Source organism: Streptomyces sp. NBC_00370 (assembly GCF_036084755.1).
Taxonomy (GTDB): Bacteria; Actinomycetota; Actinomycetes; order Streptomycetales; family Streptomycetaceae; genus Streptomyces.
This window is the reverse complement of record NZ_CP107968.1, coordinates 7,871,447-8,601,509: the sequence shown is the minus strand read 5'-3', so window position 1 is coordinate 8,601,509 and position 730,063 is coordinate 7,871,447. Positions and strand designations below refer to the sequence as shown.

The following is a 730,063-nucleotide window of genomic DNA, read 5'->3' as shown; positions in this document are numbered from 1 at the left end:
CCGCATCCCGGCGGACTTCCGGCTCTACCTCACCGCCACCCCACGCATCCTCGCCGCACCCCGGCCGCAGAGAGGCAAGGACGGCCAGCCGCTGGAGATCGCGACCATGGCCGACGACACGGAGGGCACGTACGGCGCATGGCTGGCCGAACTCGGCCTGAGCGAGGCGATCGAGCGCGAGATCCTCGCCGGGTTCGAGATCGACGTCCTGGAGATCCGCGACCCCTCCCCCGTTCTCGGGGAGTCGGAAGAGGCCCGGCGCGGCCGGCGCCTGGCGCTGTTGCAGACCGCACTCCTGGAGCACGCGGCCGCGCGGAACCTGAAAACAATCATGACGTTCCACCAGAGAGTTGAAGAGGCGGCCGCGTTCTCGGAGAAGCTGCCTCAGACGGCCGCGGAGCTGTACGTCACCGAGGCGTCCGACGACGACCTGACGAAAGCGGAGGCGCTCCCTGCGTCGTCGATCGACGCGGAACTGTACGAACTAGAAGCCGGCCGGCACGTGCCCCCGGAGCGGGTGTGGTCCGCGTGGCTGTGCGGCGACCACCTCGTGTCCGAACGCCGGGAGACGATCCGCCAGTTCGCCAACGGCATCGACGCCAACGGCAAGCGGGTGCACCGGGCGTTCCTCGCGTCGGTTCGAGTCCTGGGCGAGGGCGTCGACATCGTCGGCGAGCGAGGTGTGGAGGCCATCTGTTTCGCCGACACCCGTGGGTCCCAGGTGGAGATCGTGCAGAACATCGGCCGGGCGCTCCGGCCCAACCCGGACGGCACGCAGAAGACCGCCAGGATCATCGTGCCCGTCTTCCTCGAGCCCGACGAAGACCCCACCGACATGGTCGCCAGTGCCGCGTATGCACCCCTTGTAGCTGTATTGAACGGGCTGCGCAGTCATGATGAACGCCTTGTCGAGCAGCTCGCCTCCCGTGCCCTGTCCCGTAGCAGCCGGCAGCGCACGGCGCACCTGAAGCGGGACTCGGACGGACAGGTCGTCGGCGTCGCCGGGGAGGGCGACGGCGAGGACCAGGAGCAGGACGACACTCAGGCTGCTGCCGAGTCGGCGCTGCTGCACTTCTCCAGCCCCCGCGACGCGGCGACCATCGCGGCTTTTCTGCGCACCCGGGTCTACCGGCCGGAGTCTCTGGTGTGGCTGGAGGGCTACCAGGCACTCCTGCGCTGGCGTGCACAGAACGAGATCACCGGGCTTCACGCCGTCCCCTACGACACCGAGACCCAGGTCGGCGTGACGAAGAATTTCCCGCTCGGCAGATGGGTGCACACACAGCGCAAGGCGCTGCGGGCCGGGGAGCTCGAGGCGCGGCGCAAGGAACTGCTGGACGCCCCGGAAGCCGGCATGGTTTGGGAGCCGGGCGACGAAGCTTGGGAGAACAAACTGGCCGCGCTGCGGTCCTACCGGCGGGCCATGGGACACCTTGCCCCCCGTCAGGACGCCGTCTGGGGCGAGCGCGGGAGTGACGGTGGGAGTGAGAGCGCGGGTGAGGTGGGGGTACCGGTAGGGCAGCACCTGGCGAACCTCCGCCGCAAAGGCGGCCTCGGAAAGGACCCGGAGCGGGCAGCGGCGCGCGCGGAGCAGCTGGCGGCGATCGACCCGGACTGGTGCTGCCCCTGGCCGCTGGACTGGCAACGCCACTATCGGGTCCTCGCGGATCTGGTCGACGCCGACGGTGTCCTGCCGGCTATCGAGCCGGGCGTGCGCTTCGAGGGCGACGACCTCGGACGCTGGCTCGCCCGACAGGAAAAGCCGGGCACCTGGGCCCAGTTGTCGACCGAGCAGCAGGAACGACTGACCGGCCTGGGCGTGAGGCCCGCCCAGGCGCCGCCTCCCGCACCGACAGGCACCTCTGCTGCCAAAGGGTCGGGCAAGGGCCAGAGCAAGGCGCAGGCTGCGTTCCAGCGGGGTCTGGCAGCCCTTGCCCAGTGGGTCGAACGGGAGGGCAGGCGGCCCGTACCCCGCGGAACCGTCCTGGAGATCACGGTCGACGGCGAGACGGAACCGGTGCCCGTACGACTGGGCGTATTTCTGAGCAACGCCAAACAGAGACGGGACAAACTCACCGCCGAACAGCTCGCCGCCCTCGCCGAACTCGGCATGGACTGGGCGTGACGCTGCTCGCCGTTGGTCGTTGGACCTGGCGTCAGGCGAAGTGCATGACGCCCCGGACGACGGCGTCCGGGGCTCCGTGCTGCCGGCGCAAACGTGTGGCCCACTGGGCCACACTTTTCCCACCGCCCCGCTGCTGCCGGGGATCGGCGCCCGGCGACGGCGCGGCGGCCCCGCCGCCGCGCAACAACGCTGTGCGGCCCGGTTCCCGGCAGCGGTTCGCCCCGCCCACCCCGCCCTTCTCTTCCTCTACTCACACAGGTACATGGGCACAAGCGGCCGCAACGGGAATGTCAGCACCCCGACCACACCCAGAACACGTGCTGACCTCCGCGGACATCCAGAGAGCACGCAGCGGCGCGCAACTCCCAGCGCAACCCCTCGTGCAACTTCAAGCCGCAACACCTTGGCGCAACTTCCAGCGCAACCTCGTGCACAACAGGAAAGCCGCAGACGGTCTGCCTCTCGGCGACGCGAGAATCATGGCGGGCCGACGTCCTGGACAGCGGATGGCGGGGGGTGCGCGGCTTCGACCACGCCCCCGCCCCCCTGACCATGCCCCACCGTTTCGTCGCCGGCTCAGCGCGGCGGCTCGCCCCAGGGGAGCCCCAGCGGCGAGCGGCTTCGTTCCCCGGCCGCGCCCGCCAACCACATCCCTCCCTCTCCTCAACTCACAGAGGAAAAAAGCGGTCGCTACGGGGGAAGTCTGCGACCTCACCACAGAAAACCGTGTGGTGACCTGCGGGAATGCAGGACCGGCCGGTCGCGGGGTGCAACGCATGATGAAACCGGTGGTGCACCGCATGGTGCAACCCGCTGCCGCAGGTCGGCCAGGGGCCCGGGGCAGCCTCAGCTAGGGCATGTCTCCCCGATCAAGGCGGTCGAAGAGTGCACATGACTGTAGATCTAGTCAGCTAAAACTTGCAAGTTTTAGCTGACTAGATCTACAGTCATGACATGACTTCAGGGACTTCGCTGGACGCGGTCCGGGCCTCCAGTGAGTTGCGTAGCCTGGTCGGTCGTCTGCGGCGCCGGTTGCGTGAGTTGCGCTCGGCCGAGGACATCGCGCCCGGCCTGCTGTCGGTGATGCTGCGCCTGGAAAGGGAAGGCCCGACTACGGCGTCGGCCCTGGCGGCTGCGGAGAAGATCCGCACTCAGTCAATGGCGACGAAGCTGTCGGCGCTGGAGGAGCAGGGTCTGATCGAGCGTCGGCCGCATCCTACGGACGGGCGCCGTCGGGTCATCGATCTGACCGAGACGGGCCGCCAACAGGTTGAGGGGGACCGATCTGCGCGCCGCGAGTGGCTGGCCGAGGCCCTCCAGGACCGCTACAGCGACGAGGAGCGCACCCGCCTGCGCGAGGCATTCGCCCTCCTTGACCGCCTCTTCGAGGACTGAATACGCCCCTTCTTCAGGAAAGGAGGCGGCCCCTATACATGTCTGCCCCCGCCACCACTCCCCCCAGGGCTGATCAGGCTCGTTTCAACCGTCGTCTGTACGCGCCCCTGGTGCTCGGCTCAGTCCTGAATCCGATCACGTCGACGATGATCGCCGTGACGCTGGCGCCGATCGGCCGCTACTTCGGTGTCGGCCCATCAGCCACGGCCTGGCTGGTATCCGGCCTGTACCTGGCCACCTCGATCGGCCAGCCTGTCGTGGGCCGCCTGGTCGACACTTTCGGGGCTCGCCGCGTCTTCTTGATCGCGACCTCGCTCGCTGGCCTGGCCGGACTGCTGGGCGCATTCGCTCCGAACCTCGGCATGCTGATCGCCGTCCGCATCGTCCTGGGCCTGGCCACGTGCGCGGGCTATCCGGCCTCCATGCACCTGATCCGCTACGAGGCCGACCGCAAGGGCCTGGAAACCCCCGCCGCAGCACTTTCCGTGTTGTCCCTCGCGGGGCAGACCACCGTCGTGCTGGGCCCCACCATCGGTGGACTCCTGGTCGGCCTGGGCGGCTGGCGTGCGGTCTTCGCCATCAACGTCCCCCTGGCACTGGCCTGCCTCATCCTGGGCGCGCTCATCTTGCCCAAGGAGAACACCACCCGCAGCAGGGCGCTGGACCTCGATCTCGTCGGCATCGCCAGCTTCGCCGTCACCGTCGTGACCCTCCTGTGGTTCTTCGTCGAGCCCAGCACCAGTCGCGCCTACCTGCCGGCAGTTGCCGCCGTCGCCGCGACCGCGTTTACCCTCCGGGAGCTGCGCGCGCACGATCCGTTCATCGACGTGCGGCTGCTCCACGCCACCCCGGGCTTGTCACTCGTCTACGCCCGCGCGCTGATCTCCGGCATCTTCCAGTACTCGTTCCTGTACGGGTTCACCCAGTGGCTCCAGGAAGGCGCGCAGCTGTCCGCCTCCCACGCCGGGCTGCTGCTGATGCCCATGTCCGTCCTCGCCCTGGCACTGACGCTGCTCACCGGCAGGTCCCCACAGATCCGCGGCAAGCTCGCTGTCGGCGGCGTCACCCAACTGGTGGCCGCGGGGCTGATGCTGCTGTGCGGACCTGACAGCTCGATCTGGCTTCTCATCGTGGTCTCCCTCGCCGTCGGCATACCCAACGGCCTGATCAACCTCGCCAACCAGAACGCCCTTTACCAGACCGCACCCGCCGACCGCACCGCCAGCTCCGCCGGACTGCTGCGCACCTTCCTCTACTTCGGCGCCATCATCTCCTCCGCCGCCAACGGAGCCCTGCTCGGCGACAGGGCCTCCACCACCGGCATGCACGACATCGCCCTGGTCCTGTTGACATTGGCCGTCGTCTTCGCCGCGCTTACCTTGCTCGACCCCAACCTGCGAAAGCCCCACGCCCGAAAGGCCCCCACCGCATGAGCCTCACCACCCTCGATGCCCGCGCCGCCCTGGTCGTCATCGACCTCCAGCAGCTCGTCATGAGCATCGGCACCCAGCCCCATACGACCGGCGAAGTCCTGGCCCGCACCACACACGTAGCCGATGCCTTCCGCGCCCGCGAACTGCCCGTCATCCTCGTACGCACCACCGGCCAGCCCCACGGACGCACCGAGCACAACCGCAACCAAAACAGCCACGGCACCCCACCCGAAGGATGGGACACTCTGGACGCGGCCCTCACTGCGGATGCCCACCACCTCATCACCAAGCAGTCCTGGGACGCCTTCGCCGAGACCGGCCTACACACGCTCCTGCGCGATCTCGGCATCACCCAGCTCGTATTCACTGGCATAGCCACCACGATGGGCGTGGAATCAACCGCACGCACCGCCCACGCCCACGGCTACCACGTCAGCCTGATCACCGACGCCATGGCCGACCGCGACGCCGCCCACCATGACCACAGCCTCACCCACGTCTTCCCCCACCTGGGCGAAACCGGCACCACGGCCGAGCTCCTAGCCCAACTGCCCTGACCCGCCCCATCACCTGATCGTTTCCCTCCGCCGAGCTGTCCGCGCCGTGAGAGCGGGCACGCCGATACCCGCTCATGAAACGCATACATCACTCACCACCAGCGCCGCCGCCCCACTCACCCTGGCGGACACCACAGGCCCTCCCACGAGCAGCTGCGCCAGGAAATCGGCGGTGAAATGGCGGGCCGCCGCGATCATCCCGGGTTCCCCATCGAGAGCTAGGCCCGCCTGATGCACAGGGACAGGATGAAGGTCGGGCACTGTCCCTCGGGCTCCTCCACCGGCATCTGCTCCACGAATCCTGTCCGCCCCCTGGACCCCCGGTCAGTACGGGACAGCGTGCGAACAGCTACTCGCATACCCATCCCCACCGCCCCCAGGCCCCGCCACCCCTTGGCGGAACATCCGCCTCCGTCCCACCCCACCATGCCAGCTCCGGGCTCTGCGCCACAGGTCACCCGATTGACGCGGGTGGCGCCTCGGCTCCTCGCGCTGCGCGTCCAGGAGGTCTTGAGGGATGTCGTTCGTCGCCACACCCGGATAGTATGTCTGTTCGAATATGGGCTTGGCCTACTCGCCGGGCAGGTGCCCGTGCTTGGTCGCGTAGGCGTCGGTTATGCCCTCCACCCGCCGCGACGATCCGCTCGCGGCGAGTGGGCGACCAGCTGATCAGCTCGGAGTTGACGCCGGCTATCTCCCTCCTCTTGTCCCCCAGCACCCTGGTAGTCGACCAGTTCCCGCCCACGCGGGGAAGGTCTCGACATGGCCGTGCGGTGCTCGACGGCGCAGGATTCGCTCTCACCCGTCCCTGGTGTGCCACGACTGCGCAGGCTCGTCCGCGGTCTCGGGTTGCTATGTAGGATTCTCCCGACTATAAATCGTAAGTAAGTTGCTTTTTGCCTCGCTTGCAATAAGGTATTGGTATGCAGCACGCAACCACTCCCCCGCAGGTCGGTCTGCGTGAGCGGAAGAAGCGGCTCACGCGACAGGCGATCCTCGACGCGTCTGAACGACTGTTCGAGGAGCGCGGATTCGACGGTGTGACCGTGGCCCAGATCGCAGATGCGGCCAACGTGTCGGTCAAGACCCTCTTCACGTATTTCGACTCCAAAGAAGATCTTGTCTTCGCGGACGAGCATCTGCTGCGCGACGCGCTCATCGACGCGATCCGCGTGCGGCTGCCCGGCCAGTCGGCCCTGGCGGCCGTACGTGACTTCCTCCAGGATCTCGCCCGACAGGACGGCGGCTCGGGGCTGGAGGGCTACCACCAGGCCGTCGGGCGGGTCGCGTCGCTCCACGCCCGCCTGCTCCTACTCTTCGAGCGGTACGAGATCGCGCTGGCCCCGGTCCTCGCGGAGGAGACCGGCGTGGCACCGGGCGACCCGCGGGCACGGCTCGCAGCCACGCAGCTCATCGGCCTGCTGCGTCTGATCACCTCACCCGAGATCCTCGAACGCGTGAAGGCGAGTCCTGAAGCCGAACGCACCGACACACTAATCCGCTGGATCGGCGAAGCCGCCGAGCATCTCGGCCAGGGTCTTGCCGACTACGCGATACGCCCAGAGCCCACGGGAGACTGAGTACCCCGCCGCCGCCCGCTGCCGCGACCCGGACCGCTCATCCCCGGGTCAACCACAAAGGTCCTTGATGAGTGGCATTGACATCGTTCTGCTGGCCATGGGCGCCCTCCTGGTGATGTCGAGCGTCACCCGGGGACGCGACTTCCAAGCCAACCTCGTGGTCGTGGCGGTGGCCGGCGGCGCCTCGTTCCTGCCCGGCATTCCCGAGGTCGACCTGGCGCCTGAACTGATCCTGGGCCTGGTCGTGCCGCCGCTGCTGTACTCGGCGTCCGTCAGGTTTTCCTTCTTCACCTTTGTCCGCAACCTGCGTCCGATCCTGGGACTGGGAGTCGGTCTCGTGGCCGTCACTACGCTCGTCGCGGGCGTCACCGCCTCGTGGCTGCTCCCCTCCCTGGGCCTTGCGTCCGCCTTGGTCCTCGCAGCCGTCGTTTCCCCGCCCGACACGGTCACGGCCGTCGCCCACGGGCGCGCGATGGGGCTGCCCCGACGGGTGATCGACATCCTCACCGGTGAGAGCCTGATCAATGACGCTGCTTCCCTGGCGGTCCTGGCGAGCGCCGTCGCTGCGGTGGGGCACGACGAGACTTTCATCAGTAATCCCGTCCTGCTCTTCGGCTACGCGGTCGTGGCGGGAGTCTCCACCGGCATCCTGCTCGGCCTGGCTATGAGCTGGATCAGAGCCCGACTGTTGGACTCGACCCTGTCTGCGGCCTTTGGGGTCACCCTGCCGTTCGCCGCTTACGCAGCGGCCGAGCAGTTCCACGCTTCCGGCGTTCTGGCCGTCGTCTTCGCCGGCTTCACAGTCAGCGCCCGCACCGACTACGCGCTCCGCAACTCCGGAACCAACATCGCCCATCATGTGCGCTTGCTGGAGCACGACGTCTGGCCGGTGTTGGACACGCTGCTGGAAGCCCTCGTCTTCGGATACATCGGGTTCCGGCTGCGTTTCACCTTGGAGGACCTGGATCATTCGGGTCAGTCCATGTCCAGCGTTGCCGTGCTCGGCCTGGCGCTGCTGTTCGTCGTCATCGCCGTACGTCTGGTCTGGGTGTCGCTGCTCTTCGCACGCTGGGCGCTGGAAGTACGCGTACAGCGAATCGGCCGGGACATCACCGGCCATCTCTTTCCGCGCATGCGCGGTCGGCGGCACCGGCAGAAACGGGAGCCCCTCCAAAGCACTGAGGCCCTCGGTGCCCGGGAGACCCTGCTCGTAGGCTGGACGGGCATGAGAGGGATCGTCACTCTCGCGGCAGCGTCCGGCATTCCGCTCACCACGCACGACGGAAGCCCGTTCCCCCACCGGGCCGTGATCCAGTTCGTCGCGTTCATCGTCGTCACGGGGACGCTTCTGCTCCAGGGCTCCACCTTGCGCGTGATGACGCGGCTCCTCCGCATCGACACCACGGCGGACGAGCGGCAGGAGGCCGAGGCCGTCGACCGGGCGCTGGCCATCGCGCACGCCGCGGACACGGCGGCCGGCCCACGCCGCGATCTCGACGCCCAGCGCTCGAGCCTCGTGGATGCGATAGCAAAAGGGCACGCGGACGGTCAGGCGGTGCGCACGGTCATGAGGCGGATCGATCTCGAAGAAGCCCTCAGGGAGACGTCGGAAGGCCCCGCCCATTGAGGAGGGGGCGCCCCGTCCGGTTGCGTCGCACCTCTTTGCCCCGTACGAACGGCGGCGCAGGTGAGACTCACGCGTCGCACCCCTCCCCCAGGTGCCGCACTGTCCGCGCTGGGCAAGCCTTCGCCTGCGGCCTCCCCCGTGCCGCAACCCCCCGGCCGTACAGGGCGTTGTGCCGCCCACCGATCCGGCTGATCCGGAGACCGCGACTGCGAGCGCGGACGCCAGCCTCCTCGCCCCGCCCACACCGGTGGACCGGGCATCCGCTCTTGCGCCGCATCGGCGGAAGGCACCTCCGTACGAGCACCGCGGAACGGCATCGCCGTCGAAGGGGCCTCGCGCACGCTAAGCCGCCGCGCCTGCGGCTCAGCAGTCAGCTCAACCGGCACCCTCTCCTCACTTCCCAGTCGGTGGACCGCTCCCGGGTACGCAGCAGTCGGCCGGCCGGTGGCGCCGACAGGAACAGATCCGAACGCGACCCTAAAAAGCGCATCACGCACCTCTGCACTTGACTCGATAAAGTGACTGACTTACCTTTGCGAGTAACTTACTACTCATTCCAGGAGGTGGGTCATGTCCCTCAGGACTGCTCCCAAGGACGCCGATGGCACCCGGACCAGGACCGGCAAGGCCGGCCGCGGTGTGCTGCTGCTGATGGTTCCGCTGATGCTGGTCCTCTTCATCTCGAACCTGGACCAGACGATCGTGGCGACCGCGCTGCCCAGCATCGGCCGGGACCTGCACAACCTGTCGGGCTCCTCGTGGATCGTCACCGCCTATCTGCTGACCAGCGCGATCACCACGCTGATCTTCGGCAAGCTCGGCGACATGTACGGCCGCAAGAAAATCTTCCAGTTCTCCATCGCGGTGTTCCTCATCGGCTCACTGCTGTGCGGCGCCGCCGGGAACCTGACCTTGCTGATCTTCTTCCGCGCGCTGCAGGGCATCGGTGGCGGCGGCCTCAACTCGCTGGTCATGGCGATCACCGGCGACCTGGTGCCGGCACGGCAGCGCGCCAAGTACCAGGCCGTGACGGGCATGGTCGCCACCCTGGCCCTGATCGCCGGCCCCCTGCTCGGCGGCCTCTTCTCCGACGCCCTGTCGTGGCGATGGATCTTCTACATCAACCTGCCGATCGGGGTGGCCGCGTTCGCCGCGGTCGCCGCCAAGCTCCACCTGCCCCGGCCCCGGTCCACCGGCCGCGTCGACATCGTGGGCGGCCTTCTCGCCGCTGTCTTCACCACCGCTGTGCTGCTCTTCACCAACTGGGGTGGCAGCCAGTACGCATGGGGCTCGCCGACGATCATCGGCCTGATCGCGCTGAGCGTGGTGTCCCTGGCCGTGTACGTGCTCGTCGAGCGCCGGGCCGCCGAGCCCATCACGCCGCTGCACCTCTTCCGCTCCAGCGTCTTCAACCTCGCCTCGGCGCAGTTCCTCATCGCCACGCTGGTGCTCTTCGTCGGCATGCTCTACGTGCCCATGTTCCTGCAGTCCGTCCAGCACCGGTCCGCCTTCACCGCCGGCCTGTTCGTGATCCCGCTGCTCGTGGGCCTCGTCATCGCAGCCATGGTCTCCGGCCCCGCCATCTCCAAGACCGGGCGCTACAAGATCTACCCCGTCATCGGAGCCGTACTGACCGGCGTCGCGATGTGGTTCATCAGCGGAGCCGACCAGAACACCGGCGCACTGGCTCTGATCGTCCCGCTGTTCTTCGCCGGCGCCGGCATCGGCCTCTTCGTCCAGGTGTCCCTGCTCGCCGGCCAGAACGCCGTCGACTACAAGTACCTCGGCGTCGCCACCGGCGCGCTGAACTTCTTCAAAAGCATCGGCGGAGCCTTCGGCGGAGCGCTCTTCGGCGCGATCCTCACCGCCCAGCTCAGCCACGGCACCGGCCTCGCCCATACGGTCCACGCCTTCCACACCGTCTTCCTGTGGACCGTCCCCTTCATGGCACTGGCCTTCGTCCTCTCCATCGCGATGCACGAGAAGCCGCTGTCCGAAGAGATGGTCCAAGTCGCCGAAGGCACGATCGAGGCCCCCGAGTACTAGAGGCCGTATCCGCGAGGCCGCGCCCGGCCCTCCGGGCGGGAGAAACGACCTTGCGGACGCCCCCCGGCACCGACGCCCCGCCCTCAGCCCTCCGGGACCACCCGTCGGCGCCATCCGCTCACGAAGGAGAACCGCCCATGCCCACCGTCCCGGTCACACCCGGCGCCCGAGCCGGAGCCCGCCTGCTCCGGACAGCCTTCCCGCTGTTCGGAGCCGCACCGAGGGAAATCCAGGCCCTCGCGCCCGCGGGCGGCGCACCCACTCAGATCCAGGTCCCCAGCCGGCACGGCTCCGTAACGTGCCTGGTCTACCGGCCCCCCACCGCGGACCAGCTCGTCCCGCCACCGGTGTACGTGCACTTCCACGGCGGCGCGTTCATCGTGCGCGCACCGGAGCAGGACGACCACGTGTGCCGCTTCGTCGCCGACGCCGCGCATGCCGTCGTGGTCAGCGTCAACTACGACACGGCGCCCGCCGTCCGGTATCCGGTCGCCGAACACCAGGCCTACGACATCGCGGAGTGGATTCGCCTGCACGGCAAGGACTTCGGCTGGGACAGCGCACGCCTGGCCGTCGGGGGCCTGAGCGCCGGCTCGAAACTCGCCGTCAACATCTGCCAGCAGGCCCGGGATGCGGGCACTCCCCTGCCGGTGGCCCTGGTCAGCGGTTACGGCGCCACCGACATGACCCTGCCTCCCGGCCACCGCACCTCGCCGGCCAAGCACCCGGCCGTGGCCCCCTGGCTCATCCGGCTCATGTACAACACCTACTTCGCCGATCCGGCCGCCCGACGCGAACCACTGGCCTCTCCCGCCCTTGACGACGACCTGGCCGGCTTTCCCCCGACCCTCGTCATGACGGGCACGCTCGACGCGATGGCCCCGGAGAGCGACTGCTTCGCCCGGCGATTGGCCGCCAGTGGAGTCGCCGTCACCCACGAGAGCTTCCCCGAGAGCGACCACGGATTCACCCACGGCAAACCGGCCGACGTGGCACGGCGCTCCCTGGAGCTGATCGCTGCCCACCTCCGTACCGCCTACGCCGCCGCACCCCCGAGGCCGGACTCCGACTGACGCCCTGCGGCGCGCACAGCAACTGCCCGACACGAGCGGCGGATCCACCCGTGCCAAGAGAAACAAGGCCTGATCGATGCGACCCGCATCATCGGCGGCGGCGGTAGCGCCGAATCCGTTTTCGCCGGCCGGCCTTCGTGCGGGGCCGCCGAGCGCCCTCCACCACAGCCAATCATCCATCCGCGACACCAGTAGGAGGCTCCTCATGAACGAGCAGCGCAAACTCGACGGCAAGGTCGCTCTCATCACCGGCGGCAGCAGCGGCATCGGCCTCGCGACCGCCCACCTCTTCCACCGGCACGGTGCCCAGCTCGTCCTGGCTGCCCGCGACAGCGCAAAACTCCAGCGGGCGGCGGCCGCTCTGCCCGGCGCCCTGACGGTGACCGCTGACCTGTCCACACTCAACGGCATCGACCGCCTCGTGCAGGCGGTCGAGGACCGGCACGGCTACCTCGACGTGGTCTTCGCCAACGCCGGCGCCGCGCACACTCCCGAGCTACGCGAGACCGACGAGAAAGCCTTCGACCAGTACATCAACACGAACGTCAAGAGCACCTTCTTCACCGTCGCCAGGTTCCTGGATCTGCTCCACGACAACGCCTCGGTCGTTCTCACCTCATCCGCCGCCCACAGCCGCGGCACCCTCGGCGACCCCCTCTACACCCTGACCAAGGCGGCCGTGACCAGCATGGCCCGCACCTTCGCGGCGGACCCCGACCTCCTCGCCCGCGGTATCCGCGTCAACTCCCTCAGCCCCGGGCCCATCCGCACCCCGCTGACGACGATGGCTGATCCCGCCATGGCCCAAGCCATGGAGGACTACGTCACCGCCACCGTGCCGATGCGCCGTATGGGCACCGCCGACGAAGCCGCCCGCGCCGCCCTCTACCTCGCCGGTCCCGACTCCGCCTACACAACCGGCTCCGACCTGCCCGTCGACGGCGGCCTCGCCCAGATCTGATGCCGCTGCGCTAAGTGCCTGGGTGTTGCAGCCGTTGTTGTCCGCATCGACCGTCAGCGAGTTCGGACGTTGCTCGTCCGCCGGCCCGGCTCAGAATCCAGTCGTACTTCTCGGCCCTGCCACCGCCGGCGCAGCCAGCGGTCGTGGCTGGCGACCACAATGGCGCCTGGTCCGGTGCCGAGCGCTTCTTCCAGTTCGTCGCACAGGCGGGGGGAGAGGTGGTTCGTGGGCTCGTCGAGCAACAGCACGTGGGGCGGGTGGGCCACCAGGAGCGACAGCGCCAAGCGGCGCCGCTGCCCCACGGACAACTGGCCGACCGGCTTGTCCAGGTCCGTCTCCTGCATCAGGCCGAGCGAAGCCAGCGGCACGCTCTGCGCCCGCGCCTGCCCGAGCGACAGTTCGTAGGTGTCGCGAACCGTACGCCCCGGCCGTTCGAACACCGTGTCCTGGGTGAGGAGCCCCACCGTCAGGAACCGCCGCATGTACACCTCGCCCTCGGCGGGGAGCCGTCCGGCGAGGACGGCGAGCAGCGTCGATTTGCCAGCCCCGTTGCCGCCGGTGACCAAGAGCCGATCGGCCGCCATCACATTGAGGCTGTCCAGCGCCAACCGGCCCGGCACCCGTACGTTTCGCAGTCCCACCAGCGGTTCTGTGCTTTCCTCGGCTCCCCTCGCGAGGTCCCCGGCGACGAATCGCAGGGGGCGAGGCGGCTCGGCGACCCGGGTGCGCTCCAGCTCCTCCAACCGCCGGACAGCGTTGCGCACCCGGCGGGAGACCGTCTGCTGCACTCGGCCGGCACGGTGGCCGTACCCCATCTTCTCGTTGTCGACGCGGCCCCGGTCCGGGGCCACCCGGTGGGCGGACACTCCTGCCGACTCGCGCAGTTTTTCAAGTTCCTCCTGCTCCTCGGCGTACCGCCGCTCCCAGCGCTGCCGCTCGGCGTGCTTCGCGGACAGGTACGCGCTGTAGTTGCCGCCGTAGCGGACAGGTCCGTCCAATGCCGGGTCGAGGTCGATCAGGTCGGTGCTGACGGCGTCGAGAAACGCCCGGTCGTGGCTCGCGAGCACCACGGTGCCGGGCAGTGACCGGACCTGCCCCTCAAGAAAGGCGGCGGCCTCGTCGTCGAGGTGGTTGGTCGGCTCGTCCAGGAGCAGCGCGAAGGGCCGCCGGACCAGCAGCGCGGCCAGGGCCAGCCGGCCGCGCTGCCCCCCGGACAGCGAGCCGAGGCGCCGGTCGTGGCCGAAGGCGCCGAGGCCGAGGCCGTCCAGGACAAGCGCGGCACGGCGGTCGGCGTCCCATGACTCCCGGTCCTGGGCTCGTTCGAGACATCTGCCGTAGGAATCGAGGAGTTCCTGGTGGCCGGGGTCGTCCTCGGGGACGCCGGCCAACTCCTCGCCGAGCCGGTCCAGCTCGGCGAGATCCTCACGTGTCTCGCGCAGCGCCTCGTCCAGTACGGCGGCGAGGGTCAAGTTCGCGTCGAACGCCATTTCCTGGTGGAGGAAGCCGAGCTCGCGGGGGCGGGTGACGCTTCCCGCGTCGGGTTCGTCCAAGCCTGCGAGCAACCGCAGGAGGGTGGACTTGCCGACGCCGTTCTCCCCGATCAGGCCGATGCGGTGACCCGGGGATGCGGTGAGCGAGACGCCGTCGATGACGCGACGTCCGCCGAGGACGCGGACAAGGTCGTGGGCGAGCAGAGCGGGCTGGGGCACGGGATACCGTCCTGGCCTAATCGGTGGTGGGCCCGCCGGGCGCATGGCCTCGTGCGCGGGCCAGGTCACACGTCGGCGGTTCACTCCGCCGGCGCGGCCGTCTCCTTCAGTACTCCTTCAGCCAGCCGCAGCCACCGGCCGATCCCGATCTCGGCGAGGAACCGCTCGTCGTGGCTGACCACCATGAAAGCGCCTTGGTAGGAGTTGAGCGCGCTCTCCAACTGGCCGGCGCTGACCAGGTCGAGGTTGTTGGTGGGCTCATCGAGCAGCAGCAGATGCGGAGCCGGCTCCCCGCACAGCACGCAGGCGAGAGTGGCGCGCAGCCGCTCGCCGCCGGAAAGCACACCCACCGGCAGATGGGCCCGCGCGCCCCGGAAGAGGAACCGGGCAAGCAGGTTCATCCGCTCCGCCTCGGGCCGCTCGGGCGCGAACGCGGCGAAGTTCTCCGCCACCGTGCAGTCCAGATGCAGCAGGTCCAGACGCTGCGAGAGGTACGCGATCCTCCCCTCATTGCGCGTGATCTCCCCGCTGCTGGGAGCGAGTTCGCCGCTGACCAGCCGCATCAGGGTGGACTTGCCGGCGCCGTTGGGCCCGGTCAGCGCGATGCGCTCGGGGCCCCGGATGCTCAGGTCGACGCCGCCGGGCGCGAACACGTCCTTGCCCCCGAGGCGGACCTGCATGCCCTCACCGAAAACCAGGTTGCGGCCGCCGGGCACCTGAGTGTCGGGCAGCTCCAGCGTGAGCCGAAGCTCCTCGCGCATGGCCCGGCCCGCTTCGTCGAGACGGGCCTTGGCATCAGTGACCCGGGAGGCGTGCACCGTGCCCGACCTGCCTGCGGCCTCCTGCGCGCCGCGCTTCATGGTGCCGGCGAAAATCTTGGGTAGCCCTGCGTTCTTCAAGTTCTTGGCCGCATTGCTCGCGCGCCGCTCGGCGCGCTCGCGGGCCTGCTGCAACTCGCGCTTTTCCCGCTTCAGTTCCTGCTCGGCGTTGCGGACGTTCTTCTCGGCGACCTCCTGCTCGGCGCGGACGGCCTCCTCGTACTCGGTGAAGTTACCGCCGTGCAGGCGCAGTTCGTCGCTGCCGAGTTCGGCGATGCGCCCCATGCGGTCAAGCAGCGCACGGTCGTGGCTGACCAGGAGCAGACAGCCATTGAAGTCCGACAGTACGTCGTAGAGCCTGTGGCGGGCCTGGACGTCGAGGTTGTTGGTCGGCTCGTCGAGCAGGAGGACGTCGGGGAGCTTGAGCAACTGGGCAGCCAGGCCCAGGGAGACCACCTGGCCGCCGCTGAGCGTGCCCAGGTTGCGGTCCAGGGCGAGGTCCGCCAGGCCCAGGCGCTCGAGCTGAGCGCGGGTGCGCTCCTCGATGTCCCAGTCCTCACCGATGGTCACGAAATGCTTCTCGTCGACATCGCCGGACTCCACCGCGTCGATGGCCCGGATGATCGCGGCGACGCCGAGCACCTCGGCGACGGTGAGGTCGCTGGTCAAGGGCAGGGTCTGCGGGAGGTAACCGAGTGTGCCGTTCACCGACACCGAGCCAGTGGCGGGCTTCAGCTCACCGGCGATCAGCTTGAGCAGGGTGCTCTTGCCCGAGCCGTTGGGCGCGACCAGACCCGTACGGCCGGGCAGCATGGAGAAGGACAGCTCGTGGAAAACGGAGGTGTCGTCGGGCCAGGCGAAAGAGACATTCGAGCAGACGAGAGCGGCGTCAGACATAGGAGTGACCTCAAAGGTACTGAGAACAGAGCGAGAGACCTCTGCCTCGGGCAGACGTGGAAAAGGGGGTACGACGAAGCCGACCACCTCAGCAACGCTTCCAAGCGCCAGCCGGTGGCCGTCAGATCCGGGTCTCACCCGGAGATGTCGTCGTCACCCACCACGTCTATGACTCCTCACGATACGTTCTCCGTCGCCCCCCAGCTTAGCAAGGCTTTCTCACCTCAATACGGCCTAACCTGTCGGTGCACGCCTCCACCTGTGGGCACAGCCAGGACCTTAACGTCCCGCGCTGGAAATACCCGGGCGCCGGGGCAGCACGATGAACCCCGGGGTGTTCTTCGGACGAACCCCGCCCCCGGCTGGAGCGGCGACAAGAAGCTCTACAGCGACCACTACCGGCCCGAATTCCCCGACAGCCCCCGCTACACCGAGGAACCGAAGGCGGAGATCGCGCGATTTTGGGAGCGGCTGATCGAGCTGTCCGTGACGGTGAGGGGCATAGCTGACCTCCACGTCAGGCCCCGAGACTCATCAGGCTATGGCGCCACCGCCGGCACGGCGAGAGCGGCAGGCGGTGGCCGGAAATATCCAGTGCGCGCGGTGCTGCAGCGAACCCGGGCCCCTCAGTTCCCTCAGGTGACTATTCGGTGCGGAGCGTCCTACTGGGCGCAGCCGCCCACGCAGAGGGTGGTGAACTGGGTGGTACCGGTGGACTCTGCAGCGGAAGCGCCGGGCATGAACCCAACCGTGAGCGCGGCGGCAGCCAGCAGGCCAGCGGACACACGAACGATAGTACGCATGAGCATTTCCCCCGGGTGATGAGATCGGACAACTCGGTCAGCACAGCTCTCAACGACTCTAGGTACAAACCAGCCCGCGAGAAACGGAGTTGAGGAACACGGCGTGTACTCCCCCCGGCACCTCGTTCCATGGCGCCGCCCTTCCAGAAGCTCCGCGCCGTGCACCGCCGGTGCGCACGGCGATGCGGTGGTGCGCGCATCAGGAGGGGCGGCGCGCGCACCCCGGTGCGGTGACTGCGCACCTGGGTGCGCATCCCGGGTCAGACACCGAAGTCTCGAATGCGCACGTTCTGCCCGGGTCATCCCTGCCGGTGCGCACGGTCGTCGGTGCGCACCGGCACCCCCTACCTGCGCACTCCTGGTGCGGACCCTTGGCCGGGGCTGGGCTGGCGTTGCTGGGGATCCGTCGGTGCGCCGGGTGGGCTCTGCTGCCCGCGCGCCGCGACGCGCGTCGGCTTCCTTCGCGAAAGCGGCCAACCGGGCAAGGCTCTCCGGGAGCGCATCCACGTCGCGGGATCCGTCGCCCTGTCCTCCCCCGCGCCACGTACCACGGCATCGTCCGAGGCTTCTGCGGCGCTCTACGCGGCGGGCGCATCCCTTTGCCCCGGCACCACATCTTGGCCCTGGCCGTGGTCGGACTCTTGGTCGGGGTGGTGACGGCTGTGGTCGGGCCCGTGGTCGGACTCATGGTCGGGGTGGTGACGGCTGTGGTCGGCCCCGTGGTCGGACTCATGGTCGGGATCGTCGACGGTGTCGGGCACGGTCACCGCTGCGCGGACCGTGCGGATCGCGTCCCGGACGGCGCGGCACGCGACCCGGGCCCGCTCGTACGCGGTCGACGCCCGCGGCGGCTTCCCGTCACTGCCGGCCACCCAACACCGGGCGGGCCGGGCGAAGTCGGCGGTGTGACGGATCTGATCCGGACCCGACGGCCGCCGTCGTCTCGGTCAGCGACCAGTCCCACGAAGTGCGGGCGTCGCTGGTCCCGACTCGCTACGCGCTCAGCCGGTCGAGTATCCGGCACAGTACTGGCGCCGCTGCACGAGCGCCCCACCCTGGTCAGGCAGAGGAAGTGCGGCCGGGCCCGCAGATGACCAACCGCCTCCGATTCGGAGGCTTCACGCTGGTCGCCGGGTACCCATGCGGCACGATGAGCGGCTTCGGCTACACGTCCTCTGCACACCCGAGTACTGGTAGGGCCCCGACCTACTGTTGGACACCCCCGGTCCCGCTCGTGCCGACGGTGTCCGCCTCATGGGACTGTGCGAACTCGCCGTCAGGCCGTCCAGGCAGTCGCAGGACATCGGCTCACGCCTGGCCGCCGAACTGCTCGGGGCCATCCCGGACACGTGGCACTCGCTGCGCAGTCTCCGTAGCAGAGGCCCCACGAATGGCTCCCCGTCCGCTCCCGGGGCCCCGTGCCCTGCGCAGCCGGCACACCGGCCATACGGTGGTGCGCAGATTACAAGGTGCGGTGCACGCACCCTGATGCAACCGGATGCACACACCCGGTATGGGAGCTGCGCATCGATTGCGCATCCCAGGTCAGACGCCCGCATCCCGACTGCGCACAGGCCGCCGGAGTCACGCCAGCACGATGCGCACTGCCCGTCGGTGCGCACTGCCCGTCGGTGCGCACTGACAATCCCTCCCTGCGCATCGATTGCGCATCCCAGGTCAGCCGCCCATATCCCGACTGCGCACAGGCCGGAGTCACGCCAGCACGATGCGCAACGGTCATCGATCGACGCGCAGTCTCTTCCCGCGAGACCCCCTGGCCGCCCATTGGCCGGGGCGGGCTGCCGGTACTGAGCGGTCGGTACGCAGAATGCGGCCTTGCCCACGTACGCAAAGACACGACACCCCCGCGCGCCTGCCTTCTCAGCCAGAACAGCCAGCCGGACCGAGCTCCGCCGTGAACCACACACATCCGCGATTCCGTCCTCCCGGCACCCTCGCTCCACGACACCGCCCAAGACATCATCCGCAGCACCTTGACCGGTCACCACTCCACGGTCGGGGCGGTGACGGCCATGGTCGGACTCGCGGTCGGGCCGCAATGGTCGGCCCCGGGCACCGCCGTCGCGACGCGGACAGTACACACCACGCCCCTGAGAACGAAACCCCCGACCGACGAACGCAGCTACGCGAGGATCCCATCCCCATCCCACGCCCAGATGACCCGCCAGCCATCGCACCGGGGCCGGTTCAACCTCACCCGCGCGGAGAGAACGCTCCGGCGTCCAGCAGCGAGTTCTCACTCACCGGTTCACCTCCGCCGGTCGAACGCTCCTGACCGAACCCGCAGGAGGCGCCGTCGAGCGAGCCGCGAAGAAGCAGATGAAGGCCAGGAATCGGCGTGCCGATCCGAAGAACCCGGCGTCGCGCCCGGCGGCCGACACGAAGAGTGGGTCAGCGACTGCGTTCCGAGGGGTTGTGCGGCCCGACAGGTTCCGGTCATCCGCGGAGATGAATGAACCGTGCGGCAGACGACTGCGCTTGTGTGCCGCCCTCGTGGCGTGGGCATGGGGAGGCAAAACCCAACCCGGCTCGGCAACGGCCCGCCAGCAGCGGGGTGACTGGTGGGCATGATGCCGCGCGTGGAATGCCCGTTCTGTCACCGGCTCATCGCCGCGGGTCCGGTTGCCGGACGGCTGGGCATGGGGCGGGTTTTTCGACATGACGAGCCAGGGATGCGCCGGGAGCACCCCGGCTCTTTGGTGTCCTGCCCCTGATCGTTGGACCTCGTGCCGCTGCACGCGCCCGGCAGATCGGCCTGTTCGGCGAGGACCAGGAGCACGGGGACCAAGACGACCCGTTCCTCTTCTAGTCCAGCCCGTCAGCAGGATTGACCGGGGCGGCGTGCCTCGGCTTCCTTCGAGAGCGGCCAACCGGGCAAGGCCGACCAACAACACGCTCTCCCTGCAACCGGCCTGGCCAGTAGGTGAGCCCGGCTGGGAGATCAGGTGGGCCTAGGCCAGTCGCGCAGCAGGGCGGCGATCCTCGCTGCGGTGCAGGCGGGGTCTCGCAGCAGGTCGCGCAGGGCGATGGCGTCCTCCTTAGCGGGCTTGACGGGGATCCCGGCAGCCTCCAGATACATCACGCCCGTTGCAGCGGCCACGGCCAAGTTGGAGCGCTCCAGCCACCGGCAGCGGCCGAGGATGTGAATCAGGGCGGCAGCGCAGGCGTAGGGGCCGCCGTAAATGGGCTGATCCAGCAACTCGGCCCGGTGAGCGGCGACGGCAGCCACCGGAACCCCATAGTCGTCGGGGGCGGGATCAGCCGCCCCCGCGATCTCCGCGACCTGCAAGATCCAGGGAACATCAATGTGCAGGTCCATCAGGCGGCGTGCGCTCCGGGGGGGCGGCAGTCAACGTCTTCGGCTTCGTCGAAGACGTTCTGGTGCTCGGCGAGGAACCGCTCTGCGGCGGCCAAGCCCCGCTGCCGTAGCCCTTCGCTGTCTTCGTGCACGAGGACAGCGATGTATTCGCCGAGGCTCAGGCCGCGGTCCCTGGCCCGGGCCTCCGCCAGTTGCTTGATCTCGCTGTCGACGCGCGCGCCTAGCTGTGTCTTCGCCATACCCTCATGATAACAGGCGTTACCAGGCGTGGGGCCGGGAAGCGACGCGGGCGGCGCGCGGACTGAATGAGCAGCCCCCGTTCGGCGGTGCCGGCCGTCCGCCCCGCCGCTGAGCAAGGACGGCAACCACGACTCTGCGACCCGCGTCATGCGGGAGCAGCCGTTCACCCTGACGCAGGTTGGCGCCATCGAGGGTCCGTCCCTGCGAGCGCGGGGAGCAGCGCGATGCGCGGAGGGCGTTCGGCCCCACCAACGCCTTCCTGCACGCCGTCTCGGCGGAAATGCTCGACGGCAACGCCGTGGAGGCGCTGCGCGTAGCGGACAAGGTCGAGACCGCTCGGCTTCCGTCGAGGGAGCGGCAGTTCACGTTCGCGTTGTCGGTTGCCCAGTGTTACAGCCTGCGCCGTGAGGACGCGGCGGTGCTGATCCACCTCCTGGAACTCGAGGAGTTCGCGCCGGAGGACCTTCAGCGCAGTCCGCTCGCCCGCACGCTGGTCGTGTCCTTGGTGGAACGAGGACGCCCCACCTACCGGCGTCAGGCAACCGAGCTGGCCGAACGGCTCCATCTTCTGTGACCCCGGCTGGTTCAACCAGCCTGGCGGCCCTCACACCGATACCCGTACTGGGGGACCACCCGGTCTCTCAGTCCGGGTCCTGACCTCTGTGCAGCCGTACTGTCCTCGCATCTACCCGGCACACGGAAGAGGCGGACCATGGACAGGCCCCACCACGCGCCGGCCGGCCACACCCGAATCGCAGCCGCCGGCCTCGAATGGGACGCGGTCAAAATCCCACGATTCGTCGGCCTGCAGGTCCTGCACGCCCTGCCGAAACCCGGCGCCGTCATGGTCGAGCCCACCGACCGGGCCCTGTACTTCCTTGTCCCCCCAGGCAGCACCGCACACTGGACCTGCCCGCAGTCCTCACCACTCAGCGAGAGCACCTTCGTCATCCTCCCCCCGCACAGCAAACAGTCCCCGCCCGGACCGTACTGGCTCATCACCCCCAACTCCGGCCACCTGCACACCGACACCCGCGTACTGGCCGCCGCGCTCATGAACGTGATCAGCGGTCAGCGGTCGGACCGACCGCCCCCCCCCCACCTGAACAGACCGAACTCGTACCAGCGCTGACGACCACCGGCCCGGCACACGCCCGGCAGGCGAACGGCACACCGACGGCTCCCGAAGTCGCGCCGGCGACAGGCCGCATGCGGTGTTCACCACCGGAAGACCGGCCGCCGGGGCGTCCGCCCACTCCCTGACCACAAGGCTCCCCCAGCCTCTGATGCGACGGGAAACGACGCCCCGGCAGCCCCTCCCCCCTCATTCCCCCTGTCTCCTCCTCCGCCTATCTCCTCTCTCCTCTGATCCTGATCCCCGGCTACCAAGCCAGCGCCAAGGAAACTCTGATGATCACACCCTTGCCTCACCACACACCGCCATGCCCTCCTACGCGCGGGCGCGCCGGTGCGCCCGCCGTGCAGAACCGCGCCACGTACGTCGCGGACCACGCCGGTGACACCACCGCGGCACACAGCCGGGCTGGAGACGTCACATGAACTACCGGACTCCGAAACCGCAGGTCGATACAGGTGTCGCGCACCCGGCACGGGTGTACGACTGGCTGCTGGGCGGCAAGGACCACTACCTGGTGGACCGTCAGGTCGGCGAGAAGTTACCGCCGATGGCGAAGGCCACCGCACGGCAGAACCGGGCATTCATGCATCGCGTGACCGCGTGGCTGGCCGGCCAGGGGATAACCCAGTTCCTCGACATCGGCACCGGCATCCCCACCGAACCGAACCTCCACCAGATCGCACAGCACATCAACCCCCACGCCCGGGTCGTCTACGCGGACAACGACCCCATCGTCCTCGCACACGCCGCGGCACTGCTCATCAGCACCCCCCAGGGCAGGACCGACTACATCGACGCCGACGCCCGCCACCCGGCCGCCATCCTCGAACACGCCGCAGCACACCTGGACTTCAGCCGGCCCGTCGCCGTGTCCATGATCGCCCTGCTCCACTTCATCCCCGACACCGACGACCCGTACGCGATCACCCGCACCCTCATCGACGCCCTCGCACCCGGCAGCTATCTGGTCCTCTCCCACGGAACCTTCGACCACCACCCACAGCTCGGGGACCAGATCACCGGTGCTTACAACGGGGGCGGTATCGGCGTGACGTCACGTACGCGCGAGGAGGTGGTCCGGCTGTTTCACGGCCTTGACCTGGTCAGCCCGGGCCTGGTCCCCGCACCCCACTGGCACAAGAACGACGCCGCCCCGGTGGACGAGCGCAGCGCCATCTACACAGGCGTAGGCACCCTATGAATACACCCCGTCAACTCCTTGCGGACCGGCTCTCGGTGCCCGCTTCCTTGCGGGCGGTGCCCGGGTGTCTGTTGAGCAAGCGGAACTGCCCGTTGAGCGCGGGCGACTGCTGCTCGCCGGGGTGGTCGCCCGGCACCACGGGTCATCGTGACCGGCACAGCATCGGCGTCCGCGCCTTCTACGGAGAGCACCGGAGTGTGACCTCGGAGAACGACCGGTCCCCCAGTCGACCCGCACTGCGTCGCGCCGGCGCAGACCCTGCACCTACCTGGTGCACCCTCCCCCTGGCCGAAGGAGCGACCGTGATGAAACCAGCCGCGAAGACCGCGCCGGTCATCCGGACGATCCCCCTCGGCCTACCCGCAAGCTCCAGCGCCGGCGCACGCGCCCGTCTCAAAGCCCGGGCAGTCCTTGTCGAGTTGGGCTGGCCGGGCGACCGGCAGACCGCAATCCACGTCCTGCACAGCCTCGTCGACAACGCCGTACACCACGGCCTTACCGCCGAGCGGCCCGGGCAACGCCTCCATGCCAGCCTCAGCATCACCGAAGCCTGTGAACTCCTCATCGACGTCTCCGACCCCAACCCCACCTTCCCCGTCTTCGACAAAGCTGTCACCGGCGACATGGGAGGTGGCGGGCTCCAGGACGCGACCCAGCACGGCGCCGTCCTCTCCTGGTTCGTCTGTGCGGAAATTGGTGGCAAGACCGTCCGCGCCACGATGCAGCCGAGGCAGGTGGACCTGTGACCGTGTCGGCCCTGACGGCCGAGGCGTCCGTCATCGGTGTTCAGATGATGGACCGGCTGATCGAAGCCGCCGGACTGGGGCGAGAGCCTGCCGAGGACATGGCAGACCTCGCGGAGCTGATCCGGACGCTTCTCGCGGTCGACCAGCGGCGGGACACCTGTGTACGCCTCGGGGGCAACCTGTTCGACGTGGTCATCACCGCCTCCGGCATCCAGGCCCACGCCGCGGTCGCCCGGATGGACGAGCTGCAGAGGGGATGCGGCCCCGTCATCGAGGACCCCGACAGCGGATGGCTCTACTGGCTCGTCCCACCCGGAACATCCACTCTCTGGGCCCCACACACTCATGGCGTGTGCGTGGGAGGACCACACACGATCACCCTGCCGCCACTGAATCGTTCCGCTCCCCCGGGACCCTACTGGCTGCGGCCCTCCGCAAGCGACCGACTCGTCCCACCGTCAAGACTCCGCGAGGCCCTGGCCCAACTCCGGCCCGAACCACCTCCGCACACCGCACTCACACAACAACTCACCAGCGCCACCTGATCCCCCGTGCCCGTCAACGCTGCCCCCAGGACGTGGGCAGGCACGGGCCAGACCCCCTGCAGCGGGGGCGAATCCGCTCCCAGCCGCAGGCCCAGTTCAACCAAGCCGAGACCGTCCCCAGGCACAAACACGCTGGTGGGCCAAGCTTCAACTCACCGCAACCTACAGAGGAACACCATGCGCAGGCCGATCGTGCCCTACGTCATCCCCTGGGCAGGAGAGACCATCTCCCATCCCGAACCTGTCATCACCCCGGCCGGCATCCACTACGCCGACCCCCACCAGGACCAGTTACACCGCGACCTCGACACGCTGTGGGAACAGTGCACCGGCGACCCCACCGGACAACCCCAGTACACCGCCGAACTCCACCCCGCACGCCAGAAGAAAGCCATGGAAGGACTGCTCTGCGCCGGGTGCAAAGCCCCGGCCGCACGCTACATGAACGGCATGACCTGGGTGCTGCCCCTGTACGACGACACCCCGCCGGACCACTGGGACGGTGTACACACCACCATCCCACCCATGTGTAAGATCTGCGCGAAGATGGCCCCGCAGTGGTGCCCGCGCCTGCGCGAAGGGCACGTCGAGCTCCGCGTCCGCGAAGCCGAACACATCGGCGTCCGCGGCACCCTCTACCCCCGCCCCGGCGAACCCGGAGTGCCCGACCCGGACGCGCTGGTCCTCTTCGACTCGCCTGACCTGCCGTTCGTCGTCGCCCGCCACGTCGTCCGGGAGCTGCACCGCACCACCCTGATCCGCTTTGCTGCGGCAGCCACCTGACTCGCGCGAATCTCTACTCAATGCCGCACGGTGGGCGTCGGCGACGAGCCGTGCTCCGACGTCAGGTAGTCGACGTCGCACGGGCCGCCGGAGTCACCCGGCAGAACCTCTCCTACGAGTTCGCCGGCAAGGACAGCCTGGCCCGCGTACTCGGGCGCCGCAAGGCCGACCGCTAACCGCCCGGAGCCCGGCGAACCTGCGGACCAGTTGGTGCCCGTCACGCGAATGGTCCCTCGCCGAGGCCACTGCCAAATCCGTGCCGCGCGCACTGCTCACCGGCTGCTGGGAAGGAAACCCGGCTATCTGCCCTGCGCCCGTCTGCCCTCGCGCCGGCACTCCGGCCGAGTGGCTCACGCCGCCGGTCTCCTGGCTGCTCGGACAGTTCGGCACACGCACCTGATCCGAGAACCGTATCCCGACGGCCCTATAGCGCGGCCGTAGCGACGGTAGACAACTGGCCGCAACCACACCCACGAACAGCATGAGGACCATCTGTGCCTGAGATTGTGCTTACCCGCATCCGCCGCGGCTGGTTGACCCGTCCGGCCTGCAGGCGGGACGGAAGAGCTGTGGTCCACGTACGCACCGCAGCGGGCCCCCTGACGATCCCCGTCCGAATCACCGCGCTGTCTCACCACCGGATCCACACTGCCGCCCGGTTCCAGGTCGACAGCGCGACTTCCCTCACCGCAGGAGCACAACGATGACCCAGATCACAGTGGACGACAGGACCGGGAGTAACCCGAAGATGGCCGCCCTGGCCAACGAGATACTCACGGCGGCAGCACCACTCGTGGAGGAGACCGGCGGTCTCCCCCTGCCTCCCACCATCACCTGCACGCTCCATGATCCCCACGGGAGGGCCGCCGATTACGCCGACTTCATCAAGGGCCTCCTCCAACGGGAGACCGCCGGGAAAAATCTCACCACCTCCCAACACCGTCGCATCGCAAAAGCGCCTCTAGTGACACGGATGATCGTTGTCCGCGCCGGCCACCCCGTCGACGTGGTGACCAACAGCATCCTCCAGCCGAGGCTCCTCTTCGCACCCGACGCCATGCGGTTGAAGGGCCAGAAGGCACCTGAGCACGCTTATGAGCAACACCTCGTCGAAGCGCTGGTGACAGCCGGTCAGATTTCCACCAGCCAAGGCGCCGTCGTCCCCCAGAAGATATGGCCGTACGCGCACAAGGCCCTCTTTCATCCGTCGTGGTACGTCACGTTCGGCCACGCCCGGTGGGCCGCCCGCGAAGTGTGCACCCAACTCGGCTACCAGCCACCACACAGCAGCACCGCCCAGTCCTGGTCGCGGCGCGCTGCGACCTTGCTCGCCGCGCCACGCCGTCGCATGAGCGACGACGGCCGGGCAGAGAGAGCTGCGGCATTCGTCCAGCAAGCCATCGAGATGGGAACAATCGATACCTTCAACCGCGTCTGGACCGAGCCGGAACTCCTGCCGACCCGACGCGAGCGCTCCTCGCCCGACCAGTGGGTTCAGCGGATCTCCGACCATCCCGCCGCACGATGAGGGTCCTGCTGCTCGGCGCCAACGGATTCCTCGGCCGGTTCGTGGCCGACCGGCTGCTCGCCGACCCCGCCGTGCATCTCACCGCCCTGGGCCGCGGCGACGACGCCGACGTACGGTTCGACCTCGCGGGCGGCAGCCCCGGAGCGCTCACCCGCTTCCTGGACGCCGTCCACCCCGGGGTCGTCATCAACTGCGCCGGTGCCACCCGGGGCGGGGCGCGCGAGCTGATCCGGCACAACACCGTCGCCGTCGCCACCGTCTGCGAGGCGCTGCGCCGCAGCGGCTGCGGCGCCCGGCTCGTCCAGCTCGGCTGCGCCTCCGAGTACGGCCCGTCGCCGCACGGCTCGTCCACGGCCGAGGACGCCGTACCGCGCCCCGGCGGCCCGTACGGGGTGAGCAAGCTCGCCGCCTCCGAACTCGTCCTGGGCGCGGGGCTCGACGCCGTCGTGCTGCGGATCTTCTCGCCCGTGGGACCCGGCACCCCGGCGGGCTCACCGCTCGGCCGGCTAGCCGAGGCCATGCGCCGCGCCATGCAGGGCGGCGACGGCGAGCTGAAGCTCGCCGGGCTCGGCGTCCAGCGGGACTTCGTGGACGTACGCGACGTGGCCCGCGCGGTGCACGCCGCCTCCCTCTCCGCGGCACAGGGCATCGTCAACATCGGCACCGGACGGTCCGTGAAGCTCAGGGACGCCGCCGCCGTGCTGGCCAGGGTCGCCGGATACGCGGGCGCGCTGCACGAGTTGGACGCCCCGGGCCCCGCCCGGCACGGCCACGCGCCGATCGGCGCCCAGCGCGGCGAGTCCGCGCCGGAACAGCTCGGCGCCGGCCCGTTCCCCTACCCCGACGGCTGCGGCAGCTGGCAGCAGGCGGACGTACGCACCGCACGCGACCGGCTCGGCTGGCGCCCACGGATCAACCTGGAGGAGTCACTGACCGACATCTGGGCGCAGACGGCGCGCCGCACCACCACTCCTCCCGTCCACGATTCAACTCTCTTCCGCGGTGAGGAAAGCGGCTTCGTCCAGGAAGCCGAAGACCCAAAGCAGCTCGGGACCACGAGGGCGGCCGGCTCGACGATTCCTGGACGCCGCGACGCGGGAACTCGCGGAACTGACGACAGGATCACCGCAGTACGCATCGAGGAGATTATGCGCAACCGTCTGGCTGACCGGGTCTACCCAGCGAACGCGCGGATACCCACCCTGCCCGGTCTTGCCGCCGAGTTCGGCGTTTCCGTCACCACTGTCCGCGCCGGCCTCGCACCCCTCATCACGCAAGGACTCCTGTTCGTATCCGACCGACGGAGGGACGGCACACTGGTCTCCCACCTGGCAAGCGAACTGTCGCGCGACGACGTGCTGCGCATGACCGGACGGACTGGCCCGGGCGAGACCCCATACCCCGCGTGGGGCGAAACAATGAGGCTCGTAGATTGGAGCCGGGACCCGCGGTGCCTGGTCTCCTACTCGACCCTCGTGGCCAGGGTTCGTGAGTACGGGTGGGAACTGCAGCGCGCGTTGACGACACCGCCGGGCGGATCCACCAAGCTGCAGCAGCACAGGCCGAATTCGGGATGAGTGAGGCAGAGATCGATCCAGAGACCAGCGACATCGGCGCCCGGCTGGAGCGCACCAACGCACTGCTGAAGAGGATGCTCGCCGAGGTCGCGAAGACTCCGTCCACGCATGCCATCTTCGTCGACGCCGGTTACGTCTATGCTGCGGCCGGGTTGCTTGTAACGGGTACCGAGGACCGGCGGTCGTTCGATCTCGACGCCGAAGGGCTCATCGAGGCCTTCATCGACAAAGCCAGGATCATCTTCGCGGACAGCAGGCTGCTGCGCGTCTACTGGTACGACGGCGCCAGGCGCCGTATCCACACCCCGGAGCAGCAGTCCATCGCCGAGCTGCCCGACGTCAAGGTGCGGCTCGGCAATCTCAACGCCAACAACCAGCAGAAGGGCGTCGACTCGCTGATCCGTACGGATCTCGAATCGCTCGCCCGGCACCGCGCCATCAGCGACGCCGCACTCGTCGGCGGCGACGAGGACCTGGTGTCGGCCGTCGAGGCCGCGCAGGGCTACGGGGCGCGGGTGCATCTGTGGGGCATCGAGGCCGCCGACGGGCGCAACCAGGCCGAGCCGCTGCTCTGGGAGGTCGACAGCCAGCGCACCTTCGACCTCGAATTCTGCAAGCCGTACGTCACCCGGCGGCCGGTCACCACCTACGAGCACGAAGGCGACCCGCCGCCCTCACGCGACCAGGCCCGGTTCGTCGGCGCGCAGATCGCCGCCACCTGGCTGGTCGAACGGGGACGGGAAGCGATGGGCGAACTCCTGCCGGGCCTGCCCTACCTGCCAGGCCCCGTGGACCAGGACCTGCTGATCGACGCGGAGAGACTCCTCCAGCGGTCTTTGCGAGGCCACTCCATGCTCCGCAGAACCCTGCGCGACGGATTCTGGCATCACCTTCAATCGCAGTACTGACCCCAACGGGTCCATGTCGTGCCTCGCGGGGGCCCCAGATATCCGTCAGCTCCGTTTCGGCGGTGTGTCCGTGCTGGAGCGGTGCTCAACGTTCTCGACGAGGTCACGGTCTGCACCAGTCCCGCATGCCGACAGCCGTGCGATTGCACGCGGCGGCCATGGCTCCGTCCCGGCCCGGTGACGTCCTGGAGGGCAACGCGGACCTCTGCAGCCGCCGAGACGGCACCGGTGTGAGGATTGGGCCCGGAGCTGCAAGCGCTGGCGCGCATCGGCCGGTTCCGCACCGACGAGGTTCACACCAGCCGACTGTCAGCCGGCACCCCCGAAGATCGAACCGCCGTCCTCTCCCCGCGTCAGGTACGGGCGACTTCGGCGGCACGCTGGGACAGGCCTGCGGCGCCGGGGATCCCACGTCGCATCCAGCGGGTCGTGGTGGCGTGGATCGTTTTGGCTTCGCGCCGGTTGCGCTCGGAGGCGACCCCGTCCATCACGGTCAGGGCCTCACCCCACAGCGCGATGCTCTCGTCGTAGCGGCGTTGGGCGGCGACCGAGCGGGCGAGGTTCACCGCGGCCTTCGGCCAGGAGCCGCAGCGGCTCCGCCAGTTGTCCGGCCTCCTTCGGGTAGCGCTCAAGGTAGGCGGTGAGCACTCCCGCCATGTCGGAATCAGTGATCGCCACAGGTCATCGCCCTCCGCTCGGCCCGAGGAGGGGTTCCGCCGAGACCCGCCGTTCGAAGGCGGCCGCCAAGCACGTGCACAGTCAGCTCCACAGGGTCGTGGCGTTCCGGAAGCCACGCACTCTACAAGTCCGCCCGGCCCCACACGGGCCAAGGAGCCGGTGGGCGTGCGGCGCTTGGGAACCTCGGCGATTCGGCCAACCGCCCTTGGTGGCAGTGCCGTTGCAGGAGCTGGGTCGGTGCAGTTTCCACGGGTCCTCGAACGCTCTCTCCCGGGACTTCAGGACCGACCGAAAAACGTGTGTTCGATATCAGGGGTTGCGTCGTTGAGCATTGCGTACCAGCCGTGACCGACCGACAGGGGGATCGACTTGACCTCGGGCAGCACAGCCGCACAGCCGAGCACGGACGAAGCGGAGGGGACTCCACCGGACAGCGGGGGCGCGGCGCAGGAGGAGGAGTTCCAGTACCGGGACGAGTCCCGGCTCCAAGCCGGCGCGCAGATGACGACGACCACGATGGCGCGGCGCCTGCCCGTGCTGGTGCGCCGGTCGTTGCGGATGGCGTGGCAGGTGGACCGGGGCGCGACGGCCGGGCTGCTCGCGTGCCAGATCGGCACCGGTGTGCTGGCCGCGCTGGGCCTGTTTGCCGTGACCGGGACCCTCACCGCGCTGATCGCCTCCGGCGACATCACCGAGCGGCTGCGGGAGGCGGCGCCGCAGCTGGCCGTCGTCGCCGTGGCTGCCGGGCTGCGCGCCCTGTTGGGGGTCACGGTGACCTGGCTGACCGGGCGGCTGCGGCCGGTGCTCGCCCGTGCCGCGGAAGTCAGCATGGTCGAGGCGGCGCTCGGCGCCGAGGCCGCGGCGAACAACAAGCCGGGGTACAACGACCAGTACGACATCGCCGACCGCGGCGCGCAGGTCACCCCTGACCTCGTCGAGGAAGCCCAGGACGTGTTGGCCGCCACGGCGACCCTCGCCGCCGGCGCCACGGTCCTCACCGTGATCCACCCGGTTCTCCTGCCTCTGCTGCTCCTGGCGTGCCTGCCGCAGGCCGCGGCGTACGTGCGCGCGGCCCGCGTGGTGTACCTCGCGGGCCTGGAGACGTCGGGGCGCCGGCGGATGCTGCACAAGCTGCGCTGGCACATGTCCTACATGGAGTCGAGCGAGGAGATGCGGGCCTGCCTGGCCGGCCCGTTCCTCCTGGGCCGCTACCGGCGCCTCGCCGCGTCGGTCAACGTCTCGGAGCGCGAGGCCGCGAACACCGGGGCCTGGATGGGCCTGGCCGGCGCGGCGGCCGGCGGCGTCGCATCGGCGGCGGTCTGGGCGACCCTGCTGTGGCTCCTGGTCTCCGGCCGGATGGACCTGGCGGCGGGCGGCGGCGCGGTCTTCGCCCTGCAGACGGCGACCGGCTCGGTGCGGGGCATCATCAACGGCGGGGCCCGGCTGGTGCGCACCGGCTGGTACGTGCAGGACTGGCAGAACTTCATCGACAACGCCCATGGGCAGGCGATGGTGGCCTCCCGTGGCTCCGAGGTGCTGTCGGCGCCGCCGGAGCGGTTCGAGGTCCGCAACGTCACCTACCGGTACGACGGCGCAGAGAAGGACAGCCTGGTCGGGGTGTCGCTGACGGTACGGCGCGGGGAGATCGTGGCGCTGATCGGGGAGAACGGGTCGGGGAAGACGACGCTGTCCCGGCTGATCTGCGGGCTGCTGCTGCCGACCTCCGGGGAAGTGGCCTGGGACCACAGAACCACCGCGCGGCTGGAACCGTGGGAGGCGTGGAAGCACGTGGCGGTGGCACCGCAGCGGTTCACCTACCTGCCGCTGACGCTGCGCGACAACGTCACCTTGGGGCAGGGCGACACCAGCGACGCCGCACTCCTGGCGGCCTGCGAGGCGTCCGGAGCCGCGGACATGCTGCCCGCCCTCCGTTCCGGCCTCGACACCCTCCTGACCAGCGAATGGTTCGGCGGCCACCAACTGTCCGGCGGGCAGTGGCAACGCGTCATCCTGACCAGGGCATTTCACCGGAAAGCCAGCCTTCTGGTGATGGATGAGCCGACGGCCGCCCTCGACGCCCGAGCCGAGCACCATGTTTTCACCGGCCTGCGGGACCTGGCCAAGGACAGGGCCATCCTTCTGATCACGCACCGGCTCGCCAATGTAGCCGCGGCCGACCGGATCGTCGTCCTCGACCAGGGCCGGCTGATCCAGGAGGGAACGTACGCCCAGCTCACCCGCGAGCCCGGGCTCTTTCGGACCCTGTGGGAACTCGAGCAGCGCACCGGCGGTGCGCCCGATCCGACCTGAACTCCGCCGCAGTCCGGAGCCGGCCCCGGCCGTCCGACAACGGCCGGAGTCCGCCAGGTTCGCCGACCTCGCCGTCAGACAACCGGACACGGCAAGCCAGAACCCAGCCCCGAGCGCAACATCCCGCCGAAGGTGAGCAGATGCCCGTGTCGCTAAGCCACACCCACATCCGCAAGACCGCCGAGGTATACTTGGCGCGGCATCCGCAGGAGCGAGAATCCCTGGCCGGGCTGCTGTCCCTTCTGGACGGCGCCGACAACCCGGCCGACCGAACCGCACTCCCCGGCCACGTCACCTGCAGTGCAGTAGTCATCGACCGTGAACAGCGCGTTCTGCACATCAGCCACAAGATCACGGGGCTGCTCCTCAACCCAGGCGGCCATGTCGAGGGCGACCGGATGCTCCTGGCCGCGGCGCTGCGGGAAGTATGTGAGGAGACCGGCCTCCGGCCCGGCGACCTGTGCCTGACACCGCAGTTCCTCGGCGCTCCGATCGATATCGACGTCCATGCCATCGACGCCAACCCCGCCAGCGGCGAAGCCGCACACCGGCATTTCGAATTCCGCTTCGTCTTCTACCTGGTTCCCGAGCAGCACCCCCGGCTCGTCCTGCAGGACGAAGAGGTCGCCGGCGTCAGGTGGTTGGAGTTCGCCGACGTCCGCTCCCCGACCCTGCGCGCCAAGCTTCTGGACGCCCGGAACCAGGGTCTGGACGGGCGGCCGGAGCCCGTCAACGCCTCCGCCCTGATCCACGACGGTCACGGCAGATACCTGCTCCACCTGCGGGACCAGCGTGAAGGCATCTGGGCCCCCGGCACGTTCGCACTGCTCGGCGGCGGCCGCACGCGCGGCGACGTCAGTGTGGAAGCGACCCTACGGCGGGAACTCGCCGAGGAGGTTCCCGGCCTTCAAGTCGAGGGCTTGGCGCCGTACGCGCTGGAAGAGGAAACGAGCGTCGACGGCTTCGCGGTTCCGGTCCAGGTCTTCGAAGCCCGCTGGAACGGTGACCCGGAAACCGTGGACCTGCAGGAGGGTGTGCTGCTGCGGTGGTTCACCCCGGACATGCTGGAGCGACTGAACCTGAGCCCCGGTCTCGGTGACTTCATCCGCCGGCACGCCGCCGAACATCCCCCCGCCGGCAGCCCGCCGATTCCGGCCCGGCTGCTGCGCGCAGAGGCGCCGGAGGGGACCGAGCTGCACATCGTGGGTGTCCACCTCTACCTGGAGGACACCCACGGCCGCATCCTCCTCGGCCTGCGCCACCCCGACTCGCCGTTCGCCGGCAACGCGTGGCACTTCCTCGCCGGTCACTGCGAACGCGAGGAAGCGGTCAACTGCCTGATCAGAGAAGCCCAGGAGGAGGCCGGACTGATCATCGAGGCGAGCGACGTCGAGCTCGTACACGTCGTCCACCTCGTCGACTCGCCGTCCGCGCGGCCGCGCATGCAACTCGTCTTCCGTGCCCGCACGTGGTCCGGCAGACCCGCCGTCCTGGAACCCGACCGGTGCGTGGAGTGGCGGTGGTGGAACCCGAAGGATCTCCCGGCCACCGTCGTGCCCTACACCCGGCAGGCGATCGACGGAATGCTCGCCGGGCGACTGTACTCACAGACGGGCTGGGACAGGCGATGACGGTCACCAGCCGTCCCGACGCAGCGATCGTGGAGTTCGCGGAACAGGCGGTCGGCCGGGTCACCGAGTGGACGGATACGTCGTGGGCGCGCGAGGAGAGCCGGGTGTGGCGGGCCCGAGGTGCACGTGGCGGCACCTGGTACGTGAAGGTGCATCAGAACCAGCGGTTCCACGGTCGGGAGGTTCGGGGCCTGCGAACGTGGGCGGTGGCGGTGGGCGCGGCCGCGCCGCGGCTGGTGGCTGCCGACGAGTCGCTGCGGGCCGTGGTGATCACTACGGTGCCGGGCCGTCCGCTGCATGGCGTGGTCCTGGCCCCGGAGCAGGAGAGAGCGGTCTTCCGCCGGATCGGCGCCCTGGCGCGTCGTATCCACCAGTCCTGCCCGGCCCTTTCCGCTCCGGCCGGCAGCGGACCTGCCCTCCACAAGGCGGACCGGCATCTGGCTGCGGCGCGGGCCCATCTCCAGCCGGGCGACGAGGAATTCGTCCGGGATCTCGTTGTGCAGGCCGGGCGCCTGGAGCCGCTGGAGTGGGTGGAGACCCACGGCGACCTCCAACTCCGCAACATCCTCTACGCCCCCGACATCACGGCGGCAGCGGACGAAGAGGACCCCGGGCCGTTCGTAGCGGTGATCGACCTCGAGCGCAGCGAGCCGGGGCCGGCCGTTCGGGACCTGGTCCGCCTGTCCGACGCCTGGGCCGGCCGCCCCGACCTGTTCGCGGCGTTCCTGACCGGGTACGGCAGGCCCCTGGCCCCGGCCGAGACGGCGCGGCTGGTCATCGACACAGCTCTCGACTCGGTGAGCGGCATCGCCTACGGCTCTGCCCATGGTGATCCCGAGCTTGTCGAGCGCGGCCGACGCACACTGGCCCGGCTGCGCGCCGAACACCACGCACCCCTCTCACCGACAGGACAAACCTGGTGAACGCAGACCGTGCCCCCACCACCGCAGCCGAGCCGCAGACTGCCCCCGGAGACGTTCTGGTGCGCGCGGCGACGTCTACTGATGCGGAAAACATCATCCGGATGCGCTCCGAACATGTCCTGTCCCGCCCCTTCAGCGAGGAATGGATCGGGCGGTGCACGGACGAGCTGGCGCCCCGCCGGAGTCCGGCAGTAGACGCGCGGGCCTTCGTCATCGACTCACCGGACGGCACGATGGCCGCCTGCGCCCTCGGCCTGATCCACCCTGTCCTCCCAGCCCCGGCCTACCCCCGAGGTCTGGCCGCCCGCGTGCACATCGTGGCCACCCGCCCCGGCTTCAGGCGCCGCGGCTACGCCCGCGCGGTGGTCACAGCGCTGCTCGACCATCTCGCCGACGCCGAGGACGTCACTCTGTTCGAGCTCCACGCCAGCGTGGATGCCCAGCCGCTCTACCGCGACCTGGGTTTCACAGGGAGTCCGGCGCTGATGCGAATGACGCGTCTCCCAGCGGCAACTGCATCAGCGCCGGGGAGCGGTCCGGCGTGGGTGCCGCCCGAGCAGTACGCCGAGACGGTGCTGAAGGCCACCGCGTTCGCGTGCGTGCACTTCACCGATCAGGACGGCCGCCCGCTCCAGCTGCACTCCGTCTACTCGTCCGGCCACCCGTGGCAGCTGGTCGGCGGGACGATGGACCACGGGGAGCGGCCCTGGGAGACGGCCGTGCGCGAGTGCCGGGAGGAGACCGGCCTGGCCATGTCCGGCCCGCCTCGGCTGCTGGCCACCGTGTACGGGCTGCCCGGCGCCCAGTGGCCCTACAGCACGATCGGGATGGTCTTCGACGGCGGCGAACTCACCACGGCCCAGATAGCGGCATCACCCTCAACCCACAGGAGCACGACGAGGTCCGCGTCCTACCCCTGGCCAAGTGGAAGGCGCTGATGCCAGCCCGGGACTTCGCGCGCCTGAGCGCGGTAGAAGAGGCCCGCCGCACCGGCGCGGCCGCGTACTTCGGCACTTGGGGCTGGGGCAACGAATGAAGAGCAGCATCGTGTTGGTGCCCGACCGGCGGACCGAGGAGTGATCTGTGGGCTACACCCTGAACAACTGGTCCCAGCACTACGCCGACGGAGGCGGCTTCCAGCCGCTCGGGGACGAGGAGAAGGGCCTCCTCGTTGAGCACGCCCTGCCGCCTGAGGGCGGCAGGGCGCTCGATATCGGCTGCGGCACCGGGGAGTTGGTCGGCTACCTCGGCTCGCTGGGGTACACCGTCGACGGTGTCGATTTCGCCGAGGGTGCGCTGGACCGGGCTCGCGCGGAACACTCCGAGGTGGAGGGGGCGCGCTGGCTGTGCCTGGACGTGGAGCATGACGACCTGGACCGGCTTGCGGAGGACGGGTACGACCTGATCGTCATGCGGCTGTCCATTGCGTTCATCCGCAATCGTGCCCGCACGGTGCGCCGGCTGACCGCCCGGCTGCGCGAGCCAGGAGTCCTCATCGTGATCACACCGGTCGCAACACATGACACGGACGAGGAGCAGCGCCGCATCGGACTGGACGAAGATGAACTGGGCGCGCTCACCGACGGGTTGGAACAGGTCGGTCGGTTCGAGGCGTCGGATCTGGCGCTGCTGGTCCTACGCGGCCCGGTTGGCCCGTTGCGTACGAAGGAGAAGCAGCGGCCCGAGCCGCAGGCGGTTTTCGGTGCCGCGGCGGTGGTCACGGATCCGTCCGGACGGGTCCTGCTGGGCCGTTCGATCCTGGGCATGTGGGAGCTGCCGGCCGGCCGGATCGAGACAGGAGAGGCCGCACCGGCGGCCGCTGTCAGGGAGTTGGCGGAGGAAACCGGGCTGACGGCGGGCGTGGAGGGCGCTCACGTCATCACCGTGCTCCACGACGACCGGCTCGACGTACGGCGCATCACCGCCGTCGTCCGCGTCACCGCCTGGGAAGGCGAACTAGGCCTACCCGAACCGCACCACTTCGTGCGCTGGGAATGGCACGACGTCTCTGCCCTGGCCACCCTCGGAACGATCTTCGTCCCCACCGCGCACGCGCTCAACGCAGTGTGGCCCGACGTGCTGCCGGGACTGCCGCCCATCCACTCCTACACCTGCTCCCCCACTGTCTCCCCCCTACCGGCAGAACGGTCCGAAGATCAGCAAAACCTCGTCACGGAAGGTGGACAAGGTGCCTGACCCCGACGAGGTGACCCGCGCGAAACCGGAACCACCAGAGAGTGGCGAACCACCGGCCCCCTTCTCGTTGCGCGCGCACCCTTCCTTCAGGGCGTACCTGACCGGGGAGGCGGCGAGCTTGCTGGGGACGTCGTCACACACCGTGGCATTGCCCGCCCTCGCCGTTCTCACTCTGCACGCGAGCCCCAGCCAGGTCGCCACCCTCGCGGTCCTCTCCCAGGTGCCCGCGTTCGTGCTGGCCCTGCCGGCCGGGGCGTACGTCGACCAACACCCGAAACGACCGGTACTGATCGGCACCGACCTGATTGCCGCGGCAACCGTCGCCGTGATTCCCCTGACCGCGCTCGGCGGATGGCTGTCCTTCCCCGTGCTCTACGGTGTGGCGCTCATCGTGGGAGCGGCGACTGTGCTGCACCTGGCGGCCGCGATCGCCGTCGTGCCCGACCTGGTTCCCCGGCCCCAGCTCCACGAGGCCAACTCACGGGTCGGCGGCGCGTTCAGCCTCGCGGACGCCCTGGGCTCCTACACGGGCGCGGGGGTCGTGGCCGCACTGGGGGCGGTCCGTGCGTTCTGGCTGGACGCGCTGTCGTACCTGTTCTCCGCCTGGTGCGCCACGCGCATCCGACTCGTCGAGAACCCCGCCCTCCCCGCCCGGGAGCGGGAGCGACTGGGCCCCGCCATCTGCAAGGGCCTCGCCTTCGTCGCGCGTACCCCCGTGGTCCGCCCGTTGGTGCTCAGCCTGCTCCTGACCGGCATCGGCGGGGCCCTGATCGAGGTGTACCGGGCGTACTACCTCCTCACCGTCCTGAACGCGGGCGCTGTCGGGCTCGGCATCGTGATGGGCGTGTCCGGCGTTGGTGGCGTTGTCGGAGCGCTGCAAGCACCGCGGCTGGTCAGACGGTTCGGGCCCGGCCCGGTGATGCTGGGAGCCTTCGGGCTGTACCCGGCCCTGGGCGTCCCGTTGCTCCTGGCCCGGCCGGGTCCCGGCTGGCTGACCGTGCTCGCGCTCACCGGCGCCGCGCAGATGGCGGCCGCGACCTGCGCGGGCACGACACAGCGATCGGTGCGCCAGCAGCTGACCCCGCCTCACTTGCAAGGGCGGGCCCAGCAATCCTCGACGTGGCTGGTCTCCGGCTCCCGGCCGTTCGCGTCAGCCGCAGCCGGGATTCTGGGCGACGCTTTCTCGGTCTCCGCGGCGATGTGGGTCGGCACCGCGATCCTGTGCCTACCGCCCCTCCTGCTGCTGGTGACCCAGCTCGGCCGCCTGACGGCCATGCCCCTGCCCGCCGCCACAACCGTCCAGAAGGCAGCATGACACTGCGGTGGGGAGGTGGACGCGTGCGCCTCGGCTGCCTGATGGAGGGCCGATGTCACCGCGCCGAGCCGTGGTGTCAGTGCCAACTCACGAGCTGACGCACCGTGCGCCCGCTGACAGACGTCGGCCGACCGTCACTGTTCGAGCCCTGGCACACATCCGATTCACCGTGAGAAAGGTTTCCTGGTGGCAGCACCTGAGTCAGCCCATGTTTCCGAAGTTCCTTCCGTGATGGGCGTATTCGCACACCCGGACGATGAGAGTCTGCTCGCCGGCGGAGTCCTCGCCCGGCATCGCGGTGACGGTGCCCGAACAGCGGTCGTCACCGCGACCTGGGCCCCGGACAGCCCGCGCGCCGCCGAACTCGCCGCGGCCCTGGCTGTCCTCGGTGCCGGCGCGCCCCGGATGCTCGGATACCGCGACGCCCGCGACGAGGCGTCCGCACCGGGACAGCCCCGGCTGTGCGACGTTGACCTGGACGAGGCCGTCGCCCAACTGGTCCGACACATCAGACAGTTCCGCCCTACTTCCGTGATCGGCCATGACGCGTTGGGCCAGTTGACCGGCCACCCGGCCACCGCCGTGCCCACCAGATCACTCTCCTCGCTGTCGAAGCCGCGGGCCTTCCGCACCTCTACCCGGAAGCCGGTGAACCCTGGCAGCCCCGGGCCCTGTACGCGGCCACTCACCCCGCCAGCGGCATCCGTGAACTGGGACCTCTTCTGGAGGGGGTCGGAAAGCGCCTGCTCTGTGTCCCGGAGACGTACGTGACCACGGTCGTCGACGTCGCCCCGTGGGCCGCAACGAAGTGGCAGGCGATCATGGCGCATCACAGCGAAGTTTCCCGCGAACGCTCGCTGCCCGCCCTCCTCGCCCGCGCCCCCGAAGAGACCCGCAACAAGATCATCCAGACCGAGTACTTCGCCCGGCTCACCCCAGCGGCCATCCCGGACGACCCCCATCGCCTTACCGCCTGACAGCCCGCCATCCGCACCACCCACCGCCCTGTCCCCATCGGAGAAATCATGACAACGATCCCAACGTCCGCCCCTGACGATCTGCCGGGCCCCCTGATGACCGACGAGGCGTACGGGGCGCTGCGTGCCTCCGCCGCGCTGTGGGCAGGTGTCTCCGTGCTGATCACCGACAGCTGCGGCCGCGTGCTGGTGCAGCACGTCGACTACCGCACCACCTGCCTCCTGCCGGGCGGCGGCATCGACGCGGGTGAGTCTCCCTCGCACGCCGCCGCACGTGAACTGCACGAGGAACTCGGCGTCACCATGACCATCGCCCACGGCCTCGCCGTCGACTGGGTCTCCCCCACGAATTCCAGCGCGCCGGCCGTCATGCGGTTCCCCGGCGAGGCCATCTTCGTCTACGACGGCGGCACCTGGACCGACGACCGGATCGATGCTGTCTGCCTGCCCGAACAGGAGATCACTTCCATCGAGCTCGTGGAACCCGCCCGCCTGCCCGACCTGCTGTCACCCAGCGACGCCCGCCGAGCAATGTCCGCGCTCCGCGCCCGCCTCAACGGCGGCGGCCCGGTGCTCCTGGAAGACGGCCACCCGATCGCCCCCACCGTCCTCGACCGTGTCGGTGTGCTGCGCACCGCCCGTGACCAGTCCCACTACGAGTTTCGGACCGGCCCGGTCCCCACCGCGCTTCTCACGGTGCGCCAGTCGTGGGGCTGGCTTTTCGCGCCGGACGGCCGGGTCCTGGTCCTCCTCGAACCCGATACCGGGGCTGCCTGCCTTCCCGGCGGCACACCCGAACCCGAGGACCAGGACAGTCCCGTCGCCACCCTGATCCGCGAAGCCGACGAAGAAGCCGCCGCCCAACTCGGCGATCCTCACTACCTCGGCTACCTCACCGCCGACGGTGACCCGTACGCGCGCCTCCGCTACGCCGCCGCCCTTCGCAGCATCGGTCCCATGCGCGCCGACCCCGCCACCGGCCGCATGTACACCCGGGTCCTGGCCACCCCGGAACAGGCCCTTGAGCTTTTCAACTGGGGGCCGCCGGCAGCGGATCAGCTCGCGGCCGTTCACCACGCTCGCGAACGCCTCGGTATCCCCAGAGCGCCCCGCCAGTCCTTCACCGAACTCACCGGCCCCACCAGCTGGTAGACGCCCCCGCACGTCCCGCCGCTGACGCTTGCTGGGTGGCCTGCACGGAAGACATCGGGCCGACCACGGTGTCGTCAGGCAGTCAGGAAACGTACTTCCTCGTTTAGCGCCATGACGTCAGGGTGCGCGAGATGGTCGATGCGCAGTTGTCGGTTCACCTGTTTCGCGCGACCTCGAACCGACTGTACGAGGCGTCCGGCCCCCAGAGCTTCCCGTGTGACGAGCACGGCAGCTTCGGGTTCGCCGAGGGCCGAGTGAGCGAGCACCAGGTCCAGTCACGAGACCCGCGCGCATGTGGTCGGCGATTGCCCAGCCGGCCAGACGTCGTGACGCGAGGTCGATGACGGTCGCCAGATAGCAGAACTTCCCACCCTCGATAGGCAGGTAGGTGATGTCGCCGACGTACTTTGTGTTTGTCTTCTCGGCGCTGAAGTCGCGGCCGATCAGGTCCGGAGCCTTGACCGCTGCTGGGTCGGGGACGGTGGTGCGGTGCCGGCGGCGCAACCGGACTCCCTCGATCCCGGACGCCCGCATGATCCTTGCGACGCGTTTGTGGTTGACCGCCTCTCCCCTCGTCTCGCGGAGCTCGGCGGTGATCCGTGGGGCTCCGTAGGTACCGTCCGATTCCTGGTGCACGGCCCGTATCCGGTCGGCCAGCTTCGCGTCGGCCGCCTGCCGGACGGCCCGGTCCGCGGCTGTCCGGCGCCAGTAGTAGAAGCTCGAGCGCCTGACGCCGAGGATGCTGCACAGCCGCTTCACGCCGCAGCGGCGCTGGAGGTCGGCGACGCGCTGGAAGCGGTTCACCAGCGCGTCTCCCCGGCGAAATACTTCGCCGCTTTGCGCAGGATCTCGCGCTCCTCCTCCAGCTCACGGACCTTCTTCCGCAGAGCGGCGTTCTCCGCTTCCAGCGGTGCCGGCGGCTGGGTCGGTTCCTGCGTCCGGCGTCCCTGTGGACGACTCACTCCGGCCGCCCGAACCCAGTTCCGCAAGGTCTCCGGATTGATCCCCAGATCGGCGGCGACCGACCTGATCGTCGCATCGGGCCGCGACTCGTACAGCGCGACCGCGTCCGCCTTGAACTTCGGCGGGTAGTTCTTCATGACCACGAGATGTCCGTTCTCAGATCCGCAGGATCCAGTGTCTCGTGTGTCCAACATCAGGGGTCAAGGCCCCACAGCTGATCAGCTGGACGCGCTGCGCGAGCTGGGCATGGACTGGGCAACTGACGAGGTGGCACACCGTTTCCTCGGTGTGCCACCTCCAGCCGGGCATGGTCAAGATTAAGTGACCTTGGACGGCTTCCGTTCGTGCCGACGTCGAAGGCTGGCCAGTGCAGTAGAAGCCGTAAAAGACGCCCTGGCTACGGTGCACAGAGCCGCAAAGACAGAACTATGTGCTGCCATCAGTTCTTCCAAGGCCAGAAGAAGCGCTACGCAACCTCCAAGAGAGGCGATAGTCGCGGTGAGTGCCAGCAGAACCGTACTCGTGTGGTTTATGCGTGCCATGTCAGCTCCCAAGTCTGTGTGACGCCGGTGAGATGAGCTTCCGACGCAACACCGACGGGAGTCAGGGGATCTTGGCGATGCTCCCCCGGAAGGCTCCTTGGTCCAGCACACTGAGAGCAGCGACGGCTGGGGGACACTCACAAGTGCCCTTGACTTGACCCACTGCTCACTGATATGCGGCACTCCGGAGGGAACCCTTGACGCATTGGGACTGGCCTAGTTGGGTGGCGCTTTGGAATGGGGAGGACGATGAGGACCTCTCGCTTGTCTTCCAGGAAGTCAGACTCAGCCGCACGGCGAAGACGCGGCAGCATTGGGCCAGAGATCCGATAACCCGCGCATTCTGCGATCTCGGTGCCTACTCACTCTTTGAGCATCACCTCTCGGGTGGTCTTCCCTCTGCTGATGTTCCGGAGATGAAGCTCTTTCCCAACATGGGCGGCGAGCACTTGATGAAGCTGGCTCCTGTGGTGGTGCCGGATGCGTGGCTCTCGGAGTCGCTGAGCCGGCAGCGGTACGTGGACACATGGGCTCATCATCACGCGTACATCACGGACCTGATCGCTTACATATTCCGATCAGCGCCCACCTTGCGGCGGGTCAAGAGGATGACCGCCGAGTTCACGCAAGCTGCAGCCGAATTGCCACTCGCGGAACTGATCCGTGAAGCCGCGCAAGCAGAGATAGCGTCGGCACTCGACGATCCGGTCGTCACCCTCCAGACATTTCTCCAAGCAGCGCTGCCTCGACAGCCAAAGATCCAAGAGGCCGTACGCCGCATTGAACACGAAATGATCAATGAGTGGACCCAGTTGTACGAGGTGTTACTCGCTGGGTATGGGCTGACCCTGCGTCCGGGATTAACCGCCCGCGACCTAGCCGAACTATTTGACACCGTGATCGAGGGCGTCCTGCTACGAGCCCGCTCCGGAGGAGCTGTACCTGGAACGAGTTCAGGACAGGACGTCCTTACCACTTCGATCCTGGTGATGCTGCCGGCTATGTGTGACGTCCCTCTTTCAGAGCTCGAGCATCGGGAACTCCAGCACCCTTTGCTGTAACTCCCCTACACCGGAGCCCCCAGGGACTCTGCGGGCTCCATGGCTTGCAGACGGGTTTACTGCGTCAGCGCTCCAAGGACTTGCGCACCGTTCCGGGAGCGGCTGATCGAGCTGGCCGTGACGGTGACGACGCACCCGAACTGGGCAACGCTCAAGCAGGTCACGAAGCGGCCGGCCGCCGCGGAAGCGGCGTAGTCCAACGGCGCCTTCTGTCGTTCACCCCGGCCCGCCCACGAAGAGCAGCCTCGGCAGGACAAGCCTCCGTCGTGTACAGGCTGAGGGCGTGACACCGTGCCTGCTCAACGGCTGAACGTGTCAGTCTCAGTACGGCAAGGGGAAGGCAGGTGCGGAGAAGCGGACAGCGTACGGCTGTCCACAGACCGGCGCCGGCTCCGCAGCTCCGCCGTGTCGAAGAAGCCGCTGGCGTCGTATCCGGAGGCGACGAACACGATGACATGACCGCCGGGCCGGAGGCGAGACGGCCCTGCCAGACCTGGACGACCCCGTACAGCCCGGCGAGGGAGAAAGACGGCGGGATTCCTCGAGTGCGCTAGCCCACGCCTGGTCGAAGGCCGGAACCCACGTGTCGGCGCGCCCGTTGGCGCGCAGCCGCGTGAGCAGTTCGATGGAGGGCCCCATGTGGGGTGAGGGATGCCTGGCCGGGGGTGATGTCGGCCGACTGGTGGTTCGCTCGCTCCGCAAAGCGCCCAAAGGGAGGATGACGGTGATCTTCGGCAAAGCAGAGCGAAAGCTTCGCCGTGATCGTATCCTTGGCCGGTGAGTTACCCGTGGGACCGGCTTACGGCCAACTACCAGCAGTTTCATGCCGTGGTCACCATGCTGCTGCTGCGAGTGGATCCTCTCGCTCGCGTACCCTCACACGATGTGGGCGACGTCGACGTGGTGGCGGAGACGACAGCCGGTGAGCGTGTGGCCTATGAGATCAGGGCCTTCGCTGGGGCCATGACCACCAGTCGCCGTCGCCAGGTCCGCCAAAATCTGGAAAGGGTAGCGGCCAGGAATCCTCCGGACAAGTGGCACTTGGTGTGCGCCGTGGACCCCACACCGGGTGATCTGCGGTGGTTTCACGAACTGCGGGGCAGCTTCCCTTTCATCGGTGACTGGTTGGGCGCGCGCTGGCTCGATCAGCAGCTTGATGCACACCCCGATGTACCGCGCTCTGCCCTACTCGACCCCTCTGCCGATCTTCTGGCCCGCTTCGAGCGCGAGCGGCTTGAGCGAGAAGCCGCTCTAGGAGGCTCGTCTGATAGATCGGCCCTCGATAAGGGCGCCGTCCACTTCAGAGGCTTCGCTGACCGGCCGGCACGCAGTGACCTACTCGATCGCATGGCCCTGGTGTCCGCGGTGGCCGACCTGCTCACGCCGACCGAGGCAAGCTCCTCGCCAGCGAATGGACTGATCGCAGAGGACGGTACTGGCCCCTCCGTAGTAGCAATCGAGGGGCCATGGGGGTCAGGCAAATCCACGATCATGCAACTCATCGAGAAGGAGGTCATCGCCCGCCAGCAGGACCTGATTCCGGCACCCTTTGGCCGCTGGCAGCATCGGAAGAATCAGGCACACAAATGGCTGCTAAAGCTGCGCCGCCGCAACCTGCCCGTACGCTCCGCTATCAGAATTCTACTCAACCAACACCGGTCGGATGCCAAGAGCAAGGACAGCAATTGGCCCCTGCTGCGCGGCAAACCTTCCCCTCCGGCAACCCCTCGCACGGTGGTAACGGTTCGCTTCAATCCATGGGCGTATCAAACGAGCGATCAGATCTGGGCCGGACTCTCTCGCGAGATCGTGGAAGCTTCACGCAGCGCGCAGGGCACCGCCGGCCGCGTCCGTGAAGCGTACTGGCTGCGCCGTAACACCGAACGGCTCGATCGCCATCATCTGCGCCGTACCGTTAGTCGGCGGCTCCTGTCGCCCTTCCTGCGAGTGGGCGTCTTTGCCTTGGTCGTCCCAGTCGTAGCGCAGCTGGCCAAAGCAGATACGCACTACACGTGGTGGGGCCACACCACGAACGCCGCACTCCTGGCCATCGGACTCCCACTCGCTATTCTGTCCATAGGGCTCGTGCACACCCTCTTTCGTTTCCTGCTCGGGCGGGCACAGTCCTTCCTGCCAGGAGAGATTCTCGACGGTCCCGTACTCAGCGCTGCATTCGCCGCCCCGGCGCCCGGATCAGACAACGCACTGCGCGACCCCTACTACAACGCCCGGTCCGGCTACCTCTATCTCGTCCAGCACGACATCAGCGACCTCCTGGAAACAATCTGGCTCAGCGGCCGCGAGCTCATCGTGTTCATCGACGATCTAGACCGCTGCTCAGCCCGCGCAACCGCCGAAGTATTCGAGGCCATCAACCTCTTCCTCTCCGGAGCGCTCCACAGCTTGCATCACCCCGTCGAGCCGAATGCGGTCCCATGCCGCTTCGTTCTCGGACTGGACTCCGCCGTCGTCGCAGCCCATCTCGATCGCGCCTACTCCGATCTCGCCTCAACGCAAGGACAGGCAGGCCACCAGGACCCTTCCTGGGGATGGACGTTCCTGCGGAAGCTCATCCAACTCCCCGTCACCCTTCCCCCCATCGCCCACCACAGCGTCGTAGCCGCCATGAGCAGCCTGCTGGGACCCGTTCAATCAACCGAAATCAACACTGCACCAACCGCACCAGTCGGCCCTCCAGCAGTGCACCTGGCCTCAACAGGCACGGCAGCTCCGCAGCCCGAACTTGAAACCCAAGTACTCGCGCTGGAAACACACCCAGTCATACGTAATCACCTGCAGGACAGACTGAGCGCCCAGCGCCACCTGTCCATCCGGGAAGCCAAACGGCTCTTGACGGTGTGGCAGTTCTACCTGCGCGTCCTCGCCTATAAAGAGGGCACCACACAAGCCCTCTCTGTCGAAGACGCCATGCACCTCATCACCCTCGCTGAGATCACAGCCCGCTGGCCCGCTCTGCAAAGTGGCCTCACCACCCGAGTTGATAGCGAAACCGGCCTGGCACTGCTCACCCCCCAAACCGGCGACGATGTCAGCTGGGCCAAAGCACTGCGCAGAACGGGCATGGACTCCCTCGCTCATCACGACGCCTGTGCAGACCTCCGCACGCTGCTCGCCACCGCTGACGGACCCGCGGTTGCAGACCTTGCACAACGGCTCTTTTGAGGCCCTTTGCTGTCCAGTCCAAGTACTGAACTTGATCGGACCGGTCCCCCACTCTGCGTGCCGTAGCGTTGCTGCAGACGTACAGACCATCTCGCCGAGGAAGCCACCATTCGCGAATGCGCCAACGCGACCTGCCGGCAGACCTAGTACTGCAACGGTCTTTGGCGTGACTGGTGGCCAGGACAGTCGCTGATCTGACTATGGGTGGGGAACTGGGTGAGGTCAGGGCGTGGGCAGCAGGTCTGGGTGAGTTGCACGAGCGGTTCGTGCACCGATTCGCTCGGTCGGAGCCGCGGGAGTCAGCACTGGCCTATATGCGGGGGCTGATCGCTCCGTTGGAGCGGAAGAACGGCTGGACGCTCGCGGAGGAGGCCGGCCACGCGGCTCCCGACCGCATGCACCGGCTGCTGAACCGGTGTGACTGGGACGCCGATGAGGTCCTCGACGACGTCCGCGACTACGTCGTGGAGCATCTCGGCGACCCGGACGCAGTGCTGATCGTGGACGACACCGAATTCTTGAAGAAGGGCGTCCGCTCGGCCGGCGTCCAACGCCAATATTCGGGCACCGCGGGGCGGACAGAGAATTGTCAGGTCGGGGTTTTCCTTGCCTATGCCGCAGAACGCGGCCGCACCTTGATCGACCGCCGCCTGTATCTGCCCACGTCATGGACCGATGACCGCGAACGCTGCCAGGCTGCCGGCGTCGGCGACGACGTCGCCTTCGAGACGAAAGTCGTCATCGCCAAAGCGATGGTCCGACGCGCGATCACCGAGAAGATCCCGTTCCGGTGGGTGACCGCGGACGCCGCCTACGGCTTTTCCAAAGGCTGGCGGACCGAACTCGAGCAGGCCGATGTCTTCCATGTCATGGCCACCACCCGCCACGACACCGTCGTCACCCGCTGGGCCATGGACCACCCGGTCCACGACCTGTTTCCCCACCTGCCCCGGCAGAAGTGGAAACGCCGCTCCTGCGGCAACGGCGCCCACAGCCCACGCGTCTACGACTGGGCCAGGGTCGAGGTCCGTCCCTGGCACCGCGAGGACCGCCGGCACTGGGTCATCGCCCGTCGCAGCGTCAGCCGACCGACGGAGATCTCCTACTACATCGCCTACTGCCCCGCCGAGACCACACTCGACGAGCTGATCCGCGTCGCCGGCAGCCGGTGGGCCGTTGAGGAATGCTTCCAAACCGCGAAGCAGGAGTGCGGCCCGGACGATTACCAGGTCCGCCGCTACCCCGGCTGGCACCGCCACATCACCCTCGCCATGGCCGCCCACGCCTGCCTGACCGTTCTGCGGGCCCGCGCGCTCGACACGGAGAAAGCAGAAACGGATCCTCCCAGCTCATCGCCCTGACCCTCCCCGAAATCCGGCGACTGACAACCCGCCTGACCCGGCCCCGCGCCAACCTCATCGACCATGTCCTGCACTGGTCACACTGGCGCCGACGACGACAATTCCAAGCCCGCATCAGCCACTACAAACGACGAGGCCACACCCCACCAGAAACCAACCACCCATCAGAACAAAGACCGTTGCAGTACTAGAGCAACTCTGGCACTGGACAAGGGAATGACGTCAAACCAGTCGCCACCCACTCCAGCCAAGATGCCGGTGGGCAGGTACCGGGAGGCAACCTCAACTGCAGCTTGACGGGGCGTGCTCCTTGGCAGCAGCGCCTGCTGCAGCGCTGCTGCGGTGCCGCGTTCGCGGGTGTAGCGACGGGCGTTGTCCACACAGACAGCAGCGCGGGAGGCGAGCTCATCAGCGAGAAGCAGATCGTCCTCGTCGAAGTCTTCCGGCGTCGCATGACGGACGAACGTCGCCACCCCCACAGTCGCCCCCCGGGCGATCAGCGGTGCCGCCAGCACTGCGTGGATCCCGAGCTCCTGAGCTAGGGAAGCATCATCAGCCAACCACCTTGCGAAATCGGCCTCAGCGCTGGAACGTCGTATGGCCTGACCGGCAGCCAAAGCCCGGGCCGGGGCCGTGCAGTCGGGATGGGAGTCTGCGTCTCCTGGCTTGAGAGCCGACTCGGGGCAGCCATCCAGTATGGATTTGATAGCGGTCCGCCGGAAGGCGACCCAACCGGATATCAACCCCAGCGTGGGCTCCTCTCCCCGGTCCACGGACTCGAGCAGGTCGACGCAGACGAAGTCGGCGAACTGCGGGACAGCCACATCTGCCAGTTCCTGAGCGGTCCGCGCCACGTCCAAGGTGCTGCCGATGTGAGCGCTGGCGTGATTGATCAATTGCAGTCGCTTACGGGCCCAGTACTGCTCGGTTATATCGTGCGCAGAAACAGCCGCCCCGCGCACAGCGCCCTCTTCGTTCTTCAGCGGATATACGAAGTTGGACCAAGCATGCTCGCGGCTTTCGCCAGGGACCCGCACGTCTCCATCACCCGGGAAAGGGCTCGTTCAACCTTTCTGACCTCAGAGTTTAGGGGCAGGAAGTCCCTGTGGCGTAGACCACGGAAGTCGTCCTCAGTGACGTTCAGAGTGCGCTCCGCGTAGCCGTTAGCGCGTCGCAATCGCAGGGCCACGTCAAAGACAGCCATCGCGCAACATGGCAGTTGCTCGAAGTCCACGCCGTGAGTGCTGTGTCCCCCGGTTCGACGGCGGTATGAGTGAGCGCACTGACCAGCAGCCAGCCGTGGCTGTGCTTGCCCTCCATGCTTTGCTGGGCGAGCACGCTCATCTCAACTCGGTGGCCGTCCTGGTGCCGCAGTGGCACGGTCCCTTGCCATGTCATCAGAGATTTCACATTGCGCAGCGTGTCTGCCGAGGGCTCTTCGTCGAGCAGGCTGGCTGCTGGTTTGCCAACTATGTCGGCGGGCGAATAGCCCAGCAGCCTGCGAGCGCCTTCTCCCCATTGCGTCACGGTTCCGCGCTCGTCCACGATTGCCCGTGCGGTCCCTGCGTCGTCATCGTCGGGCAGGCCCAGCCGCGTAGTGTCGGGCACGCGCCGCTCGTCCATCGCCGTCTCGCTTTCGTCGGGCATTTCAGAGAATACTGCTATTGAGGAGTCGGAGCTTGCTCGGTTGCGAATAGCCACAGCGGGCCCGATGGGACGCTCAAGCCTTCAATTGGATCAAGGGTTATCGGCGACCCCCTCCCCTTAGGGCGTGAAACGGTGCAGGTTCGGGATGCGCAATTCCCGCATCGCCCGCCCTGCCAGCGGGCCATCACTTCACGCTGCCGCGCACGCACATTAAGACACCGTTTCTTATGGCTTGATCGCTCGTTGAGCTGTGCATGGCGATTCCGGTTGAGCGGCTGGTGCCGGAGGAGTTGTGGGTGCTGTTCCGGCGGGTGGTGCCGCTCACGGAGGTGAAGCGTCCGCAGGGCGGAGGTCGCCGTCGGGCTGACGACCGTGAGGTTCTGGCCGCGGTCATCTTCGTGGCCACCTCGGGCTGTACTTGGAGGCAGCTCCCGCCAGTGTTCGGCCCGGCCTGGCAGACGGTCTACCGGCGGTTCGCCCAGTGGAGCGCGGATCGGGTCTGGGGCCGTCTCCACCGCGTGGTCCTGGACAAACTCGGGGCGCGGGGTGAGCTGGACTGGTCCCGGTGCGCGATCGACTCCGTCAGCGTCCGGGCGGCAAAAGGGGGCTTCTGACGGGACCGAATCCGACCGACCGAGGCAAGTTGGGATCGAAAATCCATCTGGGCACCGACCGAAACGGACTGCCGCTCTCACTGGGCATCTCCGGCGCCAACATGCACGACAGCCAGGGACTGGAACCGCTCATCCGCGGAATCCCTCCCATCCGTTCCCGTCGCGGCCCACGACGCAGGCGGCCGGCGAAGCTGCATGCGGACAAGGGCTACGACTACGACCACCTGCGGCGATGGCTCCGTTCACGCGGCATAGGCCACCGCATCGCCCGCAAGGGAGTCGGCCCTCCACCCGGCTCGGCCGCCACCGCTGGGTCGTCGAACGAACCGTGTCCTGGCTGGCCGGCTGCCGACGCCTGCACCGCCGCTACGAACGCAAGCCCGAGCACTTCCTCGCCTTCGTTGGTATAGCCGCCCTGCGCATCTGCTTCCGTCGGCTGACTTTCTGAGCCTGGGAATTTGGGCAGGGTGGTGATCCTGACCCGTCAAAGACCCGACGGGCTGCCGGAAAGCCAGTGGGCATGCCGGTCGCGGGTGCGATCCCGTTCCTCAGGCGTGGCAAGGAAGACGTCGGCGCCCCCGTCGTAGGGGTAGTGAATGCGCCGCATCTGAGTGTCGGTGACGAAGACTCCCGCCATCCTGTCGTCGGCGATGTCACGGAGCAACTCGTCGAGGCAGCCATGTCGCCAAGGTCGGCGTACGGCGAAAAGATGGCAGTAGGTGCGGAACTCCGGGTCAGGGTCGTCCTCCACCAGCAGGCTCTGCCAGTAGCCAGCGTCTGGCTGGAACGGTGGCACCTCGGCTTCGGTCGTCCAGACCGGTGTGATCACGTAGACATCCCCACCGGCAAACAACTCATCTAGGACCGTGTTGTACCGCCCCAGGACGACGACGTACTCGCTCTCGTCCTCTGCATATCGCTTCGACTCCGGCAGGCTATGGAAGCGCACCCAGACATCCCGGTACGGGCCGCGGAGCTTGTACCCAACCGGTGGGCAGTCGGGCCAACGCCGCTGCCACAGGTCCGTCAAGACCGTCCCTACGCCTCCAATCACCTGCATCACTCGTCCTCTCGGGCATGAGCTCCTGTCGACGACCATGATGCCCGGCACCCACTCACCAAGAGAAACGACCTCTTAGCTGAAGCCACCCATGAAGTCGGCGTTCAACTGGGCGGAGCAGATGTTGTAGCCGCCCCTCGCATGCCCGGTCTTGGTTTTGCCGTCGATCGTGACCGAACACTGGATGTCGCCGCCGCCCTGCAACTGGGCGTTGATGGCGTAGTAGAGGGCGTCGTCCTTGACGGTGAGGGTCTTCGTCATGGGAAGCCCGCTCCCGTCCAGGTTCTCGCCGTCGCTGCCGTAGGTGATGTCCGCGCCGGCGGAAGCGGTGCCCCACACCTTGAACACAGCCTTGCCCTCGGGTGCCGGATCCGGCTTCGCCTTGGGCTTGGCCTTCGGCTTGACCGTGGCCGTCTCGGTGACGGTCACAGTCGGCGCCGGCTTGACCTTGCCGGCGGCTTTCGCCGCCGGCTTGGCCGTGACGGTCTGGGTGACTGCCGGGGCAGGCTTGGCGTCACTGACGGTCTTGGTGTCGCCGCTACCGGAGGTGCCGATGATGACCCCGACGAAGAACAGGGCCAGGGCGGCCGGGATGATGATGCGTTTCCGCGTCCAACCAGGCCGGTTCGACGGTGGGGTAGGTGGCGGGCCGGCGGGCGGCTGCTGTCCCCATTGCGGTGGTTGTGGATCACCGAAGCTCATGTGTCCCCCTAGGACTGGTTCGTGAGGGGATGAACGTAGCGGCCCGATTCGCCCGGCGTGAGAGGTGCGTTCCGTTAGTGACGAAGCTGTGACGAAACTGAGGAGGCGTCAGCAGGGGGCGGTGACTCCCAAGTGCCGCACGACTACGCCCCGCCCTCCGTGAGGGCGGGGCGTTCTTCCGTGTGTGGCATCCTAAGCGCGCTCAGCCTCCGAGGGTCTGGGCGCTGGTCCTATAGAGGCGGGTTGGGGATTCGGCGGGTGACTACCCACTCCTCGTCGTCGCGCCGGCAGGTGAGGATCAGACGCACCGGCTCGTTGCGGTAGTTCTCCTGCCACCGCTCGAACGTCTTGCCTGTCATCCAGTGGCCGGGCCGGGTGCGCTCCATGGCGAACGAACGGCCACGCCCCACGAGCAGAGAGACGGGTGCGACCGCGCGACCGTTCCGGTCGGCGCCGTCCGCGTCGGGCTGGAACCGGAACGGACCCCACACGAAGGCGTCGACTCCTTCCTGCGTGACGTCGAGACCAGGGCTGGCAAGCACGTGCTCAGCGTCATCGTTTCCGACCGACGCAGTGATGGAGGTGAGATGCCCAAGCTGGTCCGGCCCGCTCAGGTGGATGGCGAGCTTCGCGCGAGTCTCGCTGGTCTCTACGAAGCCGATGTCGAACTGCGGGGCCAGCTCGGCGTGATGGCGGTCCCGTTCGATACGTGCCACGGTGTCGGCGGTGGCGTTCGCCTTGGTGGCCGCCCGCCAGGCGGCGACTGCGGCTGCCGCGCCGGCCAGCCCGCCGATGGTGCTGAGGGTGTCGTTCCAGTGGGCGCTCATGCGCCGGAAGAGTAGCCGCGGTTGGGGGAGGGGCTGAACCAACCGCCCTCGATAACATCCAGTATCCGGGGTGCCCGCCACGACACTGAGGCAATATGCCAGCCATGAACTCAGAGGTGCTTGTCGGCATCATCGGCCTCGGAGGCGCCGCGATCGGCGCCGCCGCAGCCTTCCTCGGTATCGTCTACCAGCAGCGCGCCCAAACTAAGCAGGCGATACAGGAGCGTCTCACCGCCTTGTCCGAGGGCGCGGTTGATGTCCTCATCACAGAACTCCAAGTACTTCAAGGGCATGCCTGGAAGCGTCCGGAAGCTGAGTCAGCGGAGCGCCCCGAGTGGCTACAGGAGATGAGTGAGATCCTCGGGAGGATCAACCTCGCGTCACTGCACCTGACCGATGGAGATCTTCGTGACGCCCTCGAAGCTGCCTGCCTCTTTGGTTTCGGGCACGAGTCGTACTTGCAGGAGCACGTCGGGCTCAGAGCTGGGCGGCTCTTGATGATGGCGATGTGTGTCGAGATGCAGAAATCCTTGGGCTGTTACCTCCGCCGAGAGCCAGCACCTAAGGCCAGGCTTCTTGACCAGGCGCGCGAAGCGAAGCGGGAGGTTCTGGCAACCCCGCTCCGCGACGCCTAGAGAGCGTTCTACGTCTCATCCAGCTGCGGCCGCGCGATCTTGAGCCACGGATTGTCTGTGCGTTTGGCGGCCCGGTCGAGGTACTCGCGCTTGACCACGGCGGAGCCCGCCTTCCAGCGTCCTTGTGCGGTGGGGTCTCCGCCGGCGTCGGCGATGGCTTGGGCGCCGCCTCGCCGTAGCCCGTGAGCGGTGACTTTCTCCCAGCCTCTGATGCCGGCGAGTTCGGCACGTCGGCGTACCCAGTCGTTGATGGCGTCGCCTGTGACGTGGTCGCCGCGTTTGGTGGCGGCGATTCGTGACTGGAGGCGTCCTTCGCGGGTGAGGGCGCGAATGAAGGCGCCTTCGTGGATGCCGAGTTGGTGGAGGGTGTCGAGCCAGGCTCGTGTGGCGCGGACGGGGTCGATGTCTGGGTCGTCCCAGCCGGGGATGAAGGTCTCTTCGCCTTTGGCTTCTTGGTCTGTTTTGGAGGAGGCGAAGTAGAGGGCGACGCCATCTGATTCGACGGTGACGTTGCCGATGGTGAGGTCGGCGAGTTCGATGCGCCGGTTGAGGGCGCCGCGTCCGAGGAGGAGGACGCAGCGGTCGCGGATCCCGGCGGGGTGGGTGAGGTCGCAGGTGGCGATCATGGATCGGATCATGTCGTCGGTGATAACTGGTGCTTTCTTGACGCCGACCCGCTTGTTCCATTCCTTCCGGTACTCGTTGAGCATGCCGCGCGCCTCTTGGGTGCCGGGCTTTTTGTCGTCGGGCATCCATGTGCGAATGGCGGACATGGCGACGCTGATGGCGTTGGGTGCACGGTCTCGGTCGATGAGGGTGGCGACGTACTCGACGTAGGTGGCTGTGGTGCAGGGCCGGTGGACGCGGCCGTGCTGGATGCACCACGCCTTGAAGAGGTCGCGCTGGTTGTCGTAGGTCTTGCTGGTGTTCTTGGGCTTCGACTTGTTCTGAAGCCGGTCGGCGGTCCGCTCGCTGACGTACAGGTCGCGTTCGGTGTAAGTGGGTTCGTCGACTGCGGTGGGCAGCGCTTCGCCGGGGACAAGGATCGTGTGCCGGTCGACGACCGGACGGGCGGGTGCTGTCTCGGTCCGGGTGGCGGGGAGGTGGCCGTCGTCCACCAGCTCGGCGTCGACCGCCTCGTCGGGCTCGGTCACTGCGACTCCTCGGGGCGCCGGGCGAGGTACTCATACGCCATGCGATCCCTTGCCGCCTGCTCGGTGACAGGTGTGCCGTCGATCGACCATGCGACGGTGCGGCCTCGCTCGATCCGACGGATCGAAGGGCCTTCCTTGTACGTGACGCTCGCGTCGTCCTTAAGTCGGCCTCCGCTACGAAGCACATCGGGCGTCTCGACCACCCAGTTGATCGTTCGCCAGAAGCGATTTGCGGCGTTCTCGATCACCACGTTCCCCTCTTTTGGTTGGCTCGGATAAGGGAAATTTTCATGGTCGTGGTTCCTGTCTTCGTGGGGCCGCTGACTGCGCTGACCAGCCTGCTACCCGGGGCAGATCCCCGTCCAAGACCTCTTTCGACGTCTCTGATACCCGTCGGGCATCAGAGACGGTTTCTTCAGCGGCCCCCGATACCGAGGCGTCGTGCCCGACACCGCGCCCACGGGCAGAGGCGGGCGGGCACGGCCCGGGCCAGGGGGCACAGACGGAGGCGCCATCAGCCACGGGCCTGTCCACCTCCAGCCCGTACAACACCTTCGGCACCAAGCACCAGATCTACAAAGGGGCGATGGTTCACTACCTGCGCCGCGTGGAAACCCTCTGCGAGCCACTCGAAAGAGGCAGCCGGGGCGGCGGCGACGTGCTGGAGACTCTCGTGCGCACGTAAGCCGTACTCGACAGCGCGCAGGGGCGGTACGGAATGTATGGCCGCGCCCGTCGACGACGAGGTCGTTCGTGCCACCGAGGTTTCCGCGACAAGCTACGGGCAGGGTTCCTCGCGGCCGCCCGACGTGCTCGTGAGCTGGGCGAAGCAGTACCGGAGCCAGCTACCGCAGCGAATCTGCTTACTGCGGCCGCGCTGGGGACGCTGATCATCGCTCGGCCGCCCCGGACAGCCTGGAACTCGCGGCTCAGCTGGGCGCTTTGCGCGACTACGTGCAGAGCTGGCGCCGTACCTAAGGACAGGGGTTGCCAGCGATGTCCTGGATGACAGTCCAGAAGTCGTCATGTTGCGGTGTCGTGGCGCAGTCGAGCAGTGCGTGCCGGACGGCCCGTGCGTGGGCCGGCCGGGCGGCGGCCAGGGCAGCGCGGCCGGCGTCGGTGGCAACGACAATACGTCGCCCGGCCTGCCCCGCTTCGCGCTCAAGGAGCTGCCGGTCAGCCATGCGGGACAGCTGGCGTGAGAGCCGGGCGCGCTGCCAGCCGAGCATGGTGACCAGCTCATGCTGGGCCATGCGGCCGCCGCCGTTCTCCACCACCCTGGACAGCACTGAGAAGTCCGCCACGGACAGTCCCGCCGCATTCTGGATCTCTTGCGCGACCGCCACCGTGACGGCGTCGTTGGCCTGCTTCCAGGCGATCCACCGCACTGTCTCACTGTCATCGAGTGGTCCCGTCATCCGTCCACCCTACCCTCGTGTTGCCATGTAAACATCTGGAGAGCATGCTGTTTACATGGCAACAGAAACGGTGCACTCAGTCCTCATCACTGGCGGAAGCACGGGCATCGGTCTCGGTCTGGCCACGCGGTACCGCCGAGCAGGCCACCGCGTCATGATCACTGGCCGCAGCGCCAGCCGGCTCGCCTCAGCCGCCGAGCAGACCGGAGCAGGGACCTTCGTCAATGACATCAGCAGCCCCGATGACCGGAAACGACTCGCCGACCACGTCACGCACGCCATGCCGGAACTCGACGTGGTCATCAACAATGCTGGGATCCAACGCCGGGTAGGCATCGCGGATGACGTCACCCCATGGGCGGAAGCACAAAACGAGATCGACATCCTGCTCGCCGGCCCGGTCCACCTGGGGCAGTTGCTCGTCCCGCACCTGCTGCAGCACGGCCGTCCCAGCGTGCTGGTGAACGTCACCTCGGGCGGGGCCTACATCCCGCAGCCGTTCGCCCCCCTGTACAGCGCGGCCAAGGCCGCACTACACAGCTACACCATGAACCTGCGCCACGCGCTGCAGACCACACCGTGCCGGGTGGTGGAACTGATTCCGCCAGCCGTGGCCACAGCGCTCGCCGGCCCCGGCCACAACCACGGCGCCGACCCGGAGGAGTTCTGCGACACCGTCTACCCCCTCCTTGACGGATCGCTGCCCGAAGTTGGGTTCGGCCCCACCACACAGGCCGCCTTTACCGACCGGCTCGCCGCCGAGCACCGCACATTCGAAGCCGCAGTGACCCGCTTCAGCGTGCCCATCTACCGGGCCGACGGCACGGTAGAACCGGTGAATACGTCAGTCCCGGTATAGCCGAGGCGGAACACCTCATCGGCCGGCTCAGTCGCGACAACCTGGAGGGCGAGGAGCACCCCGACCGGAACACGTAGGCGGTGGAAGCACTCATCGAGCAGGAGCGGGAGCGCCGCGAGCCGCCCACGGTCGGCGTATATCCGATCAACTGACCAACCCATCAAAGAGACACGCCCTAGTTGGCCAAACTGCGGTTTTCGTCGCCGCCCGGGTCCCTCGGATCAAGCTCGACTGCGGACGCTCAGTCCAGCAACTGCTCGATCGTGAGGGGCAGGGACCGCAGCCGGCGCCCTGTCGCGTGGTGGACCGCGTTGGCAATGGCCCCGGCGGTGCCGACGAGTCCGACCTCTCCGATTCCCTTGGTACCTACCAGGGTTGCCGGATCGGGTGCCCCGACGAAGGCCACTTCGATGTCGGGGATGTCGGCGTTGACAGCGACCAAGTAGTCGCCGAAGGTGGCGTTGGCGATGCGGCCGGTCCCCGGGTCGGTCTCCGTCTTCTCGAAAAGGGCCTGCCCGATGCCGCCCACCGTGCCGCCGATGATCTGGCTGGTCGCAGCCTTCTCGTTGAGGATGCGGCCGCCGTCGATCACCTGCACCACCCGGGCCACCCGCAGCAGCCGCAGGTCGGAGTCGATCCGAACCTCGACGAACTTCGCTCCGAAGGCGCCTGCCGTGGCCATCTCCCGCCCGTCGGCCGCAGGCGGGGTGCTTCGCCCGTCTGCGCTCAGTACTTCCCCAAAGGCACAGACATCTCCCAGTGGTCCGCCCAAGACCTCAAAGCCGTCGCGTACGCACTCAACAATCGGCTCCGCAAGATCCTCGGCTGGAAGACCCCCGCCGAAGTCTTCGAAGAGCAACTACGCTCACTGCAACAACCCGGTGTGGCAGCGATCGGTTGAACTCGCCCAGTACACGAGCAGAATCTTCGCCGAAGCCTGCAGGTCAGCAGGGGTCCGGCAAAGCATGAGCGCCGTCGGCTCCAGCGCGGACAACGCCCTCGCCGAGTCCTCCAACGCGACCTTCAAACGCGAGACCCTGCAAGGACGAAAGAGCTGGCCCACCGAGCGCGAGGCCTGACTCGACACCTTCCGATGGCTCCACCGCTACAACACCCACCGACGCCACTCCCGCCTCGGACAACGATCACTCATCGTCTTCGAGAACGCCCTCCACACCACACCAACTACGCTCCGTCCACTCACTGGGATGTTGCCACCAGGCCCGCCTCATAGGCCAGGATCACTAGCTGCACCCGGTCGCGGGCATTGAGCTTGGCGAGCAGGCGGGTCAGGTAGGTCTTGGCGGTGGCGATGCTGATGGAGAGCTCGCCTGCGATCTCCGTATTGGACAGGCCTCTGCCGACGAGGGTCAGCACCTCCCGTTCCCGGGCGGTGATGCCGTCGAGCTCCGACCACCGCGGCGGTGACACTACGGGTCGGGTGAACTCTTTGATCAGCCGGCGTGTCACGGCTGGTGCGATCAGGGCGTCCCCGGCGGCAACGATCCGGATTGCGGCAAGGATGTCGTCCAGAGCCATGTCCTTGACGAGGAATCCGGACGCGCCGGCGTGCAGCGCCCCATAGACGTAGTCGTCGTCGTCGAAGGTCGTCAGGACGACGACACGTGTGGCGCCGGTGCCCGCCGTGATCAGCCCGGTGGCCTCGATGCCGTCCATACCGGGCATCCGCAGGTCCATCACGACGACGTCGGGGGCAAGTTCCGCCGTCAGGCGTACCGCTTCCGCACCGTCTTCTGCCTCGCCCACCACCTCGATGTCCGCGGTGTCGGTTATGACCATCTGCAGGGCGGCCCGGACCAGGGGCTGGTCGTCGGTGAGCACGACACGGATGGTCATCACGCTCCCGCCTTCGCTTCTGCCGCAGTCTCTGCCGGTACCGGGAGTCTGGCCGCTACCAGGAAGCCGCCCCCGGGACGGGACCCGGCCGTGAAATCGCCGTGCAGCAGGGCGGCCCGCTCACGCATGCCGATCAGGCCGTATCCAGTGTCCGTGCTGGTGCCGCCGCCTTTGCCTCGGTCCGAGACCTCGACGGAGAGTTCGTCCGCGCGGTAGTCAAGGCGCACCTGGCAGGAATCGGCACCCGAGTGCCGTACGGCGTTGGTCACCGACTCCTGGACGATCCGGAACGCCGCGACGTCGATGTCGGCCGGCAGCGGGCGACGCCTGCCCTGCCACCGCACCTCCACGCGGACCCCGGCGGCTGTGGTCGTCGCGGCGAGCTGTTCCACGTTCGCCAGTCCGGCGGCCGGTCGCAGGGATCCCGGCGCGTGCGCGCTTTGGCGTTCCTCGTCGTGGTCGGCCTGGCGCAGCGCGCCGAGCATTCTTCGCAGCCCGGACAGTGTCTCGCGGCCGGCCATCTCCACGGTGAGCATCGCCTCGCGGGCTCTGGCCGGCTGAGTTTCGATGACCCGGGCCGCAGCGCCGGCCTGCAAGGCGATGATGCCGATACTGTGGGCGACGGTGTCGTGCATCTCGCGAGCGATGCGCAGCCGCTCGGCGGTGACGGCCTCGGCAGCGGCCCGGGCGTGCAACTCTGCGGTGTGGACCCGGGCCTGATGCGACGAATTACCGATGAGCCAGGCGATGACCACGCTCAGGGCCACGAGCGGCTCCTGCGCGATGCTGGAATCGTCGCCCGTGATCAACCGCAGGACCAGGTAGCCGGCCAGTATGCCGAGCGCCGCGGCGGCCGCGGTGAGCGAGCTGCGCCGAGGCCGGGTGGCTGCGAGGTAGCAGAGGGCGATATCCACGGCCAGGAACTGCGTGGGCGGAATCTCATCCTGCCGCCAGGCCACCGTCGAGATGACCGTAGCGACGATCACCAGACCGTACGCGGCGGAGGTCCTGCGGCGCAGCACCGCACTGCCGGCCAGGATCAGCACGAAGGCGACGGCGAGCAGCGCCTGGGCTCCGAGCGAGTCGAGCCCGTCCTGGGGGTAGTTGAGCGAGTACGTCGGCGCTTGCGGCATCACGACGTACTCGACAATGGGTTCGACTGCTGCCGCGTACCACGCCAGTGCCGTCCACAGGCCCGGCGGTATGCGTTTGAGCAGCGGCAACGGCAGCGGCGGTGAGGCAGACATGCATTGATCGTAAGCACCTGCACCTGACGGCACATCCGACCGTGACCGTACAACCACGGTTGACACCCGTCCTCTCCGATCGTCATCGGCGGTCCGATGACAGGCAGGGTCGCCCACCGGCACCGTTGTCCCCGTGATCGAAGTCAACGAGCTCACGAAGCGATACGCCGGCACGACGGCCGTCAAAGATCTGACCTTCACCGTGCGGCCCGGCCAGGTGACCGGGTTTCTCGGTCCGAACGGCGCCGGCAAGAGCACCACACTGCGGATGATCCTCGGCTTGCATGAGCCCACCAGCGGCACCGTCACCGTCGACGGCCGCCCTTTCCGCGACCGCCCCCGCGGCCTGCGTCATGTCGGCTCCCTTCTCGACGCGCACGATGTGCACGGCGGGCGCAGCGCGGTGGCGCAGCTGTCCGCCCTGGCCCGCAGCAACCGCATCCCGCAGCACCGGGTGGAGGAGGTGCTGCGGGAAGTCGGCCTCGCCGAGGTCGCCCGGCGCCGCGTCGGCGGATTCTCGCTCGGCATGAAGCAGCGGCTCGGCATCGCTTCCGCCCTGCTCGGCGACCCCCCGGTACTGCTCTTCGACGAGCCGCTCAACGGCCTCGACCCGGAAGGCGTGAAGTGGCTGCGTGACCTGTTCAGGCGTCTGGCCGCCGAGGGCCGCACGGTGTTCGTCTCCAGCCATCTCATGTCCGAGATGGAGCACACCGCCGACCAGCTGATCGTCATCGGCCGCGGCGAGCTGATCGCGGCGGAAAGCCTCACGGAGTTCTCCGCTCGCGGCACCCGGCAGAGCGTCACGGTGGGCACGCCCGCCGCTGCCGCCCTGAGAGATCTGCTGATGGCCGAGGGCGCGGCCGTGGACACGGCGGGCGACCTGCTTGCCGTGACCGGTATGACCGCGGCCCGGATCGGTGAGATCGCCATGGAACACCGCATTTTGCTGCATCACCTCAGCACCCGGCCCGCCTCATTGGAACAGGCATTCATGGAGCTCACCGCCGACAGCGTGCAATACCCCGCAGGAGACCCCCAGTGACCACGACATACGCTCCCGTTGGCGGACTTGGCACCGACGAACCCCGCGCCCGCTTCTACGACCTGGTGGCCGCCGAGTGGATCAAGCTTCGGTCGCTGCGTTCGACCTGGATCGCGTACGGGGCCGCCGCCCTGGCCGTCATCGCGTTCAACGCGGGAACCGCCTACGACACCTACAACTACTGGCCGGAGCGGAGCGCGGCGGACCGGGCCGACTACGTCCAAGCCGGAATTCCGCTGCAGGAGGCATTCACGGCGAACGCCGCCATGGTCATGATGCTCGCCCTCGGTGCCCTCGGCGCCCTCGCGATCATCGGCGAATACAGCACGGGCACCATTCGTACGACGTTCGCGGCCGTTCCGGCCCGCCGTTCGGTGATGGCCGCCAAAACAGTGGTCGTCACCGCGGTCACCACCGTCTTCGGCTCGATCGTCGCGGGGGCCTCATTCGGCCTGACACAGGCGATCCTCGACCGCCGGGACGCCGGCATATCGATCAGCTACCCGGGCGCCCTGCGTGTCGTAGCGGCGTCCGCCCTCCTCGCACCCGTGTGCGCGGTCGTCGGCATGGCCATCGGCTCCGTCATCAGGCACACCTCGGCCACCATGACCGCCGCCGTGGCGGTCATCCTCGTGCTGCCCATCGTCTTCACCGAAGGCCGCCACTGGTCTGCGGTCGCCGCGCACGCCACGCTCTACCAGGCGTGGTTGCGGCTCGTGGAGATCGGCCCCCACCAGACCGACTACCCGTGGACGACCAGTGGAGCCTGGACCGTCTACGCGGTATGGGCGTTCACCGCCGCCATACTCGCCGTCACCAGCGCACAACGGCGCGACCAGTGAGAGGGCCAACTGGCCAACATTGTCATCCCGTAGCGAAGATCCGGCGCATGCCGGACAGCCTCCTGCGCAACAAGGGCTTCGCCGGGACTGCCTTCTTACTCGACGGCACCGACGGTCTCGCCATGACCGCCGCACACGTTGCCGAGCAGCTCACTCTGAGGGAAGCGGCTGTCCTCTTACGTGGCACGGACGGACATCGGCAGCCGGCCGTCGTACGAGGCATCGAGATTCATCCCACCCAGAACGTTGCCCTGCTACGGCTGGAGCCTGGCACATATCTCTCCCCCCTCCTGCTGAGTTACCATCAGGAATACACCTAGCGCGTCGCTGACCAGTCAGGGTCCATCCCCGCACCCGCCGGGAAAGAAGCGACTTCCCCAGCCACAAGGTCTACGCCCAAGCCAAGCGTTCCGACCTACGGCTCATCACCTGTGCCGGGACCTTCACCAAGAACACCAGCTACAGCGCGAACATCGTCGTCTACGCCCACCTCACCAGCACCCCGCCAGAACCGAAGCCCTGACCCCGCTGGTGGCTCTGTTCACTGCTGTCGGTCCTTGCCAACGGTTGCGAGCCGTACCGAACTCCTCGCCGGAAAGTCCCGCTGGAGTCCGACGCGCGCGCTGCCTTAGCAATCGGTTGCACCTATATTTGCCCGGTATGAGGTTGCTTCAGAGGGGGGCCGAACCGGACTGAGGCGGCGATGCAGCCGGCCGAATCCGCGGCATACAGATCAGGAGCCGACGACCATGTGCCAGGAGAAGCTCGAAAGGGGGGCCGCGTCCGATGCCGTCCATCGAGCCATTCACCATCGCGGTGACTGAGGAGACCCTCAGTGACCTGCGGGCCCGTATTCACCGCACCCGATGGCCCCAGCGCTCACCAGCACCCGCCTGGCAACAGGGCACGGACCTCGACTACCTGCGGCAGGTGCTGGCCTACTGGGCGGACGACTTCGACTGGCGCGCCCAGGAGCGTCGGCTCAACGGCTTCAAACAGTTCCGCACCGAGGTCGATGGAGTGAAGCTCCACTTCGTGCACGAAAAGGCCGTCAACGGGCAGGGCATCCCGTTGGTCCTCACTCATGGCTGGCCGAGTTCATTCGTCGAATATCTGCCGTTGGTGCCGTTGCTGACCGATCCGGCCGCGCACGGCATCGACGGCCCGGCCTTCAACGTCGTCATTCCCTCACTGCCCGGATACGGCTTTTCAGAACGCCCCGACCGGACAGGAATGAACACCCGCCGCGTCGCCGGACTGTGGCATAACCTCATGGGCGCCCTCGGGTACCGGCGCTACGGCGCTCAAGGAGCCGACTTCGGGTCGGCGGTCACCACCTACCTGGCCCTCGATCACCCGCAAAGCCTGATCGGGATCCACCTGAGCAACCTCGACCTGCATCCCCACACCGGACCCGGCACCCGCCCCCTGTCCGCAGCGGAGCGTGCCTACCTCACCCAATATCGTCACTGGCGCTCCGACGACCGCGGCTACGGCGCGATCCAGTCCACCCGGCCCCAGACCCTCGGCTACGCGCTCAACGACTCACCGGCCGGACTGGCCGCGTGGGTACTGGAGAAATGGCGGGCATGGTCCGACTGCAAGGGCGACATCGAACACTCCTTCTCCCGGGACTTCCTGCTCACCGTCATCACGCTCTACTGGTGCACCGAAACCATTACCCCGTCCATGCGCGACTACGTGGACAACCTCGCACACGAATCCCTGGGCCCTGAAGACCGGGTCGATGTACCGACCGCCGTGTCCGTCTTCGCCAACCAATTCCTCGACGACGGCGCACCGCCCCGCGAATGGGCCGAACGCACCTACAACGTCCAGCGTTGGTGGCCCATGCCCGCCGGCGGCCACTTCGCCGCGACCGAGCAACCCCTACCGCTGGCACGAAACACCGCCTCATTCTTCGCCGACCTGTAGCGAAGCCGCCGCCCGCCGGTCTCCCGGCGTATTGCGCTCCAACGCCGCGTCCGTCAACTGACCGACCCATCGCAAGATCGGTTAGCGGAGGCACCGTGGTCCTGGTCCGGTTTGGGATCAGAGTTCGGTAGGCGGCAGGCCAAGGTGGTCGTGCAGTGCCCGGCGGCCGGCGGGTGTCACGACAAGGGCGCGGCTGGTGCCGATGCGAGTCATCCACCCGGTGGGCAGTGCGTGGGCGGACAGGGCGGCGCCCACAGCGCCGGCCAGGTGGGGAAGGCGCTCGGTCCAGTCGAGGCAGGCGCGCACCGGTGGCCGGCGCGAGCCGATGGGCATCGTGATGCCGACCTCGGCAAGCCAGCGACGTCAACCTCCTTGAGGAATACCGCAACTTCGCCGCCCTGGAGTCGGCCTGCCGCACCTTCTGCGAGGAGGTCAACAACCGGGTCCACCGCGAGACCAAACGACGCCCGGCCGAGATGCTCGCCGAGGAACGCACTCGGCTCCACCCGCTGCCCAAGCAGCCCTTCACAGGAACGATGGTCACGACTCGGTTCGTCAGGCCACCTTGACGCCGGATCCGAGGGTCCACTTCTGGTTGGCGCCTCCGGTGCAGTTCCACAACTCCAGGCCGGCGCCGTTGGGGTTGGTGGCCCCGGTGACGTCAAGGCAGAGCCCGGACTGAACGCCGGTGATCGTGCCGTTGGAGTTGACGTTCCACTGCTGGTTGGCGCCGCCGTTGCAGTCGTAGATCTCCACGTGCGTACCGGCGGTGGTAGCGCCGCCATGGGCGTCGAAGCACTTGCCCAGCACCTTCAGCGTCTTGGCCGAGGAGCTGTAGGTGATCTTCTGGTTGGCGCCGCCGTTGCAGTCCCACACGTCCAGCTGAGTGCCGTTCACAGGGGTGCTGTTCGGGTCGTCGGCGCAGCGGCCGGAGAGGCCACTGGTCAGGTTGCCGCCGACCGGAGTCGAGGAGCCGGACGGGGTCACCTTGAACAACGCGGACTCGTGCGGGGCCAGACTCCGGCTGACGGAGTTGGTGAGAGTCTCGTTCGACTTGCCCCAAAGGTTGCGCACCGTGGCGGAACCGCTGAACCCGAGGTCGGAGAAGTTGGCCGTCACCGTCTCGTTGCCGGCCCGGTCGGAACGGTTGAACAACGCCACCGTGTAGCTGCCGTCCGGATTCTTCTGCTTCGTGGCCCACACCTGCAGATCGTTGTTGTTCGAAATCTGGCTGGCCACCACGGAGTCGGTCTGGTTGACGTTGGTTACCTCGGCGTTCTTCAGCATGTTGAGGTCACCGGCGTCCAGGTTGGTCAGGTCGCTCCCCAGCATCATCACCGACCGCGTGATCGCCCACAGAGTGATCACGCTCTGCCGCTCGTTCACGGTCAGACCATTGTGGTCACCGTTGCCGACCTCAATCGAGTCCGGGTCGTTCCAGCCACCCGGACCGGCGTACTGCCCCCACTGAGCCAGGTTCGCCCAACGCGGCCCGACGTTGCTCCAGGTGGTGAGGGTCGAGCAGTAGCACTCGATGTCACCGCCCGTCCGCCAGCTGTTGGAGTACTGCTGCCAGGTCTTGATGTTGTTGATGTCCAGGGTGTTCGACAGGCCGTAGTGGATGGTGCGGCCCGTCTGGTTCAGCGCCTTCGACCAGGCGATGACGTCGTTCTGGTCGCTGGTGTGCACGCCGTCGATCTTGATGTAGTCGACCCCGTAGGAGGCGAACAGGTTCGCCCACGAGTTCACGAACGCCTGCGCCGCGGTGGGGTTCTTGTTGTAGTCGATGAAGTACATGACATTGCCGAACCCGCCGTAGTTCGACTCGAAGGTCGACGTGCTCGAGACGATGTCCCGTGCGTGGTACGACGTGCCCTCGATCGGGGTGTTCTGGTTGTACGCCGCCACTGGGATACCCGGCGTCACGTACATGCCGAACTTCTCACCCAGGCCGTGGATGAAGTCGCCCAGGTTCTTCATACCGTCCGGGAACTTGCCGGTGTCGACGACCCAGCGACCGTACTGATCGACGGTGGTGCCGGGGTTCTTGATGTAGTAGTCGTCCAGGTTGATGTACTTGTAACCCGCAGACATCAGGCCCGAGTCGTGCATCGCCTGAGCCTGGGCCTTGATCTTGGCCTCGGTCGGGTTGTTTCTGACGAAGCTCCAGCTGCTCCACCCCATCGGCGGCGTCCGCGACGCACCGTTGTCCTGGGCTTGTGCGGGCGTCGAGCCCGCCAGGGTGGATATGAACAGCGACGATGCCAGGGCAACCGTCGCGACGAGCGCGCGCTTGTACATGACTCTCCTTCGAGTCGATTCAGCACGTCAGGAGTCTCATACTGTTCTGTATTGAGCCCTAGTGTTCGATCAGGTGTCAATACATCCACCAAAGTGGACTCGATCGGACAGATTAATTCAGTTCCGGACTGACGTGGCGTCTGTAGTTCGTTGATTGGTGGGTCGTCGTTCTGGTCAAGTCGTTGCTGTGGCGGTGATGTTGTTCCAGCGGCGGTGGGCTTGGGCGGCCTGGTGTTGGTGGTGGCGCCAGGCGGACCAGAGCAGGACGTGGTCGCGTCGCGGACGGGGCAGGGCGGTGATCCGGAGCAACCGCAGGACCTGGCGGACGCTGGGCGGGATGAGCCGGTGGCCCGAGGGTGCCGCGGTGGTGGTGCGGGCGCGCGTGACGGCGAGGACGCTGGTGGCGAGCATGCTGATCAGGGTCCAGCGCATCCAGGTCGGGCGGCGGCCGGACAAGATGGTGTTGCGAACGCGGGTGCGGGCAGCGACTGCGGTCTGTCGGCGCGGCCAGAGTTCGGCACGGGTGCAGAGCCAATATGTACGCGAGCTGCGTGACGTCGCCGTGGGCGGCCTCGGTGTCGTGATCACATTCGGCGGCACCAAGGTGACGGCATCGAGTGACGGCCCGTGGGGCCGGAGTTGTGGCGTTGCCCGGGCCGGCCGTAATGGGGCGCGACCGACCCGGTGCTCTACGCAGCGCCGCTCAGTCTGAGCAGGTGATGGTGGGCATTGCCAAGTCTCCGTGGTCGTAGGCGTTGCCGTCGCCGACGACCAGGTCGCGAGTCTGCACGCCGCTGAGGTCGGCGGTGAGCTGCTTGGCGGGGTCGCCGCCCTTGATCGTCTTCGTGGCCGCGAGCGTCTTGCCGTCGCCGAGCACGCTGAAGTCATGGTGCCGGAGTTGCCCGCGTCGTCGTCATTGCCGACCTTCGAGGTGAACTTGGAGCAGTTGCCGCCGAGGTAGATGGTGACGTCGCTGATCGAGTTCGTGCCCAGGCCCTTGGATTGCACGGTCCCGTCGATGGTGAGCGGCGTGCCGTCGTCGGCGTTGGTACCGCCCACGGCCTGGTCGCGCTCGACCGAACCCCAGCCATTGGTGGATGACAGGAAGTCGAGGTCGCTGACGTCGCTGGTCCCGGTCGCCGGAGGCGGATTGGTGACCGTCACCTGGGCGTCTTGCCGCAGCCACTGAGCCACGCCGCCCTGGGCGAAGGTGCCGTCGTCATGGCGCTGTTCGCGCTCACCGCCCACAACAAGGCCCCCTCCGCCGTCAGCCAACCGCTGGAGCGCATCTCGGTCGAGATGGTACGTCTGCTGGTCGAGGTCGTCGAAGGCGGCGAACTCGCCGCGATCACGCTGCCGACGTCACTGGTGCTTCGCGCAAGCGCCTGACGGACGCGTCGAGGATGCGGTCGTTCTCGGTCGCAGCGTCCGCGAGACGCCCCTGCGTGGCTGGGAGTTGGGAGCTTCCACAGGGCCCGGTCTCTCAGCACGCAAGGGAGTTCTCGGCACACTGTGTGCCCATCCCCCACCTGACGTACCGGTTGAACCTCGCGCAGACGGCTCCGCCTTGTCAGACCTGGACGAACTTCCACTGCTGCGGGGTACCACCGTTGGCGGTCCATTGGGTGACGGCGGTGCCCTGCGCGGTGGTGTTGCCGTTGTCCAGCACTTTGCCACTCTGGCGGCAGGTGAGTTTGTAGTTGCCGCCGCCGGTACTGGTGATGGCCCACTGCTGTTGAGGGCCGCCGTTGTCGGTCCACTGGATGACGGCGGCGCCGTCATTATTGCTGTTGCCGTTGTCGAGCGCTTTGCCGCTGTACTGGCTGACGAGCTTGTAGTAGCCCCCGCCGACGCTGGTGACCTTCCAGCGTTGTTGTGTTCCGCCGCTGCTGGTCCACTGCAACGCGGGCGCGCCGTCTGCGCCGGCGCTGCCGTTGTCCAGGGCTTCGCCGCTGCGGGCGCAGATCAGCTGGTAGGTCGCTCCGGACACGATGGAGGACGATGAGGAGCCGGGTTGGGCGGCCGGGGTGACCGCCTGCATGATCACCGCGCCGATGGATTCGACCGCCCGGGTGTCGTCGCGCGGCGTCTGCGCGTCCCAGCGGTTCCAGGTCAGGTTCAGATCAGTGCGCCGTACGTTCCATGCCGCGTCCGCGTTGCGCTTCATGAAGTCGTAGTACTGACCCCACAGGTTGTTCTGGCTGACGAACTCGCCCATGCCCCGGGCGAATTCGGACTGCCAGGTTCCTTCCCGCTGCCCGTTGGTCATGATCCCGTTGGAGGTCCTGCTCCGGATGACCCAGTCGACGGTCCGCTTGGCGTCGTCGAACAGGCTTCCTCCGCCCTGGTTGCGGTAGATCGCCTGGGCCGCGCTGACGAAGGCGCCGGCCGAGTAGACGGTCTCCCCGCTGTCAAGGTTTCCGTTGGCCTGTATCTTCTCGTGCACGGCGCCGGTCGAGCGGTCCAGCAGCGTGTTCCACGTCCAGTCGTAGATCGCCCGGGCCTTGGTCAGATACGAGCTGTCACCGTTCGACTCGTAGATCAGACAGCCGAGGATGACCGCCGGGCCGTTGCTCAGAGCGCTCTTCTCGTTCTTGCCGACGCTCCACCAGATGCCTCCGCCCAGGGCGCTGTCCCAGCCACGGTTGTATGCCCGGTCGAAGGCATACTTCGCCTGGTTCAGGTAGGTCTGGTTGCCGGTGACCCGGTAGCCGCGCGCGAAGGCCAGTCCGGCCCAGAGCATGTCGTCGTTGTAGTCGTTCCAGTTCCAGTCGTACAGCCCGCCCCCGCCTTGGTTCTGCTGCAGGAACGTGTCGAGCAGTCCCCCGACCAGCGTTCGGGTGTCGGTGGTCGGGTTGCTGTCGTACACGTCCTCCACTGCTTGGATGTCCAGTGCCTGACGCCAGAAATAGTCCTTCTCGGCGTTGTTGAGAGACGTCTTGTAGTACCGCTGGTTGCCGTTGGAGATAAGAAAGGCGTTGTTCAGCGCGGTGAAGGCTGCGTTGGCGTTGTCGGTTCCCAGCGTGGCGCTGGGTGCCACTGCCGAGGTGCGCTCCCTTGCCTTGGCGAAACCTGGTGCGGCTGTCGCACCGACCACGGCGATTCCGGTCGCCGTCGCGGCCGTGAGGAATGTTCTGCGTCCGATCATGTGCGTTCTCCTTGGTGAGTACGCGGGTGGGTTCGGAGCTGTGCTGTCCGGGGCCAGGTCTGGTTGACGCCACCGTTGCAGTGCCACAGCTCGGTCCACGTGCCTTGGCTCTGCGCGGCGTTGGGACCGGAAGCGGCCGGGGCCGGTCGGCTGCGCCGCCGCGGTTTCAACCTCCGGGCCCGGGCCGTCGAGTCGGCGACTGGGGGCAGCACGGGCACAGGCGTCGTTGCAGCACATACCTTCTCCAGCGGGGGAGGACAGCTTCGCGAGAGCTCCAAGCCAGGGAGCCGACGGTCACCGTTCCGGAGACTGGGCGACAGTGTGTGGTCCTGTTTGTTTCTGCGTCAAGACTCGCGCCGAAAGAAACAAGTATCAACGATATAAAATGCGTCATACATGAGATCAGGCTCGAAGAGCCTTGTCCGGCGCACCGATCCACGCCGCGTCAGCTCTGCGATCCCTCGTTCCAGCGCGCCAAGGCCACTCAGTCGGCCGGGCGAGCCAGCGGCGCGGCGGGTCAGGACTTTCGGTATCGGCGGCCTACAGGTCGATGACCTGTGATGTCACTGTGATCGGAAACTGTGTGAACTTGTTTCTTTGTCACGGAGGTTGACCTCAAAAGAAACACGACAGCACACTGTGCCCCATCCTCCTGACAGTACGTAGCGTCCCCCCTCAGCTGAACGCGCGCTTCCTTCCATCCCCTACGCTCCGAAGGCTGCCGACATGCAAAGACTTGTGAGATTAGCCCCGTTGTGGGTCTTGGCGCTGCTGGCCGCGGTGCTGGCGGTGAGCAGTACGCCGGCACAGGCCGCGACCACGTCCATCACGGTGGACGGCTCGCAGGGTGGCCGGACCTTCGACGGGATCGGAGCGATCAGCGGCGGCGGCGGCAACTCCCGTCTGCTGACGGACTATCCGGCCGCCCAGCAGTCGCAGATCCTGGACTACATGTTCAAGCCCGGCTACGGGGCGAGCCTGCAGTCGCTGAAGATCGAGATCGGCGGCGACGCCAACTCCACCGACGGCTCCGAGCCCTCCATCGAGCACTCCCGTGGCACGGTCAACTGCAACGCCGGCTACGAGTTCTGGCTCGCCGAGCAGGCCAAGGCCCGCAACCCCGACATCGCGCTCTACGGCCTGGCATGGACCGCGCCCGGCTGGATCAACGGCGGCTTCTGGTCCACCGACACCATCAACTACATCGTGTCGTGGCTGGGCTGCGCCAAACAGCACGGCCTGAGCATCAAGTACCTCGGTGGCTGGAACGAACGCGGCCAGGACGCCAACTGGTACATCCAACTGCGCTCCGCCCTGAACAGCGCCGGCTACAACAGCGTACAGATCGTCGCCAACGACAACGGCTGGGACGTCGCCGACGAGATGGCCGGCAATGCCGCCTTCAACAACGCCGTCTCCATCATCGGGACCCACTACACCTGCGGTTACGGCAACGACAACATCGCCCAGACCTGCTCCTCGACCGCCACCGCCCGCAACAACGGCAAGCCGCTGTGGGACTCCGAGGGCGGATCCAACGACATGAACAGCGGCGCCCCCGCACTGATCCGCTCGATCACCCGCGGCTACACCGACGCCCGCCTGACCAGCTACTACAACTGGCCGCTCATCGCCGCGATCACGCCCAACATGCCTTACTCCACCGTCGGCCTGGCCACCGCCGGCTCCCCCTGGTCCGGCAACTACACCATCGGCGCCAGCACCTGGGCGACCGCGCAGGTCACCCAGTTCACCAAACCCGGATGGAAGTTCATCGACTCCGCCTCCGGCTACCTCGGAGGCTCGGAGAACAACGGCAGCTTCGTGACGATCAAGTCAAACACCAGCTCGGACTACTCCACGATCCTGGAGACCACGACCTCCGGCTCGTCGCAGACCGTCAACGTCCACGTCCAGGGCGGGCTGTCCACCGGCACGGTGCACGTGTGGGCCACCAAGCTCAACTCGCCCAGCAACGCGACGTCGTTCCTCCACACCCAGGACATCACGCCGAACAACGGCTCGTACTCCCTGACGATGCAGCCGGGCTACGCCTACACCGTCAGCACTCTGAACGGTGCGGGCAAGGGCACCGCGACCGCGCCGGCCGCGCACTCCCTCGCGCTGCCCTACTCCGACAACTTCGACGGCTACGGCAACGGCACCGAGGCGAAGTACCTGTCCGACATGCAGGGCTCCTACGAAGTCCAGCCCTGCACCGGCCGCAGCGGCAAGTGCGTGCAGCAGATGGCCCCGGTCAAGCCGATCGAGTGGCAGGACGACTCCGACGCCTACTCGCTGATCGGCGACCCGACCTGGTCGAACTACACCGTCAGCGCCGACGTCCTTCTGCGCAGCGCAGGCACCACCGAACTGCTGGGGAGGGCCAACACCCAACTGCGCCCTCAGTCCCACATGAACGCGTACTACCTGCGCATCCGCAACACCGGGCAGTGGTGGATCGAGAAGATGCAGACCGACGGGTCCAACCACACCCTGGCCACCGGCACCACCACGGCACTGGGCACCGGCACTTGGCACAACCTGTCCTTCGCCTTCCAGGGCTCCCAGATCACCGCCAAGGTCGACGGCAGGCAGATCGGCTCGGTCACCGACGCCTCCTTCCAGAGCGGCCAGGCCGGTCTCGGCATCCAGGGCTACCGCACCGACCAGTTCGACAACCTCTCCATCACCCCGGGCTCAGGCACTGGAGGCGGTACCGCAACCGGACCGGTCACCTCCGCCCTGAACACCGGCAAGTGCCTGGACGACTACACCGGTTCGACCACCGCCGGCGCCGTCGTGGACGTGTGGGACTGCAACGGATCAGGCGCCCAGCAGTGGACCATCGGCAACGGCTCCGTGAAGAACGGCGGGCTGTGCCTGGACGTGGTCGGGGGTGCCACGGCCAACGGCTCCCTGGTTGACCTGTGGACCTGCAACGGCGCCGGCAACCAGCAGTGGAACGTCTCCAACGGCACGCTCGTCAATCCCGCGAGCGGACGCTGCCTGGACATCCCCGCTGCCAACACCACCAACGGCACCCGACTCGCCATCTGGGACTGCAACGGCGGCACCAACCAGAAATGGAACGTGCCCGCAACCTCGTAACACCGGTGGCCGCGTGGCGGGACGCCCCTGTCCCCACACGCGTCCAGATGGACCGGATGAGCCGGTCCGCCGAAATCATCCCCCCACATCGGAGAAGGCAAATATATGAGGTATTACACAGCAGGACTGGTTGCAGCGACGACGGCCGCGCTCGGCCTGGGCGTGGCGCTGCCGGCGGCCGCCGCCGGATCGGCGGCAGCCGCTCCCGCACCGGCGGCCGCCGCGCCTGCGTCTTTGCGGGTGATGCCGCTGGGTGACTCGATCACCTGGGGTCTCGGGAGCCCATCGGGAAACGGTTACCGGGGCTTCCTGTGGAACCAGCTGGCGGCTGAGGGACACACCCTGGACTTCGTCGGCTCCGGCCGTAACGGCCCGATGTCCGACCCGGACAACGAGGGCCACTCCGGTTGGCGAATCGACCAGATCGCCGGCATCGCCGACTCCGTGCTCAGCCAGTACCGGCCGAACGTGGTCACCCTGGAGATCGGTACCAACGACTTGGGGCAGAACTACCAGGTGCCCACCGCCACCAACCGGCTGCACGCGCTGATCGACCAGATCACCGCGGACGCCCCGGACGCGACCGTGCTGGTCGGCACCCTGATCGTGTCGACGAACAGCACCGAGGAGCCCAACCGGCCCGCGTTCAACCAGGCGATCCCCGGCATCGTCCAGGCCGAGCAGTCCGCTGGCAAGCACGTCCGGCTGGTCGACATGAGCGCGCTGACCACAGCAGACCTGTCCGACGGGCTGCACCCCAACGATGGCGGCTACCAGAAGATGGCCACCGCCTTCAACGCCGGGATCCAGGCGGCCGACGCCGCCGGGTGGATACACGCACCAGGGACCTCCCCCGCGGGCCCGGTGCGCTCGGGCGTCGCAGGCAAGTGCCTGGACGTCAACACCGGCAGCAGCGCCAACGGCACCGCTGCACAGATCTGGTCCTGCAACGGCACCAACGCCCAGTCGTGGAGCGCCGGTTCGGACGGCACACTGCGCGCGCTCGGCAAGTGCCTGGACATCGTCGGTGGCGGTACCGCGAACGGCACCAAGGCCGAGATCTGGGACTGCAACGGCGGCGCCAACCAGAAATGGGAGGCGTACAACGGCGGCTACCGCAACCCCGCCTCCGGCCGCTGCCTCGACGACCCCGCCGCCGCCACCACCGACGGCACCCAGGTCCAGATCTGGGACTGCAACGGCGGCACGAACCAGAAGTGGACGGCGCCACAGTCCGCGTAGTCCGCTGCGGTTTCCGCTCCGAGCACAGCACGCGACTGGTGAATCCAGTCGCACGACCCTCATCGATCCGCAAGGAGACTTCCGTGTTCCGCAGACCCCTTCACAGACCGCGCCATCGGCGATGGTCAGCGGCCGCTGTCGCCGCGCTAGCCGCGATCGCGGCCTTGGCGGCCATGCTGACGACCAGCGCGACGCCCGCCTCCGCGGCCACCGGGTCGCACATAACGGGTACGGCGTCGGGCCGGTGCCTGGACGTGATCGGCCAGAGCACGGCGGACGGCGCCGGAATCAACATCTACGACTGCAACTCCCAGACCAACCAGGCCTGGACGCTCACCTCGGCCGGTGAGCTGCGGGTCTACGACAGCCCGAAGTGTCTGGACGTGGCCAAGGGAGCCACCACCCCGGGCGCCACGCTGCAGATCTGGACGTGCAACGGCGGGACCAACCAGCAGTGGAAGGTCAACAGCAACGGGACGATCACCGGGGTGCAGTCCGGGCTGTGCCTGGACGTGGTGGGCGGGGCGACCGCGAACAGCACCCTGGTGGGCCTGTGGACCTGTAACGGCGGCAGCAACCAGCAGTGGAAGACCACGGCGGGCGACACCCAGCCGCCGACCGTGCCGGGCAACCCGCGGGTCAGCAACCTGGTCTGCGACTCGGTGACCTTCGCCTGGAACGCCTCCAGCGACAACACCGGGGTGGCGTTCTACGACGTCTACCACGACGGCCAGCTGATGAAGTCGGTCAGCGGCACGACGCTGTCCACCAGCCTGACGGTTGTCCCCGGGGTCAACTGGGGACTGTACGTCAACGCCCGTGACGCCGCCGGGAACGTCTCCCAGGCCAGTTCCACGGTCGCCATCACCCCGCCGCAGTGCCAGGTCGACACCCAGCCCCCCACCACGCCGGGCAACCTGGCCGGCACGGTGTCGGGCACCACGGTGTCGCTGAGCTGGTCGGCCTCCAGTGACAACGTCGCGGTGAAGTACTACGACGTCTACCGAGGCAGCACCAAGGCCGGCACCGTCACCGCCAACGGCACGACCCCGCCGGCGACGACGTTCATCGACAGCGGCCTGAGCGCGAACACCACCTACCCCTACTACGTGGTGGCCCGTGACGCACAAGCGAATGTCTCCGGCCACAGCAACACGGTCAGCGTGAAGACCGGTGCCGCGTGCGGCAGTGCGGTGTGTGCGGTCACGCAGATCGCCACCGACACCGACATCCCGTGGGGCCTGGCCACGCTGCCCGACGGCACGATCCTGTACACCCGCCGCGACGCCCACGACATCGTCCACCTCAACCCCGCCACCGGGGCGAAGACCACCGTGGGCACCGTCCCCAACGTCGACGAGACCGACGGCGAGGGCGGCCTGCTCGGCCTGGCCGTCTCCCCCACCTACGCCAGCGACCACTGGCTGTACATCATGCACACATCCCCGACCGACAACCGGATCGTGCGGATCAAGCTGGACAACGACAAGCTCACCCTCAGCAGCGAGCAGATCCTGCTCACCGGGATCCTGCGCAACAAGTTCCACAACGGCGGCCGGCTGCGCTTCGGCCCCGACGGGAAGCTCTACGCCTCCACCGGCGACGCGCAGAACGGCGACAACGCGCAGAACAAGAACAGCCTCAACGGCAAGATCCTGCGCCTGAACCCCGACGGCTCCGTGCCCTCGGACAACCCGTTCGGCAACTACGCCTGGAGCTACGGCCACCGCAACCCGCAGGGCCTGGCCTTCGACTCCCAAGGACGACTGTGGGAGCAGGAGTTCGGCAACGCGATCATGGATGAGACCAATCTCATCACCAAGGGCGGCAACTACGGCTGGCCGGCCTGCGAGGGCACCAGCGGCACCTGCGGCACCTCCGGATACATCGCGCCCAAGCGCACCTACGTCACCGCTGACGGCTCCTGCTCCGGCATCTCCGTTGTCCGCGACGTCCTGTACGTGGCCTGCGAACGCGGCACCCGGATGTACCGCGAGGTCATCAGCGGCAGCTCGCTGACCGACGTGCAGACGTACTTCAACGGCACCTACGGCCGGCTGCGCACCGTCGAACCCGCCCCCGACGGGGGCCTGTGGCTCACCACCAGCAACAACGGTGACAAGGACAGCATCCCCAACAACAGCAACGAAAAGCTCTTCCACGTCGCACTCGGCTGATCCAGGGCCCGGCCCAAGGAGGTTCTCGACGACACCCTTGGGCCGGGCGCCCTCCGCACCGCCGAATACCGGGCCGTGCACGCCGCAGGAGTTGAAGTGGCGGCGGATGGCCAACTCTGGAGCTGTGACCTGGCAACGGCCGAGAAGCCGTTGCCCAGTGCCCCTTTCCCCCAGGAGGATTCCGATGGATGTGCAACGACGCAGGTTCCTGGCCCTCGGGGCGACGATGGGACTGTCCGCCGTCGCAGCGACACGAGTCGCCCTACCGGCGTCGGCGAGCGTCGCCGACGGCGCCGCGACGCAGACGATGTACCTGACCGGTACCGACGTCGACAGCACCGTGCCGTGGGACTTCCAGTGCACGGCCGGCCGCAGGAGCGGGGTCTGGGGTACCGTCCCGACGCCGTCGAACTGGGAGTTCTCCGGCTACGGCACGTACAACTACGGCGGGGCGCTGACGCCGGGTGAGAGCGGGAAGTACCGTCACAGCTTCACACCGCCCGCCTCGTGGGCGGGCCGACAGGTGTTCCTGGTCTTCGAGGGTGCGATGACCGACACCTCTGTTCTGCTGAACGGCAAGTCAGCGGGCTCCAGGCACCAGGGAGCCTTCTACCGGTTCCGCTACGACGTCACGTCCCTGATTCTCCTGGGCAAGAGCAACCTGCTTGAGGTCACCGTCGACAAGGATTCCTCGAACAACTCGGTCAACCAGGCCGAACGCGAGGGTGACTACTGGAACTTCGGCGGCATCTTCCGGCCGGTGTACCTGCAGGCGTTCCCCACGGCGCGGGTCGACCGGATCGCGGTGCGGGCCGAGTCCAGCGGGACCTTCGCCGCCGACGTCTACCTGGCGGGGAACGTGGGCAGCGGCAGGGTGACCGCCCAGATCAAGACGCTCGACGGCACGAACGTCGGTGGCAGTGTCTCGACCCCGGTCTCGGCGGGCGCCACCCATGTCACCGTCTCCACGAGCGTGTCGAACCCGAAGCTGTGGACCGCCGAGACCCCGAACCTCTACCAGGCGGAAGTGGTGCTGACCAACTCCTCGGGCGCGCAGGTGCACGGGCTCACCGAGCGGTTCGGCTTCCGGACGGTGCAGGTGCGCAGCGGTGACGGCGTCTACGTCAACGGTGTCCGGGTGCTGTTGAAGGGCGTGACCAGGCACACCTTCTATCCGACCCTGGGGCGTGCCTCCAGCCCGCGTCTGGCGCGGGAGGACATCGCGCTGATGAAGTCGATGAACGTCAACGCGGTCCGGATGTCGCACTATCCGCCGGACGCGTACTTCCTCGATCTCTGTGACGAGCTGGGCCTGTACGTGCTGGACGAGCTGGGCGGGTGGCAGCACAGCTATGACACGGCGGCCGGCACCCCGTTGGTCCAGGCGATGGTCACCCGGGACGTCAACCACCCCTCGATCCTGTTCTGGGACAACGGCAACGAAGGTGGCTGGAACACCGCCCTGGACGGCCTCTTCGGCTCCTGGGACCCGCAGAAACGGGCGGTGCTGCACCCCTGGGCGAACTTCAGCGGCATCGACACCAACCACTACCCGACCTACTCCGCGGTCCAGTCCAAACTGGCCGGCTCGACGGTCTACATGCCCACCGAGTTCCTGCACGGCCTCTACGACGGCGGCGCCGGCGCCGGACTCGACGACTACTGGAACCTGATGTCCACCGCGCGGCACGCGGCCGGCGGGTTCATCTGGTCGCTCATCGACGAGTCGATCCGCCGCGACGACGGCGGCGGCGCGATCGACACCAACGGCAACCGCGGGCCTGACGGCATCGTCGGCCCGTTCCGCGAGAAGGAGGGCAGCTACTTCACCATCAAGGACATCTGGTCACCGGTCCAGCTGACCAGCCGCTCGTACTACGAGACCACCTTCCCCGCCAGTTTCGACGGCACCGTCGGGCTGACGAACCGCTACGCCTTCACCAACACCTCCACGTGCAGGTTCAGCTGGCAGCTGGTCACCTACGCCTCCCCGGGAGGCACCGGGCACACGGTGACGGCGCAGGGCACGTGCGCCAGTCCGAGCATCGCTCCCGGCGGCACCGGGAAGCTCACTCTCGGACTGCCGGCGAACTGGGCGACCGCGGACGCGCTGCGCGTGACGGCAGCCGACGCCTCGGGCGCCGAACTCGCCACCTGGGTCTGGACGATCAAGAAGGCGGCCAACCACGCGGCCCGGATTGTCGTCCCGGTCCCGGGCGCGCCGTCGGTGACCGGGACCCAAAGCGGCGACACGGTCACGATGACCGCGGGCGCCACCTCGGTGCGCATCGCCCGCGCCACCGGAAGACTGACCGGGATCACCAGGGACGGAACCGCGGTGTCGCTGGCCAACGGGCCGGCCCTGTCGGCCGGGTCCTCGACGCTGACCGGCCTGACCCACGCCCAGGACGGCAGCGCCCACACCGTCACCGCCACGTACTCGGGCAATCTGACAACGGTGCGGTGGCGGCTGGACAGCAACGGCTGGCTCCGGCTGGACTACACCTACAACCTCACCGGGACGCACGACTACCTCGGTGTGAACTTCGACTATCCCGAGTCCAAGGTCACCGGCGTGACATGGCTGGGCCGCGGGCCCTACCGAGTCTGGAAGAACCGGCTGCGCGGGGTGACCACCGACGTGTGGACCAAGAACTACAACAACACCGCCACCGGGAAAACCGGCTTTGCCTACCCCGAGTTCAAGGGCTACCACGCCGACCTGTACTGGGGTTCCCTCCACACCACAGAAGGAACGATCACCGTGGTGTCCGCCCAGGAGAACGTCTTCCTGCGGCTGTTCACGCCCTCGCAGCCGTCGGACTCGGGAACCGCCGCCGCGCCCTTCCCTGCGGGGAACATCTCCTTCCTCGACGGAATACCGGCGATCGGCAATAAGTTCCACTCCGCGACCGACGTAGGGCCGGCCGGCCAGCCCAACACCGCGGCGGGGACGTACACCCGCACCCTGTACTTCCGGTTCGAGAGCTGACGGAAACCTTGACCGCCACCCGGCGAAGCTTTAGCGTCGTCGGCACTTCATATATGAGATCTCCTGGGGGCCTGTCCTGTGTCCGATGTGCTTGCTCATTCCAGCCGTTTCCATCCCGGCTTGCTGCCCTCGCGTACCGAGGCGGTGCTGGACGCGGTCAAGCACGGAATCCTGACAGGTGAGTTGAAGCCGGGACAGCCGCTGGTGGAGACCGAACTCGCCGCTCAGCTGGGGGTGTCGAAGACGCCGGTACGCGAGGCGTTGAAGACGCTGGCAGGCACGGGCCTGGTCATCATGAGTCCCTACAAGGGAGCTTCGGTGCGCGAGGTCGACCAGGCCTTGGCGCGCAGCGTGTACGACATGAGGCTGTTGCTGGAGCCGATTGCCGCGGTACGGACCGCGGCAACCGACCACCGGTCCTGGGATGCGGCGGCAGCCGCCCTCGACACCGCGGACCGGGCCGCCGACGCGGCCGAGCGCTCGCTGGCGAACCGGGACTTTCACCGGGCCCTTTACGCGGGCTGCGGAAACCCGCTGCTGGTCAACTCACTGGACGACCTGCGCGACCAAACGGCCCTGGTGTCCAGTGCCGCCTGGGCCGTCCGACCATCCTGGGAGATGGAGGCCCAGGAGCACCGGGCCATCCTGCGCGCCGCGCAGAGCGGGCAGCCGGAACTGGTAGGCGACCTGCTCCGCGACCACATCGGCGCGTTCGTGGCGCGCAACTTCCCCGACCTCAGCGGAGGAGAACCGGCATGACACCGGACACCTCGCGTATGGATGATCTCCGTGCCCGGCTCGCCACCGTGATCGCCATCCCGGTGACACCGTTCAACACGGACGGCAGCGTGGACTGGGACAACCACGCGGCACTGGTCCGTCGGCTGGTCGACCACGGTGTGCAGGTGGTGACCCCCAACGGCAACACCAGCGAGTTCTACGCCCTCAGCCCAGCGGAGGCCCGGCGGGCCGTGGAGTCGGCCGTCGCGGCGGCCGGAGGCCGGGCGGAGGTGATGGCAGGCGTCGGCCTGGACACGGCAGGAGCGGTCGCGGCCGCCCTCCACGCCCGTGACGCCGGAGCAGGCTCCGTCATGGTGCACCAGCCCGTCCACCCCTACCGCTCCGCAGAGGGCTGGATCGACTACCACCGGGCGATCGCCGAGTCGGTGCCGGAACTCGGCGTCGTCCTCTACATCCGCGACGAGCGCGTGAGCGGCGAGCAGATCCGGAGGCTCGCCGACACCTGCGCGAACGTCGTCGGTGTGAAGTACGCCCTCCCTGACTCGGTACGCTTCGCATCCGTGGCGCGGGACGCGGGCCTGGACCGGTTCGCGTGGATAGCCGGGCTGGCCGAGCTGTACGCCCCCGCATACTGGGCGACCGGCGCAGTCGGCTTCACCTCGGGTCTGGTCAACGTCATCCCGCAGCTGTCACTCGCGCTGCTGGAGACACTGCGGGGCGGGGACTACCCGAAAGCCATGAAGGTATGGGAATCGGCGCGGACCTTTGAGGAACTGCGCGCGGCCGACGCGTCCGCCGACAACGTCAGCGTGGTCAAGGAGGCACTGGCGCAACTCGGCCTGAGTACACGGACGGTCCGTCCGCCGTCCCGGCTCCTGCCTGCTGCGGTCCGCGACACCATCGGTGAACTGATCGCGCAGTGGCGGACGGAGGGCCGGCTGTGAACGCGGGAACCGCCGGGAACAGCGAAGCCGATGAGACCGGTGCCTTAGGTGCCGCCGCTGATGTGGCCGGGACCGTGTCGCCAGGGTTGAAGCCGCTGCGCAGCGCGGCCTGGTTCGGCAACGCCGACGACGTCACCGGCGGCGGCCTGCGGGCCTTCAGCCACCGCTCGCGGATGCGGCAGCTCGGCTACCTCCCGGAAGAGCACCTGGGCAAGCCGGTCATCGCGATCCTCAACACCTGGTCCGACATCAATCCCTGTCACATGCACCTGCGGGAACGGGCCGAGCAGGTCAAGCGCGGTGTGTGGCAGGCCGGCGGATTCCCGCTGGAGTTCCCCGTCTCCACTCTCTCGGAGACCTTCCAGAAGCCCACTCCCATGCTGTACCGCAACCTGCTGTCCATGGAGACCGAAGAGCTGCTGCGGTCGTACCCGGTAGACGGCGCGGTGCTGATGGGCGGCTGCGACAAGACCGTGCCCGCGCTGCTCATGGGTGCCGCGAGTGCCGGGCTGCCGGCCCTGGTCGTCCCATCAGGGCCCATGCTGCGCGGCCACCACCGCGGAAAGACCCTGGGCAGCGGCACCGATCTGTGGGCCTACTGGGACGAATACCGGGCCGGTCGCATCGACGAGTGCGAGATGTCGCAGGTGGAGTGCGGTCTGGCGCGTTCACCGGGCCACTGCATGACCATGGGCACCGCGTCCACGATGACCGCTGTCGCCGAGGCCATGGGCATGGCGCTGCCCGGCTCCTCCGCCATTCCCGCAGTGGACTCTGCCCATCACCGAATGGCGGCGGCAGCAGGCCGGCGGATCGTCGGCCTGGTCGAGGAGGACATCACCCCGGCAGCCGTGATGACCCGGGCGGCATTCGAGGACGCCGCCGCGACTGTGCTCGCCCTCGGCGGCTCCACCAATGCGCTGATCCATCTGACAGCCATGGCCGGACGGCTCGGGGTCCCCTTCTCGCTGGCGGACTTCGACGTCATCGGCCGCCGCGTCCCGGTCCTCGCGGACGTCCGCCCGGTGGGCGCACATCTGATGGAGGACTTCTACTACGCCGGCGGACTCCCGTCCCTGCTCCGGCAGTTGAACGAGGTTCCGGGAACGCTGCACCCGGACCGCATCACGGTGGCCGGTCATTCCTTCGGTGAGTACTTCGCGGACGCCGAGATCCACGGGCCCGCCATCCGCAGGCATGACGAGCCCCTCCACGAGGAAGGCGGCCTCGCCGTCCTGCACGGCAATCTCGCCCCGGACGGCGCGGTGATCAAGCACCTTGCGGCCGCCCCCGAGTTGCTGAGCCACACCGGACCCGCGGTTGTCTTCGACTCCTACTCCCAGCTGAGGGAGGGCATTGACGATCCCGCCTTCGCCATCACCCAGGACACCGTCCTGGTGCTGCGCGGCGCAGGCCCCCTCGGCGGGCCGGGCATGCCGGAGTACGGAATGCTCCCCATCCCCGCCTACCTGCTGGAAGAGGGCGTCACCGACCTGGTGCGAATCTCCGACGCCAGGATGAGCGGCACCAGTTACGGCACCTGCGTACTGCACATCGCCCCCGAGTCGCATGCAGGCGGTCCGCTGGCGCTGGTACGCACCGGCGACCTGATCACCCTCGACGTCGAGCGACGCCTGCTTCAACTGAACGTCGAACCGGCCGAGTTGAAACAACGTCGCCTCGCCTGGCTCCCGCCGGAGCCGGTGTCCACCCGCGGCTACGGCGCCCTCTACAACGAGCACGTCACGCAGGCCGACGTGGGCTGCGACTTCGACTTCCTCGCATCACAGGGCCGCAATCCGGTGCCCGACCCACGCTGAACCGGCATACCCGCAACTGCGCACAGCACACCACTCCTTGGCCACCGCACCAGCGAAGGGCTTGATCCGCCATGTCTGAGATCCCCGGAAGGTCCGTCCCCCGCCCCCCTGGTCTCCCGCGTCGCCGGGTGCTGTCCACCCTGGCCGCCGCCGGGGTCGCCGCACCGATCCTGGCGGCCTGCTCCGCCCCGAGCAGCCCCGACGACAGCGGCAACAAGGCTCCCGCGCCCACGTCACTGGCCAGCACCCCCAGCAAGCCGGTCACCCTCAACATCCTGGACGTGGCCGGAAATCTGGCCCTGACCAAGCCGATGATCGAGGCATTCACGTCCGCGCACCCCGAAGTCGTCGGCAAGGTCACCTACAGCACGGGTACGGCGCCGCAGTTGGCGTCCAAGGTGCAGGCGCAACAGCAGGCCGACAACGTGCAGATCCACCTGGTGCTGACCGGCACCGACGGGCTGGCCGCCGGTATACAGAAGGGCCTGTGGTACAACCTCAAGCCGTACTACGACGCCTTCCTCCCTGGCCTGATGGCCAACTACCAGCCAGCTGCTGCCTCGATGACGTCGCTGGCGCAGGACCAGGGCATCGAGCTGGTCTGGTACCCGTCCGGTCCGCTGCTGGAGTACGACCCGAAGAAGGTCACCAGCCCGCCAGCGACGACGGACGCACTGCTGGACTGGGCGAAGGCCAATAAGGGGAAGTTCCAGTACGCCCGCCCTGCCAACTCCGGCCCCGGGCGCACCTTTTTGATGGGTCTGCCCTACCTGCTCGGTGACTCCGACCCGACGGACCCGACCAACGGATGGGCGAAGACGTGGGCGTATCTGACGGAGCTGAACAAGTACGTCGATTCCTACCCGGCCGGGACGACCGACACGATGAAGAACCTCGCAGCGGGAACGGTGCACATGGTCGCTTCCACGACGGGTTGGTATATCAATCCGCGGGCCTTGGGCACAGTGCCGCCAGGGATGAAGGTGTCGAAATTCCAGACCTTCACATGGGTGTGTGACGCCCAGTACGGGGTGATTCCCAAAGGTGTCTCGTCGAACACGCTGACGGCGGTCCTGCGTCTGCTGGCGTGGATGCTCACCCCGGAGCAGCAGGCGTTCGCCTATGACGAGGGCTACTTCTATCCGGGGCCGGCGGTGAAGGACGTGCCGCTGGACAAAGCGCCCGCCGCGTCGCAGAAGGTCGTCGCGCAGTTCGGTGAGCCGCTGTTCGACACGTGGATCAAGCAGTATCCGATCAAGAATTCCTTGCCGGCCACCACCCAGGTCACCGCGTTCGACCTGTGGGACCGCAAGATCGGCTCGTCGAAGTGACCGCGGTGACCCCGACGAATTCCACCGCATCCGGCATCCGGCCCAAGGGCCCGCTCACTGACGATGACCGGATCGGCTCTCAGCTGCGCGAGCTGCACCTGCGGGGCGTGACCCGTGACTACGGGACGCACACCGCGCTGCACCCGCTGGACCTGACCGTGCACGGCGGGGAGTTCGTCGCCCTGCTCGGGCCCTCGGGTTGCGGCAAGACCACCGCGCTGAACTGCCTGGCCGGGCTGCTGCCACTGACCGGGGGTGAGATCACCTTGGACGGGCGGCGCGTGGACACGCTGCCGCCGGAAAAACGCGGATTCGGCATGGTGTTCCAGAACTACGCCCTCTTCCCGCACCTGACCGTGCGGGCGAACATCGCATTCGGCCTGAAGATGCAGAAGATCCCCAAAGCAGACCTAGACCGCCGTGTCGATGCGGTGCTGTCCCTGGTCAGACTGACCGAGCAGGCCCGCAAGCACCCCGGGCAGCTCTCCGGCGGTCAGCAGCAACGGGTCGCGATCGCCCGCGCCATAGTACTGGAACCGCCGCTGGTTCTCATGGACGAGCCGCTGTCCAACCTGGATGCCGCACTGCGCCTGGAGATGCGCAGCGAGATTCGGCGCATCCACCAGGAATTCGGCCTCACCACCCTGTACGTCACCCACGACCAGGAAGAGGCCCTGTCGCTCGCCGACCGCCTGGTCGTCCTCCACGAGGGCCGCGTCAGCCAGATCGGCACGCCCGCCGACCTCTACGAGCACCCCGCCAACCCGCACGTCGCCGCGTTCATGGGCTACCGCAACCTCCTTTACCTGGAGGCGGCGTCCGCAGACTCCCGCGGTGTACTCGCCCGCGGCCGTGGTTTGGAACTACGCGGCACCCCGGTCGGCGACCGCACGCCCGCTGTCGGGGAGCAAGTCGCGGTCGCCGTCCGCCCCGAAGACATCCGCCTCGCCGAAGACGGCGACGAGACCGGAGGCGCCGGCATCGAGGCCGTGGCCGAGATCGTCGAGTACCACGGCCGGCTCTTCCATGTCGAAGCCCTCACCGGCGCGGGCGACCGCATCCACTTCAAGACAGCAGTCCACGCTCACCCGGGCGACACCGTCTCCCTGGCCATCCCCTCCGAGCGGGCCCTGGTCTTCGTTCGCGACCCCGAGGAGTTGCAGGAGGCGACCGGATGAGCGCCGCCGTCCCTCCACCCGTTCCCGCGCCGGACCCACCCGCCCGAACCGCGCTACGACACCGCCTGGCCGAACGCGGCGTCGACCGCACCCTGCTGCTGCTCCTGCCGGGCCTGCTCGCGGTGATCGCCCTGTTCGTCTACCCGTTCCTCTACGGGCTCCAGATATCCTTCCAGCCCGAAAAGGGCGGCTTCTTCGGCTCCTACCACGACTTCTTCACCAACTCCTTCGCTGTCGGCTCCATCAGCATCACCTTCAAACTCGCCATACCCGCCGCGATCATCAACGTCGGCGCCGCCGTGCCGATCTCCTACCGGATGCGGCAGGACTTCCGCGGCAAGCGCCTGCTGCTCGCCCTGCTCGTCGTCCCCATCACGCTCGGCACGGTACTGACCGCCGAAGGCATCCTGGAGTTCTTCGGCCCCGTCGGCTGGTTCAACCAGACCCTGCACGCCCTCCACCTGACCGACTCACCGGTCAAACTCACCTACAACTACTGGGGCGTATTGCTCTCCCTGATCATCAGCGGCTTCCCGTTCGCCTTCTTGCTCACCCACTCCTACCTCTCCGGAATCAACCCGGCTCTGGAGGGCGCCGCCGCCACCCTCGGCGCGGACTGGCGGCAGCGCTTTCGCCACATCACCTTCCCGCTGCTGCTGCCCGGGCTCATGACTACTTTCGTCCTGACCTTCGTCCTGGCCTTCGCGGTGTTCCCCTCCGCGATGATGGTCGGCGATCCCGACGGCAAGACCCACGTCATCTCCGTCGAGGCCTACGAGACCGCCCTGGAGCGGTTCAATTACTCCGAGGGCTCTGCGATCGCCATGGTCATGACTGCCCTGATGCTGGCAGTCATCGGCCTCACGATGGCGCTGCGCTCCCGCCTTTACCGCAGCTCCACAGGAGGCAAGGGATGACCGTCCCCACGATGTCCACATCGCCGGTTGAGGCTCCGCCCCGCCCAGCCCCGGTGCGACGCCGGAGCGTGACCCTGCGCCCGGGCGCCTGGCTGGTCTGGGCCGCCCTCGCAGTCTTCTTCCTGACTGTGCTCGGCGTCATCGGCTCCGTGGTCGTCAACTCCTTCGGCAGGACCTGGTTCAAGGGCTGGGCACCCCACGGCTACACCACCTCCTGGTACAGCAAGGCATGGAACGAGTTCAACCTCGGCCAGGTCATGTGGGTCACCGTCGAGGTCTCCTTTTTGGTCGTCGCCCTGTCTCTGTTGCTCGGCGTGCCGGCCTCCTACGCCCTGGCCCGCCGTGACTTTCCGGGCAAGAAGATCGTCAATACGCTGTTCGTGCTGCCGATCCTGGTGCCGCCGATCGCCTACGGCATCCCGCTGGCCACCGTGCTGTACAAGTTCCACCTGGCCGGGACGCTCACTGGCGTCGTCCTGGCCAACCTCGTCCCGTCCATCCCGTTCGTGATCTTCACGATGACGCCCTTCATCGAACAGATCGACCCCCGCCTCGAAGCCGCGGCCCGGATGTGCGGCGCTTCCACCCGCTCCGTCCTCCTCCGCATCCTCGGCCCGCTCCTCCTGCCCGGCATGCTCGCCGCCGGTACCCTCGTCCTGGTCCGCACGTTCGGCATGTTCGAACTGACCTTCCTCACCTCAGGACCCGACAGCCAGACCCTCATCGTGTCCCTCTTCTCCGCCGTCTTCTCGGCCGGTATCCGTAGCCCCCAGTCCATCGACGCCATGGCCGTCATCTACACCGCGTCCATGGCGGTGCTGCTCCTGATCGCACTGCGGTTCGTCAATCCCACCCAGCTGGTCGCGCGCAGCTCGCAGTGACGCCCCCAATCTGGAGGACCGCGCCACGGACTTTTCGAACACAGGTACGGTCGGCCGACGATCTTACGAATGACCGCCTCAGACCCACGCTTGGAAGGTAGGACAAGCTCAGCGCGGATGCGTAACGCGAGCGCGGGCACGCGGAGGAAGTACGCCTTTGCGGTAGCGGTCTGGCTGGGGTTCCTTGATGCGGCGGGCCGGGCTTGGCACGACGCCGGCGAAGAGGACGTCGCCGGGGTGAAGTTCTGGCGGATGACTGACGAAGCGAGAGTTTCTGCCTGACGCCCGTAGGGCAACGTCGACTCCGCCACCAAGTCGGACCGTACATCCCACGATCGTGTCCCACCGGGAACCCATCCATGCCACGCGCCGGCTCCGGCTACCTCCAGCCGGCGCAGCTCGACAGTCAGCGGGCGACTGAGATCGCGAAGGGTGTGAATCCGGTGGAACGGATGACGTGAGGGACGAACAGGATCGCGGCCTCCGTGGCGCGGGCGCTCTGAATCCCGCCGAGGTCGGTGATCCATTCCTTTTGCCAGCCGAGGTCGGTGAGCAGTTCGCGGACGCTCTGCTTGGCCTGCGCGTCCTCGCCGGAGAGGAACACGGTCGGTGTCTGGGCGAGCGTGTCCGGCGAGGTCATCACCGGGAAGAGCATGGTGTTGAGTGTCTTGACGACGCGCGTTTCGGGGAGCGCCTTCTGGAGCTGTTCGGCCAAGCTCGAGCCGGGGTAGATCAGATCGGCGGGCAGCCCGTCCGGTCCGTCGGTGGTGGCGTTGGAGACATCGACGAGGATCTTGTCCCGGAGTTCTTCGCGCAGAGCGGCGAGCCGGTCCAGCGAGCCGGCGCCCGGGGTGGCGTTGATGACGATCCGGGCAGTCCGGGCGGCATCGGCGGCGGCGCCCGGCGTGCGGTCCGCCACTGTCACTTCGTGTCCTGCCCGGGCGAGGGCTGCGGCCAGGTTGCCGCCGACGCGGCCGTTTCCGAGAACTGCGATCTTGGTCATGATGATCTGGTCCTTCCGTGGGCGTGCGGGTTGTAGTGCGCGGTCAGCGCGAGAGCGTGGACACGGCCTCGGCGTGCACGCCCGCCGCGGCGGCCACAAAGCTCTGGCTCTGGGGGGTCCAGGGGCGGCCCTCGGCGTCGGAGATCCGCCCGCCGGCCTCGGTGACGAGCAGCGCTCCGGGAAGCAGGTCCGCGCGGGCGCCGGCGAACTGCCAGAAGGCGTCGATCCGGCCGGCGGCTACGTTCAGCAGGTGCAGGGTCGCGGGCACGGCGACGCGGACGACGAGCGCGTCGAAGAGCATCGCGGTGATCGAGGAACCGACCCGCCGCACGACCTTTTCGTCCTCGTCCGGCCGGGCCTGGCTGGTGGCCACGATGCTCAGGCCGAGGTCGGCGGTCTGGGAGACGTGCAGCGGCCGGCCGTCGAGGTGGGCCCCCGCGCCGGTGAGCGCGGTGTAGGTCTCGCCGGTCAACGGCAGGTGCACTGCGGTGAGCACCGGCTGGTTCTCCCGCACGAGGGTGGCGGTCACCGCCCACTCCGGCAGGGCGTGCAGGTGGTTGACGTTGCCCTCGGCCGGATCCACGACCCACCACTCGCCGGCCGGCAGCGCCCCGCCGTCCAGTTCGTCCTCCACCCAGCCGGCCTGCGGACGCAGGCTCGTGAGACGGGGACGCAGGATGTCGAGAGCCGCGTCGTCGTTGACGGCCAGCGCGCGCATCAGCTCTTGGCGGCTCTGGTAGCGGACCACCTCGCCGAAGCGCTCGCGCAGCGCCGAACCCGCCTCACGCACGGCGATCGCGGTCTGGGCGAGCAGGTCGGCGTCGGAGGCGGCGACGTCGGTGGTCTGGAGCGTTTCGGACATGGCGGTATTCCCGTCTGAGGAGGGGTACTGAGGCCGGTCGAGGGCCGAACTGCGCGTTACTTCTTGCGCTTTCGCCTCAACGGTAGGCAGCCCGTCGATTAACTTCAAATGCATGTCAGGCACGGTTAGAATTACTCACATGCAATTGGATTTGAACCTGCTCGCCGCGCTCGACGCGCTGCTGGAGGAGGGCAGTGTGGCCGGGGCGGCGGCGCGCCTGCACGTCACCGCCCCCGCGATGAGCCGCAGTCTGGGCCGGATCCGGCGCACGACCGGGGATCAGATCCTCGTGCGCACCGGCCGCACGATGACCCCGACGCCGTATGCGATCGCCGTCCGGGAACAGGTGCACGAGCTGCTGCACCAGGTCCAGGGGGTGCTGGCACCGAGCCGTGAACTCGATCTGGCAACGCTCGAGCGCACGTTCACACTCCGCTGGCACGATTCCCTCGTCGCCTTGAGCGGCCCCGCACTGCTCGCGGCCGTGCGCGGACAGGCGCCGGGCGTGCGACTGCGCTTCGTCGCGGAATCGAGCATCGACACCCCCGAATTGCGGCGCGGCGAGGTCGACCTGGAGGCGAACTCCAACCGCCCGAGCGCACCGGACATCCGTGCCGAGAACGTGGGCGAGACCCGCCTCGTCGTCGTCGCGAGGCAGGGGCACCCCCTCACCCGCGCCAGGACCCTCACCGCACAGCAGTACGCCGACGCTGAACACGTCACCGTCTCGCGACGTGGAAACCTCACCAACGCCATCGACGACGCCCTCGCCCGGCTCGGCCTCACCCGCCGTGTGGTGGCGACCGCGCCCACGGAAGGGGCCGCTCTGGAGTTCGCGCGCGGCTCCGACATCCTGATCAGCGTCCCCGAAGCCACCACGCGGTCAGCGGTCGCCGACCTCGGCCTGGTCGTGCTCCCCCTCCCGCTCGAACTGCCGTCGGCACCGATATACCTGTCATGGCATCAGCGCTACGACACCGATCACGCCCACGCCTGGCTGCGCGGACTGGCGCGAACCGCGCTGGCCGGGTGAGGAGCGTCGTAGTCGGCGCCGTGGCTGCGTCACTCATGCGTCCACGGTCCACGCGACCACCATGGCGATCTGCTTGAACGTCTTGAACGTCAGCAGCGGCTTGTCCGTGCGGGTGCTGGCCGTGGAGGCGGCCAGACAGACGCCTGCGGCTCACCATCGCGGCTCGCCGCTGTGCAGATCAATCTCACCGGGATTTCCTGTACCTCAACTACTGTCCAGGAGTCGGCCGTTCACTGGCACAGGACCTACCGTACCGGGCCGACGGCCTGCCGTTGGAGATCGACGACGCGCTGGACGGCCCGAGGTCGTTCACGCTGGACGCGGCGGGACGCGTCACCGCCGTGGAGGCGGACGGCTGGTCCGAGTCGTACCGCTACGACACGTCGGGCAACCAGATCGAGGCGCGGTGGCCCGACCGACATCCCGGCGGCGACGCACGCGGCGAGCGCGTCTACACCGGCACCCGGATCATCCGCGCGGGTTCGGTCCGCTACCGCCACGACGCGGCGGGGCGGGTCGTGCTGCGGCAGCGTAAGCGGCTCTCCCGCAAGCCCGAGACCTGGCGTTACGAGTGGGACGCCGAGGGCAGGATGACGGCAGTCGTCACCCCGGACGGCACCCGCTGGCGCTACCGCCACGACGGGCTGGGGCGGCGTATCGCCAAGCAGCGCCTGACGCCGGGCGGTGAGGTCGCCGACGAGACCGTCTTCACCTGGGACGGCACCACGCTGTGCGAACAGACCACGACCGGCGGTCCCGCGCCGGTGACAGTCACCTGGGACCACGACGGACACCAACCGCTGACCCAGCGGGAGCGCGTCGGCGACACCGCGGGACGCACGGTGGACGAGCGCTTCTTCGCCGTCGTCACGGATCTGATCGGCACTCCGAAGGAGCTGATCGGGGAGGAAGGCACGGTCGCGTGGCGCACCCGGGCCACCCTGTGGGGGACGACGACCTGGAACCGGAACGCGGCCGCGTACACACCGCTGCGCTTCCCCGGCCAGTACTTCGACACCGAGTCGGGGCTGCACCACAACTACTTCCGTGCGTACGACCCGGAGACCGCGCGCTACCTCGGTCCGGATCCGCTCGGCCTCACGCCTGCCCCGAACCCGGTGGCGTACGTCGGCAACCCGCTCACCTGGTTCGACCTGCTGGGCCTGACGCCGGGGTACGGGGACACCCCCGAGGACATCCAGAAGGCCAAGCAGAACTGGACCAGCCCGGCGGGGCTGACCAGGCATTTCGACGATCATGGCCGTGACCTGCACCTCTACGACGAGGACGATTACGCCAAGGCCGCCGACGACTTCGCTTCGGGGTCGAAACAGCCCGGTGTGCGGGAGAAGGAGCCCATCATGGAGAACAAGGTCTACCGCTGGGACCCCTCGACCAACGAGTTCGCCGTGAAGGACCTCAGGACCGGTAAGATCATTTCGTACTTCGACAGTTCCATCGACCGCAACGGAAACTCGACGGGGGCGAACGCCCGCAGGTACTGGGACGAACAGCCGGGCGTCGAGGGTTTCTGACGGACGACGGGACGCCCGGCGCCGAGGAGAGGCCACCGTCCATGACCGAGAGCGATCCGGCCGCCGCCGCCCGCGTGCCCTGCCTCGTCTGCGGCAATCTGACGCTGGCCGAGCGGGGCTTCTACGAGATCTGCCCGGTGTGCGGCTGGGAGGACGACGGGTCGGACTACAGCGACCCGGACCGCTACGTCGGCGGCCCCAACCACGTGACGCTGCGCGAAGCGCGGCAGAACTACGCCGAGTTCGGGGCGTCGGAGCAGCGCAGGGCCGGCCGGGTGCGGGACCCGCTCCCGGAGGAACTGCCGGGCGGCTGACGGCGACGGGTCCCCTCCCCTGCCTGCCCGGCCCGCCCGTCACACCCGCGACTTCTCGTCGTAGAAGGCCCGCGACAGCCGTACCCGCACCCGCTGGGCGAGGCCGGTCCCGCAGGTCACGCCGTTGCTGTGTCCGCCGCGGGTAGCGCACGGTCAGACCCGGTACTTGCTCGGCGAAGGTCGTCTTCGGGCAGGTCGTGTTCTCGCAGTACAGGCGGCGTACGGACAGGTCGATGAGCAGAGGGCGGCCTGCGAGCGTGACGTCGGTGAGGCGCCGTGCGTAGCGGCTGTGGCACCACTCACTGAGCCGGCCGCATCCCGTGCATCCCGCCGGTTCACCGGATCTCGTGCGGGCACGGACCACCACCGCGGCATCGGATACCTCAACCGAAACCACCTGCACATCGGACAACTGCGTTAACAAGCTTGCCAGTTCAACAGAGCACAGTCACAGGCTGCCCACCTGCGGACCGGCCGACCGTGCCACCGCGATGATCTCCGCCTACGAAAAACTTGCCAGAGCCACATACGCGAGTACGCCGACACGCTGCGCGGTGGCAACGCTCCTTTATTGCTCATTGCCGACGTGACGTGCTTGGAGCCATGCTGCCTCGAACTCGGCCGGGTGGATTTCCATGTCCGCCCACTCAGGGTCAAACAGGTCCACCACCGGCGGATTGAACGGCCAGTCCTCTGGGCCGCTCTTCAGCGCGGTTCCGTTGTCACTGAGCTCCACCTGGCGCAACCTGCGGCCGTCGGAGCCGACCTCCATGAGGTAGGTCGCTGGTTCATCGCCGTCGCCGTCCCAGCGACGCCGCAGGTGCACGATGCTCCGGTCTGCGAGCGCGCCGAAACCGGGGCGGCCGCGCTGGGCGTCGCGCTTGGCCCGCAGCCCGTCCAGGCCCGGAGGCATAGCCGGCTCGTCAATGTCGACTTCGTCAAGGTCCCGGTCAGCCCATTCGATGGCCTCAGGACTGTCGACCACCTCGACCTCCGCGAAGGTCTCAAGGATCTCTCGGGGAGAGCGCGCGTGGACCCACCACCACGCACCCCCCATGCCGTAGTCGTGCACGATGAGAAAGCGCGACTTCGGCGCCGGGGAAGGGCTCGTCATACCGGCCGAGGGTAGTGAACCTGTTGCGGCGCCAGAAGGCCGGCCAGGCTCTGGCCTCCGAGCGGTGTCAGTGGAGGGCGGCAGACTGCGTGCATGGACGCTTCTCATGACACTGATCGCTGTGACCGCGCTGGGCTGATGTGGGTCCGGTCGATGGGCGGCCCCTTGATCGTCATTCCGACGTCCTCGGTGAGCACCTGGGGTGGATGCACAGAAGACGGCTCTATCAACGGTGACGCCGATGGCCGTGATGACTACGACCGTGCCTGCGAGGTGGAGGACTGGGCCGGTGTGATCGCCGTCGGTGCGGGCGCCGCTACTGCTCTTGTCCTGGCCGATGAACCTGCAAAGACGTGCTTCCTGCCGGAGAAGCTGCTGTTCGTGCGGTGGCTTGCCGCGGACTCCGAGGCCGAGTTGTTCACGGCAGCCGAGGCGCTTCTGGCCGATCCGGACACCGCCTGGGAGGACAGCGGACTGTGGGCCACCGACGGCCCGGCAGTGTTGATGGATTCGGCCGAAGCGGGTGCCGATCTGGGAGTGGACTATCCCGACGGAGGCCAGCCGGATCAGGCCCCCGTGCAGCTCCCGGCAGGCCAGTGGAGGGTGCGTGCGGTCCACAAGAGCGGCGACTTCCCATGGGTCGGCTTGGTGCAACTCGTCGCCGAAAACGGTCGCTCCTGACGCTGACTTCGGTGGCAATCGGTCAGAGTTCGAGGACACAGGACAGCTCGGGCCGAACTGCTCGGAGGAGTACCGCGTGGCGTCCCACGAGATCACAATCGAACGGACGCACTATCTGGGCGTGGCGACGAACGACTTCCCCCAAGACCTCCTGGACGCGCAGCGCGAGCTGCACCAGACCGTGGCGGCGTACAGCACGTTCTGTGCCGGGCTGCCCTGGAGCGTGGACCCCGCCCCCGGATGGTCGGGCGACAAGATGCTCTACAGCGACCACAACCGCCCCGAGTTCCCCGACAGCCCCGGCTACACCGACGCCCGAAGGCGGAGGACGCCCGGTTCCGGGAGCGGCTGATCGAGCTGTCCGCAACGGTGACGACGCACCCGTACTGGGCCACGCTCGACGGCGGCGTCGTCGCCGCGCGGCTGGAGCTCAAGCTGGTCACGAAGGAACAGGCTGCCGTAGAGGCGTTGGCGTAGCCCCCACCTCTCCAGGGGGCCCGATCAGGCGGAGCGTGGTTTGCGGCCCGTGGTCCTTTTCGCGGCCGCTTTCTTCGGCGCCGTCTTCTTGGCCGCGGTCTTCTTCTTCGTCGGCGAGTCGAGGTCGTGGACGGTAACGTGCTCGCCGTCCGGGTCGTCGCCGCGGGAGTCACGGGCGGCCTTCACGGACTGCTCCAGCGCCGCCATCAGGTCCACGATCCGACCCGTCGGCTGTGCCTCCTCCTTAGGCTGCGGGGGCATCTTTCCCTCACCCTTCGCCTCGATCAGCTCCTCCAGGGCGTCCGACCAAATGGGGCGGGGCATAGCTGACCTCCACGTCGGGCCCCGAGAGGTTCAGGCTCTGGCGGCCTGCCTGACCTGGCACGGCGAGAGAGCCACCGCAGTGACCTCTACGGCAGACCGTCGTTGAGCAGGCCCCGTAGCGGAGCCCCGGGAACGCCTCCCCGTTCGTTCCCGGGGCTCCGAACTGTGCGCGGCCGGTGCGCATCCCGGGCTGGGGCCCTTGAACGGGCGGACCTCCGGGCGGGGGTGGGGCCGGCCCGTTCGAGGGCACCGATGTGACGGGACTATCAGCGGCGTCTTCTGAAATGGCCGTCCTGATACAGCTTGTAGATGACCACTGAGGCCATGACGAACCACACGGCCAGGAACGCCCACTTGAACCATGGGGGTCCGTCCGGCCTGTTGTCCTGGGCCAGCTCCGAGGCGGCCACGATGAGGGGCTTCATACCTGTCCGATGCCCGGTCCGCCGACCAGCACGCAGCCTCACCCTGTCCCGCCCTCTTACCGGAATCGTTCTGCGATATTGCTGACCTGCAAGGGCCTGTCTAGGCTCCCCGCCGCATGGCGGCCGCGGTAGCAGTTCGCGCCTGTTTCACGTTGCCTGTTGCGTCGATGCTGACGGCCAGTGAGCGGACCATCCTTTCAGGGTGTTTATCGAGCGGTGTATCTCCTTCGCGCCCTGCTGCGGGCGAAGGTGAAGAGGCGGGTGAGTGGGCATCTGCTCTGCTTGCGCGAGCTCACGGCAAGGTCTGCTGCGTTGGGAGAAGAGTGCATGAATCCCCATCTGGTCCACCCCGTCGTGACCTGGCTGCGGCCGAGTATCCGCCTTGCTCAGGAGCGGGGTTCGGTGCCGCTCGTTGGCCATCCTCACCCGCTGCACGAGGTGTGGCCGGTGCGCGAGGATCTGGTCAGGCACTGCCAGAGCAGAAGTCAGTACCTCCCCTCAATGGCTGTCGAAGGCATGGCGGCGATGATCGACGCCTGCGTGACCCTTCTGTGGTGTGAGTGCCGCGGTGCACGTGTTCCGCTGAGCGTCACGGACCGCCATGCAAGGGAGAAGGCCAGCCAGCGGCTGCCGGTAGGTCTGATGTCGCCCATGCTGGCCGCAGTGCGGCAATGGGCCGAACATACCCGCCTCCTCGACCAACCTCAGGTGCTCGACGTATGGCTGATGAACATCCTGACCGCCGCGATCAGCGCCCTCGCTGCCCAAGCCGCCCCGGTGATCGCACCTGAGCACGCCGCACTGATCACCGTTGAAGTCAGCGACGCCGGCCCGGATCCGGTTCGGCTGGCCTCCGTGTGTTCGCTGCCGCCCAAGGACCTGGGACGCCGCAATTTCGCGCCTCCCGACGACTGGGAGGAACTGTGCGAGGTCCTGGGCTTCGGCTGGCGGACCGGCAACACCCCGACCTGCGTGTACGGCTGGACCGGCTCATGGGCAATGACTTACGGCACTGCCGACCGCGAGTCCATGGGGTGGTTCATGTGCGGAATCGACGACCATGCTCTCGTCGTCAGGGACGGCTTCACCTCCCACGCTATCCACCTTCCCCAGCCCCGCTCAGGGACCGATGATGCTCCGGTCAGCGCGGTCGAGGTCACTGCCGGCGCCATGGACATCGACCTTCAGGAATGTGTGCACGCCCTCACCACGACCGTGCCCGACACCGGCCTGGCTATGCCCGACGGGGTGAGCGACGACCTGTGGTGGCTGGTCAACGGCTATGACTGTGCCGGCCCGGGCTACATCTGGCACGGCCGCGCCCCATTTCCCGACGAGCTCACCGAGATGAGCCTGAGCATCTGGGCAGCCGGCTGTTACGACATCCCCTACGACTGCGCCTACGGAAATGTCCTGACCCACGCCCGCTACCTGATCGGCAAGCTCGACGCTCAAGGCGTCGACCGCTCCCTGTCCCACCACGCAATCGCCGGATGCCTTCTGCGCAACGTCACGGGCATCCTGACCGGCACCGACCAGTCATCCGGCTGCCTGGGCACTCTGAACTGGTACCTGTGGGCCTTGGTGATCTCCCGCTACAGCCCCGGGCACCTCCTTGCCGGCGCCGCGCACCAAGTCGCCCCCGAGATCATCACCGCCCTTCGGACAACAACCCCGCACGGTGACCATCTGCCCAGCCGCGAAGCATGGCACCTCGCCTGTCAGGGCTCCAGCAACCCCTGCGCCACCTGCATCACTCTCCCCCTGGCAGCCGTTCTCGACACCCCCCGCACCGACCACCGTTCGCCGGTGCTCGCCCACCGGGTGCCGCTGGCCCCTGACGTCCTGGGCACCGTCGACGCCAGTCAGGTCGATTGGGAAACCGTGGAAGTCTTCGACCGGTGGATCAGCCAAGCCCTCGGCCTCGCCGCCCACGGAGACCACCAGTCGATCCCCCAACTGGACCACGACAGCAATGACTTCCTGATCCGGCTCATGCGCCTCGCCGTCCAGGACAGGAACAAGGTCCCAGCGACCGTCGCCCTGTGTGCCCTGATCTCCATGGCCGAACGCCGCAACATCTCCCGCCTGCTGGGTGTCCTCAACCTCCGCAGCCGGACCGCTCTTGTACACCGCCACGCCACAGCGATGGGATCCAGTTCACCCACCGGTGAAGTTCCCTGAGACGGATCCGGTGGGCTCGTGGTTCTCGGCATTCATGCCGAGAAGACTGCCGCTGCTGTGTCGCCAATACGTCGCAGCATCTGCGCTCTGGTAGATGTCCGGCCTGACGCGGGTGTCACTGTGCCCGAGGGAGTCACGACATGATCTTCCCGTCGATGACGGCGGTGAGCATGAGGGGGCCGCGCATCGGCGGAAGTCGTGCAGCCGGGATCGACGGAAGGTCGGACGCAGTCCACCGTCATGGCACTGCTGCCTGGTTCCTGCCCCCCCGGCCGCGGCTACCAAGCGAGCCGACACCCAGGCGGAGTGTCTTGTAACGGATACCAGCGATTCATCCTGACTGTGTCACAGGGTGGGTGGGGGTGAACCGGGCTGCTGCGTCTGGCGTTTGATCAGTTGAGATCAACAAGGAACAACGCCGAAAGGGCACTCCACATGCGACTCAGCCGTACGCGCACCCGCACGCTCGCCGCTCTGGCCATCCTGAGCGCCGCCGGCCTGCTCCTCACGGCGTGCGACTCCGACTCCGTCGCCGACGCTTCCGGGAGCAACTCCAACTCCAGCGCCAGCGCGAGTCCCGGCGCGAGTGCCGATCCCACCACGAGCGACAGTGACGACAGTGCCAACTCGGGTTCGGACGACGATGCCAATGACGCCGCGGGCAGTGGCACTGACAACGGTCCTGTCGACAACCCCGATGCCCCTGGTGCCGACGGGACGTTCAGTGGCGTACTGACCTACTTGGCGCCGGGCAAACTGCTGGTCGGGGAGCGTGCCTTCTGGGTCGCCGTGGACACCGAAATTGTCGGTGGCGACATCTGCGGAGATCCCGAGACGTCGGAAGCCGAGAAGTGCAGTCCGGACGAGCTTGATGCCGCTGCTAAGAGCGGCAACCTGAATGTCGAAGTGACCATCAAGAAGGGCAACGCCGAGCGCGTCCAGCAGGCCTCGTAGTCGTGGCCGGGCGGCCCGCACCTCGTTGTCCGGCTTGGCCGAGACTGTCCACGGGTGCGGGCCGTCAGGCGGGGATGACGCTTGGCCACCAGGGTGGGACGTTGCCCTCTCCGCACAGTGGGACCGGGTAAGAGTCCGGCATACCGATCCATGTGATGACGAACCACGTGAGCCAGAGGGCCACAACGAGGCTTGTGGCCAGGGCAGTTCCTGCAGCCGTCAGTTGGGACGTCCGGCGAGCAGGAGCTGAGCTTCTGTGCTGTCGACGAAGGCGCCGGAGGGCTCGGCGGCTGTGAGGGCGGCGCGTAGATCGTGGTCGAAGGCGGCCAACCGGTCACCAAGGACAGCGGGTGAGCAGACGGCCCTGGTGTACTGCCGGCCGACCACCTCGTCGAGCGTCGCGCTGATCGTGTACGGGAAGCGAAGATCCCGGATCCGACTGAACGGTGATCCGGCCCCGCCCCGCAAGCAAGGCAACACGCCGCACGGCGCGTTGGCCGGCTGCGGGCGTTGGAGGTGGGGCTGGGCGTGTCAGGCGCGCTGCACGTGGCGAACCAGCCACATCAGCAAGGCGTCCAGGTCGGCGGCGGCCGAGAGGACCCGCTCCAGCGCCTCGGGTGTGTGCAGCCACTCCTCGCAGCCGAGGGGACGGGCGGCGATCAGCGAACGGTGGCGCAGCAGGTTCGTACGGGAGTGGTCCGCCGGATAGCCACGCGGGGGGCGTTTCATCACGTCCCCGGAGATGTCGTAGCCCTTCTTCCGCACGTCCTCGACGATGGCGGACAGTTCGCGGCCGCTCCCCTCGGAGGCCACGGCTTTGCGGAACATGTCCACCTGGCCGGGATCGGGGTACCACCAGGCGCCCTGGATCCGCAGACCGTCCAGGTCGAACCGGAGACCGATCTCGATCTTGCGGCCGAGCCGGATCACCGCGCCCTGGTGCTGCCACCACCAGGAGTCGGTGCGGTAGTGCCAGACGGAGAAGTCCTCGTACCGGCGGTCGGTGTCCGCGACCTCGTTGAGCAGGGCGATCATCGGCTGCCGGACCAGGCGTTCGCGGTCCGCGCGATAGCGCTCGCGGGTCGCATGGGGCGGTTCGCCCTGGAGCTGCAACAACACGTCCATGGCCCGCTCCGGCCAGCCGGTGAACTGTCCGCGCATGCCCGCAGGATAGCTCCCCATGATCCGCGCGCGGGGAGAGTAAGGCGGGCAGCGAGGCGTAACCCCAGACACGGTGGGAGGTGCTGCGGCGGACTGAGGGCTCCGCTGCCGGGAACGTCGATCGGTGTCAACGAGGTTACGACCCCTCCGAACCCTCCGTGAAGACGGTGGCATGGTCGGCGGCCCACTGGCGAAACGTTCGCGGCGCCGTCCCAAGGATGTCGGCCACCGCAGTGGTGATGTACGCGGGCTGTCCGACCGCCGCACTCCACGCGGCGAGCAGCATGTCGACGACCGAGCTGGGCGCCGTCCCCTCCGACAGGCTCCGGAACTCGTCCGGCGTCATCTCCTCGAATGCGATCCGGCGCCCCAAGGCGTCAGCGATAACGTCCACCTGCGCGGCGTGGGTCAGCGATTCGGGGCCCGTAAGGACGTAGTCGCCTCCGACGTATCCGTCCTGATACAGCGTCCGCGCCGCGACGGCTGCGACGTCGCGGTCGTCGACGGGTGCCGTCTCGGCAGCGCCGTAAGGCCACCGGACTACCTCACCGGCCCGGATGGCGGGCACCCACCAGGCCAGCGAGTTCGACGCAAGCATCCCAGGCCGGATGATCGTCGACTCGAGTCCGGTGGCCGCGATGAGCCGCTCGATGTCGGCGTGCAGCACCGCCATGGGATTGGGCTGCTGGAAGAAGGGGTGCGGCGTCTGGTGCGGGGAGGAGAGAAAGACGACCCGCTGCACGTGGCCTGCCAGCCGCTCGACGACTGCCGCGGCGGTCTGAGGCGGAGCGGTCCACACGAGGAAGACCGCACCGACTCCATCCAATGCCGGGTCGAGCGACTCGGGCACAGTGAGGTCGCCGGTGAAGACCTCGGCCTTCGCAGGCAGCTTCGCCCCCGCCTCGGAGCGATGGATGAGGGCGCGGACCGGCACACCCGCGTCGAGGAGACGGTCGATGACGACGCGGCCGACCCGGCCCGTCGCCCCGGTTACGAGCACGGGAGGAATGTCTATCTGATTCATGCCACCCATGGAAACGTTACTCGGTTAAAAAAGCAACTCGGTCATAAATGTTACTCTGGTCATATGAGCGAGCCGACCGGACTCAGGGCACGCAAGAAGGAACGGACGCGCGACGCCATCGGCGACACGGCCGTCTCGCTGTTCTTGGAGCGCGGCTTCGACCGCGTCTCGGTCAACGACATCGCCGCTGCGGCCGAGATCTCCAAGCCGACCCTCTTCCGGTACTTCCCCACCAAGGAAGACCTGGTGCTGCACCGGTTCGCGGACCACCAGGGCGAGGCGGCACGCGTCCTACGTGACCGCAGGTCCGGCATCAAGCCGATGACGGCGCTGCACCGCCACTTCCGGGACGGCCTCGATCGGTACGATCCTGTCACCGGCCTCAACGATCATCCCGAGGTGGTGGCGTTCCATCGGCTGGTCTTCACCACACCGAGCCTGGCAGGACGGCTCACGCGGTACCAACTCGAGGATGAGGAGGCACTGGCAGACGCCCTCGGCGAAGGCATCCAGGCACGCCTGCGAGCCGCCCAGATACTCGCGGTCCAACGGGTGCTCGCCCGGACCAACTGGCAGAAGATCGCCGACGGTCGAATCGCCCACGACGTCCACCCCGAGGCCGTAGCCGATGCCGACCAGGCATTCAACCAACTGCAGTGACAGGCGACGCTCCCGGTCGAAAGAGACTCCGCAGCCCAGTGCACGCGTCGCCACGGGCCACCGGTCAGGGCCGCTTCCGCGGGGGCGCTGCGCAGGAGTTGACCCGCGATCACGGCCTGCGCTGGAGGGCTCCAGGCACAGTCCGATCCGGGTACGAGTGGGTGGATCTGTCACCGCATCATGCGCGGCATTCACGGGGTCGGCTCCATCGTGATCTGCTTGAGCTCCATCCGCCCGGCGACGATACCGCTTTCGAAGGTTGCCCAATACGGGTGCGTCGTCACCGTCACGGCCAGCTCAATCAGCCGCTCCCGGAACCGTGCCACCTCCGCCTTCTGGGCGTCGGTGTAGCCGGGTCCGTCGGCGAATTCGGCCCGATAGTGGTCGCTGTAGAGGACCTTGTCGCCCGACCAGCCGGGGGCGGCAGCTGAGCCGGGCCGGATCGGTCAGCACGGCTATGGAGATCGTCCTTGCCCTCTGCGATGGCTACGACGTAGAGCACTAGACCGTAGGTACACGCATCAGCACGAAGGCGTGAACGTCAGTCAACTGGCGGCGGTGCGGTGGTGTTCGGCGTTGATGCGTTTCGCTTCTTCGAGTTGGTCTTCGAGGATGACGATGCGGCACGCGGCCTCGATCGGGGTGCCCTGGTCGACGAGTTCCCGTGCGCGGGCGGCGATGCGCAGCTGGTAGCGGGAGTAGCGGCGGTGTCCGCCCTCGGAGCGCAGGGGTGTGATGAGGCGGGCTTCGCCGATGGCGCGGAGGAAGCCCTGGGTGGTGTTGAGCATCTCGGCGGCCCGGCCCATGGTGTAGGCGGGGTAGTCGTCGTCGTCGAGACGGCCGAACGAGTCGTCTGCTGTCATCTCGCCTCTCTGTGGAACACGCTGGAGGGGCCTTGGTGCCATATGGCACCAAGGCCCCGAAGGAACTGCTACACCATCTGCCGGCCCCAGTACCGCGCCGGCCTTCTGTGTCCGCACGCCCACCCGGGAGAGGACGGGACTTGCGGGGATCGCGGTTGCTTGACCGGAGACCACCTCACTATCGATGTCCTGCGGTACCCGGACTCAACACTCCGTCCGGGCGATCCTGATGGCGCCTGGCTCCTCCGTTCTTCCCTCTGGACCAACTCACTTCGTACTGCTGGTACTGCGCACTACTCGTACTGCTGGTGACCTTGGACAAGCGTCACTCTTCGGCAGCCAGCCCCGTCGCCACTCCTGCGTCTGCTCCGGCTTGGAACCCCACTGCCGAACCTCCCGATGCGCGCGCCCGCAGCCGACGCCTTCACCAGGGTGCTGCTCACTCACCTTCACTGCTGGGTACTGCGCACTTCACCTACCGGTACCGCCATCGCGATACCACCACGGCGGCCCCTGATCACCGCGGGCCACCCGGTCCGGCCGTCAGTCCCGTCGCCGTCCTGCACCAGCCCTGGCTTCGAAACTCCACCACCGCACCGTCCTGCACACTGCAACTACCTTTCCTACTCCCGCCAGTTCGTATCTGCCGGGCCCTGCTGATCTCGGCTACGAGAGAAACCATAACCACACCACCCCCCAATGTCTACTCCAGCCGACATAGATTTTCGCGTCTTCATCAGCGAGGTAATTGAGCCTCGTCGGGTTGAAGGGTCGCTGGGCGGGCAGAACGGGCGGGTAGGCAAGACCGGCCGTGGACGAGCCAGAGAACAGGGTGAGTTTGATGGAGACGATGTGCGTCGACACCGCAGCCGTTCGCTCCGCGACCGCCGTCTCCGACGCACGCGAGCGCACGCGGGCCTTCCTCGAAACCCTCCGGCAGCGGGCCCTCGACGCCGAGGCGGCCGACACCATCGTCCTGGTCGTCTCCGAACTCGTCACCAACGCCCTGCGGCACGGCGGCGGTACCTACACCCTGCGCCTGACCGCCCACCCCGACTATGTCGAGGTGGCCGTCGATGACCCCGGCCCACAGGAACCGCGCATGCGCACACCCGACCTGAACGGTGGGACCGGAGGCTTCGGCTGGGCGATGGTCAACCACCTCGCCCACGCCACCACGGTGACCCGCCGGCCGTCCGGTGGCAAGACGGTAAGCGCCCTCCTCCCCCGCTAGCACCAACATTTCGCATGCCACCCGCGGGCCGAGATGAGCCGGAGTACTCCGGATGTCCCGCCGGTGCCGGGTCCTCGCTTCCCCTCGATTCAGCTTCGCGGGACCTCCCGGGAGACCAGCGCAGTCGATGAAGCGATCTGGGCGTCTCCTCCGCATCCGGCCGATGTCGGCGGCCTGGCTGACGGAGTCCCAGCCCGGCCGTGCGACAAGCCAGGGCGGATGAGCGCTCATCCACTGACGGGACTGCTTCTATGGGCGGGGGATCTGGTCGGTGTCGAGGCTCTTGTCCATGATCTGGCGGGCGCAGTCCGAGATACGGAGCTGGTGGCCGCGGGCGTAGCTGCGCATGAGGTGGAACGCGGCGTCGGGGTCGGTGTTCCAGCGCTCGGGGGGGGGACGCCTTTGGCCTGCTCGATAAGGACGCGGCTGGTGAGCGCCTGCTCCCGCTGCACCTTTTCGCGATGTCCCCGGTCAAGACCGCGCTGCTGCAAGAGGACGACGGCGGCGACATCGGCCAGTGCCTGGGCGAGGGACGCATCCCGCTCGCCCAGGCAATACCGGCTGGTGTGGAGGAGATTCATCGCTCCCACGGCACGGTTACGCAGCCGAAGAGGGAAGACGTGGGAGGTCTGAAAGCCGCTCGACAGGCCCGGGCGGCGTAGGCGGGCTACGCCGCCGTAGCCGTGGGGTTACTCAAGTCGATGTTGAGGCAAGCGGTTTCGCTGCGGTAAGCCTCGACGCAGGGGCCCTGGTCGTACTGAAGGGCGAAAGGTTCCAACAGGTGCGCGTTGTCGTCGGACGCTGCGATGGCGTCGAGGATGCCTTTCTCACCGGCCAGGAGGATGCCGGCGGCTGAGACTCCAAGCAGGTTGACGCAGAGCGCACATAACTCCTGGAGAAACTCGACGGGATCGAAGTCACCGATCAGGGAGTCAGCGATCGTCACGACGTCCGACGATATCTACCATTAGGGACACATGGAAACATCCCCTACTCTCTCCGGATGAACCGGGTTTGGGGCCGCGTCCAGCGGAGGACGCAGGAACCGACGTCTCCAAGTGACGTCCTGTTGGGGCCGCCACGGCTGCAGGTGTGAGTACGCAGTGATCATTCTTCGACGAGCAGTCCGGCGCGGAGTTGGGTCAGTGTGCGCGACAGAATCCGTGAGACGTGCATCTGGGAGATGCCCAGCCGCTCGCCGATCTCGGCCTGGGTCAGTTCCTGGCCGAAGCGCAGCTCAAGGATGAGGCGTTCGCGCTCGTCGAGGGTGGTCAGAAGCGGTGCGAGGCTGTGGAAGTCCTCGATGAGTTCCATGGCGGGATCGCAGGCTCCCACGAAGTCGGCGAGCGATGTGGTTCGCGGCTCGGAACTGGAGTCGGTGGGCAGGTCGAGGGAGTCGCTGTTGTAGCCGTTGGACGCGATCAGGCCCTCGATGACCTCGTTCTCGGTCAGCCTCATGTGCGCGGCGAGCTCGCGCACCGTGGGGTCGCGGTCCAGGATGACTGCCAGTTGGTCTTTGGCACGCGCGAGTTCGACGCGCAGCACCTGCAGTCGGCGTGGTACGTGGACGGCCCAGGTGGTGTCGCGGAAGAACCGCTTGATCTCGCCGGTGATGTAGGGGATCGCGAACGTGGTGAATTCCACCTCGCGCGAGAGTTCGAACCGGTCGATCGCCTTGATCAGCCCGATCGTTCCGACCTGCACGATGTCTTCCATCTGATCCGCCCGGTTGCGGAAGCGCTTCGCCGCGAACTTGACCAGGGACAGGTTCATCTCGATCAGGGTGTTGCGGACGTCCTGGTATTCGCGGGTGCCTTCCTCCAGCGCCTGGAGCCGGTCGAAGAACAGCTTCGACAGGTCCCGGGCATCCTTCGGTGCGATCTTCTGCGCGTCCTCGATCTGCGACAGGCCGCCGGTCCGGGCATCACCCTCGGATATTCCGGCCGCTTCCCCGACCAGAACCGCGGACGGACCCGACATACGCGTGGACATGGTTCCTCTTCGAGTTCAGGGTGGTGACGTTTCGAGGCGGCTGGTTCCCGGCCGACCCGTCCGTACACGTGAAGGACAAGGGAAAATCAGCGCTGTCATGCACCGGCGACGCCGACTGGGCCACCGCTCGGCCCCGGGTGTCAGGCAGGAGTCTCAGGCGGCCTGGACCAGCTCTGCCCGTCCGAACAGCAGCGCGTAGCCGGCGGGGAGCCTTCCGAGGACACGGCTAAGGAGGCCGGGGCCGGCGAGGGCCCCGAGCGCGCTGAAGACCGAGCCGGCGTCCCACCGCGCGACGGCGGGAGTGGTGCCGGTGCGGGTGGCAAGGTCTTTGACGAAGCCCCAGCCGGTGAGCGGCTCCGCAGCAGGCACCTGCGCGGTAAAAACCAGGGCCGCCTCGATGGGGAGGCAGGCTGTGAGAGCGGAGCGTTCCTGGCCGGTCAGTTGCCGGCCAAGGCCCGCAAGCACAGCCCGCGCAGCGTGCTCGGCGCGTTCCCGGGTGGGATAGGCGCCCTCGTACCGGATCTTCTCCAGCATCTCTTCGTACGACATCGCCGCAGGGTCCTGGGTCGGCTCGGGGCGGTACATCTCTCAGCTCACCTTTCTCACAGCAGAAGTTCGACGCCGATGTCGGACAGGCTGCGGACACCGGCGCGTGGAGGACCGGAGAGGCCAGTCGGTGAATCGACGAGGCTCGCCAGTGTCAGTGGGGGGACGGGATGCGGAGATCGTGTCCCGCCCCCCACTGTCGGAGGACCCGGCTCAGCCGGAGATCTCCCGCCGACCGTTGGCCCCGCTGATGGTGATCTTGCGGGGCTTGGCGCGCTCGGCAATCGGGATCCGCAGCGTCAGAACACCCGCCTCACAGTTGGCCTCGATGCGTTCCGTGTCCAGGGTGTCGGCAAGAACGATCTGCCGGGAGAACACACCCAGGGGCCGCTCGGCCAGTTCCATCTGCACGGTGTCGGCCCCGCCCGCCGGGCGGCGCTCAGCCCTGACGGTGAGCATGTTCCGCTCCACGTCGATGTCGATCGCGTCCGGCGTGACACCGGGAAGATCGAAGACCACGACGTAGTCGTCACCGTCACGGTACGCGTCCATCGGCATCGCGGCCGGCCGCGAAGACGTACCGGGGCCCATCAACTGCTGCGTGAGCCGGTCGAGTTCGCGGAAGGGGTCAGTGCGCATCAGCATCGCGAAACACCTCCAAAGTCCGGGCAGTACCGCCCATGCGCTTCACCTGGAATCCGTTGTAGCATGTCATCCAATGGATGACAAGAACGGTGTCGTCGATAGGGTGACAACACCGGAGGAGGTTCGAATGCCAGCACCGAATCCGCCCACCCCACCCCGGACGGACAAGCAGAGCCCGGTCTCCTTCCTCGCCGCCGCGGCCGCCCTGGAAGCGATCGGCAAAGCCGTTGAGGCCGCCCAGAACCACACCTCCGAGCGGCCTGACACCCCTGTCGCAGACCCCCAGGACGCTCTGAATTCCCTGCTGCTGCTGCGCGAGGTACGTGAACAGCTCGCCGGATGGGAGACAGGCCTGGTCGAGACGGCACGTCACGCTGGTGCGAGCTGGGCGGACCTCGCCCACCCCCTCGGCGTCGCCAGCCGACAAGCCGCCGAACGCCGCTACCTGCGACAGCGCCCCGGAGCCGCCGGAAGCACCGGCGAGCAGCGCGTACAGGCAACCCGCGACCGCCGGGCCGCAGACCGCAACGTCACCACCTGGGCCCGCGACAACGCAGCCGACCTGCGCCGCCTCGCCGGCCAAATCACCGCCCTCACCGACCTACCGACCACCGCGAGGGACCCGATCCGCCACCTGCACCAGGCCCTCGCCGACAACAACCCCGCCGAACTCCTGGCCCCCCTGGCCGCCACCGCCCCGCACCTACGGCCCGACCACCCCGAACTCGCCGACCACGTCGACACCCTCACCGACCACACCCACCACCTGCGCCACCCCAACGACCACTGACCCACAACCCGGCCAGCCACCACCACCGGCCGGAATTCCCCGACAGCCCTGACCACTCCGAGGCAGAAGGCGGAGGTAGCGCGGTTCCGGGAGCGACTGATCGAGCTGACCGCGACGGAAACGACGCACTAGGTGCAGACCCGAGCGGGAGAGCCGGAGTTGAGGAACACGGCGTGTGCTCCCCCCGCATCCCGTGGGGTGCTCGACCACCTCACCGCACGAGGCACGGGCACATGCCAAATCCGGGCCCAATCTGCAACGTCAGCGCGAAGCGTTCTACTGCGCCGAGCCGCTGCGCATGCGGGCCTCGCAGAGGTCGAAGCCGGCGAGAACGGCCTGGCCTACCGTGCGAGTGGGGAGAGTCCGGGCTTCGTGAACATCCTGGCGGCGCCCTCAGACGTCGTTTCTTGCGGTGCGAGTGAGGGCTGACTGTCGATGAGTGGTGGGCGTGGCCTTGGCTGGGTCACTGAGGGTATGGGAAGGCTGTTCCAGCTAGAGCCTTTGCGGAGAGGCGTACCGCGATCTCCCAGGCCCGAACCTCTTCGGGGGACATGAAGTCGAGGTGGTACTCCAGGCCCACGACTGCCACGAACTCTCGCTCAGGATCTGTCAACGCATCGATCCCCTGCCAGACTCGAGTTGCGGCCTCCTTCGGTGATATGGCACTGGCGGACAGTTGTGTCGCCATGTGATGCAGGAGGCAGCGTTCAGCGGTCTCGTAGTCCGGGATGCGAATTCCGAGCTCCTCCATGGTGTGCCCGAAGAGCCGGCGGATCTCTGCTGGGTGCTCACGCCGGGAACGGCCGGCCAGGTCACGCAATGAAGGGGAGTCGTGGCCGGCAGCCAGTAGGTGGGCCGCCAACATGGGCAGGTCTTCCTGGCAGATGAGGTTCGCCTCGTACTTCCAGGCGATGGTGGCGGGCTGGTCCATGAGCGAAGCCTGTCCGAGGGGAACGCTTCTGACCAGTGAGTTATCGGGTCCGTGTGAGGCGCCGATGACCGATGAGGAGGGCAGCGATGCCTACGAAGTCCAGGAAGTGCTCGGGTTTGCGCTCGTAGGGGCGGTGGAGACGGCGGCAGCCCGCAAGCCAGGACACCGTTCGCTCGACCACCCATCGGTGGCGGCCGAGCCGTTGTGAGGATTCGATGCCTCTGCGGGCGATGCGGTGGCGTATGCCGCGGCTGCGGAGCCATCGGCGCAGATGGTCGTAGTCGTAGCCTTTGTCGCCATGGAGTTTCCCAGGTCGCCTGCGACGCGGCCCCCGGTGGGACTGGATCGGCGGTATGCCTTGTACGGGCGGCACCAGGCCCTGACTGTCGTGCAGGTTGGCCGCCGAGACGCCCAGCGACAGAGGCAGTCCGTTCCGGTCGGTGATCAGGTGGATTTTCGATCCTGGCTTGCCGCGATCGGTCGGATTCGGTCCCGTCAGTAGCCCCCTTTGCGGCCCTGGCGCTTACCGAGTCGATTGCATATCTGGACCAGTCCAGTTCACCGAGCGCGCCGAGTTCGTCGAGGATTACGCGGTGCAGCCTGGCCCAGACGCGGGCACGGCTCCGCTGTGCGAAGCGCCGGTGGACCGTGGGCCACGCCGGGCCGAAGACCGGCGGGAGTTGTCGCCAGGTTCAGCCCGATGTGGCCACGAAGATGATCGCCGCCAACGTCTCGCGATCGCCCGCCCGTCGTCGGCCCTCACCCTGGGGACGTATGACCTCCGTAGGAGTTACAACCCGGCGAAACAGCTCCCACAACTCGTCCGGCACCAGCCGCTGGACCAGGTCTGCCATGCACTGACCAACGACCGCCCCAGGCCAAGAGAAACGGTGTCTTACGCGTCGGGGGTACGAGGAGACCACCGTCGGGCAGATCGCCCGCGAAGCCGGCGTCTCCCAGCGCGCCCTCTTCCGGTACTTCGGCACCACGGAAGACCTCGTCGGCAGCGGCCAGGAGGAGTTCGTCACCTTCCTGACGGAAACCGTCCGCAAGCACCCCCACACCGACGGCAGTCGGCAACTACGCCGTCGTCACTAGCTGCGTACGCCACTCAGGCCCTGGTCGTACAGGGCGAGAATGGTGCCCTGTCCATTGCCCTCAAGCCACGTCACGGTAGCGGCATCGAAGCACGCGAACGCTGTCGCGACGATGGCGCGGGCTTGCCCCCTGTCCGTCCCGACGGGCGCCAGTCTGGCTTCGAGCAGGGGCATGAGCGCCTCCTGGCTGCGCGCCCGCTTCCCCAGATACGCGGCGCGCAGCGAGTCGGTGTGGTGCAACAGACGGAAGCGCTCCAGTGCCTCCTCGGGAGTTGTGTGCAGGGAGAGCACGGCCTCGAACGCAGCCCGCAACACCGTCCAGGCACTGGCATCGGCGGGCTGCTTATGGACAGCTTCCGTCATGAGGGCGACGAAGCGCTCTTGGCTGCCGCCGACGAGGTCTTCCTTGGTGCCGAAGTACCGGAAGAGGGTGCGCTGGGAGACGCCCGCCTCGCGGGCGATCTGCGCGATGGTGGTCTCGTCGTATCCCTGCTGCGTGAACAGGCGCAAGGCGGTTCGGAGAATCTCCTGGACCGCCAGCTGCCGCGTCCGATCCCACAGCGTGGGCGTCGTCTCCCCATTGCCCTGCGTTCCCTGCGTCATGCCATCAGTTTAACGCGACCTGCCATCTTGGCGCACGCTAGCAAGCTGACAGTGACTGCCCAGCAGGCGTACGCTGCCACAGGAGTGGAGCGGGCGCTGGACGGCGCTCCCTTTCTCAGTTCCTCTGCCGGCTGGAGACCCCTCCCCACCGGAATCAGCAAGGAGAACAACCGTGGCAGCAAAGACAGCACTCATCACTGGTGGAACCAGCGGGATCGGCAGGGCCACCGCAGAACTGCTCCACTCGCGGGGGTACCGGGTCATGGTCACCGGCCTGGGGGACACCGCCAGTGCCGGCCTTCCCGCGGATGTCATCGTCGTCGAGGCCGACATCAGCTCCCTGACCGACATCAACCACGCGATGGACACGGCGCGCGAGCGTCTGGGCTCCCTCGGCCTGCTCTACCTCAACGCGGGCATGCCTCGTCCCGGCCTCTCGATCGAGTCCACCGACGAGGCCGCCTTCGACGCCCTGTTCAACATCAACGTCAAGGGCAACTTCTTCACACTGCAAAAAGCGCTCCCCCTGCTGAACGAAGGCGCGTCCGTGGTCTTCACCGTCGGCGCCGGCGAGGGACTCGGCGCCGCCATGACCGCTTCCAAGGGAGCTCTGCTGCCGCTCGTACGCTCCCTGGCCATCGAACTCGCCCCCCGCCGCATCCGAGTCAACGCAGTGAGCCCCGGCCTGATCGACACTCCCGCGTACAGCAGGATGGGCATCTCCCGGGACGCGATCGCCTCTTGGAGTGAGGGTGTTCCTCTCGGCCGTGTCGGAGCCCCTGCCGACATTGCCGCAGCCGTCGCCTTCCTTGCGTCCGACGACGCCGGATACATAACGGGCGACAATCTGATCGTCTCCGGAGGCATCGGTGTTCATACCCGCCCCATGTAAATGATGACGGCGTCCGTCGTCCCCTTCCCGCCCCAATATGTCCGGTTGGGGTTGCGCAGCGGAACGCGAAGAACCGGACCCCGACAAGAACGGGCGGAATCGCAAACAAGACCCTGGGAGACTGAAATGGCCGTAGAGAACGTGGCCGAGCTGGGATTTGACGCCGAGCGTCTGCTTCGGGTGAGCGAGGTGCTCACATCTCAGATCGACTCCGGCTACATCCACGGCGCGGCGATGCGAGTAAGCCGGCGCGGACAGATAGTTGTCGACTTCATGGACGGGTACGCGGAGAAGGTGTCCGGGCGGCGTCTGACGTCGGATTCGGTTTTCGTCACCATGTCCGCGTGCAAGCCGTTCACCACGGTTCTCGTCCTGGGCCTCGTCGAGCGGGGGCTGCTGAGACTGCACAGTCCGGTCGCCGAAATCATCCCCGAGTTCGGCAAGTTCGGGAAAGAGACCATCACACTCTTCCACCTGATGACCCATACGGGCGGCATCATGTCAGGTGTTCCGAACGCGGGCCCGGACGTGCTCGGCAACATCGAAAAGCTGGTAGAGCTACTCGGCAATCTGCCGGCCGAGTGTCTGCCCGGCGAGCGGGTCAGCTACTCGATGCTCGTCGCGCACTCGATCATCGCCGCCATGTGCCTGAAGGTCGACGGACGAGGCCGCAGCTATGCCCAAATGCTCCGCGACGAGGTCTTCCAGCCGCTCGGCATGAGCGACACGAGCCTCGGCATACGCGAGGATCTCGCTCCGCGACTCTGTCCGGTGCGCGGCGCGCAACACGTCCCCTTCGACGCCTTTCCCGCAGCCCTCGTAGAGCCCCTCGTAGAAAACGTCATCCTCGCGCCCGGCGCCGAGTTCCCCTCCGCGGGCGGCCTTACGACGATCAGCGATCTGCATCGCTTCGCCGAGATGCTGCGCCGGGGCGGCGAGCTCGACGGCGTGCGACTCCTGTCGCCGGCCACGATCCGGCTGGCCGCGCGCAACTGGATCGGCGACAAACCCAACACGGTCTGGGACCCCATCCTCAAGGCCCGCGGCTGGGACCGCTTCGCGGACAACATCGGCATCGGCTTCCGCGTACGGGGCGAAGGAATCAGCCCGGGGCCGTTCGGTGTACTCAACTCCCCGGAAACCTTCGGGCACATGGGCGCCGGCTCGACCGGCTTCTGGATCGATCCGGAGAATGAACTCTCGTACACACTGCTGACGACCGGACTACTCGAGGAAAGCCACCATCTGGAGCGCACAGCCATGCTCTCGGACCTGGTGGTGAGCGCCCTCACCGAAAGCCCGCGCCCCTGAGCACACGGCCGCGGTCGAGACGCAGTCCACTGCGTGGTGCGGTGTGAAGACACTCAGCCCGAGGTGGCGTCGAGGTCCTCGGCAGGCTCGGGTCGGGCGATGCGTGCGGTCGCGTAGTCGATCGGGAGCGGCAGCCGGTCGGACCGACGGCACGGCCCGGTCCCGACCGGAGCCTCACCGCCGCCACGGGGCCAGCCCGGCCACGGCGGGTGCCGGACGGGTTCAAGGCAGGCGAGCATCCACTACGGAAGCGGGACCTAGCCGTTTCGTTTGGGTCATCGGGCTGATCACATGACGATGCCTGCGCTGTGGAGTTCGGGGGACATCGCGTGGGAGGGGGTATCGGCGGTGCGTCTAGGGTTCTCTGATGGGTCGTAATGACATATCCGGCCGTAGGACTGTCTCCGTCGGCACGCTCAACGCCAGAGCGGCGCGGCGTCGCAGATGGCTGGTGGGCTGTTCCATCGCCGTGATCGTGGCGGTGGGGGTGTGTGTGGCCTGGTACGTGTGGCCGACGGGTAAGGGGCCCAGCACGGATCCGCACGTGCGCAACCCGGGCCGGTTACGGCCGATCTGCGCCTTGTCGGACGGGCGGACGCTGTATGCGGACGTGGATGGCGACGGCGTGGTGGACGAGGTGAGCGACAGTCAGGACCGGGACGGGCGCACGGTCGTGACGTTCGAGGGGCCTGGCGACAAGCGGGTCCAGCACCCCGTCTGGGCTGTCGCCACCACGGCGAGGGGGCGCGAGAGAACCCACACGCCGCCCGAGGTGGGATTCCGGGCGGCGTTCGGGGATTTCGACGGCGACGGCCGCGTGGACATGGCCGTCACGTACAGCGCACCCGACACGAGCGACTCTCCGGTCGACTCGGCGAGCATGCTCGAAGTGCGCTGGGGGCCGCTGGGCCGTGATCTCAGGGGCAGGAGCCGTGGTTCGATCCGGATGAGTCACGGTTTCTACATCGACGGTCTGCGTGCGGTGGGCGGCGCCCCGCAAAGCGCCGGCGCCGACCGGGCCTCCGCACGGTTGTTGGTTCACCAGTCGACGGGCGACGGCGTATTCGAGACGTACCGGGGACAGCGACGCGGTCATGATCTGGTGGTGCCGGACGAGCCGTTGCCCCGATGGTCAGAGGAGTTCGCTGAGCAGAAGGACGGGTGGGCCGACATGGGCCAGTGCCAGGCGCCACCCATCAGTACGGCCACCGGCCCCTGAACCAAGGCGCCGGACGCATGCCGGGTACGGCCAGGCGGAGCAGCGGATGGGTGGCCGGTCTCGCGATGCCGGACCCAGCAAATGGACCAAGGCCAGAACTAGTTGGCCACACTCCGGTTCTCGTCGCCGCCCGGGTCCCTCGGATCAAGCTCAACTGCGGACGCTCAGTCCAGCAACTGCTCGATCGTGAGGGGCAGGGACCGCAGCCGGCGCCCTGTCGCGTGGTGGACCGCGTTGGCAATGGCCCCGGCGGTGCCGACGAGTCCGACCTCTCCGATTCCCTTGGTCCCTACCGGGGTTGCCGGATCGGGTGCCCCGACGAAGGCCACTTCGATGTCGGGGATGTCGGCGTTGACAGCGACCAGGTAGTCGCCGAAGGTGGCGTTGGCGATGCGGCCGGTCCCCGGGTCGGTCTCCGTCTTCTCGAGCAGGGCCTGGCCGATGCCGCCCACCGTGCCGCCGATGATCTGGCTGGTCGCAGTCTTCTCGTTGAGGATGCGGCCGCCGTCGATCACCTGCACCACCCGGGCCACCCGCAGCAGCCGCAGGTCGGGGTCGATCCGAACCTCGACGAACTTCGCTCCGAAGGCGCCTGCCGTGGCCATCTCCCGCCCGTCGGCCGCAGGCGGGGTGCTTCGCCCGTCTGCGCTCAGTTCCTCCAGGCCGTGCCGCGCGAGGATGTCGATGTAGGACTCGCCCCGCCCGGGGGCCTCGGCCCGGTGGATACCTCCGCCCCTGACGACGACGTCGGCGAGGGTGCTGCCGCGCAGCGGTGACTCCGGATCGTCATGCACGATCTGGAGGAAATCCCGCACCAGCCGTTCGCAAGCGACGTGCACGGCGTTGCCGAGCGCGCCGGTCAGCCCCGAGCCGCCGGCCTGCGGCGCGTAAGGCATGTCCGAGTCGCCGAGGTCGAATCGCACCATGGCCGTGTCCAACCCGAGCAGATTGGCCGCGAGTTGGGTCATGACCGTGTAGGTGCCCGTCCCGATGTCGGTGGCCGCGCTGCGCACGTAAGCGGATCCGTCCCGGCGGACCGACGCGCGCGCCTGGCAGGGGACCTGGTAGTGAGGGTAGGAGGAACCGGCCACGCCGTAACCGATCAGCCACTGTCCATCGCGCATCGACCCCGGCTCCGGGGTGCGGCGCGACCAGCCGAAGCGCCGGGCACCCTCGGTGAAGCACTCACGGAGAGCCTTGCTCGACCAGGGCAGGCCGCTGCGCGGATCGGTCTCCGCGTAGTTGCGCAACCTCACTTCGAGCGGATCCATGCCGAGGGCGTAGGCGAGTTCGTCGATGGCCGACTCCAGGGCGAAGTTGCCCTGCCCCTCCGCCGGGGCACGCATCGATCCCGGGCAGGGAATGTTCAGGCGGATCTGACGGTCGGCGGTGAGTACGTTGGGACAGGCGTAGGAGACGGCGGAGCCGAGCGAGACGGGCTCGAAGTCGTCGTCCTCCATTGCCACCGACGAGGTACTCGTATGGCGGATCGCCAACAGCTCGCCGGAGCTGGTGGCGGCGATCTTGACGTGTTGCAGGCTCTCCGGGCGGTGACCCACCGAGGTGAACATTTCGGGCCTGGTGAGCACCAGTTTGACCGGCCGCCGCACCTCGCGTGCGGCGAGCGCGGTGAGGATCACGTGCGGCCACACGCGCAGGCCCGCTCCGAAGGCGCCGCCGACGTAGGGCGCGAGGCACCGGACGTTGCTCTCCGGGACGCCGAAGGCGGTCGCGAGCGTCGTCCGGACGTTGTGGGGCCACTGCGTGGAGTCGTGGACGGTGAGCGAGTCGCCGTTCCACACTGCGAGGGTGGCCATCAGGCCGAGGGGGTTGTTGGTGTTGTCGGGAGTGGTGTATGTCCCCTCGACCACGACGTCGGCCGCGGCGAGACCTGCCTCCACGTCGCCGCGCCGCTGGTCGAGCTCCCATGGATCGGTCACGATCTCCGCGTCCGGGTCCGTGATGCTCAGGCGGGCTTCGGCCGCCTCGTACGCCACGTCGACGAGCGTGGCCGCGTACCTGGCCTGTTCGGGGGTCTCGGCCACGACGACGGCGACGTGCTGGCCGTGGTGCAGGATGCGGTCGTCCTGCAGCGGGGCCGGCGGCGAGGGGCCGAGCAGCGTCATGGGGCCGCGCTGGAGCCGCGGTGCTTCGAGATGGGTGATGACTGCCAGGATTCCCGGCGCCTGCCGCGCGTGTGCGGTGTCGACGCTGCGGATCCTGCCGGCTGCGATCGTGCTGCGCACCACCGCGGCATGTGCCATGCCGGGATACGCGTAGTCGTTGGGGTAGTGGGCGCTCCCCGTCACCTTCGGCCGGGCGTCCACACGGTCGATGCCGGCGCCGACGGGCCCGCCTGCGTCAAGGGTGGTCATGAGCGTGCTCCTGCGGCGGTTTCGAGGGCCCGCACCAGGGTGCGTCGGGCGAGATCCACTTTGAATGCGGTGCCGGGCAGCGGCCTGGCACCGGTGACGGCGGCGTCCGCCGCCGCGCGGAAGGCGGCGGTGTCCGCCGGGGCCCCGCGCAGGATCTCCTCGGCATCCCGAGCCCGCCACGGGATGGTGCCCACGCCGCCCAGAGCGACGCGAGCCTGCTCGATCCTGCCGTTGTCGATCACCAGGGCCACGCCGGCCGACGTCAGGGCGAACTCGTACGAGGCCCGGTCGCGGACCTTGAGGTAGTGGGACCGTGCGGTCGCCGGGAGCAGGGGGATGTCGACTGCGGTGATCAGTTCCCCGTGTTCGAGCACGTTCTCCAGTTGCGGAGTGTCTCCCGGTGGCAGGTAGAACCGTGTCAGCTGGACGGATCGCGGTCCGTTCGCCCCCTGCACGTGGACGGTCGCGTCCAGCGCGGTCAACGGTACGGCCAGGTCCGAGGCGTGCAGTGCGATGCAGTGGTCGCTGGTGCCGAGCACGGCGTGCATACGTTGAATGCCGGTGATGGCGGCGCAACCGGTCCCGGGGGCGCGTTTGTTGCACGCACCGACCGCCGGGTCCCTGAAGTAGCGGCACCGGGCGCGCTGAAGAAGGTTGCCCCCGACGGTCGCCAGGTTGCGCAGTTGCACCGAGGCGCCCTGGAGGAGTGCCTCGCGGACGAAGGGCAGCCGACGGCTGAGGACGGGATCGGCCGCCAGCTCCTCCATTGACGTGAGTGCCCCCACCCGCAGGGTGGTCTCACCGGGGGTGATGCCACGCAGCGGCAGCCTGCTGATGTCGACGAGCCGGTCGGGCCTGAGCACGCCGTCTTTCATCAGGTCGAGCTGGGTGGTGCCGCCGGCGAGGAACGAGGCGGCCGGGTCGGCCGCCACTTCGGCGACGGCCTGATCCGTGTCCGTAGCCCGTACATACGCGAAGGGGTGCATGTCAGCCACCCGCCGCGTCGCGGACCGCCGCGCGGATGTTCGGGTAGGCGCCGCAGCGGCAGATGTTGCCGCTCATGAACTCCGCGATGTCCTCGTCGGAGCCGGCCCGCCCTTCGGCCATGAGTGCCACCGCCGACATGATCTGTCCCGGAGTGCAGTAGCCGCACTGGAAGGCGTCGTGCCGGGCGAAGGCCTCCTGCACCGGGTGCGGCTGCTCGCCCTGGGAGAGCGCTTCGACGGTCGTGACCTCTCGATCCTCGCACTGAGCTGCGAGCACGAGGCAGGACACCACCCGCTTGCCGTCCAGCAGCACCGTGCACGCTCCGCACGCCCCCTGGTCGCAGCCCTTCTTCGCGCCGGTGAGACCGAGACGATCCCGCAGGGCGTCCAGAAGGGTGACGCGCGCGTCCAGCCGCAGGCGGTACCTGTCTCCGTTGACGCGGAGGTCGGCGTCGATCTGCGGTACGCCCGAGGGCACAGCTTCTGCAATGTGTGACATAACCCCTCATTTCTGGGGTCACCTTAAGTCGAAGGTGTTCACATGACACGCCGAACACGCCTTTCATTACTTTTCGGGCGTTTCCTCATTCTAGGGTGGGCGGTGTGGCTACCCAGATGACCGAGGACGAGTGGCAAGCCTTCATCAGCGAGGGCACCCGCACCGGCAAGCTATCCACCATCCGGGAGGACGGCGGACCGCACGTCGTGCCCGTGTGGTTCCTGCTGGACGGGAGCGATCTCGTCTTCACCGCCGAGGACAGGACGGTGAAAAGCCAGAACCTCCTGCGGGACAACCGTGCCGCGCTGTGCGTCGACGACGAACGTCCGCCCTTCTCCTACGCCGTCCTGCGGGGCCGCGCGGAGATCTCGGAGGACCCGGGCCAGTTGCTCACCTGGGCGACCAATATCGCCGCGCGATACATGGGCCAGGACCTGGCCGAGGAGTTCGGCAGACGCAACAGCGTGCCCGGCATGTTCCTGGTCCGGCTCCGAATCGAACACGTCACCGCCTACTCGGACATCGCCTGACCTCGATCGACCGACGCGGCGGTGACGGGCTGCCCGGCCGCGAGCCGCAGGGAGCCTTTCCCCCAAGACGGTCGACTGCTTCACCAGCCTCGTCTCCGTCCCGGCGCACACCGACTGGGCCGTCACACCCAGCGGACACCCCGATACAGCAGCACAGTGCTCACGGGCAGCACACGGCACCGGGTGGTTACCGTCCAGCGCGTCCTCGCTGCGGAGTGAGACGTGGCCCGCATCCTTCGTCAAGCCGCTCATCCCAGCCCGCCGGTTCACCCCCACTCGCGCGGGGAGCAGGCCGGCGGCGGCCCCGCTGTCCGGACGATGGAGGGTTCATCCCCGCACGCACGGGGAGCAGTCGCTGTCCGCCGTCCTCGGTCTCGCCGTCACGGGTTCATCCCAGCATCGGCGGGGGTGAGCTGCCTTCGCCGTGCTGTTCAGCACACGGTCAGCAGGCCGTTCTCCTGCACGACGTCCAGGGACAGCGTGCGGTAGCCGACGGTTTCGAACAGCACGGTCAGACGCTGGTCCTCCTCGCTCATCACCGAGCCCTCCCCCCACTGCTCGTGCCGGACCAGGGTGCCCGGCTGGAAGGAGTGCTGCCCGTCGGACGGGGAAGAGTCACCGGTCGCGGGGATCGAGCCGCCGGTCCCGGACAGGACCGCCGGACCGCCGCCTCCACCCTGCTGGGCCAGCTCGGCCGCTACGCACTGGTCACAGGATCCGCATCCTTCGGACCCGTCCAGTGCCTGGCCGAAGTAGCCGAGCAGGAACCGGCGGCGGCAGCCGGTGGTCTCCGCGTAGCCCCGCATCATGTCCACCCGCGATCGTTCCAGCTGCTGGTGGGCATCGCCGAGTTCGACAGCTTGTTCCGCGGCGCGGGCCGCGGTCTTGCCGCCGGTCGGCTCCAACTCGCCGTCGTCGGTGGTGCGGACGGCATCGACCTGCTCCAGGAGGTTGACGACCGCGGTCAGCCGGCTGGCCGTCAGGTGGGTCTCCTCCCGCAGCTCGCTGGGCGGTACGGGCCCGTCGTGGCTCTGAAGGGTGCTCGCCACCTGGGTGACGGTGTCCGGGTCCGGGCGGCCTGCCGCGAAGAAACGCTGCATGCCGAGATCCTTCGGCCGGTAGGCGAGTATCGCGCGCGAGGGCTCGCCGTCACGCCCGGCCCGGCCTATCTCCTGGTAGTAGGCGTCAAGTGACCCCGGGGCGGAGGCGTGGAGGACAAACCGCACGTCCGGCTTGTCGATCCCCATCCCGAAGGCCGAGGTCGCCACGACCACGTCCAGCGAGCCCGCCATGAACCGGTCGTGCACCGCGCCGCGTTCGGCCCCCGGAAGCCCGGCGTGGTAGGCCGCCACATCCAGCCCCAGCGCACCGAGTTCGTCCGCGTACTCCTCCGCCTCGCGGCGCGTCGCCGCGTAGACCAGGCCCGGTTTGGGCTCCGCCGCCGCCCGCTCGATCACCGCCCGCTTCTTGACCGCGGCGTCCTGGAAGGCGATGACCTCCAGATGGATGTTGGGACGGTCGAAACCGGTGACGACCTCGTGCACGTCGCGCATGCCGAGCTGCGCGACAATGTCAGCCCGCACGGGGGCGGCGGCACTCGCGGTCAAGGCGAGCACAGGAGGCCGCCCGAGCCGGTCGATGACCTGCCCCAGCCGCAGATACTCGGGACGGAAGTCATGACCCCAGGACGACACGCACTGCGCCTCGTCCACCACGAACAGAGCCGGCTCCGCCGCCGCGAGCTGCTCTATCACGTCGTCCTTCGCCAGCTGTTCCGGCGCCAGGAAGAGGAAGTCGACACCGCCCGCGCTGATCCGGTCCCACACCGCCGCGTTCGCACTGCCGCTCTGCGTCGAGTTCACCGCCACCGCCTCCGGGCCCTCCCGACGCAACAGCCCCTGCACCTGGTCCCGCTGAAGAGCGATCAGCGGTGACACCACAACAGTCGGACCCGGCATCAGCAGACCGGGCACCTGATAGACGGCCGACTTGCCAGCGCCGGTAGGCATCACCACCAGCGTGTCCCGCCGCTCCATCACCGCCTCCATCGCCAGCAACTGCTCCGGCCGCAACCGCTCCCAGCCGAAAACCTTCCGCGCGCTACGCTGCAACCGCCGCGACGACGAAGTGACCATGACGCTCCTCGAACTCGGACCCGAACCGCGGCAGCAACCACCGGTGACATCCCTCTGCCCCCGCGATCACGCGTTAGCACCCCGGAAGCCAACCGGTCGCAATCCGCCCGCGATGCCCGCTTTCCCGACCCGCCGCACCCCGGCTTCCCGGCGGCACGGCCCCGTCCTGTCGGACCCGCCTCGGGAAGCCTCGTCGTGGCCCCGCAACCCAAACGCCGACACCATCAGCGATGGAGGGGACGGAGTGGGCCAGACGGTGACGCCCCCATCGTCCTGGCGCCGGCGTTAGGAAAGCATCAACGTCGCCCGGATAAAGATCAGGAGATGGGACACTGCGGACTGTGAGGGAGCGGCCAGTGAACAAAAAGCACATGCGCGCGATGCTGCGAACCATGGCGAGCGGGGAGACCGTCAAGGTCACCAGGAGCATGGGATCGATCCGGGGGCTTGCCCGACTCGCCTTCATGGCCGAACAGTTCGGCTACACCTACGCTGACGCGGGGCTGGGAGGGTTCAAGTCCCAGGAGCTCGTCCTCAAGCTCGTGCCCGACCACACTCCCGAGGCACAGGCACGTGCCGCGCGGAACCGGGAGCTGTACCCGAATGCGGCCGACGGGGTCTCGCTGCCTCCTCTCGTACGTGAGGAGGTCGAGTTCCTCGAGACCCGCATCTCCTTCGACTTCACGACGCAGTACACCGACACGCAGCGGATAGCGATCGCGGTTCCTGTCCTCACCGCGCTGGCGGCTGCCCCTTGCCTCCGCTTCGGCGTGCACAGCACCGTCACTGTCGTCGCCGTCATCATCTGGGCCGTGCTGATGACCTTGATGCCCCTCGGTCTCGCGAGCATCCGGCGCAAGCGCGCCGCATACGCCGCTCGTCTGCAGGCGGCCGGCTTCGTACAGGTCAAAGACGCAGTCGGCCGGCAGCGCTACGCGCCACCCCCCGGACAGCGGCCCGAACACGGCAACCTCGTCCACCGCAAGGACGTAGAGGCTCCAAGGACGGAAAAACCCTGAAATCGATGGCGAGCGCAGCCGACCGCTGAGGACATTGCACTTCCCCGCGGACGGGATCCGCTTAGCAGGCTCCAAACGTCAGCACATACCCACCACCCGGCCATGGAGCTCGGAGCGCTCGTGATCGACCGTCGTTCCCGGCGCAACCTCGTGGTGACTTTGGGGGGCTCGGAGGAGTAGCCGGTGTATCCCTGCTTTGGACGGCTCTCACCGCAGACTTGTCGCATTATGCGCGGATTGAGTTGAGGTGGGGAGGCCGGTCCACGGCCGCTGCCTGTGCCCGGCTGGGGACAGGCGGCGGCCGGCTGGCGGCTTCCGCTGTGGGTTCAGGTCGTGCGGGGGCTCTGCAGTATCCGCAGGCTGTGAGCCGGAAGAGTCAGCGTGGTGTCCGAGGCCGTGGCTCCGGCTTCCGTGGCGAGGGGTTCTGCGGTGTCCACCAGGGTGGTCCACTTCTGCCCGAAGTCCTCTGCGGGGAGACGGAATTCCACAGGTTGGTGGTAGGCGTTGAAGAGCAGCAGGAAGGAATCATCGGGGGTGGCGTTGGGTTCCGAGCGTTCGATGTCGCTGTCGCCGCCGAGGTAGACGGTCAGCGCGTGGGCGTCGCCGCGCTGCCAGTCCTCCTGGTTCATGAGCTGGGCGTCCGGGCGCAGCCAGGCGATGTCGGCGCGTTCGGCAGGGGTCGTGTCGCTGGGGCCGTGCAGGAACCGTCGGCGCCGCAGAGCCGGGTGTTCGTGGCGCAGTCGCAGGAGGTGGGCCGTGAAGTCGCGCAGCTGCCGCTGGTCGTCGTCCAGGTCCCAGTGCATCCAGGCGGTTTCGTTGTCCTGGCAGTAGACGTTGTTGTTGCCGCCCTGGGTGCGGCCGGTCTCGTCGCCGTGGGCGATCATCGGGACGCCTTGGGAGATGAGCAGGGTGGTGAGGATGTTGCGGTGCTGGCGCAGCCGTAGTTCTCGGATCCCGGGGTCGTCGGTCGGTCCCTCGGCGCCGCAGTTGAAGGACCGGTTGTTGCTCTCCCCGTCGGCCCCGTCCTCACCGTTGGCGTCGTTGTACCGCTGCTCGTAGGAGACGAGGTCGCGGAGCGTGAACCCGTCATGGGCGGTGACGAAGTTGATACTGGCGCGCGGTCTGCGGCTGTCGTGCTGGTAGAGGTCCGGGGATCCGGTGATGCGGGCCGCGAACTCGCCGAGCGTGCCCTGGTCCCCGCGCCAGAAGCCGCGCACGTTGTCGCGGTACTTGCCGTTCCACTCGCTCCACAGGGCGGGGAAGTTGCCGACCTGGTAACCGTCGTCGCCGATGTCCCAGGGCTCGGCGATCAGCTTGACCGCGCCGATGACCGGGTCCTGCTGCACGATGTCGAGGAACGCCGACAGCCGGTCCACCTCGTGGAACTGCCGCAGCAGGGTGGCCGCGAGGTCGAAGCGAAAGCCGTCCACGTGCATCTCGGTGACCCAGTACCGCAGCGAGTCCATGATCATCTGAAGGACGTGCGGGTGCCGCATCAGCAGGCTGTTGCCCGTGCCGGTGGTGTCGAAGTAGTGGCTCGGGTCGTCGTCGACCAGACGGTAGTACGACCGGTTGTCGATGCCCCGGTAGGACAGGGTCGGGCCCTGCTCGTTGCCCTCCGCTGTGTGGTTGTAGACCACGTCGAGGATCACTTCCAGGCCCGCCGCGTGCAGCGCCTTGACCATGGACTTGAACTCGTCGACCTGCTGGCCGCGCGTGCCGGTGGCGGCATACGCGTTGTGCGGGGCGAAGTAACCGATGGTGTTGTAGCCCCAGTAGTTCGACAGGCCCCGGTCGACCAGGAAGCCGTCCTGGGTGAACTGGTGCACCGGCATCAGTTCGACGGCGGTCACCCCGAGGTCGACCAAGTGCGCGACGACGGCCGGGTGGGCCATACCGGCGTACGTACCGCGCAGTTCCTCGGGGACGTCGGGGTGCAGCCGGGTCATGCCCTTGACGTGTGCCTCGTAGATCACCGACTCGTGATACGAGCGCTGCGGCGGCCGGTCCCCGGCCCAGTCGAACGAACCGGGATCGGTAACCACGCCCAACATGCCGTGCCCGAGCGAATCGCGGTCATCGGCAACGCCGGGATCGTCCATGCGGTGGCCACACAGCGAAGGATCCCCGTCTATCTGCCCGTCGACAGCCTTGGCATAGGGGTCCAGCAAAAGCTTTGCCGGGTTGCAGCGCAGCCCGTTCGCCGGGTCGAAGGGCCCGTGCACCCGGTACCCGTAGCGCTGGCCGGGGCCCACACCGGGCAGATAGCCGTGCCAGACCGACCCGTCCACCTCGGGTAGCGCCATACGGCGCTCCGCCCCGTCGTCGTCGACCAGACACAGCTCCACCTTCTCCGCGACTTCCGAGAACAGAGCGAAGTTGGTGCCGGCGCCGTCAAACTCGGCGCCCAGAGGGTAGGCGCGACCGCCCTGAAGATCCATGACCATGGTGTGCCCCGGCCTCCCGACCTCACACAGCACGATTTGTCATCCGCAGGCGGGCAGTACCGGCCGCCCTCAAGGACTGTTCAGCCACCCGGTGAGCAGGCCGTTCTCCTGGACAACGTCCAGGGACAGCGGGCGTGGGATCCGGGCGGTGATTCCCGTTCCGGCGGATCAGCGCGCTGCAGCAGAGGTGGCCGAGCCTCGACCTTCGACCGGGAGGCGTACAAACAACACAACACAGTCACGCGGTGAGCAAACCGCCTGATCAGTGGCGCAGCGCCACCAACCATGATCTACCCGGTTAGAATCCACATCGCAGCATCTTCACGTGGTCAGTCTGATGATCAAGACGAAACGGCCTCGGCGTGACGAGCTGACCGAGCCCCGTCCGGGAATGACGGCATGTCAGATCGCGCTGAGCGGGCCCGGAGGCCTATGGAAGCTGGACTCCGGACCAGTCATCGACTTCACACTGTCCGTCGGCATTGTTGCCTGCGGTCACGACTGTGCCGTTGGCACGCAGGCCAAGGGTGTGCGTTGAACCGGCCGCCACAGCAACAATGTCCTGCCACTCCCCGACTTCGCATTGCCCGTAGCTGTTGTCTCCCGTCGCGAGGGCCCGCCCGAACGCGGTGACCCCGACGGTGTGGTAGCTGCCCGCGCTGAGCGCCACCATGTCTTCCCACTCATCGACCTCGCACGACCCGGTTGCCCGGTCTCCGGTCGCTACTGCCCGCCCGTCGGCTTTGAGGCCGACGGTATGGAGATACCCGGCCGAGATCGCAGCTAGGTCACTCCACCCCTCAACGGCGCACTGCCGTCGTCGGTTGTTCCCCGCGGCCAGTGCAGAACCGTCCGACCGAACGCCGACCGAGTGCCAGTCGCCACACGAGAGGACGGCTATCTCTCGCCAGGGCTGCACGTCGCACTGCCCTTCTGAACTGCGGCCAACCGCCAGCACGCGGCCATTCGCGAGTAGTCCGAGCGTGTGGCGCCAGCCTGCGGCCACGACCGTGACGCCTCGCCATCCGATGACATCACATTGCCCATCGCCGTTCCACCCCGTTGCCAGCACCGTGCCGTCCGACCGGAGTCCCACCGTATGAGACCTGCCCGTGTTCGTCGCGGTATGGACGTTGCCGGCTGCCAACCCGACGACGTCTTCCCATAGCTCAACACGACACTCTGCGGCTGCGGTATTGCCCGCGGCGAGAACGGTTCCGTCCCAGCGCCGTCCGACAGAATGACGCCTTCCGGCCGCAAGCACCGACGAGGTAGCGAGCATTCCGCCTCCTTGTGCTCGACTCGAGTTCGCGCATGGAACGCCACCTTACGTTCGCCTGGAATCAGAGCGAGGTCCTCAGCCGTCGCCAGCAGTTGACGGCTAACCGAGTGTGATGAAGGTGCCGGTGGATGTCGTCGCGGATCTCCCAGCGCGCCGTCGCCACCCGCTACGAGAAACGGCATACATCCACCTCGGCGCCGTCTCACTCGCCCTCGACACCGCCTCACTCACCGCCCTCGCCATCTGGCTCAGAACATGATCCGAGAAGCAGTGCCTAGTGCTGTGACCGGGAAGCTTCGCCGGGGTCAGTACGCTGACCCCGGCTGCAGTGGACAAGGAGGGCGGGCGTGACGCGGAGACCGACGCCGGACGAGGCTGTGGAACTGCTTGAGGACGAACACGGGCCAGATTGGCAGGCGTTCGATCTGGTTACGCAAGACATCCGGCATGCCTTCCTCCGCTTCGGCCGGCGACTGTTCGACGTGACGGGCACTCCCGACGCTGACGGTCTGCTGTTCTCCTGCGGAAACGGGCCTCCCTGCGTACCGCGGCCGAAACTGAGCCGCAGCCCCTCCACCATCAGCGATGATATCCACCGCGACCAGCACCCATCCCATCACCCGTCTCGGCCCTTCCCAGCCTTTGCGACGATCCAGGAGCAGCCATGACCACCGCGGACCGCTTCCGTGCCGCCGTCGACAGTCGCGACCTCGACGCCCTCGGCGACCTCCTCACCGACGACATCCGGCTCCACAGCCCGGTCTCCTTCAAGCCGTTCGATGGCAAGGCCGCAGTGATGGGCCTGTTCGGGGTGCTGCTGCGCACCTTCGAGGACTTCCGCTACGTGGGCCGTCTCGACGGCGCAGCCGAGACCGGCGCCGACGGGACCGAGGCCCCCTCGGCGGTCCTGATCTTCCGGGCCACCGTGAACGGTCGGCAGATCCACGGCATCGACCTGCTCCACTTCGACGACACCGGGCAGATCAAGGAGTTCACGGTGATGGTCCGCCCGCAGTCGGCGGTGCACGCGCTGGGCGAGGCCGTCCTCGCCGGCCTGGTCGCCGACGGGCTCGCGCCGGACCCGGCGACCCAGTAGCCGAACCTCCGCTCGCGCCGGGTGCGGCACGTCCTTGGTCGGCGATGGAGGACGCGCGGGGACGGGCAGTGGCCATGATCGAGGAGAGGCCCGGGCCGTTCGCCGCCACCGCCCGATGGCAGGCCCGGCATTTCAACGCGGACGGTGAGGTCCCTTACGCGTCCACTAGAAAAGCAGACCGTTGCGACCGAAGCCGTGCCGCTCGATGCCAGGGCTCCTAGGGCCCAGAGTCGGCCCAGAGCGTCGCTGCCAGATGCTGGCGAAAATCTGGTCAGCCGGTTGAGACCTCGGAACGGTCACCGCCCCACAGCGTGTGGAACGAGCCCTCCCGGTCGGTGCGCGTGTACGTGTGCGGCGCCGAAAAAGTCGCGCTGACCCGCGGCGAAGCCCGGCGTCGGGCGCCCTGCCGCACGTGGCCATGACGACCGCGTGCCAGCCGTCCCGCGCCGCGCCGCGCCGATCTCCTCGGCGAACCGCTTGTCGGACAACAGGCTCGGCAGGTCGCGCTGCGTGCCCAAAGGGCGTCACAACTCGCCGGGAAGACAGAGCAAGGAACCACAACTCCTGGGCTCACGACACCACTCCCCCGGCTGCCCCGAAGCATGGCCTTCGTCGTCGGTGACGAGGACGTGAGCGCCAGGGGCCAACCGCTGCGAACCTGCCGCGTCAGCGATGCGGGCCTCGCGGCTCGGCAAGGTGCGACCCCGTCGGCGCCACCAACCCGCTCCGCGCCCTGCCCGTCCTGACGAGCCTCGAACTCGACCGCTGACAGACGATCAAGACAGCCGCCCATGGCCGGCACGACCACCCACGAACCCCGCCACACCAGCTGCCGTCCCAGCGAAAACCAAGATGGTGGATGGTCAGTGAGGATCCGAGCGGACCTCGGTCAGTCGATGCCTTCAACGATGCGGAAGTCGCGCTCGACGCCGTCGGAGAGAACGACCAGCGCCTCCTGGTAGGCCGCACTCTCGTGCGCCGCTACGGCCTGCTCGAAGCTGTCGAACTCGATCAGGACGGTGCGCTCGGCGATTCCGGCGTCATGCGCCACGACCCGACTGCCACGGGCGAGGATCCGACCGCCCCCGGCCTCGACGGCCGGACCGGCCAACTTGTTGTAAGCAGCCAGCTTTTCAGCGTCTGAAATGGTGCGGTAGGCGCTGACCCAGTAGCCCTTGGGCATGGAACCTCCAGTGTTGGGATGAGTGCATCTGAACTTACGGGTTGGTCTCGGACGGGCGTCGGCGCCAGAGAGCAAGGCTTGCCAGCGTCGTGATCGCCATGGCGCCGATGCCGACCAACGCCGCGGTGGTGTAGGCCCTGTCGTCGGGGAAGAGGTGACCGGGGCCGGTGCCCGCGGCGAGGATCAGGCCGCCGATGGCACTGCCCAGGGAGTACCCGACGCTGCGGACGACGTAATTGAAGCTCATGGCGCTCGACGTCTCGCTCTTGGGAGTGACCGCCAGGATGACGCCGGGCATCGCGGCCGAGAAGCCGCCGACGCCGAAGCCGAGCACGCCCATCGCCGCGAACAGTTCGGCCAGGTCCGACCGGGCCGCCGCGAACAGAGCGAACCCGCAGCCGACCACGACGGCGCTGCCGGCCAGGAGCAGGGGGTCGGCGATCCGCGTCCGGACCCGCGGCGTGAACTTACCGGCGACGAACCCCAGCACCGAGAAAGGGATGAGGACCAGCCCGGCGACGAAGGTCGTCAGCCCGAAGCCGTAGCCGGCGCCGTGCGGCGTCTGCGCGTACCGGGTGATGAGCGTGAGCAGGAGGTACATACCGATCCCGCCGACGAACATGGCGAGGTTCGCCCCGGCGACCGCCGGATGCCGCAACGCCCGCACATCGACCAGAGGCGTCGTGCTGCGCAGCTCGATGACGGCCCAGACGCAGAGCAGCATCACCGCGACGACGGCGAGGCCCGCCGCCACGGCGAGGTGCCGGCTCCATAGATTCGGTTCACCGGCCAGGAACAGCACCAGGAGCAGCGCAGCGGCCAGGACGACCGCGCCCGCCACATCCACGTGGGCGGAGCGGCCTTCGGGAGCTTCGGGCATGGAGCGCCACGCGGTCACGAGGGCGGCGACGGTGACGACCAGGCCAAGACCGTAGGCGGCCCGTACCCCGCCGAACTCGGCGAGCAGTGCGGCCAGCGGGTAGCCGACGCCGGCCCCGATGATCGAAACCACCGAGATCAGCGCGATCACGGCCGTGCTGCGCTCCTCGGGGAGGTGGTCCCGGGCCACGCCCATCATCAACGCCGTCAGCCCGAGCCCGACGCCCTGGGCCGCCCTGCCGGCCAGCAGCCACGCGAACGGCAGCGGCAGCACGGTCAGCGCGCTGCCGGAGACGACGACCGTCAGCGTGGCGAGGATCGTGGCCCGCCGGTGCGGGCCGGCTCCGAGCCGGCCCAGGACCGGCGTAGCGACTGCGCCGCTGAGCAGCGCGACCGTCAGCGTCCACTGCGCGCTGCCGAGCGAGACGTGGAACGAGGTCGCCACGCTGGTGATGAGCGGCGTCCCGAGGCTGGCGACCGCCGCCACGACCAGAGCGATGAACGTCAGGGCGGGGACCAGCAGCCGCGCCTCGGAACGCGCCACCGGCAACGCCCTCACCACGACCCCGCCGACCGGCTGCCGGTCACTGCTTCAACCCATCGCGGTCCTGGCTTTCGAGCTCCGTCAGATGCCTCAGCGCCGGAAGGGCCGCCACCAGCGCCTCGACCTCGTCGCCGGTGAGCTCGCCGATCAGCCGCTCGAACGCGTGGACGCCCGCCTGACGCCGCGTACGGACGTAGGAGGCGCCGGCCTCGGTCAGGAACACCAGCGTGACCCGCTTGTCGGACGCGTCGCCCCGCCGCTCGACCAGGCCGGACTCCTCCATCACCCGGACCAGAGTCGTCATCGCGGGCTGGGTGACGCCCTCGACCGCGGCCAGATCGGTGATGCGTCGCGGGCCGGTCCGGTCCAGGGTGGCCAGGGTGGCGGCCGACGTCAGGCTCATGTCCCGGGGCAGGCGCCTCGCGGCCCTGGTGGCCAGGCCGTAGAGGGCTGCCCCGATGGCGGCGGACGCGCCGGGAGCGTTGTCTTGACGACTCATGCCCGAAGCATAGCATTTTTATATTCATAGTTTATGGATTCGGTGCGAACACCTCGCCAACGGCCGGACCGTGACTGCCCCGGGCTGCCTCCCGCACTGGCGGTTGCCGCCCGCGCGAATCACCGCGAGCGGCGTGCCGCGTCCGTCGGCGATCAGGCGCTGATTCGATCCGGCTCGACCTCGGTCGGACCTGGTCTCGTCTGGCTCCCCTATTTACGGCTCGCACGTGGCTGGAGTCGACCAACACCCGTGACATGAAGACGAGACCATGGCCCCCCAACAGACCACTGTCGGGCCGGGAGTCACTTCCCGGCCCGGACGGCGGTCAGGGAAAACCGCACCAACGGGACGACCACGGGGAGCTTGTCAGCGGGCCAGCCGATTGCGTGGTCGCCCTTCTGACCATCTTTCCTTTCAGGAATTCTGTAAATTTTTCTCGTATATAATGAAATCGCACGGGGTGGCAAGCAAAGGCGCGAGGTCGGGATACTGCTCCTCGAAGGCCCCCTTGCGGACCACTTGGTAGCCCGACCTCTCGTTCCACTCCGCCATAAACCGTTTAGATGCCTGGTCCCAGCCGCGAGGGACCAGGAGCTCGATTTGCAGGGTCTTGACACCCCGCTTTCGCAGCATATCTACTACGAAGCGTCGCAGCTCACGTCCGATCCCCACGTTCCGGCAGTCGGGGTCGGAGACCAGCATTCCCGATTCCCCTTTCTCCGGGCTAAGCAGCTGTACACGAATGGACCCGGCGAGGAGTCCGCCGATCCTTGCCACGATGATCTCCCCGGCCCGTGTGAATTCGACAATCTCTCCCACAGTTGTTCGCGTTGCGCCTGGAAGCCACTGCCCGCTTTCGGAAGCCGCGTAGACTCGGTTTACCAGGTCGGCTATTTGAGTCATCAGAACCGCGTCATAACTGGTCTCCGGCGGCAGGATCTCGATATCTATGGAGGGGGATGTAGTCATAAATTTTCACTCTTTCGTTCATCGAACTGTTCAGAACCAAGGCATTCCCGCTGCGACATCCTGTCGTTTCGCTACGAGCCCCATCCCTAGCTCTGCGGCCACACCATCGTGAAGCCAGTGGTTGACGTGTCGACGATATCGCTCCAGCGCCCCGATTGGTTAATCAACCAATCTGACGCCGAAAGCCCGCCGATCGCAATTGAGCCAGCGAGAGGGGCAGGCACCGCGGCATACAGGACAGATGCCGGGTCACCCCCAGTGCCCGAGAACGGTCCCAAGGAGGACGAGGACACCCGTCACACGGTTCGACACAAACAGGAGCCGACACCGTTCCGGGTCGTCGATGTCCAACGTGGCCAACTGCCAGATCATGTGTACGGCAGCTGCTCCCAGGAGGACGTAGAAGGGCCAATGGGAGTCGGCGTCCATGCCTGCGGCACACAGGCCCGCAAGAGCCGCGACGTAAAAGACGCTCACCCACGTACGTGTCGACGTGCCGAATAACAACGAACTCGACTTCATTCCGATTCGGCGGTCGTCTTCCTTGTCCTGGTGGCCGTAGATGGTGTCGTAGCCCAGAGTCCAGAAGCCCACCCCAACCCACATGAGTACAGCAGGTGCTCCGATTCCCCCTGTGACAGTCGCCCATCCTGCAAATACGAGAGTGTTGCAGCAGAAGCCCAACCAGCCCTGGGGAAGATGCGTGACCCGCTTCATGAACGGGTACACGATGAAGGCCGGACAGCAGAGCGCTACGATAACGGCGGCGGCTTCACTCGCCCACCACAGGACAGCAAGTGACACGACAGCTTGAACAGCCGTGAACACAACGGCGGCGGGGACGCCGACTTCCCCGGAAGGAATCGGCCGTGAAGCAGTACGACTGACCCCGGCGTCGATCTTCCGGTCCACTATGTCATTCAGTGTGCAACCTGAGCCGCGCATGAGGATCGCAGCAACTCCGAATAACACGAGCGATTTCAAGTCCGGCAGGCCCTTGGACGCCAGGCACAGGCCCCACCAGCCAGGCAGCAGGTAGAGTCAGGTCCCGATCGGCGCCGGCAGGCGCATGAGTCTCATATAGGGCTGCACGTCGGAGGGCAGACGCGACACTATGGCGGAAGCAACGGTGCCGGAGGGCGGCGGCAGAAAAAGCGGCCGTACATAAGGTTTTTCTACCGTCGTGGGTTGCAATGCGATCCAGTTTCATTTCACAGGAATGGCTGGGAATAGCGGAAATTGGTCGTCGCAACTCCGGCAGCCAGCCCGGCATGGGTGTCGACCCGGCTCAACGGGCGCACGCCGTACGGACCCAGCTCCCGTGCGGCCAGGTCTGTACGGCGGCGACGTCACTGACGTGTGTCCGCTATGTGACCGGCTCAGTAGCGCAGGTCTTGTCGTGAGCGGGGCGCCCTCCGGTGGTCAGGAAGATGGTGACGGCATTGTTCGCGCACGTGTTGCGGCCGAACGGGTAGACACCGTGGCCGCCCTCGTCCGCGGTCACCATCGTGGCCCGCTGGCCCAGCGCCCAACGCAGCTTCTTGGCGCCGACCAGCGGGGTTCCAGGATCACGCTCGTTCTGCACGAGGAGGATGTTCGAGGGCCCGCGGCTGCCGACCTTCACCGGCTGTTCGAAGTCCTTGTGCGGCCAGAAGGCGCAGGGCCCGACGTTCGCCGTGGAGCCACCCAGCTTCGGATACAGCAGCCGGTCCACTGCCACGTCACGCTGGTACTCTCCGATTTTCGTGGGCCAACGTGTGTCCGCGCAGATGACATAGAGGCGGGCTGCCATGGAGGTTGCCGCGTTCGCCGGCGCGGCCGGTGGTATCGGTTCGCCCTTGTCGAGTGACTGCCAGGTCTTCGCGACGTCCGGCATGAGCGAGTCGGCGTAGAGGCCGTCGAGTGTCCTGCCGCGGAACATCGAACCGTCGACACCACCGACCGGCTTCTCGTCCAGTCGCTTGGCGAGTTCGAAGAACTTGGCGGTCACCTGCCGAGGCGTGGTACCCAGCCCGTATTCGGGATGCCCGGCCACGAAGGCCGCGAATTCCGGGAAACGCTCTTCCATTCCCCCGGCGACGAGCCGAAAGGCGCCGACGTCGTAGCCTCGGGGCCCCAAGCTGCTGTCAAGTACGATCCGGTCACCGTGGGGCGGGAAGAGTGTCGCGTACACCGCGCCGAGCGAGGTGCCGTACGAAGCCCCGAGGTAGGAGATCTTGCTCTCGCCCAGTGCCGCCCTGATCCGGTCCATGTCCCGCGCCGTGTTCGCCGTGGTGGTGTGCGGCAACATCCACGCGCTGTCCGAGCCGGCGCACTGCTGAGCGATCGTACGCGCGTACTTCGCCTCCCGGGTGACGTCCGCGGACGCGTGGGCGTACGCCGGAAACGCGCCCCGCTCCTGCTGCTGCGGAGTCAGATCGCAGCTCACCGGCGAGCTGTGACCCGCGCCCCGGGGATCGAAGCCGATCAAGTCGTAGGAGTCGACCACGTCCTTGGGCATTCCCAAGGCTGCGAGAGCGGCGGGATAGATGAGCCCTTCCGCGCCGGGGCCTCCCGGATTGGTGAACAACACCCCACGGCGCTTTTCGGGTTTGTCACTGGCCAGTCGGGAGACCGCGATCTCGATCTGGCGGCCGTCGGGCTTGCCGTAGTCCAGAGGGACTTGCAGGGTTGCACACTCCAGACGCGGCGCGGCGGCTCCCTTCGGGCACGAGCCCCACTTCAGGGATGCCGTTGTGTCCTCAGGCGTGTCGCCCGTCGCCGCGAAAGCGCCTGCCATCGCGGTCACCGCGACCGCGGCGATGGCGAGAGTGAAGGCCAGGGCCTTCCTGTGCGGCCGTTTCCGTCCCCGATGGACACGAGGATGCGAAGGTGCGCTCGACGGGTGGCCCGTGTCAGCAGTCGGCGACCCGCTCCTGCCCTCTGGGTCTTCTGGTCGTTCCGACACTGAATCATCGCCTCCGGGTGGGTTGCTTGAGGGTCACTGCCGGTCGCGGGTCTCCAAGGAGCCACGACGATGTTCGACGGAGCACGGCAGACGACCCGCCCGATAAGCAGTTGACGTATCACCTACATTAACATTCGCGGTTGATGCGTCAACTGGACGACCACTCACCGCGCCGGGGCCTGCCGGGGGACGCGCCGCCCCGACCCATCTACCGGAACAGCCTGAAGGACGTGCCCCGTGAATCAGACAAATGACTCCCTGCATCGCGTCGTATCCGCGTACGCAGCCGCGAGCGAGGCGATGAGCGCCGCCACCACAGGACGCACCCGACGAGGACCGGAGGGGGCCTTGCTCGCAATATCAGGAGCGCCTATTGCCTCGATGAACGGCATCATCAGCCCCGCCCTCGCTCCCAACCCGCAGGAGATAGCTTCGCTGGCGGCCTCTGAGAGCCCGTGGGAGCTTCCCTGGGGAATTCAGGTCCGTGGGGTGCCTGGACAACTCGTCACCAAGGTGGCGGCAAGCTACGGCCTGACCCAATTCAACCCGAGTCCCCTCATGCTGAGACGGCCCGAGCAGGGACTTCCGGCGGAGCCCTCGATTGACTCCTTCCGCGTTCGGGCCGTGGCGGCCGACGAGCTCGATCTGTACGCCAGGACCGTCGCAGAGGGCTTTGAGACGCCACATGAGATGTTCCACGTCTTGGCCGAACCGGCTCTGGCAAGGATAGAAGGGGTGGAGTTCTATCTGGCAGAGCTGGACGGTGTACCAGTAGGAACAGGCATGACTGCCATCTCCAACGATCTGACGGGCATCTTCAACATCACCACGCTCCCGCCCTACCGGCGGCGCGGCTACGGACTGGCCATCACGACGGAGATGGTGCGTGCGGGCTTTCGCGCCGACGCCACCACTGCCTACCTCTACGCAAGTGAAACAGGCGAGCCCGTGTACGAATCGGCCGGCTTCCGCACCGAAGAATATCTGACGGTGATCACGGCTCCCTCATAGGCGCGGCAGCACGCCACGCCCCTCCCAGGGGCACGATCACGAGGCCGTCGGCCGGGAACCTCCGCGTGAAGTTCGCCCTGAACGCCCAAGAGAACAACGTTGGTTGACGCGCCAATCGGCGGCATCTAATGTAGGTGACGCGTCAACCACATGGTTGAGGGTCCCGGCCCGGCCAGCCCGTATCTGCCTGTATGGGGCATGAGATGTCGGCGCACTGCCGGAGACCTGCGGACGCAAAATTCCAGAAGGGCAATCTCTTGAGTACTGGGAACAAGGCCGGACTCGGCGCGCTGCTGACGCCCGAGGAGAGCGTGCTCGTCCTCATCGACCACCAGCCGTTCCAGTTCGCCAACCTGCACAGCCACGAGCCGACGATGGTCATCAACAACGTCGTCGGGCTCGCCAAAGCCGCCAAGGTGTTCGACGTCCCGACCATACTGACGACCGTTCTGGAGGACCGCGGCGGCCTTCTCCTCCAGGGCCTCCAGGACGTGTTCCCGGAGCAGAAGCCGATCAACAGAACCTTCATCAACACCTGGCAGGACGAGCGCGTCGTGAACGCCGTCAAGGCGACCGGCCGCAAGAAGCTGATCATCGCCGGCCTCTGGACGGAGATCTGTGTGGCCATGCCCGCGATACAGGCGGCCGACGAAGGCTTCGAGGTCTTCGCCGTCACCGACGCGTCGGGCGGCGCCACGAAGGAAGCCCACGACATGGCGGTGCAGCGCATGGTCCAGGCCGGTGTGGCCCCGATCACCTGGATGGCAGTGCTGGGCGAGTGGCAGCGCGACTGGGCCCGCCAGAAGACCGTGCCGGGTGTCGCCGACGTCCAGGCGCAGCATGGCGGTGGCAGCGGTGTGGCCTTCACCTGGGAGATGCAACTCCTGGCAACGCACACCGTGAGCGAGGCCTGACATCGCCGCCGCCCGGAAGCCGATCCGTATCGGGTACTGCCTGTCCTTGACCGGTTCCCTCGCGGACAACAGCCGGTCGGCCCGTACGGCCCATGAAATCTGGCGCCAGGACGTCAACAGCCGAGGTGGACTTCTCGGCCGTCCTGTCGAGTTCGTCCGGTACGACGACCAAGGTGACGCCGACAACGTTCCAGGGATCTACGAGCGGTTGATGGACGAGCACGACGTGGATCTCGTCATCGGTGGATACGGCACCAACACCCTACTGCCGGCCATGCCGTTGATGGTCGAACGCGAGCGATTCTTCGTCGGACTGATGGGCCTCGGTGTCAACAACGAGCTCCGCTATCCGAACTACTTCGCCATGATCCCCACCGGCCCGGATCCGAACACCGCGCTCACGGAGGGGTTCTTCGCGCTCGCCGCGGAGCAGACTCCCCGGCCACAGACCGTGGCGCTCGTGTCTGCCGACGCCGAGTTCTCGCGCAATCCCGTTCTCGGCGCCAAGGTGAACGCTGAGAAATACGGCATACAGGTGGTCCACGAAGCCACGTATCCGCTGTCGACCGAGGATTTTACTCCCGTGATCGATGCGGTCGCCCAGAGAGGCAGCGACCTGTTGTTCCTGTGTTCCTACTTGGACGACTCGGTTGGCCTGGCGCGCACCATCCGTTCCCATCACTTCCGGCCGAAGATGGTCGGCGGTGCCATGATCGGACCGCAGAACACCGCGGTGAGAACGAAGCTGGGCCCACTGCTCAACGGTTTCGTGAACTACGAGTACTGGGCACCGGTGCCGAAGATGATGTTCCCGGGCGTTCAGGACCTGCTGATCACCTATCAGGAACAGGCCGCCGAAGCCAGTGTCGACCTCCTGGGGCACTACATGGCACCACTCGCCTATGCGCAGATGCAGGTGGTCGCCCAAGCCGTTGAAGCGACAGGCGGTCTTGACGACGCGAGCCTCTCGGCCTACGCGCGCGGGGCGACGTTCCCGACCGTCATGGGCGATGTCAGGTTCGGGACCAAGGGAGAGTGGTCGCAACCGCGGGTGCTGCAGGTCCAGTTCCAGGGAATTTCCGACCATGAGGTCGGTCAATTCCGGAACGGGTCGAGGCAGATCGTCGTATCCCCACCGGAATCTTCTTCCGGCGAGCTCATCTTCCCGTACGCGGAAGCTCTCACCCCCGAGTGAGGGAGGCGAATCGCAGCCTTGAGAGAACGGGCCGCCGTAGGTTCCGGTGGCCCGTTCGTCGGCCCGAGGGCAGGCCATCTTCTGAGGGCAGTCGACGTGGTCCTCGACGTCTCCGGACGCCGGGGGTGGTCTCGCCGTTGGCCGTCGCACGTCGGAGCGTAGCGTGCAGGTGGGCAACAGAAGTTGCTACAAATGACCGCACACAACAATCGCACGTATGTGATTGCTGATGCAGCGACGATCACGGGATGGGTTGTGACACCGCGGACATCGCACCCGGGCAAGGGACCATTGGCCGAGTATCTGAGCGTCCGACGCTCCCGAGTCCTACCTGAGCAGCACGAGCTGGCCGGTGGCGGGCACCGGCAGGTGCCCGGTCTGCGCAGGGACGAAGTCGCGGTGCTTGCCGGTATCAGCACCGACTACTACACGAGACTTGAGCAAGGACGGGAGCGCCACCCCTCGCACAAGGTCACTGTCGGGATCGGGCAGGCTCTTGCGCTGAAGGACGAAGAGGTTCAGCATCTGCTGCGACTCGCGTCGCTCGCCGAGCCGGAGCAGTGCCCGGCAACGCCCCCTCACCTCGCGCAGACCCAGCACATGCTGGACTCTCTCCACGTACCGGCCCTGCTGTCCAGCGCGACGGACATCGTGTCGTCGAACAAGCAGGCCGACGCCCTCTTCGAGCCCTTGCACCCACGCGACAACCTCGTGCACATGGTCTTCGGCTCGCCGGCGGCGAAGGACTTCTTTCTGGACTGGGACGGGATGGCAGTCAAGGCCGTCAACTGCCTGCGCATGTTCGTCGATCACTACGTCAAGATGGCTGACCTTGCCGAGCGGTTGACGCGTGAGAGTGAGGACTTCTCTCGGCTGTGGGCCGACCACACGGTGGGACGGAATTTCGCGATGTCGATGCCCGTCCGGCACCCGAGAGTGGGCGAAATCCGTCTGACGCAGCAGATCTTGAATATTCCCGGAGCTGAGGACAACGTCGTGCTGATCTTTCCTCCGGTCGACGCGCCGGCGGCGGAAGCCGTGGCGAAGCTCGCGTGACTTCGCGAGGGGGCGCTCGGCTGACATCGGGCGAGAGAGCGCAGCGGCGGAGCGTTCCGCCCCAACCGCTGAGCACCCCACGCCGACAAACCTGACCTGCGGCCTGAAGGTATGCGTACCGTCAAGCGAGTGCGGGACCGATGAGGCGAATCGACCCGATGAGTTCGTCCTCGGTACGCACCGGAAGGTGCGCGACAGCCGGCGCGTGGGTGACCGCCGACCAGTCGTAGGTCTGCGTGACCTGCGTACGGTTGTCGCCCAGAGGCTCCAGACGCCACACGAAACGCTGCCCGAGCGGCCTGTCACCAGACTGACCGGGCGCCCAGCCGACGGCCCGCCCGGGTTCGTAGACCACGACGTGGTTCTCCGTGGTGTAGTCGCCGAACATGTCGTTGTGCATCCCCATGACGAACACGTCGCCGACGCCGGTGATAACTGATTCGGACTCAGGACCACGGATGGTGCCACTGGCATCGATCTCGCGATGCCGCGACGGATCGGTGAGCAACTCGAACACAACGTCCGCACCGGCGTCCACCACCTCGGACACGGTGATGCTGGTCCTGCCGGCATGGGTGACCGGATCGAGGTAGAACCGGGCCCAGTTGATGAGTCCGTCCCGTTCCATGACGATGGCAGGACCGCGCAACAGGGTGGGCTCGTTCGCCGGGTTGGTGCCGCGCATCTCCCACTCCGACCAGATCTCCTCGCCGTCGCGAGCACTGCGCAGGATCTCGGCACGCACGTCGGGCAGTCGGGCGAACATGCCTGTCCACATCTGCAGGACCTTGTCGTTGCCCACCCAAGCCTCATGCGGCCGCAGTGGGCGCTCCATCGCGTAGTCGTCGGTGAAGCATGCCGCCACCTGCTTCGGATCATGCGAGTTGATGGCGTCGCGCAACGCCTCAAGGACACGCTCGGGCATAGCAAGGACTCTCTTTCTTACTGACGTCAAGGCAACAGCGAAACGACCGCCGTTGAACCCCGTTCTCTCTTCTCCGCCTCACCGCAGGCAAGGATGTCGTCCTGGCCAACGGGACGGCGGTCCCCCAGCTTGGCCCGGAAGGGGTGCGCGTCGGGTAGGAGTGGCGCTCCTACCCGCACGGCCGCGAGTCGGGCTCTGACAGTGGGAGACGTGCGGCGAGATGCCGGAGGACGAATCGTTGTCGCAACTCCTTGCTCGCTGTCGGCTGCCGACACCCGCATCGAGGGTTAAGTTGATACATCAACCTAGTGGGGTTACGCTGATGTCCTGACTGACGGGATTCTGCCGAGTTGAGCGGGATCAGACCCCACAAGGAGCACACATGACGGTCGAAGTGAGCGACGTCCCCGAAGCCAAGCGCTACGAGGCCCGTGTCGATGGAGAGTCCAAGGTGGCGGGCGTCGCGCAATACATCCGCACGACGGAACTCATCGCGTTCGTACACACCGAGGTCGAGCCGGAGTACGAGGGCAAGGGCGTCGGGTCCGCACTGGCCCGCACGGCCCTTGACGAGGCACGCGAAGCGAACCTCCGGGTGCTGGCCACCTGTCCCTTCTTCGCGGGCTGGATCAGCCGGCACCCCGAGTACCAGGACCTGCTGTACCAGTCCCGAAGCAAGGTCAGTGACTGAGAAGCCGAGCACGGCAAGAACGGAGACAGGCATGAGCGGGGAATCCGAGCGGAAGGCATACCGGACGGAGGCGATCACGGTGACCTTCGAGGCCGGGCGCTGCCGCCACGCCGCCGAATGCGTCCATGGCCTGCCCGAGGTGTTCGACACGGCAAAGCGCCCATGGATCCAACCGGACAAGGCACCGGCCGAGCGCGTGGCGGAGGTGGTTCGGCGCTGCCCCTCGGGCGCCCTCCAGTACGAACTCGTAGAGGGCGGGACGCAAACCCCGTCAGACGCAGCGCCACCGCGCAGCTGACCGTGCACAGTGCGCGCTTGCGGAAACACCGCAAGGCGCACGCGCCGAAACCCGGGGCACGCTGCGCGGCTGCCGGCACACCCGTCGCCAGCCGTACTGCGACCACGCGGGGTCCTGCGATCAGTGACACGGCCGCGCCCTCTTCCCGCATGTGACACCCAAGATCTTGGAGCCGAGCAAATGTCCCTTGCAGTGCAGTTCTCCGAATACGGCACCCCTGATGTGCTGCGCGTCGTCGATGTTCCGCCGCTCACCGCCGGCCCTGGGCAGGTACGGCTCGCCGTGCGCGCCGCAGGTGTCAATCCGATCGACTGGAAGATCCTGCACGGCTTCATGCGTCAGGTGATGCCCGTGGACCTCCCGGGCGGCCTCGGCTCCGACGTAGCCGGTGTGGTCGACCAAGTCGGCGAGGGCGTGACCGCCTTCAGTGTCGGTGACGAGGTACTGGGGGCGTCGATCACACCCTCCTACGCCCAGTCGGCGCTTGCCGACCCCGCCGCCCTGGTCGCCAAGCCGGCCTCCGTCCCGTGGGAGGTTGCCGCGACTCTGGCCGGTACGGGCATCACCGCCTGGGAGGTGCTCAACAAACTGAAGATCGCAAGGGGTGAGACTCTGCTGGTCCATGGCGCAGCGGGTGGCGTGGGCACGTTCGCGGTACAGCTGGCCGTCGCCCGCGGTGCACGTGTCATCGGCACCGCGAGCGAAGGCAACCATGAGCAGCTCCGCTCCTTCGGGGCGGAACCGGTCACCTACGGCAAGGGCCTGGTCGACCGCGTACGAGCCATCTCCCCCCACGGAGTCGACGCGGTCCTCGACACCTCCGGGCGCGGTGAGATCCCGGACTCGATCGAACTGGCCGGCGGTCCGGCGCGCGTCCTCTCACTCGTAGCCTTCGACGCCGCGAGCACCGGAATCCAGATTCACCTGACCGAGCCGGGAGCGGGGGGTCCCGAAGCGCTCGGTGAGATCCTCGCTCTGATCGAGGCGGGACGGCTGCGGATGCCTATCGCGGGTACCTACCGCCTCGACGAGGTTGCGGCGGCACTGGCAGTCAGCCAGTCCGGGCACCTGAGCGGCAAGCTCGTCGTACTCCCGGCGTAGGGTCACGGCCTTTCGCGCGATCAGCGGGCGTCACAGCCCTACGACGGGTGCGGAGCGGGCGAGAGCATTTACTGAAGGATGCGTTGCAGCTCGGTGCGGTCCTGCGGGGTGATCCTCGCCAGCCTGCGGTCGTACTCCGCCGCCAGGGCCGCCAGCGCACGGTCTCGTGCCTGCTCGCCGGCGGGAGTTAGGGCGAGGCGGTGACGCCGGAGGTCCGCGTCGTCGATCTCGCGCCGGATGAGTCCCTTGGCTACGAGGTTGCGGACGTAGAGCGTCACGCTCGCTTTGGGCAGCAGCAGTGCCGCCGCGATCTCGGCCGGGTACGGCGACGCGGTCACCTCCGCCAGGACGAAGAACTCCTTCATCTCCACAGCTATGGAACAACGATCTCACGAAGGGCGCTGTTCATGCTTCAGCACATCACGATCCCGCGCGGACCGATCGAGCTCGCGGCCGACCTCTACCTCCCCGACAGTGCCGACAGCATCGCGCCGCTGCGCGCCGTGGTGCTCTCCACGCCCGGCAGCAGCGTGAAGGAGCAGATCGGCGCCAACTACGCGTCGCGCCTCGCTGCCCACGGCATCGCGGCGCTCGTCTTCGATCCCGCCCACCAAGGGCGGAGCGGAGGAGAGCCCCGCGACCTCGAAGACCCCTACCGCCGCGGTGAGGACATCTCCTACGCCCTCGATGCGCTGACCACGATCCCCCGCATCGACCCGCAGCGCATCGGAGTCCTCGGCATCTGCGCCGGCGGCGGCTACGCCGTGCACACCGCCCGCACGGACCACCGCATCAAGGCGGTCGGAACCGTCGTTGCCGGCGACATGGGCACCTCGTTCCGCAGCTTCCAGTCCGACGGCCCGGCCGCCGCACTCGACGCCCTTGCCGACGCACGTATCGAAGAGGCCCGTTCCGGCGAGATGGCCCGTGTGAACTGGCTGCCCGACACCCTGGAGGACGCCGCGGCAGCCGGAATGACCGACATCGACACCACCCAGGCCATCACCTACTACCGCACCGAGCGGGGCGGCCACGAGAGCTCCACCAACCGCCGCCTGTCGCGCAGCGACTCTCTCCTGCTGGGCTACGACGCGTTCCACCTGGTCGACCAGCTCATGACGCAGCCACTGCAGGTCATCCTCGCCGGCCGCATCGGCAACACCGGCCAGTACGAGGCGGGCATGAAGCTGTGGAAACTGGCCCCCAACCCGGTCGACCTCATGGTGATAGAAGGCGCCGGCCACTACGAGATGTACGACGAGCCCGAATACGTCGACGCCGCCGTCGAACGGCTCGCCGACTTCTACGTCAACAACCTGTAGGCATCCAGACCGGCGAACCTCACTCGCCCAGTCAGGCCGACGCCCCCCTGCTTCAGGATGAGCTGCGTGTTCCGTCATGGCTGTGCGCCTCGGTGAGGCACTCGTGGAGCCGGTTGCGTACGTCTTGCAGGTCTGTCATCTGCCGGTCGAGGCGGTCGCGTTCGGCCGCGAGCAACTTCAGCAGTTCCGGTGACGCCTCACGCGAGTCGGCGAACGGCAGCACCTCGCGGACGGTTCTGCTGGGCAAACCCACGGCGTAGAGCTGTTGGATCAGCCTGACCCGTTCGACGGCACCGGCCAGATACTGGCGCTGGCCACCGGAATTCCGAGTGGAGTGCAGCAAGTCCTGCTGCTCGTAGTAGCGCAGCGCCCGGACACTGACACCCGCCTGAGCGGCGACTTCCCCGATCCGCATCCCGGCCTCCTGACTCCATTCGACGTCCGACTTGCACCTGACGTCCGCGTCAGGTTTTAGCGTAGCGGACACCGGCGCGAGCCATCCCTTCCGCACTCTGGAGCACTCCTATGACCACCATCGACAAGACAGTCGTCGTCCTTGGCGCCACAGGGCAGCAGGGAGGATCGGTCGCCGCGGCGCTGCGGGCCGACGGCTGGAACGTGCGCGCGGTCGTGCGGGACGTGTCCAACCACGGGGCCCGGTCCCTCTCCGCCGCCGGCGTCGAAACCGTCCGCGGTGACCTCGGCGATCCGGAGTCACTCAGGGCGGCCTTCTCCGGTGCCCATGGCGTCTTCAGCGTCCAGCCGAACTCGGGGCAGGCCGGTGCGGACGTGACCAACGAGGACGAGGTCCGTTTCGGCACGGCGGTGGCCGACATCGCCGAGCGCTCCGGCATCGCTCACCTGGTCTACAGCTCCGCGGTCACTGCGGGCTCGACAACAGGCGTCGACCATCTCGACACCAAGAACCGGATCGAGACCCATGTCCGGAAGCTGGACATCGCCAGCACCGTCATTCGGCCGGCCACGTTCATGGAGCTCCTGGTGACCCCCGAAATGGGCCTCGACGGGGGTCACCTGTCCTTCCTGATGCGTCCCGACCAGGCCATGCAGTTCATCGCGGTACGCGACATCGGCCGCATCGTCGCCGCTGTCTTCGGCTCGCCCGATCGCTACGCCGGCCGCACCGTGGAGATCGCCGGTGACGCTCTCACCGGCAATGCCCTCGCCGAGCATCTGACCCAGGCTGCCGGCCGGACGATCACCTACAGCCGCCTGCCGGCGACGCTGCTGGCACAGGACGAGGTCCTGGCCAAGTTGGCAGCCCTCGTGGACGACGGCAGGCTGGCGGGAAACGCGAACCTCGACGCACTGCGCGCGGAGTTTCCCTTCCTACTGTCCTTCGACCGCTGGCTGGCGGGCCCTGGCGCGGCGCTCCTCGATGAGGCGTTGCGTTCCACGGACTGAGGCATCGCCCCATGCTGATGAAGCAACTGAGCGGCCACGACTCACTCTTGGCCGCCGGACTGCTCCGCCGCGAGGACACTCCTGGTAAGCGCCGTCCCTACCAGGCCGGCCGAGACCACAGGATGTCTCCTTCATTCTCTGTTCGTGGCCGGGCTCGGTGGCTGTCGTGCCTCGTTCCGGAACTGTGCGGGCGATGAGCCGACCACGCGGCTGAACGCCGTACTGAACGCGCTCTCGGACCGGTAGCCCGTGGAGCGTGCCAGCTCGGAGATCGACATCGTGTCGCGGGCGAGGGCGTCGCGCGCGAGGCTCATGCGCCATTGGATCAGGTATTCCAGCGGCGGGACCCCGACGTGGGTCTTGAAGGTCTGGGCGAAAGCGGAACGCGACATGTGGCTGAGCTCGGCGAGTTCCTTGAGGCTCCAGGAGTGGGCCACGTCGGCGTGCACGGCACGCAGGGCGGTACCGATACCGTCCTCGTTCAGTGCGCCCAGCCAGCCCGTGGGCCGGTCTGTCTGAGCGGCGTGGGCACGCAGCATGTGCACGAGCAGGATCTGCGCGAGGTGATTCTGCACCAGTGGGCCGCCGGCCGCGGCGATCCCGACCTCGATGGCCAGGAGATCGATCAGCTGCGCGAGCTGCGTGCCGTGAGGATCGGCCGCGCGGACGATCACGAGCGGCGGCAGAAGATCGGTCAGGAGGGTCGCGTTCGCGTCGTCGAACGCGATGTGCCCGACGCACAGGTAGAGGTCTTCCTCGGACTCCGAACCGATCCGCACGGACCCGCCCTCGGCACCCCTCCACACGGGCTCCGCAGGGCGTGGGCTCGCGTCGAGCGTGCTGGCCAGCACGTAAGGGGGCGGGTTGCCCAGCATGAAGGTGTCACCCTCCCGCAGGAGTACCGGATCGTGCCCTTCGAGGATCAGCCAGCATGTGCCGCGTACGAGCCCGCCGATCCGCACGTGCAGGAACGTGTCGAAGCGCAGCGCCCACTCTCCCCCGGCCCGGAGCGTGGGCCCGATCACGGTGCGGGGCCGGAGCAGGCCGATCGCGTCAGCCACCGGATCGCGAAAGCCGAGCACCGACGTCACCTCCTGGACGATCTATAAAGAATGCCGGACTCTACATCATGGATAGTATCCCCGGTCTCCCGCAGTATCGATGTCGAAGGCACCGCATCGAGAGAGTGATGGAGATACCCCCATGGGACAGCTGGAAGGCAAGACGTCGGTGGTCACCGGAGGCAGCACCGGTATCGGTCTGGCCGCTGCCGTACGGCTGGCGGACGAGGGCGCGTACGTGTTCGTCACCGGCCGACGGGAGTCCAAGCTGGAGGCCGCCGTCAAGACCATCGGGACGGACCGGGCCACCGCGGTCGTCGGCGACATCGCGAAGCCGGAGGACCTGGACCGGCTCTACGAGGCGGTCCGGGCGCGGGGCAGGGGTCTGGACGTGCTCGTGGCGAACGCGGCGATCGGTTCGTTCGTGACGCTGGAACAGACCACCGAGGAGCATTTCGACCAGACCTTCGGGGTCAACGTCCGAGGCACGCTGTTCACCGTGCAGAAGGCGTTGCCACTGCTCAACGACGGAGCCTCGATCGTCCTGGTCGGTTCGACGGCGGGCGACCGAGGAGTAGAGGCGTTCGGCGCGTACGCGGCGTCGAAGGCGGCCGTTCGCTCCTTCGCCCGGACGTGGTCCAACGAGCTCAAGGGCCGCGGCATCCGGGTCAACGCGATCTCGCCGGCCTGGATCGAAACTCCCGGCGGCATCGCCGCGTTCGGCGACGAGGAGACCGCACGGGCCGTCAAGGAGAATGTCGCAGCGACCGTGGCCAAGGGCCGCATGGGCCGGCCTGAGGAAGCCGCCGCGGTCGTGGCCTTCCTGGCCTCGGAACAGAGCAGCTACGTCGTCGGCGCGAACATCTACGTCGACGGTGGCACCAACCAGATCTAGTGGCGCTTGTTCATGCTGGTGCGGGGGCCGGCCTGTCGCGATGGCGTTGTGTTCGTGGCGCCCCGGCCACGGGGCACCGATCGCGGTCGGGCAAGAGACAGGTCGTTCGGGAGCGCCGTTCCACCGCACTCCCGAACGGCACGACCATGCGTGCCACTTCTGAGCGACGCCTCGACGACGGCGTCCTCGAACGCGTATGCGCCCTCGGCGGGATCCCCGGCATCCGTTGAACTCACGCGCAGATGCGCTCTAGTCGCCGCGAAGCGGCAGTACCGGGTGCTTGCTCATGATCGACACGCGATTGAACGCGTTGATGGTGACCGCCACCCAGATCGCGGCTGAGATCTGGTCTTCGGTGAGAACCTGCCGGGCGGTCTCGTAAGCGGCTGTCTGGGACGCGGCGTTCGCCGGATCGGTGGTGGCCTCGGCCAGCGCGAGGGCGGCACGCTCGGAGGCAGTGAACAGGCCGGTGTCCCGCCAGGCGCTGAGGATTCCGAGTCGCCGCGATGATTCACCGGCGCGCAGGGCCGCCGCGGTGTGCACATCGAGGCAGTAGGCGCAGCCGTTGATTTGCGATATGCGGAGGTTGATCAGTTCCACGGTGGTGCGGTCGAGGCCGGCCTCGGAGGCTGTTGCCCGGACCGCCTCCGAGACCTGCACCAACGCGTGGAAAGCCTTGGGGCTCTGTTTGTCGATGAAGACCCTACGGGGTGGGGCATCGTGGAGGTAGTTGTTCACGTCGGGGCTCCTTCGGACCACGCTCGGGGGTGGCCCGGTCTCGTACGGGTGCTGTGGCCATCGGCCTGCCTCCATGGCATCATAGTTGACGTCTCAACCAGATCCTGACGGAGGTGTGCCCGGTGAGCAACGCGGAAACAGATGCCGCCGCTGTCCGCTGCGGTGCCCTCGTCGAAGGTGACCGACCGACCGGAAGCCCCCGGGTCGATGTCCTGTCGGCGCGCGAGGTTCCCCTCGGCGGTCCGCGTGCGATGCGTGTGCGGCGGACGCTGCCTCAGCGGGAGCGCACACTCATCGGCGCCTGGTGCTTCGCCGACCACTACGGCCCCCACCAGGTCGCCGCGTCAGCCGGCATGAACCTGCCGCCACATCCACACACCGGACTACAGACGGTGAGTTGGCTGTTCAGTGGGGAGATCGAGCATCGCGACACCCTCGGCAGCCACGCCCTGATCCGGCCCGGCGAGATGAATCTCATGACCGGCGGACATGGCATCGCCCACTCGGAGGTCTCCACCCCGAACAGCACTGTCATCCACGGCGTCCAGTTGTGGGTCGCGCTGCCTGAGGAACACCGCAGCACCGCCCGGGATTTCCAGCACTACGTGCCCGAACCCGTGGAGGTGGACGGTGCCGGCATCAAGGTCTTTCTGGGCTCACTCGTCGGCCGGACCTCTCCGGTCCGGTCCTTCACACCGCTACTCGGCGCCGAGATCGTCCTCGAACCGCACGCGACGCTGACTCTCACGGTGGACGAGGCTTTCGAGCACGGCCTCCTTGTGGACAGCGGGCCCATTCGCCTGATCGACACTGTGCTGCGGCCTACTGAACTCGGCTACGTTCCTCGCGGCACGGAAACCCTGACGATGGCCAACGAGACGGACGCCCCTGCGCGGACCCTCCTCCTTGGAGGTCCCCCCTTCGACGAAGAGATCGTCATGTGGTGGAACTTCATCGGCCGAAGTCACGAAGACATCGCGAAAGCCCGCGAGGACTGGGAAGCCTCGTCCGAGCGTTTCGGCGTCATCGAGGACTTCCCCGGCGGCCGCCTTTCCGCACCGGCCCTGCCGAACTCCGTCATCACACCGCGCCGGAACCCGCCACCCCGCTGACCTCCCCAACGACCTTCCTGGTCCGCCGTCCTGGAGTTCGGACGGACGAGCGACGGGGCCTCTTGGTGCCCACCCATCCGAAGTGGATGCATCAACTATATTGGAACCGTCGAAGTCACATGGGCCAGGTGTGCGGCCCGAGGGGAGACGTCCGGAAATGCAGAATCTGACTGTGGCCCAGCAGATGGTGGACATCCTGCGCCAAGCAGGCGTGGAGCGGATCTACGGCGTGGTGGGTGACAGCCTGAACTCAGTCGTCGACGCGGTGCGCCGTACCGACGGCATCGAGTGGGTGCACGTACGGAACGAAGAGGCCGCCGCCTTCGCCGCAGCAGCCGAGGCGCAGCTGACCGGCAAGCTCGCGGTGTGCGCCGGGAGCTGTGGCCCCGGGAACACGCATCTGATCCAGGGACTGTACGACGCGCACCGCTCCGGTGCCCCCGTACTCGCACTCGCCTCGCACATACCGTCGCACCAGATCGGCACCGGCTTCTTCCAGGAGACCCACCCAGAACGGCTGTTCACCGAATGCAGCGACTACTGCGAGATGATCAGCTCCCCCGCGCAGATGCCCCGGATCCTGCGGATCGCCATGCAGCGGGCCCTCGGCAACAGCGCGGTGTCAGTCCTGGTGGTTCCTGGCGATGTCGCGCACGGTGAAGCGACTCACCCGACGGGAAGCAGCGACCTGGTCACTGAACGCGGCCGGGTCGTCGCGCCGGACACACAGATTCGGGGACTGGCCGACAAGCTGAACGCGGCACGGAAGGTGATGCTGTTCTGCGGCGCGGGGGTACGGGACGCGCACGCCGAGGTGATGGCGCTCGCCGAGAAGGCTGCCGCTCCCGTCGGGCACACTCTGCGGGGCAAGGAGTGGATCCAGTTCGACAACCCCTACGACGTGGGCATGAGCGGGCTGCTGGGGTACGGCGCCTGCTTCGACGCGATGCACGACGCCGACCTGGTCGTCCTGCTCGGCACCGACTTCCCGTACAACGACTTCCTGCCACAGGCGCGAACCGTACAGATCGACCACGACGCCGGCCGCCTCGGCCGTCGCACTCTTCTGGAACTCGGGGTCCACGGTGACGTCCGGGAGACGCTGCGGGCAGTGCTGCCCCTGGTCGAGGCGAAACGGGACCGCACCTACCTTGACCGGATGCTGCACAAGCACGCCAAGTCCCTGGAGACGGTGGTGTCCGCCTATACACACGACGTGGGGCGCCACACCCCGATTCACCCGGAGTACGCGGCCTCGGTACTGGACGAACTCGCTTCTGAGGACGCGGTGTTCACAGTGGACACAGGCATGTCCAACGTCTGGGCGGCGCGCTACCTGACTCCCAACGGGCAGCGCCGAGTGATCGGTTCGTTCCTGCACGGCACGATGGCCAACGCGCTGCCGCACGCCATCGGCGCGCAGTTCGCGTACCCGGGCCGCCAGGTGATCTCGATGTCGGGTGACGGCGGACTGGGCATGCTCATGGGCGAGCTGCTCACGGTGAAGCTGCACGAACTGCCGGTGAAGACGATCGTCTTCAACAACTCCTCCCTGGGCATGGTGAAGTTGGAGATGCTGGTCGAGGGGCTGCCCGAGCACGAGACTGACCACGGGCCGGTGGACTATGCGGCGATAGCCCGTGGCGCGGGCATCGAGGCGATCCGCATAGAGGACCCCGGTGACGTCGCTGACGGACTCAAGCGGGCGCTCGCCCATGACGGACCGTTCCTGGTCGACCTGGTGACCGACCCCAACGCCCTGTCGATCCCTCCGCACATCTCGGTCGCCCAGGTCAAGGGATTCGCCTTCGCCGCAGGCCGGACAGTGCTCGACGGGGGCGTCGGCAAGATGCTCGACTTGGCCCGTTCCAACCTGCGTAATGTTCCGCGCCTCTGAGGTTGTCGCTCTCCTCGGTGAAGGCCAGTTCCGTATCCCGGCATGTCGCTACCCGCCCTCCCCCGGCACTCGGCCTGGCGGCGAAGAACGCCGCGGAGCAGCGGCTCGCGGCCGCTGCTCCGCGACCGGCGATGCTGGGCTGGGCGCTGACCGCGCCCCGGCAGCAACCACGTCACCCGCGCCTTCAAGCAGCGCCATGGGCTCATACCCACCGAGCATGCCCGGCAGAACGCCTCATCAGGGGCTGACCGCTGTCAAACACCGCTCACGGCCAACGCACCCGCAAGTAAGAGGATGCAGATTCCCGAAAGCTGGTCGACCCGACGAGCGATCGATCCCTTGTACGACCTGAGCCGCCGGCGGAGGATTCTCCCGGCTCCGACGTACAGGCTGCCCACGACAGCTTCTACACCCATGTAGGCCAGTCCCAGAAGAGCGATGCGCAGTTCTGCACCCCTTCCGCTGCTCGTGAATTGCGGGAGGAGGGCCGCGAAAAGCAACAGCGCTTTTGGATTGGTTATGGCGACCATGAACTCCCGGCGAGGGACCCGCCATCGATTGGTGCGGTCCGCTTCATCCTCGACCACAGAAGCGTTCTCCGGCCTGCTCCTCAGCGCCGCTACACCAATCCAGACCAAATATGCTATTCCGCTCCATTTTATTATGGTCAGCACATTAGGAGACCGTGCGAGGACCGCGCCGAGACCCAGCACAACGACGCCGATCAGCAGTGCGAAAGCTGCGAGACGCGCGAGGATGCCGACAAGGGCCCAGGAAGTGCCAAATCGGATGGCGTTACCCAGGCCTAACAGCTGGCTCACTCCAGGGATTATGGATATCAATACGACAGAAGGGAAGAAATCCGTCCAGTAGATCACGCCCCCAGCATCAGGCGTGTGACCTATTCCTGGGACGAGAACATCGCGAGTTATAAATCACACGGTGCAACACCCCCTAGCCGAACAGGCAGCAGCTGGCAACGAATTGGGTTGATCGTCGCCGAGGCCGTCGAATATCGGACGCAGCACCACCCGCCACGACCACGTCTAGTTGACACGTAAACCATAAGGGTGTACTAGTTTACGTGTCAACTAGATCGGCTGAGGTGATGTAGAGGACCGCTAAGCCGACCGTTCGGCGAACCGGCTCCCCTCCCCCGCCCGCGCGCGAGCTGCCGGCTGGGCGTCATGTACCACGCACCGCCACACCCGACACAACGAAAGCGTTGAGCGAAGTGAGCACGATGGATGTTTCGCAGATCGAGTTCGGTATCGACAGCTTCGGAGACCGGCCCCGCAACGACGAGGGCGTGATCGTCTCGCACGCGCAGGCGATCCGTGCCGCGGTGACCGAAGCCGTCCTTGCCGACCAGGTCGGTATCGACGTTGTCGCGTTGGGCGAGCACCACCGACCCGAGTACGCGATCTCCAGCCCTGAGACCGTGCTGGCAGGCATCGCGACAGCCACGAAGCGCATCCGGCTCGCGTCGGGCGTGACAGTGCTGTCCTCGGACGACCCGGTGCGGGTGTTCCAGCGGTTCGCCACGGTCGACGCGCTCTCCAACGGCCGCGCCGAGGTGATCCTCGGACGCGGTTCCTTCACGGAGTCGTTCCCCTTGTTCGGGTACGACCTGAAGGACTACGACGTGTTGTTCGAGGAGAAGATCGATCTTTTCCATCGGCTCCTGGACGAGGGGCCGGTCACCTGGGAAGGCACCACGCGGGCCGCCCTGCACAACGCGGACGTCTACCCGAAGACGGAATCGGGACGTCTCAACACCTGGGTGGGCGTCGGCGGGACACCGCAGTCCGTGCTCCGCACCGCTCAGTACGGCTTCCGGCTCATGCTCGCGATTATCGGCGGCGCCCCCGACCGGTTCGCTCCCTACGTGGATCTGTACCAGCGCGCCAGCCAGGAGATCGGCACCACCCCGCAGCCGGTCGGGACGCATTCACCCGGCTTCGTCGCTTCCACTGACGCCGAGGCCAAGGAGCTCTTCTACCCCGGGTACAAGGAGATCCGCGACCGGATCGGGGGGCAGCGCGGGTGGCCGCCGCTCCGCAAGCAGGAATTCGAGGCCGAGGTGAACCGCGGGTCGCTGTACGTCGGCTCGGTCGAGACGGTCGCTACCAAGATCGCCCATGCCGTCCGGGTACTGAACGCGGGCCGGTTCGACATGATCTACTCCGCCGCCGGCACCGTCTCAGCCTCCGCACGTCTCCGTTCGGTCGAGCTGTACGGCACCCAGGTCATCCCTCGGGTGCGCGAGCTCCTGGCCGAGCAGCCCGCAGCCACGGCGGGAGCCACGCGATGACCAACCCTGTTGCCACTATCGGGATCCTTGGAGCCGGGAAGGTCGGCACCGTCATGGCGCGCCTGGCCGTCGCCGCCAGTTATCGAGTCCTGATCTCAGGGTCCGGTGACCCCTCCAAGATCGCGCTTACCGCCAAGGTCCTCACCCCCGGAGCGACAGCCGTGTGGCCGGCCCAGGCCGCGGACGCCGCCGACGTGGTGATCCTCGCTCTCCCGCTCGGCAAACACCGCGACCTCCCCGTCCCGAGCCTTGAGGGAAAGCTGGTCATCGATGCGATGAACCACTGGTGGGAGATCGACGGCCCCCGCGACACAATCCTTCCGTCCGACACCTCTTCGAGCGAATTCGTGCAGACGTTTCTGACAGGCGCACGTGTCGTGAAGGCCCTCAACCACATGGGCTACCACGACCTCGAAGACGAGGCCCGTCCGCCAGGCAGCCCCGGGCGTAAGGCCATCGCGATCGCCGGTGACTCGCCCGAGGATCTCGCCGTCGTGTCAGCGCTGATCGACTCGCTCGGATTCGACCCACTCACCGTCGGCGACCTCGCAGCAGGCGTCCGGCTCGAGCCCGGCAGCCCCGCCTTCGGAGCCAACGTCGATGCCGAGCAGCTTGGCGTGCTGACCGCCGCCTCCGCTCCGGAAAGGTCTTTTGAGCACTCGTAACAGAAAGACAGAGGCCCCTCGGCAGGACCGGCGAGTGGCCGCGCGGTGAGGCCCCGTCAAGTGCAGCCTGGTACCAGGACGGTGGCAACGTGGTTCTCACCGCGTGAAAATCGCAATGACGCATGGAGGGCGAATGCGACCGATCATTCCCGACTATCTGGCTGAAGTGCTGGGAGACGTCGAGTCGGACACTTCCGGAGAGCCGGCGGGATACATTCCCGAGCTCGCATCGGCGGATCCCGAGCGCCTCGGTGCGGCCTTCGCCATGGTTGACGGAGAGGTCTACGGTGCCGGTGACATCGACGTCGAGTTCACCATCCAGTCGATCTCCAAGCCGTTCGTCTACGCGCTGGCCCTGTCTGATCGCGGATTCGACCCTGTGCTCGCCAAAGTCGGAGTCGAGCCGTCCGGAGAGGCGTTCAACGAGATCTCTCTCGAGAGCGATACGGGACGCCCCCTCAACCCCATGATCAACGCCGGCGCGATCACCGTACACTCGCTGGCCGGCGCGGAGGATCTGAATCCGACAGAGCGAGTGGACCGCGTGCTCCACGGGCTCTCGGCGTTCGCCGGCCGTCGGTTGAAGACGGATCAGGCGGTATACGCCTCGGAGATGGAGCACGCGCACCGCAATCTCGCCATTGCGCATATGCTCCGCAGTCACAACGTCCTCACCGAGGACCCGGGGGCCGTCGTGGACGGCTACACCCGCCAGTGTTCCGCGCTCGTCACCACTCGAGATCTGGCCATGATGGCCGCGACGTTGGCCAACCGCGGGGTGAATCCCCTGTCGGGTGAGCAGGTGGTGCCGGAAGCGGTGGTGCGTCAGGTGCTGAGCGTCATGTTCAGCTGTGGAATGTATGACGCCGCCGGTGACTGGGCGACCCAGGTCGGTATTCCGGCGAAAAGCGGGGTGGCCGGGGGTCTGATCGGCGCGCTGCCCGGACAGATCGGCATTGCCACGTTCTCACCACGACTGGATGGTCATGGGAACAGCGTTCGCGGCGTTTCACTGTTCGAGCGATTCTCTTCAGACATGGGTCTGCATGTGATGGAGGTTCCCGCCGCGGCGCGTGCCGTCGTGCGGTCCAACCATGTCGTCGCCGGCGGCCCGAGCGCGCTCCGCGTCCTGCAACTGCAAGGTGGCATCGGCTTTGCCGGAGCCGAGAGAGTGGTTCAGGAAGCCATGGCCATTTCACCGTCGGAAGTCAGGGTGGCTCTAGACCTGACACGGGTCCACTCGATCGATGATGTGGCACGGCGCGTGCTGCTGGAGATCGCACGCCGGCTGACGTTGAACGGCCACGATGTCTACCTCGTCGACCCCGAATCCATGATGCCCGATCCCGATCCCGGCGATGGTGGCCGAGTCACCGTCGTGGACAACCTGGACCTCGCCGACCAGCGCGCCGCGACGGCGGCCGGAGGTCAAGGCGGTTGACGGCGCAGGGGCGGAATTCGCGCCCCACCGCTGGTCGTTGTGGATGGCCGAGACCTCTGAACCGCCTCCAACAGCACGCAGTTTCCACCTACTAATATGGGCCGGCGCTCGTTTCGTCGGCCTGAGGGGAAGGACACCATGGGCTACATCACCGTCGGCACGGAGAACAGCACGCCGGTCGAGCTCTACTACGAGGATCAGGGTTCCGGGCAGCCGGTCGTCCTGATCCACGGCTACCCGCTGGACGGGCACAGTTGGGAACGTCAGACGCGCGAGCTGCTGGCCCAGGGCTATCGGGTCATCACCTATGACCGTCGGGGCTTCGGCCAGTCGTCGAAGGTGAACTCCGGTTACGACTACGACACCTTCGCCGCTGACCTGAACACGGTCCTGGAGACCCTCGACCTGCGGGACGTCGTCCTCGTCGGCTTCTCGATGGGCACCGGCGAACTCGCCCGCTACGTAAGTCGCCACGGTCATGAGCGGGTCGCGAAGCTGGCCTTCCTCGCCTCGCTCGAACCGTTCCTCGTCGCCCGCGACGACAACCCCGACGGGGTGCCGCAGGAGGTCTTCGACGGTATCGCGGCGACCGCAAAGGCGGATCGGTACGCCTGGTTCAAGCAGTTCTACGCGGACTTCTACAACCTCGACGAGAACCTCGGCACCCGTATCAGCGAGGAGGCCGTGAACGGTAGCTGGAACGTCGCCATCGGCAGCGCTCCGGTGGCTGCGTACGCTGTCGTGCCGGCCTGGATCGAGGACTTCCGCGCCGACGTCGAAGCGGTCCGCGCGAGCGGCAAGCCCACACTGATCCTGCACGGGACAAAGGACAACATCCTCCCGATCGACGCCACCGGGCGCCGATTCCACAAGGCGCTCCCCGAGGCCGACTACGTCGAGGTCGAAGGCGCCCCGCACGGTCTGCTCTGGACCCACGCCGACGAGGTCAACACCGCGCTGCGCGACTTCCTCTCGAAGTGACCGTGGATGACCGGCTGTTCCCCTGACGGCTTCTCTTGACGCGGAGCCGCGTCACCGCCGATGAGGTGAAGCGTGCGTGGTGGCCGGCCGGCCCCACCGCCAGCCCTTGGCGCGCGCCTGTCGTGCCAAGGGCTGAGCGCGTCCGTCAACTTCGCCGTCCTTCGACGGCTACGTGTGGCCCTGGCTTCGTGGGGTTACGCACCCACGGTCGGCGCCGCTTCGATGATGCTCACCGGCGAGTTGGTCGACAGCACGCGCACGAGGTCGAGCCCGGCAGAGGCGAGGAGTTCGCGGTACTGTTCCTCGGTCCGTTCGCGACCGCCGGTGAGCGACAGCATGACGAGGTCGAGGAACTTACCGGGGTGATCTTGGTCCCCGGTCGGCAGCACCATCTCGACCAGAATCACCCGGCCGCCCTCCGCTATCGCCTCCCGAGCGTTGGTAAGAATCCTTCGAGCCGCATCGTCGTCCCAGTCGTGCACGATGTGCGAGAGCAGGTACACGTCCCCGCCCCGCGGTACCGAGGTGAAGAAGTCGCCGGCCTCCGTCCGGCACCTCTCCCCCAGGTCTCCCAGGTTCACCTGGGCGATCACATCCGGCCTGTCGAACAACGTGCCCCGGGCGGCGGGAGCCTGTTCCAGTACCGCGCGCAGCAGTGTGCCCACGCCGCCACCCACGTCCACTATGTGCTCGACCTGCGGAAGATCCCAGGCGCCGGCGACCGCGGCGGGTTCCGTGCCATGGAAAGCGATCATCGTCTGGTTGAACGAGGCACCCTCGTCCGCGTGCTTTCCGAAGTAGTCGAAAACAGGTACGCCGAAGGCCAGATCGGCCCCGGTACGGCCGGTCCTCAGCGTGTCCGACAGCCGCTGCAGCGAGTTGGTGAACAACGGACCCAGCATGCTCAGCACCAACTCGCGGGCCGCGGTGGGGTGTCCGCTGGTCAGGGTCCGGCCGAGATCGGTGAGGGTGTAACGGTCTCCCTCGGTGTGGAAGTACCCAACAGCGGCCAGGGCGCGCAGGACCCGGGGCAGACTGTCGGGTGTGGTACCGGTCTTCTCCGTAAGCGCACCGACAGCCAGTGGACCATCGGCCAGCAAATCCGGAATCCCGAGCTCGGTGACGGCGAACAGAGCGCGGGCCAGTACGGAGCCCATGGCCAGGTCCAGTATCGCGGCGTGCGGTGGTGCGGGGGTTTCCTCGGTCATTCTGGTGTCGCTCCTCTACTTGAGGGTTGTCTGAGCAGGGAACATTGCAGCCTCGGCGCAGGGACGTGTTCGTACAGCGGCCGGCCACCCAGCTGCGACCCGTTCCAAAATGGACCGACGTCGTGGTCGGCAATTCCGACCGTCTGTCGTTTCAGCTGCCTTGGTAGCCCCCATGCAGCTGCGCACGAGCGGGTGGAACGTCGCAGTGACCCAGGAGGTCGACACCGGCTCTGTCGGCGAAGCCCGCGCCGCCGCCGCGACTCACACTATCCGCACCCGGTTGACGCATCAACCTTCTCGGCGGACCGCCCCGGCCAAAATCAACCGTGCGGCCCTCAGTGCCAACACCGGCCTGCGACCGTCGCGTCAGATGTCTGTCTTGTCGAGCACCTCAACGACACGCGCGCTGATCCTGCCGAGGGCCGCGGTGTCGGATGTGCCCAAGCTGTCGAAAAGGACGTCCCGGATTTCGGCGCGCTGCGCGCGGAGCACCCCTACCACGAGCAGCCGGCCCTGTGAGGTCAGTGTGGCCTCGTAAGCACGTCTCCCCTCCGGTACCCGTCCGCGGGTGACCAGGCCCTGACGTTCGAGGACGGTGAGCGTGTGACTGACGCGACTGGGCGAGAAACGCAGCAGGCCGGCAAGCGCCTTGAGGCCCATCGTCTGATTCTCCGCACCCATGAGGAGAACCAGCAGCTTGAAGTGCCCGTGCGAGATATTCCCGTCACGCTGTGATTGCCGTTCCAGCGCATCCTCGAGGAGATGGGCCGCCAGCACCAGGTCATGCCACACCGCGGCTTGGTCGAGGTCGTCGTCACGTCGCATCGTCACGGTGCTCATCCTTGCGGCAGCTCGCCGACATGTCGACCTGCGGGGCCTCCGGCGTCGCGTTGCCGCTGGCGGATTGTCAGGCGGCGGTCTGCGACCCCCGAGGGGCCGCACAGCACTCACCTTCTCAGCCCTGAACGCGTTGGTCGTAGTCCTCTTGGTGCACCCGGATCTCGTCCGCGTTGTCGACCGTCCAGTCGTACAACCGGCTGAACGGTTCCTGGAGGGACTTGCCGAGCGGAGTCAAGGAGTACTGGACCCCGACCGGCGAGGTCGGCAGCACCCGGCGCACGATCATCCCGTTGCGCTCCAGCCGGCGCAGGGTCTGGGTCAGGACCCGCTGGGTCACGCCCTCAAGGCGGCGTTTGATCTCGTTGAAACGAGTGGGCTTGTCGAGAACGGCCATCACCATCATCGACCACTTGTCAGCGATCTGGTCGAGGATCGGGCGGCTGGGGCAGTCGGACCGGTAGACGACGTCGACGCCGGCGTCGACGCTGGTTTCGGAGCTGGCCATGTCGGTATCCCTCGTGATCCTTGCGATGCCCAAAGTGCGTTATTGACGCTGTTCGCCCACCATCGCACAGTGAGTATGCATCAGGAACCTAGATGCACATCAGGTACCGAATCGGAGATCCCCATGCCCCACGACGCCTACGCGACCCTACGGGTGAGCCTTGAGGGCGGCATTGCCCGCGTCACCCTCGACAACCCACCGGTCAACGTTCTGAACGTCGCCCTGATGGCCGACCTCCGACACCTGCTGACCGCACTGAGGGACGACGACTCGGTTCGGGTCATCGTGTTCGACAGCGCCAGCCCGGAGTTCTTCATCGCCCACGTCGACATGTCACTCGTCGACACGCCAGACGCCTTCGACGAGCTCGCGGCCGACCTCCCCGACGGCGTCAACGTCTTCCAGGGCTTGGGGGAACTGCTTCGACACCAGCCCCAGGCGACCATCGTCAAGCTTGCCGGGGTGGCGCGCGGAGGAGGGGCGGAGTTCGTCACGGCAGCAGACATGGCGTTCGCGGCAATCGGCACCGCCGGGATCGGCCAGATCGAAGCCCTCATGGGCATCATCCCTGGCGGGGGCGGCACTCAGTACCTCGCCAGCCGCATCGGCCGCAATCGCGCCCTGGAGGCGGTGCTCGGTGGCGACCTGTACGACGCCGAAACCGCGGAGCGCTACGGCTGGGTCAACCGGGCCGTCCCCGCTGACGAACTCGACGACATCGTCGACCGCCTCGCGCGCAACATCGCAGCCCTGCCCGAGGGTGTGATCGCTGCGGCCAAGCGGGCGATCGTGGCCGAGGACCTCGCCGAGGGGCTCCTGCGGGAGCACGATGCCTGGGCGGGCCAGTTCGTTCGCCCCGCGGCCGAGCGTTTGATCCGCGGCGGGCTGGCCCACGGTGCCCAGACCCCCGACGGCGAGCGCGATCTGGAGGGCCTGCTCCGGGGACTGGCCTGACAGGCGGACGAGGACCCATGTGCTCACCGGTGCCCTGTTGACCGGGTCAGTGCGCAGCTCACACCCATCTCGTCGGATGCCAACACGGTTGACCGGCACGTCGCGTCGTAGAACGCCGATGTGGTGGGTGAACAGCTCATAGGTCCACCGCCTTCGGGGGCGCTCCGACAACTGGGCAGACGCCTCCTGCGGCCGGGATCGCAACCACCAAGGCCCCCTCCTCGACCGGCCACGAACCGTGGCAGGTCGAGGATGCCGACGCTCACTGCACGCCTTGGATATTTCGGGCATCGATCAGAGTCGACCACGTCAACGGGATAGATGAGCTGTCAACATTTTCGTTACACTCACTAAATGAACACGACGCCTCACTGGCTGACCCCGGAGCAGAAGACCGCTTGGGACAGCTTCATCCGCATGCAGGAGACGCTCCTCGGGCGACTCTCTCGCCTGATCCAGACCGACTCCGGTATGTCCGCCTCCGATTACATCGTGTTGGCGAGCCTCACCGAGAGGGGAGGCGGACGGATGCGCTTCCTGGACCTGGCCAAGCTGGTGGAGTGGGAGAAGAGCCGCATGTCCCACCAGGTCCGGCGGATGACGACGCGCGGGCTGGTAGCCAGGGAGGAATGTCCCGACGACGGACGCGGAGCGTTCATCGTCGCCACCCCGGCCGGCTACGAGGCGATCGAAGCCGCCGCACCCCAACACGTCGACCACGTCCGCCGACTGTTCATCGACGCCCTCACCCAGGAAGAACTCGACACACTCGGCCGGATCTCGAACCGCGTCCTCGCGCACATGGAGAAGCAGCCTGACTGACCGATCAAGGTCTCGACGCGTTCATGGCCGGCCGAAGTCCGTCCCACACCGACGCGGCGAGGCCGTACTGATGCGCGGGCTGCCCGCCACGTATCGTCACGTCACCCCTCCTACGCCCGCACGGGGAGGGCGTAGATCGATCTAGTTGATGTATCAACCGGTACCGTAGGGCAATATCACCGACCCGTCAATCGCCGGCCAGGTGGCACGCGACTGGCGTTGCGTTAGAGCGCTCCCTGCTGCGGCGTTCCGGCCGGGTGGGGGCGCAGGACGTGCCCGTCCAGCTCACCGACTATTTTTCCCTCAATGTCCTTCAGGAGTTGGCGTACCGCGGGCCCTCTGAGGTGCGCGTCCAGCGCCTCAGGGCTGGACCACTTCTCGATCTCCACGAGGCGGTCGTCGCCCTCGTGCAGCGCGTAGAGCAGACAGCCCTCATCTTCGGCGTGAGCGAGCGTGATGGCCCGTTCGAGGGCAGCGATCACTTCTGATCTGTGTTCCGGGACAGGGATGATCGTCACAACGACCACAACCGGGTTCATCGTCTCTCCGTTGCGTGCTTGATGTTCGACTGGCTCGCTGCATGGGATCCGTCGTCCGCGGCCTGGCGGCGATATCAGCTCAGCATGGGATTCCCGATCGCGGTCTGGTCGTCCGGCACGTACGCCTGAAGGATGTCCCAGTGCTCGGCTATGCGGCCGTTCTCGAAACGGAAGACGTCTGCCACAGCGGCGTCGCCTTCGGGAAGAAATCCGCTGACTACGGCGAGTGCGATGACGTGGTCACCGTCCTCGAACGATCGCAGCATGGTGTAGCTGAAGTTGTCGGGGAGGGTCGGCACCATCGCCCGAAGCCCGTCACGGCCTTCGGCAATCGCCGGGTTGTGCTGGATGTAGTCCTCCGCGAAGTGCCGGTCCAATGCCGTCAGGTCCCGCTGGTTGAGCAGTTCCTCCATGGCCTTGCGCGCGGTCTCCTTGTTGACCGACATGACAGAACTCCATTCTTTGGTGCGGCCCGCACCGTCTGAGGCAGGGCCGACACAGGCAGCGGCGGCGCTGCGAAGCGAGGGAATGAGGGGCCGGCGGTATGAGGCGATGAGCGCTCGCCTGTCCTGGCGCCGGCGCGACGGCATGCCGACCTGCCGGGTCTACACCATTGCGTTGCCGTTGGCGGAGTTTTCCGGGGTGACGATGTCCTGGACGACGTCCCAGTGCTCCACGATGCGTCCGTTGTCCAGCCGGTAGATGTCGACAATGGCCACGGGGTTCGGAGCCCAGCCATGGACGATGCTGTGGGTGAAGACCAGATCGCCCTGGGCGGCGATGCGCTGCGGCTCCCAGGAGAAGCCGTCCAGGTGCGGAACGGCGTTGCGCAGGGTGTCGAGCCCGTTGGGCATCTGCGGGCTGTGCTGGATGTACGGCTCGGCCCAGTATCGGTCTATCGCGGTAAGGTCCTTTTCGGCGAACAACTCCCGCATCGCGGTGAGCACGATGTCGATGTTGCGCTCTGCCTGATCGTCCTGCACAGCGGCGTGGTGAGTCATGGTCAGGCCTCCTTGATCGTTCCGGTGAAGTGGTGGAGCTGGCCGTCGACGGTCACGTTGGAGTACAACGTCCCGTTCTCGAAGTCCTCCAAGTGCGTCACGGTGGCCCCGCTCGCCTCGGTCCAGGAGTTCAGATAGACGCCTTCGCGGATCTGATGCAGGTCCAGAGCCACCGTTTCAGCGTGTCCGTCGGGGGCGAGCCCCGCACCGTGCTCCACGACGAAGCTGCCCTGGGTCGGCGAGTCGAAGGTGAACCGCACCTTCAGATCGCCGAGGTCAAAGTGGTAGCTGCGGCCGGTCAGTTGCCTGGACATGGCACGTCCTCCAGATCGTCGATCACAACCTCGATGCTGAGTTGAAGTCTCAACTCAAAGCACATGTTTGCGCAAGCCTTCTGAGACGGGGAACACACTCAGCTGACGGAGCGCGGCGACAGCGGCAGGCGATCACCGTGGACGGTGGGACGCCACGAGGCTTCACCTCAGCGACACCGCCGCCCGGCATGTTCTCGCCGCCCGCGACCAGGCCGCCGGCATCACCCTCGCAAGCACCGCCGTCCACGGCGCGACCAACAAAATCAGTCGGTTCACACCGCCGCCAGGCCGGCACGGCGACCAGCGCGGCACCACGCACGGGGGCCGGACGGCATCAGTCGTCCTGGTCCACTCCGCCGGGGACACCATCCACCCTCACAGCCCGAACCGAGCCCGCTGACCCTGCGGCACCAGGTCGGCGTACTCAGAGTGCTTCCCGATCCAGCCACGGATGAAGGGGCAGAAAGGAAGCACCGCGAGGCCCTGCTCCCTGGCCGCGTCGAGGGCCGCGCGGGCGAGTACGCCACCGAGTCGTCGACCGGCGAACCGTGGATCGATTTCCGTATGGATGAACGCGATCTCGTCACGGTACCGGTGGTACTCGGCAAAGCCGGCGAGTTCGTCGCCGTCGAAGACTTCAAAGCGCGATTGGCCGGCGTTGTCAGCCACGCGAGGTTCCATCGCCCCTCCTCATGATGGTCGCTGCGCCGTCGCCCCTTCGCACAAGGACGAGGCTTCGCAGCAACGGAGTCACCAGAGTAGTTGATTAGTCAACCGAGTGCGGCGAATCCCGTTGTGGCATAATGTTGATACATCAACCATACGAAGGTGAGCGACCATGCAGTTCGGGATCACCACCGTCGGCGACGTCACGCCGGACCCCGTGACGGGCCGTACGCCGACCGAGCGTGAGCGAATCAAGGCCATGGTCGCCATCGCGCTGAAGGCCGAGGAGGTCGGGCTCGACGTATTCGCGACCGGCGAGCACCACAACCCGCCGTTCGTGCCCTCCTCCCCCACCACGATGCTCGGCTACATCGCAGCGCGCACAAGGAAGCTGATCCTCTCCACCTCCACCACCCTCATCACCACCAACGATCCGGTGAAGATCGCGGAGGACTACGCGATGCTCCAGCATCTGGCCGACGGGCGAGTGGACCTGATGATGGGGCGCGGTAACACCGGGCCCGTGTATCCCTGGTTCGGCAGGGACATCCGTGAGGGCATCAACCTCACCACCGAGAACTACGCATTGCTCCACAAACTCTGGCGCGAGGACGTCGTGGACTGGGAAGGCCGTCTCCGTACGCCTCTGCAGTCCTTCACCTCCACGCCCCGCCCGCTGGACGACGTACCGCCCTTCGTCTGGCACGGCTCCATCCGCTCCCCCGAGATCGCCGAGCAGGCCGCCTACTACGGCGACGGCTTCTTCCACAGCAACGTCTTCTGGCCGGCCGACCACGTCAAGCGGCTGGTCGAGCTGTACCGGACGCGGTACGCGCACTACGGGCACGGCACGCCCGAGCAAGCGATCGTCGGGCTCGCCGGGCATGTCTTCATGCGGAACAACTCCCAGGACGCCAGACGCGAGTTCCGCCCCTACTTCGATGTCGCGCCGGTGTACGGGCACGGGCCGTCCCTGGAGGACTACATGGACCAGACACCGCTGACGGTCGGCTCGCCACAGCAAGTGATAGAGAAGACACTGAGCTTCCGCGAGTACGCGGGTGACTATCAGCGCCAACTGTTCCTGGTGGATCACGCCGGGCTGCCTCTGAAAACCGTCCTTGAGCAGATCGACATGCTCGGCGAGCAGGTCATACCCGTGCTGCGTGAGGAGTTCGCCAAGGGCCGCCCGTCGGACGTGCCGGAGGCTCCGACCCACCGTTCCCTGCTCGCCGCCAAGGACGCCCAGATCAATTCCCAGGAGATGAGCGCCTGATGAAGCTCGTCGTCATATCGGCGGACTTGAGCCCACCCTCGCCCACTCGAGTGCTGGCCGACCGCCTCGCGGACACCACACGATGGCAACTGACGGCCCACGGGCACGAGGTCGACACCCGCGTGGTCGAACTGCGCGACCTGGCCGCCGATATCGCTCACGTCATGGAGACCGGGTCCCCAGGCTCGGACCTGAGGCATGCGGTGAAGACAGTCGCACAGGCGGATGGTGTCATCGCCGTCTCACCGATCTTCTCCGCCTCCTCCAGCGGGCTGTTCAAGTCCTTCTTCGACGTGCTCGACAACACCACACTGACAGGGAAGCCCGTGCTGCTCGCCGCCACCGGCGCCACGGCCCGACACTCGGTCACCCCGGAGCGCGCACTCCGGCCACTCTTCTCACGTCTGCGCGCGACCCTCGTACCCACCACCGTGTACGCGGCCACCGAGGACTGGGGCGCAGCCTGCCTCGCCGACCGCATCGTCCGCGCAGGCCGCGAGCTCGGCTCACTCATGGGCGGTCGCGCGGCCATCACCGAGAACACTGAGAGCGTCGTCCCCCTCAAGCAGTAGCTAGCCGCGCTCCGGCCGGAGCGACCTCTCGGACGTCTCTCACCCAAGTCTCTGTTGGTAACGTCCACTCCGCGCCAGCTTGCCAGTTCGTTACTCCTCAACGACGCGTCGTCGCCCCAAATGAAACGGCAAGGTGGATTGCACGGCGTTGGCATTAGTCCGACAGCAGCGGCTCTGTGCATGACCGCCGGGCGTCAGTCGACGACACGACAGATCAATCTCAAAGAAGTGGCCGAGGAGGCAGTATGTCGAAGATTCAGAGCGCGGTCCGAAGGCTGGGCGCGACCCGGGCATGGTCCGCCGTGGGACGTTTCCTGGCGCCTGCGGACCGCGTCCTGCTGAAAGTGACCCGTGGGCGCCTGGGAGTCGGGACGGCGGCCGGGCTGCGCACAGTGCTGCTGACGACGACCGGCCGAAGCAGCGGGCAGCCGCGGCAGGTGCCTCTGCTGTACGTCCGGCACGGCGGCGGCCTGGTGGTGGTCGCCTCGAACTGGGGCGGGCAGCGGCATCCGGGATGGTCGGCCAATTTGCTGGCGGAGCCGCTGGCAGAGGTTACCCACGCCGGCAACACGTGGCCAGTCCGCGCACGGCTGCTGACGGACCCGGAACGCGCGGAGGCATGGGCAGCGATCGTCGCCCACTGGCCCGCGTACGAGGGGTACGCCGAGCGCGCCACTGAGCGGACCATCCGGGTCTTTCACCTCACCAGGACCTGACTCCCCACCGCGCACGCGGATTCGTCGCCCGGGTCAACTCGCCACCACGAAAGGCCAGTTCCTTGTCATACTCCGGGCTGACGGCGATGGGCCGGACCTGCAGCAAGATCGGGGAGCTTTTCCCTCCACCGACGAATGCCCGGTCAAAGTGGTCATGAGCCGCGCCGACCAGGCACGGCGAGAGGCCCTGGCCAGCCAGAACCTCTCGGACATCCGGCTGGAGCTCGACCGAAGCCCCGGCACCAAGGACGTCATCCGGTCCGCCTTCAACTGAGCGAGGCGGCAGGGCGGCCAGGACTCGCGCGCGCATCGATCCGCCCGACGCGGGAGTTCGGGCTCAGCTCCCGGGCGAGTTCTTGGTCAGCGCGTCCATGAAGAGGTCGACGAGCGAACGGGCTTGCTCTTGCGTGCCGTGCCGCACGGAATAGGCGATTCCGCCCATGAGGAGCAGGACGTCAGCGGGGGCGACGTCGGTGCGCAGGCTTCCGTCCCGGGCGCCGGCCGCGAGGAGGGCGGCGACCGCGTCGGTGAGGAGGGCCAGGCTGTCGGAGTACGGATCGGTGCCGGAGGCGATGACCGCGTTCAGGGCTTCGGACATGCCGCTCTTGGCCGTGGCGTAGTGGATGAAGTGGTCCATCCACATGCGAGTGGCCTCGGCCGCCGGGTGCTGTGCCAGAAGGTCGCTCACCTTCTCGCAGACCTTGGTGAGTTGGCGCCGGTAGGCGGCGTCGATGAGTACTTCCCGCGTGGGGAAGTGCCGGTAGAGCGTTCCGACGCCGACACCCGCCTGCTTGGCGATAGCGGCAGGCGCGGTGTCCAGCCCCTGCTCGGCGAAGACCCGCGCGGCAACCTCCAGCAGGCGCTCCCGGTTCTGCAGCGCGTCACTCCTGGTGCGACGCGCCTTGGCGGGCATGCGGGTCCTCCGGCGTCGGCTCGGGATGATTTCCGGAACTCATTCCGTTTACAGTATTAAGCGGAATCCGTTCCGGTAGCACCTTACTCCAGGAGAGTTCCATGCCCGCTCCCTCCGACAAGGCCGTACGCCACTGGTTCATCACCGGGGCCTCCGGCGGCCTGGGACGTCACCTCACCGAGCACGCCCTCCGGAACGGCGACCGCGTCACAGCGACCGTCCGCCGCCCCGCCGCTCTGGACGACCTGCGCGAGACGTACGGCGACCGGCTGGCCATCGTGATCCTCGATCTCACCCTTCCCTCCGACGTCGACCGGGTGATCGCCGCGACAATCGCGTCCGGGCCGGTGGACATCGTGGTCAACAACGCCGGATACGCGGTCGTGGGCGCCGCCGAAGAAATGACCGTCGAGCAGATCCGCGACCAGATTGAGGTCCTCCTGCTCGCGCCGATGATGATCACCCGGGCTTTCCTGCAGCCGATGCGTGAGCAGGGCGGAGGCCGGATCATCCAGATCTCCAGCATGGGCGGCCAGGTCGCCGTCCCCACGCACAGCTCCTATCACGCGGGAAAGTGGGGACTGGAAGGCTTCACCGAGAGCGTCAGCCGCGAGGTCTCCGACTTCAACATCCATCTCACCGTCGTCGAGCCCGGCGGCACCCGCACCGGCTTCGCCTCGGCCCTGCAATTCACCCCGGAGACGGCCGTCTACCGGGACACCGCCGTCGGCCGGACGCGGCGCCACCTGGAGAGCATCGACGACAGCGACCTCACCGGCGACCCGGCCAAGCTCGCAGCCGCCGTCTACGACACCACCCGCGACCCGAACCCGCCGCTGCGTCTGCCTCTCGGCTCCGACACCTACAGTGCGGTCCACGCCGCTCTCACCGACCGTCTTGCCGCGCTCGAATCTCAGAAGGACGCGGCCGCGTCCGTCGCCTTCACCGACTGATCCGTCCCTGCGGCACCGCACGTCCGAGCGTCCTGAAGGGCCGGCCCACGCAGGGCCGGCCCACGGTCCGGGGCCGATATCGTCACGGCGCCGGGACGGGCGTCCTGTGGTCCTTCGCGAGGCCGTGGAGCGGACAGGGCCGCCCGGGGTCGCGCGGGCACAGGACCCACAGCTCCGACGCAATCGCCCGGTAGAGCCGGTACGGGGCCGGGCCGGTCACCTCCCCGAGTGCGAACGGTGTGACGCCGGTGCTGCCCGGCCGGGGGTACGCCTCCAGCGCGCGGTCGACGTCACTGCCCGACAGTTCGTACGCCTCGCCTACGGCGTACACGGCGCGGCCGTGGTACGGCGTGACGGTGGAGTCGAAGATGACGATGCTCACCTGCGGACGCTCGGCGAGGTTGCGGGAGTGCTGGGCGTCCGTGGCCGAGAGCCAGTAGAACTCGCGGTCGCCCGCCGGAGCGAAGTAGACCGGAGAGGTCCACGGGCGGCCGTCCGGGTCGACCGTGCCCAAGGTCAGGTAGAGGTTGGCGTCAACGACTGCGCGCGCGTGGGCCGCCAGGCCGTGGTCTGTCATGACACGAACTCCTTGCGCTGCTTGACGATTTGTACCGACGTCGTGGCTAGCGAGCGCGCCGACCGGACTCGCCCCGCGGCCCGATCTGGGGCCCTGTTCGGGACCGCACGCCCGGTCCGGGACCGCACGCCCGCTGCGCGCCGGCCTCAGCGGCGTACCGTGAACTTCAGGTGCAGGACCCGGTCGCCCTGGATGACCAGGTGCGGATCCTCCAGCAGATGCTGTCCGTCGATGCCGCCGAAGTAGCGCTTGCCGGACCCGAACACCACCGGCACCACGTCCATCGCCACCTCGTCCACCAGGCCGGCCGCGAAGATCTGGCCGCCCACCTCACCGGCGTTCACAGCGACGGTGCGCTCCCCCGCCAGCGCCTGCGCCTTCTCGATCGCCGCCTCGACACCGTCGACGAAGTGGTACGAGGCCTCCGGATGCCACCCCTCGGGCTTGGGCCGGTGGGACACCACAACGACGTGCTCGCCCGCCGGCGGCTGCCCCTCCCAGCCGTTCATCAGGTCGAACAGCGTGCGGCCCATCACGATCGTGCCGATCGACTCCCACATCGACCGTACGTACTCCGCCGACGCGCGTGAGACCTTGAAGCTGTTCCCGGCGCCGGAATGGTCGAATTTCCGCTCCCCGTCTCCGGGCCCTCGCCCGCCGGTGATCGGGGTGTCCCCGCTGAAGAGCCATTCGTGGAGCGGCCCGACCGCGTCGTTCTCGTCAGCGATGAAGCCGTCCACCGACACCACACTGTTCATGATCACCGTGCCCACAGGTCCTCCTCGGTATCTCGCCGCGCAGTCGTCCCGATCTTGTCGTGGTCGAGGGTGTCGGCGCTTGTAAGAAATCAATCTGCGGGCATCGGGCCGTTGTCCGGCGGGAAGCCCCGCTCGGCGGGGAACCGGCGCCGCAGCGCCAGGTAGGCCGTGGGTGTGTGGCCGGTGAAGTCCTTGAACTCCTTGCTGAAGTGGGCCTGGTCGAAGTAGCCGGCCGCCTGGGCGAGTTCGGCCCAGTCGACGGGGTTCCGGGCGTCCACGGACAGGATCAGCCGCGCGAAGCGGTAGATCCGCGCCACCCGCTTCGGCGTGACGCCGACATGCGCCTTGAACAGTGTGGCCAGGTGATTGCCGCTCACCCCCGCCGTGTCGGCCAGCGCGCCGACCGGAATCGCGCCGTGCGCGGTCTCCAGCCGCCCGGCGGTGTGCCGGACGAGCTCCAGACCGGACGGCGGCGTCTCGGCGAGCCGCGACAGCAACTCCTTCTCCACGACCCGCAACATCTCGGCAGCCGACGCGCTTTCGCCGACCTCGTTGCGTATCCGGTCCGCCGACCGCCGCCAGACAGCGTCGACGGGCACCCATCGGTTCCGCAGCTCGCTCACCGGCACACCGATGAACGGTGACAACCCCCACGGCTTGAAGTGCACTCCGACCAGCCGCACCGTCGCGGGGTACTCGACGAGGAAGCGCCTGGTCCACACACCCATGAACCAGCCGTCGGTGAACACGACGGGCGGCACCGCACAGTCGGAGTCCCGCAGCCGTACGGGACCGCCGAAGTGCAGGTACAGATGCGCCGACGGCATCGGCGGTACGTTCACCGAGTGATGGCGCGGCACTCCGGTCAGACAGTAGACGTCGTCGATGAAGCGGTCGAGCGGCGGCGCGGGTACTCGGCCGACGTATTCCATCGGCCCATTTTCCCCTGCCCCCGCCCGCTGATTCAGCCTGTTGCCGCCGGAGCCGGTCGCGACCGCTCGACCGGGATCCACAGCTGGGAGTCGGTCTCCGTGCCGAGCTCTACCGGCTGCGTCCGCAGGAGCTCCGGACCTGACCGGCTCGTATAGGGGTTCGAGGGGAACCATTGCGTGAACACGTCCCGCCACAGCTCCTGGAGGGCGCTTGGATAAGGCCCGTGGTTGTCGAAGACCGCCCAGGTCCCGGCCGGCACGTCGAGTCGGTCGAGACCGTCGAGACCCTCGACGGCCGCCCCGGGGCTGCTGACCACGCCGATCCAGTAGTCCGCCTCGGCGCCGTCTTCCCGACCGTCGGTCAGGTACACCGCCGCCGAGAGGATCCCCTCAGGCTCGCCACCGGTCAGCTCCTTCAGCCGTACGATTGTCTGCTCGTCCAGGCTCTCCACATGCGCCGTGGCGGCCTCGTTGAGCCCCTCTTGCACGAGAGGGACCCGGGCCTTCCTGCCGACGATCCGAAACGCCTTCTTCTCCACGATCCGGTACCGCATGGCCGTACTTCCTTCGACGACGACACGGAAGGACACGCGCGGCTGTGCCGTGAGCACCGCGCCCGTGCGTCGCGCCTCCGCCGGCCCGATGCCGTGAACCGACCGGAACGCCCGGGCGAACGCCTCGCCCGAGCCGTACCCGTACCGCACCGCGACGTCGAGCAGCGTCAGTTCCCCGGCGAGTACCTCGGCCGCGGCGAGCGTCATCCGCCGGCGGCGCACGTAGACCGGGAGCGGCATCCCGGCGAGGACGGAGAACAGCCGCCGGAAGTGGTACTCCGACACTGCGGCGATCCGGGCCGCCTCGGCCACGTCGACCTCCCGGTCGAGGCAGGCCTCCAGGTGATCCAGCGCCCGGTTCAACCGCTCCAGCACGCGTATCCGCCCTTCCCGCAAGCAGAGACAGTTCGTCCGCGCCCCGCCCGACAGAACCCGTGCGGGAATTGTCGGGCAGGAAGCCCCGACATTCCCCGAGGCTTGCGCCCATGACTGATGTTAAAGGGCAGTGCGAGCCGCAGTTCGCCGCCGTCCGTGCCGCCTTCGCGGCTTCGCTCGGCAAGGATGACGTGGGTGCCTCGGTCGCTGTCTGTCTCGACGGTGAGCCGGTGGTCGACATCTGGGGCGGGTACGCCGACGCGGACCGCTCCGCGAGTTGGGAGCGCGACACCCTCGCGGGCGTGAACTCCACGACCAAGAACATGACCGCCTTGTGCGCGCTCGTCCTGGCAGACCGGGGGCAACTCGACCTGTCCGCGCCGGTCGCCGCCTACTGGCCCGAATTCGCCGCGGCCGGCAAGGAGACCGTGCTGGTACGGCACGTGCTGTCGCATACCGCGGGGCTGCCGGACCTGGCGGGGCTGACAGCGATCGAGGACCTCTACGACTGGCAGAGCGTGACGGCGGGGCTGGCCGCGCAGGCTCCTGAATGGGAACCCGGCACGGCCGCCGGCTATCACGCGCTCACCTTCGGGTTCCTGATCGGTGAGATCGTCCGTCGCGTCACCGGCCGCAGCCTCGGCGAGTTCTTCGCCGAGGAGGTGGCCGAGCCGCTGGACGCGGACTTCCACATCGGGCTCACAGCCGAAAACGACCACCGCGTCGCGCCGCTCATCCCGCCGCCGTCACTGAACGACACGTACGCCTCCAGCACACCTCACGGACCGGACGGCACTCGCCGGGAGGTCACGGGTCCCGCGATCCGGGTCAAGGACGTCAACTCCGTGGCCTGGCGCCGTGCGCAGATCCCCGCGGTGAGCGGTTTCGGCAACGCCCGGTCCGTCGCCCTGGTCCAGTCCGTGCTGGCGAACCGGGGAACGGCCGGCGGCGTACGACTGCTGTCCCCGCGGGGCTGCGAGCCCGCGCGGCAGGAGGTGTTCCGCGGTGTGGACCGTGTGCTGCGCACGCCGGTGTGCTGGACCATGGGCTTCGGCAAGTTCGGCAACACCTTCGGCTGGGGCGGCTGGGGCGGCTCGTTGGTCGCGAGCGACCCCGACTCACGTATGACGGTGGCCTACGTCATGAACCAGATGATCGACCGGGAGCAGCAGGGGGACGACCGCGGCATGGAGATCGTCATGGCTGCCTACAGCGGACTGCGGTGACAACCCGCGGGCCGCGCCGCCCGCCGACACGGTGCCGAAGGCGCCGTGGGATTCATCCGGCGCTTTTCAGTTAAATGTAAAGCGCGGAGTAATCGTCAATGTCAATGTCTCTGTAATTCGTTCGGGCGGTCGGCGGGCGGGTGAGGCATCGATTGAATTGCGCATGGATATGCACGGGGTGAGAAATGACGTCCAGTGCAAGGAAGTTCCTCCATGCGTATGCGCATGACCCTGGCCGCTGTTGCGGCCGCCGCCTGCGTCGCCCTGACCGGCGCGGCAAATCCCTCTCAAGCCCATACCCCCACGTCGGAACAGAGCGCGAGCGCCGCTCTGCGACACGCGGCCGACCAGTGCGGGGCGGGAGAGATCTGTTTCTGGCAGAACAGAAACTATTCGGGTACGCCGTGGCGGTGGACGCCCGGCTCGGGATACCGCGACATGCCGGCCTATCTTCACGACCACGTCTATTCGTTCTACTCCAACGCCAACGGCTGCTTCATCGACTGGGCCCCTCAGGAGAAGCGGAGGGTCGGCGTCGGCGACTACGCCAAGGTCTACGACACCAACTTCGGCAAGCGGATCGACGCGGTGGGCCCCACCTGCTGAGTGCCGCCTCGCGCCCGCCGCTGCCCGTTCGATCCGAACAGGCAGCGGCGGGCGCCGTGTTCCAGCGGGCGACCGTCGACCGCTCCTGACTTTCGCGTTGCGCAGTCAGCCTGCTACGGTCCTGGCTATGCCTATACGTAGTCAGAGATCGGTCATACCGGGACCCCGGACCGCCCCACGCACGCCCGTCACTGCCGAAGGAGGGCGCGTCCCCCGCCGGTGGCTGGGCCTGATCGTGGTGTGCCTCGGCGTCATGATGGCGTTCGTCAACATCACCGGCACCATCTCGGCGCTCGGCCGCATCCAGGACGACCTGCATATCTCGCCCGGCACGCTCGTCTGGCTGACCAGCGCGTACAGCCTGGCAGTGGTCAGCCTGGTCATGTCGGCGGGCACCCTCGGCGACCTGTTCGGCCGGCGGCGGACCTTCATCTCAGGCGCGGCCGTCTTCACCGTCGGCAGCCTGCTGGCCTTCGTCGCCGACAGCTCCGGCGCACTCATCGCCGCACAGATCGTCATGGGCGTGGGCGGGGCCGCCGTCCTGCCGTCCAGCCTCACGATCGTGACCACCACCTTCACCGATCCGAACGAGCGGACCACCGCGATCAGCGCCTGGGCCGCCTGCTCGGGTCTTGGTCTCGCCGTCGGGCCCCTGATCGCCGGTGTGCTGCTGGAGCACTTCTCGTGGCACGCCGTCTACCTCACCAATCTGCTGATCGGAGTCGCGGCCGCCGTACTCGCCCCGTTCTTCGTGCACGAGAGCAAGCACCCCTCGCGCCGGCTCGATCCGGCCGGCGTGCTGCTCGGCACTCTGACGCTGGCTTCCGCCACCTATGCGATCATCCAGGGCGGTTCGACGGGCTACGCCGAGCCGCCGATCATCGCCATGTACGCGGTCTTCGTCGTCTCTGCGAGCCTCTTCGTGCGCGTGGAACTGCGCCACCACGACCCGATGCTCGACCTGCGCCTCTTCCGCAGCGCCTCGTTCAGCGCCGTGATGGGGATCGCGGCGACGGCCATGTTCGGATTCGTCGGTGTCGCCCTGCTCAGCGTGCTCTACATGCAACGTGCCAGGCAGGACACCACACTTGAGGTCGGCGTGCGGATGCTGATCCTGTTCGGCACCTTCGTCGCCGTCAGCGCCATCGCGCCACGCCTGGTGCGCAGGCTCGGCTTCACCGTGCTTCTCACCGCCGGCCTGGTGTTCATGGGTGCGGGCGCCCTCATTCTGCTGGAGACCGGCCCGTTCGACGGATACGGGGCGATGTGGCCGGGGCTGCTCGTGACCGGTATCGGCGGGGGTCTGCTGATCGCCCCGTCATCGGCCGCCGCGGTCAGCAGCGTCCCCGCGCTGCAGGCCGGCATGGCGGCCTCGGCCATCAACATGGCCCGCCAGCTCGGCAGTGTCCTCGGCCCCAGCGTGCTGGGCACCATCGTCACGACGCACTTCCCCGACAACCTCCACCACCGGCTCGTCGACGCCGGGATACCCGGCTCCGCCGCCGACACGATCGTGGCCGGCGCCTCACACGGAGGCGGCGGAGCGGAACTGCCCGCGTCCGTGGCCAGGACCGTCGCGCAGGCGGTGCCGGAGGCGTTCACCGACGCCGTGCACCGAGGATTGCTCGTCGGCGGTGTGGTGTTGCTGATCGCCGCCGTTCCCGCCGCGTTCTTCGTCCGCCACCGGGTGGCGGGTGCGCCCACCCTGTCCCCGGCGAGCAGCGACGGCCCGGTGAGCACCGCCCCAGACCGGACCGACGGATAGTGGCCACCAGTGGCTTTGGGCGGGCATAGTCAGGGAGGTACGCTCGCGATATGGACGATCTGTCGAAGGGCCGAGACGTACAGGCCCAGGCCCTGGCCAACTGCCCGGTGTCCCGGACGTTCGATGCGGTCGGCACCCGCTCGTCCCTGCTCATCATCCGGGAGGCCTTCTTCGGCACCCGCCGGTTCCAGGACTTCACCGAGCGCGTGGGCATCGGCGAAGCCGCCACGGCGGCGCGCCTGAAGGATCTGACCACGTCAGGATTCCTGGAGAAGGTGCCGTACCAGGAGCCCGGCCAGCGCAAGCGCTACGAGTACCAACTCACCGAGAAGGGCCAGGACTTCTTCACCGCCATCATGTCGCTGCGCGACTGGGGCGAGACCTGGGTCTCCGACGGCCACAAGGCCCCTTGGCGCTTCATGCACAAGGACTGCGGGGCCGAGGTCCACTCGGTGACGCGCTGCTCCGCCGGTCACGATGTCGCCGCCGCCGACTGCGTCGCGGTACGGGACCCGAACCGCGCCGCCGCCGAGCGGATGTCCTGACTCCTGACGGCCGGGCGCCCGGGATCTACGTCCCGTAGCACGCCCGCTCGTTGCCGCCAGGCAGGCGAGCGATTTCCAGGCAAATCAACGTGCCCTCGACGAGGGAGTTCGCCGTTATGGCCGATCCAGGTCGAGCGCGACTCAGCCTCGGGTGAATGTGGTCCCAGCCCGTCGCGCGCGGTGCGGTACAGCTGCTGTCGGCATCTGGGATCCGGCTCAACTCCTCTGGTGCCCCCCACGCCGAGTTACCCGTCGTTGCCGCAGGTATGTCAAGCGGCGAGGTACAGGGCGTGTGACGCCAGGCGATAAAAGGCCGTGCTGGCGGCCTGACGGCTCCGCAAGCTCCGTCCGGCTTGCCGCGCCGCTCGCCGCGAGGCCGCACGACGAGTATGTTGTAATGGAAGTAGTTACGACAGCGAGGAGGTGCGATGAGCGCGAACAGCAGGCTGACAGTGGCGGTGCACGCCGTGACGTGGATCGGCCTCTATCGGAGCCGCGGTTTCGAGGTCGCCACCTCGGAGCAGATCGCGGACAGCGCCGGCACCAACCCCGTGGTGATCCGCAGACTGCTCGGGCAACTCCGGGCAGCCGGGCTGGTGGAATCCAGGCGCGGCGCCGGGGCGGGCTGGACGCTCACCCGCGACCTCGCGGACATCACCATGCTCGACGTGTACGACGCGATCGAATCAGGCCCTCTGTTCGGTATGCACCACGCGGAGCCCAACCCGGACTGCGTCGTGGGGGCCGGAATCCAGCCCGCCCTCGGGAACGTCTACGGCCGGCTGGAGGAAACACTCCGCGCCGAGCTGGCGGCCACCACTCTCGCCGTAGTACTGAGCGACACTCTCGCGACCCCCTGAAACCGCGCGCGACCTGCGTGCGGTTTCGGCGGGCCTAAATGTAACCAATACAGTTACCTCAAAGTCAGGTGAACGTCATGACCGAGAACAACGGCAGGACCGTACTGGTGACCGGCGCGTCGAGCGGCATCGGACGGGGCATCGCCCAGCGCTTCGCCGACGACGGCGCCCGCGTCTACCTGACCGGCCGGCGTGCGACAGAACTGCAGACCGTGGCGAAGGAGATCGGACCGCAAGCGGTGGCCGTACCCTGCGACAGCTCGGACGCGGCCGATCTCGACCGCCTCTTCGACGTCATCCGGCAGAGCGGCCACCAACTGGACGTCGTGGTGGCCAACGCCGGAGTCGGGAACTTCTCCCGCCTCGAAGAGGCCACCGAGGACCAGTTCACCCGGACCTTCGACATCAACGTGAAGGGCACACTGCTCACCGTCCAGAAGGCACTCCCCCTGCTCGCCCCGAAGGCCTCCGTCATCCTGCTGGGCTCCACCAGCGCGAGCGAGGGCGGCGAAGGGCTGGGCCTGTACGCCGCGTCCAAGGCGGCCATCCGCAGCCTGGGCCGCACCTGGGCAGCCGAACTGGCACCGCGCGGGGTACGGGTCAACGTGATGATCCCCGGCCCCATCCGCACGCCCGGAATCGACGGACTCGCGGCCGAGATGGGGATCGGCGACGAGCAGGTCGAAGAGGCATTCAGCGCGAAGGTCCCCCTGGGCCGCGTCGGACGCCCGGAGGAAGTCGCCGCACTCGCCGCTTTCCTCGCCGGCGACGAAAGCTCCTTCATCACCGGAGCCGAATTCTTCGTCGACGGCGGACTGGTCCAGGTCTGAGACACCGAAGCCGCACCACCGTGTTCGCCGAGCGGATCGACGTGTGGGGGGGCGGATCCGCCTGGGGAACCGAGCTGCGAGGTCCCCCCGGCGCGCGGTACGGTGCGCCGATGTCAGCGATCAAGAAGTTCCAAGTCACCTTTGACTGCGCAGAACCTGAGCGTCTCGCTCGTTTCTGGTGCGAGGTGTTGGGGTACGTCCTACCGCCTCCGCCGGAGGGCTTCACCACCTGGGACGATTTCAACCGCACCCTGCCTCCTGAGAAGCAGGGCTCATGGTCCGCCTGCAGTGATCCCACAGGCGCGGGCCCGCGCCTGTACTTCCAGCGCATCCCCGAAGGAAAGATCGTTAAGAACCGGGTGCATCTCGACGTCCGGGTCGGCACCGGGCTCGTGGGGGACGAACGCCTCGCCACGCTCGAAGCCGAGTGCGCGCGACTGGTCGCGCTCGGCGCCACCCACGTGCAAACGCTGTACGCCGATGAGGAAAACGAATCGTGTATCCCCATGCTGGACATCGAGGGGAACGAATTCTGTATCGACTGAGATACTCAGTCCAGCAAGGTGGCCGTGAAGATCTCGCGGTGGTCCACAAGCCAGTCCTGGATGCGGTCCCACCGTTGCCAACCACCACGCTCGGACAGCACCTGTGTGTAGACACAGTCGCCAACGCTCACTCGGTCGGCGACGAAGGTCCGGCAAGTTGCGGTGGCCTGTTCGATGATGCCGGGCAGTTCAGCGCGGTCTTGCGAGGCAAGTCCGTAGCTGTCGGCGAGGATTCGCAGTCGCATCGGAGCATCCAACCCGGCGGGGTGGAGGACTGCCGCAGACGCGGGGTCGAGCATGGGGACCCAATAGCGGGCGGTCATGGCGAGGTCCCACAGCGGTCGCCCGGGCGCTGCCAGATCGAAATCGATCAGGGCCGTCGCGCAGCCGTCGCGGAAGACAACGTTCTCCGGGCACACGTCGTTGTGGCACAGCATCGTTCCTCCCTCCGGGTCGGCCAGAGCCTGGGGCCAGGGGGCAAGGGTGTCCACGGTGATGGCCACGCTGGCGTCGTGCAAGCGTCGCAGCAGGCCTCCCACCGAACTCAGAGCGGACTCCGTCATCGCCCAGCGGGGAAACGGCGGCAGGGCAACGTCGCCGGGGATGTAGGTCAGCTGCTCGCGGCCGTCCGCTGTGAGCTGGAGCGGGGACGGAGCCCCGTCGAAGCCGTGCTCCTCAAGCGCGCGGAGGTGGGCGTGAAGGGCGCGCGCAGCAGGCGGCGCCGGGCGTTCCACCAGGGAACCCCGATGAAAGACCGCGCCTGCGTTCATCATGCCGCCGTCGAGTGCTTCGCCCTGTGCCGCCCCGTCCTCAGCTGTCATGTCGATCACGCTATCGGGAGGTCGACGCTGGTTGGGATCGTTCCGGCAGGCGCTTCGAGCTTGGCGGGCCACCGCACCGGCACACGGGAAAGGTGGCAGCGCCGTGATCTATGACCCCCATAGCGCTCACGGCGCTGCCACGCTTCCTGGTGCCCCGCCAACGGCTCCCCAAGGCTGCGGCACGACACTCGCTCGATGTTCGGTGAACATGCCGGCTCACAGGCGTGGCCAGGGTGCGTGAACGGGCGCGCGCGTCTGAGCGGGGACGCCGACGAGGGCGGCGGCCTGCGGGTAGGTGTGACTGCCGAGCATGACGAGCCGTAGAAGCACGTGCTCCCAGCACAGTCCGCAGCTGTTCGACGTCGATGCGCCCCTTGTTCAGGCCGCCGTACATCCCGCCGTGACCACGCCGATGTTCAGGGGTGAGCGTCAGATCCACCGGGCACTTCACCGGGCCGCCCGTGCACAGCACCGCGTCCGCGAGCTCGAACAGTTCATCTCGCCGGGCGGTCAGACACGGCATAGAAGTCGCTCCCCGGAACCGGGACACGCGGGCCACCGCATCCCGTGCAAGCCCGGACTGGGGCAGGTGCCGTTGAGCGCGGCACGTATGAGTTCAACGGACCGCTTGTTGTGGTCGCGGCGGGTGAGTACTGCCCTGTTGTCGCAGACGGCGAATCCGCGATACGCGCCGACCTTCACCTGGGAGTGCTCCAACTCGCCTGCAGCATCATCGGCTTGAGGTGACTCCGAACTCTCTACGAAACGATCAGTAGGTCTGCGAGTGGCCCTTCCGGTCAGCTCGCGTCCGGGGCGGTGATGATCTTGCCGTCCTTGTCGAGGGTGTGGGTGTTCCAGTACACGTCCCACTTGTCGTCGACCTGCTTGGGCACCTTGCCCGTGGGGTACCGCACGTATCCCGCCGAGGGCTCTTCCTTGTCCGAGAAGCAGGCCGATCCCGTACCGCCCACCGCCAGGGCGGGGTACTCGCCGTGGCTGCAAATGGCCTCCTTGTATTCGAGGCCGGCGCAACCGGTGAGGACACCGACTGCGGCGGCGCTCACGAGGGCGGCCGCGACGACGCGGACCCGTCCGGATCTGAGGGCGGAGGCGGGTCGGTTGATGCGGGGCGTGGCCATTGGTTCTCTCCAGTCGCTCGGTGTGCCCCTACCCTCGCCGTTGAGGGGCTGCCGCGCCGTGAGTACCCGTACTCAGAAAGGCCGGACGGGATGCTCAACATGCTGGGGTGACCGCACCCCCATCCCGGCAGCCGGGTCTACTACCTCGTTCGTTGCGAAGGGCAGAGATGCCGTGGTGGTTTCGTTCCCCACCGCGCCCCGTCGTCCACAGCGAACTGGAGATCGCCGGGTGGCACTTGGCCCGGGCGCTCGTCACCGTTGAAGGAGTTGTCGAGCAGCATCAGCACGTCGTGATCCTCGAAGAGGACGCGGGAACAGGCGTCCCAGTCGGAGTTCCCCTCGCTCCTCGGGTAGGCCGACCTCGCCACTTCGTTCCGGGCTCCCACCCTCCCCGCGGGACGGATGCCTACCCGTACCAAGTGTCGCCGCAAGTCCAGAACTCCGGCCCCTGGCGCCACATCTGCGGTGGATCGAACACCCTCGACCCCACCGGTACGGCCTACCCAGTGCGGAGTTGATCCGGCGCGCGGCCCAGGACGCCTGCGGCTCCGTAACCGGGTCAGCCAACGCGCTCCGCAGCACCATGCTTGTCGACCAGGTCCACCTGCGGTCGGCCGGGAACCTCGCGGTTCTCGGGGCCGGTGGCACGGTCAGCTGGGGAAGCGGCGGAGCTCGCAGGACTATCCGCCCGCGGCTGGACCGACCATGGCGTCACACGGCTGTTGTGCGCTGCGGTCTACATTGGGAAATCACGCGCCCCGAACCAGCCGGAAGTGACGATCATGCCCTTCGCTGACCAACTGATCAGCGCCCAGACCGCACGGACCCTGACCGAGACCCTTCGCGCGGTTCTTTCAGGTGCCGAACTCCCCTCGTTGCGGGCGGCCGCAGGGCGGCTCGGCCCTCTGTCGCTGCGCGAGCGGGCCGACCTGCTGCGGGACGCGCTGCTCACGGACGTGACCGGGGACTACGCCGAGTTGGCGCGCGTCGTGCGAGCCGCCCGGGACAGCGGGCCGGCGTTCAGCGGATGGCTGATCTGGCCGGTCACCAGCGCGTTGGCCACGAAGGCCGTCGCCGAGGAGACCGGTGCCGCCTTCGACGACGCGATGGCACTCCTGGCGGAACTCACCGGTCTCCTGACCTCTGAATTCGCGCTACGGGTCCTGCTGCGGCACGACCTGGACCGCGCGCTCGGGATCATCGCCGGGTGGACGGCGTCCCCCGACGGCGACGTGCGCCGCCTCGCCTCGGAGGGCACCCGGCCCTACCTTCCCTGGGCCATCCGGATCCCGGCCCTGACCGCCCGCCCCGGCGCCACGGTGCCCGTCCTCGACGCCCTCTACAGGGACGAGAGCGATTACGTCCGGCGGTCGGTCGCCAACCACCTCAACGACCTGAGCCGCGACGAGGCCGACCTCACCGTGGCCACCGCCGGCCGCTGGCTCGGCGCCCCCGCCCCCACCACGGCCCAGCTGGTGCGCCACGGACTGCGCACCCTCGTCAAACGCGGCCACCCCGGCGCCCTCGAACTGCTCGGCTTCGCCCCCGCGACGGTAGAGATCGACGGGCCCCTGCTCGACCGCACCAGCGTGCCGTTCGGCGGCAGCATCCGCTTCACCGCCACCATCCGCAACACCGGCACCGAGCCGGCCCGGCTGGCGATCGACTACGTGGTCCACCACCACAAGGCCAACGGCTCACAGAGCGCCAAGACATTCAAACTCACCACCCGCACCCTGTCCCCGGGCGAAACGATGAAGGTCAGCCGCGAGCACTCCTTCCGCCCCATCACCACCCGCCGCTACCACCCGGGCCCGCACGCCATCGCCCTCCAGGTCAACGGAGTCGCCTCGGACACGGCGAAGCTGGAACTCGAGGCGCCCTGAACAAAAGACCTCCCCAGCACGTCCCGCAGCACCAGTACGACGCGGCGTGTGGGCTGCGGCCGGCGGGATGTGCTGTGGCCCAGCCGGCGGCTTCGCCTGGCGAGGGCCGTCGCTCGCGTGGCTCATCCAGATCGAAGCCCGCGGGGGTACGCGGTCGACGCGGAGGCCGGCCGGAAAGGAGTCCTGGCTCACCGTCGTACCCACCCGTGGCCAGGAACGCGGGTGGGCAGGACCGTCGTGCATCACCCCCGTAACAAAACGATCAACTTCCTTGTGCGGGCCATGTCCACTCCCGTGCAGTGGGCTGATGCACTTTCCAACGGCAGCCGGTCGGCACTTCCGCCACCTGCGCATGTGGCACGCTGTGCCGGTCTCCCTCATAGTGGTGGCCGTGGTGGCGTTTCTCGTCCTCCGGCCGTCCGACGGCGGGCGCTCGGTGCCCAACAGCCCCTGTCTGGCAGCCGATTCAGCGCGCGATGACACACCCGCGACCCCCGACCTCGACGGGGACGGCTTCGCCGATCTGGTGTACGAGAACGTCGACACGGAGAACTTCGACCTGATAGTCGTTCCCGGCTCCGAACACGGCCCGGACCACGACCGTACGACCGCACTCACACGCCACGACCTCGGTGTGCCGGATCACATCCAGACGGGCGACGACCCGTGGCAGCCCACGGTCGCCGACCTGGACGAGGACGGCCACGCCGATTTCGTCATCAGCAGCGCGGCCAGTGTCCTGTGGGGAGGTCCCAAGGGCCCGCAGGCCGGCGGACCACACGTGCGCCTCCCACTGCCGGGCAGCGGCTACCACACCGCGCCGGTCGCAGGCGACTTCGACGGGGACGGCCACACCGATCTCGCGGTCTTCAAGGACTCGAACGAGAACCGGGAACTGGTCGTCATCAAGGGACCGTTCAAGCGCTCCGGCGCCGCCGCCCGGATCGTGCAGATCCCCAGCCCGGTCCACGAGGGGGCGACACCCGTACTGGTCGCTGGGGACGCGAACGACGACCGGGCCACCGATCTCGTGCTCTACGGCTCTCCGTGGGATCCGCCCCTGCTGTTCACCGGCGGTGCCCGTACCGCCGGCGGCTTGAGCAAGGACCCAGTGCGGCTGCCGGAGGGCGAGAACGTCGTCTTCGGGGACTTCGACGGCGACGGGCGCCAGGATGTCGCCATCGGGCGGAGCTTCGTCGACAGCTACGACGAGGACGTCACACCCCACCGGCGAGGCCAGGTCAGCGTCCGTTACGGGAAGGAGCCGGGGACGTGGGTCACCATGGACGGCGGCGGCTTCAAGGAGGGCTTCGGCACCAGACTCGCCGCCGAAGACTTCAACGGCGACGGCTGCGACGACCTGGCCGTACAGCTCACCAAGAAGAAGGAGGCGGGGGACGCACGGATCGAGGTGCTGCGGGGCGGCTCGGAGCACGGGCTCGGGTCGAAGCCCTGGCGCGCCACCAAGCGCTCCACGCCGGGTGAAGACGGCCCCCTCGACGGCACGCTCTTCGCCGTCAACGACTGGGACGGCGACGGCCGCGCGGAAATGGCCCTTCTCGGCGGCGACAGATGGTGGATCACCGACGGTACGGACCGCGACAAGGCATCCTTCCCGCTCGCCTCCGGCAAGAACCGAGGTGCGTAGCACATGAGTGTGGTCCCGGGGCCAGGCCGTGACACGCCCGCCGGGGCCTGCGCTCCGGCTTGAGTGCTTTGCACAGGCCGCACAGGCCGGCCTTCTCTGTGGTCATGGCACACCGATGGTGCCGGCGATTTCGCCGGCACCATCGACGTAGCCTGGTGGGGCGCACCGCGCTCGGCGAGTTGCTTGCGAAGGTTCGGCGGTGTGGCGCCGGGTTGCGGCGCGGCTCAGCCGCGAATCGCGGTGGTTTCGCGGGTGAACTGGCGGTGGCCGATCAGCTTGTAGGCCACACGAGCGGGGGCCGGCACGACCTTCATGAACCTTCGCCGTTCCGCGTCATCGGTTTCCTCGGTGATGTGGCCGAGGATGACGAGCCTCCGTGTGAGGGGGATCGCGCGCATGCCGTGCTTGCCGAGGGCGTCCCATTCGCGCTGCGTCAGTGTGATGGCGACGATCGGCAGTATGTCCTGCTCCTCCTCGGCCAGGTGCTCGATCAGTGTCGGCATCATGGTGTCGATGCGCGCGGCCATTCGCTCGCCCGCGGCAGCGTCCGCGCTCGCCGTCCACGCAGGCAACTCCGCGTCGACCGCTGTGACGGCGTCGTCGACCTGCGCGTGCTGCGCGTCCATCCGGTCCATCAGCTCGGGGTCGAGGGCAGCCCGCTCACGCAGCAGCGGAAAGAGCAGCTCGTCCTCACCGGTGTGGTGCGTGTGGAGGAAAGTCAGCATCTCCCGGGCGTGCGCACCGATGACCCTGGATCGCGCGCGGTCACCGGCTGCGGCGCGGAACAACCGGGGAAGCTGACCGAACTCTCGCCGCAGGACGCGATGGATCAGCACCATCTCATGGGTGTCGACGCCGGGCCCCGAAGCATTCACCGTGCCTCCTCGACGCTCACGGCGTTCTGGACGGCTTCACGCGCCGTGGTGGCCGGCCGGCCGAGGAGCTTGACCAAGTCGTCGCTGTCGGTGAACAGCTCTCCGCGTGCCAGCCCGGCATCGGCGTCAGCCACTGAGGCGGCCATCTCCGGAGGCAGCCCCGCACCCGCCAACATCGCGGTGTAATCGGCGACCGGCATGTCCTGATAGGCGATGGGGGTGCCCAGGACATCGCTGAACGTGGTGGCGAGTTCGGTCAGTGTGAAGGGCGCTCCGCCGAGTTCGTAGGTCGCTCCAAGGTGCCCGTCCTGCGTCAGCACCGCGGCCGCGACCGCCGCGAGGTCACGTCGGCCGGCGGCACTGACACGCCCGTTCTGCGCACTGCCCAGCAGTGCGTGGTACTGGGTGATCATCGGGAGCTGGTCGGTGTAGTTCTCCAGGTACCATCCGTTACGCAGGATGACGAACGGCAACCCGCTGCCACGGAGGTATTCCTCGGTGCGGCGATGCGCGTCGGCGAGCGTCATCTGCGCGGTCGAGGCGTTGAGGATGCTGGTGTAGACCATGCGGGAGACACCCGCCCGGCCTGCCGCGTCGATGGCGTTGCGGGCGTTGTCGAACCGCTCACCCACCGTCGTCGTGGATACCAGCACCATCGCGTCGGCACCCGCGAAGGCGTCGTCGAGGGTGCCCCGGTCGGCGAAGTCCGCGCGCCGCACGGTGATCCCCTTCCGTGCGAGGTCGGTGAGTTTGCCGGTGTCCCGGCCGGTGGCCACGATCTGCTCCGGCGGGGTTCCGGCGGCGAGGAGCTGATCGACGATGAGTCGGCCCAGGTGACCTGATGCTCCGGTGATGACAATGGACATGGTGTTTCCTTTCGACGCGTGTTCGGTGTGGGTGCGTTACGGCGCCAGAGGGCGCTGCACCCGCCGCACCGGCGGCCGGCGTGACGCTCAGAACGCTGGCGTCACGGCCACGTGCGATGAGCGGCGTGTTAGTTCCAGCCGCCGTCGGCCTCGATGGTGGTGCCGGTGATGAAGGACGCCTCCGGGGAGAGCAGGAAGGCGACCACGGCGGCGATTTCGTCAGGTTGGGCCAGCCGGCCGAGTGCGCTCATCGAGCGGATGAGCGCGGGAAGCGGCACATCGGCGAGGGCGGGGTGGACATAGTTGGGGGCATAGTTGGCCATGCGCGTGGCGATGGCACCTGGGGCGATCGCGTTGATGGTGATGTTCCGCTCGGCCAACTCGGGGGCGAGATTACGCACCATGGCCGGGATGGCGGCCTTGCTTGCCGCGTACAGGGCGTGCTGGTGAACGGCCAGGCGCGCACTGACCGAGGAGCTGAGCACGATCCGGCCCCCGTCGGTCATCGCGGCTACCGCAGCCTGGGTGACGAACAGCTGCCCGGCCACGTTGGTCTGAAAAAGGCGGTCGAAGTCGGCCTGGGTGATGGTTTCCAGCGCTCCGAAGTGCTCGACCCCGGCGTTGCTGACCAGCAGGTCCAGGCCCCCGAACTCGGACACCACCGCACCGACCAGCTCGTGAGTCTGTGCCCTGTCACCGATGTCGGCCGGGAAGGCCGACGCGGCATGCCCGCTGTCGCGGAGTTCGCCGACGAGCGCTTCGGCGGCGTCCTTGTCGGATCGATAGTTGACCGCGACCGTGGCCCCCTGGGCGGCGAGCCGCCGCACGATCGCGGCTCCGATTCCGCTGCTGCCTCCGGTGACCAGGACCCGCTTGCCTGCCAGGTTCGGTGTCGATGTCATGACGCTACCCGCGTTCTCTGTCTTCTTCGTATGTGAACGGTCCCTGGGTCGCACCGCCCGTTCCTTCAGCGAAGCGACCTCTGCACTAGTCAGGAACATTGACTACTCTAGTCACGTGACCGCACCGATGGCAACAGCAGCCGGAACGCCGCCGGCGGCCGTCGGCCTTGACGTAAGGTGTGAACCTGGCGGATGCAGGTGGGCGACGGAGCCGAAAGTGGTTATGGACGACGAGCAGCGGGTCAATCTGGGGACGTCGCTGTTCATCCCGTACCGGTACACCGAGGATCGGATGTTCCGGGCCCTGCAGGACGCCGGGTTCGACGACTGGACCCTCGCCCAGTGCCGAGTGTTCCAACGCGTCGCCCCGGACGGCTCGCGCCTCACGGACCTCGCCGACCAGGCACAGATGAGCAAACAGAGCGCCGGCGTACTGGTGGATCAACTGGAACGCCTCGGCTACGTCCGCCGGGTCCCCGACCCCACGGACGGGCGCGCCCGGTTGATCGTGATCGAGGAGCGCGGCCGGCGGGCGGTCGAGGTAGCCTCGGCGACCCTCGACGAGATCCTCGCGGAGTGGAAGGCCTACCTGGGCACCCGCAACTTCACGTTGCTGCACCAGATCCTGGACCAGCTCCGCGAAATCACCGACCCCTACGCCCGCTAGCTCCCAGCCGCGCCGAGCCGTCCGCCCCCGAATCCCGCATCGCCGAGACGCCAGTACTCACAGGCTTGGGCTGCACCGCTACCTAGTCAGTTTGATTGACCATCTCGTCAATGATCCTGACTCGTTCAGTGCGAGAGGGGCGCGAGCGGCGGGCGCTGGCTGCCTGGCGGCTGCTCGGCGTCGAGGTGGGCCCGGTGCGTCGCTTCCCCGGGTGAGCGCGTCCCTTTCCCCGGATGAGTGCGCCCGTTTGCCGAGGGAGCGCGGGCTGTCACCCGCCGTTGGACTGCCGTACGCCTTCCGCCAGTGGCTTGCCACCATCGCGGAAGGCGCCCCCGACCACGAGTGGTTCCACGCCGACCGCACTCCCCGCTCAGATCGGTCCCCACACAGACCGTGGCGGCGCCCGGCCAACGCCGCCACGAGCCACCGAGGCTGATTAGGCGCCGGATCGCAGACCCACCGCAGCACCGGCTGCTGCTTTCCAGTAGTCCCAAAGGCCTTCGCGAACCTCTCACGAACTGGCGGTCGGACCCGCGACTCCCCGGCGAGCGGCAGGGCCCGGACACCGTCGGCAAGCGGCATCTCGGCGGCCTGCGCGGGAATCACAGTCAGCAGAGGCTGGACGGTGAGGGAAGCCAGCACACAGGCACGCAGAGTCTTGATGACGCATCAGATTGCAGCCCGGGCCCCGCCCCACTGGGTAGGAACCACGGGATGCTCACCCGACCGGAGGACCGCCTTCACCGCAAAAACGATCAACCGAGGGAGACGGTGGCCAGCGGCTCCCCGAGGATCGCCCGGTGGGTGGGCAGCTGGGAAACCGTGGTCAAGGCCAGGAAGTCACGGTGACTTCGCCGGCGCCGATGTCGCGCCGGGGGTGGCGCTGCTGCGCGCGGCCGAACGTCGTGTGGTCCTTGAGGGGGTGGACGTCTCCCCTTATGCCCTCACCCGGTGACCAGCCGCAGGAGCGCCGTCACGACGACGGCGCCCAGGATCGCCACCGGCAGCGGTGCCCTGCACAGCCGCAGTGCGGGTACGGCGGCGAGTCCGGCAACCATGGTCGGGTCCAGGTCGCGCCATCCCGCGCCTACGACGTTCACCACGACGAACGCGGCGAGCAGCGCGGGCGCCAGGAGCGCGATCACCGAGCGGGCGCGCGGGGGCAGTTCGCGGTCGCCGAGGACCGCGGGGCCGACTGCCTTGAAGGCGAAGCTGATGAGCGCGACAGCGCCGATGGCGAGCCACGGTGTCATGACGCGGCCTCCCTGCTGCGGTCGGATTCGGATGCGGAGTGGGAGCCGGAGTGCGACTCCGAGCCGGGGCCGGAACGGCGGGGCGGGCGTTTGACGAGGGCGATCAGAGCCGCGAACGCCGCGCCGATCAGCGCGGGTCCCGCCGGCAGGACGAGAAGCAGTCCTGCGGCGATGGCGGCGCCGAGCGCGGCCGGCAGCCGGTTGGCCCGTTCCCTCGCCAGCTCGTCCATCAAGAGCAACACGAACAGCGCCGGTGTCAGGACGTCGAGCCCCAGGGTGTGCAGCAGCTCCGGATCCGGCGCGAGGGCGACCCCCAGCGCGGTGCCGGCGACCCACGCCGGCCACTGAACGGCGCTCGCGCCGAAGAGCAAGTGGCGGTCGAACCGGCCACCTCCTCGATAGGCGGCCGCCCAGGAACCGTCCACGACCGCCTGACCCTCCAGGGCCTTGCGCAGACGGCCGCCGCGCAGATCGCCGGCGACCGCGATGCCCATGGGCAGGAACCGGCTGTTGATCAGGGCGGCGGCCGTGACCGCCGTAAGGGCGCTGCCGCCCGAGCCGAGCGCCGCCACCAGCGCGAACTGGGCCGATCCGGAAAAGACCGTGAGCGAGCAGACCACGGCGGCAACCGGGCCCCAGCCCAAGGTCTGGGTGATCGCGCCGAAGCTGATGGCGAGCAGGAAAGAGGCCGCCGCCATCCCTGACCCGAGGGTGAGTCCGGAACGGAAGCTCTGACGCGGAGTTGAGCCGGTACGGGCCGGCTGAGCGGTACCCATGACGGCTACTCTAACAGTCATAAGCGGTTATGGGTGTTAGAGAGATAGAATGGTGCAGTGACGACAGAGCAGAGCGGAACCGGCGTGTCCAGGGCAGGCCGCAGCGCGCACACCGCCGATGCGGGGACGTCCCTCGTCGGCGGCCACCCGGCGCTGGACTTCGCCAACACCGTCGCGTGGCGCACGGACGACAGCCGGCGCGTCGAACGCGTGACAGGCGACGAAGGGTGGCTCCGCTGGGCCGTGCGGGCAGGGGTGCTCGACGACGATCAGTGCGGGCCGCTGGTCACGGCCACCGCCGAACAGCCGCGGGACTCAGTGCGGGCCGGAGCCGAGCGGGCTGCGCTGGCGGACTTCCGCGCAGTGCTGTCCACCGTTTTGGACGCCCTCGTGGACGGAGAGTCGCCGCCGTCGGCGGAATGGCGCTCCCTGCGCCGGACGATCCTGCGGGCCCGGGAGGAAGCGGAGCTGGCGCCGGACTTTCCGTTGCGCTGGCAGCTCGGTATGACCAGGTTCGGAGATCTGCTGAACATACTCGCCCTCAGCGCGGAGGACTTGCTCGCGGGCACGTCTCTCGCCCGGATCCGGCGCTGCGAAGGCCCCGGCTGCGGCTGGTTCTTCCTGGACGGCAGTCGCAGCGGGACCCGGCGCTGGTGCAGCTCCGGCGACTGCGGCAACCGGGACCGGGCCCGGCGGCACTACTCCCGTACCCAACGAGCCCGTTGACGGCGGTACAGCTGCGATGGCCCTGCCTCAGCACGCACGCCGGCGGGCCGAACCCCGCCGGCGGGTACGGGACTTCGCGCTCGGCCGCAGTTCGGCACCGTGAAGCGCCTGTGCGTAGGACACCCGAACGAGAGTGGCGGCGTCCCCCGTCACATCGGATGTGTCGGCGACAACCTGGCCGCGAAGAGCGATCTCTTCCTCCTGCAGGGCCGCCAGTTCCCTGTCCTCAGAGCAGAAACAGGATTCACCAACCCTTACCGTCACGGCCTGGCTCCGTGCTCAGGGTGGCCGTGTGTTCGGCGACGCTCTTTCATCTCCGCTTCGTACAGATGCTCGCGGCCTTCGACAAGTTCTTCCCGGAGCCGCTTCTCTGTCTCCACGAACGGCCGGTAGTAGGTCGGGTTGTACTCCTCGACGATCTGAAAGGTCCAATGCCCGGGGATGACGTTGCGGCCCACAATCTCACGCTCCACCGCATCCGCCTGCTCTCGGTGGCCGGCCGCACGCAGCTGTGTCACGGCCTCTCCCAAGGCAAGATCGGCACCGCCGGTGAGCTGATGGAACGAGTAGAGATGCCCGCGGGCCCGCTCGACCGTCTCAAGAGCCTCGGACAGCGTTCCCAAGGCCTTCACGGTGGCGTCGTCCACATGCGCCGGCCGGCGGTGGGCAAGGTCCGGACTGTTGTGCTCCGATGGTGGTTGCTCAGTCATGTCCATCGTGTGCCCCGCTCGACGGCCCTCGTGTCACTTCAGCACCAAGATCCCTGGAATGATCGCCTGAAGGGCCCCACCTCCCATCCCGCCAAGGTCTGAGTGGGTAACGCGCACGCAGCGCTTCCGCCGCCGTGCGGAGGATCCTCGCGAGCCGGACCCTGCCGGCATCCGACTCGTCCTTGGTGCACCCGGCCATGGCCGGGCCGGATAGGACGGTCGCGCCGCCCTTTCTCGTATCGCTGTATCGGCGCGACAACCTGCCGCGCGAACAGGCTCGCTGCCGTACGCTGAGCTACGCGATACGAACAGCCGGTGCAGGGACGGGAGCGGCGTGGACGCGTATCTCTTCGTCGGTGATCTGCTGGTGATTGTCGCCGCGGGCGCCGCACTGCGACGTGGCCGGCAACGCCGTACTCGCTTGTGTGTCGCCGCCCTTGTCATGACCGGTGGGCTGATGCTCGGCCTGGGAAGCGACCCGGCGGTGCTGGGCTGCGCGGTCTCAGCTCTGGGGGCCGGAGCCTTGCTCCTCGCGAAGCTGACGACGGCCCGCCGGACCGTGCTCGCCGGCGCTTGGGCCGGTGGGGCGGCACTGCTGGTCGAGCTGAACGTACGGCAGCAGGCCATCGGTGCGTGGGTGGCGGACCGGAAGCCGTGGGTCACGGTGTCTGCCATCGCGGTCCTTGGAGCACTGACTGCGGCCGCCGTCGGCACCGAGCGGATGGCACGGGACCCCGATATCGGACCGGGCGGTGTGTGATGGGACAAGCACCTTCCACGGTCGTACAGTTGGCCCTGCTCGTGATGGTCGTACTGCCCGGGATCACCTACCAGTTCCTCCGAGAGCACTGGCGCGGTCCGGTACCCGGGGAGCGCAATCTCGGCGAGCGTGTGATGCGGGCGCTCGCAGCGTCGGTGATGCTCGACGCGTTCTACCTCATCGCCGCCGGACCTTACTTGACCCGCGTGATCAGGGGCGTCGGCACGGACGGCCAGTCCTATCTCAGCAAGGAGCCGAGGCTCGCTGGACTACTCGTCCTGGGCCTCTTCGTGGCCGCACCGGCAGCCGCTGCGGCCGGTGTCACCTTCTTGCAGCGGCGCAGGGTGCGCACGGTGCGCTTTCGCGCCACGCCCACCGCATGGGACCGGCTGTTCCAGGAGCGCGGCTCGTGCTTCGTGCGGTTGCGGCTGCGGGACGGGGTGTGGATCGGCGGATGGTACGGCACGCGCTCGTACGCCACGTCGTATCCGCACCCGACGGAGCTCTACCTGGAATCGGCGTGGCTGATGCGGCCGGACGGCACCTTCCACCGCAGGATCGAACAGACCGGTGGGCTCTACATACGCGCCGCCGACACCGACGTACTCGAGATCCTGCTGCCGCCCCCGGCAGCACCCGACGACGGCACCACCCGGGACGGCTCGCCCGCCCCGGACGGCAACTGAGCGGAACAGGTGAGCCAATGGGCATCAGCGACCACGACCTCACCCCGTTCGAGCGGGAGTTGCAGCTCCCCGGCGGTGTCGCGGGCCGGGGTCACACCCCGGTGGACGACGTCACCGAGCCCGCGGTGGCTCCGTCGGACCCCGCGAGCGCATCGAACGCTCCCGCGCATGAGGCCCTCTCGGCTCCGGAGCCGGTAGCCCAGTCGTCCGACGACGAGTGACCCTCGTGGGCGGCGGTTCAGGGGCCCACGTGCATCAGCGCCGCCCACACTCCTGGCAGCTTCGGGGACAACGTGTCGCGGCCCCGCCGGTTCACCTCGTGGACGACTCGTGCCACCTCGCCGCCGCTTCGCGCCGCTTCTCCGAACGTCGCGTACATCGCCTTCGCCAGGTGGAACGCACCCAAGTCGGGCACCTGCCACAGCGTCGCGATGACATGCGCGAACCCGGCGAGCTGGAAGGCGGAAGCGAGGTGGATCGCCTCGTCCAGATGGCGCGGCCCGACCACCGCCGTCTCGCAGGCGGAGAGATACGCCAGCCGCGAGCCGCGCAAATCCAACGCGGAGACGTCGGCGACCGTGAGCGGTGTGTCGAGGTGATCGTGGAGCAGCAGACCGCTGCGCGAGGGTGCGCTCGGATCGGTGACGGCGTGGCAGGCGAAGTGTGCCCACATGTGCTGCGGCAGCTCCGCCAGAACTCGCTCGCGGGTGGCGGCCGCGTCGGTCAGTACTGTTACAGCGGCGGGAGCGGCCGCCCGCGCGAGGTCCGCCTCTTCGACAGCGGACGGCAGCGTGATGGTCCCCGGCGCCGAGGGCACCGACACGACAAGGCGGCTCCCGTCCGGCACTGTGGCACCGGAGCGGGTACGGGCGGCGGCCAGGGCCCGCACGGTCGGTGTGTACGAGGAGACCGCCCGGTCCAGGAGAGCAGGTCCACCGTCGCGGTGATGGCCGGCCGCGTGCAACGGCAGTGCCGTAAGCATGCCGGTGGGGACCCACCACACACGCGGCAGATCCCGGCCGGGTGCGGCGGCGAGGTCAGCCACGGACAGTGCGGGGGCGACGAGCTCGTCCCACATCCAGCCCAGGACGTCGAATGCCGGACCCTGGGCGTCGACGCGGTGGATGGTTCCGGGCGCGAAGCAGCTCCGCAATACCCCCACCTGCCGTTCTACGTCGTCCGGTGTGATGTTCAGGGGGACCGCGCGGATGTCCCGCGCGGTGACGACGACGGCGCTGGAGCCCCGTGCCGTGGCCGTGAGGTAAATCAGTGGGCCGTCAGCGCCCTGCGTACGCAACTGCTCGGCCGTCGGGGGTCTGGCGAAGTCCTCGAACCCGGGCTGGTCGTTGATCCTCGTCAGCAACTGTTCCCAGCGCGCCTCCTGTGCCCGCCGGGTCGTGCGCCGAACCTCCGGATCACTGTCGCATACGGGTGCCGTCAACTCCCGGCGTGCTTCTTCCAGTTCGGCCGCGAGTGCCGGGTGCGCCACACGCATCGCGGTTGCGTCGGTACGCAGGGCGAGTGTGCGGGAAAGCAGCATGCCGCGGCCGTGCTCCAGGAGGGCAGCTGCTCTGGCGGGCTCGCCCGCCATCAGGGCGCTGGTGGCCGCCGCCGCGGCGACACCCGGCCTGCGGGCGATCTGTTCCTCCTGGTCGGCGCGCGCCAACTCGTGCGAGGCAAGGCGCGGCAGCAGCCCAATGACGGTCTCGTACGCTTCGACGGCCTCCGGGGGGCGGCTCTCGGCGGTCGCGATGTCGCCCCAGACGAGCCCCGCCCGGATCCGCGTCGGCAGGTCGGCCGTCGGATGCCGTGCCGCTGAACGTGCTGCCGCCAAGGCCTGGTCGAGCAGGCCCGGCACCGGATGCGCACGGTGCTGTGCGTACAGGACCAGGGCGTGGTTGAGGCGGTGACGCGCCTGTTCGGGATCCTCGTCCGCCAGGACGAGCAGTCCCTCCCGGGCGAGATGCTCGGCCCATTCCAGACGGGGCCGATGGCTGGTGATCCGGTAGGTGCGGTGCGGCCTGCCCGCCGGCGGCCGGGGCGCAGGCCTCTGTTCGGCGGCTTCATGGCCGGCTCGGACGGCGACCGAGACATGGTGCAGGCACGACGGATACAGGGCGTCCCCCGGCGCGATCCGGTCCAGCGTGCGGCTACCGACGGCAACGGCCTCGGCCAGGTCGCCGCCCCTCCCGGTCCGCCTGCCTCTTTCCGTGAGCAGGAAACACAGCCGGATCTCGTCGGCCGTGCGTGTGTAACCACGCTCGCCCGCCGAGACGAGCCCCCGCCGCAGGCAGCCGAGGGCCTCGTCGAGATGGTGCGGGTCGCGGGTGTACTCGTAGGAGCTGAGCATCACGGAACTGAGCCGAGAGCTGCACAAAGGAAAGAGGAGGTGCCGGGGGTGGAGCAGTGCGACGGCCGCCGCGCCGCACTCGCGTGCCTCGGCCAGGTCGTCGGAGGCGCCCGTGTCGTCGTGGCGCAGTCGCAGCGCCGTACTCAACTCGGTCAGCAGCAAGGCTCGGTGGGGTGTTGGTCCGGTGGCAGTACGCACCCGGCGGCCGAGGTGGACGGCCTCGTCGAGATCGGCCCGATCGCGCAGCCGCTCGTAGCGGATACGCAATGACCTCAGCAGGTGTGCATGGTGACGTATGAGCGCCGGGGTGCCGACGCTCGCACGCACCGCAGCGCGGTAGTTGTCGATGGCCGAGTCGAGGGACGACGTGCGATCGGCCTTGAAGTAGTGCCGCAGGGCCGCGTCGCCTTCGGCCGCACGGAGCGGCCCGTCGTCCTCGATCTCGTCCTTCGTGCGGAGCCGACGGAATGACCGGACCACGCCGGAAGCACCGGCGAGGAGCATGGCGCAACTGCCCGCCGCCTCGTACCACCATGGCGGGCCACCCGCGGGGGCGTCGAAGCGGGCCAGTACCCAGGTCAGCATGCCGATGCCGAAACCGCCCAGCCGGTACCTTTCCAGAAAGGGCAAGCGCCAGTTCGCGCAGCCGAAAGCCACCATGACCACCGCGCCCAGAGCACCGAATGCCTGAGCCCACTGTGACAACGGTGCCTCACTCCACGGCCGGCGTCGGCACGCCGAGCCTGCCAGAGAGCACCACCAGCTCCTGCCGGGCGCTCTCGTATTCCGCGGAGCGACCGGTCGTACGGCGGGCCAGTGCGGCACGTAGCGCAACACTTTCAGAACCGAGTCGTATCGCCTCCCCCACCGCGTCCAGGCCTGCACAACTAGGCAGTACGGCTCTGCGGAAGGCGCGCCGGTCTCGGTAGGCGGCGGCGATTCCGGTGCCGGCGTCTTCCGTGACCAGCCACCGTCTACCCCTGACACCTGCGGCGGGCGGGTGTTCGGCGATCATGCGGGCCATGACCATGCGGACGTCGGCGGCGCTCGCGATTCGCTCCGCCGGGGTGACGTCACCGATCCCGTGCGGGTCGAAACGCTCGAGCGCGGGCCCTTCCAGCTCCCGGACGACGTGCGCGGGATCGCCGTGCGTGGGATCAGCGAGGTGCCCGGCGGCGAGGGCGATGCGTGAGTGGATCACAGCGTACCGATGGGCTCCCAGAACCGTGGCCGCCGCGATGGACTCCTGGCTCAGGACTGTCAACGCGTGGCACGCTGCGCTCACTTCGTCCCGGACCTCAGCCTGGGGGCGGGGGCCGGTCCTGAGCAAATCGACATGCCAGTGCAGGCGGTTGACCGCAAGGTGATAGGCGAGGCCGGTACGCCGCGCGTCGAAACCGTCGGCGGCGACTCGCGCCTGCCGCCAGGCGGCGAGCGCGGGCTGCAGGGAAGCTCGCACGTCCCGGCGGCTCATTCCGCACCTCGCTTCGGGTCCTTCCCCGCCTTGAATCCCACGGCGAGCCTGTGCAGTTCGGCGTGGATGGCCGCCGCCTCTGCCGTCAACCGGTCACGCTCCCCGGAGCTGTCGAACCCCGCACAGCTGGGCATCGTCGCCTGCATGAAGCGCTGCTTCTCCTTCCAATAGCCGACCGGACCCGGTCCCAGCCGCGGGCCGCTGCCGATTGGCCAAAGGTTCCGGGCACCGTGCCATGTGGCATCCGATCCGAGCAGGGAGGCCAGCAGATCCCGCGCGTCGGCCGCGCCCGCGATCCGTGTCTCCGGGGTGAGTTCCGGTCCCCGCGAGCCCAGCGTGAGCTGGTAGAGCGGCGGATGACGGTCGTCCCGCACCGCCCCTTCGATCCGCGGAAGCTGCCCTCCGGAGGGGTCCGCGAGGTGCGAGGCGGCCAATGCCATCCGGGCGTTGCGCACCGCATCGCGCGGGCTCGCTTCGATCAACAGCCGGGCGGTCTCCCTGCCGAGGGAACCGAACGCGTAGTAGGCGGGCGCCAGTTCCGGCGTGCGGGCGAGTTTCACGTACGAGAGGAAGCTGCCCAGACCGCGGGTGTACGAGCGGCTGGCAAGCACCAACCGGCCTGCGTCCTCGTACTCGCGCCCCTGTTCCCAGAACCGCAACGCCTTGCCCAGGTTTCCGTCGACCGACATCCGCGCGCCACCCTCCAGGGGTCCGTTCAATCCGCGCACGTGGTGCAACAGATCGATGCCCCAGAGTAACGGCGCCGGTGACGCGGCATCAACGGATTTCCCCAATCAGCATCTCGGTCACACCGCTTTCCGTCGCGTGTAACGGCCCGAAACCGGGTCACCCCCAGGGCCGAGGCCGCGCCCCGCTCACGGCCCCCGCAGCCGGAATACCAGGAGCTCACCCTCAAGGCGGTCCGCGCCTCGGGCAGACCGTCTCCGGCCGTGGGGACTACCGCTTCGACCCGGATCGACGCCTACAACACAGCCAGCGCCCTTCGTGTCGGCATGAGTCACCTAGACCGACAGGTCCGCTGACGGCTCTGCCGACAATCCGTGAAGGGAAAGAGCCTTGATTCGATACCGGACCAGAGAGGCAACCGCCCTGGCCGCCGCGAGCGGCGGCGGGCGTACGGAACGTCAGGATTCCGTACGCCCGGCCGACGCCGTGAGCAGAGCGAGGGGGGTCGCCGCTGCCCACGCCTGGGGGGAGTTGGCGTGCGGGTAGGGGACGGCGCGCTGCGCCTCCTCACGTCCGTAGCCGGAGATGACCTCGGGCAGCCGATGACCGTGCTGGGCCGCGACGTCGAGCAGGCCCCCGGTCACTGCCGCGGCCTCGTCGTGCAGGCCGCTGCGCGCCATCCCCAGGACGATGACCGCGTTGTCGTGCGGCCAGATGCTGCCGCGGTGGTACGACAGGGGGTGGTACGACGTCTGGCCGGCCGCCAGGGTGCGGATGCCCCAGCCGGAGAAGAAGTCGGGTTCGAGCAGGCGTCGGCCGACCGCTCGGGCGTCGTCGGTGTCCAGGATGCCCGACCACAGCAGATGCCCGGCGTCCGAGGCAAGCGCGTCGGCCTGCCGCCCGTCGCCGTCCAGGGCGAGCGCGGGGAAGTTCCGGGCCGGCATCCAGAAGTCGTCGCGGAACCGCTCGCGCAGTCGGGTCGCCGCGGACTCCAGTCGGTCGGCATACGTCGTGTCCTGCCATACCGTTCGTGCCAGAGCCGCGGTGCGGCGGAGCGCGTCGTAGGCGTAACCCTGTACTTCCGCCGCGGCGATGGCGCCGGATGCCTGGGTTCCGTCGGCGAAGCAGATGGCGCCGGCGGAGTCCTTCCAGTTCTGGTTGAGGAGGCCCTTCTCGTCGGCCTCGTAGACGAGATAGCCGGCGCCGTCGAGCCCGCCGTCGCGGAACATCCACTCCACGGCCGCGCGGGCGTGCCGCTCCAGCTGGAGGGCGAGTGCGGTGTCAGCCGTCCGGTCGACATAGGCGTGGAGCAGCACGAGAAAGAGCGGGGTGCTGTCGACGGAGCCGTAGTAACGGCCGTACGGGACCTGGCCGAAGTGGGCGAGTTCACCGTGCCGGATCTCGTGGACGATCTTCCCGGGCTCGGCGATCCGGCCGGCGTCGTACGCCGTCGCCTGTGTCGCCGCGAGCGCGAGGAGTGTGGCGTTGGCGAGTCCCGGCCGGTAGGGCAGGGCGAAGTACGAGGTCAGCAGCGAGTCGCGGCCGAACAACGTCAGGAACCACGGCACACCCGCTCCCGGCACGTACAGGGTCTCACCGTCCGGGCCGGTGGCCGGGACGCGTAGCCGGTCGAGGTCGGTGAGACCTTGGGAGCAGGCACGGGCCAGGTCCGGGTGGGCGCCAGGCGTGGTGAGCGCTTGCTCGTGGGCCAACTCCCCTGCGGCTGGGCGGTTTCGGCCGTGGCCGGCCGTGCTTCGGGTGGGTGCTCGGTCGTCCGTACGGTCGGTGCCGCCCGCCCGGGGCGCGACTGTCACGGTGAGGTCCGCGCTGCCGTGTCCGGGGAGGGTGAGTTGCCAGCTGAGCAGCCTGGACGTGCCCTCGGGCGTTGGCGCCGTGATGACGGGTGCAGGCTGTGCCGTGATCACCGTTGTCGCGTGCCATGCCTCGCGCAAGTAGGCAAAGGTGACGCCGTCGCGGCTGTCGGTGACCGTTCGGGTGGCTCCCGGTTTCGGGTAGGTGCGGCGGTCGGTGCGCAGCTCGAACTGGTCGGCGAAGTCCACGTCGACGTGGAGGGTGATCAGTATGTCCGTGGTGTGGGCGACGTTGCTCAGGACATGGATCTGTTCCGTCAGAACCCCTTCGCGCAGGGTCTGTTGCCGGAAGAGAGTGCAACGGGGCGGCTCGTCCCGGGTGCCGGCAGGAGTCAGTACGGCAGTGGTGTCCTCGTCCTGTCCTGCCGCCACCAGTGTTTGAGGTGCGGCGCCGTCGATGCTCAGCTCCCAGCGGCTCAGATGCCTGCCGTCGTAGACGAACAGGCCGTCCGGGGTGGTCCCGTGACCGCCGTGCGCGTCCCCCTGGGCATCGAGGACGGCGAACGTGCCCGCGTGCACCAGCAGCCGACCCTGTTGTGTCATCGGTCTTCCTCCATGGTGCGGCCCAGCAGATCGAGGACGACGGCCGCTGTCCAGCTGAAACTGGTCGTGCCGCGCGCCTGGCCGGTGCGCGGGTCCACGTACTCGGCGAATCCCGATGCGGCGGACGAGGCGAGGACGGCCCGGGTCAGCGTGTCGGCGCTGTGGAGGGCACCGTACTGGCGCAGTCCGCGCTCGACGACCCAGTTGATGTTGAACCAGGCGGGGCCGCGCCAGTAGCGTGCCGGGTCGTAGGCCTGCCCCCGCAGGTCGTAGCTGGGGACGAGCGCGGTCGTGGAGCCGAGCCCGAAGTGCTCCCCGGCCGCGGTGCGTTGCAGCGCCTTCGCGATGTCGTCGGGCAGTCCGGGGACCAGCAGGGGCAGCAGGCCCGTCACGCTCTTCGCGTCGATCAGGCCGCCTGCCCGGACGTCGTAGCAGAGGAACAGCTCGTCCTGCGGGCTCCACAACCGGTTCACCAGGGCCGTCGTCAGCTTTTCGGCGCGTGCCCGGTGGGGGCGGGGGTCTTCGCCGAGCGTTTCGGCGATGGCGGCGAGTGCGTGTTCGGAGGCGATGAGCAGCGCGTTGAAGCCCGGGTCTTCGACCACGAACGGGTGAGGTGTTCCGGCGTCCCGGTAGCCGTTGTTCCGGTAGGTCGCCGCGAGGCGGACGTAGCGCCCGTAGTCCAGGTCCGTCGGCCGGTCCGCCGCATCCGAGTGGACGAGGTCGGCGCGACGGAACGAGGAGGCGGGAGCCGGCTCGACGCGGGACAACGGACCGTCCCAGCAAGGGCTGTTGTCCATACCGGGCTCCCACGGGTGGATCACCGACACCAGACCGTGCCGCCCGATGTCCCGGTTCTCCATGAGGTAGGCGTGCCACGCTGTCAGCTTGGGGTAGATCCGGCGCAGGAAGTTCCGGCGACGCGAGGCGTCCGGGTCGGCCTCGTGGACGAGCCGGGCGGCCAGGGCGTGGACCGGCGGTTGCACGATGCCCGAGGTCTCGACCCCGCGCGGCGCCCCCGCTTCGGCACCTGCCGTGGACGAGCGCCAGAAGTCCGGGCTCGGGAAGTACGAGTCGAGCGGGACCGAGGGGTTGAAGACGATGTGCGGGACGCGACCGTCGTGCCACTGCGCGCCCAGCAGTGTCTCCAGCTCCAACTGGGCTCTGCGCGGGGAGAGATGGCGTAGCCCGATCGCGATGAAGGCGGAGTCCCAGCTCCACTGGTGCGGGTAGAGCGTGGCCGAGGGGACGGTGGAGGTGCCTGTCCAGTTGGTGAACAGGACACGGGCCGCCTCGTTGCGCAGGGTGCGCAGTTCCGTACCGGTGAGTGGGTGTGCGGGGGTTGTCATGAGTGTGCCGGAGAGGGGCGTCGTCACGCGCCGGACCTGTGGAGGAAGGCGGGGATGGAGCGGACGGCCTCGACGGGGTCGCCGGTGAGCCTGCATTCGGCGGCGAGGTAGCCGTCGTAGCCGACGGCGTGCAGAGCGCCGAGCCAGGCCGGCCAGTCGAGGTGCCCGGCGCCGGGCTGGAACCGGTTGGAGTCGCTGACCTGCGCGTGTCCGATGTAGGGCGCGGCGGCGATGATCGCGGCAGCGGGATCGCTCTCCTCGATGTTCATGTGATAGCTGTCGATGCCGATCTTCACCGAGTCGAGGCCGACGGCACGGATCAACTCGGCCGCCTGCTCCAGCCGGTTGACCATGTGGTCCTCGTACCGGTTGAGCGGTTCGAGGAACAGGGACACTCCCTCGCGCCGTGCGTGCTCGCCGAGTTCGGTGAGTCCCTCCAGCAGCACCGTGCGCTCCTCCTCGGCGCCGCGCGGCGGCTGGAACGGCGGCAGACGCGTGGAGAACATCCCGTAGGACGCGGGTGTCTGGGCACCGAGCCCGCCCAGCTCGGCGATCACGGTGAGCTGGGACTTCATCTGGACGATCGCGTCGCGGCGCAGGTCCGCGTCGAAGGCACCGAAGAAGTGGAGCATGTCCACGCAAACGGTCGGCATGACCACACCGTCGGCGAGGGCCTGGCGCAGCTCGGGCAGCCGGCTCTCGAAGTGGAGGTCGCCTCGGGCGCGCAGTTCGATGGCGTCGAACCCGGCGGCCGTCGCGAACTCCCACTTCTCCTGGAGGGTGTCCCCGGGCAGCAACTGCTCCTGGCAAGCGGTCTTGAGCATCAGAGATCAGGGCCTTTCAGAATCTCAGAATTCCAGGATGACCTGGAGGGCGTCGGCGGGACGCTCGTCCAGCAGGACATAGGCTTCGGCCGCTTCGTCGGCCGGTACGACATGGCTGACGAGTGAGGTCACGTCGACACGGCCTTCGGCGACGAGTGCCAGGAAGGTGCGCTGGAGACGCTCCACGGTCCAGCGGCCGGAGAGCTGCGGTGGCACACCACCGATCTGGGAACAGATCAGCTGTACGCGGTTGTGATGGAACTCGTCGCCGAGGCGCAGACCGATGGCGTCCCCCTGGTAGAACCCGGAGGCGACGACGCGGCCACCGACGGTGACGGAGCGCACCGCCTCGTGGAGGGCCGGGTACACACCACTGATCTCGATGGCGACGTCCGCGCCCCGCTCTTCTGTGGCGGCGCGGATCGCCTCGGCGACGCCCCCGGCGACGGCGTTCAGGGTGGTGGTCGCGCCGTACCGGCGTGCGGTGTCGAGCCGCCCGTCCAGGGCGTCGACCGCTGTCACCCGGCCGCCGTTGAGCTGGGCGAGCCGGGTGGTGAGCAGTCCGATGACACCCTGGCCGAAGATGGCGACGTCCTCGCCGACGTGGATGTCGGAGGCCAGGACCGCGTTGTACGCGATGGCGCCGACCCGGGCGAAGGTGCCGGCGAGCGGGTCGAGGCCCGCCGGGAGGGTGTGCCCGATCATCCGTTCCACCGGGACGATGCCTTCGCTGCGGTGGCCCCAGATGCCCCAGACCAGGTCGCCGACGGCCGGCAGTCCCGGTGTGCCGGTGAGTTCGTCCGAGATCTCGGTCACCTCGCCGACCTCCGAGTAGCCCCAGCCGGCGACGGGGTACTCGATGCCGGCGGCGCCGTCCCGGAAGATCCGCGCCTCCGGGTCCCAGGTGCGGGTCAGGTAGGGGTTGGTGCCGCGATACGCGGTGAGTTCGGTGCCCGCCGACACACCCGAGTAGCGCGTACGCACCCGGAGATGGCCCGGGGGCAGCGGGGCGCTGTCGTGCTCGGCGACTTCGACCTGTCGCGGGCCGGTGAACTGGACGACGCGTTCCACGTGGGGCTCCGAGAAGTTGACGCTGAGGGCTCGGCTGGGCTGCCGTACCACTTGACTTAGGTCGAAGATATCTCAGAGTTATGTCTTGTCAACACGCAAAAGTGATGCTGTGATGCGTGCATACGAAGCATAAGTAGCGTGAGGATGAGCCATGCGTACGTGGATCCGTCGGTCGACGAAGACCGCAGCGGGCGCGCTGGCGGCGGTGTTGGGCGTCGGCGTACTCGCCGGATGCTCGACAGACACCGGCGCGGCCAAACCGGACAACAAGATCACCGTGTGGTCACAGGAGAACCTGCCGCCGCAGATGGCGGTGACGAAGAAGATCGTCGCCCGCTTCGAGAAGCGGACCGGCATCAAGGTCAAAGTGGTCGGGGTGGACGAGAACCAGCTCCCGCAGCTGATCATGTCCGCCGCCGCGGCCGGCACCCTGCCCGATGTCATCGGTGCCGTCCCGATCGGCCAGGTCTGGCAGATGTACACCAACGGTCTGCTGAACACGAAGATCAGCGGCCAGATCGTCAACAGCCTCGACCGCACGACATTCGACGCCAACGCGCTACGGCTGACCAGCGACAAGACGACCCAGCTCGCCGTGCCCTCCGACGCCTGGCTGCAGATTCTCGTCTACCGCAAGGACATGCTGGCCAAGGCGGGGCTGCCGGTGCCCGACACCTATCCCAAGCTGCTCAAGGCGGCACAGACCCTCAAGACACCGAGCCGGTCGGGGATCTCGGTCGCCACCGATCCCAGCGACGTGTTCACCCAGCAGAGCTTCGAGGACCTCGCGCTCGCCAACAACTGCCAGCTGGTGAACGGCGCCGGCGACGTCACACTGGACTCCCCCGCCTGCCGGGACACCTTCGGTGTGTACAACAAGCTCGGCAGTACCTACGGCGCACCCGGCACCCAGACCGTCGACTCGACCCGCGCCACCTACTTCGCCGGCAAGTCCGGCATGGTGCTGTGGTCCACGTTCCTCCTCGACGAACTGGCGGGACTGCGTAACGACGCACTGCCCAGCTGCCCGCAGTGCAAGAACGACAAGCAGTTCCTGTCCGACAACAGCGGTGTCGTCACGGCCCTCTCCGGCTCCGCGGGCAAGAAGCCGGCCCAGTTCGGCGAAGTCGCCTCCTGGGTCGCGACGAAGACGGCCGAGACCTCCGCGTCGACCACCTTCATCCGGTACATGATGGACCAAGGGCTCCAGGACTGGATCGGCATGGCTCCCGAGGGCCAGATCCCCGTGCGGCACGGCACAGCCGCCGACCCCGACAAGTTCCTGACCGCCTGGCGGCACAGCGCGATCGGCGTCGACGACCGCAAACCGCTCGACCAGGTCTTCCCCACCCAGCTCCTGGACCAACTCGTCGCCGGCGTCAGCAACATGCAGCGCTGGGGCTTCAAACAAGGCCAGGGCGCCCTCGTCGGCGCCACCAACGGCCAGCTACCGGTGCCCAAGGCGATCAGCGCCATGACCGGCGGCCAGATCTCACCCGGCCAGGCGGCCGAGGAAGCCGACGATGACGTCTCCGCACTGCAGAAATCCCTCCAGTAACAGGCCGTCGGCCGCCCCCGTCGAGGAACCCACATGAGCTCATATCCGCGGGCCGCGAAGAAGCGCCCCCCACTCACCGCCAGCCGGCGGGAGAACCGCGCAGGCCTGGCCTTCGTCACACCCACCTTCGTCGTCGTGCTGATCGTCGTCGTCATCCCGATCCTCTGGACCGTCCTGCTGGCCTTCCAGAACGCCAAGCTGGTCGACATCCAGGGCATGGGGGTGTTCGGCAACTGGTCCTTCCACAACTTCGTGGAGGTGTTCACCTCCCCCGGCTTCTGGTCGAGCCTGGTCACCACGCTCGTCTACACCGTCGGCGGCACCCTGGGCTCCGTCGTGCTCGGACTGATCGCCGCCCTCGCGCTGCGCAAGCCGTTCCGCGGGCGTGGCCTGGTGCGCAGCACCATGCTCCTGCCGTACGTCGCCCCCGTCGTCGCCGTCGCCTTCGTCTGGCAGGTCGCGCTCAGCCCCCAGTACGGCATCGTCAACCACTGGGGCGGCAAGCTGCTCGGCTGGGACAACCCCATCGCGTTCCTCTCCACACGCAGCTACGAAGTGAACCTGTTCGGCGCGCACTTCGGGATACCGCTGGCGCTGCTGACCGTCATCGCCTTCGAGACCTGGCGGTACTTCCCGTTCGCCTTCCTCTTCCTCCTCGCCCGGCTCCAGGCCGTACCGGACGGACTCGAAGAGGCGGCCCGCGTGGACGGCGCGACCCCCACCCAGCGGTTCCGGTACATCCTGCTCCCCCAACTGATGCCGGTCATCGCACTGCTGAGCGTGCTGCGCTTCATCATGACCTTCAACAAGTTCGACGACGTCTACCTGCTCACCGGCGGGGGCTCCGGCACCGACGTCGTGGCCGTGCGCGTGTACGACTTCCTGACCGCGAACTTCGACGTGGGCGCGGCGGCCGCACAGGCCCTGGTCCTCGCGGTCGTGCTGATGGTCCTGCTCGGCATCTATTTCAAGTTCTTCGCCAAGAAGGTTCAGGAGGAGGCGTGATGACCCGCACTCAGTTCGAGGAACGCCTCTTCGGCGTCCTGCGATGGGTCACCATCGTCTGCCTGGCACTGATCACGCTCGTGCCCTTCTACTACATGCTGCTGCTTTCGGTGAAGCCGATCGACGCACTGCTGCTGGACCCAGGGTCCCTGTGGGTCTCCGGCAAGGACTTCACCCTCGACACCTACAAGAACGTCCTGCAGTCCACCGACGACGGCGGCCAGGGCTTCCTGCGGATGATGCTCAACTCGGCGCTGGTGTCGCTCGGTACGGTAGCTCTCACGCTGGCCGCCGCCGTCCCGGGCGCGTACGCCATCAGCCGGCTGAAGTTCTTCGGCAGCCGCCACGTCAGCGCACTGTTCCTGGCGGTCTATCTCTTCCCCGCCACCCTCCTCGCCGTTCCGCTGTTCGTGATGTTCGCGAAGATCGGCCTCTCCGGGAGCCTGGTCGGACTGGCGATCGTCTACATCGCCCAGACCGTGCCCGTCTCGATCTACATGCTGAAGAACTACTTCATCACCATCCCGGTGAGCGTCGAGGAGGCCGCCGCTCTCGACGGTGCGTCACGCTGGCAGACCGTGCGCAGGGTGGTGCTGCCGCTCGCGATGCCGTCATTGATGGCCACCGGCCTCTATGTCTTCATGATTGCCTGGAACGAATTCCTCTTCGCCCTCCTCTTCCTGGCCGCCGACCCCGACAAGTGGACGGTCTCCCTGGGACTGCAGCAACTGGCGAACGGCATCGAGGTTCCCAAGACAGTTCTGATGGCTGGGTCGGTGGTCCTGACCCTCCCCGTGGTACTGCTGTTCTACGCGGCGGAGCGGCTGCTGACCGAGGGCCTCACCAGCGGTGCGGACAAGGGTTAGTGAAGAGATCGGGAGTAGGGACGACGATGCCGGTGAACCAGGCGAGTGCGGGGCATCTGCTGCGGCTGATCCGCACGGGTGAAGCAGTGACGCGCGGCGAACTCCAGCATGTGACAGGGCTGTCCCGGTCCACCGTCGGCAACCGCCTGGACCAGCTCTTCGCCGCCGGGTGGCTGCGGGACACGGCAGCCGGCGCCTCTACCGGCGGACGGCCCTCCGCACGCCTGGAGTTCAACTCCTCGCACGCGGTGGTCCTCGCCGTCGACCTGGAGACCCGGCACAGCCGGGCCGCGGTGCTCGGCCTGGACGGCACCCTCCTCGCCGACCGCTCGGAGCCGTTGCTCATCTCGGACGGACCCGACCGGGTGCTGGACACCGTCGCGAGCTGGTTCCCCTCGCTGCTGGAGAAGGCGGGCACCGACGCCTCACGGGTCTGCGGAATCGGTCTGTCCGTACCCGGCCCCGTCGACTGGACGACGGGACAGCTCGTCCAGCCCCCGATCATGCCGGGCTGGGACCAGTACCCGGTCCCCGTCCGGATGCAGGAGGCGTACGCCCGGCACGTCCCGTCCGCCGGGGCGCCGGTACCCGTGCTCGTCGACAACGACGCCAATCTCATGGCCTACGCCGAACAGCGCCTCTTCTACCCCGACTGCTCAGCGTTCGTGCTGGTGAAGGTGTCCACAGGCATCGGCGCCGGTGTCGTCGTCGACGGGGAGCCCTACCGGGGCATCGACGGCGGAGCCGGCGACATCGGACACATCCGGCTGCACGACAGGACCGAGGCGTTGTGCATGTGCGGGTCCTACGGCTGCCTCGCGGCCGTGGCCAGCGGCCGTGCGATCGCTGAGCAGTTGGCGTCCGCCGGCATTCCGACGACGTCGGGCTCCGACGTACGGGAGCACCTGGCCGCGGGCCAGCCGGACGCCGTCAGACTGGCCCGCGAGGCCGGTCAGCGGGTCGGAGAAGTGCTGGTCACCGTGGTGACCCTGCTCAACCCCGGGGTGCTGGTCCTCGCGGGCGATCTGGCCGGCACCCCGTTCCTGACGGGTGTGCGCGAACTCCTCTACCAGCGCGCGATGCCGCGCACGACGGCACACCTCAACGTGGTGACGTCCCGTCTCGGCGACCAGGCAGCGCTCAGTGGCGCGGCCGCCATGGTCGTCGAGCACCTCTACGCCCCGGACAGGGCCGACACCCGACTGGCCGCGCTCAACGGCGGCTGACACCTCCCGCTGACCCGCAGCCTCTCCCAACTGCCTGTACACATCAGTACTTCCATGGAGCCCCCATGTCGCTCGACTCGCCTTCCGAACCCCCGCCCGGTCCGAACGCCGCCGATCAGCCGCCCTTGCGGGTAGGTCTGGTCGGCGCCGGCCCCTGGGCCCGGACGATGCACGCCCGGATGCTCGCGGCAGGACCCGAGACCCAACTCGCCGGCGTGTGGGCCAGACGCCCCGAGGCCGCCGCCGAGACCGCCGCACCGTACGGCGCCCGGGTGGCCGCCTCGTTCGAAGAACTCCTGGACCTCAGCGAGGCCATCGCCTTCGCCGTACCACCCGCCGTCCAGGCGGAGTTGGCGGTACGCGCGGCACGGGCCGGCAAACCGGTGCTGCTGGAGAAACCGCTGGGCCCTGATCTGGCGTCGGCCCGCAAGGTCGCCGAAGCGGTGGCGGAGCACGGTGTCGTCTCCCAGCTCGTTCTGACGAAGCGTTACCACCCGGTGACGCGCGAGTTCCTCCGTCTCGCGGCACAGACGGAGGTGACGGGGGCGCGCTCCTGCTATCTCCACGGTGCCTTCCTCGGCGGGGAGTTCGCCACCCCGTGGCGGCTGGAGCAAGGTGCCCTGCTCGATCTCGGACCCCATCTGCTGGACCTGCTCGACGCGGCCGTCGGTCCGATCGCGTCCGTGCACGCGACGGGAGACTCGCGCCGCTGGATCGAGCTGACCTGTGAACACACCAACGGTGCGATCAGCCAGGCATCCCTCTCCGGCACGGTCCGCCTCCCCGCCGCCCGCACGCGCATCGAGCTGTACGGACCCGGCGAGGAGATCGTCTACGACACGGCGGAACTCGACCACGAGGAATGCTGGCCCGTACTGCGCCGGGAGTTCGCCGCCGCCGTCCGCTCCGGCGTTTCCTCCCCGATCGACGCCGCGCGCGGTCTGCACGTCCAGGAACTCCTGGAAATGGCCACGGCCACGCTTTCTCGTTGAGCCACGGGTCGACCTGACCCGATCACTCGCGCCTCGCTGGGATCAACCGGCCTGGTCCGGCGGCAAAGACGCGAGCAAGTTCGAGCCGGGCGGCTAGCGTCTCCGCGTGGGCGTCACCGAGCTGGTTCCGGCGCAGGAGATGTTCACCGCAGCCCGCATCCTGATCGAGGTCGGCGACGGCACCTTCTACCAACCCCAACCGGTCCCCACGGGCGGTGAATCCTAGGAGGAAGTCGCGTCTCCGGCAGGCAAGTGAGCAGCTACGTCATAGTTGGCGACGCGTCCCGCCAACACCCGCGGGCTCATGCCATGGCCGCTGTCCCGGTCAGCGTCGGCACCGGCCTCCAGCAGCAGCCGGATCGTCGCACCCTCGCCCCGTGAACAGAACACCGCCCTCCACAACGGCGTGTTCCCATGGGGGCGACAGCCGGGACGATCACGCCCGTGAGCTGGAGATTCTCCAGGTCCGACAGCGTCCGACACTCGGTATGGGGCACCGGGCACAGCACACAGAGGACGCTATTCATCGGATGCTTAGAGCCTTGACGCCGATATACCCCAAGGTTACCGTGACGTTTCTCAGCATAGGTCGGATGAATGTCTGAGCAACGCCTCGGCTCTGAAGGAGACTCACCGTGTGGCTGCCTAAACGAAGACATTCCGTCCTGCTGCTGGCGGGTACAGCGGTGACAGCTCTTCTCGCGACAGGTCTCGTGTCCGCCGATGTCGCGGTGGCCGACTCCGTGGCGTCCGTCTACGCGGCACCCGACGGCACGGGCACCCGGTGCTCGTCCGGGGCGCCTTGCTCGATCACCACGGCCCAGCAGACTGCCCGTCACGCCCGTGCGGGGCGTACCGACACGGTGCAGGTGATCCTGGGCGGCGGTACTTACCACCTGGCGGCGCCCCTCGAATTCGGCGCGGCAGACTCAGGCAGCCCCGGGCATCCGGTCGTGTGGACGGCGGCGCGCGGCGCCCACCCGATACTCTCCGGTGCGAGCCGTGTGCGTAACTGGACCACTTCCTCCCCGTCAGGCGTCTGGTCGGCATCCGTACCGGCCGCAAGCGCCAGCCGTCAGCTCTACGTCGACGGCGCGGAGGTCCCCGTCGCGCAGGCCACACCCTCCCAACTGCACTTCGCCGGCGGCTGGAAAGGCTCGACCACGGGGTACGACCTCAAGGGCGACCCAGCCGGGCTCGCCTTCTTCTCGGCGATGACGCCGGCCCAGTTGCGGCAGGTCGAATTCGACTACCCGGGCGGGAACGGGCAGTGGACCGACTCCAAGTGCCGCGTGCAGTCGCTGTCCGGCACGTCGCTGACCATGAACGAGCCGTGCTGGAAGAACGTCACCGGCCGCGCCGAGTACTCCCAGGCCAGCGGCACACTGCCCGCCATGAGCCCCTCGCAGATGCCGACCTCGATCCAGAACGCCAGAAGCCTCCTGCACCCGGGCCAGTGGTTCCTCGACCAGTCAGGCCACACCCTCTACCTCGCCCCGCTGAACGCGGCCAAGCCGGACAGCCTCGATGTCGAACTGCCCCACCTGGAGACCCTCGTGCAGGGCACGGGCAGCCTGGCTCGTCCCGTCCACGATCTGACGTTCACCGGGCTCACATTCTCCTACGCCACGTGGAACGCCCCCTCCGAGCCCGCAGGCTTCGCCGACGTGCAGAGCAACCTGCACATGACGGGGGCGAACAACCAGGGCATGTGCTCGTTCTCGAACCCGGCCGGCAGCTGCCCCTGGGGCCTGCTGACCGAGCCGCACGCCAACGTCTCCTTCACCGCCGCCGACCACATCACACTGACCGGCAACCGGTTCGCGGAACTCGGTGGGGCGGGCCTCCGCATCGCTTACGGCTCGTCACACAACCTCGTCCAGGGCAACGAGTTCACCGATATCGCGTCAACCTCGATCCTGCTCGGCTGCACCGCCGACCCCACGCCGGTCAACCCCGATCCGGCCCACTTCCCGGACTACCTGACCAAGAACCCCGACACACCGAAGACGATCAAGGACAACTGCACCCCGGATCCATCAGCTGTGGCCGGCGACACGATCGGGACGAACGAAATCGCCACCGGCAACACGATTTCGGACAACGTCATTCACCACATCGGCACCGACTACCCCTCGGCAAGCGGCATCACGCTGCTGTACACCCGACACACGCTGGTCACCCAGAACGAGCTCTACGACCTGCCCTACACAGGCATCACCGCCGGTGTCATCCAGGGACACGTCAACTCCGCGGACCACCCCTCGAACTCGCTCAACATCAACGCCGACAACACGATCAGCGACAACCTCATCCACGACTACCTCAAGGTGCTCGGCGACGGGGGCGGCGTGTACATGGAAGGACACCAGGGCGCCTACCACTACAAAGCCGATGGCAAGACGATCGACTTCGACGCCACGATGGCGCACGGCCTGCAGGTGATCGGCAACGTCACCTACAACCAGGGGCCCGGCTTCGCCTCCTTCTACGACGACGCCGGCTCCGAGTGGATCCACTACGTCGGCAACGTGCAGTTCCACAACAACGGCGCCAACGCCCAGGGCGGCTGCGCGGCCACCGGGCACTTCCTCGTCGAGGGCAACTACTTCTCCGCGCCCGCCGGTCAGTACATCTGCGCCGACGCGGTCGACAGCCACGTCGGCAGCAACACCGCCATCCCGAACTCCCCCGGGCCGAACGACATCCAGCTGACGGCACTGCGCAACGCCGGCGCGAACACGTCAGGACGAGGCTTCGCCGACACGACGGACATCGAGGCCGACTACGTCTCGCCGCCACAAGCGACGTTCTCCAACGGCACCACGACCATGCGGGTGCTGATCGGTGGCGCCGGGTTCGTGCCGGGAACCCCGGTCTACTTCTCCGGCCACGCCGCCCCGAAGGTGCAGGTGCTCTCACCCGGCTTCCTGATCGCCTCGCTCCCGCCCGGTGCGGACACCTCGCAGGTGTCGGTCGGCGGTCTCGTCGCCGCGCCCAAGATCTCCGCACCGGCGACCGGCGAGACCGGCGTGACGAACACGTTCACCGTTCGCGGGTCCGGAGTCACGGGTGACACGGTCACCGTGACAGACGGCGGCGCTCCCCTGTGCCGTGTGACGGTCACGGGCTCCGCATGGTCGTGCACCGCGACGGAGCCCGACGGTCAGCACACACTCGTGGCCGTACAGTCGAACTCGCGCGGCGTCGCCTCGCCACCGGTCACAACCGTCTTCGTGGTCGGCAAGGCTCCCGCCACCGTCCGACTCAACGACAGCGACCCGACGGTCCAGTACTCCGGATTCAGCTATCAGACCGGCCGGGGGCTCGACGACTACCAGGACGACATCCACTACGCGTCGGACAACAGCTCGACGATCACCTATACGTTCGTCGGTACCGGTATCAAGGTGTACGGCGAACAGAGCAGCGACGAAGGCCATTTCTCAGCAGTGCTGGACGCGGGCACGCCGACCAGCGTCGACACCGTACCCAGTGACGGCCAGCGTCGCTCGAACGTCGTCGTATGGTCGAAGACCGGCCTGCCCGCCGGTCTGCACACACTCGTACTGACCAAAGTCGACGGCACCTACATGACCTTCGACGGACTTGAGGTCGACAACAACTGAACCCGGACCCTGCCCGTTCCCACACCCAGGGCTCCTCCGGCAGGGTCCGGCCCCGCGGCGCGCGGAGTGGTCGAGCCGGGAAGTCCGCGGCGCTGTGCAGTCTGCCGCCGCACGCATCCGCACACCGCCATCACCGACCGGTCCACTGCGCCGCGAGAGAGCGCTGTGGACCGGTCGGTGATGGCGCCTACTGGTAACAGGGGTTCCCGCACTGCACCGTGAACGTGCCGCCGTCGTTGAACACGGGGACGGCGGGGTGGTGAGTGATGGTCGTGGGGGCATTACTGGTCTCCCAGGGCATGGGAACTGCCACGGCCTGAGGCGCCAGGGCGGTGAGGGCCCCGGTGGCGACGAAAACGGCGGCAACCACGCGCTTGGACAGACGCATCTGAACTCCTCAATCGACGATGAGTTGGCAGGACTGCGGCCAGGACGATCCCTTGGACGGACCGTCCTGGGTGACTACCAGTCTCCAATACAGACCGCGTTCCGCACTCCATCGGGGATCTGCGAACGCCCCCGTGCCGGTGGCTCGCTCGCAGGGCGGTCAGGACACGGACCGGGACGCCGCCGAAGATCAGCGACCGGTAGCCGCCAGGCCGAGGAACGCCCCCGGCCTGGCAGAGTCCACTCGACACACTCCCGGTGCCGAAGTCACTCGAAGACCGTCACGGACGGTCCCCCGTGCCTCCGCTCGTGGGGGCGGCAGTCTGCTGACGGCCGCCCGGGCGCGGGGGCTCAGTGGCGTCTTGGATGCTGTCGCGGGCGGCGGCCGCCACCGCCTCGGCGGTGATGCCGAATTCGGTGTAGAGCCGCTGGTAGTCCGCTGAAGCGCCGTAGTGTTCAAGGCTGATGATCCGCCCCGCGTCTCCGACCACGTCGCGCCAGCCCTGGCCGACGGCGGCCTCGACACTGACCCGAGCCCGGACCTCGGGCGGCAGGACTTCATCCTGGTAAGCCAGTGGTTGGGCGGCGAACCACTCCCGGCACGGCATGGACACCACTCGCACCGCCAGACCGTCCGATGCCAGCAGGGCACGGGCGTCCAGGGCGATCTGCACCTCCGAGCCCGTCGCGACGAGGATGACGTCCGGTGTCGAACTCCCCTCGCTTTCGGCAAGGGTGTACCCGCCGCGGGCCGCGTTCGACGCGGCGGCGAACTCCCCGCTGCTCCGGTCCAGCACGGGCAGGTTCTGCCGGGTGAGGATCAGCCCGGCGGGCCGGTCGGTGTGCTCCAGAACGGTGCGCCAGCAGGCGGCGGTCTCATTCGCGTCAGCGGGCCGTACGACATCCAGGCCCGGGATGGCGCGCAGTGCGGCGAGGTGCTCGACGGGCTGATGCGTCGGGCCGTCCTCGCCCAGGCCGATCGAGTCGTGGGTCCACACGTACGTCGCGGGCAGCTGCATCAGGGCTGCCAGCCGGACCGCGGGGCGCATGTAGTCCGAGAAGGTGAGGAACGTGCCGCCGTACGGCCGTGTCAGGCTTTGCAGCGCGATGCCGTTGAGGACCGCGCCCATCGCGTGCTCGCGGATGCCGAAGTGCAGGGTGCGCCCGTACGGGTCGCCCTTCCACTCCTTGGTCTGCCGGTCGGCCGGCAGGAAGGACGGCTCGCCCTCCATCGTGGTGTTGTTGCTCTCGGCGAGGTCGGCCGATCCTCCCCATAGCTCAGGCAGGACATCCGCGACGGCGTTGAGCACCGCTGCGGATGCCTTGCGGGTGGCCATCCCCTTGGAGTCGGCCGGGAATTGGGGCAGCGTATCGGCCCACCCTTCCGGCAACTCCTGTGCCTGCAGCCGGTCGAGCAGCGCAGCGCGCGCTGGGTTGGCCTCGCGCCAGGCGGTGAACTGGTCCTGCCATCGGGCGTGCACATCGTGCCCGCGATCCGACGCCTCGCGAGTCCGCGCCAGGACCTCGTCCTCGACGACGAACGTGCGCGCCGGGTCGAAGCCCAACAGCTCCTTCGTCGCGGCGACTTCGTCGTCGCCCAGCGCCGAGCCATGCGCCTTTCCGGTGTTCTGCTTGGTGGGGGCGGGCCAGCCGATCAGGGTACGCAGCATGATCAGCGAGGGGCGGCCGGTCTCCGCCTTGGCCGCCTCGATCGCGGCCAACAGCGCGTCCACGTCTTCGACGTAGTCGCCGGTGCGGGTCCAGTCCACGGTCTGCACGTGCCAGCCGTAGGCGGCGTAGCGGGCCGGTACGTCTTCGCTGAACGAGACGTTGGTGTCGTCCTCGATGGAGATGTTGTTGGAGTCGTAGAACATCACCAGGTTGCCGAGTTCCTGGTGTCCGGCGAGGGAACTCGCCTCGGAGGTGACGCCCTCCATCAGGTCTCCGTCGGAGGCGATGACGTAGACGTGGTGGTCGAAGGGGGACGCGCCGGGCGCGGCGTCCGGATCGAGGAGGCCGCGCTCGCGGCGCGCGGCCATCGCCATACCCACGGCGCTGGCGAGGCCCTGCCCCAGCGGTCCGGTGGTGATCTCGACCCCAGGGGTGTGGCGGTGCTCGGGATGGCCGGGCGTTGCCGACCCCCACGTGCGGTATGCCTGCAGGTCCGGCAGTTCAAGACCGTACCCGGACAGATAGAGCTGGATGTACAGCGTCAGGCTGGAATGACCGCACGACAGCACGAAGCGGTCGCGCCCCAGCCACCGGTCGTCATTCGGGTCATGGCGCATCACCTTCTGAAACAACAGGTAGCCCAGGGGCGCCAGACTCATCGCCGTACCGGGGTGACCGTTGCCGACCTTCTGGACGGCGTCGGCGGCAAGCAGCCGAACCGTGTCCACCGCCCGTACATCCACCGCGTCCCAGCCCACCCGGTCACTCACGGGCGAACTCACTCCACGCTCGTGTGCTACGGCAGACCCGTTCCCCGATGTCCCGTTCGCCATAAAGACTCCTTATATAGATATAAAAGACACGTTACATTCTTCCGAGCACGGCCGGAGGACGGACCGGATGGCCCGTCATCCGGACGGCCGAGTGGACGAAAAGACGCGGCCGACGGCGGCGAGGCGCAGGCTTTCCAAGGTGGCCAGTTGGTGCTCGGCCCGGTCCAGCAGTGTGTCCAGGTATTCGGGATAGAGCCGGTCGTCGGTCTCGGCCAGCGTCCGCAGGGTGCGCCAGCACGCCGCTTTGCCCTGGACGCCGAGGAACATGGATTCCAGTTCCAGGACATCGCTGAGTGGGGAGCGGGAGAACAGATGCCCGTTGGGCTTGAGGCGGCCGGCCTTCTCGGCCAGCCAGCCAAGAGCGACCTTGGAATGGTCGACGGACACGCCCACGTCGGTCATGATCTTCGTCAGCGACTCACGGTCCTGCGCCACCTGCCGGGTCAGCTCGGCCAGCGCGGTGTCCCGCTCCTCCCCCTGCTGGGCCTGGGCGGCCCGCCGGAAGAGTTCCAGGCCGGCAGTCGCTCCCGAGAGGTGGTCGTTGAGGTAGATCGCCATGAGGTCAGCGCCGCCCACGGCGTCCTCCGGCGAGCCGTGCGAGTTCCCGGACTCGTTGTCGGCGGTGTGCATTTCGCGGTCCACCGAGGCGGCGAGTTCAGTCCAGCTGTCCTCGAACTTGGCCAGCCCTTCACGTTCGAGACTCTCGGTGACGTCAGCGAAGTCGACGCCGATCCGTTCCAGCGCGGCGAAGTGAGCCGCGGCCGCGGCGTACCCGTCGGTGGCCGACGCGTCGTCGGGGAGGGTCCCGTGGTCGGCGAACGCGGCCAGGGTGGTGCCGGGCATGGTGTTCACGGTGCCGGCGATGACGAGTTCGCTGACGTACATCGTGTCGGGGTAGGCGGGATTTTTGACACCCGTCGACGCCCACAGCGGGCGCTGTGCATGCGCTCCGGCCGCGGCGAGGGCCTGCCAGCGCGGCTCTGCGGTCATCTGCTGGTATGCCTGGTGAGCCAGTCGGGCATTGGCGATCGCCGCCTTGCCCTTGAGGGCCCGGGCCTCGGGAGTATCGACAGCATCGAGGCGGGCGTCGACCTCGGTGTCGACCCGGGAGACGAAGAATGAGGCGACCGAGTGGATGTCCGCCAGGTCGTGGCCCGCGGACCGGGCCTGCTCCAGTCCGGTCAGGTAGGCGTCCATCACCGCGCGATAGCGGTCCAGGGAGAAGATCAGCGTGACATTGACGCTGATGCCCTGAGCGACGACGGCGGTGATCGCTGCCAGTCCCTCACGGGTGGCGGGGATCTTCACGAACAGGTTCGGTTCCGCGACCGCGTCCCACAGTTTCCGGGCCTGCGCCACGGTGGCGTCGGCGTCCCGGGCCAAGCCCGGGTCGACCTCGATGGAGACCCGTCCGTCGCTCCCGCCGGTCTGCTGGTAGACCGGGCGGAAAGCCTGGCAGCCGTCACGTACGTCATCGGTGGTGAGGGCGAAGACAGCGTCGTCGACGCTCGCTCCTTGATCCGCCAGCCTCCGCAGTTGTTCGGTGTAGCGGTCCCCTTTGGACAGTGCCGAGGCGAAGATCGTAGGGTTCGTCGTCACCCCCACGACGTGCTGGTCCGCGATCAGCTTGGTCAGCTCGCCGCCGGCGAGCAGCTCACGGGACAGATCGTCGAGCCAGATCGAGACTCCGGCAGCGGACAGCCCGGCGAGTGGATCGGACCCAGTGGTGTCAGACATGCGAGACCTCCAAAAAGGGACGTGATGCCTGGTCGGCGAAGCGCCCGCGTGTGTCCCCCGGGCGTCCGTCTGCGGGACTCCCAAGGCCTGGACGAGCGGCGTGGCGTCCGCTCACGAGGGGCAATGGCGCAAGCCGGTCGTTCGGGTCGACGTGGACATGACTCCACCTGTCGGGCGCCACGCCTTCCTCGGAGGAGTCGCAGCCCCGGCGTGCTTCCGTACACGCCCCGACCCTGTGCGCCTGTCCAGTAATGACCAGCTCATCCATCAGATGGAGATTTTCCAGACAGCACGGGGGCCTCAGCGAGGACTGAGGGCGCCGCCATGTCGCCGGACGGATCCGGTTCATCCTCCGCCGCCCGTAGCTCTGGAGTGACTTTCGGCTGAATCGGCTTACTCACGCTCGCCACACGGCACAGGTCCCCTGTGGGTGACTTTTCGCGGTGAGTTGTCGAACGGGTCTGGACGGCCGAACGAAAGAATTCCTCCTCAAGCGCATCCGGACAGCCGACTCCAGCGGAATGACCTGTGGTGTCAACCGACGGAGCGATGAGAGGAACCGCATGTGCCTGAATCGGGCGGAACCGTCCGCCGGAGAGCGCCGAGGTGCCTCACAGCCCGCGCCGGCCACCCCGCGGCTTGATCTGCGTCCTCCCGCCGCCGTCTCACCCGGCGCCGGACCTCGGTACCCGCCCGGTTCTGGGCGAGCGGCGGCCGATGAGGTGGACCGCGACGTTCCGGGCGCGGTGAGCCGTGTGCTCGAACAGGTCCTGGGAGAACGGGTCGCCCAGGCTACGGCGGTGGACGCGACCTTCGGCCGGGATGTGGCTGAACGTGTCGAGCGGTTCACGCTCCTGGGTGGGAAGCGACTGCGCTCCCAGTTCCTGTGGTGGGGGATGCGGTTCTGCGCAGGAGAATCCGACGTCAGCGATGTGGACGCGGCGCTGCGTGTCGCCTGCGCCCTGGAACTCGTCCAGACGTGCGCGCTCGTGCACGACGACGTGATGGACGGATCGGCGCTACGCCGCGGCAGACCCGCTGTGCACACCGACTTCGCGACCCAGTACGCCACCGCCCCCGCTTCGGCACTCGGCGTGCCGTTCGGTAAAGCCGCCGCCGTCCTCACCGGAGACCTCGCCCTGGCATGGGCGGACGACGCCATCGCCGACACCGTACTCGCGGCGGATGTCCAGGTACGGGTCCGTCAGGTGTGGCGCGACCTGCGGACGGAGATGGTCGGCGGTCAGTACCTCGACCTGCACGGACAGATCACCGACTCACGATCCATGGCGAGGGCACTGCGGGTGGCTTGCCTGAAGAGCGCCCTTTACACCGTGGAGCGTCCGCTCGCACTCGGAGCCGCGCTGGCCGGAGCGGACCAAGCCACCGTCAGAACTCTTCGCGCCGCAGGTCGCTGCGCCGGCATCGCCTTCCAACTGCGCGACGACCTCCTGAGTGTCTTCGGCGACCCGGAGTACACGGGGAAGCCGGCAGGCGAGGACGTCCGCCAAGGCAAACTCACCTATCTGGTCGCCGTCGCGCGGGCACGTGCCGACGCCGAGGGCGACAGTGCGGCGCTCTCACTTCTCGACGAAGCCCTCGGGGACGCGTCCCTGTCGGAGAGCGGCCTGGCGTCTGTCCGCTCGGTCCTGGTGGCCACCGGCGCCGTGGAGACGGTCGAGAAGAAGATCGATTCGCTGGTCAGCCACAGCGGACGCTGTTTGGCAGCCGCAGGGGGCGAGTACACCGTTCGCCGCAGGCTCGGCGCGCTGTTCCGCACCGTGTCCGGCCCGCCCACCAAGGTGGTGGGCGCCGGCACGTCCGCCATGCCCCTCTCTTCCGCCGCCGTCCAAGGAAGCAGCCGATGAAAACCCTTGAAGGACGCACGGATCACGTCGTCGTGGTGGGAGCCGGGCTCGCCGGCCTGTCCGCCACGTTGCATCTGCTCGGTGCCGGCCGCCACGTCACCTTGGTCGAAAGGGACATGCTTCCCGGTGGCCGGGCCAATCGACTGGATCTCGGCGGCTACCGGATCGACACCGGCCCGACGGTCCTGACGATGCCGGACCTCCTGGACGAGGCGTTCGGCGCCGTGGGGATGTCCCTGCGGGACCGGGTGGAGCTGATCCCTCTGCACCCCGCCTACCGGGCCCGATTCGCCGACGGCAGCGAACTGGACGTGCACACCGGCCCCGAGGCGATGGAGTCGGAGATCGAGCGCTTCGCCGGAGCGGCCGAGGCGGCCGGCTACCGCCGTCTGCGCGACTGGCTCTCGCGCCTGTACACCGTGCAGATGCGCCGTTTCATCGACGCCAACTTCGACTCGCCCCTGCGGCTTCTCCACCCCGACCTGGCACGCCTCGCGGCGCTCGGCGGCTTCGGGCGACTCGACGCCCGTATCGGCCGGTTCCTGTCCGACGAACGCCTGCGCCGGGTCTTCTCCTTCCAGGCCCTCTACGCGGGGGTGGCGCCGGCCCGTGCGCTCGCCGCGTACGCGGTCATCGCCTACATGGACACCGTCGCCGGGGTGTACTTCCCCCGGGGCGGCATGCACACCGTGCCGCAGGCCATGGCGGACGCGGCCACCGAAGCGGGTGCCGATCTGCGGTACGGCCGCGAGGTCGTCCGGCTGGAGCGCTCGGGCGATCGGGTCACGGCTGTCGTCACCGACCAGGAACGCATCGCCTGTGACGCGGTCGTGCTGACCCCTGACCTGCCTGACGCCTACCGGCTGCTCGGCCGCCGGCCGCTTCGCCCCCAGGCGCTGCGCTACTCTCCGTCGGCCGTCGTCCTGCACGCGGGAACAAACCGTACGTGGCATGGACTGGGCCACCACACCATTTCCTTCGGCGCTGCCTGGAAGGAAACGTTCCGCGAACTCACCAGCGCGGGAGCCTTGATGAGCGACCCGTCCTTGCTCATCACCCGGCCGACGGCAACCGATCCGTCCCTCGCACCGCCGGGCCGCCACCTGCACTACATTCTCGCGCCCTGCCCCAACACCGACATCGGACCCGGCACACGGGAGTGGCACGACTTGGCGCCGCGCTACCGGGACGAGCTCCTCAATGTGCTGGACAAGCGTGGCCTCACCGGCATCGGCTCGGCCATCGAGGAAGAGTGCCTGGTCACCCCGGTCGACTGGACGGACCAGGGACATGCTGCGGGAACGCCCTTCTCCGTCGCCCACACCTTCGCGCAGACCGGGCCGTTCCGGCCCCGCAACCTCGTGCGCGGCACGGAGAACGCCGTATTGGCAGGCTGTGGAACCACTCCCGGCGTCGGCGTACCGACCGTGATCATCTCCGGAAAGCTCGCGGCACAGCGTGTCACCGGTCCGCCTCCGCCCTCTTCGGCCCTGGGCCGGCCTCGGCGTGCCTCACGGGAGGACGAGCCGGTATGACCGCCCGTGAACTCGACGCGGCGGGCATCAGGGAGCCCGCCCTGCGTGACGCGTACGCCCGGTGCCGACGTCTCAATGCCCAGCACGGGAAGACGTACTTCCTGGCGACCAGGCTGCTGCCGATCGAGCGTCGCTCCGCCGTCCACGCCCTCTACGGCTTCGCCCGCTGGGCCGACGACATCGTCGACAGCCTCGACAGCGGGCTGACTCCCGCCGAACGGGCCGAGACCCTCGACCGACTCCAGGAGCGGCTCGCCGCAGGGCTGCGCGCCGGGAGCAGCCCCGAACCCGTCGTCCGGGCCCTGGCCCATACCGCGGCCGTGTACGACATCGACCACCAGTACTTCACCGACTTCATGGCCTCCATGCGCAGCGACCTCGATGTGACCGACTACCCGACCTACGCGGACCTGTACCGATATATGCACGGCTCGGCCGCGGTCATCGGACTCCAGATGCTCCCCGTGCTGGGTACGGTCGTCCCGCGGTCCGAGGCGGCTCCGCACGCGGCCGCACTCGGCGTCGCCTTCCAGCTCACCAACTTCCTGCGCGATGTCGGGGAGGATCTCGACCGGGGCCGCGTGTATCTGCCCGCCGACCTGCTCGCCGCACACGGTGTCGACCGTCAGCTTCTGGAACGGGGCAGGGCCGGCGGCAGCCGCGACGCCCGTATCACCGCCGCGCTCAAGGACGCTGTCGGCCTGACGCGGGAGGTCTACCGTCAGGCCGCTCCCGGCCTTGCGATGCTCGACCCGGTCGCCCGCCCATGCATGCGTACCGCGTTCGTCCTCTACGGCGGGATCCTCGACGCAGTCGCCGACGACGGATACGCCGTGCTGCACCGCCGCTCGACCGTCTCCCGCAGACGCCGCGCCGCGGTCGCCTTCGACGGGCTGGCCCGACTCGGCCTGGCACGACTCGGCGCGGCACGCCACGGCGCGGGCGAGACCGGCCCCGCCCTCCCGCACACGGCTCAGGCGGGCCAGGCACGCCCCGTGGCGAACAGCGTGCGAGAGCGCAACCGAGAGGCAGTGACATGACCGACAGCACGCGCCGGCCCCGTTATCCGCTGAGACTGCGACGCGATCCCGTTCGCTGGGAGCAGCAGGCCCCCACCTGGCGCGACGCGAAACCCGGGGTCATCGCCGACGCGCTCCGGCGTGCCAAGGGCCGTCCTTCCGGTAACTGGTATGTCGTGGGAGCGGCGAGCGCCATCACGGCCGGCCGTCCCTTCGGCCGCACCGTTGGCGGGCTCGAAGTGGTCATCTGGCGAGACGCCGCCGGCGGACTGGTGGCGGGTACGGGTGTCTGTCCGCACCTCGGTGCCCCGCTGAAGGACAGCACCGTCCGCTGCGGAGAGCTCATCTGCCACTGGCACGGACTGGCTCTGGACGGAAAGCCGTTCGCCGGCTGGAAGCCCTTCCCCGTGCACGACGACGGACTGCTCGTATGGGTACGCCTCGACCAGGTGGGCGGCGAAGAGCCCTTGGAGCTCCCGGTCGTTCCGGTGCGGCCCCGTCCCGAGGCCGCCGTGGGCGCCGTGTACACCACGTTCGGAGTGTGCGATCCGGACGATGTGGTCGCGAACCGGCTCGACCCGTGGCACGGGGCGTGGCTGCACCCGTACTCCTTCGTCGATCTCACCGTTGTCGGCGCCCCGGCCGACAGCGGCGCCGAGGCCGTCGACGGGTTCTGCGTCGATGTCTCCTTCAAGGTCGCCGGGCGTGCCGTGGTTCCCGTCCGCGCGGTCTTCACCGCCCCCGAGCCGCGCACGGTCGTCATGCACATCACCCAGGGGGAAGGCATGGGATCCGTCGTCGAGACGCATGCCACGCCGCTCGGCCCGGACCGCTCGGGCCGGCCGCGCACGGCCGTCGTCGAAGCGCTTGTGGCGACGTCGGACCGGCCCGGGTTCGGCGTCGCCCGCGCCATGGCTCCCCTGTTGCGCCCGCTCATGCGCACGCTTGCCGGACGGCTGTGGCGCGACGACCTGGCTTACGCGGAGCGGCGCAGTCACTTGCGCAGCACGGGCCGCTTCCCCGGCTGACGGGCCGTCCCCCGGGACGTGGCCCGCTCCCACAAGGGCGACCAGGGGGCGCGACCCGACCGTCAGTGCTTCCCGGTTGCCGCGAGGGCCCGCAGCGCGGCGGAGCGCCCTCGGTCCGGCACCGTCCAGAGTGTCTGCCCGCGTACCCCCCACCGGCGCAGCAGGGCGTTGGCCGCGAGGAAGCCGGTGGTCGCCGCCCGTTCCATCAACGCCACCGGCAGGTCCGTACGCACCAGGTCACCCGCGACAACGACGGCGGGGTCCGGTGTGCGAACCGTAGGCCGGTCCTGGAAACCGCCGACCGGGAACAGCGGGCAGTCCTCACGCCATTCATGGCGTGCGTCGACGATCCGTGCCTCACGCGTCTCGGGGTACACCCGGTACAACTGCTCGATCAACCGGTCCTGTTCGCCTTCTCGGTCGGCGTCCGGACTGACGGCGTAGGCGTGCAGTTCGACCACGGAACCCCCGGTGCGAGTGGTCCAGCGGGCTGCTTCGCCCTCCCAGCGTTCCAGCACGCTGACGTTGTCCAGCGGACCGTAGCCGCTCGTGCCCAGGAAGCCCGCCCGGTGCGCCGCCACCCGGCGGTCGAGCCACAGGCGGGACACCAGGAACGGCGGCGCGGTACGCAACTGGGCGATCCGCGAGCGCCAGGACGGGTCGCACAGCTCAGGTGAGGCGGCGACGACCTGGCGCAGTCCCCCGGTGTCCAGCGCCAGGACGAGTGCGTCGTGACGGTGCGTAGCGCCGCCCGCCGTCACCTCCGTTCCGCCGCCCGCCGACGGTCGTACCCGCTCCACCGCGACGCCGGTGCGCAACCGCGTGCCGTGGCCCGTCAGGTAGCGGCCCAAGGGCTCCCACAGGGCCCGCGGATACGGCTCGTCGGGCACGTCGAAGAGCAGGCCCTCGCTCGACCCGAGGAAGTAGATGTGGAACATGAGGGCCAGTTCGGCGGCCGACAGTTCGTCGGGGTCGGCGAAGAAGCTCCGCGAGAACACTTCGAACGCCAGATGGTGAGCGGCCTCCGGGAACCTGATCCTGGACAAGAAGGTGCGGGCGCTGACCGTGTCCAGCCGTTCGTACACCTCCGGTACGCGCACGTCGAGAAGCGGCAGGGCGGCAGCGGGATTCATCCGCAGCAGATCCCGCCAGCCGAAGGCGGGGCTGAGTGCGACGAACCCGAGCGCGCTCCACGGTGGTGTGCGCGGCACCCTGGCGAAGCTGTCGTACAGCCCGTTGCTGTGGCGCAGCGGATAGTCCGGCAGAGCTGTGAGCATCCCGAGCGTCGGATCCGCCCGGCGCAGCAGTCCCCGCAGGTTGTAGTACTGCCTGAAGAAGGCGTGAAAGCCACGGCTCATCGTCGCCTGCGAGCCGTCGGACAGTTGTGTGGGCCAGCCGGCCAGCCGGCCTCCGAGACTCTGCTCGCGTTCGTACAGCGTGACGTGTGCGCCCCGCTCGGCGAGTGCCGTAGCAGCCGCCAGCCCGGCGATGCCCCCGCCCACCACCGCCACGTCGGGCGCCTCCGCGCCGAACCTGTCCCGGCCCGGCGGCGCTGGGATCCGGTTGGCTCGTCGGTCACGTCCCCGGCGCGGGGTCGAGCTCTCCGGGAGCCGGCGCGGGCTCACCGGTGAGCGGTCGTGCGTGCGGAGGACGGAAGGGACGGCACGCACAGCGGTGCGTCGGGCAGCGGGGGCATATGACGTTCTCCTCCGTCGACAGGGGTGGGAGTTGAGTCCGGTTCGGGCCGCTACGGCGCGGCAGGAGGGCCTTCGGCGGGCCCCCGCGGAGCCGGGCGCCGGCGCAGGAAGGGCAGTTCGGCGAGGGCACGCAGCATCGGAATCACCGGGGTGCTCAGTCCGATGAGAAAGTCCTCCCGTATCCGCGAGCGGCCGTCCAGGAAGCGCAGCAGCCCTTCCGTCGGCACCTCACGGAACAGTTGGGTGAAGAAGTCAGCGCCGTCCATCCGGCCGCTGTCCAGGGCGCGCAGCATCACGGCGTCCATCGTCCGCGAGCGTGCCGAGTGCGGCGGCGGTGGCAGGGGGTCACGGTGCTGGAGCAGCGCCTGGGACACCGCCGCGGCCTGGCGCTGGATCGCGGCGAACGTGTATCCGGTCGAAGGGCGCGTCGCACCGCCTGCCGTTCCGATGCGGAAGACCGAGTCTCCCGCCCTGCGGGGGAACCGTCCGTCCGTCATCGGGATCACGCCCTGTTCGACAGCCGCGATCTCGAACGCGCCGAGGCCGAGGATGTCCTCCGTGTACCCCCGCAGCGCGTGGTCATAGTCGTCGGTGCGCAGGACTGCCGGGGAGAACTCCGTGTACTCGACGAGGGCTTCGCACGGTCCGAGCGGCAGCAGGTAGCCGAAAGACAGTCCGCGGGCCGGCTGGGGCGTTCGGAAGTCCATCAGGTCGGCGACGCGTGGATCGAAGGCCGGCTGGTCCGTACGGACGAACCAGCCTCTGAAGTGCTGCAACAGCGTCGTACGAGCCGGAGGCAGCCGCTTCGGCGGCCGCGAGTCGAAGACCCACCTGGCGCGCAGGCCGACCCGGCGGCCGGATGACGTGTACCCACTGACCTCCGCCCCCTCGGGTGTGTCGGTGACGCTGTCCACGGTGGCTGCCACGCGCCGGCAGCCGTCCGGCCCCGAGAGGCGCTCGTCCACGAGCGCCTCGAAAGCCCGTGAGCGGAGCATCTTGTACCGCAACGGTGCCGGTAGGCCGCTGATGACCGCCCCGTCCCGACCGCGGACGCGCAGTTGCTGCCACGATGCCGCGAGCACCGAGTCGTACGGACCGCCCGGCGCCTCCCAGTAGCACCAGGTGCGCTCCGGCGGACTGTTCGGTCCGCTGGGCGCGTCCACGACGATCACCGAGGGCCGGCGGGGCCCCTGCGCGGGGGCGCAGAGCCGGTAGGCGAGCGACAGTCCGGCCGCTCCCCCGCCCACAATGACGACATCCGCGTCCGTGACGGGCACCCTGATCTCCTTTCCGGCGCACGGGTGTACCGAGCGTCCTCCCTGGCACGGGTGTGCTGCCGATACTTCCCCAGAGCGGGCCTTCACGGATGCAGGCGGGGCTCGTCAGTCTGTGCTTTCGTGCGGCCGGCTCAGGACACCGGGCCACCAGGCGCGTCCGCCGATGTCGCGGACCAGGGCGGGGACCAGCAGAGAGCGGACCACCAGGGTGTCCAGCAGCACGCCGAAGGCCACGATGAAGGCGATCTGGGTCAGGAACGCCAGGGGGATGACAACCAGTGCGGCGAAGGTCGCCGCGAGCACGACACCGGCCGAGGTGATGACCCCGCCGGTGGCGATCAGACCGCGCAGCACGCCTTCCCGCGGGCCGTGTCGGAGCGACTCCTCGCGCACCCGGGTCATCAGGAAGATGTTGTAGTCCACGCCGAGGGCGACGAGGAAGACGAATCCGTACAGCGGCACCGAGGAGTCCGTGCCGCTGAACCCGAAGCCGTGACGGAACACCAGCGCCGAGACCCCGAGCGTCGCGGCGAAGTTGAGCGCGACGGTGGCGACCAGGAGCAGCGGCATCAGCAAGGACCGCAGCAGCCCCACGAGGATGACAAGGATGATCAGCAGCACGACGGGGACGATGACGAGCCGGTCGTGTGCCGCGGTCTTCTGCGTGTCGTACTGCTGAGCTGTGTAACCGCCCACCAGCGTCTGCGGGCCGCCGATGGCCCGCACCGCGTCCCGCAGGCGCTGGACCGTCGCCTTGGCCGCGTCGCTGTCCGGGGCGTCCCGCAGTGTCGCCTCGATCTGTACGCGTCCCGCGACTTCTTGTGGCGGCCCGCCGGGCTTGCCGCCGGCGCCGAGCGGTGTCGCCTCGCTCACGCCGTGGGTGCGGGCCGCCGCGGCTGTCACCGCGCGCTCCTTGGCGGCCGGCGCGATCAGAACGACAGGCTGGCCGGATCCGCCGGGGAAGTGCGCGTCGAGGGACTTCTGCGCCTCGACGGAGGACGCCTTGTTCACGAACGTCTCGTCCAGGGGCACGCCTTCCGAGCGGAGGGTCGGTGCGAAGGCGGCGAAGACCGCGAGCAGGATCAGCGTGCCGGCCCAGACGAGTCGGGGACCGCGGTCGATCCGTGCTGCCACGCGCCGCCACAGCCCGTGCCCGCCGCTGTCGGCGTCGGACGGGCGGGGTTTGGTGGGCCAGTACGCGGCGCGGCCGAGCAGCAGGAGGACGGCGGGGAGGAAGGTCAGCGTGACGAGGACCGCGCACGCGATGCCGATCGCGCCGACGGGCCCCAGCGCGCGGTTGTTGGTGAGGTCGCTCAACAGGAGGGCGAGCAGGCCCAGTGCCACGGTGGCGGCACTGGCGGTGATCGCTGCGACGGAGCGTCGCAGGGCGGCTCGTGCGGCGGCGAACCGGTTGCCCGTCGCGGCGAGTTCCTCCCGGAACCTGGCGGTGAGCAGCAGCGCGTAGTCGGTCGCGGCGCCGATCACCAGGATGGAGAGGATGCCCTGCACCTGTCCGTCGACGCGCACAGCGTTGTGATCGGCCAGCGCGTACACGACCGCGGAGGCAAGCCCCAGGGCGAACACGGCACTGAGAATGATCAGGAAGGGCATCAGGATGCTGCGGTAGACCAGCAGGAGAATCACCAGAACCGCGAGCAGTGCGACGCCGAGCAGCAGACCGTCGATGCCCGCGAACGCGTCGGACAGATCGGCCTGGGTAGCCGCGGGACCTGCCACCTGCGCCCGGGTGCCGGTCACGGAACCGGCGGCGCTCTTCAGCTTCTTGACCACGTCGGGGAGTTCGGTCCCCAGATCGGGCCGGAGCTGGACCACTCCCTGAAGGGCGCGGCCGTCCTGCGAAAGGACGGCGGGAGAGGGCTTGCCCACCACGCCGTTCAACGAGGCCGCGGTCGCCAAGGCCCGGGTCGCCTGGCTGCGCTGGGCGGGATCGACCGAGCCGGTGCCGCTCGTCCACACCACGATGGCCGGCAGCGTCTCGGCCTGGTGGAATTTCTTCTGTTCGTCCAGGACGCGAGTGGATTCCGCGCTCTGTGGCAGGAAGGCGGCCTGGTCGTTGGTCGACACCTCGCTGAGCCTGCCCGCGTACGGCCCGAAGGTCGCGCCGATGCCCATCCAGGCCACGACGAGAACCACCGGGATCAGCCAGCGGACGAATCGCGGGGCGCTTGCCATGAACTCTCCCAGACGGATGCGGTACAGCAATGACTCAACCATGAAGTATCTCAACGATTGAGATTCTATAGACTGTACGCATGCCACACCACGACGAAGGCAAACATGCCGTCAGTGACGAAGCCGACCTCCATGCCTTCGCCGTACAACTGCGCCTCATGAACAGCGAGTTCAACCGGGTGAGCCACGACTTCGCCCAATCCCGCGCCCTGCACCCCACCGACGTGGAGGCACTGGTCGCCATCATGGACGCCCCGTCCTCACAAGGGGCCGCCATGACGCCAAGTGGCCTGCGGGACCATCTGCGGCTCACCTCGGGCGCCGTCAGCGCTTGCCTGGACCGCCTGGAACGCGCCGGGCACATCCGCCGCTCACGTGACGACCAGGACCGCCGCGTCGTCCATCTCGATCACCAGCCGGCCGCCGCGGAAGTGGCGCGCGCCTTCTTCCGGCCCCTGGCGGACAGCACCCAGGCGGCTCTGGCCGGTGTCTCCGCCGATGAGCGGCGCACCATCCTCACGTTCCTCAGCACCCTGAACGCCGAACTCCGCGACCGCCGGGCGGTCCGGGAGACCTGATCGCCGGTGTCATATCCTCACCCGCGCGGGCCTGACGGGCGCTTGCCGTCCCCCGTCACGCGGTCGGCGGATGCGAGTGGTGCGAGGGAACGGCGCGCTTCTTCACGGGCCGCCTTCTCCGGGTGACGCCGACGCCAGTACGGATTGTCGTGGGGAAGTCCGCCGGTGACCCTTCCGTACATACCGAAGGTCAGGATCACCAGGCCCATCACGAAACTGAAGATGACGTTGGACATTCCGAAGTCGAGGAAATTGGCCGGCCGGTCCAGGATGAAGATGTGGACGAATCCGCTGAGCAGGAACAGTGCGCCCACGGTCATGTTGAGGGTCGAGGCGACATTGCCGCCCACCACTGCCCCCGCGACGAGCAAGGCGCCGACGAGCACGGAGATCAGACTCAGGAGCCCGTTCGTGGACAGTCCGGCCACTTTCGCTCCGGTGGTGTTGAAGAAGCTCAGCTGATCGGCGAAGCCAAGGCTGCCGAACAGCAGCAGGATGCCCCCGCACACTGCGGCACCGAGCCGGTAGACCGTCGCGAGTTTGTGGTCCGTCGGCAACTCGTCCTGGAGTTTCATGGGCACTCCTCCACGTCGTCGGTCAAGGCGAACACCGGAAGACTCTCCCGTGACGGCAGACTCCCCCGGCCCCACCGGAACGGCCACTTGCACCGTTCGCGCACCGCCTGTTCTGCGGGACTGCCGCGCCGCCGCGCGAGGACGGGAGCCGCTCACCTGAGGGCGGGAGTCACAGGGCCCCCGCGGGCGCCGAATTCCGCCAGCATGTCCAGTGCCTCCCGCAGACTGTGCGGACGGAGCAAGCCGGGGACCGACGTCCCGCCCCAGCCCGGCCCGGCAAGGAGCACGGCGGTACGGGTACGGGCGCCCTTCACACCCCATCCGGTGGCGGCGATACGCAGGGCCAGCGGACGGTCGGCCGTCGAGTGCGACTGCGACCACAACACGACGGCCGCGGGGCCGATGCGCCGAACCGCTTCGCTGAGGGCCTCGGCCGGCACCGATCCGCCCAGCACTCTCGCCGGCAGGCACAGCTGAGCCATCCCGGCGGCCACTGCCTCAAGGGGCAGGGTGTGCTGGTCACCGTGAACGCAGGCCAGAAGCGCGGGGACGGCGTCGGCAGCCGGGGGCGCTGGGGCCTGGAGCCGGCGCAGGACCGAAGAGATGTGCCAGGACAGCAAGTGCTCCACCTCGACGTAACGGCCGCCGTGGCTCTCCCACTTACGACCGACGGCGCGCAGCGTCGGAGCCATCATCTCGTCCCAGGTGGCGATCAGACCGTGCTGGTCCAGGAAGGAGGTCAGCAGATCTTCGACGAGCGGGGCGTCCAGGCGCCGTGCCGCTCGGGCGAGACCCCGGCACTCGTGGCGCACATCACCGAGCGGCAGACCACTTCCCGATCGACCGCTCCGCACCACGGAGCGAACTGCCGTTGCCACTTCGGTTTCCTGGTGGGCTGAGGGCTCGGCCGAAACCGCGCGAGCGGCCTCGGCCGGCGGCACGCCCGAAGAGGTCAGCCGGCACATCTCTTCCAGTACCGCGATGTCGCGCGGCATCCAGCGCCGGTGACTGCCGCTCTCACGGACCGCCGGTCCAATGCCGTAGCGCCTGTCCCACGAACGCAACGTGGTCGGGGACACTCCCAGTCGGCGTGCCACAGAACCGGTGGTGACACCCGCCTGTCCTGGCCGGCGGTCCTGGTCTTCCCGAGTCACGCTCACCTTCGCACCTTATAGTCGTGTTCGGCACGTTCGGCATTCCGAGGCCCCGAGGAACCCGACAGCCTTGTGCGCTGAGCTACAGCGAGGCAGCGCGTCACGATCACGTTCATGACCTGTGGTCGGTGGCGCCGCGATCCGGCCCTGCGAGTTCGGGCTGGAGGCAGCGGCGCAGGTGATGAAGTCCTCGGCGCACGTGGCTCTTCACAGTCCCCAGCGGCATGCCTGTCCGCTCGGCGATCTGGGTCTGGGTCAGATCCTCGAAGAACGCGAGCCGGAGCACGCTGCGCTGCGCATACGGCAGTTTGTCGAGTTCGTGTGCCACGAAGAGCCGGTCCAAGGACGCTTCGGCCGAAACGGCCGCCGCGTTGGCCGGGGTCACACCGGCCGCCGCCGTTACGAGGTTGCCGTGCCGCGTGCGAGCGGTGAGCGCGTCCGCGATTTTCTTACGGGTGATGCCGACCAACCAGGCGGCCAGTGTGCCGCGTTCAGGACGGAACCCGGCCCTGCCACGCCAGGCGGCGAGGAAGACCTGCTGAGTGACGTCTTCGGCCTCCCGGCCGTCGTTCATCGCACGCGCCGCAAGGGTGTGCACCAGCGATCCCCAACGCCGGAACGCGGCGTCGAACGCCTCCTCGTCGCCGCACCCCGGCGCGGCGACGCAGCGTTCGCTGACTCGGGTGTCTTCGGCGGGCGGGCATGGCGGATTGCTCACAGCCTGCTTCGAGCCGCTGAACGTCATCATCGTCATCCTCCTGCCGGCGCAAGTCCCGACAGGAACCCGAACCGGCCCACATCGCATCGGCCCGCAGGCGCGCGAGCTGGGGTGGGTACGCGTCGTCCCTGCGGTCCCATGTGGGCACCTTCGCCCTTCGCCGTGTGCGCGGCAACTCGCATCGTTTCTGCGTCGAATGGAGTTGGGGTCGCACGCCGCCCAACTGAACCGCGTTCCACGCATGACCGTGTCGAGGCACGGCGCCGCGATGCCGATCGAGGGCGTCCGTTGCCTGAAGGCTTCGGCGGGCACTGGTAGCCCTCCGGCAGATCAGCTCCGTTGTGGTCGACGATCCGGTGCCCACGGCGTACACACTGCCCGCCGCGCCGAGCGACGTCGTCCCATGACGCAGGCGGTCGCCTCCCGTTCCACCATCGTTCAACTCACGGTCCCCGACTTGGATGTACGTCACATCTAAGGTTTTTGATGGTCGGTCAAGGAAGGGACTCATGGACACTCTCCCCGCAGTCCGGGCGCGCGGGATCATCAAGTCGTTCGGTGCGGTCGTCGCACTCGACGGCGTCGATCTCGATGTCACGCAGGGCCAGATCCACGGTCTGGTCGGACCGAACGGCGCGGGCAAGACGACGTTGCTCGGTCTCCTGCTCGGCCTGGCCGTCGCCGACGGCGGCGAACTGGAAATCCTGGGCAGCCGCGTCGGACGCGCGCTCGCCGCCCCCGAGGGTGTCACGGGTTTCGTGGACGGCCCGGGTCTCTACCCGTCGTTGACAGCCCGTCAGAACCTCTCCGCACTGGCCGCTTTGCGCGGCCCGGACACCCCCGCAGCGGAGATCGACGACGTACTCGACCAGGTCGGACTGACCGATGTCGCCGACGACCGGGCCCGTGGTTTCTCCCTCGGGATGCGTCAGAGGCTCGGGCTCGCCGCCGCTCTGCTCAACAAGCCGCAGCTGCTCGTGCTCGACGAGCCGTCCAACGGCCTCGACCCGGCCGGCAAGAGGCACGTCCACGGTGTCCTCGCCCGGCTGGCCGCCGAAGGTACCAGTGTCGTCCTGTCGAGCCACCGTATGGATGACCTTGAGGCCCTGTGCTCCGAGGTCACGATCCTGGCCACCGGGCGGGTCGTCTTCTCCGGGCCGCTGAAAAAGCTGGCCGCCGAGAGCCGTGAACTCGACTACCGGGTGATCACCTCCGACCCGTCGGCGGCCCGCCTGCTGGCGGCGGAAACGGCCGGGGTCAAGGTCGTGGACAACGCCGTCGCCCGGCGCGACACCGAAGTGCTCGTCGTACGGGCCCTGGTTCCCGCCCTCGACGAGTTGGTGGCCCGGATCGTGCGTGCGGGCATCGCGCTGCGCGAGTTCGCCCCGGTGGTGTCGCCGCTGGAGGCGGCGTTCCTCGCCCTCACCGAGCAGCAGGAGGCCGTCCGATGACCGCGACCATCGCCCCCAGCCACGACAGCCACGACGCCGGAGTCCCCGACGAGGTCCGTGCCCCGCGCGCTGTCTCGGTCCTGCGCGGCTATCGGTTCGAGCTGGTCAAGCTCGTCTCGCAGTGGCGGATCCGGCTGGTGATCGTCGTCTGCTGGATCGCGCCGGCGCTCTTCGTCGCCGCGGTCAGCCAGCAGGGCTCGCTGCCCGTCGACACCCTCTTCGGCCGCTGGATGCACGCCACAGGCTGGGCGGGACCGCTGGTGGTGCTCGGCTTCGCGGGCACCTGGGCGCTCCCCCTGCTGACCTCGCTGGTGGCAGGCGACGTGTTTGCCTCCGAGGACCGGCTCGGCACCTGGCGCCATCTGCTCGTGGCCGTCCGGTCACCTCGACGGATCTTCGCCGCGAAGGCTCTCGCCAGTCTCACCGTCATCCTGTTGCTCGTCGTCGGCCTGGTCTGTTCCGGCGCGGTAGGCGGGGTGCTGGCGGTGGGCAACCACCCGCTGGTGGGCCTCGACGGCCATCTGCTGAGCGCGGGTGACGCCGCCTCCCGGGTCTTCCTCGCCTGGGCCTGCGCACTCGCCCCGACCCTGGCCCTCGCGGCGATCGGGCTGCTCGGCTCCGTCACGCTGGGACGCTCGCCCATGGGGCTGTTGCTGCCGGCGCTCGTCGCCCTCGCGATGCAACTCGCCCAGATGCTGCCCCTGCCCGTCGCCGTGCGGCTGGCCCTTCCCGGCTACGCCTTCATCTCCTGGAACGGCCTGTTCACCAGTACCGCGCAGCTCGGCCCTCTCTTGATCGGCATCGTGGTCAGCGTCGTATGGGCCGTGGTCGCGACCGCCCTGGCGTATGTGCTGTTCCTGCGAAGGGACTTCACCAACCTGACCGACGACAGCTCGCCCCGCCGTGCGCTCGTCGCCGGGGTGCTGCCCCTCGCGGGACTGCTCGCCGTGACGATCGGCGTCGTCGCCGTGGCGACCACGGCCAAGGGCTCGGGCATCGAGCAGATCAAGGTTGAGCGCTCGGTCGCGACGGCGTTCGCCCATCTCTACCCGCAGCAGGCCGACGAGCTCAACCGCCCCGCCGTCACCGAGGCGCAGTTGAAGGCGAGTGCGGCGTGCACGAAGGGCGACGTCGCGGACGGTGCGCAGGGCGCCGGCAACGACTGGCGGTGCGTCGTCTCCTGGCACCTTCCCGATGTGGCAGCCACCGGCACGGCCATCTACCAGCTGGACGTCACACCGGACGGGCGGTACGTCGCCGACGGCGACGGGCCGAAGGAAGTGAACGGCTACTTCCTGGTACGCACCCCGATCGGGGACGCGCCGAATCCGCTGTGGCAGTTCGACGGCAATGTCGAACTGCTCGGCACCACGAAGGGATGACTCCATGCAGGTAACGCGCCGCAGGCGTGTCGACAAGCAGCGGCCCGGGGTGCTCGGCAGACGCATCGGCCGCGTCCCCCTGGTGACGGCCGGCATCGTCGCCGTCGCTGTCGCGGCCGGGGGCACTGCCTTCGCCCGGACGGATCAGTTCGGCACCCAGCAGGTCGGCCAGACCACCGCCAAGGGCCAGGTCATCTCCAGCGACCAGTACATCGCCCCGTACGGCGACCGTCTCGTCGTCAACGACGGCAAGATCATGTCGTCGACGGTCAGCCCGGACGGCACTCATCTCGCGGCCTCGGTCACCGACGGCGGCGGTGTGCTGTCGATCGTGGACCTGAAGGGCTGGAAGACGCAGCAGCTCGTCGGCAGCGGCGCCACGTCGGTTCCGCGCGTCACGGGCAACGACGTGGGCCAGGAAGGCCCGACGTACTCGCCCGACGGCAAGCAGCTGTGGCTGGGCCGCACGGACGGCTACACCAAGTTCACCGTGAACGCGGACGGCAGTGTCACCAACCCGGTCACCGTCCCGATCCCGGCGGACGGGCCCAAGCACGCGCTCGTCGGCGCGGCCGTGTTCTCGGCGGACGGGGCGACCGTGTACGCGGCGGTCAACGGACAGAACCGGGTCGTGGCCATCAACGCGGCGACCGGCGCCGTCCAGCAGAGCTGGCCGGTGGGCAACGCGCCGCGCGGCATGGTCCAGGTCGGCAACAGCCTGTACGTCAGCAACGAGGGCGGCCGCCCGGCGCGACCCGGCGAGACCACGATCAACTCGTACAACACGCAGGTGCCGGCCGACCCGGTGACCGGGGCCACGACCACCGGCACGGTCAGCGTCATCAACGTGAAGAAGCCGGCCGCCGCCGTCAAGACCGTCGCCGTCGGTCTGCACCCGACGGCGCTGTACGCGAAGAAGGGCGCGGTGTTCGTCACCAACACCGCCAGCAACGACGTGTCGGTCATCAAGACCGCCAACAACAAGGTCGTGCAGACCATTGCCACCCGCCCCTGGCCGGAGGCGTCCGTGGGCTACGAGCCCGACGCGGTGACACTCACCGACGACGGCCACCTGCTGGTGACGCTCGGCCGCGCCAACGCGGTCGCCGTCTACCGGTACACCAGCCCCCAGGAGCCGGTCAGTTACGTCGGTTTGCTGCCCACCGACTACTTCCCGGCGGAGATCGCGACCGTCGGCAAGCAGGTGGTGGTCTCCAACACCCGTGGTGTCGACGCCCGTCGCCCCACCACCGCCGCCGGGCACGGCACCCACGACACGACGTCCAGCCTGACCCGCTTCACGCTGCCCAGCGACAAGACCGTCAAGTCCCAGACGGACAAGGTCTTCAAGCAGAACGGCTGGACCAGCGGCTCGGTCAAGCTGGCCAAGGGGAAGAGCAAGGCGAAGCCCGTACCCGTCCCGGTGAAGCTAGGCGACCCTTCGACGATCAAGCACGTGTTCCTGCTGGTCAAGGAGAACCGGACCTACGACCAGGTCCTCGGTGACATGCCGCAGGGCAACGGAGATCCTTCGCTGACGCAGTTCGGCGAGAACGTGACGCCCAACCAGCACGCGCTCTCCGAGCAGTTCGGCCTGTACGACAACACGTACGACATCGGCACGAACTCCGCCGAGGGGCACAACTGGCTGATGCAGTCGGACAATCCCGAGTACACCGAGTCCTCCGCCGGCGAGTACCTGCGCAGTTACGACACCGAGGACGACGCCCTCGGCCACCAGAAGTCCGGCTTCCTCTGGAGCGGCGCGCAGGCGGCCGGCAAGTCGGTGCGGGACTTCGGCGAGTTCCACCAGTTCCTGACCAAGCCGACCGGTTCGAGCTGGCAGAACCTGTACTGCGACACCAAGAACATGGCAGCGACGGGGCAGCCGAGCGCGTACTCATTGGTCTCCTCGTCACCGATCCCCTCGCTCAACAGCGTCTCGGTACCGGCCTTCCCGAAGTTCGACACCAGCGTCCCGGACGTGTACCGGGAGGAGATCTGGAAGCAGGACTTCGAGAAGAACGGCCCGGCGAACCTGAACATGTTCTGGCTCTCCAGCGACCACACCGGTGGCCCCGCGGGCCCGGCGGCCCAGGTCGCCGACAACGACCTCGCGGTCGGCAAGATGGTCGACGAGATCTCGCACAGCAAGTACTGGAAGGACTCGGCGATCTTCGTCGTCGAGGACGACTCGCAGGCCGGCCTCGACCATGTCGACGGCCACCGCGCACCGATCCAGATCATCAGCCCGTACGCCCAGCGCGGCGCCGTCGACAGCCACTACTACTCGCAGATCACGATGATCCGCACCATCGAGCAGATCCTCGGGATCCACCCGATGAACCAGAAGGACAGCGCGGCCACCCCGATGACCGGGGCGTTCACCAAGAAGGCGAACACCAAGCCCTTCAACGCCCTGGCCAACCGGACCTCGCTGACCGACGGCCTGGCGACCCCGCCCACCTGTGGCCTGGACACCCCGGCGCCGCAGGACCCGACTGCTGCGGCCGTGCCGACGACCAAGGTCCCGGCCGGCATGAAGCCGCTCGCCTCGCAGTGGAACAGTTGGAAGTCGCACCAGCGGCTGACCGGCCCCAACGCGGTGCCCGACTACGCCAACCCGGCGCAGCTGAATCACCTCACCTGGTACCAGACGCACAACTGGAGCCGGCCCTATCCCGGCGAGAAGAAGATCTTCGCGCCCAAGGACGTGCCCGGCGCCTACATCCCGTCCGCCGAATCCGACGGCTGACCCGGGGCCTGCGACGGACCGCTCGACGGGAAGGGCCCTGACCGGCGTCGCCGGTCAGGGCCCTTCGTGGTGTGACATCGCCCAGGGTCGGTCCGCCGCCGAAGACCCAGGCGGAGAACCGGGTTACGTCAGGCCCGATCCGTTCGCTGTGTTCCGCGGAGTGCGGTGCAGGTGCCGGAGGTGAGGATTTCCGCCCGTTGTCCTTCGCGGGACACTGGTGTCCCGCTGGGACTCTTCCTCGCAGAAAAAGCCTTGGTCAGCGCCGCAGAGCCCGTGATAGACCGAAGGGCCTGCCACATCCGATTCCGGAGTTCTCATGCGTCGTCTCGCCGTCTTTCTCGCCTCGTCCAACGGACACGACCCGGCGCACGCCGCGCTGGCCGCCGGCGTTGGCACAGAGCTGGCCCGTCAAGGCATCGGCATCGTCTACGGCGGTGGCCGCCGGGGCCTGATGGGCGTGGTGGCGGACAGCGCGCTCAAGGCGGGTGGCGAAGTCATCGGTGTCATGCCGCGCAGCATGATCGAACGGGAGTGGGCGCACGAAGGCGTGACGGAGCTGCTCATGTGCGACTCGATGCATGAGCGCAAGGCGCTCATGGCCGAGCATGCCGACGCCTTCGTCGCCCTGCCCGGCGGTCTCGGCACCCTGGAGGAGATCTTCGAGGTGTGGTCCTGGCGGCAGCTCGGATTCCACACCAAGCCCATCGGCTTCCTTGACGCCGGAGGCTTCTGGACGCCGCTGCTCAGCGCCCTGCGCGACATCGCCGACTCTGGCTTCCTCCCTCCATCCACGCTGGACGACCTCGCCGTTGCCCCCGATCTGCCCGGTTTGCTGGAAGCGCTGCAGGAGCGGCTCCGCAGCACCCCGCAGCCCGCGCACGGGGAGAATCTTCGGTAGCCGATCAGGCTGGCAGCGCAGCCGCAGCCCGCGGCGTCGACTACACCCCGTTCATCGGGCAGGGTCGTCGGGAAGCAACGGACGCATGAAGGTGCGGTCATAGCGCACTACACATCCGCTGTCGTCGCGAATGCGGTCCGCCTCGATGAACTCAGGGTCCTGGCCAAACAGTTGTCGGTACTCCTCGTAGACAGCGAGACTGGGAAAGCTGAACAGGGCCAGAGCCTCGTCGCTCGCCCCCTCCGCGGGTAGGAAGTAGCCGTGGTGCGTACCACCGTGCGCCTGCACCAGTTCCATCCAGCGGCGACCGAACTGCTCGAAAGACGCGATCTTCTTCGGGTCGATGACGTATCGCACGACGCATGTGATCATGAATCAAGACTAAAGTCCCTTCGCACAGATCACCGGCCTGACTCGGCAGACTAGAAGGCGTAGCGGATGCGGAGCCAGGGCGCGTGTGCGGCGATGAGTTCGCCGAGTCGGGTCACTGCGGCGTGCTTGACCGGGCCGCGATAGCGCAGGTTGGTGTCGCCGTTCTGCGAGCGCTTGGGTTCCTGGACGGGCGGCTGCCACAGGACGTCCTCGGCGCGTGGGTGCCATCCCAGGTTGACCTCGTGCAGGTCCTCGTTGTGGGTCAGCATGATCACCTCGGCCGCCGCCTGGGCCTTGACGGCCTGCGGCAGTACGTCGTCCATCTGCCGGAGCAGCTCGGCCCAGGCGCTCTCCCATCCGGGGCGCAGGACGACGGGTGAGAGGTTGAAGTGCACTTCGTAGCCCGCTTCGAGGAGGTCGCCCGCTGTGGCGATGCGCTCGGGCACCGGGGTGGTGCGGATGTCCAGCAGGCGGGAATCGACCGGGGGCATCACCGACAGCCGCACCCGGGTACGCCCCTGCGGGTCGTACGCGAGCAGTGCCGGGTTGACGTACTTGGTCGCGAAGGACGCCTTGGCTGTGGGCCAGTGGCGGAAGGCGGCGACGAGGTCGAGAGTGTTGTCGCTGATGAGCGCATCGGCGGAGCAGTCGCCGTTCTCGCCGATGTCGTAGACCCAGGCGTGCGGATCGCACTGGTTCGGTTCCCGTTTGTGGCCCTGGCGGGCGATGTGACGACCGAGGTGGGCGACGACGTCGCGGGGGTTGGTGAAGACGGTGATCGGGTTCGCGTAGCCCTTGCGCCGGGGTACGTAGCAGTAGGCGCAGGCCATCGTGCAGCCGTTGGACAGACCGGGGGCGATCCAGTCGGCGGAGCGGCCGTTGGGACGGATGGTGAACGTTTTGCGCACTCCGAGCACCAGCACCTCGGTCTTGACCCGGACCCAGCGGCTGATGTTGCCTTCGTTGCCGTGCAGGTGAGGGATGCGCCAGTGCGAGGCGACCTCGACGACACGGGCCTGCGGGAAGCGGGCCAGGATCTCGCTGCCCCGGTCGGAGGCCATGGCCTGCGGCTCCGCGTGGATCTCGCGGATGTCCAGCAGCGCGCGGGCGGCCGGGACGGCAGGGGGTTCCGGGCGGCGATGGGTGGTCGGCAGTACGAGATCGTCCGGGCCGAAGAGCGCGTCCGGCTGCGGCGGCTCGTCGGGGCGGGGCGTCATGCGGACTCCCAAGATCGGTCGAGTGGTCCCTGTCCCGTGCCAGGAGGTCCCTGTCCCGTGCCAGGACGTGCCGTACGAGGGATGGCGCGCCCACGCGGACAGTCCCGTCCCCGGCCGACAGGTGCCTTCGCGTGGTTCACGGCGCCTGTCCGCCGCGTGCGTCTGCCTGCTTCAGGAGTTCGGGCAGGTCCTTCAGCCGGTCCAGGCCCTGGACGGCTCGGGCCATCCGGTGGTTGCCGGCCAGTTCCGCCCGATGGCGGTGCAGGAAGGCCCAGTAGCCGGTGCTGTACGGGCAGGCGCGCTCGCCGACGCGATCGGTGGGCCTGTACGCGCAGGGGCCGCACAGATCGCTCATCCGGTGAATGTACGCGCCGCCGGACGTGTACGGCTTGGTGGTCATCATGCCGCCGTCGGCGTACTGCGACATGCCCACGACATTGGGCAGCATCACCCAGTCGTAGCCGTCCACGAAGCAGCGGTGGAACCAGTCGGTGACTGCCGCCGGGTCCCAGCCGTCCTGGAGCGCGCGGCTGCCGAGCACCATCAGGCGCGGGATGTGGTGGGTCCAACCGGTGTCGCGCACCTGGGCCAGCACCGTGGACAGGCAGTTCGCCGTGACCGCGTCGGCGTCCAGATCGAGGAACCAGCCGGGCAGCGGCTCGCGGTGTCCCAGCGCGTTGCGACCCCGGTACTCCTCACCGAAGTGCCAGTACAACTGCCAGACATACTCGCGCCAGCCGGCGATCTGCCGGACGAAGCCCTCGACGCTGTTGAGCGGCGCGTCACCGGCGCGCCAGGCGCTCTCGGCACGCTCCACACACTCGGCAGGATCGAGCAGCCCCAGATTGAGCGAACTCGACAGCAGGCTGTGGCTCATCACGGGGTCGGCGGCGAGCATGGCGTCCTCGTAACGGCCGAAGTCGCGCAGCCGGTGGCCGGTGAAGTGCCGCAGCGCGGCCAGCGCCTCGCGCCGGGTGACCGGGAAACGCCGTGGTCCGTCACGGCCGACGAAGGAGACGTCGCCGTCGCTCTCCCAGCGGTCGAGGTCGCGGCGGACCTCCGCGTCGATCTCGTCCTCCTCCGGGCTCCACGGCCGCGCCACGTCCAGGGCTGCGGCTCCGCGCGGTGGGGGCTCGCGGTTGTCGTGGTCGAGGTTCCACCGGCCGCCCGCGGGCTCGCCGGCGTCCATCAGCAGGTCGTGTTGCGTGCGGACCCACCGGTAGAAACCCTCCATCCGCAGTCCGCCGGCGTGCCCTTCCGCCCATCGCGCGAAGTCGGCGTGCGGCACCAGAAAGCCCTTCGCGGGCAGCACCTGCACCCGCTCCAGGGAGGTGACCAGGGCCAGCGCGGCACGTGAGGTCGGATGACAGACCGTCAGCCGGTCCCTGCCACGGCCCGGCACCTCGGCCAGTCCCTGCGTATACGTCTCCGCGCGAACGTACCGGACCCTGTCCCCCAGTTCGGCCGCACGGTGCCGCATCGCGGACAGCACCAGATGCGCCTTCGCCCGGTGGAAGCGCCGCCGGCGCAGCACGGAACGCGCCTCGATCATCACCACCGGGGCGTCACGGTCGGGCCCGTCGTGCCGCGGGTCCAGGAAGTGCGGACCGAGCTGGTCGCCGAAGAGCCAGTGCGTACGGGGTGCCATGGAAGTCCTGCCGGTAGCCGGCCCGGTGGACGCGTCCGCGTATCCGTCCACCGGCGCCTGGACCAGGCTACGGTCGGCGGCGAACGGACGGCGGTCGCCGCGCCCGGGCCGGTGACGGTCCGCCGCAGTTCAGCGGATCGGGAGCGTTTCCTGGCGGGCCGTTGCCGACGAACTCCGCACCTCCGTCGGGACGGCGCTGGCGCACCCCGCGGTGTGCGCCACTAGCGCAGAGAGGTTCACGGACGCCACGCCGCGCAACGCCCTGGCATCCAACCCGCCACGCGTCGGGCGGCGATGTCTATGAGGTGGCCAGGTAGGACCAACCCTCATCGGCGTAGGTATCGGCAGTGTCACCGCAGCGGCGGGCATCAGGGGCGGCCGGGACTGCACGCTGCCCGCAAGCCAGGCCACCGGATGTCAGGGGTCATCTCCCGGCCCTGACGGGATCCGCCGACGGCGAAGATGATCGAAAAGCCGTTCGAGTTGGCCAGCCGGCGAGGGCCGCGGTTCCTCTAGTCATAAGTGACCACCAGTGAGGTGCCCGCGCAGATACCGCCGCTTCCGGCCGGTACGTCTGCATCAGGGCTCCATCATGCGCGGCATATGGATCGACAGAAGCGAGGGTCGGCTCCGAACCACGACAGAGGCGGGCGTTTCGTCCCCTCTGGACTGATGAACAGATCGCGACCATAATGAAGCGACTCTTTCGAAAGGATCCTTTCACATGCCTGGAAGTCCGCCTCCCCGCAGGCGTCTCAGCGATTCGCGGCAGCTGCGCGCGTTGGCGCACCCCTTGCGGCTGGCCGTGCTGCAGTACCTCATGGCGGTCGGACCACGGACGGCCAGTGAGTGTGCGGCAGAGGTCGGGTCCACGGCCTCCAACGTCAGCTGGCACCTGCGCCATCTCGCCGAGTACGGCTTGGTCGAGCCGGCCGAGGCGACCGACCAGCGCGAGCGCCCCTGGCGGGCGGCGCAGGTCGGCCTGGACTTCGGCGCGATCAGCGTCGACCCGGTCGTCATGGCCGAGCAGGACGCGCTGATCGCCGGCGGCCTCGCGGAGGAGGCCCGGCTGACCCAGCGTTTCCTCGATCACCGGGAAACCCTCGACCCCCGATGGCTCACCGCCGCACGACTGGACAGCCTGGTCCTGCGGGCCACTCCGGAGGAGATGGGGGAGCTGGCCGAGCAGATCGTCTCGATCTTGCGGCCCTTCCTGGCGCCGGTACGGCAGGATCCGCCGCCGGACGCGGAGCTGGGTTACGTGGGACTGCGATTCCTGCCGCGCCTCGACTCGACGGGGCAAACCGGGTGACCGTGAAGGGAGCGCGCGCATCCCACCCTCTGCGCGAAGCCCCTTTCGCCCGCCTGTGGGTGTCCGGCCTGCTGACCGAGATCGGCAAGTGGGTCCTGCAATTGGCGCTCCCCCTCTACGTACTGGCCCTGACCCACTCCCCCCTGGTCACCTCGGTCGTGGCGATGCTCGGCCTGCTGCCGAGCTTCGTCGTCGCTCCTCTGGCGGGCACCCTCGTCGACCGCTTCGAACAGCGCCGCTTCCTGGTCGCTGTCGGTATGGGCCAGGCGGCGATGCTGACCCCCCTTCTGTGGGTCCGGGACGCGGGCGACCTGTGGATGATCTACCTCGTCGCCGGGTCGGAGGCGATACTCACCGTGGCCTTCGAATCGGTGAAGAACGTGGCACTGTCCACCTTCGTCGACCCGGAGCAACTGGTCGGCGCCAACGCCGCGATCAGTCTCAACGCCTCGCTCGGCAGGCTCGTCGGCAGCCCGCTGGGCGGACTGCTCCTGAGCTGGGCGGGACTTCACACGGTTCTGGCCTTCGCCGCGGCGTCGTTCCTCATCGCCTCCGCACTCGCATGGACGATCCCACGCAGGGCGACAGCGCGACCGACGGCCGCGGAGAACACCGGGTTCTGGGCAGGACTGGGAGAGACACTCCGCACGATCAGGTACGTCCCGACCCTGCGCGGCACGTTCATCTGCGTGGCGCTGCTGTCGGTCGCCCAGGGGATGTTCGTCGTCCTCTTCCTGCTCTTCGTCACCGACCTGCTCGGCGGCGGAGACGCCCAGGCGGGCCTGCTGCGAGGCGTGCAGGCCGTGGGCGGCTTCCTGGGGACCGTGACAGTGGGCCTGCTGACCAGGAAACTGGCGGCTCCGCGACTGCTGACCGTCGGCGTGCTGACCTTCGCCGCCGTCAGCGCGGTGACCTGGAACCTGTCCCTGACCTCCCTGGGATTCGCGGTGTACGCCGTACTGTTCGCCGCCGCCGGCGTCCCCGCCGTGTGGCTGGCAGCCGCATGGCTCTCGCTCGTCCAGCAGTCGTCGCCGCTCCCCCTGCGAGGACGCGTGATGGCCTGCGTCCTCGGCCTCTCCGACGGCCTCCAGGCCCTCGGCATGCTCGCCGCCGGTCTGCTGACCGGAGTCATGGGCACCCTGAGCGCGCTCAACGTGCAGGCCGCGTTGCTCCTTGCCGCCGGACTGCTCACCTTCCGCACGCTGCCCCGCCGCCTCGCTCCCGCCAAGGCACCGGAGCCGGCGTCGGCGTCGATCGGCGTTCCAGGCATCGGACCGGCTGGACGCCAGGCATCCTGATTTCCCGGCCCCACGATGAATGATCCTGTCCCAGCACACACGCCGGGGGCCGAACTCCGCTGAAGAGTGCGGAACTTCGTCCTCAACCTGCTGTCGGACCTGGGGCGTGTATCGGAAGTGGGTCTTGGGGTGGCTCGATATCTAGGCAGACATGCCTGTCTCGCAAGATCGGCAGCGGTCGATGGGCAGGTACTGGTAGTAGTCGGCCATGCCAGGAGACGTGTGGGCCCCCGTGATTTCGATGGTCGGAGTGGCTGTAGGTGGTGCGTTGACGTATCTGACCCAGCGCACGACGCAGCGGACAGCTGACCGAGCTGAAGAACGAAGGCGGGCTGCGGTAAGTGCGGAAGAGCGGCGTGCCGAACAGATCAGGACCGTGCTGGAGTTCATTCGGTGCGCGCTGGAAGCCGAGGGCGTGGCGCACGCGCGGCCGCATCGGTGGGGGGTCGGTGATGACTGGTATGTGACGGCGAGGCCGGCGATGGACGGTCTTCGAATAGCCGAGAAGAGCATCGAGTTGCTGTGTGCCCCTGGCCTTCACTCACCGACGACCGCCTACGCCCGCGCCCTTAATCAAGCGGTCTGGCAGGAGCGCGACGAGGGGGGCCTGGCCGAGCGCCTGGAGCCGTTCAAGGCGGAGTTTCTCGCCGTGGCACGCCGCAGCCTGACCTGACGCCGAAGCGCCGAGCCTTGTAGCCCTCCGGGTCGAACTGCGGCGGGCCCGGCCCCACGGCCCGTACTCCTTGGGCATGTCACGCCACGGAATGCCGCACGGACCCGGAAGCGTATGCCGTCGATCAACTGCCGTCGGGTCCGCGTAGGTGGGCACCCTGCCAAATGAACAAGATTCGCTGCCATAAGGACGCGTGGTGCGTCCTTATGACTGCGCGCAGTGATGGCGCGGCGGCGGCGCTCATCCGCTTCCTTCGCGGGTGCGGCCGGGAGCCTGTCCGGTGTTGCAAGCTCGGGGGCGTACGGGTATGTCGACTGGACCCACGTCTACTACGTGGAAGCCTGTAAATGAGCCTTTGATCTTGCATGAGGGGCCCGGCACTTTACTGTCGTCTAGAGGCCGAAGGCGCCACCCTCGATGAGGATGAGCAGGCCGATACCGATCAGGACCAGGGGCAGCAGGATGTGGCCCCGCCGGCTGAGTACCTGGGCGATGACGGGGCGGGTGGCGAAGAACCGGCCTGCGAAGCACCACACGGCCACCAGGATCAGGAAGACGATCACATACACGCTCATGCCGCCGACGCCGGCCGTGGCGAAGACAGGGACGTAGACGCCGATGTTGTCGCCGCCGTTGGCGAAGGTCACCGCGGCGACTTCCACCGCCTTCGGTCCGCCCCCGGTGGGCCCCTGTTCGTCGTCCTCGTCGTGACGGTGCTTCCACGCTTGCCAGGCCGCCTTCAAGCCGAGAGCGAGGGGCAGCAGACCGAGGTAGGGGATGGCCGGCCCGGGAAGGAAGGTGGCACCGAAAGCCGCGGCGACAGCGACGGCGAGGATGGCGGCGAAGCCGAGGTACTGGCCGATGACGATCCGGCGGTCGGAGCCGTGGTCTCCGGCGCCCTGGGCAAAGAACACGGACAGGACCAGGATGTCGTCGATGTTGGTGACGGCGAACAGGCCGACGGCCTGCCCGACAATACCCAGGTTCACGGGACAGTTGACCTCTCGTTCGACTGCCCGGCGACACTACCGGCCAGGGGCGGACTCCATGATGCCGAGCCCGGTCTCCGCCCCGGGGACTGGGGGCCGACGCCGAGAAGGCCGGGAGCAGCAGGCAGCCCGGGGGCAGCCGCAGTCGCTGCCGAGTGGTCGGCGCGGGAGACGGGAGGTCTTGACGGGGTGTGCCGAGGCGACGCCGTACAGGGCGGTCTCTCACCGACGCCGGAGAGGCGTGGCAGCGTGTGCGAATCGCCGGACACGAGACCTGGTCGAGGACACGGTGCTGGTTGCGGCAAACCCGGTCCAGCCTCGCTCTACCGCACAAGCCGCAGGCCGCAGGCCGGAATGTGACGGAGCCCGGGAGCATGTCCAGCTCCCGGGCTCCAGCTTGCCACCCATTTGCGCACACCGGCGGCGTTTAAGAACCGCGGGTCATATTGAGATCGACGTGTTCTGCCTTTGAACTACAGCGCCACGAGAGAGGCGCCGGGGGGACTTGAACCCCCATCCGTCGATGTTCGCCCACGCTCGGTCGATCCGGTGTTCGGCGGCGAATACTGAGACTGGAGCGAGAATCTGAGTTTGACGGGGCCGCCTCTGCCAGGCTTGGGCCACCCCCGCACGTGGTGCGGGGAGAGGGATTCGAACCCCCAACTGACACCCCTTCATCAGCTTCAACATCAGTTTCAGCTTGCGCTCATCGCGCACCCTCCGCTCGCGACGGAGGGCGTATGTGGGGGCTACCGGAAGAGGTAGCCGAACACCGCGTCGCCGACCCGCTGGTCGGTGACCTCGGTGCTGTTCGCCTCCTCGCGGGCGAACTTGACGGACTGCTGGAGCTTCTCGACCCGGTCGAGGAGCTCGTTGACCCGCCGGGCAGGCAGCGCGCCGGAGAACTTCACCGTGGTCCAGTAACCGACCGGGACGTCCTCGTAGTACACCTCGACCTGCGCCGGGTGCTTCTCCGTGGCCTCGGCCTTCACGTGGTTGCGCGGAACCTTCTTCGTGCGGATGGTCCGCACCGGGTCCGTCTTCCACGAGTCCGTCGAGGGGTCCAGGTTCCACGACTCGGAGGCGTCGAGCACCGGCAGCTTGCGCACGAAGGTGTGCAGGTCGGTGAGCTGCTTCTCCAGGAACAACAGGTACGGGACGGGCACTTGGGGCAACAGCACCGTACCGTCGACCACCACGTCCGCGACCGCGGACCGGTTCGCCCAGTCCTTCGTCGCGGTCACGTCGAAGAGCCGCGTCAGTGTCCCGGCGGTCGCCCGCAGAGCGTCCTCGGCCTTGATCTGCACCCGCGTGGACTCGGGCGGCAGCTGCTCGCCCTCCTCGTCCTTGGGCTGGTAGGTCCGGGAGATGCCGGCCAGCAGGGCGGGCTTCTGCACGTCCTGGTGAGCCTGGGTGAGCTCTTGGAGGGCCTTGGACTTGACGCCCTTTTCGACTGCGATGATCTGATTCAGCTTCGGCACGCGGTGAACTTAACAACCCCGCCCCGCAAGCACATCCGATTAAACGCCAGCCCCATCCCCTCCGGCGCATCGCGAGGCGGAGAGCCACCCTTCCTGCCGACCGCGCCTCGGTGGTGCGACAACACGTCGAGGCGCCGTGCCGACCGTCTCGACACGGTGAACCTTCCCGGTCACAGCGCTAGCGGCCAGAGCGGCCAGTCGTACGCTCTCACCCGCCCCACCGCCGGGCGGCGGGCGGCGGGCTGTGCAAGCGCTGCGCCGCCCGCCTCTTGTCATTCCCACGCACCCGGCGGCGAGTTCGTCTTCGGCGACCGCATGCCCCAGAGAACCGAGCAGGTCGTGACGATCACGGACACCCGGCTGTACGAGAAGGCGACCGTACGGGCGTGGGCCCGTCTGCCCCCGCGGCTGACCCGCAGGGCCGCAGGGCCGCAGGGCCGCAGGGCTCGACTGCCACGGGCCGCTGACCGTCATCGAGGGCGGCGCCATTCGCCTGGTCCTGGAGCGGCTGCCCAGCGGAGAGGCGCACAAGCCGGTCCGGCTGTGGTGGTCAGGCACCGGCGCCACCGGAACGGACATTGACCGCTGCCGACAGCCGTACCAGCGCCGGCCCCGCCATGAGGCCGGGACCACACCCGGCGAACCAGCTGACGGTTGGCTTACGTGAAATATGCGCTGTGACGTGCCGGATCACTCCGGATGGTCCAGCGCTTCCTTCTGCAGTTGCACCGCCGCCAGCAGGCTCAGTTTCGGCTCCGCCTGGCGCAGCGCCTTCACCGCCGCGACCGAGGCGATGTCGCCGGTGAAGCCGACGGCTCCCAGCTGAGAGCGGACCCAGCGGGCGCGCAGCTGGCTTTCGGTGGCTGCGGCGGTGGACTCCACGAGTGCGGCGGCGCGTTCCAGCCCTGGACGCTCCTCGGGCGATGCCTCGGCCAACGCCTGACGCAGGGCTGTCGCGACCACGTCCGCGTTCCGGATGACCGGCACGACGTTGTGCTTTCTGCTGAGTCCCGAGATGGCTGCCATGTGGATCAGCGTGACGGCCATGCTTTTCGTATGGCAAGGGACTTGAGGTTTTCCAGAGGCTCAGCCCGAGCCATACCTCGCGCTCGACAACTGGGATCAGAGCGTTGAACGGCACTGGACCAGAGTCCGCACCGCCAGCAGCAACCGCCCGTCTCGCGGGCTGCGCCGAGAGGTCCCCCAACTTCCCTTGCGAAAAAGGCCGCCTCTCAGCGCGAGCACCGCGATCCGGGCGCTGTGCACTGCTCTTCAACGGGCTGGTGAGCAGCGGGAAGGCCGACACACCACACTCGCTCGCCTTTTGCATCGGCGCCGGCCCGATGGTCGCCGCCGACCTGGTCGAGGCCGCGATCGGTGGTCAAGGCCGAACGGCGCTTTGGCCAGGATGCCGCCCGTGTTTCCGGCGGCGTGGTCACCGTTGGCGAATCACTGATAGACGTGGCTGATCGGGGTGTGCCGCCTACACCTTGGTCGCCCGGTCGTAGACGGCTACCGCCCGCTCCAGGAACGCCACCACCGTGGCCTGCTCCTGGGCTGTCATGGAATCGGTGATCTCTCCGATGCCCACGACGAGGGGTTCGACGTGCTCGAAAGCGGCTTCCTCCCAGTGTTCCGCCGGTGTGACGAGCACCTTGCGCCGGTCTTTGGGATGCGGCTGACGGCTCACGTGCCCACCGTCCACCAGGCGGTCGATCACCAGCGTCATCGCCGCCGTCGACGTGCTGAGTGCGCGTGCCAGTTCGCTCGGCGTCGCTGGTCCTTCGCTGACGAGTTGGTCCATTACCGCCAGCCCGGCCGGATCGACGCGCAGCTGCCGGCCCAAGTAGCGCTCGAACCGCTGCTGGCGACGGGTCAGATTGCGCAGCCGGTCGCGGATGGAACTTTCCGCCGGGGCCACGGGACGGGGATCGGTGGGCTGGTTGGCAGGCATGACGTGGAAGCTGCTTCCTGGTCGCTAAGGCGTTGGACACCAATAATGCGTGAGATCTGCAGGCTGCAGGAGGGCTGGGCCAAGGTGTCGGCGGGCGGCACGAGGAAGCGCTTCAGTGCCTCGGCCACGCGGGGTCGGGCGACGGCCCGCAGGACCAGGTGGAGGGCGCGAATACCCGCCCGGGTTCGCGGCGCGGCGCGGCGACGCTGAGGGCAAGGCTGGCGCCCATCCCGCTCAGGGGTGCCGAGCAGCACCACGCGTCGCCGAGCACGGCGACACGGCCCTGGGACCGACGAGGCATGCGGACCTGGCTGACGCGGTCTAGGTAGAAGTCCGACGTGGCGTCCATGGCCGCCAGGACGCGGGCCGTATCCCAGTCGGCATCGCCGCCGGAGCGCCCGAAGGCGAGGTCACGGGTGCGGGAGCGGGCACCGTCGGCGGCGACGGGATCGAAGACCCGTTCGGGACCACCGCGGCAGGTGACACCGCCGTACTCGCGGCTCTGCGACAACGCGGTGAACTCGTAGCCGAACAGGTGCTCGGTGCAGGGCCGGGGCTTCTCGTACAGGAGGCAGGAAAAGGCGGCACGGCCGGCAAAGAACACAGCCTCCGCGTGGTCGGCCCGGTCGACGAACCGGGCGGACCTCGCGGGTGGCGTGAGCCCGCGGCGTCCGCCCCCGTTTCATCTTTCGGACCACGGCATGACTCGGCCACCGCGGCCGCGATGCCTTGGCGGTGCAGCCAGTACGCCAGGGTGGGGCCCGCGATGTGCGCTCCCGCGATGCACAAGCGGCCCCTGTCCGGGGATCACTTGGTGACGTCCTGCTTCGCACCGGAGCCGACAGAACTGCTCTCGGAGTCCTCGGAGGCAGTGGGGGTGATGCCGTGCTGCTCCTCCTCGGGCCGGCCCTTCTTGGGCAGCAGGAAGGTGATGGCCAGGAACGCCGCAAGCAGACACGCCTGGACGATCAACGCGTGGTGGAAGCCGGTCGCGAAGTCACCGGTCTTGGCCTGCGCGAAGAACACCGAGCCGAAGATCGCCACGCCGATGGAGCCGCCGATGGCCTGCACCGCGGACAGCACGCCGGAGGCCGAGCCAATCTCCTCGTCGTCGACCGCGGCGAGGATGAAGCTGAACAGGGCAGCGATCACCATGCCCGCTCCGATACCGGCCACCACCACACCCGGAGCGATGTCCCAGATAGAGAAGGAATCAGTGCTCAGACCGTTGAGCTCGAACCAAAGCAGCGCCGCACCGGCGAGCTGGATCAGCGGCCCGATCTGGAGGACCATACGGCCGATCTTGTCAGCGAGGACCGCGCCGCTGACCGCACCGCCGATCGCCGTGCCCACCGCGAGCGGCAGGTTGCCAAGACCCGCGTCCCCGGCGCTGAAGTGCTGGCCGATCTGCAGGAACAGGGTCAGTACGAGCTGCGTGCCGATCAGCCCGCCGAAGAACAGGGCGATCCCGCCGAGCCCCACGGTGAAGGCGGGCTTGCGGAGCAGGCCCGTGGTCACCAACGGCTCCCGCCCTGCTGCGGCACTACGGCGCTGGTGCAGCGCGAACAGGCCGAAACCGATGACCGAGGCAGCCATGCACAGCCAGGTCCACAGCGGCCAGCCGTCCTCCTGCCCCTGGTTCAGCGGCAGCACCAGGAGCGCACACGAGGCCACCACCAGGCTCGCGCCGATCATGTCGACCCGCACGGTGCGGTCGCCCTGCTTCCTCGGCACGAACTTCGTCGCGATGACCAGGGCCGCAAGCCCGATAGGCAGGTTGACCAGGAACACCGACCGCCAGCCGAGGCCGAAGAAGTCGCCCTCGCTGAGGAAGCCGCCCAGGACCGGGCCGATGATGCCGCCGAGGCCGAGCACAGGGCCGAAGATCGCGAAGACCTTGGTGAGCTCGGGACCGGAGAAGTTCTCGCGCAACAGGCCCAGACCCTGCGGGAGCAGCATCGCGCCTGCGGTGCCCTGAAGCAGCCGGAAGGCAATCAGCAACTCGATGTTCGGCGACAGCGCGCACAGCAACGAGCTGAGTGTGAAGCCCGCAAGACCGATCAGGAACATACGGCGCCGCCCGTAGCGGTCACCGAGCCGGCCGCCCAGCACCAGCCCGGCCCCCAGCGTGAGGGCATAACCGCCGATCACCCACTGCAGACCGACGGAACTGGCTCCGAGGGACTCCTCCAGCGAAGGGCCTGCGACGTTGACGATCGACGCGTCCAGAAGATCCATGACCTCCGCGACGAGCATCACCACCAGGATCAGCCATCGCCACCGGTACGGCTCTGTGGTCGGGTCGGCACCCATCTTACCTCAGATCACTGATTACCAATATTCTTAGCAATATCGAGAGTAGCCAGCGCCTCACAGATGTCAACCGCGAGTTGTCGATCTTCTCGGCGCCCGTTCGCCAGCCTCTGTCCGCTCCGCCGGCGGCGCCCAGCCGCACCCGGAACCACGTGGCTGCACCCTGAGCACGGAAAGAACGAAGACCTCGTCGCCCGCCGGTGACCGTTGAACAGGCCCCCGTAACGGAGCCCCAGAACACTCCGCGTTCATGGCGGAGCCGCCGAACGGGGCGTCCCCCATCACCGTGACTGCCTTCGTGCTCTGGAGTCGGCTACGCAGCCTCCGTGATCTACTGCCGGCATGCCGTTGCTGCTCCTGGATCTCGACAACACCCTGGTCGACCGTGATGCTGCTTTCCGTACCGCCGTCGCCGACTTCCTTGCCCAACACGGCCTGCCGGAGACGGACGTTGCGTGGGTGATGACATGTGAAGCCAGCGGTTACACCCCACGGCACGAAGTCGCCGCAGCCCTGACCCACCGATACGGCGACACGGTGTCAACAGCCGCTATCCATGCCCTTCTCGCCAACGGTGGTGCCGACCATGTCGTTCTGTCGCACTCCTCCCTTGAGGCATTGAGCAAAGCACGGGCACAGAGTTGGACCTGTGTGATCGTCACCAACGGCCCCTCTCTTCAGCAGGAAGCGAAGATCCGTAACGCCGGGCTCGACCAACTCGTACAGAGCTGGGTGATCTCCGAGACCATCGGCTGCAAGAAGCCAGAACCGGGAATCTTCGAGGCGGCAGCAGCGGCCGTCAGCATGCCCCTGCCCAGCGCCTGGGTCATCGGCGACTCACCGCATGGCGACATCGCCGGCGCCGACAGGCTCGGACTTCGAAACGTGTGGGTCGCGCACGGCCTGCCCTGGTCACAAAACTCCTACCAGCCCACCCACATCGCGGACGATGTCGCCTCGGCGATCGGTTACGCCACGCGGAATCCGTAGTAGGCGCCCCTACTTTCCCAAACCCCGCAGGCGGAGCTCCCCGAGGCCCCGACCCGCGTGCACACGGACGGCTGATAGAAGAACTGCCGCGACCATGGGCGCTGACCTAGTCGCCGTCCGCCTGATCCGGGCGCACCCGTCCCCGCCTGCTCGACCACAGAGATCGCCCACACGTCGTGGGAGTCGATGCCTGTTTGCTGCAGTGGCGCACTCAAGCGCTCCACCACGCGGTCGGCCAAGGCCACTTCGGAGAGCTGATGATCAACCTCGCTCCAGCGGGCCACGGTGGCGCAAAGCAGGTCCGCGACCAGGACAACCGCGCAGCGTAACCCGACCTGGATCCCTACCTGGATCATGGATCATGGCGAGGGCCCACGATCCGGCAGATCGGCGACCAGGGTCGCACTCTTCAGCACCAACTCCGTCGCCTGCCATCTCGGACGGCCTGAGAACCGCGGCCTCATCAGCCGCGACTGGCTTTCGAATGGGTCTCCAAGAACCCCTAACGGAATGACGGTTCGGGTCCGGTCAGGCGTCGATCTCCCAGTGGAGGGCGCCGGCTTGGGCGGGTGCTTCCAACACCTCCAGGAGGGCCGCTGGGTCAGTGCCGGGTGGCAGGTCTGCTGAGAGGTAGGTGCCCTGAAGCCACTCGTGTGGCAGAAGGGCTTCGACGAGTTTGCCGTGCAGGAGTTCGTGAAGGTGATCCCGGTCCCGGTGTTCCGCTGCGAGGGCGACGCGCAAGATGCGGTGGCCGGACTTCTGCACCACCGCAGCCACCTGATGGTTGCTGTCGATGGTCACCACGTCGAGGTAGCAGATTCCATAGGTGAAGAAGGGCAAACAGGTCACCTCGAACCTGTTTTCGGTAAGCTGGCGGGTCCACAACTGCTCGCGCCAGCCGTCCTGCCGGTCCGAAAGATCAGCATGAATCGTGTAGTTGGCGGAGCCCCGGCCGATGGGGTCCTCGTGCGTGATGATGGTGATGGAGTGCCTCCCGGAGCCGGATCGCGACCTTAAAATCCTGCGACAACGCCCTCTGCTGGAACACGGCGGGGCACGTTCAGTCGCCGCCAGCGGATGAGCGCGCATCCCGGAGCCGTGTTCGGTGCGGCGTCGGGCGGTCAAGGTTTCACTCCGAAGTTCCAGACGAGGCGTCGATACTTATCGTGGTCGTACGGCGGTTAACGAGCACGACCTCCGGGCGGCGCCGGGGCCGACCGAGCTTGCCCCGTACCGGTAGCACCGCCTCAAGCAATGGAATGAGCTGGGTGACGTCGCTGCGATTGCCACCGGTCATGGTGAACGCGAGCCGGATGCCGGTGGCATCAGTGATCAAGTGGTGCTTGCATCCCGTCCTGCCCCGGTCAACAAGGCTACGTCTCGTCTTGGCCTCCCTTTAGCGCTCGAATGTGAGAGCCGTCGACGGCTGCCCGGGAGAAGTCCACGATGTTCGCGCTGCGAAGCCTGGCGAGGAGATTCTCGTGAAGCTCGGGCCACACACCGGCCTCGGCCCACTCCGCCAGCCGGCGTCAGCACGTCATACAGAACCGAAGCCGAGCTTCTGCGGCGGGTGTTCCCGAACTATGCCGGTATACAGCACGGACAGGACGCTCTGGAACACCAGCCGGTCCGGATGCCGCTTCCGCCCGGCATGCCGCGCCCAACGATCCACCTCCGGCAGCAACGGCTGGATCATCGCCCACAGGTCGTCATCGACACCCCCGGCTTCGTCTGAGCCACCCCCAGCCCCGGATCAACAGTCCCTGAGCGATCCAACCGCCTCAAGGATAATTTCGTCAGGAGTTCTTACACTTCAGGCGCCTGGCACGGCATCACCCTCTACTGCGCGCCCTGCTGGCCATCGCACTCATCAGCGCCGTGACTCTGCGCCGGCTACGCCGACCAAGATCGCCCGGACCGTGACCCGCCACCGTCGCATCCGCCGACAGGAGCAGGGCAGCATGATCCGGCGCTACATCAGCTGGCGGAACAAGCACGCTGCCAACGAACGTCTACGCAAGGTAGTCGCAGAGCGAACGCTGCCTGACGCGGCACTAGCTAGCGCATCTGACGGGGCGTCAGGTCGCCGTCGAGCGCCGTCAGGATGATCTCCCGGAGCCGCAGCCACGACGCCTGGTCGGCATCCGGGTCCTGTCGCAAGTGGACCGCTTCCCAATAGTCGACGATGTGCACGGCCAAACACCACAGCGAACGGGACATCGTCACGGTTATGAGCGTGTCGTCGGGTGGCCAGTTGCCCCACCCCGGCGCGCCCTGTGCTCCGCCGGCAACCTGGTGCCAGCCGGTCTCCCGTATGGCCGTTGCACTCTCAATGAGGTCGTCGCGATAATCGTCGACCGCCGCGCTCACCTCGTTGTCGGCGCAGCCATCGATGCAGTGCCACTGCATCATCGTCATCTGTACGCGGATACCCGGGTCGGGAGCGTCAGCGGTCATGACCGGCATCGTAGCCAGCCGGCTGCGAGCTGTCCTTTGACGGCGAAGTTAGTCGGGTGCGGCTCGCTGACCTGCGGCGACTGGATTCGATGTCAACGAGTTGTCGGACACAGGGCTGATGACGAAACCCGCCGGACGGGGAACGGCCACAGAGGCCGGGCTGGGGCTGCCTTCAATTCGAAGGGCGAGTGCCGGTATACGTGATACCTTTTACGCGTTCGTGTTGATCCAGGTTGAGGACGAAGGGGAGGTGGGGCTGATGACCGCGCTCAAGGCCACTGCGATGCGCAGCGCCCGGACCGCCCTCACGTCCCGGGCGACGGTCTGACCCCGTCACCTCTGCCCCGCTGAGAGCGTGAGCTCGCGAGGCATTCCCGGCACGAATCTCACCATGAAACGGATTCATCCCGTCATGCGTACCCACAACAAGTGGATCACCCGCGCCGAGACCGGCGCTGACATCCCCACCATCCACGCAATCAACCTCGCTGCGTTCGAGACCTCCATGGAGGCCGACCTCGTCGACGCTCTGCGCGTCGACACCTCCTGGATCGACGGCCTCTCCCATGTCTCCACCGATGAGGGCGGCACCCTCATCGGCCACGCTCTGCTGACTCGCTGCCACATCGGCGACACCCCGGCCCTGTGCCTGGCCCCCGTCGCCGTACGGCCCGAGTACCAGAAGAGTGGCGCCGGCTCGGCAGTCATCCGTGCCGCCCTCAGGGCTGCCAAGGAGATGGGCGAGTACCACGTCACCGTCCTCGGACACCCGACGTACTACCCGCGCTTCGGCTTCACCCGCGCCTCGACTCATGGCATTGGCCTGACTATCGACGTCCCGGACGAGGCCATGATGGCCCTCACCCTGGACGAGGGCCACCCGCTACCCAGCGGCACCGTCCGCTACGCAGCACCCTTCGGCATCTAACAGCACGACCCGTCGTGCGAGGGGGACTTCGGTCTCCCTCGCACGGCCCACACATTGAAGGACGCACGTCAGGGGGAGTCGAAACGGCTGGGTTCGCTGCCAAAGGACACGAGCATCCGAGGGGCGGTGACATGAGCACCGTGCACGCGCCGCCCCGCCGGGCTCCGCTCACCACACACCTGTCGGGGACTCACACGGCCGGCGGCAAGCAGCGGACCATGCGACCCGTGTCCGTGGTCAGCGTTCCCTCATGCACACGAGACTGTGGAACTGGCTGCTCGTGAGCGGGCGTGCCACTGTCCGCCCCCGATCGGTGTTTGCCGGTCGGGTGGGAAGTTGCCGGGGTGCTGCCTGGTCGCGTCCTTCACCCGCTGCGACCATCGAGATGATCAAACCGGGCCGTCGGCACGGGAGACGCGACAGGAAGGGCAAGGAGTTGAGTATTCGAGTGCTCTTGGCAGTTCCCTCGTCGATGATGCGCTACGGGCTACAGATCGCTCTGCGGACCGAGCCCGACATCAGGGTCGTCGGCGAGTCGTCCACCGGGGACGAGTCCATCCGTGCGGCCAAGGAGCTGTCCCCCGACATCGTCGTATGTGAACTTGAGTTCTCCGACATGGAAGGCCTCGACGTGGTGAGGGCGATCCATGCCGACGGTACGGAGCTCGGCACGCCTGGCGTCGTCATGGTCGTGCCGGAGGGCTGGCAGCATCCGCTCCAGGCGGTGAGCGCCGGGGTGAGCGGGCTGCTGGCGCGTGACAGTCATCCGGACGACTTCGCCCGGGCCATCCGTGTGCTGGCCAGTGGTAACGCCTTCCTCGCGCCGGAGGTGGCGCGCGAGGTCTTCGGCTGGATGCGCAGCCAGCGGTGCGCGGCCGGGCCTGGGCTGGTTCCCGGCCTCCTGACCCACCGTGAGCAGGAGATCCTCGCGCATCTGGCGGTGGGGATGTCGAACATCGAGATATCGAGAAAGCTCCACATCGTCGAGCCGACCGTGAAATACCACGTCTCTCAAATGCTGCGGAAACTCGGGCTTCGGGATCGTCTGCAGGCGGTGGTCTTCGCCTATCAGAACGACTTGCTCGCGCGCGGCCCGGCACTGAAATGCGAGGCATGATGCGTGTACGTGCAAGCGCCGATCCGTGGCGCCCGTGGACGGATGGCCCGCCCGGGGCGGGACTTCGGCGTGTCTACTGCCTGCCCTACGCGGGCGGCGCGGCCAGCGTGTACCGGCCGTGGATGGAGCAGTCGGCGGCATACGGCGTCGAGATCGTGCCGGTCGAGTTGCCGGGTCGTGGAACCCGCTGGACCGAGGAGCCCTTCGGGGTCATGGACCGGCTGGTCACCGCGCTGGCCGAGGAGTTGTTCGTCCGGGAGACAGAGCCGTTCGCGCTCTTCGGACACAGCATGGGTGCGCACATCGCCTTCGCCGTCGCCACGGCGCTCGAAGAGCTCCGTGCCAAGGGCGTTGGCGTCGGTGCGGGAGGGGTGTCGCATCTGTTCGTGTCCGCTTCCCGTGCCCCGGGGGTGCGCCCTCCGCGTCTTCTCCATCCCCTCCCGGACGGCGAACTCCTCGACGCGATGGCCGGCTTGGGCGGCACGCCGCCGGAAGTGCTGGGCAACTCCGAGCTCATGGCCTTCGCGCTGCCCATGATCCGTACCGACCTGACGCTCCTGGAGCGGTGGTTGCCTGAGCCGGGGCTGACGGTCTCATGCCCGGTCTCCGCGTTCGGCGGCGAGGACGACCTGTTGGCGGACCCTGAACTGATCGCCGGGTGGGAGTCGTTCACCAGCGGCTCCTTCGCTCGTCGAGTCTTCCCCGGCGACCACTTCTACCTCCGGGAACACACCGAGCCGGTCCTCGCGGAGATGGGTCGGCTGCTGTCCTCCTGAGGCCACGCTCGCCGTTCGTCCTCCGGCCCGACTCGTCGAGCCGGAGGACGAACTGGGCATGGTCTAGCGGAGGTCGAAGCTCAGCGTGCGATGCAGGGTCACCTCGCGTTCCAGTTCGGAGCAGGCGTCCAGGGCAGCGGCGAACCGGCCGAGGTAGCCGGGGTCGGCAGGGTCGAGCACGATGCCCAGCATCGTGCCGCTGTGGGCCGCGGTGACACCGAGGGCGCCGACCTCCAGCGCTATCCGCAGCACCGGCTCCAGCAGCCGCTTGGGGCAGCGGTCCTGGTTCAGCAGCGCACTGCGGGTGGCGAGCGCGCCGACGGCGGACAGGTCGCGGCGTGCCACGGCCTCGGCCATCCGTTCCAGCAGCCCCGCGTAGACCAGCTTCTGACGGCGGGTGAACGCCGGCAGGTGGCGGTTGAAGGCGACGGTGTCGATCTCGCCGCCCTCGTCGACCCCGATGATCACGGCCTCGGGGAGGCTGCCGAGCCGGGAGCGCAGCCGGACGGCGCGGTGGTCGAAGGCGACGATGCCCGGGTAGAGCACGCCGTCGGTCGGTTCGATCTCGGACAGCAGCCGCTCCAGCACGGGTTCGGGCAGCGTAACGGACAGGGCGTTGGCGACGGCGCGCGCAGTGGCCACCAGATCGGCCGAGGAGCTGGCGAACCCCTTTCCCTCAGGCAGGTCACCTTCGATGACGAGCTCACCGCCGGGGGCGGCGCCGAAGGTCTCCAGTACGGCGGCCGCCATCCGCTGTGCCTTGTGCTTGTGCGCCGGCCGCACTCGTACACCCGCTGCCGGGGCGTCCCAGGTGAACCGCGCGGCGGACCAGCGGGCGATCGGGAGCGTGACGAGGAAGTCGCCGTCGCCGCTGTTGCTGGGCAGCGCGCCTTGCAAGAGTTCGCCGAACGTCCCGTAACAGGTGCTCACGCCGACGGCCCGGCGGCGGCCCGGCAGGACCGCGGCTTCGGGGAAAAGGGTGCTGGGCATCGTCAGGCCGACCGCCGTCCGGTTCCGGGGGCGGCGGGGGCCGGTTGCGGCATCGTGGTGAGGATGCCCAGGACGGGTTCGGCGGTCTGCTCGGGGGCCGTACGCAGGAAGTAGTGGCCACCGCGCTCGAGCGGGTGCAAGCCGACGGTGGTGGCGAGCTTCCCCCAGTCGTGGTGGCGCGCCCGGTCGGCGGGGGTGGCTGGGTCGTCGTCGGCGGTAATGACGACGACGGGGGTACTCAGCCTCGGCGCGGCGTCGTGCTGGACCTCGGCCAGGTAGCGGTTGGCGGTGGCGACGTCGTGCCGGTAGGCCCGGCCGAGGAGGCGGGCGCGCTCGTCCTTGAGCAGGTCCAGCTCGACGTAGGCGGTGTCGCCGTGCAGGAGCGAGACGATCTGCTGGTCGGTCAGGGCCCCGATCTCCGCGGCCTCGCTCCGGAGGGTTTCGGGGTCCTCCAGGAGGGTGGCGGCGAGGAAGAGGCCCGCGGCGGGGCGGCCGTCCCGCTCCAGGGCCCGGGCGAGCGCGAGGGCGGGAGCGGCGCCCGCGCACTGGCCCCAGATCAGGACGGCGCCCTCGACGGCGGCCAGTTCGCGCTGCGCCCTGCGGGCCGCCTCCTCGGGGTCCGCGAGGGTCTCGCCGGGATGGGCGACGTCGTGGCCGGGGAGTTCCGCGGCCATGACGGCGATCCCCGCCGGGGCGAGGACGGCGGCGAGGCGCTGGAAGTTGACGGCGTTCCCGCCCGCGTAGGGGAAGCACACCAGGGTGGCCCGGGTGTGATCGGGCGCCGACATCGGCTGCAGGAGCGGCAGTTCGGATCCGTCGGCCCCCGTGGCGCCCGCCGCGGTGTGCGTGTCGGACGTGTGCTCGTCGACGGCGGCGGCGACGTCACGCAGGACCGGACTGGCCATCAGGCGGCGCAACGAGACCGCCCGGTCCAGACCGACGAGCATGCGGACCGCGGACAGGGAGGTCCCGCCGTGCCGGAAGAAGTCGTCGTTGCGGCCGATGCGGCTGACGGGGATGCCCAGGGCTTCGGCCCAGACGGCGGCCAGGCGCCGTTCGGTCGGCGTGGCGAGCGGCTCGTAGGCGTCGGCGTCACGGCGCAGCTCGGCGGCGCGGCCCGCCAACCGGAGTTTGTCGATCTTGCCGTTCTCGTTGAGCGGGAGGGCGTCGAGCCGGTGGAAGTACGACGGGATCATGTAGTCGGGCAGGCCGGCGGCGAGGAAGTCGCGCAGGTCGGCGGCCTCGACGGCGTCTGCCGCCGGGACGCCGTCCGGGTCCGCGTAGAAGGCGGTGAGGCTCCGACCGCCGTCGGGGTGTGTCTCGACGATGACGGCGGCCTGGCCGACGGACGGCATGCGGGTCAGCCGGTTCTCGATCTCGCCGATCTCGATGCGGTAGCCGCGGATCTTCACCTGCTCGTCGCGCCGGCCCAGGTACTCGATCTCCCCTTCCGGCAGCCACCGGCCGAAGTCGCCGGTGCGGTAGAGCCGGGAGCCAGGACGGTAGGGGTCCGCGGTGAAGGCGTGCGCGCTGCGCTCGGGATCGTTGATGTAGCCGCGTCCGACGCCGACGCCGGAGAACACGATCTCGCCGGGGGCGCCGAGAGGCACCATGCGCAGCCGCTCGTCGACGACGTAGGTCGCGACGTTGCGGCGGCTGTTGCCGACGGTGACGAAGTCCCGGGCGGGCGGGGCGTGCAGAATGCCGTGCATGGTGTCGTCGGAGACCTCGGTGGCTCCGTAGCAGTTCACCAGGGTGATGCCGGGGTGGAGGGCGAACCAGCGGCGGACGAGCTCGTGGCGCAGCGCTTCACCGGTGACGGCGACGGTCTTCAGGTCCCCGAGCGGGCGCGGATGGCGTTCGAGGTGGGTGAGCAGCACGTCGAGGTAGGAGGGCACGATCTGGATGACCTGGACGCCTCCCTGGGCTATCCGGTCGGTGAAGCGTGCGACGTCGAGCTGCACTCCGGTGTCGATGATCTCGGTGGTGCCGCCCGCGAGGAGCGGCGCAGCCAGCTGCCACAGGGAGATGTCGAAGCACTGGGAGGCCGTCTGGGTGACGGTGTCGCCGGCCTGGATGTCCATGTCCTCGATCTTCATGGCGAGGTGGTTGAGCATCCCCGCGTGTTCGCACATGGCGCCCTTGGGGGCGCCGGTGGAGCCGGAGGTGAAGTACACGTAGGCGAGCTGGTCGGGGGCGACGGGGACGTTCGGGTCGGCGTCGGCCCCGCCTGGCGCGTCCTCCAGGTCTGGGCCCGTCAGCAGGACGGTGCACTCACGGTTCGCCTCCTTCGCGGCGGTGCGCAGCATCTCTTCAGCGGCGGCTTCCACGACGGCGAACCGGCAGTCGCTGCGCTCCAGTTGGGTCGCGACCCGTGCGGGTGGGAAGTCGGGGCGGACCGGCAGGTAGGCGCCTCCCGCCTTCAGGACTCCGAACATGGCGGCGAGCCACTCCAGGGTGCGGTCCGTCACCACGGCGACGACGTCCTGCGGGGCGAGGCCGGAGTCGAGCAGGCGGTGGGCCACCCGGTTGGCCCGGCGGTTGAGTTCGCCGTAGGTCCAGCGGCGGTCACCGTGGACGGCGGCGACGGCCGCTGGGGTGCGGGCCACCTGCTCCTCGAACAGCTCGGCGAACGTGCGGTCCGTCAGGGGGTGGCTGGGGCCGGCCAGCCCGTCGCGCTGGTGGGCCACTTCCTCGGCCGTCGGCAGGGTCCGCTCGTGGTGCGCGGCTGCTGGGTCGTCGGTCAGCAGGCGCAGGGCCGTCAGCTGATAGCCGGCGACGCGCTCCGCGAAGTCGCGCCGGAAAGCGTCCTGGCGGAAGGTCACGCGCAGGGCGAGCCCGTCGCCGTCGCCGTCGGCCTCGTAGGCGATCCGCAGGACGACGTGGGGCTCCGGCGCCTCGTCGGCGGCGGGCGGGGCGCCGTGCAGAGCACTCAGGTCGAACTGGGTCTCGATGAGGTCGTCCCCGGGTTCCGCCCCGTCGGCCGACGCCACGGCGCCGGGACTGGCCGCGGCGTCGACTGCGGTGCGGGCAGCGGCCAGCAGCGCGCGCCAAGGCCCGTCGACGAGCGCCGCCTGGCAGCGCAGAGCCGGGCCGCCGGGCCGAAGGCGCAGTGCGGTGACGACCTCGCGCTCGGAGGCGAGGGAACCGATCACCTTGAGGTGGGCGGCGAGGAGCACGGCGTCGGGCTCGGTGCCCTCCGTGGCGGCCAACTGCCGGACGGCGGAGGCCAGCTCGTCGGGGACGGGCACGCGCACCTGGCCGAGGCCGGTGGCCGTGGTGTCGCCGGGGACGGTCCAGCGGCCGATTCGGGTCGCGGGGAGCCGCTTGCTCGGCGCGGTGGTGGCGGTGCTGGTCTCGCTCATGGCGTCCTCTCCGGTGCGGTGGTGACGGTCAGCAGGCCGGCGGCGCGTTCGGCACGCGCCGCGGCGGTGTGGATGCCGGCGGCCGACGGGGTGGTGGCTGTGAGGTCCGCGGCGGCGAGGGCGTAGCCGACGCGGTCGCGGAAGGAGTGGGTGATCGTGATCTGGTCGCCCGGAGCGGTGGTGAACTCGGCGCGCTCCACGCCCGGGACGGTCCGGGCGGCGTCGAGCCCGTCGAGCGAGGTGACCGTTCCCGGCACGCGGGCGACGGCGAAACGGATGGCCGCGTGGCGGCGTGGACGCGTGCGGAGCACGGCCGCGTCGCCAGCGGCACGGGCGACGGCGCAGGCCACCAGGTCGGTGCCGCTGCCGAGGCGGACCAGGGCGGGGATCATGCCGCCCGCGAGCCTCGGGTTGACCTCGATGACGACGGGCCCGTCAGGGCCGAGGCGCAGTTCGGTGTGGGCGGCGCCCCAGCCGAGGCCGAGGGCTTCGAGCGCGGCGAGCGTCGCTTCGCACAGAGCGCCCGCGGTCTCGTCGGGTACGTCGGCGGGGAAGTCGTGGCCGCTCTCCACGAAGTGCGGCTCGGGGCCGAGGTGTTTGCCGATGACAGCGACCGGGGTGCCGTCGAAGGTCTCGACGGAGTACTCAGGCCCGTCGACGTACTGCTCGACCAGGAGCCGGCGGGGCACCGGCCGCCCGCGTTCGTCGGTCTCGGCCGCGAGGAGGGTACGGGCGTGCCGCAGCAGGCTGCCGGGATCGTGGCACAGTCGCACCCCGACCGAACCGGACCCGGTCGTGGGCTTCGCGACGACGGGGTAGCCGATGTCGCGGGCGGCTTCGAGGGCGCCATCCGTATCGGCGACCGCACGGAAGCGGGGGGCGAGCCCCGCGGCCGCGAGCGCGGCACGCTGGATGTCCTTCTGCCGGCAGCGGGCCACCGCTTCGGCGTCGGGGGCGGGCAGGTCGAGCGCCGCGGCGGTGGCGGCGGCCGTAGCGACGAAGTACTCGGAGCTGGAGGTGACGCCGCGCAGGCCCCCGGGGTCGGTGGCGAGTTTCGCTGAGACCTCCAGCACGGCGGCCGGGTCACCGGTGTCGACGAGGAGGTGGTCCACGGCGTCGAGGGCCAGATAGGGGTAGCGCTCAGGGCGCGCGGTGAGGACGACGGGACGGAGCCCCAGTCGCCGGGCGGCGGCGCAGAACTCCCGTCCGGAGCCGGTGGTGTTGCTCTCCACCAGGGCCAGGGCGGGCAGCGGGGCGCCGGGCTCGTACGGGGACGCTCCAGGGGCGGGTGCGGTGAATGGGTCGCCGGTCATCGGACGTCACCACTGGCGGTCCGGGCCGGACGGCCGGCGAGGCAGGCGGTCACGGTCTCGTCCAAGGCCTGGCCGACGGCGGCCAGGTCCACCGGAGCCAGGACGGGCGGCGGAGCGCCGGGCTCGTACGAAGGCGGGCCGGGTGCGGTGAACGCGTCGCGGATCATCGGACATCACCTCCGGCGATCTGGGCCGGACGGCCCGCGAGAAGGGCGGTCACGGCCTCGTCCAAGGCCTGGTCGGCGGCGGCGAGCTCCGCCCGGCGACGGGCGGCGCGCGCCGTGTGGGCCCGGCAGTCGGCGAGGGCGTCGTCGAACAGCTGCGGGAAGTCGCCAGGGCCACCCGACCTCTGGCGCATCGCCAGAGCAGGGAGGGACAGCTCCGTGTCGGCGAGTTCGGCGGGCAGCTCCTCCCGTGCGAGCCGCGTCTCGCCCCGCTCGACCGCGCGGCGCACCGCTGAGCCGATCTCCCCGTGCGCGGTCCGGAACGGCACGCCGGCCCCGACCAGGAGATTCGCCAGTGCCGTCGCCCCGACGAAGCCCTCCTCCGCTCGCCGGAGCATCCGCTCCGGCACCGGACGGGCCCCCACGACCAGGCTCTGCGCGAGTTGTACGGCGTCGGCGACGGCGCGAAGTCCTGGCGCGGCGGCGCCGATCGCCTCGGTGCCGACCTCGATGGAGTTGGTGAACGGGGTGGACCTGGTCATCGCCGCGGCCGCCGTCCACGCCCCGATCGCCGTACCGGCCTTGGCCTTGACGTGTTCCAGCAGGAAGGCGTTGCGCTTCTGCGGCATCGCCGAGCTGCCGCCGACCAGCCGGTCGGGGAAGGTGATGAAGCCGAACTCGGCCGTGCTCCACAGCTGGAGGTCGGTGCCGAGCCGGGAGACGGTCAGCGCGGCCCCTGCCGCCGCCGCCAGGGCGCGCAGCGCGGTGTCCCGGCTGGCGACCGCGTCGAGCGCGTGCCGCGCAGGGCCGGCGAACCCGAGCAGTCGGGCCACCCGCCCGGGGTCGATGGGCAGTTCGGAACCGGCGGCGGCGGCCGCGCCCATCGGGCAGCGGTCAAGACCGGCCGCCGCGTCGCGCAGCGCCGCGATGTCGCGGCCGAGGGCCAGTGCCACGCCCGTCAGGTAGTAGCCGTAGGTGATGGGAAGGGCGGCCTGGTAGTGCGTGTGTACGGGCATCACCACGTCCCGGTGGGTGCGGGCGCGGGCCAGCAGCACCGCCTGCAGGCGGACCAGTTCGGACTCCAGCTCGGCGAGGGTGGTGCGCAGGGCCATGGCCTGCACCGTGGCCTTCAGGTCGTTGCGGGAGCGGCCGGTGTGCAGCCGCCCGCCGGTTTCGGCGCCGAGTGCGTCGATCAGCTGGTTCTCGTAGGCGAGGTAGAGCCCGCGCGGGGTCGGCGCCCCGTGCAGGGCGGTGAAGCCGTCGGCGCGCATCCGCTCGATCTGTCCCAGCAGCGCCTCGGCGTCCTCGGGGTCGATGAGTTTGCAGTCCGTGAGCATCACCAGATGGGCGCGGTCGACGGTGCTCGTCAGCCGCAGCTCACGGCTGATCTCCTGGTTGGTGGGCTGCGCGTAGACGAGGCGCTGGGTGCGCCTGCCGACGGTCGCAGTGAGCCGCCCCTGTGAGGCGCTCATCGCGCGGCCCCCGCGGCGACGGCGCGCTGCGGCCGTGCCTGGCCCGTGGCGTCCTCGTAGCTGCGGCGCCCCCACGGGTAGCGGGACCAGGCGGCGGTCGGCAGGGTCGGGTCGGTGGCCTCGACGGGCGCCTGGGGCAGGCCGTGGACGTCGTGGCCCTGCGCGGCCAGCCAGCTGTCGTCGTAGACCGTCTCCTGGTAGCGGTATCCCTCGTCCGGCAGCATCACCACGCAGCGGGCATCGGGGTGGCGGGCGGCCCACCAGCGTCCGACCAGGTAGCCGGCGCCGCTGGTCGGGCCCTGGAAGAGGGCGTGTTCCCGGTGCAGCCTGCGGGTGGCCGCGAACGCCTCGGCGGGTGTGCACCAGTGCACCTCGTCGAAGACGGTGTGGTCCAGGTTGGCGGGCATCAGGCTGTTGCCGAGACCGCGCAGGGTGCGGCTGCCGTCCTGGTGCCCGAACAGCACGCTGCGGTGGGTGTCGACGCCGACGGCTGTCACGTCGGGGCGCGCCGAGCGCAGAGCGCCGACGGTGCCGCACATCGATCCGCCGGAGCCGACGGGGCCGATCACGCAGTCGACCGGGCCGACGGTCGCCGCCAGGTGGTCGGCGACGATCGCGTAGGAGGCGGGGTTGTCCGGGTTGGTGTACTGCTCGGGGCAGAAGGTGTCGGGGTTCTCGGCCTGGATCTCGGCGAGCCTGCGCAGCCGGGACTCCTGGTAGCCGCCGACGGGCATGGGCTGCTCGCACACTTCGACGCGGGTGCCGAGGTCGAGGAGGCGGCGGCGCAGGTTGACGTCCAGCACGGGGTCGCTGACGAGCGTCAGGCGCCGGCCGAGGAGCGCCGCCTGCATGGCGAGGGCCAGGCCGAAGGTGCCGGACGTGGTCTCCACGATCTCGGTGTCGGGACCGAGGAGGCCGCGCTCGACGGCCTTGAGGAGGATGTGGCGGGCCGGCACGAGCTTCATGAGGGAGAAGGACGCGCCGTAGAGGTTGTCACCCAGGCGGATGATCCGCGGCAGCAGTTGGGCCTGCGTGATCTCTTGGAAAGCGGCATCGACGGTGGTCATGCGGGCCCCCTGTCTCGTGGTGCGTGGGCGTCTTGCCGGGATTCGGCGGCTGTGCTGGACGTACGGGACGCGCCGGCGGTGAGTGCCTCGACGGCGCGGTCCCACCGGGCGGACAGTGCGTGGATGTCGGACTCGTCGAACAGTCCGGACGGCCAGGCCCAGGTGGTCTCCAGCCTGACGGTGCCCGCGTTCTCGACGGCGAGAGCGGACAGTTCGAGGCCGTGCAGGACGGGCATGGCCGGGTCGACGCCGCTGTCGATCACGGAGTCGGGGGCCGGGGTCCAGTCCCGGGCCTCAGCGGTGGTGAAGCGTCCGAGGTAGTTCAGGCCGATCTGCGCGGCGGGCAGGCGGCGCAGGCGCGGCGCCGTCTCGGGGTTGAGGTGGCGCAGCAGGCCGAAGCCGAGTCCGTCCGCCGGGGTGCCCTCGTGCTCGGCGTGTGCCTGGCGGAGTGCGGCGTCCGGGTCCCGGTCGGGCACCAGGCGCAGCGGGTGGAAGCTCGTGAACCAGCCGACGGTGCGTGAGAGGTCGAGGCCGCCGTGGAACTCCTGGCGGCCGTGGCCCTCGATCTCGACCACCAACGGGCCGGTTGGCCGCCCCGTGGCGTGCTGCCAGCCGGCGACCGCGGTACCGACGGCGGCCAGCAGGATCGTGTCGACCGCGGTGCCGAGGGCGGCGGGAGCGGGCCCGAGAAGGGCGCGGGTGGTGTCCTCGGACAGTACGGAGACGTGGTGGCGGACGGTGCCGAAGGTGTCGCGCGCGGGGTCGACCGGCCGGTGGCCGAGCGGGGGCCCTGGATCGGTCAGGACCCGCTCCCACCACGGCAGTTCGGCGATCCGTGCGGCGGTCCGGGACTCGGCCTGCAGAGCCTTCGCCCACGCGCGGTAGGAGGTGCCGACAGCGGCCGTGGCAGGGGGGCGGCCGGCTGCGGCGTCCTGCCAGGCCCGCTCCAAATCGGCGCCGAGGATGCGCCAGGAGACGCCGTCCACGGCCAGGTGGTGTACGACCAGGAGGAGTTGGCCGGGGCTGCCGGGTCCCGCGTCGAACCAGGTGGCTGTCGCCATCCGGCCGGCGGTGGAGTCCAGGCGCCCGGCCGCGCGGTCGTGCTCGCGGGCGTGGGCCTCGCGCAGCGCTTCTCCCCTCAGCCCTCGGGAGTCGATGCGGACGAGATCGGTGAGGGCGTCGGTGGAGTCCTTGGGGAGGATGTCGACGGCCGGGTCCTGACCGGCGTCCGTGTCCCGGACGAGCCGCAGGCGCAGGGCGTCGTGGTGGTGGACCAGGGTGCGGACCGCCGTGCGCAGTGTCTCCTCCGTGGCGGCGGGCGGGGTGCGGAGCAGGACCGACTGGCAGAACGGCTCGGCGCCGCGGAGGTTCTCCAGGTAGGAGGCGATGATCGGGGTGTGCGGGGCGCGCCCGGACGGTGCGTCGGACGGGCGGGCAGCGCCGGTGGCGTGTCTGGTGTCCGGCAGGCCGGCCAAACGGGCGAGGGCGGCAGGCGACTTGTGGCGGTACACGTCCTTGGGGCGCAGGGCGAGCCCGAGCTTGCGGGCGCGGCTGATGAGTTGGATGGACAGGATGCTGTCGCCGCCGAGGCGGAAGAAGTCGTCGTCGGCGCCGACGCGCGGCAGGCTCAGGATGTCCGCGAACAGGTCGCACACCTGCCGTTCCCGCTCGTCGGCCGGTTCCCGTCCGCCGGTGGCGGCGGCGAAGTCCGGTTCCGGCAGTGCGGCACGGTCCACTTTGCCGTTGCCGGTCAGCGGCAGGGCGTCGAGGACCATGACCGCGCTCGGCAGCAGGTGCGCGGGGAGCGATTGCGCGAGCTGGTCGAGGACGGCGGCGCCGTCGAGAGCGGTGCCCGCCTCGGCGGGGACGACGTAGCCGAGCAGCCGTTTGTCGCCGGCAGGACCGGTGCGTGCCACGGCCGCCGCCTGGGCGACGTCCGCATGGCGGGCCAGGGCCGTCTCGACCTCGCCGAGTTCGACGCGGTGGCCGCGTATCTTGACCTGCGCGTCGCTGCGCCCCAGGTAGCGGACCTGCCCGTCGGCCCGGCGGCGGCCCCTGTCGCCCGTGCGGTACATCCGGGAGCCCGGCGCGCCGAACGGGTCGGGGACGAAGCGCTCCGCGGTCTGTGCGGGCCTGCCGAGATAGCCCCTCGCCAGTCCCTCCCCCGACAGCCAGAGGTCTCCCGCGGTGCCGGGCGGTACGGGGTTGAGCGCGGCGTCGAGGAGGTGGGCGCGGATGTTGCCGATCGGTGTTCCGATGACCGGTTCGGCCGCAGCGCCGATGGGGGCGGTGAGTGCGTAGACGGTGCACTCCGTGGGGCCGTACAGGTTGATGGACGTGACCTGCGGGTGTGCGCTCAGCCGCTTCCACAGGGCGGGCGGCAGCTCCTCGCCTGCGATCAGCAGATGGTCGACCTCGCCGTCGGCGGCGAGCAGGCCGGCGCGCAGGAGCTGGGTGAGGTAGGTGGGGGTGAGGCTGAGGACCGAGATGCGTTGTTCGTGCAGGTAGGCCACCAGCAGGTCGGCGCTGAAGCGGGTGTCGGCGTCGATCAGGTGCAGTTCGTGGCCGGCGAGCATCCAGAACAGCCCGTCCAGGGAGACGTCGAACGACCACGAGGTGGTGTGGGCGACGCGCCTGCGCCGTTCGCGGGCCTGTCCCATGGCCGGGCAGATCCGCTCGCGCATCGCCCAGTGCAGGTTGGTGAGCGCGCCGTGCTCGACGACGACGCCCTTGGGCCTGCCGGTCGACCCGGAGGTGTAGATGACGTACGCGGGGTGCGCGGGGAGCAAGGGGGCACGGCGGTCGCCGTCCGTCAGGTCCTCGGGCGTCCGCGTGGTCAGTTCCGCGACGGTGTCCGCGGAGTCCAGCACGAGCTGCGGGGCGTCCGTTCCCGGGACACGGTCGGCCACCGCGCTCTCGGTCAGCACCAGCGTCGCCTGCGAGTTCTCGCACAGGTAGGCGATGCGCTCCGCGGGGTACTCCGGGTCGACGGGGACGTACGCCCCGCCGGCCTTCAGCACCGCCAGCAGGGCCACCACCATCAACTCGGAGCGCGGGAGCACCAGCGCCACGCGGTGCTCGGGTCCGATCCCGCGGGCTGCGAGGAGCCGCGCCATGCGGTTCGCCCGTGCGTTCAGCTCGCCGAAGGTCAGCCGGTGGCCGTGACACACCAGCGCCGTCGCCGCGGGCTCCTTGGCTGCCTGGTCCTCGAAGACACCCGTCACGGACCCGGGCGGCACCGCGAGGGCGGTGTCGTTCCACTCCGACACCAGCATCGTCCGCTCCGCCGGTGACATCACGTCGAGCCGGGAGAGCGGAGCGTCCTGATCCTCCGCCACGTGTGCGAGCAGCCGGGCGAACCGCTCCGCGAGCGTCACGGCCGATTCCCGGTCGAACAGGTCTTCGGCGTACTCGATCACTCCGCGCAGGCCGGAGGGGACGCCCCGGTCCTGGCTCTCGGCGATGCCGACGTTCAGGTCGTACTTGGCGGTGTCGCCGCCGGCCTCGACGGGACGGACCGTCAGTCCGGGCAGGTCCAGGGCGGCGTCGGCTGTCTGCTCCAGCTGGATGCCGACCTGGAAGAGCGGGTTGCGGCCCGCTTCCCGCACCGGGTTGACCGCCTCCACCACCCGCTCGAACGGCACGTCCTGGTGGGCGTAGGCGGAGAGGTCGGCCTCCCGTCCCCGTCCGAGCAGCGTTCGGAACGTGGGGTCGCCGCTCAGGTCCGCGCGGAACACGAGCGTGTTGATGAAGCATCCGACCAGGTCGTCGAGGGCCTCGTCGTGCCGGCCAGCCACCGGCGTGCCGATGGGAATGTCCTCCCCGGCCCCCAGCCGCTGCAGCAGCGCGGCAAGCGCGGTGCGCAGGACGACGAACAGCGTGACGCCGCCGCGCCGCGCCAGGTCGGCGAGGCGTTCGTGCAGCGCGGCGTCCAGTTCGAAGACGACACGCCCGGCACGGTAGGTGGGGACGGACGGCCGTGGCCGGTCGGCCGGCAGGACCGTCTCCTCCGGCAGGCCCCGCAGTGCCTCCCGCCAGTGGTCCACCTGCCGTACGAACGGGCTGTCCGGGTCGCCGGGGTCGCCCAGCACTTCCCGCTGCCACAGCGTGTAGTCGGCGTACTGCACGGGCAGCGGCTGCCCGTCCGGTGCCCGACCGCGGACCCGGGCCGCGTAGGCGGTGGAGAGGTCCCGCCCCAGCGGCGCCATGGACCAGCCGTCGGCCGCGATGTGATGGAGCAGCAGGACCAGGACGTGGCTCTGCGGGCCGGTCCTGATCAGGCGGGCGCGGAACGGCAGTTCGGTGGCCAGGTCGAAGGTGTGGGTGGCGGCCCGGTCGAGGTGGGCGGGAAGGTCCTCGGCTGCGCAGTGCTCGTACGCGACGGGCAGCAGGTCGCCGATCTCCTCGGCTCCCAGTACCTGTTGCCTGGGCACGCCGTCCGCGGTCGGGTGCAGGGTGCGCAGTGCCTCGTGCCGCCGGACGAGATCGGCCAGCGCTGCGGTGAGCGCGTCCGCGTCCAGGTCGCCGGTCAGGCCGAGGACGACCGGCACGGTATAGGCGCCGGGACGGTCCTCCAACTGCGACAGGAACCAAAGGCCCTGCTGGGCATGGGACAGCGGGATCCGCCCAGGCCGGTCCGCGGGGCGCAGCCGGGCCCGGCGCGTGGTCACGCCCGCGGCGATCAGCGCGGCGAGACCTGCCGCCGTGGGGGTGCGGAGTACGTCGCTCACCGCGACGTCGGCACCGAGTGCCTCGCGGATCCGGTTGGCCAGGCGCACGGCGGCGAGGGAGTGGCCGCCGATGCGGAAGAAGTCGTCGTCGGGGCCGACGCTCTCCAGGCCCAGGATGTCGGCGAAGAGGCGGCACAGGCTGTGTTCCCGCTCGTCGGCCGGTTCGCGTCCGCCGGCCGTCGGGGCCTCGGGGGCCGGCAGTGCGCGGCGGTCGACCTTGCCGTTCGCGGTGATCGGCAAGGCGTCGAGGACGACCAGGGCCGAGGGGACGGCGTAGGCGGGCAGCCGCTCTGCGGCGAACTCGCGCACCGCGTCGGTCAGTTCGGTGACCTCGTGGCCGCTGGGGGTCCGTTTCAGCACGAGGTGTGCGACGAGGCTGCGCCCGCCGCCCGTGGCGTCGCGCGGCGCGGTCACGACGGCCTGCGCGACCGAGGGGTGAGCGGTGAGCGCCGCCTCGACCTCGCCGGGCTCGATCCGGAAACCTCGGATCTTCACCTGCCCGTCCGCCCGGCCGACGAAGGCCAGGAGCCCGTCCCGGGACCGGCGCACCAGGTCCCCTGTGCGGTACATGCGCTCACCGGGCGGACCGAACGGGCACGGCACGAAGCGTCCGGCGGTCAGCGCGGGCTGGGCCACGTAACCCAGCGCCAGTCCGGATCCGGCGATGTACAGCTCGCCGACCACGCCGGGCGGGGCCGGTTCGAGCCGGCTGTCGAGGACGTACAGGCGGTTGCCCGCCATCGGGCGGCCGAGGGGAACGGGGCCGGCCGCCTCGTCCGGCTCGCGGATCTCGTGCCGGGCGGCGAAGGTCGTGGTCTCGGTGGGGCCGTACCCGTTGTGGACGACCAGGCCGGGGCACGCGGCCAGGGCCCGGCGCACGGCGTTCGGGGGCACCACGTCGCCTCCGGTCCACACGTCCCGCACCCCGCGCAGGCAGTCCGGGCCGTCCTCGGTCACCAGGTCGAAGAGCGCCGACGTCAGCCACAGGCCGGTCACTCCCCGCTCGGTGACGGACCGCCGCAGACTCCTCGCGTCGACGGTGCCCGCCGGATGGACCACCACGGTGCCCCCGTTGAGCAGGGGCACCCAGAGTTCGTAGGTCGAGGCGTCGAAGGAGTGCGGGGAGTGCAGCAGCACTCGCCGGTGGGCCCCGCCCTGCCAGCACGGGTCCGCCGCGAGCGCGGCCACGTCGCGGTGACGGACCGCCACACCCTTGGGGCGCCCGGTGGTGCCCGAGGTGTACATCACGTACGCGGCCAGGTCGGGATGGCTCACGGCCTTGCCATGCTCCGGAGCCGTGGCCGGGGTGGAGCCGCCGGTGTCGGTGTGACTGGGCGTCACGGTTTCTGCTCCCGCGCCGTCCGGCGCGACGGCCAGCACCTGCAGCCGGGCCGGCAGGCGCGAGCCGTCCCCGCACCGGGCGGCGTCCGCGACCGCGATGCGCGCCCCGGTCTCGCGGGCCATCAGCTCCACGCGCTCGCCCGGGTGGTCGGGGTGGAGCGGCACGTAGTGCGCACCGGCCTTGAGGATGCCGAGCAGCGCGACCACGAGGGCCACGGAGCGCTCCATGTCGACGACCACGGCGTCCCCGGGACCCACCCCGAGGGCGGCCAGGCCGCCGGCCAGCCGGCCGGCCCGGTCGTCGAGGTCGGTGTACGTGAGAGCGCCGGTGTCGCCGACGACCGCCACGGCCGAGGGAGTGGCCGCGACCCGTGCCTCGAACAGCGCGGGCACGCTCGTGGCGGAGGCGGCGGCGATCGAGGCGCTGTCGGGGTCCTCGCCGCGCGCCAGCTCGGCACGCCGCTCGGCGGGCGAGAGCAGGGACACGCGGCCGATCGGCAGGTCGGGGTCGGCCGCGAGTCGCTCCACGACGCGGACCAGCCACCGGGAGATCAGCGCGGCCGTCTCGTGGTCGAACAGGTCGGCGGCGTACTCCACCACGCCGTGTATCCCGGCGGGCTCGCCGTCGGCCGAGCGGTTCTCGGCGAAGCCGAAGCTGAGGTCGAACTTGGCCTGCTGGAGCCCCACCGGATGCGGCTCGGCGTGCAGACCGGCCCAGGAGACGTGGTCCGGTCCTTCGGCGGCAGCCGCGTCCTGGGCGGAGAGGCTGACCTGGAAGAGCGGGGTGCGCCCGGCCACGCGCGGCGGGTTGACGGCCTCCACCACGCTCTCGAAGGGCACGTCCTGGTGTGCCCAGGCGGCCAGGTCCGCGCGCCCTGTCCGCTTCACCAGGTCCCGGAAGGACGGGTCGCCCGAGCAGTCTGTGCGCAGCACCACGGTGTTGACGAAACAGCCGATCAGGTCGTCCACGTCGGCGTCGGTGCGGCCGGCGACCACGGAGCCGATCGGGATGTCCGTGCCCGCGCCCAACTGCGAGAGCAGTGTGGCGAGTCCCGCTTGGAGTGCGGAGAACACACTGGTACGGCAGGTGCGGGCGAGCGTGGCGAGCCGCCGGTGCGCGAGCGCGCCGATGCGGAAGGGGACCACGCCGGAGCCGCGGCCCGGCACGGCCGGCCTGGGCCGGTCGGTGGGCAGCGCGATCTCCTCGGGCAGACCGCTCAGGGACGCCTTCCAGTGGGCGAGTTGGACGCTGAAGGCGCTGTCCGGGTCGTCCTCGGCGCCGAGGACGGAGCGCTGGCGGAGCGAGTAGTCGCCGTACTGGAGGGGCAGCGGGTGCCAGCCGGGGGACCCGCCGGCCAGGCGGGCGGCGTAGGCGGTCGCCAGGTCGTGGGCCAGCCGTCCCAGCGACCAGCCGTCCGCGGCGATGTGGTGCAGGACCAGGAGCAGCACGTGGTCGTGCGGGCCTCGGCGGAACAGGCTGGCGCGCAGCGGCAGTTCGGTGGCCAGGTCGAACACGTGCCCTGCGGCCAGGTCGACGGCCGCTTCCGTGTCCCGGCCCGTGTCGACCACCGCGAAGTCGAGGAGCTTTACGGCCTCGTCCTCGTCCAGCACGCGCTGGTACGGCAGGCCCGCACGTTCCTCGAACACGGTGCGCAGCGCCTCGTGGCGGGCGAGGACGTCGCGGAGCGCCGCCTCCAGCGCGTACGGGTCGGCCCGGCCGGTGAGCCGGGTCGCCCAGGGCAGGTTGTAGGTCGCGCCGACGCCCTCCACCTGGGACAGGAACCAGAGGCGGCGCTGGGCGTACGACACCGGCAGCGGAGCCGGCCGCGCGGCGGACGGAGGGGTGGTGTCGTTCGGTTGGTACACGAGTGAAGCGGTGTCGCGTGGCACGGGTCGTCCTCCACACATCCGGACGGCGGCTTCGGCCGTCACCTCTCTGGCTGGTGGTTCCTGATCAGGTCAGGGGCCGGACCAGTTCATGGACTTTGCGGACACGAGCTGGGGCAAGATCCGAACGACAGGTCCTAGTGATCCATCGCCTCGCGCAGGCTGCGGGGGCGCATGTCCGTCCAGGTGCGCTCGATCCATTCCAGGCAGTCCGGCTTGGGGCCCTGCTTGCCGGCCTCCCGCCATCCGGCGGGGCTCTCGCGGTCGGCGGGCCAGATCGAGTACTGCTCCTCGTCGTTGAGCACGACCTTGTAGTCCAGGTCGAGTGCGTCGTCGAACATGTCGGTCTCCTCGTTGGTCAGGGCCGGTCGGTTCAGATCAGGTCGTTCCAGGACCGGTCGTTCGGGACGGGTCGTTTCAGGACCGCTGCGGCGTTCCGGCGATGCCGGCCAGTTCGGCAACGGTGGGGTGGATCTGCACATCGACCGGTTTCAGCGCGAGACCGAGCTCCCGCTGGGCGCGGAAGGCGATCTGAACGGCTCGGATGGAGTCGCCGCCGAGGTCGAAGAAGTCGTCCTCGATGCCCACCCGGTCCACTTTCAGGACCTCGGCCCAGATCCGGGCGAGCGTGCGTTCCGTGTCGGTCCGGGGCGGCCGGTGGCCGGCGTCCGCGACAGCCGGTGCGGCGGCCGGGCCCGCGTCGGCGAGGCGCGGAAGTGCCGCACGGTCGATCTTCCCGCTGGGGGTCATCGGCAGGGCGTCCAGCGGTACGAACGCCGTCGGCACCATGTACGCCGGGAGCTGTGAGCCCAGCCGGGCGCGCAACTCCGCCGGGTCAGGAACGGGGGCGTCCCGCTCCGGCACCACGAACCCGACCAGGCGCCGCTCGGCGCCTTCCCCGACGGCCGCGACCGCGCAGGCGCCGACCCCGGGATGCTCGGTCAGCCGGGCCTCCACCTCGCCCGGCTCGATGCGCTGGCCGTGTACCTTGACCTGCTGGTCGGCGCGACCGAGGTATTCGAGCACGCCGTCGGGACGGCGCCTGGCCAGGTCGCCGGTGCGGTACAGCCGCGCCCCGGGCCGCTCGCCGAACGGGTCGGGTACGAACCGGTCCGCGGTCAGCCCGGGACGCCGCAGGTATCCGCGCGCCACCCCGGCTCCGCCGACGCAGAGTTCACCGCGTTCGCCGTCGGGGACGGGCAGGCCCCGCGCGTCGAGTACGTACGCGGTGGTGCCCGGGACTGCGCAGCCGATGGGCGCCTCCTCCGCGCGGTCGCAGAGGTGGCTCGTGGCGTAGACGGTGTCCTCGGTGGGGCCGTACGCGTTGACCACCTCGGCCGTCGGGCTCCAGCGGGCGGCGAGGGCCGGCGGCAGCGCCTCCCCCGCCACGACGACCCGGCGCACCTGGGGCAGTTCGGCGGGGTCGAGTCCCGCGAGGACGCTGGGCGGCAGGGACAGCACAGTGGGGCTCAGGGCCTGCATCGACTCGCGCAGGCCGTCGCCGACCCGGTGCGCCCCGCCGGGTGAGACCAGCAGGGTCGCGCCGGTGGTGAGGGCAGCCACCATGTCACCGACGGAGACGTCGAAGCCGAAGGAGGCGAACTGCCACAGCCGGTCCTCGGGACGCAGGTCCATCACCTGGTGCACGACGTCCACCAGGTTGTCCAGCGAGCGGTGTTCGACCTGCACGCCCTTGGGTGTGCCGGTGGAGCCCGAGGTGTAGATCACGTAGGCCAGGTCATCCGGCCCGGGAGCCTCCGCCACCGACCGCTGCACAGAACCGTCACTCTCCTGCACCTCACCGGGCACCGGCGGCTCCCGCAGCTCCACCACCTCCCACTCCCCCATCGGCAGCTCCGGAAAGACACTGGTCTCCCTCACCACCACACGCACCCCGGCGTCCTTCAACACGAACGCCACACGGTCCTGCGGATAGGCCGGATCGACCGGCACGTAGGCAGCCCCGCAGCGCCATACCCCCAACACCGCAGCGACCATCCCCACACCACGCCCCAGGCACAACGCCACCCGGTCACCACGCCCGACACCAAGACGCCGCAATCGCCCAGCGACCACCTCCGCCCACGCATCCAAACCGGCGTACGACAACGACGTACCCTCACCGTCAACCACCGCGACCGACCCGCCCCGCGCCGACACCTGGCCCGCGAACAGCTCGGCGACCAGGTCCGGGCGGACGGTGTGCTGCTCGGCGCCGACGAGGGTCGCGAGCTCGCGCAGGTGCCGGTCGGCGACGCTGTCGGCCTGTTCGGCGGCGAGGTACTCGGTGTCGTAGTCCATGCAGAGCTGGACGCCTCCCACCAGGGGGTTCTTGAAGATCGTGAGGGTCAGCGGCACGTCGGCCGGCTCGTCGCGCCTGGCGGCCGTCAGGTCGCCGAGGTCGGCGAGCAGCCCGGCATCCTCGGCGCCGAGGGTCTCGCGTGCCACGTGGAAGTTGTTGTAGACGAAGTTCGTCGCGAACAGCTCGTGCTGCCCGGTGATCTGGTGGATGCGCGCCAGCGGCGTCCTGCGGTGCGGCAGGATGCGGCGCTCGGCCTCGAAGACCTGCTCGACCAGCTCCGCGGCGGATTCGGCGCCCACCCGGGTGCGCAGCGGGACGGTGTTGAGGAACAGGCCGCGCACGTCCGTGCCGCCGGTCTCCTCCAGCCGTCCGTTGAGCGTGATGCCGCAGCACACGTCCTGGCGGCCGGTCAGTTCGGCCAGCACCCGCAGGTGTGCGGCGAGGTAGACGCTCTTCTCCGGGACGCCCAGACCTCGGGCGAACTCCTCGACCTGATGTGACAGACGCACCGGGACATGGGTGTCCCTGCGTCCTGTTCCGGCGGCGGGCCGTGGCGGGGCGGGGAGTGTGAGCGGGTCGTAATCGGCGAGTGTCTCCGCCCAGAACTGTGCGGCGTCGGCGGAATCGACGGCCCTGCGCTCGGCCGCCACGAAGTCACGGAAGACCGAGGCGGGCGGCGGCTCCTCGGCGGGTGCGTGCCCCCCGAGCAGGCCGAGGTAGTGCGCGAGGATTTCGGACAGCGTCGACCACAGGCTCCAGCCGTCGAGAATGGCGTGGTGCTCCACGACGGTCCAGTGGAACGCGCTGTCGTCGCAGACGTGCACGGCGAAGCGCAGCAGCGGCGGCTCCAGGTGGTCGAAGGGCTGCCGGCGCTCGGCCGCGACCGCCCGGTCGATCTGCTCCTCCTGCTCGGTCTTCGGCAGCCCGCGCAGGTCGGTGACGGCGAGGACCGGCTCCGCCTCGCGGTGGACGATCTGCAGCGGTTCGGGCGCGGCGGTCGGGTCGAGGGCGGTGCGCAGCACCGGGTGCCGTGCCACGACGGCCCGCAGGGCGCGCCGGAAGCTCTCTTCGTCGAAACGCAGCGGCACGCGGTAGCCGGCCGCGTTGTGGTACGGCAGGCGCTCGGGGTCCGAGGCCATGTGGTAGACCATGCCGAGCTGAAGGGTCGTCATGGGGTAGGCGTCCACGACGTCGTCGCCGAAGTCGGCCCCGACGTCGGCGCGCTGCTCGGGGGTGAGGAGTGAGAACGGTGCGGAGCACTCTCGTACGGCGCCCTCGCTGTCGCCGTCGCCGTCCTGCGCAGCGAGCGTCTCGTCGGCACGGCGGGCGAGCGCGCCGACGGTGCGGCATTCGTAGAGGTCCGGGATGGACACGGGCACGCCGCTCTCACGTGCCGTGCCGCTGATGCGTACGGCTCGGATGGAGTCGCCGCCGAGGTCGAAGAAGTCGTCGTCGATGCCCACCCGGTCCGCGTGCAGGACCTCGGCCCAGATCCGGGCGAGCGTGCGCTCCGTGTCGGTGCGCGGCGGCCGGTAGCCGCTGACGGCCGCCGCCCGCACCTTGCCCGCGAGGGCGGGCAGGGCGCCTCGGTCGGTCTTGCCGCTGGGTGTGGTCGGCAGTGACTCCAGCGGTACGAACAGCGAAGGCACCATGTACGCCGGGAGCCGTGCGGCGAGCCAGGCACGCAGGTCGTCCGCGCTGGGGTCGGGGGCGTCGCGGTACGGCACGACGAACCCGGCCAGGCGGCGTTCCGCGCCCTTCCCCACTGCTGCCACCACGCATGCGGCGACCTGTGCGTGCTCGGCGAGCCGGGCCTCCACCTCGCCCGGTTCGATGCGGAAGCCGCGCACCTTCACCTGCTGGTCGGCGCGGCCCAGGTATTCGAGGATGCCGTTCGGCAGCCATCGGCCGAGGTCGCCCGTCCGGTACAGGCGCGCCCCGGATCCGCCGTACGGGTCGGGCACGAACCGGTCCGCCGTGAGGCCGGGGCGGCCGAGGTAGCCGCGTGCCACGCCGGCCCCGCCGACGCAGAGCTCACCGGTGACGCCCGGCGGCACCGGGTTGCCGAACCGGTCGAGGACGAGGACGCTCCAGCCGGGTATGGCGTGGCCGATCGGGCTGCTGGTCGGCGCCAGCGACTCCTCGGTCAGGGACACGGCCGTCACGTGCACGGTGGTCTCGGTGGTGCCGAACATGTTGACCAGCAGCGGGCTGCCCGCCGGGTGCCTGCGGTGCCAGGCGCGCACGGCGGCGGCGTCGAGTGCCTCCCCGCCGAAGACCACCAGCCGTAGCCGGAGGCCGTCGCGGGGCCGTGCGGCGTCTTCCGCGTCCAGTTGACGGAACGCCGACGGGGTCTGGGAGAGGACGGTGACCTGTTCCCTGACCAGCAGGTCGGCGAAGGCGCCGGGGTCGCGGGCGGTGTCGTCGGATACGACGACCAGGCGTCCGCCGAAGGCGAGAGCCCCCCAGATCTCCCACACGGAGAAGTCGAAGGCGAAGGAGTGGAAGAGGGTCCACACGTCGCCGCCGCCCGGGTCGGCCGTGCGGCGGCCGGCCTCGATGAGTGCGGCGAGGTTGCCGTGGCTCACCTCGACGCCCTTGGGTGTGCCGGTGGAGCCCGAGGTGTAGATCACGTAGGCCAGGTCATCCGGCCCGGGACCCTCCACCACCGGCCCTGCCGTAGAACCGTCACGCTCCACCTCACCCAGCTGCGGCGGCTCCCGCAGCTCCACCACCTCCCACTCCCCCACCGGCAGCTCTGAGAAGACACCCGGCTCCCCCAACACCACACGCACACCGGCGTCCTTCAACACGAACGCCACCCGATCCCGGGGATACACCGGATCAACCGGCACATACGCGGCCCCACAACGCCACACCCCCAACACCGCCGCGACCATCCCCACACCACGACCCAGACACAACCCCACACGATCACCACGCCCCACACCAAGACCCCGCAACCGCCCCGCAACCACCTCCGCCCACGCATCCAGACCCGCATACGACAACGACCCACCCCCACCGTCAACCACCGCAACCGACCCACCCCGAGCACCCACCTGACCCGCGAACATCTGCGGGGCGGTGGCCGGTTCGGTGATCGCCGGAGTCCGGTCGGCAAGGCGGGCCCGCTCGGCGGGCGTGAGCAGTTCGGCGCGGCCGACCGGGGTCTCGGGGGCAGCGGTGCACGCGTCGAGCAATCGCACCCAGTGCTCGAACAGCTGCCGGACGGCAGCGGCGTCGAACAGATCGGTGCTGTGCTCGGCCTCGACGCGCAGCTGCGCCCCGTCGTCGACGACGTTCCAGGTGAGGTCGAACTTGGCGGTGGGCGTGCTGAGCGGGAGGCGGCGCAGGTCCGCGCCGGGAACGGTGGGCGCGGGGGTGTCCCGTTCGTAGCCGAAGACGAGTTGGAAGAACGGGGAGCGGCTGGGGTCGTGTTCGATCCGCAGTCGCTCGGCGAGGCGCTCGATTGCGACGTCCTGGTGCTCCATCGCGTCGGCGAAGGCGTCGCGGACGCCGTGGAGTACGGCGGCGAAGCCGTCGGTGGGAGCAACGGCGAGGCGCAGGGGCACGGTACGGACCAGGCAGGAGACCAGGCGTTCGGTCGCCGGGTCGTCCCGTCCGGCCAGCGAGGTGCCCAGCACGAGGTCGTCGCGGTCCGTGTAGCGGTGCAGGAGTACGGCGAACCCGGCCAGCAGGGTCGTCGCGGGACTGACCCGGTGCCGGCGGCTGAAGTCGCGTATCCGGTCGGCCAGTTCGCGGGGGACGCGGTGCTCGGCTGTGGCGCCGCGGAACGAACGCACGGCCGGGCGGGGCCCGCCGAGAGACAGCTCGACGCCTTCCGGTGCGTGGTGCAGGGCCTGCTCCCAGAAGTCGAGATCCTCCTGTTCGTCCTCGGCGGAGGGCACGCGCACGCCGGCGGCGTCCATCGGGGCCTCGGGTGTCCTGGGCGCGTCCACCGGTGTCCCGTCCGGCAGTTGGTCGGCCCCGGCCCGCAGGTAGCGCGCGTACCGTTCGGCGAAGTCTTCGACCAGTACGCCGACCGACCAGCCGTCCATCGCCAGGTGGTGGCCGGTGAACTGCACGATGTGGTTGTCCTCCGCCAGGCGCAGCAGCAGGACCCGCAGCGGCGGCCCGTCCGCCTGCTCGAAGGGGAGGGCCGACTCCTCGGCCATCACGGCGCGGGCCTCGTCCTCGTCGCGCACCTCGCGCAGCGTCAGCGGGATCCGCGCCTGGGGAACGGGGGCACGGTACGGTTCGCCGTCGACGGTGTGGACGGTGGAGCGCAGTTCGCCGTGGAGCCGGGTCAGCTCGCCAAGTGCGTGACGCAGCCCGGGCAGCGAGAGCCGGCCCGTGATCCGAAGGGCGAAAGGCACGTTGTAGAGGGCCGGTTCGCGGTTGACCTGCTGGGCGAGCCATACGGTGCGCTGCGCGCCTGCCAGCGGGCGCAGTACCGGCTGCGGCTTCGAGGGTTCGAGTCCGGTGAGGGTCATGAGGGGAGTCCTTGGTCTCGTACGGCTCGCCCGGCACCGGTGCAGCCTTCGCCGGCCTGCATGATGCGGGCGACCCGGACCGCGCGGTCGAGGCTGCTCGCGTTCTCGACGTGGGATTCGATGTGGGCGGCCAGCGCGGCGACGGTGCCTTCACCGATCATCACGCGCAGGGGGACCCTGACCGCGAGCATGTCGCGCAGCCGGGCGAGGACCCGGGTGGCGGAGAGGGAGTAGCCGCCCAGGTCGAAGAAGTTGTCGTGCACGCCGACGGAGTCGCGGCCCAGTTCCTCTGCCCAGACACGTTCCAGTACGGCCAGGAGCGGGGTGAGGTGCGCGTGGTCATCGGCCTCCTCGCCTTCGGCCGTGGTCGGCGCGGCCGAGACCGGCTCCGTGGGGACGGTCGGCGGGGCGGCCGCCGGGGCGGGAAGGGTGTCGATCCGCCGGTCCGGGTCGTCCGCCACCGCCCGCAGCAGCGCGGCGTAGTCGGCGGCGAGGCGCTCGGCGGCCGGGTGGTCCAGAACGCCGGTGTCGTACTCGACGATCCCGTACAGGTCGGGGCCGTCGTACTGGAGCGTGACCAGCAGGTCGTACTTGGCCGCGCCGGCCCTCACCGGGATTTCGCGCGCCCGGACCTGGGGCAGGTCGAGATCCACCGGATCGACGCTGAGCAGTTCGAAGACGACCGAGCTCAGCGGGGAGGGCCCGGGGGTGCCGCGCTCGCGGCGTCCGCGCAGGGCTTCCTGGAGCGGGTAGTCCTGGTGTGTGTAGGCGTCCAGGACGGTCGTACGGGCTTGCCGCGCCAAGTCGCGGAACCCGAGTCCGGGGTCGACCTCGGTGCGCAGCAGCACCATGTTGACGAAGGAGCCGACGAGGTCTTCGAGTGCGGGGTGGTCGCGTCCTGCGACCGAGGTGCCGACCGCTATGTCGCGCTCGCCGCTTGAGCGGTGCAACAGGGCGAGGAAGCCGGTGTAGAGGGTCGTGAACAGGGTGGTGCCGCACTCCTGGGCGAGTGTGTGCAGCGAGGCGACGAGGCCGGCGGGCAGGTCGAAGCGGAGCGTGCCCGCGGTCCGGTCCGTGGCCGCGGTGCGAGGCCGGGCCCCGGGGATCGGGGGGCTGGGTGCGGTGGCGGTCCGCTCGGCCCAGTACGCGGTCAGTTCGGGCATGCGGCCGGCCAGGCGGGTGCCCTGCCAGTGCACCCAGTCGGCGAAGCGGAGGGAGGGCGTGGGTCCGGGTCCGCCGGGGGCGCGGTAGGCGGCGCAGAGGTCGCGGACCACGCGGGCCAGCGACCACTGGTCGCAGACGAGGTGATGGACCACCAGGACGAGGACGTGCCTGTCGGGGGCGATAGTGGCGAGCGCGGCGCGCAGCGGTGCGGCGGCGAGGTCGAACGGCGTGGCCGCCGTGCGGGTCACGACGGCGTCCACGGCCGCTTCGAGGGTGTCCGGTGGTGTGCCGGTCAGGTCGTGCACGGTCAGGGGGGCAGGCCCTGGCGGCAGGACACTTTGGCGGGGGCCGTCGCTGCCGCCGGCGTCGAGGACGGCCGTGCGCAGCGGTTCGTGACGCTCGATCACCTCTTCCAGGGCCCGGCGCAGCGCGTCGGGATCGACCTGGCCGGTCAGCTCCCACGCGATCGGCACGTGGTAGCGGGAGGTGCCGGGGGCGGCCTGTTCCGCGTACCAGATGCCGCTCTGGCTGGGGGCCAGCGGCAGCGGCCCGTCCTGCGGGGCGGGCGGGATGGGCGGTGCCAGGGGCGCGCGGGCGCCCTGGTCGACGAAGACGGCCAGTTCGCCGAGAGTGGGGGCGCGGAAGACGTCCTCGACGGCGATCTCGACGCCGAGCAGGCGACCGGCGCGCATGGCTGCGCGCGCGGCGAGGAGGGAGTGGCCGCCGAGGGCGAAGAAGTCGGAGGCGGCGCCGATGTGGTGCGCGTCGGTGCCGAGGACCTCGGCCCAGACCTCGGCGAGTGCGCGTTCGGCCGGGGTGAGTGCGCGGGCGGGTGCCTGGGCCGCTTCGGGACCGGGGTGGGGCTGCTCCTCCTGCGGGGCCCCGGCGCCGAGGGCGGCGGGGTCGTCGACCAGGGGGAGGTCCGGGCTGTCCAGCAGCCGCTGGAGCGCCCGCCCCACGTCGGCGCAGAACGCGTCCACGCCGGCCGCTTCGTAGAGATCGCGGTCGAACGAGCAGTGCGCCGGGCCTTCGGGGGTGAAGGTGAGCACCAGGTCGCGGTCGGCGAGATCGTGGTCGAGGTCGGACGGTCCGGCACCGCCCGACTCGGCAAGGACGAGGACGGCGACGCCCGCGTCCTGTCCGGGCGGCGCGGCGGCTGCCAGGCCGGCTTCGACGGTGGCGAGCGCGACGACGGCGGCGAGCGGGTCGGCGGCGTCGACGGTCACGGCGCGCAGGCCGGGCCCGGTCTCGGGAGCGGCGACGGCGAGCGGAATCCGGGACGTGCGGGTCCGCTCGCCGAGGACGGCGGCGACCGCGGCGACGGCGACTGCGGCCGGGGACGCGCCGTTCTGCGCGGCGGCCTTCGCGAGCAGGCTCCCGGTGGTGGGGTCGGTGCTCGTCGTCTCCCGCAGGTACTGGGGCACCGGGGGCCGGGGGCGGTCGTACGGGAGGCTCACCCGGGTGCGGCGGGCAAGGTCACCGGGCATCGCGGCGCGCCTCCTTCCGGATGACCGTGCGGCCCAGGACCAGGGCGTCCAGCTTGGAGCGCAGGAAGGTCCTCAGTGCCTCCTCGGGGGTGGCGATGACCGGCTGGCCCTTGAGGTTGAAGGACGTGTTGAGGACGACGGACGTTCCGGTGCGCCGGCCGAACGCGCCGATCAGCTCCCAGAAGCGGCGGTTGTCCTCGGCCCGTACGGTCTGCACACGGGCGGTGCCGTCCACGTGCGTGACGGCGCCGAGCCCGGCGCGGTGCTCGGCGCGGGTGCTGGTGACGAACAGCATGTGGGCGTAGCGGTGCTCGGAGCCGGGGGCGATGTCGAAGTAGTCGGCGGCGTCCTCCACCCGTACGGCGGGGGCGAAGGGCCGGAAGCTCTCCCGCTCCTTGACCACCGCGTTGATCCGGTCCCGCATGCCTTCCTGACGGGGGTCGGCGAGGATGCTGCGGTTGCCCAGGGCACGCGGCCCGAATTCCATCCGGCCCTGGAACCAGGCGACGATCAGGCCCTCCTCCAGCAACTCGGCTACGTGTTCAGCGAGTTCACGGTCGCCGTCGAGTGTGATGTCGGCGGTGCCGGCGCTTTCGGCGTTGCCCGTGGTGCCGATGTGCCGGACGGTGCACCCCTCGGGCGCGCCGGCGGCTGCGGCCAGTTCCTCGTCGGAGAACCCGGGGCCCCAGAAGGGCATGGCCATCCGGCCGGCGCGCGCCGAGGCTGTCGCGTCCGCCTGGAGGGCGGCGCCCAGGGCGCTGCCGTCGTCACTGGCGGCGGGCTGCACGAAGATGTCGTCGAAGAGGCGGCTGCGCGAGACGAGTCCGTTGGCCGAGCAGTTGAGCGCGACACCTCCGGCCAGGCACAGCCGGCGCTCCCCCGTCTGCTCGCGGGCAGCGCGCAGCACGTGCAGCAGGGAGCTCTCGATGGTCGCCTGCAGGGCGGCGGCGATGTCGATGTGCTCGCGGCTGACCTCGGCGCCGGGCTTCCTGGCGGGGCCGAGCCGTTTCGCCAGCTCCCGGAGCACACCGTCGTGGGTCTCCTGCTCCTCGGCGGTCCGGTCCCGGGCCAGCAGCGGGACGGTGTAGCTCCCGTCGTCGCGCAGCTGAACCAGCTCGGCGAAGGTGTCGAAGTACCGCTTGGCGTCGCCGAAGGGGGCGAGACCCATCACCTTGTACTCGTCCATGAAGGGGACGAACCCGAGGTGGTGCGTCAGCAGCGCGTACAGGATGCCGATGGAGTGCATCGCGGGGATGGTGGAGACGGGTTCGAGCCGGTCGCCTGCGCCCAGGAAGACGCTGAGGCTCTCGGTCTCCCCCATGCCGTCGCTGACGACGACGAGCGAGCGGTCGAAGCCGCTCGGGTAGAAGGTGCTCGCGGCGTGTGCCAGGTGGTGCGGGACCGGGGTGAAGCGCTCGTCCCAGGAGCGGCCGGGGAGGAACTCCTCGGCCCAGCGCAGCTGCGCCTCCTTGGAGTAGACCTCGCGGTAGCGCGCCGCGGAGAGTGCGGGCTCGCCGGGCAGGCCCGACGGGCGGTAGGCGAAGCCGTGCGCCAGCCGGTCGATGTCGTCCAGTTTGAGGCCGGCTTCCGCCAGGCAGTACCGGATCGCGTTGACGGGAAACGCCCCCGTGGTCTTTTCGCCGGTGAATCGCTCCTCTGCCGCGGCCGCGACGGTCTCGCCGTCCACCACCAGGGCGGCAGCCGACTCGTAGCCCTGCGCGAACCGCTGAATTCGCGGGTCCGCGTCGGGAAATGCCCGCCTCTTGAAGTCTGTTCCGTTGTGCATTCCGCTGTAGCCAAGAATTCGCATCTCGTGTCCACTTTCGCGGTCGTCGGCACGTGGTCTACGCTCTACGAGCCTAGGCCGTGGGCAGGGGTTTTCCCCCCGCCGCAGGAACAACATCGCCCCACGACTTCCGTACAGGGCAAAGACTGCACTTTCGAACAGCCCTTTCTTCATTGACCTTTCAAGCCGGTCACTCCTAGGCTTGCCGCAGATGATTACCGACACGTGAAGAATGCGGAATGAATCAGCCGGCCGGAACACGGCAATTAAGGCGAGGACCTTTCACATGTGCGGAATAGCAGGTGTATTCGGGCTCGACGGAGCCTCCCCGCGCCCCGAGAACGTCGCCGCGATGGCGGCCGAGTTGGCCCACCGCGGCCCCGACTCCGACGGATCGTTCGCGGACGGGCCCGTGGCCCTGGGTTTCCGGCGGCTCGCGCTGATCGACCTGGAGGGCGGCCGTCAGCCGCACACCAACACGGACGGCTCCGTGGTCTCGGTGTGCAACGGTGAGATCTTCAACCACCGCGAGCTGCGCGACCGGTTGCAACGCAAGGGCCACCGCTTCCGGTCCCACTCCGACACGGAGGTGCTGGTGCATCTCTACGAGGAGTACGGACCTGGCCTGACCGAGCACGTGGACGGGCAGTTCGCGTTCGCACTCTACGACCGGCGCAAGCGGCGGTTGCTGCTGTGCCGCGACCGCTGCGGGGTCATCCCGCTGTTCTACGCCCACGTCGGCGAGGAGTTGGTGTTCGCCTCGGAGGTCAAGAGCCTGCTGCGGCACCCGCGGGTACCGCGCGCGGTGGACCTGCGCGGCCTCGACCAGGTGCTGTCGCTGCCCGGTCTGGTCAGCCCGCGGACCATGTTCGAGGGCGTCTCTTCCGTCCGCCCCGGCGAGCTGATCACCGCCGAACGCGGCGGACTCCGCAAGGAGTTGTACTGGGAACTCGACTACCCGCTGGAGACCGATCTCGACCGCCCGTGGTCCGATGCCGACGCCGAACTCGACCACCACGCCGGACGCGTACGCCAACTGCTAGAGGAGTCGGTGGAATCGCGTCTGGACTCCGACGTGCCGGTCGGCTTCTACCTCAGCGGGGGCCTTGACTCCAGTCTGATCGGCGGGCTGATGGCAGCGGCCCGCCCCGAGCACGCATGGCCCAGCTATTCCGTCTCGTTCCCCGGCGGCTCGTTCGACGAGGCGGAGCACCAGCGCCTGGTCGCGGGGAAGCTGGGCACCCGCCACCACGAGGTGCACCTCGACGACCAGGCCGCTGTGGACGTCCTGCGCTCGATGGTCAGGCACGCCGAGTGCCCCGTCCGCGAGTCCTACAACGTGTGTTCCTACCTGCTGTCGCGGCGGGCCCGCGCGAGCGGGACCCGCGCCGTCCTCAGCGGCGAGGGCGCCGACGAGCTGTTCGGCGGCTACCCCGGCTACCGCTTCGACGCGGGCGGCCCCGGCGGCACGCCCGCCGGCCCCGCCGCGCCGCGCGACCTGCTGGAAGAGCAGTTGGAGGGGGAGGCCAACCGGCGCATGTTCGGCCTGGATCTGCGCTACGAGCAGGATCAGGCCGCCGCACTGGAGCGCCGCCGGCCGGTCTACAGCCCCGACCTGGCGGCCGGCCTCGACACCTTCGCCGTGACCACCGAGCGCCTCGTCGACCCCGCCCGGCTGACCGGCCGCCACCCGCTGCACCAGCGCTCGTACCTGGACTTCCGGCTCCGCCTCTCGGACCATCTGCTGGGCGACCACGGCGACCGCATGGCCCTGGCCAACGCCGTCGAGATGCGCTTCCCCTTCCTCGCCCGGGACGTCGTGGAGTACGCCACCCGGATCCCGCCGTCGCTGATGGTGCGCGACGGGCAGGAGAAGGCGGTGCTGCACCGCGCCTCCGCCGGTCTTGTGCCCCCCGAGGTGCTGCGCCGGCAGAAGTTCGGTTTCCGCGGGCACACCAGTACCGACCTGCTCGGCTCCGAATGGTTCGCCGAGCTGCTGTCCCCTGCGACGGTCCGCCGCCAGGGCTACTTCGACCCGGGCACGATCGCCTCCCTCGTCGAGCGCCAACGGGCGGGCGCCCACCAGGTCCACCCGCACCTGGACACCGACTACCTGATGGTCGCCGCCACATTCGCCCTCTTCGTGGAGGAGTTCGAACTGCCGTGCCTGGGATGACGCATCACGCGGACGCAGGACCGCGCCTGCTGCCACGGAACGAGCCGCACGACCCCGAGGCAGGGGCCGGACTCCCGCTGATCGGTGTGGTCGGCGGGATGGGCCCGCTGGCCTCGGCCGAACTGCTCAGCACCATCTACCGGTTGGACCCGCCCGCGGTCGAACAGCGCGCCCCGCGCATCCTGCTGTGGTCCGATCCGGCCGTGGACGACCGCACCGCGGCCATCAGCGCCGGTCGGCTGCGCGCGGTCGCGGACTCGCTGGAGCGCTCCGTCGGCCAGCTGCTCGCGGCCGGCGCCTACCGGGTGGTCGTCGCCTGCGTCACCGCGCATCACGCCGTGCGGCTGCTGCCGCCGCCGATGAAGTCCCGCTGTGTGTCCCTGGTTGATCTCGTCTTCGACGAGCTGGCGCTGCGCCCGGAGCGGCACCTCCTGCTGTGTACCGACGGCAGCCGCAGCAGCGGGGTGTTCACCGGGCACGAGCGCTGGGCCGAGCTGAGCGGGCGGGTGGTGCTGCCCGACGAGGCCGACCAGGCCCGGCTGCACCGGCGCCTCTACCAGCTCAAACGCGACGCCGACGCGGGCAGCGCCGTCCGCTTCGTCGAGCGGGTGCTGCCCCGGTACGGGGTCTCCTCGTTCATCGCGGGCTGTACGGAACTGCACCTGGTGACAAGGGCGATCGAGGCGGCCGGACGGTCGGCGGTCCTGCCCAGCATCGACCCCATGGCCCTTGTGGCCCGACAGATCAGGGACGGAGTGCTATGACGACCGAGTCGACCATCCTGAGCACGTGGGCACGCCAGCTCGCCCGGCTCGGCCCCGCGTGCGCGATCGCCACCGCTGACCGCGAGATCAGCTATGCCGAGCTGGCCGGACGGGTCGCCGGCTACCAGGCACGGCTGGGCGGGCAGGGCCCCGAAGCGCCGCCGGTGCTCCTGATGTCCGCCGACCCAGCCGAGGTGATCGCCACCATGCTCGGATGCATGGCGACCGGGCGGACGTTCGCCCCGATTTCGGCCGACACCCCCACGGGCGTCCTCGACGCGATACTCGACACCCTCCGCCCCGGCGCCGCCGTGGCCGACGAGGAGTCCGCGGCCCGGCTCCGTGCGGCGGCGGCCGCGGACGCGCTCCAGATCCTCCGTCCGGACGAGGTGGCGTCAGGTCGGTGGGCGGCCGACGACTGGATCGACTCCGGCGTCGCCGACCGCGGTTACGTGTACTTCACCTCCGGTACGACCGGCCGCCCCAAGGGCATCCGCGGCAGCCTGCGCGCCGTACACCACTTCGTCGCCTGGGAGATCGCCGAGTTCGGTGCCACCACCGGCACCCGGGTGTCCCAGCTCACCTCGCCCGGCTTCGACGCCTTCCTGCGGGACGCCTTCGTGCCGCTGTGCGCGGGCGGCGTCGTGTGCGCCGCTCCCACCTCGCCGCTCCCGGTCGGCGACGGCCTGGCCCGCTGGCTGGAGAGCGCCCGCGTCGAGATCCTGCACTGCGTCCCTACGGTGTTCCGCACGCTCGGCTCCGCACGGGTCGACCCGGACCGCCTGTCCGGGTCCGGGCTGCGGGCGGCCCTGCTGGCGGGCGAGCCGCTGCACGCCTCCGATGTGGCGTGGTGGCGCGGGCTGTTCGGCGACCGGGCCGCACTGGTGAACCTCTACGGTCCGTCCGAGACCACCATGACCAAGTTCTTCCGCCGCACCACCGAGGACGACGCGAGCGCCAGGCCTGTCCCGGTAGGGCGGCCACTCCCCGGCGTGTCCTTCCGCGTCCTCGGCCGGCCTGAACCCGGCTCGCAGGGGCCGAAGGGCGACATCGGGGAGATCGAGATCGAGGTTCCCTTCCCGCTGCCCGGCTATCTCGGAGGGGCACAGGGCGGCTTCGACCCCGGTGGCCGCCGCTTCAGGACAGGCGATCTCGGCCGGATACGGCCGGACGGCGAACTGGAGGTCCTGGGGCGGCGCGACAGCCTGGTGAAGGTCAACGGCGTCCGCGTCGAACTCAACGAGGTCGAGGGCGTGCTGCGGCTCCACGAGGGGGTACGGGACGTCGCCGTCGCCGCCGTGTCGAACGGGCCGGGAACCGTGCTGGCCGCCTATCACGTCGGCAGCGCGCAGGAGGCGGGGCTGCGGGCCCATGCCCAGCAGTACCTGGCGCCCGCCGCCGTGCCCACGGTGTTCGTACGGATGGCGGAGATCCCCAGGACCCTCAACGGCAAGGCGGACCGGCGCCGGCTGCCGCGGCCGACGAGTGCCGCCGAGACCTCGCGCGGGAGCGAACCGCAGAACGACGTCGAGCGGGACATCGCCGCGATCTGGGCCGAATTGCTGGGCCTCGCCACGATCGGCCGCGACGACGACTTCGTCGTCCTCGGCGGCGACTCCCTGGCCACCGCCCGCCTCCTGGACCGCCTCCGTACCCGCCACGGGGTGGAGATCCCGCTGCGGGTGTTCCTGTCGGCGCCGACGGTCGCGGGGCTCGCCGCCGCGGTCACAGGTGCGGGGTCCGCGGACCCGAGCCGCACGGCCGGGCACGTGCTCGCGGCCCGCGGCGCGGAGCACGGCCGGTGAGCGCCACACCCGCAGGGAAAGCGCCGGGGGAAAGGCCGGGCGACATGCCGGTCGTCACGGCCCGTCTGGACGGCGCGCTGGATGTCGGCGCGCTGGAGGCGGCCCTCACCGAAGGACCCCCGTCCTGCCGCCTCAGCCCGTCACTGCGGACCCTGGACCTCTCGCGGCTCGACGCGGGCCGGCAGCAGCGCGTCGCCGCCGATCTCGTGGCCGCGCAGGGCCCCGGCGGATCCGCCCATCTGCTCCGACTCGGCGACTCGTCATGGCAGTTGGCACTTCCCGCCCACGCCGGTGGGTTCGCCGCCTGGAGCCTTCCGAACGCCCTGGCCGCACTCGGCGCACGCTACGCGCGCCTGGTGGCAGGGGCCCCGAGGGCAACCCCGCGCTCCGACGGCGGAAGGGCCGGGCCCACGCACCTCACCGAGGCGCCGCCCGCCGACCTGGCCCACTGGACCCGGGTCGGAGCGGGCCTGCCCGACAACGCGGGCCTGCCGGTGGCACCGCCGCGGTCGGACGCAGAAGGCGCCGGCCCGCCGGGCACCGCGTACCTCGCCGCAGGCGACGCGCCGGCCCGGGCGGCAGACGCGCTGGGCACGACGCCCGAGGCCGTCCTGATCGCCGCCTTCGCCGCCGTCCTCGGCCGGTACCTGCCGAGCGACGACCTGCTGGTCGGGGCGCCGGCCGACCCCAACTGCCCGCCGGGCAGGCCCGATCATCCTGTCCACCTCCCCCACACCCTGCCGCTGGCCATCCACCTCGGCACGGCCGAGGACTCGTCCTTCGACCGGCTGGTGAGGCGCGTCGAGGACGCGCTGGCCGCGGCTCGGGCCCATCGGGCCGTCCCCGTGGCCGCGTTGACCGGCGTCCTGGGAGCGCCGCCCGAGGCCCTGTGCCACGCCCTGTTCGGCCACCGCGAGGATCCCGCGCCGCCCCGGCTCGACCTGCCCGGCGTCACCGCCACCCTCGTAACGGCTCCACCGGACGCCCGACTCCGCCTGCCCGATCTCAGTGCCGACGGGCCGCGCACCGTCCTGTCCTGGCCGTCCGCCTGGCTGTCCTTCGCACCCGCCGACCGGTTCGCCGCACACCTCACGACCGTTCTGCGCACGGTCGCCGCCGACCCGCACGCCCTCCTCGACGGCATCGACCCGCCAGGGGTGCCGAGCACGCGCCCGGTCGCGTCCCGGCGCCCGGCCGACGGCCCACGGACGGTCGGTATCCATCAACTCGTGCGCCGTCACGCCGAGCGCAGTCCCGACGCGGTCGCCGTCCGGCACGAGGAACGCGACACCACCTACCGGCAACTCGCGGAGTGGAGCGACCGGATCGCCCACCGGTTGCGCGGAGCCGGTGCGGGCCCCGGCCGGTTCGTCGCCCTCCGGCTGCCCGCCGGGCCCGTCCAGGCCGCGGCGCTGATCGCGGTCGCCCGCACGGGCGCGGCCTTCGTGTGCCTCAACCCGGCCGACCCGGCCGACCGCGTCGCGGCGATCACGGCCGACGCGCGCCCGGTGTGTCTGCTGACCGCCCCGGAGCCGGGCGGCGACGACCGCGAACCGGGCGGCCCGGCAGGCCCGTTGGCCGAGCTGCCGGTCGTGTCCGCCGCCCCGGACCCACCGGTCACGCCCGGCACCGGTGTCCCCCTGGGCGACACCACTGTTGTCCCTCCCGACGACATCGCCGTCCGTCCCGACACTCCCCTGTGCCTGGTGCACACGTCCGGCTCGACCGGCGTCCCGAAGGGCATCGCCCTTCCGCACGCCTCGTTCAGCCAGTTCGCCGCCTGGCAGCAGGACACCTTCGCGATCGGGCCGGGCAGCCGCATCGCCCAGTGGGCACCCTTCACCTACGACGCGGCGTACACCGAGGTGTTCGCCGCGCTGTCCACCGGAGCCACCCTGTGCGTGCCTCCCGAGGGCGCACGGCGCGATCCACCCGCCGTGCTGCGGTGGCTGCGCCGTGAGCGCGTCACCCAGCTCCAGACGGTGCCGGCCTTCCTCCGGCTGATGCTGGAGGCCCTCGCCGACGAGAAGGACGAAGGGCCCGCCGGGCCACCACACCCTGCCCCCACCACGGCCGCTGCCACGGCCCTTCAGCATGTCCTGCTCGCCGGCGAGGCGCTCCCGCCCGACCTGGTCGAACAGTGGCACCGCTGCTGGCCGGACCCGCCCCGGCTGCACAACCTCTACGGGCCCACCGAGTGCATCCTCGCCACCCACCGGCCCCTCGCGCCCGGCGAGGAGTTCCCGGCCACGGTCCCGATCGGGCGCCCCATCGCCGGGCGGGAAGTCCTCGTACTCGACCGGCACCTGCGCCCCTGCCCGGTCGGCGTGACGGGCGAGATCCATCTGCGCAGCGACTTCCTCGCCGGGGGCTACCACCGCAGGCCCCGGGAGACGACCCTCGCCTACCTTCCCGACCCGTGGCTGCCCGGCGGCACGCTCTACCGGACGGGGGATCTCGGCCAGCTGCTGCCCGCGGGTGAACTGGCCTTCGCCGGCCGCAGGGACAACCAGGTCAAGGTGCGCGGCAACCGGGTCGAGCTGGAGGAGGTCGAGGCCGTGCTGGAGAAGTGTCCCGACGTCCGCGAGGCCGCGGTGGCCGCGCACGCGTTCGGCCCTGGCGAGCGGCGCCTTGTCGGCTACGCGGCGGTCGCGGGCTCAGCGACCCCGTCGGACCTCCGCCGCCACCTGGCGTCCCGGCTGCCCGCCGCGGCAGTCCCCGATCTCGTCGTCCTGATCGACGCGCTGCCGCGTACGCGTACCGGCAAGCGCGACCGAGCGCGACTCCCCCGCCCGGCGGCCTGGCCGGCCCTCTGAGGCCGGGCCGCACCGCCGCGGCCACCACCACCCCGGAGGTATCCCATGCCGTTGCCCGCCCACCCGAGCGCCGCCCCCGTCAAGGGCGCCGCCCCGGAACTCGACCTCACCGTCGAACCGGGGCGCCCGCCGATCGTCACCGCCCGGCCCGGTTCCCGCTCCCCCGCCGCCTGGGCCGCGCTTCACCGCGGCGCCCTGGACGCGGCCGTCCTGCGGCACGGCTGCGTGCTCGTGCGCGGCCTGGCCGTGCGCGACGCCGACGAGGCCGCCGCCGTCAGCGGCGCCCTGATCGACGAGCTGACGGGCGATCACGAGCCCTTCGCGCCACGCCGGACGCTGGGTGCCGGCCTGCTGTCACCGAACGAGTGGCCCTCCGAGCAGCCGATGTGCATGCACCACGAGCTGAGCTACGCGCCGTCCTTCCCGAGCCGGCTCGTCCACTGCTGTCTTGAGGCGCCCCACGAGGGAGGCGCCACCGCCCTCGCCGACGGCGCCGCCGTGCTCCGTGCGCTGCCCGCGCGGCTGCGCTCACGAGCCGAGGCCGTCGGCTGGGAGCTGACCCGCAACCACAACGGCCTGGTCGGCATGGACTGGCGGGACACCTTCGGGACGGACGACCGCGCGGCCGTGGAGCGGCACTGCGCGGCTCATGGCATCGACTGGCGATGGCAGGGTGCGGACGGCCTGACGACGACACGGCGCTCGGCCGCGGTGCTGCGCCATCCCGTCAGCGGTGTACCCGTGTGGTTCAACCAGCTGGCGTTCCTCAACGAGTGGACGATGGACCCCGGTGTGCGCTCCTTCCTGGTGGAGGAGTTCGGGGAGGACGGCCTGCCGTACAACACCCGCTTCGGGGACGGCGGGCCACTGGACCGGGCGACGGTCGACCTGATCAACGAGGTCTACGCGGCACACACCGTGCGGGAGCCCTGGCGTGAGGGCGACGTGCTGGTGGTGGACAACCTGCGTACCGCGCACAGCCGTGAGCCGTTCCGTGGCCCGCGTACCCTCACCGTCGCACTCGGCAACCCCGTCGAGCGCCTGACGAACGGAAGTGAACTGTGCCGGCCGCGGGCAGTGTGAGCGCGCGGCCGGCGCAGGCGCCGGCCGTCCACAGCTGGCGGCCGATCGTCGGCGTGTGGGCGGCGATGGCCGTGGCCAACACCGGGACCCGGATCTCGGCCGTCGCCCTCCCGTGGTTCGTGCTGGTGACCACCGGGAGCGCCGCGCTGACCGGTCTGGTCTCGTTCTGCGAGCTGGCGCCGTACGTGGCAGTCAAGGCGCTGTCCGGACCGGTCGTCGACAGGATCGGCCCCCGTGGGCTCTCGCTGAGCACGGACGTGGTCAGCGCGCTGTCGGCGGGGAGCCTTGCCGCCCTGCACGCGGCCGGGATGCTGCACTTCGGCCTGCTGCTGGCCCTGGTCGCGGTGATCGGCGCGGCGCGCGGCCCCGGGGACCTCGCCAAGGATGTGATGATCCCCGAGGCGGCCGAGCGGTCCGGGCTGGCGATGGAGCGGGCGACCGGGGTGGGCGGCGTCATCGAGAACGGCGCGATGACGGTCGGGCCGGGGCTGGGCGGGGCGCTGATCGCGGTGACCGGCCCGATGACCGGCATCGTCGTCACCGCCTGCGCGTTCGCCCTGGGTTCGTTGCTCATCGCGGTGCTGGCGCCGCGCCGGCGCGTCCGGGACGCCGCCGGGCAGGAGGCACGAGGGCCTGAGCGGGCGGGCTACTGGCGGAGCATGGCCGAGGGGTTCCGGTGGCTGCGCGGCGAGCCGCTCGTACTCTCCATGCTCGTCGTCATCGGGGTCACCAACCTGCTCAGCGCGGGCTGGACCAGTGTGCTCGTCCCGGTCTGGGCCCGCTCGGGCCACGGCGGTCCCGCGGCGATCGGCGTGCTGAGCACGGTCATGGGCGCGTCCGCCGTCTGCGGCAGCCTCGTCGCGACCGCGGTCGCCCAACGCCTGCCGCGCCGACTGGTGTTCGTCGTGTGCTTCGTGATCGCGGGCGCGCCGCGGTTCATCGTGCTGGCCACAGGGGCGCCCCTGTGGGTGGCGGCCCCTGTGGTGGCGATCGGCGGATTCGGCGCCGGGTTCCTCAACCCGATCACGAGCGCGGTCATCTTCGAACGGATCCCCCGCCAGCTGCTCGGCCGGGTGGTGGCCACGGGCGACTCACTCGCGTGGGCGGGCATCCCGGCCGGCGCGGCCCTCGCGGGCGTGCTGGTCGGCGTGGTCGGGCTGGTGCCGGTGCTGCTCGGCGGGGGCATCCTGGCGTTCGCCGCGACCATGCTGCCGGTCCTGCGGCCCGAGTGGAAGGAGATGGACCGGGAGCGTCCTGATGCGGACAGAGATGGCCTCGATCCCGATAGAGAAGGCCGCGGCCCGAACGGGGAGACGGAGGGTCAGGGGGTGGCGACGGCTACCGAGTCGTCGAGCAGCGCCCGTACATGACGGAGCATCCGGTACCGGTAGCGGCTGCCCCGGTCCACCTGCAGCAGCGAGGTCTCGGCGAGGTCCGCCAGCAACCCGAAGTCCTCCAGTTCGGTGATTCCCCCCGGGGCCGCCTCGACTCCGCCCGCCCCGGGGCGTGCGTCAGCGTCGCGCGCCAGCTGGACGAGCAGCCGCTCGTGCCGCTCCCCCAGCAGGTCGAGACTCCACCGGAGGCTGGCCTCGGGGCTGCGCTGGTGCGGCAGGACGCGCGGGTCGTCCGAGCCGAGCAGCCGAAGCGTCCGGCCGCCCGCCAGCAACAGGTCCAGCGGAACGATCCGTAGCCTGCGCGCGGCGAACTCGATGAGACGCGGCAGGCCGTCCAGCAGGGAGACCAGGGCCCCGAGCCGCTCCCCCTGCCCGGACAGGTCCAGGTCCGGGCATTCGCCGCCGGCCCGGCTCACCAGCAGCTCCACCGCCGCGGCCGGGGCGAGCGGCGCCACTTCGTGCAGGGTCGTGCCGGCCAGCTCGGGCGGCCGACGGGCCGTCACCAGCACATGTGCCTCCGGAAAGCGCGCCAGCAGCCGGTCGACCAGCCGCGCGGTCGTCCTTCGCAGGTGCTCGGCATTGTCGAGGACCAGCACCAGTCGCTGCCGGCTCCCGGTGACGAGGCGCACCCCGAGCACCTCGGCGACGGCCTCCTCGGCCCGCTCCAGCGCCGCGTCGACGCCCGTGCACCGCTCCTGGGGAATCCGTCCCAGGTCGACGACGGCCACTCCCTCGCCGAGCCGTCCGCCGACCTCCTCGGCGGCGGCGAGCGCCACCCGGGACTTGCCCGCACCGCCCGCACCGGTGACCACGACGACCTGCCGCTCAAGGAGCAGCCGGCCCAGGAGTGCCACCTGGGTGTCCCGCCCGACGAGGGACGAGCGCGGCGGCCGGCCGCCCCGCCAGGTCGCCGGCTCGTCGCCGAGCACTTTCAGCCACTCTGCGGCCATGCCGACCGGCGTGCCCAGTTCCTCCACGGCGGCCGACCGCAGCTTCTCCTTCAGCCTCGGGTCCAGCACGTCCAACAGCATGTCCACCGAGCTCCGGCGCGGACGCCGGATCACCCCGCGTTCGAAGTTGCGGATGGTTCTGACGCTGATACCGGAGGAATCGGAGAGCTCCTCCTGTGTCATGCCGCTCCGGAGCCGCAGGCCCAACAGCAGATTTTCCTTCATGTCGTTCACCCTCGGGGCACGGAGCACACCGCGGCGAAGCGGCGCTCTCTCGGATGGGGAGTCGCCGCATTCTTGAACGGCTCATTCCTGTTCCGCTCCCGTCGGTGTACCGATGAGCGGTGTACCGCTGACCAGTAACCACGTCTATGCTTCGGGCGGAGCAAGCGGGCCTCGTACTCGTGCGCTGGAGGGAGAGTGCTCGTGAGCACACGTGGCGGCACGCCCGAAGGCGCACTCACAGGCTCGGAGTCCGCGCCGGCACTGTGCTTCCGTATCCTCGGCCCGCTGGAGGGCTGGGTCGGCGAGCGTCGGCTGGATCTCGGCGGCCCCATCCCCCGGCGCATCCTCGCCGTGCTCCTGCTGGAGCCGGGTCGGCTGCTGACGGTGGACCGGCTGGTGGACGCCGCCTGGCCGGAAGAGCCCCCGGCAACCGCTTCGCACCAGGTCCGCAAGGCCATCAGCGAACTGCGCCGCCGCATCCCCGACGGCACCCGTGTGCTGATCACCGACGGCCCCGGGTACGCGATCGCCAGGGACACGCCGCTGGACGCGGCCGAGTTCACCGCGAAGGTCCGCGAAGGCGAAGCGCTCGCCCGGCGCGGCAGCAACGAGGAAGCCGCGGACCTGCTCGGCGCCGCCATCGCGCTGCGCCGGGGCCCGGTGCTCTCCGGGATCGGCGACGGCGTCATCGAGTCCGTCGCACGGGCCATGGAGGAGCATCATCTCTCGGTCGTGGAACGGTACTTCGACTTGCGGCTGACCTCCGGGCGGCCCGCCGAACTCATCGGCGAGCTCCGGGAGTACACCGGCCGGCATCCGCTCCGGGAGAGGCTGTGCGGCCTGCTGATGCAGGCGCTGTTCCGCTCCGGCAGACGGGCCGAGGCGCTCACCGAGTACGAGCGGCTGCGCAGGGCGCTGGCCGCGGAGCTCGGCGTGGATCCGGACCCGCATGTGGCCAAGCTGTACGAGGAGATCCTGGTCGAGCGTACGGACTCCGACCCGGTGGAAGCCCCCGCCCGCAGCAACGCGCAGGCGGCGCCAAGCGCGTTGGCGGAATCCGGGCCCGCGGTGACCGCCGTGCCCCGTACGCTCCCGTTCGACCTCGTCGACTTCGTCGGCAGGGGCAAGGAACTGCGCCAGTTGCTTGAGACGGCACGTCAGGACGCCCTGCGCTCCCGTGTCATCGCCATCGACGGGATGGGCGGCACCGGCAAGACCTCGCTCGCGGTGCACGCGGCCCACCAACTCGCCGACGAGTACCCCGGCGGCCAGTTGTATCTGAACCTCCGGGGCTTCTCGCGGGACGAGCGGCCGGTCACGCTCAGCGCCGCGCTGGAGGTCCTGTTGCGCTCCTTCGGCGTCGCGCAGGATCGTATCCCCGACCATGTGGTCGACAAGGAACTCCTATGGCGCGCGGTCCTGGCCCGGCGCCGCGTCCTTCTACTCCTCGACAACGTTGGCAACGACACCGCGCTGGTGAGCCGGCTGCTGCCCACCACTCCGGGCTGCCTGGTGCTGGTCACCAGCCGCGCCCGCCTGGTCGAACTCGACGGCGCGGAGTGGATCTCCATCGACGTGCTCGAACCCGAGGAGAGCATGCAGTTCGTCGCCCGGCTGCTCGGCCCGGAGCGGGTCGGGGCCGAGCCGGCGGCCAGCCGGGAACTGACCCAGCTGTGCGATCACATGCCGCTGGCGCTGCGCATCGCGACGGCGCGGCTCAGCAACCGGCGCACCTGGGCGCTGAGTTATCTGGTCGAACGGCTCCGCGACGAGAACCGCAAGCTCAGCGAGCTCAACTCCGGACGCCGCGGGGTGGCTCCCACCCTGCGGCTGTCCTACCAGGTGCTGCCCGAGGAGTGCCGCCGGACCTTCCGCACGCTGTCACTGCACCCCGGTCCGGATTTCGACGCCCACTCGGCGGGGGCCGTGCTGGCTCAGGGCGAGCAGGAGACCGAGGACCAGCTGGAGCACCTGCTCGACGCGCACCTTCTGCAACAGCCGGAGGCCGGCCGGTACACCTACCACGACCTGGTGCGCAGCTACGCCCGCAGTCTGTGCGAGGACGTGGCCGCCGAGGAGCGGGACGCCACGTCGAAGCGCCTGCTGGACTACTACCTGGCCGCCACCGAGGCTGCCTGCGACATCCTGTACCCGGGCCGCAGCCATCGGCCCACCGGACTCGATCTTCCGCCGGTACAGCTGGGAGCGCTGGTGCGGGCGGACGGTGCGAAGACGTGGTTCGCCAGGGAACACACCGCCCTGGCCAACGTGGTCCACTACGCCGCCTCCGTCGGGCAGTACCGGCATGCCGTGGGCCTGAGCCGGAACCTCGCCTTCTACCTCAACTCACTCGGAGCGCTCGACGAGTTCGAGGAATTCACCCGGATCGCCGTGCAGTGCGCGCGGAAGCTGGAGGACACCCAGCTGCTCAGTGTGAGCCTGGCCAACCTCGGCGTCGCGTGCTGGAAACTGGGCCGGTTCGCCGAAGGCATCGAGGCGGCCACATCGGGTCTTGATCTCGCCATGGAGGTCGGCGACCGGCACACCGAGGCGCACGCCCAGGGCACGCTGGGCCTGTGCAAGAGCCTCCTGGGGCGGTTCCCCGAGGCGCTCGGCCATCTGCGGCAAGCGGCAGCCCTGGAACAGCACCTCGACAGCCCCCGTGCCCAGGCGGACACACTGACCGCGCTCAGCACGCTCTACGAGCAGTGGGGCCGCTACCGGGAAGCGGCCGAGGCGGGGCAGCGTGCCGTCTCGCTGCTCGACGGGCTGGGCCGGCACGAGAGCGCCCTGTCGATCCAGACGGACCTGGCTCTCGCCCGGATCGGCCTGCGCGACCTCGTCGGGGCGGAGGAGTGCCTGGCACAGGCGCGCGGCCTGTGCGAGGACAGCAACGAACCCGGCCTGATGGCCCTGGCCATGGCCCTGTCGGCCGAGATCGGCTACTGCTCGGGGGACCCCGTGTGGGCGGACCGCTTGACCCGGCAGGCCCAGGAACAGGTGGAACAGAGCAGGTCGCCGCTGCGCCAGGCCAAGGCGCGGAACATCCTGGGACGCCTGTTCCACAGCCGTGGCCGGCACGAGGAGGCGATGCGCCAGCACAGCGAGGCCTACCGGGCGGCCACCTCCGTCAGCTTCCGCACGGAGGAGGCGTACGCCCTGGCGGGCATGGCCACGGCGGCCGGTGCGCTCGGCGACGACGACACCGCCGGTGCGCACCGCGCCGCCGCCGAGACGGTGTTCGCACGATTAGGGGTGCCGGTGGAGCGCCGTCGTCGCCCACCTGAACCGGTCAGTCCGACACCACGCCCGTGATGGGGTGGTCGGTGGGCACCTTGTCGTCCGCCCGCAGCTGGGCATGTCCGCCGGCGCTGCCGTCGGGCCCGTACGAGGCCATTCCACCGAGCGCCACGACGGCCATGAGGACGAGGAGCACGGCGAGGCGCTCGATGAGGGTGACCGGGGTGCGCTGCATGGTGGACTCCTGGAAAGTGGGGGGGTTGTTCTTTCGACGCCTGCTACGTTCCCTGAGCCCATTCCTGAACCGGTACCGTGGCATTCCTGATGGTCAGGGGGGCATCGGGAAGCCGACGAATGCGCAGGTCAGCGCCGTCCGATATGACAGACGATGACTCTTGCCCCCGTCTCGGAGAGCGTCACCTCGGTCAGCGCGGGGCCGGATTCGTGCCCGCGCAGATCCAGGTTCGCGCGTACGGCGGTGTGTATCTCCGCCCGCTCCGCTTCACTGAGCTGGACGCCCTCGGCCCTGCCGGATCCCTCGTCGCCGTCCGTCTCCCGGATCCGGACGACCTCATGCATACCGTCGGTCGTCGCCGTCTCCACTGCGAACATCCCATTCCTCCTCTTGTCGAGCGACGGCGCCTCGTCGTGCCCAGAGCCGGGGGCCGTGCGGAAACGCCGGCGGGCGCCGCGCCGCCGGGACGGCCCGCTGAGGACCGTACGGAGCGCGCGCTGCCCCGACGAGTTCCGCCCCGCGGCACGACGGCCGTCCGCAGCGGGCGCGTACCGACTCCCGTTCGCCGTCCTTCACCGCCGACGATCCTCGGCCCCCGCGGGCGCGAGCACCAGGAAATCCGTCGGCAAATTGCCGGACGCCACCCGGCAATTCCGCCGCGCGGCAGCTCCGGTGAAGCCCGCCGATCCTGTTCGGGCACGGGAATGGCGAGCGGTGGGCGCGGCTCTCCGGACTGAACAGTCCGGAGAGCCGCTCTCACCTGTCGCGACGGCGCGTTGCCACCGAATGCGTCAGTGGTTGACGCAGGTGTTGCCGGCGGCCGGGTTGAGCAGACCGATGAGGTCGATGCTGTCTCCGCAGGCGTTGACCGGAATGCCGACCGGAATCTGGATGACGTCGCCCGAGAGGACGCCCGGGGAGTTTTCCGCGGCGCCGACGACGGGCGGGTTGGGATCGGCGGCAGCCGTGCCGACACCGCCGAGGACGATGAGGCAGGTGCCCGCGATGGTGGCCGCAGCCTTTGTCAGTCGAGACATGAACGCGCTCCTTGCGTGTGGGGGGTCACTGGTGCGGTACGAACTGTCATCGGTTCGGAATGGGGCGATGCCTGTCCGCACCAGCGGATAGATGCCCGCCACGGCCCGAGGAAACGGCGGAAGCGGGGACGAACACCCGATCGGCCGACGGAACACCGGTCCACGGGGGGCCGGGGCCGGCCGGGGTGAGACGGCCGGCGCGCCGGCGGGCCGTCGGCCGAACGGGCTCACCACACAGTTCGATGCTTTGCTGGAAATCCAGGCGAAAGATATGTCGACTGGACCCATGTCCGGCAGGTGAAAGCCGGCTCACTCAGCGAACCTCTGAACGACGTCCGCCCCCGCCCGGGATCACCCGAGCGGGGGCGGTTCGCTGAAAGCACGCCCGCGCACGAACCGCTCGACATCGCGGTCCCGGCGGGGCACCGGCGTTTCCTGTTGTGGTGCAGAGTTCAGGAGTGATGATGCAGCTGCGGCACGACGCCGATCTTCTCGCCTTCGCCGAGGACGACGAACTGGCCCATCATTCCGTTGTCCTCGTGCTGCAACAGGTGGCAGTGGTACATGTACGGCACGTTCGGGTCGGTCGAGCCACTGAAGCGCATCGCCAGCCGGTAGTGCTTTCCCTGTGCCAGCAGGACGGTGTCCTTCCAGCCGCGCACGTGTGGTTCCGGCTTCCCGCCGTCGACCGTCAGCACCTGGAACTGCACATCGTGGATGTGGAAGTTGTGCAGGAAACCGTTGTCGTTGACCACGTCCCACACCTCGACGGTGCCCTCGCGGACACCGAAGTCGATGCGGTCCATCGCCATCGACCGGCCGTTGATCTGGTCCGAGGCGAGTACGAAGGAGCGTTCCCGCGCGACCTTTTCGCCGCCCAGGTCCGGCGCGACGCCGAGCGCGGCAGGGATTTCGGCGCCGTCGGACAGCGTGGCCGCGGCCCGGAATTGGCAGATGTCGAGACGGTCGTCGAAGCCATCGATCCGCCCCAGAGTGCCGCCGTACTCGGACGGGTAGGAGCGCAGCTCGACTCGCTCCCCCGGTTTGAAGGCGACCACGATCTCGGCGCGTTCGCCCGGCGAGAGGTACAGGCGCTCCGTGTTCCACGCTCTGGCGAGCAGGCCGCCGTCGGTGGCGACGAGCGAGAACGTCCGGTCGTCGGAGAACCCGAAGTTGTACAGCCGGGCGTTGGAGCCGTTGAGCAACCGCAGCCGTACGAGGTTGGTTGTGACGTCGACGTACGGACCGATCGTGCCGTTGACGAGTACCTCGTCACCCACCACGCCCAGCGAGCCGCCCAGCGGCACCCGCTTCTCGAACTCGTTGTCCCCGTCGAACGCACGGTCCTGAACGATCATCGGGATGTCGTCCACGCCGTACTCGGACGGCAGCTTGGACGCCTTGGTGCCTTCGTCGTCGACGATGAACAGCCCGGCGAGGCCCCGGTACATGTGGTCGGCGGTCGAGCCGTGTACGTGCGGGTGGTACCAGAGCGTCGCGGCGGGCTGGTCGATGGTCCACTGCGGTTGCCAGGTCCCGCCGGCCGGGACGACCTGGTGCGGTCCGCCGTCCATGGCCGCGGGCAGGTGCATCCCGTGCCAGTGCAGCGAAGTGTCCTGATCCAGATCGTTGCTCACGGCGAACTCGACCCGCTCGCCGCGCCGCGCGCGGATCGTCGGACCGAGGTACGTACCGTTCACGCCCCATGTGCTCGTCTCCGAACCGGCCTTGAACCGGGTCCGGCCCGACTGGATGCCGAGCGCGAAGACCCGGGCACCCGAAGCGTTAACCTTCGACTCCGCCAACTGCGGTATCAACAGGGCCTTGTCGAAGGCGACCTTGCCGACCGTGTCCTGCTTCGCGGCAGCGTAGTAGACACCGAAACCACCACCGGCGAGGACGACCGAGCCGCCGATGCCGAATCCGAGGGCCTTCAGCGCTGTGCGTCGTTTCATATAGACACCGTCCCGCGCCGGAGGGCACCTTTGCGTCGGCGTAAATTACGTAGACGCGCTCTCAGGGGTCAGCCCCGCCACACGGGGGATCTGGATGCCGGTGACATCGGGACCGCTTTCGCCGGACGCCGGAGTGTCGCGGCTGCTCAAGAGTGGACAGATCTTGAACACAGTCTGGTCAACAGCGTTGGTTGCAGCAGGCCGTGGGTATGGCGTTCCGCTTGTACGGTGAAGCCCGCCCGATGGAGATCATGCCGGTCGGAGCCGAAGTGCCTCGCCCGGCAACGCACAGTGTGAAGGACGTCATGAAGATTGGTTTCGCCCTACCCCAGTTCAACAACCAGGCGTACGGCGTCGCCCACACCGCCACATTCGCCTCGGCGATCGAGGAGGCCGGGGGCGCCAGCCTGTGGGTGGGCGACCGGAACCTGGCGGCGGTCCACCCCGTCGTGGGTTACGGCGGGCAGGGCACCACCATCCCGCAGGAACTCAACGCCTCCGCCGACCCCTTCGTCCTGCTCGGCGTCGCCGCCTCCGCGACCAGCCGAGTACTGCTCGGCTCCCACGTCTTGGTCGCCCCGCTCTACCCGCCCGTCCAGCTCGCCCGCTCCCTCACGACGATCGACCTGATCAGCGGCGGACGCCTGCTGCCCGGCTTCGGGATCGGCTGGTCCCCCGAGGAATACCAGGCAGCCGGACCGGACTTCACCCGCCGAGGCGCCCGCATGGAAGAACTGCTCGATGCCCTCGACGCCATCTGGACCACCGACCCGGCCCAGTACGAGGGCGCGCAACTGTCCGTACCCGAACACCACTCACCGCTGAAGCCGGCGCAACAGCCCCGGCCGCCCTTCTACCTCGGCGCCATGTCCGAGCGCGCGCTGCGCCGCGTCGCCCGACGCGGCGACGGCTGGCTGCCGTTGGTCGTCGTCCCCAGTTACGTCGACATCGACGGCCTGGTCACACAGCGCGCTCAGCTGGACGAACTGGCCCAGCAGAACGGCCGGGACCCCCGAGCGATCGACACGGTTCTGCGGGTGAACATCGACGCCGGCACGAGCACCGCCCAGGTCGCCGACACCGTCAAGGAAATCCACGAACGCACAGGCATCGACCACTTCATGGTCGACTCCATGTACGACGTGGACACCGTAGACGGCTCCATCGAGCACGCCCGCGAAATCCTTGAGCTGGTGACGAGGGGCTGAAAGCGCCTCCGCAGCCGGCCGTTGGTGCCAGGGGCAGATGAGGCCGGAAGCGGGAGCGGAACCCTTTCCGTCCGCGTCACCGATAGAAGTCCGTCGATCGAAAGAATGGGTAACAGATGTCCAATGAGGCCATGTTTGATCACACGAGCTTGGGCGGGTCGGGGCTGTCCGTTGCGCCGTTGTGTTTGGGCGGGAACGTGTTCGGCTGGACCGCCGACCGGGAGCAGTCGTTCGCCGTACTCGATGCCTACACGGCTGCGGGCGGGAACTTCATCGACACCGCCGACGCGTACATGTACCAGTTTCCCGGAAGCCAGGCCGGTCAGTCCGAAAGCCTGATCGGCGAATGGCTCACCGCGCGCGGCAACCGCGCCGACATCGTAATCGCCACGAAGGTCGGCGACCATCCCGAGCGCAAAGGCCTCAAGCCCGCCAACATCAAAGCCGCCCTCGACGACTCGCTGCGCCGTCTGGGCACCGACCACATCGACCTCTACTACGTCCACTTCGACGACGAATCCGTACCCGTCGAAGACATCGTCACCACGCTCGACGACCTGGTACGCGCAGGAACGGTACGGGCACTCGGGGCCTCCAACGTCACCCCGGCACGTCTCGACGCCATGCTGCAGTTCGCCCAGCGTGAGGGCCTGGCGAGCTTCCAGGTACTCCAGCCCCAGTACAACCTCGTCTCCCGCGACACCTACGAAGGCGAACGCCGCGACATCGCCGAGCGCGAGGGGCTGGCGTGCGTTCCCTACTTCGCCCTCGCCTCCGGCTTCCTGACCGGGAAATACCGACCCGGCCGTACGGTGGACAGCGTCCGCGACCTACCCGGCCTGGCCGGCGGCTACGCCGACAGCGACCGCGGCACCACCGTCCTCGCCGCGCTGGAAAAGGTCGCCGCGGCGCACGACGCCCACATGGCCACCGTCGCCCTCGCCTGGCTGGCACAACAGCCGACCGTCATTGCACCGATCGCCTCCGCACGAGTCGTGGAGCAGGTGCCGGCCCTCGTCGCTCTGGCGGACCTGCGGCTGTCCGACGCCGAACTGCAGACCCTGAACACCGCCTCCGCCTGACAGCAGTCGTGCCAGTTCTCAGTGGTCCCAGCGCCACTGAGATTGAACCAGTCACCGCTAGTTGAAGCCGGCGGCGCCATGAGCCGAGGCGATCGTGCCGAGATCGCGGTCGTACTGGTCGTCGTGGCCGGAGCGGTGGTGTGGTTCGCACGCCGCAGCCGTAGGAGGGCGTAGTAGCGCACCGTGCTGGTGCGCGGTTCGGTCGCCGCGCACCAGCACGTTCACGTCACACTCCGGCAGGTGCGGGCGCGGCGGTGGTGAGGTTTCCGCTGCGGGCCAGGGCTGCCACTGCGGCTGCGCAGCCGGCACCGACCAGGGCCAGAACGGCCCAGGGAAGGGCGGCGAGTCCTGCGTTGCGGGCGGCGTCGAGAACGGCTCCGGTGGCGAGGTTTCCCATGGTGATGCCGATGCCGCAGACGGTGTTGTAGAGGCCGTAGTGGGTGGCTACCCAGCGTCCGCCGGACAGGGCGACGATGGTGTCCATCTCGAAGGGGTACAGCACGGCGGTCGCGGCGGCGAGCAGGGCGGCGCAGGCCAGCAGCGGCAGCATGACGACCGCGGTGTGCCATCCGGCAGCGGTGAGGTTCCGGCCGGAGGTGAGCATCGGGGGAAGGAAGGCCACGGCCATCAGTCCGAGCCCGGTCACCAGACAGTTCTGGGGTGTGAGGTTGCGTTTGCACCAGGCGGTGATGCGCATCTGCCCGGCGAGCGCGACCAGTCCCGAGACGACGAACAGGGCGCTTGTGGCCGCCGTACCTGGTGTGCCGTCGCCGACCAGGCGTTTGGTCTCCAGCGGCAGTGCCAGGTAGATCTGGAAGGAGAGGACGTACGAGCCGGTCATGGCGGCGGCGAACAGCCAGAACGGCCGGTTGCGCATGACGACGGCTGCCTGCTCGCGCAGCGTTGTTCCCTGCGCCTCGGCGCTGCCGGTCCGCGCCGGCAGCCTGCGCGTCTGCAGCAGGGTCAGGGCGGCGAACAGGACCGCTGCCACCAGGCAGGTGATCGGGAAGGCGACCGCCGTCAGTGCGAGCCCGATCAGTGGTCCCAACAGGATGCCGGCCTGGTAGAAGACGTTGAACAGGGCGAACGCCTCGACACGGCGCTCGCCCGACTCCGCGGCGAGGTAGGCGCGTACGGCCGGATTGAACAGCGCTCCGGCCAGCCCGGTGGCGGCCGAGGCGGCCAGGAGCGTCGGCAGCGTATCGGCGAACGCGAGTGCGGCGAAGCCGATCGTGCGCAGGGCGCATCCGGCGATGATCAGGGGCCGATAGCCGAGCCGGTCGGCAAGCGCTCCGCCGACGAGGAACATGCCCTGCTGGGAGAGGTTGCGCATGCCCAGGATGAGGCCGACCGCCCAGGCGGCCAGGGCCAGGGTGCCCGAGAGGTGGGCGGCCAGGTAGGGCATGAGCATGTAGAAGCCGAGGTTGATGGTGAGCTGGTTGATCAGCAGTAGCTGCACGGTGGGGTCGAAGGAGCGCATGTGGCGCCACGTCGTCTTCACTGCTGGGCTCCGGGGGTGATCGTGGTCGTGGGGTCGGTGACGGTGGCGCAGCGTGTCCACCGCGTCACCTCGCGCGTGCTGGAGGCGTTGATGGTGTCCGGTGCGGTGGGCGCCGGTGCGTCGAGGAGGTTGTGGGTGCGGCAGTAGTCGTCGTTGAAGACGGTGTCGAAGTAGCGGTGCGGCCCGTCGGGGAAGACTGCGGCGATGCGGGTGCCCTCGGGTTGGGTGCGGGCCAGCCAGCCAGCGACCAGGGCGACGGCGCCGACGCTCCAACCGCCGGTGGCGAACTGGCGGGCGGCCAGTCGGCGTGCTGACCAGACAGCTTCGGCCGGCGCGACCCAGTGGACTTCGCTGAATGCCGTGTAGTCGACGTTACGGGGGTAGATCGAGGAGCCGAGTCCGCGCATGAGCCGGGTGCGGGCGGGCTGGCCGAAGATGGTCGAGCCGATGGTGTCGACGCCCACCAGCCGTACGCCGGGGATACGTTGGCGCACTCCGCGGGTGATGCCTGCGGAGTGTCCGCCGGTGCCGACCGCGCACACCAGGATGTCGATGTGCTCCAGCTGGTCGGTGAGCTCGCCGGCAAGGCCCTCGTACGCGGCTACGTTGTCGGGGTTGTGGTACTGGTCCGGCGACCACGCGCCTGGCAGGGCGGCAAGGATTTCGGTGACCTTCTGGCGGCGTGCTTCTTGCCATCCGCCTTCGGGGTGAGGGTGGTCGACGATGTAGAGCGTGGCACCGTGGGCGGTAAGCATCCGCTCCATGATCGGTTCCATGCCGGGGTCGGTGACCAGGTGTACGGGGTGGCCGTGCAGGACCCCGGCGAGTGCCAGGCCGAGTCCAAGGGTGCCGGAGGTGGATTCCACGATCGGGGCGCCAGGGCGCAGATCACCGCGTTCGCGGGCCTTGGCGACCATGTGGAGCGCGGCGCGATCCTTGATGCCTCCCGGGTTGAACCCTTCCAGTTTGGCCCAGAAGCCGCCGGGCGCGGTCGCGAGGGGCTCGTCCACCCACAGCACGGGGGTGTTGCCGACAGCTTCCAGCACACTGCCCGGAGGTGTCTTCGGCTTTTTGGGCAGGGACAGTTCAGTCATGAGCGGGTTTCTTTCGTGCGTGGGGGCACGATGGCGGCGCTGCGGTCGTCCGTGACGAGGCGTACGGCATCGTCCCCGAGGCGAAGAGGGGTGCTGTCAGGCACTGGCGACGGCGGCGCTGCGCTGCCGTTCGCCTGTACCTGGCCTCTTCATCTGCGGGACACGCACAGCCGGTTCAGGACGTCTCGTGCCGGCACACCCGGGGGCCCGCGACGGCGTACCGCGGAGCACGTCGCGCTCGGGGCCGTCGCGGCGGAGGCATCGATCAACGCCGCGGGTAGTTCATGCGGGTGACGCTTTCCCTGCCCCTGCCCCTGCGTCGCGACGTGCTGCTCGCTGACGGGCACGCAGTGATCGCGATCCCCGCCCTGACAGCCGACAGTCGTTTCTGAGGTGAACTGCGCGCCGGGCTCGCGCTGTTGCGGTGTAGCAGGCGCCGCCACAAGGGCGGTCACTGCCTGTTGGTCGATTGTCATGCCGACCAGGCGGTGATGACCGCCGCTGTCGCATGCGCCGAGCAGCAGCGCGGCCAGCGCCGCCACCATCAAGGCGACGACGAAGCTGTCCCGCTCCTTGCTCACCCACCACGATCGACTCCGCACAGTGACAGTTACGCTACCTTGCGCACACGGCTGCGGTGTCCGTGAGCCCTCCGAACGAGTGAGGGAGAACCGGCCACACTATGTGTCCGGCGGATCAGTGCTCATGCAAGGCGGGCCGGTGGACAGGCCCATGGGCATCGTCGCAGTGCGTGTCCGTCTCGGTCTCTTCCCGGCCGCTGATGCGCAGAAGCCCCTGGAACTCGCTGCCGACGTGATCGACCTGCAACGTGGTGTGGGTGATGCCTGGGCCGGTCGCCAGCAGCTGTTCGAGGTCCCGGCGTACTGCGTGGCAATCCTCGGACGCTTCCACCAGCACATGGGCGGACAAAGCACTCTGTCCGGATGTGATCGTCCAGATGTGCAGATCGTGAACCTCGGCCACACCCTTCTGCGCAACGAGCAGATCACCGAGGACGTCCGGGTCGATGCCTGCCGGGGCGGCTTCCAGGAAGATCCGCCCCGAATCGCGCACCAGGCCGTAGCCGGCCTTGAGCATCAGCGCGACCACCAGCAACGAGGCGATGGCATCCGCACGGCCGAAACCGGTGAACAGCACCACGGCGCCGGCAATGGCAGTGGCGATGAATCCGAACAGGTCGGTCAGGATGTGCTGGTAGGCGCCTTCGACATTCAGAGAGGTCCGATTGGCTCGTGAAATCGCCCAGGTCGCGACCAGATTGACCGCCACTCCTACCAGCGCCGTGGCCAGGACGAGACCACCGGTCACGCTGGGTGGGGCGATCAGCCGGTGGATCGCCTCGTAGGCCAGCCATACCGACAACAGCAACAACGTCAATCCGTTGGCCTGGGCGGACAGAATTTCCACGCGCTTCAGGCCGAAGGTGTAGGAGCCCTTGGCGGGGCGGGCGGCGAGCCGCATCGCGACCAGCGCAAGCACGATCGAGGCGACATCGGTGAGCATGTGAGCCGCGTCGGAGATCAACGCCAGCGAATTGGCCAGTACCCCGATGACCACCTCGGCCGACATGAACACCGCGATCAGCACCAGCGCGAGCGTCAGCCATCGGCGGTCCGCGTCGGCGGACACCCCGTGAGCGTGGCCTCCGTGCCCGTCGTCGTGCTCCTGGTCGTGATCGTGCTTCTTGGCCATGACCGTGGTCCTCCCCGGGGTCCGAGACGGGCCCACGTCCGAAAGTGAAGCGCAGATCGGGCGAAGATCCAAAGGCTGCATTGAAGACCGTTGTCGTTCCCGCCAACGCACACCGGGCGCGGGATACCGACCCCCGTCTCGGGCAAAGGTCAGGGCCGTGACGCCGCATAGAACGGCATCGAGTCCAGACTCGTGATCTCGATGTTCTTGCCGGTCCGTGGAGCGTGGATCGCTTTGCCGTTTCCGACGTACAGGCCGTTGTGCTGGCTGCTGTTGTACCAGTAGATGATGTCGCCGGGCTGGAGATCAGCCCGCGACACCTTCCTGCCGACCGAGTACTGCTGCTGCACGGTACGCGGCAGTGAGACGCCCACGGACCGCCAGGAGGCACCCGTCAGGCCGGAGCAGTCAAAGGAGTTGGGACCGGTCGATCCCCACTCGTAGGGCTTGCCCAGCTGCGCGTACGCGAACTCCAATGCCGCCTTCGCCCTGCCGCTGGCCGGGCCGTTGTAGGTCGCCGCGCTGTCGCTGGTGCCGGAGGCAGCGTCCTCACGGGCCTCGGCCGCCCGTATCCGGGACCGTTCCTGGGTTGTCAGGCTGTTGAGAAGCTGACGGGCCCGACTGAGCTTGTCCCGCACTTCCTTCTTCTTGGCAGCAGCCTGGCTGCGCAGGATCTGCAACTCCTCCAGGCGATCGGTGACCGTCGCGCGTTCTTGGGCCAGTTCCCTCTGCATCTTCTGCATCGCACGCATGGATCCCGCCTGCCGGTCGCCGGTCCGGCCGAGTACCTCGGCCCGCTCCAGGTACGTCTCCGGATCGCCGGACAGGAAAAGCTGTACGGAAGGGTCGAGGCCGCCGCTTCGGTACTGGGCTGCCGCCAAGGGACCGATCTCCGCCCGGAGCTCGTTGATCTCCTCCTGCTTACGGGCCAGCTTGTCCCGCGCGCTGTCTGCCTTGCCCTGGAGCGTCTTCTGCTGCGCGCGCACGCTGTTGTACTCCTCCGTCGGGGCCTCGGCCTCTTCGTAGAGTTTCTCCACCTGCTTGCGTACTTCGTCAGCCGATGGTTTCGGTGCGGCCTGCCCCTGGGTCGACAGGAGACTCACCGCACCGGCGGCAAGGCCGACGGAGGCAATCCGCGTCCGGCTGATCGGCTTCGGCCGACGATGCGTTCCCATTTCGCGGTGACTCCTCAAGACAACTGGCCGACGCGGACCAGGACATGGCCGACAAGGGCGTCAACACGAGATCGCCCGTAACAACTTAGTAGCTTAGTAGTTGGTCTCGCAACAGCCGCACACCGGCGAGGGATCAGCTCCCATCAGAACGGGTTGGGCAGCCAGTCAGCCGATTCCTGTACAGGACAGCACCAGCGGTACCAGCGGGGCGGCTGCCGCCGCGGAGACAAGACCTGCCCGCAGGAGCGGATGTGGTGCCGCTTGCGGGCTCAGGATCCGACGCATACGGATCACAGCGGTCGGGCCGGAGGCGGCCAGCGACCCGACGGGCGTCCTTGCCGCCGCCAGTTCCACGACGGCGCTCGCCAGCACATGGCGCGGATACGTATGCAGGGCACGATCGTCCGCAGCCATCTCCAGGAGCAGCGCCGTCTGCTGGGATGCGTTGCGGGCCAGTGAGAGCCCCCGGAAGACGAGGCGGAAGGCGTCTGCGACCGCCAGCACCAGATGGTGACGTCCTGCGATGTGCGCCCTCTCGTGCTCCAGAACGGCGCCGAGCTGCGCCGGCCGCAGGCAGGCGAGTGCCGCGTCGGAGATGACGATCCGCGGCCGCCGGCCCGGCAGGCAGTACGCGGCGGGAACGGCATAGGGCAGGACAGTGACTCCGAGTTCCGGCACGCACCGTCCGACCAGGTCGAGCGCCCTGCGATGCCGCGCCCGCGCCCTGCTGGAGGCCGTCAACCGACCTCCAGCGCCGGCAAGGAGCGCGATCAGCACCACGGCCGGCCACGCAACGGCGAACCGGTCCGATCCGGCAGATATCGAATCACCGTGCACACCGCAGGTGCGCAGGAGGTCGACCATGACGATGTGCAGGTGCTGCGACGGCATCGCCAGGCCGTAGCCCGCCAGCATGACCGCGAGGGAGAAGGACAAGGTCATCGCCTGCCACACCACGGCTCCCAGCAGGGGGGCCCGCTGGGGCCACCGGCTTCTCTTCACGATCCCAGGACCGATGAACCCGATAGCCGTCGCGTAGGCGAACAGCACGAGTGTCGCGCTCACGCGTCAGCCTGCGTGCCCATACTGCTCAGCGCCTCACGCAGAGCGGCCACCTCGTCGGGAGACATAGCCTCAACGAATTGCAGCAGCGCAGCCGGACGGTCCTTGCTCACGCCCAGGCCGTCCTCCATCAGCGCCGCCGCATAGGCCTCACGACTGCGGACCGGCATGTACAGCCAGGCGCGTCCTTCTTTGGACCGCCGCAACCATCCCTTGCTGTGCAGGATGTTGGTAACGGTCATGACGGTCGTATACGCGATGGGGCGCAGCTTGTTGATGTCGTCACAAATCTCACGCACCGTCGCAAGCCGGTTCCACGCCCACAAGCGGTCCATGATCTCCGCTTCGAGATCCCCCAACCGCCGCATGATGGCCTGCTCCTTCCGCTGCCCATAACCCTGGCCATGATAGACGCGCTCTCCCACCACCCTTCCCGTCCCGAAGGCTCAAGCAGGGCTCAGGCGACGAAGACGCAGAAGGGGTGCCCTGCGGGGTCCGCGTAGACGCGGAAGGGCTCGTCGGGTCCCTGCTTGTTGTCGGAGAGCAGGCGTCCACCCAGGTCCAGCACACGCTGGTGCTGTGCCTTGAGGTCCTCGATCGACAACACGCTCAAATCGAGGTGCAGTTGCTGCGGCACCGGGCCTTCGGGCCACGTCGGTCGCGTCAGTTGGTCGACGTATTGGAAGGCCAGTTGCGGTGTGCCGTCCTCGGTGCGCAAGACCAGCCAGTCCTGTCCCCGTTCGTCGGGCGCTCCCGCCTCGGGTGGCTCGTCCCCGGGCCCGTAGGTCAGGCCGAGCAGCGAGCGGTAGAACTCCGCGAGTCCTCGGGGGTCGGTGCTGTCGAGCACCACCTGGCACAGTTTCAGCGAGCCTTTTTCGGCTACCAATGTGATCACCTCTGTCGCTAGTGTGCCCGGTGGGCCGAGGGGAAACAGAAACGCCACTATCGGGTGTACGGCAATTGCATGGACATGAAGCACCTGCTCGTGATCACACCTGGCATACGCGCATATCGCGAATACCTGTTGGCTCCTGATATGCCGAGTCATACGCACAGCGTCCTGGTGGAGGAGTACGCCCGGGCCCGAGATTGCAGGCACGTCGACGGTCGGGAGACCGGCCAGAAAGCGCTCGGGGTGTCGAGCATCCGAAGCGAGCTGAACCCGCGCCGTATGCCCGAACCCGGAGCACGGAGCCACAGAATTATGGGCTCAGGCCGATGTCCCCTTCTGCTGTGCGGCCTTGGCCGTGATGTCCACGGTGTCCTTGGCCGCCGGGGCGGTCACCTTCACGTCGGTGCCGAAGTCGCTGAATTTCACCGTGGTGACGACCTTCGTCGATGCGTTCGTCGCCGGGCTCGAACTCTGACTGCCCGAGGGCGTGGCGGTCACCGAGACCTTCTCCTGACGCATCCGGCCCTCGTCGTCCAGCCAGATGTCGAGCGGCAGCGAGTCGCCGAGCTGCTGCTTCAGTTTCTGCACGTCAGCGGCGCTCTGTCCCTTTGCCAACTGAGCGACGTCGACCGAGACCTTGTAGTGGGTGGTCTTCGCCCCGTCGATCGTCTCGTTCCCCGCTTTGGTGACGTCCTTGTCGTTGATGCCCTTGACATAGGAGAACGACTGGGCGGGGTCGCTGTACTGCGAACTCCCGCCGGACTGCCGCGCCAGCTTCTCCAGGTCGATCTTTATCCATGACTTGCCCTGCGGCAGTTGGCTGCGCTGCTGGGTCGGTGGCTGCTGGTAGATGACCCCGTTCAGGGTGCGCTGCTGGAGCTTCTGGTTCTCGGCGGTCAGGGTCAGATCGCTGCTGCCGTTCGACAGGTCGATGACGCCGGAGCCGTGTGCGGTCGCCTGCTGGTCCGCTCCCTGGACCTGGGTGTCGATGGTCATTTTGGCGGTCTTCGCATCGGCGGTCTTCTGATAGGCGGCACGCACCGCCTGAGTGCCTTGCTCGGAGGCTGCGGGCGAGGGCTTGGAGGCCGCTGTCGCACCGTCAGCCTTCTTCGCCGGCTTCCCGCCGTCATCCCCGCATCCGGCCAGAGCGCCCGTCAGCAGTAAGCCGCCCGCCAGCATCGTCGCCGTGTGTCGTCGTACCGCAACTCGCCTCATCGCGTCCCCTTTGAGCAATCATGCAATAGGCCGACATTGTCTGAGAAGCCGAGTGCCCTCGAAGATCCGCCTCACACCGTCGCCTCACGATCAGAGCGCATATGTCGCGTTCAACGAGATGGGGCAAGGCGCTGGTTCTGGCGGCCTCGGGGCCGACGACAGGCTCACCCCGCGAAGCATCCGAAATCTTCGTTGTCACGACTCCGGTAATGCTTCAGCGAATCTTCCTCTCCGCTTTCGAAGACCACACGCCCCGCGGCAAGTTGCTCAGGCCGAAAGGTAACGAAGCCAGATACCAGTTCGTCAGACGTCATATTGGTTTCGAGGGCATACGTGACCCCGGGGCGGAGCCGGGTAGTCATAGGGAGAAGCGTGGTGAAACCTTCTGGCGTTTCACCGATGGAGATGCGCTTCAAGAGGTTGTCCTGAGTGGCTTTAATGTGCCAAAGCAGCTCACCAGGGTCATCCGCGGTGCTCTCGTTCGCCCACTCGTAGAGACCTACCTCGGCGACTCCGTCGTGCTTGGCACGAGGGCAGTCCCGCCATCCGATCACCGGTTTGGAGACATCACCACCGACGAAGAGCGGGGTGTACTTGGCCCCGCAGCCACTCAGCAGCAGCACAAGTCCCAGAACCATCGCCGCTCTCCCCCAACTCATGCGGGGAGTTTACGCATTCGAGCGCCGACCGGGTCCTGGCCGACGTCTCAAGCGGACCGGGGTGGTGCGATCGGCAGAATCACCCACAAGCCCTCTGGTGCGTGTCAGCTGCTCGGTGCGTGACTGAGGTCGACGACGCGGAAGACATTGCCGTCCGGATCCGCGAGGACGACGAAGTCCGCCTGAGGCGGGTATTGGTACCAGTCGACCCTCTTCGCACCGAGCGCCACAAGCCGTTGGACTTCGGCTTCCTGCTCCGAAGTTGCGCACGTCGAGGTACAGGCGCGTCAGCAGCTTGCCGAGCAGCCTGTCCAGGGCCGCCGACCACAAGTGCTACGGGGTGAAAAGCACCTTCACCGCCCCGTCCTGCTTCTGCTGGAACATCTTGTACGCCTCCGGGGCCTGGCTCAGTGGCAACCTGTGCGTCGCGAAGTCATCCACGCCCAGGGGATCCGCGTCCGTGAGCAGGGGAAGGATGTCGTCCACCCACCGCCATACGTTGGCCTGGCCCATACGGAGCTGGATCTGCTTGTCGAACATGGTCAGCAGGGGCAGCGGGTCGGCCGCTCCCCCGTAGACGCCGGAGAGGGAGATGGTGCCCCCGCGGCGGACCAGGTCGATGGCCAGGTACAGGGCGGAGAGGCGGTCCACGCCGGCGCGCTGCATCAGCTTGGCGGCGAACGCATCGGGCAGCAGCGAGGTCAACTGCTGCATGCCCTTGGCGATCGGAGCGCCGTGCGCCTCCATCCCGACGGCGTCGATGACGGAGTCGGGTCCGCGCCCGCCGGTGAGGTCCCGTACAACATCGGTGATCTTGTCGCCGTGCTCGTTGAGGTCGAGCGTGTGGACACCGCGGGCCTGCGCCCGCCGAAGCCGCTCCGGTACCAGGTCGATGCCAATGACCTTCTCCGCGCCGCGGTGCAGGGCGATGCGGGTACTCATGTCTCCGATCGGCCCCAGACCCAGGACGGCGACCGTGCCGCCCGGCGGCACCGCCGCGTACTCCACCGCCTGCCAGGCGGTCGGCAGGACGTCGGACAGGTAGACGAAACGGTCGTCCGACGGGCCCGGAGGTACGGCGATGGGCAGCGTGTTCCCGAAGGGGACGCGCAGGTACTCGGCCTGACCGCCGGGGACCTGCCCGTAGAGCTTGGTGTATCCGAAGAGGGAGGCACCGGTCCCGTGCTCGTGGACCTGTGTCGTCTCGCACTGGGACTGCAGCCCCTGCTTACACATGAAACACGTGCCGCACGAGACGTTGAAGGGCACCACCACACGGTCGCCCACCCGCACCGCCGTGACCTCCGCGCCGACTTCCTGGACGATCCCCATGGGTTCGTGTCCCAGGATGTCGCCGGCGTCGAGGAACGGGCCGAAGACTTCGTACAGATGCAGATCGGAGCCGCACAGACCGGTGGTCGTCACCTTGATGATCACGTCTGTCGGGTCCTGGATGACGGGGTCCGGAACCTTCTCCACCCGTACATCGCCCTTGCCCTGCCAGGTCAGTGCCCTCATCGTGCCTCCGTCGTCAGGTGGTCTCGTGGTCGTTCGAACTCGGCTCGGTGCTTGCGGAGGTATTCCGCCCCGGCTTGAGGACTTTCGCGAGCGTCGGAATCAGATCGCCGCGGATCGACGCCGTGGACTGTGCTCGACCACATCGGCCAGTCGGCCGAGCATGCTGCGGTGACGCGCCTGGATCAGCGCGTCGACCGCGGCGTTGTGCAGGAACCCGCCCGGTCCGCGCAGCGGGTGTTCGTCGAGGATGACCAAGGTGTGCTCGCCCCAGGGCCGTATGTCGAGGGCGATCCGCGCGGTGCCGAGCCATCCGCTGTCGGCTTCCAGCTCCAGCACGCCGGGCGCTTCGCACCGCCGGACGGTCGTGTTGCCTGACAACGACCACCGGCCCAGCCGCACGGTGTACGCGATGGTGGAACCGACCTGGGGCCACACGCCCGTGTCCGGTCGAGTGTCGGACGTACCGACCACCCACTCGCCGTAGCGCGTGCCGTCGGCAAGCACCGCCCAGACATCCCCGGGCGGTCGTTCGATCAATCGGTGCCGCACAGCCATGGATCCTCCAGCCGACTGGGATTCACTCGTGGTCGTTCCTGGTGCCCAGCCCGTCGCGGCGCATCCCCTGCCACCCACACTCGCAGCAGTCGGGACGCTCGCCCCGCAACACACCCAGCCGGGTGCGCGGCCCGGCGAAAAGCCACCCGTACGCCCTCCCGCCCCGGATGCGCGGCCGCGAGGCGCCCACGACGAGGCCGGAGGGGGCCTGTGGCCGACACGGGAGCAGCACTTCGCGCTGGACGCGCGGTGCGTCACACGGCGGTTGTCGAGCGGGTGATCAGCGCCAGGACGCCAGGGAGACCGTCCTGGACGTAGGCACGTCGTTGCTGGTCCGCCGGGGTTCCCTGGTCGAGGAGCCGGTGGACGAGCGATTCGACCTCCCGCTGATCGCCGGCCGTGTCCAGCGCGGGGCCGGCGTGGTCCAGGAGATGGTGCACGACGTCGGCGGCATCCCGGCGTTTGCCTTCGGGATCGATGAGGGAGGCGCTCATCCCGTGGCGTGCCGCGTGCCAGGTCGCCGCGTGCTGCAATTCCGTCGGGTACTCGGGGATCGGCTGGTCCGCCTTCGTCTCCTCGATCGCGGTGGCGACCAAGGCGCGCACGATCCCGGCGAACATGACCGCGTCGTCCGCCCGCAGTTGGACGTCGGGACACCGCACCTCGACCGTGGGGTAGCGGTCCGAGAGCCGCGCGTGCCAGTAGACCTGTCCCCTGTCGCTGATGGCACCGGAGCTGACCAGCTTGGTGATGCGCCGCTCGTGCTCGTCCTCGTCGGTGAAATGAGGAGGCGGGCCGCTGACCGGCCAGCGGCCGAAGAGGACCGTGCGCCAGCTGGCGAAGCCGGTGTCCTCGCCGTCCCAGAACGGCGAGTTGGCCGACATCGCCACCAGCGTGGGAAGCCAGGGCCGCAACCGGTTGAGTACCTGTACCCCGGTTGCCCGGTCGGGCACCGCCGCGTGCACGTGCATGCCGTTGATCAGTTGCTCGGCCACCAGCCGGGGTGCCTGGGAGGCGATTCCGCGATACCGCGGTTCCGGTGTCACAGGCACCGGGTCGGCTTCCCTCAGCGGGGACGCTCCGCACGCCGCGAGCCGACAGCCCAGCTCCTCGGCCGCCGTGCCCACCGCGTGCCGCAGTCGCAGGAGGTGCCCGCCGACCTCTTCGAGCTCCATGCACACGGGTGTGGCGATCTCGACCTGGGCCTGCAGCAACTCCGCCTGCACCTCGTCGGCGTCGGCGGCCGTGCTCAGGCCCGCTGCTTTCCGTACCTGCTGCCCCAGCGGCACGGGCAGACAGGTCTCCGGATCGATCAGCAGATATTCTTCCTCGACACCTACGGTGATCATGCATGCCTCCGATGCCGTCGATGCCGTACAGGGATCCGGCGCTTGTCCTGTGACGGGTCCACGGTGGCCGCGGTCTCACCGCACTGGCGCCGTGCCCGTTCGTGTGCCGCCCTGTGTACCCGGCGAGATGGCACTCATGCGCGCGCCGGTCGTGCGTCTCGTAGCGAACTTCTGATCCCCACCCGCACACCCGGGCCACGTGCCGGGGCGGAATACCGCGGGATCGCAATTCCTGGTTTATCCGCCCGTTTCCGGGAACCCATGACTGTCCAGGACCGACGTCCAAGACCGAGGAGAGGCGCCATGGCGGAGAACGGGCAGGGCCGAGACGATCCGGTGGACAAGCATCCGCAGCCGGAGTTTCCCCAGCAGGATCAGCGGCACCCGGGGTGGAGCGGCCCCATGGATCCGCCGCCGGACCATGGCGAAGAGTCCTACAAGGGGCACGGGACGCTGAAGGATCTCAAGGCGGTGGTCACGGGCGGTGACTCGGGCATCGGCCGCGCCGTGGCTCTGGCGTACGCCCGGGAGGGCGCCGACGTCCTGATCACCCACCTGCCGGAGGAGGTCGACGAGGCCCGCGAGACCACCCGCCTGGTCGAGGAAGCCGGGCGCAAGGCGGTGGCGGTGGAGTGTGACATCCGTGAGGAGAGTGCCTGCCGGGCACTCATCGAACGGGCGGTCGGCGAGTTCGGCCGGATCGACATCCTCGTGAACAATGCCGCGTACCAGATGTCCCAGCCCGACGGCATCGGCGCCATCTCCACCGAACAGTTCGACCGCGTCATGCGCACCAACCTGTACGGGATGTTCTGGCTCTCGAAGATGGCGCTGCCTCACATCCCGCGAGGTGGCTGCATCATCAACTCGTCGTCGGTTCAGGCGTACAAGCCCAGCCCGCATCTGTTGGACTACGCGATGACCAAGGGCGCCATCGTCACCTTCACCCAGGGGCTGGCACAGATGGTCGCCGAGGACGGAATCCGGGTCAACGCGGTGGCCCCCGGCCCGGTCTGGACCCCTCTCATCCCCGCGACCATGCCGGACACCACCTCCTTCGGCAAGCAGGCGCCGCTGGGCCGCCCGGCCCAGCCGGCGGAAATGGCACCGGCCTATGTCTTCCTCGCGTCGCCCCAGGCCGGCTACATCACAGCGGAGATCCTGAACGCGACTGGCGGAACGCCCCTTCCCTAGCGCGTGCCTGAAGATTCCCGCGAAATTCCTACCAAGCACCAACGAGAATGGATGACGAACCACCATGGCCGCTTCAGCACCGAAGTACACCGTTCCAGGAATGTCGATCAAGGAGGGCGGCGACGTCATCCAACTGCTTCACCTGCGTTTGCACGCCCTGAACGACCTGGCCCTCACGCTCAAGCACATCCACTGGAACGTGGTCGGTCCGCACTTCATCGCGGTACACGAAATGCTCGACCCGCAGGTCGAAGCAGTCCGCGCCATGGTCGACGAGACGGCGGAGCGCATCTCCACCCTGGGCGGATCACCCCACGGGACCCCGGGTGCCCTCGTGAAGGAGCGGACCTGGGACGACTACGCGGTGGGCCGGGCCGGCGCCATCGAGCACCTCGGAGCGCTCGACCTCGTGTACACCGGCGTCATCGCAGAGCACCGCAGTACGGCGGAGGCCACCGACGAACCTGACCCGGTGACGCAAGACATGCTCATCGGTCAGCTGCGACAGCTCGAACTGTTCCAGTGGTTCGTGCGCGCCCACCTGGAGACCGCCGGCGGCGCACTCAGCACCGCCGGTGCATCCACTGAGCGCAAGGCAGCGACTCAGGCGGGAAAGAAGGCCAGCCGAAAGCGCTGACCAACCGTGGTCCTCGCGATCACGCAGGACGGCCGGTGCCGCTGCCGGTGCCGGCCATCCTGAACGGCGGGGAGAGACCTCTGGTGACGGGACGTCGTTCGCCGGGTAAGTGATGCCGAACACACCCGGGTGTAGCCCGGGTTGCATCGGGTAAGCGCCGGAACACCACATCACGCAATGACGCGCGAAGCGACCACGACCGAGCAGCAGCGAGCGACGGGCTGGTTCACCGCCCCGCCGCCGCACGCCGGTCTTAGTGAACGTGAGGAACGTGCCGTGCTGACTCCCCACCCTCAGGACCTCCGAGTGGCCCTGGCCCGCTACGCCGATGCCCGCATCGAAGACGACCGTCACCCCACCGAGGCCACCGCCCGGGCGGTGGACGACGCCACGTACACCCTGTGCGTCATGACGGGCACCAGGAACATCCCGCAAGCTCTGAGCACCGCCGACGCCCTGCTCAGTCGGCACACCACCGTCTTCCCTTCCCGCACCGATACGGCGCCCTCCCAGAGCAGTGATCTGCAGGCCGCCTGAGGGGAGCGCCTGACGGGAGCAGGGCCTCGGGCCTTGTCCCGAGAGTTCTGTTCGCGCTGGTCATGGCTGAGGGACCGTCGTACTGCGACGGTCCCTCAGCCATGACCGCCGCAGCTCGTCGGTCCGGGGCAGGCGCGACGGGGGGCGGGTGGTGGACGCAGCGGAGGACAACATCGCCGACGGTCACCGCGCGGTACGCATGACGGGACGGCAGGGTGGAACTCGGGAAGGTATTACCCCGAGGAGAGAGGTGCCACATGGCCCCCACCACCCGTGACCCGCGTGCTTCCCACCGTCTGACCGGGCTGTCGGCCGTCGTCACCGGCGGCTCGCGCGGCCTGGGCCTGCTGCTCGCCCGGCAGCTCGCCGGGCGAGGGTGCACCGTGACCCTCACCGCCCGCGACGCCGACGAACTCGAACGCGCCGCCGTCCGGCTCCGGGAGGAGACCGGCGCCACCATCCATGTGGCCGTCTGCGACGTCCGGGAACGCTCCACCGTCCGCGAACTCATGCGTGCCACCCACGCCCGCGACGGCCTCGACATCGTGATCGCCAACGCGGGGGTCATTCAGGTCGCCCCGGTCGAGGCGATCGCGGCCGAGGAGTTCGAGGCCGCCATGGGCACGATGTTCGAGGGCACGCTGCACACGGCCCTGGAAGCGCTGCCCTACCTGCGCGAAAGCCATGGCAGGCTCGCCCTCATCGGCTCGGTGGGTGGTCTCCTCGGGGTACCTCACCTGCTGCCGTACTCCTGCGCGAAAGCCGCTGTCGGCGCCCTGGCGGAGGGCCTGCATGCCGAGACGGCGGCCGCAGGGGTGAGCGTGACGGTGGTTCACCCGGGGCTCATGCGGACCGGTTCGCACCGGCAGGCCGAGTTCGGCGGCGACACCGCGGCGGAGTTCGGCTGGTTCAGTGCCTTGTCCGGAACACCGCTGCTGTCCATGGACGCCGATCGCGCGGCCCGCAAGATCGTGGACTCGGTCGCCCGGCGCCGCGCCCGTCTCGTCCTCACCCCCGCCGCCAAGGCCGCCCAACTCGCCCACGGTGTCGCACCCGGCCTCACCACCCGCCTCACCGGGCTCACCGCGCGGCTGCTGCCTTCCGCCGACGGGCAAGGACCGCTACGTCAGGGCCACGAAGCCGGCCTTCCGCGAGGCCCGATGGCCCGGCGACTGCGTGCCTGGGGCAGCGCCCTCAACGACCGGGCCGTCCACCACGCCAACCAGCGACGGCCTGGGCCCCGTACCAGCTCCTGAGGAACTCAGCCGCACCGGCGGTCGGCTGTACCGCGTCCCGCTCGGATCCCTGAACATGCGCGCCAGAACGCAAGGCTAAATAGTTTCCATGCAGCATGTGTTGGTGGTTCAATGCCGGGAACCCGCGGTTCGACTCTGTCTGCCGCCGAAGGGAGCCATCCATGCCGACCCCGGTCGCCGCCACCGCGACGAACACTCCGTCCACCGGCGAAAGGCCCACGGAGCGAATGGCAGGGCTGCCGAGGATCACGGACACCGGCGCGGTCTCCCCCGCCGACGCACGGACCTTGTCGAAGCTGTTCTTCGAGCGGCTGCGGGTTCTGGAAGAGGGCACCCCTGAATACGCCTACGCCCGCAACACGCTCATCGAGATGAACATGTCCCTGGTCCACTTCGCGGCACGGCGGTTCAACCGCCCCTGGGAGCAGGAAGACGTCATCCAGTCCGGGATGATCGGGCTGATCAAGGCGATCGACCGGTTCGACCTGAGCCGCGAGACCGAATTCACGAGCTTCGCGATCCCCTACATCGTGGGCGAGATCAAGCGCTTCTTCCGCGACACCACCTGGAGCGTGCACGTCCCGCGCCGGCTCCAGGAACTACGCATCGAACTGGCGCAAGCGCGCGACGTCCTGGAGAGCCGGCTGGGGCGCGAACCCACGGTGACGGAACTCGCAGCTCGCCTGGGCAGGCCCGAGGACGAGATCATCGAGGGCCTCGTCGCCGCCAACGGCTACAGCTCCGACTCCCTGGACCTGCCGTCCGACAAGAACGACACGCACCGTGCGGGCACCCTCGCCGACCTCGTCGGCGAGAGGGACCAGGACATGGAACTCGTGGAGAACCTCATCTCACTCGCCCCCATGATGACCGGTCTGGACGAGCGCCAGAAGCAGATCCTGAGCATGCGCTTCGGCCAGGACATGACCCAGGCCCAGATCGGCCAACAGCTCGGCTACTCCCAGATGCACATCTCACGCATCCTCAACGACACCCTCGCCAAGCTCCGCAAAGGGCTGCTCGTCGAGCAGTGACAACCGTCCGTCGCCCAGCTTCGGCGCCTGGAAGCCGCCGATCCTCTGCTCAAGCAATTCGGCCAGCCGCAGCGGGGTGCGGTCCTCGAACATCGGGCCGATGAGCTGTACTCCCACCGGCAGACCCTCGGGCGACCGTCCCGTTGGTACGGCGGTGGCCGGCAGTCCGGGCATCGTGGCCAGACCGGCCCAGACGAGCTGGTCGAAGTACGGATACTCGACGCCGTCGACGTCGATCCGACGTCTCATCAGATCGGGGTCGTGGTCGTGCGGGAACGCGGGAGTGGGCGTGATGGGACACACCACGGCGTCGAACTCGGCGAAGAACTGCCGCCAGCCGTGGCGGTGGAGCTCGCGAAGGCTGTTCGTCTCGATCCAGTCGCGATGGCTGAACACCATGCCGCGCAGCCGCGTCGCGTCGAGGCTCTGGTCCTCTGGGTTCAGTTCGGCGGCGCGGGCCTGCAACTGCTCGTACGCTTCGACGGGGAAACGTGCGACGGAGCCCGAGAACAGGAACTTCGTGTAGAGCAGCGCGGCTTCGGTCAGATCGGGCAGCAGCGGACTGTGTCGCTCGACGCGGGCACCGCCGTCGGCAAGCGCGTCTGCCACCCGGCCCACGCCCGCCCGCACGGCGGATCCGGTCGGCATGAGCGGATGCTCGTCGAGGACCAGGACCCGGAAGTCGCGGAGCCGTTCGTGGCGCGCGGGCGGCAGCGTCAGGTGGTACGACACACCGAGTGTCAGAGGGTCCGGTCCGGCCATGACGTCGAGCAGGAGCGTGAGGTCGCGAGCGGTGCGCGCCATCGGGCCGACGACGGCGAGGTCGTGCTCGACGGGCAGGGCAGGCCCCGGCGGCGGGATCATGCCGCGGCTCGCCGCCAGCCCGAGTGTCGGCTTGTGCGCGTAAATGCCGCAGAAGTGCGCCGGGGTACGCAACGAACCAGCGAGGTCGGAGCCGATGGACAGCGCGCCGAATCCGGACGCCAGGGCCGCCGCGGAGCCGCCCGATGAGCCGCCGGACGTACGACGGTGGTCCCACGGGTTGTTGGTGGTGCCGTAGATCTCGTTGAAGGTCTGCACGTCCTGGAGCCCCACGGGCACATTGGTCTTGCCGAGCACCACAGCGCCCGCGGTCTTGAGCCGCGACACCTGCACCGCGTCCTCGGCCGGCACGAAGTTCCGGTGTTGTGGCATACCCCAGGTCGTGGGCAGCCCCGCGATGTCGTACGACTCCTTGACCGTCACCGGGATGCCCAGCAGGGGCCGGTCCTCACCGCGGGCACGCGCCCGGTCGGCATCGCGCGCGGCGGCCCGTGCGCGGTCGAAGTCCGGCACACAGATCGAGTTGAGCGCATCGTCGTCCCGTTCGATACGGGCGATCGTTTCGTCGGTCAGTTCCGCCGAGGTCACATCACCGGCACGCAAGGCGGCCGCGAGTTGGTCGGCTGTCGCAAAGTTCCACTCCATGAATCCGACCGTAGGGGCCTGTGGGAGAGGGCACGAAATGCCGCTTCGCACAACGGGGTCGATGCTCCGTGCACGGCGTGCCGGAGTCCGGCACCGCTCGGCGGTGCCGGACTCCGGGGTGCAGCAGGTGACGACGCGTCAGCGGATCATTTGGTGCCCACCACCATGGACGCCGACCCGGCCAGGGGCTCGACACGCGTGTCCCGGAAGCCCGCCTCGGCCAGCCAGGCGCACCCCTCGGCGCCGGTGTAGTCCGAGCCGTTCGGGGTCTCCACCAGCATGTGCAGACTGACCAGCAACGGCAAGGCGTTGCTGCGGCGGTCGTCGTCGATCAGGGCCTCGCGTACGATCACCACGCCTCCCGGCGGGAGTGCCTCGTACGCCTTGCGCAGCAGCATCCGCCGGGTTTCGAGGTCCCAGTCGTGGAGTATGTGACCGAACGAGATGACGTCGGCCTGCGGCAGCGAGTCGGTGAAGAAGTCGCCCTCGACGAAGGCGATCCGGTCGCCCAGGCCGGTGCCCGCGACGGCCGCGGCGAAGTGCGGGCCCACCTTCGGCAGGTCGAAGCCGACCCCGGACAGGTGTGGGTGACGGGCCAACACCCGTGTGAGGAAGGCGCCTTCGGAACAGCCGATGTCCGCGACCGTCCCGTACGCCGACCAGTCGAACCGCTCGGCAAGCGCCAGGCTGGCGCCGAGCGACACACTGGACTGCATCTGCTGGAACTTGCGCAGCCGCTCGGGGTCGGCGTAGATCGTGTCGAACGGATCGGTCTCCGTGCCTGTCCCGTTCCGCTGCGGTTCGCCGGTCCGCAGCGCTTCGCTCAGGGTCGCCCAGGCCGGGTACCACTGGTCGTTGGCGAATTCGAAGAGGGCGCCCAGGTAGCCCTGGGGCCGGGCGGGGTCGAGGTGGCGGGCACTGACCTCGGCGTTGCTGTAGACACCGTTCTCCCGTTCCAGAAGCCCCAGTGCCACCAGGACGTCGAAGAAGTCCCGTGAGCCGCGTCCGTGCATCTTGAGGCGGCCGACCAATTCGTCAGCGGTCGCGGGGCCGGCCGCCAGCTCGGCGAACAGACCGAGTTCCAGGGCGGAGAAGAGCGCCTTCGAGACCCAGAAGCCCATTCCGAGCCGGATCAGCCGTTCCATGTCGTCAGCCGGAGCCGCTGGGCCTGGTCCGGGCTTTCCGCTGTACTCGATGAATTCCGTGACTGACGTCATGTCGCGTCTCCAGTGATGAGGCTCCCCCGTCGCGGTGGTGAGCCTGTGGTGTTCCGTTGCCCTGTCGTCGCACAGCACCGTGCTGCGCCTCTACGACGTACGGGCGGTGGCGCCGGGCAGTTTCGGGAAATGGTCGACGTCGATGCCGAACCAGGTCCGCAGGACTTCTCGTAGTTCTTCTTCGCCGGTGATCTTCTGTCTGATGGTCTCTCCGCCGTTCTGCTCGCGGATGAGAACGCGGCCTGTGGCGGTGAGTGCGACCCTGCCGTCCTCCCGTGGCTGGACGCACAGTATTCGGTTCACAAAGGGAGAATCAGGGGCTGTTCGGTACCACCACAGCACCGGAAAGAAGAATTCGAGCTCCCTGGGCCTGGTCTCCAGCCGGTACAGCGGCACGCCGTTGAGCGAGACGTCGACGTCGCCTTCAGGGGCGTCGGACAGAAGGTACGTGCCATGCGGATCGTCCTGCGGTGAGCGCGCGTCGAAGCGCAACGGCCATCTGCTGTTGCCGCCTTGCGCGACGTCGACCAACCACACTCCGGTGTCCGCTCCCCCGGGGTCCCTGAGACCTTCCTCGATCTCCACCAGGAGCGCGAAGTGTCCCGTGTGACCACTCGGCTTCTTTCCCCGGTAGACACGTCCCGCCAGGAACGTGACCTGGAAACCCAAGGCTCTGAGGAGGAGCGCGAAGGCGGAGTGCAACTCGCAGCAGCCTCCACGCCGTTCACGAATGATCTTCTCCACCGCCTCCAGCGAATGCGGCACCGGTTCATTCAGGTGAAAGGAGATGTTCTCGAAAGGGATGGACAGCACATGGCGTTCTTGGAGGTACTTCAGCGCTGCGGCGTCGGCCCGTTCCGGCCTTTTGGCGCCTATTCGTTGCAGATAACCGTCGACGAGTTCGGGGTTCATGGAGGTACGGAGAGTCCTGTCAGGCATGGGGAGAGGGCCGGAGGTCCGAGTGATGGTTCGCGTGGGCGCACCGTCCGAACGAAACGTCGTCCGGGGTGGGTTCACCTCTCCAGGCAGAATTCGTTGATGGGGTAGCCGACATGCCGGTCCTCGGTGGGCAGATACCCCAACAGCCGGTCCCCGGGTTTGAGTTCGGTGCTGTTCAACACCGCACCGCCCGGGCCGAGCACCCGCACGTGCCAGTCGTCCTGAAGGATCAGGTTGACGGCGCGGCCGTCCTCCGCCACGGCGTCGATCGATATGAGGGGACGGCTCTCGATCTTGACCCGTCCTACGGTGACGACCCTGGTCTGACCCTTGACGTCCACGGCCATCACCTTGCTGCCGGACTTCAGCTCGCTCAGGTAGTGGGTGCGTCCCTCGCGGGAGAGCGTGTAGGAGTGAATGGCCCCCGCGTTCACCCGGAACGGGCGGGTGGGCATATAGGGAAGAGGGTGGGTCTCACTCACGCAGAGAATCATTCCCTTGGAGTGTGAACCGACCAGGATCCCCTCGTCCTCACGGAAGTGACTGCAGGTGTCGACACAGGCCCGCTCCCCCATGCCCACATGCTCAGTCGCCGTGACCGTCAGCTCGGTCAGATCGAGGGCCGGGGTGTCCACGACAGCCGCCTGCTTCAGTGCGGTGGCGTCGCCCACGGTGACCGGCGCCATCATCACGCCGTCGGACCCGTGTTCCAGAACTCCGAAGACGATCCGTGCCTCTTCCGCGTCCTGAGCAACGGTGATCATGCTGCCCTTGGCGCCGGCAGCGGCCGCGATGACGATCTCCAGGGGAATCTTGGTGGGATCGCGGAAGTAGAGCAGGCTCCATCGCTCGCTGCGCGCCGACCGGCAGGCATCCTCCAGGGTCTCGGCATCGGTGATCTCCACGAACCGGCCGAGCTCCACCCCCGGCCAGACGTCAGCGAGTTCCGCCGGATCACCGTGCTCTCGCGGGTCGACGATCACCACGTCTGCGCCCTCAAGGTCGCCGGGCAGTTCCTTGCCCTGCGGGAAAAGGATCTTCTTCACCGTGGGGGGCAACTGCCGCAGATCCTCCAGCGTGTCCGTCACGACCCCGTCCAGCCGCTGGTGCACCGCTTCCTCAAGCACGGCCTCCTTGGCGGTCGTGCCGCGAATGTCCAGCCACGTGAGCCTCATACCTGTCCTTACTCCTGTCCTGATCTTCGACAAAGGGCGCTCGGTGCGCGATCGTCGTTCGGTTCGCTACCTGGTCGCCAACAGCTCGGCCGGAGCGGGCGGAAGCACATCTCCATGCACCAGACGCGCGATCCTCCGCGTCGTTTCGCCCGGCCTCGCGGATTCGAAGATGTTGCGCCCCATCGCGATGCCCGCCGCGCCGCGACGCAACGCCGCGTCCACGAAATCCAGCAGTGCGGCGTCGTCCGTGACTCGCGGGCCGCCTGCCACCAGGAGCGGCACTGGGCAACTGTCGGCCAGCCGCAGCATCTCCGCCTCCGAATCGACGGAGTACGTCTTGACCAGGTCGGCGCCCAACTCGACGGCGACGGACACCGCGTGGGAGACGAGCGCCGGTGACCTGACATCGGCGATGTGCGGCCCGCGCGGATACATCATCGCGAGCAGCGGTACGTTCCAGCGGTCGCAGTCCTCCGCGACGCGGGCCATGTCGGCGATCTGACGGACCTCTTCGCGCGAGCCGATGTTGACGTGCACGCTCACCGCGTCGGCGCCCAGCCGCAGGGCCTCTTCGACGTTTCCCACCAGGGACTTCGCGTCGGGGTCCGGAGCGTGCGCGGTGCTGGCACTCAAGTGGACGATCAGGGACGTCTGGGTGAACCAGGCGGGGTCCACGAAGCGGACGCTTCCCTTGTGGAGTACCACGGCATCGGCACCGTTGGTCGCCAACTGGCCGACCAGACGGTTGAGTCCGGTACCACCGGCGGCAAAGGGACCGTCCGAGAGGGAGTGGTCCAGCGGAACCACGAGCATGCGTTGCGGATTGCGCCGATGGAGGCGGAGGAAACGCATCCTGCGCGCAGCTGACATGCCGACGAACGGTCTCATTTTTTACGCATTCTGTTCCGTGGACGAGCAACGAGCCTCGCGGTACGGGCATGCGGACGTCCCGAGACCGCGTCGTCCGCTCATCGAGCCGCGCCGCCTCTGCTCCGCCCCGCACCGCTGACGTCCATCGTGCCGACAGGCATGGCGCCGTCGCGTCGGCGAGAACTACGTACGCCCTGTTGTCGCGGTGATCCCGGTCGCGGGTGGTACCGGGGGCGTGCTGTCCGTCAGGCGCCGAGGTCGGGCTGATCCCTCAGCTGCCTGCGGGAGTTGATGCCGAGCTTGCGGAAGATGTTGCGCAGGTGGGCGTCTATGGTGCGCGGGCTGAGGAACAGCCGCGCCGCGACCTCGTTGGACGTCGCGCCGGTGGCGACCAGCCTCGCGATGTACGCCTCCTGGGAGGTGAGTTGATCGTAGGCGCCGCCCGACCGGTTGCGGACCTTCTCGCCGGTGGCACGCAGTTCGTCGGCGGCACGCCGGGCGAACGCTTCGAGACCCGCTTCGGAGAGCAGTTCGTGCGCGGTGCGCAGATGCTGTCGGCAGTCGCGTCTGCGGCCCTCGCGTCGTAGCCACTCCCCGTACAGGAGGTGCGCTCTCGCCCGGTACGGCAGCAACGGGCTCTTCTCCAGGTGCTCTACGGCTTCCCGGAAGTGGTCCTCGACGCCGGTCACCAATCCCCGTGCGTACGCCGCGATGCCCAGACCCGAGGCGGTTCCGCCGGCTTCGGTGCGTTCGGTCAGCGATTCCAGTGCTGTGGCGGCGGCCTCGTGCTCGCCGCACCGTACGGCCGCCTCCACCAGCTCGGGCAGGCAGACGCCGGCGATGAAGAGGTCGTCGTGGCCCACGGCTTGTCGCGCCGCGGTCAGTGCGGCCGGGTAGTCGGCCAAGCCGTTGTGCAGGAGGGCCGCCGCCCAGTGCACGTTGGCGATCAGTTGCCCCGAACCCTGCGCTGTCGCCGCCGCCGTAGCCGTGCCGAACAGCTCCAACGCCTCTTGCCGGCGGCCGCGCATCGCCGCGAGTTGCAGGCGGTGATACACGATCGGAGGTCCGCCGACCGCGTCGGCTATCGCCTCCTCCTCGGCGACCGCCGCCGCCGCTTGCCCCAGATCTCCGGTCAGAGCGGCGTAGGACGTCGCCTGGGCGAGTCCGAGTCGCAGCACGAAGGGCGAACCCGACTCCCTGCCGGTCTTCATCAGCCAGTCGACGATCGCTCCGTGGGCGTGGTCGTCCCAGAGTTCGCCCGCGAGCAGGACGGCGAGGGCGGGCCGGCGCGTCCACAGCGGGCCGTCACTGCCGTCGTCGCCGTGGAGGACCTTCCGTATCAGGGGAACGGCGGCCCGGTGTCCGTCCTCCTCCAGCCGGACCAACGCGTCGAGTACGTCCGGCGGGCGCTGTGCGGGCGCGGCCCACCGCGCCGCCGCCAGGACCTTGTCCGTCACACCGCCGGGCCGGCCCACCACCAGGGCCATTTCGAGGGCTTCCAGGACACACTCGCGTGCCCGTACCGGATCCAGGTCCGCGAGCCGCCGCGCCGCGCGCAGCATGAACATGGGCCCGTCGCCGTCGTTGTGCCGCGCGAACGCGATCTGGCCCCGCAGCAGGTCCACTTCGGCCTGCTGGAGCTCGTCCGGCGCCGCGCTCTCCACTGTCGTGACAAGGTCAGCCGCGGTGTCGGTGTCACCGGAATCGAGGGTGGCCCGCACTGCCGCCAGCGTCCGGTCGATCCGTACGGCGGCGTCCAACGACACCGCGGCGGCCCGTTCGAGGAAGGCAGCCGCAGCCACCACACCGCCGCGCGAACGGGCGCGTGACGCGGAGCGCTCCAGCTCGGCGGCGAGGTTGTCATCGGGGCCGGCGACAGCCAGTGCGCGATGCCAGGCCCGCCGGTCGGGATCGGTGACCGGGTCGGTGACATCGGCCAGCACACGGTGCGCCGCGCGGCGCTGGGCGACTTCCGCCGCGCGGTAGACGGCCGACCGGGCCAGCGGATGGCAGAACCGGACGCGGGTGGAGAACTCGATCAGTCCGGTGGCGGTCGCGGCCGAACTGGTCGTGGCCACATCCAGGTCGAGCCGACGCGCGGCGGGCCAGAGCAGGCCGGGATCGCCGGTCGGATCGGCGCTCGCGACGGTCAGCAACAGCCTTGCCGCGTCGGGGAGATCGGTGAGCCTGGCCTGGAAGCCGCGCTCCAGGCGGGTCGGCAGCGACGTGGTGTCCGGTGGGGCGAACCCGCCGGCCCTGGGCAGTTCGAGCAGCGCCAACGGGTTTCCGCGCGCCTCGGCGATGATCCGCTGGCGTACCTGCTCGTCCAGCGTCATATGGCTGCGCGCGGCAAGCAGCTTCCGTGCGTCGGCGTCGCTCAGACCATCGACGAACAGGCCGGGCAGCTCGTCGAGTTGTCCCACGTCGCAGGGCAGCCGGACGGCGAACATCATGGCCACCGGTTCGGAGGTGATGCGCCGGGCGAGGAAGGTCAGTGCCTTCAAGGAGGCCGTGTCCAGCCATTGCGCGTCGTCGACCACGCACAGCAACGGGCGCTCACGGGCCTCGGAGGCCAACAGCTCCAGGGCCGCCAGACCGACACGGAACACGTCGGGGGTGCCCGTACCCGATCCGAAAGCGGCCTGGAGGCTGTCGCGGTGCGCGGCGGCCAGTGCGTCGAGATGCCCCAGCATCGGCACGCACAGCTGGTGCAGGGCGGCGAACGGCAGTTCCGTCTCGTACTGCGACCCGGACGCCCGCACAGTCCGGAACCCTGAGGCGGTCCGCCGGGCGTGGTCCAGCAGGGCGCTCTTGCCGATGCCCGCCTCACCACGCAGCACCAGCACACCACCCTGGCCCGAGCGCGCGGCACGGGTCAGCTCGTTGACCTGCCGGACCTCGTCCTGCCTGCCGATAAGGGGAGCGGAAAAGCGGACCGACGTCATTCCACATAGGTTAGACGCCGCGAGTGGCCCGCCCGACACCTTGGGGCCGGTGGCAGAGCAAAGGGCGATGACGGCCAGTCCCGTCAGATGTCATGGCGTCTCCCTGGACAGTCTCGTGCAGGCGGTCAAGGGTTCATCGCGACGCCTCGGCAATCGCTTCGGTCGCGTAGTCCCAGAGGCGGGCCGCCGCCTGGGGGTCGAGGGCGTGCGGGGCGACACCGCCAAGTGCTTCGTCCGCGCCCTCGACCGGGCGTGCCTCCTGGTTGTCCTCGAAGTAGCGGCCGGTCACACCGGCGAGGAGCGGAGACCCGGCCAGCAGTACGGACGTCGCGGCGCCCTGGGCAGGCTCCTTGTAGTACGGCTGCGGAATGATGTTGCCTTCGTCGTCGATGGCACCCATCGCCCGCATGGTGTCGTCGTCGATGTGCCGCTGGAGATTCGTGCTGATCCAGCCGGGGTTGAGCGCATTGGCGGTAATGCCGTCGGCAGCCCACCGCTCGGCACCCACCGCGAAGAGTACGTCCGCGGTCTTGGACTGGCCGTAGGCAGTCCAGCGGTCGTACGGGCGTCGCTCGAACTGCGGGTCGTCGAAGTCGAATACGGCGGACGGGTGTGCACCGGAGCTGACGATCACGATGCGGGCCGATCCCGCCGCGCGCATCGCGCCGTGCAAGGCGTCGGCCAGCGCGAAATGGCCCAGGTAATTGGTCGCGAGCTGCAACTCCCAGCCCTGCGCGGTGAGTAGGCGCTCCGGGACGGCCATGATGCCGGCGTTGGCGACGAGGATGTCGAGGGGCCCCTGCCAGCTGCGCGTGAACTCGCCGACCGACGAGAGGTCGGCCAGGTCCAGTGCGGTGAGGTGAACCCGTCCGGAGCCAGGGCCTGTTGCAAGGTCCCGGACGACCTGCTCGGCCGACTTCGGGTTGCGAGTGGCGATGGTCACCTCGGCGCCCGCGGTGGCCAGGGCCCGGACGGTCTCAAGTCCGATGCCGGAAGCTCCGCCCGTGACGACGGCACGTCGTCCGGTGAGATCGACACCGTCAATGACTTCTGCGGCCGTGGCATGGGAGTGGAAGGGGGTGGTCAGGCGGTCGTGCATGGTGAGCCTCTTCGTATGGTGCGGGGCGGGGGACACTCACGAAAGCTACTGGTCCGCTATGGGATGATCCATACCGAATCATCCAGAAAACTTGCCAGATCGTCCACACGGGCCGGGTGCTCCTGGGGCACTGCGGCTTCGCGGTGCACACCTTCAAGCGCCCACCGTTTCCAGCGTCCAGTCCGGTTAATCGGTTGCGGGCCTTCAGGAGGGGGTGTCTGATCCCGGCTATGACGATTGTGCTGGGCACGCCGACTGTCGACGGGGTACGCGAGGCCATGGCCGCGCTGCGGGAGTGGCAGTACGACGAAGCGCCGATGCAGTTGCATTCCGGCGACATCGGCTGGAACTACCGGTTCGGAACGGCCGAGACGGCCTCGGCGGTCCGGACCTGGAGTCGGGACGGGCGGATTCTCGCGGTCGGGATGCTCGACTCACCGACGCTGGTGCGGATGACGGTCGCTCCGGACGCTTTCCAGGACGAGGGCTTGGCGCGGCGGCTCGTGCAGGACTTCTCGCTGCCTGGGCGCGGCGTGCTCCCGGAGGGAACGGTGTCCGTCGAGGCCCCGCTGGGCCTGCTGCTCCACGACCTGCTGAGTGAGGAGGGCTGGGGCGTCGACGAGCCGTGGACACCGCTCTTCCGTGATCTCACCGAGCCGGTGGAGGACCCCGGCGTGCGGATCAAGTCGATCGGCCCGGAGCAGGCACAGGACTTCGCCGACGTCCTGCGGTCGGCGTTCAACACCTCGCGGCCCACGCGCGAGTACTGGCACGCGATGTCGGCGGGACCGTTCTGGGCCGACGCCCGCTGCCTGGGCACCTATGACGACCAGGGCAGCGTGGCGGCGGTGGTGACGGTGTGGTCGGCCGGCCCGGGGAAGCCGGGGCTGGTCGAGCCGATGGGCGTCCACGAAGACCACCGTGGTCGCGGTTACGGCCGGGCGATCACCGTGGCCGGGGCGGCCGCGCTGCGGGAGATGGGCTCGTCGAGCGTGCGTGTGTGCACGTCGAGTTCCAATGTCGGCGGCGTCGCCACGTACAAGGCGGCCGGGTTCGAGGTGCGGCCGGAGGTGCGGGACCGGATCCGGACGGCCTGACGTCGGGGCTGCTCGGCGAGACGGCCGTCCGGGCCGTAGATCGTCCGGCAGGTGCGGGTTTCGCGCTTTCCCGCCCACGGTCTCGGGTTACGTTCGTACGCTCCGGCGCATGGTGGACCCCGAGGTGCGTGGGCGGATCACCACGCGGCCTCCTCGCCCCCTGGGCAACGCTGCCGCAGCGCCGGCCCGTTCGAAGAACACCTACCGAAGAACACCAACCTCGTGGCCCGGTTCCGGCGCCTGACGTCGGTCACCGGGGCGAGTTTCGCGCGCTCGTCACCGTCTGGCACCCGGTCCTCGGCGTCGACCTTTTCAGCAACCGCATCTCACCCGGCGCTGAACTCGCCCTACACCACGGGCAGGTCGGCGCGGCGGAGGGCGTCCTCGTCCGTCCGGGCGTCGTAACTCAGGAGCTTGGGCAGGACGGTGGCGAGTGCTCCTACCGTGGCGACGCAGGCGAGGCCGCCGGTCCAGATCGCCGGGCGGGCGCCGATCCAGCCCGCCATCGCTCCGGCGCGGACCTGTCCGAGCTGGGGGCCGACGCTGTAGGAGAGGACCTCGATGCCGGCGAGCCGGCCGCGGAGCCTGTCGGGGATGGTCTGGTTCCAGATGGTCGAGCGGCCCAGCCCGCTCAGCATGTCCCCCGCTCCGGCCAGGCCGAGGCACACGAGCACCAGCCAGATGTTCGATGTCCAGCCGGCCGCCGCCATGGCCAGTCCCCAGCCCGCCGCGCCGAAGACCACCAGCAGGCCGTGGCGGCGTGTCCGGGACACCCAGCCGCTGGTCAGGCTGACGAGGAGGGAGCCGACGGAGCCCGCCGCGTACATCAGGCCGAGTGACCAGTCGGCGTCGAGCTCGTCCGCGAGGAAGGGGAAAATCGTGTTCGGGAAGGCGAGGAACATCGCCGCCAGGTCGATGGCGTACGTGCCGAGCAGCACAGGCCTGGACCAGGCGTACCGGGCCCCTTCGGCGATGCCACGCAATGACGGCCTGGCCGCGTGCTCGACGGGTGGCACGGCCGAGAGGCGACGGCACATCAGGACCGACACGGCGAAGCCGACCACGGTGGTGGCGTAGGCGGGAACGTTGCCCGCGTACGCCACGACCAGCCCCGCCGCCGCCGGTCCGCCGATGGCCCCGATCTGCCAGCGCAGGGCGTTCAGCGCGGCCGCCGCCGCGAGTTGGTCGTGCGGGACGATCCGGGCCAGCAGCGAGTCCATGGCGGGCCGTTGAAGTCCGGCGAGTGCGGCCACGCCTGCCGCCACCACGTACAGCGGCCACAACATGGGGTGCGGCAGCATCGCGTTGACCAGTAGGACGACCGCGAGCAGTCCAAGGCCCGTCTCGGTCAGGATGATGACCTTGCGCCGGTCCACCGCGTCGGCGAGGGCGCCGCCGTACAGTCCGAACACCACCAGCGGTACGAGTTCCACGGCGCCCATCGCACCGACGGCCAGGGGTGATCCGGTCAGGTCCTTGATCTGGAGCGGCAGCGCGATCAGCGCCATCACGCTGCCCAGGTAGGTGATCAGGCCCTGCACCCACAGGAGCCGGAAGTCCCGGGAGGTGCGCCAGGGCGAGAGGTCGGGCAGCAGGGCGGCGAGTCTCGACGTCATGGGTCAGCGCGCCTTGCCGGCAGTCTCGGGCGCGGGACCGGCTGACGGTGACGCGTGCCCGCTCTCGCCACGCTCGGCCGTCGAGTGGTGGCGTCCGATCGGCAGGACGAGGGGCTTGCCGGAAAGCGGGTCCTCGATGACGCGGCTGCCCATGCCGTACAGGGCCTGGACGGTGTCCTCGGTCATCACCTCCTCGGGGGTCCCGGCGGCGTGCAGCCCTCCGGACGCCAGGGCGATGAGGCGGTCGGCGTAGCGCGCGGCGAGGTTGAGGTCGTGCAGGACCATGACGATGGTCGTGCCGCGGGTCCGGTTCAGATCGGTCAGCAGGTCGAGGACCTCGATCTGGTGGCTGATGTCGAGGAAGGTGGTGGGCTCGTCGAGCAGCAGCAGATCGGTCTGCTGGGCGAGGGCCATGGCGATCCACACACGCTGGCGCTGGCCGCCGGAGAGTTCGTCGACCGCCCGGTCCACGAGCTCGGTCGTGTGGGTGGCCTCCAGCGCGACCGCCACCGCCTCGTCGTCCTGCGCGGTCCAGCGGGAGAACGCGCGCTGGTGGGGGTGGCGGCCCCGGCCGACCAGATCCAGGACCGTGATGCCCTCGGGGGTGACCGGCGACTGCGGCAACAGGCCCAGGGTCCGGGCGAGTTCCTTGGCGGGGGTGCGGTGGACCTCCCTGCCGTCGAGGACGACCCGCCCGGTACGTGGGGTCAGCAGCCGGGACATCGAGCGCAGCAGGGTCGACTTGCCGCAGGCGTTGGCGCCGACGATCACCGTGATCCGCCCGGCCGCGAGGGTGAGGTCCAGCCCCTCGATGACGGCGCGGTCGCCGTAGCCGAGTGTGAGGTTCTCGGTGGAGAGGGTGTGGGACGCGGTCACAGTGAGCCTCCGGCCCGGTTGGTGCGGACGATCAGGTAGACGAGGTAGGGGGCGCCGAGGACGCCGGTGACGACGCCGACGGGATAGCGGACGTCGAAGGCGTACTGGCCGGTGAAGTCGGCGACCAGGACGAGCAGCGAGCCGACCAGGCCCGCCGGGATCAGCAGGGATCCGCCGCCACCGACCAGCCGGGCGGCGATCGGGCCGGAGAGGAAGGCCACGAAGGCGATGGGTCCGGCGGCGGCCGTGGCGAACGCGATGAGTCCGACGGCCACGACGATCACGGTGACGCGTGTGCGTTCGACGCGGACGCCGAGAGCGGACGCGGTGTCGTCGCCCAGGCTCAGCGCGCTCAGGTTGCGGGCCTGCGAGAGCAGGACCGGAGTGAGTACGAGCACGGCGAGGACGGAGGGCACGGTCTCCCGCCAGGTGGTCCCGTTGAGGCTGCCCGTGAGCCAGCGCATCGCCTCCTGGAGGTCCCATTCGGCGGCCTGTGACAGGACGTAGGAGGTGACGCTGTCGAGGAGGGCGGAGATGCCGATGCCGATCAGGATGAGCCGGGTGCCGACGACCCCGTCGCGGAAGGCGAGCGTGTAGACGAGCAGGGCCACCCCGAGCGCCGCTGCTATCGCGAGGACCGAGACCTCGGACTCGCTCAGCGAGAGGACCACGATGGCGATGGCCGCCGCCGCACTCGCACCGGCGCTGATACCGATGATGTCGGGGCTGGCGAGCGGGTTGCGCAGCATCGTCTGGAAGGTGACTCCGGCGATCCCGAAGCTGAACCCGGCCGTCAGGGCCAGCACCGCGCGCGGCAGGCGCAGCGTGCCGACCGTGAAGGAGGCACCCGGCACCTGCTCCCCCATGATCACGCGCAGCACGTCGCGCGCCGGGTAGAAGGTGTGCCCGGCCATCAGCGTCATGGCGAACGCGGCGACGACGAGGATCAGCAGGACGAGGACGGTCAGCCGCCGGCGGTGGGCGCGGCGGACCCGGGTGCGGGTGACGGTCCGCGCCACGGGCAGGCCGGGGTGGGCGGGGGCAGTCACAGGGACCTGACCTTCTGTCGGCGGACGATGTGGATGAAGAAGGGGGCGCCGACCAGCGCGGTCACGATCCCCACGTCGATCTCGGACGGCCGTGCCACGACCCGGCCCACCACATCCGCGACCGTCAGGAGGACGGCGCCGGTCAGCGCGGCGAACGGCAGCAGCCAGCGGTGGTCCACACCGACCAGCAGACGGCAGGCGTGCGGTACGACGAGTCCGACGAACCCGATCGGTCCTGCGACGGCGGTGGAGGCCCCGCACAGGACGACCGCGCCGAGTGCGGCGGTGGCCCGGACCAGGGCGACACGCTCACCGAGCCCGGCGGCCAGATCGTCGCCCAGGGCCAGCGAGTTGAGGGCCCGGGCGGAGGCCAGGCAGAGCACGAACCCGACGGCCAGGAACGGTACGACGCTGCCGAGCTGCGGGTACGAGGCACCGCCGACGCCGCCGATCTGCCACAGCCGGAAGGTGTCGGCGATGTCGTTGCGCGGCAGTACGACCGCGCTGACCAGGGAGGCGAGCGCGGCCGAGATGGCGGCGCCGGCCAGGGCCAGCTTCAGCGGGGTGGCGCCGCCGCGTCCCAGCGAGCCGACGCCGTAGACGAACGCGGCGGTCAGGCCCGCGCCGAGCATCGCCACCCAGATGTAGCCGGCCTCCGAGGCGAGGCCGAAGGAGGCGATGGCGGTGACCACGGCGAGGGAGGCACCCATGTTGACGCCGAGGATCCCGGGGTCGGCCAGCGGGTTGCGGGTCACCCCCTGCATGACCGCACCGGCGAGTCCGAGGGCGGCGCCCACGACGACGGCGAGGAGGGTGCGCGGAACGCGTTTGGCGACCGCGGCCTGTCCCAGGGTGTGGTCCGCGCCGCCGAGCGCCGACCACACGTCGGACCAGGCGACGTCGCGCGAGCCGAAGGCGAGGGAGGCGGTCATGGCGGCGAGCAGGACCCCGGTGACCACGAGGAGCCAGCCGACACGCACGCGCGCCGGACGTCGTACCGCGACGGCGTCCGGCGCGTGCGGGGCATCGGTGGCTGTCACGCGACCTTGTCCGCGGCCTTGGCGAGCGCTGCCACGTAGTCGTCCAGGACGTACGGGATGGAGAGCGGCGTCGGGTTCGCCGCGGTGGCCAGCGGGGTGCTGCCGGGCAGCAGGTAGAGGGAGTCCCGCTGGACGGCGGCCAGCTTCGAGGTGAGCGGGTCCTTCTTGAGCGCCTTCAGCAGTTCGCCCTTCTCGTCGCCGTAGCCGGTGATGATGTCGACGTCGTTGAAGTCGTCGATGCGCTCGGCGCTCTTGGTGAGCACGAACTTCTTCGTCGACCCGGACGGCCCGGAGACACTGGCCGGGATCTTCATGCCGAGGTCGGTGAAGAACTGCGTGCGGGTGTCGTGGGTCGTGTAGTAGCCGACCTCGCTGACATCCTTGGACGACACGTGGGTCATGAACATCGCCGTCTTCCCCTTCAGCTGGGGGTACTTGGCGACGGTCTTGGCGATCCGGCCCTCCAGGTCGCCGATCAGCTGGTCGCCTTCGTCGGCCAGTCCGATGGCCTCGCTGTTCAGCCGGATGATGTCGCGCCACGGGGTGGCCCAGGCGGCCTCGGGATAGGCGACCACGGGTGCGATCTGGCTGAGGGTCTCGTAGTCCTGCTTCGTCAGCCCGGAGTACGAGGCGAGGATGACGTCCGGCTCGGTGTCGGCGACGGCCTCGAAGTCGATGCCGTCGGTCTCGTCGAACAGGACCGGTGTCTTGGCGTCGAGTTCCTTGAGCCGGGCCTCGGTCCAGGGCAGCACCCCGTTCCCGTCGTCGTCGCCGAAGTTGGCCTTGGCCATGCCGACGGGGACGACGCCGAGGGCCAGCGGGACCTCGTCGTTCGCCCAGTTGACGGTGGCGACGCGCTTGGGCTTCGCGGGTATGACGGTGGTCCCGAGCGCGTGCTTGATCGTCACGGGGAACTGGTCCGAGCTCTTGGCACCGGCAGCCGCGGCGCCGTTGTCGTCCGAGTCGTCGGACTGGCCGCCGCAGGCGGTGAGTCCGAACAGGAGCGTCGCCGCGAGGGCGAGCGCACGAAGGCGAGGGGTTCTCATCGACCCTTGATCCACTTTCATTCAGGGTGCCGGGCGGGCTCACACGCGAGGGACCCGCGGAACGCGGATCGTGGAGCAGGGCACCACACCCACACCAGAAACTTAGGTAAGGCTTACCTGCACAGCGTATGGATTCGGGCGCCGCCGATCAATCGAGCTTTTTCGACAGCCCTTGTAGCGATCGGGACATACGTGAAGGCAGCCGGCGCCGGGGCCGTCCGCGGGGCCCGCACAGGTCAGTGGGCCCGGAACCGGCCCGGAGTCATTCCCGTCGTGCGCCGGAAGGCCACCCCGAAGGCGCTCGCCGAGCGGTAGCCCACCGCGTCGGCCACCACGTCGACCTCCAATCCGAGGGACAGCAGTTGCACGGCGTGCTGGGCCCGGACCGACGCCACCCAGCGGGCGAAACTCGTACCCGTCTCCGCCCTGAACGCGCGCGTCAGTGTGCGTGCGCTGCACCCGAGCACCGCGGCCCAGCCGCTCAGCGTCCGCTGGTTGGAGGGGTCGGCCCGGACCACGTCGACGACAGGACGCAACAACGCGGAGGTGGGCAGCTGGACCAGCAGCGCGCGGGGCGAGGGCCGCAGGACGTCGAGGACCATCGTCTCGGTCACGCTCCTGGAGCGTGACGGCAGCTCCTGCTCCTCCAGCCGCTCCAGCAGGAGACGGAGCAGTGGCGTGATCTCCACCGCCACCGGCTCGTCGGACAGTGCCGACAGGGTGCCGTGGCGGAAGAAGTGGGCGCGGTAGGAGGTGCCCGCGACCGCGGACGCGGAGTGCAGCTGCCCGGCCGGCATCCACAGCCCCAGGGTCGGTGTGATGCACCACACCTGGGAACCCACCACGGCCGTAGACGCCCCGCGCTCGTTCCAGAGCAGTTCGTGCCACGGGTGGGAGTGTTCGTTCCACGCCGTGTCGGCGGTGACGACCTCCTCGTACCCCTGGATCACGAACGGCACGTCCACCTCGCCTGCGGCGAGCGTGGGCAGCTCTCTGGTGACACGCATGTACCGAGGCTAACCGGCGCCGGTCGGACCGAGCTGCGCCGGTGTGGCCCGACCGGGTCCCCTGGAGTGCGTACGGCCTGCAAGCGGAGCCGAACGCCTGCTGAGTTGACGCCCGCCGGCTAGTTCGTACCGGCGGTGAGTTCGCTGAACAGCCTGTTCGCCGACTCCGAGGCGAACTGGCGCTGGAGCTCGGCACGGGCGATCTGCTTCTTGAACTCACCCTCGAAGCCGGTGAATCCGGCGTTGTGCATGGTGTCGGTGATCCACGTCGCGAACGCCTGGTAGTTCCAGATGTGCGGCAGGCAGGTCTCCGAGTAGCCGCCGAGGAGGCTGGAGTCGCCGTCCTTCGCGTGGCGGATCACGGCGCGAGCGAAGACCTCGGTGTCGTGCAGGGCGAGGTGGATGCCCTTGGCGCTCATCGGCGGGACGATGTGGGCGGCGTCGCCGAGAAGGTACAGCTTGCCGTAGCTCATCGGGTCGAAGACCACACTGCGCAGGGGCACGATCTGCTTGGACAGGATCTCGCCGCGCGAGGGAGGGGTGCCGAAGCGGGCCTCCAACTCGCTCCAGACGCGCTCGTCCGACCACTTCTCGGGGGTGTCGTCGACAGCGCACTGGAGGTAGATGCGGCTGGCCTCGGGGCCGCGGGGGATCATGCCGGCCAGGCCCAGTTCGTGGATGGCCATGCCGGAGGGGCTGGTCGCGGTGGCGGCCAGGACGCTGAGCCAGGAGTAGCCGTACTCGTGGGAGTACTCGGTCAGTGCCGTCGCGGGGATGGTCCGGCGGGACACACCGTGGAAGCCGTCGCAGCCGGCGATGAAGTCGCAGTCGACGGCCCGGGCCGATCCGCCGGCGTCCTGGAAGCGCACGACGGGACGGCCGCCGGTGAGGTTCTCCAGGGTGACATCGGCCGCTTGGTAGCGCAGGTCGCCGCCTCCGCTCAGGAAGACCTCGGTGAGATTGCGTACGAGCACCTGCTGCGGGCAGTACAGGCTCTCGTTGTTGTCGTCGTCCACGTCGATCGGCATCGCGTGGCCGTCGATGTAGAAGCCGCCCTCGCTGTGCGGGATCGGGTCGCCCGCCAGGACCTCCTCCAGGCCCCACGCGCGGAACATGCGCACCCCGAAGGTGTCGATGGTCCCGGCGCGTTGGCGCTTCTCGACATAGGCGCGGGGGTGCTTCTCCAGCACGACGCAGTCGATGCCGTCGCGCAGGAGGAAGTTGCCGAGGGTCAGACCGGCGACGCCGGCTCCGATGATGACGACTGTCGTCTCGTCGTGTGTCGTGGTCATGGTGTGGGAGCCTCCGTGCTCAGGGCGGGACCGGTACGCGGCATGGCCGCGGTCACCACCCTGCGTCGGCGCCTGGCCTGCACGCCACCGGTAACTGGACAGCGAATACCGGAAAGCCGCCAGGTCTGGAACGTAAGCGAGTGCCGGGCGCCTGAGCTGCGCCGATGCCGGCAATCAGGCGTGGCGGTGGCGTAGTTCGGCCTGGTAGCGGCCGGGCGTCTGCCCGACGACATCCGTGAAGGCGTCGATGAAGCTGGAGGGGTTGGACCAACCGCAGGCCACCGCGGTGTCCGTCACCGACATGCCGTCGGTGAGGCGGGCCAGCGCGTGGTGGATGCGCAGGGTGGTGCGCCAGCGGTGGAAGCTCATGCCCAACTCGGTGTGGAACAGGCGGCTGAGTGTGCGTTCGCCGGCCCCCACGCTGCGGCCCAGGTCGGCAAGGGTCGCGGGCCGGGCAGGGTCCTCGTGCAGCAGCGCGGTGGCGGCGCGGAGCCGGTCGTCGTCGGTCTCCGGCAGGTGCAGGGACTGCTCGGCGGCGTCGACCAGTTCGTCCACGATGACGGTGAGCAGCCTCCGGTGCGCACCGGGGCGCCGCTCCGGGCTGTCGGTGAGCGCGAGGAGCGCTTCGCGCAGCAGCGGGCTGACCGCGAAGACGCTGGGGTGGTCGACGATCTGCGCGCACAGGTCGAGCGGGACCTGGAGCAGGCGCACGTCGGTCCGGCCGTAGAAGCGGTGGGAGTGTGCGAAGTGCGGGGGCGTCCAGGTGACGCGGTTGGCCGGCGCGACCCACGTTCCACGTTCCGTGACGGTGGCCAGCGCACCGGCTGCGGCGTAGACGAGCTGCCCCTCGGCATGCGAGTGGGGGGCGAGCTGATAACCGTGCGGCAGCCACGCGGCGCCTTGGAGCGGCGTCGCGTCCGGTTCGGAAGGGTCGGAAGGGGGCGTCGAAGAGTGGCGGTCTTTCGGCATCGGAGGTTAATTTACCGCTCCGAGGCGAGCGACCGGTCCGGCGCGGTGGAAGTCGGTCCGCCGCCACAGTCATCCAACTGGATGGTCAGCCCGTCCAGTACCGGACTCAACCTGTCCTCTACCGCTGCCATCGTGGCGTACGAGCCGTTCGGGAGGCATGACTCCTGGTCACGGCGGCCGCCGCTCGGCATCGACGGCCGGCGGCGCACAGTTCTCACACTGAGGCAAGGAGCAGGTCATGTCCGTCACGACCACCACTCATCTGAACTTCCGAGGCGACGCACGTGAGGCGCTGGACTTCTACCGGTCCGTCTTCGGCGGACGTACCGTCGCGGTCACCTACAAGGATGCCGGCGCCGTGCAGAACGAGAGCGAGGCGGAGTGGGTGATGTGGGGCGAGGTGGCCGGTGACAACGGCTTCCACGTCATGGCCTACGACGTGCCCTCTCAACTGCCCTGGCACCAGGGCGAGAACCCGTTCTTCGTCTCTGTGCGTGGAGACGACGCCGAGGAGACAACCACCCTGTGGGACAAGCTCGCCGAAGGCTCGACCGTCGTGCGCCCGCTGGAGCCCGCGCAGTGGGCGCCGCTGTACGGCATGCTCACCGACCGCTTCGGCGTCACCTGGGTTCTGGACGTCACCGCTCCGTACAACGACTGATCCGACGGATCGGCCTACCGTCCGACACCGGCGACCATCGGTGAGATCTTCGGCGGCGCCCGTATCGGCCTCGCTGCCGAGGAAAGCGTCGGGCGGGCCACCGGATGGGGCTCCGGACCTGATCGTCGCCGAACCGTTCGACGCGGTCGGCAGGACGCGTACCGCCACCGCGCCCAGGACATCGCAGCCGATATCGCCAAGCTGCCTCTGGCAGCCACGGTGATCGCGCAAGTAATGCATGGCATACGCCCACACCCATGCCGTTTGTTTTCGATTCCGCGGCGCCGCCAAGTGCAGTCAGGTGTCCGATACCGCCCAGCCGCACTCACCCGCAAGGTGGACAGAGTCCGACACTTTCGAAGGAGAACCTTGTCCGCCATTACTTCCCCGGTATCCGGGAGGCCGACGGTCAGCACCATCGAACTCGGTGATGTGCAGATCCACCGCGTCATGGAGTACTCCGACACGACCCCGATGACCACGGATGTCTTCTTTCCCAACAGCAGGCCCGAGGAGTGGGAGCGTCACACCGAGCTGCTGGCACCCGACCACTGGGACCCGGGAACCGACCTCACCCGCGCTGCGACCCAGTCCTGGGTGCTGCGCAGCGAGGGAAAGGTCATTCTCGTCGACACGGGCGCCGGCAACGGCAAGTACCGTCCCCTGCAACCGATCTGGTCCTACCTGGACACCTCGTACGTGGCGAACCTCGCCGCCGTCGGCGTACGGCCCGAGGATGTCGACCTCGTCGTCAACACTCATCTGCACGACGACCACGTCGGCTGGAACACCAGGCTCGAAGGACGCGACTGGATCCCCACCTTCCCCAACGCGACCTACCTCATGCCGCAGCGCGACGTCGAGTACTGGAGGCCGGACAACCTCCACAACACCGTGTTCGGCCGGGGCAACCAGAACGTCTACGAGGACAGCGTCGACCCGGTCATCGAGGCCGGTCTGGTGAAGACCTGGGACGAGTCGTACACCATCGACTCCAACCTCCGTCTGGAACTGGCTCCCGGTCACACCCCAGGCGCATCGATCATCCACCTGGAGTCCGCAGGCGACCGTGCGGTCTTCGCCGGGGACCTGTTGCACGGCGCCATCCAGGTCCACGAGCCGCACATCAACAGCTGCTTCGAAGAGGACGAGGACGGCGCCCGGGCCAGCCGTGCGCGTATGTTCGCGTACGCCGCCGACAACAACGCCCTCGTGCTCCCGGCCCACCTGCCCGGCCATGGCGCCTTCGAACTCCGCCGTAAGGGTGCCGGGTTCGAACTCGCCACCTGGGCGCCGTTCTCCCGCACCTGACTGTTCTGCCCGATCGGATCGTGGGAGCCGTACGCCGGGACCCCGCGAACCTCGCCGAGTTCCGGGAGAGTTTCGCCGGCTACACCTTCGGGGACGCGGGCGCCGCGGTCGTCCTGGAGGCGGTCGACCGGGGCGGCATCCTCGACGTCGACGGTGAGACTCGCTCCGAACACTGGGCTGTTGGCGGAATCTTCGGAGGCGGCTCGCGGCATCCCCGCGGCGACGAGCACACCTATTTCCGCGGTGACGGCAACGAACTGCGGGCGGTCTTCGAGAAGGTCGGCACCTCGGTACTCGACCGGATGCGGCATCGGACCGGCCTGGAGTGGACCGACTTCCGCCATGTCCTGGTCCACCAGGTGACCTTGCCCAACCTGGAGCGGTTCGTGGAGATGAGCGGAGTCCCCGAGGACCGTCTCGTGGTCACAGTGCCGGAGCTCGGCAACATCGCCTCCGCCAGCCTCGGCGTGCAACTCGACCGCGTCCACGCCAACTTGTCGCCGGGCGACCGCGTGCTGTTCGTCGGACTCGGCGGTGGCATGAGCATCATGACGATGGTCTGGGAGAAGTCATGAACGTCCCAGGGGTAGTTACGGCGGCATACCTGAGGGGACAGCGCTTCGCTCGGCGTACCGCGTCAATTTGACGCTTCGGCCCGCTGCCGGTCGTCGCCGGCCGTGGCGGGGATGGCGTTGTCGATGAGGACTGTGGCGATGGCGGCGGCGGTGGGGAAAGCGTCGGCGTCGAGGACCCGGGTGCGGGCCGCCGCGCCGTCGATGAGCAGCGCGAGCTGCTCGCCGAGCTGTTCAGGGTCGGCCGCGCCGGCTTCACGGGCGGCGTCGGCGAGCCGCGCGGCGACGGCTTTCTTGTAGTCCCGCGCGTACTGGGATGCGGGGTGCTCGGGGTCGTGCAGCTCGACGGCGGCAGCGATGTAGGGGCACAGAGGGGTGGTGGGGGCGACGTCGAAGGCGGCGAGGAGCCGTTCGCGGGGGGTGAGGTCGGTGCGGTCGAACACGCCCGACAGAACCGAGGGGTCGAACCGGCGCAGGTACTCGGCGACGAGCTCGTCCTTGCCGGTGAAGTGCTGGTAGGCCGTGCGCTTGGACACCTGGGCCGCCGCGCAGAGTTGGTCCATGCCGGTGCGGCTGATGCCCTGCTCGCGGAACAGTTGCTGGGACGCGCCGAGGATGCGCTCGCGGGCGCCCCGGCCGCGTCGGCGGCCCGTGGGGCCCTTCTCCAACTCCGTCATGGCTCCATGTTACCCCAGCCGGGTAACGACCGGTGTACTTAGCTTGCCTCTCGGCCGCCCACCCCGTAGCGTAAGCACACAGGGCGGTGTACTTAATGCCGTCGCCCCAGTTACACACGGCACCACCGACCCAAGGGAGCGACCATGGGAAAGCTCGACGGCAAGGTAGCGGTCATCACCGGCGGCACCACAGGTATGGCGCTGGCCGGCGCGAAGCTGTTCGTCGACGAGGGTGCGCACGTCTTCCTCACCGGCCGCCGCCAGGACGCCCTGGACGAGGCCGTGAAGCAGATCGGCCGCAACGTCACCGGCGTCCAGGGCGACGCCGCCGACCTGGGCGACCTGGACCGCCTGTACGACACCGTCAAGCGGGAGAAGGGAAGCATCGACGTGCTGTGGGCCAGCGCCGGCATGGGCGAGCCCGCGCCGCTCGGCGAGATCACCGAGGCCCAGTTCGACGCCGCGTTCTCACTCAACGCCCGCGGCACCCTGTTCACCGTCCAGAAGGCCCTGCCCCTCTTCAACGACGGCGGCTCCATCCTCATGACCGGCTCCAACGCTTCCCTCGGCGCCTTCCCCGGCTGGAGCGTCTACGCCGGCAGCAAGGCAGTCCAGCAGGCCTGGGCCCGCGTCTGGCTGAACGAGCTCAAGGACCGCCGCATCCGCGTCAACGTCCTGACCCCCGGCCAGGTCGCCACCGCCAAACAGGCGGAACTCTTCGACGAGGCCACCAAGAGCCAGTTCGAGTCCCTCATCCCCCGCCGCGAGATGGGCCGCCCCGACGAAATCGCCACCGCCGCCCTCTTCCTCGCCTCCGACGACTCCAGCTACGTCAACGGCATGGAACTCGTCGCCGACGGCGGCACCACCGCCCTCTGAACCGACCAACTCACCACCAGGACAGGACATCTCATGAGCAGCATCAGCATCAGCATCATCGGCACCGGGAACATGGCCCGCACCCTCGGCGCGCGGGCGGTGGCGGGCGGCAACACCGTCGAGATCATGGGCCGCGATCAGACCAAGGCCGCCGAGCTGGCCAAGGCTCTCGGCGGCGGCGCCACGACGGGAGAGTGGGGTACCGCCCCGGCCGGGGACATCGTCATCGTGGCCTTGTTGTACGACGGTGTCGTGCCGGTCGTCGCCCAGTACGGAGACGCTCTCGCGGGCAAGGTCATCGTCGACATCAGCAACCCCTTCAATGCCACGTTCGACGGGCTGGCGCACCGCGAGGAGACCTCGATCGCACAGGAAGTCGCCAAGGTGGCCCCGGCCGGTGCCGGTGTGGTGAAGGCGTTCAACACCATCTTCCGTCATGTCCTGGAGAAGGGGCGGCCCGACGTCTTCATCGCCGGTGACGATGCGCAGGCCAAGGCACGTGTGGCGGAGTTCGTCGAGAGCCTCGGGCTGCGCCCGCTGGACGTCGGCGGTCTGAAAATGGCGCACTGGCTGGAAGGAGCGGGCCTGTTCACTGTGGGCCTCGCCAACAACGGGGTGGGCAACTTGGACTTCGCCCTCAGCATCACCGAACTCCCCGTCTGAGCGGACGGTTGACGGCTCTGTTCCGGGGTGAGTTACGTCGCTTGCAGCGTCGTCCACTTCTGCGCGTCGGTGCCGTTGCAGGTCCACAGCTGCAACTGGGTGTTGTCCACGGTCGACGAGTTGGGGTCGTCCAGGCAGCGGCCTGACTGCGGGTTGCGGTAGCCGCCGTCGTACAGCTGCCAGACCTGGGCTCCGGTGCCGTTGCAGTCGTGGAGCTGCACCAGGGTGCCGTCGGCCGTGCCGCCGTCCGCGGCGTCCACGCACTTGCCGTAGATGCGCAGGGTGCCGTCGGTGCGCCAGGTCCACCACTGTGCGTTGGTGTCGTTGCAGCCCCGCAGCTCGATGGGCGTGCCGTTGTCGGTCTTGGCATGCCCGTCGTTCAGGCACTTGCCGGCGATGCCGGAACGCACCACGCCGCTGGGGCCCGGGGTCCCGATCCAGCCGGCCGCGTCGGCGGACTCGATCGCCGCGTGGAAGGCGTCGGCCATCTTCTGGTAGCCGCCGTCGTCGGGGTGCAGCGGGTCCGCGAGGTCGGCGGACGTCAGCGCGCTCATGTCGACGTAACGGACGTGCTTGCCCGCCGCCTGCTCGGCCTGCGCGATTGCGGGCACCTGCTGGTTGAAGGCGGGCCGGTAGGGCTCCTCGACCGAGTTGGTCGACACGATCAGCGACGCGAGCAGTACGGTAACGCCCGGTACGTCGGCGGTGATCCGGTCGACCAAGGCGTGCAGCCGGTCCGGCGCGGTGGCCGGCTGGTAGTCCTGGTTGAGGTCGTTGGTGCCGATCATCAGGGTGACCACGTTGGGCCGGTAGATGCTCAGGGTCGAGTCGGCGATGCCGGCGATCTGGTCGATACGCCAGCCGCGGTGGCCCTCGTTGTCCGGGTCCTTCATGGTGCCGCTCTGGACACCACCGACGAAGTCCACGGTGTGGCCCTCGCCGGTGAGTTGGTCCCGCAGCGGGACGCGGTAGCCGTTGCCGTTGCTGCTGCCGACGCCCCAGGTGATCGAGTCTCCCAGCGGCATCAGCCGGAGGGCGGCAGGGGCGGCGGCCGCGGCGGGCATGTCTTTCGAGGCGGGCGCCGGGGGTGCCAGGGACGCGGCCCCGGCCGCGGGGACGAACCCGCCGAACGCCCCGAGGATCAAGGCAGCAGCTGCCGCGGCCACCGTGACACGTCTTCTCATGTCCGAACTCGCCTTCTCTGCTTGCCGGTTCGGTTGGTCAGGGAGCGATGGTGACGACCGCCGCATTGCCGGCCGCCGGCGCGGTGACGGTGACCGTGAAGAGCTTGGTCGACGTGTTGTAGGCGACGGCGCCCACGCTGCCGCTGGTCGCGGTGGCGGTCGGCTTTCGAGGCGCGTAGCCGTGCAGGGTCACCGGTCCCTCGCCCGGAGCGAAGGCGACCGTGGTGTGTACGCTCCCGTCGTCGCTCAGATGCTCGACACGCTTGTCGCCGTGCGAGACGAACTTCCCCGCGTCACCGAGGAAGGCGATGCCGGAGGTGCCCACCGGTGCGACGACCCAGTACGTGCCTGTGGTGACGGTCGCGCTCACGCTGCCGCCCTGGGCGACCAGTTTGCCGGTGCCGGCGAAGTAGTCGTAGGCGTAGGCCGGTCCGGTCAGGCCCAGTGAGGCGAGGCTGACGGAGACGGCCTGTGACGGCTCCGTGGGTACGGTGCCCCGGCTGACGCCGAGCCAGTCGATGTTGCCTGCGCTCGACCCGGTGGCGGTCGCCCGTACGGTGTTGGCGCCCTTGACCAGTGTGACGGTCAGCCCCTGGACGTCCCACTTCGTCCACGAACCGGTCGGGGCGAACGCCGCTGTGCGGGAAGCGCCGTTGACGGCTATCGCGAGCGGACGGTCGGTGGCGCCGCCGTTGGCGTAGCGGAACATCAGCGTGTACGTGCCGGCGGCGGCAGCCTGCACCGTCCACTGCACGTAGTCCTGATCGGTGTTCTGGTAGTCGGCGTAGCCGCTGCCGGTGTACCCGGAGTTCTCCGTGGCGACGATCGGCCCGGAGAGGGTCGCGCTCTCCGCCTGGTAGGTCTGCTCGGGCGGGGTGGACTGCCGCGCGTAGGCGAAGACGTAGCGGTAGTTCAGCCCTACGTGCGCGACGCGCGTGGTGGCCACCATGGCCGGCAGCTTCCCGTCCGCTTCGCCGACGTATGTCGCGTCGGTGGGCACGATCGGCACGTCGGGCTTGACAATGACCCCGTCCGGGCGCGCCACCTGGCGCAGGTTGGCGGCGTTCAGCTTGCCCAGCGCGTCACCGACGCCGACCGGTCCCGCCGACAGGTTCGCCAGCAGCAGGTTGTTGGTCTCCGCGCTCATGAACACGTCGACCCACGGCCACACTCCGAGCGAGCCGGCGAACTGCGAGTCGTAGAGGAACGCGTCCCACTTCGACCGCTCGAAGCGGTCGTCGCTGACTCTGATGGTCGTCAGATTGGGGTAGAGCGTGCTCTGCAGGTAGTCGCGCGGCAGCGCCATGCAGTACTGCAGGTCCATGCCGCCGTTCGCGGCCTGGTGGGCCATGTTGTCGAAGAACGCGTCGGCGTCGGTGAGGTTGTCGCCGGGTTTGGCGTTGTTGCAGAGCCAGTCCTGCTCGTAGACGGCGACTCCTCCGTCACGCAGGTACTCCATGACGCTCTGCCAGAACTTCGGGTCGATGACGACGTCGTTCGAGAACTGGTACTGACCGTGGTACGGGCTCGACTTGTCCATCCACCGGCCGTGGACGACGAGCGGCTTCCCCAACTCCCGCTGAAACGCGGAGAGTCCGTCCGGGAACAGCTCCTTGTCCGCCTCGTACCTGTAGGTGCCGTCCGGCAGGTCGTCCCAGATGTTGTCGGGGCCTTTGGGGTACCACCAGCTGTCGAGCTGCAGGTAGCCCATCGGGATCTTCTGGGACTCCCACTCGTCACGAACGGCCAGCAGCGTGCCGGTGTATCCCTTGGACTGGTCGTACTTGTAGTAGTAGTCGGCGCCGTTGTCGGTCCAGTAGCCCAGGGTGTTGAGGATCGGACCCGTGTCGTTCGCCGGCAGTGTCTTGCCCGCGAGCGTGGTCAGCGCGGCACCCCAGGCGTGATACGCGGCGCCGATGCCGGCCTTGGTCGACAGGATCGTCTGCCGGGTGTAGCCGGCCGGCAGACTGCCGATCGAGCTGAGTACGCCGGCGGCGATCGAGCCGTCCGAGGCCTGGGTGGTCCGGGCCTCCTGGAAGTGGTTGGCCGCGGAGAGTACGAAGGTGTTGCCCTTGGCGTCGAAGAACACCCATGGGCTGTCCGCCGCGGCCGAGAAGGTGTTGAACTGGAACTTCCCGAAGCACTCGTGGTGGCTCAGCCGGTGCGGGAGCGCGGGGTAGCCGGTGATCGTGGGGAACGGCTTGGCATTGGCCGCGGCCTTGACGTACGTGTCGGTGAAGACGACGGCCGAAGCGCTGTTGTAGACGCGGATGCCGCCCTTGCGCGCGCCCGACTGGAAGGTGAACGTGGTCTCGGAGTAGGTGCCCAGCGCGTCCGTCCCCGAGCGGGTGGCGACACCGGTCGCCGGTCCGACCGAACCGCTGAAGGTCCAGCCCAGCTCACTCGCGGTCACCTGCCAGGCGCCCGACGCACTTACCGTTCCCTTCAGAACGGTCGGCGAGACCGTGCCTGCGCTCGCCCGGGCCACCGCACCTGCGAGGGGCAGGGTCAGGGCGGCGGACCCGACACCGGCGACCTTGATGAAATCGCGACGATTCAATCCAGTCATAAACGTGCTCCTCGTCTCGTGGCGGTCATTGCGGGGCAGCGCAATTCAGCTGAGCGTGGATACCGCGCGCTGCGAACTCGACGTATCGGGGCGGTAGTTGAGTGCGTCCGGTGCGGGGAATGACGCTTAGTGTGCGGGCGTGTCAGTTTTGAGGTCAAGACTCAAGACGAAGAAACAGTTACCAACATGAGTTCACTCATGTGGACACTCGGCAGCGGGTTGGACATCCTCCCCGGTGAGAGAGGTCGTCACACGCCAAGTGCGTTCGTTCTCCAGATCGCTGTTTATATATGCGATCGGCGATCGACACGCTCCAGGAGACGTCAGGTGGCGCGGCCGCCCAGTCCGGCGAGTGCGGCGTCGATGATCGGCTGCCGGTACTCCGGGGTGCCGGGGATCTTCGCGATGGCCACCACGAGGTCGAGGATCCGACCGAGGTCGAGGTCGTCGGCGATCTGGTGCGCGTCCTGGGCGGCGGAGAACAGCGGCTGGCCGGCCGCGAGCAGCCGGCCCCGACTGTCGAAGACGGGATCGGTCCTGTCGGTGTGCTCAAGCAGCCCGAGAACGACCGGTCGCTTGGTGGTGACGTACTGGAAGAACCGGCGCAGCCAGGTCGTGAGCCGCTCCCCCGGACTGTCACCCTCGACCGTCGCCGCGGCGGCGCAGACCTCGTCGACCTCGTCGACGAGCAGCGCCTCCAGGAGTTCGTGGCGGGTCGCGAAGTTGCGGTACAGGGTTGCCGGGCCCACCCCGGACCTCCGGGCGATCTCGGCCATGGACGTCTCGGCCCCGGTGGCGGCGAACGCGGTACGTGCCGCTTCGAGGATCCGCCGCCGGTTGCGCGCCGCGTCAGCCCTTTTGGAGGGCGGATGGTCAGTCATTCAAGCGTCCTTGCATAAGTGGACAGGGTCTCCGTATGGTGATACGGACACCCTCTCCGTTTCCACCGGAGACTCTATCGAATCTGTTCAAGGATCCGCCATGACCACAGCGAACACCCCCGGGCCGACGGCGACGACCGGCCCGTCACGTCCCGTTCACCGCCGGCTGGTGCTGGCGATCTGCTGTCTCAGCGTGTGCGTGACCGGCATCGACCTCACCATCGTCAACGTGGCACTCCCGTCCATAGGCAAGGACCTGCACGCCTCGGACAGCAGCCTGCAGTGGACGGTCGACGCCTACTCCCTGGTCATGGCCTGTCTGCTCCTGCTGTCCGGCTCGATGGCCGACCGCTTCGGCCGCAAGCGGATCTTCCAGCTCGGGCTGTCGCTGTTCTCCCTCGGCTCCCTCCTGTGCGGTCTGGCGCCCACCGTCGGGTGGCTGATCGTCTTCCGCGGCATGCAAGCGGTCGGCGGCTCGATGCTCAACCCGGTCGCGATGTCGATCATCGTCAGCGTCTTCACCGACCGCCGGGAACGGGCACGAGCGGTCGGCGTGTGGGGATCGGCGATCGGGACCACCATCGCGGCCGGTCCCGTGCTCGGCGGCCTGCTGGTCAGCGGCATCGACTGGCGATCGGTGTTCTGGGTCAACGCCCCGATCGGGATCGCCGCCATCCTGCTCACCCAGAAATTCGTCCCCGAGTCCAAGGCCGCGCGGGCCCGCGCGTTCGACCCGCCCGGCCAGGCACTGATCATCGTCCTGTTCGCGTCGATCATCGCCGCGACGATCGAGGGCCCCCGCTACGGATGGACGGATCCCCGGATCGTCGGGCTGTTCGTACTCGCCGTCCTGGCCCTCGCCGGGATACTCGTCGTCGAGCCCCGACGCGCCGAGCCACTGATCGACCTGCGGTTCTTCCGCAGCCCTCCGTTCTCCGCCGCGAACACGATCTCCGTCGTGATGTCGGCCGCCCTCGGCGGATTCCTGTTCCTCAACACCCTCTATCTCCAGGACCAGCGCCACTTCAGCCCCCTGCACGCCGGGCTGATGATCATCCCGCTGGCCGTGGGCCAGGCCGTCGCCGCCCATCTCTCCGGGCGGCTTCTCGCCTCCCAGGGCGCCCGCCTCCCCCTCACGCTGGGCGGCGCGCTGCTCGCCGTCGGCGGCTTCCTTCTCGTCCCCCTGACCGCGCACACCGAGAGCGTCTACCTGCTGGCCGCCTACGCCGTATTCGGCCTCGGCGCGGGCCTGATCACCCCGCCGATCACCAACACCGCCATCTCCGGACTGCCGGCCGACCAGGTCGGTGTCGCCGGCGCGCTCGCCGCCAGCGCCCGCCAGTTCGGCATCTCCATCGGCGTCGCCGTCACCGGCTCGATCGTGGCCGGCACCGGCGCCGACTTCATCCACTCGAGCCGCACAGCCTGGGCCGTCCTCGGAGGCTGCGGACTCGTCGCGCTCGCGCTCGGCGCCCTCTCCACCAGCAGCTGGGCCAAGGCTGCCGCAGCCCGCAACGGCCAACGCCTCGCCACCGCGCCGATGCCCGAATCTCAGAGCCGCCGTGTGGCGAGCTGATTCGCAGGCCCCGTCGGAAGCGAGTTCTGCTTGGGGCGGACGTCGGGGAACGTCACTCCGGTGAGGTCTTCGGAGACGGCCCACAGCCGCTGCTGGACGGCCACCTCGTACGAATCCGGGCTGGAGGTGACCAGCCGGGGGTGACCCTTGATCTCGTTGCGGCCGCCGGGACCGTAGTACTGACCGCCGAGCGTGGCGGGGTCGGTGGCCGCGCGCAGGGTCGGCAGCGCGCCCATCGCTGGTGTCTGGGTGATCAGCGGTGCGAGCCAGGTGAGCGGAATCCGGAGGGCCGCAGGGGAGTTGCGGGCGAGCTCGGTGCTGGACAGGCCGGGGTGCGCGGCCACCGCGACGGTGGTGCCGTGCGCGGCGAGCCGGCGCTGCAGCTCGTACGTGAACATCAGGTTGGCCAGCTTGGACTGACCGTAGGCGGCGGCCCGGCCGTACGTGCGCTCCCACTGCAGGTCGTCGAAGTGGATCGCGGCCCGGATGCGGTGACCGGTGCTGCTGACCGTCACCACACGCGAGCCGGGCACCGGCAGCATCAGGTCCAGCAGCAGCCCGGTGAGCGCGAAGTGGCCGAGGTGGTTGGTGCCGAACTGCATCTCGAAGCCGTCCCGGGTGGTCTGCTTCGGGGTGTACATCACGCCCGCGTTGTTGATCAGCAGGTCGATCCGGCCGAGCCGGGACCGCAGCGCCGCCGCCGCGGTCCGGACGGAGTCGAGCGAGGTCAGGTCCAGCGCCTGCACGCTCACGTCGCCGGTCATACGGGCCGCTGCCTGCTCGCCCTTCTCGACGTTGCGCACCGCGAGCACCACGGACGCCCCGCGCCCGGCGAGCGCCTTGGCGGTCTCGTACCCCAGTCCGGTGTTGGCGCCCGTCACCACGGCCACCCGCCCGCGCTGGTCCGGAATGTTCGCCGTCGTCCACTTCTCGCCCATGTCGGACTCCCGTCCAAATAACGTACCGAAGGTATCTTGTGCCGACAACGTTAAAGTACTCCCGGTACGTTGTCAACGTACCGCAGGTACTTAAGTTAGGCTGGTGAGCGTGACTTTCCAGCGGGCGCGGACCGAAGAGCAGCGGGAGATCCGCCGACGGGCGATCCTCGACATGGCGTCGGCGATGCTCGATGAGATGCCCGTGGCCGCGGTCACCCTGAACGAGCTCAGCCGCCGGGTAGGGCTGGCGAAGCCGAACGTGCTGCGCTACTTCGAGTCGCGCGAGGCCGTGCTGCTGGAACTGCTGGACCGCTTCCTGCAGGAGTGGCTGACGGAGCTGGCAGCCGAGTTGACCGACGGCGTCGACGAGAATCACCCCATGGCCGAGCGAGCGACAGCGGTGGCCGAGATCCTCAGCCGCTCACTCTCCGGCCGATTGGCGCTGTGCGAACTCTTCGGCGCGCAGGGCAGCGTCCTGGAACACAACGTCTCCGTCGAGGTCGTGGCGCGCTACAAGCGCGCCTCTCTGGACCGCCTGACCGCGATGACCGCGCTGATCCAGAAGTACCTGCCGGAACTGGGCGAGAACGCGACACTGTTCAGCCTGCAAACCATGGTCATGGCCGGCGCGCTGTCGGCGTACAGCACACCGCCACCCAGCTTGCAGGCGGCCTACCAGGCCGAACCCGACCTGGCCCGGTTCCACTTGGAGCTGAAGGACTACTTGAGGCAGGCCCTGACCGCGACTCTCCTGGGCGTGCTCCCCCGGCGCTGACGCACGTCGCACCGGGCAGGCCGGGCACCGGACGTCCGCTACGTTCCGCCGCTACGCGGAGGCCGCCCGCGGTGGCGTCGTTCCGTCGTCGCCGGGGTCGGTCGTACCGGTCTTCGTCTGCTCGCGCACCTGCGGCTGGCCCTGTCCCTGTTGGCCGTGCGCGGTGGCGAGTGGGCCCAGGTGCCGCGCCGCACTGTCCAGCAGTCCGAGGTCGGCCTTGGTGTGTGCGATGGCGGCGTCGATCAGAACGGCGACCAGGGGCTCGGCTGAATGGGCCCGCCGTTGCCGTGCCAGGCCCGCGAGTTCGGACAGGTACGTCTGCCGCTGCGCCTCGATCAGCCCGTCGAGCACCTGAGGGCCCAGGGCGACAGCGCCGAGGAGCTTCAGGAACAGCTCGTCGCGGAAGCCGCCGACGCGTACCCAGGGCGTGGTGGCCCAGGCGCGCAACTCCGTCTCGCCGGCCTCGGTGAGCGTGTAGAGGTTCTTGTCGGGCCGGTCCGCCTGCGTGATCTGCGAGCGCGAGACATAGCCGTCACGGACCAGCCGTTCGAGGATCTGGTAGAGGTGACCGATGTTGAGCCCACCCCACTGAGGGCCGATGGTTTCCTCGAACCGGGCCTTGAGTTCGTATCCGTGGTTAGGCCGCTGGGTCAACAGGGCGAGCACGGCGTGGTGGAGCGGCATATACCTCCCTTCTGCATTGTGACAACATACCCCTGCATTGTCGCAATGTATTGAACTGAAGCGAGGCTCTGTCCATGGCTGTGAGCGTGACGTTGCGTGGAGTGACACGCAAGTATCCGGGGTTGACCGCTCTGGATGCGGTCGATCTTGAGATCAGGGCCGGAGAGGTGGTGATGCTGACCGGACCCTCCGGCGCGGGCAAGTCCACCGTGCTGCATGTGACCGGCGGCATGGACAAGCCCGACCAAGGGCATGTCGAGGTCGACGGGACGACGTTGGTGCCGAAGAACCTGGACGCGCACCGGCGCCGGGTCGGCTTCGTGTTCCAGCGCTTCCACCTGCTGCCGGCACTGACCGCGCTGGACAACGTGCTGGCTCCGGTCCTGCCGCGCAAGGTCGACTTCGACCGGCGGGAACGCGCCACGGAACTGCTCGAAGCGGTCGGTCTGAGCGAGCGTTCCGACGCGCTGCCCGCGCAGTTGTCGGGTGGTCAGCAGCAACGTGTAGCACTCGCACGCGCGTTGATCAACCGGCCGGGGCTCCTGCTCGCCGACGAACCGACCGGCAACCTCGACAGTGTCATCGGTCGGGAGATCATCGACCTTTTGATGTCGCTCCGGGAGAGGTACGGGATGACGATGCTGATCGCCACCCACGACGCGGAGGTCGCCGCGGGCGGCGACCGGGTGATACGTCTGCACGATGGCAAAATCGTCTCGGACCAGCAGATCACGCCCTCCGCCGACGTACTGACCCGGCTCGGGGGTCTGCGGCCGTGATAGCGATGATCGTTGAACAGCTCCGGCGGCGGCGCGGCCGCGCGCTGGCCCTGGCCACCGGAATCCTGGTGGCGGCGACGAGCTTCACGCTGCTGACCGCGACGGTCAGCACGAGCAAAGCGACCACCGTGGGCACCGTGCGGAAGAACGCCCGGTCGGCGTACGACGTCCTGGTGCGTCCACCGGCCTCGCAGACCGATGTGGAGCGGCAGAACGGGTCGGTCGCGCCGAACTTCCTGTCGGGGACGTTCGGCGGCATCACCATGGACCAGTACCGGCGCATCCGCGGCATGTCCGGGGTGCAGGTGGCCGCGCCGGTCGCCAACATCGGCTACCTGATGGTGTCCAGCTCCGTCACCGTGGACGTGTCCCGCTTCCTGGACAGCGACGCGACCCGGCAGATCCTCCGTATCAGCCCGACCATCACCGCGGGGCTGGGCAGCTACCGCGCCGCCGACCAGTACGTCTATCTCACCCGCGAGCCTCTGAGGTCGGCATCGACCCCCGACCACCTCTTCGGGTCCAAGACCCTGGAGAAGGGCACGGTCACCAAGGACACCGGACGGTACCGGCTCGACGACAAATACGACGTCTGCTACTACTTCAACCGGGACAAGACCGAGAAGACCGAGTTCAATTCCGAACTGCCGATGAAGCCGAACCTGATCGGCGAAGACCTCACCGGGAAGTCCCCCTTCGACCCGAAGTTGAAGTCGCGGCTGAACTGCCAGTCCGGGCAGGGCAAGGCAACCGCCGACATCTGGACCGGTTACCCCGTGCTGCTGTCCGCCATCGACCCGGCGGCCGAGGAGCAACTCGTCGGCCTGGGCGACACGGTCACCTCGGGCCGGATGCTCACCGGCAAGGACAAGCCCTGGGTGGCGGCCCCCTCAAAAAGCGTCTACGGACAGCACGACCGCTACATCCCGGCGATGCTCAGCAGCAAACCGCTGACCTCGGGAACGCTCAGTGCCACCGTCGAGCGCCTCGACGTGGGCGACCCGGCCGAGCTCCCCTCCGCACTGGGCAACCCCACCGCGGCGAGATTCGTCCAAGGTCTGCACGGTACGCAGGTCGGCCGGGTCGGCGCCGACCTGGACCCCGGATACGAAAGAGCGTTGACCGACGCCTCGTTCGACACCGGTGCGTACTGGACGGTGGGTCCCGTCACCTACCGCCCCGCGCCGCGCGGCGCACTCGCCGCACAGCCGCAGCCCGCGCAGAAGCCCGGCCTCTGGCTGTCCACGGACCAACAGCCGCTCCTCTACGTCCCCGAGGAGAACCAGGGCACGCAATACCGGAAAGTGACCGCCCACCCCGCCACGGACTGCATCGGCACCGGCTACTGCCAAGGGCCCGACTCCGGGCGGCTGCCCAATCCCTTCGTCCAGCTGGTCGGCCGCTACGACACCGACAAGCTGCCCGGCTTCTCCCCCCTCTCCGACGCCCCCTTGGAGACCTACCAGCCGCCGCAGGTCACCGGCGCTGACAGTGCCACCCGCGCGGCGCTCGGCGACAAGCCGCTGCGGCCCGACCGCAACCTGGGCGGCTACGTCAGTCCCCCGCCCACCATGCTGACGACGATGGACTCCATCTCCGCACTCACCCACAGCCGCCGGGCCCCGGGCATCCAGGACAAGGCACCGGTCAGCGCCGTCCGGATCCGGGTGGCCGGTGTGACCGGCGTCGACGCCGCGTCCCGCGCACGGGTGAACGCCGTGGCCGGCCGGATCCGGGCCGCCTACCCGCGACTTCAGGTCGACGTCACCGTGGGCAGTTCGCAAGTGCCGCAGACGGTGGCGCTGACGGCCTCGGCGCGAGTGAAGGAGCCGTGGGTCGCCAAGGGCGTGGCCCTGCGCATCCTCAAGGCCGTGGACACGAAGAGCGCGCTGCTCTTCGTGCTGGTCCTCGTCGTGTGCGCCCTCTTCCTCGGCCAGGCGGCACTGGCCTCGGTACGCTCACGCCGCACCGAGATCGGCACATTGCGCTGTCTGGGGTGGAGCGGCGGGGAGGTACTGCGCCTGGTGCTCGGCGAGTTGGCGGTCATCGGGCTGGCCGCCGGGGCCGCGGGCGCCGTACTCGCCTACGTGCTGGGCAGCATGCTGGGACAGCCCGAGGCAGGGGTGAAGTCACTCCTCGTACTGCCGGTGGCGCTGCTCCTGGCCCTGGCGGCGGGCCTCGTCCCCGCCTGGCTCGCCACCCGGCTGGGGCCGATGGAAGCCGTACGGCCCCCGGTGACGGCGGTTCGAAGCGCCCGTCCCGTACGTTCGGTGGCCGGACTGGCCATGCTCAACCTGCTGCGGGTACGGGGCCGGACCCTGCTCGGGGCCGCCGGGCTCGCGCTGGGGGTGGCTGCCTTCACCGTACTGCTCGCCCTGACCCTGGCCTTCCAGGGCGAAGTTGCGGGATCGCTGCTCGGCAACGCCGTGGTGGCACAGGCGCGTGAGGCCGACTACCTCAGCGTCGCCCTGTCGCTGCTGCTGGGAGCCGCAGGAGCCATCGACGTCCTGGTCATCTCGCAACGCGAGCGCGCCGCCGACCTCGCCGTGCTGCGGGCAACCGGCTGGACCAACCGCGAACTGGCGAGGCTGACCCTCTACGAGGGCATCGGACTGGCCTTGCTGGGTGGCCTGTCCGGTGCGGTGGCCGGCCTCGTCGCGGTGGTGTCACTCGGGCAGGGCGTCCTGCACGGACACCTCCTCGCGATAACCGGTGCCGCGCTGCTGGCCACCCTGGCCGCGACCGCCCTGGTGAGCGCGGCCCTGACGGTACCGATCCGCGGACTGTCCCGTATCGCTCCGGCCCACCTGCTCGCCGCCGAATGACGACGGGCGGCGGCCCGGGACACCCTCGCGGGTCCCGGGCCGCCGCGTCCGCGACACGTCAGTGCGCCTGCCGATCGCATGATCACGCGCACGCCGTCGATCGACGACCGGCTCCTTCTTTGGGCGGCCGCCACCTTCGGCGTACCCGGCCCGTGGCACCGGTGTGCCGTAGAGCATGGCGAACCTGGACCGTTCGCGAACGGCCCAGGCGCGCGCCGCGAGTACCGCCACCTCAAGCCGCTTGCGGTACGACAGGCCCGAGGCCGCCGCGAGGGCCGCGTCGACCTCGTCGGCGAGTTCGTTGTACGCATCGACGATCAGCAGCGTGATGAGCGCTTCGCGGTCCTTGACGTAGCGGTAGAGCGCCGACGGGACGACGCCGACGTCGCGGGCCACGGCCCGTAGGGACAGGTCGGCCGGACGTACCGTCGCCAGGTGCTCGCGTCCCACCCGCACGATGTCACGCATCATCTGCTCGCGTGCTGCCTGCCGTGGAGTGAAGGGTTGGCCGGGACGTCCCGGCCAACCCTTCGGACCCAGTAACCCGACAGCTCACAACGCGTTCGCCGGGGCGTCGGCGCGCTTGATGACCCGCCACGACTCCCAGCAGCGGCAGACGACGTACGCGAAGATCGTGAGCGCCGCGACCGAGGTGTCGGTGATCGAGGGCTGCATGCCCTCGGTGGTGTCCAGGATGGTGAAGGCGAGCACCGTTGCCGCGACCTTGTGGAAGATCACCATTTCCCAGATCGCCGGAACCTGACGCGGCCGGTAGGCGAGCGCCCTGCCCGCACGGATGCCCCCTTGAGTCGAATCCTCAGGATGTGCCGTCGAAGACGACGTCCTTCGTCTCCACCGCTCCGGCCGTGCGCCCCGGCGCCGTCTGGTACGTCCAGTACAGGTTCGTGTGCGCGATGACCTGGTCAGGCGGCGGCGCTCCCCACGCCGTCTTGTCGCCCGCCGTGTGGGCGTCGCTGACCAGCGTCGCGTCGTACCCCCTGGCGAACGCGCCGTGGAGCGTCGAGCGGATGCACGCGTCGGTCTCCGCACCGACGACGACGAGCCGGCCGGCGCCGAGCCCCGACAGTACGGTCTCCAGGGTGGTGTCCTCGAAGGAGTCGCCGTAACTCTTCTCGACGAGCGGCTCGGCGTCCTCCGGGGTGAGCTCCGGGACGATCCGCCACCCGTCACTCCCCCGCGCGAGCCCCTCGTCGGAGTGCTGGACCCAGATCACGGGCACCGCTTCCCGCCGCGCACGCTCGACCAGGCCGGCTACGTTCGCGACGACCTCGTCGCGCCGGTACGCCCCTGCGACGACGTCCTTCTGCACGTCGACGACCAGGAGCACGGTGTTCGGCCGTTTCTTCAAAGTGGTCATGATCTACCTCTTTTCGGGCGGGGCTCGTACGTCTACGCACGGTAGCCCCACCCACTGACAGTGGGCCGGACCGACCGCCGGCCCCCCGGCTCGCGCGGGCTCGCACGGGCTCGCGGGGGCTCGCGGGGGCTCGCGGGGAGGTGATCCCTCGATGAGCGGCTACCCGAAGAACGCGGTGAGTTCCCGCACGATGTCGTCGGGGCGTTCCTCGGCGAGGTAGTGCCCCGCCCCCTTCAGCTCGACGTACCGCACGTCCGTCGCCAGCCCGTCCAGCTGCGCGCGCAGGAGCTCGTAGTACTTGCCCCCGATTCCGAGCACAGGCATGGTCAGTGCCGGGTAGCCCTCAAGATCGGCGATGTCCTGCTGGAAGGTCTGGTACCAGCCTTTCCCAGCGCGGATCGCGTCCGGCGTGTTGTAGGCGGCGGCGTAGACGGCTCTCGCCCTCTCACTGAAGGCCGTGGGGTCGCCGCCCTGGAAGTCGATCAACCAGTCGACCAGCAACCGGAATCGCCCCTGGAGGAGCTGCTCGGGCAACTGGTCGAGCACGTTGAACGCGAACCACCATGGAGCCGGCTGACCCGGCTGGGGCAGCATGCGTATGTCGTTGAACACCTGCGTGGGATGCCCGGCCTCCCAGAGCGCGACCTTGCGGGTCGCTTCGGGGTGGTTCGCTGCGAAGCTGTGCGCCACCATCGACCCGATGTCCTCGCCTGCGATGTACGCCTGGCGGTGGCCGAGGGAGCGAAGCAGTTCGTAGATGTCCCTGGCCATGCTCTTCTTGTCGTACCCGCCGACGGGTTTGTCGGAGTCGCCCATGCCGCGCAGGTCCGGGGCGATGACTCGGTAGTGCCGCGCGAGTCGCGGCATGACCTTGTGGAACTGGTACCAGGTACGCGGCCACCCGGGGAGCAGGACGAGGGGGGCGCCCTGACCTCCAGTCACGTAGTGCAGCCGCGTGCCGTTGACGCTGGCGAAGCGGCTCGTAAAACCGTCCAGTGTCGGCGCCTTCGGCTTCCCGCTCGTCGAGGCGGCGGCAGCGGTGTCAACCGGCAGCCCGAGCAGGCTCGCTGCGGCGGCACCGGCGGTGACGCCCAGCACGCTGCGCCTGCTGGGGCGGCGTGAGGGCGCGGGGTCGCCGGGCTTCTCGTGTGCCATGTGCGTAAGTCCTTTTCCTTGACGGTGTTTTGCCGTGTCCGATTGCCGTGGAGTGGCGACGCGAAGGTGGCTGTTTCGCCGTCACCCCCGCACACCCCTCCATCGCTTCTGCACCGATCGGTACGGATCGAGACGAGAGGACTGTAGCATTTCCGAACCGATCGATACCGAACGTGTCGAGGTCGCGCCGCAGGCGACCGTGGCACGATTCGAGAGGTGGACCAACTCACCTACTCAGCCGCATGGCTGACGCGTTGCGGTACAACCACCGGAGGGGCGCATTGAGCCAGTACTACGAACTAGGGGACGACACCCTATGGAACCCGTCCAACGGTGCCTCCCGGCTGTTCATGAGCCAGGTGAGCGTCTATCAAGCAGAACTGGGTCTGCCCTCCGGCATTGGCCCGATGCAGGCTGACGAGTGCCAGATCGATCCCCTCGTGTTCGAACCATTCGTCGACGCCCTGCTCGCGTGGCGCCGGACAACGAGCCACGCCGTGACGGCTGCGCTGTCCGAGGGATTCATTGCCACGGTGCTGGTCTTGGCGGAAAGGGCAGGCATCGAGGTGAACTGGCAGCCGCCCGGCTCCGCCGAGGTAGGCGGCCTCAAGGAGGTTCAGGTCCCGGCGGCCTCGGCCTCCCCTGAGGAGGCTTGGATAGCGGCCCTCAAACAGAAGTCGCGCGAGCTGGGCCATTCCATGACGGCGTAAGCCTGCGCTGCCTGGCCCGGGTCTCCGCGTGCTGACGACAGCCACCAGCCGGTTCGGCTCGCCTGGGATACTTCCGTCCTGTGACGTCTTCAGGAATTGCTCGGCAGATCCATACGGCTTCTCACCTCACGGGTGACTTCGTCCTCCGCTCCGGCCGTAGAACCTCGGAGTACTTCGACAAGTACCGCTTCGAGAGCGACCCCGTGCTCCTTGACTCCATCGCCGGGGCGATGGCCCCGCTCGTACCGAAGGCCACGGAAGTACTGGCCGGCCTTGAGATGGGCGGCATCCCGGTGGTCACCGCGCTCGGCCGGCACACCGGACTTCCTGTCGCCTTCGTCCGCAAGCAGGCCAAGACGTACGGAACGTGCCGCCTGGCTGAAGGCGCGGACATCACCGGGCGGCGAGTGCTGGTCGTGGAAGACGTGGTCACCAGCGGCGGTCAAATTGTGCTGTCCACCGCCGACTTGCGCGCTCTGGGCGCCGACGTTCGCGAGGCCCTCTGCGTCATCGACCGCCAGCAGGGCGGAGCCGAGGCGCTTGCGGGGGAACGTATCCAACTGTTGTCGCTGCTCACCGCCGAAGACCTCAGAACTGCCGCCTGAGGCGCAGCGAAAAGGCGTGAGCGACACACCGTTCTGGCGCTGCCGGAGTCGGCAGCCATGTGTCGGCGCGGATGTGGCTCAAGTATGTGGAAATATGGGGTTCATGGATGCGATCTCCTCCGTCGAACTGGCTGCGCAGCGTCAGCGCAGCGCTGAGGCTGCCGTGGACGCGGCCCGTGCCGATGTAGAACTTGAGGCTGTGGCCGCGGTCCGCGAAGGGGAACCGGTCGAGGAGGTTGCCGAGGTTTCGGGCATCGATTCCACCGAGCTGGAGCATCTGGACAAGGTCGCGGGGAACATTCCGCCAGGCTGACCGACCCGGTGGGCGCGTGCTCGTCGCCTCAGCGTGCCGGTAGCCGGTCCATCGCCGCCTGGCTGGCGTCGTCGGCCGCGCGGCAGATCATCAGCCGTTGGTCGGGGTTCTGAAGTGGCATGAGCACTTCGAAGTGGACCGCGATCTCGCCTGCCTCGGGATGCCGTACCACCTTGTGTCCACGGCCGTTGGTCGTGATGTCCCGCTCGGCCCACAAGGTGGCGAACAGCTCGTTGTGCGTGATGCATTCGGTGATGAGTTCGTTCAGCACCTGGTCTTCCGGATGCGCGGCCCACGCGGCGCGCAAGTGTGCGATTCCCTCGCGTGCGACCCGTTCCCGGTCGACGTAGTACTCGCGTATCTCCGGATGGATCAGACAGAGCCACATCGCGTTGCGCTGCTGGGGCGGCAAGGCGTCGAAATCGATCAGCAGCCCCGCCATTGCGGGATTCCAGGCCAGGATGTCGAACCGGTGGTTCATCAGCATGGCCGGCAGCGGCGACAGGTCGGCGACCAGCCGGGCCAGCGGCGGCGCCGCCGTGGTGGGCGGCTTGGCGGGGACGCGGGGCCGCTGCTGCGTGAGGTCGTACAGGTAGGTGCGTTCGTCGGGGGCCAGGCGCAGGGCGCGGGACAGGGCTTCGACCACGTCGGCGGAGGGCCGCAACGGGCGGGCCTGCTCCAGCCGTACGAGGTAGTCGATGCTGATCCCGGCCAGTTCGGCGACCTCTTCGCGGCGTAGGCCCGGGGTACGGCGGCCCTGGCGCCGCTCGGGCAGACCGACCTCATGGGGGTCGAGGCGCTCGCGCCGGGTGCGCAGGAACGCGGCCAGCTCCCGGGTCGGGTCCACCGTGTGGGTCGTCATGTGCTGTCCAACAGGCCGGGTAGGAGTGGTGTTCCCAGGAACCTTCTTCCCTTCCCCCGCGCCGGCGGCGGTCGCAGGCTGGTGGTCCACGCAAGATCACGGACACTGGAGAACACGATGTCGCTGACTCTCGACACCTACCGGCTGCTGGGCCGCTCAGGACTGCGGGTCTCACCGCTGGCGCTGGGCGCGGCGACGTTCGGCACCGAGTGGGGCTGGGGCGCCGAGCGCGACGAGGCGCGCAAGCTGTTCGACCGCTACACCGAGCTCGGCGGCAACTTCTTCGACACCGCCAGCACGTACACCAACGGCAGCTCCGAGCGGCTGCTGGGCGAGTTCGCCCGTACCAACCGCGACGCGCTGGTGCTGGCGACGAAGTACTCGACGCTGCGCAGCCCCGGTGACCCCAACTCCGGGGGCACGCACCGCAAGAGCATGCTGGCGTCGGTGGAAGCCAGTCTGCGGCAGCTGAACACGGACTACATCGACCTGCTCTACCTGAACGTATGGGACTTCAGGACGCCGGTGGAGGAGATCCTGCGCGGTCTGGACGACCTGGTGCGGCAGGGCAAGGTGCTGTACGTGGCGATCTCCAGCGCCCCGGCCTGGCAGGTCGCGCGCATGCAGACGATCGCCGAGCTGCGTGGATGGTCGCCGCTGGTCGCACTGGAGATCGAGTACAGCCTGATCGAGCGTACGGGGGAACGTGACCTGATCCCCATGGCGCGCGAGATGGGACTGGGCGTGGTCCCCTTCTCGCCGCTGGGCGGCGGGGTGCTCTCCGGCAAGTACAGCCGGGACGATCTGAAACCGGCGGGCCCCGTTGCCGGCGAGACCGCCGGCAGCCGCAAGGCCCTCAACGCCGCGCTCGGAATGGTCACCGAACGCACCCTGGCCATCGCCGACGTGGTGCAGGAGGTGGCCCTGGAACTGGGCCGCACGCCCGCCCAGGTCGCACTGGCCTGGTCCCTGAACGCCCCTGGCGTGACGGCACCGATCATCGGCGCCCGCACCGTCACACAACTGGAGGACAACCTGGGTGCTCTGCAGGTCGACCTCACTTCGTCCCAGCTGACCCGCCTCGACGAGGCCAGCGCCGTCGACCTCGGCATTCCGCACGGCCTGCTCGCGAGCGACCATATCCGCACGGTCACGACGGGCGACATGAAGATCGAAAGCCGCCGCTGATCAGCTGGGCTCTTCGGTGGCGTGGGAGTTGGTGAGTGTGAGCGCACCGCCTGCCGCGATGAGGCCGACGACGACCGCCAGCACGGCGTAGGTGATCCGCTCGCCGTGGAAGAACGACGCCACCAGGGTGTGGCTCCAGGTGCCTGCCGGCAGCTGGGTGGTGACCAGCGCGGCGATCAGGGTGCCGACCACCGCGGTGCCGATGCTGCTTCCGACCTCCTGGGCGGTGTCGTTGAGCGCGGTGCCGATGGACGTACGGTTGCCCGGCATCGCGTCGACGAGTGCGATGGCGCAGATGGTCATGACGGTGCGCAGCCCGACGGTCATCACGACCATGCAGGCCGCGATGACGGCGTACCCGTGGTCGACGCCCCAGGACAGGCCGGCCAGTGAGCCGGCCAGGCAGGCCGCGCCGACCAGGCAGGCGACGCGGTGGCCGAACCTTGCCGCGAGCCATTCGGAGACCGGGGTCGCGGCGATCATGGTCACGATGAGCGGCAGGTTCGCCAGCCCGGCCCGTACGGGGCTCCAGCCGTAGGCGTACTGGAAGTGCAGGATCAATCCGAACATCACGGCCGCCATCGCGATGGCGGTGCCGATCTGCGCGATGGCGGCGCCGCGCACGATGCCGCTGGAGAAGAGGCGCAGGTCAAGCATGGGAGATGCGCTGCGGCGCTCGTGCCACACGAAGGCGATCCCCGCGACGACCGCACCGAGGACCGATGCGACGGTGGCCGCGGAGAGCCAGCCGTGCTCGACGCCGCTGGTCAGCGAGTAGCAGGCGAGGCCGATGGTGGTGACGCTCAGCCCCGCACCCGGCAGGTCGAGCTTGTCGCTGGTGAGGTCCTGCGGCCGGTCGGCCGGGACGCCGAGGCGGACGCCGATGGCCGCGATCAGCGCGATCGGGGCGTTGACGAGCAGGAGCCACTGCCACCGGACGTGGGCCAGGGCGGTGCCGCCCAGCAGCGGGCCGAGGACGAAGCCGGACATGCCGACGATGATCATCAAGGTCATCGCGCGCATCCGCAGCGCCTTGTCGTCGAACAGCCGGAAGACCAGCGAATTGGTGATCGGGGCCATCGCCGCAGCGGCGATGCCGAGGCCGGCCCGCAGGGTGATCAGCTCCCCTGCCGTGGTGACGGCGACGACGGCCAGGCTCAGCAGGCCGAACACCGCGAGGCCGACCAGCAGCACGCGCCTGCGGCCCAGCCGGTCGGCCATCGATCCGGCGGTCAGCAGCAGGCCGCCGAACGTCAGGGAGTACGCGCCGGTCACCCACTGCAGCGCGGTCGTGCTGCTGTCGAGGTCCCGGCCGATCGTGGGCAGCGCGATCGAGAGCAGTGTGTTGTCGACCATCTCGACGAAGAAGGCCAGGCAGAGCGCGGCCAGTGGAATCCATGCCGCGCGCAGGGACGGATAGGTACGCGATGCGGCGGGCGCGCTAGCGGTCGTGGTCATGGCGGGCCTCCTTTCGGGACGTCGTCGAGTATCGAACGACGTTCGACCATAGAACGAGGTTCGATAATTGCGCAAGCTGTGATTGGATGGGCACCATGACAGGCCCGCGACCACGCCCCGCCGACCGTCCCTCCCGAGGGCGGCAACGTGCCTCGCACTCGATCGAGGCCGTTCTCACCGCGGCCGTGGCCCTCCTCGACGAGGCGGGCGAGTCTGCGTTGACTCTCCGCGCCCTCGCGACCCGGCTCGGCACCGGCGTCGGCAGCATCTACTGGTACGTCTCAAGCAAGGACGACCTGCTCGACCGCGCCATCGACCACGTGCTCGGCGGGGTGCTGACCGCCGTCGAAGGGCAGACCGGCAGCAGCGACCCGATCGACGACCTGCGCGTGATGGCCGTCACGCTGTTCGACGCGATCGTGGACCGACCGTGGCTGGGTGCGCACTTCATGCGCGACATCGACGTCCCGGGCAACTCGTTGCGCCTGTACGAGAAGCTGGGGCAGCAGACGCTCCGACTCGACCTCACGCCACGGCAGCGGTTCCACGCCGTGTCGGCGATCGTGGGTGTTGTGGTCGCCAACGCCGCCGACATGGGACAGGAGCCGCCCGAGGAGGTGCTCGACGGTCTCGTCAACCGCGACGAATTCCTCGGGCGCTACGCCGAGACGTGGCGCACACTCGACGCCGAGAAGTTCCCGTTCCTGCACGACATCGTCGACCAGTTCGACGGGCACGACGACAAGGAACAGTTCCTGGCCGGGCTGGAGCTGACCCTGGCGGGCCTCCGCCTGCAGACCGGAACCTGATCGCGTCGCGCCGGCTACGGGAAGTCCCGCGCCGACGAGCCGTGGGCGGAGCTTGCGGCTTGGCGGACCCGGTCTCACCTGGGCCCGCCACGCCGGTGACCCAGCGCCCACGCGCCCTGCGAACGCTTCACGGCCCTGAGGATCGGCCCGTCGTCTAGCCCGGCACAACCCAGAATTGGTCGCGGAACTGCCCGCAGGAGGTCTGCACCACGGGCGCGTTGTCGGCCGTCCCTCGGACGACCAGGCACTTGTAGCTGTTGGCGTTCGCTATCTGTGCGGTGCCCGGGGGGTCCACAGTGAGGATCCAGTACTGATCGATGTAGTTCGCACACGTGATCTGAACCGCTTGGGCGCCTTCGGCGGTCCCTCTGACGAGGAGACACTTGTTGCTGTTCAAATTGCGAATGCGAACCCGACCTTCGCCATCGACAGGTTCGGTCCGCCACAACTGGTCGGCGTACTGCGAATCGCAGGTGATCTGCACCACGGGCGCGTTGTCGGCCGTCCCTCGGACGAGCAGGCACTTGCTGCTGTTGGCGTTCCTGATTCCGGGCAGGGCCAGCGGCCGAGGGGCGTTGCCCGTGACGCGTTCGGCCTGTGAACTGCCCCGAGTCACCAGGCGGGTCGGATAGGCGGACGCGGAGCCGGAGGCCGCGGCTGCCAAACCGACTGTGAGCGCAAGCGCCAACGCCGCTGATGCCGTTTTGCGGTGCGAGAACTGCATAGTTCCTCCAGTGCCTGGCCCGCGTCACCCGCTTCCCGGGCGGCTCTCCCCACTGATGATGCCTGAGTTGGAACAATGCGGTGAGAGATTCAGTCTCAGCCGAAAAACGCAGGTCACACGCGCGAAGAGGCGACAGCTACTGGCACTGGCACCGGCCCCTGCTGCACGGGCGGCCACCTCTCCCGGGACACAGGCGCGTCATGTTCGAGGGAGTGCCCGGCACCGCCGCCCCCGGACTACCTGGTCTTCCTCCGTCTCGATCTGCCGTGGCCCTGACAGGACGCCGACACATGGACATCCTTCTGTGAACGTGCTGTCATGCCAACTGCATGATTTCTAACGATAGAAGAGATCGTGCCGCCACGGATCTCCTCGGTCCCGGCGGTCGCTGTCCGGTGCGGCGTGGACGCGTCGTACCGGCCGGTCCGAGAGCGGAGTTGCCCATGAGACGCCCTTCCATACGGCGCCGGCCCCGAACCCTGCGGCGGCAGATCGGGCTTGCCGCCGTGCTGAGCACCGCCGCAGCCGTGACGCTCGCCGGTGGCGGCACCGCCACGGCAGGCGGAACCCACAGCGCCAACCACCGCATCCCTACCGTCACATCGGGCGATGCCCGCTTCCAGATCCTCTCGCCGACACTCGTCCGTACCGAGTACGCGGGCGACCGGAAGTTCACCGACGACGCGACGTTCAACGCGATCGGCCGTGCCGGTTTCGCTCCGGCCGCCTACACCGCCAAGACCTCCGGTGGCTGGCTGACCATCAGGACCAGCGCGCTGACCCTGCGTTACCGTGTCGGTTCCGGACAGTTCGACGCGCGGAATCTCACCGTGCGGCAGGACGCCGGCAAGTCCCCGGTGACCGCCACCCCCTGGCAGCACCTCACGTGCACGCCCGGGACGTTGTGCGAAGCCGAGAGTCTCCTGCTCAACGGCGCGTCCGTGGGCGCGGATCACCAGGGTCACACGGGTGCGGGCTTCGCTGCGGGATTCGAGAGCACCGGCAGCTCGGCAGCGGCTGACATCGATGTCAAAACCGCCGGCACCTACGAGTTCGACCTTCGGTACGCCAACTCCGTCGGCGGCGACGGCCAGAACACGACCCGTACCCTGACGCTCGCTGTGGACGGCGGCCACCCCCAGACCATCAGCCTTCCGGCCACCGCGAATTGGGACACCTGGAAGCTCGCCACCGCGAGCGTCACGCTCGGCGCCGGCCACCACACGCTCAGCCTGACCCGGACCGCGGCGGACTCCGGCAACGTCAACGTCGACAGCCTCGCGCTCGTCCGTCCCGGCGCCGCGTATCCGTCGGCCTCCACGACCGCGATCGTCGACTGCCGCTACGGCGTGAGCTGCGAGGCCGAGGCCGGGCGGATCGGTGGCACGGCCGTCAGCGCGACCGACCACAAGGGGTACGCCGGCAACGGCTTCGTCGCCGAACTCACCCAGGGGTCGAGCCTCGGCACGCACCTGGTCGACGTGCCCGCCGACGGCGCCTACACGCTGCGCGTGCGCTACGCCAACGGCGCGGGCAGCGACGGGCTCCACCAGAGCCGCGATGCCTCCGTCACCGTCAACGGCACCACCAGCACCCTGTCGTTGCCCGCGACGAAGGACTGGGACGACTGGCAGACGGCGTCGGTCCCCGTCACCCTCAAGGCGGGATCCGACGACATCACCCTCGACTGCCCCGGCACGGCCAGTTGCCACGTCAACGCCGACACCCTCTCCGTGGCGGCCCCGAAGGAGCCCGCGCCCCTCCCCCACATCGCGCTCGGTGGGTACCGCCGGGGCCTGGACGGCGTGACCGGCAACGGCGACGCCCCCGTGACGACCCCCGGGCTGCTGAACGAGGACGGCTGGTACCTGCTCGACGACACCCCGTCGGCCCTGTACGACACCACGGCGCAGAAGGTCACGCCCCGCCCCGGTCACGGTGGCGACCCGTACCAGGACGGCTACGTCTTCGGCTACGGACACAACTACAAGCAAGCGCTCACCGACCTGGCCACCTTGACCGGGCCGCCGGCCCTGCTGCCTTCCTGGGCCTACGGCGTCTGGTACTCGGAGTACATCGACCGCACCGCCGCCGACTACGAGAAGACGATCGTGCCCGGCTTCCGGTCCGAAGGTGTGCCCCTGGACGTACTGGTCACGGACACGGACTACAAGGCCGTCAACGACTGGAGCGGCTGGGAGATCGACAAGACCAAGTTCCCCGACCCCAAGGGCTTCTTCGACTGGTCGGCGTCGCAGGGGCTGCACAACACACTCAATGTGCACCCCAGCATCCTGGCGTCCGATCCCCAGTTCGCCCAGGCGCAGGCCACGGCGAAGGGCAAGCTGCAGAAGGGCGGTTGCGCCGGGGGCGCCTCCGTCGAGGACAACTGCTACACGTTCGACTTCGGCGACGCCGACCAGCTCAAGGCGTACCTGGACCTGCACAGGACCATGGATCAGCAGGGCAACGACTTCTGGTGGCTGGACTGGTGCTGCGACGCTTCGCAGTCGTCGCAGCCGGGCGTGAGCCCCGACGCGTGGATCAACCAGCAGTACGCGACGGCCACCGCCAAGACGCTCGGCCGGGGCTTCGTCCTGTCCCGGGCGTACGGCTCGCTGCAGGCCGGCGGGTACAGCGGCCAGCAGGCGCTCCCGACCGGCCCGTGGGCGGACAAGCGCACCACCGTCCACTTCACCGGCGACACGTCCTCGACGTGGGGCACCCTGCAACTGGAGGTCGGCTACACGCCGGGTGAGTCGGCGGCGACCGGGATGGCGGCCATCACGCACGACATCGGCGGTCACAACGACACGACGGGGCTGACCGGTTCGGAGACGTACACCGACGGCGGGCAGAGCCGCACCACGCACAAGCTGCCCGACGACCTGTACGCCCGCTGGGTGCAGTTCGGCGCCTTCCAGCCGATCGACCGGCTGCACAGCAACCACAGCGACCGGCTGCCCTGGCAGTACGGCGACGCGGCGCGGAAGTCGGCCGACACGTTCCTCAATCTCCGCGAGAACCTGCTGCCGTACACCTACACGCTCGCCGCCGAGGCGAACCGGACCGGCGTGCCGATCGTCCGGCCCACCTACCTGGAGTATCCCGACGAGGCGCAGGCGTACGCCACGGCCGGCAGCGAGTACTTCTACGGCTCGAACGTCCTCGTGGCCCCCGTGACCACGCCCGGCGCATCCGCGACCACCTCGGTCTGGTTCCCGCCGGGCCGTTGGACGGACTACTTCACCGGCAAGACGTACACCGGCGGGACCACTCAGGACATCACCACCGGCCTCGACACGATGCCGGTCTTCGTCAAGGCGGGCGGCATCCTGCCGACGCGCACCCACAACGTCACCGACAACGACCGGAATCCGCTCACCGACGTCACACTGAGCGTCGCCACCGGCGCCGACGGCTCGTACAGCCTGTACGAGGACAACGGGGCGGGCCCGGGGAAGATCCGGAGCGCGACGACAACCGTCCGCTACCGGCAGAGCGGTGCGCGCGACACGGTGTCGATCGAACCGGTCAAGGGGTCCTTCACCGGTATGGTGAAGGAGCGGAGTTGGACGCTCGCGCTGATGGGGGCGCACGCTCCTACGAAGGTCACGGCGACCGGGGTACGGCTGTCAGCGCACGCGTACCACTGGGACAAGACCACCGGGATCCTGACCGTCACACTCCCCCGCCACAGCGTCCACGCCCCGATCACCGTCACCTACCAGTAGGAAGGCACCGCAGCCTCTGACACGAGGACCGGGCCGGCTGAGCGGGGTGCGTCGCCCCGCTCAGCGGAGCCCGTCGTCATGGGGCGAGGTCTCTTCCTCGACGGCCACCTTGAAGGTGTTGAGGAAGCCGCAGACCAGTTGGTAGAAGCCCACGGTGATGACGAAGTCGACGAGTTGATTGACCGTCAGGATCTCGGACAGGTCGTCGTACGGCGCCCCGTCAAGCGTGTGCCGGTCGAGCAGCCGGTCAGTGGCGACGAGAACGGCGGCTTCGGCGCGGGTGAGTTCCCCCGCCGAGGCCGCGTCGGCTGCGGCGGCGAGTGCCCTCTCGCTCACTCCGACGAGACGCGCGGCCCGCTCGTGGTGGTGCACCTCGTACGCCGCTCCGTACGCGTGACCGACCCGTACGATCGCGAGTTCACGCAGGTCGTCCGGCAGGGAATTGCTTCCCAGGATCGCATCGCTCAGTGCCAGCATGCCCGGTGCGAGGCCCGGCGAGTGCATGATCATCCGAAAGACGTTGAGCGAACCGTGATCCTGCACCGCCTCCCGCAGCTCCACCGGCAGTGCGGCGAGATCCGGATACTCCATCAGTCCCCGTCCGGGTAGCGCCAGTTGACGGTGGCGACGGCCGCAGGCGCGATGGCGTGCACCCGATCGCGTACGGACGTCTCGAAGTGCGGTCGCCACACAGCCATACGGGCGATGGCGATCGGGTGGTCGGTCTCACCGCTGATCCGGTGCCGGCCGTTCTCCACACTGCGCCCCACGCCGACCTCATGCTGCTCCAGGCGCTCCTCCTCGCGGAGGAAGGTGGTGAGCGCGTGCAGGACGGCAACGGTCTGCGCCTCGTCGGCGAGACCGTTCACCTCGAAGTCGAGCATGACGTTGACACTCATGCACCCATGCTATGCAATGCCGTGCCAGGTCACGGCGGGTTCGACTCGATCACTCAGCCGAGGACGAGGGGGAGTTCTGCCGCCATGTCGCCCAGCTCGGCCGTCTCCGCCGTGGTCGGCGCGCGTCGTCCCGTACCGATCAGGAGCGCGTCCACGTCCGAGAGCGAGGCGGGGAACCGATCCCCGGCGATCTCTTCCAGCAACGTACGGGCCACGGCGACCGTCTCGGCGGGCGGTTGCGCGGCCGACGGCAGGTGGGCGATCAGGTCGAGGTGGTGCAGGGTCCATTCGAGTACGTAGGCGGACAGGTAGTCGCCGACCGTCAGCACATGGTCCTTGGTGGCCACGCGAGTGGCGGGGTCCGCGAGTTCGGCGGCGCGGCCTGCGGCGGAGCCGACGTCGTCGAGGTGGAACGTGAGCCAGCGCGGTTCGCCGTACGCCGCGGCGAGCCGCGGGATCAGCGCGTCGAGAGGGTCGTCGCCGGTGGGGAGTTCGGGCAGGAGGTCCCAGTAGGTGGCCGCGTTGACGGTCGGTTCGGCGCCGGCGGGCGTGACCAGGGTGATCAGGACGTCCTGGGCATCGATGACCAGGTGACAGACCAGGTCACGCACCAGCCAGCCCGTGCATCCCGAAGGCTGCTCGAAGTCCGCGTCCGCGAGATCGTCGACCGCCGCGCGCAGGGCGGCCCAGGAGTGTGCGAAAGGATCCACACCGGCACGGTAGGGCTGTGGCAGTCGGCGGACAAGCACATTCTTCCCCGCGCCTACGCCGAACCCTCCGTCCGCTCCTCTGCGCGGCGCACGAGGGCCAGCACCCCGTCGCGCAACTCGCGCATGGTGCGCGGGTCGCGGGCCTCGGCGTTGAGTCGCAGAAGCGGTTCGGTGTTGGAGGGGCGGAGGTTGAACCACCAGTCGGGGCCGTTCACGGTGAGGCCGTCGAGGGTGTCGAGGGTGACGTCGGGCCGGCCGCTCCAGGCGGCGCGGACGGCGGAGAGGCGGTCGGCCGGGTCCTCGACCGTGGAGTTGATCTCCCCGGAGGCGGTGTAGCGGTCGAAGCCGCGCGTGAGCTCCGACAGAGGGCCCTGCTGTCCGCCGAGAGCCGCGAGGACGTGCAGGGCGGCGAGCATGCCGGTGTCGGCGTTCCAGAAGTCGGCGAAGTAGTAGTGCGCGGAGTGCTCGCCGCCGAACACCGCGCCCGTGCGGGCCATTTCGGCCTTGATGAACGAGTGACCGACGCGGGTGCGCACGGGTGTGCCGCCCAACTCACTGATCACCTCGGGCACGGTGCGTGAGGTGATCAGGTTGTGCAGCACGGTGGCGCCCGGCCTGCGGGCGAGTTCGCGGGAGGCGACGAGGGCGGTGATCGCCGAGGGGGAGACCGGTTCGCCGCGCTCGTCCACGACGAAGCAGCGGTCGGCGTCACCGTCGAACGCGAGGCCGAGATCGGCCTGTTCGGCGCGGACGCGGGCCTGGAGGTCCACGATGTTCGCCGGGTCCAGCGGGTTGGCCTCATGGTTCGGGAAGCTGCCGTCCAGCTCGAAGTACATCGGGACGACGTCGAGGGGCAGGCCCGCGAGGACGGTCGGCACGGTGTGGCCGCCCATGCCGTTGCCCGCGTCCACGACGACCTTCAGCGGGCGGATGCCGGTGAGGTCGACGAGGGTGCGCAGGTGGCGCGCGTACTCCTCCAGGGTGTCGTGGTGGGTGACGGTGCCGGTGCGTCCGGCGGGCCGGGGCGGTCCGCCCGCGTCCGTCCAGCGCTCGACGAGGGCGCGGATCTCGGCGAGTCCGCTGTCCTGGCCGACGGGGGCGGCGCCCGCGCGGCACAGCTTGATCCCGTTGTAGCGCGCCGGGTTGTGCGAGGCGGTGAACATCGCGCCGGGCAGGTCGAGGGCGCCGGAGGCGTAGTACAGCTGGTCGGTGGAGCACAGCCCGGTCTCGGTGACGTCCGCGCCCTGCGCGACGGCGCCTCGCGCGAAGGCCCTGGCGAGGCCCGGCGAGGAGGCGCGCATGTCGTGTCCGGTCAAAAGAGCGCGCGCCCCGGTGACCTGGACGAAGGCGGCGCCGAAGAGTTCGGCCGTCGACTCGTCCCACTGTTCGGGTACGAGGCCGCGTACGTCGTACGCCTTGACGAGGCCGGACAGGTCGGTGCGCTGCGCCGGGTCAGTGGATGCGGCCATCGTGCTCTCCTTCGGGGCCCTGCGGATCGGGGGTGTCGAGGAGCCACAGGGCGGTGTCGGGCGGGAGGGTGTCGCCGTCGAGCGGGCCGCTGGCCAGCACCGGGCGGCCCGGTACGCCGGTCGTGGACCATGTCAGCGGCCGGGTACCGAGGTTGACGACGCAGACCAGCGCGCCCCGCCCGAAGGCGAGGTGGGGGTCGCCGGGCGCCGAGTACCAGCGCGGGGCGGCCGTCGGGTCGGGCGCGGGGTGGGCGCGGCGCAGCCGGAGGGCGGCGCGGTACAGGGCGAGCGTGGAGTCCGGGTCCTGCGCCTGGGCGAGCACGGTGTACGGGCCCCAGCCGTCCGGCTGCGGCAGCCAGGTGCGCTCGGGGGCGGCGGCGGTGAAGCCGTACGGGGGGTGGTCGCCGCTCCAGGGCAGCGGTACCCGCGAGCCGTCCCTGCCCCGGTCGGTGTGGCCGGAGCGTTCCCACAGCGGGTCGCGGATACGGTCGTCGGGGACGAAGGCCTGCGGCAGGCCCAGCTCCTCGCCCTGGTAGAGGTAGGCCGAGCCGGGCAGGGCGAGCATGAGCAGCGCGGCGGCGCGGGCACGTCCGGCGGAGCCGAGACGGGTCACCGGCCGGACCGCGTCATGGCTGGAGAGCAGCCAGGTGACGGATCCGCCGCCGGGGGCGGACAGCGAGGTGTCGATGACGCGGCGCAGTTCCTGCGGGTCCCACGCCGCCTCCAGGAAGGCGAAGTTGAAGGCCTGGTTCATCTCGCCGGGCCGGATGTAGCGGGCCAGCCTGGCGGGGTCGAACACGGCGGACTCGGCGACCATGAGCCGGTCCTGCGGCGGTACCGAGCCGGGCGGCGCCGGATGGGTGTCCAGGACGGCGCGCCACTCGCGGTAGAGCGGGTGCAGTTCCTCCTGGTCGTAGTACGGCATGAGGTGGTTGCGCAGGGGGTCCTGGTGCTGCCCGGGTCCGGCGTCCGGCAGTCCCTCGGCCTTGAACAGGGCGTGTGCGACATCGACGCGGAAGCCGTCCACGCCCCGGTCGAGCCAGTACCGCAGGACATCGGTGAAGGCAGAACGTACGTGGCCGTCGCGCCAGTTGAGGTCGGGCTGTTCGGGGGCGTGCAGATGGCAGTACCACTCGCCGTCGGCCACCCGGGTCCAGGCGGGGCCGCCGAACGCCGACTGCCAGTCGTTGGGCGGGAGTTCGCCCGACGCACCGCGTCCGGGACGGAAGAGGTAGCGGCCGCGCGCGGCGGAGCCAGGTGCTGCCGCGAGGGCGTCCTGGAACCAGGGGTGCCGGTCGGAGGTGTGGTTGGGCACGAGGTCGACGATGAGCTTGAGGCCCAGGTCGTGGGCGCGGGCGATGAGCCGGTCGAAGTCCTCGGTGGTGCCGAGGTCGGGGGCGACACCGGTGTGGTCGGCGATGTCGTAACCGCCGTCGGCGAGCGGCGAGGGGTAGAACGGTGTGATCCACACGGCGTCGGCGCCCAGTTCCGCGATGTGGTCCAGGCGCGCGGTCGCCCCGGCGAGGTCCCCGGTGCCGTCACCGTCCGAGTCGGCGAAGGCGCGCGGGTACAACTCGTAGCAGACGGTCTCCTGCCACCAGCTCATGCTGACTCCTGGGGCAGGCCCGCCGCGCCGGCCGGGACGTATGCCCCGGCACCGGCGCGGCAGATCGTACCGAGGCCGCCGAGGTGGAGCGGCGCCGTCGTGCGTTTCATGCCGTGCGCTCCAGGAGTGCCACGCCGATGTGCGCGTCGGCCATGCCGTAGAACACGTAGAGCTGCCCGTCGACCTCCTCGACCGCGGTCGGGAAAACCACGTTCGGGACGGTGCCCGCGCGCTCCTCCTCGGTCTCGGGCGCCATGAGCGGCTCGTCGGAGCGGGCGAGGATCTTCGCCGGGTCGGCGGGGTCGAGGATCATCGCGCCGGCCGCGTACGACACGTTCTGGTTCTGCGCGAAGGGGTCCTCGATGGCCCCGGAGACGCCGTGGTGGATGAGCAGCCAGCCCTCGGGCACGCGGACCGGCGCGGGGCCGCTGCCGATCTTCAGCTCCTCCCACGGGTGCGCCGACAGGGCGACGAGCCGGTGGTCGCGCGGGCGGGCGAGAGCGCGGATGTCGGCCTCGACCTCGGCGACGGGCACGTACGAGATCCAGATGCCGGGCCGTTCGTCGGTGATTCCGGCGGGCAGGTGGACCCCCTCGCCGGGCCGGAACCAGCCGAGGTCCCACATCGGGCGGTGCAGCATCGCGTACGCGGGTTCGCCGTCCGGGCCCGGCACGGGCTCGGGGAAGTGGACGACGTCCTTGTTCGGGAAGAGGTTGAGGTCGGTGTCGAGGTCCGGCTGGTAGCCGAACTGGACCGGCCCGAGCCGGGTCCACGTGGTCAGGTCGTCCGACACGGCCAGGGCCGGCTTCGGGCCGAGCGGTCCGTAGGCCACGTACGACATGACGTGCTTGCCGAGCGAGGGGATCCAGGTGACCCGGGGATCCTCGACGCCCGCGTTGTTCTTGCCGCGCTCCCATCCCGCGTCGGGCGAGAGGACGACCCCGCGCCGCTCGACGCCGCTGGGGACGCCGTCGGTGAAGGTGACCTCGGCCAGACCGACGCGCGAGACGTTGCCCTCGGAGACCAGGCGCGGCAGCAGGTGCAGGCGGCCGTCGGGGGTGCGGCCGGAGGCGGGGTTGAGGACTCCCTCGGCCTCGTTGGCGTCGCCGGGCAGCGGGGACATGATCAGGCCCTTGCGTATCAGGCGGTAGGGGATGCGCGAGGCGGCGCCGGTGGTGCTGCTGGTGGTGGTGCCGGTGGTGCTCATGGGGGGAATCAGCCCTTTACTCCGGAGTCGATGTCGGTCGAGGTGAAGTGGCGCTGGAACAGCAGGAACAGCGCCACGGCGGGGGCGGCCAGCACACAGGCGCCGGCCAGCAGGGCACCGGTCGGGTTGCTGACCGTGCCCTGGAGGTTGGAGAGGAAGCTCGCGAGGGACACGGCCAGCGGCTGCATGTCGGCGTTCTTCGTGACCAGGAAGGGCCACAGGAACTCGTTCCACGGGCCGATGAAGGTCAGCAGCATCGCGGTGAGTACGGCGGGCCGGGCCATGGGCAGGGCGACCTTCCACAGGATGCGCAGTTCGCCGGCGCCGTCGAGCCGGGCCGCCTCGAACAGGGACTGCGGCATCTGGAGGAAGAACTGCCGGAAGAGGAACACGGCGGTCGAGTTGATCGCGAACGGCAGGATCATCCCGATGTAGTTGTCGCCGAGCCCGTAGTCGCGGACCACGAGGACGTAGAGCGGCAGCGTCAGGAGCTGGAAGGGCACCATCTGCACGAGCAGCATCGAGGCGAACACGGTTCCCCTGCCGCGGAAGTGCAGTTGGGCCAGCGCGTACCCGGCGAGCACCCCGAAGACGAGGGTGCACACCAGGACGCCGACCGTCATGATCCCCGAGTTGACCAGCGAACGGCCCAGCGAGATGGCGCCGTTGACCGCCGTGTAGCTGCTGCCGGTCAGCCCGCCGGGCACGGCCGACGACAGGTCGCCCGTCGTCGTCTTCCGCAGGGAGCCGACAACCATGTAGTAGAAGGGGAAGAGGAAGGCGACCGCACCGAGCGAGAGCACGGTGTACTTGACGGCCGTCCCCCAGGGGCGGCGCGCGGCGCTGGGCCGGGCGGGGTCCGGGAGGTCGGCGGCAGGGGCGTCGGCTTCGGGGGTCGTGGTGGCGGCGCTCATGTCAGTTGCCCCTCTCGGTGAGTTTGCGGGCGGCCAGCGAGATGACGAGGACGAAGACCACGAGGACGACGCCCAGCGCTGCGGCGAAGTCGGGATGGCCCTGCTCGATGCCCTTCTGGTACATGAGCAGCACGGGCGAGGTGGAGGCGTGGTCGGGTCCGCCGCCGCCGGTCAGCAGGTAGGGCTCACTGAACAGGTTGGCGCCGGTGATGATCGCGTAGATCACCACGAGGGTGGTCGCCGGCCGCACTCCGGGCACGGTCACCGAGAAGAACTGCCGTATGCGGCCAGCGCCGTCGACGGCGGCGGCCTCGTACAGTTCCTTGCCGACGTTCTGGAGCGAAGCGAGGTAGAGCATCACGAAGAAGCCGAGCTGCTTCCACGTGACGAAGAAGGCGATCATCGGCATCGCCAGATGCGAGTTGACCAGCCAGGAGGGGTCCGGGGCGTGCGAGCCGAGGAGGTTGTTGACGAAGCCGTCCGAGCCGAACAGGAACTGCCACACGGCGACGAGCGCGACGCTCGCCGTGATGTACGGCAGGTAGTAGGCGGCGCGGAAGAACGCGCGGAAGCGGATCTTCGCGTTGAGGGCCGCGGCGAGGACGAGCGACAGGATCACCGTGAGGGGCACGTTGATCACGAGGAAGACCGCGATGTTGAGGAAGGCGCGGCCCACCACCGGGTCGGTGAAGACGTCCCGGTAGTTGGAGAGTCCGACCCACGGCGAGTCGATGTGCGTGCCGGGGGCGGTGAAGTAGAAGCGGTGGACGGATATCCAGAGCGTGTAGACCATCGGGACGGCGAACACGAGGAGCAGGAACAGCACGTACGGCGTCACGAACAGCGCGCCGGTGCGGGAGCGGGTCCGGCCGTGGCGGGTCGCGGCGCCCTCGCGGGGCTTGTCGCCGGTAGGAGCGGTGGCGGCGCCGGTGGTGGCAGTGGCGTCACCGGCGGTGGCGGCGATGGGACGAAGGTTCGTCATGACGGGTCCCCGTACTCGTCGAGCAGCTTGGTGATCTTGTCGGAGGCCCGGCGCAGCGCCGCGTCCGTCGATTCGTCGCCGAACACGACGGACTTGGTCCACTCGTCGCGGAACGCCTGCCAGATGTCCACGGACCCCGGCACGTTGGGCACCTCGACGACGTGGTCGGCCTGTCGCGCGAACGCCTTGTAGACGGGCTTCTTCGCGAAGAATTCCGGGTAGCGCCCGGCCAGGTTCTCGCGCATCGGCATCTGACCGGTCGCGTCGAGGAACTTCCCGTCCTGCTGGGCGGAGGTGGCGAACTTCAGCAGGTCCCACGCGGTGGCGCGGTTCTCGCAGGCGCTGAACATCGCGACGGACTTCTCGTCGCTGAAGGAGTACGTGTCCTGCGCCGACTTCCCTTCGGCCGTCGGCACCGGAGCCACACCGATGTCGACGCTGTCCTTGTAGGCGGAGACCGCCCACGGGCCGACGGTGGCCATGGCGGCCTTGCCGTCGTTCACCGCGTCCCCCGCGTACGCCTCCTGCGGCGCGAGCTTCTCCGCGTACAGCGTGCGCCAGAACGCGGCGGCCTGCCGTCCGGCGGGTGAGTCGAACTGCGGCCTGCCGTCCTCGATGAGCTGCTTGCCGCCGCTCTGCGCGGCGAAGGCGGGGTAGAAGTCGTTCCAGGACTGGAAGAACTCGCTGCTGGGCGCCGGCCAGATGGCGGCCTTGGCGGCGCCGCTGTGCACGAGGGTGCGGGAGGTCTTCAGGAACTGGCTGTAGGTCGCGAGCCGCGGGTGCTCGGGGTCGAGTCCGGCCTTTTTGAAGATCTTCTTGTTGTAGAGGATCATCACCGGGTTGCTCTTCCACGGCAGCTGGTAGAACTTGCCGTCCTGCGACGCGTACTGACCGGTGAGGGCCCCGCCGCGCTGCTTGATGTAGCTGTCGCCGTCCGGGAAGTCGCTGAGCGGCACCAGGCCGTTCTGCTTCTGGAAGGTCGGCACCGAGGCGGGCGCGGTGTTGAAGACCAGGCAGGCGCTGGTGCCCGCGATGATCGAGGCGCTGATGGCCTCCTCGGAGGTCTTGCCCGCCGGGATCTGCTGGGCCGTGACGTGCTGGCCCGGGTGGGTCTTGTTCCACGCGGCGATCATGTCCTCGCCCCAGGCCACCTCCTGGGCGTTGTTCGACAGCCAGACCCTGATCGGGCCGCGCGCGTTCGCGGCGGTCGCCTGGTCGGGGGCCGGCCGGCCGCAGGCGGTCGCGGCCCCGGCGAGAGCCAGCACGAGCAGCGAGTACGCGGTTCTCCTCAGCATGAAAACTCTCCGAACTGTGCACGCCCGGCCTCGTCGCCGGACGGGAATTGCTGACCGCGCCTCGAAGGCCGGCCGGCCCCGTTGTCAGGCACGGGGTGCCGGACCTATCGAGGCGCGGGGCACGAACTCGGCCGGAGGCAGCACGACGTGCGCGACCTCCGCACCGGCCAGCACCCGGTCAAGGGCGCGGGCGGCCGCTTCCCCCCAGCCGCGCGCGTCGGCGCGGGCGGAGGACAGCGGTGGGTGGGTGTAGCGGGTGAGGGGGGTGTCGTCGTAGCCGACGACCGAGAGGCGTTCCGGCACCGGTACGCCGAGTTCCTGGGCCACGGAGAGCCCGGCCGTCGCCGCCAGGTCGTTCCCGTAGACGATCGCGGTGGGCGGTTCGGCCAGCGACAGCAGCTCACGGGTGGCCAGCGCGCCGCCCTCCGCCGTGAAGCCGCCGGGCAGCACGGGCCCATCGGGCAGGCCGAGCTCAAGCAGCGTCTCCTCCCAGGCGGTCCTGCGCCGGTGAGCGTGGCGGAACTCCTGGGGGCCTTCGACGTGCGCGATGCGGCGGTGTCCGAGCCCGGCGAGGCAGCGGACGGCGTCCACGTAGGCGGGCCGGTCGTCGAGGCTCACCGACGTGAGCCCGTCGCTCCACTCGCTCTGCCCGACCACGACGGCCGGCAGGCCGAGCCGGTGCATGAGGGCGGGGCGCGGGTCCTCGTAGCGCAGGTCGGTGAGGAGCACGCCGTCCACCCGCCGGTCGGCGGCGAGCCGTTCGTACACGGACTGCTCGCGCTCGGGGGTGGTGAGGTGGACCATGAGTCCGTCGCCGCGCTCCCCGAGGGCCACCTCGACACCGGCCATGAAGGCGGGGAAGAACAGGTCGGCGCCTATGAGGTCGGGTTCCCGCGCGAGGACCAGGCCGAAGGCGCCGGCCTTGCCGAGGGACAGCGCGCGGGCGGAGTGGCTCGGGGTCCAGCCCATCTCGGCGGCGACCGCGAGGATCCGTTCCTTGGTCTCCTCGGCGATCCCCGGCCGGTCGTTCAGGGCGAACGAGACGGAGCTGCGCGAGACACCCGCGCGCTGTGCGACGTCGGCGATGGTGGGCCTGCGAGCCACGACGCCCTCCGCTCTCTGTGGTTCCTGTGTTCGTCCTCGGACCGGTCCGTTCAACCGCCGGTCCGTTCAAACGCCGGACCGTTCAAGCGGCTTCTAAACCGCTTTAAACGACCGACCGGCGCTTACTAAACCGGTTTGAACTACAGGCGTCAATAGGCGGAGCGATGTGATCTGGGCCGCTTCGGGGCCGGGACAGGGACCGGGACCGGGATGGGCACCGGCGCGGGGATGTGCGTACGCTCGCCGAAACACCGGTGGCCTTCGCGGCCGACGACGACAGGTGCGATAGAACGAACATCCGCATCGTGTCGGACAGCCCTGCAGAGGAAGGCCCCCAGTGACCCGTATGTCGCTCGACACCGTCCCCGTACCCGACGGTGTGACGTCGGCCGCCGCCCTGGAGGTGGCGACCGCCTACCTCTCCACCGCGCTGCTCAACCATTCGCTGCGCGCCTACGTGTGGGCTGCCGCTCGCGGCGTGGCGGACGGCATTCCCTTCGACCCCGAACTCCTCTACGTCGCGGCGCTGTTCCACGACGTCGGGCTGGTGCCGGTGTTCGACAGCCACACCGTCGCGTTCGAGGAGGCGGGCGGCCATGTCGCGCAGGTCTTCGCGGCGGGCGCCGGATGGCCGGCCGAGCGCCGCGAGCGCCTGTCGAACGTGATCGTCCGGCATATGTGGCCGCAGGTGGACGTGTCGGCGGACCCCGAAGGACACCTGCTCGCCCGCGCCACAGCGACCGAGGTCATCGGGAAGGAGGCGGACGACTACCCGGCCGGTTTCCGGGCCGAGGTGCTGGAACGCTACCCCCGGCTCGACCTCGCCGAGCAGTTCCTGTCGTGCTTCCAGGCCCAGGCCGTACGCAAACCCGGCAGTTCCGCGGGCAGCGCCGTGCGATCGGGGCTCGCCGACCGAATGGCCGCCAATGCGCTAGACGCCCCCGCCTAGTACGCCGGCGGTAGATCGTGCTCGTGCCCGGTCGGCAAGATCAAGAACCTAGATCTTGATCCAGTAGCGCCGCACGGGACTGTGTTCGGTGTCCCTGATCTCTTCGAAGACACCGCCGTGACGCTCGATCGTCTTCACCGAGGCGAGGTTGTCGACCTCGCAGACGATCAGCACCTGGTCCAGGCCGAGCGCTCGTGCCTCGTCGAGGATCTGGCCCAGCGCCCACGTGGCCAGGCCGCGCTGTCGTGAGGACGGCCGGATGCCGTAACCGATGTGGCCGAACTGCCGGACCTCGTCGTTCGGCCCGTGCCGCAACGCGATCCCGCCGTGCACCCGGTCGCCCTCGACGATCCAGCGGTACGTACACCCCTGACCGGCCGCTACCGCTTTCGGCGTCGATGCGTCAGCCAGCAACGCTACCCAGGCCGCGAACCCGGCCGGCGACTCGACCTCGTCGGACGGCCGCAGTCCGAATCCGTCCTCGTGGAGACCGGGACCCCACTCCGCATGCGCCTGGAGCCAGGCGGAGTGCAGGCGGGTGGTCGGGGCTGTCAACTCAGTCATGTGGTCACGATATCGATCCGGACCGTCGTGCTTCGTACACCGCCCGGCTACGCCGAGCGGTGTACCCGGGAAGCCGCCCGTCATACGACGACGGCAGCCGCGCCGCCACAGAGGATGGTGCGACGGCACCGGCCACCGCCGGCAGTCCGATTCAGCGCGGGAGGTGGGGACTTGATGGCATCAACACTGCCAACACACCACCGCACCACCCGGCAAAGGAAGGGGCCTCGTGACAGCTCATACGCCGCCCGGTGAACTCCGGTCGGCCTGGACCGCCATCGGTCACGCGCAGGGCCGGCACCGGATGTTTCTCACCGCCACCTGCGTAGCTCTGGTCCTGGCCGCCATCGGCGACGAAGCGCCCGGTTACGACGGTCCGGGCCCGTTCATCGACCTCGCGTTGGCCGTCATGGTGGCGCTCGTCCGGTGGCGGTTCACTCCGCTGCTCATCGTCACCATGAGCGTCTTCTTCATCGCCGGTGGGCTCGCCGCGCCCGCGTTCGCCGCCCGGCTGATCCGGCCGGACCGCGCAGTGGACTTCACCGCCGGCTGGTTACAGCTGCTCAGCTTCGTAGCAGCTGCCTCCTTCGCGACAGCCTCGGCCATCTCCGGACGCCGCACGCCCCGTTGACCCCACCGTGAGGAAACTGATCATGCTCCGTCCGCGTCAACTCAGCCGTAACACTCTCCTCTCCCTCGCCGGTCTGCTCGTCGGTGTCGTGGGCCTGGTCGTCCAGTGGTTCGCCGACCCGTCCACATTCGCCGATGCTCTGCCGCCCTTCGGCGTCGTCTTCCCGCCCGGCATCGCCTTCATCGTCGTGTTCGGTGTGCTCGTGCTGCTCACCGCCCGCTGGTGGTGGCACCCCGCCTTCGGAGTGTTCATCGCGTTCTGGATCGTCGGCGTCGGCACCCTGGCCGGTCAGTTGACGCCCAACCTGACCTCACACAACCTCGGCACCGTGACCGGCAATGTCGTGATGACCGCCGGACTCGTACTTGCCTTCGTCGCCGGTCTCCTCAGCATGATCGGAGCGCGGCGCACCCAACGGACCCGCCGGAGCGCGCCTGATCAAGTGCGTCAGCGGTGATGCTTCAGCGCGTTGCCAGGCACCACCGCCGGGCCGCCGGTCCGATCAGGCTTTCAGGGGGCCTCCGTCGATCGCCACCCGTCGGCCGTAGCGCGTCAGCGGGTAGTAGTCGTAGACCGCGTGGTGCTGGACACAGCGGTTGTCCCAGAAGACCAGGGTGTTCGGGGCCCAGCGGACCCGGCAGCTCAGCATCGGGCGGCGGGCGGGGATCTCGCACAGCATCGCCAGCAGCGCCTCGCTCTCGTCCGGCGACAGCTGCGGGATCCGGGCGGTGTAGGCGCCGTTGACGTAGAGGACCCTGCGGTCGGTCTCCGGGTGACGCACCACCAACGGGTGCTCCGCCTTGGGAATGACATAGTCCGCCGGAGGGGTGTACCCCTTGAAGGCGATCAGCCCGTCATGGACGGCCGTCATGCCCTCCAGCATTCCCCGCAGCGCCGGTGACAGCATCTCGTACGCGAGGTGCATGTTGGCGAACAGCGTGTCGCCGCCGCTGCCTCCCTCGGGGACACGCGTGATGTACAGCATCGACCCGAGAGAAGGCTCCGCGTCGGCGGTACCGTCCGCATGCCAGCCGTTACCCGCGACATTGTCCGCCGCCTTGTCGGTACTGATCTCCAGGATGTACGGATCGCCGTCCGGCGGGGGCGGGTTGACGGGCCGCAGCGGACCGAAGTGCCCGGCAAAGCGCTTGTGGTCGTCCTGGGAGATGGTCTGGTCGCGGAAGACCAGCACATGGTGGCGCAGGAACGCCTCCTTGATCTCGGCCAGTTGGTCCGGCGGCAGCTCGGCGGACAGGTCGGCCCCGCTGACCTCGGCACCGATCAGCGGCGTGACCGGTGCCACCTCGATCGTCCGGTACTGCACGGCGGGCCGGGTCGTGACGGCGCCGACCGCCTCCAGCTCGTAACTCTCCATGTGCTCAATCTCCTTGTGAGGTGTGACGTGAGACGTGGGTGGAATCGCCCGTGGAGGTGGCGGACGGCCGGGCGGCCGACGCCGAGTTGATCGCCTCGGCCACCGCCTGTGCGTGGGGTGCGGTCACGATGCCGTAGTGCGTGGTCTCCAGCAGATGCCAGGAGCTCCCGTCCGGCAGATACGGCCGCCACAGCGCGGGATGGTCCCGCACCGGGCCGGCCGCGGGCGGCAGGCCGGCCACCGGGCGGGTGGCCAGCCAGGTGCGCACCGGGGTGGTGGTCAGTCGCGGCAGGGTGTGCGCGGCCATGCTGCGCAGGTTGGCACGGCAGCACCGGGCGAGACGCTCGGCGTACGCTCCCGCCTCCCCGCTCGGGGTGTCCCCCGGTGTGTGACCCAGCTCGTGCGTGAACAGCGCCTCCAACTGGGACTCGTCGTAGTCCTGGAAACGCGCGCCCGAACCGGGCGGCGGCGGGTCCAGGAGAAACACACCGTCCACCGGCCGTCCCTCCCGCTCTGCCAGCGCCGCCATCTCGAACGCCACCCAGCCGCCGAACGACCAGCCGGCCAGACTCACCCGGTGTACGCCGTCCCCCAAGTGGGCCCGCAGCGCCGCGTCGTAGTGCCGGGCCCGCTCCGGCAGACTCCACTCGGGACCGTGTGCGTCACGCAGCGCGGGATCCGCCACCAAGCAGACCGTCAGCCGTGGGTCGAGCGCCGACACCAGCGTCCGGTACGCCTGGATGTCCCCGCCGACCGGGTGCACCAGACACAGCACGTCCGACCCGGTACCTTCCTGCCACACCTCCAGCGGAACACCGTCCGCGGCTGCCGGCTGCGGCGCCGCCTCCCGCAAACGCTCCAGCACCTCGTCAAGCCCCACGCGGTGACTGAGCCGGGACAGCTCCAGCTCCACCCCGAAGTGCTGCTTGACCGCCCCGATCAAGTCCAGCATCGTCAGCGAGTCCGCACCCAGGTCGTACAACGACTCCGCGGGGTCCAGGTCTTCGACCCCCAGCCACTCGCAGAGCAGGCCAGCCAGCAGACCGGCCGGATCCTCCTCCGTCGCCGGATCGGCAGGTGCGGGTGTGGCGGCCACCTCCGCCACCGGGAGCCGCGGCGGGGCGTAGAACGTCTCGGACTCCCGCAGATCCGTCGTGGAGACCAGGAGATGCGGCAGGCCAGAGCCAAGAACGCGGTCGAACACCCGCTCAGCCTCGGCCGTCGTCAGGCCCACCGCCAAGTGCGCCTGATGCCGTACGTCCGACGCCGGGGCCCGCAGCGCCATCCCCGACTCCCGCCACACGTCCCAGTCGACCGTCATCCGCACCGTGCTCTCCAGGTCGGCGGACCGGTGGTGGGCGAAGGCGTCCAGCGCCGCTCCCGCTGCGGCGTAGTCGAGTTGGCCGACCCCGCCGAGCTGCGCCGACATCGAGGAACAGTAAAGGACCACGGCCGGTGCGTAGCGGCGGACCAACTCCTCGATCAGCAGTGCCCCGTTCAGCTTCGCCGCCGTGGCATCCCGCACCGCCGCAGCGTCGCGCCGGGCTATCAGACCGCCCGCCGCCACCCCCGCCGCATGCACCACACCGTCCAGCCGGTCCGTAGACGCACCGATCCGGGCCAACACCTCATCGGGCTTCAGCTCGGACAGATCAGCTCCCACCAACTCGACTCGGCCGGACCATGGTTCGAGTTCCTCGGGCAACTCCGGCTGCCTCGCGAGCAGCAACACCCTTCCCGCACCACGTTCCAGCAACCACCGCGCGGCGGCGCGCCCTATCCCACCCGTCCCGCCGAGCACGAGATACACAGCCCCCTCGGGGACCATGACCGGACCCGCATCCCCCGCTGCCGCATGGAGCGGTACGGACGACTGCTCCCACCAGTAGCCCTGTCGCAACACCAACTGGCGTGGCAACGCGGGCGCGGCAGCGATGAGACGGGCCACCGTGGCGGCCCACCGGGTCAGGTCGGCGGTAGGGAGATCAAGCCAGGTGCCCTCGGACAGCGCCTCCTGCGAGGCCACCTCCGTGATGCCCGCCAGCAGGGCGAGTTCGGGACGCGATACCGGACCCTCGACCGGCCGGGCACCGTAGGACAGCCACCAGCAGTGCACATCCGTGCGCCCCGCGAGGGCCTGGGCCAGTGCGGCGGGTGCGTCGAGGCAGGCCCGCCGAGCGCGTTCCAGAGTCGGCGCACCGACCGGGCCGGCTACCGACAGCGGGAGCGCGTGCACCCAGTCGATGCCGTCGTGCGGTCCGTCCTGCGGTAGTACGTCGAGGAGTTGACGCAGGGCTGTCGGGTCGGCCGGATCCAGCGCGAAGTCGTTCTCGTCGAGGCGGGCGAAGCCCTTCGCCGCGCGGACTCGTACGACCCGGGCGTACCCGGCGGCGAAGGCACCGACGGTGTCGGCGGAGGCCGTCTCCTCGGTTACGAGGACAAGCAACCGTTGGACGGGGGACGCCTCCCCGGCGTCGGCGCGCCGTCGCCGGGTCCAGGTCGGCTGCCGTAGCCACTCCCCCTCGGGCAACCGCGCCGGTACGGAGGCGGGGGCGGCGGGGAGCGCAGGAACCGCCGGGGCAGGCGCGGCTGTCGGGAGGCGCGCGAAGTCGTAGTCGGCCAGGTCGAAGGAGGGCGGCGGAAAGTCCCACGGCGCTTGTGCCGGTCCTGCGGGCCAGACGACGGACTCCCCCGCCAGCCACGCGGCAACCAGGACCGGAGCGGGCTGATCGTCCGGGTCGACCGGGGTCGGAGATGAGACGTCCTCGACCATGGTCGGCTCGGCCGTACGCAGCCACGTCACCGCGGCGGCGGAATCCTCGCAGACCGTGGCCATCCGCCAGGGGCCTTGCGGGCGGCCTGCCCGCAGATGCCGTACCACCTGCGGGTACGCCTGCGGCTGCGCGGTGAGGTAGTCCGCGATCCGCTCGGCGTCGGCGCGCACAGCGGTGTGGGAGTGGCCCGACAGCACCAGGCACGCGGGCACCGCAGCTGAACCCGCCAGGCCGGTTCCGGTGTCCGGAGAGTCCCGGTCCGCCTCCAGCACCACATGCGCGTTCGTCCCGCCGATCCCGAAGCTGCTCACCGCCGCCACCCGGGGACGGCCCGCCGGCCACGGGCGCGGCTGCGCCGGGATGTAGAACGGACCGGCGTCCGGCCCTATCGCGGGATTCAGGGCACGGAAGTCGGCATTGGGCGGGATGAGCCCGTGGTGCACCGCCAGCACGGCACGGACCAGCCCGATCACCCCTGCCGCAGCGCCCAGATGGCCGATTTGGCTCTTCACGGACGCCAGCGCGCAGCTGGCCGGCTCGCTCACCCCGAACGCCTGGCGCAGCGCCTCCACCTCGATGGGGTCACCAAGACGGGTGCCGGTGCCGTGGGCTTCCACGTAACCGAGGTCGGAGCCGGTACGGCCGCTGCGGCGCAGCGCCGAGCGGATCACCTCGCGCTGCCCGGCCACCGACGGCGCGCTGTAACTCAGCTTCTCCGCACCGTCGTTGTTCAGCGCAGAACCGGTGATCCGGGCGTAGACGGTGTCCCCGTCACGCAGCGCCGCCCGCAGCGGTTTGAGCACCACCACACCGACACCGCTGCCACCGATCGTGCCACCGGCGTCGTCACTGAACGGCCGGCAGTGTCCGTCCGGGGAGAAGATGTGCTGCGGCTGGTAGCGGTAACCGTCCCGCATCGTGGTGTCCACCAGAACACCGCCGGCCAGCATCACATCCGCGTCGCCCTGCCGCAGCAGCCCCGCCGCGACATGCACAGCGACCAGCGAACTCGCGCACGCCGCCTGGGTGGTAAAGGCCGGTCCCGTCAGATCGAGCCGGTAGGCCACCTTCGTGGCGAGGAAGTCCTTCTCGTGATGCAGAGCCCACTGGAAGGCGTCCGGCAGCCGCTCGGGGTCCGCCTCGCGCAGCATCTCCTGGAAGTACGTGTTCTCACCGGCGCCCGCGACCAGACCGACCCGGCCGACCTGGCCGGCCGTAGCTCCAGTGATACCCGCATGGGCCAGCGCCTCGACGCAGCTCATCAGCAGATGCCGCTGCTGGGGATCCATCAGCCGCGCGTCCTGCCGGCTGATGCCGAAGCGTTCCGGGTCGAAGGCGAGCATCCCCTCCATCTGGCTGCGGGCACCCACCAGCCCGTCCGCCGCCTCGAAGTGCTCCACGCCCCGGCCCGCCGTCTCCACCAGCTGCCAGAACTCCGCCAGATCGCGGGCGCCGGGCAGCCGTACCGCCATCCCGATCACCGCGATCGGCTCGTCCGAGGGAACACCCCCGGCGTACGAAGCACCCGCGCCGTGCGGCCCGGCGGCCGGGAGGGCTTCGTCCCGTACGGCAGCAGGCTCCTGCGCCGGGCGGGCGGCCGGTTCACGGCCCTGCTCGACGAAGCGTGCCAGGCGACGGATCGTGACGTACTCGAACAGGTCGGCGACCGTGAACCGCAGTCCCAGCTCCGTGGTGCATCGCAGATGAAACCGCATCAGCGACAGGCTGGACGCACCCGCGTCGAAGAACGTCTCGTCCGCCCCGACGGTCCGGCCGGTCACCGCTTCGAACGCCGCTGCCAGCCGGGTCTCGACCCCGGTCAGGGCGGCGGCTCCGGAGGCGGTGCCCACGCCCAGTTCCCTGCCCGGTGCCCGCAGTGCGTTCGCGCGGTCCAGCTTGCCGCTGGGGGTGTGTGGCAGGGTATCCAGCTCGCGGAAGCGGCGGATCTGGATGAAGGCGGGCAGCAGTGCCGACAGGTGAGCGGCCAACTCCGTTACCGAGGGGGCCTTTTCGCGGCACTGCAGACAGGCAACCAGCTCCTTGCCGTCGTGCGTCACGACCGCGCCCACGATCTGCGGATGCCGCATCAATGCTGCCTCGACCTGCGCCAACTCCACCCGGTGACCGCTGAGTTTGATCTGCTGATCGGTCCGGCCGAGATAGTGCAGCACACCTTCGTCGTCGAAGCGGGCGCGGTCACCGGTGCGGTAGAACAGCCCCAATTCCGACAGCTCCACGAACCGACTGGTGTCCGAGGCCGCGGCTCCCAGGTAGCAGCGCGTCGCCATCAGACCGCCGATCAGCAACTCCCCGGCCCGGCCGGGCGGCAGCGGCAAGCCGCCCTCGTCGACCACCCGGAGCAACGCGTTCGCCACTGGTGCGCCGATGGCCGGACGCTCCGGCCAGCGCAGCGGATCTCCGTCCAGGCACAAGCTGCTCACGACATGGGTCTCGGTCGGGCCGTAGTGGTTGAACAGCCGCACCCCGGGCAGTCCGGCGAACCACTGCCGCACCGCTTCGGTGCACACCAACTGCTCGCCCGCGACGATCACCTCCCGCAGCCGGGACGGGAAACGGCCGAGATGCACACCGTGTTCGGCCAGCAACTGCAAGGCCACGTACGGCATGAAGATCCGCTCCACGCCGGCCGACTCCAACTGCTCCAGCAGCGCCGGAACATCCTGTCGCCACCCCGGCCGTACGAGATGCAGCCGGCCGCCGCCGCACAGCGTGCCGAACACCTCCTGGAAGGAGACGTCGAAGGAGAGCATCGAGAACTGCTGGGTGACGGCCGCCGCCCCGAGGCCTCCTGCCTCGGCCTGCCATTGCAGGAGATTGCTCAGCGTACGGTCCGGCACCTGCACCCCCTTGGGTGTACCGGTGGAGCCGGACGTGAACAAGGTGTACAGAGGCCGGGCCCCGTCGTGCCCCGGCAACGGTCCCCGTCCTGACGGGGCGGGCGCGGAGAGGTCGACCTCGTAGCGGGGCAGCTCTGCCAGGTCGGCGCCTTCGAGAGGAGCCGCGCCACTGGGCGGCACCAGCACACAGAGCGGTTGTGACTGGGTCAGCACATGCCGCAACAGCCCCGCAGGATAGGCCGGATCGAGCGGCACGATCGTCCAGTTGAGCCGGGCCAGCGCCAGCAGCGCCACCACATGCTCCACCGACGGCTCAAGATGCAGGGCGACACAGCGCGGGCCGCCGTCGTCCGTCTCGTCTGGATGAGCCGCCGACAGCCGCAGCGCCAGCGTCTGTGCGAGCGCGTCGAGTTCGGCGTAGTCGACCGCCCGGTCGCCCGCGACCACGGCCGGCGCATCAGGCGTACGTGCCACCTGACGGGCGAAGCCCTCGGCCACGGTGGACCAGGCCGGCGTGACTGCCGCGCCGCGCCCATGGTCCGGCAGCGAGCGCCGGTAGGGCGCCGCAACGTCCGTCGTGTCGGCTGTGGTGTCGTCCGTCAGCAGGTCGAGGGCCCGGCGGAACATGTCGGCCATGGCCGACACCTCGTCGGCGGTGAAGTAACCGTCGGCGTATTCCCACAGGCACTCCAGAGCGCCCGCGTCCTCGACCACGCTCAGCGTCATCGGGCACTTGGCCTCGGCGGGTACCGGCCACCACGGCCGGACGGCGCAGCCGGGCAGGTCCAGAGCGCGGAAGTCGGTGTTCTCCAGGACGAAGAGAAAGTCGAACGGCGCGCCGTCCCCGTACGGCGACACATCGGCCAGCACATCGGCGAGCGTCACGTCCTGCCGGTCCAGCACCTCACGTGCACCGGCGCCCAACCGAGCTGCCTGATCGCGGAGTTGTTCACCGGGCGCGACCGCGAGCGGCAGCAGCACCGTGTTCGCGAACATGCCCACACTGTCCGCGAACTCGCCGACCGGCCGGTTGGCGACCGGCGCCGCAACCCGTGGCCGGGTCAGCCCGGTCGCCCCGTACACGCCCCAGGCGAAAATACCCAGCAGCAACTCGAACCGGGTCAGGCCGAGTTCGGCGCACAGCCGGTCGGCCTGTGCCCGCTGAGCCGCGTCCAGCGAGGTGTGCAGCAGCCGGACCGCGCCGAGACCGCCTTCGCCACGGGAGGGGAGCCGCTCGGGCTCGTCCGCCACCCTTTCGTGGTGGGTGCACAGTTCGTCCCGTAGCGCCTCGTACGCGGGGCGGGTGAACCACTGTGCCTGCCAGCCGGCGAAGTCCAAGGGGGTGGGGGCCCGCCGGGCGACGGGCGGATTCGTGTCCGCGTCGCCCGTTGCCCTCGCGTACTCTGCCGAGAGCTCCTGGAACAGGACGTTGAGGGACCAGCCGTCCACGGCGATGTGGTGCAGGTGCAGCAGCAGTTCGCCGCCGCCGGGGCGTGGCAGCCAGCAGGCCCGGAGCATGCGGGGCCGCGCGAGATCGAACGGCTCGGCGAAGAAGCGCTCCGCGACGGCGGGGCCGGGCTCTCCGTCAACCGCACTGGACTCGGTCCACGGGTCGTACGGGTCCCCCACCACCTGGAACAGGCCGTCCGGCTGCGCTTCGAAGCCCGTACGCAACGCCACGTGGCGCTCCACCAGCGCGGCCAGCGCCTGCCGCAGCAAGCCGACGTCGACCACGCCGTCCACCCGGAAGGCCGCCCCCACGAGATGGGCGCGGGAGGACGGCGAGCGCTGCTGGAGCAGCCACAGACGCTGCTGCTCGGCCGTGGCCGGCGCGGAGCGGGCCGCACTCGGCGCCGGGACCGGCGGATACGGCGAACCGTCATCGTTCCCGCCCCGCTGCCTCGCGGCGGCGATCTCGGCGGCCATCTCGGCGAAGTCCCCACGCATGACGGCCGAGGAGGACAGCTCGCAGGACCATCGGCGGCGCACTTCGAAGCGCAGCCGCAGCGCCTTGAGGGAGTCGCCTCCCGCCGCGATCCACCGGTCACCGAGGCGCGGACGCGAGGTCCCCAGCATCTCGGCGGCCAGGTCGAGTACGTCACGCTGCCAGGGCGACACCGGCCCGTCGTCGCCTGCGGGCCGCCACGGCGGATCGGTACGCCGCAGGAGCACCGCCTGGTCGACCTTGCCGTTGGCGTTCAAGGGCAGTTCGGCGACGCAGTAGGTGTGATGGGGGCGCATGTAGGCGGGCAGACCGGCCGCCAGGTGCTGGTCGAACTCCTCGTACGACACCTCACCGCCGAGGACGACATAGGCCAGCAGCTCGTTGGTCCCGGTCTTCTCCCGGCGGACGCACACGTATGCCTGCCGTACCGCGGGGTGGGTGGTGATGTGCCTTTCGAGCTCGCCCGGTTCGATCCGGAAGCCGCGGACCTTGACCTGCCGGTCGGCGCGGCCGACGAACACCAACTCCCCCTCGGCGTCGGCGCTCACCAGATCACCGGTACGGTAGAAACGCGCCTGGCCGCCGTCGTACCAGGGCAGCGTCACAAAGCGCCGCTCCGTCTCCTGCGGCAGGGCGCGGTAACCGACAGCCACTGCCTCTCCGGCCAGGTACAGCTCCGCGACCTCGCCCGGGGCGGCTTCGCGGCCACCGTCGGCGGGGACCAGGAGCGCCGTGGTCCGTGGCAACGGCCGCCCGATCGGCACCTCGTCCCCGGTGAAGTCCCGGGGTATCGGGTAGCACAGGGCGAAGGTGGACGTCTCCGTCGGCCCGTAGACGTTGTGCAGCCGGGTCGTACTGGCCGCGTTGTGGCGGTACCAGTCGCGGATGATGCGCCCGTTGAGCCGCTCCCCGCCCACAAGTACCTGCCGGGCGGCGGCGAAGCAGTCGGGCACCGCCTCCACCACCGCGTTGAACAGCGCCACCGTCACGAACACCGTGTCGATACGCTCACGCAGCAGCGCCGCCGCGAGTTCGTACGGAGTCTGCACGGCGTCGTCGCCGAGGATCACACAGCAGCCGCCGGTCAGCAGCGGTGCCCATACCTCGAAACTCAGCGCGTCGAAGGCGGGGTTGGACAGGCAGGCGTACCGCGCACCCGAGGACAGGTCGATGTATCCGGGGAGGGCCAGCCTGAGGATGCCCGCATCGGGCACCTCAACTCCTTTGGGCCGGCCGGTGGTTCCTGAGGTGTAGAAGAGGAACGAGACAGGGCCGGGAGCGGCCGGTGCCCCCGCCGTCCCCGAAACGGAGTCCCCGGACGGCAGGAGGGCGTCGGCTGTCAGCGGGCGGACCGTCTCCGGCAGCCCTTGCGGGGCCTCGCCGGTATGGATGACCACCACACTGCCGCTGTCCCGCAGGATGTGGTCGCGGCGTGCGGGCGGGCTCTGGGCGTCGAGCGGTACGACGCGCGCGCCGAGCCGCAGGACCCCCAGCATCACGCAGACCAGCTGCCAGGACCGGGGCAGACACACCGCCACCGCCTGTCCGGGTGACACACCGGCGTGGCTGAGTGCGTCCGCCACAGCAGCGCCTGTGGCGTCGACGGCCGCGTAGTCCAGCGTCCGGCCGCCGTCCGCGACGGCGGGGGCGTGCGGGCTACGCAGCGCCTGCTCGTGGACGCGCTCGGCGAGGCCGGCAGGAGTGACCCCGGCGGAATCCTGTGAGGGTCGCATCAGCGCTCCAGCATCGCGGACGGTTCGGCCGGGGCTCCGGCGCCGGGCGGCGTCCCGGGGACCGCCGTCCGGTCCAGTTCGGCGGTGATGATCTCGGCGATCCGTGGCACCTCGTCGCTCTCCAGCAGATCCCAGTGGCCACCGCCGACCGTCTCGACGGCGAAGCCGCCACGGACCTTGCGCCGCCAGAAGTCGCGGGCCCCGGACACCGCCCGGGCCTCGGCACCGGGCGCCTCCTCCGCATCAGCAACGGCATCCGGAGTGGCTTCGGCCCCCGGCTCGGGAGCCGCCTCGACGAACACGACTCGCGCCGGGGAGGTGGGCACCGTATACGCGCGGGCCGTCATCCGGTTGTGGTTGTAGATACGGAAGTAGCGGTCGATCTGGTCGTCGTCGATGCCCGGGTACATCCCGTTGAAGCGGACCAGCTTCTCCCTGAACTCCGCCGCGTCCACCGGGCCGAGGGCAGCGCGTACCTCCGTGTCGTCGGTGGCGATGGTGTCGAGCAGCACCACACTGAAGTCGCTGTGCCCCGCCGCCGCGAGTCGTCGGCCCATCTCGTAGGCGATCAGGCCGCCGTAGGACAGCCCGCACAACACCAGCGACTCGCCGGGCAGTGGATCGACCAGCTCCAGATACCGCTGGGCCATCGCGCCGACGTCCGGCAGCGGTGACTCGCCGGGGCTGAGCCCCGGTGATTGCAGCCCGACCACACCGACCTCCTCGGGCAGCGCGGTCGCCAACGACAGGTAACAGAACGCCGTACCGCCCGCCGGATGCACACACACCACCCGCCGGTGCCCGTTCCCGCGCCGGAACTCGATCACGTCACTGTCCGCGCCGCGCGGCACGGTCCCGGCCCGCAGCAGTTCCGCGAGCGTCTCGATGGTCGGATGCAGCAGGATCTCCCGGATCGGCAGCTCCCGGCCGAACTCCTCGCGGACGGCGCTGGCCACCTTGATGGCGGACAGCGAAGTGCCCCCGAGGTCGAAGAAGTTGTCGGTGACGCCGATGGAGGGGTGCAGCAATATCCGTCGCCACATGCGGTACAGCGCCATCTCGACATGGTCGCGGGGGCTGGCGGTGTTCACCTGGTTCCCGCCGTCCCCGCGAGCGGTGCGGGCCTCTGCGAGCAGCAGCGCGCGGTCGAGTTTGCCGCTGGGTGTGAGCGGCAGTGCGGACCGTCGCACGAACAGCGCGGGGATCATGTAGTCCGGCAACCGCCGGGACAGCGCACTCCGCCATTCCGACGGCGTACGCGACTCCACCTCGCCGCCCGCGACGACCGCGACCAGCCGCGACTCGCCCGCGTCGTCCCGGTCGGCCAGCACCACGGCCTCTCCGACGTCGGGCAGCGCGAGCAACGCGGCCTCGATCTCACGGGGTTCGATCCGGAAGCCCCGCAGCTTGATCTGGTCGTCGCGGCGGCCGAGGTAGCTGGCGTTGCCTTCGGGGAGCCAGCGCGCGAGGTCGCCCGTACGGTACATCCGCCCACCCGGCACGAACGGATCGGGCAGGAACCGCTCAGCTGTCAGGTCAGGGCGGTTGAGGTATCCCTGGGCCAGGCTCGCCCCGGCGAGAAACACCTCCCCCGGCACACCGACCGGGACGGGGCGTCGCCGCTCGTCCAGGAGGTAGAGCCGGGTCCCCGGCAAGGGCCGGCCGATGGGGGCCGGCCGGTCCAGCGACTGTGGGTCGTAGTAGGCGGTGCTGTAGAGGGTGGCTTCCGTCGGACCGTAGCCGAAGCAGATCCGCAGCCCGGGCAGCGCGCGCGTCATGCGCAGCAACGCCCGCTCGGGAAGCGACTCCACGCCGGTCAGCAACTGACGCAGGGCCAGCCCCGCCAGTCGGGTTTCGGGGTCCTCGTCGATCCACTTCACGTACGACGGCGGCAGGAAGGCCTGCACGACGCGGTGTTCCCGCATCCAGTCGAAGAGTGCGGCGGGGTCGCCGCGTACCTCGTCCGGCACCAGATGTACGACGGCACCGGTGGTCAGCGGCAGAAGCAGTTCGTGGATGGAGGCGTCGAAGCCGATGCCCGACCAGGCCGAGGTGGGCTCGCCCGGGGTGTCAGGGAAGTGTTTTCGCCACGCGGCGAAGAGGTTGCGGATGCTGCCGTACGTCACGGCGACGCCCTTGGGGCGGCCGGTGGAGCCCGAGGTGTGGATGACGTAGGCCAGGTCCGCGTCCCCGGTCCGGATGCCGGGCGGGTCGTCGCGCTTCCCCTCCGCCTCGACTGCGGCGATCTCCTCCCAGCCCTCGCCGGATCCGGGCGCGTCGGTGAGAACCAGCGCAGGTTTGGCGTCCGTCACCATCGCGGCGATACGGTCCGGTGGCTGCGCGGGATCGAGGGGCAGGTACGCGGCGCCCGCGCTGAGGATGCCCAGCACTCCCACGGTGAGATCGACGGTACGCCCGCAGTGCAGCGCCACACACGCACCGGGCCTGAGGCCACGGGCGATCAGGGCGTGTGCCAGGCGGGCGGCCCGCCGCTGGAGGGTGGCGTAGTCGAGCTGGTCCTTGCCCGCGACGACGGCGGGGGCGTGGGGGTGGGCACGCACCTGGGCCTCGAACCGCTCGACGATGCCGGCGGGGTCGGCTTCTTCGGCGGTCACCGGATGGGCGTTGTCCGCGCCAAGGCCGCTGAACTGCGTGAGGATCCGCTGCTCGGCGGCCTCGTCGGTCAGCGCATCGTCGGCCACCTCTGCGCCGGGATCGCGGGCGATCTGCGCCAACAGCCTTTTCAGGTAGGCCGCGTAGCGCTCGACGGTGTCACGGTCGAAGAGTGCGGTGGCGTAGTCGAGATAGCCGTGGACGCCGCTGTCGTCCTGTTCCAGGGACAGCGCGAGGTCGAACTTCGCTGCGGCGTGCGGGATGTCGAGCGCCTCGGCTTCCGTGCCGGGGATGCTGACCAGCTCGGCGCGGGCCGGTGCCCAGGCGAGCATGGTCTGGAACAGCGGCGTATGGGCGGCGCTGCGCGGCGGGTTGACCAGGTCCACGACCCGCTCGAAGGGCACGTCCTGATGGTCGAGCGCGGCGCGCAGCACAGCGCGGGTGCGACGCAGCAGGTCCGAGCCGGTGGGGTCACCGCTGAGGTCCACGCGTAGGGCGAGCGTCTGGACGAAGAATCCGATGAGCCCGGTGTATTCCGTGCGCCGGCGGTTGGCGACGGGGCTTCCGACAACGATGTCGGTCTGTCCGGTCAGTCGCGACAACAGGGCGGCCCAGCCGGTCAGTACGGCGCCGAACAGGGTGCTGCGATGCTGCCGGGCGACCGCGCCGAGCGCTGCGACGAGTTCGGGCTCCAGGTGCACCGGGACCCGGCCGCCGTCGTGGTCCTGCCGGGCCGGTCGCGGCCGATCGGTGGGCAGTTCGAGCAGCGGCGGGGCATCGGCGAGTGTTTTCGCCCAGAAGGCCTCCTGCTCGGCCGCTTCGCCACCGAGGCTCCAGTCGCGCTGTCTGCGGGCGAAGTCGGCGTACCGCGCGGGGAGCGGCGGCAGAGCGGTCCCGTCGTCACGCAGCGCGTTCGCGTAGAGGGAGCTGAGTTCGTTCAGCAAGACCTCCATGGAGCGTCCGTCGAAGACGGTGTGATGCACCGTCACGAGCAGGATGTGGTCTGTCGGCCGCAGGACGATCAGCCGCGCCCGCGCGAGCGGCCCCCGGCCGAGGTCGAACGGCTGCGTCGCCTCCTGTTGCCGTAGCGCCGCCACCTGGGCTGTCGGGTCGGGGAGTTCACCGAGGTCGTCGATCTCGACGGCGTATCCGCGCTCCGGCGGGTCGATGACCGCCCGCAGCCCGTCCTCGGCGGCCACCAGCCGGGTCCGTAGCGTGTCGTGGCGTTGTGCGAGCGCGTCGAAAGCCCGGCGCAGAGCGTCCCGGTCGAGGCTCCCCCGCAGCCGGTATGCCAACGGCTCGTTGTACGCCGCGCCGGCCCCTTCCAACTGGCTGATCAGCCAGATCCGTTGCTGCCCGAAGGAAGCCGTCTCACCGCCGACCACTGACTCGTCCGTTGTGTTCGCCTCGGTCGTTGTGTTCGGTTCGGTCGTCGCGTCCTGGAAGCGGGGTGTCGTCGACAAGACCTCGCCCTTTCTTCGAAATGCGCTGCAATTGCACGCAGGCAGCGCTCAATACCCCGGCCCCCGCCGGCTACCTGACTTTCTTTTGACGGAGTTTTGGGTTTGAGAAACGCGGAAACAACATGGAACATTGCTCGCTGCCACCCGAAGAAAACGGTGACTCCGGCCTTCACCTGCGGCCCCTCATATGGGGCTGCTCCCCGTTCGGTGATACTGGCCGGTCGTGTACATAAACTTTTCACGGAACGTCACGTAACGTCTTCGCATATGATTGATCAAGTACGCGGGACATGTCAATAGGCCATCTTCCCCGTGAGGGCGATTACCCTCCTTTACGCTGATCCCGGAACAAGGGGCCGCCAACAAGGAGATATTCCGGCATTGCGGGGCACACCGCGGTCAACCGGCTGTGGTGTTGTAGTTCACGATGCGCTCCGCCATGAAGGCGACAGCCCCGGCCAGTGGGCTGTCCACGCCCTCGCTCACCACGTCGGGCAACCGGTGCGCCTCCTGCTCGGCGGCCATGACCATGCCCCAGAACGCGTTGTAGCCCGACGGATCCGTCGGCTTGTCGACCGCCGCTTTGACCGTCAGGACGCCGCCCTCCTCGATCACGGCCAGTGCGCCCATCTGCTGGAGCGTGCCGGGGTCCCGCTCTTCGGCGGCCACGACGCTCCAGCCTGTTCTGCCTATGTGTCTCATTGCGGCGAGAAGACTGCCGGCACTACCCTCGCCGCTGACGACGATGTCGGGCAGGACAAGGGCAACTGGCCCTTGCGCCATCGGCAGGCCTGACCGGATCGCCCCGTCGAGCCCGGGTTCAAACGAATCGTCTTGGTAGACGAAAACTATTTGAAACATTTCGGCGTAGCGCGCGAGATAACTTACCGTGTCCAGCTTGTGTGCCCTGAATACCACGACCAAACGCACGTTGAGTCCGCTTTTTGCCAGTTCGACAGCGGCCTCCAGACTGCGGTCGAGCACGGTGACCCCAGGAGACAGGCAGTGCAGTTCCTTCGAGTACGGTGCCCCGAAACGTGTGGCAAATCCAGCGCAGGGCAAAATAATCGAAACATCGGGGACAGGCGCGGACGAACTGTGCATCGACGGGCTCCAGGGTGTGTTGACGATCGGGAACCTTGCGCGCCTCGCCGGCTCTGGGCAGCCCGGGACCGACGTCACGATGTCGGTCGGGAAGTCATGGCGCCGAGAGGGCCTGGCGGATACGCGCAACGCTACCCAGGAGACGGAAGTCAACACCTGCACAGCCAGGTTGACTCGTCGGAGGGACGAGACCGGTCACCGCCCCGGGGGTCAACCGCGGCCGGGAACAAAGGCCACTGACGAAGGAGAACACACCATGCGGGTGCTCTTGTCCACATACGGGACGCGCGGCGACGTCGAACCACTGGTGGCACTCTCGGTGCGCCTACGGGCGCTCGGCGCGGAGGTGCGGATGTGCGCCCCGCCTGACGAGGAGTTCGCGCGGCGGCTGGCAGGTCTCGGCGTACAACTGGTGCCGGTCGGGCCACCGGTGAAGGAGTTGATGCGCGGGGCGACTCTGCCGTCCGCTGCGGACCTGGCCCGGTACCGGGACGAGATGGTTGCCAGACAGTTCGAGATCTTCCCGGCGGCGGCCGACGGATGTGACGTGCTGGTGGCGGCCGGCCTGGCACAGATCGCCGCGCGGTCCGTCGCCGAGGCGGCGGGGATCCGTTACGTGTACGCGAGCTATTCGGCGGTCAACCTGCCGTCGCCGCACCATCGTCCGCCACCGCGCCCCGGCTGGCCGGAGTCGCAGGCTCATGACAACCGGACGCTGTGGGAGCTGGACGCCCAGAACGTGAACGCGCAGTTCCGCGAGCCGCTCAACGGCCACCGGGCGTCGCTCGGTCTGTCACCCGTCGACAACGTCCGCGACCACGTCGTCACCGACCGGCCGTGGCTGGCGGCGGACCCCGTGCTGGGACCGTGGCTGGAGACACCGGGCATCGACGTCGTACAGACGGGTGCCTGGACCTTGCCGGACGAACGTCCTCTCCCGGCCGACCTGGTGGCGTTCCTGGAGGCGGGCACGCCGCCGGTCTACGTGGGCTTCGGCAGCATGCACCCGTCGCAGGACACCGCTCGCAGCGCGCTGGAGGTGATACGGGCACAAGGTCACCGCGCACTCGTCTCACGTGGCTGGGCCGACCTGGATCTGGTCGACGGCCGGGACGACTGCTTCGCCATCGGCGAGCACAACCAACAGCTTCTCTTCTGCGAGTTGGCCGCCGTGGTGCACCACGGCGGTGCGGGTACGACGACGACGGCCGCGCGGGCGGGTGTGCCACAGGTGGTGGTGCCTCCGCAGCTGTCGGACATGCCGTACTGGGCCGGCCAGGTGGCGGACCTGGGCATCGGCGCAGCGCACGACGGTCCGAGTCCGACGACCGAGTCGCTGTCGGTCGCGGTGAAGACGGCCCTGGCCCCCGAGACCCGGGCACGGGCGAGGGCTCTGGGCGCCCGGATCCGTACCGACGGAGCGGCGGTGGCCGCCGGCCTGCTGCTCGACGGCCTCGGCTGAGCGGAGCCGACGCGACCGCCCGTCTGTGGTTACGCCGACGTCCGTGCCGTGGCTCCATGACGTCAACAGCGGTAAATCAGACGACCGTTGTCGCCCTCCGGTGTAAGGTGCTCGTCGCCGCTGAGTGATCGCCGCACCGGAGCGAAGGGGGTGTTGTCGATGGCCACCGTTCTCGTGTCCCGCACGTACGCGTGCGTGGAGCCGGCCGTCCATGTCACCCCGCTCACCGGCTGATCCGTCTGTTCATGAGCCGGTGGGCTCTCTCCTCAGGAGACCACCGTGCACGAGCATGTGCGCTTCGACGTCTTTCGTTTCATCCCCCTTCGCCCCTTGAAGAAGCTACGGCCGTACGTACGCCCGCGTCGCTGGAAGTTGTGGACCGGATCCGCGCTGGCTGGGGTGGCTTCCCTGCTGGCGCTCGCGATGCCCCAGGTCCTCAAGTGGATCGTCGACGGGCCCGTGGCCGCACACGATCCGCGAGAAGCGGTACTTGGCGGTCTGGCGCTGTTGCTGCTGGGCGTCGCCGAGGCGTCGATCTTCGGCATCCGGCGATGGCTGGTGGCCACTCCGCTCGCCGATATCGAAGCGCAGATGCGTGCCGACTTCCATCGGCACGCACAGCGGCTGCCGATCGCCGCCCACGATGGCTGGACCAGCGGGCAGTTGCTGTCGCGGGGGACCTCGGATCCGCAAATCATGCGCATGTTCGTCGCCGGACCGCTGACGTTCCTGCCGGTGCACGCCGCCACGCTCGCCATCGGCGCTGTGATCTTGATCGGCCAGCAGTGGCTGCTCGCGCTTGTGGTGCTGGCGCCCGTTCCGTTGCTGATCCTCCAGTCCTACCGGTTCGAGTCCCGTTACGCGGACGCCACCCGGCGGGCGCAGGATCTGTCGGGCGATCTGACGACAGCGGTCCTGGAGTCGCTGACCGGCATCCGTGTGATCAAGGGCTTCCGCCGGAGCGAACACCGGATCGCCCGGTTTCGTGAACAGGTCGGGCGGGTGCGAGCCGCCGAACTCTACAAGGCCCGGTTGCTCGGCGGCATCTCGGCAATCACGACCGCCGTCCTGGGACTTGCGACGGCCGCCGCCCTGGCCATGGGAGCCGTCCAGGTGGCACACGGGCATCTGTCGACCGGATCGCTCCTCGCGTTTTTGGGAACGGTGGCCGCGTTGCGCCCGGCTGTCGAAGGCATGGGGAGGCTGTTGGCCGCGTGTCACGACGCGGCGGCGGCCGCGGACCGGTACTTCGACGTGCTCGGCCAACCGGCCATGGATGAAGGGAGTGTTGAGGTCGTCCCACCGGCCACGACGGCGCACCCGGCCGAACTCGCCTTCGTCGGGGTCGACTTTCGCTACCCGGGTGCTTCCGCCGACGACCCGCCCGCGCTGCGGGACGTGACCGTGCGCATCGCACCCGGTGAGACGCTGGCAGTGGTCGGCGCGACCGGAAGCGGCAAGACGACTCTTGCGTCCCTGGTTTCGCGCCTTTACGACCCCGTCGAGGGCCGGATCACGCTGGACGGCGCCGACATCGCCCGTATCCCGCACGCCGAGCTGCGGTCCGTGGTGGCCGTCGCCTTCGACGAGCCGGTCCTGTTCTCCGGGACCCTCATGGACAACATCCTCATGGGTGAAGAAGCCGACGCCGCTGAAGTCGAACGGGCGCTGCGGTTCGCCCAGCTCGACGCGTTCATGCGCCTGCTGGTCGACGGCGTCCGAACGCGGGTCGGGGAGGGCGGTATGTCGCTGTCCGGTGGTCAGCGGCAGCGAATTGCCCTCGCGCGGGTCATGGTCCGCCGGCCCAGGGTCGTGGTGCTCGATGATCCGCTCTCCGCTCTGGACACGCCGACCGAAGCCCGGATCCAGGACGCCCTCCGTGAGGTGTTGGCCGCGACAACGGCGCTGGTGATCGCGCACCGTCCGTCCACCGCGCTGTTGGCCGACCGGGTCGCCATGCTGGCCGAAGGACGGGTCGCCGCCGTCGGCACGCACGAAGAGCTGCTGGCCACCTGCCCGGCGTACGCGGCGCTGATGACACCGGTCGAGTCGGCGTCCCAGGGCCGGGAGGGGGTCTGATGCGCTGGTCGCCACGTCGTACATCGGCTTCCGCCGGGCAACCGGCACGGGCTGACAGCGGAACGGTGGACCTGCTGGAGGCAACACCGCCGACGGGTGCGGCGAGCCGCCTGCTGCGCTCAGTGCTCGGACCGAGCACCCGGCGCCTGTGGCCGGCGGTACTGGTCGTCCTGCTCCAACAAGCGGCCGCGCTGGCAGGGCCGTTGATCGTCGCCGCCACGATCAACCGGGCGATCCCCGCGCTGCGCGCCGACGACGTACGGCCCCTCGTCGTCGTGGCCGCCACCTACGCGTGCTGCGCCATAACGGCCGGTCTGTTGCAGAGCTTGTTCATCCGGCTGTCCGTCCGGATCGGACAGGACGTCGTCGCCGAACTCCGGGTGCGCCTGTTCTCCCATCTCCAGGCACACAGCGTGGAGTTCCATGAGGAACACGCCTCCGGCACCCTGGCCTCCCGGGCATCGAGTGACGTCGAGGCCGTCCGCTCGCTCTTCGACAGCGGGATCGACCAGATCGTCACCGCCGCGGTGTCCCTCGTGTACATCTCCTCGATCCTGTTGGTACTCGACTGGCGGCTCGGCTGCGCCGCCCTGGCCGCCATGGCCCCGGTCTACTGGACGATGCGGTCGTTCCGCGGGCGCTCGCTCCAGGTGTACCAACGGCGGTCGACCGCGGCCGCCGTGGCGTCAGCCGACCTGAGCGAGACCTTCGCCGGGATCCGCACCGTGCAGGCGTTCCGTCTCGAACGCGGCAACGAGCGCCGGTACACGCGCCTCAACCAGCGGCACCGGAAGGAGAACCGGCAGGCCGAACTGGAAATGGCGCGCTATGTGACCTCCTCGCGTCTCGTCGCCAACGTCGCCGTGGCGGGGCTGGTGTTGTGGGGTGGCTACCGAGTGGCCTCGGACACGCTGGAGTTGGGCACGTACGCCGGCATCGTGCTGTATCTGCGGGATCTCTACGACAAGCCCCTGAGGCTTGGAGGTGTCCTCGACGCCTATCAGTCGGCCACGGCGTCGCTCGGCAAGACAGCCGTCCTGCTGGCCGTGGAACCGACCGTCGTCGAACCCGCCCACCCCGTTTCCCTGCCTCCGCGCCCACGGAATCGTGCCGGACGTCAGGTGAGTTACGCGGACGTCTCCTTCGCCTATCGCGACGGACGTGACGTACTGCGCGGCTTCACTCTCGACATCCCCGCCGGACAGACGGTCGCCCTGACCGGCCCTTCCGGTGGCGGCAAGTCCACGCTGGCGAAGCTACTGGCGCGGCTGCACGATCCGACCGGCGGACAGGTGCTCCTGGACGGCGTCGACCTGCGGTCCCTCTCGACGGACGAGCTGCGCGACGGGGTCGTCATGGTCCCTCAGGAGAGCTTTCTCTTCTCCGGTACCGTCGCTGAGAACATCGCACTCGCACGTCCCGACGCCACACTTGACGAGATTCAACGCGCCGCCGAGGCGATCGGGGCCCATCGCTTCATCACGGCGCTGCGGGACGGCTACCTGACCGATGTCGGCGGCGGCGGAAGCCGGTTGTCGTCGGGTGAGCGTCAACTCGTCACCCTCGCACGCGTCTTCCTCGTGAACCCGTCCGTCATCGGGCTGGACGAGGCCACTTCGGTCATCGACGTCCCGAGCGAACGCGCCGTGCGCACCGCCATGCGCGCCGTTTTCAAGGGGCGGACGGTGCTCGTCATCGCTCACCGGCCCTCGACGATCGAGATCGCTGACCGCGTGCTCGTCCTGACCGACGGCCGCGTCGTCGAGGACCGCACCCCGTAGGACCGGGTCGCCGTGCGAGGGACGACGAAGGGTGCGGGGATGTCGCCGTATTGACGGTCGCTCGCCGCGTGAGGATGATCCAAGAAGCGCTCTTTGTCACGGACATGACTAGGAGAACCTGATGGCCCCCACCCGATGGATCGCCGGCATCGCTCCGTTGTTCCTCGTCGGCGCACTCGCCCTCGGGCAGACGGCGACTTCCTCCGGAACCGCCGAAGCCGTCACCGCGGCGGCCGACGGCGAGTCGTCCACGCTCGGCCGTACGTCACTCGGCGGCGCCGACCCGAGCGTCATCAAGGTCGGCGATCTCTACGTGGCCGCCAAGTCCGTGGACGGCGGCATCGCGGTGCGCACCGCGTCCACCCTGGAGGGCATCGCGACCGCACCCAAGCACCAGGTGTGGAACGACACCGGCAAGCTCGGCGAGGTCTGGGCCCCGGAGATCGTGCAGTACGACGGCCAGTACCGCATCTACTTCGGGGCCGGTACCGGGGCCGCCCACCGGATGTACCACATCAGTTCGACCAGCCCGGACACCGGCTACTCGGCCGCCACCAAGGTCGCGCTGCCGGACAACAAGTGGGCCATCGACGGGGCGCCGTTCACCTTCGGCGGCCAGCGCTGGTTCGTGTGGTCCGGCTGGTCGGGTGACACCAACGTCGAGCAGAACCTCTATGTCGCCCGGATGAGCAGTCCCACCGCCACCACCGGGGCGCGGTACGTCATCTCGCAGCCGCGCGAGTCGTGGGAACGGGTCGTGGGCAATCCGTACATCAACGAGGCACCCGAGCCCATCGTCGATCCCAACGGGCAGTTGCACATCACCTACTCCGCGAACGGCAGTTGGAGCGACAAGTACTGCATCGCGGACCTGCGGCTGCGGGCCGGTGGCGATCCGACGTACGTGTGGGACTGGTACAAGAGCAACGGCTGCCTGTTCGGCTCGTACGCCCCGTCCATGATGTCGGGCTGGGACACCACGCTGAATGTCGACGGTCCGGGGCACCACACGTTCGTCCTGCCGCGCGGCGACGCCGCCGCAGGCCCGCCGTCGGGCAACAGGTTCCCGACCATGTTCCACGCGGTCGCCAAGGGCACGCCGTACTCGTGGTCCAACCGCTACTGGTACACCGGCACGGCCGTCTGGTGGGGCAACACCACCTACCGCCGTGCCAACGTCCCCGGCGCCACCAGCACCGTCGGGTACAGCCTCAAGTTCTTCGAGTGACACCCGCTGCCGCGGTGGTCGCTACGGACGGCGGTTTCACCGCGGCCTGACCGGACGCGTCACGTCGCTGCCCGCACCGGCCTGTCAGGCGTAGAGATCTCTTTGCCGTTCAGGCCCGGCATTCAGGTGATTTCGGTGCGGGCGTGCACTTTGGCCTGCTTAGTATCTGCTTTCGTGACAGACAGGAAGAGTCGGCGGCAACCCGCCGACCAGGCGACCGATGTGGTCGTCCTCGGGGCCGGGCCGGCCGGGCTCGTGCTCGGCAACATCCTTGTGGACCGGGGGATCGACTGCGTCGTCCTTGAGCGGGCCGAGCGCGCTCATGTGCAGACGCGGGCGCGTGCCGGGTTCCTGGCCGCCAACACCGTACGGATCCTGAAGCTGCACGGCCTCGCCGACGGTTTGCACCGGCACGGGCAGACCCACAGCACCTGCGAGTTCCGTACCGAGGACGGCCGGTTCCGGCTCGACTACAGCGGGCTCGGGCACGGTGAGCAGCACACGGTCTACCCGCAACAGAACCTGGTGACCGACCTGTTGACGCGGTTCCTGGAGCGCGGCGGACAGATCCGCTTCGGCACCGAGGCCGTGGCCGTGCGCGGCGCCGACAGCGCACGCCCCGAGGTCGCCGTGCGCGAGGCCGACGGGCGGCCCGGCGTGTGGCGGGGGCGGTACGTGGCCGGCTGCGACGGGCGTCACGGCGCGGCCCGTCGTTCGCTCCCTGCCGGAACGGTTCGCCACCACCGCGATCACGGGGTGACCTGGCTCGGTCTGCTCGCCGAGGCGCCGCCCAGCCTGGACGCCGTCGGGTACGCCGTGCACGAGCGCGGGTTCGCCGGACACATGGCCCGCACCAGCGACGTCACCCGCTACTACCTGCAGTACGAGCGCGGCGCCCCGGCCGACGCCTGGTCCGAGGAGCGGATCTGGGACGAACTGGAGCTGCGGATGCGGGCGTTGGAGTACGGGCCGCTGCGCCGCGGACGCGTCGCGCAGCGTTCCGTCGTCGACCTGGAGTCGGACGTAATCGAACCGCTGCGCCACGGCGCGCTGTTCCTCGTGGGCGACGCCGCCGGTCTGATCAGTCCCTCGGCCGCGAAGGGCGCCAATCTCGCGGTGCTTGAGGCGGCGATCCTGGCCGACGCGCTGACCGACGACCTCACGGCCGGGGATCCCCAGGGCCTGGACGCTTACTCGGCCCGGTGCCTGACGCACATCTGGCGTGCGCAGGAGTTCTCACACTGGATGATCGGGCTGCTGCACGGCCCGTCCGGCGCGGACGGCGAGTCGCTGTTCCACAACTCCCTGCGCCGCTCCCGCCTCACCTCGCTGCGTACGTCGCGCAGCCAGCAGGACTGGTTCGCCGAGCACTACGTCGGCGTCTGACCGGTCGTTCCCACACGCACGCACCATCCGTACATCCGAACCCCGGAATGAGGATCCCCCCGCAATGATCACGGCATTGTCGGGCGATACGTCCCGCCTGCGCGCGACGGTCGACTTCGTCAAGGAACAGGACACCGCCACACTGCTCCCGCTCCTGCTTCCCGGGCTCGACGGCCCGGAGCTGCGGGCTCTGGCGGAGCGCTGCGACTTCTCGCACGCGGCGCTGATCGTCTTCCCGCCCGACGAGGCGGCGTTGGACGCGGCGCTCGCCGACTGCGGGCTCGTCGCGGACGCGCCGCCGCGGCCGAGCGTTGTCGTACGCGAGCGTCTCGCCGCACGGCACAACCGGTCCGCGGCGGAACTCGATGTCCGTATCCTGCGCCCCTCCGTGGAGTGCCCGGACGGGGCGCGGCGCATGGTCGAGGTGTTCGCGCTGGCCGTGCCGCCGGAGTCGGCTCTCGACACCGTCGCGGCGCAGGAGCGGGAGCGGCAGCACGAGGCGCATGTCGCCTTCGAGGTCGAGGCACCGGACCCGTTGGTGCTGCGCGGCCTGTGCGCGACCTTCGGACGGTACGGCGCCACCCCCGACGGTGGCGGCTACAACCCGCACGAGAACGGCACGGTCTTCTACTTCACCGCGCCCGCCGAGGCCAAGGCCGGTTACCGGCGCGTGGAGTTGTACGTTCCCGGTGACCACAGCGACGTCCTGGCCGCCCATCTCGACGAGCACCGTACGCGGCAGCCTGCCGAAACCTTGCTGCGCCTGCTGACCGGGGCATGGACGACGCAGGCCCTGGCCGCGTTCGCGCGGCTCGGAGTGGCCGACGCGATGGACGAGGGGCGGGGCGTGAGCGTGGCGGAACTGGCCGAGGAGGCCGGTGTCCTGGCACCGAACCTCGCCACTCTGCTGCGCTACCTCACCATGCTCGGTGTGGTGAGCGAGGACCGCGACGGCTTCCGGCTCACGGACACCGGCGGCCTGCTGCGCGCGGACGCCGAAGGGTCGATGCGGCCGCTGGCGCTGATGTACGGCGGGCCGTTCTACGAGTCCTTCGCCGGCCTCGAACACACCGTACGCACCGGACAGGTCGCCTTCGAGCAGTGCTTCGGCGAGAACCACTTCGACCACTTCGCCCGCGACCCGGAACTCGCCGAACTCTTCGACCGGTCGATGACCGCCGGTTCACGGATGTTCGACCCGCTGCCCGCCCATCCGGTCCTCGGCGCGGCGGCCGAAGGGGCCACCGTGGTCGACATCGCGGGTGGCGCCGGGGAACTGCTGGCGCGGATCCTTTCCGCCCACCCCCGCCTGCACGGCCTGCTGTTGGAGCGCCCGCACACCGTCGAGACCGCCCGCCGCCTCCTCGACACGGCCGGTCTTACAGCGCGGTGCACCTTCCGGGCGGGCGACTTCGCGGACGTACCCGCCGGCGGCGACGTCTACGTCCTGTCCCGCGTCCTGCACGACTGGGACGACGAGCGCTGCCGCGAGATCCTGCGCCACTGCGCACGCGCGATGTCCGACACCGCCGATCTGCTCGTCATCGAACGGGTGCTGCCCACCGACGGCTCGCCTTCGCTCGCCACGGCCTGGGACCTGCACATGATGTGCAACGTCGGCGGGCGCGAACGGCGCGCCGACCACTACGCCCGGCTGTTCGCCGACGCGGGCCTCACCCTGGTGGGCGTGGCGCCGCTGCCCCTGGACGGGAGCGTGCTGCACGTACGGCGGACCGGGGCTGCGAATGCCGGGTCCACGGCCTAGGAACCCGGTAGGAGATGGACCGGCCCATGCCCTGGGAGACCAGCAACGCGCCCACGGCCACGGTCCGTCAGCACAGCTCCGCGGCGGCCGACAGCAGGATCGTGTTCACTCCCCAGTGCACGGGCGGCTGTTACCAGTAGCCACTTCGGCGCGGGACGCGGTATCTGACGTCACGTCATCCGCTACTACCGCTGGGTCCGTTGCCGCTCCCGACCGTGGTCGGGAGCGCGAAACCGCCACACCCGCCAGGCACAGCGCCCCGCCCGCAAGCGTCAGAAGGCCCGGGACCTCGTCCAGGAAGAGCCAGGACATCAGAACCACCAGGGCGGGCACCGCGTACGTCGTCGCGCCCATGCGGCTCGCGCTGGTACGGGCAAGGGCGTACGCCCAGGTCGTGAACGCCAGCGCGGTCGGAAAGACGCCCAGATAGACCATGTTGAGCGTCGCGGACACGGGTGCGTCGGCCGCGTCGTGGACCAGCTGACCGGCGAACGGCAAGCAGAGCACAGCCCCGACCAGACAGCCGAACGTCGTCACCTGAAGCGCGCTCGCGTGTCCCAGGGCGGGCTTCTGCGCCACGACACCTCCGGCGTACGTAACGGCGGCGACCAGGCACAACAACACGCCCAGAACCGAGGAACCACCGTCGCCGGACATCGACACACCCACGGCGACCGCCCCTGCGAACGACACCGCCATGCCTGCCACGAGCCGCGACGGCATCGCCTCCCCCAGCAGCCGAGCGGCGAGCAGCGCCATCAGGATCGGGCCGATGTTCACCACCAGCGCCGCCGTACCGGCGTCCACCTGCTGCTCGCCCCAGTTCAGCACCACCATGTAGAGCCCGAACCACAGGACGCCGGACAACACGATCCCGCGCCACGCCCCGCGCGGCGGTAGCCCCTCACCCCGTACGACACAGACGACGCCGAGCACGAGGGCTCCCGCAAGCAGCCGCCCCAGCGCCAACGCTCCCGGCGAATACGCGGCGCCCGCACTGCGGATCGAAACGAAGGCCGAGGCCCACAGACACACGGTCACGCTCGCCGCACCAGCCGCGAGCAACTGAGCGCGGCGGTGGGGCGATTCGACGCGAGGCGAGTTCATCATGCTGCACAGACTAGGGAGACGCGGGCAATCGGTCTCGCGGTTTTCGGACCGGAAGGTCGCGCGGGCCGACGACCCCGCAGGAAGGCCGCAGCCCGCTTGCAGCGGGCCGCCTTCTTGTCAGTGCACGACGTCGAAGACGTTCTTCTGCAGGCCGTTGGCGTAGGCCTCGTGCTCGACGAGCTTCAGCTTCTGCGTGTCCTTGTCCGTCGCGCTGAAGAGGCGCTTGCCCGCGCCGAGCAGTAGCGGGAAGACGATCAGGTGGTAGCGGTCGATCAGGCCGGCGTCCGAGAGGGACCGGTTCAGGGAGGCGCTGCCGTGGACGATGATCGGGCCGCCCGGGGTCTCCTTCAGCGCGGCGACCTCGTCGAGTGAGCGCAGGATCGTCGTCTCGCCCCAGTTCGACACCAGGTCGCCCTCGCCGAGGGTGGTGGAGACGACGTACTTCGGCATCACCTTGTAGTCGGCGAAGTCCGCCATGTCGGGCCACACCGGACTGAAGCTCTCGTAGCTGGTCCGGCCCATCAGCATGGCGGCGGCTTCCTGCTGCTCACGGCCCTTGATCTCGAACGCCTCGGGGAGGAACTCGACCTCCTTGAAGGTCCATCCGGCGTTCCGGTAGCCGGGCTCGCCGCCGGGGGCCTCCACGACGCCGTCCAGCGAGATGAAGGCGGTGCTGATCAAGGTGCGCATCTCTGGTTCCTCCGTGTCACGTGCCTGGCTGTCAGAACAATGTCTCTGACTGCCGATCATGGCGGAACTCATCGGCCGTCGCCTGCGACGGACATGCGAACGGCTCCGCCCTCAGGGGGCGGAGCCGTTCGCGGAAGCTGTACCGACGCGGGGTCAGGCGTGGCGGCGGTTCCCGGTGATCACCCGGTAGAGGATGAGCAGGATGATCGAACCGATGATGGCGGCGATCCAGGTGGAGAGGTCGAAGAAGCCGTCTATGGAGTCGACGCCGAAGATGACCTTGCCGAGCCAGCCGCCGAGAAGACCTCCCGCGATGCCGATGAGCATCGTGATGATGATGCCTCCCGGGTCCTTGCCCGGCATCAGCGCCTTCGCGATGAGGCCTGCGAGCAACCCGATGATGATCCAGGCAATGATGCCCATGAACGTCTCCTACCTGGTCGTATAAAGTTTGTGTCAGAACACCGTCTGTACCGCTCCGGCGCTTTCAAACGCGGGACACAAGTCTTTTGTTCGACAGTTCGGCGGACGGACCGCACGGGTCGCGGTTCGCTACCGGGCAGAGCCGCCCTCGCCCGCGCGGTTCACGGTCGCGATGCCGACCAGGATGAGATCGATGCCGGCCAGGAACTGCTCACGGTCGTCGTGTTCGCGCAGTTGCGTCCTGGCGTTGTACACGGACGGGTATGTGGCGGGGTGGAGTTGGGCCCACCGCTCGGCGACACCGAGGATGTAGTTCACGAGCACGCCCGCGGAGTCGGAGACCCCGCGTTGCGGCACGCGCGACGGCACGCAGCGCCTGTCGTGCGCCCGCGCTCGGCGACGACGCGCCCCACAGCTGGATCGCCATGATGAACGACGCCGAGGGGGCGTCGTGAGCGTCGCCGTCGCCGTCGTCCTCAACGACGCGGCCGGATGTCCGGGCGTCCGGGCTCAGGGAACGAGGTGGCCCGAGGCGCGGAACAGCTCGTACCACTCGGCCCGGGTGAGAGGCAGCTCCGAGCCCTGGGCCGCGCCCGCGACGCGCTCGGGGCTGGTGGTGCCGAGCACGACCTGCATCTGAGCGGGGTGGCGGGTGATCCACGCGGTCGCGATCGCGATCGGCGGGACGTCGTACTGCCCCGCGAGCCGGTCGATGACGGCGTTGAGCTCGGGGTAGTCGGGCGAGCCGAGGAAGACGCCCGTGAAGAAGCCGGCCTGGAAGGGCGACCACGCCTGGACGGTGATGTCGTTCAGCCGGCAGTAGTCGACGATCCCGCCGCCGTCGAGAGTGACCGACTGCTGCTCGGCGAGCATGTTCGCGGAGACACCCTGAGCGATGATCGGCTGGTGGGTGATCGAGAGCTGGAGCTGGTTGGCCACGATCGGCTGACGCACGTACTTGCGCAGCAGGTCGATCTGGCGCGGGGTGTGGTTCGAGACACCGAAGGCGCGGACCTTGCCGGACGATTCGAGCTCGTCGAAAGCGCGGGCCACCTCCTCGGGCTCCACGAGCGCGTCGGGGCGGTGCAGCAGCAGGATGTCGATGTGGTCGGTCCGCAGCGCGTCGAGTGAGGCCTCGGCGGACTTGACGATGTGCTCGTACGAGAAGTCGAAGTACGGCCCGTCCGTGACGATCCCGGCCTTCGTCTGGATCGTGAACTCGTCGCGCTGCGACGGGCTGAGCGCCATCGCCTCGGCGAAGCGGCGTTCGCACTCGTGCAGCTCACGGCCGTAGACGTCGGCGTGGTCGAGGAAGTCGATGCCCGCGTCGCGCGCGGTGCGCACGAGTTCACGGATCTCGTCGTCGGTCTTCTCGGCGATGCGCATCAAGCCGAGCACCACGTTCGGGGCGACGATCTTGGTGCCGGGCAGGGTGAAGGTCTTCACGGCCTTTTCCTTTCGGATGGTCGGATCCGCTGGTCAGATTCGCACACAGGACGGGCGGGGTCAGCCGGCGTGTGACAGTGCGGCGAGTTCGTCGGCGCCGAGGGTCAGCTCGGCGGCGCGCACCGAGTCCTGGACGCTCGCGGGACGGGACGCGCCCGGGATCGGGATCACGACGGGCGCGAGGGCCAGCTCCCAGGCGAGCGCGATCTGCTGCGGGCTCACGCCGTGGGCGTCGGCGACGGTCTGGAACGCCGTGTGCCGCTCGCCGACAGCGGCGGCGCGGCGGATGCCGCCCAGCGGGGACCACGGCAGGAAGGCGATGCCGAGATCGGCGCAGTGCCGGAGTTCGTCGAGGCTGGATCGGAACGCCGGCGAGAACTGGTTCTGCACCGAGACGAGCCGTCCGCCGAGTATCTCGTTGGCCTCGTCGATCTGCGCCACCGTCGCGTTCGAGATGCCGGCCATGGCGATGACGCCTTCGTCCAGGAGGTCCCGGACGGCGCCGATCGAGTCGGCGTAGGGGACCTCCGGGTCGGGCCGGTGGAACTGGTAGAGGCCGATCGCCTCGACGCCGAGCCGCTGGGCGGAGGCCTTCGCGGCCTGCTTGAGGTACTCGGGCCGGCCGTTCAGCGTCCATGAACCGTCGCCGGGACGCAGATGGCCGCCCTTGGTGGCGATCAGTACGTCGCCGGTGTCGCCGCCGTAGGAGCGCAGGGCACGGGCGATGAGATCCTCGTTGTGGCCGACCTCGCCGGCGTCGCGGTGGTAGGCGTCGGCGGTGTCGATGAGGGTGACACCGGCGTCGAGAGCCGCGTGGATGGTTGCGATGGACCTCGCCTCGTCGGGACGTCCCTCGATCGAGATCGGCATACCGCCGAATCCGATCGGGCTGACGGTGCGGGTTCCGACAGTGCGTCGCTGCACGGGGGGCCTTTCCAGCCGGTGGTGGTAGATCCCCACCGTAAGCAGGCCCTGATCAGAAGTAAAATGACTGCCACCGATGCGATTAAGAAACAGGGTCGATCAATGGACTTGCGTCAGATGGAGTACCTCGTAGCCCTCGCCGACGAGCAGCACTTCACCCGGGCGGCGGCCGTCTGCCAGGTGTCCCAGTCCGGGCTTTCGGCCGCGATCCGCAGCCTTGAGGACGAGCTGGGCACGCCGCTGTTCACCCGGACCACCCGCCGTGTCGACCCCACGGACGCCGGTCTCGCCCTCCTCCCGTTCGCACGCGGCGCGCTCGCCCAGGCCGCCGCCGGACGGGACGCGGTGATCCGCGCGACCCACGCGCTGTCCGGGCGGCTGCGGGTGGGGGCCGAGCAGTGCCTCGGCGTGGTCGATGTGCCGCCGCTGCTCGAACGGTTCCACCGGCGGTATCCGCTGGTCGACATCCACTTCACGCAGGCCGGATCGCACGACCTCGTCGCGCAGACCCGCAGGGGCGACCTCGACGTCGCGTTCGTCGCGACGACCGACCATCTCGCGATTGCCAACAGCGTGGAACTGGGACGTCGTTCGGTCGTCCTGCTGACCCCGTCCGACCATGCGCTCGCGGCCCGTACGAGCATCGAGTGGGCGGAGCTGCGTGATCGTGAGTTCATCGACTTCCGCCCGTCGTGGGCCATGCGGTCCCTCAACGACGCGGCGTGCACGGCGGCGAGCGTGACGCGGCGGGTGCGCTGCACGGTGGACGACATCCACACCTTGCTGGACCTGATTCACCGCGGCCTCGGCATTGCCCTCGTGCCCCAGCACATCGCGGCCAAGCCCCAGGCCGCGGGCCTCACGAGCATCCAACTGCCGCCGGAATCCACCCCGCAGTGGGTGGTGTCCGCCATCACGGCCACACACGCGGAGGCTTCGGCCACGCGCCTGCTGGAAATCCTCGACGCGGACCACTCGCCGGCACAGGACGACGGGCCGGTGACGACGGCGCCATGAGGCGGTCGCCCAGCATGAGGTCCGCCACGCACGCGCCTGTCGGACAGACCTAGTGCGGGAAACCGCGGGGTGGGCGGGTCACTATGGATTCGCGGAACTCAGCTATCCGTGAGTGCACTTGGCGTATCAGCTGGGTGTCCTCGATCTGATCCAGGTAGAGACAGCGGGCCGCCAGACCCGGGAGGTCGAAGGCGAAGTACAGGGACATCAGTGGGTTGATGAACAACTCGCTGCCCCGGGTGCGATCGGTGAACCGGACGTCCCCGAACGAGCCTTGCACGGCTGCCGCGATGGATCCGTTGACGATACTGGGGTGCTCCGGGGTGTGGTGCTGAGCGTGCGCGACGGCGTCGAGATAGAGAGCGCCCTCACGGGTGGCGCGCGGTATCGAGAACGCGCCGAGGTACGCACCGTCCCGCTCCAGCGCGGCGATATTCTCCAGTACCTGCACGTGATTGACGCCGTGGTACGCGTCCACACCGAAGCCGACCGACACGACGAGCCGGGTCGGGACGCTATCGAGCGCGGCCAGCGCCGCCACACTGGTCAGATCCTCCTCCGGAGTGCCGAGGCCGGCTTCGTCACCGCGGAGCAGAATGTCCGTACCGCCGTCGACCAGCACCACGGCGTCGATGTCGTGCAACTCGATCAGGGCTTGGTAGGCGGCGCGCAGCGGGCGCACCCCGGTCTGGGGAAAGGCGTACACGGTGGACGGGTAGCCGTGCGGGTGCAGCCACTGAGCGAGGGTCCGCTCAGGGAAATAGCTCTGGTGGGGAGCGGAGTCGGGGGTGATGGCGGCCAGATCGGGGGCGACCCAGTCATCGGTCGGGAGACCGGCGAGTGCGCTGAAGGAGAGGTTCGCGAGATACACCTGCTTGCCCTGGTGCAGGAGCGAAAGCGCCACTGGCAGCCCCGAGTAGATGTCGAAGCCGCCGCCCGCGCCGGCGACGAGGATCCGTTCGGAGTCGGCAAGCCGGGTGAAGAGCGGGTTGGAGTGGAGGGATGCCATGCCGATCATTCTCCGGCGACGCGGCCCTCCACCGCTCGCGCTGCGGCCGCAGCCACCGCTGCCGCCGCTTCCTCCAGCAGGAGCCAGCCGTCGATCTCCACCGGCCGCCGCTCCCCCGGCTGCCACCCGTGGGCCATCGCCGCGTCGAGCAAGGCCCGGACCGCGCCGGGTTCGTGCAGATTCAGGGAGCCGCCGTGGACGTACCCCACGTCCCCGGAACCGAAGGTGAACCCGCCCGGCACGAACCGGCCGGGCCCGTCGGCGAAGACGATGCGCAACGGGCCGCCGGTGCCGCTCGGTTGGGGGATCAGGGTGAGGGTCTGACGGCAGTGCGCGACACCTTCGTCGTCCACCAGCACACGGTGACCGTGCCGGTTGGTCCACATGTACGCGCGGCCGTCGGCGACCAGTCGACGGGCCTTCTTCGGATGGCGGGGCACGGAGTTGAGGGTACGTGGTTTCCGGGGGACCCCGCCGTGCATTTACCGGGGCGAGTGCGCCGTGGATCCTCAACCGGCGATCCGTAAAATGCCGGCCATGGAATCGTTGATCGCCGCCGTCCGCGAACAGGACGAAGCCGCCCGCTTTCTCGCCGACGCCGGTGACTTCGACCTGGACCGAGGCGACCATGTCGAGGACGTCCACCTTGCCTCTGGCGACGCACTCGAAGGTTTCGCCGGCGACGGCGCGGGAGGCACGTATTTTTTCTGTGGCGAAGGCGGCGAGGAACGTCCAGTCCTCTACGCCGACTCCGAGGGAGGAGCGGCTCTGGTCGCGATCGGCCTGCACGAGCTGCTGCAACTGCTTCTGGTCGTCCCGTGGTGGCGCGACTGCCAGGCGTTCACGGAGGAGGAAAGCCGCAACCTCTCTGCCGAATACCTTGAGGACGTACCTGACCTCGCGGTACGAAGAGATCGTGCCGCAGTAGTCCTCGGGCTCGAACTTCCGGACCAGGCAGTGGTGTTGGCACGGTTGCGAGAGGTAGCAGTCGGGGTAGGGGCGAACTTCGTTCTCATCTTCACTCCCGAGGGACACCCCTACGACCAGCTCATCAGCGGCTGAGACGCATCGCGACAGTTGGCGGTGAAGCAGCCAGTTCCTACGCGACCGTGAGCACGATCTTGCCCTGGATGTGTCCTCGGGCGGCGCGTTCGTGCGCTGCTCGGGCCTCCGCGAGCGGAAATGTGCTGTCGATCGCTACGCGGACCGTACCGGTGTCGAGCAGGCGTCCCAGTTCGGCGAGTTGTGTGCCGTTCGAGCGGACCTGTGTACCCGAGACCGTGACGCCCAGCTTCGCGGTCTCCTCGGCGTCGTACTCGCCGGGGAACACCGGGAAGATGGCGCCGCCGTGCTTGAGTGTGCGCAGGAAGCGGCTGCTGTCGCGACCGCCGACGGTGTCGAGGACGACGTCGACGTCGTGCGCCAGGTCCTCGGGACGGTTCTTGGTGTAGTCGATGAACTGGTCGGCGCCGAGATCGCGGAGGAACGATTCGTGCGCGCCCGACGCCACCGCGATGACGTGTGCGCCCTGCCATTTCGCCAGCTGCACCGCGAAGTGGCCGACGCCGCCCGCGGCGCCGTTGACGAGCGCCGTCGTGTCGGCGCCGAGCGCCGTCGGGCGATGGCGGTGTTCCTGGAAGGGCGACGGGTGATCGTGGCCGACGTCGATCAGGAACTGCCACGCCGTCAATCCGGCCATGGGCGCACCGGCGGCGTGGACGTGGTCGATGCCGGGCGGCTTGCGTGCGAGATCCGATGCGGGCGCGGCGACGTATTCGGCGTACGCGCTGCCGTGGAAGCTCGGGAAGCGGAGCAGACCGAAGACTTCGTCGCCGACGGAGAAGCCGTCCACGTCTGGGGCGACCGCTTCGACGACGCCCGACACGTCCGTCCCCGGAATCACCGGCAGCCTGACCGTGGACTCCGTCTCCCCCGGCATGGTGGTCAGCCCGCCGCGCAGATACCAGTCGGGCGGATTGACGCCGACCGCGTGCACGCGAACCAGCACCTCGCCCGGCCCCGGCTCGGGCGTCGGCGCCTCCTCGTAACGCAGCACTTCGGGGCCTCCGTGCGCGTGCAGCCGGACCGTCCTCATCGTGTGTGTCGGCATCATTTTCTCCTGCCCGCAGTGCGGGATACGCTTATCGGATCAGTGGTCCATATATCCGGACCACTGATCCGAATATATGGACCACTGATCCGGATAGTCAAGGGAGACAGATGCGGGCCGACGCCAGGAAGAACCGTGACCACCTGCTCGCCGTCGCGGGCGGCGTCATCACCGAGCAGGGCGCGGAGGCGTCGCTGCGCGACATCGCGCGCAGGGCCGACGTGGGGCTCGCCACGCTGCTCCGGCACTTCCCGACGCGCGAGGCGCTGCTTGACGCACTGCTCCGGACGAGCTTCGACGAGCTGACTGCACAGGCGGACGTCCTCGAAACGTCGAGTGCGCCCGACGACGCGCTGGTGTTGTGGCTGCGCGACTTCGTCGCCTGCGCGCACAACTACCGAGGCGCGGTGGCCTCGATGATGACCGCCATCGAGGACCCGGAGTCCGCGCTTCACGCGTCGTGCGTCACCATGCGCGGAGCCGGCACGCGACTCCTCACCCGCGCCCAGACCGAAGGCCTGGCGCGGACCGACATCGACGGCGCCGACCTGTTCGCACTGGCCGCGTCGCTCGCGTGGCTCAGCGACCAGCCTTCGTCCGCGCCACGCGCCGACCATCTCTTCGACGTCGTCGCAGACGCGATCCTGACGCCGGAACGCCGCCCTCGGGTCAGCAGCTGAAGTCGTTTCCCCCGCAGCCCTGGCAGGCGATCATCGACCGCCGCTCAGCCATTCGGCGAGTACGGCGGCCTCGCTGTGGTCGATGTCCTTCGTGGCGGTGAGCAAGGTGACCCCGTCGTGGGCGGCGAGGTCGCGCAGGTGTGTCACGGCCGGTCGGTGAGCGGCGTCGTCCAGTTCCGCGATGTAGCGGTCGCGGAAGCCGGCGAAGCGCTCCGGGTCGTGTTGGTACCAGCGGCGCAGGTCGGTCGACGGCGCCACGTCGCGTAGCCACTCGTCCAGCTGAGCTCGCTCTTTGCTCATTCCTCGGGGCCACAGCCGGTCCACGAGCACGCGCTTGCCGTCCTGCGGCGAGGCGTCCTCGTAGATCCGGCGGGAGCTGAATCGTTCGGACATGGCCGCCGTCCTCTCTTGCTCGGTCGGTCAGCCGGGGCGGGGCGGGGCGGGCGGCGCGAGAGAATCATTTTATCGGCGGCCCGGCGCTGCGGCGCGCCGAGCCGCGTGTCAGCGCTTGACGCCGATTCCACTCCAGGCCGGGACGACGCCGCTGTCCGCCAGCGCCGGGTTGCCGACCTGCACCGGTACGGTCTGGGGGCGCCAGCGGTTGGTCGGGACGAGGCCGGGCTCGACCATCTCCAGGCCCTCGAACAGCGTCTCGACCTCAGCGCGGGTAGCCCCGCGAAGCTGGTTCGTGCTGCCCTCGACGAAGGTCCCCTCCAGCTTCTTCGCCTCACCCACGTCCTCGAACAGGTCCCGCGCGAGGTAGCTCATGACGACATGGCTGCCGGGGGCGAGTTCGTCCACCAGGGTGCGTACGAGCCGGACTCCGGCGTCTGTCGGAAGCCAGTGCAGGAGGAGGAGCAGCGTCAGCCCGACCGGTCGGCTGAAGTCGAGCGTGTCGCGCAGGCCCTCGGCGCGCAGGATCGTGTCGGGGTCCGTCGCGTCGGCGTGCAGGTAGAGGGTGCGGCCTTCGGGGGTGCTGGTGTGCAGGGCCCGGGAGTGCGCGAGCACGATGGGGTCGTTGTCCGTGTACACCACCCGCGACTCCGGCGCCCGCTCCTGTACGACCTCGTGCAGATTCGGGGACGTGGGGATACCGGTACCGATGTCGAGGAACTGCCGGACGCCCTGGTCGACCATGTAGCCCGCCGCCCGCACCATGAAGTCCCGGGACGCGCGCGCGTCACGACGAGCGGTCGGCAGACCCCTCTCGATCATCGCCTCCGCGGCTTCCCTGTCGGCCGGGTAGTTCGTCTTGCCGTCCAGGAAGTAGTCGTACACCCGGGCCGGGTGCGCCTTGTCCGTGTCCAGCTGGACCGGGGGCTTCGGCGGCTCGTTCATCCAGTCGGTGTCCATCAGTTCCCTTTCCCACAACTCCCCTGCGAAGCAGGGGCATTACCTGGCGTACTCGCCAACCTATCTGGCAGCAGGCCCAGGTGAACACCTGTCACGGCGCCATGTCCGACCGGCGTTCATGGCGTCGGCGAGCGGGGTTGCTCTCACTCCCGCCTCAACGCCGCCTGTTAGGAGGCCACTTGGTTACTCGACACGTTCGGGATGTCTTGATACGTGAGCAACGCACCGGTAAACTTGTGACCGGCCCGTCGTTGCGGCCCACTTGGTGCGAAGGCGGCCGCAGTTCCGTGCGGATAGCGGTAACACGCCGCACCAGACCCTGTATGAGCCGCACGTCCGCTGCGGCTCACACGCTCGAAGTTCGCCGTGGCCCGCCACTGAGCCAGGGCGCCGCGAGGCCGTCGAACCGTTTCCCGAGGGCGCTGACGAAGCGCATGACCACCTCGGCACGTTACGGAGAGCTCGGCTCGGTCCGAGGAGGGGCCCGCAACAAAAGGGGGAAACGCGTCATGAGTACGACCATGGGCGAGACGGTTCTGCCGTGCCCGGAGTGCGGAGCCGAGATCCGCACCGACAACAGGTTCACCACGTGGTGCGCCGCCTGCGACTGGAATGTGGACCCGGTCGGACCCAAGGAGCCACCCGGCCGGCTGGACCGGGCTCGGCGCGTATGGGCCCAGCGGCACGGTGAGAAGCTGCTGGCCGACATGGCCGCCGATGGGACGCCGCATGCCGGGCGGGGCGTCTCCGCGGTCCTCGCGAATGTCGTCGCAGGAGCTGTGCACGGGATGACGGTGGTCCTGGTGGCGGCCGGCATCTGGTGCATGGTGGGCGCGTCGGGCGCCCCGGCGATGATGCTCGGTCTCCTCCTCCTGGCGCTGGCCTGGACTCTGCGACCCCGTCTGGTCCCGCTGCCCAGGAACGAGTTCTTGCTGCGGCGCGCCGAGGCACCGGCGCTGTACGAACTGCTCGACGAGATCGCGGGCGTGGCCCACACCCGCAGTGTGGACGTGGTGGCCGTCGACGCCAAAGTGGGCGCGAGAGTGACGACTTGCGGTGTGCGCGGTCAACGGCTGCTGAGGCTCGGGCTGCCGATGTGGGAGATACTCACGCCCCAGCAACGGGTCGCGCTGCTCGGCCATGAACTCGGCCATTACAGCAACGGTGACACCCGGCGCGGGCTGATCGTCGCGACGGCGTTCCGGTCCCTGACGACATGGCGCTACTACCTCCAGCCGATGTCGAAACCGTCCGGGCTGGAGGCGCTCCTCAACCTGCTCTGCGTGGTTCCCCGTCTGCTGATCCAGGGCGCACAGACGCTGCTCGACCAGCTGACCGCGCGGGCCGGCCAGCGCACGGAGTACCTCGCCGACTCCGTTGCCGCCCGCGCCGGTTCCACCGAGGCCGCGGTGGGGCTGGTGGACCATATCCTCGTCGCCGACTCGGCCGCGAACACCCTGCGACGCGAGGTCAACAACCCCCGGGTCGGCCGGCGCGACTCCCAACAGGCCGAGGAGAAAGCGGACGGGCTGTGGGAACGTCTCACCGCCCATATGGAGTCGATCCCCGAGCACGAGTACGAACGACAGCGACGCGTGGGCGCCCGACGGGGGCACAGCATCGACTCGTCACACCCGCCCACGCACCTGCGGCGCGAGTGCTTGCTGGCAGGCCCGCCCATACCGGCGCTCGTGGTGACGGACATCGACCGGGAGCAGCGGATCGCGGCGGAGCTGGCCGAGGCGCGCCGGCAGGTCGCCCGACAGGTCATGCGGGACGGGTTCGACGACTAGGGCCTGTCACGTCCCGTAAGGGTGAGGACGACGGTGCGCCCGTCCGGGTCGGTGACGACCTGCCGGCCCGGCGGGCGGCCGGTAGCGCCAGCAGCGGCCGAGGCCGGGGCCCGGAAGGTGAAACCGAGCCGCAGCGAGCCGGTGGCCGGGCGGCGGGGGCTGCTCGGGTACAGCTCGAACACGGCGCCGTCGACCAGCACGGTGGCGTAGTGCTCAGGACCGGTGCCGTGCTGCTCCTTGGCGAAGGACAGCCCGAGTCCGGTGTAGAAGGCGTGGCACGCCTCCAACTGGTCGGTGTAGATGACGAGCAGGTCGATCTGCATACGGCTCCCGGTGTTCGGCGCCGACGGGGCGGTCCGTCGACGACGCCCGTCGATGTACGGTCCGCACCCGCTCGCCCGGTGCGGGTCAGAGGTCGATCTCGATCTCCTCCACGTCGGTGAACTCCACCGTCAAGTCCTGGGCGCGGCGCCCGTTGTCACGGAAGTAGTGCTCCCCCAGGCCCTGTGCGGCGATGTCGAGGAGCTGCTGCTCGGTGGCGCCGGTGTCGCGGGCGTCGAAGAGCCGCTGTGCCCAGTGCGGGGACAGCGCCTGGGTGATGTGCCGGACGCGGGCGTCGTCGCTGCTGCCGGGGGCGGCCGTGAAGCCGAAGCGGGCCCGGGTGTAGACGACGATGCCATCCGTGGACGCGGCCTTCTTCTTCGCCCTCGCCCGGATCTGTGGCTGCCAGCGCTTGCGCACCTCGCGCTCCAGGCGTCCGGCGAGGTCCCTGCGCGGGCGTTTGAGCTTGCCGGCCACGTACCGCTCCACGGTCCGCTGCGACACCCCCAGCGCCGCCGCGGTGGCCCTGGTGCCCTTCATCTGTCTGACCAGGTATTTCATCTGCGCCTGCGCGGACTTCGGGATCGGACGGGTGAACGCCCCCTCCACCGCGCGGTCGAGGCTGTCCCCGAGCTGGTCGGCCATCGTCTACTCCCCGTCGTCGGCGGCCTTGCCGCCGTCCTTGATGATGCGGGCGATGTTGACGGCGTCCCCGTACCTCTCGTACTGCTCCTCGGCCCACAGTGTCGTCTGGGTGCCCTCGTGCTTGACCATCCCGGGCGACACGCCGAGCCGGAACGTGCCGGGCGCCGGTTTGCCGTCCGGGGTGCGCGGCAGGAAGTCCAGCGGACTCGGGCCTTCGGAAGGGTAGATGACGCAGTCAGTCCCGATCGCGACCGGGTAAATGCCGGCGGCTGCCGCGACCTTGACCATCTTGCGGTGCATGTTGACCCGGGTCGCCGACAGGACCGCTGCCCGGATGTCCGGGCGCCAGGTCGCCCGTTCCAGCGCGGGCCACGGCTCGAACAGCGGTGTCGTACGCGGCCGTTCCCGGAGTTTGCCGATGCCGCCCTTCGCCGTCGCCTTGATCGCCTTCAGTACGAGCGCCATCTCCGGGTCGGCCTGCTTGTGCAGCGCCATCGCCTCCAGAAACGCCCGCTCCTCCATTCCTGACACCACACCGAGGTCGGCCATCGTCGCCATGTAGGCGTCGCGCAGCCGGGTGTACCAGGCGTCCAGGTAGGCGCCGCGCTCATACCGTACGTACGCCTCGACCGGCCGTACCTGGTGACCGAGTTCCACCGCGTACGCGACCGTCGGCGTCGCGTACCAGGCCGGGCCCTCGGGCCGCACGCCCTTCGCCGTGAACGGGCTGGGCAGCCGCTCGTCCAGGGCGATGTGGGAGAGGTCGACCAGCCAGGACCCCGGCAGCTTCGCGTCGAAGTCGGGTCCGGTGAGGTGGGTCGGGCCGCCGAGGCCGACGGTGAGCCGGTTCGCCGCGGCGGCGAAGGCCATGTTGACGTCGATGCCGACGACGAACTGCTTCTCGCACTCCGCGTCCGTCAGCGGCCGGGACCAGTCGTAGGACTCCTCCATCAGCATCTCGGCAGGCGTCCGCTGATGGTGTCGCGCGAACCTGCCCTTCAACACCGGGTGGCCGTCAGGGACTTCGCACTCCACCGGCTCGTACACGGCTGTCAGCGCGCCGGGGGCGGGAGCGCCGTGCCACTCCCCCGTGGTGTCGTCCTTCACCGCCATCGTCGGCGGGTGCAGCGCGACCATCAGCTCCAGCCCTGTGACGGCGGTGGTGCCGCGCGGTGTCATCACCCGGGTCGCGTACGTGCCCAGGAACCGGGCCAGGTCCGCCGCGTCCATCGTGGGCAGCAGCGGCTCGTCCTTGTTGTCCCACTCGCGGACGTCGAGTGCGTTCCAGGCAGGAATGCAAAGCTGTACGCAGTTACGCCGCGACCCGTCCGCCGGGCGGAAGATCCGCGCCCACGGCCCGAACCCGCGCTGGGTGAGCTGCCATTCGGCGCGCTCCAGCTGCTTCAGCACCTTGTGTCCGGCCGGGAGCCGGCCCGCGCGCCGCTCCTCGTCCGACAGCGCGTCCGGCAGCCCGAAGCGCTCCAGCGCGGACCGGGTGAGCACGAGGATCGGGTCGGCGTCCTTGCCGTTGCGGTGCAGCCGTGGCTGGCCGAGGCGCGCCTCCTTGAGCGTCCATTCCACCAGTGCCGGGACGGACTTGGCGGGGACGTCGAGGACCAGGCCGCCGACGCAGTACGCCGACACCTGGCCGTCGTCCGCGCAGTCGACCACCGCGAGCGGGCCGTTCTCGAAGCGTGGGTCGACCGCGACGGGGGCGGCTGCGGCCTTCTTCGCCGCGGGCTTCTTCGTACCTGTACGTCGCGACGACGGCGCCCCGGACGCCGGGCGCGCCTGCGCAACTGGTTCCACGGGGGGCTGCATCGGTTCCGGCGCCGGGGCCGGCTCGGGCACCACCGGAGCCGGGGCCGGCGGCGCCTGCGGGGCCGGCACGCGGGTGGCCGGCGCCTCGGCTGTCGGCGCATCGCCGTCAGGCGCGGGGAACCGTACCGCCAGGCCCTCCAGGAGCCTGGCGTACGCGGCTCGCTTCGGCGGTCGCGGCTCGGTCCGCCCGGCCTCCCAGTTCCCCACCGCCTCCCGGCGCGCGTCCAGCGCGGCGGCGATCTGAGCCTGGCTCAGCCCCGCCGCCTCGCGCAGCCTCTTACGCTCCGCGGGGTCCGGCAGATCATCCTGCGCGACCCGCTCCAACAGGGCGTCGACAGCACTGAACAGCTCGTCCTCAGTGGACAATGGGGGCCACCTCCGAGTGGCACCCTACTCTCGATCGCTCAGGAAACCGCGCACCGGGACGCGCATCAACCGCTCAGATCGTCGGGGTGACCCACGGGACGGGGGTTCGCGCCCCCTAGTGGTGCCAGGCCTCGCCTCCGACATTGTGGATCATCCGCTGCAGCACCTTGAGCGTGACCAGGTACTCCTCGTCCGTGATGCCGTCGTGGGTCTGTTCCCGCATGGCCACCTGGCGCTCCGCGCACTTGCGGTAGACCGCCTCGCCCTCGGTGGTCAGCTGAAGGCGGTCCTGCGTGTCGGTCACGAGCAGGTTCCGGTCGAGGAGTGCGTCCGTCTCGGGCCCGAGCCTCGCGCCCACGTCCAGGTAGCCCTTCAGGACCGCGGCCACTTCCGCGCGGGTCCTGCCGTTCTCGCCGGTGGCCACCTGGTTCAGGATCCACCACTGGGGCTGGGTGACGTCGAAGTCCGCCAGCCCGGCGCGGATGTTCGTGACAACCGCGTTGTGCGCCGCCCAACCCCAGTAACCGATGGGCTGCTTGACCAGTTCCGTGTCGTTGTGCGAGTACTCCATCGTGCTGCTCCCGCCGTCGAGGGATCTCACTGACGGGTACGAACGTAAAACGTGAACAAGGGTTGAGGTCAAGCGTCCTGTGGCTGCTCAGCCGCGCGTCAAGTCCTGCAACCCGACCACGCGGAGCAGTTCGAGCCGGTCGTGGGACTCGCTGCCCGGGCGGGCCGAGTGGACGATCAGGCGCTGGTCGTGTTCCGGACTGAGCAGTGTTTCGCAGTCCAGCTCCAGCGGGCCGACGACCGGGTGCAGGAAGCGCTTCGTCGCGGAGCGGCGTACGGCAACGTGGTGCGCGTCCCAGAGCGCGGAGAACTCCTCGCTCCTGGCACGCAGGTCGTGGACGAGTTTCGCCAGCCGTACGTCGTCCGGGCGCCGGGCGAGCGTGGCCCGCAGGTCCGCCACGGCCGTGCGGGAGGCGTTCTCGTGCTCCTCGACGGGGAACAGCTCACGCGCCGACGGGTCCGTGAAGTAGCGCCACGCGATGTTGCGCTCCGCCTGCGGACGGGCGGAGGCGTCGCCGATGAGCGCTTTGGCCATGGCGTTCTGCGCGAGGATGTCGCTACGGTCGTTGATCACCTGGGCGGGCGTGTCGACCAGCCGGTCCAGGACGAGGAGCAGCCCGGGTCGGACGTGTTCCGCCACCGACCGGTCGCGTGAAGGCTCCTCACCGGCCAGATGGAACAGATGGTCGCGCTCGTCCGCCGTCAGTCGTAGTGCGCGGGCGACGGCGGCGAGCATCTGGCGGGACGGGTGCGATCCTCTGGCCTGTTCCATGCGGGTGTAGTGGTCGGTGGACATGCCCGCCAGCTGTGCCACCTCTTCGCGCCGCAATCCCGGGGTACGCCGCCGTGCGCCCGCCGGCAGTCCCACGGCGGCGGGGGTGAGGCGAGCGCGGCAGTGGCGGAGGAAGTCGGCCAGCTCGTTTCTGTCCACACCACCATCATGAACCCGGGCACCGGGCCCAGCCAGGGACAGCCGGTCCCCGGACAGGGACGTCTCTCCCGCCGCCGTCCCCCTGGCCGCAGTCTGGAAGCCGAGCCCCAAGACCGGCGAGCGCCGGCGCGGACCCGGCGGGACGATCACCCCGGGGCGCCGTCCAGGAGCCGGATCACCCCATCGGGAAAGGTGTGAATCACATGCAGTACCGCACGCTCGGCCGGACCGGGATCAAGGTCAGTCCCTACGCGCTCGGCACCCTGATGTTCGCCACCACCATCGGCAACCCCGACGCCGACGACTCGGCCCGCATCATCCATAAGGCGCTGGACGCGGGGATCAACTTCATCGACACCGCCGATGCCTACGGCGACTCGGAAGAGGTCGTGGGCAAGGCGCTCAAGGGTCGTCGTGACAACGTCGTCCTGACCACCAAGGTGAGCCGCCCGATGGGCGACGACCCCAACCAGCAGGGCACCTCGCGGCGTTGGATCGTGACGGCGGTCGAGAACTCGCTGCGCCGTCTGCGGACGGACCACCTCGACCTCTACCAGATCCACCGCCCGGACCCCGCCACCGATGTCGAGGAGACCCTGTCCGCGCTGACCGACCTGATCCGCAGTGGCAAGGTACGTGCGATCGGGGCGTCCGGGATGCCCGCGTCCGGCATCGTCGAGGCGCAGTGGGTCGCCGAGCGGCGCGGTCTGGAGCGGTTCCGCACCGAGCAGCCGCCGTACTCGCTGCTCAACCGCGCCGCCGAACGCGAGGTGCTGCCGGTCGCGCAGCGCTACGGGATGGGCACGCTCGTGTGGGGGCCCTTCGCGCAGGGGCTGCTCACCGGCCGCGTCCGCAAGGGGCAGCAGAACGATCTGCGCCGCGCCGCCTTCTTCAAGCACCTCACGGACACCGGTCGCGTCGACGTGGTCGAACAGCTCATCCCGCTCGCGCGGGAGGCCGGGATGCCGATGACGCATCTCGCGATGGCGTTCACGATCGCCCATCCGGGCGTCACCAGCGCGATCATCGGGCCGCGCACCATGAGCCACCTCGACGACCTTCTCGACGGCGTCGATGTGGCGCTCACCGACGACATCCTCGACCGGATCGACGAGATCGTCCCGCCGGGCAGCGATGTCGGGGTGCTCGACCAGGCGTATGTGCCGCCCGCCCTCCAGGATCCGGCCCTGCGCCGCCGTCCCCTGGCCGAACGCAGCTCCGCCTGACCACGCGGCGCCCCACTCCGCAGGCGCTACGCCGCTGCCCGCTCCCCCGACGGCCGTCGCCGCAGCGACGCCTCGGTCAGCGGGCGCGGCTGCCACGCACCGTCGGCGCGGTACAGGTCCGTACCCGGCGGGACGATCGCGTCGATCCGGTCCAGTGCCGCGTCGTCGAGCGTCAGGTCGGCGCCCGCGAGCAGCGAGGTCAGCTGGTCCATCGTGCGCGGGCCGGTGATCACCGAGGTGACGGCGGGGTGCGCGGTGACGAAGGCCAGCGCGAGTTGGGGCAGGGAGCGGCCCAAGTCGTCGGCGAGCGCGATCAGTTCCTCGACCGCTTCGTACTTGGCCGCGTTGCCCGGGAGCTTCGGGTCGAAGCGGGCGGGGGCGATGGCGGGCCGGCCTGCGGTGAGATCGACCTGGCCGCCCTTGCGGTACCGGCCGGACAGGAAGCCGAAAGCGAGCGGGGAGAAGGTCAGCACACCCATGCCGGTGCGCTGTGCGACGGGCAGTACGGAGGCCTCGACGCCCCGGGCGAGCATGGAGTACGGCGGCTGCTCGGTGCGGAAGCGGTGCAGACCGCGGCGCTCGGCGACGTGGTGGGACTCGACGATCTCCTCGGCAGGGAAGGCCGAGCAGCCGAAGGCCCGGATCTTGCCCTGCTGTACGAGGTCCGTCAGGACGGACAGCGTCTCCTCGACGTCCGTACGGTGGTCGGGGCGGTGGACCTGGTACAGGTCGATGTGGTCGGTCTGCAGGCGGCGCAGCGAGTTCTCCACCTCCTGGACGATCCAACGGCGCGAGTTGCCGCCCCTGTTGGGGCCCTCACCCATCGGGAAGTGCACCTTGGTGGCGAGGACCACGTCGTCGCGGCGGCCACGGAGTGCCTTGCCGACGATCTCCTCGGACTCGCCTTGGGAGTACATGTCGGCGGTGTCGACGAAGTTGACTCCGCTGTCGAGTGCGGCGTGCACGATCCGTACGCAGTCGTCGTGGTCGGGGTTGCCGACGGCGCCGAACATCATGGCGCCGAGGCAGTACGTGCTGACTTCGATACCGGTGCCGCCGAGGACGCGATAGCGCATGGTGGAGCTCCTTTGTCGCTGGGTTCACGGCGGACTCTAGGAGCTGGAGTCGGCTCTAGATCAAGCCTCTTATGCTGGTTCGTATGACCGAACTGAGCATCGGCGACGTGGCCCGGCGTACGGGTCTGAGCGTGCACGCCCTGCGCTTCTACGAGCGCGAGGGCATCCTCACGACGCCCGTGCGGCGCAATTCCGGTGGTCGGCGGCTGTACGGGGAGGAGCACGTCGACTGGCTCACGCTGTGCACGTTCCTGCGGGCGTCCGGCATGCCGCTTCCCGAGATCCGGCGCTACACGGAGCTGGTCAGGGAGGGCAGGGGCAACGAGGCGGAGCGGCTGGAGCTGATGCGCCGTCACCAGGAGCTGCTGGCGCGGCAGATCGCGCGGCTCGGCGAGTGCATGGACCTGATCAGCCACAAGGTGCGGGTGTACGAGGACATCGTGTCCGCCGCGGATCCCGGGTACGAGTGCGTGGGTCCTGGGCAGGTGCAGGATTGACGCCTGCCGGGGGTGATCGGGCGGATCTTCCGCCGCTGCGGGACGTACTTCGCGCCTGGGGCGGACCGCGCGTCGTCGGACGGCTGGGCGGCGGGCATCGCAACGAGGTGGTCGAGGTCGCCGGGGACGACGGCCGGCGGCTGGTCGCCCGGCGCAGCGGACGCTCCGACGCCGCGCTGGACTGGGAGTTGGACCTGATCGAGCGGCTGGACGGCCTCGGTTTCACCGTCCCCGCTGGGGTTCCCGCGCCGGACGGCCGCCGCCGGGTGGCGGGCGTTGTCGTACAGGAGTGGCTGGACGGCGACCCGCCCGGCGCCGGGGACTGGGCGGCAGTCGCCGGTGAGCTGCGGCGGCTGCACGCGGTCACGGCGGGGTGGCCGCAACGTCCCGGCTTCCGGTCCAGTCAGGAGCTGCTGCGGTACGAGCGCGGCGGCGACGTGGATCTCACGGCGATGCCCGAGGCCGCGGTCCGCGCCTGCCGGGACGCCTGGCAGCAGTTGGCCGACGTCCCGTTGGCGGTCGTCCACGGCGATCCGGGCCCCGGCAACATCCGGGTGACCCGGGACGGCGCCATCGGCTTCCTGGACTGGGACGAGGCCCGGATCGACCACGTCGACCTGGACCTGGCGGACCTGCCCACCGCGGTCCTCTCCGACGACCGGCAGCGGCGCGCCGAGGCGGCCGTCCACGCCTGGGAGGCGGCGTGCGGATGGAGAGCGGAACCGGACTACGCACGCCGCCGACTCGCCCGCCTTCGCTCGGACAGGCCTTAGGTCAGCACGAGCCGGTCGCCGTCCGTACCTCGGTGAACGCCTCGCGCACGAGTTCCCCGAAGTCGTCGCCGTCCGTCGTCTCGCTCCAGCGCTCGTAGGCGATCTTCATGGCGAGCCCGCCCAACTCCGCGGCTACGCAGGCGATCAGCTCGGGGACGCCGCGTTGCTCCAGCGCGTCCGTCATCGATCCGGTGAGGCCGAGGCCTTTCAGCGCTTCGCGTTCCCGTAGTTCCGAGTTGGCTTCGATCACGGCCCGTCTGCGGGCGGTGAATTCGCGGCGGGCCGGGGGGAACGCTGCCTTCCCCGTCGCGTACAGACCGTGGGCCACCGCTTCGAGCGGCGTGGCGGCCACTGGCGCGTCGGCGATCCCCTTGGCGAGCAGTGCGGTCAGCGTGGCTCCGCCGAAGAGGACCTCCCGCTTGTCCTGGAAGTGCCGGAAGAAGGTGCTCTTCGTCAGCCCGGCGCGCTCCGCGATCTCGATCACCGTCGTGCGCTCGTAGCCGCGCTCCTCGAACAGTTCGACGGCGGCGAGGACGAGTCGCTCTGATGCGTTGGGCTGCCAGCGGGCCATGCGGAAAGTCTACGGCACTTGGTCCCGTCACTGATGTATGGTGATGGGACCAAGTCCCATCACCATGTTCGTCCGCCCCACTGGAGGTAGTGCCATGAGCCGAGCCGTCGTCTATCAGACATTCGGAGGACCCGAGGTGCTGGAGCTGCGTGACGTTCCGGAGCCGCACGCGGGTCCGGGGGAGGTGCGCGTCCGGGTGACGGTCGCCGGCCTCAACCCGATGGACGGGGCCATCGCCTCGAACCCCGAGCTGGCGGCGCTGTTCGGCGTCAGCGTGCCGAGCGGCTTCGGGTACGACTTCGCCGGCGTCGTGGACGAGGCCGGAGTCGGCGTCGAAGGATTCGCCGTGGGTGACCGGGTCTTCGGCGGCGCGATGGCGAAGGCCGCCGCCGACTTCCTCGTACTGAACATCCCGGCTGCGCAGCCCGACGAGCTGTTCCACACACCGGACGGCATCAGCGACGAGGTGGCGGCCACGGTTCCGGTGGCAGGACTGACCGCCGCAGCCGCTCTGGAGGCGATCGGTCCGCGTCCCGGAGAGACCGTCCTGGTCGGTGGCGCCGCCGGTGGCGTGGGGGTGTTCGCCGTGCAGCTCGCGAAGCTCGCCGGCGCCCGGGTGATCGGCACCGCGTCGGAGAGCACATTCGACTTCCTGCGGGAGTTGGGCGCCGAGCCGGTGGCGTACGGTCCGGGCCTCGCGGACCGGGTGCGGGCGGCGGCTCCCGACGGCGTGAGCGCCGCGACGGATCTCTTCGGCACCGAGACGGCCGAGACCGCGCTGGCGCTCGGCGTACCGGCCGAGCGGATCTCCACGATCGCCGCAGGCGCGAACCCGCCCGGCGGTGTGCGCGCGACCGGAGGCAGCGAGGCGGGACCGGCCGCCCTGGGCCGGATCACCGACGCGATCCTCGCCGGGAAGCTCACCGTGCCCCTAGCCGCAGTCTACCCGATCGAGGAGATCCGCGAGGCCGTGACCCTCCAGTCCGGACGGCACGTCCACGGCAAGATCCTGGTCACGATGTGACGACGTCTCCGGGCAGCGGCTTGCGGAGGATGTAGTTGAGGCCGAACTCCGTCTCGCTCTCGCCGACATCGGTGTAGCCCAGCTTCAGATAGAACCGGTGGGCGGTGATGCTGGCACCAGTCTCCATGTGGTCGTATCCGTCCCGCACGGCCAAGACCTCTATGTGCCGCATGAGGTGGCGGCCCACGCCCAGCCCGGCCGCGTCCGGGTCGACGAACATCGTGTAGACCTTGTTGCCGTCCCGGGAAACGGTGCCGAGGATGTCGTCGCCCTTGGCTTCGTCGCCCTTGGTTTCGTCGTCCTCAGCCACGTAGATGAGGCGGCTTCCGGACAGCTCGATCAACTTCTCGGCCGTGTAGTGCGCGCACAGCCTGTCGATGATGTCGGCCGAGTAGTCACGGCTGTTCACCTCACGCAGACAGCGCTGGACGATCTCGGCGAGCCGTGGGGCATCGCCGGGGCGAAACGGTCGGACGCTGACCGACATGGCACTTCCTTCTGTTGCTTCTGTTGACTGTTCACTGTTGCCGGCTCGGCGGGCGCGGGTGAGGCAGCGGGCGCCGGGTGAATCAGCGGCCTCGGGCGGCGCGGACCAGTTCGCGGGCTGCGGGGGCCACTTCCTGGCCGAAGACGTCGATCGCCGCCGGGTCGTCGTCCATGAGGAGGAAGCCCGACACACCCGTGGTGAGGGCGACTTCGGCGATCTGCTCGGCCCAGTGTGCGGGCGGACCGTCGAAGGTCCCGCCGGCGTTCGGTGCGAAACGGCCGCCGATGTTGAGCAGTCGGGTGATCGCCGCGGGGTCACGCTCCGCCTCGGCGGCGCCCGTGTCGACCTGCTCGCTCATCTTGGTGAGCGAACTCAATCCTTCGGGAAGGTAGTTCAGTGACGGCAGCCAGCCGTCGGCGACCCGTCCGGTCAGCCGCAGCATGCGCGGTCCGTAGGCGCCGACGTGGATCGGCACCTGCCGGGTCGGGGTGGGGCCGCGGTGCACACCCGTGACGCGGTAGAACGTGCCGTCGAACGTGAACGCGCCGCGCTCGTCCGTCGCCCACAGGCCGCGCAGTACGGTGATCGCCTCCTCCAGCGCGTCGACCGATTCGCGCTTGGTAAGACGCGGACCGCCCATCGCCACGACGCCGTCCAGGAACGCACCGGCACCGAGACCGATCTCGACGCGCCCGCCGGACAGGCGGTCGAGGCTCGCCGCGGCGCGGGCGAGCGTCGCGGGTGGCCGCAGGGGCAGGCTCAGGACGTCCCCGACGACGCGCAGGCGTCGGGTGCGCGCCGCGACGTAAGACATGAGCGTCCAGGTGTCCTGGAGCTTCGGCTGGTACGGGTGGTCCTGGAAGCCCACCAGGTCGAGTCCTGCGTGCTCGGCGACGACGGCCAGCTCGACGGGCCGCTGGGCCGGGGTCGCCACGGGGGAGATGAAGGCGCCGAAGGTCAGGTCGTGTCCGTAGTCGGTCATCGTGTTCCTCCTGAGGGTGCGGCCGGGGTGGTGGCCGGGGAAGGTGCCGGGGTGATGGCGAAGTTGTCGTCGAAGACCGAGTCCGGGTCGTACACCGCCTTCAGGGCGCGCAGCCGGGCGAGGGTCTTCGGCGGCCAGGCCTGCTCGATCCGCTCAGGTCGCAGGCTGCTGTCGAAGCTGAGGTAGCTGCCTTCGAAGAAGGGCTCAAGCTCCGCCCAGAGGGCGTCCACGACCGCGTCGTGCCCGCCCATCAGCACGACGGAGAAGTTTGCGTCCCGATGGGCGAAGGCGGTGGCGTCCGGGGCGACGTCGCCGACGGCGCCGCCGAGCGCCCGGATCTGGAACCAGTGCGCCGAGCCGCTCGCTATGACCCGGGCGGCGGCCGCCGCGAACTCGGGCGTGATGTGCCGCAGCAGTCCGCTCCGCGAGACCGGTTCGCCCTGGGACTGTGGTTCGTCGTCGCTCGCGTTCGCCATGATCGCCGCGTACGGGAGGATCTGCGCCTGCTGGGCGTAGAGCTGCCCGAGCCCGGCGAGCGGCTGCAGCCGCGCGAGGACCGTCTCCGGATCGTCGGAGTCGACCACGGTGCGGCTGAGTGCGATCGGCGGCTGTCCGCCGCGCGTGGGCGGCATGATCAGGAAGCTCGTCACGTCGCGTGGGGAGCTTTCGACGAACTGACCCCAGTCCACCAGATAGCGTGCGCGGTCACCGGCGTCCTGGGTCAGCTCGGCGTAGCCGACCGGGCCCACCTCGTCGGCCTCGAACTCGAACGAGGTGACGATCCCGAAGTTGGCGCCGGCGCCGCGCACGGCCCAGAACAGGTCGGTGTTCTCCGTGGCGCTCGCCCGCACGACCGAGCCGTCGGCCAGCACCATCTCCACCTCACGCAGGTGGTCGATGGTGAGTCCGTGGGCGCGTACGAGATATCCGATGCCCGCCGCCGTGGCCAGGCCGCCCACGCCGACACCGCCGTAGTCGCCGGAACTGAGCGCCCATCCGTACGGGTTCAGCGCGGCGGCGACGTCCATCCAGCGAGCGCCGGGGCCGATGCGCACCCGGCGGGCCGTCTCGTCGACGACCTCGATGGTGTTCATCGCCGAGACGTCGATGACGATGCCTCCGTCATTGGTGGAGCGCCCGGAAATGCCGTGTCCCGCGCTGCGTCGCGACAGCGGCAGCTCGGGGTGCAGCCGGGCGAAGGCGAGTGCGGCGACCACTTGCTCGACGCCGGCCGCGCGCAGCACCACACCCGGCGCTCCGCCGCGGAGGTAACCGGAGCGGAAGCGGCCGTAGGTCAGATCGCCGGGCTCGACCACCTCCGCCAGACCTGCGGGCACGTTGTCGTAGTCGACGCCGGTCCGCCGTCTCGCGCGCACGGCGGCGCTGCGGATCCTGACTCCCGCCGAGCCGTGCGGCAGCGCCGCGTCAACGGCGGCCCGGAGTGCCGGGACGACCTCCCGCGCGAAGCGGGTGAGCGTGTCGGGGTCGTCCGTGTCGATCATGATCGTCCCCACCCCGTGGTCGACGACCAGCGGCAGCAGATCGGCGACCCACTCCCCCGGCGTGCCGGTGAACGGGGCGCCGCGGTGGCCGAACCGGCCGCTGATCGTGATCTCCCGCCGGATCTCACGGGGGTCGCGCCCTGCCGCGCGGGCCGCGTCGTCGATCGTACGGTTGGCCTCTTCCAGCGCGGCCGCTCCGTCGTAGGTGGTGACCCACCCGTCGAACCGCCGGCCCGCCAGCTCCAGCATCTCCTTGCGGTCCCCGCGCAGCGCGATCGGGACCTCATGTGCCGGTGCGGCCTTCTGGGCTCCCGACACGCGGAAGACGCTGCCTGCCGTACCGGCGAGCCCTCGGTCACGGACGTCCCAGAGCGCCCGGATCACGTCGAGTGCTTCCCCCACAACGCCAGCGAGGTCGGAGCGCCGACCGTACGGACCCTCGTCGGGCCGCATCGCGTCCGGCTCATCGGCGGCTCCGAGGACCAGCTCCACCCTGCCGCCGGTCAGCCGGTCGAGGCTCGCGACCGCCCGCGCCAGCATCGCCGGCTCCTGTGCGGACAGTGCGGGCACGTGGGGCGCCTCCGCCCGCAGCCCGATCTTGTCGGTGTGCGCCGCGGTCCAGGACAACGCCGTCAGGACATCCTGCTGAGGCCCGTCACCTGGGGTGCGGATGCCGATCTGGTCGTAGCCCAGCTCCTCGGCGAGGCGGGCGGTGGCCGCGATGTTCGCCTCGCCGGTGGCTCCGCCGGCGGCTGTGTCGCCGGTGGCGTCCGGGGCGCTCAGGCGGGCGCCGAACCGCAAGGCGTGCTGGTAGTTCATCGCTGTGTCCTTGGCATCGAGGTGTGCGAGGTGTGCCGTACGACTCCGACGATCCCCGGAGATCGCGGTATCGGCAAAGACGAGGTGAGTAACTCACCAACGGTAAGTCGCTAGGTGTACCGTCAGATGGTATGAACACCGAGGAGCACGTGGGCGAGGGGCTTGCCACTCCCCTCTCCGGCCGCACAGCACCGGGCTTCGAGCACATCGACGAAGAGCTGTGCCGGAGCTTTCGCCGGTCGGCCGAGCTCGTCGGCCGCAAGTGGACCGCCGGGATCCTGCTCGCGGGGATGCTGGGGGCCCGCCGGTTCATCGAGTACCGGGCCCATGTCGACGGAATCTCCGACAAGCTGCTGACCCAGCGCCTGCGCGAGCTGGAGGCCGAGGGGCTGCTGGAGCGGCACGTGGCACCGACCACGCCGGTGCTCGTCACCTACCGGCCGAGCGAGCGGGCCGCGGGCCTGATGCGCGCGCTGCATCCGCTGGTGAAGTGGAGCATCGTCGATCAGAAGCTGGCCCGGGCGGCGAGGACCTGACCGCTGCGGTACGCCGGCACGTCAGCGCCTGTCGTCCGGCTTCCGCCAGGTCTTGATCTCTGTTGCCGGGGGACACTCGGCGAAGCGGTCACCGGGGGACGCCGTACGAAGGAGCGCCCGGAGGTCCTGCTCGAAGTCGGGCAGTGCGTCCCCGAAGAGATGCGGCGCCGAGGAGGAGAGGGAGAAGACCCACGCCACGAGGTCGTCCGCGCTGCGCTCCACCACCGGCCCGGCCGGGACGACGTGGGTCGCGAAGGCGGTGAACCCTGCGTTCGACACGACCAGGCTCTCGCCGCCCGGTGTGCCGTTGGGCAGCGTTCCCCGGCCGGCCCGGCGCACCGGGCCGAGATACCGGCGTACCAGTGCGCGGATCCCGGCGTACGGCGGAGGAGGGTACGGAGCTGAGTCCGGCGCCGACAGCGGGACGGACGCGCCGGACGGGTCCTTCAGGTCGCCGATGTGCACGAACGAGCCGCCTGGTTCCAGCATCTCCAGCACGGTTGCCGCGACCCGGTCCCGGTCCGTCCAGTGGAAGGAGTTCGCGAACACGACGACGCGGAACTCCCCCAGGCCGGCCGGCAGATCCTCCGCGCGGGCGCGCTTCCAGCGCGCGTTGGACACGCCACGGCGCACGGCCTGTCGTTCGCCCTCGGCCAGCATGTCCTCGTCCGGGTCGATACCGACGGCCTCGGTGAAGAACCCCGCCATGGCGAGGAGCACCGTGCCGGGACCGCAGCCGACGTCGAGGAGCCGGCCCCTGCCGTCCAGGCCGAGGGCGCCGGCCAGTGTCTCGGCGAAGCCGGGGGCGTACGGCAGCCGGCCGCGCTCGTAGAAGGCGGCGCTCCCCCGGAACAGGGTGCTGTCCCACTGCCGGCCGTCAGGCATCGCGCGTTTCCCCTCAGTGCGTCGTTGTGGTCGTGCCCCGTCGTGCCCGGTGCGGGCCTGGCTCAGGCGCAGGGCTCAGGCGCAGGGCGGCCGGTAGGCGATGCCCGGCAGGTAGCGGTGCCACTGGCCCGGGGTGATGGTCGGGCGGGCCGTCGCGCAGGCCCGTCCGATGACGCCGGTGAAGTCGACCGGAAGCGTCCGGACCAGGCCGTCGTAGACGCCGGTGAACAGGGTACGGTCGTCCGCCGCGAACGCCACAGCGCTCACGGCGGTGGTGTATCCGGTGAGTTTGGCCCGGACGACGGGCCTGTCCGGGCGGGTGACGTCCCACACGAGCACCGTCCGGTCGTCGCTGCCCGTGGCGAGGGCCCGGCCGCCGGGGCTGAAGGCGATCCCGCCCACCACGTCGCTGTGGCCGGGGAGTTCGGCCAGCTTCCGGGGGTGGGACGGATCGTCGGTGCTCCACAGCCGTACGGGGCTGTCGCCGCCCCCGGAGGTGGCGAGGACGTTCGCGTGCGGACTGAAGGCCACGCCGAGCGCGATGATGTCGTGCGCCTGCCACTGCGAGAGTTTCTTGGGCCGGTGCGGGTCCGTCACGTCCCACAGCTGGACCGCCTGGTCGTCGCCGGCCGTGGCGAGCATGCCCGCGTCGCGGTCGAAAGCGACCGAGCGGACCGTCCCGGTGTGTCCGCCAAGGCGCGCGAGCTGGGACGGGTGTCCGGGGTCCCTGACATCCCACAGCCGGGTCGTACGGTCGGCGCCGGCACTGGCGAGGGTATGTCCGTCCGGGCTGTAGGCCAGCGAGCGGATCGCTCCGGTGCGGCCACCGAAGACGGCGAGGGCCACCGGTCCCGCCGGGTCGGCGAGGTCGAAGGTACGGATCTCGCCGCTCGCGTCCGCCGCCGCGAGTACCCGTCCGTCGGGGCGGGCGGCGACGGACCAGACCGTGCCGTGGAACACCTCCAGCGAACTGAGAAGCCGGTGTGCGGAGCCGCTGACGTCCCACAGCCGGACGGTTTGGTCACCGCCGCCGGTGGCCAGGAGGTGCTGCCCCGGCACCGCGGCCAGGGAGACGGCATCGGCCCGGTGGGCCGCCCACGCGGCCATGAGCGTACTGAGCAGGTTGTCCCGGGTCCGGCCCTGCCGCGCCAGCCGGTGCGCCGCAAGGGCGACTTGAACGGCGAGCGCCGGGTCCTTGTGCTCCAGGTCGCTGGCCCGGTCCGCCGCGTTCAGCGCGACCGCCACGTTGCGCTGGCGCGACACCTTTCCGTTGGCCCGCAGGGCGTAGTAGCTGGTGCCCGTTGCGAGCAGCAGGAGCACGGACAGCAGGGCGGTCAGCAGCCGCAGTTGGCGGGCTCTGCGGCGGGCCATGGCGGCGTCGGCGCGCTCCGCCGCCAGGCTTTCGTCGAGGAACGCCCGCTCGTTCGCGGTCAGTCCCGGTGCGCCCTGGTCCGTGAGCTGACGTGCCAGCGCGAGCCGCGTGCCCCGGTACAGCGCACCGGGGTCCCGGCCGAGGGACTCCCATGTCCCGGCCGCCTCGGTCAGCTGCCGGGAGGTGCGCAGCAGTTCGCGGTTCTCGCCGAGCCAGCGCCGCAGCCGTGGCCAGCTGCGGATCAGTGTCTCGTGGGTGATCTCGACGCTTTCGCCGTCGAGGGCGATCAGCCGTGCCTGTACGGCGCGTTCGAGTACGGCCGTGGTGTCCTCGTCGGAGTTCAGCTCCGTACGGGGGATGCGGCGGCGGGTGTCCTCCGCGCCTTCGCCGAGTGCGGTCAGCCGCTGGAACAGGTGCCGGGCGATGTCCTGGCGGGCGGGTGTGAGGTCGGCGTAGAACGCCTCGCCCGTCTGGGCCAGCGATCCCTCGATGCCGCCGACCGCGCGGAACCCGTCGAGGGTCAGGACGTTGCCGCGCCGGCGGCGCCAGGTCTCCAGCAGGGCGTGGGAGAGCAACGGCAGGGCCGCGGCGCGTCCCTGGACCTGTCCGATCAGATGCGCGAGCAGTTGGCCCTCCACCCGGCATCCCGCCTGGACGGCCGGCCGGACGATCACACTGTGCAGTTCGTCCACGCTCATCGGGCCGACCGTGACCTGCGCGTCACGGAACGCCTCGACCAGTTGGCCGTGTTCGGCGCAATGCGGGTAGAAGTCGGCGCGTACGCCAAGGACGATCCGGCCCGCGCTGTTGGACGCGCGGGCGACGGCGACAAGCGCCGAGATGAAGCGCGTCCGCTCCTCCTGGCTGCGGCAGATGGTGAACAGCTCTTCGAACTGGTCGACGACGATGACCGTTTCGGCGCCCTCGGGTTCGTGCGTGGCCAGCTGGCGGAGCGTCAGGTGCAGATTCTCCGGAGCCGTCGAGAAGTCCTGGTGGAGTCTGCCGGGCGTGGTACGGGCGGGGCCCGCGAGCCGCACGGCGAGTTCTTCCAGGGGGTGCAGGCCAGGGGTGAAGGTGATGACGCGACAGCCCGCGGACCGCAGCCGGGGCAGCAGACCGGCGCGCAGCACGGACGACTTGCCCGCGCCTGAGGCGCCGAAGACGGCGACGAACCGGCGCTCGGCCAAGGTCTTCGCCAGGTCCTCGACCAGCCGCTCGCGTCCGAAGAACCGGTCGGAGTCGTCGGCGCCGAAGGCGGCCAGACCGGCGTACGGCGGACGGTGCTCCTCGCGGCCCGCGTCCTCGTGACGCTCCGTGGCCGTGTCGGCGGCGAGTTCCGCCGCGACGTGGTGCCAGCGCTCCTCCCACTCGTCGACGTCTCCGCCGCAAGCGCGTACGTAGGCAAGGGTCACGTCGAGCGTCGGGAGTCGGTGTCCGGCCGCCGCGCCGGAGAGGGTGGCGATGGAGTAGTGCGCCCGCGCCGAAAGGGCCCGGTAGGACGGGGACCCGGCGCTGCCGCGCAACTGCCGCAGCTCCCTGGCCAGTCGCAACAGCGGCCCGTCGCCTCCGGTCAGTGGCGTCTCTCTGCGTGGCACGTACTCACCCCCACTCGCCCATTGTTCAGTATCTGTTTGTTCAGTGCCAGCTACGGAAAGCGAACAACGCCCGGCTGCTGGCCCTGCTCCGGAGGCGGCCGACCGCCGCTGATCACACCGCACATGGAGGAGCTCTGTTGCACCCTTCACCCTCTCGTTGGGTTTTGGCGTTCGACGGCACGTGCGCCAACTGCCGCAAGATCTCCGGCGCGGTCGCGCAGGCCTGTGACGGCAGGCTGACGGTGATGCCGCTGAGTGACGAACGCGTAAGCGGCTGGCGGGAACTGGCATTCGGCGCCGGTGCTCCGAGGGCGCCGACCCTGCTGCGGGTCGACGGCGCGTCGGTGCGCGGCTGGACCGGCCCCGCCATGGCCGCCCCACTGCTGCGCAGGCTCGGACCACGATCCACCGCCCGAACGCTGCGTGCCCTGGGGGAACTTCGGCGCCAGGACGCCCGGCACACCGGTCGGGGGGTCGGTGTGCCGCGACGACGATGTGGGAGGAGTGGGGGGACACCTCGCGCTCGCACGACCATGCCTTCCTGGGCACGGTCGACGACTGGCTCTACCAGCGCGTGGCGGGCATCGAGCCGGCGGCGCCCGGTTACACGAAGATCAAGGTCCAGCCGTATCCGGTCGGCGATCTCACGAACGCCTCGGCGCATGTGGAATCCCCACTCGGCCGGGTGAGTTCGGCCTGGACCCGCGCACCCGGCCGCTTCACGCTCGATGTACGGGTGCCGGTCGGCGCGACGGCGGAGATCCTCGTCCCGGCGCGCGACCGCCAGGCGGTGCAGGCACCGCCCGGCGCGACGTTCGACAGCGTGCGCGACGGTTACGCCGTGTACCGGGTCGGCTCCGGTGACTACGTCTTCCGATCGGCCGCGTGACGAGGGTCGGCTGACGTCCCGTCAGCCGACCGACTTCTCCCAGACCGAGATGTGCTTGGTGCTGTGCTCGGTGAAGGGCTCACGCGTCCAGCTCTCCCAGCGCTCGCGCAGCCGCAGGCCTGCGAGCTGGGCCATAAGGTCCAGCTCGGCGTGCCAGACGTACCGGAAGGGCGTCGAGTGGGCCTCGCCCCGGCCGTCCTCCGCGATGTCGATGTAGTGACAGGTCGCGTCCTGGGTGACGGTGTCGTAGACGGTGTAGGCCCACCCGGTCGGACCCGTGTGGAAGGGGACGATGTTCTGCCCGGCCGGGATCTTGCGCAGCTCCGGAACCATGACCTCGACGACGAAGCAGCCACCGGGTGCGAGGTGCGCGGCGACGTTGCGGAAGCAGGCGACCTGAGCGTCCTGGTCGGCCACGTTCATGATGGTGTTGAAGACGAGATAGGCGAGCGAGAACGGCCCGTCGGCCGCCGTGTCGACGGTCGTGGTGGCGAAGTCCCCGATGGAGACACCGATCGCCTCACCCCCGGGCTTGGCGCGCAGCTTCGCCACCATGGCCCGCGACAGATCGATGCCATGCACCGGAACCCCCCGCCGCGCCAACGGCAGAGCGATCCGCCCCGTACCGATCGCCAGCTCCAACGCCCGTCCCCCGTTGGCGAGTTCCGCCAGCAGATCGACGGTCTGCTCCACGATCTCGGCCTGGAACTCGGCGTCTGAGGACTGGTCGTACGTCTTCGCCACCCGTTCTCCGAAGTACCCGTCGTCGTCGGTCACCGAGCGACCGTACCCGTGCGGCATGACGATCCGCAGGCATTTTTCCGGCGGTACCCCGCCCGCCACCCGTCCGCCCGCGCCTTGACATCGCACGTGGTGCGACCTAGTTTCTTAGTGACCACTAAAAATCACCTCGGACCGGCCACGCCCTTGATGTAATACACATTGTTACATCAAGGGCGCCGATCCGACTCCTGGACGCGGAGTACCAGATCATGGGACAGCTTGAGGGCAAGACCGCCGTCGTCACCGGCGGCACCAGTGGAATCGGCCTGGCCGCCGCACAGCGGTTCGCGGGTGAGGGAGCGCACGTGTTCGTGACCGGGCGTCGCAAGGAGACGCTCGACGCGGCAGTCGCCAAGATCGGTGCGAACGCGACCGGCGTACGCAGCGATGTCTCGGACCTCGGCGACCTCGACCGGCTCTACGACGCCGTCGGTCGGCGGGGCGGTGGGATCGACGTGCTGTTCGCCAATGCAGGCGGGGGTGAGTTCGCCACCCTGGAACAGGTCACCGAGCAGCATTTCGACGAGACGTTCGGCATCAACGTCCGGGGCATGCTCTTCACGGTCCAGAAGGCGCTGCCGCAGCTCAACGACGGCGCTTCCGTCATCCTCACCGGCTCGAACGCGAGCAGCCTGGGCAACGAGGCCTTCGGTGTCTACGCGGCGTCCAAGGCCGCGGTGAGGTCCTTCGCGCGCACCTGGGCCAACGAGCTCAAGGGCCGGGCGATCAGAGTCAACAGCATCAGCCCCGGCGCCGTGGACACCCCGGGTATCGACGGTCTCGCCGCCGACCAGGAGCAGGCGGACCAGCTGAAGACCTTCATGGCCGGCACCATCCCGCTGGCGCGCGTCGGCCGCCCCGAAGAAATCGCCGACGCCGCTCTCTTCCTCGCCTCGGACCAGAGCACCTTCATCACCGGCACCGAGTTGTTCGTGGACGGCGGACGCAACCAGATCTGACCGTTGCTACGACATCCGCGTCACAGCGGTCACTCACTTCGGCCATCACATCAGCGTCAGGACGGACAGGACAGCGCAATGCAGTTGGGACACACCGGGCTCTGGAGCATCGAGTTGCGGACGGCGGATCCGGGGCAGATCACCGACGCCGCCGCCGAGTTGGACGAGCTGGGCTGGGGAGCCCTGTGGATCCCGGGACTGGGCGGCGGTGACATCCTCGGCGACTCGGAGCGGCTGCTGCGCGCCACCCGCACGACGAAGGTGGCCATCGGCGTGCTGAGCATCTGGCGGCATCAGGCCGAGGAGATGGCGGGATGGCACGCGCGTCTGCAGAGTGAGTACGGACGGCGGTTGCTGCTCGGGCTCGGCGTGAGCGACCCTGCGGCTGCCGAGGGCGCGGGACGCCCGTACCGCCCCCTGGCCGACATCGGCGCCTACCTGGACACACTGGACGATGCCCCGGTCCCGGTGCCCCGGAGCGAACGTGTCATGGCCGCGCTCGCCCCCAGGATGACCGAACTGGCAGGTCAGCGCACCGCCGGTGTGCACCCCTTCATGGTCACACCGGAGTACTCAGCCGCGGCCAGGGAACGGCTCGGGGCCGGTCCGCTGCTCGCGCCGTACCAGGCGGTGGTGCTGGAGAGCGACCCGGGCAAGGCACGCGCCGCCGCCCGTGGTTTCCTCGGGGGGTTTCTGACGATGGACCATTACGCGAAAAACCTGCTCCGGCAAGGCTTCACGGAGGACGACCTGACCGGCGGCGGAAGCGACAGGCTCATCGACGCCGTTGTCGCCCGGGGCGACGTGGAGGCCATCGGCAAGCGCGTCCAGGCGCACCACGACGCCGGCGCGGACCACGTGTGCCTGCATATCGTGGGCGCGGACTCCGGCGTCCCGATGGCCCAATGGCGTGAACTGGCCGCGCTCGTCAACTGACGCGAGCCGCCGCCGATCAGTCCGTGGCCGGCTGTGGCCAGACGGCCATGGCCACGTCGGCGATCTGGTGCAGTTGCTCGCGGGTCGCGCCGCCGGCGGCCTGGACCGCGATCCCCTGGTACACCGTGGCGAAGTAGCGGGCGAGCGCCTGGGCGTCGGTCCCCGCCGGGAGTTCGCCCGCTTCGCCCGCCCGCTGCAGGCGCTCCCGCAGGGCCGCCTCGCCACCCGCCCTGCGCGCCGCCAGTTCGTCACGGGCGGGCTCCGCACCCGGCGAGCACGCCAGAGCGCCCTGGACCGTGATGCAGCCGCGCGGATGGTCGGGGTGTGTCGTCGCGTCGGCGGCGCCGTGCAGCAGTGCCTCGACGGCGCCGCGCGCCGTGGGCTCGGCGAGAGCGTCGCGAATGTAGCGGGCGGGGCCGTCGGCGTAGTGGTCCAGCACCTTGCGGAAGAGCTGTTCCTTGTTTCCGAAGGCGTTGTACAGGCTCGGTGCGTTGTTGATGCCCATCGCCTTGGTGAGATCGGAGATCCCGGTTCCTTCGTAACCCTGGCGCCAGAACACCTCCAGCGCCCGGCCGAGCGCCACGTCGCTGTCGAAGCTGCGTGGTCGTCCCCCTGCCATCAGCGCCTCCCTGGCTTCAGCGGCATTTGTAGCACTGACTACAATACTCCGGCGCGGAGCAATCCGGTGAGCCCGCCTTCCCCGCGCGCCACGGTCCGTCGCCCTTTTTCGAATGGCCCAGGCTTACGCGGCGAGAGTGGACCACACGCCGAGGCCATTGGTCGCCTAGCGTAGTGAGTACGACCATGAGCGGCGCACACCCCGCTCGACCGGACCGGGCAGAGGAGGAAACCATGCGTGTATTCGTCGCGGGCGCGACCGGTGCGGTGGGCCGTCTGCTCGTCCCTCTGCTGCTGGACGCAGGGCACCAGGTCACGGGCACCTCTCGTACGCCCGCAGGCGCCGACCGCGTACGGCGGCTCGGTGCGTCAGCCGCCCAGGTGGACGTGTTCGACCGGGACAGCCTGCACGAGGCGGTGAAGGAGGCCGCGCCGGACGCGGTGATCCACCAGCTCACCGATCTGGCGGAGGCGAACGGGGAGGCGACGAACCGGCTGCGCGGCGAAGGGACCCGCAACTTGGTCGACGCGGCCACGTCCGCCGGGGTGCCGAGGATCGTCGTCCAGTCGATCTCCTGGGCGTACGCCCCGGGCGACGAGCCGGCCGACGAGACAGACCCGCTCGACCTCGCCGCGGCGGAGCCGCGCGGCAGGATCGCCGTCGGCATCCAGGCGCTGGAGGAGACGGCCGCCGAAGTGGGCACAGCGGTGTCGCTGCGGTACGGCGTCCTGTACGGCCCGGGCACCTGGTACGAGCCGGGCGGTCCGGCGGCAGCGGCGCTGGCCGGCGACCCGGACGCGCCGTTCCTCGGGAGCGTCGCTGCGGATGACTCCGTCAACTCGTTCCTGCACGTCGCGGACGCCGCTCGCGCCGCCGTCGCCGCGCTCGACTGGCCCTCCGGACCGGTCAACATCGTGGACGACGAGCCCGCGCCGGGACGTGCGTGGGTGCCGGTCTTCGCCGCCGCCCGTGGACTGCCGGCGCCCGAAGCCACTTCGGGACGGCAGAGCTGGGCGCGCGGAGCAAGCAACCGGCTGGCCCGGTCGCGGGGTTGGCGTCCGGAGCACTCGACGTGGCGCTCCGGCTTCGTGGCCCAGGACGCTCCGGTGATCTGACGGTCCGCCTCTCGTAACCACTGTCGTTGCGACTATGAAGCGCTCCGTGCACAATTGCGCGATGAGCGCCAACAGCAGACTGACGATCGCGGCACACGCCGTGGCCTGGATCGGGCTGTACCAGCAGCAAGGTCACGACGTCGCCACGTCGGAGCAGATCGCCGACAGCGCGAACACCAACCCCGTGGTGATTCGGCGCCTGCTCGGCCGGCTACGGGAAGCGGGGCTCGTCGAGTCGCGGCGCGGGGTGGGCGCGGGGTGGCGCCTGGCCCGGAGCCTTGAGGACATGACGCTGCTGGACGTGTACGAGGCGGTGGAGCCCAGCCCGCTGTTCTCCATGCACCACGCGCCGCCGAACCAGGCCTGTGTGGTGGGCGCGGGAATCCAGCCGGCGCTGCAGGAGATCTACGACGGCGTGGAGGACGGGCTGCGCGCCCAACTGTCACGGACGACGCTGGCCGACGTGCTCCGGGCGACCCTGGCGGCCCGATAGGCCGTCGCCTTGCCGGATAGGCCGTCGCCCTCCCGATAGGCCGTCGCCCTGCCGCGCTCCTCGCTAGTGGCTGCCCGCCGCCCCCTTCTCCCCGTCGTCACCCGCCAGCTTGTAGGTGAGGGGCCGACAGGCGTTGAAGCGCCAGATGAAGAGGTGGAAGGTCGCGGAGCCGAGGACAGCGCCCAGGACGGGCGCGATCAGGTAGATCCACAGATCGGTGGTCTGTCCGGAGAACACTGCCGGGCCCAGTTGGCGGGCGGGGTTGATCGAGCCGCCGCTTCTGGGACCCAGCAGTGCGATCACCAGGGCTACGGACCCGCCGATGACGTACGGCAGCACGGGGACGGCGCGTGGGTACCCCAGGATGAAGCCGACCAGGACGATCAGCGCCATCATCGCTCCCGCCTCGGCGAGGAAGACGTCCGCAGGACGCCAGGTGGCGGCGGGCCTGATCACGGCGTGCGCGACCGAGGGGTGCGACACCGCGCCACCCCACACCAGCCGGGCCAGTCCTGTCCCGACCACCGAACCCGCGAGCTGGGCGAGGACGTAGGGCACGACACTGCGGCCCGGAAAGGCGTCCATCAGCCACAGGGCCACCGTCACACACGGGTTCATGTGTCCCCCGCTACGCCTGCCGGGCGGACTGAGGATCAGCGACGTCAGCACAGACCCGCTCACCACACCGATCACACCGAGCGCCACGTACAGGTCGGCGAGATAGAGGGCGGAGCCCGGATCGCGCAGCCAGCGCACGACCGTCACCGTGATGAACAACAGGACGGTCGTCAGGGCGAACTCGTCCAGCGCACGCGTCCACGGCAGCCGACGGGGAGGGGAAGGATCGGCACTCACCAAGAACTCCTCGCGTCCCGGCCGAAGTCAGCCCCGGCAGGACTATACGCAGACGCCGGCAGCGGCTGGAAGCATCGTGGGCCGTCCGGGTGTTTCGCGACGCGGGGCACGGGGGGCGTCGTAGTCCCGCACGACTTACTCCGTCGCCGTTGGTCCGTAGTACTCGACCAGACAGAACTCATGGCCCTCGGGATCGGCCATCACGACGACGGCGCCTTCGTCGTAGTCGTGCCGTTCGCCGGTGAACCGGCCTCCGAGCGAGACGACTTGGGCCATGCCCTGGTCGATGTCGTCGACCGCGACGTCGAGGTGCAGGCGTACCTTGCCGTGCTTCGGCTCGGTCACGGGCTGGAAGACGAGGCGGGGGTGTGCGTCCCCGGGGCGGCCGAGGTAGATCCAGCCGGGTTGGGAGGGCCCCTGAGGGCGGTCCAGCAAGGCGCTCCAGAAGCCCGCCACTCGCTCCACGTCCAGACAGTCGACGGTCACTCCGACCCAGTGGTTACGCGTCATCGCGTCAGTGTCCATGACGCGTTTGTCACCGTCGAACGGATTCCGGCCACCGCCTCGGGGCCGGGCCGGCTGCGCTGCCGCCGGACGTTACGATTGCGGCCGGGAGAAACGAATGTTCGAGACGATGTACCGCAGCCAGGACCTGCCGCCGGGGAAACGTCTGGCCACGCTGAACGAGTTCTTCCTCTCCGGCGAGCACCCCATGGAGCTGGTCAGCGAGGCGCCGAAGGACTTCCACGCGACGGTGCGGGCGGTGGACCTCGCGGCTGTGAACGTGGTGGATCTGGCGCTCTCGGCGGCGGACGTGCTGCGGACGCCGAAGCTGATCCGGCGCGCCGATCCCGAACTCTACTGCGCCGTCATGCCGTTGGACGGACACCTGGTGGTGAGCCAGGCCGGCAGGGAAGCGGTGCTGAGCGCCCCGGACTTGGCGCTGTACGACAGTTCGCGCCCGTTCCGGCTGCGGATCGTCGCCGGGGCGGAGCAGCAGCCCCGGCTGCTGCGCGCACACATCCCCCGGGCCCTGCTCGCGCTGCCCCCGGCGGGCGTCGAGCGGCTTGTGGCGCGGCCGCTGTCGGGCCGGACGGGGTTCGGCGGCGTACTGGCCCAGTTCCTCACCGGAGCGACCACCGACGCCAGTGGTTACCGTCCGACCGATCTGCCTCGGTTGGGTACGCTCGTCCAGGATCTGCTGACCGCCGTCATGGCCCACCATCTCGACGCGGAGGCCGAGGTGATGGACGAATCGCCGCAGCGCATGCTGATGATGCGCATCGACAGGTTCGTCCGCCAGCGGCTGGGGGATCCGGAGCTGTCGCCGGGCACCATCGCCGCCGCTCACCACATCTCGGTCGGCTACTTGCACCGCCTGTTCCTGGCACGCGACTCGACTGTCGCCGCCTGGGTCCGCGACCAACGCCTCGAAAGCGCCCGCCGCGACCTCACCGACCCGGCGCTGCGCGGCGTACCGGTCCACCGGATAGCGACCCGCTGGGGCTTTAAGAACCACCCGACCTTCACCCGGGCGTTCCGCTCGGCCTTCGGCGCCACGCCGACGGACTACCGGCACCACTTCTCGGGGTCCCCCTTAGCGCCGTAGGCGGCGGGGCGACGTGCCCGGCAGTCACAGCCGGCGCGTGCGCAGTACGGCGGTCAGCATCGGGAGGGTGAAATCGCCGTGGGCGGTCTCCGGTGTGCTCGCGAGGAAAGCGGCGATCCGGTCCAGCGTGGTGCACCGTTCCTCTTCCGGCATGACCAGCATCCCCGCGCGGGTCGCGAGCGTGGCGACGAGTGAGCCGGCGGTGCGGCGCTGGCCGTGGGGGAACTCGGACTGTTCCGGAGAGCCGAAGCGGGCGGCGGCGCCGGTCTTCGGGAGGTGTGCGCCGGCGGTCTCGGCGCGCCAGCTCGTGGGCGTGTCACGCGGGCCGACCGCCGCGCTGCCGCCGACCCGGGCGAGCCCGGCCACCCACTCGACCTGGTCGTCCATGACGTTCCAGAGGCCGGCCAGGACGCCCATGGGACTGAGGACCCTGGCGATCTCGGGGCCCGCGACGGCCATGTCGAACCAGTGCATGGCGTTGCCGGCCAGTACGGCATCGACGGACGCGTCCGGCAGCGGTATCGCCTCGGCGCTCCCCCGCAGGGCGCGGACACCCGGCAGCGAGCGGTGCAGCTCGGCCAGCATCGCCGCGTCCGGCTCGACCGCGACGACTTCGGCACCCAGGCCGACCAGCGTCGCGGTCAGCTTGCCTGTCCCCGCGCCGAGGTCGAGGACGCGCGGGCCGGGTGCGGGCTCCAGCGCCCAGCCCACCGCGGCCTGCGCGTAATCCGGTCGGTGTTGGGCGTACGCGACTGCCGCCGCACCGAACGAGGAGGCGTGACGTGCTCGTTCATCCTGATTCACACCGTCAGCCTGGCCGGTCCGGCGCGAGTTCAACCCCTTGAGTCTCCCCCAGGGGGAGACAGCAGAGTGGAGGACATGAACGGCGACGCGCTCTACGCGATTGGTGACCTTGCCCGGCGAACCGGGCTGACGGTGAAGACCATTCGGTTCTACTCCGACGCGGGGATCGTGCCGCCGACCGACCGAAGCCCGGCCGGCTACCGGCTCTACGACATCGACGCCGTCACGCGTCTCGATCTCGTGCGTACCCTGCGCGAACTCGGACTTGACCTCGCCGCCATCAGGAAGGTCCTCGACCGGGAAGCCTCCCTGCCCGAGGTCGCCTCGGCGCACGCCGACGCCCTGGACGTGCAGATCCGCACTCTGCGGCTGCGCCGGGCCGTACTGCGGGTGGTAGCCGAACGCGGGCCCACACAAGAGGAGTTGGATCTCGTGCACAGACTCGCCAAACTCTCCGACAGCGAACGGCAACGACTGGTGAACGACTTCATCGACGACACCTTCGGCGGCCTCGACGCCCATCCGGAGTTCGTCGCCATGATGCGTTCGGCCATGCCCCAACTCCCCGACGACCCGGCGCCCGAGCAGGTCGAGGCGTGGGTCGAACTCGGCGAACTCTGCCAGGACACGGACTTCCGGGCCGCCATCCGGAAGATGGTCGAGCAGCAGGCGGCCGACCGGGCGCAGGGCGACACGGCGGGGCTGCATCATGAGCTGACGGCGGCAGTACGTGAGCAGGTCGAAGCAGCGCGCGCGGCGGATATCGAGCCGACGTCCGACCGGGCTGCGCCTGTTGTCGATTCGCTGGCCGCCCGCTACGCCGACGTGTTCGGCCGCGCCGACGACGCCGATCTGCGGCAATGGCTCCTCACCCGGTTGGAGACCGGCGCCGATCCCCGGGCCGAGCGCTACTGGCAGCTTCTGTCGACCATCAACGGCTGGCCGCCGTCCCCCAGTCTCACACCGGTCTTCACCTGGTTCATCGCCGCTCTGCGCGCTCGGAGCGGGGGTGCGCACCCGATCCCCGGGTGAATCGTCACGGGCGCCGGAACGGACGCAGTTCCTCCTCCGGGCTGCTCGCGGGCTCCGGCGGGGCGTTCTCGGTGGCGGCCCAACTGGCAAGCAGTCGCAGCGCGTCGCTGTCGGGAGTGCCGGGCGCGGCGGTGTACGCGGTGAGGGTCAGCCCGGGCTGCGCGGGCAGGTCCATGGCGTCGAAGTCCAGCTGGAAGACGCCGATGGCGGGATGCCGGAAGGATTTTCGCCCTGTCAGATGCAGCCGGACGTTGTGCTTGGCCCAGGCCGTCCGGAACTCCTCGCTGCGGGTGACGAGTTCGCCGACGAGACCGGTCAGCTCGGTGTCGTGGGGAGCGCGTCCCGCCTCGGTCCGCAGCAGCGCGACGGTGGTGTTCCGGGCCACCTCCCAGTCGGGGAAGAAGTCATGGCCGCGCGGGTCCAGGAACTGGAAGCGGGCGAGGTTGACGGGACGGGCCGCGTCCTGCGTGAACAGGGGCGAGTACAGGGCGCGCCACCGTGTCGTGGCCACCGGCCGCCGGCCCGGGAGCGTCCTCGAAACGCTCGGTGGCGAGCAGGACGACCTGCTGGCCACGCCCCTGGACATCACCGACCCTGCCGCCGCGCACAGCGCCGTCCAAGCCGCCGTCGACCGCTTCGGCCGCATCGACGTGCTGGTCAACAACGCCGCCAACTTCTACGCCGGTTACTTCGAGGAGATCTCCGACGCGCAGATGCGCCGGCAGATCGAGACGAACCTGTTCGGGCAGATGAACGTGACCCGCGCCGTGCTGCCTGTCATGCGCGCCCGGCGCGACGGGCACATCATCACGATCTCGTCCCTGGCCGGCGCCATCGGCATCGAATTCCGCGTGGCCTACGCCGCGGCGAAATTCGGGGTCGAGGGCTCCATGGAGTCCCTGCGCCACGACGTGGAGCCGTTCAACATCCGCACGACGATCGTCGAGCCGGGCTTCTTCCGTACCGAGCTGCTGGTGGACGCCTCCACGACGTGGGCGGAGCTGTCCGTCGACGACTACGCCGAGCGCACGGCGGCCACCAGGAAGACGTGGGAGTCCATGAACGGGCAGCAGCCCGGCGACCCCGCCAAGCTCGCCGCCGCCCTGCTGACGATCGCCGGGCAGGAGCAGCCCCCGGCGCGCTTCGTCGCGGGCGCCGACGCGATCGAAGCCGTCTCCGCGAAGGCCGCGGAACTGCTCGCCCAGGCGGACGCGTCGCGCGAGCTGGGTGGGGACCTGGCACGCGACGATGCTGCCTGAGTGCCGCACCGGTCCCCCCGCTCCCCGTCCTCAAGATCGATCAAGGAAGAGAACCATGGAACACGTCACCGACACCCCCACCGCCAAGGCCCCGGCCGAGCGCTTCACCGGCGATGTCTACCTCAACATGATCGAGGCTCCCACCGAGCCGGCCAGGCTGGCCGTCGCGCTCGTGCGGTTCACCCCGGGCGCACGCACCAACTGGCACTCCCACGCCTTGGGCCAGGTCCTGCACATCACCGACGGCGTCGGCCTGGTGGGCACGCGCGACGGCCAGGTCGTACGCGTCCATGCCGGCGAGACCGTCAAGTGCCCGGCGGGTGAGGAGCATTGGCACGGCGCCACCGACACCAACCTGATGGCGCACCTCGCCCTCGTGGTCGGCGACGGCCACGGTGACGGCGCCACATGGCTGGAGCCCGTCACCGACGAGCAGTACGCCGCCGCCCTCGCCGGCACGACGTGAAGGCTGCCTGCGCTCAGCGGACCTTCGTGAGGTGTGCGTACACCACGGTGTTTCCCGAGTAGCCGTTCTTCTTGCTGTAGGCGCCACCGCAGGTGATCAGTCGCAGTTCGGCGCGGGTGGCCTGCCGGTACACCTGCTCGCTGGGGAACTCGTCCTTCTCGTACTCCTCGACCGCGTCCACGGTGAAATCGGCGATCCGGCCGTCGTCACGCGTGACACTCACCTTGGCGTTCTTGTGCAGCGCGCCGAGGCCGTAGAACACGGCGGGGCCGGTACGCGTGTCGACGTGCCCGGCGACGACGGCCGTTCCGGTGCTGCCCGGCGTGACGCCCGCCTGGTCCCACCCGGCGAGGTTCGCCTCCTCGGCGGGCGGGGTCTGCAGCGAGTCGTCGGACTCCCGGCCGAGACCCGTCAGCGGAGCGTCCACACTTATCTCCGGGATCTCGATCCGGGTGGGTGGGGACGGCGGCAGCGACCGCACAGCGGGTTTCGGCGTCGCGGCCGCCCCCAGTGCGGCCGTGTCGGCGGCTGCGGGACGGGGCGGACCGTCCGTACGACCGTCGTCGCCGGTGATCATGCGTACGCCCGCGAGCATGACCACCGCGGCGAGCACGGCGCCTGGCCATCGCGGGCCGCCCCAGGCGGGAGAAGGGTTCGTCATGGCGATGCGAGATCCTCAATGACGGCGAGAACCTGGAACCTCCCTGTGCACGGATCGCACGCGGCGTCGGTGCGCAGAGAGGCGGGGCGGCAGGGCGGAGCGTCAGTTGTGTCCCGCGGAGGTACGGCGGCGCAGCATCACGACGGCCCCGGCTGCGCCTGCGGCGAGTACCGCGGAACCGGCGGCCAGTTCGGCGGGGCCCGTGCTGCCCTGTCCACCGCCGAGACCGGCCTCGACGGAACCCCGCACCGCCGGGTCCGTGGAGTCGCAGAACCGCTGCGCCGTGGACGCGGTCATGTTCGCCTCGTCCTCGGCCGCCCGCTTGTCCTCCTCCGAGGCGTGCGGGTCCTCCCTGACCGTGTCGGCGTTGCGCTGCGCGATCTCGGCCTCGTCCAGCGCCTTCTGGCAGCTCGGCGAGACAGCCTGGGCACCGGGGGCGGAGATCACCAGCGCGGCACCGGCAAGAGCGAGACCCGAAAGCATCCGTATGGAACGCATGACCATCCTCCGTGGCAGGAACGGCCTCGACGCCCTGGTGCCCCGAGTGACTGCTGTGCGGTAACCGCGCCTGTAGCAGAACGCATGCACCGCACCGCCCGCCTTCTACCGCCGACCCGCCGGGTTCCCCCCGTCTGGCGCATGCCACGACACCCGTTCGGACCCGTCGGGCTCGGGTTCGGCGCCGGTGACGGGCCGAGCCGTGGCGTCCGGCGGTGTCGGTTCCGTGCGGCCGGTGGTCGCGGAGCCCTTCGCGGACGGGGCGAAGACCTCGGGAAGGGTCCGGGCGATCGCTTCGGCGGCCGAGGCCGCCGTCACGGTCTTCCGTTCGGTCGGCGTACCGCCCGGAACGCCTTCGGGGTTCTGGCGCTCGAAGAAGCGGAGCATCTCGACCGGGAACGGCATCACCAAGGTGCTGTTCTTCTCCGCCGACACGTCCACCACGGTCTGCAGCAGCCTCAGTTGGAGCGCGCCCGGGGTGTCCGCCATGGTCTTCGCCGCGTCGGTCAGCCGCTGCGACGCCTGGAACTCGCCGTCGGCCGCGATGACTCGGGCGCGGCGCTCACGTTCGGCTTCGGCCTGCTTGGACATGGAGCGCATCATCGACTCGGGCAGGGCGATGTCCTTGATCTCGACCCGCTCGATCCGCAGCCCCCAGGGCTCCTCGGTCGGCGCGTCCATCACCGTCTTCAGCTCCGCGTTGACGTGGTCGCGGTCCGACAGCAGTGTGTCCAGATCGGCGCGTCCGATGACCGAACGCAGTGAGGTCTGGGCGATCTGCGAGACGGCGGCAGGGTAACTGTTCACGTTCACCAGCGCCTTGACCGGATCGAGCACCCGGAAGTACACCACCGCGTCAACGGTGAGGGTGACGTTGTCCGCGGTGATCGCTCCCTGTGCCGGAACGCCCAGCACCTCGGTCTGTATCGACACCTTCGACATCCGGTCGCCGATCGGCCTGATCCAGCGCAGACCCGGCCCGCGGATCGCCGGCAGCAGGCGGCCGAACCGGAACACCACTCCTCGCTGGTACTGCTGGACGTTGCGGAGGCTCAGCCCCATCCCCAGCAGGATGACCACCACCACGATGACCACCACGATGATCAAAATACCCATGGTTTCTCACATCCCTTGCGCGACAGTCGGCCCCGGGCGGAATTCGCGGGGAGATGTCAGGCAGCGGCTTCGCCGGCCGCGTCTGCGCAGAGGTCGGACGAGGTCCTGGTACGACCTTCGATACGTCGAGCCTACGCCCGGATCGCCGCCCGCGTAGGCCGTGGCGCCACCGGGCGACAGCCCGCTACACGTGGTAAGCGACCGTCGTGACGACGATCTTCGGCAGCGGGCGCAGGGCCCGCTGGAGCCGGTTCGCGGTACGGCTGTGCAGGACGCGGTGGCGCCGGTACCGCGTCACGATCTCCGGGACGATGATCGTCAGGGTGAGCATGGGCTGCTGCTCGTGCAGCGCCTCGATGTAGTGGACCAGCGGGGCCACCGTCGCCCGGTAGGGAGTGACCAGCACCTCCAGGGGCAGATGGTCGCCCCACACGTTCCAGTACGACCGGAAGTGCTCCGCCTCCGCCTCGCTGGGGCTGAGGTGCAGGGCCAGTACGGGCTGCTGGAGCGAAGCGGCGTAGGCGAGGGCACGCATGCCGGCGAGGTCCAGCGTGGCGATCGGCACGATCGAGAGGTTGCGGATCTCCTCGGGACTCTCCTCGTCCTCCCGAGCACTCCCGGTGCCCCCAGCACTCCCGTCGCCCCCAGCACTCCCGTCGCTCCCGGCGCTCCCGGTGAGCGGCTGTTCCTGCCCCGGCGGGCGGTCGCCGTGAGCCCGGCCGTCCTCGGGCGTGCCCTCCTGGGACATCGGGACCTCGATCGCCCGCGGGTGCAGCCGCAGCGCCGCACGGACCGTTTCGTAGTGGTGGTGGATGCGCGTCGTCACCAGCAGGAAGAGGCCCACGGCGAGGATGGCGACCCAGGCGCCCTCGGTGAACTTGGTGATCCCCGCGATGATGAAGACGACGGCGGAGAGCAGACAGCCGACCCCGTTGAAGAACATGCTCTTGCGCCAGTGCCGGTTACGCAGCCGCCACCAGTGCCGCACCATGCCCGCCTGGGACAGTGTGAACGCGAGGAACACCCCGACCGCGTACAGCGGGATGAGCGCGCTGGTGTCACCGCTGAACGCGACGAAGACGATGACGGCCGCCCCCGACAGCAGGGCGATTCCGTTGCTGAAGGCGAGCCGGTCGCCCAGCCGCAGGAACAGCCGGGGCGCGTGTCCGTCGCGGGCCAGCAGGAACAGGACCCGGGGGAAGTCGTTGTACGCCGTGTTCGCCGCCAGCAGCAGCACAGCGGCCGTCGCCGCCTGCACGTAGACGTACATCACCCCCGAGCCGAAGCCGCGGTGCGCCAGCTGCGACAGCACGGTCTCGCCGGAATTGGGCACCACACCGTCAAGGATGATCACGGCGGTCGTCCCCCCGAAGAGGGTGATCAGCAGGCCGACCATCCAGGTCAGCGTGACGCGCGCGTTGCGCCACTCCGTCGGCCGGAAGGCCGGTACGGCGTTGGAGATCGCCTCGATACCGGTCATGGCCGTGGCCCCGGAGGCGAACGCGCGCATGACCAGCAGCACACTGACGCCTTCGGTGACGTTGAGGTGCGGAGTGGCCGTGGCGTGGAAGTCCCGCCCGGCGGCGTCGTACAGACCCACCGCCACCAGCGCGAAGATCGCGACGATGAAGGCGTAGGTCGGCGCGGCGAACAGCGCGCCGGCCTGGCGCAGCCCACGGAGGTTCCCGACGAGCAGCAGGGCGATCACACCGGCGCCGATCGGGACGGTGTAGCCGGACAGGGACGGCAGCGCGGAGGTGATGGCGTCCACGCCCGATGCGATCGACACCGCGACCGTGAGGATGTAGTCCGTCATCAGCCCCGCGGCGGCCACCAGCCCCGGCACCCGGCCGAGGTTGTCGCTCGCCACGATGTACGAGCCACCGCCGTGCGGGTACGCGCGGATCGTCTGCCGGTACGACAGGCCGACGGCGAGCATCAGGAACGCGATGGCCCCCGCGATGGGCGCGGTGTACGAGAGCCCCGCCGTCCCCGCGAGGACCAGGACGGCCAGCAGGGCCTCCGGGCCGTACGCCACCGAGGACAGCGCGTCGGCGGACAGCACCGGCAGGGCCACCAGTTTGCGCATGCGCTCGCGCGTCACGGCGGTGCTCTTGAGCGGCGCCCCGATCAGCGCGTGACGCAGGCGCAGGGCGAAGCGGCCCGTGCCTTCCGACGGACTCGCGTCGGCCGTGGCCGTCCCGCTGCCCAGCGACGCCAGCCTGACCATGCGGCCGAACCGGTCGGGGCCGATCTCCTCCTTCGGCGGGAAACGACCCAGGTCCGGGTCGACCGGCAGGGCGCGCCGCTGCTCGGCCGGACTGCCGGGCATCCGCTCCCAGGCCCGGCCGACCTCGCCCAGCACCCGCAGTTGGTCCTCGTCGAGACCGGGCAGCATCTCCGACGGGCTGGGCACACCGGAGCCGGCCGCGCCCCCGCCGTCACCGGTCTCACCCTGAGCATCCTTCATGTCACCCAGTGTCACGTATCGGGCGCCGTCAGCCCGCGTCACGCGCTGGGAGCAATCGTCCCGAAACGGCCGGCGAGCGGGCGGTCCGAGGCCGTGGACGGCGGCGTACGTGGCGGGCGGGACCCTCGCCGTGCACGACCGGGCACATCGGGTGGACCCTCCCGACCAGGAGAGATCCGGGCAAATCCCGCCCTTGACAGGGTAGTTGGCGCTCGATTTACTTCCGGCAGTGCCGCAGCCGACGACATCCGATGATGCCCGAGGTGCCGGCACAGAGGTACGCCCAGCCGGTGGTCGGCCCTAGGGAGTGTCCGCGAAGTATCGTCGTCCGCCAGCGAGCCGGACGAGAACGAGCGGACACGACCGGGTCGCGAGCCCGGACCAAGTCGCCAGGATGGCTCTTCAGCCTCCGAGGCGGGGACGTATCCCCCCATCATCCGGAGCCCGATGATGCGCAACCACCACCGCGTGATCAACCGACGCCGCGGCCTCGCCGCGCTCGCCGCAGGCGTCACCGCCACGGCCGCCGCCGTGGCCCTGCCCCTGCTCACCTCCGGCTCGGCCAGCGCGGCCGCCGCCGCCGTCAGCCTGCCGCCGGCTCACGCCGGGTTCGACTACCAGCTCGGCGGGGCGTACACCCCGCCCGCCGGGGTGTCCGTGGTCAGCCGTGACCAGGGCGACTCACCCGCCGCCGGGCTGTACAACATCTGCTACATCAACGCCTTCCAGACCCAGGAGGGCGCCGAGGACGAGTGGGACTCCGACCTGCTGCTGCACGACTCCAAGGGACAGGTCGTCGAGGACGAGGACTGGGGTGAGGCCATCCTCGACATCCGTACGGCGAGCAACCGCGAGCGCATCGCCGCCAAGGTCAACGGCTGGATCGACCAGTGCGCGGCCAAGGGTTTCCAGGCCGTCGAGCCCGACAACTTCGACACGTTCGACCGCTTCCCGTCGTATCTGACCAAGGCCAACGCGGAGGCGTACATCAAGCTGCTGTCGGCCCACGCGCACGCCAAGAACCTCGCCATCGCGCAGAAGAACACCGCCGAGCTGTCCGGCGACCACGCCGCCAACGGCCTCGACTTCGCCGTCGCCGAGGAGTGCGCCGACTGGGACGAGTGCGGCGACTACACCGACGCCTACGGCAACAACGTCATCGTCATCGAGTACACGGACAAGGGCATGAAGAAGGCGTGCACCGGCTGGGGCAGCCGGCTGAGCGTCGTGCAGCGGGACGAGTACGTCGTCCCCAAGGGCACCTCCGGGTACGTCCGTAAGACCTGCTGACCAGGTCCTTCACCGGCGACCGGGTGCGCGCTCCCGCGCGCACCCGGTCGCACCGGTCATCACCTTCGGATCAGTCCGCGTTTCCCAGGTGTGGGGGCGGAAAACGTGGGCACAAGCCGTGCGCTTTGGCATTTTCCGAAGGAGAAGGTGATCTCATGTCGGTTTCTCAGTGCCCGGACCGGGCGGCAGATCCGGTGGCGGCCGGCGCATCGCTGACGGCGGGGCTGGAGAACGCGGTCATCCGACGTCCGTCGCAGCCGACAGCGGCCCCGTCGGCCCCGGCGGCCGCTGTGGTCCCGTCAGCCCCGGCTGCCCCCGAGGCGGCAACGGCCCTGAGATACGACCAGATGCTGGAGAGAGTCAGATACGAGGGCATGTACCCGACCCGTGAGCGGGCCGAGGCGACGGTACGCACCGTACTGACCGTGCTCGGGCAACAGCTCACCGGTCAGGAGCGTCTCGACCTCGTGACCCGGCTGCCCGTCGAAGCGGCCCGCGCACTCGCGGCCGAAGCCCCCTGCGGCGAAGCTGTCGCGGCGCGGGACCTCGTCAGCCGTATCGCCGCCCGTACCGGCGGAACCAACGCCACCGCGCGCTGGGACGCCGGTACCGTCCTCGTGCAGATCGCGCGGCTCGTCGGGGACGACGTCCTCGACCGCCTCCTCGCGCGGCTGCCCTCCGGCTACGCGCTCCTCTTCGGCCGCGCCGAACTCATACAGCCGGCCTGACAGTTGCCGTCCGGCCCACCGGATGCCGCCACCTCGGCGGAGTTTTGAACCGGGCGCGCGGGGCAACCGGCCGCCATGGACAGAAACGAAGCGGTTGAAGAGGTAGTGGAGACCCAGGGCGAAGAGCATCACGTCGTTCTGGCCGCCGACGCCAACGGTGACGGCAAGACGGACGTCTGGATGACCGACACCACGGGTGACGGGAAGGCCGACCTCTACCAGTTCGACACCACCGGTGACGGAGAAGTCGATGTCACCATGGTCGAGAGGGCCGAGGAGAACGGTGAGGACCGTGTCGTCGTCGAAGGCGACGGCGGCCACCCGGTGGACGTCTGAGCTGTCGCTCGACGAGGCGGGTGACGCGCCTTCGCCGCTGTCCGGTGCTCAGGCCCCGGCGCCGCCGTCGACCTTGAGGATCGCGCCCGTCACGAACGAGGCGCGATCACTGAGGAGCCAGGCGGCGGCCTCGGCGATCTCCGCGGGGTCGGCGGCGCGGCGCAGCGGGGTCTGAGCCGTGATTCCCTCGACCAGACCGGGCGTGTGCGTCTCCCAGGTGCGGATCATGTCGGTCAGGGTGCCCCCGGGCGTGATCGCGTTCACGCGGATGCCTTCGGGGCCGTACGTGACGGCGGCCGACTCGGTGAGGCTGTTGACCGCGCGCTTCATCGCACCGTACGCGGGCAGTGCGGGGTTGCTCCGCAGACTGCCGATGCTGGAATTGTTGACGATCGCTCCGGTGCCCGCCGTGGCGCGGATGGCGGCGATCTCCGCCGACATGGCCAGCCACGTGCCCTTGAGGTTCACTGCGTAGAGCTGGTCGAAGTCGGACTCCGTCACCTCGTCCACCGGGGCGGGCGGGGTCATCGTCGCGCCGTTGTTGAAGGCGACGTCGAGCCGCCCGTACAGCTCCACCGCGCGGTCGACCGCGGCCCGCACACTGGCGGGGTCGGCCAGATCGCACACCACGTACTCCGCGACGCCGCCCGCCGCCCTGATCTCGTCGGTCACCGTCTTCAGCTGCGCCTCGGTCCGGGCCGCGAGCAGCAGCCTGGCGCCTTCCCGGGCGAACAGCCGAGCGGCGGCGGCTCCGATGCCGCGGCCGGCGCCCGAGACGAAGGCGACCTTGTCGGCCAGCAGGCCCCGGGCCGAGGAGGTGGGAGCGGAAGTGGTGCGGGTGTGGGTTGTCGTCGGTGTGTTGTCCATGCCGTCGAGCCTGCGCCGATCCGCCGATGCCATCCAGGCACCGGCAGTACCTGGATAGATCCACGGTTCCTGAGCACACTGGACACGTGGACAGACAAGAGCTGGCAGCCTTCCTGCGCAGCAGGCGCGAGCGGATCAGCCCCGCCGAAGTGGGGCTGCCGGCCGGGCCGCGCCGGCGCACCCCGGGGTTGCGCCGCGAGGAGGCGGCGCAGCTGGCGTACATCTCGAACGAGTACTACACACGGCTGGAGCAGGCCCGCGGTCCGCGCCCTTCGCGTGAGGTGCTGGCCGGGCTGGCCAGAGCGCTGCGTCTCTCGGACGCAGAGCGCGTCCATCTCCACCATCTCGCGGGCGCGCCGGTGGCCCCGCCGCCCGGGCCGCCCCGCGAAGTGCGGCAGAGCATTCTCGATCTGCTGGACAGGCTGCCGCAGTCCGCCGCTTTCGTGACGTCGGCGATGCACGAGGTGATCGCGTGGAACGATCTGGCGGCCGCGCTCATGGAGGACTTCTCGGCCCGTTCGCGGCGCGAGCGCAATCTGGTGCGCCGTACCTTCCTCGGGCCGGACCCGGGGGGACAGCGGCTGTTCGGGGTGTCGGACGCGGACCGGTTCGGCCGCAACGCGGCCCAGGACCTGCGCGCCACCGTCGCCCGCTATCCCGACGATCCCGAGATCGCCGAGCTGGTGGCCGACCTGCTGGCCGGGAGCGAGGAGTTCCGCAGGCTGTGGGAATCCCACGACGTGAGCGCCGAGCCGACGCTGTCCAAGACGTTCCAGCACACGGTGGTCGGTCCGGTCACGGTCAACTGCGACGTCCTGGACATCACCGACCGGGACCAGCGGGTCGTGATCTACACCGCCGTCCCCGGTTCGCCGTCGGAGGAGGCGCTGCGGCTCCTGTCGGTCATCGGTACGCAGAACATGGACGTGCGGCAGGGTTGAGCTGCCCGGGTACCGGTGTCCTGCCGCCGGGGACCAGGCCCGTAAGGTGCTTGCGTGCTCTCCGTCCCGTCCCGTGCCGCCGTCGTCCTCACCGTCCTGACCTTGGCTGTTGCCACGGCATGCGGGTCGGCGAAATCGCGTGAGGAACCCGGTGCGGGTGTCCCGACGGGCGTACGGCCACCGCCGGCGAACGCCGTCTTCGACTACCAGCTCGGCGGCGCGTATCCGCCTCCCGCACCGGTCCGGGTCGTCTCCCGCGACCGTGCGGCGCGGCCCGCGAAGGGTCTGTACAGCATCTGTTACGTCAACGCCTTCCAGACGCAGCCCGGTGCGGCCGTCACGTGGTGGCGCGAGCACCACCCCGATCTGCTGCTGAAGGACGCCGAGGGCGAGCTGGTGGTCGACGAGGACTGGGACGAGCCGCTGCTCGACATCTCCACGCCGGACAAACGCGCGGCCCTGATGGACATCGTCGGCCCGTGGATCGACGGCTGCGCCGCGGCGCACTTCGACGCGGTGGAGCCGGACAACCTCGATTCCTACGAGCGGTCGGACGGTGAACTGACCCGGCAGGACGCGGCTGCGTTCGCCCGGCTGCTGACCACTCGCGCACACGGGCGGGGGCTGGCCGTCGCCCAGAAGAACACCGCCGACCTACTCCCGCAACGTGCCGGTATCGGCTTCGACTTCGGCGTCGTCGAGGAGTGCGCGCAGTACGACGAGTGCGCCGAGTTCGGTGCTGCCTACGGCGGCCGGATCTTCGCCATCGAGTACGTGAAGAAGGACTTCGCCGCCGCCTGCCGGACCTGGGGGAAGAAGCTCTCACTCACATTGCGGGACCGAGACGTACGGCCCGCCGGCAGTGCCGGGTACGTCTACCGGTCCTGCTGACCGCTCACCAGCACAGAAGGATGCTCATGTCTCCCGGCAAGATGCACGCCGATGAACCGACCGTCGACACGGCTCTGGTGCGCCGGCTGATCGCCGCCCAGTTCCCGCAGTGGGCGGGCCTTCCGCTCGCGTCGGTCGACTCCGCCGGTACGGCCAATGCCATGTACCGGCTCGGCGAGGACATGGTCGTACGGCTCCCGCTCGTCGCGGGGGCGGCCGCCGACGTCGAGAAGGAACACCACTGGCTGCCGCTGCTGGCCTCGCGGCTTCCCTTCGCCATTCCCGCGCCGCTGGGCAAGGGCATGCCCGCCGAGGGCTGTCCCTGGCACTGGTCGGTCTACCGCTGGCTGGCAGGCGCCAACCCGGTCGTCGCGCGGATCGCCGAACCCCGCCTGCTGGCCGCGGATCTGGCGGCGTTCGTGGCCGCGCTGCGGCGGACCGAACTGCCGGGCGGGCCACCCTCGTACCGCAGCGAGCCGCTGCCGGCGCGTGACGCCGGGACGCGCGCCGCGATCGAGGCGCTGCGGGGCATCGTGGACGGTGCCGCGGCGACGGCGGCCTGGAACGCCGCCCTGCGCGGCGCGGCGCGCCCCGCCCCGGCGGTCTGGATCCACGGCGACCTCCAGCCGGGCAATCTGCTGCTCGCCCAGGACCGGCTCAGCGCCGTGATCGACTTCGGCTGTCTGGGCCTGGGCGATCCCGCCGTCGACCTGATTCCGGCGTGGTACGTGCTGCCGGCCGAAGCGCGTGGGGTCTTTCGCGGCGCGCTGGACGTGGACGACGACACGTGGGCGCGTGGGCGCGGCTGGGCTCTGTCGATCGCGCTGGACGAACTGCGCCACTACCGGGAGACCAACCCGGTCATGGCGGGCATCGCGCGGCATGTCGTCCGGGAAGTCCTCGGCGATTGACCGATGAGTCCCGGTACACCGGGGGGTCTGAAGAGCGGGGACGGACATGTGCCCGCGTGGGACAACGCATGAGACACCCCATGACATGAGGAGTGGTGCGCGATGAGGCTGGTACTGCAGGAGTTCCTGTCGCTGGACGGCGTCTCCCAGGGGCCCGGGTCCCCCGACGAGGACACCAGCGACGGGTTCACCCGGGGCGGCTGGTTCGTGCCGCATCTGGACGAGGCCTTCGACCGGCTCACCACGGTATGGCTCGGCGGGGCGGACGCGTTCCTGTTCGGCCGCCGTACGTACGAGAGCTTCGCCCGGGACTGGCCGCAGATGACCGACCATCCGAACGCCCGCGTGCTGAACGGCTCGCCCAAATACGTCGCCTCCCGGACGCTGACCGAGGCCGAGGCCGGCTGGGACCCGACCACAGTCCTGTCAGGTGACATCACGGCCCAGGTCGCCGAGCTGAAGCGGCAGCCCGGCCGCGAGCTGCAGATCCACGGCAGCGCCCGGCTCGGCCAGTCGCTGCTGGCCGCAGGGCTGGTCGACGAGGTGCGGCTCGCCGTCGCCCCGGTGGTCGTCGGCAGCGGGCGCCGGCTGTTCCCTGACGGCGGCACCCCGGTCGGGCTGCGGCTGCTGAGCAGCGAGACGACACCGAGCGGCATCGCGGTGTACGCCTTCGAGTCGACGGGTCTTCCGGCGTACGGGACGTACGGGGGCGCCGCGTAGGCAAATCTGGGGCGGGCTTGACCCTCACACCGTGTCAGGCGGTCAACTCGGAGACATCATGTTCACCATCGGAGACTTCGCCCGGCACGGCCGCGTTTCGGTTCGGATGCTGCGTCATTACGACGCGACCGGACTGCTCCGGCCGGCCCATGTCGACCCCGCCACCGGATACCGGTACTACACCGCCGCGCAGCTGGCACGGCTCAACCGCGTCATCGCGCTCAAGGATCTCGGCTTCACCCTGCACCAGGTCCGGGAGATCCTGGACGAGAAGGTGAGCACCGAGGAACTGCGTGCCATGCTCCGGCTGCGGCGGATGGAGCTGGCCGCGTCCATGACGGCGGCGGCGGCCAGGCTGGGGCAGGTCGAGGCGAGGCTCCGGTCGATCGAGAGTGAGGGGCACATGCCCGGCAACGACGCCGTACTGAAAAGCCTTCCGCCCGTACGGGTGGCCGAACTGACCGGTGTGGCACCGGACTTCGACACCATCGGCCCGGTCATTCAACCGCTCTACGAGGAGTTGCTGAGGCGCCTGCCCGCCGCCGGGATCACCCCGGCCGGGCCGGGTGTCGCGTACTACGAGGACGCTCCCGACGGCGGGATCCTGGTCCATGCCGGCGTCGAGGTCGCGGCGCCCCTCGGGGACGACGACGGGCTGCGGGTGGTGGATCTGCCGCCGGTCGAGCACGCGGCGACCATCGTCCACCACGGCTCGATGGAGACCGTCCTGCCGACGGTCCAGACCCTGGCCCGCTGGATCGACGCCAACGGGTACCGCTCGGCGGGCTATCCCCGGGAGATCAACCTGGAGTGCCCGGAGAACCGGGACGACTGGGTGACCGAGCTCCAGGAGCCGGTGGTCACCGAGCCGTAGTCGTGTTCCGGGAGCACGGCCACGGCACGACGTCCGCGGCCGTGCTCCCCGCGACGCTCGCCGTCAGGGGAGCGCTCAGGCCATGACGACGGGGTTGCTGAGCGCCGCCATGCCGCCGTCGGCGGTCCGGACCTCGACACGGACGAACCCCGCCTCTTCGCCGCTCGTCCGCCACTCGACGGTGCCTGATCCGCCGGCCGGCAGCGCGGCGCGGTGCGCGGTCCCTGTCTCGGTGTGGAAGCTGACCGTGCCGGACGGCACGCCCCGCACGTCCACGCCGCACACGGCCTTCTCGCCCCCGGTCCGCAGCCGGTCGCCGATACCGGCGCTGTGACCACCCGCGAAGGCCCTGAACGACAGCTCGACGGCGGCGGAGGCGGCGATCCAGCTGCGGCCGGCGCGGATGCCGGCGAGGACCGCGCCGGCGGTCAGCTCGTCGGCCCGTACGACGGTGTGCGGGATACCGATCTGGCCCGCCAGATGTGTGTCGCTGTTGCCCATGGCCGGGCGCCACCGGCCCCGGCGGACGTCCGCCGCCAGGCCACAGCCCCACTCGGCGAGCGCCGCGTCGTTGTCCGCCTGCCACGGCATGTCGGAGTCCCACGGCCCGTTCCACACCTCGACGGCGTCGAATCCCTCGTACGGGTACATGAACGTGCCCGAGGGGTACGGGGCGTGCGGATGAGCCGCCACGCACAGCCCACCGGCCCGCCGGACCTCCGCCAGCTGCCCCTCGACCGCGCCGTCCCCGACGCCGTACCGCCAGTCGACCACCTGCCCCGGGGGAAGTCCGAGCGCGAGCCAGTGCCCGGTCCTGGTGGTGACCTCCTCGCCCAGGATCACCAGCAGATCGCTGTGTTCCCAAGAGCCGTGCGCCTCGGCGGTGTTGTGTTCGGTGGTCGCGAGGAAGTCGAGCCCGGCCGAACGGGCGCCGGCCGTCAGCTGATCCGGCGTCAGTTCGCCGTCGGAGTGGACCGAATGGACGTGGCAGTCACCTCGGTACCAACCGCGCTCCCGGCTCGAAGGACCCGACGCCGTATCCGCCATCCCGTGAGCGTATCCGCCCGTCAGCCGTCGGCGAGCCTGCGGGCCAGGTACGGGGCCGTGAGGCTGTCCTTCGCCCGGGCGACCTCGGCGGGGGTACCGGTGGCGACGACTCGGCCGCCCGCGTCGCCGCCGCCCGGGCCCAGGTCGATGACGTGGTCGGCCGTGGCGATCGCGTCCAGGTCGTGTTCGACCAGGACGACGGTGTTGCCCGCGTCGACCAGCCGGTGCAACTGGCGCAGCAGGAGGGTGATGTCGGCCGGGTGCAGGCCCGCTGTCGGCTCGTCCAGCAGGTAGAGCGCGTGGCCGCGGCGGGCGCGCTGCAGTTCGGTGGCGAGTTTGATGCGCTGGGCCTCGCCGCCGCTGAGTTCCGTGGCCGGCTGACCCAACCGCAGGTATCCCAGGCCCACTTCGCGCAGCGTCTCCAGGCTCCGTGCGGCTGCCGGGAGTTCGGCGAGGAACGTGGCCGCCTCGTCGACGGGCATCGCCAGTACGTCCGCGATGTTCCGTCCGCGGTAGGTGATGTCGAGTGTCTCGGCGTTGTACCGCGCGCCGTGGCAGGTGGGGCAGGGCGCGTAGGTCCCCGGCAGGAAGAGCAGTTCGACGGTGACGAACCCTTCGCCCTGGCAGGTCTCGCAGCGGCCTTCGGGGACGTTGAAGGAGAACCGTCCGGCCGTGTAACCGCGCGCCTTCGACTCGTCCGTCGCCGCGTACAGCTTGCGTACCGCGTCGAACATCCCTGTGTACGTGGCCAGGTTGGAGCGCGGGGTGCGGCCGATGGGGCGCTGGTCGACCCGGACGAGCCGGTCGAACGAGTCGAGCCCCGTGGCGTCCCGGACGCCTGCCTCACGGTCCGTGTCGTCGGTGTGGCCGGGGTCGGCGCCATCGTCCGTATCTTCCGACGCCTGTCCGAGGTGCCGGCGGACGACTTCGCCGAGCACCTGCGTGACCAGCGTCGACTTCCCGGAGCCGGACACACCGGTCACCGCTGTCAGTACGCACAGCGGGATGTCGACGGACACGTCACGCAGGTTGTGCCGGGAGACGCCGTGCAGGCTCAGCCACCCCTGCGCCGTCCGGGGACGGTGGTCGAGCCGCCGGGCCCGTCCGAACAGGTAGTCGCCCGTGGCCGACTCCGCGACCTCCTCAAGACCGGGTACCGGCCCTGAGTACAGCACGCGCCCGCCACTCTCCCCCGCTCCCGGCCCGATGTCGACCACCCAGTCCGCCCGCCGTACGACATCCATGTCGTGCTCCACGACGAACAGCGAGTTCCCCGACGCCTTGAGCCGGTCCAGCACGTCCATCAGCGGCTCCGCGTCGGCCGGGTGCAGCCCGGCGGAGGGCTCGTCGAGGACGTAGACGACCCCGAAGAGCCCCGAGCGCAGCTGGGTCGCGATCCGCAGCCGCTGTGCCTCGCCGGGCGACAGTGTCGTCGAGCTGCGCGCCAGGCTGAGATAGCCCAGGCCGAGGCCGAGCAGCACGTCGACCCGCGCGACCAGGTCGGCGCAGATCCGTACGGCGACCTCGGTCGCCTCCCCCGACCTGGCGGTCGACGTGGTGGGCGCGGCCTCCGACAGCTCGGCCACCGGCCTCAGCAGCGCCACGGCCTCCGTGAGCGGTTTCGCGTTGATCTCGGCGATGGAGAGACCCGCGAAGGTCACGGCGAGCGCCTCCGGCCGCAGACCGCTGCCGTGGCACACGGGGCAGGGCACGCTCCGGACGAACCGCAGCGCCCGCTCGCGCATCCGTTCGCTCTTGGAGTCGGCGAGCACGTGCATGACGTGTTTGCGGGCGCTCCAGAACGTTCCGTGGTAGCCGTAGTCGATGCGCTCCGGCTCCGGCTCGATGTACACCGACGGCTGTTCGTCGGTGTACAGCAGCCAGTCCCGGTCCTTCTTCCTGAGCCTGCGCCACGGCCTGTCGATGTCGATGCCGAGACCGCTCACCACGCTGCGCAGATTGGCCCCCTGCCAGGCGCCGGGCCAGGCGGCGATCGCACCGTCCCGGATGGACAGCGACGGGTCAGGGACGAGCAGGTCCTCGGCGACGTCGTGGACGACACCGAGTCCGTGGCAGCGCGGGCAGGCGCCGGCCACGGTGTTGGGCGAGAACGACTCCGCCTCCAGCCGCTCGGCCCCGGGCGGGTACGTTCCGGCGCGCGAGTACAGCATGCGCAGCAGGTTGGAGAGCGTGGTGAGGGTGCCGACCGTCGAGCGTGAGCTGGGCGCCCCGCGCCGCTGCTGCAACGCCACGGCCGGTGGCAGCCCGGTGATCTCCTGTACGTGCGGTGCGCCGACCTGCTGGAGCAGCCGACGGGCGTAGGGGGCGACGGATTCGAAGTACCGGCGCTGGGCCTCGGCGTAGAGCGTGCCGAAGGCGAGGGACGACTTGCCGGAACCGGAGACGCCGGTGAAGGCGACCATCGCGTCCCTGGGGACGTCCACGTCGACGTTCTTCAGGTTGTGCTCCGCGGCCCCTCGGACGTGTACGAAGCGGTCGGGCGCCTCGGCCATCGCGACTCCTCCCTGCCCGCGGTCTCCAGCGTGACCCCTCCGGCGCGTTTCGGCATCCGGGCGGAGACTCGGCATCCGGGCGGAGACATCGCGGGCGCACCGGTCGGGCGCTTGACTTCGTGCGCACTTCAACACCGAGGCTTCTGTTCGTCGCCCGGCGCGAACGACGCCGGGTACGGGAGGGGTCACACGCATGAGGTACCGCACGATCGGCAGCAATCCGGCGACCCGCCGCGAGGTCAGTGTGCTGAGCCTGGGCGCGATGCTGTTCGGCACCGCCACCGACGAGAAGACGGCGTTCGCCGTCCTCGACCGGTACGTCGAGGCAGGCGGCACGTTCGTCGACACGTCCAACTGCTACGCGTACTGGTTCAAGGGCAGCCGGGGCGGCGAGAGCGAGACCGTGCTCGGCAACTGGCGGCGCAGCCGTGGGGTGTCAGGGGAGGTCGTGATCGCGACGAAGCTGGGAGCGGGTCCGCTCGCCGATGGCACCGGTCACGTCGACAACGCCGAGGGCCTGTCCGCCGGGGCGATCCGGGCGGCGGTGGCGGCGAGCACGAAGCGGCTCGGGGTCGACAGGCTTGATGTGCTGTACGCGCACATCGAGGACCCGAAGACCGAACTGGCCGAGACGGTGGGTGAGTTCGGCGCCCTGGTCAACGAGGGGACGGTCGGTCTTCTCGGCGTCTCCAACCACTGGGCGTGGAAGGTGGACCGGGCCAGGAACATCGCGAAGGCGGCGGGGCTGCCGGGCTACGAACTTCTGCAGTACCAGCACAGCTATCTGCGGCACCGCACGGATCTGCCGAGCGCGCTGTCGCAGGACGGCGAACCGGGCGCGGTGGAGGGGAACTTGCTCAGTCTGCTGCGCGCCGAACGCGACGAGCTGACGCTGGTGGCGTACTCCCCGCTGCTGGGCGGCGCGTATGTGCGCGAGGACAAGCCGCTGCACGCGGGGCACGACCACGGCAGCGTCCCCGCACGGCTCGCGGCACTGCGCGAGGTGGCGAAGGAGGCGGACGCGACCGTCAACCAGGTGGTGCTGGCGTGGCTGATGGGCGGGGAGATTCCGGTCATCCCGCTGGTCGGGGCTTCCTCGGTCGCGCAGCTGGACGAGAGCCTGGCCGCGGTCGACCTCGAACTCTCCCCGGAACAGCGGGAGATGCTCGACTCGACGCGCTAGGCCGTGTCGGCGGCCGTCAGACGACCAGCAGGATGGCGTACATCAGGAAGAACGCGGCGAACACCGCTCCGATGACGCCGATGACGACGAGCGGCCACGTGCCCCACCCCCGGGTCAGGTCGATGGGGGGTCCCGTCTCCGAGCCGGTGCTGCTCTCGCCCGGTGGTGTCTCACCGGGCGGGACCTTCCGCTCGTCCCGCACACCTGGAGCAGTGGGGTCAACGGCACGTGCAGCGGGGGTGACGGCACCGCGCGTGAGATCGCTCATCGCCGCCTCCTTCCGTACGGAACAGGGCCGGATGCTCGTACCCACCACGCTACAGGCGTTGTGAGGGTGCGGCGATTCGCGGACGGCGCCCCGCCGCACCCGGCGGCGGGCTCAGCGCATGACGGCCTTGACCTCCAGGAACTCCTCCATGCCGTACCGCCCCATCTCCCGGCCGTTGCCGGACTGCTTGTAGCCGCCGAACGGGGCGAGGAAGTTCATCTCCGCGCCGTTGATGTCCACTTGGCCCGCGCGCAGCCGCCGGGCGACGGCCAGCGCGTGCTCCTCCGGGCCTGAGACCGCCCCGTTGAGTCCGTAGACGGTCCTGTTCGCGATCTCGACCGCGTGGTCGTCGTCCGTGTAGGGGATCACCACGAGGACCGGGCCGAAGATCTCCTCCTGGGCGACGACGGCGTCCGGCGCGACGTTCGCGAACACGGTGGGCCGGACGTACGCCCCGGTCGGGAAGCCCTCGGGGCGCCCGGCGCCGCCGGCCACGACCGTCGCACCGTCGGCGATGCCCCGCTCGATATAGCCGGCCACACGTCGGCGCTGCGCCTCGGAGGCCAGCGGGCCGATCTGGATCGTCTCGTCACCCGGATCCCCGACGGGATAGCCGCGTGCGGCTTCGCGCAACAGGTCGACGACCTGGTCGTGCAGGTCCGCCGGTACGAGCATGCGGCTCCAAGCACCGCATGTCTGGCCTGCGTTGCCCCAGGCGAGGGCGAGGCCCCGGGCGACGGCGGCGTCAAGGTCGGCGCCGGGCAGGATGATGTGGGCGGCCTTGCCTCCCAGTTCCAGGGCCACGCGTTTGACGGTGGCCGAGGCGACGGCGGAGACCCGCTTGCCGGCCGCTGTCGAGCCGGTGAAGGAGACCATGTCGATGCCGCTGTGGGCGGCGATGGCCTCCCCCACCACCGGTCCTGTGCCGTGCACCACGTTGAACACACCGGCCGGCAGACCCGCCGCCGCGGCGATCTCGGCGAAGATGCGCGCGGTCAACGGGGCGGCCTCGGACGGTTTGAGTACCACCGTGTTCCCGGCCAGCAGGGCGGGCACCACCTTGGTGACCAGCTGCTGGAGGGGGAAGTTCCACGGGGTGATCGCCCCGACCACGCCGATCGGCTCCCGTACGACCAGCGCGTTCGCGATCTCCTCCGACCACGGGAACGCGGCGGCGGCCGTCACACTGGCCTGCGCCGCCAGCACGGGCAGTCCGGCCTGCGCCATCCGCGCGAAGGAGATCGGGGCTCCCATCTCCTCGCTGATCGTCGCCGCGATCTCGTTGCCCCTGGCCTGAAGGCCCTCCGCGATACGCCGCACGATGTCGATCCGCTCGGCGGGGGCGGTCGCCGCCCAGGCGGGGAAGGCCGCGGCGGCGGCCTCCACGGCCCGGTCGACGGTCTCGGCCGTACCGTCGGGGACGGTGGCGACGACGGCGCCGGTCGCCGGGTTGACGACGTCCAGGACGGGGCCGGTGGCGGGGACCGGCAGACCGTCGATCCAGTGGGCAGGGGCGGGGTGGGTGAGCTTGCTGTCAACGTTCACACGGCCCAGCAGAACACCGCCGAAAGGCCGTAGCCAGGGACACCCCGTCCTGTGATCCGGGCCACAACCGCACCGGTGCCGACCCCGCGGAATGGCGTTGACCTGCGCGTTGTTGTCGCCGACGAGTAGCGTACGGTCGGCACCCGCGGAAAGGACCCCGGCACATGGACCGAGCCGAGCTGGCCGACTTCCTCCGCCATCGCCGCCAGGCATTGCGCCCGGACGACGTGGGCCTGATCCATACGCGCCGGCGACGCACCAGCGGGCTGCGGCGCGAAGAGGTGGCCGCGCTCGCCGACATGTCGACGGACTACTACAGCCGTATCGAGCAGCAGCGGGGCCCACTGCCCTCCGTGCAGATCCTCGCCTCGCTGGCGCGTGCCCTGCGACTGGGCCCGGACGAACGCGACCACCTCTTCCGGATCGCGGGCCGTTCCGCTCCCGGCCCGCTCACGCGGTCCGACCGGGTCAACCCCGGCATGCTGCGGGTCCTCGACCGGATGTCGGACAGTCCCGCCCACGTCACCAACCATCTCGGCGAGATCCTCGCGCAGAACCGCCTCTCGGCTCTGCTCATCGGCGACCAGACCCGCCACACCGGCATGCGGCGCTCCCTCGCGTACCGCTGGTTCACCGACCCTGCCGAGCGGCGGATCGTCCCCGAACGCGACCGTTCCCGGCACAGCAGGACCATCGCGGGGCAACTGCGCACGGCCGGCACCCGCCATGACGGCGACCCCGCCACCGTCGCGCTGGTCGACACCTTGCGGACCGTGAGCGGGGAGTTCGCCGCGCTCTGGGACGAGCATCCGGTGGCGGGCACGTACTGCGACGCCGCCAAGCACATCGAACATCCGCGGGCCGGACTCATCGAACTGCACGGCGAGAACCTGCTGGACCCCGACCGGTCGCAGTTCCTGACCGTCTTCACCGCCGAGCCGGGCAGCGAGAGCCAGAAGCGACTCGAACAGCTCGCGCTGCTCAGCTGAACCGACATCCCTCGCGGCGGGTCAGGTGCTGATGTGCATCTCCTCGTCGGGCGCGGCCTCCGGCGCCGACTGCGCCGTACGGCGGGCGACGACGACCGTGGCGGCTGCCGCGCTGGCCGTGAACGCCAGGGCCAGGACGAGCGGGCGGTTCAGCGTGTGGCTGGTGTAGTGGTCGAGCGAGTACCTGCCCGGCCCCGCGAGCCCCAGACCGGCCGCGACGAAGCCGAGGAAGGCCGGGTACTCGTAGCCGCCGGCGTGGGCGAAGAAGCCCGCAGGAGCGTGCACGGACACCGCACCCGCCATGGCCCCCGCTGCCGCGGCGCCGGCCGCGGGGGTGCCGAATCCCAGCGCGAGCAGCGTGCCGCCACCCAGCTCCCCGAGTCCGGCGGCGAGCGCGCTCTGCCGCCCCGGTGTGAAGCCCAGGCTCTCGAAGCTCTTGGCGGTGCCTTCGATGCCACCCCCGCCGAACCAGCCGAACAGCTTCTGGGCGCCGTGCGCGGCCAGCACGCCACCGGTCCCGAGCCGCAGGGCGAGCGGTCCGAGATCCTTACGATCAGTCCACAGCATGGTGCGGCCCTTTCCAGAGACACGGGTTCCACCGACACGGGCGGGAACCCCCACGTCCCAGCCTGCCGCCACCCCGCCGTCCGCGCACCTGAGAGGCGGTTCGCGGTGAGCCCAGGCGGTCAGCCCTGATGGCTGAGGATCGCTTTCGGCATGCTGTGCGTGATCTCGTCACCGAGACGCTCGAACTCACGCCGCAGGAAGGGGTCAGCCAGCCGGGCGAGACCCTTGAAGCGGATGGTGGCGAGATAGGTGATGCGCGTGCCGTCGCCGTCCGCCTCGAAGGACAGGTCGTCGGTCGACTCGGCGGTCTTGTTCGACCCGGAGAACACCAGCCGGTCCGCTTCCTTGCGGGCCAGCCGGTAGGTCAGCTCGGTGCGCCTGCCGCGGAACTCGGAGACGTTGTGCCAGGTCGACCCCGTGGTCACGGGCCCGCCGGACGCGTCGGTCCGTACGCACTCCTGGGTGCCCGGGTCCCACTCCACGGCCCGGGAGAAGTCCGTCAGGTACTCCACCACCGCGTCCACCGGGAGTTGCACCGTGAATGAACGCCTGACCTCGACCATGATCTGCTCCCGGAGAGTCCGTGCCGTCGGCACGACGACACGGCGTCGTATGCCCCTTCCAGCCTTCCGGACACCGGACCGCCCCGCATCCGCGCATCCGTTCGGAACCCACCGTCCTGGTCTTCTTCGGTCCGACGGGTTGACCCGGGCGGCGGCGCGGCCCTTGGATGGCGGTCCCAACTGGTAGGAGCCACTGGTGACTCGAGTCGAGCTTTCCGACAGTCTGCCCCCGTGTTCTCGCTGCGGCGGCGGACTGATCAGCAGCATCGTCATGCCGCAGGAAGACGCGGCGGGACGGCCGATTCACCTGGAACTCTGCTCGCTGTGCGACACCGACAAACCGGCCGCCGCCGCACTGCTCCACTGGTTCGCCACGGGCGGCGGCAAGGACATGTCCCGGGTGGCGGAAGGCGCGGAGCTGCTGGTCGAGTGGCAGAAGGAAGGCATGGCGGCGCACGGCTGGGAGTTCCAGACCGGATGACGGCCGGCCGGGCGGCCCGACGCCTGCCGCATCGCCCGTCCGGGTGACGTCACAGGATGTCGAGCGGTTGCTTCCGGCGCGGCGGCGGGAACGCGGCGTCGAGCGCGCCGAGGTCGTCGTCGGTGAGGCGGAGGTCCAGCGCCGCGCGGTTCTCCTCCACGTGCGCCGTGGTGGAGGCCTTGGGGATGGCGATGACGTCGTCCACGCGCAGCACCCAGGCGAGCGCCACCTGGGCGGGAGTCACGGCGTGCGCGTCGGCGACAGCCGCCAGCGCCTGGTGCCCCAGCAGTCGGCCCTGCTCGACGGGTGAGTAGGCCATGACCGGGACGGCCAGCTCCCGGCAGCGGGGAAGCAGGTCGTACTCGGGGCCGCGCCGGGTGAGGTTGTAGAGCACCTGATCGGTCTGCGGGCGGGCGCCTTCGGGCAGGTCGGCAAGGTCGGACACGTCGAAATTGCTCACGCCCCACGAGCCGATGCTGCCGTCCGCCACGAGCGCTTCCAGGGCGTCGACCGTCTCGTGGAGCGGCACACCGCCCCGCCAGTGCAGCAGATAGAGATCGATCCGGTCGGTGCCGAGCCGGCGCAGGCTGGCGCGGCAGGCTTCGGCCGTGCCCGCGCTGTCGGCGTGGGACGGCAGGACCTTGCTGACGAGGAACACGTCGTCCCGCCGGCCGTGGATCGCCTCGCCGACCAGTTCCTCGGACGCACCCGATCCGTACATCTCCGCCGTGTCGATCAGGGTCATCCCGAGATCGATGCCGCGCCGCAACGCCGCGATCTCCTCGGCGCGCCGTGCGGGGTCGTCCCCCATGCGCCAGGTGCCCTGTCCGAGGGCGGGCACCTCCACACCGGAGGGGAGGGTCACGGTCCGCGCCTCGGTCATGGGGTGTCCCTTCTCAGGCCCGGCCGGGAACCCCGGCCGGCCCTTCGCGATCGGCTGGGCACCATGATCGCAGCACGGCGCCCAGGCCGCAGGGGGTGGGGCGGCGGGTCTCCAGCCGCAGGACTGCGCCTCGGGGCCGTGTGCGAGTTCGGTCTCTCCCCTGGTTCACACCGACGGCCGGCCCCGGGTCAGCTCGGGCGACGGTGACGCGACCGGCTCGGCGGGCGCTGCCATCGCGTCCAACCGGCCCAGGGAGGAACGGCGTTGGACGGCCGACAGGACCGTCAGCGCCACCCCGAGGCCGAGCCAGCCCAGCGGTCCTGCCACCATCACGGCGTCGGTCAGCAGTACGGGCCCGGCCGACCTCGCCACGGACGTGGACATCCCCGCGACGCCCAGATAGGCGGGCTGCGCGGTGGCCGGCGCGAGGCAGACCGCCAGTTCCCAGGAGCTCACCGACCGCATCAGCTCGGCGCCGGTCACCAGAACGGCCGCACCGAGCAGCAGAATTGAGGAGGTGACCGGGCCACCGGCCGGCGACAGGGCGATGAGGACACAGCACGCGAGCGTCGTCGGCCCGTACACCGCCACCGCCCAGGCGGCGCGGCGCGGGCTGTCGATCCTCGACGACACCGGCATCTGGAAGACGACGACCAGCACGGTGTTGATGATGAGGAACGCCGGGACGACCGCGTGCGGCGCCGTGGTGTGATTCACCAGCCAGAGCGGCAGACCGACGTTGAGAATCGTGTCGTCCAGGTTGAGCGGTGTGTCGAGCAGGACGAAACGCAGATATCCCCGGTCCCGCCAGGGAGTTGGGCCGGATTCCCGGCCGGCCTTCGCGGGGCCGGGGCGCGCCCCCTCCGCCGGGCCGCCGCGCACCTCCCGGGTGCGCCCGACGAGCAGCGCGGCGAGGAGGAACGAGACCGCGTTGCCCACCACCAGCGCGCTGTAGGCGCCGTGGGTGCCGATCGCGACACCGAGGGCGGCGATACCCGCACCGATCCCGTACCCGAGGTTCATCGTGACGCGCGAGAGCGCCCGGTACGTCGCGCGCCGCTCCCCCGCCGCCCTGGTGGCGAAGAGCATTTCCCATGTCTTGGCGGCCCGGTCGGCGATACAGAGGACGGCGACGACGGGCAGCAGCGTGGCGAAGCTGTCGCAGACCAGCAGCAGCCCGACCGCGACCATCCGCAGCAGATGGGATCCGATCAGCAGGGTACGCAGCCGGCGGCGCCCCGCCAGCCGGCCGCCGATCGGTGACCCGGCGATCCCGGCGGCTCCGGCGACACCGAGCAGCAGGCCGATGTGGGTGGCGTCCAGGCCCACCACGAAGGTGAAGTAGAGCACCGAAGCCGCGGACCACACACCGGTGCCCGCCCGGTCCAGCAGCAGGGCCAGCAGCATGATCCGCGCGTCACGGCCGCCGGGCGGACGGCGCAACTGCGCCGGCAGACCGCCCTCGCCGCGCCCCCGAACCGATCGGCTCCCCGCCGTGCCACGCATCACAGGCCCCCTCAGTGACGTCTCTTGATGTCAAGAGACTTCGGGGAGTCTGCCCGGCGGAATAAGTTGATGTCAAGATACTTGATGTCGACAGATCAGTCGGAGCCGTCGCCCCGACCGGGCGCTAAAGAGCCCCGACTGGACGGGGGAGACCAGCCGGGGCGGTACGGGGGGTGTGGTCACGGAGGGGTGTCGCCTCGCGGCGGGAAGGCTCCCTGGGGCTTCAGCCGAACGATCTTCCCCAGGGGCTATAGGTGAGGCCCGTGGACACTGCCCCCTCCGCAGCCACGTTCTGTGTAACGCGGCGCCCCCCGCGCGTGTTCCTCGGCGCGCCGCGGACTTCTTCCGAATCCCGGATCGGCGCGCGTGGCGGCTCGCCAACCAAATTCGAACAGACGTACTATAAGCAGGTGACGACGAACGACTTCCCTCAAGACCTTGTGGACGCCCAGCTGGAACTGCACCGGACCGTGGCGGCCTACGGCGCGCTCTGCGACGAGTTGCCCTGGAGCGTGGACCCCGCGCCGGGCTGGACCGGCGACAAGATGCTCTACAGCGACCACTACCGGGCCGTCTTCCCCGACAGCCCCGGCTACAGCGAACAGCAGAAGGCCGAGGTCCGGCGGGTACGGGAGCGGCTGGTCGAGCTGTGTCTGACCGTGACGACACACCCGTACTGGGCCACGCTCGACGGCGGTGTCAGCGAGGCGCGGATGGAGCTCAAGCACGTCACCAAAGCGCCGCCCGTGCGGGCGGCGGACATCCTGCCCGCGGCGTGAGAACGCGGAAGCGTCCCGCCTGCGGGTGACGAAGCGGCGCGCGCCTCAGTACTTCGTGTCCAGCGCCGGCCTCGGCCGGGGCCGGCGCAGCAGCCACTGCCAGAAACCACGGCGCGGCGGCCTGGGCGGTCGTACCGTCAGCGTGCCGCTGCCCACCTTTCCGGTCACCCGCACATGCAGCCGTACCGGCAGAGAGGTGTCGAGCGATGCCTTGTTGCTCACATGCCCGCTCTTCACCGCCACCTCGTCGACGTCCACGAACACGTCCGGCGGCACCACCAGCGTCATCGAGCCGCTCTGGACCGTGGCGTCGATCTCCAGTGTGGGCAGCGTGATGACGGCTGTGGTGAGGTCCAGCACGACGGAGCCGCTCTTGACCTGGATCTCCATACGCCGCGGGACGGTCCAGACGCCGACCCGCTTCGTGCTGCTGCTGTTGACCTCGATCCGCGAGAGGTCCTTCGGCGCCGCGGCCGCGCCGGCCCACGATCCGGGTCCGGTCACCGGCAGGTCCACGACCAGCGTGTCGAGCTCGCCGAGCGTACGGGCGGTCAGGGCGACGTCGAGCCGCTGGTCCAGCTCTTCCGCGGTCAGCCGGCCGTCCCCCGCCGCTACCCGCAGCCGCTCCACGATCCGGTCCCGATCCTCATGGGAAGCGCGCAGTTCGCCACGACCGGGCACCAGTTCACCAGACATGGCTCCACTCTAAGCGTTCGAACACCACGCGTGGACAGGGCGCCAAAACCTGTGGAGACCGACGGTTCGCGCGTGGTCCACTCCGGCGATGGAAACGGAGTGGGACTGGCTGGGACCGCCGCTGGACGTACGGCCGCTCTTCCCCGTCGAGCGCGGGGCGCTGGTCGAGCTGCTGTCCGGGCTGGATTCCGCCGACTGGTCCCGGGGGACCGGCTGTCCGGGCTGGTCGGTGCGGGATGTGGCGGCGCACGTGCTGCACGACCAGATCAGACGGCTGTCGGCCGGGCGTGACGGACACCCCGGGGGTGTCTTCGGCACCGGCGAGACAGTGGCGGAGTTCGTGAACCGTACGAACGAGGAATTCGTACGCACCGCGCGGCAGTTCAGCCCACGGCTGGTGGCCGGTCTGCTGGCGGACCTGGGCGCTCAGCTGGATGACTTCTGGGCGGTTCGCGACCTGTCCGCGCCGGCCGGGACGGGTGTCTCGTGGGCGGTACCGGAGGGGCGGTCGCCCGCGTGGCTGGACATCGCGCGGGAGTACACCGAGTTCTGGGTGCACCAGCAGCAGATCCGTGACGCGGTCGGGCGTCCGGGCGCCGCTGAGCCTGCCCTGCTCCGCCCCGTCCTGGACACCTTCCTGCGGGCGCTGCCGCTGACCCTCCGCCATGCCCCGGCCGCCGCGGGAGCCGTCGTCCGTGTCGGTGTGCCGGGCCCGGCGGGCGGTCGGTGGACGGCCGTTCGCGGGCCGCGGCGATGGGCACTGGCGGAGAGCGGCGCCCCGGCGGCGGCCGAGGTGGAGATCGAGGCGGACTGTCTGTGGCGGCTCGCCACCCGTGGCATCACACCGGACGAGGCACGTGGCCGCACGACGGCGCGCGGGGACATGGCCCTCGTCGCCGCCGTGCTGGAGATCGTCTCGATCGTTCGGTAAGGAGGCGTCGCGGGCGCACGCCCCCCGGATGCCGGGCCGAGCGGGGTCAGTGGCCGGGGTCGTCGGAGTCCTTGCGATCGCCGGGACGCACGGGGCTGGTGCCGCCCAGCTGGGTCGGGGTCAGCCTGTCGTGCTCCTGGCGGGGCACCTCGTTCGGCTCGCGCTCCTCCATGACCTCGCCGACCGGGCCGCTCTCCGGCAGTCGCGGCTGTTCCTCGGGGCGCGGCGGCCGGGCTTCGGCCGCCTTCGAACGCCGTCCCCAGACGACGGCCGCGATGAGGACGACCACCACGACAAGACCCACCACGGGCAGGATGACGCCGGTCAGGCCGGGAGATGAAGCAAGGTCCCAATGCGTCGAGTTCATGCCGGTCGAGTGCCCCGAACCCCTGCGGTCATTCAGTTCTCGGCAGGACACGGAACGCGGGCTTGTCGTCCTCCACCTCCACCCGCACCCGGTCGCCCGACGCCAGTGCGCCGTCGAGGAGGAGCCGGGACAGCTCGTTGTCGATCTCGCGCTGGATCGTACGGCGCAGCGGCCTGGCCCCGTACTCGGGCTGACGGCCACGGCGGCTCAGCCAGTCGAGGGCCGGCTCGGAGAACTCGATGTCGATGTGCTGGGCGCGCAGCCTGTCGCGGGTCGCGTCGAGGAGCAGTCCGGTGACCTCCCGGAGCTGTTCGTCGGTGAGCCGGTGGAAGACGATCACATCGTCGAGCCGGTTCAGGAACTCGGGGCGGAAGTGCTCGCGCAGGGTGCTCATCGCGCGCTCGCGCGCCGCGGTGTCCGTGGCGCCTTCGTCGGGCGGCCCGAAGCCGAGCGCGCCACGGCCGCCGCTGAGCGCTTCGGATCCCAGGTTGCTGGTCATGACGACGACGGTGTTCTTGAAGTCGACGCGGCGCCCCTGGGCGTCCGTCAGATGCCCTTCGTCCAGCACCTGGAGCAGCAGGTTGAAGACGTCCGGGTGGGCCTTCTCGACCTCGTCGAGCAGCAGCAGCGAGTACGGATGGCGCCGGACCGCCTCGGTCAGCTGGCCCGCGTCCTCGTGTCCGACGTATCCGGGCGGCGAGCCGACCAGCCTGCTGACGGTGTGCCGTTCCTGGTACTCGCTCATGTCGAGCCGCACCATGCGGTCCTCGCTGCCGAACAGCGCCTCGGCGAGCGCCCGCGCCAGTTCGGTCTTGCCGACCCCGGTCGGGCCGAGGAACAGGAAGCTGCCGATCGGGCGGTTGGGGTCGGCGAGCCCGGTACGGGAGCGCAGGACCGCCTCGGACACGGCGGTCACCGCGTCGTCCTGTCCGACGACGCGCGCGTGCAACCGGTCGGCCAGGCCGAGGAGGCGGGTCTTCTCCTCCTCGGTCAGGCTGCTCACCGGGATCCCGGTCTGCCGCGAGACGACCTCGGCGATGTCCTCGGCCGTGACCTCGACGATCCGGCCGTCGCCGGACTGCTCCGTGCTCTCGCCGTCGCGCGTCGCGATCTGCTCGACGATGTCGTTGACGCGGTCGCGGAGTTCGGTGGCGCGCTCGTACTGCTCGGAGGCGACGGCCTGGTCCTTGTCCCTGACGAGCTGTTCGGCCTCGCGTTCCAGATCGCGTACGTCGGGGCCCTTGGTGCGCGAACGCAGCCGTACCCGGGCGCCGGCCTGGTCGATCAGGTCGATCGCCTTGTCGGGCAGGAACCGGTCGGTGATGTAGCGGTCGGACAGCTCGACGGCGGCGACCAGCGCGTCGCCGGTGTAGCGCACCTGGTGGTGCGCCTCGTAGCGGTCCTGCAGCCCCCGCAGGATCTCCACCGTGTCGGCGACGGTCGGTTCGGGGACGAGGATGGGCTGGAAACGGCGGGCGAGCGCGGCGTCCTTCTCGATGTACCTGCGGTACTCCCCCAGTGTCGTGGCGCCGATGACATGCAGCTCACCGCGGGCCAGGGCGGGCTTGAGCATGTTGCTCGCCTCCATCGACCCGCCCTCGGAGCCGCCGCCGCCCGCGCCGACGACGGTGTGCAACTCGTCGATGAAGACGATCAGGGCGTCGGAGTGCCCGCGTATCTCCTCGATGATGGCGTTCAGCCGCTCCTCGAAGTCACCCCGGTAGCGGGTGCCGGCGACGACGCCGGACAGGTCGAGCGAGATGACCCGCCTGCCGAGGAGCGTGTCGGGGACGTCCCCGTCGGTGATGCGCTGGGCCAGGCCCTCCACGATCGCCGTCTTGCCGACCCCGGCGTCCCCGATGAGCACCGGGTTGTTCTTGCCCCTGCGGGACAGCACCTCGATCGTCTGCTCGATCTGCTCCTCACGCCCGATGACCGGGTCGATGCGGCCGTTGCGCGCGAGGTCGGTGAGGTCGCGGCTGTACTTGTCGAGGGTCGGGGTGTCCTGGCCGTGCCCGGACGGCTGTTCCTGGCCGGCGGGCGCACCGGGCCACGGCTGGGCTCCGATGCCGTGCGCGCCCCCGCTCTCCGTCGTGGCCTGTCCGCCGAGGCGCAGCACGTTGAGGATGCGGCCGGCTGCCGAGTCGGGGTTGGCGGCCAGCGCTCCCAGGACGTGTTCAGGACCGATGTAGGAGGCGCCGGTGGCGCGCGCCAGCTCGTGGGCGCCGAGAAGCGCGCGCTTGACGGCGGGGGTGGCGGCGACGGTCGACTGCTGCGGCCCCGAACCCGCCGTGCGGTCGATGTCTGCTGCCAGCGCGTCGGGATCCGCCCCCGCCTGCTGGAGCAGCGCCCGCGTCGGCTCGGTCGCCAGTGCGGCGCGCAGCAGGTGCTCCGTACCCAGCTCCGTACTGCCGTGCCGCGCCGCGTACGTCGCGGCCGTGGCCACCAGCTCGCGGGCCGGCTCGCTCATCAGCCGGGCGATGTCGGCGCGCTCCGGTATCGAGTGCGGCCCACCGCCCTGGCCTGACGAACCGCCGAGGAAGCGGGCCAGGAAATCGCCGAACGAGTCCGGGCCGCCGGGGCCCTCCGGACCCATGAATCCGCTGCTCATGTGCGTCCGTTCCGCGGTCGCGACGGGTCGGTGCCGCGACCAGCTGAGCTGTCGGGGTCTTGGCCGGCTCTGGCGCGTCTTCGGCGGCTCCACGCCCCACCGGCGCCGGGCTCCCCCGGCGAACGGGGTTGCGGTACCGGCATGGCCGCTTACCGTCGGACACACGGACCGAATCGTGTCGGCCGCACCAGGCTGACCGTGCCCTTCCACCTTCGCACCAGACGACGGCCTGCGCCGTCCGAGAGGATCCGCTGTGGCCGACGAGCCCGACAAGCTGGGGCGGTACCGCGACAAGCGGCACTTCGGCGCGACCGACGAGCCGCGCGGTGCGGACGCGCCGTCCGGGGACGATCCGTCGTTCGTGATCCAGATCCATGACGCAAGCACCATGCACTTCGACTTCCGGCTGGAGGTGGACGGTGTGCTGAAATCCTGGTCGGTGCCGAAGGGACCGCCCGCTGAGCCGAGCGAAAAGCGGCTGGCCGTGCCCACGGAGGACCATCCGCTGGAGTACCGGGAGTACGAGGGTGTCATCGCCGGTGGCCAGTACGGCGCGGGCGCGGTCATCGTCTGGGACCAGGGCACCTACCGGCCGCTCGGGGACGGCGGGGACCCGGACTCCTTCCGGCGCGCGCTGGAGCACGGGCACGCGTCGTTCCGGCTGTACGGGACGAAGCTGCGCGGCGCTTTCGCCCTCACCCGGTTCCGGGACGGGACGGGTCCGGAGAAGGAGGCCTGGCTGCTGGTGAGGAAGAAGACCGGCACCGACGGCGCCCCGCACGGCTCGGCCGCGCCCGACCCGCGGCGGGCCCGCTCGGCGCGTACCGGCAGGACGCTGCACCAGGTGGCCGAGGAGACGGCGCGGGAGCGGGACGAGGAGTGACGCCCGCACCACCGGACGGCAACGGCGCCGCCCGCCACGGCGCGCCCCGTCTCAGGGCGTGTCCCCCTCCCAGTCCCAGCGGCGCGGATCGCTGGGCCGGGGTCCGTACAGGGCCCGTCCGCCGGCCCCGTACGCGCCTATCTCCGTCGGCAGTGCGCTGCCTTCCCACAGCTGCTGGTCCGTCCACCCCGTGACGTCGAGCAGCAGCCCGTCCAGCGGACCCGCGACCAGTTCCCGGTAGACATGGCCCGGTTTCGGCCCCGGATCGGGGTCCTCGTGGTCGGCGCCGTAGACGCGCCGCCGCATCAGTTCGTCCATGGCGTTCAGGATTCCACCCGCCACTGACAACGCCTCCGAGCACGGACAACTCGCCTGGTCAGGGCGGCAACCGGTCAGGACGGGCGGCGGTAGACCGTGATCGAGTGGCCGACCTCGTCGATCGGCTCGCTGCTCCTGATCAGTGCCGCCAGCCGGCCTTCGGCCTTGGCGACCGACGAGTCCGAGACGACGAGCAGTCCGCGCACCTCGTCGGGGGGTGTGCGGCGCGGGTCGGAGGCTTCGATGCCGTAGAAGGACGGCACGCCGCTGCCCTTGTAGACGAGCCAGATCCGCTCGCCCGGATACCGCTCGCGCAGCCGGTCGGCGAGCCGGCCCAGGTCCTGGCCCCAGTCGACGTTCGAGTCGTGCAGCCGCAGATGGGTCTCGGCAGGACCGCCGAACGCCTCGTTGGAGTACGGCAGGTAGTACGGGAACGTACGCAGCGAACTGACCACGGCGAACAGGACAGCCGCCCAGACGGCGACCTGCGCCCACCGCAGCCGTACGACCGTCACACCGGCGGCGGCCACGGCCAGGAACATCGGCAGGAAGATGACGTAGCGCGTGCCGAAGTCCCGCGCCCCGGTCATGGCCACCGCCAGCAGCAGGGCGGCGGGGACGAGGACGTACGGCACGGCGGGCCGCAGCCGGCCCGACCGCAGCAGCGCCGCCGCACCGGCCGCCCACAGGGCGAGCAGTCCGAGCGGCGTCTTCACCAGCAGCGCTGCCGGGACGTAGTACCAGAGATTGCCCTGGTAGTGCCTGCCGAAGAGGAACCCGCCGAACGTGGTGTCCTCGAAGCCGAACTGGACGCGCAGACCGTCCCGGTACGGTTCCGGCAGCGGCAGCAGGTCCACGGCGAGTCCGCGCAGCCCGTGGACGGCCGGCACGTCCCCGGGTGTCGTCCAGCGCAGCCGGGGGTCGACGGCGAGATAGCTCACCCACACCACGGCGAGAGCGAGGACCGCGACACCGGCCGCCGCAGCCACGCCGTACGCCAGGATCCGCGCCGCTCCGGGCCGGTCCGGGTCCTGCGACCGGCGGCCCCGCCACACCGACAGGACGACGAGGAGCAGCAGCACCGGCACGGCGGGCAGTGCGCTCATCTTCGTGGCCGCCGCCGCGCCGATCGCGAGCCCGGCGAGCGGCAGGTAGCGGTACGGCCGCAGCCGCGCCCGCCACAGCAGCCATACCGACGTCAGCAGGAAGGCGGCCGCCGGTACGTCGAGGGTGGCCAGCGATCCGTGCGCGATCAGGTCGGGCGAGAACACGTACAGCGCGAGCGCCAGCAGCCCGCCGACGGGACCGGTGAGATCACGCGCGAAGGCGAGAACGACCAGTCCGAAGAGCAGGGTCAGCGCGATCACCGGCAGCCGCGCCAGCAGCATCAGCCGCCAGGGGTCGTTGCCCGATTCGTACAGCAACCGTCTTCCGAGCGCCGTCTGGTCGCCCGTGAAAGCCGGATCGAGGTGGGGACGGGCGAAGGCGGTCCCGGCCGCGATGATCAGCTTGCCCAGCGGCGGGTGTTCGGGGTTGTACCGGAGGCTGTGCTGCTGTGCGTAGACCACCGCTGTGCCGACGTAGACCGGTTCGTCGATGGTCGGGGTCTGCTCGACGGCGGTGGTGACCATCGCCACGGCCATCCCGGCGAGCAGCACGCACACGGCGAGCGGCAGCCGCCACCGGCCGAGCCACCGCGGCCGGCCGAACCGGTGCCACGGGTACGCCTGTTGCGTCATGTCCACGCGCTCCGGCCGACATCCGCACAGCACCGGCACTGTGCCTGACCGCAGATCATGCCACGACCGCCCGTCCGACGGATCGGGGACCGCCCGCCCGGCGGATCAGGCGCGCGTTGCCTTCACCGCGCCTGATCGGTAAGGTCGGTGTGTCTCTGTTGTCTCCGATCGAGGTGGACGTTGCGCATCTGAGGTTCGCGATCATCACGCCGTGCGGCTCCCGCCGTACGCCTGTCACGCCGCTGCGGCTCTGCCCGCCGCGTGACCCCGCGTGGATGCGACCTCGGTGCCATGACCGGTCCGCCCTTCTTCAGGGGACCGTCACACCTGCCTCTCCCGGTTCGGTCGCCGCGTGGTGCTCGCATACGAAGCCCCCCGTCCACCGCGCTTGCGACTGCGAGAACCATCATGGCGACACCCATCACATCCGGCGCTTCCGTGACCTGCTCCGCCCTGTCCTACCGATGGGCGGACGGCACGGGCGTCTTCGACGGACTCAACCTCTCCATCGGCCGTGGCCGTAACGGTCTGGTCGGTGACAACGGCTCCGGCAAATCCACCCTGCTGCGGCTGCTGGCCGGTCAACTGCGCCCCTCTCAGGGGTCGGTGACCGTGGCGGGGAGCCTGGCGTACCTTCCGCAGAACCTCACCCTCGACACGGCCATGCGCGTCGACCAGGCCCTGGGCATCGCCGAACGTCGGTCGGCGGTACGCGCCGTCGAGGCCGGGGACGTACGCGACGAGCACTTCGAGACGATCGGCGACGACTGGGACGTCGAGGAGCGGGCCCTGGCGACCCTGGGCTCGCTCGGCCTCGACGAGGTCGAACTGGACCGTACCGTCGGCGAGATGTCCGGCGGCGAGACCGTGCTGCTGCGGCTGGCCGCGCTGCTGCTGGAGCGCCCTGACGTGCTGCTGCTGGACGAACCGACCAACAACCTCGACCTGTTCGCGCGCCGCCGACTCTACGAGGCCGTGGACTCGTGGCGTTCGGGCGTCCTGGTCGTCGTCAGTCACGACCGGGACCTGCTCGAACGTGTCGACCGGATCGCCGAGCTGCGCTCCGGGTCGGTCAGCTGGTACGGGGGCGGCTGGTCGGCGTACCAGGAGGCGCGGGCCACCGAACAGGAGGCGGCGGGGCGGACGTTGCGGTCGGCCGAGGCGGACGTACGGCGGCAGAAGCGCGAGTTGGAGGAGACCCAGGTGAAACTGGCCCGCCGGCAGCGGAACAACAAGAAGATGGACGGCCAGCGGCGGGCATCCAGGATCGTCGCCGGCGAGCTGAAGCGGTCCTCGCAGGAGTCGGGCGACAAGCTGCGCGGGGTGCACGAGGACAGGCTCAACGAGGCGCGTGAGCGCCGCGAGGAAGCGGCGGACGCGGTCCGCGCCGAGGCGGAGATCCGGGTGAGTCTGCCGCACACCGCGGTCCCGGCAGGCCGTACCGTCCTGAGCCTGCGTGACCTGCGGCCCCGGTTCGGCAAACTCGTCTCGGGCGATCTGGAGGTGCACGGGCCCGAGCGCATCGCCCTTGTCGGGCGCAACGGCGCGGGCAAGACCACGTTGCTGCGCACGCTCACCGGCGAGCTGGCCCCGGTGTCCGGTGAGGCCAGGACGTTCGTGCCGCTGCGCTTCCTGCCGCAGCGGCTCGACGTGCTGGACGACGAGCTGAGCGTCGCGGCCAACGTGGCCCGGCTGGCGCCCGGTGTCACCGACAACCACATCCGCTCACAGCTCGCCCGCTTCCTCTTCAAGGGGGCGCGCGCGGAACAGCCGGCCGGCACCCTGTCCGGCGGCGAGCGCTTCCGCGCCGCGCTCGCCGCGATGATGCTGGCGGCCCCGGCGCCCCAGCTGCTGATGCTGGACGAGCCGACCAACAACCTCGACATGGCAAGCGTGCGTCAGCTGACGAGCGCGCTCGGCTCGTACGAGGGCGCTCTGCTGATCGCGGGGCACGACCTGGCGTTCCTGGAGTCGATCGGCGTCACCCGCTGGCTGCTGCTCGCGGAGGATCTCCAGGATGTCGCCGCCGACGAGGTGCGGGACCTGCTCTGACTCCCGTACCGGCGCGTGGTGGTGGGCCCGCTGCCCCGGTCGACCGCCCCGGTCAGCCCAGGCCCGCCATCAGCTCGGCGAACGCGGCGGAGGCGCGTCCTGATGTGAACAGCCGCTCCAGTCTGGCGCGCGCCATGCGTCCGCGGAACGGGCCGACGCGTGAGGTGTCGCCGGAGTCGTGCAGCATCTCCGTCATCCAGTGCGAGAACTCCTGGTAGTTCCAGGACCGTTCGACACACACCTGGGAGTAGGCGGCCAGCGCCGCGCCGTCGCCCCGGACGAAGTCCCCGACGGCGCGGGCGAAGACGTCGGCCTCGTACAGCGCGAGGTTCATGCCCTTGGCGCCCATGGGTGAGATGACATGGGCGGCGTCGCCCAGCAGGAAGAGCCGGCCGTGGCTGATCGGTTCACGCATGACGCTTCTGAGCCGGAAGACCTCCAGGTCGTTGATGGGTCCTCCGGCCAGATCCGCCCGGCCGAGCCGGGCGCGCAGCTGGTCCCAGATCCTGTCGTGCGGCCAGTCCGCCACCTGGTCGTCCGGGGAGCACTGGACGTAGAAACGGCTGGCGTGCGGGCCGCGCGGGAAGTGGGCGGCGTAGCCGTGCGTACTCACCGCGAGCAACGGACGGGCCGGGGGCGGGGCTTCGGCCAGGACGGTGAGATGGGCGACGCCGTGGTCGTACGGATACGTCAGCTGGCTGCCCTCGGGCATGGCCTGCCGGGACACGCCCCGGTCGCCGTCACAGCCCGCGACGAAATCGGCGGCGAGCGAGTGCGACACGCCGTCCGCGTCACGGTAGGTGACGGTGGGCCGCTCGCCGTCGATCCCGGACAGCGCCACCGCAGCCGCCTCGAACCGCAGGTCCCCGCCGCCCTGGAGATACCTGGTGGCGAGCCGCTTGACCAGGACCTGTTGGGGGCAGAGCCGCGCCTTCACGCCGTCGCCGATGTCGCCCTCGTCGATGAAGCGGCTGCGGCCGTCGACCCGTACCTCCAGGACCCCGTCGAACGGGATCCCGCCCAGTACCTCGTCCGCCAGTCCCCATTCCTGGAACATCCGCACCGCGCTCGTGTCGACGATGCCGGCGCGCTGTCTGCCCTCGACGTAGGAGCGGGACTGCCGCTCCAGCACGACGGTCCGGATGCCTGACGTCTGCAACAGCACCGCGGCGGTGAGGCCCGCAGGGCCCGCCCCGACGACCACGACCGTGAACCCGTCGCCCAACTCCTCGGTCACGCGCTCTCCTCAATCCGCCGGATGACCCAACGTAGAGCACCGGAAGGGGAGATGGCGGGCGTCCGATTTTCCGGGTTGCCGTATCCCGGCGAACACGCGGTCAGTAGCCTCGTGCGCAGCGCCCTGTCCACGATCCCGCCGGACGCCTTGCCGGCCCGACCACCTGGAGACACCGACCGTGACCGAGACCGCCCGGCCCTCCTGGGCACCGGAGGACGTCGACATCACCAAGCCCAACGCCTCACGGATATACGACTACTTCCTCGGCGGCTCGCACAACTTCGAGGTCGACAGGGCGGCGGCCAGAGCGGCTGTCGAGGCCATGCCTGGGATCCCGGCGATCGGCCGCGCCAACCGGGCGGTCATGCACCGCGCGCTGCGGTTCGCCACGGACCGGGGCATCAGCCAGTTCCTCGACATCGGTTCGGGCATCCCGACGTTCGGCAGTGTCCACGAGGCGGTCCAGCGGGCCCGGCCCGACGCCCGTGTCGTCTACGTCGACAACGACCCCGTCGCCGTCACGCACAGCCGCGCGGTACTGGCGGGGAACGACAACGCCACCATCGCCAACGCCGACCTGCGTGACCCCAGCTCCGTCCTCGACCACCCGGAGACCCGCCGGCTGCTGGACTTCGACCGGCCCGTCGCGCTCATGCTGGTCGCGATCACGCACTTCCTGCACGATGGCGACCGGCCCACCGAGATCATCGCGGCCCTGCGCGACGCGCTGGCGCCCGGGAGCGTCGTCGTCATCACGCACGCCACGCTGGAGAACGGGCCGACTCCCTCCGGCCAGGAGGCTGTTCAGCAGATCTACCGCCGCACGACGACCCCCCTGATCATGCGCTCGGCCACCGAACTGGAGCCGTTCTTCGCGGGCTTCGACCTCGTGGACCCCGGCATCGTGCCACTCCCCCACTGGCGCCCCGACACCCCGGACGACGACCTCGACCCGGCCACCCTGCACGGCCTGGCGGGTGTCGGCGTCAAACCCTTACGGCTCCGGCGAGGCGTCAGCCGCGGACGAACCTGAGATGCACGTTGTCCCAGGAGCTCAGCGCCGAGACGTCCCCGCCCAACGCGCCCTGGAGGCGCGGGAAGTAGGCGGCGAGGCACTCCTCGTACGTCAGCCTCCCCGCGACGAGGGACGCCGCCGCTTCGAGCAGTTCCGGCAGGGCCCCGGTCACCCGCTCGCGCGTCATCGACGCCTCGCGCGGCCCGCTGCCGTCGCTGTCGGCCGCCACCACGTGCGTGGCGCCGCCGAACGCGGGGAACCGCGAGGTGTCGGGGACGAGTGAGTGGAACGGGACGCCGTTGTGGAAGTACTCGAAGTGCGGCCCTCCCGACAGCGTGAGCCACGGCGTGCCCACGGCGAGCGCGGCGAAGCCGAATCCCGAGTGTGGGGAGAGCAGCAGCGCCGCCCGCTGTACGAGGGCGAGTTGCACGAGCAGGGGTAGGTCGTAACCGTCCACGGCGCCGACCGCCGCCATCAGCGCCGCGACCTCGGCGCGCGGCATGGCGCTGGAGCGGCGCCCGTGCGCGCCTGCGGTCTTCCCGACCAGGACGATGACCGCCTGCGGCCAGGCGGCGCGCAGTTCGCGCAGCATCAGCAGCCATGAGCCGGTGGAGGGGTACGCCTCGCGGTTGCCGCCGCCACTGGTCAGGACGGCCAGGACCGGAGTCCCCGCGGATACCGCGCCGAGGACGTCATGTGCCGCTCGCCGCGCGTCCTCCGGCAGCTTCAGTCGCAGTGGGTGCTCAGGGAGGTGGCTGAGACCCGGGGCGTCCCTGGGCGTGCCGAAGTACGCGGCGGCGGCGGCCGACAGACGTGCCAGTTGGGGGAACGCGGCCTGGTTGGCCGGGTCGTCCCGCATGTAGCAGCGGTAGGTCCACCGCCAGTCCGGTGGGACGGCGGCGAAGACGTCGTCCGGGAGGGACGTGCCCGCCACGTCGTAGTCGACGGTGTAGTGGGCGGCCAGGAAGTCGCAGCAGTCGGCGAGTTCCACCGGCGCGCGGCGATGCAGTGCCAGGGAGACCGGCAGGTGCGGGTACGCGGCGGCGTAGGCGCCGGCGATCTGCAGGCCCTCGATCACATGGCCGACGGGCGGGAACGTGGCCCAGTCCACCAGCAGGTGGCCGGTCCCTGACGCGTGCGGGGTCATCGTGAAGTCTCCGGACGGAACTGCCCGCGCGGGCGCGGGACATGACGGTGTGCCTCATGCGCCGTCCGTGGCGGCGCACGCCGCCACCGGGAGATCACTTCACGGCAGAGACCGTACCAATCCCCTCGCCGTTTACGCCGCCGATTCCAGGTTCAGCAGGATGGACTTGGCGTCGGGGCCGCCCGCGTAGCCGCCCAGTGTGCCGTCGCTGCGCAGTACGCGGTGGCAGGGGACGACCACGGGGAGCGGGTTGGTCGCGCAGGCCGTGCCGACCGCCCGTACCGCCTTGGGATTGCCGACGAGGCGGGCCACTTCCGCGTAGCTCTGGGTGTGGCCGTAGGCGATGTCAGGGAGGTGGCGCTGGACGAGCTGCCGGAAGCCCTTGGAGAGCGCCAGGTCGAGGGGGAGGTCGAAGGCCTGCCTCGCGCCGTTGAAGTACTCGTCGAGTTCGCGGGCCGCCGCGTCCAGGCGGCGTGGCGCGCGCAGCACACGGGGGCTCAGCCGGGTGGTCAGGGTGTCGAGGACCTTGTCGTGGTCCTCGACGGCGTAGGCGACCCTGACCAGGCCCTTCTCGGTGGCCGCGAGCAGCAGCGGGCCGACCGGGGTGTCGACGGTGGTGTAGGCGACGTCGAGGATCCCGTCGCGTGCCGCCGCCTCTTCGAGTTTGCCGTGCAGTCTGCTCAGCCTCTCCGGGCCCGCGGAGACGCCGGCGCGGGCGAGCAGGGCCGCGGTGTCGTCGTCCGGTGTGCCGTTGGCGTCGTTGGTGTCGTTGGTGACGTCGGTGTCGTTGGTGTCGTTCATGGGGTGACTCCTTTCGCGTGGGTGCCGGCGAGGGTGGTTCTCAGTGCCTTGATGCCGTCCGAAGCGGCGCGGCGTACCGCGTCCGGCGTGCCTCCGACGAGGGAGGCGACGTCGCGGTACGGCAGGCCGGCGAAGTGGTGGTAGGCGACCGCCTGCCGCTGTTTGGACGGAAGTGCCTTGACCGCGTCCCACAGGTCGGGGTCCGCGGCGTCAGGCAGTCCGCTGGTCGAGGGACGGTCGGGCAGTTCGTCCACGGGGATCGCGTGCCGGGCGCGGGCGCGGGTGATGTCGACGGCCTTCCGGTGGGCGATGGTGACCAGCCACGCCTCGACGTTCGCGTCCTCCGACAGCTCCGGGTAGGCGCGCATCGCGGCGAGGAAGGTCTCCGACCAGGCGTCGTCGACGTCGTGGACGCCGACGACCGCCCGGCACACGCGGAGCACCGTGTCCGCGTGTTCGGTGACGACCTGTTCAAAGGGTTTCATGATGTCCGTTCAGAACAGCCGCGCGGCCTTCGCCGTCTCGGGTTCTTCGAGTTCGAGCAGGAACTGCTTGCGCTTGAGTCCGCCGGCGAACCCGGTGAGCTTCCCGTTGCTGCCGACGACCCGGTGGCAGGCCACGATGATGGAGAGCGGGTTGTGGCCGACGGCCTGTCCCACCGACTGGGCGAGTGCCTTGTCGCCGAGTCGCTCGGCGAGCTGGCCGTAGGTGACGGTCTCGCCGTACGGGATCTCGCGGAGCAGCGCCCAGACGCGCTCCTGGAACGGCTCCCCGTCGGTCGCCGTCGGCAGGTCGAACGAGGACCGCTCACCGGCGAGGTACTCGCGCAGCTGGGTCGCGGCGGCCGTGAGCAGCGCGTCGTCCTCGACGGCGGTCAGCGGGCCCAGGCTGCCCTCCGGCGGCAGGTACCAGTGGTGCGGGAAGTAGAGACCCACGATGGCGTCCCCCGACGCCGCCACCGTCAGCTCGCCGAGCGGGGTGTCCACGATCGCGTGGCGCGTGTCCATGGTTCCGGTCTCCTCTGCTGCGTTTTCGCCGTCACAGGGAAGACGCGCGAGGTACGCGAAATGTGAGGTCCCGTCTGACGCTTCGGTTCAGACCCCGGACGCCGTGCCGGCGCGCAGGCTGTCCATCACCAGTCCGAGCATGTGCCGCGAGCGTGCCTCCCAGTCGGCGTCGAGGTCGATCCGCCACAGGAAGCCGACCAGCAGCAGTACTTCCTCGGCGTCGACGTCCTGCCGGATCTCCCCCGCTTCCTTGCCGGCGTCCAGCAGGAGCGCGATGGCTCCGACGACCGGTCCGTACCCTTCGCCCGCCAGCTGGGCCCGCGTGACCGTGTGCAGCGCGCCGGCGAGGCCGTGCTTGATCCGCCCGTACGCGGCGAGCCGGTCGAACCACCGGCGCAGCGCCTCGGCCGGCGGGTGCGCGGCGAGCAGCGCGGGGGCGGCTTCGACGAGTTCGGTTACGTCATGGCGGTGCACGGCGAGCACCAGGGCCTCCCGGTTCGGGAAGTGCCGGTAGAGGGTCCCCTGGCCGATCCCGGCCAGTTTGGCGATGGACTGGAGCGACGCATCGCCGCTCGTGGCCAGGGCGGTGCGCGCGGCCTCCAGGATCCGGGCGCGGTTCTGCTCGGCGTCGGCGCGCAGGCCGGACCGGGGCGTGCGCGCCTCCTGCTGCCTCTCGGCCATGGGCTCTCCTCCGTACGACATCACCGACTGGCTAATCGGACACATGTCCGCTACGGTTCACGGAGTAGCCGGACACATGTCCGCTTCGAGGCTACCGCGTATCGCGGGCCTGTTCATGGACCTGTTCACCAATCTGTTCACAGAGGACCACATCATGTCGGAGATCAAGGACAAGGTCATCGCCGTCACCGGCGCCACCAGCGGCATCGGCGAGGCCACCGCGCTGCTGCTCGCCCGGCGCGGCGCGAAGGTCGTGCTCGGCGCGCGCCGCCCGGAGCGGCTGGCGGCGCTGGCCGCCCGTATCGCCGCCGAGGGCGGTGAGGCCGCCCACACCGTCACGGACGTGACGCGCCGCGCCGATCTGGCGGGCCTCGTCGCGCTGGCCCGCGAACGGTACGGGAAACTCGACGTACTCGTCAGCAACGCCGGCATCGGGCCGGTCTCCGCCCTGGACGACCTGCGTGTCGACGACTGGGACGCGATGATCGACGTCAATGTCAGGGGCGTCCTGCACGGCATCGCCGCCGCGCTGCCGGTCTTCCGCGGCCAGGGCTTCGGGCAGTTCGTGCACACCGCGTCCACGGCCGCGTACCGCACGGTGCCGAAGCAGGCCGTCTATTCGGCCACGAAGGTCGCGGTCCGGGCGATCTCCGACGGGCTGCGCCAGGAGGCGGGGCCCGATGTGCGGGTGTCGGTCGTCTCCCCCGGCTTCGTCAGGACGGACTTCACGGATTCCGTGCCCGACCCCGAGGTACGCGCCCAGCTGGCGGCCTCGAAGGAGGCGTTCGCCATCCCGCCGGACGCGATCGCGCGCGCCGTCGCCTTCGCCGTCGAGCAGCCCGCCGACGTCGATGTGAACGAGATCGTCGTCCGTCCCACGGCGCAGGGGTGACCGCCTCCGGCTATCGGCCGGATCGGCGATACTGGAGGGTGCGCCGGACGCTGTCCGACGCTTGAGGTAAGGAGAGACGACATGACGGATTCGACCGAGCGCGCGGTTCTCGCCGGCGGGTGCTTCTGGGGCATGGAAGACCTGATCCGCAAGTACCCCGGCGTTGTCTCCACCCGGGTCGGTTACACCGGTGGCGATGTGCCGAACGCGACCTACCGCAACCACGGGACGCACGCCGAGGCGATCGAGATCATCTTCGATCCGGCCCTGACGTCCTACCGCACCCTGCTGGAGTTCTTCTTCCAGATCCACGACCCGACGACGCTCAACCGCCAGGGCGGCGACATCGGGACGAGTTACCGGTCCGGCATCTACTACACGAACGACGAGCAGAAGCGGGTGGCCGAGGACACCATCGCCGATGTGAACGCGTCCGGGCTCTGGCCGGGGCAGGTAGTGACCGAGGTCGCCCCGGTCGGTGACTTCTGGGAAGCCGAGCCGGAGCACCAGGACTATCTGGAGAAGTACCCGGAGGGCTACACCTGCCACTTCGTCCGGCCCAACTGGAAGCTGCCGAGCCGCAAGGACGCGAGCGCCGCTTCCCACTGAGCCAGGGGCTTCCCGTTGAGCCAGGGGCCGGCGCCCGGGGGCCGGGGGCCGTGCCCGACGGCCCCACGGCGCGGCCCGGCGCTCAGCCGAGGCTGAGGGGCGTTTCCTTGTCCCGCAGCGCCGCGACGACGGTCGCGTACATACGGTTCTTGATCGTCCCGAGCGTGCGGCCGTCCTTGGCGGTCTGGCTCCGGGCGATCTCGACGGCCGCCGCGCGTACGGCGTCCTCGTCCGCCGTACGGTCGACGATCCCCGCGGCGAGCGCGTCGCCGCCGCCGTAGCGGCGGCCGGTGACCATGGACTCGTGTGCCGTCTGCGGGGTCAGCCGGGCCTGGATGAGTGCGGACATGCCGACGCTGAACGGGATGTTGATGTCCGCCTCGGGCAGGCACCAGTAGCCCCGGTCGGCGCGCATCACCCGGAAGTCGTGGGCGAGCGAGAGCATCGCGCCGGCGGCGAAGGTATGTCCCTGCAGGGCCGCCACGGTCACCATCGGCAGGGTCAGCAGCCGGACGAACAGCTCCTGTACGTCGGTGACGTACTCGCCGGCCTGTTCGCCGTGCGCGAGCAGCCAGTCGAGGTCCAGGCCGTTGGAGAAGAACTTGCCGGTGGCCGCCGTCACCAGGGCGCGCGGCCCCTCCGCCTTCTCCACCTGGTCCAGCAGGGCGTTGACCTCGGTGAGCCAGTCCGGGTGGAAGCGGTTCTCGGTGTCTCCGAGATCCAGTACGAAGACATCGTCCACACGGTCGAGAGTGGGCATGACTACTCCTTCGAAGTGTGCCGGGCGAGTTGGGCCGGCGGGCCGACACGATCGACCCTACCCGACGGTAACTATGCGGTGGGGCTGACCGTCGGACTCCGTTTTGAGTAGCGGTACTCATGCCCCGTCCGCGCCGTACCGCCAGGGTGAGGGCCGGGGTATCGACCGGTGAACTGGGGGACGGCATGGGGAAGTTCTTGGGCGCGCTGCTGGTGGTCGCACTGACCGCCGGGGCGCTGGCCGCGGCGTACGCGGCCGGCGCCCCGCTGCCGGCACTGCTCACCGCCGGGGCGGGCGCGCTGTGTCTGCTGTGGCTGCTCGTACTGCTGACCGTCCCGTGGAACCTGTACTTCCGGGCACATGCGGTGCTTGCCGAGATCGGGGTGAGCCGCGAGAAGGGCCTGGAGATCTCGCCCGAGCGCGACGCCGAGGCCGCCCGGATCGCGCGGCTGATGCTGCGGGCCGCCGTGGCGGGACATGTGCTGACGGCCGGTGTCGTCGTCGCGGTCACGGCGGCGACCGGCGGGGCGACGGGCTACTGGTTCGCCGGCTTCTGCCTGTTGAGCACGGTCTTCCGGCCCGCCGGCGCCTACTTCGGCCAACTGCGCGGGCGGCTGCGCACGCTGCTGACGGACGTCACGTATCCCCGCGACGACGTGCTGGAACTGCGCAAGCAGGTCGGGCGGACGGAGAGCGGGATGAAGGTCCTGGAGGACAAGGCCGAGGAGCAGTACCTCGCGCTCGCCGAACTGCGGCGCTCCGTCGATGCGTTGGGTGCCTCCGTATACGCGCGCGCCGACGAGGCCGACCGGAAGATCGTGCTGCTGGGGCGGGAGTTCGAGGCCACGGTGAACCGGCTGACGGACAACGAGGAGATCATCACCGGCATCAAGGCCTTTCTGCGCCTGCTGCGGGCGGGCGACGCCGTTCACACGGCCACCGACACCGGCGGCTGAACGGCGAGCGCCGCGATCAGGGCGCTGCGGGTTTCCGCTCGGTGATACCCGCGCCCGGCCGGCCGACTCGCCCCGTTATCCGGGGGTAGACGACGAACCGGTGCAGCGGATCGAGGAGGAGCACGGTGGGCGACATGTCGATGAAGGCAGTGGGGTGGGCGCAGTCCTTCCCCATCTCGGGAGGGGTGCAGGCGGGCCGTAACTGGGCGCGCGCGCACCTCGACTCGCTGCCGTGGACCGCGGAAGCGCCCGACACGGTGGACGACGTGCTGCTCACCGTCTCGGAGCTGATCACGAACGCGCATGTGCACGCACGGAGCACCGCGCAGCTGATCCTGGCCTGGGACAACACCTGTCTGCATGTGAGCGTGCACGACTCGGGTGACGCGGTGCCCGCGCCCCGGTCGTCCGAGGAGCTGGCCACGTCGGGGCGGGGGCTCACCATCATCGACGCGCTCGCCGACAGCTGGGAGACGCACGCGCAGAGCGACGGCAAAACCGTCACGGCCTGCTTCTCCCCGCCGGGATATCCGGCACCGCACGCCCAGGACGGCTTCGGCCGGTCCGCCGACACTGCCTAGACAGGGTCCGCGGCCGGGCGGTCCGCCCCGGGCGGGGTGCGGTACGTACCGGTCAGACCGTGCCGGACGCGGTGATCGTGACCTTGGCCTTGGGGGCGCCCGAGCGGGTGCCGAGCGCCTCGATCTTGCGGATCAGGTCCTGGCCCTCGACGGCCTCGCCGAAGACGACGTGCTTGCCGTCCAGCCAGCTCGTCACCACGGTTGTGACGAAGAACTGCGAGCCGTTGGAGTCCGGGCCGCTGTTGGCCATCGACAGCAGGAACGGCCTGTCGTGCTTGAGCTGGAAGTTCTCGTCCGGGAACTTCTGCCCGTAGATGCTCTTGCCGCCGGTGCCGTTCCCTGCGGTGAAGTCGCCGCCCTGCAGCATGAACTCGGGGATGATCCGGTGGAAGGACGAGCCCGCGTAGCCGAATCCCTGCTCGCCCGTGGCCAACGCGCGGAAGTTCGCCGTCGTCTTCGGCACCACGTCGTCGAACAGCTGGAAGACGATCCGCCCGGAGGGCTCGTCGTTGATGCTGATGTCGAAATAAACATTGCTGGTCATGCTCGCAATCCTGCCATCCTGGGACAGCCGTTGACCGCGCAGGGTCGTTCACCGCGTGTCCGCGGCCCCCGCCGCCGGGCCGACAGGCCGGGAACCGGGTCCTGACCTACGCTGACTCGGGGGAGCCCTTTTCCGTTCCGGTCGACACACCCCGGAGGACCCATGGCTGTCCGGCACCAGTTGATCAAACGGCCTCCGGCCGATGTGTGGGCCGTGCTCGCGGACGGCTCGCGCTACGCGGACTGGGTGGTGGGCACCTACAAGTCCCACCCGGTGGACGACGCTTGGCCCGCCCTCGGCTCGAAGATCGAGTATCTGGTACGGCTCGGCCCGTGGCAGGCGAGCGGCCACACCGTGGTACGCCGCCACGAACCGCCCCAGCGGCTCGAACTGGAAGCCTTCTCAGGACCGCTCGGCACCGCCCGTATCGCCGTCGAGATCAACCCCTGGGGCGAGGACACCCTGGTCGTCGTGGACGAGCACCCGCTGACCGGCCCCGGCGGGTCCCTGCACAACGGCGCCGTCGACGCCCTGATCCAGCTCCGGCACCGCAGCATGCTGCGCCGCCTCGCCGATGTGGTCGAGGGGCTGCCCCGCGGCGCCAGGACAGCCCATGCCTGACGCGGTGGTGATCGGCGCGGGACCCAACGGGCTGGTGGCCGCCAATCTGCTGGCCGACGCGGGCTGGAGCGTGGAGGTCCTGGAGGCGCAGGAGGAGCCCGGCGGGGCGCTGCGCAGCGACCGGGGCGTGCATCCCGACTACATCAGCGACGTCTTCAGCGCCTTCTATCCGCTCGCCGCCGCCTCTCCGGTGATCGCTGCGCTCGCCCTGGAGGCGGAGGGACTGCGCTGGACCCACGCGCCCCGGGTGCTCGCGCATCCGCTGGCGGACGGCCGCTGCGCCGTACTGGACCGCGACCGCGAGTCGACGGCGGAAGGGCTTGAGGCGTTCGGCGCGGGCGACGGGCAGGCCTGGGAGCATCTGTGCCGTATCTGGGACCTGCTGGACGAACCCCTGCTGGAAGCCCTCTTCACACCGTTCCCGCCGGTGCGCGCCGCGGCGCGGCTGGCCGCCCGGCTGCGGGCGGGCGGCGGACTGCGGCTGGCCCGCACCATGGCGCTGCCGGTCCGGCGGCTCGGCGAGGAGGAGTTCACCGGCGAGGGCGGCAGACTGCTGCTGGCTGGCAACGCGCTGCACGCCGATCTCGCCCCGGAGGCGGCGGGCAGCGGCGGCTTCGGCTGGCTGATGTCGATGCTCGGCCAGACACATGGCTTTCCGGTGCCGGTCGGCGGTTCCGGCCGGCTGACCGACGCTCTGGTGCGCCGGCTGGAGCGGCTCGGCGGCGGTGTGCGCTGCGGTGAGCGGGTCACGGAGGTCGTCGTACGCGGTGGCCGCGCCGTGGGCGTACGGACCGCCGGCGGCGAGGGGATCGTGGCCCGCAAGGCCGTCCTCGCGGATGTCGCGGCGCCGGACCTGTACACCCGACTGGTCGACGCGGCGGAGCTGCCGGACCGGGTCTTCGACGACCTGCGCCGCTTCCAGTGGGACTTCGCGACCTTCAAGGTCGACTGGGCGCTGAGCGGCCCGATCCCCTGGACCGCCCCGCAGGCGGCGACGGCGGGGACGGTCCATCTGGCCGACGGGGTCGACGCGCTCACCCGGTTCGCCGCGCAGATCGCCATGGGGCAGGTGCCCGACGCGCCGTTCGCGCTGCTGGGGCAGATGACGACCGCCGACGCCTCCCGGTCACCGGCAGGTACGGAGTCGGCGTGGGCCTACACCCACGTGCCGCACCGGATCAAGGGCGACGCCGGGGAGGACGGGCTCACCGGCAGCTGGGACGAGCGGGAGCGTACGGCCATGGCCGACCGGATCGAGGCGCAGGTGGAGCGGTACGCGCCCGGTTTCCGCGACCGCGTCCTGGCCCGCAGGATCCTCGCGCCGCCCACCCTGGAGTCGCTGGACGCCAATCTGCACGGTGGCGCGCTGAACGGCGGCACCACCAGCCTGCACCAGCAGCTGGTCTTCCGCCCCACGCCCGGCACCGGGCGGCCCGAGACCCCCGTTCGTGGTCTGTATCTGGCGTCCGCGAGCGCGCATCCCGGCGGCGGGGTGCACGGCGCGCCCGGCGCGAACGCGGCACGCGCCGCGCTGCGCACGCACCGGGCGGCAGGCGCTTTCTCGGCGGCGCAGCGTGCCCTCGCCCGGCGTGGCAGGAGCGGTGCGGCCGGTCCCGTACGACCAGGTGCGAAAAGGTAGATATGGATGCCCGTCGGTTGGATCATCTGCTGACGCGGAGTCCCGGCGGGGCACTCATGGTGATTCCGCTGGCACTGATCGTGGTGATCTCCGCCGTGGATGTGCGGTCGCCCGAATACGTCCACCTCGGTCCGCTGCTGGTCATCGCCCCCGCCCTGACCGCTTCCTTCGGCGGGCCGCTGCGTACCGCCATGGTGGGTGGCGCGGCCGTGGCGGCGCAGATCTTCATCGCCGTGTTCCACGGCGGTCTGACCACCGCCAACCATGTCGCGCAGATCATCGCCCTGGCGGTGCTGTCCGCGCTGGTCGTCTTCTTCTGTCATGTCCGGGAGCGGCGCGGCCAGGAGCTGACCAGGGTCAGATCGGTGGCCGAGACGGCTCAGCGGGTGCTGCTGCGCCCGCCGCCGGGTCGGGTCGGACCGCTGCGGGTGGCGTGGCGCTATCTGGCGGCCGAGGACGACACCCAGATCGGTGGTGACCTGTTCGCCGTCACCCGGGCGGGCGGGCGGAACAGCCGGGTGATCATCGGGGATGTGCGGGGCAAGGGCCTCGCGGCGATCGGCGAGGCGTCCGTCGTCCTGGGCGCCTTCCGGGAGGGCGCCCGGCGCTGCCCGGGCCTGCCGGAGCTGGTGGAGGTCATCGAGGAGAGCGTCTGCCAGGACCTGGAGGACGTCAGCGACACGACGGCCGACCCCGGGGAGCACTTCGTGACCGGCCTGCTGCTGCAGATCCCGGACGACGAAGGGCCCGCGGAGATGATCAACTGCGGCCATCCCCCGCCGCTGCTGCTGCGCGACCGGCGCACGACGGTGCTGTACGCGGCCCGGCCCTCGCCACCGCTCGGGCTGTGCGGCCTGCCGGCGCCGGAGCATCACGGAGATGTGTTCGCCTTCGAGCGTGGCGACACGCTGCTGCTGTACACCGACGGCGTCATCGAGGCCCGCTCGCCGGAGGGCGAGTTCTATCCCCTGGCCGAGCGGGTGGCCTCGTTCCCCCCGTCAGGTCCTGAGGCGCTGCTGGAGCGGCTGCACCGCGACCTCGTCGCTCATACGGGCGGCCCGTTGGGCGACGACGCCGCGATGCTCGCCGTCGAACGCGCTTCCTCGGACGTCATACGCCCCTGACGACCGGTGCCTCCAGATGGGGCAGGTGATGGCCGAGGCGTTCGCGCTTGGTCCGCAGATATCTGATGTTCTCGTCGCTCGGGGGCATCAGCAGCGGGACCCGCTCGGCGACCTTGATGCCGTGCCGCAGCAGGGCCTGGCTCTTGCGGGGGTTGTTCGACATCAGCCGTACGGAACTCACGCCGAGGTCGTGCAGGATCCCGGCCGCCACTCCGTAGTCACGGGCGTCCGCGGGCAGTCCCAGGGCCAGATTCGCCTCGACCGTGTCCAGTCCGTCCGCCTGGAGCCGCATCGCCTGGAGTTTGGCCAACAGCCCTATGCCCCGGCCCTCGTGGCCCCGGAGATAGATGAGGACCCCCCGTCCCTCGCGTGCGATGGCGCCCAGCGCGGCGGCCAGTTGGTCCCCGCAGTCGCAATGTCTGGACCCGAAGGCGTCTCCGGTCAGACACTCCGAATGCAGACGGGTGAGCACCCCTTCCGCCGCTCCTTCGGGGTCCTCTCCCCCGACATCGCCGTACACCAGGGCCATTTGCTCATCCGCGCGACAGCTGTCCCGATAGCCGATTGCGAGAAAATCGCCGTGCACAGTGGCCAGTCGTACGTCCACCACCCGCTCGACAAGCGATGAACCAGCCCCGCCGTCGGACTTGCCAGCACTTTCCGTCATGACCAGATCGTATCCGCCAACTGCCCTGCGGTGAACGTGAAAGCAGAAACGGAACGGATCATTTCCGCGTAGCCTGATCTTGCGCGTGCCGGTCGAGTACCGCAGCGCGAAGTCACGTACCGCAGGGCGAAAGGGTGGCATGAGATGAGTGGGCCGGAAATACCGCGGACGGCCGCCGGGCCGCTGCCACGGGAGACCACCGTGGACGTAAGGGAACGCCGGCCCGATGTCGCCGTCCTGCCCATCGGCAGTTTCGAGCAACACGGCGCGTTCCTGCCGCTGGTGACCGATACGGTCGTCGCCTGCGCGATCGGCGGCGCGGTCGCAGCCGCTCATCCGGTGCTGCTGCTGCCGCCGCTGACGATCTCCTGCTCGCACGAGCACGAACACGCCGACTGGCCGGGCACCGTGAGCATTTCGGCCGCGACCCTGGGCGCCGTGGTACGTGATGTCGCCGACTCGCTCGGCAGAACCGGAATCGGAACTCTTATTCTCGTCAACGGACATGGCGGAAACTACGTCCTGCGCAACGTGGTCCAGGAATCCGTGACACACGGCACACGCATGGCCCTTTTCCCCAGCTCGGCCGACTGGGCCGCCGCACGGGAGAGAGCCGATGTGCGGACATCGTCCAACAGCGATATGCACGCCGGTGAAGTGGAGACCTCCATCCTGCTGCACGAGCGTCCCGAACTGGTACGCCCCGGCTACGAGTCCGCCGATTTCCTCGCCGACGACCGGCGGCATTTGCTCACCCTCGGCATGCGGGGCTACACCGAGTCCGGTGTCATAGGCCGTCCTTCATTGGCTTCCGCGGCGAAGGGAAAGGAACTCCTCGCCGCACTCGTCGATTCCTTCGCCAGTTATTTTCCCCTGCCGGCGCCGGACGCGGCCCCCGGAAGGGAAACGCGGTGAGCGGAGTGCTCGACGAGGCCGCCGCCTGGGAGTTGCTGCGCGGCATCAGGTCCGAGGCCGGCGCCGAGGCCGCCGGGCTGCGGCGCGGCACGGCCGGCGGGCCGCTGCGCTGGCGGGCCGCCTCGCCCGGCGCCGAGGCGCTCGCCGACCGCTATCTGCCGCTCTGTCTCGCCGGTGCGCAGGTCACGTTCGCACAGCTCGGCCAGACCCTGGACGGTTTCATCGCGACCCGTACCGGCCACGCCGACCTCGTCACGGGCGAGGAGGACCGCGCCCATCTGCACCGGCTGCGGGCGCTGTCCGACGCGGTGGTCGTCGGCGCGGGCACGGCCGTCGCCGACGACCCCCGGCTCACCGTCCGCGCCTGCGCGGGCACCAACCCGGTGCGGGTCGTCCTCGATCCGCGCGGCCGGGTGCCCGCCGGGCGCCAGGTGTTCACCGACGGGGCCGCGCCGACGCTCTGGGTGGTCGGCGAGGACGCCGCGCCGCACACTCCCCGCGGCGACGGGGTCGAGGTGCTGACCCTGCGCGACAGCGCCGGCTTCGCGCCCCACCGGCTGGTGCGTACGCTCGCCGAGCGCGGTCTCGGCCGGGTGCTGGTCGAGGGCGGCGGCGTGACGGTCTCGCGCTTCCTGCACGAGCGTGCGCTGCGGCTGCTCTATGTGACCGTGGCTCCCCTGCTGCTCGGCGACGGTGTCCCCGGGCTGCGCTTCGCCGGTCCCGAGCTGATGCGGGACGCCGTACGGCCGAGGGTGCGCAGGGCCGCCCTCGGCGCCGACACTCTCTTCGAACTCGATCTGGGGACGCCGTCGCCCGGCGAACCAGCGGGCGACGAGCACGACGATGCCGGGCAGGCTGGTGACGAAGGCCAGAACGCCGTAGACGACGGCCACGGCCAGTCCTTGTGAGGCGCCGAGCCCCGCGGCGCCGAACGCCCAGGCGGTGACGCCTTCCCTGGGTCCCCAGCCGCCGATGTTGAGCGGCAGAGACATGGCGAGCAGGGCCAGGATCGCCAGCGGCGCCAGCTCCGTCGCCGGTGCGCGCACACCGGCGACGCGGGCGGCGAGCAGGAACAGCGCGAGATGCCCCGCCACGACCACGGCGGACGAGACCAGCACCCCGGGCCAGGCGTGCCGGGCGAGCAACCCCAGCCGGGCCTCGCGCAGTTCGGACGTCAGCAGCCGGCGGCCGCGCCGGGTCGCCGCGCCGGTCCTGAGCAGGACGGCGGCGACGACCGCCGCCGCGCACAGCGCGCCGAGGACCGGCAGAACGTCGTGGGCGTAGCCGCCGACGGCCGCCCTGGCCGGGGACGGTATGAAGACCAGGACCGGCACGGCGACCGCGATCAGCACGACCTGACCGGCGGTCCTTTCGAGGACGACGGCCCGTACGCCGCGCCCGACGTCCCCGGTGCGCTGCCCGTGCCGTACCGCGCGGTGCACGTCACCGACGACCCCGCCGGGCAGCGCCGCGTTCAGGAACAGGGCCCGGTAGTAGTCGGCGACGGCGCTGCCCAGCGGCAGTTCGACGCCGAGGCCACGCGCCACCAGACACCAGCGCCAGGCGCTGAGTACGGTGGTGAGCAGCCCGAGCGCGGACGCGACGAGAAGCGTGCGGGCGTCGATCCGGCTCAGCCCTTCCAGGAAGGCGCCGGTGCCCAGCCGCCAGACGAGCAGCGCGAGCAGCGCCGCGCCGGCGAGCGTGCCGAGTCTGCTCCGGACGGCGCGGGAGAGCGCGCCGGGCGTCACAGGCCGCCGCCCGTCCGCCGGGGCAGTGCCAGCAGGTCGCTGTGGTGCACCACAGCAGCCAACGCGCCTGCGGAGCAGGTCGCCTGACGGCGCCGCAGATAGTCGTCGAGCTGCGGTGCGAGATCCGGGCGCTGGTCCAGGGCGGCGCCGGTCCAGCCCTCCAGCCAGCGTGCCGTCAGCGCGAACTCGGCCGCGCCGAGCCGCCAGGGGCTGGGGCGGACGCGTACGGTCGCGTCGCGCAGCGTGAACGCCTCACCGGCGGCCGTGACCGCGTCAGGACCGAGCAGCGCGCGGCCGTGCTCGCTGCGCCGCTGATGGGCGTTGAACGCGTCGCCGATCCCGGCGTCCAGCGGGTCGGCCGGGGTGAGTTCGACACGTCCTGTCACGGAGAGCGCCAGCAGCGCCGGGCACCGGGCGACGGCGCAGGCCCCGGCCAGTTCGCCGACCTCGTCCTTGGTGAGCAGGTCGAGCAGCGCCGAGGCGGTCACCAGTGAAGTGCCGGCGAGGTCGGCTGCGGTCAGGCCGGCGATGTCGCCCTGCTGGGTCTCGGCCGTGATCCTGCTGCCGTCGGCGGCCGTCGCCGGCATCCGGGTGGCGGCCAGGGCCAGCAGATCCGGGTCGTGGTCGTGCAGGATCCAGTGCTGGGGTCCGGTCAGCCGGGGTGCGAGCCAGCGTGCCAGGGATCCGGTGCCGCAGCCCAGATCGCGGATCACCCATCCCCCGGCCGGGCGCGGCGCGCCCGCGAGGTAGTGGCGCAGCGGGTCGAGGAGCTCGACGGCGCGGGCCGCGGCGTCGGCCCGCTCCCGCAGGTCGAGCCACTGCGCGGGGTAGCGGGGCAGATCGGCCGTGCTCACACGGTCCTCCAGGGTTCGGTGCTGTGCTGCTCCAACGGGACCGGCCGCGAACGGAGTTCGTCCAGTACGCGGGCCAGGTCCTGGGTGGTGGTCCGCCAGTCGTCCAGGGCTTCGCGGCGCCGGTGCGCCGCGGCCTTCCACCGGTCGCGTACGGCGGGGTCGGTGAGCCAGTCACGCAGGGCCGCCGTGAGGGCTGCCGGGTCCTGGGCGGGTACGAGGGCGCCGGGGACCGCGCCGCCCGGCGCCCGTCCGACGGCTTCGGGGAGTCCGCCGACGGCGGTCGCCAGGACGGGCACACCGCGCGCGAGTGCTTCGGTCACGGCCATGCCGTACGTCTCGGCGTACGAGGCGAGCACCAGCAGATCGGCTGCGGCGTAACTGGCGTCCAGTTCTGTCCCGGACTGCGGTCCCGCGAGCCGTACCCGGCCGGTGAGGCCCGTTGTGCCGATCGTCTCGCGCAGCCGGGTCACGTATGCGGGGTCCTGGGTCAGCGGGCCGACACAGGCGCAGTTCCACGGGAGTTCGGCGAGGCCGGCCAGTGCCTCGACCAGCCGCAGCTGTCCTTTGCGCGGGGTGACGGACGCGACGCAGAGCAGCAGTGGCGTTTCTCCGCTGCCTGCGGCCCGCGGGTGGAGGTCGGCTCCGGGTACGGCGACATGGACCCGTCCGGGGTCGAGTCCGTGGTGGTCCACGAGCCGGCCCGCCGCCCAGTGGCTGGTCGCGACGACCGCGGGCACCGCCAGCAGCACCGCGCGCTCCGCCGCGTCCAGTTCGGCGGCCAGTGCGGGGCTGAGCCCGGTCTCGTCGGCGAGCGGGAGGTGGACGAGGACGGCGAGCCGCAGCCGGGCCGCTTCGGGGACGACGATCTCGGGGGCGGCGCAGGCGACGATTCCGTCCAGGAGGACGACCGCGCCGTCCGGCAGCCGGCGCAGGGTGCGGGCCAGTTCGGCGCGGCCCGCGGCGGCGGGCCGGGGCCAGCCGCCCGCGACGGCGTGCTCGTCGACCTGCCATCCGGCGCCGGGCAGCTCGCCGCACACCCGGCGGTCGTAGGTGTTGCCGCCGCTCGGCCTCGTCGGATCGTCGATGCCGGCGGGCAGCACCACACTCACCCGGCGGGCGGGTGCGTCAGCCTGGTTCACAGGTCGCGCTCGTAACTGGCCCAGGCGATATGCGATTCGTGCAGGGTGACGGCGATACCGGTCAGACCCCTGGCGCCTTCGCCGAGCGCGCCCGCGTGCACCCGGTCGGCGAGCCGGTCGGCGATGACCTTGGCGAGGAATTCCGTGCTGGTGTTGATCCCCGCGAACTCGGCCTCGTCGTCGAGGTTGCGGTAGGTGAACTCACCCACGACCTTGCCGAGTTCGCTGGTCGCGAGGCCGATGTCGACGACGATGTTGTCGGCGTCCAGCTCGGCGCGCCGGAAGGTGGCGTCGACCAGGAAGGTCGCTCCGTGCAGCCGCTGGGCGGGGCCGAAGACCTCGCCGTGGAAGCTGTGCGCGATCATGAGGTGCTCGCGGACGGTGATGCTGAACAACGGATGATCCTCCAGGTCCGGCGAGACTGGCCCAGGTGCGGGCATGTCGTGTAGTACGGCCGGTACGCACCACGTGTTCACGGTTCACGTATTCAAATTGGCGAGGGGCGGATCCCGGGTCACTCCGGGGCGTAGCGGACGCGGTGCGAAAGCCCCGGCAGCTCGCCCGCCGCCATCCTGGGCAGTACCTGCGGCAGTTCGTCGAAGGCGCATTCGCCGCTGATCAGAGCGTCGAGCGCCGGGTCGGCGAGCAGGTCGAGCGCGAGCGCCAGCCGGTCGGCGAAGGTCCTGTTGGCGCGTCTGGCCGGGGAGACCATCCCGACCTGGCTGCTGCGCAGCACGAGCCGGCCGGAGTGGAACGCCTCGCCCAGCGGCACGCTGATCCGCCGGTCGCCGTACCAGCTCAGTTCGAGCACGGTGCCTTCGGGGGCGAGGAGTTCGAGTGCGCGCGCCAGTCCCTCCTCGGTGGCGCTGGCGTGCACCACCAGGTCGCAGTCGCCCAAAGCATCGCCGGGAAGGGCGAATTCGACTCCGAGCGCGTGGGCGACGGCGGCCCGTGCCGGGTCGCTGTCGATCAACTGGACGCGGACGGCGGGGAACCGGGCCAGCAGGGCCGCCACGGAACAGCCGATCATGCCGGCGCCGACGACGGCGATCCGGTCACCGATCAGCGGCGCGGCGTCCCACAGCGCGTTCACCGCGGTCTCCAGGGTGCCGGCGAGAAACGCGCGTGCGGCGGGCACGGTGTCCGGCACGGGTGTCACGGCGCTCGCGGGCACGACGTAGCGGGTCTGGTGCGGGTAGAGACAGAAGACCGTACGGCCGGCGAGCTCCGACGGGCCCTCCTCGACCAGCCCGACGTTGAGATAGCCGTACTTGACGGGCCCGGGGAACTCACCGTCCTGGAACGGGGCCCGCATCACGGTGTGCTGGCCGGCGGGCACGCCACCACGGAAGACCAGGGTCTCCGTGCCCCGGCTGACACCGGAGTACAGCGTGCGGACGACGACATCTCCTGGGGCGGGCTCCGGCAGCGACACCTCTCTGATCTCCCCCTGACCGGGGGAGCGGAGCCAGAACGCCCGGGCTGCACGGTTCATCAAAGTCCTCCTGAACGCTCGGGCAACAGCGCACGTAGTTGAGCTGGGACAGGCCGCGATCACGGTACGCGGCGCCCATCAACTCAGCCAGACGGCCGGGGGGTGAACGGTGGACTCACACATATCGGCTCAACCGCACGTGGCGTACGGGCCTAGGGCCTTTCGTTTGGATCAGGCCGGATCAGGAGGCGGCACCAGCGCCCGCGAGCCCGGCACGATCCGAACGACAGGCCCTTGGCCGTTGGGTCTTGTGACGGCGGCCGGGGTGGGCGCGCAGATTCTTGTGCTCCTGCTGTTGGGCACGGCGGTCGGGCTCGGCCTCGCCGGGTGGCTGGCGGGCGCGGCCGTCGGGGCGGGCACCTGCGCCGTACTGAGCCGGGCGCTGTACCGGTCGTGGCCCGGACGGACCACCGCGTTCGGTCCGGCCAACGGCGTCACACTGGCCCGCGCGACGCTCGTCGGCGGCGTGACGGCGCTGATCGCCGACTCCTTCCCCGGCCCCCCGCCGGTTCCCGCCATGGCGGGGATCACCGCGCTCGCACTGCTCCTCGACGCGGTGGACGGCCAGGTGGCCCGGCGTACGGGGACCGCGTCCGCGCTCGGGGCGCGGTTCGACATGGAGGTCGACGCCTTCCTCATTCTGGTGCTCAGCGTCTTCGTCGCCGCCCAACTCGGCGCGTGGGTGCTGCTGATCGGCGCCATGCGGTACGCGTTCGTCGCGGCGGCCCGGGTGCTGCCCTGGCTGCACGGACCGCTGCCGCCCAGTGTGGCCCGCAAGACGGTGGCCGCGCTCCAGGGGATCATGCTGCTCGTGGCGGGCACGGGACTGCTCCCCCGGCTGCCCGCCGTGCTCCTGGTCGGCCTGGCGCTGACGCTGCTGACCTGGTCCTTCGCGCGTGACATCAGGTGGCTGTGGCGGGTCAGGATCGGGCGCCGTGTGTCCGAGGAGTCCACAGGGGCGGCCGTATACGCTCGCCGGTGACGTGATCCGCACCCGCGGGGACGACGAAGGAGCGCGCATGCTGCCTTGGGGCACCGAACTGGCCGGACGGATCGATGAGCGTGTGATCAGCAGTGAGCTGTTGCGCGGCAATCCGCTCGGGGACCCGTCGGAGCGCCCACTGCACGTGTATCTGCCGCCCGGCTACGACGACGAGCCGCAGCGCCGCTATCCGAGTGTCTACGTCATCCAGGGCTACACCGGCCATCTCGGCATGTGGTACAACCGCACGCCGTTCCGGCAGCCGTTCCCCGAGACCGCCGACGCGCTGTTCGCCGCCGGCACCCCACCGGTGATCGTGGTCTTCGTGGACGCCTGGACGACGTACGGCGGCAGCCAGTTCCTCGACTCGCCGGGCACCGGCCGCTACCACTCGTACCTGTGCGACGAGGTCGTACCGTACGTGGACACCCACTACCGCACGCTGGACAGCAGCGACCACCGCGCCATCTCAGGGAAGTCCAGCGGTGGTTACGGCGCGATGATCACGCCGATGCTCCGTCCCGACCTGTTCGGCGCGCTGGCCACGCACGCCGGCGACGCGCTGTACGAGTACTGCTACGCGGCCGAGTTCCCCGCGGCCGTGCGCGCGCTGCGCGCCTGGGACGGGGACATCTTCCGCTGGTGGGAGGAGTTCCGGGCGCGTCCCGTCCCCGGCAGGCCGGGCGACGAGGCGCTGCTGACCGTCCTCGGCGTCGCCGCCTGCTACTCCGCCGCCGACGACGGGACGCCGCTGCTGCCGTTCGATCCGCATACCGGCCGGCTGATCCCCGCCGTCTGGCAGCGGTGGCTCGACCTTGACCCGGTGCGGATGGTCCCGGAGCGCCCGGAGGCGGTCGCCTCACTGCGCGCGGTCTGGATCGACGCGGGTACCCGTGACGAGTACTTCCTCGACGTCGGCGCCCAGGCGTTCCACGGTGCGGTGCGGGCGGCGGGACTGCCGGAGGAGGCCGTGCACTTCGAGCTGTTCGACGCGGGCCACGGCGGGATCGACTACCGGTATCCAAAGGCCCTGGACTGGCTCGCCCGCCGTATCCAGCCCTGAGACAGCGGCGGTTCACCTATCCTCCGCACCTTGGGCGACTTCTTTCGGACCGTGGTCGACGTGGAAGCGACGGCGGAGGAGGTCTGCGGCGTCGCGCGCGGCATCGAGGCCTGGCGGACGACGGGGCGGGGCAGCGTCGGCTGCCCCGCCTGTGGCGTGGCGGTCCCGGTGACCGCGTGGTCGTGGGGAGCGGGCTTCGCCCTCGGGTGCCTCGCCCTCGACTTCTGCGAACGTGCGGGTCCCCGCTACACCGTTCCGGCCCTCTTGGTGCGGAAGCGGCGGTGCAGTTCGCGGACCTCTTCGGCGAGGCCGGGGATCGGGCCCACGGTCGGCACACCGGGCGCCACCTCGCTGATCGGCAGCACGGCGACGGGCGCGGGTCCCGCCCCCAGCTCCGCGAGCCAGGCCGCCGTCTGCGCCGCCGAGCTGGCGTAGACGATGCGGCCGAGCCCGACCCAGCCGTGGGCCGCCGCGCACATCGGGCAGTGCTCGCCCGAGGTGTAGACGGTGGCAGCGGCCCTGGCCTCGGCGGTCAGCTGGGCCGCGGCCCAGCGCGCCAGCTCGAACTCCGGGTGGCGGGTCTGGTCGGCCAGGGTCGTCTCCCGGTTGTGGTCCTCGGCGAGTACCGTGCCGTCGGCCCCGACGAGGACGGACCCGAAGGGCTCGTCGCCGCCTTCCAGGGCTTCGGCCGCCAGTTCCACGCTGCGGCGGGCGTGGGCCAGTTCCTCGTCGGTGAGGGGAACGGGGTCGGTCATCTCCGGTGCTCTCCTTCTCGGTTCACTGAATGTGCTGGTCGGGGTCGGTGTCCCAGAGGCGGGTGGTGTGCGCGTCCACGAGTGCCCCGACGCGCATGACCGCCTCGGCCGCCGGCATCGCGTCCAGCCGCCGGCCGTCCCGCAGCCGCAGGGCGACCAGGTCGTCGGCGGCTTCCTCGGCGCCGATCGCCGCCTGGTACGGCACCAGTCTGGCAGCCCGGATCCGGGCCCCCAAGGTGCCCTGCTCGGGTCCCGCGAGCCGCGCCCGCAGCCCCCGGTCCGCGCAGCGGCGGACGAACTCGGCGGCCCGGCCGCGCTGGTCGTCGGTGACGGGCAGGACCACGAGCTGGGTGGGGGCGAGCCAGCCGGGGAAGGCACCGCCGTGCTGTTCGACGAGGTGCGCGACGGCCCGCTCCACGCTGCCGACGACACTGCGGTGGATCATGACGGGCCGGTGTCTGCCGCCGTCCGCGCCGATGTAGCGCAGCCCGAACCGCTCGGGCTGGTGGAAGTCGACCTGGACGGTGGAGAGGGTGGATTCGCGGCCCGCGCCGTCGGCGATCTGCACGTCGATCTTCGGCCCGTAGAACGCCGCTTCCCCCTCCGCAGCCTCGTACGCCACACCTGAGCGGTCGAGTACGTCGGTCAGCAGCGCGGTGGCCCTTTCCCACAGGGCCGGGTCGGCGACGTACTTCCCCGAAGGGCCCGGCAGGGACAGCTGGAAGCGCGCCGGGCGGATGCCGAGCGCCGCGTACGCCTGGCGGATCAGTCCGAGGGCCGCGGCCGCTTCGCCGGCTGCCTGGTCCAGGGTGCAGAAGACATGCGCGTCGTTGAGCTGGATCGCCCGTACGCGGGTGAGGCCGCCGAGCACGCCCGACAGCTCGGCGCGGTACATGCCGCCCAGTTCGGCCATCCGCAGGGGCAGTTCGCGGTAGCTGTGGGCACGGGACCGGTAGATCAGCGCGTGGTGCGGGCACAGGCTCGGCCGCAGGACGACCTGCTCCCCGCCGACGTCCATCGGCGGGAACATGTCCTCGCTGTAGTGGGACCAGTGGCCGGAGATCTCGTAGAGTTCCCGCTTTCCGAGCACGGGTGAGTACACGTGCTGGTAGCCGGCCTGGCGTTCGGCGCCCCGGATGTACTCCTCCAGGGTGTGCCGTACGGTCGCGCCGTCGGGCAGCCAGTACGGCAGCCCCGCGCCCATCAGGGGGTCGGTGTCGAACAGAGCCAGCTCGCGGCCGAGCTTGCGGTGGTCGTGCATGGTGGTCTCCTCGCGGACTGAGGGCGAGTGGACCGCACGGCGAAGCCCCGGGGCACTCGCCCCGGGGCTTCGAACTGGGTCAGCAGTCAGCGCGCCGGGACACTCTCCGGCGTCGTCGTCATGGCGGCACGCTTCATGACCAGCACGCTAGCAGACCAGTCATCACTCGAACGGGTGATTAACCGCTCCGCAATGCGCCCACGTGTTCGCCTCGCGAAGATGGGTAGTGGCGGAAACGATTGGCCGAAGGGGCATGTGAGGCAGGCCCGGCAGTGCGGCGGGCATGAGAAGGGACGGACACTGTGGCACGACCCAGGATCCTCGTGGTGGGCGCCGGCTTCGCGGGGGTGGAGTGTGTACGCCGTCTGGAGCGCACCCTCGCCCCCGGTGAGGCGGAGGTGTGTCTGGTGACGCCCTTCTCGTACCAGCTCTACCTGCCGCTGCTGCCACAGGTCGCCGCAGGTGTGCTCACGCCGCAGTCTGTCGCCGTCTCGCTGCGCCGCAGCAGCAAGCACCGTACGAGGATCCTGCCGGGCGGCGCCGTGGGTGTCGACCCGAAGGCGAAGGTGTGCGTGGTCCGCGACATCACGGGTGAGCTGGTCAACGAGGCGTACGACTATCTCGTGCTCACCCCGGGCAGCATCACCCGGACCTTCGACATCCCCGGTCTGGTGGACAACGCGCGCGGGATGAAGACGCTGGCGGAGGCCGCCTACATCCGGGACCATGTGATCGCACAGCTCGACCTGGCGGACGCCAGCCAGGACGAGGCCGAGCGCGCCTCGCGGCTGCAGTTCGTGGTGGTCGGCGGCGGATACGCGGGCACCGAGACCGCCGCCTGTCTCCAGCGGCTCACGATGAACGCCGCCAAGAGGTATCCGAGGCTCGATCCGAAGCTGATCAAGTGGCATCTCATCGACATCGCGCCGAAGCTGATGCCGGAACTCGGCGACAAGCTCGGCCGAAGCGCGCTGGAGATCCTGCGCAAGCGCGGTATCGAGGTGTCGCTCGGCGTGTCGGTCGCCAAGGCGGCGCCGGAGGAAGTGACGTTCACGGACGGGCGGGTACTGCCCTGCCGCACCCTGATCTGGACGGCGGGCGTCGCCGCCAGCCCGCTGATCGCGACGCTGGACGCGGAGACCGCGCGCGGACGCCTTGTCGTGACCCCCGAGCTGAACGTGCCGGGCGCGGACGGTGTGTTCGCGCTCGGTGACGCCGCAGCCGTACCGGATCTGACCAAGGGCGACGACGCCGTGTGCCCGCCGACCGCACAGCACGCCCAGCGGCAGGGGCGCACGATCGCGGAGAACATCCTCGCTTCCCTGCGGCACGGTCAGTTGACGCCGTACAAGCACAAGGACCTGGGCCTCGTGGTGGACCTCGGCGGGGCGGACGCGGTGTCCAAGCCGCTCGGTATCGAGCTGCGCGGTCTGCCCGCGCAGGCCGTGGCCCGTGGCTACCACTGGTCGGCGCTGCGCACCAATGTCGCCAAGACCCGGGTGCTCACCAACTGGATGCTCAACGCCGTGGCCGGTGACGACTTCGTACGGACCGGTTTCCAGGCGCAGAAGGCCGCCACGCTGCACGACTTCGAGTACACGAACTCCTATCTGACGCCGGAGCAGGTCAGGGAGCACACCGCTTCGCTCGCGGTCCGGAGCTGACGGCCGACACCGGCGGTCAGGACACGAATCGGCACCTGCCTGGCCCACCGCCTCTTACTTAGTCTAGCCTTACCTAAGTTTCGCTCCCGGTCGTGGGAGCGGTGAGGCGGCCCGGAGGAGTGCGGTGGGGGTTGGGGGTCCGTCAGGACGGGACGTCCTGCGCGGTGCGGTCAGGGGTCAGCGGCGCGATGTGGTGCTCGGCACGGTCCTCGGCGCCGGGCACCAGGCCGGCGAGGCGCTGGTCCCGGTGCTGATCGGGCTCGTCATCGACCAGGCCGTGGCGCGCGGCGACACCGGCGCGCTGGTGGGCTGGCTCGCCGTGCTGGCCGTCGTCTACGTGGGGCTCTCCTACAGCTTCCGGTACGGCGCGCGGGCCGGTGAGCGCGCCGCCGAAGTGGCGGCGCACCAGCTGCGGACGGAGTTGGTACGCCGGGTCCTGCACCCGGGCGGCGGGGCGGACAGCGGTCGGCTCCCCGGCGCGCTCACCAATATCGCGACCGAGGACGCCAAGCGGGTCGGCGCCGTCAACATGGCCGTGATGACCGGCCTTTCGGCCCTGACAGGGCTTCTGGTCAGCGCGGTCGTGCTGCTGCGGATCTCCGCGCCGCTCGGCGCCGTCGTACTGCTGGGCACTCCCCTGCTGCTGTGGCTGGGCCATCTGCTGAGCAAGCCGCTGGAGCGCCGCAGCGAGGCCGAACAGGAGCGCGCGGCGCACGCGTCGGGGGTCGCCGCCGATCTGGTGGCAGGCCTGCGGATCCTCAAGGGCATCGGCGCCGAGTCGGCTGCCGTCACCCGGTACCGGCACACCAGCAGGCTCTCGCTGTCCGCAACCCTGCGCGCGGCCCGGGCGGAATCCTGGCAGAACGGCATGGTGCTCACCCTGACCGGGGTCTTCATCGGGGTCGTGGCGCTTGTCGGCGGACGTCTCACCGCCGAGGGCGGGATGAGCCTCGGCCAGCTCGTGTCGGCCGTGGGACTCGCCCTGTTCCTGATCGGTCCGCTGTCCGAATTCTCCTGGGTGAACGCGGAGTTCGCGCAGGGCAGGGCGTCGGCCGCCCGCCTTGCCGAGGTACTGGCCGCAGCGCCCGACGTCCTCCCGGGATCCGGCACGCCTGCCACGCCGGTCCGCGGAGCCGTACGGCTGCGGCACGTCTCGTACGGCACGCTGCGCGCCCTCGACCTGACCGTCACGGCAGGCGAACTGGTCGGCGTGGTTACCACCGACCCGGCCGACGCGGCGGCGCTGCTGCGCGTGCTGGCCCGGCGCAGTGATCCGGCCGACGGCTCGGCCGAGCTGGACGGCGTCGCGCTGACCACACTGGACCCGGCCGACGTCCGTATGTCGATCCTGGTCGCCGAGCATGACGCGGACCTGTTCGAAGGCAGCCTCACCGCCAATGTGTCGGCGGCGGCGCCCGCCGGCGCGGACATCCGGCAGGCGATGGCGGCGTCCGGCGCCGACGAAGTCGCACGAACGCTGCCGCAGGGGGGCGACACGGTGGTGACCGCGCGGGGCCGTTCACTGTCGGGCGGGCAGCGTCAGCGTGTCGCGCTGGCGCGCGCCCTGGCCGCCGATCCGCCGGTGCTGGTGGTGCACGACCCGGCGACCGCGGTCGACCCGGTCACCGAGGCGGCGATGGCCGCCGGGATCCGGGAGATACGCCGGGGCAGGACCACACTCCTGGTGACCACGAGCCCCGCGCTGCTGGCGGTGACGGACCGGGTGGTGCTCGTGGCGGACGGCCGGGTCGTGGACACCGCGCCCCACGCGCGGCTCGTGGAGCGCCATCCCAGCTACCGTACGGCGGTGCTCTCATGACGGACGGTCAGCAGAACGACACGGCACGGGAATTGCTGCCCACCGCGAGCGGCGCCGAGACCCGGGCAGCGGTGGCCGCGCTGCTGCGGCCGCGCCGAGCACTCGCGCTGGCCGGGTTCACGGCGATGGTCGCAGCGACCGCGGTCGGTCTGCTCACCCAGCCGCTGCTCGGCCGCATCGTCGATCTGGCCGCCGACCGCCGGCCCCCCGGCATGATCACGCTGCCGGTCGTCCTGCTGGTGGCTGTCGCCGTCGTCCAAGGCCTCACCACCGGGCTCGGGCTGTCCCTGATATCCCGGCTCGGCGAGAGCGTACTGGCCCAGTTGCGCGAGCGGTTCGTCGAGCGGGCGCTGGGACTGCCGCTCGAACGCGTGGAGCGGGCAGGCTCCGGAGACCTGACGGCGCGGGTCACCGGCGATGTGTCACTGATCGCCGACGCGGTGCGCAACGCGCTGCCCGAGCTGGCCCGTTCGCTGCTGGCCATCGTTCTCACGCTGGGCGCGCTCGCGTTGCTCGACTGGCGGTTCCTGCTCGCCGCGCTCATCGCCGTACCCGTCCAGCTGTACACGGCGCGCTGGTACGTACGTAACGCCGTACCGATCTACACGGAGCAGCGCGTCGCCGTCGGCGCACAGCAGCAGCAACTGCTCGACACCATCGGCGGCAGCGCGACCGTCCGGGCGTTCCGGCTGGAGCGGGAGCACACGGAGCGGGTGACGGCGCGCTCCTGGTCGGCCGTGGAGCTGACCATGCGCGGTGTACGGCTCGTACTGCGCTTCTACAGCAGGCTGCATGTCGCCGAGTTCATCGGTCTGACGGCCGTCCTGGTCACCGGGTTTCTGCTGGTGCGCGACGGAAGTGCCTCGATCGGCACGGCGACGGCCGCCGCGCTCTACTTCCACAGTCTGTTCACCCCGGTCAACTCGGCGCTGGCGCTGCTCGACGACGCCCAGTCGGCGGGGGCGGGCCTGGCCCGGCTGGTCGGGGTCGCCGGACTGCCGCTGCCCCCGCAGCCGGAGCGCCCTCCGGTGCCGCGCGACGCGTCGGTGACGGTGTCCGGCGTCGGCCACGCCTACCGGCCGGGACACCAGGTGCTCTCGGACGTCCACCTCGACCTGCGTCCCGGCGAGCGGGTCGCCCTGGTCGGGGCGAGCGGCGCGGGCAAGACCACGCTGGCCAAGCTCGTCGCCGGTATCCACGCGCCGGCCTCCGGGACCGTACGGCTCGGCGGCGTCGACCTGACCGAACTCGGCCCCGCCGCCACCGGCCGGTCGGTCGCGCTGATCACGCAGGAGGTCCATGTCTTCGCCGGGACGCTCGCCGACGATCTGCTGCTGGCCAGGCCGGGCGCGAGCGAGCCGGAGCTGCGTGACGCGCTGGCCCAGGTCGACGCGCTCGGCTGGGCGGACGCCCTGCCCGATGCCCTGGCCACGGTGGTCGGTGACGGCGGGCACCGGCTCAGCAGCGCCCAGACCCAACAACTCGCGCTCGCCCGGCTGATCCTCGCCGACCCGCCGGTCGCTGTGCTGGACGAGGCGACGGCGGAGGCGGGCAGCGCCGGCGCCCGGGTGCTGGAGAAAGCCGCCGACCGCGCGGTGGACGGCCGTACCGCGCTCGTCGTCGCCCACCGGCTCACCCAAGCGGCGAGCGCCGACCGCATCGTCGTCATGGACGCGGGACGCGTCGTCGAGTCGGGCACGCACGACGAACTCCGGTCAGCCGGGGGACGCTACGCCGCCCTGTGGGAGGCGTGGTCGGACACCCGTGGGGGCAAGGGCCACGGCCTCTGACACCCACCGGACACACCGCACACGGACACACAGACCGAAGCAACACACCGAACCGACACCCGTCGCACTCACCCACCGAACCGAAGGAACCCCCGATGGCCCGCTCCCTCAGAGGCCCCAGGCTCGCCGCAGCGCTCGCCTCCGTACTCCTGCTCTTCGGCACCGTCGCCGGCTGCGGGGGTGACTCCGGGGACGACGAACCGGCCGGCTCCGCCGCGAGCGCCCCCGCCGACTCCGCCTATCCCGTCACGATCGCGCACAAGTACGGCAGCACGACGATCAAGTCGGAGCCCCAGCGCATCGTGACGGTCGGGCTCACCGACCAGGACGCCGTGCTCGCGCTCGGCAAGGTGCCGGTCGGCACCACCGAGTGGCTCGGTGCCTACAAGGGCGCGATAGGCCCCTGGGCCGGCGACAAGCTGGGCGGCGCACCCGTGCCCACCGTGCTGAAGGACACCGGCACCGGGCCGCAGATCGAGAAGGTGGCGGCGCTCAAGCCGGACCTGATCATCGCGCTGTACTCGGGGCTCACCAAGGAGCAGTACACGACGCTGTCCAAGTTCGCCCCGGTCGTCGCCCAGCCCAAGGCGTACAACGACTACGGCGTTCCGTGGCAGGAGGTGACCAAGACCGTCGGCAAGGCGCTCGGCAAGAGCGCGGAGGCGGCCAAGCTCGTGGACGGGGTCAACGCCGACTTCGCGGCGGCCGAGAAGGCCAACCCCGCGTTCAAGGGCGCGACCGCCCTGATGGCGACGCCGTACGAGGGCATGTTCGTCTACGGCAGCCAGGACGCGCGTTCGCGGATCCTGAGCGGCCTCGGCTTCGCGCTTCCGACCGGTCTGGACAAGGCGATCGGCGACCAGTTCGGCGCCAACATCAGCAAGGAACGCACCGACCTGCTCGACCAGGACGCCATCGTCTGGATCGTGGGCGACACCACGAAGGACCCGGCGAAGCTGCACGACGACCCGTCGTACGGCGATCTGAACGTGGTCAAGCAGGGCCGTGAGGTCTTCGTCAAGGAGACAGGCGACTACGGCAACGCGCTGTCGATGTCGACCGTGCTGAGCCTGCCGTACGTGCTCGACCGGCTGGTCCCGCAGCTCTCCGCCGCTGTCGACGGCAAGCCCGCGACCAAGGTGGCGCAGCCCGCCTCCTGAACGGGCGGTGCGTGCAGCACCGTTGACACGAAGGAGCCGGGCGGCGAGTTGACTCGCTGCCCGGCTCCTTCGCTGTGTCCTACCGGCCGCGCGGGCCTCAGCCCTCCATCGACCGGACGAGGCTGTTGGGGCGCATGTCCGTCCAGTTGGCCTCGATGTGGTCCAGGCACGACTGCCGGGTGCCGGGGCCGTGGGCGACGCGCCAGCCGGCCGGTACTTCGGCGAAGTCGGGCCAGAGGCTGTGCTGGCCCTCGTCGTTGACCAGCACCGAGTAGACGCCGTCGGGGTTCTCGAACGGGTTGCTCATCGCGGTTTCTCCTCTGTACGTGCGTGTGTGTGCGGGTGTCTGTGGCGGGTGTCTGTGGTGGATACGGGTGGTCGCTACGCCTGGGCGTGGTCGACGAGCGCGCGCAGCGCCGTGAACCACGTCTCGGCCAGGTCCCGTACGGCTTCCTCGGACAGCACGCCGTCCGGCCACGACCAGTGGGCGGCGAGCACGGGGCCGTCGGCCCTGTCCTCGGTGACGACGTTGATGCTCAGGGCGTGTCCTTCGCGCATCGCCGGCTCGGGGCCGATGTCGGCGTCGTCCTCCTCGGGTGCGTAGGACCAGTCGGTGGCCTCCGGGATCCCGAAGCGGCCCAGGTAGTTGAACTCGATCTGCGGGCTGTCGGCGACGGCGAGCACCGGCGCCGTCCGGGGGTTGAGATACCGCAGCAGACCGTAGCCGAGGCCGCCGGACGGCAGCGAGGCGAGATGCGACTTGACGTTCTCCAGGGCGTGTCCGGCCGAAGGGCCGCCGGACAGCGCGTCGGTGAGATCGACGGCGCCGGGGTCGAGGCGTACCGGGAAGACGCTGGTGAACCAGCCGACGGTACGTGACAGATCGGCGTCGTCGGCCACGTCCTGGGCGCGGCCGTGGCTCTCGACGTCGACGAGAACCGCGCTGGGCGCGGTGTCGCCGTGCCGGGTGCGCCAGTCGGCGACCGCCAGGCCGAGTCCGGTCAGCAGCACGTCGTTGACGTCGGCGCCGAGCGCGGCGGGGACGGCCGACAGCAGCGGTCCTGTCCGGTCCGCGTCCAGCCGCAGCGCCAACTCCCTCACGGTGGCAGCGGTGTCCATCTCCGGGTCGAGCGGCCGGACCAGCGGAAGCGGTTCGACACCGTCCAGCACGCCGGTCCACAGGGGCAGTTCGGCTTCCCGCACCGGTTCCAGGGCCTGTGCGGCGAGCAGCCGTGACCATCGGGCGAACGAGGTCTCGACCGGGGCCAGTTCAGGTGTGCGGCCGGCTGCGACGTCCTGCCAGGCGGCGGCCAGGTCGGGCAGCAGGACGCGCCAGGAGACACCGTCCACGACCAGGTGGTGCGCCATCAGCAGCAGCCGTCCCGGCCGGTCGCCCGCGTCGAACCAGACGGCCTTGACGACGTCGCCCGCCTCGGGGTCCAGCTCCGAGCGGGTGGCCTTCGCCCGTTCGGCGACGGCCTCACGCAGCGCGGCGGCGTCGAGTCCTCTCACATCGGCGCGTGCGATCCAGGTGTCGGTGTCGACCGTCCCCACCGCGGGGACGTCGAGGGTCCACTCGCTCCCGGTACGGACGAGCCGGGCCCGGAGCAGGTCGTGCCGGTCGGCCAGTGCCCGCAGCACGGCGGCGAGCTTCGGCCGGTCGAGTGCGGCCGGGGTCTGCACCAGCGCGGCCTGGTGGTAGCCCTGGAAGGGGCCGCCGAGTTCGCGCAGCCAGTGCATGACCGGGGTCAGCGGGATGCGGCCGGTGCCGTCGTCCGGTGTGCGGGGCGCGCCGGTCACGTCGGCGGGTGTGCCGGCGACGGCGGCGAGCGCGGCCACCGTACGGTGCCGGAAGACCAGCCTCGGCGTGATCCGGATGCCCGCCGCCCGCGCCCTGCTGACGAGTTGCATGGCGACGATGCTGTCGCCGCCGAGGGTGAAGAAGTCGTCGTCGACCCCGATCTGCGGCAGGCCGAGCACGTCGGCGAAGACCTCGCTCAGTCCCTTCTCCAGGGCGGTGCGTGGTGCCCGGCCCGTGGAGACAGCGGTGAAGTCGGGGGCGGGCAGGGCCTTCCGGTCGAGTTTGCCGTTGGCGAGCGACGGGAGCCGGTCCAGCAGGACGACGGCCGCCGGGACCATGTAGTCGGGGAGGAGCCCCGCGACGTGGCCGCGCAGCTCGGCCGGGTCCGGCGCGTGTCCGGCCGCGGGGACGACGTACGCCACCAGCTGGGTCCGCGGGCCGTCCTGACGGGCCGTCACCACGACCTGCCCGGTGTCGGGCCTGTCGGCGAGTACGGCCTCGATCTCGGCCGGCTCGATGCGGAAGCCGCGGATCTTCACCTGGTCGTCGGCCCTGCCGAGGTAGTCGATGCGCCCGTCGGCCGTCCAGCGTGCCAGGTCGCCGGTCCGGTAGAGCCGGGATCCCGGCGGGCCGAACGGGTCGGCGACGAATCGCTCGGCCGTCAGCGCGGGCCTGCCGAGATAGCCGCGCGCCAGGCCGCCGCCCGCCAGATACAGCTCGCCGGTCACGCCGGGCGGTACGGGGAGCAGGGCGTCGTCGAGTACGTAGGCGCGGGTGCCGGCCACCGGCCGTCCGACGAGGGGCCGTTCGCTGTCGCGTACCCGTGCGACGAGCGCGTCGACGGTCGACTCCGTCGGCCCGTACAGGTTGTACGCCTCCGTGCCGCGCAGCCCGCCGAGCCGGTCCCACAGTGCCTGCGGTACGGCTTCCCCGCCGACGCCGACCACGGCGAGCGGGCAGCTGTCGCCCTGGACGAGCCCGGTCTCCGCCATCTGGGCGAAGAACGACGGTGTCACTTCGAGGAAGTCGAAGCCGTGCTCGACCACGGCGGCGGCCAGCAGTTCGGGGTCGCGGCGGGTCTCCTCGGACACCACATGGACGCAGTGTCCGTCCAGCAGCCACAACTGGGGCTGCCAGGAGGCGTCGAAGGAGAAGGACCAGGCGTGCCCGGCCCGCAGATGGCGCCGTCCGGTGGCGGCCACCGCCGGTTCGTACAGGGTCGCGCGGTGGCTGTGGAAGAGGTTGCCGACGGTCTCGTGCGTGACGACGACGCCCTTGGGCCGTCCCGTGGAGCCGGACGTGTAGATCACATAGGCCGGGTGGCGCGGTTCGAGCGCGGCCGTGCGGTCGGCGTCGGTGAGGTCGGTGCCGTCCTGCGCGGCGAGCCGGGCGACGGTGTCCGGGTCGTCCGTCAGCAGCAGGGGCACATCGGCGGCGCCGGGCGGTGTGTCGGGAAGGGCGCCGGCGAGTTCCCGGGTGGTGAGCACGGCGACCGGCCGGGCCTCCGCCAGGATCTCGGCGGTGCGGGCGGGCGGGGTGTCCGGGTCGAGCGGCAGATAGGCGGCGCCCGTCTTCTGCGCGGCCAGGACGGCCAGCAGTGTCCTGGCGGTACGGGGCAGCGCCAGGGCGACGATCCGCTCGGGTCCCGCGCCGTGTCCGACGAGCAGCCGGGCGAGCCGGTTGGCCTCGGCGTTGAGGTCGGCGTAGCTGAGTTCCAGCCCGTCGGACGCGACCGCCGGGGCCTCGGGTGACGTGCGGACCTGCTGCTCGAACAGGGCGGGCACGGTGGTCGCCGGGGCCGGCGCCGGACGGTCCTGCGGACCCGCCACCAGCAGCGCGCGCTCGGCGTCGCCGAGGATGTCGACGCGGGTGAAGCGGGTCTCGGGGTCGGCCGCGACCGCGCGCAGGATCCGCAGCAGCCGCTCGGCGAACGTCCGGGCGGTTGCCGGGTCGAAGAGGTCGGTGCTGTACTCCAGCACCCCGTCCACGCCGCCTCCTTCGGCCTGTTCCACGAAGTCGAAGGACAGGTCGAACTTGGCCGTGGTCTGGCCGACCTCCATCCGGCGCGAGTCCGGTCCCGGCAGACCCGCGTCGTCGCCGCCCGCGGCCAGATAGACGACCATCACCTGGAACAGCGGGTGGCGTGCGAGCGACCTGGCCGGGTTCAGCACCTCGACGAGACGCTCGAAGGGCACGTCCTGGTTGTCGAAAGCGGCCAGATCGAACTCCCGCACCCGGCCGAGCAGTTCACGGAAGGTCGGGTCGCCGGAGGTGTCGGTGCGCAGCACCAGTGTGTTGAGGAAGAAGCCCACCAGGTCTTCGAGCCGCTGGTCGGTGCGCCCGGAGATGGGGCTGCCGAGCGGGATGTCGGTGCCCGCGCCGAGCCGGGTCAGCAGCGCGGCGACGGCGGCCTGGACGACCATGAACATACTGACGTCGCAGGAGCGGGCGAGGCGGCGCAGACCGTCGGCCAGTTCGGCGTCGAGTGACAGGTCTGCGGCGCCGCCCCGGTAGCTCGCCTCGGCCGGACGCGCCCGGTCGGCGGGGAGCGCCAGCTCCTCCGGGACACCGGCCAGCGCCTGCTCCCAGAAGCTGATCTGACGGGACGTCAGACTTGCCGGGTCCTTCTCGTCGCCGAGCACTTCGCGCTGCCACAGGGTGTAGTCGGCGTACTGGACGGGCAGCGGCGACCAGTCGGGGGCCAGACCCGCCGACCGTGCGGCGTAGGCGGTGCCCAGGTCGCGGGTGAGGGCCAGGTCCGACCACTCGTCGCCGGCGATGTGGTGCAGCAGGACGAGCAGGACGTGCTCGTCGTCGGCCAGTTGGAACAGGGTGACCCGCAGCGGTGGCTCACGGTCGAGTTCGAACCCGTGGTCGGCGGCCTCCGCCAGCAGTCCGGCGACGGTGTCCTCGGTGGCCGGGACCCGCACCACCGGGATCGTGGTGTCCGCGGGATCCAGGATCTGCTGGTAGGCCTGCCCGTCCTCCTGGGGGAAGACGGTGCGCAGGGTCTCGTGGCGCGTGGCGAGGTCCTGTACGGCGGTGGTCAGCGCGTCGGCGTCGAGGGCGCCGGTCAGCCGCCAGGCTGCCGGGATGTTGTAGGTGGGTCCCGCACCTTCCACCTGGTAGAGGACCCAGAGCCTGCGCTGGGCCGAGGAGAGCGGCAGCCGCTCGGGGCGCGGCCGTGCGGCCAGTGCGGGCCTGGCCTCGCGTGCGGCGCCGAGACGTTCGGCGAGCCGCGCCACGGTGGGCGCGTCGAAGACGGTACGCAGCGACACCTCGGCGGCGAGCGCCGTCCTGATCCGGCTGACCAGCCGCATGGCGAGCAGGGAGTGGCCGCCGAGGGCGAAGAAGTCGTCGTCGACCCCGACCTGCGGCACACCGAGTACGTCGGCGAACTCGGCGCACAGGATCTCCTCGCGCGGGGTACGCGGCCCGCGCCCCGCCACCGGCGCGGGCGCGTCGGGCACGGGCAGCGCCGCGCGGTCGAGCTTGCCGTTGACGGTGCGCGGCAGGGACTCCAGGGTCACCAGGGCCGCGGGGACCATATGGGCGGGCAGCGAGGCGGCGGCGTGCGCGCGCAGCTCCGCGTGGTCGGGGGTGCGCCCCTGCGCCGGTACGACGTATCCGACGAGCCGCTGGTCTCCCGGGGTGTCCTCCCGTACGACCACGGCCACGGTCGCGACGTCGGGGTGCGCGGTGAGCAGGGACTCGATCTCGCCGAGTTCGATGCGGAAGCCGCGCAGCTTGACCTGGTCGTCGGTGCGGCCGAGGAATTCGACGGTGCCGTCGCGGCGGCGCCTGGCCCGGTCCCCGGTGCGGTACATGCGCGTGCCGGGTGCGCCGAACGGATCGGCGGTGAACCGCTCCGCGGTCAGTCCTGGCCGGCCGAGGTAGCCGCGGGCGAGACCTTCACCGGCGAGATAGAGCTCTCCCGCCATCCCTGCGGGGACCGGCCGCAGGGCGGCGTCCAGCACATGGGCGCGGATGTTGCCCACGGGCGCGGCCCAGGGCTGCCGCCCGTCCCGTACGTCGCCGCCGTGCAGGCCGTAGGCGTCGACGGCGCACTCCGTCGGACCGTACAGATCGTGCACCACGGTGTCGGGCAGCGCGCACAGCCACTGCCACAGGGACGCGGGGGTGGCTTCGCCGCCGACGGTGAGGACGGCGGGTGCGTGGTGGCCCGCTGCCAGGAAGCCGTGGTGGATCAGCTCCCTGAGGTAGGTGGGGGTGAGGTCGACGAAGTCGATGCGCCAGGTGTCGAGATAGCCGACGAGGGCGGCGGGGTCGGTCATGGTGGTCTCGTCGGTCACATGCAGTTCATGGCCGGCGAGCAGCCACAGCAGGGGTTCCCAGGACCCGTCGAAGCTGAAGGACGCGGCGTGCACGGCGCGCAACGCCCGTCCTTCGGCGGCGCGTTCGGCGGGGGCGATCAGGTCCTGGTACTGGGCGGCGAAGAAATTGCTCAGCCCGCGGTGGGTTCCGATCACTCCCTTGGGGGTGCCGGTGGATCCTGAGGTGAAGATGACGTACGCGGCGGATTCGGGGTGCGCGCGGTGCGGTGTGAGGGCCGGCGCCGTGTCCGCCGCGGGTACGGGCAGTGGCTCGTCGTCCAGCAGCAGCCGGGCGTGTGCGGTGTCCGGCAGCTTCGCCGCGAGGGCGCGGGTGCTGAGCACGCACAGCGGGGCCGCTTCGTCCAGCATGAACGCGAGCCGGTCGGCGGGGTATTCGGGGTCGAGGGGCAGATAGGCGGCGCCGGTCGCGAGCACCGCGAGGATGGCGGGGACCAGTTCGGCCCGGGGCAGCGCCAGGGCGACGACCTCGCCGGGACCCGCGCCGTGTCCGCGCAGGATCTCGCCGAGGGTGTCGGCGCGTGCGGACAGCTCGCCGAAGGTCGTCCGGCCGGCGCCGGTGACCAGGGCTGTGGCGTCCGGTGTGCGGCGTGCCGTATCGGCGAACAGCTCGGGCACGGTGCGGGGTTCGACGGGCCGGTCGGTGTCGTTCCAGCTCGTCAGGGCCGCGACACTCTCGGCCTCCGTGAGGACCCGCAGCTCGGCGACGGGCCGGTCGGGGTCCGCCGCGATCTGTGTCAGCAGGGCCAGCAGGCGTTCGACAAGGGCGTCCGCCGTCTCGCGGTCGGCCAGGTCGGTGGCGTATTCGAGCAGCAGCCCGACGGGGTGTTCGGGCCCGTGGTCCACGAAGGTGAAGTCCAGGTCGAACTTGGCCATGCCGGTGTCCATGTCGGCCCATTCGGTCGCCAGGCCCAGCATGGTCTGGTCGCCTTCGGGACGGTGGTGGTAGCCGAGCATGACCTGGAAGAGCGGGTTGCGGTCCGCCGCGCGCGCCGGGTTGACGGCCTCCACCACCCGGTCGAAGGGCAGATCCTGGTGCTCGAAGGCGGCCAGCGCCGACTCCCGCACCCGGGCGAGGAGTTCACCGAACGTCGGGTCGCCCGACAGGTCGGTGCGCAGGACGAGTGTGTTGACGAAGAAGCCGACCAGGTCGTCGGTGGCCGCGTCGGTGCGGCCGGCGATGGGCGCGCCGAGGGGGATGTCGTCCCCGGCACCGAGCCGGTGCAGCAGGGCCGCGGTCGCCGCCTGGAACAGCATGAACATACTGACGCCGCGCTCCCCCGACAGGTCGCGCAGCGCGCTGCCGACCTCGGTGGGCAGGGTCCCGCGCACGGTGTCGGCGCGGCCGGTCGCCGTGGCGGCGGGCGGGCGCGGCCGGTCGAGGGGCAGGGTGAGATCGTCGGGCAGCGCGCGCAGGGTCTCGGTCCAGTAGGCGAGTTGCCGTTCCCCCACGTCGGCGAGGAGCTGGTCCTGCCACAGGGTGTAGTCGGCGTACTGCACGGGAAGCGGTGTGAAGTTCGGCGGCCGGCCGGTGGTGCGCGCCGCGTAGGCGGCGTTGAGGTCGCCCAGGAACGGCCGGTCGGACCACTCGTCGGTGGTGATGTGGTGCAGCACGACAGCCACCACATGGTCGGCGGCGCCGCACCTCAGCACCTCGGCCCGCAGCGGGAGTTCGCTGCTGAGGTCGAACGGGCGGCGCTGGGCGGCGGTGACGAAGGCGGCCAGTTCGGCGTCGTCGTCACCCGCGCGGTCCGTGACGGTGAAGGGGACCTGCGCCTCGTCGGCGGGGACGATCCGCTGGTACGGCTCGCCGTCGTGCTGCTCGAACCGGGTACGCAGCGACTCGTGCCGCCCCGCCACATCGGTGAGGGCCGACCGCAGCGCGGCCAGGTCCAGTTCGCCGCGCAGCCGGAAGACCAGCGGGAAGTTGTAGGCGACCCCGCCGCCGGTGCCGGTGCCGCCAGTGATCTGCTCGACCAGCCACAGCCTGCGCTGGGCCGCCGAGAGCGGGATCCGCCCCGGCCGGGGTACGGCAGGGCGCAGCGTGGGCCTGGCCGGCCTGCGGTCGCCGGTCCTGGCGGCGAGCAGGGCGGGGGTGGGTGCCTCGAAGAGGTCACGGATGGCGAGTTCGGCGCCGAGTTCGGTACGGGCCCTGCTGATCAGCCGGGTGGCGAGCAGCGAATGGCCGCCGAGGTCGAAGAAGTTGTCGTCGGCGCCGAGGGCGACCAGACCGAGGACGTCGGCGAAGAGCCGGCAGAGCGTCTCCTCCTCGGGGGTCTCAGGGCCGCGCCCCGAGGTGCCGGCCGATACGGGTTCGGGTTGCGGGAGCGCCCGGACGTCGAGTTTGCCGTTGGCGTTCATCGGCAGCGCGGGCACCACGACGAAGGCCGCGGGGACCATGTAGGCGGGCAGCCGGTCCTTCAGGTCGTCGCGCAGCCTCCGTACGAGCGTCCCGGAACCGCGCGCCGCCGTCGGGGTGTTGGCGTGCGGGCGCGTGCGGCCCCCCGCCTGGTAGAGGCCGGCGGTGAGCCGGGGCGCCGAGGTGAGCGCGTCGCGCAGGAACACCACGTCGTAGCGGCCGAGTTCGTCGGACCAGGTGGTGAGGGTGCGGTAGCCGCGTACCGTGCCGAGCGCCCGGAGCGCTTCGGGCTCCACTCCCCCGGCCGGTGCGCCGAGGCGCTGCGGCCGTCCCTCGTCGAGGGCGCGCATGGCGGCCAGTTCGCCGGTCGTGCGCGCGTCGGGGACCTGGCTCACCCGCAGCCGCTCCGGGCGCTCCTCGTCCAGCTGGGCGGCGAGCGCGTCCGCGCCGGGCCACCGGACGACGGGGGTCCCGGCGAGGGAGAGGGCTTCGGTGTCGTGCCGGTACAGGACGGCGTCGTAGCGGTGCCGGGTCAGCTCGTTCTGGTAGGTCCCGGTCTTGGTGCGCAGGTCGACGCCGTAGCCGAGGGTGGTGAAGTAGTCCGGGTCGACGAGGAGTTCCTTCTCCAGGGCGATGCCCCGGTCGACGGCCCTGCGCAGCGCGGCGGGATCGGTGTCGTCGTCGGCGCGCGCGAACTGGATCGCGGACTGGAAGACCCGGGCCGAGCGCAGATTGCGGACGTCCCCGACGAACAGCGCGCCACCGGGGGCGAGGAGTTCCATGGCGCCGGTGATGACCTGGGTGAGGTGGTCGGCGCTCGGGAAGTACTGGATGACCGAGTTGATGACGATCGTGTCGAAGAAGCCCTGCGGCAGGCCGTCCGTCACATCCGCCGCCTGGCAGCGCAGTTCGACCGTGGCCGCGAGTTCGGGAACGCTCCGCAGATCCTGCGCGATCTTGCGGATGACGGGTTCGGCGAAGTCGGTCGCCCAGTAGGCCTCGGCTTCTGGGGCGAGTTGGGAGAGGAGCAGCCCTGAGCCGACTCCGATCTCCAGGATCCGGCGCGGCCGCAGTTCGCGGATGCGCTCGACCGTGGCCGCCCGCCATTCGCGCATGTGCGGGACCGGGATGGGAGCGCCGTCGTACGAGCTGTCCCAGCCGGCGAAGTCCTCGGTGAGTACGGCGGTGCTGATCTCGGTGTATTCGGCGGAGTAGATCTCCTCCCACTCACCGATCTGTTCGCGCTCCGCCTGCTGCCGTGCGTCACCGGTGAGTTCGGCCGGTACGACATAGCCGGTCAGCCGCTTCGTACCGGGCGCCGCCGGGTCGTCGGACGCGACGACGGCGGCCTGGCCGACCTGCGGGTGCTGGGCCAGTACGGTCTCGATCTCGCCGAGTTCGACGCGGTAGCCGCGCACCTTGACCTGGTCGTCGGTGCGGCCGAGGAAGTCGATGATGCCGTCCTGGCGGCGCCGTACGAGGTCGCCGGTGCGGTACATCCGCTCGCCCGGCAGGCCGTACGGGTCGGCGAGGAACCGCTCGGCGGTGAGTCCCGGCCGGCCGAGGTAGCCGCGTGCCAGGCCCACGCCCGCGATGTACAACTCGCCGGGCACACCGTCCGGTACGGGGCGCAGCCAGCCGTCGAGGATGTGCGCGCGGGTCGCGCGGATGGGCCTGCCGACGGTCGGGGTCGCGCTGTCGTGCGTACCGCCGCCGAGGGTGTTGATGGTGTATTCGGTCGGCCCGTAGAGGTTGTAGCCGTAGGTGCCTTCGGTGTCGCGCAGCCGGTTCCACACCGCTTCGGTGACCGCTTCGCCGCCGAGCAGGACCAGTGGCGGCAGATGGCCTTCGAGCAGCCCCTCCTCGATCAGCAGATGCGCGTAGGTCGGGGTGACGTTGACGACGTCCACCTGGTGGGTCTCGCAGTACGCGACCAACGCTTGTGCGTCGCGGCGCAGTTCCTCGTCGCAGATGTGCACCTCGTGTCCCTCGACGAGCCACAGCAGCTCTTCCCAGGACATGTCGAAGGCGAACGAGACGGTGTGGGCGATGCGCAGCCGGCGCCCGCCGGCCGAGGCGATGGCGGGGCCGAAGATCTCCTTGCGGTGGTTGAGATGCATGTTGGTCAGCCCGCGGTAGGGCGTGACGACGCCCTTGGGCCGGCCGGTGGAGCCTGAGGTGTAGATGACGTAGGCCGGGTGGTCGAGGCTGAACTCGACGTGCACCGGGGCGCCGGGCAGCGCCGCCAGCTCGGCCTGGAGCGACGGGTCGTCCAGCAGGAGGTGCGCGGGCCCGCTCTCGCCGTCGCTCTGCCCGTCGCCCTCGCCCGGCTGTGCGAGCTTCCGTGCGGCGGCGCTCGTGGTGAGGAGCAGCAGCGGCGCGGCGTCCCGCAGGGTCAGGGCGAGCCGGTCGGCCGGGTGGTCGAGTTCCAGCGGCAGATAGGCGGCGCCGGTGCGCAGTACGGCGAACAGCGCGACGACCATGTCGAGGGAGCGGGGCAGGGCGAGCGCGACGACCTGCTCGGGGGCAGCGCCGCGTGCGATCAGCAGTCGTGCCAACCGGTCGCAGCGCGCGTCGAGTTCGGCGTAGGTCAGGGTCTGCTCGCCGAAGACGAGCGCTGTCGCGCCGGGGGTGCGGGCCGCCTGCGCGGCGAGCATGTCGGCGATGGTCTCCTGCGGTACGGGCTCCCGGCTCGCCTCGTTGCGCGCCGCCAAGGTGTCGCGCTCGGCGCTGAGCAGCGGGTCGAGGCTGCCGATCCGGGCGTCCGGGTCCTCGACCAGCCGGTCAAGCAGCAGGGTGAAGCGGGCCAGCAGGCTCTCGGCGTACGGGCCGGTGATCAGATCGGGGCGGTGGGCGAGGGTGACCCGGATCCGGTGGCCGGGCGTGACCACGAGATTGACCGGGTAGTGCGTGGCGTCGACGTTGGCGACCGCCGTGGCGCCGTGCCGGTCGCGCAGTTCGGCCAGCCGCTCCTCGGTGTCGGCGTTGCGCAGCACGAAGAGGGTGTCGAAGAGGCGGCGGTGTCCGGTCTCGGCCTGGAGGACGCCGAGCCCCAGGTATTCGTGCGGCATCAGGTCGAGCCGCTCCGCCTGGATCCTGCGCAGCAGGGCGACGACCGGCTCGGCCGGGTCGTAGGCGATGCGCGCGGGGACGGTGTTGAGGAACATCCCGATGACGTTCCCGACGTCCGGCACCTCGCTGGGCCGTCCTGCGACGGTGGTGCCGAACACCACGTCGGTGCGGCCGGTCGCACTGGCGAGCGCCAGTCCCCAGGCGGCGTTGAGCACGGTGTTGAGGGTGAGGCCGTGCCGGCGGGCGGTGTCGCGCAGCCGGTCGCTCGCCTCGGCGGACAGGACGGCGTCGAGGCTTGCGGGGATGACGGGTTCGAGGCCCCGGTCGGCGGCCGCCGGTGCGAGCAGGGTCGGTTCGTCGAGGCCGTCGAGGGCCGCGCGCCATGCGCGGGTGGCGTCGCCGGTGTCCTGGCGGTCGAGCCAGTGCAGGTAGTCGCGGTACGACCCGGGGCGCGCGAGGGCGTCGGCGGCGCCGCCGCTCTCGTACAGGGCGAAGAGCTGATCGAGGAAGAGCCAGGCCGACCAGCCGTCCCAGAGGATGAGGTGGCGGCCGATGACGAGCCGGTCGCCGCGCTCGTCGCCGAGCCGCACCAGCAGCATGCGCAGCAGCAGCGGGCGGCTGAGGTCGAACTTGCGGCCGCCTTCCTCGTCCAGCAACTCGCGCAGCCGGGCGTCCTGTTCGGCTGCGGGGAGCTGCGACAGGTCGGCCTCGGTGAGCGGGATCTCGGGGTCGGCGACGATGAACTGGACGGGGCGCTGCTGTCCTTCGCTGGTGAACCCCGCGCGCAGACTGGGGTGCCGCGCCAGCAGCACCCGCGCCGCCTCGCGCAGCCGGCCGGCGTCGAGCGGGGTGGCGAAGTCGAACGACTCGTGGACGGTGTAGACGTCGAGGGCGCTGTCGTCGTAGGTCGAGTGGAAGAAGAGACCTTCCTGGAGGGGTGCGAGCGGCCAGATGTCCTCGACGGCGCCGGGGGCGGCGACGGCCTCGACGCGCGCCCGCTCCTCGGCGCTGAGGGTGAACTCCGGTGCGGGGCCGGGGGTTCGCCCTGCGTCGGAGAGGGTGGTCGCCGCGGCTGCCAGGGCGGCCGGGGTGCGGTGTTCGAAGATGTCGCGCGGGCTGAGTACGAGTCCGGCGCGGCGGGCGCGGCCCGCCACCCCGATGGAGCTGATGCTGTCGCCGCCGAGGAGGAAGAAGTCGTCGTCCACGGAGACGCCGTCCGCCTTCAGCACGTCGGCGAAGATGTCGGTCATGGTCTGTTCGCGGGCGTCGCGCGGGGCGCGCGCCGGGGCCCGCTCGGCCTGCGGGGCGGGCAGCGCGGCCCGGTCCAGTTTGCCGCTCGGGGTCAGCGGGAGCGCGTCGAGCACCACATAAGCGGCGGGCACCATCGGCGCGGGCAGCGTGCCGGCCAGGGCTGTCCGCAGCGCGGCCGGGTCGGGGGCGGCGTCGTTCGCGGGGACGACATAGGCGACGAGCGCGTTGTCGCGTACGACGACCGCCGTCTGCGCCACGTCGGCCAGGCCGACGAGAGCGGCTTCGATCTCGCCGAGTTCGATGCGGTTGCCGCGCAGCTTGACCTGCCGGTCGGTGCGCCCGAGGTAGTCGAGCGTCCCGTCGGCGCGCCGCCGGACCAGGTCGCCGGTGCGGTACATGCGGCTGCCCGCCGCGCCGTACGGGTCGACGGTGAACCGCTCGGCGGTGAGTGACGGGCGGCGGTGGTAGCCGCGTGCCAGCTGCGGTCCGGTGAGGTACAGCTCCCCCGGCACCCCGTCCGGCACCGGCCGCAGGCAACTGTCGAGCACGCGAAGGCCGGTGTTCCACACGGGCCGCCCGATCGGCACGGTCGTGTCCTGCGCTCCGTCGTACCTGTGGTGGGTCACATCGACGGCGGCCTCGGTCGGCCCGTACAGGTTGTGCAGCGGAACGCCGGTGAGCGCGTGCCAGCGCGCGGCGGCGGATCCGGGCAGCGCCTCGCCGCTGCTGAAGACACGGCGCAGCGACCCGGCCCACGCGGGGTCGTCGGTGACGTCGTCGGCCTGGAGGAACGCTTCGAGCATGGACGGCACGAAGTGCATGGTGGTGACGCCCTGTTCGGCGACGAGCGCGGCGAGGTACGACGGGTCGCGGTGCCCTTCGGGCTTGGCGAGGACGACGGTCGCACCCTGGAGGAGCGGCCAGAAGAACTCCCAGACGGACACGTCGAAGCCGGCCGGTGTCTTCTGCAGCACCCGGTCGTCGGGGGCCAGACCGTACTCGTCCTGCATCCAGGCGAGCCGGTTGACGACGGCGCGGTGGGTGACGAGGACACCCTTGGGGCGGCCCGTGGACCCGGATGTGTAGATGAGGTACGCCGGGTCGTCGCCGGTCGCTGCCCGGGGTGCGGTCGCCGCGGCGCTTCCCACCTGGCCGTCCGGCACGTCGACGAGGAGCGCGGTCAGGCCCTCGACGGCGGGCAGACGCCCGGCGGCGGCCGTGGTCGTGACCACGGTGGTCGCGCCTGAATCGGTGAGCATATGGGTGATCCGGTCGGCCGGGTAGTCCAGGTCGACGGGCAGATAGGCGGCGCCGGACTTCAGTACGCCGAGGAGGGCGGCCATCAGCTCGGCGGAGCGCGGTACGGCGACGGCGACGACGGTGTCGGGTCCCGCTCCTGCCGCGCGCAGCCGGTCGGCCAACGCTTCGGCACGCCGGTCGAGTTGTGCGTAGCTGACGTGTTCGTCGCCGAAGATGACGGCGGTCGCGTCCGGGGTGCGGGCGGCCTGCTCGGCGAAGGCGGCGCCGAGGGTGGTCTCCGGGACGTCGTGTTCGGCGCCTGCGGAGTACGCCGCCACCTGCTCCGCGGGAGAGAGCAGTTCGATGCGGGCGAGCGGCTGCGCCGGGTCGTCCGCGAACGCCTCAAGAAGGCGGGACAGCCGGTCACCGATGCTGCGGACAGCTGCGCCGTCCAGCCGGTCGGCGTGGTGCTTCAGCCGCAGGTCGAGGCGGCGGCCGGGCTTCACGATGAGCGCGAGCGGATAGTGCACGGCGTCGTGGAACTCATGGCCGGTGATCCGGACAGTGCCCGAAGGATCGCGCAGGTCGGTGTCGGCCGGGTAGTTCTCGAACACGACCAGGGTGTCGAAGAGTTCGCCGCCGCCGGCGGGACCCGTGGTCCGCTGGATCTCGGCGAGGCCCAGGTGCTGGTGGGCGAGGAGCCGCGCCTGCTCGTCCTGGAGCCGGGTCAGCAGCTCCGCCGCCGTCTCGGCGGGCTGCCACGCCAGCCTGGTCGGCAGGGTGTTGATGAACAGGCCGACCATGGACTCGATGCCGTCGACCTCGCTGTCGCGTCCTGAGACGGTGGTCCCGAACAGCACGTCCTGACTGCCCGTCAGCCGGCCGATGAGCAGGCCCCAGGCGCCCTGGACGACGGTGCCGAGGGTGATGCCGTGCTCACGTGCGCGGGCGACGAGCCGGGCGGTGGTGCGCTCGGACAGTTCGACGCGCACCTGCTCGGGCCGTACGGGCGCGTCGCCCGCAGGGGCCTCGACCAGCCGCGTCGGTCCTTCCAGTCCGGCGAGTGCGCCGCGCCAGGTTTCCCGCGCCGCCGCGCGGTCGAGGCCCGCCAGCCGGCGCAGATGGTCACGGTACGGTGCGACGTCGGGCAGCGGCGGGGTGTCCGTACCGTACGACGCCATGAGTTCGCGGTGCAGCACCGGCAACGACCATCCGTCGGCGACGATGTGGTGGAACGTCAGCACGAGCGCGCTGCGGTCGGCGCCGAGGCGGACGAGTGCGCAGCGCAGCAGCGGCGGCCGGGCCAGGTCGAAGGGGACGGCGCGCTCGTCGGCCGCCACCGCTTCGGCCAACTGACCGCGTACCGGCTCGTCCTGCGCCGACAGGTCGACCTCGCGCCAGGGCAGCGCCGCCCGCTCCGTGATGATCTGCACCGGGTTGCCGTCGGGGCGCTGCCGGAAAGCGGCGCGCAGCGGGGCGTGCCGGTCGAGGAGTGTCTGCGCCGCGCGGCGCAGCGTGTCCCCGTCGACCGGTCCTGCCAGTTCCAGGATCTGCTGGACGACGTAGGAGTCCCGGTGCGATCCGTCCACGAGGGCGTGGAAGTAGAAGCCCTCCTGGAGCGGGGTGAGCGGCAGCAGTTCCTCGATCGCCAGGGGCTCGGCGCCCTGGATCGCGGCGAGTTCGTCGTCGGTGACCGTGACGAGCGGACCGCTGCGGTGTGCTGCCGCTTCCGGCGTCTCCGCTTCGGTGACCTCGGCGGCCTGGGCGAGCGCGGCGACGGTGCGGTGCCGGAACACGTCACGCGGGGTCAGCCGGAGACCGGCCTTGCGGGCGCCGATCAGCAGCCGGATCGCGGTGATGCTGTCGCCGCCGACGGCGAGGAAGTCGTCGTCGACGGTGACGGCGGACAGGCCGAGTACGTCGGCGAACAGCGCGCACAGCAGCTCTTCGCGGGCGTCCCGTGGGGCGCGGCCGGAGCTGAGGGCGCCGTAGTCGGGTGCGGGCAGCGCCTTCTCGTCGAGCTTGCCGCTGGGGGTGACGGGCAGTCGGTCGAGCGGCACGAAGGCTGCGGGCACCATGTGCTCGGGCAGCGAGGCGGCCGCGTGCGCGCGCAGGGTCTTCATCAGCGCGGTGATGTCGCGGAACGGGGCCGGCCGGTTGGCGTGCGGGAAGTCCAGGCCCGGGCGGTACGGCGCGCGGACGGCGGGTCCTTCGCCGGCCTGGAGGACGATGTCGAGGGCGCCGTCGTCGGCGTGCCCGCTCCAGGTGACGGCGGTCCGGTACCCGTGCCGGGCGGCGAGCGCCCGCAGGTCCTCGGGGTCGGCCGCGTGGACCGCGGGGCCGCTGCTGTCGTCCAGGGTGCGCAGTGCGGCCAGGTCCTCGGTGAGCCGGGCGTTGGGCACACCGGTGAGCCGCAGCCGGTCGGGTCCCGCGGCGAGCAGTTCGGCGAGGGCGTCGGGACGGCCGACCGCCGACCAGGCCATCTCCCGCTCCTCGGTGCCGGGTTCGGCCGCTTCCTGGCCGTCGTCGGTGGTTCGGGTGCGCAGGACGACGTCGTAGCGGTAGCGGCTCAGTTCGTTGTGGTGGGTGGCGCGCTTGACCAGTACGTCGGCCTCGAAGCCGTCGAGCGCGGCGAAGTAGTCGGGGTCGAGGAGCAGTTCCCCCTCCCAGGCGACGGACCGCTCGACCGCCGCGCGCAGGGCGCTCTTGTCGTCGTGGTCCCGCCGGCTCTCCACCGCCGCGCGCAGGGTGCGCAGCAGCCGCCGGTTGCGTACGTCGCCGACGAAGACACGGCCGCCGGGTGCCAGCAGCGCGGACACGTCGCGCAGGACGCCGGTGAGGTAGTCGGCGCTCGGGAAGTACTGGGCGACGGAGTTGATGACGACGGTGTCGAAGAAGCCGGTGGGCAGTCCCTCGACGTCGTGGGCGGGCTGGGCGCGCAGGTGCACCCGGTCCGCCAGTTCCGGCACGGCGGCGACCTGGGCGCGCAGCGCCCGCGTCGCCTCCTGGGAGAGGTCGGTGCCCCAGTACGTCTCGCACTCCGGCGCGAGCCGGGACAGGATCAGTCCGCTGCCGACGCCGATCTCCAGGACCTTTCCCGGGCTGCCCAGTTCGCGGATGCGGTCGACGGTGGCGTCGCGCCACTCGCGCATCTCCCCGACAGGGATGGGCAGTCCGTCGTACATGCTGTTCCAGCCGGCGAAGTTCTCCCGGAAGCCGTCGGAACCGGCCGCGCTGTAGAGCAGTTCGTGGAGGTCCTTCCACTCCTCGACCTGCCGGCTCTCGTCGGTCTCCCGGCGGGCGTCGAGGGCGGGGACCACATAGGCGGCGAGACGCCGCAGGCCCGGCTGGTCCTCGCGTGCCACGACGGCCGCCTGGCCGACGGCGGGATGGGCGCGCAGTACGGATTCGATCTCGCCGGGTTCGATGCGGAAACCCCGGATCTTGATCTGGGTGTCGGCGCGGCCGAGGAACTCCAGCCTGCCGTCGGGCTTCCAGCGCACCAGGTCGCCCGTGCGGTAGAGCCGTTCACCCGGCGCGCCGAAGGGATCGGCCACGAACCGCTCGGCGGTCAGCCCCGGCCTGCCGAGGTAACCGCGGGCGAGACCCGCTCCGCCGAGGTACAGCTCGCCGGGCACCCCGGCGGGGACCGGGCGCAGCCGCGCGTCCAGCACGTAGGCGCGGGTGCCGGGGTCGGGGACCCCGATGGGCACGACGGCGCCCGCGGGGATGTCCGGATCGCACAGGCCGAGCGTGGAGTTGGTGGTGGCCTCGGTCGGGCCGTACGCGTTGAACATCATCCGGCCGCGCGCGTACCGGCCGACCAGTTCGGGTGAGACGCGCTCGGTGCCCGCCAGCAGGGTGGCGCCCGGGGGCAGCAGGGCGTCGTCGGGCATGGCGGCGAGCAGCGCGGGCGGCAGGATCATGAACGTGATGCCGTGGGCGTTGGCGTAGTCGGCGAGCGCGGGGCCGGGTACCCGGAGTTCGGACGGTACGACGACGAGCCGGCCGCCGGACAGCAGCCCGAGGCAGAGGTCCCAGAAGGCGACGTCGAAGCTCGGTGAGGCGAACTGCAGGACGCGGCTGGCCGGTCCGATACCGAACCGCTCGGTCTGGGTGGCGACGAGCCCGGCGACGCCCGCGTGGGAGAGCACCACGCCCTTGGGGCGGCCGGTCGAACCCGAGGTGTAGATGACGTACGCGGCGTTGAGGGTGGTGAGCGCGGCGCCCCGGTCGGTGTCGGTGGGGTCGTGGGCGGGGCGGTCGGCCAACTCGGCCGCGGTCTCCGGCAGATCGAGCAGCAGGCGCGCCATGCCGCCCCTGCCGTCGGCACTGTGCCGGTCCTCGTCCGCCGGGATGTCGTCGGTGACGGCCGTGGTGGTGACGAGGCAGACCGGCTCGGCGTCGGCCAGCATGTAGCCGATCCGGTCGGCGGGATAGTCGCTGTCGACCGGCAAGTAGGCGGCGCCGGACTTGAGTACGGCGACCTCGGCGACGATCAGTTCCACCGACCTGGGCAGCGCCAGCGCAACCACGCGTTCGGGTCCGGCGCCCCGGGCGATCAGGGCGTGCGCGAGCCGGTTGGCCCGCTCGTCCAGCTCGGCGTAGCTGAGCCGCTGGTCCTCGAAGACGAGCGCGACCGCTTCGGGGCGCGCCTTCACCTGCTCGGCGAACAGGGCGGGCCAGGTGCCGGGGGTGACGGAGTGCTCCGTCGCGTTCCACTCGACGAGCACCCGGCGGCGTTCGGCCGGGGTGGTCAACTCCAGTTCGGTGACCGGCAGATCGGGGCGGGCCAGGGCGTCCGCGAGCAGCGTCCGGTAGTGGCCTTCGGTGTCGGTGCCGCTCTCCGTGTCGGCGCCGAAGGAGGCCCTGACTTCCACGGCCTCCGCGCGTGCGGCGGCCAGTGCCACCCCTGCCCGCCGGGTCAGTTCGCGGAACGTGGGCTCGTCGCCGAGTTCGATCCGTACCGGTTCCGCGGCGTCCCCGAGGGATATGTCCGGTGCCTGGCTGTACCGGTGTCGCAGCGCCACCCGGGCGGCGAGCAGTTCCTCGTCCGTGGCGGTACGTGCCGTCTCCGGCGCGAAGGCTTCGAGCAAGTGCCGCCAGTGGACCAGGACTTCTTCGATACCGGACACGATGGCCGCGCCTCCCCAGCAAGCAGTTCGGTGCCGGCTCGGTGGAGCCGGATTCGAGCCATACTAAGGTAAGGTTTACCTAATTCAACAGGCCGCACCCACCAGCACCCGTACGGGTGGCCTGCTCTACAGTTAAGGGCTGCCTAACCTAAAGGATGATGACGTGGAGAGCTCGGTGACCCGGGCGAGAGCCCCTCGCGCTGTGCTCCTGGTGGTGCTGCCGTGCGCCGCCCTTGTGGCGCTGTGCCTGCTGTCGCTGGCGCTCGGCGCACTGCGGGTGCCTCTCGGCCAAGTGGTCGACACCCTGCTGGGCCACCCGCCGAGCAGCCGGATCGACCATGTCATCTGGTCAGTACGGCTGCCGCGTACGGCACTTGGCCTCGCCGCGGGCGCCGCCCTCGGTCTGTCCGGCGCCCTCATGCAGGCGCTGACGCGCAATCCGCTCGCCGACCCCGGGGTGCTCGGGGTCAGCGCGGGCGCCGCGTTCGCCATTGTGCTCTCCGTCGGGGTGTTCGGACTCGGCGCGCTGTACGGCTACATCTGGTTCGCCTTCGCGGGCGCGCTCGTCGCGAGCGTGCTGGTCTATCTGCTGGGCGGACTCGGCGGATCGGGGACGACGCCGGTCAAACTGGCGCTCGCCGGCGTCGCCGTCACCTCGCTGTTGTCGTCGCTGACCAGCGCCGTCGTCCTGACCGACCCCGACGCCCTGAACCGCTACCGGTTCTGGGAGGCCGGATCGCTGGCCAACCAGAGTAACGACGCGCTGACACAGGTGCTGCCGTTCCTCGCCGTCGGCGCGGTGCTGGCACTGGCCAGCGCCCCCGCGCTGAACAGCCTGGCGCTCGGCGACGACGTGGCCGCGTCGCTGGGGCTGCGCCTCGGCCTCGTCCGTATCCAGGGCGTACTGGCCGTCACCTTCCTCACCGGCGGGGCGGTCGCCGTCATCGGGCCCGTGGTCTTCGTCGGACTCGTCGTCCCGCACATCGCGCGGGTGCTGACCCAGGCCGCAGGAATCGGCCCCGACCACCGGTGGCTGCTGCCGCTCTCGGCCGTGCTGGCACCGTGCCTGCTGCTCCTCGCCGACATCGTCGGACGGATCGTCGCCCGCCCTGTGGAGATCCAGGCGGGCATCCTGGTCGCCTTCATCGGCGGCCCGTTCTTCATTGTGATGGTCCGCCGCCGACGACTCGCGGAGCTGTGAGATGACCGGACTCCTGCCCGCCCGCACCCCGGGACGTATCACCTTCCGGCTGACGGCCCTGCCAGTCTCCGGTGTGCTGCGGCCCCGCCTGCTCGCCGTCAGCGCCGCCCTGGCCGTCGCCACCTTCCTGGTCTTCTGCGTCGGCATCTCCGTCGGTGACATCCACATCGGACTCGGCGACGTCATGCGGTCGCTGGTGGGTTCCGGCGATCCGGGGACCCGGCTCATCGTCCAGGAGCTGCGCCTGCCACGGGCGTTGACCGGGCTGCTCGTCGGTGTCGCCTTCGGGGTCTCCGGAGCCCTGTTCCAGACGATGACGCTCAATCCGCTGGCCAGCCCCGACATGATCGGCATCACGCAGGGCGCGGGCGCCGCCGTGGTCGCCGGCATCGTCCTCGGCTGGGACGCCGGGCTGAGCACCCAGTCGCTGGGGCTGGTCGGCGCGCTGGCCGCCGCCCTGCTCGTCTACGTACTGGCCTGGAAACGCGGGACGACCGGTTACCGCATCGTGCTCGTCGGCATCGGCGTCTCCTGGATCTGCACCAGCGCCACGGACTATCTCATGGCCCGCGGCGGCCAGTTCCAGGCACAGGCGGCGCTCGGCTGGCTCGTCGGCAATCTGAACGGCCGCGACTGGGCGCAGGTACGTCCGCTGGCCGCCGCCCTCGTCGTACTGCTCCCGGCGGCCCTGCTGCTCGGCCGCTGGATGCGCACCCTGCAACTGGGCGACGACGTCGCGAAGGGGCTCGGTACGCCGGTGCAGCCGGTACGGCTCGCCGTGCTGCTCACCGGGGTCGGCCTGATCGCCTTCGGTACGGCCGCTGCGGGCCCTGTCGCCTTCGTGGCCCTCGCGGCGCCGCAGATCACCCAGCGGCTGGCGCGGACCGCGTGGCCGCCGCCGCTGGCCTCCGGGCTCACCGGCGCGCTGGCCGTGCTCGGCGCGGATCTGATCGCGCGCAAGCTCATTCCCGACACCGAGCTGCCGGTCGGTGTGGTCACCGGTGTGCTGGGCGCCCCGGTCCTGCTCTGGCTGCTCGTCCGTGCCAACCGCGTCGGCTCAGGAGGCTGAACTCGTGTCATCGAACCCGGTGGACCCCGCCCGACCCGATCTGCGGGCCGAAGGGCTGCGGCTGGCGTACGACAACCGCGTCGTCGTGGAGAAACTCGACGTGGCGATCCCGCCGGGCCGGATCACCGCGATCGTCGGGGCCAACGCGTGCGGCAAGTCCACCCTGCTGCGGGCGCTGGCACGGCTGCTGTCGCCGCGCGCCGGATCCGTCCAACTCGACGGCCGCGCCCTGCAGTCCATACCGACCAGGGAGCTGGCGCAGCGGCTCGGGATCCTGCCGCAGGGCCCGGTGGCGCCCGAAGGGCTGACCGTCATCGACCTGGTCGGCCGCGGCAGGTCCCCGCACCAGACGTGGTGGCGGCAGTGGTCGAAGGGCGACGAGCAGGCCGTGCACGACGCGCTGCGCGCCACCGCCATGACCGACCTGGCCGACCGTCCGGTGGACGAGCTGTCGGGCGGCCAGCGGCAACGCGCCTGGATCGCCATGGCGGTTGCGCAGGGCACGCCGGTGCTGCTGCTCGACGAGCCGACCACCTATCTGGACCTGGCGCACCAGATCGACGTCCTGGACCTCATCACCGATCTGAACCGGCACGAGAAGCGCACGGTCGTGATGGTGCTCCACGACCTCAACCAGGCCTGCCGGTACGCCGACCACGTGATCGCCATGAAGTCGGGGGACATCGTCGCGCAGGGCTCCCCTGCCGACGTCATCACCGCGCCCACCGTGGAGGAGGTCTTCGGGCTCCGCTGCCAGGTCACCAGTGACCCGGTCAGCGGAACGCCGATGATCATCCCGATGAGCCGGCATCACGACACGCCGGGGCCCGTCGCCGTCAAGTAGCCGCCCATGGTGCGGAAGTAGTCGGTGGCGGCGTGCTCGGTGCCGTCCTCGGTCCGTACCCGCTTGACGAGCAGACCGCGGCTGCGGCCCGCCCGCGCCCGCTCACCGGCGACGATCACGATGCCGTCGCCCTCGCGGATGAAGATCCGCCCGGGGGTGCCGCCGTAGTTCGCCTCCGAGAGCCCGGCCGAGACGATCCGCAGCCGCTCGCCTCGGTGGTAGGTGAAGGCGTTGGGATACGGGTCGCACTGGGCCCGTACGAGCCGTTCCAGGTCCTCGGCGGGCCAGTTCCAGTCGATGCGGCTGTCCACGAGCGAGCGCTTGTGGAAGAAGCTGGCCTTCGACCGGTCCTGCTGGGTCCACTCGGCGGTGCCGGACTCGATACGGTCCAGCGCCTCGGTCACGATCGGCTCGATCAGGTCGACCGTGCGGTGGAAGAGGTCCGTCGCCGTGTCGGCGGGCCCGACCGGCACGGCCCGCTGCAACACGATGTCGCCCGCGTCGAGTTCGGCGTCCATCCGGTGCGCCGTGACACCCACTTCCCGCTCGCCGTTGATGAGCGCCCAGATCAGCGGCGAGAAGCCGGCGTAGGAGGGCAGCAGCGAGTCGTGCACGTTGAGCGTGCCGTGCGGCGGCAGGTCGAAGATCTCCGGCGGCAGCCAGGTACGCCAGTTGTTCGCGACGATGATGTCGGGCGCCGCCTCCGCGAGCCGGTCGAGCAGTTCCCGGTCGTCGGGCCTGTTGCGCAGCAGCACCGGTACGCCGTGCTTCTCGGCGAGTTCGGCGACGGAGTCGTCCCAGATCTTCTCGTAGACGTGGTCACTGCTGGGGTGTGTCACGACAAGGACCACTTCGTGCCGGGATTCCAGGAGCGCACGGAGCGTTCGATGACCCCAGGTCTGGTAGCCGAACATGACAACCCGCATGGTGAATCCTCCTCAGACGTTGCAAGGTAAGGCTAACCTTATCTAACATGTGGCTGCTTAGGGAGGCGATGACGCGGTGACAACACTGCACAGTGAGCCGGACACCATCTACGACGTCCTGGGGATCGGCTTCGGGCCGTCAAACCTGGCTCTCGCGATAGCAGTTCAGGAACACAACGGACAAGTCCGCCCCGATGACCGGATTCAGGCCGTATTCCTGGAGAAACAACCGCGCTTCGGCTGGCACCGCGGCATGCTGATCGACGACGCCACGATGCAGGTGTCGTTCCTCAAGGACCTCGTCACGATGCGGGATCCCACGAGCGACTTCAGCTTCCTGTGCTACCTGCGGGAACAGGGCAGGCTGGTCGACTTCCTCAACCAGAAGACCCTCTTCCCGCTGCGGATCGAGTTCCACGACTATCTCGAATGGTCGGCCGACCGGGTGTCGGACCTGGTGGAGTACGCGGCGGAGGTCCTCTCGGTGCTCCCGGTCACCGAGGACGGCGAGGTGCGGTGGTTCGACGTCGTCAGCCGTGACCCGGCCGACCCCGGGCGTACGATCACCCGCCGCGCCCGCAACATCTGTGTCGCGACCGGCATGGAGCCCCATCTGCCGCCGGGCACGGTCCTGTCCGACCGGGTGTGGCACAACAGCGAGTTGATGCCGAGGGTCGCCGAGCTGACCGAACGCCGTACGCCGGTCAAGCGGGCCGTGGTGCTCGGCGCCGGGCAGAGCGCGGCCGAGGCGGTGGACTATCTGCACCGCAGCTTCCCCGAGGCCGAGATCTGCTCGGTCTTCTCCAAGTACGGCTACACCCCGGCGGACGACAGTCCCTTCGCCAACCGGATCTTCGACCCGGAGGCGGTCGACATCTACTACAACGCCCCGCGCGGCGTGAAGCGGGCGCTCTTCGACTACCACCGCGCCACCAACTACTCCGTGGTGGACCTGGACTTGATCGAGTCGCTGTCCCGGACGATGTACCAGGAGAAGGTCCAGGGCCGGGAGCGGCTGCGCATGCTCAACGTCTCACGCATCCATGAGGTCGAGGAGAGCGGCGAACGCATCGACGTCACGGTCGAGTTCCTGCCGACCGGTGAACGCAGCGTGCTCACCGCCGATCTGCTCGTCCACGCGACCGGCTACCGGCCGCCGGACATCGGCGAGCGGCTGGGCGAGATCGGCAAGCTGCTGCTGCGCGACGAGGAGGACGCGCCGCTGGTCGGGCGCGACCATCGCGCGGTGACCGCCCCGAACGTCGTCTCCGGCATCTATCTGCAGGGCGGCACGGAGCACACGCACGGTCTCACCTCGACCCTGCTGTCCAACACGGCGGTACGGGCGGGCGAGATCCACGCGTCGCTCCTCGCCGAGCACACGACGAGAACCCGGGGTGCGGCGAGGAGCGCGGCCTGACGCCGTCCCCAGCCGCGTCCCCGGGCTACCCGCCCAGCGTCTTCGCCCGCTCCGCCCGGCGGGCGAAGACGTCGCCCCGGGAGGCCGCCATCTCGCGCAGGGCGCCCTTCCGCTCCCGCCGGTCGAGCCGGCTCTTCCCGCTGCTCCCGGAGGATTCCTGACAGGCCGTCAACCGGGCGCTCAGGCGACCTGGCTGACACCGAGCGCGGCGACACCGACGCCCACGACCATGCACAGGACCCAGATCACCATCTTGGCCACCGCCGAGTCCTGGCCGTAGCGGGACGCGGTCAGCCGCCCCAGCGCGCCGATCGCCACTCCGATCACGATGAGCAGTACGCCCGTCACCTTGCCCATTACCTGCCACCCCGTTCCTTGCGTCGCTTGTTCCAGATCCCGTAGCCGAACATGCCGACCACGAAGGCGAAGATGCACAGCACGACGATTACTCCCGCCGTGCCGTCAGGTATCCAACTACCGCGCCCGCTAACGGCGTTCGGGTTCATTCTCTGCTCCTTCTCCGGGTCGGGGGGACGGGAGGCGCGAGGACCGTGGGTCCTCTCGCCTGCCCGCTCCCCCGGTGATCAGTCGTGCGGCGGCGGGGCCACCGTCACGACCAGGACTCCTCGGCCGCGCTCTCGACCTGGCTGCCGACGAAGTCGCCGGCGAATCCGCAGCCGAGACCCACGACGGCGCCGCCCACCCCGGCCGTCGGCAGGCTCACCGCCGCGGCCGCGCTGATGCACGTCGCGTCCGTGATCGCACCGGCCACGGTGCCCGCGGCCGCCGCCGCGGCCTTGACGTAGTGCCCTTGGCCCAGTTCGGTCGCGATCCCGAGCACGGCCTCGGCGTCGAAGGCTCCCCCGACCTCCTTGGCCAGCCCCTTGCCCAGCTTGCTCCAGGAGAAGAGACCACTGGGGTCGGCGCGGTTGACGGGGTCGCCGTTGGCGTAGGCATAGAGGTTGGCCTCCTTGCCCGAAGGGTCGGGCTGGGTGAAGCGGCCCAGTGCGGGGTCGTAGTAGCGAGCACCCATCTTGTAGAGGCCGCTGGGATCGAGATAGCTGCCGGTGTAGCGGTACGGCTGGCCTGCGGGGCCCGAGTTGGTGCGTGCCTCACCGTAGGGCCCGTACGAGTAGGTCGCCGTACGCCTGCCCGATGCGTCGACCAGACCGATCACACTGCCCTGGGCGTCGGTGAGGTAGTACTGACTGGCGCCGCCGGTCTTGATGGCGGTCAGGGTGCCCGAGGGCTCCCGCACGAAGCCGGTCGCCGCACCGGCCGCGCTCTGGCCGCTGAGCCCGACGGCGGTGTTGACGAACGTGGTGCCGTCGCTGCTGAGCCGGTGGTTGTTGTCCACCCCGGCGTACGTGTTGACGGTGGCGGCGCCGTCGTCGGTGAAACCGCCGAGCTGGCTGAACGGCGACCAACTGCCGCCCGTACGGACCCCGGTGGGGCTCGCCGCCGACGTCTCGTTGCCCGCGCTGTCGTAGCCGAAGCCCGAGTCGCCGTCGCGGCTGGTGAGTTCGCCCGCGTCGTCGTACGCGTAGTCGACCTGGGCGCCGTCACATCCCGCGGGCAGCGTGGTGCCCGTCGACGATCCTGTGCGGTTGCCCGCCTTGTCGTAGCAGTACGACCAACCGGCCGTCGTGGCGCCGGCCTTGGTCTCCACGGCCTTGGTCAGCCGGCCCTGCGTGTCGTAGCTGTACGCGGTCGCCGCGCCGTCCGCCGTACGGGTACGGACCTTGTCGGTGTCCTTGCCGGACTGGGCGTAGTCGTAGCTGATCGTCGAGAAGGTCGTACTGCCGTTCGCCGCGACGATCTTGGTGGGCCGGCTGGACTTGTCCAGCGTCACGCTCTGTGTCGTCCCTCCCGGGTACGTCGTCTTCGTGCGCTTGCCGTTCTTGTCGTACTCGTACGCGGTCTTGGCCCCGCCCGGCTCCGTCAGCGAGGTGAGCGCGTTGGCGTCGTCGTAGCCGTACACCGTGGTGCCCGACGGGTCGGCGGCGGAGGCCACGTTGCCCGTGGGGTCGTAGGTGACGGAGGTGGTGGCGGTGCCGGGCAGGGTGCGGGTGCGTTCGCGGTTCTGCTCGTCGTACGTCACCGTCGTCGTACCGGCGGGGGTGCGGCGCGAGACGATGTTGCCGTCGTCGTCGTAACCGAACTCCGCCGTGGCCGAACCCGCCTGCTGCGAGACAACACGGTCGCGGTCGTCGTAGCCGTAGGTGGTGACGATCCCCCGGCCGTCCTTGACGGTGCGGGCGCGGCCCAGGTCGTCGTAGGTGTAGGTGAGGGGCTTCTGCGGGCCCGGCGGGGTGATGGTGGTGAGATCGCCCTTCGCGTCGTAGCCGAAGCTGGTCCTCTTCCCCCGCGAGTCGGTTGCCGTGCAGCGCTGCCCCGGCTTGCCGCCGCAGGTCATCGTGCCGGACTTGGGGTTGTACGTGTAGTCCCAGGACGCGGCGGTGCCGCCGGACGTCGAGTCCTTCTGGCTGAGTACGTTGCCGGACGTGTCGTAGGCGTTGGCGGCCTGCTGGCTCGACGCGGACGTCATCGTGTCGGGGTAGTAACCGCCCGACTTCTGCACCCAGTTCATGGTGGACCGGGCGCCGGTCGGCTGGGTGGCCGTGGTCGGGTTGAAGGCGTCGTCGTACTCGAACTTGACGGTGTTGCCGTCCGCCGTGCCGCTGCCCATCCCGTCGACCGCGCTGGTGACGTTGTTGTCGGGCCCCCAGGTCTTGGACCGGGTGTGCCCCAGCGGGTCCTCGGTCTTCGTCACGCGCCAGCGGGCGTCCACGGTCTTGAGTGTGTTCTTGCCGCGCGGGTCGGTGATCCGGACGACGCCCTCACCCTCGGAGCCCGGCTGGGGCAGCACCCAGCGGAACGCGGTGGTGTTGCCGGTGCCGGCCGCCTTGTTGATGACCCGGGTGACCGAGGCGACGCGCACGGTGTCCCAGGTGAAGGTGGTGACGTTGCCCCGGGGTGTGGTGATCTTCGTCAGCCGGTGCGAGGTGTCGTAGCCGAAGAGGGTCTTCTTGCCCGCCGAGTCGGTGAACGAGGTCAGGTCCGCGCCGGTGTAGCCGTACCCCACGGACCTGCCGGTGTTGTCGGCGACCTTGGTGACGTGGGCGCCGTCGTTGGTGAAGGTCAGCGTGCGGCCGGAGGTCGAGGTGATCTTCGAGGTGAAGGCCCCGGAGTAACTGACCGTCGTGGCGTTGCCGTTCTTGTCCTCGACCTTGCTGACCCGCGCGTCGCCGGTGGTGCCCGCGCGGGTGAACGTGGTCTTCTGGCCGTTGCCCCGCGAGGTGAGCGTGAAGGACTTCTTGTCCGACGCCTCGGTCAGGTCCTGCTTGTAGCCGGGCGCGGGGGTGAATCCGGAGCCGCTGCGGCCGAACACCGCGATGGTGCTCGAAGGGCCCTGGACATAGACGTCGTCCGGGGTGGCCTCGTGGATCAGGTAGTCACTGCCGGTGGTCGCCTTCCAGCTGGTGTTGAGGCCGTTGTAGGCGTTGCCGAGCGACAGTCCCGGCCCCGCGTCCGCGATGTCGAAGGCGGCGACGCTGACGAGCAGATTGCCGTTGCCGAGGTTGACCTGGGCGCTGACGGAGTCGGACGGCTGCGCCTGCCAGAACTGCGACCAGGGCACCTGGCCGATGCCCAGCCCCTGGAAGCCGGCGGCGAAGGCGTCCGGTTCGACGAGCGGACGGTCGGCGCCCGGCACGCCGATCGCGTTGCTGGCGGGGGCCCTGGTGACGCCGGAGGGCGAGGGGGACGGTGGTGCGGTGTGCGTCGATGCGGTCGGGCGTGCGGCCGGCGGCGCGGCCGCCGCGGCCGACGGGATCAAGGCGGCGAAGGTGATGGTCGCCGTGCCGACGGCGAGGGCCGACAGGGGAACCAGCCGTCTGCGACGGCGGTTCAATGGCATGCCGAACATGCGGGTCTCTCCCCGAGTTTGGTGGTGACGATGGGCTGGTCAGGCCGCGCGCCGGGGTCAGCGGCGCGGTGGTGGCGCGCCGGGGTCAGCAGCGCTTGGAGGAGCGGGCGTGGTACTGGCCCTGCTCACCGACGACGCTGATCGCGCCGTCGCCGGACGTGCACTCGTCGGTCGTGTCGGCGGCGTTTCCCCAGAACTCCTGGCCGTGTGTGTCGAACACGGTCCTGTTGCCGACCAGCGACTCGCGCTCGAACGACCAGACTCCGACGGTCAGATCGAAGTTGATCTTCTTGTCCAGGAACGACTTCCACACCCACACGTAGCCGTAGTTCTTGTCGCACGTGGGCGAGTAGAACTGCTTGACCGAGGCGATCGTCTCCGTGCCCCGGTAGGCGTACGACGTGGTGCCGATCTGGTAGGCGTCCGTGCAGACGCCGGCAGCGGCCGCCTGGGCGCTGTGCGGATTGCCCGTCTCACTGGCGGTCGTGCCCGATGCGGGTACGGAGGACCCCGTGCCCGGCACGGGTCCGGTGCCCGCGCTCGCCACTCCGGTACCCAGCAGCGACAGGGCGGCCCCCACGGTCACCGCCGCCGCCATGGAACGTATGCGGTTCATCAGTGTTTCTCCCCCACGGTCATGCGCACCCGCAGAACGCCCCACGCGTCATGCGGCCATGCACATCAAGGCACACCATCCGGTGCGCCTTCACATCGTTGCCCGAGGGGGAGATGGAACCGATAATTCCAGCGAACGGTTTACAGATAGCAACAGTCGACACGGTCCGTGAGGGCACGGAATTTCCACCGTTCCCTCACAGGAAACCCAGGCGCCGGCTCCGCTCGGCTTACGTTCTTGAGGCCGCGCCGACGCTCCGCTTCACGAAGCCGCGTTGCCACGGGAAGCGTGACTTGTCTCACAGGTTTACACCCGGCGCTCCCGGCAAGGCGCAACCGTTTGTGTCACACCGTCAGCCGGGTGAACTCCCGCACCACGCGCGCCAGTTCACCGGGCTGGTCCAGCGGGACGAGGGTGCGGCTGTCCGCGATCTCCACCAGGCTTCCGTGCGGCAGGAGTTCGGCGAGTCGCCTGCCGTGCGCCGGTGGCATCACCCGGTCGTCGCGGGCCCAGACGACCAGGGCGGGGCGGTCGAAGTCCGGCAGCCGAAGGGCGGCCTCGCTCAGCACATCGGTGTCGGCGCCCACGGCGCGCAGCATGCGGACCGCGTCGCGGCGGATCTCCTGACGCTTCATCACCGGCTCCACCCAGCGGCGAGTTGCCGCGTCCCCCCGCCTGGTCAACTGACCGAAGGCGAACGGCGAGCGGCGCACGGCCCGTAGCCGCATCTGCTGCATGAACATCCCGAACAGCCGGGGTGGCAGCTTGCCGGTGAGCATCAGCGTCCGGCCCGTGAGTCCGGGCGGGAAGTTGTCGAACGCCTCGCACGAGACGAGGACGGCCCGGCCCACCCTTGCCGCGTCCCCCGCGATGACGAGCTGGACCAGGGCGCCGCCGGTGTCGTTGCCGACCAGCGTGACGTCCCGCAGGTCGAGCCGGTCGAGGAACTCGACGACCAGCCTCGCCACCCCGGGCAGCGACAGGTCGGCGTCGGGGCGCGTCGCGTGGCGGTGCGCCCCGAGCGGGAGTGTCGGTGTCACACAGCGGTGGCCGGCGGCGAGTTCGGCCACCGGCCCCGACCACAGCGAGGAGTCCATCATCAGCCCGTGCAGCAGCACCACGGTGGGGCCTTCACCGCCGGTGTCCTCGTACTCGACCGGTCCGGCCGACAGCTCGATCAGTGTCATCCCGGGTCTCCCCCTCAGATCCCGCGCCCCGGCGCCGGCCGCGCCGCCCCGCGCGAGGCGTGACCCCCTGCGCCCTCGCCGAGCAACCGGCGGCGCAGAAAGTCCAGTTCGGCTTCGACGGCGCTTTCGTGGGCGTCCTGGAAGGGTGCGTAGTGTCCCCCGGGTACGTGGACCAGCTCGGCGTCCCGCGCCTGCCCCGCGGCGCGCACCGCCGGTGCGGCGAGGACCGACTGGTCCTGGTCGGCCACGACGACCAGGAGCGGGCAGCGCACCCGGGACGCGTGCCGACCGGGCTTGTACAGGCTGAAGTTGAGCACCGAGCGCGCCGCGACCTCCTGCTGCCACCGCGGATACGCGTTGTCCGGGTTGAGCACCTGGTCGCCGAGCCTGCCGTCCGGCGTGGCGAGCATGACGGTCTCACCCGGCTCCCCCGAGAGTCCGATCAGCAGGGGCTTGCGGCCGACGAGACCGCCCAGCATGTCGAGCAGGGTCAGCGCGGTGACCTTCAGCATCGCGAGCGGCTTCTGGTGGCGCGACGCGTTACGGGAAGCCACGGGGCCGTCGGCGTTCGGTGTCTGCGCGATTGCCGCCGCGAGCTGCGGATTGCGCGCCGCGACCGGGAAGACATGACCGCCGGACAGGGAGAAGCCCCACACGCCGAGCCGGGCCGGATCGACCCCCGGAAGCGTGGCGGCGAAGCCGATCGCCGCCTGCCAGTCGTCGACCTGGTCCCTCATGCGCACGACCTGGCGCGGCTGCCCGCCGCTCTCCCCCAGCCGGCGGTAGTCGAAGGCGAGGACGGCGAACCCCGCTGCGTTGAACCGCTTCGCGAACCGGTCGGTGCCCGGCTCCTTGGTGACTCCCCCGCCGCCCGCCATGACCACGCATCCGCCGTTGGTCCCTGGATAGTGCCAGGCCACACACTCCGTGCCGCCGCTGGCGAAGCGGACCTTCTCCCGATTCAAGGACATGCTCATGCCGGTCTCCCCGTGGCCGAGATTCACCCTGTCCTTAAAGTGAACCACGTGGTTCGCATGCTGTCCACGCGCGCCGGGCCCCTACTCCTCGGCGGCCTCCTCCCGCTCCAGCGCGCGGCCCAACGCCTCGAATCCCGCGGCGATCCCCGCGCTGTCGCCGCTCGTCCTGGCGTCCACGAGGAAGCCCCTGAGCACGGCGAGGATCATCTCGGCGACCTCCAGCTTCCGCCGCTGCGGCCAGTGCTCCGGGCAGATGGACAGCAGCAGCGGCAGATACTGCTGCGACGCCTCGCGGCCGAGCGCGCCGTGCCGCCCGGGGTCGTACATCGCCAGCCCGATGGCCTGGTCCAGCACCCGCGCCTCCTCGCCCACCAGGACGGGCCACACCACGCGCACCCAGTCCGCCAGCGGCCGGCGCGGCTGACCCGCGGTGGCCGCGGTGAAGGCCTTGTCGACGCGGCGCTCCCGCAGTTGGACGATCGCCTGCCTGAGCAGGTCGTCGATCCCGTCGAAGTGGTAGAGCAGCACCTTGTGGGTGGCGCCCGCCGCCCGCGCGGCCCGCCGGAGCGAGAAGTCCACGAGCCCGTTGGCCGCGAGGTCGTCGGTGACCCGGCCCAGCAGTTCCAGCCGCCGGGCCTCGCCACGCGGCGACCCGGCCGAACGCCGGTAGCCGGCCCGCTCAGGACGGTCCTCGAACGCTGACGACACGACGGCTCCCTGGAAGTCGGTTCCGATACAGGCGCACACCGTAGCTCCGCCCCCGGATGTGGGTGGCACCACACACCGCCGCCGTTTCCGTCGGTAACGCTCGGGCACGCGCAGTGCACAAGATCCGCGAGACACCCGAGAGCCAAGGAGAGACATGTTCGTTCTCGTCGGAGCGTTGCTGCTGTTCGGAGTCGTCCTCGGAGCCGTCGTGCACGTACCGCTGCCCGTAGCGCTCGGCGCCGCCGCCGTCATCGCCTGCTGGCTCGGGGTGTACGCGCTGCGCAAGCGGCACGCCCACAGCCGGGGCCACTCGTAAGGAGTCAGGACCATGACCGTCAAGACCCCCGTGCGCACCCCCGAGTCGACCCGCCGTACCGCCGACGGGATGGCCGTCGCCTCCTTCGTCCTCGGCCTGGTCGGGCTGCTGGTGTTCAACCTCTTCCTCGGGCCCGCCGCACTCGTGCTGGGCACGCTCGCGCTGGTCCGGCGCACCGGGCACCGCGGCCGGGCGTATCTCGGACTGGCCCTGGGCGCCGCCGACCTGATCGTGCTGGCCGTGCTGACGGCAGCCGACCACACCGTCAGCTGGTAGCCGCGGCAGCGCCGGAATCCTGGTACGGACCATGGACACCGTGAAGGCGAAGCGTCGATGATGACTGCACCCCCACAGATGTAGGAGCAGTTCACATGGATAGACGACAGTTGATCGCCGGCGGTGTCGCGGCAGCGACGGCAGCCACCTTGCTTCCCGCGCTGTCCGGTACGGCGACCGCCGCGTCCGGCCGAGCGACCACCGCCGCACCGTCCGCCCAACTCCCGTCCAGGGACGACATCATCAGCGTTCTGCGGCGGGTGGCCGACCACTGGATCGGCGCACACGTCAACCCGGGCGACAACGGCTGGGCCAACGCGACCTTCTTCAGCGGGCTGTTGGCCCTGTTCAGACTGACGAACGACACGGCCTATCTGAACTACGCGAGGAACTGGGCGGAGAGCCACGACTACGGGCTGATCGGCGGCACCACCACCCGGCACGCGGACAACCAGTGCGCGGGCCAGGCCTATCTCGACCTGTACGAGATCGAACCGGACGACCAGAAGCTCGACGCGATCGAGACGTCGCTGCACCGCATGGTCTACACCGACCAGCCGGGCAAGAACGACGACTGGTGGTGGGACGACGCGCTGCACATGGCGATGCCCTCGTTCGCGCGGATCGGCGCGCTGCGCGACGATCCGCAGTACTGGGAGAAGCTGTACAGCCTCTACAGCCACACCAAGCACGCCGAGGGCGGCCCGGGTCTGTACGACTCGGCCTCCGGCCTCTGGTACCGCGACGCGAACTTCGTACGCGGCGGGATCGTCTCCCCCAACGGCAAGCCGGTGTTCTGGTCACGCGGCAACGGCTGGGTGGCCGGCGCCCACACCAAGGCACTCAAGGCGCTGCCCGCAGCCGAGCGCCATGTCGCCGAATACCGCGACACGCTGCGCCAGTTGGTGACGGCCACGGCCAAGGTCCAGCGCACCGACGGCTTCTGGAACGTCAACCTCGGCGACGCCGCGCATCTGCCGGGCCCTGAGACCAGCGGCACCGCGTTCTTCGTGTACGGGACGGCGTACGCGATCGGTGCGGGCCTGGTCGACAGCGCGGCTCTGCTGCCGGTCGCCGCGCGGGGCTGGAACGGTCTGGTCGCCACCGCCGTCCATCCGGACGGTGTCCTCGGCTACGTACAGAAGGTCGGCGACCGCCCCGAGTCGAGCCAGCCCATCACCTACGACAGCACCGCCGACTTCGGTGTGGGCGGTTTCCTGCTGGCCGGGTCCCAACTGGCCGCGCTGGCCTGAGCTGGCCGCAAGACCCGACGGCACGGCCGGCGGATCCGTGGATCCGCCGGCCGTGCCCTCTCACACGGAGCCGGGATCCCGGCGCGCGGTGGCCACGAAGTTCTCCGTGAGCCGGTCCGGTGCGGCCTGCTTCCAGGAGTCGGCCAGGATGTCGTACAGCTCGTCGAGATCCTCCAGGGCGGCGAGCCGTACCCGCACCCAGGACGAACTCGCCTCGTGCGGCGGCACCCAGAACTTCTGGGGTTCCGCCGCGATCAGTTCGGTCCGCTCGTGCCTGGGGCAGCGCACGGCGAACGACGTCTGGTCGTCGGGGACCGTGATGAACATCTTGCCGGCGACCCGGAACGTGGGCATGCGCCACGCTTCCTTCTCCAGCGTCTCGGGGAGCGACAGTGCGATACGGCGCACGTCATCAGCATCAATCACACCCCCACGTTAGACGGCTCTCAGGTCAGCGAGAAGTCGTCTCCGTACACCGCCGACTGGCCGTACCAGCCGTGCAGGTAGACGGTGACCGTGCCGGAGGCGCCGGTAGTGAAGGGCACCGTCAGCTTGGACCAGCCGGTCGAACTGGTCCAGGCGCTGGCGGTGGCACCGCCGCTCACCCCCAGGTAGGCGTAGCTGCCCTGCACCCAACCGCTCAGCGTGTAGTGCGTGTTGGGGCTGAGGGTGAGCGTCTGGCCGCACTGCCCCGTCTGCGCGGAGGTGGGCGCCGACTTCAGCGCGTGCGTACCGCCGTGCACCGGCGTGGTGACCAGCGCGCCGCCGCTCTCGCAGGTCCAGGGTGCCAGGGACGCGCTCTCGAAGCCGCCGTTGACCAGGGCGCCGCTGTCCCCACCGGGTCCCGGGACCGTCAGGGTGAAGGTGGCGGTGTGACTGACCGACCCGGCCGTCGCCGTCACCGTGAGCGGGTACGTCCCCGGCGCGGCCGAAGCGGAGGCGCTGACCGAGAGCGTGGCCGAGGCGCCGGCGGTGACCGACGCCGGGCTGAGCGCCGCCGTCACGCCCGCGGGCGCGCCGGTGGCCTTGAGCGCGAGGGTCTGCGCCGTGCCGGAGGTGACGGCCGTCTTCACGCTCGCCGTGGTCGAGCCGCCGGGCTGCACCGAAGCGGAGCCCGGGGCGACGGAGACCGAGAAGTCGTTGGTCACCGGGCCGCTGCCGCCGCCGGTGAACGGCGCGAAGGTGTGGGTGAAGTACCACGGGTCCTGCGGGATCCCCGAGCAGCTGTCGGAGCCGCCGGTGCCGGGGCACGAGCCCGAGTCGCGCTGGAGGGCCCAGAAGGAGAGGGTGTTGATGCCCTTGGAGACCGCCCAGTCCAGCACCGGGGGCGCGTCGGCCGTGGTGAAGGTCTCGGCGGGGCCGAAGTCGTCGATGCCCGGCATCTCGGTGACGCCCACCATGCCCCAGAGCTGCGCCTGCGTCTTGCCGGGGTTGAACTGGGCGAGCTGGCCCACGAGTCCGGTCGTCGCCGTCTTCGTGTCGTTGGCCATGTTGTGCGTGGCGTTGTCGTAGTAGTCGAACGTCATCAGGTTGACCACGTCCACCCGGGTGCCGTTCGACGCGGCGTTGCGCAGCACGTCGAGTCCGGTGTCGCCCAGGCCGCTCGTGGTGGTGGGCAGGGTGTAGGAGAACTGCACCGAACGGCCGTTGGCCGCCGCCCAGTCCTGCACTTTCTTGATCGCCTTGTTACGGCGGTCGATACCCGCCGTGTTGGTCAGCGAGTTGTCCTCGACGTCCATGTCGAGGCGTGAGACGTCGTAGGTGGTGATGATCTTCTCGTACGCGGCGGCGATGGAGTCCACGCTGGTGCAGCTGTCCGCGATCTCGGTGCCGCCGTTGTCGGCCGCGTAGCCGCCGAGTGACGGGATCACGTCGCCGCCGCGTGAGCGGATGGTGGTGAAGTCCTGGCCGAACACCGAGGAGGCGATGGGCATGCCCGTGTCGCCGTTCCAGTACGTCGTGCAGGAACCGGGCCGTTCGGTCTGGACGAAGGCCATCGTCAGGTACTTGGCGCCGGACTGCTGCGCCAGGGCCGCGGGGCTGTCGCCGTTGTACGCCTCGAAGTACGGCGCGAAGACATGCGCGGGGAGCGGGGTCGCGGCGTGCGCCGCGGCTCCGGTGGTGAGGACCAGGCCGGCCGAAGCGGCCAGGGTCGCCAGGGTGGCGAGCAGCGCTCTGACGGATCTCGTACGTCTCATGGGGGCTCCCGATGGGTGAGACAGCAGGCGGATCGCGCCCATAATTGGTCTGGACCAACGGGCCGTCAAGGGTCTGGACCACTTCATTCCGTACTGTTTGCCTTATCCATCCACCCGGTGGCGGCAAGGGACCCGGGGCTCACCCGGCACATAACGCCCCTCTATCGTGGCCTTCCATGTGGCCAGGAGAGCAGCAACCGGGGGACGGGCCCAACGCGCAGGACCCGTACGCGAATCCGTACCAGCAGCCCAATCCGTACCAACAGCCGAACCCGTACCCGCAACCGGGTCAGGCACCGGGGCAGACCCCGCCGTGGGCCGCCCCCACCGTCACGTCGGGACCGCCCCAACCGCCGCGCGGGGGCGGCGGGAAGACCAAACTCGTCGCCGTCGTCGCGACCGCCGTCGTGGTGGTCGCCGCGGCCGTCACGGGGTTCCTGGTGCTGGGCGGCGGCTCCGACGACGAGGGCAAGAACGTCGACCCGACCAAGACGCCGTCGACGAACGGCCCCGTCTCGCCCACCGCTTCGGGCGGCGCGGACGAACGTGACAGCGCGCCGAAGCCCGTCGTCGCGGGCTGGAAGGCCGTGTTGAACCCCTCGACCGGCGTCGTCTTCGACGTGCCGCCGGAGTGGGGCCTCAAGGCGGCCAGTTGGACGACGTACGTCACCGACGAGAGCGACCCGGACGAGAAGCCGCTCATCGGTTTCACCGCCCCCGCCATGCTCAAGGAGAAGTGGTGCTCGTCCGACGAGGACGGGAACGGCAGCACGGAGGACACCGCCCTCGCGGCCGCCGGGTCGCGCGGGGAGCGCGGCGCCAGTACCACCGACGAGGCGGCCAAGAACAACGCCTCGCTGTGGCTCTACGGGGCGTACACCCAGCCGGATAAGAAGACGATCAAGCCGGGCCCGGTCGAGCCGTACACCACCTCGTCGGGCATCAAGGGGAGTCTGACGACGGCCGTTTCCTCCGGTGTGCCGAAGAAGGGCAAGTGTGACAGTGACGGCAAAGTGACCAGTTTCGCCTTCGAGAACGCCAAGGGCGACTTCGTGTCGTGGACGTTCTTCGGGGCGACCGGTGTGCCGGACGAGGTGCCGGACGCGACGGTGCGCAAGATCCTCAGCACCGTGCGCGAGGGCAGGAGTTGACGCGTCCCCCGGACTTGATCGGCATTTGCCCGAGTGAGCCGGAAAATGGGCAGTTACCTCCCTCGGAGCAGTCGGTATCGATCAGCAAACAACACTAGGAAGCGCTGCGCGAAGGGCCGGGGGCTCTGCATAATCGCTGCGAACCCCGGAAGGAATCGTCCGTGAAGCCAGAACCCTGCCCTCGCTGCTTCGCACCCGCACGCGAGGACGGCCGCCCCGACTGCGCCTGCGCCATCCCCGCGGAGACAGCCGCGGAGAGCACCGCCGAAGACGACCACGTCGAAACACTCGACATGCTGCACACGCGCCCCTACGTCTCGCTGCACAACGCGCAGACACCGGGTGACACCGCGGCTCCGAGGATCGCACGCGACGAGGACGTGGCCGCTCTGACGGCCGGCGGACCCGAAGCGCCCGGCGAGCCCGAAGCCGTGGCCGCCGGCTCCGCCGCGCCGGCCGCCGAGACCGAACCCCTGCCGCCGGTACCGCCGTCGACACCGGACTTCGTCGCTGCCGACGACGAGAGCGACCCGGCGACGCCGTCCGGCACCGGCCGCCGCAAGACCGCTCTGCTGGTGGCCGGCGCCGTCGTCGTGGTCGCCGCCGCCGTCGCGATCGGCGCGGGAGTCCTCGGCGGCAGCGGTGGCTCCGGTACGTCCGACGCCGCTGCGGCACCGAACTCCCAAGGCGCGGCTGCCGGTTCGGCCTCGGCCGAACCCTCGGCCACGGACGGCCCCACGTCGGCGGGGCCGAGCGACGATCCCAGCAGGTCGCCCGGCGCATCGGCGGACGGGTCCGTCAAGGACAAGGCCAAGGACATAGCCGCATCGGCCGCCGCCGCGATCGCGGGCAGCCCCGACGCCTCCGGCGCCGCCGCCGGCTCCTCGGCATCGGCCGACGACGGCGGACCGCGCCCCGCCGGTCCCTCCCAGAGCACGTCCCCCTCGGGGCCCCCCGTCCTGCGCGAGGGCGACACCGGACCCGAGGTCGTCGAACTGCAGAAGCGGATGGGCCAGCTCCTGCTCCAGTACGTCGGCATGCCCGACGGCACGTACGACGCGGGCGTGGAGCGCGCGGTGGCCCGCTACCAGGACAGCCACCACATCACCGGCGACCCGTCAGGCGTCTACGGGGCCGCCACCCGGGCGGATCTGGAGTCCCGTACCAAGGAGCCCTGAGCTGCTCCCTCCTGGGTGACGGACAGCTGACCGGTCAGCGGATAGCCGACCGGTCAGCGGGTAGCCGCCGGAAGGCAGGCACATCACCGAGGAAAGGACACCACCATGTCGTCGTCGCTGCTTGAGTCCGTAGACATCGAGGCGCCGGTGGCGGTGAGCTGGAAGCTGTGGAGCGACGTCACGCGCTGGCCGGAATTCCTCAGTCATGTACGGCACGTCGAGCGCATCGACGACCGCCGCTTCGCCTGGCAGCTCTCGCTGCCCGGCGCCGACAAGGCGTTCGTCGCCGAACTCACCGAGGTCGTGCCGGAGGACCGGATCGCCTGGCGCACCACGGAAGGCGTCCATCACGCGGGGGTCGTCACCTTCCACCACGTCACCGATTCGACGAGCCGGGTCACACTCCAGATCGAGTACGACCCGAAGGGCTTCGTCGAGCGTCTTGGCGCCCTGACCAACCTCGACTCCACGCTGGCCAACTACGACCTGGGCGAGTTCCAGAAGCTGGCCGAGGTCACGGCGGGCGGCTGAGCGGCCGGCCCGCCGCGCCAGGACGGCGCACGGCGGGCCGGTGGACAGGTGCAGGCAGGCAGGTGGGCGGGATCAGTGGAGGGCCCGGCGGGCGTCAGACGACGTGGACGCCGGGCCGTCCCGCGTCGACCCGCAGGCTCGACAGCGTGGTCGAGGCCGACTGCGGCTTGAGCACCGTGCCGACCACCCGCACCTGGGCGTCGATACCGCGCTCCCCGATGTCGAACAGGTGGTAGCCGCGGTGGTAGTCGATGACCTTCCAGTGCGGGTTGTCGCCGCGCAGCGGGTCCCACATGGCGTTGAAGGCGGTCGCGTCCTGGTCGCCGTTGGAACTGATGGAGGTGCCCACGAACTCGGCGCCGACGACGGCCGATCCGGGATCCGCGTAGTCCCGCTTCAGGTCGCTGATCATGGTCAGATGGCGGTCACCGCTGAGCACCACCGGGTTGTCCACCTGCCGGAAGCGGGCCAGCAGGTCGTTGCGCTCGACCTGGTAGCCGTCCCACGCGTCGTAGAACCACTCCTTGCCGGGCCCGGCCAGGAGATCGGTCTCGGCCATCATGATCTGTGAGGCCGTCAGGTTCCAGCGGGCGTGCGAGCTCGCGAGGTTGCCGGCCAGCCACGCCCGCTGCGGCGCGCCGAGCATGGTCATCGCGGGGTCCTCGGCGCCGGCCTGGGTCGTGGTCTGGTCGCTGCGGAACTGCCGTGTGTCGAGGACGTTGAGCCGGGCGAGCCGGCCGAAGTCGAAGCTCCGGTACATCTGGAGGTGCGGGCCGTTCGGCACCGCGCTCGCCCTGACCGGCATGTGCTCGTAGTACGCCTGATAGGCGGCGGTCAGCCGGGAGACGAAGGCGTCGTGCGACTGCTGCGCGGGGTCCTGCGGCACGTCGCCCGCGAAGTCGTTGTCGACCTCGTGGTCGTCGAAGGTCACGATCCAGGGCGCCGCCGCGTGCATCGCGAGCAGGTCGGGGTCGGTCTTGTACTGCGCGTACCTGTTGCGGTACTGGAGCAGGCTGTACGGCTCGCCCGAGCCCTCGTGGACACGTACGGCGGACGCGGTGGGCGCGCTCTCGTAGATGTAGTCCCCGACGAAGAGCACGATGTCGGGTTCCTGCTCGCGCATGTCCGCGTACGGCGTGAAGTAGCCGTTCTGCCAGTTCTGGCAGGAGGCGAGGGCGACCCGGAGCTTCGACGGGTCGCGCGCGATGGTGCGGGTGCGGCCGGCCGGTGAGACGTACGTGCCGGCCCGGAAGCGGTACCAGTAGACGCGGCCGGGTTCGAGGCCGCGCACATCCACGTGCACGCTGTGGGCCAGGTCCGGATCGGCGATGGCGACCCCCCGGCGCACCACCTTGCGGAACGACTGGTCCTGGGCCACCTGCCACTGCACGGCGACGGGCGAGTCCGGCATCCCGCCGCCGTTCAGCGGGTCGACGGCGAGCCGGGTCCAGATGACGACGGCCGTGGTGAGCGGGTCGCCGGAGGCGACACCCAGGGTGAACGGGTCGGCGGCCAGCGGTCTTCTGCCTGCCGCTCCGGCCGCCGGCGCGGTCAGCAGCTGACTCGCTGCCACGGCGCCGGATGCGGCGGCGCCGGCGGCCAGCAGTCGACGGCGGGTGAGTTCGGGCATGGTCATGTTCCCTTCTCAAGGCGGCACAGCCGCACAAAAGATGTCAGGCCCACAGACACGGGCACCCGAAGTCCATCAGGCAGGGTCATGACAGCGAAGTGTCGTCTGATGCGGGATCAGGCCATTTCCGGCATCGAGGGGCCTCTCGTGGCCGTCGGGCCTGCCGGCTAGCCGACAGCCTGCGCGGCGTCGCGGATCAGACCGGTGACGGCGCCGGGGTTGGTGAGGAAGGCCGCGTGCGGCGCCTCGACCTCGATGGTGCGCGCGTGGGCCCGCTCCGCCATGAAGCGCTCCGCGTCGGGCGAGATCGCGTGGTCCTGCTCGGCGACCAGGGCCCAGGAGGGTTTGGTCTTCCAGGCCGGCTTGCCGGAGGGCTCGTCGAACGCCGCCGCGTCGATCGGTCGCTGTGTCGCGGCGAGAACCTGGGCGTCGGGCTCGGGGAGCCGGTCGCTGAGGAAGACGTCGCGGTACTTGTCGGGCTTGATGTAGAGGTCGACACCGCTGCTCGTACCGGTCGAGTACGGCACGGGGTTGAGGGCCGTCGCGAGGGGGGTGGCCGGGAACCTGTTGTTGATGGAGGTGATGGTCTCCTTCGCCGTGGGGGCGAAGGCGGCGATGTACACGAGGGCCTTGACGTTCTTGTTCCCTGCGGCGGCGTTGGTGATGACGGCTCCGCCGTAGGAGTGGCCGACCAGGACGACCGGTCCGCGCACCGACTTCAGGAAGCTCGCGATGTACGCCGAGTCGCTCGCCAGACCGCGCAGCGGGTTGGCGGGGGCGATCACGTTGCGGTACCCCTCGCCGTGCAGCCGCCCGATCACGTTCTCCCAGCCGGACGCGTCGGCGAACGCGCCGTGCACCAGCACCACCGTCGGCTTCGCCCGGTCGGTGCCCGCTCCGCCGGGCGCGGCGGAAGCGCCCTGCGCCGGTACGGCACAGATTCCCATGCCGACGGCGACAGTGGTGCCGATCAGCCGGAACAGACGGGAGCGAGAGAGGTTCATGAATCTCCGTAGGGCAGCGGCGGGAAGGCCGGGCGACGACCGGCACGGGTCTTTATTGCCCGCACGACTGACAAGGTCAGCAGCGTCGGGCGGATCGCTACCCGATCGGACGCGTCGTCACGGCCGGGTGGAGGAATCGTCCGGAGCACGGCCCAGAATGGAGGATCCGGCGGGTCGTGGGGCGCCCCGGCCACCCCGCGGCGCCCCCTGGATTCCGCAGATCCCGCAGAGAGGCCGATCCATGACACCGCAGCAGGAACCGGTACCCACCGGGTGGCTGGATCTGTCCGTTCCCCTTGTCACCGGCATGCCGGTCTACCCCGGCGATCCGGAGGTCGAGATCACCACGGCGCTGCGGGCCGCCGAGGACGGCGTCAATGTGCTGCGGGTCCACCTCGGTTCGCAGTCGGGCACGCACGTCGACGCGCCGTACCACGTGGACGACCAGTGGCCCGCTCTCGACGAGTTGCCGCTGGAGCGCTTCACCGGGCCGGCCGTAGCCGCCGATCTGCGCGCTCTCGCGCCGCGTACCGGCGTCACCGTGACGGACCTGGCACCCGTACTGCCCCGACTGCGGCCCGGCACCGTCCTGTTGCTCGTCACCGGCTGGTCGGCGCACTGGGGCACCGACCACTACCTCGGCCACCCCTGGCTGACGCCCGAGGCGGCGGAGGCGGTCGTGGCGACCGGGGTGCGTACGGTCGCTGTCGACGCGCTCAGCGTCGACCCGACACCCGGTCCTGGCGATCCGCACCCGCAGGACGGGGACGGGCTGGCGGCCCACCGGGTGCTGTGCGGCGCCGGCGGTGTCATCGCCGAGAATCTCACCGGCCTCGACCGGGTGGTCGAGGCGCAGCGCGCCGGGCAGCGGATCGAGGTGTCCCTGTTCCCGCTGCGGCTCGCCGGCGCGGACGGCGCGCCCGTACGCGCCGTCGCCCGGATCGGCTGAGCACGGACCGGCCGAGTACGGACCGACCGGCCCTGGGCCGACCTGTCAGCCGCGGGTCCTGCGGGCGCACTCGGCGACCACCTGGCGCAGACTGCCGGTGCGGCTCAGCAGGTCGCGCTGGACGCGCGCGCCGTTGCCGTCCCGCAGCAGCGTGGCCAGACCGGCACGGGCGGCTGCCAGGTCGCCGCTGTCCTCCAGCGCGTCGTGCACATGGGCGAGCAGCGAGTCGACGACGTCGGCGGCCGGTTCGGGCACCATCGTGACGGGGTGGAGCAGTGTGTCGTCGAGACCGGAGCGGCCGGCCCGCCACGCGGCGAGCCGCAGCACCCCGACCCCGTGGAGCGGCGCCGGGTCGCCGGCCCGCCACTGGCGCGCCGCCGTCTCCACCAGTCCGCGTACGAGCATGGCGAGCAGCACCGGTGTCGAGGCGTCGAGGCACACGTCGGCCACCCGGATCTCGACGGTCGGGTAGTTGTGGGACAGCCGCGCGTCGAAGTAGATCATTCCCTCGTCGCGCAGCACACCGGTGCCGACCATGGACCGCACCTGCTCGTGGTAGCGCTCCGCCGTGACGAACGGCTCCACGGGGCCCGCGGAAGGCCAACGCTCCCACACCCGGCTGCGGTAGCTGCTGTAGCTGCTGTCCTCGCCCTGCCAGAACGGCGAGTTGGCGCTCAGCGCGAGGAGCACCGGCAGCCACGGCCGGATCCGGTCGAGTACGGCGACGCCCTCCTCGTCGGAGTCGACCGCCACATGGACATGGCAGCCGCAGGTGAGCTGGTTGTGCACGCTGAGGCCGAACTGCTCCTGGAGCCAGCGGTACCGCTCCCCCGCGTTCACGGTGGGACTGACCGGCAGCGGTGACGTGGCGAGAGCCGCGACCGTCACCTGCGCCTGTGCGGCGTGCTCGGCGGCGTCCTGCCGCCAGCGGACTATCTCGTTGGCGAGATCGTCCATGCCGGTGCACGGGTGGGTCGCGAACTCCAACTGCTGACCGTGCAGTTCCTTCTCGAACGTGTGGTCGTCGGCGCCTGCCCTGTCCGACGCCCGGTCCGCGACGGCGAGCACCGCTGCCGACAGGGCCCGGGGCTCACCCGACTCCGGATCCACCAGGAGGAGTTCCTCCTCCACTCCGACACTGCGCACTGGAACTGCCTTTCCCCGAGGAGACGTTAGGGCGAGTAGCTTGTCTCATCGCCGGCGTGGTCGGCGACCGGGGCCGCTTTCCTCCGACGTGTTCCCGTCGTCGCGAAGGCCGAGTACCGAGGGACCCAGCGCAGCAGAGCGGCGGCGGCAACGACGCCCATGCCGCCCATCACGATGATACCGGCGGCCAGACTGCCCAGGGCCGCGGCGGCCGACACCACCAGCGGGCCGCCCGCGCTGCCGGAGTCGGCGCACAGCCGCCACACACCGAGGAACTGGGAGCGGGTCGCCGGCGGCGCGACATCGGCGCCCAGTGTCATCAGGATGCCACTGCCGATCCCGTTCCCGAACCCCATGAGCATGGCGACGACGGTGATCGAGACGAGCCCGTGGGTGAGCGGCAGCGACGCCATCGTCAGCCCGAGGACCAGCATCGAGGGCACCGCGATCCACAGCCGCCCGTACCGGTCCATGATCCGGCCCGACGGGTAGAAGGTCATCGTGTCGACGAGCCCGGCGATCCCGAAGATGACGCTGGTCGCCGAGGCGCTCTGGCCGAGATGGTCGGCCCACAGCGGCAGCACCGTCTGCCGGGTGGCCCGTACGGAGCCCACCAGCAGGACGGCGAAGCCCAGCGTCAGAAAGACCCGGCGGTGGTCGCGCACGACGGTGCGGACCGGCACGGGGTTCTTGCCGGTGCGGCGGGCCACGGACTCGTCGGCGACGTCGGGCACCACGAGCAGCACCACGGCCGTCACCGCCGTGCACACCAGCGCCAGCCAGTAGATGTCGCGGACCGGCCGTCCGGTGAGGATCACAGCGCCGACGAAAGGACCCACGAAGGCGCCGATCCGCGACATTCCGCCCAGCGTCGACAGCGCCCTGGCCCGCAGCCCCGTCGGCACCACCTCGGTCAGATAGGACTGTCTGGCCAGGACGAAGACGGCGTTGGTCGCGCCCGTGGCGGTCACGGCCAGCGCGAGCTGCCACAGCTCGGTGGCGAGGGCGCAGCAGCTCAGGGTGACCGCGGCGACCCCCGCGGCGACGAGCATCGCCTTACGGTCCCCGAGCCGCGCGGCGAGCGCCCCCGCGGGTACGTCGCCGAGGATCTGTCCGACGCCGACCAGCGCCAGCACCAGCCCTGCCCCGCCGATGGAGGCGCCGAGCGCCCGGCCGCTCAGCGCGAGCACCGGGGCGAGCGCCCCCATGCCCGTCTCGAAGATCAGCGCGGGCAGGAAGACGGCGGGTATGAGGCTGACGAGGGACACGGGACGGTCTGCCACCTGCGGGGCCTCATTTCGCTGTACGGTGCATGCGGAACCCCACCAGCAAATCAGACGGCTCCCGCCCTTCCCACAGGGCCCGTGAGCAACCGGCCGGGGGGCGTTTCGCGTCGCAGTACGAGAGACGCGTCGAGGGGGAGCCCGATGGACCAGCCAGTCGTCACCCTGCCCGAGGAGCTGCTGCTCCTGGCCCTCAATCCGGAGACCGGCCGGCCGCGTACCCAGATGGCATACGTACGGCTCGGCGTCGCGGGCGCCGTGCTCGCCGAGCTGGCGGCGGCGGGACGCGTCGCCGAGCAGGGCGGCAAGGTCGTCGTCAGGGACAAGCACCCCACCGGTGACCCCGAGCTGGACGACGTCCTGGTCAAGCTGGTCGCCAAGGGCGGGGAAGTGCGGCTGCGCGGCTGGATCAGAGGAACGTCGAGGCAGGTCACCGATCGCTACCTGCGACGGCTGGTGAAGCTCGGCGCGGTCCGCGAGGAGAAGCACCGGGCCCTTGGGATCTTCCCGTTCCACCGCTATCCGCCCGGCGGTACGGACTGGTCCACCCCGGCCGTCGCCCGGCTGGGCGCCGCCGGCAAGATGTCCTTCCCCGAGGAGCGCAGCCGCGCGCTCGCCGGGCTCGTCTCCGCCGTCGATCTCGCACGGCCGCTCTTCCCCGGCTCCGGCGCCCGTCAACTCCGCGGCGCCATGCGGGAGCTGGCGCGCGACCAGTGGCACGCCCACGCGGTGCGACGGGTGGTGCAGAGCGAGAAGTCGGCGTCGGCGAACGGCGGGGGCTGACCCTGCCGGATCCGGCGCGTGGTACAGTTCTTATCAGCACTCGTGTACGCCTGGGTTTTCGGCGCCGGTGCATCTTCCCTCCAGACAGCGTTCGCTGTCGACTGTCTCTGTGACTGACGCACCCGTCCTCCGCGACGGTGATCCAGCACAGCCCAGTGATTCTGCCGGCCGTCGAGCCGCTACTTCACCCTGTCCGTGAAAGGCCCCCCGTATGACTACCACTCTCGAACACAGTCCCCCCGTCCGGTCACAACAGCCGGCCGGGCTCGCCACCAACGGCGTCCTCGACATCACGTCGGGCGGACGCGGTTTCCTGCGCGTCGGCGACTATCTGCCGCGCTCCGACGACGTCCAGCTCTCCGCCGCCCAGATCCGCCGGGCCGGCCTGCGCAAGGGCGACGTGATCCAGGGCGTCAGCGACGCCAAGCACGTACTCACCACCATCGAGCGGGTCAACGGCCGCCCGCCGCAAGCCCTGCACGGCAGGCCGCACTTCGCGGACCTCACCCCGCTGCACCCGCGTGACCGGCTCCGGCTGGAGAGCCCGGCAGGCGGTGTGACCTCGCGTGTCGTCGACCTGATCACACCGATCGGCAAGGGCCAGCGCGGCCTGATCGTCGCCCCGCCCAAGACCGGCAAGACCATGCTGCTGCAACAGCTCGCCGCGTCCGTCGCTGCCAACCACCCCGCGTGCCTGCTGATGGTGGTGCTCCTCGACGAACGCCCCGAGGAGGTCACCGACATGCGCCGCACCGTACGCGGCGAAGTGCTCGCCTCCACCTTCGACCAGCCGGCCAAGGCGCATGTCGCCCTCGCCGAACTCGCCGTGGAACGCGCCAAACGCCTCGTGGAACAGGGCCAGGACGTGGTCATCCTGCTCGACTCGATCACCCGGCTGTGCCGGGCGTACAACAACGCGGCGGGCGCCGGCGGCCGTACGCTCAGCGGCGGCGTCGACGCGAGCGCGCTCCAGGGCCCCAAGCGGGTCTTCGGCGCCGCGCGCCACACCGAGGAGGGCGGTTCGCTGACGATCCTCGCCACCGCACTCGTCGACACCGGATCCCGCGCCGACACCTACTACTTCGAGGAGCTGAAGGGCACCGGCAACATGGAGCTGCGGCTCGACCGCACCCTGGCCGACAAGCGGATCTACCCCGCGGTCGACCTCACACCTTCCTCCACCCGGCGCGAGGAACTTCTGCTTCCCGCAGACGAGTTGACCGCCGTCCGCGGGCTGCGGCGCGCACTGCACAGCCAGGACGGTCAGGCCACACTGGAAACACTGCTGGACCGGCTCCGCCGCACTCCCGACAACGCCGCGTTCCTGCGCCAGATCCAGCTCACCGTGCCCGCACGCGCGGCAGTGTGAACCCCAGTTCCCGCGCGGCCAGCTCAGGAGTGGGCTGCGCCCACCGTTCGAGTACGTCCTGCGTCGTCGACAGCGACCGTGTCTCGGCGATGTCGAGGTAGAGCGTCCCGTCCAGGTGGTCCGTCTCGTGCTGCACGATCCGGGCCGGCCAGCCGGACAGCTCCTCGTCGACCGTGTTCCCCCGCTCGTCCTGCCCGCGCAGCCGGATCGTCCCGTGCCGCGCCGTCACCGCCTGCCAGCCCGGCACACTGAGGCAGCCCTCGAAGAAGGCGGCGGCACCGTCACCGACCGGCGTGTACGAGGGATTCACCAGCACCCGGAAAGGCAGCGGAACCCTGCCACGTGCCTCAGCCGTCTCCGGCGGCACCTCGGCCGGGTCCTCCACGACCGCGAGCCGCAGCGGAACGCCCACCTGCGGGGCGGCGAGACCGACACCGGGGGCGGCGTGCAGCGCCTCACGCATGGCCCTCACCAGCCGGTCGAGGCGCTCGTCCCCCAGCTCCCCCTCGTACCGCGGCGTGGGGCGCCGCAGCACCGGGTCCCCCGCGCGCACGAGCGGCAGCGGAGCGGGTCCCGCGAGGATTTCGTCGACGAGTTCGGTGAGCGCGATGGCCTGCATGGATCCAGCTTCCCAGACACCGGCCGGGACCCGCTGCACCGGTCGGGCCGCCACAATGACCCGGCCCACCCCTGTGGCGTGGGATGCTGGAGTCTCCGCACCACTCCCTCCTCCCTGCCGAGGCACTATGCGCTGCATCATCGCCCACTTCCCCTTCGAGCTGAACAAGAGCGAGGTGCAGGAATCGATGAAGGGCGTGAAGCCCGAACCCGTCACGGGCGAGTCCGTGGTCATCGGCCGCCGGGTCTACCCGGTCAAGCAGGTTGGCGAGCTGATCACTCGCCAGGACCGCCGCGATTTCTCGTCCGGCGAGGTGGTCAGGGCGCTGACCCGTCTCGGATTCACCTGTCGTCCCGTACCCGTGCCCGAGGAAGAGCCGGTGGCCGTCGCGCTCCTCTGAGGCGCACCACCTGCGTAGTAGAGTCTGCGCCCATGTCGAAACCCGACGAATTGCTTGTCGATATCGCCACCAGGGTCGAATCGGAACAGAGCAATCAGATGTCGCTCACCGTAGTCGTTCAAGGTGCTGTCATCACAGGGCGGTTGGCGCCCGAGGCCATGTGGCGGCAACGCGTGGCCGAGGTGCTGGAGGATTCGGAGCGGCTCGGGCCGTTCTCCGTCATCTTCACCCCCGCCGACGCGGTGGCCCGCTCCGGGAACCGGACCGGGCCACCGACCCATCTGCACTTCCATGTCGCGAGGATCCTTCAGGGAAGCCTCGGCATTCCGGAGACCGGCGGGATGTACCGGCTGGCCATCGAGGACGTGGGGGCCTGGACGGTGGGAGACGTCAGCTACTCCGACCACTGACCGGCCCCGCACCCACCGGCGCGCCACGAAAGCGCACAGCCCCGGTACCCGGACGAATCCGGGTACCGGGGCTGCTTCGTGTGGTGCGGGTGCTTTACGCGGCGCCGCGGTACGAGGACTGCCGCTGTGCGGTGCCCGCGCCGCCCGCGGTGCGCGGCTGCGACGAGGTGGCGCTGCGGCGGCCCTGGGCGGGCCTGCTGCGCCTGCCACGGGACGACGAGGCGCCGCCGCGCTTGGCGCGGTCGGAAACCGGCGCCGTGATGACGACCGGCACACCGGAGGGCGCCTGCGCGCCGGTGATCCGGCTCAGCTCGGCCTCGCCCGAGCGGACCTGGGCGGTCTGCGGGGTGATACCGGCGTCGGACATCAGCCGGGTCATCTCGCGGCGCTGGTTGGGCAGGACGAGCGTGACGACACTGCCGGACTCGCCGGCGCGTGCCGTACGGCCGCCGCGGTGCAGATAGTCCTTGTGGTCGCTCGGCGGGTCGACGTTGACGACGAGGTCGAGGTTGTCGATGTGAATGCCGCGGGCGGCGACGTTGGTCGCCACCAGCACGGTCACATGGCCCGTCTTGAACTGGGCGAGCGTGCGGGTGCGCTGCGGCTGTGACTTGCCGCCGTGCAGCGCCGCCGCGCGTACGCCGTTGTTCAGCAGGTGCTCGGTGAGCCGGTCCACGGCGTGCTTGGTGTCGAGGAACATCAGCACCCGGCCGTCGCGGGCGGCGATCTCGGTGGTGGTCGCGTACTTGTCGGCGCCGTGCACGTAGAGCACGTGGTGCTCCATCGTGGTGACGGCACCGGCCGAGGGGTCGACCGAGTGGACGACCGGGTCGTGCAGGTAGCGGCGCACCAGCAGGTCGACGTTGCGGTCGAGGGTGGCCGAGAACAGCATCCGCTGGCCCTCGGCGCTCATCTGGTCGAGCAGGGCGGTGACCTGGGGCATGAACCCCATGTCGGCCATCTGGTCGGCCTCGTCGAGGACGGTGATGCTCACCCGGTCCAGCTTGCAGTCGCCGCGCTCGATGAGGTCCTTGAGCCGTCCGGGGGTCGCGACGACGACCTCGGTGCCCCCGCGCAGCGCGCTGGACTGCCGGCCGATCGACATACCGCCGACCACCGTGGCCAGCCGCAGCGACAGCGACCTGGCGTAGGGGGTGAGCGCGTCGGTGACCTGCTGGGCCAGTTCGCGGGTGGGGACGAGGATCAGGGCGAGCGGCTTGCGCGGCTCGGCGCGCTGTCCGGCGATCCGGACCAGCAGCGCGAGGCCGAAGGCGAGGGTCTTGCCGGAGCCCGTCCGGCCACGGCCCAGTACGTCACGTCCCGCGAGCGAGTTCGGCAGGGTGGCCGCCTGAATCGGGAACGGCTCGTTCATACCGAGGCCCGCGAGGGTCTTCAGGACCGGCTCGGGCATGTCCAGCTCGGCGAAGGTGCTCACCGGCGGCAGCGGCGGGGTGATGGTGACGGGGAGTGCGAATTCGCCCTGCAGCGCCGCGGGGCGGCGGCCGTAGCCACCGGACCTGCCGGACGCTCCCGAGCGGCTCGGGGCCTGCGAGCGGTAACGGCCGGCGGCACCGGAATTGCCGGAGCTGGAACCGCCTGAGCGGGTACGGGTGTAACGGTCGTTCGTGCGACCTGCGCGGTTCATGGGGAACCTTCCTCGATGCGGCACGTATCGAGGAATTCCCGGCGTGAAAACATGGCCGAGGAATCGCAAGAACGAGCCGGAGTAAACAAAGAAAAGAAGACGGGCCGGTCGGGAATCTGCCGGGCGCGGCGCGTCGAATTCATAGGGCATCCGCCGGCAGCGGGCGGAGCGCGGCTGCCTGGCCGGAGGCCTGGCAACGCAAAAAAATAACGAGCTGGGGCCCGCACCCAAGGTGCGGGCCCCAGCTACGTCATACGTTCAGCGTCAGGCGGGAACGATGTTCTCGGCCTGCGGGCCCTTCTGGCCCTGCGTCACGTCGAAGTTCACCTTCTGGCCCTCCTGAAGCTCACGGAAGCCCTGGGCGGCGATGTTCGAGTAGTGGGCGAAGACGTCAGCGCCGCCGCCGTCCTGCTCGATGAAGCCGAAACCCTTTTCCGCGTTGAACCACTTCACGGTGCCACTAGCCATATCAATTTCTCCTTCGGGGCAGTGCCCCGGGGTCCGCACTGTGCGTACCCCGCGTCGCCGCAATGATTACCCCGTCCGGAGATTATCCACCGGAAATACGAAAGTGCTCCCACAGCACAGGACGCTGATGGGGGCACTTGAAGTCTCTGGGAACCACAACTGCAACTGAGATCAACAGTAGCACGGTGCGAGCGTGAAGGGACGGCAAGTGTTTAAGCGCCCGGCGCGGCGCCGGAAAACGTCAGCGGGTATTGCCCTTTTTTCTGTCATCGCCGCTGTAGTTATTCTCGTCCCCCGCCGAGCGGCGCAGTTCGTCGTTGAGCCGCAGCGCGTCTTCGAGCTGGTCCTCCAGGATGACGATGCGGCAGGCCGCATCGATCGGGGTGCCCTGGTCGACGAGTTCGCGGGCGCGGGCGGCGACCCGCAGCTGGTAGCGGGAGTAGCGGCGGTGGCCGCCCTCGGAGCGCAGCGGCACGATCAGCCGCGCCTCGCCGATGGCCCGGAGGAAGGCGGGGGTACTGCCGATCATTTCCGCGGCCCGGCCCATGGTGTAAGCGGGGTAATCGTCGTCGTCGAGCCGGTCGGCGGTGTTCGGCCGGGATGCCTGGGTCACGTGTGCCTCTGGTCGCTACGGAAGATTCTCTCCCCACCATACTGGCGTATGGCTGTCGTGGCCGGTACAGATTCGGGTCGGCCGAACGGCAGTGCCACGAGCAGCCAGAGCGTGATCCAGACGTAGGTGTTCGAGCCGAGGAAGGCGTCGAGTCCGCCGGAGTCCGCCCGCCACAGCCAGACCACGCTCGCGCACAGGAGGACGTACGACACGGCGCACGCGACGAGCAGGCCGCGGTGGCGGCGGCGCAGGGCCGAGTCGGTGAGGAGCAGCAGTGCGGGGAGCGCCCAGACCAGGTGGTGCACCCAGGTGACCGGTGAGACGAGACAGGCGGCGAGGCCGGTCAGCGCGAAGCCGGCCAGTTCGTCGCCCGCGCGGACGGCGGCGCGGCAGCGGTACGCCCAGACGGCGAGGACGACGGCGGCGCACGCCGCCCAGAGCGCCCTGCTGTCGCCGTACGGGCCGAGCCGGGCGAGGACTCCTTGCAGCGACTGGTTGGAGACATAGCTGAGTGAGCCGACCCTGCCGGTGTCCCACAGGGCGGTGGACCAGAAGGTGCGGGAGGCGGCCGGGTCGATCAGCGCGGCGAGCAGGGTGGCCCCCGCCGCCGTGGCCGCCGCTGTCGCGGCCTGTCTGCGCCGTCCGGTGACCAGCAGATAACCGATGTACAGCGCGGGGGTGAGTTTGACGGCGGCGGCGAGTCCGATGCCGATGCCCGCGTGCTTGCCGTGTCCGGTGGCGAGCAGCCGCGCGTCGGCGAAGACGAGCGCGCACAGCACCAGATTCACCTGGCCGAAGCTGAAGGTGTCGTTGACGGGTTCGAGCAGGGCGAAGAGGCAGCCGATGACGGCGAAGGCGAACCAGCGCACCCACCGCTCGCGCCGGACGGCGGGCGCTGCCAGCCAGTGGAGCAGCAGCGCCGAGGCCACCAGGCTCAGCGTGATGCTGACGGCCACGGCGGCCGGCCAGGGCACGAGCGCCATCGGCAGCATGGCGACCGCGGCGAACGGCGGGTAGGTGAAGCCGTAGTGCGTGCCAGGGCTGAGGTAGTCGTAGATCCGGCCGCCGTGGTGGACCCAGTCGCCGACGGCGCCGTAGTAGACACCGACGTCGAAGAAGTGCCGGAACAGCGGGACGGTCACCAGGAAGGCGGCCGTCGCCGCGATCAGCAGGCCGGCTGCGACGGGCCGTCCGGCGGGCGTCTCCAGGGCCGTACGCAGCCGTCTCACGAGACGGTCCTGGGCAGCGGCGCCGCCAGGGTGGTGTCGGCGGGTGCCAGCAGGAACATCCACCACAGGGCGAGCAGCGCCAGTATTCCGCCGCAGATGGCGAGGGCGAGTTGCAGCCCGCCGGGCGGCAGTCCGTCCGGCAGCAGTCCGAGGGCGAGCACACCGCTGCCGGCCGCCGCCCATCGACGCAGCCGGCCGGGCGGCGCGGAGACGGCGATCAGGAACAGCCCCCACAGCGCGTACCAGGGCCGCAGGGCGGGGCCGAGGGCGAAGAGCGTCAGCAGGCCGAGCGCGAGCGCGTGGACCACGCCGGTGCGTTCGCGGCGCAGCCAGAGTGTGACCACCACGGCGGCCGTCGCCAGCACGCCCAGTAGCCGCCACAGCGGCAGCGCGAAATGGCCGAGTCCGCTGCCCGTCGCGTCCAGCAGCATGCCGCTGAGCCGGCCGAGCCCGCTCGTCAGCGACCAGTTCCCGGCCGACACGGGGGTGCCGAGGGCGCCGAGCCAGCCGTAACCGGTGCCGGCGAGCGCCGTCACGGCCGCGGTGGTGGCCAGTGCGACGGCGCAGGTCAGCGCCAGGGCTCTGAGGGTGCGGGCCCGGCCGGTCAGCTGCCCGGCCCAGAGGGCGGCGACGGTGAGCAGTCCGAGCGCCGCGGGAGCCTTGACCAACGCGGCGAGTGCGATCAGGACGGTCGCGGGCACGGGACGGGCGCCGAGGGCGGCGACCAGGCCGAGGCCGAGCAGGCCCAGCATCAGGGCGTCGTTGTGTGCTCCCGCCACCAGATGCAGCAGGACGAGGGGGTTGAGCGCCCCGAGCCACAGGGCAGCGGACGGATCGACGCCGCAGCGGCGGGCCAGGGTCGGCAGGACGGCGATCATCAGGGCGACGCCGAGCAGGGCCACGAGCCGCATGCCGAGGACCCCGGCGGGAACGTCGAGCCGGGCGAGCCCCGCGGCCTTGCCCGCGACGGCGAGAAAGACGGGGCCGTACGGGGCGGGGGTGTGCCGCCAGACGGGCGCGACCTCGGCGGCGAGCGGACCGCCGAGCCGGTCGGGGCCGTGGCTGTACACGTCGATGCCGGAATGAACCATGGCGCCCTGCGCCAGATAGCTGTAGACGTCCCTGCTGAACAGGGGCGGGCCGAGGACCAGCGGCGCCGCCCACACCAGCAGCGTCGTCGTCAGCTCGCGCGGGGCGGGCGGCCGTGGCCCCCGTACGCTGCGGCCGAGCCACCACCAGGCCGCTATCAGCAGCACGATGCCGAAGTAGACACAGAGCAGGCCGAGGGCGACCCGCCCAGAGGTCGGCACGAACTCCTCACGGACCGGCAGGGCGCCCGCCGTGAGTCCGCCGGCCATGATCGCGACGGCCCCCACGAATCCGAGCGTCCGGCAGCGGCCGGGGTCCACGTCAACGTTCAGGGCGAGCATCCGTGGACACTCGCAGGCGCGATGACACCGGTGCGGGCGTCCATATGACCGTGGCCCGTCGCCCAGTTGAATTGCGGGCGGACCCGCCGTCAGTGGTCGATGGCGTCGATCAGTTCACGGGCGCCCTGGCGCAGCAGGGTCACGGCGACGGAGGTACCGAGCGTGGCCGGGTCGAGCGGGCCCGCCCACTCGTGGGCGTTGAGCACGGTCTTGCCGTCGGGCGTGAAGACGCAGGCGCGCAGCGAGAGGTCGCCGTTGCGGTGGGCCTTGGCGTATCCGGCGATCGGCGAGTTGCAGTGGCCCTGGAGCACATGGAGGAACATGCGTTCGGCCGTGGTCTCGCGGTAGGTGTCCGGGTCGCCGAGATCGCTGACGGCGTCGATGGTGGCCGTGTCGTCCTGACGGCACTGCAGGGCGAGCACACCGGCGCCGATCGGCGGGCACATCGCCTCGGTCGACAGGACCTCCGTGATCACGTCACGGCGGCCGATCCGGTCGAGCCCGGCGGCGGCGAGGAGCAGCGCGTCGGCCTCGCCCGCGGCCAGCTTCTCCAGCCGGCGGTTGGCGTTGCCGCGGAACGGTACGCACTCCAGCTGCGGGTGGGAGGCGGCGAGTTGGGCGACACGGCGGACGGACGACGTACCGATCCTGGTCCCGTCCGGCAGCTCGTCGAGGGTGAGCCCGCCGGGGTGGACGAGGGCGTCGCGGATGTCGTCACGCTTGAGGAAGGCGGCGAAGGTCGTACCGGCGGGCAGCGGACGGTCGGCCGGGATGTCCTTGACGCAGTGCACGGCGAGATCGGCCTCACCGGCGAGCAGGGCGGCGTCGACCTCTTTGGTGAAGGCGCCCTTCCCCTCGACCTGGGACAGGTCGCCCATCCACTTGTCCCCCGTCGTCCTGACCGGGACGACCTCGGTGGCGATCCCGGGGTGCAGCGCGGCCAGTTCGGCGCGTACACGTGCCACTTGGGCCAGTGCCATGGGCGAGTCGCGGGAGACGATGCGGATCAGCTCTGGGACGGACATGGCACCAACGATAGCCCGTCAGAAGGGAGCGTCCGCGCCCCGCCCGGCCGGGCACGCTCAGTTTCGTCGAGGTGGCACAGCGGTGACGAGGGGGCTCGGTGGTGACGAGGGGGCTCGGTGGTGAATGATCACAGGTGGGTGCGGGCCCGGGCCTTGCGGGCTGCCAGGCGGGTCCAGAACGCGACGGCGAACAGCACCGCTGCCACGGCGCAGAAGATCCACGCGTCGGTGTCACCCCTGATGACGCCGACCGCCTCGAACAGTGCCCACGCGCCGAGGACGACACACAGTGCCGTCCACGCGATGTCCGCCGTACGCGCCCGGAGTTGGCCTCGCTGGACCGTGCCGGGCTCCAGCGGGGACATCGGTTTGTCGTCGTGTCCGGTGTGCGGCGCGAGCCGGCCGGTGTGTGCTGTGGGCCGGCCGTCGTGCGTGTGCTCCGTCATGGGGCACCTCCTTGTCCATCCCGTTGCCCCGGAAAGCGGTCCGTACGCCGGGCGGTTAGGCTGGCCGCGATGTTCACCCCCAAGGGCCCGACCCTCCGCGAACTCGCCGTCCAGGCGCTGTCGTCCATCGAGCACGGCTACGACCTGCTCGCTCCGAAGTTCGACCTGACACCGTTCCGGACGCCGGGGTATCTGCTGGACGCGGTGGTGCGGGCGGTACGGCCGCTGGGCCCTTTCCGTACCGGGCTCGACGTGTGCTGTGGCACCGGCGCCGGGGTGGGGGCGCTGCGGCAGCTGTGTGACGAGCGGGTCATCGGTGTCGATTTCAGTGCCGGGATGCTGGCGGCGGCCCGCGAGGCCCAGCCGGCTGCCGCGGACGGGCCCGCCGTGGAGTTCGTACGGGCCGACGCGCGGCGGCTGCCCTTCGGCCCGGTCCACGACCTGGCGACGAGCTTCGGGGCGTTCGGGCACTTCCTGCCCGGCGAGCGGCCGGCGCTGTTCGCGCAGACCCATGCCGCGCTGCGGCCCGGCGGGCTGTTCGTCTTTCCGTTCCCCGCGCCGCCGCCCGTCGGCTCCCGGCTCTACTGGGCGCTGTGGGCGTTCGACGCGGGGATGCGGCTGCGCAACGCGCTCTGGCACCCCACGTTCGTCATGTACTACCGCACCTTCCGGCTGCCGGACGTGCTGGCCGAACTGGCGGACGCGGGTTTCGTCACGGAGCTGCTGCCGCTGACCGAGCTGGGTGCGCGGCCGGACGGCGGTCCGCGGTGCGCCGTGGTGGTGGCGCGCAAGGAGTGAGCGCGGCGGCTCAGAAGTCGCCGTCGATGCCGGTGATCACGGCGGGGCCGAGCGGTGCCCGGTCCTCGGAGAGGCCGGCGTCGTGCAGGGCCGCGCCCGCGAGACGCTTCGCCTCGGCCTCGGCCGCGTGGTTGTTGTCGGCCTCGACCTCCAGCCGGATGTTGAAGGTGCCGTTCTCGTTGACGCTGAGGATGTCCAGCTCCTCCGCCTCGCCGAGGGCGGTGTTCTGCGGGTCCGCAGGGCGCAGCCGGGCCACCAGCGTGGCGCGGGAGTCCTCGGTCAGCTCCTCCAGGAACGTGCCGGGGATCGTGATGACGTAGGTGGTCATACGGACTCCTTGGTAGACGGCGCCGGCGGGACGCGCTCAGATCCGCCAGGACCGGATACGGTCGGCCGCGTCGAAGACATCGGTCTTCTCGGCGGTCAACTGCTTGGTGAGTTCGACGATTTCACCGTACGGCGCGTCCACGCCCTCGCCGCACATGCTCATGTAGGCGATGGCGACGGCGCAGGCGAACCGTACGTTGTAGGCGGGCAGTGGCTTGAGGACGACGAGTGTGTGCAGCAGTGCTGCTGCCCGCCAGGCGGGATCTGAATCCATGCCGAGCCGCGGCGGATCGACGCGGTGCCGGGCGACGGCGGCGACCAGCGCGGAGAAGTCGGACACCACGGGGTGGTCGGGCAGGACACTCTCCTGCTGATGCAGCAGCCAGCGCACGTCGACGTACAGGACCGGCGGCACGGTCAGGCGGCCCGTCCCGCGGAACCGCGGCCGGGCCCGTCGTCGATACCGGCGTCCGCGATGGCGTCGGCGAGGGCCGTGTCGCCGAAGACGCGTCGGAAGACGTCCGCGCCTTCCTTCATGGCCCGGTGCCGTACGACGGCGTCGGCGGTCGACGCCCGGACGAACGCCTTCATCGTCATGCCGCGCTCCGAGGCGATCTCGCGGATCTCCTGGAGTTCCGTGTCGGGGAAGTCCACATTGAGAGCTGCCATCCTTTGACCGTACCACCCGGGTACCCGGACCGGAATAGCCGCAGTTCATCGGGCATCTGTCCGGGTACCCGGGTGGTACGGGACGACGGACCGCGCGGTGTGCCGGAGAGGGCCGGCCGGTGGGAAGTGCGTACGGCGGTCGTGCAGTGTCAGTACGGTCGGGAGTCGAAGTTACGTACGTGCCGCAGCCCCGCGAGGAGCCTGAACAGCCACAACAACAGGTCGTCGGTGTCAACTTCACCGCCGGTGTCAACTACATTGGTTCCCACACCGCTTAGGCTGCACGGCAGCGGCCGCCAACGGGGGCAACAATCGGTGGTTCTGAATGGAAAGGTGACACCATGACATCGACATCCGGCACACCGGACAGCGTCGGAACGACAACAGCCCTCCTGAAGACGGAACTTCCTCGTCTTGAGGCTCACCAGCAGTCGCTGGAAAAGGAACTGGCGGCGGTGACCGACCGGCTGGAGTCGGTGCGCTCCGCGCTGACCGCCCTGGTGGCGCTGTCCGACGCACCGCACGTGCTGGCAGAGGCAGCGGCCGTCGCGGCGCCCGCGGACGAGGTTGCGGAAGCCGAACACACGGCGCAGGAGGACTCCTCCGCCGCAGCTGGCACGGCAGCCCCGGCCCGTCGCAAGGCCCGCAAGGCGGCGAACCCGAAGGCGGAGCCGAAGGCCGAGGCCAAGAAGGAAACGGCCAAGCGTCCCGCCGCGAAGAAGAACAGCACACCGAAGAGCGCCAAGGCGTCGGCCGAGAAGCCGGCGAAGGCGTCCGCGGCGGCACAGGACAAGAACCCGAGCGGGCTGACCGAGCAGGTCGTCGCGATCCTCGCCGCAGCGAACGGTGACGCCGTACGCGCCCGTGACGTGGCGGCCGCCCTCGGCCGTGACGACTCCCCCGGCAACATCAACGCCGTGCGCAGCACGCTCGACCGGCTCGTCGCCACCTCGCGCGCCGACCGCGCGGGACGCGGTCTGTACCGCACCCGTTCCTGACGTCGCGGACATCGGACGCACGGTGCGGGTGACACGTACCGCATCCGGCAGGGGCGAACCCCAGGTCTCCCCGGGGCCCGCCCCTGCCGGATGCGAACGTGCCTGCTGCGAAGCCTGGTTCAGCTCCGCGTCAGTGTGATGGTGTCGATGTCGAACAGGGACCCCGCCCCACCCGTGAAGGTGAGGTAGAGCGGCCCCGTGGCGGTTCCCGGCAGGGTCGTGGAGACCGTCCGGAAAGTCTCCCAGCCACCGGTGTTGGGGACGGCGACCGAACCGATCACCGGTCCGGTGGCCGAGCCCGAGCGGATCTGGACGGTACCGCCAGCGCCCGCCGAAGAGACCTTCGCCGTGAAGGACTTGACGCCGTTCAGACTCGCCTGGGAGTAGCCGGCCCAGTCACCGTTCTCGATGTAGCCGAGCGTCCTGCCACCGCTGGCGGGGCCGTGGTCGGCGGGCTGCACACCGGAACCCGAGGTGTACGACTCGCCCTCGTAGGTCGAACTGGTCGGGGTGGTGCCGCCCAGCTCCTTGATCCGGATGTTGCGGAACGACACGTCGTCGTCCCCGCTGTGGTTCTGGATCCCGATGTAGCCCTGCTTCAGCGACCTGACCGGGTCGGTGTTGGTGAAGTCGTTGATCTTCGCGCCGTTCAGGAAGACCTGCAGGCGCTCGCCCTCCACCCGCAGCTCGTAGGTGTTCCACTGGCCCGGCGGGTTGAGCGCCGCGTCCCTGGCCGCGATGTCCGCGGACTTGAACCCGTAGACGGCCCCGGTGGTGCGGTCGGCGCTGTCCGTCGCGTCGATCTGCACCTCGTAGCCCTGGTTGACGGCCGAGTTGGGGTCGTCGGAGGCCGGGAAGCCCACGTAGACACCGGAGTTGTCGTCGCCCGCCAGCTTCCAGTCCAGCTTCAGGGAGTACGAGGCGTACTCCTTCGCCCGGTACCAGAGCAGCCCCATGCCTCCGGTGGAGGTGAGGGTGGCGTCGGTGTTGGTGAAGCTGCCGGGCCCTGCCTGCGACCAGCCGGTCGTCGAGCCGTTGTACAGGCTCGTGTACCCGCTGTCCGGACGGCAGTCGGCCTTTGCGAAGCCGGCCGCGTACCGGATGCCGCCGAGCAGCAGCGTACGGAACGACGAGTCGGCGTACGTCTCGATGGTGTGGCCGAGGCCGGTGTAGAACGAACGTCCGCCGCCCTGCGGGTGGCACCACGTGATGGGGTGGTCACCGCCCATCTCGCCGCCGGAGTAACTGGATTCGTCGAGGGTCTGCAGGACGTGCACGTTGGCCCGCGGGTTGGTGCGGTAGTTGTACAGCTCGTCGGTGTGCGCCCAGGTCTGCCCGAAGTGGGCGGTCGCCGGGTTGGCACGGTCCTCGGTGCGCACCGTGGCCTGCTGGATCGCCGGGTGGCTCTTGAACCAGGCGCCGACGAGCTGCTCGTACTGCGGCGACTCGTACTCGGCGTCGGCCGCCGCGTGGACGCCGACGTAGCCGCCGCCTCCGGCGACGTACGTCTGCAGCGCGGACTGCTGCGCGTCGGTCAGCATGTCGCCCGTGGTGCTGAGGAACACCACCGCCTTGTACTGCGCCAGGTTGGACGCGGTGAAGGCGTTGCTGTCCTCGGTCGCCGTGACGGTGAAGTTGTTGGCCGCGCCGATCTCCCGTACGGCCTGGGTGCCGGCCGGGATGGAGTCGTGCCGGAACCCGGCCGTCTTGGAGAAGAGGAGCACCTTGTACGCCGGGTCGGCGGCCTGCGCGGTCATGGCGGGGGTGAGGAACGCCCCGACCAGGGCGAGCGTGGTGACGATCACCGAGGCGGAGGCGGTGGACAGCCGTCTCAGCCGCAGGGGCAGCACTTTCATCATGGTCCCTTTCCCGCCCGTCACTTGGTGAGGGTGAGCGTGTCGATGTCGAACAGGGACCCGGAGCCGCCGGTGAAGGTCAGGAAGAGCGCTCCGGAGGACGCCGTGCCCGTCAGCGACGTGGAGACGGTGGTGAAGGTCTCCCAGTTGCCGGTGGGCTGGACGGCGACGGTGCCGAGCACGGCGCCGGTCGCCGAACCCGAGCGGACGGTGATGGTGCCGCCGGGCCCGGCGGACGAGACCTTGGCCGAGAACGTCTTGGTGCCGGCCGTGGGTACGGACGCGTAGCCGGCCCAGTCGCCGTTCTCGATGTAGCCGAGTGTCTTGCCGCCGCTGGCAGGCGCGTGATCAGCCGCCTGGACACCGGAGTTGGAGGTGAAGGACTCACCCTCCACCGTCTGGCTGGAGCCGCCGCCGGTGGTGCCGGTGGCGAAGGTGAAGGCGTCCAGGTCGAAGAGGTTGCCCTGGCCCGTCGGTCCCTTGAAGACGAGGAACAGCTCGGTGGTGCCGGAGGGTGCGCCGCTCAGGTTGGCCGACACGTCGACGAAGTTCTCCCAGCCGCCGGTCGGTGCGACCGTGGCCGTGCCGAGCAGGGTGCCGGTGGCCGAGCCGGCCCGTACCTCCAGGCTGCCGCCCACACCGCCGGAGGAGACCCGTGCGGTGATCTTGTTCGCGTTGCCGAGGGCGTAGGGCTTGAAGGAGATCCAGTCGCCGTTGTCGGTGAAGCCGACGGTGTTGCCGCCCTCGGCCGTGCCGTGCGCCGCGACCTCGATGCCGGACTGGGCACCGTAGTGCTCACCCTGGCGGTGGCGGGGCTGGAGGACCCGCTGGTTGTGCGTGGTCAGCCCTGCGGCGTCGGTGTACTCGGCGTCCAGGACGCCGTAGATGTTGGCGGCGCTGTCGTGCTCGCCGTCGACGGGTACGGCGATGCTGCCGGTGCAGCCGTTCTTCGAGGTGATCTGGTGCTGGTGGACGTCATGGCCGAGCAGGTAGGTGACCTTGACCTTGGCGCAGTCGATGGCACCGTCCTCGGGGTCGCTGACGGTCACGGTGAAGGGAACCGTGTCACCGAAGGAGAACAGCTGTCCGTCGTTCGGTGTGGTCAGCGTGACGGTCGGGGCGGTGTTGCCCGCGGTCACGACGAGGCTGGCGCTGCCGGTCAGTCCTTCCGGGTCCTTGACGGTCAGGGTCGGCCGGAAGGTGCCCGTGGTCGTGTACGTGTGCGACGGGTTGGCGGCGGTGGAGGTGGCGCCGTCACCGAAGTTCCACGCGTAGGTGAGGGCCTTGCCCTCGGGGTCGGAGCTGCCCGCCGAGGAGAAGTTCACGGCGAGCGGGGTGGGTCCTGACGTCTTGCTGGCCGCGGCCACGGCGACGGGGTTGCGGTTGCTCCCGCCGACGTACTCCACGCGGTACAGGGCCTGGTTGTTGGCCCCGGTGCCGTAGTCGAGGACGTAGAGCGCGCCGTCGGGTCCGAAGGCGGTGTCCATGACCTGGGTGCCGGTCCAGGGGAAGGCGTCGATGGTGCCGGGGCTGCCGTCGGCGTTGACCGTGATGGCCTTGATCCACTTGCGGCCGTACTCACCGGCGAAGAACTTCCCGTCCAGGGACTGGGGGAACTTCACAGCCGAGTTGAGGTTCGCGTCGTAGCGGTAGACCGGGCCGCCCATCGGGGACTCGGAGCCGCCGCCGAACTCGGCGGGCGAGCCCGCGTCACCGCCGTACCTGATCCAGGCGGACTTGACCGCGGGCAGCGTGGCCAGACCGGTGTTGCGGAACGAGTTGTTGGCGGGGCCACCGCCGCAGTTGTACTTCGCGGCGGACGGACCGCTCGGGAAGGTGTACTCGTTGTAGGTCTCGGTGGAGGTGTTCGTGCCGGTGCAGTACGGCCAGCCGTAGTTGCCCGCCGAGGTGATCCGGTTGAACTCGACCTGTCCGCTGGGGCCGCGGTTGGCGTCGGTGACACCGGCGTCCGGACCGTAGTCGCCGAGGTAGACGATCCCGGTGGCCTTGTCGACGGACATCCGGAACGGGTTGCGGAAGCCCATCGCGTAGATCTCGGGCCGCGTCTTGGCGGTGCCGGGCGCGAAGAGGTTGCCGGACGGGACGGTGTAGCCGCCGGCCGCGGTGGGCTTGATCCGCAGGACCTTGCCGCGCAGGTCGTTGGTGTTGCCCGAGGAGCGCTGGGCGTCGAACTGCGGGTTACGGTCGGTCCGTTCGTCGAGCGGCGAGAAGCCGCTCGACTCGAACGGGTTGGTGTCGTCGCCCGTCGTCAGATACAGGTTGCCCTGCGCGTCGAAGTCGATGTCACCACCGACGTGGCAGCACTGGCCACGGTCGTTGGCCACTTCGAGCAGGACCTTCTCGCTGGCCAGGTCGAGGGTGCCGTCGGTCTTCAGAGTGAACCGGGACAGGTTGAGGTGTCCCTTCCACTGGTCGAAGGTGGCGGCGGAGCCGGTGACCGGCGCGTCGCCGTCGGGGGTGGTGAGCCGCGGCGAGTAGTACAGGTAGAGGAAGCGGTTGCTGGCGAAGCCGGGGTCGGCGGCGACGCCCTGGAGCCCCTCCTCGTCGTGCGTGTACACGTTCAGCTTGGCCGAGGTCTTGGTGTTGCCCGCGGCGTCCGTGTACCGGAGTGTGCCGTCACGCGCCGTGTGCACGACGGCTCGGTCCGGGAGGACGGCGAGCGACATCGCCTCACCCAGTTCGGCACCGCCCAGGGCGAGTTGCACCTGCTGGTAGTCGCTTGCCGGTATCGCGGCAGCGTCCTCGGGGTGCGCGACCACGGCGGGTGCGGCGGTCCTGGCGGCGGGGGCGGCTGCGGCGGCCGCCGGGCTGACGGCGGCGCCGGCGACGAGCATCGCCAGCGCCGTGACCCATCTCAGCCATGACTGTCTGTGCTTCCCTGGCTTTCCTGGCAGTCCTGACATGGAGCTTCCTTCCTGACCTTGCGGGGGTGAGTCAGGCATGGGCGCGCGTCACATCGACCGCGCTGCCGTGTCACTTGGGGGGAGGAACCTGCGGCCTGGGTGATGTCCCTTCACCCAGGCGACAGCCGTACCGATCTCAGGCGAACTTTCGAAACGCGTGCCGGTAATTGCAGGTACTCAAGGAGTTTTTGCATGTTGGCAACGTGGCCGTAATTTGTCAAGGGAGTATCTAAATACCCGAACGGCCCACCCAACTCATGCACCAGGCAACGACTTTGAGCGCGGACGCGGGGCCAGGGACGATGTCGGGAGTGCACGGAATGAAACGTTTCGGTTACCGGAAACGTGCATCGCACACTCAGTTCCGCGAGGGTGGCGGGTCCCCGCCGGAGGAGGCGGGGAGGGGCCGGGAAGGATTTGGTCGAGTCGCGGCAGAAATGAGCCCTGGGGGACGGCGGCTCCGCACTCAGCCCAGGCGCGGGCCCGGCCGGGTCGCCAGGACACCGCCGTCGACGACCAGCGTCGTACCGTGCACGTATCCCGCGCCGTCGCCCGCCAGATACGCGGCGGCGTTCGCGATGTCCGCCACGCTGCCCGCGTGTCCGAAGGGTGAGTCCTCGACCATCTTGTGCCGGAACTCGGCCTCCGGCCCTTCGGGGTCGGAGATGATCACGCCGGGCGCGATGGCGTTGACCCGGATGCCCTGGCCGCCGAACTCCGAGGCCCAGCCACGGGTCAGCTGTTCCAGCGTCGCCTTGCTCGCCGAGTAGAGCGCGCCGCCGATGAAGCCGACCTGGGCGACCCAGGACCCGATGTTGATGATGACGCCCTGCGACCGGCTCAGCATCGAGGGCAGCAACGCCTGGGTGAGAAACACGGGCCCGCGGACATTGAGGTCCATGACCCGGTCGTAGGTCGCCACGTCGAGGCTCAGCGTCGCGGTCCCCGGCGAGATGCCCGCGTTGTTGACGAGGATGTCGAGGCGCCCTCCGACCAGTTCCAGAGTGGCGGCGGCGAGCCCCTGGGCCGCCTCCGCCGTGCTGAGATCGGCGGCCACGAAGTCGGCCCGGCCGCCCGCCTCGCGGATCGCCGACACCACGGCGCCGCCTCGGCCCGCGTCCCGCCCGCTCACGATCGCGTACGCCCCTTCGGCGGCGAGCCGCAGGGCGATTGCCCGGCCGATCCCGCTGGTCGAACCGGTCACGAGCACTGTCCTGCCGTCCAGAGTTCCCATGGTGACGAGCCTTTCTCCGCGATTTAATGGACCGTACGGTTCACTCTAAGCCGCGATGGACCGTACGGTCCAATCACCGCGCCCGGTGATCCTTGTCGTCCTTTGGCGGGACGCACGTGGTGTCTTCACATCGGATTTCCCTGGGGTACGTGTAGCTGCGCTTGTATGAGGCGGATGGACCACATCACCTTCCTTGTGGCAGTGGTGATCGTGACGGCTCTGGCCTTCGACTTCACCAACGGATTCCATGACACGGCGAACGCGATGGCGACGTCGATCGCCACCGGCGCGCTGCGTCCCAAAGTGGCCGTTCTCATCAGCGGCGTACTCAACATCGTGGGCGCCTTCCTCTCCACCGAGGTCGCCAGGACGATCTCCGGCGGCATCGTGGAGGACAGCCTGGTGACACCGGGCATGATCTTCGCGGGGCTGATCGGCGCCATCATCTGGAATCTGGCGACCTGGCTGCTGGGGCTGCCGTCCAGTTCCTCGCACGCCCTGTTCGGCGGGCTGATCGGCGCGGTGTGGGTCGGCGCGGGACAGCACGGTGTGCACTTCGACCAGGTCGTCGAGAAGATCCTCATCCCGGCCCTGGCCTCCCCGCTGGTGGCCGGGCTCGCGGCGCTGTTCGCGACCTATCTCGCCTACCGGATCACCTCGAAGGGCCGGCAGTCGTCCGTCAACAAGGGCTTCCGGCTCGGCCAGATCGCCTCGGCCTCGCTGGTCTCCCTGGCGCACGGGACGAACGACGCACAGAAGACGATGGGCGTCATCACCCTCACCCTGATCTCCGCCGGCGCGCTCGGCCATGACGCGGGACCGCCGGTGTGGGTCATCGGTGCCGCCGGACTCGCCATCGGCCTCGGCACGTACCTCGGCGGCTGGCGGATCATCCGGACGATGGGCAAGGGCCTCACCGACATCAAGGCACCGCAGGGCTTCGCCGCCGAGTCGGCGGCGACCACGGTCATCCTCACCTCGGCCCACCTCGGCTTCGCCCTGTCCACCACCCAGGTGTGCTCGGGCGGCATCCTCGGCGCCGGGCTCGGCAGGCGGCTCGCCGAGGTGCGCTGGGGCACGGCGGGACGGATGGTCGTCGCCTGGTGTGTGACGCTGCCCGCGGCAGCCGCGGTGGGCGCGGTCGCAGCCAGCGCCGTCGTGCACGGCGGGACGGCCGGCACGGTCGTGATCGCCGTGGTGGCCGCGGCCACCGCCGCGTTCATCGTGTTCATGTCCCGCCGCAACCCGGTCACTTCGGGCAATGTCAACGACGACCACGCCGTGGCCGTCCGCACCGACGCCACAGCGGCGCACGCCTGATCAGGCAGGAGGAATCCCGATGAGTCTCGACTGGAGTTCGCTGGGCGAGGTGGCACTCGTCAGCATCGGTGTCACCGTCGGCGTCGTGATCGTCTTCTCGCTCGGGGTGCGCGCCCTCGGCTCGGGCGAGGAGGAGAGCGGCGCGGGCGGCGCCACGACACGGCGCGCGGCGACACCCGCCACCGCCGTCGCCGGCCTCTGCTTCCTCGCCTGCGCCGCCGTCGTCGCGTACGGGCTCTATCTGATCATCCCGCAGTTCCACTGAGCGGACGGCGCGAAGGAGCGCACAGCGCGAAGGCGGCCCCCGCGTGGATCACGCGAGGGCCGCCTTCGTGCTGACGTGTCCCGCTACTTCTTGCTGTACGACTTCACGTAGCCGGCCGCCGGACTGCCGACGCCCGTCACGTTGTCGTATCCCGGGGTCGCGGACAGCGAGCTGTCGTGACCGAGGGAACGCAGCGAGGTGGAGATGCCGTCGGTGTCGTCCTGCCCGTTGACGAAGTCGTTACGGACAACGGCGAGACCCTGCCCGGCGCCCAGCGGGTGGTCGTTCACGTCGTGGTAGGACGACGTGCCGTACCGCTGGTAGATGCCGGGGTTGGCGAAGCCGATCGGCAGGCCGTGGTGCGCCTGCTGAGCCAGCGCCTGGACGCCCGCGATGACCGGAGCGGCCAGCGAGGTACCGCCGATGCGGTACTCGTCGTACCCCTGCGTGCCGTCGGCGAGCGTCTGGGTCTGACCGACGAGGAACCCGGTGTTCGGGTCGGCGACGGCCGCGATGTCCGGGATGACACGCATCGGGGCGGTGGTGCCGTTCGCCTTCGAGAGCGAATCGGCGACGACGCCCTTCTGGTAGAACGGCTGCGGCACGGTGGCACTCGTGCCGCCGCCCGCCCCGGAGGTGTAAGACCCCGGGAAGTCCGTCCAGTTGGTGCCGTCGTCCGACAGGGGCGCCAGCAGCGTGCCCCAGCCGGTCTCCCACTTGTACTTGTCGTTCTTGCCGACGGCCAGCGACGTACCGCCGACTGCCGTCACCCACGCCGAGTTGGCGGGAACGTCGGCCTGCTTCGTACCGGTGGACGCGACATTGTCGCCCGCGTCGCCGGAGGAGAAGTAGAAGCCGATGCCCTCGACGGCGCCCGTCTGGAACACCTGGTCGTAGGCGGCGGCGGCGGCCGGTGTCTGGTTGGCCTCCACGTCGCCCCAGGAGTTGGAGACGATGTCGGCGAGGCGCCCGTCGACGATCTTCCCGAGCGAGTCGAGCAGATCGTCGTCGTTGCACGAAGCCCCGCCGACGTAGGTGATGTCGGCGTCGGGAGCGACCGCGTGGACCGCCTCGACGTCGAGCGTCTCCTCGCCGTACCAGCCGGAGGCTCCGCATTCCTCGGTGCTGTTGTAGTCGGCGGGCAGCACCTGGGAGAGCTGTCCCGCACGGTACTTCTTGTCACCGTTACGCTTCGCGTACTCGCCGGCGTCCTTGGCGATCGTCGGCGACGCGTAGGCGTCCGTGATGGCTACGGTGACACCCTTGCCGGAGTAGTTCTTCCCTCCGTACACGGCCCGCAGTTGCTCGCCGGTGTAGCCCTTGATCGCGTACGGCGCTTTCGAACCGTAGGCGGACGGGAGCTTCTTGTCCGTCTTCGACCCGTAATAGGTCGAGAACGGACCGGCGTTGCGGAACACGGCGTCCGGCGGCGGCAGCGTGTCGTCGTGGTGCGACTTGCGCGGCGCGTTGTCGAGACCGGTCACCGTGAGGACGGCGCCGCCCAGCGACGCCGGCACCGAAGGTGTCGCGTCGGGCGCGCGGTACGTCTTGCTGCCCTTCGCGTACTTGTGCAGCTTGACGGAGAACGCCTTCTCCACCGCCGTCTTGGAACCGCTCACCGTCAGGTAGTGCCGGCTGGTGCCGGTCACCTTGAGTCCTGCGGACTTCACCCAGGCGGTGACCTGGGCTATCTGCTGCTCGCTCGCACCGAAGCGGGCCGCCGTCTGCTTCGCGCTCAGATACTTGCCGTACGAGGCGGAGTTCGGGTCGGACACCTCCTTGGCGTACTGCGCGAGACCAGCGGCGTCACGTCCGGCGAGATAGACGCGAGCGGTGATCTTGCCGGCATCCGGGGCGGCACCACGGTCCGCCTGCTGCGTCGCCCAGAGCGGCTTGATGCCGTGGAGGGCGGCGCGTCCGGCGGGGCCGCTGTCGGCTCCGGCGGACTGGATACCGAGCGCCAGGGCACCGGTGGCCATGGACAGTGTCGCTGCCCAGGCCAGTCCGGCCCGCAGGCGCGGTCGGCTGGATCTCATAGAACCCCCTGCGTTGCTAGTGAACGCGCGTGGCGGGGCGAGGTAGTTGGTGGCCACACGCAATGAGCCACTCTGTCGATCAACTGTTCATATGGGGTACATGCATTGGCCAAAGGAACCCCAAAGGCCGCCCATGCGCCCACCAACTGCCCAGGTCAAGCGGGCACATCGCCGCTATGTCCGGCAACGGACCGTCATGTCGGGGAAAGACGCCTTGCGTCCACGCACGGAAACCGGCCAGCGGCATTCCCGTGCACCTTGGGAGCGCTCCCAGTCGATTATGGAAGACTCTCCACAGACATCACGGAGCAGGAGAACAGATGAACCCCCGCAACCGGCAGGGCCAGAGACCGACCCTTGAGGCCGTCGCCGCGCTGGCCGGCGTGGGCCGGGGCACGGTCTCCCGGGTCGTCAACGGCTCGACCGGCGTCAGCCCGAAGGCCAGGAAGGCCGTCGAGGCAGCGATCGCCGAGCTCAACTACGTGCCCAACCCGGCGGCGCGGAGCCTCGTCACCAGCAGGACCGACAGCATCGCGCTGGTGATCCCCGAGTCGGAGAGCCGGCTGGCCTCCGAGCCGTACTTCTCCGCCGTCATCAGGGGGGTGAGCACGGAACTGGCCGACACGGAGATGCAGTTGCTGCTGATCCTCGTCCGCAACCCGCGTGAGCTGACCAGGCTGACCCGGTTCCTGGAGGCGCAGCGGGTCGACGGGGTGCTGCTGGTCGCCGTGCACCGGGACGATCCGCTGCCGGCGCTGCTGGAGAAGATGCAGATCCCGACCGTGCTCGCCGGCCGGCGCTCACCGGCCGAGGCCCTCAGCCATGTGCACGCGGACAACCTCGGCGGGGCCGCGTCCGCCGTCCGCCACCTGCTCGGCAAGGGGCGCCGTACGGTCGCGACGATCACCGGACCGCTGGACATGGACGTGGGCCACAGCCGTCTCCAGGGGTGGCGCGACGCCCACACCGAACTCGGCGTACGGCCGGACGAGACGCTGGTGGCCCCCGCCGACTTCACCGAGGACGGCGGCCGGGCCGCCATGGGCGAACTGCTCGACCGGCGGCCCGACATCGACGCGGTCTTCGCCGCTTCCGACGTGATGGCGGCCGGTGCGATGACCGAGCTGCGCCGGCGCGGCCGGCGCGTCCCCGAGGACGTGGCGATCGTCGGCTTCGACGACTCGATCGTGGCGCACCACACCGTGCCGCCCCTGACGAGTGTGCGCCAGCCGACCGAGGACATCGGACGGTCCATCACCCGGCTGCTGCTCGACGAGATCCGCGACCCGGCCAAGAGCCACCGCCAGTTGACGCTCCCGACCACCCTCACCCACCGGGGCACCGCCTGATCCGGCCGCCGAGACCGCCCGTACCGACCTGACCCCTTACACCATAACCCCTCCGGGGTTACGGTGGGGGTACATTGTCGATCCAGCATCGGAGCGGTCTGTCATGCCCAAAATCAATGTGTATCTGCCGGACGACCTGGCGGAAGCGGTCAAGGACGCCGGGGTGCCGGTGTCGGCCGTCTGCCAGCGTGCGCTCGAACAGGCGGTTCGGCGGGTGACCGCCATCCGCGAAACCGTCCTGAGCGGGCTGGACATCGAGGAACCCGTCGGAGCCCTCTCCCACTTCACCTCACGCACCCGCACGGTGCTCAAGCTCGCCGTGGCGGACGCGCGTTCGTCCGGCGAGCAGGTGGGCACCGGCCATCTGCTCGCCGCCGTACTGGCCGAGGGCGGCAACCTCGCGCTTCAGGTGCTGCGCGCCATGGAGATTCCCCCCACCCAGGTCACCCGCGACCTCGGCCTGCGGCGCGCCGGGACGGCGCAGGACGGCCGGGCCGGCGACGGCGGGGATCCTCAGCTGAGCGTGGAGGCCGCCGCCGCACTCGAGTTGACGGTCACGGAGGCCACCTCCCTGGGTCACAACTACGTCGGCTGTGAGCATCTGCTGCTCGGCCTCGCCGCCGAGCCGGACGGCACGGCGGGTCAGGTGCTGCGCGGCCTCGGCGCCGAGCCCCGGCTGGTGCGCCGCGCCGTCACCGCGGCGCTGGCCGGTTACGTCCATCTGCGCGCGCAGGTGACGTCCCAGGAGGGTGCGGCGGCGCCGGCCGCGGGGCAGCAGGCACTCGCCGCCGCCGTCCGGCGGGAGATCCAGCCGCTGACGGAGCGCATCGGCCGACTGGAGGAGCATCTCGGGCTCGGCGAGGCCCGCTGACCCGACGGCCCGTCAGTCCGTCAGTCCGTCGCCACCCAGAGGCAGAACGGGTGGCCCGCCGGGTCGAGGCAGACCCGTACGTCGTCCTGCGGCTGGAACGCGGCGACCTCGGCGCCGAGCGACACCGCGTAGGCCGTGGCGGACACCAGATCGTCCACCTCGATGTCCAGATGGAGCATCATCTGCTGACGGCCGTCCTCGGCGGGCCAACGGGGCCGCGTGTAGGACTCCTCGTGCTGGACCGCCACGCTCGCGCCGCCGCCCGGCGGTGTCAGCTTGACCCAGTCGGGCTCGTCCTGCGCGACGTCCCAGCCGAGGAGTTCCCGGTAGAAGCCCGCCAGCAGCGGCACATCGGGGGCGGACAGAACCGTGCCCGTCAGGGTCATTCGCGGCGCTTTCGCCATCTCCGATGACCTTCCTTGTCGTGAAGTGTCCCGATTTTGTAACAGGCAGCGGGCCCTACAACTCCTGCCCGGCCTCACGGGTCGTAATGAATGTGACGCGTGACCAGCGTCACTCAATCGAGGAAACGGGGCAAGACATGATCTTCTCTCAGCGTGCCACCGCGATCGGCGCACTCGCCACCACCCTGGTCTGCGGGGCGGCGATTCTCGCACCGCAGGCAGGGGCCGCCACCCGGACCGAGGCCGCGGCCAAGCCGGTTCCGAAGGCAGCGGCAGCGGCGGTCTACAACGGCGTCTGTGGCGCCGGCTACGGGGTCGTGAACTCGGCGCCGATCGGTACGGCGGGGACGGTCTTCCTCACGTACAACGCGAAGACCGGCAAGAACTGCGTCGTGACGCAGCGGGCCAAGACCGGCGCCAAGGTGTACATGGTGGCGAGCATCCGCCTGGCCCCGAGCGGCGTTCCGGTGGTCGACGCCGGGAACTACACGTCGTACGCGGGTCCGGTCTACCTGGCCGCCAAGGGACAGTGCGTCAGCTGGTCGGGCACCATCGGTGACTCGACCGCGGGCAAGAACGGCACCAACTGCGCCAAGCTCGCCAACGCCCTGCCGGGCGCAGCGAAGAACTAGCACCGCAGCGGAAACAGGGGCGCGGCACAGTACGAAGCGGGGGCGCTCCCCTGTCGTCACACTCCTCCCCGGCCCGACAGTCTGACCACCTGTCCGGCCGGGGAGGTCGTGCGTTCACGGCGCCACGTACGGCGCCGCGTCACGAACTGCCGCGCCCCGCTCAGGCGGTGGCGGCGAAGGCGTCGACGCCGGTCAGTTCCGCCGAGAGCGCCCACAGCCGGGCCGCCTGCTCGGGGTCGGTGGCGTACGCGCGCACGCCGCCCTTGAACTCGCCCTCGTCCGCGGGTTCCGCGATGTCGCAGTCCTCGCAGTACACCCCGCCCTTCCCGGCGAGCTGCGGCGAGGTCGCGGCCCACACCTGGGTGGCGGCGCCCTGTTCGGGCGTCTTGAACGAGTTGTTGAGCAGATTGCCGTCCTTGTCGATCCACCCCAGCGCGATCTGCTCCGCCTTGGGCAGATGGCGCTGCAACGGGGTGAGGATGCCGCCGGGATGCAGCGAGAAGGCCCGCACGCCCTTCTCCTGGGCCAGCGCGTCGAGCCGCACGGCGAACAGCGCGTTGGCCGTCTTCGCCTGGCCGTACGCCTGCCACTTCTCGTAGCCGTGCTCGAACTGGAGGTCGTCCCAGCGGATGGCCGAGTTGCGGTGGCCCGCCGAGGAGACGGAGATGATCCTCGCGCCCGGGGCGACGGCCGGCCACAACCGGTTGACCAGGGCGAAGTGACCGAGGTGGTTGGTCGCGAACTGCGCCTCCCAGCCCGGCCCGACCCGGGTCTCCGGGCAGGCCATCACGGCGGCGCTGTTGATCATGATGTCGATGGCACGGCCCGAGGCGAGGAAGCGGTCGGCGAAGGCCCGTACGCTCTCCAGGTCGCCGAGGTCCAGTTCGTCCACCTCGACCCCGTCGAGGCCGGCGAGCGCCTCCTGCGCCACCTCACGGCGGCGGGCCGGTACGACGACGTGGGCGCCGGCGCCTGCCAGGGCGCGTGTCGTCTCCAGGCCGAGGCCCGAGTAGCCGCCGGTCACCACGGCGAGTTTCCCGGTGAGGTCGATCCCGTGCAGCGTCTCGGCCGCCGTGGTGCGGGCTCCGAACCCTGATCCGATCGTGTGTTGCGGCGTTGTCATACATCTCAGGCTACGGATTCGAGCGCGCTCGAAGTCAAGCGTCCCCCGGCTGAACGAGTGTCGAATCCATCAGCGGGTCCCGGCGGGCGAAACGCCCTCGTACGGGGCAATGATGTCCGGTCGGCTCGCGCGTACTGCTAGGCAAGGACGTCGTTGCCCGTTTCGGAGCTCTGGAGCCACCCATGACCATCGATGCCGTCCTCGCCCAGGACCAGCAATCGCCGCGTGCTCACCGGACCGTCCCGGAGCAGGCGGCCGACCGGGACGGCGTACCCGGCCGGGTCGAGGAGCGGGATCTCACGTTCGACGGGTTCCGCTACACCTGCCGGATCGTGCACAACGAGACGCCGGTGACCGAGCCCCTGCTGGTGCTCGGCGGGTCGTCGCAGGACCGCAACTCGTGGCAGCGGCACGAGAAGTGGCTCGCCCCGCTGGGGCAGGTGATCACCGTCGACCTGCCCGGTTACGGGACCGCCGACTTCCTGCCCGCCTCGTACGGCGTCGACTTCCTGGCCGCGGCGGTCCGGCATCTGCTGACGGAGCTGGGGGTGGCGCGGATCAATCTGGTCGCCGCCTGCTACGGCGGCGCCGTCGGGGTGCGCTTCGCCCAGCACTACCCGGGGATGCTGGCGCGGCTGCTGCTGGTCGGCATGACGACCCGGATCCCGGCCGACTACGCGGCGGCGATGGAACGCTGGGCCGTGATGATCGAGCGTGGTGAGACGGAGACCATCGCACGCGAGCTGGCGGACCGGTTCATGTCCCCGCCCGGCACCGGGCGGGTGCGCAAGCACGCGGCGGTGTCCCGGCTGGTCTACCAGCAGATCGCGGGACAGACGCCCGAGCAGCTGCGGATGTCGGCCGAGCACAACACCCGCTTGATGCGCCACGAGTGGTACCGCCCCGAGCCGGTGCCCGCCGTGCCGAGCCTGGTCGTGACCGGTGAGCACGACACCCTGTGCACCCCGGAGATGGGCCGCGAGGTGGCGGCGCGGCTGCCCGAGGCGCGGTTCCTCACCATCGAGGAGACGGACCATCTGGCGCCGGTGGAGCGGATCGCCGACTTCGCGGATCTCGTCGCGCGGTTCTGCACGGACCGTCCGCTGGACGATCAGGCGTACTGCAGCGCCCCGGAGACCCTGGGCACGGCGGTGGCCGCCGAGCGGCGCTGAGCGGGGCGTACGGCGCCCGTCGGCGGCCGTGCGGATACAGCGGTCACGGCGCGGGCGGGATACGGGCGGCGATCAGGGTGATGTCGTCCCTGATGTCGCCGAGCGTCCTGGCGAGGGTGACGCACAGCCGGTCCAGCGGCTGTGCGTGGTGGACGGCGGTGTGCTGCCGCAGCCGGGTCATACCGGTGTCGATGTCCTGGGTGCGGGACTCGATCAGGCCGTCGGTGTAGAGCAGGACGGTCGATCCGGGCGGCAGTTCGGTGGTGGCGGTCGGGCGGACGGTGTTCGGGCGCAGCCCGATCAGCATGGAGTGCGCGTCGGTCAGGTACCGGGTCCTGCCGTCGGCGGTGATGAGCAGCGGCGGCGGGTGGCCCGCCGTGGACCAGCTGAGCTGCCAGGCGCCGTCCGGCAGGGCGTGCAGCCGGGCCAGTACGACGGTGGCGGAGTCGGCGAGCCCCAGATGTGCCTGTGCGTTGTCCAGGCGGCGCAGGATGGTGCCGGGGTCCTCGTCGGGCCGGTCCACAGCCAGGGCCCGCAGCATGTTGCGCAGCTCGCTCATCCGCGCCGCGGCCTGTATGTCGTGGCCCGTGACGTCACCGACCACCAGGGCGAGGTCCCCGTCGGGCAGCGGGAACGCGTCGTACCAGTCACCGCCGACCTCGGCGGTCCGCTCGGCGGGCCGGTAGTGCGCGGCCAGTTCCAGCGTGCTGACGTCGGGCAGATCCGTGAGCAGGGCGCGCTGGAGGGTGGCCGCGATGTCGGCCTGCTGGGCGTGCAGCCGGGCGTTGTCGAGTCCGAGCGCGGTACGGCGCGCCACTTCCTCGGCGAGCACCCGGTCGGCGGCGCTGAACGGCGGGCCCGCCGCGCCCCGGCTGAGGGTCAGCGCGCCGAAGGTGCTGGTGCGCAGCCGCACGGGCACGATCAGGACGTGCTCGGCCGCGAGTTCGGTGAGCATGGCTGTCGTGGCCCTGCCGAGTGCGTCGCCTTCGGCGGGCGGCGCCGGGTCCCCGGTGTGGAAGGGCGCGCTCAGATACTGGGTCGGTCCGCCGGTCAGCACCTGGGCCAGCGGCGCCGCCGAGGCCTCCGCGTACGCGGGCGGGTCGGCTTCGAGCACTTCGGCGGGGACCTGGTCGGTGTCCTGGTGGGTCCAGGCGGTTCGCCGTACCCGCCCCCGGTCGACGACGAGGTCGATGACGGCGGCGTCGGCGAGCCGGGGCACCAGCAGCCTGGCGACCCGGGCAAGGGCCTCGTCCGCCTCCAGGGTGCTCACCAGGGCCAGCGTCAGATCGCCGAGCCAGGTGGCCTCGGCCAGTTCGTACTCGGCCTGTTCCCGGGCCATCTCGCTGTACGCGTAGCGGTCCGCGCTGCGGTCGATGCGTTCCCGCTCGGCGCCGGTGTCGTGGAACACCACGACAGCGCCGCCGGGGCCGTCCGCCGCGCCCCTGCCGCGCGGCAGGGGCGCCGCCGACCACCAGACGGGCAGCTGGGTGCCGTCGGCGCGCAGCAGTACGGCCCTGTCCCCGCTGACCCGGCGTCCGGCGGCGACCACGCTGTGGGCGGGCTGCTGGACGGGCACGCCGTGCTCGCCGGCGCGCGGCGGGTGCAGCGCGAGCTGCGCGTCGAGTCCGACGAGGCCGCCGGGGGCGTAGCCGAGAAGGTGTTCGGCCCAGGGGTTGCAGGCGATGACGCGGCCGGTGGCGTCGACGGCGTACATACCGGCCCCCGCGTGGTCGAACAGCGCGGACAGCAGGTCGCCGTCGGCGTACCCGCCCGGTTCCAGGCCGAGGTCGGAGCTGACGTCTGAGCTGACGTCGGACATGATCTCCCCCACGTAGTGTGTCTGCCGCGCGCCGGCGGCAGGGCCTTGCGGACCATGGTTCGGCGGCCCCGTCACGAGGTCAGCCGGACCGCCCCTCGCAGGCGGCCTTCCGATCCGCGTACCCGGGGATGACCTCGGAGAGTCCGGTCAGTTCAAGCAGTTTGCTGACCTGTGAGCCCGCCGCGGCGATCCGCAGCCCGCCGCCGGGCCGCGCCTCCGCCCGGCGCATTCCGTACACCAGCACACCGATACCGGCGGAGTCCATGAACGACACGAGGGCGAGGTCGAGCACGATCCGGGTCCTGTTCTCGGCCAGCAGCGCGTCGAGCGCCTCACGTACCTCGGGCACCAGGCCCAGGTCCACCTCTCCCGCGAGCACGACCACCGCCCAGTCCCCCGGACCGTCGGCCAGGTGCACGGTGGATGCCGGAACCAGCACTGTGGTTCCTCCTCACGCTGAAGAGCCCGATCATGTCACCTGTTCGGCGGGGGCGGGACGCGGGCGGCCGAACCGTACCGGCACGCCGGGCGAGTAGAGCACGCTCACCGGACCGTCCGCCGGTGCGGGCAGCCCGGCGGCGGTCAGCAGGTCCTCGGAGAGCTCGGTCAGTTCGGCGCGGTGCAGGTCCCAGCGCGGATGGCTGTTCGGCAGGAAGAGCGGGCGTCCCAGCACGGTGTTGTGCAGCCCCCAGCGGGCCGTCACGAAGTGTTCGAGCGCGGTGGGCTCCTCGACGCGCTCCCCCACCCGCAGCCGGATCCTGCTGGCCGCGCCGCGCGGTCCCGGCCACCGCCTGCGGCTGGTGTACGTGAGGGTGTCGCCGTCGCGTTCGACGGTCATCCGGGACCAGACGTACGGCAGCGCGAAGGCGGCCCTGCCGACGGCGACGGGGATCAGCCGGGAGGCGTCGAGCGAGCGGAAGACCACACCGCGCCTGCCCTGTCCGTCGACGGAGTACAACCGGACGTTGGTCTCGGGGAAGCTGCCCAGATACGGGATGCCGGGCAGCCGGAGCCAGCCGATGCGGTGCATGCGGAAGGCGACGAGTCCCACGTAGGTGGTCCCGTCGAGGGTGTCGGGGACGGTCCCCGGCGGCAGCAGCGGAGCCACCGTCGCCGGGTCGGCGGCCCAGTGCAGGAAGGCGAGGTCCAGCCACGACTGGGTGAGCAGGGGCCTCGGCTCCTGCCTGGGCGGATCGGGGGTGACCGGCTCGGGCGTGACCGGTTCGGGGGCGCTGGCGGTGGGCGGCACGCGGCCAGCATCGCAGAAGTCCACCCGCCGCCCGGGCCCCGGTCAGGAACCGGCGAGTTCGCGCACGGTCGCCATGTCGCTGAACGGGATCAGCTGCTCGCCGACGATCTGGTACGGCTCGCTGCCCTTGCCCGCGATGAGCACGATGTCGTCGCGCCCGGCGGAGGCCAGCGCGAAGGCGATGGCCTCGCGGCGGTCGGCGAGCCGCTCGTACGGGGTGCCGGTGGCGGCGAGGCCGGGGGCGATCTGGTCCAGGATCGCCTCCGGGTCCTCGTCACGCGGGTTGTCGGAGGTCAGCACGCACAGATCGGAGTGTGTGCCGGCGATCTCGCCCATGGTGGCGCGCTTGGTGATGTCGCGGTCGCCGCCGCAGCCGAAGACGGTGAGGACCCGGCCGCGCGCGAAGTCCTTGATGGTGGTGAGGACTTTCTCCAGCGAGTCGGGCGAGTGCGCGTAGTCCACGATGACGGCGGTGCCCTTCGGGGTCTCGAAGCGCTCGAACCGGCCGGGGATCGGCGGCATCCGGTCGAGTGCGCCCACCAGCCCGCGCAGGTCGTGGCCGAGCTGGTGGCAGGCGGCGAGGGTGGCGAGGGCGTTGGCCACCGAGAAGCGGCCGGGGACCGGGATCGCCGCCGGGTACTTGTGTCCCGCGTGGTGCAGGGTGAAGCGGGTGCCGAAGGCGTCCATGTGCAGATCGGTCGCCCGGTAGTCGGCCTCGGCGTCCAGGGCGTACGTCTTGACGTTCCCCGGCATCATCGCGGCGATCCCGGCGCCCACCGGGTCGTCGGCGTTGACGACGGCGCGCCGGCAGAGTCCTTGGAACAGCCGGAGTTTGGCGTCCCGGTAGTTCTCCATCGTGCCGTGGTCGTCGAGGTGGTCCTGCGTCAGGTTGGTGAAGATGCCGACGTCGATGAAGGAGTGGTCGACGCGGTGCGTGAGCAGCCCCATCGAGGTGGCCTCCAGCACGACGGTGCCGACCGAGCGGTCCCGCATGACGCCCAGCAGGTACTGGAAGTCGGGCGACTCGGGTGTGGTCAGCACGGATCTCGGCATGGGGATCAGCTCGTCGCCGATCCGGCTGCCGGCCGTGCCGATGACGCCGACGTGGGCGCCTTCGGCAAGTCGCAGCACGGACTCCACCATGTAGGAGACGGAGGTCTTTCCGTTGGTACCGGTGACGGCCACCATGTCCATCGCGCGGCCCGGTTCGCCGTAGTAGCGGGAGGCGACGACGGCCGCGGTCACCCGGGTGTCGCGTACCCGCACCACGCACACGTTCTCGTCGGCGGCCCAGGCGGGCGCCGGCAGGTCGGGAGAGCCCGCGTCGACCAGTACGGCGACGGCGCCGCGGGCGAGCGCGGGGCCGACCGACTCGGGGCCGCCCTCCCGGTGTCCCGGCACCGCGATGAACAGCGAGCCCGGGGTGGCCCGGTGGGCGTCGAAGCAGGTGCCCGCGGTGATCGCCGTCTCCGTGTCGCCCTGCAGAATCTGGTGGTCGTGTCCGGCGAGCAACTCGCTCAGCTTCACAGGGATCCTCTCGAAGGTGCGGCGTCACCGGCCGTACGGCGGGCACCGAGGGGCGCCCGTCGCGCGCCGTGGCGTCGCTGGGGTGTGGGGAGATACGGGACGTGCGCCGTACGGGAAAGTGCGGATGGTGGGATGCCGCGCCTGGGGGCGCCGGTGCCTCTGGGGCCGGGGCGGACCTGGCTGATGCCGGTCCTGGCGTACGGCGGGATCAGGGCCGCGCTGCCGTCCGGGATACCTCGGGACGTGTTAGCCGTGGCCGTGCAGGGCGCGGCAGCCGGCTTCCGGTGCGGACACCGGGCCGGGGCCGTTCGCCACCGCGTGAGCGGCGGCCGAACACAACGCGCAGGGCACGGCCTGTCGCAGGCACTCCCTCATCGCACGTGTACAACCCATAAGAGGAGTGTACGTGCGATGGGGCCCTCCCGGCCCTGTCCGCACCCCGGAAAGATCTCGAAGGGCGGCCCGCCGATGCGGACCGCCCTTCGGAACTACGTGCTGAGCCGGGTGATTGTGGCTGTGCCGTCAGGCTCCCTGGCCGCTGCCGCCGGCCGCGCCGGACGCCGCCTTGATGCCCTTGGTGATCTGGTCCATGACTGTCAGCTTGGGCGCCTTGGTGTTGACGTCGAAGCCGGAGCGGACGAGAACCAGCAGCTTGGGGCTGGACGGTGACGGGAAGGCCAGCGACTGCACATAGCCGTCGTCGCCCTTGGCCGTGACGACCTTCCACCGCACCAGATAGCCCTGCTGGCCCGCCACGGTGACCGCTTCGGACTTGAGCTGCTGGTGGGAGGTGATCTTTCCGTAGACCGAGCCGCCGTACGACTCCTTGGCGTTGGCGGCGATGTCCTTCTCCGCGGTCGCCTTGGCGGTCGTCGCCTGGTTGTTCAGGGCCGCGGCCGGCGAGGAGGAGACCCCGCCGCGCTCGCACATCTTGGAGGCGTCGCCCGGGCACTTGTAGTCGCCGGTCGAGACGGCGGCGCCGACCGTGCCCGACTGGCCCTTCCAGCCGTCCGGCACGGGGATGCTGATGCCGCTCGCCGCGTCGGTGGCGAAGCCCGCCTCGGTCTGCGGCTGCTGCGGTCCGCCGTTCTGGCCGCCGCCGGTGCTGCCACCGCCGTCGTCCCCGCCGCCGCTTCCTCCGGTGTCCCCGCCGCCGTTGCCACCGCCGCCGAGACCGCCGTTCCCGCCACCGAGACCGCCGTCGCCGCCCAGGCCGCCGTTGTCGCCTCCGCCACCGGGCTGTGAGGAGGCCGCGGACGGGGCGGAACTCGCGTTGTCGTCGTCGCCGCCGCTCCGCCCGAGCAGATAGAAACCGCCGGCCAGCGCCGCGGCCACCACCACGGCCGTGGCACCGATGGCGAATCGCCGGCCGCGCCTGCGGGGGGCCGGTGGGGGCGCCGCCGGGTAGGGCGGCGCTCCGGGGGCGCCCCAGGCCGCCGGGTCGGCGGAGCGGAGCTGATCGGTCCACGCCGATCCGTCCCACCATCGTTCCTGACGGGGGCCGTCACCTGTGTGTCCTGGATCGGGATGCCAGCCTGGCGGAGTCGAATACGTCACGGCTTCACCTTAAACACCTTGTCTGAAAGGCCGGTGAGAGGCTCATGAGAATAACGACGGCACCACCCCTCTGACGGCTCCGAGTTCCAGCAGATCCTGGGGCCGCAGCCGTAGCTGGTCGGCTGTCGCGCGGATCTCCTCCGGGGGGCGTTTGAGGATCGACGCGGCGGCCTCGGGCGCGATGACGGAGAAGTAACTGTCCGGTGTGGCCCAGGTGTTGCCGGGAGCGGACAGGGCCAGTGCGCCGCCCGAGCCGCCTTCGCCGATCAGCAGCGTGGTGACCGGGACCCGGACGGTGGCCATGGCGGCGAAGCAGTCGGCGATGGCGGCGCCCGCGCCGGTGCGTTCCGCCTCGGCGTCGTTGGCGGCGCCGGGTGTGTCGACGAGCGTGAGGACCGGGATGGAGAGCCGGTCGGCGAGCCGGATCAGCCGGGCGGCGGTCCGGTAGCCGGCCGGCAGGGTGGGGGTGCCGCACTGCGCCGCGTAGGCGACCGTACGCCCGTCGCGCCGTCCGAAGCCGCAGAGCATGCCGGGGTCGGTGCCGCCGCAGCGGTCGCCGTTGACCGGCTCGGATCCGCTGAAGTACGCGTTGAGGTAGGCGGCCGCGCGTGGCCGCAGCGGTGATCTGGCCTGGCCGACCGCGTCCCAGCCGCTGCCGGGCAGGCCGGTGTGACCGAGCCCCACGGGCGGTGGCGCGGGCTCGGTGGAGGCTCCGGTGAGCAGAGTCAGCCAGCGGGCGACGGCTGCCCGCAGGTCGCCCTCGGCCACGATGCCGTCGATATGACCGGCCGCCAGCTGGGCCTCGGCCGTGTACGCGTACGGGTCGGCGTCGGCCGGCCGGACCCGCGATCCGGCGAAGCCGATCTGGGCGCCCGGCAGCGCCAGTACGACATCGGCGCCCGCGCCGAGCGTGGCCCAGCCGCCGCCGGCTGTGGGGTCGCGCACCACCGCGAGCTGCGGCAGCCCCGCGCTCCGGTTGAGCGCCGACTGCCGTGCCACCCGCTGGAGTTGGAGCAGCGCGCGGATGCCTTCCTGCATGCGGCTGCCGCCGGTGGCGATCAGTGAGACGACGGGCAGCCGTGCTTCGCGGGCGTGGGTGTAGGCCGCTTCGAGCCGGTCGCCGGTGGCTTCGCCGAGCGAGCCGCCGAGGAAGCCGAACTCGAAGGAGATCAGCACCGCTTGGCCGCCGCCGATGCGTGCAAGACCGCAGACGACGGATTCGTCCTCGCCGGTGAGTTCGGCGGCGCGGGCGCGCTGTTCGTCGTACCCCTTCCAGCCGAGCGGTCCGCCGGGCGCCGATTCGCGGCGCGGGGCGGGCAGTTCGGTGAAGGTGCCGGGGGCGCCGCCGGTGACGGCGGCAATCGCCTGACGTGCCGTCAGGCGGCCGGCTCTGCCACTGGTCCCGTCGGCCGCTCCGCTGTCAGTCATGGAGCGCCCGCTTCATGATCTTGCCCATGTCGTTGCGGGGCAGGGCATCCAGATAGCGCACGACGCGCGGCCGTTTGTGCGCCGACAGCTGCGCGGTCACATGCGCGGCGAGGGCTTCGGGGGTCGGTGGTTGGCCGGGCTGTTCGGGGACGATCCAGGCGACGATCCGCTCGCCGAGGTCGTCGTCGGGCTCCCCCGTCACCGCCGCCTCGCGCACACCCGGGTGTTCGAGCAGGACGCTCTCGATCTCGCCCGCGCCGATCTTGTAGCCCCCGCTCTTGATCAGGTCGGTGGCCTTGCGGCCGACGATCCGGATGTTGCCCTCCGCGTCGCGGGTGGCCATGTCGCCGGTGCGGAACCAGCCGTCGGTCATGGCCGCCGCGGTCGCGTCGGGCCGGTTCAGATACTCCGTGAACAGGTTCGGGCCGCGTACCTGGATCTCGCCGATGCTCTCGCCGTCCGACGCGTCGAGCAGCGCGTCCGACTCGTCGACGAGCCGCAGCTCCACACCGGGGAGCGGCGGTCCGACCGTTCCGGTGCGCGGTTCGCCGTCGGCGCGGACGCTGGTGTTCATCAGCGTCTCCGTCATGCCGTAGCGCTCGACGACGCCGCGCCCGGTCGCCGCCGCGATACGCCGGTGGTCGTGGACGGGCAGCCCGGCGGACCCCGACACCAGCAGCCGGGCACCGGCCAGGGCCTTCACGAGCGCGGGGTCGTCGGGGAGCGCTTCCGCGACGCGGTGGTACATGGTCGGTACGCCGAAGAGCATCGTGCCGCCCCCGGCGAGCGCGCGGGCGACGGCCCCGTTCTCGAAGCGGCCCAGATGGACGACGGAGCCGCCCCGGCGCAGCGGGCCGAGGATGCCGAGGATCAGTCCGTGGACGTGGAAGAGCGGCAGCGCGTGGACCAGGACGTCGTCGGCGGTCCACTGCCAGGCGTCGGCGAGCGCGTCGAGGGTGGCGGCGACGGCGCGCCGTGACAGGACGGCGCCCTTCGGCGGGCCTGTGGTGCCGGAGGTGTAGACGATCAGTGCGGGTGACTCGGCAGAAGGCTCGTCGGGCAGTGCGGCGCCGGGTCCTGACGCCCGCGGGTCGACGCGTTCCAGCCCGGCCAGCGCGGGCGGGAGTTCGGCGTCCTGCTCCGCGATGACCAGCGAGGGCGCGCTGTCGGTCACGACATGGGCCAGCTCGCGCTCCCCGCTGCCGGGGTTGACCGGTACGGCGGGCACCCCGGCGAGCAGCGCTGCCACCACGCCCACCGCTGTGCCCAGGGTGGGGGTCGCCCACACGGCGACCCGATCGCTGCCCGCGATCCGGGCGGCGACGCCGGTCGCCGTAGCGGCCAGCTCGTCGTAGCTGAGCGTGCGGTCGCCGAATCGCAGGGCGGGCCGGTCCGAGCCCGTTGCCAGGGCTGGGAAAAGAGAGGACACGCGTCGTTCTCCAGGGGTGTCGACGAGTCTGGCCGGTCGACACGAAGCCTGGCACACGCACGGGAAAGCCCCGACTGGTTCGGGGGGTTCCAGTCGGGGCCGTTCCTGGGTGGCCGCTCAGCCACATATGGATGAACGCTCAACCATAGGTCGGTGTTCCAGGGCGCCCGTACTCCCCCGTGTGAGCTGTGCCACCGCAAGTCAGCCCCGGGTGGCGGTGGGGACACCTTCCTCCTGCCGCCCGGCCACGACGGGCGACCCGGCGACCGGACGGCCCGCCGGGTGGGTACGGCGCTCAAGGGCGCCGGAGACGAGGGCGAGCGCGAGCGCCGAAGCGGCGAGTGCCGCGCCGACCCAGTTGGGCGCCGTATAGCCGAATCCGGCGGAGATGACGATGCCGCCGAGCCAGGCGGCGAGTGCGTTGCCGAGGTTGAAGGCGCCGATGTTGACGGCGGACGCCAGGGTCGGTGCCGCGGACGCCTGGTCGAGCACCCGCTTCTGCAGCGGCGGTACCGTCGCGAAGCCGAGGGCTCCGATCAGCAGGATCGTGACGGCGGAGGCGGCCTTGTTGTGGGCGGTGAGCGTGAACAGCGCCATGACGACGGCGAGCGAGCCGAGCGAGACGTAGAGCAGCGGCATCAGACGGCGGTCGGCGAACTTCCCGCCGACGAGGTTGCCCACGACCATGCCGACGCCGAGCAGCACCAGCAGCCAGGTGACGGAGGAGTCGGCGAAGCCGGCCGTCTCGGTCATCATCGGCGCGATGTAGGTGATCGCGGCGAAGACCGCGCCGAAGCCGAGGACCGTCATCGCCATGGCGAGCAGCACCTGCGCGTTGCGGAAGGCGGCCAGTTCGTGGCGCAGCCGTACACCCTGCGGCCTCGGCTGTTCCGGCACCAGCTTGGCGATGCCGACGAGACCGACGACGCCGAGGGCGGCGACGACGAAGAACGTGGCGCGCCAGCCGACGCTCTGTCCGATGTAGGTGCCGAGCGGTACGCCGACGACGTTGGCGACGGTGAGTCCGGTGAACATCATGGCGATGGCGCCGGCCTTCTTGTGCGGCGCGACCAGTCCCGCGGCGACGACGGAGCCGATCCCGAAGAACGCTCCGTGGGCGAGGGATGCCACGACACGCCCGGCCAGCATCATGCCGAAGCCGGTGGCGAGCGCGGACAGGACGTTACCGGCGACGAAGAACCCCATCAGGAGCATCAGCATGCGTTTGCGCGAGATCCGGGTGCCGAGGAGCGTCATCAGCGGTGCGCCGGCGACGACCCCGAGCGCGTAGCCGGTCACCAGCAGCCCCGCGGTCGGGATCGTGACACCGAAGTCGGCGGCGACGTCGGGGAGCAGCCCCATGATCACGAACTCGGTCGTGCCGATACCGAAGGCCCCGATGGCCAGGGCGATGAGTGCGAGCGGCATGGGCTGTCGCCTTTCCGAGGATGATTGCACGTGCGCTTAACAAGCGTCGACAATACTTGCACACGCCGACTACTTGCAAGCGCACTCTATTGCAGTCGTGCCCTATCCTGGACAGCAGCACCCGTACCGGCCGCACCCCCTCCCGCAGGAGCACGCATGACCGCCACCGACCCCGCGCTCACCGGCCTCGCCCAGGGCTGGTGCGCCCTCTCGCTGCTGCACGACAGGATCGAGAGCCACATAGAGCGCGCCCTTCAGGCGGCCCACGAGCTGAGCGCGCGCGAGTACTCGCTGCTGGACGTGCTCAGCAGACAGCACGACGGCGAGGGCGGCCATCTGCAGATGAAGCAGGTCGCCGAGGCCGTGGTGCTCAGCCAGAGCGCCACGACCCGGCTGGTGACCCGCCTTGAGGACCGCGGCCTGCTGGTCCGCTATCTCTGCCCCACCGACCGCAGGGGCATCTACACCAACGTGAGCGCCCCGGGTCTCGACCTGCTCGCCGAGGCACGGCCGACCAACGCCGCGGCGCTGCGCGAGGCGCTGGACGCCGCGGCGCGGCTGCCGCAGCTGGCTCCGCTGGTGCGGACCCTGGAATCCCTCGAAGCGCCGGTCGGCTGAGCGGACCGCGTCCCGCACCAGTACGCGAAAGAGCCGGGCAGCCCCCTCCTGGGGTGCTGCCCGGTTCTCGTGTCAGGCATTCAGGCGCGTCCGGCCGGTGTCAGGTCAGCCGCGGCCTGTCCCGTAGCGGCGTTCGAAGCGCTCCACGCGTCCTGCCGTGTCCACGACCCGGCCCTTGCCGGTGTAGAACGGATGGCTCGCGGAGGAGATCTCCACGTCGATGACGGGGTACGTGTTGCCGTCCTCCCACTCCACCCGCTGAGTCGAGTCAGCGGTGGAACGGGTCAGGAAGGCTGCTCCCGCGGCGCGGTCGCGGTAGACGACCGGACGGGAAACGGGGTGGATACGAGGCTTCATTACGTGATCCTTCCTCGGAACGACGATTGCGGAGTGACGGTCTCGGGCGCCCGGAACGGGCCGCCGCGCGGTCAGCGGGTCTCGCGGAACACGACGTGCTCGCCGGCCACGGAGTCGAACTTGCGCAGCTCCAGCCGGTCGGGGTCGTTCCTACGGTTCTTGCGCGTCACGTAGGTCTGTCCCGTACCCGCGGTGGAGCGCAGGGTGATGACCGGGCGGATCTCGCTGCGTGCCATGAACATCTCCAGACACTGTCTGTGAACGCCACCCCCGGCCTCAGCCGGGAATGGGTTTCGTTTGCATCAAGCGGTACATGCGGTGTAACGCGACGACCCCCGGTGGCATTCCCGCCATGTCCCGTCCGCCGTTACAGGGGACACTGGTGGCGAGCAGGCCGCCGGGGACTCCGGCGGCAGGACGGTCAGACAGCGGGAAGTGGGCGGCACCGATGGGTGAGTTGATCCTCGTACGGCACGGCGAGACCGCCTGGTCCCTCTCCGGGCAGCACACCGGCCTCACCGACCTCCCGCTCACCGAGAACGGTGAGAGACAGGCCGTCGCCGTCGTGCCGCTGCTGGCGGGGCTCAAAATCGGGCTGACGCTGGTCAGCCCGGCGCAGCGGACCCGGCGCACCGCCGAGCTGGCCGGTCTCGACCCCTACGAGGTCGTACCGGATCTGCACGAGTGGGACTACGGCGGCTACGAGGGCGTCACGACCGAGGAGATCTACGAGACCCGGCCCGGCTGGGACCTGTGGACCGACGGAGTGACGCCCGGCCCCGCCGACCACCCGGGCGAGGGCCCGGCGGCGGTCGGTGAGCGCGCCGACCGGGTGCTCACCAGGGTCCTGGAGGCGCTGCGCACCTCGGACGACGACGTCGTGCTCGTGTCGCACGGCCACTTCCTGCGCGTGCTCACCGCCCGCTACCTCGGTCTCGCGCCGGCCGGCGGCGGGTACTTCAAGCTGGAGACCGGCACGATCTCCCGGCTCGGCACCGAGCACGACCGCCCGGTGATGACCGCGTGGAACGTGGAGATCCCGCAGGATCTCCAGCGCTCGGCCGAGCAGGAGAAGGCGGACGTGGCCTGACCCGGAACGGCCTCGATTTCGCTCCCTTCGCCCCCTTCGTTCGGCACGGCGCTGCGGGAAAGTACCCCGTTTATGCAGTTTGATCATCGGGTACCCGCAGCCAGCACCGTTGACGCCGGTGGAGCCGCTGTCCAGCAGGAGGCAGAGTATGAGCCGTTCCGGAGCCCCCACGATGGGGACCATCACCACCAAGGTCCCGTCGAGGCTCGACCGCCTCCCGTGGTCCCGATGGCACTGGATGATCGTGATCGGACTGGGGACGGTCTGGATCCTGGACGGTCTCGAAGTCACCGTCGTCGGGAACATCGCGAGCCGGCTGTCGGAGGACGGCAGCGGACTGCCGATCTCCGACTCGCAGGTCACGGGTCTGGCCGCCGCGCTGTATGTGGCGGGCTCCTGTTCGGGCGCGCTGTTCTTCGGCTGGCTCACCGACCGGTTCGGCCGCAAGAAGCTCTTCCTCATCACCCTCGCCGTCTATCTCGCGGCGACGGCGGCGACGGCGCTCTCCTTCTCCGTCTGGTGGTTCTTCCTCTTCCGCTTCCTCACCGGCTTCGGCATCGGCGGCGAGTACGCGGCCATCAACTCGGCGATCGACGAGCTGATTCCGAGCAAGTACCGGGGCCGGGTCGACCTCATCATCAACGGCAGCTACTGGCTCGGCGCGATGGGCGGCGCCCTGCTCTCCGTGCTGGCTCTGAACACCGACATCTTCCCGAAGGACGTCGGCTGGCGGCTCACCTTCGCCCTCGGGGTCGTACTCGGCCTGGTCATCCTGCTGGTCAGGCGGCATGTCCCGGAGAGCCCCCGGTGGATGTTCATCCACGGGCAGTCGGAGGGCGCGAACGAACTCGTCGACGGCGTGGAGCGGCAGATCGAGGCGGAGAAGGGCAAGCCGCTGCCCGAGCCCGGATCGGCCATCACCATCGAACAGCGCCGCTCCGTCGGGTTCGGCGAGATCGCCACGTCGCTCTTCCAGCAGTACCCCAAGCGGGCGATTCTCGGCTTCTCGCTCTTCGTCGGACAGGCGTTCCTCTACAACGCCATCACCTTCGGCTTCGGCTCGATCCTGGTGAACTTCTTCGACGTCTCCAGCGGTTCGACGGGCTACTTCTTCGCCGCCATCGCCTTCGGCAACTTCCTGGGCCCGCTGCTGCTCGGCCGGCTCTTCGACACCGTGGGCCGCCGGAAGATGATCTCGGGCACCTACATCCTCTCCGGCCTGCTGCTGTTCGTCACCGCCTGGGTCTTCAACAGCGGCTGGCTCAACGCGACGACCATGACCATCTGCTGGGCCGGGGTGCTGTTCTTCGCCTCGGCGGGCGCCAGCTCCGCGTATCTGACGGTCAGCGAGGTCTTCCCGATGGAGACCCGCGCCATGGCCATCGCGTTCTTCTACGCGATCGGCACGGCGGCCGGCGGTATCTCGGGCCCGCTGCTCTTCTCCAGCCTCACGTCGAGCGGGAACGTCGGTGACGCGGTCATCGCGTTCTGCATCGGCGCCTCCCTGATGGTGCTCGCGGGCCTGGTCGCCGTGGTCTTCGCGGTGGCGGCCGAGGGCAAGTCCCTCGAAGACATCGCGGCGCCACTGTCCGCCCGTAAACCGACCGACGGCGACACCCCGACGGCCTAGCGGTCTCGGTACAGCGGCGCGCCCCCCGACGGACGGATCCGTCGGGGGGCGCGCCGCTGTACCGCTCGCGCGGGTCAGGCGTCGGTGGGGGCACCCGCCGTCTTCTGCCGGCGGCTCAGCGCCGAGCCGGACAGGACAGCGGCGAGTACGGCGCAGACCACGGCGGCCGTGGTCGCCCAGCCGAACGAGTCGCCCAGGCTGTTCGCCAGCAGGTGGACGGTGCCGAAGCCGGCCGCCACCGAGTGGGCCGCCACGATCGCGACCGCCGCCAGGGCGCTCGCCGCCCAGACCCAGACCGTGTCCTGGACCGCCAGCAGGACGGCCAGCACCAGACACAGGACGGTGACGACGAGCGACACGCCGTTGGCGTACCCGCCGGACCGCAGCCCGGCGAAGTCGGTCGGCAGATGGATCACGCCGATCACGAGCAGCGCGACGGCGGCGGGCCAGCGCAGCACCGAGCGCAGGGCGGGCGAGACCGTACGGTCGGCCGTCCTGCCGACGACCGGGTTGGTACGCCGCCGCGGGGCCGCGGGAGCCGCGGGCGCGCCGGAGGCCGTGCTCGTACGCGCGGCCCCGACCGGCGGAACCGGCGCTTCCAGCCGCGCGGCGGGCTCGGGCTGCCGCTCCTGCGCCGCACGCTCGGCGAACCGCTGCTCCTCGGCGCCCGCGCCGGGCCTCTCATCGGCGTGGCCGTCCGCCGGGGGCGCGCTGCGGGGAGCGGCCGTGGCGCCCGACTCGTCCTCCTCGGAACCGAGGATGTTCACCAGCTGGGCGACGTCCTCGATGGACCGGCCGACCGCGACGGCGCGCAGCGCCGTGTCGGCCTCGTCGGTCTCGTGCGGGGGCTCGTTGAGCATGGCGACGAGCTGCCTGACCTCGTCGACCGGGCGGGACACCGCTGCGGCCCGCAGCGCCTCGTCACCGGGGCTGGGGAACTCTCCGGTGCGCTTGAGGAGACTGACCAGCGCGGCGACCTCGTCCAGGGGCCGGATGGTGGCCGCCGTCCAGAGCAGGGTTCGTATGGGCTCGTTGCCGGGCTCCACGGGCAGATCGTCGTTCTGTACGGGCTGGGGGTCAAGAGACATGGCGCGGCTCCCTTTGCCGAACTCCATGGGTGGCACACACCCTGTTGGTCACCGCACGTCCGCGAGGACGCACGCTTTGTTACATAACACCCCGGTACCGCACCATTGCGCCATCTGGGACAGGCATAAGAGGGGCGTGAGGGCGCCGACCTGGAGAAACGGCCGCCTTCCTGCGGGGTGTGGCGGGGGCGTGTGCCGGGGGCGTGTGCCGGAAACGCGGCGGGCGCCGGTCCGGTGGGGATTCCCACCGGGCCGGCGCCCTGTCGTCCGTGCCCCTGGGGGCGTGGTCCGACTGCGGTGTTACGAGGGGAGGATGTTCTCCGCCTGCGGGCCCTTCTGGCCCTGCGTGACGTCGAAGGTGACCTTCTGGCCTTCCTGGAGCTCACGGAAGCCCGACGTCGCGATGTTCGAGTAGTGCGCGAAGACGTCGGGGCCGCCGCCGTCCTGCGCGATGAAGCCGAAGCCCTTTTCCGAGTTGAACCACTTCACTGTGCCACTGGCCATGCCGAAAACTCCGAATCTGGGACGCAAGGTTCCCGCACGGTACGGAAACCCGGAGGTGATCGCCTTGGTCCGCAGAGACGCTGAACAGCACAAACGCCCGTGACTGCACGTCACGGGCGAGCGGTACTTCGGAACCACGACAGCTGATCAAGACGCTACATGGCCGGACGCGATACAGCCACAGAAACGACCAACTCTTGCGTCCGTGCCGCCTGTCCGGCCACTTCCAGCCCCGTCCAGCCATCCGTATCGTCCGAATATTCGGATTTTTACCAGCGCGGATGGATCGACGCCCTCAGCCGTCGGTCGTACAGCTCCTGAACGGCGTCGAGCGTCGCCTCCGGCAGCGGGGCGAGCGCGGCGGCCGCTCCGTTGGCGCGTGCCTGTGCCACGGAACGGGCGCCGGGGATGACGCTGGTGACGCCCGGCTGCTGGATGATCCAGCGCAGCGCGGTCTGCGCCGGGGTCGCACCCTCGGGGGCCAGTTCGCCGAATTCGGCGGCGGCTGCGAGACCCGTCTCGAAGTCGATGCCGGAGAACGTCTCGCCCTGGTCGAAGGCCTCGCCGTGCCGGTTGAACGTGCGGTGGTCGTCGGCGGCGAAGACCGTGTCCTTGGTGTACTTCCCGGTCAGCAGCCCGGAGGCGAGCGGGACGCGCGCGACGATGCCGACGCCGGCGGCGCGCGCCGCGGGCAGCACCTCTTCGAGCGGCTTGAGCCGGAACGGGTTGAGGATGATCTGTACGCTCGCCACGCCCGGCCTGGCGATGGCGGCGAGCGCCTCGGCGCAGGTCTCGACACTGACCGCGTAGGCGGCGATCCGCCGCTCGGCGACGAGGGTGTCGAGCGCGCCGAAGACCGCGTCGGTCGCGTAGGCGGCCGTGGGCGGGCAGTGCAGCTGCACCAGATCGAGGGTGTCCAAGCCCAGGTTGGTCCGTGAGCGGTCGTTCCACGCCCGGAAGTTGTCGAGGGAGTAGTTCTCCGTCAGCTGTTCGGCCCTGCGGCCCATCTTGGTGGCGACGAAGATCCCGGCGTCCGGGCGCTCCTTGAGGTAGCGGCCGATCAGCTGCTCGCTGCGGCCGTCGCCGTACACGTCGGCGGTGTCGAAGAAGGTCACGCCCGACTCGACGGCGGCGTCGAGGACGGCGAAGGCGTCCGCCTCGCTGACATCGCCCCAGTCGGCGCCCAGTTGCCAGGTGCCCAGTCCGACGACCGAGACATCACGCTTTGTCCTGCCCAGTACACGTTGCTCCATGGCGGGCAGCCTACGTGGCCGGGAAGCAGCCGCCCGAACGGGCGGCCGACATTGATTTTGCAGGCTCTGCACTTTTGCGTACTCTGCAACATGTGGTGAACAAGGGGCCCGGACCCGGTCTGCGCGAGCGCAAGAAGCTCGCGACGCGTACCGCTCTCGCCGAGGCGGCGGTACGGCTCGCGGCGGAACACGGCGCGGAGAACGTGACCGTCGAGGCGATCAGCGAGGCGGCCGGCGTATCGGCGCGCACGTTCTTCAACTACTTCGACAGCCACGACGACGCGTTCGTGATGATCGACCGCGAGGTCGGCGAGCGGATCCGGCGCGCCGTGCGCGATGCGCCGGCGGCGCTGTCGCCGCTCGAAGCCGTACGCGGCGCGTTCGCCGCCGAACTGGCCGACGTGGCGGAGCGCCACGAGATATGGAATCTGCGCGCCCAGGTCCTCCAGCGCTCCCCGCATCTGCTGGTGCGCGGGCTCGGTGTGCACATGGCCGAGGAGCTGGAGCTGGCCGAGGCGATCCAGACCCGGCTCGGTGACGCCGGTCCCACGGCGCCCGATCTCTATCCGAGGCTGCTGGCCGCCGTCGCCGGCACCGCCGTACGGGTCAGCGTCGAGCACTGGTCGGCGCGCGCCCCCGACGCCGCTTTCCCGGACGTGTTCCAGGAGACCTTCGACCGGCTGGCCGCCGGTCTCACCCCCTGACCGCGCTCTCCCGCGCACCCGACCATGGACCGAAGAAGAAGGACAACGTGACCGCTATCGAGGCGCCGGAAGAGACGCCTACCGCCATGTCCAACCGCCAGATACTCCAGGCGATGTCCGGACTCATGGCAGGAATGTTCGTCGCCATCCTGGCCAGTACCGTCGTGGCCAACGCGCTGCCCCGGATCATCGCCGACCTCGGCGCCAGCCAGTCCTCGTACACCTGGGTCGTCACCGCCGAGCTGCTGGCCATGACGGCGACCGTGCCGCTGTGGGGCAAGCTCTCCGACCTCTTCAACAAGAAGCTGCTGCTGCAGCTGTCGCTGTGCATGTTCGTCGCCGGTTCGCTGCTGGCCGGCTTCTCGCAGGGCGTCGGGCTGCTCATCTTCAGCCGTGTCGTCCAGGGCGCGGGCGCCGGCGGTCTCACCGCGCTCGCCCAGGTCGTCATGGCGGCGGTCATCCCGCCGCGCCGGCTCGGCAAGTACTCCGGCATCTTCGGCGCCGTCTTCGCCGTCGGCACCGTCGCCGGCCCGCTGATCGGCGGGGTGCTGGTCGACACGTCATGGCTGGGCTGGCGCTGGTGCTTCTTCATCGGCGTGCCCTTCGCGCTGGCCGCCATCCTGCTGCTCCAGCGCACGCTTCAGCTGCCCACCACCCGGCGCGAGGTCAAGATCGACTTCCTGGGTGCCTTCCTGATCATCGCCGGGGTCTGCTCGCTGCTCATCTGGACGACCCTCGCGGGCAACCAGTTCGACTGGGCGTCCTGGCAGACGGCCGCGCTGACCGGCGCGGGTGTCGTCCTGCTGGTGGCCGCCGTGCTGGTGGAGATGCGCGTCCCCGAGCCGATCATCCCGCTGACCATCTTCCGCAACCGCACCATCACGCTGACCACGGTCGCGAGCCTGCTGGTCGGTGTGGCCATGTTCGGCGGCACCGTCTTCCTCTCGCAGTACTTCCAGATATCGCTGGGCAAGTCCCCGACGGTGGCCGGGCTGATGAGCCTGCCGATGATCCTCGGTCTGCTGGTGTCCTCGACCGTCGCCGGGCAGATCATCAGCGCCACGGGGAAGTGGAAGCGGTACCTGGTCGCGGGCGCCGTGATCATGACCGTGGGTCTCGGACTGCTGTCGACCATCGGCGCCGACACCGGCTTCGGCACCCTCAGCCTCTACATGGCGATCCTCGGCATCGGGATCGGCATGCTGATGCAGAACCTGGTGCTCGCGGCGCAGAACGACGTACCGGCTGCCCAGCTCGGCTCGGCCACGTCCGTCCTGTCGTTCTTCCGGAGCATGGGCGGCACGATCGGCACCAGCGTGCTGGGCGCCGTGCTCGCCAACCGGGTGTCGGCCGAGATGGCCAAGAGCCTCGGCGAGTCGGGACAGACGCAGTCCGGCGGTTCCGGCAGCGGCGCCGTGCCCGACCTGTCCAAGCTCCCCGCCGCCATGCGCGAGATCGTGGAGCATGCCTACGGTGTGGCGACGGCCGATCTGTTCCTGGTCGCGGCGCCGTTCGCGCTGCTCGCCCTGATCACAGTGGTCTTCATCAAGGAGAAGCCGCTGAAGACCACCAACGGTATGCAGCGGCTGGCCGAGGAGGAGGCGGAGACCGCTCCGCCGGCGCCAGTAGGCTGAGGGCGTCGATCCGGCCGTGGTCCGTTCGTACAGAGGGTGAGAGCCGGAGAAACCGGCACCACGGCGGAGGAGGACCACCATGAAGCAGTATCTGCTCAGCGTCATGCAGCCCGGAGGGGAGCCGCCGGCGCCCGAGGTGCTGGCGGACATCGGCCGTAATCTCGACGCCTTCCACGCGGAGCTGAAGGCCGCGGGGGCGTGGGTCTTCGCGGGTGGACTGCACTCCCCCGAGACGGCGACCGTCGTACGGTCGCACGGCACGGAGACCCTGGTCACCGACGGCCCGTACACCGAGAGCAAGGAATTCCTCGGCGGCCTGTGCATCGTCAACGCGCCCGATCTCGACGCCGCGCTGGCCTGGGGACGCAAGGCGGCGCTCGCGACCACCCTGCCCATCGAGGTCCGCCCGTTCCACGGCGGGACCGGGGCTTGATGGCATCCGGTCGGGCGGTGGGCGCCCGGGAGGCCGAAAGGGTCTTCCGGGCCGCCTACGGCCGCGCGGTGGCCGTCCTGGTCCGGGTCTTCGGTGACATCGACATCGCCGAGGAAGCGGTCCAGGACGCGTTCACCACGGCCCTCGAACGGTGGCCCGCCGACGGGCTGCCGCCGAGCCCGGCCGGCTGGATCGTCACCACCGCCAAGAACCGCGCGATCGACCGGCTGCGCCGCGAGTCGTCCCGCACCGACCGGCACCTCCAGGCGGCCCTGCTGCACGCCCGCGACGAACCGGCCGACGAGGGGCCCGTACGGGACGACCGGCTGCGGCTGATCTTCACCTGCTGCCATCCCGCCCTGTCCGAGCAGGCCCGGGTCGCGCTGACGCTGCGGCTGCTCGGCGGGCTCACCACGGCCGAGATCGCGCGGGCGTTCCTGGTCCCCGAGCCGACCATGGCCCAGCGGCTGGTGCGGGCCAAGGCCAAGATCAGGGACGCCGGGATCCCGTACCGGATCCCGGCCGAGGCCGATCTGCCCGAGCGGGTACGCGGCGTGCTGGCCGTGGTGTACCTGATCTTCAACGAGGGCTACGCGGCCAGCTCGGGCGACGACCTGATCCGCGAGGACCTGTCCACGGAGGCCGTCCGGCTCGGCCGGCTGCTGGCCGACCTGCTGCCGGACGACCCGGAGGTCATGGGCCTGCTGGCGCTGATGCTGCTCATCGAGTCCCGCCGGCCGGCCCGCACCGCCCCTGACGTGGGTCTGGTGCCGCTGGCCGAGCAGGACAGGAGCCGGTGGGACGGCGCGCTGATCGCCGAGGGCCAGGCGCTGGCGCGGCGGTGCGTCGAGGGCGGCCGGCCGGGCCCGTACCAGATCCAGGCGGCGGTCAACGCGGTGCACAGCGAGGCACCCACCGTGGCGGACACGGACTGGGAGCAGATCCTGCGGCTCTACGACCAGCTGCTGGTCCTCAGCCCGAGCCCGGTCGTGGCGCTCAACCGGGCAGTCGCCGTGGCCGAGGTCGAAGGGCCGCGGACCGCGCTGGCGCTCGTGGACGCCCTCGATCTGGACGGCTACCACGCCTTCCACGCCGTCCGCGCCGACCTGCTGCGCCGGCTGGGCCGGATCCCGGAGGCGGCGGCCGCGTACGACGCGGCGCGTGCGCACACACGCAACGCGGCGGAGCGGGACTTCCTGCGGCGCAGCCGGGCCTCGCTGACGATGCGCCGGCCGCGTCCGGACAGCGGCTGACTCCCGCTCGGACGCTCGGACGCTCAGCCGGGCAGCCGAGTTGTCCGGCCGCCGGCTCCCGCGAGCAGCAGGGCGCGGGTGAGGACGCCGAGGGCCGCGGTGCAGAGCAGGGTGCGGGCGATGTTGGTCGTGGCCCAGGTGGACCTGAAGTCGTCGACGACGGAGAAGTCAGTGATCCGGCCGGGGTCTCCGGCGGCGGCCAGCTCGTCGTTGAGCGGGATGTCCACGGCGAAGGTGATGATCAGGGCCATGAGATAGAGCGCGGCCGCCGCCCCGGCCCAGCGGGCGACCGGACGCCGGCCACCGACGTGTGCCAGCACGGCCGCCAGGGCCGTCACCACCAGCGCGGCACTGAAGACCAGCATGAACAGTCCGCTGCCGTCGATGGCCGCGTTGAAGTTCTGCATGGCCTCGGCGTACGTACGGTCGTCGGTGTGCGCGAGGCCGGGCATCACGGAAATGTCGAAGGCGAAGAAGAGGCCCGCCATCAGCCCCGTCGTCACGGTGGCGATCGTCAGCAGCGGCACGGTGGCGCGGGCCTGCCGTCGCGGGGTGGTGGTGGGCGTGGTCGGCGTGGTCGTCCGGTCGAAGCTCATGGAGCCAGTCAAGTGCGGCCCGGGACGCGGGAACATGGCCCCGGATCTCAGGTCCATGTTCCCGCGTCCAACCGCCCGCATGTCCAACCGCGTCCGGAGCCCCGTCGTGCCGGCCGGGACCGCCGTCAGCGCGGGGCGAGCACCTGCGCGTTGCCGCGCGGCGCGCTCACACCCAGATTCTGGTGAATCTCCAGCGTCGCCGTGGACCGGTTCAGGGTGATGTAGTGCAGCCCGGGTGCGCCCTCGGCCAGGAGCCGTTCGGCCATGGCCGTCGCGTACTCCACACCGATGCGATGACCCGCTTCCGCGTCGCCGCGCGCCGCCTCCAGCCGCTCGGCCAGCTCGGCGGGGAAGCGCGCGTCGCTCAGTTCGGCGAAGCGCTTGATCTGCCGCGCGTCGGTGGCCGGCATGATCTCCGGGATGATCGGGGTCGTGCAGCCCGTCGCGGCGATCCGGTCCCGCAGCCGCAGGTAGTCGTCCACGTCGAAGAACATCTGGGTGATGGCGTAGTCGGCGCCCGCCCGGCACTTGGCGACGAAGTGGCGCACGTCGCTGTCCCAGTCGGGCGAGCGCGGATGGCGCTCGGGGAAGGCCGCGACGCCGACCGTGAAGTCGCCCAACTCCCTGATGAGGGTGACCAGTTCGCTGGCCTGGGCGAAGCCTTCCGGATGGCGCACCCACTCGGCGCGCGGGTCGCCCGGCGGGTCGCCGCGCAGGGCGAGGACATCCCGGATGCCGGCGTCCGCGTACTGGCCGACGATATGGCGCAGTTCGGCGACGGAGTGGCCGACGGCCGTGAGGTGGGCGACGGGGCGCAGTGTGGTCTCGGCGGCGATGCGCTTGGTCACGTCGATCGTCCGGTCACGCGACGAGCCGCCGGCGCCGTAGGTCACGGAGACGAAGGAAGGGGCGAGGGGCTCGATGCGCCGGATCGCGTTCCAGAGCGTGCGCTCGCCGGCCTCGGTCTTCGGCGGGAAGAACTCGAAGGAGTACGAGCGCCCGCCCCCGGCCAGCAGGGCGCGCAGCCCCGGCCCCCGGTCGTGCGGACGGTCTGTGGTCTCTGCCGCCATGGCAGGGTTCCTCCCTGGATTCGCGCCGCGCTCCGCCGTCTCGGACGGTGCTCGTGCGCACACACTAACCGTGATGGGCGCGCGGGCAGCGGAGCTGTCCAGAAACGGTCGTTCCCGGTGGCCCGGGAACGACCGTACGGGCTCCAGGGGGCGCCGTGGGGCACCCGGTCAGCCGTGCCACACCCCGGTGGCGGCAGCGTCGCGGGCGAAGTCCGCGAAGTCACGAGGCTCGCGCCCGAGGACTTCGCGCACGTCCTCGGTGACGTGAGCGTTGCGGCCGTCGAGGATCAGCCCGAACAGCTCGGCGAAGTCGGCGGGCAGCCCGTTCCGCACCAGCTCGGCCCGGTAGTCGTCGAGGGTGACCGGGATGTACGTGATGTCGCGTCCGGTGGCCTTGGACAGCTCGGCCGCGACGTCGCCGGAGCTGAGCAGCCGGGGCCCGGAGAGTTCGTACGTCCTGCCGATGTGCCGGTCGTCGGTGAGCGCGGCCGTCACGACGTCGGCGATGTCGTCGGCGTCGACGAACGGCTCGACGGCGTCCCCGGTCGGCAGGGCCAGCTCACCGGCGCGTACGGGCTCCAGGAAGAAGCTCTCGCTGAAGTTCTGGGCGAACCAGTTCGCCCGGACCACCGTCCAGTCGGCGCCGGACTCCTTCATCCGGTCCTCCGACGCGTGCGCGCCCTCCTCGCCGCGGCCGGAGAGCAGCACCAGCCTGCGGGCGCCGCTCGCCACGGCGCGTTCGGCGAAGGCGCCGACCGCTTCGGCGGCGCCGGGGAAGCCGAGGTCCGGGTAGTAGGTGACGTAGACGGCGCCGATGCCCTCCAGCGCCGCAGCCCAGGTGTCCGGTTCCTCCCAGACGAAGGGGCGCGCCGCGCCGCGCGAGCCGATCCGCACCGGGATGTGCCGCGCGGTGAGGCGGTCGGCGACCCGGCGACCGGTCTTGCCGGTGCCGCCGATCACCAGGGTGTGGGTGTGGTGTGCGGTGTTCGGAATCTGCTGTGTTTCGGTCATGCGTCCAGTCAAGTGCCGGGCCGCCCGGCGGCCCATGGCCACGAAGCTCAGCTCCATACGCGTGCGTCCACGCGGCTGCCGGCGGCGGCCCGGCCCTCGTCAGGCGTCGTGGCGCAGCGGGGTGAGCTGTTCGATGTCGTAGCGCACCCGCAGGTCGGCGATGGCCTCGGGATCCGGCGGCCGGTCCTCCTTGAGGATGTCCAGCAGCTCCTCGAAGTACCGTTCGTGGTCGGTGGGCGGTGACGCCTGGAAGAACATCGTGGCCGGGCTGTCGCCCCGGTTGGCGAAGGCGTGCGGACAGCCCGGCGGTACGACGATGACCGTGCCCCTGGTGGCCCGTACCGCCTTGAGTCCTGACTCCGACTCCCAGTGCCGCCAGTCGCCGGTCAGGACGCGCGGCTCGAAGGCCAGTACGTCCAGTTCGCCGTCGAGGACGTAGAACAGTTCCTCGCTGTGGGTGTGCCGGTGGGCGCCGACGTCGAAGCCCGGGGGGACGACGACCTCGAAGCTGGAGGAGACCCGGGAGTGCTCGCCGGTGACCTTGAAGGTCACTTCCTGGGCCGCCGTCCGGATGGTGGTTCCGGCGCCCGGCGGCACCACAAGCCCCTCGGTGGCGCGAGCCCCTGTCGTCGCTCCGGTCGGTGTGGGACGGGTGGCTGTCAGGTCGGTCATCCGGCGCTCCCCGCGGTGTCCCAGGTGACGGGCAGGGTCTCGGGGCCCCGGATGAGCGCGCCCCTGCGCCAGCGGACCTCCTCGGGCGGTACGGCGAGGCGCAGCCCCGGCAGCCGGTCCAGCAGGGTGGCGAGGGTGATCCTCGACTCCAGCCTGGCCAGCATCGGGCCCACGCAGTAGTGCGGGCCGTGGCCGAAGGCGAGGTGCGGGGTCGGACCACGGTCGAAGTCGAGCCGTTCGGGGTCGGCGAAGACGTCCGGGTCCCGGTTGGCGGTGAGGTACGAGGCGTAGACGGCCTCGCCAGGGCTGATCCGTACGCCGCTGACGGTGACGTCCTCCATGGCGATACGGGCCAGGCCCACTCCGTTGCGGTGCGGGATGAAGCGCAGGAGTTCCTCGATGGCCGCGGGCATCAGGGCTGGTTCGGCGCGCAGCCGGGCCAGCTGCTCGGGGTGGGTGAGCAGGGCGTAGAGCATGTTGGCGCTGTTGTTGGTCACCGCGTGCGCGCCGCTGACCTGGATGAGGACGGCCAGCGCGACGGCTTCGGCGAGGGTCAGCTCGTCGGCCGCCACGGCCTGCGAGAGCTGCGCGGCGAGATCGTCGTCCTCGGTGGCCCGGGGGCGGCCCAGCAGCTCGGTGAAGTAGCCGCCGATCTCCTCCTTGGCCTGGTCGCTGTGGGCGCGGCCGTGCGCCGACGACAGGATCGAGGAGGTCCAGCCGCGCATCAGGTGGCGGTCCTGCTCGGGGACGCCCATGATCTCGCTGACCACGGCGAGCGGGAAGGGCCCGTTGACATGGGTCATCAGGTCGGCGGGCGCGCCCTCGCGCTCCATGGCGTCCACCAGCTCGTCCATGATCCGCTGGGCGCGCAGCTCGACCCGGGCGACGCTGCGGGAGGTGAACGCCTTGGCGACCGAGCGGCGCAGCCGCGTGTGGTCGGGCGGGTCGGCGAAGCCCACGGCGCCGTCGAGCGGAATGAAGTGCGGGGCCAGCCGGGTGACGGAGCGTCCGACGACGGCCTGCCGGCTGAAGCGCAGGTCGTTGGTGACGGCCTTGACGTCCTCGTAGCGGGTGACGAGCCAGGCGTACCCCTCCCCGTTGGGGAGCCGGATCCGGGTGATCGGATCCTCGCGCAGCATGTCGTCGAGGAACGGGTCGAAGTCGAGGCCCGGCAGGTCGGGTACGGCCCAGAAGCGTACCGGCGCCGTCTCTCCGGTCGGGGTTGTCTCGTCGGTCGTGCTTGTCATCGTCAGCTCACCGGTTCGGTCGCGGGGGTCTCTTCTGGTCTTCGGACGGGCGTGGTCAGAACTTGACGGTCCGTCAGGGTGAGTCCTGCCGCGGTGTCCGTGGTCCACCTGCCGAGGCCCATCTCGGCGGTGATGCCGGGCCCGAAGCCGGCGATGATGCCCTGGGCCCCGTCGCTCACGCCGCCCTCGTCGAAGAGCCTGCGGACGGCGTCGAGGACGACGGCGCTGGCGATGTTCCCGTACTCGGTGAGCGTGGCCCTGCTGAACCGGAAGGCCTCGGGAGGGACTTCGAGGTAGTGGCTGAGGTCGTCGAGGATGCGCGGGCCGCCTGCGTGGATGATGTAGAAGTCGAGTCCGGTGGCGTCCCAGCCGTGTTCGGCCGCCATCGCGCGCAGCGCGGGCGCCAGCGGTTCCATCGTGCCGGGCACCCGCTTGTCCAGCAGGAAGTGGAAGCCGGTGGCGCGGACGCTGTAGGCGATCCAGTCGGTGGTGTCGGGCACCAGGTGGGAGGCGTTGCGCTCCAGCGCGATTCCGGTGCCGCCCTTGCCGCGTACGACGGCGGCGGCGACGGCGTCCCCGAACAGCCCGTTGGACAGCAGCGAGCCGACGCCGAGGTCCGCGGGCTGGTAGCAGAGGGAGCAGAACTCACAGGCCACGATGAGGACGTTGGCCTCGGGGTAGGCCGCGCAGAAGTCGTGCGCCCTGTTGATGGCGGCGCCGCCCGCCGCGCAGCCGAGCTGGGCGATCGGGAGCTGACGGGTGTGGCTGGGGAAGCCCATGGTGTTGATGAGCCAGGCCGTCAGCGAGGGCATCATGAAACCCGTGCAGGACACATAGACAATCATGTCGATGTCCTGCGCACGCAACTCGGCATGGCGGAGTGCGTCGTTGACGACGGCGGGCACCCGCGACTTCGCCTCGGCCTCGTAGAGCCGGTTGCGGTCCTCGAAACCGGGGTGCTTCAGCGTCTCCTCGATGGGCTGCACGAGATGCCGCTTCGCTACTCCGGTGTTGGCGATCAGCCTTAGCGCCAGCGGGAGTTGAGGGTGGTCCGGATGCAGCGAGCGTGCGAGGTCGAGCGTGTCTTCCATTGTGATCACATGCTCAGGAACAGAGACTGCGGGTTTGCACAGGGTCGCCACGACACGCTCTCCTTCGTTGGTTCATGGTGAATTGCGGCCCGACTCCGGCCCACACTCCGGGCTGCTCCGGCAGCCCGCAACCCGGGGCTCGTGCCGGTACGGCTCCGCTCGGGTGACTACGCAGCGTGCGCGCGTGGCGGGCGTGACACCAGGTAAGACATGGAGACGGAGATCCGACCAGCCATCCCCACGAGTGGTTCCGGCACGCAGAGTGACCGCCGGGCGACCGCAGTCACCGAGCACCGGGAGACCCGCAGCCATGACGAGTGAACCGATGACCGAGCAGGTGCCGGCGGAGGGACCCGCCGCCGTCTCCTGTCCCGTCGCGCACACCCGGCCCGCCGCACACAGCTGGCCCCTGGACGACCTGCCGGCGCTGGACTTCGATCCGCTGCTGTCCGACCTGCTCGCCCACGAGCCGGTCGCCCGGGTCAGTCTGCCGTTCGGCGCGGAGCGCGTGGCATGGCTGGTGACGCGGTACGAGGACGTCAGAACGGTCACGTCCGACCCGCGGTTCAGCCGCAGCGCCCTGCTGGAGCGCGAGGTGACCGGCGCGACGGGCCATCGGGTGGCGTCCAAGGCGGCGCTGAACTACGCCGATCCGCCGTACCACACCAAGCTGCGCAAGGTGGTGACCCGGGCCTTCACCGGCCACAACACCAAGCGGCTGCGGCCGCTGGCGCAGCGCACCGCCGACGAGCTGTTCGACGCGATGGAGCGGCAGGGTCCGCCGGCCGATCTGATGGAGCGGCTGCACGGCCCCTTCCCGCTGGCCGTGGTGTGCGACCTGCTGGGTGTGCCGCACGACGAGCGGGCGCGGTTCGCCGCGTGGCCGGACCTGGTCCTCTCGTCGGGTCCAGGGCCCGAGCGCAGCAAGGCGGCCAAGGCCCAGATCAAGGAGTACGTCGAGGAGCTGCTGGCGAGACGGCGTGCGGAGCCGGCCGAGGATCTGGCGGGGGTGCTCGCCGAGGCGCTGGCGCAGGGTGAGATCACGGCCGAGGAGGCGGTGTCGCTGGCGACGGCGGTGCTGGTCAGCGGCGCGCACGCGGTCCGCAACAACAGCGCCAACATGGTGTATCTGCTGCTGACCCGGCCGGAGCTGATGGCGCGTCTGCGGGCCGAACCCGGACTGTTGCCGCAGGCGGTGGACGAACTGCTGCGCTACATCCCGCACCGCAACGGGGTCGGGCTGCCGCGTATCGCCACCGAGGACGTGGAGATCGGCGGGGTGCTGATCCGGGCGGGTGACGCCGTGTACGCGTCGTACCTGGCCGCGAACCGCGATCCGGCGGTCTTCGCCGAGCCGGACTCCGTCGACTTCGACCGGCAGGGCGTCGCGCACATGGCGTTCGGCCACGGCCCGCACCACTGCATGGGCGCGATGCTCAGCCGGATGGAGTCCGAGGTGATGATCGCCGGTCTCCTGACCCGCTTCCCGGAGCTGCGGCTGACCGGTCCTGCCGGGAGTACGCCCTGGCAGCGCAAGGGGCTCATCCGCGGGCCGAAATCACTGGTGGTCAGCTGGTAGCCGGGAGGCGGAACTCCACGCGCGGTGTGAGAACGGATCGGTCGGGCACCCGAAAATTTAGCCCGGTACGCCGTGCCGGGCTGTTCGCCGCCGACAGGGAGTTTTTGATGGTTCCGGCCAACATATTCGTCATGGGGCTCGACGACCTCAACAAGGAGACGCTGGAAAGGGTGCCGGGCGCCGACCGGTACCGTTTCCGGCCCTTGCTGACGATCGAGGAGTTGCAGTTCGGCGACATCGACATCGCCGGACTGCTGGCCAAGGCGGAGAAGCAGCTGGATGATTTCGACGGCCCGGTCGACGCCATTGTGGGCTACTGGGATTTCCCGGTGAGTTCGCTGGTCCCGATCCTGTGTGAGAAGTACGGGCTGCGGAGCACGAGCCTGGAGTCGATCATCAAGTGCGAGCACAAGTACTGGAGCCGCCTCGAACAGCAAAAGGTCATCAGCGAGATCCCCGGCTTCGGGATTGTCGACCTCGAAGGCGAGGCGGCCGTTCCCGAAGGGCTGCGCTATCCGCTCTGGCTGAAGCCGGTCAAGTCCTTCTCCTCCGATCTGGCCTTCGGGGTCGACGACGAGAAGGAGTTCCAGGAGGCCGTCGCCGAGATACGTGACGGTATTTCCCGTATCGGCGAGCCCTTCGAGACGGTCCTGAGCCATCTGCACATTCCCGCCGAGATCTCCGAGGTCGGCGGTCAGGCCTGTCTGGCGGAAGAAGCCCTGACGGGGGCACAGGTGGCGGTCGAGGGGTATGTGTACGACGGCGAGGTGACGGTGTACGGGGCGCTCGACTCCCTCACCTATCCGGACAGCGCCTGCTTTCTGCGCCACCAGTATCCGTCCAGCCTGCCCGACGGTGTGGTCCAGCGGCTCAAGGACATCTCGGTCCGGGTGATCCAGCAGATCGGACTCAACTCGGTGACCTTCAGCATCGAGTACTTCTACAACGCGGAGACCGACGAGATCGGTCTGCTGGAGATCAATCCCCGGCATTCCCAGTCACATGCCGAAATGTTCGAGTACGTGGACGGTGTGTCCAACCATCACTGCATGCTGCGGCTCGCCCTCGGTGACGCTCCTCATATGCCGGACGAGAAGGGGCCGTACGAGGTCGCGGCCAAGTGGTACTACCGCCGGTTCGAGGACGGCGTGGCGCGCCGTGTCCCCGACGCCGACGAAATCAAGCGGATCGAGGCGGAGATCCCCGGCGTGACCATCGACGTCGTTCCTGAGCCGGGCCAGCGACTCTCCGACATGCCGGGACAGGACAGTTACAGCTTCGAGCTGGCGCACCTCTTCATCGGCGCGGCGAGCGAGGCCGATCTCTGCGCCAAGTACGAACGGTGCGTCGAAATGATGAATTTCGAGATCGACGGCGGAACGACAGAAGGAGATGAGTCACGGTAATGCGTTCGGTGACCGACCTGCCCCACCCCGTCAAGGAAGAGGAGCACGTCTGGATCCCCGTCTCGGACGGCATCCGGCTCTCCGCGCACGTGTGGCGGCCGGTGTCGTCGGACGACGACCCGGTGCCCGCGGTGCTGGAGTACATCCCGTACCGCAAGCGGGACCTGTCCTCGGTCCGGGACTCCATTCACCACCCGTACATGGCGGGGCACGGGTACGCCTGTGTCCGGGTCGACATCCGGGGCACGGGCGAGTCCGAGGGCGTCCTCCTCGACGAGTACCTGGAGACGGAGCAGCGCGACGCCGAGCATGTGCTGGCCTGGCTCGCCGAGCAGCCGTGGTGCGACGGGCGGCTCGGCATGATGGGCATCTCCTGGGGTGCTTTCAGCGCGCTCCAGGTGGCCGCCCGGCGCCCGCCGGGGCTCCAGGCGATCGTCATCGCGTCGTTCACCGACGACCGGTACGCCGACGACATGCACTACATGGGCGGCTGCATGCTGTCCGACAACCTCGCAGAGGCGGGCACGATGTTCGCCTACGCCACCTGTCCCCCCGACCCCGCACTGGTGGGTGACCGGTGGCGGGAGATGTGGCTGGAGCGGCTGGAGGGCAGCGGTCCGTGGGTGGCCGAGTGGCTGCGCCACCAGCAGCGCGACGACTACTGGCGCCACGCCTCGGTGTGTGAGGACTACCCGGCGGTGGAGTGCGCCGTGCTGGCGTCCAGCGGCTGGGCGGACGGCTACTCCAACGCGGTGAGCCGGGTGCTGGAGCATCTTGACGCGCCGCGCAAGGGGCTGATCGGTCCGTGGTCGCACAAGTTCCCCCATCTCGGGGAGCCGGGCCCGGCGATCGGCTATCTGCAGGAAGTCGTGCGGTGGTGGGACCACTGGCTGAAGGACGTTGACAACGGGGCCATGGACGGTCCGATGCTGCGGACGTACATGCAGGACAGCGTGCCGCCTTCGACCTCGTACGAGGAGCGTCCCGGGCGCTGGGTGAGCGAGGCCGAGTGGCCGTCGCCGAAGATCGAGCGGATCAGCACCTCGCTGGCGCCGCACCGGATCGCCGGGCCCGACGAGGAGGTCCCCGAGTCGGTCCTGTCCGTCCAGTCGCCGCTGTCGGTCGGGCAGTTCGCCGGCAAGTGGGCGTCGTACAACGCGCCGCCGGACCTGCCCTACGACCAGCGCGAGGAGGACGGCGGTTCGCTCGTCTTCGACAGCGACGAGCTGACGGAGCGGCTGGAGATCCTCGGCGCACCCACCGTCGAGCTCGACGTCGCGGTGAACGAGCCGGTCGCGATGATCGCGGCGCGACTGTCGGACGTCGCCCCGGACGGCCGGGCGACCAGGGTCAGTTACGGGCTGCTGAACCTCACCCACCGCTCAGGACTCGACGCGCCCGAGCCGCTCGAACCGGGCCGCCGCTACCGGGTGCAGGTGCAACTCAACGGTGTGGCTCAGGCGTTCCCGCCGGGACACCGCGTCCGGCTCTCGCTCTCGACGTCGTACTGGCCGCTCGCCTGGCCGCCGCCCCGGCCCGTGCGGCTGTCCGTGTACACGGGGCACAGCTCGCTGTCGCTGCCGGTACGTCCCGTGGACGGCGCCGACCACGACGGCGGACGGCCGTTCGGCGAGCCCGAGGGGGCGCCGCCGATCACCACCACGCTGAAGCAGCCGCCGGAGCAGCGCTGGACGGTCTCCCGTGACCTGGTGAACTACCACTCGGCGCTGGAGATCGTCAAGGACAACGGGGTCACCCACTACGACGACATCAACCTCGACGCGGGCAAGCGGGCCTTCGAGCGGTACTCCTCGGTCGCCGACGACTTCTCCTCCGTACGGGGCGAGTCGACGTGGACGATGACGTTCGGCCGCGACGAGTGGCAGACGCGTACCGTCACCAGCACGGAACTCACCTCCGACGAGCACGAGTTCCGGCTGCATGCCACGCTCGACGCGTACGAGGGGGCCCAGCGGGTGTTCTCGCGGAACTGGAGCCTCGCCTTCCCGCGCGAGCTGTGCTGACCGGGTACGCCGCGCCGGTCAGCCGGTCCTGTGCCGCTGCGCGTCGACGCGTTTGAAGGTCAGTCCCAGCCCCGGCGCCCCTGAGGCGCCGGGGCTGACGGCACCGCCCGCCGGGTCGAGCACTCCGTCGAAGAAGTCGCTCTCGACGCGCACATGGTCGTGGAACCACTCCAGGTGCCGGACGTTGGGGACGGCCGCCGCCACCTGCGCGTGGAGCTGGGGCGCGCGGTGGCCCGAGATCTCCAGGCCGTGCGCCTCGGCGACGGCGGCGACGCGAAGCCAGCCGGTGATGCCGCCGCAGCGGGTGACATCGGCCTGGAGGCAGTCGACGGCGCGTGCGTCGGCCATCCGGGCGAAGTAGGGCAGGTCGTGGCCGTGTCCGCCGGCGGTGACCTCGGCGGTGACGGAGTCACGGATCTCGCGGAGCCCCGGCAGGTCGTCCGAAGGAACTGGTTCCTCGAACCAGCTGACGACGTCGTCGGCGAACGCCTCGGCGACCCTGACCGCCTGCTTGCGGCTGTACGCGCCGGCCGCGTCGACGTACAGTTCGCACTCGTCGCCGACGATCTGGCGTGCCAGATGGATCCGGTCGAGGTCGCGCTGGGGCGCGCCGCCCCAGGACTCGCCGATCCTGATCTTGACGCGTGGGACGGCGAGTTCCTCGGTCCAGCCGCGCAGCTGTTCCTCCAGCTGCCGCAGGCCGTCGCCGACGAAGCCGCCGCTGCCGTAGACCGGGACCCGCGGCCGTACCGAGCCGAGCAGGGCGGCCAGCGGCAGGCCGATGACCCGGGCCTTCAGGTCCCACAGGGCGATGTCGACGGCGGAGAGCGCACAGCCGGCGATCCCGGAGCGGCCCGTGTCGCGCAGCGCGCGGCTCATCGCCCGGTGGGCCGCGGGCACGTCGTACACTCCGCTTCCGGTTACGGTCCCGGCGAGCTGGCCGGTGATCACGGAAGCGACGGCCGGCGGGCCGTACGTCCAGCCGAGGCCGGTGACATCGCCGCTGACGGCTTCGACGAGGACCAGCGTGGTGGCGGTCCACGCGTACGTGCCGTCGGACTCGGGGCGCTCGGTGGGCACGGTGTAGACGGAGACGTCGAGGCGCTCGACCGTGGGTCCTGAACCGGCTGTGGTGTTCATCGTCAGCACATTACCTTCCGTCACCGACCGTCCGGCGTGCGTGACGGCGGCGTGGCCGCCGTACGACGGGTCGGGCGGCGGAGGCCGGACAATGTTCATCGATCTGTAGCGCTGCGGTCTTCCGCTTCCGGGGTCTACGCGCGCAGAATCATCTTTCGCAACTGCCCCGCACCCTCTTCACCCCACCCCCATACGGAGGTTGACGGATGCCCAGAACGCGGATACTCAGATCAAGGAAGTCCCGCCTGCTGCTTGCCGCGACGGCCACGGCGCTCGGCGTCGTCGCGGCAGGACCCGGCCTCTCGGCCACAGCGGCGGCCCCCGTGGCGGCCTCTGCGGCGGCGCCCGCCGCTGCCGCGGCGACGCACCGGGTGCTCTTCGACAACTCCAAGGCCGAACAGGCCGGTAACGCCGACTGGGTCATCAGCAGCAGCCAGCCCGACCCGCTGTCGCAGGACTCCTCGCCGTCGAGCGAGACGGACTGGACCGGCGGGCTGTCCTCCTGGGGCGTGGCGCTCCAGAAGACCGGTGACTACAGCCTCAAGACGCTGCCCAGCGGCAGCACCATCACCTACGGCGGCTCCGGCGCGCTCGACCTGAAGAACTTCGACACGTTCGTGCTGCCCGAGCCGAACATCCGGCTCAGCACGGCCGAGAAGACCGCGGTGCTGAAGTTCGTCCAGGCGGGCGGCGGTCTCTTCTTGATCTCCGACCACAACAACAGCGACCGCAACAACGACGGCTACGACTCCCCCAAGGTCATCAACGACCTGATGACCAGCAACGGCGTCGACAACACCGACCCGTTCGGCTTCTCCGTCGATCTGCTCGACGTCAGCTCCGGTACGCCCAAGGCGATCACCGACAGCTCCAACCCCGTACTGAACGGTGCCTTCGGCAAGGTGACGGGCAGTCTGATCGCCGACGGCACGACGTTCACCCTGAAGCCGGCCGACAATTCGGCGGTCAAGGGCCTGGTCTGGCGTTCCGGTTCCAGCCAGACCGGCACGACCGGGGCGTTCTTCGTGACCAGCACCTTCGGCAGCGGCCGGGTGGCGATCTGGGGCGACAGCTCGCCGGTCGACGACGGCACGGGCGCGTCGGGCGACACGCTGTACGACGGCTGGAACGACTCGTCGGCGACCAACGCCGCCCTCGCGCTCAACGCCACGGCGTGGCTGTCCGGCGAGGGGTCGACCGGTGGCGGTGGAGGCGGCGGGAACGGCGACTGCGCCGCGGGTCAGCTGCTGGCCAACCCCGGTTTCGAGTCGGGTAATTCGGGCTGGAGCGCCACCTCGGGCGTCATCACGTCCAGCACCGGCGAGGCGGCCCACGGCGGTTCGTACAAGGCCTGGCTCAACGGCCACGGCACGGCCAACACCAACACGCTCGCGCAGTCGGTGACCATCCCCGCGGGCTGCGCCGCCTCGCTCAGCTTCTGGCTGCACATCGACTCGGCGGAGACCGGCAGCACCGCCTACGACACCCTCAAGGCGCAGGTGGTGAACAGCTCGGGGACCGTACTCTCCACCCTGGCCACGTACTCCAACACCAACGCCGCCAGTGGCTACACCAAGCGCACCTTCGACCTCAGCGGTTACGCGGGCCAGACGGTCACGGTGAAGTTCACCGGCACCGAAGGCACGAAGCTGAAGACCTCGTTCGTGGTGGACGACGCCGCGCTCGACGTGAGCTGACCGCTCGACGCCGGCTGACCCGCGCTCCCGGTTCGTCGCCGCCCCGGCGGAGGCGGCGGCGAACCGGCCGGGTCAGACGGGGAAGGCCAGTCGGGGATGGGTGCCGTTGAGGTAGTGGTCCCCGATGTCCCGCAGCCGTCGCGCCGCCGGCTGACGGGCCGTCACCATCCGGGCGTTGCGCCAGAACCGGTCGAGGCCGGTGGGCGCCGCCGCCTCGGCGCCCGCCGTCAGTTCGAGCAGCCGGGTGGTGATGCCGGTCGCGGCCTCCGCGCTGACGGCCTCGGCCACCGCCACATGGACGGCGATGTCGCCGCGTTCCTCGACTCCCAACTCCTGTCCTGCGGAGAGCCCGTGGGCGAGGGCCCGGGTCGCCTGGTCGACCACGGCGGCGGCGCTGCGCTCCAGGGTCGCCAACTCGCCGTAGGCGAGCAGTACATAGGGGTCGTGGCTGGGCCGGACCACACTCTCCTCGCCGTCCTCGCCGGCCGGCTGCCAGCTGCCGGGCGCCGACCGCAGCAGGTCCCTGGCCTCGGCCAGCGCCCCCTCCGCGATCCCGAGCGCGGTGTGGACGAGGACCAGCCGGATCGCGAGCGAGGCGAGCGTGGCGGCAGGCGGCACCGCGTGTTCGTCCCGCGGCAGGGCCCCGATCAGCTCCGCGCTGGCCACCGGCACCGCGTCGAACTCCACACTGCCGCCGCCGACGAGCCGCTGCCCGTAGCGCTCGGCGGGCCGGTCGGCGGTGACGCCCGGGTGGGCGGGGTCGACCTGTACGACGAGGACGTCGCCGCTGTCGAGGGTGGCGCCGAGGATCAGCCGGTCGGCGACGCCCACCCCGGCGCCCAGCGTCTCGCGCCCGTGCAGCAGATAGCCGCCGTCCGCCGGAGTCAGGGCGAGGCCGGGATCGGCCTCCGGAAGGTCGAGCGCACCGCCCCAGAGCCACTGCCGCGCGACCGCCTTCTTCTCCAGCCGCTCCGCCGTGTCGGCGGTGCCGAAGAAGCGGCCGCTCCAGGACAACGCGTAGTGCCGGCCGACGAGTTCACCGACCGATCCGTCGGCCGCCGCGATCTCCCTGATGACGGCGCAGCCGGTGCTCCAGTCCGTGCCCCGGCCGCCGGGGCCCGGCGCTGTCAGCAGGGACAGCAGCCCCGCTTCGCGCAGCCGTGCCACCTCGTCGAGCGGCGGTTTCCCTGCCTGGTCACGGGCTGACGCGTCCACGGCGAGGTCGTCGGCGACCTCGCGGGTGACGCGCGGCCAGTTCACTTTCGCGGCTTTCGGGGTCACGTGGTGCCTCCGGGGAGCAGTGCGTCGGACGGCGCCGGCATACCGCTGCCGGAACGCGGTGCGGACAGGGTGCGCAGCAGGGTGCGGGCGACGGAGTCGTTCTGCCGGAACGCCGGGGCGTTGGTGCGCGGCCTGGCGAAGGCGGCGACGGCGCGCCCGTTGGTGGCGTGGCCGAGCGCGATACGGCGGGGGTGTGGTCCGCCGCCGGGGGCCAGGATCCGCCCGTCGGGCAGTACGGTGGCGAGCCGGCCCGAGTGGTAGCCGCCGCTCGCGTCCTCGATGATCTCCTCACCGGCTTCGCCCGCTCCGTACAGCCGGCGCAGCAGCGGGTCTTCCGTACGGTCGAGGGACGGGGTCGGCAGGTACGCCTCGACGAGCGCGGTGGCCCTGACGGTGTGTCCGGGTACGGAGGCGCCGGACGCCAGGAAGGTGCCGGTGTGTTCGTCGGTCTCGACGCGCAGTTCCGCGCCGGTGAACCGGACCACGCCCGCCCGGGACAGGGCCAGCAGTTCACGCAGCCGGAAGCCCGGGGGCCCTGAGGCGAGGAAGCTGAAGAAGCCCTGCCACCAGCCGTCGACATGGTCACGAACGGAGTGGGCGGTGAGTCCGCCGGCGGCCACGATCCCCGGCAGCTGGCCGTAGACGGACAGCAGGGCGAGGAAGGCGCCCAGGTCGGCGCTGTGTGCGGGGTCGGCCCTGCGGGCGATGTCCGCGGTGACGTACTGCCGGATGTGCTGCTGGAACGCCTCGGGCGTGGGGAAGGTGAGGCCTGCCAGCGGGTGGTCGAGTGCTTCGAAGTCGAGCCGGTCGGCGGGGTCGGGGACGGCCGCTGCGATCAGGTCGCGCATCGGCTGCCCGTACCAGTCGTGGCTGTCGTAGGCGGCGAGGAAGTCGTCCCAGCTCCACGCGGTGCGGTGCGGGTGGGCGTGGAAGAGTTCGTGGTAGTGGCCGAACCCGATCTCCTTCGCCATCAGCGGCCACAGGTCGGCGCGCAGATCCAGCGGGGCCGGGCGGCCGTCGGCGGCCGGCCGCTCCAGGGTGTCGGGGCCGAAGTAGCGCGGCAGCGGCGGGCGGGGGCCCTGGAGCTGGTAGTCCGTCTTGGAGTGGTACGGCACGCCGCGCCGCGACCCGGCGTGCAGTACGGGTTCACGTCCCGAAGGGAGGTAGCTGAGGGTGCCGTCCGGCTCCTCCCGGAAGCGTCCGCCGCGGCCTTCGGTGAGCAGCGACGTCACGTCGACGAACGCGAGTCCGAGCCCGCGCAGGACGACGTGCTCGCCGGGGGCGATCGCGGACAGGTCGGCGTCGGCGGTGAAGGCGGGCGGTACGTAGACCCTCCCGTGGCGCCGGGCGAAGGCCTCCAGCGCGCTGTGTTCGGGGCGGGGCAGCGAGCCCAGATGCCCCTGGGTGAGGATCACCAGGTCGGCGGTGAGCGGGGCCCGGCGCCCGGCGAGGGTGACGGTCTGCGGCCCGTCGGGCGGCCCGTCCAGGGCGAGTGCGGTGGTGCGGTGGACGCGAACGGTGATGTGCGGCGGCAGCTCGGCGAGCGCCCGGCGCAGGGCCCAGTCCAGATAGGCGCTCTGGGTGCGCCGGGTCGGGAAGTCGGTGGGGGCGAGCCGGGCCAGTTCGGCGCGCACGCCCGGGTCGGCGGGCGGCGTGTGCGGCAGCCGGCGGGCGGCGCGCCCCGAGACGGCGGCCGCCCATTCGGCGAGCGAGGGTCCGGGCCGTATCGGGCCCTCGATGTCACAGCTGCTGTCCGTGAACATGGTGACGTCCTCGGCCATGGAGTTCATCCGCAGCAGCGGTGACTGGTCGTGCCGCCAGATCCGGCCGGGTCCCGCCGGGTACGGGTCGACCAGCTGGATCTCCAACCGCCGTCCCCCGGGCCACAGTTCGTCCGCGTTCGCCGCGATCCGCTCCAGCAGTCCGGTGGCCCGGGGCCCCGCGCCGACGATGACGACCGACACGGCGCCCGGCTCGGGGCGCGGGGCGCCGAGGAGCTGCGGTACATCGGGGGACGCGGACGGTGACGCGGGCATGAGGGCTCCGGCGGAGGGTGCGGTCGGTGGCCGCTCCGGACGCCGCGCCTTCCGGCGGGGCATGGGCAGCGGTAGTCATCACGCGCACCGTGTCCCTCAACACGGCCGGTGCGACGCGGTGTTCACACCGCCGCCGCACACCTCTCGATCGTACGCGCGCGAACCGCCCGGCTGTCAAGGTGCGCCTGTCGGCCACGGCACACCGCCCACAGTGCGGGCACCGGTTGACTTCGTGCGACGTCGGGTGCTCAATTGGCAGCATGTACGAACAGCTGCCGTTGGTCACCCGTGACCACATCGACTTCGGTCGCGTGTGGTCCGCATCGTGTTGCGCCTGACCCGGCAGCGGGCCGCCTGACCGGCCCTTCCCTCCCTCGGTTCCCCCCGTCGCGGGCCGGATTCCCTGAATCCCGCCGGGCGCACGCTGCCGATCACCCACACGCACATCACGCCCGTCCACTTCTTCTCGACGCCGTTCCCGCAACGCCGTGCGAAGGGTTCCTCATGCCTGTGGAGTTTCTCGGCATCGCCGCCACCAACGACGGATCGGAGACCACGGCCCGCTCGGGGGCCGCCTTCGACAAGCAGTACACACTCCGGCTCGCCCGCGCCCACGAGGAACACGGCTGGGACCGGGTCCTGTTCGCGTACGGTTCGGGATCGCCGGACCCGGCGCCCGCCGCCGCGTACATCGCGGCACGCACCGAGACGCTGCGGATCCTGCTGGCGCACCGGCCGAACGTCTCGTACCCGACGTACGCGGCCAAGACCTTCGCGACGCTGGACCAGATCAGCGAGGGCCGGCTGACCGTACATTTCATCACCGGCGGCAACGACCACGAGCAGGGCCGCGAGGGCGACACCCTCTCCAAGGACCAGCGGTACTCCCGGACCCGTGAGTACATCGAGCTGGTCAAGCGGATCTGGACCACCCACGAGGCGTTCGACCACGAGGGTGAGCACTACCGGTTCCACGACTTCGTCAGCGATGTCTTTCCCGTCCAACAGCCCAGGCCCGACGTGTCGTTCGGCGGATCGTCGGACGCGGCGTACGAGGCGGGCGGCGCGGAGGCGGACATCTACTGCCTGTGGGGCGAACCGCTGGAGCGCACCGCTGAGCAGATCGAGCGGGTGAAGGCCGCGGCGCTCGCCGCCGGGCGCACCACGGCCCCCCGTATCCAGGTCGCCTTCCGGCCGATCATCGCGCCGACCGAGGAGCTGGCCTGGGAGAAGGCGCACCGCACGGTGGACACCATCAAGGCCCGCAAGGAGCAGGGCGACGCGACGGTGGTGCGCCATCACCGGCGCGGCGCCCCGGAGAACACCGGCTCGCAGCGGCTGCTGTCCATCGCCCAGCAGGGCGAGCGGTACGACCGGGCGCTGTGGACGCCGACCGCGGCCGCCACCGGGGGCGCCGGTAACTCCAACGCCCTGGTGGGGACGCCGGAGACGGTGGCGCAGGCGCTGCTCGACTACTACGACCTCGGTGTGGACATCCTCTCCGCCCGTGGCTACGACCTGCTGGGTGACGCGATCGACTTCGGCAGGTATGTCATTCCGCTGGTGCGCGAAGAGGTGGCCAAGCGGGACGCCGAGGGCAGGGCGCGGGGTCCGCAGGCCCTGGTGGCGACCGGCTGACGGATCGTCACCGGGCCCTCCCCCGCTCTCGGTTGTCCGTCCGCGCCCGCCCGCGCGCCTGTCAGCAGCCCGACTCGACCGGGCTGCCGGCGGGCGCGTACCGCGTTTCGTGGGCGGCCCAGTCGACGAGTGTGGTGGTGTCGGTGTGCGGCGGGCAGCCGTGGTGTGTGTGGTGCCGCTGCTGGATGGCGTCCAGATGGAGCTGTGCGCCGAACTCCCGGTGGGCCGAGAGCCGTTCGGCGTACGCCCACAGGTTCGGGTAGTCGGCGACGCACTGCGCGGCAGCGGCGCCCAGGTGCGGGCGGTGCACGGTGTCGAGGAGCAGCAGTGCCACCCAGACCTGCACGTCGGCGGCGGTCGGTCCGTCGTCGCCCAGCACGTACGCACGGCCCGCCAGCTGCTCCTCCAGCGTGTCGAGGGCGCGGAACAGGGTCCGCAGGGCGCTGTCCCGTGTCGCGCAGTCGGCGTCGCGCCGGCCGGCGCGGCGCGCCGATTGGTTGATGTCCTGTTCGCAGAGCCGGGTGAGCTCGTCGATCTCCCGCTCCGTGCCGCGCGGGCGCAGCGCGGGAGCCGCGCCGCCGAAGCGTTCGGCGAGGTCGAGCAGGATGTCGGGGGCGTACGTGCTGACCAGCCGCCCCGTCCAGGTGTCGCTGAGCACCGGGGCGAGGACGGGCCCCGGATAGTGGTGCGAGCTGGCCTCGTAGAGGGGGCGCAGCGCGGTGTAGCCGCCTTCGGGCGCGTCGGGGACGGCGGGGAGCAGGGTCACGGGGAGGGCGTCGCCGAGTTCGAGCAGGCTGTGGGTGACGGCGATCTGCAGACAGTAGGGACAGGATGGCGAGAGGTGGAGGCGGTAGCGGCGCGGCACCGGGTAGTGGCCGCTGCGCGCGTCGCACCCGATCCTTCCGCGGATGACTGACGGCTCTGCTGTCGGAGATGTGGCGGACATGCGTCTCCCTCGGTCCGGAGGCTGGTGCTGCGGGCAGGCGTACGTGACGGAACGCGTGGGTGTGCGAACGCGTACGTGATGGAGGGTGTGCGGGGAAGAGGCACGTTCTGCGGGCCGGCGAGGATCGCGCGCACGGTGCAGAACGGCGACGGGGCGCCGTTGCCGCGTCAGACGAGGGGACCTGCCGCGCTGCAGACGCGCAGGAGGTCGATGTGGCGGCGGGACGTCAGCAGGATGGACGGGTCGATGGCGGAGGTGCGGTCGATGCCGAGCTCCGGTCGTCCCATGTCGCCCTACCCGTTCGCTAGAGTCCCAGCCTTGAGTCTCCGGCCGTCCTGGCCGCCCCGTCAAGAGTGCCCGGCTGCTTGCCGTCAGTCATCTCGTATGGTGAGAACGGTTCCGGCGCCGTACGGGGTACGTCACGCGTCCGGCGCGAACGGCGCGAACCGCCCAGGAGGATGCCGGCCAGGACCAGGGCGAGGCCGCACCACTGCCGTCCCGTGAGCACCTCACCGGCGACGGCCATGCCGAGGAGTACGCCGGTGACCGGGTTCAGCAGCCCGACAAGGCCGACGGTCGCCGCAGGCAGCCGGCGCAGTCCGGCGAACCAGGCGGCGAACGCCAGCGCCGTCGCCACGAAGGTGACGTAGCCGAAGCCGAGCAGCGCCGGACCGTCGAGGGCCGGCGGCGCGCCTTCCGTGGCGACGGCGAAGGGGACCAGCAGCAGGCCGCCGGCGAGGAGCTGCCAGGACGTCGAGGCGAGGACGTCGACCTCGGCGCTCCACCGCTTGGCGAGTACGTAGCCGAGTGACGACATGAGCATGGCCCCGACGGAGGCGAGGACGCCCGCGCCGTCCACGTCCCCCGTACCGGCGAGCAGCATCAGACACACCCCGCCGATCCCGACCCCGGCGCCGGCCAGCTGCGGCAGCCGTGGGCGCTCGGCGAGCAGCCCCCAGGCGAGGGCCGTCATGACCAGGGGCGAGGTGGCCATGACGGACGAGGCGATGCTGGTCGGCAGCAGCTGGGCGGCGAGATAGACCAGGACGAAGAACGCGCCGATGTTGAGCACGCCGAGCACCAGCGACTTCCACCACCAGGAGCCGTGCGGCAGTTGACGGCGGACCAGCAGGAGCAGCAGCCCGGCAGGCAGCGCCCTGACGGCGGCCCCGTAGAGCGGCGCGCCGGCCGGGAGGTACTCGTGGGTGACGAAGTAGTTCGTGCCCCAGGCCACGGGCGCGATCGCCGTGATCAGCGCCCATCGCAAAGTAGCTTCCATGGAAGCCATTATAACTTCCCCGGAAGATATAGTGCGGGGGTGTCCGATTCTCTCGACCATGTCGCCCGTATCCAGGCCGCGTGGGCGCGCGAGCGCCCCGACGTCGATGTGCGCCCGCAGGGGGTGATCGGCAGGCTGCACCGCCTCGGCGCGCTGCTCACCGAACAGCTCTGCCTCGTCTACCGCCGATACGGGCTGAGCGAGGGGGAGTTCGACGTGCTGGCCGCGCTCAGACGGGCCGGGGAGCCGTACGAGCGGGCCCCCGGCGAGCTGGCCTCGCACACGATGGTCACGACCGGCGCCATGACCAAACGGGTCGACCGCCTGGAGCGCGGCGGTCTCGTCACCCGCCGCCGCTCGGCGGGCGACGGCAGGGGACGGGTGGTCGCGCTCACCCCGGCGGGCCGGGAGCTGATCGACCGGGCGTTCACCGAGCACATGCTGGGCGAGCGCCGTCTGCTGGACGCGCTGACCCCGGAGGAGGCGGCGCAGCTGGAGACGCTGCTCACCCGCTGGCTGGCCAGCGTCGAACCGCCGTCAGCGCCCTGACACCGCACGCAGGGCGTCGCGGTGGCGGCGCACGAACTCCGCGAACGTCCGGGCCTCGTGGCCCGTCAGCTCCCGCACCGCCGTCGTCGTGGTCGCCTGCGCGCCCCTGCCCACCGCGCCCCACAACTCGGCGACATCGGCGGCGAAGCGTGCCGGCACACCCCGCACGGTGAGCGAGGCCGCCAGGTCGGCAGGCGCGAGGTCGACGTACCGTACGCGCCTGCCCAACGCGACGGACAGCTCCTCGGCGATCTCGCTCTGGCTGAGCGCCTGCGGGCCGGTGAGCACGTAGGCCGCATTGCCGCGGTCCGGGCCGACGAGCAATCGCGCAGCGCAGTCGGCGATGTCCTGGCAGTCGATGTAGGAGACGCGACTGTCGCCTGGCGCGCCGATGAAGTCGCCTCCGGCGGTGAAGACACCCCCGCGCGCCAGGAAGTTCTGCATGAATCCGCTGGGCCGGAGCAGGGACCAGCCCAGGCCGGACGCCTTCAGATGCTGATCGGCCGGCCAGTGCGCCCCTTCGGCGAGCTTGCCGCCTTCCCTGGCGTGCCAGACCGACACCTTCACGACGCTCGACACCCCGGCCCGCACCGCGGCGTCCACGGCCGCCTTCTGCCGGCGCACCATGGGCTGCTCGCCTTCCACCGGCTCGGCGCCCGCCGTGTTCAGGAAGAGCCGGTCAACTCCCGCCAGGGCCGCCTCGATCGAGCCGGGGTCGTCGAAATCCCCGAGGACGGTGTCGCAGCCCAGCGAGCGCCCTTTGGCCGCGTCCCGCACCAGCGCCTTGAACGGCACGCCGTCCTGCCGCAGCCGTCGCACCAGATGGCCGCCGACGGATCCGGTCGCACCCGTCACCAAGATCATCGCTTCTCCCCGGCATCGACTAAAGTGAGCCCTCCTCGAAATAGTATGTCGAGGCACCCTCGAATTAACAGAGGTACCGCGTATGAGCACGCCCCGCCCACGGCGCCCACGGGCCGACGCCCGGCGCAACTACGAGCGCCTGCTGGCCGTGGCCGACACCGCCTTCAGGGAACACGGCACGGCGGCGCCGCTGGACGGCATCGCACGTCAGGCGGGGGTCGCGATCGGGACGCTGTACGGGCACTTCCCCAACCGGGTGGCCCTGGCCGGCGCGCTGCTGCGCGAGCGGCACGGCACGCTGTTCGCGTTCGGGGAGGAACTGCTCACCCACGCGTCGGCGCAGGAAGGCCTCAGCGGCTGGATCCGCGCGGTGGTGGCCCACGCCGCCGCGTACCGGGGGCTGGCCGGGTTGCTGGCCGAAGGACGGGGCGACGAGACGTCGGAGCTGCACGCGTCCTGTCTGCGGATGGCCGACCTCACGGACCGGCTCGTGGCGCGGGCGCACGAGGCGGGGGTCGTACGGGACGACGCCACGGGCGACGACGTGTCGGCGCTGATGAACGCGGCGGCCTGGGCGAGCGAGCAGGTGCCGCGGGAACAGGCGGATCGGCTCGTGAATTTCCTCATCAGCGGGCTGCGGCCCGAGTCGGTGCACTGACCCGGGCCGTACGCCGCTTCGTCAGCCGATGCGCTCCAGCGGGATCTTCTCGCCCGCCTCGACCGCGACCGGCAGCCGGTTCTCGGCCGGCGGCAGCGGGCAGGTGGCCAGGTCGGTGTAGGCGCAGGGCAGGTTCGTCGCGCGGTTGAAGTCCACGACCACCGCGCCCTGTTCGTCGGGGGCGTCCACCGCCAGGGCTCGGTTCGCCGCGTACGTCGTCACACCGGAGGTGGCGTCGGTGAAGAGCACCAGCAGGCTGCCGGGCGCGCGGCCGTTGAAGGCGGTCAGCCGGTGTGTGGTACCGGCCACCTCGAACTCGACCTGGCCCGGGGCGTCGTAGACATGCTGGAGCCCTTCGACCGCTGCCCCCACGGTCACCGCGCGCGGTGCGTCGAAGGGGACGTAGCGGCCGGTGCGCGCCCAGAGCGGGTCGGGGGCGTAGGCCGGGGTGTCGGTGTGCTCGACCCGCAGCGGGTTCTCCGGGTGGCGCGGGCGCACGATGTCGTGGCCGCCGCGTTTGGCGACCTCGATCACCGCGTCGCCGGCCACCGCGTACACACTGCCCCGCTCGGCGATGACGCCGAAGCTGTGCCTGCCCTGCACCACCTCGCCGTCGACGGTCAGCTCCTCCCCCTCGGCCAGCTCGACGACCACGCCGTCCTCGGTGGTCGACCAGACGCCCGGCGCGTCGGGGAATCGGGCGGGCTCGGCGTCCAGCCAGCGCAGGCTGGTGACGGCGAGGAAGCCGTGCGGGTCGGCCAGCGACCGCTCGTGTTCCTCGTGCCACTTCTCCCACTGCTGGACGAAGCCCGCCCGGTCGGTGTCCTGGATGGTCATGTCGGCTCCCTAGAGATCTGCTTCGAGCCGGCGGAACCGGCTGGCGTGGAACACCAGCGGCACCACCGAGTGATCGGCGTCCAGCGCGTGGACGCGCAGCAGGACGATGTCGTGGTCGCCCGCCCGGATGTGCTGCTCGACGGAGCAGTCGAACCAGGCGCTCGCGCCGTCGATCAGCACCGCCCCCGCAGGGGTCGCGCGCCAGCCGAGCCCGGCGAACCTGTCGGCGCCGCGCGCCGCCAACTGCCGTCCGGCGGCCTCCTGGTGGGCGCCGAGCACGCTGACCCCGAGCCGGTCCCGGTCGCGCAGCACGGGCCAGGTGGTCGAGCTGTGGGCCACGCACACCGACACCAGCGGCGGGTCGAGCGACACGGAGGTGAACGAACTCGCGGCGAGGCCGACCGGCGCCCCGTCGGCGAGGGCGGCGATCGCGGTGACCCCGGTGGGGAAAGCGCCGAACACCCGGCGCAACTCGGCGGGTTGCAGCGCCGGCGGCGCCGCGTCCAGGCATCGTGTCCGGGTCACGCTCATCGCCCGCCCCATTCCTCGGCGAGCAGCTCGTACGTACGGACGCGGTCGGCGTGGTCGTGGGTGATCGAGGTGATGACCAGCTCGTCGGCGCCGGTGGCGTCCCTGAGGATCTCCAGCTGGTCGGCGACCTGCCCCGGTGTGCCGACGAACTGGGTCTCCACCCGGTCGGCGACCAGCGCCGTGTCCTCCGGCGTCCAGGGGTGGGCGCGTGCCTCCTCCGGGGTGGGGAACTGGATGGCGCCCTCGCCGCTGCGGATGCTGCGCACCCACAGGCCGTAGCCGGTGGCCAGCTCACGCGCCGTGGCCTCGTCCTCGGCGACGACCACGTCGGCCGAGACGCTGACGTACGGCCGGTCCAGCTCGGCCGACGGCTTGAAGGCGGCGCGGTAACCCGCCGCCGCCTCCAGTACGGTGGCCGGGCTGACGTGGTAATTCGCGGCGAACCGCAGCCCGTTGGCGCCGGCGACCTGTGCGCTGATCCCCGCGCTGCTGCCCAGGATCCACACCTGGAGGTCGGCACCCTCGCCGGGCACGATATGCGCCTCCACGCCGTTGTCGGCGGTGTACGTACCGTCCAGCAGCGCGAGGATGTCGGCTATCTGCTCGTCGTAGGGCTGGGATTCGGCGCCCGGCTGCTGGAGCAGCTTCTTGTGCAGGACGAAGCGCGGCGACTTCAGCAGGTGCTCGAAGGAGAACCTGGCCGGGATTCTGAGCCCGCCGGGGGTGCGGCCGTCGACGACGTCCGTCACGACCGGCGGGGCGTCCGTCGTGGCCGGCGGTTTGCCGCCCGACCTGCCGAGGCCGAGGTCGAACCGGCCGGGGTACGCGGTGTCGAGCAGCCCGAACTCCTCGACGGTGGCGAGCGCGGTGCGATGGCCGAGCTGCACGGCCCCGGAGCCGAGTCTGATGGTGGAGGTCGCCGCGGCGGTCAGGGCCAGCAGCACGGCGGGGGACGTACCGGCGACGCCGGGGTTGAGATGGTGTTCGGCGAACCAGTAGCGGGCGTAGCCCAGCCGCTCGGCGTGCCGCGCCAGGTCGATGCTGTTACGCAGTGCCTGGGCGGCGTCCGAGCCGGAGGAGATCGGCACGAGGTCCAGTACCGCGAGAGGTGTGTTGGCCACGGGATACTCCCTGTCGGTGGGCGGCGTCGGTGGGCGGCGTCAGTGGGCGGCGAGTTCGGGCACGACCGGGCCCCAGTTCCACGGCGGGTCGGGGATCTCGCGGCGCAGGACGGGGGCGACGTCCGACTGGAACAGCTCCAGGCTGTCGCGGTGCTGGGCGTCGGTGAGCCCGCTCGCGTCGGCGTGCACATGGAGCACGGTGTGGCCGAACTGCTCGTGATACCGGTGCACCTTCTCGATCACCTGCTGCGGACTGCCGACCAGCGCGGAGCTGCGCTCGACGAAGTCCTCCAGCGTGGTGAAGACCGGATCGGCGCCGAGCCGCTTCTGCATGGCCAACTGGCCCTCGAAGACGGGGCGGTAGTCGGCGAGCGCCTGCTGCGACGTACGCGCCGTGTACGACCCGGCCGACCCGGCGCCGACCGTGGCGAGCGCCGGGTCGTGCCCGTAGTGCGCCCACCGCTCGCGGTAGTACCGGACCAGTTCCGCGTACGGCTCGATCGGGTTGGTGACGTTGGCGGAGAACAGCGGATCGCCGTAGCGCGCCGCGAGATCCACCGACTCCTGGCTGGTCGCGCTGCCGTGCCAGACCCGTACCGGCTGCTGGAGCGGCCGGGGCCAGACCTCGGCGTCCTCCAACGAGCCGCGGAACCGGGGCGAAGCGGTGACCTTGTCGTTGCGCCAGATCTGCCGGAACAGCTCGTACGACTCGGCGTTGCGGTCCCACTGGTCGTCGGGCGTGACGTGGAACAGCTCGCGCTGCGCCGCGCCGTTCCCCTTGCCGATGATCAGTTCGAGCCGGCCCTGGGACAGATGGTCCAGCGTGGCGTAGTCCTCGTAGGCGCGCACCGGGTCGAGCAGGCTCAGCGTCGTCACCGCGGTGAACAGCCGTATCCGCTTGGTCAGCGCGGCCAGATGGCTGAGCACCACCGGCGGGGACGACGAGATGAACGGGCGCTCGTGCCGCTCGCCGACACCGAAGCCGTCGAAGCCCAGCTCCTCGGCGAGCAGCGCGTTGCCGATCACTTCGCGGAACCGGTCCTGGGTGGATTTGCGCACACCGGTGGTGGGGTCCGGGGCATGCACGATCAGGGTGATGGCCAGGAACTTCACGAGGCCGCCCTCCTGTCGGCGTCCCCGGCGCGCAGTTCCCCGAGCCCGAGGTGGTCGCGCAGGGTGTCGCCCTCGTACTCGGTGCGGAACACCCCGCGCTCCTGGAGCAGCGGTACGACCGTGTCGGCGAACTCGTCGAGGCCGCCGGGGACCAGGTGCGGTACGAGGATGAAGCCGTCGCCCGCGTCGGTCTGCACGAACTCGTCGAGCGCGTCGGCGACCGTGGCGGGGCTGCCGATGAACGACTGCCGGCCGGTCACCTCGATGATCAGCTCGCGGATCGAGAGCTTCTTCTCCTCGGCCAGGGCGCGCCACTGCGCCGCCGTGGCGAGCGGATCGCGGTGCATCCGGACACTGGCCCGGCCGCGTGCGACGGTGTTCTCGCCGACCAGCGGGTCGATGGCGGGCAGCGGCCCGTCGGGGTCGTAGGAGCTGAGGTCCCGGTTCCAGAGCTGTTCCAGGAACTTGATCGCGGTCTGCCCGCTGACCTGCTGGTGGCGGACGACGTCCGCGCGCTCCCGCGCCTCGGCGTCGGTGTCACCGAGCACGTAGGTGACACCGGGCAGGATCTTCAGGTCGTCGGGCGAGCGGCCGTAGCGGGCGAGGCGCCGTTTGACGTCGGCGTAGAACGCCCGGCCGTCCTCCAGGGTGCCGTGCCGGGTGAAGATGGCGTCGGCGCCGGCGGCGGCGAACTCCCGGCCCTCCTCGGAGTCCCCCGCCTGGAAGATCACCGGCCGGCCCTGCGGGCTGCGCGGGACGTCGAAGTGACCGCTGATGTCGAACTGGCTGACGTGGTGGTCGAATCGTCCCGGCGCCGGGTTCTTCAGGAAGGTCCCGGACTCCTTGTCGGCGACGATCTCGTCACCCTGCCAGGAGTCGAACAGCTCCCAGGTGGCGGCGAGGAACTGCCGGGCACGCTCGTAGCGGTCCTCCTGGGCCAGATAGCCGCCGCGGCGGAAGTTCTGCCCGGTGAACTCGTCCCAGGAGGTGACGACGTTCCACGCGGCGCGGCCGGCCGACAGATGGTCCAGGGACGCGAACTGCCGTGCCACGTCGTACGGTTCGTTGAAGGTGGAGTTGATGGTGCCGGCCAGGCCGAGCTTGTCCGTGACGGCGGCGAGCGCGCTCAGCACGGTGAAGGTGTCGGGCCGGCCGACCACGTCCAGGTCGTAGATCTGGTTGTTCTGCTCGCGCAGCCGCAGACCTTCGGCGAGGAACAGGAAGTCGAACTTGGCGCGTTCGGCGGTGCGGGCGAGATGGGCGAAAGAGCTGAAGTCGATCTGGCTGCCGGACGCCGGGTCGGTCCAGACGGTGGTGTTGTTGACTCCGGGGAAGTGCGCTGCCAGATGGATCTGCTTCAGGGGCTTGCTCATACGAGGTGCGTCCTTCGTCTTTGCGGGCGTCTGCGCTGCGGTCGTCTCAACTGCGGTGTCTCGTCGAGGCGTGGCCTGGCCTCAGACGTCGGCGTAGCGGTTGACGGGACGGGTGAGGCCGAGCAGCCCGCGCAGGGTGTCCGCCCGGTATTCGGTGCGGAACGCACCACGGCGCTGGAGTTCGGGCACGAGCCCGCGGGTGATCGCGGTCAGGTCGTGCGGCAGGGTGCCGGGCCGCAGCCGGAATCCGGTCAGTCCCGCCTGCTGCAAGTCCTGGAGCAGATCCGCCAGTTGGGCGGGGGTACCGGTGAAGACCCGCGCGTCGCTGGTGTACGGGGCGCCGGCGCGCTCGTCCAGCGCGGCCTTCCGGTCGGCGGCGGCCGCCGGGTCGTCGTCGATGAACACCACCAGGTCGCCGAAGACGTGGACCGTCTCGTCGGCCCGTCCGGCGGCGGTCTGCGCCTCGCGGATCTCGGTGACGATCTCCGTGGCGTGCGCGGTGTCGCGCGGGGTGACGAATCCGAGGTCGGCCGAGCGGGCGACCAGCCGGAACGGCTCGGTCCTGTGTGCCAGGGCCGACACGATCGGCTGGCCCTGCGGCGGGCGCGGGGTGATGGAGGGTCCCTTGACGCTGAACCTGTCGCCCTCGAAGTCGATGTAGTGCAACTTCTCGCGGTCGATGAAGCGACCGGTGGCGGCGTCACGGATCTCCGCGTCGTCCTCCCAGCTGTCCCAGAGTCTGCGCAGCACCTCGACGTAGTCGGCGGCCTCGTCGAAGAGTTCCTTGAGCGCGGCGCGGCCCGCCGGTGTGTCCAGCTCATCGACGCGCAGGCGGGGCACGGTACGGCGGCCGAAGTGGGCGGCTTCGTCGCCGCGCCCGGACACCTTCACCCGGACGCCGGCGCGGCCGCCGCTGACGAAGTCGACGGTGGCGATCGCCTTGGACACGTGGAACGGCTCGGTGTGGGTCACCACCGTGGTCGGCACCAGGCCGATGTGCCGGGTCAGCGGTGCGATCCGGGCGGCGATCAGTACCGCGTCGAGCCGCCCCCGTACCTGGTCGGTCCTGCCGTCGAGGCCGTCCAGGTCGGTGGACTGGAGGCTCAGTGCGTCCTCGATGGTCACGAGGTCCAGCAGGCCCTGCTCGGCCTCGGTGACGAGATCGGCCCAGTAGCGCGCGGTGAACAGTTCGCCCGGCCGGGCGGCCGGCTCCCGCCAGGCCGCGGGATGCCAGCCCGCGCCGTCGAGTGCGACGGCCAGATGGAGGGCTGAGGGTGATCGGGGCATGGCGTACCGCTTCCTGCTCGAACGGGAATCTCGTGTGACCGGACGACCGGGAACACGCCGAAGGGCGTCCGCGCCGGTGACGGGTCCGGGCGGAGTTCGGCGAAACGGGAATCCGGGAGGCGCTGTGCGTCCGTGGGTCGCGCGCGGCTCAGCCCCGCGCCGCTCGGCGGGGAGCTGTCCGGCTCAGGCTCAGGCTTGAGCGCTGTGCGCGACGGCGTGCTCGTACGCCGGACACAGGGCGCCGGCGACGCGCTGCAGATCGATGTGGCGCCGGGAGAACATCGCGACGGCGCGGATGCGGAAGATGCCGGTCACGGCCCGGTCGGATCCTGCTCGCACTGCCGTCACCTCCACCCTCGACTGGAGCACCCCGCAGCGCCGAGGGGTTGCCGGTCGGCCCGTAGGGTCCGGACACCCGTCCGGAGCCGTCTGCCGACACTCATAACCTGCTCAAACCGTAACTCCGTATCGGCGTCCGGCACAATCCCCCGACGTCCGGGCACGATGCGAGCACGATCACCTGAGCGGGGATTGTCTGGAAGTCACCGGGCAGTTACCGTTGGCCAGAGATTTTGACTGTGTGCTCCCGTGCGGAGCCGGACCGGACCGAGGAGGCGGAGATGCATACACACGAGCGTGGCCGCACCCGCTGTCCCGGATCCTTCCAGTCGCGCGTCTCGCGGCGCCATGTTGACCTGCTGCGCGTGAACAGCGCCCTGTGTCCGGGCATCTCCCGGCTCCACTGACCCACCGCCGCACCGCACATCCCGCTTCAGGCGCCGAGCGCCCACCCTGCCGTGCCCGAAGACGCACACGGCACGCTTTCCCGACGTCGCACGCGTAGCAACGCGCCGCGGCGCGCACGGTCGTACCCACACCATCCCCGCCGCTGCGCACTGTCGCGCCACCCGACGAGACGGGAAGCACGAGACATGGCAAGTCCGGACACCTTCCAACGCGAACCCACCGCCGCACTGGCCGAAAAACCCACCGACCAGCAGCTCCTCGCGGCGAAACTGGTCCCGCTGCGCCGGCCCGGGCAGTGGATCTCCGCCCTGGTCCTGCTCGTGCTGTTCGCGATGCTGGTGAACACACTGGTGACCAACAAGAGGTTCCAGTGGGACGTCGTGGGGAGCTACTTCCTGGGCAGCTCGATCCTGCGCGGCCTTGAGCTGACGTTGTGGCTCACCGCCGCCGTCATGGTCAGCGGCTACCTGCTGGGCATCGGCATCGCGGCGATGCGGCTCTCCACCAACCCCGTGCTGCGGGGCCTGAGTTTCGGCTACGTATGGCTGATCCGGTCGGTGCCGCCGCTGGTGCAGCTGCTCTTCTGGTACGAACTGGCCTCGCTCTACCCGCGGTTGTCGCTGGGCATCCCCTTCGGCCACGAGTTCGTCACGGTCAAGACGGCGCACCTGTTCAGTGGTGTGCTCGCCGCGTATGTGGCGCTGACGCTGGACGTGGCCGCGTTCTCGGCCGAGATCGTCAGGGGCGGCATCCTCGCCGTCGACCAGGGCCAGGCCGAGGCGGCGCAGGCGCTGGGGCTCGGCGGCGGCCGGATCTTCCGCAAGATCGTGTTGCCGCAGGCGATGCCGGCGATCATCCCCGCCTCGGGAAACATGCTCATCGGCATGCTGAAAGCCACCTCGATCGTCAGCGTGATCGCCGTGCAGGACCTGCTCTACTCGGCGCAGCTGATCTACAACCAGAACTACCTGATCATGCCGCTGCTGCTGGTCGCCACCATCTGGTACATCATCCTCACCACCCTGCTGTCGATCGGCCAGTACTACGTCGAGCGTTACTACGCGCGCGGCAGCAAGCGCGGCCAGGGCGGCGGCCGTTCGGGCCGCGGCTTCTGGCAGATCGCGCGGGGCAACATTCCGCTCTTCGGACGGACCAAGGCCGACCTGGGAGGTCTGTCATGACCGGGGCCGAGACACCCCTCGTAAGGATCCGGGGGCTGCGCAAGAGTTTCGGCGCGCACACCGTCCTGGACGGTATCGACCTCGACGTGCGCGAAGGGGAAGTGACCGTCATGCTGGGCCCCTCGGGCTCCGGCAAGTCCACCCTGCTGCGCTGCGTCAATCATCTGGAGCGGCCCGACGCCGGCTTCGTCGAGGTGGGCGGCGACATCGTCGGCTACCGGCACGACGGCGGCAAGCTGCACGAGCTGCGGGCGCGGTCGATCACCAAGCAGCGCGCGCACGTCGGCATGGTCTTCCAGCAGTTCAACCTCTTCCCGCACATGACGGTGCTGGAGAACATCACCGAGGCCCCCGTGGCCGTACGCGGTGTCGGCAGGAAGCAGGCCGCCGAGCGGGCCCGTGAACTGCTCGCGCGGGTGGGCCTCGCCGGCCGCGAGAACTCGTACCCCCGGCAGATGTCCGGCGGCCAGCAGCAGCGGGTGGCCATCGCCCGCGCGCTGGCCATGGAGCCGCGGCTGCTGCTGTTCGACGAGCCGACGAGCGCCCTCGACCCGGAACTCGTCGGTGAGGTGCTCGCCGTGATGAAGGACCTGGCGCTCAGCGGCAACACCATGATCGTGGTCACCCACGAGATGGGCTTCGCGCGGGAGGTCGCCGACACGATGGTCTTCCTCGACGGCGGCCGGATCATCGAATCGGGGCCCCCCGCCGAAGTGCTGACCAACCCGCAGCACGAGCGGGCCCGCACCTTCCTCTCCGCGGTCCTCTGACACCTCCCCCGATCGTCTCCGCCGGCCGCTCCGCGCGTCGGCCACCACCCCCTGTGCTGTGGCACCACCCTCCGAAAGGCACATCGTGACCACCGAAAGACTGCTCGCCCGCCGTGTCCCGCGCCTCGCCGCCACCACCGTCGCCGGGGCCGCCGCCCTCGCCCTGCTCGCCGCCTGCGGCGACTCGTCCGACCCGGGCAGCTCGCCCGCGGCCGACGTGAAGGCCGGCGCGCCGGCCGATGTGCCGGTGCCGAAGGAGGACGTCGTCTCGGCGATCAAGGCCGACCCGGCGCTGAGCGCGAAACTGCCGGCCGCCGTCCGCGAGAGCGGCACGCTCTCCCTGGGCACCACACTCGTGCCGGGGACCAACAACCTGCCGCACGGCGGTCAGGTGGACGGCAAGGACATCGGCCTCGACGTGGATCTGCGCAACGCCGTCGCCAAGGTGCTCGGCATCACCTGGAAGGTGGGGTACGGCACGTTCCCCACCGTCATCCCCGGTGTGCAGAACGGCAAGTACGACGTGGGCCAGGACAACTTCGGGGTGACCAAGGACCGCGAGAAGGTCGTGGACTTCGCCACGTACCTCAGCGACGGGCAGGCCTTCCTCGGCTCCAAGGACGCGGACATCGACAAGGCGACCAGCGTCACCGACGTGTGCGGGCTGAACATCGCGACCAGCTCCGGCTCGACCTTCCAGCAGATCCTCACCACCGGCGCGCCCAAGTGCGCCGCGGCCGGCAAGAAGCCGTACAAGGTGACGTACTTCGCCGACACCGCGCCTATCTTCCTGGGGCTCGCCAACGGCAAGGTGGACATCTACTTCGGTCCGACGCTGGGGGTCAAGTACGACCAGAAGCGGCTGCCGGGGACCAAGTTCCTCGGCGAGGTCAGCACGACCCCGGTCGGCTTCGTCACGAAGAAGGGCTCCCCCGTCGCCCAGGCCCTGACCGACGCCGTCAACAAGCTGATCGCCGACGGCGACTACGCCAAGATCTTCAAGAAGTGGGGCGTGCCCGGCACCGGCATCGCCAAGTCCGAGCTGAACCCGCCGGCCACCTTCTGAGCCGGCTCCGCACGGCATAGCGACAGAACGACAGATCAACAGAACGACAAAGCGGCGAGGCGCTCAGGCGCCTCGCCGCATCGTGTATGGGGTGGCTGTCACCCGGCCTGCGGGGCCCGCACCGTACGGAACAGCGGGTTGCGCCGCTGGGTGAAGCCCAGCGCCTCGTAGAGCCGGATGGCGTTGGTGTTCCCCGCGGCCGTGTGCAGGAACGGCGTGTCGCCCCGGGCGACGATCCCGGCGCCGACGTGCCGGATCAGCCGGGCGGCGAGGCCCCGCCCCCGGTACGCCTCGTCGGTGCAGACGGCGCTGATCTCGGTCCAGCCGGGCAGCCGCAGCCGCTCCCCCGCCATCGCGACGAGCTTGCCGTCCTCGCGGATGCCGTAGTACGCGCCGAGGACGATCGTGCGGGGCAGGAAGGGACCGGGCCGGGTGCGGTCGACCAGGTCGAGCATGTCCGGCACGTCGGCGGGACCGAGCCGTACCGCCGCCGGGTCGGCCTCGGTGCGCAGGCCGGTGGCGACGAGCTGGACGCCGGCCACCGAATCCAGGGTCTCCCAGCCGTCGGGGACGTCACCGACGCCGGTGACCACGGTCGTACCGCCGGGGCCGATCAGCGCGGCCAGATCGGCCCAGCTGTGCGGCTCCTGCGGGTCGCCGACCGCGACGAACGGCGACACGTCGGAGGGGTAGCGTGCGGCCGAGCCGATGCGCTCGGCGAGGTGGGCGTGCGGCCCCGACAGCGCGGCCCAGGCCGGGTTGTCGAGAATGTGCGGCTCTGTGGTCGTGGCCATGACTGTGGTGACACTCCGTTCGATGGGGTCGGCTGCGCGCTGAGGTCAGCCGCTGTGCCTGCCGAGGGCGAACCGGCGGGAGCCGGGTTCGCCGTGGACGAGCCCTGCGGCGAGTTCGCCGATGACCGAGCCGAATTTGAAGCCGTGTCCCGAGAAGCCGGCGAGCACGGTGACGGGACCCGCCCGGTCGATGACGAAGTCGTGGTCGGGGGTGGTGGTGTAGAGACAGGTGGTGGCGGCCGGCGCGGTGGCGTCCACCCCGGGCAGCCACTTCGCCGCGTACTCCGCCAGGCGCTCGCGCGCCGCGGGGTCGACGGTACGGTCCCGGTGGTCCGGGTCGACGACGGGCCCCACTCCGTGGAATCCGGCTTTGACACCGTCCACACTACCCAGTCCGTAGACACCGCCGCCGACGGTCAGGCCCGCGCCCTCGTGGTGGATGAAGCTCGGCCAGTCGAGCGCGTCGGCCGCCGGGAAGTGCAGCGGCTGCTCCTGCGTGACGCGCATCGGCGGCAGGCCCGGTACGACGGGGCCCAGGGTGGCCGGTGCCCAGCCTCCCACGGCGCACACGACGGCGTCCGCCGCGAATGTCTCCTGCTGGTCGGTGACCAATTCCACACCGCCACCGCGGTGGGTCAGCGAGGTGACGCGTACGCCGTGCCGGATCTCGGCGCCCTTCAGCTCGGCGGCCCGCTGGAGCGCCGCCACGGCCGCGTCGGCGTTCAGCCGTCCCGCCTCCGGGTGGAAGAGCGCCGTCGAGTCGGCCCGGATGCCGGGCCAGCGCTCGGCCGCGGCCTCCGGGCTCAGTGTCTCGCTCGGCCGGCCGGCCAGGGTGAGCACGTCGCGCAGCGCCGAGGTCGCCTGCTCGGGACCGTGGTCGACGCAGCCGGTGAGGGTCAGTACGGACGTCCCCGTCTCCTCCTCGAGCCGCTGCCACAGCGGCAGCGCCCGTACCGCGAGCGAGACGTAGAACGGGTCCGCGTAGGCGATGCGGAAGATCCGGGAGCTGCCGTGCGAGCTGCCCCGGTCGTGGCCCGGCCGGAACTGTTCCAGGAGGGTGACCCGGTCACCCCGTGCGGCGAGGTGCCAGGCCGCTGACGACCCCATGACACCGCCGCCGATGACGACTACCCGTCGTGCCATGGCGTTGTTCTCCTCTCGTGGCCCGGGGCCGTGCCCGCGGACTACGAGTCGGTCTTCGGGAGTCCGGGCGGGTTGACCTTCGACGTGGGCACCGCCTCGTTGTCCAGGTGCCAGGCGTCGAGCCACTTGTCGTACTGACCGTTCTTGATCAGATAGTTGATCGCCTCGGACAGCGGCTTGGCAAGTCCGCTGTCCTTCTTGGTGGTCGCGCAGATCAGCCCCTGGAGGGTGGCGCCGGCGCCGGAGTACGTGCCGGCGCTGCGGGTGGCCTTGGGCGTCTTCGCCGTCTGCACGGTGTGGTAGGCGACGCTCGGGTTCGGTGCGAAGTAGGCGTCGATCCGGCCGGAGGCCAGCGCGAGATACGTGCTGTTGCTCTCCTGGAAGTACTTGACGGTGAGCTTCTTCCCCTCCGCCTTGAGCTGGTCCCGCCAGTGCAGCAGGATCCGCTCCTGGTTGGTGCCCGCGCCCACGGCGACCGTCTTGCCTGCCAGGCTGCGGTAGGTGCCGTCGAAGTTCCAGGTGCTGTCCTTGACCACCTCGAAGCCGAGGTTGTCCTGCCGGTAGCAGGCGAAGTCGTACTTCTGCTTGCGCTCCTCGGTGTCGGTGATGTTGGAGAAGCCGACGTCGCTCTTGCCGCTGTCGATGCCCACGAACAGGTTGTCCCAGGTGGCGTTGGCGAGCACGGGCTTGAGCCCGAAGACCGCGGCGACGAGCCTGCCGAGGTCCGGCTCCGAGCCGGTCAGGGTCTTCTGGTCGTTGCCGGTGTAGCCGAGCGGCGGCGAGCCGGACGGCAGCAGGCCGAGACCGATGGTCAGTTCGCCGCGCTTCACCAGGTCCTTGGGGAGTCCTGCGCGGATGGACGCCACTTCGGGGACGGTGAGCGTGGTCTCCCGCGCCGCGCCGTTGGAGAGCGCGCCGATGACGACCTTCCCCTTGGCACCGGCGCCGGCGGCGGACGAGCCCGCGTCGGAGACGCTGTCGCTGCCGCAGGCGGCGAGGCCGGTGGCCATGGCGGCGACGGCCGCTGCGGCGGCGGCACTCCGGAAGAGTCTGGAACGGGTCTGCGGCATGATGATCCTCGGTCGGTTCAGTTGGAGCTCGGTGGACGGGGAAGGTCGGTCGGGGGCGGCGGGGTTCACAGCACGCGGCTCAGGAACTCCCGGGTCCTCGGATGCTGCGGATTGCCCAACACCTCGTCGGGGGTGCCCTGTTCGAGAATGCGGCCGCCGTCGATGAAGACGACCAGGTCGGCCACCTCGCGGGCGAAGCCGATCTCGTGGGTGACGACGATCAGCGTCGTACCACCGGTGGCGAGATCCTTGATCACGGCCAGCACCTCCCCGACGAGTTCGGGGTCGAGGGCCGAGGTGGGTTCGTCGAAGAGGATGACGCCGGGCTCCAGGGCGAGCGCCCGGGCGATGGCCACCCGCTGCTGCTGGCCGCCGGACAGCTGCCGCGGGTAGGCGTCGGCCTTGTCGCCGAGCCCCACCCGCTCCAGCAGGGTCCGCGCCAGCTCCTGGGCCTGCGGACGGCTCTTGCGCCGGGTCGCCACCGGGGCCGCTGCGACGTTGTCCAGCACGGTCAGGTGCGGGAAGAGGTTGAAGTTCTGGAAGACGAAGCCGATCCGGCTGCGCTGGGCGAGGATCGCCCGTTCGCTGATCTCCTTGAGCCGGCCGCCCTGGTGGCGTACGCCGATCGGCTCGCCGTTCACACTGACATACCCGATGTCGAGCTTCTCCAGGTGGTTGACGGCCCGGAGCAGTGTGGACTTGCCGGACCCCGACGGCCCGATGATCACGGTGACCTGTCCCGGCAGGACGGTGAGATCGACGTCCGTCAGCACCCGGTGCGTGCCGTACCACTTGTGCGCCCCGTGGATCTCCACGGCCGCGGGTGTCACGCTCGTCATGTCGCTGATCCGATCTCGATGCGGGCGCGCAACGCCTTGATGCCGGCGCGTAGTTTCTGCAGCGGGGTCGGCGGTACGGTCCGCAGCGCGCCGCGGGAGTAGTACCGCTCCACGTAGTACTGGACGACCGAGACGACGCTGGTCAGGATCACGTACCAGAGCGTCGCCACCATCAGCAGCGGCACGATGTCGCCGGGGTAGGTGCTGCCCATGCTCTGCACCTGGCCGAAGAGGTCCAGCAGGGAGACGTAGAAGACCAGTGAGGTGCTTTTGATCAGCCCGATCAGCTGGTTCACGTAGGACGGCACGATCGCCCTGAGCGCCTGCGGGAAGACGATCCGGGTGAACTGGTAGCCCTTGGGCAGCCCCAGCGCGGACGCCGCTTCGTGCTGGCCCTGGTCGACGGAGAGCACACCGGCCCTGACCACCTCGGCGGCGTAGGCGGCCTCGTTGAGGCTGAGTCCGACGATCGCCACCACCATGTCGGTGGCGAGGCTCGACTCGCTGAAGTGGACGAAGCCGGGGCCGAAGGGGATGCCGAGGCTCAGTGTCTTGTACAGGGCGCTCACGTTGTAGAGGAAGAGCAGCACGACGATCAGCGGGATGGACCGGAAGAGCCAGATGTACACCCACGCGACCGAGCGCAGCACCGGGCTCTTCGAGAGCCGGCCCAGGGCGAGCACCACCCCGCCGAGCAGGCCGAGCACCGCGCTCCAGGCGGCGACCTTGAGGGTGATCAGCAGCCCGTCGAGGATCACCGGGCGCAGGAACCAGTAGCCGAACCTGTCCCATTGGTAGAACGGGTTGGTCACCAGGCCGTGCACGGCCTGCGCGACGACCACCAGCACGATCGCCGTGAGGATCCACCGCCACGGGTGGCGCAGTCCGACGACGCGCTGGGCGGCGAGATCGGCGCTCTCGGCGGCCGGTTGCCCGGGCGGGGTCTGCGGGGCGTCGACCACGGGGGCGGAAGGCTCGGTCATGGGGCGCCACCCGGAACATGAGCGCGGGTGTCACGAAGGGTGGGCACAGGGAACTCCCGGAACGGTACGGCGGAGCGGCACACCGCAAACCACGCGCGTCGTCGCGCACGGCCGACGGCGGCCTCAGAGGTGGTGGCAGCCCGGGGTGCGGGCGCGGCAGAGTCCCGGAGCCCCGCGGTCACGACAGGGGGCTCGACGGGTTTCGGACAGGAAGTGCCGTCCCCCACCGCAGAGTTCGGGGGACGGGAGATACGTCAGTGGGTGTGACAGGCGGTGCTGGTGACCAGCATGTGGTCGACCACACGGCGGTGTGTCAGAACAACGGTCCGCGACATGGGCAGGAGCATGGCACCGTGGCCGGAACCGGTCAAGGATTGTTCAGGATCGGGCCGCAGACGAAACGATCCAGACATGTGTTGCGGCCGCATTGCGGATTCATGGCCATACCGGCCGCGGCCTTTCGCCGCTCCCGGGCGACTTCTACCGTCCTGCACATGAGCCAGCCCGCCGACTTCGCCAAGTGGTCCTTCGAGACCAAGCAGATCCACGCGGGCGCCGAGCCCGACCCGACGACCGGGGCCCGCGCGGTGCCGATCTACCAGACCACGTCGTTCGTCTTCAAGGACACCCAGCACGCGGCGGACCTGTTCTCCCTCGCCGAACCGGGCAACATCTACACCCGGATCCACAACCCGACCCAGGATGTCCTGGAGCAGCGGATCGCCGCCCTGGAGGGCGGGGTCGCCGCTGTCGCCGTCGCCTCGGGCCAGGCGGCCGAGACGCTGGCGATCCTCACCCTGGCCCGCGCCGGTGACCACATCGTCTCCAGCACGTCCCTGTACGGCGGCACGTACAACCTGCTGCGCCACACACTGCCCCGCTTCGGCATCGAGGTGTCCTTCGTCGACGACCCGGACGACATCGACGCCTGGCGCGCCGCCGTCCGGCCCAACACCAAGGCGCTGTTCGCCGAGACGCTGGGCAATCCCCGGGGCAACGTCCTCGACGTACGGGCCGTGGCGGACGCGGCGCACGACGCCGGCCTGCCGCTGATCGTCGACAACACCGTGCCGACCCCGTTCCTGCTGCGGCCGATCGAGCACGGCGCCGACATCGTCGTCCACTCGGCGACCAAGTTCCTCGGCGGGCACGGCACGACCATCGGCGGTGTGGTCGTGGACGGCGGCACCTTCGACTTCGGCGCGCACGCCGAGCGCTTCGCCGACTTCCACTCCCCCGACCCGAGTTACCACGGGCTGCGCTACTGGCCCGACCTCGGGCCCGGCGCCTTCGCGGTGAAGCTCCGCGTCCAACTGCTGCGCGACATCGGCCCCGCGCTCTCCCCGCACTCGGCGTTCCTGCTGCTGCAGGGTGTCGAGACGCTGAGTCTGCGCGTGGAGCGGCACACCGCCAACGCCCTTGCCCTGGCGCAGTGGCTGGAGCAGCGCGACGAGGTCTCCGCCGTCCATTACCCCGGGCTTGAGTCCAACCGCTGGTACGAGGCGGGGCAGCGCTATCTGCCGCGCGGCGCGGGCGCCGTCCTCGCGTTCGAGCTGCGGGACGGGGTGGAGGCGGGCAAGCGGTTCGTCGACGCCGTCGAGCTGTTCAGCCATCTCGCCAACATCGGCGATGTGCGCAGCCTGATCATCCATCCGGCCTCGACGACCCACAGCCAGCTGGACGAGGAGCAGTTGACCGCGACGGGGACCTCACCCGGTCTGGTCCGGCTGTCGGTGGGTCTGGAGAGCGTGGACGACCTCAAGGCCGATCTGGAGTCGGGGTTCCGGGCGGCCAAGGCGGCGTCCTGAAAGCGGAGTCAGCACCGGGCACCCTCCCCCTGCCACGGCCGCCGGCCAGCGGGGCCTGGCAGGAGGGGGATCCGCCGGGCCGCCGGGCTTGGGTGAGCCTGCCGGATCCGCTGCCGCTGGAGGCGGGCGGGCTGCTTCCCGGGGTACGGCTCGCCTACGAGACGTGGGGCGAACTCGCCCCTGACCGGTCGAACGCGGTGCTGGTCCTGCACGCGCTGACCGGCGACAGCCATCTCGCGGGCCCCGCAGGACCCGGGCATCCCACGGACGGCTGGTGGGACGCGCTGGTCGGTCCGGGCCGACCACTCGACACGGACCGGTGGTTCGTGGTCGCCCCCAATGTGCTGGGCGGCTGCCAGGGCAGTACCGGACCCGCTTCGCCGCGGCCCGGCGGCGGCCGCTGGGGCGGCTCCTTCCCGTATCTGACCCAGCGCGACCAGGTGGCCGCAGAGGCGGGGCTCGCCGACGCGCTGGGCATCAGCCGGTGGGCCGCCGTCATCGGCGGCTCCATGGGGGGCATGCGCGCGCTGGAATGGGCGGTGAGCCGCCCGGAGCGTACGGGGTCACTGCTGGTCCTGGCGTGCCCGGCGGCCGCCTCGGCCGACCAGATCGCCTGGGGCGCGGTGCAGTTGGCCGCGATCCGGTCGGACCCCGGCTGGCGGGGCGGTGACTACCACGACGCCCCGGCCGGTGAGGGGCCGCAGGCCGGTCTCGGTCTCGCCCGGCGCGTCGCGCATGTGACGTACCGCAGCGAGGCGGAACTGGCCGCCCGGTTCGGCGGCGCCCCGCAGCCGGGTGAGGACCCCTGGCGGGGCGGGCGTTACCAGGTGGAGTCGTATCTCGACCATCACGCGGCGAAGCTGGTGCGCCGCTTCGACGCAGGCAGCTATGTGGTGCTCACGGAGGCGATGAACGGCCATGACATCGGCCGGGGCCGCGGCGGTGTGCCGGCGGCGCTGCGCCGGGTCACGATGCCCGCGCTGATCGCCGGCGTCGACTCCGACCGGCTCTACCCGCTCGCCCAACAAGCCGCCCTGGCCGAGCAGATACCCGGCGCGGGGCGGCTGCGGGTGGTCCGCTCGCCGTACGGACACGACGGCTTCCTCGTGGAGACCGGCCAGGTCGGCGCGCTGGTGGCGGAGTTGCTCGGCTCGCGCGTACCCCCGCGGTGAGCGGACCGGTCCGAGGTCGTGTCCCCCTTCAGCGCTGGTCCTTCGGGCGGGGCGAAGGCGCCGCCGTGTCGAGGAAGAACGCGTCGATGCCCTGGACCGAGTCGATGAACTCGTCGAGGTTGACCGGCTTGGTGACATACGCGTTGGCGTGCTGCCGGTAGGCGTCCTCGATGTCGTCAGGGGCGGCCGACGTGGTGAGCACCACCACCGGGATGCTGCCGAGCAGCGGATCGTCCTTCAGGACGGCGAGCAGCTCCCTGCCGTTCATCCGGGGCATGTTGAGATCGAGGACGATCAGGTCGGGGCGCGCGTTCGCCGGGTCACGGAGGTATTCGAGCGCGGCCACCCCGTCGTCGGCGCGGGCGATGGTGCGGGCCATGCCGCGTTCGACCAGGGCGTCCTCGATCAGCATCGCGTCCGCCGGATCGTCGTCCACGAGGAGCACGGTGTACGGACGGTCGGGGGCGTAGGCGTTCATGGCGGGGCTCCTGCTGTCGGGGACGGGCAGTGGACGGGTGGCGGGTTGTGCGGTGAAGACCAGACCGGGCCAGCGTCTGCGGGCCCCCTGCCTGCTGATGCCCCAGGCGGTGCCGAGCTGCGGATAGCCCGCGCCCGCCCGCACGGCCTCGGCCGCTTCCTCTCTGGCGCAGCGCTCGACGGCCCGGTCGAGATAGGCGAGGACGCGGAGCCGGCCGAGCGGTCCGCCTTCTTCGGCCAGCCGCCGGGCGAGCTCGGTCACGGCTCTCTCGGCGGATGCGGTCAGCTCGTCGTGGTCAGGACGAACGGTGAGGTCGCGGGCCATGCCCGTACCCTACGGGCGATACGCCCCCGTGACAACAAACGTTGTCGGACGACGGTACGCTGTGCCGCCGGAGCGGTCCGGATCACGGGAGCCGCCCGGATCACGGCCGGTATCCGTCATACCTGGAGAAGAGAAGCGCAGTGGGCACCGTAGAAGTCCAGGCCACGTCCCCGGCCGTCGCCGAGCGCGCGCCCCGGCCAGCGCCGGGACCCACCGGGTGGACCACCCGGCGCTGGCTGAGTGTCGGCGCGAGCGCCGCGCTGTCGGTGCTCCTGGTGCTCGGGGTCTGCGGCGCGTGGATCTTCGCGCACTCCTCGACGATCAACAACCGTCTGGTCGAACGGAGTTCACCCGCCCTGATCACCTCGGTGCGGCTGGAGAGCGCGCTGGTGAACCAGGAGACGGGCATCCGCGGCTACGGCATGACGGGCCGGGCCGACTTCCTCACGCCCTACCGCGACGGGCTCGCCCAGCAGCGCACGGCGGAGCGCCAGCTCACGGCGCTCGACGGTGACGACACCGCGGCCGCGGCCGATCTGGCCGCCGTGCACCGCTACGCGGCGCGCTGGCAGGCCCTGGTCGCCGAGCCCGTCGCCACGGCCGCCGATCCGGTGAAGGTGGCCACCGAGCGCGCCGAGGGGGGCAAGCAGGCCTTCGACACGGTCCGCGCCGCGCTCGCCACCCAGCAGCGGCATCTGCAGGCCGAACGGGTCGAGGCGCGCGGCGATCTGGAGGACGCCCGGTCCCTGCGCAACTGGACCTTCCTCGCCATCGCCGCGGTCATCCTCGCGCTCACCGGTCTGGTCTTCGTCGGGCTGCGCAGGGGCGTGACCACCCATGTGGACCGGCTGTCGGCCGAGGTCCGCCTGGTGGCCGGCGGTGACTTCGACCATCCGGTCACCGAGTCGGGCCCCGCCGATCTGCGGCTGCTCGCGCGGGACGTCGAGTCCATGCGCCGCAGGCTCGCCGACGAACTGGCCTTCAGCGACGAGGCGCAGCACCATCTCAGCGAGCAGACCGACGAACTGCGCCGGTCCAACTCCGAACTGGAACAGTTCGCCTACGTCGCGTCCCACGACCTCCAGGAGCCGCTGCGGAAGGTGGCCAGCTTCTGCCAGCTGCTGGAGCGGCGGTACGGGGCCCAACTCGACGACCGGGCCCGGCAGTACATCGCCTTCGCCGTGGACGGCGCCAACCGTATGCAGGGCCTGATCAACGATCTGCTGGCGTTCTCCCGGGTGGGCAGGCTGCTCACCGATCACGTCGCCGTCGACCTGGCGGCGCTGTTCGACCGTACCGTCGACTCGCTCGGCATGGCGATCGAGGAGTCCGGCACCGTCGTCACCCATGACCCGCTGCCGACCGTGCACGGCGAACCGACCCAACTCGGCATGCTGCTGCAGAACCTGATCGGCAACGCGGTCAAGTTCCGCTCCCCCGACCGGTCTCCGGTGGTCCATGTGGGTGCGCGCCGTACCGGGGAGAGCTGGGAGTTCTCCGTGTCGGACAACGGCATCGGGATCGAGGAGGAGTACCGGGAGCGGGTCTTCGTCATCTTCCAGCGGCTGCACACCCGGGAGCAGTACACCGGCAACGGCATCGGTCTGGCGCTGTGCAAGAAGATCGTGGAGTACCACGGCGGTGTCATCGGCATCGACCAGGAACACTCCCCCGGCACGCGGGTGGTGTTCACACTCCCGGACGCTCGATGAGCAGCAGGGCTGCGTCGTCGTCGAGACGGCCGCCGTTGTGCTGGAGCAGTTCTTCGTGCAGCACGTCCAGTGTGCTGTCGAACGGGTCGGCGCAGTGCTTCTGGAGCTGCTCGTCGAGCGGGAAGAACGTGCCCGTGTCGTCGCGCGCCTCCGTCACACCGTCCGTGTAGAGGAGCAGCCGGTCCCCCGGCGCGAAGTCGACGGTGTCCAGGGTGGGCTCGGCGTCAGCGAGGTCCAGGAGCCCCAGCGGCGGTACGGGCGAGCTGGGTTCCAGGGCGCACACGGTCCGCCGGTGCACCAGCAGGGGCAGTACATGGCCGCAGTTGACGATCTGGAGCTGTCCGGGACAGGGGAAGCCGGTCAGGACCGCCGTGACGAAGTCGTCCCCCTCCAGATTGCGCCGGAGACTGTGCTCCATCCGCTGTACGACTCGGAGCAGGTCGGGTTCGTCGTACGCGGCCTCCCGGAACACTCCGAGGACCAGGGCGGCCGTACTGACCGCCTGGAGCCCCTTGCCCCGTACGTCGGCCACCAGGGCGCGCGGCCCGTAGGGCGTCTGGACCACGCCGTAGAGGTCGCCGCCCACAGTGGCCTCGGTGGCGGCCGCCGTGTAGTGCACGGAGAGCCGCAGCGGCCCGACCTCTTCGGGCACCGGCGCGAGAATGGCTTCCTGGGCCGCCTCCGCGACCGATCGGACCGCGACCAGTTCCCGCTCGCGGCGCTGGCGCAGCGCGCTCAGCCAGGCGCTCACCACCGTGACCACGGCGACGCCGGAGAGCACGGGCGCCTGGAACGCCACACTGGGTGAGCCGCTGCGCTCGCCGAGCAGGACGCCGAGGACGATCGAGAAGACGCCGAAGGCGACGACCGTACGCGGTCCGTGCCGGGCGGCTGCCAGGGACGGCGCGGCGGCGAGCATCGAGAGCCAGCGCAGGCCGGGCCCCGCGGCGACGGCGATCACACTGACCACCGCGGTGAAGACGAACGGCAGGATCGCCGCGGCACGGCTCACCCAGGCCCCCGGCGGCAGAGGTCTCGCCACGTGGTCGTGGCCCGCTCGGAATACCTGGATACGTGCCATGTCACAGCCCCACGTACTTGGGTACTCAGCAGGCTACCCCCGCTAAGGGCGATCCGCCGGGGGCGGCAACGGCGCGGGCGGGCGGCGGGCGCGATGCCATTACCCGTGACGTAATCGACCGGTGCGGCCGGGCCCGGCATCGTTGCGGTCACCGGGGATCGACCGGCGCACTCCGGCCGATCCCCGGTGATCCGATCCGCCATCCCTTATCGATGCCGTTGGAGGCTGATTTCCATGTCGGTTAACCGTTACGAGACCGCCGTCGCCCGCTACTTCGAGGCCTGGAACGCGACGTCCGATGCGGCGCGCGCCACGGCGGTGGGTGCCGCGTGGCACGAGGACGGCGGATACGTCGACCCGCTCGCCGAGGTCACCGGCCACGGCCCCATCGCCGAGCTGATCGGCGGGGCGCAGGCGCAGTTCCCCGGTCACGCGTTCCGGCTGACCGGCGCCGTGGACGGCCATCACGACACGGCGCGCTTCAGCTGGGAGCTGGTCTCGCTCGCCGACGGCGCGGCGCCGGTGGCGGGCTCCGACGTCGTCACGCTGGCCGCCGACGGCCGGATCGTCAGTGTGCTCGGCTTCCTCGACCGGGTGCCCGCCGTCGCCTGACAAGGGGCGGAACACAGTTGTGGGAGCGCTCCCGGTTCGGGCACGATGCCTGGCATGCCCATCACCTCAGCCACGGTCAGGGCCTACCGGCCCACCGACCGGGCAGCGCTCCACGACATCTGCGTACGCACCGCTCACGAAGGCGGCGACTCCCGGCACCTCTATCCGGACCCGGATCTGATGCCGAGCATCTTCGCCGCGCCGTACGCGGTGCTCGAACCCGACCTGACCTTCGTGCTGGACGACGGCGGTGGCCGGGCCGTCGGCTATGTCCTCGGGACGGCGGACACCACCGCCTTCGTCGGCGCCTTCCGCGAGCGCTGGCTGCCGACGGTGGCCGACCGCTACCCACGGCCCGCCGGTGCGCCCTCCACGCCGAGCGAGGAGATGGCGGTCCTGCTGCACACGCCCGAGCGGATGATCCTGCCCGAGCTGGCCGGCTACCCCGCGCACCTGCACATCGATCTGCTGCCTGACTGGCAGCGCAAGGGTCACGGCCGCGCACTGATGAACGCGTTCCTGCGCGCCCTCCACGACAAGGGGGTGGGCGCCGTCCATCTGTCGATGGTGAGCGCCAACACCGCCGCCCGCGCCTTCTACGACCGGCTGGGGTTCCAGGTGATTCCGGTGCCCGACCCGGGGCCGCTCACCTTCCTCGGGCGCTCGACGGCGGGCGTTGTTGAGTAGTCGTACTCATCCGCACCGCCCCTGCCGCCTTCTATCGTCACGACGGACGAGAGCCGGGGGCGGCGGGGAGGGGCGGGCACCATGGGGGGATCAGGGGCGAGGTCGCACCGGGGACGGCGGGTGGGGGCGCGGCTGGGCGCGCTCACGCTGGCCCTGCTGGTCGGCGGATGCGGCGTGCTGGGCACCGGGGGCGACCGCAGGCACGCCGCCGAACTCGCGGACCGCCGGTATCCGGGCGTCCTGGACGTGGTCGCGGTGCGGACGCTGTTTCCGCAGGCGGCGGGGTCCGAGGTGAGTTTCGCCGTGGCCGACGACCCCGACGCGGTGGTCCGGCTGCGGATCGACGCGCACGCCGGGAGCTGCGAGGGAAAGGACTGCGCCGGCGCGCTGGACCGGGCGGTCGAGGAGGGCAGGGCGCAGGCCGTGGCGCTGCGCCGGATCACGTCGTCGTTCGCCGCGTGCGGGTATCCGGCGCTCGCCGTGGACCCGGGCCTCGGCCGGGTCTGGGTCGCCGCTTCGCCGACCGGCAGCACCGTGACCCGGGTGCTCGCCGAGGCAGGCGCCTGCGTACGGGCCTGGGCACCCGGCCGGGACGAGAACGGCGGCGCGACAGCGGTGACGTCGGTGTCGGTGCACCTGGTGTCCCCGGCGGTCGCCGCGCGGCTGCCCGCAGGGCACCCGTCCTGGCCGACGATGATGCGGCTGACCGACGGCAAACTGCTCACCGCGCTGTCGAAGCGCCCTTATTACACGGCGACCTACCCGGTACGGGACGGCGAGGTCGACCCGGACTCGGGCACGGCAGTGATCACCCGGCCGTACACGTACGAGAAGGCGTTCGGCGACACGGTCCAGAGGGAGGTCGGCGACCGGCTGCGCCGTACGTATCCGCGCGCCGAGGTCAGCACGTACCACGGCATCTGGCAGCTGGAGCCCGGCACGGTCGACCGGCTGAGGGGGTACGTGCTGTTCTGCGACGGGCCGAGGGCGGACGGCCGGCTCTGCATGGGCGATCACGCGGTCGCCGTCACGGCGGACCCGGAAGGACATCCTGTCGGGGGCTTCCGGGTGATCCGTGACATCGGAAGCGGCCCACTGCGGCTGCCACCGCTCTAGCAGCCGCCGGGCGGGGCCGTTCGGGCGTCGGGCGGCTCAGCGCGGGCGAAGACCCTCGACCAGCGTACGGACCGTGTCCGACACCAGTGTGTCGAGCGGCCTGTCGCCCGCCGTGCCGGTGGCGACGAGCACCGTCAGCCCCTGGAGCACGGCGAGGACCGTCATGTCGACCCGGCCGGTGGTGTCGGCGTCGATGTCCCCCCGCTCCCGCGCCTCGGCGAGCAGCGCGACCGGCGCGGCGAAGGCACGGTCGTTGGCGGCCCGCAGCCGCTCGTCCCAGCCGTCCTTGGGCGTGTGCATCAGCCCGATGAGCGCCCGGTGCTCCACGGCGAAGGTCACATACGCCTGCGCGAACGTGACCAGCCGCGCCGTGATGTCGCCCGTCGCCCCGGCGAGCGCCGCGTCCAGCCGCCGGCCGAGCCGGTCATAGCCCTCTTCGGCGAGGGCGTCCAGCAGGGCCCTCTTGTCGGCGAAGTGCCGGCGCGGCGCGCCGTGGCTGACTCCCACGTCACGGGCGAGTTCGCGCAGCGAAAGCCCCTCGACGCCGTGGGCGGCCAATGTCTGCTCCGCCTGGCGCAGCAGAGCGGTGCGCAGGTCGCCGTGGTGGTAGGGCCGAGGGGAGGTCACGTGGAGACCCTATCGCGATGTTGTCGTTGACTACAATGTTTTCATTGCCTACATTGGAGACATGAGCACTACGGCACACACTCCCTGGCATCTGGCCGATCTGCCGCCGCAGACCGGACGTACCGTGATCGTCACCGGCGCCGGCGGCGGGCTCGGACTGGAGACCGCGCGCGCCTTCGCGGGCGCCGGCGCCCATGTCGTCCTGGCCGTGCGAGGTGTCGACGCCGCGCTGCGGGCGAGCGCCGAGATCGACGGCAGCACCGAGGTGCGCTCCCTCGATCTCGCCGACCTCGCCTCGGTCCGCCGGTTCGCGACGGCGTGGGACCGCCCGGTCGACATCCTCGTCAACAACGCGGGCGTCGCCAACGTGCCGCTGCGCAGGACCGCCGACGGCTTCGAACTCCAGCTGGGCACCAACCATCTGGGCCATTTCGCGCTGACGAATCTGCTGCTGTCCCAGCTCACCGACCGCGTGGTCACCGTCGCTTCGAACGCGCACAAGGGGGCGACCTTCGACCTCGACGACCCGAACTGGGAGCACCGCCCCTACCGCGCGTCCGCCGCCTACGGACAGTCGAAGCTCGCCAATCTGCTCTTCACACTGGAGTTGCAGCGACGGCTGACGGAGGCCGGTTCCCCGCTGCTCGCGGTGGCCGCCCACCCCGGCGCCGCCACCACCGGCCTCAACCGCCATCTGGGCCCCGCCATGTCACTCGTGGCCGCGACGCTCGGCCGGCTGATGGCACAGAGCGGACCGGACGGCGCGCTGCCGGCGCTGTTCGCCGCGACACAGGAGATCCCGGGCGCCGGGTACGTCGGCCCCGACGGGCGCGGCGAGCAGCGCGGCCGCCCGACCCTCGTCGGACGCAGCGTCGTCGCACAGGACCACGCGCTGGCCCGGGAGGTGTGGACGCTGTCGGAGCGGCTGACGGCGACGGCGTTCCCGACGGCGCTGCCCGGCGAAAGGGCCACGGGGTGACGAAGGCCGGTCGGTGGGTCAGATTCGCGCGGGCGCGGGTCAGGCCGTACTGCCGCCCGGCCACCCTCCCTCGACGGCCGGGCCGGCGCCGGCGGGGATGTTCGCGGCCACCAGTGCCGCGGCCTCGCGAGCGGTGAGGCGGCTGCCGAGCACCCGTTCCGGTATCCGCAGTGGCGTCAGGACACGGTTCCACCGTCCGTCCACCGTCGGAGTCACCCGCGGAACCTCCTCGCGGAACGGGTCCTCGGTATTGCTGAGCAGGCTGAACCCGCCGTGCGACGGGAACGGGAAGAACACGCGCAGGGCCGGCTGCGCATACAGGGCCTCGGCCAGTTCGGCGTTGCCCAGCCTGATCACCGGCGAGCGTTCCAGGGTCAGCCGCCACGCCGTCGACACCACCCTTCCCGGGGGTGCCGCCTCCAGCGGGGTCGCCGCGAGCAACGTCCACTCGCTTCGCAATTCGGCGGTGGACGCGCCGTCACGCCAGGCGTGCAAAATGGCGGCGACCACGGCGAGGTCATCGGTGCTGCCGAAAGCACCCCACCGCCAGCCGGAGCGTGTGGAGATCTCGATACGGAACTCGCGTTCGTCGGTGTTGGTCGCGTAGACAGCGAACCGCGCCTCTCCACGCGCGCAGCAAGCGGCGACCGCGGGATCGAACCCCTCAACCGGATCCATCGGCTCGGCGCCGTCCCCGCGGCGAGCCGCCTCGCGATCCAGCGCCCCTCCCAGGCCGCCCGGCACGGTCACCTCCGGACAGAGAGCGCTCGACACACTGCGGGGACGTCTGTTCATGGACACACCGTAGGCAGTGGAGTTCAGGAGATGTGGGCGTAGGACCAAACGCACCAGGCGGCTCCGGTACTCCTCGGACACCGCACGGCGCGAGCGGGTCGCGTCGTACGGTGCCCGTGGCGAACCGCGGCTCAGGCGGCCGGTCTCCGTGCCACCTCGCCCGTCGCCGACGCCGCGATCCGGACGCGGGCCTGCCGGGTCACGCCGTCGACCGTGACGGCCAGCGTGACCGTGCCCGGCCGTAGCGCGGTCAGGGTGCCGCTCACCGGGTCGAAGACCGCCGTATGCCGACGGGCGGCTGCCGACCGGTCGCCCACGAGCAGATTCGGCGATCCGGTCCAGTCCGCGCTCATCGGGAAGGCGACCGGCACCTGCCTGCTGCCCTGAGTGACCGTCGCCGCGACCCGCGCCGTCCCGCCGGGAGCGAGGCTCTGCGGTGCGTCCAGTGCCAGCGCGTCGGTGTGGGCACGGGTCTGGACGGAGACCCAGTCAGGGCCGCCCTTCCACGGGGACAGCCGCGCCGCCGCCTGCTCGCCGCGCGAGACGTGGTCCACCCCGACCAGCGACCAGCCGGTGAAGCCGCCCTCGTCCACCGGGGCCGACGGCGCCTTGCCCGAGTTGCCGTTGATCAGATACGGCACCCCGTCGACGTGCGAGGCGTCGAACACACCGACATGGCCGCCGATCAGACCCGCGCCCTTGCCCGTCGTCCTGCGGAAGTCGGCCAGCCACTGCTCGACCAGGGCCGCCTCCTTCCGGTCGCCCAGCTCGCTGGCCTTCTGCACGGTGGGGTCACGCGGCGGTACGTGCTCGATCAGCATCACCGAGCCGACGCTGTTGTCCCGGGCCGCCGCGTCCAGTTGGGCCCGCAGCTCCGCGATCTGGTCGAAGCCGCCGCCCCGCAGGGTCAGGCTGGAGGTGTCGAGGGTGACGAAACGGGTCCCGGCGTGGTCGAACACCCGGTGGGCCGGGCCGAATTCGGCCGTGAAGTTGGCGACGGAGCCGCCCATCACCTCGTGGTTGCCCGGCACGTAGTACCAGGGCAGCGAGTCGCCCAGCTCCTCGGTCAGTACCTTCCTGGCGAAGGCCAGATCCTCCGGCGAGCCCTCGTCCACCAGGTCACCGTCGATCACGAGGAAGTCCGGCCGGGCGGCTTTGATCTCGCGCAGGGTGCGCCGGGCCTGCGCCACGATGGCGCTGTCCGGGTCGCGGGCGACGAACTGCGCGTCGGACATCACGGCGAACTGCCAGTCCCTGGCCTCGGTACCCGCCGCGGAGTCGATCAACGGGTCAGGGACACGCGGCTGTTCGGGCAGGTCGACGGTCGGCGGCAGCTGCGCCGTCAGATCGTCGATCTGGATCTCCCCGGTGTACTGGGCGGTTGCCGCGGTCTCGGCGAGATAGAAGCGGTACACACTCAGCGGCGTCGCCGCCCCCGGCGGCACGGCGAACGTCACCTGCTGCCAGCCGGTCCAGGTGATGTAGGGGCCCCGCAGCAGCTGGTCGGTGCCTGCCGCGTCCTTCAGATGCAGGGTGGGCCAGGCGCCGTGGCCGTCGCCCTTGATCCAGAGCTTGAAGGACTGCGGCTGGCCGGGTACGGCGATCTGCTGCGGCGGGCTCGCGTAGGCGGCCCGGGTCGCGGTGGACCGGGTGAAGTCGTAGGAGAGCGTGAGCCCGGTGCCGGTATGGCTCTCCGGCGCCGCCGCCACCGAACCGCTCGCCCTGGCCTGGCTGAACGTCCAGGACGCCGCGTCGTCGAAGCCGGACACCGGCTGCTCGTCGAGGCCGACGCTGACGGCGAGCACGGTCGTCGCACCGCCGGCCGTCGCGGTGATCTGCCCGGCGCCGCTGCCCGTCACGGACTTGACGGTGAACGAGCCCGCGCCGTCGTCGCTCACGGTGAACAGCGAGCGGTCGTAGTCCAGGCGTACGTCACGGGGTTCGACCGGCGCGCTGGTGCCGTGCGCGTCGAGCCCGACGATGCCGAAGGTGCCGGTCGCCGAGGCGTCGGCGAGGCCGACCCGCTGGGTGGTCGGCCGGATCCGGGCGAGCTTGTCCAGCACCGTCAACTCCGTGCTGCCGTGCGCCTGTCCGCGCTCGGCACGCACCTCGGTCGTACCGCCGGACCGCGCGGTGAACACACCGTGGCTGTCGACCCGGCCCACCGTGGAGCGGCCGGTGTCCCAGCGCGGGACACCGGCCGCCGGTCCGTACGTCTCGTCGTACCCGGCGGCCGTGAGCTGCCGGGACAGCCCGGGGAAGACCCGCTCGGGGTGGCCGCCCGCGACGGGGTCGACGGTCGGCGCGTCCCCGGCCGGGGTGGCGGTCCCGACCCAGAAGCCCTTCAGCCGGCCGCTGCCGTCCGGGGCCGTGAGGGCGAGGCCGTTGGGTACGGTCCGCTCGCTCCCGTCCGACGGGCTGTTCTCCAACCGCAGGGCGTCACTGCCCGGTTCACGGGCGACGAGGGTGGACGAGCCGCCGCCGTCGAGGTTGATCGCGCTGTACGAACCGGCCTTCTTCATCATCAGGCCGAGTTCGGTGAGGGTGACCCCCGCGCTGTCGGCCTGCCGCCCGTCCACGGTGAGCACCTGCATCGTGCTGCCGTCGCGGGAGAACCCGACGGCGGTGCGGGGCGCCGCCGTGTTGTTGCCCTCGCCCTCGTGGCTCTGCGCCGCGCCGTCCACGACGAGCAGTTCACGGCCGCCGACCGCGGTGCGGGGTACGGGTCCGCTGTCGGTGCGCGGCCGGTAGGCGAGCGAGACCGGATCGCCGGGCCGCAGGGCGGCGAGCGCCTGGGCGCCCGCCTCGCGGCCGACGAGGACGGTGGTGCCGTCCGCGATCGGCCCCGAGCCCGGCTCACCGGTCACGGACACGACCTCGCCGTCCCGTACGAACGCCTCGGCCACGGGCGTCGCGGTGTCCACGGTCAGCGCCCGGTCGGCCTGCCCCCACCCTTGCGTGTACGCGCCGATGCCGCCGGCGGGCACGTTGGCCGCGTTGTAGCCGGCGAGCGGGAGCCGGCCCGACGGCAGGGTCAGGGTGCCGTCGAAGTAGAGCCGCAGGATGCGCCCCGCAGCGCCCGGGCCGAGGCCGACGGCCTGGTTCGCACCGGGGGCCGGCGACTGGACGAGTGCGCCGTCCTGGACGCCGGGGCCCTCGGGCGCGCCCGTCTGGTTGATGTCGAAGAAGTCCGCGTTGATCGCCGCGACGGTCCGCCGGCCCCGGCCGGCGTTGTGCCGCGCGGCGAGTTCGGAGACCGTACGGCGGTCCGAGACCGCGCCCGACGAGAGGTAGTCGGCCCGCGCACCGGTGCCTTCGAGGTTCACGTCGAGCGCGTCGACCCGCAGCCACTTGTCGGATTCGAGCCGGTCGTACGAGCTGAGCCGGATGCCGGGGGCGACCGGCCGCGAGCTGCGCGCCGTTTCGATGCCGTCGCCGTCGGCGACCGCTCTCGGCGCTCCGCCGGCGGCACTCGCGGGCGGCGGCGCCACGGGGCGCAGTACCTCGGCGGACGAATAGGGACGGGGGTCGGGGTCGGAATCGGCGAAGGACGGGGAAATGGCCCCCGCCGTCAGGGCGGTCACCGCCGCGAACAGCACGGCGGACCTGCCGGCAATGCCTGGGCCCACAAGTTCTCCTGGAATGAGCTGGGTTACGCCCCTAGGCCAGACCAGATGCGGATGGCCTAGCAAGCGCTGTCGGCGGCAAGCATCGCGGTGCGCACACCGATGGGCCAGGGGGCCAGGGGAAAGTCGGGGCGAACAGGCCGTGACACGGTTCGACCGTATCGGCCCGAAGCGGGACCGAGCGGCCGTCACACCTGCGATTCGCCGGCAAGTGAGCCGAAGGGGCGCGCCGCTGTCGAGAGAGAGCGCGCACAGGCCCGCGAGGAACGAGCGGGGCGTGGACGGTCGACCGTCCACGGAGGCTCAAAGCGCCGCGTTGACCGTCCCGGCCCGCCCCCATCACGTGGCGAGTGAGCCGAAGGGGCGCGCCGCTGTCGAAAGGGAGAGCGCGCGCAGGCCCGCGAGGGACGAGCGGACCGAGCACGGTCGACCGTCGACAGTGGCATAAGGCGCCCCGGAGGCGAACCGAGCCCCTAAAAAAGGGGGGCAGTGGCTTGCAGCGCCCCGGAGGCGAACCGAGCCTCAAAAAAAGGGGGGCGGCCGCTTCACCAGGTCCTGATCCGCTCGGGCGCACCCGCGCCGTCGCGTTGCAGCAGCACCATGGCCACGTCGTCGCTGCCGCCCTGGTCCCCCACCACATGCCCGAGCAGATCGGCCAGTTCCTCGATGTCGGACGGCCCCGAGCTGACCGTCTGCCGGAGCACTTCGAGCCGGTTGCCCAGATCGATGCCCGGCAGTTCCACCAGACCGTCGGTGCACAGCAGCAGCGTCTCGCCGGGGCCCAGCACCCCGCTGGTCACCGGGTAGTTGATGCCGCCGGGACCGGCGAAGTCCGCCGAGAGACCGAGCGGCAGTCCGCCGGCCGCCGCGATCCACTCGCTGGATCCGTCGGCGCGGCGCAGCAGGGCGTCGAGGTGGCCCGCCCGTACGATCCGCAGCTGACCCGTCGTCATGTCCACCTGGACGTAGGTGCAGGTGGCGAAGCGGTCGGTGTCCAGCTCGTTCAGGAACGTCGAGGTGCGGGCCATCGCGGTGGCCGGCGGGTGGCCCTCGGCCGCGTATGCCCAGAGCACCATCCGCAGCTGTCCCATGACCACCGAGGCATCGGTGTCGTGTCCCTGTACGTCACCGATCGTCACGCCCACCTGGCCGCCCGGCAGCGGGATCACGTCGTACCAGTCACCGCCGACGTTCCTGCCGAGCCGCGCGGAGCGGTAGCGGACGGCGACGCGCGCCCCGGGGACGTTCGGGATGTACCGGGGCAGCATCGCCTGCTGAAGCCCCTCGGCGAGGTCGTGTTCCTGTTCGAAGAGCATGGCGCGCTGGAGGCTCTGCGCGATGCTGCTGCCGAGCGTGACCAGCAGATTGCGTTCCTCGTCGCGGAACTCGCCGCGCTCCGGGTAGAGCAGCGCCAGCGCGCCGATCGTCCGGCCCTGGGCGATCAGCGGCAGATACGCGCCGGAGCCGACCCGCAGCGGTTCGATGACGGGCCAGAGCTCCGGGTAGCGCGTGCGGTACTCCTGCCGGGACGAGACGAAGATCGGCCGCTCGGTGCGGACCGCCTCGCTTATCGGCAGCGGTGCCTCGACCTTGGTGGATTCGAGCTGGGGGTCGTACTGGTCGGCGCGCCCCTCGGTGGAGAGCATGAGCCGGCCGCCCTCCAGCACCCCGAGGATCACGTTCACCGCTCCCAGGTGGCCGAGCGCGTCCTCGTCCCGCAGGACGCCCATGACCTCCTTGACCGTGCCGGCACTCGCCAGCAGGGCCGTCGTCCCCTCCACCACGTCGGTGAGTCTGCGGCGCCCCTCGTCCAGCTCGTTGCGCGCGGCCGCCTCGGCCAGCTCCTCGTCGGCGCCGCGCACGATGCCGATGATCCGCAGCGGCTGCTCGCCGTCGTACTTGATGTGTGCCTGGGCGTGGATCCAGCGCAGCGCGCCTCTGGCGTCGCGGATCCGGTAGTACGCGCCGTAGGAGTCCTCGTGGTCGCGGATCGACCGGTTGATGTGTGCTTCGAGGCGGGCCGCCTCGTAGGGCGGGATCTGGTCCGTGACGGTCTGGGGGCGGCTGTCGTAGCTCTCGGCGGGCAGGCCGAGGACTTCCAGCGCCGACGGGTCCAGGTGCAGCAGACCGCTGTCGTAATCCCAGTCGAAACTGCCCATGCGGTTGAGCGCGAGGCTCAAGTCCGGATGGGCGGGCCAGTCGTCCGGCAGGGACACGGCAGCCGGTCCTGCGCCCCCATCAGCCATGCGCCCAGCTTCTCATCGTTTGTCCGGTGTCACCTGTCGAGCGCGGCCCGAAACCGCTTTCCGCCGGGGTCCGTACGGAGGAGACTGCCTGTCTGCACGTCGAGCGCGTGTCATCGCTTCCGAAAGAGGACTTCGCTCCCCATGCATAAACCCGATTGCACCCCGCGTTCCAGCCCGCTGGACCACCACTACTCCGGGGAGCATCCGCTCCGGACTCTCGCCTATCTCTTCCGTCCCGACCGCCGCAGGCTGTTGCTCGCCGTGGCCGTCTTCTCCGTGAAGCACATACCGGTCTGGCTGCTGCCGCTGATCACGGCGAACATCATCGACGTGGTCGTGGACCACAAGCCGGTCGCCGAGCTCTGGTACAACGCCGGGGCCCTCGTCTTCGTCCTCGTCCTGAACTTTCCGCTCGCCGTCCTCTACTCGCGCCTGATGAGCGCCAGCATCCGCAGGATGGGCAGGGAACTGCGCTCGGCGCTGTGCCGGCGGATGCAGTACCTGTCCATCGGGTATCACGCCCGGGTCAGCGCCGGCGTTCTGCAGACCAAGGTCGTACGGGACGTCGAGGCGGTGGAGACGATGACCCAGCAGAGCGCCGACCTGGGGCTCGGCGCCATCATGACGCTGCTCGGCGGGCTCGTCGTGATCGGCTTCCGCACCCCCATCGTGCTGCCGGTGTTCCTCGTCGTCGTACCGCTGGCAGCGCTGCTGGTGCGCAGACTGCGCTCGCGCATCCGCAGCAACAACGAGGAGTTCCGGCTGGAGATCGAACGGCTGTCGTCACGGGTCGGCGAGATGACCACACTCATCCCGATCACCCGCGCGCACGGCCTGGAGCGCACTGCCCTGCATCGCGTGGACAACACGCTGGAGCGGGTGCTGACCACCGGGTTCCGGCTCGACGTGCTCAACGGCCGCTTCGGGTCGCTCTCCTGGATCCTGCTCAACACCATGGCGGTCGCCTGTCTCACCGGTTCGGCGCTCGTCGCCTACTACGGCTGGCTCTCCATATCGGCCGGCGACGTGGTGATGATCAGCAGCTTCTTCACCGCGCTGACCGCTTCGCTGATGACACTGATGAATCTGACCCCGATCATCTCCAAGGGCCTGGAGTCGGTGCGTTCGATCGGTGAGGTGCTGCAGGCGCCCGACCTGGAGAGCAACGAAGGTAAGACGTCCGTCGCCGAGGTCGGCGGCCGGATCGACTTCCAGGGGATGGGCTTCCGCTACCCGGAGGCCGCCGAGCCGTCCGTACGGGACTTCGAGCTGACCGTGCGGCCGGGCGAGACCGTGGCGCTGGTCGGTGCGTCGGGTGCGGGGAAGTCCACGATCCTCAATCTGCTGATCGGCTTCATCCGGCCGACCGAGGGCCGCATCCTGCTGGACGGCTCGGACATGGCGGCCCTGGATCTGCGCACCTACCGGCGTTTCCTGTCCGTCGTGCCGCAGGAGTCGATCCTCTTCGAGGGGACGATCAGGGAGAACGTGACGTACGGCCTGGAGGGCGGCGCCGACGAAACCGCCTTGCGCGAGGCCCTGGAGGCGGCCAACGCGATGGAGTTCGTGCGCAGGCTGCCCGACGGGATCGACACGGTGGTGGGGCAGCGCGGCGCGCGGCTCTCCGGCGGCCAGAAGCAGCGGCTGGCCATCGCGAGGGCGCTGATCAGGGACCCCAGGATCCTGGTGCTGGACGAGGCGACGTCCGCGCTCGACAACCGGTCGGAGGGACTGATCCAGGACGCGCTGACCCGGCTGGTCCGGGGCCGGACCGTGTTCGTGGTGGCCCACCGGCTCTCCACCATCCAGAACGCCGACCGCATCGTGGTGATGGACCAGGGCCGCATCGTCGAGGCGGGCAGCCATCATGAGCTGCTGGCGAGCGGCGGCACGTACGCGACGACGCTCCAGCCGCGCAGGCTCGGGTAACGCGGGCGGGGGTCCCGTACCGGACAGAAGTGCCGGTACGGGACCCCCGCAGCGCCGTGCGTCCGCCGCGGGACACCAGCCGCGCCGTCAGCTGTCGGCCGCGTCCTGCGGGAAGTCCGCCGAGTTGCCGACCTCGGCCCACTCCTCGATCTCGGCCGCCCGGGTCGCCGCCGACATCCGCGCGCTCTCCACCGCACCCGCCCCGAGGAGCAGCCGCAGCGGCGGGTCGTCGAGCCGGGCCACGTCGATGACGGCCTTCGCGGCGCGCGCCGGGTCGCCTGGCTGGTTGCCGTTGTTGGCTTCGCGGTAGCGGTTCATGGCGCCGACGGTGCTGTCGTAGTCGGCGCCGACCTCGTGCCTGCGCATGGACGAGCCCTGCCAGTCCGTGCGGAAGGCGCCGGGCTCCACGATGACGACCTTGATCCCGAAGGGGGCCACCTCGTTGCTGAGGACCTCGGAGAAGCCCTCGACCGCGTACTTGGCGGTCTGGTAGGCGCCCATCCCCGGGGTGCCGCCGACCCGTCCGCCGACGGACGAGTACTGGATGAAGCGTCCCGAGCGCTGCTCGCGCAGCACCGGCAGCGCCGCCCTGGTGACATTGACGACGCCGAAGAGATTGGTCTCGATCTGGGCGCGGTAGTCGTCCTCCGCCATCTCCTCGATGGGGGCGGAGTTGGCGTATCCGGCGTTGTTGGCGACGACGTCGAGCCTGCCGAAGGTGTCGACGGCGAGCCGGACGGCGGCGCGGGCCGCCTCGGCGTCCGTGACGTCGAGGGCGGTGGCCCTGATCCGGTCGCCGTACTTCTGTACGAGGTCGTCCAGTTGCTCGGGGCGGCGGGCCGTCGCGACCACGTTGTCGCCGTCCTCCAGGACCGCTTCGGTCAGTGCGCGGCCGAGACCGCGGGAGCTACCGGTGATCAGCCAGGTCTGAGTCATGTCTGCCTTCGTCTCACGGTTAAGCGATAGTTTTCCTCTCACTTAACGCTAACACCTGATGGGTAGGGTCCTCTTGTCGATCTTCAGCGCGAAAGGACCACGCTCCGCCATGCCGACAGCTCCCGACCCCCGGCCGACCGTCGTCACCTGGGCGGCGAGCGCCGACCGGCTCGGCGAGGCCGTCGCCGACCGCACGCACCGGCTGGTGGTCCGCACCAGCGTCGGGGGCCGGGACCTGCGTGTCCGGCTGTCGAACGCGTTCGGCGAACGTCCCGTGACCATCGGTCCGGTGTACGTCGGAACAGCCGCCGCCGGGGCCGAGGTCGGCGCGGGGACCAACCGCCCGCTCACCTTCGACGGCGCTCCGTCGGTCACGATCCCGCCGGGCGGGGCCGCGCACAGCGACCCGCTGTCCGGCCGGTTCCCCGCGCGGGCCGATCTCGCGGTCAGCCTGTACGTGCCGGACGCGGCCGGCACCGCCACGGGCCACGTACGGGCGGGGCAGACCTCGTACCTCGCCAAGGGCGACCAGGCGGCCGGGCACGGACCGGGCCCCTACATCGAGCAGACCCAGTCGTGGCTGCACCTGGACGCGATCACCGTGCGGGCCGAGCCGGGGACGACCGCGGTGGTGACCCTCGGGGACTCGATCACCGACGGCTCGGCCTCCACGGACGACACCAACCGCCGCTGGCCGGACTTCCTCGCGCGCCGGCTGCTCGCCGACCCGGCGGGCGGCTCGGTGCGCGGCGTCGCGAACGCGGGCATCTCGGGGAACATGCTGCTCGCGGACGGATCGGGCGAGAGCGCGCTCCACCGGCTCGACCGCGACGTCCTCTCCCACGCGGGCGTACGCACCGTCGTACTGCTGGAGGGTGTCAACGACACCAAGGCGGATCCCACGCCGTCGGCGCGGTCGATGACCGCCGCGCTGGAGGAGATCGCCGCCCGTGTCGGCGCGGCGGGGCTGCGGCTGGCCGTCGGGACGATCATGCCGTTCCACGGCTGGCCGGCCTGGTCGGAGACGGCCGAAGCCGTACGGCAGGAGGTCAACGCGTACATCCGCACGGCCGGGACGTTCGACACCGTCATCGACTTCGACCGGACCATGCGTGACCCTCGGGACCCGCTACGGCTACTGGCGGAGTTCGACTGCGGCGACCATCTGCATCCGAACGACGCGGGCATGCGCGCGCTGGCCGAGGCGGTGGATCTCGGCGCGCTGTGAGCCGATCCATGATCCGGTCTGTGCACCGGCCCACATGGCTGACCGGACACTCTTTTGTTATCGACGGTTCGTGTCCGTCGAGGCGCGCGGCTCGCCCGCCGGGTCGATGCGAGGGGTCCTGACATGTTCGTAGGCCAGCGTCGTCTGCACGTCGGCCACCTCACGCCGCTCGGTGAGCCGGTCGATCACGAACGCGTAGACGCCGTTCACGTCCGGCACCGCGACATGCAGCAGGAAGTCATGGGCGCCCGAGGTGACGAAGAGGCCGATCACCTCGGGCAGCCGCGCCGCCCACTCGCGGAACCCCTCGATGACGGGCCGGGCGGGCGGCCGGATCCGGACGGAGATGAGCGCCTGTACGGGCCGTCCCATCGCGTCGAGGTCGACCGTCGCGTGGTAGCCGGTGATCACACCGCGCTCGCGCAGCAGCTTCACCCGTTCCAGGGACGTGGAGGGCGAGACACCGGTCTTCGCCGCGAGATCACGGTTGGTCTGCCGTGCGTCGTTCTGCAACTCCCGCAGAATCGCTTGATCAATCGCATCAAATTTCACGTTGAGCCCCTTTCGGCGCACGACATGCGGAGCCTGGCGACAGATCCAGCATGTATGCCTAGCGTATCCGCATGTCTCTTCCCCAATTGACCAGCGAAGACGTCACCACCCATGAGTCCACCCGCAAGGCCCGGCTGAAGTGGGTGATCGTCGTCGACGAGAACCTGCCCGCGGGCCGGGTGACGAACGCCGCCGCCTGTATGGCGGCGGCCGTCGGCAAGGCGCTGCCCGACCTGCTCGGCAGGGACGGCGAGGACGCGTCGGGCGTCGCGCACCCGGGACTGCCGTGGGCCGGCTGTACGGTCCTGGCGGCCGACGCCGCGACGCTGCGTCAGATCCGTACCAAGGCCGCGGCCAAGGACCAGCTGCTGATCGTGGACATGCCCGAGCAGGCGCAGACCTCGCGCGTCTACGACGAGTACCTCGGTCTGATCGCCGAGGCCGAGAGCGACACCCTCGACTATCTGGCTATCAGCCTGGTCGGCCCGCGCAACACGGTCGACCGGCTCGTCGGCAGGCTCGCCCTGCTGCGCTGATCCGGGGAAGTTTGGGCTCTGGCGCGATCGGTTCGGCATTGATCCGTTACCGAGCGTGAGTCGCGGCGTTGAACGTGCGTGAAGGCCGCACAACAGGCGGCCGTGTTCGAAACGTTCAAGGAGTTCTTTATGTCGCGTATCGCGAAGGCAACCGCCGTCCTGGTCGGCACCGGCGCCGTGCTGGCCGGCGGCGCCGGAATGGCCGCCGCTGACGCCGGTGCGGGCGCCGCCGCCGTCGGTTCCCCCGGCGTGCTGTCCGGCAACCTGCTCCAGGTGCCGGTGCACGTGCCGGTCAACCTGTGCGGCAACACCGTCGACGTCGTCGGTCTGCTGAACCCGGCCTTCGGCAACCAGTGCGCCAACATCTCGGGCGGCCACGACCACGGTGGCGACGAGGGCGGCTACGGCGGCTGAGCCCCACCCCGCTGACCGGCGGCCTCCCGCGTCCCGCGCGGGGGGCCGCCGTTTCCCTGTCCACCGACGGTCAGGGATCAGACCTCGTAGCGGTAGAGGTTCTTGTGGTCGAGGAGCGTGGACGGCCGTACGTCCCACGGGGGCATCGTCTCCTCCAGGCTGATGACCCGGCCGCTCTGCCGATCGTCCTCGGGGAGTCTGCGCTTCGGCAGATAGGTCGCCTTCGGATGCTTCTGCTGCCAGCGGTCCCAGAGCAGGTCGACGAAGGCGTGGTGGAGCCAGAAGACCGGGTCGTTGGGCGAGGCGGCGCCCAGCATCTCCCCGCCGACCCAGCGGTGGACCCGGTTGTGGTTGAGCCACGGCTGTCTGCCGCCGCCGGTCGTCCATCCTTCGAGCCGGTTGCGGAAGCCCTTGGCCGGAGTCGAGTCCCAGGGCGCCACGTCGTACACGCTCTCGTTCAGCGCGCTTGCCAGCTCGGCCTTGGTGGGCAGCACGATCGGGTCGCGGGGGCGGCCGAGGTCGCGGGTGAGGAACCTGTCGTCCGTGACATTGCCGCTGATGGTCCAGTACCCCGCCGAGTACGCGAAGGGCCCGGTCATGACCTGCTGGTCGGACGAGCGGCCCGTACCGCCGAGGAAGTCCTCGCTCCAGAGTGCGGCAGCGGGCGTCCGGTCGACCGTCCAGTCCCAGTACGGGACGGTCACCTTCGGGTCGATCTCGCGCAGCGCGCCTTCGAACTCCAGCAGGAAGCGCCGGTGCCATGGGAAGAACGACGGGGTCATGTGCGCGGCGCGCAGGCCGTTGTCCGCGTCCGGGACGTAGAACTCGGTGTGCGTCTGGACGAAGTCCTCGTACCTGCCGCGCCGTTTGAGCTCCAGGATCGCGCCGACGAAGCTCCTGCGCTCGGCGGCGGTGAGGTTCCGCTGGTTCTTTCTGGTGTACATCCGGTGGGTGCCTTTCCCGCAGTCGCGCTGTCAGATGTCCGAGTGCTCGGGCGGTCGGCTGTGGTGTGTCATCGGTCCCGAGAGCGACAGCCGGGCTCCGCGCAGGTCGTCGACGGCCGCGCGGGCCGTTTCGAGCAGGGTCGGGAACGACTCGTAGTGGTTGACCACGCTCAGATAGCTGCCGTCGGCGCGGCGCATGACGTGCAGGGGCCGGCCGTCGATCCGTACCTCCGGGGTCTCGAACACCACGGTGATCTGCCGGCCCTGGTACATCTCGTCGATGACGGCTCCCGCCGCCGGTTCCGTGCGGCGCGGGCCTGCGCCGGTGAGCCGGCGGCCCGCGTTCACGATGGGGGCGAGCGCCGCCGTGGTGGCGGTGACGACGCCGAGGGTGAACACCGAACGGAGCAGCGCGCGCCGGGTGCGGCCCCCGGCCGGCGGCGGCGCGTCCGCCGGGGGTTCGGGCGGTGCCACGGGTACGGTTCTCGGCTCCAGCTCGATTCCGACTGCCATCACGGCTCCGCTCATCGGTGTACGGGACAAGGGCCAGGGCCCCGAACCGGTCAACGAGACGGCGGCGAAACAGTTATCCGCCGAGGCGGGGCCGTGCGGCATGTGCCGTACCGATACGTTCGGCGTGCCGTGTGCGGTCCTGAACGGGGTAGACGGGTCTGTACTGATGAAACGGCACCGTGAGGACGCAGGAGGCAGCGTGTCCGCCGAAGAGAGCGCGGGGCGTAGCGGGTCGGGCGGGGGTACGCGCCGGGCCAGGCTCGTCGGTGCGCTGCGCCGTACGCCCGTCGCCATGTGGAACGACGACGCGACGGACCGGGCGGCGGCTCTCACGTACTACTCGGTGCTGGCGATCTTCCCTGCGCTGCTCGTGACCGTCTGTTCGATCGGCCTTGCGGGGCCGGGCGCCAACGGGCAGCTGACCGCCCAGGTGACCTCCATCGTCCCCGCCCAGTCGCAGGCGCTGGTGCGCGGCATCCTGGACGGGATGGCGCAGCAGCGGTCGGCGGCCTGGGTGCTCGCGTCGGCGGGCGCGGTGGGCGCCCTCTGGTCGGCCTCCAGCTATCTGGGGGTCTTCCGGCGGGCGCTGCACATGATGCACGGCGCGGTGGATCACCGGCCGCCGTGGCGTACCGCTCCGCGCATCGTGGTGGCGGCGTGCGCGCTGCTCGCCCTGCTGGTGACGAGCGCCTTCACGCTGGTCCTGACCGACGACGCGGCGGACGGGCTCGGCCGGATCCTGGGCGTGGGCAGTGCGGTGAGCGTGGCGTGGAGTGGGCTGAAGTGGCCGCTCATGCTGGCGCTGGCCGCCGTGCTGGTGCTGATCGTGTTCCGTACGGGCCCGCCGGGTACACGCGGGCTGCGCCGCGCCCTGCCGGGCGGCGTGGTCGCCGTGGTGTTCTGGCTGCTGGTCTCGGCCGGGTTCGCGCTCTACACGGCCCACGCGGCGCAGTACAACCGGCTGTACGGCTCGCTCGCCGGCACCATCGTCTTCCTCGTGTGGCTGTGGCTGAGCAATCTGTCGCTGCTGTTCGGCGCGCAGTTCAACGCGGAGCTGGCCAGGTCCAGGAAGCCCGCGCCGCCGGCGGCCGGCGCCGGCACTCCCGTGCCGTCGCCGACCACGTCGTCCGCGGCCGAGGCGGAGACCCGCTCGTCAGACGCTGACCTCCACGAGCTCAAGGTCCGTCAGGCCGGCCAGGGCGCGCAGCTCGGGCAGTAGCCTGCCGGTGGCCAGCGCCCAGTGGTGGCCGACCCCGCTCGCGCTCCAGGCGTCGGTCCACTCCCCCGGGTCGCAGCCGAAGTCCACGCGCGACGTGGTGTTGCCGATCTCCAGCAGGGGCCCGTCCACGACCTCGCCCTCGGCCGCGACCAGCCGGAACCTGCCGTCGCGGCTCTGCCCGAGGCCGACCAGGGTGACCGGGCCGTGGCGTACGTCGAACTCGACGGACACGCCCCAGCCGCGTTTGCCGTGGTAGACGCCGAGCCCCCGCAGCAGCGGTTTGCGGGCGCTGATCGCCAGGTGTCCCGGCCCGTCGTGGCCCATCTCGACCACCCCGGCGGTGAAGTCCAGCGCCTGCAGCTCGGTGAAGGAACCGCCCGCGCCGAGCCGGTCGACGATCAGCATGGCCAGTGACGTGCGCAGTTCGTACTCGCCGCAGGCGGGGATGCCCCGGGCGGTGAGCAGGGACGAGCCGAGGATCATGCCGGCGCCGAGCCGTTCGTGGATCTCGCCGCCCAGTCCCCGGTGGTAGTAGGCGAGGGAGTCCAGATCGAAGTCGGCGACCATCTTGTCGAGGCCGACGGCGACCTTCGCCGCCCAGCGCAGATCGTCCTCGACCACCGTGTCGGCGAGGGTGAACAGCTCACGCGTCTCGTCCAGCTTGACCGTCAGCTCGCTGTCGGAGACCTGGTCCACCCGCACCCGCAGGTCGTCGAATTCCAGGACCTCCATATGGCCGCCGAGATGCGCGGTGACCATCGTCGGGTCGGTGGAGACGTCGTACATCCCCGGGTAGAGGTGCCCCATCAGCCCGTGCCGGCCGCCCCGGAGCACGGAGCGGACCGAGGCGGCGCGGATCCAGCGTCCGATCCGCTGCCAGGCCCGCTCGTCCTCCAGGTAGCCGGAGACGGAGCGGAAGGGCACACCGACGCGTTCGAAGGCGTTCGCCATCTCCGGCAGCGGACAGGCGCCGCAGTACGCCAGCCACTGTCCGGTGTCGAAGGTGGCGTGGTCCATCGACTCGGTGGGCTGGAGGTTGATCAGCAGCACCGGCGCACCGCTGCGCTGCGCGACGGGCACGAGCATGCTCGCCGTCATGTACGTCGTCAGGAATCCGACGATCAGGTCGCAGCCCGCCGCCCGCAGCTTCTCGGCCGCCGCCGCGCCCTCCTGGGCGTCGGAGATGAAGCCGACGTCGATCACCTCGGCGTCGAACTCCCCCATCCGCTCGGTCACCCGGGCCGCCGAGCGCCGCAGCTGCGGCAGCAGATCGGGGAACTGCGGCCAGTAGGCGCCGAGGCCGCCCGCGACCAGTCCGATCCTGGGTCGGCGGGCGACGGCCGGGGTGCGTGTGTGCGTGGTCATCTCAGAAATTGAACTTGTCGATGTTGTTCTTGTCGAACACCGTCGGCTTGCCGAGGATGACTTCGCCGTCCTTCCCGATGGTGTACTCGCCGAGCTTGCCGGCCTTGAACTTCTCGCCCTCGGCGCCGGTGACCTGGCCGGACGCCAGGGCCGCCGCCGCGTACGAGCCGAGGTAGCCCAGCTCCTCGGGGTTCCACAGGGAGAACTGCTCGACGGTGCCGTCCTTGACGTACTTGCGCATCTGGTTCGGTGTGCCGAGACCGTTGAGGACGACCTTGCCCTTGTACGACGAGTCGTCGAGGTAGCGCGCCGCCGCGGCGATGCCGACGGTGGTGGGCGAGATGATGCCCTTGAGGTCGGGGTACGCCTGGAGCAGCCCCTGGGTCTGCTGGAAGGACTTCTGGTCGGCGTCGTCACCGTAGGCGACCTTGACGAGCTTCATGTCCTTGTACTTGGGCAGCTTGAGTTCGTCCTTCATGAACTCGATCCAGGTGTTCTGGTTCGTCGCGTTCTGCGTGGCCGAGAGGATCGCGAACTTGCCCTTGTAGCCGAGCTGTTCACCGAGGTGCTGGACGAGGCTGCGGCCGATCTCCTCCGAGCTGGCCTGGTTGATGAAGAGCTGGCGGCACTCCTTGGCGGTGTCGGAGTCGTACGAGACGACGCTGATCTTCTTCGCCATGGCCTGCTTGAGCGGGCCGCAGACCGCGTTGGGGTCGTTGGCGGCGATCAGGATGGCGTCCTGCCGCTGCTGGATGAGTGTGTTGATGTAGGAGACCTGGGAGGAGGCGCTGGCGTCGGAGGGGCCGACCTCCTTGCCGGTGGCGCCGTACTCCTTGGTGGCGGCGATACCCGCGTCGTCCACGATCTTCTCGTACGGGTTGTTGATCTGCTTGGGCAGGAACGCCAGCTTCAGCCCCTTCTTCAGCGGGGCCTTCGGGTCGGCCTTGGCGGCGTCGCCCGCACCGGCGCCCGCGCTCGACGTGTCCTTGTCCGCGCTGTCCTTGGTGGTTCCCCCGCACGCGGTCAGGGATACGGCGAGGGCGCAGGCGGTGGCTGCGGTGACAACCGCGCGACGCCGGGCAATGGAACGGATCATCATGAGGGCCGGGACCTTTCGGGCTCAGGAGGTGCGGGACGACGTGCTGGACACGGGGCTGGGTGCCGTGGGCGGTGCGGGTGCGGTGCCGGCTCTGCGGTGACGGCGTTCGACGGCGGCGGCGACGATCCGCGGTGTGAGCACGGAGGCGACGAGCAGCAGTCCGGTCACAATGACCTGGACCTCGTTCGGTACGTCGTTGAGGGTGAGCAGGTTCTTCAGGACGCCGATCAGCAGCACACCGGCGACGGCGCCGAAGAGTGTGCCCTTGCCGCCGTCGAAGTCGACGCCGCCCAGCAGGACGGAGGCGATGACGAGCATCTCGAAGCCCAGGCCGTTGTCGGCGCGGGCACTGCCGTAGCGCAGGGTGAACACGACCCCGGCGAACGACGAGACAAGACCGGTGACGACGAACAGGATCAGCTTGAAGCGCTTGACCCGGATACCGGCGAAGTAGGCGGCGTCCTCCTGCGCGCCGATGGCGAACAGGGACCGGCCGAACGACGTGGCGTGCAGCACCACCGCCGTGATGACGGCCAGGACGATGAACAGGACAACCGGGTACGTCAGGAACGTACCGGGGACCGTGGTGGTGTCGACCGCCCAACGGGAGTAGTTCTGCGGGAAGTCGGTGACCGCGTCACTGCCGAGCGCGACGGACGCGAGACCCCGGTAGAGGGCGAGCGTACCGATGGTGACGGCGAGCGAGGGCAGCCCCACCCGGGTCACCAGCCAGCCGTTGAGCAGGCCGCCGGCGACCCCCACCAGCAGGACGACGGGCACGATCGTCTCGAAGGCCCAGCCGGCGTTCCACAGCGCCCCGGTCAGGGCGCTGCCGAGCCCGAGCATGGAGGCGACAGACAGATCGATCTGGCCCGCCACCACCAGCAGCGTCATCGGCAGTGCGATCAGGGCGACTTCGGAGATGTCGTTGAAGGCGAAGGCCAGATTGCCGCTGGAGGCGAACCCGTCGGTGGTGCCGAGGCCCACCAGGAACACCGCCACCAGCAGTACTCCGACCGCGGTGTCCCAGCGCAGTCCCACCGACCTGACGAACTCGCCGGTCGTCGGGCGCGACGTGCCGGACCTCGGGGGCTCCGTCGGCTTGTCGAGCGACGGCGTCCCCGGCTTTCCCGGTGTTTCAGGCACCGTTGCCATGGCGGGCGCTCCTCTTCCTCAAGGCCGCTGTCATCCGCAGGCCGACGATCCGGTCGACGCTGATGGCCGCGAGGAGCAGCGCGCCGGTGATGGCTCCTTGCCAGAACGCGTCGACCTTGAGGACGACCAGCGCGCTGCCGATGGTGGTGAGCAGGAGCGCGCCGAGCGCCGCTCCCCAGACGGTGCCGGTGCCGCCGGTGATGGCCACACCGCCGACCACCACGGCGCTGACGACGGTCAGTTCCCAGCCGTGCGCGTTGTCGGCTACGACCGTCCCGAAGCGGGCCAGCCACAGCGTCCCGGCGAATCCCGCGACGGCGCCGGAGAAGACGTACGCGGCGAGGATCCGGCGCCGAATGGGGATACCGGCGAGCCGGGCCGCCTCCGGGCTCGACCCGATCGCGTACAGCTCCCTGCCCGAGCGGTAGACCCGCAGGTAGTACGCGGTGGCGGCGAGCAGCACGGCGGTGATGAGCGGCAGATAGGGAATGCCGACGATGCTGCCGCTGCCCAGGGAGAGGATCGGGTCGGGCACGTCGGCGGCGCCGATCTGGTCACCCTGCGCCCACCAGTAGTCCAGGCCCTGGATGATGTAGAGCATCCCGAGCGTCACCACCAGCGCGGGCACCCTGCCGAAGCTCACCAGCGCTCCGCTGACCAGTCCGCACACCACACCGATCGCGATGCCGAGCAGCATCACCACGAGCACCCCGTGATCGGTGCCCGCGACGAACTTGCCGCAGGCGAAGGCCGAGAGGCCGACCACCGAGCCGACCGACAGGTCGATGTTGCGGGTCACGACGACCACCGACTGGCCGACGGCGAGCAGGACCAGGATGGACGCGTTCAGCAGCAGGTCCTTGATGCCCTGGTCGTCGAGGAAGCGCGGGTTGGAGATCCAGGTCCCGAGGATCAGCAGCACCAGCGCGCCGGCGATGCTGATCTCCCTGGCCCGGAAGACCGCGTCGACCAGCGAGCGCGCCGAGCCGTCGTCCTTCGTCGTGGCCGTGGGTTCGTCCAGCACAGTCGTCATGCCGCCGCCTTCGTCCCACGGCCGGTGGCCGCCGCCATGACCGTCTCCTCGGTGGCTTCCGCCCTCGGTATCTCCGCGGCGATGCTGCCCTCGTGCATGACGAGGACCCGGTCGGCCATGCCCAGCACCTCCGGCAGGTCGGACGAGATCATCAGCACCGCGAGCCCGTCGGCGGCGAGCGCCGACAGCAACCGGTGCACCTCGGCCTTCGTACCGACGTCGATGCCGCGGGTCGGCTCGTCCACGATCAGTACGGCGGGCTCGGTGGCCAGCCACTTGGCCAGCACCACCTTCTGCTGGTTACCGCCGGACAGCACGCCCGCCGGGTCGGTGAGCCTGCCGTACTTGAGCTGGAGGCGTACGGCCCAGTCGGCGGCCCTGCCACGCTCCAGCGCCCGGCTGACGAGCCCGCCCTTGCCGAGCTGGTCGAGACCGGTCAGTCCGATGTTGCGGGCGATGGACATCTCCATCACCAGACCCCGCTGTCTGCGGTCCTCGGGAACCAGCGCGAGCCCCGCCGACATCGCGGCGGTCGGTGAACCGGCCGCCAGCTTGCGACCGTTGACATGGACCTCGCCTGCGTCCGCCCGGTCCACACCGAACACCGCCTGGGCGACCTCGCTGCGTCCCGCGCCGACCAGTCCGGCCAGCGCGACGATCTCGCCGCGCCGTACGTCGAAGGTGATGTCCCGGAAGACGCCCTCCCGGGTCAGTCTGCGGACGGACAGGGCGACTTCGCCGACGTCCGCGGCCTGCTTGGGGTAGAGATCGCCCAGATCGCGGCCGACCATGGCACGCACCAGGCCGTCCTCGGTCAGCTCCGCCACTTCCTGGGACGAGATCCAGCGCCCGTCGCGCAGCACGGTGACGCGCTGGCACAGCTCGAAGATCTCCTCCAGCCGGTGGGAGATGAACAGCACGGCCGCGCCTTCGGCCCGCAGCGTCCGGACGACCGAGAACAGCCGTGCCGTCTCGCTGCCGGTGAGCGCCGCTGTCGGCTCGTCCATGATCAGGACGCGGGCATCGAAGGAGAGCGCCTTGGCGATCTCGACGATCTGCTGGTCGGCGATCGACAGACCGCGCGCGGGCCTGCCCGGGTCGAGTTCGACCCCGAGCCGCTTCATCAGGGCCGCCGTGCGCTCCCGTACGGCGGCGCGGTCGATACGGCCGAGCGATCTGCGCGGCTGGCGGCCCATGAAGATGTTCTCGGCGATGGACAGATCGGGAAAGAGCGTCGGTTCCTGGTAGATGACGGCGATGCCGGCGTCCCGCGCGTCGGCGGGGCCGTGGAAGACCACGGGCCGGCCGTCGAGCAGGACCTGCCCGGAGTCCGGTCTGTGCACCCCGGCCAGTGTTTTGATCAGGGTGGACTTGCCCGCGCCGTTCTCGCCGGCGATGGCGTGCGCCTCACCGGCGTCAAGCCGCAGGGAGACGTCCCGCAGCGCTCGTACGGCACCGAAGGACTTACTCACATCCTTCAGGGCCAGAACCGGGACGGTACCCGTGACTGGCTGGTTCATGGGGCTCCTCAGCGATGGGGGTTCGGCGCGCCGACCGCCATGAAAGGTTTCAATAAAGTTTCTCGGACGGTAGGGCCAACCGCGGGCCGCGTCAATGGTTCGCGCAGAATGTTTGCCGACATGTTCGGAAGTCCAGTTCGAATGGGCCTGTCCAGGGCGTGGGGTCTTGACACATCCTTGTCCGCCTCCATAACTTCCCATCCGTGAATCGATTCATGACATCTCCCTCGAATGTGCCCGCCGTGAAAGCCGCGCTGACGTCACAGGCCGTCGAGACGGCGTCGTGGGCGTTCGCGAATTCGGGCACCCGCTTCAAGGTGTTCGCGCAGCCCGGCGTGCCGCGCACGCCCGAGGAGAAGATCGCGGACGCGGCGCGGGTGCACGCGCACACCGGTGTCGCGCCGAGCGTGGCGCTGCACATCCCCTGGGACCGGGTGGACGACTACGGCGCACTCGCGGCGCACGCCCGCGAACTGGGAGTGCGGCTGGGTGCGGTCAACTCGAACGTCTTCCAGGACGACGACTACAAACTGGGCTCCGTGACGCATCCGGACCCGGCGGTGCGCCGCAAGGCGCTCGGCCATCTGCTGGAGTGCGTCGACATCATGGACGCCACCGGCTCGCGCGATCTGAAGCTGTGGTTCTCCGACGGCATCAACTACCCGGGGCAGGACGACATCTCGGCGCGCCAGGGCCGGCTCGGCGAGGCCCTGGCCGCGGTGTACGAGCGGCTCGGCGACGGACAGCGGATGCTGCTGGAGTACAAGCTGTTCGAGCCCGCCTTCTACGCGACGGACGTGCCGGACTGGGGCACGGCGTACGCGCACTGCCTCCGGCTCGGCCCGAAGGCGCAGGTCGTGGTCGACACGGGCCATCACGCGCCGGGCACGAACATCGAGTTCATCGTCGCCGTGCTGCTGCGCGAGGGGAAACTCGGCGGCTTCGACTTCAACTCCCGCTTCTACGCGGACGACGACCTGATGGTGGGCGCCGCCGACCCGTTCCAGCTGTTCCGGATCATGTACGAGGTGATACGCGGCGGCGGCTTCACCTCCGACACGGCGTTCATGCTCGACCAGTGCCACAACATCGAGCCGAAGATCCCGGCGATCCTGCGCTCCGTGATGAACGTCCAGGAGGCCACGGCCAAGGCGCTGCTGGTGGACGCGGACGCGCTCGACGCCGCCCAGCGGTCGGGCGACGTCCTCGCGGCCAACGCGGCCATGATGGACGCGTTCAACACCGACGTACGCCCGCTCGTCGCCGAGGTACGGGACGAGTTGGGAGCCGACGCGGACCCCGTGGCCGCCTACCACGCGTCGGGCTACGGCGAGCGGATCGTGGCCGAGCGGGTCGGCGGTGTTCAGGCCGGCTGGGGAGCCTGAACGGCGGCCGTGCCGCACATATGATGGTCACGTGACGCAGACGGTGGGCATCAAGGATGTGGCCCGGCTGGCCGGGGTTTCGGTCGGTACCGTCTCGAACGTGCTCAACCGGCCGGAGAAGGTGTCGGAGGGAACCCGGGTGCGGGTGCGCGCCGTCATCGACGAGCTCGGTTTCGTACGCAGCGAGACAGCCAGACAGCTCCGGGTCGGCACGAGCCGGATCCTGGCCATTCTCGTGCTCGACATGGCGAACCCGTTCTTCGTCGCCGTCGCCAAGGGCGCCGAACGGGCCGCCAGGGAGGCCGGGCTCGGGGTGATGCTCTGCAACAGCGCGGGCAGCGCCGCCGAGGAGGCCGAGTACCTGTCGCTCTTCGCCGAACAGCGGGTGCGTGGCGTGCTGTTGACCCCCGCCGACCCGACCGGCGGCAATGTGCGGGAGTTCGCCCGCCAGCGCATCCCGTACGTACATGTGGACCGGGCGGTGCCGACGGCCGACGGCTGTTCGGTCTCCGTGGACGACGTGGCGGGCGGCGCGCTCGCCGTGCGGCATCTGCTCGCGTCGGGGCACCGTTCGGTGACGTACATCAGCGGCCCGATGGAGCTGCCGCAGTGCCGGGACCGCCGGATCGGCGCGCTGAGCGCGCTGCGCGAGGCCGGCCTGTCCGACGACGCGCTGCGCCAGGTGGAGACGGCCCGGCTCGACGTGGCGTCCGGGATCGACGCGGGCGCGCGGCTGCTGGGCCTCGCCGAGCGGCCGACCGCCGTGTTCTGTGCCAACGACCTGCTGGCGCTCGGTGTGTTGCAGGCCATGTACGGCGCCGGGGTCAATGTGCCCGATGACGTGTCGATCGTGGGGTACGACGACATCGAGTTCGCCGCCGCCGCTGTCGTACCGCTCACGTCGGTGCGCCAGCCGGCCGACCGGATGGGGCGTACGGCCGCCAGGATGCTGATGGACGAGACAGGTCCGGACGCGGCCGATCACACGCACAGCTCCGTGGTGCTCCAGCCGGAGCTGGTGGTCCGCAGCTCGACGCGCCGCCGGGTGCCCTGAGGTACGGGTCCGTGTACGCGACCGAGTTGGGAGGCAGGACGTCGGGTGACCAAGAGTCAACAGGAGGGCTCCGCGCACGCGGTGGCGTTGGCCGTGGCGAAGGCGGCTGTCCGCGAGACCGGTGTGCCGGGTCTCAGCTGCGAGCGTGAACTGCTGGGCGCCGAGGTCACGTTCTACACCGCGCGGCGGGCGGCCCGTATCTGATCATGTCGGCCCGCCGGGCAGCCCGGTGGCGCGTACACACACCGCGACCGGTCGACGCGATCAGGGCCCTGATCGTTGCGGGCCTCTTGATGTGAACCCGACACTGTGTCATATATGTCTAGACCATTGCCGCCGTAAGGGACGACCGACGGAGGACACGGCCATGAGAAGGACCCTCAGCCTCACCGCACTCGTTGCCGCCGCCGTCCTCGGCCTCGCCGCCTGTGGCGGCAACGCCGGGGACCCGCTCCCGTCCGCCCCTGCGGGCGTCACGGCCCAGGCCGGCAGTGCCACCACCGTCCATGTCATGTGGCGCGGAGCGACCGGCGCCGCCCACGTCAGCGGGTACGAGGTGTACCGGGGCGGCCGGAAGGTCAAGAACGTCCCGGCCGGCCAGACCATGGTCGACATCGTCGGGCTGACGCCGTCGACCTCGTACACCTTCACCGTCCTGGCCAAGGACGCCGAAGGCCGCCGCTCACCGCACAGCGGCGCGAAGGCCGTCACGACACCGGCCGCCGTCGCCGAGGACACCACGGCCCCGGCGAGGCCGACGGGACTGAAGGGCCGCAGCGCGGGCCCCCGGGGCGCGCGCCTGAGCTGGCACCGGCCCAAGGACGGCCGGGACATCACCTCGTACGACATCCAGCAGGCCGGCACCAAGATCCACAGCGTCGACGGCGCCGCCGCCTCCGCACAGATCACCGGGCTGCGCCCGGGCACCCGCTACCGTTTCACGATCACCGCGAGGGACGCGGCCGACAACGCGTCGCCGGTGAGCGGCGCCGTCGAGGTCACGACCCCGCACGGCCCCGCCGACGATCCGGACACCCGGCCGGCCGACTTCCGGGTCACGACGCACGACGCCGACGGCGGGCACTATCTCGACCTGTCCTGGCAGCCGCCCGACACCGGCGGCACCGTCACCTCCTACCAGATCTATCTCGACGGCGCCTTCGCCACGACGCTCGTCTGGGGCGGCGAGGCGCCGAGCGGACGCGCCACCTACAGCGTGTACGCGGGTGCGGGCCCCGGCGTCGGGTACCGGGTCAAGATCCGCGCCCAACTGCCGGACGGCGACTGGGGAGCCTTCTCGGCGGAACGCACCGTCGTCACCCCGGCCGGCCGGACCTGACAGCCGCCCCAGCACTTCCGCACCCCTTATCCGAGCATGCCGACCCGGTAGTTCCCCGCGGGCTGCTGAATGATGACGTTCCCCCGGTTGAAGGCGTTGATGATGGCGATCTGGGAGATCAGTGCGGCGAGCTGGTCCTCGTCGAAGTGCTTGGCGGCATTGGCCCACACCTCGTCGCTGACGCCACCCGCCGCGTCGGCGAGCCGGGTCCCCTGCTCCGTCAGTTCCAGCGCCGCACGCTCGGCCTCGGTGAAGACCGTCGCCTCCCGCCACGCCGCGACCAGATGGAGCCGCACGGCGCTCTCGCCGGCCGCGGCCGCTTCCTTCGTGTGCATGTCGAGGCAGCCCGCGCACCCGTTGATCTGACTCGCACGGATCTTCACCAGCTCCTGTGTCGCGGCCGGCAGCGTCGACTCCACGATCGCCTGGTTCGCCGCGATGATGTGCTTCCAGACCTTGCTTCCGACCGGGTTGCCGAACACGTTCATACGGGCATCCATGGTGGACTCCTCCGTCGTTGTCGATGCCTACACCCCTACGACGAGACAGCCCGGCACGCTGTGACATGGACGGATGGCACCCCCTCACACCGAGGCGCCCGCAGGTCTGCCGCCCTTCCTGATCCCCAGCCGGCTCAGCAGCCCCGCCCGCTGACCACGGCGGACCACCGGTGCGGGACCGGAGCTCGGATCGGGCCCGGGCTTGCTTCCGGGGGCGGGCCGTAGCGCGCGGGCCTCTTCCAGCAGCCCGGCCAGACTGGTCCTGTGCCACTCGATCTCGTCCGGACGGTCCGCCACCAGCAACTCCCGCAGCGCCGCCTGTCCGGCCTCGGTCGCGGGTCCGCCGGGGGCGAGCACCGGCCGTAGCCGGTCCAGATACGCCCGCTCGAAGGAGTCGGGCACGACCTCCGCCAGCTGCGCGTCGTCCAGGACACTCCCGGCGCACGCGGCCCGTTCCCAGGGGTCGTCGCGCTCATTCAGCAGGAGGCCGACACGCCTGCCCCGCCAGTTGCGCGGTCTGCGGTCCTCGCCTGAGTCGAGGAGGGCGCGCAGCGGCGGCGGCAGAGGGCCGGTGAGCAGGGTGGATTCCGCAGCGCCGAACTCCGCCAACTCCGCGGCGAGATACAGCCAGACGACCGCACGGTAGCGGTTGAGGTAGAAGCGCACCGGGATCAGAAACCCGGCCCGCGCCAGCCGGGTGAAACGCCCGGGGCTGATGCCGATGAGCGCGGCCCCCTCAGCCGTGCCCACCGTACGGACCCGCTCGCGCAGCGTGTCGGGAAATCCCTCGACGGCTCGCAGACGGGCGATCTCCTGCCCGGCCACCCGTCGTCGGCCGCTGCCCGTCCCGGCGGTCGTACGGATGTGGCCCAGCTGGACGGCGAGTTGGAACTCGCCCCGTTTCAGTTCCAGTTCACGCGCGGCCCTGACGACTCCGACGTCCTGGGCGCTGGCGCTGACAACAGTCATGATGTGGTCTCCCCCGTGAGCTTCCCTTACTCTCGGTGACGACCGTAGCGCGTTCGCCGCTCCCGCCGAGCGGCCTGTGGATAACTCCGGAGGTCCGGCGCGAAGCGCCGGGAAGCAGCCCGCTCAGAGGCCGCTGACCGCGGGGTTTCCCGGCTGCCTCGCGGCGACACCCAGATGTTCGCCGACCCGGTTGACCATGAGGGTCATCTCGTAGGCGATCTGGCCGACGTCGGCCTCGGCGGCGCTCAGCACACACAGGCAGCTGCCGTCGCCCGCCGCGGTGACGAAGAGCAGCGCGTCGTCGAACTCGACCATGGTCTGCCGCGCCCTGCCGGCCCTGAAATGCCGCCCCGAGCCCCTGGCAAGACTGTGCAGACCTGACGAGACGGCGGCGAGATGCTCCGCGTCCTCACGGGCAAGACCGGAACTGGCTCCCGTCACCAGTCCGTCGTTGGACAGCACCAGCGCGTGCCGTATGTGCTCGACCCGTTCCGTCAGGTCGTCCAGCAGCCAGTCCAGTCCCTTTTCCAACACCATTCATGCCTCCTCGTTCATATGTTCACCATGCAGCGACGGCCGTAAGCCTTTCGCACGGGCCGCCTGCGGGCAAGCGGTCCAGACGGATACGCGGGGGCGCGTCGCACCGCCCCCGGACAGCTCCGGGGGCGGAAAATGCGGGCATGGCTTCCAAGATGAACGAAGAAGAGTGGCGGGCCTTCCTCTCCGAGGGCACCCGCACCGCCAAACTGTCCACCGTGCGGGCCGACGGCACCCCGCACATCGCACCTGTCTGGTTCGTGCTCGACGGCGACGACCTCCTCTTCAACACCGGGAAGGAGACGGTGAAGGGGAAGAATCTGCTGCGCAGCGGCCGGGTCGCGATCTGCGTGGACGACGAACGCCCGCCCTTCGCCTTCGTGGTGGTCGAGGGCCCGGTCGAAGTGAGCGAGGACCCCGACGAGTTGCTCGCTTCCGCCGTCCGGATCGCCGAGCGCTACATGGGCAAGGAACGGGGGCGCGCGTTCGGCGAGCGCAACGGCGTGCCCGGTGAACTGCTCGTGCGCGTCCGCATGGAGAAGGTCATCGGCACAGCGGATCTGACCGACTGACGCACCGCTCCACCGGAGGGCTCGCCCCCGCCCCTGCCTCTCAGGCGGCGGGTGCGAGCCCTTCCACAGGACCCGAGAGCAGGGCCTTGGCGGCGCGGCTCGTGTCGTCCGCCAGCACCTCGCTCTCGCCCTTCTCCAGTGCGACGACCACCTCGCGCGCCACGTCGCGAGGGTCGCCCTTGGCGACGTCGAGGTCGCGGATCATGTCCGTGTCGGTGTACCCGAGGTGGACGCCGAGCACCTGGGTGCCCGCGGGTGCCAGCTCCAGCCGGAGCGAGTTCGTGATGGACCAGAGCGCGGCCTTCGTCGCCCCGTAGCCCCCGAAGCCCGGCAGCCAGGACAGCGCCGAGTGGATGTCGACGAGCGCCCCGCCGCCGTTGGCGGCCAGGATCGGGGCGAAGGCCCTTGCGACGCGCAGCGCGCCGAAGACGTTCGCGTCGAAGAGCGCCTTCACATCGTCGATCTCCGACGAGATGAGCGGGTCGGCCCCGCCGATCCCGGCGTTGTTGATGACGACGGTGACATCGCCCGCCACGCGTGCCAGCTCGGTGACCGACTGCTGGTCGGTGACCTCCAGCGGCAGCGGCACGATACGCGGATCGTCGTCGGGGACGGGCGTGCGTGCGGTGACATAGACCTTGGCGGCTCCCGCCTCCAGCAGTTCCCGCGCGAAGGCCTTGCCGAGACCGCGCTGCCCGCCGGTGACCAGTGCGATGGCTCCATTGATGGTGGTCATGGTCGTTCTCCTCAATTCTCACAGCGACAGAGGCGTCTGCCGTTTACCTATGTCGAGCATGCTGGCACCGAGCGACATAGTCAAGTACGATTCACTTATGTCTTGGCCGGCCAGTGAACGATACGAACTGCGTACGGCTCCCGCCGGGCTCGCCTTGGTGCAGGAGCTGATCAACACGCGCGCGATCGCGTCGTACGCCCCTGATCTGCTGGCCGAGCGGGAGTCCGCCCAGCGCTGGCTGTCCGACGTGGCGAACGAATGGGCCCGGGTCCATGACCTCGTCACTCCGGACGTCACCCTGACCGCTGCCGACCCCGCCGCGCTCCGCGGTCTCCGGGCCACTTTCGGCGCCATGGCGCACCGGGAGGAAACGCCGGAGCGCCCGCGCCCCGGCGCCGACGTCACCGCGCGGCTCGACACCGACGCCGAGGGCCAGGTGATCATGGTTCCGGTCGGCTCGGGAGCGCGCTGGCTGGAGGCCGCCCTGTGGTCCGAGACGCTGCTCGCCCAGCGTGCGGACACCTGGCGCCGCCTCAAGGTGTGCCGTAACCCGGAGTGCGCGTCCGCGTTCTACGACACGTCCCGCAACAACAGCGGCGTCTGGCACAACGTGCGCACCTGCGGCAATGCCGCCAATCTCCGGGCCTCACGGGAGCGCAGACGCGCGCGGGGATGATGTGCGGGGATGATGGAGGCATGGATGACGACCACACGCATGTGCGGGAGTTCTTCGGCCCCCGCGCGACGGGCTGGGACACCCGTTTCCCCGACGACGGACCGGCCTACGCGGCTGCCGTCGCCGATCTGGGGGTCAGCGACGGGGACGCCGTGCTGGACGCGGGCTGCGGGACAGGACGGGCCCTGCCGGCCCTGCGGGCCGCCGTGGGCAGCCGCGGCACCGTGCTCGGCGCCGACCTCACCCCCGAGATGCTGGGCGCTGCCGTACGGGCGGGGCGGCACCACGACGCGCGGCTGCTGCTGGCCGACGCGGCCGAGCTGCCGCTGCGCGCCCACAGCCTCGACGCGGTCTTCGCCGCGGGGCTGATCGGCCACCTGCCGCATCCTGCGGCGAATCTGCGCGAGCTGGCCAGGGTCGTACGGCCGGGCGGCCGGCTCGCGCTGTTCCATCCGGTCGGCCGGGCGGCGCTCGCCGCCCGGCAGGGTCGCGCGCTCACCGATGACGATCTACGCGCGGAGGCCAACTTGCGCCCGCTGCTCGCGGGTTCGGGGTGGCGCCTGCTGTCGTACGCCGACGAGGACGGCAGATTCCTCGCCCTGGCCGAACGTGAACAGCGGATCACGAGCTGACTGCGGAAACATCCGGAGTCTCGACGTCCGCGTTACCCACTGGTTAGGGTGCGCCGACAACGATTGGACAGGGAGGTGCCGTGGCCGGGACGGAGGAGTCCGCCGACGACGACGCGCTGTATGTGCTGACCGCCGTCCTGCTGACGCCCGCGCAGTTCCCGAGCGTGCTCGGCGACGACTATCCGCAGGCGTGCGGCGCCCTCGGTCTTGAGCCGTACGCGCGGGGCTACGGTCTCGTCTTCGGGCAGGACGGCGACGGGGCGCGCTGGACGGTCGCCGTGGACGACGTGTCGCTGGTCGCGGTCGCCATCGCCTCCTGGGACTGCGGGATGGAGTACGACCTGTCGCCCCCGGAGCGCACGGTCGTCTCCGCGCTCCCCGGCTGGCCCGTCGCGCTGGCGGTCGCCGCACCCGGCGTACCTGATCCGCACGATCCCGAGCCGGACGGCGAACCCGGCCCTCAGGGCGTGGAGCTGCCGCTCACCCCGCCCGACGCGGAGAGCTGGGGCCCGGCGCAGCGGCGGCTCGGCGCTGACGAGATCGCCCTGCAGTGGGCGATCTGGCGGGAACAGTTCGACAGCGACGGCTCCGAAGACGCCCCCGCCGAGGAAGACACCGACGCGGACCCCTCCGACGACGCCGCCGATTCCGACGATTCCGCTGCGGACGGCGATTCCGCCGAGGCCGAAGACTCCGGCGAGGACGCGGCCACGGACACCGACGGCGCTCCAGAGACCACCGACACCGAGGAGCCGCCGAAGCCCTCCCACCCGGGCGTACAACGCGTCCTGAAGGAGCTGCACGGCTATCTGGCGTCGCCGCCCCCACTCGGCCGGATCCGCTCCAGCTTCGCCCCGGGCGGCGCGCGGACCCTGCGCGCCGACGGCCCCGGCTGGTCGTTCGTCGCGAGGACGGACGACATCGCGTTCATCCTGCTGGACGAGGAGCCCGCCGAGGTGCTGCCGGTCGGCCGGGGCACGGAGCTGCCGGGGCTGCTGCGCTCACTGGACGAGATCGCCGTACGCCCGGCCTGAGCGACGTCGCAGGACCGGGACACCGAACGACGGCAGCACGACACTGCGGGCCTGCTTGTTCGCAGGTCCGCAGTGTCGTGCTGTGGTCAGTGGCCGGTCGCCGAGCCGGGGCTCAGCGGCCTATCTGATTGCGGTTGATCCGACGCAGCCTGCGGCGCTGCGAGGGGTCCAGCGTCAGATATGCCACCGCCGGAATTCCGACCACGATGAGCAGAGCGACCCAGAACGGGAGAAATATCCACAGGAAAAGGCCGACGGCCACTCCCCCGATAGCGATCTTTGCCCTTGTCGACATCTTCGACGCCTCCTCCGCGGCTCTTGCCGCTACTGCTGAGTGAACGCGTACGAGCGCCCACCAGTTCCACTATGCGTCCGCGCGCAGCGGTTCGCCGACTCCGTGCAGATGTCCGAGTGCCTGACGGTACGAGTCGATCAGTCCCGTTTCGGTGTACGAGACCCCCAGCGACCGGCAGTGGGCGCGCACCAGCGGCTGGGCGAGCCGCAGGTGGGGGCGGGGCATGCTGGGGAAGAGATGGTGTTCGATCTGGTAGTTCAGACCGCCGAGGAACCAGTCGGTGAGCGCTCCGCCGCGGATGTTGCGCGAGGTGAGGACCTGCCGGCGCAGATGCCCCCAGCTCGCCGAGGTCTCCGGGTCCGGCATCTCCATGCCCTTGTGGTTCGGCGCGAAGGCCATGCCCAGGTGCAGTCCGAGCAGCATCTGGTGGACCAGGAGGAAGACCACTGCCTGGCCGATGCTGAGCGTGGTCAGCAGGAGGGTGAGGTACGCGGCGACGTGCACGGCGAGCAGGGTGCCCTCGACGACCCGCTGGCGGGTCGACATCCGGTTGTCACGGCGGGAGAGGACGGCCTGGAAGCCCGCGACCTTGAGCGCGATGCCCTCCAGCGTGGTCAGCGGGAAGAACAGCCACGCCTGGTTGCGGGTGAGCCAGGCGCGCAGCCCGGTGCGGCCCGCGGTCTGGCGCTGGGTGTGGACGAGGACGTCGGCCTTGACGTCCGGGTCCTTGTCGACGTGGTTCGGGTTGGCGTGGTGCCTGTTGTGCTTGTCGTTCCACCACTCCTGGCTCATGCCGAGCAGCAGATTGGCGTGCACGAGCTGCACGATCCGGCCTTTGGCGCGGTCGTTGGTGATCTGCGCGTGGCCGGCGTCGTGCCCGACGAAGGACATCCGGGCGGACAGGACGGCCAGCGGCACCGCGAGGAGCACCGCCCACCAGGAGGGGCCGAGCAGGATCATTCCGGTGACTATCGCGGCGAGGAACAGCGCGTTGACGGTGATGCCCCGGGCGTACCACGCGACGCGACGCTCCAGAAGACCCTGCTCCCTCACCACTCGCAGGAGGGGCGCGAAGTCGCTGCCGGCACTGCCGGCGCCCGCGGCTGGGTCGGGCACTGGCTCCGCTACGGGGGCGGCGGCGGTGGCTTGGGGCATGTCGGTCTCCGGTCTGTCGGCCGATGCTCGGGGTGAGGTGAACGCGCTTGATGCGTTGACCTGTTGAAACGTACGGGGCTGCGAGGCCGACGGGCCATGGGGCCACCACCCGTCAACGGTGGGGGTTGTCCCGGGAGTGGAGGTGGTGCTGGCTACACCCCGTCCGCCCGACTGTGACTCAGGCCACAGTCACACCACGCCCGCGCGGATTCGCGGTGGGGTACTCTCGGCGGCTCCGACCCGCAGTAGTCAAATTTGAGGAATGCGTCTTCGCTGTGCACGAACCATCCGCGACAACGCTCCCCCGGATCTCCGAACTCGCCGAATCCTCCACGGTCTTCCTGCCTGCGGACCCGGCCCGCACCGGCCGGATCGCCTACTGGCGCCCGGACGGCACCGAACCGCCTCACGGTCCTGGCTCCGTCGAGGAGTTGACTGTCGTCGACTCCGACGCCCACCCTCTCATGGTCCGGGCACTGGTGGTGCCTGTACCGACAGCTCTGCCCCTACTGACCAGGGCGCGGGCCTCCGGGCACGCCTCACCAGCGACCGCGTTCTGGGGCGCCGCGGCGCTTCTGGCGCTTCAACTCGCCGCCACAGGAAGGCTGTTGCCCGGTCTGACTGGTTCGGACCACGACGCGTGGCGGGCGGGCCCACTGACCCCCGACGACCGGCTGCGCATCCAGGCACTCGCCGCCGCCATGCCACCCACCGCACACGCCGTCCCACTGACGGTGTCCACACCGACCGCCGGACCGCTGCTCCCCCACCCCGAAAGGCTGTTGAGGGATTTTCTCGACGCGGTGGCGGACGGCCTCGTCCGCACTCCCGCGGCGGAGTCGGCGGCCGGGCACGCCGCGTTCACCGCTCCTGACCCGCAGCGTCGGCCCGAACTACGTGGCTGGGCCACGGACATGGCGGCCGGTCATGACGCCGGAGTACGGATCTCGTTGCGCATCGAACTGTCCGGCGAGCGGGACGGTGTGACGGAGCCCGGATTCCGCGCCGTGGTGCAGCTGCACAGTGTGAGTGACCCGGCGGTCGTGGCCGACGCGGCCGACGTGTGGTCGGCGCCGACCACCACCGGTCCCGCCGGGGCGGGCTCCGGTCCCACCGCAGCCGCCTTCGGTCCCACCGCCACGATGGACGCCCTGCTGGCTCTGCGCAGGGCCGCACACGCCTGGCCACCGCTCGCACCGCTGCTGTCGGCCGCCGTGCCCGACGCGGTGGAACTCGCCGACGAGGACATCGGCGAGCTGCTCGGTGAGGCGTCGCGCGCACTCGCCGCGACCGGCACCCAGGTCCACTGGCCGAAGGAAGCGGCCCGGACGCTCACGGCGCGTGCGGTCGTCGGCCCCCCGGACGGCGACACGGCGGACGGCAACGCGGCGGACGACATGCCGTCGTTCCTGTCGGCCGACACCCTGCTCGCCTTCAACTGGCGCTTCGCGCTGGGCGACCAGCAGCTCACCCGCGCCGAGATCGACCGGCTCGCCGAGGCCAGGCGGCCACTGGTCCGGCTGCGCGACCGCTGGGTGCTCGTCGACCCCGCGCAGGCGCGGCACGCCCGCGACAGCCAGGACCGCACGCTCACCCCCGTCGACGCGCTCGGCGCCGTACTGACCGGGGTGACCGAGGTCGACGGGCGGCCCGTCGAAGTGGCGGCATCGGGCTGGCTGGCCCGGCTGCGCGACCGGCTCGCCGACCCCGAGTCCCCCACCGGCGCGGCGGGCCCCGAGCAGCGCGTCCAGCAGCCGGCGGCCCTCACCGCGACGCTACGCGACTACCAGCTCCGCGGTGTCGACTGGCTGCACCGGATGACGTCACTCGGTCTCGGCGCCGTGCTCGCCGACGACATGGGGCTCGGCAAGACCATCACCCTCATCGCACTCCATCTGCACCGGCAGACCGAAGAGGCGGCGGCGGGGCCGACGCTGGTCGTCTGCCCCACCTCACTGATGGCCAACTGGCAGCGCGAGATCGAGCGGTTCGCGCCCGGCACTCCCGTACGCCGTTTCCACGGCGCTTCCCGGGACCTGGGCACGCCGGCCGACGGCGAGTTCGTACTCACCACGTACGGCACGATGCGTCTCGACGCGCCGCGACTCGCGGAACCGCTCTGGGGGCTTGTCGTCGCGGACGAGGCCCAGCACGTGAAGAACCCGTACTCCGCGACCGCGAAACAGCTGCGCACCCTCAGGACCAAGGCCAGAGTGGCGCTGTCGGGCACACCGGTCGAGAACAACCTGTCCGAGCTGTGGGCGATCCTCGACTGGACGACACCCGGACTGCTCGGTCCGCTGGGCGCGTTCCGCAACCGTTACGCCAAGGCCGTGGAAGGCGGCGCCGATCCGGCGGCGGCCGAACGGCTCGCCGCGCTCGTACGCCCCTTCCTGCTGCGCCGGCGCAAGTCGGACCCGGGGATCGCGCCGGAGCTGCCGCCCAAGACGGAGACCGACCGCGCCGTGTCCCTCACCACCGAACAGGCGGTGCTCTACGAGGCGGTGGTACGGGAGATCCTGGCGGCGATCGCCGAGGCCGACGGCATGGAGCGCCGGGGTCTCGTCGTCAAACTGCTGACCGGGCTCAAGCAGATCTGCAACCACCCGGCGCAGTACCTCAAGGAGGAACGGCCGCACATCCCCGGCCGGTCGGGCAAGGTCGAGCTGCTGGACGAACTCCTCGACACCGTCCTGGCGGAAGGTGCGGGCGTGCTGGTCTTCACCCAGTACGTGCGGATGGGCCGGCTGCTGGAACAGCATCTGACCGCCCGCGGCATCCCGCACCAGTTCCTGCACGGGGGCACCCCCGTAACAGCCCGCGAAACCATGGTGGACCGCTTCCAGGCAGGTGAAGTGCCCGTCTTCCTGCTCTCATTGAAGGCCGCGGGTACGGGTCTCAACCTCACCAGGGCCGAACACGTCGTGCACTTCGACCGCTGGTGGAACCCCGCCGTCGAGGCGCAGGCCACGGACCGCGCGTACCGCATCGGGCAGGACAAGCCCGTGCAGGTGCACCGGATGATCGCCGAAGGCACCATCGAGGACCGGATCGCCGACATGCTCGCGCGCAAACAGCAGCTCGCGGACGCCGTGCTCGGCTCGGGCGAGGCGGCGCTGACCGAACTGACCGACGCCGAACTGGCGGATCTGGTGGAGCTGCGGGGGGACGCCCGATGACGGAAGCACCGTATCCGGACGACACGACGGGCGCGGGGTACGAGGACGACCGCGCCGAGCGGGTCTTCGCCGCGCTGCCGCCCGCGCACGGCCGCGGGTTCGCCGAGAGCTGGTGGGGCAGGTCCTGGCTGAAGGCCCTGGAGGACACCGCGCTCGACGGCGCGCAGTTGCGGAAGGGGCGCGGCCAGGCGCGTGCGGGGGCGGTCGGCGCGGTGTCGGTACGGCCGGGCCGGATCACCGCCGTCGTACGGGACAGGGACGGCACCGGGCACCGCAGCGACGTACTGCTGCGCCGGCTGAGCGACGGGGAGTGGGACCGGTTCCTGGCCATGGCGGTGGAGCGGTCGGGGCATATCGCGGCGCTTCTCGACCGGGAGATGCCGCCGGACCTGGTGGAGGACGCGGCGGCCGCAGGGGTCGAACTGCTGCCCGGCATCGGGGATCTGGAGCCGGAGTGCGGCTGCGAGGCCTGGGACCACTGTCCGCATTCGGCCGCGCTCTGCTACCAGATGGCACGGCTGCTGGACCAGGATCCGTTCGTCCTGCTGCTGATGCGCGGCAGGAGCAAGCGCCAGGTCCTGGACGAGCTGCAGAGCCGCAGCTCGGCACTGGCCGCCCGGATCCCCGACGACAGCGCACCGGAGGCAGAGGAGCCCGGCGTACCGGCGTCGGCGGCGTTCGCGGCCTGGAACACACTGCCGCCGCTGCCCGCTGCGCCGGCACCACCGCAGGAGCCGGGGCTGCCTCCGGACCTGCACACCGACAACGCGCCACCGCCGGAACTCGACACCGACGCCTTGTCGTTCCTCGCGGCCGACGCGGCGGCGCGCGCCCTGCGGATGCTGACCGAAGCGCTCGCCCCGGATCACGAACAGCAGCCTCTACCAAGTGACTTGACGGTACGTCAGGACGTCGTACGGCTCGCGGCGGCAGCCCCCGACGGCCGCGTGCTGTCGCGGCTCGCGACGGCCGCCGGCCGCTCACCGGCCGATCTCGACCTGGCGGTACGCGCCTGGCGCCTCGGCGGCGCGCCCGCGCTCGCGGTGCTCGACGGCACGTGGACGCCGAGCCCGGAGGCCCTGGCGCGGGCCCGTGCGGTCCTCGAATCGGCCTGGGAGGACGGCGAGCGTCCGGCGCTGCGCCCCGCACAGGCCGGCCGCTGGACCGTGACCGGGATCGGGATCGAGGTGCAGCTGCGCCTCGCCCAGGACGGGCGGTGGTGGCCGTACCGCAAAGAGCGTGGCCGGTGGGCCCCGGCAGGCCCCGCGGAACACGATCCGGCGGCGGCGCTGGCACTCCCGGCGGACTTCCCCGCCCCGTCACCTCACCGTACGGTGAGCGCGCCACGCGGAACCGGCGGCGGCACACCCGTGAGACAGGAGCGGCACACCGATGAGTGACCCGAGGATCCTGACCGTGCGTCCCGAGAAGGGCGACTACGCCTGGACGTTCGGCGGCGTCGCACCCGTCGCGCGCATCACCCCCGGCACGGTCCTCGACCTGTTCACCGAGGACTGCTTCGCCGGCCGGGTGCGGTCGGTGAACGATCTGGTGTCCGAGGTGTGCGAGTTCCCCTTCCTCAATCCGCAGACCGGTCCCTTCCATGTGGAGGGCGCGGAGCCGGGCGACACCCTGGCCGTGCACTTCGTCTCGATCCAGCCGGCCCGCGACTGGGCCGCGTCCACGACCGTCCCGCTGTTCGGCGCGCTCACCTCGACCCATACGACGGCGACGCTCCAGCCGCCGCTGCCCGAGGTGGTCTGGATGTGGCACCTCGACCGGGCGCGTGGCACGTGCCTGTTCAGCGCGCGCGACAGCGACATCGAGATCGAACTGCCGATGGACCCGATGCACGGCACGGTCGGCGTGGCGCCGGCCAATCTGGAGGTGCGCTCGGCGCTGGTCCCCGACGCGCACGGCGGCAACATGGACACCCCTGAGATGCGCGCGGGGGTGACGTGTTACCTCGGGGTCAACGTGGAGGGCGCGATGCTGAGCCTCGGCGACGGCCATGCCCGCCAGGGCGAGGGCGAGACCTGCGGGGTCGCCGTGGAGTGCGCCATGAACTCCGTGGTGATCGTGGAACTCCTCAAGGGCGTCGCGACCCCGTGGCCGCGCATCGAGTCGGACACGCACATCATGTCGACCGGTTCCGCCCGCCCGCTGGAGGACGCGTTCCGGGTCTCCCAACTGGACCTGATCCAATGGCTGGTGCGCGACTACGGACTGTCCGAACTGGACGCGTACCAGCTGCTCTCGCAGGCCGGCGAGGCGCCGATCGCCAATGTCTGCGACACCAACTACACCTGTGTGGCGAAGATCCGCAAGGAATGGCTGCCCGCAGGGGAGCCGCATCGCGGTCTGCACCGGCACCTGCGGGAGACGGCGACGGTGCTCGGCGGCGCGTGAACCCTTGCCCCAGTTCGTCCCCGGGGTGACGATGGGCCCAGGTGGCGCGTGGCCGGGGAGGCCGAGTTGACCGACACATGGGTGGCGTTGGAGGCGGGAGCCGATCCGGCGCGGCGGCGCGGGGCGCTGGGCAGGGCGTACGAGTCCTTCGCGACGGCCGGCCGCGTCGAGGGGCCCGTACGGACCGTGGTCGCCGACTCCTGGCAGCGCTCGACCCGCGCGCACGTCAGCCCCGAGGGCACGGCGCGGGTGGAGCTGTCCGACGACGAGCTGGCCGCGTACCGCGACGCCCATCCGCTGGCCCGGGTGATGCCGCTGTTCCGCGAGCTGATGGGCGCCTACGCCATGGACGGCGAACACCTCATCGCCGTGTGCGACGCGTACGGCCGCCTGCTGTGGGTCGAAGGACACGCGGCGACCCGGCGGCAGGCGGGGCGGATGAACTTCGTGCCGGGGGCCCGCTGGGCGGAGACGGCGGCGGGCACCAACGCGCCGGGGACCGCGATCGCCGTCGACCGGCCCGTACAGGTCTTCGCCTCCGAGCACTTCCTGCGACCCGTGCACCGCTGGACCTGCGCCGCGGCTCCCGTACACGACCCGCACACCGGACGGCTGCTGGGCGCCGTCGACATCACCGGCGGCGACCGGCTGGCCCATCCGCACAGTCTCGCGTTCGTCGGCGCGGTCGCACGGGCCGCCGAGTCCCAGCTCGCCCTGCTCGCGCCCGCCCCCGCGACCGGGTGCGTCCAGCTGTCGGCGCTCGGCAGGGACGAGGCGCTGCTGATGGCCTCGGGCGTCAAACTGCGGCTGAGCCGCCGGCACAGCGAGATCCTGACCCTGCTCGCGCGCAGGCCCGACGGTGTCGCCGGGGACGAGCTGCTGGTGGAGCTGTACGAGGACGAGTCGGTCACGCCGGTCACACTGCGGGCCGAGCTGTCCCGGCTGCGCGCCCTGCTCGGTCCCGGGCTGCTGCGCTCCCGCCCGTACCGGCTGACGGCGCCCGTCGAAAGCGACTTCGCGGCCGTGGCCCGGCTGCTGGCGTCCGGCGCCGTGACCGCGGCGATGAGCGCGTACGCGGGGCCGCTGCTGCCCGGCTCGCAGGCGCCGACGGTGGTACGGCTGCGCCGCCGGCTCGCGGACCAGCTCCGGGCCGCGCTGATCGCGCGCGGGGATCCCGGGCTGCTGGCGGACTGGGCGTACAGCCCCTGGGGCGAGGAGGACCTGCCGGTGTGGCAGGCGCTCGCCGCCGCCCTCCCCGTACGGCAGCGGCCTTCGGCGCTGGCGCGCGTACGCGAGCTGGACGGACTGCAGGGCGCCTGACGGGCCGGCACGGAGCCCGCCCGCACGGCCCGGCGTAACTCGACGGACCGTCACATACCCGGCGCGTCACACACGGCGGTGGCGGCCCCGGCTGTTTAGTGTCGGCTGACGGGGCGTGTGGTCCGCGCCCCAGCAGGTGTGCCGGACTCCCCTTTCGGGTAGTCGACCCGTCCCGACCGGAGGAGCCCCCATGCCCGAGCTGTTCATCGGCGGCAAGTGGACATCGGCCGTCGACGGGCACGTACGCGACATCCGCTGCCCGGCCGACGGCACGTTGGTGGCGACGGTGGACGAGGCGGGTCCGAAGGACGCCGCGGCCGCGATCGGCGCCGCCCGCAGCGCCTTCGACCGCGGTCCATGGCCGTCGACGCCGGCCGCCGAGCGCGGCAGACTGCTGCTGCGCGTCGCCGACCTGCTGGAGCGCGACAAGAACATCCTCGCTCGGGCCGAGTCCCTGGACACAGGGAAGCGGCTGGTCGAGAGCGAGTACGACATGGACGACATCGCCAACTGCTTCCGCTACTTCGGCAATCTGGTGGCGGCCGGCGGCACCGACCGGATCGTCGACACCGGCAACCCCGCCATCGACAGCAGAGTCGTGCACGAGCCGGTCGGGGTGTGCGCGCTGATCACCCCGTGGAACTACCCGCTGCTGCAGACCTCGTGGAAGGTCGCCCCCGCGATCGGCGCCGGCAACACCTTCGTACTGAAGCCGAGCGAGCTGACACCGCACACCGCGATCCTGCTGATGCGGCTGCTGACCGAGGCGGGACTGCCCGACGGCGTCGCCAATCTCGTACTCGGCGCGGGGGCCACGGCGGGCGCGCCGCTCAGCGAAGACCCGCGCGTCGACATGGTGTCGTTCACCGGCGGTCTGGTCACCGGGCGGCGGATCATGGCCGCAGCGGCACCGACGGTGAAGAAGCTGGCCCTGGAGCTGGGCGGCAAGAACCCCAACATCGTCTTCGCCGACGCGGATTACGAGACGGCCGTCGACTACGCCCTGACAGCGGTGTATCTGCACTCGGGTCAGGTCTGTTCGGCGGGTGCCCGGCTGCTCGTCCAGGACGAGTTGCACGACTCGTTCGTCGAGGACGTGGTGACCCGCGCCCGCGCCATCCCGATGGGCGGCCCCTTCGACGAGCACGCCCGCACGGGGCCGCTGATCTCGGCGGCGCACCGCGACAAGATCGAGGCGTATGTGGCGGCCGGTGTCGCCGAGGGCGCCGTACTGCGCTGCGGCGGCGCCCGGCCCGACGACCCGGCGCTGGCGGACGGCTTCTACTACCTGCCGACCGTGCTGGACGAGTGCACGCCCGGGATGTCCGTCGTACGTGACGAGTCGTTCGGGCCGGTCCTGACGGTGGAGCGGTTCACGACCGAGGACGAGGCCGTCGCGCTCGCCAACGACACGGTGTACGGCCTTTCGGGGGCCGTCTGGTCGCAGGACGTCGGCCGGGCGCACCGGGTGGCGGCGCGGATGCGGGCCGGCACGGTGTGGATCAACGACTTCCAGCCCTACGTGCCGCAGGCCGAGTGGGGCGGCATGAAGCAGTCCGGGTTCGGCCGGGAACTGGGCCCGGCGGGGCTGGCCGAGTACCAGGAGGCCAAACACGTGTGGCGCAATCTGGAGCCGAGGCCGCTGGGGTGGTTCGAATGAGCAGGAAGAACACCTCGCAGGACCCCTTCCCCGGCGAGTCCGGCGCCACCGGCCCGGCGCAGGCCACCGGTCCTTCCGACGACGATTCGGTGGCGGACTTCGGCTACAAGCCCCAACTGAAGCGCACGCTCGGCAACTTCCACACGTTCGCAGCCGGGATCAGCTACATCTCGATCCTCACCGGGACGTTCCAGCTGTTCTACTTCGGTGTGAGTTTCGGCGGACCCGCCTACTGGTGGTCCTGGCCGATGGTCTTCGTCGGGCAGCTGATGGTGGCGCTCTGCTTCTGCGAACTGGCGGCGCGCTTCCCCGTCGCCGGGTCGATCTACAACTGGTCGAAGAAGCTCGGCGGGCCGCACATCGGCTGGCTGGGCGGCTGGATGATGGTCACGGCGACGATAGTGTCACTGGCGGCCGTCGCGCTCGCGTACCAGGTCACACTGCCGCAGATCTCCTCCGCCTTCCAGTTCGTCGGAGACGGCACGGGGAAGTCCGACGCGGCGAAGAACGCGGTGCTCCTGGGCACGGTACTGATCATCTTCACCACGCTGGTGAACGCGTTCGGCGTCAAGCTGATGGCCCGGATCAACTCGGCGGGCGTGATGATCGAGCTGATCGCGGCGGTCGTGCTGATCGGGCTGCTGGCCGCGCACATCACCCGCGGCCCCAGCGCCATCACCGAGACCCACGGCTTCGGCAGCGGCCAACCACTGGGCTACTTCGGTGCGTTCCTGACCGCCTCACTCGCCTCGGCGTATGTGATGTACGGGTTCGACACCGCGTCCTCGCTCGGCGAGGAGTCGGTGAACCCGAGCCGCAACGCACCACGGGCGATCCTGCGCGCGCTGTGCGCCTCGTTCCTGATCGGCGGCCTGATCCTGCTGTTCGCGCTGCTCGCCGTGCCGGACCTGACGTCGAAGAAACTGTCCGTCGACGGGCTGCAGTTCGTGGTCCTCTCCACCCTGGGTCACACCATCGGTCAGATCGTGCTGTGGTGTGTCGTCATCGCCATCACCGTCTGCGAGCTGGCCGTCCACACCGCGGGGATCCGCCTCGCCTTCGCGATGGCCCGCGACAACTGCCTGCCGTTCTCGTCGCTGGTGGCGCGGGTGAGCCCGCGCTTCCAGACTCCGGTGTTCCCCGCCGTGGTCATCGGGCTCGTCGCGATCGGCATTCTCGTACTCAACATCGACCAGCCGCAGATCTTCTCGGTGGTCACCAGCATCGCGATCATCATGATCTACCTGGCCTATCTGCTGGTCACCGCGCCGATGCTGTGGAAGCGGCTGCGCGGTCAGTGGCAGCCAGCCGAAGGCCATTTCTCCCTCGGCAAGTTCGGCCTGCCGGTCAACATCCTGGCGGTGCTCTGGGGCACCGCCATGTCGGTCAACCTCGCCTGGCCGCGCCGTGACGTGTACAACGCGGCGGCGCCCTTCCACTGGTATCTGCAGTGGGGCGCGTTCCTGTACATCGGGATCATCGCGGGTGCCGGCTTCGCCTACTACTGGTTCGTGAAGCGGGGCCGTATCGCCGTCATCGACTCGGCGAGGGCGGTACCCGTCGAGCCGACACCGCCGCCGGCCCCCTGAGCCGGTCACCTCTCCGCTGAGCCGTCGCCTGACCAACGAACTGGAGCAGTCATGCCCGCCGGAACTCCTGTGCACGAATTCGACTACGTCGTCGTCGGCGGCGGTACGGCCGGAGCCGTCGTCGCCGCCCGGCTGACGGAGGACCCGGCCGTCACCGTCTGTGTGGTGGAGGCGGGCCCCTCGGACGTCGGCGACGACAGCGTCCTGCAACTGGACCGCTGGATGGCCCTGTTGGAGTCGGGCTACGACTGGGACTACCCGGTGGAGCCGCAGGAGAACGGCAACAGCTTCATGCGCCACGCGCGCGCCAAAGTTCTCGGCGGCTGCTCGTCCCACAACTCCTGCATCGCCTTCTGGGCGCCGGCCGAGGATCTCGACGAGTGGGGCGCGCTGGGCTGTACGGGGTGGAGCGCCGCCGACTGTTTCCCGCTGTACAAGCGGCTGGAGACCAACGACGCGCCCGGTGACCACCACGGCCGCTCCGGTCCGGTCGTGATCCGTACGGTGCCGCCCCACGACCCGTGCGGCGTCGCCCTGTTGGAGGCCTGCGCGGCGGCCGGCATTCCGACTACACCGTTCAACACGGGTACGACCGTGGTGCGCGGCGCGCACCAGTTCCAGATCAACGCCCGCGAGGACGGCACCCGGTCGTCCGCCTCCGTGTCGTATCTGCACCCGCTCATCGGCAGCCGGCCCAATCTGGAGATCCGGACCGACCTCCAGGCGAAGCGGCTGCTGTTCGACGGCAACCGCTGTACGGGCGTCGAGTATCTGGAGCCCGACACCATCCACAGCGGCTCGGTCTCGGCGCGGCGCGAGGTGATCGTTGCCTGCGGCGCCATCGACTCGCCGAAGCTGCTGATGCTGTCCGGCATCGGCCCGGCCGCTCATCTGCGGGAGACCGGTGTGGACGTACGGGTCGACTCCCCCGGCGTCGGCTCGCACCTGCAGGACCACCCGGAGGGCGTGATCATGTGGGAGGCGAAGCAGCCGATGGTCAGCTCGTCCACCCAGTGGTGGGAGATCGGGATCTTCGCCAACACCGAACCCGGCCTGGACCGACCCGACTTGATGTTCCACTACGGCTCGGTGCCGTTCGACATGAACACCTACCGGCGCGGCTATCCGACGACGGACAACGCGTTCTGTCTCACCCCGAACGTGACCAGGGCCCGCTCCATGGGCACCGTGCGGCTGCGCACCCGTGACTTCCGCGACAAGCCGAAGGTCGACCCGCGCTACTTCACCGACGAGCACGACCGCCGCGTGATGACGTACGGGCTGCGCCTGGCCCGTGAGATCGCGGCGCAGGCACCGATGGCGGCGTGGACGGGCACCGAACTGGCCCCGGGTCCCGCGGCGCAGTCCGACGAGGAGCTGTTCGCGTACATCCGGGAGACGCACAACACCGTCTACCACCCGGCGGGCACGGTACGGATGGGCGCGGCCGACGACGCGCAGTCGCCGCTCGACCCGCAGCTGCGGGTCAAGGGCGTCACCGGGCTGCGGGTGGCGGACGCGTCCGTGATGCCGTTCCTGCCCGCCGTCAACCCGTGCATCACGACGATGATGATCGGCGAGAAGTGCGCCGACATGATCAAGGCGGGCTGAGCACCGCCGCCGGGCACGCAACCTCGTTGCAACGTACGGGTTCCTAGCCTCGGTTCCGGCGCCGTCCAACGGCGGGCGGCGCGGAATCGGGAGGCCACAGAGATGACCCGTTACGCTGCGCCCGGCACCGAGGGCGCGATCGTCTCGTACGAGTCCCGCTACGACCACTGGATCGGCGGCGAGTTCGTCCCGCCGGCCCGCGGCCAGTACTTCGAGAACCCGAGCCCGGTCAACGGCCGCCCCTTCACCGAGATAGCGCGCGGCACCGCCGATGACGTCGAGCGCGCCCTGGACGCCGCGCACGGCGCCGCCCCCGCCTGGGCGAAGACGTCGGCCGAGGCGCGCGCCAACATCCTCAACAAGATCGCGGACCGGATGGAGGCGCATCTGGAGGAGCTGGCGGTCGCCGAGAGCTGGGAGAACGGCAAGCCGGTTCGGGAGACCCTGGCCGCCGACATCCCGCTGGCCATCGACCACTTCCGCTACTTCGCCGGCGCGCTGCGGGCCCAGGAGGGCTCGCTGAGCGAGCTGGACGACGACACCGTCGCGTACCACTTCCACGAGCCGCTGGGCGTCGTGGCACAGATCATCCCGTGGAACTTCCCCATCCTGATGGCGACATGGAAGCTGGCCCCGGCGCTGGCCGCGGGGAACGCCGTCGTGATCAAGCCGGCCGAACAGACGCCGGCCTCCATCCACTTCTGGATGAGCCTGATCGCCGACCTGTTGCCGCCCGGTGTGGTCAACATCGTCAACGGCTTCGGTGTGGAGGCGGGCAAACCACTGGCGTCCAGCCCGCGCGTCGCGAAGGTCGCCTTTACCGGCGAGACCACCACAGGGCGGCTGATCATGCAGTACGCCTCCGAGAACATCAAGCCGGTCACCCTGGAACTGGGCGGCAAGAGCCCGAACCTGTTCTTCGACGACGTCTGGGCGGCGGACGACGACTTCCGCGACAAGGCGCTGGAGGGCTTCACCATGTTCGCCCTCAACCAGGGCGAAGTGTGTACGTGCCCGTCGAGGGCGCTCATCCAACGCGGCCACTACAGCGAGTTCCTGGAGGCGGGCGTCGCCCGCACCGAGGCGATCGTGCCGGGCCACCCGCTGGACACGGACACGATGATCGGCGCCCAGGCGTCCAACGACCAGCTGGAGAAGATCCTTTCGTATCTGGACATCGGCCAGCAGGAAGGCGCCAAGGTCCTGACGGGCGGGCACCGTATCGACTACGACGGCGAACTCGCGGGCGGCTACTACGTCCAGCCCACGATCTTCGAGGGCGACAACCGCATGCGGATCTTCCAGGAGGAGATCTTCGGCCCGGTGCTCGCCGTCGCGTCCTTCAGCGACTTCGACGACGCGATCAAGACGGCGAACGACACCCTGTACGGCCTGGGCGCGGGTGTCTGGACCCGGGACATGAACACCGCCTACCGCGCGGGCCGCGCGATCCAGGCGGGCCGGGTCTGGACGAACTGCTACCACGCGTACCCGGCACACGCGGCGTTCGGAGGCTACAAGCAGTCGGGCATCGGCCGCGAGAACCACAAGATGATGCTGGAGCACTACCAGCAGACCAAAAACCTGCTCGTGTCGTACTCGCCGAAGAAACTGGGCTTCTTCTAGACGCGGGAAGGGGGCGCCTGACCGGCGCAGTTGCCCGGCAGGCGCCCTTCTCTTCAGCCGACGACTCGGGCAACGGCCGCGTAGATGCCGCTGCCTTCGGGCTCGGGGGCGGCCGCGCCCTGGAACCACTCGGGGGCGGTGACCAGGCCGGGGTCCAGGATCTCAAGACCGTCGAAGAAGCGGCCGACCTCGTCGCGGGTGCGGAATCCCAGTTTGATCCCGCCCTTGGCGTACTGGGCGGTGACCAGGTCGGCGAGGTCCGTGTACCGGTCCGACGCGGCGTGCGAGAGGACCAGGGCGCTGCCCGGCGGCAGGGCCTCGACCAGCGTGGAAACGATGCCGTACGGGTCCTGCTCGTCGGGGACGAAGTGCATGAGCGCGATGAGGGAGAGCGCGATCGGCCGGTCGAAGTCGAGGAACTGCCGGGCGTGTTGGAGGATCGTCTCCGGCTCGCGCACATCCGCCTGGATGTAGTCCGTGACGCCTTCGGGCGTACTGACGAGCAGGGCCTCCGCGTGCCGCAGCACGATGGGATCGTTGTCGGTGTAGACGATGCGGGCCGCCGGGTTGATCTCCTGGACTATCTGGTGAAGGTTCGGCTCGGTGGGGATGCCCGTGCCGATGTCGAGGAACTGATCGACCCCGGTGCCGGCCAGCCACGCCGCGGCCCGGTTCATGAACGCGCGATTCTGCCGCGCGGCGTCCTTCGCCTCCGGAGGGAGCTTCTCGCCCACCTCCTGATCGACGCGATAGTTGTCCTTCCCGCCGAGAAGCCAGTCGTAGACCCGCGCCGGGTGAGGCTTGCTGGTGTCGATCTGAACCTTGGGCGTACCTGCCGTCATGAACGGCTCCTTACACGGGGCGGGCGGTGGCGGTCCGGCGCAGCGCTGTGACCGACCTGTCGGTCGGTCACGGCCCTCTGGGCTGCGAACAAAATAGCAACTGCCGTGCGAGGGAGGGCCCTCGGTACAGGATCCGGCTACTGGTAGCAGGGCGATCCGCACCGCACCGTGAACGTACCGCTGTCGTTGAGCCTCACCGAGGCGTTGGGGTGAGCGACGGCCGTGGGCGCCGTGCTGGTCCCCCCGGCCAGGGGAACTGCCATGGCCTGCGGCGCGAGGGCGGTGAGGGTCGCGGCAGCCGCGAAGGCGGCGGCAATCACGTGCTTGGACAGACGCATCCGGACTCCTCGACCGACGATGAACGGGCTACCAGTCTCCAAGGACGTACAGCCGCGAGCCGGACGCATCCGAAGAGTCCCGCGCTTCTCCATACGGCCGCGAATGAGAGCGCGTTCCGAGCGGGCACCGATACCGGCGCCGCTCACGGCGACAGAGGTCGCCGCACGCCGTCCGTGGACTCTCTTACCTCCAGCCAGTGCGGGGCCATGTGCACCTCGAACGGGGGCGGGGTCTCCGCGCGGATGCGGGTCGCCAGGCACTTCACGGCCAGGGAGGCGACCGCGGCCTTGTCGGGCACCACGGAGGTGAGGGACGGCGTGCTGTAGAGCGCCTCCTCCGAGCCGTCGATGCTCGCCACCGCGACGTGCTCGGGGATGCTCATATCCGCCTCGTACAGGGCCCGTTGTGCGCCGCTGGCCAGCATGTCGCTGAAGCAGAAGACCGCGTCGGGCTGCTGGTCTGCCGGCAGCGACAGCAAGGCGCGCGTCGCCAGCAGTCCGTCCCGGCGGCCGAACTCCTTGACCGGCGGCGCGAGTCGGGGATCGAACGTCAGGCCGGCGTCGTGCAGTGCCTGCTGGAAACCCTCAAGGCGCTGACGGCTCGTGGCCGACCCCTGCCGGTCCACTCCGACGGCGGCGATCCGCGAACGGCCCAGGCCCGCAAGATGCGCGGTGGCTTCACGCGCCGCCGCGACGTTGTCGATCAGCACGTGGTCGGCGACGACCTGATCCCGCTCGTAACTGCGCTCACCGAGCAGGACCAGCGGAAACTCGTTCGCGACGGGGGCGAGTTCGTGGAGCGAGACATGCAGGGGCGAGAGGATCACGCCGTCCAGCAGGGAAGCGCCGACGCCGGTCGCCAGGCGCAGTTCCTCCGTCGCGTCCCCCAGCGTCTCCTCGATGAGGACGGTGAAGCCCAGCGCCGCGGCCTCCGTGCGTACGTGGTGGGCGAGTTCCGCGAAGTAGGGCGTGGCCAGATCCGGGACGGCGAGGCCGATGAGACCGCTGCGTCCCGTGCGCAGACGGCGCGCGGAGGCGTTCGGCCGGTACCCCAGCTCCCGCACGGCCTCCATCACCCGTGTCCGCGTCGCTTCTGACACCTTGGGTGCGCCACGTACAACGTTGGACACGGTCTTGATCGAAACCCCGGCCCGCTCCGCCACATCCTTGACTGTCACCGCTGCCACTGACCAGCCCCATCTTCTTGTTTTCCCTGATTATGCACGGGTCCGGGCCAGGTAGCAGGGCTCCGAGCCGGCCCGATCCCATTTCCGACGAAGGGTTGACCTCGACGATACACGGCGGTTACAACGTTAGAACCGATCGGAAACGACCACCTCGGAAACGGTCGAAAGCGGCTCGGCGACCGTCGTACGCGCGCTGCCCCGCAGCGCTCCCTTTGTCTGCCTCACGAGAGGGTCCGCATGTCCTCGCATCGCTCGAACTCACCACTGCGCACAGCCGTGGTCGGGACGGGAGGAATCGCTCGCTCCAGCCATCTGCCGGCGCTGCGCACCCTGGCGGCCGAGGGAGAGACGGAGCTCGTCGCCGCCGTCGATGTCGCCGACGACGCGGTGCGCGCGTTCGCCGACGAGGCCGGCATCGCGTACGCCGCAACGGACCTCGACGCGATGCTGGCCGACGTACGTCCCGATCTGGTGGTGCTGTGCACCCCGCCCGCCGTCCACCGGGAGCAGTCCGTGGCCGCGCTCAAGGCCGGTGCCTGGGTGTGGTGCGAGAAGCCGCCGTGCCCCTCGCTGGCGGACTACGACGCGGTTGAGGCGGCGGAGCAGGGCGGCGAAGCCGGACCGTACGCCTCCATCGTCTTCCAGCACCGCTTCGGCTCCGGTGCGCGGCACGTGCGGCGGCTGCTCCACGACGGCGCATTCGGCCGTCCGCTGGTGGCCCACTGCCAGACCACCTGGTACCGGGACGACGCCTACTACTCGGCGCCGTGGCGCGGCCGTTGGGCGACCGAGGGCGGTGGCCCCGCCATGGGACACGGCATCCACCAGACCGATCTGCTGCTGGACCTGATGGGCCCGTGGACCGAGGTACGGGGCATGGCGGCGCGGCTCGTCCACGACGTGGAGACCGAGGACGTGTCAACGGCCCAGGTCCGGTTCGCCGGCGGCGCGCTCGGCACCGTCGTCAACAGCGTGCTCAGCCCGGACGAGGTCAGCCGGATCCGTATCGACTGTGAGCGTGCCACGATCGAGCTGACCCATCTGTACGGCTACCGCAACGCGGACTGGCGCATCACCCCGGCCCCGGGCGTTCCTGAGGAGACCGTGGCGGCCTGGCGCGACTTCGGCGCCGACGAACCCAGTTCGCACCTGGCCCAACTGCGGTCCCTGGTGGCCGACATCAAGGCGGGACGGCGTCACGCCACCAGCGGCGCCGGTGGCCGGCGGACGCTCGAATTCATCACCGCCATGTACAAGTCCGCGTTCACCGACACCCCCGTACACGCCGGGGAGATCGGGCCGGGCGACCCCTACTACACCGCGCTGCACGGCGGCGCTCCGGGCTGGGCGCCGGCCGATTCCCGCACGGAACAGGATCACGCATGACGCTCGCACTGACCCATGCCCACGGCGACCGCATCACCGTCGCCCACGAAGCCACCGGCACCGAGCTGTTCACCTATGTGTACCGCCCGGAGGCCGCGTGGGAGGCACCCAAGCCGTACCTCCATCCGATCCGGACCCTGTCCGGCGGGCTGGTCACCGACTACCGCCCCAACGACCACCGCTGGCACAAGGGGCTGCAGCTGACCGCTTCCCATCTGTCGGGCCAGAACCTGTGGGGCGGCAACACCTATGTGCACGGCGAGGGGTATCTCGAACTGCCCGAGCGGGTCGGCTCGATGGCTCATGTGGCCTTCGACGAAGTCTCGGCCACGGGCGCCGGCGCCGTCATCGCCGAGCGCCTGACCTGGCACCCGTACGACGGGGAGCTGTGGGCCGAGGAGCAGCGCCGCATCGAGGTGCGCGACGTCGATCAGCGGGCCGGCAGCTGGTCGTTCACCTGGACGTCGGCCGTGACCAACCGGCGTACGGAACCGCTGCGGTTCGGCAGCCCCACCACCCACGGCCGGCCGGCCGCCGGATACACCGGTCTGTTCTGGCGCGGCCCGCGCGCCTTCCGCGACGGCCAGGTCTTCACCGCCGAGGCGGAGGCCGGGGACCTGATGGGCAGTCAGGCGACCTGGCTGGCCTACGTCGGTGAGCACGACGGCCGCGACGGCCATGCCACGCTCGTCTTCGAGCACGCCCCGGCCAACGACCACGCGGGCGGTAACGGAACGCACCCGGCGCACTGGTTCGTGCGCAGTGACCCGTTCGCCGCTGTCGCACCGTCCTGGGCGTTCCACGAGGAGCTGGTCCTCGCCCCCGGCGACACACTCACCCGGAGCTATCGCGTCCTCGTCGCCGACGGCGCCTGGGACCGCGGTCAGGTCGCCGCGCATCTGGAGGCACACGCATGGTGAGCGCGACGTACGACGGCTTTCCCGGGGCGGTCGGCGTGTCCCGGCTGAGCGTGTACGACTGGCCCACCGCCGACGGCCGTCCCGGCGGAGGCACCCCGCATCTGCACCTCACCTGCAGCGAGGGGTACGTCGTGACGGCGGGCCGGGGAGCCGTGCAGACCCTCACCGTCTCCGGCTTCCGCGAGACGCCCCTGGAGCCGGGCACGGTGGCCTGGTTCACCCCGGGCACGATCCACCGGCTCATCAACGAGGGCGGTCTTGACATCACCGTCGTGATGCAGAACAACGGACTGCCGGAGGCGGGGGACGCGGTGCTGACGCTGCCGCAGGATCTGCTCGCCGATCGCGAGGTGTACACGGACGCGGTGCGTATCCCCGCCGACGTCCCCGAGGCCGAGCAGGTGGCGGTCGCACGCGCCCGCCGCGACCTCGCGGTCCGGCGCTTCCTCGAACTGCGCGAGGCCACCGAAGCCGGCGACCCGAAGCCGCTGGCGGAGTTCCAGCGGGCGGCGGGCGAGCTGGTGCGGCCCCTGCTCGACGCGTGGGAGCAGCGCTGGAAGGACGGCGCACACGCGGCCGCGTCGGCGACGCAGGCCCAACTCGGCGCGCTGCGCGCTCAGGACGTACGGCATCTGGCCGAGGCCACGGTCACCGCGACCGGACCCACCGCACGGGGGCGGTTCGGCATGTGCGGCCGGCTCGACGTCTACGCCGGCATCTGACGGCGCGAGCCGTCGCTCCACCCCCGGAGCGAACCACCCCTCCTCCTCCCCCATTCACCTCCCTCCCCTGGAAGGCCCCTATGCCCGAGCCCCGAAGCGGGCGGCGCCGACTCCCACGCCGCCGGGCCGTACTGGCCGCGGCCGTCGTCGGTCTCAGCACGGCCCTGACGGCCACGCTCTCCGCGTGTTCCGCCGAGAGCGGTACGGCGTCCCAAGGAGTGACCCTCACCTTCACCTGGTGGGGCAACGACGACCGTGCCGCGCGCACCGACGAGGCCGTGCGGCTCTTCGAGAAGGAGCACCCCGGCGTCACCGTCCGCACCTCGAACGCGGACTTCGGCTCGTACCTCCAGAAGCTGGCCACCCAGGCGGCCGGCGGCGATATACCCGACGTGGCGCAGCTCGACTACCGGCAGATCTCGCAGTACGCGGGCGGCGGCGCGCTCATGTCGCTCGGCAAGGACATCGCGAACAAGACGATCCGCACGGACGAGATGGACGACGAACTCGTCCGCACGGGGACGTACGAAGGCAAGCAGTACGCCCTGCCGATGGGCCGGGGCATCACCGGGTACGCGTACGACTCCGCCCTCTACAAGAAGGCCGGCGTCCCGGCACCGAATCCGAGCTGGACGTGGGAGGACTGGGCCGACGCCAACAAGAAGATCGCCGACCTCGGCCTGAAGGCGCCGGACGGAGTCCCCGTCACGGGCTCCAACAACGGCGGTGACAACGAGGACGTGTTCGAGGACTGGCTGCGCGGCCGGGGCAAGCAGCTCTACGACGGCCAGCAGAGGCTCGGGTTCACCGAGAACGACCTCACCGAGTTCTGGACCTTCCTCAACAAGCTGCGCAAGGAAGGCGCCATCGCGACGGCCAGTGACACCGCGCAGGCCGACAGCACCGAGACCAGTCCGCTGGGCCGTGGGCACGGCGCCGCCGACTACACCTGGGACGCGACGTTCCCCGGTTACACCACGCTGCTCGGCGACCGTATCCGCTTCGGTCCCGTGCCGACGACCGCGGGCCGCCCGGGGCAGTACTTCAAACCCACCATGCTCATCGGCGTCGGGGCGCACACCGAACACCCCAAGGAAGCGGCGGAGTTGGTCGACTTCCTGCTCAACGACCGGCGGGCGGGCGACATCATGGGCTTCACCCGGTCCACCCCGCCCAACCGGGTGATCGCCGACCGCGTCGCCAAGACCCTCAAGGGCCCTGAGCACGAGATCTACCAGTACTCGCAAATGATGGAGTCCTACGGCCTCGACGCGCCGCCCAGCGCACCGCCACGGGGCGACATCGCGATCCAGACCGCCTTCAAACGCGAGTACCAGCGGGTGATCTTCGAGCTGTCCACCCCACGGGAAGCGGCGCGCGAACTGATCAACGAGGCCAAGCGGGAGCTGACGTCATGAGCACTGTGTCGACCAAGGCCGCCGTACGGCCGGGCCCGACGACGGAGCGGCAGGCCCCGGCCGGGCGACGCCGCACGAGGCGCGAACGGCAGTGGCCCGCCTACGTGTTCCTCTCGCCGTGGATGATCGGCGCCGTCGTACTGACCCTGGTGCCGATGGCCGTCTCCCTCTACCTGTCGTTCACGGACTACAACCTCCTCGACCCGCCACGGTGGGTGGGGCTGCGCAACTACACCGACATGCTCACCAACGACCCGCGCTACTGGCGGTCGGTGGGGACGACGCTGCTGTACGTCGTGATCGCCGTCCCGCTGAAGCTGGCCTTCGCGCTCGGTGTGGCGGTGCTGCTGAAGAACCTCAACCGCGGCCGGGCCTTCTACCGTTCGGCGTTCTACGCGCCGTCCCTGCTCGGTGCGAGCATGTCCATCGCGCTGGTGTGGCGCGCGCTGTTCAACGACGGCGGCTCGGTCACCAACGTCCTGGACAAGGTCGGCATCCACACCGGCAGTTGGATCGGCAGCCCGCACCTCGCGGTGTACGCGGTCGTGCTGCTCACGGTGTGGCAGTTCGGCGCACCCATGGTGATCTTCCTGGCCGGGCTGCAGCAGATCTCCCCCGACCTCTACGAGGCCGCGGCGCTCGACGGCGCGGGCCGCTGGCGGCAGTTCGTGTCCATCACCGTGCCGATGCTCTCCCCTGTCGTCTTCTTCAACCTGGTGCTGGAGACCATCCAGTCGTTCCAGGTGTTCACCCCCGCGTTCGTCATCAGCGGCGGTGACGGCGGGCCCGCGGACTCCACGCTGTTCTACACGCTCTACCTGTACGAGCGCGGCTTCACCGCCTCGCACATGGGCTACGCGGCGGCGATGGCCTGGCTGCTGCTGATCGCCATCGGTGTGGTCACCCTGATCCTGTTCCGGACGTCCCGGTCCTGGGTCTTCTACGCGGACGAGGAGGGACGATGAACATCGCCATGAAGCGGTGGCTGCCGCACACGATCGCGGTCGTGGGTCTGCTCCTGCTGCTCTACCCGCTGGCCTGGCTGCTGGCCACGTCGCTCAAACCGGCCGACGAGGTGGTGACCAGCCTCGACCTGTGGCCCAAGCACCTGGAGTGGTCCAACTACACGACGGCCCTCGACGGTGTGTCCGGCATCTCCGTCACCCGACTGCTCGGCAACACCCTGCTGATCGCGGGCGGCGCCGTCGTCGGCAACGTCCTGTCCTGCTCGCTGGCCGCCTACGCCTTCGCCCGGCTGCGCTTCCGCATGAGCAAGGTGATGTTCGGGTTCATGGTGGCGACGCTGATGCTGCCGCACCACGTCGTACTGATCCCGCAGTACATCATCTTCAACCGGCTCGGCATGGTGGACACCTACTGGCCGCTGATCCTGCCGAAGTTCCTGGCCACCGAGGCGTTCTTCGTCTTCCTGATCGTGCAGTTCATGCGCGGGCTGCCACGCGAGCTGGACGAGTCGGCCCGTATCGACGGCTGCGGCCCCTTCCGCACGTACTGGTCGATCACCCTGCCGCTGAGCCGGCCCGCGCTGATCACCACCGCCATCTTCACGTTCATCTGGACGTGGAACGACTTCTTCACACAGATGATCTACCTGTTCGCACCGGAGAAGTTCACCATCACCCTCGCCCTGCGCAGCTTCGTCGACCAGTCCAGCACCTCCGCCTACGGACCCATGTTCGCGATGTCGGTGATCTCCGTGCTGCCGATCGTGCTGTTCTTCTTCGTGTTCCAGCGCTATCTGGTGCAGGGCCTTGCCACCTCCGGACTGAAGGGCTGAGGCTCCGTGACCCACGCATCCGCCACCCCTCCCGACCGCCGGCAACCGGGCGAGATCTTCGGGACCAGCTTCACCCTCTTCGCCGACGTGCTGCTCGTCGGTCTGCTCACCAGCCTCGCGTGCCTCCCGGTCGTCACGGCCCCTGCCGCTTTCGCCGCCGCCTCGGCGACGCTCCGGCAGACCGCGGCCGACGGGGTGCAGGTCAAGTTCGCGACGTACGCCGACCACCTGCGGACGCTCCTGTCCAGGCGCACACTCGCCGTCGGGCTGATCCCACCGGCGTTCGTCCTGGTCCTGCTGGTCGACGCCGCCCTGGTGGGCAGCTCGATGCCGGGAGCGCATGTCATGGCGGTCGCCCTGGTCGTCGTCACGCTGGCCGCCGCGGTCGTGGGACTGCGCGCCACGGCGCTGGAGGCCCCACACCGGCTGTCCGCGCGTGAGGCGCTCGTTCGCGCGGCCGCCGACCCGGGCGGCACGCTGCTGCTGGCGGGCGCCGTGCTCCTGTCGGCGCTCCTCGTCTGGTCGCTGCCCCTGCTGATCCCACTGCTGCCGGGAGCGCTGGCGTTCGCCGCCACCGTGGTGGACCTCCGCCGCGCCCCGGGCCGGCAGGACGCCTGAAGCCCGGACGGCCTCGCCGCGCACACCCCTACTTCCTCTTCCCTGCGCCCTCCCAGGGCCTGGCACCACCGGAGTTCTCGCATGCCCCACACCCACCTGGCAGCAGCGGGCCATCCTCGGCCGCAGCTCGTACGGGACCCGAACTGGCGCGACCTGTCGGGCCCCTGGCAGTTCGCCTACGACGACGAGGACCGCGGACGGTCCGGCCGCTGGATGGACCCGGACAGCACCGAACCCTTCACGGCGACCATCACCGTGCCCTACCCGCCCGAGTCGGAGGCGTCGGGCCTGCGCGACACCGCTTTCCATCCGGTGCTCTGGTACCGGCGTACGGTCGACGTGCCCGTACCGGCCGCGGGCCGGCGCCTCTTGCTGCACTTCGGCGCGGTCGACTACCGGGCCGACGTATGGGTGAACGGCCACCTGGTCGGCCGTCACGAAGGCGGCCACACCGGCTTCTCCTGCGACGTCACCGACGCGATCGACCACGACGGGGAGCAGGTCGTCGTGGTCCGCGCCGAGGACGAGCCGCGCGACGCGGCCCAGCCGCGTGGCAAGCAGGACTGGCAGCAGGATCCGCACATCATCTGGTACCACCGCACGTCCGGCATCTGGCAGCCGGTGTGGCTGGAGGACGTCCCGGACGAGCATGTGACGCTCCTGCACTGGACGCCCGACGTCGCCCACGCCCGCGTGCACTGCCGGCTGAACCTCAACCGATGGCCACGGCGCCCCCTGCATCTGACGGTCCGGCTCACCCTCGGCGACCGCGTACTGGCCGAGCAACGGACCCTGACCGAGGGGCAGGAGACCGTGTTCGACGTCGCTGTGCCGGCCCTGCGGCACGGACAGGATCTCGACGATCTGCTCTGGACCCCGGAGCACCCACATCTCGTGGACGCGACGGTCGAGGTCAGTGACGCGGCCGACGGCGCGCCCGTCGACCACGTCACCTCGTACCTCGGTCTGCGCGACATCAACTGGAGCGACGGCGTCTTCCTGCTCAACCACAAGCCGTACTTCCTGCGGTTCGCGCTGCAACAGGGCTACTGGCCCGCTTCGCACCTGTCGGCGTCGGCCGACGAGCTGCGCCGCGACGTCGAACTGGCCAAGGAACTCGGCCTCAACGGGCTGCGCATCCACCAGAAGATCGAAGATCCGCGCTTCCTCTACTGGGCCGACCGGATCGGGTTGATGCTGTGGGAAGAGATGCCCTCCGCGTACGCCTTCGGCACACCGACCGTCGAGCGGACGGTCGGTGAATGGACCGAAGCCGTCGCACGCGACCTCAGTCACCCCTCGATCGTCGCGTGGGTGCCGATCAACGAGTCCTGGTCCGTCCCGAACCCCGGACTCGTCCCGGCGCAGCGGCACTTCATGGACGCCCTGTACCACCTCACCAAGTCCCTGGACCCGTCGCGCCCTGCCGTCTCCAACGACGGCTGGGAGGTGTCTGCCGCCGATATCTGGGGTGTGCACGACTACACCCAGCACGCGGAGGTGCTGCGGGAGCGGTACGGACACGCCGCGTTGCGGCGGGGCGCGATAGTCGACCAGTGGCCGGGCGCGAAGCGCCTCACGCTGGACGGCGTACGGCACGAAGGACAGCCGGTCGTCCTCAGCGAGTTCGGCGGGGCCACGTTCGAACCGGCCGAGGGCGCCGCGTGGTTCGGCTACGACACCGTCGCCACGAAGCAGGAGTTCGCCGAGCGGCTGGATTCCCTGGTGGAGGCTGCGGTGAACTCCGGTTTCGCCGGCTTCTGTTACACCCAGTTCACCGACACCGAGCAGGAGATCAACGGCCTGTTGACTGCGGACCGCCGGCCGAAGATGCCGCCCGCCGAACTGCGCGACATCCTCACCCGCCCCCGGTCGGCGCGCAATTCGGGACTCTGACGGGCTCACGGAGCGCTATCCGCGGCCGCACAGCGCGTGATCGGTGAGTGACTGCACGGCCTGGTTGACCTTCGTCTGGTCGATCAGAGCCGTGGTGGTGGTCACCGACACGGTCACGGCCCGGCGCCCGTCCTCGCTCACCGCGGGCCTGGTGTACACGCCGAGCCCGTCACCCTCGTGCAGGTAGTACACCCCGCCGCAGGTCAGCGGGATCTCGCGCAGACCGAGCCCGTATCCGCCCTGCTTGCCCGACGGCGGCACCGGCAGGTCGTCGTACGGGACGGTCTCGCGCATCTGCCGCCACAGGTCGGCAGGCAGCAGCTTCCCCGCCGCCAGCGCCTCGAAGAAGGTGTTCAGGTCGGACGTGGTGCTGACGACACCGGAGTCCGCTGTGTGCTGGAGGCTCTGCTCGGTCGGGTCGAGCGGTGTACCGCCGGGGCCGTCGATCGTGACCCGCACATGCGGGCCCGGAAGGAAGGGGTTCTGGCCGGGGATGTAGGTGTGCCGCAACCCGAGCGGGGCGATGATCCGGTGTTCGACCAGCTCCTGCCAGGAGGCTCCGCCGGCGTCCGCCTTCTGGGCGATCATCGCCGCGAGCAGATAGTTGGTGTTGGAGTACGACCACTGCCGCGCCGAGCCCGCCGGTCCCGGGGTGAACAGGGGGCGGTGCCGCATCGCGACGGCGACCAGCTCCCGGGGCGGCGTCGCGTCGTAGCGGTTCTCGTCGAAGTGGTTGAGGAGGGCGTCCTGCATGTCGGGGTCGGTGATGTAGTCGTAGACACCGCTGGTCTGCTGGAGCAGGTCCCGTACGGTGATGCGTGAGCCGTCGTTGCCGTTTCCGCTGACCACGCCCGGCAGCCAGTGCTCGACCGTGTCGTCGAGCGAAAGCCTTCCCTCCGCGACGAGTTGGAGGACGACGACCGCCGTGAACGTCTTCGTCGTACTCGCCACCCGGAACTGCGCGTCCCACGGCACCGGCGCCTTCGATCCGAGACCCGCCGTGCCGTACCGCGCGCGCAGCACACCCTGCGGCGCGTCCAGCCGCGCGACGACGTTCACGTCCCCTCCCCCGGCCTTCCTGACCGCGGCAAGATCCCGCCTCAGATCGGCGGCGGTGTAGCTGGTGCCACTGGCCGACGCGGTCGGCCCCGACTGCTGACGCCCGGCAGCCTGCGCCCCCACGGGCAGCGCCGACGCGGCCACGACGGCGAGTGCGACGGCGGTCTTGCCTGCGGTCCCTGACATAGCGATGCGCATGCTGTTCCCCTTGGTGACGGCCGATGTCCGGCGCTGATCTGTAAGGGTTTCAGTCAATCCGCCGGACGATCTCCGGTACATGGCCTTGCCACCCGAGGGCATGGTGGACGTAGCCCCCCGGTGACCGGTGGGGACACCACCGCGTCCGGTGGGCTTCGGCGATGTCGGCGGGGGCGACTGAACGCCGTTCAACCGAACTGAACGACGTTCACTTGCCCTGTTGTGGTGGCGTCGGGTCACGAATCTCGGAGGCGCCTCGCGGCCTTCGTGAGCTGCGCAGGTCCTAGCCCGGCCGCCAGGGTGAGTTCCACCATCACATCGGGATGATGCCGGACCCACTGCCACACCGCCACATCGCCACAGGATTCGGCCACGGAAAACTCAGGTGGCCTCAGCGCACGATCTGGATAGGGTCGTTCAATGCCCGAGCTGAAGCAGATGCATTCTGGCCACGCCCCGGCGGTTCTGGCCTTCGAGCGGGCGAACCGCGCCTACTTCGCCGCCTCGATCACCGACCGCGGCGACGACTTCTTCGACCAGTTCACCGACCGGTACAACGCCTCGCTGGCCGAGCAGGAGACCGGCGTCTGCGCCTTCTACGTGCTCGTCGCCGAGGACGGCTCGGTACTCGGCAGGTTCAACCTGTACGACCTGGAGGACGGCACGGCCAGACTCGGCTACCGCCTCGCGGAGGAAGTCGCCGGCCGGGGCGTGGCGACCGCGACCGTCCGGGAGTTGTGCCGGCTGGCGACCGCGCGGCACGGGCTGCGCACACTGCGGGCCGCCACCTCCCACGACAACACCGCGTCCCAGAGAGTCCTGACCAAGGCCGGGTTCGTCCCCGTCGGTCCTGCCTCCCCGGCCGATCTCGGCGGCGAGTCAGGCACGTGGTATCAACGCGACCTCCAGCCTTAGACCTTGAGCCGGCTCGTGAGTCGGCTACGGGCCCCGATGCCGGCGCTGCTGTCCGACCCGCCAGGCGGCGCCGTGTGCGCGGTCAGTGGATACGCTCCTGCGGCACCGGGACTGTGGTTCGCGTGGCGGCGAGCGCGGCGGTCTTCAGTAGCCGTCCGGCCAGGGTGCTGAAGAAGCGGTTGACGTCGTGGGCCGTGCTGGTCGCCGAACAGCCGGCGCCAGCGGGGCAGTTGCCAACCATGCACGAGGCAAGGGAAAAGAGAGGCCGCCGGCCATCCGGCATATGCCCGCGTGAACGGGTGCCAGCCGGATGGCTTCCCCATCTGATCACGCCCGGCCACTCCCAGGTCGGGGACTCAGAGCAGGCGGCGTCCGACTCCTCAGCAGACCGGTGTGTACGGCAGGCCCGGTCCGACGTACTGCCGCCATTCCTCTCGACTCAGATCCCGGCCCACGGCCCGGCAGACCCGTGCCCGCAGATCCGGCTCATCGAGCGTCCACAGCGCAACGCTGAACGTGGCGTAGCTGTAGGTCGCCAGGACCTTGCCATCCGCGGACGCGTCGGAGGACAGGAACGGTGCGCCTTGGTTCCAGGCGTCCTGGATCGCCAAAGTGCTCCGGTCGAGGACGATGCTGCGGTTCTCTCCCGACACGAGCACCTGGCCACGGTCCGGTATCTCGGTGAGGTCGAATACGACACGGAGCGTCCCGTCGGCGGTGCGTCCGCGCAGGTCCAGGTCACGGGTGAAGAAGGTGACCACCCCCGCCCCGGTGCCGGCCACCACCTGGCCGTCGCCCATCACCTCGACCTTCGCGATCGAAGTAGTACTGTCCAACCGTCTTGTCGCGGTGATCGCCAGGTCGGAGGCCCGCAGGCCGACGACGGACGGCCGGGCGACGGTGCCCGTGCTGACGACCGCATAGAGACGGTCGGTCCCGTCGCCGCCGCCCAGCGCGACGACGGATGCCGGCAGTCTGCGGCTGCCTGCGGCACGCCACGCGCCGTCAACGAAGCGGAAGCGCCGGATGTCCCCGTTGCCGTAGCCGACGTAGAGATCGTGGTCGACGAAGGCGAGGTGATGCGGAACGGGCCCCTTCGGCAGCGGTACGGGTGTCCGCTGCTCCTTCACGACGTTCCAGACAGCCACGCCTCGGTCGCGTTCGCGCGGCTTGCCGTACAGCACGGCGACCCAGGGGCCGCTCCTGCTGGTGGCCAGCTCGCTTGTCGAGACGCCGGTCGGCAGGCGGTAGCGGTGGAAGCTCGTCGCCTCGGGGAAGGCTTTGGGGGACAACTTGGCCGCGTGCCGGCCGACGTACAGGGATCCGCCGCCTCTGAGCACGAGAGCGTCGCCCGCCCAGCCGACCGACGCCATGCCGCCGTAGTAGCGGCTCCACGCTGTGGTCGCCGGGGAGTGCGTGTCGTCGTACAGCTCGGCGACTGCGCCGTGATGGCGCAGGACGATGCCGTTGCTCATCAGCGCCGGCCCGCCCTTCCTGTACCCGAATCGCTGGGCCCGCCTGGCCACGTCCCACCCGAAGGTGCCGGAGTCGGTGGTCGCGCTCAGCAGGGTTCCACTGTCGGACGTGGTGATTGACAGGTTTCGGTACGGCCCCCGGTCGGAGAGCAGCGTTTCGGGCCGGCCGGGTCGCAGCACGAGCAGCTGGGCATCGCGGGTCGCGCCGACCAGCACTCCGTCGTCCCCCACAGCGCCGTACAGTTCTACGCCCTTGGGCGCGGTGAGCACCACGGACCGGGCGCAGGTGGCGAGATCGATACGGATGACCTCCTTGTCCTTGGTCAGCAGGGCCTTGTCTTTCGTCGCCGAGATCGACTGGGCGGTACCTGTTTCCGAACAGCGCTTCGGAGCGGCGTCAGGGTGTCTCACGTCGAACACGAAGAGCCCCACCCGTGGGGCATAGCCGACAAGGCGCTGACCGTCGGAGGTGAACTGCAGACGTTCGATCGCGTTGCGCTCGCTGTGCAGCGGGCCCAGACGCGAGGCGATGGGCAACGCGGACCGGGTAACGACGGACCAGGCCCCGTTCTTGTTCTCCAAGAGCGTGAGGCGCAGATCGCTCGAGGTGAACGCGGCACGCTGACCCCGCGGCGACATGGCCAGAGCATTGACGAACACCCCGGGTGCCGGGGACGCGGCGCCGGTGCCCTTCTGGCGCCACACCGTCTCCCCCGCCAGGGTCGACAGGATCTGGACAGCTCCGGTGTTCGTCGACAGCGCACCCCATAGCCCGTTGCGGGACAGGGCGAGCCGGTCGAACTGGCCCTCCTCGGGCCGGAGTATCCGGCGCAGCGAGGAGTTGTCGCGGGCCATCGAATCGAAGACATCGGTCTTCTTTCCCGCGCGGCCCGCGATGTCGTCGCTTGCCATGGCCAGCAACAGTCCCGGTCCTGGGTCGTCGTTCTCGCCGAGTTCGTACGCCTCGTCCCTGACTTTCGCGGCGGTGTCGCGCAGTTCCTGGATGTGCTGTTGGCGTTGCCAGATGTAGGTACCGCCACCGGACCCGGCCAACAGCACGGCAAGGCAGACGAGAAGGACCCGCAGCCGGGCCCGGCGGTCGGGCACACGGCTGCGGCGGGCCGCGTCGCGCCACTTCCCTGCCCCGATGACGGAGGTCTGGAGTGCCCTCGCGTGATCTCGCGCCTGCTCCAGGTCGCCGGAGGGCACCACGACCCTGTCCAGGTCAGCTGCGGCGGCGAGCTTGTTCCGGTAGCCGGAAACCCGGACCATGCGCCCTTCTTCGTCCACACCTCCGACGATGGCGGTCGAACCGCCCAGGCGCCGCAGGGTGAACGGACCGCGCACCCTGCGGTTCAGCCGGCGCACCTCGTCGAACAGGACGGTGAACGCCGCGGTCAGACTGATGTCCTGGACATGGTCCACCGGTCCGTCGACATCGCACAACGACCACAGGACAGTGTCGTGCTGACTGCGCCAACCGCGTCGGGCGCGTGAGGTCCGGACGGTCTGCCAGGCGGTCTCCAGTCCGGAGCGGAACCGCGCGTCCGCACTGAACAGCAGCATGGATCGCAGGTCCGGGACCGGAGCGGCGGGCAGCCCGCGCAGGGTCGCGCACCGCAGCGTCGCACGGACGCCGCGGTCACCACGGTCCAGCAGCACCTCGACGGTGGCGGTCGCGCCGGACTTGGTGTCCGCGTTCTGCAGCTCCAGCAGCCACACGACCACGGCCGTGCCGTGCGGGTCGCTACCGAGGGTCCGGACGACGGCGGACATACGGGTCCGGTGCGCACAGTCCGGAGCCGTCCGCCCGATCGGCCACGGTGCGGCGGCCACCGTACGGATGTGTGCCAGCCAGTCGAGCACGATGCCCAGGTGCTTAACGAGCTGCTCCGGCTCGTCGACCAGGACAAGCCCCAAGGCAGCGACCGCACGCACCGCGCCGGTCACCGGGCCGCAGTCGAAGAAAGGTGCCTCGGCCGGGGTCGGGAGAGCCCCTGCGACGGAGCCGTAGCGCTCGGTCAGCTCGTGCAGTTCGACGGTGTCGTGGCACAGCGTCCGGAGGGACACCACGTCCTCGGCAGCGACGAGTGCCTGCACGAACTCCAGCAGCAGCGGTGTACGCGTCAGCGCGCCGTACAACGCCGACTCGACGTCGGCATCGGCCAGTTCGTCCGTGAGCAGTGTGCGGATGTCCTCGTTGAAGGTCACGATGTGCCGCCCTGCTGGTCGAGGTGGCGCAGCGCTTGCCGGAGCGGATGCCCGAGGGGAGCGCGCTCCGCAGCGGTCCGCCACACCTGGAGGCCCGCGCGGTTCGCCGCCGCCAGCGACGGCAGCAACTCCTGCGCGGAGACTCCGGACAGACCCCATACGCCGGTCACCGCCTCCTCGGCGCCGACCTCGAAGCGTCCGCGCCCCGCGGGGATGTCGAGCGTGCCCGAGAGCCAGCGTCGACGTGCCTCCAGGGCAACCCAGTAGTGATGAATCCGGCCTGCCGCGGAGACCACCACCGGGGCGAATGCCCCCTGGTACGCATCAAGGAGCCGCTCCCGCTCCGCCGACGCTTCGACGGCGAGCTCTACCGTGACGCGCAGCCGTCCGCCGGCCGTCACCTCGGCGCGGACGGCGAGAGGTCCCCCGTCACCGAGCCGGCGGACCACCGTGCGGTCGTCCGTGGTCGCTGCCGCCTTGGGCAGATCGGAATCGAGCAGCGTGACGAAGCCGGGCGTGACCACGCCCGTCAGCCGGTCGGCCGTCAGCGCCGCCGCGTGCCGCAGAAACGGGTTCACCAAGGCCAACCGGCGGACGACCTCGGCCAGGGCTGCCGTGACCGGAGCCGGGAATCGCGCCGGGTCGGCGGCGCCCAGCCCGGCACACAGGGCGGTGCCTCCACGCGCGGCGAGCACCGGATCGGGCTCCGTCAGCCCTTCGTACAGCTGCTCGAGTGGCCCGGATACGCCAATCGCCGCCGGAGTCACCCAGTGCCCGAGGTCCAGCGCACCGTCTGACAGCGTCGGCGGCTCCGCGTCATCGAGCAACTGGACCACGGCGGATGCCAGCTCGGTCACCGGCGCCCACGGTAGGACGTGGAACACCTCGGGTGACAGCGTCCCCTCCTGGCCCAGCCGGTTCAGCAGCAGGTAGCGGATCTCTCGGGAGAGCGTGGCGGTTGCCGCCAGGTCGGCCGGTCCGAATACGGGGTGTGGCCAGGACGCCTCGATCCGGTCGATCAGTTCGGTACCGGCCTCGTCGATCGGTAACGGGGCCGCGTTGTCGTCGAGTTCAACGTACGTGAGAGCGGCGTCAGGGTGATGGAGGGCGAGTGCCGGGGCTCGGCCCGCTCCCGTCACCACGGCACGCCGCACCCAGCCCTCAGCGAAGAGGGGGAGACTTCGGGCATCGGCCCGCTCGTCACCGTCGTTAATCGGGCTCGTACCGGAAGGGGGTGCCGGATCGACGCGGACGACCCAGTCGCTCAGGGGACGGTGGACAGCGGTCACGGCCGCACCTCCAAGAGGGTGGCGAACAGGCCTGCGGCGCCGGGGCCGAGGGCGCTGGCGACACCCATCTGCCGACCCGGGTCGTGATCGCCCAGTGCCTTGCGATGGTCCCTGGCCAGACGCTCCCACACCGCGGGCGGCAGGGCGTCCCACACGGTCGCCGGTATATGTCCCAGCCGGGCCGCTGTCTCGCCGAACTCGTAACCGGTCGTCCCCGCCCACCGCACCGCGAACTTCACCGCGCGCAGGATGATCCGCGCCTGATCAACTGGATTCTCGGTGGAATTGACGGAGATGATGCGCCGGGGCCGGGCGTGGAGATCCGCGACACCCCGGCCGGTAGGGTCGACCACGGTGTCGCAGACCGGGTCGTAGTAGAGGCTGTTCACCGTGAAGTCCCGGGTGCGCGCGTCGGTTTCGAGGTCGCTGCCGCAGCTCGGAAATCCGAACTTGTCCGTGTTGAGGGTCCGGTACTCGTAGAGCCGCTCGCCACCCGCGGACGGGACGGCGGAGCAGACAAGGGAGTACGGGGACACCTTGGGACGGAACTCCAGTCCTGTGCGGCGCCGTACCCGCTTGGTCAGGTCGGTGAAGCGGCCCGGGGGCGCCGTGCCCGTCAGATCGAGGTCGTTCACCTCTGCGGCGGAGCCGGCGATCATGTCTCGTGCGAACCCACCCGCGAGCCACAGCAGATGGCCCGCCTGACGGACCTCGACGATCAGCGGGACCGCGACTGCGCCCCACGGCGAGCCCGGCATCGGAAGCATCTCGGCCACAGCATTTGACAGGCCGTCAGCCAGTTCGTCGGCCCGGTGCACCCAGTCCGGCGGTACCCGCTTCACGGGCGGGTCCGCGAGGGCGAGGACCGATCCGGCATCGCTCGGAACAGGCCGGTCCGGCGGTTGCGAGAGAGGCTCCTCGCCGATCAGCAACAGCCGGTCGCATGCTGCCCTCGGCGTCCCGGAAGCGACGTACCCGAAGCCGGCGACCTTCCCCTCTTCCAGGACATCACCGGCCAGGACGGGACCGGACTTGGATCTTTCATGCCACACGATTCCTCCGCACCGGGACCGAGTGCAACAGGGCCTCGGCCCGTGCCGGTCCGACCTGGGGCGGTACGGACGACGGTGAGGGAGGGGGCGGAGCCCCGGCGTCGAGCGGCTACTCAGGTCGGACGATCACCCGCGCGTTTCCACAGCGCGACTCCCACCACCATCAGGCAAGTAGAACAACATAACACCAACTCCCCCCGTTCGACCGGAGTTCGCGAAATACACTGAGAAGGCCGACGGACCGGGCGACCCCGATGACGAAGAGGTGCATCGTGGTGTTCCTCAGGCCGGCAGGGTGCTGAGTTCGCCGCCGTCGGCGAACGGGATGGAGCCGTTGCCGTAGCTGCTGGCGGGGCTGACCAGGAACGAGACGATGTCGGCGATCTCGGTGGAGTCGCCCGCCCGGCCGCGCGCGTTGGTTGTGTCCAGGACCGCGGCGTGCTCGCCGAGCATCGCCGCTGTGCCCTCGGTGTGCACGGGGCCCGGCGAGACGGCGTTGACACGCAGGCCGGACGGGCCCAACTCGGTCGCCCAGTAGCGGGTGAGGATCTCCGCACCGGCCTTGGACGCCCCGTAGGCCGCACCGACCGGGCGGCCCGGCGGGCCGCGCTTGAGCCGATCAGCACGATCGACCCGTGTCCGCGCCGGACCATGCCCGGCGCCAGTGCGCCGACCAGGAGGAACGGGGCGCGAGTGTTGACCGCGATCTGCCGGTCGAAGCTCGCGGCGTCGGTGGTGGATGTCGGGGTGAACTCGTACAGACCGGCGTTGCTCACCAGAATGTCCACGTCACCCGCTTCGGACGCCAGGCGCAGCGTGTCCTCGGCGTCGGTGAGATCAGCGGCGACGAAACGGGCGGTGCCGCCCTCGGCCGCTATCTCCTTGACCAGGGCCGCACCTCGGTTCTCGTCCCGTCCGTGCAGCACGATCTCGGCCCCTTGCCGGGCCAGGCTCTGCGCCACGGCCTTGCCGATACCCGATGTCGCCCCCTCACGAGTGCGGTGCGGCCCTGCAGAACGGTGGTCATGGTCATCGTCTTCTTCCCTGCCGCGGTGGTGGTGGCGCGCCCTGTCGATGTCACGCGGACACCCCTGCCCAATCCACTATGCGACGCAGATGTTCTTCTGGCAAGAACATCTTCCAGGACGCATAAAGCACTACAGTGTGGGCGTGAGCGCATCCATGTCCGAGAACAAGACGACCAGGACGCGGAACAGCTGCGCGCGCTCCTTTCGCGCGTCGCCCGAACCGCTCAGCGAGGATCGATCGCCGTCGACGAAGCGGACTGCTGACAGGCAGCCCGCTCCGGCGCGCGAACAACGGCATCCGCAGGGCCGCCAGGCCCCACGACCGGATCAGACGGTCAGGACGAGCTTGCCCTGGAGGTGGCCGCCGTCGAGCAGTCGGTGCGCGTCGGCGACGCGCTCGAACGGGAACGTCTCCTGCACGTGGCCCCGGAGCCTGCCCTGTTCCACCAGGTCGACGAGGCCGCGCAGGGCGACCGGATCGGGGTCGACCGCGATGCCGCTGAAGCGCATGCCCGCCGCTTCGTACTTGGCGGTGAGTCCCGCGTCCTCCTCGGCGACAGCCGTCACCAAGTGACCGCCTGGGCGGAGCACTTCGAGCGACCGCTCGACGGTGTCGCCGCCGATCGTGTCGAGTACCACGTCGATGTCACGGACCGCCTGGGTGAAGTCGACCGCCGTGTAATCGATCACCTCGTCGGCGCCGCATCCCTCCACGAACTCCCGCTTGCTCCGGCCGGCCGTCGTGATCACGTACGCGCCGAGCGCTTTCGCGATCTGGATCGCGACGTGGCCGACCCCGCCACCACCGCCATGGACCAGGACGCGGTCGCCCTCGCCCACACCGCCGAGGTCCACGAGGCCCTGCCACGCCGTCAGCCCGACGACCGGCAGCGCCGACGCCTCGACGTGCGACAGCGACGCCGGCTTGCGTGCCAGGTGCAACGCCGGAGCGGACACGACCTCGGCGTACGCGCTCGCCGCCCGCGGGAACAGGGGCATGCCGAACACCTCGTCGCCGGGCCTGAACCGCCACGTCTGCGGCGCCTCCGCGACCACGCCGCTGATGTCCCAGCCGAGGATGAACGGAGGCCTGCCGATCAGCGGGAACTCGCCGGCGCGCAGGCGCGCCTCCAGCGGGTTCAGCCCGATCGCCTTGACGCGGACAAGAACCTCGGTGGGGAGGGGCTGAGGCTCGGGCGCGTCCACGACGGTGAGGACGTCCGGACCGCCAAGTGTGTGCTGGGTGATGACTCGCATGACTCTCCTGGGCTGTGGAACGGGGAGAGAACCCAGGCTAGGTTTCCGACAGGAACCAACAGGTACCTTGGCATCATGAGCGGCTTCGGTCCCGGCGATCCCTTTCTCTCCGACTGCCCGGCGCGTCTGGCGATCGAGCTCATCGCCGACAAGTGGACGGCGGTCGTGCTCTACGGCCTCAGCCAGGGCCCGGTGCGTCACGGCGAGCTGATCGAGCTGATCGGCGGCATCTCACGCAAGGTGCTCACCCAGACGCTCCGCCGGCTTGCGGCGCACGGACTCGTCCGCCGCCACGCCTACGCCGAGGCGCCGCCCCGCGTCGAGTACGAACTCACCCCTCTCGGGGCGACGTTGATCGATCCGATCCACATGCTGACCGAGTGGGCGAGGACGCACGGAGACGCGGTACTCGATGCGCTCGACGCCGATCCCGAGCCGGTGGGACGGCGGGATTGACGACTCGCCGGTTCACCCGGTCGGGATAGCGCGTGATCGTGGCCTCGTGACGGGCCATGTGGTCGTCAACGGCATCTGCCGCCATTGCGTTATGTCCAGTTGCCTTATTTGGCCGCGCCTGTTCCCTCGTCCAGGTCGAGACGGTTAGCGGTCCAGCAATACCAGGCCGCGATGCTCCGGTAAGGGCGGAACTCATCCCCGAGCGCGTCCAGCTGTTTCGGCTTGGGAAGCTCCACCTGCCAGGCTTTCGCGTAGCCCTTGCGAAGCTCCAGGTCGTCGGTGGGCCAGACGTCGAGTCGGCGGAGCTGGAACATGAGGAACATCTCCGCCGTCCACTTGCCGATGCCGCGCACGGCGGACAGCTGGGCCACGATCTCTTCGTCGCTCGTGGGAGAGCGACCGGGCGCCCAGGCGGAGGGAGCCGTCCGAGATCTTCCCGGCCAGGTCCCGGAGAGACGCGACTTTCCTCCCGGAGAGCCCACAGGCTCTCATTGTCTCGTCGGAGATGGTGTCGAGCTGCTCAGGCGTGACGGTGCCCCCCAGCGCCGCGACCAGCCGGCCGTGAATGGCCCGGGCTGCCGGGCCGGCCAACTGCTGCTGGGTGATGATCCGGACCAGAACGGCGAAGTAGGGCTCGTTGCTCTTCGGAAACTTGGGCGGTCCCGCCAGTTTTGAGAGACGGCCGATGACCGCGTTGCGGCCGGACAGCCACTCGGCTGCTTGCTGCGGCGTCATCGACGACGACGCGCGACGGGAACGTTCAGCGACGTTGGACTTCGGGTGCTGCGACATGCTGATCACTGGCCCGGATTGCGGCGGTGCACGCGAACGCCGCGATTACCCTGGGTAACTCTACGTGCGGGCGTCCCGTGTCTCAGTCCCCCATGCTCCCACGGCACGGACAACCTCCACCACCGGAGGGAGCGGGCCGTCGTGCCCCTGGGCTGCGACGACCCTCGGACGAACACACCAGTCCCGCCGTGCTGCGGCGCGCCCGACCCTGCCCCTCTGGGTGCCGCCGGTGTGCGCCGTCATGTTCGGCGCCGCCGTGGTTTTGCAAGATCCCGATGACGGCATGCCGGGCCTGCCGGCCCCCCTCATCGGTCTCGCCCTGGCCCTCGGCGCCTACGCGCTGGTCGCGGGCATCCGCGCTCGCCAGGGCACGCGTCCGCGTGCCTCGCCGGGCGCCTGGACAGGCGCCGTGGTCGTCGTCGCTGGGATCGTCTGGTGTCGCCTGCACAGGAACGGGCCTGTTGGTGACCGGAGTTGACGGCATCTGCGTCTTTTGCGGCGGCGATCTGCCTGCGGCGTGGAACGTGGATCCCACCATGTGCCCGAGGTGCGAGCCGGTGTCGTAGTCGTCGCAGGAGCTGAGCTGCTTCCTGGCTCGGGGCGTTACTCGTACCGGTACTTCAGCGAGTCCGCTTCTGTCTGCTCGATGTCGGCGATCGTCAGCTCCGGCATTCGCAGCTGGGCCAGGGTTACCTCGGCGGAGGTCGGCTGGGCGTCGGCCGACAGCCACTGCTCCGGCTTCCAGGCCGCGCTGCGCAGGAGCGACTTGGGACAGTGCGGGTAAACCTCCTCGATGCCCAGCACCAGTGCACTGGCCGGCGGCTTGCCCACGGCGGTGAGCTGCGACAGCAGCTCCGGGCGGGTGGAGACGCAGGCGCGGCCGTTCACCCTCAGCGTCGTGGTGCGCCCCGGGATCAGGAACAGCAGCCCGGCCCGTCCGGTGGCGATGACATTCTGCAAGGTGTCCAGACGCTTGTTGCCGGTCGCGTCCGGTATCGCCAGCGTCCGTTCATCCAGAACGGCGACGAACCCGGCGGGGCCGCCGCGCGGGGAGACGTCACAGTTGCCTTCGGCGTCCGCGCTGGCGATCAGGACCAACGAGGAGCAGCCGATCAACCGACGGGTCTGCTCGGTGAGTTCGGTCATCTGCTTCCGTACGGCCGCGGCGCTGGGCAGCGCGTAGGCGCGGCGCAGCGACTCCTGGTTGGGCACAGCGTCGAGGCGGAGCGAGTCGAAGGCACTGTCGGCAAGGGGCGTCGTCATGCTTCCGACCATAGTCGGCCGACTTGTGGTTGATCTTGGTCGGTGAGTGCGGGGGTGTAGAGACGGCCACCCTCGTTGCGACGCGGGTGTGGAGCCGCGCCGACCTCAGTCCGTCAAACGTGCGACTTCTCCAGCGCTGAACCACCCGGGCCGTACCTCGGTCAGCAGGGGCTCCGGCGATTCCAGTCCCGACCTCAGATCACGCTCCGTGAGGTCAACTGGCTCAGCCAAGCTCTGCCCGTACAGGCGCAGCCGCCAGAGGTCGAAGATCTCCGCCCCGTCGGCCGTGAAGTCCACATCGATCTCGGACCCGTCCTGGCCGACGAAGAGACAGCCTGCCCCGTGGACGCTGGAGGAGTAGGAGCCAATTTCACCGGTCCTGCTGATCCGGTGCGAGCGGACCAGGCCGAGCACGTCCGCAAGCCGCTCGGCCGAGGGGAACGTCGCCCGCAGGGCCTCGCCGGCCGAGCGGAGAGCGTCGAGGTAGCCAATCACCAGGTCGCGCGCTGTCGTCAACGTACGCCCCCCGTGCTGTGCCAACCGCGGCATCCGGTACGAAGCGATTGTTCCACGTGGGCTTCTGGTGGCTCCTCGCGCCGGGTCCGAACGGAGCAACGCAGTGTGGCGAAAGCGTTCGTCCCGACGAGCCGGGGGCGTCGGAACCGGGGTATGGCGGTGTCTCTCAGTAAGCTGACGCGTCGAGCGAAGGAGCACTGCACATGAGTTTCCGCCTCAAGGCGATCACCCGTGAGGAGCATCTGGCCTTCGTTACGGCCATGCCCTCGGCCAGCCACATGCAGGTTCCGTCCTGGGGGGACGTGAAGCCGGACTGGCGGGCGGAGAGTCTGGGCTGGTTCGACGGGAGCGGGCGTCTCGTCGGGGTGGGGCTGGTGCTGTTGCGGCCCTTGCCGAAGCTCAAGCGGTACCTCGCCTATCTGCCCGAGGGTCCGGTCATCGACTGGGACGCGCCGGATCTTGGCCAATGGCTGGAGCCGATGCTCGCGTACCTCAAGGCCCAGGGTGCCTTCTCGGTGAAGATGGGCCCGCCCGTCGTCGCCCGCCGCTGGAGCGCGGAGGCGGTCAAGGCAGCGATCGCCGACCCGCAGGCCCGGCAATTGCGCGATGCCGAGGCCACCACGGACGAGCCACGGGCCTTCGCCGTCGCCGACCGGCTTCGGCGGATGGGCTGGCGGCAGACCGAGGCCGGCCACGAGGACGGGTTCGCCGCCGGGCAGCCGCGGTACGTGTTCCAAGTCCCGTTCGCCGGGCGCTCGCTGGAGGAGATCCAGCAGGGCCTCAACCAGCAGTGGCGCCGCAACATCAAGAAGGCCGAGAAGGCCGGCGTCAAGGTCGTGCGGGGTGACTACGACGACCTGCCCGCGTTCTACGAGATCTACGTGGAGACCGCCGAGCGCGACCAGTTCATCCCGCGCCCGCTGGGCTACTTCCAGCGCATGTGGACCGCGCTGACGGCCGAGGACCCGGACCGGATGCGGCTCTACCTCGCCCACCACGACGGGGAAGTGCTCGCGGCGGCCACGATGCTGACCGTCGGTGAGCACGTCTGGTACTCGTACGGCGCCTCCACGAACCGCAAGCGCGAGGTCCAGCCGAACAACGCGATCCAGTGGCGGATGATGTCCGACGCCCATGAACTCGGCGCGAGCGTCTACGACTTCCGCGGCATCACGGACACGCTGGAGGAGGACAACCACCTGCTGGGGCTGCTCCGGTTCAAGGTTGGCTCCGGCGGCCAGGCCGTGGAATACCTCGGCGAGTGGGACTTCCCCCTCAACAAGTTCCTGCACCGGGCACTCGACCTCTACATGTCCCGCCGCTGAGTCCGAAGGGGCGCGGATCCTCACGACCCGGCCGGAGTCAGCCCTGTCCTGTACTGCGCAGCGCGACGGTGATGTGGCTGTATCCGGGGACGGGCGCCCCGCCGGCATTCTCGTAGCGCACCGCGTCCGCGATCCCGAGTTTGTCTCCGGTGGACAGGGTCCGGTTCGCCGTCCACAACAGCATCCTCAGCTGTTCGTTCTGGATGCTGTGAAGGGCGGCTGAGGACTCCATTGGTACGCCGGTGCTCACTCGCCAGTCGGCCACCGCGCCCCAGAAATCCGGAAGGCGACCTGCCGGCAGACGTCCAGATCGTCGGTGGCGTCCACGGATCCCGGCTTGATACCGGCCACGTCCAGGAGCCGTCGGGACCGCCTTTTCGACCAGTGGGCCGATGAAGGACTCGAAGATCTCGTCGACCGGCTCCCCGGCCCGCATCGCCCGGCGGAGATCGGTGCGGGCCTGCTCTTCGGCGGCGGGCCGGGGCCGGTCACCGCACCCGGCGGCGTCGATGGTGGCCACGGTGCAGCCGCGCGCCGCGTTCGAGTACGCCGTCGTCGAGGCGCCTCGACCTGGTCCACCGACGGGCTTTGCGCCGCTCTACCAAGGGCCCGTGCCTGCTCGCAGGGTGAGTCCGATGCCGACGAGCAGCACGAGGCTGGAGGTGGCGATCGGGCCGACGGCGGCCAGGCGGGTGAGCGCCGCCCAGCGGGGGCTGGTCGCGGTGCGGGTGCTCCGGTCGATGCGTTCGCGCAGCCGTACGAGCAGGAGGCCCGCGAGGGTGAGGGTGGCGGCCATGCCGAGCCCGTAGCCGAGGACGAGGAGCACGCCGAAGGCCGTACGGCCCAGGGCCACGGCTCCCAGCAGGACGACCAGGGCGGACGGGCTGGGTACGAGTCCGCCGGCGATGCCCATGCCGATCAGACCGCCGCGCGTGGCGGCGGGTGCGGTGTGGGAGTGCCGGTCTCCGGTCACGGGGTGTGTATGCGGCTCGTGGCCGTCGTCCTTCGTCAGCAGGGCGACGACCGATCCGTCGCTCTCGGTCCGCGCGGGGGCCGGGTGCGGGTGGGCGTGCGAAGGGTGGGGGTGGGGCTGTGAATGGTGGTGGTGGTGCGCGGGGCCGTGGCTGTGACCGTGGGAATGCGAGTGGCCCGGTGTGGACCGGCTGAGTACGGCCGAGCGCAGGAGCCATCCGCCGATGGCGGTGACGAGGAGGCCGCTGGCGAGGCCGAGCCAGGTCAGGACGGTCTCGCCCGCCAGGCCGGTCGCGACGGGGAGGATCAGCCCCAAGGCCAGTACGCCGGCGGTGTGCGTGAGTGTGACGGTGGCCCCGACGACGACCGCGTCCTTGGGTGTCCCCCGTCGCCCGGCGAGGTAGGCGGCCATGATGGTCTTGCCGTGACCGGGCATCGCGGCGTGTGAGGCCCCGAGGACGATCGCCAGCAGGAGGGCCAACATGCCCACCGAGAAGGTGAGTTCGCGGGCACCGACAAGCGAGTCGAAGGCGCCGGAGACCCGGGCAAGGGCGGTCGTGAGCAGTCCGGCCCCCGGCAGGGCGGCGGGTACGACACCGGCGCTGCGGCCCGGCGCGGTCCGCAGCGTGGCGGACCGCTGGTCGAGCGGGCTCGCCAGTGGGTCCGTCGGGTAGTGGCGCAGTTCGTCGGTGGCCGAGGCGGTGGGTACGTCGGAAGCGGTCAGGGCGACTCCCCTGCCCTGCGCGGTGATTTCCCGCCAGCCGATGCGGCGGCTGTCGTAGCCGGTTCGTACGGTGACGTCGGCCGGGTGTGCCAGGTCCACGGCGGCCGTGAGTTCGCAGGTGAGGCGGCTCGTCCGTAGTCCGGCCTCGCCGGGGCGATAGGCGAACGCGCTGCTCCTGGCCTGCCAGGTGGCGCTGTCGCCCCCGGCCTCGACCCGCAGTTGCCGGGTCACCGTGCCGCACTGGGCGCGGGCGTACGTACGGGTCTCGGCCGGGGTGACGGTGCCGTTGCCGTCGTGGTCGACCTGGGGGCGTTCCTGGGCCGTGGAGATCTCGGCCCGGTCGACGACGATGCGGGCGTCGATCCGGTCGGTGCGCAGGGTCAGGCCGGTGTGGTAGTTGACGGTGAAGTTGCCCAACGGGTGCGCGCAGGCGGGCTGTACGGCTGCTGCGCTCGCGGCGCCGACAGCGACGGCCAGGGTGCAGGCGGCGAGTGCGCGGCGGAGGGTGAGGTTCATGACGCGGAGTCGATTCGGCGCAGTGCGTCGCGCGCCTCGGGCGCGAACAGAGGATGGAAGTGCGGGTCGACGGCCAGGGCCCGTTCGAGGTCGGCACGCGCCGATGTCCGGTGGCCGAGGGCCTGTTGGATCGTGCCACGGTGGTAGAAGGAGAGCGCGCTGCGGGTACCGAGGGCCAGGGCGCGGTTGGCGTACGGCAGTGCTTCGTCGTCCCGTCCGGCACGGTGCAAGGCCCAGGCGTAGGCGTCCTGTACGGCGATGAAGGGCCGGTTCCGCAGTGCGGCGCGGCCCAGGGCGACGGCGCGGCGGGCGTCGCCGTGATCGGCTTCGAACAGGACGTCGTCCACGTCGGGGGCGACGCCGCCGGCCCGGCGCAGCTGCTCCTGCGTACGCATCAGCGCGTACTGCGTGTCGGCCTGCGCGCGGTGGCCGAGCGACTGGTGCAGTTCGCCGAGACCGACGACGTACTGAGGCAGTGGTGCGATGGCGACGGCGGCGGAGTAGTCGTCGACGGCCTGCCGGTTGTCGCCGAGTGCCGCGTTGGCACGGGCCCGTGCCTCCAGCAGGGCGGCGTCGTGCGGGGTGGCGCGCAGGCCGCTGCGTGCTTCGCGCAGTGCGGTACGTGGGTCGCCGGAGTCCTGGGCCAGGGTGGCGAGGTGCAGATGGGTGAACGCCTGGTCGCCGGGGCCGGCCGCGTCGTCCAGGGCCCGCTTCATCAAGGCGCGGGCCTGGGGGATGTCGCCGCGCAACTCCCAGGTGTAGGAGGCGCGAGCGAGCGAGGAGGTGTCGGGTCGGAGGTCGACCATGCGCTGTACGGCGCTGTACGACTCCTGGTACCGGCCGAGTTGGGTGTACGCGTCGGCGAGGACCGCCTGGGCCGCCGCGTTGGCGGGGTTGCTGACCGTCGCCTTGCGGCCCCAGGACAGCGCGGTGGTGAACTCGTGCCGGGCCGCCGCCAGGGCGCCCATGCCCGTCTGTGCCTGGTAGTTGTCGGCCGGCTGGATGTCCAGCGAGCGCCGCAGCGCCGACTCCGCCTTCGTATAGGTCGCCGCGTCCGCCGTGACGCGGCCCTGTTGGACGTAGGCCATGCCCAACTGCGCCCAGCCGACGGCGTCCTGCGGCAGTCGTTCCAACTGCTTCCGCATCGATGTGAGCGAACTGACCCGGGCGGCGCCGGGCGACTGTCCCGCCCCCGTACTTCCCGCGCGGCCGGTGTCCTGCCCGGTGCTCTGTCCGCTGTTCTGTGGCGACAGTCCCACCGCGCCTGCGGTGAACATGGCAGCGCCCAGGGCCAGCGTCACGGCGGTGGTGCGCAGCCGTCTGCGGCTCGTGGTTCTGGGCGTGTTGGCGGTGGGCTGGGGCACGGTCCTCCTCGCGGAGCGCGTAGCGGTAGGGCGTTGGGGGTGGGGCGTTGGGGGTGGCGCGGTTCTGGGCGCGGCGGTGGATGCGGTGGGCACGTCGGCCGGGCGCGGGTGGTGCGACCGGAGGGCCGGGCGAAGCTGGGAGTACCTCGCCCGGCCCTCGACCGTGGGACGGGAAAGGTCAGCCGGTGGTGCGGCGTCGCTTCATGCGGTAGGCACCGGTACCCAGCAGCAGGGCGCCGATTCCACCGATCGCCGCCGCGTTGCTGGGGTTCGTCATCCCCGCACGCTGCGCGCCGACGCGGGAGGCGTTGACGTTCTTGGTGTCGGGCAGGGCCAGGTAGGGGAACGCGGTGCCGAAGCGCGCGTCGTTCTTGTCCACCTTGTCGCCTGCGGCCAGCGCGGGCACCAACGTGCCTGTCTGGGCAGCGCCCTCAACGGCCTGCAGGGAGATGTCGATGACATCGTCGGCCAGCCGGCGTCCGTTGGGGAAGCCTGCCAGGTCACCGGCGAGCACGCCGAGCCGCTGCGGCTTCTTGGCCGGCGCGACGCCCATGTTCAGCCGCAGTTCCTCCGCCGGGACGATCTCGTCCGGGTTGGCGTCCTTGTTGAGGCTGTGCGCGTTGAGGTCCGCCTTGATGGGACCGCATGCCTTGCAGACGCCGGTCAGGTAGATCTCGGCGAGGTCGTCGCGCGGCACCTTCGGGGCGGGCACCCCGTAGACCTTCTTGATCAGCTTGGGCAGGATCGGGTCGTAGACCTTGTCCACGACCGGCTGCACGGTGCGGTCCTGGTCCGGCGAGATGGAGTTGAAGGCGTCCTTGTACTTGAGCGGTACGACGACCTCGTTGACCAGCGGGTTGCCGAGGCGGGAGACCTGGCGCCAGTCGTCGCCGTGGGTCTTCACCCGGCTGTCGGACACGTTCGCGCCGTGGCGTTCGGTGGTGGACCAGATGCCGACGACCGGGTTACGAGCAGCGCTGCCGTGCAGGGCGAGCAGCTTCTTGGGCACCTGCAGGGCAACGGAGTTCACGTTGTAACCGGCCAGGGTGTCCTTGCCCCGCTCGCTCAGGTTTCCGCCGTAGAGCAGGTCGAAGACGCGCAGGTCGGCGAAGAACGGGTCCTCCGCCTGCCCGGCGAACGTCTTGGCCCCGCCGGGCACGGAGCGTACGGCCTGCGCCCGCAGGGCCGCGTAGTTGGGCATCGACGCCGGGCCGGTACGGGACGGGGCGACCGGCGCGTCGTGCAGCAGCGTCTCGGTGTGACCGTCGGTCGTGACGGTCAGGTCGTACACCTGGCGGAAGTTGAGATTGGCATCGTCGATCTTGCGTACGGGCCCGGTGTTGTAGAGGAACTGGTTCTCGGCGTCACGGACCTTGCCGCGGAAGTACCAGGTGTACGTCACATCGGGGCGACCGTCACCGGTGTTGTCGATGTTGATGTTGTAGCGGGCGTCGTCGGCGAACGCGTAGAAGTTGGGCCCGCCGTTGGGCTCCTCGAAGGGAATCCAGTTGGCGACCATGGTCACGGTGTCGGAGCGGTCCGGACTCGTGAACGCGTACACATCGGTGTTGTCCGCGCGGGGGTCACCGGCCACCATCGGCGCTTCGCGATGGCTGGAGGCTGCGCTGATGCCCGGTGCCAGGGTCAGTGCGGCCAGCCCGGTGGCCAGTGCGCTCGCGCCGAGAACGAGCAGCGACTGGTCGAGGGTGCGTCGTGAACGCGGCTGTGATGAGGGGGACTTCATAGGGTTCCTCTCGTCTGCGGATACGCCCGTCCGCGCTGCCGGCGGATCGTCCGCACGGCAGAACAGGGTCAGGTGGGCAAGGGTGCGGTCGGTCGACCCAGCGGGCGGGACATCAATCAGGACGAGTCCGGGCGGCTTCCACGAGGGCACGGGGGCACGGTGCCTTCGCCGGTCGAGTACCACTGCGCGGTGGAACGGGCCACCGCACAGATGGCAGCGAACCATGAAAAACGGGTGAGAAGTGC

The 730,063-nt window shown here is 69.9% G+C and carries 633 protein-coding genes and 24 pseudogenes; 299 read left to right on the top strand and 358 right to left on the bottom strand.

Annotation, left to right across the window (positions count from 1 at the left end):
* From OHS57_RS37715 to OHS57_RS37675, 9 genes are all read left to right on the top strand, one after another.
* Positions 1-2,125: helicase associated domain-containing protein (locus OHS57_RS37715; protein ID WP_328584976.1), on the top strand; the 2,125-nt coding region annotated here is incomplete at its 5' end.
* 954 nt (positions 2,126-3,079) lie between these two features.
* Complete coding sequence (locus OHS57_RS37710) at positions 3,080-3,520, top strand: MarR family transcriptional regulator (RefSeq protein ID WP_328580423.1); 441 nt, start codon at positions 3,080-3,082, stop codon at positions 3,518-3,520.
* Between the two features lie 110 nt (positions 3,521-3,630).
* A complete protein-coding gene (locus OHS57_RS37705; RefSeq protein ID WP_328580424.1) occupies positions 3,631-4,953 on the top strand; it encodes an MFS transporter in 1,323 nt (440 codons plus the stop codon).
* A complete protein-coding gene (locus OHS57_RS37700; RefSeq protein ID WP_328580425.1) occupies positions 4,950-5,510 on the top strand; it encodes an isochorismatase family protein in 561 nt (186 codons plus the stop codon). Before OHS57_RS37705 ends, OHS57_RS37700 begins: the two co-directional genes overlap by 4 nt.
* Positions 5,511-6,433: 923 nt before the next feature.
* A complete protein-coding gene (locus tag OHS57_RS37695; protein WP_328580426.1) occupies positions 6,434-7,090 on the top strand; it encodes a TetR/AcrR family transcriptional regulator in 657 nt (218 codons plus the stop codon).
* Between the two features lie 97 nt (positions 7,091-7,187).
* Positions 7,188-8,717, top strand: coding sequence for a cation:proton antiporter (locus OHS57_RS37690; protein ID WP_328580427.1), 1,530 nt, complete (start codon positions 7,188-7,190; stop codon positions 8,715-8,717).
* A 570-nt stretch (positions 8,718-9,287) separates the two neighbouring features.
* A complete protein-coding gene (locus OHS57_RS37685; protein ID WP_328580428.1) occupies positions 9,288-10,763 on the top strand; it encodes an MDR family MFS transporter in 1,476 nt (491 codons plus the stop codon).
* 137 nt (positions 10,764-10,900) lie between these two features.
* A complete protein-coding gene (locus OHS57_RS37680; protein ID WP_328580429.1) occupies positions 10,901-11,836 on the top strand; it encodes an alpha/beta hydrolase fold domain-containing protein in 936 nt (311 codons plus the stop codon).
* 205 nt (positions 11,837-12,041) lie between these two features.
* A complete protein-coding gene (locus OHS57_RS37675) occupies positions 12,042-12,797 on the top strand; it encodes an SDR family NAD(P)-dependent oxidoreductase (RefSeq protein WP_328580430.1) in 756 nt (251 codons plus the stop codon).
* A 53-nt stretch (positions 12,798-12,850) separates the two neighbouring features.
* Here the strand turns inward: OHS57_RS37675 and OHS57_RS37670 are convergent, their stop codons facing one another.
* From OHS57_RS37670 to OHS57_RS37650, 5 genes are all read right to left on the bottom strand, one after another.
* Entirely contained in the window at positions 12,851-14,506 is a 1,656-nt protein-coding gene (locus tag OHS57_RS37670) for an ABC-F family ATP-binding cassette domain-containing protein (RefSeq protein ID WP_328580431.1), read from the bottom strand.
* Positions 14,507-14,586: 80 nt separating this feature from the next.
* Complete coding sequence (locus OHS57_RS37665) at positions 14,587-16,221, bottom strand: ABC-F family ATP-binding cassette domain-containing protein (RefSeq protein WP_328580432.1); 1,635 nt, start codon at positions 16,219-16,221, stop codon at positions 14,587-14,589.
* A gap of 1,381 nt (positions 16,222-17,602) precedes the next feature.
* A complete protein-coding gene (locus OHS57_RS37660; protein WP_328580433.1) occupies positions 17,603-17,896 on the bottom strand; it encodes a hypothetical protein in 294 nt (97 codons plus the stop codon).
* Positions 17,897-19,986: 2,090 nt separating this feature from the next.
* Complete coding sequence (locus tag OHS57_RS37655; protein ID WP_328580434.1) at positions 19,987-20,364, bottom strand: fic family toxin-antitoxin system, toxin component; 378 nt, start codon at positions 20,362-20,364, stop codon at positions 19,987-19,989.
* Complete coding sequence (locus OHS57_RS37650) at positions 20,364-20,603, bottom strand: hypothetical protein (RefSeq protein WP_328580435.1); 240 nt, start codon at positions 20,601-20,603, stop codon at positions 20,364-20,366. The genes OHS57_RS37655 and OHS57_RS37650 overlap by 1 nt, the downstream gene beginning before the upstream one ends.
* Before the next feature lie 179 nt (positions 20,604-20,782).
* Between OHS57_RS37650 and OHS57_RS37645 the strand changes: the two genes are divergently transcribed.
* The 11 genes and pseudogenes from OHS57_RS37645 (at position 20,783) to OHS57_RS37595 (ending at position 29,030) form a co-directional block, all read left to right on the top strand.
* Positions 20,783-21,178, top strand: coding sequence for a hypothetical protein (locus OHS57_RS37645; protein WP_328580436.1), 396 nt, complete (start codon positions 20,783-20,785; stop codon positions 21,176-21,178).
* Positions 21,179-21,316: 138 nt separating this feature from the next.
* Positions 21,317-21,736, top strand: a complete 420-nt coding sequence (locus tag OHS57_RS37640; RefSeq protein WP_328584975.1) for a hypothetical protein — start codon at positions 21,317-21,319, stop codon at positions 21,734-21,736.
* Between the two features lie 424 nt (positions 21,737-22,160).
* Entirely contained in the window at positions 22,161-22,943 is a 783-nt protein-coding gene (locus tag OHS57_RS37635) for an SAM-dependent methyltransferase (protein ID WP_328584974.1), read from the top strand.
* A 305-nt stretch (positions 22,944-23,248) separates the two neighbouring features.
* Positions 23,249-23,689 (top strand): ATP-binding protein, encoded by a 441-nt coding sequence (locus tag OHS57_RS37630; protein ID WP_328585257.1) that lies wholly within the window; start codon positions 23,249-23,251, stop codon positions 23,687-23,689.
* On the top strand, positions 23,686-24,234 hold the full coding sequence (locus OHS57_RS37625; protein ID WP_328584973.1) for a hypothetical protein: 549 nt from the start codon (positions 23,686-23,688) through the stop codon (positions 24,232-24,234). The genes OHS57_RS37630 and OHS57_RS37625 overlap by 4 nt, the downstream gene beginning before the upstream one ends.
* Positions 24,235-24,411: 177 nt before the next feature.
* Positions 24,412-25,017, top strand: a complete 606-nt coding sequence (locus tag OHS57_RS37620; RefSeq protein ID WP_328584972.1) for a hypothetical protein — start codon at positions 24,412-24,414, stop codon at positions 25,015-25,017.
* A gap of 50 nt (positions 25,018-25,067) precedes the next feature.
* Positions 25,068-25,193: a hypothetical protein gene (locus tag OHS57_RS37615; RefSeq protein ID WP_328584971.1), complete on the top strand. Its 126-nt coding sequence runs from the start codon at positions 25,068-25,070 to the stop codon at positions 25,191-25,193.
* A gap of 527 nt (positions 25,194-25,720) precedes the next feature.
* Positions 25,721-26,545, top strand: a complete 825-nt coding sequence (locus OHS57_RS37610; protein WP_328584970.1) for a zinc-dependent metalloprotease — start codon at positions 25,721-25,723, stop codon at positions 26,543-26,545.
* A pseudogene (locus tag OHS57_RS37605) lies at positions 26,542-27,507 on the top strand (NAD-dependent epimerase/dehydratase family protein); the annotation flags it as partial. The gene OHS57_RS37610 and the pseudogene OHS57_RS37605, both read left to right, overlap by 4 nt.
* Positions 27,484-28,122 (top strand): GntR family transcriptional regulator, encoded by a 639-nt coding sequence (locus tag OHS57_RS37600; RefSeq protein ID WP_328585256.1) that lies wholly within the window; start codon positions 27,484-27,486, stop codon positions 28,120-28,122. The pseudogene OHS57_RS37605 and the gene OHS57_RS37600, both read left to right, overlap by 24 nt.
* The gene (locus OHS57_RS37595; RefSeq protein ID WP_328584969.1) at positions 28,119-29,030 is read left to right on the top strand and encodes an NYN domain-containing protein; all 912 of its coding nucleotides are present in this window, start codon (positions 28,119-28,121) and stop codon (positions 29,028-29,030) included. The genes OHS57_RS37600 and OHS57_RS37595 overlap by 4 nt, the downstream gene beginning before the upstream one ends.
* Before the next feature lie 353 nt (positions 29,031-29,383).
* Here OHS57_RS37595 and OHS57_RS37590 read toward each other — a convergent pair whose 3' ends face one another.
* Positions 29,384-29,662, bottom strand: a complete 279-nt coding sequence (locus tag OHS57_RS37590; protein ID WP_328584968.1) for a hypothetical protein — start codon at positions 29,660-29,662, stop codon at positions 29,384-29,386.
* A gap of 415 nt (positions 29,663-30,077) precedes the next feature.
* Here OHS57_RS37590 and OHS57_RS37585 point away from each other — a divergent pair, with 415 nt between their 5' ends.
* The 8 genes and pseudogenes from OHS57_RS37585 (at position 30,078) to OHS57_RS37550 (ending at position 40,212) form a co-directional block, all read left to right on the top strand.
* Complete coding sequence (locus OHS57_RS37585; RefSeq protein ID WP_328584967.1) at positions 30,078-32,018, top strand: ABC transporter ATP-binding protein; 1,941 nt, start codon at positions 30,078-30,080, stop codon at positions 32,016-32,018.
* 140 nt (positions 32,019-32,158) lie between these two features.
* Complete coding sequence (locus tag OHS57_RS37580; protein ID WP_328584966.1) at positions 32,159-33,649, top strand: NUDIX hydrolase; 1,491 nt, start codon at positions 32,159-32,161, stop codon at positions 33,647-33,649.
* On the top strand, positions 33,646-34,572 hold the full coding sequence (locus OHS57_RS37575; RefSeq protein WP_328584965.1) for an aminoglycoside phosphotransferase family protein: 927 nt from the start codon (positions 33,646-33,648) through the stop codon (positions 34,570-34,572). The genes OHS57_RS37580 and OHS57_RS37575 overlap by 4 nt, the downstream gene beginning before the upstream one ends.
* Before the next feature lie 101 nt (positions 34,573-34,673).
* A complete protein-coding gene (locus tag OHS57_RS37570) occupies positions 34,674-35,510 on the top strand; it encodes a GNAT family N-acetyltransferase (protein WP_328584964.1) in 837 nt (278 codons plus the stop codon).
* Positions 35,511-35,655: 145 nt separating this feature from the next.
* On the top strand, positions 35,656-36,768 hold the full coding sequence (locus OHS57_RS37565) for a bifunctional class I SAM-dependent methyltransferase/NUDIX hydrolase (protein ID WP_328584963.1): 1,113 nt from the start codon (positions 35,656-35,658) through the stop codon (positions 36,766-36,768).
* Positions 36,752-38,083, top strand: a complete 1,332-nt coding sequence (locus OHS57_RS37560) for an MFS transporter (protein WP_443043036.1) — start codon at positions 36,752-36,754, stop codon at positions 38,081-38,083. Before OHS57_RS37565 ends, OHS57_RS37560 begins: the two co-directional genes overlap by 17 nt.
* 231 nt (positions 38,084-38,314) lie before the next feature.
* Positions 38,315-39,060 (top strand): annotated as a pseudogene (locus tag OHS57_RS37555) (PIG-L deacetylase family protein).
* Positions 39,061-39,108: 48 nt separating this feature from the next.
* Entirely contained in the window at positions 39,109-40,212 is a 1,104-nt protein-coding gene (locus OHS57_RS37550) for an NUDIX hydrolase (RefSeq protein WP_328584962.1), read from the top strand.
* Between the two features lie 273 nt (positions 40,213-40,485).
* On the opposite strand, the pseudogene OHS57_RS37545 reads toward OHS57_RS37550, so the two are convergent.
* Positions 40,486-41,318, bottom strand: a pseudogene (locus tag OHS57_RS37545) (IS3 family transposase); the annotation flags it as partial.
* 623 nt (positions 41,319-41,941) lie between these two features.
* On the opposite strand from OHS57_RS37545, the gene OHS57_RS37540 reads away from it, so the two are divergent.
* The 3 genes from OHS57_RS37540 (at position 41,942) to OHS57_RS37530 (ending at position 47,322) form a co-directional block, all read left to right on the top strand.
* A complete protein-coding gene (locus tag OHS57_RS37540) occupies positions 41,942-42,778 on the top strand; it encodes a hypothetical protein (protein ID WP_328584961.1) in 837 nt (278 codons plus the stop codon).
* Positions 42,779-43,555: 777 nt separating this feature from the next.
* Entirely contained in the window at positions 43,556-45,961 is a 2,406-nt protein-coding gene (locus tag OHS57_RS37535) for a KAP family P-loop NTPase fold protein (RefSeq protein ID WP_328584960.1), read from the top strand.
* 200 nt (positions 45,962-46,161) lie between these two features.
* The gene (locus OHS57_RS37530) at positions 46,162-47,322 is read left to right on the top strand and encodes an IS701 family transposase (RefSeq protein WP_328584959.1); all 1,161 of its coding nucleotides are present in this window, start codon (positions 46,162-46,164) and stop codon (positions 47,320-47,322) included.
* 164 nt (positions 47,323-47,486) lie between these two features.
* Here the strand turns inward: OHS57_RS37530 and OHS57_RS37525 are convergent, their stop codons facing one another.
* Genes OHS57_RS37525 through OHS57_RS37520 form a run of 3 tightly spaced genes read right to left on the bottom strand, consistent with a single transcriptional unit; the run spans position 47,487 to position 48,969 of the window.
* Positions 47,487-48,359 (bottom strand): GAF domain-containing protein, encoded by an 873-nt coding sequence (locus OHS57_RS37525; RefSeq protein ID WP_328584958.1) that lies wholly within the window; start codon positions 48,357-48,359, stop codon positions 47,487-47,489.
* Positions 48,302-48,526, bottom strand: coding sequence for a PAS domain-containing protein (locus OHS57_RS37860; RefSeq protein ID WP_443043035.1), 225 nt, complete (start codon positions 48,524-48,526; stop codon positions 48,302-48,304). The genes OHS57_RS37525 and OHS57_RS37860 overlap by 58 nt, the downstream gene beginning before the upstream one ends.
* The gene (locus OHS57_RS37520; RefSeq protein WP_328584957.1) at positions 48,463-48,969 is read right to left on the bottom strand and encodes a PAS domain-containing protein; all 507 of its coding nucleotides are present in this window, start codon (positions 48,967-48,969) and stop codon (positions 48,463-48,465) included. Before OHS57_RS37520 ends, OHS57_RS37860 begins: the two co-directional genes overlap by 64 nt.
* A gap of 254 nt (positions 48,970-49,223) precedes the next feature.
* On the opposite strand from OHS57_RS37520, the pseudogene OHS57_RS37515 reads away from it, so the two are divergent.
* A pseudogene (locus tag OHS57_RS37515) lies at positions 49,224-50,031 on the top strand (IS5 family transposase).
* Positions 50,032-50,067: 36 nt separating this feature from the next.
* On the opposite strand, the gene OHS57_RS37510 reads toward OHS57_RS37515, so the two are convergent.
* The 3 genes from OHS57_RS37510 to OHS57_RS37500 form a co-directional block, all read right to left on the bottom strand.
* Positions 50,068-50,532, bottom strand: coding sequence for a DUF3885 domain-containing protein (locus OHS57_RS37510; protein WP_328584956.1), 465 nt, complete (start codon positions 50,530-50,532; stop codon positions 50,068-50,070).
* Between the two features lie 186 nt (positions 50,533-50,718).
* Positions 50,719-51,345: a hypothetical protein gene (locus OHS57_RS37505; RefSeq protein ID WP_328584955.1), complete on the bottom strand. Its 627-nt coding sequence runs from the start codon at positions 51,343-51,345 to the stop codon at positions 50,719-50,721.
* Between the two features lie 230 nt (positions 51,346-51,575).
* On the bottom strand, positions 51,576-52,172 hold the full coding sequence (locus OHS57_RS37500) for a hypothetical protein (RefSeq protein ID WP_328584954.1): 597 nt from the start codon (positions 52,170-52,172) through the stop codon (positions 51,576-51,578).
* Between the two features lie 104 nt (positions 52,173-52,276).
* Between OHS57_RS37500 and OHS57_RS37495 the strand changes: the two genes are divergently transcribed.
* Positions 52,277-52,807, top strand: coding sequence for a hypothetical protein (locus OHS57_RS37495; RefSeq protein WP_328584953.1), 531 nt, complete (start codon positions 52,277-52,279; stop codon positions 52,805-52,807).
* Between the two features lie 8 nt (positions 52,808-52,815).
* Here the strand turns inward: OHS57_RS37495 and OHS57_RS37490 are convergent, their stop codons facing one another.
* The 3 genes from OHS57_RS37490 to OHS57_RS37480 form a co-directional block, all read right to left on the bottom strand.
* A complete protein-coding gene (locus tag OHS57_RS37490; RefSeq protein WP_328584952.1) occupies positions 52,816-53,961 on the bottom strand; it encodes a tyrosine-type recombinase/integrase in 1,146 nt (381 codons plus the stop codon).
* Complete coding sequence (locus OHS57_RS37485) at positions 53,958-54,212, bottom strand: hypothetical protein (protein ID WP_328584951.1); 255 nt, start codon at positions 54,210-54,212, stop codon at positions 53,958-53,960. Before OHS57_RS37485 ends, OHS57_RS37490 begins: the two co-directional genes overlap by 4 nt.
* Before the next feature lie 723 nt (positions 54,213-54,935).
* A complete protein-coding gene (locus OHS57_RS37480; RefSeq protein ID WP_328584950.1) occupies positions 54,936-55,379 on the bottom strand; it encodes a helix-turn-helix transcriptional regulator in 444 nt (147 codons plus the stop codon).
* Positions 55,380-55,434: 55 nt separating this feature from the next.
* On the opposite strand from OHS57_RS37480, the gene OHS57_RS37475 reads away from it, so the two are divergent.
* On the top strand, positions 55,435-56,238 hold the full coding sequence (locus tag OHS57_RS37475) for an SDR family NAD(P)-dependent oxidoreductase (RefSeq protein ID WP_328584949.1): 804 nt from the start codon (positions 55,435-55,437) through the stop codon (positions 56,236-56,238).
* A 241-nt stretch (positions 56,239-56,479) separates the two neighbouring features.
* Here OHS57_RS37475 and OHS57_RS37470 read toward each other — a convergent pair whose 3' ends face one another.
* A complete protein-coding gene (locus OHS57_RS37470; protein ID WP_328584948.1) occupies positions 56,480-56,920 on the bottom strand; it encodes a molybdopterin cofactor-binding domain-containing protein in 441 nt (146 codons plus the stop codon).
* Positions 56,921-56,965: 45 nt separating this feature from the next.
* Here OHS57_RS37470 and OHS57_RS37465 point away from each other — a divergent pair.
* Positions 56,966-57,139: pseudogene (locus OHS57_RS37465) on the top strand (IS30 family transposase); the annotation flags it as partial.
* 299 nt (positions 57,140-57,438) lie between these two features.
* On the opposite strand, the gene OHS57_RS37455 reads toward OHS57_RS37465, so the two are convergent.
* Together OHS57_RS37455 and OHS57_RS37450 are read right to left on the bottom strand one after the other, a co-directional pair.
* Positions 57,439-58,095 carry a response regulator transcription factor gene (locus tag OHS57_RS37455; RefSeq protein ID WP_328584947.1) on the bottom strand — a complete coding sequence of 219 codons (657 nt, stop codon included), beginning with the start codon at positions 58,093-58,095 and terminating at the stop codon, positions 57,439-57,441.
* Positions 58,095-59,342: a sensor histidine kinase gene (locus OHS57_RS37450; protein ID WP_328584946.1), complete on the bottom strand. Its 1,248-nt coding sequence runs from the start codon at positions 59,340-59,342 to the stop codon at positions 58,095-58,097. The genes OHS57_RS37455 and OHS57_RS37450 overlap by 1 nt, the downstream gene beginning before the upstream one ends.
* 133 nt (positions 59,343-59,475) lie before the next feature.
* On the opposite strand from OHS57_RS37450, the gene OHS57_RS37445 reads away from it, so the two are divergent.
* The 4 genes from OHS57_RS37445 (at position 59,476) to OHS57_RS37430 (ending at position 63,161) form a co-directional block, all read left to right on the top strand.
* Positions 59,476-60,384, top strand: coding sequence for an ABC transporter ATP-binding protein (locus OHS57_RS37445; protein WP_328584945.1), 909 nt, complete (start codon positions 59,476-59,478; stop codon positions 60,382-60,384).
* Positions 60,381-61,226 (top strand): ABC transporter permease subunit, encoded by an 846-nt coding sequence (locus tag OHS57_RS37440; protein WP_328584944.1) that lies wholly within the window; start codon positions 60,381-60,383, stop codon positions 61,224-61,226. The genes OHS57_RS37445 and OHS57_RS37440 overlap by 4 nt, the downstream gene beginning before the upstream one ends.
* A gap of 47 nt (positions 61,227-61,273) precedes the next feature.
* Positions 61,274-61,546 (top strand): hypothetical protein, encoded by a 273-nt coding sequence (locus OHS57_RS37435; RefSeq protein ID WP_328584943.1) that lies wholly within the window; start codon positions 61,274-61,276, stop codon positions 61,544-61,546.
* A 466-nt stretch (positions 61,547-62,012) separates the two neighbouring features.
* A complete protein-coding gene (locus tag OHS57_RS37430; protein ID WP_328584942.1) occupies positions 62,013-63,161 on the top strand; it encodes an epoxide hydrolase family protein in 1,149 nt (382 codons plus the stop codon).
* Positions 63,162-63,278: 117 nt separating this feature from the next.
* Here the strand turns inward: OHS57_RS37430 and OHS57_RS37425 are convergent.
* The 4 genes and pseudogenes from OHS57_RS37425 to OHS57_RS37405 all read right to left on the bottom strand — a co-directional run.
* A pseudogene (locus OHS57_RS37425) lies at positions 63,279-63,518 on the bottom strand (transcriptional regulator); the annotation flags it as partial.
* A gap of 198 nt (positions 63,519-63,716) precedes the next feature.
* A complete protein-coding gene (locus OHS57_RS37415; RefSeq protein WP_328584941.1) occupies positions 63,717-65,462 on the bottom strand; it encodes a glycoside hydrolase family 27 protein in 1,746 nt (581 codons plus the stop codon).
* A gap of 174 nt (positions 65,463-65,636) precedes the next feature.
* Positions 65,637-65,873, bottom strand: coding sequence for a hypothetical protein (locus OHS57_RS37410; protein ID WP_328584940.1), 237 nt, complete (start codon positions 65,871-65,873; stop codon positions 65,637-65,639).
* A 292-nt stretch (positions 65,874-66,165) separates the two neighbouring features.
* A pseudogene (locus tag OHS57_RS37405) lies at positions 66,166-66,626 on the bottom strand (NPCBM/NEW2 domain-containing protein).
* 57 nt (positions 66,627-66,683) lie between these two features.
* Between OHS57_RS37405 and OHS57_RS37400 the strand changes: the two are divergent.
* Positions 66,684-66,851 (top strand): hypothetical protein, encoded by a 168-nt coding sequence (locus OHS57_RS37400; RefSeq protein WP_328584939.1) that lies wholly within the window; start codon positions 66,684-66,686, stop codon positions 66,849-66,851.
* A 181-nt stretch (positions 66,852-67,032) separates the two neighbouring features.
* Here the strand turns inward: OHS57_RS37400 and OHS57_RS37395 are convergent, their stop codons facing one another.
* A complete protein-coding gene (locus tag OHS57_RS37395) occupies positions 67,033-68,610 on the bottom strand; it encodes an RICIN domain-containing protein (RefSeq protein ID WP_328584938.1) in 1,578 nt (525 codons plus the stop codon).
* 753 nt (positions 68,611-69,363) lie between these two features.
* Here OHS57_RS37395 and OHS57_RS37390 point away from each other — a divergent pair.
* The 11 genes from OHS57_RS37390 to OHS57_RS37340 all read left to right on the top strand — a co-directional run bounded on the left by OHS57_RS37390 (position 69,364) and on the right by OHS57_RS37340 (position 85,944).
* A complete protein-coding gene (locus tag OHS57_RS37390; RefSeq protein ID WP_328584937.1) occupies positions 69,364-71,721 on the top strand; it encodes a ricin-type beta-trefoil lectin domain protein in 2,358 nt (785 codons plus the stop codon).
* A gap of 105 nt (positions 71,722-71,826) precedes the next feature.
* Complete coding sequence (locus OHS57_RS37385) at positions 71,827-72,963, top strand: ricin-type beta-trefoil lectin domain protein (protein ID WP_328584936.1); 1,137 nt, start codon at positions 71,827-71,829, stop codon at positions 72,961-72,963.
* A gap of 173 nt (positions 72,964-73,136) precedes the next feature.
* Positions 73,137-75,140, top strand: a complete 2,004-nt coding sequence (locus OHS57_RS37380) for a PQQ-dependent sugar dehydrogenase (protein WP_328584935.1) — start codon at positions 73,137-73,139, stop codon at positions 75,138-75,140.
* Positions 75,141-75,324: 184 nt separating this feature from the next.
* Positions 75,325-78,132: a glycoside hydrolase family 2 TIM barrel-domain containing protein gene (locus tag OHS57_RS37375; protein ID WP_328584934.1), complete on the top strand. Its 2,808-nt coding sequence runs from the start codon at positions 75,325-75,327 to the stop codon at positions 78,130-78,132.
* Between the two features lie 120 nt (positions 78,133-78,252).
* The gene (locus OHS57_RS37370) at positions 78,253-78,891 is read left to right on the top strand and encodes a GntR family transcriptional regulator (RefSeq protein WP_198533564.1); all 639 of its coding nucleotides are present in this window, start codon (positions 78,253-78,255) and stop codon (positions 78,889-78,891) included.
* Positions 78,888-79,817, top strand: a complete 930-nt coding sequence (locus tag OHS57_RS37365) for a dihydrodipicolinate synthase family protein (RefSeq protein WP_443043033.1) — start codon at positions 78,888-78,890, stop codon at positions 79,815-79,817. Before OHS57_RS37370 ends, OHS57_RS37365 begins: the two co-directional genes overlap by 4 nt.
* Before the next feature lie 62 nt (positions 79,818-79,879).
* Positions 79,880-81,637: an IlvD/Edd family dehydratase gene (locus tag OHS57_RS37360; RefSeq protein ID WP_443043127.1), complete on the top strand. Its 1,758-nt coding sequence runs from the start codon at positions 79,880-79,882 to the stop codon at positions 81,635-81,637.
* A 128-nt stretch (positions 81,638-81,765) separates the two neighbouring features.
* Entirely contained in the window at positions 81,766-82,968 is a 1,203-nt protein-coding gene (locus OHS57_RS37355; RefSeq protein ID WP_328584933.1) for an ABC transporter substrate-binding protein, read from the top strand.
* A 5-nt stretch (positions 82,969-82,973) separates the two neighbouring features.
* Positions 82,974-84,146 (top strand): ABC transporter ATP-binding protein, encoded by a 1,173-nt coding sequence (locus OHS57_RS37350; RefSeq protein WP_328584932.1) that lies wholly within the window; start codon positions 82,974-82,976, stop codon positions 84,144-84,146.
* The gene (locus OHS57_RS37345; protein ID WP_042002237.1) at positions 84,143-85,063 is read left to right on the top strand and encodes an ABC transporter permease; all 921 of its coding nucleotides are present in this window, start codon (positions 84,143-84,145) and stop codon (positions 85,061-85,063) included. Before OHS57_RS37350 ends, OHS57_RS37345 begins: the two co-directional genes overlap by 4 nt.
* Positions 85,064-85,131: 68 nt before the next feature.
* The gene (locus tag OHS57_RS37340) at positions 85,132-85,944 is read left to right on the top strand and encodes an ABC transporter permease (protein WP_328584931.1); all 813 of its coding nucleotides are present in this window, start codon (positions 85,132-85,134) and stop codon (positions 85,942-85,944) included.
* A 406-nt stretch (positions 85,945-86,350) separates the two neighbouring features.
* Here OHS57_RS37340 and OHS57_RS37335 read toward each other — a convergent pair whose 3' ends face one another.
* Both OHS57_RS37335 and OHS57_RS37330 read right to left on the bottom strand, forming a co-directional pair.
* On the bottom strand, positions 86,351-86,947 hold the full coding sequence (locus tag OHS57_RS37335; protein WP_328584930.1) for an NADPH-dependent F420 reductase: 597 nt from the start codon (positions 86,945-86,947) through the stop codon (positions 86,351-86,353).
* Between the two features lie 43 nt (positions 86,948-86,990).
* The gene (locus OHS57_RS37330; protein ID WP_328584929.1) at positions 86,991-87,809 is read right to left on the bottom strand and encodes a 3'(2'),5'-bisphosphate nucleotidase CysQ; all 819 of its coding nucleotides are present in this window, start codon (positions 87,807-87,809) and stop codon (positions 86,991-86,993) included.
* Between the two features lie 139 nt (positions 87,810-87,948).
* Between OHS57_RS37330 and OHS57_RS37325 the strand changes: the two genes are divergently transcribed.
* The 3 genes and pseudogenes from OHS57_RS37325 to OHS57_RS37315 all read left to right on the top strand — a co-directional run bounded on the left by OHS57_RS37325 (position 87,949) and on the right by OHS57_RS37315 (position 90,691).
* Positions 87,949-88,842, top strand: a complete 894-nt coding sequence (locus OHS57_RS37325; RefSeq protein WP_328584928.1) for a LysR family transcriptional regulator — start codon at positions 87,949-87,951, stop codon at positions 88,840-88,842.
* A gap of 251 nt (positions 88,843-89,093) precedes the next feature.
* Positions 89,094-90,014 (top strand): annotated as a pseudogene (locus OHS57_RS37320) (RHS repeat-associated core domain-containing protein); the annotation flags it as partial.
* A 404-nt stretch (positions 90,015-90,418) separates the two neighbouring features.
* Positions 90,419-90,691 (top strand): CPCC family cysteine-rich protein, encoded by a 273-nt coding sequence (locus tag OHS57_RS37315; protein ID WP_328584927.1) that lies wholly within the window; start codon positions 90,419-90,421, stop codon positions 90,689-90,691.
* 568 nt (positions 90,692-91,259) lie between these two features.
* On the opposite strand, the gene OHS57_RS37310 is transcribed toward OHS57_RS37315, so the two are convergent.
* Complete coding sequence (locus OHS57_RS37310; protein WP_328584926.1) at positions 91,260-91,805, bottom strand: hypothetical protein; 546 nt, start codon at positions 91,803-91,805, stop codon at positions 91,260-91,262.
* A gap of 93 nt (positions 91,806-91,898) precedes the next feature.
* On the opposite strand from OHS57_RS37310, the gene OHS57_RS37305 reads away from it, so the two are divergent.
* Entirely contained in the window at positions 91,899-92,486 is a 588-nt protein-coding gene (locus OHS57_RS37305; protein WP_328584925.1) for an Imm21 family immunity protein, read from the top strand.
* A 76-nt stretch (positions 92,487-92,562) separates the two neighbouring features.
* A complete protein-coding gene (locus OHS57_RS37300) occupies positions 92,563-92,838 on the top strand; it encodes a hypothetical protein (RefSeq protein WP_328584924.1) in 276 nt (91 codons plus the stop codon).
* Between the two features lie 149 nt (positions 92,839-92,987).
* Here OHS57_RS37300 and OHS57_RS37295 read toward each other — a convergent pair whose 3' ends face one another.
* Both OHS57_RS37295 and OHS57_RS37290 read right to left on the bottom strand, forming a co-directional pair.
* Positions 92,988-93,287 (bottom strand): hypothetical protein, encoded by a 300-nt coding sequence (locus OHS57_RS37295; protein ID WP_328584923.1) that lies wholly within the window; start codon positions 93,285-93,287, stop codon positions 92,988-92,990.
* A 266-nt stretch (positions 93,288-93,553) separates the two neighbouring features.
* The gene (locus OHS57_RS37290; RefSeq protein ID WP_328584922.1) at positions 93,554-93,712 is read right to left on the bottom strand and encodes a hypothetical protein; all 159 of its coding nucleotides are present in this window, start codon (positions 93,710-93,712) and stop codon (positions 93,554-93,556) included.
* A gap of 327 nt (positions 93,713-94,039) precedes the next feature.
* Between OHS57_RS37290 and OHS57_RS37285 the strand changes: the two genes are divergently transcribed.
* Together OHS57_RS37285 and OHS57_RS37280 are read left to right on the top strand one after the other, a co-directional pair.
* A complete protein-coding gene (locus OHS57_RS37285; protein WP_328584921.1) occupies positions 94,040-95,896 on the top strand; it encodes a hypothetical protein in 1,857 nt (618 codons plus the stop codon).
* A gap of 435 nt (positions 95,897-96,331) precedes the next feature.
* Complete coding sequence (locus OHS57_RS37280) at positions 96,332-96,850, top strand: hypothetical protein (RefSeq protein ID WP_328584920.1); 519 nt, start codon at positions 96,332-96,334, stop codon at positions 96,848-96,850.
* Between the two features lie 219 nt (positions 96,851-97,069).
* On the opposite strand, the gene OHS57_RS37275 is transcribed toward OHS57_RS37280, so the two are convergent.
* The 3 genes from OHS57_RS37275 to OHS57_RS37265 all read right to left on the bottom strand — a co-directional run bounded on the left by OHS57_RS37275 (position 97,070) and on the right by OHS57_RS37265 (position 99,044).
* Complete coding sequence (locus tag OHS57_RS37275) at positions 97,070-97,237, bottom strand: hypothetical protein (protein ID WP_328584919.1); 168 nt, start codon at positions 97,235-97,237, stop codon at positions 97,070-97,072.
* 144 nt (positions 97,238-97,381) lie between these two features.
* On the bottom strand, positions 97,382-98,011 hold the full coding sequence (locus tag OHS57_RS37270; protein ID WP_328584918.1) for a DUF2461 family protein: 630 nt from the start codon (positions 98,009-98,011) through the stop codon (positions 97,382-97,384).
* A 136-nt stretch (positions 98,012-98,147) separates the two neighbouring features.
* A complete protein-coding gene (locus OHS57_RS37265; protein WP_328584917.1) occupies positions 98,148-99,044 on the bottom strand; it encodes an NAD(P)H-binding protein in 897 nt (298 codons plus the stop codon).
* Positions 99,045-99,098: 54 nt separating this feature from the next.
* On the opposite strand from OHS57_RS37265, the gene OHS57_RS37260 reads away from it, so the two are divergent.
* Complete coding sequence (locus tag OHS57_RS37260; protein WP_328584916.1) at positions 99,099-99,695, top strand: TetR family transcriptional regulator; 597 nt, start codon at positions 99,099-99,101, stop codon at positions 99,693-99,695.
* A 191-nt stretch (positions 99,696-99,886) separates the two neighbouring features.
* Here OHS57_RS37260 and OHS57_RS37255 read toward each other — a convergent pair whose 3' ends face one another.
* Both OHS57_RS37255 and OHS57_RS37250 read right to left on the bottom strand, forming a co-directional pair.
* Positions 99,887-100,021, bottom strand: coding sequence for a hypothetical protein (locus OHS57_RS37255; RefSeq protein ID WP_328584915.1), 135 nt, complete (start codon positions 100,019-100,021; stop codon positions 99,887-99,889).
* A gap of 219 nt (positions 100,022-100,240) precedes the next feature.
* Entirely contained in the window at positions 100,241-100,558 is a 318-nt protein-coding gene (locus tag OHS57_RS37250; RefSeq protein WP_328584914.1) for a helix-turn-helix domain-containing protein, read from the bottom strand.
* A gap of 841 nt (positions 100,559-101,399) precedes the next feature.
* Here OHS57_RS37250 and OHS57_RS37245 point away from each other — a divergent pair.
* Both OHS57_RS37245 and OHS57_RS37240 read left to right on the top strand, forming a co-directional pair.
* Positions 101,400-101,792 carry an ATP-binding protein gene (locus tag OHS57_RS37245; protein ID WP_328584913.1) on the top strand — a complete coding sequence of 131 codons (393 nt, stop codon included), beginning with the start codon at positions 101,400-101,402 and terminating at the stop codon, positions 101,790-101,792.
* A gap of 461 nt (positions 101,793-102,253) precedes the next feature.
* Positions 102,254-102,454 (top strand): hypothetical protein, encoded by a 201-nt coding sequence (locus OHS57_RS37240; protein ID WP_328584912.1) that lies wholly within the window; start codon positions 102,254-102,256, stop codon positions 102,452-102,454.
* Positions 102,455-102,459: 5 nt separating this feature from the next.
* Here OHS57_RS37240 and OHS57_RS37235 read toward each other — a convergent pair whose 3' ends face one another.
* The 4 genes from OHS57_RS37235 to OHS57_RS37220 form a co-directional block, all read right to left on the bottom strand.
* Positions 102,460-102,738, bottom strand: coding sequence for a hypothetical protein (locus OHS57_RS37235; protein ID WP_328584911.1), 279 nt, complete (start codon positions 102,736-102,738; stop codon positions 102,460-102,462).
* A 161-nt stretch (positions 102,739-102,899) separates the two neighbouring features.
* A complete protein-coding gene (locus OHS57_RS37230) occupies positions 102,900-103,784 on the bottom strand; it encodes a SigB/SigF/SigG family RNA polymerase sigma factor (RefSeq protein ID WP_328584910.1) in 885 nt (294 codons plus the stop codon).
* 153 nt (positions 103,785-103,937) lie between these two features.
* Positions 103,938-104,369 (bottom strand): DUF2267 domain-containing protein, encoded by a 432-nt coding sequence (locus OHS57_RS37225; RefSeq protein WP_328584909.1) that lies wholly within the window; start codon positions 104,367-104,369, stop codon positions 103,938-103,940.
* 174 nt (positions 104,370-104,543) lie between these two features.
* Positions 104,544-104,975, bottom strand: coding sequence for an Hsp20/alpha crystallin family protein (locus OHS57_RS37220; protein WP_328584908.1), 432 nt, complete (start codon positions 104,973-104,975; stop codon positions 104,544-104,546).
* Positions 104,976-105,102: 127 nt separating this feature from the next.
* Between OHS57_RS37220 and OHS57_RS37215 the strand changes: the two genes are divergently transcribed.
* Positions 105,103-105,765: a type III effector protein gene (locus OHS57_RS37215; RefSeq protein WP_328584907.1), complete on the top strand. Its 663-nt coding sequence runs from the start codon at positions 105,103-105,105 to the stop codon at positions 105,763-105,765.
* A gap of 463 nt (positions 105,766-106,228) precedes the next feature.
* Here OHS57_RS37215 and OHS57_RS37210 read toward each other — a convergent pair whose 3' ends face one another.
* Together OHS57_RS37210 and OHS57_RS37205 are read right to left on the bottom strand one after the other, a co-directional pair.
* On the bottom strand, positions 106,229-106,696 hold the full coding sequence (locus tag OHS57_RS37210) for a hypothetical protein (protein ID WP_328584906.1): 468 nt from the start codon (positions 106,694-106,696) through the stop codon (positions 106,229-106,231).
* 40 nt (positions 106,697-106,736) lie between these two features.
* A pseudogene (locus OHS57_RS37205) lies at positions 106,737-107,550 on the bottom strand (IS5 family transposase).
* A gap of 46 nt (positions 107,551-107,596) precedes the next feature.
* On the opposite strand from OHS57_RS37205, the pseudogene OHS57_RS37200 reads away from it, so the two are divergent.
* Positions 107,597-107,794, top strand: a pseudogene (locus OHS57_RS37200) (helix-turn-helix domain-containing protein); the annotation flags it as partial.
* On the opposite strand, the gene OHS57_RS37195 reads toward OHS57_RS37200, so the two are convergent.
* On the bottom strand, positions 107,791-108,396 hold the full coding sequence (locus OHS57_RS37195; protein WP_328584905.1) for a TetR/AcrR family transcriptional regulator: 606 nt from the start codon (positions 108,394-108,396) through the stop codon (positions 107,791-107,793). The pseudogene OHS57_RS37200 and the gene OHS57_RS37195 overlap by 4 nt on opposite strands.
* Before the next feature lie 172 nt (positions 108,397-108,568).
* On the opposite strand from OHS57_RS37195, the gene OHS57_RS37190 reads away from it, so the two are divergent.
* From OHS57_RS37190 to OHS57_RS37180, 3 genes are all read left to right on the top strand, one after another.
* Positions 108,569-109,288, top strand: coding sequence for an SDR family oxidoreductase (locus tag OHS57_RS37190; protein WP_328584904.1), 720 nt, complete (start codon positions 108,569-108,571; stop codon positions 109,286-109,288).
* Between the two features lie 126 nt (positions 109,289-109,414).
* Positions 109,415-110,599, top strand: a complete 1,185-nt coding sequence (locus tag OHS57_RS37185; protein ID WP_328584903.1) for a serine hydrolase domain-containing protein — start codon at positions 109,415-109,417, stop codon at positions 110,597-110,599.
* A gap of 544 nt (positions 110,600-111,143) precedes the next feature.
* Positions 111,144-111,818 (top strand): FG-GAP repeat domain-containing protein, encoded by a 675-nt coding sequence (locus OHS57_RS37180; protein WP_328584902.1) that lies wholly within the window; start codon positions 111,144-111,146, stop codon positions 111,816-111,818.
* A 164-nt stretch (positions 111,819-111,982) separates the two neighbouring features.
* On the opposite strand, the gene OHS57_RS37175 is transcribed toward OHS57_RS37180, so the two are convergent.
* Genes OHS57_RS37175 through OHS57_RS37165 form a run of 3 tightly spaced genes read right to left on the bottom strand, consistent with a single transcriptional unit; the run spans position 111,983 to position 115,678 of the window.
* Positions 111,983-114,193, bottom strand: coding sequence for a xanthine dehydrogenase family protein molybdopterin-binding subunit (locus OHS57_RS37175; RefSeq protein ID WP_328584901.1), 2,211 nt, complete (start codon positions 114,191-114,193; stop codon positions 111,983-111,985).
* Entirely contained in the window at positions 114,190-115,179 is a 990-nt protein-coding gene (locus tag OHS57_RS37170; protein ID WP_328584900.1) for an FAD binding domain-containing protein, read from the bottom strand. Before OHS57_RS37170 ends, OHS57_RS37175 begins: the two co-directional genes overlap by 4 nt.
* Position 115,180: 1 nt before the next feature.
* Positions 115,181-115,678, bottom strand: coding sequence for a (2Fe-2S)-binding protein (locus OHS57_RS37165; RefSeq protein ID WP_328584899.1), 498 nt, complete (start codon positions 115,676-115,678; stop codon positions 115,181-115,183).
* Positions 115,679-115,782: 104 nt separating this feature from the next.
* Here OHS57_RS37165 and OHS57_RS37160 point away from each other — a divergent pair, with 104 nt between their 5' ends.
* The gene (locus tag OHS57_RS37160; RefSeq protein WP_328584898.1) at positions 115,783-116,208 is read left to right on the top strand and encodes a PPOX class F420-dependent oxidoreductase; all 426 of its coding nucleotides are present in this window, start codon (positions 115,783-115,785) and stop codon (positions 116,206-116,208) included.
* Positions 116,209-116,639: 431 nt separating this feature from the next.
* Here the strand turns inward: OHS57_RS37160 and OHS57_RS37155 are convergent, their stop codons facing one another.
* On the bottom strand, positions 116,640-118,343 hold the full coding sequence (locus OHS57_RS37155) for a RecQ family ATP-dependent DNA helicase (protein ID WP_328584897.1): 1,704 nt from the start codon (positions 118,341-118,343) through the stop codon (positions 116,640-116,642).
* Positions 118,344-118,699: 356 nt separating this feature from the next.
* Here OHS57_RS37155 and OHS57_RS37150 point away from each other — a divergent pair, with 356 nt between their 5' ends.
* Positions 118,700-119,362: a hypothetical protein gene (locus OHS57_RS37150; RefSeq protein ID WP_328584896.1), complete on the top strand. Its 663-nt coding sequence runs from the start codon at positions 118,700-118,702 to the stop codon at positions 119,360-119,362.
* 326 nt (positions 119,363-119,688) lie between these two features.
* On the opposite strand, the gene glgX is transcribed toward OHS57_RS37150, so the two are convergent.
* On the bottom strand, positions 119,689-121,803 hold the full coding sequence (gene glgX, locus OHS57_RS37145; protein ID WP_328584895.1) for a glycogen debranching protein GlgX: 2,115 nt from the start codon (positions 121,801-121,803) through the stop codon (positions 119,689-119,691).
* A 436-nt stretch (positions 121,804-122,239) separates the two neighbouring features.
* On the bottom strand, positions 122,240-123,091 hold the full coding sequence (locus OHS57_RS37140) for an RCC1 domain-containing protein (RefSeq protein ID WP_328584894.1): 852 nt from the start codon (positions 123,089-123,091) through the stop codon (positions 122,240-122,242).
* Positions 123,092-123,203: 112 nt separating this feature from the next.
* Here OHS57_RS37140 and OHS57_RS37135 point away from each other — a divergent pair, with 112 nt between their 5' ends.
* The 3 genes from OHS57_RS37135 to OHS57_RS37125 all read left to right on the top strand — a co-directional run bounded on the left by OHS57_RS37135 (position 123,204) and on the right by OHS57_RS37125 (position 124,187).
* Entirely contained in the window at positions 123,204-123,350 is a 147-nt protein-coding gene (locus OHS57_RS37135; RefSeq protein WP_328584893.1) for a hypothetical protein, read from the top strand.
* 88 nt (positions 123,351-123,438) lie between these two features.
* The gene (locus OHS57_RS37130; protein WP_328584892.1) at positions 123,439-123,759 is read left to right on the top strand and encodes a hypothetical protein; all 321 of its coding nucleotides are present in this window, start codon (positions 123,439-123,441) and stop codon (positions 123,757-123,759) included.
* On the top strand, positions 123,756-124,187 hold the full coding sequence (locus OHS57_RS37125) for a nuclear transport factor 2 family protein (RefSeq protein ID WP_328584891.1): 432 nt from the start codon (positions 123,756-123,758) through the stop codon (positions 124,185-124,187). Before OHS57_RS37130 ends, OHS57_RS37125 begins: the two co-directional genes overlap by 4 nt.
* Positions 124,188-124,458: 271 nt before the next feature.
* Here OHS57_RS37125 and OHS57_RS37120 read toward each other — a convergent pair.
* The 7 genes and pseudogenes from OHS57_RS37120 to OHS57_RS37085 all read right to left on the bottom strand — a co-directional run.
* Positions 124,459-124,690 (bottom strand): annotated as a pseudogene (locus tag OHS57_RS37120) (NADP-dependent phosphogluconate dehydrogenase); the annotation flags it as partial.
* Positions 124,691-125,076: 386 nt separating this feature from the next.
* A complete protein-coding gene (locus tag OHS57_RS37115; RefSeq protein WP_328584890.1) occupies positions 125,077-125,370 on the bottom strand; it encodes a DUF1330 domain-containing protein in 294 nt (97 codons plus the stop codon).
* Between the two features lie 34 nt (positions 125,371-125,404).
* Entirely contained in the window at positions 125,405-126,793 is a 1,389-nt protein-coding gene (locus tag OHS57_RS37110; RefSeq protein WP_328584889.1) for an MFS transporter, read from the bottom strand.
* A gap of 40 nt (positions 126,794-126,833) precedes the next feature.
* Positions 126,834-127,196 carry a MarR family winged helix-turn-helix transcriptional regulator gene (locus OHS57_RS37105; protein ID WP_042002100.1) on the bottom strand — a complete coding sequence of 121 codons (363 nt, stop codon included), beginning with the start codon at positions 127,194-127,196 and terminating at the stop codon, positions 126,834-126,836.
* Between the two features lie 510 nt (positions 127,197-127,706).
* Complete coding sequence (locus OHS57_RS37095) at positions 127,707-128,261, bottom strand: GNAT family N-acetyltransferase (protein ID WP_198533557.1); 555 nt, start codon at positions 128,259-128,261, stop codon at positions 127,707-127,709.
* Positions 128,262-128,510: 249 nt separating this feature from the next.
* The gene (locus OHS57_RS37090; protein WP_328585252.1) at positions 128,511-129,293 is read right to left on the bottom strand and encodes a 4-hydroxybenzoate octaprenyltransferase; all 783 of its coding nucleotides are present in this window, start codon (positions 129,291-129,293) and stop codon (positions 128,511-128,513) included.
* A gap of 334 nt (positions 129,294-129,627) precedes the next feature.
* Positions 129,628-131,040, bottom strand: coding sequence for an alpha/beta hydrolase (locus OHS57_RS37085; RefSeq protein ID WP_328584888.1), 1,413 nt, complete (start codon positions 131,038-131,040; stop codon positions 129,628-129,630).
* A 549-nt stretch (positions 131,041-131,589) separates the two neighbouring features.
* Between OHS57_RS37085 and OHS57_RS37080 the strand changes: the two genes are divergently transcribed.
* From OHS57_RS37080 to OHS57_RS37065, 4 genes are all read left to right on the top strand, one after another.
* Positions 131,590-132,219, top strand: coding sequence for a GNAT family N-acetyltransferase (locus tag OHS57_RS37080; RefSeq protein ID WP_328584887.1), 630 nt, complete (start codon positions 131,590-131,592; stop codon positions 132,217-132,219).
* Between the two features lie 257 nt (positions 132,220-132,476).
* Positions 132,477-133,133, top strand: a complete 657-nt coding sequence (locus tag OHS57_RS37075) for a hydrolase (RefSeq protein ID WP_328584886.1) — start codon at positions 132,477-132,479, stop codon at positions 133,131-133,133.
* Position 133,134: 1 nt separating this feature from the next.
* A complete protein-coding gene (locus tag OHS57_RS37070; protein ID WP_328585251.1) occupies positions 133,135-134,328 on the top strand; it encodes an amino acid ABC transporter substrate-binding protein in 1,194 nt (397 codons plus the stop codon).
* 192 nt (positions 134,329-134,520) lie between these two features.
* A complete protein-coding gene (locus OHS57_RS37065) occupies positions 134,521-135,384 on the top strand; it encodes a helix-turn-helix transcriptional regulator (protein WP_328584885.1) in 864 nt (287 codons plus the stop codon).
* Positions 135,385-135,505: 121 nt separating this feature from the next.
* Here OHS57_RS37065 and OHS57_RS37060 read toward each other — a convergent pair whose 3' ends face one another.
* Positions 135,506-136,309, bottom strand: a complete 804-nt coding sequence (locus OHS57_RS37060) for a nuclear transport factor 2 family protein (protein WP_328584884.1) — start codon at positions 136,307-136,309, stop codon at positions 135,506-135,508.
* A 382-nt stretch (positions 136,310-136,691) separates the two neighbouring features.
* On the opposite strand from OHS57_RS37060, the gene OHS57_RS37055 reads away from it, so the two are divergent.
* From OHS57_RS37055 to OHS57_RS37045, 3 genes and pseudogenes are all read left to right on the top strand, one after another.
* Positions 136,692-137,000 (top strand): GNAT family N-acetyltransferase, encoded by a 309-nt coding sequence (locus OHS57_RS37055; RefSeq protein WP_328584883.1) that lies wholly within the window; start codon positions 136,692-136,694, stop codon positions 136,998-137,000.
* Positions 137,001-137,031: 31 nt separating this feature from the next.
* Positions 137,032-137,425, top strand: a pseudogene (locus OHS57_RS37050) ((4Fe-4S)-binding protein).
* A gap of 53 nt (positions 137,426-137,478) precedes the next feature.
* The gene (locus OHS57_RS37045; RefSeq protein WP_328584881.1) at positions 137,479-138,399 is read left to right on the top strand and encodes an NADP-dependent oxidoreductase; all 921 of its coding nucleotides are present in this window, start codon (positions 137,479-137,481) and stop codon (positions 138,397-138,399) included.
* 68 nt (positions 138,400-138,467) lie between these two features.
* Here OHS57_RS37045 and OHS57_RS37040 read toward each other — a convergent pair whose 3' ends face one another.
* On the bottom strand, positions 138,468-138,764 hold the full coding sequence (locus OHS57_RS37040) for a MarR family winged helix-turn-helix transcriptional regulator (RefSeq protein WP_328584880.1): 297 nt from the start codon (positions 138,762-138,764) through the stop codon (positions 138,468-138,470).
* A 42-nt stretch (positions 138,765-138,806) separates the two neighbouring features.
* On the opposite strand from OHS57_RS37040, the gene OHS57_RS37035 reads away from it, so the two are divergent.
* A complete protein-coding gene (locus tag OHS57_RS37035; RefSeq protein ID WP_328584879.1) occupies positions 138,807-139,721 on the top strand; it encodes an alpha/beta hydrolase in 915 nt (304 codons plus the stop codon).
* Positions 139,722-139,773: 52 nt separating this feature from the next.
* Here OHS57_RS37035 and OHS57_RS37030 read toward each other — a convergent pair whose 3' ends face one another.
* Entirely contained in the window at positions 139,774-140,136 is a 363-nt protein-coding gene (locus tag OHS57_RS37030) for a MerR family transcriptional regulator (RefSeq protein WP_328584878.1), read from the bottom strand.
* A 110-nt stretch (positions 140,137-140,246) separates the two neighbouring features.
* Between OHS57_RS37030 and OHS57_RS37025 the strand changes: the two genes are divergently transcribed.
* Complete coding sequence (locus tag OHS57_RS37025; RefSeq protein WP_328584877.1) at positions 140,247-141,146, top strand: NmrA/HSCARG family protein; 900 nt, start codon at positions 140,247-140,249, stop codon at positions 141,144-141,146.
* 131 nt (positions 141,147-141,277) lie between these two features.
* Here OHS57_RS37025 and OHS57_RS37020 read toward each other — a convergent pair whose 3' ends face one another.
* Positions 141,278-142,237, bottom strand: coding sequence for an AraC family transcriptional regulator (locus OHS57_RS37020; protein ID WP_328584876.1), 960 nt, complete (start codon positions 142,235-142,237; stop codon positions 141,278-141,280).
* Between the two features lie 112 nt (positions 142,238-142,349).
* Between OHS57_RS37020 and OHS57_RS37015 the strand changes: the two genes are divergently transcribed.
* On the top strand, positions 142,350-143,102 hold the full coding sequence (locus OHS57_RS37015) for an SDR family NAD(P)-dependent oxidoreductase (protein WP_328584875.1): 753 nt from the start codon (positions 142,350-142,352) through the stop codon (positions 143,100-143,102).
* A gap of 249 nt (positions 143,103-143,351) precedes the next feature.
* Here the strand turns inward: OHS57_RS37015 and OHS57_RS37010 are convergent, their stop codons facing one another.
* On the bottom strand, positions 143,352-143,840 hold the full coding sequence (locus tag OHS57_RS37010) for a carboxymuconolactone decarboxylase family protein (protein WP_328584874.1): 489 nt from the start codon (positions 143,838-143,840) through the stop codon (positions 143,352-143,354).
* A 122-nt stretch (positions 143,841-143,962) separates the two neighbouring features.
* On the opposite strand from OHS57_RS37010, the gene OHS57_RS37005 reads away from it, so the two are divergent.
* Positions 143,963-144,952: a pirin family protein gene (locus tag OHS57_RS37005; RefSeq protein WP_328584873.1), complete on the top strand. Its 990-nt coding sequence runs from the start codon at positions 143,963-143,965 to the stop codon at positions 144,950-144,952.
* Between the two features lie 157 nt (positions 144,953-145,109).
* Positions 145,110-146,849, top strand: coding sequence for a pyruvate dehydrogenase (locus tag OHS57_RS37000; protein WP_328584872.1), 1,740 nt, complete (start codon positions 145,110-145,112; stop codon positions 146,847-146,849).
* A gap of 254 nt (positions 146,850-147,103) precedes the next feature.
* Here the strand turns inward: OHS57_RS37000 and OHS57_RS36995 are convergent, their stop codons facing one another.
* Entirely contained in the window at positions 147,104-147,727 is a 624-nt protein-coding gene (locus OHS57_RS36995; protein WP_328584871.1) for a LysE family translocator, read from the bottom strand.
* 365 nt (positions 147,728-148,092) lie between these two features.
* Between OHS57_RS36995 and OHS57_RS36990 the strand changes: the two genes are divergently transcribed.
* The 4 genes from OHS57_RS36990 (at position 148,093) to OHS57_RS36975 (ending at position 152,250) form a co-directional block, all read left to right on the top strand.
* Complete coding sequence (locus OHS57_RS36990; RefSeq protein ID WP_328584870.1) at positions 148,093-149,163, top strand: LLM class flavin-dependent oxidoreductase; 1,071 nt, start codon at positions 148,093-148,095, stop codon at positions 149,161-149,163.
* Entirely contained in the window at positions 149,160-149,828 is a 669-nt protein-coding gene (locus OHS57_RS36985; RefSeq protein WP_328584869.1) for an NADPH-dependent F420 reductase, read from the top strand. The genes OHS57_RS36990 and OHS57_RS36985 overlap by 4 nt, the downstream gene beginning before the upstream one ends.
* A gap of 133 nt (positions 149,829-149,961) precedes the next feature.
* Positions 149,962-151,269, top strand: a complete 1,308-nt coding sequence (locus OHS57_RS36980; RefSeq protein ID WP_328584868.1) for a glutaminase — start codon at positions 149,962-149,964, stop codon at positions 151,267-151,269.
* 138 nt (positions 151,270-151,407) lie between these two features.
* Positions 151,408-152,250, top strand: a complete 843-nt coding sequence (locus OHS57_RS36975) for an alpha/beta fold hydrolase (RefSeq protein ID WP_328584867.1) — start codon at positions 151,408-151,410, stop codon at positions 152,248-152,250.
* Between the two features lie 194 nt (positions 152,251-152,444).
* On the opposite strand, the gene OHS57_RS36970 is transcribed toward OHS57_RS36975, so the two are convergent.
* The 3 genes from OHS57_RS36970 to OHS57_RS36960 all read right to left on the bottom strand — a co-directional run bounded on the left by OHS57_RS36970 (position 152,445) and on the right by OHS57_RS36960 (position 154,803).
* Positions 152,445-153,458: a methyltransferase gene (locus OHS57_RS36970; protein ID WP_328584866.1), complete on the bottom strand. Its 1,014-nt coding sequence runs from the start codon at positions 153,456-153,458 to the stop codon at positions 152,445-152,447.
* A 366-nt stretch (positions 153,459-153,824) separates the two neighbouring features.
* Entirely contained in the window at positions 153,825-154,283 is a 459-nt protein-coding gene (locus OHS57_RS36965) for a MarR family winged helix-turn-helix transcriptional regulator (protein ID WP_328585250.1), read from the bottom strand.
* Positions 154,284-154,413: 130 nt separating this feature from the next.
* Positions 154,414-154,803 (bottom strand): winged helix-turn-helix transcriptional regulator, encoded by a 390-nt coding sequence (locus OHS57_RS36960; protein ID WP_328584865.1) that lies wholly within the window; start codon positions 154,801-154,803, stop codon positions 154,414-154,416.
* 123 nt (positions 154,804-154,926) lie between these two features.
* Here OHS57_RS36960 and OHS57_RS36955 point away from each other — a divergent pair, with 123 nt between their 5' ends.
* Positions 154,927-155,757 carry an enoyl-CoA hydratase/isomerase family protein gene (locus OHS57_RS36955; RefSeq protein WP_328584864.1) on the top strand — a complete coding sequence of 277 codons (831 nt, stop codon included), beginning with the start codon at positions 154,927-154,929 and terminating at the stop codon, positions 155,755-155,757.
* A gap of 354 nt (positions 155,758-156,111) precedes the next feature.
* A complete protein-coding gene (locus OHS57_RS36950) occupies positions 156,112-156,579 on the top strand; it encodes a MarR family winged helix-turn-helix transcriptional regulator (protein WP_328584863.1) in 468 nt (155 codons plus the stop codon).
* A 224-nt stretch (positions 156,580-156,803) separates the two neighbouring features.
* Here OHS57_RS36950 and OHS57_RS36945 read toward each other — a convergent pair whose 3' ends face one another.
* From OHS57_RS36945 to OHS57_RS36925, 5 genes are all read right to left on the bottom strand, one after another.
* The gene (locus OHS57_RS36945; RefSeq protein ID WP_328584862.1) at positions 156,804-157,118 is read right to left on the bottom strand and encodes a putative quinol monooxygenase; all 315 of its coding nucleotides are present in this window, start codon (positions 157,116-157,118) and stop codon (positions 156,804-156,806) included.
* A 74-nt stretch (positions 157,119-157,192) separates the two neighbouring features.
* Entirely contained in the window at positions 157,193-157,564 is a 372-nt protein-coding gene (locus OHS57_RS36940; RefSeq protein WP_328584861.1) for a nuclear transport factor 2 family protein, read from the bottom strand.
* A 159-nt stretch (positions 157,565-157,723) separates the two neighbouring features.
* The gene (locus OHS57_RS36935; protein WP_328584860.1) at positions 157,724-158,119 is read right to left on the bottom strand and encodes a nuclear transport factor 2 family protein; all 396 of its coding nucleotides are present in this window, start codon (positions 158,117-158,119) and stop codon (positions 157,724-157,726) included.
* A gap of 2 nt (positions 158,120-158,121) precedes the next feature.
* Positions 158,122-158,433, bottom strand: a complete 312-nt coding sequence (locus OHS57_RS36930; RefSeq protein WP_328584859.1) for a MoaF-related domain-containing protein — start codon at positions 158,431-158,433, stop codon at positions 158,122-158,124.
* Positions 158,434-158,808: 375 nt separating this feature from the next.
* Positions 158,809-159,114, bottom strand: a complete 306-nt coding sequence (locus tag OHS57_RS36925) for a GNAT family N-acetyltransferase (protein WP_328584858.1) — start codon at positions 159,112-159,114, stop codon at positions 158,809-158,811.
* Positions 159,115-159,271: 157 nt separating this feature from the next.
* Between OHS57_RS36925 and OHS57_RS36920 the strand changes: the two genes are divergently transcribed.
* The 3 genes from OHS57_RS36920 to OHS57_RS36910 all read left to right on the top strand — a co-directional run bounded on the left by OHS57_RS36920 (position 159,272) and on the right by OHS57_RS36910 (position 161,663).
* On the top strand, positions 159,272-160,375 hold the full coding sequence (locus OHS57_RS36920; RefSeq protein ID WP_328584857.1) for an LLM class flavin-dependent oxidoreductase: 1,104 nt from the start codon (positions 159,272-159,274) through the stop codon (positions 160,373-160,375).
* Positions 160,375-160,947 (top strand): CE1759 family FMN reductase, encoded by a 573-nt coding sequence (locus tag OHS57_RS36915; RefSeq protein ID WP_328584856.1) that lies wholly within the window; start codon positions 160,375-160,377, stop codon positions 160,945-160,947. Before OHS57_RS36920 ends, OHS57_RS36915 begins: the two co-directional genes overlap by 1 nt.
* 245 nt (positions 160,948-161,192) lie before the next feature.
* Complete coding sequence (locus OHS57_RS36910) at positions 161,193-161,663, top strand: nitroreductase family deazaflavin-dependent oxidoreductase (protein ID WP_328584855.1); 471 nt, start codon at positions 161,193-161,195, stop codon at positions 161,661-161,663.
* A gap of 337 nt (positions 161,664-162,000) precedes the next feature.
* On the opposite strand, the gene OHS57_RS36905 is transcribed toward OHS57_RS36910, so the two are convergent.
* Positions 162,001-162,576 carry a TetR/AcrR family transcriptional regulator gene (locus OHS57_RS36905; protein WP_328584854.1) on the bottom strand — a complete coding sequence of 192 codons (576 nt, stop codon included), beginning with the start codon at positions 162,574-162,576 and terminating at the stop codon, positions 162,001-162,003.
* 101 nt (positions 162,577-162,677) lie between these two features.
* Between OHS57_RS36905 and OHS57_RS36900 the strand changes: the two genes are divergently transcribed.
* A complete protein-coding gene (locus tag OHS57_RS36900) occupies positions 162,678-163,529 on the top strand; it encodes an SDR family oxidoreductase (protein ID WP_328584853.1) in 852 nt (283 codons plus the stop codon).
* An 82-nt stretch (positions 163,530-163,611) separates the two neighbouring features.
* On the opposite strand, the gene OHS57_RS36895 is transcribed toward OHS57_RS36900, so the two are convergent.
* From OHS57_RS36895 to OHS57_RS36880, 4 genes are all read right to left on the bottom strand, one after another.
* The gene (locus tag OHS57_RS36895) at positions 163,612-164,106 is read right to left on the bottom strand and encodes a pyridoxamine 5'-phosphate oxidase family protein (protein WP_328584852.1); all 495 of its coding nucleotides are present in this window, start codon (positions 164,104-164,106) and stop codon (positions 163,612-163,614) included.
* Positions 164,107-164,252: 146 nt separating this feature from the next.
* Positions 164,253-164,879 (bottom strand): dihydrofolate reductase family protein, encoded by a 627-nt coding sequence (locus OHS57_RS36890; protein ID WP_328584851.1) that lies wholly within the window; start codon positions 164,877-164,879, stop codon positions 164,253-164,255.
* Positions 164,880-164,953: 74 nt separating this feature from the next.
* Complete coding sequence (locus OHS57_RS36885) at positions 164,954-165,796, bottom strand: helix-turn-helix domain-containing protein (protein ID WP_328584850.1); 843 nt, start codon at positions 165,794-165,796, stop codon at positions 164,954-164,956.
* A 32-nt stretch (positions 165,797-165,828) separates the two neighbouring features.
* Positions 165,829-166,725 (bottom strand): AraC family transcriptional regulator, encoded by an 897-nt coding sequence (locus OHS57_RS36880; RefSeq protein WP_328584849.1) that lies wholly within the window; start codon positions 166,723-166,725, stop codon positions 165,829-165,831.
* 110 nt (positions 166,726-166,835) lie between these two features.
* Between OHS57_RS36880 and OHS57_RS36875 the strand changes: the two genes are divergently transcribed.
* From OHS57_RS36875 to OHS57_RS36845, 7 genes are all read left to right on the top strand, one after another.
* Positions 166,836-167,951: a serine hydrolase domain-containing protein gene (locus OHS57_RS36875; protein ID WP_328584848.1), complete on the top strand. Its 1,116-nt coding sequence runs from the start codon at positions 166,836-166,838 to the stop codon at positions 167,949-167,951.
* Positions 167,952-168,164: 213 nt separating this feature from the next.
* Positions 168,165-168,557 (top strand): peptidase inhibitor family I36 protein, encoded by a 393-nt coding sequence (locus OHS57_RS36870; protein ID WP_328584847.1) that lies wholly within the window; start codon positions 168,165-168,167, stop codon positions 168,555-168,557.
* Positions 168,558-168,684: 127 nt separating this feature from the next.
* Positions 168,685-170,322 (top strand): MFS transporter, encoded by a 1,638-nt coding sequence (locus OHS57_RS36865; protein WP_328584846.1) that lies wholly within the window; start codon positions 168,685-168,687, stop codon positions 170,320-170,322.
* A gap of 50 nt (positions 170,323-170,372) precedes the next feature.
* Positions 170,373-170,867, top strand: coding sequence for a winged helix-turn-helix transcriptional regulator (locus tag OHS57_RS36860; RefSeq protein WP_328584845.1), 495 nt, complete (start codon positions 170,373-170,375; stop codon positions 170,865-170,867).
* 428 nt (positions 170,868-171,295) lie between these two features.
* Positions 171,296-171,727, top strand: a complete 432-nt coding sequence (locus OHS57_RS36855; protein ID WP_328584844.1) for an Rrf2 family transcriptional regulator — start codon at positions 171,296-171,298, stop codon at positions 171,725-171,727.
* Between the two features lie 77 nt (positions 171,728-171,804).
* Positions 171,805-172,557 carry an SDR family NAD(P)-dependent oxidoreductase gene (locus OHS57_RS36850; protein ID WP_328584843.1) on the top strand — a complete coding sequence of 251 codons (753 nt, stop codon included), beginning with the start codon at positions 171,805-171,807 and terminating at the stop codon, positions 172,555-172,557.
* A 110-nt stretch (positions 172,558-172,667) separates the two neighbouring features.
* Positions 172,668-173,102, top strand: coding sequence for a VOC family protein (locus tag OHS57_RS36845; protein WP_328584842.1), 435 nt, complete (start codon positions 172,668-172,670; stop codon positions 173,100-173,102).
* A gap of 5 nt (positions 173,103-173,107) precedes the next feature.
* Here OHS57_RS36845 and OHS57_RS36840 read toward each other — a convergent pair whose 3' ends face one another.
* From OHS57_RS36840 to OHS57_RS36830, 3 genes are all read right to left on the bottom strand, one after another.
* Positions 173,108-173,923 carry a phosphotransferase gene (locus tag OHS57_RS36840; protein ID WP_328584841.1) on the bottom strand — a complete coding sequence of 272 codons (816 nt, stop codon included), beginning with the start codon at positions 173,921-173,923 and terminating at the stop codon, positions 173,108-173,110.
* 10 nt (positions 173,924-173,933) lie between these two features.
* Positions 173,934-174,446 (bottom strand): transposase, encoded by a 513-nt coding sequence (locus OHS57_RS36835; RefSeq protein ID WP_328584840.1) that lies wholly within the window; start codon positions 174,444-174,446, stop codon positions 173,934-173,936.
* 274 nt (positions 174,447-174,720) lie between these two features.
* Positions 174,721-175,062 carry an SCO0607 family lipoprotein gene (locus OHS57_RS36830; protein ID WP_328584839.1) on the bottom strand — a complete coding sequence of 114 codons (342 nt, stop codon included), beginning with the start codon at positions 175,060-175,062 and terminating at the stop codon, positions 174,721-174,723.
* Between the two features lie 782 nt (positions 175,063-175,844).
* Between OHS57_RS36830 and OHS57_RS36825 the strand changes: the two genes are divergently transcribed.
* Entirely contained in the window at positions 175,845-176,948 is a 1,104-nt protein-coding gene (locus OHS57_RS36825) for a DNA alkylation repair protein (protein WP_328584838.1), read from the top strand.
* Between the two features lie 307 nt (positions 176,949-177,255).
* Positions 177,256-178,596: an FG-GAP repeat domain-containing protein gene (locus tag OHS57_RS36820; protein WP_328584837.1), complete on the top strand. Its 1,341-nt coding sequence runs from the start codon at positions 177,256-177,258 to the stop codon at positions 178,594-178,596.
* A 224-nt stretch (positions 178,597-178,820) separates the two neighbouring features.
* On the opposite strand, the gene OHS57_RS36815 is transcribed toward OHS57_RS36820, so the two are convergent.
* The 3 genes from OHS57_RS36815 to OHS57_RS36805 all read right to left on the bottom strand — a co-directional run bounded on the left by OHS57_RS36815 (position 178,821) and on the right by OHS57_RS36805 (position 181,239).
* Positions 178,821-179,471, bottom strand: a complete 651-nt coding sequence (locus tag OHS57_RS36815) for a hemerythrin domain-containing protein (protein ID WP_328584836.1) — start codon at positions 179,469-179,471, stop codon at positions 178,821-178,823.
* Complete coding sequence (locus tag OHS57_RS36810) at positions 179,468-180,337, bottom strand: SDR family oxidoreductase (protein WP_328584835.1); 870 nt, start codon at positions 180,335-180,337, stop codon at positions 179,468-179,470. The genes OHS57_RS36815 and OHS57_RS36810 overlap by 4 nt, the downstream gene beginning before the upstream one ends.
* 128 nt (positions 180,338-180,465) lie before the next feature.
* Positions 180,466-181,239 (bottom strand): SDR family NAD(P)-dependent oxidoreductase, encoded by a 774-nt coding sequence (locus tag OHS57_RS36805; RefSeq protein ID WP_328584834.1) that lies wholly within the window; start codon positions 181,237-181,239, stop codon positions 180,466-180,468.
* A gap of 223 nt (positions 181,240-181,462) precedes the next feature.
* Here OHS57_RS36805 and OHS57_RS36800 point away from each other — a divergent pair, with 223 nt between their 5' ends.
* On the top strand, positions 181,463-181,906 hold the full coding sequence (locus tag OHS57_RS36800) for a MarR family winged helix-turn-helix transcriptional regulator (RefSeq protein WP_328584833.1): 444 nt from the start codon (positions 181,463-181,465) through the stop codon (positions 181,904-181,906).
* Between the two features lie 116 nt (positions 181,907-182,022).
* Positions 182,023-182,121, top strand: a pseudogene (locus OHS57_RS36795) (TetR/AcrR family transcriptional regulator); the annotation flags it as partial.
* A gap of 729 nt (positions 182,122-182,850) precedes the next feature.
* Here OHS57_RS36795 and OHS57_RS36790 read toward each other — a convergent pair.
* Entirely contained in the window at positions 182,851-183,159 is a 309-nt protein-coding gene (locus OHS57_RS36790; RefSeq protein WP_328584832.1) for an AzlD domain-containing protein, read from the bottom strand.
* Complete coding sequence (locus OHS57_RS36785; protein ID WP_328584831.1) at positions 183,156-183,935, bottom strand: AzlC family ABC transporter permease; 780 nt, start codon at positions 183,933-183,935, stop codon at positions 183,156-183,158. Before OHS57_RS36785 ends, OHS57_RS36790 begins: the two co-directional genes overlap by 4 nt.
* A 57-nt stretch (positions 183,936-183,992) precedes the next feature.
* Here OHS57_RS36785 and OHS57_RS36780 point away from each other — a divergent pair, with 57 nt between their 5' ends.
* Positions 183,993-184,661, top strand: coding sequence for a CGNR zinc finger domain-containing protein (locus OHS57_RS36780; RefSeq protein ID WP_328584830.1), 669 nt, complete (start codon positions 183,993-183,995; stop codon positions 184,659-184,661).
* Positions 184,662-184,921: 260 nt separating this feature from the next.
* Here OHS57_RS36780 and OHS57_RS36775 read toward each other — a convergent pair whose 3' ends face one another.
* On the bottom strand, positions 184,922-185,371 hold the full coding sequence (locus tag OHS57_RS36775; protein WP_328584829.1) for a hypothetical protein: 450 nt from the start codon (positions 185,369-185,371) through the stop codon (positions 184,922-184,924).
* 334 nt (positions 185,372-185,705) lie between these two features.
* Between OHS57_RS36775 and OHS57_RS36770 the strand changes: the two genes are divergently transcribed.
* The 3 genes from OHS57_RS36770 to OHS57_RS36760 are packed head-to-tail and all read left to right on the top strand — an operon-like array spanning position 185,706 to position 187,038.
* The gene (locus OHS57_RS36770) at positions 185,706-186,131 is read left to right on the top strand and encodes a hypothetical protein (RefSeq protein WP_328584828.1); all 426 of its coding nucleotides are present in this window, start codon (positions 185,706-185,708) and stop codon (positions 186,129-186,131) included.
* Complete coding sequence (locus OHS57_RS36765; RefSeq protein ID WP_328584827.1) at positions 186,131-186,817, top strand: DUF6338 family protein; 687 nt, start codon at positions 186,131-186,133, stop codon at positions 186,815-186,817. Before OHS57_RS36770 ends, OHS57_RS36765 begins: the two co-directional genes overlap by 1 nt.
* A 17-nt stretch (positions 186,818-186,834) precedes the next feature.
* Positions 186,835-187,038 (top strand): hypothetical protein, encoded by a 204-nt coding sequence (locus OHS57_RS36760; protein WP_042001992.1) that lies wholly within the window; start codon positions 186,835-186,837, stop codon positions 187,036-187,038.
* 17 nt (positions 187,039-187,055) lie between these two features.
* Here the strand turns inward: OHS57_RS36760 and OHS57_RS36755 are convergent, their stop codons facing one another.
* The 7 genes from OHS57_RS36755 to OHS57_RS36725 form a co-directional block, all read right to left on the bottom strand.
* A complete protein-coding gene (locus tag OHS57_RS36755) occupies positions 187,056-189,797 on the bottom strand; it encodes a CHAT domain-containing protein (protein WP_328584826.1) in 2,742 nt (913 codons plus the stop codon).
* 82 nt (positions 189,798-189,879) lie between these two features.
* Positions 189,880-190,641 carry a hypothetical protein gene (locus OHS57_RS36750; RefSeq protein ID WP_042001990.1) on the bottom strand — a complete coding sequence of 254 codons (762 nt, stop codon included), beginning with the start codon at positions 190,639-190,641 and terminating at the stop codon, positions 189,880-189,882.
* Positions 190,638-191,330 carry a hypothetical protein gene (locus tag OHS57_RS36745; protein ID WP_328584825.1) on the bottom strand — a complete coding sequence of 231 codons (693 nt, stop codon included), beginning with the start codon at positions 191,328-191,330 and terminating at the stop codon, positions 190,638-190,640. The genes OHS57_RS36750 and OHS57_RS36745 overlap by 4 nt, the downstream gene beginning before the upstream one ends.
* 456 nt (positions 191,331-191,786) lie before the next feature.
* Positions 191,787-193,742 (bottom strand): amylo-alpha-1,6-glucosidase, encoded by a 1,956-nt coding sequence (locus tag OHS57_RS36740; protein WP_328584824.1) that lies wholly within the window; start codon positions 193,740-193,742, stop codon positions 191,787-191,789.
* Positions 193,739-195,088 carry an MGH1-like glycoside hydrolase domain-containing protein gene (locus tag OHS57_RS36735; RefSeq protein WP_328585249.1) on the bottom strand — a complete coding sequence of 450 codons (1,350 nt, stop codon included), beginning with the start codon at positions 195,086-195,088 and terminating at the stop codon, positions 193,739-193,741. The genes OHS57_RS36740 and OHS57_RS36735 overlap by 4 nt, the downstream gene beginning before the upstream one ends.
* 23 nt (positions 195,089-195,111) lie before the next feature.
* Entirely contained in the window at positions 195,112-195,912 is an 801-nt protein-coding gene (locus OHS57_RS36730) for a sugar phosphate isomerase/epimerase family protein (protein WP_042001981.1), read from the bottom strand.
* A 24-nt stretch (positions 195,913-195,936) separates the two neighbouring features.
* Positions 195,937-196,983 (bottom strand): zinc-dependent alcohol dehydrogenase, encoded by a 1,047-nt coding sequence (locus OHS57_RS36725; RefSeq protein WP_328584823.1) that lies wholly within the window; start codon positions 196,981-196,983, stop codon positions 195,937-195,939.
* Positions 196,984-197,134: 151 nt separating this feature from the next.
* Here OHS57_RS36725 and OHS57_RS36720 point away from each other — a divergent pair, with 151 nt between their 5' ends.
* From OHS57_RS36720 to OHS57_RS36695, 6 genes are all read left to right on the top strand, one after another.
* Complete coding sequence (locus OHS57_RS36720; protein WP_328584822.1) at positions 197,135-198,541, top strand: ABC transporter substrate-binding protein; 1,407 nt, start codon at positions 197,135-197,137, stop codon at positions 198,539-198,541.
* 33 nt (positions 198,542-198,574) lie between these two features.
* Positions 198,575-199,546, top strand: coding sequence for a carbohydrate ABC transporter permease (locus OHS57_RS36715; RefSeq protein ID WP_042001969.1), 972 nt, complete (start codon positions 198,575-198,577; stop codon positions 199,544-199,546).
* On the top strand, positions 199,546-200,412 hold the full coding sequence (locus OHS57_RS36710) for a carbohydrate ABC transporter permease (RefSeq protein ID WP_042001966.1): 867 nt from the start codon (positions 199,546-199,548) through the stop codon (positions 200,410-200,412). Before OHS57_RS36715 ends, OHS57_RS36710 begins: the two co-directional genes overlap by 1 nt.
* A 26-nt stretch (positions 200,413-200,438) precedes the next feature.
* Positions 200,439-201,638: an ROK family protein gene (locus OHS57_RS36705; RefSeq protein WP_328584821.1), complete on the top strand. Its 1,200-nt coding sequence runs from the start codon at positions 200,439-200,441 to the stop codon at positions 201,636-201,638.
* A 65-nt stretch (positions 201,639-201,703) separates the two neighbouring features.
* On the top strand, positions 201,704-202,630 hold the full coding sequence (locus OHS57_RS36700) for a Gfo/Idh/MocA family protein (protein WP_328584820.1): 927 nt from the start codon (positions 201,704-201,706) through the stop codon (positions 202,628-202,630).
* A 686-nt stretch (positions 202,631-203,316) separates the two neighbouring features.
* Positions 203,317-206,259: a right-handed parallel beta-helix repeat-containing protein gene (locus OHS57_RS36695; RefSeq protein WP_328584819.1), complete on the top strand. Its 2,943-nt coding sequence runs from the start codon at positions 203,317-203,319 to the stop codon at positions 206,257-206,259.
* Positions 206,260-206,446: 187 nt separating this feature from the next.
* Here OHS57_RS36695 and OHS57_RS36690 read toward each other — a convergent pair whose 3' ends face one another.
* The 3 genes and pseudogenes from OHS57_RS36690 to tal form a co-directional block, all read right to left on the bottom strand.
* Positions 206,447-206,647 carry a hypothetical protein gene (locus tag OHS57_RS36690; protein WP_328584818.1) on the bottom strand — a complete coding sequence of 67 codons (201 nt, stop codon included), beginning with the start codon at positions 206,645-206,647 and terminating at the stop codon, positions 206,447-206,449.
* A 280-nt stretch (positions 206,648-206,927) separates the two neighbouring features.
* Positions 206,928-209,150, bottom strand: coding sequence for a transketolase (gene tkt, locus OHS57_RS36685; protein WP_328584817.1), 2,223 nt, complete (start codon positions 209,148-209,150; stop codon positions 206,928-206,930).
* A 627-nt stretch (positions 209,151-209,777) separates the two neighbouring features.
* Positions 209,778-210,887: pseudogene (gene tal, locus OHS57_RS36680) on the bottom strand (transaldolase); the annotation flags it as partial.
* Between the two features lie 755 nt (positions 210,888-211,642).
* Between tal and OHS57_RS36675 the strand changes: the two are divergent.
* Genes OHS57_RS36675 through OHS57_RS36660 form a run of 4 tightly spaced genes read left to right on the top strand, consistent with a single transcriptional unit; the run spans position 211,643 to position 216,337 of the window.
* Positions 211,643-212,755, top strand: coding sequence for a polyprenyl synthetase family protein (locus OHS57_RS36675; protein ID WP_328584816.1), 1,113 nt, complete (start codon positions 211,643-211,645; stop codon positions 212,753-212,755).
* Positions 212,752-214,290, top strand: a complete 1,539-nt coding sequence (locus tag OHS57_RS36670; protein WP_328584815.1) for a phytoene desaturase — start codon at positions 212,752-212,754, stop codon at positions 214,288-214,290. Before OHS57_RS36675 ends, OHS57_RS36670 begins: the two co-directional genes overlap by 4 nt.
* The gene (locus tag OHS57_RS36665) at positions 214,287-215,330 is read left to right on the top strand and encodes a phytoene/squalene synthase family protein (RefSeq protein ID WP_328584814.1); all 1,044 of its coding nucleotides are present in this window, start codon (positions 214,287-214,289) and stop codon (positions 215,328-215,330) included. Before OHS57_RS36670 ends, OHS57_RS36665 begins: the two co-directional genes overlap by 4 nt.
* A complete protein-coding gene (locus tag OHS57_RS36660; RefSeq protein ID WP_328584813.1) occupies positions 215,327-216,337 on the top strand; it encodes a DUF5914 domain-containing protein in 1,011 nt (336 codons plus the stop codon). Before OHS57_RS36665 ends, OHS57_RS36660 begins: the two co-directional genes overlap by 4 nt.
* Positions 216,338-216,399: 62 nt before the next feature.
* Here the strand turns inward: OHS57_RS36660 and OHS57_RS36655 are convergent, their stop codons facing one another.
* The 3 genes from OHS57_RS36655 to OHS57_RS36645 form a co-directional block, all read right to left on the bottom strand.
* The gene (locus tag OHS57_RS36655; protein WP_328584812.1) at positions 216,400-217,962 is read right to left on the bottom strand and encodes an FAD-dependent oxidoreductase; all 1,563 of its coding nucleotides are present in this window, start codon (positions 217,960-217,962) and stop codon (positions 216,400-216,402) included.
* A gap of 122 nt (positions 217,963-218,084) precedes the next feature.
* Positions 218,085-219,311: a lycopene cyclase family protein gene (locus tag OHS57_RS36650; RefSeq protein WP_328584811.1), complete on the bottom strand. Its 1,227-nt coding sequence runs from the start codon at positions 219,309-219,311 to the stop codon at positions 218,085-218,087.
* A gap of 105 nt (positions 219,312-219,416) precedes the next feature.
* On the bottom strand, positions 219,417-221,504 hold the full coding sequence (locus OHS57_RS36645; RefSeq protein ID WP_328584810.1) for an MMPL family transporter: 2,088 nt from the start codon (positions 221,502-221,504) through the stop codon (positions 219,417-219,419).
* An 80-nt stretch (positions 221,505-221,584) separates the two neighbouring features.
* On the opposite strand from OHS57_RS36645, the gene OHS57_RS36640 reads away from it, so the two are divergent.
* Positions 221,585-222,082, top strand: coding sequence for a MarR family winged helix-turn-helix transcriptional regulator (locus OHS57_RS36640; RefSeq protein ID WP_328584809.1), 498 nt, complete (start codon positions 221,585-221,587; stop codon positions 222,080-222,082).
* Between the two features lie 17 nt (positions 222,083-222,099).
* Here the strand turns inward: OHS57_RS36640 and OHS57_RS36635 are convergent, their stop codons facing one another.
* From OHS57_RS36635 to OHS57_RS36620, 4 genes and pseudogenes are all read right to left on the bottom strand, one after another.
* Positions 222,100-222,657, bottom strand: a complete 558-nt coding sequence (locus tag OHS57_RS36635; RefSeq protein ID WP_328584808.1) for a DUF4383 domain-containing protein — start codon at positions 222,655-222,657, stop codon at positions 222,100-222,102.
* Between the two features lie 152 nt (positions 222,658-222,809).
* Positions 222,810-223,535: a B12-binding domain-containing protein gene (locus OHS57_RS36630; RefSeq protein WP_328585248.1), complete on the bottom strand. Its 726-nt coding sequence runs from the start codon at positions 223,533-223,535 to the stop codon at positions 222,810-222,812.
* A 90-nt stretch (positions 223,536-223,625) separates the two neighbouring features.
* A pseudogene (locus tag OHS57_RS36625) lies at positions 223,626-223,736 on the bottom strand (MerR family transcriptional regulator); the annotation flags it as partial.
* A 187-nt stretch (positions 223,737-223,923) separates the two neighbouring features.
* Positions 223,924-224,556: an RNA polymerase sigma factor gene (locus OHS57_RS36620; protein WP_443043126.1), complete on the bottom strand. Its 633-nt coding sequence runs from the start codon at positions 224,554-224,556 to the stop codon at positions 223,924-223,926.
* A 482-nt stretch (positions 224,557-225,038) separates the two neighbouring features.
* On the opposite strand from OHS57_RS36620, the gene OHS57_RS36615 reads away from it, so the two are divergent.
* The 4 genes from OHS57_RS36615 to OHS57_RS36600 all read left to right on the top strand — a co-directional run bounded on the left by OHS57_RS36615 (position 225,039) and on the right by OHS57_RS36600 (position 231,015).
* Positions 225,039-225,980: an ABC transporter ATP-binding protein gene (locus OHS57_RS36615; protein WP_328584806.1), complete on the top strand. Its 942-nt coding sequence runs from the start codon at positions 225,039-225,041 to the stop codon at positions 225,978-225,980.
* Positions 225,977-227,362 (top strand): ABC transporter permease, encoded by a 1,386-nt coding sequence (locus OHS57_RS36610; RefSeq protein ID WP_328584805.1) that lies wholly within the window; start codon positions 225,977-225,979, stop codon positions 227,360-227,362. Before OHS57_RS36615 ends, OHS57_RS36610 begins: the two co-directional genes overlap by 4 nt.
* Positions 227,363-227,366: 4 nt before the next feature.
* Complete coding sequence (locus OHS57_RS36605) at positions 227,367-230,117, top strand: alkaline phosphatase family protein (RefSeq protein ID WP_328584804.1); 2,751 nt, start codon at positions 227,367-227,369, stop codon at positions 230,115-230,117.
* Between the two features lie 316 nt (positions 230,118-230,433).
* Positions 230,434-231,015 (top strand): TIGR00730 family Rossman fold protein, encoded by a 582-nt coding sequence (locus OHS57_RS36600; protein ID WP_328584803.1) that lies wholly within the window; start codon positions 230,434-230,436, stop codon positions 231,013-231,015.
* 51 nt (positions 231,016-231,066) lie between these two features.
* Here OHS57_RS36600 and OHS57_RS36595 read toward each other — a convergent pair whose 3' ends face one another.
* The 3 genes from OHS57_RS36595 to OHS57_RS36585 all read right to left on the bottom strand — a co-directional run bounded on the left by OHS57_RS36595 (position 231,067) and on the right by OHS57_RS36585 (position 234,252).
* The gene (locus OHS57_RS36595) at positions 231,067-231,387 is read right to left on the bottom strand and encodes an NIPSNAP family protein (protein WP_328584802.1); all 321 of its coding nucleotides are present in this window, start codon (positions 231,385-231,387) and stop codon (positions 231,067-231,069) included.
* A 50-nt stretch (positions 231,388-231,437) separates the two neighbouring features.
* Complete coding sequence (locus OHS57_RS36590; RefSeq protein ID WP_328584801.1) at positions 231,438-232,604, bottom strand: spore photoproduct lyase family protein; 1,167 nt, start codon at positions 232,602-232,604, stop codon at positions 231,438-231,440.
* A 136-nt stretch (positions 232,605-232,740) separates the two neighbouring features.
* Positions 232,741-234,252: a cryptochrome/photolyase family protein gene (locus OHS57_RS36585; protein ID WP_328584800.1), complete on the bottom strand. Its 1,512-nt coding sequence runs from the start codon at positions 234,250-234,252 to the stop codon at positions 232,741-232,743.
* Between the two features lie 724 nt (positions 234,253-234,976).
* Here OHS57_RS36585 and OHS57_RS36580 point away from each other — a divergent pair.
* The 3 genes from OHS57_RS36580 (at position 234,977) to OHS57_RS36570 (ending at position 237,535) form a co-directional block, all read left to right on the top strand.
* Positions 234,977-235,564: a helix-turn-helix domain-containing protein gene (locus OHS57_RS36580; protein ID WP_328584799.1), complete on the top strand. Its 588-nt coding sequence runs from the start codon at positions 234,977-234,979 to the stop codon at positions 235,562-235,564.
* Positions 235,561-236,862: an MFS transporter gene (locus tag OHS57_RS36575; protein WP_328584798.1), complete on the top strand. Its 1,302-nt coding sequence runs from the start codon at positions 235,561-235,563 to the stop codon at positions 236,860-236,862. Before OHS57_RS36580 ends, OHS57_RS36575 begins: the two co-directional genes overlap by 4 nt.
* Positions 236,863-237,130: 268 nt before the next feature.
* Positions 237,131-237,535 (top strand): hypothetical protein, encoded by a 405-nt coding sequence (locus tag OHS57_RS36570; protein WP_328584797.1) that lies wholly within the window; start codon positions 237,131-237,133, stop codon positions 237,533-237,535.
* 392 nt (positions 237,536-237,927) lie between these two features.
* Here OHS57_RS36570 and OHS57_RS36565 read toward each other — a convergent pair whose 3' ends face one another.
* The 6 genes from OHS57_RS36565 to OHS57_RS36540 all read right to left on the bottom strand — a co-directional run bounded on the left by OHS57_RS36565 (position 237,928) and on the right by OHS57_RS36540 (position 244,272).
* Complete coding sequence (locus OHS57_RS36565) at positions 237,928-238,524, bottom strand: cadmium resistance transporter (RefSeq protein WP_328584796.1); 597 nt, start codon at positions 238,522-238,524, stop codon at positions 237,928-237,930.
* Positions 238,525-239,273: 749 nt separating this feature from the next.
* Positions 239,274-240,005: a DUF7873 family protein gene (locus OHS57_RS36560; protein WP_250966525.1), complete on the bottom strand. Its 732-nt coding sequence runs from the start codon at positions 240,003-240,005 to the stop codon at positions 239,274-239,276.
* 690 nt (positions 240,006-240,695) lie between these two features.
* Complete coding sequence (locus tag OHS57_RS36555) at positions 240,696-241,052, bottom strand: hypothetical protein (protein ID WP_443043031.1); 357 nt, start codon at positions 241,050-241,052, stop codon at positions 240,696-240,698.
* A gap of 436 nt (positions 241,053-241,488) precedes the next feature.
* A complete protein-coding gene (locus OHS57_RS36550) occupies positions 241,489-241,959 on the bottom strand; it encodes a MarR family winged helix-turn-helix transcriptional regulator (protein WP_328584795.1) in 471 nt (156 codons plus the stop codon).
* 112 nt (positions 241,960-242,071) lie between these two features.
* Positions 242,072-242,563 (bottom strand): FAD-dependent oxidoreductase, encoded by a 492-nt coding sequence (locus OHS57_RS36545; protein ID WP_328584794.1) that lies wholly within the window; start codon positions 242,561-242,563, stop codon positions 242,072-242,074.
* Positions 242,564-242,766: 203 nt separating this feature from the next.
* Positions 242,767-244,272, bottom strand: coding sequence for an MFS transporter (locus OHS57_RS36540; RefSeq protein WP_328584793.1), 1,506 nt, complete (start codon positions 244,270-244,272; stop codon positions 242,767-242,769).
* A gap of 342 nt (positions 244,273-244,614) precedes the next feature.
* Between OHS57_RS36540 and OHS57_RS36535 the strand changes: the two genes are divergently transcribed.
* On the top strand, positions 244,615-245,262 hold the full coding sequence (locus OHS57_RS36535; RefSeq protein WP_328584792.1) for an HAD family hydrolase: 648 nt from the start codon (positions 244,615-244,617) through the stop codon (positions 245,260-245,262).
* Between the two features lie 528 nt (positions 245,263-245,790).
* Here the strand turns inward: OHS57_RS36535 and OHS57_RS36530 are convergent.
* The 3 genes and pseudogenes from OHS57_RS36530 to OHS57_RS37850 form a co-directional block, all read right to left on the bottom strand.
* The gene (locus OHS57_RS36530; protein ID WP_443043030.1) at positions 245,791-246,387 is read right to left on the bottom strand and encodes a DUF4265 domain-containing protein; all 597 of its coding nucleotides are present in this window, start codon (positions 246,385-246,387) and stop codon (positions 245,791-245,793) included.
* Between the two features lie 4 nt (positions 246,388-246,391).
* A pseudogene (locus OHS57_RS37855) lies at positions 246,392-246,616 on the bottom strand (hypothetical protein); the annotation flags it as partial.
* Positions 246,617-246,799: 183 nt separating this feature from the next.
* Positions 246,800-246,967, bottom strand: coding sequence for a transposase (locus OHS57_RS37850; protein ID WP_443043125.1), 168 nt, complete (start codon positions 246,965-246,967; stop codon positions 246,800-246,802).
* A 241-nt stretch (positions 246,968-247,208) separates the two neighbouring features.
* Between OHS57_RS37850 and OHS57_RS37845 the strand changes: the two are divergent.
* A pseudogene (locus OHS57_RS37845) lies at positions 247,209-247,289 on the top strand (transposase); the annotation flags it as partial.
* 31 nt (positions 247,290-247,320) lie between these two features.
* On the opposite strand, the gene OHS57_RS36520 reads toward OHS57_RS37845, so the two are convergent.
* Positions 247,321-247,719, bottom strand: a complete 399-nt coding sequence (locus OHS57_RS36520; RefSeq protein WP_328584791.1) for a hypothetical protein — start codon at positions 247,717-247,719, stop codon at positions 247,321-247,323.
* Positions 247,720-248,131: 412 nt separating this feature from the next.
* Between OHS57_RS36520 and OHS57_RS36515 the strand changes: the two genes are divergently transcribed.
* From OHS57_RS36515 to OHS57_RS36505, 3 genes are all read left to right on the top strand, one after another.
* Positions 248,132-248,647, top strand: a complete 516-nt coding sequence (locus OHS57_RS36515) for a GNAT family N-acetyltransferase (RefSeq protein ID WP_328584790.1) — start codon at positions 248,132-248,134, stop codon at positions 248,645-248,647.
* 250 nt (positions 248,648-248,897) lie between these two features.
* Entirely contained in the window at positions 248,898-249,764 is an 867-nt protein-coding gene (locus tag OHS57_RS36510; protein WP_328584789.1) for a response regulator transcription factor, read from the top strand.
* Positions 249,761-250,540, top strand: a complete 780-nt coding sequence (locus OHS57_RS36505) for a thioesterase II family protein (RefSeq protein WP_328584788.1) — start codon at positions 249,761-249,763, stop codon at positions 250,538-250,540. The genes OHS57_RS36510 and OHS57_RS36505 overlap by 4 nt, the downstream gene beginning before the upstream one ends.
* 63 nt (positions 250,541-250,603) lie before the next feature.
* Here the strand turns inward: OHS57_RS36505 and OHS57_RS36500 are convergent, their stop codons facing one another.
* The 11 genes from OHS57_RS36500 to OHS57_RS36450 form a co-directional block, all read right to left on the bottom strand.
* Positions 250,604-251,530: a GHMP family kinase ATP-binding protein gene (locus OHS57_RS36500; protein WP_328584787.1), complete on the bottom strand. Its 927-nt coding sequence runs from the start codon at positions 251,528-251,530 to the stop codon at positions 250,604-250,606.
* 2 nt (positions 251,531-251,532) lie between these two features.
* Complete coding sequence (locus OHS57_RS36495) at positions 251,533-254,895, bottom strand: non-ribosomal peptide synthetase (protein ID WP_328584786.1); 3,363 nt, start codon at positions 254,893-254,895, stop codon at positions 251,533-251,535.
* Positions 254,892-256,208: an ATP-grasp domain-containing protein gene (locus tag OHS57_RS36490; protein ID WP_328584785.1), complete on the bottom strand. Its 1,317-nt coding sequence runs from the start codon at positions 256,206-256,208 to the stop codon at positions 254,892-254,894. Before OHS57_RS36490 ends, OHS57_RS36495 begins: the two co-directional genes overlap by 4 nt.
* The gene (locus OHS57_RS36485; protein ID WP_328584784.1) at positions 256,205-256,375 is read right to left on the bottom strand and encodes a hypothetical protein; all 171 of its coding nucleotides are present in this window, start codon (positions 256,373-256,375) and stop codon (positions 256,205-256,207) included. Before OHS57_RS36485 ends, OHS57_RS36490 begins: the two co-directional genes overlap by 4 nt.
* A complete protein-coding gene (locus tag OHS57_RS36480) occupies positions 256,372-257,844 on the bottom strand; it encodes an argininosuccinate lyase (RefSeq protein WP_328584783.1) in 1,473 nt (490 codons plus the stop codon). The genes OHS57_RS36485 and OHS57_RS36480 overlap by 4 nt, the downstream gene beginning before the upstream one ends.
* Positions 257,841-258,911, bottom strand: coding sequence for a pyridoxal-phosphate dependent enzyme (locus tag OHS57_RS36475; RefSeq protein WP_328584782.1), 1,071 nt, complete (start codon positions 258,909-258,911; stop codon positions 257,841-257,843). The genes OHS57_RS36480 and OHS57_RS36475 overlap by 4 nt, the downstream gene beginning before the upstream one ends.
* Positions 258,908-266,872: a non-ribosomal peptide synthetase gene (locus OHS57_RS36470; RefSeq protein ID WP_328584781.1), complete on the bottom strand. Its 7,965-nt coding sequence runs from the start codon at positions 266,870-266,872 to the stop codon at positions 258,908-258,910. The genes OHS57_RS36475 and OHS57_RS36470 overlap by 4 nt, the downstream gene beginning before the upstream one ends.
* A 134-nt stretch (positions 266,873-267,006) precedes the next feature.
* Positions 267,007-267,210, bottom strand: coding sequence for an MbtH family protein (locus OHS57_RS36465; protein ID WP_328584780.1), 204 nt, complete (start codon positions 267,208-267,210; stop codon positions 267,007-267,009).
* Positions 267,211-267,286: 76 nt separating this feature from the next.
* Positions 267,287-273,667, bottom strand: coding sequence for a non-ribosomal peptide synthetase (locus OHS57_RS36460; RefSeq protein ID WP_328584779.1), 6,381 nt, complete (start codon positions 273,665-273,667; stop codon positions 267,287-267,289).
* Positions 273,664-276,318: a condensation domain-containing protein gene (locus OHS57_RS36455; RefSeq protein ID WP_328584778.1), complete on the bottom strand. Its 2,655-nt coding sequence runs from the start codon at positions 276,316-276,318 to the stop codon at positions 273,664-273,666. Before OHS57_RS36455 ends, OHS57_RS36460 begins: the two co-directional genes overlap by 4 nt.
* On the bottom strand, positions 276,308-278,104 hold the full coding sequence (locus OHS57_RS36450) for a carbamoyltransferase family protein (RefSeq protein WP_328584777.1): 1,797 nt from the start codon (positions 278,102-278,104) through the stop codon (positions 276,308-276,310). Before OHS57_RS36450 ends, OHS57_RS36455 begins: the two co-directional genes overlap by 11 nt.
* A gap of 286 nt (positions 278,105-278,390) precedes the next feature.
* On the opposite strand from OHS57_RS36450, the gene asnB reads away from it, so the two are divergent.
* From asnB to OHS57_RS36420, 6 genes are read left to right on the top strand one after another with little or no spacing between them, the layout of a single operon-like run.
* Positions 278,391-280,280: an asparagine synthase (glutamine-hydrolyzing) gene (asnB, locus tag OHS57_RS36445; protein WP_328584776.1), complete on the top strand. Its 1,890-nt coding sequence runs from the start codon at positions 278,391-278,393 to the stop codon at positions 280,278-280,280.
* The gene (locus OHS57_RS36440) at positions 280,277-281,044 is read left to right on the top strand and encodes an aspartate/glutamate racemase family protein (RefSeq protein ID WP_328584775.1); all 768 of its coding nucleotides are present in this window, start codon (positions 280,277-280,279) and stop codon (positions 281,042-281,044) included. The genes asnB and OHS57_RS36440 overlap by 4 nt, the downstream gene beginning before the upstream one ends.
* Complete coding sequence (locus OHS57_RS36435; RefSeq protein WP_328584774.1) at positions 281,041-282,849, top strand: non-ribosomal peptide synthetase; 1,809 nt, start codon at positions 281,041-281,043, stop codon at positions 282,847-282,849. The genes OHS57_RS36440 and OHS57_RS36435 overlap by 4 nt, the downstream gene beginning before the upstream one ends.
* A 44-nt stretch (positions 282,850-282,893) precedes the next feature.
* Positions 282,894-285,665, top strand: a complete 2,772-nt coding sequence (locus OHS57_RS36430; protein WP_328584773.1) for an amino acid adenylation domain-containing protein — start codon at positions 282,894-282,896, stop codon at positions 285,663-285,665.
* A 45-nt stretch (positions 285,666-285,710) separates the two neighbouring features.
* Positions 285,711-286,748 (top strand): TauD/TfdA family dioxygenase, encoded by a 1,038-nt coding sequence (locus OHS57_RS36425; RefSeq protein ID WP_328584772.1) that lies wholly within the window; start codon positions 285,711-285,713, stop codon positions 286,746-286,748.
* Positions 286,727-288,118 carry an MFS transporter gene (locus OHS57_RS36420; RefSeq protein ID WP_328584771.1) on the top strand — a complete coding sequence of 464 codons (1,392 nt, stop codon included), beginning with the start codon at positions 286,727-286,729 and terminating at the stop codon, positions 288,116-288,118. The genes OHS57_RS36425 and OHS57_RS36420 overlap by 22 nt, the downstream gene beginning before the upstream one ends.
* Here OHS57_RS36420 and OHS57_RS36415 read toward each other — a convergent pair.
* On the bottom strand, positions 288,070-289,317 hold the full coding sequence (locus OHS57_RS36415) for a helix-turn-helix domain-containing protein (RefSeq protein WP_328584770.1): 1,248 nt from the start codon (positions 289,315-289,317) through the stop codon (positions 288,070-288,072). The two genes, OHS57_RS36420 and OHS57_RS36415, sit on opposite strands and share 49 nt — an antisense overlap.
* A gap of 201 nt (positions 289,318-289,518) precedes the next feature.
* Here OHS57_RS36415 and OHS57_RS36410 point away from each other — a divergent pair, with 201 nt between their 5' ends.
* Positions 289,519-292,632, top strand: a complete 3,114-nt coding sequence (locus OHS57_RS36410) for an AfsR/SARP family transcriptional regulator (RefSeq protein WP_328584769.1) — start codon at positions 289,519-289,521, stop codon at positions 292,630-292,632.
* Here OHS57_RS36410 and OHS57_RS36405 read toward each other — a convergent pair.
* The 4 genes from OHS57_RS36405 to OHS57_RS36390 form a co-directional block, all read right to left on the bottom strand.
* Complete coding sequence (locus OHS57_RS36405) at positions 292,610-292,792, bottom strand: hypothetical protein (RefSeq protein ID WP_328584768.1); 183 nt, start codon at positions 292,790-292,792, stop codon at positions 292,610-292,612. The two genes, OHS57_RS36410 and OHS57_RS36405, sit on opposite strands and share 23 nt — an antisense overlap.
* A gap of 128 nt (positions 292,793-292,920) precedes the next feature.
* Positions 292,921-293,169 (bottom strand): hypothetical protein, encoded by a 249-nt coding sequence (locus OHS57_RS36400; RefSeq protein ID WP_328584767.1) that lies wholly within the window; start codon positions 293,167-293,169, stop codon positions 292,921-292,923.
* Positions 293,170-293,583: 414 nt separating this feature from the next.
* Entirely contained in the window at positions 293,584-293,829 is a 246-nt protein-coding gene (locus tag OHS57_RS36395; RefSeq protein WP_328584766.1) for a chaplin, read from the bottom strand.
* Positions 293,830-294,281: 452 nt separating this feature from the next.
* The gene (locus OHS57_RS36390; protein ID WP_328584765.1) at positions 294,282-295,784 is read right to left on the bottom strand and encodes a multicopper oxidase family protein; all 1,503 of its coding nucleotides are present in this window, start codon (positions 295,782-295,784) and stop codon (positions 294,282-294,284) included.
* Positions 295,785-296,089: 305 nt separating this feature from the next.
* Here OHS57_RS36390 and OHS57_RS36385 point away from each other — a divergent pair, with 305 nt between their 5' ends.
* Both OHS57_RS36385 and OHS57_RS36380 read left to right on the top strand, forming a co-directional pair.
* Complete coding sequence (locus tag OHS57_RS36385) at positions 296,090-296,992, top strand: TIGR03619 family F420-dependent LLM class oxidoreductase (RefSeq protein ID WP_328584764.1); 903 nt, start codon at positions 296,090-296,092, stop codon at positions 296,990-296,992.
* Positions 296,993-297,123: 131 nt separating this feature from the next.
* Positions 297,124-298,074, top strand: a complete 951-nt coding sequence (locus tag OHS57_RS36380) for an aldo/keto reductase (protein WP_328584763.1) — start codon at positions 297,124-297,126, stop codon at positions 298,072-298,074.
* Between the two features lie 226 nt (positions 298,075-298,300).
* Here OHS57_RS36380 and OHS57_RS36375 read toward each other — a convergent pair whose 3' ends face one another.
* From OHS57_RS36375 to OHS57_RS36310, 14 genes and pseudogenes are all read right to left on the bottom strand, one after another.
* Complete coding sequence (locus OHS57_RS36375) at positions 298,301-299,575, bottom strand: MFS transporter (protein WP_328584762.1); 1,275 nt, start codon at positions 299,573-299,575, stop codon at positions 298,301-298,303.
* The gene (locus tag OHS57_RS36370; RefSeq protein WP_328584761.1) at positions 299,572-300,669 is read right to left on the bottom strand and encodes a PLP-dependent cysteine synthase family protein; all 1,098 of its coding nucleotides are present in this window, start codon (positions 300,667-300,669) and stop codon (positions 299,572-299,574) included. Before OHS57_RS36370 ends, OHS57_RS36375 begins: the two co-directional genes overlap by 4 nt.
* A gap of 149 nt (positions 300,670-300,818) precedes the next feature.
* Entirely contained in the window at positions 300,819-301,250 is a 432-nt protein-coding gene (locus OHS57_RS36365; RefSeq protein ID WP_328584760.1) for a hypothetical protein, read from the bottom strand.
* 115 nt (positions 301,251-301,365) lie between these two features.
* The gene (locus OHS57_RS36360; protein ID WP_328584759.1) at positions 301,366-302,382 is read right to left on the bottom strand and encodes a cation diffusion facilitator family transporter; all 1,017 of its coding nucleotides are present in this window, start codon (positions 302,380-302,382) and stop codon (positions 301,366-301,368) included.
* 149 nt (positions 302,383-302,531) lie between these two features.
* On the bottom strand, positions 302,532-303,557 hold the full coding sequence (locus tag OHS57_RS36355; RefSeq protein WP_328584758.1) for a C40 family peptidase: 1,026 nt from the start codon (positions 303,555-303,557) through the stop codon (positions 302,532-302,534).
* 165 nt (positions 303,558-303,722) lie between these two features.
* Positions 303,723-304,622, bottom strand: a complete 900-nt coding sequence (locus OHS57_RS36350) for a M56 family metallopeptidase (RefSeq protein ID WP_328584757.1) — start codon at positions 304,620-304,622, stop codon at positions 303,723-303,725.
* On the bottom strand, positions 304,619-304,987 hold the full coding sequence (locus OHS57_RS36345; protein ID WP_042001543.1) for a BlaI/MecI/CopY family transcriptional regulator: 369 nt from the start codon (positions 304,985-304,987) through the stop codon (positions 304,619-304,621). The genes OHS57_RS36350 and OHS57_RS36345 overlap by 4 nt, the downstream gene beginning before the upstream one ends.
* A gap of 89 nt (positions 304,988-305,076) precedes the next feature.
* Positions 305,077-305,514, bottom strand: coding sequence for a VOC family protein (locus tag OHS57_RS36340; RefSeq protein WP_328584756.1), 438 nt, complete (start codon positions 305,512-305,514; stop codon positions 305,077-305,079).
* A gap of 315 nt (positions 305,515-305,829) precedes the next feature.
* Positions 305,830-306,726, bottom strand: a complete 897-nt coding sequence (locus tag OHS57_RS36335) for a hypothetical protein (RefSeq protein ID WP_328584755.1) — start codon at positions 306,724-306,726, stop codon at positions 305,830-305,832.
* Positions 306,727-306,890: 164 nt separating this feature from the next.
* On the bottom strand, positions 306,891-307,364 hold the full coding sequence (locus OHS57_RS36330) for a hypothetical protein (protein ID WP_328584754.1): 474 nt from the start codon (positions 307,362-307,364) through the stop codon (positions 306,891-306,893).
* Positions 307,365-307,489: 125 nt separating this feature from the next.
* Positions 307,490-307,657 (bottom strand): annotated as a pseudogene (locus OHS57_RS36325) (VOC family protein); the annotation flags it as partial.
* 61 nt (positions 307,658-307,718) lie between these two features.
* Positions 307,719-308,903 carry a zinc-dependent alcohol dehydrogenase gene (locus OHS57_RS36320; RefSeq protein ID WP_328584753.1) on the bottom strand — a complete coding sequence of 395 codons (1,185 nt, stop codon included), beginning with the start codon at positions 308,901-308,903 and terminating at the stop codon, positions 307,719-307,721.
* A gap of 99 nt (positions 308,904-309,002) precedes the next feature.
* Entirely contained in the window at positions 309,003-309,458 is a 456-nt protein-coding gene (locus tag OHS57_RS36315) for an SRPBCC family protein (protein WP_328584752.1), read from the bottom strand.
* A gap of 254 nt (positions 309,459-309,712) precedes the next feature.
* The gene (locus OHS57_RS36310) at positions 309,713-310,807 is read right to left on the bottom strand and encodes a carboxylate-amine ligase (RefSeq protein ID WP_328584751.1); all 1,095 of its coding nucleotides are present in this window, start codon (positions 310,805-310,807) and stop codon (positions 309,713-309,715) included.
* Positions 310,808-311,110: 303 nt separating this feature from the next.
* Here OHS57_RS36310 and OHS57_RS36305 point away from each other — a divergent pair, with 303 nt between their 5' ends.
* The 5 genes from OHS57_RS36305 (at position 311,111) to OHS57_RS36285 (ending at position 315,465) form a co-directional block, all read left to right on the top strand.
* Complete coding sequence (locus tag OHS57_RS36305; protein ID WP_328584750.1) at positions 311,111-312,001, top strand: SDR family oxidoreductase; 891 nt, start codon at positions 311,111-311,113, stop codon at positions 311,999-312,001.
* A gap of 100 nt (positions 312,002-312,101) precedes the next feature.
* Entirely contained in the window at positions 312,102-312,638 is a 537-nt protein-coding gene (locus OHS57_RS36300) for a Dps family protein (protein ID WP_443043029.1), read from the top strand.
* Positions 312,639-312,815: 177 nt separating this feature from the next.
* Complete coding sequence (locus OHS57_RS36295; RefSeq protein WP_443043028.1) at positions 312,816-313,175, top strand: DUF5133 domain-containing protein; 360 nt, start codon at positions 312,816-312,818, stop codon at positions 313,173-313,175.
* A 257-nt stretch (positions 313,176-313,432) separates the two neighbouring features.
* Positions 313,433-314,431, top strand: coding sequence for an SDR family NAD(P)-dependent oxidoreductase (locus OHS57_RS36290; RefSeq protein WP_328584748.1), 999 nt, complete (start codon positions 313,433-313,435; stop codon positions 314,429-314,431).
* 161 nt (positions 314,432-314,592) lie between these two features.
* Positions 314,593-315,465 carry a SigB/SigF/SigG family RNA polymerase sigma factor gene (locus OHS57_RS36285; protein WP_443043027.1) on the top strand — a complete coding sequence of 291 codons (873 nt, stop codon included), beginning with the start codon at positions 314,593-314,595 and terminating at the stop codon, positions 315,463-315,465.
* Here the strand turns inward: OHS57_RS36285 and OHS57_RS36280 are convergent.
* From OHS57_RS36280 to OHS57_RS36250, 7 genes are all read right to left on the bottom strand, one after another.
* On the bottom strand, positions 315,406-316,932 hold the full coding sequence (locus OHS57_RS36280; protein WP_328584747.1) for an amidase: 1,527 nt from the start codon (positions 316,930-316,932) through the stop codon (positions 315,406-315,408). The genes OHS57_RS36285 and OHS57_RS36280 overlap by 60 nt on opposite strands.
* A gap of 146 nt (positions 316,933-317,078) precedes the next feature.
* Positions 317,079-318,149, bottom strand: coding sequence for a methyltransferase (locus tag OHS57_RS36275; RefSeq protein ID WP_328584746.1), 1,071 nt, complete (start codon positions 318,147-318,149; stop codon positions 317,079-317,081).
* A 90-nt stretch (positions 318,150-318,239) separates the two neighbouring features.
* Positions 318,240-319,061: an arylamine N-acetyltransferase family protein gene (locus tag OHS57_RS36270; protein WP_328584745.1), complete on the bottom strand. Its 822-nt coding sequence runs from the start codon at positions 319,059-319,061 to the stop codon at positions 318,240-318,242.
* 101 nt (positions 319,062-319,162) lie between these two features.
* Complete coding sequence (locus OHS57_RS36265; protein WP_328584744.1) at positions 319,163-320,263, bottom strand: 3-dehydroquinate synthase II; 1,101 nt, start codon at positions 320,261-320,263, stop codon at positions 319,163-319,165.
* A gap of 66 nt (positions 320,264-320,329) precedes the next feature.
* Positions 320,330-321,133, bottom strand: coding sequence for a 2-amino-3,7-dideoxy-D-threo-hept-6-ulosonate synthase (locus OHS57_RS36260; RefSeq protein WP_328584743.1), 804 nt, complete (start codon positions 321,131-321,133; stop codon positions 320,330-320,332).
* A gap of 245 nt (positions 321,134-321,378) precedes the next feature.
* Positions 321,379-324,078 carry an ATP-binding protein gene (locus OHS57_RS36255; protein ID WP_328584742.1) on the bottom strand — a complete coding sequence of 900 codons (2,700 nt, stop codon included), beginning with the start codon at positions 324,076-324,078 and terminating at the stop codon, positions 321,379-321,381.
* Positions 324,079-324,211: 133 nt separating this feature from the next.
* A complete protein-coding gene (locus OHS57_RS36250) occupies positions 324,212-325,177 on the bottom strand; it encodes an SDR family NAD(P)-dependent oxidoreductase (RefSeq protein WP_328584741.1) in 966 nt (321 codons plus the stop codon).
* 230 nt (positions 325,178-325,407) lie between these two features.
* Here OHS57_RS36250 and OHS57_RS36245 point away from each other — a divergent pair, with 230 nt between their 5' ends.
* Positions 325,408-326,274 carry a GNAT family N-acetyltransferase gene (locus OHS57_RS36245; RefSeq protein ID WP_328584740.1) on the top strand — a complete coding sequence of 289 codons (867 nt, stop codon included), beginning with the start codon at positions 325,408-325,410 and terminating at the stop codon, positions 326,272-326,274.
* A 347-nt stretch (positions 326,275-326,621) separates the two neighbouring features.
* On the opposite strand, the gene OHS57_RS36240 is transcribed toward OHS57_RS36245, so the two are convergent.
* From OHS57_RS36240 to OHS57_RS36205, 8 genes are all read right to left on the bottom strand, one after another.
* The gene (locus tag OHS57_RS36240; protein WP_328584739.1) at positions 326,622-327,890 is read right to left on the bottom strand and encodes an MFS transporter; all 1,269 of its coding nucleotides are present in this window, start codon (positions 327,888-327,890) and stop codon (positions 326,622-326,624) included.
* 3 nt (positions 327,891-327,893) lie between these two features.
* Complete coding sequence (locus OHS57_RS36235) at positions 327,894-328,766, bottom strand: ABC transporter ATP-binding protein (RefSeq protein ID WP_328584738.1); 873 nt, start codon at positions 328,764-328,766, stop codon at positions 327,894-327,896.
* On the bottom strand, positions 328,763-329,815 hold the full coding sequence (locus OHS57_RS36230; protein WP_328584737.1) for a FecCD family ABC transporter permease: 1,053 nt from the start codon (positions 329,813-329,815) through the stop codon (positions 328,763-328,765). The genes OHS57_RS36235 and OHS57_RS36230 overlap by 4 nt, the downstream gene beginning before the upstream one ends.
* Positions 329,812-330,855, bottom strand: coding sequence for a FecCD family ABC transporter permease (locus OHS57_RS36225; protein ID WP_328584736.1), 1,044 nt, complete (start codon positions 330,853-330,855; stop codon positions 329,812-329,814). The genes OHS57_RS36230 and OHS57_RS36225 overlap by 4 nt, the downstream gene beginning before the upstream one ends.
* Positions 330,852-331,901, bottom strand: a complete 1,050-nt coding sequence (locus OHS57_RS36220; RefSeq protein ID WP_328584735.1) for an iron-siderophore ABC transporter substrate-binding protein — start codon at positions 331,899-331,901, stop codon at positions 330,852-330,854. The genes OHS57_RS36225 and OHS57_RS36220 overlap by 4 nt, the downstream gene beginning before the upstream one ends.
* 236 nt (positions 331,902-332,137) lie before the next feature.
* Positions 332,138-332,908, bottom strand: coding sequence for an AraC family transcriptional regulator (locus OHS57_RS36215; RefSeq protein ID WP_328584734.1), 771 nt, complete (start codon positions 332,906-332,908; stop codon positions 332,138-332,140).
* A gap of 119 nt (positions 332,909-333,027) precedes the next feature.
* Positions 333,028-334,200 (bottom strand): 4-hydroxybenzoate 3-monooxygenase, encoded by a 1,173-nt coding sequence (locus OHS57_RS36210; RefSeq protein ID WP_328584733.1) that lies wholly within the window; start codon positions 334,198-334,200, stop codon positions 333,028-333,030.
* A 174-nt stretch (positions 334,201-334,374) separates the two neighbouring features.
* Positions 334,375-335,169, bottom strand: a complete 795-nt coding sequence (locus OHS57_RS36205) for a helix-turn-helix transcriptional regulator (protein ID WP_328584732.1) — start codon at positions 335,167-335,169, stop codon at positions 334,375-334,377.
* Between the two features lie 238 nt (positions 335,170-335,407).
* Here OHS57_RS36205 and OHS57_RS36200 point away from each other — a divergent pair, with 238 nt between their 5' ends.
* From OHS57_RS36200 to OHS57_RS36190, 3 genes are all read left to right on the top strand, one after another.
* Positions 335,408-335,830 carry a VOC family protein gene (locus tag OHS57_RS36200; protein WP_328584731.1) on the top strand — a complete coding sequence of 141 codons (423 nt, stop codon included), beginning with the start codon at positions 335,408-335,410 and terminating at the stop codon, positions 335,828-335,830.
* A gap of 369 nt (positions 335,831-336,199) precedes the next feature.
* Positions 336,200-337,141 carry an MBL fold metallo-hydrolase gene (locus OHS57_RS36195; protein ID WP_443043026.1) on the top strand — a complete coding sequence of 314 codons (942 nt, stop codon included), beginning with the start codon at positions 336,200-336,202 and terminating at the stop codon, positions 337,139-337,141.
* Positions 337,142-337,161: 20 nt separating this feature from the next.
* On the top strand, positions 337,162-337,716 hold the full coding sequence (locus OHS57_RS36190) for a 3-oxoacyl-[acyl-carrier-protein] synthase III C-terminal domain-containing protein (protein WP_328584730.1): 555 nt from the start codon (positions 337,162-337,164) through the stop codon (positions 337,714-337,716).
* Positions 337,717-337,778: 62 nt separating this feature from the next.
* Here the strand turns inward: OHS57_RS36190 and OHS57_RS36185 are convergent, their stop codons facing one another.
* Positions 337,779-338,390 carry a TetR/AcrR family transcriptional regulator gene (locus tag OHS57_RS36185; protein ID WP_042001429.1) on the bottom strand — a complete coding sequence of 204 codons (612 nt, stop codon included), beginning with the start codon at positions 338,388-338,390 and terminating at the stop codon, positions 337,779-337,781.
* A gap of 144 nt (positions 338,391-338,534) precedes the next feature.
* Here OHS57_RS36185 and OHS57_RS36180 point away from each other — a divergent pair, with 144 nt between their 5' ends.
* Both OHS57_RS36180 and OHS57_RS36175 read left to right on the top strand, forming a co-directional pair.
* A complete protein-coding gene (locus OHS57_RS36180; protein WP_328584729.1) occupies positions 338,535-339,269 on the top strand; it encodes an SDR family NAD(P)-dependent oxidoreductase in 735 nt (244 codons plus the stop codon).
* A gap of 33 nt (positions 339,270-339,302) precedes the next feature.
* The gene (locus OHS57_RS36175) at positions 339,303-339,932 is read left to right on the top strand and encodes an NADPH-dependent F420 reductase (RefSeq protein ID WP_328584728.1); all 630 of its coding nucleotides are present in this window, start codon (positions 339,303-339,305) and stop codon (positions 339,930-339,932) included.
* 32 nt (positions 339,933-339,964) lie between these two features.
* On the opposite strand, the gene OHS57_RS36170 is transcribed toward OHS57_RS36175, so the two are convergent.
* From OHS57_RS36170 to OHS57_RS36160, 3 genes are all read right to left on the bottom strand, one after another.
* A complete protein-coding gene (locus OHS57_RS36170; protein ID WP_328584727.1) occupies positions 339,965-341,116 on the bottom strand; it encodes a ricin-type beta-trefoil lectin domain protein in 1,152 nt (383 codons plus the stop codon).
* 37 nt (positions 341,117-341,153) lie between these two features.
* Complete coding sequence (locus OHS57_RS36165) at positions 341,154-343,685, bottom strand: carbohydrate-binding protein (protein WP_328584726.1); 2,532 nt, start codon at positions 343,683-343,685, stop codon at positions 341,154-341,156.
* A 323-nt stretch (positions 343,686-344,008) separates the two neighbouring features.
* On the bottom strand, positions 344,009-344,566 hold the full coding sequence (locus tag OHS57_RS36160; protein ID WP_328584725.1) for a TetR/AcrR family transcriptional regulator: 558 nt from the start codon (positions 344,564-344,566) through the stop codon (positions 344,009-344,011).
* A 100-nt stretch (positions 344,567-344,666) separates the two neighbouring features.
* Here OHS57_RS36160 and OHS57_RS36155 point away from each other — a divergent pair, with 100 nt between their 5' ends.
* Positions 344,667-346,142: an MFS transporter gene (locus tag OHS57_RS36155; RefSeq protein WP_328584724.1), complete on the top strand. Its 1,476-nt coding sequence runs from the start codon at positions 344,667-344,669 to the stop codon at positions 346,140-346,142.
* On the opposite strand, the gene OHS57_RS36150 is transcribed toward OHS57_RS36155, so the two are convergent.
* A complete protein-coding gene (locus OHS57_RS36150) occupies positions 346,118-347,080 on the bottom strand; it encodes an SDR family NAD(P)-dependent oxidoreductase (RefSeq protein ID WP_328584723.1) in 963 nt (320 codons plus the stop codon). The genes OHS57_RS36155 and OHS57_RS36150 overlap by 25 nt on opposite strands.
* A 109-nt stretch (positions 347,081-347,189) precedes the next feature.
* Between OHS57_RS36150 and OHS57_RS36145 the strand changes: the two genes are divergently transcribed.
* Positions 347,190-347,855 carry a TetR/AcrR family transcriptional regulator gene (locus OHS57_RS36145; protein ID WP_328585242.1) on the top strand — a complete coding sequence of 222 codons (666 nt, stop codon included), beginning with the start codon at positions 347,190-347,192 and terminating at the stop codon, positions 347,853-347,855.
* A gap of 51 nt (positions 347,856-347,906) precedes the next feature.
* Here OHS57_RS36145 and OHS57_RS36140 read toward each other — a convergent pair whose 3' ends face one another.
* Entirely contained in the window at positions 347,907-348,539 is a 633-nt protein-coding gene (locus OHS57_RS36140; protein WP_328584722.1) for a PadR family transcriptional regulator, read from the bottom strand.
* A 122-nt stretch (positions 348,540-348,661) separates the two neighbouring features.
* On the opposite strand from OHS57_RS36140, the gene OHS57_RS36135 reads away from it, so the two are divergent.
* Both OHS57_RS36135 and OHS57_RS36130 read left to right on the top strand, forming a co-directional pair.
* Complete coding sequence (locus OHS57_RS36135) at positions 348,662-349,318, top strand: ABC transporter ATP-binding protein (RefSeq protein ID WP_328584721.1); 657 nt, start codon at positions 348,662-348,664, stop codon at positions 349,316-349,318.
* Positions 349,319-349,323: 5 nt separating this feature from the next.
* Positions 349,324-352,143, top strand: a complete 2,820-nt coding sequence (locus OHS57_RS36130) for an FtsX-like permease family protein (RefSeq protein ID WP_328584720.1) — start codon at positions 349,324-349,326, stop codon at positions 352,141-352,143.
* A 552-nt stretch (positions 352,144-352,695) separates the two neighbouring features.
* On the opposite strand, the gene OHS57_RS36125 is transcribed toward OHS57_RS36130, so the two are convergent.
* The 3 genes from OHS57_RS36125 to OHS57_RS36115 form a co-directional block, all read right to left on the bottom strand.
* Positions 352,696-352,884 (bottom strand): hypothetical protein, encoded by a 189-nt coding sequence (locus OHS57_RS36125; protein WP_328584719.1) that lies wholly within the window; start codon positions 352,882-352,884, stop codon positions 352,696-352,698.
* A gap of 76 nt (positions 352,885-352,960) precedes the next feature.
* Positions 352,961-353,521: an isochorismatase family protein gene (locus tag OHS57_RS36120; protein WP_328584718.1), complete on the bottom strand. Its 561-nt coding sequence runs from the start codon at positions 353,519-353,521 to the stop codon at positions 352,961-352,963.
* Positions 353,522-353,680: 159 nt separating this feature from the next.
* The gene (locus OHS57_RS36115) at positions 353,681-354,676 is read right to left on the bottom strand and encodes an alpha/beta fold hydrolase (RefSeq protein ID WP_328584717.1); all 996 of its coding nucleotides are present in this window, start codon (positions 354,674-354,676) and stop codon (positions 353,681-353,683) included.
* Between the two features lie 242 nt (positions 354,677-354,918).
* On the opposite strand from OHS57_RS36115, the gene OHS57_RS36110 reads away from it, so the two are divergent.
* From OHS57_RS36110 to OHS57_RS36100, 3 genes are all read left to right on the top strand, one after another.
* A complete protein-coding gene (locus OHS57_RS36110; protein WP_328584716.1) occupies positions 354,919-355,386 on the top strand; it encodes a DUF6086 family protein in 468 nt (155 codons plus the stop codon).
* A gap of 80 nt (positions 355,387-355,466) precedes the next feature.
* The gene (gene pyrE, locus OHS57_RS36105) at positions 355,467-355,991 is read left to right on the top strand and encodes an orotate phosphoribosyltransferase (protein WP_328584715.1); all 525 of its coding nucleotides are present in this window, start codon (positions 355,467-355,469) and stop codon (positions 355,989-355,991) included.
* A gap of 103 nt (positions 355,992-356,094) precedes the next feature.
* Entirely contained in the window at positions 356,095-356,304 is a 210-nt protein-coding gene (locus tag OHS57_RS36100; protein WP_328584714.1) for a hypothetical protein, read from the top strand.
* A 28-nt stretch (positions 356,305-356,332) separates the two neighbouring features.
* Here the strand turns inward: OHS57_RS36100 and OHS57_RS36095 are convergent, their stop codons facing one another.
* Positions 356,333-357,166 (bottom strand): helix-turn-helix transcriptional regulator, encoded by an 834-nt coding sequence (locus tag OHS57_RS36095; RefSeq protein WP_328584713.1) that lies wholly within the window; start codon positions 357,164-357,166, stop codon positions 356,333-356,335.
* A 117-nt stretch (positions 357,167-357,283) separates the two neighbouring features.
* Here OHS57_RS36095 and OHS57_RS36090 point away from each other — a divergent pair, with 117 nt between their 5' ends.
* Positions 357,284-358,354 (top strand): aldo/keto reductase, encoded by a 1,071-nt coding sequence (locus OHS57_RS36090; RefSeq protein ID WP_328584712.1) that lies wholly within the window; start codon positions 357,284-357,286, stop codon positions 358,352-358,354.
* Here OHS57_RS36090 and OHS57_RS36085 read toward each other — a convergent pair whose 3' ends face one another.
* The gene (locus tag OHS57_RS36085; protein WP_328584711.1) at positions 358,355-359,812 is read right to left on the bottom strand and encodes an MFS transporter; all 1,458 of its coding nucleotides are present in this window, start codon (positions 359,810-359,812) and stop codon (positions 358,355-358,357) included.
* Positions 359,813-359,973: 161 nt separating this feature from the next.
* Between OHS57_RS36085 and OHS57_RS36080 the strand changes: the two genes are divergently transcribed.
* On the top strand, positions 359,974-360,621 hold the full coding sequence (locus tag OHS57_RS36080; RefSeq protein WP_328585241.1) for a TetR/AcrR family transcriptional regulator: 648 nt from the start codon (positions 359,974-359,976) through the stop codon (positions 360,619-360,621).
* Positions 360,622-360,775: 154 nt separating this feature from the next.
* On the opposite strand, the gene OHS57_RS36075 is transcribed toward OHS57_RS36080, so the two are convergent.
* The gene (locus tag OHS57_RS36075; RefSeq protein ID WP_328584710.1) at positions 360,776-361,345 is read right to left on the bottom strand and encodes an RICIN domain-containing protein; all 570 of its coding nucleotides are present in this window, start codon (positions 361,343-361,345) and stop codon (positions 360,776-360,778) included.
* Positions 361,346-361,788: 443 nt separating this feature from the next.
* On the opposite strand from OHS57_RS36075, the gene OHS57_RS36070 reads away from it, so the two are divergent.
* Complete coding sequence (locus OHS57_RS36070; RefSeq protein WP_443043025.1) at positions 361,789-365,079, top strand: TIM-barrel domain-containing protein; 3,291 nt, start codon at positions 361,789-361,791, stop codon at positions 365,077-365,079.
* 60 nt (positions 365,080-365,139) lie between these two features.
* Here OHS57_RS36070 and OHS57_RS36065 read toward each other — a convergent pair whose 3' ends face one another.
* From OHS57_RS36065 to OHS57_RS36020, 10 genes are all read right to left on the bottom strand, one after another.
* On the bottom strand, positions 365,140-365,670 hold the full coding sequence (locus OHS57_RS36065) for a carboxymuconolactone decarboxylase family protein (RefSeq protein WP_328584709.1): 531 nt from the start codon (positions 365,668-365,670) through the stop codon (positions 365,140-365,142).
* On the bottom strand, positions 365,670-365,978 hold the full coding sequence (locus OHS57_RS36060; protein WP_328584708.1) for a hypothetical protein: 309 nt from the start codon (positions 365,976-365,978) through the stop codon (positions 365,670-365,672). The genes OHS57_RS36065 and OHS57_RS36060 overlap by 1 nt, the downstream gene beginning before the upstream one ends.
* A 53-nt stretch (positions 365,979-366,031) precedes the next feature.
* Positions 366,032-366,688 (bottom strand): maleylpyruvate isomerase N-terminal domain-containing protein, encoded by a 657-nt coding sequence (locus tag OHS57_RS36055; RefSeq protein WP_328584707.1) that lies wholly within the window; start codon positions 366,686-366,688, stop codon positions 366,032-366,034.
* A gap of 53 nt (positions 366,689-366,741) precedes the next feature.
* A complete protein-coding gene (locus OHS57_RS36050) occupies positions 366,742-368,157 on the bottom strand; it encodes a phosphomannomutase/phosphoglucomutase (protein WP_328584706.1) in 1,416 nt (471 codons plus the stop codon).
* Positions 368,141-369,763 carry a glycoside hydrolase family 13 protein gene (locus OHS57_RS36045; protein ID WP_328584705.1) on the bottom strand — a complete coding sequence of 541 codons (1,623 nt, stop codon included), beginning with the start codon at positions 369,761-369,763 and terminating at the stop codon, positions 368,141-368,143. The genes OHS57_RS36050 and OHS57_RS36045 overlap by 17 nt, the downstream gene beginning before the upstream one ends.
* A gap of 106 nt (positions 369,764-369,869) precedes the next feature.
* A complete protein-coding gene (locus OHS57_RS36040; RefSeq protein WP_328584704.1) occupies positions 369,870-370,970 on the bottom strand; it encodes a glycoside hydrolase family 130 protein in 1,101 nt (366 codons plus the stop codon).
* Between the two features lie 8 nt (positions 370,971-370,978).
* Entirely contained in the window at positions 370,979-371,884 is a 906-nt protein-coding gene (locus OHS57_RS36035) for a carbohydrate ABC transporter permease (protein WP_328584703.1), read from the bottom strand.
* Between the two features lies 1 nt (position 371,885).
* Positions 371,886-372,866 (bottom strand): carbohydrate ABC transporter permease, encoded by a 981-nt coding sequence (locus OHS57_RS36030; RefSeq protein WP_328584702.1) that lies wholly within the window; start codon positions 372,864-372,866, stop codon positions 371,886-371,888.
* Positions 372,863-374,161, bottom strand: a complete 1,299-nt coding sequence (locus tag OHS57_RS36025) for an extracellular solute-binding protein (protein WP_328584701.1) — start codon at positions 374,159-374,161, stop codon at positions 372,863-372,865. Before OHS57_RS36025 ends, OHS57_RS36030 begins: the two co-directional genes overlap by 4 nt.
* A gap of 84 nt (positions 374,162-374,245) precedes the next feature.
* Positions 374,246-375,265, bottom strand: a complete 1,020-nt coding sequence (locus tag OHS57_RS36020) for a LacI family DNA-binding transcriptional regulator (protein ID WP_328584700.1) — start codon at positions 375,263-375,265, stop codon at positions 374,246-374,248.
* Positions 375,266-375,611: 346 nt separating this feature from the next.
* On the opposite strand from OHS57_RS36020, the gene OHS57_RS36015 reads away from it, so the two are divergent.
* Positions 375,612-376,214: an HD domain-containing protein gene (locus OHS57_RS36015; protein ID WP_328585239.1), complete on the top strand. Its 603-nt coding sequence runs from the start codon at positions 375,612-375,614 to the stop codon at positions 376,212-376,214.
* 48 nt (positions 376,215-376,262) lie between these two features.
* Here OHS57_RS36015 and OHS57_RS36010 read toward each other — a convergent pair whose 3' ends face one another.
* The gene (locus OHS57_RS36010) at positions 376,263-376,778 is read right to left on the bottom strand and encodes a GNAT family N-acetyltransferase (protein WP_328584699.1); all 516 of its coding nucleotides are present in this window, start codon (positions 376,776-376,778) and stop codon (positions 376,263-376,265) included.
* A gap of 229 nt (positions 376,779-377,007) precedes the next feature.
* Here OHS57_RS36010 and OHS57_RS36005 point away from each other — a divergent pair, with 229 nt between their 5' ends.
* Positions 377,008-377,409: a hypothetical protein gene (locus OHS57_RS36005; protein WP_328584698.1), complete on the top strand. Its 402-nt coding sequence runs from the start codon at positions 377,008-377,010 to the stop codon at positions 377,407-377,409.
* Positions 377,410-377,431: 22 nt separating this feature from the next.
* On the top strand, positions 377,432-377,866 hold the full coding sequence (locus tag OHS57_RS36000; RefSeq protein WP_328584697.1) for a hypothetical protein: 435 nt from the start codon (positions 377,432-377,434) through the stop codon (positions 377,864-377,866).
* Between the two features lie 45 nt (positions 377,867-377,911).
* Here the strand turns inward: OHS57_RS36000 and OHS57_RS35995 are convergent, their stop codons facing one another.
* The 4 genes from OHS57_RS35995 to OHS57_RS35980 form a co-directional block, all read right to left on the bottom strand.
* On the bottom strand, positions 377,912-378,784 hold the full coding sequence (locus tag OHS57_RS35995) for a TauD/TfdA dioxygenase family protein (RefSeq protein ID WP_328584696.1): 873 nt from the start codon (positions 378,782-378,784) through the stop codon (positions 377,912-377,914).
* A 4-nt stretch (positions 378,785-378,788) separates the two neighbouring features.
* Entirely contained in the window at positions 378,789-388,094 is a 9,306-nt protein-coding gene (locus OHS57_RS35990; RefSeq protein ID WP_328584695.1) for a non-ribosomal peptide synthetase, read from the bottom strand.
* Positions 388,094-392,170: a non-ribosomal peptide synthetase gene (locus OHS57_RS35985; protein ID WP_328584694.1), complete on the bottom strand. Its 4,077-nt coding sequence runs from the start codon at positions 392,168-392,170 to the stop codon at positions 388,094-388,096. The genes OHS57_RS35990 and OHS57_RS35985 overlap by 1 nt, the downstream gene beginning before the upstream one ends.
* 399 nt (positions 392,171-392,569) lie before the next feature.
* Positions 392,570-393,274, bottom strand: a complete 705-nt coding sequence (locus tag OHS57_RS35980; protein ID WP_328584693.1) for a hypothetical protein — start codon at positions 393,272-393,274, stop codon at positions 392,570-392,572.
* A 256-nt stretch (positions 393,275-393,530) separates the two neighbouring features.
* Between OHS57_RS35980 and OHS57_RS35975 the strand changes: the two genes are divergently transcribed.
* From OHS57_RS35975 to OHS57_RS35950, 6 genes are all read left to right on the top strand, one after another.
* Positions 393,531-394,736 carry a glycosyltransferase gene (locus OHS57_RS35975; RefSeq protein ID WP_328584692.1) on the top strand — a complete coding sequence of 402 codons (1,206 nt, stop codon included), beginning with the start codon at positions 393,531-393,533 and terminating at the stop codon, positions 394,734-394,736.
* A gap of 279 nt (positions 394,737-395,015) precedes the next feature.
* Positions 395,016-396,815: an ABC transporter ATP-binding protein gene (locus OHS57_RS35970; protein ID WP_328584691.1), complete on the top strand. Its 1,800-nt coding sequence runs from the start codon at positions 395,016-395,018 to the stop codon at positions 396,813-396,815.
* 65 nt (positions 396,816-396,880) lie between these two features.
* Positions 396,881-398,596, top strand: a complete 1,716-nt coding sequence (locus OHS57_RS35965) for an ABC transporter ATP-binding protein (protein WP_328584690.1) — start codon at positions 396,881-396,883, stop codon at positions 398,594-398,596.
* Positions 398,597-398,717: 121 nt separating this feature from the next.
* On the top strand, positions 398,718-399,824 hold the full coding sequence (locus OHS57_RS35960; RefSeq protein WP_328584689.1) for a glycoside hydrolase family 43 protein: 1,107 nt from the start codon (positions 398,718-398,720) through the stop codon (positions 399,822-399,824).
* A 222-nt stretch (positions 399,825-400,046) separates the two neighbouring features.
* The gene (locus OHS57_RS35955) at positions 400,047-401,210 is read left to right on the top strand and encodes a 4-hydroxybenzoate 3-monooxygenase (RefSeq protein WP_443043124.1); all 1,164 of its coding nucleotides are present in this window, start codon (positions 400,047-400,049) and stop codon (positions 401,208-401,210) included.
* A 64-nt stretch (positions 401,211-401,274) separates the two neighbouring features.
* Positions 401,275-402,975, top strand: a complete 1,701-nt coding sequence (locus OHS57_RS35950; protein ID WP_328584687.1) for a methyltransferase — start codon at positions 401,275-401,277, stop codon at positions 402,973-402,975.
* Positions 402,976-403,080: 105 nt separating this feature from the next.
* Here OHS57_RS35950 and OHS57_RS35945 read toward each other — a convergent pair whose 3' ends face one another.
* The 6 genes from OHS57_RS35945 to OHS57_RS35920 form a co-directional block, all read right to left on the bottom strand.
* On the bottom strand, positions 403,081-404,085 hold the full coding sequence (locus OHS57_RS35945; RefSeq protein WP_443043024.1) for a DMT family transporter: 1,005 nt from the start codon (positions 404,083-404,085) through the stop codon (positions 403,081-403,083).
* Between the two features lie 117 nt (positions 404,086-404,202).
* On the bottom strand, positions 404,203-404,775 hold the full coding sequence (locus tag OHS57_RS35940) for a dihydrofolate reductase family protein (RefSeq protein ID WP_328584686.1): 573 nt from the start codon (positions 404,773-404,775) through the stop codon (positions 404,203-404,205).
* A gap of 153 nt (positions 404,776-404,928) precedes the next feature.
* A complete protein-coding gene (locus OHS57_RS35935; protein ID WP_328584685.1) occupies positions 404,929-405,198 on the bottom strand; it encodes a GlsB/YeaQ/YmgE family stress response membrane protein in 270 nt (89 codons plus the stop codon).
* A 129-nt stretch (positions 405,199-405,327) separates the two neighbouring features.
* Entirely contained in the window at positions 405,328-405,567 is a 240-nt protein-coding gene (locus tag OHS57_RS35930) for a hypothetical protein (RefSeq protein WP_328584684.1), read from the bottom strand.
* A 141-nt stretch (positions 405,568-405,708) separates the two neighbouring features.
* Positions 405,709-406,644, bottom strand: coding sequence for an aldo/keto reductase (locus OHS57_RS35925; RefSeq protein ID WP_328584683.1), 936 nt, complete (start codon positions 406,642-406,644; stop codon positions 405,709-405,711).
* A 60-nt stretch (positions 406,645-406,704) separates the two neighbouring features.
* Positions 406,705-407,568 (bottom strand): aldo/keto reductase, encoded by an 864-nt coding sequence (locus tag OHS57_RS35920; RefSeq protein WP_328584682.1) that lies wholly within the window; start codon positions 407,566-407,568, stop codon positions 406,705-406,707.
* Between the two features lie 102 nt (positions 407,569-407,670).
* Here OHS57_RS35920 and OHS57_RS35915 point away from each other — a divergent pair, with 102 nt between their 5' ends.
* Entirely contained in the window at positions 407,671-408,585 is a 915-nt protein-coding gene (locus OHS57_RS35915; RefSeq protein WP_328584681.1) for a LysR family transcriptional regulator, read from the top strand.
* A gap of 49 nt (positions 408,586-408,634) precedes the next feature.
* Here the strand turns inward: OHS57_RS35915 and OHS57_RS35910 are convergent, their stop codons facing one another.
* Entirely contained in the window at positions 408,635-409,594 is a 960-nt protein-coding gene (locus OHS57_RS35910; RefSeq protein ID WP_328584680.1) for a DUF1152 domain-containing protein, read from the bottom strand.
* Positions 409,595-409,599: 5 nt separating this feature from the next.
* Positions 409,600-410,034 (bottom strand): hypothetical protein, encoded by a 435-nt coding sequence (locus OHS57_RS35905; RefSeq protein WP_328584679.1) that lies wholly within the window; start codon positions 410,032-410,034, stop codon positions 409,600-409,602.
* A gap of 97 nt (positions 410,035-410,131) precedes the next feature.
* Here OHS57_RS35905 and OHS57_RS35900 point away from each other — a divergent pair, with 97 nt between their 5' ends.
* Positions 410,132-410,656, top strand: coding sequence for a hypothetical protein (locus tag OHS57_RS35900; RefSeq protein WP_328584678.1), 525 nt, complete (start codon positions 410,132-410,134; stop codon positions 410,654-410,656).
* A 37-nt stretch (positions 410,657-410,693) separates the two neighbouring features.
* On the opposite strand, the gene OHS57_RS35895 is transcribed toward OHS57_RS35900, so the two are convergent.
* The gene (locus OHS57_RS35895; RefSeq protein ID WP_328584677.1) at positions 410,694-411,704 is read right to left on the bottom strand and encodes an NADP-dependent oxidoreductase; all 1,011 of its coding nucleotides are present in this window, start codon (positions 411,702-411,704) and stop codon (positions 410,694-410,696) included.
* Positions 411,705-411,814: 110 nt separating this feature from the next.
* Between OHS57_RS35895 and OHS57_RS35890 the strand changes: the two genes are divergently transcribed.
* Positions 411,815-412,384 (top strand): TetR/AcrR family transcriptional regulator, encoded by a 570-nt coding sequence (locus tag OHS57_RS35890; protein WP_328584676.1) that lies wholly within the window; start codon positions 411,815-411,817, stop codon positions 412,382-412,384.
* A 30-nt stretch (positions 412,385-412,414) separates the two neighbouring features.
* Here OHS57_RS35890 and OHS57_RS35885 read toward each other — a convergent pair whose 3' ends face one another.
* Positions 412,415-412,777, bottom strand: a complete 363-nt coding sequence (locus OHS57_RS35885) for a DUF488 domain-containing protein (RefSeq protein WP_328584675.1) — start codon at positions 412,775-412,777, stop codon at positions 412,415-412,417.
* A gap of 108 nt (positions 412,778-412,885) precedes the next feature.
* On the bottom strand, positions 412,886-413,737 hold the full coding sequence (locus OHS57_RS35880; RefSeq protein WP_328584674.1) for an SAM-dependent methyltransferase: 852 nt from the start codon (positions 413,735-413,737) through the stop codon (positions 412,886-412,888).
* A gap of 509 nt (positions 413,738-414,246) precedes the next feature.
* On the opposite strand from OHS57_RS35880, the gene OHS57_RS35875 reads away from it, so the two are divergent.
* The gene (locus OHS57_RS35875; protein WP_328584673.1) at positions 414,247-415,530 is read left to right on the top strand and encodes a M48 family metallopeptidase; all 1,284 of its coding nucleotides are present in this window, start codon (positions 414,247-414,249) and stop codon (positions 415,528-415,530) included.
* On the opposite strand, the gene OHS57_RS35870 is transcribed toward OHS57_RS35875, so the two are convergent.
* The 5 genes from OHS57_RS35870 to OHS57_RS35850 form a co-directional block, all read right to left on the bottom strand.
* Entirely contained in the window at positions 415,527-415,853 is a 327-nt protein-coding gene (locus OHS57_RS35870) for a VOC family protein (protein ID WP_328584672.1), read from the bottom strand. The genes OHS57_RS35875 and OHS57_RS35870 overlap by 4 nt on opposite strands.
* Positions 415,854-415,938: 85 nt before the next feature.
* The gene (gene tpg, locus OHS57_RS35865; RefSeq protein ID WP_328584671.1) at positions 415,939-416,496 is read right to left on the bottom strand and encodes a telomere-protecting terminal protein Tpg; all 558 of its coding nucleotides are present in this window, start codon (positions 416,494-416,496) and stop codon (positions 415,939-415,941) included.
* A 3-nt stretch (positions 416,497-416,499) separates the two neighbouring features.
* Positions 416,500-418,683, bottom strand: a complete 2,184-nt coding sequence (tap, locus tag OHS57_RS35860; protein ID WP_328584670.1) for a telomere-associated protein Tap — start codon at positions 418,681-418,683, stop codon at positions 416,500-416,502.
* Positions 418,684-418,798: 115 nt separating this feature from the next.
* Positions 418,799-419,254 (bottom strand): MarR family winged helix-turn-helix transcriptional regulator, encoded by a 456-nt coding sequence (locus OHS57_RS35855; RefSeq protein ID WP_328584669.1) that lies wholly within the window; start codon positions 419,252-419,254, stop codon positions 418,799-418,801.
* Positions 419,255-419,341: 87 nt separating this feature from the next.
* A complete protein-coding gene (locus tag OHS57_RS35850) occupies positions 419,342-420,184 on the bottom strand; it encodes a helix-turn-helix transcriptional regulator (protein WP_328584668.1) in 843 nt (280 codons plus the stop codon).
* Between the two features lie 203 nt (positions 420,185-420,387).
* Between OHS57_RS35850 and OHS57_RS35845 the strand changes: the two genes are divergently transcribed.
* Complete coding sequence (locus OHS57_RS35845) at positions 420,388-421,410, top strand: aldo/keto reductase (protein WP_328584667.1); 1,023 nt, start codon at positions 420,388-420,390, stop codon at positions 421,408-421,410.
* Positions 421,411-421,436: 26 nt separating this feature from the next.
* On the opposite strand, the gene OHS57_RS35840 is transcribed toward OHS57_RS35845, so the two are convergent.
* On the bottom strand, positions 421,437-422,486 hold the full coding sequence (locus OHS57_RS35840) for an aldo/keto reductase (protein ID WP_328584666.1): 1,050 nt from the start codon (positions 422,484-422,486) through the stop codon (positions 421,437-421,439).
* An 83-nt stretch (positions 422,487-422,569) separates the two neighbouring features.
* Between OHS57_RS35840 and OHS57_RS35835 the strand changes: the two genes are divergently transcribed.
* Entirely contained in the window at positions 422,570-422,983 is a 414-nt protein-coding gene (locus OHS57_RS35835) for a MerR family transcriptional regulator (RefSeq protein WP_328584665.1), read from the top strand.
* On the top strand, positions 422,980-423,756 hold the full coding sequence (locus tag OHS57_RS35830) for a phosphotransferase enzyme family protein (RefSeq protein ID WP_328584664.1): 777 nt from the start codon (positions 422,980-422,982) through the stop codon (positions 423,754-423,756). The genes OHS57_RS35835 and OHS57_RS35830 overlap by 4 nt, the downstream gene beginning before the upstream one ends.
* Before the next feature lies 1 nt (position 423,757).
* Here OHS57_RS35830 and OHS57_RS35825 read toward each other — a convergent pair whose 3' ends face one another.
* Complete coding sequence (locus OHS57_RS35825; RefSeq protein ID WP_328584663.1) at positions 423,758-424,327, bottom strand: TetR/AcrR family transcriptional regulator; 570 nt, start codon at positions 424,325-424,327, stop codon at positions 423,758-423,760.
* A 94-nt stretch (positions 424,328-424,421) separates the two neighbouring features.
* Here OHS57_RS35825 and OHS57_RS35820 point away from each other — a divergent pair, with 94 nt between their 5' ends.
* A complete protein-coding gene (locus OHS57_RS35820) occupies positions 424,422-425,351 on the top strand; it encodes an NADP-dependent oxidoreductase (protein WP_328584662.1) in 930 nt (309 codons plus the stop codon).
* Here the strand turns inward: OHS57_RS35820 and OHS57_RS35815 are convergent.
* The 3 genes from OHS57_RS35815 to OHS57_RS35805 form a co-directional block, all read right to left on the bottom strand.
* Positions 425,341-425,838, bottom strand: coding sequence for a GNAT family N-acetyltransferase (locus OHS57_RS35815; protein ID WP_042002302.1), 498 nt, complete (start codon positions 425,836-425,838; stop codon positions 425,341-425,343). The genes OHS57_RS35820 and OHS57_RS35815 overlap by 11 nt on opposite strands.
* Positions 425,839-425,920: 82 nt before the next feature.
* A complete protein-coding gene (locus OHS57_RS35810; RefSeq protein ID WP_328584661.1) occupies positions 425,921-426,820 on the bottom strand; it encodes an LLM class flavin-dependent oxidoreductase in 900 nt (299 codons plus the stop codon).
* Positions 426,817-429,141, bottom strand: coding sequence for an LLM class flavin-dependent oxidoreductase (locus tag OHS57_RS35805; protein WP_328584660.1), 2,325 nt, complete (start codon positions 429,139-429,141; stop codon positions 426,817-426,819). Before OHS57_RS35805 ends, OHS57_RS35810 begins: the two co-directional genes overlap by 4 nt.
* Positions 429,142-429,272: 131 nt before the next feature.
* Here OHS57_RS35805 and OHS57_RS35800 point away from each other — a divergent pair, with 131 nt between their 5' ends.
* Complete coding sequence (locus OHS57_RS35800; protein WP_328584659.1) at positions 429,273-429,677, top strand: winged helix-turn-helix transcriptional regulator; 405 nt, start codon at positions 429,273-429,275, stop codon at positions 429,675-429,677.
* A 21-nt stretch (positions 429,678-429,698) separates the two neighbouring features.
* Here OHS57_RS35800 and OHS57_RS35795 read toward each other — a convergent pair whose 3' ends face one another.
* Both OHS57_RS35795 and OHS57_RS35790 read right to left on the bottom strand, forming a co-directional pair.
* On the bottom strand, positions 429,699-430,562 hold the full coding sequence (locus OHS57_RS35795; RefSeq protein ID WP_328584658.1) for a class I SAM-dependent methyltransferase: 864 nt from the start codon (positions 430,560-430,562) through the stop codon (positions 429,699-429,701).
* Positions 430,563-430,637: 75 nt separating this feature from the next.
* Positions 430,638-433,529 carry an nSTAND1 domain-containing NTPase gene (locus OHS57_RS35790; RefSeq protein ID WP_328584657.1) on the bottom strand — a complete coding sequence of 964 codons (2,892 nt, stop codon included), beginning with the start codon at positions 433,527-433,529 and terminating at the stop codon, positions 430,638-430,640.
* Between the two features lie 493 nt (positions 433,530-434,022).
* On the opposite strand from OHS57_RS35790, the gene OHS57_RS35785 reads away from it, so the two are divergent.
* A complete protein-coding gene (locus OHS57_RS35785) occupies positions 434,023-434,418 on the top strand; it encodes an alpha-L-rhamnosidase C-terminal domain-containing protein (protein WP_328584656.1) in 396 nt (131 codons plus the stop codon).
* Positions 434,419-434,439: 21 nt separating this feature from the next.
* On the opposite strand, the gene OHS57_RS35780 is transcribed toward OHS57_RS35785, so the two are convergent.
* The gene (locus OHS57_RS35780; protein ID WP_328584655.1) at positions 434,440-435,195 is read right to left on the bottom strand and encodes a class I SAM-dependent DNA methyltransferase; all 756 of its coding nucleotides are present in this window, start codon (positions 435,193-435,195) and stop codon (positions 434,440-434,442) included.
* Positions 435,196-435,410: 215 nt separating this feature from the next.
* Here OHS57_RS35780 and OHS57_RS35775 point away from each other — a divergent pair, with 215 nt between their 5' ends.
* Both OHS57_RS35775 and OHS57_RS35770 read left to right on the top strand, forming a co-directional pair.
* On the top strand, positions 435,411-436,160 hold the full coding sequence (locus OHS57_RS35775) for a glucose 1-dehydrogenase (RefSeq protein ID WP_042002286.1): 750 nt from the start codon (positions 435,411-435,413) through the stop codon (positions 436,158-436,160).
* A 78-nt stretch (positions 436,161-436,238) separates the two neighbouring features.
* On the top strand, positions 436,239-437,096 hold the full coding sequence (locus OHS57_RS35770; RefSeq protein WP_328584654.1) for a TIGR03620 family F420-dependent LLM class oxidoreductase: 858 nt from the start codon (positions 436,239-436,241) through the stop codon (positions 437,094-437,096).
* Positions 437,097-437,112: 16 nt separating this feature from the next.
* Here OHS57_RS35770 and OHS57_RS35765 read toward each other — a convergent pair whose 3' ends face one another.
* Positions 437,113-437,715 carry a TetR/AcrR family transcriptional regulator gene (locus OHS57_RS35765; protein WP_042002280.1) on the bottom strand — a complete coding sequence of 201 codons (603 nt, stop codon included), beginning with the start codon at positions 437,713-437,715 and terminating at the stop codon, positions 437,113-437,115.
* A gap of 233 nt (positions 437,716-437,948) precedes the next feature.
* On the opposite strand from OHS57_RS35765, the gene OHS57_RS35760 reads away from it, so the two are divergent.
* Together OHS57_RS35760 and OHS57_RS35755 are read left to right on the top strand one after the other, a co-directional pair.
* Positions 437,949-438,830, top strand: coding sequence for an NAD-dependent epimerase/dehydratase family protein (locus tag OHS57_RS35760; protein ID WP_328584653.1), 882 nt, complete (start codon positions 437,949-437,951; stop codon positions 438,828-438,830).
* Positions 438,831-438,891: 61 nt separating this feature from the next.
* Positions 438,892-439,323, top strand: a complete 432-nt coding sequence (locus OHS57_RS35755; RefSeq protein ID WP_328584652.1) for an Rrf2 family transcriptional regulator — start codon at positions 438,892-438,894, stop codon at positions 439,321-439,323.
* Between the two features lie 63 nt (positions 439,324-439,386).
* Here the strand turns inward: OHS57_RS35755 and OHS57_RS35750 are convergent, their stop codons facing one another.
* The gene (locus OHS57_RS35750) at positions 439,387-440,178 is read right to left on the bottom strand and encodes an MIP/aquaporin family protein (protein WP_063779765.1); all 792 of its coding nucleotides are present in this window, start codon (positions 440,176-440,178) and stop codon (positions 439,387-439,389) included.
* A 135-nt stretch (positions 440,179-440,313) separates the two neighbouring features.
* A complete protein-coding gene (locus OHS57_RS35745) occupies positions 440,314-440,703 on the bottom strand; it encodes a VOC family protein (RefSeq protein WP_328584651.1) in 390 nt (129 codons plus the stop codon).
* 97 nt (positions 440,704-440,800) lie between these two features.
* Here OHS57_RS35745 and OHS57_RS35740 point away from each other — a divergent pair, with 97 nt between their 5' ends.
* A complete protein-coding gene (locus OHS57_RS35740) occupies positions 440,801-441,787 on the top strand; it encodes a helix-turn-helix domain-containing protein (RefSeq protein WP_328584650.1) in 987 nt (328 codons plus the stop codon).
* A gap of 24 nt (positions 441,788-441,811) precedes the next feature.
* On the opposite strand, the gene OHS57_RS35735 is transcribed toward OHS57_RS35740, so the two are convergent.
* On the bottom strand, positions 441,812-442,591 hold the full coding sequence (locus OHS57_RS35735) for a class I SAM-dependent methyltransferase (RefSeq protein ID WP_328584649.1): 780 nt from the start codon (positions 442,589-442,591) through the stop codon (positions 441,812-441,814).
* Positions 442,592-442,666: 75 nt separating this feature from the next.
* Here OHS57_RS35735 and OHS57_RS35730 point away from each other — a divergent pair, with 75 nt between their 5' ends.
* On the top strand, positions 442,667-443,623 hold the full coding sequence (locus OHS57_RS35730; RefSeq protein ID WP_328584648.1) for a MerR family transcriptional regulator: 957 nt from the start codon (positions 442,667-442,669) through the stop codon (positions 443,621-443,623).
* 4 nt (positions 443,624-443,627) lie between these two features.
* Here OHS57_RS35730 and OHS57_RS35725 read toward each other — a convergent pair.
* Positions 443,628-444,116, bottom strand: a pseudogene (locus tag OHS57_RS35725) (MmyB family transcriptional regulator); the annotation flags it as partial.
* Between the two features lie 10 nt (positions 444,117-444,126).
* Between OHS57_RS35725 and OHS57_RS35720 the strand changes: the two are divergent.
* Complete coding sequence (locus OHS57_RS35720) at positions 444,127-444,882, top strand: SDR family NAD(P)-dependent oxidoreductase (protein WP_328584647.1); 756 nt, start codon at positions 444,127-444,129, stop codon at positions 444,880-444,882.
* 55 nt (positions 444,883-444,937) lie between these two features.
* Entirely contained in the window at positions 444,938-445,348 is a 411-nt protein-coding gene (locus OHS57_RS35715) for a (R)-mandelonitrile lyase (protein WP_328584646.1), read from the top strand.
* 13 nt (positions 445,349-445,361) lie between these two features.
* On the opposite strand, the gene OHS57_RS35710 is transcribed toward OHS57_RS35715, so the two are convergent.
* From OHS57_RS35710 to OHS57_RS35695, 4 genes are all read right to left on the bottom strand, one after another.
* Positions 445,362-446,009: a class F sortase gene (locus OHS57_RS35710; RefSeq protein WP_328584645.1), complete on the bottom strand. Its 648-nt coding sequence runs from the start codon at positions 446,007-446,009 to the stop codon at positions 445,362-445,364.
* A gap of 102 nt (positions 446,010-446,111) precedes the next feature.
* Positions 446,112-446,507 carry a hypothetical protein gene (locus OHS57_RS35705; RefSeq protein ID WP_328584644.1) on the bottom strand — a complete coding sequence of 132 codons (396 nt, stop codon included), beginning with the start codon at positions 446,505-446,507 and terminating at the stop codon, positions 446,112-446,114.
* 105 nt (positions 446,508-446,612) lie between these two features.
* A complete protein-coding gene (locus OHS57_RS35700) occupies positions 446,613-447,623 on the bottom strand; it encodes a slipin family protein (RefSeq protein ID WP_328584643.1) in 1,011 nt (336 codons plus the stop codon).
* Between the two features lie 184 nt (positions 447,624-447,807).
* Positions 447,808-450,093, bottom strand: coding sequence for an APC family permease (locus OHS57_RS35695; RefSeq protein WP_328584642.1), 2,286 nt, complete (start codon positions 450,091-450,093; stop codon positions 447,808-447,810).
* Between the two features lie 450 nt (positions 450,094-450,543).
* Here OHS57_RS35695 and OHS57_RS35690 point away from each other — a divergent pair, with 450 nt between their 5' ends.
* The 3 genes from OHS57_RS35690 to OHS57_RS35680 all read left to right on the top strand — a co-directional run bounded on the left by OHS57_RS35690 (position 450,544) and on the right by OHS57_RS35680 (position 452,447).
* Positions 450,544-451,383, top strand: a complete 840-nt coding sequence (locus OHS57_RS35690; RefSeq protein ID WP_443043123.1) for an endo alpha-1,4 polygalactosaminidase — start codon at positions 450,544-450,546, stop codon at positions 451,381-451,383.
* 347 nt (positions 451,384-451,730) lie between these two features.
* Positions 451,731-452,111: a DUF2267 domain-containing protein gene (locus OHS57_RS35685; RefSeq protein WP_041997607.1), complete on the top strand. Its 381-nt coding sequence runs from the start codon at positions 451,731-451,733 to the stop codon at positions 452,109-452,111.
* A gap of 75 nt (positions 452,112-452,186) precedes the next feature.
* Entirely contained in the window at positions 452,187-452,447 is a 261-nt protein-coding gene (locus OHS57_RS35680; protein WP_041994864.1) for a hypothetical protein, read from the top strand.
* A 48-nt stretch (positions 452,448-452,495) separates the two neighbouring features.
* Here the strand turns inward: OHS57_RS35680 and OHS57_RS35675 are convergent, their stop codons facing one another.
* A complete protein-coding gene (locus tag OHS57_RS35675) occupies positions 452,496-453,314 on the bottom strand; it encodes an SDR family NAD(P)-dependent oxidoreductase (protein ID WP_328585237.1) in 819 nt (272 codons plus the stop codon).
* 86 nt (positions 453,315-453,400) lie between these two features.
* Between OHS57_RS35675 and OHS57_RS35670 the strand changes: the two genes are divergently transcribed.
* From OHS57_RS35670 to OHS57_RS35650, 5 genes are all read left to right on the top strand, one after another.
* Positions 453,401-454,255 (top strand): helix-turn-helix transcriptional regulator, encoded by an 855-nt coding sequence (locus OHS57_RS35670; RefSeq protein ID WP_041994861.1) that lies wholly within the window; start codon positions 453,401-453,403, stop codon positions 454,253-454,255.
* Positions 454,256-454,309: 54 nt separating this feature from the next.
* On the top strand, positions 454,310-455,146 hold the full coding sequence (locus OHS57_RS35665; RefSeq protein ID WP_328584640.1) for an endo alpha-1,4 polygalactosaminidase: 837 nt from the start codon (positions 454,310-454,312) through the stop codon (positions 455,144-455,146).
* 26 nt (positions 455,147-455,172) lie between these two features.
* Positions 455,173-456,057: an aminoglycoside phosphotransferase family protein gene (locus OHS57_RS35660; RefSeq protein WP_328584639.1), complete on the top strand. Its 885-nt coding sequence runs from the start codon at positions 455,173-455,175 to the stop codon at positions 456,055-456,057.
* A gap of 102 nt (positions 456,058-456,159) precedes the next feature.
* A complete protein-coding gene (locus tag OHS57_RS35655; protein ID WP_328584638.1) occupies positions 456,160-456,777 on the top strand; it encodes a dihydrofolate reductase family protein in 618 nt (205 codons plus the stop codon).
* 58 nt (positions 456,778-456,835) lie between these two features.
* Positions 456,836-457,651 carry a MerR family transcriptional regulator gene (locus OHS57_RS35650; protein ID WP_328584637.1) on the top strand — a complete coding sequence of 272 codons (816 nt, stop codon included), beginning with the start codon at positions 456,836-456,838 and terminating at the stop codon, positions 457,649-457,651.
* Between the two features lie 75 nt (positions 457,652-457,726).
* Here the strand turns inward: OHS57_RS35650 and OHS57_RS35645 are convergent, their stop codons facing one another.
* Positions 457,727-458,698 (bottom strand): CehA/McbA family metallohydrolase, encoded by a 972-nt coding sequence (locus tag OHS57_RS35645; RefSeq protein WP_328584636.1) that lies wholly within the window; start codon positions 458,696-458,698, stop codon positions 457,727-457,729.
* 20 nt (positions 458,699-458,718) lie between these two features.
* Entirely contained in the window at positions 458,719-461,211 is a 2,493-nt protein-coding gene (uvrA, locus tag OHS57_RS35640) for an excinuclease ABC subunit UvrA (protein ID WP_328584635.1), read from the bottom strand.
* A 193-nt stretch (positions 461,212-461,404) separates the two neighbouring features.
* Here uvrA and OHS57_RS35635 point away from each other — a divergent pair, with 193 nt between their 5' ends.
* Complete coding sequence (locus OHS57_RS35635) at positions 461,405-462,394, top strand: aldo/keto reductase (protein ID WP_328584634.1); 990 nt, start codon at positions 461,405-461,407, stop codon at positions 462,392-462,394.
* Between the two features lie 16 nt (positions 462,395-462,410).
* On the opposite strand, the gene OHS57_RS35630 is transcribed toward OHS57_RS35635, so the two are convergent.
* Both OHS57_RS35630 and OHS57_RS35625 read right to left on the bottom strand, forming a co-directional pair.
* A complete protein-coding gene (locus OHS57_RS35630; RefSeq protein ID WP_328584633.1) occupies positions 462,411-462,662 on the bottom strand; it encodes a DUF6480 family protein in 252 nt (83 codons plus the stop codon).
* 111 nt (positions 462,663-462,773) lie between these two features.
* On the bottom strand, positions 462,774-464,207 hold the full coding sequence (locus tag OHS57_RS35625; RefSeq protein WP_328584632.1) for an aldehyde dehydrogenase family protein: 1,434 nt from the start codon (positions 464,205-464,207) through the stop codon (positions 462,774-462,776).
* A 164-nt stretch (positions 464,208-464,371) separates the two neighbouring features.
* Here OHS57_RS35625 and OHS57_RS35620 point away from each other — a divergent pair, with 164 nt between their 5' ends.
* Positions 464,372-465,196, top strand: coding sequence for a helix-turn-helix transcriptional regulator (locus tag OHS57_RS35620; RefSeq protein WP_328584631.1), 825 nt, complete (start codon positions 464,372-464,374; stop codon positions 465,194-465,196).
* Between the two features lie 21 nt (positions 465,197-465,217).
* Here the strand turns inward: OHS57_RS35620 and OHS57_RS35615 are convergent, their stop codons facing one another.
* Together OHS57_RS35615 and OHS57_RS35610 are read right to left on the bottom strand one after the other, a co-directional pair.
* Complete coding sequence (locus OHS57_RS35615) at positions 465,218-465,763, bottom strand: DoxX family protein (protein WP_328584630.1); 546 nt, start codon at positions 465,761-465,763, stop codon at positions 465,218-465,220.
* A gap of 119 nt (positions 465,764-465,882) precedes the next feature.
* Positions 465,883-466,326, bottom strand: a complete 444-nt coding sequence (locus tag OHS57_RS35610) for an SRPBCC family protein (protein WP_041997600.1) — start codon at positions 466,324-466,326, stop codon at positions 465,883-465,885.
* 196 nt (positions 466,327-466,522) lie between these two features.
* Between OHS57_RS35610 and OHS57_RS35605 the strand changes: the two genes are divergently transcribed.
* On the top strand, positions 466,523-466,807 hold the full coding sequence (locus OHS57_RS35605; protein ID WP_328584629.1) for a DUF6300 family protein: 285 nt from the start codon (positions 466,523-466,525) through the stop codon (positions 466,805-466,807).
* Between the two features lie 49 nt (positions 466,808-466,856).
* Here OHS57_RS35605 and OHS57_RS35600 read toward each other — a convergent pair whose 3' ends face one another.
* Together OHS57_RS35600 and OHS57_RS35595 are read right to left on the bottom strand one after the other, a co-directional pair.
* A complete protein-coding gene (locus OHS57_RS35600) occupies positions 466,857-467,690 on the bottom strand; it encodes an aldo/keto reductase (protein ID WP_328584628.1) in 834 nt (277 codons plus the stop codon).
* 165 nt (positions 467,691-467,855) lie between these two features.
* A complete protein-coding gene (locus tag OHS57_RS35595) occupies positions 467,856-469,196 on the bottom strand; it encodes an MFS transporter (protein WP_328584627.1) in 1,341 nt (446 codons plus the stop codon).
* Positions 469,197-469,606: 410 nt separating this feature from the next.
* Here OHS57_RS35595 and OHS57_RS35590 point away from each other — a divergent pair, with 410 nt between their 5' ends.
* Positions 469,607-469,975 (top strand): hypothetical protein, encoded by a 369-nt coding sequence (locus OHS57_RS35590; protein WP_041994824.1) that lies wholly within the window; start codon positions 469,607-469,609, stop codon positions 469,973-469,975.
* A gap of 45 nt (positions 469,976-470,020) precedes the next feature.
* On the opposite strand, the gene OHS57_RS35585 is transcribed toward OHS57_RS35590, so the two are convergent.
* Positions 470,021-470,671 (bottom strand): DUF1707 SHOCT-like domain-containing protein, encoded by a 651-nt coding sequence (locus tag OHS57_RS35585; protein ID WP_328584626.1) that lies wholly within the window; start codon positions 470,669-470,671, stop codon positions 470,021-470,023.
* An 88-nt stretch (positions 470,672-470,759) separates the two neighbouring features.
* Here OHS57_RS35585 and OHS57_RS35580 point away from each other — a divergent pair, with 88 nt between their 5' ends.
* Positions 470,760-471,602 (top strand): maleylpyruvate isomerase family mycothiol-dependent enzyme, encoded by an 843-nt coding sequence (locus OHS57_RS35580; RefSeq protein WP_328584625.1) that lies wholly within the window; start codon positions 470,760-470,762, stop codon positions 471,600-471,602.
* Between the two features lie 46 nt (positions 471,603-471,648).
* On the opposite strand, the gene OHS57_RS35575 is transcribed toward OHS57_RS35580, so the two are convergent.
* Both OHS57_RS35575 and OHS57_RS35570 read right to left on the bottom strand, forming a co-directional pair.
* Entirely contained in the window at positions 471,649-471,969 is a 321-nt protein-coding gene (locus OHS57_RS35575) for a DUF6479 family protein (protein WP_328584624.1), read from the bottom strand.
* Positions 471,970-471,997: 28 nt separating this feature from the next.
* Positions 471,998-474,580 carry an ATP-dependent Clp protease ATP-binding subunit gene (locus OHS57_RS35570; protein WP_328584623.1) on the bottom strand — a complete coding sequence of 861 codons (2,583 nt, stop codon included), beginning with the start codon at positions 474,578-474,580 and terminating at the stop codon, positions 471,998-472,000.
* A gap of 253 nt (positions 474,581-474,833) precedes the next feature.
* Between OHS57_RS35570 and OHS57_RS35565 the strand changes: the two genes are divergently transcribed.
* The gene (locus OHS57_RS35565) at positions 474,834-475,463 is read left to right on the top strand and encodes a DNA polymerase ligase N-terminal domain-containing protein (RefSeq protein WP_041994811.1); all 630 of its coding nucleotides are present in this window, start codon (positions 474,834-474,836) and stop codon (positions 475,461-475,463) included.
* A gap of 51 nt (positions 475,464-475,514) precedes the next feature.
* Here OHS57_RS35565 and OHS57_RS35560 read toward each other — a convergent pair whose 3' ends face one another.
* Together OHS57_RS35560 and OHS57_RS35555 are read right to left on the bottom strand one after the other, a co-directional pair.
* Positions 475,515-475,781, bottom strand: coding sequence for a hypothetical protein (locus tag OHS57_RS35560; protein ID WP_041994808.1), 267 nt, complete (start codon positions 475,779-475,781; stop codon positions 475,515-475,517).
* Between the two features lie 74 nt (positions 475,782-475,855).
* Positions 475,856-477,520: a phospholipid carrier-dependent glycosyltransferase gene (locus tag OHS57_RS35555; protein ID WP_328584622.1), complete on the bottom strand. Its 1,665-nt coding sequence runs from the start codon at positions 477,518-477,520 to the stop codon at positions 475,856-475,858.
* Positions 477,521-477,928: 408 nt separating this feature from the next.
* Here OHS57_RS35555 and OHS57_RS35550 point away from each other — a divergent pair, with 408 nt between their 5' ends.
* Entirely contained in the window at positions 477,929-479,572 is a 1,644-nt protein-coding gene (locus tag OHS57_RS35550; RefSeq protein ID WP_328584621.1) for an ABC-F family ATP-binding cassette domain-containing protein, read from the top strand.
* 52 nt (positions 479,573-479,624) lie between these two features.
* On the opposite strand, the gene OHS57_RS35545 is transcribed toward OHS57_RS35550, so the two are convergent.
* Positions 479,625-480,809, bottom strand: a complete 1,185-nt coding sequence (locus tag OHS57_RS35545) for a 4-hydroxybenzoate 3-monooxygenase (protein ID WP_328584620.1) — start codon at positions 480,807-480,809, stop codon at positions 479,625-479,627.
* 178 nt (positions 480,810-480,987) lie between these two features.
* Here OHS57_RS35545 and OHS57_RS35540 point away from each other — a divergent pair, with 178 nt between their 5' ends.
* Complete coding sequence (locus OHS57_RS35540) at positions 480,988-481,842, top strand: SAM-dependent methyltransferase (protein ID WP_328584619.1); 855 nt, start codon at positions 480,988-480,990, stop codon at positions 481,840-481,842.
* On the opposite strand, the gene OHS57_RS35535 is transcribed toward OHS57_RS35540, so the two are convergent.
* From OHS57_RS35535 to OHS57_RS35515, 5 genes are all read right to left on the bottom strand, one after another.
* Positions 481,823-482,971, bottom strand: coding sequence for a hypothetical protein (locus tag OHS57_RS35535; RefSeq protein WP_328584618.1), 1,149 nt, complete (start codon positions 482,969-482,971; stop codon positions 481,823-481,825). The two genes, OHS57_RS35540 and OHS57_RS35535, sit on opposite strands and share 20 nt — an antisense overlap.
* 132 nt (positions 482,972-483,103) lie before the next feature.
* Positions 483,104-483,772, bottom strand: a complete 669-nt coding sequence (locus tag OHS57_RS35530; RefSeq protein ID WP_328584617.1) for a methylated-DNA--[protein]-cysteine S-methyltransferase — start codon at positions 483,770-483,772, stop codon at positions 483,104-483,106.
* The gene (locus OHS57_RS35525; protein WP_328584616.1) at positions 483,769-484,257 is read right to left on the bottom strand and encodes an RNA polymerase sigma factor; all 489 of its coding nucleotides are present in this window, start codon (positions 484,255-484,257) and stop codon (positions 483,769-483,771) included. Before OHS57_RS35525 ends, OHS57_RS35530 begins: the two co-directional genes overlap by 4 nt.
* Before the next feature lie 9 nt (positions 484,258-484,266).
* Positions 484,267-484,779 carry a methylated-DNA--[protein]-cysteine S-methyltransferase gene (locus OHS57_RS35520; RefSeq protein WP_041994783.1) on the bottom strand — a complete coding sequence of 171 codons (513 nt, stop codon included), beginning with the start codon at positions 484,777-484,779 and terminating at the stop codon, positions 484,267-484,269.
* A gap of 87 nt (positions 484,780-484,866) precedes the next feature.
* Positions 484,867-485,460 (bottom strand): TetR/AcrR family transcriptional regulator, encoded by a 594-nt coding sequence (locus tag OHS57_RS35515; protein WP_328584615.1) that lies wholly within the window; start codon positions 485,458-485,460, stop codon positions 484,867-484,869.
* Between the two features lie 154 nt (positions 485,461-485,614).
* On the opposite strand from OHS57_RS35515, the gene OHS57_RS35510 reads away from it, so the two are divergent.
* Together OHS57_RS35510 and msrA are read left to right on the top strand one after the other, a co-directional pair.
* Entirely contained in the window at positions 485,615-486,352 is a 738-nt protein-coding gene (locus OHS57_RS35510) for an SDR family oxidoreductase (protein WP_328585236.1), read from the top strand.
* Positions 486,353-486,433: 81 nt separating this feature from the next.
* Positions 486,434-486,961, top strand: coding sequence for a peptide-methionine (S)-S-oxide reductase MsrA (gene msrA, locus OHS57_RS35505; protein WP_041994771.1), 528 nt, complete (start codon positions 486,434-486,436; stop codon positions 486,959-486,961).
* An 82-nt stretch (positions 486,962-487,043) separates the two neighbouring features.
* On the opposite strand, the gene OHS57_RS35500 is transcribed toward msrA, so the two are convergent.
* A complete protein-coding gene (locus OHS57_RS35500) occupies positions 487,044-487,721 on the bottom strand; it encodes an enoyl-CoA hydratase-related protein (protein ID WP_328584614.1) in 678 nt (225 codons plus the stop codon).
* Between the two features lie 185 nt (positions 487,722-487,906).
* Between OHS57_RS35500 and OHS57_RS35495 the strand changes: the two genes are divergently transcribed.
* Both OHS57_RS35495 and OHS57_RS35490 read left to right on the top strand, forming a co-directional pair.
* Complete coding sequence (locus tag OHS57_RS35495) at positions 487,907-488,677, top strand: hypothetical protein (RefSeq protein ID WP_041994765.1); 771 nt, start codon at positions 487,907-487,909, stop codon at positions 488,675-488,677.
* Between the two features lie 140 nt (positions 488,678-488,817).
* Positions 488,818-489,258: an ATP-binding protein gene (locus OHS57_RS35490; RefSeq protein ID WP_041997595.1), complete on the top strand. Its 441-nt coding sequence runs from the start codon at positions 488,818-488,820 to the stop codon at positions 489,256-489,258.
* A gap of 52 nt (positions 489,259-489,310) precedes the next feature.
* Here OHS57_RS35490 and OHS57_RS35485 read toward each other — a convergent pair whose 3' ends face one another.
* Positions 489,311-489,802, bottom strand: a complete 492-nt coding sequence (locus tag OHS57_RS35485) for a peptidylprolyl isomerase (protein ID WP_041994761.1) — start codon at positions 489,800-489,802, stop codon at positions 489,311-489,313.
* Between the two features lie 162 nt (positions 489,803-489,964).
* Between OHS57_RS35485 and OHS57_RS35480 the strand changes: the two genes are divergently transcribed.
* From OHS57_RS35480 to OHS57_RS35470, 3 genes are read left to right on the top strand one after another with little or no spacing between them, the layout of a single operon-like run.
* Positions 489,965-490,423 (top strand): SRPBCC family protein, encoded by a 459-nt coding sequence (locus OHS57_RS35480; RefSeq protein ID WP_328584613.1) that lies wholly within the window; start codon positions 489,965-489,967, stop codon positions 490,421-490,423.
* Positions 490,416-492,062, top strand: a complete 1,647-nt coding sequence (locus tag OHS57_RS35475; RefSeq protein WP_328584612.1) for a phytoene desaturase family protein — start codon at positions 490,416-490,418, stop codon at positions 492,060-492,062. Before OHS57_RS35480 ends, OHS57_RS35475 begins: the two co-directional genes overlap by 8 nt.
* Before the next feature lie 56 nt (positions 492,063-492,118).
* Positions 492,119-493,186, top strand: a complete 1,068-nt coding sequence (locus tag OHS57_RS35470) for a PP2C family protein-serine/threonine phosphatase (protein ID WP_328584611.1) — start codon at positions 492,119-492,121, stop codon at positions 493,184-493,186.
* Here OHS57_RS35470 and ribA read toward each other — a convergent pair.
* Positions 493,173-493,853 (bottom strand): GTP cyclohydrolase II, encoded by a 681-nt coding sequence (gene ribA, locus OHS57_RS35465; protein ID WP_328584610.1) that lies wholly within the window; start codon positions 493,851-493,853, stop codon positions 493,173-493,175. The genes OHS57_RS35470 and ribA overlap by 14 nt on opposite strands.
* A 144-nt stretch (positions 493,854-493,997) precedes the next feature.
* Here ribA and OHS57_RS35460 point away from each other — a divergent pair, with 144 nt between their 5' ends.
* Entirely contained in the window at positions 493,998-494,768 is a 771-nt protein-coding gene (locus OHS57_RS35460; protein ID WP_328584609.1) for a creatininase family protein, read from the top strand.
* Positions 494,765-495,676 carry a RibD family protein gene (locus OHS57_RS35455; protein WP_328585235.1) on the top strand — a complete coding sequence of 304 codons (912 nt, stop codon included), beginning with the start codon at positions 494,765-494,767 and terminating at the stop codon, positions 495,674-495,676. The genes OHS57_RS35460 and OHS57_RS35455 overlap by 4 nt, the downstream gene beginning before the upstream one ends.
* Here the strand turns inward: OHS57_RS35455 and OHS57_RS35450 are convergent.
* The 5 genes and pseudogenes from OHS57_RS35450 to OHS57_RS35430 form a co-directional block, all read right to left on the bottom strand.
* Positions 495,674-496,516: pseudogene (locus OHS57_RS35450) on the bottom strand (lysylphosphatidylglycerol synthase transmembrane domain-containing protein); the annotation flags it as partial. The gene OHS57_RS35455 and the pseudogene OHS57_RS35450 overlap by 3 nt on opposite strands.
* Positions 496,513-497,370, bottom strand: a complete 858-nt coding sequence (locus OHS57_RS35445) for a class I SAM-dependent methyltransferase (protein ID WP_328584608.1) — start codon at positions 497,368-497,370, stop codon at positions 496,513-496,515. The pseudogene OHS57_RS35450 and the gene OHS57_RS35445, both read right to left, overlap by 4 nt.
* Positions 497,367-498,509, bottom strand: a complete 1,143-nt coding sequence (locus OHS57_RS35440; RefSeq protein WP_328584607.1) for a glycosyltransferase family 4 protein — start codon at positions 498,507-498,509, stop codon at positions 497,367-497,369. Before OHS57_RS35440 ends, OHS57_RS35445 begins: the two co-directional genes overlap by 4 nt.
* Entirely contained in the window at positions 498,506-498,904 is a 399-nt protein-coding gene (locus OHS57_RS35435; RefSeq protein WP_328584606.1) for a 6-pyruvoyl trahydropterin synthase family protein, read from the bottom strand. Before OHS57_RS35435 ends, OHS57_RS35440 begins: the two co-directional genes overlap by 4 nt.
* A 119-nt stretch (positions 498,905-499,023) precedes the next feature.
* Complete coding sequence (locus OHS57_RS35430; protein ID WP_328584605.1) at positions 499,024-500,004, bottom strand: zinc-dependent alcohol dehydrogenase; 981 nt, start codon at positions 500,002-500,004, stop codon at positions 499,024-499,026.
* Between the two features lie 241 nt (positions 500,005-500,245).
* On the opposite strand from OHS57_RS35430, the gene OHS57_RS35425 reads away from it, so the two are divergent.
* Both OHS57_RS35425 and OHS57_RS35420 read left to right on the top strand, forming a co-directional pair.
* A complete protein-coding gene (locus OHS57_RS35425) occupies positions 500,246-500,986 on the top strand; it encodes a CDP-alcohol phosphatidyltransferase family protein (protein WP_328584604.1) in 741 nt (246 codons plus the stop codon).
* A 37-nt stretch (positions 500,987-501,023) separates the two neighbouring features.
* Complete coding sequence (locus OHS57_RS35420) at positions 501,024-502,049, top strand: alpha/beta hydrolase (RefSeq protein WP_328584603.1); 1,026 nt, start codon at positions 501,024-501,026, stop codon at positions 502,047-502,049.
* 245 nt (positions 502,050-502,294) lie between these two features.
* Here the strand turns inward: OHS57_RS35420 and OHS57_RS35415 are convergent, their stop codons facing one another.
* Positions 502,295-502,804, bottom strand: a complete 510-nt coding sequence (locus tag OHS57_RS35415) for a nucleoside deaminase (RefSeq protein ID WP_041994744.1) — start codon at positions 502,802-502,804, stop codon at positions 502,295-502,297.
* A gap of 22 nt (positions 502,805-502,826) precedes the next feature.
* Positions 502,827-504,071, bottom strand: a pseudogene (thrS, locus tag OHS57_RS35410) (threonine--tRNA ligase); the annotation flags it as partial.
* Positions 504,072-504,367: 296 nt separating this feature from the next.
* Between thrS and OHS57_RS35405 the strand changes: the two are divergent.
* From OHS57_RS35405 to OHS57_RS35390, 4 genes are all read left to right on the top strand, one after another.
* Positions 504,368-505,729, top strand: a complete 1,362-nt coding sequence (locus OHS57_RS35405) for an NAD(P)/FAD-dependent oxidoreductase (RefSeq protein WP_328584602.1) — start codon at positions 504,368-504,370, stop codon at positions 505,727-505,729.
* Between the two features lie 124 nt (positions 505,730-505,853).
* Positions 505,854-507,548, top strand: a complete 1,695-nt coding sequence (locus OHS57_RS35400; protein ID WP_328584601.1) for an ABC transporter ATP-binding protein — start codon at positions 505,854-505,856, stop codon at positions 507,546-507,548.
* Positions 507,545-509,338 carry an ABC transporter ATP-binding protein gene (locus tag OHS57_RS35395; protein ID WP_328584600.1) on the top strand — a complete coding sequence of 598 codons (1,794 nt, stop codon included), beginning with the start codon at positions 507,545-507,547 and terminating at the stop codon, positions 509,336-509,338. The genes OHS57_RS35400 and OHS57_RS35395 overlap by 4 nt, the downstream gene beginning before the upstream one ends.
* A 95-nt stretch (positions 509,339-509,433) precedes the next feature.
* Positions 509,434-510,498, top strand: coding sequence for an iron-siderophore ABC transporter substrate-binding protein (locus OHS57_RS35390; RefSeq protein WP_328584599.1), 1,065 nt, complete (start codon positions 509,434-509,436; stop codon positions 510,496-510,498).
* A gap of 97 nt (positions 510,499-510,595) precedes the next feature.
* Here OHS57_RS35390 and OHS57_RS35385 read toward each other — a convergent pair whose 3' ends face one another.
* Both OHS57_RS35385 and OHS57_RS35380 read right to left on the bottom strand, forming a co-directional pair.
* A complete protein-coding gene (locus OHS57_RS35385; RefSeq protein WP_328584598.1) occupies positions 510,596-510,805 on the bottom strand; it encodes an MbtH family protein in 210 nt (69 codons plus the stop codon).
* 74 nt (positions 510,806-510,879) lie between these two features.
* Positions 510,880-529,707: a non-ribosomal peptide synthetase gene (locus tag OHS57_RS35380; RefSeq protein ID WP_328584597.1), complete on the bottom strand. Its 18,828-nt coding sequence runs from the start codon at positions 529,705-529,707 to the stop codon at positions 510,880-510,882.
* A gap of 175 nt (positions 529,708-529,882) precedes the next feature.
* Here OHS57_RS35380 and OHS57_RS35375 point away from each other — a divergent pair, with 175 nt between their 5' ends.
* The 3 genes from OHS57_RS35375 to OHS57_RS35365 are packed head-to-tail and all read left to right on the top strand — an operon-like array spanning position 529,883 to position 532,821.
* Positions 529,883-530,908 (top strand): iron chelate uptake ABC transporter family permease subunit, encoded by a 1,026-nt coding sequence (locus OHS57_RS35375; protein WP_198533438.1) that lies wholly within the window; start codon positions 529,883-529,885, stop codon positions 530,906-530,908.
* Position 530,909: 1 nt separating this feature from the next.
* Positions 530,910-531,977, top strand: coding sequence for a FecCD family ABC transporter permease (locus OHS57_RS35370; protein WP_041994725.1), 1,068 nt, complete (start codon positions 530,910-530,912; stop codon positions 531,975-531,977).
* Positions 531,978-531,996: 19 nt separating this feature from the next.
* Positions 531,997-532,821, top strand: a complete 825-nt coding sequence (locus OHS57_RS35365; RefSeq protein WP_328585234.1) for an ABC transporter ATP-binding protein — start codon at positions 531,997-531,999, stop codon at positions 532,819-532,821.
* Here OHS57_RS35365 and OHS57_RS35360 read toward each other — a convergent pair.
* Positions 532,788-533,747 (bottom strand): methionyl-tRNA formyltransferase, encoded by a 960-nt coding sequence (locus OHS57_RS35360; protein WP_328584596.1) that lies wholly within the window; start codon positions 533,745-533,747, stop codon positions 532,788-532,790. The genes OHS57_RS35365 and OHS57_RS35360 overlap by 34 nt on opposite strands.
* Before the next feature lie 76 nt (positions 533,748-533,823).
* Here OHS57_RS35360 and OHS57_RS35355 point away from each other — a divergent pair, with 76 nt between their 5' ends.
* The gene (locus tag OHS57_RS35355; RefSeq protein ID WP_041994716.1) at positions 533,824-535,167 is read left to right on the top strand and encodes a lysine N(6)-hydroxylase/L-ornithine N(5)-oxygenase family protein; all 1,344 of its coding nucleotides are present in this window, start codon (positions 533,824-533,826) and stop codon (positions 535,165-535,167) included.
* Positions 535,168-535,192: 25 nt separating this feature from the next.
* On the opposite strand, the gene OHS57_RS35350 is transcribed toward OHS57_RS35355, so the two are convergent.
* The 8 genes from OHS57_RS35350 to OHS57_RS35315 all read right to left on the bottom strand — a co-directional run bounded on the left by OHS57_RS35350 (position 535,193) and on the right by OHS57_RS35315 (position 542,583).
* Positions 535,193-535,339: a hypothetical protein gene (locus tag OHS57_RS35350; RefSeq protein WP_328584595.1), complete on the bottom strand. Its 147-nt coding sequence runs from the start codon at positions 535,337-535,339 to the stop codon at positions 535,193-535,195.
* A gap of 8 nt (positions 535,340-535,347) precedes the next feature.
* The gene (locus OHS57_RS35345; protein ID WP_157874426.1) at positions 535,348-535,524 is read right to left on the bottom strand and encodes a hypothetical protein; all 177 of its coding nucleotides are present in this window, start codon (positions 535,522-535,524) and stop codon (positions 535,348-535,350) included.
* On the bottom strand, positions 535,524-535,673 hold the full coding sequence (locus OHS57_RS35340; protein ID WP_328584594.1) for a hypothetical protein: 150 nt from the start codon (positions 535,671-535,673) through the stop codon (positions 535,524-535,526). Before OHS57_RS35340 ends, OHS57_RS35345 begins: the two co-directional genes overlap by 1 nt.
* 104 nt (positions 535,674-535,777) lie before the next feature.
* A complete protein-coding gene (locus OHS57_RS35335) occupies positions 535,778-539,095 on the bottom strand; it encodes an RHS repeat-associated core domain-containing protein (RefSeq protein ID WP_328584593.1) in 3,318 nt (1,105 codons plus the stop codon).
* Positions 539,096-539,180: 85 nt separating this feature from the next.
* A complete protein-coding gene (locus OHS57_RS35330; protein WP_063779688.1) occupies positions 539,181-539,711 on the bottom strand; it encodes a hypothetical protein in 531 nt (176 codons plus the stop codon).
* Between the two features lie 344 nt (positions 539,712-540,055).
* Complete coding sequence (locus OHS57_RS35325; RefSeq protein WP_041994708.1) at positions 540,056-540,898, bottom strand: alpha/beta fold hydrolase; 843 nt, start codon at positions 540,896-540,898, stop codon at positions 540,056-540,058.
* Between the two features lie 14 nt (positions 540,899-540,912).
* A complete protein-coding gene (locus tag OHS57_RS35320; RefSeq protein ID WP_078864021.1) occupies positions 540,913-541,875 on the bottom strand; it encodes an alpha/beta hydrolase in 963 nt (320 codons plus the stop codon).
* A gap of 81 nt (positions 541,876-541,956) precedes the next feature.
* Positions 541,957-542,583, bottom strand: coding sequence for a hypothetical protein (locus tag OHS57_RS35315; protein WP_041997580.1), 627 nt, complete (start codon positions 542,581-542,583; stop codon positions 541,957-541,959).
* A gap of 154 nt (positions 542,584-542,737) precedes the next feature.
* Here OHS57_RS35315 and OHS57_RS35310 point away from each other — a divergent pair, with 154 nt between their 5' ends.
* From OHS57_RS35310 to OHS57_RS35300, 3 genes are all read left to right on the top strand, one after another.
* Entirely contained in the window at positions 542,738-542,899 is a 162-nt protein-coding gene (locus tag OHS57_RS35310) for a hypothetical protein (protein ID WP_041994705.1), read from the top strand.
* A 12-nt stretch (positions 542,900-542,911) separates the two neighbouring features.
* On the top strand, positions 542,912-543,175 hold the full coding sequence (locus OHS57_RS35305) for a DUF4190 domain-containing protein (protein WP_041994702.1): 264 nt from the start codon (positions 542,912-542,914) through the stop codon (positions 543,173-543,175).
* A 95-nt stretch (positions 543,176-543,270) separates the two neighbouring features.
* Complete coding sequence (locus OHS57_RS35300) at positions 543,271-544,428, top strand: glycoside hydrolase family 88/105 protein (RefSeq protein ID WP_328584592.1); 1,158 nt, start codon at positions 543,271-543,273, stop codon at positions 544,426-544,428.
* A gap of 60 nt (positions 544,429-544,488) precedes the next feature.
* Here OHS57_RS35300 and OHS57_RS35295 read toward each other — a convergent pair whose 3' ends face one another.
* Positions 544,489-544,854: an MmcQ/YjbR family DNA-binding protein gene (locus OHS57_RS35295; protein ID WP_328584591.1), complete on the bottom strand. Its 366-nt coding sequence runs from the start codon at positions 544,852-544,854 to the stop codon at positions 544,489-544,491.
* Between the two features lie 20 nt (positions 544,855-544,874).
* Complete coding sequence (locus OHS57_RS35290) at positions 544,875-546,626, bottom strand: carbohydrate binding domain-containing protein (RefSeq protein ID WP_328584590.1); 1,752 nt, start codon at positions 546,624-546,626, stop codon at positions 544,875-544,877.
* Positions 546,627-546,802: 176 nt separating this feature from the next.
* On the opposite strand from OHS57_RS35290, the gene OHS57_RS35285 reads away from it, so the two are divergent.
* The 3 genes from OHS57_RS35285 (at position 546,803) to OHS57_RS35275 (ending at position 549,486) form a co-directional block, all read left to right on the top strand.
* Positions 546,803-547,777: a hypothetical protein gene (locus OHS57_RS35285; RefSeq protein WP_328584589.1), complete on the top strand. Its 975-nt coding sequence runs from the start codon at positions 546,803-546,805 to the stop codon at positions 547,775-547,777.
* Positions 547,778-547,938: 161 nt separating this feature from the next.
* On the top strand, positions 547,939-548,955 hold the full coding sequence (locus OHS57_RS35280) for a peptidoglycan-binding domain-containing protein (RefSeq protein ID WP_328584588.1): 1,017 nt from the start codon (positions 547,939-547,941) through the stop codon (positions 548,953-548,955).
* A gap of 105 nt (positions 548,956-549,060) precedes the next feature.
* Complete coding sequence (locus OHS57_RS35275) at positions 549,061-549,486, top strand: SRPBCC family protein (protein WP_041994684.1); 426 nt, start codon at positions 549,061-549,063, stop codon at positions 549,484-549,486.
* Between the two features lie 94 nt (positions 549,487-549,580).
* On the opposite strand, the gene OHS57_RS35270 is transcribed toward OHS57_RS35275, so the two are convergent.
* Together OHS57_RS35270 and OHS57_RS35265 are read right to left on the bottom strand one after the other, a co-directional pair.
* Positions 549,581-551,116, bottom strand: coding sequence for an alkaline phosphatase D family protein (locus OHS57_RS35270; protein ID WP_443043122.1), 1,536 nt, complete (start codon positions 551,114-551,116; stop codon positions 549,581-549,583).
* Positions 551,117-551,283: 167 nt separating this feature from the next.
* Positions 551,284-552,120 (bottom strand): alpha/beta fold hydrolase, encoded by an 837-nt coding sequence (locus OHS57_RS35265; RefSeq protein WP_328584587.1) that lies wholly within the window; start codon positions 552,118-552,120, stop codon positions 551,284-551,286.
* A gap of 241 nt (positions 552,121-552,361) precedes the next feature.
* Between OHS57_RS35265 and OHS57_RS35260 the strand changes: the two genes are divergently transcribed.
* Positions 552,362-553,069: a cyclase family protein gene (locus tag OHS57_RS35260; protein ID WP_328584586.1), complete on the top strand. Its 708-nt coding sequence runs from the start codon at positions 552,362-552,364 to the stop codon at positions 553,067-553,069.
* 45 nt (positions 553,070-553,114) lie between these two features.
* Here OHS57_RS35260 and OHS57_RS35255 read toward each other — a convergent pair whose 3' ends face one another.
* Together OHS57_RS35255 and OHS57_RS35250 are read right to left on the bottom strand one after the other, a co-directional pair.
* On the bottom strand, positions 553,115-554,215 hold the full coding sequence (locus OHS57_RS35255; protein ID WP_041994675.1) for a glutamate--cysteine ligase: 1,101 nt from the start codon (positions 554,213-554,215) through the stop codon (positions 553,115-553,117).
* Positions 554,216-554,241: 26 nt separating this feature from the next.
* The gene (locus OHS57_RS35250; protein ID WP_328584585.1) at positions 554,242-555,498 is read right to left on the bottom strand and encodes an MFS transporter; all 1,257 of its coding nucleotides are present in this window, start codon (positions 555,496-555,498) and stop codon (positions 554,242-554,244) included.
* A gap of 144 nt (positions 555,499-555,642) precedes the next feature.
* Here OHS57_RS35250 and OHS57_RS35245 point away from each other — a divergent pair, with 144 nt between their 5' ends.
* Together OHS57_RS35245 and rho are read left to right on the top strand one after the other, a co-directional pair.
* Positions 555,643-556,281: a GOLPH3/VPS74 family protein gene (locus tag OHS57_RS35245; protein WP_328584584.1), complete on the top strand. Its 639-nt coding sequence runs from the start codon at positions 555,643-555,645 to the stop codon at positions 556,279-556,281.
* Between the two features lie 211 nt (positions 556,282-556,492).
* The gene (gene rho / locus OHS57_RS35240; RefSeq protein ID WP_041994666.1) at positions 556,493-557,650 is read left to right on the top strand and encodes a transcription termination factor Rho; all 1,158 of its coding nucleotides are present in this window, start codon (positions 556,493-556,495) and stop codon (positions 557,648-557,650) included.
* Here the strand turns inward: rho and OHS57_RS35235 are convergent.
* Positions 557,622-558,269, bottom strand: coding sequence for a peptide deformylase (locus tag OHS57_RS35235; RefSeq protein WP_328584583.1), 648 nt, complete (start codon positions 558,267-558,269; stop codon positions 557,622-557,624). The two genes, rho and OHS57_RS35235, sit on opposite strands and share 29 nt — an antisense overlap.
* A gap of 127 nt (positions 558,270-558,396) precedes the next feature.
* Here OHS57_RS35235 and OHS57_RS35230 point away from each other — a divergent pair, with 127 nt between their 5' ends.
* Together OHS57_RS35230 and OHS57_RS35225 are read left to right on the top strand one after the other, a co-directional pair.
* Positions 558,397-558,669, top strand: coding sequence for an SCO5918 family protein (locus OHS57_RS35230; protein WP_041994660.1), 273 nt, complete (start codon positions 558,397-558,399; stop codon positions 558,667-558,669).
* A 32-nt stretch (positions 558,670-558,701) separates the two neighbouring features.
* The gene (locus OHS57_RS35225; protein WP_041994657.1) at positions 558,702-559,079 is read left to right on the top strand and encodes a hypothetical protein; all 378 of its coding nucleotides are present in this window, start codon (positions 558,702-558,704) and stop codon (positions 559,077-559,079) included.
* A gap of 94 nt (positions 559,080-559,173) precedes the next feature.
* Here the strand turns inward: OHS57_RS35225 and OHS57_RS35220 are convergent, their stop codons facing one another.
* From OHS57_RS35220 to OHS57_RS35190, 7 genes are all read right to left on the bottom strand, one after another.
* Entirely contained in the window at positions 559,174-560,724 is a 1,551-nt protein-coding gene (locus tag OHS57_RS35220; protein ID WP_328584582.1) for a DEAD/DEAH box helicase, read from the bottom strand.
* Positions 560,725-560,988: 264 nt separating this feature from the next.
* Positions 560,989-561,192, bottom strand: coding sequence for a cold-shock protein (locus tag OHS57_RS35215; protein ID WP_014061102.1), 204 nt, complete (start codon positions 561,190-561,192; stop codon positions 560,989-560,991).
* Positions 561,193-561,433: 241 nt separating this feature from the next.
* Positions 561,434-561,805 (bottom strand): MerR family transcriptional regulator, encoded by a 372-nt coding sequence (locus OHS57_RS35210; RefSeq protein WP_328584581.1) that lies wholly within the window; start codon positions 561,803-561,805, stop codon positions 561,434-561,436.
* Positions 561,802-563,034, bottom strand: coding sequence for a glycosyltransferase 87 family protein (locus OHS57_RS35205; RefSeq protein ID WP_443043023.1), 1,233 nt, complete (start codon positions 563,032-563,034; stop codon positions 561,802-561,804). The genes OHS57_RS35210 and OHS57_RS35205 overlap by 4 nt, the downstream gene beginning before the upstream one ends.
* Positions 563,031-564,464 (bottom strand): polyprenol phosphomannose-dependent alpha 1,6 mannosyltransferase MptB, encoded by a 1,434-nt coding sequence (gene mptB, locus OHS57_RS35200; RefSeq protein ID WP_328584580.1) that lies wholly within the window; start codon positions 564,462-564,464, stop codon positions 563,031-563,033. Before mptB ends, OHS57_RS35205 begins: the two co-directional genes overlap by 4 nt.
* An 89-nt stretch (positions 564,465-564,553) precedes the next feature.
* Entirely contained in the window at positions 564,554-565,489 is a 936-nt protein-coding gene (gene hemC / locus OHS57_RS35195) for a hydroxymethylbilane synthase (protein ID WP_041994642.1), read from the bottom strand.
* Positions 565,490-565,617: 128 nt separating this feature from the next.
* Positions 565,618-565,935 carry a hypothetical protein gene (locus OHS57_RS35190; RefSeq protein WP_241778712.1) on the bottom strand — a complete coding sequence of 106 codons (318 nt, stop codon included), beginning with the start codon at positions 565,933-565,935 and terminating at the stop codon, positions 565,618-565,620.
* Positions 565,936-566,004: 69 nt separating this feature from the next.
* Here OHS57_RS35190 and OHS57_RS35185 point away from each other — a divergent pair, with 69 nt between their 5' ends.
* The gene (locus OHS57_RS35185; RefSeq protein WP_328584579.1) at positions 566,005-566,733 is read left to right on the top strand and encodes a class I SAM-dependent methyltransferase; all 729 of its coding nucleotides are present in this window, start codon (positions 566,005-566,007) and stop codon (positions 566,731-566,733) included.
* Positions 566,734-566,743: 10 nt separating this feature from the next.
* Here OHS57_RS35185 and OHS57_RS35180 read toward each other — a convergent pair whose 3' ends face one another.
* From OHS57_RS35180 to OHS57_RS35170, 3 genes are read right to left on the bottom strand one after another with little or no spacing between them, the layout of a single operon-like run.
* Positions 566,744-567,061 carry a hypothetical protein gene (locus tag OHS57_RS35180; RefSeq protein WP_328584578.1) on the bottom strand — a complete coding sequence of 106 codons (318 nt, stop codon included), beginning with the start codon at positions 567,059-567,061 and terminating at the stop codon, positions 566,744-566,746.
* A 36-nt stretch (positions 567,062-567,097) separates the two neighbouring features.
* Positions 567,098-567,475, bottom strand: coding sequence for a toxin Doc (locus OHS57_RS35175; RefSeq protein ID WP_041994633.1), 378 nt, complete (start codon positions 567,473-567,475; stop codon positions 567,098-567,100).
* A 2-nt stretch (positions 567,476-567,477) separates the two neighbouring features.
* The gene (locus OHS57_RS35170; RefSeq protein ID WP_041994630.1) at positions 567,478-567,729 is read right to left on the bottom strand and encodes a hypothetical protein; all 252 of its coding nucleotides are present in this window, start codon (positions 567,727-567,729) and stop codon (positions 567,478-567,480) included.
* A 341-nt stretch (positions 567,730-568,070) separates the two neighbouring features.
* On the opposite strand from OHS57_RS35170, the gene OHS57_RS35165 reads away from it, so the two are divergent.
* Complete coding sequence (locus OHS57_RS35165) at positions 568,071-568,727, top strand: hypothetical protein (RefSeq protein WP_041994627.1); 657 nt, start codon at positions 568,071-568,073, stop codon at positions 568,725-568,727.
* A gap of 119 nt (positions 568,728-568,846) precedes the next feature.
* On the opposite strand, the gene OHS57_RS35160 is transcribed toward OHS57_RS35165, so the two are convergent.
* The 3 genes from OHS57_RS35160 to OHS57_RS35150 form a co-directional block, all read right to left on the bottom strand.
* Positions 568,847-570,583 carry a ThuA domain-containing protein gene (locus tag OHS57_RS35160; RefSeq protein ID WP_052457310.1) on the bottom strand — a complete coding sequence of 579 codons (1,737 nt, stop codon included), beginning with the start codon at positions 570,581-570,583 and terminating at the stop codon, positions 568,847-568,849.
* 20 nt (positions 570,584-570,603) lie between these two features.
* Complete coding sequence (locus OHS57_RS35155; RefSeq protein WP_443043121.1) at positions 570,604-573,438, bottom strand: carbohydrate-binding protein; 2,835 nt, start codon at positions 573,436-573,438, stop codon at positions 570,604-570,606.
* A 535-nt stretch (positions 573,439-573,973) separates the two neighbouring features.
* Positions 573,974-574,741, bottom strand: a complete 768-nt coding sequence (locus OHS57_RS35150; protein ID WP_328584576.1) for an SDR family NAD(P)-dependent oxidoreductase — start codon at positions 574,739-574,741, stop codon at positions 573,974-573,976.
* Between the two features lie 174 nt (positions 574,742-574,915).
* On the opposite strand from OHS57_RS35150, the gene OHS57_RS35145 reads away from it, so the two are divergent.
* The gene (locus tag OHS57_RS35145; protein WP_328584575.1) at positions 574,916-576,061 is read left to right on the top strand and encodes an inorganic phosphate transporter; all 1,146 of its coding nucleotides are present in this window, start codon (positions 574,916-574,918) and stop codon (positions 576,059-576,061) included.
* Positions 576,062-576,080: 19 nt separating this feature from the next.
* A complete protein-coding gene (locus tag OHS57_RS35140; protein WP_328584574.1) occupies positions 576,081-576,326 on the top strand; it encodes a hypothetical protein in 246 nt (81 codons plus the stop codon).
* 83 nt (positions 576,327-576,409) lie between these two features.
* On the opposite strand, the gene OHS57_RS35135 is transcribed toward OHS57_RS35140, so the two are convergent.
* Complete coding sequence (locus tag OHS57_RS35135; RefSeq protein WP_328584573.1) at positions 576,410-578,362, bottom strand: S53 family peptidase; 1,953 nt, start codon at positions 578,360-578,362, stop codon at positions 576,410-576,412.
* A gap of 320 nt (positions 578,363-578,682) precedes the next feature.
* Here OHS57_RS35135 and OHS57_RS35130 point away from each other — a divergent pair, with 320 nt between their 5' ends.
* A complete protein-coding gene (locus OHS57_RS35130) occupies positions 578,683-579,711 on the top strand; it encodes a LacI family DNA-binding transcriptional regulator (RefSeq protein ID WP_041994609.1) in 1,029 nt (342 codons plus the stop codon).
* 103 nt (positions 579,712-579,814) lie between these two features.
* Entirely contained in the window at positions 579,815-580,582 is a 768-nt protein-coding gene (locus OHS57_RS35125; protein ID WP_328584572.1) for a Clp protease N-terminal domain-containing protein, read from the top strand.
* 20 nt (positions 580,583-580,602) lie between these two features.
* On the opposite strand, the gene OHS57_RS35120 is transcribed toward OHS57_RS35125, so the two are convergent.
* Positions 580,603-580,986, bottom strand: coding sequence for a VOC family protein (locus OHS57_RS35120; RefSeq protein ID WP_328584571.1), 384 nt, complete (start codon positions 580,984-580,986; stop codon positions 580,603-580,605).
* A gap of 137 nt (positions 580,987-581,123) precedes the next feature.
* Here OHS57_RS35120 and OHS57_RS35115 point away from each other — a divergent pair, with 137 nt between their 5' ends.
* On the top strand, positions 581,124-581,618 hold the full coding sequence (locus tag OHS57_RS35115) for a hypothetical protein (protein ID WP_041994603.1): 495 nt from the start codon (positions 581,124-581,126) through the stop codon (positions 581,616-581,618).
* Positions 581,619-581,778: 160 nt separating this feature from the next.
* Here OHS57_RS35115 and OHS57_RS35110 read toward each other — a convergent pair whose 3' ends face one another.
* The gene (locus OHS57_RS35110; protein WP_328584570.1) at positions 581,779-582,741 is read right to left on the bottom strand and encodes an SDR family NAD(P)-dependent oxidoreductase; all 963 of its coding nucleotides are present in this window, start codon (positions 582,739-582,741) and stop codon (positions 581,779-581,781) included.
* A gap of 182 nt (positions 582,742-582,923) precedes the next feature.
* Between OHS57_RS35110 and OHS57_RS35105 the strand changes: the two genes are divergently transcribed.
* On the top strand, positions 582,924-583,913 hold the full coding sequence (locus OHS57_RS35105) for an alpha/beta fold hydrolase (protein ID WP_328584569.1): 990 nt from the start codon (positions 582,924-582,926) through the stop codon (positions 583,911-583,913).
* A gap of 43 nt (positions 583,914-583,956) precedes the next feature.
* On the opposite strand, the gene OHS57_RS35100 is transcribed toward OHS57_RS35105, so the two are convergent.
* From OHS57_RS35100 to OHS57_RS35065, 8 genes are all read right to left on the bottom strand, one after another.
* On the bottom strand, positions 583,957-585,732 hold the full coding sequence (locus OHS57_RS35100) for a SpoIIE family protein phosphatase (protein WP_328584568.1): 1,776 nt from the start codon (positions 585,730-585,732) through the stop codon (positions 583,957-583,959).
* 79 nt (positions 585,733-585,811) lie between these two features.
* The gene (locus OHS57_RS35095) at positions 585,812-586,171 is read right to left on the bottom strand and encodes an STAS domain-containing protein (protein WP_052457222.1); all 360 of its coding nucleotides are present in this window, start codon (positions 586,169-586,171) and stop codon (positions 585,812-585,814) included.
* Positions 586,172-586,201: 30 nt separating this feature from the next.
* The gene (locus OHS57_RS35090; protein ID WP_328584567.1) at positions 586,202-586,981 is read right to left on the bottom strand and encodes a YqjF family protein; all 780 of its coding nucleotides are present in this window, start codon (positions 586,979-586,981) and stop codon (positions 586,202-586,204) included.
* A 42-nt stretch (positions 586,982-587,023) separates the two neighbouring features.
* Positions 587,024-588,508 (bottom strand): UDP-N-acetylmuramoyl-L-alanyl-D-glutamate--2,6-diaminopimelate ligase, encoded by a 1,485-nt coding sequence (locus OHS57_RS35085; RefSeq protein WP_041994594.1) that lies wholly within the window; start codon positions 588,506-588,508, stop codon positions 587,024-587,026.
* A 522-nt stretch (positions 588,509-589,030) separates the two neighbouring features.
* The gene (locus OHS57_RS35080) at positions 589,031-590,065 is read right to left on the bottom strand and encodes a DUF2510 domain-containing protein (RefSeq protein WP_328584566.1); all 1,035 of its coding nucleotides are present in this window, start codon (positions 590,063-590,065) and stop codon (positions 589,031-589,033) included.
* A 42-nt stretch (positions 590,066-590,107) separates the two neighbouring features.
* Entirely contained in the window at positions 590,108-591,493 is a 1,386-nt protein-coding gene (locus tag OHS57_RS35075; RefSeq protein ID WP_328584565.1) for a carboxyl transferase domain-containing protein, read from the bottom strand.
* Positions 591,486-592,922: an acyl-CoA synthetase gene (locus OHS57_RS35070; RefSeq protein ID WP_328584564.1), complete on the bottom strand. Its 1,437-nt coding sequence runs from the start codon at positions 592,920-592,922 to the stop codon at positions 591,486-591,488. Before OHS57_RS35070 ends, OHS57_RS35075 begins: the two co-directional genes overlap by 8 nt.
* Positions 592,923-593,123: 201 nt before the next feature.
* Positions 593,124-594,350 carry an MFS transporter gene (locus OHS57_RS35065; protein WP_041994585.1) on the bottom strand — a complete coding sequence of 409 codons (1,227 nt, stop codon included), beginning with the start codon at positions 594,348-594,350 and terminating at the stop codon, positions 593,124-593,126.
* 156 nt (positions 594,351-594,506) lie between these two features.
* Here OHS57_RS35065 and OHS57_RS35060 point away from each other — a divergent pair, with 156 nt between their 5' ends.
* Positions 594,507-594,968, top strand: coding sequence for a MarR family winged helix-turn-helix transcriptional regulator (locus OHS57_RS35060; protein WP_041994582.1), 462 nt, complete (start codon positions 594,507-594,509; stop codon positions 594,966-594,968).
* A gap of 105 nt (positions 594,969-595,073) precedes the next feature.
* Here the strand turns inward: OHS57_RS35060 and OHS57_RS35055 are convergent, their stop codons facing one another.
* Both OHS57_RS35055 and rpmG read right to left on the bottom strand, forming a co-directional pair.
* Complete coding sequence (locus OHS57_RS35055; RefSeq protein WP_041994579.1) at positions 595,074-595,325, bottom strand: type B 50S ribosomal protein L31; 252 nt, start codon at positions 595,323-595,325, stop codon at positions 595,074-595,076.
* A 71-nt stretch (positions 595,326-595,396) separates the two neighbouring features.
* Entirely contained in the window at positions 595,397-595,561 is a 165-nt protein-coding gene (rpmG, locus tag OHS57_RS35050; RefSeq protein ID WP_052457308.1) for a 50S ribosomal protein L33, read from the bottom strand.
* A gap of 212 nt (positions 595,562-595,773) precedes the next feature.
* On the opposite strand from rpmG, the gene OHS57_RS35045 reads away from it, so the two are divergent.
* The gene (locus OHS57_RS35045; protein ID WP_328584563.1) at positions 595,774-596,415 is read left to right on the top strand and encodes a histidine phosphatase family protein; all 642 of its coding nucleotides are present in this window, start codon (positions 595,774-595,776) and stop codon (positions 596,413-596,415) included.
* 148 nt (positions 596,416-596,563) lie between these two features.
* Entirely contained in the window at positions 596,564-598,045 is a 1,482-nt protein-coding gene (locus tag OHS57_RS35040) for an MFS transporter (RefSeq protein ID WP_041994572.1), read from the top strand.
* Positions 598,046-598,119: 74 nt separating this feature from the next.
* Here the strand turns inward: OHS57_RS35040 and OHS57_RS35035 are convergent, their stop codons facing one another.
* From OHS57_RS35035 to OHS57_RS35025, 3 genes are all read right to left on the bottom strand, one after another.
* Positions 598,120-599,133, bottom strand: a complete 1,014-nt coding sequence (locus tag OHS57_RS35035; protein ID WP_328584562.1) for a hypothetical protein — start codon at positions 599,131-599,133, stop codon at positions 598,120-598,122.
* 300 nt (positions 599,134-599,433) lie between these two features.
* Positions 599,434-599,637 (bottom strand): cold-shock protein, encoded by a 204-nt coding sequence (locus OHS57_RS35030; protein WP_041994569.1) that lies wholly within the window; start codon positions 599,635-599,637, stop codon positions 599,434-599,436.
* 269 nt (positions 599,638-599,906) lie between these two features.
* Positions 599,907-600,890 (bottom strand): aldo/keto reductase, encoded by a 984-nt coding sequence (locus OHS57_RS35025; RefSeq protein ID WP_328584561.1) that lies wholly within the window; start codon positions 600,888-600,890, stop codon positions 599,907-599,909.
* Between the two features lie 83 nt (positions 600,891-600,973).
* Here OHS57_RS35025 and OHS57_RS35020 point away from each other — a divergent pair, with 83 nt between their 5' ends.
* The 4 genes from OHS57_RS35020 to OHS57_RS35005 all read left to right on the top strand — a co-directional run bounded on the left by OHS57_RS35020 (position 600,974) and on the right by OHS57_RS35005 (position 604,914).
* Positions 600,974-601,594 carry a TetR/AcrR family transcriptional regulator gene (locus OHS57_RS35020; RefSeq protein ID WP_328585232.1) on the top strand — a complete coding sequence of 207 codons (621 nt, stop codon included), beginning with the start codon at positions 600,974-600,976 and terminating at the stop codon, positions 601,592-601,594.
* Positions 601,595-601,680: 86 nt separating this feature from the next.
* Positions 601,681-603,228 carry an MDR family MFS transporter gene (locus tag OHS57_RS35015; RefSeq protein WP_443043120.1) on the top strand — a complete coding sequence of 516 codons (1,548 nt, stop codon included), beginning with the start codon at positions 601,681-601,683 and terminating at the stop codon, positions 603,226-603,228.
* 79 nt (positions 603,229-603,307) lie between these two features.
* On the top strand, positions 603,308-603,661 hold the full coding sequence (locus tag OHS57_RS35010; protein ID WP_041994560.1) for a YciI family protein: 354 nt from the start codon (positions 603,308-603,310) through the stop codon (positions 603,659-603,661).
* Positions 603,661-604,914 (top strand): RNA polymerase sigma factor, encoded by a 1,254-nt coding sequence (locus tag OHS57_RS35005; protein WP_328584559.1) that lies wholly within the window; start codon positions 603,661-603,663, stop codon positions 604,912-604,914. The genes OHS57_RS35010 and OHS57_RS35005 overlap by 1 nt, the downstream gene beginning before the upstream one ends.
* Positions 604,915-604,937: 23 nt before the next feature.
* Here the strand turns inward: OHS57_RS35005 and OHS57_RS35000 are convergent, their stop codons facing one another.
* The 6 genes from OHS57_RS35000 to OHS57_RS34975 all read right to left on the bottom strand — a co-directional run bounded on the left by OHS57_RS35000 (position 604,938) and on the right by OHS57_RS34975 (position 610,652).
* The gene (locus OHS57_RS35000) at positions 604,938-605,510 is read right to left on the bottom strand and encodes an anthrone oxygenase family protein (RefSeq protein WP_328584558.1); all 573 of its coding nucleotides are present in this window, start codon (positions 605,508-605,510) and stop codon (positions 604,938-604,940) included.
* A gap of 125 nt (positions 605,511-605,635) precedes the next feature.
* Positions 605,636-606,580, bottom strand: a complete 945-nt coding sequence (metF, locus tag OHS57_RS34995) for a methylenetetrahydrofolate reductase [NAD(P)H] (protein ID WP_328584557.1) — start codon at positions 606,578-606,580, stop codon at positions 605,636-605,638.
* 168 nt (positions 606,581-606,748) lie between these two features.
* Complete coding sequence (locus tag OHS57_RS34990) at positions 606,749-607,591, bottom strand: NAD(P)H-binding protein (protein WP_328584556.1); 843 nt, start codon at positions 607,589-607,591, stop codon at positions 606,749-606,751.
* A 99-nt stretch (positions 607,592-607,690) separates the two neighbouring features.
* The gene (locus OHS57_RS34985) at positions 607,691-608,263 is read right to left on the bottom strand and encodes a cupin domain-containing protein (RefSeq protein WP_041994549.1); all 573 of its coding nucleotides are present in this window, start codon (positions 608,261-608,263) and stop codon (positions 607,691-607,693) included.
* The gene (locus tag OHS57_RS34980; protein WP_328584555.1) at positions 608,260-609,510 is read right to left on the bottom strand and encodes a cytochrome P450; all 1,251 of its coding nucleotides are present in this window, start codon (positions 609,508-609,510) and stop codon (positions 608,260-608,262) included. Before OHS57_RS34980 ends, OHS57_RS34985 begins: the two co-directional genes overlap by 4 nt.
* Positions 609,511-609,512: 2 nt before the next feature.
* On the bottom strand, positions 609,513-610,652 hold the full coding sequence (locus OHS57_RS34975) for a type III polyketide synthase (protein ID WP_078863853.1): 1,140 nt from the start codon (positions 610,650-610,652) through the stop codon (positions 609,513-609,515).
* 259 nt (positions 610,653-610,911) lie between these two features.
* Here OHS57_RS34975 and OHS57_RS34970 point away from each other — a divergent pair, with 259 nt between their 5' ends.
* From OHS57_RS34970 to OHS57_RS34960, 3 genes are all read left to right on the top strand, one after another.
* The gene (locus tag OHS57_RS34970; protein ID WP_328584554.1) at positions 610,912-612,180 is read left to right on the top strand and encodes a cytochrome P450; all 1,269 of its coding nucleotides are present in this window, start codon (positions 610,912-610,914) and stop codon (positions 612,178-612,180) included.
* Between the two features lie 107 nt (positions 612,181-612,287).
* A complete protein-coding gene (locus OHS57_RS34965; protein WP_328584553.1) occupies positions 612,288-613,586 on the top strand; it encodes an ATP-grasp domain-containing protein in 1,299 nt (432 codons plus the stop codon).
* Positions 613,586-615,610 (top strand): CocE/NonD family hydrolase, encoded by a 2,025-nt coding sequence (locus tag OHS57_RS34960; RefSeq protein ID WP_328584552.1) that lies wholly within the window; start codon positions 613,586-613,588, stop codon positions 615,608-615,610. The genes OHS57_RS34965 and OHS57_RS34960 overlap by 1 nt, the downstream gene beginning before the upstream one ends.
* Before the next feature lie 18 nt (positions 615,611-615,628).
* On the opposite strand, the gene OHS57_RS34955 is transcribed toward OHS57_RS34960, so the two are convergent.
* Positions 615,629-616,750 (bottom strand): enolase C-terminal domain-like protein, encoded by a 1,122-nt coding sequence (locus tag OHS57_RS34955; protein ID WP_328584551.1) that lies wholly within the window; start codon positions 616,748-616,750, stop codon positions 615,629-615,631.
* 206 nt (positions 616,751-616,956) lie between these two features.
* Between OHS57_RS34955 and OHS57_RS34950 the strand changes: the two genes are divergently transcribed.
* Positions 616,957-618,447, top strand: a complete 1,491-nt coding sequence (locus OHS57_RS34950) for a hydrolase (protein WP_328584550.1) — start codon at positions 616,957-616,959, stop codon at positions 618,445-618,447.
* A 72-nt stretch (positions 618,448-618,519) separates the two neighbouring features.
* On the opposite strand, the gene OHS57_RS34945 is transcribed toward OHS57_RS34950, so the two are convergent.
* Complete coding sequence (locus tag OHS57_RS34945) at positions 618,520-619,728, bottom strand: acyl-CoA dehydrogenase family protein (protein ID WP_328584549.1); 1,209 nt, start codon at positions 619,726-619,728, stop codon at positions 618,520-618,522.
* Entirely contained in the window at positions 619,725-621,764 is a 2,040-nt protein-coding gene (locus tag OHS57_RS34940) for an FAD/NAD(P)-binding protein (protein ID WP_328584548.1), read from the bottom strand. The genes OHS57_RS34945 and OHS57_RS34940 overlap by 4 nt, the downstream gene beginning before the upstream one ends.
* Positions 621,765-622,268: 504 nt before the next feature.
* Here OHS57_RS34940 and OHS57_RS34935 point away from each other — a divergent pair.
* Positions 622,269-623,402 carry an LLM class flavin-dependent oxidoreductase gene (locus OHS57_RS34935; RefSeq protein WP_328584547.1) on the top strand — a complete coding sequence of 378 codons (1,134 nt, stop codon included), beginning with the start codon at positions 622,269-622,271 and terminating at the stop codon, positions 623,400-623,402.
* A 61-nt stretch (positions 623,403-623,463) separates the two neighbouring features.
* Here OHS57_RS34935 and OHS57_RS34930 read toward each other — a convergent pair whose 3' ends face one another.
* From OHS57_RS34930 to OHS57_RS34925, 3 genes are all read right to left on the bottom strand, one after another.
* Complete coding sequence (locus OHS57_RS34930; protein ID WP_041994532.1) at positions 623,464-624,348, bottom strand: glutathione S-transferase C-terminal domain-containing protein; 885 nt, start codon at positions 624,346-624,348, stop codon at positions 623,464-623,466.
* A gap of 167 nt (positions 624,349-624,515) precedes the next feature.
* Positions 624,516-624,635 (bottom strand): putative leader peptide, encoded by a 120-nt coding sequence (locus OHS57_RS37840; protein WP_443043019.1) that lies wholly within the window; start codon positions 624,633-624,635, stop codon positions 624,516-624,518.
* A gap of 17 nt (positions 624,636-624,652) precedes the next feature.
* Positions 624,653-625,627 (bottom strand): EamA family transporter, encoded by a 975-nt coding sequence (locus OHS57_RS34925; protein WP_328584546.1) that lies wholly within the window; start codon positions 625,625-625,627, stop codon positions 624,653-624,655.
* 39 nt (positions 625,628-625,666) lie between these two features.
* Between OHS57_RS34925 and OHS57_RS34920 the strand changes: the two genes are divergently transcribed.
* A complete protein-coding gene (locus OHS57_RS34920; RefSeq protein WP_041994527.1) occupies positions 625,667-626,176 on the top strand; it encodes a MarR family winged helix-turn-helix transcriptional regulator in 510 nt (169 codons plus the stop codon).
* Here the strand turns inward: OHS57_RS34920 and OHS57_RS34915 are convergent.
* Positions 626,165-627,040 (bottom strand): NmrA family NAD(P)-binding protein, encoded by an 876-nt coding sequence (locus OHS57_RS34915; protein ID WP_328584545.1) that lies wholly within the window; start codon positions 627,038-627,040, stop codon positions 626,165-626,167. The genes OHS57_RS34920 and OHS57_RS34915 overlap by 12 nt on opposite strands.
* Positions 627,041-627,122: 82 nt before the next feature.
* Here OHS57_RS34915 and OHS57_RS34910 point away from each other — a divergent pair, with 82 nt between their 5' ends.
* Positions 627,123-627,698 carry a TetR/AcrR family transcriptional regulator gene (locus OHS57_RS34910; RefSeq protein WP_328584544.1) on the top strand — a complete coding sequence of 192 codons (576 nt, stop codon included), beginning with the start codon at positions 627,123-627,125 and terminating at the stop codon, positions 627,696-627,698.
* 21 nt (positions 627,699-627,719) lie between these two features.
* On the opposite strand, the gene OHS57_RS34905 is transcribed toward OHS57_RS34910, so the two are convergent.
* From OHS57_RS34905 to OHS57_RS34875, 7 genes are all read right to left on the bottom strand, one after another.
* Positions 627,720-628,535 carry a DUF1684 domain-containing protein gene (locus OHS57_RS34905; protein ID WP_041994518.1) on the bottom strand — a complete coding sequence of 272 codons (816 nt, stop codon included), beginning with the start codon at positions 628,533-628,535 and terminating at the stop codon, positions 627,720-627,722.
* Between the two features lie 9 nt (positions 628,536-628,544).
* Complete coding sequence (locus OHS57_RS34900) at positions 628,545-629,066, bottom strand: flavin reductase family protein (protein WP_328584543.1); 522 nt, start codon at positions 629,064-629,066, stop codon at positions 628,545-628,547.
* Entirely contained in the window at positions 629,063-630,187 is a 1,125-nt protein-coding gene (locus OHS57_RS34895) for an LLM class flavin-dependent oxidoreductase (protein ID WP_328584542.1), read from the bottom strand. The genes OHS57_RS34900 and OHS57_RS34895 overlap by 4 nt, the downstream gene beginning before the upstream one ends.
* A gap of 39 nt (positions 630,188-630,226) precedes the next feature.
* Positions 630,227-631,300 carry an LLM class flavin-dependent oxidoreductase gene (locus OHS57_RS34890; protein ID WP_041994512.1) on the bottom strand — a complete coding sequence of 358 codons (1,074 nt, stop codon included), beginning with the start codon at positions 631,298-631,300 and terminating at the stop codon, positions 630,227-630,229.
* Positions 631,297-632,673: an NtaA/DmoA family FMN-dependent monooxygenase gene (locus OHS57_RS34885; protein ID WP_041994509.1), complete on the bottom strand. Its 1,377-nt coding sequence runs from the start codon at positions 632,671-632,673 to the stop codon at positions 631,297-631,299. Before OHS57_RS34885 ends, OHS57_RS34890 begins: the two co-directional genes overlap by 4 nt.
* A gap of 81 nt (positions 632,674-632,754) precedes the next feature.
* Positions 632,755-633,960 (bottom strand): LLM class flavin-dependent oxidoreductase, encoded by a 1,206-nt coding sequence (locus tag OHS57_RS34880; RefSeq protein ID WP_328584541.1) that lies wholly within the window; start codon positions 633,958-633,960, stop codon positions 632,755-632,757.
* A 189-nt stretch (positions 633,961-634,149) separates the two neighbouring features.
* Positions 634,150-634,299: a putative leader peptide gene (locus OHS57_RS34875; protein WP_198533447.1), complete on the bottom strand. Its 150-nt coding sequence runs from the start codon at positions 634,297-634,299 to the stop codon at positions 634,150-634,152.
* Positions 634,300-634,580: 281 nt separating this feature from the next.
* Between OHS57_RS34875 and OHS57_RS37835 the strand changes: the two genes are divergently transcribed.
* The 4 genes from OHS57_RS37835 to OHS57_RS34860 all read left to right on the top strand — a co-directional run bounded on the left by OHS57_RS37835 (position 634,581) and on the right by OHS57_RS34860 (position 637,724).
* Positions 634,581-634,706: a putative leader peptide gene (locus OHS57_RS37835; protein ID WP_277816772.1), complete on the top strand. Its 126-nt coding sequence runs from the start codon at positions 634,581-634,583 to the stop codon at positions 634,704-634,706.
* 186 nt (positions 634,707-634,892) lie between these two features.
* On the top strand, positions 634,893-635,888 hold the full coding sequence (locus OHS57_RS34870) for an amino acid ABC transporter permease (RefSeq protein WP_328584540.1): 996 nt from the start codon (positions 634,893-634,895) through the stop codon (positions 635,886-635,888).
* On the top strand, positions 635,885-636,658 hold the full coding sequence (locus OHS57_RS34865; protein ID WP_041994503.1) for an amino acid ABC transporter ATP-binding protein: 774 nt from the start codon (positions 635,885-635,887) through the stop codon (positions 636,656-636,658). Before OHS57_RS34870 ends, OHS57_RS34865 begins: the two co-directional genes overlap by 4 nt.
* Before the next feature lie 85 nt (positions 636,659-636,743).
* The gene (locus OHS57_RS34860) at positions 636,744-637,724 is read left to right on the top strand and encodes a transporter substrate-binding domain-containing protein (protein ID WP_198533366.1); all 981 of its coding nucleotides are present in this window, start codon (positions 636,744-636,746) and stop codon (positions 637,722-637,724) included.
* Positions 637,725-637,822: 98 nt separating this feature from the next.
* Here OHS57_RS34860 and OHS57_RS34855 read toward each other — a convergent pair whose 3' ends face one another.
* The 5 genes from OHS57_RS34855 to OHS57_RS34835 form a co-directional block, all read right to left on the bottom strand.
* Entirely contained in the window at positions 637,823-638,518 is a 696-nt protein-coding gene (locus tag OHS57_RS34855; RefSeq protein WP_328584539.1) for a GNAT family N-acetyltransferase, read from the bottom strand.
* A 45-nt stretch (positions 638,519-638,563) separates the two neighbouring features.
* The gene (locus OHS57_RS34850; RefSeq protein ID WP_328584538.1) at positions 638,564-639,661 is read right to left on the bottom strand and encodes an FAD-dependent oxidoreductase; all 1,098 of its coding nucleotides are present in this window, start codon (positions 639,659-639,661) and stop codon (positions 638,564-638,566) included.
* A 41-nt stretch (positions 639,662-639,702) separates the two neighbouring features.
* Entirely contained in the window at positions 639,703-640,731 is a 1,029-nt protein-coding gene (locus OHS57_RS34845) for an ABC transporter substrate-binding protein (protein WP_328584537.1), read from the bottom strand.
* A gap of 65 nt (positions 640,732-640,796) precedes the next feature.
* A complete protein-coding gene (locus OHS57_RS34840; protein WP_041994497.1) occupies positions 640,797-641,570 on the bottom strand; it encodes an amino acid ABC transporter ATP-binding protein in 774 nt (257 codons plus the stop codon).
* Positions 641,567-642,553, bottom strand: coding sequence for an amino acid ABC transporter permease (locus OHS57_RS34835; protein WP_041994495.1), 987 nt, complete (start codon positions 642,551-642,553; stop codon positions 641,567-641,569). The genes OHS57_RS34840 and OHS57_RS34835 overlap by 4 nt, the downstream gene beginning before the upstream one ends.
* 494 nt (positions 642,554-643,047) lie before the next feature.
* On the opposite strand from OHS57_RS34835, the gene OHS57_RS34830 reads away from it, so the two are divergent.
* On the top strand, positions 643,048-644,361 hold the full coding sequence (locus tag OHS57_RS34830; RefSeq protein WP_328584536.1) for a bifunctional o-acetylhomoserine/o-acetylserine sulfhydrylase: 1,314 nt from the start codon (positions 643,048-643,050) through the stop codon (positions 644,359-644,361).
* A gap of 29 nt (positions 644,362-644,390) precedes the next feature.
* Positions 644,391-645,533 (top strand): homoserine O-acetyltransferase MetX, encoded by a 1,143-nt coding sequence (gene metX / locus OHS57_RS34825; RefSeq protein WP_443043119.1) that lies wholly within the window; start codon positions 644,391-644,393, stop codon positions 645,531-645,533.
* A 28-nt stretch (positions 645,534-645,561) separates the two neighbouring features.
* Here the strand turns inward: metX and OHS57_RS34820 are convergent, their stop codons facing one another.
* Positions 645,562-646,335, bottom strand: coding sequence for a response regulator (locus OHS57_RS34820; RefSeq protein ID WP_328584535.1), 774 nt, complete (start codon positions 646,333-646,335; stop codon positions 645,562-645,564).
* Positions 646,336-646,475: 140 nt separating this feature from the next.
* On the opposite strand from OHS57_RS34820, the gene OHS57_RS34815 reads away from it, so the two are divergent.
* On the top strand, positions 646,476-648,047 hold the full coding sequence (locus tag OHS57_RS34815) for a sensor histidine kinase (RefSeq protein ID WP_328584534.1): 1,572 nt from the start codon (positions 646,476-646,478) through the stop codon (positions 648,045-648,047).
* On the opposite strand, the gene OHS57_RS34810 is transcribed toward OHS57_RS34815, so the two are convergent.
* The gene (locus tag OHS57_RS34810; RefSeq protein WP_328584533.1) at positions 648,025-649,059 is read right to left on the bottom strand and encodes a PP2C family protein-serine/threonine phosphatase; all 1,035 of its coding nucleotides are present in this window, start codon (positions 649,057-649,059) and stop codon (positions 648,025-648,027) included. The two genes, OHS57_RS34815 and OHS57_RS34810, sit on opposite strands and share 23 nt — an antisense overlap.
* Positions 649,060-649,362: 303 nt before the next feature.
* On the opposite strand from OHS57_RS34810, the gene OHS57_RS34805 reads away from it, so the two are divergent.
* The 3 genes from OHS57_RS34805 (at position 649,363) to OHS57_RS34795 (ending at position 651,543) form a co-directional block, all read left to right on the top strand.
* Positions 649,363-649,740, top strand: coding sequence for a nuclear transport factor 2 family protein (locus OHS57_RS34805; protein WP_443043018.1), 378 nt, complete (start codon positions 649,363-649,365; stop codon positions 649,738-649,740).
* Between the two features lie 54 nt (positions 649,741-649,794).
* A complete protein-coding gene (locus OHS57_RS34800) occupies positions 649,795-650,427 on the top strand; it encodes a GNAT family N-acetyltransferase (protein ID WP_041994486.1) in 633 nt (210 codons plus the stop codon).
* A gap of 81 nt (positions 650,428-650,508) precedes the next feature.
* Positions 650,509-651,543 (top strand): SCO7460 family lipoprotein, encoded by a 1,035-nt coding sequence (locus OHS57_RS34795; RefSeq protein ID WP_328584532.1) that lies wholly within the window; start codon positions 650,509-650,511, stop codon positions 651,541-651,543.
* A gap of 36 nt (positions 651,544-651,579) precedes the next feature.
* Here OHS57_RS34795 and OHS57_RS34790 read toward each other — a convergent pair whose 3' ends face one another.
* Positions 651,580-652,170 carry a TetR/AcrR family transcriptional regulator gene (locus OHS57_RS34790; protein ID WP_328584531.1) on the bottom strand — a complete coding sequence of 197 codons (591 nt, stop codon included), beginning with the start codon at positions 652,168-652,170 and terminating at the stop codon, positions 651,580-651,582.
* A gap of 61 nt (positions 652,171-652,231) precedes the next feature.
* Between OHS57_RS34790 and OHS57_RS34785 the strand changes: the two genes are divergently transcribed.
* On the top strand, positions 652,232-653,149 hold the full coding sequence (locus OHS57_RS34785; RefSeq protein WP_328584530.1) for an oxidoreductase: 918 nt from the start codon (positions 652,232-652,234) through the stop codon (positions 653,147-653,149).
* A gap of 39 nt (positions 653,150-653,188) precedes the next feature.
* Here the strand turns inward: OHS57_RS34785 and OHS57_RS34780 are convergent, their stop codons facing one another.
* From OHS57_RS34780 to OHS57_RS34770, 3 genes are all read right to left on the bottom strand, one after another.
* Positions 653,189-653,899: a DUF6193 family natural product biosynthesis protein gene (locus tag OHS57_RS34780; protein ID WP_328584529.1), complete on the bottom strand. Its 711-nt coding sequence runs from the start codon at positions 653,897-653,899 to the stop codon at positions 653,189-653,191.
* A gap of 176 nt (positions 653,900-654,075) precedes the next feature.
* The gene (locus tag OHS57_RS34775) at positions 654,076-657,573 is read right to left on the bottom strand and encodes a phosphodiester glycosidase family protein (RefSeq protein ID WP_328584528.1); all 3,498 of its coding nucleotides are present in this window, start codon (positions 657,571-657,573) and stop codon (positions 654,076-654,078) included.
* A gap of 542 nt (positions 657,574-658,115) precedes the next feature.
* Entirely contained in the window at positions 658,116-659,816 is a 1,701-nt protein-coding gene (locus OHS57_RS34770) for a SpoIIE family protein phosphatase (RefSeq protein WP_078863847.1), read from the bottom strand.
* A 141-nt stretch (positions 659,817-659,957) separates the two neighbouring features.
* On the opposite strand from OHS57_RS34770, the gene OHS57_RS34765 reads away from it, so the two are divergent.
* Positions 659,958-661,745, top strand: coding sequence for an ABC transporter ATP-binding protein (locus tag OHS57_RS34765; protein WP_328584527.1), 1,788 nt, complete (start codon positions 659,958-659,960; stop codon positions 661,743-661,745).
* Positions 661,746-661,832: 87 nt separating this feature from the next.
* Here the strand turns inward: OHS57_RS34765 and OHS57_RS34760 are convergent, their stop codons facing one another.
* Entirely contained in the window at positions 661,833-662,681 is an 849-nt protein-coding gene (locus tag OHS57_RS34760; RefSeq protein WP_328584526.1) for an oxidoreductase, read from the bottom strand.
* 109 nt (positions 662,682-662,790) lie between these two features.
* Between OHS57_RS34760 and OHS57_RS34755 the strand changes: the two genes are divergently transcribed.
* Positions 662,791-663,909 (top strand): SGNH/GDSL hydrolase family protein, encoded by a 1,119-nt coding sequence (locus OHS57_RS34755; protein ID WP_328584525.1) that lies wholly within the window; start codon positions 662,791-662,793, stop codon positions 663,907-663,909.
* Between the two features lie 57 nt (positions 663,910-663,966).
* On the opposite strand, the gene OHS57_RS34750 is transcribed toward OHS57_RS34755, so the two are convergent.
* Positions 663,967-664,422, bottom strand: coding sequence for an Lrp/AsnC family transcriptional regulator (locus OHS57_RS34750; protein WP_443043017.1), 456 nt, complete (start codon positions 664,420-664,422; stop codon positions 663,967-663,969).
* 110 nt (positions 664,423-664,532) lie between these two features.
* Between OHS57_RS34750 and OHS57_RS34745 the strand changes: the two genes are divergently transcribed.
* On the top strand, positions 664,533-664,997 hold the full coding sequence (locus OHS57_RS34745; RefSeq protein WP_328584524.1) for a DUF2000 domain-containing protein: 465 nt from the start codon (positions 664,533-664,535) through the stop codon (positions 664,995-664,997).
* A gap of 129 nt (positions 664,998-665,126) precedes the next feature.
* Entirely contained in the window at positions 665,127-665,411 is a 285-nt protein-coding gene (locus OHS57_RS34740) for a chaplin (RefSeq protein WP_041997510.1), read from the top strand.
* A gap of 77 nt (positions 665,412-665,488) precedes the next feature.
* Here OHS57_RS34740 and OHS57_RS34735 read toward each other — a convergent pair whose 3' ends face one another.
* Positions 665,489-666,355 carry a tyrosinase family protein gene (locus OHS57_RS34735; protein WP_328584523.1) on the bottom strand — a complete coding sequence of 289 codons (867 nt, stop codon included), beginning with the start codon at positions 666,353-666,355 and terminating at the stop codon, positions 665,489-665,491.
* A gap of 30 nt (positions 666,356-666,385) precedes the next feature.
* On the bottom strand, positions 666,386-666,868 hold the full coding sequence (locus tag OHS57_RS34730; RefSeq protein ID WP_041994460.1) for a tyrosinase family oxidase copper chaperone: 483 nt from the start codon (positions 666,866-666,868) through the stop codon (positions 666,386-666,388).
* Positions 666,869-667,067: 199 nt separating this feature from the next.
* Between OHS57_RS34730 and OHS57_RS34725 the strand changes: the two genes are divergently transcribed.
* On the top strand, positions 667,068-668,087 hold the full coding sequence (locus tag OHS57_RS34725; RefSeq protein WP_063779685.1) for a YihY/virulence factor BrkB family protein: 1,020 nt from the start codon (positions 667,068-667,070) through the stop codon (positions 668,085-668,087).
* On the opposite strand, the gene OHS57_RS34720 is transcribed toward OHS57_RS34725, so the two are convergent.
* The 5 genes from OHS57_RS34720 to OHS57_RS34700 are packed head-to-tail and all read right to left on the bottom strand — an operon-like array spanning position 668,022 to position 674,259.
* Positions 668,022-669,452, bottom strand: a complete 1,431-nt coding sequence (locus OHS57_RS34720) for an L-fucose/L-arabinose isomerase family protein (protein ID WP_328584522.1) — start codon at positions 669,450-669,452, stop codon at positions 668,022-668,024. The two genes, OHS57_RS34725 and OHS57_RS34720, sit on opposite strands and share 66 nt — an antisense overlap.
* A 1-nt stretch (position 669,453) precedes the next feature.
* A complete protein-coding gene (rhaS, locus tag OHS57_RS34715; RefSeq protein WP_328584521.1) occupies positions 669,454-670,551 on the bottom strand; it encodes a rhamnose ABC transporter substrate-binding protein in 1,098 nt (365 codons plus the stop codon).
* 21 nt (positions 670,552-670,572) lie between these two features.
* Complete coding sequence (locus OHS57_RS34710; RefSeq protein WP_078863846.1) at positions 670,573-671,706, bottom strand: ABC transporter permease; 1,134 nt, start codon at positions 671,704-671,706, stop codon at positions 670,573-670,575.
* Positions 671,690-672,739, bottom strand: coding sequence for an ABC transporter permease (locus OHS57_RS34705; protein WP_041994451.1), 1,050 nt, complete (start codon positions 672,737-672,739; stop codon positions 671,690-671,692). Before OHS57_RS34705 ends, OHS57_RS34710 begins: the two co-directional genes overlap by 17 nt.
* Positions 672,736-674,259, bottom strand: a complete 1,524-nt coding sequence (locus OHS57_RS34700) for a sugar ABC transporter ATP-binding protein (RefSeq protein WP_041994448.1) — start codon at positions 674,257-674,259, stop codon at positions 672,736-672,738. The genes OHS57_RS34705 and OHS57_RS34700 overlap by 4 nt, the downstream gene beginning before the upstream one ends.
* Positions 674,260-674,474: 215 nt before the next feature.
* Between OHS57_RS34700 and rhaI the strand changes: the two genes are divergently transcribed.
* The 4 genes from rhaI to OHS57_RS34680 all read left to right on the top strand — a co-directional run bounded on the left by rhaI (position 674,475) and on the right by OHS57_RS34680 (position 678,037).
* The gene (gene rhaI, locus OHS57_RS34695) at positions 674,475-675,644 is read left to right on the top strand and encodes an L-rhamnose isomerase (protein WP_328584520.1); all 1,170 of its coding nucleotides are present in this window, start codon (positions 674,475-674,477) and stop codon (positions 675,642-675,644) included.
* Between the two features lie 31 nt (positions 675,645-675,675).
* Positions 675,676-676,698, top strand: a complete 1,023-nt coding sequence (locus tag OHS57_RS34690) for a LacI family DNA-binding transcriptional regulator (RefSeq protein WP_328584519.1) — start codon at positions 675,676-675,678, stop codon at positions 676,696-676,698.
* A 45-nt stretch (positions 676,699-676,743) separates the two neighbouring features.
* Positions 676,744-676,902 (top strand): hypothetical protein, encoded by a 159-nt coding sequence (locus OHS57_RS34685; RefSeq protein WP_328584518.1) that lies wholly within the window; start codon positions 676,744-676,746, stop codon positions 676,900-676,902.
* Between the two features lie 163 nt (positions 676,903-677,065).
* Positions 677,066-678,037, top strand: coding sequence for a fibronectin type III domain-containing protein (locus tag OHS57_RS34680; RefSeq protein ID WP_328584517.1), 972 nt, complete (start codon positions 677,066-677,068; stop codon positions 678,035-678,037).
* A gap of 26 nt (positions 678,038-678,063) precedes the next feature.
* On the opposite strand, the gene OHS57_RS34675 is transcribed toward OHS57_RS34680, so the two are convergent.
* From OHS57_RS34675 to OHS57_RS34665, 3 genes are all read right to left on the bottom strand, one after another.
* Positions 678,064-678,537 carry a carboxymuconolactone decarboxylase family protein gene (locus tag OHS57_RS34675; RefSeq protein WP_328584516.1) on the bottom strand — a complete coding sequence of 158 codons (474 nt, stop codon included), beginning with the start codon at positions 678,535-678,537 and terminating at the stop codon, positions 678,064-678,066.
* Between the two features lie 84 nt (positions 678,538-678,621).
* Positions 678,622-679,506: a DUF6397 family protein gene (locus OHS57_RS34670; protein ID WP_328584515.1), complete on the bottom strand. Its 885-nt coding sequence runs from the start codon at positions 679,504-679,506 to the stop codon at positions 678,622-678,624.
* 123 nt (positions 679,507-679,629) lie between these two features.
* Positions 679,630-680,043 carry a roadblock/LC7 domain-containing protein gene (locus OHS57_RS34665; protein WP_041994433.1) on the bottom strand — a complete coding sequence of 138 codons (414 nt, stop codon included), beginning with the start codon at positions 680,041-680,043 and terminating at the stop codon, positions 679,630-679,632.
* Positions 680,044-680,186: 143 nt separating this feature from the next.
* Here OHS57_RS34665 and OHS57_RS34660 point away from each other — a divergent pair, with 143 nt between their 5' ends.
* Positions 680,187-680,615: a PPOX class F420-dependent oxidoreductase gene (locus tag OHS57_RS34660; protein WP_328584514.1), complete on the top strand. Its 429-nt coding sequence runs from the start codon at positions 680,187-680,189 to the stop codon at positions 680,613-680,615.
* Between the two features lie 40 nt (positions 680,616-680,655).
* On the opposite strand, the gene OHS57_RS34655 is transcribed toward OHS57_RS34660, so the two are convergent.
* Positions 680,656-681,351, bottom strand: coding sequence for an SDR family oxidoreductase (locus OHS57_RS34655; RefSeq protein ID WP_041994427.1), 696 nt, complete (start codon positions 681,349-681,351; stop codon positions 680,656-680,658).
* 97 nt (positions 681,352-681,448) lie between these two features.
* Between OHS57_RS34655 and OHS57_RS34650 the strand changes: the two genes are divergently transcribed.
* From OHS57_RS34650 to OHS57_RS34640, 3 genes are all read left to right on the top strand, one after another.
* Complete coding sequence (locus OHS57_RS34650) at positions 681,449-682,027, top strand: CGNR zinc finger domain-containing protein (protein WP_041994425.1); 579 nt, start codon at positions 681,449-681,451, stop codon at positions 682,025-682,027.
* A gap of 20 nt (positions 682,028-682,047) precedes the next feature.
* Positions 682,048-682,659: a class I SAM-dependent methyltransferase gene (locus tag OHS57_RS34645; protein WP_328584513.1), complete on the top strand. Its 612-nt coding sequence runs from the start codon at positions 682,048-682,050 to the stop codon at positions 682,657-682,659.
* Positions 682,660-682,739: 80 nt separating this feature from the next.
* Positions 682,740-683,693 (top strand): hypothetical protein, encoded by a 954-nt coding sequence (locus tag OHS57_RS34640; RefSeq protein WP_328584512.1) that lies wholly within the window; start codon positions 682,740-682,742, stop codon positions 683,691-683,693.
* A 112-nt stretch (positions 683,694-683,805) separates the two neighbouring features.
* Here OHS57_RS34640 and OHS57_RS34635 read toward each other — a convergent pair whose 3' ends face one another.
* Positions 683,806-683,988 carry a hypothetical protein gene (locus tag OHS57_RS34635; RefSeq protein ID WP_041994416.1) on the bottom strand — a complete coding sequence of 61 codons (183 nt, stop codon included), beginning with the start codon at positions 683,986-683,988 and terminating at the stop codon, positions 683,806-683,808.
* Between the two features lie 69 nt (positions 683,989-684,057).
* Complete coding sequence (locus OHS57_RS34630) at positions 684,058-685,143, bottom strand: fatty acid desaturase family protein (RefSeq protein WP_328584511.1); 1,086 nt, start codon at positions 685,141-685,143, stop codon at positions 684,058-684,060.
* Between the two features lie 275 nt (positions 685,144-685,418).
* On the opposite strand from OHS57_RS34630, the gene OHS57_RS34625 reads away from it, so the two are divergent.
* The 8 genes from OHS57_RS34625 (at position 685,419) to exaC (ending at position 698,537) form a co-directional block, all read left to right on the top strand.
* Entirely contained in the window at positions 685,419-688,322 is a 2,904-nt protein-coding gene (locus tag OHS57_RS34625) for a DEAD/DEAH box helicase (RefSeq protein ID WP_328584510.1), read from the top strand.
* The gene (locus OHS57_RS34620) at positions 688,319-689,722 is read left to right on the top strand and encodes an SWIM zinc finger family protein (protein ID WP_328584509.1); all 1,404 of its coding nucleotides are present in this window, start codon (positions 688,319-688,321) and stop codon (positions 689,720-689,722) included. Before OHS57_RS34625 ends, OHS57_RS34620 begins: the two co-directional genes overlap by 4 nt.
* Entirely contained in the window at positions 689,715-690,731 is a 1,017-nt protein-coding gene (locus OHS57_RS34615; RefSeq protein ID WP_328584508.1) for an acetamidase/formamidase family protein, read from the top strand. Before OHS57_RS34620 ends, OHS57_RS34615 begins: the two co-directional genes overlap by 8 nt.
* A 66-nt stretch (positions 690,732-690,797) precedes the next feature.
* The gene (locus OHS57_RS34610) at positions 690,798-692,051 is read left to right on the top strand and encodes a GAF domain-containing protein (RefSeq protein WP_328584507.1); all 1,254 of its coding nucleotides are present in this window, start codon (positions 690,798-690,800) and stop codon (positions 692,049-692,051) included.
* Between the two features lie 190 nt (positions 692,052-692,241).
* Positions 692,242-693,711 (top strand): aldehyde dehydrogenase family protein, encoded by a 1,470-nt coding sequence (locus OHS57_RS34605; protein ID WP_041994397.1) that lies wholly within the window; start codon positions 692,242-692,244, stop codon positions 693,709-693,711.
* Positions 693,708-695,300, top strand: a complete 1,593-nt coding sequence (locus tag OHS57_RS34600) for an APC family permease (RefSeq protein ID WP_328584506.1) — start codon at positions 693,708-693,710, stop codon at positions 695,298-695,300. The genes OHS57_RS34605 and OHS57_RS34600 overlap by 4 nt, the downstream gene beginning before the upstream one ends.
* A 51-nt stretch (positions 695,301-695,351) precedes the next feature.
* Entirely contained in the window at positions 695,352-696,911 is a 1,560-nt protein-coding gene (locus OHS57_RS34595; RefSeq protein ID WP_328584505.1) for a GMC family oxidoreductase, read from the top strand.
* Positions 696,912-697,013: 102 nt separating this feature from the next.
* Complete coding sequence (gene exaC / locus OHS57_RS34590) at positions 697,014-698,537, top strand: acetaldehyde dehydrogenase ExaC (RefSeq protein ID WP_041994388.1); 1,524 nt, start codon at positions 697,014-697,016, stop codon at positions 698,535-698,537.
* Positions 698,538-698,590: 53 nt separating this feature from the next.
* On the opposite strand, the gene OHS57_RS34585 is transcribed toward exaC, so the two are convergent.
* The 3 genes from OHS57_RS34585 to OHS57_RS34575 form a co-directional block, all read right to left on the bottom strand.
* Positions 698,591-699,379 carry an SAM-dependent methyltransferase gene (locus OHS57_RS34585; RefSeq protein WP_328584504.1) on the bottom strand — a complete coding sequence of 263 codons (789 nt, stop codon included), beginning with the start codon at positions 699,377-699,379 and terminating at the stop codon, positions 698,591-698,593.
* 137 nt (positions 699,380-699,516) lie between these two features.
* Complete coding sequence (locus OHS57_RS34580) at positions 699,517-699,717, bottom strand: hypothetical protein (RefSeq protein ID WP_328584503.1); 201 nt, start codon at positions 699,715-699,717, stop codon at positions 699,517-699,519.
* Between the two features lie 143 nt (positions 699,718-699,860).
* The gene (locus OHS57_RS34575; RefSeq protein ID WP_328584502.1) at positions 699,861-700,904 is read right to left on the bottom strand and encodes a LacI family DNA-binding transcriptional regulator; all 1,044 of its coding nucleotides are present in this window, start codon (positions 700,902-700,904) and stop codon (positions 699,861-699,863) included.
* A 237-nt stretch (positions 700,905-701,141) separates the two neighbouring features.
* Here OHS57_RS34575 and OHS57_RS34570 point away from each other — a divergent pair, with 237 nt between their 5' ends.
* From OHS57_RS34570 to OHS57_RS34535, 8 genes are all read left to right on the top strand, one after another.
* Positions 701,142-702,290, top strand: coding sequence for a Gfo/Idh/MocA family protein (locus tag OHS57_RS34570; RefSeq protein ID WP_328584501.1), 1,149 nt, complete (start codon positions 701,142-701,144; stop codon positions 702,288-702,290).
* Complete coding sequence (locus OHS57_RS34565) at positions 702,287-703,210, top strand: PmoA family protein (RefSeq protein ID WP_328584500.1); 924 nt, start codon at positions 702,287-702,289, stop codon at positions 703,208-703,210. The genes OHS57_RS34570 and OHS57_RS34565 overlap by 4 nt, the downstream gene beginning before the upstream one ends.
* Complete coding sequence (locus OHS57_RS34560; protein WP_328584499.1) at positions 703,204-703,932, top strand: cupin domain-containing protein; 729 nt, start codon at positions 703,204-703,206, stop codon at positions 703,930-703,932. The genes OHS57_RS34565 and OHS57_RS34560 overlap by 7 nt, the downstream gene beginning before the upstream one ends.
* An 80-nt stretch (positions 703,933-704,012) precedes the next feature.
* Positions 704,013-705,350 (top strand): ABC transporter substrate-binding protein, encoded by a 1,338-nt coding sequence (locus OHS57_RS34555; RefSeq protein WP_328584498.1) that lies wholly within the window; start codon positions 704,013-704,015, stop codon positions 705,348-705,350.
* On the top strand, positions 705,347-706,315 hold the full coding sequence (locus OHS57_RS34550) for a carbohydrate ABC transporter permease (RefSeq protein ID WP_328584497.1): 969 nt from the start codon (positions 705,347-705,349) through the stop codon (positions 706,313-706,315). The genes OHS57_RS34555 and OHS57_RS34550 overlap by 4 nt, the downstream gene beginning before the upstream one ends.
* Complete coding sequence (locus tag OHS57_RS34545; protein WP_041994366.1) at positions 706,312-707,148, top strand: carbohydrate ABC transporter permease; 837 nt, start codon at positions 706,312-706,314, stop codon at positions 707,146-707,148. Before OHS57_RS34550 ends, OHS57_RS34545 begins: the two co-directional genes overlap by 4 nt.
* 6 nt (positions 707,149-707,154) lie before the next feature.
* Positions 707,155-707,766, top strand: coding sequence for a hypothetical protein (locus OHS57_RS34540; RefSeq protein WP_328584496.1), 612 nt, complete (start codon positions 707,155-707,157; stop codon positions 707,764-707,766).
* Between the two features lie 81 nt (positions 707,767-707,847).
* Positions 707,848-709,662, top strand: a complete 1,815-nt coding sequence (locus tag OHS57_RS34535; protein ID WP_328584495.1) for a sugar-binding domain-containing protein — start codon at positions 707,848-707,850, stop codon at positions 709,660-709,662.
* 15 nt (positions 709,663-709,677) lie between these two features.
* Here OHS57_RS34535 and OHS57_RS34530 read toward each other — a convergent pair whose 3' ends face one another.
* Complete coding sequence (locus tag OHS57_RS34530; protein WP_328584494.1) at positions 709,678-710,919, bottom strand: serine hydrolase domain-containing protein; 1,242 nt, start codon at positions 710,917-710,919, stop codon at positions 709,678-709,680.
* Between the two features lie 420 nt (positions 710,920-711,339).
* Here OHS57_RS34530 and OHS57_RS34525 point away from each other — a divergent pair, with 420 nt between their 5' ends.
* Positions 711,340-711,834 (top strand): GNAT family N-acetyltransferase, encoded by a 495-nt coding sequence (locus OHS57_RS34525; protein WP_328584493.1) that lies wholly within the window; start codon positions 711,340-711,342, stop codon positions 711,832-711,834.
* A 380-nt stretch (positions 711,835-712,214) separates the two neighbouring features.
* On the opposite strand, the gene OHS57_RS34520 is transcribed toward OHS57_RS34525, so the two are convergent.
* The 5 genes and pseudogenes from OHS57_RS34520 to OHS57_RS34500 form a co-directional block, all read right to left on the bottom strand.
* Positions 712,215-715,520, bottom strand: coding sequence for a hypothetical protein (locus OHS57_RS34520; protein ID WP_328584492.1), 3,306 nt, complete (start codon positions 715,518-715,520; stop codon positions 712,215-712,217).
* Positions 715,517-716,809, bottom strand: coding sequence for a hypothetical protein (locus tag OHS57_RS34515; protein ID WP_328584491.1), 1,293 nt, complete (start codon positions 716,807-716,809; stop codon positions 715,517-715,519). Before OHS57_RS34515 ends, OHS57_RS34520 begins: the two co-directional genes overlap by 4 nt.
* Positions 716,806-717,861 carry a hypothetical protein gene (locus OHS57_RS34510; protein ID WP_328584490.1) on the bottom strand — a complete coding sequence of 352 codons (1,056 nt, stop codon included), beginning with the start codon at positions 717,859-717,861 and terminating at the stop codon, positions 716,806-716,808. Before OHS57_RS34510 ends, OHS57_RS34515 begins: the two co-directional genes overlap by 4 nt.
* 282 nt (positions 717,862-718,143) lie before the next feature.
* Positions 718,144-718,823 (bottom strand): annotated as a pseudogene (locus OHS57_RS34505) (SDR family NAD(P)-dependent oxidoreductase).
* Positions 718,824-719,216: 393 nt separating this feature from the next.
* Entirely contained in the window at positions 719,217-720,146 is a 930-nt protein-coding gene (locus OHS57_RS34500; protein WP_328584489.1) for an NADP-dependent oxidoreductase, read from the bottom strand.
* Positions 720,147-720,221: 75 nt separating this feature from the next.
* On the opposite strand from OHS57_RS34500, the gene OHS57_RS34495 reads away from it, so the two are divergent.
* Positions 720,222-720,602 carry a winged helix-turn-helix transcriptional regulator gene (locus OHS57_RS34495; RefSeq protein ID WP_328584488.1) on the top strand — a complete coding sequence of 127 codons (381 nt, stop codon included), beginning with the start codon at positions 720,222-720,224 and terminating at the stop codon, positions 720,600-720,602.
* A 104-nt stretch (positions 720,603-720,706) separates the two neighbouring features.
* On the opposite strand, the gene OHS57_RS34490 is transcribed toward OHS57_RS34495, so the two are convergent.
* The 4 genes and pseudogenes from OHS57_RS34490 to OHS57_RS34480 all read right to left on the bottom strand — a co-directional run bounded on the left by OHS57_RS34490 (position 720,707) and on the right by OHS57_RS34480 (position 723,173).
* Complete coding sequence (locus OHS57_RS34490) at positions 720,707-720,973, bottom strand: hypothetical protein (RefSeq protein WP_328584487.1); 267 nt, start codon at positions 720,971-720,973, stop codon at positions 720,707-720,709.
* A gap of 46 nt (positions 720,974-721,019) precedes the next feature.
* Positions 721,020-721,337 (bottom strand): annotated as a pseudogene (locus OHS57_RS37830) (hypothetical protein); the annotation flags it as partial.
* A gap of 660 nt (positions 721,338-721,997) precedes the next feature.
* Entirely contained in the window at positions 721,998-722,657 is a 660-nt protein-coding gene (locus OHS57_RS34485; protein WP_328584486.1) for an MSMEG_1061 family FMN-dependent PPOX-type flavoprotein, read from the bottom strand.
* Between the two features lie 105 nt (positions 722,658-722,762).
* Positions 722,763-723,173 (bottom strand): DUF6896 domain-containing protein, encoded by a 411-nt coding sequence (locus OHS57_RS34480; RefSeq protein WP_328584485.1) that lies wholly within the window; start codon positions 723,171-723,173, stop codon positions 722,763-722,765.
* Between the two features lie 203 nt (positions 723,174-723,376).
* Here OHS57_RS34480 and OHS57_RS34475 point away from each other — a divergent pair, with 203 nt between their 5' ends.
* The gene (locus tag OHS57_RS34475) at positions 723,377-724,498 is read left to right on the top strand and encodes a lipid II:glycine glycyltransferase FemX (protein WP_328584484.1); all 1,122 of its coding nucleotides are present in this window, start codon (positions 723,377-723,379) and stop codon (positions 724,496-724,498) included.
* 37 nt (positions 724,499-724,535) lie between these two features.
* Here OHS57_RS34475 and OHS57_RS34470 read toward each other — a convergent pair whose 3' ends face one another.
* The 5 genes and pseudogenes from OHS57_RS34470 to OHS57_RS34450 all read right to left on the bottom strand — a co-directional run bounded on the left by OHS57_RS34470 (position 724,536) and on the right by OHS57_RS34450 (position 729,818).
* Positions 724,536-724,730, bottom strand: coding sequence for a hypothetical protein (locus OHS57_RS34470; RefSeq protein WP_328584483.1), 195 nt, complete (start codon positions 724,728-724,730; stop codon positions 724,536-724,538).
* Between the two features lie 132 nt (positions 724,731-724,862).
* Positions 724,863-725,036, bottom strand: a pseudogene (locus OHS57_RS34465) (alpha/beta hydrolase); the annotation flags it as partial.
* 60 nt (positions 725,037-725,096) lie between these two features.
* Positions 725,097-726,710 (bottom strand): nickel/cobalt transporter, encoded by a 1,614-nt coding sequence (locus OHS57_RS34460; protein WP_328584482.1) that lies wholly within the window; start codon positions 726,708-726,710, stop codon positions 725,097-725,099.
* On the bottom strand, positions 726,707-728,074 hold the full coding sequence (locus tag OHS57_RS34455; RefSeq protein WP_328584481.1) for a tetratricopeptide repeat protein: 1,368 nt from the start codon (positions 728,072-728,074) through the stop codon (positions 726,707-726,709). Before OHS57_RS34455 ends, OHS57_RS34460 begins: the two co-directional genes overlap by 4 nt.
* Before the next feature lie 178 nt (positions 728,075-728,252).
* Positions 728,253-729,818 (bottom strand): DUF4331 domain-containing protein, encoded by a 1,566-nt coding sequence (locus tag OHS57_RS34450; RefSeq protein ID WP_328584480.1) that lies wholly within the window; start codon positions 729,816-729,818, stop codon positions 728,253-728,255.
* Between the last annotated feature and the right edge of the window lie 245 nt (positions 729,819-730,063).

What these genes read in the sequence shown, in the direction of transcription:
- OHS57_RS37500 (WP_328584954.1), bottom strand. Translation starts at nt 52,172, where the DNA reads ATGAGCGCCCACTGGAACGACACCCTCAGCACCATCGGCGGGCTGGCC.
- OHS57_RS37220 (WP_328584908.1), bottom strand. Translation starts at nt 104,975, where the DNA reads ATGCTGATGCGCACTGACCCCTTCCGCGAACTCGACCGGCTCACGCAG.
- OHS57_RS36030 (WP_328584702.1), bottom strand. Translation starts at nt 372,866, where the DNA reads ATGACGAACCTTCGTCCCATCGCCGCCACCGCCGGTGACGCCACTGCC.
- OHS57_RS36535 (WP_328584792.1), top strand. Translation starts at nt 244,615, where the DNA reads ATGCCGTTGCTGCTCCTGGATCTCGACAACACCCTGGTCGACCGTGAT.
- rho (WP_041994666.1), top strand. Translation starts at nt 556,493, where the DNA reads ATGACTACCACTCTCGAACACAGTCCCCCCGTCCGGTCACAACAGCCG.
- OHS57_RS35500 (WP_328584614.1), bottom strand. Translation starts at nt 487,721, where the DNA reads ATGCCCACTCTCGACCGTGTGGACGATGTCTTCGTACTGGATCTCGGA.
- OHS57_RS37030 (WP_328584878.1), bottom strand. Translation starts at nt 140,136, where the DNA reads ATGCGGATCGGGGAAGTCGCCGCTCAGGCGGGTGTCAGTGTCCGGGCG.
- OHS57_RS34760 (WP_328584526.1), bottom strand. Translation starts at nt 662,681, where the DNA reads ATGACTCAGACCTGGCTGATCACCGGTAGCTCCCGCGGTCTCGGCCGC.
- OHS57_RS36845 (WP_328584842.1), top strand. Translation starts at nt 172,668, where the DNA reads ATGTCAGCGATCAAGAAGTTCCAAGTCACCTTTGACTGCGCAGAACCT.
- OHS57_RS35075 (WP_328584565.1), bottom strand. Translation starts at nt 591,493, where the DNA reads ATGACTGACAGCGGAGCGGCCGACGGGACCAGTGGCAGAGCCGGCCGC.
- OHS57_RS36000 (WP_328584697.1), top strand. Translation starts at nt 377,432, where the DNA reads ATGCTCCGTCCGCGTCAACTCAGCCGTAACACTCTCCTCTCCCTCGCC.
- OHS57_RS36820 (WP_328584837.1), top strand. Translation starts at nt 177,256, where the DNA reads ATGCACTTTCCAACGGCAGCCGGTCGGCACTTCCGCCACCTGCGCATG.
- OHS57_RS37375 (WP_328584934.1), top strand. Translation starts at nt 75,325, where the DNA reads ATGGATGTGCAACGACGCAGGTTCCTGGCCCTCGGGGCGACGATGGGA.
- OHS57_RS36480 (WP_328584783.1), bottom strand. Translation starts at nt 257,844, where the DNA reads ATGAGCGCCTCACAGGGGCGGCTCACTGCGACCGTCGGCAGGCGCACC.
- OHS57_RS37290 (WP_328584922.1), bottom strand. Translation starts at nt 93,712, where the DNA reads ATGAAGCCCCTCATCGTGGCCGCCTCGGAGCTGGCCCAGGACAACAGG.
- OHS57_RS36175 (WP_328584728.1), top strand. Translation starts at nt 339,303, where the DNA reads ATGAGCAGCATCAGCATCAGCATCATCGGCACCGGGAACATGGCCCGC.
- OHS57_RS35825 (WP_328584663.1), bottom strand. Translation starts at nt 424,327, where the DNA reads ATGGCCCGCTGGCAGCCCAACGCATCAGAGCGACTCGTCCTCGCCGCC.
- OHS57_RS34740 (WP_041997510.1), top strand. Translation starts at nt 665,127, where the DNA reads ATGTCGCGTATCGCGAAGGCAACCGCCGTCCTGGTCGGCACCGGCGCC.
- OHS57_RS34925 (WP_328584546.1), bottom strand. Translation starts at nt 625,627, where the DNA reads ATGGAAGCTACTTTGCGATGGGCGCTGATCACGGCGATCGCGCCCGTG.
- OHS57_RS36035 (WP_328584703.1), bottom strand. Translation starts at nt 371,884, where the DNA reads ATGAGCGCCGCCACCACGACCCCCGAAGCCGACGCCCCTGCCGCCGAC.
- OHS57_RS35065 (WP_041994585.1), bottom strand. Translation starts at nt 594,350, where the DNA reads ATGCCGCTCGCACTCATCGCCCTGGCCATCGGGGCCTTCGGTATCGGC.
- OHS57_RS36555 (WP_443043031.1), bottom strand. Translation starts at nt 241,052, where the DNA reads ATGGCCGTCACGCTGATCCACATGGCAGCCATCTCGGGACTCAGCAGA.
- OHS57_RS36635 (WP_328584808.1), bottom strand. Translation starts at nt 222,657, where the DNA reads ATGAAACTCCAGGACGAGTTGCCGACGGACCACAAACTCGCGACGGTC.
- OHS57_RS35675 (WP_328585237.1), bottom strand. Translation starts at nt 453,314, where the DNA reads ATGGACAACACACCGACGACAACCCACACCCGCACCACTTCCGCTCCC.
- OHS57_RS35325 (WP_041994708.1), bottom strand. Translation starts at nt 540,898, where the DNA reads ATGACACTGATCGAGCTGTCGGCCGGACCGGTCGAGTACGAGGACACC.
- OHS57_RS35870 (WP_328584672.1), bottom strand. Translation starts at nt 415,853, where the DNA reads ATGCAGATCGACCTGCTCGTCATCTACACCGACCAGTTGGAGGCGTGC.
- OHS57_RS36950 (WP_328584863.1), top strand. Translation starts at nt 156,112, where the DNA reads ATGAACACGACGCCTCACTGGCTGACCCCGGAGCAGAAGACCGCTTGG.
- OHS57_RS35575 (WP_328584624.1), bottom strand. Translation starts at nt 471,969, where the DNA reads ATGAACTCGACGCATTGGGACCTTGCTTCATCTCCCGGCCTGACCGGC.
- OHS57_RS36800 (WP_328584833.1), top strand. Translation starts at nt 181,463, where the DNA reads ATGGACGACGAGCAGCGGGTCAATCTGGGGACGTCGCTGTTCATCCCG.
- OHS57_RS36130 (WP_328584720.1), top strand. Translation starts at nt 349,324, where the DNA reads ATGATCGTTGAACAGCTCCGGCGGCGGCGCGGCCGCGCGCTGGCCCTG.
- OHS57_RS35335 (WP_328584593.1), bottom strand. Translation starts at nt 539,095, where the DNA reads ATGTTCGGCATGCCATTGAACCGCCGTCGCAGACGGCTGGTTCCCCTG.
- OHS57_RS37550 (WP_328584962.1), top strand. Translation starts at nt 39,109, where the DNA reads ATGACAACGATCCCAACGTCCGCCCCTGACGATCTGCCGGGCCCCCTG.
- OHS57_RS35760 (WP_328584653.1), top strand. Translation starts at nt 437,949, where the DNA reads ATGCGTGTATTCGTCGCGGGCGCGACCGGTGCGGTGGGCCGTCTGCTC.
- OHS57_RS34755 (WP_328584525.1), top strand. Translation starts at nt 662,791, where the DNA reads ATGCCGACAGCTCCCGACCCCCGGCCGACCGTCGTCACCTGGGCGGCG.
- OHS57_RS34905 (WP_041994518.1), bottom strand. Translation starts at nt 628,535, where the DNA reads ATGACCATCCAGGACACCGACCGGGCGGGCTTCGTCCAGCAGTGGGAG.
- OHS57_RS37305 (WP_328584925.1), top strand. Translation starts at nt 91,899, where the DNA reads ATGGACGCTTCTCATGACACTGATCGCTGTGACCGCGCTGGGCTGATG.
- OHS57_RS36935 (WP_328584860.1), bottom strand. Translation starts at nt 158,119, where the DNA reads ATGACTCACCACGCCGCTGTGCAGGACGATCAGGCAGAGCGCAACATC.
- OHS57_RS35005 (WP_328584559.1), top strand. Translation starts at nt 603,661, where the DNA reads ATGGCATCCGGTCGGGCGGTGGGCGCCCGGGAGGCCGAAAGGGTCTTC.
- OHS57_RS35010 (WP_041994560.1), top strand. Translation starts at nt 603,308, where the DNA reads ATGAAGCAGTATCTGCTCAGCGTCATGCAGCCCGGAGGGGAGCCGCCG.
- OHS57_RS37025 (WP_328584877.1), top strand. Translation starts at nt 140,247, where the DNA reads ATGACCACCATCGACAAGACAGTCGTCGTCCTTGGCGCCACAGGGCAG.
- OHS57_RS37400 (WP_328584939.1), top strand. Translation starts at nt 66,684, where the DNA reads ATGGCGCTGTTCGCGCTCACCGCCCACAACAAGGCCCCCTCCGCCGTC.
- OHS57_RS35550 (WP_328584621.1), top strand. Translation starts at nt 477,929, where the DNA reads ATGGCGACACCCATCACATCCGGCGCTTCCGTGACCTGCTCCGCCCTG.
- OHS57_RS37140 (WP_328584894.1), bottom strand. Translation starts at nt 123,091, where the DNA reads ATGCTCGCTACCTCGTCGGTGCTTGCGGCCGGAAGGCGTCATTCTGTC.
- OHS57_RS37675 (WP_328580430.1), top strand. Translation starts at nt 12,042, where the DNA reads ATGAACGAGCAGCGCAAACTCGACGGCAAGGTCGCTCTCATCACCGGC.
- OHS57_RS35775 (WP_042002286.1), top strand. Translation starts at nt 435,411, where the DNA reads ATGGGACAGCTTGAGGGCAAGACCGCCGTCGTCACCGGCGGCACCAGT.
- OHS57_RS34930 (WP_041994532.1), bottom strand. Translation starts at nt 624,348, where the DNA reads ATGTCCGCCACATCTCCGACAGCAGAGCCGTCAGTCATCCGCGGAAGG.
- OHS57_RS36860 (WP_328584845.1), top strand. Translation starts at nt 170,373, where the DNA reads ATGGACGATCTGTCGAAGGGCCGAGACGTACAGGCCCAGGCCCTGGCC.
- rpmG (WP_052457308.1), bottom strand. Translation starts at nt 595,561, where the DNA reads ATGGCACGCAGCGAGATCCGCCCGGTCATCACCCTGCGCTCCACCGCG.
- OHS57_RS37155 (WP_328584897.1), bottom strand. Translation starts at nt 118,343, where the DNA reads ATGGTCACTTCGTCGTCGCGGCGGTTGCAGCGTAGCGCGCGGAAGGTT.
- OHS57_RS36380 (WP_328584763.1), top strand. Translation starts at nt 297,124, where the DNA reads ATGTTTGATCACACGAGCTTGGGCGGGTCGGGGCTGTCCGTTGCGCCG.
- OHS57_RS37665 (WP_328580432.1), bottom strand. Translation starts at nt 16,221, where the DNA reads ATGTCTGACGCCGCTCTCGTCTGCTCGAATGTCTCTTTCGCCTGGCCC.
- OHS57_RS37680 (WP_328580429.1), top strand. Translation starts at nt 10,901, where the DNA reads ATGCCCACCGTCCCGGTCACACCCGGCGCCCGAGCCGGAGCCCGCCTG.
- OHS57_RS37105 (WP_042002100.1), bottom strand. Translation starts at nt 127,196, where the DNA reads ATGAGCCTGACGTCGGCCGCCACCCTGGCCACCCTGGACCGGACCGGC.
- OHS57_RS37395 (WP_328584938.1), bottom strand. Translation starts at nt 68,610, where the DNA reads ATGATCGGACGCAGAACATTCCTCACGGCCGCGACGGCGACCGGAATC.
- OHS57_RS34850 (WP_328584538.1), bottom strand. Translation starts at nt 639,661, where the DNA reads ATGGCACGACGGGTAGTCGTCATCGGCGGCGGTGTCATGGGGTCGTCA.
- OHS57_RS35150 (WP_328584576.1), bottom strand. Translation starts at nt 574,741, where the DNA reads ATGGGAACTCTGGACGGCAGGACAGTGCTCGTGACCGGTTCGACCAGC.
- OHS57_RS35660 (WP_328584639.1), top strand. Translation starts at nt 455,173, where the DNA reads ATGTCTCCCGGCAAGATGCACGCCGATGAACCGACCGTCGACACGGCT.
- OHS57_RS36760 (WP_042001992.1), top strand. Translation starts at nt 186,835, where the DNA reads ATGGGCATCAGCGACCACGACCTCACCCCGTTCGAGCGGGAGTTGCAG.
- OHS57_RS37365 (WP_443043033.1), top strand. Translation starts at nt 78,888, where the DNA reads ATGACACCGGACACCTCGCGTATGGATGATCTCCGTGCCCGGCTCGCC.
- OHS57_RS36285 (WP_443043027.1), top strand. Translation starts at nt 314,593, where the DNA reads ATGCCGACCCCGGTCGCCGCCACCGCGACGAACACTCCGTCCACCGGC.
- OHS57_RS37065 (WP_328584885.1), top strand. Translation starts at nt 134,521, where the DNA reads ATGACCGCACACAACAATCGCACGTATGTGATTGCTGATGCAGCGACG.
- OHS57_RS36260 (WP_328584743.1), bottom strand. Translation starts at nt 321,133, where the DNA reads ATGTCAGCTGCGCGCAGGATGCGTTTCCTCCGCCTCCATCGGCGCAAT.
- OHS57_RS34865 (WP_041994503.1), top strand. Translation starts at nt 635,885, where the DNA reads ATGACCGGGGCCGAGACACCCCTCGTAAGGATCCGGGGGCTGCGCAAG.
- OHS57_RS35975 (WP_328584692.1), top strand. Translation starts at nt 393,531, where the DNA reads ATGCGGGTGCTCTTGTCCACATACGGGACGCGCGGCGACGTCGAACCA.
- OHS57_RS36605 (WP_328584804.1), top strand. Translation starts at nt 227,367, where the DNA reads ATGCAGGTAACGCGCCGCAGGCGTGTCGACAAGCAGCGGCCCGGGGTG.
- OHS57_RS37115 (WP_328584890.1), bottom strand. Translation starts at nt 125,370, where the DNA reads ATGCCCAAGGGCTACTGGGTCAGCGCCTACCGCACCATTTCAGACGCT.
- OHS57_RS36595 (WP_328584802.1), bottom strand. Translation starts at nt 231,387, where the DNA reads ATGATCACATGCGTCGTGCGATACGTCATCGACCCGAAGAAGATCGCG.
- OHS57_RS35390 (WP_328584599.1), top strand. Translation starts at nt 509,434, where the DNA reads ATGGCCCGCTCCCTCAGAGGCCCCAGGCTCGCCGCAGCGCTCGCCTCC.
- OHS57_RS35495 (WP_041994765.1), top strand. Translation starts at nt 487,907, where the DNA reads ATGGGGAAGTTCTTGGGCGCGCTGCTGGTGGTCGCACTGACCGCCGGG.
- OHS57_RS36215 (WP_328584734.1), bottom strand. Translation starts at nt 332,908, where the DNA reads ATGCGTGTCACCAGAGAGCTGCCCACGCTCGCCGCAGGCGAGGTGGAC.
- OHS57_RS35580 (WP_328584625.1), top strand. Translation starts at nt 470,760, where the DNA reads ATGGAAACGGAGTGGGACTGGCTGGGACCGCCGCTGGACGTACGGCCG.
- OHS57_RS35710 (WP_328584645.1), bottom strand. Translation starts at nt 446,009, where the DNA reads ATGACGAACCCTTCTCCCGCCTGGGGCGGCCCGCGATGGCCAGGCGCC.
- OHS57_RS36440 (WP_328584775.1), top strand. Translation starts at nt 280,277, where the DNA reads ATGACGCATCACGCGGACGCAGGACCGCGCCTGCTGCCACGGAACGAG.
- OHS57_RS35990 (WP_328584695.1), bottom strand. Translation starts at nt 388,094, where the DNA reads ATGCGACCCTCACAGGATTCCGCCGGGGTCACTCCTGCCGGCCTCGCC.
- OHS57_RS36930 (WP_328584859.1), bottom strand. Translation starts at nt 158,433, where the DNA reads ATGTCCAGGCAACTGACCGGCCGCAGCTACCACTTTGACCTCGGCGAT.
- OHS57_RS34705 (WP_041994451.1), bottom strand. Translation starts at nt 672,739, where the DNA reads ATGACGACTGTGCTGGACGAACCCACGGCCACGACGAAGGACGACGGC.
- OHS57_RS35765 (WP_042002280.1), bottom strand. Translation starts at nt 437,715, where the DNA reads ATGGCAGGGGGACGACCACGCAGCTTCGACAGCGACGTGGCGCTCGGC.
- OHS57_RS35950 (WP_328584687.1), top strand. Translation starts at nt 401,275, where the DNA reads ATGATCACGGCATTGTCGGGCGATACGTCCCGCCTGCGCGCGACGGTC.
- OHS57_RS36740 (WP_328584824.1), bottom strand. Translation starts at nt 193,742, where the DNA reads ATGACACAACAGGGTCGGCTGCTGGTGCACGCGGGCACGTTCGCCGTC.
- OHS57_RS36360 (WP_328584759.1), bottom strand. Translation starts at nt 302,382, where the DNA reads ATGGCCAAGAAGCACGATCACGACCAGGAGCACGACGACGGGCACGGA.
- OHS57_RS37295 (WP_328584923.1), bottom strand. Translation starts at nt 93,287, where the DNA reads ATGCCCCGCCCCATTTGGTCGGACGCCCTGGAGGAGCTGATCGAGGCG.
- OHS57_RS34580 (WP_328584503.1), bottom strand. Translation starts at nt 699,717, where the DNA reads ATGCGTCTGTCCAAGCACGTGATTGCCGCCGCCTTCGCGGCTGCCGCG.
- OHS57_RS36720 (WP_328584822.1), top strand. Translation starts at nt 197,135, where the DNA reads ATGCGTACGTGGATCCGTCGGTCGACGAAGACCGCAGCGGGCGCGCTG.
- OHS57_RS36310 (WP_328584751.1), bottom strand. Translation starts at nt 310,807, where the DNA reads ATGATCACCGTAGGTGTCGAGGAAGAATATCTGCTGATCGATCCGGAG.
- OHS57_RS37045 (WP_328584881.1), top strand. Translation starts at nt 137,479, where the DNA reads ATGTCCCTTGCAGTGCAGTTCTCCGAATACGGCACCCCTGATGTGCTG.
- OHS57_RS37345 (WP_042002237.1), top strand. Translation starts at nt 84,143, where the DNA reads ATGAGCGCCGCCGTCCCTCCACCCGTTCCCGCGCCGGACCCACCCGCC.
- OHS57_RS35015 (WP_443043120.1), top strand. Translation starts at nt 601,681, where the DNA reads ATGTCCAACCGCCAGATACTCCAGGCGATGTCCGGACTCATGGCAGGA.
- OHS57_RS36065 (WP_328584709.1), bottom strand. Translation starts at nt 365,670, where the DNA reads ATGGAGTATCCGGATCTCGCCGCACTGCCGGTGGAGCTGCGGGAGGCG.
- OHS57_RS37060 (WP_328584884.1), bottom strand. Translation starts at nt 136,309, where the DNA reads ATGCCCGAGCGTGTCCTTGAGGCGTTGCGCGACGCCATCAACTCGCAT.
- OHS57_RS35470 (WP_328584611.1), top strand. Translation starts at nt 492,119, where the DNA reads ATGGTGATTCCGCTGGCACTGATCGTGGTGATCTCCGCCGTGGATGTG.
- OHS57_RS36865 (WP_328584846.1), top strand. Translation starts at nt 168,685, where the DNA reads ATGCCTATACGTAGTCAGAGATCGGTCATACCGGGACCCCGGACCGCC.
- OHS57_RS35560 (WP_041994808.1), bottom strand. Translation starts at nt 475,781, where the DNA reads ATGGACGAACTGATGCGGCGGCGCGTCTACGGCGCCGACCACGAGGAC.
- OHS57_RS36790 (WP_328584832.1), bottom strand. Translation starts at nt 183,159, where the DNA reads ATGACACCGTGGCTCGCCATCGGCGCTGTCGCGCTCATCAGCTTCGCC.
- OHS57_RS35700 (WP_328584643.1), bottom strand. Translation starts at nt 447,623, where the DNA reads ATGGGTATTTTGATCATCGTGGTGGTCATCGTGGTGGTGGTCATCCTG.
- OHS57_RS36090 (WP_328584712.1), top strand. Translation starts at nt 357,284, where the DNA reads ATGTCGCTGACTCTCGACACCTACCGGCTGCTGGGCCGCTCAGGACTG.
- OHS57_RS35520 (WP_041994783.1), bottom strand. Translation starts at nt 484,779, where the DNA reads ATGGACACGCGCCACGCGATCGTGGACACCCCGCTCGGCGAGCTGACG.
- OHS57_RS36590 (WP_328584801.1), bottom strand. Translation starts at nt 232,604, where the DNA reads ATGACGCCCCGCCCCGACGAGCCGCCGCAGCCGGACGCGCTCTTCGGC.
- OHS57_RS36435 (WP_328584774.1), top strand. Translation starts at nt 281,041, where the DNA reads ATGACGACCGAGTCGACCATCCTGAGCACGTGGGCACGCCAGCTCGCC.
- OHS57_RS37450 (WP_328584946.1), bottom strand. Translation starts at nt 59,342, where the DNA reads ATGTCTGCCTCACCGCCGCTGCCGTTGCCGCTGCTCAAACGCATACCG.
- OHS57_RS34770 (WP_078863847.1), bottom strand. Translation starts at nt 659,816, where the DNA reads ATGGCTGATGGGGGCGCAGGACCGGCTGCCGTGTCCCTGCCGGACGAC.
- OHS57_RS35115 (WP_041994603.1), top strand. Translation starts at nt 581,124, where the DNA reads ATGATCTTCTCTCAGCGTGCCACCGCGATCGGCGCACTCGCCACCACC.
- OHS57_RS36750 (WP_042001990.1), bottom strand. Translation starts at nt 190,641, where the DNA reads ATGAGCCGCCGGGACGTGCGAGCTTCCCTGCAGCCCGCGCTCGCCGCC.
- OHS57_RS35225 (WP_041994657.1), top strand. Translation starts at nt 558,702, where the DNA reads ATGTCGAAACCCGACGAATTGCTTGTCGATATCGCCACCAGGGTCGAA.
- OHS57_RS35510 (WP_328585236.1), top strand. Translation starts at nt 485,615, where the DNA reads ATGTCGGAGATCAAGGACAAGGTCATCGCCGTCACCGGCGCCACCAGC.
- ribA (WP_328584610.1), bottom strand. Translation starts at nt 493,853, where the DNA reads ATGACGGAAAGTGCTGGCAAGTCCGACGGCGGGGCTGGTTCATCGCTT.
- OHS57_RS37835 (WP_277816772.1), top strand. Translation starts at nt 634,581, where the DNA reads ATGCATACACACGAGCGTGGCCGCACCCGCTGTCCCGGATCCTTCCAG.
- mptB (WP_328584580.1), bottom strand. Translation starts at nt 564,464, where the DNA reads ATGCTCGCCCTGAACGTTGACGTGGACCCCGGCCGCTGCCGGACGCTC.
- OHS57_RS36715 (WP_042001969.1), top strand. Translation starts at nt 198,575, where the DNA reads ATGAGCTCATATCCGCGGGCCGCGAAGAAGCGCCCCCCACTCACCGCC.
- OHS57_RS35430 (WP_328584605.1), bottom strand. Translation starts at nt 500,004, where the DNA reads ATGAACCGTGCAGCCCGGGCGTTCTGGCTCCGCTCCCCCGGTCAGGGG.
- OHS57_RS36610 (WP_328584805.1), top strand. Translation starts at nt 225,977, where the DNA reads ATGACCGCGACCATCGCCCCCAGCCACGACAGCCACGACGCCGGAGTC.
- glgX (WP_328584895.1), bottom strand. Translation starts at nt 121,803, where the DNA reads ATGGATCTTCAGGGCGGTCGCGCCTACCCTCTGGGCGCCGAGTTTGAC.
- OHS57_RS36730 (WP_042001981.1), bottom strand. Translation starts at nt 195,912, where the DNA reads ATGCTCAAGACCGCTTGCCAGGAGCAGTTGCTGCCCGGGGACACCCTC.
- OHS57_RS37620 (WP_328584972.1), top strand. Translation starts at nt 24,412, where the DNA reads ATGCGCAGGCCGATCGTGCCCTACGTCATCCCCTGGGCAGGAGAGACC.
- OHS57_RS36670 (WP_328584815.1), top strand. Translation starts at nt 212,752, where the DNA reads ATGAAAACCCTTGAAGGACGCACGGATCACGTCGTCGTGGTGGGAGCC.
- OHS57_RS35515 (WP_328584615.1), bottom strand. Translation starts at nt 485,460, where the DNA reads ATGGCCGAGAGGCAGCAGGAGGCGCGCACGCCCCGGTCCGGCCTGCGC.
- OHS57_RS35530 (WP_328584617.1), bottom strand. Translation starts at nt 483,772, where the DNA reads ATGAACGACACCAACGACACCGACGTCACCAACGACACCAACGACGCC.
- OHS57_RS37520 (WP_328584957.1), bottom strand. Translation starts at nt 48,969, where the DNA reads ATGCCCGACGAAAGCGAGACGGCGATGGACGAGCGGCGCGTGCCCGAC.
- OHS57_RS36475 (WP_328584782.1), bottom strand. Translation starts at nt 258,911, where the DNA reads ATGACCACCGTCGATGCCGCTTTCCAAGAGATCACGCAGGCCCAACTG.
- OHS57_RS36840 (WP_328584841.1), bottom strand. Translation starts at nt 173,923, where the DNA reads ATGACAGCTGAGGACGGGGCGGCACAGGGCGAAGCACTCGACGGCGGC.
- OHS57_RS34555 (WP_328584498.1), top strand. Translation starts at nt 704,013, where the DNA reads ATGCCCGAGCCCCGAAGCGGGCGGCGCCGACTCCCACGCCGCCGGGCC.
- OHS57_RS35060 (WP_041994582.1), top strand. Translation starts at nt 594,507, where the DNA reads ATGACCGCCACCGACCCCGCGCTCACCGGCCTCGCCCAGGGCTGGTGC.
- OHS57_RS36745 (WP_328584825.1), bottom strand. Translation starts at nt 191,330, where the DNA reads ATGTCGGTCGACGGAAACCTGGGCAAGGCGTTGCGGTTCTGGGAACAG.
- OHS57_RS34830 (WP_328584536.1), top strand. Translation starts at nt 643,048, where the DNA reads ATGAGCCAGCCCGCCGACTTCGCCAAGTGGTCCTTCGAGACCAAGCAG.
- OHS57_RS36810 (WP_328584835.1), bottom strand. Translation starts at nt 180,337, where the DNA reads ATGTCCATTGTCATCACCGGAGCATCAGGTCACCTGGGCCGACTCATC.
- OHS57_RS34900 (WP_328584543.1), bottom strand. Translation starts at nt 629,066, where the DNA reads ATGAGCGTGACCCGGACACGATGCCTGGACGCGGCGCCGCCGGCGCTG.
- OHS57_RS35695 (WP_328584642.1), bottom strand. Translation starts at nt 450,093, where the DNA reads ATGAAGGATGCTCAGGGTGAGACCGGTGACGGCGGGGGCGCGGCCGGC.
- OHS57_RS36975 (WP_328584867.1), top strand. Translation starts at nt 151,408, where the DNA reads ATGGGCTACATCACCGTCGGCACGGAGAACAGCACGCCGGTCGAGCTC.
- OHS57_RS36855 (WP_328584844.1), top strand. Translation starts at nt 171,296, where the DNA reads ATGAGCGCGAACAGCAGGCTGACAGTGGCGGTGCACGCCGTGACGTGG.
- OHS57_RS36255 (WP_328584742.1), bottom strand. Translation starts at nt 324,078, where the DNA reads ATGACGTCGGTCCGCTTTTCCGCTCCCCTTATCGGCAGGCAGGACGAG.
- OHS57_RS37335 (WP_328584930.1), bottom strand. Translation starts at nt 86,947, where the DNA reads ATGACCAAGATCGCAGTTCTCGGAAACGGCCGCGTCGGCGGCAACCTG.
- OHS57_RS34960 (WP_328584552.1), top strand. Translation starts at nt 613,586, where the DNA reads ATGCGTTCGGTGACCGACCTGCCCCACCCCGTCAAGGAAGAGGAGCAC.
- tpg (WP_328584671.1), bottom strand. Translation starts at nt 416,496, where the DNA reads ATGGCCGACCAGCTCGGGGACAGCCTCGACCGCGCGGTGGAGGGGGCG.
- OHS57_RS34700 (WP_041994448.1), bottom strand. Translation starts at nt 674,259, where the DNA reads ATGAACCAGCCAGTCACGGGTACCGTCCCGGTTCTGGCCCTGAAGGAT.
- OHS57_RS35715 (WP_328584646.1), top strand. Translation starts at nt 444,938, where the DNA reads ATGGAACACGTCACCGACACCCCCACCGCCAAGGCCCCGGCCGAGCGC.
- OHS57_RS36485 (WP_328584784.1), bottom strand. Translation starts at nt 256,375, where the DNA reads ATGATCCGCGACGCGTTCACCGCACCCGGCCCGCCTTCGTACGAGCCC.
- OHS57_RS36085 (WP_328584711.1), bottom strand. Translation starts at nt 359,812, where the DNA reads ATGACCACGACCGCTAGCGCGCCCGCCGCATCGCGTACCTATCCGTCC.
- OHS57_RS35460 (WP_328584609.1), top strand. Translation starts at nt 493,998, where the DNA reads ATGAGTGGGCCGGAAATACCGCGGACGGCCGCCGGGCCGCTGCCACGG.
- OHS57_RS35585 (WP_328584626.1), bottom strand. Translation starts at nt 470,671, where the DNA reads ATGTCTGGTGAACTGGTGCCCGGTCGTGGCGAACTGCGCGCTTCCCAT.
- OHS57_RS35900 (WP_328584678.1), top strand. Translation starts at nt 410,132, where the DNA reads ATGGAATCGTTGATCGCCGCCGTCCGCGAACAGGACGAAGCCGCCCGC.
- OHS57_RS35890 (WP_328584676.1), top strand. Translation starts at nt 411,815, where the DNA reads ATGCGGGCCGACGCCAGGAAGAACCGTGACCACCTGCTCGCCGTCGCG.
- OHS57_RS35940 (WP_328584686.1), bottom strand. Translation starts at nt 404,775, where the DNA reads ATGCGCACCTTGATCAGCACCGCCTTCATCTCGCTGGACGGCGTCGTG.
- OHS57_RS36115 (WP_328584717.1), bottom strand. Translation starts at nt 354,676, where the DNA reads ATGGCACACGAGAAGCCCGGCGACCCCGCGCCCTCACGCCGCCCCAGC.
- OHS57_RS35645 (WP_328584636.1), bottom strand. Translation starts at nt 458,698, where the DNA reads ATGGCGGATACGGCGTCGGGTCCTTCGAGCCGGGAGCGCGGTTGGTAC.
- OHS57_RS34720 (WP_328584522.1), bottom strand. Translation starts at nt 669,452, where the DNA reads ATGACCACGCACACACGCACCCCGGCCGTCGCCCGCCGACCCAGGATC.
- OHS57_RS35235 (WP_328584583.1), bottom strand. Translation starts at nt 558,269, where the DNA reads ATGCAGGCCATCGCGCTCACCGAACTCGTCGACGAAATCCTCGCGGGA.
- OHS57_RS35655 (WP_328584638.1), top strand. Translation starts at nt 456,160, where the DNA reads ATGAGGCTGGTACTGCAGGAGTTCCTGTCGCTGGACGGCGTCTCCCAG.
- OHS57_RS37260 (WP_328584916.1), top strand. Translation starts at nt 99,099, where the DNA reads ATGAGCGAGCCGACCGGACTCAGGGCACGCAAGAAGGAACGGACGCGC.
- OHS57_RS36955 (WP_328584864.1), top strand. Translation starts at nt 154,927, where the DNA reads ATGCCCCACGACGCCTACGCGACCCTACGGGTGAGCCTTGAGGGCGGC.
- OHS57_RS36550 (WP_328584795.1), bottom strand. Translation starts at nt 241,959, where the DNA reads ATGCCTGCCAACCAGCCCACCGATCCCCGTCCCGTGGCCCCGGCGGAA.
- OHS57_RS36295 (WP_443043028.1), top strand. Translation starts at nt 312,816, where the DNA reads ATGACGCGCGAAGCGACCACGACCGAGCAGCAGCGAGCGACGGGCTGG.
- OHS57_RS36040 (WP_328584704.1), bottom strand. Translation starts at nt 370,970, where the DNA reads ATGAGCACCACCGGCACCACCACCAGCAGCACCACCGGCGCCGCCTCG.
- OHS57_RS35370 (WP_041994725.1), top strand. Translation starts at nt 530,910, where the DNA reads ATGACCGGACTCCTGCCCGCCCGCACCCCGGGACGTATCACCTTCCGG.
- OHS57_RS36540 (WP_328584793.1), bottom strand. Translation starts at nt 244,272, where the DNA reads ATGGGTGCCGACCCGACCACAGAGCCGTACCGGTGGCGATGGCTGATC.
- OHS57_RS36895 (WP_328584852.1), bottom strand. Translation starts at nt 164,106, where the DNA reads ATGACAGACCACGGCCTGGCGGCCCACGCGCGCGCAGTCGTTGACGCC.
- OHS57_RS37250 (WP_328584914.1), bottom strand. Translation starts at nt 100,558, where the DNA reads ATGACAGCAGACGACTCGTTCGGCCGTCTCGACGACGACGACTACCCC.
- OHS57_RS34910 (WP_328584544.1), top strand. Translation starts at nt 627,123, where the DNA reads ATGAGCACGCCCCGCCCACGGCGCCCACGGGCCGACGCCCGGCGCAAC.
- OHS57_RS36850 (WP_328584843.1), top strand. Translation starts at nt 171,805, where the DNA reads ATGACCGAGAACAACGGCAGGACCGTACTGGTGACCGGCGCGTCGAGC.
- OHS57_RS36455 (WP_328584778.1), bottom strand. Translation starts at nt 276,318, where the DNA reads ATGCCCGGTGACCTTGCCCGCCGCACCCGGGTGAGCCTCCCGTACGAC.
- OHS57_RS35360 (WP_328584596.1), bottom strand. Translation starts at nt 533,747, where the DNA reads ATGCGGGTTGTCATGTTCGGCTACCAGACCTGGGGTCATCGAACGCTC.
- OHS57_RS35875 (WP_328584673.1), top strand. Translation starts at nt 414,247, where the DNA reads ATGAGTACGACCATGGGCGAGACGGTTCTGCCGTGCCCGGAGTGCGGA.
- OHS57_RS36095 (WP_328584713.1), bottom strand. Translation starts at nt 357,166, where the DNA reads ATGACGACCCACACGGTGGACCCGACCCGGGAGCTGGCCGCGTTCCTG.
- OHS57_RS34710 (WP_078863846.1), bottom strand. Translation starts at nt 671,706, where the DNA reads ATGGCAACGGTGCCTGAAACACCGGGAAAGCCGGGGACGCCGTCGCTC.
- OHS57_RS34940 (WP_328584548.1), bottom strand. Translation starts at nt 621,764, where the DNA reads ATGCCCGCGTCACCGTCCGCGTCCCCCGATGTACCGCAGCTCCTCGGC.
- OHS57_RS36985 (WP_328584869.1), top strand. Translation starts at nt 149,160, where the DNA reads ATGACCAACCCTGTTGCCACTATCGGGATCCTTGGAGCCGGGAAGGTC.
- OHS57_RS35995 (WP_328584696.1), bottom strand. Translation starts at nt 378,784, where the DNA reads ATGGAGAGTTACGAGCTGGAGGCGGTCGGCGCCGTCACGACCCGGCCC.
- OHS57_RS36960 (WP_328584865.1), bottom strand. Translation starts at nt 154,803, where the DNA reads ATGGCCAGCTCCGAAACCAGCGTCGACGCCGGCGTCGACGTCGTCTAC.
- OHS57_RS36405 (WP_328584768.1), bottom strand. Translation starts at nt 292,792, where the DNA reads ATGCAGCGCACCCCGGTCACCCTCATCGAGCGCCTCGCCGTGCTCCTC.
- OHS57_RS35835 (WP_328584665.1), top strand. Translation starts at nt 422,570, where the DNA reads ATGACCGAACTGAGCATCGGCGACGTGGCCCGGCGTACGGGTCTGAGC.
- OHS57_RS36945 (WP_328584862.1), bottom strand. Translation starts at nt 157,118, where the DNA reads ATGAACCCGGTTGTGGTCGTTGTGACGATCATCCCTGTCCCGGAACAC.
- OHS57_RS35420 (WP_328584603.1), top strand. Translation starts at nt 501,024, where the DNA reads ATGCTGCCTTGGGGCACCGAACTGGCCGGACGGATCGATGAGCGTGTG.
- OHS57_RS37330 (WP_328584929.1), bottom strand. Translation starts at nt 87,809, where the DNA reads ATGTCCGAAACGCTCCAGACCACCGACGTCGCCGCCTCCGACGCCGAC.
- OHS57_RS35980 (WP_328584693.1), bottom strand. Translation starts at nt 393,274, where the DNA reads ATGCACAGTTCGTCCGCGCCTGTCCCCGATGTTTCGATTATTTTGCCC.
- OHS57_RS37215 (WP_328584907.1), top strand. Translation starts at nt 105,103, where the DNA reads ATGCCAGCACCGAATCCGCCCACCCCACCCCGGACGGACAAGCAGAGC.
- OHS57_RS37610 (WP_328584970.1), top strand. Translation starts at nt 25,721, where the DNA reads ATGACCCAGATCACAGTGGACGACAGGACCGGGAGTAACCCGAAGATG.
- OHS57_RS36205 (WP_328584732.1), bottom strand. Translation starts at nt 335,169, where the DNA reads ATGCCGAAAGACCGCCACTCTTCGACGCCCCCTTCCGACCCTTCCGAA.
- OHS57_RS36640 (WP_328584809.1), top strand. Translation starts at nt 221,585, where the DNA reads ATGCCACACCACGACGAAGGCAAACATGCCGTCAGTGACGAAGCCGAC.
- OHS57_RS37285 (WP_328584921.1), top strand. Translation starts at nt 94,040, where the DNA reads ATGAATCCCCATCTGGTCCACCCCGTCGTGACCTGGCTGCGGCCGAGT.
- OHS57_RS35845 (WP_328584667.1), top strand. Translation starts at nt 420,388, where the DNA reads ATGCAGTACCGCACGCTCGGCCGGACCGGGATCAAGGTCAGTCCCTAC.
- OHS57_RS36240 (WP_328584739.1), bottom strand. Translation starts at nt 327,890, where the DNA reads ATGACGTCGAGACTCGCCGCCCTGCTGCCCGACCTCTCGCCCTGGCGC.
- OHS57_RS34935 (WP_328584547.1), top strand. Translation starts at nt 622,269, where the DNA reads ATGCCTGTGGAGTTTCTCGGCATCGCCGCCACCAACGACGGATCGGAG.
- OHS57_RS36150 (WP_328584723.1), bottom strand. Translation starts at nt 347,080, where the DNA reads ATGGGCGAGAAGTGGACGACGGCGAACATTCCGGACCAGCGCGGGCGG.
- OHS57_RS37165 (WP_328584899.1), bottom strand. Translation starts at nt 115,678, where the DNA reads ATGTCACACATTGCAGAAGCTGTGCCCTCGGGCGTACCGCAGATCGAC.
- OHS57_RS34655 (WP_041994427.1), bottom strand. Translation starts at nt 681,351, where the DNA reads ATGACCACCATCAATGGAGCCATCGCACTGGTCACCGGCGGGCAGCGC.
- OHS57_RS34680 (WP_328584517.1), top strand. Translation starts at nt 677,066, where the DNA reads ATGAGAAGGACCCTCAGCCTCACCGCACTCGTTGCCGCCGCCGTCCTC.
- OHS57_RS36900 (WP_328584853.1), top strand. Translation starts at nt 162,678, where the DNA reads ATGCCCGCTCCCTCCGACAAGGCCGTACGCCACTGGTTCATCACCGGG.
- OHS57_RS36265 (WP_328584744.1), bottom strand. Translation starts at nt 320,263, where the DNA reads ATGAGGCTCACGTGGCTGGACATTCGCGGCACGACCGCCAAGGAGGCC.
- OHS57_RS34530 (WP_328584494.1), bottom strand. Translation starts at nt 710,919, where the DNA reads ATGCGCATCGCTATGTCAGGGACCGCAGGCAAGACCGCCGTCGCACTC.
- OHS57_RS35745 (WP_328584651.1), bottom strand. Translation starts at nt 440,703, where the DNA reads ATGGACACTGACGCGATGACGCGTAACCACTGGGTCGGAGTGACCGTC.
- OHS57_RS37210 (WP_328584906.1), bottom strand. Translation starts at nt 106,696, where the DNA reads ATGGACCAGCCCGCCACCATCGCCTGGAAGTACGAGGCGAACCTCATC.
- OHS57_RS36250 (WP_328584741.1), bottom strand. Translation starts at nt 325,177, where the DNA reads ATGCACGACCGCCTGACCACCCCCTTCCACTCCCATGCCACGGCCGCA.
- OHS57_RS35635 (WP_328584634.1), top strand. Translation starts at nt 461,405, where the DNA reads ATGAGGTACCGCACGATCGGCAGCAATCCGGCGACCCGCCGCGAGGTC.
- OHS57_RS37315 (WP_328584927.1), top strand. Translation starts at nt 90,419, where the DNA reads ATGACCGAGAGCGATCCGGCCGCCGCCGCCCGCGTGCCCTGCCTCGTC.
- OHS57_RS36185 (WP_042001429.1), bottom strand. Translation starts at nt 338,390, where the DNA reads ATGACGGAGTTGGAGAAGGGCCCCACGGGCCGCCGACGCGGCCGGGGC.
- OHS57_RS36160 (WP_328584725.1), bottom strand. Translation starts at nt 344,566, where the DNA reads ATGACTGACCATCCGCCCTCCAAAAGGGCTGACGCGGCGCGCAACCGG.
- OHS57_RS37265 (WP_328584917.1), bottom strand. Translation starts at nt 99,044, where the DNA reads ATGGGTGGCATGAATCAGATAGACATTCCTCCCGTGCTCGTAACCGGG.
- OHS57_RS35730 (WP_328584648.1), top strand. Translation starts at nt 442,667, where the DNA reads ATGAACGGCGACGCGCTCTACGCGATTGGTGACCTTGCCCGGCGAACC.
- OHS57_RS37135 (WP_328584893.1), top strand. Translation starts at nt 123,204, where the DNA reads ATGAAGGTGCCGGTGGATGTCGTCGCGGATCTCCCAGCGCGCCGTCGC.
- OHS57_RS35630 (WP_328584633.1), bottom strand. Translation starts at nt 462,662, where the DNA reads ATGAGCGATCTCACGCGCGGTGCCGTCACCCCCGCTGCACGTGCCGTT.
- OHS57_RS37385 (WP_328584936.1), top strand. Translation starts at nt 71,827, where the DNA reads ATGAGGTATTACACAGCAGGACTGGTTGCAGCGACGACGGCCGCGCTC.
- OHS57_RS36825 (WP_328584838.1), top strand. Translation starts at nt 175,845, where the DNA reads ATGCCCTTCGCTGACCAACTGATCAGCGCCCAGACCGCACGGACCCTG.
- OHS57_RS35595 (WP_328584627.1), bottom strand. Translation starts at nt 469,196, where the DNA reads ATGCGTGGCACGGCGGGGAGCCGATCGGTTCGGGGGCGCGGCGAGGGC.
- OHS57_RS36270 (WP_328584745.1), bottom strand. Translation starts at nt 319,061, where the DNA reads ATGAACCCCGAACTCGTCGACGGTTATCTGCAACGAATAGGCGCCAAA.
- OHS57_RS35475 (WP_328584612.1), top strand. Translation starts at nt 490,416, where the DNA reads ATGCCTGACGCGGTGGTGATCGGCGCGGGACCCAACGGGCTGGTGGCC.
- OHS57_RS35770 (WP_328584654.1), top strand. Translation starts at nt 436,239, where the DNA reads ATGCAGTTGGGACACACCGGGCTCTGGAGCATCGAGTTGCGGACGGCG.
- OHS57_RS35795 (WP_328584658.1), bottom strand. Translation starts at nt 430,562, where the DNA reads ATGCCTGACGGCCGGCAGTGGGACAGCACCCTGTTCCGGGGGAGCGCC.
- OHS57_RS37710 (WP_328580423.1), top strand. Translation starts at nt 3,080, where the DNA reads ATGACTTCAGGGACTTCGCTGGACGCGGTCCGGGCCTCCAGTGAGTTG.
- OHS57_RS36025 (WP_328584701.1), bottom strand. Translation starts at nt 374,161, where the DNA reads ATGCTGAGGAGAACCGCGTACTCGCTGCTCGTGCTGGCTCTCGCCGGG.
- OHS57_RS36835 (WP_328584840.1), bottom strand. Translation starts at nt 174,446, where the DNA reads ATGCCGTGTCTGACCGCCCGGCGAGATGAACTGTTCGAGCTCGCGGAC.
- OHS57_RS36495 (WP_328584786.1), bottom strand. Translation starts at nt 254,895, where the DNA reads ATGAGCGAGACCAGCACCGCCACCACCGCGCCGAGCAAGCGGCTCCCC.
- OHS57_RS37185 (WP_328584903.1), top strand. Translation starts at nt 109,415, where the DNA reads ATGGCCGTAGAGAACGTGGCCGAGCTGGGATTTGACGCCGAGCGTCTG.
- OHS57_RS35265 (WP_328584587.1), bottom strand. Translation starts at nt 552,120, where the DNA reads ATGAACCTCTCTCGCTCCCGTCTGTTCCGGCTGATCGGCACCACTGTC.
- OHS57_RS34965 (WP_328584553.1), top strand. Translation starts at nt 612,288, where the DNA reads ATGGTTCCGGCCAACATATTCGTCATGGGGCTCGACGACCTCAACAAG.
- OHS57_RS37495 (WP_328584953.1), top strand. Translation starts at nt 52,277, where the DNA reads ATGAACTCAGAGGTGCTTGTCGGCATCATCGGCCTCGGAGGCGCCGCG.
- OHS57_RS34870 (WP_328584540.1), top strand. Translation starts at nt 634,893, where the DNA reads ATGGCAAGTCCGGACACCTTCCAACGCGAACCCACCGCCGCACTGGCC.
- OHS57_RS35485 (WP_041994761.1), bottom strand. Translation starts at nt 489,802, where the DNA reads ATGACCAGCAATGTTTATTTCGACATCAGCATCAACGACGAGCCCTCC.
- OHS57_RS34880 (WP_328584541.1), bottom strand. Translation starts at nt 633,960, where the DNA reads ATGCCCCGATCACCCTCAGCCCTCCATCTGGCCGTCGCACTCGACGGC.
- OHS57_RS34560 (WP_328584499.1), top strand. Translation starts at nt 703,204, where the DNA reads ATGGTGAGCGCGACGTACGACGGCTTTCCCGGGGCGGTCGGCGTGTCC.
- OHS57_RS34985 (WP_041994549.1), bottom strand. Translation starts at nt 608,263, where the DNA reads ATGACCGACCTGACAGCCACCCGTCCCACACCGACCGGAGCGACGACA.
- OHS57_RS35690 (WP_443043123.1), top strand. Translation starts at nt 450,544, where the DNA reads ATGCGCAACCACCACCGCGTGATCAACCGACGCCGCGGCCTCGCCGCG.
- OHS57_RS34950 (WP_328584550.1), top strand. Translation starts at nt 616,957, where the DNA reads ATGCCCAGAACGCGGATACTCAGATCAAGGAAGTCCCGCCTGCTGCTT.
- OHS57_RS35395 (WP_328584600.1), top strand. Translation starts at nt 507,545, where the DNA reads ATGACGGACGGTCAGCAGAACGACACGGCACGGGAATTGCTGCCCACC.
- OHS57_RS36120 (WP_328584718.1), bottom strand. Translation starts at nt 353,521, where the DNA reads ATGACCACTTTGAAGAAACGGCCGAACACCGTGCTCCTGGTCGTCGAC.
- OHS57_RS35035 (WP_328584562.1), bottom strand. Translation starts at nt 599,133, where the DNA reads ATGTCTCTTGACCCCCAGCCCGTACAGAACGACGATCTGCCCGTGGAG.
- OHS57_RS35895 (WP_328584677.1), bottom strand. Translation starts at nt 411,704, where the DNA reads ATGCCGACACACACGATGAGGACGGTCCGGCTGCACGCGCACGGAGGC.
- OHS57_RS35880 (WP_328584674.1), bottom strand. Translation starts at nt 413,737, where the DNA reads ATGGACACCGACTGGATGAACGAGCCGCCGAAGCCCCCGGTCCAGCTG.
- OHS57_RS35705 (WP_328584644.1), bottom strand. Translation starts at nt 446,507, where the DNA reads ATGCGTTCCATACGGATGCTTTCGGGTCTCGCTCTTGCCGGTGCCGCG.
- OHS57_RS35155 (WP_443043121.1), bottom strand. Translation starts at nt 573,438, where the DNA reads ATGCTCGTCGCCGGCGCCGCCGTCAGCCCGGCGGCCGCCGCAGCCGCC.
- OHS57_RS37245 (WP_328584913.1), top strand. Translation starts at nt 101,400, where the DNA reads ATGGAGACGATGTGCGTCGACACCGCAGCCGTTCGCTCCGCGACCGCC.
- OHS57_RS36710 (WP_042001966.1), top strand. Translation starts at nt 199,546, where the DNA reads ATGACCCGCACTCAGTTCGAGGAACGCCTCTTCGGCGTCCTGCGATGG.
- OHS57_RS35480 (WP_328584613.1), top strand. Translation starts at nt 489,965, where the DNA reads ATGGCTGTCCGGCACCAGTTGATCAAACGGCCTCCGGCCGATGTGTGG.
- OHS57_RS36200 (WP_328584731.1), top strand. Translation starts at nt 335,408, where the DNA reads ATGTCCGTCACGACCACCACTCATCTGAACTTCCGAGGCGACGCACGT.
- OHS57_RS36170 (WP_328584727.1), bottom strand. Translation starts at nt 341,116, where the DNA reads ATGAGAAGACGTGTCACGGTGGCCGCGGCAGCTGCTGCCTTGATCCTC.
- OHS57_RS35785 (WP_328584656.1), top strand. Translation starts at nt 434,023, where the DNA reads ATGTGGGAGGAGTGGGGGGACACCTCGCGCTCGCACGACCATGCCTTC.
- OHS57_RS34485 (WP_328584486.1), bottom strand. Translation starts at nt 722,657, where the DNA reads ATGACGACGCCCCTTGCCGACAGTGCCTTCGACTCGCTCCGCCTCGAC.
- OHS57_RS37640 (WP_328584975.1), top strand. Translation starts at nt 21,317, where the DNA reads ATGGACAGGCCCCACCACGCGCCGGCCGGCCACACCCGAATCGCAGCC.
- OHS57_RS35275 (WP_041994684.1), top strand. Translation starts at nt 549,061, where the DNA reads ATGTCGTCGTCGCTGCTTGAGTCCGTAGACATCGAGGCGCCGGTGGCG.
- OHS57_RS34745 (WP_328584524.1), top strand. Translation starts at nt 664,533, where the DNA reads ATGTCTCTTCCCCAATTGACCAGCGAAGACGTCACCACCCATGAGTCC.
- OHS57_RS34845 (WP_328584537.1), bottom strand. Translation starts at nt 640,731, where the DNA reads ATGCCGCAGACCCGTTCCAGACTCTTCCGGAGTGCCGCCGCCGCAGCG.
- OHS57_RS34470 (WP_328584483.1), bottom strand. Translation starts at nt 724,730, where the DNA reads ATGGAGTCCTCAGCCGCCCTTCACAGCATCCAGAACGAACAGCTGAGG.
- OHS57_RS34545 (WP_041994366.1), top strand. Translation starts at nt 706,312, where the DNA reads ATGAACATCGCCATGAAGCGGTGGCTGCCGCACACGATCGCGGTCGTG.
- OHS57_RS35310 (WP_041994705.1), top strand. Translation starts at nt 542,738, where the DNA reads ATGTTCGTTCTCGTCGGAGCGTTGCTGCTGTTCGGAGTCGTCCTCGGA.
- OHS57_RS36875 (WP_328584848.1), top strand. Translation starts at nt 166,836, where the DNA reads ATGACTGATGTTAAAGGGCAGTGCGAGCCGCAGTTCGCCGCCGTCCGT.
- OHS57_RS36390 (WP_328584765.1), bottom strand. Translation starts at nt 295,784, where the DNA reads ATGAAACGACGCACAGCGCTGAAGGCCCTCGGATTCGGCATCGGCGGC.
- OHS57_RS36305 (WP_328584750.1), top strand. Translation starts at nt 311,111, where the DNA reads ATGGCGGAGAACGGGCAGGGCCGAGACGATCCGGTGGACAAGCATCCG.
- OHS57_RS37080 (WP_328584887.1), top strand. Translation starts at nt 131,590, where the DNA reads ATGAACGGCATCATCAGCCCCGCCCTCGCTCCCAACCCGCAGGAGATA.
- OHS57_RS36645 (WP_328584810.1), bottom strand. Translation starts at nt 221,504, where the DNA reads ATGGCAAGCGCCCCGCGATTCGTCCGCTGGCTGATCCCGGTGGTTCTC.
- OHS57_RS34885 (WP_041994509.1), bottom strand. Translation starts at nt 632,673, where the DNA reads ATGAGCAAGCCCCTGAAGCAGATCCATCTGGCAGCGCACTTCCCCGGA.
- OHS57_RS36050 (WP_328584706.1), bottom strand. Translation starts at nt 368,157, where the DNA reads ATGGCCGCATCCACTGACCCGGCGCAGCGCACCGACCTGTCCGGCCTC.
- OHS57_RS35800 (WP_328584659.1), top strand. Translation starts at nt 429,273, where the DNA reads ATGAACACCGAGGAGCACGTGGGCGAGGGGCTTGCCACTCCCCTCTCC.
- OHS57_RS35385 (WP_328584598.1), bottom strand. Translation starts at nt 510,805, where the DNA reads ATGAGCAACCCGTTCGAGAACCCCGACGGCGTCTACTCGGTGCTGGTC.
- OHS57_RS37635 (WP_328584974.1), top strand. Translation starts at nt 22,161, where the DNA reads ATGAACTACCGGACTCCGAAACCGCAGGTCGATACAGGTGTCGCGCAC.
- OHS57_RS34565 (WP_328584500.1), top strand. Translation starts at nt 702,287, where the DNA reads ATGACGCTCGCACTGACCCATGCCCACGGCGACCGCATCACCGTCGCC.
- OHS57_RS37170 (WP_328584900.1), bottom strand. Translation starts at nt 115,179, where the DNA reads ATGCACCCCTTCGCGTATGTACGGGCTACGGACACGGATCAGGCCGTC.
- OHS57_RS35685 (WP_041997607.1), top strand. Translation starts at nt 451,731, where the DNA reads ATGCTGGAGAGAGTCAGATACGAGGGCATGTACCCGACCCGTGAGCGG.
- OHS57_RS35055 (WP_041994579.1), bottom strand. Translation starts at nt 595,325, where the DNA reads ATGAAGCCTCGTATCCACCCCGTTTCCCGTCCGGTCGTCTACCGCGAC.
- OHS57_RS34665 (WP_041994433.1), bottom strand. Translation starts at nt 680,043, where the DNA reads ATGGTGTTGGAAAAGGGACTGGACTGGCTGCTGGACGACCTGACGGAA.
- OHS57_RS36110 (WP_328584716.1), top strand. Translation starts at nt 354,919, where the DNA reads ATGGCTGACGCGTTGCGGTACAACCACCGGAGGGGCGCATTGAGCCAG.
- OHS57_RS36460 (WP_328584779.1), bottom strand. Translation starts at nt 273,667, where the DNA reads ATGACCCTCACCGGACTCGAACCCTCGAAGCCGCAGCCGGTACTGCGC.
- OHS57_RS35650 (WP_328584637.1), top strand. Translation starts at nt 456,836, where the DNA reads ATGTTCACCATCGGAGACTTCGCCCGGCACGGCCGCGTTTCGGTTCGG.
- OHS57_RS37580 (WP_328584966.1), top strand. Translation starts at nt 32,159, where the DNA reads ATGCCCGTGTCGCTAAGCCACACCCACATCCGCAAGACCGCCGAGGTA.
- OHS57_RS36415 (WP_328584770.1), bottom strand. Translation starts at nt 289,317, where the DNA reads ATGAAGGAAAATCTGCTGTTGGGCCTGCGGCTCCGGAGCGGCATGACA.
- rhaS (WP_328584521.1), bottom strand. Translation starts at nt 670,551, where the DNA reads ATGATGATCCGTTCCATTGCCCGGCGTCGCGCGGTTGTCACCGCAGCC.
- OHS57_RS36015 (WP_328585239.1), top strand. Translation starts at nt 375,612, where the DNA reads ATGTCGCTCGACACCGTCCCCGTACCCGACGGTGTGACGTCGGCCGCC.
- OHS57_RS36505 (WP_328584788.1), top strand. Translation starts at nt 249,761, where the DNA reads ATGATGCGTGTACGTGCAAGCGCCGATCCGTGGCGCCCGTGGACGGAT.
- OHS57_RS34645 (WP_328584513.1), top strand. Translation starts at nt 682,048, where the DNA reads ATGGATGACGACCACACGCATGTGCGGGAGTTCTTCGGCCCCCGCGCG.
- OHS57_RS35145 (WP_328584575.1), top strand. Translation starts at nt 574,916, where the DNA reads ATGGACCACATCACCTTCCTTGTGGCAGTGGTGATCGTGACGGCTCTG.
- OHS57_RS36180 (WP_328584729.1), top strand. Translation starts at nt 338,535, where the DNA reads ATGGGAAAGCTCGACGGCAAGGTAGCGGTCATCACCGGCGGCACCACA.
- OHS57_RS36690 (WP_328584818.1), bottom strand. Translation starts at nt 206,647, where the DNA reads ATGCGTCTGTCCAAGCGCGTGGTTGCCGCCGTTTTCGTCGCCACCGGG.
- OHS57_RS34805 (WP_443043018.1), top strand. Translation starts at nt 649,363, where the DNA reads ATGTCGGTTAACCGTTACGAGACCGCCGTCGCCCGCTACTTCGAGGCC.
- OHS57_RS36330 (WP_328584754.1), bottom strand. Translation starts at nt 307,364, where the DNA reads ATGGTTCTGGGACTTGTGCTGCTGCTGAGTGGCTGCGGGGCCAAGTAC.
- exaC (WP_041994388.1), top strand. Translation starts at nt 697,014, where the DNA reads ATGACCCGTTACGCTGCGCCCGGCACCGAGGGCGCGATCGTCTCGTAC.
- OHS57_RS36210 (WP_328584733.1), bottom strand. Translation starts at nt 334,200, where the DNA reads ATGACCACGACACACGACGAGACGACAGTCGTCATCATCGGAGCCGGC.
- OHS57_RS36920 (WP_328584857.1), top strand. Translation starts at nt 159,272, where the DNA reads ATGCAGTTCGGGATCACCACCGTCGGCGACGTCACGCCGGACCCCGTG.
- OHS57_RS36980 (WP_328584868.1), top strand. Translation starts at nt 149,962, where the DNA reads ATGCGACCGATCATTCCCGACTATCTGGCTGAAGTGCTGGGAGACGTC.
- OHS57_RS35160 (WP_052457310.1), bottom strand. Translation starts at nt 570,583, where the DNA reads ATGAAAGTGCTGCCCCTGCGGCTGAGACGGCTGTCCACCGCCTCCGCC.
- OHS57_RS35215 (WP_014061102.1), bottom strand. Translation starts at nt 561,192, where the DNA reads ATGGCTAGTGGCACCGTGAAGTGGTTCAACGCGGAAAAGGGTTTCGGC.
- OHS57_RS37435 (WP_328584943.1), top strand. Translation starts at nt 61,274, where the DNA reads ATGCCGGACAGCCTCCTGCGCAACAAGGGCTTCGCCGGGACTGCCTTC.
- OHS57_RS35230 (WP_041994660.1), top strand. Translation starts at nt 558,397, where the DNA reads ATGCGCTGCATCATCGCCCACTTCCCCTTCGAGCTGAACAAGAGCGAG.
- OHS57_RS37380 (WP_328584935.1), top strand. Translation starts at nt 73,137, where the DNA reads ATGCTGACGACCAGCGCGACGCCCGCCTCCGCGGCCACCGGGTCGCAC.
- metF (WP_328584557.1), bottom strand. Translation starts at nt 606,580, where the DNA reads ATGGCGGCAGAGACCACAGACCGTCCGCACGACCGGGGGCCGGGGCTG.
- OHS57_RS34450 (WP_328584480.1), bottom strand. Translation starts at nt 729,818, where the DNA reads ATGAAGTCCCCCTCATCACAGCCGCGTTCACGACGCACCCTCGACCAG.
- OHS57_RS34660 (WP_328584514.1), top strand. Translation starts at nt 680,187, where the DNA reads ATGGCTTCCAAGATGAACGAAGAAGAGTGGCGGGCCTTCCTCTCCGAG.
- msrA (WP_041994771.1), top strand. Translation starts at nt 486,434, where the DNA reads ATGACGGATTCGACCGAGCGCGCGGTTCTCGCCGGCGGGTGCTTCTGG.
- OHS57_RS36010 (WP_328584699.1), bottom strand. Translation starts at nt 376,778, where the DNA reads ATGACTGAGTTGACAGCCCCGACCACCCGCCTGCACTCCGCCTGGCTC.
- OHS57_RS35525 (WP_328584616.1), bottom strand. Translation starts at nt 484,257, where the DNA reads ATGAAACCCTTTGAACAGGTCGTCACCGAACACGCGGACACGGTGCTC.
- OHS57_RS36450 (WP_328584777.1), bottom strand. Translation starts at nt 278,104, where the DNA reads ATGCACAACGGAACAGACTTCAAGAGGCGGGCATTTCCCGACGCGGAC.
- OHS57_RS36585 (WP_328584800.1), bottom strand. Translation starts at nt 234,252, where the DNA reads ATGGCACCCCGTACGCACTGGCTCTTCGGCGACCAGCTCGGTCCGCAC.
- OHS57_RS34980 (WP_328584555.1), bottom strand. Translation starts at nt 609,510, where the DNA reads ATGACAAGCACGACCGACGAGACAACCCCGACCGGAGAGACGGCGCCG.
- OHS57_RS36705 (WP_328584821.1), top strand. Translation starts at nt 200,439, where the DNA reads ATGCCGGTGAACCAGGCGAGTGCGGGGCATCTGCTGCGGCTGATCCGC.
- OHS57_RS36220 (WP_328584735.1), bottom strand. Translation starts at nt 331,901, where the DNA reads ATGAGAACCCCTCGCCTTCGTGCGCTCGCCCTCGCGGCGACGCTCCTG.
- OHS57_RS36905 (WP_328584854.1), bottom strand. Translation starts at nt 162,576, where the DNA reads ATGCCCGCCAAGGCGCGTCGCACCAGGAGTGACGCGCTGCAGAACCGG.
- asnB (WP_328584776.1), top strand. Translation starts at nt 278,391, where the DNA reads ATGTGCGGAATAGCAGGTGTATTCGGGCTCGACGGAGCCTCCCCGCGC.
- OHS57_RS37225 (WP_328584909.1), bottom strand. Translation starts at nt 104,369, where the DNA reads ATGTACCGCCCCGAGCCGACCCAGGACCCTGCGGCGATGTCGTACGAA.
- OHS57_RS36940 (WP_328584861.1), bottom strand. Translation starts at nt 157,564, where the DNA reads ATGTCGGTCAACAAGGAGACCGCGCGCAAGGCCATGGAGGAACTGCTC.
- OHS57_RS36400 (WP_328584767.1), bottom strand. Translation starts at nt 293,169, where the DNA reads ATGTTCGCAGTGGAGACGGCGACGACCGACGGTATGCATGAGGTCGTC.
- OHS57_RS35025 (WP_328584561.1), bottom strand. Translation starts at nt 600,890, where the DNA reads ATGGAGCAACGTGTACTGGGCAGGACAAAGCGTGATGTCTCGGTCGTC.
- OHS57_RS36620 (WP_443043126.1), bottom strand. Translation starts at nt 224,556, where the DNA reads ATGACGTTCAGCGGCTCGAAGCAGGCTGTGAGCAATCCGCCATGCCCG.
- OHS57_RS36490 (WP_328584785.1), bottom strand. Translation starts at nt 256,208, where the DNA reads ATGACCGGCGACCCATTCACCGCACCCGCCCCTGGAGCGTCCCCGTAC.
- OHS57_RS36075 (WP_328584710.1), bottom strand. Translation starts at nt 361,345, where the DNA reads ATGCAGTTCTCGCACCGCAAAACGGCATCAGCGGCGTTGGCGCTTGCG.
- OHS57_RS34795 (WP_328584532.1), top strand. Translation starts at nt 650,509, where the DNA reads ATGGGGGGATCAGGGGCGAGGTCGCACCGGGGACGGCGGGTGGGGGCG.
- OHS57_RS35620 (WP_328584631.1), top strand. Translation starts at nt 464,372, where the DNA reads ATGGACCGAGCCGAGCTGGCCGACTTCCTCCGCCATCGCCGCCAGGCA.
- OHS57_RS35330 (WP_063779688.1), bottom strand. Translation starts at nt 539,711, where the DNA reads ATGAACCGCATACGTTCCATGGCGGCGGCGGTGACCGTGGGGGCCGCC.
- OHS57_RS37240 (WP_328584912.1), top strand. Translation starts at nt 102,254, where the DNA reads ATGTCCCCGGTCAAGACCGCGCTGCTGCAAGAGGACGACGGCGGCGAC.
- OHS57_RS37040 (WP_328584880.1), bottom strand. Translation starts at nt 138,764, where the DNA reads ATGAAGGAGTTCTTCGTCCTGGCGGAGGTGACCGCGTCGCCGTACCCG.
- OHS57_RS37095 (WP_198533557.1), bottom strand. Translation starts at nt 128,261, where the DNA reads ATGACTACATCCCCCTCCATAGATATCGAGATCCTGCCGCCGGAGACC.
- OHS57_RS37860 (WP_443043035.1), bottom strand. Translation starts at nt 48,526, where the DNA reads ATGGCTGTCTTTGACGTGGCCCTGCGATTGCGACGCGCTAACGGCTAC.
- OHS57_RS35345 (WP_157874426.1), bottom strand. Translation starts at nt 535,524, where the DNA reads ATGGGCAAGGTGACGGGCGTACTGCTCATCGTGATCGGAGTGGCGATC.
- OHS57_RS36925 (WP_328584858.1), bottom strand. Translation starts at nt 159,114, where the DNA reads ATGGAACCTCGCGTGGCTGACAACGCCGGCCAATCGCGCTTTGAAGTC.
- OHS57_RS35840 (WP_328584666.1), bottom strand. Translation starts at nt 422,486, where the DNA reads ATGCGCTATCGCGTCCTCGGCGGCACCGGTATCGAAGTCAGCACGTAC.
- OHS57_RS35805 (WP_328584660.1), bottom strand. Translation starts at nt 429,141, where the DNA reads ATGAACTACCAGCACGCCTTGCGGTTCGGCGCCCGCCTGAGCGCCCCG.
- OHS57_RS35170 (WP_041994630.1), bottom strand. Translation starts at nt 567,729, where the DNA reads ATGGCAGCTCTCAATGTGGACTTCCCCGACACGGAACTCCAGGAGATC.
- OHS57_RS36990 (WP_328584870.1), top strand. Translation starts at nt 148,093, where the DNA reads ATGGATGTTTCGCAGATCGAGTTCGGTATCGACAGCTTCGGAGACCGG.
- OHS57_RS35945 (WP_443043024.1), bottom strand. Translation starts at nt 404,085, where the DNA reads ATGATGAACTCGCCTCGCGTCGAATCGCCCCACCGCCGCGCTCAGTTG.
- OHS57_RS37325 (WP_328584928.1), top strand. Translation starts at nt 87,949, where the DNA reads ATGCAATTGGATTTGAACCTGCTCGCCGCGCTCGACGCGCTGCTGGAG.
- OHS57_RS36665 (WP_328584814.1), top strand. Translation starts at nt 214,287, where the DNA reads ATGACCGCCCGTGAACTCGACGCGGCGGGCATCAGGGAGCCCGCCCTG.
- OHS57_RS36785 (WP_328584831.1), bottom strand. Translation starts at nt 183,935, where the DNA reads ATGGGTACCGCTCAGCCGGCCCGTACCGGCTCAACTCCGCGTCAGAGC.
- OHS57_RS36165 (WP_328584726.1), bottom strand. Translation starts at nt 343,685, where the DNA reads ATGACTGGATTGAATCGTCGCGATTTCATCAAGGTCGCCGGTGTCGGG.
- OHS57_RS37015 (WP_328584875.1), top strand. Translation starts at nt 142,350, where the DNA reads ATGGGACAGCTGGAAGGCAAGACGTCGGTGGTCACCGGAGGCAGCACC.
- OHS57_RS35000 (WP_328584558.1), bottom strand. Translation starts at nt 605,510, where the DNA reads ATGAGCTTCGACCGGACGACCACGCCGACCACGCCCACCACCACCCCG.
- OHS57_RS35570 (WP_328584623.1), bottom strand. Translation starts at nt 474,580, where the DNA reads ATGAGCAGCGGATTCATGGGTCCGGAGGGCCCCGGCGGCCCGGACTCG.
- OHS57_RS37840 (WP_443043019.1), bottom strand. Translation starts at nt 624,635, where the DNA reads ATGGGACGACCGGAGCTCGGCATCGACCGCACCTCCGCCATCGACCCG.
- OHS57_RS37475 (WP_328584949.1), top strand. Translation starts at nt 55,435, where the DNA reads ATGGCAACAGAAACGGTGCACTCAGTCCTCATCACTGGCGGAAGCACG.
- OHS57_RS37505 (WP_328584955.1), bottom strand. Translation starts at nt 51,345, where the DNA reads ATGAGCTTCGGTGATCCACAACCACCGCAATGGGGACAGCAGCCGCCC.
- OHS57_RS37655 (WP_328580434.1), bottom strand. Translation starts at nt 20,364, where the DNA reads ATGGACCTGCACATTGATGTTCCCTGGATCTTGCAGGTCGCGGAGATC.
- OHS57_RS34835 (WP_041994495.1), bottom strand. Translation starts at nt 642,553, where the DNA reads ATGACCGAGCCTTCCGCCCCCGTGGTCGACGCCCCGCAGACCCCGCCC.
- OHS57_RS36060 (WP_328584708.1), bottom strand. Translation starts at nt 365,978, where the DNA reads ATGAGTGTCAACGTCATGCTCGACTTCGAGGTGAACGGTCTCGCCGAC.
- OHS57_RS34570 (WP_328584501.1), top strand. Translation starts at nt 701,142, where the DNA reads ATGTCCTCGCATCGCTCGAACTCACCACTGCGCACAGCCGTGGTCGGG.
- OHS57_RS34460 (WP_328584482.1), bottom strand. Translation starts at nt 726,710, where the DNA reads ATGAACCTCACCCTCCGCCGCGCACTCGCCGCCTGCACCCTGGCCGTC.
- OHS57_RS36045 (WP_328584705.1), bottom strand. Translation starts at nt 369,763, where the DNA reads ATGAGCTGGTGGCAGGAGACCGTCTGCTACGAGTTGTACCCGCGCGCC.
- OHS57_RS34500 (WP_328584489.1), bottom strand. Translation starts at nt 720,146, where the DNA reads ATGCGAGTCATCACCCAGCACACACTTGGCGGTCCGGACGTCCTCACC.
- OHS57_RS36700 (WP_328584820.1), top strand. Translation starts at nt 201,704, where the DNA reads ATGTCGCTCGACTCGCCTTCCGAACCCCCGCCCGGTCCGAACGCCGCC.
- OHS57_RS34670 (WP_328584515.1), bottom strand. Translation starts at nt 679,506, where the DNA reads ATGACTGTTGTCAGCGCCAGCGCCCAGGACGTCGGAGTCGTCAGGGCC.
- OHS57_RS35610 (WP_041997600.1), bottom strand. Translation starts at nt 466,326, where the DNA reads ATGGTCGAGGTCAGGCGTTCATTCACGGTGCAACTCCCGGTGGACGCG.
- OHS57_RS36275 (WP_328584746.1), bottom strand. Translation starts at nt 318,149, where the DNA reads ATGACGTCAGTCACGGAATTCATCGAGTACAGCGGAAAGCCCGGACCA.
- OHS57_RS35320 (WP_078864021.1), bottom strand. Translation starts at nt 541,875, where the DNA reads ATGAGCATGTCCTTGAATCGGGAGAAGGTCCGCTTCGCCAGCGGCGGC.
- hemC (WP_041994642.1), bottom strand. Translation starts at nt 565,489, where the DNA reads ATGTCCGTCCCAGAGCTGATCCGCATCGTCTCCCGCGACTCGCCCATG.
- OHS57_RS36335 (WP_328584755.1), bottom strand. Translation starts at nt 306,726, where the DNA reads ATGAGGCGAGTTGCGGTACGACGACACACGGCGACGATGCTGGCGGGC.
- OHS57_RS34990 (WP_328584556.1), bottom strand. Translation starts at nt 607,591, where the DNA reads ATGACCGAAACACAGCAGATTCCGAACACCGCACACCACACCCACACC.
- OHS57_RS35300 (WP_328584592.1), top strand. Translation starts at nt 543,271, where the DNA reads ATGGATAGACGACAGTTGATCGCCGGCGGTGTCGCGGCAGCGACGGCA.
- OHS57_RS35045 (WP_328584563.1), top strand. Translation starts at nt 595,774, where the DNA reads ATGGGTGAGTTGATCCTCGTACGGCACGGCGAGACCGCCTGGTCCCTC.
- OHS57_RS37630 (WP_328585257.1), top strand. Translation starts at nt 23,249, where the DNA reads ATGAAACCAGCCGCGAAGACCGCGCCGGTCATCCGGACGATCCCCCTC.
- OHS57_RS35165 (WP_041994627.1), top strand. Translation starts at nt 568,071, where the DNA reads ATGACATCGACATCCGGCACACCGGACAGCGTCGGAACGACAACAGCC.
- OHS57_RS37685 (WP_328580428.1), top strand. Translation starts at nt 9,288, where the DNA reads ATGTCCCTCAGGACTGCTCCCAAGGACGCCGATGGCACCCGGACCAGG.
- OHS57_RS35260 (WP_328584586.1), top strand. Translation starts at nt 552,362, where the DNA reads ATGACACCGCAGCAGGAACCGGTACCCACCGGGTGGCTGGATCTGTCC.
- OHS57_RS35615 (WP_328584630.1), bottom strand. Translation starts at nt 465,763, where the DNA reads ATGCTGTGGACTGATCGTAAGGATCTCGGACCGCTCGCCCTGCGGCTC.
- OHS57_RS36315 (WP_328584752.1), bottom strand. Translation starts at nt 309,458, where the DNA reads ATGGCTGTGCGGCACCGATTGATCGAACGACCGCCCGGGGATGTCTGG.
- OHS57_RS36965 (WP_328585250.1), bottom strand. Translation starts at nt 154,283, where the DNA reads ATGCGACGTGACGACGACCTCGACCAAGCCGCGGTGTGGCATGACCTG.
- OHS57_RS37310 (WP_328584926.1), bottom strand. Translation starts at nt 91,805, where the DNA reads ATGACGAGCCCTTCCCCGGCGCCGAAGTCGCGCTTTCTCATCGTGCAC.
- OHS57_RS37410 (WP_328584940.1), bottom strand. Translation starts at nt 65,873, where the DNA reads ATGCTCGCCACCAGCGTCCTCGCCGTCACGCGCGCCCGCACCACCACC.
- OHS57_RS34620 (WP_328584509.1), top strand. Translation starts at nt 688,319, where the DNA reads ATGACGGAAGCACCGTATCCGGACGACACGACGGGCGCGGGGTACGAG.
- OHS57_RS35855 (WP_328584669.1), bottom strand. Translation starts at nt 419,254, where the DNA reads ATGGAGTACTCGCACAACGACACGGAACTGGTCAAGCAGCCCATCGGT.
- OHS57_RS34630 (WP_328584511.1), bottom strand. Translation starts at nt 685,143, where the DNA reads ATGCCCCAAGCCACCGCCGCCGCCCCCGTAGCGGAGCCAGTGCCCGAC.
- OHS57_RS35130 (WP_041994609.1), top strand. Translation starts at nt 578,683, where the DNA reads ATGAACCCCCGCAACCGGCAGGGCCAGAGACCGACCCTTGAGGCCGTC.
- OHS57_RS35135 (WP_328584573.1), bottom strand. Translation starts at nt 578,362, where the DNA reads ATGAGATCCAGCCGACCGCGCCTGCGGGCCGGACTGGCCTGGGCAGCG.
- OHS57_RS36615 (WP_328584806.1), top strand. Translation starts at nt 225,039, where the DNA reads ATGGACACTCTCCCCGCAGTCCGGGCGCGCGGGATCATCAAGTCGTTC.
- OHS57_RS37280 (WP_328584920.1), top strand. Translation starts at nt 96,332, where the DNA reads ATGCGACTCAGCCGTACGCGCACCCGCACGCTCGCCGCTCTGGCCATC.
- OHS57_RS34475 (WP_328584484.1), top strand. Translation starts at nt 723,377, where the DNA reads ATGAGTTTCCGCCTCAAGGCGATCACCCGTGAGGAGCATCTGGCCTTC.
- OHS57_RS34840 (WP_041994497.1), bottom strand. Translation starts at nt 641,570, where the DNA reads ATGACGAGCGTGACACCCGCGGCCGTGGAGATCCACGGGGCGCACAAG.
- OHS57_RS35305 (WP_041994702.1), top strand. Translation starts at nt 542,912, where the DNA reads ATGACCGTCAAGACCCCCGTGCGCACCCCCGAGTCGACCCGCCGTACC.
- OHS57_RS37125 (WP_328584891.1), top strand. Translation starts at nt 123,756, where the DNA reads ATGACCACCGCGGACCGCTTCCGTGCCGCCGTCGACAGTCGCGACCTC.
- OHS57_RS35915 (WP_328584681.1), top strand. Translation starts at nt 407,671, where the DNA reads ATGGACTTGCGTCAGATGGAGTACCTCGTAGCCCTCGCCGACGAGCAG.
- OHS57_RS37575 (WP_328584965.1), top strand. Translation starts at nt 33,646, where the DNA reads ATGACGGTCACCAGCCGTCCCGACGCAGCGATCGTGGAGTTCGCGGAA.
- OHS57_RS35290 (WP_328584590.1), bottom strand. Translation starts at nt 546,626, where the DNA reads ATGAGACGTACGAGATCCGTCAGAGCGCTGCTCGCCACCCTGGCGACC.
- OHS57_RS36870 (WP_328584847.1), top strand. Translation starts at nt 168,165, where the DNA reads ATGCGTATGCGCATGACCCTGGCCGCTGTTGCGGCCGCCGCCTGCGTC.
- OHS57_RS36970 (WP_328584866.1), bottom strand. Translation starts at nt 153,458, where the DNA reads ATGACCGAGGAAACCCCCGCACCACCGCACGCCGCGATACTGGACCTG.
- OHS57_RS35885 (WP_328584675.1), bottom strand. Translation starts at nt 412,777, where the DNA reads ATGTCCGAACGATTCAGCTCCCGCCGGATCTACGAGGACGCCTCGCCG.
- OHS57_RS36125 (WP_328584719.1), bottom strand. Translation starts at nt 352,884, where the DNA reads ATGGTGATCTTCCACAAGGTCGCGGCAACGGTGCTCGCCTTCACCATC.
- OHS57_RS36425 (WP_328584772.1), top strand. Translation starts at nt 285,711, where the DNA reads ATGCCGTTGCCCGCCCACCCGAGCGCCGCCCCCGTCAAGGGCGCCGCC.
- OHS57_RS36245 (WP_328584740.1), top strand. Translation starts at nt 325,408, where the DNA reads ATGACGATTGTGCTGGGCACGCCGACTGTCGACGGGGTACGCGAGGCC.
- OHS57_RS37415 (WP_328584941.1), bottom strand. Translation starts at nt 65,462, where the DNA reads ATGTACAAGCGCGCGCTCGTCGCGACGGTTGCCCTGGCATCGTCGCTG.
- OHS57_RS35910 (WP_328584680.1), bottom strand. Translation starts at nt 409,594, where the DNA reads ATGGCATCCCTCCACTCCAACCCGCTCTTCACCCGGCTTGCCGACTCC.
- OHS57_RS35180 (WP_328584578.1), bottom strand. Translation starts at nt 567,061, where the DNA reads ATGACCACCTACGTCATCACGATCCCCGGCACGTTCCTGGAGGAGCTG.
- OHS57_RS35120 (WP_328584571.1), bottom strand. Translation starts at nt 580,986, where the DNA reads ATGGCGAAAGCGCCGCGAATGACCCTGACGGGCACGGTTCTGTCCGCC.
- OHS57_RS34650 (WP_041994425.1), top strand. Translation starts at nt 681,449, where the DNA reads ATGTCTTGGCCGGCCAGTGAACGATACGAACTGCGTACGGCTCCCGCC.
- OHS57_RS37650 (WP_328580435.1), bottom strand. Translation starts at nt 20,603, where the DNA reads ATGGCGAAGACACAGCTAGGCGCGCGCGTCGACAGCGAGATCAAGCAA.
- OHS57_RS35755 (WP_328584652.1), top strand. Translation starts at nt 438,892, where the DNA reads ATGAGCGCCAACAGCAGACTGACGATCGCGGCACACGCCGTGGCCTGG.
- OHS57_RS36140 (WP_328584722.1), bottom strand. Translation starts at nt 348,539, where the DNA reads ATGCCGCTCCACCACGCCGTGCTCGCCCTGTTGACCCAGCGGCCTAAC.
- OHS57_RS36280 (WP_328584747.1), bottom strand. Translation starts at nt 316,932, where the DNA reads ATGGAGTGGAACTTTGCGACAGCCGACCAACTCGCGGCCGCCTTGCGT.
- OHS57_RS35815 (WP_042002302.1), bottom strand. Translation starts at nt 425,838, where the DNA reads ATGTCGGTCAGCGTCCGACCGTTTCGCCCCGGCGATGCCCCACGGCTC.
- OHS57_RS36100 (WP_328584714.1), top strand. Translation starts at nt 356,095, where the DNA reads ATGGATGCGATCTCCTCCGTCGAACTGGCTGCGCAGCGTCAGCGCAGC.
- OHS57_RS37035 (WP_328584879.1), top strand. Translation starts at nt 138,807, where the DNA reads ATGCTTCAGCACATCACGATCCCGCGCGGACCGATCGAGCTCGCGGCC.
- OHS57_RS36885 (WP_328584850.1), bottom strand. Translation starts at nt 165,796, where the DNA reads ATGGAATACGTCGGCCGAGTACCCGCGCCGCCGCTCGACCGCTTCATC.
- OHS57_RS36500 (WP_328584787.1), bottom strand. Translation starts at nt 251,530, where the DNA reads ATGCCCAGCACCCTTTTCCCCGAAGCCGCGGTCCTGCCGGGCCGCCGC.
- OHS57_RS36600 (WP_328584803.1), top strand. Translation starts at nt 230,434, where the DNA reads ATGCGTCGTCTCGCCGTCTTTCTCGCCTCGTCCAACGGACACGACCCG.
- OHS57_RS35040 (WP_041994572.1), top strand. Translation starts at nt 596,564, where the DNA reads ATGAGCCGTTCCGGAGCCCCCACGATGGGGACCATCACCACCAAGGTC.
- OHS57_RS37455 (WP_328584947.1), bottom strand. Translation starts at nt 58,095, where the DNA reads ATGACCATCCGTGTCGTGCTCACCGACGACCAGCCCCTGGTCCGGGCC.
- OHS57_RS36775 (WP_328584829.1), bottom strand. Translation starts at nt 185,371, where the DNA reads ATGACTGAGCAACCACCATCGGAGCACAACAGTCCGGACCTTGCCCAC.
- OHS57_RS36395 (WP_328584766.1), bottom strand. Translation starts at nt 293,829, where the DNA reads ATGTCTCGACTGACAAAGGCTGCGGCCACCATCGCGGGCACCTGCCTC.
- OHS57_RS34585 (WP_328584504.1), bottom strand. Translation starts at nt 699,379, where the DNA reads ATGACGGCAGGTACGCCCAAGGTTCAGATCGACACCAGCAAGCCTCAC.
- OHS57_RS35680 (WP_041994864.1), top strand. Translation starts at nt 452,187, where the DNA reads ATGGACAGAAACGAAGCGGTTGAAGAGGTAGTGGAGACCCAGGGCGAA.
- OHS57_RS36660 (WP_328584813.1), top strand. Translation starts at nt 215,327, where the DNA reads ATGACCGACAGCACGCGCCGGCCCCGTTATCCGCTGAGACTGCGACGC.
- OHS57_RS36520 (WP_328584791.1), bottom strand. Translation starts at nt 247,719, where the DNA reads ATGACCGCTGACGCTCCCGACCCGGGTATCCGCGTACAGATGACGATG.
- OHS57_RS37055 (WP_328584883.1), top strand. Translation starts at nt 136,692, where the DNA reads ATGACGGTCGAAGTGAGCGACGTCCCCGAAGCCAAGCGCTACGAGGCC.
- OHS57_RS36735 (WP_328585249.1), bottom strand. Translation starts at nt 195,088, where the DNA reads ATGACAACCCCCGCACACCCACTCACCGGTACGGAACTGCGCACCCTG.
- OHS57_RS35245 (WP_328584584.1), top strand. Translation starts at nt 555,643, where the DNA reads ATGGACCAGCCAGTCGTCACCCTGCCCGAGGAGCTGCTGCTCCTGGCC.
- OHS57_RS34595 (WP_328584505.1), top strand. Translation starts at nt 695,352, where the DNA reads ATGCCCGCCGGAACTCCTGTGCACGAATTCGACTACGTCGTCGTCGGC.
- OHS57_RS37570 (WP_328584964.1), top strand. Translation starts at nt 34,674, where the DNA reads ATGCGCTCCGAACATGTCCTGTCCCGCCCCTTCAGCGAGGAATGGATC.
- OHS57_RS35535 (WP_328584618.1), bottom strand. Translation starts at nt 482,971, where the DNA reads ATGACCCCGCACGCGTCAGGGACCGGCCACCTGCTGGTGGACTGGGCC.
- OHS57_RS34800 (WP_041994486.1), top strand. Translation starts at nt 649,795, where the DNA reads ATGCCCATCACCTCAGCCACGGTCAGGGCCTACCGGCCCACCGACCGG.
- OHS57_RS36070 (WP_443043025.1), top strand. Translation starts at nt 361,789, where the DNA reads ATGAGACGCCCTTCCATACGGCGCCGGCCCCGAACCCTGCGGCGGCAG.
- OHS57_RS35110 (WP_328584570.1), bottom strand. Translation starts at nt 582,741, where the DNA reads ATGACAACGCCGCAACACACGATCGGATCAGGGTTCGGAGCCCGCACC.
- OHS57_RS37085 (WP_328584888.1), bottom strand. Translation starts at nt 131,040, where the DNA reads ATGGCAGGCGCTTTCGCGGCGACGGGCGACACGCCTGAGGACACAACG.
- OHS57_RS35490 (WP_041997595.1), top strand. Translation starts at nt 488,818, where the DNA reads ATGAAGGCAGTGGGGTGGGCGCAGTCCTTCCCCATCTCGGGAGGGGTG.
- uvrA (WP_328584635.1), bottom strand. Translation starts at nt 461,211, where the DNA reads ATGGCCGAGGCGCCCGACCGCTTCGTACACGTCCGAGGGGCCGCGGAG.
- OHS57_RS36355 (WP_328584758.1), bottom strand. Translation starts at nt 303,557, where the DNA reads ATGGGAACGCATCGTCGGCCGAAGCCGATCAGCCGGACGCGGATTGCC.
- OHS57_RS35340 (WP_328584594.1), bottom strand. Translation starts at nt 535,673, where the DNA reads ATGAACCCGAACGCCGTTAGCGGGCGCGGTAGTTGGATACCTGACGGC.
- OHS57_RS34495 (WP_328584488.1), top strand. Translation starts at nt 720,222, where the DNA reads ATGAGCGGCTTCGGTCCCGGCGATCCCTTTCTCTCCGACTGCCCGGCG.
- OHS57_RS36370 (WP_328584761.1), bottom strand. Translation starts at nt 300,669, where the DNA reads ATGACTGAACTGTCCCTGCCCAAAAAGCCGAAGACACCTCCGGGCAGT.
- OHS57_RS37270 (WP_328584918.1), bottom strand. Translation starts at nt 98,011, where the DNA reads ATGCGCGGACAGTTCACCGGCTGGCCGGAGCGGGCCATGGACGTGTTG.
- OHS57_RS35555 (WP_328584622.1), bottom strand. Translation starts at nt 477,520, where the DNA reads ATGACGCAACAGGCGTACCCGTGGCACCGGTTCGGCCGGCCGCGGTGG.
- OHS57_RS35185 (WP_328584579.1), top strand. Translation starts at nt 566,005, where the DNA reads ATGTTCACCCCCAAGGGCCCGACCCTCCGCGAACTCGCCGTCCAGGCG.
- OHS57_RS34970 (WP_328584554.1), top strand. Translation starts at nt 610,912, where the DNA reads ATGACGAGTGAACCGATGACCGAGCAGGTGCCGGCGGAGGGACCCGCC.
- OHS57_RS36300 (WP_443043029.1), top strand. Translation starts at nt 312,102, where the DNA reads ATGTCGATCAAGGAGGGCGGCGACGTCATCCAACTGCTTCACCTGCGT.
- OHS57_RS37595 (WP_328584969.1), top strand. Translation starts at nt 28,119, where the DNA reads ATGAGTGAGGCAGAGATCGATCCAGAGACCAGCGACATCGGCGCCCGG.
- OHS57_RS34675 (WP_328584516.1), bottom strand. Translation starts at nt 678,537, where the DNA reads ATGGATGCCCGTATGAACGTGTTCGGCAACCCGGTCGGAAGCAAGGTC.
- OHS57_RS36155 (WP_328584724.1), top strand. Translation starts at nt 344,667, where the DNA reads ATGACCACAGCGAACACCCCCGGGCCGACGGCGACGACCGGCCCGTCA.
- OHS57_RS36430 (WP_328584773.1), top strand. Translation starts at nt 282,894, where the DNA reads ATGCCGGTCGTCACGGCCCGTCTGGACGGCGCGCTGGATGTCGGCGCG.
- OHS57_RS34730 (WP_041994460.1), bottom strand. Translation starts at nt 666,868, where the DNA reads ATGGCAGTCGGAATCGAGCTGGAGCCGAGAACCGTACCCGTGGCACCG.
- OHS57_RS37175 (WP_328584901.1), bottom strand. Translation starts at nt 114,193, where the DNA reads ATGACCACCCTTGACGCAGGCGGGCCCGTCGGCGCCGGCATCGACCGT.
- OHS57_RS35740 (WP_328584650.1), top strand. Translation starts at nt 440,801, where the DNA reads ATGTTCGAGACGATGTACCGCAGCCAGGACCTGCCGCCGGGGAAACGT.
- OHS57_RS35600 (WP_328584628.1), bottom strand. Translation starts at nt 467,690, where the DNA reads ATGACCGAGGCGCGGACCGTGACCCTCCCCTCCGGTGTGGAGGTGCCC.
- OHS57_RS35105 (WP_328584569.1), top strand. Translation starts at nt 582,924, where the DNA reads ATGACCATCGATGCCGTCCTCGCCCAGGACCAGCAATCGCCGCGTGCT.
- OHS57_RS36320 (WP_328584753.1), bottom strand. Translation starts at nt 308,903, where the DNA reads ATGAGGGCACTGACCTGGCAGGGCAAGGGCGATGTACGGGTGGAGAAG.
- OHS57_RS35030 (WP_041994569.1), bottom strand. Translation starts at nt 599,637, where the DNA reads ATGGCCAGTGGCACAGTGAAGTGGTTCAACTCGGAAAAGGGCTTCGGC.
- OHS57_RS36385 (WP_328584764.1), top strand. Translation starts at nt 296,090, where the DNA reads ATGAAGATTGGTTTCGCCCTACCCCAGTTCAACAACCAGGCGTACGGC.
- OHS57_RS34785 (WP_328584530.1), top strand. Translation starts at nt 652,232, where the DNA reads ATGAGCACTACGGCACACACTCCCTGGCATCTGGCCGATCTGCCGCCG.
- OHS57_RS37690 (WP_328580427.1), top strand. Translation starts at nt 7,188, where the DNA reads ATGGGCGCCCTCCTGGTGATGTCGAGCGTCACCCGGGGACGCGACTTC.
- OHS57_RS34605 (WP_041994397.1), top strand. Translation starts at nt 692,242, where the DNA reads ATGCCCGAGCTGTTCATCGGCGGCAAGTGGACATCGGCCGTCGACGGG.
- OHS57_RS36805 (WP_328584834.1), bottom strand. Translation starts at nt 181,239, where the DNA reads ATGACATCGACACCGAACCTGGCAGGCAAGCGGGTCCTGGTCACCGGA.
- OHS57_RS36915 (WP_328584856.1), top strand. Translation starts at nt 160,375, where the DNA reads ATGAAGCTCGTCGTCATATCGGCGGACTTGAGCCCACCCTCGCCCACT.
- OHS57_RS36580 (WP_328584799.1), top strand. Translation starts at nt 234,977, where the DNA reads ATGCCTGGAAGTCCGCCTCCCCGCAGGCGTCTCAGCGATTCGCGGCAG.
- OHS57_RS36765 (WP_328584827.1), top strand. Translation starts at nt 186,131, where the DNA reads ATGGGACAAGCACCTTCCACGGTCGTACAGTTGGCCCTGCTCGTGATG.
- OHS57_RS36515 (WP_328584790.1), top strand. Translation starts at nt 248,132, where the DNA reads ATGCGTACCCACAACAAGTGGATCACCCGCGCCGAGACCGGCGCTGAC.
- OHS57_RS34550 (WP_328584497.1), top strand. Translation starts at nt 705,347, where the DNA reads ATGAGCACTGTGTCGACCAAGGCCGCCGTACGGCCGGGCCCGACGACG.
- OHS57_RS35100 (WP_328584568.1), bottom strand. Translation starts at nt 585,732, where the DNA reads ATGTCCGACGTCAGCTCAGACGTCAGCTCCGACCTCGGCCTGGAACCG.
- OHS57_RS37470 (WP_328584948.1), bottom strand. Translation starts at nt 56,920, where the DNA reads ATGGCCACGGCAGGCGCCTTCGGAGCGAAGTTCGTCGAGGTTCGGATC.
- OHS57_RS35125 (WP_328584572.1), top strand. Translation starts at nt 579,815, where the DNA reads ATGCCCAAAATCAATGTGTATCTGCCGGACGACCTGGCGGAAGCGGTC.
- OHS57_RS37195 (WP_328584905.1), bottom strand. Translation starts at nt 108,396, where the DNA reads ATGACGCAGGGAACGCAGGGCAATGGGGAGACGACGCCCACGCTGTGG.
- OHS57_RS35285 (WP_328584589.1), top strand. Translation starts at nt 546,803, where the DNA reads ATGTGGCCAGGAGAGCAGCAACCGGGGGACGGGCCCAACGCGCAGGAC.
- OHS57_RS36910 (WP_328584855.1), top strand. Translation starts at nt 161,193, where the DNA reads ATGTCGAAGATTCAGAGCGCGGTCCGAAGGCTGGGCGCGACCCGGGCA.
- OHS57_RS37430 (WP_328584942.1), top strand. Translation starts at nt 62,013, where the DNA reads ATGCCGTCCATCGAGCCATTCACCATCGCGGTGACTGAGGAGACCCTC.
- OHS57_RS35190 (WP_241778712.1), bottom strand. Translation starts at nt 565,935, where the DNA reads ATGACGGAGCACACGCACGACGGCCGGCCCACAGCACACACCGGCCGG.
- OHS57_RS34525 (WP_328584493.1), top strand. Translation starts at nt 711,340, where the DNA reads ATGCCCGAGCTGAAGCAGATGCATTCTGGCCACGCCCCGGCGGTTCTG.
- OHS57_RS34635 (WP_041994416.1), bottom strand. Translation starts at nt 683,988, where the DNA reads ATGTCGACAAGGGCAAAGATCGCTATCGGGGGAGTGGCCGTCGGCCTT.
- OHS57_RS35270 (WP_443043122.1), bottom strand. Translation starts at nt 551,116, where the DNA reads ATGCCCGAACTCACCCGCCGTCGACTGCTGGCCGCCGGCGCCGCCGCA.
- OHS57_RS35140 (WP_328584574.1), top strand. Translation starts at nt 576,081, where the DNA reads ATGAGTCTCGACTGGAGTTCGCTGGGCGAGGTGGCACTCGTCAGCATC.
- OHS57_RS37695 (WP_328580426.1), top strand. Translation starts at nt 6,434, where the DNA reads ATGCAGCACGCAACCACTCCCCCGCAGGTCGGTCTGCGTGAGCGGAAG.
- rhaI (WP_328584520.1), top strand. Translation starts at nt 674,475, where the DNA reads ATGACATCTCCCTCGAATGTGCCCGCCGTGAAAGCCGCGCTGACGTCA.
- OHS57_RS36465 (WP_328584780.1), bottom strand. Translation starts at nt 267,210, where the DNA reads ATGTTCGACGACGCACTCGACCTGGACTACAAGGTCGTGCTCAACGAC.
- tkt (WP_328584817.1), bottom strand. Translation starts at nt 209,150, where the DNA reads ATGGCGAACGGGACATCGGGGAACGGGTCTGCCGTAGCACACGAGCGT.
- OHS57_RS37530 (WP_328584959.1), top strand. Translation starts at nt 46,162, where the DNA reads ATGGGTGGGGAACTGGGTGAGGTCAGGGCGTGGGCAGCAGGTCTGGGT.
- OHS57_RS34765 (WP_328584527.1), top strand. Translation starts at nt 659,958, where the DNA reads ATGCATAAACCCGATTGCACCCCGCGTTCCAGCCCGCTGGACCACCAC.
- OHS57_RS35935 (WP_328584685.1), bottom strand. Translation starts at nt 405,198, where the DNA reads ATGGGCATCATTGCCTGGATCATCATCGGGTTGCTCGCAGGCCTCATC.
- OHS57_RS37480 (WP_328584950.1), bottom strand. Translation starts at nt 55,379, where the DNA reads ATGACGGGACCACTCGATGACAGTGAGACAGTGCGGTGGATCGCCTGG.
- OHS57_RS36345 (WP_042001543.1), bottom strand. Translation starts at nt 304,987, where the DNA reads ATGCGGCGGTTGGGGGATCTCGAAGCGGAGATCATGGACCGCTTGTGG.
- OHS57_RS34820 (WP_328584535.1), bottom strand. Translation starts at nt 646,335, where the DNA reads ATGGCCCGCGACCTCACCGTTCGTCCTGACCACGACGAGCTGACCGCA.
- OHS57_RS34955 (WP_328584551.1), bottom strand. Translation starts at nt 616,750, where the DNA reads ATGAACACCACAGCCGGTTCAGGACCCACGGTCGAGCGCCTCGACGTC.
- OHS57_RS36290 (WP_328584748.1), top strand. Translation starts at nt 313,433, where the DNA reads ATGGCCCCCACCACCCGTGACCCGCGTGCTTCCCACCGTCTGACCGGG.
- OHS57_RS37700 (WP_328580425.1), top strand. Translation starts at nt 4,950, where the DNA reads ATGAGCCTCACCACCCTCGATGCCCGCGCCGCCCTGGTCGTCATCGAC.
- OHS57_RS35810 (WP_328584661.1), bottom strand. Translation starts at nt 426,820, where the DNA reads ATGACCGACTACGGACACGACCTGACCTTCGGCGCCTTCATCTCCCCC.
- OHS57_RS34735 (WP_328584523.1), bottom strand. Translation starts at nt 666,355, where the DNA reads ATGTACACCAGAAAGAACCAGCGGAACCTCACCGCCGCCGAGCGCAGG.
- OHS57_RS36830 (WP_328584839.1), bottom strand. Translation starts at nt 175,062, where the DNA reads ATGGCCACGCCCCGCATCAACCGACCCGCCTCCGCCCTCAGATCCGGA.
- OHS57_RS34915 (WP_328584545.1), bottom strand. Translation starts at nt 627,040, where the DNA reads ATGATCTTGGTGACGGGTGCGACCGGATCCGTCGGCGGCCATCTGGTG.
- OHS57_RS37230 (WP_328584910.1), bottom strand. Translation starts at nt 103,784, where the DNA reads ATGTCCACGCGTATGTCGGGTCCGTCCGCGGTTCTGGTCGGGGAAGCG.
- OHS57_RS35820 (WP_328584662.1), top strand. Translation starts at nt 424,422, where the DNA reads ATGAGCCGAGCCGTCGTCTATCAGACATTCGGAGGACCCGAGGTGCTG.
- OHS57_RS34600 (WP_328584506.1), top strand. Translation starts at nt 693,708, where the DNA reads ATGAGCAGGAAGAACACCTCGCAGGACCCCTTCCCCGGCGAGTCCGGC.
- OHS57_RS35220 (WP_328584582.1), bottom strand. Translation starts at nt 560,724, where the DNA reads ATGAACCGCGCAGGTCGCACGAACGACCGTTACACCCGTACCCGCTCA.
- OHS57_RS35960 (WP_328584689.1), top strand. Translation starts at nt 398,718, where the DNA reads ATGGCCCCCACCCGATGGATCGCCGGCATCGCTCCGTTGTTCCTCGTC.
- OHS57_RS35415 (WP_041994744.1), bottom strand. Translation starts at nt 502,804, where the DNA reads ATGACCGACCCCGTTCCCCTCACCGACGAGGAACTGGCCCACGCCCGC.
- OHS57_RS37000 (WP_328584872.1), top strand. Translation starts at nt 145,110, where the DNA reads ATGCAGAATCTGACTGTGGCCCAGCAGATGGTGGACATCCTGCGCCAA.
- OHS57_RS36510 (WP_328584789.1), top strand. Translation starts at nt 248,898, where the DNA reads ATGCACACGAGACTGTGGAACTGGCTGCTCGTGAGCGGGCGTGCCACT.
- OHS57_RS34535 (WP_328584495.1), top strand. Translation starts at nt 707,848, where the DNA reads ATGCCCCACACCCACCTGGCAGCAGCGGGCCATCCTCGGCCGCAGCTC.
- OHS57_RS34615 (WP_328584508.1), top strand. Translation starts at nt 689,715, where the DNA reads ATGAGTGACCCGAGGATCCTGACCGTGCGTCCCGAGAAGGGCGACTAC.
- OHS57_RS34855 (WP_328584539.1), bottom strand. Translation starts at nt 638,518, where the DNA reads ATGGCCACGACCACAGAGCCGCACATTCTCGACAACCCGGCCTGGGCC.